Source organism: Xanthomonas sp. NCPPB 3761 (assembly GCF_041475705.2).
GTDB classification, from domain to species: domain Bacteria; phylum Pseudomonadota; class Gammaproteobacteria; order Xanthomonadales; family Xanthomonadaceae; genus Xanthomonas; species Xanthomonas phaseoli.
The window spans coordinates 804,861-1,727,606 of record NZ_CM191262.1 but is presented as its reverse complement, the minus strand read 5'-3'; the positions used below and the strand labels follow the sequence as shown (position 1 = coordinate 1,727,606).

General features: G+C 65.2%; 745 protein-coding genes, 18 tRNA genes, 7 other RNA genes, 47 pseudogenes and 3 riboswitches (1 of these 820 cut by a window edge). Of the genes and pseudogenes, 313 read left to right on the top strand and 504 right to left on the bottom strand.

Annotation, left to right across the window (positions count from 1 at the left end; genetic code table 11):
- From ACCQ00_RS07585 to ACCQ00_RS07575, 3 genes are all read left to right on the top strand, one after another.
- A protein-coding gene (locus ACCQ00_RS07585) for a M14 family metallopeptidase (RefSeq protein WP_039569586.1) crosses the window boundary here: on the top strand, positions 1–881 show its 3' portion. Its footprint begins 889 nt before the window's first position; 881 of the gene's 1,770 nt are visible here — the last part of the coding sequence; the start codon falls outside the window, past its left edge; the stop codon is at positions 879–881.
- Positions 882–1,058: 177 nt separating this feature from the next.
- Positions 1,059–3,248 (top strand): beta-glucosidase family protein, encoded by a 2,190-nt coding sequence (locus ACCQ00_RS07580; RefSeq protein ID WP_039569617.1) that lies wholly within the window; start codon positions 1,059–1,061, stop codon positions 3,246–3,248.
- Between the two features lie 106 nt (positions 3,249–3,354).
- Positions 3,355–3,441, top strand: a tRNA-Leu gene (locus ACCQ00_RS07575).
- A 131-nt stretch (positions 3,442–3,572) separates the two neighbouring features.
- Here the strand turns inward: ACCQ00_RS07575 and ACCQ00_RS07570 are convergent.
- The 6 genes from ACCQ00_RS07570 to ACCQ00_RS07545 all read right to left on the bottom strand — a co-directional run bounded on the left by ACCQ00_RS07570 (position 3,573) and on the right by ACCQ00_RS07545 (position 9,868).
- Entirely contained in the window at positions 3,573–3,959 is a 387-nt protein-coding gene (locus ACCQ00_RS07570; RefSeq protein ID WP_305847287.1) for an STY0301 family protein, read from the bottom strand.
- A gap of 188 nt (positions 3,960–4,147) precedes the next feature.
- The gene (locus ACCQ00_RS07565) at positions 4,148–4,534 is read right to left on the bottom strand and encodes a hypothetical protein (RefSeq protein ID WP_017155716.1); all 387 of its coding nucleotides are present in this window, start codon (positions 4,532–4,534) and stop codon (positions 4,148–4,150) included.
- Positions 4,535–5,122: 588 nt separating this feature from the next.
- Positions 5,123–6,703, bottom strand: coding sequence for a DHA2 family efflux MFS transporter permease subunit (locus tag ACCQ00_RS07560; protein ID WP_017155715.1), 1,581 nt, complete (start codon positions 6,701–6,703; stop codon positions 5,123–5,125).
- A gap of 6 nt (positions 6,704–6,709) precedes the next feature.
- A complete protein-coding gene (locus ACCQ00_RS07555) occupies positions 6,710–7,903 on the bottom strand; it encodes an HlyD family secretion protein (protein ID WP_372354099.1) in 1,194 nt (397 codons plus the stop codon).
- Between the two features lie 10 nt (positions 7,904–7,913).
- Complete coding sequence (locus ACCQ00_RS07550) at positions 7,914–9,404, bottom strand: AdeC/AdeK/OprM family multidrug efflux complex outer membrane factor (protein WP_372354141.1); 1,491 nt, start codon at positions 9,402–9,404, stop codon at positions 7,914–7,916.
- A 23-nt stretch (positions 9,405–9,427) separates the two neighbouring features.
- Entirely contained in the window at positions 9,428–9,868 is a 441-nt protein-coding gene (locus ACCQ00_RS07545) for a MarR family winged helix-turn-helix transcriptional regulator (protein WP_017155712.1), read from the bottom strand.
- Positions 9,869–9,990: 122 nt separating this feature from the next.
- Here ACCQ00_RS07545 and ACCQ00_RS07540 point away from each other — a divergent pair.
- Positions 9,991–10,428: pseudogene (locus ACCQ00_RS07540) on the top strand (AraC family ligand binding domain-containing protein); the annotation flags it as partial.
- A 40-nt stretch (positions 10,429–10,468) separates the two neighbouring features.
- Entirely contained in the window at positions 10,469–10,984 is a 516-nt protein-coding gene (locus tag ACCQ00_RS07535; protein ID WP_007969295.1) for a hypothetical protein, read from the top strand.
- On the opposite strand, the gene ACCQ00_RS07530 is transcribed toward ACCQ00_RS07535, so the two are convergent.
- From ACCQ00_RS07530 to ACCQ00_RS07510, 5 genes and pseudogenes are all read right to left on the bottom strand, one after another.
- Positions 10,939–12,054 (bottom strand): IS1595 family transposase, encoded by a 1,116-nt coding sequence (locus tag ACCQ00_RS07530; RefSeq protein ID WP_039569575.1) that lies wholly within the window; start codon positions 12,052–12,054, stop codon positions 10,939–10,941. The two genes, ACCQ00_RS07535 and ACCQ00_RS07530, sit on opposite strands and share 46 nt — an antisense overlap.
- A 228-nt stretch (positions 12,055–12,282) precedes the next feature.
- Positions 12,283–12,567, bottom strand: a complete 285-nt coding sequence (locus ACCQ00_RS07525) for a rhodanese-like domain-containing protein (protein ID WP_226982450.1) — start codon at positions 12,565–12,567, stop codon at positions 12,283–12,285.
- 134 nt (positions 12,568–12,701) lie between these two features.
- Positions 12,702–13,928: an IS256-like element ISXax1 family transposase gene (locus ACCQ00_RS07520; protein ID WP_011345585.1), complete on the bottom strand. Its 1,227-nt coding sequence runs from the start codon at positions 13,926–13,928 to the stop codon at positions 12,702–12,704.
- A 236-nt stretch (positions 13,929–14,164) separates the two neighbouring features.
- The gene (locus ACCQ00_RS07515; RefSeq protein ID WP_236493351.1) at positions 14,165–15,187 is read right to left on the bottom strand and encodes an IS3 family transposase; all 1,023 of its coding nucleotides are present in this window, start codon (positions 15,185–15,187) and stop codon (positions 14,165–14,167) included.
- Positions 15,160–15,309, bottom strand: a pseudogene (locus tag ACCQ00_RS07510) (transposase); the annotation flags it as partial. The pseudogene ACCQ00_RS07510 and the gene ACCQ00_RS07515, both read right to left, overlap by 28 nt.
- Positions 15,310–15,578: 269 nt before the next feature.
- Between ACCQ00_RS07510 and ACCQ00_RS07505 the strand changes: the two are divergent.
- The 5 genes and pseudogenes from ACCQ00_RS07505 to ACCQ00_RS07485 all read left to right on the top strand — a co-directional run bounded on the left by ACCQ00_RS07505 (position 15,579) and on the right by ACCQ00_RS07485 (position 21,328).
- Positions 15,579–16,772: a hypothetical protein gene (locus ACCQ00_RS07505; RefSeq protein WP_236493385.1), complete on the top strand. Its 1,194-nt coding sequence runs from the start codon at positions 15,579–15,581 to the stop codon at positions 16,770–16,772.
- A 206-nt stretch (positions 16,773–16,978) separates the two neighbouring features.
- Positions 16,979–17,206 (top strand): annotated as a pseudogene (locus tag ACCQ00_RS07500) (transposase); the annotation flags it as partial.
- Positions 17,207–17,287: 81 nt separating this feature from the next.
- A pseudogene (locus ACCQ00_RS07495) lies at positions 17,288–17,728 on the top strand (helix-turn-helix transcriptional regulator); the annotation flags it as partial.
- Positions 17,729–17,789: 61 nt separating this feature from the next.
- Positions 17,790–20,033: a DNA topoisomerase IV subunit A gene (parC, locus tag ACCQ00_RS07490; protein WP_015472346.1), complete on the top strand. Its 2,244-nt coding sequence runs from the start codon at positions 17,790–17,792 to the stop codon at positions 20,031–20,033.
- Between the two features lie 637 nt (positions 20,034–20,670).
- A pseudogene (locus ACCQ00_RS07485) lies at positions 20,671–21,328 on the top strand (thiopurine S-methyltransferase).
- 222 nt (positions 21,329–21,550) lie between these two features.
- Here ACCQ00_RS07485 and ACCQ00_RS07480 read toward each other — a convergent pair.
- The 3 genes and pseudogenes from ACCQ00_RS07480 to bfr all read right to left on the bottom strand — a co-directional run.
- Positions 21,551–21,676, bottom strand: a pseudogene (locus ACCQ00_RS07480) (integrase core domain-containing protein); the annotation flags it as partial.
- Between the two features lie 47 nt (positions 21,677–21,723).
- Positions 21,724–22,811, bottom strand: a protein-coding gene (locus tag ACCQ00_RS07475) for an IS3-like element ISXac2 family transposase (protein WP_087944778.1) whose coding sequence is annotated in 2 segments (ribosomal slippage) — positions 21,724–22,559 and positions 22,559–22,811 — 1,089 coding nt in all. Because the reading frame shifts where the segments join, the coding sequence is not laid out codon by codon here.
- Positions 22,812–23,039: 228 nt separating this feature from the next.
- Positions 23,040–23,525 carry a bacterioferritin gene (bfr, locus tag ACCQ00_RS07470; RefSeq protein ID WP_003485327.1) on the bottom strand — a complete coding sequence of 162 codons (486 nt, stop codon included), beginning with the start codon at positions 23,523–23,525 and terminating at the stop codon, positions 23,040–23,042.
- Between the two features lie 146 nt (positions 23,526–23,671).
- Here bfr and ACCQ00_RS07465 point away from each other — a divergent pair, with 146 nt between their 5' ends.
- From ACCQ00_RS07465 to hpaM, 3 genes are all read left to right on the top strand, one after another.
- Positions 23,672–26,089 (top strand): penicillin acylase family protein, encoded by a 2,418-nt coding sequence (locus ACCQ00_RS07465; RefSeq protein WP_039574219.1) that lies wholly within the window; start codon positions 23,672–23,674, stop codon positions 26,087–26,089.
- Positions 26,090–26,496: 407 nt separating this feature from the next.
- Complete coding sequence (locus ACCQ00_RS07460) at positions 26,497–28,635, top strand: TonB-dependent siderophore receptor (RefSeq protein ID WP_039574217.1); 2,139 nt, start codon at positions 26,497–26,499, stop codon at positions 28,633–28,635.
- A 435-nt stretch (positions 28,636–29,070) separates the two neighbouring features.
- Complete coding sequence (gene hpaM / locus ACCQ00_RS07455; protein ID WP_039574208.1) at positions 29,071–30,123, top strand: type III secretion-associated outer membrane-bound protein HpaM; 1,053 nt, start codon at positions 29,071–29,073, stop codon at positions 30,121–30,123.
- 67 nt (positions 30,124–30,190) lie between these two features.
- Here the strand turns inward: hpaM and asnB are convergent, their stop codons facing one another.
- From asnB to map, 7 genes are all read right to left on the bottom strand, one after another.
- The gene (gene asnB / locus ACCQ00_RS07450; RefSeq protein ID WP_039574205.1) at positions 30,191–31,885 is read right to left on the bottom strand and encodes an asparagine synthase B; all 1,695 of its coding nucleotides are present in this window, start codon (positions 31,883–31,885) and stop codon (positions 30,191–30,193) included.
- A 129-nt stretch (positions 31,886–32,014) separates the two neighbouring features.
- Positions 32,015–32,170, bottom strand: coding sequence for a hypothetical protein (locus ACCQ00_RS07445; protein WP_157926046.1), 156 nt, complete (start codon positions 32,168–32,170; stop codon positions 32,015–32,017).
- A 7-nt stretch (positions 32,171–32,177) separates the two neighbouring features.
- Positions 32,178–33,308, bottom strand: coding sequence for a succinyl-diaminopimelate desuccinylase (dapE, locus tag ACCQ00_RS07440; protein ID WP_372354098.1), 1,131 nt, complete (start codon positions 33,306–33,308; stop codon positions 32,178–32,180).
- Positions 33,309–33,554: 246 nt separating this feature from the next.
- Positions 33,555–33,911 (bottom strand): arsenate reductase, encoded by a 357-nt coding sequence (locus ACCQ00_RS07435; protein WP_039574201.1) that lies wholly within the window; start codon positions 33,909–33,911, stop codon positions 33,555–33,557.
- Positions 33,912–34,101: 190 nt separating this feature from the next.
- Entirely contained in the window at positions 34,102–35,298 is a 1,197-nt protein-coding gene (gene dapD / locus ACCQ00_RS07430) for a 2,3,4,5-tetrahydropyridine-2,6-dicarboxylate N-succinyltransferase (RefSeq protein WP_039574200.1), read from the bottom strand.
- A gap of 21 nt (positions 35,299–35,319) precedes the next feature.
- The gene (locus ACCQ00_RS07425; RefSeq protein WP_039583828.1) at positions 35,320–37,929 is read right to left on the bottom strand and encodes a [protein-PII] uridylyltransferase; all 2,610 of its coding nucleotides are present in this window, start codon (positions 37,927–37,929) and stop codon (positions 35,320–35,322) included.
- Complete coding sequence (gene map / locus ACCQ00_RS07420; RefSeq protein WP_008576697.1) at positions 37,926–38,702, bottom strand: type I methionyl aminopeptidase; 777 nt, start codon at positions 38,700–38,702, stop codon at positions 37,926–37,928. Before map ends, ACCQ00_RS07425 begins: the two co-directional genes overlap by 4 nt.
- A gap of 318 nt (positions 38,703–39,020) precedes the next feature.
- On the opposite strand from map, the gene ACCQ00_RS07415 reads away from it, so the two are divergent.
- From ACCQ00_RS07415 to bamA, 16 genes are all read left to right on the top strand, one after another.
- On the top strand, positions 39,021–39,545 hold the full coding sequence (locus tag ACCQ00_RS07415) for a Csu type fimbrial protein (protein ID WP_039574796.1): 525 nt from the start codon (positions 39,021–39,023) through the stop codon (positions 39,543–39,545).
- A gap of 8 nt (positions 39,546–39,553) precedes the next feature.
- Positions 39,554–40,324 (top strand): fimbrial biogenesis chaperone, encoded by a 771-nt coding sequence (locus ACCQ00_RS07410; protein WP_039574789.1) that lies wholly within the window; start codon positions 39,554–39,556, stop codon positions 40,322–40,324.
- Between the two features lie 16 nt (positions 40,325–40,340).
- Positions 40,341–42,692 (top strand): fimbria/pilus outer membrane usher protein, encoded by a 2,352-nt coding sequence (locus ACCQ00_RS07405; RefSeq protein ID WP_372354097.1) that lies wholly within the window; start codon positions 40,341–40,343, stop codon positions 42,690–42,692.
- Positions 42,689–43,723, top strand: a complete 1,035-nt coding sequence (locus ACCQ00_RS07400) for a Csu type fimbrial protein (RefSeq protein ID WP_039574792.1) — start codon at positions 42,689–42,691, stop codon at positions 43,721–43,723. The genes ACCQ00_RS07405 and ACCQ00_RS07400 overlap by 4 nt, the downstream gene beginning before the upstream one ends.
- Before the next feature lie 48 nt (positions 43,724–43,771).
- Positions 43,772–44,104 carry a hypothetical protein gene (locus tag ACCQ00_RS07395; protein ID WP_039574794.1) on the top strand — a complete coding sequence of 111 codons (333 nt, stop codon included), beginning with the start codon at positions 43,772–43,774 and terminating at the stop codon, positions 44,102–44,104.
- A 2-nt stretch (positions 44,105–44,106) separates the two neighbouring features.
- Positions 44,107–44,820, top strand: coding sequence for a fimbrial biogenesis chaperone (locus ACCQ00_RS07390; protein WP_039583830.1), 714 nt, complete (start codon positions 44,107–44,109; stop codon positions 44,818–44,820).
- A gap of 455 nt (positions 44,821–45,275) precedes the next feature.
- Positions 45,276–46,073, top strand: coding sequence for a 30S ribosomal protein S2 (rpsB, locus tag ACCQ00_RS07385; protein WP_017155694.1), 798 nt, complete (start codon positions 45,276–45,278; stop codon positions 46,071–46,073).
- Positions 46,074–46,242: 169 nt separating this feature from the next.
- Positions 46,243–47,121, top strand: coding sequence for a translation elongation factor Ts (gene tsf / locus ACCQ00_RS07380; protein WP_007962895.1), 879 nt, complete (start codon positions 46,243–46,245; stop codon positions 47,119–47,121).
- 274 nt (positions 47,122–47,395) lie between these two features.
- Positions 47,396–48,919, top strand: a complete 1,524-nt coding sequence (locus tag ACCQ00_RS07375; protein WP_017155692.1) for a sensor domain-containing diguanylate cyclase — start codon at positions 47,396–47,398, stop codon at positions 48,917–48,919.
- 105 nt (positions 48,920–49,024) lie between these two features.
- Positions 49,025–49,747, top strand: a complete 723-nt coding sequence (pyrH, locus tag ACCQ00_RS07370; RefSeq protein ID WP_005911727.1) for a UMP kinase — start codon at positions 49,025–49,027, stop codon at positions 49,745–49,747.
- A gap of 201 nt (positions 49,748–49,948) precedes the next feature.
- Entirely contained in the window at positions 49,949–50,506 is a 558-nt protein-coding gene (gene frr / locus ACCQ00_RS07365; protein ID WP_005921623.1) for a ribosome recycling factor, read from the top strand.
- 17 nt (positions 50,507–50,523) lie between these two features.
- Positions 50,524–51,282 carry a polyprenyl diphosphate synthase gene (gene uppS, locus ACCQ00_RS07360; protein WP_039575392.1) on the top strand — a complete coding sequence of 253 codons (759 nt, stop codon included), beginning with the start codon at positions 50,524–50,526 and terminating at the stop codon, positions 51,280–51,282.
- Positions 51,279–52,106 carry a phosphatidate cytidylyltransferase gene (locus ACCQ00_RS07355; RefSeq protein ID WP_039575395.1) on the top strand — a complete coding sequence of 276 codons (828 nt, stop codon included), beginning with the start codon at positions 51,279–51,281 and terminating at the stop codon, positions 52,104–52,106. The genes uppS and ACCQ00_RS07355 overlap by 4 nt, the downstream gene beginning before the upstream one ends.
- Positions 52,107–52,108: 2 nt before the next feature.
- Positions 52,109–53,299, top strand: coding sequence for a 1-deoxy-D-xylulose-5-phosphate reductoisomerase (locus tag ACCQ00_RS07350; protein WP_039575398.1), 1,191 nt, complete (start codon positions 52,109–52,111; stop codon positions 53,297–53,299).
- A 26-nt stretch (positions 53,300–53,325) separates the two neighbouring features.
- On the top strand, positions 53,326–54,672 hold the full coding sequence (gene rseP, locus ACCQ00_RS07345) for an RIP metalloprotease RseP (protein WP_039575401.1): 1,347 nt from the start codon (positions 53,326–53,328) through the stop codon (positions 54,670–54,672).
- Between the two features lie 83 nt (positions 54,673–54,755).
- Entirely contained in the window at positions 54,756–57,122 is a 2,367-nt protein-coding gene (gene bamA / locus ACCQ00_RS07340) for an outer membrane protein assembly factor BamA (protein WP_039575404.1), read from the top strand.
- A gap of 76 nt (positions 57,123–57,198) precedes the next feature.
- Here the strand turns inward: bamA and ACCQ00_RS07335 are convergent, their stop codons facing one another.
- Positions 57,199–57,390 (bottom strand): hypothetical protein, encoded by a 192-nt coding sequence (locus tag ACCQ00_RS07335; RefSeq protein ID WP_039575407.1) that lies wholly within the window; start codon positions 57,388–57,390, stop codon positions 57,199–57,201.
- A gap of 129 nt (positions 57,391–57,519) precedes the next feature.
- Between ACCQ00_RS07335 and lpxD the strand changes: the two genes are divergently transcribed.
- From lpxD to ACCQ00_RS07290, 9 genes are all read left to right on the top strand, one after another.
- A complete protein-coding gene (gene lpxD, locus ACCQ00_RS07330) occupies positions 57,520–58,533 on the top strand; it encodes a UDP-3-O-(3-hydroxymyristoyl)glucosamine N-acyltransferase (RefSeq protein ID WP_017155687.1) in 1,014 nt (337 codons plus the stop codon).
- Positions 58,530–58,988 carry a 3-hydroxyacyl-ACP dehydratase FabZ gene (gene fabZ / locus ACCQ00_RS07325; RefSeq protein ID WP_003485378.1) on the top strand — a complete coding sequence of 153 codons (459 nt, stop codon included), beginning with the start codon at positions 58,530–58,532 and terminating at the stop codon, positions 58,986–58,988. The genes lpxD and fabZ overlap by 4 nt, the downstream gene beginning before the upstream one ends.
- 25 nt (positions 58,989–59,013) lie before the next feature.
- Positions 59,014–59,805: an acyl-ACP--UDP-N-acetylglucosamine O-acyltransferase gene (gene lpxA, locus ACCQ00_RS07320; protein ID WP_017155686.1), complete on the top strand. Its 792-nt coding sequence runs from the start codon at positions 59,014–59,016 to the stop codon at positions 59,803–59,805.
- Positions 59,806–59,834: 29 nt separating this feature from the next.
- Positions 59,835–61,121 carry a lipid-A-disaccharide synthase gene (gene lpxB / locus ACCQ00_RS07315; protein WP_039575410.1) on the top strand — a complete coding sequence of 429 codons (1,287 nt, stop codon included), beginning with the start codon at positions 59,835–59,837 and terminating at the stop codon, positions 61,119–61,121.
- Entirely contained in the window at positions 61,118–61,816 is a 699-nt protein-coding gene (gene rnhB / locus ACCQ00_RS07310; RefSeq protein WP_039575414.1) for a ribonuclease HII, read from the top strand. Before lpxB ends, rnhB begins: the two co-directional genes overlap by 4 nt.
- Positions 61,817–62,077: 261 nt before the next feature.
- A complete protein-coding gene (gene dnaE / locus ACCQ00_RS07305) occupies positions 62,078–65,668 on the top strand; it encodes a DNA polymerase III subunit alpha (RefSeq protein ID WP_039574748.1) in 3,591 nt (1,196 codons plus the stop codon).
- A 157-nt stretch (positions 65,669–65,825) separates the two neighbouring features.
- On the top strand, positions 65,826–66,785 hold the full coding sequence (locus ACCQ00_RS07300) for an acetyl-CoA carboxylase carboxyltransferase subunit alpha (RefSeq protein ID WP_039574751.1): 960 nt from the start codon (positions 65,826–65,828) through the stop codon (positions 66,783–66,785).
- Positions 66,786–66,844: 59 nt separating this feature from the next.
- Entirely contained in the window at positions 66,845–67,600 is a 756-nt protein-coding gene (locus tag ACCQ00_RS07295) for a tetratricopeptide repeat protein (RefSeq protein WP_039574753.1), read from the top strand.
- Positions 67,601–67,620: 20 nt separating this feature from the next.
- Positions 67,621–68,142 carry a hypothetical protein gene (locus tag ACCQ00_RS07290; protein ID WP_017155680.1) on the top strand — a complete coding sequence of 174 codons (522 nt, stop codon included), beginning with the start codon at positions 67,621–67,623 and terminating at the stop codon, positions 68,140–68,142.
- Positions 68,143–68,340: 198 nt separating this feature from the next.
- Here the strand turns inward: ACCQ00_RS07290 and ACCQ00_RS07285 are convergent, their stop codons facing one another.
- Entirely contained in the window at positions 68,341–68,787 is a 447-nt protein-coding gene (locus tag ACCQ00_RS07285) for a HemJ family protein (RefSeq protein ID WP_039574755.1), read from the bottom strand.
- A gap of 73 nt (positions 68,788–68,860) precedes the next feature.
- Here ACCQ00_RS07285 and ACCQ00_RS07280 point away from each other — a divergent pair, with 73 nt between their 5' ends.
- Positions 68,861–69,463, top strand: coding sequence for a methyltransferase (locus tag ACCQ00_RS07280; protein WP_039574757.1), 603 nt, complete (start codon positions 68,861–68,863; stop codon positions 69,461–69,463).
- 440 nt (positions 69,464–69,903) lie between these two features.
- A complete protein-coding gene (locus ACCQ00_RS07275) occupies positions 69,904–71,256 on the top strand; it encodes a polyhydroxyalkanoate depolymerase (protein WP_162292275.1) in 1,353 nt (450 codons plus the stop codon).
- Positions 71,257–71,383: 127 nt separating this feature from the next.
- Here ACCQ00_RS07275 and ACCQ00_RS07270 read toward each other — a convergent pair whose 3' ends face one another.
- Positions 71,384–72,301 (bottom strand): sensor domain-containing protein, encoded by a 918-nt coding sequence (locus ACCQ00_RS07270; protein WP_039583831.1) that lies wholly within the window; start codon positions 72,299–72,301, stop codon positions 71,384–71,386.
- A complete protein-coding gene (locus ACCQ00_RS07265; protein WP_017155675.1) occupies positions 72,298–72,660 on the bottom strand; it encodes a PadR family transcriptional regulator in 363 nt (120 codons plus the stop codon). The genes ACCQ00_RS07270 and ACCQ00_RS07265 overlap by 4 nt, the downstream gene beginning before the upstream one ends.
- A gap of 380 nt (positions 72,661–73,040) precedes the next feature.
- Here ACCQ00_RS07265 and ACCQ00_RS07260 point away from each other — a divergent pair, with 380 nt between their 5' ends.
- Positions 73,041–74,594, top strand: a complete 1,554-nt coding sequence (locus ACCQ00_RS07260; protein ID WP_017155674.1) for an alginate export family protein — start codon at positions 73,041–73,043, stop codon at positions 74,592–74,594.
- 287 nt (positions 74,595–74,881) lie between these two features.
- Here the strand turns inward: ACCQ00_RS07260 and ACCQ00_RS07255 are convergent, their stop codons facing one another.
- Entirely contained in the window at positions 74,882–76,258 is a 1,377-nt protein-coding gene (locus ACCQ00_RS07255) for a hypothetical protein (RefSeq protein ID WP_039574761.1), read from the bottom strand.
- A 437-nt stretch (positions 76,259–76,695) separates the two neighbouring features.
- Between ACCQ00_RS07255 and ACCQ00_RS07250 the strand changes: the two genes are divergently transcribed.
- The 3 genes from ACCQ00_RS07250 (at position 76,696) to ACCQ00_RS07240 (ending at position 80,363) form a co-directional block, all read left to right on the top strand.
- Positions 76,696–77,370, top strand: coding sequence for a DUF502 domain-containing protein (locus ACCQ00_RS07250; RefSeq protein ID WP_011050890.1), 675 nt, complete (start codon positions 76,696–76,698; stop codon positions 77,368–77,370).
- Between the two features lie 4 nt (positions 77,371–77,374).
- Positions 77,375–78,151, top strand: a complete 777-nt coding sequence (locus ACCQ00_RS07245; protein WP_039574763.1) for a queuosine precursor transporter — start codon at positions 77,375–77,377, stop codon at positions 78,149–78,151.
- 274 nt (positions 78,152–78,425) lie between these two features.
- Positions 78,426–80,363: a DUF885 domain-containing protein gene (locus tag ACCQ00_RS07240; protein ID WP_039583833.1), complete on the top strand. Its 1,938-nt coding sequence runs from the start codon at positions 78,426–78,428 to the stop codon at positions 80,361–80,363.
- A gap of 79 nt (positions 80,364–80,442) precedes the next feature.
- On the opposite strand, the gene mmuM is transcribed toward ACCQ00_RS07240, so the two are convergent.
- From mmuM to ACCQ00_RS07220, 4 genes are all read right to left on the bottom strand, one after another.
- Positions 80,443–81,408: a homocysteine S-methyltransferase gene (gene mmuM, locus ACCQ00_RS07235; RefSeq protein WP_039574767.1), complete on the bottom strand. Its 966-nt coding sequence runs from the start codon at positions 81,406–81,408 to the stop codon at positions 80,443–80,445.
- On the bottom strand, positions 81,405–82,802 hold the full coding sequence (gene mmuP, locus ACCQ00_RS07230) for an S-methylmethionine permease (RefSeq protein WP_039574769.1): 1,398 nt from the start codon (positions 82,800–82,802) through the stop codon (positions 81,405–81,407). The genes mmuM and mmuP overlap by 4 nt, the downstream gene beginning before the upstream one ends.
- A gap of 139 nt (positions 82,803–82,941) precedes the next feature.
- Positions 82,942–83,367, bottom strand: coding sequence for a hypothetical protein (locus ACCQ00_RS07225; RefSeq protein ID WP_039574771.1), 426 nt, complete (start codon positions 83,365–83,367; stop codon positions 82,942–82,944).
- Between the two features lie 56 nt (positions 83,368–83,423).
- Entirely contained in the window at positions 83,424–84,005 is a 582-nt protein-coding gene (locus ACCQ00_RS07220) for a hypothetical protein (protein ID WP_180301557.1), read from the bottom strand.
- Between the two features lie 748 nt (positions 84,006–84,753).
- Here ACCQ00_RS07220 and gloA2 point away from each other — a divergent pair.
- The 18 genes and pseudogenes from gloA2 to ACCQ00_RS07130 all read left to right on the top strand — a co-directional run bounded on the left by gloA2 (position 84,754) and on the right by ACCQ00_RS07130 (position 101,120).
- Positions 84,754–85,143: an SMU1112c/YaeR family gloxylase I-like metalloprotein gene (gene gloA2, locus ACCQ00_RS07215; protein ID WP_017159538.1), complete on the top strand. Its 390-nt coding sequence runs from the start codon at positions 84,754–84,756 to the stop codon at positions 85,141–85,143.
- Between the two features lie 205 nt (positions 85,144–85,348).
- Positions 85,349–85,894: a hypothetical protein gene (locus tag ACCQ00_RS07210; protein ID WP_017155664.1), complete on the top strand. Its 546-nt coding sequence runs from the start codon at positions 85,349–85,351 to the stop codon at positions 85,892–85,894.
- On the top strand, positions 85,884–86,447 hold the full coding sequence (locus ACCQ00_RS07205; RefSeq protein WP_039574775.1) for a hypothetical protein: 564 nt from the start codon (positions 85,884–85,886) through the stop codon (positions 86,445–86,447). The genes ACCQ00_RS07210 and ACCQ00_RS07205 overlap by 11 nt, the downstream gene beginning before the upstream one ends.
- A gap of 89 nt (positions 86,448–86,536) precedes the next feature.
- Entirely contained in the window at positions 86,537–86,986 is a 450-nt protein-coding gene (locus ACCQ00_RS07200) for a DUF2147 domain-containing protein (protein ID WP_039574777.1), read from the top strand.
- A 307-nt stretch (positions 86,987–87,293) separates the two neighbouring features.
- Complete coding sequence (gene metG, locus ACCQ00_RS07195) at positions 87,294–89,378, top strand: methionine--tRNA ligase (RefSeq protein ID WP_039574977.1); 2,085 nt, start codon at positions 87,294–87,296, stop codon at positions 89,376–89,378.
- A 352-nt stretch (positions 89,379–89,730) separates the two neighbouring features.
- Positions 89,731–90,321, top strand: coding sequence for an HAD family hydrolase (locus tag ACCQ00_RS07190; protein ID WP_039574979.1), 591 nt, complete (start codon positions 89,731–89,733; stop codon positions 90,319–90,321).
- Position 90,322: 1 nt separating this feature from the next.
- Positions 90,323–90,751, top strand: a complete 429-nt coding sequence (gene rnfB, locus ACCQ00_RS07185) for an Rnf electron transport complex subunit RnfB (RefSeq protein WP_052756681.1) — start codon at positions 90,323–90,325, stop codon at positions 90,749–90,751.
- A 612-nt stretch (positions 90,752–91,363) separates the two neighbouring features.
- Entirely contained in the window at positions 91,364–92,152 is a 789-nt protein-coding gene (locus ACCQ00_RS07180; protein WP_039574980.1) for a hypothetical protein, read from the top strand.
- 85 nt (positions 92,153–92,237) lie between these two features.
- A pseudogene (locus ACCQ00_RS07175) lies at positions 92,238–92,588 on the top strand (DUF4345 domain-containing protein); the annotation flags it as partial.
- A gap of 84 nt (positions 92,589–92,672) precedes the next feature.
- Complete coding sequence (locus ACCQ00_RS07170; protein ID WP_039574988.1) at positions 92,673–93,236, top strand: sigma-70 family RNA polymerase sigma factor; 564 nt, start codon at positions 92,673–92,675, stop codon at positions 93,234–93,236.
- Complete coding sequence (locus tag ACCQ00_RS07165) at positions 93,233–94,066, top strand: anti-sigma factor (RefSeq protein WP_046833796.1); 834 nt, start codon at positions 93,233–93,235, stop codon at positions 94,064–94,066. Before ACCQ00_RS07170 ends, ACCQ00_RS07165 begins: the two co-directional genes overlap by 4 nt.
- Before the next feature lie 223 nt (positions 94,067–94,289).
- Positions 94,290–95,288, top strand: a complete 999-nt coding sequence (locus tag ACCQ00_RS07160; RefSeq protein WP_039574904.1) for an acyl-CoA desaturase — start codon at positions 94,290–94,292, stop codon at positions 95,286–95,288.
- Entirely contained in the window at positions 95,285–96,535 is a 1,251-nt protein-coding gene (locus ACCQ00_RS07155) for an NAD(P)/FAD-dependent oxidoreductase (protein ID WP_039574903.1), read from the top strand. Before ACCQ00_RS07160 ends, ACCQ00_RS07155 begins: the two co-directional genes overlap by 4 nt.
- Complete coding sequence (locus ACCQ00_RS07150) at positions 96,535–97,419, top strand: DUF1365 domain-containing protein (protein ID WP_017155652.1); 885 nt, start codon at positions 96,535–96,537, stop codon at positions 97,417–97,419. The genes ACCQ00_RS07155 and ACCQ00_RS07150 overlap by 1 nt, the downstream gene beginning before the upstream one ends.
- Complete coding sequence (locus ACCQ00_RS07145) at positions 97,416–98,711, top strand: SAM-dependent methyltransferase (protein WP_039574900.1); 1,296 nt, start codon at positions 97,416–97,418, stop codon at positions 98,709–98,711. Before ACCQ00_RS07150 ends, ACCQ00_RS07145 begins: the two co-directional genes overlap by 4 nt.
- Positions 98,708–99,253, top strand: a complete 546-nt coding sequence (locus ACCQ00_RS07140; RefSeq protein WP_039574899.1) for a DUF2878 domain-containing protein — start codon at positions 98,708–98,710, stop codon at positions 99,251–99,253. Before ACCQ00_RS07145 ends, ACCQ00_RS07140 begins: the two co-directional genes overlap by 4 nt.
- Positions 99,250–100,032 carry a DUF1295 domain-containing protein gene (locus ACCQ00_RS07135; protein WP_017155649.1) on the top strand — a complete coding sequence of 261 codons (783 nt, stop codon included), beginning with the start codon at positions 99,250–99,252 and terminating at the stop codon, positions 100,030–100,032. The genes ACCQ00_RS07140 and ACCQ00_RS07135 overlap by 4 nt, the downstream gene beginning before the upstream one ends.
- A 17-nt stretch (positions 100,033–100,049) precedes the next feature.
- Positions 100,050–101,120, top strand: a complete 1,071-nt coding sequence (locus ACCQ00_RS07130) for an SAM-dependent methyltransferase (protein WP_039574897.1) — start codon at positions 100,050–100,052, stop codon at positions 101,118–101,120.
- Positions 101,121–101,278: 158 nt separating this feature from the next.
- On the opposite strand, the gene ACCQ00_RS07125 is transcribed toward ACCQ00_RS07130, so the two are convergent.
- On the bottom strand, positions 101,279–101,626 hold the full coding sequence (locus ACCQ00_RS07125) for a RidA family protein (RefSeq protein ID WP_039574896.1): 348 nt from the start codon (positions 101,624–101,626) through the stop codon (positions 101,279–101,281).
- 10 nt (positions 101,627–101,636) lie between these two features.
- Positions 101,637–102,515, bottom strand: coding sequence for a DUF998 domain-containing protein (locus ACCQ00_RS07120; RefSeq protein WP_306316034.1), 879 nt, complete (start codon positions 102,513–102,515; stop codon positions 101,637–101,639).
- 92 nt (positions 102,516–102,607) lie between these two features.
- Here ACCQ00_RS07120 and mprF point away from each other — a divergent pair, with 92 nt between their 5' ends.
- On the top strand, positions 102,608–105,172 hold the full coding sequence (gene mprF / locus ACCQ00_RS07115; protein ID WP_039574892.1) for a bifunctional lysylphosphatidylglycerol flippase/synthetase MprF: 2,565 nt from the start codon (positions 102,608–102,610) through the stop codon (positions 105,170–105,172).
- A 433-nt stretch (positions 105,173–105,605) separates the two neighbouring features.
- On the opposite strand, the gene ACCQ00_RS07110 is transcribed toward mprF, so the two are convergent.
- The 7 genes from ACCQ00_RS07110 to ACCQ00_RS07080 all read right to left on the bottom strand — a co-directional run bounded on the left by ACCQ00_RS07110 (position 105,606) and on the right by ACCQ00_RS07080 (position 111,037).
- A complete protein-coding gene (locus tag ACCQ00_RS07110) occupies positions 105,606–106,976 on the bottom strand; it encodes a virulence factor family protein (RefSeq protein WP_039574890.1) in 1,371 nt (456 codons plus the stop codon).
- A gap of 69 nt (positions 106,977–107,045) precedes the next feature.
- Entirely contained in the window at positions 107,046–107,240 is a 195-nt protein-coding gene (locus ACCQ00_RS07105; RefSeq protein WP_017155644.1) for an oxidoreductase-like domain-containing protein, read from the bottom strand.
- Positions 107,241–107,303: 63 nt separating this feature from the next.
- Entirely contained in the window at positions 107,304–107,909 is a 606-nt protein-coding gene (locus tag ACCQ00_RS07100) for an HD domain-containing protein (RefSeq protein ID WP_039574887.1), read from the bottom strand.
- 34 nt (positions 107,910–107,943) lie between these two features.
- Positions 107,944–108,546 carry an RNA 2',3'-cyclic phosphodiesterase gene (gene thpR, locus ACCQ00_RS07095; RefSeq protein WP_039574885.1) on the bottom strand — a complete coding sequence of 201 codons (603 nt, stop codon included), beginning with the start codon at positions 108,544–108,546 and terminating at the stop codon, positions 107,944–107,946.
- A 273-nt stretch (positions 108,547–108,819) separates the two neighbouring features.
- The gene (locus ACCQ00_RS07090; RefSeq protein WP_039574883.1) at positions 108,820–109,275 is read right to left on the bottom strand and encodes a PA2169 family four-helix-bundle protein; all 456 of its coding nucleotides are present in this window, start codon (positions 109,273–109,275) and stop codon (positions 108,820–108,822) included.
- Between the two features lie 221 nt (positions 109,276–109,496).
- A complete protein-coding gene (locus tag ACCQ00_RS07085) occupies positions 109,497–109,667 on the bottom strand; it encodes a hypothetical protein (RefSeq protein WP_017155640.1) in 171 nt (56 codons plus the stop codon).
- Between the two features lie 158 nt (positions 109,668–109,825).
- A complete protein-coding gene (locus ACCQ00_RS07080) occupies positions 109,826–111,037 on the bottom strand; it encodes an MFS transporter (protein WP_039574881.1) in 1,212 nt (403 codons plus the stop codon).
- A gap of 220 nt (positions 111,038–111,257) precedes the next feature.
- On the opposite strand from ACCQ00_RS07080, the gene ACCQ00_RS07075 reads away from it, so the two are divergent.
- On the top strand, positions 111,258–112,376 hold the full coding sequence (locus tag ACCQ00_RS07075; RefSeq protein ID WP_372354096.1) for an alkene reductase: 1,119 nt from the start codon (positions 111,258–111,260) through the stop codon (positions 112,374–112,376).
- A gap of 211 nt (positions 112,377–112,587) precedes the next feature.
- The gene (locus ACCQ00_RS07070; RefSeq protein ID WP_039574877.1) at positions 112,588–112,824 is read left to right on the top strand and encodes a hypothetical protein; all 237 of its coding nucleotides are present in this window, start codon (positions 112,588–112,590) and stop codon (positions 112,822–112,824) included.
- A gap of 152 nt (positions 112,825–112,976) precedes the next feature.
- On the opposite strand, the gene ACCQ00_RS07065 is transcribed toward ACCQ00_RS07070, so the two are convergent.
- Complete coding sequence (locus ACCQ00_RS07065) at positions 112,977–113,312, bottom strand: zinc ribbon domain-containing protein YjdM (RefSeq protein ID WP_017155636.1); 336 nt, start codon at positions 113,310–113,312, stop codon at positions 112,977–112,979.
- Between the two features lie 114 nt (positions 113,313–113,426).
- Here ACCQ00_RS07065 and ACCQ00_RS07060 point away from each other — a divergent pair, with 114 nt between their 5' ends.
- The 5 genes from ACCQ00_RS07060 to ACCQ00_RS07040 all read left to right on the top strand — a co-directional run bounded on the left by ACCQ00_RS07060 (position 113,427) and on the right by ACCQ00_RS07040 (position 118,205).
- Entirely contained in the window at positions 113,427–114,473 is a 1,047-nt protein-coding gene (locus ACCQ00_RS07060; RefSeq protein WP_372354095.1) for a cation diffusion facilitator family transporter, read from the top strand.
- 334 nt (positions 114,474–114,807) lie between these two features.
- Positions 114,808–115,281: an FKBP-type peptidyl-prolyl cis-trans isomerase gene (locus ACCQ00_RS07055; protein ID WP_017155634.1), complete on the top strand. Its 474-nt coding sequence runs from the start codon at positions 114,808–114,810 to the stop codon at positions 115,279–115,281.
- A 152-nt stretch (positions 115,282–115,433) separates the two neighbouring features.
- The gene (locus ACCQ00_RS07050; protein WP_039568397.1) at positions 115,434–116,807 is read left to right on the top strand and encodes an Hsp70 family protein; all 1,374 of its coding nucleotides are present in this window, start codon (positions 115,434–115,436) and stop codon (positions 116,805–116,807) included.
- 189 nt (positions 116,808–116,996) lie between these two features.
- Positions 116,997–117,182: a hypothetical protein gene (locus tag ACCQ00_RS07045; RefSeq protein ID WP_017155632.1), complete on the top strand. Its 186-nt coding sequence runs from the start codon at positions 116,997–116,999 to the stop codon at positions 117,180–117,182.
- A 429-nt stretch (positions 117,183–117,611) separates the two neighbouring features.
- Positions 117,612–118,205, top strand: coding sequence for a mechanosensitive ion channel family protein (locus tag ACCQ00_RS07040; protein ID WP_039568394.1), 594 nt, complete (start codon positions 117,612–117,614; stop codon positions 118,203–118,205).
- A gap of 199 nt (positions 118,206–118,404) precedes the next feature.
- Here the strand turns inward: ACCQ00_RS07040 and ACCQ00_RS07035 are convergent, their stop codons facing one another.
- On the bottom strand, positions 118,405–118,671 hold the full coding sequence (locus tag ACCQ00_RS07035) for a DksA/TraR family C4-type zinc finger protein (RefSeq protein ID WP_039568392.1): 267 nt from the start codon (positions 118,669–118,671) through the stop codon (positions 118,405–118,407).
- A gap of 171 nt (positions 118,672–118,842) precedes the next feature.
- Here ACCQ00_RS07035 and ACCQ00_RS07030 point away from each other — a divergent pair, with 171 nt between their 5' ends.
- Positions 118,843–119,097 carry a DUF2789 domain-containing protein gene (locus ACCQ00_RS07030; protein ID WP_017155628.1) on the top strand — a complete coding sequence of 85 codons (255 nt, stop codon included), beginning with the start codon at positions 118,843–118,845 and terminating at the stop codon, positions 119,095–119,097.
- 152 nt (positions 119,098–119,249) lie between these two features.
- On the opposite strand, the gene ACCQ00_RS07025 is transcribed toward ACCQ00_RS07030, so the two are convergent.
- Positions 119,250–119,423 carry a DUF1328 domain-containing protein gene (locus ACCQ00_RS07025; RefSeq protein WP_003489471.1) on the bottom strand — a complete coding sequence of 58 codons (174 nt, stop codon included), beginning with the start codon at positions 119,421–119,423 and terminating at the stop codon, positions 119,250–119,252.
- A gap of 380 nt (positions 119,424–119,803) precedes the next feature.
- Here ACCQ00_RS07025 and ACCQ00_RS07020 point away from each other — a divergent pair, with 380 nt between their 5' ends.
- The 3 genes from ACCQ00_RS07020 to ACCQ00_RS07010 all read left to right on the top strand — a co-directional run bounded on the left by ACCQ00_RS07020 (position 119,804) and on the right by ACCQ00_RS07010 (position 123,036).
- Complete coding sequence (locus ACCQ00_RS07020) at positions 119,804–120,331, top strand: M48 family metallopeptidase (RefSeq protein WP_033478454.1); 528 nt, start codon at positions 119,804–119,806, stop codon at positions 120,329–120,331.
- A gap of 191 nt (positions 120,332–120,522) precedes the next feature.
- Positions 120,523–121,779 (top strand): 2OG-Fe(II) oxygenase, encoded by a 1,257-nt coding sequence (locus ACCQ00_RS07015; RefSeq protein WP_039568389.1) that lies wholly within the window; start codon positions 120,523–120,525, stop codon positions 121,777–121,779.
- A 156-nt stretch (positions 121,780–121,935) separates the two neighbouring features.
- Entirely contained in the window at positions 121,936–123,036 is a 1,101-nt protein-coding gene (locus ACCQ00_RS07010) for a Glu/Leu/Phe/Val dehydrogenase dimerization domain-containing protein (protein WP_039568387.1), read from the top strand.
- 114 nt (positions 123,037–123,150) lie between these two features.
- Here ACCQ00_RS07010 and ACCQ00_RS07005 read toward each other — a convergent pair whose 3' ends face one another.
- Positions 123,151–125,988 carry an autotransporter serine protease gene (locus ACCQ00_RS07005; protein WP_039568385.1) on the bottom strand — a complete coding sequence of 946 codons (2,838 nt, stop codon included), beginning with the start codon at positions 125,986–125,988 and terminating at the stop codon, positions 123,151–123,153.
- Between the two features lie 153 nt (positions 125,989–126,141).
- Here ACCQ00_RS07005 and ACCQ00_RS07000 point away from each other — a divergent pair, with 153 nt between their 5' ends.
- The 12 genes from ACCQ00_RS07000 (at position 126,142) to pdeM (ending at position 137,692) form a co-directional block, all read left to right on the top strand.
- Positions 126,142–127,317, top strand: a complete 1,176-nt coding sequence (locus tag ACCQ00_RS07000; protein WP_039568384.1) for a thiolase family protein — start codon at positions 126,142–126,144, stop codon at positions 127,315–127,317.
- Positions 127,318–127,439: 122 nt separating this feature from the next.
- On the top strand, positions 127,440–127,781 hold the full coding sequence (locus tag ACCQ00_RS06995) for a hypothetical protein (protein ID WP_003489455.1): 342 nt from the start codon (positions 127,440–127,442) through the stop codon (positions 127,779–127,781).
- 228 nt (positions 127,782–128,009) lie between these two features.
- The gene (locus ACCQ00_RS06990) at positions 128,010–128,336 is read left to right on the top strand and encodes an XAC1346 family secretion chaperone (RefSeq protein WP_011346837.1); all 327 of its coding nucleotides are present in this window, start codon (positions 128,010–128,012) and stop codon (positions 128,334–128,336) included.
- A 107-nt stretch (positions 128,337–128,443) separates the two neighbouring features.
- On the top strand, positions 128,444–130,153 hold the full coding sequence (locus tag ACCQ00_RS06985) for a diguanylate cyclase (RefSeq protein WP_372354094.1): 1,710 nt from the start codon (positions 128,444–128,446) through the stop codon (positions 130,151–130,153).
- 227 nt (positions 130,154–130,380) lie between these two features.
- Entirely contained in the window at positions 130,381–130,938 is a 558-nt protein-coding gene (locus ACCQ00_RS06980) for a bactofilin family protein (protein WP_039568380.1), read from the top strand.
- The gene (locus ACCQ00_RS06975) at positions 130,935–131,300 is read left to right on the top strand and encodes a hypothetical protein (RefSeq protein ID WP_008578205.1); all 366 of its coding nucleotides are present in this window, start codon (positions 130,935–130,937) and stop codon (positions 131,298–131,300) included. Before ACCQ00_RS06980 ends, ACCQ00_RS06975 begins: the two co-directional genes overlap by 4 nt.
- Before the next feature lie 59 nt (positions 131,301–131,359).
- Positions 131,360–131,434, top strand: a non-coding RNA gene (locus tag ACCQ00_RS06970) — sX9 sRNA.
- Positions 131,435–131,706: 272 nt separating this feature from the next.
- On the top strand, positions 131,707–132,729 hold the full coding sequence (locus tag ACCQ00_RS06965) for a ligase-associated DNA damage response exonuclease (protein WP_017155620.1): 1,023 nt from the start codon (positions 131,707–131,709) through the stop codon (positions 132,727–132,729).
- Positions 132,726–132,959 (top strand): hypothetical protein, encoded by a 234-nt coding sequence (locus tag ACCQ00_RS06960; protein WP_039568378.1) that lies wholly within the window; start codon positions 132,726–132,728, stop codon positions 132,957–132,959. Before ACCQ00_RS06965 ends, ACCQ00_RS06960 begins: the two co-directional genes overlap by 4 nt.
- Positions 132,956–134,560, top strand: a complete 1,605-nt coding sequence (locus ACCQ00_RS06955) for an ATP-dependent DNA ligase (protein ID WP_039568377.1) — start codon at positions 132,956–132,958, stop codon at positions 134,558–134,560. The genes ACCQ00_RS06960 and ACCQ00_RS06955 overlap by 4 nt, the downstream gene beginning before the upstream one ends.
- Positions 134,557–137,058 carry a ligase-associated DNA damage response DEXH box helicase gene (locus tag ACCQ00_RS06950; RefSeq protein WP_039568375.1) on the top strand — a complete coding sequence of 834 codons (2,502 nt, stop codon included), beginning with the start codon at positions 134,557–134,559 and terminating at the stop codon, positions 137,056–137,058. The genes ACCQ00_RS06955 and ACCQ00_RS06950 overlap by 4 nt, the downstream gene beginning before the upstream one ends.
- On the top strand, positions 137,048–137,692 hold the full coding sequence (gene pdeM, locus ACCQ00_RS06945; RefSeq protein WP_039568373.1) for a ligase-associated DNA damage response endonuclease PdeM: 645 nt from the start codon (positions 137,048–137,050) through the stop codon (positions 137,690–137,692). Before ACCQ00_RS06950 ends, pdeM begins: the two co-directional genes overlap by 11 nt.
- 27 nt (positions 137,693–137,719) lie before the next feature.
- Here the strand turns inward: pdeM and ACCQ00_RS06940 are convergent, their stop codons facing one another.
- The 10 genes from ACCQ00_RS06940 to rlmD form a co-directional block, all read right to left on the bottom strand.
- Positions 137,720–138,991, bottom strand: coding sequence for an FAD-dependent oxidoreductase (locus ACCQ00_RS06940; RefSeq protein ID WP_039568371.1), 1,272 nt, complete (start codon positions 138,989–138,991; stop codon positions 137,720–137,722).
- Between the two features lie 96 nt (positions 138,992–139,087).
- Positions 139,088–139,294: a transcription antiterminator/RNA stability regulator CspE gene (gene cspE / locus ACCQ00_RS06935; protein ID WP_003488188.1), complete on the bottom strand. Its 207-nt coding sequence runs from the start codon at positions 139,292–139,294 to the stop codon at positions 139,088–139,090.
- Between the two features lie 87 nt (positions 139,295–139,381).
- The gene (locus ACCQ00_RS06930) at positions 139,382–140,134 is read right to left on the bottom strand and encodes an S-methyl-5'-thioinosine phosphorylase (protein WP_039568369.1); all 753 of its coding nucleotides are present in this window, start codon (positions 140,132–140,134) and stop codon (positions 139,382–139,384) included.
- Positions 140,135–140,221: 87 nt separating this feature from the next.
- Positions 140,222–140,776: a hypoxanthine-guanine phosphoribosyltransferase gene (locus ACCQ00_RS06925; protein WP_017155614.1), complete on the bottom strand. Its 555-nt coding sequence runs from the start codon at positions 140,774–140,776 to the stop codon at positions 140,222–140,224.
- The gene (gene nagZ / locus ACCQ00_RS06920) at positions 140,776–141,780 is read right to left on the bottom strand and encodes a beta-N-acetylhexosaminidase (protein ID WP_372354093.1); all 1,005 of its coding nucleotides are present in this window, start codon (positions 141,778–141,780) and stop codon (positions 140,776–140,778) included. The genes ACCQ00_RS06925 and nagZ overlap by 1 nt, the downstream gene beginning before the upstream one ends.
- A 116-nt stretch (positions 141,781–141,896) precedes the next feature.
- Positions 141,897–143,537: a cryptochrome/photolyase family protein gene (locus ACCQ00_RS06915; RefSeq protein WP_180301561.1), complete on the bottom strand. Its 1,641-nt coding sequence runs from the start codon at positions 143,535–143,537 to the stop codon at positions 141,897–141,899.
- A gap of 116 nt (positions 143,538–143,653) precedes the next feature.
- Complete coding sequence (locus ACCQ00_RS06910; protein ID WP_372354092.1) at positions 143,654–144,688, bottom strand: NAD(P)/FAD-dependent oxidoreductase; 1,035 nt, start codon at positions 144,686–144,688, stop codon at positions 143,654–143,656.
- Positions 144,689–144,704: 16 nt separating this feature from the next.
- The gene (locus ACCQ00_RS06905) at positions 144,705–145,388 is read right to left on the bottom strand and encodes a DsbA family oxidoreductase (protein ID WP_039568360.1); all 684 of its coding nucleotides are present in this window, start codon (positions 145,386–145,388) and stop codon (positions 144,705–144,707) included.
- 216 nt (positions 145,389–145,604) lie between these two features.
- Entirely contained in the window at positions 145,605–146,102 is a 498-nt protein-coding gene (locus tag ACCQ00_RS06900; protein ID WP_039568358.1) for a CYTH domain-containing protein, read from the bottom strand.
- A 184-nt stretch (positions 146,103–146,286) separates the two neighbouring features.
- Positions 146,287–147,621 (bottom strand): 23S rRNA (uracil(1939)-C(5))-methyltransferase RlmD, encoded by a 1,335-nt coding sequence (gene rlmD, locus ACCQ00_RS06895; protein WP_039568356.1) that lies wholly within the window; start codon positions 147,619–147,621, stop codon positions 146,287–146,289.
- A 158-nt stretch (positions 147,622–147,779) separates the two neighbouring features.
- Here rlmD and ACCQ00_RS06890 point away from each other — a divergent pair, with 158 nt between their 5' ends.
- Complete coding sequence (locus ACCQ00_RS06890; protein ID WP_039568355.1) at positions 147,780–148,502, top strand: Hpt domain-containing response regulator; 723 nt, start codon at positions 147,780–147,782, stop codon at positions 148,500–148,502.
- 400 nt (positions 148,503–148,902) lie between these two features.
- Here the strand turns inward: ACCQ00_RS06890 and recO are convergent, their stop codons facing one another.
- The 9 genes from recO to rpoE all read right to left on the bottom strand — a co-directional run bounded on the left by recO (position 148,903) and on the right by rpoE (position 157,916).
- Positions 148,903–149,625 (bottom strand): DNA repair protein RecO, encoded by a 723-nt coding sequence (gene recO, locus ACCQ00_RS06885; protein ID WP_039568407.1) that lies wholly within the window; start codon positions 149,623–149,625, stop codon positions 148,903–148,905.
- Positions 149,626–149,854: 229 nt separating this feature from the next.
- The gene (gene era / locus ACCQ00_RS06880; protein WP_017155606.1) at positions 149,855–150,754 is read right to left on the bottom strand and encodes a GTPase Era; all 900 of its coding nucleotides are present in this window, start codon (positions 150,752–150,754) and stop codon (positions 149,855–149,857) included.
- The gene (rnc, locus tag ACCQ00_RS06875) at positions 150,751–151,431 is read right to left on the bottom strand and encodes a ribonuclease III (protein ID WP_039584118.1); all 681 of its coding nucleotides are present in this window, start codon (positions 151,429–151,431) and stop codon (positions 150,751–150,753) included. Before rnc ends, era begins: the two co-directional genes overlap by 4 nt.
- Positions 151,421–151,828: a DUF4845 domain-containing protein gene (locus ACCQ00_RS06870; protein ID WP_011050845.1), complete on the bottom strand. Its 408-nt coding sequence runs from the start codon at positions 151,826–151,828 to the stop codon at positions 151,421–151,423. Before ACCQ00_RS06870 ends, rnc begins: the two co-directional genes overlap by 11 nt.
- On the bottom strand, positions 151,829–152,629 hold the full coding sequence (gene lepB, locus ACCQ00_RS06865) for a signal peptidase I (RefSeq protein ID WP_007970507.1): 801 nt from the start codon (positions 152,627–152,629) through the stop codon (positions 151,829–151,831).
- A 105-nt stretch (positions 152,630–152,734) separates the two neighbouring features.
- The gene (lepA, locus tag ACCQ00_RS06860; protein ID WP_017155603.1) at positions 152,735–154,525 is read right to left on the bottom strand and encodes a translation elongation factor 4; all 1,791 of its coding nucleotides are present in this window, start codon (positions 154,523–154,525) and stop codon (positions 152,735–152,737) included.
- 193 nt (positions 154,526–154,718) lie between these two features.
- Entirely contained in the window at positions 154,719–156,296 is a 1,578-nt protein-coding gene (locus tag ACCQ00_RS06855) for a DegQ family serine endoprotease (RefSeq protein WP_039568342.1), read from the bottom strand.
- Between the two features lie 109 nt (positions 156,297–156,405).
- Positions 156,406–157,299 (bottom strand): sigma-E factor negative regulatory protein, encoded by an 894-nt coding sequence (locus ACCQ00_RS06850; RefSeq protein WP_039568340.1) that lies wholly within the window; start codon positions 157,297–157,299, stop codon positions 156,406–156,408.
- Complete coding sequence (rpoE, locus tag ACCQ00_RS06845) at positions 157,296–157,916, bottom strand: RNA polymerase sigma factor RpoE (protein WP_017155600.1); 621 nt, start codon at positions 157,914–157,916, stop codon at positions 157,296–157,298. The genes ACCQ00_RS06850 and rpoE overlap by 4 nt, the downstream gene beginning before the upstream one ends.
- Positions 157,917–158,152: 236 nt before the next feature.
- On the opposite strand from rpoE, the gene ACCQ00_RS06840 reads away from it, so the two are divergent.
- Positions 158,153–160,234 (top strand): 3-hydroxyacyl-CoA dehydrogenase NAD-binding domain-containing protein, encoded by a 2,082-nt coding sequence (locus tag ACCQ00_RS06840; protein ID WP_039584442.1) that lies wholly within the window; start codon positions 158,153–158,155, stop codon positions 160,232–160,234.
- Between the two features lie 159 nt (positions 160,235–160,393).
- Here the strand turns inward: ACCQ00_RS06840 and ACCQ00_RS06835 are convergent, their stop codons facing one another.
- The 3 genes from ACCQ00_RS06835 to ACCQ00_RS06825 all read right to left on the bottom strand — a co-directional run bounded on the left by ACCQ00_RS06835 (position 160,394) and on the right by ACCQ00_RS06825 (position 165,677).
- Positions 160,394–163,246 carry a TonB-dependent receptor gene (locus ACCQ00_RS06835; protein ID WP_039568331.1) on the bottom strand — a complete coding sequence of 951 codons (2,853 nt, stop codon included), beginning with the start codon at positions 163,244–163,246 and terminating at the stop codon, positions 160,394–160,396.
- Positions 163,247–163,562: 316 nt separating this feature from the next.
- Entirely contained in the window at positions 163,563–165,170 is a 1,608-nt protein-coding gene (locus ACCQ00_RS06830) for a tetratricopeptide repeat-containing sulfotransferase family protein (RefSeq protein WP_039568329.1), read from the bottom strand.
- Positions 165,171–165,203: 33 nt separating this feature from the next.
- Positions 165,204–165,677, bottom strand: coding sequence for a hypothetical protein (locus tag ACCQ00_RS06825; protein ID WP_039584113.1), 474 nt, complete (start codon positions 165,675–165,677; stop codon positions 165,204–165,206).
- A 142-nt stretch (positions 165,678–165,819) separates the two neighbouring features.
- Here ACCQ00_RS06825 and ACCQ00_RS06820 point away from each other — a divergent pair, with 142 nt between their 5' ends.
- Positions 165,820–167,322: a tetratricopeptide repeat-containing sulfotransferase family protein gene (locus ACCQ00_RS06820; RefSeq protein WP_039568325.1), complete on the top strand. Its 1,503-nt coding sequence runs from the start codon at positions 165,820–165,822 to the stop codon at positions 167,320–167,322.
- Positions 167,323–167,341: 19 nt separating this feature from the next.
- Here ACCQ00_RS06820 and ACCQ00_RS06815 read toward each other — a convergent pair whose 3' ends face one another.
- The 7 genes from ACCQ00_RS06815 to ACCQ00_RS06785 all read right to left on the bottom strand — a co-directional run bounded on the left by ACCQ00_RS06815 (position 167,342) and on the right by ACCQ00_RS06785 (position 175,713).
- Positions 167,342–168,625 (bottom strand): aspartyl/asparaginyl beta-hydroxylase domain-containing protein, encoded by a 1,284-nt coding sequence (locus ACCQ00_RS06815; protein WP_039568322.1) that lies wholly within the window; start codon positions 168,623–168,625, stop codon positions 167,342–167,344.
- 158 nt (positions 168,626–168,783) lie between these two features.
- The gene (locus ACCQ00_RS06810; protein WP_372354091.1) at positions 168,784–169,761 is read right to left on the bottom strand and encodes a cation diffusion facilitator family transporter; all 978 of its coding nucleotides are present in this window, start codon (positions 169,759–169,761) and stop codon (positions 168,784–168,786) included.
- 220 nt (positions 169,762–169,981) lie between these two features.
- Positions 169,982–170,884 carry a 3-hydroxyisobutyrate dehydrogenase gene (mmsB, locus tag ACCQ00_RS06805; protein WP_017155592.1) on the bottom strand — a complete coding sequence of 301 codons (903 nt, stop codon included), beginning with the start codon at positions 170,882–170,884 and terminating at the stop codon, positions 169,982–169,984.
- Positions 170,885–171,034: 150 nt separating this feature from the next.
- Positions 171,035–172,222, bottom strand: a complete 1,188-nt coding sequence (locus ACCQ00_RS06800) for an enoyl-CoA hydratase/isomerase family protein (RefSeq protein ID WP_039568402.1) — start codon at positions 172,220–172,222, stop codon at positions 171,035–171,037.
- Complete coding sequence (locus ACCQ00_RS06795; RefSeq protein ID WP_039568316.1) at positions 172,222–173,019, bottom strand: enoyl-CoA hydratase; 798 nt, start codon at positions 173,017–173,019, stop codon at positions 172,222–172,224. The genes ACCQ00_RS06800 and ACCQ00_RS06795 overlap by 1 nt, the downstream gene beginning before the upstream one ends.
- Positions 173,016–174,197, bottom strand: a complete 1,182-nt coding sequence (locus tag ACCQ00_RS06790) for an acyl-CoA dehydrogenase family protein (protein WP_017155589.1) — start codon at positions 174,195–174,197, stop codon at positions 173,016–173,018. The genes ACCQ00_RS06795 and ACCQ00_RS06790 overlap by 4 nt, the downstream gene beginning before the upstream one ends.
- A 10-nt stretch (positions 174,198–174,207) precedes the next feature.
- The gene (locus ACCQ00_RS06785; RefSeq protein WP_039568312.1) at positions 174,208–175,713 is read right to left on the bottom strand and encodes a CoA-acylating methylmalonate-semialdehyde dehydrogenase; all 1,506 of its coding nucleotides are present in this window, start codon (positions 175,711–175,713) and stop codon (positions 174,208–174,210) included.
- Between the two features lie 138 nt (positions 175,714–175,851).
- On the opposite strand from ACCQ00_RS06785, the gene ACCQ00_RS06780 reads away from it, so the two are divergent.
- The 4 genes from ACCQ00_RS06780 to galA all read left to right on the top strand — a co-directional run bounded on the left by ACCQ00_RS06780 (position 175,852) and on the right by galA (position 184,416).
- Positions 175,852–177,255: a helix-turn-helix domain-containing protein gene (locus ACCQ00_RS06780; RefSeq protein WP_039568309.1), complete on the top strand. Its 1,404-nt coding sequence runs from the start codon at positions 175,852–175,854 to the stop codon at positions 177,253–177,255.
- A 502-nt stretch (positions 177,256–177,757) separates the two neighbouring features.
- A complete protein-coding gene (locus ACCQ00_RS06775) occupies positions 177,758–180,451 on the top strand; it encodes a TonB-dependent receptor (protein ID WP_372354090.1) in 2,694 nt (897 codons plus the stop codon).
- 189 nt (positions 180,452–180,640) lie between these two features.
- Entirely contained in the window at positions 180,641–181,852 is a 1,212-nt protein-coding gene (locus ACCQ00_RS06770; RefSeq protein WP_039568305.1) for a glycoside hydrolase family 53 protein, read from the top strand.
- On the top strand, positions 181,849–184,416 hold the full coding sequence (galA, locus tag ACCQ00_RS06765) for a beta-galactosidase GalA (RefSeq protein ID WP_039568304.1): 2,568 nt from the start codon (positions 181,849–181,851) through the stop codon (positions 184,414–184,416). Before ACCQ00_RS06770 ends, galA begins: the two co-directional genes overlap by 4 nt.
- Positions 184,417–184,653: 237 nt before the next feature.
- On the opposite strand, the gene ACCQ00_RS06760 is transcribed toward galA, so the two are convergent.
- Both ACCQ00_RS06760 and ACCQ00_RS06755 read right to left on the bottom strand, forming a co-directional pair.
- Entirely contained in the window at positions 184,654–185,007 is a 354-nt protein-coding gene (locus ACCQ00_RS06760) for a hypothetical protein (RefSeq protein ID WP_017155583.1), read from the bottom strand.
- Positions 185,008–185,173: 166 nt separating this feature from the next.
- Positions 185,174–187,102 (bottom strand): alpha-L-fucosidase, encoded by a 1,929-nt coding sequence (locus ACCQ00_RS06755; RefSeq protein WP_039568302.1) that lies wholly within the window; start codon positions 187,100–187,102, stop codon positions 185,174–185,176.
- A 949-nt stretch (positions 187,103–188,051) separates the two neighbouring features.
- Here ACCQ00_RS06755 and ACCQ00_RS06750 point away from each other — a divergent pair.
- Together ACCQ00_RS06750 and ACCQ00_RS06745 are read left to right on the top strand one after the other, a co-directional pair.
- Positions 188,052–190,312 (top strand): annotated as a pseudogene (locus tag ACCQ00_RS06750) (methyl-accepting chemotaxis protein).
- 470 nt (positions 190,313–190,782) lie between these two features.
- A protein-coding gene (locus ACCQ00_RS06745; protein WP_372354089.1) for an IS3 family transposase occupies positions 190,783–191,882 on the top strand; the annotation gives its coding sequence in 2 pieces (ribosomal slippage) (positions 190,783–191,044 and positions 191,044–191,882; 1,101 coding nt in all).
- A 13-nt stretch (positions 191,883–191,895) separates the two neighbouring features.
- Here the strand turns inward: ACCQ00_RS06745 and ACCQ00_RS06740 are convergent.
- The 4 genes and pseudogenes from ACCQ00_RS06740 to ACCQ00_RS06725 form a co-directional block, all read right to left on the bottom strand.
- Positions 191,896–192,006: pseudogene (locus ACCQ00_RS06740) on the bottom strand (hypothetical protein); the annotation flags it as partial.
- A 37-nt stretch (positions 192,007–192,043) separates the two neighbouring features.
- A complete protein-coding gene (locus ACCQ00_RS06735) occupies positions 192,044–193,270 on the bottom strand; it encodes an IS256-like element ISXax1 family transposase (RefSeq protein WP_011345585.1) in 1,227 nt (408 codons plus the stop codon).
- 64 nt (positions 193,271–193,334) lie between these two features.
- A pseudogene (locus ACCQ00_RS06730) lies at positions 193,335–194,275 on the bottom strand (IS3 family transposase); the annotation flags it as partial.
- Entirely contained in the window at positions 194,160–196,247 is a 2,088-nt protein-coding gene (locus ACCQ00_RS06725) for a hypothetical protein (protein WP_343124839.1), read from the bottom strand. The gene ACCQ00_RS06725 and the pseudogene ACCQ00_RS06730, both read right to left, overlap by 116 nt.
- Before the next feature lie 146 nt (positions 196,248–196,393).
- Here ACCQ00_RS06725 and ACCQ00_RS06720 point away from each other — a divergent pair.
- From ACCQ00_RS06720 to katG, 5 genes and pseudogenes are all read left to right on the top strand, one after another.
- Positions 196,394–196,549 (top strand): annotated as a pseudogene (locus ACCQ00_RS06720) (transposase); the annotation flags it as partial.
- Complete coding sequence (locus tag ACCQ00_RS06715) at positions 196,522–197,544, top strand: IS3 family transposase (RefSeq protein ID WP_236493351.1); 1,023 nt, start codon at positions 196,522–196,524, stop codon at positions 197,542–197,544. The pseudogene ACCQ00_RS06720 and the gene ACCQ00_RS06715, both read left to right, overlap by 28 nt.
- Before the next feature lie 178 nt (positions 197,545–197,722).
- On the top strand, positions 197,723–200,278 hold the full coding sequence (gene mutS / locus ACCQ00_RS06710; protein ID WP_369908157.1) for a DNA mismatch repair protein MutS: 2,556 nt from the start codon (positions 197,723–197,725) through the stop codon (positions 200,276–200,278).
- A 292-nt stretch (positions 200,279–200,570) separates the two neighbouring features.
- Positions 200,571–201,185 (top strand): DUF937 domain-containing protein, encoded by a 615-nt coding sequence (locus ACCQ00_RS06705; protein ID WP_039569692.1) that lies wholly within the window; start codon positions 200,571–200,573, stop codon positions 201,183–201,185.
- Positions 201,186–201,613: 428 nt separating this feature from the next.
- Complete coding sequence (gene katG / locus ACCQ00_RS06700) at positions 201,614–203,860, top strand: catalase/peroxidase HPI (RefSeq protein ID WP_039569689.1); 2,247 nt, start codon at positions 201,614–201,616, stop codon at positions 203,858–203,860.
- 121 nt (positions 203,861–203,981) lie between these two features.
- On the opposite strand, the gene ACCQ00_RS06695 is transcribed toward katG, so the two are convergent.
- The 4 genes from ACCQ00_RS06695 to ACCQ00_RS06680 form a co-directional block, all read right to left on the bottom strand.
- Complete coding sequence (locus ACCQ00_RS06695) at positions 203,982–204,389, bottom strand: RNA-binding S4 domain-containing protein (protein WP_017158020.1); 408 nt, start codon at positions 204,387–204,389, stop codon at positions 203,982–203,984.
- Between the two features lie 224 nt (positions 204,390–204,613).
- Positions 204,614–205,270 carry a glutathione S-transferase family protein gene (locus tag ACCQ00_RS06690; RefSeq protein ID WP_039569687.1) on the bottom strand — a complete coding sequence of 219 codons (657 nt, stop codon included), beginning with the start codon at positions 205,268–205,270 and terminating at the stop codon, positions 204,614–204,616.
- 58 nt (positions 205,271–205,328) lie between these two features.
- Complete coding sequence (locus tag ACCQ00_RS06685) at positions 205,329–206,024, bottom strand: helix-turn-helix transcriptional regulator (protein ID WP_039569685.1); 696 nt, start codon at positions 206,022–206,024, stop codon at positions 205,329–205,331.
- 73 nt (positions 206,025–206,097) lie between these two features.
- Positions 206,098–206,173, bottom strand: a non-coding RNA gene (locus ACCQ00_RS06680) — sX9 sRNA.
- 376 nt (positions 206,174–206,549) lie between these two features.
- Between ACCQ00_RS06680 and ACCQ00_RS06675 the strand changes: the two genes are divergently transcribed.
- The gene (locus ACCQ00_RS06675; RefSeq protein WP_039569682.1) at positions 206,550–208,043 is read left to right on the top strand and encodes an MATE family efflux transporter; all 1,494 of its coding nucleotides are present in this window, start codon (positions 206,550–206,552) and stop codon (positions 208,041–208,043) included.
- A gap of 254 nt (positions 208,044–208,297) precedes the next feature.
- Here the strand turns inward: ACCQ00_RS06675 and rplS are convergent, their stop codons facing one another.
- The 7 genes from rplS to ffh all read right to left on the bottom strand — a co-directional run bounded on the left by rplS (position 208,298) and on the right by ffh (position 214,550).
- Positions 208,298–208,705: a 50S ribosomal protein L19 gene (rplS, locus tag ACCQ00_RS06670; RefSeq protein WP_003484215.1), complete on the bottom strand. Its 408-nt coding sequence runs from the start codon at positions 208,703–208,705 to the stop codon at positions 208,298–208,300.
- Positions 208,706–208,849: 144 nt separating this feature from the next.
- Positions 208,850–209,608, bottom strand: coding sequence for a tRNA (guanosine(37)-N1)-methyltransferase TrmD (gene trmD, locus ACCQ00_RS06665; protein WP_039569701.1), 759 nt, complete (start codon positions 209,606–209,608; stop codon positions 208,850–208,852).
- Between the two features lie 57 nt (positions 209,609–209,665).
- Positions 209,666–210,178, bottom strand: a complete 513-nt coding sequence (gene rimM, locus ACCQ00_RS06660; RefSeq protein WP_017158014.1) for a ribosome maturation factor RimM — start codon at positions 210,176–210,178, stop codon at positions 209,666–209,668.
- A gap of 43 nt (positions 210,179–210,221) precedes the next feature.
- Entirely contained in the window at positions 210,222–210,479 is a 258-nt protein-coding gene (gene rpsP / locus ACCQ00_RS06655; RefSeq protein WP_003484223.1) for a 30S ribosomal protein S16, read from the bottom strand.
- Positions 210,480–210,575: 96 nt separating this feature from the next.
- Entirely contained in the window at positions 210,576–211,373 is a 798-nt protein-coding gene (locus ACCQ00_RS06650) for an aminotransferase class IV family protein (protein ID WP_372354088.1), read from the bottom strand.
- Entirely contained in the window at positions 211,364–212,434 is a 1,071-nt protein-coding gene (locus ACCQ00_RS06645) for an NAD(P)H-dependent flavin oxidoreductase (RefSeq protein ID WP_039569677.1), read from the bottom strand. The genes ACCQ00_RS06650 and ACCQ00_RS06645 overlap by 10 nt, the downstream gene beginning before the upstream one ends.
- 739 nt (positions 212,435–213,173) lie before the next feature.
- Positions 213,174–214,550, bottom strand: a complete 1,377-nt coding sequence (ffh, locus tag ACCQ00_RS06640) for a signal recognition particle protein (RefSeq protein WP_017158010.1) — start codon at positions 214,548–214,550, stop codon at positions 213,174–213,176.
- 386 nt (positions 214,551–214,936) lie between these two features.
- On the opposite strand from ffh, the gene ACCQ00_RS06635 reads away from it, so the two are divergent.
- Entirely contained in the window at positions 214,937–215,728 is a 792-nt protein-coding gene (locus tag ACCQ00_RS06635; protein ID WP_017158009.1) for a cytochrome C assembly family protein, read from the top strand.
- Positions 215,729–216,003: 275 nt separating this feature from the next.
- Here the strand turns inward: ACCQ00_RS06635 and ACCQ00_RS06630 are convergent, their stop codons facing one another.
- On the bottom strand, positions 216,004–217,053 hold the full coding sequence (locus tag ACCQ00_RS06630) for an aldose epimerase family protein (RefSeq protein ID WP_017158008.1): 1,050 nt from the start codon (positions 217,051–217,053) through the stop codon (positions 216,004–216,006).
- Between the two features lie 237 nt (positions 217,054–217,290).
- Between ACCQ00_RS06630 and ACCQ00_RS06625 the strand changes: the two genes are divergently transcribed.
- Positions 217,291–218,874 (top strand): alpha-N-arabinofuranosidase, encoded by a 1,584-nt coding sequence (locus tag ACCQ00_RS06625; protein WP_039569674.1) that lies wholly within the window; start codon positions 217,291–217,293, stop codon positions 218,872–218,874.
- A gap of 227 nt (positions 218,875–219,101) precedes the next feature.
- On the opposite strand, the gene ACCQ00_RS06620 is transcribed toward ACCQ00_RS06625, so the two are convergent.
- Positions 219,102–219,470 (bottom strand): response regulator, encoded by a 369-nt coding sequence (locus ACCQ00_RS06620; RefSeq protein WP_372354087.1) that lies wholly within the window; start codon positions 219,468–219,470, stop codon positions 219,102–219,104.
- A complete protein-coding gene (locus tag ACCQ00_RS06615) occupies positions 219,463–220,626 on the bottom strand; it encodes a two-component system sensor histidine kinase NtrB (protein ID WP_039569673.1) in 1,164 nt (387 codons plus the stop codon). Before ACCQ00_RS06615 ends, ACCQ00_RS06620 begins: the two co-directional genes overlap by 8 nt.
- Before the next feature lie 159 nt (positions 220,627–220,785).
- On the opposite strand from ACCQ00_RS06615, the gene ACCQ00_RS06610 reads away from it, so the two are divergent.
- The 6 genes from ACCQ00_RS06610 (at position 220,786) to trxC (ending at position 227,835) form a co-directional block, all read left to right on the top strand.
- The gene (locus ACCQ00_RS06610) at positions 220,786–223,959 is read left to right on the top strand and encodes a response regulator (RefSeq protein WP_039569671.1); all 3,174 of its coding nucleotides are present in this window, start codon (positions 220,786–220,788) and stop codon (positions 223,957–223,959) included.
- Positions 223,932–224,780 (top strand): CheR family methyltransferase, encoded by an 849-nt coding sequence (locus tag ACCQ00_RS06605; RefSeq protein WP_017158002.1) that lies wholly within the window; start codon positions 223,932–223,934, stop codon positions 224,778–224,780. Before ACCQ00_RS06610 ends, ACCQ00_RS06605 begins: the two co-directional genes overlap by 28 nt.
- Positions 224,777–225,361, top strand: coding sequence for a chemotaxis protein CheB (locus ACCQ00_RS06600; protein ID WP_039569670.1), 585 nt, complete (start codon positions 224,777–224,779; stop codon positions 225,359–225,361). The genes ACCQ00_RS06605 and ACCQ00_RS06600 overlap by 4 nt, the downstream gene beginning before the upstream one ends.
- Positions 225,358–226,488 (top strand): hybrid sensor histidine kinase/response regulator, encoded by a 1,131-nt coding sequence (locus tag ACCQ00_RS06595; protein ID WP_017158000.1) that lies wholly within the window; start codon positions 225,358–225,360, stop codon positions 226,486–226,488. Before ACCQ00_RS06600 ends, ACCQ00_RS06595 begins: the two co-directional genes overlap by 4 nt.
- Before the next feature lie 361 nt (positions 226,489–226,849).
- Complete coding sequence (locus tag ACCQ00_RS06590) at positions 226,850–227,215, top strand: DUF1428 domain-containing protein (RefSeq protein WP_039569667.1); 366 nt, start codon at positions 226,850–226,852, stop codon at positions 227,213–227,215.
- 173 nt (positions 227,216–227,388) lie between these two features.
- Positions 227,389–227,835 (top strand): thioredoxin TrxC, encoded by a 447-nt coding sequence (gene trxC, locus ACCQ00_RS06585; protein WP_039569664.1) that lies wholly within the window; start codon positions 227,389–227,391, stop codon positions 227,833–227,835.
- A gap of 106 nt (positions 227,836–227,941) precedes the next feature.
- On the opposite strand, the gene ACCQ00_RS06580 is transcribed toward trxC, so the two are convergent.
- Positions 227,942–230,311, bottom strand: coding sequence for a TonB-dependent receptor (locus ACCQ00_RS06580; protein ID WP_039569662.1), 2,370 nt, complete (start codon positions 230,309–230,311; stop codon positions 227,942–227,944).
- A 236-nt stretch (positions 230,312–230,547) separates the two neighbouring features.
- Here ACCQ00_RS06580 and ACCQ00_RS06575 point away from each other — a divergent pair, with 236 nt between their 5' ends.
- Positions 230,548–232,254 (top strand): glycoside hydrolase family 43 protein, encoded by a 1,707-nt coding sequence (locus ACCQ00_RS06575; RefSeq protein ID WP_039569661.1) that lies wholly within the window; start codon positions 230,548–230,550, stop codon positions 232,252–232,254.
- Positions 232,255–232,347: 93 nt separating this feature from the next.
- Here ACCQ00_RS06575 and ACCQ00_RS06570 read toward each other — a convergent pair whose 3' ends face one another.
- The 9 genes and pseudogenes from ACCQ00_RS06570 to ACCQ00_RS06530 form a co-directional block, all read right to left on the bottom strand.
- Entirely contained in the window at positions 232,348–234,303 is a 1,956-nt protein-coding gene (locus ACCQ00_RS06570) for a response regulator (protein ID WP_039583397.1), read from the bottom strand.
- Positions 234,293–235,168, bottom strand: a complete 876-nt coding sequence (locus ACCQ00_RS06565; RefSeq protein WP_039569656.1) for a sensor histidine kinase — start codon at positions 235,166–235,168, stop codon at positions 234,293–234,295. The genes ACCQ00_RS06570 and ACCQ00_RS06565 overlap by 11 nt, the downstream gene beginning before the upstream one ends.
- A complete protein-coding gene (locus tag ACCQ00_RS06560; protein WP_080948874.1) occupies positions 235,165–236,163 on the bottom strand; it encodes an ATP-binding protein in 999 nt (332 codons plus the stop codon). Before ACCQ00_RS06560 ends, ACCQ00_RS06565 begins: the two co-directional genes overlap by 4 nt.
- A gap of 2 nt (positions 236,164–236,165) precedes the next feature.
- Positions 236,166–236,563 (bottom strand): annotated as a pseudogene (locus tag ACCQ00_RS06555) (ATP-binding protein).
- The gene (locus tag ACCQ00_RS06550) at positions 236,560–236,922 is read right to left on the bottom strand and encodes an STAS domain-containing protein (RefSeq protein WP_003484273.1); all 363 of its coding nucleotides are present in this window, start codon (positions 236,920–236,922) and stop codon (positions 236,560–236,562) included. Before ACCQ00_RS06550 ends, ACCQ00_RS06555 begins: the two are co-directional and overlap by 4 nt.
- 1 nt (position 236,923) lies before the next feature.
- The gene (locus ACCQ00_RS06545) at positions 236,924–237,766 is read right to left on the bottom strand and encodes an STAS domain-containing protein (protein ID WP_017159688.1); all 843 of its coding nucleotides are present in this window, start codon (positions 237,764–237,766) and stop codon (positions 236,924–236,926) included.
- 655 nt (positions 237,767–238,421) lie between these two features.
- On the bottom strand, positions 238,422–240,746 hold the full coding sequence (locus ACCQ00_RS06540) for a tetratricopeptide repeat protein (RefSeq protein ID WP_039569650.1): 2,325 nt from the start codon (positions 240,744–240,746) through the stop codon (positions 238,422–238,424).
- Positions 240,747–240,771: 25 nt separating this feature from the next.
- A complete protein-coding gene (locus ACCQ00_RS06535) occupies positions 240,772–242,640 on the bottom strand; it encodes an ATP-binding protein (protein WP_039569647.1) in 1,869 nt (622 codons plus the stop codon).
- A 208-nt stretch (positions 242,641–242,848) separates the two neighbouring features.
- Positions 242,849–244,204, bottom strand: coding sequence for a helix-turn-helix transcriptional regulator (locus ACCQ00_RS06530; RefSeq protein ID WP_180959823.1), 1,356 nt, complete (start codon positions 244,202–244,204; stop codon positions 242,849–242,851).
- 875 nt (positions 244,205–245,079) lie between these two features.
- On the opposite strand from ACCQ00_RS06530, the gene ACCQ00_RS06525 reads away from it, so the two are divergent.
- Entirely contained in the window at positions 245,080–245,871 is a 792-nt protein-coding gene (locus tag ACCQ00_RS06525) for a response regulator transcription factor (protein ID WP_039569642.1), read from the top strand.
- 527 nt (positions 245,872–246,398) lie between these two features.
- Here ACCQ00_RS06525 and ACCQ00_RS06520 read toward each other — a convergent pair.
- From ACCQ00_RS06520 to murJ, 13 genes are all read right to left on the bottom strand, one after another.
- The gene (locus tag ACCQ00_RS06520; protein WP_039569639.1) at positions 246,399–246,785 is read right to left on the bottom strand and encodes a DUF805 domain-containing protein; all 387 of its coding nucleotides are present in this window, start codon (positions 246,783–246,785) and stop codon (positions 246,399–246,401) included.
- Positions 246,786–247,198: 413 nt separating this feature from the next.
- Entirely contained in the window at positions 247,199–248,590 is a 1,392-nt protein-coding gene (radA, locus tag ACCQ00_RS06515; RefSeq protein WP_039569637.1) for a DNA repair protein RadA, read from the bottom strand.
- A gap of 248 nt (positions 248,591–248,838) precedes the next feature.
- Positions 248,839–250,719, bottom strand: a complete 1,881-nt coding sequence (locus ACCQ00_RS06510; protein ID WP_157926045.1) for a M61 family metallopeptidase — start codon at positions 250,717–250,719, stop codon at positions 248,839–248,841.
- Between the two features lie 168 nt (positions 250,720–250,887).
- Positions 250,888–251,223 carry a cytochrome o ubiquinol oxidase subunit IV gene (gene cyoD / locus ACCQ00_RS06505; RefSeq protein ID WP_039569634.1) on the bottom strand — a complete coding sequence of 112 codons (336 nt, stop codon included), beginning with the start codon at positions 251,221–251,223 and terminating at the stop codon, positions 250,888–250,890.
- A complete protein-coding gene (cyoC, locus tag ACCQ00_RS06500) occupies positions 251,223–251,855 on the bottom strand; it encodes a cytochrome o ubiquinol oxidase subunit III (protein WP_008577121.1) in 633 nt (210 codons plus the stop codon). Before cyoC ends, cyoD begins: the two co-directional genes overlap by 1 nt.
- Entirely contained in the window at positions 251,852–253,852 is a 2,001-nt protein-coding gene (gene cyoB, locus ACCQ00_RS06495) for a cytochrome o ubiquinol oxidase subunit I (protein ID WP_003484298.1), read from the bottom strand. Before cyoB ends, cyoC begins: the two co-directional genes overlap by 4 nt.
- Positions 253,852–254,787 carry a ubiquinol oxidase subunit II gene (cyoA, locus tag ACCQ00_RS06490; protein WP_011346764.1) on the bottom strand — a complete coding sequence of 312 codons (936 nt, stop codon included), beginning with the start codon at positions 254,785–254,787 and terminating at the stop codon, positions 253,852–253,854. The genes cyoB and cyoA overlap by 1 nt, the downstream gene beginning before the upstream one ends.
- Positions 254,788–255,147: 360 nt before the next feature.
- Positions 255,148–255,223 (bottom strand) — tRNA-Thr (locus tag ACCQ00_RS06485).
- A 76-nt stretch (positions 255,224–255,299) separates the two neighbouring features.
- Positions 255,300–256,250: a 4-hydroxy-3-methylbut-2-enyl diphosphate reductase gene (ispH, locus tag ACCQ00_RS06480; RefSeq protein ID WP_017156582.1), complete on the bottom strand. Its 951-nt coding sequence runs from the start codon at positions 256,248–256,250 to the stop codon at positions 255,300–255,302.
- A 66-nt stretch (positions 256,251–256,316) separates the two neighbouring features.
- Entirely contained in the window at positions 256,317–256,835 is a 519-nt protein-coding gene (gene lspA / locus ACCQ00_RS06475) for a signal peptidase II (RefSeq protein WP_017156581.1), read from the bottom strand.
- A gap of 310 nt (positions 256,836–257,145) precedes the next feature.
- The gene (ileS, locus tag ACCQ00_RS06470) at positions 257,146–259,977 is read right to left on the bottom strand and encodes an isoleucine--tRNA ligase (RefSeq protein WP_039569983.1); all 2,832 of its coding nucleotides are present in this window, start codon (positions 259,975–259,977) and stop codon (positions 257,146–257,148) included.
- Between the two features lie 6 nt (positions 259,978–259,983).
- Positions 259,984–261,036: a bifunctional riboflavin kinase/FAD synthetase gene (locus ACCQ00_RS06465; RefSeq protein ID WP_039569981.1), complete on the bottom strand. Its 1,053-nt coding sequence runs from the start codon at positions 261,034–261,036 to the stop codon at positions 259,984–259,986.
- 187 nt (positions 261,037–261,223) lie between these two features.
- Positions 261,224–262,816, bottom strand: a complete 1,593-nt coding sequence (gene murJ, locus ACCQ00_RS06460; RefSeq protein WP_016849415.1) for a murein biosynthesis integral membrane protein MurJ — start codon at positions 262,814–262,816, stop codon at positions 261,224–261,226.
- Between the two features lie 116 nt (positions 262,817–262,932).
- Between murJ and rpsT the strand changes: the two genes are divergently transcribed.
- Positions 262,933–263,202 carry a 30S ribosomal protein S20 gene (gene rpsT, locus ACCQ00_RS06455; protein ID WP_003484323.1) on the top strand — a complete coding sequence of 90 codons (270 nt, stop codon included), beginning with the start codon at positions 262,933–262,935 and terminating at the stop codon, positions 263,200–263,202.
- A 91-nt stretch (positions 263,203–263,293) separates the two neighbouring features.
- On the opposite strand, the gene obgE is transcribed toward rpsT, so the two are convergent.
- The 3 genes from obgE to rplU all read right to left on the bottom strand — a co-directional run bounded on the left by obgE (position 263,294) and on the right by rplU (position 265,172).
- Entirely contained in the window at positions 263,294–264,346 is a 1,053-nt protein-coding gene (gene obgE / locus ACCQ00_RS06450; RefSeq protein ID WP_039583396.1) for a GTPase ObgE, read from the bottom strand.
- Positions 264,347–264,578: 232 nt separating this feature from the next.
- Complete coding sequence (gene rpmA / locus ACCQ00_RS06445) at positions 264,579–264,839, bottom strand: 50S ribosomal protein L27 (protein ID WP_003484326.1); 261 nt, start codon at positions 264,837–264,839, stop codon at positions 264,579–264,581.
- A 12-nt stretch (positions 264,840–264,851) separates the two neighbouring features.
- Positions 264,852–265,172: a 50S ribosomal protein L21 gene (gene rplU, locus ACCQ00_RS06440; RefSeq protein ID WP_003484328.1), complete on the bottom strand. Its 321-nt coding sequence runs from the start codon at positions 265,170–265,172 to the stop codon at positions 264,852–264,854.
- A gap of 292 nt (positions 265,173–265,464) precedes the next feature.
- On the opposite strand from rplU, the gene uvrA reads away from it, so the two are divergent.
- Together uvrA and ACCQ00_RS06430 are read left to right on the top strand one after the other, a co-directional pair.
- Positions 265,465–268,431 carry an excinuclease ABC subunit UvrA gene (gene uvrA / locus ACCQ00_RS06435; protein WP_039569977.1) on the top strand — a complete coding sequence of 989 codons (2,967 nt, stop codon included), beginning with the start codon at positions 265,465–265,467 and terminating at the stop codon, positions 268,429–268,431.
- Positions 268,431–268,835, top strand: a complete 405-nt coding sequence (locus ACCQ00_RS06430; RefSeq protein WP_017156574.1) for an acyl-CoA thioesterase — start codon at positions 268,431–268,433, stop codon at positions 268,833–268,835. The genes uvrA and ACCQ00_RS06430 overlap by 1 nt, the downstream gene beginning before the upstream one ends.
- A gap of 116 nt (positions 268,836–268,951) precedes the next feature.
- Here the strand turns inward: ACCQ00_RS06430 and ACCQ00_RS06425 are convergent, their stop codons facing one another.
- On the bottom strand, positions 268,952–269,380 hold the full coding sequence (locus tag ACCQ00_RS06425) for a copper chaperone PCu(A)C (protein WP_017156573.1): 429 nt from the start codon (positions 269,378–269,380) through the stop codon (positions 268,952–268,954).
- A 65-nt stretch (positions 269,381–269,445) separates the two neighbouring features.
- Here ACCQ00_RS06425 and ACCQ00_RS06420 point away from each other — a divergent pair, with 65 nt between their 5' ends.
- From ACCQ00_RS06420 to ACCQ00_RS06400, 5 genes are all read left to right on the top strand, one after another.
- The gene (locus tag ACCQ00_RS06420; protein WP_039569975.1) at positions 269,446–270,216 is read left to right on the top strand and encodes an enoyl-CoA hydratase/isomerase family protein; all 771 of its coding nucleotides are present in this window, start codon (positions 269,446–269,448) and stop codon (positions 270,214–270,216) included.
- Between the two features lie 70 nt (positions 270,217–270,286).
- Positions 270,287–271,192: an acyl-CoA thioesterase II gene (gene tesB / locus ACCQ00_RS06415; protein WP_039569973.1), complete on the top strand. Its 906-nt coding sequence runs from the start codon at positions 270,287–270,289 to the stop codon at positions 271,190–271,192.
- A 231-nt stretch (positions 271,193–271,423) separates the two neighbouring features.
- Positions 271,424–271,936, top strand: coding sequence for a putative signal transducing protein (locus ACCQ00_RS06410; RefSeq protein WP_039569972.1), 513 nt, complete (start codon positions 271,424–271,426; stop codon positions 271,934–271,936).
- A gap of 109 nt (positions 271,937–272,045) precedes the next feature.
- Entirely contained in the window at positions 272,046–273,239 is a 1,194-nt protein-coding gene (locus tag ACCQ00_RS06405) for an RNA polymerase sigma factor (protein WP_039569970.1), read from the top strand.
- Between the two features lie 280 nt (positions 273,240–273,519).
- Positions 273,520–274,005, top strand: coding sequence for a hypothetical protein (locus tag ACCQ00_RS06400; RefSeq protein WP_170922301.1), 486 nt, complete (start codon positions 273,520–273,522; stop codon positions 274,003–274,005).
- A 166-nt stretch (positions 274,006–274,171) separates the two neighbouring features.
- Here the strand turns inward: ACCQ00_RS06400 and ACCQ00_RS06395 are convergent, their stop codons facing one another.
- Entirely contained in the window at positions 274,172–274,780 is a 609-nt protein-coding gene (locus ACCQ00_RS06395; RefSeq protein ID WP_039569968.1) for an EF-hand domain-containing protein, read from the bottom strand.
- 40 nt (positions 274,781–274,820) lie between these two features.
- Between ACCQ00_RS06395 and ACCQ00_RS06390 the strand changes: the two genes are divergently transcribed.
- Positions 274,821–275,735, top strand: a complete 915-nt coding sequence (locus ACCQ00_RS06390) for an arginyltransferase (protein WP_039569966.1) — start codon at positions 274,821–274,823, stop codon at positions 275,733–275,735.
- The gene (locus tag ACCQ00_RS06385; protein ID WP_039583395.1) at positions 275,689–277,017 is read left to right on the top strand and encodes an endonuclease/exonuclease/phosphatase family protein; all 1,329 of its coding nucleotides are present in this window, start codon (positions 275,689–275,691) and stop codon (positions 277,015–277,017) included. The genes ACCQ00_RS06390 and ACCQ00_RS06385 overlap by 47 nt, the downstream gene beginning before the upstream one ends.
- A gap of 275 nt (positions 277,018–277,292) precedes the next feature.
- Here the strand turns inward: ACCQ00_RS06385 and purT are convergent, their stop codons facing one another.
- A complete protein-coding gene (gene purT, locus ACCQ00_RS06380; protein ID WP_039569962.1) occupies positions 277,293–278,495 on the bottom strand; it encodes a formate-dependent phosphoribosylglycinamide formyltransferase in 1,203 nt (400 codons plus the stop codon).
- 124 nt (positions 278,496–278,619) lie between these two features.
- Between purT and ACCQ00_RS06375 the strand changes: the two genes are divergently transcribed.
- The 4 genes from ACCQ00_RS06375 to ACCQ00_RS06360 all read left to right on the top strand — a co-directional run bounded on the left by ACCQ00_RS06375 (position 278,620) and on the right by ACCQ00_RS06360 (position 281,029).
- A complete protein-coding gene (locus tag ACCQ00_RS06375; RefSeq protein WP_007967537.1) occupies positions 278,620–279,489 on the top strand; it encodes an SPFH domain-containing protein in 870 nt (289 codons plus the stop codon).
- Between the two features lie 151 nt (positions 279,490–279,640).
- Entirely contained in the window at positions 279,641–279,925 is a 285-nt protein-coding gene (locus tag ACCQ00_RS06370) for a hypothetical protein (protein WP_022559864.1), read from the top strand.
- Positions 279,922–280,104 (top strand): type II toxin-antitoxin system antitoxin, encoded by a 183-nt coding sequence (locus ACCQ00_RS06365; RefSeq protein ID WP_039569960.1) that lies wholly within the window; start codon positions 279,922–279,924, stop codon positions 280,102–280,104. Before ACCQ00_RS06370 ends, ACCQ00_RS06365 begins: the two co-directional genes overlap by 4 nt.
- A gap of 127 nt (positions 280,105–280,231) precedes the next feature.
- The gene (locus ACCQ00_RS06360; protein WP_039569959.1) at positions 280,232–281,029 is read left to right on the top strand and encodes a M15 family metallopeptidase; all 798 of its coding nucleotides are present in this window, start codon (positions 280,232–280,234) and stop codon (positions 281,027–281,029) included.
- A gap of 75 nt (positions 281,030–281,104) precedes the next feature.
- On the opposite strand, the gene ACCQ00_RS06355 is transcribed toward ACCQ00_RS06360, so the two are convergent.
- The 5 genes from ACCQ00_RS06355 to ACCQ00_RS06335 form a co-directional block, all read right to left on the bottom strand.
- A complete protein-coding gene (locus ACCQ00_RS06355; RefSeq protein ID WP_033478221.1) occupies positions 281,105–281,779 on the bottom strand; it encodes a DNA-3-methyladenine glycosylase family protein in 675 nt (224 codons plus the stop codon).
- A gap of 2 nt (positions 281,780–281,781) precedes the next feature.
- Entirely contained in the window at positions 281,782–282,168 is a 387-nt protein-coding gene (locus ACCQ00_RS06350) for a DUF423 domain-containing protein (RefSeq protein ID WP_039569958.1), read from the bottom strand.
- An 81-nt stretch (positions 282,169–282,249) separates the two neighbouring features.
- Positions 282,250–283,431 carry a polyketide cyclase gene (locus ACCQ00_RS06345; RefSeq protein WP_017156557.1) on the bottom strand — a complete coding sequence of 394 codons (1,182 nt, stop codon included), beginning with the start codon at positions 283,429–283,431 and terminating at the stop codon, positions 282,250–282,252.
- 350 nt (positions 283,432–283,781) lie between these two features.
- On the bottom strand, positions 283,782–284,423 hold the full coding sequence (locus tag ACCQ00_RS06340; RefSeq protein WP_008574699.1) for a response regulator: 642 nt from the start codon (positions 284,421–284,423) through the stop codon (positions 283,782–283,784).
- A complete protein-coding gene (locus ACCQ00_RS06335; protein ID WP_005915636.1) occupies positions 284,423–285,619 on the bottom strand; it encodes a sensor histidine kinase in 1,197 nt (398 codons plus the stop codon). The genes ACCQ00_RS06340 and ACCQ00_RS06335 overlap by 1 nt, the downstream gene beginning before the upstream one ends.
- 234 nt (positions 285,620–285,853) lie before the next feature.
- Between ACCQ00_RS06335 and ACCQ00_RS06330 the strand changes: the two genes are divergently transcribed.
- From ACCQ00_RS06330 to ACCQ00_RS06310, 5 genes are all read left to right on the top strand, one after another.
- The gene (locus ACCQ00_RS06330) at positions 285,854–286,453 is read left to right on the top strand and encodes a GNAT family N-acetyltransferase (protein ID WP_017156556.1); all 600 of its coding nucleotides are present in this window, start codon (positions 285,854–285,856) and stop codon (positions 286,451–286,453) included.
- 3 nt (positions 286,454–286,456) lie between these two features.
- Positions 286,457–287,200, top strand: a complete 744-nt coding sequence (minC, locus tag ACCQ00_RS06325; RefSeq protein WP_039569952.1) for a septum site-determining protein MinC — start codon at positions 286,457–286,459, stop codon at positions 287,198–287,200.
- A 35-nt stretch (positions 287,201–287,235) separates the two neighbouring features.
- Positions 287,236–288,045, top strand: coding sequence for a septum site-determining protein MinD (gene minD / locus ACCQ00_RS06320; protein WP_005930297.1), 810 nt, complete (start codon positions 287,236–287,238; stop codon positions 288,043–288,045).
- 2 nt (positions 288,046–288,047) lie between these two features.
- Complete coding sequence (gene minE / locus ACCQ00_RS06315; protein ID WP_003484370.1) at positions 288,048–288,305, top strand: cell division topological specificity factor MinE; 258 nt, start codon at positions 288,048–288,050, stop codon at positions 288,303–288,305.
- Between the two features lie 68 nt (positions 288,306–288,373).
- Positions 288,374–288,865: a hypothetical protein gene (locus tag ACCQ00_RS06310; RefSeq protein WP_017156554.1), complete on the top strand. Its 492-nt coding sequence runs from the start codon at positions 288,374–288,376 to the stop codon at positions 288,863–288,865.
- A 184-nt stretch (positions 288,866–289,049) separates the two neighbouring features.
- Here the strand turns inward: ACCQ00_RS06310 and ACCQ00_RS06305 are convergent, their stop codons facing one another.
- Positions 289,050–290,366 (bottom strand): sensor histidine kinase, encoded by a 1,317-nt coding sequence (locus ACCQ00_RS06305; protein WP_039569950.1) that lies wholly within the window; start codon positions 290,364–290,366, stop codon positions 289,050–289,052.
- A complete protein-coding gene (locus ACCQ00_RS06300) occupies positions 290,332–291,048 on the bottom strand; it encodes a response regulator transcription factor (RefSeq protein ID WP_017156552.1) in 717 nt (238 codons plus the stop codon). Before ACCQ00_RS06300 ends, ACCQ00_RS06305 begins: the two co-directional genes overlap by 35 nt.
- 216 nt (positions 291,049–291,264) lie before the next feature.
- Here ACCQ00_RS06300 and ACCQ00_RS06295 point away from each other — a divergent pair, with 216 nt between their 5' ends.
- From ACCQ00_RS06295 to ACCQ00_RS06265, 7 genes and pseudogenes are all read left to right on the top strand, one after another.
- On the top strand, positions 291,265–292,998 hold the full coding sequence (locus tag ACCQ00_RS06295) for an ArnT family glycosyltransferase (RefSeq protein ID WP_039569948.1): 1,734 nt from the start codon (positions 291,265–291,267) through the stop codon (positions 292,996–292,998).
- 99 nt (positions 292,999–293,097) lie between these two features.
- Positions 293,098–293,862 carry a phosphatase PAP2 family protein gene (locus ACCQ00_RS06290; protein WP_039569946.1) on the top strand — a complete coding sequence of 255 codons (765 nt, stop codon included), beginning with the start codon at positions 293,098–293,100 and terminating at the stop codon, positions 293,860–293,862.
- Entirely contained in the window at positions 293,859–295,526 is a 1,668-nt protein-coding gene (locus tag ACCQ00_RS06285; protein WP_039569944.1) for a phosphoethanolamine transferase, read from the top strand. Before ACCQ00_RS06290 ends, ACCQ00_RS06285 begins: the two co-directional genes overlap by 4 nt.
- Positions 295,527–295,636: 110 nt before the next feature.
- Positions 295,637–297,586: pseudogene (locus tag ACCQ00_RS06280) on the top strand (M2 family metallopeptidase); the annotation flags it as partial.
- Between the two features lie 63 nt (positions 297,587–297,649).
- Positions 297,650–297,754 (top strand): annotated as a pseudogene (locus ACCQ00_RS06275) (transposase); the annotation flags it as partial.
- A gap of 68 nt (positions 297,755–297,822) precedes the next feature.
- A protein-coding gene (locus tag ACCQ00_RS06270) for an IS3 family transposase (protein ID WP_099770609.1) occupies positions 297,823–298,910 on the top strand; the annotation gives its coding sequence in 2 pieces (ribosomal slippage) (positions 297,823–298,075 and positions 298,075–298,910; 1,089 coding nt in all).
- Positions 298,911–298,947: 37 nt separating this feature from the next.
- Positions 298,948–299,993: pseudogene (locus ACCQ00_RS06265) on the top strand (IS3 family transposase); the annotation flags it as partial.
- Between the two features lie 4 nt (positions 299,994–299,997).
- Here the strand turns inward: ACCQ00_RS06265 and ACCQ00_RS06260 are convergent.
- The 5 genes from ACCQ00_RS06260 to raxST all read right to left on the bottom strand — a co-directional run bounded on the left by ACCQ00_RS06260 (position 299,998) and on the right by raxST (position 306,189).
- On the bottom strand, positions 299,998–300,360 hold the full coding sequence (locus ACCQ00_RS06260; protein ID WP_039573743.1) for a hypothetical protein: 363 nt from the start codon (positions 300,358–300,360) through the stop codon (positions 299,998–300,000).
- A 16-nt stretch (positions 300,361–300,376) separates the two neighbouring features.
- Positions 300,377–301,630 (bottom strand): multidrug effflux MFS transporter, encoded by a 1,254-nt coding sequence (locus tag ACCQ00_RS06255; protein WP_039573745.1) that lies wholly within the window; start codon positions 301,628–301,630, stop codon positions 300,377–300,379.
- 278 nt (positions 301,631–301,908) lie between these two features.
- Positions 301,909–304,065, bottom strand: coding sequence for a peptidase domain-containing ABC transporter RaxB (gene raxB / locus ACCQ00_RS06250; RefSeq protein ID WP_039573748.1), 2,157 nt, complete (start codon positions 304,063–304,065; stop codon positions 301,909–301,911).
- Positions 304,062–305,405 carry an HlyD family secretion protein gene (locus ACCQ00_RS06245; protein ID WP_080948733.1) on the bottom strand — a complete coding sequence of 448 codons (1,344 nt, stop codon included), beginning with the start codon at positions 305,403–305,405 and terminating at the stop codon, positions 304,062–304,064. The genes raxB and ACCQ00_RS06245 overlap by 4 nt, the downstream gene beginning before the upstream one ends.
- Positions 305,386–306,189 (bottom strand): RiPP modification sulfotransferase RaxST, encoded by an 804-nt coding sequence (gene raxST, locus ACCQ00_RS06240; protein WP_039573751.1) that lies wholly within the window; start codon positions 306,187–306,189, stop codon positions 305,386–305,388. The genes ACCQ00_RS06245 and raxST overlap by 20 nt, the downstream gene beginning before the upstream one ends.
- A gap of 422 nt (positions 306,190–306,611) precedes the next feature.
- Between raxST and raxX the strand changes: the two genes are divergently transcribed.
- From raxX to ACCQ00_RS06195, 9 genes and pseudogenes are all read left to right on the top strand, one after another.
- Complete coding sequence (gene raxX / locus ACCQ00_RS06235; RefSeq protein WP_014089614.1) at positions 306,612–306,791, top strand: RaxX family RiPP; 180 nt, start codon at positions 306,612–306,614, stop codon at positions 306,789–306,791.
- Between the two features lie 253 nt (positions 306,792–307,044).
- A riboswitch (glycine riboswitch) is annotated at positions 307,045–307,159 on the top strand.
- A 90-nt stretch (positions 307,160–307,249) separates the two neighbouring features.
- Complete coding sequence (gene gcvP / locus ACCQ00_RS06230; protein ID WP_372354086.1) at positions 307,250–310,123, top strand: aminomethyl-transferring glycine dehydrogenase; 2,874 nt, start codon at positions 307,250–307,252, stop codon at positions 310,121–310,123.
- A 167-nt stretch (positions 310,124–310,290) separates the two neighbouring features.
- On the top strand, positions 310,291–311,925 hold the full coding sequence (locus ACCQ00_RS06225; protein WP_039573755.1) for a carboxylesterase/lipase family protein: 1,635 nt from the start codon (positions 310,291–310,293) through the stop codon (positions 311,923–311,925).
- A 57-nt stretch (positions 311,926–311,982) separates the two neighbouring features.
- On the top strand, positions 311,983–312,837 hold the full coding sequence (locus tag ACCQ00_RS06220) for an aldo/keto reductase (protein WP_039573758.1): 855 nt from the start codon (positions 311,983–311,985) through the stop codon (positions 312,835–312,837).
- A gap of 204 nt (positions 312,838–313,041) precedes the next feature.
- On the top strand, positions 313,042–315,150 hold the full coding sequence (locus tag ACCQ00_RS06215; RefSeq protein ID WP_039573768.1) for a catalase: 2,109 nt from the start codon (positions 313,042–313,044) through the stop codon (positions 315,148–315,150).
- Between the two features lie 814 nt (positions 315,151–315,964).
- Entirely contained in the window at positions 315,965–317,263 is a 1,299-nt protein-coding gene (locus ACCQ00_RS06210; RefSeq protein WP_236493587.1) for a type III secretion system effector protein, read from the top strand.
- A complete protein-coding gene (locus ACCQ00_RS06205) occupies positions 317,244–318,470 on the top strand; it encodes an IS256-like element ISXax1 family transposase (protein ID WP_011345585.1) in 1,227 nt (408 codons plus the stop codon). Before ACCQ00_RS06210 ends, ACCQ00_RS06205 begins: the two co-directional genes overlap by 20 nt.
- Before the next feature lie 37 nt (positions 318,471–318,507).
- Positions 318,508–319,218 (top strand): annotated as a pseudogene (locus ACCQ00_RS06200) (IS3-like element ISXac2 family transposase); the annotation flags it as partial.
- Between the two features lie 33 nt (positions 319,219–319,251).
- Positions 319,252–319,872: pseudogene (locus ACCQ00_RS06195) on the top strand (IS3-like element ISXac2 family transposase); the annotation flags it as partial.
- 184 nt (positions 319,873–320,056) lie between these two features.
- On the opposite strand, the gene ACCQ00_RS06190 reads toward ACCQ00_RS06195, so the two are convergent.
- From ACCQ00_RS06190 to ACCQ00_RS06180, 3 genes and pseudogenes are all read right to left on the bottom strand, one after another.
- Entirely contained in the window at positions 320,057–320,782 is a 726-nt protein-coding gene (locus ACCQ00_RS06190) for an AraC family transcriptional regulator (RefSeq protein WP_039575317.1), read from the bottom strand.
- A 131-nt stretch (positions 320,783–320,913) separates the two neighbouring features.
- Entirely contained in the window at positions 320,914–321,375 is a 462-nt protein-coding gene (locus ACCQ00_RS06185) for a hypothetical protein (protein WP_039575314.1), read from the bottom strand.
- A gap of 166 nt (positions 321,376–321,541) precedes the next feature.
- Positions 321,542–322,165, bottom strand: a pseudogene (locus ACCQ00_RS06180) (IS1595 family transposase); the annotation flags it as partial.
- A 168-nt stretch (positions 322,166–322,333) separates the two neighbouring features.
- Between ACCQ00_RS06180 and ACCQ00_RS06175 the strand changes: the two are divergent.
- Positions 322,334–323,551 carry a S1 family peptidase gene (locus ACCQ00_RS06175; protein ID WP_080950379.1) on the top strand — a complete coding sequence of 406 codons (1,218 nt, stop codon included), beginning with the start codon at positions 322,334–322,336 and terminating at the stop codon, positions 323,549–323,551.
- Between the two features lie 141 nt (positions 323,552–323,692).
- On the opposite strand, the pseudogene ACCQ00_RS06170 reads toward ACCQ00_RS06175, so the two are convergent.
- From ACCQ00_RS06170 to ACCQ00_RS06125, 10 genes and pseudogenes are all read right to left on the bottom strand, one after another.
- A pseudogene (locus ACCQ00_RS06170) lies at positions 323,693–323,854 on the bottom strand (transposase); the annotation flags it as partial.
- A 69-nt stretch (positions 323,855–323,923) separates the two neighbouring features.
- Positions 323,924–325,011, bottom strand: a protein-coding gene (locus ACCQ00_RS06165; RefSeq protein ID WP_099770635.1) for an IS3-like element ISXac2 family transposase whose coding sequence is annotated in 2 segments (ribosomal slippage) — positions 323,924–324,759 and positions 324,759–325,011 — 1,089 coding nt in all. Because the reading frame shifts where the segments join, the coding sequence is not laid out codon by codon here.
- A gap of 189 nt (positions 325,012–325,200) precedes the next feature.
- Positions 325,201–327,321, bottom strand: a complete 2,121-nt coding sequence (locus ACCQ00_RS06160; protein ID WP_022559883.1) for an alpha/beta hydrolase family protein — start codon at positions 327,319–327,321, stop codon at positions 325,201–325,203.
- A 156-nt stretch (positions 327,322–327,477) separates the two neighbouring features.
- Positions 327,478–327,554, bottom strand: a non-coding RNA gene (locus ACCQ00_RS06155) — sX9 sRNA.
- Positions 327,555–327,615: 61 nt separating this feature from the next.
- On the bottom strand, positions 327,616–328,374 hold the full coding sequence (locus tag ACCQ00_RS06150) for a transporter (protein WP_039575286.1): 759 nt from the start codon (positions 328,372–328,374) through the stop codon (positions 327,616–327,618).
- 24 nt (positions 328,375–328,398) lie between these two features.
- A protein-coding gene (locus ACCQ00_RS06145) for an IS3-like element ISXac2 family transposase (protein ID WP_099770626.1) occupies positions 328,399–329,486 on the bottom strand; the annotation gives its coding sequence in 2 pieces (ribosomal slippage) (positions 328,399–329,234 and positions 329,234–329,486; 1,089 coding nt in all).
- 69 nt (positions 329,487–329,555) lie between these two features.
- Positions 329,556–329,660: pseudogene (locus ACCQ00_RS06140) on the bottom strand (transporter); the annotation flags it as partial.
- A gap of 702 nt (positions 329,661–330,362) precedes the next feature.
- Entirely contained in the window at positions 330,363–332,315 is a 1,953-nt protein-coding gene (locus ACCQ00_RS06135; protein ID WP_039583385.1) for an OPT family oligopeptide transporter, read from the bottom strand.
- A gap of 427 nt (positions 332,316–332,742) precedes the next feature.
- Positions 332,743–333,561 carry an HDOD domain-containing protein gene (locus tag ACCQ00_RS06130; protein ID WP_039572996.1) on the bottom strand — a complete coding sequence of 273 codons (819 nt, stop codon included), beginning with the start codon at positions 333,559–333,561 and terminating at the stop codon, positions 332,743–332,745.
- A 209-nt stretch (positions 333,562–333,770) separates the two neighbouring features.
- On the bottom strand, positions 333,771–335,363 hold the full coding sequence (locus ACCQ00_RS06125; RefSeq protein ID WP_039573066.1) for an alpha/beta hydrolase family protein: 1,593 nt from the start codon (positions 335,361–335,363) through the stop codon (positions 333,771–333,773).
- A gap of 100 nt (positions 335,364–335,463) precedes the next feature.
- Here ACCQ00_RS06125 and ACCQ00_RS06120 point away from each other — a divergent pair, with 100 nt between their 5' ends.
- A complete protein-coding gene (locus ACCQ00_RS06120) occupies positions 335,464–335,649 on the top strand; it encodes a hypothetical protein (RefSeq protein WP_017157893.1) in 186 nt (61 codons plus the stop codon).
- Between the two features lie 146 nt (positions 335,650–335,795).
- Here ACCQ00_RS06120 and ACCQ00_RS06115 read toward each other — a convergent pair whose 3' ends face one another.
- From ACCQ00_RS06115 to lexA, 4 genes are all read right to left on the bottom strand, one after another.
- Positions 335,796–339,047, bottom strand: coding sequence for an error-prone DNA polymerase (locus ACCQ00_RS06115; RefSeq protein WP_039572998.1), 3,252 nt, complete (start codon positions 339,045–339,047; stop codon positions 335,796–335,798).
- A 175-nt stretch (positions 339,048–339,222) separates the two neighbouring features.
- Positions 339,223–340,641 carry a Y-family DNA polymerase gene (locus ACCQ00_RS06110; RefSeq protein ID WP_017157896.1) on the bottom strand — a complete coding sequence of 473 codons (1,419 nt, stop codon included), beginning with the start codon at positions 340,639–340,641 and terminating at the stop codon, positions 339,223–339,225.
- A gap of 9 nt (positions 340,642–340,650) precedes the next feature.
- A complete protein-coding gene (gene imuA, locus ACCQ00_RS06105) occupies positions 340,651–341,304 on the bottom strand; it encodes a translesion DNA synthesis-associated protein ImuA (RefSeq protein WP_017157897.1) in 654 nt (217 codons plus the stop codon).
- Between the two features lies 1 nt (position 341,305).
- Positions 341,306–341,911: a transcriptional repressor LexA gene (gene lexA, locus ACCQ00_RS06100; RefSeq protein ID WP_039573002.1), complete on the bottom strand. Its 606-nt coding sequence runs from the start codon at positions 341,909–341,911 to the stop codon at positions 341,306–341,308.
- Positions 341,912–342,061: 150 nt separating this feature from the next.
- Between lexA and ACCQ00_RS06095 the strand changes: the two genes are divergently transcribed.
- Together ACCQ00_RS06095 and ACCQ00_RS06090 are read left to right on the top strand one after the other, a co-directional pair.
- Entirely contained in the window at positions 342,062–342,283 is a 222-nt protein-coding gene (locus tag ACCQ00_RS06095) for an AbrB/MazE/SpoVT family DNA-binding domain-containing protein (RefSeq protein WP_003490241.1), read from the top strand.
- 8 nt (positions 342,284–342,291) lie between these two features.
- Entirely contained in the window at positions 342,292–342,717 is a 426-nt protein-coding gene (locus ACCQ00_RS06090) for a type II toxin-antitoxin system death-on-curing family toxin (RefSeq protein ID WP_039573069.1), read from the top strand.
- A 108-nt stretch (positions 342,718–342,825) separates the two neighbouring features.
- Here the strand turns inward: ACCQ00_RS06090 and ACCQ00_RS06085 are convergent, their stop codons facing one another.
- The 4 genes from ACCQ00_RS06085 to ACCQ00_RS06070 form a co-directional block, all read right to left on the bottom strand.
- Positions 342,826–343,329 carry a DUF6496 domain-containing protein gene (locus ACCQ00_RS06085; protein WP_039573006.1) on the bottom strand — a complete coding sequence of 168 codons (504 nt, stop codon included), beginning with the start codon at positions 343,327–343,329 and terminating at the stop codon, positions 342,826–342,828.
- 159 nt (positions 343,330–343,488) lie between these two features.
- Complete coding sequence (locus ACCQ00_RS06080) at positions 343,489–343,833, bottom strand: cupin domain-containing protein (protein WP_017157901.1); 345 nt, start codon at positions 343,831–343,833, stop codon at positions 343,489–343,491.
- 62 nt (positions 343,834–343,895) lie between these two features.
- Complete coding sequence (locus ACCQ00_RS06075) at positions 343,896–344,489, bottom strand: GIY-YIG nuclease family protein (RefSeq protein WP_039573008.1); 594 nt, start codon at positions 344,487–344,489, stop codon at positions 343,896–343,898.
- On the bottom strand, positions 344,486–345,817 hold the full coding sequence (locus ACCQ00_RS06070) for a DUF763 domain-containing protein (protein WP_039573011.1): 1,332 nt from the start codon (positions 345,815–345,817) through the stop codon (positions 344,486–344,488). The genes ACCQ00_RS06075 and ACCQ00_RS06070 overlap by 4 nt, the downstream gene beginning before the upstream one ends.
- Before the next feature lie 297 nt (positions 345,818–346,114).
- Here ACCQ00_RS06070 and ACCQ00_RS06065 point away from each other — a divergent pair, with 297 nt between their 5' ends.
- Genes ACCQ00_RS06065 through ACCQ00_RS06055 form a run of 3 tightly spaced genes read left to right on the top strand, consistent with a single transcriptional unit; the run spans position 346,115 to position 350,048 of the window.
- A complete protein-coding gene (locus ACCQ00_RS06065; RefSeq protein ID WP_039573015.1) occupies positions 346,115–346,693 on the top strand; it encodes a (2Fe-2S)-binding protein in 579 nt (192 codons plus the stop codon).
- Positions 346,666–347,754, top strand: coding sequence for an FAD binding domain-containing protein (locus tag ACCQ00_RS06060; RefSeq protein WP_039573017.1), 1,089 nt, complete (start codon positions 346,666–346,668; stop codon positions 347,752–347,754). Before ACCQ00_RS06065 ends, ACCQ00_RS06060 begins: the two co-directional genes overlap by 28 nt.
- Positions 347,751–350,048: a xanthine dehydrogenase family protein molybdopterin-binding subunit gene (locus ACCQ00_RS06055; RefSeq protein ID WP_039573019.1), complete on the top strand. Its 2,298-nt coding sequence runs from the start codon at positions 347,751–347,753 to the stop codon at positions 350,046–350,048. Before ACCQ00_RS06060 ends, ACCQ00_RS06055 begins: the two co-directional genes overlap by 4 nt.
- 1,092 nt (positions 350,049–351,140) lie before the next feature.
- Here the strand turns inward: ACCQ00_RS06055 and ACCQ00_RS06050 are convergent.
- The 3 genes from ACCQ00_RS06050 to ACCQ00_RS06040 form a co-directional block, all read right to left on the bottom strand.
- Positions 351,141–357,146 carry a transducer protein car gene (locus tag ACCQ00_RS06050; protein WP_372354140.1) on the bottom strand — a complete coding sequence of 2,002 codons (6,006 nt, stop codon included), beginning with the start codon at positions 357,144–357,146 and terminating at the stop codon, positions 351,141–351,143.
- 685 nt (positions 357,147–357,831) lie between these two features.
- A complete protein-coding gene (locus tag ACCQ00_RS06045) occupies positions 357,832–360,354 on the bottom strand; it encodes an excinuclease ABC subunit UvrA (RefSeq protein ID WP_039573025.1) in 2,523 nt (840 codons plus the stop codon).
- 257 nt (positions 360,355–360,611) lie between these two features.
- Positions 360,612–361,250: an HD domain-containing protein gene (locus tag ACCQ00_RS06040; protein WP_017157909.1), complete on the bottom strand. Its 639-nt coding sequence runs from the start codon at positions 361,248–361,250 to the stop codon at positions 360,612–360,614.
- A gap of 148 nt (positions 361,251–361,398) precedes the next feature.
- Between ACCQ00_RS06040 and ACCQ00_RS06035 the strand changes: the two genes are divergently transcribed.
- Positions 361,399–362,145, top strand: a complete 747-nt coding sequence (locus tag ACCQ00_RS06035) for an EAL domain-containing protein (protein ID WP_039573074.1) — start codon at positions 361,399–361,401, stop codon at positions 362,143–362,145.
- A gap of 196 nt (positions 362,146–362,341) precedes the next feature.
- On the opposite strand, the gene ACCQ00_RS06030 is transcribed toward ACCQ00_RS06035, so the two are convergent.
- The 6 genes and pseudogenes from ACCQ00_RS06030 to ACCQ00_RS06005 all read right to left on the bottom strand — a co-directional run bounded on the left by ACCQ00_RS06030 (position 362,342) and on the right by ACCQ00_RS06005 (position 365,883).
- Positions 362,342–362,647, bottom strand: coding sequence for a UBP-type zinc finger domain-containing protein (locus ACCQ00_RS06030; RefSeq protein ID WP_039573026.1), 306 nt, complete (start codon positions 362,645–362,647; stop codon positions 362,342–362,344).
- A complete protein-coding gene (locus ACCQ00_RS06025) occupies positions 362,644–364,353 on the bottom strand; it encodes an FAD-dependent oxidoreductase (protein ID WP_372354085.1) in 1,710 nt (569 codons plus the stop codon). The genes ACCQ00_RS06030 and ACCQ00_RS06025 overlap by 4 nt, the downstream gene beginning before the upstream one ends.
- 61 nt (positions 364,354–364,414) lie before the next feature.
- Positions 364,415–364,622, bottom strand: a pseudogene (locus ACCQ00_RS06020) (hypothetical protein).
- Between the two features lie 75 nt (positions 364,623–364,697).
- Positions 364,698–365,327 carry an alpha-ketoglutarate-dependent dioxygenase AlkB gene (locus tag ACCQ00_RS06015; RefSeq protein WP_039573032.1) on the bottom strand — a complete coding sequence of 210 codons (630 nt, stop codon included), beginning with the start codon at positions 365,325–365,327 and terminating at the stop codon, positions 364,698–364,700.
- Between the two features lie 31 nt (positions 365,328–365,358).
- The gene (locus ACCQ00_RS06010) at positions 365,359–365,538 is read right to left on the bottom strand and encodes a hypothetical protein (protein ID WP_039573035.1); all 180 of its coding nucleotides are present in this window, start codon (positions 365,536–365,538) and stop codon (positions 365,359–365,361) included.
- A gap of 216 nt (positions 365,539–365,754) precedes the next feature.
- On the bottom strand, positions 365,755–365,883 hold the full coding sequence (locus ACCQ00_RS06005; protein WP_039573039.1) for a hypothetical protein: 129 nt from the start codon (positions 365,881–365,883) through the stop codon (positions 365,755–365,757).
- A gap of 74 nt (positions 365,884–365,957) precedes the next feature.
- On the opposite strand from ACCQ00_RS06005, the gene ACCQ00_RS06000 reads away from it, so the two are divergent.
- The 3 genes from ACCQ00_RS06000 to ACCQ00_RS05990 all read left to right on the top strand — a co-directional run bounded on the left by ACCQ00_RS06000 (position 365,958) and on the right by ACCQ00_RS05990 (position 371,440).
- Complete coding sequence (locus tag ACCQ00_RS06000; RefSeq protein WP_039573041.1) at positions 365,958–368,312, top strand: GH92 family glycosyl hydrolase; 2,355 nt, start codon at positions 365,958–365,960, stop codon at positions 368,310–368,312.
- A gap of 450 nt (positions 368,313–368,762) precedes the next feature.
- Positions 368,763–369,638 carry an SDR family oxidoreductase gene (locus ACCQ00_RS05995; protein ID WP_039573043.1) on the top strand — a complete coding sequence of 292 codons (876 nt, stop codon included), beginning with the start codon at positions 368,763–368,765 and terminating at the stop codon, positions 369,636–369,638.
- On the top strand, positions 369,635–371,440 hold the full coding sequence (locus ACCQ00_RS05990; RefSeq protein WP_039573046.1) for a glycoside hydrolase family 15 protein: 1,806 nt from the start codon (positions 369,635–369,637) through the stop codon (positions 371,438–371,440). The genes ACCQ00_RS05995 and ACCQ00_RS05990 overlap by 4 nt, the downstream gene beginning before the upstream one ends.
- Before the next feature lie 131 nt (positions 371,441–371,571).
- On the opposite strand, the gene ACCQ00_RS05985 is transcribed toward ACCQ00_RS05990, so the two are convergent.
- The 3 genes and pseudogenes from ACCQ00_RS05985 to ACCQ00_RS05975 form a co-directional block, all read right to left on the bottom strand.
- The gene (locus tag ACCQ00_RS05985; RefSeq protein WP_039583383.1) at positions 371,572–373,050 is read right to left on the bottom strand and encodes a glycoside hydrolase family 30 protein; all 1,479 of its coding nucleotides are present in this window, start codon (positions 373,048–373,050) and stop codon (positions 371,572–371,574) included.
- A 419-nt stretch (positions 373,051–373,469) separates the two neighbouring features.
- A complete protein-coding gene (locus ACCQ00_RS05980) occupies positions 373,470–374,339 on the bottom strand; it encodes an NAD(P)H-hydrate dehydratase (RefSeq protein WP_039573052.1) in 870 nt (289 codons plus the stop codon).
- Positions 374,339–375,117: pseudogene (locus ACCQ00_RS05975) on the bottom strand (histidine phosphatase family protein). Before ACCQ00_RS05975 ends, ACCQ00_RS05980 begins: the two are co-directional and overlap by 1 nt.
- 216 nt (positions 375,118–375,333) lie before the next feature.
- Between ACCQ00_RS05975 and ACCQ00_RS05970 the strand changes: the two are divergent.
- Complete coding sequence (locus ACCQ00_RS05970) at positions 375,334–375,963, top strand: TetR/AcrR family transcriptional regulator (protein ID WP_025981762.1); 630 nt, start codon at positions 375,334–375,336, stop codon at positions 375,961–375,963.
- A 66-nt stretch (positions 375,964–376,029) separates the two neighbouring features.
- Here the strand turns inward: ACCQ00_RS05970 and xopAV (ACCQ00_RS05965) are convergent, their stop codons facing one another.
- Both xopAV (ACCQ00_RS05965) and xopAV (ACCQ00_RS05960) read right to left on the bottom strand, forming a co-directional pair.
- Positions 376,030–376,785 carry a type III secretion system effector XopAV gene (gene xopAV / locus ACCQ00_RS05965; protein WP_039573077.1) on the bottom strand — a complete coding sequence of 252 codons (756 nt, stop codon included), beginning with the start codon at positions 376,783–376,785 and terminating at the stop codon, positions 376,030–376,032.
- Between the two features lie 350 nt (positions 376,786–377,135).
- The gene (gene xopAV, locus ACCQ00_RS05960) at positions 377,136–377,888 is read right to left on the bottom strand and encodes a type III secretion system effector XopAV (protein ID WP_039583382.1); all 753 of its coding nucleotides are present in this window, start codon (positions 377,886–377,888) and stop codon (positions 377,136–377,138) included.
- A 408-nt stretch (positions 377,889–378,296) separates the two neighbouring features.
- Between xopAV (ACCQ00_RS05960) and xopAU the strand changes: the two genes are divergently transcribed.
- Positions 378,297–379,871 (top strand): serine/threonine protein kinase, encoded by a 1,575-nt coding sequence (gene xopAU / locus ACCQ00_RS05955; protein ID WP_039573058.1) that lies wholly within the window; start codon positions 378,297–378,299, stop codon positions 379,869–379,871.
- A gap of 643 nt (positions 379,872–380,514) precedes the next feature.
- Here the strand turns inward: xopAU and ACCQ00_RS05950 are convergent.
- Together ACCQ00_RS05950 and ACCQ00_RS05945 are read right to left on the bottom strand one after the other, a co-directional pair.
- A complete protein-coding gene (locus ACCQ00_RS05950; RefSeq protein ID WP_369908156.1) occupies positions 380,515–380,853 on the bottom strand; it encodes an XVIPCD domain-containing protein in 339 nt (112 codons plus the stop codon).
- A 181-nt stretch (positions 380,854–381,034) separates the two neighbouring features.
- Entirely contained in the window at positions 381,035–381,901 is an 867-nt protein-coding gene (locus ACCQ00_RS05945) for a hypothetical protein (RefSeq protein ID WP_080950256.1), read from the bottom strand.
- Positions 381,902–381,943: 42 nt separating this feature from the next.
- On the opposite strand from ACCQ00_RS05945, the pseudogene ACCQ00_RS05940 reads away from it, so the two are divergent.
- Positions 381,944–382,162: pseudogene (locus ACCQ00_RS05940) on the top strand (hypothetical protein).
- Between the two features lie 41 nt (positions 382,163–382,203).
- Here ACCQ00_RS05940 and ACCQ00_RS05935 read toward each other — a convergent pair.
- The gene (locus ACCQ00_RS05935) at positions 382,204–383,121 is read right to left on the bottom strand and encodes a hypothetical protein (RefSeq protein WP_080949165.1); all 918 of its coding nucleotides are present in this window, start codon (positions 383,119–383,121) and stop codon (positions 382,204–382,206) included.
- A 494-nt stretch (positions 383,122–383,615) separates the two neighbouring features.
- The gene (locus tag ACCQ00_RS05930; protein WP_039572824.1) at positions 383,616–384,206 is read right to left on the bottom strand and encodes a TetR/AcrR family transcriptional regulator; all 591 of its coding nucleotides are present in this window, start codon (positions 384,204–384,206) and stop codon (positions 383,616–383,618) included.
- Positions 384,207–384,277: 71 nt separating this feature from the next.
- Between ACCQ00_RS05930 and bdcA the strand changes: the two genes are divergently transcribed.
- Both bdcA and ACCQ00_RS05920 read left to right on the top strand, forming a co-directional pair.
- Positions 384,278–384,991 (top strand): SDR family oxidoreductase, encoded by a 714-nt coding sequence (gene bdcA, locus ACCQ00_RS05925; protein ID WP_039572826.1) that lies wholly within the window; start codon positions 384,278–384,280, stop codon positions 384,989–384,991.
- 254 nt (positions 384,992–385,245) lie between these two features.
- The gene (locus tag ACCQ00_RS05920; RefSeq protein WP_039572828.1) at positions 385,246–385,431 is read left to right on the top strand and encodes a hypothetical protein; all 186 of its coding nucleotides are present in this window, start codon (positions 385,246–385,248) and stop codon (positions 385,429–385,431) included.
- A gap of 252 nt (positions 385,432–385,683) precedes the next feature.
- On the opposite strand, the gene ACCQ00_RS05915 is transcribed toward ACCQ00_RS05920, so the two are convergent.
- From ACCQ00_RS05915 to ACCQ00_RS05880, 8 genes are all read right to left on the bottom strand, one after another.
- Positions 385,684–388,356 (bottom strand): M1 family metallopeptidase, encoded by a 2,673-nt coding sequence (locus ACCQ00_RS05915; RefSeq protein ID WP_039572831.1) that lies wholly within the window; start codon positions 388,354–388,356, stop codon positions 385,684–385,686.
- A 367-nt stretch (positions 388,357–388,723) separates the two neighbouring features.
- Entirely contained in the window at positions 388,724–390,016 is a 1,293-nt protein-coding gene (locus ACCQ00_RS05910; protein ID WP_017154927.1) for an adenylosuccinate synthase, read from the bottom strand.
- 479 nt (positions 390,017–390,495) lie between these two features.
- Positions 390,496–390,960, bottom strand: a complete 465-nt coding sequence (locus tag ACCQ00_RS05905) for an REP-associated tyrosine transposase (protein WP_039572834.1) — start codon at positions 390,958–390,960, stop codon at positions 390,496–390,498.
- A 624-nt stretch (positions 390,961–391,584) separates the two neighbouring features.
- On the bottom strand, positions 391,585–392,448 hold the full coding sequence (gene hflC, locus ACCQ00_RS05900; RefSeq protein WP_003483929.1) for a protease modulator HflC: 864 nt from the start codon (positions 392,446–392,448) through the stop codon (positions 391,585–391,587).
- The gene (gene hflK, locus ACCQ00_RS05895; protein ID WP_017155763.1) at positions 392,448–393,575 is read right to left on the bottom strand and encodes an FtsH protease activity modulator HflK; all 1,128 of its coding nucleotides are present in this window, start codon (positions 393,573–393,575) and stop codon (positions 392,448–392,450) included. Before hflK ends, hflC begins: the two co-directional genes overlap by 1 nt.
- A 682-nt stretch (positions 393,576–394,257) precedes the next feature.
- Positions 394,258–394,644, bottom strand: coding sequence for a twitching motility response regulator PilH (gene pilH / locus ACCQ00_RS05890; RefSeq protein WP_017155764.1), 387 nt, complete (start codon positions 394,642–394,644; stop codon positions 394,258–394,260).
- Between the two features lie 486 nt (positions 394,645–395,130).
- Positions 395,131–396,030, bottom strand: a complete 900-nt coding sequence (locus tag ACCQ00_RS05885) for a DnaJ C-terminal domain-containing protein (protein ID WP_039572837.1) — start codon at positions 396,028–396,030, stop codon at positions 395,131–395,133.
- 411 nt (positions 396,031–396,441) lie between these two features.
- A complete protein-coding gene (locus ACCQ00_RS05880) occupies positions 396,442–396,918 on the bottom strand; it encodes an Hsp20/alpha crystallin family protein (RefSeq protein WP_017155766.1) in 477 nt (158 codons plus the stop codon).
- Between the two features lie 161 nt (positions 396,919–397,079).
- Between ACCQ00_RS05880 and ACCQ00_RS05875 the strand changes: the two genes are divergently transcribed.
- Both ACCQ00_RS05875 and ACCQ00_RS05870 read left to right on the top strand, forming a co-directional pair.
- Positions 397,080–397,562, top strand: coding sequence for a peroxiredoxin (locus ACCQ00_RS05875; protein ID WP_017155767.1), 483 nt, complete (start codon positions 397,080–397,082; stop codon positions 397,560–397,562).
- A 43-nt stretch (positions 397,563–397,605) separates the two neighbouring features.
- On the top strand, positions 397,606–398,166 hold the full coding sequence (locus ACCQ00_RS05870) for a ferritin-like domain-containing protein (RefSeq protein ID WP_003483923.1): 561 nt from the start codon (positions 397,606–397,608) through the stop codon (positions 398,164–398,166).
- Between the two features lie 347 nt (positions 398,167–398,513).
- Here ACCQ00_RS05870 and pbpC read toward each other — a convergent pair whose 3' ends face one another.
- The 6 genes and pseudogenes from pbpC to ACCQ00_RS05840 all read right to left on the bottom strand — a co-directional run bounded on the left by pbpC (position 398,514) and on the right by ACCQ00_RS05840 (position 411,281).
- On the bottom strand, positions 398,514–400,904 hold the full coding sequence (gene pbpC / locus ACCQ00_RS05865; RefSeq protein ID WP_372354084.1) for a penicillin-binding protein 1C: 2,391 nt from the start codon (positions 400,902–400,904) through the stop codon (positions 398,514–398,516).
- Between the two features lie 117 nt (positions 400,905–401,021).
- On the bottom strand, positions 401,022–401,450 hold the full coding sequence (locus ACCQ00_RS05860) for a sensor histidine kinase (protein WP_039572845.1): 429 nt from the start codon (positions 401,448–401,450) through the stop codon (positions 401,022–401,024).
- Between the two features lie 134 nt (positions 401,451–401,584).
- Positions 401,585–401,774 (bottom strand): annotated as a pseudogene (locus tag ACCQ00_RS05855) (hypothetical protein).
- 148 nt (positions 401,775–401,922) lie between these two features.
- Positions 401,923–402,873: a glycerophosphodiester phosphodiesterase family protein gene (locus ACCQ00_RS05850; RefSeq protein WP_039572848.1), complete on the bottom strand. Its 951-nt coding sequence runs from the start codon at positions 402,871–402,873 to the stop codon at positions 401,923–401,925.
- 38 nt (positions 402,874–402,911) lie between these two features.
- Positions 402,912–405,899 carry a TonB-dependent receptor gene (locus tag ACCQ00_RS05845; protein ID WP_372354083.1) on the bottom strand — a complete coding sequence of 996 codons (2,988 nt, stop codon included), beginning with the start codon at positions 405,897–405,899 and terminating at the stop codon, positions 402,912–402,914.
- A gap of 480 nt (positions 405,900–406,379) precedes the next feature.
- Positions 406,380–411,281 (bottom strand): alpha-2-macroglobulin family protein, encoded by a 4,902-nt coding sequence (locus ACCQ00_RS05840; RefSeq protein ID WP_180959824.1) that lies wholly within the window; start codon positions 411,279–411,281, stop codon positions 406,380–406,382.
- A gap of 468 nt (positions 411,282–411,749) precedes the next feature.
- On the opposite strand from ACCQ00_RS05840, the pseudogene ACCQ00_RS05835 reads away from it, so the two are divergent.
- Positions 411,750–411,951 (top strand): annotated as a pseudogene (locus ACCQ00_RS05835) (hypothetical protein).
- 52 nt (positions 411,952–412,003) lie between these two features.
- Here the strand turns inward: ACCQ00_RS05835 and ACCQ00_RS05830 are convergent.
- The 7 genes from ACCQ00_RS05830 to prpB all read right to left on the bottom strand — a co-directional run bounded on the left by ACCQ00_RS05830 (position 412,004) and on the right by prpB (position 422,564).
- Entirely contained in the window at positions 412,004–412,981 is a 978-nt protein-coding gene (locus tag ACCQ00_RS05830; RefSeq protein ID WP_017159648.1) for a nucleoside hydrolase, read from the bottom strand.
- 106 nt (positions 412,982–413,087) lie between these two features.
- A complete protein-coding gene (locus ACCQ00_RS05825) occupies positions 413,088–415,304 on the bottom strand; it encodes a TonB-dependent receptor (RefSeq protein WP_039572857.1) in 2,217 nt (738 codons plus the stop codon).
- A gap of 516 nt (positions 415,305–415,820) precedes the next feature.
- Entirely contained in the window at positions 415,821–417,020 is a 1,200-nt protein-coding gene (gene prpF, locus ACCQ00_RS05820; RefSeq protein WP_039572860.1) for a 2-methylaconitate cis-trans isomerase PrpF, read from the bottom strand.
- 113 nt (positions 417,021–417,133) lie between these two features.
- Positions 417,134–417,688: a 2'-5' RNA ligase family protein gene (locus ACCQ00_RS05815; protein ID WP_039572862.1), complete on the bottom strand. Its 555-nt coding sequence runs from the start codon at positions 417,686–417,688 to the stop codon at positions 417,134–417,136.
- Positions 417,689–417,697: 9 nt separating this feature from the next.
- Complete coding sequence (acnD, locus tag ACCQ00_RS05810; protein WP_039583841.1) at positions 417,698–420,292, bottom strand: Fe/S-dependent 2-methylisocitrate dehydratase AcnD; 2,595 nt, start codon at positions 420,290–420,292, stop codon at positions 417,698–417,700.
- A 145-nt stretch (positions 420,293–420,437) separates the two neighbouring features.
- Complete coding sequence (gene prpC / locus ACCQ00_RS05805) at positions 420,438–421,592, bottom strand: bifunctional 2-methylcitrate synthase/citrate synthase (protein ID WP_372354082.1); 1,155 nt, start codon at positions 421,590–421,592, stop codon at positions 420,438–420,440.
- Positions 421,593–421,667: 75 nt separating this feature from the next.
- Positions 421,668–422,564: a methylisocitrate lyase gene (prpB, locus tag ACCQ00_RS05800; RefSeq protein ID WP_039572867.1), complete on the bottom strand. Its 897-nt coding sequence runs from the start codon at positions 422,562–422,564 to the stop codon at positions 421,668–421,670.
- 127 nt (positions 422,565–422,691) lie between these two features.
- On the opposite strand from prpB, the gene prpR reads away from it, so the two are divergent.
- Positions 422,692–424,311: a propionate catabolism operon regulatory protein PrpR gene (gene prpR / locus ACCQ00_RS05795; RefSeq protein WP_039572870.1), complete on the top strand. Its 1,620-nt coding sequence runs from the start codon at positions 422,692–422,694 to the stop codon at positions 424,309–424,311.
- A 230-nt stretch (positions 424,312–424,541) separates the two neighbouring features.
- Here prpR and ACCQ00_RS05790 read toward each other — a convergent pair whose 3' ends face one another.
- From ACCQ00_RS05790 to ACCQ00_RS05720, 15 genes and pseudogenes are all read right to left on the bottom strand, one after another.
- Positions 424,542–424,868, bottom strand: coding sequence for a hypothetical protein (locus ACCQ00_RS05790; RefSeq protein ID WP_039572873.1), 327 nt, complete (start codon positions 424,866–424,868; stop codon positions 424,542–424,544).
- Between the two features lie 203 nt (positions 424,869–425,071).
- Positions 425,072–425,638, bottom strand: a pseudogene (locus ACCQ00_RS05785) (hypothetical protein).
- 77 nt (positions 425,639–425,715) lie between these two features.
- Positions 425,716–425,790, bottom strand: a tRNA-Val gene (locus ACCQ00_RS05780).
- A gap of 176 nt (positions 425,791–425,966) precedes the next feature.
- Positions 425,967–426,320: a PilZ domain-containing protein gene (locus ACCQ00_RS05775; protein WP_003483889.1), complete on the bottom strand. Its 354-nt coding sequence runs from the start codon at positions 426,318–426,320 to the stop codon at positions 425,967–425,969.
- A complete protein-coding gene (locus ACCQ00_RS05770; RefSeq protein ID WP_039572876.1) occupies positions 426,317–427,276 on the bottom strand; it encodes a DNA polymerase III subunit delta' in 960 nt (319 codons plus the stop codon). Before ACCQ00_RS05770 ends, ACCQ00_RS05775 begins: the two co-directional genes overlap by 4 nt.
- Positions 427,273–428,346: an endolytic transglycosylase MltG gene (gene mltG / locus ACCQ00_RS05765; protein ID WP_039572879.1), complete on the bottom strand. Its 1,074-nt coding sequence runs from the start codon at positions 428,344–428,346 to the stop codon at positions 427,273–427,275. The genes ACCQ00_RS05770 and mltG overlap by 4 nt, the downstream gene beginning before the upstream one ends.
- A gap of 60 nt (positions 428,347–428,406) precedes the next feature.
- Positions 428,407–429,762, bottom strand: a complete 1,356-nt coding sequence (locus tag ACCQ00_RS05760; protein ID WP_039572882.1) for an aminodeoxychorismate synthase component I — start codon at positions 429,760–429,762, stop codon at positions 428,407–428,409.
- Positions 429,763–429,928: 166 nt separating this feature from the next.
- A complete protein-coding gene (gene fabF, locus ACCQ00_RS05755) occupies positions 429,929–431,164 on the bottom strand; it encodes a beta-ketoacyl-ACP synthase II (protein WP_017155788.1) in 1,236 nt (411 codons plus the stop codon).
- A gap of 141 nt (positions 431,165–431,305) precedes the next feature.
- The gene (gene acpP / locus ACCQ00_RS05750; protein ID WP_002814322.1) at positions 431,306–431,545 is read right to left on the bottom strand and encodes an acyl carrier protein; all 240 of its coding nucleotides are present in this window, start codon (positions 431,543–431,545) and stop codon (positions 431,306–431,308) included.
- A gap of 203 nt (positions 431,546–431,748) precedes the next feature.
- Positions 431,749–432,492, bottom strand: a complete 744-nt coding sequence (gene fabG / locus ACCQ00_RS05745; protein ID WP_039572885.1) for a 3-oxoacyl-ACP reductase FabG — start codon at positions 432,490–432,492, stop codon at positions 431,749–431,751.
- Positions 432,493–432,574: 82 nt separating this feature from the next.
- Positions 432,575–433,519, bottom strand: a complete 945-nt coding sequence (fabD, locus tag ACCQ00_RS05740; RefSeq protein WP_039572887.1) for an ACP S-malonyltransferase — start codon at positions 433,517–433,519, stop codon at positions 432,575–432,577.
- 283 nt (positions 433,520–433,802) lie between these two features.
- A complete protein-coding gene (locus tag ACCQ00_RS05735; RefSeq protein WP_039572890.1) occupies positions 433,803–434,243 on the bottom strand; it encodes an MEKHLA domain-containing protein in 441 nt (146 codons plus the stop codon).
- 251 nt (positions 434,244–434,494) lie between these two features.
- The gene (locus ACCQ00_RS05730) at positions 434,495–435,472 is read right to left on the bottom strand and encodes a beta-ketoacyl-ACP synthase III (protein WP_031421440.1); all 978 of its coding nucleotides are present in this window, start codon (positions 435,470–435,472) and stop codon (positions 434,495–434,497) included.
- Positions 435,473–435,562: 90 nt separating this feature from the next.
- Entirely contained in the window at positions 435,563–435,757 is a 195-nt protein-coding gene (gene rpmF, locus ACCQ00_RS05725; protein WP_003483870.1) for a 50S ribosomal protein L32, read from the bottom strand.
- Between the two features lie 97 nt (positions 435,758–435,854).
- Positions 435,855–436,364: a YceD family protein gene (locus ACCQ00_RS05720; protein ID WP_039572894.1), complete on the bottom strand. Its 510-nt coding sequence runs from the start codon at positions 436,362–436,364 to the stop codon at positions 435,855–435,857.
- Positions 436,365–436,475: 111 nt separating this feature from the next.
- Here ACCQ00_RS05720 and ACCQ00_RS05715 point away from each other — a divergent pair, with 111 nt between their 5' ends.
- Positions 436,476–437,051 carry a Maf family protein gene (locus ACCQ00_RS05715; RefSeq protein ID WP_039572898.1) on the top strand — a complete coding sequence of 192 codons (576 nt, stop codon included), beginning with the start codon at positions 436,476–436,478 and terminating at the stop codon, positions 437,049–437,051.
- Positions 437,052–437,896: 845 nt separating this feature from the next.
- On the opposite strand, the gene ACCQ00_RS05710 is transcribed toward ACCQ00_RS05715, so the two are convergent.
- The gene (locus ACCQ00_RS05710; protein ID WP_039572901.1) at positions 437,897–439,765 is read right to left on the bottom strand and encodes a glycosyltransferase family 39 protein; all 1,869 of its coding nucleotides are present in this window, start codon (positions 439,763–439,765) and stop codon (positions 437,897–437,899) included.
- Between the two features lie 38 nt (positions 439,766–439,803).
- On the opposite strand from ACCQ00_RS05710, the gene ACCQ00_RS05705 reads away from it, so the two are divergent.
- From ACCQ00_RS05705 to ACCQ00_RS05690, 4 genes are read left to right on the top strand one after another with little or no spacing between them, the layout of a single operon-like run.
- Complete coding sequence (locus ACCQ00_RS05705; protein ID WP_039572903.1) at positions 439,804–440,757, top strand: AAA family ATPase; 954 nt, start codon at positions 439,804–439,806, stop codon at positions 440,755–440,757.
- Between the two features lie 5 nt (positions 440,758–440,762).
- Entirely contained in the window at positions 440,763–441,719 is a 957-nt protein-coding gene (locus tag ACCQ00_RS05700; protein ID WP_039572905.1) for a DUF58 domain-containing protein, read from the top strand.
- Positions 441,712–443,664 carry a transglutaminase TgpA family protein gene (locus ACCQ00_RS05695; protein WP_017155797.1) on the top strand — a complete coding sequence of 651 codons (1,953 nt, stop codon included), beginning with the start codon at positions 441,712–441,714 and terminating at the stop codon, positions 443,662–443,664. The genes ACCQ00_RS05700 and ACCQ00_RS05695 overlap by 8 nt, the downstream gene beginning before the upstream one ends.
- A complete protein-coding gene (locus ACCQ00_RS05690) occupies positions 443,661–444,194 on the top strand; it encodes a Slp family lipoprotein (protein WP_017155798.1) in 534 nt (177 codons plus the stop codon). Before ACCQ00_RS05695 ends, ACCQ00_RS05690 begins: the two co-directional genes overlap by 4 nt.
- A 117-nt stretch (positions 444,195–444,311) precedes the next feature.
- On the opposite strand, the gene ACCQ00_RS05685 is transcribed toward ACCQ00_RS05690, so the two are convergent.
- The 4 genes from ACCQ00_RS05685 to dnaX all read right to left on the bottom strand — a co-directional run bounded on the left by ACCQ00_RS05685 (position 444,312) and on the right by dnaX (position 447,870).
- Entirely contained in the window at positions 444,312–444,662 is a 351-nt protein-coding gene (locus tag ACCQ00_RS05685; RefSeq protein ID WP_017155799.1) for a histidine triad nucleotide-binding protein, read from the bottom strand.
- 105 nt (positions 444,663–444,767) lie between these two features.
- A complete protein-coding gene (gene recR / locus ACCQ00_RS05680; RefSeq protein ID WP_011346623.1) occupies positions 444,768–445,361 on the bottom strand; it encodes a recombination mediator RecR in 594 nt (197 codons plus the stop codon).
- A gap of 100 nt (positions 445,362–445,461) precedes the next feature.
- Positions 445,462–445,782 (bottom strand): YbaB/EbfC family nucleoid-associated protein, encoded by a 321-nt coding sequence (locus ACCQ00_RS05675; protein ID WP_039572908.1) that lies wholly within the window; start codon positions 445,780–445,782, stop codon positions 445,462–445,464.
- 6 nt (positions 445,783–445,788) lie between these two features.
- Positions 445,789–447,870 (bottom strand): DNA polymerase III subunit gamma/tau, encoded by a 2,082-nt coding sequence (gene dnaX / locus ACCQ00_RS05670; protein WP_372354081.1) that lies wholly within the window; start codon positions 447,868–447,870, stop codon positions 445,789–445,791.
- Positions 447,871–448,106: 236 nt separating this feature from the next.
- Here dnaX and ACCQ00_RS05665 point away from each other — a divergent pair.
- Positions 448,107–448,199: transfer RNA gene (locus ACCQ00_RS05665), tRNA-Ser, on the top strand.
- 71 nt (positions 448,200–448,270) lie between these two features.
- Positions 448,271–448,367: signal recognition particle sRNA small type (gene ffs / locus ACCQ00_RS05660), an RNA gene on the top strand.
- A gap of 163 nt (positions 448,368–448,530) precedes the next feature.
- Here the strand turns inward: ffs and ACCQ00_RS05655 are convergent.
- The 7 genes from ACCQ00_RS05655 to ACCQ00_RS05625 all read right to left on the bottom strand — a co-directional run bounded on the left by ACCQ00_RS05655 (position 448,531) and on the right by ACCQ00_RS05625 (position 452,643).
- Positions 448,531–448,977, bottom strand: a complete 447-nt coding sequence (locus ACCQ00_RS05655; protein WP_039572912.1) for a molybdenum cofactor biosynthesis protein MoaE — start codon at positions 448,975–448,977, stop codon at positions 448,531–448,533.
- Positions 448,974–449,219, bottom strand: coding sequence for a MoaD/ThiS family protein (locus ACCQ00_RS05650; protein ID WP_017158136.1), 246 nt, complete (start codon positions 449,217–449,219; stop codon positions 448,974–448,976). The genes ACCQ00_RS05655 and ACCQ00_RS05650 overlap by 4 nt, the downstream gene beginning before the upstream one ends.
- The gene (gene moaC, locus ACCQ00_RS05645; RefSeq protein WP_017159642.1) at positions 449,216–449,713 is read right to left on the bottom strand and encodes a cyclic pyranopterin monophosphate synthase MoaC; all 498 of its coding nucleotides are present in this window, start codon (positions 449,711–449,713) and stop codon (positions 449,216–449,218) included. The genes ACCQ00_RS05650 and moaC overlap by 4 nt, the downstream gene beginning before the upstream one ends.
- 25 nt (positions 449,714–449,738) lie before the next feature.
- Positions 449,739–449,954 carry a hypothetical protein gene (locus tag ACCQ00_RS05640; RefSeq protein WP_372354139.1) on the bottom strand — a complete coding sequence of 72 codons (216 nt, stop codon included), beginning with the start codon at positions 449,952–449,954 and terminating at the stop codon, positions 449,739–449,741.
- 159 nt (positions 449,955–450,113) lie between these two features.
- Complete coding sequence (gene moaA / locus ACCQ00_RS05635) at positions 450,114–451,145, bottom strand: GTP 3',8-cyclase MoaA (protein WP_039572915.1); 1,032 nt, start codon at positions 451,143–451,145, stop codon at positions 450,114–450,116.
- Complete coding sequence (locus tag ACCQ00_RS05630) at positions 451,145–451,894, bottom strand: MBL fold metallo-hydrolase (RefSeq protein WP_017158132.1); 750 nt, start codon at positions 451,892–451,894, stop codon at positions 451,145–451,147. The genes moaA and ACCQ00_RS05630 overlap by 1 nt, the downstream gene beginning before the upstream one ends.
- On the bottom strand, positions 451,894–452,643 hold the full coding sequence (locus tag ACCQ00_RS05625; protein ID WP_017158131.1) for a 3-deoxy-D-manno-octulosonic acid kinase: 750 nt from the start codon (positions 452,641–452,643) through the stop codon (positions 451,894–451,896). The genes ACCQ00_RS05630 and ACCQ00_RS05625 overlap by 1 nt, the downstream gene beginning before the upstream one ends.
- Positions 452,644–452,663: 20 nt before the next feature.
- Here ACCQ00_RS05625 and ACCQ00_RS05620 point away from each other — a divergent pair, with 20 nt between their 5' ends.
- Positions 452,664–453,713, top strand: a complete 1,050-nt coding sequence (locus ACCQ00_RS05620; protein WP_039572917.1) for a glycosyltransferase family 9 protein — start codon at positions 452,664–452,666, stop codon at positions 453,711–453,713.
- 210 nt (positions 453,714–453,923) lie between these two features.
- On the opposite strand, the gene ACCQ00_RS05615 is transcribed toward ACCQ00_RS05620, so the two are convergent.
- The 3 genes from ACCQ00_RS05615 to ACCQ00_RS05605 all read right to left on the bottom strand — a co-directional run bounded on the left by ACCQ00_RS05615 (position 453,924) and on the right by ACCQ00_RS05605 (position 454,995).
- Positions 453,924–454,328: a DUF6165 family protein gene (locus ACCQ00_RS05615; protein WP_017158129.1), complete on the bottom strand. Its 405-nt coding sequence runs from the start codon at positions 454,326–454,328 to the stop codon at positions 453,924–453,926.
- A gap of 259 nt (positions 454,329–454,587) precedes the next feature.
- A non-coding RNA gene (locus tag ACCQ00_RS05610) (RtT sRNA) lies at positions 454,588–454,708 on the bottom strand.
- Positions 454,709–454,904: 196 nt separating this feature from the next.
- Positions 454,905–454,995: transfer RNA gene (locus tag ACCQ00_RS05605), tRNA-Ser, on the bottom strand.
- Between the two features lie 196 nt (positions 454,996–455,191).
- On the opposite strand from ACCQ00_RS05605, the gene ACCQ00_RS05600 reads away from it, so the two are divergent.
- A complete protein-coding gene (locus ACCQ00_RS05600; RefSeq protein WP_003483822.1) occupies positions 455,192–455,896 on the top strand; it encodes a PP2C family protein-serine/threonine phosphatase in 705 nt (234 codons plus the stop codon).
- A 130-nt stretch (positions 455,897–456,026) separates the two neighbouring features.
- Here the strand turns inward: ACCQ00_RS05600 and dnaQ are convergent, their stop codons facing one another.
- The 3 genes from dnaQ to ACCQ00_RS05585 are packed head-to-tail and all read right to left on the bottom strand — an operon-like array spanning position 456,027 to position 457,908.
- Positions 456,027–456,761: a DNA polymerase III subunit epsilon gene (gene dnaQ, locus ACCQ00_RS05595; protein WP_039574183.1), complete on the bottom strand. Its 735-nt coding sequence runs from the start codon at positions 456,759–456,761 to the stop codon at positions 456,027–456,029.
- An 8-nt stretch (positions 456,762–456,769) separates the two neighbouring features.
- Positions 456,770–457,222, bottom strand: a complete 453-nt coding sequence (rnhA, locus tag ACCQ00_RS05590) for a ribonuclease HI (protein WP_017158126.1) — start codon at positions 457,220–457,222, stop codon at positions 456,770–456,772.
- Between the two features lie 29 nt (positions 457,223–457,251).
- The gene (locus tag ACCQ00_RS05585; protein WP_372354080.1) at positions 457,252–457,908 is read right to left on the bottom strand and encodes a class I SAM-dependent methyltransferase; all 657 of its coding nucleotides are present in this window, start codon (positions 457,906–457,908) and stop codon (positions 457,252–457,254) included.
- Between the two features lie 12 nt (positions 457,909–457,920).
- On the opposite strand from ACCQ00_RS05585, the gene gloB reads away from it, so the two are divergent.
- A complete protein-coding gene (gene gloB, locus ACCQ00_RS05580) occupies positions 457,921–458,688 on the top strand; it encodes a hydroxyacylglutathione hydrolase (protein WP_039584276.1) in 768 nt (255 codons plus the stop codon).
- Positions 458,685–459,860 (top strand): transglycosylase SLT domain-containing protein, encoded by a 1,176-nt coding sequence (locus ACCQ00_RS05575; protein WP_039574190.1) that lies wholly within the window; start codon positions 458,685–458,687, stop codon positions 459,858–459,860. The genes gloB and ACCQ00_RS05575 overlap by 4 nt, the downstream gene beginning before the upstream one ends.
- A 640-nt stretch (positions 459,861–460,500) precedes the next feature.
- Here ACCQ00_RS05575 and ACCQ00_RS05570 read toward each other — a convergent pair.
- The 10 genes from ACCQ00_RS05570 to ACCQ00_RS05525 all read right to left on the bottom strand — a co-directional run bounded on the left by ACCQ00_RS05570 (position 460,501) and on the right by ACCQ00_RS05525 (position 469,919).
- Complete coding sequence (locus tag ACCQ00_RS05570) at positions 460,501–462,471, bottom strand: peptidyl-prolyl cis-trans isomerase (protein ID WP_017159639.1); 1,971 nt, start codon at positions 462,469–462,471, stop codon at positions 460,501–460,503.
- A 272-nt stretch (positions 462,472–462,743) separates the two neighbouring features.
- A tRNA-Asp gene (locus ACCQ00_RS05565) sits at positions 462,744–462,820 on the bottom strand.
- A gap of 94 nt (positions 462,821–462,914) precedes the next feature.
- A tRNA-Asp gene (locus tag ACCQ00_RS05560) sits at positions 462,915–462,991 on the bottom strand.
- 28 nt (positions 462,992–463,019) lie between these two features.
- Positions 463,020–463,094: transfer RNA gene (locus ACCQ00_RS05555), tRNA-Val, on the bottom strand.
- Positions 463,095–463,105: 11 nt separating this feature from the next.
- Positions 463,106–463,378, bottom strand: coding sequence for a non-specific DNA-binding protein Hbs (gene hbs / locus ACCQ00_RS05550; RefSeq protein ID WP_002806049.1), 273 nt, complete (start codon positions 463,376–463,378; stop codon positions 463,106–463,108).
- Positions 463,379–463,592: 214 nt separating this feature from the next.
- Entirely contained in the window at positions 463,593–466,064 is a 2,472-nt protein-coding gene (gene lon, locus ACCQ00_RS05545; protein ID WP_039574194.1) for an endopeptidase La, read from the bottom strand.
- A 145-nt stretch (positions 466,065–466,209) separates the two neighbouring features.
- A complete protein-coding gene (clpX, locus tag ACCQ00_RS05540) occupies positions 466,210–467,496 on the bottom strand; it encodes an ATP-dependent Clp protease ATP-binding subunit ClpX (RefSeq protein ID WP_003483788.1) in 1,287 nt (428 codons plus the stop codon).
- Positions 467,497–467,621: 125 nt separating this feature from the next.
- A complete protein-coding gene (gene clpP / locus ACCQ00_RS05535; protein ID WP_002806026.1) occupies positions 467,622–468,248 on the bottom strand; it encodes an ATP-dependent Clp endopeptidase proteolytic subunit ClpP in 627 nt (208 codons plus the stop codon).
- Positions 468,249–468,340: 92 nt separating this feature from the next.
- Positions 468,341–469,633, bottom strand: coding sequence for a trigger factor (gene tig, locus ACCQ00_RS05530; RefSeq protein WP_372354079.1), 1,293 nt, complete (start codon positions 469,631–469,633; stop codon positions 468,341–468,343).
- A gap of 201 nt (positions 469,634–469,834) precedes the next feature.
- Positions 469,835–469,919 (bottom strand) — tRNA-Leu (locus ACCQ00_RS05525).
- Between the two features lie 246 nt (positions 469,920–470,165).
- Here ACCQ00_RS05525 and ACCQ00_RS05520 point away from each other — a divergent pair.
- Positions 470,166–470,309: pseudogene (locus tag ACCQ00_RS05520) on the top strand (PAS domain-containing sensor histidine kinase); the annotation flags it as partial.
- Positions 470,310–470,902: 593 nt separating this feature from the next.
- Complete coding sequence (locus ACCQ00_RS05515) at positions 470,903–472,129, top strand: IS256-like element ISXax1 family transposase (protein WP_011345585.1); 1,227 nt, start codon at positions 470,903–470,905, stop codon at positions 472,127–472,129.
- Positions 472,130–472,166: 37 nt separating this feature from the next.
- Here ACCQ00_RS05515 and ACCQ00_RS05510 read toward each other — a convergent pair.
- The 6 genes and pseudogenes from ACCQ00_RS05510 to ACCQ00_RS05485 all read right to left on the bottom strand — a co-directional run.
- A pseudogene (locus ACCQ00_RS05510) lies at positions 472,167–472,400 on the bottom strand (XVIPCD domain-containing protein); the annotation flags it as partial.
- A 75-nt stretch (positions 472,401–472,475) separates the two neighbouring features.
- A complete protein-coding gene (locus ACCQ00_RS05505) occupies positions 472,476–473,120 on the bottom strand; it encodes a hypothetical protein (protein ID WP_039571877.1) in 645 nt (214 codons plus the stop codon).
- A 555-nt stretch (positions 473,121–473,675) separates the two neighbouring features.
- Positions 473,676–473,751: transfer RNA gene (locus ACCQ00_RS05500), tRNA-Lys, on the bottom strand.
- Positions 473,752–473,844: 93 nt separating this feature from the next.
- Positions 473,845–473,921 (bottom strand) — tRNA-His (locus tag ACCQ00_RS05495).
- A 32-nt stretch (positions 473,922–473,953) separates the two neighbouring features.
- Positions 473,954–474,030, bottom strand: a tRNA-Arg gene (locus ACCQ00_RS05490).
- 42 nt (positions 474,031–474,072) lie between these two features.
- A tRNA-Pro gene (locus ACCQ00_RS05485) sits at positions 474,073–474,149 on the bottom strand.
- Positions 474,150–474,299: 150 nt separating this feature from the next.
- Between ACCQ00_RS05485 and ACCQ00_RS05480 the strand changes: the two genes are divergently transcribed.
- Positions 474,300–475,061, top strand: a complete 762-nt coding sequence (locus ACCQ00_RS05480; protein ID WP_017158117.1) for a Bax inhibitor-1/YccA family protein — start codon at positions 474,300–474,302, stop codon at positions 475,059–475,061.
- A gap of 138 nt (positions 475,062–475,199) precedes the next feature.
- On the opposite strand, the gene ACCQ00_RS05475 is transcribed toward ACCQ00_RS05480, so the two are convergent.
- The 3 genes from ACCQ00_RS05475 to grxC all read right to left on the bottom strand — a co-directional run bounded on the left by ACCQ00_RS05475 (position 475,200) and on the right by grxC (position 477,269).
- Complete coding sequence (locus ACCQ00_RS05475; protein WP_039571876.1) at positions 475,200–476,207, bottom strand: isocitrate dehydrogenase; 1,008 nt, start codon at positions 476,205–476,207, stop codon at positions 475,200–475,202.
- A 361-nt stretch (positions 476,208–476,568) separates the two neighbouring features.
- Positions 476,569–476,964: a carboxymuconolactone decarboxylase family protein gene (locus tag ACCQ00_RS05470; protein WP_039571872.1), complete on the bottom strand. Its 396-nt coding sequence runs from the start codon at positions 476,962–476,964 to the stop codon at positions 476,569–476,571.
- Positions 476,961–477,269 carry a glutaredoxin 3 gene (gene grxC / locus ACCQ00_RS05465; protein WP_017158114.1) on the bottom strand — a complete coding sequence of 103 codons (309 nt, stop codon included), beginning with the start codon at positions 477,267–477,269 and terminating at the stop codon, positions 476,961–476,963. The genes ACCQ00_RS05470 and grxC overlap by 4 nt, the downstream gene beginning before the upstream one ends.
- Before the next feature lie 149 nt (positions 477,270–477,418).
- Here grxC and ACCQ00_RS05460 point away from each other — a divergent pair, with 149 nt between their 5' ends.
- The 8 genes from ACCQ00_RS05460 (at position 477,419) to lpxH (ending at position 488,460) form a co-directional block, all read left to right on the top strand.
- The gene (locus ACCQ00_RS05460; protein WP_039571885.1) at positions 477,419–479,065 is read left to right on the top strand and encodes a M48 family metalloprotease; all 1,647 of its coding nucleotides are present in this window, start codon (positions 477,419–477,421) and stop codon (positions 479,063–479,065) included.
- Between the two features lie 182 nt (positions 479,066–479,247).
- Positions 479,248–479,937, top strand: coding sequence for a phosphate regulon transcriptional regulator PhoB (gene phoB / locus ACCQ00_RS05455; RefSeq protein WP_003483753.1), 690 nt, complete (start codon positions 479,248–479,250; stop codon positions 479,935–479,937).
- A 72-nt stretch (positions 479,938–480,009) separates the two neighbouring features.
- Positions 480,010–481,338 carry a phosphate regulon sensor histidine kinase PhoR gene (phoR, locus tag ACCQ00_RS05450; protein ID WP_039571869.1) on the top strand — a complete coding sequence of 443 codons (1,329 nt, stop codon included), beginning with the start codon at positions 480,010–480,012 and terminating at the stop codon, positions 481,336–481,338.
- A gap of 112 nt (positions 481,339–481,450) precedes the next feature.
- Positions 481,451–483,553 carry a polyphosphate kinase 1 gene (gene ppk1, locus ACCQ00_RS05445; RefSeq protein ID WP_017158111.1) on the top strand — a complete coding sequence of 701 codons (2,103 nt, stop codon included), beginning with the start codon at positions 481,451–481,453 and terminating at the stop codon, positions 483,551–483,553.
- A 178-nt stretch (positions 483,554–483,731) separates the two neighbouring features.
- Entirely contained in the window at positions 483,732–485,252 is a 1,521-nt protein-coding gene (gene ppx / locus ACCQ00_RS05440) for an exopolyphosphatase (protein WP_180301572.1), read from the top strand.
- 244 nt (positions 485,253–485,496) lie between these two features.
- On the top strand, positions 485,497–486,633 hold the full coding sequence (locus tag ACCQ00_RS05435; protein WP_039571861.1) for a glycosyltransferase family 4 protein: 1,137 nt from the start codon (positions 485,497–485,499) through the stop codon (positions 486,631–486,633).
- Positions 486,614–487,156, top strand: coding sequence for a phosphatase PAP2 family protein (locus ACCQ00_RS05430; RefSeq protein WP_011050667.1), 543 nt, complete (start codon positions 486,614–486,616; stop codon positions 487,154–487,156). Before ACCQ00_RS05435 ends, ACCQ00_RS05430 begins: the two co-directional genes overlap by 20 nt.
- 560 nt (positions 487,157–487,716) lie before the next feature.
- Entirely contained in the window at positions 487,717–488,460 is a 744-nt protein-coding gene (lpxH, locus tag ACCQ00_RS05425; RefSeq protein WP_007973708.1) for a UDP-2,3-diacylglucosamine diphosphatase, read from the top strand.
- 188 nt (positions 488,461–488,648) lie between these two features.
- Here lpxH and ACCQ00_RS05420 read toward each other — a convergent pair whose 3' ends face one another.
- From ACCQ00_RS05420 to ACCQ00_RS05370, 11 genes and pseudogenes are all read right to left on the bottom strand, one after another.
- Complete coding sequence (locus ACCQ00_RS05420) at positions 488,649–489,068, bottom strand: hypothetical protein (protein WP_007968939.1); 420 nt, start codon at positions 489,066–489,068, stop codon at positions 488,649–488,651.
- A 135-nt stretch (positions 489,069–489,203) separates the two neighbouring features.
- Positions 489,204–490,455, bottom strand: a pseudogene (locus ACCQ00_RS05415) (zinc-dependent metalloprotease).
- Positions 490,456–491,032: 577 nt separating this feature from the next.
- The gene (locus tag ACCQ00_RS05410) at positions 491,033–491,878 is read right to left on the bottom strand and encodes a ferritin-like domain-containing protein (RefSeq protein WP_017156249.1); all 846 of its coding nucleotides are present in this window, start codon (positions 491,876–491,878) and stop codon (positions 491,033–491,035) included.
- A 174-nt stretch (positions 491,879–492,052) separates the two neighbouring features.
- The gene (purF, locus tag ACCQ00_RS05405; RefSeq protein ID WP_003483730.1) at positions 492,053–493,519 is read right to left on the bottom strand and encodes an amidophosphoribosyltransferase; all 1,467 of its coding nucleotides are present in this window, start codon (positions 493,517–493,519) and stop codon (positions 492,053–492,055) included.
- A 30-nt stretch (positions 493,520–493,549) separates the two neighbouring features.
- Positions 493,550–494,296: a CvpA family protein gene (locus ACCQ00_RS05400; protein ID WP_039571852.1), complete on the bottom strand. Its 747-nt coding sequence runs from the start codon at positions 494,294–494,296 to the stop codon at positions 493,550–493,552.
- A gap of 213 nt (positions 494,297–494,509) precedes the next feature.
- Positions 494,510–495,592 carry an SPOR domain-containing protein gene (locus ACCQ00_RS05395; protein WP_039571850.1) on the bottom strand — a complete coding sequence of 361 codons (1,083 nt, stop codon included), beginning with the start codon at positions 495,590–495,592 and terminating at the stop codon, positions 494,510–494,512.
- Positions 495,593–495,659: 67 nt separating this feature from the next.
- Positions 495,660–496,979: a bifunctional tetrahydrofolate synthase/dihydrofolate synthase gene (gene folC, locus ACCQ00_RS05390; RefSeq protein WP_039571848.1), complete on the bottom strand. Its 1,320-nt coding sequence runs from the start codon at positions 496,977–496,979 to the stop codon at positions 495,660–495,662.
- A gap of 228 nt (positions 496,980–497,207) precedes the next feature.
- Positions 497,208–497,756: a hypothetical protein gene (locus tag ACCQ00_RS05385; protein ID WP_039571846.1), complete on the bottom strand. Its 549-nt coding sequence runs from the start codon at positions 497,754–497,756 to the stop codon at positions 497,208–497,210.
- A 216-nt stretch (positions 497,757–497,972) separates the two neighbouring features.
- Positions 497,973–498,617 (bottom strand): histidine phosphatase family protein, encoded by a 645-nt coding sequence (locus ACCQ00_RS05380; RefSeq protein ID WP_039571843.1) that lies wholly within the window; start codon positions 498,615–498,617, stop codon positions 497,973–497,975.
- A gap of 91 nt (positions 498,618–498,708) precedes the next feature.
- Positions 498,709–500,793: a S46 family peptidase gene (locus ACCQ00_RS05375; RefSeq protein ID WP_372354138.1), complete on the bottom strand. Its 2,085-nt coding sequence runs from the start codon at positions 500,791–500,793 to the stop codon at positions 498,709–498,711.
- 235 nt (positions 500,794–501,028) lie between these two features.
- Positions 501,029–503,110 carry a phosphocholine-specific phospholipase C gene (locus tag ACCQ00_RS05370; protein ID WP_372354078.1) on the bottom strand — a complete coding sequence of 694 codons (2,082 nt, stop codon included), beginning with the start codon at positions 503,108–503,110 and terminating at the stop codon, positions 501,029–501,031.
- A 109-nt stretch (positions 503,111–503,219) separates the two neighbouring features.
- On the opposite strand from ACCQ00_RS05370, the gene ACCQ00_RS05365 reads away from it, so the two are divergent.
- Together ACCQ00_RS05365 and tdh are read left to right on the top strand one after the other, a co-directional pair.
- Positions 503,220–505,643, top strand: coding sequence for a TonB-dependent receptor (locus ACCQ00_RS05365; protein ID WP_080950359.1), 2,424 nt, complete (start codon positions 503,220–503,222; stop codon positions 505,641–505,643).
- A gap of 552 nt (positions 505,644–506,195) precedes the next feature.
- Complete coding sequence (tdh, locus tag ACCQ00_RS05360; protein WP_017156240.1) at positions 506,196–507,230, top strand: L-threonine 3-dehydrogenase; 1,035 nt, start codon at positions 506,196–506,198, stop codon at positions 507,228–507,230.
- A gap of 751 nt (positions 507,231–507,981) precedes the next feature.
- Here the strand turns inward: tdh and ACCQ00_RS05355 are convergent.
- From ACCQ00_RS05355 to ACCQ00_RS05335, 5 genes are all read right to left on the bottom strand, one after another.
- Positions 507,982–508,698, bottom strand: coding sequence for a TorF family putative porin (locus ACCQ00_RS05355; RefSeq protein WP_017156239.1), 717 nt, complete (start codon positions 508,696–508,698; stop codon positions 507,982–507,984).
- A gap of 266 nt (positions 508,699–508,964) precedes the next feature.
- The gene (locus ACCQ00_RS05350) at positions 508,965–510,011 is read right to left on the bottom strand and encodes a sulfate/molybdate ABC transporter ATP-binding protein (protein ID WP_017156238.1); all 1,047 of its coding nucleotides are present in this window, start codon (positions 510,009–510,011) and stop codon (positions 508,965–508,967) included.
- 7 nt (positions 510,012–510,018) lie between these two features.
- On the bottom strand, positions 510,019–510,972 hold the full coding sequence (cysW, locus tag ACCQ00_RS05345; RefSeq protein WP_039575136.1) for a sulfate ABC transporter permease subunit CysW: 954 nt from the start codon (positions 510,970–510,972) through the stop codon (positions 510,019–510,021).
- Complete coding sequence (cysT, locus tag ACCQ00_RS05340) at positions 510,969–511,829, bottom strand: sulfate ABC transporter permease subunit CysT (RefSeq protein ID WP_017156236.1); 861 nt, start codon at positions 511,827–511,829, stop codon at positions 510,969–510,971. The genes cysW and cysT overlap by 4 nt, the downstream gene beginning before the upstream one ends.
- A gap of 3 nt (positions 511,830–511,832) precedes the next feature.
- Positions 511,833–512,930, bottom strand: coding sequence for a sulfate ABC transporter substrate-binding protein (locus ACCQ00_RS05335; RefSeq protein ID WP_039575133.1), 1,098 nt, complete (start codon positions 512,928–512,930; stop codon positions 511,833–511,835).
- 90 nt (positions 512,931–513,020) lie between these two features.
- Between ACCQ00_RS05335 and kbl the strand changes: the two genes are divergently transcribed.
- Together kbl and ACCQ00_RS05325 are read left to right on the top strand one after the other, a co-directional pair.
- The gene (gene kbl / locus ACCQ00_RS05330) at positions 513,021–514,229 is read left to right on the top strand and encodes a glycine C-acetyltransferase (protein ID WP_017156234.1); all 1,209 of its coding nucleotides are present in this window, start codon (positions 513,021–513,023) and stop codon (positions 514,227–514,229) included.
- Positions 514,230–514,231: 2 nt separating this feature from the next.
- A complete protein-coding gene (locus tag ACCQ00_RS05325; protein ID WP_017156233.1) occupies positions 514,232–514,624 on the top strand; it encodes an HNH endonuclease in 393 nt (130 codons plus the stop codon).
- Here the strand turns inward: ACCQ00_RS05325 and ACCQ00_RS05320 are convergent.
- From ACCQ00_RS05320 to ACCQ00_RS05310, 3 genes are all read right to left on the bottom strand, one after another.
- The gene (locus tag ACCQ00_RS05320) at positions 514,575–515,435 is read right to left on the bottom strand and encodes a pseudouridine synthase (protein ID WP_039575130.1); all 861 of its coding nucleotides are present in this window, start codon (positions 515,433–515,435) and stop codon (positions 514,575–514,577) included. The genes ACCQ00_RS05325 and ACCQ00_RS05320 overlap by 50 nt on opposite strands.
- Before the next feature lie 19 nt (positions 515,436–515,454).
- Positions 515,455–515,970, bottom strand: coding sequence for a hypothetical protein (locus tag ACCQ00_RS05315; RefSeq protein WP_007968908.1), 516 nt, complete (start codon positions 515,968–515,970; stop codon positions 515,455–515,457).
- A gap of 191 nt (positions 515,971–516,161) precedes the next feature.
- Positions 516,162–517,259 carry an OmpA family protein gene (locus ACCQ00_RS05310; RefSeq protein WP_008571649.1) on the bottom strand — a complete coding sequence of 366 codons (1,098 nt, stop codon included), beginning with the start codon at positions 517,257–517,259 and terminating at the stop codon, positions 516,162–516,164.
- A gap of 315 nt (positions 517,260–517,574) precedes the next feature.
- Between ACCQ00_RS05310 and ACCQ00_RS05305 the strand changes: the two are divergent.
- The 5 genes and pseudogenes from ACCQ00_RS05305 to ACCQ00_RS05285 form a co-directional block, all read left to right on the top strand.
- Positions 517,575–518,432, top strand: a pseudogene (locus tag ACCQ00_RS05305) (IS5-like element ISXfu1 family transposase); the annotation flags it as partial.
- Between the two features lie 65 nt (positions 518,433–518,497).
- A complete protein-coding gene (locus tag ACCQ00_RS05300; protein ID WP_011345585.1) occupies positions 518,498–519,724 on the top strand; it encodes an IS256-like element ISXax1 family transposase in 1,227 nt (408 codons plus the stop codon).
- Positions 519,725–519,760: 36 nt separating this feature from the next.
- A pseudogene (locus ACCQ00_RS05295) lies at positions 519,761–519,895 on the top strand (IS5/IS1182 family transposase); the annotation flags it as partial.
- Between the two features lie 282 nt (positions 519,896–520,177).
- Entirely contained in the window at positions 520,178–521,200 is a 1,023-nt protein-coding gene (locus ACCQ00_RS05290; protein WP_039574320.1) for a zinc-binding alcohol dehydrogenase family protein, read from the top strand.
- Positions 521,201–521,404: 204 nt separating this feature from the next.
- Positions 521,405–523,444, top strand: a complete 2,040-nt coding sequence (locus ACCQ00_RS05285) for an NADPH-dependent 2,4-dienoyl-CoA reductase (protein ID WP_039574323.1) — start codon at positions 521,405–521,407, stop codon at positions 523,442–523,444.
- 475 nt (positions 523,445–523,919) lie between these two features.
- On the opposite strand, the gene ACCQ00_RS05280 is transcribed toward ACCQ00_RS05285, so the two are convergent.
- On the bottom strand, positions 523,920–524,318 hold the full coding sequence (locus tag ACCQ00_RS05280) for a hypothetical protein (RefSeq protein ID WP_160300307.1): 399 nt from the start codon (positions 524,316–524,318) through the stop codon (positions 523,920–523,922).
- 484 nt (positions 524,319–524,802) lie between these two features.
- On the opposite strand from ACCQ00_RS05280, the gene ACCQ00_RS05275 reads away from it, so the two are divergent.
- Positions 524,803–525,264: a cell wall hydrolase gene (locus ACCQ00_RS05275; RefSeq protein WP_039574326.1), complete on the top strand. Its 462-nt coding sequence runs from the start codon at positions 524,803–524,805 to the stop codon at positions 525,262–525,264.
- Positions 525,265–525,680: 416 nt separating this feature from the next.
- The gene (locus tag ACCQ00_RS05270; protein WP_039574329.1) at positions 525,681–526,295 is read left to right on the top strand and encodes a glutathione binding-like protein; all 615 of its coding nucleotides are present in this window, start codon (positions 525,681–525,683) and stop codon (positions 526,293–526,295) included.
- Between the two features lie 82 nt (positions 526,296–526,377).
- On the opposite strand, the gene ACCQ00_RS05265 is transcribed toward ACCQ00_RS05270, so the two are convergent.
- Both ACCQ00_RS05265 and ACCQ00_RS05260 read right to left on the bottom strand, forming a co-directional pair.
- Entirely contained in the window at positions 526,378–527,364 is a 987-nt protein-coding gene (locus tag ACCQ00_RS05265; protein WP_017156229.1) for a malate dehydrogenase, read from the bottom strand.
- Between the two features lie 118 nt (positions 527,365–527,482).
- A complete protein-coding gene (locus ACCQ00_RS05260) occupies positions 527,483–527,977 on the bottom strand; it encodes a peptidylprolyl isomerase (protein ID WP_007968896.1) in 495 nt (164 codons plus the stop codon).
- 241 nt (positions 527,978–528,218) lie between these two features.
- Here ACCQ00_RS05260 and typA point away from each other — a divergent pair, with 241 nt between their 5' ends.
- The 3 genes from typA (at position 528,219) to ACCQ00_RS05245 (ending at position 532,288) form a co-directional block, all read left to right on the top strand.
- Positions 528,219–530,048 carry a translational GTPase TypA gene (typA, locus tag ACCQ00_RS05255; protein ID WP_003486646.1) on the top strand — a complete coding sequence of 610 codons (1,830 nt, stop codon included), beginning with the start codon at positions 528,219–528,221 and terminating at the stop codon, positions 530,046–530,048.
- Between the two features lie 67 nt (positions 530,049–530,115).
- Complete coding sequence (locus tag ACCQ00_RS05250; RefSeq protein ID WP_017156227.1) at positions 530,116–530,535, top strand: DUF2127 domain-containing protein; 420 nt, start codon at positions 530,116–530,118, stop codon at positions 530,533–530,535.
- Positions 530,536–530,638: 103 nt separating this feature from the next.
- Positions 530,639–532,288 carry an amidase gene (locus ACCQ00_RS05245; protein ID WP_180959839.1) on the top strand — a complete coding sequence of 550 codons (1,650 nt, stop codon included), beginning with the start codon at positions 530,639–530,641 and terminating at the stop codon, positions 532,286–532,288.
- Between the two features lie 308 nt (positions 532,289–532,596).
- Here the strand turns inward: ACCQ00_RS05245 and ACCQ00_RS05240 are convergent, their stop codons facing one another.
- Positions 532,597–533,724, bottom strand: a complete 1,128-nt coding sequence (locus ACCQ00_RS05240) for a mechanosensitive ion channel family protein (RefSeq protein ID WP_039574332.1) — start codon at positions 533,722–533,724, stop codon at positions 532,597–532,599.
- Between the two features lie 84 nt (positions 533,725–533,808).
- The gene (locus tag ACCQ00_RS05235; protein WP_017156224.1) at positions 533,809–535,206 is read right to left on the bottom strand and encodes a class II 3-deoxy-7-phosphoheptulonate synthase; all 1,398 of its coding nucleotides are present in this window, start codon (positions 535,204–535,206) and stop codon (positions 533,809–533,811) included.
- 24 nt (positions 535,207–535,230) lie between these two features.
- On the opposite strand from ACCQ00_RS05235, the gene ACCQ00_RS05230 reads away from it, so the two are divergent.
- From ACCQ00_RS05230 to ACCQ00_RS05220, 3 genes and pseudogenes are all read left to right on the top strand, one after another.
- A complete protein-coding gene (locus ACCQ00_RS05230; RefSeq protein ID WP_372354077.1) occupies positions 535,231–535,419 on the top strand; it encodes a hypothetical protein in 189 nt (62 codons plus the stop codon).
- Between the two features lie 34 nt (positions 535,420–535,453).
- Positions 535,454–537,583 carry a TonB-dependent receptor gene (locus tag ACCQ00_RS05225; protein ID WP_039574337.1) on the top strand — a complete coding sequence of 710 codons (2,130 nt, stop codon included), beginning with the start codon at positions 535,454–535,456 and terminating at the stop codon, positions 537,581–537,583.
- A gap of 59 nt (positions 537,584–537,642) precedes the next feature.
- A pseudogene (locus tag ACCQ00_RS05220) lies at positions 537,643–537,952 on the top strand (hypothetical protein).
- A gap of 139 nt (positions 537,953–538,091) precedes the next feature.
- On the opposite strand, the gene ACCQ00_RS05215 reads toward ACCQ00_RS05220, so the two are convergent.
- From ACCQ00_RS05215 to ACCQ00_RS05075, 29 genes and pseudogenes are all read right to left on the bottom strand, one after another.
- Entirely contained in the window at positions 538,092–538,610 is a 519-nt protein-coding gene (locus ACCQ00_RS05215) for a disulfide bond formation protein B (RefSeq protein ID WP_008571663.1), read from the bottom strand.
- A 451-nt stretch (positions 538,611–539,061) separates the two neighbouring features.
- A complete protein-coding gene (rplQ, locus tag ACCQ00_RS05210) occupies positions 539,062–539,445 on the bottom strand; it encodes a 50S ribosomal protein L17 (RefSeq protein ID WP_003486665.1) in 384 nt (127 codons plus the stop codon).
- 180 nt (positions 539,446–539,625) lie between these two features.
- The gene (locus tag ACCQ00_RS05205) at positions 539,626–540,624 is read right to left on the bottom strand and encodes a DNA-directed RNA polymerase subunit alpha (protein ID WP_002811635.1); all 999 of its coding nucleotides are present in this window, start codon (positions 540,622–540,624) and stop codon (positions 539,626–539,628) included.
- 53 nt (positions 540,625–540,677) lie between these two features.
- On the bottom strand, positions 540,678–541,304 hold the full coding sequence (rpsD, locus tag ACCQ00_RS05200; RefSeq protein WP_002811641.1) for a 30S ribosomal protein S4: 627 nt from the start codon (positions 541,302–541,304) through the stop codon (positions 540,678–540,680).
- A gap of 15 nt (positions 541,305–541,319) precedes the next feature.
- On the bottom strand, positions 541,320–541,712 hold the full coding sequence (rpsK, locus tag ACCQ00_RS05195) for a 30S ribosomal protein S11 (RefSeq protein WP_003486671.1): 393 nt from the start codon (positions 541,710–541,712) through the stop codon (positions 541,320–541,322).
- A gap of 10 nt (positions 541,713–541,722) precedes the next feature.
- Entirely contained in the window at positions 541,723–542,079 is a 357-nt protein-coding gene (gene rpsM / locus ACCQ00_RS05190; protein ID WP_003486672.1) for a 30S ribosomal protein S13, read from the bottom strand.
- A 332-nt stretch (positions 542,080–542,411) separates the two neighbouring features.
- Entirely contained in the window at positions 542,412–543,776 is a 1,365-nt protein-coding gene (secY, locus tag ACCQ00_RS05185) for a preprotein translocase subunit SecY (RefSeq protein WP_008571664.1), read from the bottom strand.
- A gap of 7 nt (positions 543,777–543,783) precedes the next feature.
- The gene (rplO, locus tag ACCQ00_RS05180) at positions 543,784–544,227 is read right to left on the bottom strand and encodes a 50S ribosomal protein L15 (protein ID WP_039574339.1); all 444 of its coding nucleotides are present in this window, start codon (positions 544,225–544,227) and stop codon (positions 543,784–543,786) included.
- A gap of 4 nt (positions 544,228–544,231) precedes the next feature.
- Complete coding sequence (gene rpmD, locus ACCQ00_RS05175) at positions 544,232–544,423, bottom strand: 50S ribosomal protein L30 (RefSeq protein WP_003486678.1); 192 nt, start codon at positions 544,421–544,423, stop codon at positions 544,232–544,234.
- Positions 544,416–544,958 carry a 30S ribosomal protein S5 gene (gene rpsE / locus ACCQ00_RS05170; protein WP_039574341.1) on the bottom strand — a complete coding sequence of 181 codons (543 nt, stop codon included), beginning with the start codon at positions 544,956–544,958 and terminating at the stop codon, positions 544,416–544,418. Before rpsE ends, rpmD begins: the two co-directional genes overlap by 8 nt.
- 158 nt (positions 544,959–545,116) lie before the next feature.
- Complete coding sequence (rplR, locus tag ACCQ00_RS05165) at positions 545,117–545,476, bottom strand: 50S ribosomal protein L18 (protein WP_003486684.1); 360 nt, start codon at positions 545,474–545,476, stop codon at positions 545,117–545,119.
- Positions 545,477–545,564: 88 nt separating this feature from the next.
- Positions 545,565–546,092, bottom strand: a complete 528-nt coding sequence (gene rplF, locus ACCQ00_RS05160) for a 50S ribosomal protein L6 (RefSeq protein ID WP_022558412.1) — start codon at positions 546,090–546,092, stop codon at positions 545,565–545,567.
- Between the two features lie 15 nt (positions 546,093–546,107).
- Positions 546,108–546,506 (bottom strand): 30S ribosomal protein S8, encoded by a 399-nt coding sequence (rpsH, locus tag ACCQ00_RS05155; protein ID WP_003486688.1) that lies wholly within the window; start codon positions 546,504–546,506, stop codon positions 546,108–546,110.
- 204 nt (positions 546,507–546,710) lie between these two features.
- On the bottom strand, positions 546,711–547,016 hold the full coding sequence (gene rpsN, locus ACCQ00_RS05150) for a 30S ribosomal protein S14 (protein ID WP_005917137.1): 306 nt from the start codon (positions 547,014–547,016) through the stop codon (positions 546,711–546,713).
- Between the two features lie 18 nt (positions 547,017–547,034).
- Entirely contained in the window at positions 547,035–547,577 is a 543-nt protein-coding gene (rplE, locus tag ACCQ00_RS05145; protein ID WP_003486694.1) for a 50S ribosomal protein L5, read from the bottom strand.
- 11 nt (positions 547,578–547,588) lie between these two features.
- Entirely contained in the window at positions 547,589–547,906 is a 318-nt protein-coding gene (gene rplX, locus ACCQ00_RS05140; protein WP_003486696.1) for a 50S ribosomal protein L24, read from the bottom strand.
- Between the two features lie 15 nt (positions 547,907–547,921).
- Positions 547,922–548,290: a 50S ribosomal protein L14 gene (gene rplN, locus ACCQ00_RS05135; protein WP_003486699.1), complete on the bottom strand. Its 369-nt coding sequence runs from the start codon at positions 548,288–548,290 to the stop codon at positions 547,922–547,924.
- A gap of 14 nt (positions 548,291–548,304) precedes the next feature.
- Complete coding sequence (gene rpsQ / locus ACCQ00_RS05130) at positions 548,305–548,574, bottom strand: 30S ribosomal protein S17 (protein ID WP_372354076.1); 270 nt, start codon at positions 548,572–548,574, stop codon at positions 548,305–548,307.
- An 11-nt stretch (positions 548,575–548,585) separates the two neighbouring features.
- Positions 548,586–548,771 (bottom strand): 50S ribosomal protein L29, encoded by a 186-nt coding sequence (gene rpmC / locus ACCQ00_RS05125; RefSeq protein ID WP_003486703.1) that lies wholly within the window; start codon positions 548,769–548,771, stop codon positions 548,586–548,588.
- Complete coding sequence (gene rplP / locus ACCQ00_RS05120) at positions 548,771–549,184, bottom strand: 50S ribosomal protein L16 (protein WP_039574347.1); 414 nt, start codon at positions 549,182–549,184, stop codon at positions 548,771–548,773. Before rplP ends, rpmC begins: the two co-directional genes overlap by 1 nt.
- Before the next feature lie 5 nt (positions 549,185–549,189).
- Positions 549,190–549,924 (bottom strand): 30S ribosomal protein S3, encoded by a 735-nt coding sequence (gene rpsC, locus ACCQ00_RS05115; protein WP_003486708.1) that lies wholly within the window; start codon positions 549,922–549,924, stop codon positions 549,190–549,192.
- A gap of 17 nt (positions 549,925–549,941) precedes the next feature.
- Entirely contained in the window at positions 549,942–550,277 is a 336-nt protein-coding gene (gene rplV, locus ACCQ00_RS05110; protein ID WP_003486710.1) for a 50S ribosomal protein L22, read from the bottom strand.
- Positions 550,278–550,289: 12 nt separating this feature from the next.
- Positions 550,290–550,559: a 30S ribosomal protein S19 gene (rpsS, locus tag ACCQ00_RS05105; RefSeq protein WP_005917128.1), complete on the bottom strand. Its 270-nt coding sequence runs from the start codon at positions 550,557–550,559 to the stop codon at positions 550,290–550,292.
- 6 nt (positions 550,560–550,565) lie between these two features.
- A complete protein-coding gene (gene rplB / locus ACCQ00_RS05100) occupies positions 550,566–551,393 on the bottom strand; it encodes a 50S ribosomal protein L2 (protein ID WP_372354075.1) in 828 nt (275 codons plus the stop codon).
- A gap of 10 nt (positions 551,394–551,403) precedes the next feature.
- On the bottom strand, positions 551,404–551,703 hold the full coding sequence (rplW, locus tag ACCQ00_RS05095) for a 50S ribosomal protein L23 (RefSeq protein ID WP_003486717.1): 300 nt from the start codon (positions 551,701–551,703) through the stop codon (positions 551,404–551,406).
- On the bottom strand, positions 551,700–552,305 hold the full coding sequence (gene rplD / locus ACCQ00_RS05090; protein ID WP_005917124.1) for a 50S ribosomal protein L4: 606 nt from the start codon (positions 552,303–552,305) through the stop codon (positions 551,700–551,702). The genes rplW and rplD overlap by 4 nt, the downstream gene beginning before the upstream one ends.
- A gap of 12 nt (positions 552,306–552,317) precedes the next feature.
- A complete protein-coding gene (gene rplC, locus ACCQ00_RS05085) occupies positions 552,318–552,968 on the bottom strand; it encodes a 50S ribosomal protein L3 (RefSeq protein ID WP_005917121.1) in 651 nt (216 codons plus the stop codon).
- An 11-nt stretch (positions 552,969–552,979) separates the two neighbouring features.
- The gene (rpsJ, locus tag ACCQ00_RS05080) at positions 552,980–553,291 is read right to left on the bottom strand and encodes a 30S ribosomal protein S10 (protein WP_003486723.1); all 312 of its coding nucleotides are present in this window, start codon (positions 553,289–553,291) and stop codon (positions 552,980–552,982) included.
- Positions 553,292–553,840: 549 nt separating this feature from the next.
- Positions 553,841–555,066 (bottom strand): annotated as a pseudogene (locus ACCQ00_RS05075) (IS256-like element ISXax1 family transposase).
- 208 nt (positions 555,067–555,274) lie between these two features.
- Between ACCQ00_RS05075 and ACCQ00_RS05070 the strand changes: the two are divergent.
- Together ACCQ00_RS05070 and ACCQ00_RS05065 are read left to right on the top strand one after the other, a co-directional pair.
- A pseudogene (locus ACCQ00_RS05070) lies at positions 555,275–555,667 on the top strand (secreted signal peptide protein); the annotation flags it as partial.
- Positions 555,668–555,916: 249 nt separating this feature from the next.
- The gene (locus tag ACCQ00_RS05065; protein ID WP_157926043.1) at positions 555,917–556,093 is read left to right on the top strand and encodes a hypothetical protein; all 177 of its coding nucleotides are present in this window, start codon (positions 555,917–555,919) and stop codon (positions 556,091–556,093) included.
- Here ACCQ00_RS05065 and tuf (ACCQ00_RS05060) read toward each other — a convergent pair.
- The 25 genes from tuf (ACCQ00_RS05060) to ACCQ00_RS04940 all read right to left on the bottom strand — a co-directional run bounded on the left by tuf (ACCQ00_RS05060) (position 556,086) and on the right by ACCQ00_RS04940 (position 582,144).
- Complete coding sequence (gene tuf, locus ACCQ00_RS05060) at positions 556,086–557,276, bottom strand: elongation factor Tu (RefSeq protein ID WP_046736013.1); 1,191 nt, start codon at positions 557,274–557,276, stop codon at positions 556,086–556,088. The genes ACCQ00_RS05065 and tuf (ACCQ00_RS05060) overlap by 8 nt on opposite strands.
- A 48-nt stretch (positions 557,277–557,324) precedes the next feature.
- A complete protein-coding gene (fusA, locus tag ACCQ00_RS05055; protein WP_005917595.1) occupies positions 557,325–559,442 on the bottom strand; it encodes an elongation factor G in 2,118 nt (705 codons plus the stop codon).
- Positions 559,443–559,579: 137 nt separating this feature from the next.
- On the bottom strand, positions 559,580–560,047 hold the full coding sequence (rpsG, locus tag ACCQ00_RS05050) for a 30S ribosomal protein S7 (RefSeq protein WP_005917592.1): 468 nt from the start codon (positions 560,045–560,047) through the stop codon (positions 559,580–559,582).
- 12 nt (positions 560,048–560,059) lie between these two features.
- A complete protein-coding gene (rpsL, locus tag ACCQ00_RS05045; RefSeq protein WP_002811712.1) occupies positions 560,060–560,434 on the bottom strand; it encodes a 30S ribosomal protein S12 in 375 nt (124 codons plus the stop codon).
- A gap of 218 nt (positions 560,435–560,652) precedes the next feature.
- Positions 560,653–564,867, bottom strand: coding sequence for a DNA-directed RNA polymerase subunit beta' (rpoC, locus tag ACCQ00_RS05040; protein WP_003486736.1), 4,215 nt, complete (start codon positions 564,865–564,867; stop codon positions 560,653–560,655).
- 150 nt (positions 564,868–565,017) lie between these two features.
- A complete protein-coding gene (gene rpoB / locus ACCQ00_RS05035; protein WP_003486738.1) occupies positions 565,018–569,169 on the bottom strand; it encodes a DNA-directed RNA polymerase subunit beta in 4,152 nt (1,383 codons plus the stop codon).
- A 295-nt stretch (positions 569,170–569,464) separates the two neighbouring features.
- Positions 569,465–569,830, bottom strand: coding sequence for a 50S ribosomal protein L7/L12 (gene rplL / locus ACCQ00_RS05030; RefSeq protein ID WP_017156208.1), 366 nt, complete (start codon positions 569,828–569,830; stop codon positions 569,465–569,467).
- A 54-nt stretch (positions 569,831–569,884) separates the two neighbouring features.
- Complete coding sequence (rplJ, locus tag ACCQ00_RS05025; protein ID WP_039573602.1) at positions 569,885–570,418, bottom strand: 50S ribosomal protein L10; 534 nt, start codon at positions 570,416–570,418, stop codon at positions 569,885–569,887.
- A 546-nt stretch (positions 570,419–570,964) separates the two neighbouring features.
- Complete coding sequence (gene rplA, locus ACCQ00_RS05020; protein ID WP_003486747.1) at positions 570,965–571,663, bottom strand: 50S ribosomal protein L1; 699 nt, start codon at positions 571,661–571,663, stop codon at positions 570,965–570,967.
- Between the two features lie 3 nt (positions 571,664–571,666).
- Positions 571,667–572,095 (bottom strand): 50S ribosomal protein L11, encoded by a 429-nt coding sequence (gene rplK, locus ACCQ00_RS05015; protein ID WP_003486749.1) that lies wholly within the window; start codon positions 572,093–572,095, stop codon positions 571,667–571,669.
- Between the two features lie 197 nt (positions 572,096–572,292).
- Positions 572,293–572,850 (bottom strand): transcription termination/antitermination protein NusG, encoded by a 558-nt coding sequence (gene nusG / locus ACCQ00_RS05010; protein WP_005917584.1) that lies wholly within the window; start codon positions 572,848–572,850, stop codon positions 572,293–572,295.
- Between the two features lie 13 nt (positions 572,851–572,863).
- On the bottom strand, positions 572,864–573,271 hold the full coding sequence (secE, locus tag ACCQ00_RS05005) for a preprotein translocase subunit SecE (protein WP_005917581.1): 408 nt from the start codon (positions 573,269–573,271) through the stop codon (positions 572,864–572,866).
- Positions 573,272–573,320: 49 nt separating this feature from the next.
- A tRNA-Trp gene (locus ACCQ00_RS05000) sits at positions 573,321–573,396 on the bottom strand.
- Between the two features lie 106 nt (positions 573,397–573,502).
- The gene (tuf, locus tag ACCQ00_RS04995; protein WP_003486726.1) at positions 573,503–574,693 is read right to left on the bottom strand and encodes an elongation factor Tu; all 1,191 of its coding nucleotides are present in this window, start codon (positions 574,691–574,693) and stop codon (positions 573,503–573,505) included.
- 46 nt (positions 574,694–574,739) lie between these two features.
- Positions 574,740–574,815, bottom strand: a tRNA-Thr gene (locus tag ACCQ00_RS04990).
- Between the two features lie 33 nt (positions 574,816–574,848).
- Positions 574,849–574,922 (bottom strand) — tRNA-Gly (locus tag ACCQ00_RS04985).
- A gap of 29 nt (positions 574,923–574,951) precedes the next feature.
- Positions 574,952–575,037: transfer RNA gene (locus ACCQ00_RS04980), tRNA-Tyr, on the bottom strand.
- Between the two features lie 154 nt (positions 575,038–575,191).
- Positions 575,192–576,283 carry a redox-regulated ATPase YchF gene (gene ychF, locus ACCQ00_RS04975; RefSeq protein ID WP_039567795.1) on the bottom strand — a complete coding sequence of 364 codons (1,092 nt, stop codon included), beginning with the start codon at positions 576,281–576,283 and terminating at the stop codon, positions 575,192–575,194.
- Between the two features lie 74 nt (positions 576,284–576,357).
- Positions 576,358–576,942, bottom strand: a complete 585-nt coding sequence (gene pth / locus ACCQ00_RS04970) for an aminoacyl-tRNA hydrolase (RefSeq protein ID WP_007968854.1) — start codon at positions 576,940–576,942, stop codon at positions 576,358–576,360.
- Between the two features lie 49 nt (positions 576,943–576,991).
- Positions 576,992–577,627, bottom strand: coding sequence for a 50S ribosomal protein L25/general stress protein Ctc (locus ACCQ00_RS04965; protein WP_003486759.1), 636 nt, complete (start codon positions 577,625–577,627; stop codon positions 576,992–576,994).
- A gap of 107 nt (positions 577,628–577,734) precedes the next feature.
- The gene (locus ACCQ00_RS04960; RefSeq protein WP_003486761.1) at positions 577,735–578,694 is read right to left on the bottom strand and encodes a ribose-phosphate diphosphokinase; all 960 of its coding nucleotides are present in this window, start codon (positions 578,692–578,694) and stop codon (positions 577,735–577,737) included.
- A 165-nt stretch (positions 578,695–578,859) separates the two neighbouring features.
- Positions 578,860–578,936, bottom strand: a tRNA-Gln gene (locus tag ACCQ00_RS04955).
- 3 nt (positions 578,937–578,939) lie between these two features.
- On the bottom strand, positions 578,940–579,827 hold the full coding sequence (gene ispE, locus ACCQ00_RS04950; RefSeq protein WP_039567789.1) for a 4-(cytidine 5'-diphospho)-2-C-methyl-D-erythritol kinase: 888 nt from the start codon (positions 579,825–579,827) through the stop codon (positions 578,940–578,942).
- A complete protein-coding gene (gene lolB / locus ACCQ00_RS04945; protein WP_039567786.1) occupies positions 579,809–580,459 on the bottom strand; it encodes a lipoprotein insertase outer membrane protein LolB in 651 nt (216 codons plus the stop codon). Before lolB ends, ispE begins: the two co-directional genes overlap by 19 nt.
- Positions 580,456–582,144: a tetratricopeptide repeat protein gene (locus ACCQ00_RS04940; protein ID WP_039567783.1), complete on the bottom strand. Its 1,689-nt coding sequence runs from the start codon at positions 582,142–582,144 to the stop codon at positions 580,456–580,458. The genes lolB and ACCQ00_RS04940 overlap by 4 nt, the downstream gene beginning before the upstream one ends.
- 65 nt (positions 582,145–582,209) lie before the next feature.
- On the opposite strand from ACCQ00_RS04940, the gene hemA reads away from it, so the two are divergent.
- From hemA to ppk2, 5 genes are all read left to right on the top strand, one after another.
- Complete coding sequence (gene hemA / locus ACCQ00_RS04935; RefSeq protein WP_017159498.1) at positions 582,210–583,508, top strand: glutamyl-tRNA reductase; 1,299 nt, start codon at positions 582,210–582,212, stop codon at positions 583,506–583,508.
- Positions 583,486–584,571 carry a peptide chain release factor 1 gene (gene prfA / locus ACCQ00_RS04930; protein WP_017155005.1) on the top strand — a complete coding sequence of 362 codons (1,086 nt, stop codon included), beginning with the start codon at positions 583,486–583,488 and terminating at the stop codon, positions 584,569–584,571. The genes hemA and prfA overlap by 23 nt, the downstream gene beginning before the upstream one ends.
- Positions 584,568–586,274, top strand: a complete 1,707-nt coding sequence (locus tag ACCQ00_RS04925; RefSeq protein ID WP_039567778.1) for an O-linked N-acetylglucosamine transferase, SPINDLY family protein — start codon at positions 584,568–584,570, stop codon at positions 586,272–586,274. Before prfA ends, ACCQ00_RS04925 begins: the two co-directional genes overlap by 4 nt.
- A gap of 464 nt (positions 586,275–586,738) precedes the next feature.
- The gene (moaB, locus tag ACCQ00_RS04920) at positions 586,739–587,257 is read left to right on the top strand and encodes a molybdenum cofactor biosynthesis protein B (protein WP_039567775.1); all 519 of its coding nucleotides are present in this window, start codon (positions 586,739–586,741) and stop codon (positions 587,255–587,257) included.
- 32 nt (positions 587,258–587,289) lie between these two features.
- Complete coding sequence (ppk2, locus tag ACCQ00_RS04915; protein ID WP_039567772.1) at positions 587,290–588,072, top strand: polyphosphate kinase 2; 783 nt, start codon at positions 587,290–587,292, stop codon at positions 588,070–588,072.
- Here ppk2 and ACCQ00_RS04910 read toward each other — a convergent pair.
- From ACCQ00_RS04910 to ACCQ00_RS04895, 4 genes are all read right to left on the bottom strand, one after another.
- Positions 588,054–589,283 (bottom strand): hypothetical protein, encoded by a 1,230-nt coding sequence (locus ACCQ00_RS04910; RefSeq protein WP_039567770.1) that lies wholly within the window; start codon positions 589,281–589,283, stop codon positions 588,054–588,056. The genes ppk2 and ACCQ00_RS04910 overlap by 19 nt on opposite strands.
- An 85-nt stretch (positions 589,284–589,368) precedes the next feature.
- Entirely contained in the window at positions 589,369–589,635 is a 267-nt protein-coding gene (locus ACCQ00_RS04905; protein ID WP_017156947.1) for an acylphosphatase, read from the bottom strand.
- The gene (locus ACCQ00_RS04900; RefSeq protein ID WP_039567767.1) at positions 589,635–590,246 is read right to left on the bottom strand and encodes a TlpA family protein disulfide reductase; all 612 of its coding nucleotides are present in this window, start codon (positions 590,244–590,246) and stop codon (positions 589,635–589,637) included. Before ACCQ00_RS04900 ends, ACCQ00_RS04905 begins: the two co-directional genes overlap by 1 nt.
- Positions 590,243–591,520: a YihY family inner membrane protein gene (locus tag ACCQ00_RS04895; RefSeq protein ID WP_039567765.1), complete on the bottom strand. Its 1,278-nt coding sequence runs from the start codon at positions 591,518–591,520 to the stop codon at positions 590,243–590,245. Before ACCQ00_RS04895 ends, ACCQ00_RS04900 begins: the two co-directional genes overlap by 4 nt.
- A gap of 111 nt (positions 591,521–591,631) precedes the next feature.
- Between ACCQ00_RS04895 and wrbA the strand changes: the two genes are divergently transcribed.
- A complete protein-coding gene (gene wrbA, locus ACCQ00_RS04890; RefSeq protein ID WP_017160451.1) occupies positions 591,632–592,228 on the top strand; it encodes an NAD(P)H:quinone oxidoreductase in 597 nt (198 codons plus the stop codon).
- Entirely contained in the window at positions 592,225–592,569 is a 345-nt protein-coding gene (locus ACCQ00_RS04885; RefSeq protein WP_372354074.1) for a DUF2069 domain-containing protein, read from the top strand. The genes wrbA and ACCQ00_RS04885 overlap by 4 nt, the downstream gene beginning before the upstream one ends.
- A 224-nt stretch (positions 592,570–592,793) precedes the next feature.
- On the opposite strand, the gene ACCQ00_RS04880 is transcribed toward ACCQ00_RS04885, so the two are convergent.
- Complete coding sequence (locus tag ACCQ00_RS04880; RefSeq protein ID WP_039567760.1) at positions 592,794–594,011, bottom strand: glycoside hydrolase family 30 beta sandwich domain-containing protein; 1,218 nt, start codon at positions 594,009–594,011, stop codon at positions 592,794–592,796.
- 509 nt (positions 594,012–594,520) lie between these two features.
- Here ACCQ00_RS04880 and ACCQ00_RS04875 point away from each other — a divergent pair.
- Positions 594,521–595,006 carry an asparaginase domain-containing protein gene (locus ACCQ00_RS04875; RefSeq protein WP_017156953.1) on the top strand — a complete coding sequence of 162 codons (486 nt, stop codon included), beginning with the start codon at positions 594,521–594,523 and terminating at the stop codon, positions 595,004–595,006.
- A 4-nt stretch (positions 595,007–595,010) separates the two neighbouring features.
- On the top strand, positions 595,011–595,484 hold the full coding sequence (gene ybaK / locus ACCQ00_RS04870; RefSeq protein WP_039567758.1) for a Cys-tRNA(Pro) deacylase: 474 nt from the start codon (positions 595,011–595,013) through the stop codon (positions 595,482–595,484).
- Positions 595,485–595,677: 193 nt separating this feature from the next.
- On the opposite strand, the gene ACCQ00_RS04865 is transcribed toward ybaK, so the two are convergent.
- The 5 genes from ACCQ00_RS04865 to sufT form a co-directional block, all read right to left on the bottom strand.
- Positions 595,678–597,375, bottom strand: a complete 1,698-nt coding sequence (locus tag ACCQ00_RS04865; RefSeq protein WP_039567755.1) for a S8 family peptidase — start codon at positions 597,373–597,375, stop codon at positions 595,678–595,680.
- A 342-nt stretch (positions 597,376–597,717) separates the two neighbouring features.
- The gene (locus tag ACCQ00_RS04860) at positions 597,718–599,127 is read right to left on the bottom strand and encodes a S8 family peptidase (protein ID WP_017160448.1); all 1,410 of its coding nucleotides are present in this window, start codon (positions 599,125–599,127) and stop codon (positions 597,718–597,720) included.
- A gap of 259 nt (positions 599,128–599,386) precedes the next feature.
- The gene (locus ACCQ00_RS04855) at positions 599,387–601,114 is read right to left on the bottom strand and encodes a S8 family peptidase (RefSeq protein WP_372354073.1); all 1,728 of its coding nucleotides are present in this window, start codon (positions 601,112–601,114) and stop codon (positions 599,387–599,389) included.
- 308 nt (positions 601,115–601,422) lie between these two features.
- The gene (locus ACCQ00_RS04850; protein WP_017156957.1) at positions 601,423–602,508 is read right to left on the bottom strand and encodes a branched-chain amino acid aminotransferase; all 1,086 of its coding nucleotides are present in this window, start codon (positions 602,506–602,508) and stop codon (positions 601,423–601,425) included.
- A 64-nt stretch (positions 602,509–602,572) separates the two neighbouring features.
- Positions 602,573–603,127, bottom strand: a complete 555-nt coding sequence (gene sufT, locus ACCQ00_RS04845; protein WP_017156958.1) for a putative Fe-S cluster assembly protein SufT — start codon at positions 603,125–603,127, stop codon at positions 602,573–602,575.
- Positions 603,128–603,313: 186 nt separating this feature from the next.
- Between sufT and ACCQ00_RS04840 the strand changes: the two genes are divergently transcribed.
- Positions 603,314–603,733: a hypothetical protein gene (locus ACCQ00_RS04840; protein WP_017156959.1), complete on the top strand. Its 420-nt coding sequence runs from the start codon at positions 603,314–603,316 to the stop codon at positions 603,731–603,733.
- A gap of 419 nt (positions 603,734–604,152) precedes the next feature.
- On the opposite strand, the pseudogene ACCQ00_RS04835 reads toward ACCQ00_RS04840, so the two are convergent.
- A pseudogene (locus ACCQ00_RS04835) lies at positions 604,153–604,452 on the bottom strand (proton-translocating transhydrogenase family protein); the annotation flags it as partial.
- A 123-nt stretch (positions 604,453–604,575) separates the two neighbouring features.
- On the opposite strand from ACCQ00_RS04835, the gene ACCQ00_RS04830 reads away from it, so the two are divergent.
- The 3 genes from ACCQ00_RS04830 to ACCQ00_RS04820 are packed head-to-tail and all read left to right on the top strand — an operon-like array spanning position 604,576 to position 605,986.
- The gene (locus ACCQ00_RS04830; RefSeq protein ID WP_017156960.1) at positions 604,576–605,142 is read left to right on the top strand and encodes an RNA polymerase sigma factor; all 567 of its coding nucleotides are present in this window, start codon (positions 604,576–604,578) and stop codon (positions 605,140–605,142) included.
- Positions 605,139–605,489, top strand: a complete 351-nt coding sequence (locus ACCQ00_RS04825) for a hypothetical protein (RefSeq protein WP_017156961.1) — start codon at positions 605,139–605,141, stop codon at positions 605,487–605,489. The genes ACCQ00_RS04830 and ACCQ00_RS04825 overlap by 4 nt, the downstream gene beginning before the upstream one ends.
- 5 nt (positions 605,490–605,494) lie before the next feature.
- Positions 605,495–605,986, top strand: coding sequence for a DUF3106 domain-containing protein (locus ACCQ00_RS04820; RefSeq protein WP_017156962.1), 492 nt, complete (start codon positions 605,495–605,497; stop codon positions 605,984–605,986).
- Positions 605,987–606,559: 573 nt separating this feature from the next.
- Here ACCQ00_RS04820 and ACCQ00_RS04815 read toward each other — a convergent pair.
- The 3 genes and pseudogenes from ACCQ00_RS04815 to ACCQ00_RS04805 form a co-directional block, all read right to left on the bottom strand.
- Complete coding sequence (locus ACCQ00_RS04815) at positions 606,560–606,868, bottom strand: Rossmann-fold NAD(P)-binding domain-containing protein (protein WP_369908155.1); 309 nt, start codon at positions 606,866–606,868, stop codon at positions 606,560–606,562.
- Positions 606,869–607,145: 277 nt separating this feature from the next.
- A complete protein-coding gene (gene pacR / locus ACCQ00_RS04810; RefSeq protein WP_039567745.1) occupies positions 607,146–609,503 on the bottom strand; it encodes a PacR family protein in 2,358 nt (785 codons plus the stop codon).
- A 222-nt stretch (positions 609,504–609,725) separates the two neighbouring features.
- Positions 609,726–610,021: pseudogene (locus ACCQ00_RS04805) on the bottom strand (hypothetical protein).
- A 64-nt stretch (positions 610,022–610,085) separates the two neighbouring features.
- Between ACCQ00_RS04805 and ACCQ00_RS04800 the strand changes: the two are divergent.
- The 4 genes from ACCQ00_RS04800 to ACCQ00_RS04785 are packed head-to-tail and all read left to right on the top strand — an operon-like array spanning position 610,086 to position 612,994.
- A complete protein-coding gene (locus ACCQ00_RS04800; RefSeq protein ID WP_039583951.1) occupies positions 610,086–610,685 on the top strand; it encodes a nitroreductase family protein in 600 nt (199 codons plus the stop codon).
- Positions 610,682–611,668, top strand: coding sequence for a 5'-3' exonuclease (locus ACCQ00_RS04795; protein ID WP_039583949.1), 987 nt, complete (start codon positions 610,682–610,684; stop codon positions 611,666–611,668). Before ACCQ00_RS04800 ends, ACCQ00_RS04795 begins: the two co-directional genes overlap by 4 nt.
- Positions 611,665–612,216, top strand: a complete 552-nt coding sequence (locus ACCQ00_RS04790) for an NUDIX hydrolase (protein WP_005925926.1) — start codon at positions 611,665–611,667, stop codon at positions 612,214–612,216. The genes ACCQ00_RS04795 and ACCQ00_RS04790 overlap by 4 nt, the downstream gene beginning before the upstream one ends.
- Positions 612,209–612,994 carry an N-formylglutamate amidohydrolase gene (locus ACCQ00_RS04785; protein WP_039583946.1) on the top strand — a complete coding sequence of 262 codons (786 nt, stop codon included), beginning with the start codon at positions 612,209–612,211 and terminating at the stop codon, positions 612,992–612,994. The genes ACCQ00_RS04790 and ACCQ00_RS04785 overlap by 8 nt, the downstream gene beginning before the upstream one ends.
- A 212-nt stretch (positions 612,995–613,206) precedes the next feature.
- Here the strand turns inward: ACCQ00_RS04785 and pip are convergent, their stop codons facing one another.
- Both pip and prmC read right to left on the bottom strand, forming a co-directional pair.
- Positions 613,207–614,148: a prolyl aminopeptidase gene (gene pip, locus ACCQ00_RS04780; protein WP_039567734.1), complete on the bottom strand. Its 942-nt coding sequence runs from the start codon at positions 614,146–614,148 to the stop codon at positions 613,207–613,209.
- A gap of 229 nt (positions 614,149–614,377) precedes the next feature.
- The gene (gene prmC / locus ACCQ00_RS04775; RefSeq protein ID WP_039567732.1) at positions 614,378–615,238 is read right to left on the bottom strand and encodes a peptide chain release factor N(5)-glutamine methyltransferase; all 861 of its coding nucleotides are present in this window, start codon (positions 615,236–615,238) and stop codon (positions 614,378–614,380) included.
- Between the two features lie 201 nt (positions 615,239–615,439).
- On the opposite strand from prmC, the gene ahpC reads away from it, so the two are divergent.
- From ahpC to ACCQ00_RS04740, 7 genes and pseudogenes are all read left to right on the top strand, one after another.
- A complete protein-coding gene (gene ahpC / locus ACCQ00_RS04770) occupies positions 615,440–616,003 on the top strand; it encodes an alkyl hydroperoxide reductase subunit C (protein WP_003488826.1) in 564 nt (187 codons plus the stop codon).
- Positions 616,004–616,216: 213 nt separating this feature from the next.
- A complete protein-coding gene (gene ahpF / locus ACCQ00_RS04765) occupies positions 616,217–617,809 on the top strand; it encodes an alkyl hydroperoxide reductase subunit F (protein WP_039567731.1) in 1,593 nt (530 codons plus the stop codon).
- Positions 617,810–617,900: 91 nt separating this feature from the next.
- Positions 617,901–618,842: a LysR substrate-binding domain-containing protein gene (locus tag ACCQ00_RS04760; protein ID WP_039567727.1), complete on the top strand. Its 942-nt coding sequence runs from the start codon at positions 617,901–617,903 to the stop codon at positions 618,840–618,842.
- A gap of 491 nt (positions 618,843–619,333) precedes the next feature.
- On the top strand, positions 619,334–619,774 hold the full coding sequence (gene rnk, locus ACCQ00_RS04755) for a nucleoside diphosphate kinase regulator (protein ID WP_039567722.1): 441 nt from the start codon (positions 619,334–619,336) through the stop codon (positions 619,772–619,774).
- Positions 619,775–619,827: 53 nt separating this feature from the next.
- Positions 619,828–620,796, top strand: coding sequence for a transaldolase (locus tag ACCQ00_RS04750; protein ID WP_039567720.1), 969 nt, complete (start codon positions 619,828–619,830; stop codon positions 620,794–620,796).
- Positions 620,797–621,148: 352 nt separating this feature from the next.
- Entirely contained in the window at positions 621,149–621,718 is a 570-nt protein-coding gene (locus tag ACCQ00_RS04745) for a type 1 glutamine amidotransferase family protein (protein ID WP_039567717.1), read from the top strand.
- A 95-nt stretch (positions 621,719–621,813) separates the two neighbouring features.
- A pseudogene (locus tag ACCQ00_RS04740) lies at positions 621,814–622,018 on the top strand (hypothetical protein).
- A 113-nt stretch (positions 622,019–622,131) separates the two neighbouring features.
- Here the strand turns inward: ACCQ00_RS04740 and msrA are convergent.
- Complete coding sequence (msrA, locus tag ACCQ00_RS04735; RefSeq protein ID WP_039567714.1) at positions 622,132–622,782, bottom strand: peptide-methionine (S)-S-oxide reductase MsrA; 651 nt, start codon at positions 622,780–622,782, stop codon at positions 622,132–622,134.
- A 95-nt stretch (positions 622,783–622,877) separates the two neighbouring features.
- Positions 622,878–623,393, bottom strand: a complete 516-nt coding sequence (locus tag ACCQ00_RS04730; RefSeq protein ID WP_046736014.1) for an SgcJ/EcaC family oxidoreductase — start codon at positions 623,391–623,393, stop codon at positions 622,878–622,880.
- Positions 623,394–623,517: 124 nt separating this feature from the next.
- On the opposite strand from ACCQ00_RS04730, the gene ACCQ00_RS04725 reads away from it, so the two are divergent.
- From ACCQ00_RS04725 to ACCQ00_RS04715, 3 genes are read left to right on the top strand one after another with little or no spacing between them, the layout of a single operon-like run.
- On the top strand, positions 623,518–624,225 hold the full coding sequence (locus ACCQ00_RS04725) for a helix-turn-helix transcriptional regulator (protein WP_039570797.1): 708 nt from the start codon (positions 623,518–623,520) through the stop codon (positions 624,223–624,225).
- Positions 624,222–626,132, top strand: coding sequence for an ATP-binding protein (locus ACCQ00_RS04720; RefSeq protein WP_039583504.1), 1,911 nt, complete (start codon positions 624,222–624,224; stop codon positions 626,130–626,132). Before ACCQ00_RS04725 ends, ACCQ00_RS04720 begins: the two co-directional genes overlap by 4 nt.
- A complete protein-coding gene (locus tag ACCQ00_RS04715; protein ID WP_017157282.1) occupies positions 626,129–626,593 on the top strand; it encodes a response regulator in 465 nt (154 codons plus the stop codon). Before ACCQ00_RS04720 ends, ACCQ00_RS04715 begins: the two co-directional genes overlap by 4 nt.
- Positions 626,594–626,720: 127 nt before the next feature.
- Here the strand turns inward: ACCQ00_RS04715 and ACCQ00_RS04710 are convergent, their stop codons facing one another.
- Together ACCQ00_RS04710 and ACCQ00_RS04705 are read right to left on the bottom strand one after the other, a co-directional pair.
- Positions 626,721–626,951: a putative signal transducing protein gene (locus tag ACCQ00_RS04710; protein WP_039570790.1), complete on the bottom strand. Its 231-nt coding sequence runs from the start codon at positions 626,949–626,951 to the stop codon at positions 626,721–626,723.
- Between the two features lie 2 nt (positions 626,952–626,953).
- A complete protein-coding gene (locus ACCQ00_RS04705; RefSeq protein WP_039570787.1) occupies positions 626,954–627,595 on the bottom strand; it encodes a glutathione S-transferase family protein in 642 nt (213 codons plus the stop codon).
- 419 nt (positions 627,596–628,014) lie between these two features.
- Here ACCQ00_RS04705 and ACCQ00_RS04700 point away from each other — a divergent pair, with 419 nt between their 5' ends.
- The 4 genes from ACCQ00_RS04700 to ACCQ00_RS04685 all read left to right on the top strand — a co-directional run bounded on the left by ACCQ00_RS04700 (position 628,015) and on the right by ACCQ00_RS04685 (position 631,379).
- Positions 628,015–629,754, top strand: coding sequence for a glutamine--tRNA ligase/YqeY domain fusion protein (locus ACCQ00_RS04700; protein WP_039570784.1), 1,740 nt, complete (start codon positions 628,015–628,017; stop codon positions 629,752–629,754).
- A gap of 149 nt (positions 629,755–629,903) precedes the next feature.
- The gene (locus ACCQ00_RS04695; protein WP_039570802.1) at positions 629,904–630,125 is read left to right on the top strand and encodes a hypothetical protein; all 222 of its coding nucleotides are present in this window, start codon (positions 629,904–629,906) and stop codon (positions 630,123–630,125) included.
- 11 nt (positions 630,126–630,136) lie between these two features.
- The gene (locus tag ACCQ00_RS04690; protein ID WP_039570781.1) at positions 630,137–631,066 is read left to right on the top strand and encodes a DMT family transporter; all 930 of its coding nucleotides are present in this window, start codon (positions 630,137–630,139) and stop codon (positions 631,064–631,066) included.
- Between the two features lie 103 nt (positions 631,067–631,169).
- Positions 631,170–631,379: a hypothetical protein gene (locus ACCQ00_RS04685; protein WP_162292269.1), complete on the top strand. Its 210-nt coding sequence runs from the start codon at positions 631,170–631,172 to the stop codon at positions 631,377–631,379.
- A gap of 13 nt (positions 631,380–631,392) precedes the next feature.
- Here the strand turns inward: ACCQ00_RS04685 and ACCQ00_RS04680 are convergent.
- Positions 631,393–631,467, bottom strand: a non-coding RNA gene (locus ACCQ00_RS04680) — sX9 sRNA.
- Positions 631,468–631,764: 297 nt separating this feature from the next.
- Here ACCQ00_RS04680 and ACCQ00_RS04675 point away from each other — a divergent pair.
- From ACCQ00_RS04675 to rlmM, 3 genes are read left to right on the top strand one after another with little or no spacing between them, the layout of a single operon-like run.
- Complete coding sequence (locus ACCQ00_RS04675; RefSeq protein ID WP_017158637.1) at positions 631,765–632,112, top strand: hypothetical protein; 348 nt, start codon at positions 631,765–631,767, stop codon at positions 632,110–632,112.
- A complete protein-coding gene (locus ACCQ00_RS04670; RefSeq protein WP_039570775.1) occupies positions 632,112–632,672 on the top strand; it encodes a nucleoside deaminase in 561 nt (186 codons plus the stop codon). Before ACCQ00_RS04675 ends, ACCQ00_RS04670 begins: the two co-directional genes overlap by 1 nt.
- Before the next feature lie 36 nt (positions 632,673–632,708).
- Entirely contained in the window at positions 632,709–633,752 is a 1,044-nt protein-coding gene (gene rlmM, locus ACCQ00_RS04665; RefSeq protein WP_017157292.1) for a 23S rRNA (cytidine(2498)-2'-O)-methyltransferase RlmM, read from the top strand.
- Between the two features lie 487 nt (positions 633,753–634,239).
- Here the strand turns inward: rlmM and ACCQ00_RS04660 are convergent, their stop codons facing one another.
- Positions 634,240–635,349, bottom strand: a complete 1,110-nt coding sequence (locus ACCQ00_RS04660; RefSeq protein ID WP_039570772.1) for a Gfo/Idh/MocA family protein — start codon at positions 635,347–635,349, stop codon at positions 634,240–634,242.
- A 123-nt stretch (positions 635,350–635,472) separates the two neighbouring features.
- Between ACCQ00_RS04660 and ACCQ00_RS04655 the strand changes: the two genes are divergently transcribed.
- The 7 genes and pseudogenes from ACCQ00_RS04655 (at position 635,473) to ACCQ00_RS04625 (ending at position 642,479) form a co-directional block, all read left to right on the top strand.
- The gene (locus ACCQ00_RS04655) at positions 635,473–636,378 is read left to right on the top strand and encodes an SMP-30/gluconolactonase/LRE family protein (RefSeq protein WP_039570769.1); all 906 of its coding nucleotides are present in this window, start codon (positions 635,473–635,475) and stop codon (positions 636,376–636,378) included.
- A gap of 81 nt (positions 636,379–636,459) precedes the next feature.
- Positions 636,460–637,182: a hypothetical protein gene (locus ACCQ00_RS04650; protein ID WP_039570767.1), complete on the top strand. Its 723-nt coding sequence runs from the start codon at positions 636,460–636,462 to the stop codon at positions 637,180–637,182.
- Between the two features lie 201 nt (positions 637,183–637,383).
- Complete coding sequence (locus ACCQ00_RS04645; RefSeq protein ID WP_017157296.1) at positions 637,384–637,785, top strand: EF-hand domain-containing protein; 402 nt, start codon at positions 637,384–637,386, stop codon at positions 637,783–637,785.
- Positions 637,786–637,914: 129 nt separating this feature from the next.
- Positions 637,915–638,388: a MarR family winged helix-turn-helix transcriptional regulator gene (locus tag ACCQ00_RS04640; RefSeq protein ID WP_017159099.1), complete on the top strand. Its 474-nt coding sequence runs from the start codon at positions 637,915–637,917 to the stop codon at positions 638,386–638,388.
- A 45-nt stretch (positions 638,389–638,433) separates the two neighbouring features.
- Complete coding sequence (locus ACCQ00_RS04635) at positions 638,434–639,261, top strand: p-hydroxycinnamoyl CoA hydratase/lyase (protein ID WP_008572593.1); 828 nt, start codon at positions 638,434–638,436, stop codon at positions 639,259–639,261.
- 82 nt (positions 639,262–639,343) lie between these two features.
- Positions 639,344–640,797: pseudogene (locus ACCQ00_RS04630) on the top strand (aldehyde dehydrogenase).
- Positions 640,798–641,000: 203 nt separating this feature from the next.
- Entirely contained in the window at positions 641,001–642,479 is a 1,479-nt protein-coding gene (locus ACCQ00_RS04625; protein ID WP_372354072.1) for an AMP-binding protein, read from the top strand.
- Between the two features lie 177 nt (positions 642,480–642,656).
- Here ACCQ00_RS04625 and ACCQ00_RS04620 read toward each other — a convergent pair whose 3' ends face one another.
- The 3 genes from ACCQ00_RS04620 to ACCQ00_RS04610 all read right to left on the bottom strand — a co-directional run bounded on the left by ACCQ00_RS04620 (position 642,657) and on the right by ACCQ00_RS04610 (position 644,991).
- Positions 642,657–643,658: a LysR substrate-binding domain-containing protein gene (locus ACCQ00_RS04620; protein ID WP_017157299.1), complete on the bottom strand. Its 1,002-nt coding sequence runs from the start codon at positions 643,656–643,658 to the stop codon at positions 642,657–642,659.
- A gap of 66 nt (positions 643,659–643,724) precedes the next feature.
- A complete protein-coding gene (locus tag ACCQ00_RS04615) occupies positions 643,725–644,084 on the bottom strand; it encodes a protocatechuate 3,4-dioxygenase subunit alpha (RefSeq protein WP_017157300.1) in 360 nt (119 codons plus the stop codon).
- Positions 644,085–644,094: 10 nt separating this feature from the next.
- Positions 644,095–644,991, bottom strand: a complete 897-nt coding sequence (locus ACCQ00_RS04610) for a gallate dioxygenase (RefSeq protein WP_017157301.1) — start codon at positions 644,989–644,991, stop codon at positions 644,095–644,097.
- 235 nt (positions 644,992–645,226) lie between these two features.
- On the opposite strand from ACCQ00_RS04610, the gene ACCQ00_RS04605 reads away from it, so the two are divergent.
- Complete coding sequence (locus ACCQ00_RS04605) at positions 645,227–645,901, top strand: GntR family transcriptional regulator (RefSeq protein ID WP_017157302.1); 675 nt, start codon at positions 645,227–645,229, stop codon at positions 645,899–645,901.
- A 162-nt stretch (positions 645,902–646,063) separates the two neighbouring features.
- On the opposite strand, the gene ACCQ00_RS04600 is transcribed toward ACCQ00_RS04605, so the two are convergent.
- The 5 genes from ACCQ00_RS04600 to ubiH all read right to left on the bottom strand — a co-directional run bounded on the left by ACCQ00_RS04600 (position 646,064) and on the right by ubiH (position 651,012).
- Complete coding sequence (locus ACCQ00_RS04600) at positions 646,064–647,095, bottom strand: SphA family protein (RefSeq protein ID WP_039570763.1); 1,032 nt, start codon at positions 647,093–647,095, stop codon at positions 646,064–646,066.
- A 150-nt stretch (positions 647,096–647,245) separates the two neighbouring features.
- Entirely contained in the window at positions 647,246–647,779 is a 534-nt protein-coding gene (locus tag ACCQ00_RS04595; protein ID WP_017157304.1) for a nuclear transport factor 2 family protein, read from the bottom strand.
- Entirely contained in the window at positions 647,779–648,501 is a 723-nt protein-coding gene (locus tag ACCQ00_RS04590) for an alpha/beta fold hydrolase (RefSeq protein ID WP_017158636.1), read from the bottom strand. The genes ACCQ00_RS04595 and ACCQ00_RS04590 overlap by 1 nt, the downstream gene beginning before the upstream one ends.
- 124 nt (positions 648,502–648,625) lie before the next feature.
- Positions 648,626–649,807: a UbiH/UbiF family hydroxylase gene (locus ACCQ00_RS04585; RefSeq protein WP_039570761.1), complete on the bottom strand. Its 1,182-nt coding sequence runs from the start codon at positions 649,805–649,807 to the stop codon at positions 648,626–648,628.
- Positions 649,804–651,012, bottom strand: coding sequence for a 2-octaprenyl-6-methoxyphenyl hydroxylase (ubiH, locus tag ACCQ00_RS04580; protein WP_372354071.1), 1,209 nt, complete (start codon positions 651,010–651,012; stop codon positions 649,804–649,806). The genes ACCQ00_RS04585 and ubiH overlap by 4 nt, the downstream gene beginning before the upstream one ends.
- Positions 651,013–651,351: 339 nt before the next feature.
- Between ubiH and ACCQ00_RS04575 the strand changes: the two genes are divergently transcribed.
- The 10 genes and pseudogenes from ACCQ00_RS04575 to ACCQ00_RS04530 all read left to right on the top strand — a co-directional run bounded on the left by ACCQ00_RS04575 (position 651,352) and on the right by ACCQ00_RS04530 (position 661,800).
- Complete coding sequence (locus ACCQ00_RS04575; RefSeq protein WP_017159102.1) at positions 651,352–651,930, top strand: hypothetical protein; 579 nt, start codon at positions 651,352–651,354, stop codon at positions 651,928–651,930.
- Between the two features lie 3 nt (positions 651,931–651,933).
- Positions 651,934–652,491, top strand: coding sequence for a cob(I)yrinic acid a,c-diamide adenosyltransferase (locus tag ACCQ00_RS04570; RefSeq protein WP_005921106.1), 558 nt, complete (start codon positions 651,934–651,936; stop codon positions 652,489–652,491).
- Positions 652,492–652,529: 38 nt separating this feature from the next.
- Positions 652,530–653,477 (top strand): histone deacetylase family protein, encoded by a 948-nt coding sequence (locus ACCQ00_RS04565; protein ID WP_046736016.1) that lies wholly within the window; start codon positions 652,530–652,532, stop codon positions 653,475–653,477.
- Between the two features lie 893 nt (positions 653,478–654,370).
- Positions 654,371–654,544 (top strand): annotated as a pseudogene (locus ACCQ00_RS04560) (histone deacetylase family protein); the annotation flags it as partial.
- Between the two features lie 128 nt (positions 654,545–654,672).
- Positions 654,673–657,111 carry an LPS-assembly protein LptD gene (gene lptD, locus ACCQ00_RS04555; RefSeq protein WP_022558362.1) on the top strand — a complete coding sequence of 813 codons (2,439 nt, stop codon included), beginning with the start codon at positions 654,673–654,675 and terminating at the stop codon, positions 657,109–657,111.
- Positions 657,108–658,499 carry a peptidylprolyl isomerase gene (locus ACCQ00_RS04550; RefSeq protein ID WP_039570752.1) on the top strand — a complete coding sequence of 464 codons (1,392 nt, stop codon included), beginning with the start codon at positions 657,108–657,110 and terminating at the stop codon, positions 658,497–658,499. The genes lptD and ACCQ00_RS04550 overlap by 4 nt, the downstream gene beginning before the upstream one ends.
- A gap of 19 nt (positions 658,500–658,518) precedes the next feature.
- Positions 658,519–659,490 (top strand): 4-hydroxythreonine-4-phosphate dehydrogenase PdxA, encoded by a 972-nt coding sequence (pdxA, locus tag ACCQ00_RS04545; RefSeq protein ID WP_039570749.1) that lies wholly within the window; start codon positions 658,519–658,521, stop codon positions 659,488–659,490.
- Positions 659,491–659,606: 116 nt separating this feature from the next.
- Positions 659,607–660,395 (top strand): 16S rRNA (adenine(1518)-N(6)/adenine(1519)-N(6))-dimethyltransferase RsmA, encoded by a 789-nt coding sequence (gene rsmA, locus ACCQ00_RS04540; RefSeq protein ID WP_017157314.1) that lies wholly within the window; start codon positions 659,607–659,609, stop codon positions 660,393–660,395.
- A gap of 36 nt (positions 660,396–660,431) precedes the next feature.
- Positions 660,432–660,815 carry a Co2+/Mg2+ efflux facilitator ApaG/CorD gene (gene apaG, locus ACCQ00_RS04535; RefSeq protein ID WP_007965232.1) on the top strand — a complete coding sequence of 128 codons (384 nt, stop codon included), beginning with the start codon at positions 660,432–660,434 and terminating at the stop codon, positions 660,813–660,815.
- A 28-nt stretch (positions 660,816–660,843) separates the two neighbouring features.
- Complete coding sequence (locus ACCQ00_RS04530; RefSeq protein ID WP_039570744.1) at positions 660,844–661,800, top strand: symmetrical bis(5'-nucleosyl)-tetraphosphatase; 957 nt, start codon at positions 660,844–660,846, stop codon at positions 661,798–661,800.
- Between the two features lie 51 nt (positions 661,801–661,851).
- Here the strand turns inward: ACCQ00_RS04530 and ACCQ00_RS04525 are convergent, their stop codons facing one another.
- From ACCQ00_RS04525 to ACCQ00_RS04490, 8 genes are all read right to left on the bottom strand, one after another.
- Complete coding sequence (locus ACCQ00_RS04525) at positions 661,852–662,346, bottom strand: dihydrofolate reductase (RefSeq protein ID WP_039570740.1); 495 nt, start codon at positions 662,344–662,346, stop codon at positions 661,852–661,854.
- Positions 662,343–662,918 carry a hypothetical protein gene (locus ACCQ00_RS04520; protein ID WP_039570737.1) on the bottom strand — a complete coding sequence of 192 codons (576 nt, stop codon included), beginning with the start codon at positions 662,916–662,918 and terminating at the stop codon, positions 662,343–662,345. Before ACCQ00_RS04520 ends, ACCQ00_RS04525 begins: the two co-directional genes overlap by 4 nt.
- Before the next feature lie 33 nt (positions 662,919–662,951).
- Positions 662,952–663,746 (bottom strand): thymidylate synthase, encoded by a 795-nt coding sequence (locus ACCQ00_RS04515; RefSeq protein ID WP_039570734.1) that lies wholly within the window; start codon positions 663,744–663,746, stop codon positions 662,952–662,954.
- Complete coding sequence (gene lgt / locus ACCQ00_RS04510) at positions 663,743–664,633, bottom strand: prolipoprotein diacylglyceryl transferase (RefSeq protein ID WP_039570730.1); 891 nt, start codon at positions 664,631–664,633, stop codon at positions 663,743–663,745. Before lgt ends, ACCQ00_RS04515 begins: the two co-directional genes overlap by 4 nt.
- Positions 664,634–664,686: 53 nt before the next feature.
- The gene (locus ACCQ00_RS04505) at positions 664,687–665,178 is read right to left on the bottom strand and encodes a TPM domain-containing protein (RefSeq protein WP_039570727.1); all 492 of its coding nucleotides are present in this window, start codon (positions 665,176–665,178) and stop codon (positions 664,687–664,689) included.
- The gene (locus ACCQ00_RS04500) at positions 665,178–666,071 is read right to left on the bottom strand and encodes a TPM domain-containing protein (RefSeq protein WP_099770668.1); all 894 of its coding nucleotides are present in this window, start codon (positions 666,069–666,071) and stop codon (positions 665,178–665,180) included. Before ACCQ00_RS04500 ends, ACCQ00_RS04505 begins: the two co-directional genes overlap by 1 nt.
- A 331-nt stretch (positions 666,072–666,402) precedes the next feature.
- Positions 666,403–667,029, bottom strand: coding sequence for a LemA family protein (locus tag ACCQ00_RS04495; RefSeq protein WP_017157321.1), 627 nt, complete (start codon positions 667,027–667,029; stop codon positions 666,403–666,405).
- 96 nt (positions 667,030–667,125) lie between these two features.
- Positions 667,126–667,506 carry a diacylglycerol kinase gene (locus tag ACCQ00_RS04490; protein WP_039569468.1) on the bottom strand — a complete coding sequence of 127 codons (381 nt, stop codon included), beginning with the start codon at positions 667,504–667,506 and terminating at the stop codon, positions 667,126–667,128.
- 182 nt (positions 667,507–667,688) lie between these two features.
- On the opposite strand from ACCQ00_RS04490, the gene ACCQ00_RS04485 reads away from it, so the two are divergent.
- A complete protein-coding gene (locus ACCQ00_RS04485; protein WP_039569465.1) occupies positions 667,689–668,390 on the top strand; it encodes an SGNH/GDSL hydrolase family protein in 702 nt (233 codons plus the stop codon).
- 423 nt (positions 668,391–668,813) lie between these two features.
- Here the strand turns inward: ACCQ00_RS04485 and ACCQ00_RS04480 are convergent, their stop codons facing one another.
- The 3 genes from ACCQ00_RS04480 to ACCQ00_RS04470 all read right to left on the bottom strand — a co-directional run bounded on the left by ACCQ00_RS04480 (position 668,814) and on the right by ACCQ00_RS04470 (position 671,705).
- The gene (locus ACCQ00_RS04480; RefSeq protein ID WP_017157324.1) at positions 668,814–670,085 is read right to left on the bottom strand and encodes a sensor histidine kinase; all 1,272 of its coding nucleotides are present in this window, start codon (positions 670,083–670,085) and stop codon (positions 668,814–668,816) included.
- A 146-nt stretch (positions 670,086–670,231) separates the two neighbouring features.
- Complete coding sequence (locus ACCQ00_RS04475; protein WP_002811889.1) at positions 670,232–670,945, bottom strand: response regulator transcription factor; 714 nt, start codon at positions 670,943–670,945, stop codon at positions 670,232–670,234.
- 91 nt (positions 670,946–671,036) lie between these two features.
- Positions 671,037–671,705, bottom strand: coding sequence for an arylesterase (locus tag ACCQ00_RS04470; protein ID WP_170922310.1), 669 nt, complete (start codon positions 671,703–671,705; stop codon positions 671,037–671,039).
- A gap of 109 nt (positions 671,706–671,814) precedes the next feature.
- Here ACCQ00_RS04470 and ACCQ00_RS04465 point away from each other — a divergent pair, with 109 nt between their 5' ends.
- The 7 genes from ACCQ00_RS04465 to ACCQ00_RS04435 all read left to right on the top strand — a co-directional run bounded on the left by ACCQ00_RS04465 (position 671,815) and on the right by ACCQ00_RS04435 (position 679,298).
- Complete coding sequence (locus tag ACCQ00_RS04465) at positions 671,815–672,414, top strand: ABC transporter ATP-binding protein (protein ID WP_039569462.1); 600 nt, start codon at positions 671,815–671,817, stop codon at positions 672,412–672,414.
- Positions 672,411–674,894 carry an ABC transporter permease gene (locus tag ACCQ00_RS04460; protein ID WP_039569460.1) on the top strand — a complete coding sequence of 828 codons (2,484 nt, stop codon included), beginning with the start codon at positions 672,411–672,413 and terminating at the stop codon, positions 674,892–674,894. The genes ACCQ00_RS04465 and ACCQ00_RS04460 overlap by 4 nt, the downstream gene beginning before the upstream one ends.
- A 248-nt stretch (positions 674,895–675,142) precedes the next feature.
- Complete coding sequence (locus ACCQ00_RS04455) at positions 675,143–676,060, top strand: TauD/TfdA dioxygenase family protein (RefSeq protein ID WP_039569458.1); 918 nt, start codon at positions 675,143–675,145, stop codon at positions 676,058–676,060.
- A 40-nt stretch (positions 676,061–676,100) separates the two neighbouring features.
- On the top strand, positions 676,101–677,147 hold the full coding sequence (locus ACCQ00_RS04450) for an ABC transporter substrate-binding protein (protein ID WP_039583866.1): 1,047 nt from the start codon (positions 676,101–676,103) through the stop codon (positions 677,145–677,147).
- A 3-nt stretch (positions 677,148–677,150) separates the two neighbouring features.
- Positions 677,151–677,984, top strand: coding sequence for an ABC transporter ATP-binding protein (locus tag ACCQ00_RS04445; RefSeq protein ID WP_039569453.1), 834 nt, complete (start codon positions 677,151–677,153; stop codon positions 677,982–677,984).
- Positions 677,981–678,865, top strand: a complete 885-nt coding sequence (locus tag ACCQ00_RS04440; protein ID WP_039569450.1) for an ABC transporter permease — start codon at positions 677,981–677,983, stop codon at positions 678,863–678,865. The genes ACCQ00_RS04445 and ACCQ00_RS04440 overlap by 4 nt, the downstream gene beginning before the upstream one ends.
- Positions 678,866–678,944: 79 nt before the next feature.
- The gene (locus ACCQ00_RS04435) at positions 678,945–679,298 is read left to right on the top strand and encodes a DMT family protein (protein WP_005910790.1); all 354 of its coding nucleotides are present in this window, start codon (positions 678,945–678,947) and stop codon (positions 679,296–679,298) included.
- A 126-nt stretch (positions 679,299–679,424) separates the two neighbouring features.
- Here ACCQ00_RS04435 and ACCQ00_RS04430 read toward each other — a convergent pair whose 3' ends face one another.
- The 5 genes from ACCQ00_RS04430 to ACCQ00_RS04410 form a co-directional block, all read right to left on the bottom strand.
- Positions 679,425–680,348 (bottom strand): DUF6607 family protein, encoded by a 924-nt coding sequence (locus ACCQ00_RS04430; RefSeq protein ID WP_039569447.1) that lies wholly within the window; start codon positions 680,346–680,348, stop codon positions 679,425–679,427.
- Between the two features lie 29 nt (positions 680,349–680,377).
- Positions 680,378–681,010, bottom strand: a complete 633-nt coding sequence (locus tag ACCQ00_RS04425) for a hypothetical protein (RefSeq protein WP_039569445.1) — start codon at positions 681,008–681,010, stop codon at positions 680,378–680,380.
- 5 nt (positions 681,011–681,015) lie between these two features.
- Positions 681,016–683,247 carry a TonB-dependent hemoglobin/transferrin/lactoferrin family receptor gene (locus ACCQ00_RS04420; RefSeq protein ID WP_039569442.1) on the bottom strand — a complete coding sequence of 744 codons (2,232 nt, stop codon included), beginning with the start codon at positions 683,245–683,247 and terminating at the stop codon, positions 681,016–681,018.
- A gap of 265 nt (positions 683,248–683,512) precedes the next feature.
- A complete protein-coding gene (gene hemP, locus ACCQ00_RS04415) occupies positions 683,513–683,752 on the bottom strand; it encodes a hemin uptake protein HemP (RefSeq protein ID WP_180301578.1) in 240 nt (79 codons plus the stop codon).
- 154 nt (positions 683,753–683,906) lie between these two features.
- The gene (locus ACCQ00_RS04410; RefSeq protein WP_039569440.1) at positions 683,907–684,875 is read right to left on the bottom strand and encodes a potassium channel beta subunit family protein; all 969 of its coding nucleotides are present in this window, start codon (positions 684,873–684,875) and stop codon (positions 683,907–683,909) included.
- A 901-nt stretch (positions 684,876–685,776) separates the two neighbouring features.
- Between ACCQ00_RS04410 and ACCQ00_RS04405 the strand changes: the two genes are divergently transcribed.
- From ACCQ00_RS04405 to ACCQ00_RS04380, 6 genes are all read left to right on the top strand, one after another.
- Positions 685,777–687,075 (top strand): NupC/NupG family nucleoside CNT transporter, encoded by a 1,299-nt coding sequence (locus ACCQ00_RS04405; RefSeq protein ID WP_008573564.1) that lies wholly within the window; start codon positions 685,777–685,779, stop codon positions 687,073–687,075.
- A gap of 90 nt (positions 687,076–687,165) precedes the next feature.
- Positions 687,166–688,116 carry a ribokinase gene (locus ACCQ00_RS04400; protein WP_039569437.1) on the top strand — a complete coding sequence of 317 codons (951 nt, stop codon included), beginning with the start codon at positions 687,166–687,168 and terminating at the stop codon, positions 688,114–688,116.
- A gap of 202 nt (positions 688,117–688,318) precedes the next feature.
- Positions 688,319–688,441 (top strand): hypothetical protein, encoded by a 123-nt coding sequence (locus ACCQ00_RS04395; RefSeq protein ID WP_256359334.1) that lies wholly within the window; start codon positions 688,319–688,321, stop codon positions 688,439–688,441.
- Between the two features lie 465 nt (positions 688,442–688,906).
- Positions 688,907–691,012 carry a glycoside hydrolase family 98 domain-containing protein gene (locus tag ACCQ00_RS04390; RefSeq protein ID WP_039583862.1) on the top strand — a complete coding sequence of 702 codons (2,106 nt, stop codon included), beginning with the start codon at positions 688,907–688,909 and terminating at the stop codon, positions 691,010–691,012.
- Between the two features lie 93 nt (positions 691,013–691,105).
- Complete coding sequence (gene dusB, locus ACCQ00_RS04385) at positions 691,106–692,104, top strand: tRNA dihydrouridine synthase DusB (protein WP_039569435.1); 999 nt, start codon at positions 691,106–691,108, stop codon at positions 692,102–692,104.
- A gap of 28 nt (positions 692,105–692,132) precedes the next feature.
- Complete coding sequence (locus ACCQ00_RS04380) at positions 692,133–692,960, top strand: class I SAM-dependent methyltransferase (RefSeq protein ID WP_007965836.1); 828 nt, start codon at positions 692,133–692,135, stop codon at positions 692,958–692,960.
- On the opposite strand, the gene ACCQ00_RS04375 is transcribed toward ACCQ00_RS04380, so the two are convergent.
- The gene (locus tag ACCQ00_RS04375; protein WP_039569431.1) at positions 692,954–694,054 is read right to left on the bottom strand and encodes a metal-dependent hydrolase; all 1,101 of its coding nucleotides are present in this window, start codon (positions 694,052–694,054) and stop codon (positions 692,954–692,956) included. The genes ACCQ00_RS04380 and ACCQ00_RS04375 overlap by 7 nt on opposite strands.
- Before the next feature lie 243 nt (positions 694,055–694,297).
- On the opposite strand from ACCQ00_RS04375, the gene metK reads away from it, so the two are divergent.
- On the top strand, positions 694,298–695,509 hold the full coding sequence (gene metK, locus ACCQ00_RS04370) for a methionine adenosyltransferase (RefSeq protein WP_007970627.1): 1,212 nt from the start codon (positions 694,298–694,300) through the stop codon (positions 695,507–695,509).
- A gap of 573 nt (positions 695,510–696,082) precedes the next feature.
- Here the strand turns inward: metK and ACCQ00_RS04365 are convergent.
- Both ACCQ00_RS04365 and ACCQ00_RS04360 read right to left on the bottom strand, forming a co-directional pair.
- Positions 696,083–697,693: a histidine-type phosphatase gene (locus ACCQ00_RS04365; protein WP_039569429.1), complete on the bottom strand. Its 1,611-nt coding sequence runs from the start codon at positions 697,691–697,693 to the stop codon at positions 696,083–696,085.
- Entirely contained in the window at positions 697,683–700,454 is a 2,772-nt protein-coding gene (locus ACCQ00_RS04360) for a TonB-dependent receptor (RefSeq protein WP_039569428.1), read from the bottom strand. Before ACCQ00_RS04360 ends, ACCQ00_RS04365 begins: the two co-directional genes overlap by 11 nt.
- Here ACCQ00_RS04360 and ACCQ00_RS04355 point away from each other — a divergent pair.
- Positions 700,453–700,806 (top strand): annotated as a pseudogene (locus ACCQ00_RS04355) (hypothetical protein). The gene ACCQ00_RS04360 and the pseudogene ACCQ00_RS04355 overlap by 2 nt on opposite strands.
- 146 nt (positions 700,807–700,952) lie before the next feature.
- Here the strand turns inward: ACCQ00_RS04355 and ACCQ00_RS04350 are convergent.
- From ACCQ00_RS04350 to ACCQ00_RS04325, 6 genes and pseudogenes are all read right to left on the bottom strand, one after another.
- A complete protein-coding gene (locus tag ACCQ00_RS04350) occupies positions 700,953–702,155 on the bottom strand; it encodes an OmpA family protein (protein WP_080949085.1) in 1,203 nt (400 codons plus the stop codon).
- 140 nt (positions 702,156–702,295) lie between these two features.
- Positions 702,296–704,290 carry an esterase/lipase family protein gene (locus ACCQ00_RS04345; protein ID WP_039583855.1) on the bottom strand — a complete coding sequence of 665 codons (1,995 nt, stop codon included), beginning with the start codon at positions 704,288–704,290 and terminating at the stop codon, positions 702,296–702,298.
- Complete coding sequence (locus ACCQ00_RS04340) at positions 704,287–705,324, bottom strand: DUF4105 domain-containing protein (RefSeq protein WP_039569421.1); 1,038 nt, start codon at positions 705,322–705,324, stop codon at positions 704,287–704,289. Before ACCQ00_RS04340 ends, ACCQ00_RS04345 begins: the two co-directional genes overlap by 4 nt.
- A complete protein-coding gene (locus ACCQ00_RS04335) occupies positions 705,321–705,893 on the bottom strand; it encodes a TetR/AcrR family transcriptional regulator (RefSeq protein WP_025981763.1) in 573 nt (190 codons plus the stop codon). The genes ACCQ00_RS04340 and ACCQ00_RS04335 overlap by 4 nt, the downstream gene beginning before the upstream one ends.
- Positions 705,894–706,030: 137 nt before the next feature.
- Positions 706,031–708,755 (bottom strand): annotated as a pseudogene (ppc, locus tag ACCQ00_RS04330) (phosphoenolpyruvate carboxylase).
- A 395-nt stretch (positions 708,756–709,150) separates the two neighbouring features.
- Positions 709,151–711,688, bottom strand: a complete 2,538-nt coding sequence (locus ACCQ00_RS04325; protein WP_046736085.1) for a S9 family peptidase — start codon at positions 711,686–711,688, stop codon at positions 709,151–709,153.
- Between the two features lie 125 nt (positions 711,689–711,813).
- Positions 711,814–711,928: riboswitch (S-adenosyl-L-homocysteine riboswitch) on the top strand.
- A gap of 31 nt (positions 711,929–711,959) precedes the next feature.
- Between ACCQ00_RS04325 and ahcY the strand changes: the two genes are divergently transcribed.
- Positions 711,960–713,402: an adenosylhomocysteinase gene (gene ahcY / locus ACCQ00_RS04320; RefSeq protein ID WP_039569415.1), complete on the top strand. Its 1,443-nt coding sequence runs from the start codon at positions 711,960–711,962 to the stop codon at positions 713,400–713,402.
- A gap of 193 nt (positions 713,403–713,595) precedes the next feature.
- On the opposite strand, the gene ACCQ00_RS04315 is transcribed toward ahcY, so the two are convergent.
- On the bottom strand, positions 713,596–714,381 hold the full coding sequence (locus ACCQ00_RS04315) for a class I SAM-dependent DNA methyltransferase (RefSeq protein ID WP_039569412.1): 786 nt from the start codon (positions 714,379–714,381) through the stop codon (positions 713,596–713,598).
- Between the two features lie 522 nt (positions 714,382–714,903).
- Between ACCQ00_RS04315 and ACCQ00_RS04310 the strand changes: the two genes are divergently transcribed.
- Genes ACCQ00_RS04310 through ACCQ00_RS04300 form a run of 3 tightly spaced genes read left to right on the top strand, consistent with a single transcriptional unit; the run spans position 714,904 to position 717,784 of the window.
- On the top strand, positions 714,904–716,172 hold the full coding sequence (locus ACCQ00_RS04310; RefSeq protein WP_052756684.1) for a cytochrome P450: 1,269 nt from the start codon (positions 714,904–714,906) through the stop codon (positions 716,170–716,172).
- Entirely contained in the window at positions 716,169–717,083 is a 915-nt protein-coding gene (locus ACCQ00_RS04305) for a sulfotransferase domain-containing protein (RefSeq protein WP_039569410.1), read from the top strand. The genes ACCQ00_RS04310 and ACCQ00_RS04305 overlap by 4 nt, the downstream gene beginning before the upstream one ends.
- Positions 717,080–717,784, top strand: coding sequence for a sulfotransferase family protein (locus tag ACCQ00_RS04300; protein WP_039569407.1), 705 nt, complete (start codon positions 717,080–717,082; stop codon positions 717,782–717,784). Before ACCQ00_RS04305 ends, ACCQ00_RS04300 begins: the two co-directional genes overlap by 4 nt.
- Positions 717,785–717,953: 169 nt before the next feature.
- Here ACCQ00_RS04300 and ACCQ00_RS04295 read toward each other — a convergent pair whose 3' ends face one another.
- The 3 genes from ACCQ00_RS04295 to ACCQ00_RS04285 all read right to left on the bottom strand — a co-directional run bounded on the left by ACCQ00_RS04295 (position 717,954) and on the right by ACCQ00_RS04285 (position 719,551).
- Positions 717,954–718,511: a DUF3228 family protein gene (locus ACCQ00_RS04295; protein ID WP_039569405.1), complete on the bottom strand. Its 558-nt coding sequence runs from the start codon at positions 718,509–718,511 to the stop codon at positions 717,954–717,956.
- Positions 718,512–718,745: 234 nt separating this feature from the next.
- Positions 718,746–719,291, bottom strand: a complete 546-nt coding sequence (locus ACCQ00_RS04290) for a DUF2058 domain-containing protein (protein WP_039569404.1) — start codon at positions 719,289–719,291, stop codon at positions 718,746–718,748.
- A 26-nt stretch (positions 719,292–719,317) separates the two neighbouring features.
- Entirely contained in the window at positions 719,318–719,551 is a 234-nt protein-coding gene (locus ACCQ00_RS04285) for a hypothetical protein (protein ID WP_162292406.1), read from the bottom strand.
- A gap of 452 nt (positions 719,552–720,003) precedes the next feature.
- On the opposite strand from ACCQ00_RS04285, the gene ACCQ00_RS04280 reads away from it, so the two are divergent.
- Complete coding sequence (locus tag ACCQ00_RS04280; protein ID WP_039569402.1) at positions 720,004–721,374, top strand: alpha-amylase family protein; 1,371 nt, start codon at positions 720,004–720,006, stop codon at positions 721,372–721,374.
- A gap of 408 nt (positions 721,375–721,782) precedes the next feature.
- Here ACCQ00_RS04280 and ACCQ00_RS04275 read toward each other — a convergent pair whose 3' ends face one another.
- The 3 genes from ACCQ00_RS04275 to ACCQ00_RS04265 all read right to left on the bottom strand — a co-directional run bounded on the left by ACCQ00_RS04275 (position 721,783) and on the right by ACCQ00_RS04265 (position 726,633).
- Entirely contained in the window at positions 721,783–722,718 is a 936-nt protein-coding gene (locus ACCQ00_RS04275) for a Gfo/Idh/MocA family protein (RefSeq protein ID WP_039569400.1), read from the bottom strand.
- Between the two features lie 940 nt (positions 722,719–723,658).
- Positions 723,659–725,416 (bottom strand): S53 family peptidase, encoded by a 1,758-nt coding sequence (locus ACCQ00_RS04270; protein ID WP_039569398.1) that lies wholly within the window; start codon positions 725,414–725,416, stop codon positions 723,659–723,661.
- 239 nt (positions 725,417–725,655) lie between these two features.
- On the bottom strand, positions 725,656–726,633 hold the full coding sequence (locus tag ACCQ00_RS04265; protein ID WP_039569470.1) for an NAD(P)H-quinone oxidoreductase: 978 nt from the start codon (positions 726,631–726,633) through the stop codon (positions 725,656–725,658).
- Between the two features lie 712 nt (positions 726,634–727,345).
- On the opposite strand from ACCQ00_RS04265, the gene ACCQ00_RS04260 reads away from it, so the two are divergent.
- The 3 genes and pseudogenes from ACCQ00_RS04260 to ACCQ00_RS04250 all read left to right on the top strand — a co-directional run bounded on the left by ACCQ00_RS04260 (position 727,346) and on the right by ACCQ00_RS04250 (position 730,271).
- A complete protein-coding gene (locus ACCQ00_RS04260; protein WP_039569393.1) occupies positions 727,346–728,728 on the top strand; it encodes a glycoside hydrolase family 2 TIM barrel-domain containing protein in 1,383 nt (460 codons plus the stop codon).
- A gap of 39 nt (positions 728,729–728,767) precedes the next feature.
- Positions 728,768–729,595 (top strand): methylenetetrahydrofolate reductase [NAD(P)H], encoded by an 828-nt coding sequence (gene metF / locus ACCQ00_RS04255; RefSeq protein ID WP_039569392.1) that lies wholly within the window; start codon positions 728,768–728,770, stop codon positions 729,593–729,595.
- A gap of 45 nt (positions 729,596–729,640) precedes the next feature.
- Positions 729,641–730,271, top strand: a pseudogene (locus tag ACCQ00_RS04250) (hypothetical protein).
- A gap of 111 nt (positions 730,272–730,382) precedes the next feature.
- Here ACCQ00_RS04250 and ACCQ00_RS04245 read toward each other — a convergent pair.
- The 3 genes from ACCQ00_RS04245 to ACCQ00_RS04235 all read right to left on the bottom strand — a co-directional run bounded on the left by ACCQ00_RS04245 (position 730,383) and on the right by ACCQ00_RS04235 (position 735,490).
- Positions 730,383–731,330: a Nudix family hydrolase gene (locus ACCQ00_RS04245; RefSeq protein ID WP_039569390.1), complete on the bottom strand. Its 948-nt coding sequence runs from the start codon at positions 731,328–731,330 to the stop codon at positions 730,383–730,385.
- Between the two features lie 323 nt (positions 731,331–731,653).
- A complete protein-coding gene (secA, locus tag ACCQ00_RS04240; RefSeq protein WP_039569387.1) occupies positions 731,654–734,392 on the bottom strand; it encodes a preprotein translocase subunit SecA in 2,739 nt (912 codons plus the stop codon).
- Between the two features lie 156 nt (positions 734,393–734,548).
- Entirely contained in the window at positions 734,549–735,490 is a 942-nt protein-coding gene (locus ACCQ00_RS04235) for a M23 family metallopeptidase (protein ID WP_017158828.1), read from the bottom strand.
- On the opposite strand from ACCQ00_RS04235, the gene ACCQ00_RS04230 reads away from it, so the two are divergent.
- Positions 735,491–735,937, top strand: coding sequence for a DciA family protein (locus ACCQ00_RS04230; RefSeq protein ID WP_017155385.1), 447 nt, complete (start codon positions 735,491–735,493; stop codon positions 735,935–735,937).
- Positions 735,938–736,120: 183 nt separating this feature from the next.
- Here the strand turns inward: ACCQ00_RS04230 and lpxC are convergent, their stop codons facing one another.
- From lpxC to mraZ, 15 genes are all read right to left on the bottom strand, one after another.
- Positions 736,121–737,032: a UDP-3-O-acyl-N-acetylglucosamine deacetylase gene (lpxC, locus tag ACCQ00_RS04225; RefSeq protein WP_017155386.1), complete on the bottom strand. Its 912-nt coding sequence runs from the start codon at positions 737,030–737,032 to the stop codon at positions 736,121–736,123.
- Between the two features lie 235 nt (positions 737,033–737,267).
- A complete protein-coding gene (gene ftsZ / locus ACCQ00_RS04220; RefSeq protein ID WP_039569384.1) occupies positions 737,268–738,506 on the bottom strand; it encodes a cell division protein FtsZ in 1,239 nt (412 codons plus the stop codon).
- Positions 738,507–738,785: 279 nt separating this feature from the next.
- Positions 738,786–740,021 (bottom strand): cell division protein FtsA, encoded by a 1,236-nt coding sequence (ftsA, locus tag ACCQ00_RS04215; RefSeq protein ID WP_003485272.1) that lies wholly within the window; start codon positions 740,019–740,021, stop codon positions 738,786–738,788.
- The gene (locus ACCQ00_RS04210) at positions 740,018–740,854 is read right to left on the bottom strand and encodes a cell division protein FtsQ/DivIB (RefSeq protein WP_039569382.1); all 837 of its coding nucleotides are present in this window, start codon (positions 740,852–740,854) and stop codon (positions 740,018–740,020) included. Before ACCQ00_RS04210 ends, ftsA begins: the two co-directional genes overlap by 4 nt.
- Positions 740,855–740,966: 112 nt before the next feature.
- The gene (locus ACCQ00_RS04205; protein ID WP_017155389.1) at positions 740,967–741,923 is read right to left on the bottom strand and encodes a D-alanine--D-alanine ligase; all 957 of its coding nucleotides are present in this window, start codon (positions 741,921–741,923) and stop codon (positions 740,967–740,969) included.
- Positions 741,920–743,353 (bottom strand): UDP-N-acetylmuramate--L-alanine ligase, encoded by a 1,434-nt coding sequence (gene murC, locus ACCQ00_RS04200; protein ID WP_039569378.1) that lies wholly within the window; start codon positions 743,351–743,353, stop codon positions 741,920–741,922. The genes ACCQ00_RS04205 and murC overlap by 4 nt, the downstream gene beginning before the upstream one ends.
- Positions 743,350–744,630 (bottom strand): undecaprenyldiphospho-muramoylpentapeptide beta-N-acetylglucosaminyltransferase, encoded by a 1,281-nt coding sequence (gene murG, locus ACCQ00_RS04195; protein WP_039583853.1) that lies wholly within the window; start codon positions 744,628–744,630, stop codon positions 743,350–743,352. The genes murC and murG overlap by 4 nt, the downstream gene beginning before the upstream one ends.
- Entirely contained in the window at positions 744,627–746,003 is a 1,377-nt protein-coding gene (gene ftsW / locus ACCQ00_RS04190) for a putative lipid II flippase FtsW (RefSeq protein ID WP_039569373.1), read from the bottom strand. Before ftsW ends, murG begins: the two co-directional genes overlap by 4 nt.
- Complete coding sequence (gene mraY, locus ACCQ00_RS04185; protein ID WP_003485285.1) at positions 746,003–747,088, bottom strand: phospho-N-acetylmuramoyl-pentapeptide-transferase; 1,086 nt, start codon at positions 747,086–747,088, stop codon at positions 746,003–746,005. The genes ftsW and mraY overlap by 1 nt, the downstream gene beginning before the upstream one ends.
- Positions 747,078–748,589, bottom strand: coding sequence for a UDP-N-acetylmuramoyl-tripeptide--D-alanyl-D-alanine ligase (locus ACCQ00_RS04180; RefSeq protein WP_039569372.1), 1,512 nt, complete (start codon positions 748,587–748,589; stop codon positions 747,078–747,080). Before ACCQ00_RS04180 ends, mraY begins: the two co-directional genes overlap by 11 nt.
- Positions 748,586–750,061, bottom strand: a complete 1,476-nt coding sequence (locus ACCQ00_RS04175; protein ID WP_017155395.1) for a UDP-N-acetylmuramoyl-L-alanyl-D-glutamate--2,6-diaminopimelate ligase — start codon at positions 750,059–750,061, stop codon at positions 748,586–748,588. Before ACCQ00_RS04175 ends, ACCQ00_RS04180 begins: the two co-directional genes overlap by 4 nt.
- Before the next feature lie 8 nt (positions 750,062–750,069).
- Positions 750,070–751,938, bottom strand: a complete 1,869-nt coding sequence (locus tag ACCQ00_RS04170) for a peptidoglycan D,D-transpeptidase FtsI family protein (protein ID WP_039569364.1) — start codon at positions 751,936–751,938, stop codon at positions 750,070–750,072.
- A 211-nt stretch (positions 751,939–752,149) separates the two neighbouring features.
- A complete protein-coding gene (gene ftsL, locus ACCQ00_RS04165) occupies positions 752,150–752,413 on the bottom strand; it encodes a cell division protein FtsL (RefSeq protein ID WP_005910928.1) in 264 nt (87 codons plus the stop codon).
- Complete coding sequence (gene rsmH, locus ACCQ00_RS04160) at positions 752,410–753,465, bottom strand: 16S rRNA (cytosine(1402)-N(4))-methyltransferase RsmH (protein WP_039569360.1); 1,056 nt, start codon at positions 753,463–753,465, stop codon at positions 752,410–752,412. The genes ftsL and rsmH overlap by 4 nt, the downstream gene beginning before the upstream one ends.
- Before the next feature lie 14 nt (positions 753,466–753,479).
- Complete coding sequence (mraZ, locus tag ACCQ00_RS04155; RefSeq protein WP_003485296.1) at positions 753,480–753,926, bottom strand: division/cell wall cluster transcriptional repressor MraZ; 447 nt, start codon at positions 753,924–753,926, stop codon at positions 753,480–753,482.
- Between the two features lie 324 nt (positions 753,927–754,250).
- Between mraZ and ACCQ00_RS04150 the strand changes: the two genes are divergently transcribed.
- Together ACCQ00_RS04150 and ACCQ00_RS04145 are read left to right on the top strand one after the other, a co-directional pair.
- Positions 754,251–755,018, top strand: coding sequence for an NRDE family protein (locus ACCQ00_RS04150; protein ID WP_039569359.1), 768 nt, complete (start codon positions 754,251–754,253; stop codon positions 755,016–755,018).
- Positions 755,005–755,306, top strand: a pseudogene (locus ACCQ00_RS04145) (type II toxin-antitoxin system CcdA family antitoxin). The gene ACCQ00_RS04150 and the pseudogene ACCQ00_RS04145 overlap by 14 nt, the downstream one beginning before the upstream one ends.
- A 591-nt stretch (positions 755,307–755,897) precedes the next feature.
- Here the strand turns inward: ACCQ00_RS04145 and rnpB are convergent.
- The 3 genes from rnpB to rsmI all read right to left on the bottom strand — a co-directional run bounded on the left by rnpB (position 755,898) and on the right by rsmI (position 757,804).
- Positions 755,898–756,247, bottom strand: an RNA gene (gene rnpB / locus ACCQ00_RS04140) — RNase P RNA component class A.
- A gap of 20 nt (positions 756,248–756,267) precedes the next feature.
- Positions 756,268–756,495: a hypothetical protein gene (locus ACCQ00_RS04135; RefSeq protein ID WP_180301580.1), complete on the bottom strand. Its 228-nt coding sequence runs from the start codon at positions 756,493–756,495 to the stop codon at positions 756,268–756,270.
- Between the two features lie 481 nt (positions 756,496–756,976).
- Entirely contained in the window at positions 756,977–757,804 is an 828-nt protein-coding gene (gene rsmI, locus ACCQ00_RS04130) for a 16S rRNA (cytidine(1402)-2'-O)-methyltransferase (RefSeq protein ID WP_039574524.1), read from the bottom strand.
- A gap of 121 nt (positions 757,805–757,925) precedes the next feature.
- On the opposite strand from rsmI, the gene ACCQ00_RS04125 reads away from it, so the two are divergent.
- The 5 genes from ACCQ00_RS04125 (at position 757,926) to ACCQ00_RS04105 (ending at position 762,570) form a co-directional block, all read left to right on the top strand.
- Positions 757,926–759,617 carry a penicillin-binding protein activator gene (locus tag ACCQ00_RS04125; protein WP_017156731.1) on the top strand — a complete coding sequence of 564 codons (1,692 nt, stop codon included), beginning with the start codon at positions 757,926–757,928 and terminating at the stop codon, positions 759,615–759,617.
- 3 nt (positions 759,618–759,620) lie between these two features.
- Positions 759,621–759,989 carry a YraN family protein gene (locus ACCQ00_RS04120; protein ID WP_017156730.1) on the top strand — a complete coding sequence of 123 codons (369 nt, stop codon included), beginning with the start codon at positions 759,621–759,623 and terminating at the stop codon, positions 759,987–759,989.
- A 28-nt stretch (positions 759,990–760,017) separates the two neighbouring features.
- Positions 760,018–760,557 carry a metal-dependent hydrolase gene (locus tag ACCQ00_RS04115; protein WP_017160277.1) on the top strand — a complete coding sequence of 180 codons (540 nt, stop codon included), beginning with the start codon at positions 760,018–760,020 and terminating at the stop codon, positions 760,555–760,557.
- Complete coding sequence (locus tag ACCQ00_RS04110; protein ID WP_039574525.1) at positions 760,554–761,948, top strand: FAD-binding oxidoreductase; 1,395 nt, start codon at positions 760,554–760,556, stop codon at positions 761,946–761,948. Before ACCQ00_RS04115 ends, ACCQ00_RS04110 begins: the two co-directional genes overlap by 4 nt.
- Positions 761,949–762,018: 70 nt before the next feature.
- On the top strand, positions 762,019–762,570 hold the full coding sequence (locus tag ACCQ00_RS04105; RefSeq protein WP_372354137.1) for a hypothetical protein: 552 nt from the start codon (positions 762,019–762,021) through the stop codon (positions 762,568–762,570).
- A gap of 37 nt (positions 762,571–762,607) precedes the next feature.
- Here the strand turns inward: ACCQ00_RS04105 and ACCQ00_RS04100 are convergent, their stop codons facing one another.
- From ACCQ00_RS04100 to ACCQ00_RS04045, 12 genes are all read right to left on the bottom strand, one after another.
- On the bottom strand, positions 762,608–763,324 hold the full coding sequence (locus ACCQ00_RS04100) for a response regulator (RefSeq protein WP_017156726.1): 717 nt from the start codon (positions 763,322–763,324) through the stop codon (positions 762,608–762,610).
- A complete protein-coding gene (locus ACCQ00_RS04095) occupies positions 763,314–765,974 on the bottom strand; it encodes a DUF4118 domain-containing protein (protein ID WP_039574528.1) in 2,661 nt (886 codons plus the stop codon). The genes ACCQ00_RS04100 and ACCQ00_RS04095 overlap by 11 nt, the downstream gene beginning before the upstream one ends.
- A gap of 69 nt (positions 765,975–766,043) precedes the next feature.
- Complete coding sequence (gene kdpC / locus ACCQ00_RS04090; RefSeq protein ID WP_039574532.1) at positions 766,044–766,673, bottom strand: potassium-transporting ATPase subunit KdpC; 630 nt, start codon at positions 766,671–766,673, stop codon at positions 766,044–766,046.
- Between the two features lie 40 nt (positions 766,674–766,713).
- Entirely contained in the window at positions 766,714–768,813 is a 2,100-nt protein-coding gene (gene kdpB / locus ACCQ00_RS04085; RefSeq protein WP_372354070.1) for a potassium-transporting ATPase subunit KdpB, read from the bottom strand.
- Positions 768,814–768,825: 12 nt separating this feature from the next.
- Complete coding sequence (gene kdpA / locus ACCQ00_RS04080) at positions 768,826–770,619, bottom strand: potassium-transporting ATPase subunit KdpA (protein ID WP_039574535.1); 1,794 nt, start codon at positions 770,617–770,619, stop codon at positions 768,826–768,828.
- Between the two features lie 15 nt (positions 770,620–770,634).
- Positions 770,635–770,727 (bottom strand): potassium-transporting ATPase subunit F, encoded by a 93-nt coding sequence (locus ACCQ00_RS04075; protein WP_006452907.1) that lies wholly within the window; start codon positions 770,725–770,727, stop codon positions 770,635–770,637.
- 786 nt (positions 770,728–771,513) lie between these two features.
- Positions 771,514–773,094 (bottom strand): CocE/NonD family hydrolase, encoded by a 1,581-nt coding sequence (locus tag ACCQ00_RS04070; RefSeq protein WP_039574536.1) that lies wholly within the window; start codon positions 773,092–773,094, stop codon positions 771,514–771,516.
- Positions 773,095–773,639: 545 nt separating this feature from the next.
- Positions 773,640–774,614, bottom strand: a complete 975-nt coding sequence (gene thiL, locus ACCQ00_RS04065) for a thiamine-phosphate kinase (protein WP_017156719.1) — start codon at positions 774,612–774,614, stop codon at positions 773,640–773,642.
- A gap of 222 nt (positions 774,615–774,836) precedes the next feature.
- Positions 774,837–775,307, bottom strand: a complete 471-nt coding sequence (gene nusB, locus ACCQ00_RS04060) for a transcription antitermination factor NusB (RefSeq protein WP_039574636.1) — start codon at positions 775,305–775,307, stop codon at positions 774,837–774,839.
- Positions 775,304–775,768 (bottom strand): 6,7-dimethyl-8-ribityllumazine synthase, encoded by a 465-nt coding sequence (ribH, locus tag ACCQ00_RS04055; protein WP_003490334.1) that lies wholly within the window; start codon positions 775,766–775,768, stop codon positions 775,304–775,306. The genes nusB and ribH overlap by 4 nt, the downstream gene beginning before the upstream one ends.
- A 337-nt stretch (positions 775,769–776,105) precedes the next feature.
- Complete coding sequence (gene ribB, locus ACCQ00_RS04050; RefSeq protein ID WP_039574635.1) at positions 776,106–777,245, bottom strand: 3,4-dihydroxy-2-butanone-4-phosphate synthase; 1,140 nt, start codon at positions 777,243–777,245, stop codon at positions 776,106–776,108.
- On the bottom strand, positions 777,242–777,844 hold the full coding sequence (locus ACCQ00_RS04045) for a riboflavin synthase (protein WP_039574633.1): 603 nt from the start codon (positions 777,842–777,844) through the stop codon (positions 777,242–777,244). Before ACCQ00_RS04045 ends, ribB begins: the two co-directional genes overlap by 4 nt.
- Before the next feature lie 171 nt (positions 777,845–778,015).
- Positions 778,016–778,194: riboswitch (FMN riboswitch) on the bottom strand.
- 219 nt (positions 778,195–778,413) lie between these two features.
- On the opposite strand from ACCQ00_RS04045, the gene ACCQ00_RS04040 reads away from it, so the two are divergent.
- Positions 778,414–779,052, top strand: a complete 639-nt coding sequence (locus ACCQ00_RS04040) for an outer membrane beta-barrel protein (protein WP_039574630.1) — start codon at positions 778,414–778,416, stop codon at positions 779,050–779,052.
- A gap of 208 nt (positions 779,053–779,260) precedes the next feature.
- On the opposite strand, the gene ribD is transcribed toward ACCQ00_RS04040, so the two are convergent.
- From ribD to ACCQ00_RS04015, 5 genes are all read right to left on the bottom strand, one after another.
- Positions 779,261–780,376, bottom strand: coding sequence for a bifunctional diaminohydroxyphosphoribosylaminopyrimidine deaminase/5-amino-6-(5-phosphoribosylamino)uracil reductase RibD (gene ribD, locus ACCQ00_RS04035; protein ID WP_039574628.1), 1,116 nt, complete (start codon positions 780,374–780,376; stop codon positions 779,261–779,263).
- Positions 780,369–780,857 carry a GNAT family N-acetyltransferase gene (locus ACCQ00_RS04030; protein WP_039574625.1) on the bottom strand — a complete coding sequence of 163 codons (489 nt, stop codon included), beginning with the start codon at positions 780,855–780,857 and terminating at the stop codon, positions 780,369–780,371. Before ACCQ00_RS04030 ends, ribD begins: the two co-directional genes overlap by 8 nt.
- Positions 780,854–781,378 carry a transcriptional regulator NrdR gene (gene nrdR, locus ACCQ00_RS04025; protein ID WP_003490311.1) on the bottom strand — a complete coding sequence of 175 codons (525 nt, stop codon included), beginning with the start codon at positions 781,376–781,378 and terminating at the stop codon, positions 780,854–780,856. Before nrdR ends, ACCQ00_RS04030 begins: the two co-directional genes overlap by 4 nt.
- A gap of 102 nt (positions 781,379–781,480) precedes the next feature.
- Positions 781,481–782,734, bottom strand: a complete 1,254-nt coding sequence (glyA, locus tag ACCQ00_RS04020; protein WP_039574623.1) for a serine hydroxymethyltransferase — start codon at positions 782,732–782,734, stop codon at positions 781,481–781,483.
- 197 nt (positions 782,735–782,931) lie between these two features.
- Positions 782,932–783,426: an RcnB family protein gene (locus tag ACCQ00_RS04015; RefSeq protein ID WP_017156712.1), complete on the bottom strand. Its 495-nt coding sequence runs from the start codon at positions 783,424–783,426 to the stop codon at positions 782,932–782,934.
- A 224-nt stretch (positions 783,427–783,650) separates the two neighbouring features.
- On the opposite strand from ACCQ00_RS04015, the gene ettA reads away from it, so the two are divergent.
- Complete coding sequence (ettA, locus tag ACCQ00_RS04010) at positions 783,651–785,312, top strand: energy-dependent translational throttle protein EttA (protein ID WP_005910999.1); 1,662 nt, start codon at positions 783,651–783,653, stop codon at positions 785,310–785,312.
- 232 nt (positions 785,313–785,544) lie between these two features.
- Here the strand turns inward: ettA and def are convergent, their stop codons facing one another.
- On the bottom strand, positions 785,545–786,060 hold the full coding sequence (gene def, locus ACCQ00_RS04005; protein WP_017157524.1) for a peptide deformylase: 516 nt from the start codon (positions 786,058–786,060) through the stop codon (positions 785,545–785,547).
- Positions 786,061–786,396: 336 nt separating this feature from the next.
- The gene (arsC, locus tag ACCQ00_RS04000) at positions 786,397–786,819 is read right to left on the bottom strand and encodes an arsenate reductase (glutaredoxin) (protein ID WP_017158542.1); all 423 of its coding nucleotides are present in this window, start codon (positions 786,817–786,819) and stop codon (positions 786,397–786,399) included.
- Positions 786,820–787,183: 364 nt separating this feature from the next.
- On the opposite strand from arsC, the gene ACCQ00_RS03995 reads away from it, so the two are divergent.
- Together ACCQ00_RS03995 and ACCQ00_RS03990 are read left to right on the top strand one after the other, a co-directional pair.
- Complete coding sequence (locus ACCQ00_RS03995; RefSeq protein WP_039574620.1) at positions 787,184–787,609, top strand: post-PEP-CTERM-1 domain-containing protein; 426 nt, start codon at positions 787,184–787,186, stop codon at positions 787,607–787,609.
- A complete protein-coding gene (locus tag ACCQ00_RS03990; protein WP_017157520.1) occupies positions 787,602–789,260 on the top strand; it encodes a PA domain-containing protein in 1,659 nt (552 codons plus the stop codon). The genes ACCQ00_RS03995 and ACCQ00_RS03990 overlap by 8 nt, the downstream gene beginning before the upstream one ends.
- Positions 789,261–789,544: 284 nt before the next feature.
- On the opposite strand, the pseudogene ACCQ00_RS03985 reads toward ACCQ00_RS03990, so the two are convergent.
- The 14 genes and pseudogenes from ACCQ00_RS03985 to ACCQ00_RS03920 all read right to left on the bottom strand — a co-directional run bounded on the left by ACCQ00_RS03985 (position 789,545) and on the right by ACCQ00_RS03920 (position 809,988).
- Positions 789,545–794,071 (bottom strand): annotated as a pseudogene (locus ACCQ00_RS03985) (cellulose synthase subunit BcsC-related outer membrane protein).
- On the bottom strand, positions 794,053–795,234 hold the full coding sequence (bcsZ, locus tag ACCQ00_RS03980; protein WP_039574617.1) for a cellulose synthase complex periplasmic endoglucanase BcsZ: 1,182 nt from the start codon (positions 795,232–795,234) through the stop codon (positions 794,053–794,055). The pseudogene ACCQ00_RS03985 and the gene bcsZ overlap by 19 nt, the downstream one beginning before the upstream one ends.
- A complete protein-coding gene (gene bcsB / locus ACCQ00_RS03975; protein ID WP_039574615.1) occupies positions 795,231–797,558 on the bottom strand; it encodes a cellulose biosynthesis cyclic di-GMP-binding regulatory protein BcsB in 2,328 nt (775 codons plus the stop codon). The genes bcsZ and bcsB overlap by 4 nt, the downstream gene beginning before the upstream one ends.
- Before the next feature lie 44 nt (positions 797,559–797,602).
- Complete coding sequence (bcsA, locus tag ACCQ00_RS03970) at positions 797,603–799,747, bottom strand: UDP-forming cellulose synthase catalytic subunit (RefSeq protein WP_039574613.1); 2,145 nt, start codon at positions 799,745–799,747, stop codon at positions 797,603–797,605.
- A gap of 85 nt (positions 799,748–799,832) precedes the next feature.
- Entirely contained in the window at positions 799,833–800,309 is a 477-nt protein-coding gene (locus ACCQ00_RS03965) for a hypothetical protein (RefSeq protein ID WP_039574610.1), read from the bottom strand.
- Positions 800,310–800,337: 28 nt separating this feature from the next.
- Complete coding sequence (gene bcsD, locus ACCQ00_RS03960) at positions 800,338–800,793, bottom strand: cellulose biosynthesis protein BcsD (protein ID WP_039574608.1); 456 nt, start codon at positions 800,791–800,793, stop codon at positions 800,338–800,340.
- A gap of 205 nt (positions 800,794–800,998) precedes the next feature.
- Positions 800,999–801,283: pseudogene (locus ACCQ00_RS03955) on the bottom strand (nicotinate phosphoribosyltransferase); the annotation flags it as partial.
- A 37-nt stretch (positions 801,284–801,320) separates the two neighbouring features.
- Positions 801,321–802,408, bottom strand: a protein-coding gene (locus tag ACCQ00_RS03950) for an IS3-like element ISXac2 family transposase (RefSeq protein ID WP_099770635.1) whose coding sequence is annotated in 2 segments (ribosomal slippage) — positions 801,321–802,156 and positions 802,156–802,408 — 1,089 coding nt in all. Because the reading frame shifts where the segments join, the coding sequence is not laid out codon by codon here.
- A gap of 68 nt (positions 802,409–802,476) precedes the next feature.
- A pseudogene (gene pncB, locus ACCQ00_RS03945) lies at positions 802,477–803,376 on the bottom strand (nicotinate phosphoribosyltransferase); the annotation flags it as partial.
- Between the two features lie 395 nt (positions 803,377–803,771).
- Complete coding sequence (locus ACCQ00_RS03940; RefSeq protein WP_039572974.1) at positions 803,772–804,740, bottom strand: glycoside hydrolase family 113; 969 nt, start codon at positions 804,738–804,740, stop codon at positions 803,772–803,774.
- Positions 804,722–806,017, bottom strand: coding sequence for a hypothetical protein (locus ACCQ00_RS03935; RefSeq protein ID WP_039572972.1), 1,296 nt, complete (start codon positions 806,015–806,017; stop codon positions 804,722–804,724). The genes ACCQ00_RS03940 and ACCQ00_RS03935 overlap by 19 nt, the downstream gene beginning before the upstream one ends.
- Before the next feature lie 49 nt (positions 806,018–806,066).
- Entirely contained in the window at positions 806,067–807,974 is a 1,908-nt protein-coding gene (locus ACCQ00_RS03930; protein WP_372354069.1) for a glycosyltransferase family 2 protein, read from the bottom strand.
- Positions 807,975–807,984: 10 nt separating this feature from the next.
- A pseudogene (locus tag ACCQ00_RS03925) lies at positions 807,985–809,020 on the bottom strand (hypothetical protein).
- A 128-nt stretch (positions 809,021–809,148) separates the two neighbouring features.
- Positions 809,149–809,988 (bottom strand): glycosyltransferase family 2 protein, encoded by an 840-nt coding sequence (locus ACCQ00_RS03920; RefSeq protein WP_017157508.1) that lies wholly within the window; start codon positions 809,986–809,988, stop codon positions 809,149–809,151.
- Positions 809,989–810,588: 600 nt separating this feature from the next.
- Between ACCQ00_RS03920 and ACCQ00_RS03915 the strand changes: the two genes are divergently transcribed.
- The 4 genes from ACCQ00_RS03915 (at position 810,589) to ACCQ00_RS03900 (ending at position 815,573) form a co-directional block, all read left to right on the top strand.
- Complete coding sequence (locus ACCQ00_RS03915) at positions 810,589–811,746, top strand: phosphotransferase enzyme family protein (RefSeq protein WP_039572967.1); 1,158 nt, start codon at positions 810,589–810,591, stop codon at positions 811,744–811,746.
- Positions 811,747–811,777: 31 nt separating this feature from the next.
- Positions 811,778–813,940 (top strand): TonB-dependent receptor, encoded by a 2,163-nt coding sequence (locus ACCQ00_RS03910; RefSeq protein ID WP_039572964.1) that lies wholly within the window; start codon positions 811,778–811,780, stop codon positions 813,938–813,940.
- A gap of 223 nt (positions 813,941–814,163) precedes the next feature.
- The gene (pnuC, locus tag ACCQ00_RS03905) at positions 814,164–814,739 is read left to right on the top strand and encodes a nicotinamide riboside transporter PnuC (RefSeq protein WP_022559944.1); all 576 of its coding nucleotides are present in this window, start codon (positions 814,164–814,166) and stop codon (positions 814,737–814,739) included.
- A 105-nt stretch (positions 814,740–814,844) separates the two neighbouring features.
- Positions 814,845–815,573 carry a UTRA domain-containing protein gene (locus tag ACCQ00_RS03900; RefSeq protein WP_022559945.1) on the top strand — a complete coding sequence of 243 codons (729 nt, stop codon included), beginning with the start codon at positions 814,845–814,847 and terminating at the stop codon, positions 815,571–815,573.
- Positions 815,574–815,986: 413 nt separating this feature from the next.
- Here ACCQ00_RS03900 and ACCQ00_RS03895 read toward each other — a convergent pair whose 3' ends face one another.
- The 20 genes from ACCQ00_RS03895 to xerD all read right to left on the bottom strand — a co-directional run bounded on the left by ACCQ00_RS03895 (position 815,987) and on the right by xerD (position 850,357).
- Positions 815,987–816,826 carry a glycosyltransferase family 2 protein gene (locus tag ACCQ00_RS03895; protein WP_022559946.1) on the bottom strand — a complete coding sequence of 280 codons (840 nt, stop codon included), beginning with the start codon at positions 816,824–816,826 and terminating at the stop codon, positions 815,987–815,989.
- On the bottom strand, positions 816,823–819,123 hold the full coding sequence (gspD, locus tag ACCQ00_RS03890; protein WP_022559947.1) for a type II secretion system secretin GspD: 2,301 nt from the start codon (positions 819,121–819,123) through the stop codon (positions 816,823–816,825). Before gspD (ACCQ00_RS03890) ends, ACCQ00_RS03895 begins: the two co-directional genes overlap by 4 nt.
- The gene (gene xpsN, locus ACCQ00_RS03885; RefSeq protein ID WP_007965190.1) at positions 819,120–819,911 is read right to left on the bottom strand and encodes a type II secretion system protein XpsN; all 792 of its coding nucleotides are present in this window, start codon (positions 819,909–819,911) and stop codon (positions 819,120–819,122) included. The genes gspD (ACCQ00_RS03890) and xpsN overlap by 4 nt, the downstream gene beginning before the upstream one ends.
- Entirely contained in the window at positions 819,901–820,554 is a 654-nt protein-coding gene (gene gspM, locus ACCQ00_RS03880; RefSeq protein ID WP_015463600.1) for a type II secretion system protein GspM, read from the bottom strand. Before gspM ends, xpsN begins: the two co-directional genes overlap by 11 nt.
- Positions 820,538–821,659, bottom strand: coding sequence for a PilN domain-containing protein (locus ACCQ00_RS03875; protein WP_039572956.1), 1,122 nt, complete (start codon positions 821,657–821,659; stop codon positions 820,538–820,540). Before ACCQ00_RS03875 ends, gspM begins: the two co-directional genes overlap by 17 nt.
- On the bottom strand, positions 821,656–822,507 hold the full coding sequence (locus tag ACCQ00_RS03870) for a type II secretion system minor pseudopilin (RefSeq protein ID WP_039572954.1): 852 nt from the start codon (positions 822,505–822,507) through the stop codon (positions 821,656–821,658). Before ACCQ00_RS03870 ends, ACCQ00_RS03875 begins: the two co-directional genes overlap by 4 nt.
- Positions 822,504–823,139 carry a type II secretion system protein J gene (locus ACCQ00_RS03865; RefSeq protein WP_039572950.1) on the bottom strand — a complete coding sequence of 212 codons (636 nt, stop codon included), beginning with the start codon at positions 823,137–823,139 and terminating at the stop codon, positions 822,504–822,506. Before ACCQ00_RS03865 ends, ACCQ00_RS03870 begins: the two co-directional genes overlap by 4 nt.
- The gene (gene xpsI / locus ACCQ00_RS03860; RefSeq protein WP_039572946.1) at positions 823,136–823,552 is read right to left on the bottom strand and encodes a type II secretion system protein XpsI; all 417 of its coding nucleotides are present in this window, start codon (positions 823,550–823,552) and stop codon (positions 823,136–823,138) included. Before xpsI ends, ACCQ00_RS03865 begins: the two co-directional genes overlap by 4 nt.
- Positions 823,549–824,058: a type II secretion system protein XpsH gene (xpsH, locus tag ACCQ00_RS03855; protein ID WP_039572943.1), complete on the bottom strand. Its 510-nt coding sequence runs from the start codon at positions 824,056–824,058 to the stop codon at positions 823,549–823,551. Before xpsH ends, xpsI begins: the two co-directional genes overlap by 4 nt.
- A gap of 9 nt (positions 824,059–824,067) precedes the next feature.
- The gene (gene gspG / locus ACCQ00_RS03850) at positions 824,068–824,499 is read right to left on the bottom strand and encodes a type II secretion system major pseudopilin GspG (protein WP_003490502.1); all 432 of its coding nucleotides are present in this window, start codon (positions 824,497–824,499) and stop codon (positions 824,068–824,070) included.
- Positions 824,500–824,769: 270 nt separating this feature from the next.
- Positions 824,770–825,987: a type II secretion system protein XpsF gene (xpsF, locus tag ACCQ00_RS03845; RefSeq protein ID WP_039572940.1), complete on the bottom strand. Its 1,218-nt coding sequence runs from the start codon at positions 825,985–825,987 to the stop codon at positions 824,770–824,772.
- 175 nt (positions 825,988–826,162) lie between these two features.
- Positions 826,163–827,890 carry a type II secretion system ATPase GspE gene (gspE, locus tag ACCQ00_RS03840; RefSeq protein WP_039583878.1) on the bottom strand — a complete coding sequence of 576 codons (1,728 nt, stop codon included), beginning with the start codon at positions 827,888–827,890 and terminating at the stop codon, positions 826,163–826,165.
- A 129-nt stretch (positions 827,891–828,019) separates the two neighbouring features.
- A complete protein-coding gene (locus tag ACCQ00_RS03835; RefSeq protein ID WP_039572934.1) occupies positions 828,020–829,900 on the bottom strand; it encodes a diffusible signal factor-regulated S8 family serine peptidase in 1,881 nt (626 codons plus the stop codon).
- Between the two features lie 223 nt (positions 829,901–830,123).
- On the bottom strand, positions 830,124–837,194 hold the full coding sequence (locus tag ACCQ00_RS03830; protein WP_372354068.1) for an ESPR-type extended signal peptide-containing protein: 7,071 nt from the start codon (positions 837,192–837,194) through the stop codon (positions 830,124–830,126).
- A 539-nt stretch (positions 837,195–837,733) separates the two neighbouring features.
- The gene (locus ACCQ00_RS03825; RefSeq protein ID WP_039567805.1) at positions 837,734–839,617 is read right to left on the bottom strand and encodes a S8 family peptidase; all 1,884 of its coding nucleotides are present in this window, start codon (positions 839,615–839,617) and stop codon (positions 837,734–837,736) included.
- 102 nt (positions 839,618–839,719) lie between these two features.
- Positions 839,720–842,866 (bottom strand): YadA-like family protein, encoded by a 3,147-nt coding sequence (locus ACCQ00_RS03820; RefSeq protein WP_046833314.1) that lies wholly within the window; start codon positions 842,864–842,866, stop codon positions 839,720–839,722.
- A 669-nt stretch (positions 842,867–843,535) separates the two neighbouring features.
- Positions 843,536–847,588 (bottom strand): phosphoribosylformylglycinamidine synthase, encoded by a 4,053-nt coding sequence (gene purL, locus ACCQ00_RS03815; RefSeq protein ID WP_039583600.1) that lies wholly within the window; start codon positions 847,586–847,588, stop codon positions 843,536–843,538.
- 517 nt (positions 847,589–848,105) lie between these two features.
- Positions 848,106–848,903 (bottom strand): DsbC family protein, encoded by a 798-nt coding sequence (locus ACCQ00_RS03810; RefSeq protein WP_008571787.1) that lies wholly within the window; start codon positions 848,901–848,903, stop codon positions 848,106–848,108.
- Positions 848,904–849,127: 224 nt separating this feature from the next.
- Positions 849,128–849,367: a hypothetical protein gene (locus tag ACCQ00_RS03805; protein ID WP_080949020.1), complete on the bottom strand. Its 240-nt coding sequence runs from the start codon at positions 849,365–849,367 to the stop codon at positions 849,128–849,130.
- An 18-nt stretch (positions 849,368–849,385) separates the two neighbouring features.
- A complete protein-coding gene (gene xerD / locus ACCQ00_RS03800) occupies positions 849,386–850,357 on the bottom strand; it encodes a site-specific tyrosine recombinase XerD (protein ID WP_039573345.1) in 972 nt (323 codons plus the stop codon).
- Between the two features lie 387 nt (positions 850,358–850,744).
- On the opposite strand from xerD, the gene ACCQ00_RS03795 reads away from it, so the two are divergent.
- The gene (locus ACCQ00_RS03795) at positions 850,745–851,206 is read left to right on the top strand and encodes an RDD family protein (RefSeq protein WP_017157660.1); all 462 of its coding nucleotides are present in this window, start codon (positions 850,745–850,747) and stop codon (positions 851,204–851,206) included.
- Positions 851,207–851,465: 259 nt separating this feature from the next.
- Here ACCQ00_RS03795 and ACCQ00_RS03790 read toward each other — a convergent pair whose 3' ends face one another.
- From ACCQ00_RS03790 to lptF, 3 genes are all read right to left on the bottom strand, one after another.
- Positions 851,466–851,663 (bottom strand): hypothetical protein, encoded by a 198-nt coding sequence (locus ACCQ00_RS03790; protein ID WP_017157659.1) that lies wholly within the window; start codon positions 851,661–851,663, stop codon positions 851,466–851,468.
- 101 nt (positions 851,664–851,764) lie between these two features.
- Complete coding sequence (gene lptG, locus ACCQ00_RS03785; protein ID WP_033473963.1) at positions 851,765–852,871, bottom strand: LPS export ABC transporter permease LptG; 1,107 nt, start codon at positions 852,869–852,871, stop codon at positions 851,765–851,767.
- On the bottom strand, positions 852,868–853,950 hold the full coding sequence (gene lptF / locus ACCQ00_RS03780) for an LPS export ABC transporter permease LptF (protein WP_039573339.1): 1,083 nt from the start codon (positions 853,948–853,950) through the stop codon (positions 852,868–852,870). Before lptF ends, lptG begins: the two co-directional genes overlap by 4 nt.
- A 107-nt stretch (positions 853,951–854,057) precedes the next feature.
- Here lptF and ACCQ00_RS03775 point away from each other — a divergent pair, with 107 nt between their 5' ends.
- The 4 genes from ACCQ00_RS03775 to ACCQ00_RS03760 all read left to right on the top strand — a co-directional run bounded on the left by ACCQ00_RS03775 (position 854,058) and on the right by ACCQ00_RS03760 (position 859,368).
- Complete coding sequence (locus ACCQ00_RS03775) at positions 854,058–855,530, top strand: leucyl aminopeptidase (RefSeq protein ID WP_039573336.1); 1,473 nt, start codon at positions 854,058–854,060, stop codon at positions 855,528–855,530.
- Positions 855,530–855,901 carry a hypothetical protein gene (locus ACCQ00_RS03770; protein ID WP_039573334.1) on the top strand — a complete coding sequence of 124 codons (372 nt, stop codon included), beginning with the start codon at positions 855,530–855,532 and terminating at the stop codon, positions 855,899–855,901. Before ACCQ00_RS03775 ends, ACCQ00_RS03770 begins: the two co-directional genes overlap by 1 nt.
- Entirely contained in the window at positions 855,901–856,326 is a 426-nt protein-coding gene (locus tag ACCQ00_RS03765) for a DNA polymerase III subunit chi (RefSeq protein WP_039573331.1), read from the top strand. Before ACCQ00_RS03770 ends, ACCQ00_RS03765 begins: the two co-directional genes overlap by 1 nt.
- Before the next feature lie 207 nt (positions 856,327–856,533).
- Positions 856,534–859,368: a valine--tRNA ligase gene (locus ACCQ00_RS03760; RefSeq protein WP_039573328.1), complete on the top strand. Its 2,835-nt coding sequence runs from the start codon at positions 856,534–856,536 to the stop codon at positions 859,366–859,368.
- 544 nt (positions 859,369–859,912) lie between these two features.
- Here the strand turns inward: ACCQ00_RS03760 and ACCQ00_RS03755 are convergent.
- Entirely contained in the window at positions 859,913–862,792 is a 2,880-nt protein-coding gene (locus ACCQ00_RS03755) for a TonB-dependent receptor (RefSeq protein WP_039573325.1), read from the bottom strand.
- A 259-nt stretch (positions 862,793–863,051) separates the two neighbouring features.
- Between ACCQ00_RS03755 and ACCQ00_RS03750 the strand changes: the two genes are divergently transcribed.
- Together ACCQ00_RS03750 and ACCQ00_RS03745 are read left to right on the top strand one after the other, a co-directional pair.
- A complete protein-coding gene (locus tag ACCQ00_RS03750; RefSeq protein WP_039573322.1) occupies positions 863,052–865,025 on the top strand; it encodes a transglycosylase SLT domain-containing protein in 1,974 nt (657 codons plus the stop codon).
- Positions 865,026–865,361: 336 nt separating this feature from the next.
- The gene (locus ACCQ00_RS03745; RefSeq protein ID WP_039573318.1) at positions 865,362–866,594 is read left to right on the top strand and encodes a multifunctional CCA addition/repair protein; all 1,233 of its coding nucleotides are present in this window, start codon (positions 865,362–865,364) and stop codon (positions 866,592–866,594) included.
- Positions 866,595–866,771: 177 nt separating this feature from the next.
- Here ACCQ00_RS03745 and ACCQ00_RS03740 read toward each other — a convergent pair whose 3' ends face one another.
- The 20 genes from ACCQ00_RS03740 to ACCQ00_RS03645 all read right to left on the bottom strand — a co-directional run bounded on the left by ACCQ00_RS03740 (position 866,772) and on the right by ACCQ00_RS03645 (position 891,185).
- The gene (locus ACCQ00_RS03740; RefSeq protein ID WP_039573315.1) at positions 866,772–869,441 is read right to left on the bottom strand and encodes a TonB-dependent receptor; all 2,670 of its coding nucleotides are present in this window, start codon (positions 869,439–869,441) and stop codon (positions 866,772–866,774) included.
- Positions 869,442–870,261: 820 nt separating this feature from the next.
- A complete protein-coding gene (gene nagA / locus ACCQ00_RS03735) occupies positions 870,262–871,416 on the bottom strand; it encodes an N-acetylglucosamine-6-phosphate deacetylase (protein WP_039573313.1) in 1,155 nt (384 codons plus the stop codon).
- 2 nt (positions 871,417–871,418) lie between these two features.
- Positions 871,419–872,447 (bottom strand): SIS domain-containing protein, encoded by a 1,029-nt coding sequence (locus tag ACCQ00_RS03730; protein ID WP_039573310.1) that lies wholly within the window; start codon positions 872,445–872,447, stop codon positions 871,419–871,421.
- A 6-nt stretch (positions 872,448–872,453) separates the two neighbouring features.
- Positions 872,454–873,521, bottom strand: coding sequence for a LacI family DNA-binding transcriptional regulator (locus ACCQ00_RS03725; RefSeq protein WP_003482633.1), 1,068 nt, complete (start codon positions 873,519–873,521; stop codon positions 872,454–872,456).
- A 40-nt stretch (positions 873,522–873,561) separates the two neighbouring features.
- Positions 873,562–874,839: a sugar MFS transporter gene (locus tag ACCQ00_RS03720; protein WP_039583598.1), complete on the bottom strand. Its 1,278-nt coding sequence runs from the start codon at positions 874,837–874,839 to the stop codon at positions 873,562–873,564.
- 43 nt (positions 874,840–874,882) lie between these two features.
- A complete protein-coding gene (locus tag ACCQ00_RS03715; RefSeq protein ID WP_039573304.1) occupies positions 874,883–875,605 on the bottom strand; it encodes a GntR family transcriptional regulator in 723 nt (240 codons plus the stop codon).
- Between the two features lie 395 nt (positions 875,606–876,000).
- A complete protein-coding gene (gene gspN / locus ACCQ00_RS03710) occupies positions 876,001–876,714 on the bottom strand; it encodes a type II secretion system protein N (protein WP_039573301.1) in 714 nt (237 codons plus the stop codon).
- 5 nt (positions 876,715–876,719) lie between these two features.
- On the bottom strand, positions 876,720–877,196 hold the full coding sequence (locus tag ACCQ00_RS03705) for a type II secretion system protein M (RefSeq protein ID WP_017156686.1): 477 nt from the start codon (positions 877,194–877,196) through the stop codon (positions 876,720–876,722).
- Entirely contained in the window at positions 877,193–878,281 is a 1,089-nt protein-coding gene (gene gspL / locus ACCQ00_RS03700; protein ID WP_039573298.1) for a type II secretion system protein GspL, read from the bottom strand. The genes ACCQ00_RS03705 and gspL overlap by 4 nt, the downstream gene beginning before the upstream one ends.
- Positions 878,278–879,267 carry a type II secretion system minor pseudopilin GspK gene (gene gspK, locus ACCQ00_RS03695; protein WP_039573295.1) on the bottom strand — a complete coding sequence of 330 codons (990 nt, stop codon included), beginning with the start codon at positions 879,265–879,267 and terminating at the stop codon, positions 878,278–878,280. Before gspK ends, gspL begins: the two co-directional genes overlap by 4 nt.
- Positions 879,267–879,869 (bottom strand): type II secretion system minor pseudopilin GspJ, encoded by a 603-nt coding sequence (gspJ, locus tag ACCQ00_RS03690; RefSeq protein ID WP_039573293.1) that lies wholly within the window; start codon positions 879,867–879,869, stop codon positions 879,267–879,269. The genes gspK and gspJ overlap by 1 nt, the downstream gene beginning before the upstream one ends.
- A complete protein-coding gene (gene gspI, locus ACCQ00_RS03685) occupies positions 879,866–880,246 on the bottom strand; it encodes a type II secretion system minor pseudopilin GspI (protein ID WP_039573290.1) in 381 nt (126 codons plus the stop codon). The genes gspJ and gspI overlap by 4 nt, the downstream gene beginning before the upstream one ends.
- Complete coding sequence (locus ACCQ00_RS03680; protein ID WP_039573287.1) at positions 880,230–880,694, bottom strand: GspH/FimT family pseudopilin; 465 nt, start codon at positions 880,692–880,694, stop codon at positions 880,230–880,232. The genes gspI and ACCQ00_RS03680 overlap by 17 nt, the downstream gene beginning before the upstream one ends.
- A gap of 57 nt (positions 880,695–880,751) precedes the next feature.
- Entirely contained in the window at positions 880,752–881,216 is a 465-nt protein-coding gene (gspG, locus tag ACCQ00_RS03675) for a type II secretion system major pseudopilin GspG (protein WP_039573284.1), read from the bottom strand.
- 27 nt (positions 881,217–881,243) lie between these two features.
- Entirely contained in the window at positions 881,244–882,446 is a 1,203-nt protein-coding gene (gene gspF, locus ACCQ00_RS03670) for a type II secretion system inner membrane protein GspF (RefSeq protein ID WP_039573282.1), read from the bottom strand.
- Entirely contained in the window at positions 882,433–883,920 is a 1,488-nt protein-coding gene (gene gspE, locus ACCQ00_RS03665; protein ID WP_080949206.1) for a type II secretion system ATPase GspE, read from the bottom strand. The genes gspF and gspE (ACCQ00_RS03665) overlap by 14 nt, the downstream gene beginning before the upstream one ends.
- A gap of 4 nt (positions 883,921–883,924) precedes the next feature.
- The gene (gspD, locus tag ACCQ00_RS03660) at positions 883,925–886,003 is read right to left on the bottom strand and encodes a type II secretion system secretin GspD (RefSeq protein ID WP_039573276.1); all 2,079 of its coding nucleotides are present in this window, start codon (positions 886,001–886,003) and stop codon (positions 883,925–883,927) included.
- Positions 886,000–886,818 (bottom strand): type II secretion system protein N, encoded by an 819-nt coding sequence (locus ACCQ00_RS03655; RefSeq protein ID WP_039573272.1) that lies wholly within the window; start codon positions 886,816–886,818, stop codon positions 886,000–886,002. The genes gspD (ACCQ00_RS03660) and ACCQ00_RS03655 overlap by 4 nt, the downstream gene beginning before the upstream one ends.
- 159 nt (positions 886,819–886,977) lie before the next feature.
- Complete coding sequence (locus tag ACCQ00_RS03650) at positions 886,978–889,635, bottom strand: TonB-dependent receptor domain-containing protein (protein ID WP_372354067.1); 2,658 nt, start codon at positions 889,633–889,635, stop codon at positions 886,978–886,980.
- Between the two features lie 77 nt (positions 889,636–889,712).
- Positions 889,713–891,185: a beta-helix domain-containing protein gene (locus ACCQ00_RS03645; RefSeq protein WP_372354066.1), complete on the bottom strand. Its 1,473-nt coding sequence runs from the start codon at positions 891,183–891,185 to the stop codon at positions 889,713–889,715.
- 187 nt (positions 891,186–891,372) lie between these two features.
- Between ACCQ00_RS03645 and ACCQ00_RS03640 the strand changes: the two genes are divergently transcribed.
- Both ACCQ00_RS03640 and ACCQ00_RS03635 read left to right on the top strand, forming a co-directional pair.
- Positions 891,373–892,233 carry a 2OG-Fe(II) oxygenase gene (locus ACCQ00_RS03640; protein ID WP_039573263.1) on the top strand — a complete coding sequence of 287 codons (861 nt, stop codon included), beginning with the start codon at positions 891,373–891,375 and terminating at the stop codon, positions 892,231–892,233.
- A gap of 278 nt (positions 892,234–892,511) precedes the next feature.
- Positions 892,512–894,557, top strand: a complete 2,046-nt coding sequence (locus ACCQ00_RS03635) for a TonB-dependent receptor (protein WP_039573260.1) — start codon at positions 892,512–892,514, stop codon at positions 894,555–894,557.
- 256 nt (positions 894,558–894,813) lie between these two features.
- Here ACCQ00_RS03635 and ACCQ00_RS03630 read toward each other — a convergent pair whose 3' ends face one another.
- Both ACCQ00_RS03630 and ACCQ00_RS03625 read right to left on the bottom strand, forming a co-directional pair.
- The gene (locus ACCQ00_RS03630; RefSeq protein WP_039573257.1) at positions 894,814–895,227 is read right to left on the bottom strand and encodes a VanZ family protein; all 414 of its coding nucleotides are present in this window, start codon (positions 895,225–895,227) and stop codon (positions 894,814–894,816) included.
- Positions 895,215–896,468 carry a class I SAM-dependent methyltransferase gene (locus ACCQ00_RS03625; RefSeq protein WP_170922308.1) on the bottom strand — a complete coding sequence of 418 codons (1,254 nt, stop codon included), beginning with the start codon at positions 896,466–896,468 and terminating at the stop codon, positions 895,215–895,217. Before ACCQ00_RS03625 ends, ACCQ00_RS03630 begins: the two co-directional genes overlap by 13 nt.
- Between ACCQ00_RS03625 and ACCQ00_RS03620 the strand changes: the two genes are divergently transcribed.
- A complete protein-coding gene (locus tag ACCQ00_RS03620; RefSeq protein WP_039573254.1) occupies positions 896,467–897,204 on the top strand; it encodes a pteridine reductase in 738 nt (245 codons plus the stop codon). The two genes, ACCQ00_RS03625 and ACCQ00_RS03620, sit on opposite strands and share 2 nt — an antisense overlap.
- 170 nt (positions 897,205–897,374) lie before the next feature.
- Here the strand turns inward: ACCQ00_RS03620 and folK are convergent, their stop codons facing one another.
- The 5 genes from folK to ACCQ00_RS03595 form a co-directional block, all read right to left on the bottom strand.
- Entirely contained in the window at positions 897,375–897,890 is a 516-nt protein-coding gene (gene folK / locus ACCQ00_RS03615; protein WP_017155336.1) for a 2-amino-4-hydroxy-6-hydroxymethyldihydropteridine diphosphokinase, read from the bottom strand.
- 92 nt (positions 897,891–897,982) lie between these two features.
- Positions 897,983–899,485, bottom strand: coding sequence for an ATP-binding response regulator (locus ACCQ00_RS03610; RefSeq protein WP_039573251.1), 1,503 nt, complete (start codon positions 899,483–899,485; stop codon positions 897,983–897,985).
- 3 nt (positions 899,486–899,488) lie between these two features.
- Positions 899,489–899,929, bottom strand: coding sequence for a response regulator (locus ACCQ00_RS03605; RefSeq protein WP_017158470.1), 441 nt, complete (start codon positions 899,927–899,929; stop codon positions 899,489–899,491).
- Complete coding sequence (locus ACCQ00_RS03600) at positions 899,926–901,737, bottom strand: sensor histidine kinase (RefSeq protein ID WP_039573246.1); 1,812 nt, start codon at positions 901,735–901,737, stop codon at positions 899,926–899,928. The genes ACCQ00_RS03605 and ACCQ00_RS03600 overlap by 4 nt, the downstream gene beginning before the upstream one ends.
- Positions 901,738–902,018: 281 nt before the next feature.
- Positions 902,019–902,390 (bottom strand): BON domain-containing protein, encoded by a 372-nt coding sequence (locus ACCQ00_RS03595; RefSeq protein WP_008572114.1) that lies wholly within the window; start codon positions 902,388–902,390, stop codon positions 902,019–902,021.
- 150 nt (positions 902,391–902,540) lie between these two features.
- Here ACCQ00_RS03595 and ACCQ00_RS03590 point away from each other — a divergent pair, with 150 nt between their 5' ends.
- The gene (locus ACCQ00_RS03590; RefSeq protein ID WP_039573243.1) at positions 902,541–903,596 is read left to right on the top strand and encodes an oxidoreductase; all 1,056 of its coding nucleotides are present in this window, start codon (positions 902,541–902,543) and stop codon (positions 903,594–903,596) included.
- A 75-nt stretch (positions 903,597–903,671) separates the two neighbouring features.
- Here ACCQ00_RS03590 and gnd read toward each other — a convergent pair whose 3' ends face one another.
- The 8 genes from gnd to ACCQ00_RS03550 form a co-directional block, all read right to left on the bottom strand.
- A complete protein-coding gene (gene gnd / locus ACCQ00_RS03585) occupies positions 903,672–904,613 on the bottom strand; it encodes a phosphogluconate dehydrogenase (NAD(+)-dependent, decarboxylating) (protein WP_039573240.1) in 942 nt (313 codons plus the stop codon).
- Positions 904,614–904,633: 20 nt separating this feature from the next.
- Positions 904,634–905,977 carry a hypothetical protein gene (locus tag ACCQ00_RS03580; protein WP_039573235.1) on the bottom strand — a complete coding sequence of 448 codons (1,344 nt, stop codon included), beginning with the start codon at positions 905,975–905,977 and terminating at the stop codon, positions 904,634–904,636.
- Between the two features lie 160 nt (positions 905,978–906,137).
- Entirely contained in the window at positions 906,138–906,518 is a 381-nt protein-coding gene (locus ACCQ00_RS03575; protein ID WP_039573232.1) for a glycine zipper 2TM domain-containing protein, read from the bottom strand.
- Between the two features lie 125 nt (positions 906,519–906,643).
- Positions 906,644–907,414 carry a DUF2242 domain-containing protein gene (locus ACCQ00_RS03570; RefSeq protein ID WP_039573229.1) on the bottom strand — a complete coding sequence of 257 codons (771 nt, stop codon included), beginning with the start codon at positions 907,412–907,414 and terminating at the stop codon, positions 906,644–906,646.
- 74 nt (positions 907,415–907,488) lie between these two features.
- Positions 907,489–908,553: a DNA methyltransferase gene (locus ACCQ00_RS03565; RefSeq protein ID WP_039573227.1), complete on the bottom strand. Its 1,065-nt coding sequence runs from the start codon at positions 908,551–908,553 to the stop codon at positions 907,489–907,491.
- Complete coding sequence (locus ACCQ00_RS03560; protein ID WP_039573225.1) at positions 908,546–909,646, bottom strand: hypothetical protein; 1,101 nt, start codon at positions 909,644–909,646, stop codon at positions 908,546–908,548. The genes ACCQ00_RS03565 and ACCQ00_RS03560 overlap by 8 nt, the downstream gene beginning before the upstream one ends.
- A 22-nt stretch (positions 909,647–909,668) precedes the next feature.
- On the bottom strand, positions 909,669–911,072 hold the full coding sequence (locus ACCQ00_RS03555; RefSeq protein WP_039573222.1) for a nicotinate phosphoribosyltransferase: 1,404 nt from the start codon (positions 911,070–911,072) through the stop codon (positions 909,669–909,671).
- Positions 911,073–911,192: 120 nt separating this feature from the next.
- Positions 911,193–912,248, bottom strand: a complete 1,056-nt coding sequence (locus ACCQ00_RS03550) for a bifunctional nicotinamide-nucleotide adenylyltransferase/Nudix hydroxylase (protein WP_017155347.1) — start codon at positions 912,246–912,248, stop codon at positions 911,193–911,195.
- Positions 912,249–912,431: 183 nt separating this feature from the next.
- Between ACCQ00_RS03550 and ACCQ00_RS03545 the strand changes: the two genes are divergently transcribed.
- Positions 912,432–913,295: an endonuclease/exonuclease/phosphatase family protein gene (locus ACCQ00_RS03545; RefSeq protein WP_039573221.1), complete on the top strand. Its 864-nt coding sequence runs from the start codon at positions 912,432–912,434 to the stop codon at positions 913,293–913,295.
- Positions 913,296–913,381: 86 nt separating this feature from the next.
- Here ACCQ00_RS03545 and ACCQ00_RS03540 read toward each other — a convergent pair whose 3' ends face one another.
- Complete coding sequence (locus tag ACCQ00_RS03540) at positions 913,382–914,287, bottom strand: LysR substrate-binding domain-containing protein (RefSeq protein WP_080949205.1); 906 nt, start codon at positions 914,285–914,287, stop codon at positions 913,382–913,384.
- 87 nt (positions 914,288–914,374) lie between these two features.
- On the opposite strand from ACCQ00_RS03540, the gene ACCQ00_RS03535 reads away from it, so the two are divergent.
- Positions 914,375–915,118: a sulfite exporter TauE/SafE family protein gene (locus tag ACCQ00_RS03535; protein WP_039573350.1), complete on the top strand. Its 744-nt coding sequence runs from the start codon at positions 914,375–914,377 to the stop codon at positions 915,116–915,118.
- A gap of 84 nt (positions 915,119–915,202) precedes the next feature.
- On the opposite strand, the gene ACCQ00_RS03530 is transcribed toward ACCQ00_RS03535, so the two are convergent.
- The 4 genes from ACCQ00_RS03530 to ACCQ00_RS03515 all read right to left on the bottom strand — a co-directional run bounded on the left by ACCQ00_RS03530 (position 915,203) and on the right by ACCQ00_RS03515 (position 919,755).
- On the bottom strand, positions 915,203–917,362 hold the full coding sequence (locus ACCQ00_RS03530) for a carboxy terminal-processing peptidase (protein WP_180301586.1): 2,160 nt from the start codon (positions 917,360–917,362) through the stop codon (positions 915,203–915,205).
- 399 nt (positions 917,363–917,761) lie between these two features.
- Positions 917,762–918,775 carry a lipoyl synthase gene (gene lipA / locus ACCQ00_RS03525; RefSeq protein ID WP_008577899.1) on the bottom strand — a complete coding sequence of 338 codons (1,014 nt, stop codon included), beginning with the start codon at positions 918,773–918,775 and terminating at the stop codon, positions 917,762–917,764.
- A 15-nt stretch (positions 918,776–918,790) separates the two neighbouring features.
- Entirely contained in the window at positions 918,791–919,489 is a 699-nt protein-coding gene (lipB, locus tag ACCQ00_RS03520; protein ID WP_039573214.1) for a lipoyl(octanoyl) transferase LipB, read from the bottom strand.
- The gene (locus tag ACCQ00_RS03515; protein ID WP_039573211.1) at positions 919,477–919,755 is read right to left on the bottom strand and encodes a YbeD family protein; all 279 of its coding nucleotides are present in this window, start codon (positions 919,753–919,755) and stop codon (positions 919,477–919,479) included. The genes lipB and ACCQ00_RS03515 overlap by 13 nt, the downstream gene beginning before the upstream one ends.
- A 269-nt stretch (positions 919,756–920,024) precedes the next feature.
- Between ACCQ00_RS03515 and ACCQ00_RS03510 the strand changes: the two genes are divergently transcribed.
- Entirely contained in the window at positions 920,025–921,002 is a 978-nt protein-coding gene (locus ACCQ00_RS03510) for a lipid A deacylase LpxR family protein (RefSeq protein WP_372354065.1), read from the top strand.
- A gap of 145 nt (positions 921,003–921,147) precedes the next feature.
- Here ACCQ00_RS03510 and ACCQ00_RS03505 read toward each other — a convergent pair whose 3' ends face one another.
- Positions 921,148–922,353: a D-alanyl-D-alanine carboxypeptidase family protein gene (locus ACCQ00_RS03505; RefSeq protein WP_017155354.1), complete on the bottom strand. Its 1,206-nt coding sequence runs from the start codon at positions 922,351–922,353 to the stop codon at positions 921,148–921,150.
- Positions 922,354–922,746 lie beyond the last annotated feature (393 nt).

Sequence of the window (922,746 nt, the reverse complement as noted above, 5' to 3'; positions counted from 1 at the left end):
ATTCGTGGAAGGATTACCCCACGCGCGTGCGGATCACCCGCAACGCCATCGTCTCGGTGTTGCAGCAGGCCGCACGCCATGGCACCCAATGGCGCGCCGATGCACTGGCGGCCGATCAGCGCGCCACGCGCTTGGCCGGCACGACCGAACCGTTGAGCTTCGCTGCGGGACCAGACGCACGCACCGTGGCGTTTCGTGGCTACGCGTATACGCGCACACCGTCGCCGATTTCCGGCGCACTGATGACGCGCTACGACGAAAGCAAGCCGCAAGTCTGGAAGGTGCCGCTGCGCGACCAGATCAAGCCCGATGTGGTGGTGGATGCGCCGCGCGGCGGCTATCTGGTGCCGGCCGCTCAAGCCGCCCTGGTGGGTGAAAAACTGCACCTGCACGGCATCCAGTTCACGACCATCGGCAATGCGGCGAAGCGGCCGGTGCAAACCTTCCGCGCCGACGCGGTCAAGTTCGCGGCACGCTCCAACGAAAGCCATCAGACAGTCGAACTCAGCGGGCAATGGCGCGATGAAAGCCGCGATGTGCCGGCTGGCTCGCTGTTCGTGCCGATCGCCCAACCCAAAGCGCGCCTGGTGATGGCGATCCTGGAACCGCAGGCGCCGGATTCGCTGCTGCAGTGGGGCTTTTTCAATACCGCGTTCGAGCGCAAGGAATACATGGAAGCCTACGTCGCCGAAGACGTCGCGCGCGACATGCTCGCCAACGATGCCGCGTTGAAGGCGCAGTTCGAACAGCGCATCGCCAGCGATCCGGACTTTGCCAACAACCCGCAGGCGCGGCTGGAATTTTTTGCCAAGCGCCACGCATCGTGGGATGAGCGCTACCAGCTCTACCCGGTCCTCCGCACCGCGCAGACCGACTTTTAACCGTCCGCCGATTCTGCACGCGTCGGCGCGGAATGATCGCGCCTTCCCGATCTGGGCACTTTGGCGCCCCTCTTATGTCTTGAACCAGCACCACAAGGAAATCCCGTGCCACAGCTCGATATGAAACCGTTTACACTCCGTAAGGATCGTCCGCGCCCCCTGGTCCTGGCGGTCGTGATGGGCCTAGGCATCGCCCTCGCCGCGCCGCTAGCAGTCGCGCAGGGCGCGCCATCTTCGCAGCCGTGGATGGACACCGCATTGACCTCGGACCAGCGCGCCGACCGCCTGCTGGCGCAGATGAGCGAGGATGAAAAATTCCAGATGCTGCGCAGCTATTTCGGCCTGGGCACCGACAAGATTCCCAAGCCCGAGGGCGCGCTCGGTTCGGCCGGCTACGTTCCCGGTATCCCGCGTCTGGGCATTCCCGCCCAGCAACTGGCCGATGCCGGCGTGGGCGTGACCAACCCCGGCGGCATCCGCAAGGGCGATTACGCCACCGCGATGCCATCGGGACCGTCGACCGCATCGAGCTGGAACCGGCAACTGGCGTATACCGGCGGCAAGACCATGGGCCGCGAATCCTGGCAGCAGGGCTTCAACGTGTTGCTCGCCGGCAGCGTCAATCTGCAGCGCGACCCGCGTAATGGGCGCAATTTCGAATACGCGGGTGAAGATCCGTTGCTGGCCGGCACCATGGTTGGCGAATCGATTCGCGGCGTGCAAAGCGAACATGTGCTGTCCACGATGAAGCACTTCGCACTCAACGACATGGAAACGCGGCGCAATTTTCATAGCGCGCAGATCGGCGAGCAGGCGATGCACGAATCGGACCTGCTGGCCTTCGAGATTGCGCTGAAGATCGGCGACCCGGCCTCGGTGATGTGTTCGTACAACAAGATCAACGGTGTCTACGGTTGCGAGCACGATTACCTGCTCAACCAGGTGCTCAAGCAGGAATGGAAATACCCCGGTTACGTGATGTCCGACTGGGGCGGGGTGCATAGCGGATCCAAGGCGGCGTTGGCCGGGCTGGATCAACAATCGGCCGGCGAAGTGTTCGACGCGGCAGTGTATTTCGATGCGCCGTTACGCATGGCGGTGTCTGCCGGCGTGGTGCCGCGCGCGCGCTTGGACGACATGGTCAGGCGCGTGCTGCGCAGCCTGTTCGCGCACGGCGCCTTCGATCATCCTACCCAGCGTCAATCCATCGATGGCAAGGCCGGTCTTCTGGCTGCGCAGCGCGTGGCCGAAGAAGGCAGCGTGTTGTTGCGTAACGAGCAGGCCGCGTTGCCGCTGTCCAAGGACGTGCGCCGCATCGCGGTGATCGGCGGCTACGCCGACAAGGGCGTGATGTCCGGCGGCGGCTCTTCGCGCGTGGACTACACCATCAACGGCGGCAACGCGGTACCGGGCATCACGCCGACCACCTGGCCCGGCCCGGTGATCATCCATCCGTCCTCGCCGCTGCAGGCACTGCGTACGGCACTGCCGAACGTGCAGATCAATTACCTGGACGGCACCGACCGCACCGCGGCCGCACGCGCGGCCAAGGCGGCCGATGTGGCGATCGTGTTCGCCACCCAATGGGCCGCCGAATCGGTGGATCTGCCGGACATGCGCTTGCCCGACAATCAGGACGCGTTGATCGAGACCGTGGCCAAGGCCAACCCGAAGACCACCGTGGTGCTGGAAACCAACGGACCGGTGCGCATGCCGTGGGCCGAACGCGTGCCGGCGGTGTTGCAGGCGTGGTATCCGGGCATCGGCGGCGGCGAGGCGATCGCCAACCTGCTGACCGGCGCGGTGAATCCTTCCGGCCACCTGCCGGTGACCTGGCCGGTGGACGAATCGCAGCTGCCGCGTCCGTCGATTCCGGGGCTGGGCTTCAAGCCGGCCAAGCCGGGCGAAGACACCATCGACTACGCCATCGAAGGCGCCAACGTCGGCTACAAGTGGTTCGCCGCGCGCAAGCTGAAGCCACGCTACCCGTTCGGCCATGGCCTGTCGTACACGCAGTTCCGCATGGGCGGGCTGCAGGTGGAGGCACGCGGCAGCCAGCTCACCGCCCGCTTCGAGGTGGAAAACACCGGCCCGCGCGAAGGCGCCGCCGTGCCGCAGCTCTACATCACCCTGCCCGACGGCCACGCCACCCCGCTGCGCCTGATCGGCTGGCAGAAGCTCACGCTAAAGCCTGGCGAAAAACGCAGCGTGCAGGTCGTCGCAGAGCCCAGGACCTTGGCCGATTTCGATACCAAGGCACGTCGCTGGACGATTGCCGCGGGCACGTACCACGTGCGGCTGGCGCGCTCGGCGAGCGAGCCGGTGCAAACTGCCCAGGTCACGCTGCAGGCGGCACAGTTGCCGTGAGCGCACCGGGCCGGTTCGGTTGCCGTGCCGCGTACGGGGCGACAAAAAAATGTGCCGGGTGCGTTGACAGCTTCGCGCCCAGCTTGCACAATTCGCCCCCTGAGTCGCCCAGGTGGCGGAATTGGTAGACGCACTAGCTTCAGGTGCTAGCGGGGGCAACTTCGTGGAGGTTCGAGTCCTCTCCTGGGCACCACGACTCACGGTAGATCGTAAAAGACCTCGCTTCGGCGGGGTTTTTTGCGTTTGGGCGATCGTGCAAGACAGGCAGCGCGATGCGCTGGTCGACAGTACGCCCCCGCCTGCTCGACTATCCGGTCGGGCGCGCTACTCACAGTGGAAGGATGCGCTCCGCTCGGCTGCGGGTATGGGGTCGCTGCGCAAGGTGCCTGTGCAGATGCGTGCGGCATCGCTGATGCGCAGGGACACCTGCACTGCCTCACCGTACGCGCAAACCACATAGATGCCGTGCGGGTCTGCATCATCGAAACGCCAGACCCAGTGCGCCAAGCCACGCGGCTGCGCTGCTTCCGCGTTGCGCGGCACCAGGGCGGCACGCTCGCGGGGGTGGCCCGAATACACGCCAATCGACGATAACCGCAGCGCCTGGTGCGGGTCGACGCCGAGCTGCGCGCCCACCGGCAGGTCCGGGCTCTGCAAGGTGCCATCGGTGATGTGCAAGGCTGCCGGGCACTGCAATGTGGGTGTGGCCAAGGCAGGCAACGCAAGCACCGATGCGAGAAGCACCGCTAGGCACTGCAATGATCTGACGAACGACGCCCCTGCCATGATCGCAAACCCCTGACGTGCAACTGCACCGGACGAAGCGGCAATGTTGCCGTGTTTTGAAACCGGACCGCGCTGCAGACCTGGCCACGCAGGCCTGCAGCGCGTTGCGTTGCCTAGTTGCTGCCGGCCATCTGCTCAAGATAATCGGTCAGATAATGCTCGGGATTGATCTGCTCCGAGACACCGGCGTCATAGCCGACACGCGCCGGCTTCGCCGCACCTGGCAGGTACAACTCGCCACCACCTTCGTCGAGGATCAGCAGCACGTACGGACGGCCTTTCAGCTGAACCGTGTAGCGGGTGTCCTTTTGCGTAGCGGCCGTTGTTGCCAGCAGGATCTTGTCGTCGATCTCGCTGTCGGCACCGGTTACCTGCACCAGCGCCTGATTTTTTTCGCGCGGGCCGTAGCGCAAGGTCGACACCTTGACGCCATCGTTTGAGCTATACGCCTTGGCCTGCTTGGCCACCTCCGGACGTACGGCCGCAGCCTGCGTCTGCACAACGGCAGCGAGGGCAAGAAGTGGGATGAGCAATGCCGTCGCACAGACGCGACGCCATGAGGATCGAAACATCATCGAAGCTTCCTTGTGTGATGAAAAACGCAGACCGCATGCCCGCGCACGACGCCGCGCGTGGCCCTCTCGAAAAAACAGAGCCGCGCTTGGCAGCGACGCATGCTACCCCAACCCTTGCGAGATCGCCCGGCACCTCACCTGCGCAAGCGGCCCATCGCGCGCACCTGAAAGCGGCCTCACGCGGTCATTCAATATTGGATCCGGCCGTATTGACGACCCGCTCAAGTTGGATCGGCAGCCACGGCGTCTTCGGTGCATCGTGCATTGGCACATGCCCGCATGTCGCCATCGGCCGGTGAGTGCAGCGGTGTGGCCGGTTCGTCGATACGTGTGGAAAGACAGCGTACTGTCGAACCGCTTGCTCGCCGAAAACGCAGCAACGCGTTGCGCTGGCGTCACCGGCTGCTTGGTGTCCAGATCGGCAAGCCGCTCGACGCCGCGAAAGAGCCCCTTGCCGCTGTACGTCACAGGCACCGCCTGACCGCCGATGCCGTAACGCCCTCGATAGTGGGCTCAGTGCCCGCCAGCTGCCGCCGCACTTCCGGCCCCGGCACCGAACGGCGGTTTTGCCAGCCACAGGAAGAAGATGATCGCCAGGAAGGTCCATCCAAGCAGATAGAAGATGTCGTTGAAACCCATCTGCGAGGCCTGGTGGTTGATCATGTTATTGAGCGATGCCGCACCGCGTTGCAGGTCGCCCTGCCCCATCGCGGTCACCTGCTCCTGCATGCCTGGCGTGTACACCGAAATATGCTCGGTAATGTGCGCGTGGTGCACCTGGGTACGGCGTGCCCACAGATACGTGGTCAACGAAGCGGCAAAGCTACCGCCCAGCGTGCGCAGGAAGGTGGCCAGGCCCGAACCCGCCGCGATCTCGCGGCCATCCAGATCCGACAACAGGATCTGCAACACCGGCATGAAGAACAACGCCACGCCCACGCCCATCACCAACTGGATCGTGGCCACATGACCGAAGTCCACCTGCAGGTTGAAATTGGAGCGGAAGAAGCTGGTGAACGACATGAAGATAAAGGCAATGGTGGCCAGCATGCGCAGGTCAAAGCGCAGCGCATATTTGCCTACGAACGGCGTCATCAGCACCGGCAGGATGCCGATCGGCGCGGTGGCAAGGCCGGCCCAGATCGCGGTATAGCCCATATCGCGCTGCAGCCATTGCGGGATCAGCAGGCTCACGCTGAAGAACGCCGCATACGCCACCACCATCGCCAAGGTACCGGCGCGGAAATTGCGATGCCGGAACAACTTGAGATCGACGATGGGATCCTTGTCCGTCAACTCCCAGATCACGAACACCACCAACGCCACTGCCGCGATGCAGGCCAGCACCACGATCTTGTCCGAAGAGAACCAGTCTTCGTCATTGCCCAGATCCAGCACCAGCTGCAGTGCGCCCACGCCAACCACCAGCAGGATCAGGCCGATGTAATCCATGCGCGGCTTTTCGAGCTGTTCGGGACGATGCCGCAACTGCGAACCGACGATGCTGCTGGCGATGATGCCCAACGGCACGTTGATCAGGAAGATCCATTCCCAGCTGTAGTTGTCGGTGATCCAACCACCGAGAATCGGCCCGGCGATCGGCGCCACCACGGTAATCATCGCCAGCAACGCCAGCGCCTGCCCGCGTTTTTCGCGCGGATAGATCGACACCAGCAGACTCTGGGTGATGGGATACATCGGGCCGGCAACAAATCCTTGCAGCGCGCGCGCCACCACCAGCATCCCCATGCTCTGCGCAAGACCGCACAGCAGCGAGGCGATGGTGAACGCCAGCGTGGACCACACGAACAACTTGGTTTCGCCAAACCGGCGACTCAACCAACCGGTCAGCGGCAGCGCAATGGCAGTGCTGACCGCGAACGAGGTGATCACCCAGGTGGCCTGCTGCGAGCTGGCGCCGAGGTTGCCGGCGATGGTCGGCAGCGAGACGTTGGCGATGGTGGTGTCCAGCACCTGCATGAACGAGGCCATGGCCAGGCCCACGGTGCACAACGCCACGCTGGCCGGGCGAAATCCGGCGGCCGGCGCCGGTGCCGCCGGGCCGCCGGGCGCGGTGGGAGCTTGCGAAGACATGGTGGCTTAGCCCGCCTTGCTGGCAGCCTGCGAGGGCAGGTTGTCCTGGATGATGCGTTGGATGTCGGCGTCGGCAGCCTTGAGCTGCTGCGCATACACGTCAGTGGAAAACACCGCGCCGTTGGCGACCTTGGTCGGCAGCACGCTGCCCTGCTGATCGTGCAGGTTCACATCGACCTTCATCGACAGGCCAATCCGCAGCGGATTGCTGGCCAGCTGCTTGGCATCCACTGCAATGCGGACCGGCACGCGCTGCACGATCTTGATCCAGTTGCCGCTTGCGTTCTGCGCCGGCAACAGCGAAAACGCGCTGCCGGTCCCCAGGCCCAGGCTCTCGATGCGACCGGTGTAATCCACGCCACCGCCGTACAGATCAGAATGCAGTTCCACCTCCTGGCCCAGGCGCATGTGCTTGAGCTGGGTTTCCTTGAAATTGGCTTCCACCCACACCTGCTCCAGCGGCACCACCGCCATCAACACCCTGCCCGGCTGCACACGCTGACCAACCTGCGCCGAGCGCCGTGCGACATACCCGGACACCGGCGCCACCACGCCGGTGCGCGCATGGTTCAAATACGCCTGACGCAGTTGTGCGGCGGCGGTCTGCACGTCCGGCTGGTTGGCCACCGCGCTGTCGTCCACCAATGCACGGTTACGCTCCAGGCTCTCGCGCGAGCCGCTCACGGCCGCTTCGGCGGCGGCCAGTTCGTCGCGGGCATGCGCCAGTTCTTCGTTGGAGATGGCGCCAGTGGCGGCCAGATCCTTGCGCCGTGCAAAGTCCGAGCGCGCACTGCGCAGCGTGACTTGACGTGCGGACAACTCGGCTTGCGCACCTTCCACGGTGCGATACAGACCGCGCACCTGACGCACGGTCTTGGCCAGGTTGGCTTCGGCCTGCTGCAAGGCGACCTCGGTATCGGCCGGATCCAGCTGCACCAGCAACTGGCCGCGCTCCACACGCATGCCGTCTTCGGCGCCGATGCTGACCACGGTACCGCCCACCATCGGGGTGATCTGCACCTGGTTGCCCTGCACATACGCGTCGTCGGTGTCTTCGTGCCAACGGCCGACCAGCAAGTACCACACCACCAGGCCGATGATCGCCAGGATCACCACGATGGCCACGATACGCAGCGCAGCGCGGCGCTTGCTGGGCGCAGCCGGTGCGGGTTGAGGAGAAGTTGAAGTCGTCTGGCTCATCGTCGATGTCTCAGGAATTCGGTTGTGCGGAAGTGGGCGCGGTGTGGGCGGTGTCGCTTGCGGGCTGCGGCGTGAATCCGCCGCCCAGCGCACGCTGCAACCTCACCGAGGCCAGAAGTTGTTGCGACTGCAGCCCGGCCATGCGTTGGCGTGCGACGAGCAACTGCTCCTGCACGCTGAGCACGTCCAGATAGCTGCCGATGCCGGCGCGGTAACGCTGCTGGGCCAGCTCGAAGGCGGCCGTGGCGGTCTGCACGGCATCGTTCTGCGCTTGCGCGCGTTGCTCCAGCGAACGCACGGCGGAGACCTGGTCGGCCACTTCGCGCAGCGAAGCGATCACTTTCTGGTTGTAGTCGGCCACGGCCAGGTCGTATTGCGCATCGCTGCCGGCCAGGTTGGCGCGCAGCTTGCCGCCGTCGAAGATCGGCAGGCTGAGCGCCGGCGCAACCAGACCGAACACCGAGCCGCTTTCCAGCAGCTTGCCCACATCCGGGTTGATCACACCGCCCAATGCGGTGAGGTTGAGGCTGGGATAGAAGCGGGTCTTGGCGACTGCGATGTCCTTGTCGGCCGCCTCCACGCGCCAACGCGCCGCCACCACGTCCGGGCGACGACCCAGCAGGTCGGCCGGCAGCATGCTCGGCAACTGCGTGGCGATGCCCGCAGCGAGTGCAGGACGGGCGATGTCCAGACCGCGATCCGGGCCCTGCCCGAGCAAGGCTGCCAATGCGGTGCGGGCCTCGTCGATCTGCTGCTGCGCCGATTGCAGCTGCTGCTGCGCGGCCGGCACCCGCGCTTGCGCCTGGCGCACCTGCAATTCGCTGTCGATGCCGGCGCTGCGGCGTTGCCGGGTCAGCTCCAGGGTCTTCTGCGCACGGCTCAATTCGTCATTGGCCAGGTCGTGCAGGCTCCACGCGTACGCGAGCTGCGCATAGCCTTCGGCAATCGCCGACGACAGGTTCAATCGTGCCGCCTGCGCATCCACTTCGGCCGCATGCGCCTGGTCCACTGCCGCTTCCCACGCGCTGCGCTTGCCGCCCCACAGATCGATGCCGTAGCGGAAATCCAGCACGACCTGCGCGCTGCCGCCGTAGCTGCCGCCGAGCTCTTCGCCGACCATGGATTCAGGCAGTTGCAGGCCGGTGTAGCCGCCGGACACCGAGAGGCTGGGGCCGCGTTCGGCCTGTGCACTGCCGATACGCGCCTGCGCCTGCTGCAGGCGCGCATCCGCCGCAGCGAGGCTGGGGCTGTGCTGCAGGCCTTCGGCGATCAGCGCGTCCAGCTGCGCATCGCCCAGCGCGCGCCACCAGTCGCTGGCCGGCCACGCGGCCGGACTCAGCGCGGTTTGCTGCGCCAGGGTGCGCTCTGCATGCAGCGTGCCGGGATCCAGCACGGCGCCCTGCGGATTCAGGCCACGGCTGCTGGCGCAGGCGGCCAACGCCAGTGCCAGGGCGGTGATAACGAGCGGCCGCGCCAGGCGCATCGAGCGCGGGCGCAGCATCTGGGTCGGGGAACTAGCAGCGTTCATGAGTTGAGTGCATCGCGGACACGGATAAGAAGTGAGGTGAGAAGTTCGCGCTCGGCCGCGGACAGGTCGCGCAGGCCGTGCTCGATGGCGCGTTCGCCGCGCAGGCGCAGCCGCTCCCAGAGCGCCACGCCCTGCTCGGTCATGACGATCTGCAGCGCGCGCCGGTCCTGCGCATGCGGCTCACGCCGCACCGCGCCCAGCGCTTCGAGCTTGTCGAGCAGGCGAGTCACCGCGCTCGGGGTCTGGTCCAGCGCCAGCGCCAGTTCGTTGGCCGTGCACGGCGAGCGCACCGCCAAGATCTTCAGGCCCACGTAGTGGCTGAAGCCGAAATCGGGCAGTTCGCCCTTCATCTCGGCATCGAGCTGGCGCATCAGCGCATCGCGCACCTGACGCAGCAACAGGCCGAACGACGGCGCGGCGGAAGACGAAACATTCATGCGGCACATTTTGTTCCGAAAAATATATTTGTCAACGCAATTATCCCGCCAGGGATCAAACTGCACGCAAGGATCGCCACCTTACGCGGCGCGTGTGCTGGCTCGGTAATACAATTCGGCCAATGAGTATCGAAAACCCGCCAACCCAGATCGACGCATTGCCGCCCGGCATACGCGCCAGTTTCGAAAAGGCCGATGGGCCGGTGCTGATCGCGTTCCTGGCCGAACTGCGCGAGGTGTGGGCGCCGGAAACCGCCTGGCACGCGCATGTCCGCGGCCAGCTGATGTACGTGGAGCATGGCGTGCTCACCGTGCATACCGAACAAGGCGCCTTATCGCTGCCACCGGGTTGCGCCGGCTGGCTGCCGCCCGGGCAGCAGCACACCGTGGAGCTGGCCGGGCCGATGCGCGGCTGGGGCGTGGTCGTGCGACCGGATGCCTGCGCCGCCCTGCCTGCGCAAGGCGGGGTGATCCGGCTGACCGGTCTGGCCCGCGAGGCCATCATGCGGGCCGCCAGTTGGCCGCTGGATCAGCCACTGGACGCCATGAGGGCGCACTTGCCCAAGGAAATCAGTTAGTTGTTGGTGCTAGCGTGGGGTCATGGAAACCCGAACCCCATCATCACTGAAATGGCTTGTCGACAAGCGCGCCCGCCTCGCTGGCCACATTGCCCAGATCCAGAGAAGGGCCGACGCTGCTCGTCAGCGTGCGGCCGATCTAGACAGCAGCGTCGAGGCGACGCGCAGGGATCTTGAAGCCCTGGACCGCATTCTTGGCCTTCACGACATCTGCGTGCCGCCGGAGGTTATCCGACCGGTACGAATGTCGAGTGAGGGTCCGCTGCTACAGCGCGGCCATATCAGCCGAAACGTCCTGGCCTGCCTGAGAGAGGCGGCGGGTGAATGGCGGTCTACGACTGAGGTCCTGCTGTTCGTCGGCTCGCAGGGCAAGGCGGTGGACGGAAATGTGCAATATGCGGAACTCAGGCTACGGGTACGCAAATGTCTGCAGGCTCACTGTTCCGCCGGAAGGATCATCCGGCGGAACAGCCCGAGCACTAACGTAGAGGGTTACTGGGCACTCGCGCCCGACGCCGATGACGGCGGGATGCCCTGATTCATTAGGATCTCAGTCCCGCGCCGTTTCCCCTGGTAGTAGCCGCGCCACCACCGCGAATGCCCCACGGTGAGGGCCTTTACCAGGAGCATTTCGACCTGTGTTCTGATTGAGAACCTACGGACGTCCTCGCGCCACGCCATTTCGTTCGCATAGTCAGCTAGGTAAGCCGGCCGCACACCGTGCGAAACCCCATACTCCCAGCGTCTGAGCCGGCTGAAGAACGACTCGGCCTGGTTCTCGTTGACACCCTCGACCGAAACGTACTCTTGGCTATGCCTGACCGCGTAGTGGGTGTGTGTCGCTGAAACGGTCGCGTAGGCGGGACTTTCGTCGGTCATGATGATTGCTTCGGGGCTGACGTAACGCGCGATCAGCTTCGCGGCATCCTTGTCGTTCTCCGATCTGGCAACGGCGGCAATGCTGCGCACAGCCCCTTCTCCCAGTCGCCCTTGCTGGCGGAAGATCATCACAACACGCTTGTTCTTCCGCTTCTCCCAGTTCGTTCGTGTCATGCCGCTGGCATGCCATGGGCGTTTGGTCGGGCGTCCGGCGATCCGATCAACAATAGCCTGATCGTTTCGGCGTCCACGACGATTTGGCTTTCGAGGCTTTCCACCGAAGTAGCCGCCATCGATTTCAACGACGCCGGTGAGCGGTGTGAAGTCCTGGGTCCGGAAGATCGCCTCTCGCAGTTTTCCGAGGGTGACGTGCGCGGCCTTGTTTGAGTAGTCGCCCATCCGGCTCAATCCAAGGCCTGCCAACCCCTTCACCCCTGTGGCGTAATAGAAGGTCGCCAGGAGAATGCTGCGCAGGGACTTCTTCCTGCTGGAAAAGGCGGTGGCCGACGTTACCGAGAAATCCCGGCCGCACTCCTTGCATCGCCATTGCTGGCGCGCGGGCCGCCGGTAGTGCTGGGCCCACGCACCGCAGGCTGGGCATGCCTGGTGGGAGTTACTGCCCCAGCGCAGGCGGGCGAACATGGCATGGATCTCATCGTCCGACATGCCGTAGATCGAGTGGATGGAAAAATCGCGGTAAGCCGCGCTCCTGAGGTAGTGCTGAGTCATAGAATCTGTCCGGAAGTGCCGGGCCGGGGGCGAGCGTTGCCCTCCGCGGCCGCGGCATTGCTAGGGTCCGGGCAAGCCCCTCCCATTCACGCCCTGGGGGCGTGTTGACAATGGATTTGGGAGGGGGGCACTATGGCTGCGCAGGATCTCAATCTGCGTGCCACAAGAAGCCTAGTTCCCCTGCCAGGGTCCTAGGCTTTGTGCTTTCTGCCCTACTGGTTTTCGGTACTACTGGTTGACGGGTACGTCGATAGGGGCCTCCTGGGGAGCCGAAGTGGTGTCGGAAGCGAGGTCTTCGAGGTAGACGGCGACCGCTCTGGCGGTGGCATACAGCCCCCGACGACCGGGGAGCTGCTGCATTGGGATGGTCAGGGCGCCCCTGATCCGCGCCTTGCGCACAGCCTGCGGCGTGCGATAGCGCAGGAGCTGCGCAATATCAGACGTGCTGAGGAGTCCGCCGAACTGCGCCGTGAGCTGGAGTTCGCGGAGGGTCGTGGTGTCGGGAGATTCCATTTGCATGCCAGGTCACTCTGTACCGTGTGGGTTCGAGTATCGGCTGAAATCGTTGGCGCGCGGCGGGTCAACTTGGCCCGCAAAAAACGCCCTAAACTGAGCGTGTGCAGAATTTTGTGTAACCGTGGTTTGGGTTACCGCTGAGGAAGTCGCCCCTCGAACTGGATCGTAAAGCGGTTCAGCGCAGCCTTCCAGTCGCGGATCGGCAGCGTCCATTTCTTGGTGATGTTGCGCAGAGCCAGGTAGAACAGTTTCATCAAGGCTTCGTCGCTGGGGAACGCGCCGCGGTTCTTGGTCAGCTTGCGCAGGCTCATGTTGACCGACTCGATGGCGTTGGTCGTATAGATCACCTTGCGGATCTCCGGTGGGTAGTCGAAGAACGGGATCAGTCGTGACCAATTGCGCCGCCATGACTGGCTGATGGGCGGGTACTGGGCGTCCCACTTGGCCTCGAACTCGGTCAGTGCCTGCTCGGCCTCCTCGACGGTGGCGCAGGCGTAAATGCGCTTGAGATCGGCGGCAACCTCGGCGCGGCGTTTCCACGAGACGTAGTTCAGGCTGTGCCGCACCATGTGCACGATGCACAGCTGCACGGTGGTCTGCGGGAACACCGCCTCGATCGCCTCGGGAAACCCCTTCAGGCCATCGACGCAGGCAATGAAGATGTCCTGCACCCCGCGGTTGCGTAGCTCCGTCACGACTTGCAGCCAAAACTTGGCACCCTCGGCCTGCGCCAGCCATAGGCCCAGCACTTCCTTCTCGCCGCCCATGGTGATGCCGATGGCCAGGTACACCGCCTTGACCCGCACCGCGCCCTCGCGCACTTTGACGTGGATGCAGTCCAGATAGACGATCGGATAGACCGGATCCAGTGGCCGCGCCTGCCACGCCTTGACCTCCTCGACGACCGCATCGGTGACTGAGGAAATCAGACTCGGCGACACCTCGGTGCCGTACATCTCCTCCAGGTGCGACTGGATCTCGCGCACGGTCATGCCGCGCGCGTACAACGACAAGATCTTGTCATCGAAGCCGGCCCAGCGGGTCTGGTGCTTGGGGATCAGCTGTGGCGCGAAGCTGCCGTGGCGATCACGCGGAATCTCGATCGGCAGCTCGCCGAACTCGCCCTTGAGCGTCTTGCGGCTGCGTCCGTTGCGCGTGTTGCCGGCCGCGTTGGCGACCGGCTCATGCTTGTCATGACCGAGGTGTTCGGTCATCTCCGCGTCCAGCGCCCGCTCCACCAACCGCTTGGTCAGCTGCTTGAGCAGGCCGTTCTCGCCGATCAGATCCTCGGGTTTGGTGTAGTTGACCAACAGGCTGCTAAGCAGCTCGTCGGGTACCTCATGTGTGCGTGGGCTCATGGTGTCTCCGGGTTAGGTGGCAGTCTCCTGCCTGTGGCCCGGTTACACAAAATCTAGGACACGCCCGGTACTGCCTGGGTATTCGATTTGGCCCTCTTTCAACTGCTGTCCAACGAGCCTCCGGCGCGCTCACTCCTCATGGCCCTTACTGCCAATTTCAGGCAGCCCGGACTCGTGGATGGCCACTGTTGGAGGCTCCCGCACCAAGATTGATACGCCCAGGGTTCCGTAGACACTCAAGACCCTCGTTGCGCGTAGCGCCGTTCAAACTCTACAGGGGACAGGTCACCAGTTGAACCGTGGCGGCGGTTGGGGTTGTAGAACATCTCGATGTAGTCGAATACCTCGGCGCGTGCGGCGTCCTTGGTGGGATAGATTCGTCGCCTGATCCGCTCGCGTTTGAGCAGGCCGAAGAAGCTCTCCACGGGTGCGTTGTCGTGGCAGTTGCCACGCCGACTCATGCTGCATACCAAGCCATGGGACGCCAGGAAACTCTGCCAGTCATCGCTGGTGTAGACCGACCCTTGGTCTGAGTGAACCAAGCAACCAGCATTGGGTTTGCGCCGCCACACCGCAGACAACAAGGCCTGCACGACCAACTCGGTGTCGGCCCGATCGCGCATCGCCCAGCCGACGACCTGCCTGGAAAACAGATCGATCACCACAGCCAGGTACATCCAGCCTTCGTGCGTGCGGATGAAGGTGAAATCGCTCGCCCAGGCCGTGTCCGGCTCGGTCACGTCGAACTGTCGGTCAAGCAGGTTGGCCGCCGCCTTGCACTGCATCCCTCCATGGAAGCGCGGTTTGCGACCATAGCCCACCTGGGCACGCAATCCCTCGGCGCGCATCAATCGATGCACCCGATGGCGACTGCAACGCTCACCCAGATCGCGTAGATCCTTGGCGATCTTGCGATGCCCATACACACTGCCGCTGGCCAGCCAGTGGTGCTTGATCAGCCCCAGCAGGCGTTCGTCTTCCTTGGCGCGCTCACTGTCCGGCGACTTTAGCCACGCGTAGTATCCAGCCCGGTTCACCCGCAACACCCGGCACATCGCACACACCCTGAACTCCCCGCAGTGGGCTTGCATGAAGGCGTACTTTGCCTTTACCCCTTGGCAAAGTACGCGGCGGCCTTTTTTAGGATGTCGCGCTCCTCGGTCACTCGACGCAACTCTGCCTTCAGCCGCCGAACCTCGGCGCTCTGGTCCACCTCGGCGCGCTGTACCACGCCGGGCTTGCCGAACTTGCGCAGCCAGGCGTACAGGCTGTGCGTCGTGACACCCAGCCGCTCGGCGACGTCTGCCACCTTGAACCCACGATCCGTCACTTGCCGGACCGCCTCGATCTTGAACTCATCCGTATACCGCTTGCTGCTCATAGACATCTCCGAATCGACTATTTTCCATGGCCATGAGATGTCTAGGAAACCCTGGGCGTATCACTCACCGCAGTGAAGGAAGCCATCAGAATATTGCGTTTGACGGTATATTTTATACCTTTCGCTCCTTTAGTAAGCTCAAGAGGAGCAAGGTGTAAAATGTAGGCCTGCAATCTGAAGAAGCTTTTTTAAAATCGCAAGTAGTAACAAATCTTCGCAAATATGCTCTGGGCACACTATTGGAGCTGAGAGAATCTGGCCGTAAGTGGATGAAAGCGACGAGCTATAGGGGCGCTGGGCTCTACTTTTGCAGTGGTGATATTTCTAGTTTATTTAGCTGTATTTTTGGCTGTTGGCAATGTTATTTCCATGAAAATTTTAATTTTAATTTTATCTTGATCTGCATATGCAAGGCTGTAATATTATTTCATAATTCAAAAGGGGTTTTTATGGGAATTCTAAAAAGATCTCACGTTGAATTTAGCGTGGGAAGGTTTGCCGCAGGTCTTATTTTGATTGCTTCGTTTACGGGAGCTGACTTCGCTTCAGCTGCTGAGCGAAACCTTGGAACTAGACCAGTTGGTGTCCCTGCCGATTACGTGGTAACACCTTTCGGTTATTTTTCTCCTGCTTGCGTCCAGCATGTCCATGAGGGGGATCAAATCACGAGCGATGGCGCAATCCAACGCGTCACCGGCTCGTTAGAGCAACGGAAAACATGTAATCAGGATAACTTTACGCGTGATGGTATTCGCGTTAGGCCTGATGGACTAACGTTGGAGGGTAAGCTTGCTCGAACAAGTGATAGAGCTTCGCCGTCAAAAATCAAGTCAGTCCCCCCGCCGGCCATTTCGCATGACTATCTAGCCGACGGAAGCTACATCACCTCTACACCGATTGGGAGAATCGTCGCTAGTTGGAAGGTTCCGCCGAATCCAAGAACTCGATCAAAGCAAACAATCTATTTTTTTCCTGGGATGCAAGGCGATACAATTCTGCAGCCGGTATTAGGGTATCGAGGTGAATCCAACACTTGGGACCTCAGTAGCTGGAATTGTTGCAAAGACGGGACAGTGTGGACTAGTGACTATATTCCTGCGAAGTCAGGTGATCAAATTGTAGGCGACACTTATTCCACCTGTGCGGCCGGTGTAGCTTGTAACAAGTGGAATATCGATACGAAAAATATCACCACCGGGCGTAGTGTAAGGCTAACAACTGCACCTTACGGAAACCCGAATTTGATCTTCGGGGGGGCACTTGAGGTGTACGATGTTGCTAGCTGTAATGAGTTTCCGGACGGCGGGTTGTTAACATTTAGCAACATTGCTGTCTATGACCGAAATATGATTCGCGTTTCATCCCCGCCATGGGATAGCAATGGGCCAGACGCTGGAGGCCTAACTCCGCAATGTAATTATGGTGCACAGACGACGGATACTTCAGTTACCGTATTTTATTGATTATAAAATCATCTTGCCGGGAATTATCTCTGCAAGATGATTTTTATAAATTTTTTTGGCGGAGAGGTGGGTTAGAGTAGTGTGTTAGGGGTTCCCGTTCGAGGCGCAGTGGAACGGGAAGTGTGGTTAAGCTGTCAGCTTCCCGTAAAATTGATCCAGTCATAGGTAGAGGTCTCCGGGCACACTAGCCCCCAAAGAGACCAATGATGCGCAAAAGCAAGTTCACCAAAAGCCAGATCTTGGCCAAGCTGAGACAGGTCGAGGGTGGCCGCCAGGTCAAGGATGTGTGCCGTGAGCTAGGTATTTCCGATGCGACTTACTACGTCTGGAAGTCCAAATACGGCGGCATGAAAGGCTTCCGACGTGCAGCGGCTGCGTGATGTTGAAGCCGAATCCGCCAAACTCAAGCGGATATTGCCGAGTTGGCGATGGAGCGGCTTATGCCGTATAGACGCCCCTCCTATGGCGACACACCCGCCGCCCCAACGACGAGGGGCAAGTGCGCCATCATGGCGCCACTGGATACCGCCCAACAACGCCTGGCTGCGGTGCTGCTGGACGAGCTATGCCAGGTGCAGATCGACCACCTGCACCTGCCGATGCCGGCCGACCGCCGGCTGCTGCGGATCGCCCGCCAGTTGCTCGACACGCCCGCCGACCCGCGCCCGCTGGACGCCTGGGCCGACTGGGGCGGATTGTCGCCGCGCAGCTTGAGCCGGCATTTTCGCGACGAGACCGGCCTGAGCTTTGCGCAGTGGCGGCAGCAGGCCCGCCTGACCGAAGGCCTGCGGCGGCTCAGCCAGGGCCATGCGGTGGCGCAGGTGGCCGACCAGCTTGGCTACAGCAGCCCCAGCGCCTTCGTCAGCGTGTTCCATCGCCATTTCGGCGCCCCGCCCGCCCGTTATCTGGCCGGCTCGCATGCGCGCGGCTTGGCATCCCCCGCCGCATCCGGATAATCGGCGCTCTTCGAGCCCGCGCCCCGGCGTGGGTTCCTCTTCACGCAGGACCTGGCTTTACATGACCGATCTGACCCGCCCCACCTTCCACGGCTTCGAACAGCTGCCGCTGCGCGAGTACGCCGAACGCGCCTATCTCGACTACTCGATGTACGTGGTGCTCGACCGCGCCCTGCCGTTCCTGGGCGACGGCCTGAAGCCGGTGCAGCGCCGCATCGTCTACGCGATGAGCGAGCTGGGCCTGAATGCCGCCGCCAAGCCGAAGAAATCCGCGCGTACCGTGGGCGATGTGATCGGTAAGTACCACCCGCACGGCGACAGCGCCTGCTATGAGGCGCTGGTGCTGATGGCGCAGCCGTTCTCGTACCGTTACCCGCTGATCGAAGGCCAGGGCAACTTCGGCTCCACCGACGACCCCAAGTCGTTCGCCGCGATGCGCTATACCGAGTCCAAGCTGACCCCGATCGCCGAAGTGCTGCTCGGCGAGCTTGGCCAGGGCACGACCGACTGGGCGCCCAACTTCGACGGCACCCTGGAAGAACCCACCTGGTTGCCGGCGCGCCTGCCGCATCTGCTGCTCAACGGCACCACCGGCATTGCGGTGGGCATGGCCACCGACGTGCCGCCGCATAATCTCAACGAGATCGTCAGCGCATTGCTGCGGCTGCTCGATGATCCCGATGCCAGCGTCGCCGACCTGTGCGAGCACGTGCTGGGCCCGGATTACCCGACCACCGCCGAGATCATCACGCCGGCTGCGGACCTGCGGAACATCTACGAAACCGGTCACGGCAGCGTGCGTGCGCGCGCCACCTACAAGAAAGAGCACGCCAACATCGTCATCGATGCGCTGCCCTACCAGGTCTCCCCGTCCAAGGTGATCGAGCAGATCGCCCAGCAGATGCGTGCCAAGAAGCTGCCGTGGCTGGAAGACATCCGCGACGAATCCGACCACACCAGCCCGGTGCGGGTGGTGCTGGTGCCGCGCTCCAATCGCGTGGATGCCGAACAGTTGATGGGCCATTTGTTCGTCACCACCGACCTTGAGCGCAGCTACCGCGTCAACCTCAACGTGATCGGCCTGGATGGCCGCCCGCAGGTCAAGAACCTCAAGCACCTGCTGAGCGAATGGCTGAGCTTCCGCAGCGATACGGTGACCCGCCGCCTCAACCACCGCCTGCAGAAGGTCGAGCGTCGCCTGCACCTGTTGGAAGGCTTGTTGATCGCCTTCCTCAACCTGGACGAAGTGATCCGCATCGTCCGCAGCGAAGACGAACCCAAGCCGGTGCTGATCTCGCGCTTCGCGCTGAGCGAAGAACAGGCCGAATACATTCTGGAAACCAAGTTGCGCCAACTGGCGCGCCTGGAAGAAATGAAGATCCGCGGCGAACAGGAAGCGCTCGCCAAGGAACGCGCGCAGATCATGGCGATCCTGGAAAGCAAGACCAAGTTGAAGAAGCTGATCAAGGACGAACTGACTGCCGACGCCAAGAAGTTCGGCGATGCGCGTCGTTCGCCGCTGGTGCAGCGCGGCGCCGCGCAGGCGATCGACGAAACCGAAATGGTGGCCAGCGAACCGATGACCGTGGTGCTGTCGCAAAAGGGCTGGGTCCGCGCGGCCAAGGGGCACGAAGTCGACCCGGCCGGCATGTCCTACCGCGATGGCGATGGCCTGCTGGCGGCGGTCCGCAGCCGCAGCACGCACCAGGTGGCGTTCCTGGATTCGGACGGCCGCGCCTATTCCACCGCCGTGCACACCCTGCCCTCGGCGCGTGGTAACGGCGAGCCGCTGACCGGGCGGTTCTCGCCGGCGTCTGGCGCGGCGTTCCAGGTCATGGCCAGTGCCGACAACGCCACCCGCTTCGTGCTGGCGTCGTCGCACGGCTACGGCTTCGTCACCCGTTTCGAAAACCTCACCGGCCGCAACAAGGCCGGCAAGGCCATGCTCAACCTGACCACCGGATCGCATGTGCTGACGCCGGCCCAGGTCAGCAACCCGCAAACCGATCGCATCGTCGCGGTGACCAGCGCCGGCAATCTGCTCGCGGTACCGGCCACCGACGTGCCCGAGCTGGACAAGGGCAAAGGCAACAAGATCATCGAGATCCCCAAGGCCAAGCTCGGCACCGAACGGGTGGTGGCCGTGGTGGCGGTCGCCCCGGGCAACACGCTGCTGGTACGCAGCGGCGCACGCACCATGAGCCTGTCGTTCAAGGACCTGGACACGTATGTGGGCGCGCGTGCGAGCCGTGGATCGTTGTTGCCAAGAGGGTGGCAGAAGGTGGATGGACTGGAGGTGCAGTGACGGTGATTCACTTGTCTGGCGCGCGGCGGCGCGACTGACATTGCTATCGCCTCAGGCTGCTGAGGCGCGGCAGAAGGTGGATGGACTGGAGGTGCAGTGACGGTGATTCACTCGTCTGGCGCGCCGCGGCGCGACTAGCATTGCGGTCACCTCAAGCTGCTGAGGCGCGGCAAAAGTTCGAGGGACTGGAAGTGCAGTAACGGTGGTTCAATCACCCGGCGCGCAGCGGCGCGGCTGACACTGCGGTCGCCTCAGGCTGCTGGGGCGTGTCCTAGAGAGCTGGAACTATCTTGGCCACGGCATCATGGTCGACACGGACTTTTGTGGCCTGGTTCATTACGATCAGGCCTGCGCCGATGCAGAGGGACTGCTGCTCATCGCGCGTCTACCAGTCAGTTGAATCACCCCGTCACGCGATTTGATTGCGGCAAGTGCTGTAGCGTCTGAACTGACGCAGCTAACATAGTTCCGTGGCCCCTCCCAGCATGCAACCACGCAGCCGGCGATCTGATCGATGCGCCTGGCCGCAAAACCAACTCCATCACCCGCAACACTGAGCCCCCTGCCGCGCGGCGCACACTGGCGCGTTTTATCTTAAGCGCGGTACCACACCGGGCTGCACCAACACGACGAGACCATGGATACAGACTTCTGGCTGCAACGCTGGCACGACGGACAGACAGGCTTTCATCAGGACGAGGTCATGCCGCTGCTGCAGAAGCACTGGCCCGCACTGCAGCTGCCACATGCGGCACGCGTGCTGGTACCGCTGTGCGGCAAGACGCTGGACATGCACTGGCTGGCTGCGCAAGGCCATCGTGTCCTGGGCGTGGAGCTGTCGCCGCTGGCCGTGACGCAATTCTTCGCCGAAGCGGGCCTGCAGCCGCAGCGCCACACCAGCAGCGCCGGCGAGCATTTCATCGCCGGCCCCATCGAGATCATCTGTGGCGACGCGTTCGCACTCGATCGCAGCGTGCTGGCCGATTGCATGGCGGTGTATGACCGTGCAGCACTGGTGGCATTGCCTGCCGAACTGCGCCGGCAGTATCTGCACACGACCTTACGCACGCCTGCCGGCCGGTTGCGGTGGGCTGCTGATCACCCTGGACTATCCGCAGGCCGAAAAAGCCGGCCCACCCTTCGCGGTGGATGCCGCCGAAGTACATGCGCTGTTCGATGGGCAGTGGCAGGTGCAGCAGCTGGAACAGCGCGACATCCTCGAGCAGGAGCCACGTTTTCGCGCTGAGGGCGTCACCGCACTGACCACTGCGGTCTATCGCCTGCAACGCTGCTGAGTGCCGGCGGGGTAACGCGCGGCCCCTGTCCCGGGCCTGACGCTGCACTGGCTGGCGCTAATGCAGCAGCGACCTCGGGTTGCCGACGTTCGGGCCCAGTGCGTCGCTCAGGCGCGTGCCACGCGAAGCCAGCTACGCGCCATCGTTGACGCCCTGCGTCCCAGCGCCCGCACGGCGCTCCCGCGGTAATCCCCCCGCTTTGAGCGTTCGCCAAAAGTGGAGCTAGGCGGCCATCGCCAATTTTATTGCTGGCGTGATACCGCCGAGCGCCATGTTGGGGCGCTCATGGTTGTACGTCCATAGCCAGCGCGTGGCCTTGTCCTGAACCTGCTCGATGGTGTCGAACAACGTTGTGGCGGTAATCCCCCCACTTCTAGCGGTCGCCAGAAGTGGAGCTAAGCGGCCATCGCCAACTTCATGGCAGGCGTGATGCCGCCGAGCGCCATATTCGGACGCTCGTGGTTGTACGTCCATAGCCAGCGGGTGGCTTTGTCCTGCACCTGGTCGATGGTGTCGAACAGGGTTTGGGCGAGCCAGGCGTAGCGGATGGTGCGGTTGTAGCGTTCAACGTAGGCGTTCTGCTGTGGCTTGCCCGGCTGGATGTGCTCGACCCGGATACCATGCCGCTGCGCCCAGGACAGCAACGCGCCACTGATGTATTCAGGGCCGTTGTCGCAGCGGATCACGGCGGGCTTGCCGCGCCACTCGATGATCTGCTCCAGCGATCGGATCACACGGGCTGACGGCAGCGACAGATCCACCTCGATCCCCAGCCCCTCGCGATTGAAGTCGTCGAGCACATTGAACAGCCGGAAGCTGCGGCCGTCGGCCAACTGGTCGTGCATGAAGTCCATCGACCAGACCTGGTTGATAGCCTCCGGCACCGCCAGAGGCTCGGGCCGCTCACGCACCAGCCGCTTCCTCGGCTTGATCCGCAGGTTCAACTCCAGCTCGCGGTAGATCCGGTAGACCCGCTTGTGATTCCAGCCAAAGCCCTTCACGTTGCGCAGGTACAGGTAGCACAGGCCAAAGCCCCAGTCGCGATGGGCGGTCGTCAGGCGGACCAGCCAGTCGGCGATCCGGGCGTTCTGCTCGCTGGCCTTGGCCTGGTAGCGGAAGCAGGTCTCGCTCACCGCGAAGGCCTGGCAGGCGTGGCGGATGTTCGTACGCCCGCTCGTGACTGCCGATTGGGCCATCTCGCGTCGCTGAGATGGCCTCACCATTTTTTTGCGAGCGCTTCCTTCAGCAGGTCGGTACTGAGCTGCGCCTCGGCGTACATCTTCTTGAGCCGGCGGTTCTCCTCCTCCAGCTCCTTCATGCGCGCGACCATGGACACGTCCATGCCGCCGAACTTGCTGCGCCACTTGTAGAACGTGGCCGAGCTGATGCCGTGCTCGCGGCACAGCTCCGGCACGGGCGCACCGGCCTGGGCCTGCTTGAGCACGGCGATGATCTGGCTGTCGGTAAAGCGGGACTTCTTCATGGAACCTCCTCGAGAAAGGATACGAGAAAATTCCACTTCTGGCGTCTGCTAATGGGCGGGGGGATTACCCCGCGAAACGACCCTGTACTGATCAACCCAGGCAACTTGCCCCAGCCGGTCAACGCCTCTGCTGGGCAAGAAGAACGGCCCTGCCCAGCGCTCCCTGATGGGCAGCGCAACGCTCCGCCTCGCCGAGCGCCACACCGCGTCTGCCACGCCACTCGCCACTCAACCGGCGACGTGGCCCTTGTCGATCTTCGAGGTCTGGTACAGCTCCAGCCCGATGCGCTTGATCAGGCCAAGCTGCTGCTCCAGCCACCACGCATGATCTTCTTCGGTGTCCTGCAACTGCTTGAGCAACACATCGCGGCTGACGTAGTCGCCATGCTCTTCGCACAGCTTCATGCCGGCAGCGAGCGCAGCGCGCACTTCGTACTCGACAACCAGGTCGCGCTCGAGCATTTCGACCACGGTCTTGCCGGGGGTGAATTCGGCCGGGCGCATGTCCGGGTCGCCTTCCAGAAACAGGATGCGCCGCAACAGCGCGTCGGCGTGCTCGGTTTCCTCTTCCATCTCATGGTTGATGCGCTCATACAGCGCCATCAGGCCCTGATCCTCGTACCGGCGCGAATGCAGGAAATATTGATCGCGGGCCGCCAATTCACCGCGCAGCAGCTGCTTGAGGTAATCGACGACTTCGGGATGGCCTTTCATGGTGTGCTCCAGCGACGCAGTGCGCGCATGGTGCCCTAAGCCGCCGGGCAATGATCTAATCGGAATCACTTTCAGTTGCGCTTGCGGCCAGACCCGCCACGGTCATGTCCGCCGGCCACACTTCACCGGGGTCCAAGGAACCGACAATGCGTAAATGGCTGGGCCGGCTGCTGCTGGGAATCGTGTTGCTGGTCCTGGCGGCCAGCCTGGGGCTGTATCTGTTGATGCGCGGCAGCCTGCCGCAGTTGGACGGCGACAGCGCGCTCGGCGGCCTGGCTGCGCCGGTCAGCGTGCAGCGCGACCGGCTGGGCGTGGTCACCATCGATGCAGCAAACCAGCTCGATGCGATGCGTGCGCTCGGCTACGTGCATGCGCAGGAACGCTATTTCGAGATGGACCTGATGCGCCGCGCACCGGCCGGCGAATTGTCCGAGCTGTTTGGCGCCAAGGCCGTGGACCTGGACAAGCGCAACCGCGTGCACCGTCTGCGTGCGCGCGTGCAGGCCAGCCTGGACATCGCCACCGGCAGCCAGCGCGCCGCATTGCAAGCGTATACCGATGGCGTCAACGCAGGACTGGCGGCACTGCGCGTACGGCCCTGGCCCTATCTGCTGCTGCGCCAGACACCGCGCGCATGGACGCTGGAGGACTCCATCCTCACCGGCCTTGCGATGTACGCGGACCTGCAGGACAGCGGCAACCAGACCGAGCTGGCCGCCGCACGCATCCGTGCCGTGGTGCCGCCTGCGCTGGCGGCGCTGCTCGATCATCAGGGCTCCAGTTGGGACGCGCCATTGTTCGGACCGCCACAGGGCGACGCCCGCTTGCCGGATGCGGACGCGCTGGATCTACGCCGTCTACCGCATCCGCCTGCCGCGCCGCACGCGGAAACGCCGACGCCGGGCAGCAACAACTTCGCGGTAGACGGCAGCCTCACCGCCGACGGCCGCGCCATCGTTGCCGACGACATGCACCTGGGCCTGCGTGCGCCCAATATCTGGTTCCGCGCACGCCTGCGCTATGCAGACAGCAACGCGCCCGAGGGCAAGGTGGATGTCACCGGATTCACGCTGCCGGGTCTGCCGGCGGTGGTCGTGGGCAGCAACGGGCATGTGGCGTGGGCGTTTACCAACAGCTATATCGACACTGCGGATTTCGCGCGCATTCCTGCACCCACACCGGGTCACCCGCAAGCACTGACCACGCATGTGGAAACCATCCGCGTGGCGGGCGCAGCGCCGGTGCAGTTCGAGGTCCGCGAAGCGGCGTGGGGACCGCTGCTGCACGTCAACGCCGACGGCAGCGCGCTGGCATTGCGTTGGGCAGCGCAGTTGCCCGGTGCGATCCGGCTGGACTTCGCCCAGATGAGCACAGCGGGCGATCTGCAGGCGGCGTTCGCGGTGGCCGACCGCTCCGGCATTCCGGCGCAGAACCTGTTGCTTGCCGATCGCAGCGGACGCATCGCCTGGCGCCTGATCGGCGCGCGCCCCGCCCGCAACACCGGGTGCGGCCCGAGCGGGATTGCCGAATTGGCGACATCGACGCCCGCACCTGAGACAGCATCCGGCGCAGCTGCAGAGCTGGCTGCAGCGCCTTCGATGTCTGGCACCTGCCTGCCATGGTCGCTGCGCAGCGACGCTGCGCCGGCGTTGATCGATCCGCCATCGCACCGGCTCTGGACCGCCAACAACCGTATCGTCGATACGCAGCAACTGGCAGCGCTTGGCAACGCAGGTTACGACCTTGGCGCGCGGGCACAGCAGATTCGCGATGATCTTTTCGCAAAGCAGCGCTTCAACGAACGCGACCTGCTCGCCATCCAGCTCGACGATCGCGCCGTGCTGCTCACGCGCTGGTGGCACCTGTTGCGTAGCGTGGTCGAGCAAAGCAAAGACCCGGCACTACAACAGGTCGCATACGCCACGCGCGACTGGGATGGGCGCGCATCGACTGGCTCGGTCAGCTATCGCGTCGTGCGCGAATTTCGCAGCAAGACCATCGAGGCGGTGGAAGCCGGCCTGCTGGCGCCGGCAAAAGCCGCGCTTGGCGAGGAGTTCCTGCCGCCACGTCGTGCGCAACTGGAGGGCATCGTCTGGCCGTTGCTGCAACAGCGCCCAGCCAACCTGCTACCGCCCGCCGCCGCAAGCTGGGACCAGTTGCTCGAAGATGCTGCGCGCAGTGCGCAGTCAGACGTGACCGCCGAAGACGCCCAAACCGAACCGCGCGGCCAGCACACCTGGGGCCAGCGCAACACCGCCGCCATCTGCCACCCCATCGCGCGTGCACTGCCCGCCCTGGCCAAGCGTTGGCTCTGCATGCCGCCCGATCAACTGCCGGGCGACCGCGACATGCCGCGTGTGCAAGGCCCGGCCTTTGGCGCCTCCGAGCGCATGGTGGTCTCGCCCGGCCACGAGCAGGACGGCATCGTGCACATGCCCGGCGGCCAGAGCGGCCACCCGTTCTCGCCGTTCTGGGGCGCAGGGCACGACGATTGGGTGCATGGCAGACCCACACCGTTTTTGCCCACTGCCACCCGTTACACGCTGCACTTGCGTCCACAGTAACAGCGGGCGGCAACGCTGCTGCGCCGCGTCCAGCGCAGCAGGACGAAGACGTCAACGGCATCGCCGCTTCAAGCCCCTCTCCCCTCGGAAGAGGGTTTGGGGTGAGGGTACGCCCATCGCGCACCATGAGTGTCTGGACCTCTTCGCGCGTGCATGGGGCCTCGCACGTACCCTCATCCGCCCTTCGGGCACCTTCTCCCGCATGAGCGGGACACTGTTCCGGCAGGAGAAGGAAGCTGCGCACGCATGCCTTGTGCGTCTCCGCGCTCCGCATCTTCGCGTCGCATGGCTGCACCCGGACACGGGCGCGCAGACGCCATCGAACATGGCGCCCAGCATCCCGTCTCCGTGATTGAGCAAACACATCATGCTAAGATGCACTTGATAACCATTCCCATTAGTGACCAATGCGCCCCACGCTTCTTGTCACCGCGCTCGCCGCTGCGCTCGCTCTGCACGCCCCTCCAGCCTTGGCTCAACACACAACCTCGCCGGCCGTGACCGAGCTGGATGGCGTGGATGTCGTCGGCCGTGCGCAGACGCTCTACAAGTCCGAAGACGCAGCTGTTGCCACGCGTACCGATACCCCGCTGGCGCTGGTGCCGCAGTCGGTGCAGGTGCTGCCGCGCGAGTTGATCGACGACCAGGCTGCGCGGCAGATCACCGATCTGTATCGCAGCATCAGCGGCATCAGCTTCTTCAGCTATGCCGGCGTGACCTTGCGCGGTTTCCGCCAGGAAAACGTGCTGTACGACGGCCTGCGCGGCGACCCGTATGCCGGGTTCTCGGTGCCGCAGCTGTTCAACATCGAACGGGTGGAAGTGCTCAAGGGTCCAGCCGGTGCGCTGTACGGCGGTGGCGAACCCGGGGGTGTGATCAACTATGTCACGCGTAAACCCGCTCATCAGGCGGCGCGCCGCATCGAACTGCAACTGGGCAATCAATCCTTTGGCGCAGCCTCGTTCGAGGCCACCGGCCCCGCGCGCGCAGATGGCCGCATCCGTCACCGCATCGGTGCCTATGCCGATGGCGAAGACGGGTTTCGTTGGAATACCGACAGCCAGAGCCAGATCGGCGATGCGTCGGTGGCCTTCGATCTCGGCGACACCGGCGAGCTCACCCTGCAATACACCGACATCACCCAAAACCTGGGCGGCAACCGGTTGCGCGGCGTGCCGGTCGATAACGACGGCAACTTCCTCACCGACCGGCGCTGGAATCACAACGAACCCACCGATTTCCTGGACATGCGTGCCAAGGTGGCGCTTGCGCAGTATCGGTTTGCGCCGTCCAACGCGTGGGACGTGGACATGGCGCTGCGCTGGTTCAAGAACCAGGAGCATCAGATCTATCACGAGCCGATGGGTTTGATCGACCGCGATCGCGACGGCACCGCCGAGTGGATGACCCGGCAGCTGCGCAATCAATACCGCGACAACGATGCGATCTCCAGCAATGTCAACGCGATATTCCGCACCAGTACCGGGGCGATCGATCACAAGCTGCTGATGGGCGCGGACTACTACCGCCTGGACGCGGATTTCCGCGCGCAAACCGCCAACACCGCCGACAGCGGACGCGTGCGTGGCCCGGTGCCTGGCATCGATTTGTTCAACCCAGTGTACGGCCGCAGCGGCTTCTACGATTACGGTTTGGATGCCCTGCCCTGGCGTGCCACCAGCACGCGCAGTCAACGCTATGGCGCCTATCTGCAGGACGAACTCACGCTGACGCCGCGCTGGTATGCAATGGCCGGGTTACGCTGGGACGGCTTCAAGGACGACGACCTGCTGAGTGGCTCGCGCGTCACCGGCAACGATCTCAGTTGGCGCGTCGGCAGCACCGTGGTGTTACGCGACGGCATCAACGCCTACGCAAGCTATGCCAGCGGCTTTCTGCCGCAGGACGCGGCCAATCAGGACAGCAGCGTGGGCGGCCCGTTCGCACCGGAACGCAGCACGCAATGGGAAGTGGGCCTGAAAACTGCGCTCAACGATGGCGGACTCACCCTCAACACGGCGCTGTACCGCATCGAGCGCAGCAATATCGTGCAGGCGAACGGGCGCGTCGTCGACGGCGTCAATCAACTCTCTGCGCTTGGCTTGGTGCGCAGCGAAGGGTTGGAAGTCGACCTGCTGGCCGACCTGACCGAGCGCTGGGTGCTCAATCTCACTTATGCCTACAACGATGCACGCGTGCTCGATGCAGGCACCAACGGCATCACCAATGCCTCCGGCGATCGCTTCGCCAATGCACCGCGCAACACCTTCGGCCTGTGGACGCGCTACGACCTGCCGATGTGGCGCTCGGCGATCGCCTTCGGTGCCGACTACGTGGGCGAACGCGTCAGCCTGGATGGCCAACGCGTCAAACCGTATGCCATTTACGACATCAGCTGGCAGACGCAGTGGGACGCGTGGAAGCTGCAGATCAACGTCAAGAACCTGTTCGACAAGGTCTATGCGGTAAGCGGGTTCAATACGCGCGCCGGCCACTTCCCCGGCGAGCCGCGTCGCATCTACGTGCAGCTGGCTTACAGCTTCTGACCCGCGCGCAGCGGGTATGTGGCACGCCACCGGCAAGCTGGGCGATCGACGTGCACAGCGCATCGCGCGTGCGGCTGCCACCTGCTCCATACGTGTTGCTCGTGTTTGGAAAGACACACAGCGTCTGACCCCGCACGACCACCTGCATACGCAACATCGTTGAAGACGGGCGCAAGTCGTGGCGTGGAACTGCGAACCTGTTCAATGCAAGACACATCGAGCGCTGACGACAGCGTTCGCAATGTGATGCTGTTCAACGCAGCGGCTTCTCGGATGGGAAAAACGCCTCGACTGCAGCAAGGTAATGAACCTGCGCCGAATCGCGCGGCTGCGCATGGGCTGGAACTTAACGTTCGGTGGGACACACTAGAGCCCGTCGCGATTGGAGTCTTGCTCCGCACATCGCCCTCTTCCCCCCCACTGACCGGAATCCGCATGCCTGTGCTTGCCCGCTCCGTTTCCGCCCTATTGCCACTGCTGTTTGCCACTGCCTGCTCGGCCGCGCCGCCAGCCAAATCCGGCCCGCCGGATGCGCCTGTGGCTGCCTGCACCGCCAAGGTACGCCCTGGCCAGGACCTGCAAAAAGCCATCGACAAACTGCCGCAGAGCGACAAACCGACGGTACTTTGCCTGGAAAAGGGCGAGTTCCCGCTCAACGGCTTGGTCTCGATCCACCGCGGCAACTTCACCCTGCGCGGCCAGGGCCCGAGCACCGTCGTGCGCATGGCCGACGGTGTGCAGCAGCCGGTGCTGGTGGTCGGCGATTACGAAAACCAGCAGCCCACCGGGGTGATCCGCAACGTCAGCATCGAAGACATGCAGATCGTCGCGAGCACAGGCGACAAGGAGTTCATGCCCGAGCGCCCCTACCTGAGCAATAGCGCGGTGGTGGTGCGGTCCGGACAAGGGATCCGGCTTGCCGGCCTGCAGGTCAACAAGTGCCGCAGCGCGTGCCTGCTGAGCGAGTACGACACCCGCGAGATCACCATCGAAAACAACGATGTGTCCGGCGCAATCTGGGACGGCGTCTCGTTCAACCGCACCGCCAAGGTCACGATGGTCAACAACTACATCCACGACAACGTGGCCGCCGGCTTGACCACCGAGCACCTGGAAGACAGCGAGATCCGCAACAACCGTTTCGAGCGCAACGGCAGCCAGGGCATCTATCTCTCTGACGCGCGGCGCAACCGCTTCAGCAACAATCAATTCGACGGCAACAAGGTGGCCGGCGTGTTTCTGGCCTGCGCGATTCGTTATCGCACACCGGAAATCTTGTGCTGGGACAACAGCATGAGCCAGGACAACGTGTTCGAGAACAACCGTTTTGCCAACACGCCGTTTACCTACACCATCGGCGTGGACCGCGCAGCCAACTGCACCTCGGCCGACTTCAAGCCGAACCTGTGGCGCAACAACCAGGCCGACATGGCCGGCGTGGATATCGATCCGCAGCGCTATGGGTACTGCGTGCGTCACGAGCAATAAGACGCGCTAATTGACTGAGCGGCCGGCCATGCAGCGATGCAGGCCGGCCGCTTTAGTGACTGCAGCCTTATGACGCCAGCGCCTGCGCGTGTACCCCGGCAATCGCGCGGCCCGATGGGTCGGCCATCGCGGCAAAACTCGCATCCCAGGCAATCGCCGTTGGCGAGGAACAGGCAATCGACTTGCCGCCCGGCACGGTTTCCGCCGCCGCCTGACCGGGGAAAAACTGCTCGAACAAACTGCGATAGAAATACGCCTCCTTGGTCTGCGGCGGGTTGACCGGGAAGCGTCGGTCGGCGGCGGCCAGTTCGCGATCGCTCACCTGCGCCTGCGCATGCGCCTTCAGTCCGTCGATCCAGCCGTAGCCCACGCCGTCGCTGAACTGCTCTTTCTGACGCCACAGGATCGATTCGGGCAGGTAGCCGGCAAATGCCTCGCGCAGTACGCCCTTCTCCATGCGCGTGGCCCCGCTGCTGGTCTTGTCGATCATCTTGAAGCCGGCATCCATGCGCATCGCCACGTCCAGGAATTCGCGGTCCAGGAACGGCACGCGTGGCTCCACGCCCCAGGCCATCATCGACTTGTTCGCGCGCAGGCAATCGTAGTTGTTGAGCGCATCGAGCTTGCGTACCAGCTCTTCGTGGAATTCGCGCGCGTTCGGCGCCTTATGGAAATACAGGTAGCCGCCGAAGATCTCGTCGCTTCCTTCGCCGGACAGCACCATCTTGACGCCCATTGCCTTGATCCGCCGCGCCAGCAAAAACATCGGCGTGGAGGCGCGAATGGTGGTGACGTCATAGGTTTCGATGTGGCGAATGACGTCGGGCAATGCATCCAGGCCTTCGTCGAAGGTGTATTCGAAACCATGATGCACGGTGCCGAGCGCTGCGGCAGCCACTTCGGCGGCGGCCAGATCTGGCGAACCCTTCAAGCCGATCGCGAACGAATGCAAGCGTGGCCACCAGGCCTCGGTGGTGTCGTTTTCTTCGATGCGATGACGGGCGTAGCGCGCGGCCACGGCCGCAACCAGCGAAGAATCCAGGCCACCGGAGAGCAACACACCGTACGGCACATCGGTCATGAGCTGACGGTGCACGGCGCGCTCGAATGCTTCGCGCAATTCCTGCAGTTGCACCTGTACACCTTCCACCGCGTCATAGTCGCGCCAGGCGCGCTCGTAGTAGCGGCTCAGTGCGCCGGTGGCGCTGTCGTACCAATGACCCGGCGGAAATTGCGCGGCATCGGCACAGTCGTCCACCAGCGATTTCAGTTCCGACGCCACCCGCAAACGGCCTTCGCGGTCGTGTCCCCAGTACAGCGGCACCACGCCGATCGGGTCACGCGCGATGATGACGCGCCCTTGTGTCTTGTCCCACAGCGCGAAGGCAAAGATCCCGTTGAGGCGGTTGAGATACGAGACCGGCGTATCTTCGCGATACAGCGCATTGATCACCTCGCAATCGGAGCCGGTCTGGAACGCGTACGGCTGCAGCAGCTGTGCCTTGAGTTCGCGATGGTTGTAGATCTCGCCATTGACCGCCAAGGCGAGCTGCCCGTCGTCGGAGAGCAACGGTTGCGAGCCGCCCGCCGGATCGACGATGGCCAGGCGCTCGTGCACCAGGATGGCGCCGGTATCGACGTAGACGCCGCTCCAGTCGGGCCCGCGATGCCGCTGGCGCTGCGAGCATTCCAGCGCCTGCCGGCGCAGCGCCTGCAGGTCGTCACCAGGTTGCAGGCCGAAAATACCGAAGATGGAACACATGGAAACACTCCTGAAGAACTGCGGGGGTTGGCGGCCGGTGAGAGCGTGCTGCAAGGATCGACACCCATAAAAAAACCCGCATCGGCCGATGCGGGTTTTTCTGGTTCCTGGGCGTTTGGTGGACGTCGCCTAGTCGCAGACCCGCATCGGCCGCGCACGATTATTCGCGCGCAGATTGTTGCGGTTGGCGTTATTGAGGTTGGCGAGGCGAGTGACCATGCCGCCGACGCTAACGGTTCGGTTGTACCGGCGCAACTGTTTCAGTGGCAACAACGGCGTCTGCACGGCCCGCTCACTCGACCAGCAGGCGCTCGATCAACCTGCGGTACAGCGCCGGTAGCGCATGCAGGTCGGCCACGCGCACATGCTCGTCGACCTGGTGGATGCTGGCATTGACCGGGCCCACTTCGATGCATTGCGCGCCCAATGGCGCGATGAAGCGCGCGTCGGAAGTGCCGCCACCTGTGCTTTCTTCCGGCGGCGCACCGGCGAACTCGCCCAAGACCTCGCGCGCGACGCTGCGCAACCGCCCTTCCGGGGTGTAGGACGGTTCGCCGCTGCGGTGCCAGCGCAGCGTGTAGTCCAGCGCATGCCGATCGAGCAGTGCGGTGACTTCGGCCTCCAGGCGCGGCGCGTCCCAATGCGGCGTATAGCGCAGATTGAAGGCCACCTGCAGCTCGCCAGGAATCACGTTATTGGCGCCGGTGCCGGCGTGGATGTTGGAAACTTGCAGGCTGGTGGGCGGAAAGCTTTCGAAGCCGTCGTCCCATTGCCGCGCCACCAGTTCGGCCAGCGCAGGCGCTGCCAGATGGATCGGGTTGCGCGCCTTGTGCGGATACGCCACATGCCCCTGCACACCTTTCACGGTCAACGTGCCGGACAGGCTGCCGCGACGGCCGACGCGCAACAGATCGCCCAGGCGCTCGGTGGACGAAGGCTCGCCGGTGATGCACCAATCGATCGCTTGCCCGCGTTCGCGAAACACCTCGGCAACCCGGCGCACGCCATCGATGGCATCGCCCTCTTCGTCCGAAGTCAACAGCACCGCCAACGTGCCGGGGTGCGTTGGGTGGGCAGCGACGAATTGCTCCGCGGCAACCACGAACGCGGCCACGCTGCCTTTCATGTCCGCGGCACCACGCCCATACAGCACGCCGTCGCGAATCTGCGGATCGAACGGATCGCTGGTCCACGCCTCGCGCGGGCCCGGCGGCACCACATCGGTATGCCCGAGCAACACCAGCACCGGCGCACCGCTGCCATGGGTTGCCCACAGATTCTCGACCTCGCCCAGGCGCAAGTGCTCGCAGCCGAAGCCGGCTGCGCGCAGGCGCTGCGCAATTGCGGCCTGGCAACCGGCATCGGCCGGCGTTACCGAGGCACGTGCAATGAGGTCACAGGTCAACTCCAGCACATCGCTCATGAAACGTCACCGCAGTAGAGCCGCATCGCGGCGTTGATGGAGGAAAGCGCGTCTGCATCGATCGGCGTGGTTTGATCGCAGTTGCAGTCGTGGCAGCGAATCGGTTTGCAGACAGTCGTCGCGTCATTGCCGGTGCGACATCGAACCGCTTACCCAGCCGATGCGGGCACGATCAACATGCCAGACGTGATGCGCCGCGACGATAGCGGCAACACGGTCTGCAGCACCGTCGAAATCCGCAGTCGCTTAGCCAACGCCGAATAGCTTCTTGAAGCCGTTATCGGAAAAGCCCTGATGCAGCGTGGCCTCGTCGGTGACGACAAGCGGCCGCCGGATCAGCTGCGGGTATTCGCGCAGCAACAGCTTCCATTCGGCCGCACTGCCCGCCGCCTTGCGGTTGTCCGGCAACTGCCGCCAGGTGGTCGAGGACTTGTTGATCAATGCATCGAATCCACCGACCTGCTCCGCCCACGCCACCAGGGTGTCCGGCTCCGGCTTGTGATCGCGATAGTCGACAAACGTATACGCCACACCAAAACGATCCAGCCACTTGGTGGCTTTCTTGCAGGTATCGCAGTTTTTGAGTCCGTAAAGCGTGGTCATGTGACATATCCCAAAGGGCGGTGCAGATCCCCTCACTTCGTGAAAGGGGTTGCGATGGAACTGCGTGCAACGCGACCGGCAAGCGATCTCACGAGCGCGCTGAGACACGCGGGTGATTGCGGCAATCGAGAGTGCCAAAGGCGCACTCTCGACCGGCGCTGCGCGTCAGCTGTTGCCGATGCGAAGCGGATTAATCCGCCAGACCACGCAACAGTTCGTTCACGCTGGTCTTGCTGCGCGTCTTGGCATCCACCTGCTTGACGATCACCGCGCAATACAGCGAGTGCGAGCCGTCCTTGGAGGGCAACTGCCCAGACACCACCACGCTGTACGGCGGCACATAGCCGTAGGAAATCTCGCCGGTAGCGCGGTTGTAGATGCGTGTGCTCTGGCCGATGAACACGCCCATGCCGATCACGCTGTGGTGCCCGATGACCACGCCTTCCACCACTTCCGAGCGAGCGCCGATAAAGCAGTGATCTTCGATGATGGTGGGGCTGGCCTGCAGCGGTTCGAGCACGCCGCCGATGCCGGCGCCGCCGGACAAATGGCAGTGTTTGCCGATCTGCGCGCACGACCCCACCGTGGCCCAGGTATCGACCATGGTGCCTTCGCCAACATAGGCGCCGATGTTGGTGAAGCTCGGCATCAGCACCACGTCCTTGCCGAAATAACTGCCGCGACGCGCCACTGCGCCCGGCACCACGCGCACGCCGGCCTTGCGGAATTCGGCTTCATGGAAGCCGGCAAAGCGCGATTCCACCTTGTCCCAGAACGGCGCCGGCTGGGCGTCGATCACCGCCATCTCATTGACGCGGAAATACAGCAGTACCGCTTTTTTCAGCCACTCGTTGACGGTCCAGCCCCCCTGCCCGTCCGGCTCGGCGACGCGGAACTGCCCGCTTTCCAGTCCGTCGATCACGCGATTGACAATGGCACGGGTGGAACCGTCGATCTCGTCGATGGTCAACGTGGCGCGCCGTTCGAATGCGCTTTCGATGCCCAGCTTGAGCTCGTCGCTGCCGGCCTGCGGTGCGGCGCTGTGCACGGCCTGCTCGGCAATCGGCAGCTTCCTTGCCGCCGCAGCCTTCTTTGCGGCCGGTGCAGCAACCACTTTGGTCGGCTGCTTGGCCATGCGCGGCGCAGCGGACGTTGCGGTCTTGCCGCCCGTCTTGTTTGCAGCGGTTTTCGAGCTTGCCGCATCGGATGCAGCAGCCTTTTTGCCAACCACGCCAGCTGCTGCGCCCTGTTTGCCGGCGACAGCACCTGGCTTTGAGGCGGCAACAGCCGGCACCTTGGCGGCCTTGCCGCCCGTTGCAGTCGCGCGCTTGGAGGCTGCGGTGGTGGTCGCGCTCTGCTTGCGCGCGGTCTTCTTGCTGGTGGCCATGGGGGTCTCCGGAGTTGCTAGCTAGACAGGGTCAAGGCAGGCGCACAGCGCATCGCGCAGCGCCTGCCGGGCGGATTCGGACAACGGGCGGTCATGCTCGTCGGTGATCTGGAACTGGTCTTCGGCACGTTCGCCGAAGGTGGCGATACGCGCGTCGTGCACGCGCAGGTGCTGCATGCGCAACACGTGCGCGACATCGGCAAGCAGGCCGGGGCGGTCGGGTGCGACCAGACTGATGCGGGTGCGGCGGCCGCCGGCGCTTTCGCTGAATTCCACCCGCGGTGCGAAGCGGAAATGCCGCAACTGGCGCGGCACCGCACGGCGTGCCGGGCGCACCTTCTGCAGGTCGCCGGCCAGCACCTGACGCAGCGTTGCCGCAAGCCGCTGCGGGTCGCCGTCGGCATAGGTCTCCTGCGGCAACACTTCGAACACGTCGAAGATCGCATCGTGTGGCGCGTCCAGCACACGTGCGCGATGGATGCCGTAGCCCTTGCGATCGAGCGTGGCCACGATGGCCGCAAACAGCCCATCGCGGTCCGGCGAATACACGAACACTTCCAGCGCGTCGTTGTCCGGCACCGCGCGACGCGCCTTGACCAGGGTCTGGCCGATCTCCACTTCGATCAGCGAGGCCGCCTGCCATGCCAATTGCTCGGGACGGAAACGCAGGAAATTCTCGTCCGGCATGCCGGCAAACTGGCGATCGATGGTGACATCGTCGTGCCCTTGCGCCTGCATCAAGGTACGCGCCGATTCGCGCGCTTCGCGTAGCCGCTCTTCGCGCGGTGGTGGGTGCTCCAGGCCTTCGCGCAACGCGCGACGCGCGGCGAAATACAGATCCGCCAACAGCCGATCTTTCCACGCGTTCCACAACTTGGGACTGGTGCCGGCGATGTCGGCACAGGTGAGCAGGTACAGATAATCCAGACGTTCGCGTGTGCCGACCAACGTTGCGAAACGGTGAATCACCTCCGGGTCGGAAATGTCCTGCTTCTGCGCGGTGACCGACATGCGCAAGTGCTGTTCCACCAGCCAGGTCACCAGCTCGGTATCGCCTTCGCTCAGGCGATGCGCCAGGCAGAACGCGCGCGCATCCACTGCGCCCAGTTCCGAGTGATCGCCGCCGCGGCCCTTGGCGATGTCGTGGAACAGGCCCGCCAGCAACAGCAGTTCCGGCTTGCGCAGACGCGGCCAGACTTCATGCGCGATCGAGAAGCGTTCGTCGGCGCGGCCGGCGGCAAACAGTGCGATGTTCCGCAGCACCATCAAGGTGTGCTGGTCCACCGTATAGACATGGAACAGGTCGAACTGCATGCGCCCGGAAACGCTGGCGAATGCCGGAATCCACTGGCCCAGCACGCCCAGCCGCGCCATGCGATTGAGCGTTTCCACCGCACGCGGGCCGCGCAGCAATGCCATGAAGCGTTCCCGGGCCGTGGCATCGGCAATATCGTATGCCGGCAGATCGCGCAGAACCTCGGCCAGCGCGCGCGCGGTCAGCGAATGCAGTCCGCGCACCTCGCGATGCGCGGCCCATTGCGCAAACAGCGCGAACACCTGCAGCACATCGCCATCCGGCCAGCTTTCGGCGTCGGCAGCCAGGTAGCCGCGGCGCAGGCTGAAGCCGCCGCCCAAAGGCTCCGGCGTCGCTTCGCCATCGAACTGTTCTTCGAAGCGCTGCAACAAGCGGTCGCTGATGCGGCGGATCAAGGCAGCGCTGCGATAAAAGCGCTGCATCATTTTTTCCACGCCCAGGCTTTCCGGGTCGTCGGCGAACCCCAACCGTTCGGCAAGGGTCTTCTGATAATCGAACCGCAGCCGCTCTTCCGGCCGGTTGGCCACGATGTGCAGACCGAAACGCAGCCGGGCGAGCTCTTCGCGCTCGCGACGCAACGCGGCGGCCTCGTCGAAGCCGACATGGCCCAGCCCGACCAGGGCCTCCAGGTCCTTGACCCCGAACGCGCGCAAGGCCATCCAGCCCAGCGTCTGCAGATCGCGCAGACCACCGGGGCCATCCTTGATGTCGGGTTCGAGATTATCGGCGGTGTCGCCGAAGCGCTGATGGCGCGCCAGCAATTCCTCGCGCTTGGCCTGGAAGAAGTCGCGCGGCGGCCACACCTGCGGCGGCGCGATCGCCGTCGCCAGCGCAGCGCGCGCGGCGGCATCGGCCACCAGTGCGCGCGATTCGATCAAGGCAGTGAGCACGGTCTGGTCGGCGGCCGCAGCAGTGCACTGCGCCGGCGAGCGCACCGCGTGACTGATCGGCAGGCCCACATCCCAGAGCAGCGCAAACAAGCGCGCCAGGGCCTGCTCGTGCTGCTGTTGCGCGGCGGTGTCGCCCAGCACCAGCACATCCACATCCGAGCGCGGAAACAATTCGCCACGTCCGTAGCCGCCAACCGCATGCAGCGACAAACCGCTATCGGCCGGCATGCAGAGCATCCAGGCATTGCGCATCAACTGGTCGACCGCGCGGGCGCGCAGCGCCACCAGACGCTCGATCGGCTCGCCCTGATCGAAGCGTTTGCACAGGCGCATGTCCGCATGCACCAGCAGCGGACGGGCCTGCGCGGCCCAGTCCGCGTCGCCGGCGACGCCCGGGTCGGGTCGCTCCGCCGGCGTGTCCGTCATACCGGCGCGGGCGAATTGGCCGACAGCGTCAACACATCCACGCCATCTTCGGTGACCGCAACCATGTGTTCCCACTGCGCAGACAACTTGCGGTCCTTGGTGACCACGGTCCAGCCGTCCGGCAGCGTCTTATGGTGGTAGGTGCCTTCGTTGATCATCGGCTCGATGGTGAAGGTCATGCCAGGCTTGAGCACCAGCCCTTCGCCCGGACGGCCGTAATGCATGACCTGCGGCTCGTCGTGATACACCTTGCCGATGCCGTGGCCGCAGTAATCGCGTACCACGCTGAAGCGCTCGGCTTCGGCAAACTTCTGGATGGCATGGCCCACATCACCCAGCGTGGCGCCCGGCTTGACCGCCCGGATGCCGCGCCACATCGCTTCATAAGTCGTTTCGACCAAGCGCTTGGCCATCACCGACGGGGTGCCGACGTAGTACATGCGGCTGGTGTCACCGTGCCAGCCGTCCTTGATGACGGTGACGTCGATATTGACGATGTCGCCGTCCTTCAACACCTTGGCTGCACTCGGGATGCCGTGACAGATCACGTTGTTGACCGAGGTGCACACGCTCTTGGGGAAACCACGATAGCCGACATTGGCGGGGATGGTGCCCTGCACGTTGACGATGTGGTCATGGCAGATGCGGTCCAGCTCGGCAGTGGTCACGCCCGGCTTCACGTGCGGCGCCACCACATCGAGCACCTCGGCGGCCAAGCGGCCGGCGACGCGCATCAGTTCGATTTCTTCTTTGGTTTTCAGATTGACGCTCATGACCACGATTATCGCCGATCCGGGCTGAATCTGAACGACCCGCGCCTGCGCTTTTTGTGTGGACACCGCAACCGGCAGCAAGCGGACCGCACAACGGAAAGCCGTCGCAACTGCCTATTCATGCGTGACGCCGTGCACGCAGCGTCAAAAAAGGCCTTAACGAAGTCATCTGTAAGACATCGCACTTTTATCAATAAAACCAGTCAAGACAGCTAGATAGCGTGTGAATTCGGCGTTATGTTTGGCACAGCTGATGCAGTACAGGGAAGGCGACGACTCGTCGCGTCATCAATGACCAGAACGGTCAAGGAAATGTCCATGCGTACTGTCCGCCCTGTCCTGCTATCGCTCGGCCTGCTCTCGACCACTGGCATCGCGAGCGCGGCAGACACCACCACCTTCAACGTCAAGATCGCGGTCACCAAGGCCTGCACGATTACCGCTGCGTCCGCCACGGACGTCGACTTCGGCTCGGTACTCTCGACCTCGACCGCCAATGCGGACGCCAACGGCAGCGTGACGGCCCAGTGCACCGCGTTGACGCCGTACAACATCGCATTGAGCGCGGGCAGCAATGCCGGCACGGCCAACGACGTCACCACCCGCCGCATGAAAAATACCGACGCGCTGGTGACCACCAACAACTACATCGCCTACCAGCTCTACCAGGATCTGGGCCGCAGCACGGTTTGGGGCAGCACCACCGGCACCAACACGCTCAGCCGCACCGCCACCGGCCTGAATCAGGTCTACCCGGTCTACGGTCGCGTGACCAACCCGTCGGCCAACAATCCTGCGACCGGTAGCTATCAGGACACGATCACTGCCACGATCGTCTATTGAGCCCGCGCATGCCTGTGCATCACCGCCCGTTGTCACGTTTACCTGCCTGGCTGATGTCGGCCGGGCTGGCGATGACGCTGGTCATGGCCAACGGCGCCCTGCCGACGCCGGCGCATGCCGCCAGCCTGCAGCTGGCGCCCACATCGCTGAGCCTGAGCGCCCAGCAGACCGCCGACGGCCTGTGGCTGAGCAACAGCGGCAGCGCGCCGGTCCAGGTGCAGACCCGCGCCTATCGCTGGACCCAACGCGATGGGCAGGATCAGCTTGATCCCACCCAGGATCTGCTGGTCAGCCCGCCGATGCGCACCCTGGCCGCTGGCGAGCGCCAGTTGATCCGGGTCATCCGCGCCGGGCCTGCCCCGAGCGGACAGGAGCAGTGTTACCGCATCATCGTCGACGAGCTGCCCAGCGCCGATGCCGACCGCAAAGGCATGCAGTTCGTGCTGCGTTACTCGGTGCCGATCTTCTTGCTGCCGCCCGGCAACGCCGAACCCTCGCCGACCCTGAGCGCGCAAGTGGTTGCCGGCAGCGACGGCAAGGCGCAGATCCAGATCAGCAACACCGGCACCGGCCATGCGCAGGTCGCCGACCTGCGGCACCAGGTCGATGGCGCAACCAAGACCGCATTGAACGGCTTGGTCGGTTATGTGCTGCCCGGGCAAACCATGCGCTGGTCGCTGGATGCGCCGCTGGCGCAGTTCGGCCGCGGCACCATCATCGCAAGGATCAATGGTGAGGCTGACGAACGTACTTTGTTGGCCGCGCCGACGGCACCGTGATGCGGCGCGGCTGGCGATGACGCTGCTTGCGACCGCCAGTTGCCTGGGCAGCGCCGCAGCCGGCGATCTGGCCGAAGTGGCGTCGCTTCCCGATCAGCCGCCACCCAGCGCCACGCCACAGCCGCAAACGCTGTATCTGGACGTGACCTTGAACCAGGCCGACCGCGGCTTGGCACCCTTCGAACTGGTCGACGGGCGGCTACGCGGCTCGGTGGAAACCCTGCGCAAACTCGGCTTCATCCTGGCCGACCGCGTGCCTGGCGAAGTGGTCGATCTGGACCGCCTGCCCGACGTGGAAGTGCGCTACGACGCCGCGCTGCAGCGGCTCGCGTTGCAGGCGCCGCTGGCCCAGCTGTCGTTGTCCACTACCGTGCTCAAGGCCGAAGAAGTGGCCCCGCCCAGCGCCACCGCATCGCCAGGCATGCTACTCAATTACGACCTGTATGCCACCCGCAACGCCGGCGTCAGCAGCGCGTCGCTGGCCACCGAGGTGCGCGCCTTCGGCATCGGGCGCGGCATGGTCGATACCACCGCGGTCTTTCTGGCCTACGACCGCCCACAGGACAACCGCTGGCGCAGCGAAGCGGTGCGTCTGGACAGTGCCTGGCAGATGGATTTCCCGGACAGCGCCACCAGCCTCAGCGTGGGCGATTTCTATAGCGGCTTTGTCGACTGGAGCCGCTCGATCCGCCTGGGCGGCGTGCAGATCGGCCGCAATTACGCCTTGCAACCGTATCGGGTGCTGACGCCAACGCCGAGCTTTCTCGGCGAAGCGGCAGTGCCTTCCACCGTCGAGATGTATGTGGACGGCTTGCGCCAGTACAGCGGCCAGGTGCCGGCCGGCCCGTTTCAGCTGGCCGCGCAACCGGGCATCAGCGGCACCGGCCAGGCACAGATCGTGGTGACCGATGCGTTCGGACGCGTGCGTCGGCTGGATTTTGCGTTCTATGGCACACCGCAGCTGCTGGCGCGCGGCATTTCCGAATGGTCGGCCGGCATCGGCCATTTGCGCCGCGACTACGGCGTGCGCTCGTTCTCGTATGACAGACGTCGTGTGGCCAGCGCCACCTTTCGCAAAGGCCTGCGCGAGGATTTCACGATCGAAGCGCATGCCGAAACTGGCGGTGGCGTGATCAACGCAGGCGCAGGCGGTGTGTGGCTGCTTGGCGTGGGCGGTGTGTTCAATGCCGCCTACGCGCATAGCGAGATGGACGCGCTGCGTGGCGGCCAGTACGTGCTGGGCTACGCCTGGAACAACCGGCGTTTCAACGTCAATCTGGGCAGCCAGCGCACCCATGGCGATTATCGCGACCTGGGCGCGCTGCAAGGCGCCCTGCCAGCGCGCGTCAGCGACCGTGCAGCAGTCGGGGTCAACGTCGACCCGATCGGTTCGCTCGGCACCAGCTATGTGCGGCTGAGCTATCCGCAGGGCGATACCTCGCGCTATGCCAGCGTGTTCTGGTCGCGCAATTTCGGGCGCAACTGGGCGGCCAATCTATCGGGCAATCAGAATCTGGATGTCTCCCGCGATCGCAGCCTGTATCTGTCGCTGTCGACCACCTTCGGCGAAGTGCGTCAGGCCAGCGCATCGATGCAGCGCAACGGCGACCGCACCGGCCTGGTGGCCGACGTCGGCCAGCCACTGCCTGGCGATGGCGATCTGGGCGGCATCGGCTGGCGCCTGCAAGGACGTGCCGGCGACGATGCCAGCGGCGGGCTGGCCGAACTGGGCTGGTTGAACCGGGTCGGTCGTTACAACCTCGGCGCAGCAACCCAGGATGGCGATACCTTCGGCTATGCCAGCGCCAGCGGCAGCCTGGTGTGGATGAATGGCCGCACCTTCGCCGCGCGCGATATCCAGGACGCGTTCGCGGTGGTTTCCACCGACGGCCAGCCCGGTATTCCGGTACGGCTGGAAAACCGCTTGATCGGCGTCACCGACGCGCGCGGCACCCTGCTGGTGACGCCGTTGCAATCGTGGCAGCGCAACCAGCTCTCCATCGACACCCTGAGCCTGCCGGCAGACCTGCGCGTGGACCGTGTCGACACCACGGTGACACCGCGCCAGCAATCCGGCGTGGCGGTGCGCTTCGGCATTACCCGCGTGCGCGCCGCCATCATCGTGCTGCACGATGCGCACGGCGCGCCGCTGCCCGTCGGCAGCGTGGTACAGCGCGAGGGCAGTACCGAACGCGTGGTGGTCGGCTACGACGGCGAAACCTATCTGGACAACCTGCAACGCGACAACCGCATCCTGGTCGACCTGCCCCAGGGCCGCTGCGTTGCGCAGTTCGCGTATCCGGCCGACCCGGGCGGCATCCCGCGGGTGGGTCCGCTGCAGTGCATCCCCGAGCAGACCACCCCATGAGCATGTCCACGCTTTGGCGCCTGATGCTCGCGCTGACGATCGCGATGCTGTGGCTTGGGCCCAGCGAGCGGGCGCACGCAGATACCACCTGCACCGTCACCCTCGGCACGCCGTTGGCGTTTGGCAACGTGGCGGCCAACGGCACCACCGATGCGGTGGCAACCCTCAACGTTTCCTGCGCGACCGCCGCGCTCAGCGTGCTGGGCTATGCACAAGTCAGCCTCTGCCTGGACCTTGGCCCCGGCAGTGCCAGCAGCGGCGCGTATGCGCCTCGTCGCATGCTCAACTCCACCAGCGACAGCCTGGATTTCCAGATCTACAGCGAAGCAACCCGTACGCAGATCTGGGGCGCCACCGGGTCGGCGGCCCCCTCGCCGCGGACATTGACGCTGTCTTACAACGTCCCGGTGATCACCGGCGGCTCGCAGACCGCCACCATCACCGTGTACGGGCGGATTCCGGCCAACCAGATTCTCTCGGTCGGCAACCACACCAGCAGCTTTGGCGGCGCCGACACCGTGCTGCGCTACTCCTACAACGAAAGCATCACCGGCATACCCTCGCTGCCGAGTAGCTGTACGGCCGGCGGCACCGGCTCCAAGACTGCCAGCAACGCCTTCCCGTTCACTGCCTCGGCCACTGTGCCGGCACGCTGCAATGCCTACGTCACCACCGATCTGGACTTCGGCAGCATTGCCGGCAGCATCGACGCCGCCATCGATCGCACCTCCACCATCAGCCTGGCCTGCACCAACCGCACTGCCTGGAATATCGGCCTGGACAACGGCAGCAATGCCAGCGGCAGCGTGCGGCGAATGCGTCACGCAACCAGCGCCAACTATGTCAACTACGAGCTCTACAGCAATACCGGCCGCAGTAGCCGGTGGGGCACCGTCATCGGGGTGGACACGCTGTCCGGCACCGGCAATGGCACCACCCAGACGGTCACCGTTTATGGACGCGCGCCGGCCCCGCAGCTGCCGATTGCCGGCGCCTACACCGACACGGTGACCGTCTCCATCACTTACTGACAGTTAATAAAGTTCGTATCGGGGGCGTCGCTATTTCTTACGTCTCCAATGCAAACGATTGCCTCCATGACGCTGGTCACCCTCCTGAAACGACTGGCCCTGGTTGCGCTTGCCTACGCCGCGACCTCTACCGCGGCGAACGCGGCCACTGCGCAGGGGCCGGAAAACTCCACCCTGCACATCGGCCTGCGCCTGCTCAGCGGTTGCGAACTGCGTACCGCGCCGCCGCGCGCCAGCTGCTCCAGGGGCACGCCGATGGCGATTGCCGAGCCGCCCAGCAGCAATGAGGCAGCCGCCGTCACCAGCACCGGCCAGGACGCCAGCGCACTTGCCGGGCCGATGCCCGCCGGCGCCGCGCGCATCACCACCATCGCGTTTTGAGCATGGCCACTGCCCGCTATCTTCGCGATCTGATGGCCTCGGCCCTGGTCCTGGGCTGCGTGGCAGCAAGCGGCGCCGCCAGCGCTGCCGAGATCGCCATCGCGCCGACCACCGCGCATATCCCGGCCGACAGCGACCAGGCAACGGTCTGGCTCTACAACCAGGCCGCACAGCCATGGCGTGCCGACGCCAAGCTCTACCGCTGGCGCCAGGACGGCGAACGCGAACTCCTCGAGCCGGCCACCGGCGTCACGGTCAGCCCGTCGCACTTCGAAATTCCGCCGCAAGGGCGGCAGCTGCTGCGCGTGATCCGCCTCGGCCCCAGCCCCACCCAGGCCGAAGACAGCTACCGGCTTGTCGTGACCCAGCACGCGATCGGCAACGAGACCGACCTGCTGCGTTATTCCACCCCGGTGTTTGCACAGCCCAGCCAGGCCAGCGCAGCGCAACCGGCGTTGCACGCCAGCCTGGCCGGGCACGGCGGCCAGCGCGCGTTGCGTATCTACAATTCCGGCTCCAGCCATGCACGCCTGGCCGACCTGGCCTACATCGATGCCGGCGGCACCCGCCGCAACATCCGCGGCGACCTGGCCGGCTACGTCCTCCCCGGCCAGACCCGCCAATGGGCCTTGCCCGCCAACCTGCCCGCAGGCAGCGGCCGCTTCGTGGCGCGTATCAACAGCGACATCGAGAGTACATTGGCCCTGGAGCCGTGAGGGCCGGGATTGGGGATTCGGGATTGGGGATTGGGGATTCGCAAAAGCGTTGCTGGTCTCGCTGTCCTTCGGCATGTGCGACACGACCGGTCATTCGCGATCCGCTCTAAACCAATCTCCAATCCCGACTCCCGAATCTCCCAGCGATCCCTGTCAGCTGCCTCAGAACCATACCAATTGCACCAAATCACCCAGCCAGCTATACTCCGCCGGCTGTTTTGCGTCTCTTGCGCATTGCGTCGTCCACGTCGGACGTCACCGACGAATTCACACCTGCTGCCGCCATCCGCGCCGGGGTGCCCTCACAAGGGGTTCGTCGCGGAGGCAACAGGGAAGCCCAACCCCGGAATCTTGTGCGATTTGATGCGAGTCCCTCGCAACGGCCCGCACATCCATGTGCGGACTTTTCAACAACAAGCCGCGCACGGCGATTCCGCTTTTACGGAGTTACTGCAATGCCCCAAGTCACCATGCGTCAGATGCTGGAAGCCGGCGTCCATTTCGGCCACCAGACCCGCTACTGGAACCCCAAGATGGCGCCGTACATCTTCGGCGCGCGCGGCAAGATCCACATCATCAACCTCGAGAAGACCGTTCCGCTCTTCAACGACGCGATGAACTTCCTCTCCTCGGTTGCGCAGAAGCGCGGCACCGTGCTGTTTCTGGGCACTAAGCGCAGCGCGCGCGAGTCCATCAAGGAAGAAGCCGAGCGTTGCAACATGCCGTTCATGACCCAGCGCTGGCTGGGCGGCACGCTGACCAACTTCCGCACCGTCAAGCAGTCGGTTGCCCGCCTGAAGGAACTGGAAGCCGCTGAAACCGACGGCACCTTCGACAAGCTGGTCAAGCACGAAGTGCTGGGCCTGCGTCGCGAGCGCGAGAAGCTGGACGCCTCGCTCGGCGGCATCAAGGAAATGAACCGCCTGCCCGACGCGATCTTCGTGATCGATATCGGCCATGAAGACATCGCCATCAAGGAAGCCAAGAAGCTCGGCATTCCGGTGATCGCCGTGGTCGATACCAACTACGATCCGGCCCTGGTCGACTACGCCATCCCGGGCAACGACGACGCCATCCGCGCCGTGCAGCTGTATGCACGCGCCGCTGCCGATGCCGTGCTGGAAGGCAAGGCTGCTGCGCCGAACGCCGCTTCTGTTCGCGAAGAAGAGTTCTCGGCCGAGTCCGCCGACGAAGGCAAGGGCCGTCGCGCTCCGGCCAAGAAGGGCGACAAGAAGGCCGACGCCGCCGAGTAATCGGCGTGCAATGCGGCCGCACCATGCTGTGCGGCCGCAGCCCCGACGGCGCCCTGTCGCTCCGTCGCTGAGGCGACTGAATACATCTACGGGGGCGGCGGCATGCTGCACCGTCTCCTACTGGCGGAATCACTTCCGCCGCACGCATTCGTCCATATGAGGTAATTCCATGGAAATCACTGCTTCCCTGGTCAAGGAACTGCGCGAGCGCACCGGCGCCGGCATGATGGAGTGCAAGAAGGCACTCGTCGAAAACGCAGGCGACATCGACGCCGCGGCCGAGTGGCTGCGCAAGTCGGGCCTGGCCAAGGCCGACAAGAAGGCTGACCGCGTTGCCGCCGAAGGCCGCATCGCCACCGCCCAGGCCGGCGGCAAGGCCGTACTGGTCGAAGTCAACTCCGAGACCGACTTCGTCGCCAAGGACGAGAACTTCCTGGCCTTCACCGAAGTCGTGGCCAATGCTGCCCTGAACTCGGATGCAGCCGATGCCGAAGCGCTCAAGAGCGTCAAGCTCGACAGCGGCGAGACCATCGAAGAGCGTCGCGCTGCGGTCATCGCCAAGGTCGGCGAGAACCTGCAGGTGCGTCGCCTGGTCCGTATCGACAGCGCCAACAACGTCGCCGCCTACGTGCACGGCGGCCGTATCGGCGTGCTGGTCGAGCTGAAGGGTGGCGACATCGAGCTGGCGCGCGGCATCGCCATGCACATCGCCGCCATGAACCCGCCGCACGTGAAAGCTTCCGACGTGCCGGCCGACTTCATCGCCAAGGAAAAGGAAATCGAGCTGGCCAAGATGTCCGAAAAGGACAAGGCCAAGCCGGCCGACATCCTGGAAAAGATCATCAGCGGCAAGATCAGCAAGATCGTCAACGAGGTCACGCTGTACGGCCAGCCGTACGTGCTCAACACCGACCAGACCGTCGAGCAGGCAGTCAAGGCCGCCGGCGCCGACGTGATCGGCTTCCAGCGCCTGGCTGTTGGCGAAGGCATCGAGAAGGTGGTGGAAGACTACGCCGCCGAAGTGATGAAGCAGGCCGGCCTGGCCTGATCTTCCCGCTCGGGAAAAAGCCGCGGCATGCCGCGGCTTTTTTTTGCCTATCGGTCGCGCATCCGCACACGGGCGCGAACCTGAAGCGGACGCATCCGGCACCGCGGCAAACGGCCTCAACTCTACAGATGTCATCGGCATTGCCGTTACCTGAAGGTGCCGACCAGGCTTTGGCGTTCATCACGCATGTTTTGTGGCGCGGCGATGGCCGAGCATGGCGCGCCCCACTCAACGACCGCAGCTGTATGCTTGTGGCCACTGTTGGCGATGACTCATGCAACCAGATCTCCAGGCCGCCCTGCACTACTGCCGCAACCTGCCCTCGCCGCCCGGGGTTGCGCTGCGCATCATCGAACTTGCGCAGGATCCGGACGTGGACATGACCACCACGGCCAAGGTCATCGGCATGGACATGGCATTGAGCGCACGCATGCTGCGGGTGGCCAATTCGCCGCTCTACGCCAGTCGCCGCCGCATCGACAATCTCGGCCAGGCGCTGACCATGCTCGGCCTCAACGCGACCTTGAGCCTGGCATTGGGCTTTTCGATGGTGCACGGCGTGCGCAGCACCTTCATCGCCCACCCCTTGCATGAACGCATCTGGCGCCGCGCCGGCCTATGCGCGCTGGCCAGTCGCATCCTCGGCCAGGCCTACGGCATCCGCAAACCCGAAGAATTGATGCTGGCTGGCCTGCTGCAGGACATCGGCAAGCTGGCCCTGTTGCAAGGCGCGCCCGATCTCTACGGGCCGCTGCTGGAACAGGCCGCCGACAACACCGCGCTGCTGAATGCCGAACGCGAACAGCTGGGCGCCACGCATGCCGAAGTCGGCGCCTGGCTGGCGCATCAGTGGCAACTGCCGCCGTATCTGCAGAATGCGATTGCGCAGAGCGAAGAAGAACCGGCCGGCCTGGAACCGTTCATGGCCTGCGTGGCGCTGTCCGGGCGCCTGGCCGATATCTGGCTTTCGGCCAGTGCTGTCGCCGCAACCGAACATGCGCAGCAACAGGCCCAGGACGTGCTGGAGCTCGATGCCGAACGCTTCGAGAAGGTGATCGAACGCATCGCCGAATCGCTGCCGGAACTGGAGGCGCTGTTCGACATCCGCGTGCCGCAGCCCGAGCACATCCAGATGATCTTCGAGCAGGCGCGTGAACTGGCGATGCTGCGTAGCCTGCGCGAATTGCAGGACGTGGCCGAAGCGCGCCGGCATGCCGACGAATCGGAAAACCGCATGCGTCACCTGGCCGAACAGGCCAGCCGCGATGCGCTGACCGGCGTGTTCAACCGGCATCAGCTCGGTACTGCGCTGACGCATGAGTTCGAACTGGCCTCGCGCCAGGGCTGGCCGCTGTCGATCGCCTTCATCGACCTGGACGACTTCAAGCGCGTCAACGATGCGCACGGGCATCTGGTCGGCGATGAAGTGTTGCGTAATTTCGCGCAAACGCTGCAACGCATGGTGCGCACCAGCGACCTGGTGGCGCGCTACGGCGGCGAAGAATTCCTGGTGATCCTGCCCAATACACCCGCCGATGCGGCGTTGATGGTGATCGAGCGCATCCTGGCCGAAACCGCACGCACGCCGATGGCGCAACTGCAGGGCGGCCCACTGCATATCACGTTCTCTGCAGGTCTTGCCACGCACGGCGGTGCCGAGCGCCAGTTCGACAGCATCGACCATTTGTTGCAGGCCGCCGACAGCACGCTGTATCGCTCCAAGCATCGCGGCCGCAACCGCGTCACCGCATACGATGCGACCGATGTACCAACGCCGCCGAACCCGCGCGCGCACTGAGCAACCGGTCACGCCACTGCCGACAAAGGAATTTTTACCACGTCAGGTGACAGGCTTCCGCTAGAATTGTCGGCGTTTGCCGATCCCCCACCCCCGAGGTTTCCCATGTCCGAACTTTCCTATCGCCGCATTCTTCTCAAACTTTCCGGGGAGGCGCTGATGGGGGACGGGGATTACGGCATCGATCCCAAGGTCATCAATCGTCTGGCGCATGAAGTGATCGAAGCCCAGCAGGCCGGCGCGCAGGTGGCCCTGGTCATCGGCGGCGGCAACATCTTCCGCGGCGCCGGCCTGGCCGCCAGCGGCATGGACCGCGTCACCGGCGATCACATGGGCATGCTGGCCACGGTGATCAACGCGCTGGCCATGCAGGATGCGCTGGAAAAGCTTGGCGCCAAGGTGCGCGTGATGAGCGCGATCAAGATCAACGATGTCTGCGAAGACTTCATCCGTCGCCGCGCGATCCGTCACCTGGAAAAGGGCCGCATCGCGATCTTCGCCGCCGGCACCGGCAACCCGTTCTTCACCACCGACTCGGGCGCGGCGCTGCGCGCGATCGAGATCGGTGCCGACCTGCTGCTCAAGGCAACCAAGGTCGACGGCGTGTACGACAAGGACCCGAAGAAGCACACCGATGCGGTGCGCTACGACAGCCTGACCTACGACCAGGTGATTCTGCAGGGCCTGGAAGTGATGGACACCGCCGCATTCGCGCTGGCGCGCGACAGCGACCTGCCGCTGCGCATCTTCGGCATGAGCGAACCGGGCGTGCTGCTGCGCATCCTGCATGGCGAGCAGATCGGCACGTTGGTGCAGGGCCGTAGCTGAGGCGGGAATCGGGAATCGGGAATCGGGATTGGGGAATCGCAAGGCGCAGTCCGCGAGCTGTGCGGCGATCTCCAACCCGCGGACTCGGCACCTAAAAAGGGGCGGCAAGTGAACCGGCTGCGCGGGTGCTGACGGCCCGCGAGTCGTGAAACCTCAGTCCCGGCTATAATCTCCGGATTCAGCTCCACACGGATTCCGGCGATGCTCACCCAGATCAAACAAGACGCGCAGACGCGCATGACCAAGAGCATCGATGCTCTGCGCCATTCCCTCACCACCATCCGTACCGGCCGTGCCTCGCCGGCGCTGCTGGACGGCATCAAGGTCAAGGCCTACGGCGCCGACACGCCCCTGAATCAGGTTGCCAGCATCAGCGTGTCCGAAGGCCGCTCGCTGGTCATCAGCCTGTTCGACAAGGGCATGATCAAGGACGTGGAAAAAGCCATTTATGCCTCGGATCTGGGCCTGACTCCGACCGTGGTCGGCACCGTGATCCGCCTGAACCTGCCGCCGCTGACCGAGGAGCGCCGCAAGGAGCTCAGCAAGTCCGTGCATGGCGAGGGCGAAGACAGCAAGGTGGCGATCCGCAACATCCGCCGCGATGCCAACCAGCAAGTCAAGGATCTGCTCAAGGACAAGGCCGTCACCGAAGACGAGGCCCGCAGCGCCGAAGACGACATCCAGAAACTGACCGACAAGGCCATCAAGGACGTGGATGAGGTCGTCAAGGGCAAGGAACAGGAATTGATGACGGTCTGATCGTGGCATCGCCTGCCATGCATCCCGTCTCCTCTGCTGCTGTGCCGCGCCACATTGCCATCATCATGGATGGCAATGGGCGTTGGGCGCAGCGTCGGCGGCGTCCGCGCGTCATCGGCCACCGTGCCGGCGCGCGCGCGGTCAATCGCACGATCGATTTCTGCCTTGAAAAAGGCGTGTCGGCGCTGACCCTGTTCGCGTTTTCCAGTGAAAACTGGGGCCGTCCGCAGGATGAGGTCGATGCGTTGATGAAGCTGTTCCTGCATGCGCTCGACCGCGAAGTCGAAGAATTGCAGCGACGTGGCGTGCAGGTGCGCTTCATCGGCGACCGCAGCCGCTTTGCCGCACCATTGCGCGACCGCATGGCCGGCGCCGAGCGCAGCACCGCAGCGAACTCGCGGCTGGTGCTGAGCATCGCCGCCAGCTACGGCGGCCGCCAGGACATCGCCGCGGCGGCCCGCGCGTTGGCCGAAGACGTGGCTGCCGGCCGCCTGCAGCCAGAGCAGATCGACGAAGCACTGCTGTCCAGCCGGGTCGCCCTGGCCGACCTGCCCGCGCCGGATCTGTTCATCCGCACCGGTGGCGACACCCGCATCAGTAATTTCCTGTTGTGGCAGCTGGCTTACACCGAGCTGTGGTTCACCGAAACCCTGTGGCCGGAGTTCGATGCCGGCGTGCTGCAGCAAGCGCTGGACGACTATGCCGGGCGTGAACGCCGCTTCGGCCTGACCAGCGCACAGATCGCCGACAAGGCGACGGAGAGCTCCTCCGCATGACCAAGACCCGCGTGATTGCCGCGCTGATCATGGCGCCGCTCGCGATTTGCGCGATCGTGCTGCTGCCCACTCAATGGCTGGCAGCGCTGGCGGCGGTCCTGTTCCTGACCGGTCTGTGGGAGTGGCTCAAACTCTCCGGCATCGACGACAGCCTGCCGCGCACCGTGCTGCTGATGCTCAATCTGCTGCTGATGGTGCTGATGGTGTGGGCCTCGGCCGGCTCGATGGTGCTGTTCCAGATTGCGTCGCTGGTCGGCGTGGCGTGGTGGCTGTTGGCGCTGCTATGGCTGCGCTTTTTCACCTTCGGCGCCGATCACGGCAACGGCCAGGCGCGCGCACTCAAGCTGGCCGCCGGCACCCTGGCGGTGCTGCCGGCATGGGCGGCGCTGGTGCTGCTGCATGCCAGCCCGGACAAGGGCAACCTATGGTTGCTGACCGCGCTGACCATTGTGTGGGCGGCCGACTCCGGTGCGTATTTCGCCGGCCGCGCGTTCGGCAAGCACAAGCTGGCGCCGCGGGTCAGTCCCAACAAGACCATCGAAGGGTTGCTCGGAGGCCTGCTCGCCGGGATTGCGGTTGCCTGCGCGTTCGGCTGGCTGGCCGGGCTGACCCTGGCGCATGTGCCGCAGCTGGTGCTGGTCTCCGCGCTGGCGGTACTGGCATCGGTGCTGGGCGACCTGTTCGAAAGCCTGCTCAAGCGCCACGCCGGCGCCAAGGACTCGGGCACGCTAATTCCTGGCCATGGCGGCGTGCTGGACCGCATCGATGGCGTGCTCGCTGCCCTGCCGGTGTTCGCACTCGGCAAGGAAATTCTCGGATTCTAAGCATGGCTGGCTCTTCCCCCCGTCAGGTTGCCGTGTTCGGCGCCACCGGCTCGATCGGCGCATCGGCACTGGACGTGATCGCGCGCCATCCCGAGCGGCTGCGCGCCAGCGTGCTGTCGGCCGGCAGCAAGGTCGACGAGCTGCTGGCGCTCTGCGCAACCCACCGGCCTGCGCATGCGGTGATTGCCGAGACGACGCTGTACCCGGCACTGCGCGATGGCCTGCGCGCACTGGGCCTGGCGACCCAGGCGCATGCCGGCGCCGAGGCGCTGGACGCACTGGCGAGCAGCGATGCGTGCGACACCGTGGTGGCGGCGATCGTGGGTGCGGCCGGGCTGCCGTCTACGCTGGCGGCAGCGCGCGCCGGCAAGCGCCTGTTGCTGGCCAACAAGGAATCCCTGGTGCTGGCCGGCGAGCTGCTGACCCGCACCGCAGCCGCCGCCGGGGCTGAAATCATCCCGATCGACAGCGAGCACAGCGCCATCTTCCAGTGCCTGCGCTCCTGCGACGCCAGTCGTGGCGTGCGCCGCGTGGTGCTGACCGCCTCGGGCGGTCCGTTCCGTGGCTGGGACCGTGGGGCGCTGACGGCGGTAACGCCAGCGCAGGCCGTCGCTCACCCGAAATGGTCGATGGGACCGAAGATCTCGGTGGATTCGGCGACCCTGATGAACAAGGGCCTGGAAGTCATCGAGGCGCATCACTTGTTCGGACTGCCGGGCGAGCAGATCGATGTGCTGGTGCATCCGCAGAGCCTGGTGCATTCGCTGGTGGAATTCGTCGACGGCTCTACCCTTGCCCAGCTTGGCCTGCCGGACATGCGTACCACCCTGGCGGTGGGCTTGGCGTGGCCGGAGCGGGTCGACTCCGGTGTCGCCGGACTTGACCTGCTGACCCAGGGCCGGCTGGATTTCGAGGCCCCCGACACCGCCGCATTCCCGTGTCTGCGTCTGGCCTGGGACGCATTACGGGCCGGCGGCACCACCCCGGCGATCCTGAACGCGGCCAATGAAGTGGCTGTTTCAGCCTTTCTTCAGGGCCAGGTGGGTTTCCTAGCGATCCCTGCGTTGGTCGAACACACACTGACAACGCTCCAGCGGCACAATGCCGATTCCCTCGACACCCTGCTTTTTGCCGATGCGCAAGCCCGGCAAATCACTGAACGCGCCCTCGCCCATCACGCCCTTCATGCCTGATCGTTCCACGCACACGAGCTGCACACATGGGTGATTTCATCGGTTCGGTCTGGTGGATGATCGTCAGCCTGGGCGTGTTGGTGACCTTTCACGAATTCGGGCATTTCTGGGTCGCGCGGCGCTGCGGCGTCAAGGTGCTGCGTTTTTCGGTGGGCTTCGGCAAACCGCTGTGGATGCGCCGCGATCGCCACGGCACCGAGTTCGTGGTCGCCGCGATCCCGCTGGGCGGCTACGTCAAAATGCTCGACGAGCGCGAAGGCGACGTGCATCCGGCCGAGCAGGACCAGGCCTTCAATCGCAAGACCGTGTGGCAGCGCATCGCGATCGTCGCGGCGGGCCCCATCGCCAACCTGATGCTGTGCATGGCGATGCTGTGGGCGATGTTCGTGGTAGGCAAGCAGGATTATTCGGCAACCGTCGGTCGCGCCGATGGCCTGGCCGCCGAAGCCGGACTGACTGCCGGCGAGCGCATCGTACGCATCGACGGCCGCAGCGTGAGCAGCTGGAGCGATGCCAGCCTGCAGCTCACCACTGCGGCAATGGACAGGCGCGATGTCCGCGTCCTGACCGCCTCCGACACTGCGAGCAGCAGCGAACACACCTTGCGGCTGTCGCAGTTGCCGGTCGGTTTCGACGAACGCCGCGTGGCCGCACTGGCCGGCATCGGCTGGCAGTTCATGCTGCAGCCACCGGTGATTGCCGAAGTGGTGAAGGGCTCGGTGGCCGATGGCCTGCTCAAGCCGGGCGACCGCATCGTGGCCATCGATGGCCAGCCGATCCGCTCGGCCGAGGACATCATTCCGCAGGTGCAGGCGTTGGGCGCCCACGGCGGGCCGGGCATGATCGAGGTGGCGCGCGGCGAAGACCGGCTGGCGCTGGAAATCGCGCCGCGCAAGTCGCCGCAGGGCCAATGGATGATCGGCGTGCGTCCGGCCGCCGCCCCGGCTCCGGCATACGACAGCCGCCAGCAGTACGGGCTGTTCGCCGCCGTGCCGGCCGCGATCCGCGAAACCGGCCGGATGACCGCCGATTCGCTGGGCATGATGAAGCGCATGCTGACCGGCCAGGCCTCGGTCAAGAACATCTCCGGCCCGGTCACCATTGCGCGCGCCGCCAACGCCTCGGCCGAACGCGGGCTCGACTGGTTCCTGTATTTCCTCGGGTTGCTGTCGCTCAGCCTTGCGATCATCAACCTGATGCCCATCCCGATCTTGGACGGTGGGCATCTGCTGTATTACCTTATCGAGTTGATCAAGGGCAGCCCGATCAGCGAACGGGCCATGATTGCCGGACAATACGTCGGCCTGGCGGTCCTGGCCGGGTTGATGGGACTGGCGTTCTACAACGACATCCTCGGCCTGGTTCCACGATGAAGCTGCTCCACTCTTTCCGCCTGTTGTCGTCGTCATACGCCGGCATCCAGCAACACCCGAATACGACTCCAACCGGATGTGACATGACGCGTCTTCCCACTCGCCGCCTGCTTGCCCTCGCTCTTGCCGCCGGCCTCAGCCTGCCGGCCGTTGCTCTGGCCGTCGAGCCGTTCGTTGCCAGCGACATCCGCGTCGACGGCCTGCAGCGCATCGCCTCCGGCACCGTATTCACCTATCTGCCGGTGAACCGCGGCGACACCGTGGACGATGCCAAGGTGGCGGACGCGATCCGTGCGCTCTACCGCACCAGCTTCTTCGAGGACGTGCAGCTGGATCGCCAGGGCAACATCCTGGTGATCACGGTCAAGGAGCGCCCGGCGATCAACAAGCTCACCGTGACCGGCAACAAGGACATCAAGTCCGAGGAACTGCTCAAGGGCCTGGGCGACATCGGCCTGTCCGAGGGCGGCACCTTCGATCGCCTGAGCCTGGACCGCGTGACCCAGGAACTGACCCGCCAGTACAACAACCGCGGTAAGTACAACGTGGAAATCACCCCGACGGTGAGCCCGCTGGACCGTAACCGCGTCGACGTGGCCATTGCGATCAAGGAAGGCAAGGCGGCCAAGATCCGCCACGTCAACCTGATCGGTACGGAAAAGTTCGCCAACGAGGACATCCTGGACAACTGGGAATCCAAGGAGCACAACTGGGCCTCGTGGTACCGCCGCGACGACCAGTACTCCAAGGAAAAGATGTCCGGCGACCTGGAAAAGCTCAACTCCTGGTACCTGGACCGCGGCTATGTCGACTTCAGCATCGACTCCACCCAGGTCTCGATCAGCCCCGACAAGCGCGACATGTTCATCAGCGCCGGCGTCACCGAGGGCGAGCAGTACAAGATTTCCGAAATCAAGGTGACCGGCGACACCGTGCTGCCGCAGGCCGACATCGAGCGTCTGGTGATTCCCAAGGCCGGTGACATCTTCTCGCGTGCGTTGCTGGAGTACACCTCCGATGCGATCACCAACACGCTGAGCAACGTCGGTTACGCGTTCGCCAAGGTCAACCCCATCCCGACCCCGAACCGCGAAGACCGCACCGTGGCCGTGAACCTGCAGGTGGTGCCCGGCCCGCGCGTGACCGTGCGCCGCATCCTCTACAAGGGCAACAGCCGCACCTCCGACGAGGTCTTGCGCCGCGAAATGCGCCAGTTCGAAAACACCTGGTATTCGCAGGCCGCGATCGACCGTTCCAAGATCCGTCTGCAGCGCCTGGGCTACTTCGAAAGCGTGGACGTGGAAACGCCCGCGGTGCCCGGCAGCAACGACCAGGTCGACGTGGTCTACAACGTCAAGGAGACCACCTCCGGCAGCTTCGTGTTCGGTCTGGGCTACTCGCAGAGCTTCGGTGTGACCACCTCGGTGCAGTTGTCGCAGAACAACTTCCTGGGTGGCGGTAACCGCGTGGCAGTGGAGGCTTCGCGCAGCAGCTACCAGCAGCGCTACGCGTTCTCCTACACCAACCCGTTCTTTACCGACGACGGCGTATCGCTGGGCTACAACCTGTCCTGGCGCGCGCTGGATTACTCGGACTTCAACACCGCGCAGTTCAACAGCAAGAACGGTTCGGCGCAGGTGGTGTTCGGCGTGCCGATCACCGAAAACGACACCGTCTCGGCAATGGTGGGTATCGACAGCAACCAGATCACGACCTTCGCCGGTACCACGCCGCAGGCGATCATCGACTACATCAATGCGATCGGCACGCGCACCTTCCATGCATGGCGCACGGAGCTGGGCTGGGCACGCGACACCCGCAACGACTTCTTCATGCCGACCCGCGGCATGTACCAGCGTGTGGGCCTGGAAACCACCCTGCCCGGCTCCACGGTCGAGTACTACAAGCTCAACTACCAGATCTCCAACTACTGGCCGATCATTCCGGCACTGGTGTTGAACACGCGCTTCGAACTGGGCTATGGCGACAGTTACGGGAAGGACAGCACCCGCGTGCTGACCAACCCGGATGGCAGCACCCGCACGGTCACCGCCACCGGCCTGCCGTTCTACGAGAACTTCTACGCCGGCGGTACCAATTCGGTCCGTGGCTTCGAAGACAACACCCTGGGCCCGCGTTCGGAAGCGATCAACGGCTATACCCGCGGCCAGCCGCTGGGTGGCTCGTTCAAGACCGTGGGTTCGGTGGAAATGTATTTCCCCAAGCTGTTCGACAGCCCGTCAGCGCGCGTTTCGGCATTCGTCGATTTCGGCAACGTGTACAACGGCGTGGACAACTTCAAGGCCAACGAGCTGCGCGCCTCCACCGGTGTGGCGCTGTTGTGGCGCGCGCCGGTCGGCCCCATTTCGATCAGCTACGCATTCCCGCTGAAGAAGGAAGACAACGACGAGATCGAGCGTCTGCAGTTCACCTTCGGCGGCCAGTTCTAAGATTGGCACGCGCAACAATGGCGGCCCGGATGCCCGGGCCGCCATTGTTGTTTGAACACACTGGTACGAAACAGCTTTAGAAGTAGTTGTTCCAGACATTGCCCAGGCAGGTGGCGGTGGCGCCCCAATCGGATGTGTCCACGCATTGCACCTGCTGGTCCCAGAAGCTCAGCGCGTTGGTGCGCTGCTGCGCGAAATCGTCGGCCGATGCACTGGTGATTGCGCCCAGCAGGATCACGCTACCGAAAATGGAGAGAACAGTTTTCATATGTTTCTTCCTGGGATTCGCCGCATCGTTGCGGCCCGGCAAGCAATACGCTCGACTGTTTAGCCAACTGTTGGCGATGTTTTCTCACTGTTAAACCAGTCACTTACCGTTTACGCGAGGTTTACCCTGATGCGATTGACCGCCAGTGCGATTGCCGAACAATTCGGGTTGACCGTCGTCGGTGACGGCACCACCGAAGTCAGCGGCGTCGCCACCCTGGCCCACGCAGGCGCAGGCCAGCTGAGCTTCCTGTCCAACCCGCGCTATCGTCCGCAACTGGCCGACACCCAGGCCGCTGTCGTGGTGCTGCGTGCAGACGATGCCGACGCCGCCAAAGGCACCGCGCTGGTCGCCAAGGACCCGTATACCGCATTCGCCAAGATCGCCGCACTGTTCGATGTGGCACCGGTGCGCGAACCGGGCATCCATGCCTCTGCAGTGATCGACCCGACCGCCCAGGTCTCGGCCACCGCCCACGTCGGACCCTTCGTCAGCATCGGCGCGCGCAGTCGCGTGGGCGATGGCTGCGTGATCGGCACCGGCAGCATCATCGGCGAAGACTGCGTGGTGGATGCGGGCAGCGAGTTGCTGGCGCGCGTCACCCTGGTCACCCGCGTGCGGTTGGGCAAGCGCGTGCGCATCCACCCCGGTGCGGTGATCGGCGCCGATGGCTTCGGCCTGGCCATGGATGCCGGGCACTGGATCAAGGTGCCCCAGCTGGGTGGCGTGGTCATCGGCGACGATTGCGAAATCGGCGCAAACACCTGCATCGACCGCGGCGCGCTGGAAGACACCGTGCTGGAAGAAGACGTGCGCGTGGACAACCTGGTGCAGATCGCGCACAACTGCCGCATTGGCGCGCACAGTGCGATTGCCGGCTGCACCGGCATTGCCGGCAGCGCCAAGATCGGCCGTTATTGCCTGCTTGGCGGGCATGTCGGCGTGGTCGGCCACCTGGAGATCTGCGACAAGGTGGTGATCACCGGCAAGTCTGTCGTGCGTAATTCCATCCATGAGCCGGGCGAGTATTCGTCCGGCACCCCTCTCACCGACAATCGCACGTGGCGCAAAAACGCCGCGCGCTTCAAGCAGCTTGATGTGCTCGCGAGGCGCATCCTGGCTGTGGGCAAGGAGAAAGAATGAGCCACCACGTTTACGAACTGCCGATCGACGTCAGTCAAATCCAGACGCTGCTCCCGCACCGTTACCCGTTTCTGCTGGTCGACCGCATCCTCGAACTCGATCTGGAAACCAAGTGGATCGTGGCGCAGAAGAACGTCAGCATCAACGAGCCGTTCTTCCAGGGCCATTTTCCGAACCGTCCGGTGATGCCTGGCGTGCTGATCATCGAGGCGCTGGCGCAGGTCGGCGGGGTGATGACTCAGCTCGGTCTGGGCCGCGATGCCTTGTCGCAGCTGTTCTATATGGTCAAGGTGGACAAGGCCCGCTTCAACAAGCAGGTGGTCCCGGGCGACGTGTTGATCATGGAGGTGCAGATGAAGCGCCTGATCCGCAACGTGGGATGCTTCTATGGCGAAGCCAAGGTCGATGGCGAAGTGGTGGCCAGTGCCGAGGTGATGTGCGCCGGCGCCAGGTAATCACCCGCTTTCGGAGTAAGACACGATGCGCGATTCAACACCTTTGATTCATCCCACGGCGGTCATCGATCCATCGGCAACGCTGGCAGACGACGTCCGCGTCGGCGCCTTCTCGCTGATCGGCGCCGATGTGCAGATCGGGGCGGGCACCGAGGTGGGGCCACATTGCTCGATCCACGGCCCGACCCGGATCGGTCGCAACAACCGCTTCATCGGCCACGCCGCGATCGGCGGCGAACCGCAGGACAAGAAGTACGCCGGCGAGCGCACCGAACTGGTGATCGGCGACGGCAACGTGATCCGCGAGTTCGTCACCATCAATCGCGGCACCGGCGGCGGCGGCGGCATCACCGTGGTCGGCAACGACAACTGGATGCTGGCCTACACGCACGTGGCGCACGACTGCCAGGTGGGCAACCACTGCGTGTTTTCCAACAACACCACCTTGGCCGGCCACGTCACCGTTGGCGACTACGTGATCATCAGCGGCTTTGCCGGCGCGCATCAGTTTTGCCGCATCGGCGCGCACGCCTTCCTGGGCATGGGCGCGCTGACCAACGGCGACGTCCCGCCGTTCACCATGGTGGGCAGCGACTCGCTGGGGCGGCCACGCGGCATCAATAGCGAGGGGCTCAAGCGTCGCGGTTTCGACGCCGAACGCATCACCGCGATCAAGCGCGCCTACCGCACGCTGTACGTGGCCGGCCTGCCGCTGGCTGATGCCAAGGCGCAGCTGGCCGAGCAGGCCGAGAGCAGCGAGGATGTGCGCGGAATGCTCGAGTTCATCGAAGCGGCAGAACGGCCGTTGTTGCGATGAAGGGAATCGGGAATCGGGAGTCGGGAATCGTGGACGGTCAGCGCAACGGCGCGTCAGTCGGCAGCGAACCGACGGCTCTGCCGATTCCCCATTCCCCACTCCCCATTCCCGGCGCGCATGCGCGCCCTCCCCGCATCGCCCTGATCGCTGGCGAGGCCTCTGGCGACATCCTGGGCGCCGGGCTGATCGAGCAGCTGCGGCTGCGCTATCCGAATGCCGAATTCGTGGGCATCGGTGGCGATGCGATGCGTGGGGTCGGTTGCCAGACCTGGTTCGATGCCAGCGAGCTGGCGGTGATGGGCCTGACCGAGGTGCTGCGGCATTTGCCGCGCCTGCTCAAGCTGCGCAGCGCATTCCGCGAGCGGGTGCTGGCGTGGAAGCCGGACGTGTTCATTGGCATCGACGCGCCGGATTTCAATCTGCCGGTGGAACGCTGGCTCAAGCAGCGCGGGATCAAGACCGTGCACTACGTCAGCCCATCGGTGTGGGCGTGGCGCGAGAAACGTGCCGAAAAAATCGGGGTCAGCGCCGATCTGGTGCTGTGCCTGTTTCCGATGGAACCGCCGATCTATGCCAAGCATGGCGTGGACGCACGCTTTGTCGGCCATCCAATGGCCGACGATATCGCCTACCAGGCCGACCGCGCAGCGGCGCGCGCAACGCTGGGCCTGTCCGCCTCCAGCACCGTCCTGGCAGTGTTGCCGGGCAGCCGGCACGGCGAAATCAGCCGGCTCGGCGACACCTTTTTCCAGGCCGCCTGGCTGGTGTCCGAGCACCTGCCTAACCTGCACGTGCTGGTACCGGCCGCCAATCCGGGCTGCAAGCAACTGCTGGCCGAGCAGCTCTCACGCTCGTCGCTGCCAGTGATGCGCTCGCACCTGCTCGACGGCCAGGCGCGCACCGCCATGCTGGCCGCCGACGTGGTGCTGCTGGCCTCCGGCACCGCCACGCTGGAAGCCATGCTGGTCAAGCGCCCGATGGTGGTGGGCTACAAGGTCGCCCCGCTCACCTACCGCATCGTCAAGCTGCTGGGCCTGCTCAAGGTCAACCGCTACGCCCTGCCCAATATCCTGGCCAATGACGACCTGGCGCCGGAACTGATGCAGGACGACTGCACCCCCGAGCGACTGTGCGTGGCACTGCTGGACTGGTTCAAACACCCCGACAAGGTCGCCGCCCTGCAACCGCGCTATCTGGCCCTGCACGCGCAGTTGCGCCGTGATGCGTCGGCGCGGGCAGCGGATGCGGTGGCTGAGCTGCTGGAAGGCCGGGATTCGGGAGTAGGGATACGGGATTCGTCAGGAGCAACGGCATGACCGACCTCCGCCAGCCGCCCTTGTTTGGCCAATCCCGAATCCCGAATGCCGAATCCCGGATTCTAACCGCCGGCGTCGACGAAGCTGGCCGCGGCCCACTGGCCGGGCCGGTGGCCGTCGCGGCCGTGGTGTTCGATCCCGGCAAACCGCGCATCAATGGGCTGGACGATTCCAAGCAGCTCACGGCCGAGCGGCGCGAGCAGCTGTATGCGCGCATCGTCGATCGGGCGCTGGCGTGGTCGGTGGTGTTGATCGACAGCGAAGAGATCGACCGCATCAATATCTACCAGGCGACCATGCTCGGCATGCGGCGGGCGGTGGAAGGCGTGGCGCATGTGGCCGGGTTCGCGCGCATCGACGGCAACCGCGTGCCCAAGGGCCTGCCTTGCCCGGCCGAGGCATTGATCGGCGGCGACGCGCTGGACCGCGCCATCATGGCCGCCTCGATCGTGGCCAAGGTGACCCGCGACCGGCTGATGCACGAACTGCACACGCGGCACCCGGAATACCGCTTCGATCAACACAAGGGCTACAGCACGCCGGTGCATCTGGCCGCGTTGCAAACCCACGGGCCATGCCCGCAACACCGGCGCAGTTTTGCGCCGGTGCGCCTGGCGCTGGAAGGCCGTGAACCGGGCCCGGCGACCCATGCCCCGGAACAGCTGCAGGTCGGGCAACTGGTCGCGTCGTTGTAGGACACGCCAGGGTCGGCATCGGCCTGTCCGCTTGCGCGTCGGCGCCTGAACAACCGCACATTGCATGACGTGCGCGGTGGCTCCGGACACACATCATTCCACGCGTATCGGTCCTGCAGGCCTCCGATGCCTGTGCAGTGCCGGCGCAGCAACGAGTGCCCGCCTTTCCAGGTCCCCGGTCCCGGGTCCGGCCCCCTGCTGTCAAGCCTTGTTCGCCCCCGCCCCCGCCGGTACCCTGACCGCGCATTATTCCGGTCCCGCATGTCCACTTCCCGCTTCGTCCATCTGCACGTCCACACCGAGTTCTCGCTGGCGGATTCCACCATCCGTGTGCCCGAGAAACCGGATCAGGCTGACCCGAAAAAGGCCAAGCAGGCCAACCTGCTGAGCCGGGCAGTCGAACTCGACATGCCCGCGCTGGCAGTCACCGACCTCAACAACCTGTTCGCGCTGGTCAAGTTCTATAAGGCCGCCGAAGGGGTTGGCATCAAGCCGATCGCCGGCGCCGATGTGATGATCGCCACCCCGGACATGACGCCCTGGCGCATGACCCTGCTGTGCCGCGACCGCGACGGCTACCTGAGCCTGTCGCGGCTGCTCACCCGCGCCTGGATGGAAGGCCACCGCCCCGAAGGCGGCGTGGCGATCCATCCGGAATGGCTGCAGGCCGGGCACGCCAACCTGTTTGCGTTGGCCGGCCGCGACAGCCTGGCCGGGCGCCTGTTCAACGAAGGCCGCGCGGACCTTGCCGAGCAGCAGCTGGCCGACTGGCAGCGCGTGTTCGGCGATGGCCTGCACCTGGAACTCACCCGCACCGGGCGCGAGGGCGAGGAACGCTTCAACCAGTTCGCGCTGCACGCCGCCGGCGTGCGCGGGCTGCCGGTGGTGGCCAGCAACGACGTGCGTTTTTTGTACGCCAGTGACTTCAATGCGCACGAAGCGCGCGTGTGCATTTCCTCCGGCCGCGTGCTGGACGACCCCAAGCGCCCGCGCGAGTACAGCGACCAGCAGTACATGAAATCCGGCGAGGAGATGGCGGCGCTGTTCGCCGACATCCCCGACGCCATCGACAACACCCATGCGCTGGCGCAGCGCTGCAACATCGAGATGCGCCTGGGTACCTACTTCCTGCCCGCCTACCCGGTGCCGGAAGACGAGACCCTGGACAGCTGGATCCGCAGCCAGTCGCGACAGGGTCTGGCCGCACGCCTAGAAAAGAACCCGATCGCGCCGGGCAAGACCCGCCAGGACTATGTGGACCGGCTCGAATTCGAGCTGGACACCATCATCAAGATGGGCTTCCCCGGCTACTTCCTGATCGTGGCCGACTTCATCCAGTGGGGCAAGAACCAGGGCATCCCGATCGGCCCGGGGCGCGGTTCCGGTGCCGGTTCGCTGGTGGCCTGGGCGCTGCAGATCACCGACCTGGACCCGTTGCCGTACAACCTGCTGTTCGAGCGCTTCCTCAATCCAGAGCGCGTGTCGATGCCCGACTTCGACATCGACTTCTGCATGGACCGGCGCGACGAGGTCATCGACTACGTGGCGCGCAAGTACGGGCGCGAGCGGGTCAGCCAGATCATTACCTACGGCACCATGGCCGCCAAGGCCGTGGTACGCGATGCCGGGCGCGTGCTCGGCTTCTCGTATGGGCTGGTCGACAGCGTGGCCAAGCTGATCCCCAACATCCTGGGCATCACGCTCAAGGACGCGATGGGCGAAGGCAAGGACTCGGAGATGGCCTCGCCGGACCTGATCCAGCGCTACCAGGTCGAAGACGACGTGCGCGACCTGATGGATCTGGCGCGCCAGCTCGAAGACCTCACCCGCAACGCCGGCAAGCACGCCGGCGGCGTGGTGATCGCGCCCGATCCGCTCTCCGAGTTCTGCCCGCTGTTCGCCGAACACGACGAAGACGGCCGCGGCAAGAACCCGGTGACCCAGTTCGACAAGGACGACGTCGAAGCGGTGGGCCTGGTGAAGTTCGACTTCCTGGGCCTGCGCACGCTGACCATCATCGATTGGGCGGTCAAGGCGATCAACGTGCGCCATGCGCGCGCGGGCATCGACCCGGTCGACATCACCGCCATCCCGCTCGACGACGTGCCCACCTACAAGGGCGTGTTCGCCTCGGGCAATACCGGCGCGGTGTTCCAGTTCGAATCCTCGGGCATGCGCCGCCTGCTCAAGGACGCGCGCCCGGACCGCTTCGAAGACCTGATTGCGCTGGTGTCGCTGTACCGCCCCGGCCCGATGGACCTGATCCCGGACTTCAACGCGCGCAAGCACGGGCAGCAGGAAATCGTCTACCCCGATCCGCGCACCGAAGTCATCCTGAAAGACACCTACGGCATCATGGTGTACCAGGAGCAGGTGATGCAGATGGCGCAGATCGTCGGCGACTATTCGCTGGGCGGCGCCGACCTGCTGCGTCGCGCGATGGGCAAGAAGGTGCCGGCCGAAATGGCCAAGCACCGCGAAATCTTCCGCGAAGGCGCGGCCAAGGGCGGCGTGAGCGCGGCCAAGGCCGACGAAATCTTCGACCTGATGGAGAAGTTCGCCGGCTACGGCTTCAACAAGTCGCACGCAGCCGCCTACGCGTTGGTCAGCTACCAGACCGCCTGGCTAAAACGGCATTACCCGGCCGAATTCATGGCCGCCACGCTGTCCTCGGACATGGACAACACCGACAAGGTGGTGGGCTTCCTGGATGAGGTGCGCAACCTCGGCCTCACCGTCAAACCGCCGCGTGTCAACGAGTCGGCGTACATGTTCGAGGCGGCCAGCCCGGACACCATTCAATACGGCCTCGGCGCGATCAAGGGCGTCGGCCAGGGCGCCTGCGAGGCGATCGTCGAAGAACGCCAGCGCGGCGGCCCATATACCACGCTGCTGGATTTCTGCACGCGCGTGGGCACCGCAAAGCTCAATCGGCGCACGCTGGAAGCGATGATCAATGCCGGCGCGATGGATGGGCTGGGCAAGAACCGCGCCTCGCTGATGCTGCAATTGCCTGAAGTGATGAAGGCCACCGAGCAGATGGCGCGTGAGCGCGCCTCGGGCCAGAACTCGCTGTTCGGCGGGCCCGACCCGAGCGCCCCGGCAATGCGCCTGGACCTGCCCGAGAGCAAGGAATGGCCGCTGGGCCAGTTGCTCACCGGCGAGCGCGAAACGCTGGGGTTCTATCTCAGCGGCCACCCGTTCGATCCGCACCGCGAAGAAGTGCGCGAGCTGGTCGGCTGCGACCTGGGCGCGCTGGAAAAGATCCTGGCCTCGCAACAGCGTGGCGGCGGGGGCGGCGGCGATGGCGAAAAACGCGCCTGGCGCCCGGAGGTCAGCGCCATTCTTGCCGGCCAGGTGGTCGGCGTGCGGCGCAAGGGCGACAGCCAGGTGTTCGTGCAACTGGAAGACGGCCGCGGCCGGGTGGAATGCAGCGCGTTCTCCGATGCGATGGCCGAGTTCGGCCACCTGCTCACCCGCGACCGCATCCTGATCGTCAAGGGCGGTCTGCGCGAGGACGAATTCAACGGCGGCTACAGCCTGCGCATCCGCCAGTGCTGGGACTACGAGCAGATCTGCGCAGACCACGCCCAGCGCCTGTCGCTGCGCCTGGACCTGCGCGAAAAGCAGGCCTTCAAGCGCATCGACACGCTGCTGGCCAAGCACCGCCCCGGCAAGACCCCCCTGCGCCTGGACCTGCTGCTGCGCGCCCCCAGCGGCGGGGTGGCCGGCATGCTCGACCTCAACGGCACCCATTCGGTGCGCATCGACCAGCAGCTGATGGACAGCCTGCGTGCCGACCCTGCGGTGCGGACGGTGAAGATCAAGTACAGCCCGCCATGGGCGCAGTGAATCGGGAATCGGGAATGGGGAATCGCAACAGCGGGCGCCCCGGATACCTTGCTCTGATTCCCGATTCTCCATTCCCGATTCCGCTCCCAACGCCCCCGTACGGGCCAGCCACACCGCTTCAGCTACACTCCCCGCCTTACGTTGACGACGCCATTGCATGAATCCTAACTACCTCGACTTCGAGCAACCCATCGCCGATCTGGAAGCAAAGATCCAGGAACTGCGCAAGGCCAGTACCGGGCCTGCGGTCAACGTGGAGACCGAAGTGCGGGCGCTGCGCGACAAGCTGCGCGTGCGCACCGCGCAAATCTTCCGCGATCTGTCGGCCTGGCAGGTCTCGCAGCTGGCGCGCCACCCGCAGCGCCCGTACACGCTGGATTACATCAACACCATCTGCGACGAATTCCAGGAGCTGGCCGGCGACCGCGCCTATGCCGACGACAAGGCCATCGTCGGTGGCCTGGGCCGTATCGACGGCCGCCCGGTGGTGATCATCGGCCACCAGAAGGGCCGCGACACCAAGACCAAGGTGGCACGCAACTTCGGCATGCCGCGCCCGGAGGGCTACCGCAAGGCCTTGCGCCTGATGAAGCTGGCCGAGCGCTTCCGCCTGCCGCTGCTGACCTTCATCGATACCCCCGGCGCGTATCCGGGCATCGGTGCCGAGGAGCGCGGCCAGTCCGAGGCGATCGCGCGCAACCTGCTGGAAATGGCCGAGCTGAAAATCTCGGTGATCTGCACCGTCATCGGCGAAGGCGGCTCCGGCGGCGCGCTGGCGATCGGCGTGGGCGACCGCACCCTGATGCTGGAATACGGCACCTATTCGGTGATTTCGCCGGAAGGCTGCGCCTCGATCCTGTGGAAGGACGCGGCCAAGGCCAAGGATGCCGCCGAACAGCTCGGTCTGACCGCCAAGCGCCTGAAAGGCCTGGGCCTGGTCGACAAGGTGATCCGTGAACCCACCGGCGGCGCGCATCGCAATCCCGAACAGATGGGCAAGCGCCTGAAAGCGGTGCTGCTCAACGAGATGGACGCGCTGGAAAAGATCCCGGTGGAAACGCTGCTGCAGCAGCGCTACGAGCGCCTGCGCAGCTATGGTGCCTACGAAGGGCATTGATTCGCGCACGAAGGCCTGCCGCGCCCAGTGCGCGGCCATGGAAAGGACGCCACACCCGCATGTCTCCGCTCCTGCTGATCTCACTGCTGCTGCAAGCCGCCTGCTGCGTCCACGTCGTGCGCAGCGGGCGGCCCTTGTACTGGATCTTCCTGCTGCTGGCGTTTTCGTTGCTGGCGGTGCTGGTCTATGTGTGCGTGGCGGTCATCCCCGATCTGCGCAACGACCCCAATGCACGCCGTCGCCTCAAGCGCGTGCGCAGCACCCTGGACCCGCAACGCGAACAGCGCGATGCCTCACGCCGGCTGGATGTGGCCGACACGCCGGAAAATCGCCGCCAGCTCGCAGAGACCTTGCTGGCGCGCGGCGATTACGCCCAGGCCGCCGAGCATTACCAGGGCGCCTTGCGCGGGCTCTATCGCGATGACCCGCACCTGATGCTCGGCCTGGCCAAGGCACAGTTCGGGCTGGGCCAGCCGCAGCAGACGCGGCAGACCCTGGATGCCTTGATCGCGGCCAACCCCAGTTTCCGTTCGCATGACGGGCATCTGCTGTATGCACGCGCGGTCGAAGGCAGCGGCGATACCGAGGCTGCGCTGCACGAATACGACACGCTGGCCCAAGGCTATCCGGGCGAAGAAGCACGCGTGCGCTATGCACAACTGCTGCAGCGCATCGCACGCAATGACCAGGCCAGGGCGGCGTACGAGCAGGTGCTGCGTCACGCCGCCGCCTCGCCCAAGCATTACCAACGCGAGCAACGCGCCTGGGTCGACCTGGCGCGCAAGGGCCTGCGCGAGCTAGACACCGGCGCCTGAGAGCAGCCAACACGACGCCCGTGCAGCTGCAGGTCACGCACATCGCATCGCTCGGCAACCAATCGCTTGGCAACCTGATCAAGGCCATCACCATGCAAAGGAAGCCTGAAATCGAGGCAGGTCTGAGAGCCGAGATCGATCGTCTGCTGGAGCAATCGACACAGCGGTTTCGCAGCGGCGCGCTGGCCGAATCGCTCGCCCTGGGATTACAGGCGTGGGCGCTGATCCCCGAACCCAAGGCGAACTGGGATTATTACCCGCAAAGCCTGTCTGCAAGTTTTGTCAAGGATTACGCCGACCTGCACGATCAGGAAAACGTGCTTCGATGGATCCAGGTGATGGCACTGATGTACGACGACCCAGACCACACCGACCATCTCGTGCTGATGACCGAAGGCGAAGCGATGCTGCAGCTCGGGGATGAGGCACGCGCCTATGCTGCCTTCGGCAAAATTTACGCGCTATACGGCAAAAAGGGATTTGCCGGACACCAGAAACGGTATCTGGAGATGCTGCTCAAGCAACCCTCCTCAGGCGCATGAATTCATCGTCGCGCTCGCGCAGACCCTAAGATTCATCGGCCCTTTTGCCCGGTGCGCACATCTCCACGTCACTGGCCGTCCCTCCATGAACCACCGCAGGCATGCGCGGCGGGACACCGGAATGCCCCGTATTTTTTCGGCAGTAGCAGCCTTTGCACCGGTGCCGTCAGGCGTGCGCAGATGCGGTGGGCAATGCGCTCAGAACGGCTTGGCCAGCACCAACCAGATCACGCCGACCAGCAGGATCACCGGTGCTTCGTTGAACCAGCGCAATGCCCGACCGCTGGGCACTGCACGCCCCTGTTCGGCGCCTTTGACCCAGCGGCCGGACACGATGTAATGGGCAAGAATCAATGCCACGGCAAACAGCTTGGCGTGCAGCCAGCCGCCGGCGACCATCGTCGGGAAATCCGGGATGACCCGGTAGCCCTGCCAGAGCACCGCGCCCAGCAGCAGTGCCAGACCGAGCATGCTGTGGCCGAATGCATAGAGCCGCCGCCCCATCAACACCAGGCGCGCGCGCGCCGCGGTGTCGCTGTCGGCTTCGGCGATGTTGACCAGAATGCGCGGCAGGTAGAACACCGCGGCCATCCAGGCGATCACGAACAACAGGTGGAAGGTCTTGATCCACAAATACAGGGTCATGCGCTGGCTCCGCTGGCTCGCGTAGGATGGCCCGCATTTTCACCTATCCGCGCGCGCGAAAGCAGCCAAGCCCATGCAGCAGTCCGACCCCAAACAGTACGACGCCCACTATTTCCGCCGCTGGTATCGCGATGCCGGCCTGGCCGACCCCGCACGCCTGCGACGCAAGGTCGCACTCGCCGTGGCCCAGGCCGAGTACTATCTGGAACGGCCGATCCGCAGCGTGCTCGATGTCGGCTGCGGCGAAGCCGCGTGGCGCGCGCCGTTGTTGGCATTGCGGCCAAAGCTGAGTTATCTGGGTTTCGACAGCAGCGCCTATGCGGTGCAGCGCTATGGCCGCAGTCGCCAGATCCACCCTGCCCGCTTCGGCGATTTTGCCTGGCTGCGCCCGTGCGCGCCGGTGGATCTGCTGATCTGCTCGGACGTGCTGCATTACGTGCCCACACGCGAGTTCAACCAGGGCCTGCCGGGGTTGGCCGAGATGTGCGCGGGCGTGGCGTTTCTGGAAGCCTTCGCCGAAGAAGATGCGTTCGAGGGCGATCACGACGGCTTCCAGGCGCGACCGGCGCGCTGGTATCGGCGCCGCTTCGCCAGCGTGGGGTTTGCTGCACTCGGCTCGCATTGCTGGTTGTCGCCACAGTTGGCCGATGAGGCCTCTGCACTGGAACGCGGCTAAGCAAAACGTTGGCCGGTTGCGGCACGCGTGGCGAGTGGCTTCGCCGCGCCCCCTTACCGCAACCCTCTCCCGCAGGAGAGGGGCTTCAGTGCACGCAGCCTTCCTCGCAGGCTGAGCGGCTTGATTCCTTCCTGCCGGGATAAGGTGCCCCGCAGGGGCGGACGAGGTACGTGCGAAGCCTGGTGGAGATCGAGCGCTGAAGAAGTTTGAGTGCACTGGGCTGCGCTCCGACCTCACGTGTTCCTCTACAGGAGAGGGACTCGTCCAGCAGCCGCAGGGTTCTGCGCCGAACGCGCGCTTTCGGCGCGCGCAGCCGTCCGAAGCATCACCACTTGCGGCAACCAAACCGCGGCAAATCAACGCGCTCGCGCCTGCCCTCAATCTTATGGCAGCCTCAACCGTCCGCAGCCCCATTAAGGTGCAAATGCGCCAAAACCGGTATGCTGCGCGGCAGCAAAACCGCACGGATGGGTGGAATGCTTTATCAACTGCATGAGCTGACCCGCAATCTGCTAGCCCCCTGGGTACATCAGGCCCAGGCGAACGCCAAGATGTTTTCCGACCCGGACAGCCTGTGGGCCTCGCTCCCGGGTGCCGAGCGCATGGCCGCCAGCAACGAGCTGTTCCACCGCCTGGGCAAGGAATACGAAAAACCGGCCTGGGCGCTCGACGATGTCGAGGTCGATGGCCATTCGCTACCGATCATCGAACGCGAAGTATTGAGCAAGCCGTTCTGCCGGTTGCTGCGCTTCAAGCGTTTCAGCGACCACGTCGAGCTGATCGGCAAGATGAAGGAGCAGCCCGCCGTGTTGGTGGTGGCGCCGTTGTCCGGCCACCACGCCACGTTGCTGCGCGACACCGTGCGCACCCTGCTGCGCAACCACAAGGTCTATGTGACCGATTGGGTGGATGCGCGCATGGTGCCGCTGGACGCCGGCGCGTTCCGGCTCGAGGACTACATCACCTACATCCAGGAATTCATCCGCCATATCGGCGCCGAGCGCCTGCATGTGGTGAGCGTGTGCCAGCCTACCGTGCCGGTGCTGGCTGCAGTGTCGCTGATGGCAAGCAACGACGAGCCCACCCCGCGCTCGCTGGTGATGATGGGCGGGCCGATCGATGCGCGTCGCAGCCCCACCCAGGTCAACAACCTGGCCACGGAAAACGGCATCGAGTGGTTCCAGAACAACCTGATCCACACCGTGCCGTTCCCGTATCCGGGCCATGGCCGCCAGGTGTATCCGGGCTTCCTGCAACACGCCGGCTTCCTGTCGATGAACCCCAACCGGCACGTGATGTCGCACTGGGATTTCTACACCGATCTGGTCAAGGGCGATCTGCAGGATGCGCAGGCGCACCGGCAGTTCTACGACGAATACAACGCCGTGCTCGACATGCCGGCCGAGTATTACCTGGACACCATTCGCGTCGTGTTCCAGGAGTTCCTGCTGCCGCAAGGCAAGTGGAAGGTGGACGGCCAGTTGGTCAAGCCATCGGCGATCCGCAATACCGCGCTGCTGAGCATCGAAGGCGAGCTGGACGACATCGCCGGCCTCGGCCAGACCGAGGCGGTGCACGATCTGTGCACCGGCATCGATGCGGCGCATCGTCGCCATCTGGTTGTGGAAGGCGCCGGCCACTACGGCATCTTCAGCGGCCGTCGCTGGCGCGAGGTGGTGTACCCGCAAGTGCGCGAATTCATCGCCCGCTACGATGCCGACCCGGTCGGTAGCCGCGACCCGGCCACCGTGACCCCGATCCGCAAGCGCGGCAAGCGCGGCAAGCGCGCCTGATCCACACAACATCCCCGGCCATGCCGGGGATGTTCATTTCGATCTGCGTGCAACCGCTAGGCGACGCCGTGCCGGCGAGCAAGCACCACCATCGAACCTAAGCACGCTGACATCTCGACCGGGCGCATCACGCGGCCGCTTCTCCGCCCTTGACCAGCAGGTGCTTGGCGAACATGCCGTGCAACTTGCCGAACGCGCGCGCCAGATGCAGCGTGACGAACAACAACAGCACGCCCGCTGCGAACAACGGCAGCGTCAGCCAGGCGCTGGTGATGTCCACGCCATCCCAGGTCAGCACGGCGACGTTGTCGAACAGCACCGCGATCGGTGAAGCGGCCAGGCCCAACGACAGCGCCAGCAGCGTGCAAAACACGCTGAAATAGACAATGCCCAGCGGCAGCATCAGCAGGAAGTACAGCATCGTGCTCCAGGTCCGCGCATCGGTGAACATCGCGCCGATACGCTGCAGCCAACCGCCTTGCAGGCCCGGGTGTTGCGGGCGACGCGGCATGCGCACGCCGAGCAGCGTCTCGACCACGCGGCCTTCCACCAGCGCCAACACCCTCACCGAGCCGAAGAACAACACCAGCAGCGGCACGCCGATGATCAGGATCAGCATTCCCACCGAGAGGCTGGCGCCGGTCACGACCCAGGTGAAGTAGAACACCCCGGTGAGCAGCGACAGCAGCATGTAGAACAAGGCGCCATAGGTGCGGGGGTCGGCGGCCACACCGAAGAACGTGCCGATCCACGATGCCCGCCTCGGCGGCACCGGGGGACGCAGTGCGCGTGCCACGGTCACTTCGGTTTCGCGGTAGATCTCTGCCACTTCCTCCGGCGCGCCGTAGCTGCTGGCCACGCCGGCAATGACCTCGGCCTCGCTCTTGCCCTTCTGTTCTGCCAGTTCCGAACGCAGATACTCTTCGGCGTCGTAAAGCGCGTCCTGGATCATTGCCGGATCCGCACCGGACAGCGCCTGGCGCAGCTGCAGCAGATAATCGCCAATGGTGGTCGGCAACGGGTGTGCCTGTGCAACTGTCTTCATGAGTGGGTCCCCTCCAGCACTGAATCAACGGAATCTCGGGTGGCACGCCAGGCGGCGGTCCAGTCGCGCAGGCAGTCACGCCCGCTGTCGGTGATGCGGTAATACCGCCGCGGCGGCCCGGAGGCCGAGGGCTCGACATGGCTGTGCAGCAACCCGGCCCCTTCCAGATTGCGCAGCACCGGGTACAGGGCGCTCTGCTTGCCGCTGAGCACGCCCTCCAGACGCTCGAGTCGCTTGGCGATGAGGTAGCCGTACAGCGGTGTATCGGCCTGCGCCAGGACGGCCAGCAAGGCCAATGAGACAGTGCCCGCACTCAGTTCCTTCTGAAATTTGCGTAGGTGGATATCCGGATCGCTCATCGGCCATCTCCGCTAGGTTGAAGGTGATGCTATGTAGAACCTAGCTATAGTGAATGTGCCGGTAGTTATGTGCTGGGATTGGGGATTCGGCATTGGGGATTGGTCAAAACAAAAAAGCCGTGGCCCCCAGCTTGTTTGAGCGACTGTCGTCATCGCAGCGAGCCCCATCGCAGCAAGCCCCATCGCAGCAGCGCCGCCGTTGCGAATCCGCAATACCGACTCCCAATCCCCGCCCCACTAGCGCCCGCCTGCGCAAACCCAGTGCGTTCATGAGCTTAGAACCTTTGGGTTACTGCCTTTCTGGCACGGCTTTACTACAGTCGGTGTCCCCCCTGCCGATACCTTTCGCCTAGGGGTTTTCACTTTCGACGGGGAATACGATGCAAACGACACGCTTGGCGCAGGCGGCCATGGCTGATACTTCCTTTGGCGCCACACGGCGCCTATGCCTTGCGATCGGGTTGGCGCTGCCGGGCCTTGGCCTAGCGCAGGTGCAGCCGGCGCCGACCAATGCCGAGCAGGCCGTTGCCGAGCCGGCGAAAGCGCCGGTCACCGCCGCTCCGGCCACCGCCAAGGGCTATCCGCTCGAAGCGCAGGGTTGGGGTGCCAAGCAAGGCGGCAACATGTGGCAGGTGCGCTGGGCCGAAGACTGGTCGTATCTGAAGGATCCTTCCAAGCGCAAGAGTCCGTTCGATCCGCTCAAGTACATCCCGCTCAACGACGACGGCGATGTGTATGTGTCGCTCAGCAACGAGTTGCGCGTGCGCAGCAATACCATCACCAATCCGGGCCTGATTCCCGGCAGCCATTCGCAGCAGCAGTATCTACTGCGCGCCTTCTTCGGCGCCGACTTCCATGTGGGCGAGCACTTCCGCCTGTACACGGAATTGGCGCATGGCAGCCTGGACGGGCGCAACGAAGGCACCAAGACCGGCACCCAGGAAAACAACGCGATCCTGCAGCAGGTGTTCTTCGACGTGAAAGGCCGTATCGGCAGCGCCGACACCGGCCTGCGCGTCGGCCGCCAGGTGTTCGTCGATGGCCCGACCACGCTGATGGCGCTGCGCGACAACACCGATATCTTCGTGACCTTCAACGGCGCACGCGCTTGGGCAATCGGCGACAGGACGCGTGTTGACCTGTTCGATTTCAATTTCAACATCGATGGCACCGAAGGCCTCGGCGATGATCGCATCGACCGCTCGCGGCACTTTCGCGGTGTGGTCGGTGGCTACCGCCTGGCGACTGCCAAGCCGATGTACCTGGAGCCGTTCTTCTATCAGTTCCGCAACGACAACCAGGTGTGGGGCCGCCAGACCGCGGAAGAGAACCGCAATTACTACGGCCTGCGCCTATGGGGCAATGTGGGCAAGCTGCGCACCGATTCGTTCGTGACCGTGCAGCGCGGCAGCTTCGGCGGACGCGACCTGCGCGCCTACATGGCCAGTACGTCCAACGCCTGGTCGCTGAGCGAAACCGGCTGGAAGCCGCGCCTGGGCTTCCATAGCGAAATCGCCTCCGGTGGCGGCGGCACCTCCGGCACCGGCACGCTGCGCAACAACAACTTCTTGTACGGCAACACGATCTACTTCAGCTGGGCCACGTTCTTCGGGCCGGTGAACCTGGTCACTGCCGCACCGACGTTGACGTTCTCCCCGACCTCCAAGCTCACCGTGAACCTGGAATGGGAAACGCTGTGGCGCCAGACCACCAGCGATGCGATCTACAACAACCAGGCACGCGCCTACGCACGCACCCAGAACACCGGCGAGCGCCGCATCGGCACCATGCCGCGCATCAACGCCACCTGGAATATCGACCCGAACTGGTCGGTGACCTTCCGCGCCGAACACCTGATGGCCGGGCCCGCGCTGGAGAAGGCAGGTTACGGCGATTCGACCTTCGTGATGGGCTGGTTGAACTTCCGCTTCTGACACAGCGGTTGGGTGCGTCATGCATCCCCAACCTGCAGTGGCATCATCACATGCCGCGTCCCGCAAGGACGCGGCATGTTGTTTTTTGGCGTGCGGGCCATGCCGATGCCAGCGAACAAGGGCGCATGCGCCCGGCAGCGGGAAACAACCATGCACTGCTCGCCGCTTTGACGGCTGTCCGTCGGTGGCGGCAGGCAGCCGCTGCGGATACACGCATTGCGCATGCAGGCGCAGACCGCGTGCGCCGGCGCTGCGACCTGTGCCTGGCAGTGCAGAAAGCGTCTTGTCTATCGAGCCGATGAGGCTGCCTGGGTGGCCGCGATCGCGCTGGCCGGCAACGGCCAGCGATCGTTCCCTGCCACGCCCTCCGTTCGTGCGTATTGCCGAAGCGTCAGGCTCTTGCCGTCGTTTCCGGCGCCTAGCGGGCGCACCTGTCCACGCAACGCAGGCGGTAGCGCGGCGATCCGCTGCGGCAGCGGCGTTGTCTGCGCAGGATGGTCGCGCAACCACTGCAGTGCCGACAGCGCGCGCAATGCAGCGGCGGTGTCCTGCATCTTGTGCTGATAGTTGAGGTAGTCCGGATGCGACACGCTTGCCAGCAAACACCCGGTGGCATTGGCGACGCAGGCCACCGATGCGGTCTGGGGCAACGGGATCAGCGTTTGCGGAACCGGCTGATCCTGTGCCAGCAAGGTCCGCACCGGCGCGCTGCAGGCCCAGGTAAAGGTGGGCGCCAGCAAGGCCTGGGTGCGTTGGGAGTCCAGCAACCGTAACGGGAACCGGTCTTGCCAGGACGATTGGCCGCCTTGCGTCAACGCATCCTCCTGCAGCAGCGCAAACACCATCCGCGATTCGCCGTGCAACGCGTGACACAGCGCGATCTCATCCACCGGCAGCGGCGCAAAGGCAGCGGCGCATTGCGCGGGCAGCGGATGCTGCGCCGGCAATTCGGCCAGCATGTCGGCAAACAGGTGCGCATTGCCGCGCAACATCGCCGCGCCGATCATCGTGATTGCCAGATTGTCGCTACTGCGCATCAGCACACGGGCCACCTGTGCATCGGTGCAGACATCGGACAAGGCCTGGGTGGTGCGCCCCTGGACAAAGTCCAAGGCGCTGGCCGTCATCGACAACGTCATGCGCGGCAGTTCGGGCAACGGCGTACCGACACGTGGACGAAACGGGCTACGGTAGTCGGCGTGTTGCTCCAACGCGCGCATCCGCGCGAGCATCGGTGCCTGTGCGGCCAGCGCCGCGGCATAGGCCTGCGGTTGTTCGCGCACGCGCTGCAAGCATCCGCCAGCGCTAGCCATGCACAGCGCAGGCGCGCCGGACGGCCAGCCTGGCAAGCGCCGATAGCCTGCAGCGGCGCTTTGAAATGCCGCCTGCTCCGGCAGCCGATTGAATCGCGCGACGTCCTGGGCCAGCACTGTCTCGCGCTGCGCCTCCGGAATCGCGTACGACAGCGACCACAGCGCCCCGAACATGTTGCTCCCGCGCAACGGCGGCAGCGGCTGGCGCAGCTGCGCCAACGCCTGACGCTGCGATTCGGGAATCGGCCAATGCCTGGAGACCGTATACAGCGCCAGCACTGCTGCGATCAGGATGCAGACACCGAGCAAGGCGGCTTTGAGAAATTTGGCGAACACGTACGAAAGATCCATCCCTGGGAGCTGCGCATCTTAGTGCCATCGGCGCAGGCCTGCGACGGGCACAGACGCACTGCGTTCTTTCGGGCCGCAGACCATCGGCAGCCGTGTGTCTGGCGACCTGCGCAACAGTGGGCAACGACACGGCGTGCTGGAACCACACCGCGCTGGCGATGGGCGATGGTGCCAGTCAGTCGTCGAAGATCCGGGCGCTGGCAGACGCCGCCCCCTCGTCCGCCACTGCGCGGCATGTTTTCCCAACGACGAAGGCTGCACCGATTGCCCGTTGCGGCTGGGCGACGGGTGCCGCCACGTCTGTGCCGATGTGGGTACCGGAATCATGGGATTGCGCCGGCTTGGGGCACGCGAAACACTTTTGCCAATGGCGAATGCCTGCTGCCAAACCCCGGCCCCAGCCCCACCGAGCGTGGTCGAATGCCTACACTATGTCGATGTCCGAATCCCCCACTCCCCACGTCCGCCCCTCCCTGCAACGGGTCTTTCTGACCGGGTTGCTCACCTTGCTGCCGGTCTGGTTGACCTGGGTGGTGGTGAAGTTCGTCTTCTCGCTGCTTTCGGGCATCAGCAGCCCGTGGGTGGTGCCGTTGTCCGAACGCATCGCTGCCTCGTTTCCCGATTATCTGGGCTGGTTCAAGGCGCTGTGGGTGCAAAACACCATCGCCCTGATCGCCACCGTGGCAGTCATCCTGTTCGTCGGGATCCTGAGCCGGCGCGTGATCGGCCAGCGCTTGCTGCGCTGGTTCGAGGCCATCATGCGGCGCATTCCGCTGGCCAGCGTGGTCTACGACAGCGCACGCAAGTTGCTGGACATCTTGCAGACCCAGCCCGGCAGCACCCAGCGCGTGGTGCTGATCGATTTCCCACATCGCGACATGAAGTCGGTGGGCCTGGTCACCCGCGTGATCAAGGAACAGGGCACCGGCCGCGAGCTGGCCGCAGTCTACGTGCCCACCACGCCCAATCCCACCTCCGGCTACCTGGAAATCGTGCCGGTGGAGCTGCTCACGCCCACCGACTGGAGCGTGGATCAGGCGATGAGCTTCATCATTTCCGGTGGCGCGGTGGCGCCGGAATCGGTTCCCTTCACCCGGACTGCGGATCGCTGACACCATGCCCCATGTGCGCACCCTCGACGATCGTGCGGTACGCCTGTTCATCGCGCTGGCGGCCTTCTTTTGCGTCAATGCCGCGTTGGCCGAGTTCATCGGCGTCAAGATCTTCGCGCTGGAAGACACGCTCGGCATTGCGCCGTTGAACTGGAATCTGTTCGGCCAGCGCGGCTCGCTCAGCTTCACCGCCGGCACCTTGCTGTGGCCGATCGTGTTCATCATGACCGACACCATCAACGAGTTCTTCGGCAGCCGCGGGGTGCGTTTCATCTCGTGGGTGGCGGTGGCGCTGATCGGCTACGGCTTCGTGTTCGCATTCGCGGCCATCGCGCTGGCGCCGGCTGGCTGGTGGGTCACGGCGGCGCAGAGCCAGGGGGTGCCCGATTACCAGGCCGCATTCGCGGCAGTGTTCGGGCAAGGGCTGTGGACCATCGGCGGCTCGCTGGTGGCCTTCCTGTTCAGCCAGTTGATCGATGTCTCGGTATTTCACCGCATCCGCCGCGTCACCGGCGAAAAACACGTGTGGCTGCGCGCCACCGGCTCCACTGCGGTCTCGCAGGTGGTGGACAGCTTCGTGGTGATCTACATCGCCTTCGTGCTCGGCCCGCAGCATTGGTCGATCGACCAGTTCCTGGCGGTAAGCACGCTCAACTACATCTACAAGATGGGCTTTGCGGTGTTGCTGATCCCGCTGCTGTATCTGGCACGCCGCGGCATCACGGCGTACCTGGGCGCCGAGCGCGCCGAGCAGCTGCGCGAAGAAGCCGCTGCCGACTGAGCCGGGCTTCCCTCCCGGCCAGGTCATCGCGCCGCAATGGCTGCGGTGGCAGCACCTGGTCGACAGTGGTCCTGATCGCGGTGCCCCGCGCCCGCCTACCAAGCGCTGTGGCTGCACGCCGCCTCGCTGGGCATGTCGCAGCGCACCACATCGCGCGGGCGCAGCACCGTGCCCATGCGCCGCATGAATTGCCGATAGGCGGTATGCCCCCAATGGGTGGCCGTAACCGTGCGGATCGGGCAAGCTCCCCGCTCGCTTGTTTCCGGAGCCGGTAATGCCCCTCAGCTTTTCCCGCCTGCTGTCCCTGGCCATGGCCGCCCTCGTGAGCCTGTCGCTGGCGGCGCCGGCCGATGCGGCCAAGAAGAAGACCGCCAAGGCACAGACCACGCAAACGCGCGCGAAGGCGAGCAAAGGCAAGAAGACCGCCAAGCCAGCAGCCAAAAACACCAGGGGCAAGGGCAGCAAGGCCGCCACGGTCAGGCCACGCGCGGTTGCAGCGCCAGTGGTGCTGACCAAGGCGCAGCAGCTCAACCTGCTGTACGACCAGTACTGGGACGCCTCGCTCAAGCTCAACCCGCTGCAGGCCACCTTCCAGGGCGAGAGCCGCTATAACGACCAGTTGCCGAACTTCCTGTCGCCGGCGTTCCGCCAGCAGTCGCACGACTTCACCGTGCTGTGGTTGGGCAAGGCCGAAGCGCTTGGCCCCGACGGCCTGAGCGGCCAGGACCTGCTCAGTTACCAGATCTTCGTGCGCGATGCGCGCAGCGCGCTGGCCGCCGAGCAGTTTCCCAGCTGGATGCTGCCGATCAACCAGTTCTACAACATCGCCAGCATCGCGGTGGTGCTGGGCTCGGGCACCGGCGCGCAGCCGTTCAAGACGGTCAAGGATTACGACAACTGGTCGCGGCGTGCGCTCGGTATTCCCGACCTGTTCGAGCAAGCCATCGCCAACATGCGGGCCGGCATGCAGGCCGGCGTGGTGCAGCCCAAGGTGCTGATGCAGAAGGTGCTGCCGCAGCTGGACGCGATCATCGCGCGCAATGCCGAAGACAGCCTGTTCTGGGGGCCGGTGCGCAACCTGCCGGCCGACATGCCCGAGGCCGACAAGCAGCGCATCACTGCCGAGTACAAGCGCATGATCGAAGTGCGCATCATGCCGGCCTACCGCGCGTTGCGTGGCTTCATCGCCACCGAATACCTGCCCGCCTGCCGCGACAGCGATGGTCTGGCCGCCTTGCCGAACGGCGCGGCGTGGTACGCCTACGACGTACGCCAGAGCACCACCACGGACCTGACCCCGGAACAGGTGCATCAGATCGGCCTGGATGAGGTCGCTCGCCTGCAGGGCGAAATCCAGACATTGGCCAAACAGGTCAAGTTCCGCGGCAACCTGCCCAAGTTCTACAAGTTCATGCAGACCGACCGGCGCTTCGGCTTCCGCAGCGACACCGAGTTGCTGGGTACCTATCGGAGCCTGCAGGGCCGCGTGCAGCTGGCGGTGCCGCGGCTGTTCAACACCCAGGGCATGCCGGCGCTGGAAGTCCGTGCAGTGGAACCGCAGCGTGCGCAATCGGCCGCCAGCGGCTCGTACATGCGCCCCAGCGGCAACGGCAGCACGCCGGGCATCTTCTACGTCAACACCTCGGACCTGCCTTCGCGCAAGACCTGGGAGGCCGAGAGCCTGTACCTGCACGAGGCGGTGCCCGGCCACCACTACCAGCTGGGCTTGCAGCAGCAGCTGACCGACCTGCCCAAGTTCCGCCGCCTGGGCGGCGAGACGGCCTACATCGAAGGCTGGGGCCTGTATGCCGAATCGCTTGGCCGCGAGCTGGGGCTGTATGACGACCCGTACAACTACTACGGCTATCTGCAGAACGCGTTGTGGCGCTCGATTCGCCTGGTCACCGATACCGGCCTGCACAGCAAGGGCTGGACGCGGAGCCAGGCCATCGACTACATGGTGGACAACTCCGCCATGAGCCGCGCCGATGCCGAAGCCGAGGTGGACCGCTACATGGCCATTCCCGGTCAGGCGCTGGCGTACAAGGTGGGCGAGATGAAGATTGCGCAATTGCGCGAGCAAGCGCAGCGCGAGCTGGGCCCACGCTTCGATGTGCGCGCCTTCCACACCGAAGTGCTCAAGGACGGCTCGGTGCCGCTGGATATCCTGCAGGACAAGATCCAGCGCTGGATCGCCACCCAGAAGGGGTGACGCGCGGTTGCGGTGGTTGGACGCTGCTGACCCCGTCACGGCAGGTTGGCCTCTGGTGAGCGCGCGTTCGTAAGTCGGGTCAGCCCCGCGCACGCGCCGCCGCCAGCGCGGCGATATCGCGCGGTGCGGTGCGACAGCAGCCACCGATCAAGCGCGCGCCAGCCGCCAGCCAGTGCGCATGCTGGTCGGCCAACGTGAGCGCAGCCGCGTGACCGGCATGCCAGCGCTTGTCGCTGGCGTCGTAGCGTTCGCCCGAGTTGGGATATACCACCAGCGGCAGCGCAGTCAGCGCCGCAAGGCTGTGCAATGCAGCAGTCGCCTGATCCAGCGCAATGCAATTGATGCCCACCGCGATCACCTGCGCGCAGGCATCCAGCGCCGGCACCACCTGCGCCAGCGGCGTGCCATCGCTCAGATGCGCCGCATCGCGCAAGGTGAAGGAAAACCAGGCATGCAGCTGCGGAAATTCGTGTTGCAGCAACTGCCGCAGCGCCACGATTTCGCTGGCCGATGGCAGCGTCTCGCAAGCCAGCAGATCCACGCCAGCCTCCGCCAGCGCCGCGATGCGCGGACGATGGAAATCCATCAGGTGTTCGATCGGCAGGACGTAGTCGCCCCGATATTCCGAGCCATCGGCCAGATAGGCGCCATACGGCCCCACCGAGCCGGCCACCCACAACGGCGCAGCGTCCGGCTGCAGTTGCAAGTGATCGGCGCGTGCCTGCGCGGCCAGGTGCACGCTGCGCGCGATCAGCGCCTGCGATTGCGCCAGATCCAGCCCACGCGCGGCAAATCCCAGCGGCGTGGTCTGATAACTGGCGGTGATCGCGCATTGCGCACCGGCAGCGAAGTAGTCGCGATGCACTTGATAGATCAGCTCCGGCTGCTCCATCAGCACGCGCGCCGACCACAGCGCATCGTTGAGATCGCAGCCGCGCTGTTCCAGCTCGGTGGCCAGCGCGCCATCCAGCACCACATATCCGTCGTGCTGCAAGACCTGGCTGAAAGGCGCATTGGCGCGCGGCTGGCGTGGAAGAATCGTCATGCGTGCAGTCTCCGGGCGGCAAGCCATTGGGTCAGTGCGTAGGCGCCATAGCACAGCGCGACGAACGGGATCCCGCACCACAGCGCAATGCGCTGCTGCGGATCGAATGCCAGCCCGATGCAGGCGAGCAGACACAGCAAAAAGCCCAGGATTGGGGTCCACGGATACCACGGCGCACGATACGCCAGCGTTTCCAGCGCAACGCCATCGCGCAGCAGTTGGCGACGGAAACAGTAATGCGCCGCGCAGATGCTCAGCCATACCACCACCACCGCAAACCCCGAGACCGCCGAGATCGCAACGAACACGGTGTCGGCCGCATACACGCCGGTGAGCAGTGCCAGCAAGCCGCCCAGCATGCTCAGCGACACGGCGCGCAATGGAATGCCGCGGCCGGTCAAGCGCGCCAGGCCGCTCGGCAACGTGCCTGCATCGGCCAATGACCACAGCATGCGCGCGGCTGCATACAGGCCGGAATTGGCCGCCGACAGGATCGCGGTGAGGATCACCGCGTTCAAGATGTCGGCCGCATATGGAATGCCAAACAACTCGAAGGCGCGCACGAACGGGCTGGTGTCCACGGCCGCTTGTTTGGCGGGAAGCAACGCCGCCAGCACCAGCACCGTGCCGACGAACAGCACCACCAGCCGCACCAGCGTGGTGCGGATTGCCAGCGGAATCGCGCGTGCAGGCTGGGCGGTTTCGCCGGCCGCCACGCCGATCAACTCGGTGCCGGAAAATGCGAAATTCACCGCCACCATCGTCATCAAGATCGGCAGCGTGCCATGCGCAAACCAGCCCTCGGCGCGCAGATGGCGCAGCCCGGGTGCGGGCGAACCATCGGCCAACGGCAACAGACCGATCACCGCCGCGCCGCCCAGCACGATGAACACCACGATGGTGATCACCTTGATCAACGAAAACCAGAACTCGCCTTCGGCAAACCAGCGCGCCGACACCGTGTTCAGGCCAAAGATCAGCGCGCAGAACAGCAGGCACCACGGCCACGCCGGGCTGTGCGGAAACCAGTACTGCATGCAGAAGGCTGCGGCAGTCAGGCTCGAGCCCAATGCCACCGTCCAGGTCAACCAGTACAACCATGCCACCACATAGCCAGTCGCCGGGCCGAGGTAACGCGCGGCATACACGTGAAACGCACCGGTCTGCGGCATCGCCACCGCCAGTTCGCCCAGGCATTGCATCACCAGGTACACCACCAGTGCGCCGATCAGATACGCCAATACCGTGCCCAGCGCGCCGGTACTGGCAATGATGTACCCGGTGTTGAAGAACAGGCCGGTGCCGATCACCCCGCCCAGCGACAGCATCACCAGATGGCGCACCTGCATGCTGCGCTGGAACTGCGGGGCGGTGCTCGGTGGCGATTCGGGCATGGGTTTATCTGATCGGGGGAGCCTGCATCCTGCCACGCGCACGCAGACGGGCACAGCCGTGTGCGGGCCAGCCGTGGGCCAGGGCCCGCCTCTGACTGGCGGGCGGTGATGCTGCCGACCGGTTCGTTCGTGGTGCCGGTCAGGGATCGAGCCGGCAATAGGCGCCCGGTGTGTAGCCGAAGCTCTCGCTCATCGCCTGGCGGAACTCGGCGAACGTGAAGTCGGTCGCCACCCGCATCAACACGCCGGCATAGGCACCGCCGGTTTTGCCGTTGCTGCCGGTGCCCCACTGCACCTGCCAGGTCGCGTAGGCATTACCGTCGTGGGCCTGCGCGCGCTGCAGGTCCACGCGCAGCCCTTTGACCAGTTCCATGCCCGAAATCACGCCTTCGCTGTTGGCGTAGTTGGCGGGCACGTGGATCACCGTACGGTCGTTGACCTCGCTGCGGCGGATGCCGAGATGGTTGGCGATCTTCGCCGCCAGGTAGTCGTCGAGCACATGCTTGCGGATCGCGTTGCTGGCACTGCTGAACGTGCCGGTGCGGTTGTTGGTGTAGGTCGTCATGGAGAAAGTCCTCTGGTGTTGGGTGGATGACCGGATGGGCGACGGTGCCGGGCCGGTCAGAGCTGGTGCAGGCGTTCGATGAACCGCGTGCGGTCCTCGATGCGCTGGTCGGTGGCGATCAGCGGCCTGCCCTGCCAGGTCGCCTTGCACACGCGGGCGAGGGTTGCCTCGGCATCGGCGATATCGCCGGCAGTCATCAAGTCCTCGATCGCGGTCAACTGCGCATAGCGGATCAGCACCCGGTCGCGAGCGAGGTAGACCACCTGGCTGGACGCGGCTGTGGTCACTTGCGCCAGCGCGGTCTCGAGCTGCTCCACTAACGCGGGCAGCTGGCCCGATGTCAGCGATTCGATGCGATTGCTGTTGCAGATGCTCGACCAGCCGGCAAACATGCCGTCCTCGGTGAGCAAGGGAGCAAATTGCGGCAGCCAGGCCAGCGAAAAGCAGCTATCGACGATCAGCGCCGGCGTGCGGATGCCGATGGTGACCAGATCCTCGATGAAGCTCGTGACCTTTTCGATACCTGTGCAGTCGTTTAACTTGGTCGGTGCTCCTTGGTTGTCGACATCGCCGTGGCCGCCGCCGATCCACAGCGTGTCGTAATGCAATTGCGGCGTGCCCCGCCCGGTGCGCGGCAAGGCCGCGACGATCGCGTCGCGATCGGGCAGCGTGCCGGCCGGGTGCCGGATCACATGCACGCCCTGAGGGATGGATTTGAGATACTCCGGTTGAAACGCAAGAATGGACATGGGCAGGCTCGGTTGGCATGGAAGGACGATGCCGCGGCGGCGTCATGCAAACGCGCACCGGTACGACATCGGTGTCCAGCATCGGTTGCGTCGACAGTGCAACCCATCGGCAAACCCCTGAGATCGGCCTGCCACGCGGAGGATGTCGGCGGACAGCGCTGCGCTGCCCTTCCGCACCTGCGTCCAGGAATCGCGCATGCGGCACTTCAGGTCCGTGCAGTGGCCGTTGGCAAATCAGCCGTGCTGTCCTCGATGTGCACGCACAGGGCGCCGCGTTACCCGCAGTGCATCGCTCCCGCCCGATGTCGATCGGCCATCCTGCGACCGTGCGCAAACGGGCACAGCCGTGCGCGCGCCGTGAACCGGGGCCTGCGGCTGACGAGCGGGCGGTTATGCTGCCGACTGGTTTCTGCCGGCCCTACGACATGCCGCACCATCGCCTTCCAGCTTCGCAACCATCCGCGCACGGCCTGCTCGCTGTGGACTTGCCCACAATCCTGCCGATGCCACGGCAGCCTGCGTGCGATGACGCTGCTGCGTTCCGCATCGCGAGCAGGCGCCTTGCCTTTACGTGCGACGCGCCGTCGAGCGTGCCGGCACCGCGCGGCTGGTCGACGGCACTTCATCGGAGCCCCGCATGATGCTCGCCGGCATTCACCACGTAGCCATCATCGCTGGCGACTACGCGGTCTCCAAACGGTTCTATTGCGACATTTTGGGCCTGCGTGTGCTCGACGAGCATTACCGACAAGCGCGCGACTCGTGGAAGCTGGATCTGGCGCTGCCCGACGGCGGGCAGATCGAGCTGTTCTCGTTCCCCAACGCGCCACTGCGGCCCAGCCGCCCCGAAGCGCGCGGCTTGCGCCACCTGGCCTTTCGTGTCGACGACCTGGACGCGGCGGTTGCGCATCTCAACGCCCACGGCGTGGCGACCGAAGACATCCGCATCGACGAATACACCGGCCGCCGCTTTACTTTCTTCGCAGACCCGGACGAGCTGCCGCTGGAGCTGTACGAGATCGGCTAGCGCCTGTGCCTGCCGCAACTGCAGTGCAGTGAGGCACGCGTGCCCGTCGCATCACGCGCCGAACTTCGCCTCGTGAAGGTGTCGACCATGTGACTCAAGCGCAGGGGCGCGCGGCCGTTATCGAGACGCTGGCGGCATGTCGCCGCAGCGTCGTCGCAGGCATGGATGCGGCACAGACCAACAGACGCCATGCCGGACCTGACGCATGTTTCATTTCATCCTGCGCATCGTTGTCGCCGTCGCGATCGTGCTTGCCGGCTGCGGCTTTCTTTTCCCCAAGCGCTATGTCGCGCCAAAACCCGGCGAGCCGTTCGCCACCCTGACGCTGGCCAAGCCCACCAGGCCCGCCCCGATCCCGATCGAGCCGGTCCAATACTTCGATGTCTTCGACGATGCCAGCTGCGCAAAGGGTGGCCATGGCGGATTTCTGGGCACACTGACGCCGCCCGTCAACGGCGTACTTGGGAAGTTGAGCAACAATCAGTCTCGCGAGGCGTATTCGGTTGTCCCCGACAGACCGCTGTTCTTACGCGCACGCATGGTGCAAACGCTCGACTCGCGTCGTCGGAGTCTGACCACAAGCAATTGCACCAACCTGCTGGCATTCACGCCCGCGCCTGGCGAGCACTATGTCGCCAGCCAGCTCTACGATGACCAACGTTGTCTGCTCACCGTCATCGACGTCAAGACCGGCGCTGCCCCGGCGGATCTGGAAGTTGTTCCGATTTCAGGCGAGTGCCATGCCGACTAGACGCATTTTCTTCACGGCCTTGGTCGCGCTTCTGGCCGGCTGCGGAATGACACGCAGCGCGACGATTTCCTTGTCGACCTTCGATGCGCCACGCGATGGGCCGCGTGCGCGTGTCCGCCTGGTCACCGAGCGACCCGCACCTGTGCTTTATCCAAACCGCACGTGCGTCGGCGGAACGCTACGTGGCGCCGGCATTGCGCCAGGCTCGCGGCCCGGTCCGTTCGGCACCGGCGCAGGGCAGAAGATCGGGATACCTGCCGTTGCCGTCAGCGGAGGACGCTACGTGACCGAAACGCAGGTCAAGGCAGGCGAGCCGATCACCCTGTCCCTGTCGGCAGGCGGCTGCATGGACAACCGCTGCGTGATGAACGCACCGCTGTGCACCGTAAGCCGCAGCTTTGTCCCTGAGACCGGCCAGGATTATGTCGCCACCATCCTGTCGCATGGGCAGGAGTGCGAGGTGGAAATGTTCCGCATCGTCACCCAGCAGGGACGAACACGCCTCATGGCCGAGCAGACGATGGCGGCATCGCACTGCCCCGTTTCAAACTGAACGCCCTGACTTTCCCGCACCATACCCCGCGGTATACATTCGCGATCAGGCCGCCGACGGCGGCCCTAGCAAACCCTGGGAGGGGAACCATGCGCAAGACCTTCAAGACCCTGTTGCTCGCCCTGCCGCTGGCGGCCGCTTCGCTGATGGCCCATGCAGCCGATTCGCCGGTGGGCCGCTGGACGACCATCGACGATGAAACCGGCAAGCCCAAATCGGTGGTGCAGATCGAGCAGGCCGCCAATGGCACGCTGAGCGGCAAGGTGGTCGAGATCCTGCAGTCGTCCAAAGGGCCCAACCCGGTCTGCGACAAGTGCGAAGGCGCGCTCAAGGGCAAGCCGATCAAGGGCATGACCATCCTGTGGGGCCTCAAGCCCGACGGCACCGCGGTATGGAGCGGCGGCTCGGTACTCGACCCGGCCAAGGGCAAGACCTACAAGTCCAAGATCACCCTCACCGATGGCGGCAAGAAGTTGCAGATGCGCGGCTATGTCGGCATCGAAGCGCTGGGCCGTACCCAGACATGGGTGCGTGAGTAGCCGGGATTGGGGATTGGGGATTGGGGATTGGGGATTGGGGATTGGGGAATCGGGAATCGGGAATCGGGAATCGGGAATCGTCAGAGCAGGCGTCCTTCGGGGCGCCTTTTTTGTTCTCCAATCCGCAATGCCGGCCCGCGAGAAAAATTGAAAGGCAGGGGCGAGCGCCATTGCGCTCCCACGGCCGGCGCCCATCAACAGCGCAAGAAACTTACCCTGCCTCTACCGATTCCCGAATCCCCATTCCCCATTCCCGCCCCTTTCCCGACTAATGCGATAATCGCGTGTCCCCCGCATTACGCCTGCCATGACCCGCACCGCACTCGTCACCACTGCCCTGCCGTACGCCAACGGCCCGCTGCATCTTGGCCACCTGGTCGGCTACATCCAGGCCGATATCTGGGTGCGCGCGCGCCGGTTGCGCGGCGACAAGACCTGGTTCGTCTGTGCCGACGACACCCACGGCACACCGATCATGCTGGCCGCCGAGAAGGCGGGTGTGACCCCGGAAGCCTTCATCGCCAACATCCAGGCCAGCCACGAGCGCGATTTCGCCGCGTTTGGGGTGACCTTCGACCATTACGATTCGACCAATTCGCCGGTCAATCGCGAACTCACCGAAGCCTTCTACGCCAAGCTCGAGGCGGCAGGCCACATCAGCCGGCGCTCGGTGGCGCAGTTCTACGACACGGCCAAGGGCATGTTCCTGCCGGACCGCTACATCAAGGGCATCTGCCCCAACTGCGGCAGCCCCGACCAGTACGGCGACAACTGCGAGGTCTGCGGCGCCACGTATGCGCCCACCGAGTTGAAGGAACCGAAGTCGGTGATCTCCGGCGCCACCCCGGAGCTGCGCGATTCGGAGCATTTCTTTTTCGAAGTCGGCCATTTCGACGGCTTTCTGCGTGAGTGGCTGGCTGGCGACGTGGCATTGCCCGGCGTCAAGGCCAAGCTCAAGGAATGGCTGGATGCCGAAGGCGGCCTGCGTGCGTGGGATATCTCGCGCGATGCGCCCTACTTCGGCTTCCAGATCCCCGGACAGCCAGGCAAGTATTTCTACGTGTGGCTGGATGCGCCGATCGGCTACCTGTGCAGCTTCAAGACGCTGTGCGCGCAGATGGGCGAAGACTTCGATGCGCATCTGGTCGCCGGCACCCAGACCGAGCTGCATCATTTCATCGGCAAGGACATCGTCAATTTTCACGGCCTGTTCTGGCCGGCGGTGCTGCACGGCACCGGCCACCGCGCGCCAACCCGCCTGCACGTCAACGGCTACCTGACCGTGGACGGCGCCAAGATGTCCAAGTCGCGCGGCACCTTCGTGATGGCGCGGACCTTCCTGGACGTGGGCCTGGAACCGGAGGCGCTGCGTTACTACTTCGCCGCCAAGTCCTCCGGCGGCGTGGACGACCTGGACCTCAACCTGGGCGATTTCATCGCACGGGTCAATGCGGATCTGGTCGGCAAGTTCGTCAACCTGGCCAGCCGCTGCGCCGGCTTCATCGGCAAGCGCTTCGACGGCAAGCTGGCCGAGGCGCTACCCGATGCCGCGCAGTACGACCGCTTCGTCGCTGCGCTGGCGCCGATCCGCGAAGCTTACGAGCGCAACGATGCAGCCAGCGCGATCCGCCAGACCATGGCGCTGGCCGACGAGGCCAACAAGTACATCGACGACACCAAGCCATGGGTGATCGCCAAGCAGGACGGCGCCGATGCGCAGCTGCAGTCGGTGTGCACGCAGGGCCTGAACCTGTTCCGCATCCTGGTGGCCGCGCTCAAGCCGATCCTGCCGCGTACCTGCGCCGAAGCCGAAGCCTTCCTGTCGGCACCGATGACCAGTTGGGAAGACGTGGTCCGCCCGCTCACGGCGCACACGATCCAGCCCTACACCGCCCTGTTCACCCGTATAGACCCCAAGCTGATCGACGCCATGACCGACGCTTCCAAAGACACGATGGCCGCACCTGCGGCACCTGCTGCGACCACCAAGTCCGCACCGAGCAAGGCTGACGCAAAGCCTGCCGCCGTTGCGAATCCCGAATCCCAAACCACCAATCCCGGCCTCATCGGCATCGACGATTTCGCCAAGCTCGACCTGCGCATCGGCAAGGTGCTGGTGTGCGAATTCGTGGAAGGCTCGGACAAGTTGCTGCGTTTCGAACTGGACGCCGGCGACCTGGGCAAGCGGCAGATCCTCTCCGGCATCCGTGGCAGCTACGGCGAGCCGGAGACGTTGGTGGGCCGCAGCGTGGTGTTCATCGCCAACCTGGCGCCGCGCAAGATGCGCTTCGGCATCAGCGAGGGCATGATCCTGTCGGCCGGCTTCGACGGCGGCGCCCTGGCGCTGCTGGATGCCGACAGCGGCGCGCAGCCGGGCATGCCTGTCAGGTAACGCGATTGGGGAGATGGGATTTGGGATTGGTAAAAGCCAAACCTGACTTGCTGACCCAAGACAAATTTGATGCGTCGTCGATCTTTGACTAGTGCGGGGTTTTAAAGAAGCCCGATACCAAGCTCCTGTTTCCATGCGGTCCGGAGCGTGAAGCCCCTCTCCTGCGGGAGAGGGGTTGGGGTGAGGGTACGGGGCGAAGCTCTAGTGTCGTTGTAACTGCACGTGGCTTCGCGCGTGCCCTCATCCGCCCCTGCGGGGCACCTTCTCCCGCACGCGGGAGAAGGGAACAATCAGTCACCGCGCTTTTAACCAATCCCGACTCCCGACTCCCGACTCCCCAATCCCAGCCCCCATGCACCTGGCCCTGTTCGACTTCGACCACACCATCACCACCTGCGACAGCTATGGGCGTTTCCTGCGCAAGGTGGCAACGCCGGCGCAGGTGGCAGCGGCGAGATGGCAGGCGGGGCCATGGGTGCTGGGGTTCCGGATGGGCGTGGTGTCTGCAGCCGCACTGCGCGCGCGGGTGACGCGGCTGGTTTTCAGCGGCCGCTCGCTAGATGAGATGGAAGCGCATGGCGCCGAGTACGCGCGCACTGCGCTGCCGGGCATGCTGCGCGGGGAGATGATGCAACGCATCGACTGGCACCAGGCGCAGGGACATGAAGTGGTGCTGGTGTCGGCGTCGCTGGATCTGTATCTGCAACCGTGGTGCACCCGGCATGGGTTGTCGCTGATCTGCAATCGGCTCGAACACACCGGTGGCGTGCTGAGCGGGCGCTATGCCGAGGGCGACTGCGGGCCGCACAAGGTCGCGCGGATCCGCAGTCAGTACCAATTGCATCGGTACGACTGCGTGCACGCGTATGGCGACAGCCGCGAAGACAAACCGATGCTCGCACTTGCGCAACAACGCTGGTATCGCGGCAATTTGCTGCACTGAGATGGCCGCGACGCCCGCCCCTGGCCCCGATCTGGTCGAACGCCTCGACCGCCTGCTGCCGCAGACCCAATGCGGACAATGCGGGTATGACGGCTGTCGTCCGTATGCGCAGGCGATGGCAGAGGGCCAGGCGTCGATCGATCACTGCCCGCCCGGCGGCGATGCCGGGGCACGCGCATTGGCGCAGGTGCTGGGCGTGCCGGCACGTCCCTACGATCGCAGTCGCGGGGTACATAAACTGCCGCAGGTGGCCTGGATCGTGGAAGCCGACTGCATCGGCTGCACCAAGTGCATCCAGGCTTGCCCCGTGGATGCCATCGTCGGCGGCGCCAAGCACATGCATACGGTGATCGCGCCATTGTGCACCGGTTGCGAACTGTGCCTGCCGGCTTGCCCGGTGGATTGCATCGCGTTGCATCCAACCGGCTGAGCGCGGCCGCCAGCGCGATGCCGCGCCCAGTCGGTGCCTGCGTGGTCGTGGATTGGCGCGCATGCCAGCATGACCACCCGCTGCGACAGGCGGATTCGAGCTGCACGACACGCAGGCGAGCCCCGCTCGATCAGTGCGCTGCCGCATCCAGGTTGGAAGGCTGGCACCAAGAACACCGACACCGCCGCAAGCGGCTTGGCAGTCGTCCGAATCTCCGGGGTACGACCGCATCGACTGCGCGCCAGTCGCATGCGCATGCAGACCTGCGCCACCGGCATGTCGCGGCGCCACGCTGCGGACCGGTGGCAACGAGCTAGCCGCAGACTGCGCAGGACAGCCTGATCGCGCTGCGCGCGTGCGCCCACCGTTCGAAACCTTGCACCATGCGCGCGCGCCTTGCATGTGCCGCCACGCTTGTCGTCACTCTCGCTCGCCCATGCGGCAAGACCACCGGTTGCCACACGACGCCGTGACGCTGCAGCACTGCCAGCGCCATCACCAACTACTCCTAGGCCAACCGCGCCAGCGCCGTCAGGAACGTCCTGACGCAGCCGGCGCATCCGTGCTGCGGCCGCGCCCGTATTGGTAGGCACTCCCATCGAGGATCTGCCGATGCGTCCACTTGCCGCCACCCTCGCCGCGCTCACCGTCCGTTGCCGGCCGATTCCGCCGTTGTTGCTGCTGGTGCTGGGCAGCCTGCCGCTCGGCGCGGCCGCGGTGACGCGGGTGGACGGCGATGCCTTCGATGGCGACAGCGGCGCGTTGCGGTATCGCGAGCCGCACTGGTTGCTCGACGATGGCGGGCGGCTGGTGCTGTACCGCTGCCCGGACGGGCGAGCGTTTGCGCGCAAGCAGGTCGACGGCGGCGGCAGCTCGCCCGACTTCAGCCTGATCGATGGACGCGACGGATATCGCGAAGGCGTGCGCCAACGCGACGGCGTCCGCGAAATGTATCAGCTCGCCCCGGGCAAACCCGAACGCCGCACCGCGCTGCCGCCTGGCGCCGGCGCGCGGGTGATCGATGCCGGGTTCGACGCCTATCTGCGCGAGCAGTGGGACGCCATCGCACGCGCGCCGCAAACGGTGGACTTCGTGCTGCCCAGCCTGCAGCGGCAGGTGGGCTTCCGGGTCGAACGCCTGGGCGATGCCGACGGCCAGCGGCGCTTCCGCATCAGTCTGGATGCCTGGTACGGCGCGGCAGTGCCATCGCTGGAGGTACGTTATTCGCTCGCCGACAAGCGGCTGCTGGAGTTCCGCGGGGTCGGCAATCTGCGCGATGCGAACGGCCGCTATCCGCACGTGCGCATCGTGTTCCCGGACACCCCTGCGCGCGCGGCCAGTGCCGAGGAATTGCGCGAAGCGCGCGAGCAACCGCTGGCCACGTCGTGCAGCGCCTCGTGACGCACGCCCGCGCCATCTTCACGTCCGACCACGCGCGCTTGCGTACAACGGCCCGGGCACCCATTCCCCGTACAGGAGCAGCATCGTGGCAAAAGCCTATCTCTGGATCAATGCAGTGCTCTATTTCGTCCTGGCGGTGTGGTGCACGCTCTCTCCGGCCAAGACCGCAACGGCGGTGGGCTATACCCAGCTCTCGCCGGCCGGGCAGTCGGAGTATCTGGTCATCTACGGCGGGCTGCAGCTGGGCATGGCGTTCCTGTTCGGCTACTTCGCGTGGATCGACCAAGCCCGCACCGGCCTGGTGGTCGCCCTGGCGTTCTATGCCCCCATCGTGCTGTTCCGCAGCGTCTCGCTCTCGCGCTTGTGGCCGGTCTCTGCGCCCACTGTTGCGCTTGCCGGGGTGGAGATCCTGTTGTTGCTTGCCGCGGTGCTGCTGTGCTGCTGTGGTTCCAGCGTAAGTGAAAGACACGCTCGGCCCAGTCCGGTAGCATCGCCCCCACCTCACCCAACGCCCGACCGCATGAGTGCCATTCCTGGCCACGACGACGATGAGACCGGACGCCTGCTGACCGCAACCGCCGGCGGCGACCGGCATGCTTTCGAAGCGCTGTATCGGCAAACCTCCGCCAAGCTGTTCGGCGTGTGCCTGCGGATGATCCCGCAACGTGCCGAAGCCGAAGAGGTGCTGCAGGACGTGTTCACGCTGATCTGGCACAAGGCCGGGCAGTTCGACCCGAGCCGCGCACGCGGGCTCACGTGGCTGGCGATGATCGCGCGCAACAAGGCCATCGACCATCTGCGCGCCAACGCGCCGCAGCGCCGCAACGTGGCGCTGGACGATGCCGGCGAACTGCGTGCCAGCGATGCCTCGCCGCTGGATCGCACCGAGCGCGCCAGCACGCGCCGGCGCATCGATCACTGCCTGGCCGAGCTGGAACAGCCACGCAGCGAGTTGATTCGCACGGCGTTCTTCGAAGGCATCACCTACGAAGAGCTCGCCGCGCGCACCGATACGCCGATCGGCACGGTCAAGAGCTGGATCCGTCGGGGTCTGGCCAAACTCAAGGCATGTCTGGAACGATGAGTACGCCCTTTCCCATCGACCAGGAACCGCCACGCGACGTGCTTGCCGGCGAATACGTGCTTGGCCTGCTGAGCGCGGAAGAACGCCTGGCGGCCGAACAACGCATCGCCACCGACGGCCAGTTCGCCCAGGCAGTGCTGCAGTGGCAGGAGCTGCTGTCGCCGCTGCTGGAAGAAATCGTCGCGCAGACGCCGCCGGATCAGGTGTGGGTGCGCGTGCGCCAGGCGCTGGGCTTCGATACGCCCTTACGCGCGGTGCCTTCTGCAGCGCCGGTCGGTACGTCCGCGCCTGCGGCGCCGTTGTGGAACAGCGTGCGGTTCTGGCGTTGGGCCAGCGTCGGTGGCCTGGCCACTGCAGCGGTCTGCGTGCTCGCCCTGCTCAACGTGCGTACGCCGCCGGCACCGGTGCAGCCGCCGCCCACTGGCGAGGTGGCGCAGACCCCGCCCCCCCCGCCTGCGACCAATCCCCCTGCCGCGACCGGGATCGCCATGACCTCGACCCTGGCCACCGAAGACGGTCGCCCTGGTTATGTGGCCTTGATGGACGCCGACAAGCACACCATCACGGTGACGCCACTGGACCGCACCGCCACCGCCGACAAGGTGCCGGAGCTGTGGCTGATCACCCCCGATGGCAGGGCGCATTCGATGGGTACCTTCGACGATCAACGTGCACGCCGTGCGCAGATTCCCGATCAGTTGATGCCCATGTTGAGCAACGAAGCCATTCTGGCCGTCACGCTGGAGCCGCCGGGTGGCGCGCCCGGTGGCGTTGCCACAGGTACGGTGGTGGCCAAGGGCGGCATCAGCACGCTGGCGATGGCTCCCTGATCCAGCGCCGCTAGCCTCGCCTGCGGGCACGTCGCAGGCGAGGCCTTCCAAAACAGCCTCATCCACGCCGGTATGCGCTGGCGCGGGCAATGTGTGCGCAGCTGCGCGATTCATTCGCAACGCCAAGCGAACCCCACCCATGCATGCGACGATCAAGCGGCCTGGTGCATCTGTTTGCCGGCAGCGTCCGTACTGGGTCACGACTACCTATGGAGAATCACGCGTGCCGAGCACTGGCCTGGACCCTGACGCCGCAGCGCCGCAGCCCGCCACCGCACCGCCGCGTGGCGGCCTGGCCGCACGCGTCGGCAGCCTGCGTCGCTGGGTGGATTCGCAAACCGACGAGCCCCTGGACCAAGCGCGTGCCGATCGCATCGACTGGCTACGTGCGGTGCCCTTTATCGCCTTGCACCTGGCCTGCCTGGCGGTGTTCTGGGTCGGTGCGTCCTGGTTTGCGGTGGGCGTGGCCGTGGCGTTGTACGCGCTGCGCATGTTCGCGCTCACCGGGTTTTATCACCGCTATTTTTCGCACCGCGCCTTCAAGACTTCGCGGGTGTTGCAGTTCGTGTTCGCCGCCATCGGGGCCACTTGCGTGCAGCGGGGGCCGTTGTGGTGGGCGGCGCATCATCGCAACCACCATCGGCATACCGACACCGGGCGCGATCCGCATTCGCCGGCGCAGCACGGCTTCTGGTGGAGCCATACCGGCTGGTTCCTGACCCCGCGCAATTTCCGCACCGACTGGGAAGTGATCCCCGACCTGCGCCGTTTTGCCGAACTGCGCTTTCTGGACCGCTTCGACATCGTGATGCCGGTGCTGCTGGCGCTGGGCCTCTACCTGCTCGGCAACTGGCTGGCAGTAGCTGCGCCCGCGCTGGAGACCAGCGGTGCGCAGTTGCTGGTGTGGGGCTTTGTGATCTCCACCGTGGCGTTGTTCCATGCCACCTTCACCATCAACTCGCTGGCGCATCGTTTCGGCAGCCGGCGCTTCGACACCCGCGACGACAGCCGTAACAACTGGCTGCTGGCACTGCTCACCTTCGGCGAAGGCTGGCACAACAATCACCATTTCTTTCCCGGCTCGGCGCGCCAGGGATTGCGATGGTGGGAATACGACATGACCTGGTACGGACTCACCGCGATGTCGTGGGTGGGGCTGGTGTGGGACCTCAAGCCGATGCCGAAGCTGCTCACCCAGCGCGCCGAACGGGTGAAACGATGAGCGAGGGCAGAATTGCCGTGGTCGGCAGCGGAATCGCCGGCCTCGGTGCAGCATGGTTGTTGTCGCGGCGCTACGAGGTCACCCTATTCGAGGCTGCCGATTATCTGGGCGGGCATACGCACACGCACGACATCGACCTGGACGGTCAGCGTTACGCGGTGGACAGCGGCTTCATCGTGTTCAATCCGCAGCATTACCCGCTGCTCACCCGCATGTTCGCCGAGCTGGACGTGGCCGCGCAGCCGACCACGATGAGCTTTTCGGTCCACGATGCACGCAGCGGGCTCGAATACAATGCCGGCAGCCTGGGCGGACTGTTCTGCCAGCGCCGCAACCTGCTCAGTCCGCGCTTCTGGGGCATGCTGGCCGACCTGCGCCGCTTCTATCGCCAGGCACCGGCGGTACTGCACAGCGACGAGCGTTTCAGCACGCTGGGCGCGTATCTGCAGCGGCACGGCTATTCGGATGCGTTCCGCGACCAGCACCTGGTGCCGATGGCCTCCGCGCTGTGGTCCTCGCCCTCGCAGACCATTCTCGAATTTCCGATGGGCCAGTTGATCGGTTTCATGGCCAATCACCACATGCTGCAACTGAGCGGGCGCCCGCAGTGGCAGGTGGTGCGTGGCGGGTCCAACAGCTATGTGCGTGCGCTGCGGCGGCGCTGGCAGGTGATCGAGCGCCTGTCCACGCCGGTACAGTCGATCCGCCGCACGCCCAATGGCGTAGTAGTGAAAGCTTCGCATTGCGAGGAACATTTCGACCACGTGGTGCTGGCCTGCCATGCCGACGATGCGCTGGGTCTGCTCAGCGACGCCACGCCGGCCGAACGACACATCCTGGGCGGCATCACCTACCAGGACAACGATACCGTGCTGCACACCGATGCCAGCGTGCTGCCGCGCGACCGGCGCGCCTGGGCCGCATGGAACGCGCACGTGCCGGCCGACCCGGATGCCGCCTGCACGGTGAGCTACTGGATGAACGCACTGCAGTCGATCGCGTCACCGCAGCCGTTCATCGTCAGCCTCAATCGTAATCACGAGATCGACCCCGGCAAGGTGCTGCGGCGCATGCGCTACCGCCATCCGGTACAGAACGCGGCGGCAGTGGCGGCACAAGCGCGCAAGGCCGACATCCAGGGCGTGCAGCACACCTGGTTTGCCGGCGCCGCGTGGGGCTTCGGTTTCCACGAAGACGGCCTGCGCAGCGGCGTGGACGTCGCGCATGGCCTGGGAGTGGATTGGTGATGCAGCTGCTGCGCGACGCCCACCACGACGCGGTGCCGTTGCCCCCTTCCGAGGGCAGCGGTGCCGGTCGCGTGGCGGGGCCGTTGCGCAGCGCGATCTACACCGGCTGGGTGCGGCACCGGCGCTTCATGCCCAAGGCGCTGCACTTTCGCTATCGCCTGTTCCTGATGTACCTGGATCTGTCCGAGCTGGACCAGGTGTTCGCACGACGCTGGTTGTGGTCGGTGGGGCGCGCCAATCTGGCGCAGTTCCGGCGCAGCGACTATCTGGGCGATGCCAACATTCCGCTGGAGCAGGCCGTGCGCGACTGCGTGCAGGCGCATACTGGCGAGCGCCCCGAAGGCGCGATCCGGCTGTTGACGCACCTGCGTTATTTCGGCCACGTGTTCAACCCGGTCAGCTTCTACTATTGCTTCGATCGCCACGACAGCCTGCGCTGGATCGTGGCCGAAATCACCAACACCCCCTGGCAGCAGCGCCACACCTACGTGCTGCCGGTCGCGCAGGCGCGCACGCATCGCGATGTGCACGCGTGGCGCTTCGACAAGCGCTTCCACGTTTCGCCGTTCATGGGCATGCAGCACCGCTACGACTGGCGCTTCAGCGTGCCGGATGCGCAGTTGCGCGTGCACATGGATGTGCTGGACACCGTTGGCGACGATGCCGGCGGCTCCATCGACAACAGCGGCACGCGCCGCTTCGACGCCACCTTGGTGCTGCAGCGTCAACCACTCACCGCGCGCAACCTGGCGCGCACGTTGCTGGCCTATCCGTTGATGACGGTGTGGGTGGTGGTCGCCATCCACTGGCAGGCCCTGCGCCTGTGGCTGCGCGGCAACCCCGTCCACGACCACCCTCACCCGCCTGTGCGAGAACCCCGATGAACGCCACGTCCCTGCCCGATCACGCTGCGCCGCGCGCGGCCTCCTGGACGGACCGCCTGCTGCGCAAGCGCCTGCTGGCCACGCTTGGCGAGTTGCGCGATGGGCAACTGCAGCTGCACGAAGCCGGCACCGTCACCACACTTGGCACGGCCACTGGCGCGCAGGCCTTGCAGATGCAGTTGCGCGTGATCGATCCCGGCTTCTATCGGCAGGCGGCGCTCAACGGCAGCGTCGGTGCGGGCGAGTCGTATATGGACGGGCAATGGCAGTGCGACGACCTGGTGGCGTTGATGCGGCTGCTGCTGCGCAACCGCGAGCGGCTGGACGCGATGGAGACCGGCACCGCGCGTTTGGGCGGCTGGGCCATGCGCAGCCTGCATGCGTTTGCGCGCAATACCCGCAGCGGCAGCCGGCGCAATATCGCCGCGCATTACGATCTGGGCAACCCGCTGTTCAAGCTGTTCCTGGATGAAAACCTGATGTACTCGTCGGCCATCTTCGTCGATGGCGAAGAGGCGCAGGGCGAAGCGGCGCTGGAGCGCGCAGCGACCCGCAAGCTCGAACGCATCTGCCAGAAACTGCGCCTGGCGCCGCACCATCATGTGGTGGAGATCGGCACCGGCTGGGGCGGCTTCGCGCTGCACGCCGCACGCGAACACGGCTGCCGCGTCACCACCACCACCATTTCGCGCGAGCAGTTCGAGCTGGCCAACCAACGCATCGCCGCGGCAGGGCTGAGCGATCGGGTGACGGTGCTGTTGCGTGACTACCGCGACCTGGAAGGCCGCTTCGACCGCGTGGTCTCGATCGAGATGATCGAAGCCATCGGCCACCAGTATCTGGACACCTACTTCGCCAAGGTCGGCAGCCTGCTGGCGGACGATGGCGAAGCGCTGATCCAGGCCATCACCATCGAAGACCACCGCTACAAACAGGCGCTGCACTCGGTGGACTTCATCAAGCGGCATATCTTCCCGGGCAGCTTCATTCCTTCGATTGCGGCGATGACCGGCGCGATCGCGCGCGCCAGTGATCTGCGCCTGTTCAATCTGGAAGACATCGGCCCGAGCTACGCGCTGACCTTGCGCGCGTGGCGGCAGCGTTTCATGGCGCAGTTGCCGCAGGTGCGTGCGCTGGGTTACGACGAGCGCTTCATCCGCATGTGGGAGTTCTACCTGGCCTATTGCGAAGCCGGTTTTCTGGAACGCTCGATCGGCGATGTGCATTTGTGGCTGAGCAAGCCCGGTGCGCGCCCGCCGCAGTTCGTACCGGGCCTTGCCGCCGACGCATGAAGCAGCTCGGCAACTACCTCGGCCTGCAGGTGCTGTGGCTGGTAGCGGTCAGTTCCGCTGCGCATGCGCGCATCTGGCCAACGCTGCTGGTGCTGGCCGCATTTGCGCTGTACCAGCTGTGGCCATCGCGACGCGCGCCCGGCGACGTGCAGTTGATGGTGGCCGCCTTATCGCTGGGCTTGCTGCTGGACACCACGCTCGCCGCGGGCAATTGGGTGCGCTACGCCGCGCCGTGGCCGGGCAGCCTGCTGGCGCCACCGTGGATCCTGGCGTTATGGCTGGGCTTTGCGCTCACCCTCAACCATTCGTTGGCCACGGCAATGCAGCAGCCGTGGCTGGCGGTGCTGCTGGGCGCCATCTTCGGGCCGTTTTCGTACTGGCTGGCGCAACGCAGCTGGCATGCGGTGGAATTTCAAGCGCCTTACCTGCATTCCGCGCTTGCCGTGGGCATCGGCTGGGGCGTGGCCTGCGGCGTGTTGTCGCTGTATGCACGCCGGCTGGCGCGACCATTGCCCGATGACCCCACTGGAGAACTGCAATGAATGCCTGGCCGCTGCTGCATGTGGGCGTGTTCGCAAGCGTGGTGATGGTGATCGGCTGGCTATGGCAGCGTCGCAGCGGCAACGCCGGCCCGGTCGATGTGTTGTGGGCAGGCTGCCTGGCGGTGGCTGCGCCGTATTGTGCGTGGATGTCCGATGGCGCGGTGCTGCCGCGCGTGCTGGTGGCGGTGCTTGGGGGCGTGTGGGGCGCGCGTCTGGCGCTGCATCTGGGCGTGCGCGTGTTCGGCGACCCGCACGAAGACGGCCGCTACCGCGCGTTGCGCGAACATTGGAACGGCAGCCAGAGCAAGTTCCTCGGCTTTTTCCTGGCCCAGGCCGTGGTGGTGGTGCTATTTGCGGTGCCGTTCCTGGCCGCAGCGAGCAACCCAAACGCGCAATGGAGCGTATGGACAGGCATCGCGATCGTCGTGTGGTTGATCGCGGTCGGTGGCGAGGCATTGGCGGACCGGCAGCTGTCGGCGCACAAGGCCAACCCGGCCAATCGCGGCAAGACCTGTCGCGCCGGACTGTGGCGTTATTCGCGCCACCCCAATTACTTTTTCGAGTTCGTGCACTGGTTCGCGTATCTGGCGCTGGCCGTCGGTGCAGGCCCTTGGCCGGTAGCGCTGTGCGCGCTCGGGCCGGTGGTGATGTTCGTGTTTCTGTATCGCTTCACCGGCATTCCTTACACCGAGCAACAGGCGCTGCGCTCGCGTGGCGAGGACTATGCCCAGTACCAGCGCAGCACCAGCGCGTTCTTTCCGCTTCCCCCTTCGTCCTGATTTGCCTGGAGAGTTGCATGTCTACCGTTATCGTCCCGCCATCCGCGCAGCCCGAAGAAGCCTTCGCCACGCGGCTCGCCGAATCCGGCGTGCTGCCCGATGCCATCTTGCGCTACGGCATCCGTCGCCTGTGCGCGCAGCGCCTGCGCGATGAGCGCGGCAACGATGCCGATGCCAACGGCGAGCGCCAGCGCGCCTTCATCGACAGCCTGCGCGCCAGCGCGATCGCGATCGAAACCGATGCGGCCAATCGCCAGCATTACGAATTGCCGCCGCAGTTCTTCACCCTGTGCCTGGGCCGCCGGCTCAAGTACAGCAGCTGCTATTGGGACGCCACCACGCCCACTCTGGATGCCGCCGAAGAACGCATGCTGGCGCTGTACGGCGAACGCGCCGAGCTGGCCGATGGACAGCGCATCCTGGAATTAGGCTGCGGCTGGGGCTCGTTGACGCTGTGGATGGCCGAGCGCTATCCGAATGCCAGCATCACGGCAGTCTCCAACTCACGCCCGCAGCGCGCGCATATCCTTGAGCAGTGCCGCATCCGCGGGCTGGGCAACGTGCAGGTGATCACTGCCGACGTCAACGCGCTAACCCTGCCACCGGGCGACTTCGATCGCATGGTGTCAGTGGAAATGTTCGAGCACATGCGCAACTACCGCGAGTTGCTCGCGCGCGTCGGCAGCTGGCTGGCACCGGGCGGCAAGCTGTTCGTGCACATTTTTTGCCACCGCGATCTGGCCTACCCGTTCGAAGTGGCCGGCGAAGACAACTGGATGGGCCGGCACTTTTTCACCGGCGGGCTGATGCCGGCGGCCGATACCCTGCTGCATTTCCAGCAGGATGTGGTGATCGAACAACGCTGGGTGCTGTCAGGCGAGCATTACGAAAAGACCGCCAACGCTTGGCTGGAAAACCAGGACCGCCACCGCGACCAGATCATGCCGCTGTTGAAGCAGACCTACGGCGACGATGCGCAGCGTTGGTGGCAGCGCTGGCGGATGTTCTGGCTGGCCTGCGCGGAATTGTTCGGCTACGACCAGGGCCGCGAATGGGGTGTGGCGCATTACCGCTTCGTCAAGCGCTGAGTGCAGCGCCGGCAGTCGTTGCGAACATGACTGCCGGCCACCATGCACCGCGCGTGCGTACGTGCGCGCACTGCGATAACCGCGCAGCAGTCACTTGGTTGCGCTGAAGCGGTGCGTGCCATCGCGCGCCGCTTCAAGCGCCGCACCCGGTGGCGCGCTCAGCCCGCCGCAGCGGTCACCACGATTTCCACCTTCCACTCCGGCCGCGCCAACTTGGCTTCAACGGTGGCGCGGGCAGGCGTGAAGCCGTGCGGCACCCACTCGTCCCAGGCCTTGTTCATGCCATCGAAATCGGCGATGTCGGCGAGGAAGATTTCCGCACGCAGGATCTTGGTCTTGTCGCTGGCCGCCAGCGCCAGCAGCTTGTCGATCTCGCCCAGCACCTGGCGGGTCTGCCCGGTGATGTCCTGGCTGGTGTCCTCGGCAACCTGGCCGGCCAGGTAACACACGCCGGCATGGACGGTCATTTCGGACATACGCGGACCCGCATCGAATCGCTGCAGCATTTCAGGCTTCCTACGGTTGATTGACCCCTGCATTGTCCCGCGAATGCGGCAGACGTGCAGCCCCGTCGCGCTCGCAGCGCGCCAACACGGTGCCCGCGCGCACCATCCACACCACGATCAGTACGATGGCGATCTTCTGGCTGATGCCCAGAGGTGCGCTCGTCACCGTGACATGGAACAGCAACACCGCAAACGCGGCCCAGCCCAGCAGAAAGGCCGAAGGAAAGTGCGCACGCCACCGCACATCGCGTCGGAAGTACCACGACTGCAGCAACACCGCGGCAATCACGCACAGAAATGTCGTATCCGCCGACAGCACATGCACCATCGCCGCCGCCTCCGGTGCCAGCTCGGGCATCCAGCTGTCCCCGATCGAGACCATGCACAGCCCCACTGCGGCCATCCAGAACAAACCCAGCACGGTGCGGCTGCGCGCGGCCGGCGCCAATGCCGCATACAGGCCCAGCGCCAGCCACGCCATCGTGGCGGCCAACAGGCAGTAGGCGGTGCGCAGCAACAGGCCATACGGGCCGTGCAGATAGGCGCTCAGTTGCGCATCCACCCACCATAGATCGCCGCGCAGCCATTGCAGCACCAGCACCAGCCCGATGAAGACCATGCCCGCGGCCGCGGCGATGCGGCCGGCGGAGCCGCGCCAGCGCGGCGGCATGGCGCGCGCGTGGGGCGCAAACGTGGGGGAATCGGGTGGATTGCGCATCAGCAGCCTGTCTGCCTTCCAACTGTCATGGCGGTCCTGTCGTGTTCGTTCGGCACGCGTGTGCGGCTTTGCCCTATGATGCGCGCGGCCGGCCCGCACAGATACTGTGTCGGTACGATCGAACCACGCGTTCACCGGATGTCGGCACCTTCGCAACCACGCGGCATGCACCCTCAACCCGACCGGCCCATGCATTGCAAACGCGCGCGCGGCACATCTCGTGCATGCATCCATCTTCCCTTTCAGCAGATCCCGTTGCCCTCATGACGGATACCTCCACGTCCTCCGAAAGCTCCGCCAGCGGTTGGCGTCGCGCCCTGCCGGTCATCATCAGCCTGGCGATCCTGGCGATGGCCCTGCATGCGCTGTCGTCGCAGTTCACCGACCACGGCTATCGCCAGATCCGGCACGCGTTCCGTGAGCTGGGTGCGGGGCAGATCGCACTGACGCTGCTGCTCGGCTTGAGCAGCTACGCGTGCCTGGTCGGCTTCGACTGGGTGGGGCTCAAACGCACCGGCAAGCAGTTGCATCCGGCACGGGTGGGCATCACTGCCTTCATGGCGCATGCGGTCGGGCAGACTTTGGGCTTTGCCGCTCTCACCGGCGGCGCCGTGCGCCTGCGCGGCTACGGCAGCGTGGGCCTGACCCTGGCCGAGATCGGCCAGGTGGTGCTGATGAGCACACTTGGTTTCATCTTCGGGGCCTGGGTGCTGCTGGGTCTGGCATTGCTGCTGGAACCGGAAGCGGCCGCGCGCGCGTTGCCGATCACCGCGCAGGCCATCCGCATCGCCGGCATCGTCCTGCTGGTCGGCTACGGCGCCATGCTGGCGCTGGTCGGCAAACAGGGCCGCGAGTTCGGCATCCGCAGCCTCCGGTTCTGGTTACCGGACCGCACCACGGTACTGGGCGTCACCGCACTGAGCCTGGTGGAGCTGGGTCTGGCCGCGGCCGCGTTCTACGTGCTGCTGCCGCCGGACCCCGGTACCGGCTACTTCGGCTTCATCGGCATCTGGCTGGTGGCCGTGGTGGCCGGGCTGATCTCCACCGTGCCGGCCGGCCTGGGCGTGTTCGAGTGGAGCCTGCTCAAACTGCTGCCGCACGTGACCCCTGCCGCGGTCCTGGCGGCGGCGCTGGCTTACCGCGTCACGTATTACATCGTGCCGCTGCTGATCTCCGTGGCCATGGCGGCCGCCTCCGGGCTGCGCGCGCCGGTACGCGTAGGCGCCAGCACCGCGCGCACCGTGTGGAAGACCCTGCGCCCGTGGCTGCCGCAGATTCTGGCGTTGGCGGTGTTTGCGGTGGGTGCCGCGCTGGTGATCGACGGCACCCTGCCGACACCGCGCGCACGCCAGGAAGTGGCGCCGCTGCCGCTGATCGAAACCTCGCACCTGCTGGTCAGCCTGGGCGGCATGATGCTGTTGCTGATCGGCCAGGGCCTGCAGCGCCGCAGCCATGCGGCCTGGGTGCTGGCGCTGGGCGTGTGCCTGCTGCTGCCGCCATTGGCGCTGCTGCGCGGCAGCCATATCTCGGTGTCGTTGTCGGCGGCGCTGGCAGCAGTTGCGCTGTGGGCGGCACGGCGCGAGTTCTATCGCCAGGGCGCGCTGCTGGACGAAGCCTGGTCGTGGCGCTGGCTGAGCAACCTGGGCCTGGTGCTGGTGGCCACGTTCTGGCTGCTGTTCTTCGTCTACAGCCATGTCGAATACAGCAACGATCTGTGGTGGCAGTTCGCCACCTCGGCCAATGCGCCGCGCGCATTGCGCGCCGCGCTGATCCTGTGCGTGGGCGTGATCGTGTTCGGCATGGCGCGCCTGCTGCGTGGTGGGCGCAGGCCGATGCCGGCCGCCGATGCGCAGACGTTGCAGACGCTGGCACCGATCCTGGCCACCAGCACCGATACCCAGGCCTGCCTGGCGCTGACCGGCGACAAGGCGTTTTTGTTGGATGAGCAGCGCCGTGGCTTTGTGATGATGCAGCGCTATGGCGGCTCGCTGATTTCCATGGGCGACCCGGTCGGCCCGCCGGAGGTGGCGTGCGCGCTGATCTGGCGCTTCCGTGAAGAGGCCGACCACATGGGCCTGCGCCCGGTGTTCTACCAGGTCGGCGAACGGTACTGGCAGACCTATCTCGATATGGGCCTGACCCTGGTCAAGCTGGGCGAAGAGGCGATCGTGCCGCTGGAAGGTTTCACCCTGGAAGGCCGCGACCGCGCCGACCTGCGCCAGGCCTGGAACCGCGGCAAGCGCGGCGGCCTGAGCTTCCGCATGCTGCCGCCCGAACAGGTGGAGAAGGTATTGCCGCGCCTGGCCGAGGTGTCAGAACAATGGCTGGAAGAAAAATCCGGCGAAGAAAAAGGCTTCTCGCTGGGCAGCTTCGATCCGGATTACCTGCGTCGCTTCCCGGTGGCGGTGGCCGAGGCCGAAGGCCAGATCGTGGCCTTCGCCAATGTGTGGTGGGCACCGGCCGGCGGCGAACTCTCGGTGGACCTGATGCGGCACAGCGCGCAGGCACCGAAGGGCACCATGGACTTCCTGTTCATCGAGTTGTTCCTGTGGGGCCAGGCCAACGGCTACACGCGGTTCTCGCTGGGCATGGCGCCGTTGTCGGGCCTGGCCGAACATCGCCTGGCCGGGCGCTGGAACCGCTTCGCCAGCCTGGTCGCGCGGCACGGCGAGCGCTTCTACGGATTCAGCGGTCTGCGCCGCTTCAAGTCGAAGTTCGCCCCGACCTGGCGCCCGCGCTACCTGGTCGCCCCCGGCGGCATGCATCTGCCGGCCGCCTTGCTGGATGTCACCCGCCTGATCTCGGCCGATCCTGGGCGGCAGGAGTAAGGCCTGGTGGACGCTGGCGCCAGGCCTGCGGGTCTGGCGGCACTGGTTACTGCGGATGCCGGAAGCGCGGGCGCGCTCGGTTCCTGCAATGCTGGCCTGCCAGGAAACGGCCGCGAAACGTGAAGGCGCGGTGCCGCATTCGAGGGCGGGACCGTGCTCTGGCCTGGATCCGGCCAGAGCGCTTGCATGGATGGATTCACCCGCATCCCGACACCGGATGCGGCACCGCGGCCGCTCACCAACCTTGCGCATGTCGCTACGGACGCTTACACGCATGCCATCGCCGGCGGCGGAAAAGAATCGCTAGGGCGGAAAGCGCGGCAGCGGAATTGAATGATCGGACTTCTGTACATCGCCTTCGGCAGCGACGTACAGCGTCAAGACGCCGACATCCCTACGTCGGCGCGCGCATCAAAGCAACCGGTGTTGCGTCTTATTTCGACAGCGCGTGCAGCTGGTCCATGATCGTCTTGGCCAGGGTCGCGTAATCGCCCTTGAAATGGTGATCGCCCGGCAGTGCGACCCGCCTGGCCGCGTTTGCGGGCAGGTCCGGGCACAGCGCATCGCCGTCGTCCTGGCCGTAGATGCACACCGTCGTGCCGGCCGGCAGACGCTGTATCTCCGGCGCGATCGGCAGGCCCTCGTCGTCCGAGCCCAGCCAATTGCTGACATGGAATTCGTAGTCGGCCAGCTTGCCGACCGACAACAGCGCCGTCATGCGCAGGTTCTGCTTGGTCGCCGCCGGCAGTTTGTTGATGGCCGCCGGCAGCACGTCGGCGCCCTGCGAAAACCCGATCAAGACCACGCGCTGACGATCCCAGCGCTGCGCATAGATGCGGGCAATGCGATCCAGGTCGTCGGCAAAGCCTTGCGGCGTGCGCTCGGTCCAGAAGTAACGCAGCGAATCCAGGCCGACCACCGGAATGCCTTGCGCGGCGAGCGCGTCGGCCACCTCTTCGTCCAGGCCGGCCCAACCGCCATCGCCGGAGACGAAGATCACGAAGGTGTCGTCGTCGCTGTCGCCATCGGGCTTGGCCGGCAGTTCCACCACCGGCAGATCCGCCAGACCGCCCGGCGGCGGCGGCAAAGCCACGCCCTTCTGCTCGCCCAACGAGCGCACCGCAGCACGCAGGCCGGGCAGGATGTCGCCTTGCGCGGAGCGCCGGAAGGTTCGCGCCTGCGGCACCTGTTTGAGGAAACCCTCCTCGGTGGCCGCGGGGCAGCGTTTGTCCTGGCTGGCGGCCAGCACCCACGGAATCTGCAGCGGCACCGGCAACAGGGTATTGGTGCCCGGGCTGACACCCGGCTGGCAGATCGCCTGATTAGACACGGTGGCCGGGCACAGCCCGTCGGTCAGCACGCCGGCCAGCACATGCGACTTGGATTGCGCAGCGATCGCGTAGGCCAGCGCCGCGCCCTCGCCATCGCCCACCAGCAGCGGCAGGCGGTAGGTGGGAATGTGGTAGAAGGCCTGCATGTAGCGCGAGAAGTTTTCCACGTCGCCAACCGAGAACGTGCAGGTGCCGCCGGCCTTGCGCAGCACCGCGTACAGATGCGCGGTATCCACCACCGCCACCATCGCACCGTCGGCGCGCAGGCTTTCTGCCTGGGCCTGGCGCTTGGCGGCATTGCCGGCACCGGCCAGCCAGATCACCACCCGTTGCGGCTCGCCCTTTGGCATCAGCACCGGCACCTGCTCGAAACGGCCATGGCTGACCGGTCCCGGCGCCTGCGCGGCGACCATGCCCGACAGCGTCAACATCGCCGCGCCGCAGAGCGCGCTCCATATTTCAAGTCGTCGCATGTCGCACCATCGGGAAAAGTGGTTCAAAGATAATCGTTCCGGACCGCAGCGCGAAGCGCGGGACAGCGCTCATTGGGCTTCGGGGCGGCTGGGCAACGGCTGGCGCGCCTCCCACGCGGCCAGGGCCTGGCGGTAACGCGTCAGCTCCTCGGCATACAGATCGTGCACGCACAGCGGGCAGCCGCTCTCGCAACATTCGTTGGGCGCAGGCGGCTGCGGGGCGATCGGGCGTGGGTCGGGGCTGGAAGCAGCGCTGTCGTGCATGCGGGCATTGTAGCGTGCGCATCGGACTCAGCCGGGCATGCAGCCGGGCCAGGGCATGGCCGCTCAGCGCCCCAGCGGCCGGCGCAGATTGGCGCGCGCCGCGGCGTCGTGATGGGTATGGAAGTAGTCGCTCAGGAAGATGCGCGGCTGCTTGAGCACACCGGCCAGGAACCGGCGGCGATTGAGCCGGAACAGCACGCTGGGCACGTGCCCGCGATACTCCTCGGCGATGGCCCGATCGTAGGCATCGAACACCGCTGCGGGCGCGGCCAGGATCGCCATGTCGCAGTCCAGGAACAGCGCGGCGTCTTCATCCACGTCCTGCGGCAGCACGTGCCCATGCCGGGCCGTGAGCAGGATCAGCGCCTGCACCCGCTCGACGTCCACCTGCGCCTGCGGCCACCAGCGCGGGATGGATTCGGCCGCCATCCGTGCCGATTGCGCTTCATTGTCGCTGCGTCCGGGCTGATACACCGCATCGTGGAACAGCACCGCCAGCCAGACCTCCACCGGCTGGCGCCAGCCCGGCCCGGCGGCGACCTCTGCGTAGTGCTGCAGCACCGCGCGGACATGGCCGAAGTGGTGGTAAGCGCGCGGCGGCGTGGCATAGGCCTGTTCGAGCGCGGCCAGGTGGTCGGCGTGCAATGGCAATGGCGTGAGGATGTCCATGCCGCAGGCTACCGCGTACGCGTGGTCATGCCCATCAGCGCAGCGACCAGCGGCCTTCGATCTGGTAGCGCGACTGGCCGAGAAAGCTGCGCACCAACGCGAACTCGCGCACGGTCCAGGCAAGCGCATCGCAGCGCCGCTGCGGCACCGCCTGATTGCAGTACAGCAGCGTCATGTGCGGCGTGTATTGCGCGTCGCCGGCAATGCCGACATGCGCCAGCTGCTTTCCCAACGCGCCTTGCAGCTCGTAAAGCCCGCGCACCTGCTCTTCGCCACGCAGCACGCAGGGAAGCTGCGAGCGCCTGCCACCGAAGGTGCCGACGCGATCGAACTCCACCTCGAACGCGCCCATCTGCACGCGCGTCGCGGCCTGGCTGGCGCGGCTCACCAACGAGGGCGGCAGGCCACCGGCGTAATCGCCCAGATGATGCAGGGTCACATGCAGCCGTTCGCGCGCAAGCGGCTTGCCTTCGGCGTGCCCGCCTTGCAACAGGCTGTCGGCGATCCGCGCTGCATGCTCGGCGGTGGGCGCATCGGCCATCACCGCGAAAAACAAACGTTCGGTGGTCTTCTCTTCTCCAAGCCCGAGCGACAACTGCGCCTCGGCCGACGACAGGTACAGGAACTGTTGCTTCATGGGTGGATGCCACGACCGCGCAACGCGCGCCTGCCTGAAGAAGGGCGGCGGATACTAGCAGACCCGACGCGCACCGAATATGCCGAATTGCAGGATGCGGATGTGGAACCGTTCCGCATTGCGTGGAACTGCGATTGCGGCATTGGCCAGGCACGCGCGCCGTGCCACGACACAAAAAGAAACGGGCAGCCTGCGCTGCCCGTTTCCGCCTTTATCGTCTTACCCCAGAGCTGCATCGGTTCGGTGACGATGCACTTCGGTTCTGCACTCGATTTATGCAGCGCTCTTCATCGCATGCTTGCGGTTACGCATGACGTCATGGCAAGCGCGCACTTCCGGCAGCAGGCGCAGCGCGGCTTCGCGTGCAGCGGCCGGGGTGTCCTGGTCGGCGATGGTCTGATCGAACGCCTTCAACAGACGGTCTTCGGACTCTTCCAGCTCGGCCACATAGCCGTACTTGGTGTCGCCCAGGGTTGCACGAACCTTGCCGTAAAACTGCTGCATGCTGCCCACCATGGTGCCGTGCTGTTCCGGCGTTCCACCGGCGGCGGTGACCACACTGCTCAGGCTGCTGACGATGTCGGTCTTGACGCCGGCAATGCGAAGGAACAGCGTCGCCAGCTCTGCGTCGCCCACCTTGGCCGCGGCTTCTTCGTAGAAGTCCTTGCCGTCGCGCGAGATGGCGATAAGGTCGTTGAGGCTATGCTCGGTTTTGCTCTGAATGCTCATGTGTGGCTCCTTGTTGGAATGGGCCGACGCTGCGCGGTGCGATGACTGCGCATGCGGCGGAAGGTGAGTCAATCGATGGATCGATTGCATTGCCGTCGCGTTGTGTACGGCCTGATCCTCGCCCCGCCTGCATAATCGATATGTGAGCGATACGGGCGTCTTCCTCACGCCGCCGTGCAGGCGATGAATTGCAATTCATCCATGCCAACAGCAGGTCAAGATCACTTCGGCTGGCGACTGGCCCACATGTTGTCGACCAGGTTCGGATACGGCCGTCCCGCTTCTTCGGCACGCTGCTTGGCCGCTGCCTTTTGCGCGTCGGTCAATGGCGTCGACTTCGCCTTGCCCTTGGGATTGACGCGCTTCCATGGCGGTGGAGTGAATTCGGTCATGGCACTGTTCGGTCCGCTTGATTGGGCGCCAAGTCTCGCCTCTACCATGTGAGATGGCTGTGGCGATGCCATGGTCCGCGGATAGCCGCATCGCGACGCAAGTGGCTGCCGCGTGGCGAACGTTGCCGCGAGCGCTTGCCCGTTGCGGCACCGACCACTCAGCAGTTCGTCAACACCGTGCGCTGCTGATGACGCTCCTGCCACACCGCCGCCGCATAGACCAGCAACCCACCGAGCGCGGTGGCCGCGCCGACATAGCCGGTGGAGGTCCAACCCCAGCCTGCCGTGATCGCCATGCCGCCCAGCCAGGGGCCCAATGCATTGGCCGTATTGAACGCTGCATGGTTGGAGGCTGCGGCCAGGGTCTGCGCTTCTGCTGCCACGTCCATCAAACGCGTCTGCAAGGCAGGCGCCAACGCCCCCATGGTGCCGACCGCCACGATCGAGACGAACACCCACACGTCTGACAGCGCTGCCAGCGGAAACGTCAACATCACCACCATCGACCACAGCAGCAACACCGGCACCGCGCGGAACTGCATGCGGTCGAACAACCAACCGCCCAGGATGCTGCCCAGCACCCCGCCCACGCCGAATGCCACCATCGCCAACGGGATATGCGCTGCGGTCACGCCGGTCACCGCAGTCAAGGTCGGCGCAAGGTAACTGAAGACGCAGAACATGCCGGAAAAACCCACCGCCCCGATCGCCAATGCCAGCCACACCTGCGGCTGATTGAACGCGCGCAATTCACGCAGCGGCTGCTGGCGCGGCTCTTCCGGCTGCGGCGGCAACAGGATCGCCACAGCGGCGACCGTGCCCAGCGCAATCACCGACACCGACGCATAGGCCCAGCGCCAGCTCACGATTTGCCCCAGCCAGGTTGCCAGCGGGTTGCCCACCAGCAGCGCAACGCTCAACCCCAACAAGACCCGCCCCACTGCAGTGGCACGTTGATTGGGCGGGCTGATCGATGCAGCCACCAGCGACGCAACGCCGAAGTAGGCGCCGTGCGGCAGCCCGGCAATAAAGCGGCACAGCAGCATGGCGTGGTAGCTCGGCGCCAATGCGCTGGCCACGTTGCCCAGCGCATAGAACACCATCAGCAGCAGCAACAAGGTGCGCCGCGGCCAGCGCGCGCCCAGGATCGCCAGCAAGGGCGCACCAACCACCACGCCCAATGCATACGCGCTGATGACGTGACCGACCTGCGGTTCGGTGATCTGCAAGCCCTGCGCAATCTGCGTCATCAGGCCCATGGTGGAAAATTCGCTGATGCCGATCGCGAAGCCGCCCATCGCCAGCGCAAGCAGGATCAGCACGTAATCGCGCCGGGACACGCGTGACGAGGAAAAAGCGGTATCGGTCATGCCCGACTCCAGGAATGGCGGGGCGGCCTATTATTGTGCAATGCAGCAGAGCAGGAAAGCGCGAGCCCACGGCCGGTTCAGCCCCAGCGCCCACTCCATCACAGTTACAGCGCATCCGACGCGACAGGGACGCTGTGTCCTATCTGCATCGCTCGAATCTGCTCGAGTCCGCCACCATCGCTGCTGGGCACCGCGATCGGCGCGGCGTCGCGCCTGGCGCGTGATCAATTTCGACTGGCTGCTGATGTCCAAATCCACTCAATCCCCCTTGTTCTCGCCGGTGCGCCTGGGCGCACTGGATCTTGCCAACCGCGTGATCATGGCCCCGCTGACGCGCAACCGCGCCGGCGCCGGCCAGGTGCCCTCGCCGCTCGCCGCCGAGTATTACGGCCAGCGCGCCACCGCCGGCCTGATCGTGGCCGAAGGCACCCAGATCAGTCCGCTGGGCCAGGGCTACCTCGATACGCCCGGCATCTACACCAAGGAACAAATCGAGGGCTGGCGCGCCGTGACCGATGAAGTGCATCGCCGCGGTGGCAAGATCGTGCTGCAGCTGTGGCACGTCGGCCGTGTCTCGCACACCAGTGTGCTGCCGCCGGGCGAAGTGCCGGTTGCGCCCAGCGCCATTCGCGCCGAAGGCAAGACCTTCACCAAGAACGGATTCGAGGACGTGTCCGAGCCGCGCGCGCTGGCACTGGAAGAAATCCCCGGCTTGATCGAGGACTACCGCATCGCGGCGCGCAACGCGCTCGATGCCGGCTTCGACGGCGTGGAAGTGCATGCGGCCAACGGCTACCTGCTTGACCAGTTCCTGCGCGACAGCGCCAACCAGCGCACCGACGCCTACGGTGGCGATATCGAAAACCGCACCCGCCTGCTTGCCGAAGTGGTACAGGCGATTGCCGATGAAATCGGCGCCGAACGCACCGGCGTGCGCTTGTCGCCGGTGACCCCGGTGTACGGCGCGCACGACTCCGACCCGCAGCCGCTGTTCGAACGTGCGGTCGAGCGCCTGAACCTGATCGGCGGGCTGGCCTTCGTGCACGTGATCGAAGGTGCCACCGGCGGTCCGCGCGACAACATCGCCTTGGACTACGCCGCGCTGCGCGCCAAGTTCGACGGCGCCTGGATCGCCAACAACGGCTACGACCGCAGCATGTCCGAACACGCCATCAGCAGCGGCTACGCCGATGCGATCGCCTACGGACGCCCGTTCATCGCCAACCCGGACCTGGTGCGCCGGCTGCGCGAGAACGCGCCGCTGGCCGAGATCGATCAGGCAACGATGTACGGCGGCGGTGCCAAGGGCTACACCGATTACCCCGCATTGCCGGAGTGATCGCCTGATCAGCACCTGACCACGCGACCGCACCTGCCAACTGGCATGGTGCGGTCGCCTGGGTAACGCCGATGCGCTGCGTGCCGGCTGGTGGCCGATAAGCAACTGCCGGTCTTGCAGGTGCGCCGCTGCCTATGCGGCCCGACAGCCAGGGTTTGGTGGTGGAAATGCCGCCACCTCATCCCGGGATGCACCGTCACGACCAGGTCGATTGCTGGACGGCTGCCGCGAACTCAGCGGCGCGCCGCCGATCCGCTTCGTCGCCGGGATGGGTTTGAATGCGACCTGCGGCAATCCGGGTGACAAGGTGGATGTACTCGACGAAATCGGCATTGCCGGCGCGCGTGCCGGGGCTGGCGCGGAAGGTGATCTCAGCAGCGTGCGCGGCGGCATGTTGTCGCGCATGCGACAGAGCTGCATGGTGGCAGCGGTGTATCCGCGCGACTAGCCCAACCGGCTTTCAGCGCCCATCCGCAAGTGCAACACCCAGTCGAGTGGCATAGCGCACCGCAAGCGTTTCAGTGCGCGATGTCGCTCTAGCTGGTATTGCGTCAGCGCACGCACGCGCGCTCCTAGATAAGCTAGCTGGTGCTTCGCGCATTAGGCCTTGCGCAGGAAACAGGTCTTCAACACCAGGCCCTTGATCTTTTCCGAGTTGCCCTCGATGTGCTCGGCATCGTCTTCGACCAGGCGAATATTGCGGATCACCGTGCCCTGCTTGAGCGGAATCGAAGAGCCCTTGACCTTGAGATCCTTGATCACGGTGACCGTGTCGCCGGCCTGCAGCACGTTGCCGTTGCTGTCGCGCACCACCGTCGTGTCTGCCGCGGCTTCGCCCGCGCTCCATTCGAAGCCGCAGTCGGCGCAGATCGACATCGCGCCATCGGCATAGGTGTTGTCCAGTCCGCATTGCGGACAGGCGGGGACGGTAGGCATGCAATTCCTTGATCGAAGCGGGCGTGGATTGTAGCCGCCCGGGTGCGCGATCACGCACCCGGCACGGCGATGGCGCGATAGTGCAGCGCTTGTCGAATACCCCGTAGGTCGCGCGTGTCCCATCAGCCAGTGTCCCCTTCCCCGCGCACAACCCCGCCCTCCCCTCGCCCCGAACAGGGCGACGCAGGCCGCGACAACGGCCCAGGCAAGACCAAGGGGTCGCACGTGGTGGTGTACGTGGCACTGGCGGGCAATCTGGCCATTGCCGTGGCCAAGTTCATCGCCGCCGGCATCTCCGGCAGCTCGGCCATGCTCAGCGAAGGCGTGCATTCGCTGGTGGACACCGTCAACGAAGTGCTGCTGTTGTATGGCTTGCGCCGCGCCGCACAGCCGCCCACCCCGACCCATCCGTTCGGTTATGGGCGCGAGCTGTATTTCTGGAGTTTCATCGTCGCCCTGCTGGTCTTTGCGATGGGTGCAGGCGTGTCGCTGTACGAAGGCATCGTGCATTTACGCAACCCCGAGCCGGCCAGGAGCCATCTGATTGCCTACTGCGTGCTCGGCGTATCGATCGTGTTCGAAGGCATTTCGTGGGTGGTGGCGGTACGCGAATTTCGCTCCAAGAAAGGCCGCATGGGCTATTTCCAGGCATTTCGCCAGAGCAAGGACCCCACCACCTTCACCGTATTGCTGGAAGACAGCGCCGCATTGATCGGCCTGCTGATGGCGCTGCTCGGCCTGGCCGGTGCGCAATTTTTCGACATGCCCGAACTCGACGGCATTGCTTCGATCGGCATCGCCGGGGTACTGGCATTTACCGCGTTCCTGCTGGCGCGCGAAACCAAGGGCCTGCTGATCGGCGAGCCGGCGCATGCGCATGTCACCGACTCGCTGCTGCGCATCGCCGCCAGCGATCCGGACGTGCGTGCGGCCAACGGCGTGCTCACCATGCAGATGGGCCCCAACCAGGTGGTGGCCGCGTTGAGCGCCGAGTTCGAAGACAGTCGCACCACACCGCAGATCGAGGCCTGCGTCGGACGGATCGAAGCCGCTGCCAAGCAGCAACATCCCGAACTCACCGCCCTGTTCATCAAGCCGCAGACCCCGGAAACCTGGCGTGCACGGCGTGCGCAGATCGAGAGCGGCGCAGAGCCGGACTAAGGGGAGACCCGAAGCGTGCGGTATGCAGATGTCGGGATGGACATGCCTGTCGGTCGCTGCGGGGTTGCGCGTGTCGTTCTAACCAAGCGCCATTGCCGAACTCGCCGATCGCGCTGAGGACGGTCGGCCCGACCCACACCCCGCTTCAATCCGCTGACGCAGCCGGCGTGAGCCTGGTCATGGCGTTGTGCCGCCAAGCTGATCCCCGCCTCAACCGCAAACCCGGCTGCGGTTGCATGATCCGGTGCGATTGCCTACGGTGTGCGTGCGGCATCTCTTCGCATCGTGAATCAGCCGATGCATTCCCCTCGATCACCCGTCATGGAGGTTTCCAATGGAAATCAGCCAAGGTCGCGTTGCGACCATTCACTACACCCTTTCCGACGACAACGGCCAAGTGCTGGACCGCTCCACGCCCGACACCCCGCTGAGTTATCTGCATGGCGCCGGCAACATCGTGCCCGGCCTGGAGCAGGCACTGGAAGGCAAGCAGCTGGGCGATACGCTCACCGCCGACGTCGTGCCCGAACAAGGCTATGGCCCGCGTCATGCGCAGCTCATCCAGCAGGTGCCCCGCGATGCGTTTCCGACCGATGTGGAGGTGGTCCCCGGCGTGCAGTTCGAAGCGCGCACGCAGCAGGGCCCGGTCCTGGTCACAGTGACCGAGGTTGGCCCTGACCAGGTCACCGTGGACGGCAACCACCCACTGGCTGGGCAAACGTTGCACTTTGCGGTCGAGGTGGTGGCAGTGCGCGAGGCCACCACGCAGGAATTGAACGACGGTCACGTGGCCGAGCTGGCAGCCTGACCGGAGCGCGCGCCGCACCCGCGTGGCTGCGGCGCGGCCAGTGCCCGACACAACGCCTGTGTTCGGCCACTGGCATCACCGACGCTGCCGGTCTCGACGGCAGGCGCGGCAGGCGTAGTAAAGTGCGCGGCCAGCTCTCCAGGCCTGTCTGCATGAAACTCGGCATCGACTTCGGTACCAGCAACTCCGCCGCGGCGGCAATCGTCGATGGGCAGGTGGTGCCGGTGCGCTTCGGCGAGGCCTTGCAGTTCCGCACCACCGTGTATTTTCCCGAGACCATGCGCGACCCCGACGATTTCAGCCTGACGCCGGCGCTGGAGTACGAGGTGGAGCGGCTCATCGACTCGGGCCGCCGCGATGCATTGGCCGCCGGCCGCACTCCCAACAACGACAGCCTGCGCCGCGACGCGATCCGCATCGTGCGGCGGCAGTGGATGGAAGAGCAGGTACGCGAGCCACGCAGTTCCGCTGCCCTGCTGCAGAACGCCGTTTACGGCGATGAAGCGCTGGATGCGTATTTTCTCGAAGGCGAAGGCAGCCTGGTGCAGAGCCCCAAGTCGATGCTGGGCTACAACCTGCATCCGCGCGCGCGCCAGACCATTACCGGCATCGCGACCCATGTGCTGGAACACATCCGGCTGACTGCCTCGCGCCAGTTCGACCTCAACATCCGTCATGCCACCCTGGGCCGGCCGGTGCAATTCCGCAGTTCGATCGGCGAGGCCGGCAATGCGCAGGCGCTGGAGATCCTGCAGACCGCCGCGATCGCCGCCGGTTTCGACAATGTGGACTTTCTCGAAGAACCTGCAGCGGCCGCGATGCATTACCACGTCAGCCACGACAGCCGCCACGACACCGTGGTGGTGGATATCGGCGGCGGCACCACCGACATTGCCCATGCCAGCGTCGGTGGCAGCGCTGCGCCGCAGGTACACCGTGCCTGGGGAATTGCGCGTGGCGGTACCGATATCGACCTGGCGCTGAGCCTGGCGGCCTACATGCCACTGTTCGGCCGCGGCATCACCCGCGTGCCCACCCACCATTACGTGGAGGCGGCGATGGTGCAGGACATGACGCGACAGCGCGAATTTCGCCTGCACAAGTACCAGGACGTGCCCGCCCCCTTCGACAAGCGCCTGCAGGCCCTGCAGGACACCGGCAACACTGCGCGCCTGTATCGCGGCGTGGAAGCCTGCAAGATCGCGCTCAGCGAGGCGGATCGGCACCAGGCCGCGCTCGACTTCATCGAGCGCGGCCTGGGCGTGGACGTGCAGGCCGAGGCATTGGTTGCGTCCGCTTCCAGCTATCTCGGCGAATTGGCGAGCCTGCTGGCACAGGTGCGCGCCGACATGGCCGCCGCACCGACGACGGTGTTCCTAACCGGCGGCATGTCGCGGGCGGGCTACATCCGCGAGACCGTGGCCGCCGCGTTCCCCGAATCGCGCCTTGTGCATGGCGATCCGTCATTCGGTGTGGTCCAGGGCTTGGCCTGGGCCGCCGCACAGGCCCACTCGTCGGGCGATTAACACGCGCTGCCACCTCATCCCTTAGAATATGCGGTTGCTGCTCGACGCCCAGCCGTCTTGCCTGCAATGGCACGCACACCGTGCCACCGCAATGGCGCACCGAACGCCGTCGCACTCTCGACACCGCTTCCGCGCGCGCCACCCTAGCCGCACGCGGTGTCACCGCACTTCCCCGCTACAGGAGGCCACATGGCACGTCCCGCGACCAAGCAGAAATCCCAGCCCAGCATCGCTCGCAGCGAAGGCAAGTCGCAGCCGCTCAGTCGTGAGCGCATCGCTGCGGACATCGCCGCGTTCCGCAAGACCGGCGGCCGGATCGAAGTGCTCACCACCAACTTCGGCCCGGCGCGCAATGACGGCGACAAAACCGCCTGACGCAGCCAACACCGCTGCAGGTTGCAGTGCATGGTGCCGCGAAGTTGGATTGTTGTATCGACATGCCACCGCAAGGTGGCATGTCTGTTTCTGGGGTACGTCGCTGTCATGCAGACGCATCACGCAGGAACGTAACTCCATGCGAGGTCGTGTCGCTTGTGGCGACGACCTGCGCAATGACTTCGCACAGGCTGCCGATGCGCGGCAACCGAACGCTGCGGGGCGTTGGCGCCTTGCGCCGCATCCGCGCAAACACCCCAGGCGTGTACCTGCCGACTCCACCTGCATGCGCATGTGGGCATGCACGCATTGAACGCGTGCAATCTGCGGCACGTCTACGTGCGCAGACGCGCATGCATTCACGCTGCACACCGACAGCGCAGAGTTGGCCCGCTACAATGAATGCCCCTTTCTATCCTGCACGCTGAGATGTCTGCCGCCGATGCGTTGCCCGCCATGATCCGCAGCCTGTTGCCCCATTGGAATCCCGAATGGCTGGCGATTGCGGTGCCGACGGTCAAGATCGTGCTGATTCTGGCAGTTGCCGCGCTGGTCCGCCTGCTGCTCCGGCAATTGCTGCGGCGGCTGTGCACGCGTTACAGCGTGCCGGCCGAAATGATGATCGGTATCCGCCGCGTCGGCAGTTTCGTCATTTCGGTCAGTGCCTTGCTGATGGTGCTGCGGGTCGTCGGCGTCTCGGGTGGCACCTTGTGGACCGCATTCACCGGGTTCGCAGCCGTCGGCGCAGTGGCCTTCTTCGCTGCATGGAGCGTGCTGTCCAATATTTTCTGCACGTTCCTGATCATCACCACGCGGCCATTTCGCCTGCACGATCACATCGAGGTACTCGAAGGCGGCGACAAGCCCGGCTTGAAGGGACGTGTGATCGATATCAACGTGATCTACACCACGCTGGAAGAAACCGGCGAGCGTACCGGTAGCGTACTGCAAGTCCCCAACAGCCTGTTTTTCCAGCGTACGACGCGTCGCTGGCGCGAGACCGGCAGCTTCAACGCCAACTAGGCGCAAGGCGAAGACGCGTGACGGTGGCGAGCTCGCCAGTGGCAGAACGCAAACACGGCAGCGTCGGCAAGCGGCACCCTTCGGCGACCACGGCAGGCTCCACCGCAGCGTTGGCTTGCGATAGCGGCGCCGGATGCCGTGAGCGCGGTCGCGACTGCATCGCGGGCATGGCCCATCAACCTCAGCGCAGCTGGCTGTCTCAACGCAGCTGACTGTCCTTGCTGCCGCGACGGTTGTAGCCGCTTTGCGTGGCCTGCTCCTGGTCGTGCGCCTCTTGGCAATTCACGCACAAATGCACGCCGGGCACTGCCTTGCGACGCGCCTCGGGAATCGGTGCGTCGCACTCTTCGCAGTGCGTCAGACTCGGCCCTTGATGCAGCTGACTCCGTGCGCGCTTGATCGCATCGTCGACAGTGGCATCGATCTGGTCCTGTACCGCTCCATCACCCGCCCATCCGGTCGCCATGGTCGCTCACCTCGCTGGTCTGGACACACATATGGTCATTCGCGCAGGCAAATCCAAGCCGCACGTGCACAGTACGCTCAAGCTGGTTGAACTAGCATCAAATCACCGCCACCGGCCGCACGCGCGGCAGTGAGCAGGCACTCCGCCACCCGCATCCACGAAGGAACAGCAATGGAACAGCCCGTCCACCCGTTTTCCGAACTCTTCGCCCAGCTTGGCCTGCCGGCCGACGAAGCCAGCATTCGCAGCTTCATTGCCGAGCATTCCCCGCTGCCGGGCGATATGCGCCTGGAAGAAGCGCCGTTCTGGACGCCTGCCCAATCCCAACTATTGCGTGAAGAACGCCTCGACGATGCCGACTGGATCGTGACCATCGATCAACTCAACATCGCCCTGCATACCACTGCCGACGATACCGGCGTTTAAGGCAGACGTGCGCTCGCGCACCACGCTTGAGGTCGCCTGCAGCCGACATGCTTGCCAGCGCTTCGGTAAAAAAAGAGCGGCCATTGGCCGCTCTTTTGCTTCACAGGCAGGACAGCGGGCCGCAACGCGCGTGCCCGGCTGTGCAATCTGCGTCAGGTCACTTTCTTGGCAATCGTCATGCCCAGCACGAACAGCACGATGGCGATGATGATGCCCGCCCAGAACAGGAACTTGGCGATCCCCATCGCCGCGCCGGCCATGCCGCCGAAGCCCAGCGCACCGGCGATCAAGCCGATGATTGCGAAAATGATGGCCCACTTGATCATGATGTTGTCTCCTCATCGGCACCGTGCCGTTGTTCGATCGTGTGCTTGCGGCGCAGCGCCACAAGACATGCATTGCACGCTACCTATTCGAATGTGCCGCACTCGTGAATACGCCTGACACACGCTGCAATACATGCGGTGCATTCAGAGAACAGGCACCGCTTCCACGCAGGCGGGCGCGCTCGTGGAGACATCATCACAGCAGCGCGCGGGGCCGTCCGTACACGACCGAACACCACATCCGCATCGCATCGTGCAAAGCGCACTGAGCGCAACAGATGCACGCGCCTGCCACATCGACTCTCAGCGCGCATGCGCGCCCGGTGCGTAGTCACGCACCTGCACGCGTGGATTGGTCAGTAGCCGACACATCGGCGATCATGCGTGCTTGCCCGCGACAGATCGCCATGGACACTCTTCGCTACCTCACCGGCTACCCGCCCGCCGTCCTGGATCAGGTGCGTGAGCTGATCGCGCAGGACAAGCTCGCCACCGTGCTGGCGCGGCGTTACCCGGACCGGCACGCAATCCGCACCGATCGCCATCTCTACGAGTACGTCAAGGCGATGAAGGAGCGCTACATGCGCTCATCGCCGACCCTGCACAAGGCGATGTACGACAATCATCTGCATGTGGTCAAACACGCCCTGGGCACGCATACGGCGGTCTCCCGCGTGCACGGCGGCCGCCTGAAGGCCAGTCGCGAGATCCGCATCGCATCGGTGTTTCGCGACGCGCCGGAACCGTTCTTGCAGATGATCGTGGCACACGAACTGGCGCACCTGAAGGAGGCCGATCACAACAAGGCCTTTTACCAGCTCTGCAACCACATGACCCCGGACTATCACCAGCTGGAATTCGATTTGCGCCTGTATCTGACGCAATTGGCCCTGTCTGCCGATCGCTGAGCATGCAGGACGTGCAACCCGGCGTGGCTGACCGAACCGCTGCGCTCACCGACAGGCGGGCGCGCACGCCGCCGCTACCCTGGATCGCCAGTCCCACTCGTACACTCTCGTACACTGCAGTTCCGAGCGCGCCGCCAACCTGCGCCTGACGACCGCTCGCTACGGGGCGTTGGCCACTTTAGGATGCGCGCATGCAGCCCTCCTCTCTTGCAGACCTCACCCGCGCCGCGCAACGCCAGCAACCCGGCGCGATCAACGCGCTGGCCCAGGCGCTGGTGCGAGCCGGCCAACCGGAACAAGCGCTGTCCTGGTATTCGCGCAGCGCGGCCGCCGGCGATGCGCTGGCGCAGGTCGAAGCCGGGCGCATGCGGGCCTATGGCGTCGGTTGCGAGGCGGACGTCGGTCAGGCGCGGGCGTACTGGGAGCTGGCCGAGCGGCAGGGCACTGCGGCAGCAGGCTATCTGCTGGCGACCCTGGCGGTGGGAGAGCAGCCGCTGGCCCTGGCCGGCACTGCGCAGGATCGACTGCAGTCGGCAGCCGCTGCCGACTACCCGCCAGCGCTACGCGCCATCGCCATCCAGCACGGCCGTGTGGCGCATCCGGAGCGGCAACGGCAGTGCGTGGCCTTGCTGGAACGCGCGGCGGCAGGCGGCGATGCGGTGTCGGCCGCCCTGTTGGCCGAGCGCCTGCTGCGTGGCGAAGGCGTGCCGCCCCAGCCCGATGCCGCTGCACAGCTCATGCAGCAGCTGCAGCCCCTGGGCATGACCGCGCTACCGGCAGTGGACGTCGCGCCGCCAGACCCCGCAGACGACACCGCCGATCACCGCATCGCATTCGCGCCGCGTGTTGGCCCGGTGCGACGCCACACAGCCCCACGCATCGAAGAATATGCCGCAGTCCTGTCGGCCGACGAATGCCGCTTGCTCATGCTGCTGGCGCGACCGCATCTGCGTGCCTCGAAGGTGATCGATCCCAACGATGCCAGCACCCAGCGCGCGCCGGTCCGCACCAGCCGCGGTGCGACATTGGACCCTATCATCGAGGACTTCGCCGCGCGTGCCGCACAGGCGCGGTTGGCGGCCTGCGCGCAGCTCCCGCTCGCCCACGCAGAACCGCTCTCGGTGTTGTGCTACGCACCGGGCGAGCAGTACCGCGCGCACCGCGACTACCTGCCGCCCGGAACGATCGCCGCCGACCGTCCCACCGCCGGCAACCGCCAGCGCACCGTCTGCGTCTATCTCAACGACGTCGGCGCCGGTGGCGATACCGAATTTCCGGTCGCCGGCGTTCGCGTACGGCCACGTCCCGGCACACTGGTCTGCTTCGACAACCTGCATGCCGATGGCCGCCCGGACGCCGATTCGCTGCACGCCGGCCTGCCGGTCACCGCAGGCAGCAAATGGCTGGGGACGCTGTGGTTCCGCCAGCAACGCTACCGGGATTGGTGAACAGATTCATACACAACCCCCTGCCGACGTGGTTTAAAATGTTGCAGCGCGACGTGATCGGACAGGATCTGCAAACGTCGCGTTTTTTGTTTCCCACGGCACGGGTGCACGCCCGGCTTCAGGGAAGGCACATCACGCAGCCCCGCGGAGCCTTCGATGCTTTTCGAAACCCTCGATACCACCGGCCACGAGCAGGTGATTTTCTGTCACAACCGCGACGCCGGGCTCAAGGCGATCATCGCCCTGCACAGCACGCGCCTTGGGCCAGCGTTGGGTGGCGTGCGGATGCGCCCCTATGCCAGTAGCGAGGCGGCACTCAACGACGCGCTGCGGCTGAGCCGCACCATGACCTACAAGAACGCCCTGGCGGGCCTGAATGTCGGCGGCGGCAAGGCGGTCATCATCGGCGACCCTCGGACCGACAAGACCGAAGCGCTGTTCCGCGCCTTCGGCCGGTTCGTCGACACCCTCGGCGGGCGCTACATCACCTCCGAGGACGTCGGCACGGACGTCAACGACATGGAGCAGATCTACCTGGAAAGCGAGTACGTCACCGGCGTGCATCAGGTGCATCGCGGCTCCGGCGACCCAGCGCCGTTCACAGCCTATGGCGCGCTGCAGGCGCTGATGGCCTCGCTCAACCGCAAGCTCGGCCACGAAGAAGTCGGCAAGGCCAGCATCGCGATCCAGGGGCTGGGCCATATCGGCATGGAGCTGGTGAAGCTGCTCAAGGAACGCGGCGCAAAACTCTATGTGGCCGACCTGAATCAGGCGCTGGTGGACCGCGTGGTGGCCGAATACGGTGCAGAAGCGGTGCGCCCGGATGAAATCCATCAGGTGTCGGCCGACGTGTTTGCCCCGTGCGCGCTGGAAGGTGCGATCAACGAAGACACGCTGCCGCAACTCAAGGCCAAGATCATCTGCGGCACGGCCAATAACCAGCTGGCCAGCGCCGCCATAGGCGAAGAGCTGCATCGGCGCGGCATTTTGTATGCGCCCGATTACGTGGTGAATGCGGGCGGCGTGATGAACGTGTCGCTGGAGATCGACGGCTACAACCGCGAGCGCGCGATGCGTTTGATCCGCAGCATCTATCACAACCTGGAAAAGGTCTTCGATCTGTCCACGCAGCTGGACGTTTCGCCGCAGCAGGCGGCCGACCGGATTGCCGAAGCGCGCATCGAGTCCATCAGCAAGCTCAAACTACCGCTGGGCCGCACTGCGCCGCGCTTCCTGCACAAGCTGCGCGGCGAGTAACCGCAAACGGACAGATTGGGCATAACGATCAGCGTAGTAGGTGATCACCGTGGTAGGTGATTGCCGCTGAAAACGCCACGCCCGGGCATTGCGCCCGGGCGTCATGCACGCCGATCAGAAATCGGCGCTGTACTTCAGGCTCAGCGCACGGTCGTCGCCGCGCTCGCCCACCCGCTGGTCGTAACCGAAACGCAGCTGGCTCTGCGGGCCAACCGGTGCAGCAGCGGTGATGCCGAACAGACCACCCGAGCGTGCCGGCTGCATGCCACGCAGCGGTGCCCACGCATCCACCCCCACGAAGCTGGCCTCCAGCGTCAAGCCGTCGCTGCTCAGCGCCTGCTGCCATTCCGCATAGCCGCCCAGCTGGAGACCGCGCCAGCGATACGCCGAGCGCACGCCGGCAAGTGCCTGCGTGCGCGATGACGTATTCGCGTTGGCACGCAATCCGAAGCCATCGCCGCCGTTTTCGCGGAAACCATCGCTGCGCAAACGCACGTAATCCAGGCCCATATACGGCGTCAGGCTTGCACGCGCATCGCCCAGGCGGTACCCGGTTTCCAGATTGCTGCTGAGGTAACTGCCGCTGTAGTCGCTGAAGGCGCTGCTGCGGTCTTCGCCCAGCTGCAGGGTGCGCTCGATCTGCCGATTGACGTTGCCAAAGCCCACTTGGCCCAGCGTGTACGCAGCGCCCAACGTCGTGCCCCAATACAGCTGCGCCTGCACCTGACGATCGCGCCCGCGTGCCCCATCCAGGTCGCCCAGGCTGCTGGAGCGTGTTTCGCCGAACGCAAAACCGGTGACCGCACCGGAAGCCAGGCGCACATCGTTGCCCATCATCCAGCCGGAGGTGGCAAATCCCGAAGTGGTTGCACCACCCTCGCCCGGGCCGCCAAGGGCCCGCTGCCAGTTGCCCAACAGACGCGGCTGTTGCGAGAGCCCATCGAAATGCGCTGCCAGTGCGCGGCGACCCAGGTCGATGGTGTCGAAGGTCATCACCGCAGAGTCGGCATGCGCACGGCCAGACAGGCTGCGCAGCGAATCGGCGGCGGCCTTGGCGTTTGGCGATTGTTGCAAGGCAGCTGCAGCGCGAATGAAGCCGCCGCTGAGCGCACCGTTGCCCTGGAACTGCTGCGCATCGACCTGCTGGAACGCCTGCTCGACGCGGATGGCCGAATCCATCGATGCGGTGCCGATCGCGCCCAGCGACGCGGCGACCGCGGTGACATCCATGCGCTGCAACGACACATACGCGGTGTTGGCGTCGTAGCTGCGCGTGGCGCTCAGAAAGGTCACCGCCGGCCCGCTGCTCAGCGTGTCGAATGTGCCCTGCAAACCACCGGTCGCCTGCAGCACCGCGTAGGTGGTGTTGTTGACGACGTAGTCGCGCCGACCGAGCAATTGCAGGTCGCCTGCGATGGTCGCCGTGCCCGCCACATTCAAACGGTCACCCACATTCACCGCCAGGCGACCATTGCTGGCCTGCGTGTAGTTGCCGGCAATGGAGGCGGTTGCGCCGTTGACCTGCAAGGTCCCGGCGTTGTCGACCCGACCACCGACGTTGCCCGCGCCAACCAAGCGCGCGCCGTTGGCGATGCTCACGCGCGCACTCTGCAAGCTGGCCGTCTGCAAGGTGCCGCCAAGTACCTGGGTATCGCCGCTGAAGGCATTGGCCGTGCTGCTCAATACCAAGGTGCCGGTGCCGCGCTTGGTCAGGCCACCGGTGCCACTGATGGCGTTGGCCCAGGTCGAACGCAAGGTCGTGACATTGACATCCACCGTGCCCCAATCGAAGCGTGCCGGCCCCAACACTGCTTTGCCGACGTTGAGCAGGCCGTAGCCGAAGACCGGATCCACGCCCGCAGCTCCCAAGTCGGTGGCGGTTCCCAGCAAGGTCTGGCGCACTAGATCGTTGTTGAAATACGGAAATGCCTGCCACACCAGCGCAGCCGCACCGGAGACCAGCGGCGCTGCAAACGAGGTACCGCTGCCGTAGAAATAACGGATGTTGCCGGCAGTGGCGTCCGGGTCGATGAACAGCGACGTGCCTGGCGCGACCAGGCAGTAGCGCATCGCCACACCGCAGGCGTTGGAGTAAGACGCCAGTTGCGTCGGGTTGGCGGTATCCAGCGCGCCCACCACCAACCAACCGCGCTCCAGATCGGCCGCCGGCAGCGTTCCGTTGGGGCCAGGCTGACTGGGCAGCGCCGCCGTATCGGAGGGCTGCGAGCGCGATTCATTGCCCGACGCGAACACCACCAGCCCATCGTTACTGAGGATGAAGGGGCGGTATTCCTGGGCAATCTGATTGGTCACCGTCGGGTCGTTCCAGTACAGACCGCCCCACGAGTTGTTCATGATGCGCACACCGGCACTGATCAGATCGGCGTGCACCGGTCCCAGGCCAAGCGGTCCATCGACCTCGTTGCCGTCGCCGCTGCCGTCATCCTCCGGCGCACGGTCGCTGATGATGCGCGCAGACACCAGGCCCGCGCCCGGCGCGATGCCGCCGGGCCATTGCCCGACCGCACGCCCGGCGGCCAGCTCGGCCACCACGGTTCCGTGCCCGACCACATCGCCCACCGCGGTGTTGTTGGTGCGTGGGTCCACATAGATGAAGCTGTCGCTGACGCGTCCCTGCAACGCCGGATGATTGGCATTGATGCCGGTATCGATGACGCCGATGCGGTACCCCGCACCCGTGAAGCCAAGCGCCTGCGCCGCACGCGCGTTGGTCAGCGCCAGATGCGCATCGATCGCCGGCTCCGGCGTGGTGGGTGTCGTCACCGGTGGCGGCGGCGATGTTGGCGGCGGCGGCGGAGGTGGCGAGGTCACCGGCGGTGCGGCCGGAGTGCTTGGACGGATACCACCTCCGCCACCACCACCGCCACATGCGGTCAACGCAACGGCCAGCGCCGAGGCCAGTACAGTCCTGGCGACGTCTTGCTTCTTCATTTGTGTTCTCCCCGAACCCATTCCATGGATGGGGCCCAATCGGGCCCGAATAACGCTTTGCTCACTTTAATCGGAAAGGGTGCGCGTGGGGCGCGTGCTGGCGCGGCGCCGCCATGAGGCAGATAATCGTTTCACTTTAAACGGTATCTGCTCATGTCCGACATCGTCATCGTTGCTGCCAAACGTACTGCCATCGGCTCGTTCCTCGGCCAATTCAATGCGGTACCGGCACCCACGCTCGCCGCGGCTGCCATCCGGGGCGCGCTCGCGCAATCGGGCATCGCACCTGCCGATATTTCCGAGGTCATCGTCGGCTGCGTGCTGCCGGCCAATCTTGGCCAGGCACCTGCGCGCCAGGCCGCGATTGCCGCAGGCATTCCTACCTCCACCGGCGCCACCACCATCAACAAGGTGTGCGGCTCGGGCATGAAGGCGATCATGTTGGGACACGACCTGATCAAGGCCGGCTCGGCCAGCATCGTGGTGGCCGGCGGCATGGAGTCGATGAGCAATGCCCCGCATCTGCTGCCCAACTCGCGTACCGGCAACCGCTACGGCAATTTCCAGGCAGTCGATCACATGGCATGGGACGGCCTGACCAATCCGTATGACGGCCAGGCCATGGGAGTGTTCGGCGAAGCCACCGCGGAGACGTTCGGCTTCACCCGCGCCGACCAGGATGCATTCGCGATCGCCTCGGTGGAACGCGCGCAGGCGGCACAGCGCAGCGGCGCGTTTGCCGACGAAATCGTGCCGGTGACGGTCGCCACACGCAAGGACGAAGTCGTCGTGGACAGCGATGAGCAGCCGGGCAAATCGGACGTGGCCAAGATTCCAACGCTGAAGCCGGCCTTCAAGAAGGACGGCAGCGTGACCGCGGCCAGTTCCTCGAGTATTTCCGATGGCGCGGCAATCACCGTCCTGATGAGCGCGGACGACGCGCAACGCCGCGGCGTGACGCCGCTGGCGCGCATTGTCGGCCACGTCACCCATTCTCAGGAGCCGGAGTGGTTCACCACCGCACCGGTCGCTGCAATTCAAGCGCTGCTTGGCAAGCTCGGCTGGCAATTGGACGATGTGGATCTGTTCGAAATCAACGAAGCCTTCGCCGTCGTGGCGATGGCACCGATCAAGCAACTCGGCATCGCGCACGAGAAGGTCAATGTGCATGGCGGCGCCTGCGCATTGGGCCATCCGATCGGCGCATCCGGCGCGCGTTTGGTGGTGACATTGGTGAACGCGTTGCGCAGCCGCGGAGGCAAGCGCGGAATCGCAACGCTATGCATCGGTGGCGGCGAAGCGACCGCCATCGCTATCGAATTGATTTAATTATCTTTAACGGCGATTTTGCAAAACTGAATGCGCGTGCGCTTGACACTCGTCTTGTGGCCGTCATCATGTCGGGGGCGCGCAATAGCGCGTTGCCTAATCTAACGACGAGGATTGAAACAATGACCATCAACAAGCTGCTGATCGCAATGGCTCTGGGCCTGGCCCTGACCGCTTGCTCGAAGCCGGAACAGGCTCAGGACGCTGCTGCTTCGGCTAACGAAGCTGCTGCCGACGCTCAGACCGCTGCCGACCAGGCTGCTGCCTCGGGCTCGCAGTCGGCTGACGCCGCTCAGGCTGCTGCCAACACCGCTGCTGCTTCGGCCGACACCGCTGCTGACGCTGCCCAGGCTGCTTCGGGCGCCGCGACCGACGCTGCTGCTGACCAGGCTGCCGACGCTGCCAAGACGGCTGAAGACACCGCCAAGGCTGCCAAGGACACCGCAGAAGAAGCCAAGAAGTAATCACTTCTTGACTCCAAGCGAGTTCGAAAAAAGCCGCTGGTTTCCAGCGGCTTTTTTTTGCCTGCGATTCCGGCCTTGCACGCCGTACCCGCCGGCATGACCACCAACATCCTGCACGACTGCGTCTGTCTACCCCGTGGCTGAATGGCCGGCTGCGCATTGACGCAGACTGCATCGCCTCCTGCATAAGCTCCGGCTTCCAACACCGGAACAGGAACAGGACCACCCATGAAGACGATCCGCATGCTGTCGTTGAGCGCCATCGCCGCCCTCACCCTTGCTGCCTGTCAGGGCCCGGATGCCGAGCAGGCGCGCCGCGATGCCGCGTCTGCCGCCAAGCACGCCGCCGCCGCGACCGAACAGGCCGCAGACCGTGCAGCAGTGGAAGCGAAGGCCGCAACTGCCGATGCACGCGTGGCTGCGCGCGAGTTGGCCGCAGACGCCAGCCGCGCCACCGCCAATGCGGCCGATGCCACAGCCGACAAGACGCGTGAAATGGCCAACAAGGCCGAACAGAACGCCGACAAGCACGACGCCGACCACGCGCAGCACTGAGTCGCCCCTCTTTCGCGGCACCCGCAACGCGCCGGCCATGTGCCGGCGCGCTTGTCTCGGCCGACGGGTGGCTCGTGTTGTCGAGGCCGGCAGGCTAGCATTCGCATATGTCCTCTTCTTTTACATCACGCCGGCGCAACCAGCTGGCGCTGATTTTTTCTGCGCTGATCTTCGTCGTCATCGGAATCGGCATCTTCGTCGGTGCCCGCCGTTCGCTGGCCGACGCCGCGCTGGTGTCGCATACCCACGAGGTGATCGGGCGGGTCGACGAGATCCAGGCGCGCGTGCTCGATGCCGAATCGGCGCAGCGTGGTTTCCTGCTCACCGGCAACGACGCCTACCTGCTCGACTACCACACCAGTGTCGAACGTTTGCCGATCCTGCTGGACAACCTGCGCCGCCTGATCGTCGACAACCCTTCGCAGGAGCAGCACCTGGCGCAGTTGCAACGGCTGGTGGAAACCCGCCTGCGGCAGATTCAGCACGTGCTCGACATCTATACGCAAAGTGGGCTGGAGCCGGCACGTGCCGACATCCGGCAGAGCGCCTTCCGCACCACCAGCGCGATCCGCGAGCAGGCATTGGCGATGGTGCAGCGCGAACAGGAACTGCTGGCACAGCGCGCGCGAAGCAGCGAACAAAGCGCCAACCTGTTGCTGGCACTGGCGCTGGCCGGCATTCCGTTCGGGCTGGTGGTGGTGGGCATGGTCTATGCGCTGTTGATGCGCGAACTGCGCCATCGCGCGCAGGCCGAACAGCTGGCGGCGCAAGCCAATCGCGAGTTGGGCGAGAGCATCGACGCACTGCAGCGCAGTACCGCCGACCTCAACCTGCTCAGCCGCTACACCGGCCTGCTGCAGAGCTGCATCAGTGCCGAAGAAGCGTTGATGGTCAGCAGCCGTACCCTGGCCAGCCTGCTGCCGGGCGTGGCGGGAAGCGTGTACCTGCTGCGCGCCTCGCAAGACCGCGCCGAGGCGATCAGCCACTGGGGCGAGCCGCTGGTGCGCAGTGCGCCGCATCTGTCGCCGGAGCAATGCTGGGCGCTGCGCCGCGGCCAGCCGCATATCGTCCACGACCTGGGCCGGGATGCGCTGTGTGCGCATATCGAAGAACCCGCACGCGATGCGTCCGTCACCACCGCGTGCCTGCCGATGTCGGCGCAAGGCACCCAGCTCGGGTTTCTGTTCCTGTCCGCAGCCGGCCCGGGACCGATGCCGCGGCTGGAAATCGCCGAGGCGGCCGCCGAGCAGTTGTCGTTGGCGCTGAGCAACCTGCGCCTGCGCGAATCGCTGCGCCGGCAGTCGATCCGCGATGCGCTGACGGGGCTGTATAACCGCCGCTATCTGGAAGAATCGCTGAGCCACGAGCTGGCGCGGTGCGCACGGCGTGGTCTGCCGTTGTCGGTGTTGATGCTGGACGTGGACCATTTCAAACAGTTCAACGACAGCCAAGGCCATGCCGGTGGCGACCTGTTGCTGGCAGCGGTGGGCGAGGTGCTGCTGACCCGCCTGCGCGCCGAAGACGTGGCATGCCGCTACGGCGGTGAGGAATTCACCGTCCTTCTGCCCGAAGCCGATGGCGAGGAAGCCATGCGCGTGGCCGAGCAGATCCGCGGTTACATCGCCGCGCTGGCGGTCAGCGACGGTGCGCGCGCGTTGCCGAAGGTGACTGCCTCGATCGGCATGGCCAGTTTCCCGGCCGATGGCGAACAGGGTGCGAGCCTGATCCAGAAAGCCGACGCAGCGCTGTATCGCGCCAAGCGCGCTGGGCGCAACCGGGCCGAGCGACACGGTGCTGCGACAGACAGTGCGAACTGAAAGCAACTGACAAAGCCGTGGCGCAGCTGCCAGGCCGGTGCGGCCGTGTCCGCGATGTGTCGCGCGACACTGCCGCTCCTGTACGCCGCACCCACCTGGGCTCTGCCCGCGACGTTTGCCGACAGCTTCGGCACGCACGCCGTCCATCGCGGATTGCGAAGTTCGTCACACAAAAGATCCAGTTGCGCGGCGATAGTCGGCCTCGACCCCTAAAGCGAGGCAGTCCGATGTCGATGTGGCGCGATCAAGGTCCCAATAAGAAAGACGGCGTTCCGGTCACTCCCGAGGTTCCTGCTGCCGATGGCAGGCTGTTCACCGCCGAGACCAGTCCCGCACCGCCGGTGCCCGCCGCCGCACCGCCCAGCGTCGCACCGGCAACTGCAGCCACGCAGCGTCATAGCGAAGCGAAAGAGTCGCTGATCGCTGCCGACATCAGCATCGAAGGCAAGATCGAAGGCGCCGGCCATGTGCGCCTGGCCGGCCGCTTCAAGGGCGATGTCAACGTCAAGGGCGATCTGACCATCGAACGCGGCGCCAAGCTCAATGGCGGCGTGCGCGCCAACAAGGTGATCATCGCCGGCGAGCTGGAGGGCAACATCGAATCTGCCGCGCAGGTCGAACTGCAGACATCCGGTGTGTTGGTTGGCGACGTCAAGGCCGGCAGCCTCACGGTGGCATCGGGTGCGCGCATGCGCGGCCAGGCCGATTTCGGCTGGGGCGATGATGGCGGCAAGCCGGTCACGCCCAACAAACCGGTCGTCAGCGGAGACAGCGACGCCACATGAGTGCACCTCGCCCGGGCACGCCCGGCGCCACGCGTAGCTGCCCGCACTGCAAGGCGACGATCCTGGAAAGCGCCAGCGTCTGCCCTGCGTGCAAGCACCACCTGCGCTTCGATTCGGCGGCTGCGCAACACGCGCAGCCGGCGCCGATCGTGCCGCTCAAGGTCGACGGCACCATCCGCCACCCGGCCGACGGCGATCCGTGGGAATACACGGTGGTGGTGGTGGTGCGCAACGGTAAGGGCGAGGAGATCCGTCGCCAGGTGGTCGATGTCGGCGCCATGCACGGCGGCGAAGAACGCGGCTTCACCCTGGCGGTGGAAGCGAGCGCGGTGCGTTCGCCTGGGCGACGTACGCGGCATTAGGAACAGCTAACAAAAACGACTGCGCAGCCAGGCGGGCGCGGCCGTTGCCCGGAATCGGTGTGTACCACGCGTACACCGCGGTTCCTTCGTACCGTCGACGCCACCTGACGGCCGCTCGCTTTGTTTTGTTGGCCGCTCTAAGGCGTCCACGATCCACGCGGCTGCCAACACTACTAAACGCGCACTGCCGGACGAACGTGGCGGTGAACTGACCGGCATGTGCCATGCGTGCACCCTTGGCCTCTGCACGCTGGCCTCTGCACGCCGGCCTCTGCGCGCCGTCCACGCCCGTCCGGCGGCTGCTCGCGACGTCGTGGCACCTGCCGGTAAGCGCGTGCTGCACGAACGCACCAGCGCACGGCTCCCATTCTCAGGATCTGCACACCGGCTTGGCCAGAGTTGCCGCATGCGCAACGGCAACGATGAGACAACTCACACACGCGGCGATCTGGTGGTGCTCGGGCCGGAGGGCCTGTATTGCCCGCAAGGCGACTTCCATATCGACCCGTGGCGGCCGGTGCCGCGCGCGGTGATCACGCATGGTCACGGCGACCACGCCCGCAGCGGCATGGGCGAGTACCACTGCACGCGCGAGAGCCTGTCCATCCTGCAATGGCGCCTGGGCGAACAGGTCTATCACACGCATGCGGATGGTGAAACGTTTCAGCTGGGTCGTGCGCGCGTGTCGCTGCATCCGGCCGGACACGTGCTGGGGTCGGCGCAGGTGCGCATCGAAGTGGATGGCGAGGTCTGGGTGGCCTCCGGCGACTACAAGCGCCAGCCCGACCCCACCTGCAAGCCGTTCGAAGTGGTGCCGTGCGACACCTTCATCACCGAGGCGACGTTCGGCCTGCCGGTGTATCGCTGGCCCGACACCTCCGAGGTCGCGGCCGATATTTCCGCCTGGCGCCGCGAATGCGCCGAACGCGGCGAAGCGGCCATCCTGTATTGCTATGCGCTGGGCAAGGCGCAACGCGTATTGGCCGAATTGCGCGCGTGGGAGACGCAGCCGGCATTGCTGCATGGCGCGGTCGCGGTAGGTGTGGAGGTCTACCGCCAGGCAGGCATCCCGATGCTGGACACCCAGCCGGTCAGCGAGCATGCGCGCGGCGCCGACTATGCCGGGCAGTTGGTCATCGCACCGCCATCGGCGGCCGGCAGTGCCTGGATCCGCCGGTTCCGCAGCGCACAGCAGGGCTTTGCCTCGGGCTGGATGCGCATCCGCGGCAATCGCCGTCGGCGCAATTACGACCGCGGCTTTGTGGTCTCCGACCATGCCGACTGGCCCGACCTGCTGCGCACCATCGAAGAAACCGGCGCACAGCGCGTCATTGCCACCCATGGCAATACCGATGCATTGATCCAACACCTGCGGGAGCGCGGCGTCGCAGCAGAAGCCTTCCGCACCGATTTCGGAGCCGAGGAATGAACCCGCTGCCCGCACGTCGTTATGTTCGCGCGCGTCCGCGCATTCGCCTGAGCGGTGCGCTCGCGTTCCGCCGTCATGCGTTGGCGTTTTGCGTGCATCGCAGCGCACCAGCGGCCACCATCGGTCCACCGCGAGCGCTACGGCGCCCACGCGTGCTTGCCGCGTTTACCCGACGCGCACTGGAACTGCGTGCTCCCGACAGGCGCGCAGCGCCACGGGCGCTGCCGTGAGGCGTTTCGCGGCGTTGTATCGCACCCTGGACCGCAGCACCGGCACGCTCGACAAGCGCGCTGCACTGGTGGCGTATTTCCGCGAGGCGCCCGCGCTGGATGCGGCATGGGCGCTCTATCTGCTGGCCGGTGGCAAGGTGGCCAGTGCGCGCATGCGCATTGCCAGCAGCGGCGAGCTGCGTGAATGGATCACCGACACCGCCGGCGTTGCCGACTGGCTGGTCGCCGACAGCTACGACCATGTCGGCGATCTGGCCGAAACGCTGGCCCTGCTGCTGGACGACCCGGTCACCGAGGCGGCCGACCTGCCCCTGGCAGAGTGGATCGAACAGCGGCTGCTGCCGATCGCCAACCAGGACGTGGACATCCGCAAGGCCTGCATCGTGCAGGCGTGGCGCAGCCTGGCCTTCGACGAGCGGCTGGTGTTCAACAAGCTGCTGACCGGCGCACTGCGGGTTGGCGTGTCGCAACGGCTCGTGCAGCAGGCGCTGGCCGAATTGTCGGGCGTGGACATCGCGCGCATTGCCCAGCGCATGCTGGGCAGTTGGCGGCCGCATCCGACCTATCTTGCAGACCTGTTGACCAGCGAAGAACTGCCCGGCGACCGCCAGCAGCCCTACCCGTTCTTCCTGGCTTCGCCGCTGGAAGCGGAGGTCGAAACATTGGGTGCCATCGACGACTGGCTGCTGGAATGGAAATGGGACGGCATTCGCCTGCAGCTGATTCGCCGCGCTGGCGAAGCGGCACTGTGGTCGCGCGGCGAAGAACGTCTGGATGGACGTTTCCCTGAAATCGAACACGCCGCGATGCAATTGCCGGACGGCATCGTCATCGATGGCGAGCTGCTGGCCTGGCAACCCGAACAGCCCCTGCCGATGCCGTTTACCGCGTTGCAGACGCGGATCCAGCGGCTCAAGCCCGGGCCCAAGACCTTGGCCGCCGCACCGGCGCGCGTGGTGGCCTACGACCTGTTGGAACTGGCGGGCGAAGACCTGCGCGAGCGCCCGCTGCAGGAGCGGCGCGCTCTGCTGGAAGACGTGCTCTCCGCGCTTGCAGACCCGCGCATCGTTGCCTCGCCGCTGGTGCAGGTCAGCGACTGGCAGGCCGCAGCGCACGTGCGCGTGGAAGCGCGCGAACGCGGCGTGGAAGGGTTGATGCTCAAGCGCGCCGGCTCGGTGTATCAATCCGGTCGCCGTCGCGGCGACTGGTGGAAATGGAAGATCGACCCGCTTACCATCGATGCTGTGCTGCTGTACGCGCAAGCCGGCCACGGCCGACGCAGCACGCTCTATACCGACTACACCTTCGGGCTGTGGCATGAGGGCCAACTGGTGCCGATCGCCAAGGCGTATTCCGGCCTGGACGACAAGGAAATCCTGCAGCTGGATCGCTGGATCCGTGCCAACACCACCGAGCGTTTCGGCCCGGTGCGCGCGGTCACCGCGCAGCATGTGTTCGAGCTGGGGTTTGAAGCGGTGAACCGCAGCGCGCGGCACAAGTCCGGCATCGCAGTGCGCTTCCCGCGCATCCTGCGCTGGCGTCACGACAAGCCAATGGCCGAAGCCGATCATCTGAGCACCCTGCAGGCACTGGCGCGGTGAGCGTCACGCAGCACACGTACGGCACGCCACTGCAACAGTGGCGTGCCTGGTTCGCGCAGCGCGGCTGGGCGCCGCTGCCGTTTCAACGCGATGTGTGGAAGCGGTATCTCGACGGCGAATCCGGCCTGCTGCATACGCCTACCGGCAGCGGCAAGACACTGGCGGCATTTGGCGGGCCGTTACTGGAGGCATTGGCCGCGCGTGGGCGTAAATCTCCGGTCAAGCCAGGCAAGCCCGCCTCGTCTGCGCGCCGCCAGCAACAACGCAATCTGCAGGTGCTGTGGATCACGCCGTTGCGCGCACTGGCCGCCGACACTGCACGCGCGCTGCGCGAGCCGGTGGATGCATTAGGGCTGGATTGGCAGGTGGGCCTGCGTACCGGCGATGCCAGCGCGCGCGACAAGCGGCTGGCACGCAGCGGCAAGCTCGATGTGCTGGTCACTACGCCCGAATCGCTGGCGTTGCTGTTGTCGTATCCGGATACCGCGCCGCAGCTGTCGGCGCTGCGCTGCGTGATCGTCGACGAGTGGCACGAGCTGCTCGGCAACAAGCGCGGCGTGCTGCTGCAGCTGTGTCTTGCGCGCCTGCGCGGATGGACGCCGCAACTGCGCATCTGGGGGCTGTCGGCAACGCTGGGGAATTTGTCGCAGGCACGCGATGTGCTGTTGCCGCATCGCCCCGAGGCGGCGCTGGTCTCCGGCGTCAAACCGCGCACCATGACCCTGGAAACCCTGCTGCCGCAAAGTGGCGAGCGGTTTCCGTGGGCGGGCCATCTTGGCCTGGCGCAACTGGCGCGCGTGCTGCAGAAGATCATGCAGCAGCGCACCAGCCTGGTGTTTACCAACACGCGCGCGCAGGCCGAGTTGTGGCATCAGGCCTTGAGTGCGGTGTGGCCGGAGGATCTGGCCACGCTCGCGCTGCATCACGGCTCGCTGGATCCAGCGTTACGCGCGGTCGCCGAACGCGGGCTGGCCGACGGCAGCCTGCGCTGCGTGGTGGCCACCTCCAGCCTGGACCTGGGTGTCGACTTCCCGGCCGTGGATCAGGTGCTGCAGGTCGGCAGCCCGAAAGGCATCGCGCGTCTGCTGCAACGCGCCGGGCGCGCACGCCATCGCCCCGGCGAATCCGGCCACGTGGTGTGCGTACCCTCGCATGCGCTGGAGCTGGTCGAATATGCGGCGGCACGCCGCGCACTGGTGCACGGCCATATCGAAGCGCGTCCACCGCCACGGTTATCGCTGGACGTGCTGGCGCAGCACTGTGTCACCCTCGCCCTCGGCGGCGGCTTCCACGCCGATGCGTTGTTCGAGGAAGTGCGCGGTACCGATGCCTTCGCCGCGCTGGAAACAACCACGTGGAACGCGGTGCTGGATTTCATCGTGCAAGGCGGCAGCGCGCTGGCGCATTACCCGGACTTCCACAAGGTGGTGCGCGACGATGACGGCCTGTACCGCGTGATCGACCGACGCGTCGCGCTGCGGCATCGGCTGTCCATCGGCACGATCACCAGCGACGGCAGCGTGCGCGTGCAGTTTCTGCGCGGCGGGCGGCTGGGCGCGGTGGAAGAACAATTCGTCGGCCGTCTGCGCCGCGGCGACCGCTTCCAGTTCGCCGGCCGCCTGCTGGAACTGGTGCGCCTGGAAGACATGACCGCCTACGTGCGCGTGGCCAAGGGCGGCAGTGGCGTGGTGCCGAAATGGATGGGCGGGCGCATGCCGTTGTCGTCGGCGCTGGGACGCGAGGTGGAAGCGGTGTTCGCCGACCCAGGCGACGCGCCGGAGATGCAGGCCTTGGCGCCGTTGCTGCACCTGCAGGCGTCGCTCTCTTCGCTGCCCGGGCCGGACCATCTGCTGGTGGAAAGCGTCAAGGCGCGCGACGGCCGGCACGTCTTCGTCTACCCGTTCGCCGGCAGGCAGGTCAACGAAGGCCTGGCCGCGTTGCTCGCGGCACGTTGGGGCCGGCGCCACCGCAATACCTTCAGCTTCGCTGCCAACGACTATGGCTTTGTGCTGTCGCCAGCGCAGGATGTCGACATCGATGCCGATGCGCTGCAGACCCTGCTGTCACCTGCGGGCCTGTTCGACGATCTGCGCGACAGCCTCAATCTGGGCGAACTGGCACGCCGGCAGTTCCGCGAAATCGCACGCGTGGCTGGCTTGTTGTCGCCCTCGTTGCCTGGCCGGGCGCCGCGCAGCCTGCGTCAGTTGCAGGCCTCCAGCGGCTTGCTGTACGACGTGTTGCAACGCTTCGATCCCGATCACCTGCTGCTCGCCCAGGCCGAACGCGAAGTGTTCGAAGGCCAGCTCGAGCTGGCGCGGCTTGCGCATGCCCTGGAAGATTGCGCGCGACGTGAGTTACGCCTGTGCAAGCCGCGCAGCCTCACGCCCTTATCGTTTCCGCTCTGGGCCGAACGCGTGCGCGGGCAACTGAGTACCGAAGACTGGAAGGCGCGCGTATTGCGCGCTGCCGAACAACTGGAACGCAAGCATGGGCGATAGCGTGCAGCTGCAGCTGGCCGGCGAAACCGTGGAATTGCTCGGCGAACGCGCGCTGTATCGGCCGGCGCAACGTGCGCTGTTGATCGCCGACCTGCATCTGGGCAAGGCCGACGTGTTTCGACGTGCCGGCATCGGCCTGCCGGCTGGCGGCACCGCGCACGATCTGGAGCGACTGGATGCGTTGCTGGCACAACGCGATGTCCAGGCGCTCTGGATTTTGGGCGACCTGCTGCACGGACCCGCGCCGCGTGCCGCCTGGCACCGACGCTGGAGCGCATGGCGCGAACGGCATTGCGCGTTGCGCGTGATCGCCATCCGCGGCAACCACGACCGCGCCCTGGCCGTTGCGGATCTGCACATCGAAGCGGCCGGCGAACAGGTCGAAGATGGCCCGTTCGTGTTGCGTCATGACCCGTTGCCGCATCCCACCGGCCACGTGCTGTGCGGGCATCTGCATCCATTGGCCAAGCTGCCGGGGCTATCACGGCGCTGGCCGGCGTTCTGGTTGCGCGAGCGCGTCACCATCCTGCCGGCGTTCTCGCAGTTCACCGCAGGCATCGTGCCGACACTGGCCGAAGGCGAGCGCCTGGTTGCCTGCGTGGAAGGCGATGCGCTGGCACTGCCGGTGCGTTAGCCATTGCCACGCACGCATCGGCCGATGCTACGACGATGCAGCCGCTTCGGCCTTAGCGTCGGCCAGCCGCGCGACCGGCTGCGCCAGGGCCTCGACGAATTCCGGCGCCAGCGCCAGCTTGCCGAACCAGCCATGCTGGGTGCCGCTGAGCACACGCAACATGTGCCCGCGTCCACCCGGCACGCGTCCCATCGGGCGTAGCAGCAGATCGCGGCCATGTGCCCACAAATCGCGTTCGGACTGGAACAGCGGCGTCAGCCAGCGGCTCCAGCGGTGATAGATCGCCACATGCGCCTGGCGTTCGCGCTGGTAGCGCTGCAAGGCATCGTCCAGATCAGCGCCGGCGCGCAACGCATCGCGCATCGCCAATGCATCCAGCAGCGCCATGTTCACGCCCTGCCCCAACTGCGGGCTCATCGCATGCGCGGCATCGCCGGCAAGCACGAAGCGGCCGCGATGCCAGCGCGACACCACCGCATCGCGATAGCTCGCGCGCGCCAGTGCACCATGCACCTGCACCGTGGCAAGCCGCGCGTGTGCTTCCGGCCACATCTGCGCCACCTCGTCGCGCCAGGCGGCAATGCCGCGCTGTTCCCACGCAACGAAATCGCTGCACGGCAGGCTCCAGAAAAAGCTCAGCCGCGGCGTGTCGTCGCCCGGGCGCGTGCCCACCGGCAACAGGCCGATCATCTTGCGTGCGCCGATATAGCGCTGGCGCAATTCGTCCACGAATGGCCAGTCTTCGCGTGGCAGCAGGCACCACAGCGCCCCCCATGGATATACCCGATCCAGCTGCGTTCCCTGCGCCTGCGCACGCAACGTGGAAGCCGAGCCATCGGCGGCGATGATCAGATCGAAGGGGCCATGCCACTGCCCGCGTTGATCCTGCACGCGCACGCCCGCGTGGTCGATCGCGGTGATCTGCGTGTCCACATGCAGTTGCGCGTGCTGCGGCCAGGCCTCGCGCAGCAGCGTAAACAAGGCGCCGCGCTGCATGCCCACACCCATCAGGCGCGGATCCAGATCGCGGTACTGCATGTCCATCACCGCGCGCCCGCACGGCGTGTCGCCGTACAGACGGCGCACCGGCGCTCCATGCGCAAGCGCCTGCGACAGCAAGCCCATGTTCCAGAGCACCTGCAACCCGCTAGGTTGCAGCAGAAAACCGGCGCCCACCGGCCCGGGTGCAGCTGCGCGCTCGAAGACCTCCAGCTGATGCCCGTCGGCGCCGAGCAGCACGGCCAATGCCTGCCCCGCCGTTCCGTAGCCCACCACCGCAATACGTAATGCTCGTTGCATCGTCCCTGCCCTGTCTGGCGATCGCTGCCCGCGCACAATCGGCGCAAAAAAAAACCCCGCCGTGGCGGGGTTTTTCAACCGCACAATCGAGTCAGATTACTCGACCGGCGTGATGTTCGAAGCCTGGGCACCCTTGGGGCCCTGGGTCACGTCATAACTGACGCGCTGGCCTTCCTGCAGGCTGCGGAAGCCCTTGGAATTGATCGCGGAGAAGTGCGCGAAGACATCGGCGCTGCCGTCCTCCGGTGAGATGAAGCCAAATCCCTTGGCGTCGTTGAACCACTTGACGGTACCGTTCGGCATGGTGATGCGAGACCTTTGCAATAATTAATGGGTGGTGTACGGCGGTGCGTACGCGCCGAGTATGCAAAGCTTATGCCCCGATGACAATCACCCGCGTGCAAGTTCGCCAATCAGCTCGGGCAGCCCGGACGAAGCCGCATCGACGTTGGCCAACACGTCGGCCATGGTGATTTCCTGCGCGTCGCCGCAACCGGCCGCCCAGTTGGCCACGATCGCCAAACACGCATATTCCAAGCCTTTTTCGCGTGCCAGCCCAGCTTCGGGCATGCCGGTCATGCCCACCAGATCGCAGCCGTCGCGACGCATGCGTGCGATCTCTGCAACCGTTTCCAGTCGCGGTCCTTGCGTTGCACCGTAGCAGCCGCCCGCCACCAGCGTGACGCCGGTCACTTTGGCTGCCGCAATGACCTTGCTGCGAAACATCGGCGAATACGGGTGGCCGAAATCCACGTGCTGCACTTCGCTTCCAGGCTCTTCGCAGAACGTGGACACGCGGCCCCAGGTGTAGTCGATCAACTGATCCGGGCACGCCAACACGCGCGGGCCAAACTGTTCGGTGATCCCTCCCACGGTGTTGAGCGCCAGCACCCGCGAGGCGCCGATTTGCTGCAGTGCAGCGATGTTTGCGCGGTAATTGACCTTGTGCGGCGGCAGCGAATGGCCTTCGCCATGGCGCGCCAGGAAGGCCACGCGATGGCCGAGCAGCATGCCGACGCGAATCGGCCCGGACGGCGCGCCGTAGGGCGTTTGGACTTCGTGCGATTGCACATCGTCCAGCTGCGCGAGCTTGTAGACACCCGTACCGCCGATGACGGCCAATGCGATGGAATTTGCGGACACAACCGACCTCTGCAGCGAAAGACATGATGGGCAGCGCACGCGTGCGCGCCGAGCTGCCCGCAGCGAAGCGGGCATGGATTTGCAGCGTTACGGCTTCATCGCATAGATGGCAGGAATACCGCGCAGCTGCTCGTTGACGTCCATGCCGAAGCCGAACACGTAACGGTCGGGCACTTCCACGCCCACGTAATCGGCGCTCACGCCCGGCACGCAACGGTCGTGCCGCTTGACGGTCAACACCGCCACGCGCACGTCGGTGGCGCCCTGCTCCAGGCACCACTGGCGCACGCCCTGCAGCGTATAGCCCTCGTCGAGAATGTCGTCGACCAGGATCACGCGGCGACCGAACAATGCGGTGGCCGGACGGTGCTTCCACACCAGTTCGCCGCCGGTGGTTTCGCCGCGGTACCGGGTGGCATGCAGGTAATCGAATTGCAGGTCCTGCCCGCGTGCGCCCAGCTCCAGCGCCAGCTGGCCCGAGAACGGCAGCGCACCGTGCATGATGGTGAGGTACACCGGCACTTCGCCGGCGTAGTCGCGTGCGATCGCATCGGCGATGGTGGCAACGGCGGCATCGATGGCGGGACGGTCGACCAGCAGATCGGCTTGGGCCAGGGCCTGGGAAATGGTGAGCGTGGACATCAGGCAGTTGTTCCGAAATGGGCAGAAGGAGGAGTGGTAAATGAGGCGTCGGTGCCGGCGAGCAGGCCATCCCAGCCCAGTGCGCCACGGCCGATCAGGCCGATCAATGCAGCGGCATTGAGGCTGCGGCCCTGCACGGCCTGCAGCGATTCGGCGACCAGCTCCGGGTGGCACACCAGCACCACGTCGCAGCCGGCATCCAGATGCGCATGCACCCGGCCCGCCACGCCGCCGGCACTGAAGGAGGCGGCCATGCCGATGTCGTCGGAAAAGACCACCCCGCGGAAGCTCATCTGGCCGCGCAGGATCTGCTCGATCCAGCGCTGCGAATAGCCGGCCGGCTCCGGCGCGACCTGCGGGTAGACCACGTGCGCCATCATCACGGCGTCGGCGCCGGCCTCGATGCCCGCCACGAACGGCACCAGGTCTTCGGCCTGCAGCACCTCCAGCGGCCGTGGGTCGCTGGCGTGATCGACGTGGGTATCTTCCAGCACGGTGCCGTGGCCGGGGAAATGCTTGAGCGTGGCGGCCATGCCGGCGCCGTGCAGCGCCTGCACATAGGCACGCGTGAAGGTGGCCACGATCTGCGGGTCGTCGCTGAAGGCGCGATCGCCGATGGCGCGGTTGCCGCGCCCCAGGTCCACCACCGGCGCAAAGCTCAGGTCCACGCCGCTGGCGCGGACCTCGCTGGCCATCAACTGCGCATGCGCGCGCGCGGCGGCCAGTGCTGCCTCCGGGTCCTGGGCGTACTGCGCACCGAAGCTTTGCAACGGCGCCAGCGTGCTGAATCCTTCGCGAAACCGCTGCACGCGCCCGCCTTCCTGGTCCACGCAGATCAGCACCGGGCGCGGCGCGGCGGCGCGAATGGCGGCCGACAGCTCGGCCACCTGGGTGCGCGAAGCGAAGTTGCGCTTGAACAGCACCACGCCGGCAACCGCATCGTGCTGCAGCCATTCGCGTTCCTGTGCGCTGAGTTCGGTACCGGCAACGCCGATCAGAAGCATGTTGGGGGACTCCCGGGCCAGGCGCCATGGTGGCGCAGCGCGGCATTGTCGCAGATGCGCGTGGCAGCGTCAGATCGCGCATTCAGCTGCGCGCCCTGCGGGCGCTGCGGGTAGGCTCACAGCCCCTCGAGGTGGGCGCGCCAATGCGCGGCCTGGGCCTGCACTTGTGCCAACACTTCGGGGGCCATCCCGTCGAGCTGGCGGTACGGCAGCGCCAGGCGTTCGTTGGCGGCCAACAGCGGGCGCTGGCGCTGCAGGAAATCCCAATACAGCGCGTTGTACGGGCAGGCGTTCGGGCCGACCCGCAACTTGCGTTGATACCGGCAACCACCGCAGTAATCGCTCATGCGATCGATGTAGGCCGCGCCGCTGATATACGGCTTGCTGCCGAGCAGGCCGCCATCGGCGAACTGGCTCATGCCCACCGTATTGGGCAGCTCCACCCACTCGAAGGCGTCGATGTAAACGCCCAGATACCAGCGATGCAGGGCCTGCGGATCCAGCCCCGCCAGCAGCGCAAAATTGCCGATCACCATCAGCCGCTGGATGTGGTGCGCATGCGCGTTGGCCAAAGAATTGCCGACCGCATCGGCCAGGCAGCGCATGCCGATCTGCCCGTCCCAGAACCAGTGCGGCAGCGGCGCATGCTGGTCGAGACGATTCGATTCCGCGTAGCCGGGCATCTGCGACCAGTACACACCGCGCACGTACTCGCGCCAGCCCAGAATCTGCCGGATGAAGCCTTCCACCGCCGCCAACGGCGCATGCCCTTGCCGCCATGCCGCTTCGGCGCGCGCAATCACCTCGTGCGGGTGCAGCATCTTGACGTTGAGCGCGAACGAGAGCAGCGAATGGAACAGGCGCGGGCTACGCGTGCTCATGGCATCTTCAAAGCGGCCGAAATTGGGCAATGCATGCGCGATGAAAGTGTCCAGATGCTGCAAGGCTTCGTCGCGATCCAGCGGCCATGGCAGGGCTTGCGCGTTCGGTGCGCCAAAGCTGCGCACGCCGGCGGCTTGGATCGTGCGCCACAGCGCGCTGTGATCGTGGGTCGTGCGCCAATCCTGGGGGGCAGGCGGGTGGCCCGGCCACGGCGCACGGTTGTCGTGGTCGAAGTTCCAGCGCCCACCTTCCGGCTCGCCTGCTGCATCGAGCAGGATGCGATGCTGGCGCCGCATACGCCGATAAAACACTTCCATGCGCCATGGGCTGCCAGTGCGAAAACAGGCGGCGACTTCGTTGCGCGCGGTCAGGAAATGTTCGCTGTCGACCATGCGCGTGGCAAAGGGTTGCGCGGCGCTCCAGTGCTGTAGTGCTTCGTCCAGCCGCCATTCGTCCGGGGACTGGTACTCCAGATGGTCGGCGCGGTAATGCGCCATCAATGCCTCGAGGTTGTGCGGGATCGACTGCCGGTTGCTGGCGTTGTCGATCGTCACATAGCGCACCCGATGCCCTGCACGCCGCAAGCCTGCGGCGAACGCGCGCATGGCCGCGAAGATCGCCAGGACCTTCTGCGCGTGATGCAGTACGTAGTCGGTTTCCTGCCGCACTTCCATCAACACATAGACCACCCCCGCATAGCGCGTGGCGAACCAGCTGTGCTGCGGATTGAGCTGGTCGCCCAGGATCAAGCGCAGCGTCTGCGCCGGCGTCTGCGGATTGGTTTGCGCGATAAGTGCGCTGGAATCATGCATCACAGTGGCGCCCGATGATGCGGGGCGCATGGGCGCGTCCATGCCGACGCGGCGCATGGGCACACCTTGAACGCGAGAAAATACTCGGATCGACGCGCACGCATGCACGAACCACTGCCATGACCGCGGTATGGACTTGCACTGCACTACCCTTTAGTTCTGCACCGCTTGGCACAGCGTCAGTCGCAGACGCTGTGCGGCACATCGCCCGCACACACGCGCCGGGCCAACGCCATTGCGCTCTGCCATGCGCCCTCCACCTTGCCGCCGGCCAACCAGTCGCCACACATCCCCACGCCCAGCGGCGCATCCCAGACGCAGCCGAGCTGCAATGCGGGGTCGCTGCTGGCCACTTCCCAGAAAAACGCATCGCAGGACTGCGGCATCGGCAAGCCGAGCGCGGCAAGTTCCGGAACGAGGCTGGCGATGACCTGCCCAGGCTGGGCATCGCAATGCACCTGGCTCCACTCGCCCGTTGCATGCAGCAGCCAGGTCTCCGCCCCCACACGCGCAGGCTTGCTGGCGTTGCGCGCCACCCAGCGCAACGGGCCGGCATTGACGAACAGCGTGTCATAGCCCGGATCGATGGGCGCATCGAAGTGCGCCATCACCGCCCACGCAGGCTGCATGCGCACCTGCTCGGCAATCGTTGCCAGCGTAGGCGCAACTTGCGCGAGTAACGCAGCCGCACTCGGCGCCGGGACGGCCAGTACCACCGTATCGAACAGATGCTCTGCAGCGTCTTGCGACACCGACAGGCGCCAACCCATTCGGCTGCGCTGCAGCGCGCGCACCTGGGCACATAGGCGAACATCCAACTGCACCGCAAGCGCACGTGCCGGCGCGGCCATCTCCGGAACACCCACGTAGCGCGTCAGCGCACTCTGGGATCGACGCAACTGCGTGCCATCCCAGCTTGCGATACGCGCCTGCCAGGGCGCGGCGATACCGGCATCGGTCCAGGCATCCACGACCGCTGCAAATGCAGGATCGCGCGCGGTGAAATACTGCGCTCCGTGATCGCATTGCCACTGCTCGGTCCCGTAGTGGCGCATGCGACCGCCCGGGGTCTTGGCCTGATCGAACACCGTCACTGCATGGCCTGCCGCCTGCAGCTGCCGCGCGCAGGCCAAGCCGGCCAACCCAGCGCCGATCACGGCGATCGTCTGCGCGCGCCCGGGCGGCGTCATGCCATCGCGCACGTGCCGGTGCATGCGGCAGGCATGCGGGTCACACCGCGCAGCCGTCAGGCCCGCAGGCGTCGGGCCCGCCGACTGGCGTCGATTCGGCCGCCAGTTGCAGCAGTGCCTGCGCAAAACTTTCCGGCGGCTGCGCGCCCTGGATCAGCGCGCGGCCGTCGATCACAAAGCTGGGCACCGCACGGATGCCCAACGCGGCGGCCTGCGCTAGCTGCGCTTGTACCTCGACGGTGCCTTCGTCCGATTCCAGCATCGCCTGCACACGCGCCGCCGTAAGGCCGCCGGCCTCGCCGGCACGCACCAGCGTGTCGGTCGCGCCCACGTTTTGGCCTTCGGCAAAATGCGCATGGAACAGCGCTTCCATGACCGCGTCCACATTGCCCTCGTGGCTGGCCAGCCAGATCACACGATGCGCACGCAGCGTGCTGACCTGCACCTGCCCACGGCCGAAATCCAGCGGCAAGCCTTCCGCCTGCGCAGTGGCCTGGGTCTGCGCCAGGATCTGTTCGACCCGTGCCGTACCGCCGAACTTCGATGCCAGGGCCTCGCGCAAGGGCGTCGGCTCCAGGCCGGCATCCGGGTCAAGCTGGAACGCGTGGTAATGAATGTCCAAGGCCGGCGCCTGCGCGCCAAGTGCCGCAAGGGCGGCCTGGAAACGGCGTTTGCCGATCCAGCACCAGGGACACACTACGTCGGACCAGATGTCGATGCGCATGAGCTGGGATTCGTTCTTGGGGATTGGCAAAGCATAGACGGGATAATGCAATCGCGAGGTGTTTGCCGATGCCGAATGGGGGAGCGGTGATTAAGCGCTGCTAGGCGGCCTGGTGTCGCGCACCGATCTGTTCTCACGCATCGCCCATCCTAACTCCCGTACCGGGCCTTCAAGGTACCGAGCTGCGCGCCTGCCTTTGCAAATCCAGATCCCGAATCACAAAGCCTCTTTCCACTGCTTGAATGGATGCGAGGCCAGGGCCAGGTTGTAATAGCGCACGTCGTCGGTGACTTCGGTCCCGACCCATTCGGGCGTGGCGAATGCGTCGTCGGCGCGTTCAAGCTCGATCTCGGCCACGATCAGACCGGCGTTGTCGCCGAGGAATTCATCCACTTCCCACACATGCCCCTGGTAGGCGACCAGATGACGGCGTTTGTCGATCAGGCCGCCGACGCACAGCGCCAGCAATGCGCGTGCATCGGCCAGTGGAATCGGATATTCGAACTCCTGCCGCGTATGCCCCACCTCGCGCGATTTCAGGTTGAGAAACGCGCTTTCGCCCTGGATCCGCACCCGTACCGAGGCATTTTGCGTCCCACTGCGTAGCGCCGCCTGATCGTTGATATAGCCCTGCGCCATCGGAATCACCGCATGCGCGGCATCGCGCCAGCCATCGCCGGTGACCAGGAATTTGCGTTCGATTTCTAGAGGCATGGGATTGGGGATTCGGGAGTGGGGATTGGTTCAAGCAGGAACCAGTGCCAGTAAACGTCAGATCTTATCAATCCACAGATTGCAGTCGAATCCGAACGCAATAGCGAGCGACATGCGCGAAACGACAGTTGCGACGCAGAGCGAAAGTGTTGGCTTTCGCCAATCCCCAATGCCTAATCCCGAATCACCGCCTCTCAAAAACCGCAATGCTTTCCACATGGGCGGTGTGCGGGAACATGTCCATCGCGCCCGCGCAGACCAGCGTGAAGCCCTGCTCGTTGACCAGATAGCCGGCGTCGCGCGCCAGCGAGCCGGGGTGACAGCTCACATAGACGATGCGCTCGAACGTCTTCAATGGCAGCTGCTGCAGCACTTCCAACGCGCCAGAGCGTGGCGGATCCAGCAGCAGCTTGTCGAAGCCCTGGCGCATCCAGGGTGCGCTGCGCTGATCCTGGGTCAGATCGGCGGCGTAGAACTGCGCATTGTCCAGGCCATTGCGCTGGGCGTTCTCTTTGGCCCGTGCCACAAGTCCGGCATCGCCTTCCACACCCACCACCTCGCGCACCACGCGTGCCAGCGGCAGGGTGAAGTTACCCAGGCCGCAGAACAGGTCCAGCACGCGGTCGTCGGGCTTGGCCTCCAGCAGCGCGACTGCATGCGCGATCATTTTCTGATTGAGCGACGCGTTGACCTGGATGAAGTCCAGCGGCCGGAACGCCAATTCCACATCCCATTGCGGCAAGCGGAACGAGAGCGGCACGTCCTGCGGCCATAGCGGATGCACGCTGTCCACCCCGCCGGGCTGCAGGAAAACCGCAAAGCCGTGCTCCTGGGCGAAGGCGACCCAAGCCTGGCGGTCGCGCTCGCTGAGCGGCTGCATAAGCCTGATGGTCAAGGCCACCGCATCGTCGCCGGCGATGAATTCGATCTGCGGAATGTCGCGCTTGCCGTCCATGCCTTCGATCAGCGCGGCAAGCAAGGGAATCTTCTCGCCGATCTGCGGAATCACCGTGTAGCAGACGGACAGATCAGCCACGAACCGCGGGTCGAGCTCACGAAAGCCGACCAAGGTCTTGTCCTTCTTCTCGACGCGACGCACCGAGAACCTGCCCTTGCGCCGATACCCCCAGTTGTCGCCGGTCAGCGCGGGCAGCACGGCTTGCGGAGTGACGTGACCGATACGTTCCAGGTTGTCCATCAGCACGCGCTGTTTGGCCACGATCTGCTGCGACTCCTCCAGATGCTGCAACACGCAGCCCGCGCAGACGCCAAAGTGCGGGCAGCGCGGGGTGACCCGCTGCGGCGATGCCTCCAGCACCTCCACGGTCTTGGCCTCATCGAAATGCCGGCTGCGGGCGGTGGGTTCGGCGCGCACCAACTCGCCCGGCAAGGCGCCGCTGATGAAGGTGACCTTGCCGCCCTCGCCGTCGCGGCGGGCAACCCCGCGGCCGTCATGGCTCAGGTCGGTGACCGCGGTCTGGAAGGGGGTACGGTCGAGACGGTTTCTGGTTCTGGCCACGTGGCGACAAGCTGCGGGCAAAAAGGGTGCGTATTGTCGCAGATGCGACCGATGGAGGCCGCGCCGGTCGGCGCAACAATTGTCGCGCCCCACAAACACAGGCAAACTTCCGCTGCGCGCGACAAATCAGGACGCGGCATCGCTGACATGGAGGCAGCATGAACATGGCCACACGCCAGGAACCCCACCCACGCCTACTGCTGGTGGAAGACGACCCGATCAGCCGCGGGTTCTTACAGGCTGTCCTTGAAAGTCTTCCGGCCACGGTCGACTGCGCCGATTCCCTTTCTTCCGCACTCGACCGCGCGCGCGAACGTCGCCACGACCTCTGGCTGATCGACGTCAACCTTCCCGATGGCACCGGTAGCGGGCTACTGCGTGCATTGCGCCTGCTGCACCCGGACGTGCCAGCACTGGCGCACACCGCCGACGCCACCATGTCGATGCAGCACAGCCTGCAATCGGACGGGTTTCTGGAAATGCTGGTCAAACCGCTGACCTTCGAGCGCCTGCTGCAGGCGGTGCGGCGCGGCCTGGCACGCGGTCGCTACAGCGTGGCCCCGGTGGGCGTGCTGGACATCGCCGCCAGCGACTGGGACGAGACCGCTGCGCTGAGTGCGCTCAACGGCCAGCAGCACCATCTCAATGCCTTGCGCGAGCTGTTCCTGGCCGAGCTGCCGGGCACCCGGGATGCGGTGGATTCGGCCTTGCAGATCAGCGACGAACAGGCATTACGCAGCCATCTTCATCGATTGCAGGCCAGCTGTGGCTTCGTCGGCGCGGCGCGGCTTGCCGGCGCAGTGCGCCTGCTGCGCGGCGACCCGCACTCGCGCACCGCACGCACCCAGTTCCATGCGGCAGTGGCTGCGTTGCTGCACTGAGCGAACCAACCGCAGCACCTCCTTGCCAGACGTGGTGGGCCAGGCGTCGGCGTCGGTGCGCTTCCGGCTCGGCGCCGCGACTGACGCATCATCGTCTTGCCGATCAAGCTGCGTATGCAGGTGGCACCGGCTCCAGTTGCCGGCGATTGACTGCCTGGACCAGCGCCAGGCTCGACGCAGGCGTATGCCGTTGCTGCTCGCCCGGTCCACGTCGGTGACGAGAGGAGCACTCGTGGGCTGGGGCAGGCTGAATGGCGTTCTAGACCGACGGGCGCAGGACTGCCTGTCGGTTCTCCGAGCACCCGCTTCGCTCAATTCGCTGCTGGCTAGTGCTATGGCCGGTCGCTGCTGGACTTTTGTCCAGCGCTAATCACGTGTGCGCCTCCAGCACTCCGCGCCATCAACGACGGCGCGCGAGGTCCTCGAGCATTTCCCAGGATTTCAGGCCACGCCCGCCCAGATGATGCAACAGCACGCCGCGCATGCTGCGCCGCAGGCCGGGCATGTCGTCCGCATCCGGCATGACGTCTTCGCCGAGCGCCAGCAGCGCCGCACCGGTGACGGTTTCGCGGCGATCCTGGGCTAGCCGTTCGCTCAACACACGCAAGGCGCCCTCCTGCGGATCCAGCCGGTACCGCGCTGCCGGGTCGATCGGTTGCCCGTCGCTGTCGTGCTGCAGATCGAAGGCGAACCCCAGCCCTTCCAGCACGTCGCGCTCGAACCGGCGCAGCCCCCACGCCAACGGCAAATCGGACGCGAGGTGGGCACGTGCCTGCGCATAACAGGCATAAAGTTCAGGCACCGGATCGTTACGCGGGGCCAGGCGCAGCAGCAATTCGCTGATATAGAAACCGGCCAGCATGGTGTCGCCGACCAGCCGCGGCGCGGTATCCAGCGCTTCGGCCTGGCGCAGTTGGGCCAGCTCGCCGCGCTGCACGGCACTGAACTGGATCAGCTGCAAGGGCTGCAAGGCAGCGCGCAGCGCCTGCTTGCGTGGCCCCTGCACGCCGCGCGCCAGCAGTCCCACCCGCCCGTGTTGATCGGTCAGCACTTCCACCAGCAGGCTGGTCTCGCGCCAGGCCCGTACGTGCAGCACAAATCCGCGCGCGTGCTCGATCAGCACGGCAGGCAAAGCCAGGATTGGGGATGCTGGACCGGGGCCTCGGAAAAAGCGCCGGATCGACCGTCGCCGCGCAGCGCGGCGCAGCGACCGGGAGCCGAGCCACTGCCGTCATCGCCGCACGCGACGTTGAAACATGCGAAAAAACCTCTCCCCGACAGCATGCCAACCAACTGCCTGACCCAGCTCCCGGGTCTCCGGTCCCGGGTTCCCAGTCGCGGCCTTCCCGGCCTCATTCGTAGCCGAATGCCTTCAGCGCAGCCTCGTCGTCCGACCAGCCTTCGCGCACGCGCACCCAGGTTTCCAGGAACACCTTGGCACCGAACAGGCGCTCCATCTGCAGGCGCGCCTTGCCACCGATTTCTTTCAAACGGGTGCCGCCCTTGCCGATCACGATGGCCTTCTGGCCTTCGCGCTCGACCCAGATCACCGCACCGATGCGCAGTAGCGCGCCATCTTCGGCAAAGCGCTCGATCTCGACGGTGGTGGCGTACGGCAGCTCTTCGCCGAGCTGACGCATGAGCTGCTCACGCACCAGTTCGCCGGCCAAAAAGCGCTGGCTGCGGTCGGTGATCTCGTCTTCGCCGAACATCGCCTCGGCCTCGGGCACCAGCTTGAGCAGGTCGCCGACCAATGCCTCCAAGCCCTTGCGCTTGAGCGCGGACACCGGATGCACGGCGGCGAAGGTGCGCCCCTCGCTGACCTGGGCCAGGAACGGAAACAACGCGGTCTTGTCCTTGAGCCGGTCGACTTTGTTGACCACCAGCACCACCGGCACGCCGGCGTCGCTGAGCACGCGGAACGCCAGCGTGTCTTCCTCGTCCCAGCGGCCGGCTTCGATCACCAAGACCGCCGCGTCCACGCCCTCGAGCGAGCCGCGCGCGGCGCGATTCATCACCCGGTTCATTGCACGCTTCTGCTCGCGGTGCAGGCCCGGGGTGTCGACCAGCACCAGCTGCCCTTCCGGGAAGGTGGCGATGCCCAGCAACCGATGACGCGTGGTCTGCGGCCGGTTGGAGACGATGCTGACCTTCGCGCCGACCAGGGCGTTGGTCAGGGTGGACTTGCCGACGTTGGGCCGGCCGATCACCGCAACGCTACCGCTGCGGTGGGGGGAAGAGGTTTCGCTCACGTGTTTGAATCCAGTTGTGCGATGACAAGAGTCGCCGCCTGTTGCTCTGCGAGGCGACGCGAGGTGCCCCGGCCCTCGGCGCGGGCGACGGGCTGCTCCAGAATGCAGGCGACGTGGAACTGCTTGGCATGCTCGTCGCCGCTCTCGCTGATCAGCGCGTAATTGGGCAGCGGCAGTTGCCGCGCTTGCAGCCATTCCTGCAGCCGGGTCTTGGGATCCTTTTCTGCCTTGCCCACCGGCAATGCCGCCAGCGAGGCTTCGAACCACGGCAGCACCACTGCACGGCAACGCTCGAAACCGCAGTCCAGATAGATGGCCGCGACGATCGCTTCGACCGCATCGGCCAGGATCGAGTCACGTCGGTGACCACCGGACTTCAACTCGCCTGGGCCCAGCGTGAGGCGCTCGCCGAGATTCAACGTACGTCCGATCACGGCCAGCGCACCTTCGCGCACGAGTTCGGCACGTGCACGGGTCAATGCGCCTTCATCGGCCTTGGGCCACCGTTGATACAGCGCCTCGGCGATCAGCAGGTTGACGATGCCGTCGCCGAGGAATTCCAGTCGCTCGTTATGCGGTGTCCCGGCGCTGCGATGCCGCAGCGCCTGGGCGAGCAGAGCCGGATCGGCGAATGCGTGCCCGATCGGATCACCGCGTTGGAAGGTTCTATTCGACACCGCGCTTCGTCAGATCCTGTGCCGTATCGAACTTGCCGACCACATCCAGATTGCCAACCAGCTCGCGACGGACTTCGTAGTTGACCTTCATGCGCCAGCCGCCTTCGATCCGCTCGAACTTGACGTTCTCACGCTTCACGCTTTCGGACGCATTGATATCGAGCCGCTTGAAGAACATTTCCTGCAATTTGGACGGATCCATGTCAGCACTGCCAGCTTCGTTGGCAAGGCCCTTCATCGACGTACGCACCGCGTAGTACTCCTGATACATCGGAAACAGCTTCATCCCGATGTACAAACCGAACCCCACCACCGCCAGCACCACCACGAACGACGTCAACGTCATACCGCTTTGCTTGCGCTTCATTGTGCTTCCCCTGGCACGCCGTGCGTGCATTTACTGGATTCCAGTCCCGATCCGCGATGGATCGAAACTCCCCTTGCAGAACCACCCTTCGCAATTGAGCCAGATCAGGAACGCCTTGCCGCGCAAATTGGCTTCCGGCAGAAAGTGCGTTTGGGTCCAGAACCGGCTGTCCTCGCTGTTGTCGCGATTATCCCCCATCACGAAATAGCTGTCCGCCGGCACGGTCCAGTCGCCCTGGCCGGCCGGCATGTTGCGGTCCAGCCATTCCAGCACGGTATGCGTGCGGCCTGGCAGGTCCTCGACCAGCAGCGTGGTGCCGGTCATCTCGGCGCCCTTGCCCTTGCCGATGTACTCGCCCTTGACCGTGTAATGCATCGGTTTGTCGTTGATGTACAGCGTATCGCCGTGGAAGCCGATTTTGTCGCCCGGCAGGCCCACCACGCGCTTGATCCAGTTCTGGTCCGGCGCGTGCGGCGGCTTGAACACCACCACGTCGCCGCGCTTGGGCTCGCCGGTGGGAATGAACTTGGTATTGGTGATCGGCAGGCGGAAGCCGTAGGCGAACTTGTTGACCAGGATGAAATCGCCGATCAGCAGGTTGGGCATCATCGAACTGGACGGGATCTTGTACGGCTCGGCCACGAAGCTGCGCAGGATCAACACCACCGCCAGCACCGGGAAAAAGGCGCGCGAGTAATCGATGATCGCCGGCTCGCTGTCTAGCAACCCGGCCCGCGCCGCACGGCGCTTGGCCAGAAACAGCTTGTCCAGCAGCCAGATGAAGCCGCTGCCCAGCGTCAGGACAACCAGGATGATTTCAAACCATTTCATTGATGTTCCTTCGGAACGGGATTCGAGATTTGAGATTGGGGATTCGCAACAGCAGGAAGGCGGGCGAGCCGTTGCCAATCCCGAACGACGAATCCCAAATCCCGGCTACTTATCCATCTGCAGGACAGCCAGGAAGGCCTCCTGCGGAATCTCCACGCGGCCGACCTGCTTCATGCGTTTCTTGCCTTCTTTCTGCTTCTCCAGCAGCTTTTTCTTGCGCGAAACGTCGCCACCATAGCACTTGGCCAGCACGTTCTTGCGCATTGCCTTGACCGTGGAGCGCGAGATGATCTGCGAGCCGATCGCGGCCTGAATCGCCACGTCGAACATCTGCCGCGGAATCAGATCCTTCATCTTTTCGCACAGCTCGCGGCCGCGACGATCGGCGTGGCTGCGGTGCACGATCAACGACAACGCATCGACCTTGTCGCCGTTGATCAGCACGTCCACGCGCACGAACGGGCCGGCATCGAACCGCACGAAGTGGTAATCCAGCGAGGCATAGCCACGGCTGACCGACTTGAGCTTGTCGAAGAAGTCCAGCACCACCTCGGCCATCGGCAGCTCGTAGCTGATCTGCACCTGGCTGCCCAGGTAATTGATGCCGATCTGCGTGCCGCGCTTTTCTTCGCACAGCTTGATGATGTTGCCGATGTACTCCTCGGGCGTGAGGACATTGGCGCGAATGATGGGCTCGCGGATTTCCTGCACCAGGTTCAACTGCGGCAACTTGGCCGGGTTGTCCATGTTGACGACCGTGCCATCGGTCTTGAGCACTTCATACACCACGGTGGGGGCGGTGCTGATCAGGTCCAGGTTGTATTCGCGCTCCAGGCGCTCCTGCACGATTTCCATGTGCAGCATGCCCAAAAAGCCGCAGCGGAAACCAAAGCCCATCGCTTCGGAACTTTCCGGCTCGAAGCGCAGCGCGGCATCGTTCAGGCGCAGCTTGTCGAGCGCTTCGCGCAGGTCCGGGTAATCCTCTGCATCGACCGGGAACAGGCCGGCGAACACGCGCGGCTGCATTTCCTGGAAGCCGGGCAAGGCATGCGGGGCGGGATCGCCGGCCAGGGTCAGGGTGTCGCCGACCGGGGCGCCATGCACGTCCTTGATGGACGCGTTGATCCAGCCCACTTCGCCGGCGCCGAGTGCAGGCAGTTCCTTGCGCTTGGGGGTGAACACGCCGACCTTGTCCACCAGATGGGTGCGCCCGGTGGACATCACCAGGATCTTGCTCCCTGGCTTGATCTCGCCCTGCATCACGCGCACCAGCGACACCACGCCCAGATAGTTGTCGAACCAGGAATCGATGATCAGCGCCTGCAGCTTGTCGGTATCGCGCGGCTTCGGCGGCGGAATGCGATGCACGATCGCCTCCAGCACCAGATCGATGTTCAGGCCGGTCTTGGCGCTCACCGCCACCGCGTCTTCGGCATCGATGCCGATCACCGCTTCGATTTCGGCCTTGGCGCGGTCGACATCGGCAGTGGGCAGGTCGATCTTGTTGAGCACCGGCACCACTTCCAGGCCCTGCTCCACTGCCGTGTAGCAGTTGGCCACCGACTGCGCTTCCACGCCCTGCGCGGCATCCACCACCAGCAGCGCACCTTCGCAGGCAGCCAGCGAGCGGCTGACTTCGTAGGAGAAGTCGACGTGCCCGGGGGTGTCGATGAAATTCAGGTGGTAGGTCTGCCCGTCCTTGGCCGTGTACGGCAGGGACACCGACTGCGCCTTGATGGTGATGCCGCGTTCGCGCTCGATCGGATTGGAGTCAAGCACCTGGGCTTCCATCTCGCGCGCCTGCAGGCCGCCGCACAGCTGGATGATGCGGTCGGCCAGGGTGGATTTGCCGTGGTCGACGTGGGCAATGATGGAGAAATTGCGGATGTTCCGCATTGAATCAGAGGACATTGAGGTGGGCGCCGGCGCAGCCGTCGTCAGGGTAACGCAGCATTATCGCACGCTCGGCCCCCTTGGGGCCGGGAATTGGGAATCGGGAGTGGGGAATCGGAAAAGCCAGGTGAGCTCTCGGCTCGCGGAGACGCTCCTGCCCTTGCCATTCTCGATTCCCGATTCTCCATTCCCGCCCTTAGCCGCCGGCCTTCAAGGCCACGTAGCTGGTCGCCTTGCCGTCGGTCACCAGCAGCATGATCACGTCGCCCTTCTTGTAGCCGGATAGCGCGCGGTTGAGTTCGGCGACGCTGCCGACCTTGGTACGGCCGACGCGGGCGATGATCAGGCCCGGCGAGAGCGGGGGCTGGGTGCTGCGTGCCGCCGCGCCGGTGACCGCGGCAATGCGCACGCCCTCGCCCGCTTCCAGGCCCAGGCGACTGCGCTCGGCGGCGGTGAGATCGGCGACCTGCAGGCCGAGCAATTCCACGCTCGCCGGGGCGCTGGGCTTGGCCTCATCGGCGGCGGTACGCGGCGCAGCGTTCTCGCCGCCGTCCTGCAGTGGAGCCAGCGTGACCGTCACCTTGCGCGGCTTACCGTCGCGCAAGACATCCAGGGTCACCTTGGTGCCGGGCGCCATCAGCCCGATCATGGGCGGCAGATCGCTGGCGACATCGATCGGCTTGCCGTTGACCGCGCGGATCACGTCGCCCACTTCGACACCGGCCTTGGCTGCCGGGCTGCCGGCCGGAATATCGTTGACCAGGGCACCACGGCTATCCGGCAAGCCCAGGCCTTGCGCCTTGAGCGAGTCGATCGGACCGACCTGCACGCCCAGCATGCCGCGACTTACGTGGCCGGTGGCCTTGATCTGCTCTGCCGCGCTGAAGGCCAGGTCGATCGGGATCGCGAAACTGATGCCCATGTAGCCGCCGGACGCGGAGAAGATCTGCGAATTGATACCGACCACCTCGCCACGCGTATTGAGCAGCGGGCCGCCGGAGTTGCCCTGGTTGATCGCCACGTCGGTCTGGATGAAGGGCACGTAGCGCTGGTCGGCGTACGGATTGCTGCGGCCGGTGGCACTGACAATGCCGGCGGTGACCGAGTGGTCCAGGCCGAACGGCGAGCCGATCGCCACCACCCACTGCCCCGGCTTGAGCGTGTTGGAATCGCCCAGGCGCACGGTCGGCAGGCCCTTGGCCTCGATCTTCAGCAGCGCCACGTCATATTGCTCGTCGCTCCCCACCACCTTGGCCTTGAACTCGCGGCGGTCGGTGAGCTTGACGGTCACTTCGCTGGCGCCATCGACCACGTGGTGGTTGGTCAGGACGTAGCCGTCGGCCGAAATGATGAAGCCCGAGCCCATCGACTTGCCGGCGATGCCGCCGTCGTCATCGCCGCCGCCAGGCCCCTGCCGCGGCCCGCCCGGCATCTGGAAATCCGGTCCGAAGAAGCGGCGGAAGAATTCCGGCATCTGATCGTCGTCGGGCATCGCACCGCCGCCACGGCCACCCGGGCCGCTGCGCTGCTGACGCGCCATGGCATCCTTGCGGGTGATGGTGGTTTCGATATTGACCACGCCCGGGCCGACCTGCTCGACCAGATTGGTGAAGTCCGGCAGCCCCGCCACCAGCTGCGGCGCCGGCGTGGCACTGCGGTTGGCGGCGATCGGGGCGAGATCCTTGGCAGCGGGTGCGGGCTGCTGCGCGCAGGCGGCCAGCGGCAGGGTCATGGCGATCAGGCCGAACATCTGGGTGCGGATGCGATGGTTCATCAGGTTGCCTCCGATGGCAGGGCGACAGGGGCCAGAACCCGCGTGGCGACACGGGCCCGGCACGATAACGGAAGGGAGATTGCCGAACGGGTGAAGGCCGGCGACAGGGTCAGTCCTGCGGGGCCTGCGCCGGTGCCGGCCGGTTTGACGCCGGACTGGTCACTGCCTGCGGCGCGGGCTCGAACGGATAGAACGCCGTGCCGGGTCGGCTCTGGCGGAAACTGGCATTGAGCGAGCTTTCGCCAGCCCCGGACAAGGCCGCGCGCGGCCACGGACGTGCCTGCAGCGTGGTATCCGGATGCGTGAACGGGTTGGACGGCGTCGCCGCAACCGCAGATACGGCCCCCGTGGATGCCGGTGCTGCCGCAGCGACCATGCGGGTCGGCGCCTGTTGCTGACGCGCGGCGGCGTTGCGTGCGACTTGCTGATTGCGGGTTGCCGCGCCGCGGCGAGTAGAGGCCAGCGCAGCGGCAGGCACGGCAGCAGCAAGCGCGGCCACCTGATCCGGCGTCCCCGGCGCCGGTGCGGCCGGCGCCTTGGGTGCCACAGGCACCTGCGGGGTCTGCGAGGCAGGCGGAAGCTGCGCAGTGGTGGCATAGACGGGGGTCTGAGCAGCGGGCTGGGCAGTGTCGGGCAGGCGCTCGCGTGCCAGGAACAAGGCAACCGCCGCGACCGAGGCGGCAATCGCTGCGCCGCCGCCCCAGCGCCAACGAGCGCCCGGGCGGGCCGCAGGCTGGGCTTGCGGTGCCGGCTCGGCGGCAATCGCACTGCGCACACGCGCCGCGAAATCCAGCGGAGCGGGCGCACTGGCCGCACCGCGCAGCACATCGCCGCACAACTGCCAGCGCTCGTGGCAGCCGGCCAATTCTTCGTCGTGGGCCAGACGGCGCAACAGGAAGCGCGACTCGTCGGCACTCAACTCGCCGTCGACCAGCGCGGACAGCTGCTGGCGATAGTGAAGTTCGAACTTGTCGGTAGTGGACATGGCAGGGTTCTGGTTCATACGCGGTGTCGCTCACGGGTAGCGCTTTCGGTCTCCAGCAGAGGCCGCAGCTCGATGTCGATGGCCTCGCGCGCCCGGAAGATGCGCGAGCGCACCGTTCCGATCGGGCAATCCATCTTTTGCGCGATTTCGTCGTAGCTCAGGCCCTCCACCTCGCGCAGGGTGATGGCCAACCGAAGTTCTTCCGGTAGCGCTTGGACCGCGCGCATCACCGTTTGTTCCAGCTCCTGTCGCATCAATTCACGCTCCGGGGTATCAGTGTCGCGCAACCGGGTCGCTCCATCGAATTGTTCGGCATCGCTGATCTCGATGTCGTCGGTGGGCGGGCGGCGGTTGTGCGCAACCAGATGGTTCTTGGCAGTGTTGACGGCAATGCGGTGCAGCCAGGTATAGAACTGGGCGTCGCCACGAAAACTGTTGATGGCGCGATACGCGCGCACAAACGTGTCCTGGGCAACGTCCTGGCATTCGCTCCAGTCGGCGATGTAGCGCCCGATCAACGCAACGATCCGATGCTGGTATTTACGCACCAGTACATCGAACGCCGCACCTTCGCCGCGCTGCACACGCCGGACCAGTTCCAGGTCCAGCTCCTGAGGTGTATCGACTTCGGCCATGTCGGGCCGCACTCCTGTCAGCCCACCGAAGTCGGGCAATGAGACCGCCATTGAGAAGAAAAGTTCATACCGATCCGTACGACCGTCACGCATCAGGGTAGCAGCAGCGATGCACCGCTGGCGACGCCACGCGCAACGCGCAGATCTCCCCTGTCGACAGGTATGGGTATTTGACGTGAAGGAAACAACCTCTGGATGATAACGACCTTTCCTTCTATTGCCGGATGGCCAGACGCATGCTTCCAGGTTTCGACGGGCTCCGATTCAGCCATTGGCAGGCCGATTTGCGCGAGGACGGCGTGGTGGTGCTCAGCCTCGATCGGCAGGGCGCACCGGTCAATGCATTTTCGCAGGAGGTGCTGCTGGAGCTGGGCGCCGTGGTCGAGCGGCTGGCACTGGATCCGCCAAAGGGCGTGGTGCTGCGCTCCGGCAAGCCCAACGGCTTCATCGCCGGCGCCGATCTGAAGGAATTCCAGGAATTCGATCGCAAGGGCACGGTCAACGATGCGATCCATCGCGGGCAGCAGGTCTTCCAGAAGCTGGCCGAGCTGCCCTGCCCCACCGTCGCGGCGATTCATGGCTTCTGCATGGGCGGTGGCACCGAAATCGCGTTGGCGTGCCGCTACCGCGTGGCGTCCGATGACGGCAGCACCCGCATCGGGCTGCCGGAAACCAAGCTCGGCATCTTCCCCGGCTGGGGCGGCAGCGCCCGCTTGCCGCGCCTGATCGGTGCACCGGCGGCGATGGACCTGATGCTCACCGGCCGCACGGTGTCGGCCAAGGCGGCGCGTGCGATGGGCCTGGTCGACAAGGTCGCCGCGCCTGCCGTGCTGGTGGATGTGGCAGCCAGCCTGGCGCTCGCCGGCACCACGCGTGCGTTCAAGCAGCGGGCCACTGCATGGGCGACCAATACCCTGCTGGCACGCAAGATCCTGGCGCCGCAGATGCGCAAGCAGGTGGCGCGCAAGGCGCGCAAGGAGCATTACCCGGCGCCCTACGCCTTGATCAACGTCTGGGAGCGGGCGGGCGGTAGCGGCATCCAGGCGCGTCTGGCGGCCGAGCGCAAGGCGGTGGTCAAACTTGCCAGCACGCCGACCGCACGCAACCTGATCCGGATTTTCTTCCTGACCGAGCGCCTGAAAGCGCTGGGCGGCAAGGACGCAGCCGGCGTGGCAGCAGCCCCGATTCGCCACGTGCATGTGATCGGCGCCGGCGTCATGGGCGGCGATATTGCGGCCTGGGCGGCGTACAAGGGCTTCGAGGTCACGTTGCAGGACCGCGAACAACGTTTTATCGATACGGCGCTGACGCGCGGCGGCGAGCTGTTCGCCAAGCGCGTCAAGGACGACGCCAAGCGGCCGGCAGTGGCGGCGCGTCTGCGCGGCGACCTGGCTGGCGCGGGCGTGACCCAGGCCGATCTGGTGATCGAGGCGATCATCGAAAACCCGCAGGCAAAGCGCGACCTGTATCAATCGATCGAGCCGCAACTCAAGCCGGATGCATTGCTGACGACCAATACCTCGTCGATTCCGCTGACCGAATTGCGTGGCCATATCCAGCGCCCGGCGCAATTTGCCGGCCTGCACTACTTCAACCCGGTGGCGATGATGCCGCTGGTGGAAATCGTGCAGCACGACGGCCTGGATCCGGCCAACGTCGCGCGCCTGGCGGCGTTCTGCAAGGCCTTGGACAAGTTCCCGGTGCCGGTGGCCGGCACGCCGGGGTTCCTGGTCAACCGGGTGCTATTCCCCTACCTGCTCGAGGCGGCCACCGCGTATGCCGAAGGCATTCCCGGCCCGGTACTGGACAAGGCCGCGGTGAAGTTCGGCATGCCGATGGGGCCGATCGAATTGATCGACACCGTGGGCCTGGATGTGGCGGCCGGTGTAGGGGCGGAGCTGGCACCATTTCTGCGTTTGCCCATCCCGGCGGCACTGGCGACCGTGGAAGCCGGCAAGCGCGGCAAGAAGGACGGCCAGGGCCTGTACAAGTGGGAGAACGGACGCGCCGTCAAACCCGAGGTTGCCAGCGGTTACACCGCGCCGGCGGATCTGGAAGATCGCCTGATCCTGCCGCTGCTCAACGAAGCGGTGGCATGCCTGCACGACGGCGTGGTGGCAGACGCTGACCTGCTGGACGCCGGGGTCATCTTCGGCACAGGGTTTGCGCCTTTCCGCGGCGGCCCGATCCAGTACATCCGCAGCGTTGGCGCAGACGCGCTGCTGGAGCGCCTGCAGGCGCTGCAGGCACGCTACGGCGAACGCTTCGCGCCGCGCCCGGGTTGGGATTCGCCGTTGTTGCGGGAAGCGGCAGTGTAAGCCGCACACGCTCATCTTCGGCCTCAAGCAGGCACGGATCGCAACGGCAAACGATGCGTACAAGGATGCATCGTTGCGCGGTCGCTGCGCTTGGCTCAGGTACAAAAAAGAACGGCGAGCCGAAGCCCGCCGTTCGTTTTTCCCTCCCTGCAATGCGACTCAGAAACGCAGACCCACACTGGTGAAGAAATAGCGTCCAGCCTGGTCGTAACCACCCAACGAGTTGGCATTGAAGGTCAAGCTGCCGCCCACCAGCGGCGGCTCCTTGTCGGCGATATTGTTGATACCCAGGGTCCATGTGACGTAATCGCCCAGCTGCATCGACCCGGAGAGATCGAAGTAGTTGTACGCCGACACCTTGTTGTCCTGATTGACCAAGCGCACGTCGGTGGTACCGGCGGTGCCATCGGTGTTCCGGTAGTCCAGCTCACCGATGTAACGCCAGCGCAGGCCAACGGTGTAGCGATCGAAGCTGTAGCGCGTGCTCAGCACATGCCGCCATTCGGCACTGTTGCATGCCACGTTCACCACGCCAGCGCAGTCGTAGGTCACCTGCTGCACGCCCGGAACCGGCTCGTATTCCTGCTTGATGGCATAACTGCCCATCATCGAGGCAGTCAGGCGTCCCGGCCCGATGCTCCAGGCATAGGAGGCCGTCAGATCCACGCCCTGGAAGTGCAACGAACCGAAGTTGTCCTGGGAGTTGAAGATCAGGCCGGAGGTGTCCACATCGCTGCCGCGGAACAGGTCGCCGGTCGTGGCATTGCGGCGGATACGGCTACACAGGTCCGCATTACCGGTCACACCGCACGCGGTCAGGATGTTGGAAGAACCAATGGCCCGGATCGCATCGTCAATCTTGATGTCGTAGTAATCCACGCTCAGATCCAGCCCCTTGACCGGGCTGGCAGCGAATCCGATGGTCCAGGTATTGGCGGTTTCCGGCTGCAGCGCGGTGTTGCCGCCGCCGATCTCGTTGTACTGCCCCGCCGGATTGGCCGCCACGCGTCCGTACTGCGCGGCCGTGACGCCGGTGTTGGCGCACTGCGCCTGGGTAAACGTGGGATTGGCACCGGCGCAGGGGTCGCTACCACTCCACAACCCGATCGTATTTTCGTTGTAAAGCTCGGTGATGTTCGGCGCACGGATGGCACGATTCCAGCCTGCACGCACATGGTACTTGCCATCCGCGAAGGTCGCTCCCAGGCCCGCCTTGTACGTACTCACGCCGCCGGAAATGTCGTAGTCCGAATAGCGGTAGCCAAGCTGCATGTCCAGCTGGTCCAGGCTGCCCGCTTGCGCCAGCAATGGCACCGCGCCTTCCAGGAACAGCTCCTTGACGCTGATATCGCCGGAGACGTTGGAGGTCGGTCCGCCCAGGCCGGTGAAGTTGCCGGTCTGCATATTGCTGTCGGCAACACGCTTGAAGGTTTCGGTGCGGGTTTCCACGCCACCAACGACGCTGATCGGATGATCGCCAGCCCAAGGCAGGCTATAGCCGAAATTACCGGTGACGTACGCATTGAATACACGCATCGAGGTTTCGTAGTTGACGATGCCGACGCCTTGCAATGCTTGCGCCTGTTCGGCGGTGACGCTGTCGTTCCAGACGCTGTACGGCACGCAGCCGTCGAAGGATCCCGGCTGGCAGCCAAGCAATGCATCGCGCACCCGGGTGGTCACGAAGTCGTTGATGTTTTCCGACTTGGTGGTACTGCGATTGTAGGTAAACGAGGCGTCGTACGACCAGTTGTCGTTGATATCGCCCTGTGCGCCGGTCGTGATGCTGAAACTATTGGTATCCGACTCGGTGATGCGTGGGCCACCCTCGACGTTGCGCTTGGCCACATACATGGTGAACTCGTCGTCGGTAATGCCGACATCGTTGCACAAGCTGCCGATCACCGAGGTCGCGCAGTTGACGTTGAGGTCGGTGAAGAATGCACCGGAGGGCGCGATCTGGGTCGAACTCTTGCGGTTGACGAACAATGTTTCGAGGTAGGGCTTGAAGTGTTCGTTGACCTCATACTTGATATTGGTACCGGCGGTGTAACGCGTGTCCGGCCGCTGGTAATAATTCAGCGGTGCAAAGTTGTAGAGGTTCGGCGAAGCGACCTGCGACCAGGTTCCACTGGCAGAAGGCTGCACGTAGAACGCGCCGGCCGATGGCGCTACCACATAGAAATTTGCAGGATCAGCCGTTGCGGAGCCGCCGCAGGCAGTGCCGCGATTGCTCAATGCACATGCGGAGTAGTCGCGCTGCCCTTGCAGCAAGGGATCGTTCTCGCGCCAGGTGGCCCAGGCGGTTGCATGACCGGATTCGCCGAAGCTGCCACCGATCGCGAGGTCGACGTTGCGGGAGATGCCGTCCAAGCCGGAATTACCGGTGGGATAATCGTAGCCGGCCTCGTCCATCAGCCCACGCATCAACTTGTTGCTGTTGTCGTGCTGATAGCCGTTGTAGCCCATATCCACGCTCACACCTTCAAATTCGTCATCCAGCACGAAATTGACCACGCCGGCAACCGCGTCGGAGCCGTACACCGCAGAGGCGCCGCCGGTCAGGATGTCCACCCGGCGCACCAACGCTGCAGGAATGATGCTGATATCCGGACTTTCACCGATTCCCTTGGGAATGCGTCGGCCGTTGACAAGGGTCAGTGTGCGCTGCGCGCCCAGCCCGCGAAGGTCGACCGTTGCATAACCCTGGGAACCGTTGTTGGCGAAGTTATCGAACGAGGCAGCAAGTTGTGGGTACTGATTGATCAGATCTTCGACCTTGGTCGAGCCGGTGTACTGGAATTCTTCCTTGTTGATTTCTGCGACCGGACTGGAAGCAGTCATCGTCTGACTCTTGATGCGCGTGCCGGTGACACTGATAGCGTCCAGGCTTTTAAGTTCCGGGGCGGGCTGTTCCTGCGCCATCACGGTGCCAGTCAATGCCAGCGCAGCTGCGCCGGCGGTGAGCGACATCTTGATGGCATCGCGCAGTTTGGTGGTCTTCAATCTCATCTCTCTCTCCGACGATCCGAACGGATAAGCGCAGCACACTGCAATGCATCTGCATTGATGCAGAGGCATCACGGCTGCGGCGGCGTAGGCAAGGCATCGCGATGCGATGCTCACAGTGGCTAGCGGCAGGCGAAACGGCGCCCGAAAAAACGCTGCCGACCCGATGTTAAGACGATGTCGAAGATAATTAAACCCCCGTTCAGCATCGCTCCTGATTGGTGCAAGAAAGCCCCAAAAAAGTGCAGCGATCACACAATAAGTGCGTCTAGGATCGCACCTGATGGGGTCGCTTGTGACGCGCCTGTTTGTTGAAGCGTCATTGACCGATAGCGGCGTCCAGCTCGTTCAACTGCGGGAGCGATACCCCTGCGTCCTGAAGCTGCTTCACTAGCGGCGCAAGCCCTGCCAGATGTCGGCGGGAGCTGCGCACCGAACGTTGATGCACCTCCCCGCGCACTTGCGCTGCGCTCGCAGTAACGAACGCCACCGCGCTTAGCTCGGGCACTGTGTCGGTTGCGGCTAGCCCACAGTGGTGCAGCACGCGCGCGATCTGTTGTTCGGTCTCGCTGACCAGTGCTTCGTAATGCACATCCAGAATCCTGCCCGGCAGCACTGCGTGCCAGTGCTGCATGATTTGACGGTAGGCAAGGTAATACTCGCCGATCTCGTCCAACGCGTAAGAAAACGGATAGGCGTTGTAAAACAAGGTCTTGTACATCGCGTAACAGGTATCGAGCGGATCGCGTGCAAGATGGATGATGTGCGCTTTCGGCAGCGCGGTCGCGATCAGGCCACAGTAGAGATAGTTGATCGGCATCTTGTCGATCACCACCAGGTGGCCATGAACGACCTCGCGGGCGCCCCGCAGGTACTCCTGTCCGAGCGCAGCGAAATCGATTTTCAGCGATGCCTGCACCGCCGTCAGGCCTGGGTGGGCCGACACGACGCGGGCGGTCGCCTCGCCCAGAACCATGCCGAAATCCATTAGCTCTCCAGCCGAACGCGCATCACCGTGCTGGATGAGCAGACGCTCCAGCAAGGTCGTCCCCGACCGTGGCAAGCCGACGATGAAAATGAGGCCTTCACCGCCATGACCGGGTTGCAGCGCGCGTAGCGCGGTCTGGTCGTAGCACTGGCGCACCGCCGCGATCTGCGCGCATTCGGCAGCGACATCGTATTGCAAGGTCTGGCGCTTGCCGGTCGCAGCTGCGGTAAGAGTCTGGAACGCGTCTGCATGCAGCCCCAGATCTTCCTGTTCCTTGGCCAGCGCATACAGTGCCGCCGCCCTGGCAGAGGGCTCGGCAAGCACCGTGTGTTGCAGCCGTTGCCGCAAATCGTCCAGATGATTGCGCTGCGCGGTCTGCCGGCGCAAGGTGGCGCGCAGATACAGCGCATCGCCCGCCCCTGGCGCCAATTGCAGCAAGCGCTGCAGGGTGGTTTCTGCGGCATCGAACTCACCACCAAAAAATTGCATGGTGGCCAGGTCGTACAACAGCGGTGGCGGTTCTCCCAACAGCCCAAGCGCCTGCTGGTAGGTGTCGCGGGCAGCACAGACATCGTGGCAGGCACTGTATAACGCACCAATCCGCCACAACGCCGTGCCATCGGTTTCAGCCAGGGCGTGCGCTTGTCGGGCGACCGACAACGCGTCATGCCGGCGTCGCAGCTGGACCAGCAGGCTGGCGTACTTGATCAACAGAGCAAGCGGTGCCGACGCGACCGCCGCTGCCCTCGCGATCCGTTCGCCTGCAGTGTGCGGGTCGCCGTGTGCCAGGTGGGCTTCGCTGGCCAATTCCAGCAAATGCGCCTGGTCCGGATACTCCAGACAGGCGCGTTCTGCCAGATGGATCGCCTCGCTGTAACGGCCCTGGCGCAGCCACTGGTACCCTTCCCGCAAGATGCTGCGCAGCTGTAACTCGGTCAATCCACTCTCCTCTCCATGCATTGCATCGTCCGCTCAGTCGACACGACGCGCGCGCAGCGCAACGCCCGCAGGCGTCACCAGCATGTAGCTGCCCATGGCTGCCTTGCGAATCACGACACGCTCGCCCTCGGCCAGATGACCGCGACTGCTCGCTTCTGTCAACGCCCAGCGCTGCTGTGTATCCAACGACACCAGGCGGGTGCCATCGGCTTGATAGGCCACGGCAAGCACGGTCGCGCTCACCTGGGACGGGGCGGACTGCGTGGTGGATGCTGCGGGCGCATGGGCCGCGTGATGCCCAAATTCGCGCATGCCTCTGTCGGCTTCCGCCGCCCGCACCGCCACCGACGGGGGATAACTGGCGTCATAGCAGGCGAGGCGCGGCAGTGGATCGATCACCGAAGCGCATGCATGCGTCGCAGGCTCCTGCGCCGACACGCTGCCTGCGCAGCTCAGCAGGATCGGCACCCATTGCATCGGTCTGGCCATCTGTCGGTCTTCGGTCATCGCCTGCAGACGAGCATACAAGGCAAGTGGACGACGGTGGGATTGCCGCTTGTGCTTGCTGCCCGGCACCGATTGAACGGCATGTGCACCCCACCTAAGCTGCAATGGTCCAAATTGCTGCATCGCCAGCCGGAACAGCGCATTGAATACCTCTGATCAGCGGGCAGCGCACCTCCTGCAGCAAGGTCACCTGCAACAGGCGATTGCTGCGTATCAATCGATCGTGCGGGACCGCCCACACGCCGCCGATGCCTGGTACAACCTGGGGTACCTGTTCCGCCGCACCGGCGACATCCCTGCAGCATTACAGGCGTATGCACAGGCGCTGGCATGCGGAGCGGCGGCACCGGAGCAGATCCATCTCAATCGCGCAGTACTGCTCAGCGAGCACCTCGATGACGCCGCCGCGGCGTTGCAAGAACTCGAACTGGCGCTACATTGCCGGCCGGCCTATCCTCCCGCGCTGTTGAATCTGGGCAATCTGCACGAGGAGCTGGGCGCACGTGCTCATGCCATTGCCGCCTATACGCAGCTTCTTGCCATCGCTCCGGTCGATCCAGCGACGCGGGCACTGCAATTGCAGGCTGCTGCAAGGTTGCTGCATCTGAACCCACCCACCGCCGTCGACGACCCGCGCATGATTGGCCTGACCCAGGCGATCTCTGTGCAAGGACTGGAGCCGCCGCTTGTGGCGACCGTGCTGCATGCGCTGGCCCATGCCTACGACCGTCTTGGCCAGCATCGGCATGCATTCGATACGGCCACCGCTGCCAACCGGCACGCCTATGCGCAAGTACCCACATACGACCCGCAACGCACGCAGCGTCATTTCGACGCATTGATGGCCGCATTCGACCGCGTGGCTGTTGAATCTACGCCGCTGCCGCATGCAGGTGCACACGACGCAACGCCTGCGCTATTTATCTGTGGAATGTTTCGCTCCGGGTCTACGCTGATCGAGCATGCACTGTCGAGCCACTCACAAGTTGCTGCGGGCGGCGAGATGGATGCGCTCCCCCGATTGGTCGCGCAAAGGCTATCTCCGTTTCCGCAAACCGTCAGTACGCTCTCGCAACAGATGCTCGCGCAGCTCGCCCTCAGCTATCGGCGGCACCTCGATGCAGTCGTTCCCGACCAAGCGCAGCTGCGCTACATCACCGACAAGCGCCCGGACAATTTCCAGCTGATCGGCTTCATCAAACGCCTGTTCCCATCGACACGGATCGTGCATACGCGCCGTCATCCGTTGGACAATGGGCTATCGATCTTTATGCAACAGCTCAATCCGCACGGATTCGGATACGCGGGCAAGCTGGAAGACATCGGGCATTTTTATGGCGCGTACCACCACTTGATGAACCATTGGATGTCGCTCTACCCGGACAGCATCCATACCTTCGACTACGATGCCTTTGTGGCCGCGCCCGAGCCGACCCTGCGCGCCTTGCTGGAATTCCTGCAACTGCCCTGGGAGCCGGCGTGCCTGGACTTCCACCTGGCGGAACGTGCGGTGCGAACCGCAAGCTACTGGCAAGTCCGCCGCCCCTTGCACGGCGAGGCTTCGGGACGCTGGAGATCGTATGCGACGCAGCTTGCTCCGCTGCGCATCGCTCTCGGCAAGGCCGGCGTCCCGCTCCCGGATTGATCAGCGAACAAGTAAGCGCTCATCCGCCCCGGTGCGCTGCGATGGCAGCTTCCATGGCATTGACCATTGCCCGCTCCTCCTGACTGAGCAGCGGATTCCAGACGTCGAAAATCAGGACTGCCCGGACCTGCGCGCTGTCGTTGCGTGCCTCGTGCTCGATCGAATCGTCGAACACAAGCACTTTCCCGGCTTCCCAGCGTCGCCAGTCATACCCTACCCGAAAGCTGCAGTGCTCCGGCACGATCAGCGGTAGATGCGCCACCAACCGGGCGTTGGTTTCGCCATGGTGCGGAGGAATGGTGGTGTGCGGCGCCAGCACGGAAAACATGGCATTCGGACAGACGCCATCGATCTGCGCCGCATCCACCAGCGATAATGCGTACGCGGTCGCCGGGCAACGTTGCAGATGCGCTTCCACTGGCTGGCCGTGTGCCCAGAGCGGGTAGGAACTCCATGCCGGCGAATGATTGAGGTCTTTCCATTGATTGACCGGCTGGTCGGGCCCGTAGGCGATGTAAGGAGCAAATCCACGCGCGTCCTCATCCATCACGGCACGCAGTTCGTGCGTGATCGCATCGGTATGACGCTGCAGCTCGTCGATCCAGGGGAATGCGGCTTCCGCGTGAAATGGCAACGCCGGCAGGCGCGGAATATGCAGGCGATTGGATTGGGAATGAAATGGCCTGGTGCGACCACACGCGATCGCCGCAGCTTCGTCCCAGCGGCCGTGCAGGGCCGCGTCTACTGACGTGCGCGGAATCTCCAATGCGGCCCGCAACCTGGCTTCCAATTCCAGCGTGTCCTGCTCGACCGCCTGTTGCGCGTGCAGCAGTTTGCGGCGCAACACGGCTGGCCATTGAGGCTCCGGCGGCGCGACGGCGAGCGCATCGCGATAGACCCCGGCTGCCGCGTGCGGCCGCCCGCGCGCTTCCAGGAATGCGGCTTTGGCCAGCAAGCCCGGCAAAAAATACGCATCCAGCGCCAGCGCTGCGATGATGGCTTGCCACTGGCCATCGAGATCGCCTTGCGCCTGCTTCACCACGGCGATGGTCAATACGATCATCGGATCGCCTGGATTGCTTGATCGCGCTGCCATCAAATACTCCAGCGCTGCAACCGCATCGCCACGTTGATGGGCATGGACGCCTAGGCTGTACAAGGCGTGCGGATGCGCGGGCGCCAACTGGTGGACATGTCCCCACAGCCGTTCGGCTTGCTGCCATTGACCGGCCGATGCAGCCGTACCGGCCTGCGCAATCAGCGCGGCGATCTGCTCGTTGACCTGCTCGACCTGTCCCCCCATGCCACGTGTCGCCCGTCAGCCATTCCCGTCCGGATCATACGGCCTGGATGACCGGGCGACAGCAAGCCCGCGGCGCACCGATGACGGCATCGCGCCGCGACCCTTGGCGAAGGTGCATTGCTACCGGCTCGGAATGCTCGCCCGTGCGCCACTGGCGATCAGTGGGAATGCCCGCCATGCGTGTGCCCATGCGCATGAGCGTGCCCATGGTGCGCGTCATGGCCCGTGCCTGCCGCCGGTTTGGGCGTGCCGCAAGGTTCAGTGCCGCAGTCGCCGCTTTCCACCTGCAAGGTGACGTGCGCGATATCGAAGCGCTCATGCAACAGGGCGCCGAGCGCATCACGCAGACGGTCGCGGTCGGCGGTCTCATTGACCACGATGTGCGCGGTGAGCGCCGGCGTGCTGGAGGCCAGCGCCCAGACATGCAGGTCGTGCACGTCCTCGACGCCAGGGTGGCTGGTCAACGCCTGCTGCACCTGAGCCAGGTCGATCCCCTTGGGCACGCCTTCGAGCAACACGTTGATCGCCTCGCGCAGCAGCACCCAGGTGCGCGGCAAGACCCACAGGCCGATCAGCACAGCCAGCACCGGGTCGATCCACTGCCAGCCGGTCCAGCGGATCAGCAGGGCACCGATGATCACTGCCACCGAGCCGAGCATGTCGCTCCAGACTTCCAGATAGGCGCCCTTGACGTTAAGGCTTTCGCCGCTGCCGGCGTGCAGCAGCTTCATCGCGATCAGATTGATCACCAGGCCGAAGCCTGCGATCAGCAGCATGCCGCTGTACCCGATGTCCTGCGGAGCGCGGAAGCGTTGCGCGGCCTCCCACAGGATGTAGCCGCCCACTGCGAACAACAGCGCGCCATTGGCCAGCGCGCCGAGCGCTTCTAGCCGCACATAACCATAGGTGCGACGCGCGTCGGCCGGGCGACGGCTCAGACGCACCGCGACCAGCGCGATCATCAGGCCGACGGTGTCGGTGGCCATATGCGCAGCGTCGGACAGCAGCGCCAGGCTGTTGGTCACGAATGCGCCGATGATCTCTGCCAGCAGGAAGGTGGCGGTCAACCCCAGTGCCCACCACAAGGGTGCTTCGTGACGGATTTCGCTGGGTGCGTGGTTGTGGTCGTGTCCCATGGATGTCGTGGTCTGCTGCAATGCGCGCACCTTAGGCGCACGCGATGGCGGAGACTATTACACCTGCGCGTAATGACATCACATCACGCGAGCCGTGCGGCGTGCCGCACAAGGCGCAGTGGTTGCGCTACTGCAACGCGAGAGGGATGCAGTCATGGTCTGGAAGCATGTCAGCACCGCCACCGCCCTTCCAGCAATCCGCGGCGCGAGCCAGGTGGCTCTAGACCTTGGCGACCAGCTTGACCACGCTGGAAAAATCCAGCGCCCCGTTGCCGGCCTGGCTGTTCATTGCATACAGGTTGCGCGCCAGCTCACCGAGCGGAATCGAGACGCCGGCCTGCACTGCCGACTCGGCAACCAGGCCCAGATCCTTGAGCATCAGGTCGTTGCCGAAGCCGCCGCTATAACCGCGCGAAGCCGGTGCATTGGGCAGCACGCCGGGCCACGGGTTGCACACCTCGGTGGCCCAGCTGCGCCCGGTACTGACCGCCATCATCTGCGACAGCACCGCAGGGTCCAGGCCCTGCGCGACGCCGAGCGCCAGCGCTTCGCCGGTGGCCGCCATGATCACGCCCAGGGCCATGTTGTTGCATAACTTGGCGACCTGCCCCGCTCCGTTGTCGCCGACGTGGAAGATGTTCTTGCCCATGGCCTGCAGCACCGGGCGTGCGCGCTCCAGCGCATCGGCAGCGCCGCCGACGATGAAGGTCAGCGTGCCGGCTGCAGCACCGGCGGTGCCGCCGGAGACCGGGGCGTCCAGCATCGTCAGGCCACGCGCCCTGGCCGCATCGGCCACCTTGCGCGCAGACACCGGTGCGATGGTGCTGCAATCGATGACCAGGGCCCCATCCGGGATCTGCGCCAGGATGCCGGACTCGCCCAGGTACACACCTTCGACATGCCGGCTTGCAGGCAGCATCGAGATCACGACCTCGGCATCGACCAGCGTGTCCTGCGCGGAGCTGGCAGCCTGCGCGCCGGCCGCTGCGGCAGCATCGATGGCAGCCGGCGCGAGATCGAACACCCGCAGCTGATGCCCGGCCTTGATCAGATTGGCAGCCATTGGCCCGCCCATATTGCCCAGGCCGATAAACGCGATCTTGCTCATGGTGTCGGTTTCCAAAGTAGGACCATCTTCAAGAGAGAGCCGGGATCATCATCGATTGCTGGTGCGCGGAGCCGCCGCCAGTTCCAGCTGCCACGACCCAGGTAGACATGGCGACCGCGATGCAATCCGGCGTGGGCCGAACGCACGTCGCAAGGCACCAGCCACTCACTGCACACCCAACTCGCCTGCCCCCAAATCGGCGAGCGGATGCGATGCAGGCAACCAGGGCGCAACAAAGAAGGCTGCGGCCCACGGCGCATCGGCTTCCTCCAGCGATGCAGGCTGCCAGTGCGGCTGGCGGTCCTTATCGATCAATAGCGCGCGGATGCCTTCGGCAAAATCGCCGTGTGCCGCCGCATGCAACGCGACCACGTATTCGGTACGGAAAGTGTCGGCCAGCGTCGCGGTGTCCGGGTGGCGATGCAGCTCCCACGCCAGCCGCGCCGAGCCCGGGGCACCGGCCGCCAAGATGGCGCGCGCGGCCTGCAGCCAGCTGTCTTCGGCTTGCAGCGCCAGGATTGCAGTCACAACGTGCTCCAGTGATTCGCCGGATACCAGGCGTTCGATCAACTGTGCGTGCAGCTGCAGCGGGCCCGGCGCGGTCGGTTGCGCAATGCCATGCAGGAACGCGCTGAGCTGGGTGCGGTCGTTGTCGGCATTGCCCGTCCATGCGTGCGCGCCCAGCGCATCCAGCACTGCCGCGTACTGCGCATGCTCCAGGCGCACATCTGCCAATCCCGCGTAAATGGCATCGCTGGCATCCAGCGGCGCGCCAGTCAGCGCCAGAAACAGGCCAGCCCCCTGTGGCACGCGACGTAACAGCCAGCTGCCACCCACATCCGGGAACAACCCCACGCTGATCTCCGGCATGGCAAGCCGCGAGCGTTCGGTGACCACGCGATGGCTGGCGCCGGACATCAGGCCGATGCCACCGCCCATCACGATGCCGTGGCCCCAGCACAGCAGCGGCTTGGGATAGGTATGGATGCGGTAGTCGAGCCGGTATTCCTCTTCGAAAAACGCGGCCGCGTGCGCATTTGCCTGCGGCGCTGCGCATCGCGCTGCACGGTCGGGCACCGCATCGCGGTGCGCACGCATGCTCTGGTACAGGCCATGCAGATCGCCACCAGCACAGAACGCTTTTTCGCCAGCGCCACGCAACACCACGCATGCGATCTGCGCGTCGTCGGCCCAGGCGCGCAACTGGGCATCCAGCAACCGCGTCATCTGCAACGACAGGCCATTGAGCGTCTTGGGCGCATTCAAGGTGGCAATGCCGATGCGATGCCCATCGGCGCATGCACGCTGCCCGAACAGCACCGGTGCCTCGTCGGTTGCGCTGACCTGCACCATCAGCGGTGGCTCCACTGCGGCGCGCGCTTATCCAGAAATGCAGCCACACCTTCGGCCTGGTCCGCGTGCTCGAACAGATCCACGAAGGCTTCGCGCTCGGCAATCAAGGCCGCTGCGTGGGTGCCATGGCGGGTGGACTGCACCAGCTGCTTGCAGGCCGCCACACTGACCGGGCTCTGCTTACCGGCCCGCTGCGCCCAGGCAACCGCCAGCGCGCGCGCCTCGCCTTTGCCGACCACTTCTTCAACCAGGCCGATGCGCTGGGCGGTTGCCGCATCGATGCGTTCGCCCAACAGGATCATGCGCTTGGCCCAGCCCTCACCGACCAGGCGCGGCAGGTTCTGGGTGCCGCCTGCACACGGCAGCAAGCCAACGCTGGCTTCGGGCAACGCGAGCTGTGCATGCTGCTCGGCAATGCGCAGATCGCAAGCCAACGCGCACTCCAGCCCGCCGCCCATCGCATAGCCGTTGATTGCGGCGATCGACACCCCGCGAAACGCACTCAAGGCTTCGAATGCTTCGCCGAACCGGCGCGCGGCCTCGCGTGCGTTGGCCTTGTCGCCGTCGGCGAACTGCTTGAGATCGGCACCGGCGCTGAAGAACTTCTCGCCTTCGCCGGTGATCACCAACGCATAGATGCTGCGATCGGCATCCAGTGCGCGCACCAGGTCGCGCAGGGCCGCCAGGCTGTGCACGGTCCAGGTATTGGCCGGTGGGTTGCTCAAGGTCACGATGGCCACGTGCCCGTCGCGCTCGACCTGCAGACCGGTGTGGAGGCGCCCTTCCCAGTCGCTCATCGCAATTCCTCCTCGCCATTGAGCAGGTGGCGCGCCACGATCATGCGCATCACCTCGTTGGTGCCTTCCAGAATGCGGTGCACGCGGCTATCGCGCAGCAAACGCTCGATCGGGTATTCGCGGATATAGCCGTAGCCGCCGTGAATCTGCAAGGCATCGTCGCAGATGGCAAAGCCGGCATCGGTGGCGAAGCGCTTGGCCATCGCACACCACACGGTGGCATCGTGGCTGCCGGCATCGAGCTTGCGCGCGGCGGTGTGCACCATCTGCCGCGCGGCCACCAGCTGCGTGGCCATGTCGGCCAGCTTGAACTGCAGCGCCTGGAAATCGGCCAGTTTCTTGCCGAACTGGCGACGCTCGCCCATGTAGCGACGCGCCGCGTCCAATGCGCCTTGTGCGGCGCCCAACGAACACGCGGCGATATTGATGCGGCCACCATCCAGTGCCTTCATCGCCATCTTGAAGCCTTCGCCTTCCTTGCCCAGCAGGTTCTCGGCCGGAATACGCACGTTTTCGAAGCTCACGCCCCGCGTAGGCTGGCTGTTCCAGCCCATCTTCTCTTCCTTGCGGCCGTAGCTGATGCCCGGCGCATCGGCCGGCACCACGAAGGCGCTGATGCCACGCGCACCGTCTTCGCCGGTACGTGCCATCACCACCAGCACGTCGGTTGCGCCGGCGCCGGAGATGAAGGCCTTGCTGCCGTTGAGCACATAGCTGTCGCCGTCGCGCTGCGCGCGTGATTTCAGCGATGCCGCATCCGAGCCGCTGCCCGGCTCGGTCAGGCAGTACGAGCCCAGCTTGGCGCCGCTGGTCATCGCCTCGCCCCATTGCGCGCGCACCGCCTCGGTGCCATAGCTGGCGATCAACCAGGTGGCCATGTTGTGGATGCTGATGAACGCCGAGGTGGACGGATCCACCGTGGCGAGTTCTTCGAACACCACCGCCGCATCGAGCCGACGCATGCCCAGGCCGCCCACGCCTTCATCGGTGTAAAGGCCGCAAAAACCAAGCTCGGCGGCCTTGGCGATGGCTTCGCGCGGGAAGTGACCTTCTGCGTCCCACTGCGCTGCATGCGGGGCGAGTTCCTTGTCGGCGAAGTCGCGGGCGGCAGCGCGGAAGGCTTCCTGCTCGTCGTTCAGATCGGCCGCATTGGGGTGGAGCTGGATGGCTGCATTCATGGCGATCGGGTCACTTGAGGGAGATGGTGGTGTTGACGCCATGGCCCAGCGTCTGGTCATCGAACCAGCGCGCAGTCACGGTCTTGGTCTGGGTGTAGAACATCACCACCTGCTTGCCGTACGGGCCCAGGTCGCCGAGCTTGGAAGCGCGCGAGCCGGTGAAGGAAAACAGCGGCACCGGCACCGGGATCGGCACATTGATGCCGACCTGGCCCACATCGATGTCTTCCTGGAAACGCCGCGCGGCCGCGCCGGATTGGGTGAACAGTGCCGTGCCGTTCCCGTTGCGATTGGCGTTGACCAGCGCGATGGCCTCGTCGAGCGTGGCCGCTTCCAGGATCACCAGCACCGGCCCGAAGATTTCTTCGTCGTAGATGCGCATGCCTGGCTTGACCCCGGAAAAGATGGTCGGGCCGACGAAGTTGCCTTGCTCGAACCCCGGCACCTGCGGCGCGCGCCCATCCAGTTCCAACGTGGCGCCCTGCTCCACGCCGGAGGCGATCAAGCCTTCCACCCGCTCGCGCGCGGCGCAGGAAATCAGCGGACCGACCTCGGTGCCCGGGGCGTTGCCGGCGCCGATTTTCAGGCTCTGGGCCTTGGTTACCAACTCCGGAATCCACGCGCGCGCTTCACCGACCAAGACCAGCGTGGAGGCAGCCATGCAGCGCTGCCCCGCAGCACCGAATGCGGCACCGACCATCGCATTGAGCGTCTGCTCGCGGTTGGCGTCCGGCAACACCACGGCGTGGTTCTTGGCGCCCATCATGCATTGCACGCGTTTGCCGGCGAGCGAGGCACGTTGATACACGTGCGTGCCCACCTTGGTGGAACCGACGAACGACAACGCCTTGATGTCGGGGTGATCGCACAGCGCATTGACCACGTCTTCGCCGCCGTGCACGACGTTGAGCACGCCCTTGGGAATGCCGGCTTCCAGCGCAAGCTCCACCAGCCGCATGGTCACCATCGGATCTTGCTCGGAGGGCTTGAGCACGAAGGTGTTGCCAGTGGCAATTGCCATCGGAAACATCCACAGCGGAATCATCGCCGGGAAATTGAACGGGGTGATGCCCGCGCACACGCCCAACGGCTGCAGCAGGCTATAGGTGTCCACGCCGTTGGCGACGTTGTTGGCCAGCTCGCCCAGTTGCAGGTTGCCGATGGCCGCGGCGTGCTCCACCACTTCCAGGCCACGGAACACATCGCCTTCGGCATCGGCCAAGGTCTTGCCCTGCTCGGCGCTCAGCAGCGCAGCCAATTCGGGCATGTTTTCGCGGATCAGCTGCTGGTATTTGAGAAAAATACGCGCGCGGGTGCCAATCGGCGTCTTGCGCCAGGTCACGAAGGCGCGGCTGGCCGCCGCCACGGCGGCATCCACTTCGGCGGGGGTGGCGAACGGGACCTGGGCCAGCACCGATTGGTCGGCCGGGTTGACGACGTCCTGCCACTGCGTGCTGGCGGACACCACCAACTCGCCATCGATCAACAGGCAGACGCGGGGGACGGATTGGCGCATTGCAGGGCTCGCTCGTTGAGAAGGACATCGGGCCGTCGCAGGCCATGGCTTCGCATTGTTTGCATCGACGCCCGCCATTCCCAGCCCACAAATGCTTAATCGCGCTAAGCTTGCGACACAATCTTGCGAATCTTGCGAATGCCTCAGTCGCATGCTCAACTCCGCCACCAGCTCGGCCTGCGCCTGCAGCGGTTGCGCCAGCGCCATGGCCTGACCCAGGCCGAGCTGGCGCGCCGGCTCGAACTGTCGCCGAGCTATCTCAACCAGATCGAGCGCAACCAGCGCCCGCTCACGCTGGCCATCCAGCAGCGGCTCAAGACCGCGCTGGGCGACCTGGACGGCCTGCTGGATCTGGACGACCCGGCCGCACTGGTCGAGCCGCTGGACGAATCGCTGCGCAGCCTGGGCCACACGCTGTTGCCGGCCGAGCTGCGCGCACTCACCGGCAACCTGCCGCAGGTAGCGCAGGCACTGCTGGACCTGCACCGCGCCCATCAGCAGCTGCTCGAACGCAACGCTGCGCTGGAGCTGCAGGTCGGGGTCGAGCACGCGGCAATCCCATCGCTATCGCCCGGCGAGCAGGTGCGCGACTACTTCAACCGCGCGCACAACTATCTGCCCGAGCTGGACGAGCGCGCCGAAGCGCTTTACGCCGAACTCGGATTGACCCCGGAAAATCTGCCGCTGCGGCTGCGCCAACGGCTGGCCGATCGTCATGGCCTGCTGGTGCAGGACGCCGCCGACCTGCACCACGACAAACGCAGCATGGATGCGCAAGCGCGCGTGCTGTGGCTGCCGGCGCACTTGCGGCCGGGGCAGCAGGCATTCCAGATGGCTGCACAACTGGCATTGCTGGAATGCGCGCCGCTGCTGGACGCGCGCATTGCCGATGCCGGTTTCGAAGACGCCGAACGCATCGCGCTCTCGCGGATTGGCCTGTCGAACTACTTCGCCGGCGCGTTGGTGATGCCGTACAGCGCGTTCCTGCACAGCGCGCAAACCTCACGCTACGACATCGAATGGTTGGCCGACCGCTTCGACGTGGGCTTCGAAGCGGTGTGTCACCGGCTCAGCACCTTGCAGCGGCGCGGGGCAGCCGGTTTGCCGATCTTCTTCATGCGGGTGGACCGCGCCGGCAACGTATCCAAGCGCCACTCGGCCACCGATTTCCATTTCTCGCATGTCGGCGGCGCCTGCCCGCTGTGGATCGTGTACGAGGCGTTCAACCAGCCCGACCGCATCCTCACCCAGATCGCGCGCATGCCCGACGGCCGGCGCTATTTCTGGCTGGCCCGCCAGGTCAGCAGCGGCCCGCCCGGGTATGGCCGCCCACGCAAGACGTTTGCCCTGGCAATGGGCTGCGACCTGCGCCACGCCGATCAACTGGTGTATGCGCGCGGCTGGGATCTGAACGCGGTCGACGATGCAGTACCGATCGGCCCGGGCTGCCTGACCTGCGAACGCAGCGACTGCGTGCAGCGCGCCTTCCCTGCGCTGCCGCGCCTGCCCGCGCGCGCGCGTTGGCCGGTTGGTGGGAATTGAACCTGGTCATCGAAAGTGGCCGTGCGTCGGCCTGCGATCGCAACGACAGACACACTGCCCCGGGTCGATTGCATCGGCCCATCTGGAGGCTGCCGCTGTCGGAAAAGCGGCGACACCATCGGGCAATCGGATCAGCCCAAGTCAGCCAAGTACCCGCCCCCATGCCACAGCCCCTGTGCCGCATCACCGCCCGCACCTCCGACGGGGACCAAGCAAGCGCGAGTGCCGCAGCGCAGCATTCCAAGCCGAGATAGCTTCCGCAAAATGCTTCATTGGAATGGAATGGCTTGCGCTTCTACCCTGAAGCGGACACATGCAAGACAGGGGACGCCAGCGCGACGCAGCGCGCTTCCGGCGTCACGCAAAAAAACGACCAACACTGATCACGCAGCACAGCACCACCGACCACACCCGCGCGGATGCGCCAGACCCGCTCCACGCGGCTGGCCGCACCAGCAGCTACCACCGTCTTCGGTCACTTTGTCCTGGGAGGGATCAACCGATGCCTGTTCACCATACCGGCCATCCGGCCAGCCGGCGCCTGCGCCGCACGCCAGTGCGCGCCATCCTGTGCACCACCATCGCTTGCGTATTGGCGACCGCGTTCGGCGCGCACGCACAAGACAGCGCCCCCGCCGCCCCACCCGCAGGCGACGCCAGCCCGGCTGCGGGCAACGGCCAAACGCCGGTGACGCTGGACAACATCACCGTGATCGGCCAGCGCGCCAGCCTGAATCAGGCGGTGCAGGCCAAGCAGATGTCCGATCACGTCGTGGAAGTGATCTCCGCCGACAACATGGGCCAGATGCCCAACGTCACCGTGGCCGAAGCGCTGGTGCGGCTGCCCGGCGTCAACGGGACCCGCGACCGCGGCAACGAGAGCCTGGCCACCGTGCGCGGCCTGGGCCCGCGCATGACCATGGGCACCGTCAACGGGCGCGAAATCGCTTCCTCCGAACCCAATCGCGCCGTGCGTTGGGAGGTCTTCCCCACCGAGATCGTCTCCACCGTCAAGGTCTACAAGACCCAGTCTGCGGATCTCGTCGCCGGCGGTCTTGCCGCCACCGTGGACATCTCCACCATCAGCCCGCTCGATTACACCGGGCCGGGATTCGTCGGCACCGCCGGCCCGGTGTTCTACGACCACGCCAAGGATGTGGACGGCTATAGCCCGTGGGGCAGCCGCTTCGGCGCCAGCTGGGTGCACAAGCTCAACGACAACCTGGCGGTGGCGTTCGGCGCCACCTACCAGAAGCAGAAGAACGCCAGCTCCTCGATCGGCAGCTGGGGCTATACCGATGCCACCACCTCGCGCGACGTGGATGGCGACGGCAGCGTGGACCCGACCCCATGGGGCGCGACCGACCAGCTCAAGCTGATCGACCAGACCCGCACCGGCGCGATGGGCACCGTGCAGTGGCGCTCGGGCAATTTCGAATTGAAATTCGACGGGCTGTATTCGCGCATCGAAATCGACGAAGACCAGTTGCAGAACTGGTTCAACGGGCTGGCCTTCAGCACCTTCTCCGGCAGCACCAATCCATACACCACGCCGGGCTCGTCCTACACCATCGTCGATGGCGATGTGGTGGCCGGCACGCTGGCCAATTCCAACCTGCAGGTCGACCATGTGGTCAGCCACTACAACGAGGTCAAGACACTCACCGCCGGCGGCTTGAACGCCAAGTGGAGCGGCGATGTGTGGACCCTGGGCAGCGACCTGTCGTTCTCGCAGGCCAAGCGCGACAACACCTGGCAGGCGGTGCGTTTCGGCAGCAATCCGGACACCATCTCGTTCGATTTCCGCCGCAGCGTCACCCCCACCATCAGCACCAGCTCGGACACGCCCGAATACGGCATTGCCGGGCAGACCGAGCCGCAGGCCCTGCGCGACAAGATCGCTGCGCTGGCACTCAATGCCAGCCGCGCCGTGGATGCCGGCCCGTTCACCTCGCTGGAGTTCGGCGCACGCGCCGCACGTCGCGAAAAACAGAACCGTCGCTTCCTCAGCAACCAGTCCGGCTACGACCAGCCGATCTCGGCGTATCAGGACCTGATCTACCCGGTCAACATGCCCGACTTGAACGTGCCCACGCTGACCGGCGGCAACATGGCCGAGATCGCACGCATCGGCTTTGGCGGGTTCGATCCGAGCACGCTCGACGAACAACTGCTCGACCATTGGAACGTCAAGGAAGACGTGCGCGAAGCCTTCGCCAAGGCGGTCTTCAGTTCGCAGCTGTTCGGCACCGATGTCACCGGCAATGTCGGCGTGCGCCTGGTCAACACCAAGACCACCAGCGAGGGTTTCGATTCGGTCGGCAGCACCATCCAGCCCAGCACCGGCAGCAAGGAATATACCGACGTCCTGCCCAGCGCCACGCTCAATTTCCTGATCGACGACCAGCGCATCCTGCGCTTTGCGGTGGCCAAGGTCATCGCGCGTCCGCCGCTGGACGAGCTGCGCACCGGCCGTCGCCTGGACGACCCCAGCGTGACCGTTGGCCAGCTCACCGGCAGCGGCGGCAATCCGCAGCTGGACCCGTTCAAGGCCACCCAGGTCGATGTTTCCTACGAGTGGTACTTCCATACCGAAGCGCTCGCCGCTCTGGCCGTGTATCGCAAGGAAGTGGATTCGAGCATCGGCTACCGTACCGACCGCGAAACGATCAACGGCCTGGATTACCTGGTCAGCGCGCCGTTCAATGGTGGTGGCGGCTACATCAATGGCGTGGAGCTCACCTTCCAGACGCCGTTCTACTTCATCCCGCACATGGAAAACTTCGGCGTCTACTCGAACTATTCGCTGGTGGATTCCAACCTCAAGGAATTCTCGCCGGAAGACAACCCGCTGCCGTTGAGCGGGCTGGCACGCAAGACCGGCACCTTCGACCTGTGGTACAGCACCGGCTCCTTCGAAGCGCGCGTGGGCTACAAGTACCACAGCCCCTACACGGTGGTGTACGGCTGGAATGCCGCACGGCTGGCGCGCCTGCAGAGCGAAGGCACGGTGGATCTGAGCTTGAACTGGCAATACAGCAAGCAGCTCGGCTTCCGTTTCCAGGCCAGTAATCTCACCAACGAGCCGCTGCGCGCCTACACCGACAACAAGCCCAATCGCCTGGCCAATCAGGACGATGGCGGCTACCAGCTGTTCGGTCGTCGTTACCAGCTGGAAGCCACCTACAAGTTCTGAGCATCGCCCGATCGGCTGCACAGGCTGCTGTGCAGCCGATCTGATGGCTGCACACCTGCATGACATCGCAGCCATTGTGCGCAATCCAGTCTGCACGCCAGGATTGGACTGCGCACAGCGGCCGCACGGCAGCACGGCCGCCTGCGGCATGCTGTCGCCCGCTCCACGTTGTCTCTGTCGAGGAATTGCATGCGCTCACCCCGCCGTCTCTGGACGCCCGCGCTCCTGGCGCTGGCCATTTCCACCTTCGCACACGCCGCCCCGGCTCCCGCCACGTTGTATCTCGGCGCGGACCTGTCCTACGTCAACGAGATGGAAGAGTGCGGCGTGCAATACCGCGAGAACGGCGTGGTCACCGATCCGTTCGAACTGTTCCACGCACACGGCGCCAATCTGGTGCGCGTGCGCTTGTGGAACGATGCGCGCTGGACCAAGTACAGCGACCTGTCGGACGTGAAGAAGACCATTGCGCGTGCACGCGCGCACGGCATGCAGGTGCTGCTGGATCTGCACTACTCCGACGATTGGGCCGACGGCGAAAAGCAACTGATTCCCAAGGCCTGGGCCAGCATCACCGACACCGACGAGCTGGCGCGTACGCTGTATGGCTTCACCTACGACACGCTCAGTGCGCTCGACCGCGCCGGCTTGATGCCCGAGCTCGTGCAAGTGGGCAACGAAAGCAATTCCGACCTGATGGACAGCACGCCCTGGGACAAGAAGCGCCCGATCGATTGGCAGCGCAACGCCAAGCTGTTCAACGCCGGCATCAAGGCGGTGCGCGACATGAGCGCGCGCTCGACGATCAAGCCGCGGGTGATGCTGCATATCGCCCAACCGGAAAATGTGCAGCCGTGGTTCGCCGACGCCACCAAGGCCGGCGTCACCGATTTCGATCTGATCGGCATCAGCTACTACCGCAAGTGGTCCACGCAATCGATGGCCGAACTGGGCAAGACCATCAGGCGTCTGCGCGGCCGTTATGACGCCGATGTGGTGGTGGTGGAAACCGCGTACCCGTGGACGCTGGACGCAGGCGACACCTCGCACAACCTGCTCGGCGAAGACTCGCTGATTGCCGGCTACCCGGCGACGCCGCAAGGCCAGGCACGCTACATGGTGGACCTCACCCAACTGGTCATCGATGCCGGCGGGGCGGGCGTGGTGTATTGGGAGCCGGCATGGACCAGCAGCCGTTGCAAAACGCGCTGGGGCACCGGCTCGTCGTGGGAAAACGCCAGCTTCTTCGACTTCAAGCACGACAACGAGGTGCTGCCGGCGATCGACTTCATGCGCCACCCGTATACCGGCGTGCCTGCCTCAAGTAAGCCCAACGCAAGCCAACATGCTGCCAGTACACCAGATGGTTCCGCAGCAGCCGGCAAAAGGACACAACCATGAGCGGCATCAATCGGCGTGAGTTGCTGCGCGGCATGCTGGCCAGTGGGGTGAGCGCCGCACTGCCGGCGGGCGCAGCCGGCGCTTTGGCGTCGGCCGGCGCTACGGCTGCACCGGCTGCGACCAAACACGCAGTCTCAGCATCAACGCTGGGCGATGCAGCGCTGGCACCGCGTGAGCGTCTGCTGTTCGACTTCGGTTGGCGCTTCCACCTGGGCCATGCCAGCGATGCTGCGCGCGATTTCGAGTTCGGCACGTTCCAACGCACCTTCGCCAAGGCCGGCAAGGACACCGCCACTGCCGCGCAACTGGCATTCGACGACAGTAACTGGCAGCAGGTGGATCTCCCCCACGATTGGGCCGTTGGCCTGCCGTTTCGGCAGGAGCCGATCTCGGCCTCCATCACCGAGGAAGACCCGGCTGCCGCGCACGGCTACAAGCCGCTGGGCACGAGCTTTCCGGAGAACAGCGTGGGCTGGTATCGGCGCATATTGCAGATTCCGGCAAGCGATCTGGGCAAGCGCATCGCCCTGGTGTTCGATGGCGTGTTCCGTGAGTGCATCGTGTTCTGCAATGGGCACATCGTCGGCCGCAATGCCAGCGGCTATTGCGGCTTCGAAGTCGACCTCAGCGACGTGCTCGACTACGGCAAGCCCAACATCATCGCCATCCGCGTGGATGCCACGCTGGGCGAAGGCTGGTTCTACGAAGGCGCCGGCATCTACCGGCATGTGTGGCTGCAGAAGACCGCCCCGCTCCACATCCCGCAAGACGGGGTGTTCGTGCGCAGCACCGTGCAGGATGGCAATGCCACTGCGCAACTCTCCACCGAAGTGCGCAACGACGGCGCCACGCCACGCCAGTGCATTGTGCAGACGCGTATCACCGCACCGGATGGACGCACCGTGGCGCAAGCGGCCAGCGCAGTGGTCACCGTCGCACCCGGACAGCTGCAGGTGGTCGAACAGACCTTGCCGCTCGGGCCGGCCGCGCTGTGGTCGATCGACACGCCCCAGCTCTACAGCCTGACCAGCAGCGTGCACAGCGATGGCACTGCAGTCGATGCGCTGGTCACGCCGTTTGGCGTGCGCAGCATCGCCTTCGACGCACAGCGCGGCTTCCTGTTGAACGGCGCACCGCTCAAGTTGCACGGCACCAACAATCATCAGGATCACGCAGGTGTGGGCACCGCCATCCCGGATGCGCTGCACGAATGGCGCCTGCGCCAGCTCAAGTCGATGGGCTGCAACGCCTACCGCAGCTCGCACAATCCGGCCACCCCGGCATTGCTCGCGCTGTGCGACCGATTGGGCATGTTGGTGATCGAAGAAACCCGTCGCATGTCGACCGATCCTGAGGCCATGGGCGAACTGGAAACGATGGTACGGCGTGGCCGCAATCATCCCAGCGTCATCCTGTGGTCGCTCGGCAACGAGGAACCGCAGCAAGTGACCGAGCGCGGTGCACGCATCGTGACCCGCATGCAACAACGCGTGCGCCAGCTCGATCCCACCCGCCCCACCACCTTCGCCATGGACAAAGGTTTCGGTGACGGCGTGGGCCAGGTGGTGGATGTGGTCGGCTTCAACTACCGCACCAGCCAGATGGATGGCTTCCATGCGCAATACCCCCACATCCCGATCTACGGCAGCGAAACCGGCAGCACCGTGTCGGTGCGCGGCAACTATCAGCGCGACGAGCAACGCGGCTATACCCGCGCCTACGACCTGGACCACCCCTGGTGGGCCAGCACCGCCGAAGCCTGGTGGAGCTATGTCGCGCAACGCCCGTATATCGCCGGCGGCTTCATCTGGACGGGCTTCGACTATCGCGGCGAGCCCACGCCCTACAACCGCTGGCCGAATGTGGCTTCGCAATTCGGCGTGCTCGATAGCTGCGGCTTTCCGAAAGACAATTACTGGTACTACCGCGCGCAATGGACCAGCGAACCGGTCCTGCATCTGTTCCCGCACTGGAACTGGGACGGCGTGCTGCAGCCCGACGACAACGGCCACATCGCGGTCTGGTGCCATAGCAATCTCGAGGCGGTGGAACTGCTGGTCAATGGTGTCAGCCAGGGCCTGCAGCAGGTGCGGGCCTACGGCCATGTCGAATGGCGCGTGGCCTATGCGCCCGGCATGATCGAAGCGCGCGGCTATCGCGGCGGCAAACTGGTCCTCAGCCAGCGCCGCGAAACCACGGGCACGCCGGCAGCGATTCGCTTGAGCTGCGACCGCAACACGCTACGTGCCGATGCCGAAGATGTGGCCGTGGTGAAGGTGGAAATCCTCGATGCGCAAGGCCGCCTGGTACCGACTGCCGACAACCTGGTGCAATTTACGCTGCGTGGACCCGCGCAACTGATTGGTGTCGGCAATGGCGATCCCAGCAGCCACGAAGACGACAAGGCGCCGCGGCGCAAGGCGTTCAACGGCCTGTGTGCGGCGCTGCTGCAAACCACGCGCAGCAGCGGCGACATCGTGCTGCAGGCAGCTGCGCCTGGGCTGACCGCATCCACGTTGTGCCTGCCTGCCGAGCCCACGCGAGCGCGCGCGTCGGTGGCTTGAAACGCAATCGCCGCGTACGGCAACCGAACGTGCTGCGTGACCGGGGCCAGTGGTGGCCTCGGCAGCGTAGCGGCGCCATACGCGCGTCGCAGGCCGTCCATCGGTAGGTTTGCTGGCGGCGACGATCGAGCAGGTGATCCCGGGCTAGAAAGATCGCATGCGGGCTTTGGCCACGGCCCGCACATCGTCGGCAGCCCTGACAGGTCGGCCCCCTACGTTCGCGTCACATCGGCAGCCTCAGGTCTGCGCACTTCCGGCAGCCGGGTCGCGCGGAAAATAGCGGTTGAACTTGTCTTCCCACGCGCGGAACTGCTCCAGTGTCTGGGCATCCATCGGGCGCGGGTCGTCGGCCAGCGCTTTGTTCTGTGCCACATAGGCGATGCGCTGGGACGACAACTCATCCCACGCCTTTCTAAGCGTCACCGGATCCGGATGCGAGACCAGCATCGCCTCCAGCAGCGTGGACTGGGCCACGCGCGCGGCCAGCAGATCGCTGAGCGCCTCGGTCACCGCCTGCATCCACTCGTGTTGTTTCTGTTCCATATCCAACCAGGTCGCCTGCGTCATGCGCCGCGCACCATAGCGCCTCATCTGGAACGACGGCGTGCAAGCCAGGTTGACGATTCAGGTTCGCCACATGGTGCGACTGCGGCCAGCGCCCTCTCCATCGCGTCGCTTGACGTGTTCGACGCGCGAAACTGTCGCCACCCAGCGATACCCTCCCACGCGGCGCACGGCCGCGCGGTAGTGCACGCTCTTATCGCAAGCGTGAGAACGCACCGATCCCTGCGATCGCCAGCCGCTCGGCGGGCACCGCCGTCTCCGCGAACGACAGCCGCAGATAGCGGATCTGGCGGACCTCGGGGAAATTCAGCCGCTGGGTCGAGAGCGCATAGGCGATGTTGGAGAGCTCACCGGCGCCGGCCGGCTGCCAGTGCTGGCCATCTTCGCTGGTTTCGGCGCGATAGCCCTTCGGCGGCGCCGCACCGGTCATCACTGCGCGCGAGGGCGTGAGGCTGAACCCGGCAACCTGACGCGACGCGCCGAGGTCGATGGTCGCCTGCACGGGATGGCCCGGCGTCGGTGCGGGCGTGATCCAGATCGTGCTGGCATCGTCGTCGAGCAACTTCTCCGCCCCTGGCGCGCTCGCTTCGACGATGCGCCAGCCGGCGGTGGACAGCACGTCCGGCGCATTCGCCACCGGGCGCGCGACCGGCACCGGCGCAACGGCGCGGAACAGGGCGAATTCGCTGATCGCCGGGCAGACCGGCGCCTCGAGCACGACCAGGCGCACCCGGCGTGCGGCGATCGGGCGCTCCAGGCGCACGATCCGCTGTGCACCGATGCACTGCGCCTCGGCCAACCGCCGCCATTGCCCATCGACCTCGGCTTCGACCGCGAAGCGGGTAACGCGCACGCCCAGCGGCAGGTATTCGCGCAACCGAATCAGGTCGAAGCTGTGCGCCGTCGACAGTTCCAGCGTCAGCGTCGGCGTGGTGATCTCATCCGGCGTAGACCAGTAGCTGTCCGGCTGGCGATCGAGCACGCGCGCCGGCTCGAACCCGGCACCGCGCGACGCGCTGGCACTGGCCTTGGCGCCCTTGGCCAGGTCGATGGCGAAACTGGCGCGTATCGCATCGCCGAAACTCTGCAGCACCGCCACGTCGTGGTCGGGGATGCGGCCGCGTCGGTCGGGGGGCAGATTGAGGTTCATGTTGGTACCGCGCGCCACCGAGGTGTCGAAGTAGCGCACCAGATTCTCCGGGCTGCGCACCTTGCCGTCTTCGTCGGCGTGATAGAACCAGCCCGGACGGATCGACGTATTGGTTTCGGCCGGCCACCACAGCGCTCCCCCGCGCACGCCGGAATTGCCGTTTTCCTGGGTGTATGGCGCATTGGGCATGGTCGGCCAGGACGGATCGCCAGCGATGCCGTCTTCGTTGCCGCCCCACCGGATATCGGCGCCGAGCGGATCGAAGGTACATGCCATCGGCTGATGCCGATGCACCAGCTCGATCATCCGCGGCCAGTTGTAGTACGCAGGCGCATCGATCTTGCGCGATTCGCGCGCGCCACCGTAATAGCCGTCGCCGCCATTGGCGCCGTCGAACCAGAACTCGAACAGGTCGCCGTAGCCTGTGCAGAGTTCGACGATCTGTTTGCGGAAATAGTCCAGATAGCCGGGGCGGCCATATTCGGCGTGGTTGCGATCCCAGGGGGAGAGATAGATGCCGAAGGCCAGGCCCGCGCGTCGGCATGCCGCGGCCATCTCGCCGACGATGTCACCCTTGCCGTTTTTGTAGGGCGAATTGCGGATGCAATGCTCGGTCAGGCGTGTCGGCCACAGGCAGAATCCATCGTGGTGCTTGGCGGTGAAAATCAGCCCTTTCAGATTGCCGGCCTTGGCAGCGGCGACGATCTGATCGGCTGAAAAATCGCTGGGATCGAATTTGCGCGGATCCTCGTCGCCGTAGCCCCATTCCTTGTCGGTGAAGGTATTCATCGCAAAATGCACGAAGGCGTATTGCTCCCACCGATGCCAGCGCAGCTGTCGCGGGCTGGGCACCACACCCCACGGCGCCGGCCCGCTGGCGCGCGGCGCCGGCGCGATGCCCGCTGCCGACGCGCCGAAACTGGCGGCAGCGGCCACCACACCCGTGGCAAGAAAGGTACGACGATCGATCATTGGCGACTTCCGACTTTGCACAAGTTTCGATCTTAGCTTTTCCAATGGCGAAGAGTCCTGCCCCGCAGCAACGGATGGTGATGCAAGCACCGCACACGCACTGGCGCCGTCCCGGCTGGCGTCGAAGAACGTGGAAGCATGCGACATGCGTTCATGGTCAACGGCGAATGGTTCGCCGCACGGTGCCTTGCCGGCTTTCGCGTCAGATCGCGGAAGCGCGCCCGAATCGGCTCCAGTTCCAGCAAAGAACCCTGAGCGGTGATGCTGAATTTCCATCGTTCGGGCCAACCGGCAGTCATTCGGAGATTTCGCCGCGCCGCGTCTGGTGCCGACATGTAGCAGGACAACAAGACACGCGATGGCGCGCCTATCGCAAATCTACCCGGGCTCAGAGCCCGCGAGACGTGGCTTTGGATGCCTTGGGTGTTCCGGCATGCGCTCATCCGTCGGTCGTTCCACCGCGGCGACAGCCCTGCTCTGTGTAAGGACGACGATCCAGGAAGACGGGTCGTATCAGGTGTTCGGCGAGACAAGTGGAACCGGATGCGACATCAGCATCGGCTTCAGCAGCGCGCCTGGCGCAGCGCGGCCAGCCGATCGCCCGGGGCGTCGACGGCGGCACGCCATTCCTGATTGCAGTCCTCCATGCGCGGGTGTCGCACGGATAGGTCGCAGGCAGCAGACCCGACAACTGCAACGAAATGAGCAGCAGAGGTCAGCAATGACGGCACAGAAAGCAGCCTCTGCCATGATTAGACGTCCTGATGCAGCGCTTGCCGGCGCTGGGGCCTGAACGTCGACGCTCACAACTCGGGCCTAAATCCGAGCGGTACCGCGGGCGGTCAGGTTTGCCGATTTCCTGTCGTTATCCCGATGCTGCCCTACCTTCATGCGTTCTTCACGCAGCGGACCGGACGGCGCCCATCCACTTCGATTCCGGGATTGCCGCATGACCGCCTTACTTCAACGTTATTCCGTCGGTCGCCGTCTCGGCGCCGCCTTCGGCCTGCTGATCGTGCTTTCCGGCTTGCTGGTCGCGACCGGGCTGAGCTCGATGGCCAGCGCCAGGAAGCAGCTGGATTTCATCGTGCTGGATCGTATGGCCAAGATCCAGATGGGCAATGGGAGCTGGACGCCAACTCGTCGATCATGATCGCCTTGAGCACCTACGCCATGGCCACCAGCGAAGCGCTCAACACGCAGGCGTTGGAAGCGATCAAGGCGCAACGCCTGCGCTACAAGGAACTGCGCGAAAAGCTCGATACGCTGCCCACCTCGGAAGAAGGCCGCAAGATTCGCAAGGAAATGGATGCGCAGCGCCTGATTTCCGGCAAGATCAATGATGAGGTCATGGCACTGGCGGCCAAAGACGAAAACGCAGCCGCGCAGGCACTGCTCAACGAGACGGGGCGTCAGGCCAACGCCGCATGGCAGGACAAGATCCGCCAGCTGGTCAGCCGGCAGGAAGAGCAGAGCCAGCAAGCTTACACCGACGCTGTGCAGTCGCTGACCCGCGCCAAGTGGCTGTTGTTTATCGGCGGCGTGGCCGTGGTCACCATCAGCGCCCTGCTCGCCTGGCTGATCACCCGCAGCCTCACCCACCCGCTCGCCCGCGCCACCAAGGCCGCCGAAGCCATTGCCAAGGGCCAACTGGACAACCAGGTGCAGTCCGACGCGCAAGATGAAACCGGTCGCCTGCTACGTGCCATGAGCGGCATGCAGACGCAGTTGCAGTCGTTGCTGCACGCGCAGACCGACATGGCCAAGCGCCATGACCAAGGACAGACCAGCTTCCGAATCGACGCCGATGCGTTCCCCGGCGAGTACGGCCGCATGGCACAGGACACCAACGCGCTGGTTGCCTCGCATCTTGAGGTGCAGACCACGCTCGCCCGCATCATGGGACGCTATGCCATTGGCGACCTGAGCGTGAGCATGGACGCATTGCCCGGCGAAAAAGCCGTGCTTACGCAGACCATGGACGAGGTCAAGGCCAACCTGTCGGCGATGAACGCGGAAATCAAGCAACTTGCGCAGTCCGCCGCCAATGGCGACTTCAGCGCGCGTGGCGATGCCGGCCGCTTCCAGTACGACTTCCACATCATGGTCGACAGCCTCAACCAGTTGATGTCCACCGCGGACGGCAACCTGCAGTCGCTGTCCTCGCTGCTGCGATCCATCGCTGCAGGCGACCTGACCGCACGCATGAGCGGCGATTTCAAGGGCGTGTTCGCGCAGATGCGCGACGATGCCAATGCCACCGCCACGCAGCTGGCCGAAATCGTCGGGCGCATCCAGCACTCGGCGGTGTCGATCAACGCGGCCGCCAGTGAAATCGCCGCCGGCAATCAGGATTTGTCGCAGCGCACCGAACAGCAGGCTGCCAATCTGGAAGAAACCGCAGCGTCGATGGAAGAACTCACTTCCACCGTGCGCCAGAATGCCGAGCACGCCCGCCAAGCCAATCAACTGGCGATCGGCGCTGCCAGCGTCGCCTCGCAAGGTGGCGACGTCGTCAGCAAGGTCGTCGGCACCATGAGCGGTATCGAGGCCTCGTCCAAGAAGATCGCCGACATCATCAGCGTCATCGACGGCATCTCGTTCCAGACCAACATCCTGGCGCTCAACGCCGCGGTGGAAGCGGCGCGCGCCGGCGAACAGGGCCGCGGCTTTGCCGTGGTGGCCAGCGAAGTGCGAACGCTGGCGCAGCGCTCCACCGCGGCCGCCAAGGAGATCAAGAGCCTGATCGACGATTCGGTACAGCGGGTGGCAGAAGGTTCCACCTTGGTGCACACCGCCGGCACCACCATGGCGGAAATCGTTGCCAGCGTGCAGCGCGTCACCGACATCATGGGCGAGATCTCCGCGGCTTCGCAGGAACAGTCGGCGGGCATCGAACAGGTCAACCTCACCGTCACCCAGATGGACGAAACCACCCAGCAAAACGCCGCGCTGGTGGAAGAAGCCACTGCTGCCGCACGTTCGATGGAAGAACAGGCCGGCGAACTCACCCAGGCGGTGTCGATCTTCAAGATCCAAGCCGACCGGCCGGCCGCCATCCGCCCAGTTGCGCCCGCCGTGCTGCAGCCCAAAAGCAGGCCAGCGGCCCCGCCCAAGCGCGAGCTCGCCATGGCCGCGGTCAAGCGTCCTGCCAGGCAGGCGGCAGTGGCAAGCGTCTCAAGCAACAGTGCCGACTGGCAGGAGTTCTGAGCCGGCAGACATTCCAACCACAACTGCCCTGACGATTGCGCAATCGTCGGTTGCGCGTGGCGAGTGTCGGGGATGAGATAGACCACGCACTCCCGCACCACGGTCTTTGCGCACCCTCCCCGTCCGGCCGATCGCCATTCGGGGAATGTGCTCACCGCTTTCGATAACAAATGGTTAGACCATGAGGCCGGCTACGCAAGTCGCCGGCCTTGCATGTCGCCAGTAAGGCCGGCCCGGGATGTACGCCAAGATGTGCCAGGCAGCGCATCCGCAAATCGAGACGGGGTCGACATGGCCCGCCCTCGCCACGAGGAAACGGACATCGAACACGTCACGGTTTGTCCGATATCAGACCTCTGATGCGTCCAATAGGCGCACCCGCGCTGACTGACCCACCCCAGAAAAACCGTGCCAACGTAAAGTAGAGACTTCGCCTCGCATGGGCCCCGTGGATCACGAGGAATCAGGCGATGAAGAAGTCGCATTTTACCGAAGAGCAGATCGCGTACGCGCTCAAGCAGGTCGAGCTGGGGATGGCGGTTGGCGAGGTGTGCCGCAAGATGGGCATCGCGGAGGCGACGTTCTATGTGTGGCGCAAGAAATACGGTGGGCTTGGCCCCTCTGAGCTGAAGCGCCTGCGTGTGCTGGAAGAGGAAAACCGCAAGCTCAAGCAGCTGGTTGCCGACCTGAGCCTGGACAAGGCGATGCTCCAGGAGGTGGTCACAAAAAAACTCTGAGGGCGCCCCAGAAGCGCAGCTGGGTTGCCCGCTTGAGGGAGCGCTTCGGCGTGAGCGAACGACGCGCATTGCGGATCGTGGCGATGTCGCGCTCGGCGTTTTCGTACAAGGCCAAGGCGCGCGACTGCAGCGCCATCCGCTTGCGGATGCGCGAGATCACGCAGACGCGCATCCACTATGGCTGCGAACGCGTGGCGGTGATGCTGCGGCGCGAAGGCTGGCGGGACAACCACAAGCGGGTGCATCGCATCTACAAGGAAGAAGGCCTGTCGTTGCGGCATTGCTGCCCGCGACGTAGTCGCAGTAGTCGTCGCCGGCAACCGATCAAGGTGGCCACGGCGCCCAACACGCTGTGGGGCATGGACTTCGTCAGTGACGCGCTGTTCGATGGCCGTCGCTTCCGGCTGCTGCCGGTGCTGGACCACTTCACGCATGAGTGCCTGGATATCTTCGTGGATCAGTCCTTGGGCGCTGACGATGTCGCCGACGCAGTGGCGCGGCTGGTCGTTCAACGAGGCAAGCCGGAAGCGATCAAAGTGGATAACGGCAGTGAGTTTGCCGGCAAGGTGATGGACCGCTGGGCCTATGAGAACGGCGTAGGGCTGGACTTTTCCCGACGTGGCACGCCAACGGACAACGCGATGGTGGAAAGCTTCAACAGCCGGCTGCGACAGGAGTGTCTGAACGAGCATTGGTTCTTGTCCCTAGCCGATGCACGGAGCGAAATCGAAGCGTGGCGGCGCTTCTATAACGAGGAGCGGCCCCACAGTGCACTGGCATGGAAAACCCCTGCGGAATTGGCCCGAGAACACGGCGACGTCCCCCCGCCCTGAGTAGCGGCCAGGTTTAGAGTCCGGGGTTGATGATAGCGGCGTTGGCCAACTGTTGGGCATACGCGGAGGGCGTCATGCCGCCAATTGCTTTCTTGGGTCGCTCCTCGTTGTATTCGCGGCGCCAGGAGCGTGTGCAGAATTTTGTGTAACCGTGGTTTGGGTTACCGCTGAGGAAGTCGCCCCTCGAACTGGATCGTAAAGCGGTTCAGCGCAGCCTTCCAGTCGCGGATCGGCAGCGTCCATTTCTTGGTGATGTTGCGCAGAGCCAGGTAGAACAGTTTCATCAAGGCTTCGTCGCTGGGGAACGCGCCGCGGTTCTTGGTCAGCTTGCGCAGGCTCATGTTGACCGACTCGATGGCGTTGGTCGTATAGATCACCTTGCGGATCTCCGGTGGGTAGTCGAAGAACGGGATCAGTCGTGACCAATTGCGCCGCCATGACTGGCTGATGGGCGGGTACTGGGCGTCCCACTTGGCCTCGAACTCGGTCAGTGCCTGCTCGGCCTCCTCGACGGTGGCGCAGGCGTAAATGCGCTTGAGATCGGCGGCAACCTCGGCGCGGCGTTTCCACGAGACGTAGTTCAGGCTGTGCCGCACCATGTGCACGATGCACAGCTGCACGGTGGTCTGCGGGAACACCGCCTCGATCGCCTCGGGAAACCCCTTCAGGCCATCGACGCAGGCAATGAAGATGTCCTGCACCCCGCGGTTGCGTAGCTCCGTCACGACTTGCAGCCAAAACTTGGCACCCTCGGCCTGCGCCAGCCATAGGCCCAGCACTTCCTTCTCGCCGCCCATGGTGATGCCGATGGCCAGGTACACCGCCTTGACCCGCACCGCGCCCTCGCGCACTTTGACGTGGATGCAGTCCAGATAGACGATCGGATAGACCGGATCCAGTGGCCGCGCCTGCCACGCCTTGACCTCCTCGACGACCGCATCGGTGACTGAGGAAATCAGACTCGGCGACACCTCGGTGCCGTACATCTCCTCCAGGTGCGACTGGATCTCGCGCACGGTCATGCCGCGCGCGTACAACGACAAGATCTTGTCATCGAAGCCGGCCCAGCGGGTCTGGTGCTTGGGGATCAGCTGTGGCGCGAAGCTGCCGTGGCGATCACGCGGAATCTCGATCGGCAGCTCGCCGAACTCGCCCTTGAGCGTCTTGCGGCTGCGTCCGTTGCGCGTGTTGCCGGCCGCGTTGGCGACCGGCTCATGCTTGTCATGACCGAGGTGTTCGGTCATCTCCGCGTCCAGCGCCCGCTCCACCAACCGCTTGGTCAGCTGCTTGAGCAGGCCGTTCTCGCCGATCAGATCCTCGGGTTTGGTGTAGTTGACCAACAGGCTGCTAAGCAGCTCGTCGGGTACCTCATGTGTGCGTGGGCTCATGGTGTCTCCGGGTTAGGTGGCAGTCTCCTGCCTGTGGCCCGGTTACACAAAATCTAGGACACGCCCGGCGCCAGCGCTCGATCTCGGTGCGTGCATGCAGCAGTGTCGGGAACCAGTGTTCGTTGAGGCATTCGTCGCGCAGGCGGCCGTTAAACGATTCAACGTAGGCGTTCTGATTCGGCTTGCCGGGTTGGATGAGTCGCAACTGCACGCCACGCGCATGCGCCCAGGCCACCATCGCCTTGCCGCAAAACTCCTTGCCGTTGTCCGTGCGGATCACCTGCGGCAAGCCGCGGCGGATGGCGAGCCGATTCAGCACACGCGTCACGCCATGGCCCGCTATTGCGCGCTCCACCTCGATGGCGACCGCTTCGTGCGTGGCGTCGTCCACGATCACCAGACACTTGATCACCCGACCGTCGGCAGTGCGGTCGAACACGAAGTCCATCGACCATACCTGGTTGGCCTGCGATGGCCGCAGCAGCGGCTGACGCTCGCCTACCGGGACTTTCTTGCGCTTGCGGCGGCGGACTTGCAGCTGCTGCTCGCGGTACAACCGCTCCACACGCTTGTAGTTCACGATGCGGCCTTCCTGTCGCAGTTTGAGATAGATCATGCCCACGCCATAACGGCGATGGCGATGCGCCAACGCACCGATGCGCTCGCGCAGCTCAACGTTGCGATCTTCGCGTGGGCAGTAGCGCAGCGCGCTGGCGCTCATGCCGATCGCTGCCAAGGCGCGGCGCTCGCTGGCACCGCACCCCATCCACTCGCGCACCAGCGCACGACGCGCCGGCGCGCTCACCACTTTTTTCGCAGCGCATCCTTGATCAGATCGTTCTCAAACAGCTGCTCGGCCAGCAACTTCTTCAGCCGCGCGTTCTCCGTTTCAAGGTCTTTGAGCCGCTTGGCATCGGGCACGCTCATCCCGCCGAACTTGCTGCGCCACAGGTAGTAAGAGGCCTCGCTGAAGCCATGGCGCCGGCACAGGTCCTTGATCGCCACGCCCGCTTCGGCTTCGCGCAGGAAGCCAATGATCTGTTCTTCGGAAAAGCGCTTCTTCACGTCCAATCTCCTCGGGGTAGGGAATTGGACTCCAAACTGCGGTGCTACTCAAAATCGGGGGGACGTCGTTGGCGTCGTATTGATACTCAAACGAAGCGACATTGTTGTCCCGCACCTGCTGGGGCATCTGACGCCCATTGAGCACGAGCGAGTGGCTCACACCATTGCCATAGGTGAACTGCCGCGCCGCTCCATTGGGGTAGTAGCCAATACCCGATGCGTAGACGTTCCCAAATTGATCGCGCACATCGGTCGGCTGACCAAGAGCATTTGGCGCATAGTTGATTGACAGCCCGGTGGGATAGGCCTGACTTGCAAGCGCTCCATTCCCGTCATAGCCGTAGCCGATGGACCAGGTATACCAACCGGTTTGACCAGACGATTCGGATGTCAGCATCCGACGTTTGTTGTAGTTATAGGCATTGACGACAGACGAGCCACCGGCATCGTTCCATGTCGTGACCTGTGCAGGCAGTCCGTCCGGCGTGTAGGACCAATCCTGATTGCCATTCTTGTCAGGGAACCGCAGGGTCTTGAGGCGATTGCGAGTGTCGTAGGTGCGCACCACCTGGCGGCCACTGGCAGCAGCGGCTTCCAGGTCGCAGCTGGTCGTGCTGGGGAGGTCAAGGCCGCTGGCCGACCATGCCAGATTGCCAGCCGCGTCGTAGGCCATGACGGTCGACCCGCTCTCGGGCTCAATCACTTTGCACAGCTGCTGGTTCGCATCGTAGACGTAGCTACGTGCCGCCAGGCCAACGCCATGCTCCACCGGTGGCGGCGCCACCACCTGCACGACCTGGTTGCTGGATTCATTACCGAAATCACCGCTACCATCGCGCATTCGCCAACGCAGGTTGTAACCGCCCGCACCAAGGGGGGCGCGGAGGCTAAAGTTGAAGTCCACACTTCCGCCAGGCGGAACATCGGATGGCAGGCCCACTTCGCCTGGCGACCATCCTCGCGCATCGCCAACCAACACAGCCCGATATCCCTGCCCCTGGCGCCAGGTGACATTTCCCGTGTTCGTGAACCGCACGGACCCGGTGACAGAACGTCCGGTTGGCAGCTGGGCAGGCATGTTCTGAGACACGAAAGCAGCATTACGCTGCATAGCAGGAATCGAGAGTGCACCCGACCCATCAATGAGGGAGTTGTCCCGACCGACCGGAGAAATGCCGTGGATATAGAACGGCTTGCCGCCTTGGCTTCGGATCAGGTCTTCGGTAACTGGAATTGAGAAGCGGTAGTTGCTCCCTGACGATGAGCAGGCGCTGGCGACGCCGGGTTCGCTGGCAAGGTTTGCACTGGCGATGGCCGCAATCGTGCCGCTACCAGCGGGCCCGCCCGCATACATATGGACGTCAATCGATCGGCGTAGTCCTGCAGAACACGCCCAGCCGACAATCGCCTTGTTGTCCTGGATACCCTCGATCCGCCCTTTGATCACCGATGCAGGCACGGCGACTGCGCCCGACCCGGAAAGGGTGTCGTTTGAGGCTCCTACCGGAGACAGGCCATGGATATAAATGGCCTTACCGCCGTTCTGGATGATGAAGTTCTCATCAAGGGGGTATGAGAATCGGTAGTTGCTGCCCGAAGCACTACAAGCGCTAGCGATGCCGGCATCGCTTGGCAATGTCGCTGCCGTGGCCCCCGCGAAGGTTCCAGAACCAGCGGAACCGCCCAGATACATATGCACATCGACCGAGCGGTTCAAATACGTTGAACACGCCCAGCCAGAGATTGAACTGTAGTTGACGCTGTCGATGTTCCCTTTGATGAGCGACGGAAGGACCTGCACGGTCTGGGATCCAAACCCACCGAACGACGCTTTCCCGTCCTGAAGCATCCGCCATACGAACTGATACTGACCGGGCGTCGTTGGAGCGGTAACGCTAAAGTTAAAGGTCACTTTGCTGTCGATCGAGACAGCACTAGGCAGCTGGACTCGGTCTAGCCCCCAGGGACTCGCAACACTAGGAGTTCCCGCGTATCCCAGTTTGATACGCCCAGGGTTTCCTAGACATCTCATGGCCATGGAAAATAGTCGATTCGGAGATGTCTATGAGCAGCAAGCGGTATACGGATGAGTTCAAGATCGAGGCGGTCCGGCAAGTGACGGATCGTGGGTTCAAGGTGGCAGACGTCGCCGAGCGGCTGGGTGTCACGACGCACAGCCTGTACGCCTGGCTGCGCAAGTTCGGCAAGCCCGGCGTGGTACAGCGCGCCGAGGTGGACCAGAGCGCCGAGGTTCGGCGGCTGAAGGCAGAGTTGCGTCGAGTGACCGAGGAGCGCGACATCCTAAAAAAGGCCGCCGCGTACTTTGCCAAGGGGTAAAGGCAAAGTACGCCTTCATGCAAGCCCACTGCGGGGAGTTCAGGGTGTGTGCGATGTGCCGGGTGTTGCGGGTGAACCGGGCTGGATACTACGCGTGGCTAAAGTCGCCGGACAGTGAGCGCGCCAAGGAAGACGAACGCCTGCTGGGGCTGATCAAGCACCACTGGCTGGCCAGCGGCAGTGTGTATGGGCATCGCAAGATCGCCAAGGATCTACGCGATCTGGGTGAGCGTTGCAGTCGCCATCGGGTGCATCGATTGATGCGCGCCGAGGGATTGCGTGCCCAGGTGGGCTATGGTCGCAAACCGCGCTTCCATGGAGGGATGCAGTGCAAGGCGGCGGCCAACCTGCTTGACCGACAGTTCGACGTGACCGAGCCGGACACGGCCTGGGCGAGCGATTTCACCTTCATCCGCACGCACGAAGGCTGGATGTACCTGGCTGTGGTGATCGATCTGTTTTCCAGGCAGGTCGTCGGCTGGGCGATGCGCGATCGGGCCGACACCGAGTTGGTCGTGCAGGCCTTGTTGTCTGCGGTGTGGCGGCGCAAACCCAATGCTGGTTGCTTGGTTCACTCAGACCAAGGGTCGGTCTACACCAGCGATGACTGGCAGAGTTTCCTGGCGTCCCATGGCTTGGTGTGCAGCATGAGTCGGCGTGGCAACTGCCACGACAACGCACCCGTGGAGAGCTTCTTCGGCCTGCTCAAACGCGAGCGGATCAGGCGACGAATCTATCCCACCAAGGACGCCGCACGCGCCGAGGTATTCGACTACATCGAGATGTTCTACAACCCCAACCGCCGCCACGGTTCAACTGGTGACCTGTCCCCTGTAGAGTTTGAACGACGCTACGCGCAACGAGGGTCTTGAGTGTCTACGGAACCCTGGGCGTATCAAGGGTCGTCGCAATCGCCGTGCAACAAGGCATCGCGAATCGTCGAAATCGGCTCTGATTGACCGCCACATCCCGGAAGAACATTTCTTGCAAAGCACTGATACAAAAGAAAAAACCAAGAACGCCAGTGGGGCTGTAGAGCACACACCCCTCATGAAGCAATTCTTCGCAGCCAAATCGGACTACCCCGATCTGCTGCTGTTCTTCCGCATGGGCGATTTCTACGAGCTGTTCTACGACGACGCGCGCAAGGCCGCGCGGCTGCTCGACATCACCCTGACCCAGCGCGGCAGCTCCGGCGGTGCGCCGATTCCCATGGCCGGGGTGCCGGTGCATGCGTATGAAGGCTATCTGGCGCGCTTGGTGGCACTGGGCGAGTCGGTGGCGATCTGCGAGCAGATCGGCGACCCGGCGCTGGCCAAGGGGCTGGTCGAGCGCAAGGTGGTGCGCATCGTCACGCCTGGCACGGTCACCGACGAGGCGCTGCTGGACGAACGTCGCGACACCTTGTTGATGGCGATCTCGCGCAGCAAGCAGGGCTACGGCCTGGCCTGGGCCGATCTGGCCGGCGGGCGCTTCCTGGTCAACGAAGTGGACAGCGCCGATGCGTTGGAAGCGGAAATCGCACGCCTGGAACCGGCCGAGCTGCTGGTGCCCGACGAAGACAACTGGCCGGACTTCCTGCGCGGGCGCATCGGCGTGCGGCGCCGGCCGCCGTGGCTGTTCGATGCCGACAGCGGACGCCGACAGCTGCTGGCGTTTTTCAAATTGCACGATCTGTCGGGCTTCGGCATCGACGACAAACCTTGCGCCACGGCTGCCGCCGGCGCGCTGCTGGGCTATGTCGAAGAGACCCAGAAACAGCGCTTGCCGCACCTGACCTCGATCGCGATGGAGGTGGCCAGCGAGGCCATCTCGATGAACGCGGCCACGCGCCGGCATCTGGAGCTGGATACGCGCGTCGATGGCGATACCCGCAACACCTTGCTCGGCGTACTGGACAGCACCGTCACGCCGATGGGCGGGCGTCTGCTCCGGCGCTGGCTGCACCGTCCGCTGCGCCTGCGCGATGTGCTGGTGCAGCGCCACCATGCGGTTGGCACGTTGATCGATGCAGGTGCCGATGCCGATCTGCGCGAAGCCTTCCGTGCGCTCGGCGATCTGGAACGCATCCTGACCCGCGTGGCGTTGCGCTCGGCGCGACCGCGCGATTTCTCCACCTTGCGCGATGGCCTGGCGCTGTTGCCGAAGGTGCGCGCAATCCTGGCGCCGTTGGATTCGCCACGCCTGCGGACGCTGCATGCCGAACTCGGCGAGCACGATGCCACCGCGCATCTGTTGATCAGCGCAGTGGCCGAGATCCCGCCGCTCAAGCTCAGCGACGGCGGCGTCATCGCCACCGGCTACGACGCCGACCTGGACGAGCTGCGTCGTTTGTCCACCAATGCCGATCAATTCTTGATCGACCTGGAACAACGCGAGCGCGCCAGCAGCGGCATCGCCACGCTCAAGGTCGGCTACAACCGCGTGCACGGCTACTACATCGAGATCAGCAAGGGCCAGGCGGACAAAGCCCCGTTGCACTACAGCCGCCGGCAGACGTTGACCAACGCCGAGCGCTACATCACCGAAGAACTCAAGAGCTTCGAAGACAAGGTGCTGTCGGCACGCGAGCGTTCGCTATCGCGTGAAAAACTGCTGTACGAAGGCCTGCTCGATGCGCTTGGCACCGAGCTGGAAGGTCTCAAGCGCTGCGCAGGTGCACTCAGCGAACTGGATGTGTTGGCCGGCTTTGCCGAACGCGCGCAGGCGCTGGATTGGTCGCAACCGGAGCTCGATGACGCGCCGTGCCTGCGCATCGAACGCGGCCGTCACCCGGTCGTGGAGGCGGTACGCGAGCAACCATTCGAACCCAACGATCTGGACCTGCACGGCGATCGCCGCATGCTGGTGATCACCGGCCCGAACATGGGCGGTAAATCGACCTATATGCGGCAGAACGCGCTGATCGTGTTGTTGGCGCATATCGGCAGCTACGTGCCGGCCAGCCGTGCGGTGATCGGGCCGATCGACCGCATCCTCACCCGCATCGGCGCCGGCGACGACCTGGCGCGCGGGCAGTCCACCTTCATGGTGGAAATGGCTGAAACCAGCTACATCCTGCATCACGCCACCCCGCAATCGCTGGTGCTGATGGACGAGATCGGCCGCGGTACCTCCACCTACGATGGCCTGGCACTGGCCGATGCCGTCGCACGCCATCTGGCGCAGACCAATCGCTGCTACACGCTGTTTGCCACGCATTATTTCGAGCTCACCGCGCTGGCCGACCAATCGCATGCCGGCGGCGCCAGTGGCATCGCCAACGTGCATCTGGACGCAGTCGAACACGGCGAGCGCCTGGTATTCATGCACGCAGTGAAAGATGGCCCGGCCAATCGCAGTTTCGGCCTGCAGGTGGCCGCGCTGGCCGGCCTGCCCAAGGCGGCGGTGACGCAGGCGCGCCGACGCTTGGTGGAACTGGAACAACGCGGCGGCGAAAGCCACAGCGCGCAGATGGCGCCCACCGCGCTGGATGCGCCGCAACAGTTCGGGCTGTTCACCGCCCCCTCCTCCGCTGCACAGGAAGCCTTGCAGGCGCTGGATCCGGATGAGCTCACCCCCAAGCAGGCGCTGGAGGCGTTGTATCGGTTGAAGGCGTTGCTTTGAGGGGTCGGGATTGGGGAATCGGGAATCGGGAATCGGGAATCGTAGGAGCGTAGCTGCGCGACTTTCGCTTGCTGCGCGTGCGGATGCATTGCCTGGCAGGAATCGGGAATCGATTTGGATGCTGCGTTGCGGGATTTGTTCGCTGATTTTGGAAGTGGTGACGGCATGGTTGCGGGCTGCCAAGTCCTGCATCGTGCCGTGCGTAACGCGCGTCATGTGCAGCTCGCTGGATTAGTCTGTCGGCGCGACCGGCGCACCCTGCCGCAACGCTTCGCCAGACAGGAACCTTCCGATGACCATGTCCGCTTCGTTGACCGACCAGCTCGCTGCGCAGTTGCAGGGGCCGCCGCTGCAGCAACTCGCCGGCCGCCTGGGCATTGCGCCAGAGCAGGCGCAGTCGGCAGTGCAGGCCGCGCTGCCGTTGCTGATGGGGGCGCTGGGCCGCAATAGCCAGCAGGCCGGTGGCACCGACGCATTGCTGGGCGCACTGCAACGCGACCATGCTGCCAGTCCAGACCTCGGCAGCTTGCTCGGCTCGCTATTGGGTGGCTCGGCCACCGGCGCGCAGGGCAACGGTGCCGGCATCGTCGGCCATCTGTTCGGCGATAAGGCGCCGCAGGCCGCTGCCGGCCTGGGCAAGGCCACCGGGCTGGAGACCAGTAAGGCCAGTCAGTTATTGCAGCTGCTTGCCCCGATCGTGATGGCGTATCTGGCCAAGCGCTTTCTGGGCGGCGATGCCGCATCCAGCGGCCAGCTCGGGCCTGCGCTGGCACAGGAACATCAGCAGGCGCGCAGCCATCCCGGTGCCGGCGGGTTACTGGCCAGCGTACTGGACCAGGACGGCGACGGGCAGCTGGGTCTGGGCGATGTCATGAAGCTGGGCAGCAGCCTGTTCGGCAAACGCTGAGCCAGCAGGTCAACCGGGCGGCGGCCCCTGTTGCAGATGCGGATGACGGCCCGCCCCCATGCAATCGGCGTGCGGCACGCCGGTTGGGCACCGGCGTGCTATCCATAGTGGCACGCTATCGATATGGTTGAATAATTCGAATTCACCAAATGATCGATGCTCCTTATCGTGTGCGCAACGCCACCGTGATGAGTCCGCCTGATGCGTGTCCCTGCGATCTCTGCCCGCTCGCGGTCGACCTATTCCGGGCCCTCCAGGCAGGCGCTAGCATCGACAAACACAGCGGCCACGCCAGGCCGGCATCGCTCGCAACTTCCCGCAGCCCCGATGACCCAGCCTTAAGCCCCATCCGCCACTTCGACTCCAACAGCACGTGTCTGCAACCTTCGGCACGCAGCTCCCCAAGTGCCCATGCACATAGGATTGCCATGACCACCGAAGCAAAGTGCCCGTTCAACCACGCCGTCGTCGGTACCGGAACCACCAATCGCGATTGGTGGCCCAAGCAGCTGCGCGTGGATCTGCTCAGCCAGCATTCGAGCAAATCCAACCCGCTGGGCCAGTCGTTCAACTATGCCGACGCGTTCAAGCGCCTGGACCTGCAGGCGCTCAAGCGGGACCTGCATGCGTTGATGACCGATTCGCAGGAGTGGTGGCCGGCCGACTTCGGCCATTACGGCCCGCTGTTCGTGCGGATGGCCTGGCATAGCGCCGGCACCTACCGCATCGGCGACGGACGTGGCGGTGGCGGACGTGGGCAGCAACGCTTCGCCCCCCTCAACAGCTGGCCGGACAACGTCAGCCTGGACAAGGCGCGTCGCCTGCTATGGCCGATCAAGCAGAAATACGGCCAGGCCATTTCCTGGGCCGATCTGATGATTCTTACCGGCAACGTCGCGCTGGAATCGATGGGCTTCAAGACGTTCGGCTTCGCCGGCGGTCGCGAAGACACCTGGGAGCCGGATCAGGATCTGTACTGGGGTCGCGAAACCAAGTGGCTGGGTGGCGACGACCGCTATTCGCGCGGCTCGCCCGGCGTGGACGAAGCGCACGGGGTGCTGGTGAAGGACGACGACAGCCAGGTGCCGCATACCCGCGACCTGGAAAACCCGCTGGCCGCCGTGCAGATGGGCCTGATCTACGTCAATCCAGAAGGCCCGGACGGTAACCCCGACCCGATCGCCTCTGCGCGCGACATCCGCGACACCTTCGCGCGCATGGCCATGAACGACGAAGAGACCGTGGCGCTGATCGCTGGCGGCCACACCTTCGGCAAGACCCACGGCGCCGGCCCGGCCGACAACGTGGGCGCCGAACCCGAAGCCGGCGAGCTGGAAAGCCAGGGCTTGGGCTGGCATAACCGCTACGGTAGCGGCAAGGGCGCCGACACTATCACCAGCGGTCTGGAAGTCACCTGGACCACCACGCCTGCGCAATGGAGCAACGATTACTTCGACCATCTGTTCGGTTTCGAGTGGGAGCTGAGCAAAAGCCCGGCCGGCGCGCATCAGTGGGTGGCCAAGAACGCCGACGCCATCATTCCCGACGCGCACGACGCCTCCAGGAAGCATCGCCCGACGATGCTGACCACCGACCTAGCGCTGCGCTTCGACCCCGCGTACGAAGCCATCTCGCGGCGTTTCCAGCAGCATCCCGAACAATTCGCCGATGCCTTCGCTCGCGCCTGGTTCAAGCTCACCCACCGCGACATGGGCCCACGCGCACGCTACCTCGGCGCTGATGTGCCTGCTGAAGAGTTGGTGTGGCAGGACCCGGTGCCGGCGGTCGATCACGCCCTGGTCGACGCGCAGGATGCCGCCGCGCTCAAGCAGACCATCCTGGCCTCGGGCCTGAGCGTGGCGCAGCTGGTGTCCACCGCGTGGGCGTCTGCCTCCACGTTCCGCGGCTCGGACAAGCGTGGCGGCGCCAACGGTGCGCGCATCCGCCTGGCCCCGCAGAAGGATTGGCAGGCCAATCAGCCCGAGCAACTGGCCAAGGTGCTCGCGACGCTGCAACGCATCCAGGCCGACTTCAACGCCGCGCACTCGGGTGGCAAGAAGATTTCGCTGGCCGACCTGATCGTGCTGGCCGGTAATGCGGCGGTCGAACACGCGGCGCAGGCCGCCGGCCACCAGGTCACCGTGCCGTTCGCACCCGGCCGTACCGATGCGTCGCAGGAACAGACCGACGTGGAATCCTTCGCCGTGCTCGAACCGGTGGCCGATGGCTTCCGCAACTTCGCCAAGCGCCGCTACGCAGTGCCGGCCGAGGCGCTGTTGATCGACAAGGCCCAGCTGCTCACCCTCACCGCACCGGAGTTGACCGTGCTGGTCGGCGGCCTGCGCGTGCTGGGCGCCAATGTCGGCGACTCGAAGCATGGCGTGTTCACCAGCCGCCCCGGTGTGTTGAGCAACGACTTCTTCGCCAACCTGCTCGACATGCGCACCGAGTGGAAGGCCACCTCGGAGGCGAAGGATGCCTACGAAGGCCGCGACCGCAGTACCGGTGAACTTCGCTGGACCGGCACGCGCGTGGACCTGGTGTTCGGCTCCAACTCCATCCTGCGTGCAGTGGCCGAGGTCTATGCCAGCGCCGATGCGCAGGAGAAGTTCGTGCATGACTTCGTTGCTGCCTGGACCAAGGTGATGCAGCTGGATCGCTTCGATCTGGCCTAAGCGTCTTCACTCATGCGCACCTGCCAACACGCAGCTGCGCGAGCCCGCACACAAACGCCCCGATCAACGGGGCGTTTGTGTTTGCAGGGTCTATTGCATAAGCGCTTGTTGCGACAGCGCGCTACAACGCGTCGATATCGCCCAATGCCGTGATCAGGCGGCGCGCGCGCTTGTCCGGTTTACCCTCGGGCGCACGGTAGCCGGTACGCTCGGCAGCGCGCTGCAGGCGCCATTGCGCGCGGGCCTCGCGCGAGATATCGCTTTCGATGTAGAGCGCCTGCGCCACCGGCGCCGGGCCGCGTACATCGCTGAGCGCGGCAACGGTGATCTCGAAGATTTCGCCGCCGCGGTCGATACGCAACTGTTCGCCGCTGCGCAGCGCGCGCGACGGCTTTGGACGCTGGCCGGCCACGTCGACTTTGCCGGTCTCCACGGCGTTCTTGGCCAGGCTGCGCGTCTTGAAAAAGCGCGCTGCCCAGAGCCAGACATCCAGCCTGACCGTCATCGCCTGTTCCAGCTCTAGATTCATTCGTCTTGCGGTCTCGTGTCGTACGGTGGCTCGCGCAGTACGCATTGCATGCGTGCCAACGCTGCGATCTTGCGCAAACGCCGGCGCGATTGCCGGAGTCTTCCACGCCAATGGCGTGCGCCCCAACAGATGTTTGGGCAACGGCTGCCAAACTCAAGCGGGCAGGACCAGGCGCGATCTGGCCTGCACCGCAGGGCGTCACCGCCGGCGGATGCCCTCCTCCGTTAGGTGTTCGCTGTGGCCACGGTGCGCGGCATGTCCGGGTTTGGATGCGCCGCGATCAACGCGTCGTCGGCGACGTTGGCGCGCAGTGCCGCAGGCCGGGCGGCATGCCGTTGCGCGAAGGCGGTAAACGCAGGCCGCGGTTCCAGCATGCCGGTACGCGTGTAGAAACCCACCACCGCCGCCATGTACAGGTCGGCCGCGCTGAAGCGGTCGCCGGCCAGATGCTCGCGGCCCGCGACCGCCTGTTCCAGGGTCTGCAGAAGGTCCGCTTCGTGGCCGTAGCCGGCGCTGCGTGCCGGTGCCAGCACGCCGCTTTCCTTCGCGGTCAGCAGCGCCTCCACTGGGCCGGCCAGGAAAAACAGCCAACGGTAATAATCGGCGCGCGCCGGCGATCCCGGCGGCGGCGCCAGGTGCCGCTCCGGCACCAGGTCGGCCAGGTAGGCACAGATCGCCGCATTCTCGGTAACGACCGTGTTGCCATGACGCAGCGCCGGCACCTTGCCCATCGGGTTGATCGCCAGATAGTCCGGCGCCTTCATCGTGGTGCCGTAGTCGAGGATGACCGCCTGGTACGGCAGGCCGGTTTCCTCCAGCATCCAGCGGGCGACACGGCCGCGTGACAATGGGTGGGTGTAGAGCACGATCTCGGTGGACATGGGCAGACTTCGGTGGTGGACAGCCTGCAGTCTGGTCCTGCCTTGCTGACAGGTGCTGTCAGCAGTCGGCTGCGTAGCCGGTCGCCGCGCGCCAGCGCTTGATCAGCAGATGCCGGCGCGAGGGATAGCGTTCGCCGTCGTCGGCCAGGGCCAGCACCCGGTCGGCACGGAAGTGACGGAAATCGCCGCGCAATTCGCACCACGCGGCGATCATGCCGTAGCCGCCGAGAAAGGCCATCGCGAACGGCCAGACCCGCCGTTGCGAGGCAGTACCTTCGGCATCGGCGTAGTCCATCCGCAGCACGTGTTCGAGCCGGATGCCGCGACGCAGGATCGGCAGCCACGGTGCGGGCGGTTGCGTGGCATCGGCCGCGGGCACCAGCAGCCCGCTCGTCTCGATCGATGCGCGCAAGTTGCCGGGCAGCGTGGCGGTGATACGCGCCACCGCGCGCTGCGCTGCCTGCGCCAGTTCCGGATCGGCCTGGCGCGCCACCCAGCGCGCGCCCAGGTTCAGGGCCTCCAGTTCGTCCTCGGTGAAATTCAGTGCCGGCAGCAGGAAGCCTGGACGCAACACGTAGCCCACCCCGGGATCGCCAAGGATGTCGGCGCCCTGCGCGCGCAAGGTAGCGATATCGCGGTACAACGTGCGCAGGCTGACGCCCAGCGCAGTGGCGAGCTGGGCACCGGCCACGGGCCGACGCCGTGCGCGCAGGGCGTCGAGCAGATGCAGCAAACGGGTCGCACGAATTTCCATCGCGACAGCATAGTGGGCTTTGCGTCCTCGCTGCTTTGGGCTGCATGGCGCTCGCGCATTCGGGTCTTAGAGCGACTAACAAAACGTAGCGAGCAGCTGTCAGGTGGACGCGGACGGCGCGCAGGAACCGGAGTGTACGGGTGGTACATGAGGATTCCGAGCACCGGCCGCGCCCGCCTGGCGGCTGCGCAGTAGTTTTGTTAGCCGCTCTTAGACGAACGGGCGCATCCATAGGAGTCCAACTGCGATGCAGCGATCGGCCGGCGCACCGGCAGACCAGCCGGCGACCACGTCCGACCATGGCTGCGGCCAGCCCAAACCTGCATCCCCATCCTCGCCAGGCCCGCCTGCCGCATTGCCTATTCACGCACACGCCTGCGGCTGCTTTGCATGCCGCTGCCAGACAAGGCGCGCAGCGTGCTCCACGATCGGCGCGCCCCACGCCGCCTCGCCGCAGGTGCGCTGCATTCGGGCTCACCCGGGCAATGCTAGTGTGCGCACCTTCTGCGCGACGATACGACTGCGATGCCCAAATCCGCTGTCCTGACCGAAGGCCCGATCGGCAAGAATCTGCTGTTGTTCGCACTGCCGATCATGGCCGGCAACATCGCCCAGTCGCTCAACGGATCGATCAACGCGATCTGGATCGGCCGCTATCTCGGCGAAGAGGCGCTGACCGCGGCGGCCAATGCCAACAGCATCATGTTCTTCCTGATCGGCTCGGTGTTCGGCATCGGCATGGCCTCGACCATCCTGATCGGCCAGGCGATGGGCGTGCGCGATATCGCCCAGGCGCGCAAGGTGATGGGCACCAGCGCGAGCTTTTTCGGCGGGCTGTCGGCCGTGATCGCCGTGCTCGGCTGGTACCTGGCGCCGCATTTGCTGAGCGCCATGGGCACGCCCGCTGCCTCGCAAACCCTGGCCGAAGACTATCTGCGGGTGATCTTCCTGGCAATGCCCACGCTGTATCTGTTCGCGTTCCTCTCGGCCGCCTTGCGCGGCACCGGCGATGCACGCACGCCGTTCCGGTTCCTGTTGCTGTCGGTGCTGCTGGATATCGTGTTCAACCCGCTGCTGTTGTTCGGTATCGGCCCGTTTCCGGCATTGGGCATTGCCGGCGCGGCCTGGGCCACGTTGATAGCGCAGGTCGTCGCACTGGCTGGGTTGCTGGTGTATTTACGCAAGAAACGCCATGTCTTGTGGCTGGGCCGGAGCGATGTGCGGCTGTTTCGCATCGACCCAGCCATCCTGCGCGCGTTGATCGTCAAAGGCGTGCCGATGGGTCTGCAGATGGTGATGATCTCGCTGTCGATGATCGCCATGCTGTCGTTGGTCAATGGTTTCGGCACCGAAACCGCTGCTGCATTCGGCGCAGGATTGCAGCTATGGAACTATGTGCAGATGCCGGCCATGGCGGTGGGCGCAGCGTGTTCGTCGATGGCCGCCCAGAATGTGGGCGCCGGCCTGTGGTCGCGCGTGGATGCGGTCGCACGTACCGGCATCGCCGCCAATTTCCTGATGACGGGCCTGCTGATCGTGCTGCTGATCCTGTTCGATCGCTGGACCTTGGCCCTGTTTCTGCCCGAAGGCAGCGCCACGCTGGAGGTTGCCCGGCACCTCAACCACATTGCGATCTGGTCGTTCCTGCTGTTTGGTGTCAGCTTCGTGGTCTCGGGCGTAGTGCGCGCCACCGGTGCGGTGATGCCGCCGTTGTTGATCCTGGCGTTTTCGCTATGGGGCGTGCGCGTGCCGTTGGCCAACGTGCTGCTGCCGCATCTGGGCGCTGATGCGGTGTGGTGGAGCTTTCCGACCAGTTCGGCCTGTTCGATGCTGCTGTCGCTGGCGTATTACCGCTGGGGCGGCTGGCGCAAGGCGCGCATGCTGAGCGCGCCCACGCATCCGTCGGAGCTTGCGGCAGCAGCGGAAGTGCCGGCGCATCCGGCCTCGCCGGTCGCCGACCCGGCCCCGCTCACCGATGCGCCAGGCGGGCAGCAATTACCGCGGACGCCGCAGCGTTAGTCGCGTTTGCCGCAGGCGTGCCGTCCGGTCCGCAGCCATCGCGGGTGCATGCGCTTGCAACCGTCGTGGGATCAGGGTGGCCAGCCTCCATACCTCGACCACCCTGATCGAGAGCACGGGTTGCTGGACGCATTCGCTCAAGGCGCGGTGTGCAGCATGCGTGGATGCCGCAATCGAACAGCCATTCCCACAAACGCAAACAGCCGCCCGAAGGCGGCTGTTTGGCAGTGGCGGGACAGGCCCGCCAATGTGGCTTACTCCGCCTTGGCAGCAGCCTGGCGAGCGGCCTTGGCCTGCGCAGCGGCGGCCAGATCTTCCTTGATGCGGGCAGCCTTGCCTTCCAGACCACGCAGGTAGTACAGCTTACCGGCGCGCACCTTGCCGCGACGCTTCACTTCGACCGAGTCGATGATGGCGCTGTGGGTCTGGAACACGCGCTCCACGCCGAAGCCATGCGAGATCTTGCGCACGGTGAAGGAGGAGTTCAGGCCGGCATTCTTGGTACCGATCACCACGCCCTCATAGGCCTGCACGCGCTCGCGGTTGCCTTCCTTCACCTTGACGTTCACCACAACGGTGTCGCCCTGGTTGAATTCCGGCAGCTTGCGCTGGATCTGGGCGGCTTCGAAGTCAGCCAGGATGGTCTTGTTGAGTTTGCTCATGGTGGGCACCGCGTGTCTGGTGATATTGGACCGGCAGTCGCCGCACGGCGATTGCTCGAGGTTCGTAGGAGGGCCAGACGCAAGGCTGGCCAGCAAGCCGCATATTGTACCCCAATCAATCTTGCAAGAGCTAGGGGTGAGCCCTTATTTCTCGTCGTCCGGGACGAGTTCGCGGCGAAACTCGTCCAGCAGACGGCGATCGTTCTTCTCCAGCCCCGCCTCGTCGAGCAGGTCCGGACGACGCAGCCAGGTCCGGCCCAGCGATTGCTTCCGGCGCCAGCGCGCGATTGCCGCATGGTTGCCCGACCGCAGCACATCGGGCACATCGCCCCATGCGTGGGTCGCCGGATGGCTGTAATGCGGACAATCGAGCAGGCCTTGCGGGCCTTCGAAACTGTCCTGGGCGGCAGATTCGGCGTCGTTCAATACGCCGTCCTGCAACCGCGCCACCACGTCCACCAGCACTGCGGCACCTAGTTCACCGCCGGACAAGACGTAATCGCCGATGGAGATTTCCATGTCCACCGCCTGCGCGAGAAAGCGCTCGTCCACGCCTTCATAGCGGCCGCACAACAACATCAGGCGCGGCAACTGCGCCAACTCGCGGGCGAGCGCCTGCGTGAGCGGACGCCCCTGCGGGCTGAGGTAGATCACGGGCGCTGGCCGCGCGTCTGCGGCCTGCACGGCGTCCAGACAGGCCCGCAACGGCTCGATCAACATCACCATGCCGGGCCCGCCACCGAACGGACGGTCGTCCACCCGGCGATAGTTGCCCTGCGCATGCTCGCGCGGATTCCAGCCGTGCAATTCCAGCAAGCCGCGCTCCTGCGCCCGCCCGACCACGCCGAACGCCGCGCATTGCGCGATGAACTCGGGGAACAGGCTGATGACGTCGATGCGCACTGGCAGGGATTCGGGAATCGGCAATGGGTAAGGCAAGAGCGAAGCGGATGGCTTCGATCAGAAATCCGGATCCCAGTCCACCACGATCAAGTTGGCTTCGAAATCCACCGACTTGACGAAATCCGGGAACACGAACGGAATCATGCGCTCACGATCGCCACGCACCACGACCACGTCGTTGGAGCCGGTGGAGAACAGGTGCGACACCGTGCCCAGCTTGACGCCTTCGACGGTTTCCACCTGCAATTCTTCCAGATCCACCCAGTAATATTCGTCGGGCTTGGGCGGTGGCAAGGCACTGCGCGCGACGTAGATTTCAGTCCCGTGCATGGCTTCGACCGTGTCACGGTCGGTGACGCCAGGGAACACCGCAATCAGATTCTTGCCCTGATCGCGCCCACGCACGCCGCTGACCACCGACTCCTGTCCGGACGGCGCGCGCACGATCCACGGCTGATACCGGAAGATGGCGGTCCGTGGCTCGGTCCAGGATTCGAGCTTCAGCTCGCCCTTGACACCAAAAGCGCCGACAATCCTGCCTAACAGGATGCGGCGCTCGGTCTGCTTCATCTGCGTCGACTCTGGGCCAGGTGGCGACACCCGGCCCTCAAGTTCAGGCCGCAGCGGCCTGAGACTTGGCTTCGCGATACAGGTTACGCACCTTGTCGGTCAGCTGCGCACCGTTGCCGACCCAATGGTCGACGCGTGCGACGTCCAGCACGATGCGCGGTTCTGCACCCTGGGCAACCGGGTTGTAGTAACCCAGGCGCTCGATGTTGCGGCCGTCGCGCGCGCTGCGCACGTCGGTCACGATGATGTGGTAGAACGGACGCTTCTTGGCGCCGCCGCGGGTCAGTCGGATCTTGACCATGGTGTTGTTTTCCTAGTTGCCCAGTCGCCAGAGTGGCGCGGTAAGCCGGCGATTATAGCGGGCTCCGGCGGCGAAGCCAAGCCGCCCCTGAACCGCTCAGATCGCTTGCCAGGCCTGGGTTTGCAGGGCCCGCTCCAAAATCGCCAGCTGGGCGGCGCCATCCGGCCACTGCACAGACCCGACCGCCGCCAGCGCTTGTTGCCCGCGCGCATTGCAGCTGAAGCCGCCATCGAATGCCTGGAGCTCGCCCAGCGCGACCGGGCGCGTGTCCTGCTCGATGCCAATCGCCTGCAGCCCGGCCTGCAGCAGACGCTGCCGGGTGCCGGGCAAGGCCGGCCCCTGTGGCCACACGACCCTGCCCTGCTGCCACAGGCCCAGATTCCAGAACGCACCCTCCACGAGCCGGCCTTGCGGATCGATCAGCAGCGCATCGTCGAACCCGGCAAGCAGTGCCTGACGGCGCATCTGCAGCAGCGCAAAGGTGCCGACGTGCTTGCACAGCGGCTGCTCGCGCACGTAATTGACCGGCTGCACGCGCACAGCGGTGGCGGGCGTCTGCGCGGCGGGCGAGAGCGCGATCAACACATCCAGTGCGACGGCGCGCGCTGGATCGCGCAGGTCGAAATCCTGCGAAAACACCGTGATGCGCACGCTCGCATCGGTGCTGCCGGCACCCGACAACGCAATGCGCAACTGCGCGCGAATGGCGTCAATATCGACGGCAGCACCAAACAAGGCTGCGCTGTCGTGCTGCAGACGCTGCAGATGCAGGTCCAGCCCAAGCGCAGCGTTTTCGCGCACCTGCAGCGTGGTGAAGTGGCCGTAATTGTTCAACGCCGCAGCACTGAGCTGCTGCGCGGTGGCGGCTACGCCATTGCAGAAGATCAACGGCACAGCAGCGCTTGCGCCTGTTCCCACCACTGCGTCACGACGTGCGCAGCAGGTTGCGCAGGCGCCATCCAGGCCGATTGGCCGGCCCAGGCCTGCATCGCATCCAGACGATTGTCGCGCGCGGCCGCCTGGCGCATCGGTGCGGTGAGCCCGCGCTGCACCGGGTATGGCGCAGGTGGTGGTGCGTCTGCAGCATTTGCTGCACTGACATACGGTGTGGCCAGCGCGCGTCCCAACCGACCCGAGAATGCACGGGTTGGCTGGGTGTGCTCCGGCTCTGCCTGAGATAACGCGTCGGCCCAGGCGCTCGGCAATGCAGCTTCGGGGGTGCGTAGCAAACCGGTGCCGATCTGCACCGCGCTTGCGCCCAACGTCAGCGCTGCCGCAATGCCCCGCGCATCTGCGATACCGCCGGCGGCGATGACCGGGATATCGAGACGATCGACCAGGCGCGGCAACAGCGCCAATAGTCCGGTCATCTGTTGCGCGGCGCGGCCGGCCTCGAACGCACCGCGATGACCACCGGCTTCGGCCCCTTGCGCGACCACTGCATCGGCACCTGCTGCCTGCGCCGCAAGGGCTTCGTCCAATGTGGTGGCGCAGGCGAACCAGGCGATTCCGGCATTCTTGAGACGTGCCACCTGATCGGGCCGAAAGATACCCATGATCGATGAGGCAACTGCTGGCCGCGCGGCGAGCAAGGCGTCCAATTGCGCGTCGAAATCGGCAGGTGTCGCGTCGCCCGCTGTCTCCGGCACCGCAGGCCCCCACTGCGCAAGAAACGCGCGCAGCCGCGCTTCGGTCGCCGCATCGCGCGCAGGTGCCGGGTCGGGAATCCATAGATTGACCTGCGCTGGCCCTGCGCTGGCCTCACCGAATGCGGCCATCCACGCCATGATGTCGTGCGGCTGCGATAACACGGCCCCCATCGCGCCCATGCCCCCGGCATTGGCGATCGCCGCCGACAACGGCACCGGGCAGGCGCCGGCCATGGGGCTGAGCAGGATCGGCAAGCGCAGCCCAAAGCGCTGCTGAAAGGCATCGACGTTGGAAAACCTGGTCATCAATCACTTCGCGCACCATGAGATGCCACATGGTAACCGCGACGCAGGGACGCCGATGCCGGCACAGGCACGAGCATCTGCGGCGCCCGGTTGGTGGCTGCGCAGCAGATGTTCGCTGCGCATGCGCCGGCATCGGCATGCTTGCCGGTATCACTCTTCGACCCAGACAGTCTCCAACGCGAAGTACGCCGGCGCCGCGGACGCTATAGAGAAGCGCGCCACAAGCACTGATCGATAAACGCCGAAGCCGGTTGGGGGCACCGCGCCGGTGGCTCGCATAGCGCAAGCCAGGCAGCATCGCCATCGGCACGACAGGTACGCTGCGTGCAGCTGGCCGGCGTTGCGCTCGCCCACGCATGTTCCAGCTCCGGCCCACTTCTTCCTAAGACAGCACGTCCACGAAGTAGTGGCGCCAATTGCGCACGGCGACATGGTGCGCGGCTTCCTGGAGGCCGCGTCAGGTTATTGCGTCGAGCTGCAGCAGGCGAGCGATTGCCTGCGCGGTACTGGTGGCGTCGCCCACATTTTCAGCGGCGAACAATGCCACTCGCACGCCTGCAGTGCGCGAGCAATAGGCGGTCGATGCCCGCAACAACCAGTGCGATGCACCGCCAGAGAGCAAGACCTGCCGGAACGACCATCCGCCTCGATGTGGTGTGCCACGCCGGCACAAGGGCCAGTGCAAGATGCACACACTGCGCGCCTGCGAATGCTTCGCAGCGCGGCGTGCGCAGGTTGCTCAGCGGAACGGCATGCCGCCGCGGCCGCCCATGGCGCCCATCATGCCCTTCATGTTGCGCATCAGGCCCTTCATGCCGCCACCGGCCAGCTTGCCCATCATCTTTTCCATCTGCTGATACTGCTTCATCAGCTTGTTGACGTCGGCCGGCTGCATGCCCGAGCCGCGGGCAATGCGGGCGCGGCGCGAGCCGTTGAGCAGCGCCGGGTTGCGGCGTTCCTTCTTGGTCATCGAATTGATGATGGCGATCATGCGCGGCACTTCCTTGCCGGTGACCTGCTGCTTGACGTTGTCCGGGATCTGGCCCATGCCCGGCAGCTTGTCCATCAGCCCATGGATGCCGCCCATGTTCTGCATCTGCTCGAGCTGTTCCTTCATGTCGTTGAGGTCGAACTTCTTGCCCTTGGCGACCTTGGCGGCCAGCTTGGCGGCCTTTTCCTGGTCGACGCTGTGCTCGACCTGCTCCACCAGCGACAGCACGTCGCCCATGTCCAGGATGCGGCTGGCGACGCGATCGGGATGGAACACGTCCAGGCCATCGGTCTTTTCGCCGGTACCGACGAACTTGATCGGCTTGCCAGTGATGTAGCGCACGCTCAGTGCCGCGCCGCCGCGGGCATCGCCGTCGGTCTTGGTCAGCACCACGCCGGTCAGCGGCAGCGCCTCGCCGAAGGCCTTGGCGGTGTTGGCCGCGTCCTGGCCGGTCATCGCATCGACCACGAACAGGGTTTCGGTGGGGTTGACCGCGGCATGCAGTGCCTTGATCTCGTCCATCATCGCCTGATCGATCGCCAGGCGGCCGGCGGTGTCGACCAGCAGTACGTCGACGAAGGACTTGCGCGCATCGCTGATGGCTGCGCGCACGATGTCGACCGGCTTCTGCGACGCATCGGAGGCGAAGAACAGCACCCCGACCTGGTCGGCCAGGGTCTTGAGCTGCTCGATCGCGGCCGGGCGGTAGACGTCGGCCGAGACCACCATGACCTTCTTCTTGCGCTTTTCCTTCAGGTGCTTGGCGAGCTTGCCCACCGTGGTGGTCTTGCCCGCGCCCTGCAGACCGGCCATCAGCACGATCGCCGGTGCCGGCACGTTGAGATTGAGGTCGGTGGCGGCCGCGCCCATCACGGCGGTGAGCTCGTCGCGCACCACCTTGATCAGCGCCTGGCCCGGGGTCAACGACTTGAGCACTTCCTGGCCCACCGCGCGCACCTTGATGCGCTCGATCAACGCCTGCACCACCGGCAGCGCGACGTCGGCCTCCAGCAGCGCGATACGCACTTCGCGGGTGGCTTCGCGGATGTTCTCCTCGGTCAGGCGGCCGCGGCCGCGCAGGCGCTCCATGGTGCCGGAGAGACGTTGGGTAAGGGACTCGAACATGCGCACAGGACCGCGGAGGGGAAACGGGTGCCGATTATAGCGGCACCGGCTGGCGGCCTGCCCCGGCCTGCATGGGCCCGGCAAGGTGCCCGGTGAGGAACTCTTCGACCGTGCTGCGAGGCGGGCAATCAGCCGGGACCGAACCGGGACGCGCAGGAACGGCAGCAAGGCCGGCGAAAGCCGCGCTACTGCGTGCCAGGCGCACCCTGCTTCACCAGGCGCTCCCTCGCGACGAGAGACCGCCCACCAGCAAAACCCAAGCGACCCACGGCCCAGGCCTCCCCGATTCCCGATTCCCGATTCCCGATTCCCGATTCCCGATTCCCGATTCCCGATTCCCGATTCCCGATTCCCCAATCCCGGCCCCACCATGCGAAACTTCCACGATGACAATCGTTCTCATCGCGTTCGCCCTATACCTGCTGGCCACGGCGCTGCTCACCCGGGCAGTGTTGCGCGATGGCAACCAATCGCCTGCGCGCTGGCTGGCGCCCGCATTGGCTGCAGTGGCGTTGCACGCCGGTTACCACGTGCTGGTGGCCGTGCGCACCGCCGGCGGGCCGGACATGCATTTCTTCGCGGCACTGTCGTTGTGCGGGCTGGGCATGGCTGCGCTGACGGCGGTGTTCGGCGGCCGCGGGCGGATGGCGGCGGTGGGCGTGGTGGTGTTCCCGCTGTCGGCGATCCTGCTGGCCAGCTACCACGCTTACGGCCACGAACCCAGCTCGGATCTGGGCTGGCGACTGGAATTGCACGCGTGGCTGGCCTTGCTGGCCTACGCCACGCTGGGCATCGCGGCGCTGCTGGCAATCATGCTGTGGCTGCAGGAACGCGCATTGCGGCGGCGCGATTTCCACAGCTGGCTGCGCGCGCTGCCACCGCTGACCGAGCTGGAAACGCTGCTGTTCCGCACGATCACGGTGGGCTTTGTGCTGTTGAGCCTGACCCTGCTGACCGGGCTGTTGTTCGTACAGGACTTCCTGGCGCAGCGGCTGTTGCAAAAGACCGTGCTGAGCATCCTGTCGTGGATCGTGTTCGGTGCGCTGCTGATCGGCCGCTGGCGCAACGGCTGGCGCGGCACCAAGGCGGTGCATTGGACGCTGACCGCGATGGTGCTGCTGGTGCTGTCGTTCTTCGGCAGCAAGTTCGTCATCGAGCTGGTGCTGGGGCCGCGTTGAGCGCGGTTGGCCTAGCCCAGCGTCTCAGATTCAAAATCGCGTACGGCGAAATGCGATCGCCTGGATTGCGCACATCCTGGCTGGTGCCCCGACCGCGCGCGCATGGATCGATCTTGTGCGGCGTGCTACGGGTTCGGCCACGCCAGGTCGTTGGCAACCCAGGCTTACGGCAACTGAAGGATGCGCACGGTCAGAACTGACGCTGCGATCAGCGGCGCCGGGTCGCTCCCGCACGACGCAGCCCGGCTAACTCCTCAGCGCTGAAATCAAATCTCTCACGCATCCAGCGCGGCGCGTACAGCGTCCCACGGCTGGTCCGGCCCAGCATGGGCAAAGCGATAGCTGATACTGCGGCGGTAGGTCTGGCCCGGCCGCAGGATGGTCGACGGGAAGTTGGGATGGTTGGGGGCGTCCGGATAGTCCTGCGGCTCCAGGCAGACGCCACGCCCCAGTCCGGGATGGTGGGCGTCCAGATGCTGGCCTTCGTACACCTGCACCGCCGGGGCATCGCTGCCGATGCGCAGTGCCACCCCGCTGTGCGGGGAGTACAGCTCGGCAACGCAGTCCGCGTCGGCGGCCAGCACCAGACACTGGTCATAGCCCTTGCCGAGGACGATCTGCGGATGTGCCGGGTCGGTGTTGTCGGCCAGCGCGGCAGGCTGGCGGAAATCGAATGGGGTACCGGTCACCGATGCGATCTGGCCCGTGGGGATCGACTCGGCATCCACCGGCAGGTAGCGATCGGCCGGCACGCGCAGCACCTGCGCTGCGGCACGCAGCTGCGGGTCGCCGGACAGGTTGAAATACGGGTGATGGGTGAGGTTCAACGCAGTCGCGGCATCGCAGTGCGCTTCGAAGTCCAGCTGCAGGCTCCACCCGTTAAGCCGCAGGCGCGCACGCACCTGCAGATTGCCGGGGTAGCCCTCTTCGCCATCGGGCGAGTCGTAGCCCAGCAGCACCTGGTCCGGCGCCTGCTCCAGCACGCTCCACACCCGTCGCCCGAAACCGCGCAGCCCGCCGTGCAGTTGGTTACGCCCTTCATTGGCGGCCAGCATGTGGGTGACGCCGTCCAGGGTGTAACGCGCACCGGCGATGCGGTTGCCGAAGCGGCCCACCAGAATGTTGAGGCTGTCGCCATCGGCAGCATAGGCGGGTAGATCCGGCAGGTTCAGCACCAGCGGCACCACACCCTGAGCGGTCGTCAACTGCAGCGTATGCAGGATGCCGCCATAGGTGAGCACCTCCGCCTGCAGACCAGCCTCGCTGCGTAACGTGAGTGCGTGGATCTCGACACCGTCTGGCAACTGCCCGAACACTCGCTGCATGGATCGTCCTGCCGATGAGATAGCCCGGGAGCATAGCCGCATGCGGTGGCTGCCGACCATGCTGCTGCGCACATCCTGGCCGGCGAGACGATTGCGGCGGCGAAGCGACTGCCGCGCTCGCCTGCAGTGCTCGCGCTGCAGCAATACAAAGAACGGCCACCGGCACTACGCTAGCCGCGCATTTCCCATCGCAGCAGCACCCACCCGACCATCGACCAGCACAGGAGCACCGACCCGATGCAGTGGATTTCCCCCGCATTGCAGGCATCGCGCAGGCAGCTGTTGAACGCCGTTTTCGTCGCCGCCTCGCTCGCCAGCGTGCCGGCCGCCTTCGCTGCCGAGGTCAAGGTCAGCGGCACCTTGCGCGTGGACCAGCCCGGCGCGCAGGTGTCGCGGCAACTGTTCGGCCAATTCGCCGAGCATCTGGGCACCGGCATCTATGGTGGCGTGTGGGTGGGCGAGCAGTCGCCGATTCCCAATACGCGTGGCTATCGCAACGACGTGGTCGCCGCACTGAAAGCCATCGCCGTGCCCAACATCCGCTGGCCCGGAGGCTGCTTCGCCGACGAGTACCACTGGCGCGATGGCGTCGGCACGCCGGCCAAGCGCCCGATCCGAGTCAACACGCACTGGGGCGGTGTGGAGGAGTCCAACCGTTTCGGCACGCACGAGTTCATGGACTTCACCGAATTGCTCGGCACCCAGGCCTATGTCGCCGGCAACGTGGGCGATGCTGCGCCGGAGGAGATTGCGCAGTGGACCGAATACATGACCGCGCCGACACGCTCGAGCCTGGCCAATGAGCGCCGCACCAATGGCCGCGATGCGCCCTGGCAGGTCCCCTACTTCGGCGTGGGCAACGAGCTGTGGGGCTGCGGCGGCAACATGCGCGTGGAATACGCAGCCGATGTGTTTCGCCGCTACCAGACCTTCGTCAAGTCGCCAGCCAACCAGAAGATTCTCAAGATCGCGCCCGGCCCAAGCGACGACGACTATCACTGGACCGAGGTGATGATGCGCGAGGCCACCAGGTTCATGGATGGGCTGAGCATGCATTACTACACCATTCCCGGTGGCTGGCCGCCGCGCGCGTCTTCGACCACGTTCGACGAAGCCGGGTGGATCCAGACATTGTCGCGCACGTTGGTGATGGACGAGCTGATCACCAAGCACAGCGCGATCATGGACAAGTACGACCCGGCCAAGAAAGTGGCCCTGGTCGTGGACGAATGGGGCACCTGGTATGCGCCATTGCCCGGCACCAACCCCGGTTTCCTGCAGCAGCAAAACAGCCTGCGCGACGCGCTGGTGGCCTCCCTCAACTTCGACATCTTCAGCCGGCATGCCGAGCGCGTGCGCATGGCCAACATCGCGCAGATGGTCAATGTGCTGCAGGCGATGATCCTCACCGATGGCGACAAGATGGTGCTGACGCCGACCTATCACGTGTTTGCGCTCTACAAGCCCTACCAGGACGCCACGCAGCTGCCGCTGCAATTGCAGACACCGCAGTACCGTCATGGCGACACGCAGGTGCCGGCAGTGCACGGCTCGGCGGTGAGGGCGAAAGATGGCCATGTGTATCTCGCACTGACCAATCTGGACGCGACCGCAGCGGCGACTGTAAGCGTGCAGGTGGAAGGGCTGGCCCTGCGTGCGGTGGAGGGACAGATCCTGACCGCACCGGCGATCACCACGTACAACACCTATGCGCAGCCACAGGCCGTTGCGCCGGCGGCATTCAAGGGCGCACGCGTCCAAGGCAAGGCAGTGAACGTGGCGCTGCCGGCGCATTCGATCGTGATGCTCAAGCTGCAATAGCGATCGGATGCAATGCGCAGGGCTGCCCAGACGCATGACGTGTCGGGCACTGCCGGCGGTGTGGACGCCGCGTTGCCGCGTGCGGGCGCGCCTTCAAAAGGCGCGCGATCGTTGCATTGCCGATGTGCCTGGTGGTCACGTCGCCGTGCCGGCGTGACACTCCAGATTGAAGGCGCCATCGACGAGGCAACTAGCAGCGCCGTCGATGCCGCACGTCCGGTCGACGTTTACGCGCTGGCCGGGGTGCTCTTGAGCATGTCGATGAGCTGGCGCAGGCGGTAGGGTTTGGGCAGGAAATCGACCTGGGCCGGCAACGGCGGCAACTGCGCCTTGGCAAACCCCGAGGCCAGAATCAGGCGCGCCTGCGGCAGCAGTTGCGCCACCTGCTCGCTCAGTTCAATGCCCGACATACCGTTGGGCATGCGGATATCACTGAACACCACATCGTACGGGCCGCTGTCGCGCACCATGCGCAATGCGCTGTGACCATCATCGGCGGTGTCGACGCTGATGCCTGCATCGCGCAGCGCTTCGCCGATCAATTCGCGCAGTTCTTCTTGGTCTTCCACCATCAGCAGGCGAAGGGATTCAGTCATGCTCGGCCTCCTCGACGGCCGGAAGAAACACGGTGACGGTGGTGCCGCGTCCAGGTGCGGTCTCAAGCTCGACAAACCCACGGGACTGGGATGCGAAGCCATAGACCTGGCTCAAGCCCAGGCCAGAGCCCTTGCCGACATCTTTGGTGGTGAAAAATGGTTCGCTGGCGCGTTGTGCAACGTGCGCGGACATCCCCGGACCGTCGTCGCGTACCGCAAGGGCCACGTACGGGCAACTTGGACCTTGTGGGCCTGACGGTTCGGATCGTTGCGCAGCAAAAGTGAGCAACACGATGCCGCCGCCAGCGGGCATCGCATCGCAACTGTTGAAGACCAGGTTCAGCAGCGCCGCCTCCAGCTGACCAGGGTCCACGCGCACATGCGGCAGTGCGTCGGCAAACTGCAACGACAAGCTCACACCCGGCGGGCAGGCACGCCGCAACAGTTCCAACGAACGGGTCACGATGTCGTTGACGGGGTGGCGCTCGGGGTTCAGCTGCTGCCCGCGCGCGAACGCGAGCAGTTGCCGCGTCAACAAGGTGCCGCGATCCACCGCAGTTTGCGCCACTTCGATCAGCATGCGGGTGCGCGCGTCATCGCCAGCGCGCAGCGCAATCAGGTCCAGGCTGGTCACCATCACCGTGAGCAGGTTGTTGAAATCGTGGGCCATGCCCAGCGTCAACCGGCCCAAGGCTTCGACCTTCTGCGATTGCAGCAACGCCTGCTGCGCCTGTTGCAGCAACTGCTGCGCTTCATGGCGCTCGGTCAGGTCGCGGGTGATTTTTGCAAACCCCACCAATACGCCGAATTCGAGCACCGGCTCGATGACCACGCTGGCCCAGAATCGGCTGCCGTCCTTGCGCAGGCGCCAACCTTCGGCAGCGAAGCGCCCTTCCCGCTTGGCGATTTCCAGATTGCGACCGGGTTCGTCGCGTTGCGCATCCTCGGGCAGGTAGAACCGAGAGAAATGCGTGCCTAAGACCTCGCTTGCGCTGTAGCCCTTGATGCGCTCGCCGCCGGGATTCCAGCTGCGAATATGCCCACCGATATCGAGCATGTAGATCGCGTAATCGGACACGCTCTGTATCAACAGCTGACACTGCCGGCTGTCGTAAGAAAGCGGCCCTGCGCTGTCGACGGCCGTTTCCGCATCCATCGCGCGATGATTCTCCGGAAAAGCGCGGGACCATATTGATAGCGGCGTGAAGGCTGCGTGCAAGCTAACCCGGCAGCAAAAAGCGTCAAATTCCCGGCGATTTGTGCGTGAAAGTTATCGGCTACCATGACCGCCCTTCCAGTTCGGTCCACGCACCTTATGCAAACCATCTCGACCACACGCGACCGCTGGATTTGGGTCATCGCGGGGGCCTTGATGGCTGGAACGCTGGGCATGGAACTGGTGACTCCGCTGGGGTATGCGGTGTGGCTGACCTACTTCGTGGCAGTGGGCGTGACCGTGTTTCAGAACCGCCCGCAGGTGCCGCTCATCGTGGGCGTGCTGTCGTGTGTCTTGCTTGCGATTGGTTTTCAGCTCGCGCCACCGAGCACGAATTCGAGTTTTTCCTCGGTCAATCGCAGCATTGGCGGCGTGTCGTTCCTGGCAATGGCGTTGGTGGTGATGCAGGCGATCCGCGCACGCCGGCAGGCCGAATTGGCACTGTGGCTGCAGCAGGCAGAAAACACGGTCGAGGCCAGTTTGCGCGGCGATCAGGCGCCGCAGGAGCTGGCCGACGCGGCGGTGCGCGCACTGTGCCAGACGCTGGATGCGCAGGTCGGTGCGCTCTATCGCATCGAGGGCGACCGTCTGCGACTCACGGGTGGTGCGGCATTGCCGCCCGATCTGCCGCAGACGCTGCCGACCTCTGCCGGCCAGCTCGGCGAGGTGCTGCAACGTGGCACAGTGCGTCGCATCCGCGGAATGGACGCCGGTCATCTGCAGATTGCCTCCGGGCTGGGCCAGAGCAGCTGCCAGGAGTTGCTGCTGGCGCCGATCACTGCCGACGACCGGGTGATCGGCATCATCGAGCTCGGGCGCGTGACCGACCCACGCACCGCCGGCTCGCGCGAAGAAGAACTGCTGGCACGCTGCGGCGAGAACATCGGCCTGGCACTGCGCACCGCATTGCTGCGCGCGCAACTGGTGGCCTTGCTGGAAGAAACCCAGCGACAGAGCGAGGAACTGCAGACCCAGCAGGAAGAGCTGCGCGTGGCCAACGAGGAACTCGAAGAACAGAGCCGTAGCCTGCAGCAGTCGCAAAGCGACCTGGAAGTGCAGCAGGCAGAACTAGAACAGACCAACGTGCAGCTGGAAGAGCGCACCCAGGCACTGGAAGTGCAGAAGCAGGCCTTGTTGATCGCGCAGAATCAGCTGGTGCGCAATAGCAACGAATTGTCCACTGCCTCGCGCTACAAGTCGGAATTTCTGGCCAACATGTCGCACGAGTTGCGCACGCCGCTCAACAGCGCCTTGATCCTGGCCAAGCTGCTGGCCGACAACAAGGACGGCACGCTCAGCGCCGAGCAGGTGAAGTATGCGCAGGCGATCCTGTCGTCCAACAACGACCTGCTGGCGCTGATCAACGACATCCTGGACCTGTCCAAGATCGAAGCCGGGCACGTGGAGTTGGCCGACGAAACGGTCGTCACCGGCTCGGTGCTGCAACGCCTGCGCGAAACCTTCGAACCGCTGGCGCGACAGAAGGGCCTGGCATTGGAGATCACGGCAGCTGCCGGTGCGCCGGCACAGTTGGTCGTCGACAATCAGCGCCTGCAGCAGATCCTCAAGAACCTGTTGGCCAACGCCATCAAGTTCACCGAACACGGCAAGGTCGGCTTGACGGTCCAGGCGCATGCGCCTGGCCGTGTGCGCTTCGCGGTGACCGATACCGGCATCGGCATCGCGCGCGAACAGAGCGAGGTGATCTTCGAAGCGTTCCGTCAGGCCGATGGCAGCACGCGCCGCCGCTATGGCGGTACCGGTTTGGGTTTGTCGATTTCGCGCGACCTGGCGCAACGCATGGGCGGCAGCATCAGTGTGGACAGCGAACCGGGGCGCGGCAGCTGCTTTACGCTGGAATTGCCGACCGATGGCGCACCTGCGGAAGTGCTTGGCCCTGCCAATGCAGCTGCGAACCCCGTGGTAGCCGCAGCCCCGGCCTCTGGAGCCCACGTGCAACAACGCAACGGCAGCGCGCTGGGTGCGCAATCCGGCGCATCCGGTGGTGCCGTGGCCCACACGATGCCGGTGCCGATCGCATCGCCCAATGCTGCACCGATCCAGCGGGCCGACGACGATCGCAACCAACGCAGCCGCCCCGGCCGGCTGATCCTGGCGGTGGAAGACGACACCCGCTTTGCGCAAGCGCTGGTGGAACTGGCCCACGAACTGGACTTCGATTGCGTGGTGGCCCCCAACGCAGAAGAGGCCCTGCGCCTGGCCGCCGAGCTGCGCCCCAGCGGCATCCTGCTCGACATCGGCTTGCCGGATGCATCGGGCCTGAGCGTGCTCGAGCGCCTCAAGCGCGATCCGGCCACACGCCACGTACCTGTCCACGTGGTGTCGGCGTTGGAACGCAGCCAGATCGCGCTGGAGCTTGGTGCGGTCGGCTACCTGATCAAGCCGGCCACGCGCGAACTGCTGGCCGGGGCGATCCGCCAGCTGGAAGAAACCAACGCACGCGCAGTCCGTCGTTTGCTGATCGTCGAAGACGACAGCGCATTGCGCGCGAACCTGCAACTGCTGCTGGCGCGCGACCAGCTGGACATCGTCGCGGTCGGCAGCATTGCCGAGGCGATGGACCAGCTGGCAGGCTCGACATTCGATTGCATGGTCACCGATCTGGCCTTGCCCGACGGCAGCGGCTACGACCTGCTCGAACGCATGGCCGGCAACGATGCGGTCGCTTTTCCGCCCGTGATCGTCTACACCGGGCGCGCGCTGACCCGCGACGAAGAGCAGGGCCTGCGCCGGTATTCCAAGAGCATCATCATCAAGGGCGTGCGCTCGCCGGAACGCCTGCTCGACGAGGTGACGCTGTTCCTGCACAGCGTGGAAGCCTCGTTGCCCAGCGATCAGCAGCGCCTGCTGCGCGAAGCACGCCGCCGCGACGCGGTGCTGGACGGCGCCACCGTGTTGCTGGCCGAAGACGATGTGCGCAACATCTTCGCGCTCTCCAGCGTGCTCGAACCGCTGGGCGTCACGCTGCAGATCGCACGCAATGGCCGCGAGGCGCTGGAGCACCTGGCCAAGCACGAAGTGGACCTGGTCCTGATGGACATCATGATGCCGGAGATGGATGGCATCACCGCGATGCGGCAGATCCGAGCGAACCGTCAATGGCAGGATCTGCCCATCATCGCGCTGACCGCCAAGGCCATGGCCGACGACCGCGAACGTTGCCTGGAAGCCGGCGCCAACGACTACATCGCCAAGCCCATCGACGTGGACAAGCTGGTCTCGCTGTGCCGCGTCTGGTGCTCGCGGCAATGAACCCGGTGGAGCTGTTCGACCTGGAACTGCGCGTGCTGCTGGAAGCGGTCTTCCAGCGCTATCACTACGACTTCCGCGACTATGCGGTCTCGTCGTTGCGGCGGCGCATGCGTCATGCGATGGCGCGTTTCGACTGCGTGCGGGTGGCCGATCTGCAGCACCGTCTGCTGCACGAGCCGGACACCTTTGCGCAGGCCATGCAGTTCTTCACCGTGCAGGTCTCGGAGATGTTCCGCGACCCGGCTTATTTCCGCGTCCTGCGCGAGCATGCGGTGCCGGTATTGCGTACCTATCCCTCGATCAAGCTCTGGGTGGCAGGTTGCAGTACCGGTGAAGAAGTCTGGTCCCTGGCCATCCTGCTGCACGAAGAAGGCCTGCTGGAAAGGGCGGTGATCTACGCCACCGACATCAACCCCGAAGCGCTGGGCATGGCCGAAGCCGGCGCCTATGGCATCGATCGTATTGCGCAGTTCAGCCGCAATTATCTGGACGCCGGTGGCCGCACCTCGCTGTCGGACTACTACACCACCGCTTACGACGGTGCAGTGTTCGACCGCCGCCTGAAACGCAATATCGTGTTCGCCGATCACAGCTTGGCCACCGACACGGTGTTTTCCGAAGTCCACCTGGTGTCGTGCCGTAACGTGCTGATCTATTTCAACCGCAGCTTGCAGGATCGTGCGGTGGGGCTGTTCTACGACGCATTGGTGCATCGCGGATTTCTCGGGTTGGGCAGCAAGGAGTCGCTGCAGTTCGGTGCGCATGCGCAGGCCTTCGAAGCCTGCGCGCGCGAGCAGCGGCTGTATCGGAAGGCCGCATGAGCCGCGCGTCTGCAGCCCAGCATTTCGATGCGATCGTGATCGGTGCCTCCGCCGGTGGGGTGATGGCCCTGCAGGCGTTGTTGTCCGGGCTGCCAGCAGATCTGCCGATGCCGGTGCTGGTCGTGCTGCATCTGCCGCGCGACCGCCCCAGTCATGTCGCCGAGCTGCTGGATGCGCGCTGCGCGTTGCCGGTGCGCGAGGCCGACGACAAGCAACCGCTGCTGTCCGGTACCGTCACCATCGCCCCGCCCGACTACCACCTGCTGGTGGAAACCCGCGATAGCCTGGCGTTGTCGATGGAGGCGCCGGTGCTGTTTTCGCGCCCGGCGATCGACCTGCTGTTCGAATCGGCTGCCGATGTCTTTGGCGAACGCCTGCTGGCGATCCTGCTCACCGGTGCCAGCAGCGACGGCAGCGCCGGGGTGGCCGCGGTGCGTGCGGTGGGCGGTACCGCCTGGATCCAGCGCCCGGATGACGCCGCCGCCTCGCTGATGCCCGCCTCTGCTCTGGCCCACGCCGGCGCCGATGCGGTGCTGACCCTGCAAGCCATCTGCACCCGACTGGAAGCTTTTCACGCATGAACCTCACCGCGACCGGCCTGGCTGCAAGCAGCGACGACTCAGAATCGACCAAGATCCTGATCGTGGACGATGTGCCGCAGAATCTGGTGGCCATGGAAGCGTTGCTGCAACGCGACGGCATCCGCGTGCTGTGCGCAGCCTCCGGTGCGCAGGCGCTGGAACTGCTGCTCGAACACGACGTGGCATTGGCGCTGCTGGATGTGCACATGCCGGAAATGGACGGCTTTTCGCTGGCGGAACTGATGCGCGGTTCGCAGCGCACCCGGCACGTGCCGATCATTTTCCTGACCGCCTCGCCGAACGATCCGATGCGCGCTTTCCAGGGTTACGAAACCGGCGCCGTGGATTTTCTGCACAAGCCGATCGAGCCGCACGTCATCCTGAGCAAGGTCAACGTGTTCATCGAGTTGTACCAGCAGCGGCGGCTGCTCAAGGCGAGAAATGCCTCGCTCGAACGCGCGCTCACGCTCAACGAGACCATGATGGCCGTGCTCACCCACGACCTGCGCACACCGCTGTCGGTGATCCTGTTATGCGCCGACAAACTCGGCCTGGATGTCGATGCCGACAGCTCGGCGGCGCGCACGCTGGAACACCTGGAAAACAGCGCGCACCGCATGTCGCGCATGGTCGAGCAATTGCTGGATTTTTCGCGCCTGCGCACCGATGGTTTGCCGATGCAGTTCGGCCCGTGCAACCTGGGCGAGGTGGTGCATAGCGTGGTGGGCGAAGTGGCGCAGGCCAATCCGCACACCACCATCGACCTGCGCACCGAGGGCGACCTGGATGGCGATGGCGATGGCGACCGGTTGGCGCAGGTCGTGTCCAATCTGGTCGGCAACGCCGTCCTGCATGGCGGACGCCATCCGGTGCAGGTGCATCTGGATGGACGCGAACACGACACCCTGCGCCTGTCGGTGCGCAACGCCGGCAGCATTCCCGACAGCCTGATGCCGCGTCTGTTCGAGCCGTTCAAGGCCAGCTTCCATGCCAGCCAGGGATTGGGACTGGGCCTGTTCATCGCCGACCAGTTCGTCAAGGCTCACGGCGGCACGCTGCAGGCGCGCAACGAGGACGGCGACGTGGTCTTCGAAGCACGACTGCGCCGCCACAACCTGGCCGCCTGACCGCGGCACTTTGCCGGCAACTGCAGTGCCGGTGCGCACGCAGATGTACGACCAACGCATCTTGGCCGATGCATTGCCGCGGCCTCCAGCAAGAGGCTAGCAGTGCGCTGCCATCGATCGGCCCACGACAGATCCGCCGCCCCGCGCCAGCGAGCCCGACAGCCAGGGCATTGGCAGAGCGCCTGGCTGCCCGGGTGACAGCCAACTCAAGCAGTGCCGTCGCGCACCATGCACCGTATGCTCGTGCGGCCAGCGCGCTGGACGCACGCTCCTGCCCCACTGCTCTCCGGTTGTTGGTCGTACCAGACATTCCTTGGTCATCCTCGGGTGCACACCGTGCATCCCACCTGCGGAGGTGGTTATGTCGTATATCGATGGTTTTGTACTTGCCGTCCCTACAGCCAACAAAGACGCGTTCATCGCGCATGCCCGCATGGGCGATGCGGTCATCATGGAATACGGCGCGCTGCGTGTGGTGGAGTGCTGGGGTGACGATGTCCAACCGGGGCAATGGACCGATTTCTATCGCGCAGTCGATGCCACCGCCGAAGAGACGGTGGTGTTTTCCTGGATCGAATGGCCGGACAAGGCCACCCGCGATGAGGGCATGCGCAAGATGATGGAAGACCCACGCATGGACCCGTCGGTCAATCCGATGCCATTCGACGGCAAGCGCATGGTCTACGGTGGCTTCGTGCCGATCGTAGCGTTGGGCCAATCGGCTTGAGCGTTGCAGCGCACGGCGGCCCGCAGGACGTTGGCCAGGCCTGCGCATGCTGGTGTTGCCGCTGGCAGTGGGCACGGAATCTTTTGTGGTGATCGCTACACTGGGCGCATGCAGCATGCGCGGCCAGCGATGGCAGGAGACAGCGCAGGCAGTACCGCCGACTGGAGACCCACATGACCGACGCACCACTGCTGATCGCCTGCCCGAGTTGCGCTGCGATGAACCGCATTGCGCCTACGCGCCTGCGCGATGCACCCAACTGCGGCAGCTGCCATCGGCCGCTGTTCCTGGGGACGCCGGTGGCCTTGTCGGCTGCAGATTTCGACAAGCATGCGCTACGCAGTGCACTGCCGCTGGTGGTGGACTTCTGGGCGCCTTGGTGCGGGCCATGCCTGAGCATGGCGCCGCAATTTGCCGCAGCTGCCGCAGCATTGGAACCGCAGGTGCGCCTGGCCAAGGTGGATACCGACCTGCATCCGGCACTGGGTACGCGCTTTGGCATCCGCAGCATTCCCACCTTGCTGGTCATCCAGGGTGGGCAGGAACTGGGCCGTCATTCCGGTGCGGTGAGCAGCGCGCAAATCGTCAACTGGGTGCGCTCTGTCCTGAGCAAGCGGTGACGCAAGCCGAAGGCCAGCTGCGCATGCACTCAGCTGGCCTCTCCACCTGCAGGAAACATCACTGCGGCGCAGACGCCGCAGAGACTGCGATCAGACGATCAACCCGTTACTGCCAGTTGACGTTGACCGACACCCCAACCACACGCGGCTCGTTGTAGACCGCGGCCATGTAGTTTTCGATCACGCCCTTGAGGTTCTTTTCGTTGGTGATGTTGCGCGCGAACGCCGCCACTTCCCATGCACCGTAGCCACCGGTGTAACCCAGCTTTAGGCCACCTTCGAAATTGCCGTCGGAGCGGAATTCGGTGGAGTCGTACAGCACGAAGCTGGTCTGGCCCTGCTTGTTCCAGTCGGTGGACACGAAGAACGCGCCGTCGTTGCCCACCGGGATGTCGTAGCGCGCGGCCAGGTTGAGGTTGTACTTGGGCGCGTTGGGCAGCGGGTTGCCGTCGATCTGGGCGAAGGTGTTGGCACCGACGCGGATGGTCGGGTCGTTGACGGTGCACACCACCACGCCATTGAGCGCGCAGGCCTGCGCATAGACGCGTTTGTCGTGGATTTCGCTGTGCAACAGGCTCAGGCCGGCGGTGATCGACAGGTTGGAAATCGGGCGCCAGTCCAGATCCGCTTCCATGCCGTAGGCCTTGGCCTTGTCGGCATTGAACAGCACGCCATTGCCGTCCGAGTCGTTGCCGTTGAGCTGGATATCGTCGACCGTGTAGGTGAATCCGCTGACATTCAGGCGCAGGCGGTTCTCGAACAGGCTGCTCTTGATGCCCGCTTCCCAGGACAGGATGGTTTCCGAATCGGCAGTGGTGAAATCGGAATTGAACACCGCGCTGCGGCCCTGGATGGTGGGGCCGCGGAAACCGCGCGCCACGCGCGCATACACGCTCAGCTGCGGGTCGATCTCATACATCGCGCTCAGATCCCAGCTGGGCTGGGTGTCGGACATGCGCACATCGCGGCGGCCGCGGTAGGTCACCACCCCGGCCGCGGTATCGGCGGTCTTGAGCAGACGGGTTTCCTTGCTGTCCCTGGTCTGGCGGATGCCGGCGGTCAGCGTCAGCGCGTCGGTGGCTTTGTAACTGAGCTGCCCGAAGCCCGCCCACGAGGTATTGGTATTGCGCAGGCGCACCCAGTTATTCGGGTTGCGCGCGGCGGTCTGCAGGAAATAGGCACGCTGGTAGAAATCGGTGGTGTCGCGGCCGTCGAAGTAGAACGCGCCCACCTGCCACTGCAGGGCCTGGTCGCCTTCGCTGGCCAGGCGTAATTCCTGCGTGTACTGATCCAGGTCGCGGATCTGTCCCATCGACTGGCCAAAGCCGTTCGGCACGCCATTGACCGGGTAATTGGCGGCAGCACCGCCATCGGTGTCGCCACGGCTGTAGCCGGAAGTGGTTTCGTAGGCGGTGATGGAGGTCAGCGACACGCCACCGAAGTCGTAAATCGCCTTGAGCGAGCCGCCATCGGTTCGATACGCCTGCGGGTTGTCGTGCCCCTCGTCGTAGGCCACGCGGTCGCGCGGCACGTCCACCTTGTCGCTGCCACGCGTGATCGCGTTGCGCAGGAACAAGGTGGAGGTGCCGTCATAGTCGCGCGTGTGCACCGAGCCCAGCAGCGAAAACGCATCGTTGGGCTTGAGCAGCAACTGCAGGCGCGCATTGCGGTCGTTGTAGCCGCCCATCGCGTCCTTGCGCGGCGTGCGCGTGCCATCGGCGCTGCTGCCGGCAAAGGTGTTGTCCACCCAATCGTCGCGGTGCTGGTACAACGCCGATACGCGGAACGACAGCACGTCGTTGATGGGGCCACCGAAGCCGCCATCCAGCGAGAGCGTGTTGTAGCTGCCGTAGCTGGCATTGACGCGGCCGGTGTAGGTGTCGCCGGGCTTGACCGTATCGAACTTGACGATGCCGGCGGTGGTGTTGCGGCCGAACAGCGTGCCTTGCGGGCCACGCAGCACTTCGACCTGATCCACGTCATAGACCGGATTGGATTTGAGCACGACATGCTCCAGCACCACATCGTCCTGGATGATGGACACCGGCTGCGAGGCACCCAGGTAGAAATCGATATTGCCCAGGCCACGGATATAGAAACGCGGGAAGATGCGCCCGGTGGTGGTTTCGGCATAGAAGCCCGGCACGCGGCCGGAAAGCGCCAGCAGCGTGTCATCGCCACCGGCGGTGAAGTCGCGCATCGCTGCGCCCTGCACCACGCCAACCGAGACCGGCACGTCCTGCAGGTTCTGCTCGCGGTGCTCGGCGGTGACGGTGACCGTGTCCAGCGCGGTCGGGCTGGCTTCGCCCTGGGCCGCCGGCGCTTGCTGCGCAGACGCGGTTGCCGCCAACGAGGCAAGCAACAGGCCGGCGCAGGCACGTGCGAGCGGCGTGCGCTGCACGGCGGCGCGGCGGCGCGCAGCGACCTGTGCACGAGCGGACACCGGCGACGGAAGGACAGGCGAGTACAACGACATGCGGATTGATCCTAAGTAGTGAAGCGAGGTGATGACACAGCGTCGAAGCCGTTTGGCACGGCACGCCTGATGACGGCGCCGCGTGGCGCCGCGCGCACGATATGTCAGCAATGTTGCAGCGAAGTGGCAACACCCGATCCACCCACTCCGCTACACGCATGGAGGCATGCCACCACGCAGCGCTGGCATCGCAAAACGTCATGCCACGCCGCCTTGCGTGCTGTCATGCTGGTGTCTTGCTGGCGTTGCGCCAGGGCATGGCACAAGGGGATCTCTTGAAACGACTCGCATGGTTGACCGGCCTGCTGGCCGCAGTGAGCTGTCAGCTGGCGCATGCCGGCACCGCGTTGATCACGCAGATCGAGTACCAGGGCGACGATGGCGGCCCGGCGCCAACCGCCGCGCAGTACCGCAATCCGGTCGTGGCCGGTTTCCATCCGGACCCATCGGCGGTGCGGGTCGGCGACGATTTTTACCTGGTCAATTCCAGTTTCGGCTACTTCCCCGGCCTGCCGGTCTTCAAGAGCAGCGACCTGGTGCACTGGAACCAGATCGGCAACGCGATCGACCGTGCAACCCAGATCGACTACGGCAATGACGAACTGACCCGCGGTCTGTTTGCCGCCAGCATCAGCTACCACGCCGGCACCTTCTATATCGCCAATACCTGTTTCTACTGCGATGGCGGCAATTTCCTGATCACCGCCACCGATCCGGCCGGGCCATGGTCCGATCCGATCTGGCTGGACGCCAAGGGCATCGACCCCTCGCTGTTTTTCGATGACGATGGCAGCGCCTGGCTGGTCAACAACGACGTGCCGGCTGGCAAGATGCGCTACGACGGGCACCGCGCCATCTGGCTGCAGCAGCTGGATCTGGCCAGCATGAAGTTGGTCGGCACCCGGCAGGTGATCGTGGATTCCGGCTTCAAGCCGGCGACCAATCCCGAACACATCGAAGGCCCGCACCTGTTCCGCCGCGATGGCTACTACTACCTCACCGCGGCCGAAGGCGGCACCGGCGAGCAGCATGCGCAGATGATCTACCGCAGCCGCCAGATCACCGGGCCATACGAAACCTGGAGCGGCAATCCGGTCCTCACCCAACGCGACCTGGACCCATTGCGCACTGCGCCGATCACCTCGGCCGGGCATGCGCAGTTCGTCGAACTCAAGGACGGCACATGGTGGGCGGTATTTCTCGCGACGCGCCCTTACCGGGGCAATCACTACAACGTGGGCCGGGAAACCTTCCTGTTGCCGGTGCAGTGGCGCGATGGATGGCCGGTGGTGCTGCCGCACGGCGCCGCGGTCCCTGCGGTGGCTGCGCGCCCACCCTTGCCGGCGGGCACGCAGGCCCTGCCGACCACCGGGCCGATGCAGTGGAGCGAGCGCTTCGGGGATGCGCGCGTGCCGATGCAATGGATGACCATCCACCCACCAACGACGTCGTGGTATCAGCCCGGCGCGCAAGGCTTGCGCGTGACCCCGGCCAAGATTGCGCTAGGCGATATCGGACGTGGTCAGCCGGCCTATCTGGGTCATCGCCTGCAGCATCATCACGCCACCTTGGTCGCCAGCGTGGATGGCAGCGCGCTGGCACCGGGCGAACAGGCCGGTCTTGCGATCGTAGCCAAGGAGAGCAATTTCCTGGCAGCAATGCTGGTGCGCGAGGCCAGCGGCGCTGCGGTGGTGCTGTATCGCCGCGCCGGACCGCAGCAGCCCGGCACCGGCACCGAACTGGCACGCGCGCCACTGCCCGATGCCACGCAACCGGTGAAACTGCGCGTTGCGCTGGATGCCGCACGCGTGCACGTGGATTACGCCGTCGGCCAGGGGCAGTGGCAGACGCTGCTCGAACAAGGCGATGCAAGCGTGCTCAGCACCGAGTCGGCCGGTGGCTTTCTCGGTGCCACGTTCGGGCCGTACGCGTATGCGCGCTGAGCGGCGTGCAGGAACGGCGCTGCATGCGTGGTCCGGGCACCGGCCGCGCCCACCCCGCAGCCACGCATGTGCGTTTGGGGCCGCCTTAACGCCCTACGCCCGCGCCAGGACGCTGCTGTCGAGCATCTGCCCCACCGTGTTGAGCAGATCGTTGAGGCTGAAAGGCTTGGGCAGCAAGGCCATGCCCTCTGCCAGAAATTCCTGCCGCGTGACCGCGTTTTCGGCGTAGCCGGTAATGAACAGGATCGGCAGGCCCGGGCGTAGCGTGCGCGCCACATCGGCCATGTCGCGCCCGTTCATGCCGGGCAGGCCGACATCGGAAACCACCAGATCGATGTGCACCTCGGTGCGCAAGTGTTCCAGCGCGCCATTGGCATCCTCGGCTTCGATGACCTGGTAGCCGGCATCGCCGAGCACTTCGCTCACCATCATGCGCACCACATCGGTGTCGTCCACCAGCAAGATGCGCTCGTTGCGCGTGCGCGGCGCGCTGGGCGGCGGTGCCGGCAGCATCTCGTTGGCCGAGAGCCCGCGCGGCAGCAGGAGCGCCACCGTGGTGCCATGCCCCACCTCGCTGGTGATGCGCGCGGTGCCGCCGGATTGACGTGCGAACCCGTAGGTCATCGACAGGCCAAGACCGGTGCCTTCGCCGATGGGTTTGGTGGTGAAAAACGGCTCGAACACCTGGTCGAGAATGGCCGGCTCGATCCCGCTCCCGTTGTCGATCACCTTCACCGCCACATAGTCGCCATCGTCCAGTTCCGGGTCGTTGTGCGCGGTGTAGGCCGCACTCTGGATGCGGATGGTGCCCTGCCCTTTCAAGGCATCGCGCGCATTGATGACCAGGTTGAGCACCACGTTTTCGAGCTGGTTGGCATCGGCAACGGCCACCAGCGGCGTGGAGGCAAGGTCCAGCTCCAGCGCAATGTTTTCGCCGATCGAGCGCTGCAGCATGTCTTCCAGCGAACGCACACGGGTGTTGACGTCGAACGGCTGCGCGTCCAGCGATTGCTTGCGTGCGAACGCGAGCATGCGTTGGGTCAGCGCAGCGGCGCGGTGCGCAGAGCCGGTGGCGATTTCGGCCAGGCGCGGCACCCGTTCGATGCGGTTGGACTCCACTGCGAGCTGGATCATGTCCAACCCGGAAATGATGCTGGTCAGCAGGTTGTTGAAGTCGTGCGCGATGCCACCGGTGAGCTTGCCCAGCGCTTCCATCTTCTGCGCCTGCAGCAACTGGATTTCGGTGTGCTGGCGCTGCGCGATCTGATGCGCGAGCTCGCTGGTGGCGGTATCCAGTTCCTGGCGCTGTTCGCGCTCGCGCAGGCGCTGCTCGGTAACGTCTTCCACCAGCAACAGCCCCAGATCCGGCTCGCGGTAGGGCGACACCCGCCATTCGGTTTCGCAGAGCTTGCCATCGCGCAGCAGCGACAAGGTGCCGCTCCAGCGCTCGCGTTGCGCCAACGCTGTGGTCAGTGCGTGGACGGCGGCGGCCTGATCCAACCCGGCGGCGCGGATCGCGGCGCCGGGCGTGGCGCTACCGATCAGGCGCTGGAACGCGGCATTGGCCTGGTGCATGTGCAGGTTGGCGTCCACGACCGCAATCGGTGCGCTGATGTGTTCGAAGATCTCGCGGAAACGCGCCTCGCTGATCCGCAACGCCTCCTCGGCACGGCGTGCGCGCAACAGCGTGCGCAACGTGGCCAGCAACACGTTGGGGTCGACCGGATGGATCAGGTAGGCATCGGCACCGGCATCCAGTCCGGTGATCATGTCGCCGGTGGCGATCGAGGCCGCCGAGACATGCACCACCGGCAGCAACGCGGTGCGCGGCTCGGCACGCAGCGTCCGCACGATATCGAAGCCGCTCATGTCCGGCAGGTTGACGTCCAGCACCACCGCAGAAAACGTCTGCGCGGCCAGTTTGGCAAGACCCTCGGTCCCGGTGCCGGCTTCTTCGACCACGAACTGATGGTGTTCGAGCACGCGCCGCACCGAATAACGCGTCACCGCATTGTCGTCGACGACCAGAATGTGGTGCTTACTGCCCACGTGTCTCCTCCGCTGCCAGCGTCACCGGCAGCACCACGTAAAATTCGGAACCCTGCCCGACCACGCTGTTGATCCCCACCCGGCCGCCCAGCAATTCGGCGAACCGTTTGCAGATCGACAACCCCAGGCCGGTGCCGGTCAGGCGTTTTTGCAGCGGCGAGTCCACCTGTACGAAATCTTCGAACAAGGCCTCGTGAAGCTCGGCCGCAATGCCGATGCCTGTGTCCTGCACGCCAAAGCGTACATGGCTGTCGCCTTCCAGCTGCGCGAACACGCGCACCTGCCCCTGCGGGGTGAACTTGAGCGCGTTGGAAATGAAATTGCGCAGGATCTGCGCCAGCTTCTTGTCGTCGGTATAGAGCAGCGGCAGCACCGGCGGATCCTCGAAGATCAGCGTGGTACTGCCCACATCGGTGAGCGGACGGAACATGCCGCGCAGCGCCGCGAACAGGTCCATCAGGTCGAACCAGCCCGGCGAAATGGTGATGCGCCCGGCCTCGATCTTGGCCAGGTCCAGCAGGTCGTCCACCATCTCGGTGAGCTCGCGCGCCGAACCGCTGACAAAGCGCACCTGCTTGAGCTGCTCGGCATTGAGCGGCCCGTCCATGCCATCCTCCAGCAGCCGGGTGATGCTCAGGATCGAGCCTAGCGGGGTACGGAACTCGTGACTCATGTACGACAGGAAGCGGCTCTTGAGTTCGGACACCTCGCGCAGCTGTTCGGCCTGCTGGTCGAGCTCGGCATACAAGGCCAGCACGCCCTGGTTGGTTTCTTCCAGCTCTTCGCGCAAGGCCTGGTTCTGCTGACGCAAGCTTTCAAGTTCAGCCATCGCCTCGGCTGCCGGCATCTCGGTGGTCGAATTCATTGCATGCCTCCTAAGCGCATGACGAACACGCAGCAATCGTCGCGGCCGCGCGCGTAATCGCGTGCCAGCACCGCGGCAATGATGCGTGGATGGCGCGACAGCAGGCCCGGGTGATCGCGCAAGGTCCAGCGCGATTGCAGGCCGTCGCTGTGCATGATGAGCAACTTGCCGGCGGCGTGTGGAAAGTCGAACGGTTGCGCCTTGCGGAACTGGACCCCGACGATGCCCGGGTGCGAGGGCATGCCGCGCACACCATCGCCATCGCACAACGAAGCGACGATGTTGCCCACCCCGGCAAAGCGCACCTGGCCGCTGCCGGCATCGAACTGCATGACCGCCGCCGCACCGCCGCGCGTGCCGCTCATGCCGGCATGCAGGCGCGCGATGCGTGCGCCCGGCTCGCCACGGGCCGCTGCCGCAGCGCGCGTGCCGGCATCGGCTGCATCGGCCGCGCCGGCTCCGTGGCCCAGGCCGTCGATCATGCTCACGGTCACCCGTTGCGCCTCGATCACCAAATGCCAGCCATCGCCGCACACCGTTTCGTTCTGCAGCGGCATACGCAGCGCGCCGTAGGGCAGATCGGGCGTGCTCTCGGCATCGGCATACACGCGTGCCAGGACCACGGCCCCCCGCGCATCGGAATAGGCATCCAGCAAAGCGGCATGTCGCTGTACCGTGCCCAGGCCATTGCCAGGCGTGCTGCCGGTGGAGTACCCGTCCGGCAGGCAATCGGCCAGCACGAATCCGCGCCCCTGATCGAGCGTGCACAGCTCGATGCCCAGGCCATCGCGGCCGGCAACGCTGCACAGCTGCATCTGCCCGCCACCGGCATGGTTGAGCAAGTTGGTGCACAACTCGGTCGCCACCAAGGCCACGCGCCCACAGCCGTCCTCATCGAAACCGCAGGCCTGTGCAAGCGCCACCGCTTCGCGACGCACCTGCCCCACCTGGGTACCCTCTTCGACGCGGATCACCTGGGTGAGCGCGCCGGTCATGGTTACTTCCATTTGGTGATGGTGATGCGGGTGCCCTTGCCGGCTGCGCTATCGAGCACGAAATCGTCCACCAGCCGCCGGCTGCCGGACAATCCCAGCCCCAGGCCATTGCCGGAGGTCCAGCCGTCGGTCAGCGCAAGTTCCAGGTCTGCAATGCCCGGGCCCTGGTCGCGGAACGTCAGCTGCACACACCCTTGCGGATGCCGCTTTCGACCAATGCCCAGTCCATGTCGCCACCCCCACCGTAGATCACGGTATTGCGCGCCAGCTCGCTGGCCGCAGTGACCAGCTTGGTCTGATCAACCAGGCGCAGCCCGCACTGCACTACCAGCTTGCGCACGGTCTGCCGCGCCAGCACCACGTCCTGCTCGGTGCGCACCGGCTGCGAGCCGGCCGTCATGGAGCCGCATCGGGTTGTTGCAGCAGTCGCATGCCGCGCTCGACATCGAGCGCGGTGCGCACCGACGGCAAGGTCAGCCCCAACTCCACCAGGGTGATCGCCACCGCCGGCTGCATGCCCACCACCACGGTTTGCGCACCCATCAGCGTCGCCAGCCCGGAAATGGTGCTGATCATGCGACCGATGAACGAGTCGACGATATCCAGCGCGGAAATGTCGATCAACACGCCACGCGCAGAGGTGGCGCTGATCTTCTCGGACAGGTCGTCTTGCAGTTGCAGCGCCAGTTGGTCGTGCATGTCGACCTGGATGGTGACCAGCAACAGATGGCCCATCCGCAGGATCGGAATACGCTCCATGTCAGTCTGCCTTGCTGACGGCAACGCCGGTGCGCTTGAGCGCCAGCGCCAAGGCATCGGCCAGGTTGGCCTTGGTCACGATCCCCTGCAGGTCCAGGCCCAGATGCACGATGGTCTGCGCAATCTGCGGGCGCACGCCGCTGATGATGGCGTCGGCCCCCATCAGCCGGATCGCGGTCACGGTCTTGAGCAGATGCTGCGCCACCAGGGTGTCCACGGTGGGCACGCCGGTGATGTCGATGATGGCGATTTCCGAGCCGGTGTCGACAATGCGCTGCAACAGCGATTCCATCACCACCTGGGTGCGCTGCGAATCCAGTGTACCGATCATCGGCAGCGCCAGCACGCCCTCCCACAGCTTCACCACCGGGGTGGACAGCTCCAGCATCTCTTCCTGCTGACGCACGATGATGTCTTCGCGGGTTTTCTGGAAAACCTTCACGGTGTACAAGCCCAGGCGGTCGAGCAATTCCGATAACGCCCACAACTGCTTGCCCAGTTCGTCCGGGCTACTGGCGTATTCGCGCTGCACCAGCGCAAACAACACGCGCTTGAGCGAAAAGATGAAGTTGGCGGTTTCCTGCGAATCGAAACCGCGCGTGGCGCGGTCGCGCGAGAGATTTTCCAGGAAGCGACGCACCTCGCTCCATTCGGCACTGTCCAGGCTGCTACCGTCGTGCTTCAACGAGGCCACCAGCAAGCGCAGGAATTCGCCGGCCTGCGCTTCGAACTCCTGCCGCGAAAGACGCGCATCGTTGCCCAGGCTGGACTCCAACCACGCAGCCAACAACGCGTGTTCCTGGCCACCAATCGCATCGATCGAGCGCTGCTGCAATGCCACCATGAGATCACCCACCAAAAGAAAAGAGGTTGGGCATGCGGGCTGGACTGCGCCCGACCGACGCGGCGCCCCCACGCCGATGCGCAGCAGAATAAAGCAATTCAGATTGGCCAACCAGCGAGCCAACCTGTAGCAGTCATCCGGCCCACGCGTGCAGTGTGACATTGCGACGCACACGCCGAACGTGCGCCGGTCCACGCCTGCGGAAATGCGCTGCGCCATTGCGCGTGCAAGGTAAAACCCCACCCGCAGCGTGCCATCGCCCTCAGCCCTGGCGATGGCCGATCAACGGCACGTCACTGCGTCATGAGCCTGCGGCAATGCGTCCCGATCGGCATTGCCAGGGCCATGGCAAGCTTCCTCGGCACGATGGACACCAAACCGGACCAAACGCCGCAGAAGCGACCGTGGCAGAGCGCTGCGCCTTGCGCTTGCGCGCAGGGCCTGCACTTGCGTCATCGCCGCCGGTGTGGCGGCATGTCAGACGCGAGAGGGCGTGCCGGCACGAATGCCACCGCGTTGTGGAAGAGCCATGCGCGTGCTCTCGACGCCGGATGCAGCGCCGCGCATCCAGCGTGGCGCTCGAACGCACGCCACGATCGCCAATGTCCATCCCAACCCCGGCGACACCTGCCATCCAATCACGCCGATCGCTGCCTTATAGCCCGTAGCGCTCCACTGCGTCCAAATGCGGCTGCGGATCCTGGCCGCAGGCTTCGGCAAGCCGCAGCCAGCACATCGCGTGCGGCCACTGCGCTGTCGCTGCGAGCAAGGCGCGATGCAGTTCGAGCGGCGCAACCGCTTCCGGCAAGGCCACGGTGAAGAGCACCCCGGGCAACCCCGAACCGGCCTGTTCCGGATCGAAGCTGTCCGGGTCTTCCGGGTCGATCAACCGATAGTCGTCGCGACTGTGCAGCCACAGCGTCCAGCCACGCGCTTCGATCTCCTCGCGCAACGCATTGATGGCGTCTTCGCCGGGATGCACGCCATCCACCAGCCAGCTGTTCGCATAACCGCCGGCCTGCAGCACATGCACCTGCGCGTAGGTCGGCACGAAACGCTCGCGCTCAGCCTCGTCTTCCGGCGGCGGATACAACAGTTCTGCGTCGAACACCACCCAGTCGCCGACATGCTGGCGCCGATGTGCAGGCGCGTTTTCGACGATGCGTGCAGTGACCGGGCCGGTACGGCGCGCGTAATACTCCACCGCTTCGCCGTCGTCGATGCAGCGCACGATGACCCAGCCCCACGCTTCTTCGACCACGCCGCTGGTGTTGCTCAGCTCCATGCCGATCGCCTGCGCAGAGGCCCGCACCGCGTCCCAATCCTGCGCCGCGCTGGCGGCCGTCATGTGGTCCCAATGCGCAGAGCGCGGCTCCTCGAGCAGTTCGGTCAGTTGCCGATAGACCGCGGCGGCCTCGGCAAACCGGCCGGTGTTGAGATACATGCGCGCCAGCAACCCACGCGCACCATGCGAGCCGGGCGACAGCTGCAACAGTGCGGTGCAGGCCTGCTCCAGCGCCGGCCAATCGGCCAACCGCTGCGCCAGCTGCGCCTCGCACCACAACGCCGCCACCGGCACCTGTGGGCGATACAGCTGCACCAAACGGCGCAGACCTGCTTCGTCGCCGCGGCCGAGCAACAGATTCATCAGGCGGAACGTGGGGCTGGTTTCGCGATCGGCATGCCGCTGCACGAACGACCACAGCAGTGCGATCGCTTCTTCGTCGGCCGCACAGGCGCTCAAGGCCGATGCGGTGGTATCGACAAGTTCGGCATCGTCCGGGCACTGCGCAACGGCCTGCAGCAGCCACTGCGCTTCGCGCTCGGGATTGCGCACCACATCCTCGCCTTGCGCGTTCAACCATTCCAGCAGGTGTTCGGCCGGTACCGGCGCAGTCTCGCCCGCAGGCGCTGCATCGATGCGCGCGGACAGACCATCCAGCAACTGCGTTGCGCCGCGGTCGTGGCGCAGCTTGGGCAGATGCGCGCGCGCAAGCGCCAGATGCCGCTGCGCGGTCCACACCGCGCCGCGTTGCAGTGCCAGCCCGATCGCAAGCTCGGCCGCTTCGATCAGGATGCGATACGCGCCAACCTGCGCGTAATGGTCGAGCATCTGCTGCACGCGGCTGCCCAGGTCCCAGCTATTGCGCTCGGGCGCGCGCGTCACCAGCACCGCCACCGCGCGCAGCCAGTGCAGGCGATACCGCGGCGCAATCTCGCGCCATGGCAGCAGCGCTTCCATGGCCTCGTCATCGCGCTGCAACAGCGCCAATGCGCGCGCTTTCTGCAGGCGCCGCGGCTGGCTGCAATTGGCCCACTCGACGCCTTCGCGCGCGGCGTCGCGTTCGCGCTGTTCCACCAGCGCCAGCGCTTCCTGCGCACGCCCAAGCGCAAGCAGGATCGAGATGCGCATGTCCGGCACGCCGTCGTAGATTTCGCCGCCATGCGCCAGGATGGTCTGCGACTGCTGCTCCAGATACTGCAGCGCCGCCTCACCACGCCCGTCATCGAGCAATGCATCGGCTTTTTCGCAGCTCAGGCACTGGTAACACGACCAGCTCGGGTCGATGCGGCCCAGGGTTTCGTCGCACACCTCGATGCGTTCTTCCACCCAGCCCGGGCCATCGATGTTGGCATAACACGCGGCCAGATCCTGGGTCACGCAGACCGATTGCGGGCACTCCACTGCGTCGGCGCGATGCGCACGCTCGAACAGCGCCACCGCATCGCCCAGCGCACGCTCGCCTTCGCACAGGTTGCCGACCCGGTTACGCATTTCCCAATGCCCGACGAACACCTCCAACCACGGGTTGGCCAGCGTCTTGCCCAGCGCACGCGCCTCCGGCAACAAGGCCTCGGCACGGTCGATCTGCAGATCGCAGATGTGGTCGGTCAGCCGCGTCAACAGCTGCGCATTTTGCGGCTGCCCGGCTTCGCCCAGATCGTCCTGCAGCTTTTCTACCCAGTTCCAGATTTCCATCGTGCCGCTCCTGCGATGCGGCGCGTCAGCGCGCCAACACTTGGGTCACGGTCTCGGCGAAATCGCCGAAGGCCTTGTTGAGATCGGAAGCACCCGATTCGGTACTGCCCGGCTGCGGCTGCGTACGCCCTTGCGCCGAGACGATCACCTTGAGCGCACGCAGCAAGCGTGCCGCCACCGCTGCCTGCCGATTGCCTGCGCGCTGCGCGCCTAGCAGGGCCTGTAGCGCCGGATTATCCAGATTCAGATACAGCCGCTGGGTTTGTCGCGCTTCGATGCGCGCGGTGAATTGCCGCGCCAGGCGCAACGCGGCGGTGGACACGCGCTTGTCGTTTTCGTCCTGCTCCAGGCGGCGTTTGAGCTCGGCCTCGCGGTCGGGCACCACCACCAACGGCAATTCCTGCGGGCTGAAACGCGCCGGCACCAACGCTTCGCCGTCGCCCAGCTGCTGTTCCAGCCAGGCCAGTTCGTCGGCCGGCAGCGTGTCCAGCTGGAACAGCTGGCGGTTGCCCTGCTCGGTGCCCAGCTCGACCAGACGCACACCCTTGACCTGCGCCCAGCGCCGCAGAAACGGCACCACCGCATAGCGGTTGCCATAGGCCACCGGCACGCCCATCGCACGGAACAGCATTTCTTCGAAACCGCTGTCGCTATCGAGGATCACATGCACCGCACCGCGTGACGGCAATTGCTGCGCTGGCAGATCGCCTTGCGATGTGGGTACCCGCACGTGTTCCAGCAGCAATTCGAACAGGCGCTCGTCGCACAACGCCGCACCCAACAGGGCTTCGTTATGGCGTAGCAGGATGCGTCGCCATGCCTCCGGTTGCTGGCGCGCCACATCGGCCAGGCCCTGCACCAACGCCTCGGACAAGGCGTGCTGCACCGCGCTATAGACCGTATCGCGCTGCAGGTCTTCGCGGCTTGCGGTAGGCGTCAACCGATTGGATTCGATCACCCCACCGATGAAGCCTGCCCACGGCGGCAGCAACTCGCGCGCGTTGTCATCCAGCAACATGCCGCGCAGGAACACCGAGAGATTGCGGTTGTCGCTGGTGCCGTAGGTCGCACCGTCCTGCACCCACAACAGGCCGACCGCATCGCTGCCCTCTTCCGCACGCACCGGCATGCAGCACAACGGCTCGAAATTGCGCTCAAAGCGCGCGGCGAATTCGCGTTGACGGCGCCAGGCCTGCACCGGATGCAGCGGCACGGCGTCCTGCACGCGCCACGGCGGCGGCTCGGGATTGATCGGCTGGGTTGCGGCGCCGATCCAGATTGGCTCGCGCAGCAGCGCGCAATAGCGCGACAGAATCTCGTGCAGCCGCCCTTCCTGCGCCAACGCCAGATACTCGCTGTGCAATTCCAGCACCACCTCGGTACCCACCTGCGCACGCGCGGGAATCGGGCTGACCGTGTACTGCTCGGCGTTGCTGGAGATGTAGCAATGGCCCAGCGTGGGAGACTGGTAGGAGGTGGTGCGCACGGTCACCCGCCGCGCCAGCACGAAGGCGGACAGGAAGCCCAGCCCGAACATGCCGATCAGGCCGCTGTCCTCGTGGCCGCCCTGGCGCAGCCCGCGTGTATAGCCCACGCCGACGGTAGCCAGGTAATCGTGGATTTCCTGCTGGGTCAATCCGGCACCGGTATCGACGATGCGCACGATGCCCTGCGCGGTATCGGCATGCACCTCGATGCGCGACTCGCCGTGCCAATCGGGCTGTTCCAGACGGCGGCGCAGGATGGAATCGTGCGCGTTCTGCACCAGCTCGCGCAGCGCCACCACCGGGGTGGAATACAGGTGCTTGCTGAGGACCGACATCAGTCCATTGAGATCGACGCCTGCCCGGCGGATCTGCGAGGCGTCGGTCGCCCCGGGGGTGGGATCTTGCATGATCGGTCGTCGTTTCCTCGGCGACGACGCCCATCCTCGGACGCGTCCCCTGGGTGCCAGTGCCAGCCGGAAAGGATAGCCGGAACCCACATTGCACGCACGTCTCAGTTTGATCCCTGCCCTCCGTTGCGTACAGCGACGCACTGCACCGCACGCCGGATTGACCCTCCACGGATCGGTAGCGCTACCAACCCGTGGGTTGCGGAAATTACCGCTGCAAGGTCTCCATCGGCGCCTCGTTGAATTGCTGCCGATAGCCCTTGGCCAACGCCGAACGGCTACCGACGCCCCAGCGACTGGCCGCCTGCAACACACTGCCGCAGCCGCCTTCGGCCAGCAATTCGTCGCGAATGCTTTGCATCCGGTAACGGCGCAGCACCTGCGTCGGCGATAACCCAGTGGCGGACTTGAACGCTTGCTGCAGCGCGCGGCCGGTGACCCCGATCTGCGCGGCCACTTCGTTGATCGACAGATCCGAGCGATGCGCATTGGTGATCATGTAGCTGTAGGCGCGCCGATACTTGGCCGGCAACCGGGCGGAGATATCGTCGCTGACGTGCGCCGGGGTGCCGCTTTCCAGCAAGCGCGGTGCTTGCACTTCGCTGCGCAGGCACTGCACCGCGCCCAGCGCGTAGCGGTTGTAGAGCAGCAACGCTTGTTCGGTGCGCCCCATCGCCTGGCTGATCTTGGCCTGGCAGTACTCGAACTCCAGGTTCCAGCGCGGCGCATGATGCCGACCGGCACCGGCCAGCGCACGCTCGGCCAGATCGGCACGGCCCACCGCCAATGCCGCCAGCGCCAGTTCTACCTGCGCGTCTTGACGTGCGCACGGTGGGCAGCCGGTGGCCGCGGCCGGCAATGCGTCGATCTGCGCGTCGAAGCCGAAGGTGTCGCCGCCGGCAATACGCAACAGGCTGCGGACATGCCGCATGCGCTGCGCCAGCACCGGCATGCTCTCTGCCAGATCGGCAATGCAGGCGCGCAGGTCGCTGGGTTCGAACGCATGCGTGGCATCTTCCTGACGCAGCGTGGCTTGCCAGAACACATGGTCGCTCATGCGGTCGGAGCGACGGATACGCAGCTGCGCAATCATGTCCAGACGCAGCGCAGTGGCAATCCGCAGCCAATCCGACGCCCCGCTCTCCAGATCGGCCAGCACCTCGCGGGCACGCTCCAGGGTCTGCAAGGCCAACGTGCTCTGGCCCAGATGGAAGTGGGTCAGCGACTTGCCCAGCAGGCTCTCGCCGCACAGGCTGGGCGGCGTCTCGCGGTCCATTGCCAACTGAGCGAAACAATTCAACGCCGCGCTCAGGCGTCGCTGGCTCAGCATCAACCAGGCGGTGTTCCGGCACGACAGCAGGCGCAATTGGCGCTGATGCCCGCGCATTGCCTTCAAGGCCTGCCGATAGGCATCTTCGGCCTCTTCCTGATATTCCAGGATCAGCAGCGCATCGCCGCTGGCACCGAACAAGCTCACCTCATCGTCGGCGCCATCCGCTGCGCCCTGCCCGTCGCGTCGCTGTTGGAGATGTTGCAGTCCCTGTGGCCAAGCACCAACCAGCATCCTGCTCGTATAGGTAGGAAGACGTTCTGCGTAAGACAACGCAGAGATCGCTGCAAAGTACGTGGAAAGGATCATGCCGGTCTCTCTCTTTGGGGGGCGGAGCAAAAGACAACAGGCGCCGAACTCGCGGGCGCAAACGATTGTATGCAGCGGATCCAATAGAAATTCCCTCTCGGAGCCCTTGAAAAAATCAAAAAAGCTCACTCTGTCAATCATCCAGTCGATGCGTTTTCTTCCGGGCGTAAAGCGCTTTGCAACGCGTCGTCGTTGTCGTACGCCAGACATTTCGTGCCATGCGGTCAAGTATTGATCTCGCCGGTCTACGCCACTCTTTCGGTACAGTCGGACAACGTCTGCGAACGCGCTGCTTGAAGACGCGTCGATGCGTGTCGGCGATGATCGAATGCGATGTCCAGTAACTGTACGGACAGGTATGCCGAGAGGCGTTTGATCGAAAAGGGCAGGCATGACATGGCGACAATTACTGCCGAGCTATTCCAGTCACGCGCGATCACAGCACCAATCGCAATAGATTGGTCTAGACCTCAGCAACCGAGATGTCTCTGGACACGCGCATCGGCGCCAAACGATGCATGCGGACCAGACATGCCCTCTCTGTAAGAGCTCTGTTACGTCTAAATGAGCGCGAGCTAAAGCCGCTGTCGACAAATCCGAAGGCGCGTATGCAAGCGTGAAACTTTTGGCCTCCGCAATGGTACATACCATTCTGCCAGCTCCGCTGGACACTCCCCCGCCAACCGACTGGTCCGACGATGCAGCGATCTTTGAAGATGGATTTTGTCCTGGCATTGGCCGACCAGTACCGGCGCCCGTCCCATGCGTGGCTCGTACGACGACACGCGAAGGCCGCCTGAATGAACGATCACTGCCCCTCCAACGCCGGATCGGTGTTCCTGTTGACGCAGGACGCGCGCTTGGTCTCGCAGATCAATGCCAGCCTTGTACCGCTCGCGCGCAACGTCTCGACGTTTTCCGAGGAACTGGAGCTTCTGCGTTCGCTGCGGCACTCGCCGTGCGAGCTGCTGATCTTCGATGCCAGCTGCGTCGCCGCCGATGACAGTTCACTGCTGGCCTGGCAGCGCTGCCATAGCGGCCAGCCCACGCCGCTGATCGTGCTTGGACGTTTCGATTGCGCCGACAGCATTCTGGCCTGGTATCGCGCAGGCGCGCAGGAGGTCCTTGCACTGCCTTTCAATTCGCACGAGTTGCACGTGCGCGCGGCCCTGGCGATATCGCCGGTGGCGCATGCCTGCCCGGAGACGCAGCACCTGAGCGTTGGTCCATACCAGCTGATCCGCGATGAAAATACCGTCTATCTGGAAGGCAAGCCGATCGTATTGACCGCACGCGAGTTCTCGATTGCCTGGCTGCTCTTTTCCAGCCCCGGTGTGTGCTTCCGGCGTTGCCAGCTGGCCAAGGCGGTCTGGGGCAGCCATACCGAATTCACCGACCGCACCATGGAGCAGCACATCTACAAGTTGCGCAAGAAACTGCAGCTGAGCAGTGACAGCAGCGCAGTCCGCATCAGAACCGTCTACTCGCACGGCTACAAGCTGGAGCTCGCGCTGCACGATACCGAGGCAACGACGATGAGCAAGGCCGTCAGCCCAAGTCTTGGCCCTGCACATCACGCAGCTGCCTGCTGAGCAAGGGCACCGCTGCAGAGAACCATCTGCGACCTGCATTGCGCAGTTTCGTTTGCGTTACAGCGAAGACAGTTTGATGACACCACGTGCGTCGGCACGGTATCGATGACAGCGCGGCCTCCACGCGCCCTCGGCCCGCATGCCGCGCCGTCACTCAAGTTCTGCAGGTGTACCGGCCATGTGCCTGCAGTGGCATCGTTCGCTGCATCATGCAGCGCACATGCTGATCAGGGTCGAGCGACATCGCCGCATCTATGAAGCGATGCGGCAGCATCACATGCAGCACTGCCTGCTGCGCCGGGACCGCTCAGCGAAAGACGCCTCAAGCATGTCGCGGTGTCGGCGCCGTCCATCTCTGTGGGTCCGATGCGGGCGCCCGCTCTGCTGAGCACAGACTTGCTGGCAACTGTTACGCACCTAGCGGTGGTCGTCCGCCTCTGCACAGCGCGCAATGGCACGGTTGGCACACGCACAAACAACAACGGCGCAGGAAACTCCTGCGCCGTTGTCCGCGTTCATAAGGCGAGTTACTGCTTGGGATTTTCGCCGTACTGGTTCGGGCCGGGCGTGCCTTCGACGCACATGAAGACCAGCAACACGAAAGCACCAACGTACGGCACCAGGCTGATCAGATAAAACCAGCCGGACTTGTCCTGGTCGTGCAGGCGGCGCACCGTGACTGCAATACCGGGCACGATCAACGCCAGACAAACGATCACCATGACCGCACAGATCAACCAAGCCAGCGCACCCGGGCCGTTCTCGTTCCCCAATGCCAATGCGGCGACGGCAAACAGGCCGCCAAACACGAACAGCACCAAGCACTGCATCAGCGCGAACATCCAGTATTCCTTGCGGCGCGAGCGACCGTTGAAGTCGGCGTAACGCTTGAGCGGCAGCAACATCCATTCCATCGTGATTCTCCTGAAAACGGCAGTGAGCAGTGTGTGTGATCCGGTGCACAGGGCAACGGGCCGCGCATGTTGCCATAGCCCCACTCTTTCTGAAAACGCTTTCTCGACAAGCAAATGCAAATCCCGGTGTTTGTCCGACAAACGGTTTGCGGGCGTCCGGTCGCCCTGCGACACATGCCATGCCCGCGTCCCGCAGCAGGTCCGAAAGTCACGCGACACCCCCTGCACCCAGCGTCTCTTGAGCGGCAGCACGGCCGCACCAGGGTTGACCAAGCCGGACGATGCTCGATGGTCGCCCGGCAGCCGGCCGGAACGATGGCGGCAGGCTGCTCCGGAACATGGCCAGCCGGCGCTTCCGACGCATTCGCCGGCCGCCAACCCGGCCTATCGCAGCATCGGCAAGGCGCGCGGCTTCAGTCGGCCGCCGCTTCCAATGCCTGGCTCAAGCGCTCCACGGCGATGATGTCCATGCCCTTGATGCTGGTGGTCTTGGGCGCATTGGCGCGGGGCACGATGGCGCGCTTGAAGCCATGCGTCGCTGCCTCCTTCAGCCGGTCCTCGCCATTGGGCACTGGGCGGATTTCGCCGGATAGGCCCACTTCGCCGAACGCGATGGTCTTTTCGGACAGCGGCCGGTCGCGCAGCGACGACAGCACTGCCAGCAGCACCGGCAAATCGGCCGCGGTTTCCTGCACGCGGATGCCGCCCACCACATTGACGAACACGTCCTGATCGCCCACCACGATGCCTCCGTGGCGATGCAGCACCGCCAGCAACATCGCCAGCCGGTTCTGCTCCAGACCCACTGCCACCCGACGCGGGTTGGACAACGGCGAGGCATCCACCAACGCCTGCACCTCCACCATCAGCGGGCGGGTGCCTTCGCGGGTGACCATCACGCAACTGCCGGGCTGCTGGGTGCTGCCACCGGAGAGGAAAATCGCCGATGGGTTGGAGACTTCCTTCAGGCCCTTCTCGCCCATCGCGAACACGCCCAGTTCGTTGACCGCACCGAAGCGGTTCTTGAACGCGCGTAACAGGCGGAACCGGCTGCCGCTCTCGCCTTCGAAATACAGCACCGCATCGACCATGTGCTCGAGCACGCGGGGCCCGGCGATGCCGCCTTCCTTGGTCACATGGCCGACCAGAAACACCGCGGTGCCGATTTCCTTGGCGTAGCGCACCAGCCGCGCTGCGCTCTCGCGCACCTGGCTCACCGAGCCCGGCGCTGCGGTCAACGACTCGGTCCACAAGGTTTGTACCGAATCGGCCACGATCAGCTTCGGCCGCGCCACGCTGGCATGCTGCAGGATGTTTTCGATGCCGGTTTCGGCCAGGGCGTTCAGGCCTTCCAGCGGCAGGTCCAGGCGCACCGCGCGCCCTGCCACCTGGGCCAGCGATTCTTCGCCGGTCACATACAACACCGGCAACGTGGAGGCCATGCTCGCCAGCGCCTGCAGCAGCAGCGTCGACTTGCCGATCCCGGGGTCGCCGCCGATCAGCACTACCGCACCTTCCACCAGCCCGCCACCCAACACCCGATCGAACTCGCCGATACCGGTGCAAACGCGCGCCTGCTCGGTCTGCTGCACATCCTTGAGTGCAGTGATCTTGGGCGCCTCGGTCTTGCCGGCCCAGCCGCTACGCCGCGACGCCGCTGGCAATGCCTTGCCGCCCGGCGTGGCGCTTTCGAGCACGATTTCGCTCAGCGTGTTCCAGACACCGCATTCGGTGCACTGCCCCTGCCACTTGGTGTACTCGGCGCCGCACTCGCCGCAGACATAGGCCGTTTTCGCCTTCGCCATCGCTCTTGCCCATCGTTGTTGAAGCAGCAGGATAGTGGCTGACGGTCTCAGTGTGCGCGACGCAGGGCTTTGCGGATTCGGGATTCGGGATTCGGGATTCGGGATTCGGGCAAGTCGACGGCTTGCTGATGTGCAGTGCAAGCGGTGACCGGCTGCGCTCACACAACGGCGGCATGACCGGTGACGACCGGCCATGCCGCTTGGATTCCGCTGATCCCACGTCGGGCAACGACGTGGGCGTGCGCCACTCAGCGCGCCTTGTACAACTCGCTCAGGCGATCCGGCTTGCCGGCGATCCGTTCCAGATGCGGGTACAGCAAACCGCCGTGGTAGTCGATGCGGACGGTTTCGTAGCGGTCGCCGCGCTTGACCAGCAGCTCGATCGGCGCCGTGGTGCCCTTGGCCGCCTTGATCGCATCCTTGATCACATCGGCGCTGAAGGCGCGGCCGTTGACGGCCACCAGGGTGTTGCCGTTGATGATGCCGGCATTGAACGCCGGGCTGTCCCACAACACCTCGTTGACTTCGCCCGAGCCTTCCAGCGACAGGCCCAGTGAATAGGTCAGGCTGACGTCGTTCTCGTTGCTCTCGTAGGTCTTGATCGCCAGGTTCGGCTCGTCGGTGTAGACCAGCTTCCAGCCATTGGCTTCGATGCCGCCATTCAACGAACCGTGCCCGTCCATGCGCTCGCGCAACAGGCTGGCCCAGTCGTAGGCGGCCACGCCGTTGAGCGTGCTCACGATGTCATCGAAGGTGTACGGATTGACGTCCCAATCGCCGTTCTTCATGCCGAAGAACGCCTTGGCGAAATCGTCGATGGAACGCTTGTTGTTGGTCAGCGCGCGCAGCTTGCTATCCACTTCCAGCCACATCATCTGGCCGCCGGAGTAATAGTCCTCGCTCATCTGGTAGCTGCGGTACGCCTTGGGACGCCGCATCGACATGGTCGGGTCGTTGGTGGTGTCCTGCACCGTGCGCCAGCCCATGCCGGGGCGGCCGCGCTCGTAGGTTGCCGCCACGCCGGCCAGCATGTCGCGTGCCTGGTCCTGCGTCCACAGGCCGGAACGTGCGGCCACCACTTCGCCCCAGAACTGGGTCTGGCCTTCGTACAACCACAGCAGGCTGTCGCCCATCGGCACGTTGAAGTTCGGCGTCGCCAAGTCTGCGCCACGGCGGTACTTGCCGTTCCAAGAGTGGTTGAACTCGTGCGCCAGCAGGTCGCGCATGGTCCAGCTCTTGTCCCACTCGGTGAAGTAATTCGGCGGGCCGCTGTTTTCGCTGGAACGGTGATGCTCCAGGCCGATACCGCCCAGCTTCTTGGTCAGCGCCAACAGGAATTCGTAATGGTCGAAGTGACGCGCACCGTACAGCTTGTCCATCTGCTGCACCAACGCGGCGTGCGCCTTGATCTGCTCGGGCTTGGCCTCCAGCGACTTGGCTTCATCGGCGAACACGTTGAGGTAGACCGGCTGCTTGCCGGTGCTCAGTTCCACGCGCTTGTAGTACTTGCCAGCGAACATCGGCGAATCGACCAGGTCGTCGAAATCGATCGGCTTGAAGCTCACCGTGTCGCCCACGCGGCGATCGGTTTCCAGTGCCGTGGCATAGCTCCAGCCGGCCGGCAGCGTGACGCTGGCCTGCGCCTTGATGTTGCGCGCGAAATAACCGGCCGGGTACAGCGCCGTGGTGTTCCACTGCAGGTTGAGCATTTCCGGGGTCATCATCACCCGGCCCTGGTTGCCGGCCTGCGGCGAGAGGAACTTGAACTCGGCCGTCAGTTCGGTGGCGCCCTGTGGCACATCCACCTTGAACGCATAGACGTCGAATTGGTCGCGCTTCCATGGCACCACCTTGCCATCGACCTTGATCACCAGGCCGGCGAGCTTGTCGATCGGCCCGGTCGGCGAATGATTGCCGGGAATCCACTGCGGGTAGAGCAGCGTCATCGGGCCCGGCTTGGCCGGCATGGTGGTCTTGACCTTGAAGATGCGGTGCGCCAGATCGGTGGCATCCACGTCGATCTTCAAGGTGCCGTCGAACGGCACGTCCTGCGGCGGTGCGGTTTGCGCAGCTGCCGGCAGCGACAACGCCGCCAACAACGACACGGACAACAGGGTGGGCATCTTCATCGCAACTCCGCAGGTGACCTGGAACAGGCAAGCCCATAATGCTAAGCGCCTGCCTGTGCTTGACCGTATGCCATTGGTCATGCTGCGGGCGATTGACGCATAAAAAAAAGGCCGCCAATCACTGGCGACCTCTTCTTCCACCTTGCTGTGATCCGGCGTAGCGCCGTCTCAATGCATCATGTTGACGTTCATGTTGTGCAGCACCCACAGCGAGCCGACGATCACGATGCCGATGATCAGCAGCGAGAACAGGCCGACCTGCACGTTGGAGCGCTGCTCCGGCGTGCGGTCCATGTGCAGGAAGTACACCATGTGCACCAACATCTGCACCGCGGCCATGACCGAAATCACGACGACGGTGACGCCCTTGGAGAACGCGCCACTCATCACCATCGCAAACGGGATGACGGTGAGGATCACGGCCATCACAAAGCCGATCAGGTAGGACTTCAGGCCGCCGGCATGCGCGTCGGCAGCGGTATCGGTGTGGTGGTGATTGCCCATTACAGCGCTCCCAGCAGATAGACGACGGTGAACACACCGATCCAGATGATGTCCAGGAAGTGCCAGAACAGGCTCAGGCACGCCAGACGCGTGCTGTTGCGCGCGGTCAGGCCGTTCTTGGAAATCTGGATCACCAGCACGGCCATCCACAACAAGCCGGAGGCCACGTGCAGACCGTGCGTGCCCACCAGGGTGAAGAACGCCGACAGGAACGCACTGCGACCCGGGCCGGCACCTTCATGGATCAGGTGATTGAACTCCCACACTTCCATGCACAGGAAGCCGATACCCAGCAGCGCGGTGACGGCCAGCCAGCCGTACAGGCCGCCCATCTTGCGCTTGTGCGCGGCGATCATCGCAAAGCCGAAGCTCAAGCTGCTGAACAACAGCAGGAAGGTTTCCACCAGCACGAACTTCAGATCGAACAGCTCCTTGGCGGTCGGCCCGTCCACCGTGGCGCCGGAGAGCACCGCATAGGTGGCGAACAGACCGGCAAACAGCAGGCAGTCGCTCATCAGGTAGACCCAGAACCCGAAGACGGTGTTGCCACCGCCGTCGTGATGTTCGTGGTCGTGATCGTGGCCGCCCGCGTGGGCGGCGTGGTCAAGCGTGGTCGAGGAAGCCATGGTCATACCACCTTCGCGGCCTGCGCCGCCTGTTGCTGTTCGAGCAGGGCGAAACGTGCGTTTTCGATGCGCTCCACTTCGTCGGCCGGCACCCAGTAATCGATGTCGTCATCGAAGGTGCGAGCGATGAAGCTGCCGATCATGCCCACCAGGCCGATGATGGCCAGCCACCAGATGTGCCAGATCAGACCGAAGCCCAGCAGCACACTGAAGGCACCGATATAGACGCCGGCACCGGTGTTACGCGGCATGTGGATCGCTTCGTACTTGGACGGACGCACCCAGCCCTTGCCATTCTGCTTGTCGGCCCAGAACTGGTCGCGGTCGTCGATATGCGGCAGCACGGCGAAGTTGTAGAACGGCGGCGGCGAGGAGGTTGCCCATTCCAGCGTACGGCCATCCCACGGATCGCCCGTGTAGTCCATATGCTCCTTGCGCTTCCACACGCTGTAACCGATCTGCACCAGGTTCAAGAAAATGCCCATGCCGATGATCGCAGCACCCACCGCGGCCACGTACAGCCACGGCGCCCACTCGGGGTGGTTGTAGGTGTTCATGCGACGGGTCATGCCCATGAAGCCGAGCACGTACAACGGCATGAAGGCGACGAAGAAGCCGATGATCCAGCACCAGAACGAGGCCTTGCCGATCTTCTCGTTGAGCTTGAAGCCGAACGCCTTCGGGAACCAATAGGTCAGGCCCGCCAGGTAACCGAACACCACGCCGCCGATGATGACGTTATGGAAGTGCGCGATCAGGAACAGGCTGTTGTGCAGCACGAAGTCCACGGCCGGAATCGCCAGCATCACGCCGGTCATGCCGCCGATGGTGAAGGTGATGATGAAGCCGATCGTCCACAGCACCGGCGAGGTCATGTGCACGCGGCCGCGGAACATGGTGAACAGCCAGTTGAAGATCTTCACGCCGGTCGGGATCGAGATGATCATCGTCGTGATGCCGAAGAAGGCATTGACGTTGGCACCCGAGCCCATGGTGAAGAAGTGGTGCAACCACACCACGAACGACAGCACGCCGATGCACGAGGTGGCGTACACCATCGAGGTGTAGCCGAACAGGCGCTTGCGGCTATAGGTGGCAATCAGTTCGGAGAAGATGCCGAACGCCGGCAGGATCAGGATGTAGACCTCCGGGTGACCCCAGATCCAGATCAGGTTGACGTACATCATGGCGTTGCCGCCACCGTCGTTGGTGAAGAAGTGCGTGCCCAGGTAACGGTCGGCACCCAGCAGCGCCAGCGCCACGGTCAGGATCGGGAACGCGGCGATGATCAGGATGTTGGTGATCAGCGCGGTCCAGGTGAAGATCGGCATGCGCATCAGGGTCATGCCCGGCGCGCGCATGCGCATGATCGTCACGAAGAAGTTGATGCCGGTCAGCAAGGTGCCTAAACCGGACACCTGCAGCGCCCAGATGTAGTAATCGACACCGACCCCCGGACTGTATTCCAGACCCGACAACGGCGGATACGCCAGCCAACCGGTCTGGGCGAATTCACCGACACCCAGCGAGATGTTGATCAGCGCCGCACCGGCCACGAACAGCCAGAAGCTCAGCGAGTTCAGGAACGGGAACGCCACGTCGCGCGCACCGATCTGCAGCGGCACGATCAGGTTCAACAGGCCCGTCATGAACGGCATGGCCATGAAGAAGATCATGATCACGCCGTGCGCGGTGAAGATCTGGTCGTAGTGATGCGGAGGCAGCACGCCTTCGCCACCGCCGCCGGCCAGCGCCTGCTGTGTGCGCATCATCGCCGCGTCGGCAAAGCCGCGCAGCAGCATGACCAACGCCACGATGATGTACATCACGCCGATGCGCTTGTGATCCACCGAGGTGAACCACTCTTTCCAGAGATAGCCCCACAGCTTGTACTTGGTGATGGCGCCCGCGATGAGCAGGCCGAGCAGGCCGGCACCACCCAGCGCGACCATGATGATCGGCTCGTGGTACGGAACTGCCTCGATGGTGAGTTTGCCTAGCATCACTTGTCTCCAGAAGTGCACATGGCGACCGGCTCCGTAGCCGATGCCTGATGGTCGCCGTGGCCCTTACTGTGGCCCGGACCATTCATGTATTTGTCGACCAGCGAGCGGAACATGCCGTCCTGCACCGACGAGTAGTAGGTGACCGGATACTGTTCCTTGTCGTTGCGGTTGGCTGCCAGCACCTGGTACTCGGCAGCATTCAACGCGGTCGGCGAGGCCTTGACCTTGGCCACCCAGGCCTCGAAGCCGGCCTGATCGACGGCGTGCGCCTTGAAGCTCATCTTCGAAAAGCCGTGGCCGCTGTAGTTGGTCGACAGGCCGAAGTATTCGCCCGGCTCGTTGGCCACCAGGTGCAGCTTGGTTTCCATGCCCGCCATGGCGTAGATCATGGTGCCCAGGTGCGGGATGAAGAACGAGTTCATCACCGTGTCGGAAGTGATCTTGAAGTTCAGCGGCGTGTGCACCGGGAACGCGATCTCGTTGACGGTGGCGATGTTCTGGTCGGGGTAGATGAACATCCACTTCCAGTCCAGCGAGACCGCTTCGATGTTGATCGGCTTGACGTCCGAATCCAGCGGCCGGTACGGGTCCAGCGCATGCGACGAACGCCAGGTCAGCACTGCCAGCACCAGGATGATCACGCACGGGATCGACCACACCACCACTTCGATGGCAGTGGAGTGCGACCAGTCCGGCTCGTAGCGCGCCTTGGTGTTGGATGCGCGATATTTCCACGCGAACGCAATCGTCATCACGATCACCGGGATGACCACGATCAGCATTAGCACCACCGAGGTGATCAGCAGTTGCTTTTCGTCGTGGCCGATCTGGCCTTTCGGATTGAGGATGGCCGAGTTGCAGCCTGCCAGCAGCAGGAAGGGCAACATCAGACCTGGACGAAGTAAACGCCCGAGCTGTTTCAGCGGAATCATCGGTCGATCCAAGTGCGAAGGAACGCCAGCCTCGTTCGTCGTATCCGTCGTGGGATGTACCCGACGCAGCTGTCTTCCTGGAGGAGATGGACTGCGCAGACCGAAGACGCGGGTTAGCGCGATAATTTTAGTCTTTGCTGCACCTGCACGAAACCCATTGGCAATGATCTGACGCAATAAAAGCGCGCCAATTTGTGCGACATGTTGTCGCAGCGCAGCGCGAGGCAAGAATTGCGCCGTTGCGTTCGCCGAACGGGAAGCGCCCGCGTGGCTGCAACACACGCGAGCAATGCGTGAAACACGGCGCTCGACGCTTCAAAACGCAACTGGGCCGGCACAGGCCGACCCAGTCTTGTAGCGTGGTGCCGGAAATAGGAATCGAACCTACGACCTACGCATTACGAATGCGCCGCTCTACCAACTGAGCTATTCCGGCGAGCCGTGAATTGTAGGAGCGCAGCGCCCCTCGGGTCAATCGCTGCAGGTGCTTTGCCTTGCCGGAGGGCGTGGCGTCAGCTGACCAGACGCAAGCGCAGCTCCTTGGGCAGCGCGAACACCATCGATTCCGGCTCGCCTTCCAGTTCGGAGACGCCGGCCGCGCCCAGTTCGCGCAGGCGCGCCAGCACGCCATCGACCAGCACCTGCGGCGCAGAGGCGCCGGCGGTCAGGCCGATATGCTGCTTGCCAACGATCCAGGCCGGGTCGATCTCGCTGGCGTTGTCGATCAGGTAGGACTCCACCCCGTCGCGCCGGGCCAGCTCGCTCAGGCGGTTGGAATTGGAGCTGTTGGGCGAACCGACCACCAGCACCAGATCGCACTGGCGCGCCAGATCGCGCACCGCGTCCTGGCGGTTCTGGGTGGCGTAGCAGATGTCGTCATGGCGCGGCCCCTGCATTGCCGGGTAGCGCGCACGCAGGGCTTCGATGATGCCCATGGTGTCGTCCACCGACAGCGTGGTCTGGGTGGTGTAGGCAAGGTGATCGGGCTGGCGGACATCGAGCGTGGCGACCTGTTCGATGTCTTCGACCAGATAGATCGTGCCCGCCCCGCGCTCGCGGCTCCACTGCCCCATCGTGCCTTCCACTTCCGGGTGCCCGGCATGGCCGATCAGCACCACGTCGCGGCCGGCCCGGCAGTGCCGCGCCACCTCGAAATGCACCTTGGTCACCAGTGGGCAGGTGGCGTCGAACACCTTCAGTCCACGCCGCTCGGCTTCCTGGCGCACCGCCTGCGAGACGCCATGCGCGCTGAAGATCACGGTGGCATCGTCGGGCACCTCGTCGAGTTCTTCGACGAAGATCGCGCCACGCTGCTTGAGGTCGTCGACCACGAAGCGGTTGTGCACGACCTCGTGCCGCACATAGATCGGCGCGCCCAGCGTCTCGATCGCACGCTTGACGATCTCGATCGCACGGTCGACACCGGCACAAAAACCACGGGGATTGGCGAGCAGGACATCCATGGCGGGCATTCTACGGGAATGAGGCGTGCGGGGTCGGACCGGGCGGCACGCGCCTGCAGGCAGGCTTCAGCGCAGATTCCCGGTTCCCTGCCCCTGCTTGCCGGATTTGTCGAACAACCCGAACACGGCAATCCCGATCGCGCCGCCCACGATCGCCGAGTCGGCGATATTGAAGGACGGCCAGGTGTGGCTGCCGATGTACCACTGGATGAAATCCACCACGTGGCCGTGCATCAGCCGGTCGATCACGTTGCCGATCGCCCCACCGATCACCAGCGCATACGGCAGCGCGCTGCGCCACTGCCCGCGCGCAGTGCGCGAGAGCCAGAACGCCAGCAGGCCGCTGATGCCCACCGCCAACGCAGTGAAGAACCACAGCTGCCAGCCGCCGGCATCGCTCAGAAAGCTGAAGGCCGCGCCGGTGTTGTAGGTGCGGTACCAGTTCCAGAAGCCGTCGATCACCGGCACCGGGGTGTACTCGGGCAGGCTGGACAGCACCCAGGCCTTGCTCCACTGGTCAAGGCCGACCACCAGCGCAGAGAGCAGCAGCCAGATCAGGGCCGAGGGATTGGGGCGTTGACTCATGTCGAAGGATCGCAGTTGGTGGCCGCTCCTCCGATGCCGGAGAAGACGCCTGGGTGGGAGACAGTGACGGCAGGGGCAGAAAACGACAGATGCACGACTGCAGGCGGACAAGGATGGCACGGGCGGCTCGACCAGCCGCGCCGCCCCGCCCCGGTGCATGCCCAAGCTTCAGCAAGCCAGGCGCACGGCGGAATGGCCACCGCGCCGCAGGGCGACCAGGGCGACCCCGGCAGCTGACGCGGGCTGCGCCAGCGCCAGAGGCCGGCCGTGCGTGGCGAGATCCCCGCCACGCGCCGCCGGCGCAGCGGCGTCAGAACCAGCGACGCTGCTCGCCCGGACCTTCGATATTGCTGACGCAACGGCTGCACAGTTCCGGGTGACGCGGGTCGCTGCCCACGCTGGCCTGGTGGTGCCAGCAGCGCACGCACTTGGCCTTGGTCGTGGGCTGCGCACTGACGAAGATGTCGTCGGTGCTGGCCGCGGTCACGGTGACATCGCCACTGATGAACAAGAAGCGCAGCTCCTCGGCCAGCGGCTGCCAGCGCGCGGCGGTCTGCGCATCGGCGGCCACGGTGATTTCCGCTTCCAGCGCCGCACCGATCGCGCCGTTGGCACGCATCGGTTCCAGCACCTTGGCCACCTGCTCGCGCAGGACCAGCAACTTGTCGACATCCGCACTGGTCAATGCAGCATCGGCCGGCAACGGCGCAAGGCCGTCGTACCAAGTGGAAAACAGCACGTTGTCGGCACGCTGGCCCGGCAGGTAGCCCCACAGTTCCTCGGCGGTGAAACTCAACACCGGCGCGATCCAGCGCACGAACGCCTCGGCCACGTGGTACATCGCGCTCTGCGCCGAACGGCGGCCGCGTGCGTCTTCGGCCATCGTGTACAGGCGGTCCTTGGTGACATCCAGGTACAGCGAGCCCAGGTCCACGCTGCAGAAATTCAGCAGCGCCTGCACGATCTCGGCAAAATCGTAGCGCGCGTAGGCGGCCACAATTTTTTCCTGCAGCTCGTGTGCGCGATGCACGATCCAGCGGTCCAGCAGGACCATCTCGTCCAGCACCACCAGGTGCTGCAGCGGGTCAAAACCGTGCAGGTTGCCGAGCAGGAAGCGCGCGGTGTTGCGCAACCGGCGATACGCATCGGCATTGCGCTTGAGGATCTCCTGCGACAACGACATCTCGTTGCTGTAATCGGCCGAGGCGATCCACAGGCGCAGAATGTCAGCGCCCAGCGTCTTCATGATGTCCTGCGGTTCGATGCCGTTGCCCAGCGACTTGGACATCTTGCGGCCGTGTTCGTCCACGGTGAAGCCGTGGGTCAGGCACTGCTTGTACGGCGCCACCTTGTCCATCGCCACGCCGCTCAGCAGCGAGGACTGGAACCAGCCGCGGTGCTGGTCGGAACCTTCCAGATACAGGTCAGCCGGCTTGGGCAGGCCACGATCCGCAAGCACCGCTTCGTGCGTCACGCCGGAGTCGAACCACACATCCAGGATGTCGGTGATCTTCTCGTAGTCGGCCGCCTCGCTCCCGAGCAGCTCGGAGGCGTCCAGCGTGTACCAGACATCCACGCCGCCCTGCTCCACGCGGTCGGCGACCTGGCGCAGCAACGCGGTGCTGCGCGGATGCGGCTCGCCGGTTTCGCGATGCACGAACAAGGCGATCGGCACGCCCCAGGTGCGCTGCCGCGAGATGGTCCAGTCCGGGCGCCCGTCGACCATGCCGGCGATACGCGCCTGGCCCCAGGACGGATACCAATGCACGTTTTCGATGGCCTTGAGCGCGTCGGCACGCAGGTTGGCCTGCTCCATCGAGATGAACCACTGCGGCGTGGCGCGGAACGCGATCGGCGTCTTGTGGCGCCAGCAATGCGGATAGCTGTGCTCCATCTTGCTGGCCGCCAGCAGCACGCCGGTCTCGCGCAGCGCCTCGATGATGACCTCGTTCGCCTTCCAGATATGCAGCCCGGCCAGCACGGTGTCGCCCAGCGGCGGGGTCGACGGCAGATACACGCCGCGCCCGTCCACCGGGTTGATCTGCGCCGCGCCGTAACGCTCCAGCAGGCCGTACTGCTTGGAGACCTGATAGTCCTCCTGGCCGTGGCCGGGTGCGGTATGCACCGCGCCGGTACCGTCCTCGGCCGACACGTGGTCGCCCAGCAGCAGCGGGATCTCGCGTTCGGCATAGAACGGGTGATTGAGCAGCATCTGTTCCAGTGCCGCGCCCTTGGCGTGGCCGTGCACCACCACCTCGCCCACGCCGTAGCGTGCCAGCGCCTTGGCAGCCAATGCTTCGGCGACTACCAGCCAGCGCGGCTGGCCGCGATCGGCCAGGCCTTCGACCAGCACATAGTCGAGCTCCGCGCCCAGACTCACCGCAAGCGAGGCCGGCAGCGTCCACGGCGTGGTGGTCCAGATCGGCACCGCCACGCCCACGCCCGCCGGCAGGCTCGCGCCGAATGCGGCAGCCACCGCACCTGGGTCGCGCGCCGGATAGGCGATATCCACCGTCGGCGACACCTTGTCGGCGTATTCGATCTCGGCCTCGGCCAGCGCCGAACCGCAATCGAAGCACCAGTGCACCGGCTTGACGCCGCGGGTCAGATGACCGTTATCGACCACCTTGGCCAGCGCGCGGATTTCGTTGGCTTCGAAGCGGAAATCCAGTGTCTTGTACGGATTATCCCAATCGCCGATCACGCCCAGGCGCTTGAAATCGCGCCGCTGCAGATCGATCTGCTCGGTCGCGTATTCGCGGCATTTCTGCCGGAATTCGGCCGCATCGAGCTTGACGCCGACCTTGCCGTATTTTTTTTCGATCGCGATCTCGATCGGCAGGCCATGGCAGTCCCAGCCCGGGATGTACGGCGCATCGAAGCCGGCCAGGTACTTGGACTTGACGATGATGTCCTTGAGGATCTTGTTCACCGCGTGGCCGAGATGGATCTGGCCATTGGCATACGGCGGTCCGTCGTGCAGCACGAACAACGGGCGGCCAGCGGCATTGACACGCAGCTGCGCGTAGAAGCCCTCGCGCTCCCAGCGCTCCAGCATCGCCGGCTCGCGCTTGGGCAGGTCGCCACGCATCGGACATTCCGTCGCAGGCAGATGAAGAGTGGCTTTGTAGTCTTGGGTCACAGGAATCTACCGTTGCGCTGGATTTTTTTCTAAGTCCGCACATGGATGTGCGGGCTCTTGCGAGGGACTCGCAGTGTCTACGGGCTCTTGCGAGGGACTGGCCGTCGTTGAGGGTTGGTGCTCAGCACGCATCTGCGCCGCCAGCACCTCACGTGCCTGCTCTGCATCGCGGTGCATTTGCACGGTCAGCGCCTCCAGTCCATCGAATTTTTCTTCGTCGCGCAGCTTGGCGACGAATTCCACGGCAATGTGCCGGCCGTACAGATCGCACTGGAAATCGAACAAGTGCGCTTCCAGCAGCGGCTCCACACCCGCTACCGTGGGGCGCGTACCGAAGCTCGACACCGACGGCCACGGCCGCTCGGCCACGCCGTGCACCCAGGTCGCATAGATCCCCGACAACGCCGGCGTGCGCGGAAAGCGCAGGTTGGCGGTGGGATAGCCCAAGGTACGGCCAAGCTGCTTGCCGCGCACGACTCGGCCACCGATGGCGTACGGGCGACCGAGCAAGTCGCCAGCATGGGCGAATTCGCCGGCGCCGAGCAGTTCGCGAATCCGCGTTGCCGAAATCCGCTCGCCATGCAGGTGCACCGGCGCAATCTCGCCCGCCACAAACCCATGCTGCTCGCCAAGCGTACGCAACAGACCGATGTCGCCGCTGCGTCGATGGCCGAAACGGAATTCCGGGCCAATCCAGACTTCGCGTGCGCGCAGCCGGCCAACCAGCGCCAGCCGCACAAAATCTTCCGCACTCATCTTGGACAGGCGACCGTCGAAACGGATCATGCCCACGCTGTCGGCGCCGAACCCGTACAAGCCTTCGATCTTGGCGCGCGCCAGGGTCAGACGCGGCGGCGGCGCGGCAGGTGCGAAGAACTCGCGCGGCAGCGGCTCGAAGCTCACCGCCACGGCCGGCACACCGAGTGCGCGGGCACGCGCCACGGCGTGTTGCACCAGCGTCCGATGCCCCAGATGCAGGCCATCGAAGGCGCCGATGCAGACCACGCTTCCGCGCGGGAACAGCGTCCCGCCTTCGACGTCTCTAAACAGCCTGCTCATTCCTCGATCCAAACAGATGCCGGCCCGCCGGCCGACCCTCGTTGATACATAACCTGCAAGTATAGCCGTGCCTGTCAAGCCGTATGGGCACCTTGGCGTGGCAGCGCGTCCCGCGTGCGATACGCGGGGATGCGCAACCTTCAGCCGGTGCAAGGCGACCGTGCCGCGCATTCGTTCGGCAGTGGCCTCAGCCTTCGCGCAGATGCCGCGGCCGCAGCCCCAGCGCCAGCTGCGCGACCAGATACGTCGCCCCGCCACTGCCGACCAGCACCGCGAGCCAGCCGATGCGGTTCCATTTGTCCATCTGCGTAAACGACGGCAGCCACCACAGCAGACTCAACAGCACCGCAGCCATCGCCGCACATGCCAGCAGCAGACGCAGCGCATAGCCACCCCAGCCCGGGCGGCGCTGGTACACCCCCGACTTGCCCAGCCAGTACCACAACAGTCCCAGGTTGAGATAACTCGACAACGCACTGGCGATACCCAACGCCAGATGCAGGCCCGGCTGCTTGCCCAGCGCCTGCATCACACCCTGCGCCTTGAGCTCGGGCGGCACCATGATCTGGTACACGACCGCCAGCAACGCGAAGTTGAAGACCATGTTGGCGATCAGCGCCGCCACGCCCGCCCGCACCGGCGTACGGGTGTCCTGGCGCGCATAGAAGGCCGGCAACAGCACCTTCAGCATGGCGTAGGCCGGCAAACCGAAGCTCAGGCCATAGACCGACATCGCCGTCATGCGGGTGTCGAACGCAGTGAACTGGCGGTACTGGAACAATGTCGCCACCAACGGCTCGGCCAGCAGCAGCAAGCCCAGCATGGCCGGCATCGCGATCAGCAAGGTGGTGCGGAAGCCCCAGTCCAGCGCGCCGGAGAAGGCAGTGCGATCGGTCTTGACATGATGGCGGGCCAGCGCCGGCAGGATCACCGTGCCCAGCGCCACGCCGAACACACCCAGCGGCAGTTCCAGGAACCGGTCGGCCAGCGACAGCCACGACTGCGACCCATCGGCCAGGCGCGCAGCGATCACCGTATCCAGCATCAGGTTGATCTGCGCAATCGACGAGCCGAACAAGGTTGGGATCATCAAGGTGAGCACCTTGCGCACATCCGGATGATTCCAGCCCCAGCGCGGCAGCGTCAGCAGGTCGATGCCCTTCAGCGCCGGCAGCTGGAACAGCAACTGCAGCGCACCGGCCACCAGCACTGCCCAGCCCAGCGCCAGGATCGGGACGTCCAACCGCGGCGCCAACCACAGCGCGCCGGCAATCATGCACAGATTGAGGATGACCGGCGTCAGCGCCGGAATGGCAAAGCGCTGGAAACTATTGAGCGCGCCGCCGGCCAGCGCCGTCAACGAGACGAACAGCAGGAACGGAAAGGTCAGCCGCAACAGATCGACCAACAAACCGTATTTTTCCGGGTCGGTGGCCGCACCATCGGAAAACACCGCGGCCAGTTGCGGGGTGAAGATCAACCCCAGTGCGGTGATCAGCAGCAACATCCCGCCCAAGGTGCCGGACACGCGCGCCATCAGCTCGCGCAGATCGGCATGCGGGCGGGTCTCCTTGACCTCGGTGAACACCGGCACGAAGGCAGTGGCGAACGAGCCTTCGGCGAACAGCCGGCGCAGGAAATTGGGAATGCGGAAGGCCACCCAGAACGCGTCGGTCACCGCATTGGCGCCGAAGGTGGTGGAAATCGCCTGGTCGCGGATCAGGCCCAGCACCCGCGAGATCATGGTCATACTGCTGAATGAGAGCAGGCCTCTCAACATGCCGGGCTTGCTCACGCTGCATCCCTCTTGACAACTGACTTGACGTACATATCCGGGTCCATCATACTTTCGCGCTTGCTTTTTCCACCATACCGATTTTTCAGGAACCCACCACCGTGGCCAATATCAAGTCCGCCAAGAAGCGCGCCAAGCAGACCATTGTGCGCAATGAGCGCAACACCGGTCAGCGCTCGATGCTGCGCACCGCCGTCAAGAAGGTGATCAAGGCCCTTGACGCCAACGATGCTGCGGGCGCCGAAGCCGCTTTCGCCGTTGCTCAGCCCATCCTCGACCGTTTCAGCGCCCGCGGCCTGATCCACAAGAACAAGGCTGCACGCCACAAGAGCCGCCTGACCGCTCGCATCAAGGCCATCAAGGCCGCGTAAGCGATCAGTTGGCGCATTGCCGGGAGCCTGGCTTCCGGCAATACAGAAAAACCCGGCCTTGGCCGGGTTTTTTGTGTGCCTGCGCCTGCACTCAGCCCGCATCGCGTGCATCGAGCTCGTCTTCGCGCTGGCGGTCGAAGAACGCCATCACGTCTTTCATGATCGGGAACGTGCCGTCACGCCCAAGGGCGGACACCAGATACCACGGCTCCGTCCAGCCCAACTCGGCCACGATGCTCTCTGCGGCGGCACGCGCCTCGTCTTCGAACATCAGGTCGGCCTTGTTGAGCACCAGCCAGCGCGGCTTCTTCAGCAACTCGGGATCGTGCCGTTCCAGTTCGCGTTCGATGGTGCGCACCTGGTCGGCCGGCGATACGCCATCCACGCCACCATCCATCGGGGCCATGTCCACCAGATGCAACAGCAGGCGGGTGCGCTGCAGATGGCGCAGGAACTGCGTGCCCAGACCGGCGCCGTCGGCGGCACCTTCGATCAGGCCCGGAACGTCGGCAATGACGAAACTGCGGTACGCCTCGACACTGACCACGCCCAGATTCGGGTACAGGGTCGTGAACGGGTAGTCGGCCACCTTCGGCGTGGCCGAGGACACCGCGCGGATCAAGGTGCTCTTGCCGGCATTGGGGAACCCCAGCAGGCCGACGTCGGCCAGCAGCTTCAGTTCCAGCTTGAGCAGACGCTCTTCGCCCTCCTCGCCGGTGGTGGCCTGGCGCGGCGCGCGGTTGACCGAGCTCTTGAAATGCATATTGCCCAGGCCGCCCTTGCCGCCCTTGGCCACCAGCAAGCGGTCGCCGTGCTGGGTCAGGTCGCCGATCACTTCATCGGTCTGCACGTTGATCACCACGGTACCGACCGGCACCACGATGATGCGGTCTTCGCCGCTCTTGCCGTACGCCTGCCGGCCCATGCCGTTCTCGCCGCGCTGCGCCTTGAAGGTGCGCTCATGGCGGAAATCGACCAGCGTGTTGACGTTCTCGTCGGCCACGATCCAGACGCTACCGCCGGCACCGCCATCGCCGCCATCGGGCCCACCCAGCGGAATGAACTTCTCGCGGCGAAAGCCGACACAGCCGTTGCCGCCATTACCGGCGGTGACCAGGATTTCTGCTTCGTCGACTAACTTCATGAGATTTGGGATTCGTAATTTGGGATTGGTAACACCACCGCAGGACACCGCCAGGCGGCCGCGGAGACAGCAGGAAGCAGCGGTATCGGGACTCTCGAAATCCGCCGTTGCGAATCCCCAGTCCCGAATCCCCACTCCCGGCCATCAAACGAAAAACCCCGCCGAAGCGGGGCTTTCCGTCTCGTTCGCCCGGCAGCGTTGCCGGGCGAACTGGCCTGCATGGAGCGGGCGATTACGCCTCGGCAACCACGCTGACGGTACGACGCTTCTTCGGGCCCTTGGTGGAGAACTCCACCTTGCCGTCGACCAGCGCAAACAGCGTGTGGTCACGACCCAGGCCGACACCGGCGCCCGGATGGAACTGGGTGCCGCGCTGACGCACGATGATGTTGCCGGCGTCGATGGCCTGGCCACCGAAGATCTTCACGCCGAGGTACTTCGGATTCGAATCGCGACCGTTGCGCGAGGAACCTACGCCCTTTTTATGTGCCATGACTGGTTCTCCTTACTTCTTGTCGCCACCGGCGATGCCGGTGATCTCGATTTCGGTGTAGTGCTGACGGTGTCCCTGACGCTTCATGTGGTGCTTGCGGCGACGGAACTTGATGATGCGCACCTTGTCGGCGCGGCCGTGGGCCACAACCTTGGCGGTGACCGAGGCGCCCTTCAGCGCATCGCCCAGCTTGATGCCATCGCTATCGCCCAGCATCAGGATGGTGTCGAACTTGATCTCGTTGCCAGCTTCGACTTCGAGCTTTTCCACGCGGAGCGTTTCGCCCTGCGCGACGCGGTATTGCTTACCGCCGGTTACCAGAACTGCGTACATGACCAGGTGTTCCTCTGTAGTTATTATGGTCGCCTGACTTGCCCATGGGGCAGACAGGAGCGGAATTGTACTGGCCTAGCCGGTTTCGGGTCAAGTCGCAAGCAGGTCCGCCGCTGCCGGCCCGAACCGAGCCGGTGGAACGCATCATCCGGCCGCCACAACGGCCCCGGCAGACTGGCATTTGGGGCAATTGCCCTCACCTAGGTCGGCGGGTAGGCTGATCGACTGCCACTCATTCCTGCTGAGCACGCTCGCACCACCGCCGGTTCGCCGGCCCGACATCGGATCCCCCATGGCGATGGATTTCATCCGCATCCGCGGCGCGCGGACGCACAACCTCAAGAACATCGACCTCGACCTGCCTCGCGACAAACTGATCGTGATCACCGGACTGTCCGGCTCGGGCAAGTCGTCGCTGGCGTTCGACACCATTTATGCGGAGGGCCAGCGCCGCTACGTCGAGTCGCTGTCGGCGTACGCGCGCCAGTTCCTCAGCGTGATGGAAAAGCCGGACCTGGACCACATCGAAGGCCTTTCCCCGGCGATTTCGATCGAACAGAAGTCCACCTCGCATAACCCGCGCTCCACCGTCGGCACGATCACCGAGATCTACGATTACCTGCGCCTGCTGTACGCACGCGTGGGACAGCCGCGTTGCCCGGACCACGGCTTCCCGCTGGAGGCGCAGACCGTCAGCCAGATGGTCGATCACATGCTCACCCAGGACCAGGAGCAGCGCTACATGCTGCTGGCGCCGGTGATCCGCGAGCGCAAGGGCGAGCATGCGCAGGTGTTCGAACAGCTGCGTGCGCAAGGCTTCGTGCGCGTGCGCGTGGACGGCGAGCTGTACGAAATCGATGCAGTGCCGCCGCTGGCGCTGCGCCAGAAGCACACCATCGAAGCGGTGATCGACCGCTTCCGTCCGCGCGAAGACATCAAGCAACGGCTGGCGGAAAGTTTCGAGACCGCACTCAAGCTCGGCGAAGGCATGGTGGCGGTACAGTCGCTGGACGACCCGGCCGCGGCGCCGCACCTGTTCTCGTCCAAGTACAGCTGCCCGGTGTGCGATTACTCGCTGCCGGAGCTGGAACCGCGGCTGTTTTCGTTCAATGCGCCGGTGGGCGCCTGCCCCAGCTGCGACGGCCTGGGCGTGGCCGAATTCTTCGACCCGGATCGCGTCGTGGTGCATCCGGAGCTGTCGCTGTCGGCCGGCGCGGTACGCGGCTGGGATCGGCGCAATGCCTATTATTTCCAGCTGATTGCTTCGCTGGCCAAGCACTACAAGTTCGACGTGGACGCGGTATGGAACACGCTGCCGGCCAAGGTGCGCCAGGCGGTGCTGTTCGGCAGCGGCGATGAGGTGATCAGCTTCACCTACTTCACCGATGCGGGCGGGCGCACCACGCGCAAGCACCGCTTCGAGGGCATCCTGCCGAACCTGGAACGTCGCTACCGCGAAACCGAGTCGCCGGCAGTGCGCGAAGAGCTGACCAAGTACGTCAGCCAGCAACCCTGCCCTGCCTGCAACGGCACGCGCTTGAATCGCGCGGCGCGCAATGTGTTCGTCGCCGACCGCCCGTTGCCCGAGTTGGTGGTGCTGCCGGTCAACGAAGCGCTGAACTTTTTCCGCGGCCTGTCCTTGCCGGGCTGGCGCGGCGAGATCGCGGCCAAGATCGTCAAGGAGATCGGCGAGCGGCTGGGCTTCCTGGTCGATGTGGGCCTGGATTACCTCACCCTGGAACGCAAGGCCGACACCTTGTCCGGCGGCGAGGCGCAGCGCATCCGTCTGGCCAGCCAGATCGGTGCCGGCCTGGTCGGCGTGATGTACGTGCTGGATGAGCCGTCCATCGGCCTGCACCAGCGCGACAACGAACGCCTGCTCGGCACGCTGACGCGGCTGCGCGATCTGGGCAACACGGTGATCGTGGTCGAGCATGACGAAGATGCGATCCGCCTGGCCGACCATGTGCTGGACATTGGCCCCGGTGCGGGCGTGCATGGCGGCGAAATCTGCGCGCAAGGCACGCTGGAGGACATCCTGAAATCGCCGCGCTCGTTGACCGGCCAATACCTGTCGGGCAAGCGCCGCATCGAGATTCCCAAGCAGCGCCACAAGCCCAATCCGAAGATGATGCTGCATCTGCGCGGGGCCACCGGCAACAACCTGAAGAATGTCGACCTGGACATTCCCGCCGGCCTGCTGACCTGCATTACCGGCGTGTCCGGCTCGGGCAAGTCGACGCTGATCAACGATACCTTGTTCACCCTGGCGGCCAACGAGATCAATGGCGCCTCGCACACCGTGGCGCCGCATCGCGAAGTCGAAAACCTGGACCTGTTCGACAAGGTAGTGGATATCGACCAGTCGCCGATCGGCCGCACGCCGCGCTCCAACCCGGCGACCTACACCGGCATGTTCACACCGTTGCGCGAGCTGTTTGCGCAGGTGCCCGAGGCGCGCGCGCGCGGCTACTCGCCGGGGCGTTTCAGTTTCAACGTGCGTGGCGGCCGCTGCGAGGCCTGCCAGGGCGACGGCATGATCAAGGTGGAAATGCACTTCCTGCCCGACGTCTACGTGCCCTGCGACGTCTGCCACGGCAAGCGCTATAACCGCGAAACGCTGGAGATCCGCTACAAGGGGTTCAACATCAGCGACGTGCTGCAGATGACCGTGGAAGATGCGCTGCGCCTGTTCGAGCCGGTGCCGTCGATCGCACGCAAACTGGAAACGCTGGTCGATGTGGGATTGAGCTACATCAAGCTGGGCCAGAGCGCGACCACGCTCTCCGGTGGTGAAGCGCAACGCGTCAAGCTGTCCAAGGAACTGTCGCGTCGCGATACCGGACGCACCTTGTACATCCTGGACGAGCCGACCACCGGCCTGCACTTCCACGATATCGAAGCCTTGCTTGGCGTGCTGCACAAGCTGCGCGACGAAGGCAACACCGTGGTGGTGATCGAACACAATCTTGACGTGATCAAGACCGCCGACTGGATCGTGGACCTGGGCCCGGAAGGCGGACATCGCGGCGGCACCATCCTGATTTCCGGCACGCCGGAAGATGTGGCTGCACACAAGGCGTCCTACACGGGGCAGTTCCTGGCCAAGATGCTGCCCTCGGTGAAGGCGCGCGAAACGCGTCCGGCGGCGATGGCCAACAAGCCCGATGCGCGCCCGCCGCGCAAGATCAAACCGGAGAAGGTGGCCAAGGCCGCCAAATCTGCCACCAAGAAGACTGCGAAGAAGAAGGCAAGCTGATGAGCGAACACAAGATCCTGGCACGCATCCCCATCAGCGTGCGCTGGCGCGACATGGACAGCATGGGCCACGTCAACAACGCCAAGTACATTTCCTATTTGGAAGAAGCGCGCGTGCGCTGGATGCTGGGCGTGCAAGGCGTGGCGATGACCGACCGCATCGCGCCGGTGGTCGCAGCCACCAACGTCAACTACAAGCAACCGTTGATCTGGCCCAACGACATCACCGTCGAGTTGTTCGTCGAACGCCTGGGCACCAGCAGCGTGACCATCGGCCACCGCATCTTCGACCAGAAGGACGACAGCAAGCTGTACTCCGATGGCAACGTGGTCGTGGTGTGGATCGATACGCAGACCGGCAAGAGCGCCGCGCTGCCGGATGCGGTGCGCGCGGCCAGCAGCTGAATTCCCATCGGCTGCTTCGCTGACGTTGCAGCAGCGCGAAAGATCGGCGGCGGCTCCGTGTGGAGCCGCCGCTTTCATTTCAATGCCGGCGCCCGCGCGCAACGGCCATCAGACACTCAAGACCCGGGCGCGCGCTTGCGTGCTTCCAAGGTGGCCTTGATTTGGCGACCGTCCTGCAGGGTAAAGCTCACCGGCACCTGCGCACCTTCCTGCAATGGCGCATTGGCATCCATCAACATCAGGTGCAGGCCACCCGGCGCCAGCGGCACCGATTTGCCGGCAGGCAATGCCAGTTCGGGCACCGCACGCATGCGGCTGACGCCATTGACCTGGGTAGTTTCGTGCAACGAGACATCGGCAAATACGCTGCTGTTGGCAGCAGTGATCTTCAGCGGCTGCACACAGCCGTTATGAAATTGCCCGAACCCGGCCGCCATGCCCATGCCACCGGGCGGCGGGATGCGGATCCAGCCATTCTTGAATTCGGGCAGGCATTGCGCCGACACGCCCGCACTTGCCGCCAGCGCCAACGCCGCGAGTACCACGCCGGCCCACCTACCCCGCCTGCTTCGACTGCCGTCTATCATGACCTGACCTCCAGGAGCCCCGAATGAGCATCCAGATCTTAGACCATGGCCGTCTTCGCGAAATCCGTCTGGCGCGCCCGCCGGTCAACGCGCTGGACAGCGCGTTGTGCCAGGCATTGAGCGTCGCGGTGCGGCAGTCGGGCGAGGAAGTCGATGGCATCGTGCTGTCGGGCAGCGAGCGGATTTTTTCCGGCGGCATGGATGTGCCGCATCTGCTGGCGCACGGTACCGACCGCACGGCGCTGTTGGCTAGTTGGACCGCGTTCTTCGATGCGGCGCAGGCGCTGGCCAACAGCCGCGTGCCGGTGGTAGCGGCCATCGGCGGGCATGCGCCGGCCGGCGGCTGCGTGCTGGCATTGTGCTGCGACTACCGGGTGATGGCGCGCAGTGCCGATACCGCAAGACCCTATACGATCGGCCTCAACGAAGTGCAGGTAGGCCTTGCTGCGCCAGAGGGGATCCAACGCCTGTTGCGCCGCGTGGTGGGTGCGCATCGCGCCGAGCGCCTGCTGATCTCCGGGCACCTGCTGCCGGCCGAACAGGCGGTCGCGATCGGACTGGTGGACGAACTGGTCGATGGCGAGCTCGTCACCGCACGTGCGGTGGCGTGGCTGCAAGAGCTGCAGCAGCTTCCCCGCCAACCGATGTTGACCACGCGCGCGATTGCGCGTGCCGACCTGCGTGCGGCATTGGCGCCGGAGTTGATCCAGCTGGAGCGCTTCATCGATGGCTGGTACGCGCCGGATGCGCAGACCGCGCTGCATGGCCTGGTGGCGCGCCTGCAGAAGGCCTGAACCCCGCCCCCGCGGCGCCCCTTGGGCGGGCCGGTATACTCGCAATCCGTCGCATGCCCAGGCCAGCCCCTTGTCCGCCACCGCCGAACCCGTCGTCTCCGAACTGATCAGCCTGCTGTCGCTGGAGCGCCTGGAAGACAACCTGTTCCGTGGCCAGAGCCGCGACATTGGCACCAAATACGTGTTCGGCGGGCAGGTGCTGGGCCAGGCGTTGTCGGCAGCGCAGGCCACGGTCGAAAACGGGCGTCAGGCGCATTCGCTGCATGCGTATTTCCTGCGTGCCGGCAATATCGACCACCCCATCGTCTACGACGTCGATCGCACCCGCGATGGCGGCAGTTTTTCGGTGCGACGGGTCACGGCGATCCAGCACGGCAAGGTGATCTTTTTCTGCGCCGCCTCGTTTCAGGAGCGCGAAGACGGCGCCGAGCATCAGTCGGCGATGCCGGCGGTACCGCCACCGGAAGACATCGAACCGGCCGCACCGCTGGCACCGGAGGTGTTGGCCAAGCTGCCGGCCAAGGTGCAGCGCTGGCTGTCGCGCGGTGGCCCGTTCGAGTTTCGCCATGTCTTTCCGCGCGACGAACTCAAGCCGCCCAAGCGCCCGCCGTTCCAGCAGATGTGGCTGCGCCTGAACGATCCCATCGGCGAGGATGTTGGCTTGCATCAAGCGCTGCTTGCGTACGCGTCGGATTTCCAGTTGCTCGGCACCTCGACCTTTCCGCACGGCATCAGCTATTACACGCCGAACGTGCAGATGGCCTCGCTCGATCATGCCCTGTGGTTTCATCGTCCGTTCCGTACCGACGACTGGCTGCTGTACTCGCTCGACAGCCCCACCGCGCAGGGCGCACGCGGTCTGGCCCGCGGACAGTTTTTCAGCCGCGACGGCGTGCTGGTGGCCAGCACCACGCAGGAAGGCCTGATCAGGGTAGTGCCTGAGGGCAGCGCGATTGCCGTGCCGGCCAGGGGGTAGACCGCACACCGCGACAGCGCGGCACGCTGCGTGAGGCCGGTGCGCACCCCGACGGGGTCGAAGGCAACCGGCCACCGCTTCCCGCGCACTGCAGACACCGCAAGCTGGCATGCTTGCCTGCCATGGGCATGCGCATGCGATCACCTGACGCATCAACCGCACCTTGATGTTTCATCTTGAACTGGCGCCTCGACGGCGCCATCTGTTCCGGACCCAACGGCGTTTTCCACCATGCGCAAGATCTTCAGCAGTCAACGTATCGAAACCGCCGAAGGCGTGGCCAATCTCTTGCGCGATGCGGGAATCGAGATCCGCATCAGCAACGGCCGCTCGTATCAAAGCAAGCGCGGCGGCCAGTTCAGCTACCTGGAGCAGAGCAACGCCCAGGCGCAGCCCACCGTCTGGATCGTGCATGCCAACGACCAGCCGCGCGCACGCGAGCTGCTGCGCGACGCGCGCCTGCTGGACACCACACGCCGCGACCTGCCGAATGTGGAATACACCTTCCGCGAGGGCGAAAACGGCTCCAGCTCCAGTGCGCGCAGCTGGGCCTGGCGTATCCGTCTGGTGTTGCTGCTGGTGATCGGTGCCGTGGCGATGGTGGTGGTGATGCGCCACCGCAGCGCGCCGACGCAACTGGCACCAGCGGCCCAGCCGGCATCGCAACGGACGCCAGCGCCAGATGGCGCACCACCGGCAGCAGAAGACGACGAAGTGCGCGTACGGATCCACCCGACCCGCTGAACGCGGCTGGCCAGCGCGGTCACCCGCTGGTACGGCAGGCATGCTCGTCGGCGCGGTCACATCCGTCGCCGGCCTGCGTCATGCTGGCATCAGGACATGGATTGCGCCGATGAACGCCGACACGCTGAATCTGATGTTGCAACGCGACCTGCCCAGCGCCGCGGCTGGCTGCCAGCAGGCTTACGGGCGCATCGTGCTTGCCTGCCAGAACACGGTGACTGCGATCGCACTGGCGATCACCCGCGACATCGCAGCCAGCGAAGACATCGCCCAGGAGGCCTTCCTGCGTGCCTGGCAGCGGCTGGCGCAACTGCATCAGCCGGCCAGCTTCCTGCCCTGGCTGCGCCAGATCACCCGCAACCTGGCGCGCGACTGGCTGCGCGCCAACCGCCATCGCGCGCTCAGTGGTGAAGCGGCCGAGCTTGCCATTGCGATGGCCGCCGACCCGGCGCCCTCGCCCGCCGAGCAGTTGCTGCAGGTGGAAGAAGAGATCGCCGCGCTCGACATCATTTCTGCATTGCCGGAAGAAAGTCGCGAAACGCTGCTGTTGTATTACCGCGAAGGCCAGAGCTCGCAACAGGTTGCCTCGCTGCTTGGGCTCAGCGATGCAGCAGTACGCAAGCGCCTGTCGCGCGCACGTGCCAGCGTACGCAGCGAGCTGCTGCGCCGGTTCGGCGAGTTCGCGCGTCGCAGCGCACCCGGCATGGCATTCGCCAGCGCAGTGAGCTCGGCCAGCCTGTTGGGCGCGCCGGGCAAGGCTAGCGCGGCGGTTGTGCTGACGGGCATCGGAGGCGCGGGAAAACTGGGCGCGAGCGGGTTGAGCGGCTCGGCGCTGGGTGGGGGCGGCGCCGCTGGCGCGCTCAGCCTCTGGCTCGGCATGCCGGCACTGTTCGCTGCGTGCGCGGTGCTGGTTGCCGGGATCGGTACCTACTGGATGTACTGGTACCTGCTGCGCTTCGCACAGACCGCCAGCGAGGCAGCGGCGATCCGTCGGTTCGTGCACGTCACCACGCTGACCTCGGTGCTGGTGTGCGGCAGCACGTTGGTGCTGAAATACCTGCACGCAGGCGCGTGGGTGTCGGTTCTGACGCTGTGCGCAGGCATGGCGGTACTCAACTATCAATCCCTGCGCATCCTGCCACGCGTCATGCGCCCCATGCTCGAACGCGATGCGCGCAGACGCGGCGCCACCCGGGCGCCGCTGTTGTACCGCTGCATGTTCAGTCCCGGCGCGATGCTGGTGAGCACTGCGGCTGTCATTGTGCCCGTCGTGCGGCACTACATGCAGTCAGGAATGCTCTGAGCCGACCGGATATCACCGCTGGTTCGGCAGCGGCAAACTTTTCCAAGACGATGACACGCCGACGCCGAGCCAAGCGCACGCCGACGCGACAACTGCATACGGCAACCTGGTGGCGTGCGCGATGGATCCGGCTCGATGTAGTCTGCGTGCGAGGGGAGGCGCGCGGCGAGCAACGCTCCATGATCCGAAGTGATGGATTCGTATCCGACCATCGCCGTGATCGGGCAACGCCCGCGCTGCTATAAGCAGGCAGGATTCAACCAGACCACGGAGTCATGAAGTGAAGGCAAGTCTGTTCACCAGTCTGCTGATGATGGTCAGCATGAGCGCGCATGCGGACGGACTCACCAAGTCCCCCGATGGCAAGACGCTGTCGGTGAGTTTCGGAGCACCCACCTTCAAGCAGGTGCTTCACTACCGCAAGCTCTACGACAAGAAGCCGTTCCCCGACGCGGAAATCTATTATTTCAGCAACGGCATGTACAAAATCATTTCCCAGGGCGAGAACCATTACGGCGTCTATGTCCTGCAGGGAACATTCGACGACCAGACCTACACCATCCGGTTCATCTCCCTGCCCTCGGAAGACTGGGGCAACAAGACCGCGTTCCACCAGCTGACCTTCGTGCGCGGCGAGCAGCAGAATGTCTTCATCCAGAACGCCATCGTCGACACCGGCGAAGCGATCGCGCAGCAGAACGGCACCTACACGCTGGAGAAGAACACCGTCTCCAATCCGGTTCCCACCTCGTGGAAGCACGACTGAGCGTTGTACCCGCGCTCAGCGTCTGTCCCAAACGCAAGCGCCCTCCCGCCAGGCGGAAGGGCGCGGTCGATCGGCGCCTTGTTACGTACTGCAAACAACTGGTGAACTCACCACTCACCCAAGCGGCACTCGCCAATACGCAACGAGTGCCGCAGTCGGCGATGCCTCAGCGGTTCGTCGCAGGTGCGGCGGCCGGTGCCGGCTTGCCATCGTCGCCGTGCCTGCCCATCCCACCCGGTCCGTGCCCGCCACGCCACTTGGACGCGGCATCGAACTCGGCCTTGCTCAGCTTGCCGTCCTTGTCGGTATCGGCCTTGGCAAACCACGCGTCGCGATGCTGCTGCATGCGCAACTCACGGTCGGCACGGTCGACGAAGCCGTCCTTGTTGAGATCCATCTGGTCGAAGCGTGCAGCGAACTTGGGGGCGGCCTTGGCTTCTTCGCGGCTGATACGGCCATCCTTGTTGGTATCGAGCTTGGCCATCCATTCGCCACGTCCGCCACGTCCGCCGCGCCCATCGCGCCCAGGGCCACGATGATGCGGGCGCTCGTCGCGCGACAGCTTGCCGTCCTTGTTGGTGTCCAACGTATCGAACTGCGCGGCCAGCGTCGGATCGGCAGCCGCTTCGCTGCGGTCGATCACGCCATCGCCGTTCTTGTCGAGCTTGGCAGGCCGCGGCGCATCGCCGGGAGCCGGCACGGTGGCGGCGAATGCGGTGCCAGCGGACAGCGCGGCCAGCACGGCCAGGGCGAGAAAGGGTTTGCGTGACGTCATGAGACACTCCTGGAAGATAGGAACCACACGCGGCACCTGCATGGGCCGCATCGCGTGGGTGGTGCGTGCGGATCATCCGTGCGCTGCCACCAACACCCCCATCAACGAGCCATCGCTGCGCGCGTTGACGCCAAGGCCGGACGTATTCATCCGGCGGACAGTCGCCGCTGCTGCGACGCGCAGGCGCTATCCTTCGGCCATGGCCATCCATGCCGACACCCACGACGACCTGCGCCTGTTCCAGACCGGCGAGCATGCCTGCGGCTATTGGTCCGACCGGCAGGCGCGCGATCTGGTGCTGGACCCGCACGATCCGCGCCTGGGGGCGATCTATCCGCAAGCGCTGGCATGGGGCTTCCGTCGCTCCGGCGACCTGGTCTACCGGCCGCACTGCGAACGGTGCCGTGCCTGCGTGCCGGTACGCATCGCGGTAGATGCGTTTCACCCGGACCGCAGCCAACGCCGTTGCCTGGCGCGCAACCAGGATCTGGTGGTCCGCGTGGTGGCCGCCGAGCGCACCGACGAACAACTGGCGCTCTATCGCCAGTACCTCAAGCACCGGCATCCCGGCGGCGGCATGGACGAACATGGCGCCACCGAATTCGACCAGTTCCTGATCGGCGGCTGGTCGCACGGGCGCTTTCTGGAGATTCGCGAACCGGCCATCGCGCACCTGCCCGGCCGGCTGCTGGCGGTTGCAGTGACCGATGTCACCGAGCATGCGTTGTCGGCGGTCTACACGTTTTACGCGCCGGCGGCGGCAGCGTGCAGCCTGGGCACGTTCGCGATCCTGCAGCAGATCCAGTGGGCGCAACGCGAGCGACGCGCGCACCTGTATCTGGGGTACTGGATCGATGGCCACGCGAAAATGAACTACAAGCGCCGCTTCAGTGCACTGGAAGCCTACGATGGCCGCCACTGGCGCGGCTTGCCCGCCCACGCATCGGCCGACTGAACCGCCGGATTGCGACATCGGCGTGTCGCATCCCGCATGCGAGAATCTCGCAATGATCAAACCTTTCCTGCTGCTCACGCTGACCGCCCTGTGCGCGGCCTGCGCCCACCCCGCGCCCTCGCCCGCGATGCAGACCGACACCCTCGCCGCCCGGCCGGCCGCGGCACAGCTGCGCATCGCCACCTACAACACCTCGCTGTATTCGGACGAGGCCGGCGGCCTGATACGCGAGCTGCAGGGCGATAGCGCGCATGCGCGCAAGATCGCTGCGGTACTGCAGCGCGTGCGCCCGGACCTGGTGCTGCTCAACGAGTTCGACTTCGACCCGGAACACCGTGCTGCCGATCTGTTCCAGCAACGCTATCTGCAGGTGGCCCAGCCGGGCGGCGGCGAGGCGTTGCGTTATCCATACCGCTATCTGGCACCGGTCAATACCGGCGTGCCGAGCGGCCTGGATCTGGACAACAACGGCAGCGCCGGCGGCGAAGGACGCGCGCGTGGCAACGACGCGTGGGGCTATGGGCTGCATCCCGGCCAGTACGGCATGCTGGTGTTGTCGCGTTATCCGATCGATGCGCAGGCAGTGCGGAGCTTCCAGCTGCTGAAGTGGAGCGCGCTACCTGGCGCACTGCGGCCGATCGATCCGGCCAGCAAGACGTCCTACTACAGCGATGCCATCTGGGCGCAACTGCGGCTGTCGTCCAAATCGCATTGGGATGTGCCGGTGCGCACGCCGGTGGGTGTCGTGCATGCGCTGGTGTCGCACCCCACCCCGCCGGTGTTCGACGGTGCCGAGAAACGCAACGCCGCGCGCAACCACGACGAACTGCAGCTGTGGCGCGCGTACCTGGACAACGCACCCGACAGCCAACGCTGGCTGTGCGACGACAAGGGCGGTTGCGGCGGCCTGGCTGCCGATGCGCGCTTCGTCATCCTGGGCGATCTGAACAACGACCCGGTCGATGGTGCCGGCCGCCATGAGGCGATCCGCGCGTTGATCCATCACCCGCGCGTGCTTCAGTACCCCACACCGCACAGCGATGGCGGCCCGGAAAAAACCGCCGAATACGCCGCGCTGGGCATCGCCCACAGCGGCGACCCGCATCAGGTCACCGGTGACTTCGGCCCGCAGGCCGGCACCATGCGCCTGGACTACGTGCTGCCGTCGCGCCAGTTCACCCTGATCGGCAGCGGCATTTTCTGGCCAGCCAGCAACGCGCCGGAAGCGGCGATCGCCGATGGCAGCGACCATCATGCGGTGTGGATCGACCTGGCTGAGTAGCTGAGATTGGGGAGTCGGGATTAGGGATTCGGAATGGCGAATTCCTGATAACGCCTGCGTTCTCGGCGCTTGGTGATTAGCGAGACGCAGAAGTGAGCGGCTGGCTGTGCCGAGATGCGCAGCCCGGCTTGTAGTGAATCGATCGCGTTGCATTGCCTCGCGTGGCCGATCGGCTGGCGGCATGGCTCATCAGTGAGAATGCGCACCAAAGCCTGCCGCGCTTGGCGCGTTGAAGCAATGCAGCGTTGCGCTGCACTGCTTCGGGCTTGACGCGCTCAGGCCTGCAGCTGGATCGTCAACGCGGCAGCGACTACGCGCGCCTTCTCACGCGCAGCATCGACGCTGTCCGCACGCGCCAGGGTGACGCCGACGCGGCGATGGCCGTCCACGCGGGGCTTGCCGAACAAGCGCAGTGCGGTGTCCGGGTCGCGCAGTGCCTCGGCCACGTTGTCGAACGCCGGCACGCCATTGCCGTGCGCCAGCAACGCGCACGATGCCGAGGGGCCGGCCTGACGGATCACGCCGCCGTCCTGCGCGCCCACCGGCAGGCCGAGAATGGCGCGGGCATGCAGCGCGAATTCGCTCAGTTCCTGCGAGACCAGCGTGACCAGGCCGGTGTCGTGCGGGCGCGGCGAGACTTCGCTGAACCACACCTCGTCGCCCTTGACGAACAACTCCACGCCGAACAGGCCCCAGCCGCCGAGCTCGTCGGTGATGGCCTTGGCGATCTGCTGGGAGCGGCGCAACGCAGCGGCCGACATCGGCTGCGGCTGCCAGCTTTCGCGGTAGTCGCCGTCCTGCTGCCAATGCCCGATGGGATCGCAGAACGAAGTGCCGCCGGCATGCCGCACGGTGAGCAAGGTAATTTCGTAATCGAAATCGATGAAGCCTTCGACGATGCAGCGACCGGCACCGGCACGTCCGCCGGTCTGCGCATACGCCCATGCCGCATCGATATCGGCGTCGCTGCGCAGGGTGCTCTGGCCCTTGCCCGAGGACGACATCACCGGCTTGACCACGCACGGCAAGCCCACCGCGGCAATTGCATCGCGATACTCCTCGACGGTATCGACAAAGCGATACGGCGAAGTAGGCAGGCCCAGCGTTTCGGCTGCCAGCCGGCGAATGCCTTCGCGGTCCATGGTCAGGCGCGCGGCACGCGCCGTCGGGATGACCTTCTGGCCTTGCTCGCGTTCCAGCGCCACCAGGGTTTCGGTATGGATCGCTTCGATCTCCGGCACGATCAGATGCGGCCGCTCGCTGGCGATCAGCGCACGCAGCGCGGCGGGGTCGAGCATGTCCAGCACATGCGAGCGGTGCGCCACCTGCATTGCCGGTGCATTGGCATAGCGGTCGGCCGCGATCACCTCCACACCGAGACGCTGCAGCTCGATCGCCACTTCCTTGCCCAGTTCGCCCGAGCCCAACAACAACACGCGGGTGGCGGAAGGCGATAACGGCGTGCCGAGAGTGGTCATGAGCGCGGTCCAGAGCGAGAGGGGCCGCCATTCTAACGGTTGCCCGCTGCCACGCCGACGAACGGCAGTTGTCTAAATGATATCACATTGATATCATTTTACCACTCCATAAGGACTCGCGCTCATGAAAGAGAAGCCGATCGGTTCGTTACCCGGCATTCCTGTCGTCCTCGTTGCAGGCGCCGGCCTCCTCGCTGCCGCCTGGTACGTGCTGACGATGATGGCCAGCACCAGCGTCACGCCAGGGGCGTTCATCGCCGCGGTGCTGATCGCGGCGGCGTGCATTTTCATGTTGGCCGGCCTGTATACGTTGGAGCCCAACCAGGCAGCGGTGCTGAGCCTGTTCGGCAAGTACGTCGGTACCGTCAAGGACGCTGGCCTGCGCTGGAATGTGCCGTTCTATGCCAAGCGTCGCGTCAGCCAGCGCGTGCGCAATTTCGAAAGCGGACGACTCAAGGTCAACGAGCTGGATGGCAGCCCGATCGAAATCGCTGCGGTGATCGTATGGCAGGTGCTGGATGCCTCCGAAGCGGTCTACAACGTCGACGACTACGAAAGCTTCGTGCATATCCAGTCCGAAGCGGCGCTGCGCGCGATGGCGACCAGCTATCCGTACGACCAGCACGACGACGGCCAGATCTCGCTGCGCAGCCATCCGGCCGAAATCAGCGAGCAGCTCAAGCGGCATCTGGACGAGCGCCTGACCCAGGCCGGCGTGGATGTGATCGAGGCGCGCATCAGCCACCTCGCCTATGCGCCGGAAATCGCCCAGGCGATGCTGCAGCGCCAGCAGGCCAATGCCGTCATCGCCGCACGCTCGCGCATCGTTGCCGGCGCAGTGGGGATGGTCGAAATGGCGCTGTCGGAGTTGCAGAAGAATGGCGTGGTGCAGCTGGACGAAGAGCGCAAGGCGCATATGGTCAGCAACCTGCTTACCGTGTTGTGCTCGGATCGCGGTACCCAACCGGTAGTCAACGCCGGCTCGTTGTACTGAGGGCAACCAACAGGAGGCCTGCTCTCACCGCCGGAAGGGCGCAGCCACTGTTCGGAATCGGCCACTCGTACACTGCGCCTGTGGGCGCGCCCTCCACGCCCCCCTGGCGACCGCTCGCTTACGTTCCGTCAGCCACTCTGAGATCGATCCGATGAATGTCATGGTGCCCCTGGTGGTTGCGCTTTCCGGCTTGCCCGCGCTGGCCATCGCCGCGTCCATCGGCGCCGACGATGACGACCGCGCACGCGGGCTGGGCCTGCGCTGGGCGTTGATCAGCCTGGTGATTCTGGTCGGCGCCGCATGCCTGTACTGGGCTGGCGACAACCGCGCCGGCATCTATGCGGTGGTGATCGGCATGCTCGTCGGCGTCAACGCGTTGATCGTGTCGATGGTGCTGCACCTGCGCCGTCACGGCGGCCGCAGAGACGGCAAATGAGCGAAAAAAAAGCCTACCCGCTGCGTATCAACGCCGATTTGTTGGCCGCCGTGCAGCGCTGGGCCGACGACGAATTGCGCAGCCTCAATGCGCAGATCGAATACGTGCTGCGCGATGCGTTACGCAAGGCTGGCCGGCTACCGAAGCCGCAGGGCGAAAAAGAAAAATCCGAAAATTGATCATGCGCCGCCGATCATCCAGACGCGACTGCGCACCGGTGTAGCGGTTCCCCGGTCCGGGTCGGCGCGGGGTCACAGCGCCTGGCTGGACTTGCAGCGCTCACCTGGCAACGGCTAAGCTGCGTAGATGCGTCATCTTCAACGTGTACTCCTCAATACCAGCGCGATCGAGCTGTGGCCGGCCGATCTGCTGCGCGCGCGCGGCAATGCGGATGCGCGTGTGCTGGCACAGGCCGACTGGCTATTGCGACGCAAATGCGATGGGCGCTATCTGGCTGCACATCTTCCGCAGGGTCTGATGCCGCTGATCCCGCGGCTGGCACGCGAGCCTGGCCTGGACGAAGCATTGGACCGTCTGCAGACCGCAACCGGCCGCATCGGCCAGGTACACGACGCCACGCTGCCAATCGACGGATTGCAGCGCCGAATGAGCCAGCTCGGGCTCGCCGCCGACGACTACGTGCAACGGACCGGCCTGCAGTTGATGGCCGAACCGGCCGCACTGCAGTTTGCCGGACGCGATCGCTTCGGCCGCCCGCTGTGGCTCAGTGCCAGCGCTGCACGCGCATGGCGACAGATGCGCGCGGCTGCGCTGCGCGCAGACATCGTGCTCGATGCGATTTCCGGCTACCGCAGCCACGACTACCAACTGGGCATCTTCGAGCGCAAGTTCGCGCGCGGGCTCACCCTGGAGCAGATCCTGACGCTCAACGCAGCGCCGGGTTTCAGCGAACACCACAGCGGCGACGCACTGGATCTGGGCACACCGGGCGAGCCGCCGGTCGAAGAGTCCTTCGAAGCCACGCCCGCTTTCGCCTGGTTGTGCAGCCACGCGCACGCATTCGGCTACCGCCTGAGTTACCCACGCAACAACCCGCACGGCATCGTCTACGAACCGTGGCATTGGTGTTGGTCGGCGCGATGAGCCGGCCGAACGTCATGCGCCACGCAGCGCGGCTGGACCCAACCGCCCGTCGCGTCTGCCCCGCGTGCGAGCGCCCTACTCCTGCGAGCGCGGTGTCGGCACCTTGGTCGCCACGCTGAAGTCGGCAATCTTCCACAGATAGAACGCGGCATAGGTGCGGTACGGGCCCCAGCGTTCGCCGCGTGCAGCCAAGTCCTTGGGCGTAGGCATCTGCTCCTGCTTGTCCACGCGCTGCGCCCCTTTGCGCACGCCCAGGTCGTCGATGGGCAACAGATCCGGGCGGCCCAGGCGGAACATCAGCATCATTTCCACCGTCCAGCGGCCGATGCCGCGCACCGGCACCAGCGCCTGCACGATGGCGTCCTCGTCCATGAAAGCGAGTCTGCGCAGCGAGGGAATCTCGCCTTCGCTTTCGCGCCGCGCCAGATCGCGCAGCGCGAGCGCCTTGTTGCCGGAAACGCCGCAGGCACGCAGTGCCGCGTCGTCGATACGGCCGAGGGTGTCCGCATGCAGCCGCTGCGCGCCGATCGCCACTTCCACCCGCGCCACGATGGTCGACGCCGCCTTGCCGCTGAGTTGCTGAAACAGGATGGCGCGTGCCAGCGCATCCACCGGATCGAAGGGTTTGTGCCACCCCGGTTGCGGGGCGATCGGGCCAATGCGCTTCATCCACGCGCCCAGCGCGCGATCGCGCCGGGACAGGTACGCGAACGCAGCCTCCACATCGAATCCGCGGGCATGGCGCGGCATGCTCAGCGCCTCAACGCACCGATGGCCAGCACCACCCAGCCCAGCATCAGGCCAACTCCGCCGACCGGCGCCAGGGTGGTCGGCCACTGCAGCAGCGCGCCCCCGACCAGGCTACCGGCAAACAGCAAGGTGCCGAGCAACAACAGGTACAAGCCCACCCTGCCCAGCGCGCGCGTTTCGGTGGCGCCCAGCACGGTGAGGACCGCGCCATGGCCGAATGCGTACAAGGACGCCAGCTGCAGCCGCGACTGCACCACCGCATCGGCAACGCCGTGCGAGGCATAGGCCGATAGACCGACGGCAATGGCCGCCAACAGGCCACCGCAGAACGCCAGCAGCGAGGGGTGTTTCTTGCGACGATCAAGCAAAGACATGCAGGCAACTTCCATGGCAGCGCCGCAGCGCAAAAAAAAACGCGCCGCAAGTCTGCGGCGCGTTTTCGTCTGGATCAGCTCATCGCGGTGAGACGATTACTTGATGGCCCAGTAGACGTCGTACGTACCGTCCTGGGTGAAGGACTTGTCCACGCCGCCCTTCCAGGCTTCGTACGGACGATCGGTCACGTCCATGCCACTGGTGGCAGCCCAGGCACGCAACGAGTTACGCACTGCGTCCAGACCGGCCATATGGCCTGCGTAGGTCGCAAACGCCGAACGGTGCGCCGGAACCCGCTGGTACTTCACCGGTGCTTCGGACGGAATGTTGAGCTTCAGCTCGTCGCCGGTCGCAGCCACCGGGGTTGCATCGGCAGGTGCCGCGCCAGCCGCGTCGTCCTTCTTGGCGTCGGTCTTGGCAGTGTCGGCCTTGGCGTCGGTCTTCGGAGCACCACCAGCGCGCTTGCGCACCGGCTGCACCACGTCGAAGGCGTACTTGTCGGACGCAAAGTCGGTGGTCACGATGCGCACCGGACCAACCGCTTCAAGGCCGTTGGAATCCATCACGCGCTTGATCCACTCCTGGTTGTCCTTGATCGACTTCTTGATCGTCTCGTTGTCACGATCGATGTTGCCCGCGGTGACGACCAACAGGTCCTCGGCCGGCACATCGACGATCTTCAGGTCGCTCAACACCGGCTTGCCGTCAAGCTCGGCGCGGTAGTCGAAGTTCGGCACGGTGGCCAGCGCGGTCGCAAGACGCGACAGGCCCAGCTTCAGGTCGTCGCCCACGTGGCGGCTGACGTACAGACCGGCATAGCGACCGAACAGGTTCCAGCCGTACTTGACGCTGTAATCCTGGGTGATCTTGACGTTCTTGTTGTTCTTGCCGGTCGGCACCAGGGTGAAATTGGTGACCTTGTCGTAGCCCTTGGTGGGATCTTCGATCGCGATCTCGACACGCTCGTTCTTGACGCTGTTTTTGATCTCCCAGCTGCCGTTGCCGATATAGCCCTCGGTGGAGCTGTATTCGACGCGTGCACCCTTGCCCTCTTCCGGGCCGGCCAGCTTCAGCTGGATCTTCGGGTCACGCAGCACAAGCGGGTTCCAATCCTTGAAACGACGGAAGCTGTTCACGGTGTCGTAAACAATCGTCATCCTGCGGTTGGTCTCAACACTCTCGGACATCTGCCGCTCCGAGGGCAACACCAAGCCCACCACGACAAACAAGCCAGCCACGATCCCCAAGGCGATCAGGAACTCGATAATACGGGTCATTCAGGAGGTCTCCGGGGCCGATCCCACGGCCGGGTTGAGTGAAGCGAAGCCACCATCCTAGCAGGCTTCGAGAAAGATGTTCAGTTGTGCGACGGGTAGCGCGGTCTTGCGGTGTCATTCACCGCGCAACGCAGCGCGTGGGGGATGCGCAATCCCAACCTGCACAAGGGTTTGGGCGATTGCGCGCCGCTATCATGCACATCACGTGCTGCGTGCGTGTGATGTTGCAGCTGCCAGGCGGCACCGGGCCGCCCGTCTGGCAGCCCCACCGGCGCTGCAGCGTCCTGAATGCGAGCCCCGCCCTTGCTGCAGGCCGGCGCGGCGTCGAGCTTGGCGGTGCGGCGCCGATCTCACACCAGCTGCAGCTCGAACGCCTTCAGCACCGCGCGGGTGCGGTCGCGTACGCCGAGCTTGGAGAGGATGTTGGAGACGTGATTCTTGATGGTGCCTTCGGCCACACCCAGCGAGTTGGCAATTTCCTTGTTGGAGAACCCGCTCGCCATCAGCCGCAGGATCTCGGTCTCGCGGTCGGTGAGCGGATCGGGCCGGTCCAGGCTGACGAACTCGTTGCGCATGTGCTCCAGGCCCGACAGCAGGCGCTGGGTCACTGCCGGCTGCACCAGCGAGCCGCCTTCGGCGACGGTGCGGATGGCGCCGACCAGTTGTTCCAGCGAGACGTCCTTGAGCAGGTAGCCCTTGGCGCCGGCCTTGAGCCCGGCCAATACCAATTGGTCGTCGTCGAAGGTGGTCAGAATGATCGTCGGCGGCAGCGTGCCGTTGCGCGAGAGCATCTGCAGCGCTTCCAGCCCGGACATCACCGGCATGCGCATATCCATCAGCACCACGTCCGGCTGGATCTGAGGAATCTGCTCCACCGCCTGCTTGCCGTCGGAGGCCTCGGCCACCACCTCGATGCCGTCGTCCAGCGCCAACAGCGAGCGGATCCCCTGGCGCACCAGGGTTTGATCGTCGACCAGGCACACACGGATCATCACAACACTCCTTGAGTCACGGCCGCAGGCATCAGTGCCGGCGCGCCTGGAACAGCGATGCGCAGGCCAAAGCCGTCACCCCGCCGGGTTTGAATTTCGAGCTGCCCACCATACTGGTTCAACCGCTCGCGCATGCCACGCAGCCCGTTGCCGGGCGCGACCGCATCGGCGCCGTGGCCGTCGTCGCGGGCATCGATCAGCACCGTATCGGCATCGCGGCGCACCTGGATCCACAGGTTGCGCGCGCCGGCATGGCGTACCGCATTGGTGATGATCTCCTGGGTACAGCGCAGCAGTACGTGGGCGCGCTCGGGGTCGTCCAGGGTCAGCGGCTGGGCGATATCCAGGTGGATATCCAGCGACGGCACCTGGGTGACCAGCGGGCGCAGCGCCGCTTCCAGGTCGATCGCACCGCTGTCGCGCAGATGGCTGACCGCCTCGCGCACATCGGTGAGCAACAACTTGGCCAGCGTGTGCGCCTGGCGCACGTGCTCCTGGGCCTGCCCCTCAGTGATGTGACCGGCCACTTCCAGGTTGAGACTGAGCGCGGTGAGGTGGTGGCCCAGCAGGTCGTGCAGCTCGCGCGAGATACGGGTGCGCTCGTTGATGCGCGCGCTCTCGGCCAGCAATGCGCGGGTGGCGCGCAGTTCGGCATTGAGCCGGCGCTGCTCTTCGCGCGCATCGGTCTGTTGGCGGGCCACCAGGCTGGTGACGAAGATGAACATCGAAAAGCCGCCGTACAACAGCGACTGCATCAACGCCGCGAACAGGGTGAAGTCCGGGCGCAGGTAGTAGAACACCGGCAGCACCGCCAGCTGGCTCAGCACCAACCACAGCACGCCCACGCGCAGCGGCAGCAACCACGGGATCACCCCGGCCGCCACCATCATCAGGATGCTGCCGAGCCCGGTTCCGCTCAGATAGCTCACCGCCAGCGCGCAGATGGTGAGCAGCAACAGGATCAGCCGGTCGTACCAGTGCGCGTGGCCGCCGCTGTTCAAGCCGCGGGTCAACCAGAAGTAGCTGGCGCCGAAGCCGATGAAGAATGCCGACATCATCACCGCCTCGGCCACGCTGCGGTGGTCGCCCTCTTCGGCCGGCGGCCAGTACGTGTACACCAGGGGCATGACGATCATCGCCCAGGTGAACAGGCCGGCGAAGCGCAGGACGCGCGTATGACTGAGGTATCCCAACATGTCCGCATCTTAGGCGTAAGCGACCGCGCTGCCCTCTTGCCGGAAGTCATGCATGCCGGCGTGCACGGGGTTGCGGATGCCGGCCCGCACCGCGCCTGTGCCGACGCGCCGTTGCATGCCGGCACCTGCCGCGCGCCGGCCGATCGCGTGTGGCGGGTCGCCGCTTCAGGCCCCGCATGTAATAATCCGACGCAGATCCGATTTCGGGTCGAGGCGTTACCCCACGGAGTCCCAATGTCGATCGTCATCCGCGACGTGCGCGAGCACGAGCTCGATTCCGTCCTGGCCCTGAACAACAATGCCGGACTGGCGATCCTGCCGCTGGATTCAACCAAGCTGCAACGTTTCTACGCGCAGGCCGAATATTTCCGCGTCGCCGAGCGCGACGGCAACCTGGCCGGGTTTCTGGTCGGTTTCGGAAGCGGCAGTGCGCACGACAGCAGCAATTTCGCCTGGTTTCGGGACCGCCACCCGGAATTCTTCTATATCGACCGCATCGTGGTCGCCAGCCGCCGCCGCGGCGGTGGCGTCGGGCGGGCGTTCTATGCCGATGTGCAGAGCTATACCGAGCTGCGTTACCCGCAGCTGGCGTGCGAGGTGTTTCTGGACCATGGCGCAGACGCGGCCTTGCTGTTCCATGGCAGCTTCGGCTTCCGTGAGGTTGGCCAGAACACCATGCCCGACGTGGAAGTGCGCGCCAGCATGCTGATGAAAGACATGTGCAGCTATCGGTGGGTCAAGGAGACCTATGGCGGCAAGTTGCCCGACCACTTGCCGTGGGTGGGCCGGCCGCGTCATGCCGCCACCACCGCTAGCCCATCGACAGGGAGCTGAGTTGTGGCAAGTGTGAATGTGGATTTCGAGCAGGCCGGCGAACTGAAGATCGGCCAGGTAGGCATTGCCAACCTGCGCGTGCGGACGCTGGATGTGCCGCGGCTGGTGCAGGAAATGCGCGAACGCGTGAGCCGCGCGCCCAAGTTGTTCGGCCGTGCGGCGGTGATCCTGGATTTCGGCGGGCTGTCGCAGGTGCCGGACCTGGCCACGGCCAAGTCCCTGCTGGAAGGTCTGCGCGATGCCGGCGTGCTGCCGGTGGCGCTGGCCTACGGCACCAGCGAGATCGACCTGCTGTCCCAGCAGCTGGGCGTGCCGCTGCTGGCCAAGTTTCGCGCGCAGTACGAGCCGAGCGCGGTCAGTCCGCCGCCACCACCGCCGCCCGCACGTGCCGAACCGGCACCTGCGGCCGCGCGACCGGCTCCGGGCCGGATGCAGCGCACCGCGGTGCGTTCGGGTCAGCAGCTGTACGCGGAGAACTGCGACCTGACCGTACTCAGTACGGTCGGTGCCGGGGCCGAGGTCATCGCCGACGGCAGCATCCATATCTACGGTACCCTGCGTGGCCGCGCTCTGGCCGGCGCGCAGGGCAACCCCGACGCGCGCATCTTCTGCCGCGACTTCCACGCCGAACTGGTTGCCATCGCTGGCCACTACAAGGTGCTGGACGATGTTCCCATGGACCTGCGTGGCAAGGCCGTCCAGGTCTGGCTGGAGCAGGATCAGATCAAGATCGCTGCGCTTGATTGACGCGGCCCAACCACAGAAATATTCGGAGAAATCCTTTGGCTGAAATCATCGTAGTCACCTCCGGCAAGGGCGGCGTCGGCAAGACCACCACCAGCGCAAGCCTGGCTTGCGGGCTGGCCAAACGCGGCAAGAAGGTGGCGGTCATCGACTTCGACGTCGGCTTGCGCAACCTAGACCTGATCATGGGCTGCGAGCGGCGCGTGGTGTACGACTTTGTCAATGTCGTGCACGGCGAAGCCACGCTCAAGCAATCGCTGATCAAGGACAAGCGGTTCGAGAACCTGTACGTCCTGGCCGCCTCGCAGACCCGCGACAAGGACGCGCTGACCCAGGAAGGCGTGGAAAAGGTGCTCAAGGACCTGGCAGCCGACGGCTTCGACTACATCGTCTGCGACTCGCCGGCCGGTATCGAAAAAGGCGCGTTCCTGGCGATGTATTTCGCCGACCGCGCGGTGGTAGTGGTCAATCCGGAAGTGTCTTCGGTGCGCGACTCGGACCGCATCATCGGCCTGCTCGATTCCAAGACCCGCAAGGCCGAAGAAGGCAAGGCCGTGCCGGCGTTCCTGTTGCTGACCCGCTACAGCCCCGGCCGCGTGGAAGGCGGCGAGATGCTCAGCATCACCGACGTGGAAGAAGTGCTGGGACTGAAGGCGATCGGAGTGATCCCCGAATCCGGCGACGTGCTCAACGCCTCCAACAAGGGCGAGCCGGTGATCCTGGATGCCGAGTCCCCGGCCGGCCAGGCGTATGACGACGCAGTCGCCCGCATCATGGGCGAGGAGCGCCCGATGCGATTCACATCCGTGGAGAAGAAAGGCTTCTTCAGCAAGCTGTTCGGAGGGTAAGCATGGGCCTGCTCGATTTTCTCAAGAGCAAGAAGAACACCGCCGAGACGGCCAAGAACCGCCTGCAGATCATCATTGCGCAGGAGCGCAACCATCGCGGCGGGCCGGATTACCTGCCGCTGATGCAGCGCGAACTGCTTGAAGTGATCAAGAAGTACGTCAACATCGACGCCGATGCGGTGCGGGTTGATCTGGTCAAGGACGGCGAGCATGACGTGCTGGACATCTCGGTCGCCCTGCCGGAAGACGGCGACAAGTAAGCGCCAACAACGGCACCGGGTTCGCACGGTGCCGTTGTCGCATGTGACCTGACCGCGAGCCATTGCGCGTGACCACTGCCCCCACTGCCACACCCACCGCCGCCGATGTTCTGTGCGTGGCCGATATCGGCCTGGACGCACCTGCCGCCCTGCTCGCGCGCTATGGCTTGCGCCTGCATCGTGTGGAATCGGGCGCGGCGATTCCAGGCAGTTTCTGGGGAGAACCGGAGGCCGGCATCATCGGCTGCGATGTGTATGTGCGCGACGACACACCGGTGCATTCGCTCCTGCACGAAGCCGGACATCTGATCGTGCTGCCTGCGGAAAAACGCGCTGCGGTGCATACCGATGCCACCGATTCGGTGGAGGAAGAAGACGCCACCTGTTACCTGCAGATCCTGCTGGCCGAGCAACTGCCCGGCGTGGGCAGCGCGCGCCTGATGGCCGATATGGACCGTTGGGGCTATACGTATCGGCTGGGCTCCACCCGCGCCTGGTTCGAGCACGACGCGGAGGACGCGCGCAGCTGGCTGGACGCTCGCGGCCTGCTGCCTGCTTGAAGTGGCCTGTCTGAGCGAGCGCGGCGCGTTCAAGCGCCGGCCCAATCGCAGCGAGTAGCTGTCAGCAGCGAACGGTCACCAGGACGGTGTGGCGTTTGCAGGAGCCACGGCGCACGTGTGGCACCTGCAGGAGCGACTGCGCTCGCACCATCCGGCGCGAGCGCAGTCGGTCGCGTGATCGCCCTCAGGATCCCGTTGCCGTGGCGCCGGAGAGATCCAGCGTGGCCACCGTGCCCTGCCCGGCGTTGGAATCCAGCTGCAGGTGCCAGCCCAGGTGCTCGCACAACCGTCCGATCAGTTCCAGCCCGATGCCGCTCCCCTGGCGGGCGTTGCCGCGCGCCAGGCGCGTGTAGATGGCGCTGATCTCTTCGGGTGTCATGCCATGGCCAGGGTCGGCAATGCGGACCACGCCGGGCGCCGACAGCGAGATGCGAATGATGCCGCGGTCGCTGTTTTCGATGGCGTTGCGCAGCAGGTTGCCGATGGCCGTCTGCACGATGGCGACCGGCGCGACCAGGCTGCACGGCGGCAACGGGTCCATGACCAGTTGCAGATCCTTGTCGGCGCACAGGTGCGTGTGATCGGCCACGATGTCCGGCAGCAACTGATCTAGCCGCACCGAATCGCTGCTGCGCACCAGCCGGCCAGGGTCCTTGGCCAGCACCAGCAGCAAGGTGATCAACTGCTCGACCGAGGCGCTGGTTTGCGCAATGCGCTGCAGCTGGTGGCGTACCGCCGGCGGCGTGCCGGGTTGCTCCAGCGCCAGCTCCACCGCATTGCCGATCACTGCAATGGGCGTGCGCAGTTCGTGGCTGGCGCTGTCGATGAAGGCGCGCTCACGGTCGACGAACTGGCTGTTGCGCTCGAGATAATCGTTGAGCGCATCGGCAATGACGTACAACTCGGCGCTGCCCTGTGGCCCGACCGCAATCTGCTGCGCGCGCTGCTCCGGCCGCAATGCGCCGATGTCGCGCGCAAGTTCCACCAAAGGGCGCACCAGCCGGGCCATCGCATACGTGCCCATCAGCAAGGTGATGCCGATAAGCGCGATGCCGGCGGCCAGCATCCAGCGGGTGAGGAATTTTTCCAGCGCTTCGAAATCGGTGATGTCCAGCACCAGGGCCAGGCGGCCGGCATGCGCGGTGTCGCGCACCATCACCGCACTCTGGCGACCGGCTATCTCCAGACCGTCGTGCAGGCCGGGATGCAGGGTGCGCAAGACCGGCGGTGTACGCGCGACATCCTCGACGCGGTACAGCCGCAAGGTGTCCGAGTCCTGCCAGTGATACTCCGGATTCTGTACGCTGCGCTCGAGGATGCTGTCCAGTTCGGAATTCAGCAGCGAGCGCCACACGCCATGTTCGGCGCGTTCGTGCAGGTACTGCGCAGTGCCGAACACCGCCAGCGTCATCAGCAGCGTGTAGCCGAACAACCACATCAGCACGCGGCGACCCAACGGGCGCTGTTTAGACATCGCTGCAGTCGCCAGCGCCAGGTGCATCGGCCGCATCCAGCTGCGCCAGCCGGTAGCCGAGCCGCGGCAAGGTATGGATCAGTTTTTGCGCGAACGGGCCGTCCACGCTGCGACGCAACTCGTAGATATGCGAGCGCAGCATGTCGCCGTCGGGCGGATCGTCGCCCCACAACGATTGCTCCAGGCGTTGCCGCGTCACCGCGGCCGGGCTGGCCTGCATGAGCACTTCCAGCAACTTGCGGCAGGCCGGATACAGGTGCAGCACCTGGCCAGCGCGGGTGGCTTCCAGCGTGGCCAGGTCCAGGCGCAGGTCGGCCACTTGCAGCAGCTTGCCGCGGCGACGGCCGTGCGCACGCGCCAGCAAGGCTTCGATGCGCACCTCCAGCTCGGGCAAGGCGAAGGGTTTGGTCAGGTAGTCGTCGGCGCCGGCGCGAAAGCCGGCAATCTTGTCCGGCAGTTCGTCGCGTGCGGTGAGCATGATCACCGGCAGTTCGGACTGGTGCTGCTCGCGCAGCCGGCGCAGCACTTCCGGTCCATCCATGCGCGGCATCATCCAGTCCAGGATCAATGCGTCGTACTGCTGGGTGGTGGCCAGGTGCAGGCCGGTGACGCCATCGGGCGCGGCGTCCAGGGTATGCCCGCGCGCTTCGAAATAGTCGAACAGGTTGGCAACCATATTGCGGTTGTCTTCAATGACCAGCAGCCGCATGAGCGGGGTTCCAGGACGCCTGGCAGGCACAGTGTGCGCATCCTAACCGAGGCCGGCCAAGTGCAACCGCCATCGCCGGTACGGTCTTCCCGATCGGTTGCGCTTCAGCACCCGCGCACGGCGATGCCTGCGCTGCGATGCACGATCACGCGGGCTCGGCTCCGACAAATTTCCGACCCACTTGCCAGATAGTGTCTGCCCGCATCTACTCAGGGCGTGCGCGTGTCGCCTGCCATCGCTGCCTCCTCATCCCGCCAGCGCGCGCTGCTGGCCGCGTTGCTGTTGATCCTCGTCAGCTTGCTGGCCGGGCTGGGCATGCGCCAACCCAATCCGCCGGACGAACCGCGCTTCGTGCTGGCCGCGCGCACCATGGTCGAGACCGGCCAGTGGCTGTTGCCGCACCGCGGCAGCGAGTTGTATGCAGAAAAACCGCCGGTCTTCATGTGGCTGCAGGCGGCAACCTACGAACTGGTACCGCACTGGCCGGTGGCCTTCCTGCTGCCGTCGCTGCTGGCCGCGCTGGCCACGCTGTGGCTGACCTGGGATATCGCGCGCCGGCTATGGACCCGGCGCGTGGCGGCCCATGCGGTGCTGGCCTTGTTCACGGTGCTGCAGTTCGGCCTGATGGCCAAGCGTGCGCAGATCGACATGTTGCTGGTGGCGCTGACCACCCTGTCGTTGTGGGGAATGCTGCGGCACCTGCTGCGCGGGCCGGACTGGCGCGCATGGACGCTGGGCCTGTTTGCTGCCGGCGTCGGCACGGTGACCAAGGGCGTCGGTTTTCTGCCGCTGCTGCTGTTGCTGCCGTGGATGGCGCTGCGGCGTACGCATTGGCGCGTGTTGCCGGCGCGCGCGCTGGCAGGACGCAGCTGGGCACTGGTGCTGCCGGCGTTCGTGGCCGGTACGGCGGTGTGGCTGGGGCCGCTGGGCATCGCGCTGTGGCACAGCGACGACCCGCAGTTGCATGCCTACGCGCACGAGCTGTTGTTCAAGCAGACCGGCACGCGCTACGCGCACGCCTGGCATCACGTCAAACCGTTCTGGTACTACCTGCAGGTGATCGCCACCTTGTGGCTACCCGGCTGCCTGTTGTTGCCGTGGCTGCTGCCGGCCTGGTGGCGGCGACTGCGCCGCGGCGACCCCCGCTATGTGCTGCTGCTGGCCTGGAGCGTGCTGGTGTTGCTGTTCTTCAGCGCCAGCCCGGGCAAGCGCGAGGTGTATATCTTCCCGATGCTGCCGGCGCTGTGCATCGCCGCGGCGCCGTTGCTGGCCGGGTTGTTGCGCCGGCGCGGCGTGCGGCTACTGCTGAGCGGGTATGTGCTGCTGCTTGCCGTTGCCGGCCTGGTGCTGGGCGGCGGCATTGCGCTGCATCTGCACTGGGCCGAAAACACCGCAATCAAGCGCGGCATGGCGCTTGCCTCGCTGCAGCCGGTGGGTTTCTGGTTGATCGGCTTGGGCGTGGTTGGCCTGGCCGCAATTGCATGGTCGCGCGGTAGACGCGCGGGCACCGCGCTGGTGGTGATGACCGCCGCGCTGTGGACGATGTTCGGCCTGGGGTTGATGCCGGCGCTGGATCCCTACAGTTCGTCCGCAGGTTTGATGCAGCGCGTGGGCCAGCGCATCGGCCCGGACGCGCAGCTGGGCATGCTGGCCTGGCGCGAACAGAACCTGCTGCAGGCCGATCGCCCGGTCACCGATTTCGGCTTCAAGGCGAGCTGGCAGGAGCAGTGGGCCAAGGCCGGCCCGTGGCTTGCGCAAGCGCCACACACCCGCTGGCTGTTCGTGCTCAAGCAGGCGGTGCCGGCGTGTATCGATCCGGCGCAACGCATCGATATCGGCGAGTCCAACCGCAACCAATGGCAATTGCTGCCGGGCACGGCGTGGCATGCCGGTTGCATCGCCACCGTGTCCGACGCCGAGCAGACCGGTAGCGAAGGCGATGCAGACTGAACGCTTGGCCTCGGGTTAACGGCCAAGCAACCCCGGTCCGACCGCTTTCCGACATCCGGGTTTCGAAGATGTCGGGCATTGACACAGGCCGCCATCTCGATGACAACGCTTCCCATCCGTGCGCCGGCCGTGGCGCATACCGCCAGCGGCATGAAGACGCACTTCTTCGTGCGCCATCTGTGGCTGCCCCTTGCCTGCGTCCTGTTGGCGAGCGCGCTGCTGATGGGCGCCGATGGCGACCAATGGATCGCCGATGCGCTGTATCGGCTGGAAGGCGGGCACTGGCTACTCAAGGACCACTGGTTCACCAGTGGCGTGATCCACCGCGTGGGTAAATGGTTGAGCACGGCAGCCGGGGTCGGCGTGCTGGTGCTGGCCATCTTTGCGTGGTGCAGGCCACGCCTGAAGGTGTTGCGCTGGCCGCTGACCTACCTGGCCGCCTCCGTCGCACTGTCGACCTCGCTGGTGTCATTGCTCAAGTCGTGGACGGCGATGGATTGCCCGTGGGATCTGAGCCGCTATGGCGGCACGCAAGCGATGATCGGGCTATTCGAATCGCGCCACGGCATTGCCGCGTCCGGTTGCTTTCCGGCCGGCCATGCCAGTGCCGGTTACGCATGGGTGGCGCTGTATTTTTGTGCGCTGGCGCTCCGTCCTGCATGGCGGTTTGCAGGTTTGTTCATAGGCTTGGCAGCAGGTCTCATTTTCGGTGTTGCGCAACAACTGCGCGGCGCGCATTTTCTCTCGCACGACCTGTGGTCGCTGGCGGTGTGCTGGGTGAGCGCACTTGCACTGTACTGCGTGATGCTGCAACGGCCGCGTCGCGCGCTTGGATTGATGTTGCTCTCGGGGGATGCAGCATGAGTACCTGGTTACCGGAACCGCGCAAGCGTAGTGGCCTGCGCGCGCTGACATGGAGTACGCGGCCGACGGTGTCGACCGAAGCGCTGGTGCTGCTGTCGAGCCTGTTTTTTGCGTTGGTGTGCAATCAATTGTTCTGGCGCACCGCCATGGCCACGCATCCGGGCAGCATCGGGTTTGCGATCTCGTTGATGGCGCTGCTGGTGGCCGTGCATGCACTGCTCCTGGGCGTGCTGGTCTGGCGCTGGAATGCAAAGCCGCTGCTGACGCTATTGCTGTTCACTACCGCGCTGGCCACGCACTACATGGACAGCTACAACGTCTATCTGGATGCGGACATGCTGCGCAACGTGCTGCATACCGATCACAAGGAATCGCGCGAGCTGCTCACGCCGGGCCTGATCCTCCCGCTGGTGTGCTACTTCCTGATTCCGGCCGCATTGCTGTGGCGCACCCGTTTGCGCGCACGCAGCGTGGGCAAGGCGGTGCTGGTGCGATCGGGTTTCCTGCTGGTGGTGGCGGTGGTGGGCGCTGCTGGCGCCATGCTCTCGTCGCAGGACATTTCCGCACTGATGCGCAATCATCGCGAAGTGCGTTATTTGGCCACGCCGATCAATTACATCGTGGCGTTGCGGCAAAACCTCAAATCCGAATCGCCGATCAAGCGCGCGCCCAAACAGCCGATCGAGCACGATGCGATGGCCACGCCGCGTGCGCCGGGCAGCCGCCCGCGCCTGTTGCTGGTGGTGCTGGGCGAGACTGCGCGCGCACAGAACTGGGGTCTCAATGGCTATGCCCGCCAGACCACGCCGGAGCTGGCGCAGGCAGGGGTGATCAACTTCCCGGATATGCATTCGTGCGGGACCAGCACCGAGGTCTCGGTGCCCTGCATGTTCTCCCCCTACGGCCGTCGCGATTACAACGAAGACATGATTCGTGGCCATCAGTCGTTCCTGCATGTGCTGGAACACGCTGGCATTTCGACGCTGTGGCGCGACAACCAGTCAGGGTGCAAGGGCGTGTGCGACGGGTTGGACATCCAGAAGCTGGACGATGCCACCATACCGGGCCTGTGCGCCGATGGCCGCTGCATGGACGAGATCCTGTTGAGCGACTTGGCTGCGCAGGTGCGCGCAAAGCCTGGTGACCGCGTGGTGGTGCTGCACCAACTGGGCAGCCATGGCCCGAGCTACTTCGAGCGATATCCGGCGCAGTTCGAACGCTTCAAGCCGGTGTGCAAAACCGCGGATCTGGGCAGCTGCGGCCGCCAGGACATCGTCAACGCCTACGACAATTCGATCCTGTACACCGACCATTTCCTCAATCAGGCCATCCATGCGCTGCGCGGCCTGCCGGACTACGACACGGCGATGATCTATCTCTCCGATCACGGCGAATCGCTCGGCGAAAAAGGCCTGTACCTGCACGGCGTTCCGTATGCCATCGCGCCCAAGGAGCAGACCCATGTGCCGATGGTAATGTGGTTCTCGCCGGAGTTCGCGCGCGATCGCGGCCTGGACGAAGCCTGCCTGCGCCACCGTGCAGGGCAATACACCGATCAGGATGCGCTGTTCCCGTCGGTACTTGGGTTGATGCAGGTCAAGACCAGCGCCTACGCGCCCGAGCGCGACCTGTTCGCCAAGTGCACCGGCACGACGCTGCGCTGATCGCCAACGCCTGCGCCTGCCTGCCGCATCGCATGCGTGGCGTACGTTGCCCCTTGCCCTGAAACCCGGCGCGCTCTAGCCTTCGCCGGACTTCACTGCAAGGACCACCCGTGAATCCTCGTTTGCTGTTGCTGGCTTTGGCCGTGGCTGCCGGCACCCTGAGCTTGTCGGCCTGCCGCCGGGATGCGGCACCACCGGACACGCCTGTCGCGAGCAAGGCCGCGCCAGCCGAAAGCGCCGATCAGTTCGTTGCGCGCATCAGCGCCGAATACAAGGCTGCCTATCCGGAAACCACTGCAGCGCAGTGGCTGTCTTCGACCTATATCAACGGCGATTCGCAGTTGCTGGCGGCCAAGGCCAACGAACGTTCGCTGGCGCAGCTGGATCGGTGGATCGAACAATCCAAGCAGTACGCCGGCACACCGATGTCGGCCGACAGTGCGCGTGCGCTGCAGTTGCTGAAATTGATGAGTGCCCTGCCTGCACCGCGCGACCCGGCCAAGCTGGCCGAGCTCACCCGCATCGCGGCCAAGATGGAAGGCGATTACGGCGCCGGCAGCTACTGCGTAGGCGAAGGCGAGCAGCGCCGCTGCCGCCAGCTCGGCGAGTTGGAGCAAGTGCTGGCCAGCAGCCGCGACTACAACGAACAACTCGACGCCTGGCAGGGCTGGCACAGCACTACGCAGCCCATGCGCAAGGACTACCAACGCTTCGTGGAACTGGCCAACGAGGGCGCACGCGGGCTTGGTTTCGCCGACGTCGGGGTGCTATGGCGCAGCGGCTACGACATGCCGCCGGCGCAACTGGCCAGCGAAACCGACCGCCTGTGGGAACAGGTCAAACCGTTGTATGCGCAGTTGCAGTGCTATGCGCGCGGCAAACTCGATACGCAATACGGCAAGGACAAGGGCGAGGTCGCCGGCGGCCTGTTGCCGGCACACCTGATGGGCAACATGTGGCAGCAGGACTGGAGCAATCTGTGGGATCTGCTGCAGCCCTACCCCGGGGCCGGCGATCTGGACATCACCTCCGCGCTGGAAAAGCAGTACCAAAGCAACCTCACTGCAGTGCTGGCGCGCAACGCCGGCGGCGATGGTGGCGCGGCCGCACGCTTCAACGCCGAACGCGAAGCGCAGCTGCGTACCGCCAAGCAGATGACCGAACGCGCGCAGGATTTCTACACCTCGCTCGGCATGCCCAAGCTGCCCGACACCTATTGGCAGCGCTCGCAGTTCATCAAACCGCTGGACCGCGATGTGGTGTGCCACGCCAGCGCCTGGGACATGAACATGGGCGGCGAGGCGAACCAAAACATCGGCGCGGATGTGCGCACCAAAATGTGCATCAAACCGACCGAAGAAGACTTCACCACCATCTACCACGAGCTGGGCCACATCTATTACGACCTGGCCTATAACCCATTACCCCCGCTGTTCCAGAACGGCGCCAACGACGGCTTCCACGAAGCGATCGGCGACACCATCGTGCTGGCGATGACGCCCAAGTACCTGCAGTCGATCGGCATGGTGGGCGAGCAGCAGACCGGTCGCGAGTCGTTGATCAATTCGCAGATGCGCATGGCCCTGAGCAAGGTGGCGTTCCTGCCGTTCGGTTTGATGATCGACCGCTGGCGCTGGGGCGTGTTCGACGGTTCGATCACGCCCGAGCATTACAACCAGGCCTGGTGGGAACTGAAAGCCAAGTACCAGGGCGTGGCGCCGGTCGGCGCGCGCGGCGAAGAATTCTTCGACCCTGGCGCCAAGTACCACGTGCCGGGCAACACACCGTACACGCGCTACTTTCTGGCGCATATCCTGCAATTCCAGTTCTACAAAGGCCTGTGTCAGGCCGCCGGCCATCAGGGGCCGCTGTACGACTGCAGCTTCTACGGCAACAAGGACGCCGGGCAGAAGTTCTGGTCGATGCTGCAGCGTGGTTCCAGCCAGCCCTGGCAAACCACCCTCAAGGAACTCACCGGCAACGACAAACTCGATGCCGGCCCGATGCTGGAGTACTTCGCGCCGATGAGCGAATGGTTGAAACAGCAGAATCAGGGGCAGTGATACGCCCAGGGTTTCCTAGACATCTCATGGCCATGGAAAATAGTCGATTCGGAGATGTCTATGAGCAGCAAGCGGTATACGGATGAGTTCAAGATCGAGGCGGTCCGGCAAGTGACGGATCGTGGGTTCAAGGTGGCAGACGTCGCCGAGCGGCTGGGTGTCACGGTAATCCCCCCGCCCATTAGCAGACGCCAGAAGTGGAATTTTCTCGTATCCTTTCTCGAGGAGGTTCCATGAAGAAGTCCCGCTTTACCGACAGCCAGATCATCGCCGTGCTCAAGCAGGCCCAGGCCGGTGCGCCCGTGCCGGAGCTGTGCCGCGAGCACGGCATCAGCTCGGCCACGTTCTACAAGTGGCGCAGCAAGTTCGGCGGCATGGACGTGTCCATGGTCGCGCGCATGAAGGAGCTGGAGGAGGAGAACCGCCGGCTCAAGAAGATGTACGCCGAGGCGCAGCTCAGTACCGACCTGCTGAAGGAAGCGCTCGCAAAAAAATGGTGAGGCCATCTCAGCGACGCGAGATGGCCCAATCGGCAGTCACGAGCGGGCGTACGAACATCCGCCACGCCTGCCAGGCCTTCGCGGTGAGCGAGACCTGCTTCCGTTACCAGGCCAAGGCCAGCGAGCAGAACGCCCGGATCGCCGACTGGCTGATCCGCCTGACGACCGCCCATCGCGACTGGGGCTTTGGCCTGTGCTACCTGTACCTGCGCAACGTGAAGGGCTTTGGCTGGAATCACAAGCGGGTCTACCGGATCTACCGCGAGCTGGAGTTGAACCTGCGGATCAAGCCGAGGAAGCGGCTGGTGCGTGAGCGGCCCGAGCCTCTGGCGGTGCCGGAGGCTATCAACCAGGTCTGGTCGATGGACTTCATGCACGACCAGTTGGCCGACGGCCGCAGCTTCCGGCTGTTCAATGTGCTCGACGACTTCAATCGCGAGGGGCTGGGGATCGAGGTCGACCTGTCGCTGCCGTCAGCCCGGGTGATCCGATCGCTGGAGCAGATCATCGAGTGGCGCGGCAAGCCCGCCGTGATCCGCTGCGACAACGGCCCTGAATACATCAGTGGCGCGTTGCTGTCCTGGGCGCAGCGGCATGGCATCCGGGTCGAGCACATCCAGCCGGGCAAGCCACAGCAGAACGCCTACGTTGAACGCTACAACCGCACCATCCGCTACGCCTGGCTCGCCCAAACCCTGTTCGACACCATCGACCAGGTGCAGGACAAAGCCACCCGCTGGCTATGGACGTACAACCACGAGCGTCCGAATATGGCGCTCGGCGGCATCACGCCTGCCATGAAGTTGGCGATGGCCGCTTAGCTCCACTTCTGGCGACCGCTAGAAGTGGGGGGATTACCTCACGACGCACAGCCTGTACGCCTGGCTGCGCAAGTTCGGCAAGCCCGGCGTGGTACAGCGCGCCGAGGTGGACCAGAGCGCCGAGGTTCGGCGGCTGAAGGCAGAGTTGCGTCGAGTGACCGAGGAGCGCGACATCCTAAAAAAGGCCGCCGCGTACTTTGCCAAGGGGTAAAGGCAAAGTACGCCTTCATGCAAGCCCACTGCGGGGAGTTCAGGGTGTGTGCGATGTGCCGGGTGTTGCGGGTGAACCGGGCTGGATACTACGCGTGGCTAAAGTCGCCGGACAGTGAGCGCGCCAAGGAAGACGAACGCCTGCTGGGGCTGATCAAGCACCACTGGCTGGCCAGCGGCAGTGTGTATGGGCATCGCAAGATCGCCAAGGATCTACGCGATCTGGGTGAGCGTTGCAGTCGCCATCGGGTGCATCGATTGATGCGCGCCGAGGGATTGCGTGCCCAGGTGGGCTATGGTCGCAAACCGCGCTTCCATGGAGGGATGCAGTGCAAGGCGGCGGCCAACCTGCTTGACCGACAGTTCGACGTGACCGAGCCGGACACGGCCTGGGCGAGCGATTTCACCTTCATCCGCACGCACGAAGGCTGGATGTACCTGGCTGTGGTGATCGATCTGTTTTCCAGGCAGGTCGTCGGCTGGGCGATGCGCGATCGGGCCGACACCGAGTTGGTCGTGCAGGCCTTGTTGTCTGCGGTGTGGCGGCGCAAACCCAATGCTGGTTGCTTGGTTCACTCAGACCAAGGGTCGGTCTACACCAGCGATGACTGGCAGAGTTTCCTGGCGTCCCATGGCTTGGTGTGCAGCATGAGTCGGCGTGGCAACTGCCACGACAACGCACCCGTGGAGAGCTTCTTCGGCCTGCTCAAACGCGAGCGGATCAGGCGACGAATCTATCCCACCAAGGACGCCGCACGCGCCGAGGTATTCGACTACATCGAGATGTTCTACAACCCCAACCGCCGCCACGGTTCAACTGGTGACCTGTCCCCTGTAGAGTTTGAACGGCGCTACGCGCAACGAGGGTCTTGAGTGTCTACGGAACCCTGGGCGTATCAATACCGTCGGCACGGGCCTCGGCATGTGCGGCGTCCTTGAGGGCGTCCGAGTAGGTCAACCGCACCGGGGTGCCCTGGCGTTCGTGCAACTCGGCCGCGCGCATGATCAGCGCCAGCACCTGCGCGGCGCTGGTGCTTTCGCCGGCGATGCGGCCATCCATTCCCAGCACCCATTCGCCGTCGCGGCGGACGATGCCGGCCAAGAGGGTGCGTTGCTGGTCGCGGAGTTCGGCATGCGGTTCGATCGGGGACACCGGCGCGGGATTGGCGGCGGCCTGGTTGCGCTGGCGCTCGGCGGCGCGCTTGCGGGCATCACGGCGCAACTTGGAATCGGTGGACATGCAGGCTCCTGTGAGGTCAGAGGTGGTCGGCCGGCTCCAGAGGCACTGCCTCGGTGGCCTGGCGGTGCCGTAGACGGCGGCCGCTGCGGCGCTCCCAGCGCCAGAATAGCCAGCCCAGCAAGAAAAAGCCGGTCATGCCGATCGCCAGATGCCGCGGATGTTCACTCAGCAGCGGCGACAGCACCCCGGCCACCACCGTATTGGTCATCAACTGGGTGAAGGCCTGCAGCGACGACGCCAGGCCGCGCTGCTGCGGGTACATGTCCAGCACCGCCAGCGCCAGGATCGGAAAGATCAACGCCATGCCCATGCCGGCCAGGAAGATCGGCAGCACCGCCCACGGCAGCGCGATCTGCGCCACCGCAAAGGTGTAGGCCAGATTGGCCAGTGCCGCCACGCCGCAGCAGATGAAGCCGATGCGGATCTGCCGCACCGGCTGCATGCGCCCGGCCATGCGCCCGGACAGGAACGAGCCCAGCGTCATGCCGCCGATGGTGGGAATGAACAGCCAGGCGAAATCGCCTTCGCCCAGCTTCAGGTGCTGCATGATCAGCACCGGGGCCGAGGCGATGTACAGGAAGATGCCGGCGAAATTGAACGACCCGGCCGCGGCCAGGCGCTGGAAGCGCGGATTGAAGCCGATGCGCACGTAATCCTGCATTAGGCGTTTGAACTGCAGCGGGGTGCGCGCCTCCACCGGGTGGGTCTCCGGCAGCCAGGTCAGGGTTGCGATGAGCAGCACCAGGCCAAACACCACCAAGAACCAGAAGATCAACGGCCAGCCGGCGCCACTGAGCAGGATCCAGCCGCCGATGATCGGCGCGATGGCCGGCGCAATCCCGAAGATCATCGACACCTGGCTCATCAGCCGCTGCGCGTCAGGGCCATGGAACAGGTCGCGGATCACCGCCCGCCCGACGATCATGCCCACGCCGGCCGACAGGCCCTGCAGCGCGCGGAACGCCAGTAGCGTGGGCAAGTCTTGCGACAACGCACAGCCGATCGAACCGGCGACAAACAAGGCCAGCCCGCCCAGGATCACCCGCTTGCGGCCCCAGGCATCGGACAACGGCCCGTGCGCGATGCTCATCAGGCCATACGCCAGCAGATAGACGCTGATGGTCTGCTGGATCGCCACCTGGTCCGCCGCCAGGCTGCGGCCAAGTTGCGAGAACGCCGGGAAGATGGTGTCGATCGAAAACGGGCCGAACATCGCCAGCCCGGCCAGCAGCAGCGCCATGCGACGGGTGGAGGGAACAGCAGAAGTCATGCGCAACGGTATCCGGAGGACTCCCCACGCGCAGGCACCGGCAGCGGTGGTCAGGCCAACGAGCGCAGCGGCAGGCATGGGGCAAAGAAGCCGACACTTTACGCCAACTGCCACCGCATGCGGCCAGCGATGGAGCGCATGCGCGGCACGCAGGCACGGAAATCGCAGCCGCGTCCGCTTCGTTCCAGCACGGCATCTCATCCTGCACAGCCGAGCGGCTGCGCACCTGGCAATGACGGCGCCGGCAGTGCTCGGCGCCCAGTGGCCAACGGCAGCGATCAGTCGGCTGCGGTGGAGCGCTCCTGCAGCCGCTGCCAATCGGCGATCGGCTGATCGCTCACCACCCGGCCCTGCTCCAGGGTGATGACGCGCGCGGCCATGGCCACGGTTTCGCTCCGATGCGCCACGATGATCCGGGTGACCTGCATTGCCTGGATGGCGCGATTGACGCGCTGCTCGTTCATCACGTCCAGATGGCTGGTCGCCTCGTCCAGCACCAGGATACGTGGCGACCTGTACAGCGCGCGTGCCAGCAAGACGCGTTGCCGCTGCCCGCCCGACAACCCGGTACCCGCCTCGCTCAACAACGAGGCGTAGCCGAGCGGCATCTGCTCCACCTCCTGGTGCACGCCGGCGATGCGCGCGCAACGTTCGATCTGCGCCTGGTCCGGCTCCGGGTCGAAGAAACTGATGTTTTCGCTGACCGATCCGGTGAACAGCAGATCGTCCTGCATCACCGTGCCGACGATGGCGCGATAGGGCGCCAGCGCCGCAAGGCTCAGCGGGCGCCCACCGATCTTCACTTGCCCCGTACTGGGTTGCAGCAGCCCGAGGATCACCTTGACCAAGGTGGTCTTGCCGCACCCGGACGCGCCGGTGATGGCCACGCATTCCCCGCTGGCGATGCGCACGCTGACGTCTTCGAGCACCGCCGGGGTATCGTCGGCGTAGCGGAAGCCGATGCCGCACAGTTCGATGGTGGTGTCGTTCCAGGCCGGCGCATCGATGCGCTGATCGGCCTCCTCGCGCGGCTGGTGGACGATGTCGGCCACCCGCTCCAGATGGACGCGTAACAGGCGGAACTCCACCAGCCGATCGATCAGCTCGGACAAGCGCATGGCGAACTGCTCGCGATAGGCCATGAATGCCAGCAGCATGCCCAGCGACAGCTCTGCGCGCAGGATCGCGAACGCGGCGAGCCAGATCACCAGCACCCGCTCGCATCCGAACAGCAGGCGCTGGAGTGACGACTGCCAGACCTCGCCCTGTGCCAGGCGCAGTTGTGCATTGGTCTGTTCGGCCAGCAGATGGGTCCAGTCCATGCGCCGCACCTGCTGGCGCCCGAACAGCCGCACGCCCTGGATGCCGCGCACGCTCTCCAGCAGGTGGGTGTGCTGGCGCGCGTCCCACAACAACTGCTCGGCGGCGGCCTCGCGCATCCTCCGCAGCCACAGCCAGCGTGTCGCCGCATACAGCGCCACCGCCACCAGCGTGATCGCGCTGAGGCCGACGCTGTAGACCAGCATCAGGCCGAGGGTGCCGATCACCAGCACGCCATCGACCAGGGTCTGGGTGAATCCGGTCGTCAAGGTGCGTTGCACCTGCACGATCGAGGCGAAGCGCGACTGGATTCCACCCAGGTGACGCTTCTCGAAATACGCCAACGGGAGCGCGAGCAGGTGCGCGAACACCTGCCCCATCCATTGAAAACCCAGCTGTGCCGACACGCTGGCGATCAGCCATCCGCGCAGCAGGGCGATGCAGGATTGCAGGACCACCAGCAACAGGAACCCGGCGCCAAGGACATGGATCAACCCGATGTCGGCCGACGGCACCGCCTGATCGACGATCCACTGCAGTTGGAACGGCATTCCCAGGCTGAGCACCTCGAGCGCGAATGCCAACGCAAGCACCTGCCAGACCGCACGTCCAAGTCCGTGGACACGACCGATCAACGAGGACAACGCCACTGCCGGCGCCGCAGCTTGCGGACGGAAGTCGGCGGCCGGGCTGAGTTCCAGCGCGATCCCGGAGAAATGCCGGGCGAATTCGCCCGGCGTCAGGCTCCGCGGCCCGCTGGCCGGATCGTGGATCTGCAGACGACGGGCGCCCACCCGCTTGAGCACGACGAAATTATTCAGATCCCAATGCACGATGCAGGGCAGCTGCAACTCCGGCAGCGCGTCCATTTCCAGCCGCAACGCGCGCGCCTGCAGACCGAGCGCCTGCGCGATCGCCACCAGATTGGCCAGGTTGGTGCCCTGCCGCGACAGCAGGAACCGGCGGCGCAGCTCGGCCAGGCCGATGTGGCAACCGTGATAGTGGGCGATCATGGCCATGGCGGCCAATCCGCATTCGCCGACCTGGCCCTGCAGGATCATCGGCAACCCACGCACGCCGGACGCGCGACGCAACTGCGCCTGCCAGCGGCTCATCGCAGCGTACCGTGCAAGCTGGACAGCGGCTCGAAGGCCCACTGCGAGAAGCGCCGCCATTCCAATGCCAGCGTGCCCTGCACGCGCATACCCGGTCGCAGGACCGCGGTGTGTCCTGCACGCAGCGCGGCATCCCCGGCCAGGCGCACCCGCACGCGGTACAACGGTTCGCTCACCGACGTGGAGTCGACACGCGGCGGTTCGGGCGCGACGGCGATCTCGACCACCTGCCCGGCAAACTGACCGTAATGCTGGTAGGGCAAGGCATCGAAGCGCAGTTGCACCGGCATCCCGAGCCCAATCAGACCTGCGGCCCGGGAGGGCGCGTACAACACGACCTCGGTCGCCATCGACGTCGGCAGCAGATCGGCCAAGCGTTGCCCCTGCGCGACCGCCTGCCCACGCTGCAGCGGTCGCAGCGCCACACGGCCGGCACGCGGCGCGCGCACTTCCCAACGCGACGCGGCCGCCTGCTCGATCGCCGCACGCCGATCCTCCTGCAGGCCGGCACCGGCCACCGCCAATTGTTGGCGCAAGTTCGACGGTAACTGCTGCACCTCGGCTTGGGCCTGCGCAAGCGCATCGGCCAAGGCCATGCGCTCGCGCCGCAACTCCAGGGTATGCGCGCGTTGGTCGAGCACGTCGGCCTGTTTTTCATCGACGAATTGCTGGCTGACCAGGCCGCGCGTCAACGCGGTGCGGTAACGCTGCTCGATCGATTGGGTCAGTTGCTGCCGATGGCGCAGCAAGTCCAGCTCGACGTCGATCTGCTGCAGGCGGTCGCGCAGGCCGGCCAGCGCCCGCGCAGCCGCCTGCTGCTGCACACGCCCCTGGGCACGCAACTGCGCCATCGCCTCGACGGCCAGGCGCTGCTGTTCGGCCAGCACCACAGCAGCGCGCTGGGTCGGCCGCCCGCGATCGTCGCGATGTTCGGCCGACAACACGAACAACACCTGGCCCGCAGCGACGCGCTGGCCCTGCACGGCGCCGACCTGCACCACCACGCCCGACTGCGGTGTGGTGACGGCGATCAGTCCGCCCGCCGGGACGACCGCGCCATACAAGGTCTCGCTGCGCGCGAAGCCCAGGCGGAAGAATCCGGCCAGCAGCAGGATCACGGTTGCCATCAGCAGGCCTACGCACCAACGTAGCGCGCCATGCTGGCGCAGCACCACCGGCCCGAGCCGACTGCGCTGCCGGTAGTCCACCGCCTCGCGTCGGAACAGGGTCGTCATCCGCTGGCGGCCGCCGACGCCCGCCCGTGCTGCCTGCCTGCTCGATGCTGCCGCGTCGCCGTGCGCTGCCAAGCCACGCGCCTGCTCATACCAGCAGGGCTCCATGCGAGGGCCCGCGTTCCCAGAAGGCCAGCTCCTGCAAACGTTCGAACAGCGCCGGCGGCAACACGCTGCGCCGGGGGACGTACTGCACCCCGCGACGGACGCGATGCAGGCCCGGCATCTGCAACGCGGCATCGAAGCGTTCGGCCTCGGCCTGGACACCGGCATAGTCGTGCGCGAACGCCGGCAGTTGCAGGAAAGCGTAGACCTGCTCCATCGCCTGCGCCGGCCGTTGCGCCAGCGTGTCGTAGCGCAACAGCAGCAGTCGATCGGCATGTTCGCCGTAGAACGCCTGGCGCAGCCCATCCAGCGCATAGCCCACCACGCCGCGCGGTGCGGTCAGCAGGTCCGCGCGCATCGAGACCGAGTCTTCCGGGTCGTAGCCGAACAACGCCGACAAGCGCAGCGGCTGGGTCTGCGCCAGGCGCTCGAAGCTATCGACGACCCAGCCAACATCGCGAACGCAACAGATGACACGGCTGTGCGGAAACAGCGTCGCCAGCCCTGCCAGGCGGCTGCACCAGGCACGATTGGTGTCGAACACCGTGCCCAGCCCCTGGCGATCCTGGTAATAGGCGTCGAAGACCGAACGCAGCAACCGCACCCGCTGTGCGTCATCGATCTGCACGTTGGAGGGATGTTCCTCGCTCATGCCCATCAGCATCGCCGCGTACAGTCGCGCGACCGGCGAGGTGACATCGGCGTGCACGTGCGGGCTCTGTCGCAGCAACGCGGCCAGCAAGGACGAGCCCGCCCGCGGCAGCCCGGAAATGAAATGGTAGTCCACCTCGCGCCTCCCCTATCCAATGCTGGTCGGCGGCGGCATGCCGGCGAGACGCATCGCCGGCCAAGCCTGCATCGCGTGCCACTGCACACGCGGACACGCTGCGCAAAGGCGCTGCGCTTTGCGAATGCCAGCGCTCCGGCCGGGCGGTCGGGAGCGCTTGCCGTGACCGGCATCACATCGGCACGTGCCGGCACGGACCTGGCAGATGCGACGTTCGTTACCGCGCACACAGCGTCGTGCGCCGGCCCTGGGTCGCAACGGCACCCGCGCACGCTGGATCGCATGGCGCTGTCCCCGGCTCTGCGGTCCAGCGACCACTGTCGCCTCACCGGCCAACGGGCAGATGGCCGAGGCGGTCACGCAGTCGTCCCTTCGGGCGGCGTGACGCTGCGTACGAAGGGAAAACCCGTGAGGACGTCAACATGAACCTGTCGAAAAAATCGCCAACCAATGGTGCGCAAGCGCTGCAGCGGCCCGCCGGGGCCAAGGGCCAGCTGGAGCCCCTGGACCAGCGTCTGTGGAAGCATGTCGGCGGTGGGGACTATCCCCCGCCGGGCGCCAATACCAAGCACGATCCGCCGCCCAAGAACGGGCACCACTGATCCGCCTGCGCGGGCAGGAGCGAGCGGGCGCTGCCGTTGCCGGACCGCCCGGTAGCGGGGGCAACAGCGGCCGCTCAAATCCCGGAGGCCGGACGAGGCGACTCGCCCGGCCTCCGGCATGTCATGGCGCCGAAAAGCGTTTCGCCAAGCGGCCGGGCGCTGGCTATACTAGCCAGGCAACACGGTGGGAGAAGCGGCACTGCCGCTGCCGAAGGCGCAACAGCCCGTAATCGCTCAGGCCCGATACCATCTTCAACACAACTCTGGAGAGACCGGCCGCGGCCGGCGCCGAAGGGGCACGGAACGCAGGCAGGCCAGGTGCCATGCCGCGTTCCTAAACTCTCAGGCAAAAGGACAGAGGGGCGCGAGGAAGACCGCCGCTGCGGCAGGTCGTGGCGCGCGCATGCGCGTCAGACCGGTCGTGGTGCTTCCGACCTTTCGCATGCCCTCTGCTCCGGATGCCCGCCATGTCCCAGACCCCGTCTTCCCTGCGCGACCTCGAACACCACAGCGCGTTCGTCGAACGCCATATCGGCCCCAACGACGCGGAAATCGCCCAGATGCTGGACGTGGTCGGCCACGCCTGCCTGGATGCGCTGACCGATGCCATCGTGCCGGGCAACATCAAGTCGCCGGCGCCGCTGGCGCTGCCCGAGGCGATCACCGAAGAAGAAGCGCTGGCCAAGATCCGCGCCATCGCCGACAAGAATACCGTGTATCGCAACTTCATCGGCCAGGGCTATTACGGCACCCACACACCGAAGGTAATCTTGCGCAACATCCTGGAGAACCCGGCCTGGTACACCGCCTACACGCCGTACCAGGCGGAAATCTCGCAAGGCCGCATGGAAGCGCTGATCAACTTCCAGACCCTGTGCGCCGACCTCACCGGCATGCAGATCGCCAACGCCTCGCTGCTGGACGAAGCCACCGCCGCGGCCGAGGCGATGACGCTGGCCAAGCGTTCGGCCAAATCCAAGTCCAACACCTTTTTCGTGCACGACGCGGTGCACCCGCAGACGCTGGAGCTGCTGCGCACGCGCGCCGAGCCGCTGGACATCGTGCTGCGTGTCGGCACGCCGGAAGAAGCGCTGCAAACCGAGTGCTTCGGCGTGCTGCTGCAGTACCCGGACAGCTTCGGTCATATCGGCGATCACGCTGCGCTGGCCGAGGCCGTGCACGCGCAAGGCGGCCTGGTCGCAGTGGCCACCGATCTGCTGGCGCTGACCTTGATCGCCGCCCCGGGCGAATGGGGTGCGGATATCGTGGTCGGCAACTCGCAGCGCTTCGGTGTGCCGTTCGGTTTCGGCGGCCCGCATGCCGCCTTCATGGCATGCCGCGATGCCTACAAGCGCTCGATGCCCGGCCGCTTGATCGGCGTGTCGATCGATGCCGCCGGCAACCCGGCGTATCGCCTGACCCTGCAGACCCGCGAGCAACATATACGCCGCGAAAAGGCCACCTCCAACATCTGCACTGCGCAGGTACTGCTGGCGGTGATGGCCTCGATGTATGCGGTGTACCACGGCCCCGACGGCCTGACCCGCATCGCACGGCGCACCCATCGCCTGGCGGCGATCCTGGCCGCCGCACTGCGCAGCGCCGGCGTCACCGTGGGCGAGCGCTTCTTCGACACCTTGCACGTCAAGGCGATCGATGCCGATGCCATCCACGCCCGTGCGCGTGCGGCCGGAATCAACCTGCGCGCCATCGATAGCGAAGCGGTGGGCATCAGCCTGGACGAAACCACCACCCGCGCCGACGTGGTCGCGCTGGCGCAGCTGTTCGGTGCCACGGCCGATGTGGACGCGCTGGATGCCGCCACCGCCGATGCCCTGCCGCCGGGCCTGCTGCGCACCACCCCGTTCCTGACCCACCCGGTATTCAACACCCATCACAGCGAACACGAACTGCTGCGCTACATGCGCTCGCTGGCCGACAAGGACCTGGCGATGGATCGCACCATGATCCCGCTGGGCAGCTGCACCATGAAGCTCAACGCCACCGCCGAGATGATTCCGGTGACCTGGCCGGAGTTCGGTGCCATCCATCCGCTTGCACCGGCCGAACAATCCGCCGGCTACGCGCAGCTGATCGACGAGCTGGAAGCGATGCTGGTCGAGTGCACCGGCTATGACGCGGTGAGCCTGCAGCCCAACTCCGGCGCGCAAGGCGAATATGCCGGCCTGCTGGCGATCCGCGCCTACCACCGCGCACGCGGCGAAGGCCATCGCGACATCTGCCTGATCCCCGAGTCGGCGCACGGCACCAACCCGGCCTCCGCACAGATGTGCGGCATGACCGTGGTGGTGACCAAGTGCGATGCCAACGGCAACGTGGACGTGGATGACATCCGCGCCAAGGCGGAAAAATATTCCGATCGCCTGGCCGCACTGATGATCACCTACCCGTCCACCCACGGCGTGTTCGAAGAAGACGTGGTGGCGATCTGCGAAGCGGTGCATGCGCATGGCGGCCAGGTCTATACCGATGGCGCCAACATGAACGCGCTGGTCGGCGTGGCCAAGCCCGGCAAGTGGGGCTCGGACGTCTCGCACCTCAACCTGCACAAGACCTTCTGCATTCCGCATGGCGGCGGCGGCCCGGGCGTGGGCCCGTGTGCGGTCAAATCGCACCTGGCGCCGTTCCTACCAAGAACGCTGGGCGGCGAAGGCGACGTCGGCATGGTCAGCGCTGCCAGTTATGGCTCGGCCTCGATCCTGCCGATCAGCTGGATGTACGTGACCATGATGGGCAGCGCCGGTCTGCGCAAGGCCACGCAAGTGGCATTGCTCAACGCCAACTACATCGCCAAGCGCCTGGCACCGCACTACAAGACGCTGTACACCGGCCGCAATGGCCTGGTCGCGCACGAGTGCATCCTCGACGTACGCCCGCTGGAGAAGACCAGCGGCATCGGCGCCGAAGACATCGCCAAGCGGCTGATCGACTTCGGCTTCCACGCACCGACGCTGAGCTTCCCGGTGGCCGGCACGCTGATGGTGGAGCCGACCGAAAGCGAATCGCAGCACGAACTGGACCGCTTCATCGACGCGATGATCCAGATCCGCGAAGAGATCCGCGCCATCGAGGACGGCCGCCTGGACCGCGAGGACAACCCGCTCAAGCACGCCCCACATACCGCAACCCAGGTCTCGGCCAGCGAGTGGACGCATGCCTACCCGCGCGAACTGGCCGCCTTCCCGCTGCCCAGCCTCAAGCAGCAGAAGTACTGGCCGCCGGTGGCACGCGTGGACAACGTCTACGGCGACAAGAACGTGATGTGCGCGTGCATCCCGGTCGATGCCTACAAGGAAGACGCCGAGGCCTGATCGCCGCACCGCGACGGCCAACACAACCCAGCCGGTAACGCGGCTGGGTTTTTTTATTGCGCTGCGAATGAATGCCCAGATGCCATCGCACTGCCAGCCGTTTTCCTGGCCTACACGTGCCACCAGGATGATGGCGGACGCTCTCATCCCACAGCAGACCCTGGCGCATGCGTGAACCGAACTTCCTTGCTGCCGCCCTGTTGGCAGCCTGCCTGCTGGTTGGCTGCGCACCGCGCCGCCCCGGCGAGGTACCGGCGCTGGTGCACGCGCCCGATGCGCGTGCAGAGGTGGTGCAGACGACAGCCGGCCCGGTGCGCGGGATGGCCAGTGCACAGGGTCGCGCGTTCCTGGGCGTGCCGTTCGCAGCGCCGCCGGTAGGTGCACTGCGCTTTCGCGCACCGCAACCGCCAGCCGCATGGACCCAGGTCCGCGACGCCACCCAGGCCGGCCCGGCCTGCCTGCCGCGCTATCGCTTCGGGCAGAAGCATGTCTCCGAAGATTGCCTCACGCTCAATGTCTACGCACCGCCCGGCCCGGCACCTGCGCATCCACGCGCGGTGATGGTGTGGATCTATGGCGGCGCGCTGGAGCTGGGCAGCAATGTCGACTACGACCTGAGCGCGTTGGCTGCGCGCCAGGATGTCGTTGTGGTGGCACCCAACTATCGGCTGGGCGTGTTCGGTTTCTACGCACATCCAGGCCTGCGTGACGAAGGCGAAGGCGCCTATGCATTGCTCGACCAGCAGGCGGCCTTGCGCTGGGTGCAGGGCAATATCGCCGCGTTCGGCGGCGATGCGCGCAATGTCACCGTGTTCGGTGAATCGGCCGGTGCATGGAGCATCTGTTATCAGCTCGCTTCGCCCGGGGCGGCGGGATTGTTTCGACGCGCCATCCTGCAAAGCGGCAGTTGCCTGGCGAGCGATTCCAGCGTGCCGCAGCGCGAGGCAGAAAGTGGCGGCGTACGCATGGCGCAACGCGTGGGTTGCGCGCGCACGCGCGATGTGGCCGCCTGCCTGCGCGCATTGCCGGCCGAAACGCTGGCCGATGCAGCACCTCAGCGGCGTGGCCTGACCGGCAGCGATGCGTGGGCGCCGATGTCAGGTGGCCAGGCGTTGCCGCTGCCACCGGCCGCGGCAATCGCCAGCGGCCGGCATGCGCAGGTACCAGTACTGCTCGGCACCAATCGCGACGAAGGGCGCTTGTTTGCGCAACTGCTGTCCTACATCGGCAAGCTCAACCTGCGCAGCGGATACGAAGCGCGCGTGCAACGCATGCATGCCTCGCCTGCCCCGGTCCTGACGCAATATGCAGCCATTGCCGCGCAATCGCGCTGGGAAGCGTTCGCCGACATCGTGACTGATGGCGGCTTCGCCTGCCCCGCACGCCGGCTGGGGCAGGCATTGCGCACGCATGCGCCGGTGTACGCCTACGAGTTCGACGACCCGCATGCGCCCTACGGTCTGTTACGCCTGCCGTTTTCGCCTGCATTGGGCGCTTTCCATGCCGCCGAACTGGTGTATCTGTTTCAGCGTCCGTGGGTACTCAGTGGCCAGGCGCAGTTCAGTCCGGCGCAGCAGGCGTTTGCCAATACGCTGCAGGATTACTGGGGTGCATTCGCGCGCACCGGCGATCCCAACGGTGGCGGGCGGCCGCCGTGGCCGCGCTTTGATGGCGACGCGCCGCTGACGCTGTCGCCGCACAGGATCGGCGCCACGCCCGACTTCGTGCAGCGTCATCGTTGTGCGTTCTGGGATGCGCGTGCAGACACTGCGACAACATCGGTGCAGCCATCGTCGCAGTGACAAGGCCACCGGTGTGATGCGGTCGTCACCCTCAATCCAACAAGACAGGAGCCCATCATGTCCGAATCGTCTTCACCTTCCTGCGCGCAGGTGCGCCTGCGCAACGGGCGTTGCGTGCCCGCGTTAGGTCTGGGCTCCTGGAACCTGGGCCAGGGCCGGCATGCGCCCGAGCAGGAAATTGAAGCGCTGCAACTCGGTCAGCAATTGGGCATGCAACTGATCGACACTGCCGAGATGTATGGCAATGGCCGCGCCGAGCAATTGATCAGCCAGGCCATCGGCCGCACGCAACCTCCCTACGTGGTGTCCAAGGTGTTGCCCGGCAATGCCAGTGCACGCGGGATTGCGCGCGCCTGCGAAGCCAGCCTGCAACGGCTGGGCGTGCGCACACTGGATCTGTATCTGCTGCACTGGCGTGGCGGCAGCGATCTGGCCGAAGTGGTGGATGCGTTCGAAGCGCTCCGCGATGCCGGCAAGATCCGCGATTGGGGTGTGTCGAACTTCGATGTCGATGACATGCAGGAGCTCTGGGCAATCGATGGCGGCTCGCGTTGCCTGGTCAACCAGGTGCTGTATCACGCTGGCAGCCGCGGCATCGAGTTCGACCTGCTGCCATGGTGCGCCGCGCACGAGGTGGCGGTGATGGCGTATTCGCCGCTTGGCAGCCGCGCGTTGCTGGATCACCCGGTCTTGCACGCCATCGGCGAGCGTCGCGGCGTTGCAGCCACCGCGGTGGCGCTGGCGTGGGCGATCCGCAGCGGCAATGTCATCGCCATTCCCGAATCTGGAACGCCGGCGCATGTGCGTGCCAACGCCGCGGCGTGCACGCTGCAATTGCACGCAGACGATCTTGCCGAGGTTGATCGCGCCTTCGCGCCGCCTACGCACAAACAGCCGCTCGACCTCCTGTAACCCCCAACATGGTCGCGTCCGCTTGGTGCGCATCTGCATAGCGCCGCGCGCGGCGTGATCGATGCAACACATGCAACTGCGACGTCGCGCAATGTTTGCGGCATATGTGAGTTTTCGTTCGCAAGCAGACACATGCAATTAACAGCGCCACTCCCAGGCTTTATGGCTCAGCCCGCATCCCAAGCCCGCCACAGTGGAGTTCCCATGGCCAAGTCCCCCAGCAAATCCGCGCAGGTCCCTGCCCTTGCACCTGTCAGCGCCACCGTCGATGGGGCGCGCGGTACTGGCGATGAGTTGCACCAGAAGGCAGGCGGCACGCACCCGCAACTGACCACCAACCAGGGCATTCCGGTCGGTGACAACCAGAACTCGCTCCGCGCCACGCCGCGCGGCCCGACGTTGCTGGAAGATTTCATCCTGCGCGAAAAGATCACCCACTTCGATCACGAACGCATTCCCGAACGCATCGTGCATGCGCGCGGCAGTGCCGCGCACGGCTACTTCGAACTCACCAAGTCGTTGAGCCAGTACACCACCGCCAAGATCTTTACCGAGGTTGGCGAAAAAACTCCGTTGTTTACGCGTTTTTCCACTGTCGCAGGTGGCGCCGGCTCGGTGGATACGCCGCGCGATGTGCGCGGCTTCGCGGTGAAGTTCTACACCAAGGAAGGCAATTGGGATCTGGTCGGCAACAACATCCCGGTGTTCTTCATCCAGGATGCGATGAAATTCCCGGACCTGATTCATGCGGTGAAGATGGAGCCGGACCGTGGTTTCCCCCAGGCTGCCAGCGCGCACGACACGTTCTGGGATTTCATTTCGCTGACACCCGAATCGATGCACATGGTGATGTGGGCGATGAGCGACCGCACCATCCCGCGCTCGCTACGCATGATCGAAGGGTTCGGCATCCACAGCTTCCGGTTCCTCAATGACAAGGGCGAAAGCACCTTCGTCAAGTTCCATTGGCGCCCCAAGCTGGGCCTGCAATCGACCATCTGGGACGAGGCGGTCAAGATCGCCGGCGCCGATCAGGATTTCCACCGCCGCGACCTGTTCGAAGCGATCCAGAACGGCGATTTCCCCGAATGGGAACTCGGCGTGCAATTGTTCACCGAAGCGCAGGCAGCAACGTTCCCGTTCGATCATCTGGATTCGACCAAGGTCATTCCCGAGGAGCTGGTGCCGTTGCAGATCGTCGGCCGCATGGTGCTCGACCGCTGGCCGGACAACTTCTTTGCCGAAACCGAGCAGGTTGCCTACTGCCCGGCCAACATCGTGCCCGGCATCGACTTCAGCAACGACCCGCTGCTGCAAGGCCGCCTGTTCTCCTATCTGGATACGCAGCTGAGCCGTCTGGGCGGGCCGAATTTCCATCAGATTCCGGTCAACGCGCCAAAGTGCCCGTTCGCCAACAACCAGCGCGATGGTCACATGCAGATGGGCGTGCCCAAGGGCCGCGTTGCCTATGAGCCCAGCTCGCTGCAGGCCGATGCGCCGCGTGAAGCGCTGCGTGGTTTCCCCAGCCACGCAACTCCTGCCGAAGAAGGTGCCAAGGGCCGCGTGCGCGCAGAAAGCTTCGCCGATCACTACAGCCAGGCGCGCCTGTTCTTCCGCAGCCAGACCGCACCGGAACAGGCGCATATCGCCTCGGCATTGGTGTTCGAACTGTCGAAGGTGGAGACCGCTCACGTGCGCGAGGCCATCGTGGGTCATCTGCGCCACATCGACCAGGAACTGGCGCAGCGTGTGGCCGATGGCATGGGCATGACGGCCCTGCCGCCAGCCCCCCCGGCGGCAGTGGCGCCGATCGACATGCCGCTCTCGCCTGCCTTGCAGGTCATCGGCAAGATGAAGGACACCTTGAAAGGGCGCACGGTGGGCATCCTGATCCACGACGGCTCGGACGCAGCAGCGATCAAGGCAGTCCGCAAGGCGGCCGAAGCTGCAGGCGCGACGGTCAAGATCGTTGCGCCCAAACTCGGCGGCGCCAAGCTTAGCGACGGCAAGCAGCTTGCCGCCGATGGGCAACTGGCGGGCACGCCCTCGGTGGTCTTCGATGCGGTGGCGGTGCTGCTGTCCTCGGAAGCGGCCAAGCTGCTGACACGCGAATCGGCGGCACTGAATTTTGTGAGCTTTGCCTGGGCGCATCTGAAGGCCATCGCATTCGACGAAGGCGCGCAGGTGTTGTTGAAGGCCGGCAACGTGGGCAAGGATGCGGGCGTCGTTCCCGCTGCCGATACCAAGGCATTCATCACCGCAGCAAAAACCCGCCAATGGGCACGCGAGCCGAAGGTGCGCATGCTGGCGTAACCGCACCCCGGGAAGGTCCAATAACCCGGGTTAAAACCGAGGGACGGCACACCGGCTGCACTGGAGCGCTACGTCCCTCGGCTTTCGCCGCTACCACGCGTTTGCGGAGTAGCGGCAAGTACGGCGCGCCATTCCCACGGCAGGCGTCGATTGTTTCGCTTTAGCCGAAGCTTCGATAGCGCAAGCAGCATGAGCATTCACGCGATGTTCGCGACAAGCCGCGATAAAGCACGCTGGCGCGAGCGACTTTACATGTCGCGCGCGTCCAGGGCCGTGTGTGTAGGGTCTGGATAACGTCGATGATGACGCTCGGTCGATATTCGCTTACCGGATGATGATTACGCCAAATGGAGTTGCTCGTGATTGGCCGCATTGCAAAATGTGCCGCTGGTTACTGGAGCATGGTATGGAATCCCGTATCACCCCGACCTCTGGCGCAGCAAGCTTGCCGCTCCCTGCGGCCGATGACGCGGCGTTACCACGTAGCCCGGCAACGGCCGACGATCGGCAACATGGCACTGACGCACGATTGGCTGGACTAACGCCACGCCGCAGCATGGCCCGGGCCGGCGCAGCCCCCGCGCCCGATTGCATGACGCCGGACACCGCGTGCACCAGGAGCATACGTGCGCCTGCCTCGGCTCCCGGGCTAAACCGGCCGGATAAGCCCATATTCTCGGTTATTCGGCCTGTCGCGTTTCTCTCAACCAAGGCCGACATTGGCGGCCATGACCCGATGCGCCTGTCTGGAAGTGCTGTCGTCTTCTCGCGCTCCAAGGCGACATTGGGAGGCAGCGATGTTGGCATGGTCGGGATGCTCGATGGCCAGGAACACCTCGTCAAAACCGGAATTTCGCGAAGCCTGCTGGGTCAAGCAGTGGCCTGTTGCGCGAAAGGGCAAGTCGAGAAGGCCACCAAGCGTTTGGGCTACATCGTTGGCTCTGCAGCCAGGCTGCTTGAAGGCGCCATAGACAAGCAGGCCACGCAGCAACGGCTGACACTGGCCTTCCATGCCTTTCTCGATACCGAAAAAGGCAAAGAAATGGCGGAAAAGGCCAAGACAGGGGCATTGGATATCGACGATGTCTGCAGGATTCACGACAGCCTGGTTGCCGCTGATCCTCGATTACGCAATCCCCTTGGCATCCCCATCCTGTTTGACGTCATCAACGTCGCTGCCGCCCAGGATCTGGTCAATGCGCTGCAAGAACGCTATCTGTCGCGGCAACACATTCCGGACTCATCGCTGCTGACACCGCCCAGCAACGCCTTGATCGCCTCGCGACTCATCCATGATGCACAGCCGCTGGACACGTTCCTGACCAAAGCGTTTCTGCCGCCTGAGGTTTCGCTTGCACAGGCCAAGCAAGCCGCTGCCCGTGTCGAAAGCGCCGCGCCCGACAGCGGTGCGCAGGCGGATGAACTGGCCGAAGACCGCGCACTGCTTGCGCGGATCAACGATCCGGTCAATCTCCGTGCGGGCAAACAGGCATTGGTCGACACACTGCGCCACAACGGTCTGGATGGGCTGTTCGCCTCGTTGTTGGTCAGGCTGACCCTGGGTGAAGCGTCTGATCTTGGCCCGGACAATATGCTGGTCGTTTCCGGGGAAGATGCACGCCACAAGGTCATCAGCATCGACGTGACCGGCTTTCGCTACGACCGGGAGCAGGATGCGCCGTCAGATCCGCGGTTTCGGCATGGTTGGGGAGACGTCATTCGGGCCCCGGCAAGCGCGCTGGACGTGCTGCTTCATAAAAGCGTGATGAGCGATCGTTATGCGACAGGCCTGAAGAGCGTACATGCCATGGTCATCCAGGCCATAGGCGAGGCGCTTGACGGGCAAGCCACGCCCGAAGTGGAAATGGTCAAGCAGTGGTACGCCGCGCTCGACGTGGACTCCGCCACGGCGTCCTTGCGTTCGTTGGGCGATCAATTGAAAGGCATGTCTGCCGCAGGTTGGATGCCCGATGCCGCGCTGGTGAACCAGGTGTTGGCACGCAATTCTTCTTTACTCAACCACGTGGGGGCGTGTCCTAGATTTTGTGTAACCGGGCCACAGGCAGGAGACTGCCACCTAACCCGGAGACACCATGAGCCCACGCACACATGAGGTACCCGACGAGCTGCTTAGCAGCCTGTTGGTCAACTACACCAAACCCGAGGATCTGATCGGCGAGAACGGCCTGCTCAAGCAGCTGACCAAGCGGTTGGTGGAGCGGGCGCTGGACGCGGAGATGACCGAACACCTCGGTCATGACAAGCATGAGCCGGTCGCCAACGCGGCCGGCAACACGCGCAACGGACGCAGCCGCAAGACGCTCAAGGGCGAGTTCGGCGAGCTGCCGATCGAGATTCCGCGTGATCGCCACGGCAGCTTCGCGCCACAGCTGATCCCCAAGCACCAGACCCGCTGGGCCGGCTTCGATGACAAGATCTTGTCGTTGTACGCGCGCGGCATGACCGTGCGCGAGATCCAGTCGCACCTGGAGGAGATGTACGGCACCGAGGTGTCGCCGAGTCTGATTTCCTCAGTCACCGATGCGGTCGTCGAGGAGGTCAAGGCGTGGCAGGCGCGGCCACTGGATCCGGTCTATCCGATCGTCTATCTGGACTGCATCCACGTCAAAGTGCGCGAGGGCGCGGTGCGGGTCAAGGCGGTGTACCTGGCCATCGGCATCACCATGGGCGGCGAGAAGGAAGTGCTGGGCCTATGGCTGGCGCAGGCCGAGGGTGCCAAGTTTTGGCTGCAAGTCGTGACGGAGCTACGCAACCGCGGGGTGCAGGACATCTTCATTGCCTGCGTCGATGGCCTGAAGGGGTTTCCCGAGGCGATCGAGGCGGTGTTCCCGCAGACCACCGTGCAGCTGTGCATCGTGCACATGGTGCGGCACAGCCTGAACTACGTCTCGTGGAAACGCCGCGCCGAGGTTGCCGCCGATCTCAAGCGCATTTACGCCTGCGCCACCGTCGAGGAGGCCGAGCAGGCACTGACCGAGTTCGAGGCCAAGTGGGACGCCCAGTACCCGCCCATCAGCCAGTCATGGCGGCGCAATTGGTCACGACTGATCCCGTTCTTCGACTACCCACCGGAGATCCGCAAGGTGATCTATACGACCAACGCCATCGAGTCGGTCAACATGAGCCTGCGCAAGCTGACCAAGAACCGCGGCGCGTTCCCCAGCGACGAAGCCTTGATGAAACTGTTCTACCTGGCTCTGCGCAACATCACCAAGAAATGGACGCTGCCGATCCGCGACTGGAAGGCTGCGCTGAACCGCTTTACGATTCAGTTCGAGGGGCGACTTCCTCAGCGGTAACCCAAACCACGGTTACACAAAATTCTGCACACGCTCGGCCAAGGCCAGCGAGCAGAACGCCCGGATCGCCGACTGGCTGGTCCGCCTGACGACCGCCCATCGCGACTGGGGCTTTGGCCTGTGCTACCTGTACCTGCGCAACGTGAAGGGCTTTGGCTGGAATCACAAGCGGGTCTACCGGATCTACCGCGAGCTGGAGTTGAACCTGCGGATCAAGCCGAGGAAGCGGCTGGTGCGTGAGCGGCCCGAGCCTCTGGCGGTGCCGGAGGCTATCAACCAGGTCTGGTCGATGGACTTCATGCACGACCAGTTGGCCGACGGCCGCAGCTTCCGGCTGTTCAATGTGCTCGACGACTTCAATCGCGAGGGGCTGGGGATCGAGGTGGATCTGTCGCTGCCGTCAGCCCGTGTGATCCGATCGCTGGAGCAGATCATCGAGTGGCGCGGCAAGCCCGCCGTGATCCGCTGCGACAACGGCCCTGAATACATCAGTGGCGCGTTGCTGTCCTGGGCGCAGCGGCATGGTATCCGGGTCGAGCACATCCAGCCGGGCAAGCCACAGCAGAACGCCTACGTTGAACGCTACAACCGCACCATCCGCTACGCCTGGCTCGCCCAAACCCTGTTCGACACCATCGACCAGGTGCAGGACAAAGCCACCCGCTGGCTATGGACGTACAACCACGAGCGTCCGAATATGGCGCTCGGCGGCATCACGCCTGCCATGAAGTTGGCGATGGCCGCTTAGCTCCACTTCTGGCGACCGCTAAAAGTGGGGGGATTACCCCTGCGCAACGTGAAGGGCTTTGGCTGGAATCACAAGCGGGTCTACCGGATCTACCGCGAGCTGGAGTTGAACCTGCGGATCAAGCCGAGGAAGCGGCTGGTGCGTGAGCGGCCCGAGCCTCTGGCGGTGCCGGAGGCTATCAACCAGGTCTGGTCGATGGACTTCATGCACGACCAGTTGGCCGACGGCCGCAGCTTCCGGCTGTTCAATGTGCTCGACGACTTCAATCGCGAGGGGCTGGGGATCGAGGTGGATCTGTCGCTGCCGTCAGCCCGTGTGATCCGATCGCTGGAGCAGATCATCGAGTGGCGCGGCAAGCCCGCCGTGATCCGCTGCGACAACGGCCCTGAATACATCAGTGGCGCGTTGCTGTCCTGGGCGCAGCGGCATGGTATCCGGGTCGAGCACATCCAGCCGGGCAAGCCACAGCAGAACGCCTACGTTGAACGCTACAACCGCACCATCCGCTACGCCTGGCTCGCCCAAACCCTGTTCGACACCATCGACCAGGTGCAGGACAAAGCCACCCGCTGGCTATGGACGTACAACCACGAGCGTCCGAATATGGCGCTCGGCGGCATCACGCCTGCCATGAAGTTGGCGATGGCCGCTTAGCTCCACTTCTGGCGACCGCTAAAAGCGGGGATTACCCTTGCATGGGTGGGCTGCGCTGTTGCAAGGCGCGCAGCGCGGTATCGGCGCGCGACAGGGCGCTTGTTTGAAGAACCCCTCGTCAGGCAGTTCAAGAGAATTCAGGCTCAACTCATGTCTTGTGCAGGCATGTTGAGATTGCCCGCTTCTACACTGTTTCGGCTGGAAACTGCTGCGCATTCGCCAACGCACGATATTCGCGCGGCGTCATGCCCACCGCTTGCTTGAATTGCCGCGCGAATGCGCTTTGATCGCTGAACCCGCACGCGTGGCCGATTTCGGTGAGGCTCTTGTTCCCGTGCAGCAGATGCATCGCCATCTGCAGGCGCAGCTTGGCCAATACCTGCTGCGGCGTGAGCTGGAAGACCTTGCGGAACGAGCGTTGCAGCTTGGACATGGAAAACCCGGTGATCTCCACCAGAGCCTGCATGCGGACGTTCTGCGCGTAATTGGCGTTGAGATACGCCAGCGCAAGTCGCAGCTTTTCGTACTGCGATTCGTGCCCGTCCTGCGGGCCCAGATCGCGCGAGATGCCGATGATGCCCTGCACCTTGCCATTCACCACCAACGGCCGCTTGCAGGTCAGGCACCAGCCAGGCTCACGATTGGCGAACAGGTGGAGCTCCAGCAGGTTGTCGATCACCTCGCCGGCCAGCACCTGCTCGTCCTGATTGGCGTAATTGGCGCCCAGTCCACTGGGATAGACCTCGGCAACACGCTTGCCGATCAGCTCCTTGCGCGATTTCAGCCCCAGCCGCCGCAGCATGGTCTGGTTGACGTGGGTGTAGCGGCCCTCGCGATCCTTGACGAAGAACAACACGTCCGGCACCGCATCGAACAAGGCTTCAAGATCGGCAGGATCGATGCTCTTCATGCGAGAGGGTTCATGCAGGGCAAGGTGCTCGAGACCGGGAAAAGCGCATCAAACCAGGTGTGCGATCGAAACGATCCGCCCCTGCCGCGCCATGATACGCCGCAGGCGCGATCGGCCTACGGCCGGAGGACTCAGCGTGCGTTGTTGCCTGCGTCCACTGCCGCCGGTGCAGGCTTGGCATCTCCCGCCGCAGCGGTCGGGTTACCGATACGATCCAGCGGCACCTGTCGCGCACGCCAGCTCTGCACGACCGCCGCACCGGCCTGTGAGCCCACCTGCACGCGCAGGCGCGCGCTGCCGCCGGGCGCAACGAACTCGATCTCGCAGTCGCCAGCGGCCATGCAGCTATCGGCCGCAAGTGGGTCCACCAGCTGCCAGCCTTGCTCCATCATCGCCTGCGCAAACGCGCGATACCCCATGCCGGATTTCAGCACGGCCGGCAATGGCACGCTCGCGTCGCCGCCTTGCTCGGACGACGCAGGCAGCGCCACCGAAGCGCGCGCAGGCGCAACGGCCGGCCGCGACGCAGCGCCCAGAGCAGGACTGCAGATCAGAGCGATTGCCCACAATGCGGGGCGGAACGACGTGCGCATGCAAACGGTCCTTGCGGTCCTGGCAGGGAACTGGGAAGAGGAAGATGCGCTAGTTTGACATGCCCGTGATGCGCTGCGGCAATCGCATTTGGGATGCATTGGCCCGTGATCTGGACAGCGGCGTTGCAACCGGTTCACTCCAAGCGTGCTCATCCAGCGCGCGTGATGCCATTGGATCGGTATAGACCTTGCGTTCGGGCGCCAGGCGACGGCAAGCCAGTCCTGCCGCGAGATGTTGTTGAAGCTGCGCACCGGCTCCATCACCACAAAGCGTGGTGCGGGGAAGGTGGCATCTGTTTGCACCACCATCAGGAACGGCTGCTTCTTCTCCGATCCGCGTCAGGCCGTGCCACCGTTGCGCTCACCGCCAAGACAGGTATCGTCAATCTACAAGAAACCGGTCAGTCTGCGCATGGCTTCGCGCTCGGCCATGACCTGCATGATCTTGTGCTTCATCCGCCAAGCGCTCTTGTAGTTGATGCCCAGATGGCGCATCAGCGCCAGCGGGGTCATATTCGTCTTGGTCGAGGTAAGCAGGTGCAGCCAGCATCCAGGTGCGCAACGGCAGCTTGGTGTCTTGGAACATTGTGCCGGCACGCGCTGCATTGGTAGTAAATGGCACCCCACGCTTGAAGCGTGACCGCGCCGGTCCGGTGCAGACAGGCAACGAAAGCCTTGCGGCCAGCGCCAATTGTAAAGCGCGCGATAGCACTAGGCTTCGATGCCGTAGGACGCCGACGAAATCAGGCATCGACAATCCATCCTGGAACTGCACGGCATTGATGCTCATCACACCACCTCATTAGCTTCAGCTGACAGCAGCATCCACACAGCCCGACGCAGATCCTGCGACAGCCGGCTGAAGGCAAGGGCTAATCAGGCAGCTTATTGATTCGGGTTGATCGTCAGATTGATGCATGCTATAGATTAATTACAGGTAAATCCAAGGGAGACTAGGATGAAATTTTCCGCAAAAATAGTATTTTTAAGCTTTTCTCTTGTTTCTCTTAATTCGGCTGCTCAGTCCCGTGGCGTAAATGTAGAGAGTGACGAAGTCAAGGCTTACGCATGGAGCGCTATGGTAAGTCCTTCTGAGGCAGCAAGAAGAGTGAATCTTCAAGAAAGCTCCTCGAAAGATTTGGCAGCTTTAACGAGTCGTTATAAAGATCGTCTTGCAGGTGCCTATTGGGAGGATTCACCTGATTTCCGATATGTTATCAGATTAAAAGGTAATAACCCGATTCCTCCAGTAAAGCTATCGACAAGGTTTGGCGATGTGCCTGTTGTAGTTAGAACCGGGGCTGGCAAGACTATGGAGGAAGTGCAAAAAATAATTAATGAGAACAAGGAGGCCATTGTCAAGAGTATACCCGGGCTACAGGGTTATTTTTATGATGAGAAAACAGGTGAGATTGTCTTGTATGTCTACGTTCCGGAGCCGGAAAAGGAAGGTATAAAGAAGGAGGTTTCTGCACTTGCAAGAGCGCTCGGGAATCCGGTCCGCATAGATTTCATGCCTGGGCCGATGCGGAACACAGCATACCTCCGGGGCGGCAACATACTTCAGGGTTCGAACGGCAACCAATGTACAACTGGCTTTATGGTTAGAGATGTTGCGACAAAAATGCCGGGAGTATTAACTGCTGGCCATTGCCCAAATACCATGGTTTATTACAACTGGGTTCCTGCCGGACAACCTGGACAGGTAACTGCCATTCTGGACTTCAAAAAAGAAATGTGGGATGCCAGTCATGACTTGCAGTGGCATAGTTTTCCAAACATAGGTTATGAGGCATCATCGTCAATTACTGGATCGACCACTGATCCAGCTGGTATCGAGGCTATAATATTTTCAGGTACGGCCAGTGTGGGGCAGCGAATTTGTCATCGCGGGGTAAATACTGGGTTTTCTTGTGGAGTGGTATCGGCAACAAGTTTTGGCTTTTTGCCGGGTGCCTGTAATGGCCAGAATTGTGATAATTCTGCTTACATGGTCATGGTTGGAAAGGAGCTAGCTTGCTTCGGCGGTGACAGCGGCGGCCCGGTGTGGAGCTCATCTACCGCGTATGGGATTGTGACTGCTGCTGCATACGCCGGCGCTAATCCTGGGCAGTGCGGCTCACTTGTATATATGAGAATTGGGAAAATAATAGATGCTGGATTGCGTCTCTTCTGATATCGATGCGACATAGTATCTGCGTGAGTCGGCATCCTCTAAAACGATAGGCCGCTTCTCCCAGTAATGCCTGGCGTATTCACTTTGCGCGACAGCGTGATCACCCACTGATGGCGCGCTTGAGTGTGCGCCGGGTTAACCCTGTACGTCGGAAGCTCCCATGCAGCCGTACCTGGACCTACAGACGTAGTACGTCGCATCGGAAATGCCCAGCTCACGACACACATCCTTGACTTGGCGGTCGCCTTCGATCTGCTTCAGCGTGTTAACAATCCGGGGCTCGGTGAACTTGCTATTGCGCATCGTCGGTCTCCTTGGGACTAGTGTGCCCGGAGGTAATCCCCCCACTTTTAGCGGTCGCCAGAAGTGGAGCTAAGCGGCCATCGCCAACTTCATGGCAGGCGTGATGCCGCCGAGCGCCATATTCGGACGCTCGTGGTTGTACGTCCATAGCCAGCGGGTGGCTTTGTCCTGCACCTGGTCGATGGTGTCGAACAGGGTTTGGGCGAGCCAGGCGTAGCGGATGGTGCGGTTGTAGCGTTCAACGTAGGCGTTCTGCTGTGGCTTGCCCGGCTGGATGTGCTCGACCCGGATACCATGCCGCTGCGCCCAGGACAGCAACGCGCCACTGATGTATTCAGGGCCGTTGTCGCAGCGGATCACGGCGGGCTTGCCGCGCCACTCGATGATCTGCTCCAGCGATCGGATCACACGGGCTGACGGCAGCGACAGATCCACCTCGATCCCCAGCCCCTCGCGATTGAAGTCGTCGAGCACATTGAACAGCCGGAAGCTGCGGCCGTCGGCCAACTGGTCGTGCATGAAGTCCATCGACCAGACCTGGTTGATAGCCTCCGGCACCGCCAGAGGCTCGGGCCGCTCACGCACCAGCCGCTTCCTCGGCTTGATCCGCAGGTTCAACTCCAGCTCGCGGTAGATCCGGTAGACCCGCTTGTGATTCCAGCCAAAGCCCTTCACGTTGCGCAGGTACAGGTAGCACAGGCCAAAGCCCCAGTCGCGATGGGCGGTCGTCAGGCGGACCAGCCAGTCGGCGATCCGGGCGTTCTGCTCGCTGGCCTTGGCCTGGTAGCGGAAGCAGGTCTGGCTCACCGCGAAGGCCTGGCAGGCGTGGCGGATGTTCGTACGCCCGCTCGTGACTGCCGATTGGGCCATCTCGCGTCGCTGAGATGGCCTCACCATTTTTTTGCGAGCGCTTCCTTCAGCAGGTCGGTACTGAGCTGCGCCTCGGCGTACATCTTCTTGAGCCGGCGGTTCTCCTCCTCCAGCTCCTTCATGCGCGCGACCATGGACACGTCCATGCCGCCGAACTTGCTGCGCCACTTGTAGAACGTGGCCGAGCTGATGCCGTGCTCGCGGCACAGCTCCGGCACGGGCGCACCGGCCTGGGCCTGCTTGAGCACGGCGATGATCTGGCTGTCGGTAAAGCGGGACTTCTTCATGGAACCTCCTCGGGAAAGGGGACGAGAAAATTCCACTTCTGGCGTCTGCTAATGGGCGGGGGGATTACCTTCCAGCCGCGACGGGCAGGATGCGACTGCCGAACGGTGACTTCGACAGCGCCCATCGCCCAGAGAACGCATTCGCTCAGGCAACCGACACGCCGCGCCTGGCGGCGTGTCGGTCGCCCGTCACTGGCCGATATGCTGCTTCAGCCAGCTGTTGACGGTGTCATGCCACAAGATGCTGTTATCCGGCTTGAGCACCCAGTGGTTCTCGTCGGGGAAATACAGGAACTTGGAATCGATGCCCTTGCGCTGCAGCGCGGTGAACGCAGCCAGGCCTTGTTCGACCGGAATGCGGAAATCCTGCTGACCGTGGATGACCAGCATCGGCACCTTCCACTTGTCTACATGCAGCACCGGGTTGAACTTCTCGTAGCCGGCCGGGTTCTGCCACGGCGTGCCGCCGTTTTCCCACTCGCTGAACCATAGTTCCTCGGTGGCATAACCCATGGTGCGGTTGTCGAAGACGCCGTCGTGGTCGACCAGGCACTTCCATGGTTGATTCCAGTTGCCTGCCATCCAATAGACCATGTAGCCGCCGTAGCTGGCGCCCAATGCACAGGCCTTGTCGCCGTCGAGGAAGCCGTATTGCTTCTGCGCAGCGGCCCAGCCTTTTTGCAGATCTTCCAGCGGGCGGTCGCCCCAATGCTGGCTGATGGCGTCGGTGAATGCCTGGCCGTAGCCGGTGGAGCCGTGGAAATCGATCATCACCACCGCGTAGCCCTGGCCGGCGTAGGTCTGCGGATTCCAACGGTTGCTCCAGCCATTGCCAAAACTGCCCTGCGGGCCGCCGTGGATCAGGAACGCCACCGGGTAAGTCTTGCCTTCCTGGTAGTTGTACGGCTTGACCACGTAGCCATGCACGGTGTCGTTGTTCCAGCCCTTGAACTGGAACTGTTCGTAGTCGCCGAACTGCACCTCTGGCAGCAGTTCGCCGGCGCTCTGGCTGATCGCACGCAGGCCCTGGCCTTGCGCGTCGCTGACGAAGACCTGGTCGCCACTCTTGAGCGAGCTGCGCGTAAACGCCAGCGTATTGCCGGCCAGCGTCGGGGCGTGCACGCTGCCCTCGCCTACCAGCTTGGTGGCCTCGCCGCTGGCGATATCGATCTTGAACAGCGGATGCTCGCCGAGATCGTCGGCACTGGTGTACAGGCTGCTGCCGTCGGCGCTCGGCACGATTTCGCCGGCCGAGCGGTCCCACTTCGGCGCGATCTCGCGGGTCTTGCCGCTGGCCACATCCATCGCCATCAGGCCGAAGCGGTCGGCCTCGAAGCCCGGGCGCTTCATGGCGCGGTAGTACAGGGTCTTGCCGTCGGTGCTGAACACCGGGCCGGCATCCCAGGCCGGGTTGGCCGCGGTCAGGTTGACCGGCGCAGATTTGCCGCTCGCATCCAGGTGGTACAGATCGAAGTTGGTCTGCCACGACTCGTCGTTGCCGGTGGGCTTGCCGCCGGCCTTGGCGTTCTTCCCTGCTTCCGGGCCATGCGGCTGCGGAATGCGCACGCTGGCCACCACGCTGCTGCCGTCGGGCGACCAGGTGTAATCGTCGTTGCCACCGAACGGCTTGGACGGCGCGTCGCCGGCCAGCGTGGCGCTGATCGCCGATGCCCCGACCACTGCCTTCGCACCAGCCGCAGGCAACTCGGCCACGAACAAGGTATTGCGGCGACCATCGTTCCAGGTGTCCCAATGACGCACGAACAACTGGTCGTACACCACGCCGCTGGCCTTGTTGTTCTTGAGCTCGCCCAGCTTCTTCTTGGTGCAGCCCAGGTCAGAACCGCAGTCCTGGAACACGCCCGCGCTGAAGGCGATGCGCTTGCCGTCCGGCGAGAGCTTGTAGCTGTCCACGTCTACCGCAAATGCGGTGAGTTGCTGCGGGGTGCCGCCGGCCATCGGCTGCGCGTAGAGCTGCTGGCTACCGGATTTGCTGCTGAGGAAGTACACCGTCTTGCCGTCCGGCGACAACGCCGGGCTGTTGACGTTCCATCCTTCCGGGGTGAGCCGCTTGGGCGGAGACAAATCGCGGGTGCGCAGATTGCGCACCCACAGGCTGGTGGCCGGCTTGCCATTGGCGGTCTTGGCCTGGCGCTTGGCAAACAGCACGCTGCTGCCATCGGGCGTGAGCGTGGGCGAGGACACCCGGTCCAGCGCCACCATGTCGCGCACATCGAAACCGCGCGCGGCGGCAAGGCTTGGCAGGGCAGCCAGCAGACACAGGGGCAATACGGCGTGACGCAGCTTCATCGAGCTCTCCGGCAACGGCAAAACGTGGATGGTAGGCGTTGCTGCGGCGCACGCGCAAAGGCAGGAGGTCATGCGTGCGCGACGTGATGCGCCGCGCACGCACGCGCCTGACCCATGCCGCCTGCACGCGGCACGGGCGGCTGGGCGCTTTGGGGCGACTAACAAAACGTAGCGAGCAGTCGTCAGGTGGGTGCGGACGGCGCACTCAGAACCGGAGTGTACGCGTGGTACATGCCGATTCCGAGCACAGGCCGCGCCCGCCTGGTGGCTGCGCAGTCGTTTTGTTAGCTGCTCTTAGAAGCGGTGCGACAGGCCTACGTAGACCTGCCTGTCGGGCGTGCGGTCGTTGAGGCCGAAATTGGCACCCACGTCCAGCTGCAATAGCGGATTGAGCAGATACGACGCCGCGATATCGGCCGAGTACTGCTCCGCGGTCCGTGCAGGGTCGCGGTTGATCGAGGACCACAGTTCCACCGCCATCGACAGCTTCGGTGTCAGCGGGCGCGCCAGATTGATCACGTTGACGATGGCGACATGCTTGCCGCTGCCATCGCTGTCGGCCAACCAATCCAGTTCCGGACCGAATGTCAGCGAGAAGCTGCTGGGCAGCGCAAAATTGATCGGCAATGCGACGCCGCCCTCCCATTCGTCGTTGCCCAATCCGGTGCGCGCGGTGGGTGCCTTGACGAAGGGCAGCAGCGCCACGCTGACGGTGTCGCTCTCGTACACACGCGCCTTCATGCGCAGATAGAGATCGCCGCCGCCGCTCAGGCTGCTGCGCGCGCCGGTCGCGCGGTCGGTGGTCTTGACCTGCAGCTGCGGCGCCCAATTGAGCTGCAGATCGATGCGGTCGCTGATGCCGTACTTGAGCGTGGGATTGGTGAAGTACGCCGTCTCTGTGCGTGTGCCGGGCTGGCTGTCGCGCGTGTGATTGCCGATGTCGGTTTCCAGCTGCCAGTTGCCAGCCGGTACGGTGCAGGTGGCATTGGCCTTGGTCGGCCGATCGGTGCAGAGCGCCGCTTCGGTCGCGTCTTGCGCCGGTAATCCCCCCACTTTTAGCGGTCGCCAGAAGTGGAGCTAAGCGGCCATCGCCAACTTCATGGCAGGCGTGATGCCGCCGAGCGCCATATTCGGACGCTCGTGGTTGTACGTCCATAGCCAGCGGGTGGCTTTGTCCTGCACCTGGTCGATGGTGTCGAACAGGGTTTGGGCGAGCCAAGCGTAGCGGATGGTGCGGTTGTAGCGTTCAACGTAGGCGTTCTGCTGTGGCTTGCCCGGCTGGATGTGCTCGACCCGGATGCCATGCCGCTGCGCCCAGGACAGCAACGCGCCACTGATGTATTCAGGGCCGTTGTCGCAGCGGATCACGGCGGGCTTGCCGCGCCACTCGATGATCTGCTCCAGCGATCGGATCACCCGGGCTGACGGCAGCGACAGGTCGACCTCGATCCCCAGCCCCTCGCGATTGAAGTCGTCGAGCACATTGAACAGCCGGAAGCTGCGGCCGTCGGCCAACTGGTCGTGCATGAAGTCCATCGACCAGACCTGGTTGATAGCCTCCGGCACCGCCAGAGGCTCGGGCCGCTCACGCACCAGCCGCTTCCTCGGCTTGATCCGCAGGTTCAACTCCAGCTCGCGGTAGATCCGGTAGACCCGCTTGTGATTCCAGCCAAAGCCCTTCACGTTGCGCAGGTACAGGTAGCACAGGCCAAAGCCCCAGTCGCGATGGGCGGTCGTCAGGCGGATCAGCCAGTCGGCGATCCGGGCGTTCTCCTCGCTGGCCTTGGCCTGGTAGCGGAAGCAGGTCTGGCTCACCGCGAAGGTCTGGCAGGCGTGGCGGATGTTCGTGCGCCCGCTCGTGACCGCCGATTGGGCCATCTCGCGTCGCTGAGATGGCCTCACCATTTTTTTGCGAGCGCTTCCTTCAGCAGGTCGGTACTGAGCTGCGCCTCGGCGTACATCTTCTTGAGCCGGCGGTTCTCCTCCTCCAGCTCCTTCATGCGCGCGACCATGGACACGTCCATGCCGCCGAACTTGCTGCGCCACTTGTAGAACGTGGCCGAGCTGATGCCGTGCTCGCGGCACAGCTCCGGCACGGGCGCACCGGCCTGGGCCTGCTTGAGCACGGCGATGATCTGGCTGTCGGTAAAGCGGGACTTCTTCATGGAACCTCCTCGGGAAAGGGGACGAGAAAATTCCACTTCTGGCGTCTGATAATGGGCGGGGGGATTACCCGCCTGCGCCTGAACTGCGAGGCCGCTCAGCGCTGCAGTCACGATGATGGCGAGCAGCGATGTGGGTGTCTTGCGGGTGGACGAGCGCGAGGTGATGGTGGGCATTGCGGTGATTCCAGGGCAAAGCGCGGCACGGATCGCATGACCGTGCAACGTTGAAGAGTGGGATATGGTGCGTTACGACGCGCGGCAGGGTGCCGCTGCGCCTGGTCGGCGGCGGCGCAACTGCGTTTTTCAGGGCGGCGCCAAGGCGGTCGCGATGCGATGCACGCGCCCACTGCAGGGAAGTGCGCAGGCTTGCACTGCCAGATACTTGCCTGGCTTTGCGGGGTCATGCACAGCGTGAGCGCGCCACGTTCTACAGCGTGATGGGGATCAGATCAGTCCGGGCATGCAGCACTCAGGGCGCACCGTTGTGCGGAAGACGGCACGATAAGCAGCAGCGGCATAAAGTCGCTATGCATGGCAGCTGCGCAGGGCGTAAAGCCGGCGCAAAGACATTGAATGTCGATGGCGGTAGCTGATGGCTATGCAGGCATAAATGCCCTGCATGCGGTAATCCTGCACGGTTCGCATGCGGTGTGTCGGACGCAGTCGCAGCCATGCAATCGAAACGGCGAATCACCCTCCGTCTTACAGAGGACCTGGCGCCATTGCAGCGCTGGCATGTCTTCGCCGGGTAGAGACCGGCGGCCCAAACAGCTGTTTCCCGTTCCATCACATCTGTACTGGATCAAGCTGCGCACACAACCAGGCGCCGGCTTGCAGATGGCGCATGCTGGGCGCATGCGCCATCCGGCATCGCACTCAGGCGGCCTGTTCGCCGCGCTTGCCGATGCGATACAGCAGCCAGCCGACCAGGGCCAGAATCGCCAGGCCGATCCACTGGTTGAGCTGGTAACCTCCAGGCAAGGCCAACACATCCTTGTTTTTGGTAATCACGATTGGCAATGCAATGCCAATACCCATCAAGGCCTCTCCCGTGATCAGGCCTGCGGCAAACAACACACCCGGACGATGCACGCGGTCACGGCCTTCTTCATCATCTGCACGAATCTTGTGGTAGCGCTCTACCAGATGAGCGATCAAACCACCCAGAAAGATCGGCACCATCAGTTCTAGCGGCAGGTAAATACCGATTGCAGCAGCGAGCACCGGCACACGAAAACGCTTTCCCGTCTTCTTCAGGTATTCGTCTACTGCGATGATCACTGCACCGACGCCAGCACCAATCGTAATGACAGCCCACGGCAACTGCCCGCCAAAGAGTCCTTTCGCTACCGATGCCATCAGCATTGCCTGCGGCGCAGGAAGCGTCTTAGATCCGATCCCGTATGCTTGGGCGAGTAAATTCAGCACAGGCCCCATGATCAGGGCGCAAGAAAATGCGCCGATTGCGAGCATCAACTGCTGTTTCCAAGGCGTAGCACCAACGAGATAACCGGTTTTGAGATCCTGCAGATTGTCCCCGCCCACCGCCGCCGCGCAGCACACCACAGCACCGATCATGATGGCGGCCACTGCGCCCAGCGGCGCAGCGCCGATGCCCACCGGCACCAGGCCGCTCTTGCCGAGCAGCAACACCAGCACTGCCGAGGCGAACAGGATGGTGGAGATGGTGATGCCCGACACCGGGTTGTTGGACGAACCGATCAGACCCGCCAGATAGCCCGAAACGGACACGAACAGGAAACCGGCCACGATCATGATGATGGTCATCGGGATCGACACATGCCACTGCTGCACGATGGCCTGATACAGGCCCAGCAGCGGTAGCGTGCACAGCACCAGCGCCACCAGCATCCACTTCATCGGCAGATCGCGCTCGGTCTCTGCGACCACGCCGCCGCCACTCTTGCGCGCAGCCGCAAAACCGCTCTTGACCCCGGAAAACAGCGATTTGCGCAGCGAAAACAGGGTCCACACACCACCGATCAACATCGCGCCGACACCGAGGTAGCGGATCTTCGCGCCCCAGATGCCGAACGCTGCATCGGCAGCCGATGCACCGACCAGGCTCTGCGCCAGGGCCGGGTCCGAGCCCATGAAGAACTGCTGATACAACGGGATGGCGATGTGCCAGGACAGGATCGAACCGGACAGCACCACGATGCCCACGTTCAAACCGACGATGTAGCCCACGCCCAGCAGCGCCGGCGACAGGTTGGTGCCGATATAGCCCACCAGCCGGCTGCTGCCCAGGTAGGTGGCCTGCGCCCAGGTGTCCGGAATCACGCGCAGGCCGCTGGCCGCAGCCAGCTTGACCAGCGCACCGATGGCGCCGGAAATGGCCAGAATCTTCAGGCCCGGACCGGGATTTTCGCCGGCCTTCAGTACTTCGGCCGCCGCCTTGCCCTCGGGGAACGGCAGCGGGTCTTCGACGATCATCGAGCGACGCAGCGGCACCGAGAACAACACGCCCAGCAGGCCGCCCATGCCGGCGATGCCCAGCACCCACCAGTACTTGAAGTCCGGCCAATAGCCCATGATCACCAGCGCGGGGATGGTGAAGATCACCCCGGCCGCGATCGACGAGCCAGCCGACGCCCCGGTCTGGACGATATTGTTTTCCAGGATGGTGCCGCCGCCCAACAGGCGCAGCACACCCATCGACACGACAGCTGCCGGGATGGCAGTGGCGATGGTCAGGCCGGCGAACAGGCCGAGGTAGGCATTGGCGGCCGAAAGCACGACCGCCAGCACGATGGCCAGCGCGACGGCACGGAAGGTGAGCTGGCGCGGCTGCGCGTCGTGGCTCATTGGGCATTCCCCTGTAGGCAAAAAATCCGCACCACGCTAGCGCCTGTGTCCACGCGAGTCCAGCTGCGACGCGGCGTGACAGTGTGCGTGCTGTGGCGGGTGGACTCCACCGGGGCGACCCGACGCACGCGCTGCTGCCTGGGGTACAACTGTCCAATCGCAGCGGCATCCGGCGCGTTTGCTGCTAAGCGCGCGGGCACGTTTCCACACACGTTCACCCCAGCGTCGATACACGTGCGGCGTGCCTGCCGCCTGGCGCCAGCTGCTGCGAAGCGGAGCCTAGTCGCGCTGACGCCTGCCGGAATCTGCGCCCGACGCGGCGATCACTGCATGGCAGCAGCGGACACCGCGCGTGCAATGCAAGCCGCACACGACTGCGCATGCGCTGCTGCGCCGGCAATGACGCAGCAGCGCGTCCTGCCGAGCGTCAGTGCAGCAACTCGGCAAAGGCGCGATCGGCCTCGATGACTTCCGGCAGCGCGGCGAACAACCCGTCCAGATCCACGCCCTCCATCAGCGGGCTGCGTATCGCTTCCAGTGCCTCCGCGGTGGCGCCGCCATGCGCATGCAGCGCATCGCAGACCAATACCGCCTGGGCCACCAGCAATGGCATGCGTGCACCGTCCGGGGCCGCGGCGGGCCGGACCTGATACGCAATGGCTTCCTGGATCAGCACGGGCAGCTGCCAGCGCCGTGCCAGCTCGGCCCCGACTTCCGGGTAACCGAAGCCCAGTTGCAGGGTCTCTTCGGCCGCATGACCGGCAGAGGAGGTTTCGTGATTGATGCGGCTGGCGTATTCCGGCGCACCGGACTGGATCAAGAGCTCGCCGATGTTGTGCATCATCCCGCAGGTGAAGGCCGTCTCCGGGTCCAGCCCCTGCTGGCGCGCCAGCAGGCGGCAGATGCCGGCCACTTCGAAACTGTGCCGCCAGAAGGCCTTGAGGTCGAAGCCCGGGCCGGCCCGGAACGCGCCCGTCATCGCCGACGCCAGCACCAGCGTGCGCAGCGTGTTGAAGCCCAGGCGCATGGCCGCGTCTTCCACGCTGGTGGAATCGCGCAAGCCATGGAAGCGCGCCGAATTGGCCAGCCGCAACACTTTGGCGGCAATCACCGGATCGCGCTCGATACTGTGCGCCAGCGTATCGATATCGGTCTGCGGATCGTCGAATTGACGGATCAGGTCTTGCGCCACCTCGGGCACGGTGGGCAAGGTGTGCAACTGGTCGAACAACGCCTCCAACTTCATGATCGCCTCGTGGGTGAAAGACAAGCCAGCGCGGCCGCGCGGACCTGCATGGTGTAACACGGACCGGTTCACTGCCAATGACCGACGGCAGGACGATTCACTCAGGCTTCTGGCTGGGTCTGTACAGCGCACGGCCTCACCGGCTGGCCCGACCGACAGGAAAGGCAAGCGCACTCGGTAGTTCGACAAGGCGACCGTCTCGATGACGCTCAGTCGGCCTTGGCGCCACCCAGCGATCTGGACAGAAACGCCAGCAACTGGGTGTAGAACGCGCGTCGATGGGGTTCGGTGTAGAAGCCGTGGCCTTCCGTGTCGAAGTACAGCGTTTCCACTGGCGTGCCGGCCTGGCGTAATGCCGCTTCCATTCGCTTGCTGTGCTGGATGGGCGCGCGCTCGTCTTCGCCCCCTGCGGCCAGGAACACCGGCACCTTGATCTGCTTGGCCAGATTGACCGGCGAACGTGCGGCCAGGGTGGCCGGATCACCCAACCACTGCTTGAGGTAGTTCTCGCCGGAACCGCGCTTCTGGATGTCGCCGCTGGTGAACATCATCGGCAAGTCGTAGACGCCCACATAACCGGCCGCGCACGCATACAGGCCCGATTCCTTGGCCGCACCCATCAAGGCTGCGTACGCACCGTAACTGGCGCCAAAGATGCAGATCTTGCGTGCATCGGCATACCCCTGGCCAATCGCCCAGCGCGTTGCGTCGGTCACATCGTCCTGCATGGTGCCGCCCCACTGACGCGCGCCGGCGTGCTGGAAGTGGCGCCCATAATTGCCAGAGCCACGGAAATTGATCTGCAGCACCGCATAGCCCGCTTGCGCCAGCAGCTGCGCATCGTCGTCGAACTGCCAGCTGTCGAAGATCTCGAAGGGACCGCCATGGGGCATCACCACCATTGGCAGCTGTTTGTCGCCCCCGCTGCGCGGCAGCGTGAGATACCCATGCAGCGGCACCCCGTCACGTGCCTGCAGCGCAATCGGCTGCACGGTGGCCGTGCGCTCGGGGTCGAACCAGTCGCGCCGACTGATCACATGCTGGGCTTTGTTCTGTTGCGTGTCGAACACGTAGAAGTCGCCAGGATTACTGCCCGAATAGGCTTCCAGCATCACGTAGCGACCGTCTTTGGTGCTGGAGGTCACGCGCACCGCATTGCCGGCGAAGGCCGCCTCCAGACTGTGATACATCCGCGCCTCGACACCATGCTCGTCGAAAAAGCGGGTGTGGGGGCGGTCGGCCATGAAAATGGCGCCGACCGGGATACTGGTGCCGTTGCGGTAGATGATCTCCAGTGGGTCGGCCACCGCGTCGCGCAATAGCTGCTCACGGTGATCGGCCTGGATGTCCCAGCCGACGATCGCATCGGGGCCGTTGGCGCTTTGCACGCGCAAGTAGGCAATGCGCTCGTCTTGCGAAAAACCCAGCGGTGTTTCGACATGGCCACTGACCTGCTCGTCGTTGATCAGCGCCCATTGGTCGCCCGCGCCCTTGCGGTAATACAGCTTGCTCACGTTATCCGAGCCCGCCCCCTGCGCAAAGCGCACCTGCCCATGATGGTCGGTGGTGAAACTGGCGCGCTGAATCGGCGCAAGCGCCAGCGGGAGACGGCGGCCGGTGGTGACGTCGAGCTTTTCTGCGCGGGTATAGGGATCCTGCCCCGACATCGGCCAGATCGCCACGATCACGCTGCGGTCGTCGTCGGGCAAGGGATCGGTCAGGAATGCGGCCACCGCTTCGGTCTTCTTGACCTTGATGTTGGTGCCAAGGCCGGTACCGCGTGCGCGGTAACCCACCAGCAACTCGACTCCGGTGCCGTCGGCATTGATGGCATACAGCTCGCCGGTCGGCAGCGGCTTGTCGAGCAGGCCGTACTTCTGTGCAATGGAAATCAACACGCGGGTGTCGCTGACCCAGGCGAAATCGCTCACGTACGTGTTCTTTTCCAGCACGAAGGTGGCGCCGATGCTGTTGTCCGAACGCCGCATGATCGCAAGGGCGGTCTTGTCTTCCATCGGCACGGTCGCGGCGAAATACGCGCCGCTGGGCGATAGCTTGATGTCGGCGAACTTGTCTTTCTTGATGTAGGCGCCGACATCCACCTGGGCCGTGGCAGTGCCGGCCGCCATCAGCAGCACCAAGGCCGCAGGAATGATCCATTTCCGCATGTACTGCTCCGTGTTGTAGGCAAACCGAGTGCGGAATCTAGCAGCAATCCATGCACCTAAAAAGCGTCAATGGAAATCGCGCGAGGGCAGCTGCATGTCGCCGAGCAGGTTGCTGAGGTCGTACAGGTCGCCGGCGATGAGATGCTCTACGCCGTCCACGCGTTCCCAGCGACCGCGCACGGCAAGCAGGCGCGATTCCAGCAGCGCACGGCGGCGACGCAGCGCAAGGTGCGACCAGACGATGACGTTGATCATGCCCTGCTCGTCTTCCAGGGTGACGAAGATGGTGCCCTTGGCGGTGGCCGGGCGCTGGCGCTGGGTAACCAGGCCGGCCACATGCACGCCGCTGCCGTGGCGGCGGCCCTGCAATTCGCGCAGGCCCAGGATGCGTCGCTGGCGCATCTGCGGCCGTAGCAGCGCCATTGGATGCTGGCGCAGACTCAGGCCGACCAAGCGGTAATCGGCGAGAATTTCTTCGCCTGCGCGCGGCGCCTCGAACTCCACCGGGCGCTCCTCCGGGCTGCCCGGCAACAGGGGGCGGCGCGCCTCGACACCGGCCATGGCCCAGCGCGCGGCGTTGCGGTTGCCCACCATGCCTTGCAGAGCGCCTGCTTCTGCCAATGCCAGACGTGCTTTTTCGTCGAGTGCGGCGCGCAGGCACAGATCGCCGATATCGGCGAACGCCCGCTGCGTGCGTGCGGCAACGATGCGCTGCGCCACCACTTGCGACAGTCCGGCGACCTGCCGCATGCCCAACCGGATCGCTGGTTGTTCGCCTGGGTCTTGGTCGCTGCACCAGGGCCGGCCACCGACCAGGGTGTTGTCCCATTCGCTGTGCAATACATCCACCGGCAGCACCTCCACACGCTCGCGCTCGGGGCTGCCGCGGCGCGCATCCTGCACGATCTGGCTGGCCGAATAGAAACCCATCGGCTGCGCGTTGAGCAGCCCGCAGGCGAAGGCAGCCGGCTCGTGGCGTTTGAGCCAGCAACTGGCATAGACGAGTTTGGCGAACGAGGCGGCGTGACTCTGCGGAAAACCGTAGGAACCGAAACCCTTGATCTGTTCGAAGATCTGGTCGATGAAGCTGGAGGCGTAGCCTTTGCCCTGCATGCGTTCGCGCACGCGCGTGCGATGTTGCTCCATGTCGCCGCCGCGCCGCCAGGCCGCCATGGAGCGGCGCAGATTATCCGCTTCGCTCTCGGTGTACTCGGCGGCATGCATCAACAGCTCCATCACCTGCTCCTGGAACAACGGCACGCCCAGCGTGGGCTTGAGGATGTCTTCCACTTCCGGCGATGGATAGTTCACTTCCTCGCGCCCCTGTCGCCTGCGCAGATACGGGTGCACCATGTCGCCCTGGATCGGCCCGGGACGCACGATCGCCACTTCGATCACCAGGTCGTAGAACACCGCAGGTTTGAGCCGCGGCAGCATCGCCATCTGCGCGCGCGATTCGATCTGGAACACGCCGACGGTGTCTGCGCGCTGGATCATCTTGTAGGTTGGCAGATCGTCACCGGGCAACGTGGCGATGCTGTAATTGCGCCCGCGGTGGCCGCGCACCAGATCCAGCGTCTTGCGGATGCAGGTCAGCATGCCCAGGGCCAGGCAATCGACCTTGAGCAACTTCATGGTTTCCAGATCGTCCTTGTCCCATTGGATGATAGTGCGGTCTGCCATGGCGGCGTTTTCCACCGGCACCAGCAGCGACAAGGGCTCGTCGGAGATGACGAAGCCACCGACATGCTGTGAGAGATGCCGCGGGTGATCGCGCAAGTGCTCTGTCACGGCCAGGATCTTGTTGATCAACGGGTTGGCAAGATCGAACCCGGCTTCTTCGATGCGCTGTTCCATCGGTGTTTCGCCATTGCCCCAGCCATAGCAATTGGCCAGCAACGCAATCTGGTCCGGCGGCAGGCCGAAGGCCTTGGCCACATCGCGCACCGCGCTCTTGCCGCGATAGTAGATCACCGTCGCCGCCAGCGCCGCGCGTTCGCGCCCGTACTTGCTGTAGACGTACTGCAGCACTTCCTCGCGGCGTTCATGTTCGAAGTCCACGTCGATATCCGGCGGCTCATCGCGTTTTTCGGACAGGAAGCGCGCCATCAACAGACGCGTCTCGTCGGGATTGACTGCGGTGATGCCCAGCGCATAACACACCGCCGAATTGGCCGATGAGCCACGCCCCTGGCAGAGAATGTCCTGTTCGCATGCGAAGCGCACCACATCTTGCACAGTGAGGAAGAAAGCTTCGTACTTCTTGAGCGCGATCAGCGCCAACTCTTTTTCGATGTCATCTCGCACCTTGGCCGAGATGCCGCCCGGCCAGCGCTTGCGGATGCCGGCTTCGGTGAGCTGGCGTAGATAGCTGGTGGGCGTGTGGCCTTCCGGCACCAGTTCTCTGGGATAGGTGTAGCTGATCTTGGAAATATCGAAGGTGCAGCGTTGCGCCAGCTCCACCGTGGCCTGCAACAACGCTTCCGGGTAGATGTTCCCCAGGGCACGCCGGGTGCGCAAATGGCGTTCGCCATTGCGAAACAGGTGCGCGCCGCAGTCCGCCAGCGGCAGCGTGTGGCGGATGGCGGTCAGGGTGTCTTGCACGATGCGCTCGCGGCGCTGCGCCATATGCACATCGCCGCTGGCCAGTGCGGTCATGCCCAGTTGCTGCGCCAGCGCTTGCAGCGCCTGCAGGCGTGCGACATCGTCCTGTTCGCGATGCAATTCCACTGCCAGAAATGCGCGCTCGCCGAACACCTGTTGCAACCAGGCGCCCTGCTCTGCCTGCGGCTGCGCGCCGGGCAGCCACAGTGCAAACACGCCCGGCGCCACATCGCGAAACTGCGCTTCCACCTCGGCCCGCCCCAAGCGATACGCGCCCTTGCTGGCCGCGCGCCGCGCGGTGGTGATCAGCGCGCACAATTGCGGATAACCGTTCGCCTCTTCCACCAGCAGCACGAAGCGGGTGCCATCGACCAGGGCGAATTCGCTACCGACGATCAGCCGCACGCCGGTGGCGCGCGACGCTTCCAGACCACGCACGATGCCGGCCAGCGAGCATTCGTCGGTGATGGCCAAGGCGCTGTAGCCGCAGTGTTGTGCGCGCACGAACAGCTGTTCGGCGCTGGAGGCGCCACGCAGGAACGAGAAGTCCGACAGGCAGTGCAGCTCGGCATAGGCGGGCAAGCCATCGGCAACATGCGCATGGCTGATGTCGTCATTGGCCGCGCGCAACCGTGCGGCCACATTCCAGGCGCGCGGCATGCGCCCGCCGGGCGTGTCGCGGTCTACGCCATCGATGGCGTCATCCCAGCTCATGGACGGCTGCCTTCAACAGCGCGCTGCGCCAGACGGTTTTTGCAGCACGCAGCAGATCGCACCATTGCAGATGCTGCTGCGTCTTGCCTGCAGCCCTGGCATCGGCCACGCGTGCCCCAGCCGCAACCACCAGACAGTCGGTACCTGCTCCGATACCGCGCGAACATGCGCGCGCTCACGCAAACCACCCATGCAGCATCCAGCCATCTACCCGGCCAGGTGCGGCAAAGGCCCAGCCACGCCGGCCGCGCGCAGTCTCCACCACGTAGTAATCGCGACGGGCTTCATCGTCGTCCCACCAACCGCTTTCCAGCCGTTCCGGGCCGGACACGATGCGCAGGTGCGGGTCGTGCAGCGGCACCGGCTGCGGTAGCAACCAGGTGGGGCGCGGCGGACGCGGCGGCGCAGCGGCTTCGCGCACCGCATCGCCGATGGCGCGACGCCACGCGCGCTCCGGGCGCGGGTCGTCGGCCGGCAACACACGATAGACCGCGTCATCGCCAAGCCGTGCACGCAGGCGCTCGCGCAGTTGCGGCCACTCCACCGATTGCTGCGCGCGCTGATCGAACAGGTCGCGCATGGCCGGCACGAACGGTGGTAGTTGCCGTGCCAGCAAGCGCATCGCCACCACCGGCCGCGGAATCTCCACACGCTCCAGCCGGTTGCGGGCCAGCTCGAACAGCAAGGTCGGCGCGCGCTCCGGTGTGAGCAGGCCGATCTCCACATCGGTGGCGCCTTCTTCGTGCTCCAGGCGCAGCAAAAACCGCTGCACGCCGCCATCGCGAATGGACAGATACGTGCACAGGTCGCCGATCAGCCGGCGCAACGGAAACAGCAGCGCCGGATGCGTTTCCACCTCATAGCCCAGCTCCACGCGATGGTCGAAGTGGTCTGGCGGCGCGTAGCACTCCAGTGGGTCGTCGACCTGCCCGTAGAGGCGATCCAGATGATCGAGCAGGCCCGCACCAAACCGCCGGCGCAACCCGTCGCGCGGCAGGCCGCGCACCGCCGCGAGCGTGCGCACGCCCATGTGCTGCAGGCGCTCGCCGGCATCGTCGGGCAATGCAGCGCGGCGGACAGGCACCTTGTCGAGCGTGCTGTGCAGGGCCGGCAATTGCGTCACCGCCATGCCGTCGCGCAGGCCGGCCAGCACGCGCGCGGCGCGCGGCGTAGGCGCCAACGCAAGCCGGTGCTGGAAGCCCAATGCCTGCAGCTCATCGCGCAGGCGGCGCTCGAAGCGTGGCCAGGGACCGAACAGGCGAAAGCTGGCACCGGCTTCCAGCACGATGGCGCGCGACCACTGCTGGCTGACCAGCGAACTATGCCGATACGCCCAGGCCGCAAGAAAGCGCTGCGTGCGCGCTTCGTTTTGCGCGTCGTAATCGATGGTGCGCACCTGGGTCATCAAGGCATGCGCTGCCGATAGCCGCATGCCGGCCTTCAACCCAGCTGCGCCAGCGGCAGCATTGACCGAATGCAGGCTGCGCAGCTGCGCCGGGCCTTCCACCAGCGCCAGTGGCGCCTGCGGCTCTTCCAGACGCCGAAGGACGGCGTCCAGCGCCAGCTGCGGCAGCAAGATGCAGGCCCACAACATGCGCGTGCCTCAATGCGCCAGCCGCAACGGCTGCGACGGCACCTGCCCGCCGCGGCATTTGCGCACCTGCCAGGCATCGCGCTCGGGCAGGAATTCCAGCCGCAAGGCCGCCGGCGATGCATTGACCGCATGACGGCGGTCGCGCAGTGCGAACGCGCAGCAATTGCCGCTATCGGCCGCCACCTGCAACCGGCGCAGCGCACGCGCATCGCCAGTCTGCGGCCAGCCCAGTACTGCAGCGCATGCGCCGCTGCGCAAACATTGTTCGAACGCCCATAACGCGTCGCGCGGCTCGGCCTGCACCACTTCCAGATGCTCCAGCACCACCCCGCCTGCCTGCCAAGCCGGCGCGTAAGGAATGAACGGCGGCGCGACCAGCACCACCCGGCTGCTGCTGGCGGTCATGCGTGCCAGCGTGGGCAGCAACAAGGCGATTTCGCCGATGCCATGCGCAGGCAACAGCAACTCGGTCAACGCACGCCGCGGCCAGCCGCCATCGGGCAGCAACGCATCCAACGCCGCATGCCCGGTGGATTCACCGCCATTGGCGGTGGCCGTGCCCTGGCCTGCACGCCAGACGGTGCGCGCAGCCAGCAGGGCGTCCAGCGGCAGTGCCACGGCCGCATTGCCGTCCTGTCTGATGCGCGCCGGCTCCTGGCTCATCTCAGCCCTGCCGGATCAGGCCGCAGTACAGCCCTTCGATCGCGAAGTCGGCATCGGCCGCCACCACGATCGGCGCATGCGCGCGATTGCGCGGCAGCAGGCGGATCCGTTCGGCGCCGCGCTCCAGGCGCTTGATGGTGATTTCGCCATCCACCCGCGCCACCACGATCTGCCCGTCGCGCGCCTCGTTGCTGCGGTGGACGCCCACCAGGTCGCCATCCAGGATGCCGTCATCGATCATCGAATCGCCCTGCACTTTCAGCAGGTAATCCGGGCGCAGCGAGAACAGCGCGCGGTCCAGCCAGAGCTGACGCTCCAGGCCGATATCCGCGCCGATCGGCAGGCCCGCTGCTACTCGCCCCAGTACCGGCAAGGCCAGCAATGCATCGCGACCGGCGCCACCCGGCATGCGGATGCCGCGTTTCTGATTGGGCAGCAGCTCGATCAACCCGGCGTCTGCCAGCGCCTGCACGTGCTTTTGCGCGGCATTGCGCGAGGCAAACCCGAAGGCCTGCGCGATCTCGGCCAGGCTGGGCGAGACGCCTGCCTGGGCCTGCTCCTGCAGGAACGCCAGCACGGCGGCACGTTGGGGGGAAAGCGATGGCATCGGGGCGCGGCAGCAGCAGGAGACAAGGTGTACATTTGTACACCCATCGATCGCAGCAGGCGAGACTGGCTTGCTGAGCCGCTTCAGCACGCCGCTTGCGACCGGCCAACGACAGGGTTATAACTTTCGTACCAACGTGAGAGTGCCGCCATGAAACTCAAGATCACCGCCATCGGCAATTCCGCCGGCGTCATCCTGCCCAAGGAACTGCTGGCCCGCCTGCGGCTTGGAAAGGGCGACGAACTCTATGCACTGGAAACGCCCGACGGCATCAAGCTGACCGCATTCGACCCGACGTTGGCCGCGCAGATGGATGTGGCCGAGCAGGTGATGCGTGAGGATCGCCAAGTGCTGAACAAGCTGGCCAAGTGAACACGCGCATACTGGTCTGGATCACGCATGCGCTTGCATTGGCCATCCACGAACGCCAATTGAGCGAGCACGGGGGCGCAAGCGGAGTGCGCGACGAAGCGCTACTGGATTCGGCACTTGCACGCCCGCAACAACTGTTTTCGTATGGCGACCCTGCGCCCGATCTGGTGGAGCTGACGGCCAGCCTGGCGTATGGGCTCGCGCGCAATCACCCGTTCGTGGATGGCAACAAACGGACTGCCCATGTGTGCTACCGGGTCTTCTTGCTGCTCAACGGTGCCGAGCTCATCGCCTCGCAGGAAGAAAAATACGTTGCCATGATGGGGCTGGCCAATGGCGGGTGGAGCGAAGCGGCATTCGCCCAGTGGCTACGGCCGCGCGTGCGGTTGCGTGCAGACATTCATGTACACGAACCGCAAGGTTATTACGGCTGAAGCAACCCCGGGCATCAACGCGCCAGTATTGGCACATGAGAGCGCAAGTAGCGGATCTAAACGTCGCAACTCGGTCAGCATCGACGCCACTGTCTGACGCATGCCCCCTTATTCGGCACGCTTGCGCGTCGCTGCCGCTTTCTTCGCAGCGGCCTTGCGTACGGCCGGACCCTTGGTCTTTGCCGCCTTCTTTGCTGCCGTCGAACGGTCGCTGGCCGTGCGCTTTTTCGCGGCACGCGTGGTCTGTTTGGACAATGCCTGTTTGCCTACCGTCTTCTTGGCGGTCGTGTCCTTGCTGGCGGTCTTGAGGGCTTTCTTGGCACCGGCCGAGCGCGTAGGCGACACCGGCTTTTTGGAGGTTGCCGCGGCCTTGTCCTGCGCGGCTTTTTTCTTGGTGGCCTTGGACGCGGAACTGCGCGGGGCAACATCCACGCCATCGCGGCGCGCCTTGGACAAGCCGATCGCAATGGCCTGCTTGGTGCTTTTCACACCATGCGCGCCGTCGCGCACCTGGTAGATTTCTTCTTTGACATATTCACCGGCCTGGGTGCTGGCCGATTTCCCTTCGCGCTTGTCCTTGGCAGCAGCGCGGCGTGTCTTGGCCTGTGGCATGGCACTTCCCCTGTTGTGGATGGCAACTCGATGTAACAAGCATGGCGTCAATGCGCAGTGGGCGTGGTGCTCACCTGGCGTTGAAGCATGCCTGCCGCCTTACCAAGTCCTGCATGCGCAGCGACCGATCCACGCAACGACATGCGCCACCGCCAGCGATCACGACGCCTCACCGGCTGGCAAGGGTTCGCCTTGGGCATCGTAGGCGGGCGGGTGATAGAAATTGACCGTCTTCAGCGGTGTATTCCCCGTATTGCGGATCGCGTGGGTTTCACCGCGCTCGATGGCGATCAGGCTACCGGCCTGCAGTGCATGGGTCTGCCCCTCGATCACTGCCTCGCCGGTGCCGTCCACCACGTACAGCCATTGATCGGCACCACGGTGGCGATTGCCAGGCCCGCCTTCGCCCTGCCCCGGTGCAATCACCATTTCGGCCGCTTGCACCTGGCGCACAGAAAACAGCACCTTGAATGCGTCGGTCAATGTCAGTTGTGCAATCTGCATAAGCCACTCCTCAGGGTTGAGGCGATGCTGAGGCCACGCACGTCAACATGCTGGCAACATGCTCAGCGGCTGCGGCAATACCAAACCCAAATGTGTTCGGGCAGATGTTGCTGCATGGGAAAATCCAATGCGCGATAGCCATCGAGTACATCGCGCAGCGCACGTTGTGCTGGCGTAGGACCGACCAGGCCATCCAGTTCGTCCGCACTCAACTGCACCGCGGCCCAGTCGTAGAGCCGATCGATACGCTGGGCCATCGCCGCTTGCAGCCAATCGCGCAACACGAACACGCGATACCCGCCCTGCTGCAGTTGCGCGACTGCACCTTGCAATGCATCGCCCACGCCCCGAAACCATTCGGTATGCCCACCGGCCACTGCGCGGATCGCCATCGGTGCCGGTGCGTTGTGCGCAAGCAGCGGGCGCCGCAGTTGCAGTTCGAGATCGCGCGCATCGCGTTCGCGTTCGGTTTCCACCAGCAGCCCGTGCTCCAGATCGAAAAAATCGAACCAGCGCGAATGCAGGCTACCGATGCGCCCCAGCGGATCACGCGAAAAACCGATCTTGCAATGGTCTTCCCACTGGCAGGGGAACACATAGGTGAAGCAACGTCCGTCGATGGCCACCGGCGTGCTGCCATGTGCGCGCACGCTCATCGGCGACCTGCATGCGCTTGGGTCGGCTGCGCCGTGTGCGCCTCCTCCGGCGCCGGTTCCCAGCCGAACACGCTGCGCCCGCCATAGCGATGCGAATCGCGACGTTCCTGCGCGATGTAGTTTTCCACCGTCGGCCCTTGTGCACTGGCTTCGAGCCGACGCGCCTGTGCATCCAGCCGCGCAATCGCCTGCAAGCGTTCGTCGTTGCCTAGCTTGGCCTGCTGCATCGCCTGCTTGAGTACGCCGATGGTGTGGTCGAGCACGCGTGTGGGCACCGGGAACGGTTGCCGGTCCTTGCCGCCATGCGCAAGCGAAAAGCGCGCCGGGTCGCTGAAACGGCATGGCGTGCCATGCATCACCTCGGCCACCATCGCCAGCGAGCGCAACGTGCGCGCCCCCACGCCGGGCACCTGCAGCAACGCGGTGAAATCGCGCGGCCCGGCTTCGGCGGCGGCGGCCAGGCTGGCGTGCAGCCGTCGTGTGATCACGTTTTCGCTGCGCACATCATGATGATCGGGCATGCACAGATGCGGTTGTTGTGCAGGGTCCCAGGCGTGGCCGGCGAATAGATCGCCGGTGAGCGGACCTTGCGCCGCAAGCGCCGCGCCAGGCGCCTCCACATCCGCAATCCGTTGCCATTGGCGGGCCAGCCGGTCCGGCGCTGTGCTGCGCAGCAGCTCCAACTGCGCATCGCGCGAGGCCGCGGCGCGGTGGTCGGCGAGATTGACGATATTGCCTTGATGCGCGCCATCGATGGCTGCATGCGGCGCATCCACAAAGCTGCTCAGTCCTTCGGAGAGCCAGTGATACCGGCGCGCCTGCTTGCGCTGCCCGTGCATGCCTTGTTGCACCACCACCCAGCGGCCATCGTCGCTGACGATGAAGCCATGCAGGTACAGATCGAAGCCGTCCTGCACGGCAGCGCTGTCCACCTTGGCGACCAGGCGGCTGGCCTGTGCCAACGCGGCGCCGTCCAGCCCGACCGCATCGCCCACTGCCAACAATTCGGACGGCGTGGCGCGCGAATGCCGGCCGCGCCCGCCACACACATGAATGCCCAGTTCGCCGGCCAGCGGCGTCAACCCGCGCTTGAGTGCGCCGATCACGCTGGTGGTAATGCCGGAGGAGTGCCAGTCCATGCCCATGACCGCACCGAACGACTGAAACCAGAACGGGTGCGCAAGCCGCCGCAACAATTCATCGCGCCCATAGCTGTGCACGATCGCCTCGCACATCACTGCGCCAAGCCGTGTCATCCGCTCACCCAACCACCGCGGAACGCGACCTCCATGCAAAGGAAGATCCGCACTGCCACCACGCCGGCTCATTGCTGCCACCTCGTCTTCATGCCGCCAGGATAACGGCGGCACGTCGCAACAGCTGGGACACCGCCGCATTGACGCGCGCGGGAAGCTGACGAATTCAGCGCAGCATGTGGCACTCCACGCGATGCCCGCCTGCGCACGCGCGCCATGCAGGCGCGAGCGTGTAGCGGTCACGACGCCGCTCCTGAATGCGCGTACGCCGCGCCGCATCGGTGCCAATCGCAGTCATGGTCACTTTGCGTTGACCACAGCGCCGTCAAGGTGGTGGTCCTTCTCCTCAGCCATCGCCACGGGGTTCGCATGACTGCCACACCCGCCACTGCCCATGACACGGCGCCGGCCACTGCCACCACCAGTGCGCCGACCTACCCAGTCAACCTGCGCATCAACGGTCAGCCGTATCACTTGCAGCTCGAAGCCTGGGTGAGCCTGCTCGACCTGCTGCGCGATCGCCTCGACCTCACCGGCACCAAGAAAGGTTGCGACCATGGCCAATGCGGCGCTTGTACGGTGCTGGTCGATGGCCGCCGCATCAACAGTTGCCTGACCCTAGCCGTCATGCAGGACGGTGCCGACATCACCACCGTCGAAGGGCTGGACGATGGCGATGCACTGCATCCGCTGCAACGCGCCTTCATCGCCAACGACGCGTTTCAGTGCGGTTACTGCACTCCTGGGCAGCTGTGCTCGGCCGTGGGCTTGATCAACGAAGGCAAGGCGCACGACCGCGACCAGGTGCGTGAACTGATGAGCGGCAATCTCTGCCGTTGCGGTGCCTATCCGCAGATCACCGATGCCGTGATGGAGGTGCTGGGCATGCCCAGCGACAGCAGCGACAGCGCGGCCACGCCGTGGACGCCCGGGACGGTGCCGGCATGATTCCGCTCACCTACGCACGCCCGGACACCGTCGATGCCGCACTTGGCGCCATTGCAGTGCGCAGCGGCGACACGCAGCCGGTGCCCTCCCAGGCACCGGTGCGCTTCATCGCCGGCGGCACCAATCTCACCGACCTGATGAAACTGCAGCTGATGCGCCCCAGCAGCCTGGTCGACATCAATCGGCTGCCGCTGGACAGCATCAGCGCCCAGCCCGATGGCGGTCTGCGCCTGGGTGCGTTGGCGCGCAATGCCGACACCGCATATCACCCGGAGGTCGAAACGCGTTACCCCTTGTTGAGCGCGGCGATTCTGGCCGGCGCTTCGCCGCAGATTCGCAACATGGCCAGCAATGGCGGCAACCTGCTGCAGCGCACGCGCTGCATGTATTTCTACGACCATGCCACCCCTTGCAACAAACGCGACCCGGGCACCGGCTGTTCGGCCATTGGCGGGCTGACCAAATACAACGCCATTCTCGGCGCCAGCGCGCACTGCATCGCCACGCATCCATCGGATATGTGCGTGGCCTTGGCTGCGCTGGATGCCGTGGTGCATGTGCAGGGCGCCCGGGGAGAGCGCGACATTGCGTTCGCGCAGTTCCACCGCCTGCCTGGCGATCGCCCGGAACTGGATAGCACCTTGGCGCCGGACGAATTGATCGTGCATATCGATCTGCCCGATGCGCAGCGCTTCGTTGCGCACAGCGCCTACCTCAAGATCCGCGAGCGCCTTTCGTATGCGTTCGCGCTGGTCTCGGTAGCGGCCGCGTTGGATCTGGACGAAGACGGCAGCATCCGCGACGTGCGTGTGGCACTGGGCGGCGTGGCGCACAAACCCTGGCGCAATGCCGATGCAGAAGCACAGCTGGTCGGCCAGCCGGCCAATGCCGACACCTTCGGCCGCCTGGCGGACACGCTGCTGCAAGGTGCGCAACCGCAAGGCGAAAACGCCTTCAAGCTGCCGCTGGCACGCCGCGCCATCGTGCGCGCATTGAGCGTTGCGCGCGAGGGCACCATCGACAACCGCGGGCGCACCAGTGCGCTGGAGGAATCGCCATGAACGCACGCAGCACCGACCTGTCCGACAGCGAGCTGACCCCGCCGGTTGCCGACAGCGGTACAGGCTATCGCCCCACCGGCACCGGCGTCACGCGCATCGACGGACGCGCAAAAGTCACCGGACAGGCACGTTATGCCGCCGAATGGCCGGTGCCGGATCTGGCCTATGGGGTGGTGGTCAACAGCAGCATTGCCAAGGGTGAGATCGTTGCCTTCCATCTGGATGCAGCACGCGCAGTCCCCGGCGTGCTGGAGATCGTCACCCACAAAAACCGCCCGCATATGCGCGGCATGGACCTGTTCTACAAGGACATGACGGCGCCGGCCGGTTCGCCGTTCCGTCCGTTGTACGACAACAAGATCTTGTACAGCGGCCAGCCCATCGCGCTGGTGGTTGCCGAGACCTTCGAAGCGGCGCGCCATGCGGCGCATCTGGTGGAAGTGGAGTTGCTGCAGGATCCACACGACACCAACCTGATGACCAACCTGGACCGTGCGCACACGCCCAAGCCGTTGAAGGCCGGTTTTTCGCCGCCGCCCAAAGACAAGGGCGATCCGCAGAGCGCATTCGACAATGCCGCGTGCCAGGTACAGGCCGACTACTACAGCGGCGTTGAGCACCACAACCCGATGGAGTTGTTCGCTTCCACCGTCATCCGCGACGCCGACGGCCACTTCACCATTTACGACAAAACCCAGGGGTCGCAGAACAGCCGTTGGTATGTGTCGCACGTGTTTGGGCTCAGCAAGCGCAAGGTGACCGTGCGCAACCCGTACGTGGGCGGCGCGTTCGGCTCCGGGCTGCGCCCGCAGTATCAACTGCCGCTGGCGGTGATGGCGTCGATCCTGCTGGATCGATCGGTCCGTGTGGTGCTGACACGGCAACAGATGTTCACCTTCGGCCACCGCCCGGAAACGCTGCAGCGGCTCAAGCTCGGCGCAGACCGCGACGGCACCCTACGTTCGGTCTGGCATGAAGCCATCGCCGAAACCTCGCGCATCGAAGACTACGTGGAGGTGGTGGTCAACTGGAGCGGGCAATTGTATGCCTGCGACAACGTGCACCTGGGCTACAAGCTGGTGAGTCTGGACCAATACAGCCCGATCGACATGCGGGCGCCCGGCGCCGCGCATGGTGTGCATGCGCTGGAAGTGGCGATGGACGAGTTGGCCTATGAGGTCGGCATCGATCCGTTGGCACTGCGCCTGAAGAACTACGCCGAGGTCAACCCGGCCGACGACAAGCCCTACTCCACCAAGGCGCTGCGCCAGTGTTACGAGCAAGGGGCAGAGCGGTTCGGTTGGGCGCAACGTCCCTTGCAACCGCGCGCACGCAAGGAAGGCAGCGAGTGGGTGGGCTGGGGCATGGCCACCGGGCAATGGGACGCGATGCAGATGTTCGCGCGCGCCCATGCGGCACTGCATGCCGACGGCAGTTTGGTGGTCAGCAGTGCGGCCAGCGATATCGGCACCGGCACCTACACGGTGATGGCGATGATCGCTGCCGAAGCCTTGGGTCTGCCGCTGGAACAGGTGACGTTTCAACTTGGCGATTCCACCTTGCCGGTTGCGCCGATCGAAGGCGGCTCCTCGCACGTCACGACGGTGGGCTCGGCAGTGGATGGCGTGTGCGCGAAGTTGCGCCGGCGCCTGTTGCGCCTGGCACAGGCCCTGCCGGAGTCGCGCTTTGCCAAGGCCAGACCTGACGATGTGTTCTTTGCCGACGGCAAGCTGGCATTGCGGGCCGATGCCAGCAGCGCCATCGCCTTGAGCGACCTGCTGCGCACTGCCGGGCTGGAGCAGATCGAAGATAAATTCCTCCTGCTGCCGAACGTACTCAAGCAACGCAAATACACCCGTGCCACGCACGGCGCCGTGTTTGTGGAGGTCCGGGTGGACGAAGAACTGGGCACGGTACGGGTCACCCGCGTGGTCAGCGCCGTTGCCGCCGGGCGCATCCTCAATCCGATCACCGCACGCAGCCAGATCGTGGGTGGCGTGGTCTGGGGCATTGGCCAGGCGCTGCACGAGCACACCCAATCGGACCATCGCTTCGGCCGCTTCATGAATCACGACCTGGCGCTGTATCACGTTTCCGCCAACGCCGACATCCACGACATCGACGTGATCTTCGCGAACGAAGACGACCGCGTCGTGAGCAGCCTGGGTGCGAAAGGTGTCGGCGAAATCGGTTTGGTTGGCGTTTCGGCGGCGATCTGCAACGCCATCTTCCACGCCACCGGCAAGCGCATCCGCAGCACACCGATGACACCGGACAAGGTGATGGCGGACTGACCTGCGTGGCACGTTGCGCCTGTATGAATGCATGGCGCAGCGATAAGACGGGTTACGAAAACGCAGCCACGTTGCCGCTGCTCTCATGGGTCACGACGATGGGCCCAATGCATTCGGTGCACTGGGCCCATCGTGTTATCGGAGCGGTGCAGCGTCGAGTGTGAGCGGTGCAGTACATGCCAGTCGCCGCATCAGCGTCGCGCGGACTTCTTCTTGCCTGATGTCTCGCTAGCACCTATGCGCACCGTGACCACAGCTATGGTGATCTGGCAGGCAACAGCCGCCTCAAGACCAACTCGTTGTTGGCCGACGCTTTCAGGTCGGTTGGTCGCAAGCGCAGGATTTGGTCGAATCGTCGGCCGACATTCCGCGGCCCCTGCACACATGCAGGCGCAACAGCTGCACCAGGGTGTCTTCCAGCTGCAGGTAAAGCGCATCCAATGCTTCGGGCGCATGCGCGCCGCAATTGCTGACCAGTGCCGTTTTCCGAATCGACCACCGCCGCTACGGCTTCCACCACCCGTGTATCGAACTGATGCCGTAGTTCGGTCTGCAGGTCCTTTGTGTTGCGCACGCGGTTTCGGCCACTTATCAGGTCTGTTGCGCGACCAGTGGCGAAGAACGCCACCGAATGACAAACCTCGGCCTGCCGCAGGCCGCGGAGCGCTGCACCTGCGCCCACCCGCTATCCGAGCGCTGCAGACCCCAGGTAGCAGCCGGGCGCCGTGCCGACCTGGCGCTGCTGGCGCCCGGTGAGCCGCTGAGCTAATCCGGCCACACCGCCGACCTTGGAGCGGGAGCTGTTCGATATGTGGGTGACACGGCCGCCCGACGCTACCGGTTGTGTCGGCCAGTTTTGAACAGCTGCGCTGATGCACACTGCGATGACCAGCGTGCTGCGCAGGCCATCGGTACGGTCTATCTATATAATCGCTACGTCGCGATCATCCTCGGCTACACGCGCCTGGTTGACGCTCCAACCCGCAGCGCCCCGCCGCCGGTCTCGCGCCCTCCTGTCATGCAGCGCGCCCGCGCATCGCGCGTACGCCTGCGCGGTCAGGACGGCATTCAAGCGTGCCCGGCGCATCAGGCTCATTGCTCATCGGCCAGGGTGATGTCATCGCCGGCATCGGCCGCTGGCGCGGCATCGTCGCCGAAGGGTGCGCCCAACATCGCCAGCATGGCAGCCCGCGCCTTTTCACCGAGGTCGTGCGCACGTGTCATGGTTTGCCGTGCTGCACGTGTCTGTGCATCGATGTCGCCTAATGCATCTGATTCTTCAGCCAGCCTGGCGCGCACGCCGTGCGCTAACGACATCAGCGCAACGATGCGATCGCGTGTCTCTGCCGATTGCTGCTGGACCCTGCTCAGTTTCGTTTGCGCCTCTTCGAGTACCCGCACTGCCTCATCCTCGCTGGCGGTGTCGTTCGCCAACGCATCGGTGCTCGTGGCATGCATGCGCAATACCCGCAGCGCTTGGCGTCGGATGTCGGCATCGCGCTCGGCATGTTCGATAGACTGACGCTCTAGCTCAGACACGCGCTGCAGATCCGCCAGACGCTGCAACAGGTCGTTCAACCTGTCGTCCAGGTCCTGCAGTTGCGCCTCTTGCGCGTCATACGCCTCTGCAGTCTGGCGCAGAAGGTAGTCGATCGCTGCAATCAGTGACGACTCACTTTGTGCAGCCTGCCGCAGTAATTCGAACGCATGCTGAGCTACCGCAATCTCCTCCATTGCGCTGCGCCCGGCCATCAGGTGATTTAGGCGACCGTGCGCCTGGTCAAGCGCATGCTCGGCCTGTGTCACCACCTCCCTGCAGGCGTGCAACGACGCAAGCGCTTGGCGCAAGCTCCACGGCGCGATCGCCGCTTCGGTGATGTCCTGGCCTGTTGGCGCAAGTCTGGCCAACAAGCGGTCGATGCGTTCGCCTGCCTTGGCCTGTGCGAGCCCCACTGCCTCCATCAGCGCAGCGCAGTTGCGGCGCTGCGCATCAACTCCAAGCGTTTGTTCTTCCAGGCGTGCCAATTCGCGCGTCAACGCGCGTAGATGAGGACCCTCCGGCGGCGTGCCCGTCTGCAGATGCCGTTCAAATGCAAGCTCGCGCGCCTCCTGTAACCCTGGGCGCTCGGCCCGCGGGGAGACCCTGCCCGGTTGCGGCACTTGCGCACGCTGAGGTTGCCCAAGCGCCTGCACGCCGGCCTGCTGCAGACGGTCCAGGGGGCGGCGCAGCGCACGCGCACCGGCTTCGAGGACTTCCGCCCCTTCGATGCGGTCGTACAACCCGTAACGGAACTGAATCTCCGCCTCGAACAACTGGTGCGAGGCGACCGCCGTCGACACCACATTGAGCAGCGGCAGACCGACACGACTGGTGACCGGATTTTCGTCGGTATTGTGAACGGCGATGGCCGCAAGCCGGTACAGATCCGGCGATTGCTGCGCGGCAACCAGAACGTCCTGCCAGGACATCCCGTCGCTGGACACCGGCAATCCCAGTGCAGCTGCTGACTGCGCATGCTGCCTGGCGGCTAGGGCGTCGTTGATCGCCACCATCGCCTGCGGCCGCATCTCAAACACGAAACGAACCTGATTGACATACGGGATGTCCTTGAATCTGCGCAACGCCCCATCCAGCCCGGGAATCTTGCGTCGTATCTCGGCAACGTCGCGCATCTTCTCGCCCAGCGCGCAGTGGCCGATGGCATGACTGATTACCGCGTCGAGCGATTCGCGTCCGAACATGTTGATCTCTACGCGGGCGCCGGGAATCACGCGCGCCCGCTGCTGGATGGCTGCAGCGTCCTCCTGCCGCAGCTGATGCAGCATGTCGACCACTGCCGCGCGCTCGGCCGCCGTACCGCCTTTCCACAGCGATGCCGCCGCGGCACTAGTCGCTTGCGCGGCGAGCGTCCGCTGTCGCGCCAGGGCTGCTCCGCCGAGTGCCGCGCCAGCTTCGATGGCCAGCGCGTCGGGACCCTGGATACGTTCGAGCGCCTTGCGCAGCACGACACTGCGCTCTTCCGGCGTGGACGGATACTCCATCGCGCTCAGTTCGGCGCTGCTTTCTGGAAAAACGGCCGTGAGCCGTGCGCGCAACGTGTCCCATCGATGCCGCGTCACCGGCTGCGCGGCATTCGTATCCAGGGTGCGCTTGTAGCTGGCAGTGCCCAATAACGGGCCGGTGCGCGTATCGTCCAGTATTGCGTTGGTTGGCAACTGCACGTCGCTAGACGCCACTCGCACACCGGCCAGCTGCAGCGTGCCGGCACCGGTGACGGCATTGACCAGCCGTTTGAAATTGCGTCCAAGTACCGAAGTCAATGTGCCACCTGAATTGATGCCGGCATTGACCTCGGCATTAATGCCGATGCGACCCTGGAATTCCAGGCCGATGATGTCTTGCCAGGCGTGGTCCAGATGCAATTCCATCTGGCTCCATTGCACCCCGATCTGCGCCGTCATGCCGACCGGCACCGACACCGTAATCGCGCTGCGCGGACTGCCGGTGGCTGCGCCCTGTGCGGTGGGCTGTTTCGCGCCGAAGGGATGCCTGACTGCCAGGGGATTCACAGCCAGGTTGACGTTGAGCGACGCGTTGATGTTGGTTTCAAACAGATCCAGGCCGATCGCCCCATCATTCACACCTGCACGTAACAGGCAGGTGGTATCGCCGGCGTACCGGTCGAACAACAGTCTGGCAAATTCGGGGATGGTGTCCGGCGACAGGATGACTGCCGCGCCCACGCCATGTTGATAGGTCCCCCCCACGCCTAGATTGGCCGCGCCGCCCCAGGTTGCAGACACTGTTTGCCCCGGGGCGTCCACATACACATGTCCGCCGGTCCCCGGGCCCGGTTCAAGATCAATGCTCAGGCCTGCGGTTGCGGACGCGGTCGCTTTTGCGTGGCGCACGAAGAAGGCCACCAAGCCCGCGTCGCCGTCCTTCGAATCGCCGATGCGCTCGACGCCCAGCGCGTGGATGGCCTCCCCTCCCATACCGACATTGATCGGATTTACATGCATCCATTGCACCGACCCCAGCGAGCCGCGCAGCTCGGCCGAGCGCACCCGAGTCGAGAAGAAGGTGCTGCGATTGAACAGGTCCTGCAGCACATCGATCATGCGCGATGCCATTTCATCTGGGGCGCTCCCCTGCGGCAGACCAAGACTCTTGAGCAGCTGCAGCTGGCGGGCGCTGCCGGGAGTAGTGACCTCTTGCCGAAAGGTCGACACCACGTCATCGAATGCCTCCAGTTCGCGCCAGGACGACAGCCCCAGCTTGGCCAGCGCATGCAACCCGGACTGCTGCCGCCTGGCGTCGGCTGCCTCCAGCGCCTGCGCGTCGTGAACGCCCAGCAGCGCGTCGTACTCAACCAAGCCTGCGAGCAGGCAGGCGCTGCGCAGCGCATTGGGCGCATCGGCTGCGTTGGCGGCTTGCTCCTTCTGGGCCGGCAAAGCGACCTTGGCGGTCTTGAGTCGATGGACGACCTCACGCAACTCGGCAAGCAGCGCATGCTCGATGTCGCTCAGTGCCTGCGGATGTAGCGCTGCGCCACCGGCCAGCGCAGCGATGCAACGGTCAAATGAGGGCATCAGGTCATCATCCTTCTGCACCACAGCGCGAGTGACCGCAGAACGCGCCCGCCGCCAAAGTTCGGCGACGCGATAGCTGGGAGTCGAACTTGTCCGCTGGATGGAGGCCCCGTCCGCCATGGAAAAATCAGCGGCCAGCGCGCCATCGCGGAATCCGATCTTGCGCAGATCGCGCAACAGCCCGGTCAAGGCCGTTTCGCGCAAGGCGACCAGGCGCGCATTCTGTTCAGCCGAAAGCCCATCAACCGGTTGGCGCTCAGACGCCGCAGCGGCAATACGCACCTCGGCCAGGACAGGCAAACTCTCGAACAGTTCCAGCGCAAGCGACTGGGCCTGCATCGCCTCCTGGCGGACGCCGGCAAGTCGCTGTTGCTGCGGTGTGGGTGGCTGTGTCACGCCGGTCCATCCGGCCAGCGTGCGCACAGCACCTCCGACTATGTCTGTCATCACTTGCGCGAACGCGGTGGCCTGAGCGCGACCACTCTCGACCAGGACCTGCACATTCGAGCTCAAACTTAACGGATCGGTGGACGTGGTGCCCAGCAAGGTCGTGCTGATCGCCGCGTCGTGGTCGGGCGTACTGATCCGACTTGCCTGCTGCTGGTTTATGTGGGCATTGGTACCGGACTGGGTACTGGCAGCGGCGACTTCCTCGAGTGACGGAGACGCGGCAACGCGTGCCGCCAGGAGGGTGCCATCTGCAGCCGTCATTGCTGGCAACACGGCGTGCCAGCGCGCGCCCAACTGCACCTGGAGTCGCCCGGTACGCGTACTGCGCAGCCCACGCGGTGGCGGCAGCGTCTTTGGCAAGGTGATCTGCACCGCATCCCACTGCCCGTGTTCTGCAAGCCGGTATAGCTGCACAGGCCCTTGGTGAGGGTGGTCTAACGCATACAGCACATCGTCCAACCCGACCGCGATTGCCAGCGGGCGTTGCAGCGGGGGGATGCTGCCGCGGTTGCCTTCCGCATCCACCTTGAGCAACGTTCCCGACGCCGTCATCACTACCGCGCTGCGATCTGCATGCACTGCCGCCTGGACAAGCTCTTCGTCGAAATGGGCGATTGGCTTGCAGCGCACCTCCACTACATCCGGCACCACGATGAGCGGCCCACCGGAAGGCGTGGTGGGCACAGCATCGGCCGCCAGCCAGGTGGTCCGCCCGGGAAGCGTGATGTCGACCAGTTGCGGCGGCGAAGCCAGCAACGCAAACACTGGCCGACGGTCGACGAAGCCACGCGCTCCGGTATGCAACGAGACAACGCCGGTGAGTGGAGCGCCATCGGCAAGCTTTAGCCGCTCCCATGGCTGGTCTGGCGCGGGCGAGTAGTGCAGCACCCCGTCCAAATGCCCCAGCCGGGCATGTCCATCCAGCACCACCGGCGACTGTATCGCCTCATCGGCGGGCAGCTGCAGCCCTTCGCTGCGCATCAGCAGAAGCGGACGGTCGAGCATGAACGCCGGCTGGAATCTCGCTTGTCCTGCCGGCCGTTGCAACGCGATGCGGTGCCCGGTTCTGTCTTCCAGCACAAGATGCACACCGTTGTCGGTGGCAAGCCCGATGGACGTGACCGCCCATCCCTGTGAGCGCTCCAGCCGATCCGGCAAGGTCAGGCGCCGTGCAGCGATCGGCCCGGTTCCGCGCAGATCCGCCTCATACACGCGCCCCTTGTCATCGAGCATCAACGCGGTGCCGGCGTCAGGATGCGGCAGCGGCAGCACATCGACCGGCACCGCAGGCGTCGGCTCGAAGGCTGGGCCGCCAGGCACCGGACGCAACAACTCCACCATCCGGTCGGGCATATCCTCATCGCAACGCCGGAACAGGCCATCATGCAGCAGGCATGGCCTGCCATCGGCATCGAAACGAAGCACGGCGCCGTCCGGTAGATCGTCGACGCTGACGGATATCTGCTCACTGCCGGCGCGCCAGCAGTGAGCACCCGCCTGCAGATACACAGCGCCATCGGCCTGCAGGCCGAGCATGCGGATATCGGCAGCTGCACCGCACGCGGCGGGCAGCGGAACCGGTACCCAGCGCCCACGCGCATCGGCGCGATGCAGCTGGTTAGCACGACAGGTGAAACACTGACCATCGGTCGCCTGCCAGATACCGGTCAGCAGACCAATCGGCGGCTCGGCAAGCTGGCTGGCGATCTGGTCGGCGGTCGGCGCCGTGCCGGTGCGGCGTTCGACGTCCGGATGCACGGTCAACCCTGCGATCAGTAAACCTGGCGTTGTGGTGAAGAACGCCTCGTTGCGTGGCATCCGCGGATCCTTGGGATCGGCCACATAGCGCAGCAGACGTCCACCGCCGCCTAGCGCCGATTCGCTCTGGATCGCCGGCCGACGCGCAAGACAAGCGTCAATTATGCGAGCGACCTCGCGATCCGACGCGGAGGCGCCGTCGAGCTGCACGCTGGCACGTCGGCCGTGCTGCGACGGGGAACTGCGCAGGCGGACCGCGGTGGTTGAGGTGCTGGATGCGCGTCGCCTTACCGGCAAGGCGCCCGGCGCATGCGCCGGAGACTCAGGGAAAGGCGGCCGCGGTGAGACTGTGGTCGGCACCGACGTGTCTACCGAATCTGGTGCCGGCAGCGACCGAGACGCACTTGAGGAAGCGATGGAGTGTGATGTGGTCATCGAACTATCCAAAAAAATGGGATGCTCGGCGCGACGTCTGCAGGGCGACGCCTCACACGGCGTGAAGTACCGCAGATGTGCATTCCCGATCAAGACAGGCCCACGGATGCCTGACAGTGCGCGGAGCATGCGTAGGCAATCCATTCGGCTTGATCGGAAACACTCGATGGGCGCGGGCAACGCCCAGGCCCTCACTTGGCGCACCGACGCATTGCCAGTTCAGGCCAGACGGCGAGCCCGCCAGAAAAGCGAGCTCACGCGGGCGCTGGCAAACTCAGGGTGTGCACGCAATTGAACACGCTCACGCCCCGAGCGTGACGCTGTTGCCTTGCTGTGATTAAGCGCATATCGTCCTCCCTCCCAGAAGAAATGACATCCGTCAGAATGTATCGCTGCGGACACGTCGGGCATTCAACGTCCCGCTGCTCACCCCCTAAAGTAGTGCGCTGAGCATCGCGCGGAATGTCGAATGCGAAGCGCCGCGCGCGATGGCGAAACGTGGCGCACTGAAATTCCGACCGTATCGATCAGTTGCGACGTGCGTCGCCTAAACGATCAACGGCGCAAGAAATGCAGCTGTTCGGCTCTTGACATATTGAGCTACCGCAGCCGGCGTGCCTGCGACAACCACGTTGCCGCCAGCGTCACCCGCGCCCGGCCCCATCTCCAGCACCCAGTCGCTGCTGGCGGCCACGCGCATATCGTGTTCGACCACGATCACCGTGTTGCCTGCGTCGACCAGCCCTTGCAGTTGGCCCATCAAGGTATCCACGTCGGACGGATGCAGGCCGGTGGTCGGCTCGTCCAGCACGTAGACGGTGTCGCGTCGCTGCGCGCGTTGCAGCTCGGTCGCCAGCTTGATGCGCTGCGCTTCGCCACCGGATAGCTCGGTGGCCGGCTGACCAAGACGCAGATAGCCCAGCCCCACTTCGCGCAACACCTGCAACGGGCGCAGCACGCTGGCATCGTCGGCGAAGAAAACGGCTGCCTGATCCACCGTCATTTCCAGCACCTGCGCGATGTTGCGACCGCGTAGCGCAATCTCCAACGTCTTGGCGTTATAGCGTGCGCCGTGGCAGGTGGGGCACGGTGCATAGACGCTGGGCATGAACAGCAATTCCACGTACACCGAGCCTTCGCCCTCGCAGGTGGCACAGCGGCCCTTGGCGACGTTGAAGGAGAATTGCCCCGGGTCGTAACGGCGCCGGCGTGCGGCCGGCGTGGCCGCAAACAGCTTGCGCGCCGGGTCGAACAGGCCGGTGTAGGTGGCCAGATTGGAGCGCGGGGTGCGGCCGATGGGCTTTTGATCCACGCGCACCAGCCGGCGCACCTGATCCAATCCGGCGACAATCGCGCCGCCCAACGGCACCTGCGTGCCGCGCTCCAGCGGATCCAAGGCGTCTTCGTCCTCTGCCTGCGACTGCCCCAGATGGGCGGCCAGCAGTTCTACCAGCGCCTGACTCACCAACGACGATTTGCCCGAGCCGGACACACCGGTGACGGTGGTGAAGACACCCAACGGCAGGTCCACATCCAGCGCGCGGACGTTGTTGCGGGTGATGCCGCGCAGCTGCAGCCAAGCGCTTGCCACGCGCGCCTGGCGATGCACCTGCGGCGGTGCGCCGAACAGATAGCGCCGCGTGGACGAGGCCTGCACCTGCTCCAATCCTGCGGGCGGGCCGCTGTAGAGCACCTGCCCGCCCTGCACGCCGGCTGCCGGGCCGACATCCACGATCCAGTCTGCATGGCGGATCACGTCCACTTCGTGTTCGACCACGAAGACCGAGTTTCCGGCCGCCTTGAGTTGATCCAACGCACTCAGCAGCGCCTGCGCATCGGCGGGATGCAAGCCGGCCGATGGTTCGTCCATCACGTACACCACGCCGAACAACTGCGAGCGGATCTGCGTGGCCAGCCGCAGCCGTTGCAACTCGCCCGGCGACAAGGTGGGCGTGCTGCGCTCCAGGCTGAGATAGCCCAGACCCAGCGCCTGTACGACGGCAATGCGCGCGCGCAGATCCGCGGCGATGCGTTGCGCGGCGATCACCTGTTCCGGATGCTGGCGCGCCCCCTTGCGCGTACTGTTGGAGGGCGTGGCTTCGGCGGCGGGGCGCAGCAGCTCGGCCACCTCGTCCAGCGGGCGCCGCGACAGCTCCCCGATATCCAGCCCGGCAAAGGTGACCGACAAGGCCTCGCGGCGCAGGCGCTTGCCGTCGCACTGCGGGCATTGCGTGCTGAGCAAATACTGCGCCACGCGCTTTTTCATCTGCGCGCTTTGCGTGGTGGCGAAGGTGTGCAGCACATAACGCCGCGCACTGGTGAAGGTGCCCATGTAGCTGGGCTCTTCCTTGCGCTTGAGTGCGCGCTTGACCTCGGCCAAGTTGTAACCGGCATAGACCGGCACCACCGGCTGTTCGTCGCTAAACAGGATCCAGTCGCGGGTCTTCTTCGGCAGCGTGTGCCATGGCACATCCACGTCATGGCCCAGCGTGGTGAGGATGTCGCGTTGGTTCTGCCCATGCCATGCGCCCGGCCAGGCGGCGACCGCGCGCTCGCGAATGCTCAGGCTTCGGTCCGGCACCATGGTCGCTTCGGTGGCGTCATAGATGCGCCCCAGGCCGTGGCAGGTGGGGCATGCCCCCGCGGGCGTGTTCGGCGAAAAACCGTCGGCGTAGATGATCTCCTGCCCCGGCGGATATTGGCCGGCACGCGAATACAGCATGCGCAACGAGTTGGAGATGGTGGTGACGCTGCCCACCGACGAGCGTGCGCTGGGCGCGCCGCGCGCCTGCTGCAACGCCACTGCCGGTGGCAGGCCATCGATGGAATCCACGTCCGGCACGCCTACCTGGTCGATCAGGCGCCGCGCATACGGCGAGATCGAATCCAGATAGCGCCGCTGCGCCTCTGCAAAGATGGTGCCGAACGCCAACGACGACTTGCCCGATCCGGAAACGCCGGTGAACACCACCAGTGCATCGCGGGGGATGTCCACATCTACGTTCTTGAGGTTGTGCTCGCGCGCGCCGCGCACGCGCACCAGGCCAGTGGAAGACGTCGCGTTTGACATGACTACCGAAACCAGAGATCGACAAGACGCCAGCCTAGCGTGCGCGGCATGCAGCCGGTGTCAGCGATGCTGATCGAGCGCAGGCAACACCTCAGGTGCCAGGCGCTGCAGATGGCATGCAGGGGCCAACCAGGCGCGGGGCGCATTCGTCAGATGGATGTAGACAGCGCGTAGCAGTCACATCTTGTGTGGTCGCTACCGCCGCCTGGCGTCGGTTGCTCGTGCCTGAGGCGCGTACCGCCGTCTCCTTGCGGCGCTCAACCTAGCGCATGCGCCGGGGACACCTGCGCGCCGGTGTCGGCCAGGGCATGCATGCGCCTCACCGCGCCGCTGAACAGCCGCGCGGTGGCGGCATTGCGCGTCCGGAAGACCTCTTCCAGCGCGGCGTAATACCACAGGGTGCCTTCGCGCCCGGCGGTAAACACATTGAAGATGTCCTGACCGACGGCAGGATTTTCCAGGTCCTGCACGATGCTGCGCGCGTTATAGAGCTTGTCGCAGCCGGACACCAGCAGCGCGCGCTCGGGCGTCTTGCGCAGGTGCGCAAGATAGGCCTGCTTGCGCTCGCGCCAATCGCGTTTGCGTGCGCGCTCACTGTTGTCCACCTCGGCCTTGTCTTCGGCAGTGGCATCGGTGCACGCCATCACGATGTCGGCCACCGCATCGCCGAACTGCGCGCGGATCGAGGCCTCGTGCCCGCCGCCGCAGTCTTCCACCACATCGTGCAGCAGGCCGGCGATGGCCTGTTCCTCATCGCCCCCGCATTCCAGCACCAGCGTCGAGACGCCCAGCAAATGACTCAGGTAGGGCACCTGCGTGCCCTTGCGCACCTGCCCGGCGTGCGCGATACGCGCGTAGTCCACGGCCAGGGCATAGCGTTCGGTGAGAGCGGTCATGGGGCATCCGATGCGAGCGATGCGCCTAGTATCGCCGAGCCCGACTGCCGACAGGTGAGGACACCGCCATGAGTGATTCAGGCTCAATGCTGCGCGATCGCGGCCGATAGGTCTAGGCTGCACCTACGCCGTTCGATGACCCAACGCCATGACCATGCTTCCTGTCTGCAACGCCTGCCGCGACGGCCAGGACTTCCCCACCGCGATCACCATGGCCTTCCAGCCGATCGTGGACGTGTCCACCCGCAGCATCTACGCAGGCGAGGCGCTGGTGCGCGGCATCAACGGCGAGTCGGCCGGCAGCATCCTGGCCGCAGTGGATGAGCGCAATCGCTACGCATTCGACCAGGCCTGCCGTATCAAGGCCATCGAATGCGCTGCGCAGATTGGCCTGCCGGCGCTGCTGTCGATCAACTTCATGCCCAACGCGGTCTATAACCCCGAGCATTGCCTGCGCGCCACGCTATCGGCCACCGCGCAACACGGTTGGCCGCTCGACGCCATCATCTTCGAGGTCAGCGAGCAGGAACATCTCACCGATCCGGCGCATCTGCTCGGCATCCTGCACACCTATCATGCGCGTGGCATGAAGACCGCCATCGACGACTTCGGCGCCGGCTACGCCGGGCTGGGCCTGCTGGCCGAGTTCCAGCCGGATCTGCTCAAGCTGGACATCGCCCTGGTCCGCGGGATCGACACCGACCGCAGCCGCCAGGCCATCGTGCGCCATGTCACCCGCATGTGCGACGAACTCGGCATCGCCGTCATCGCCGAGGGCATCGAACAACCCGACGAATACCGCACCCTGCGCGACCTGGGCATCCACCTGCAGCAAGGCTATCTGTTCGCCAGACCGCAGATCGGAGAACTACCGAAGGTGCATTGGCCGCAGTGAGCGTGCGGGTGCGCACGAACGACGCAAATCTGGCGCGCCAACCAACAAGCGCAACACGCAGGCGCAAGCGCACAACGTCCCAACCAGCGGCAATCGAACGTGCGGAAACCGCTCTTACGATTCCCCAATCCCGATTCCCGATTCCCAGCGCCGCCTCGCAAGCCAGCAGCGACCGCCGAACGCCACGCGGCGCCGCTCACACATACCGCGGAATCGGCCCCAGCTGCGGCGTCTGATCCGGCAGTTCCACTTCCACCTCGTCCGCATAGCACCAGCCCCAGCCTTCCGGCGGGTCATAGCCTTCGATGATGGGATGACCGGTGGCATGGTGATGCGCGGTGGCGTGGCGATTGGGCGAGTCGTCGCAACACCCGACATGGCCGCAGCTGCGGCACAGGCGCAGATGCACCCAGACGCTGTCGATGGCCAGGCATTCTTCGCAGCCGCGCGCACTGGGCGTGACCTGATTGATTTGATCGGTATGGCGGCAGTACTGGCTCATGCGCTGGTCGACTCCTGGGTGGCGCTGGCAAGTTCGGAGACCGGCACCGGGTTGGCCTGATGTGCGAGGTACTGGTGGATCTGCGCGACCACGGCGGCGCCCTCGCCCACCGCGGCGGCCACGCGCTTGACCGAGCCCGCACGCACGTCACCGATGGCGAACACGCCCGGGCGATTGGTTTCCAGCGGCAGGCACGCCGGCACGCCGTCGCCACGCGCGGTGCCGGTCATGACAAAGCCGCGCTTGTCGGTGTCCACGCAATCCTGCAGCCAACCGGTGTTGGGATCTGCGCCGACGAACAGGAACAGGTGCCGCAACTCCACGCGGGTGGTTGCATCGTCCTTGCGCGTGCGCAACACCGCAGCCTGCAGGCCGCGCTCGGGGTCGCCCTCCAGCGCGGCCACTTCAGTACCGGTGTGCAGCTGCACGTTCGGCAACGCGGCGATGCGTTCGATGAGGTATTGCGACATCGAGCTTTCCAGCCCATCGCCGCGAATGATCAGGTGCAGTTCCTTGACCCGCGGCGCCAGGAACGCCACCGCCTGTCCTGCAGAATTGCCGCCGCCCACCAGCGCCACCACGCAGCCCTCGCACAGGCGCGCCTCCACCGGCGAGGCCCAGTACGAGACACCGTGGCCTTCGAAGCGATCCAGCCCCTCGATCTCCGGGCGCCGGTAGCGCGCACCCGAGGCGATCACCACCGTGCTGGCCAGCACTTGTTTGCCATCGGCCAGATCCAGCTTCAGCGCGCCATCGTCGCGGCCGCATTCCAGCGTGGCCGCCTCGATCGGAATCGCCAGTTCCGCGCCGAATTTCAGCGCCTGGTTGTAGGCGCGCCCGGCCAGCGCCTGCCCGGAAATGCCGGTGGGAAAGCCGAGATAGTTTTCGATGCGCGCCGACGCACCGGCCTGCCCGCCGATGGCGCGCTGGTCCAGCACCAGCACCGACAAACCTTCGGATGCGGCATACACCGCCGTCGCCAGGCCGGCAGGGCCGGCGCCCACAATCGCCACGTCATAGCGTTTGTCCGGGTCGATGTCCGGCGTCATGCCCAGGCAATGCGCGGCTTCGGCATCGCTGGGCTGGCGCAACACCCGCCCGCTGGGGCACACCATCACCGGCAGATCGTGTTCCTGGATGCCCAGGCGCTCCACCAACGCGCGGCCGTCGTCGTCGGAGACATCCATCACCGTGTTGGGGTAGCCGTTGCGGGTCAAAAAGCCCTGCAGACGGGTCAGATGCGGATCGTCCGGCTCGCCGATCAACACCGAACCGGACGCATCGCCCTCGATCAGCCCGACGCGGCGCAGGATCAACGCACGCATCACCACTTCGCCCACTTCGGCCGAACTGATCATCAGCGCGCGCAGATGCGCGGTATCGAAGGGCAGCGCCAGGCAGCCGTCCGGCCCGGCACGTCCGGCCGCCAGCGACGCGCGCCCGGCCAGCTGACTCACCTCGCCGGTGAACTGGCCGGGCGTGTGCCGGGTGATCGGCTTTTCGTTGCCCAGTCCGTCGCGGCGCACCACTTCGATGGCGCCCTCCAGCACCACCCACACCGGCGCGTGGGCATCGCCGACCTCGAACACGGGATCGCCCGCGCCGAACCGCTGCACCGGCCCGCTGGCAAAGCGCCGGGTGATCGACAGCTGGCCCGCGTCCAGCTCGGGAAACATCTGATGGTGGCGGGTCTGGTCCAAAGACATGGAGGGGCGACGCGGCTAGGGGGTCACATGCAAGCATGGGCAGTGGTGATGGCAATGACAATCACCCGAAATGGTCACGCATCGCCGCGACAGCGTGCAGACACCGGACAAGCGTACGCGAGCGCGTGCTGCGGCCGGTCAGGCGCATGCAGCTGGTGAAGACCGCACGCGTTCGGCGTGGGGAAATCCGGCGCGGCCAATACACCCGGCAAGCAATCATCCGCCAGGCGCAGACCGCGCATGGCCAACGCAGGGTCCGCATGGTGCATCCCGCAGATCAACGCCTGTGCGCACCTGGCGGTGACTTTGTGAGGTGCCCCATCAATCGAGCCCAAGCCGGTGCACTACGACCGCACAGGCTCCCAATGTGGCCCATGCTGCCCGGCCGCCATGCGCTGGGCCGGGCGCACGCGAAACACCACACTGATGCGCTCGCCCACCGCGCGCGTGGTCTTGGCAATGCCGTGCACATGCGTGTGTTGCGAGGCGTGGCTCATCGCCAGCAGGCTCCCCGCTGCCAGCTCCAGTGCGACTGCCCGCGCGCTGCCGTCCTTGGCGCGCAGTTGCATCCGGCGCGGTGCACCCAGCGACAGCAGCGCGATCGGATGCGGTGCCACCAGCGTGTGCAGCGCGTCGTGATGCATTGCCACGCTATCGCGCCCATCGCGGTACAGATTCAAGCCCACCGCGTTATACGGCGCCGGGAGCACCGCCTGCACCGCATCGAGCAAGCGCTGCAGCGGCAATCCCGCAGGCCATGTGTCATCCAACCGATACGAGGCCAGCAGGCGCGGCACCTCCACCACCCGGTCGTACATTTCGCGGCGCTGGCTGCGCCAATCGGCGCCCTCGCGCAGTGCGTCGAACGCGGCCTGCGCCAGTGCGGGCGGCAACAGCTGCGGCCAATAGCGCACGCCACCTTGCTGGTCGTGCAGCACCTGCAGCGGTGCGATGGAAGCGTTGAACAAATCCATTAACGCAATATGCGGGCGCCTGCAGCAGATTTCAGCGCCACGCCTTCGTCGCCCATGGCGCCAGCCCGACCAGTTCAGCTTCACGCTGCGGTACACAAAGCGCCGCACCGTTCTCACGTACGGCGATCAAGCATGCCTGCTCGTTTTCGTGGAGAGATTGCATCCATTGCTTCCCTGCCCACGTGGTGATTCCCAGCGTGTCCAGCGGCATCGGGCAAGCACCTGGCATTGCCGCGGCATCGACGGTGGCGACCGGCGGCTCCCCGGATTGCGCGCACGCTCTCCCCGCGACAAAGTGTTGATCGGTGCCGCCACTGCAGCAGTGGCGGGTTTGGCGGTGCTGGCGTCACGGCGCAGGGAAATGGCTGCGGTATGCGATTGCGTTGGCGACCGTTGCGCGTTCTCGCTGGCGATTGCCTAACGCGGATCACGCGGAGAATACAGACTGGCATCCATGCAGCACGACAGCCGCCAGATGTGCCGCGGTGCGTGCCCAAGCCACCACATCGATCACGCGCGCCTGCTCAGCGAACCCAACCATGACCACGATGGCCATCGCATCCTCTCACCTGTAGCGCGCCCGCTCAGCTGTGCTACGGTCCGGCGCTGCATCCGCCTGGAGCACTTGGCATGTCGTCTCGCTTGATCGCCCCACGTCGGGCTCGTTGGCTGGCAGTGCTTGCCGCCGTCGTCGCAGTGTTTGGCAACGCGGCGCCGCGCACGCCCGCAACTGCCTTCGACGCAGTGGACCCGTTCATTGGCACCGGTGGCGAAGGCCATACCTATCCAGGTGCCACGGTGCCGTTCGGCATGGTGCAGCTGAGCCCGGATACGCAAATCAAGCCGCGCAAGGACGCCTACGGCTGGGCAGCTGGCTATCGGCATAGCGACACCACCATCGTCGGGTTCTCGCATACGCATTTTTCCGGTTCCGGGCATTCGGATCTGGGCGACATCCTGCTGATGCCGCAGGCCGGCGACATCAAGCTCGAACGCGGCGACGCCAGCAAGCCGGGCAGCGGCTATACCGCGCAGTTCGACCACGCCAGCGAACAGGCGCAGCCCGGCTATTACGCAGTGACCTTGAAAGACCGCAACATCCGCGCCGAACTCACCGCCAGCGCGCGCGTGGGCGTGCATCGCTATCAGTTTCCCAAAGGCACGCCGGCGCATGTGCTCATCGACCTGCGCACCAGCCTGTACGACTACCCCGGCAAGGTGCAGTGGTCGCGGCTGCGGGTGCGCAGCGATGGCACGGTGACCGGCTTTCGCGAAACACGCGGCTGGGCGCCCGGCCGGCAGCTGTATTTCGCCATGCGCTTCTCGCGTCCGCTCACTGCCACGCAACTGCATGACACCGAACAGGACACCCCATACAAGGGTTTCCCACCACCGGGCGAAAAGAATCCTGCGCAGCGCGCGCAGATCGAAGGCCGGCAACTGGTCGGTGTGTTCGACGTGGCCAACGACGGCACACCGCTGGTGGTGAAGGTGGCGCTCTCGCCGGTCAGCGAGGCCGGCGCCATCGCCAACCTCGACGCCGAAGTGCCTGGCTTCGATTTCGATCGCGTACGCACCGATGCACGCGCACAATGGACGCAGGCGTTGTCGGCGATCGATGCACAAGGCACCACGCAACAACGCACCCAGCTCTACACCGCGCTCTATCACACCCTGCTGGGGCCAACGCTGTTCATGGACAGCGACGGCCGCTACCGCGGGCCGGACAATGCGGTGCATCAGGCAAATGGCTGGACCAACTACTCCACCTTCTCGCTGTGGGACACCTACCGCGCCTTGCATCCGCTGCTCACCCTGGTGCAGCCGGCCCAACGCAGCAGCGACGTGGTCAATTCCCTGCTCGCCTCGCGTCGCGAAAGCGCCTACGGCATCCTGCCGATATGGGCATTCCACGGCCTGGAAACCTGGTGCATGATCGGCTACCACGCCGTCCCGGTGATTGCCGACGCGTACATGAAAGGCATCGGCGGCTTCGACGCAGAGGAAGCCTTGCAGGCCATGGTCGCCAGCGCCAACTACGGCCCTTACGATGGCATTGCGCAATACCGCGAGCTGGGCTACGTGCCCATCGACGAAGAAGGCGAAGCCGCCTCCAAGACGCTGGAATATGCCTTCGACGACTGGACCATCGCGCGCATGGCCGACAAGCTCGGCAAGCCCGCCATCGCTGCAGAATTCAACAAGCGCGCCGGCAACTGGAAGCATGCCTTCGACCCGGCCACCGGCTACATGCGCGCGCGCACCCGCGCCGGCAACTTCCGCGAGCCATTCGACCCATCTGACAGTGGCTACGGCAGCGACTACACCGAAGGCAATGCGTGGCAATACTCCTGGTACGTGCCGCAGGACGTGGCCGGGCTGGCTGCCGCGCATGGCGGCGACGACAACTTGCTTGCCCGGCTGGATGCAGTGTTCGATGCCACGGTGGACCCGAAGATCTTCGAGCACATGGAAGACATCACCGGCCTGATCGGCTGGTACGCGCACGGCAACGAACCCAGCCACCACGTTGCCTATCTGTATGCGTATGCCGGCCAACCGTGGCGCACGCAGGCGCGCCTGACCCAGATCATGCGCAGCCAGTATCACGCCAGGCCCGAGGGCCTGGCCGGCAACGACGATCTCGGCCAGATGTCGGCCTGGTACGTGTTCACCACGCTGGGCTTCTACCCGGTGGCGCCCGGCAGCAACCAGTACGTCATCGGCCGCCCGTTCCTGCCGCGTGCCACGCTCAACCTGCCCAATGGCAATCGTTTCTCGATCATCGCCGAAGGCGTGAGCGATGCACGCAGCTACGTCGGCAGCGCCACGCTCAACGGCAAACCGCTGACCCGCGCTTATGTGACACACGAGGAAATCCAGGCTGGCGGCGAGCTGCGTTTCCGTATGCAGGCGACACCGAATCCGCGATGGGCCACCGACCCGGCGCAGCGGCCGTATTCGATGTCGGCGCAGCTGCAATGATCCAACGCCGTTGCGAGATGTAGCGCCCGGATGATCCTGCAGGGATGCATCCCGCAGGAAATGAGGTGTCTGCGCGGCTCCACCGAATGTTCGCTACATTTGGTCTGCGGCCCCTGGAGTGGCCCTGGCCAACTGCCTCAGTCGTGGGTCCGCATGCGCAAGCCGCATGCACCGCGCTCGATCACCGCTGCCATGCAGCCAGCGGTGCCAGCGTCGTCGACTCCTGCGCAACGCATGCGTTTGTCTTGCGTCAGTTTCTGAATGCGACGTCTCCGGGGCGATGGCACCGCATGCACCGCGGTCACGTATTCACACGATGCACAACTTTCGTTCACCGATATGCATCGCGCCGCTTTCCACACTGGCCGCCATCGGTACGCACGACGACTGCGTGCCCGCCCTTCCCCCAATGCAGGAGCATGTGCATCCAGCACCAAGAATCAGTACGAAATGCAGAACCCGTTGACCCAGTTCCCGCAACCGCAATTTCCGGAACAAACCCAGCAAGCGCCGGGCACTGTCCACGAGCTGCAGCCCAAGGCAGACCATGGCGAGCAGAGCTACAAGGGCTTTGGTCGGCTGCAGGGTCGCAAGGCCCTGATCACCGGCGCCGATTCCGGCATCGGGCGCGCCACCGCCATCGCATTTGCACGCGAAGGTGCCGATATCGTGCTCAATTACCTGCCGGAAGAAGAACAGGACGCTGCCGAAGTCGTGCAACTGATCCAGGCAGAGGGGCGCAAAGCCATCAGCGTTCCGGGCGATCTCAAGAACGAGCAATTTTGTACCCAACTCGTGGATCGGGCGGTGAAAGAGCTTGGCGGACTGGATGTACTGGTCAACATCGCGGGTAAGCAGACCGCCGTGAAAGACATCGCGGACATCACGACCGAGCAGTTCGACGCCACCTACAAGACCAACGTCTATGCGATGTTTTGGCTGTGCAAGGCGGCCATCCCGCATTTGCCGCCGGGTGCCTCCATCATCAATACCGGTTCGATCCAGTCGTATCAGCCCTCGCCTACGCTGCTCGACTACGCCTCCACCAAGGCGGCCATCGTCAACTTCACCAAGGGGCTGGCGCAGCAGATCGCCGAGAAGGGGATTCGCGTCAACGCAGTCGCGCCCGGACCGGTGTGGACGCCGCTGCAGCCCAGCGGTGGTCAGCCGCCGGAAAAGATTCCCGATTTCGGCTCTGAAACGCCGCTCAAGCGCGCCGGCCAGCCGGTGGAAATGGCGCCGCTGTATGTGATTCTTGCATCGCAGGAATCGAGCTACGTCACCGGCGAAGTGTTCGGTGCCACTGGCGGCCTGTTGCTGTCTTGAGCCATCCCGGCGCTGAGTTTCGACGCGATGCCACCGGCGCCTTGCCGATCGCCGCTTATGCGGCGATCGGTGACGGGCGCTCGGTGGCGTTATGCGGTGCAGACGGCAGCATCGATTGGTGGTGCGTGCCGAAGATGGACTCGCCGCCGTTGTTCGATCGCCTGTTGGATGCAGGCGAAGGCGGCTATTTCGCCCTCACGCCGCAACAGCTGCAGCACGTGCAGCGCAACTACCGCGATGGCAGCAATATCCTCGAAACGACCTTCAGCACCGGCACCGGCAGCGCACGCCTGACCGAGTCACTCAACAGCGGCGAAGCCGGCCGGCTGCCGTGGTCGGAACTTGCGCGACGCATCGAAGGCATCGAAGGCCGCGTTGTCTTCGACCTGATCTACCGGCCCGGCACACGTGCCAGAGAAGCCACCCCCTGGCAAAGCGAGACGCCGAACGGACGTGTGCATCACGTCGGTTCGCTCATGACCATGCTGCGCTACGACGAGAGTGCAGCGCAGCTAGTGCGGTGCGATGACCGCGGCGTGCACGTTACGCTGGCGATCCACGCAGGCGACACCCAGGTCGTAGCACTGCTGGCCGCCGAAGACGATGCGCTGCCAGTGCCCGCGCTGGAAGACATCGGTGGGCGCATCGAGCGCAGCGACCAGGAGTGGCGCGAGTGGAGCGGCAACCTGTCTTACGACAAGAGTTACCGCGATGCGGTCGTGCGCTCTGCGCTGGCGCTCAAGTTCCTGTGGTTTTCGCCTACCGGCGCCATCGCTGCTGCGGTCACCACGTCATTGCCGGAACAGATTGGCGCAAACGGCAATTGGGATTACCGCTATGCCTGGGTCCGCGATGCCGCCTACACCACCAAGGCCTTCCTGCGCGTGGGTGCATTGGCCGACGCCAAGGCCGCGTTTAGCTGGTTGATGCGCACCATCCGCCAGCACCGGCCCGGCGTGCGCCCCTGCTACACCCTGGATGGCGCGTTGGTGCCCGACGAGCGCGTGATCGACGTTCCCGGCTATCGCAACACGCGCCCGGTGCGCGTGGGCAACACCGCCAACACCCAGCTGCAGCTGTGCCTGTACGGGGATATCTTCGAAATGGCCGCGCGCTTCCTCGATGCAGGCCACATCCTGGACCAGGAAACCGCACGTCAGTTGTTCGAGCTCGGCAACGAATGCGCAGACACCTGGATGCGCAAGGACGCCGGCTTCTGGGAATTGGAAACCGCCCAGCATTACACCATGTCCAAAGTGGAATGCTGGCTGGCACTGCGCCGCGCCACCGAGCTGGCCAAAGCCGGCCACCTCTCCACCGCGATGCTGCCACGCTGGGAGCGCGAGCAGGCGCGGATTCTGGAGTGGATCGACACGCACTGCTGGTCCGACGCCAAGCAGGCATACACTTTTTACGCGGGCACCGACGACCTGGACGCAAGCCTGCTGTTGGCCTCGCGCTTTGGGCTGGGCGGCCCGCGCCGCGAGCGCATGATCGCCACCCGCGATGCCATTGCCGCAGAACTCGGCAGCGACGCATTGCTGCACCGCTACAGCGGCATGCAACAACGCGAAGGAGCATTTATCGCCTGCTCGTTCTGGCTGGTCGAAGCCTATGGGCTGCTCGGCGAGCGTGCCGAAGCCAGGCGCTTGTTCGAACAGTTGCTGGAACAGCTGGGCAACGATGTCGCACTGATGCCCGAGATGCTGGACACCGCCACTGGCGCCGGCCTGGGCAACGTACCGCAAGGCTTGAGCCACCTCGCGCTGATCCACGCAGCGCTGGCCGTAGAGGGCGAATAAGCGCAGCGCAGCATCTGTCCCCGCCCGTGCACCAGGCTGCCATCAGCAGACGCTTTTCCCCGTCGGCGGAGGCGGACACCTCGCGAATGCGGCTGCGCCAGAGCGCAGCTCGAACCATTGCGTCGATTCGCTTACTGCGCCATTACCACCGTCTGGATCGCGTGCGCGGGAATCTCCAACGTGCTGGATGCTTCGCCCACATACAGATTGTAGGCAATGGCCACGTCGCTGGCATTCATGACCACCATGGCCAGGCTGCCATCGGTGTTGACAAACGCGGTGGTCGCCAGATTGCTGCGGCTACTGGCCGCGCTGACCCGCCGTGCGCCCGGCCGGATGAATTTGGAGAAGTGGCCGATATACCAATAGCTCGGCGTATAGGTCACCTCGCCGGTGCGCGTATCGGCATGCACCGGCGCAAAGCAGTAATTGCCTACATGGTTCGGCCCACCCTGTTGGTCGAGCAGAATGTTCCAGTCCGTCCAGCCCACTGCGCCATGATTGAGGTCGTTGATGATGGCCGTGCCGTAGCGTTCGCCATTGGGCCAATACTGCAACTTGGCCGGGTCGAACTTTTCCACCGCCGCTTCGGTCAACAGCAGGTGCTTGTCCGGGTAGGCCTGCGCCACTGCCGCCACGTTCTCCACCATCGGCTCGAATCCGGCCCAGGTTTCGTACCAGTGGAAGCCCATGCCCCACGCATATTTTGCCGCCTCCGGATCATCGAAGATCACATGCGCGCGGTGCACCATCATGTCGCGGTTGTGGTCCCACACGATGATCTTGCGATCGCCGTAGCCGGCGCTGGCCATGGTTGGCCCAAGATGATTCTTCAGGAAGTCGCGTTCTTCCTCGGCCGAAAACAGCATCGACTCCCAGGTCTGCACCGCCATCGGCTCGTTCTGCAGGCTGATGCCCCAGATGGGGATGCCCGCTTTTTCGTAGGCCGCGATAAACCGCGTGTAGTAGCTTGCCCAGGCCTGCGCGTACTCGGGCAATAGCTTGCCGCCCTTGAGCATGGTCTTGCTGTCTTTCATGAAGGCCGGCGCACTCCACGGGCTGGCGAACGTGGTGAGCTTGCCGCCGGCCGCCGCAATGGCCTGGCGCAACATCGGGATGCGGTACTTGGCATCGTGCTTGACCGAAAAACTCTTCAGCGCCGCGTCGCCCTCCTTGATGTAGGTGTAGCTGCCGCTGCTGAAATCCGAGCTATGGATGGTGGTACGCGCCAGCGTGTAGCCGATGCCCTGTTGCGGATCGTAGTAGGCCGTGAGCAACGCACGTTGCGTACGCTTGGGCAGCTTGGCAAAGGTCTCTGCGCTGGAATCGGTGATCGCACCACCAATACCCAGCACCTGCTGAAACTGCCGCTGCGGATTGACGAAGATGGAGTTTTCTTTTTCGGTCAATGCATGGCCGGCAACAGGCGCGGCCGCCGTGCTGGCGCGCATCTGTTGCGTGGCGCCTTGGGAGCTGGTGTAGATGCGCAATGCGCCAGCGCTACGCGTCGCTGGCGAGGCCGCATCTGGCGCTGCTGCAGCCGCGGCAGGTGCCACGGCTTCCGTTGCGGCGCTCGCGCTGCCCACCGTGCCCAGCCCCATCCCCAGCATTCCCATCACCGACCACGTCATCGCTCGCTTCACCGCGCACCCTCCCAGGTAGATCGCGCAAGCCTAACCGACCAACGCGCCGCAGCATCGCACGACAAACGAGCGCAAGCGCAACGCGGTGTGGCATTCATTGGTTCTTCCATCAGCAGAGGGGCTTGGCTGCAGCACAAGCATTCCTTTTTCCCGGCGGGACATTGCCCCCCCTTCACGGGGGAGAAGGTGGCGCGCAGCGCCGGATGGGGGTACGTGCGCACGTGGCGTTGCCGGCAGCGCGTGATGCATTACAAACAGCGAGAAATATAAGACGTCAATCTGCACCAATCCCGGCAACCGTACCCTCACCCCAACCGCTCTCCCGGCGGGAGAGGGGCTCAGCTGCAGCGCCAACATGCTCCTCTGCCGTCTGGAAAAGGGCTTGATCACCCACGCGACAAACGGTCCAGGATGCCCGGCACTTCCGGCGGAATCTCGCGCGCCAAAAAGCCCACCGTGCCGACCCGCTTTGCGAGCTGTCTGCCGGCCGCTGCATGCACGAATACGCCCCATAGCGCTGCGGTCAATGCATCGCTGCCCCGAGCAGCGAAACCTGCGATCAACCCGGCCAAGGTGTCGCCCGAACCCGAGGTGCCCAGCCCGGGCACACCACCGCGATGCACCCACAACGCACCGTCCGGCCCGGCGATGAAACTGTCCGCGCCCTTGACGATCACCACGCTGCGCATTTTCCGCGCGAAGACCAGCGCGTATTCGCCGGGCGCCGCTTCCACCGCGGCCTTGTCGTCGCCAGCGAGGGTTGCCATTTCGCCGGCATGCGGCGTCAGCACGAATGGGCGCCCGGGCGGCGCACGCAAGCTGCGCACTAGCGCACCGGCGTCCAGCACCAAGGTACAGACCACCTTGGCAGCGGCCAGCTTGACCAGCGCCGTTGTCGTCGTCGTCGAGGCCATGCCCGGCCCGATCACGGCCGCGTCGCAGGCGGCCAGCGCCGCGTCCAACGCACGATGCCCGCGCGTAATCTCGCCCTGCCCGCTCTGCCCCAGCCCCAGCACCAATGCCTCGGGCACCGCCAGGGCCATCGCCGGCGCCACGCTGGCAGCGGTGGCGATCTGCAATTTGCCGGCGCCCGCGCGCAATGCAGCTTCCCCGGCCAGCAACGCCGCACCGGGCACGCGCATCGACCCACCGACCACCAACACGCGCCCCCGCTGCTCCTTGTCGCCGCCGGGCGATGGCAGCGGCATCGCACGCAGTGCGGCAGCGGTCAGCGTGCGAAGGCGTGCGGCGGCCATCAGCGCGCTCCGGCCGGGCGGTCGGATTCGGTGGTCACGGCTCGTCGGCCAGCTCTGGCGGCACGAACTTGGTGCGCACCAATTGCAGCGATTGCCCATCGGCCGCGGCCGCATATTCGGTGACGCCACAATTGGGCACATCGCCTTCGCGGTCGATGGCCAGGATGGTGGCCTCGTCCATTCGCTCGATCAGGTAACGGAAGCAGTTGACGATGACCTGGTGCCCCACGATCAGCACGCGTGCACCCACATGATTGCGCTGCAGGTCGCCCACGATGCTGCGCAACCGAAAGATCACATCGCACCAACTCTCGCCACCAGGCGGGCGAAAATAGAACTTGCCCACCAGCTTGCGTTGCTCGGCCAGCGCCGGAAACGTCGCCAGGATACCGGCCGTGGTGTAGCGGTCGAGCACGCCGAATTCCTTCTCGCGCAGCCGCTCGTCCACGCTGACCGCATCGGCCGGCTGGCCGAGCGCACGTGCCACCGCAGCGGCGGTTTGCCGCGCGCGCACGTAGGTGGAACTCAGGATCAAGCTCGGCCGCTCGTGTTCGGGCAGCCCAGCCATCCACGCGCCCAATGCCTCGGCCTGGCGCTCGCCCAGTTCCGAGAGCGGCACGTCCGCATCGCGATGCTCCAGGTCGATCAACGTCGCCCCATTGGATTCGGCCACATCGCGCGCCACGTTGCCCGCGCTTTGCCCATGCCGCACCACCCACAAGCGCGCCGGCCACTGCGCCGACACCCCCGCAACCGCACTGTTCTCACTCACACCCATCTCCTGCATCACGTCGGCACCACGTGTCGCACAGCCGCCGTGAACAGCTGGTCGACCATGCCTGCGGCCGTGCGCGGCCGCGCCACCGGTGTCATGCATGAGCCCGCACATCGCGCACGTTGCAAGAACCATGCGCCATAGCACAGACCAGCGCGGCTCCAACGGATGCGTAACCCTGGCTCGGTATACTGCAGGCCCCCAACACCTAGCTCGCCCATGTCCAACGTCCTTCAGCTGCGCACCGCAAAACAGCGCGAAGAGCTCCTGGTAGACGACGTATTGGACGCGGCCGAACGCTGCATCGACGAGATCGGCCTTTCGGCCACCAGCTTCGAACTCATCGCCGAACGCACCCGTCTGTCATGCGGCAGCCTGCTGCAGCGCTTCGAAGACAAGGACGCGTTGGTGCGCGCATTGCTCGAGCGCAACTACATGCGCGCCATCCGTCAGATGTGGCTGGTGGAACGCCCGGCCAATGTGCACGTGGTGGACTTCATCGCCGGCCTGCTCGAAGACTGGCTGCTGCAGGAAATCAATATCAAGCGCACCCGCATCGACCTGGAGCTGCACCTGGCAACGCTACGCGACCCGGTGCTGGCCGCCTTCATGCGCCGGCAGAGCGCATCGCTGATCGAACACCTCAGCGCATTGCTCAAGCGCCTGCTCCGCGGCCACACCGACACCGCCAGCAGCGAACAGGAATTCCAGGCCCGCGTGTTCGCCGTTGCCGCCATGTGCGGCGGCCTGCACAGCGTGATGACCAGCGGCATGGAACTCAACCGCATGCATCTGCAGCTGATCCTGCGCGAGAGTTTGTCGGGCATTCTCAAGTCGGCGCCGGTGTAGTCCGAAGCAGCACTGCGCGGCGATTGCCGGGCGCGCTCCCGACAGCTGCCAGCTGCCAGCGTGCATTCAATCTGCCGAAGACGGCGATGCTTGCTCCGCTGCACGGGCCCTGGCCGCCTGCAAAAGCTGGGTGACCAAACGGTGCGCATCGTCGCCAACACCGCCGGCCGCGTTCCACAGTTCCGGCGGCAAGCGAGAACGCTCCACCGTCATGAGGTGCAGCAGATCCTTGGCTAGCGCAATCCGCTCGCCTTCGTTCATGGCAGGACCGGGATTGTCGTCATCCGGCGTGGTCACCATCTCCACCGCCGCATCCAGACAGGCTTCGGTGGCCCCCAATTCCCGCGCCCGCAGTGCTTTTTGTCGTGGCGTTTGCGCGCGTATGTACCAGGAAGCGAGCGACTCGATGGCCTTGAAGCCACCGTATGCCGCCGCCGCGCCAAGCATCGTCTTGGCACCTTCCGAAGCGACCCTCTCGTTATAGCTGGGGTCAACCGCGAAGCCGCTTTGCCCCCCGTAGACATAAAACTGGGCCAAGCCACTCGCAAACGCGAATCCAGCGCCCTGGGCAGCAGTCTCCGCCGCGTCGTGTACGAGGTGGGCCACACGCAACCCGGCGGCTTGTTCCTGCGGCTGCGCGCCGTGGGCGAAAGCCCCCCGGGCCGGCCTGAGCGGCGCCTCACGGACAGGCCGCCGTGGCAGAGCCTGGGCCAGCTGCGGATTGGCATGCGGGTCGTGCACACGTGCACAGGGGCCGGCATCGGACTCGGCAGCCCTCTCTTCCTGGCCCTGCCTCGCACCCCTGCGCACTGCCGTCGTCATTGCCACAGGATGCATACATCACCTCGCCTAGATGGATGGAATCCCATTGTTCTGTTGCGCAATCGCCAATGCACGGCATTGGCCGAACAGGCGTGACCGAAGGCGAAACGCGCACCACGTTCCTGACGCATTGGATGGCACTCATGACCAATCCAGGCCAAGCGCCCTACTGGACGATCGACTGCCGGCCATGTGCTAATGATCTAGTGCCGCGCATCGAACACGGTGCAATCGCGCGCCATGTGCAAGTCGGCGTCGATGTCATCCCGAAGCAGCACTGTGCGGCGCTTGCGGGCCGCGCCCCAGCACCTGGCCGGCAGGCGCGCTTACGCTGCCGACGACGTGGACGCCTATTCCGCTGCACGTGCTCTGGCGGCCTGTAGGAGCCGGGTGACCAGGCCGTGCGCATCGTTGCCGGCCCCGCTCGCTGCTCGCCATAGGTCTGGTGGCAGACGGGAACGTTCTACCGTCATGAGGTGCATCAGATCCCTGGCCAATACCAGCCGCTCGCCTTCGTCCATGGCAGGACCAGGAGGGTCGGCGTCCAATCTGGTCACCATGTCGACCGCCTGATCCAGGCAGGTCTCGGTGGCTCCCAACTCGCTTGCGCGCTGCGCCTTGGTCGGCACTTCGTACCACCGGCTTTGCGCCTCCACGTAACGCGCGGCCAATACGTCGGCCAGACCCATTCCCAGGAATGCGGCCAGCGCTCCCACTGCCTGGTAGCCACTGACCACAGCAAGATTCTTGTAATACAGATCATCGTTGAGATAGCCGTACGCCGCCGCGGCAGGTGCCTGGAGCGCCGCAAACCCGCCCCATACGGCGGCCCCGGCGGCGCCTAAATGGGCCATCGTTCGCCCTAGATTGACGAGGGGGACGCCACGCGGCGTGCCAGGCGCCCTCAGCGGCGCCTCGCGCACGGGCCGCCGCGGCAGGCTCTGCGCCAGTTGCGTATTGGCGTGCGGGTCGCTGGCCGGTGCAGACGGGCCGGCATCTGCCACCGTCGCGCCCTCTTGCTGTTCGCGCCTGGCGCCTCGGCGCGTGGCGGACGTCAATGCTAAAGGTTGCATGGTCACTTCTCCGCTATCGACGCGCTCCATTGTTTCCCAGCGTCATCGGGCATGACGCATCCGGCCGAAAAGCCGTTGCCGAACACGAAACAAGCGGCGCTGCGCATGCCATAGCGCGCAGGCGGTGCACGCCCGCAACAGCGCATCGCTGCAGGCAAGCGGTCAGGGTGGCTGGCGGTCGTGTTGCAAGCGTGCGTTGTCCACCACCGCAGGCGCCGAGCCAACGCGTCAAATGCCAACACCAGCAGCCCTGCCGCAACTTCGCCCACGCCTGCACTGCTTCGTGCATTGCACCCGATGCATGCACCACTGCCTCAATGATGCCGAGGGTGACGCAGCCGGCTGCGCTGCTGAGTGGCTCGCGATGCCAGCGGGCGCACTCCAGCTGCCGCATGCCGCGTGTTGCACGCGAACCGCCAGAGCCACCTCCCCGGATCGTTGACCAGACTGGCCTCGACCATGAAACAGATCTCCGGCAACTTCACTTGTCCTTCCACGGCACTGCGCGCAGACGCAGAGTGCGATGCGCCCGAAACTGCGCAGGCGCCCGAGCAGCACCGCCCGCCCCATCCTGTCGCAGACCATCCGCTCAACCTGCTGGAAAAAAGAAGAAGCACCACCGGCGTGCTCGCCGACGAGAGCAAGCGCCTGGAGGTCGTGGTGCCCCGCCTGCAGGCATCGCTGGCACCGCACACCTGGTCCTCATCCAGTAGCGACTCGCCAACGACGCCTGTCACCGGCCGCAGCCCCCGTCTCAGCCCGCAGCCCGGTTCACCGACCTGGGCCTGCCTGCTGGAGACGCCGCCGCGCACAGCGGCACTTGCGGGCGCCGACAGCAGTGACGCGTTCCAGAACTTGCGCTACGCACGTCGGCTGGTCAGCGACATGCGTCACGCGCGGCAGCACGTGGTGCTGAGCCCGCGCCTGGTGAAATCGCTGACCAGCCGATCCGAACGCCCGGACTTGATCCAGAAGCTCTCGGCGTTGAAGCCCGGCGCCGTGGATGTAGACAGCGGTTTTCTCCAGGTGACGCTGGAAAGCGGGCACGCAGGCACTGCAGCAACGCTGCACACACTGCCGACCGTCGGCACCGGCGCCTCCGCCTCGACCTATGCAGTTCGGCTGGCCGAAGATCTTTGGCAGGACGGGCAAAATTGCGGCCGCGACTTCATCTTCAAGGCCTTGTTGCGCATGGACTCGCAACAGCCGATCCCACCGACACTGTACGACCCTGTCACCGTTGCAGACGCTCAGGGCTTGCAGCAACGGATCGATGCGCGCAAAGCCATGATCTTCCAGGAGTATCAGATGATCAGGTCGGTCGATGCAGTGCCGTATATCGTGCGCGCCCACGGCGTGGTGCAGATCGAACACACCTTCGGCATTTTGCTGGAGAAAATCGACGGCATCAGCGTGCGCAGCATGATTGGCCGCGCACGCACGGCGCTGCAGCAAGGCACCATCACCGCATTGGAGTACCTCGGCCTGGCCAGGCAGCTGATGGCCGATGTGCTGGTGGGCATTGCCTGCTGCGAAGACGCCGGCATCGTGCATCAGGACATCTCGCACAACAATGTCATGTACGACCAACCCATGAAGATCTTCCGGCTGATCGACATGGGGCTGGGCTCAGAAGAAGGCGACCCAAACCGCGGCGGCACACCGGGCTTCTACGACTTGAGCAGCCCTGCCAGGCACGCGCGCGATGTCTACAGCGTGGCGCAACTGCTGGTGCATGTGCTCAAGCGCCCCGACTACAACATGGGCATGATCGGGATCAATCGCGCCAAGACTGCAGACACCTTCCCCTTCATGGATGCGTTGCAGGCGCTCCCGGACGACCACAAACGCACGGTGGTGCGCTTCTTCAACAGCATGCTGGACGACGGCGCCGGCGAGCGCACCAAGGCCGAGATCCTGCTGCGCGACCCATTTTTTACCGAACCGCCGCTCCCGCCGCGTGATCGGATGCATCGCACCTATGAAAAATTGAAGCGCTTGGCTTCTTTTTAGAAGTAACTACTTTTAGAAGCACTCACGGTTACAGGTGAGCGCGAACCGATGGGTTATGTGATGTGTATTGGCGTGGCCTAGAAGTGCGGGATTGAGAGACAAGTGACGTAAGTGTGCATGCAAGCGCGCAGTCTGGGCGCTGATTCGGGGATCAATCGGCACCGCTGCGTGCTGCCATACGCGTGCCGGTCAATGCGTCCATTGGCGGGGGTGATCCATACGGTAACAAGATCCAGACGGCACAACACGTCATGGCAATGGATGCGCGCCTTCGATGACAGCGCCCTCCACGTCGTCGCAAGCTTCAAGGTTTTCTTTGCAGACCTAAGCCGACGCAATGGGCCGTGGACGCTGAAACACAACGCTCGCATGTGCCAGATGCCACCGCGCACTAGACGCTGCGACGCACCTGAGAAGCGCTCATACACAGAACTTATCTGAGAGATACGCCGATCAAGGTCCGGCCCGCCTGTGCACCTGCTTGTGTGGCACTACTAGATCCTCGGGCTTCAATTCCACACCCAAGGCCGCCTCATTCCATATTCCGGAATATGGAATGAGGCGAACGAAGTATTTGTGCAGGCAGTCTCAGCTACACGCCGCGTGGTGCAGTGGTCTAGAGGTCACAAGCAAAATCCAACCCTCACCCAATGCTTCGTGGCTTGATAGCCTCTTCCTGCATCACCCCTCTCTCTTGCGCCTGACACTGCGCTTGCGCCAACGCACGCGCATCGAGCTCTTGCAGCTTAGCCAGCGATTGCTCCACCGGCGTATTGACGGCCACGTCGGTGGGCATGCTGGCACGCAAGTGAGCCGGATTGCTGGGCTCGCCCTGCACCACGAAGACGGTGGCACCGGCGGCTGCACGCGGTGTCTGGTTGCTCAGCAGCACGTGGTCGATGCGCTCAAGCCCATGCTCACTCGCCAGATTGGCCAGGCTGGCGCTCATCCGCTCGCTGTGCGCATCGCTGGCGCGGCCCATGCTGGCGTCCAACCGGCCAACCAAGATGCTCGCCTGTGCATGCAATGGATGAGGCGCGGGCTGGGCATCTTCTGCGTCTGCCTGCCGTGGCCTCACAGGCGCAGGCGCCGCAGCTCCGCCGTGCTGCCGCTGCGGCTGGGCCGGCGGATGCCCCGGCTGTTCCTGTCCTGGCTGTGCCCCTTCATGCCCTCGCCCCTGGTCCAATTGCTGCTCCCGCACCGGGCCAGGAGTCGTGCTGGTCAGCACGTATTGCCAGCGTGTCTTCCGGGTTGCCTTGAACCGCGGCGATGAACCCATCGTATTCGGCTGGATGAATTGTCTGGCAGCCAGCCGAATCCGTACTACCGCTGGAACCGCGATGAATCTTGAAGGTGTCGTTGAGATCCTGCACACCGTTGAGATCGGCTCGATCAAACCAGCCGTCCGCATTGCTATCCCGCTGTACCCCGCCCCGCCCTGCCTCCACCGCAGCCTGACTTGGGCGTAATGCGTTGTCTTGGGTGCCTGGCCGGCTGGCATTTGGGTGCTGCCCCATCCGCATCTCGATGGTGCCTTCGCTCAGGCGACCGAGATCCCTGATGCCATCGGCATTGACGTCCTCGCCTTCGATCTTCCTGGGCCTGGTGATGCTCTCAAAGCCCGGCGACGGTGCAAATGTCCTGTTCTCCATGCCGCCTTCCGCAAGCGGGCGCCGCCCCGTGTTGCCTGCATGATGATCGTACTGTGCAGTCGGCTCGGTGCTTGCTTGCTGGGCGACCTGCGTATGACGCGTGCCATCGGCATCCTTCCACAGTACGACCAGGCGGTCGTTGTAGACGCCCGTGCCGCCCTGAGCTTCGTTGATGGCAGGGGTTGCCGGATCGTCGCTACGCAAGCTTCCGGCATGCGCGCGATCCTGCATGGCCGCAAGCGTTGAGTTTTCCTGGCGAAGGCCTAAGACCACGCGCTCGTTGGGTCGCGAGAGTGCCTCGCGCGCGGCTTCGTTCCCTCTCACCTGTACGATGCTGGCGTAGACTTCATAGCGCTGTGAGTCGCTCAAGGCAGCCATTTGCGTCTGCGGCGGAATTGCTGGCTGGTTTGACGCGGCTAGTTGCAAGCGTTGCAGCACACTGGCATCCGCAACGGCGACCGGCCCGTGTTGTTGATTGGCGATTGCACCGGCGGACGCTGCGCCGACGTAGCGATCCAGTGCGTCACGCACGACCTCTGACTGGCCTTGTCTGCGCTCATCAAGCATGCGCAGCGCCTCGGCCTGCCGATTGGCGTTGAACAACGCAGAAATCTGGTCGGCAGTCGCACGGATGTCTAAATCGTTGGATCTCGCCATTTCGCTGCTCCTTGCAGAAGTGGTCACTCGCTGATGAAACGGTCCTCACCATCTGGATAATCCGCACATGCCGGTTCGCCTGTGCGCTGCTGGCGGCACGGCCACTGCGCTCTGGGAACCCGTTCCACCAGCTCGAAGCGTTCGCCTGTCCAACGAAGAAAACCAAAATGGGCGTAAGACCCGACGCGCTTCGGGTCATCGGTGGCCAGCGGCTGGTCAGGATCGAATTCCATCAACCATCGCATTGTCGGCGCCACGGGTAGCTTGTCGTCGAACAGAAAAAGCTCCGAGCCGCCGTGGTCGTTTCGCCGGGCAACATCTTCTGCAGTCAGGCTAGGCGCTGGCGGAAACACCGCTGCACTGACATCGCGTGCGGTGCCGTCCTTGGTGACGCTATACGCTTTTCGCCCCTTGCCTGACTGGCACGCGAGGCCTGCCTCGCCCGCAGCGCATTTCACCGACCAAACCAAGTACACCGTTTTTTCGGGATCAGCACTTTCGAACGAACGGATCGTCAGATCACCCGCAACCACGGTGAAATCAGCACGACGTCCCAAGCCGGGTGCGGCCACGTACACGGCATCGCGCAAGCTGGCTTCGCGCTTTTGCAGCGAGGCGTCAACCATATCTGCGGGCAGGGCAAGCAGCGCACGCGCCATATGCGCAGGTGCCAGGCCTTTGCAAAATCCGTCCCTTAGCAAAGGTGCGGGTGAGGAACCCTGTGATTGCGTACGATCCACACAGACGGCGCCCATCTGCCGTTCCAGTTTGAAGGGCACCCAAGGTGAAGGCGTGGCAGCAGGCGCCTGAGGAAAAGACGATGCTTCGTGTGCACCACTTGGCGGTTTTGCGGCAGCCTGTTCCATCGAAAGCCGTGCACACCCAAGCGTCATGATGGGCACCAGCGCGGTTGCCAAGATGCACTGCATCAGCTTCTTCATGGGCATCCTTGAACGAAGAGGGCGAACGACCCGGACTGTGGCCGTATGAGCAGGCTCGGTCAAGTCACTGATCGCAGACGAAAACAGTTCAGCGACACTCTCATTTTGGGACTGAAATAGACGCTGCATCCCGCAAAGACGCCATCTGGTATGGACTCAGCGCGACTGTCCGGGGTGAACAGCAATTCGGATGGTTCGGAACGTTCAACCAATACGCTGCGTGCGGCTCCATGTGATCGCCAGCATTGCACAAAGAGATGGAAGTGGCCTGTGTTAAAGCCAGCCTAAAGCATGGATGACCCATAAGCGCTGCCCTGTCCTTCCTGATTTGCCGCACCATTCATCCGACAACGACTTCGCCTGAGCGACAGCCGATCACGACCATCTCGTACTACCTGCCCATCGACCGTACTGGGTAGCGGCAAGCGCACCTCGATTAGCGAGCAGGTGCGCTCACGCCATCGAAATCCATCTGCTGCCGCGCCCGCCCTGCCCTACCCACGCAACGCCGCCCGAATCCCCTCCCCCGCCAGCCGCGCACTCGCCAACAAGCGCTCCAGGCTCTGCCCATGCCGGGCGCTGGCGGACAGCCCGGCCATGGTGGTGCTGACGAAATCCGCCAGCCGGTCTGCGTCTTCCGGGCGCTGCTGGGCGATGTGGGTGCGGATCAACTCCTGGGCGGCGACATGAAAACCGCAGGCCGCCTCGCGCGCCTGCGCGTCGTTGCTGCGCGTGCCTTCCAGCACCAGGCAGCCGGTGGCGGCGGGGTCTGCGACATAGCAGCGGGCGGCGTGCTCCAGTACATCGGCCAGCGCGTCGGCCAGCGGTCGGTCGGCGTCCAGGAGTTGCGGCAGCGGGATCGCGCCGGTCTGCGCATAGCGGTCGAGGATGCGCGCGTACAGGCCGGCCTTGCTGCCGAAGGCGGCGTAGAAACTGGGTGGGTTGATGCCCAGTGCCGCGGTGAGATCGGCCACGCTCAACGCGTCGTAACCGCGTGCATGGAACAGCTGCTGCGCGGTGGCGACCGCTTGCTCCGCGTCGAACGCCCGCGGCCGGCCGCGGGCCCGTGAGATTTCTGTAGTCATCGTTACAAAACCCTTGACGGCAAGCGAAATATATTATGTATTGCTCGCTACATTAATAGCGAGGTAGGTACATGTCAGCGTTCAAGAACAAGTCGGTGTTGGTGCTTGGTGGCAGCCGGGGAATTGGGGCCGCGATCGTGCGGCGCTTCGTGGCCGAAGGTGCGCGAGTGACGTTCACCTATGCCGGCTCTGCCGAGGCGGCGCAGCGCCTGGCCGGCGAAACCGGCAGCACCGCGGTGCTGGCAGACAGCGCCGATCGCGATGCGGTCATCGCCACAGTGCGCCGCAGCGGGCCGCTGGATGTGCTGGTGGTGAACTCCGGCATTGCGTTGTTCGGCGATGCGCTGGACCAGGATCCGGACGCGGTAGACCGGCTGTTCCGCATCAACGTACACGCGCCCTACCACGCCGCTGTCGAGGCCGCGCGGCAGATGCCACCGGGCGGCCGCATCATCGTGATCGGCTCGGTCAACGGCGACCGCATGCCGCTGCCAGGCATGGCCTCTTACGCGCTAAGCAAATCCGCGCTGCAAGGGCTGGCCCGCGGGCTTGCGCGCGACTTCGGGCCGCGCGGCATCACCATCAACGTGGTGCAACCGGGCCCGATCGATACCGACGCAAATCCAGAAAACGGACCGATGAAAGACCTGATGCACAGCTTCATGGCGATCAAGCGCCACGGCCGCGCCGAGGAAGTGGCTGGCATGGTGGCCTGGCTGGCGGGCCCGGAAGCGAGCTTTGTGACTGGCGCGATGCATACGATCGACGGTGCATTCGGGGCATGAAGCAACGAGGTCTGCATTGATCGCACTGCAGCTCGCCACGTCGCGCGACGGAGGGCAGCAAACGCCCTCCGTCCACACGCATGGCGAGTTGCTGTTGCATCACCAGCATCGTGATTCACGCGCATGATCCTGTTGCGTCGCCAATGATCGTCGCCCCATGTCTTGCGGCGTATTGCACCTGCAATCGCTGGCCTGGCCTTGCATATCCTGTTGCCACTGCGTTGCCTATAGTTCGCAAAAAACCCTGCAATGGAATGACCAATGCGCAGGCCGGTGCCTGCCATGTGCGTGCTGCCGATGTGGCGGTGCGCACGCCGGTTGAGCAGTCGCTGCAGCAGCTGGAAATGGCCAGCGTGGAGCGGCAACCAACCCTGGCGCAGAGCCAGCAGCAAGACATGGACAATCGGGTTCGCGAGAACATGTCGATGCGCATGGCGTGATGCACGCAGTCAACCGCAGCCGGTCGGCAGGCGCGCCGAAGCCAGACGCGGCGCGCAGAGCGGCAGCACGACTCGGAAACACGCGACCCCGGCTTCGGCAGTCACCACGCGCACGCTGCGCTTTTCAGGCAGTCGCTCATCGGATCCCTTCGCTACTGTTGCTGGCCAATCCGCTTCACCTGCACTGGCGGCCTCTGCACCGAACAAAAAAGCCCGGAATTACCGGGCTTTTTTGTTTTTCAATGCAACTGCTTAGCCCTTCTGCTTCTTCAACCATGCCGCAATCTGCGGCACGCGCCGTTCGCGCAAGGTCACCCGCGTCTGGATGGTGCTGATGGCGGTTTCGGCATCGCGGCGCGAGGTGGGAGCGAGGTACGTGTCGGCGTACGCCTTGATCTTGCCGATGGTCTCCAGCTTGCTGGAGCCTGCGGCCAGGTGCGGGTAGTAGCGGGCGCGCGAGGTGGAGTCGATCAACGTGTCCATCTGGGCGCGATGCGCCAGTGCGAAGTCGAATGCCAGCTCCGGGTGCTCGCTGGCGACATCGCCGATCATGCTGGCACCGGTGGTGGCGCCGGGCTCGTCGGTGAGTGCAAGTTCAAGGGCGCGCTGCGCCAATGCCGGGTCCTTGGCGTAGGCGAGCAACGCATACGACTGGTCGCGCAGCATCGAGGAGGTTTCCTTCTTTGCCATGGCATGCAACGCGTCCCACGTGGCCGCGTCGGCATGGCGGGCGACGATGCGCAGCACCGTGCTACGCAACTCCGGCGACAACGTGCCCGGGTCGGCCTGGAACGCAGCGAAACGACGCTGCGCTTCGGCAATCACCTGTGCATCGTCCAGCGCGCTCAGGCTGTTGAGCAGGCTGGCACGCAACTGCTTGGTCTGCGCACTATCGTCCTTGCGCTCGTCCCAGCCGAGCGTGGCGAACTCCGGCGCAAGCCGCGCCCGCGCGAAGCGCCGCCAGCCGGCCTGCGCCTTGAGGTCGTCGGCGAACAGGCGATCGATGCTGGAATACGTCTCAGACACCACTTTCCACAGATCCGGCGAGCCACCCAATGGCACCTTGACGGTGAGCTCGAGCAGGTCCGCCTCGGGCTGCAGGCCCACCGGTGCCAGCGCAGCGGTATCCATCAGCACACCCAGCTGATCGACCACCGGCAACGCGTCGAACCCCTTGCTGAGCGCGGTGAATTGCGCCGGTGCATACAGCGTGCGGAAGTACCCCTTCTGCCCGGCATTGACCACAACAGGCGCATCGCAGCCGGGTAGCTGCACCTGCGCGCTGCCATCCACCAACACGCGCACCGGCGTGCCATTGGCGCCGCGCACCGTGACGGGCACATGCCAGCGCAATGGCGGTTTGTTGGGGCGGTCGACGGTGTATTCGCCTTGTTTCAGCTGCACGGTGGTGCTGCCGGCCGTGCAGCTGGCGCTGACCTGGATCAACGGCACGCCCGGCTGCAACGTGAAGTCGTGCGCCACCTGGGTGAACTGCTTGCCCGGTGCCACCGCATCGATCTGCTGCCACAACGCATCGGTGACGGCATTGCCGTATTGATGCTGCTTGATGTAACTGCGCACACCGCTGCGCCAGTTGTCTGCGCCCACATAGTCTTCGAGCATGGCGATCACCGCTTCGCCCTTGTCGTAGGTGATCTGGTCGAATGCCTGGCTGGCCTGCTCCACCGTGGCGACGTGCTGCACCACCGGGTGGGTGGTGACATACGCATCGCGCTGCATCGCCGCGCGGCTCTTGAAGGCTGCGCCGGTGTTGTCGATGTCCCACTCCGGGTGCAGCTTGTGCGTGGTGCGCGCCTCCATCCAGTTGGCGAACCCTTCGTTGAGCCACAGGTCGTCCCACCACGCCATGGTCACCAGGTTGCCGAACCACTGATGCGCGATCTCGTGCGCGGCAACGGTGAAAACGCCCTGTTTGTCGTCGATGTTGGAGGTGGCCGGGTCCAGCAGCAGCGAGTATTCGAAGGTGAAGATCGCTCCCCAGTTTTCCATCGCACTGAAGAACTGGCTCTGCCCGGGTGCGGCGATGTTGTCCAGCTTCGGCAATGGGTATGGAATGCCGAAATAAGCGTTGTATTCGTGCAGCACATCGCGGCCCGAATCCAGTGCGAACTGCGCCTGGTCCACCTTGCCCTTCTGCGCGATCACGCCGATCTCGGTGCCGTTATCGGCCTTGCGCGTCGCCCGCTCGAAGTCGCCGACACTCAGGAACAGCAGGTACGTGGACATCCTGGGCGTGGTCTGGAAGACCACGCGCTTCATGCCGCCGGGACCATTGCTGGACGAGGCGACCGGCATGTTGCTCACCGCCATCTGCGTGGCCGGCGCATTGACTGCCAGGTCGAAGGTAGCCTTGAAATTGGGCTCGTCCCACGACGGAATGAAGCGGCGTGCATCGGAGTTTTCGAACTGGGTGAACAACGCGCGGCGCTGGCCTTGCGCGGTGGCGTAATCCAGCCCGAACAGACCGTTGGCCTGGGTATTGATCACACCGCTGTAATCGATGGACAACACGTAGTTGCCCGGTGCCAGCGGTTTGTCGAAGGCGAAGGTGGCGGTCTGCGCCTGCTCATCGGTGCTGACCTTGGCCATCTGCGGCTTGCCCCCCTTGCGCTGCGCCAACGTACTGCGCGCGAAGCTGAGGTTGGCCGCCTGCAATACGATGCGGTCGGTGGCTTGCAGCACCACGATGTCGATGGCCACCTTGCCGTCGAAGGTCATCTTGTCGGCATGCGGGGTGATCTCCACCGCGTAGTGGGTGGGCTTGGCCGTGCGCGGCAACTGGCTGGTGACCTGCGCGGCCGATGCGCTGACCGCCTCCGGTGCAGCCACAGCAGCGTGAGCCGGCGCAATGGCCCAGGTACTGGCCAGGGCCAGCGCAATAGCGGTCACCAGGATCTGGCGCATGACATTCCTAAAGAGAGTAATGAAGTAGTACAGCGGCCAGCATCATGGCGCCGGCCCGCAAGACCACACACTGCCGAAAGTCATGCGCCTGCCTGCCAGACGCGAAGACACCCACGTCAAAGAGAAGCTGCGGCAACGACAGGGCACGCATGCATCGAGCCAGGGCAAGGCAGGCCCGACTGGCGCGAGCATGCTACACCGCCATGCTGAACACGCCCCGCATCGATCAGGCGTGCGCGGCCAACACCACTTCATCTGCAGCCGTCGCACAGTTGCGGGGCGCATGGATGAGGCAACGCAATGGCATTGTGCAAACAAAAGCCCCGCTTTCGCAGGGCTTTCGTCGGTTCAACCACGCATCAGCCGATCAGGCGAACGGATCCTGCAGCACCATGGTGTGGTCGCGGTCCGGGCCGGTGGAGACGATCGAGATCGGGCAGCCGGCCAGTTCTTCCAGCGCGCGCAGGTAGGCGCGTGCGGCGGGCGGCAGTTCGTCCCACACGGTGATGCCGTGGGTGTTCTCGCTCCAACCCGGGAACTCCAGGTACACGGGAGTGCACTCTTCCCAGCCCTGCGCGTCCAGCGGCGCGTACTCGGTGCGCTTGCCGTGATATTCGTAGGCGATGCAGATCTTCAGCTTCTCCATGCCGTCGAGCACGTCGAGCTTGGTGATGCACAGGCCGGAAATGCCGTTGATGGCCACCGCACGCTTGAGCGCCACGATGTCCATCCAGCCGCAGCGACGCGGGCGACCGGTGGACGCGCCGTACTCGGCGCCGCGGTCGCGGATGCCCTGGCCCACTTCGTCGTCCAATTCGGTCGGGAACGGGCCGCCGCCGACGCGCGTGGCGTACGCCTTGGCAATGCCGAGGACGTAGTCGATCGCATCGGCGCCAACGCCGGTACCGGCCAGTGCGCCGCCCACGGTGGTGTTGGAGCTGGTGACGTACGGATAGGTGCCGTGGTCGATGTCCAGCAACGCACCCTGCGCGCCTTCGAACAGCACGCGCTTACCCTGCTTGCGCAGGTCGTGCAGGATGCCGGCAACGTCCGACTTCATCGGCTGCACGTACTCGCCGAAGGCCAGCGCCTCGTCGTAGGTCTTCTGGAAATCGACCGCTTCCACGCCCAGGTATTTGGTCAGCACGAAGTTGTGGTAGTCCAGCGCGGTGCGCAGCAGCTCTTCCAGCTGCGGCGGGTAATGCAGGTCGGCGATGCGGATGCCGCGACGCGCCACCTTGTCTTCGTAGGCCGGGCCGATGCCGCGGCCGGTAGTGCCGATGGCCTTGCCGCCGGCAGCCTTCTCGCGCGCCTGATCCAGCGCGATGTGGTAGGGCATGATCAACGGCGCAGCCGGGGAGATCTTCAGGCGCGAACGCACTTCCACGCCGGCGTCTTCCAGCTCGCTGATTTCCTTGATCAAGGCAGCCGGGGAGATCACCACGCCATTGCCGATCAGGCACAGCGCGTCCTCGCGCAGGATGCCGGACGGAATCAGATGCAAGACGGTCTTTTTGCCGTTGATGACGAGCGTGTGGCCAGCGTTGTGGCCGCCCTGGAAGCGGACCACCGCACCGATTTCCTCGGTGAGCAGATCGACGATCTTGCCTTTGCCTTCATCGCCCCACTGGGCACCGAGCACGACAACTGACTGACCCATGACGGGTGAACTCCTAAGTTTTGCTGCGGCCATCGGGGCCGCGGGATGGGACCGCTGCAGGGTTGGCCGCGACACCCTGCGCGCGGCTCCATCGGGGAGCGTTGCAGTGGCGCGATAGCCCTGACACGGAAAAAGCCGAACCGAGTGCTCTGGTTGGAGCGTGCCCGGCCGGCTTTTGTGCATTATCCGGGTTTCCGGTGGCGTGCACTACCCTTTCGGACACGTTCGGCCACAGGGCTGGCAAACGAACCCGGCCGGCCGCGGCACGACCGCTGGGGCGCAGCGCTGGTGGGAGCAGCACGGTCGGGAGGATGTGGCGCTCACGGGCTCTGGCTGTGGCGCTCCGTCTGGCTCTTGGTCTAAAGCTGGGAGCTGCCCGGATCGGCGGTCGATACATCCACTTGTAAGAGTGCACCCGGGCGCGACAGGCACCACCAGGAAACGATCGCGCCCAGGTGCGCTCCTACGGCAGATGTGTCTCAGAGCCAGATGGCGTCCCAGAACGGATAGTCCCCGAGCCGTGTCACCAGTCCGGCCCGTCGCGGATTGGCGATGATGTAGCGCGCTGCAGCGGGCAGATCGTCGCCCGTGCGCAAGGCGTGGTCGTGATAGCTGCGGCTCCAGACCGGTGCACCAGACCGGCGCTGCGCATTCACCGCGCGGGCTGAGCAGGCTTTCATGCGTGAAACCGCGTCGCTCAATGCAGTATCGCTTCCAAGTTGCAGCAGCCAATGGACATGATCCGGCATCAACACCCAGGCCAGCAGCCTGGCATCGCAAGGCGTTGCTGCGGTGAATGCCCGGCAGGCTGCGGCCGCAAGCAGAAAATCTGCGAACACGGCGCGACGCTGCCATGTCGCGGTTGTCAGCAGGTAAGCGCTGTTGGGCGAAGACTGCCTGCCGCGGCGCAGCGCGCGATGCCCGGGAGAGTCACTGTTGGCCATGCCACGATGCTGATGGCCTTGGACCAGGCGGGATATCGGCGGTTACCGCGTTCTGCACTAGGGATCCATGTGGCGACTGACTGTCAGAGGCCATCAGCGGGGTCGACCGATGAGGTCCGTCGCGCCCCGGTGCGCTCCTACGGGCCGAGTCTGGCCAACACGGCGGGAGATGCGCTCCAGGCAGCTGCGGATTCCGGACATACCCATCAGCAGCGCAGCGTACGAAGCACCGTGCGCCCGATCCGTCGGCCACATATGTCCTGCGTAGGAGCGCACCTGGGCGCGATTGCCTGACCGGGCACGCCCGTCGCGCCCAGGTGCGCTCCTACGGGCCGAGTCTGGCCAACACGGCGGAGAGGCGCTCCAGGCAGCTGCGGATTCCGGACATACCCATCAGCAGCGCAGCACGAGGCGCCATGCGCCCGATCCGTCGGCCACATATGTCCTGCGTAGGAGCGCACCTGGGCGCGATCGCCTGACCGGGCACGCCCGTCGCGCCCAGGTGCGCTCCTACGATGGGCGCGCGCGTCTGTCTGCCCGGCGGTGACAGGCGCATACAAAAAAACGCCCGCATTACGCGGGCGTTCTTGTTTCAAGGCAGAGCGATGTTTCAAGGCAGAACGATCAACGGTCGCTCTTGAGGTACTGCAGGAACGGGTCGTTCTTGTCCAGCACCACCACGCCGTTGCCGTCGGTCATGGAGCTGCGGTAGGCCTCCAGGCTGCGGTAAAACGCATAGAACGACGGATCCTTGGAACCGGCCTGGCCGTAGATGCGGGCTGCTTCGGCATCGCCTTCACCACGCAGTTTCTGCGCGTCGCGCTCGGCGTCGGCCACGATCACGGTGGACTCGCGGTCGGCTTGCGCGCGGATGGTCAGCGCCTGCTCTTCGCCTTCGGCGCGCAGCTTGCTCGCTTCCTGCTTGCGCTGGGCACGCATGCGCTCGTACACGTCGGTGATCACCTGGCTGTCGGTCGGCAGGTCGATCTGCTTGATGCGCAGGTCGGTGATCTGCATCCCCAGGCCCTTGATGGCGCCATTGATGCCCTTGAGCTGGTTGGCGATCAGTTCGCTGCGGTCGCCGGAAACCAGCTGTTGCAGGGTGCGCGAGTTGATCTGGTTGCGCAGCGAATCGGTGATGATCGGGGCCAGGCGCGAGTTGGCCACCGATTCCTCGCCACCGGTCGCACGATAGAACGCCCGCACATCGGAGATGTAACCGATGGCGAAGAAATCCACGCTCACATCTTTCTGCTCGGCAGTGAAGTAACGCGCCGGAGCGGTGTCCAGCACCTGGAAGCGGCGGTCGAACACGCGCACCGATTCCACCACGGGAATCTTGAAGTGCAGACCGGGCTTGAGGTCGGCACGCACGACACGGCCCAGGTTGAGCACCATGGCGGTCTGGTCTTCGCGCACGACGAACACCGAGCCCATCAGGGTCAGCAAGACGGCGATGATCAGGCCGATGACTAGCGAATTCTTCATTATTCGGTTCCCTCACGGCCGGTCGGGCGCGGGCCACGCTCCGGGTTGCGGATGGCCTCGCTACTGGCGCTTTGCGGCGGATTCAACAGCACGTCCTGCGGCACCATCGACGGCATGCCGGCATTGCCAGCGGAAGTGGCCGGCTTGCTGGCGTCGGCCGGCAGCGGGACGTAGATGACCTGGCGGCCATCGCTACCGATGACCTTGCGGTTCTCCGACAGCACCTTCTGCACGGTTTCCAGCCACAGCCGCTTGCGAGTGACTTCCGGCGCGCCGGCGTACTGGGCCTGCAACAGCGTGAAGCGATCGGCGTCGCCCTCGGCCTTGGAAATGGTGGCCTGCTTGTAGCCTTCGGCGCCGGTACGGGTGCGAGCACCCTGCCCGCGCGCTTCGGGCACCACCTTGGCGGCGTACGCCTGGGCTTCGTTGATCAGGCGCTCGCGCACCTGCTGGGCACCGTTGACCTCGTCGAAGGCCGGCTTCACTTCTTCCGGCGGGCGCGCATCCGGCAGGGTCACGCCGGTGACGGCCAGGCCGGTGTTATAGGCATCCAGCGCTGCCTGCAGCCGGTCCTTGGAGGCGATCGCCAGCGGGCCGCGATTGTTGAGCACGGTATTGAGGTCCGAACGCCCCACCTGCTCGCGCACGGCACTTTGCGCAGCCTGCTCCAGCACCAGATCGGCATTGCGCGAACCGAACAGGTATTTGCGCGGGTCGTTGATCTGGTACTGCACGTTGAGCGAGACGTTGACGATGTTCTCGTCGCGTGTCAGCACCGGCACCTGGTTGCTGAAGGTCTTGATCTCGGTGGCATTGACCTTGCGCACCGACTCGATCGGCCAGGGCAGCTTGAAGTTCGGGCCGGGCTGCAGGATGCGCGAGAACTGGCCGAAGCGCAGCACCACGCCACGCTGCTGCTCGCCGATGAGCTGGAAGCTGGAGAACAGCACCATCAGCACCACCGCGACCAGGATCCAGCGCCCCACGCCGCCGTCGAACAGCTCCTTCAACGGAGCGGGCAGATTGCCCCAACCGCCACCGTTGCCACCACCACGCGGTCCCCAGGACCTGCGACGGTTGGGGTCCGGGCCGTCTCCGCCCTTGTTGCCGGGTGTGTTCCAGGCCATGCACGCTCCATGATCGAGGGGCTGTGCGGGCCAGTCCCGCAGTGCCGCCATGTTGTTTGATGCGCCGATTCTACTAGATGGGGCAGACCCGCCGTTTTGAAAGGCCCGGTGCGATGCATGGTTGGTTTAGCCGGCGGGGCGGATCGGGCGGCTGGGACACACGCAGCGGCCGACCGGCGGGGGTCTTTGCGATGAAGACCTGGAGACAAGGATGCACGTGGCTGCAACAGGCATGGGTTGCGCCTGCCGAGCGCTGCGTGCGCATCTATTGGACGCAGCCGGCACCTGATGGGTCTTGGGCGGCTGAAGACCGCTGACCGGGCGCGTGCCTGGATTGCAGGGTCGAGCGCGGACGGTGATGGGAGATCGCACGCGTGCGGCCCAGCGGCGATTGCGTCCTGGGCGCTCATCCTTTCAACCATAGGGTGTTCCCAGGCGACGACGGTTGCGCTGCGCGCTTCACCCCGACGGCGCTCCCCTGGCTCATCGGCAGAAGGTAGCGCTCGGCACAGCCTGAAGGTGCAGCTGCGATGCGATGGCGCACGACGACGTGGACTTCCGCATCGCCGGTCTGCCGAACCCTCAGCGGGCTCCCCAGCGCGCAGAGAGGGTTGGCACATCCCACCCTAATCCCCCATCTGCGTTGCCGGAATCCGACTTCGATCACGGCTCGCCGGTGCACTTACGCTTGCGGGGGCTCGTCCTTCTGGTTGAACACACGCTCCATCACTTCCAGCAGCTCGTCTTCGGAGAACGGCTTGGTGATGTAGGCGCGGGCCCCCTGGCGCATGCCCCACATGCGGTCGGTGTCCTGATCCTTGGTGGTGACCAGGATGACCGGAATATGCTGGGTGGTGGGCTCGCGCTTGAGCGTGCGCGTGGCCTGGAACCCGTTGAGGTTGGGCATCACCACGTCCATCAGCACCAGATCCGGCAGCGATTCCTTGGCCGCTTCCACGCCGGCGGCACCATCGGTGGCGGTGATGGTTTCGTGCCCCAGCTTCTCGACGATGCGCTGAATCCCCAGCAGCTGCGACGGCGAGTCGTCGACGATCAAAATGCGTGCCATGTGTTTCCCCTAGTGTGCGCGGCGAGTGTAGTGCGCCCGCCGCGCTTTCGATAGCTGGGCCAGGTGAGTTGTGTGACGGTTCGTGGTTTGCGAGCGAGGCCAGAGGTGATGGAGCATGCGCTGTTTTGCCAGTCGCTGGAGCCACTACGTTGGATAGGACAGGCTGGATTCAATACAGGACGCACCGAGCGACCGCGTCGATTCGCTCTCCTGTCCCCTTTCATCGCAGGGCAAGGGGCGCATGCGCTGGATGAGGCGGGGTCCCGATGCGAGGGAGGCAGATCGAGTTGATGATCAGGTTGCAGGGCACCCAACCCTCACCCCACCCCCTCTCTCAAAGGAGAGGGGCTAGCTCCTCTCTCCAGGGCCGGATGAGGGGGTGGCCAAGATTCGACGATGCGGGCCGACATCACCCGCCACATCGCTGGGCGAGCGTGGCCTCGCCCAACCCTCGTGCGCGCACAGCTGATCCGGCCCTTCGATCAATTAGCCTACGGTCTCGCCGAATGCCTTGGCCAGGTTGCGGTAGGCCTTCTTCTGCGCATCGTCGGTGGGGGCGGGAGCGAGGATTTCCAGCTCCACGATCTGGTCGCCAGGGGTGGCGCCCGGCAGGCCGCGGCCGCGCAGGCGCAGCTTGCGCCCGGCGTCCGAATCGGCCGGCACCTTCAATTCGACCGAGCCGCCCAGGGTGGGCACGCTGATGGTGGTGCCCAGCGCGGCCTGCCAGGGCATGACCTGCAAGGTGTACAGGATGTTGCGCCCGTCCACTTCGAAATGCGGATGCGCCGCGTATTCGATCTCCAGCAACAGGTTGCCGCCGCCGTTGCCCTGCCCGCTCAGGCGGATCACCTGGCCGGGCTGCACGCCCTTGGGCACGCGCACGTCCAGTTGCTTGCCATTGATGGTGATGCGCACGCTGTCGCCCGAATGCACCGCTTCCAACGGCACCGCAAGCTTGGCGCGGGTGTCGCCGCGCGCCTGCGGGCCGGCCCCGGCACCAGGCCCGGCGCCGGGGCCGCGCGGCCGGCCACCGCGCTGGCCGGCGAACAGGCTTTCGAAGAAATCGCTGAAGCCGCCGCCGGCGCCGCCATTGCCGAACACCTCCTCGAAATCGAAGCCCTGCCCGCCGCCGTAATTGGGCGGGGCCTGGAACTCGTCGCCCGGCCGGAATCCCTGCGCCTTCAACTGGTCGTAGGCCTTGCGCTTGGCCGGGTCGCGCAGCGCTTCGTAGGCTTCGTTGATCGCCTTGAACTTGTCTTCGGCGCCGGCTTCCTTGCTGACGTCGGGGTGATATTTGCGTGCGAGCCGGCGGTAGGCGGTCTTGATCTCCGCATCGCCTGCACTGGGCTCCACGCCGAGCGTTGCGTAGTAATCCTTGAATTCCATCTAATCACCTCTAGAAAAAAAATGGCCCGCAGCCGAGGCCACGAGCCAGTTCGAACGGCCAACGCTCCGGCGGACAGCGCGTATGCAGGGCGGAAGGCGTGCAACCCTGCCCCGTACTGACGTACGTGCCGGGTTCGCATACCAGCCGCGTCCGCAAGCGGTCACGCCAGGGAGCTGTTGGCCAATCTATTCGCAGCCGGGCGGGCAACCGCGCCTATTCTACGGCGCGACTGTCGCCGGAGAGCGAAGCGGCGGCCTCGCTCCAGGGTCAGCGTCCTGCGGCGGCCAGTTTCGGCTGGCAGAGGGGCCAGTCGGGACTGCCGGCCGCCTGGCCAGCCTGCACGCACAGGACAGGCCGGCCAGGCGAACATCGCGCGCCTGCACAGCGCGCCGCCGCGCGGTTCATTGCGCTTACTGCACCGTGCTGCCGTTGGTGTTCTGACCGTTGCCCACTTGGATACGGCGCGGCGTGGCGGCCGGGCGCTTGGGAATGCGGATTTCCAGCACGCCGTTATGGCCCGCAGCCGTGATGCCATCGGCATCGGCGCTATCGGGCAGCGCGAAGCGGCGATGGAAGCTGCCGTGGCGGCGCTCAATCCGCGAGAAGCGCTCGGTCTCGGTGCTGGATTCGCTCTTGCGCTCCCCCTTGATCGACAGGATGCCCTTGTCCATCTGCACCTCGATCTGGCTCGGATCGATGCCCGGCAAATCGGCGTACAGCACGAAGTGATTCGGCTCTTCCTTGATGTCGACGCGTGGCACCCACTGCGCGGTCACCACCGCCGATTCGTCGGTGTCGCCGTTCTGCTCGAAGAAGCGATCGAACACATGCTTGATCTCGTTCTGCAGCGCGTGCGTGGGAAATTGGGGATAACGAACGATGTTCATTGAAAGCCTCCAAAAGGTTGATGACGGGGCCGGCGACTGCGGGATGCGCAGGTGCGCCGGCCATGTGCGTCAGATAGGCGTGGCCGGACGGATTTCAAGCGCGTTGACGCGCTTTTCCCCTGCCCCTTTCTAGAATCCGTTCAGCCACAGGAGCCCGCCGCATGACCATCCACGTTGGTGACCGCATTCCCGAAGTCGTGCTCAAGCGCCTGCGCGAGGGCATCGAGGCCGTCGACACCCACAGCCTGTTCGCAGGCCGCAAGGTGCTGCTGTTCGCGGTGCCGGGGGCCTTTACCCCCACCTGCTCGGCCAAGCACCTGCCGGGCTATGTGGAACACTTCGAGCAATTCCGCAAACGCGGTATCGATGTGCTGTGCACCGCGGTCAACGACCCGTTCGTGATGCAGGCCTGGGGACGCAGCCAGTTGATCCCCGACGGCCTGCACCTGTTACCCGACGGCAACGCCGAACTGGCGCGCGCCCTGGGCCTTGAAATCGACGCCAGCGGCTCGGGCATGGGCCTGCGCTCGCGCCGCTACGCGCTGTATGCAGACGACGCCGTGGTCAAGGCGTTGTTTGTTGAAGAACCCGGCGAGTTCAAAGTCTCTGCAGCCGATTACGTGCTGCAGCATCTGCCGGATTGAGCACCCATTTCTCCCATCCACTTTAGAAGGAAAACGGCCAGCCATGTCTGATCAGCCAGCCACCAATACCCCCGCCGGTATCACCGACACTGCCACCTTGCGCGCCCGCGCGCGCCAGAGCATCGAAGACGGCGCCATCACCGAGAGCTACCACGCCGATCGCGAGAAGGTGATCGAATTGCTCAACACCGCGCTTGCCACCGAATACGTGTGCACCTTGCGCTACTACCGCCACTACTTCATGGCCAAGGGCATGCTTGCCGACGCAGTGAAGGGCGAGTTCCTGGAACATGCGCAACAGGAACAAGAGCACGCACACAAGCTGGCCGAGCGCATCGTGCAGCTGGGTGGCGAACCGGACCTCAATCCGGACACGCTGACCAAGCGCTCGCATGCCGAATACAAGGAAGGCACCGACCTGCGCGACATGGTCAAGGAAAACCTCATCGCCGAGCGCATCGCCATTGATAGCTACCGGGAGATGATCGATTTCATCGGCGACAAGGACACCACCACCAAGCGCATTCTGGAAAGCATCCTCGCCCAGGAAGAAGAGCATGCCGATGAATTTGCCGACATGCTGGAAGGCTGGATCGGCGAGTGAGTTTTTGATTTCTGCGATGTAGCACTGCGTTGCGATGAACGATCGCAGCGAGTTGAAATTGAAAACGACTCGGTGATGAGACAGACAGGGCAGCGCCTTGAGCGCCCTGTCTGTCTTTTTTTGTGCCGGCAGCTTGCGCGTATACGATCGCGCCCCGTGAGCCACGCCCCTACGAGGCGGACAGATCCCGACGCGCCGCAGCCCTCAACGCCTTTGTAGGAGCGCACCTGGGCGCGATGACGCATTTCCGGCAAGGCCTCTTCGCGCACGGGTGCGCTCCTACCCGTTTGTCGCGCGCAGCAGGTCTGCCGCCAAGCACGGGCGGTCGCACCTGGTTGGTGATCCGGTCAGCGCAACACCCGAAAGCGCACCTGCGTCCATGCGCCATCGCTGGCCATTGCGGTGAGCGTATGCAACCCGACTTCTTCGAAATCGCGCTGAAATCCTTGTCTTCCGCTGGTCTGCGCAATCCAGCGGCCATCCAGCAGCCAATCGATTCGCGCCTCGCTGCCCAGCGCACGTAGCTGCAGCCGTACCGGGCGCGCGGCGTCGTTGGCCCGCGCAAGCGTGGCGCGGTCGGTCAACCCGTCGATGCGCAGCACTCCGCCACCGGTCATGCGCCCGTCCGGCACGCAATCGTCAGCCAAGGGCGGCAGTTGCGCGGCGGCGCGTTCGGATGTGCTGAGCCAGGGCGAGACCAATGCCGGCCAGCGCGCCACCGCGCGCGGCACACGCGCATGCGGTTGGCTGCATTCCTGCGACAACCGCTGACCGCTGCGCGCATCGACCTCGAAGCGCACCTGCCCGCTTTGCCAAAGACGCGCATCGCGCTCGGCAAAGGTGGGCGGCACGGCACCGTCGAGTGCATACGCGTCGGCACGACGTGCGCACAGAGGCGGTGGCGTCTGATCGGCGGCGCCGCCCAGCGGCCAGCAGATGTTGATTGCCTGCACCGTGGCTGGCATCGGCAACGGCGCACTGTCGCCAGCGCTACGGGGCAAGGCATCGATGACTTCGAACATCAACGGCAATGCGGTGACCGCACCGTATTGACCGGGCAACGGGGTGCCATCCGGCCGCCCTACCCAGACGCCGACGGTGTAACGCCGCGTTCCGCCAAGGGCCCATGCATCGCGGTAGCCGTAGCTGGTACCGGTCTTCCACGCCACGCCGGGGCGTGCGGTGGTGTCGAACGTGCCGCTGCCGTAACCGGGCCGCGGATTGCTTTGCAAGATTTCGCGCACGATCCAGGCCGCACCCGGCGACATCAAGCGGCGATCGATACGCGCATCGTCCGGCGTATAGCGCACACGTCCGGCAATGCCGCTGCGATTGAGCGCGGCGAACGCGCCCACCAAGTCCTGTAACTGTGCGCCGGTACCGCCCAGTATCAACGCCAGCGACGGCGTACTGCCGGAGGGAAAATGCAGCGCAATCCCGGCATTGGACAGTCGCGCAGCAAAGCGCGCCGGGCCGATGCGATCAAGCAGATCCACCGCCGGCACGTTCAACGACAGCCGCAACGCCGTGGCCGCGCTCACCGGGCCGTTGAACGCCGCATCGAAGTTGCCGGGCCGGTAGTCGCCAAAACTCTGCGGCGCATCCACCAACAGGCTTTCGGAATGGATCAAGCCATCGTCCAGCGCCATGCCATACAGGAAGGGCTTGAGCGTGGAGCCCGGCGAGCGCCATGCCTGCACCATGTCGACATGACCCAGGCGCTTGCGGTCGCCGAAACTGGCCGAGCCCACGTAGGCGCGCGCCTCCATCGTGGCGTTATCCACCACCAGCAATGCCGCGGAGGTGCGCTCCGGCAGCTGCGAAAAATACGTGGACACGCGCTCTTCCAGCGTGCGCTGCAATTCCGCATCCAGCGTGGTGACGATACGCGCCGCACGCGGCTGCGCGCTGTGCAGGCGCTGCGCCAGTAGGGCCGCATGCAGGGGCGGCTTGAGCGAGCGGGTGACCACCGGTTCGATGCGCGCATCGTCCACCTGTGCGCGCGACCACACGCCCAGCTCGACCATGCGGTCGAGCACCTTGTCGCGTGCGCGTTGCGCCGCTTCCGGGTGCCGGTCCGGGCGCAGGCGGCTGGGCGACTGCGGCAATACCGCCAGCAACGCGGCCTCGGCATGCGACAAGGCCTTGGCCGGCTTGCCCAGATACGCCCAGCTGGCCGCCTCCACCCCTTCGATGGTGCCGCCGTAGGGCGCGCGCTCCAGATACAGCATGAGAATCTCATGCTTGCTCAGGTGCGCTTCCAGCTGCAACGCGCGCAACAACTGCTTGGCCTTGCCCCATGGCGTGCGCGTATGCGGGTCCAGGATGCGTGCCACCTGCATGGTCAGGGTGGAGCCGCCGGACACGATGCGGCCCTGCCCGATCCACTGCCCACCGGCACGCAGCAGACCCCACGGATTGACGCCCGGGTGGCACCAGAACCAGCGATCTTCGTAGTTCAGCAGCGCCTGCAGATACAGCGGCGACACGCTCTGCGGCGTGGCGGGGTAACGCCATACGCCATTGCGGTCGGCGAAGGCGCGTAACGGCGTGCCGTCGCGCGCGACCACCAGGGTGGAGGTGTCGCGCGATTTGGGCAACGGCAGCGGGAAGGCCAGGTCCAGCAGCAACAGCGCGCTCAACAGCACCACCGTACCCCAGCGCAGCCAAGGCAGCAGGCGCGTCCAGCGCCGGGTTCGCCGCGCGGGATGCGTGGCGGCGGTGTCGTCCTGCAGCATGCGTGCTCCCATATGGAAGCCGCTATTTTGCCCGTTGCGGCAACCTCATGGGCAAGGCGGCGTGCTGGCGCGACGTTTCCGCACGGGCCGATCCGATGGCAGGCCATGGCACCGGCATCACACCGCGCCGTCCGCCGCCAGCGGCAGCCACAACGTGGCGACACTGCCCGGCGCATCGCTGCGCGGCCGTAGCTCCAGGCTGCCGCTCTGTGCGTCTACGCTCTGCCGCGACAGCACCAGACCGATCCCCGAGCCACCGGGCTTGGTGGTGAAGAACGGCACAAACAAATTGTCGCTGGGCGGCAATCTGGCACCACCATCGAGCACCTCGATGCGTGCCATCGCGCCATCGGCGCACGCCCGCAGAACGATCGGTGCAACTCCACCGGACTCCAACGCGTTGCGCAACAGACTGATCAACACCTGCTCGAGCTGGTCGGTATCGGCGCGCAGCCGCAACCCTGGCGCCAGCGCGAGTGCTGCCGGCACCGGCGCCGGTGGTCGCGCCAGCCGCGCATAGCCGCCGAGAAAGCGCTGCAAGGCCACGCTCCGCCACGCGCTGGGTTTCGATGCTGGCGCGGCTACGCTGCTGCGCCTCGACGATCTCGCTTTGGGTCAGGCCAGCGCGGCGTGGGCGCGATCCAGTGCGGCGTCCAGCTCGGGATTGCGCAGCTGCAGGATCAGCGTTTGGCCTGGACCGCGCGTGGCGGCATCGATCCACAGCTCGCTGCGCGCCACCCGCGGCGCGGCGCGGCCGGCACCGAGCACCGTTACCGCCACGGCAGCGAGGACAGTGACGCCAATGGCCAGTGCCAGCCAACCGCGTTGGTGGCGCCAGAACGAACGCGGTGGAGACTTGGCGATATCCATGGCCATTGCAAAGCAGATGGCATGCCAGGTCGCAAAGCGTAATAAGTCATTGAAACCGCTACACAGCGCGCTGGCCAGTCAGGGGCACATCGTCCGCAAGTGGACGCGCACCGACCGATTGCGGACGGTTGCGCGGCAAAGTGCGTGCTCAGTGTTGTTCGAGCGAGGCGCGGTAATGCAGCAGCGCTTCGGGTTCGTCGGTCTGGAACGCGCTGATGCCGGCGCGATGCAGCCGTCCCCACACCGCATCCGGATCGCGCACCGCATCCGCGTCGCCGCCGGCACCGGCGACGAAGCCATCCCACAGCGTGTTGACCAGCAGCCGCACGCGCTGCTGCTTGGCCAGTGTGGCCAGCGCGGGCAACTGCTCGCCGCTGATCCGTGGCAGTTCGATCGCCACCGGCCGCACCTTGCCGCTCAGCTGGGTACGCAAGGTCTTCAGCAAGTCGTCGGTACCCGGCGGATTGAGCAGGATCGGAGTGAAGTTGATACGGTCGAACGGCGGCAGCGATGCCAGCGGCTGGCTGTACACGCCGACCTCGGTCTTGAGGACCACCTGGCGCTCCATACCGGCGCGCCGCACCGCGTCCGCGACTTCGGCATAGATCGGCGCCTTGACGTCCAGATTGAGCATGATGCGGCCCTTGGCCGCGGCCAGCATCTGATCCAGCCGCACCGGATGCTGGTCGGTGAGTGCGGCATCGGCGCCGCCCTCGTCGTCGCGCAGCCGCAATCGCGACAGCTGCGCCCAGGTCAACTCGGCGACCTTGCCGCTGCCGTCGGTGGTGCGCTCGACGGTGGCGTCATGGAACATCACCAGGGTGCCATCGCCGGCGCGGCGGATATCGGTTTCGAGCATGTCCACGCCCATCGCCACGCAGCGCTCCAGGCCGGCCAGCGAGTTCTCCGGCGCATGGCCGGGGAAGCCGTGCGCCGGAGCCGGGTTGTGGCAGCCCCGATGGGCGACGACGAAGATCCCGCCGTCAGGATCGGCCAGGCGCGCCTGGATCGCCGTACCGGCGCCGGTACTGGATGCCGCAGCGGCAGGGCCGGTCAGGCCACTGGCCAGCAACAGTAGCGGCAACAAAGAGGATTTCATGGGTAGCGCAATCCGAAGGAAGAAAGGAGGGAAGGTAGTCAAAACGCCGGTGTAAACCGCAAACCAACCCAATAGGTCGTAGGCACCGAGTAACTGTCCTTGAGCAGATTCTCGCCTGGGCCGGTCACGCTGGTGATGCGGCTGTGGGTGAGATTGCTGACCTGGCCGATCAGGCTCAACTGCTTGCTCACCGCATAGGTGGCGGTGAAATCCAGTTGCGAACGCGGCGACCAGTACAGGTCCTGCCAGTCGATATTGCTGACGATGGAGCGCAGCGCCTTGCCTTGCCGGTTGTAGGCCGCACGCAGTTCCAGCCCGCCGGTGTTGTAGAACAGCGTTGCGTTGGCGGTGTAATCGGGCTGACCAACCAGATTGTCGAGCTTGCGCTCGCGCTGGGTCAGGCTGCTGCCGCTGCCGACGCTGTAGGGCACGTCCAGACTGCCATCGAGCAACGCGACGTTGGCGCTGAAACCGACGCCACTCAACCACGGCGCGATCGGCCCTAATGTGTTGACGATGCCGTTGAACTCCACACCGCGGATGCGTGCCTTGGCGGCATTGGCCGGCGTGCTGATGAACGCATTCGCATAGGTGGTGCCGTCGAAAGTGAAGCTGTCGGTGCGCGAGAGCGTAAAGATCTCGTCCTGGATGTGCTTGTCGAAGACGGCGGCGGAGGCGAACGCATCGAAATCGCCGGGCAGTCGCCATTCCAGCGACAGATCCAGGTTGTTGGACACGCGCGGCTTGATATCCGGGTTGCCGATGGTGACGGTGACGCCCTGCGCATTCGGGTTGCCTGCGTCTGTCGTATTGACGAAGCCGATCGAGGTACGCGCCGCATAGGCATCGTACGGCGGGCGGCCCAGCGTGCGGCTTGCACCGGCACGCAGGTCCAGCGCATCGGTCAGGTGATAGGTCATCACCGCCGATGGCAGCAGATAGTCGTAATCCGCACTGGTCGGGTTATCGACGTACACGTAGTGATTGGTTGCCGCATCCAGCTGCCGCTGGCGGCCCACCGTGTCGAGCTTGGTGCTGTCGAAATGCACACCGGCCTGCACGTTCAAACGATCGCTGCGATAGCTCACCAAGCCATAGCTGCCGAAGGTTTTTTCGGTATGGGTGAAGTTGTCCTGATTGCTGAAGGCCTGCTGGTCGGTGCTGTTGAACGCGCTCAACGGCAAGGCTGCCAGCACGCGATTGGCCTTGTTCGGGTCGATGCTCAGCAGGTTCAAACCGGCATAGCGCATCGGCGCCCTGCCGGTACCCACGACGTCAGCCAGACCGAGCGTTGGCGCCGTCGTATTGGGCTGGTACTCCACGCGATAGATCTCGTAGGACGGCTTGTCGGTGGTGTACGACACGCCTGCCGCAAAGCCAATGCCCTGATCGCTTTCGCCTTGATTGAAGCCGTAATCGAGCCGACCGGTGAGGATGCGATCGGCGGCGGTGCGTTTATAGTCCGGGCGCCAGTACGACAGGCTGTAATTGTCCAGGTTGTTGTAGGCCTGCGGCGACACGCCGAAGCGCTGGTCGAACCCGGACGTGTCGTAGTTGAACGCATAATCGGGCGTGGCATTGATGGTCACGCCACTGCCGGTCTGGCCCACCGGCACCGGTGCCGGGCGCGTGATGCCGGTGGCGTACTTGATCATGCGAATCGGCTCGTCGTAGGTCGCATCCGACCACGCACCACGCGCGGAAAACTGTTGGCGATCGGTGGGCCGCCAGATCGCTCCCAGCTGCGCAACCTTGGTACGCGTGGTGACGATCTGGTTCGAATAGCCCACCTCGATGTCGCCACCGGGATAACTGCCGGAGGTGGCGGTCTGATTGAAGACCCGGCCACGGTTGCGCGGATCGATGATGACCTCGTTGCGCTCCATGTCGTCCTTGAAATAGTAGTAACCGGCCATGGCATAGGCTTCCAGCGCCGCGCTGGGCCGCATCTCGAACTTGCCAGTGAGGCCATAACGGTCGCGCTGATCCTGCACGTACCAGTATTTATCCTGCTGCGGCACCGCCCAGCCATTGCCCAGGCTGTCGCCGGTCTGCAAGACACCGCTGTTGTCGTAGAACCCGTAATGCACCGTGTCGGTGGTCATATGGGTTTCGGTGTAGCTGCTCAGCGTTTGATAGTTGGCAGACAGGGTGACACCGTACTGCTGCTCGCTCCCGAAGGTGCGGCTGCCGGTGGCGTTCAAGCGATAACCGGGGTCGTCCTGATCGCGCGGCGTGCCTACATCGTTGGCGTGGCCTAGCGCTGCCTCGGCGCTGAAGAACGGCTTGCCACCGTTTTCGAACGCGCTGCGGGTTTTCAGGTTGATCGCACCGCCGGTGGCGTTGGGGTCCAGGTCGGGAGTGAAGGTCTTGACGACCTGCAATTCGCTGACCATCGAGGCCGGCAACAGGTCCAGGCGCACGCCGCGGGTGATCGAACCGAGCGTACCGTTCGGTGTCCCGGGCGAGGCGATGGTGAGCCCGTCGATGGTGACGTTGTTGTACGACGGCCCCAGGCCACGCAAGACCGGCGTGGCTGCTTCATCGCGCGGATGCTCGTTGTCGGTGGCAGGCAAGACGGACAAGCCCGGCACGCGCCGCAATGCCTCGACGATGGTGCTGTCGGGCAAGGCACGCACATCGGTGGCGCTGATCACATCGGTGATATTGGTCGCCGCGCGCTTGCTTTCCACCGCAGCCGCGTTGGCGCGGCGCACGCCGGTGACCTGCATGGCATCGAGGGTTTTTACGCCGGTTTCAGGCGCGTCTGCGGCGGGCGCATCGCTGCCGGCTGCATCGCCGCGCGTGTCTGTAGCGTCGGTGTTGGAGCGGTGCTCTACCACCGACGCTGTCTCTGTACGACGCTGGCTCTCGTTGGATGATGCCGTGTCCGGAGGCATTGGCGACGCAAGGCGCGCAGCATCGGATGATGCGCCGGCGGTTTGCGCCTGCACTGCAGGCGAACATGCGGCGATGGCCACGGCGAGAACGGACAGGTGCACACGGTACGGATCGAAGCGCTGCATGGAATCCCGTTAGTTGCGCGGCACCAACGCCGCGCCGATGAGAAAGCACGCCACCGTAGAGTTGAAAAATGACCTTCGTGTGTCACCCAGGTCGCACCGAAAAGACAATGCGCAGCGATGTCGCGGTTTGCGAAGTTAGGGCTCTTAGGAGCGCGCTTGCGCTCCTGGCAGCGTGGCGATGAACGCACGGGACCCTGATGCGGCCAGCTGAAAATCGTCGACTAGGCGTTGCCGCTGGCACCTCGTGACGGTGAGGAGGTAGCAGTGATTCGCAAGCGAGTGCCGACCACGACCAAGCGCACGATGTCCCGCGGAAATAGCGTTGATCATCGCTGCACGCTGGCCCAGCCACGCAAACGCTTGCATCGGAGCCGGACACTCGCTTCGGTGAAAAAACTCCGTATGTAGCAGCGCGCTCGCGCGCGATGGGACGTTACCGGTACGTCCCATCGCGCGCGAGCGCGCTCCTACCTTGTCGCCCTACGGCTGCACCACCGTCATCGTGGCTGGCGTGCTGCGGCCTACACCGCGCAGCTCCGGCCGGTACATGTCTTCCACCAGCGACGGCGGCACCGTGTAGGTGCCCGGGGTGACGGCACGCACCAGGTAGTACACCTGCGCCTTGCTGCCGGAAGAGAGCGCCAGCGCGGCCACATAGCGGTCGTCGCGGAATTCTTCGTGCTTGACGTCGGCGGCGCTGGACCGCTCGCTGATGCCGATGCCGTCCACCACCACGTCGGCCCATTGCTTGGCATCGCCGAGATTGAAATTCTCGATTTCCAAACCGGCCGGCAACAGGTCGGTGAGCAAGGCGTCGGGCATGCTGCTGTTGGCAGTGATGCTGACGCGCACGATCAACGCTTCGCCTTCCTTGAGTGGACGCGGAGTCCACGGCTTGCCATCGGTGGTGTACCAGCTGCGCTCCACGCTGAGATTGCGCGTGTCCGGTTCCGGTGCGCTGCGCGGAATGCCGGCCACTTCCAGGCTGGCGTACATCGGCGCCTCGCCTTGCGGTGCGAACTGCACGCCGCGCGCCAGGGCAGCACTGTCGAAACTGCGCCCGAACACACGTGCCGGTGCGATCTGCTGCACCTGGTCGCCCACCGTCAAGCTGCCGGACACCTGCTTGCCCTGCCCGACCATCAACGCCTTGCCCAACCGCGCAAGCGCCACTTGCTCCTGCGTGCTCAGCCACAACCAACCGCTTGCGCGACGTGCATCCAGCGCGCTGCCCAGGGCCACCGCGCGGGTGTCGTACTCGGGCTTGGACAAACCGCGTTCGTGCAGCAACGCCATCATCAACGCGTCGTCGCGGATCGCGCTGCCGTAATCGCCGAAGTACGGCGGACGCTCGCTGCTGTCCTTGGCAAACCCGGCCTTGATCGCCGCTTCGCCACGCTTGGTATCGCCCTGCAGCGACAAGGCGATGCCCAGATGCACCAACGACAGGCCCGTCAGCGCCTTGTCGCGCTGGTTGTCGTACAGCGCACGCAGCGTGCCCAGCGGCGCGCGGTTGACGCGTGCCAGCACATAGCCGGACCAGGCCTGATTGGCGAACTTCAGGTTGTCGCGGCGGTCCTGCCCATAGAACTCGTTGCCACCGGACAACAGATCTTCGCTCAGGCGATTGAGCGCCTTCTGCAGCACCGTGTCGGGCACCGCAAAACCAGCGTCCTTGGCGTCGAGCAGGAACTCGGCGATATATGGCGTCAGTCCCGGGTTGACGTAGCCATCGTCGCCCCACATCGAAAAATGCCCGCTGGCGATCTGCATCGACGCCAGACGTCCGAACGCGCCTTCCATGCGCTCGCGGCGCTTGGCCGCTTCCAGCCCCTTGGTGCCGAGCGCCCTGGCGGTGGCATCGTCGAGCAGCAGCGCCGCATAGCCCTTGCTGGTGGTCTGCTCGGCGCAGCCGTACGGATACTCCAACGCGCCCTGCAATGCGCTGGCGAACGGAATCGGCGGCAACGCACTGACCACCATGCGCGTGGTCACCGAGCCGGCCATCAGGCCATCGGCAAAGCCGCTGTCCAGGGTGATCGGCGCCAGCGGATCGAGCACGCGGGTCTGCGCACGCAGCACCTGCGGCCAGCCGGCGCGCACCGGCAGCTCGTAGCTGCGGTCGGCCTTGAACCCGTTGCCGTTCACGCGCACGCGCACCTTGGCCACGCTGTAGCCTTCGGTGGCGCTCAGCGGGAAGCTCAGCGTCTGCTTGGCGTCCACGCCGAGCTTGACGCTACGCGACGCCTCGCCGATGGCCAGCGGGCCAATGCCCTCCACACGCACGTCGAATTCGCCCGGCTTGCCGGTGAAATTCTGCACGTCCAGCGTCACCGTGCTGCGGTCGCCCGGAGCCATCACGCGCGGCATGCTGGCCTCGGCCAGGATTGGTGCACGCACGACGGTTTCCATGTCGCGGTTGCCGTACCGCGTGTCCGAGTACACCAGCGCCGACACCCGCAAGGTGCCGTTGAAATCCGGCACCGGCAGTTGCACGCGCGCGTTGCCACGGGCGTCGAGTTTGACCGAGCCGGAAAACAGGTCGACGGTCTGCACGCGCGCGGTCGGACGCTTGGCCTGCGGCAAGGCTTCCAGCGCCATGTCGCCGCCGAACTTGAGCTTGCCGCTGGCGCCTTCGAAACTTTCGATCACCCGCCCATAGATGTCGTACGCATCGGTCCCCAGACGACGCTGCGCAAAGAACTGCGCATTGGCATCGGGCACCGGGAAACGGGTGATGTTGAGGATGCCCACGTCCACTGCCGAAATGGTCACGTGCGCGGCCTGGCCTGCCAGTTCAGGCACGCTCACCGTCACCGGCAAGGGCTGCTCGGGACGCATCTGCTTGGGTGCGGACAAGCCCACCGCCACCCGCCGCGCCTTGCGATCCATCGGCACATAGGCCACACCCACCGCGCGTGCCGGGGTGATCTTGCTGGGCGCACTGCCGCCGCGGAAGACCAGTGCGGTGACATACACATCGTGGCGCTCCCACGCCTCGGTCACCGGAATCTCGAAGCTGCTGCCCGGCTTGACGTCGATGTCCTGCACGTACAGCAGCTTGTCGCTTTCCACCAACAACACGCCCTTGCCGGCATGCGGCGGCGTCAGCGTCACCTTGAGCGTGTCGCCAGCGCGGTAGCCGGTCTTGTCCAGCGCCAGCTTGACCTTGTCCGGGCGCGCGTCCAGGCCACGGTTTTCATCGTTCCAGCTCCAGCCGGCGCGGAACGGGTAACGCGTGGTCAGCCCGCTGGCCGGGTCGAACACATCCAGGCGGTATTCGCCCCATTCCACCGGGAAATCGATCTTGGCATTGACGCTGCCCACATCGAGCGTGCGCGTGTCCTTGTTTTCGAAGCGGCGAGTGAAGTCGTAATCCCAGTGGTTGTCGGTGTAGTTCCAGTGGTAATCGCGCAACTCGCGCACCAGCGTGACCTTCAGGCCCTTGGCCGGCTGCGGCTTGCCATCGGCATCCACGCGGGTCACTTCGAAGCGCGCCGTCCCATTGGCATCGGTGCCGTCTTTGTCGTCGAACAATGGCCGCACGCCGACCAGGGCCTTGGCCGGCCACAGCACGCGCTTGAGGGTGCGAGTGACCGTGCGCCCGCCGGTTTCGTACACGCTGCCGGAAACGACCGCGGCAATCGTGCTGACCGGCTTGGCTTCGGCCGGCAATGCGATGTCTTCGCGCAGGATGCCGTCGCCACCGAACTCGGTGTCGATCACGTCCTTGGCTTCGCGCGGCAGCTCCAGCGTGGGGTCGCCGAAGAACCAGCCGGGCAACGCTTCCAGCGGATGCTGCTCGACGCTGACCGCCAGCTTGGCGGTGAAACGGTTGCCGGCGGCCGGTGCGCCGTACAGGTACGCGGCATTGGCCACCAGCTTGAACGGCTGGCCGGCGCTCAAGGTTTTTTGCGTGCTGTCCAGGTCCAGCTTCATGCGCTCGGGCAGAAACTCTTCCACGCGCACGGTCATGCCCCGCACAGCGTCCTTGCTGGCCGGATCGGTGCGGAATTCCACCTGCCAGCGGCCGGTCGGCGCATCGGCCGGAATCTGCTGGGCGAATTCGAAATAGCCCTGCTCGCCCGGCAGCAGCTTGGTCTCGCGGAAGGTCTTGCCGTCCGGCTGCTTCAGACGCAGGAACACCGGTTGCGGCTTGGTCGGTTTGCCGTCGTTGTCGCGCAGGATCGCCGACACCCGCATGGTTTCGCCGGGGCGATACAGATCGCGACCGGCCCAGGCGAACACATCGAACCACGCGCCCTGACGCCCGGCCACGGCGAACTCGCTCAGATCCAATGCGGGCTGGTTGAACGGCAGCAGCGAAATGTCGGTCTTGCTGCGTGCGGTCAGCACATGGCCGGCGTCGAGCGTGTAGTTGAGCAGCGCATTGCCGTTACCGTCGGTCGCAGCTTTCAGGAACAACTCGCCCTTGGCATCGAGGATGCGCAGCTCCACGTTCTTGATCGGCTCGCCGCTCTGCAACGAGGCGGTGTGTACGAACAACTTGTCCTTGTAGGCGCGCGTATGCAGGCCGATGTCGCTGACGGTAAAGAACGCGGTGTCGAATTCGTTCTCGAAACTGCCGGCACGCTTCATCACCGCGAAATACAGGCCAGGTTCCTGCAGTTCCTTGATGTCCTGCGTCGGCAGGTAGGTCAGCACGCGCTCGTTCTTCTTGCCGCCAAGGATGAACCGATTGACATACACCGGGTCGGCCAGCTTGGACAGCGGCTGGTTGCCGCTGTACTCGCTCTCCAGATCCCAGCTGCCACGGCGTCCGCCACGCTGGAACTGCTGGAAGAACGCCGGCACCGATTTTTCGCGCACGCGCAGAAACTCCACGTCCACTTCCGGCACGTTGACCGACACCACCGGCAGGCCGCGGCTTTCGCGCGCCGGCAACACGCTGCCCTGCGAAGCGAACCCGGCCACAGGCTTGAGTTCGCCGGTGTAGACCTTTTGCTTGAGCGGCTTGCCCAGGCGGCTGCCGTCGGCGGCCAGCAGGTTGGCGTCGACCAGTACGGTGTAGTCCTTGGCCGCTTCGACGTACGGGTAGCGCAGCGTCTTGCCGTCCTCGGACAGCGTCCAGCTGCTGTCGCCGGTGCCGACCTTTTCTTCGAAGCGCACCAGCGCATCGAAATCCTGCGTGCCGACCAGTGGCCGCGAGAATTCCAGTGCCAGCGACAGGCCGTCGCTGGTCTGGTCGGGATAGGCACGCGCCAACGCGAAACCGGTGATGGCCTGCTTTTCGGCCTTGATCGCCTCGCCGCTGGCGGTGGGCAGCTGACCGCTTTCGTTGCGCTTGCACGCCACCGCGCCGATTGCCACGGCCAGCAAAACCGCCCACAGCACGACCCGCCGCGTGCCCGACCGCATCATCCGTGATCCCTGGCTGTCCATTCGTGCTACTCGCAATGTGAGAACGCAAGTATAGCGACGCTGCGCATCTGGCTGATGGCGCCAATGCGACGACGTGGCTGCTTGCCGATGGGCGGCAAGCGTGCGCTGCTGGCGAGCGTTGCGATGGCAGACTGCAGTGAGCGCAGTGGTCTGGCACCTGCGCTTGGAGCGACCGCCAAACCACCTCATGCCGCCTAGCGCAGGCAGCTGGACTGCGGCATTGGCTGCAGGCCCTCGCTCGTTCTGTCGTCGCGTCCATCGAGTGCCAAACAATCGATCCGCGGCAGCACGCGAGCCGCGTGACCCGCTTTCAGTGGGCCACCAGCCAACTGTCTAGCGCGGTGCCCTCACCGCTTGCGGGACCGTTGGCGGCATGGATGCCGCCATCGAGCCTCCACGGATGGATTCACGGCGTGTCCCGCAGGCGGTGAGGGCACCGCGCACTCGATGTCTTCGCAGTTGCTGCAGGGCCAAACGCAACAAATTGACGACGCGGCCTGCTCGTCTTTTCAACAAAGTCACCAGCCAACTGTCTGGGCGCGGTGCCCTTGCCGATTGCGGGCGGTTCACGCCGTGTCCCGCGAGCGGTGAGGGCACCGCACGCACGACCAAACAGGCTTTTGACTGCATCCCAAAGTGCAGCCAATAAAACCACTGCGCTCGCCACCAAGCGGGCGCCCACCACATTTTGACAGCCACTCCTAGCGCAACTGCAGCACCGTGCGCATGTACAGGTCGATCAACGCCGGCTTGTCCACGCGCAGACAGGCCTGCACATTGGGCGTACCGGCACCTTCGCGGGTATAGCCTTGCGCATCCACGTCCAGATGCAGTGGCGTGGTCGGGCACAGCGCCGGGCGCAGCAACCAGGCCACCGGCACCACATCGAATAACGTGGGCGTGGCACTGGCCCAGGGCTGGTCGGTGTTGCGCCACTGGTAGTACAGCTGCGTGAGCGCATCGGTGAGCCCGTCGCCATGCGCAAACAGCGCGATGCGCTCGGGTTCTTCCAGGCTGATCTGCGTGGCATCCAGTGGCAACAGCACGATTGGCACACCAGATGAGAACACCCGCTGCGCCGCCGGCACATCGGCCAGGATGTTGTACTCCGGCGCCGGCGCGCTGGCCGGCCGATAGGCCGACTTGCCGTAGCCGACGCGCACCGAACCGCCCATCGCCACGATGCGCTTGAGCTTGGCAAAGCCGGCCGGGTCGCGCTGCTGCGCCACTGCGGCGTCGGTCATCGGCCCCAATACCAGCAAGGTCACCTTGCCAGGGTGCAGGCGCGCCTGCTGCAGGATCATCGCGGCCGCATCCGGCAGCTTGTCGGGCAACTGTCCCCTGGCGGCCCAGCGCGCCTGGCTGAAGGGAATCGCGCTGGTGGTGCGTGCGCCCACCGCCAACGCAATTTCGCTGCGCCCGGCCTGCTGCAACAGGCGCTGCAGCAGCTGTGCCCGCAAGCTGGTGTCGCCCCATGCCGATGCGATGCCCAGCACCTGCAGCTGCGGGCTACGCAACAGCAGCCCGAGCGCGAACGCATCGTCGATGTCGTCGCCAATATCGGTAGAGACCACTAGCAACTCGGAGGACGTCGACGTGGGCGTGGGCGCCGGCTGCGCGGCAGTGGCGGCAGGTGTCTGCGCCCATGCCACTGCCGACGCACACCACAGCCCCAGCATCCACCACATGTTTGGCCATCCACGCTGCATGCATCCACTCCTGCGACCATAAAAAAACCGCCGGCATGATAGCCGGCGGCTCGATAGTGCTACGCCAAAACGCCGATCAGAAGTTGGCGCGGAACTGCGCACCCACGATGCGCGGGTCGTTGATGAAGCCGGTGAGGTTGTTGAAGTCGATTGCACCGGTCACGCGGATCTGGTTGGTGCAGTTGCGGCAGAACACCGACAACTCGTACGCACCCGCGCCCCAGTTGTAGCCGATCTTGGCGCCACCTTCGACCAGCGGCTGGCCGGTGAACTCCTTGGAGTCGTACAGGAAGAAGTTCACTTCGCTGCGGTAGGACCAGTCGGTGTAGAAGAACAGCTCGCCGTCGTTGCCCATCGGAATGCCGTAACGCAAGGTGGCATTGGCCATCCACTTGGCTGCCTGCGGCAAATCGTTGCCGTCGATCACCGCGCGGCCGGCCGCGTTGATCGGGTCGGTGACGGTGCAGGTGCGGCAGATGCCCACCGACAGGTTCGGGTCGTCGATGCGGGTCCAGTTGTAGGCGCCGCCGGCGGTCACGCGCAGGTTCTGGGTGAGCAGCGCCTCGAAATCGAACTCGGCACCGCGCGCCTTGGTCTTGTCGGCGTTGAGCAGGCGGATGTCGTTGGACGCGCCGCCCACCGCGGTGAGCTGCTGGTTCTTCACCCGGAAATCGTAGATGTCGAAGCTCAGGCGCGCGCGATTGTCGAACAGGTCCGACTTGATGCCGACCTCGAACGAATCCACCGTCTCCGGCTCGGCTACCGTCAGCGGCGCAGTGCCCGACGGCACGCCGAAGCTGGCGCCGCGGAAACCGCGTGCGGCACGTGCATACACGTTGACGTCGTCGTTGATCGAGAACGTCGCCGCCAGATCGCCGGTGACCTTGGAGTTGTCGGTCTCGCCGCTGGACGGTTCGACCAGGGTGACGCGGTCCAGCGCCAGCACGTCGAAGGTCTTCTTGTCGTAGGTGTAGCGGATGCCGGCGCGCAGGTTCAAACGGTCGCTGGCCGCGTAGTTCAACGAGCCGAACGCCGCCCAGGAGGTGTTGCGCTGGCGGGTCAGCTGATAGCTGGCCAGATCACCGCCACTGAGCGTGTTGTAGGTGTAGTTTTCGCCTTCCACATCGTCGTGGAAGTAGTACAGGCCGGCCTGCCAGTTGAGCGGGCCGTCGTACTGCGATTCGGCGCGCACCTCCTGGCTGTACTGATCCAGGCTCTTGATGCCGCCGGCGGTTTCCACCGGGAACGGAATCACGCCCGGGCCCGACGGCGGTGCGAACACCGCGCCGAAGCCACCGTCGATATCGCCACGGCTGTAGTACTTGCCGATCCCTTCGTAGGCGGTGATCGAGTGCAGCGCGACGTCGCCCAGATCCCAGGTCAGGTTGGCGCTGCCGCCGTAGGTCTGCAGTTCCTGCGTGTTGGCACCATCGATGAAGGATTTTTCCGCATCGAAGCCATCCACCAGCTGGTTGGTGCCGGGCTGGATGATGTTGGCGCGGAACAGCCGCGCGGTGCCGTCCAGATGGCGCGCATGCGCATTGAACAACGCGCTGAAGTCGTCGCTGGCCTGGTACAGCAGCTGCAGGCGCACCGCCGAATCGGTATAGCCTTCCAGATCGCGGCCGTCGCGGTTTTCCACCCAATCGTCGCGGCGCTGGCCCAGGGTCGACAGACGCGCTGCCCAATGGTCGCCCATCGCGATGCTCAGGCCGCTTTCCAGGGTCATGGTGCCGTAAGTGCCGTACGACAGGCTCGCGTAGCCGTCATTGGCGCCGATGGTCGGCTTGACCGAATTGAACTTGACCACGCCGGCTGGCGTATTGCGGCCGAACAGCGTGCCTTGCGGGCCGCGCAGCACTTCCAGGCCTTCCAGATCGAAGATCGGGAAGCCCTTCAGGAAGGCGTTTTCCTGCACCACGTCGTCATAGATCAGCGACACCGGCTGCGAGGCATAGGTGTTGAAGTCCGTATTGCCATAGCCGCGGATGTACACGCGCGGGAACACACGGCCGTTGGACGATTCGATGTTCAGGCTGTGCGCCTTGCCGGCCAGCACACGGATGTCCGAGCCGCTGGTGGAGATGGCATCCAGGAATTCCGGGCGCAATACCGATGCGGAAACCGGCACGTTCTTGGAGTCTTCCGAACGTCGCTCGACCGTGACCTTGACCGCATCCAGACGCACGACGCCGTCGTCGCCGGGCGCCTGCTGGGCAGCGGCTTGGAGCGGAAGAAAGGAAACGACGGCAACGGCAAGCGCGCTGATCTTGAGCGACCGGCTGGCGGACATGGGAGGAACTCCGGATTCTGGTGGCGGGGCGGCCCGGCCTGCGTGCCGCGGTGCAACAGAATTAACACGATTTACACAAATATGGCAGAGCGCGTGCGAAAAAGTTTCCAGAATTCGAAAAAGCGTTCGAATTAATGCAACAGCACCGTGCGTTTTTAACGACGGCAAAAAGCACGCTCGGTTAGCGACGCTGGCCATGTCGCCCTGCGCTGTGCAGGCCTGCGCCAGTTGCCTAGGGCGCAAGCCAGCAATATCGATCAATGGCATCGGAATCACCATCCGGCATATGGACACACGCCGGACTCAAACGCAGATGCGTTGGCTTCCAACGCGTCCGCCCGTGATGCCGATGCGGAGCAGATCCGGCTGACGCAGGGAGCACGACGCCGGCGCCGCATTCGCGAGCAGGCGCGCCCGACCGACGCGATGCACATCTCGCACACCAGCACCAAGCAAGCGCCTTGCACGCCAGGCATGTATCGCGTGCAGCCACGCACGCCAACACCCCGCGCAGGCTTACCCAACCTCGGCAACAAGCGCCGGTACCCTGACCCACCCCTCCATCAGCACCCGCGCACTGCGGCTCATCAGCGCCTTGGTCACCTGCCACTGGCCCTCGACCAGCTGCGCCTGCGCACCAACCCGCAAGGTGCCGGACGGATGCCCGAAGCGCACCGCCGAGCGCGCCGCACCGCCGGCAGCCAGATTGACCAGCGTGCCCGGCACGGCCGCAGCGGTGCCGATCGCAACTGCTGCAGTGCCCATCATCGCGTGATGCAATTTGCCCATCGACATCGCACGCACCAGCAGATCGATTTCGGCCGCGTGCACCGGCTTGCCGCTGGATGCGGTGTAGTCGGCTGGCGGTGCCACGAAGGCGACCTTGGGCGTGTGCTGCCGCGTCGCGGCGTCTTCCACCTTCGCAATCAACCCCATCCGCACCGCCCCATGCGCGCGCAATGTCTCGAACATGGTCAAGGCGCGCGGGTCGCCGTTGATGGCGTCCTGCAGCTCGGCCCCGGTGTAACCCAGGTCTCTCGCGTTGACGAAGATGGTGGGAATGCCCGCGTTGATCAGCGTGGCATCGAGCGTGCCCAGCCCGGGAATCTGCAGTTGATCGATGACGTTGCCGGTAGGAAACATCGCCCCGCCCTCGCCTTCGGCATCGTCGGCCGGGTCGAGAAATTCCAGCTGCACTTCGGCCGCCGGAAAGGTCACGCCATCCAGTTCGAAGTCGCCGGTTTCCTGCACCACCCCATCGGTCATCGGCACATGCGCCACGATGGTCTTGCCGATATTGGCCTGCCAGATCCGCACCGTGGCCACACCATCGCGCGGCACGCGTGCGGGATCGACCAAGCCGCCGGCGATGGCGAATGGCCCCACCGCCGCCGACAAATTGCCGCAGTTGCCGCTCCAATCCACGAACGCACTCTCGATGGACACCTGCCCGAACAGGTAGTCCACATCGTGCCCATCGCGCGTGCTGGCCGAGACGATCACGCTCTTGCTGGTGCTCGAAGTGGCCCCGCCCATGCCATCGATCTGCTTGGCATACGGATCCGGGCTGCCGATCACCCGCAACAACAGCGCATCGCGTGCAGCCCCTGGTTGCTGCGCGGTCACGGGCAGATCCTGCAGACGGAAAAACACGCCCTTGCTGGTGCCCCCGCGCATGTAGGTGGCGGGGATGCGGAGTTGGGGAGCGAATGCCATGAATATTCCTTGGAAAACGACGTGCGGACGTGATGTGAAACATGTTGCGTGATGCATCTGTACGAACTGGCCAAGCATCACCATAAGGATCGCAACACGCCTTCCGACTCAGGTCATAGCGGCAGTTGCGCCTGCTCCGGCATGCGGCCCTCAGGTCGCAATGGCCAGGATCCGATGGGTACATAGCGGTACGGTCGCCCACCGCCTTCGACCAATAGCACCTCAGTGGCGTGCCAGGTGATGGGCACAATTGGCTGGTTGAGCTTACCGGGCGCTGCATAGCTAATCGTTACGTGTGGCGTATGTCCGCCCCCTGCGTGTAGGCCTTCCGCACGCAGCGCCGCTGTGATGGCAGCCTGCAATGCAACGAAGGCAAATGGAACGCCCTCTGCCCGGAATGCCCAATGCACCGGGTCTGTTCCGCGACTGGTGATCCGGTTCAAGCAGAACGTAACGGCCTGGGCATCGAGACGATCGCCAGCGCGCAGCATTGCCGCACGCGCAACCGACCCTTCAAACCGATCCGAAACCGACTGATGCCAGTTGCCTGGATCGAAGTACGCGTCACCAAGCAGTGCATCGAGGCGGTGTGCGGCCACGGCACCGGCCATCGCTTCAAGCACCTGCGGTGGCGGCTTGAGCATGAGGATCAATCGCGAATCGGCCATGATGCTGCCCTATGCCGCCTTGTTTGCCTCGAGAAAATCCTGCGCAAACCGCTGCAAGACGCCTCCTGCCTCGTAAATCGATACTTCCTCTGCTGTATCCAGACGGCAGGTCAACGGCACCTGCAGTTGCTCGCCATTGCGCCGGTGGATCGACAAGGTCAGCGTGGCGCCGGGCGTGCGCTCACCCACCACGTCGAAGGTTTCGCTGCCATCGATGCCCAGGGTCTTGCGATCGGTGCCCGGCTTGAACTCCAGCGGCAGCACGCCCATGCCGATCAGGTTGGTGCGGTGGATCCGCTCGAAGCCTTCGGCAACGATCACTTCCACACCGGCAAGCCGCACGCCCTTGGCTGCCCAGTCGCGCGAAGACCCCTGCCCGTAATCGGCGCCGGCAATGATGATCAGCGGCTGCTTGCGCGTCATGTAGGTTTCGATCGCCTCCCACATGCGCAGCACCTGGCCGTCCGGCTCAAGACGCGCCAGCGAACCAGCCTTGACCTGCCCATCGACCACCGCCATTTCGTTGATCAACTTTGGATTGGCAAAGGTGGCGCGCTGTGCGGTGAGATGGTCGCCGCGATGGGTGGCGTAGGAATTGAAGTCCTCCTCCGGCACGCCCATCTGCGCCAGGTATTGCCCTGCCGCACTGCCGGCCATGATCGCGTTCGACGGCGACAAATGGTCGGTGGTGATGTTGTCGCCCAACACGGCCAGCGGACGCATGCCGCGCAGCGTGCGCGCACCGGCCAACGCGCCTTCCCAATATGGCGGGCGCCGAATATACGTGCTGGCCGGGCGCCACTCGTACAACGGGTTCACGCTGATTCCGTGCCCCACGCTGCGCTCGAACATCGGGTCGTACACGCTGCGGAAGTGTTCCGGCTTGACGCTGCGCGCCACCACCGCATCGATCTCGGCATCGCTCGGCCACAGGTCCTTGAGCGTGACCGGCACGCCGTCGGCGTCGATGCCCAGGACATCCTTTTCGATATCGAAGCGCACCGTACCGGCAATGGCATAGGCAATCACCAGCGGCGGCGATGCGAGAAACGCCTGCTTGGCATACGGATGGATGCGCCCATCGAAATTGCGGTTGCCCGAGAGCACTGCCGTGGCATACAGATCGCGATCGATGATCTCCTGCTGGATCGCAGGATCCAGCGCACCGCTCATGCCATTGCAGGTGGTACAGGCAAACGCCACGATGCCGAATCCCAACTGCTCCAGCTCGCGCAGTAAACCGGCTTCTTCCAGGTACAGCTGCACTGCCTTGGAGCCCGGCGCCAGCGAGCTCTTCACCCACGGCTTGCGGGTCAAGCCACGCGCATTGGCATTGCGCGCCAGCAAACCGGCCGCGATGACATTGCGCGGGTTGGAGGTATTGGTGCACGAAGTAATCGCTGCGATGATAACGGCGCCGTCAGGCATCTGCCCCGGTACCTGCTCCCACGCACCGGCAATCCCTCGATCCGCCAGTTCGGTGGTGGCCACGCGCTTGTGCGGATTGGACGGCCCGGCCATGTTGCGTACTACGCTCGCCAGATCGAACTGCAGCACGCGCTCGTAGTGCGCGGTGGCCAGATCGTCGGCCCATAGGCCGGTATGCCGCGCATAGGTTTCCACCAATGCGACCTGCGCATCGTCGCGACCGGTCAAGCGCAGGTAATCGATGGTTTGCTGGTCGATGTAGAACATCGCCGCCGTCGCACCGAATTCCGGCGTCATGTTGGAGATGGTCGCGCGGTCGCCGATGGTCAGCGCACGCGCACCATCGCCGTAGAACTCGAGATACGCCCCAACCACGCGTTGCGCGCGCAGGAATTCGGTCAATGCCAGCACGATGTCGGTGGCGGTGATGCCCGGCGCCGGCCGGCCGGTCAATTCCACGCCGATGATGTCCGGCAGGCGCATCCACGAGGCGCGCCCCAGCATCACGTTCTCCGCCTCCAATCCGCCCACACCCACCGCGATCACGCCCAGCGCATCCACATGCGGCGTATGACTGTCGGTGCCCACACAGGTATCCGGAAACGCCACGCCGTCCAGCGTATAGATCACTGGCGACATCTTCTCCAGATTGATCTGATGCATGATGCCGTTGCCTGGCGGGATCACTTCCATGTTTTCGAACGCGCGCTTGGTCCATTCGATGAAATGGAAGCGATCGGCATTACGCCGATCTTCCACGCTACGATTCTTGGCAAAGGCCTGCTTGTCGAAGCCGGCGTATTCCACTGCCAGCGAGTGATCCACGATCAACTGCACCGGCACCACCGGATTGACCTGTGCCGGGTCGCCGCCCTGCTCGGCAATGGCATCGCGCAAGCCCGCAAGATCCACCAATGCGGTCTGACCCAGGATGTCGTGACACACCACACGTGCCGGAAACCACGGAAAATCCAGATCGCGCTTGCGCTCGATCAACTGCCCCAGGTACGCCTCCAGCATGTGTGGCTCTGCACGCCGCACCAGGTTCTCGGCATGCACGCGTGCGGTGTACGGCAAGCTCGCATACGCACCGGGCTGCAGTGCATCGACGGCGGCACGTGCATCGAAGTAATCCAACGAGGCGCCCGGCAAGGGCTTGCGGTACTGGCTATTCATGGCTGGCGATATCACAAGGCGGCCGAGCAGTTTGCATTCACTTTGTCCTTCTCCCGCAAGCGGGAGAAGGTTCCCGACGGGCGGATGAGGGAACGGGGAAACCAGGGAATAAGGCTATGAGGGCCGGCATCGCCCTCATAGCGACTCAAGAACGCTGATCCAGCGGCACGAACACCTGATCTTCCGGCCCGGTGTAATTGGCCGAGGGCCGAATGATCTTGCCGTCCACGCGCTGCTCGATGATGTGCGCGCTCCAGCCGGCTGTGCGCGCCAGCACGAACAGCGGGGTGAACATCGCCGTCGGCACACCCATCATGTGGTAGCTCACCGCACTGAACCAATCCAGGTTGGGGAACATTTTCTTGATGTCCCACATCACGCTCTCCAGGCGCTCTGCGATGTCGTACATCTTGCGGCTGCCCTGTTCATCGGACAGCTCGCGCGCCACCTCCTTGATCACCTTGTTGCGCGGGTCCGACACCGTGTACACCGGATGGCCGAAGCCAATCACCACTTCCTTGCGTTCCACACGCGCCTTGATATCGGCTTCTGCTTCATCTGGGGTGTCGTAGCGCTTCTGCACTTCGAACGCCACTTCGTTGGCGCCGCCATGCTTGGGGCCACGCAGCGCGCCGATGCCGCCGGCGATGGCGCTGTACATATCGCTGCCGGTCCCGGCAATCACGCGGCACGCGAAGGTGGACGCATTGAATTCGTGCTCGGCATACAGGATCAGGCTGGTGTGCATCGCGCGCACCCACGAGTCCTTGGGCGCAAAGCCATGCAGCAGATGCAGGAAATGCCCGCCGATTGAATCGTCGTCGGTCTCCACCTCGATGCGCTTGCCGTTGTGGCTGTAGTGATACCAGTACAGAAGCATCGAACCGAGTGAGGCCATCAACTTGTCGGCGATATCGCGCGCACCCGGGTGGTTGTGGTCGTCTTTTTCCTGCTGCAGACAGCCCAGCACCGACACGCCGGTGCGCATCACATCCATCGGATGCGCTGACGGCGGCAACTGTTCCAGCGCAGTTTTCACCGCTGCCGGCACACCGCGCAGCGAGCGCAGCTTGGCCTTGTAGCCACGCAGTTCGCCGCTGTTGGGCAGCTTGCCGTGCACCAGCAGGTACGCAATCTCTTCGAACTCGCTGGTGGTGGCCAAGTCGAGAATGTCGTAACCGCGGTAATGCAGATCGTTACCGCTGCGCCCCACCGTGCACAGGGCCGTGTTACCGGCGGCAGTGCCGGACAAGGCAACGGATTTTTTCGGCTTGAAACCAGGAGTGACAGTGTCGTTCATGCGATGAGCTCCCAAACTGTGTGGTGTCGCGGCGTGGCGTGCGAGGTGGCAATGAAGTTGGTCAGCAGCGCGCAATCATGCGCCTTTGCGCGCAAACAACGCATCCAGGCGCTGCTCGTAATCGTGATAGCCGATGCGTTCGTACAGCTCCTCGCGCGTCTGCATGCTGTCCAGCACGCCCTGCTGATGGCCGTCGCGCCGAATTGCGGCATAGACCGCCTCGGCGGCCTTGTTGGCAGCGCGAAATGCCGACAGCGGAAACAGCTGGATCGCCACGCCGGCTTGCGCCAACTGGTCGCGCGTAAACAGCGGGGTCTTGCCGAATTCGGTGATGTTGGCCAGCACCGGCACGCCTACCGCATCGACGAAGCGTTTGTAGGTCTCCAGGTCGTAGGCAGCTTCGGCGAAGATGCCGTCCGCACCCGCTTCCACGCAGGCGATGGCGCGTTCGATCGCCGCATCCACGCCTTCCATCTGGATTGCATCGGTGCGCGCAATGAGGAAGAACGCCGCATCGGTCTTGGCATCGGCCGCGGCCTTGACCCGATCCACCATCTCGCCCTGGCTCACGATCTCCTTGCCCGGCCGGTGACCGCAGCGCTTGGCACCAACCTGGTCTTCGATATGGCAGCCGCCCGCGCCCGCCTTGATCAGCGACTTGATGGTGCGCTCGATATTGAACGCGCTCGGGCCAAAACCGGTGTCCACATCCACCAACAGCGGCAACTCGCACACGTCGGTGATACGCCGCACGTCGATCAGCACATCTTCCAGCGTGTTGATGCCCAGGTCCGGCAACCCCAGCGACCCGGCCGCCACGCCGCCGCCTGACAGGTAGATCGCCTGATAGCCGGCGCGTTGCGCCAACAGCGCATGGTTGGCATTGATCGCACCGATCACCTGCAGCGGCGATTCGGCAGCCAATGCTGCGCGAAACCGCGTGCCAGCGGAGGGAGTGGACGAGGGCGTCATGGCGGTTCCTTGAGTGGGATAACCGTACAGGCGCAAACACCATGCCAAGTGCAAACCATTGATTCCTATGGACTCCTGCCGGCCAGCCGTTGCACGAATGCAACAAATGAGCCACTATGAAACACCTATGAAACGCGACAACGTCATGCGCAGCCCTGTCCTCCCGGAAACCGCAGACGCCTCCTTGCCCATCATCTGGACCGTCAGCGTCTCGCGCCTGACCGGCCTGCTGGCCGATGTCATTCCCGAGTTCGACCAGCGCGCGCGCATCGAGCAGATCAACCTCGGCTTTGCCGAAGCGGTCGAGGTCATCGGCCAGCGCCTGCGCCGCGAGCGCTGCGACGCGCTGGTGGCCGGCGGATCCAATGCGGCGTACCTGCGCAGCCGGCTCGCGCTGCCCTTGGCACCCATCCAGGCCACCGGGTTCGATCTGATGGAAGCGCTGGCGCGTGCGCGCCGCATTGCGCCACGCATCGGCGTGGTCACCCACGCCACCGATGTGCCGTCGTTCCGCGCGTTTCAGCACAGCTTCGATCTGGAAATCGAACACCGCCGTTTCGTCACCGCCGAAGACGCACGCCACTGCATCGCCGATCTGCGCGCCAGCGGCATCCAGGTCATTGTCGGGACCGGCATGGCGATCGATTTCGCCGAGCAGGCCGGGCTGCCTGGCGTGCTGCTGTATTCGGCCGATTCGGTGCGTCACGCGCTGGAACAGGCCATCACGCTGGGCGGCGCCCCAGGCACCGATCGCGTCGCCGGCCGTACCGCTCCTCGCCGCGCGCGACGCGCCGACGCCCTGCTGGGCGAAGACAGCGCAATGCGGGGCGTGCGCGATCTGGTGCAGCTCTACGCACCGCATGCCGGCACCGTGTTGATCAGCGGCGAAACCGGCACCGGCAAGGAACTGGTCGCGCGACAACTGCATGCCGGCAGTCGTCGCCGCGGCCGTTTCGTGGCGATCAACTGTGGCGCCATCAGCGAATCGTTGCTGGAGGCGGAACTGTTCGGCTACAGCGACGGCGCCTTTACCGGTGCCCGTCGCGGCGGCCACACCGGTCTGATCGAAGCTGCGCAGGACGGCACGCTGTTTCTCGACGAAATCGGCGAATTGCCGATGCCGTTGCAGACCCGGCTACTACGCGTCCTGGAAGAACGTGAAGTGCTGCGTGTCGGCGCAACCGTGCCCGTTGCGATCGACGTGCGCGTGGTTGCCGCCAGCCTGCAGGAACTGCAGCAGTTGGTCGAACAGGGCCGCTTCCGCCGCGACCTGTTCTATCGCCTTGCCGCGCTGCGCATTGCACTACCGTCGCTACGACACCGCCACCGCGACATTGCCTTATTGCTTGCGCATTTTTTCCAGCAACTCGGCAGCATGCCATCGCCGCTATCGCCAGCTGCACTGCAATGCCTGCAACACCACAGCTGGCCCGGCAATGTGCGCGAGCTGCGCAATTTGGTGGAACGGCTATGCATTCACTGGAAAGCCAAACCGCACGACAGCCTGAGTTTGGAGCAACTCGGACGCTGGGCGCCGGAATTATTCGATACTCCTCCCGACAACCGCGGCGCACCGCTTGAGCATGCCGATTTGGCGACTTCTCGCCTGCAGCTCACCGCCAGCGCAGTCCGCGCAGCGCTCGACCGCGCCAACGGCAACCGTACCCTCGCCGCGCAAGCGCTCGGCGTCTCGCGCACCACGCTGTGGCGCTGGATGCAGGCGCAGGCGGTGGCGTCGCGTACATAGGGCAAGCGCGAACTCGCACGACTGATCGGACCACACAGGCATGCGCGGCCTCCACACTCAAGCGGCAGATGACGGCATGGCATGCGCGCTCGGCGCATGGATGCCCAGCCCACGCTGACCACCGTGTGCGCCGCAATCAAAACGACATGAGGCAGCTATCTGGTGACACGATCAACTCGCCTGCCGCAACACCGCGCCTCCATCGCAGTCATTGACCAAGCGTCTTGCCGTCACTTGACCCGCGTGTACTCGGTATCGCCCGTGCTCAACTTGCCGGTCGCCTCATCGATCGCGTAGTTGACCGTGCCCACCCCGTTGGACACCTGCAGCACGCCCTTGGTCAGCAATGCCGGATGATTGCGGGTCTTGACGCCATTGCCGAACAGCTCCGGCTGGGTGTCGCGAATGATGAAGCTCTCGCCATTGTGCTCGATGCTCAGCACGTGCTTTTCCGACTTCACATTGACCCACTTGCCCACGAATTGCTCGCCCACGTCGCGCGCACACCCGGCCAACAGCAACGTCGCAACCAGCGCACTTCCAAGCAGCGTCTTCATCGCCACTCCATCTCGATCCGGGGCCTTGCAGGATGGCAAGTCCCTGTCGAGCTCGCAAGGCACCCGTCCTAGCGAAAAGTGCTTAAACGCAGCGTCTGTCGCGGATAGTGCCGGACTCCGCTCTCAGTTAAGCACGGCGATACCAGCACCGCAGCTGGTTGCTCTCGCAGTCGATAGGCCAAGCAAACCGTGCAGCGCCCAGTTCAACGATGAACCTGCCTCGTCAAAGTGCTGTCGGGATCGAGCAGATAGATCGCGTCGTTGATGAGTAGCAGTTGTTCATTGAGAAAAATGGTCTCGCTGACTGTTAGGCCCTGCATCCCAGGAACAAGATCCAGCTGCCGCCACCGAAGCGGCAGCTCTGCCTTACCGAAAGCCCAGTCATCCCTACGATGGGCATATGCGTTACGCAAGGCGCGCAGCAAGACAACTGCGGGCTCACTTTTATCGCTCCGCTTGAGGCCTGATGCCAACGCATACCTCCACATGGCATCAGAGATTTCGACGATTGCTTGACGCGCGGTCTATCGAACCACTTCCTGCGCGCGCTCGCGCAACTGTTCCGGGTAAACCTTAAAGGCCCGGTTCACGCCAAGACCGGGAAATGGCTCGGTAGCAATGTAGTGGCCATCGATAGTGAGCTCAAAGGGGACCCCTGCGTTCCCGGCCTCCCGCATGTCACGGAAGCCAGCGATCGCATGCCATACCGCCGAGTTGGCGGTGGTGACCGCCTGTATCGCTGCATCGAAAGGTGACTGCCGCGCAGCCATATCACCAAGCCTGTGATTGATGCGCTGCAACTACGAAAAAACCGGCTTTCGCCGGCTTTCGTTTGACACTGAATTCATGGTGGGCGGTACAGGGTTCGAACCTGTGACCCTTGCCGTGTGAAGGCAATGCTCTACCGCTGAGCTAACCGCCCGGTGACGCGAGCCGCACATTATAGGGCAGCGGCGGCGGTCGTCAACAACTGTTTACCTGCTCTCTTTCACGCCACCCAGATCGCACGCTCATCGCACCGGTCTGCCGCGATGACGTAGCAGCTCTACCGCGAGCCTCACGGGCATCTTGCCCTGCCCCTGCCCCTGCGCATGCCGCTTACATCGTATGCGTCGGCTTGTCCGAGGTGGTCAATCCGGCCAGCAGCGTCTCGATCTTGTTGCGTACCGCCTCGCCTTCCGGGCCGTCGGGGAACTGCACGCCGATGCCGGCGGCGCGGTTGCCCTGCGCGCCGGCAGGCGTGGTCCAGATGACCTTGCCGGCAACCGGCAGACGCTCGCTGGAGTCCGGCAGGGTCAGCAGCAGGAAGACTTCGTCGCCCAGCATGTAGCGCTTGGGCGTGGGCACGAAGATGCCGCCGCCTTTCACGAACGGCATGTAGGCGCTGTAGAGCGCTGGCTTGTCTTTCAACGCCAGCGACAAAATGCCTTGGCGTGCATTCATTGCACTCATCGAGTTCCCCTAGAACGTGGCTGGCGCTCTCCCTCGCGCCAGGACAGCAATAATTCCGTCACTGCCAGGTCGGCGCGGACGGTGGTGCGCAGCAGATCGCGGGTGCGGTTGGCAGCGTCGAACCAGGTCGCCAGCTTGTGCAACCGCGATGGATCGGTCAAGCCGGCCGATGCCTGTGCCAATGCCAGATCGGCGGCATGGCGCAGGCGTTGGTCGGCCTGGCCATCGTTGGTCCACCGCTGCGCGACATCGACGGCGCCGGCGCGCCCACTGGCGATCTGCTCCAGATCCTGCGCAACCGCGCGCCGCACGGCCAGGCCATCTTCGCGCAACCACTGCGCGGCCAGGCCGGGGTGGCCGCGCGCGGCGTCCAGCGCTTCCTGCGCGGCGCGCTCGCTCACACCCTGGGACAGCAACCAGGCCAGCGCCTCGTGCGCGGGCGGCAGCTTGAATTCCAGGCGCTGGCAACGGCTGCGGATGGTCGCCGGCAGACGCGCTGGCTGCGCGCTGATCAACCACAGGTAGCGCCCTGGCGAGGGTTCTTCCAGGGTCTTGAGCAATGCATTGCAGGCCGAGCGATTGATCGCATCGGCCGGGTCGACGATCACGACCTGGGCGATGCCGTACTGCGGGGTCAGCGCGAGCTTCTGCGAAATTTCGCGCACCTGCTCGATGATGATCTCGGTACGCAGTTTGTCGCCGGTGCGATTGGGAATGAACGAGACCAGTTGCAGGTCCGGATGGGTACCGGCGGCAATCAGCTGGCGTGTGCGCTGCGCCAGCGCCGGGTCTGGCGAACTGGCCAGGACGTGCTCGGCCAGGGCCAGGGCGACCGCGCGCTTGCCCAGACCTTCCGGGCCGCAGATCAGCAACCCATGTCCGAGCCGCCCCGCATCCAGCGCAGCCACGGTCTGGTCGAAGGCGCGCTGCTGCCAGGGCGAAAATGCGGCGGTCATGGCGTGGTCTCCGTCTGCGGCGTGCTCGGCAGCCGGCGGCGCTGCAGATAGCGCGCCACCGCTGCGTTATGTTCGGCCAACGTGGCCGAAAACGCGTGCGCGCCGGTGCCATCGCCCACCGCCACGAAATACAGCGCTTCGCCGGGCGCCGGCCGCACCGCTGCCAGCAGCGCCTCGCGCACGGGCATGGCGATCGGCGTCGGCGTCAGGCCGGTGCGGGTGTAGGTGTTGTACGGCGTATCGGTGGTCAGGTCGCGGCGACGGATATTGCCGTCGTAGCTGCTGCCGATGCCGTAGATCACGGCGGGGTCGGTCTGCAGCTTCATGCCCAGCTGCAAGCGGCGCAGGAACACCCCGGCGATGAGCGGGCGCTCGGAGGCCAGCGCCGTTTCCTTTTCGATGATCGAGGCCAGGATCAATGCCTGCTCCGGGGAGGCGAGCGGCAGGTTCGGGGCGCGCTGCTCCCAGGCCTGCGCCAATGCCTTGTCCATGGCCGCATGCGCGCGCTTGAGCACATCGATGTCGCTGTCGCCACGCTGGTACACATAGGTCTCCGGCAGGAAGCGTCCCTCCGGATGCTGCTTGGCAAATCCCAGCCGGGCCATCAGTGCCGCATCGTCCAGCGCATTGATGGAATGCTGCAGCGGCGTGGCAGTCGCCAGGGCGGCGCGCAGCTGACGGAAATTCCAGCCTTCCACGATCGTGAAACGGTATTGGATCACCCGCCCCTGGCGCATGCGCGTCAGCAGCTCACGCGGCGAAAGCGCCGGCGACAGCGCATACTCGCCCACCTTGAGCTTGCCGGCCGCACCGACCTGGCGCGCCAACAGCTGCCATTCCAGCTCGGTGCCCTGCGCCAGGCCGGCAGCGCGCAGTTTGCGCAATGTGGCCTTGAGCGAATCGCCGGGCGCAATCACCACGCTGGGCGCGCTCGCGGCCACGGGGGTATCGGCGAAGTGCAGGTAATGCCGCCACGCCACCACGGCGGCAATCGCCAGTAGCGCTGCAAGCAGCAACACCGTGCCCAGCACGGCCAGACATCCGCGTTTGCCAGTCACCGCCACACCCACCTCGTCATTGCCGCTGCGCCGCGCAGGATACCGCGCGCCGGTGATGTCCCGTTGAAGCGCTCATGTCTGCTCGATCGCACGCAACACGCCACGCGCCTTGGCGCGGGTTTCGTCCAGCTCGCGCTGCGGATCCGAATCCACCACGATCCCGGCCCCGGTGCGGAACCGCACCTGGCGACCGGCCACCTCGGCAGTGCGGATCAGGATATTCAGATCCATGTCGCCATCGCGATTGAGCCAGCCCAATGCGCCGGTATAGGCCCCACGCGCAGTCTGTTCGAGCTCGGCGATGACCTGCATGCAGCGCACCTTCGGGCAACCGGTAATGGTGCCACCGGGAAACACCGCGGCAATCACCTCACCGGGCGTTACCCCGGCGCGCAGGCGCCCGCGCACGTTGCTGACGATGTGATGCACATGCGCATAGCTCTCCACGCACATCAACTCGTCCACCTCCACGGTGCCCGGCGCGCAAAGGCGGCCCAGGTCGTTGCGCTCCAGATCGATCAGCATCACGTGCTCGGCGCGCTCTTTCGGATGCCCCACCAGCTCACGAATACGTGCGGCATCGTCGTCGCCGGCAAACCGCGCGCGCGTGCCGGCGATCGGGCGCGTCTGCACCACATCGCCCTGTACCGAGACCAGCCGTTCGGGCGAAGAACTGGCCACTGCACGCCCGGCCGCCACGAACAGGCCGGCGAACGGCGCCGGATTGGCTGCACGCAGGCGCGCATGCAAGGCGGCAGGATCGACCACCGCAGCGAATGCCGCGTGCCAGGCGCGCGAGATATTGGCCTGGAACACATCGCCGGCGCGCAGGTAATCGAGCACGCGCTCCACTGCCGCGGTAAAACGCTCGGGGGCATCTTCGTCCACCGCAAGCGGACCGGCCCAGGCAGGCAGCGGCGGCAGTGCGGCGCAGGCAGCAATGTCCTCGCCGATCTGCTGCAACAACTCCTCCCGACCCGGCTCTGCCAGCGCCACGCAGCGCCCGTGCAGGCGATCGCGCAGCACCGCTGCCGGCGCGCGCAAGGCCAGCGCGGTGGGCACGCCATCGCTGCGCGTCGGCAGTTGCAGAATCGGTTCGACCTGCGCTGCCAACTCGTAATCCAGCAATAGCGCCCAACCGCCGCGAAATGGCCAGGGGCTCGCAGGCGCGTGCGGCACCCGCTCGGCCTGCCAGGCGGCATCCAGCGCCGCCAGGAAACCGCCCTCCAGCACTTGCCCAGTGCCATCGCGCGTGCGTCCGTCCGGATCCAGCCGCAGGCATGGCCCCTCCGCCAGCAGCAGGACATCCCAGCGACCATGCTCGGTGCCGGAAGCGCTGGATTCCAGCAGGGCCGGATAGCGTTGCGGTGACAGCCGATGCAACGCCAGCAGGTCGATGTCCGCATGCAGTGATCGGGTAAGCGTCATCGGTCCGGCATGGCGTGAGGTACAGGCGCGCCGCTGCCGTACGCAGCGCACGCGAGGAGTGGATCAACGGTTGATCGCAGGATGGAACATCAACCCGCACGCCGGCAGTGCTGCGGCAGCCAGGCAGATCGCGCGCCGATGACGGCGACGCGACCGATTTACAGAATCAAACGCGCTTGAACACCAGCGTGCCGTTGGTGCCGCCAAAGCCGAAGCCGTTGGACATCACCGCATCCACCTGCACCTCGCGCGCGACGTTCGGCACGTAATCCAGGTCGCAGCCGTCGCTTGGCTCTTCCAGGTTGATGGTCGGCGGGATGATGCCGGTGTGCAGCGCCATCACCGAGAAGATCGCTTCCACACCGCCGGCCGCGCCGAGCAGGTGTCCGGTCATCGACTTGGTCGAGCTCACCATGGTCTTGTAGGCGTGATCGCCCAGCGCGCGCTTCATCGCCATCGTTTCGGCCAGGTCGCCCAGCGGCGTAGAGGTGCCGTGCGCGTTGAGGTAGCCGATCTGCTCGGGATTGAGCTTGGCATCGCGCAACGCTGCCGCCATGCTGCGCGCCGCGCCCTCGCCGTCTTCGCTGGGGGCGGTCATGTGGAACGCATCGGAGCTGGCGCCGAAGCCGACCAGTTCGGCATAGATGCGCGCGCCACGCGCCTTGGCGTGTTCGTACTCTTCCAGCACCAGCACGCCGGCGCCGTCGCCCAGCACGAAGCCATCGCGCTGCTTGTCCCACGGCCGCGAGGCGCCGGTGGGATCATCGTTACGGGTGGACATCGCTTTCATCGCGCAAAAGCCGCCCACCGAACTCGGCGAGGAGCCGCGCTCGGCACCGCCCGCCAGCATCACGTCGGCATCGCCGTGCTGGATCATGCGCATCGCGGTGCCGATCGAATGATTGGACGTGGCGCAGGCCGATACCGCCGAGAACGTCGGGCCCTTCAGCCCTTTGATCAGGCTCACCTGGCCGGGCAGCATGTTGATAATGGTGCTGGGCACATAGAACGGCGAAATCTTGCGCGCGCCGCCCTCATGGAATTTGATGGTCTGCTCTTCAATGCCGAGCAGGCCGCCGATGCCGGAGCCGAGAATGGCGCCCACGCGTTCGGCATTGCTTTCGTCGATTTCCAGGCCGGAATCGTCCAGCGCCATGAACGAGGCGCCGACACCGTAGTGGATGAACGAATCCATCTTCTTGACGTCCTTGGCGGACACAAAAAGCGTGGGGTCGAAATTCTTGATTTCACCGGCGATCTTGGTGGTGAACTGCGAGGCATCGATCTGCGTGATCGGGCCAATGCCCGAGCGGCCGTGGACGATTCCATCCCAGCTGGTGGCCAGATCATTGCCCAGCGGCGACACCATGCCCATGCCGGTAACGACAACACGACGACTCATTGCAGATCTCCTCACCACGGAACGGACGGTGCTTGGGGTTTGCGGGTGACACTTGAAAAACACAGGGCCGCATCAGCGGCCCCATGGAATGTCTGATGCGGCAGCGGCTTGATGCACGCCGCCGCGATCAGGAACAACGCATCAGCTCTTGACGTGAGCCTTGACGTAGTCGATCGCCTGCTGCACCGAGGTGATCTTCTCGGCTTCTTCGTCCGGGATCTCGCACTCGAACTCTTCTTCCAGCGCCATCACCAGCTCGACGGTGTCCAGCGAGTCGGCACCCAGGTCATCGACGAACGATGCGCTGGTGGTGACTTCCTCTTCCTTGACGCCGAGTTGTTCGACGACGATTTTCTTGACGCGTTCTTCGATGGTGCTCATTGGGGATATCGCTCCAGCTGGAGTAGTGGTGGTTCGAGTTTCAGGATCCCCGCACACGATGTGCGGTGCTCCTGTGAGGGACTCACAAAATGCCATCGCTGCTGCGATGGCCGCGTTGGATAGTGTAGTGGAAGCGACCGGGCCTTGCATTGCATCACAACTCCCGGCCGATCAGCCACTTAGCGCCTCCCGGCGCCGCACGCTTACGGCATGTACATGCCGCCGTTGACGTGCAGGGTCTCACCGGTGATGTAGCGGGCCGTCGGGCCGGCCAGGAACGCCACCGCATTGGCGATGTCTTCCGGCTGGCCCAGATGACCCAGCGCAATCTGTTGCAACAAGGCGGTCCTGGCCTCGTCCGGCAGCGCCTTGGTCATGTCGGTGTCGATAAAACCGGGCGCCACCACATTCACGGTCACCCCGCGCGAGCCGATTTCCTTGGCCAGCGATTTGGAGAACGCGATGATGCCGGCCTTGGCGGCGGCATAGTTGGTCTGGCCCGGATTGCCGGTCACGCCCACCACCGAGGCGATATTGATGATGCGGCCCTTGCGCGCCTTCATCATGCCGCGCATGACCGCTTTGGAGGTGCGGAACACGCTGGTCAGGTTGGTGTCGATGATCGCCTGCCAGTCGTCGTCCTTCATCCGCATCAACAGATTGTCGCGGGTGATGCCGGCGTTGTTGACCAGGATCGAGATGGCGCCGAACTCCTTGCCGACGGCATCGATCAGGCCATCGACCGCAGCCGCGTCGGTGACGTCCAGTTCACGGCCGTGTCCGCCGTGGGCCGCCAGACGCTCGCCGATCGCCGCAGCGCCGGAGGTCGAGGTGGCGGTGCCGATGACCGTGGCGCCCTGGGCGGCCAGGGTGTCGGCAATGGCCGCACCGATGCCACGACTGGCGCCGGTGACGAGGGCGATTTCGCCCTGCAGGGGCTTGCTCATGATTGCTGTTCCTCGATGGGGGACGCCGCAACCGTGGCCGCGAACGTCGAGGGATGCCGGCACCACCGGCAGCGGCGTTGGATCAGTGCGCCCACGCGTCGAGCGCGCCGGCATAGTCGGCAGGTGTTGCCAGCGGCCGTGCGTCCAGGCTCTTGTCGATCCGCTTGATCAGCCCGCTCAGCACCTTGCCCGGGCCGCATTCGGCAACGCGGGTGATGCCCCGGCTGGCGAGCGCCTGCACGCAGCCGGTCCATTGCACCGGCAGGTAGAGCTGCTCCACCAACGCCTGGCGGATGGCCGTGTTGCCTTCATGTACGCGCGCGTCCACGTTCTGCACCACCGGAATCTGCGGGGCGTGCCAGGTCAGCCCGGCCATCGCCTCGCCGAGCTGGTTGGCGGCATCGCGCATCAGCGGGGTGTGCGATGGCACGCTCACGGCCAGCTGGACCGCCTTGCGCACGCCGCGTTCGGCCAGTAGTGCCAGCGCGCGATCCACCGCCGCAGCGTGGCCGCCAATCACGATCTGACCGGGCGAATTGAAATTGGCCGGCACCACGACGTCGCTACCGGACGCCTGCTCACAGACCTCCTGCACCACGGCATCTTCTGCGCCCAGCACCGCAGCCATCGCGCCGACGCCCGTCGGTGCCGCAGCCTGCATGAACTGGCCGCGCAACCGCACCAGATGCGCACCATCGTGCAGCGACAAGGCGCCGGCCGCGACCAGCGCGGTGTATTCGCCCAAGCTGTGTCCCGCCAGCAGCGTCGGGCGCTGCCCGCGCTGGGCAGTCCACAGCCGCCACACCGCCACGCCCGCGGCCAACAAGGCGGGCTGGGTGTATTCGGTGCGATTGAGCATTTCTTCCGGGCCGCCCTGGGACAAGGCCCACAAGTCGACGCCAGCGCCCTCGGAGGCTTCGGCAAACGTGTCGCGAATCTGCGGGTGCAGTTCGGACAATTCGGCCAGCATGCCCAAGGACTGCGAGCCCTGGCCGGGAAACACGAAGGCGAGAGTGGATTCGGTCACGCGTTGCTGCCTACAAAAATCGAGCCGGGATCATACGTGCGAAATCGCCCCGGCGTCTGTACTGCCGCGTATGCAGCTGGCCGCGCGGACGTGTCGCCACGTCGCAAAACCGCACACCGGGCGGGGTCGGGCCGTGCGCGCAACGGCAACAGTCGCGCTGACGCGCCGCTATTCGGGTTCGATGATGAAAGCGCTGCCGGCGAAGGCCGCGCGGCCAGCGCCCGCAACGCCAGCGAAGAAGCTGAAGGGCCGGGCGCCCCCAGTGCTGCCAGCTGCGCCTTGCCTACCCCGGCAGCGGGAATGCCGCCGCTTGTCCACGCAGCACCCCGTCCGCATCGACCAGCTGCCAGACCACACCCTCGGCGATCCGGAAGCGTGAACCATCCTTCGCGATCCGCACACCCGCGTAGTTGCTTACGATGCCGTCGCGGGTGACCGCATCGAGCAAACGCTGACGTTCCGCTCGTTCCGGCAATTCTGCCGATAGCCGCGATGGCATGCCGACGAACTCGCCCCAGCTGTAGCCGAAAACGCGCTGCGCCGCCTGGTTCGCATAGACAAACCGCGGGTCTGCATCGGTATCGTGCGCAAGCAGGGCGAAAGGCGCATCGCGATACAGCCAATCGGGCTCGATCGGTCGATCCGCGACCAGCGGGCGGCCTGCAAACCGCCGGTAGCTACCGGTGAGCAAGGCGGCGAAGACGGGGTCGTGGGCGGGGTGCATGCGCCGAATTTACCTGCCCGCCGGCCTGCCCGACGCCCTGGCCCGCAAACGGGTCGCATCCGGCGAATCAAGCGAATCACGTGACCTAGGACTGGGCGCTGCCTGTCACGGAAATTCAAGCGCTCCGAAACCGTACACACGCCCCGGGAGGCAAAATTGCCACCGCTGCAAGGTAAAGACGCGCGCCCCCGCCATGCACGAATCCGCTTGAGTGGACGTGCGCACCTATTTGCGCGCAGGACGCAGAAACCTCAGTAGCGCAGCAGCGCCGAGCCCCAGGTGAAGCCGCCGCCGAAGGCTTCCAGCAACAGCAACTGGCCGCGCTGCACGCGGCCCGAGCGGACCGCCTCGTCCAGTGCCAGCGGTACCGACGCAGACGACGTATTGCCATGGCGATCCACGGTGACGACCACCTGCTCCATCGGCAGCTCCAGCCGCTTGGCAGTGGCTTCAATGATGCGCAGGTTGGCCTGATGCGGAATCAGCCAATCCAGGTCGTGCTTGTCGTAGCCATTGGCCGCCAGGGTCTCGTCGACCACCGAGTCCAGCGCCTTGACCGCATACTTGAAGACGTCGTTGCCCTTCATCAGCAACGCGCCGCCGCCATTCTTGCCTTCGCCGAATCCCACCGAGACCCCCACCGGATCCCACAGCAGCTCTTTCTTGCTGCCATCGGCGTGCAAATGGGTGCTGAGGATGCCGGTTTCTTCGTCGGCCTTGAGGATCACCGCGCCGGCACCATCGCCGAACAGCACGCAGGTGGTGCGATCAGTCCAGTCGACGATGCGGGTCAGGGTTTCTGCGCCAACCACCAGCACGGTCTTGGCGTCGCCACTGCGTACGAACTTGTCGGCCACGCTGAGCGCGTAGACAAAACCCGAGCAGGCAGCATTGACGTCCATCGCGCCGCAGCCGACATTGCCCAGCCGCGCCTGCAGCAGGCAGGCCGTGGACGGAAAGATCAGGTCGGGCGTGGTGGTGCCGATGACGATCAGATCGATCTCGTCGGCGGTCACGCCGGCCGCTTCCATCGCCTTCAGCGAGGCGAAATACGCCAGATCGCTGGTGGTCTGGTCGTCGGCAACGATGTGACGTTCACGGATGCCAGTGCGCGAGAAGATCCATTCATCGCTGGTGTCGACGATCTTCGACATGTCGTCGTTGGTCAACACCTTTTCGGGCAAATAGCTACCCGTGCCCGCGATTCTGGAATAGATCCGCTTGCTCATACTGTTCCCTGTTGCAAGAGCCGCGGTGACCGGCGGCTCCTGAAGAAGCGAGAGTCACCCGGCCGCGTCGAACGCGGCGGGCGCCACGGATCAATCTTCTTGGACGGCCGACGACTTGGTCGCGATCACCTTCTTGCCGCGGTAGTAACCGTCAGCGGTGATGTGGTGGCGCAGATGGATCTCGCCGCTGGTCGGGTCGGTCGACAGCTGCTTGGCGGTCAGGGCATCGTGCGAACGACGCTGGCCGCGGCGGGACGGGGTGACACGGGATTTCTGCACAGCCATGGGATTGCTCCAACTTTAGTTCGATAACTTGTCTGTTGAGTCGAACAGCACGCTCTACGCCCGCCTCGACCTGTCTTACCGCCCTTAACAGCGGCGGTTACTGTTTCTTCAACGCTGCCAGCGCCGCGAACGGACTGGCCTTGTCTTGCTCTTCCTGGGTCGGAACCCATTCGGCGTCGATCGCTTCGCTATCCGGCGCCACCGGCACCACTGGCACTGACAGCACCAGTTCGTCCTCGATCATGTCGACCGCCCGCAGCATGCCATCTTCCGGCACCAGCAACGCTTCGTACTCGGCCGGCAATGCAGCTTCGTCGGCCTCGTCACGGATCAAACCAAGACGCTGTCTGATTTGCACCGGGTACAGAAAGCGTTGCAGGCTGCGCTGGCAGGCCAGCGGAAGCTCCACATCGATACTGAGTTCGACATAGGCGACCTTGAGCAGAGGGTCTTGATCGAATTGAAGCGAATAGACACATTCGCCGTCGGTATCGACAAGACTTCCCTGCAGACGGGTCATCGCAGAGAGCGGGATGCGGCCATCGAAGCGCCTGCGCGCTGCGACCATCCGCCAAGCATCCAGCATTTCGGGCACGTTCGCGGACATAAGCCGCAGAATGTTAAAGACCCGCGGCAGCCCTGTCAAATGACCCCATTCACGCGATTGCCGCATGGGCCGCGGAACGGCAGACTCCCCTGCCCACCCCGGTAGCGCGCCATGATGCCACGCCTGATCCTTGCTTCCACGTCTGTCTATCGGCGCGAGCTGCTCGGGCGCCTGCAGCTCGAGTTCGACACCGTCCGGCCGGAGGTCGATGAGCAGGCACAGCCGGGCGAATCCCCGAGCGCACTGGCCAGCCGCCTGGCTGTGGAAAAAGCCGCCGCGGTGGCAGCCCGCTTCCCGGCCGCCTGGGTGATCGGCTCGGACCAGGTCGCCGACCTGGACGGCCAGGCGTTGGGCAAACCCGGCACGCGCGAGCGTGCCCGGATGCAGCTGACTGCCATGTCCGGCCAAACCGTGCGCTTCCATACCGCCGTCAGCCTGGTCGGCCCGGAACGCCAGCTGCACGCACTGGACCTGACCGAGGTGCAGCTCCGCGCGCTGACCATCGCCGAGATCGAACGCTACCTGGACGCCGAACCGGCCCTGGATTGCGCCGGCAGCTTCAAATGCGAAGGCCTGGGCATCAGCCTGTTCGACGCGATCCGCTCGCAAGACCCCACCGCCTTGGTGGGCCTGCCGCTGATTGCACTGGCGCGGTTGTTACGACAAGCGGAATTTGACCTGCCTTGAGTGATCGACAGCGATGACCCAATAGAACGCAAGACCTCGTTTGCAATCAGGGCGCCAGAATCGAGTCAACCGCTTGAACCACCAGACGCGAAGGCAAGCCCAAAAACCAGGGGTTACCTCTTACCCTGGGAGCACGAAGACATGAGGGAGCAACGTCTGCATGCGCCAATGCCCGTTCGTTCCCAGCCAGAAGACACTCAGGGTTCCAATCAGTCCGGCGGCGTATGCCGTAGCACCCAGACGCTCAGTTTGAACCAGACATCGCAGCATCCACACTGCCAGCAACGCCGACGCAACACCCACCCGAATCTGCAGCCATTGATCTCGATAAAACCATCTGAGCTCGGCAAGACGCAGCAGGTTGGGCAAGACCTCACGATGTCCGTTGTCCCACCGCAAGTACAGTCCGTGGCCAAGGCTGGCTCAGGAGGTTGTTTGCGAATCGCCATGGATCGGCAGAGAGCACCCTGGGCGACAACGACCATTGCCAGCACGCCGACCACTCAATAGAACCACTTGGCACCAACCAGCAGCTGGTGCGAGAGCCTGCCCTAAGCCCGGCCTGCTCCCAGCCGGTCGCCGGAGTCGCTGGATAAAGCCTTATATTTGCGCGGCGATTGCTTTTCCTTCATTGCCTTGTCGGCTAGCAGCGGCCGTCTCACGACGGGGAGCCAAGCACATGGCCTGTGGGTGCATTTTAGCGACCGCCAGCGCGACCAACCGTTTTTGGTTCGCCCGTTACCTCTGACAGGTTGCAACTCCTCACCGACAGCTACGTCTTCGGTCCGAGAAGCAGGACGACGTAGAAGATTGCTTGAGCAGCGTGGCGACTCTTGCGGACCGCTCTAGTGGGCGCTTGATCGCTGCAACTGGGCATTATCTCTGACAGTGAGAGGTTGCTCCCACCAATCTTCCACGCTGCCGTCGCGGCCGTGCAGACGTAGTCCCAACCAGTGCGTGCCGGGCGGCAAGGCGTGGGTGTCGAGCGTGGCCGTGAAACCGACGTTGGGGTGCTGTGGGTCGTTGGAAATTTTCCAATACGGGCGCACGTCCAGCGCACTGCCATAGTCGGCGTTCGCCACCGGGCGGCCGTCGAGTAGCAGCTCGACATTCGCCAGCCCCACGCCATCCTTGAAGGCCCAGCCACGCACCTCAAACGTGCCGGACACGAAGACGTTCGGCAGCGGTGCGTCGATCCAGGCCATCGCCGGGGTCACGCACGGCCCGGGCTGGCGTTTTGCAGGCAGTGCGAACAGCAGGAAGCGCTGATAACCATGGTCGGTAGAGACCACCGTCGGTGGCGGTAGCGGGCCGACCATGTCGCAGATGGCGTGATAGCGCTTCAACAGATCGCGGTAGCGCTGATCGCTGGGCGAGAGCACCAGCAGCCGTGGCCCGGTGCGCGTGCCATCGCTGAGCAAGCCCCACTGCTGCAGCTGCGCGCTGCGCCCGTGCTTATCATTCAAGTCGGCACGCAGCACCTCGATCCTGGCGTCGTGCAACTGGAAGCCGAGCTCGGCGCCCACCTTGAAATTTTCTGCCAGCACGCGCGTGCCTGGCGGCATCTGCGCCAACCGGGATTTGACCGCATGCGCCAGATCGTTCCAGCCGGCGAAGTTGCGCGGGTAGTATTTTTCGCCAGCGGCATGCGCGCGAATCGACGGCACCGACACCGCCAGGTAGTAGCCGTATGCGCCGAGCATGCCGAGCAGCGCAAGCAGCCAGGCGGCACGCCGCAGCGCATGCGGCCACCGCATCAGGATCATCGGCACTGCCACCAGCAGCGCCAGATAGCCGGGCAGCGGCCAATGGAAGCTGATCCGCTCGGCATCGCTGAAGAAGCCCAGCACGAAGATCGCCACGGTCGAAATGCCGCCGAGCAGACCGAAATAGCGCCATTGCGCGCGCGAGCCGCCACCGCTGCGGGTGCCGGCCAGACCCACCTTGACCATCGCCCAGGCCAGTAGCGGCGTCACCGCCACCGTCTGGATCAGCAGGAACCACAGCCCGCCGATCTGGAACCGCCACGGGTGCCGGTCGACCAATTGAAAACGCAACCCGGCATCGTCGTGGTCGGTATTCCAGAACAGCAGCGGCAGCCAGCTCACCGCGCCGACGGTCAGTGCCATCCAGATGCGTGGGTCGCGCATCACCGCACGCCCCTGCGGGATGCACAGCAATGCGATGCAGCCCACCCCGATCACCCCGACAAAGCGGTAGTGGCTGAGCGCGCCGATGACCAGGCCAATGGCGAGCTCCAGCGCGCTGGTGGCATCGACCTCGCGCAGCAGGCGCGCACCGGCGTCCATGCACAACACCGCCGCCAATGCCATCGGCACATCCGGCACGGCCAGAATGCCCAGCGTGGCCGACAGCGGCATCAGCAAGGTCAGGCTGCCAGCTTGCCACCCCAGCGTGGAGCCGAACCAGCGCGTGGCGATATGCGCGATCAACCAGGGAATCAGCGCAGAAATGGCCAAAAACGGCAGCCGCAACGCCAACAGATGATGTCCGCCCAGCTCCACGCCCAGCCGCGCCAGCCAGGCGGTCATGCCCGGCAGATCCGAATACGCCGCCGCCAGATGCTGGCCTTCCTGCCAGTAGAAGGCCTCGTCGACGAAGAGCGGCAAGCGTGCGGCGATCAATAGCTTGACGGCTGTCGCCAGTGTCCACAGGATCACGAAGGTGCGATGTGCGCGTTGGTCCCCCTGCATTGCCCTGTGCACTCTTCTTTTCCACCTACGGAATTGTGATGTCGACACCGCTGCGTTCCACGGAAATGCTAACCGATGCGCTGCGCCAATCGCTGCGGCGCGCGCAAGACCAGGTCAATTCGCTGCTGCTGGGCAAGGCGCAGGAAGTGCGGCTGGCATTCGTGGCCTTGCTGTCCGGAGGACATTTATTGATCGAGGACCTGCCCGGCCTGGGCAAGACCACGCTCGCCCATGCGATGGCCTCCAGCCTGGGGCTGGGCTTCCAGCGCGTACAGTTCACCTCCGACCTGCTGCCGGCCGATGTGCTGGGCGTGTCCGTTTACGACGCCGCCTCGCGGCAGTTCCAGTTCCACCCCGGCCCGGTGTTCACCAACGTACTGCTGGCCGACGAAATCAACCGGGCTCCGCCGCGCACGCAAAGCTCGCTGCTGGAGGCGATGGCCGAGCAGCAGGTGACGCTGGATGGCGTGACGCATGCCTTGCCGGAGCCGTTTTTCGTGATTGCCACGCAGAACCCGGTCGATCTGTCCGGCACCTTCCCGCTGCCGGATTCGCAGCTGGACCGCTTCCTGCTGCGGCTGAGCCTGGGCTACCCCAGCGCCGATGCCGAGCGTGCGCTGCTGTCGGGCACGGATCGGCGCGAACTGATTGCCCAGGCCGCCCCGCAACTGAGCGACGCCGACGTGGTCGCGCTGCGCGGGGTGGTCAACCAGATCCATACCAGCGATGCGCTGATCGGCTATGTGCAGGCCCTATTGCTGCGTAGCCGCCAGCATGCCGGGGTGCGCGTAGGCCTGTCGCCACGCGCCGGGATCGCCCTGCTGCGCGCGGCCAAGGCCCATGCACTGCTGCTTGGGCGCGAGCATGTGCTGCCCGAAGACGTGCAGGCGTTGTTCGTGGCCGTGGCCGGGCACCGGCTGGTGCCGGAAGCCGAATCGTCGTCCGGGCCGGCACTGGCCAAGGCGTTGCTGCACAGCGTGCCGGTGGACTGACCCAGGTGCGTGCGCACCTGCGCGGCATCGTCCGCCGACTCAGCCTGCTGGCGCGGCCGCGGGGCGCGGAAGGCTTGCCGATCGTGCTGGATCGGCGGCGCATCTACGTGTTGCCGACCCGCTTCGGGCTGTTCGTCAGCGCATTGTTGCTGGCGATGCTGCTGGGCGCACTGAACTACAACAACAACCCGGCGCTGCTGCTGGCGCTGTTGCTGGCCACGGCCGGGATCGCCAGCAGCATCATGGCGCACCTGCAGCTATCGGCGCTGCGTATCGAAGCGGTCTCGGCCGAACCGGTGGTCGCCGGCGAGCCGCTGCGCATGCGGGTGTCGTTGGCGCGTCGCGATACCCGCGCGCGGCGCGGGCTGCGGCTGGATCATCTGGACAGCAGCGGCTTCTGCGCGTTGATCGAGCACGACATGGCCGAGGTCGATCTGCTGGTGCCGACCGAGCGCCGCGGCTGGCAGGATATCGAGCGCATCCGCCTGTCCAGCACCCAGCCGCTGGGCCTGGTGCGCGCCTGGTCGTGGGTCTGGCCGGAAACGCCATTGCTGGCCTACCCCAGGCCCGAAGAACAGGGTCCGGCGCTGCCCGATGGGACGGGCTCGCCCAACAAGACGCGCCTGCATGCGCAAGGCGAAGAGCTGCACCAGCTGCGCCCGTATCGCGCTGGCGACGCCCCGCGCACGATTTCCTGGAAACACTCGGCCCGTCGCGACACGCTCCTGGTGCGCGAATACGAACAGCCACTGGGAGTCGACGTCACGCTGGACTGGCGTGCGCTCAATGCGCTGCCGTACGAGCGCCGCATTGCGCGCCTTGCCCGCTGGGTCAACCTGGCCGAGCGCGACGGGCGCCGTTATCGCCTGCTGCTGCCCGGCCAGCCACCGTTAGGTCCCGCACAAGGACCGTCGCACCACCACCTGTGCCAACGCGCCCTGGCCCTGCTTCCGCATGACTGAGCCCGCCCTCCCGATCAGCCAGGCCAGCCGCGCCTGGGTGCTGGCCACCAGTTGGCTGGCATTGACGCCGCTGCTGTTGCAGTTGCCCGGCCTGCTTGCGGCCACTGTCGCGTTGGCAGCGGTGCTGGTCGGCGTGCTGAGCTGGCGCGGCACCTTGATGGCGCCGGTGCGGCTGTTGTTGGTGATCGCCATGCTGGCGGCGGTGTATTGGCAGATCGGCATGCGCTTTGGCCGCGACACCGGCTGCGCGGTGCTGGCATCGATGCTGGCGATCAAGGCCTCCGAACTGCGTACCTTGCGCGATGCACGCAGCCTGTTGGGTTTTGCGTTGTTCGCACCGTTTGCCGCCTTTCTGCTCGACCAGGGCCCGGCAACGATGGGCCTGGCATTGTTGGCAGTGGTCAGCGCATTGCTGAGCATGCAGCGGCTGGCCGACGAAGAACACCACGCCGCCACGCCGGCCCTGCGCCTGCAATTGCGTGGTATCGGCAAGCTGGTTGCCATCGGCGTGCCGCTGGCGCTGGCCACGTTCTGGTTGCTGCCGCGCCTGAGTGCGCCGCTGTGGGGCGTGCCCGAGCGCGCGCTCTCCCGGCCTGGCCTGTCGGACAACATGTCGCCGGGCGAATGGATCGACCTGATGGCCGACGACAGCCCGGCCTTGCGCGTGCAATTCGCCGGCAAGGCGCCGCCGCCGCAACAGCGCTACTGGCGCGGCCCGGTGATGTGGGACTTCGACGGCCGCACCTGGCAGCGCGCGCGCTGGACCGGCCGCGGCCAGCCCGCTTCGGTCACCGCAGGTCCGCAAACCTACCGTTATCGCCTGGATTACGAACCGACCGATCGCCGCCAGCTGGTGTCGCTGGATCTGCCTACCCAGGGCGTGCCCAACGCCGAGTTATCCCCGGACTACGAACTGTTCGCGCAACGGCCGTTGAGCGCACTGACCCGCTGGGACCTGCAATCGGCACCGCCAACGCGCTTCGATACCGATCTGCCCGATCGGTTGCGCAAGCGTGCACTTGCCCTGCCGCCCGGTTTCAATCCGCGCACGCTGACGCTGGCACGGCAATGGCGTCGCGAGGCCGGCGACAACGACGATGCGGTGGTGCAGCGCGCGCTGCAGTGGATCACCCGCGAATTCGCCTACACGCTGGACACGCCGCTGCTCGGCCGCAACAGCGTCGACGAGTTTCTGTTCCAGCAAAAGGCCGGTTTCTGCGAACACTTCAGCTCCTCGTTCGTGGTGCTGATGCGCGCGGCCGGCATCCCGGCGCGCGTGGTGACCGGGTACGCCGGCGGCACCTACAACCGGCTGGGCAATTACTGGGTGGTACGCCGCATGGACGCGCACGCCTGGACCGAAGTCTGGCTGGCCGGGCGCGGCTGGGTACGCGTGGACCCCACTGCCGCGGTGGCGCCGGAACGCATCTACGACACGCTCGAAGATCGCCTGCAAGCCGGCGGCGGCAACGACTTCGCCGACCTCGGTACATGGGCCAGCCTGGGCCAGGTCAGCGACTGGCTGCGGCGCGGCTGGAACGAGCTGGTGCTGTCCTTCGACGCCGACCGCCAGCAACGGCTGCTGCAACCCTTCGGCATCGATCGCCTGGACACCTCGCAACTGGCCGCCATCTTCGGCGTGTTCGCGGCGAGCGCGCTGGCGTGGATGGGCTGGCTGCTGGCACGTGGCGAACGTGAGCGCGATCCGTTGCTGCGCGCCTGGCACCGACTGAGCCGCCGCTACCGCAAGCTCGGCCTTGCCCGTGAACCGCACGAACCGGCCGGTGCGTGGGCGCAACGTGTCGCCCGCGCACACCCCAATACGCCACTGTTGGCACTCAGCCAACGTTTCGCTGCCGCGCGATACGCTGGCGCTGATTCGGACAGCGCCACTCTCTTGAAAGATTTGCTGCAGCATCGCCCGCGAACCGGAGCTTCCTCATGAGTACCCGTTTTCTTGTTCCTCTTATCGCTGTGCTCGGGCTCGCAGCCTGCGCCACCGCACCCAAGCCGCTGCAGGGCCAGTTCCCCGCGGTCAGTCCGAGCGATTCCACCGCCAGCGCGCAGGTCGGCACGTCCGTGCGCTGGGGTGGCAAGATCATCAAGACCACGCCTGGCCAGGGCCAGACCTGCTTCGAGCTGATCTCGCGCCCGCTCAATGCCAGCGGTCGTCCCGACCGTAATGCCGTGGATGCCAGCGATGGCCGTTTCCTGGCCTGCCGCTCGGGCTTCTACGATCCGGCGGTGTTCGAGCCGGGCCGTGAAGTGACCTTCATCGGCAAGATCGACGGCTACGAAACCACCAAGATCGGCGAGTACGACTACAAGCTGCCCAAGGTCAATGCCGATGTGGTCTACCTGTGGCCGGTCGTGCGCGACGTGGAAGTCGTGCCGGCTTACCCGTATGGCCCGTGGGGCGATCCGTGGGGTCCGCGCTGGGGCGGCGGTTGGGGCTGGGGCCGCGGCTGGTGGTAATGCGCCGCTAACCTGCGTTGCTCGCAAAAACGCCGCTCGCAGGGAGCGGCGTTTTTGTCTCTGCGCGACGATCGCCGCCTGACGCGGCTTGCGCGCCACGCGTGATCCAACGACGCATCATGGCGTGCCGAAGCGGCCCAGCGGCGCACCGGCCAGCAGATGCAGATGGATATGGAACACCGTCTGGCCGGCATGCTCGCGGCAATTCATCACGATGCGGTAGCCGTCTTGCGCCAAGCCTTGCGCACGCGCATAGGTCGCCGCCGCGATTGCCAGCTTGCCAACCAGCAGCGCCTGCTCGGGTGGCACATCGTCCAGGGTCGGAAAGGCATGCTGCTTGGGAATGAAGAGCACATGCACCGGCGCCTGCGGCGCGATGTCTTGGAAGCCCAGCACCTCGTCGTCTTCATAAACGATGGTGGCCGGAATTTCGCGACGAATGATTTTGCCGAAGAGGGTGTCAGACATGGGATGGGAATAGGGAATCGGGATTGGGGAATCGCAAAAGCTTACCGCGCGTGCTTCTGACTTTGCTTCTCCGATTCCCTATTCACCATTCGCGATTCCCCGCCCTCAAAGCACCTCACTGCGGGTGCCGAAGGCATGCGACAGGGTGCCGCGGTCCACATACTCCAGCTCGCCACCCAGCGGCATGCCCTGGGCAAGCCGGCTCGGGCGTACTGCGTGCTGGCGCGCCAGTTGCGCCAGGTAATGGGCCGTGGCTTCGCCTTCGACCGTGGCGTTGGTGGCGATGATCATTTCGGTCACTTCGCCGGCAGCCAGCCGTTCGCCGAGCCGATCCAGCCCCAGTTCGCGCGGGCCGATGCCATCCAGCGGCGACAGGCGCCCTTGCAGAATGAAATACAGCCCGCGGTAGCCGGTGGCGTGCTCGATCGCCAGGCGGTCGGCCGGCGACTCCACCACACATAGCTGCTGCCGATCGCGGCTGCTGCTGGCGCAAATGGTGCAGATTTCCGATTCGGTGAAATCGCGGCACTGCACGCAATGCCCGACCTTTTCCACCGCGTTGCCCAAGGCCGCGGCCAGCCGACGCCCGCCCTCGCGCTCGCGCTCGAGCACGTGATAGGCCATGCGTTGCGCCGATTTCTGGCCTACGCCGGGCAATACCCGGAAGGCCTCGATCAGTTGTTCGAGCAGAGTGGACATGGGGCGGCCGGGATTGGGGAGTCGAGATTGGGGATTCGCGAATGCAAAAGCGACGTCGCTTCTAGCGAATCTCCAATCCCGACTCCCGAATTCCCCTCGATCAGAACGGCAGCTTCATGCCCGGCGGCAACTGCATGCCGGCAGTCGCCGAGCCCATGCGGTCCTTGGATTCGGCGTCGATCTTGTTGGAGGCGTCGTTGAAGGCGGCGGCGATCAGATCCTCGGCCATCTCCTGGTCGGAGAGGATGCTCGGGTCGATACGCACCTTGCGGCACTCCTTGGCGCCGGTCAGCGTCACGCTGACCATGCCACCGCCAGCGGTGCCGGTGACTTCCAGCTTGGCCAGTTCTTCCTGGACGCGCTGCAGGTTCTCCTGCATCTTCTGCGCCTGCTGCATCAGTTGGGCAATATTTCCACGCATGGGTCGTTACTCGTCGTAAGGGCGGATGGAATCGGGCACGATACGCGCGCCTTGCTGCTGGATCAGCAACTGCACCGTCGGGTCGTTCATGAAGGCTGTTTCGGCCGCGCTCTGGCGCTCGCCTTTCTGCCGGTTGGCACGCTCGTGCAAGGTTTCGACATCGGCACTACCGGTTTCGATGACGATGCGCGGCGGATTTCCCAACACCGGTGCCAGCGCCTGCGCAAGGTTGGCGATGGAGCGCTCGGAGTGGAGATATTCGAAGCCCGGCGCCAGCGCCAGCCGCAGCACGCCATCGCGATGGCCGATAAAGGCGGCGTTGGCGGCCAACTGGCGCGACGGGCCATTCAAGCCACTGCGCGTGACCAGCTCCAGCCATTGCTCGGCATCGGCGATGCGGCCGTCATCGAGCAGGGCCGTCGCGTCGGTTGCCGAGTCCGATGCGGGCGCGGCCGTTGTGGGTGGCGCAACCAGCGCTGGCTCTTCAAACGATGAGGGATCGACCAGCGCGACCGGCAATGACACGACAAGCGAAGCCGGAGCTTCCACCGCAGCGTCAGACGCAATCGCATCGGGCTGCGCGAGCTCGGCGGGCGCAGACGGCGGAGCCATCGCCGCTTCGGGCGCAAGCACGGCCATGGTGTCGTGCGCCGGCGCGGCCTGCGCCCGCACCGGTGCATCGTCCACGGCCCACGGCGGCGTGTCGTCATTACGCGCATTGGCTGCCGACGTGCGGCCGGTCGGAGGAGGCGCTTGAGAGGGAAGCACGACGACGGGAGCCGCAGCCGGAGTCGGGGTTGCCTGGGTCGCTGATGCCGGCAAGGACGCCTCCACTGCCGCAGCGGGCATCGTGGCGGTCACCGCAGCAGGCGCGGACACTACGGCGGGCGCAGCCGTCACCGGCGCTACCGCTGCCGGCGCAGCAGCCTGGCCGCCGGCAGCGGTCGAACGCGCGCCACCGCCTGCGCTGGCTCCGCGCCCGTCATCCGAGCCGCCAGCGGGCACCGCCGCTGCGGGGCGGAAGGCAAGCATGCGCAGTACTGCCATTTCGAAACCGGCGCGTTGGCTGGGCGCCAGATACAGGTCGCGCCGCCCGTTGAGCGCCATCTGGTACCACAGCTGCACCACTTCCGGCCGCAGCTGCGCCGCAAACGGCGTCGGGTCGATGCCGTCGCCGACAAAGGCCACCGACGGCACCAGCTGCTGCACCTGCACCCGGTGCAATGCCTCGGCCAGGGCCTCCAGCACGCCGCTCCAATCGGGCGAAAATTCGGCCAGCGCGGCCACCACCTGCAACAGGCGCGCGCCATCGCCATCGGCCAACGACTGCAGCATCGCGCCGACCTGGGTGCGGTCCACCGTGCCCAGCATTGTGCGCACCACATCCTCGCGCAGCGCACCGCCGGCGTAGGCGATGGCCTGGTCCAGCAGCGACAGGCCATCGCGCAGCGAGCCGTCGGCCGCCTTGGACAGCTGCACGATCGCCGACGGGTCCGATTCGATCTGCTCGGCGGCCAGGATGCGGGTCATCTGGCCCTGGATCTGGTCTTCGTCCAGGCGCTTGAGGTTGAACTGCAGGCAGCGCGACAGCACCGTCACCGGCAATTTCTGCGGGTCGGTGGTGGCCAGCAGGAACTTCACGTGCTCGGGCGGCTCTTCCAACGTCTTCAGCAGCGCATTGAACGCCGCCTTGGACAGCATGTGCACTTCGTCGATCAGGTAGACCTTGAACTTGCCGCGCGAGGGCATGTACTGCGCGTTCTCGATCACCTCGCGCACATCGTCCACGCCGGTGTTGGACGCGGCATCGATCTCCAACAGGTCGATGTAGCGCCCGGCGTCGATGTCCAGGCAGGCCGGGCACGTCCCGCACGGATCGGCACTGGTGCCGGTCTCGCAATTGAGCGATTTGGCGAAAATGCGCGCAATGGTGGTCTTGCCCACGCCACGGGTGCCGGTGAACAGGAACGCGTGATGCACACGCCCACTGTCGAGCGCGTTACTGAGCGCGCGGACCACGTGTTCCTGGCCTACGAGTTCGGCAAAACGCTTCGGGCGCCACTTGCGGGCGAGAACGAGATAAGACATCGGGCAACCGGCTTTGTTTGAGCCGATATTGTGCCATGGCGCGTCAAGTTGATCGTTCAGCGGCCGTGGTGCTCCGGCGCCGCCACCCACCGGAGGACGGCCGGACAGCAGCGATGGCCGGCCAAACGCCTGCGCGGACGCGGTCATGCCGGACCGCCGGATCCTTTACCTTGTTAATGGCGCCTGCGGCGGCTAGAATCCCGCTCCTGCCGACGACCCGGTCGCACGGCAGGTACGGAGAGGTGTCCGAGTGGTTGAAGGAGCACGCCTGGAAAGTGTGTAAGCGTCTAAACCGCGCTTCGGGGGTTCGAATCCCCCTCTCTCCGCCAGTTTCATGACTCTGCAAGCTGATTGCACGGGTCCAGGGCCACGGCATCGTGGCCCACGTCTTATGGTGGCCCCGTCGGTCCCTCGCGACGCTAGATCGAAAATCCCGCCAGGGCCGGAAGGCAGCAACGGTATCGATTGATGCGGGCGCCGAGGTCAACCGGCGGGGACACCACCCCAACTTTCGAAAGACTCCAGGCGAGCTGGCCGGATCTTCGGCTTGCGCGCGTTTGATCGAGCGACAAGCAGCAGTCAGCTCGTGCTGCGCTGTGCGCTTATGCAACGCCGGTCGCCGGCTCACGCGCGGGTGCGCGCCGGATCCGGATCCGCCTGCTACGGCTGCGATTGGCGGTGCAACCAACCCGCGTCGCCTTCCAGGTAATGCTCGTGCTTCCAGATCGGCACGCGCGCCTTGACCTCATCGATGATGTAGCGGCACGCATCGAATGCGGCGCCACGATGCGCCGCACTGACGCCGACCCACACTGCCATGTCGCCGATACGCAGCTCGCCCACGCGATGCACGCAATGCGCGTGCACGATGGCGAATCGCTGCATTGCTTCGTCAAGAACGCGCTGCCCTTCGGCCTGTGCGAGCGCGGCATAGGCTTCGTAGCGCAAACCGGCCACGCCGCGGCCCTCGTTGTGATCGCGCACCCAGCCTTCGAAGCTGGCGAACGCTCCGGCATGCGGATGTTCCACCCCGGCACGCAGCTGATCGACCGGCAACGGCACCTCGGAAAGCGCAAAGATCGCAACACCCTGCTCGCTCACGCTCAACCTCCCGACACCGGCGGAATAAACACCACTTCGCTGCCATCACGCAGCGCATCTTCCCAGCGCGCGAATGCGCCATCCACGGCCACACGCAACTGCGCAGGGGTCCAGCGCAGGCCATGTCGCGCATCGAGTTCTGCATACAGGCCGCGCAGATCCTGCGCGCCGGTCTGCACACGCTCGTCGGCAATGCCTGCAACCTCGCGTAGGCTGGCGAAATACAGCACCGTCACCGTGGCGGTCATTGCGCCGCTCCGATGTCGCGCTTGCCGCCGCGCTTGGACACCAATTTGGTCGGACCAATGCTCATGCCGTGCGACAACGCCTTGCACATGTCATACACCGTCAACGCTGCCACGCTGGCGCCGGTGAGCGCCTCCATTTCCACACCGGTGCGATGTACGCAGCGCACCGTGCAACGGATGTCCAGCACCTGCTCGCCCGCCCAATCGATCTCGAAACGGCAGGCATCGATCGGTAGCGGATGGCAGAACGGAATCAATTCGTGCGTGCGCTTGACCGCCATGGTGCCGGCAATCACCGCCGTCTCCACGATGCCGCCCTTGGCGCTACGCAAGCCATTGGCGCGCAACTGTGCGGCCACGGCAGCCGGAAAGCGCACACGACTTTCCGCGGTGGCGCTACGGGCGGTGACCGCCTTATCCGAGACATCCACCATGGTGGGAAGCCCCGCATCGTCGAGGTGGGTCAGGCGGGCGGAACGGGAGTTTGCAGGCATTGGGAAGCGACGCGAAGACAGGCCATCAGGATGCGGCATTCTCGGTGAACGGGGTGCCTTGGTGGAACAGCAGCCGCCATCCAGCAGCGTTGTTTCGCCACTGCGGGCTGCGCAAGGCCTGCCGCTCAATCTCCTGCCGACGCGCTATCGACCGATCGCGCAACTGCGCCAGACCCGGCGCCAGCCGCGTGCGTTCGACGCCATCGACCTGGTACTCGGCAGCAATACCGGGTGCACGCAAGTCGCGATCGCCCACTGCGCACGTACCGACGGCCGGCTTACCGAACTCGACAAACGCCTGATCCAGCAGCGCTTTCCACCACCTGCACATTGGTACGCAGGTGCGGATCAAGCAGACGCAGTTACAGGACACGCAGCTGCGCCAGCCGCACGTCCTCGCTCATCCGCCGATCAAGAACATCTCGACCGGCTTGCCGCGCCGTGGCACCGAGGCGCGGACTTCGCTGTAGCGGTCGCCACGCACACCCCAGCGCTGCCGCAGATGCGCTGCCAACGCAGGCTCGCCGTTGGCCAGTGCCGGCTTGAGGTCATGCCCCTGGCTGGCGAACAGGCAGGTATACAGATGCCCGTCTGCCGAAACGCGTGCGCGCTGGCAATCGCCGCAGAACGGCACGCTGACCGAACTGACGAAGCCCACTTCGCCGGCGCCATCGGCAAACGCGTGGCGCTGCGCGACTTCACCGGTGTAATTGGCGTCCAGTGCCACCAACGGCCAGCGCGCGTGGATGCGCTCGTGCAATTGCGCGGAGGTCACCACCGCATCCGGGGTCCAGCCATTGCAGCTGCCCACGTCCATGAATTCGATGAAGCGCAGCACATGCCCGGTGCCGCGGAAGTGCTCCACCAGCGGCAGCACCTGATCTTCGTTGACACCACGCTGTACCACGCAATTGATCTTCAGCCGCTGGAAACCGGCCTGCTCGGCGGCAGCAATGCCGGCCAGCACCTGCGCAATCTCGCCGCGATCGCCGCTCATGCGCCTGAACAACGCCGGCTCCAGCGCATCCATGCTGACGGTGATGCGGCGCAGCCCGGCCTGCCGCAGCGCGACGGCCTGGCGGGCCAGCAAGGTGCCGTTGGTGGTCAGCGCCAGATCGTCGATGCCCTTGATCGCGGTCAACCGCGCAATCAGGCTCGGCAGATCGCGCCGTAGCAGCGGCTCGCCGCCGGTCAGGCGCACCTTGGTGACCCCGACCGAAACGAAGGCACGCACCAGGGTTTCCAGCTGATCGAAACTCAAGCGCTGCTGAGCGTCGAAGCCGTAATCGTCGGGCACGCGATCGGCCGGCATGCAGTACCCGCAGCGGAAATTGCAGGCTTCGATCACCGACAGGCGTAGATCGCGCAGCGGGCGACCATAGCGGTCCTGCATCGGCGCCGTCACGAGATCCGGCAGCCGCAAGGCGCCCATCAGGGCACCGTCACGGCGGTCGGGTTCGCCAGCACGAGGTATTGCCCGGGCACGGCAACGCGGTGGCCACGTGCCCGCAGCACATCGCCGTCGGCGTCGCTGGCGTAGTGGTACAGCAGCATGCGGCTCAACAGGTCCTGCGGGTATTCCCGCTCCAAATCGTCCACGCCAGTATGCGACGGGTTGCCGTGAACGCCGCAGTCATGTGCGATGAGTTCGTTATCGTCGGCATAACGCTTCAGCATTTCCGGGATCGGCCGGGTATCGCCGGTCCAGACCAGCGCCCCTTGCAAACGCAATCCGTAAGCCGTCTCGGGCCAGTGGTGGCGTACCGGGAACACTTCCAGCCGCACGCCGTCGTGCCAGAACGCATCGCCAACCGGCACCAGCTGAAACGCATCCCAGAAGTTCGCCCCGCCCTCGGCCAGCACGTTGGGGTAATCGGCGATGCGCCGCTGCAGCAGCGGCACGACCGCCGCCGGTACGTACAGGCGCGTGCGTCCGCGGCGCTCGGAGAAATAACTGTCGACAAACACCCGTTCCAGGCCGCCGACATGGTCCAGATGCACGTGGGTGATGAAGATTGCTTGTGGCAGCTGGCCATAGTGGGCCTGATAGGCAGTCAGGCCCTCGCTGCCGCAATCGATGGTCAGCCAGGGCGCACCGGCGCGCTCGAGCGTGGCCATCGGCGAGCCAAGCGCCACCGCCGACGCATTGCCAACGCCCTGCACGCGCAAGCCCCAGTCCATCAGTAGCCCCGGCCCCAGGCCAGTTCGTAGGCGCGATGCAGGCGCGCATAGTCCTTGTCGACGTCCTCGCGGCTGCGGTTGCCGCGCAGCTTCAACAGCGAGCGATGCAGCCGCTTGAGGTTGCGCTCGCGCCAGCGCGTGGCCGGAATGCGCAGCACGCCGCGGTCGAAATCGATCAACCAGCCATGCCCGCCGGCGTCGAACAGGATGTTGTGTGCGTTGAGATCGGCGTGATCCAGGCCAGCGCGATGGAAGCGTGCAATCAGCTGGCCGGTCGCCTCCCATGGCGCACCGCGGCCGGCGACCTGGGCGTGGTCGGCCAATGAGCGCACGTTTTCCAGCCGCTCCATCAACAGCGCAGCGCGATAGCCCAAGCCTTCGCGCAGATAACAGGCGGCCAACGGACGCGGCACCGGCAGCTTGCGTTTGAGCAGTTCGCGCATTAGCCGGAACTCGGCAAAACTGCGCGTGCGCCCTGCCCCTTTCCACAGGTAGCGATCGCGGCTCACGCGTGCGGCCATGCCGCCACGCAGGTACTGCCGCAACACGCTATGGCCGAATGGCGCATCCACGAACCACGCGCCGCCACGCCCGCCTGCGTCCACCGGGCGCGCCCTGTCGCCCCACGATTGCGGCGAAAACAGGCTGGCATCGGCTTGCCGCAGCCGTTCGCGGTCGAACAAAATGGCGCCATAACCGCGACCTTCGCGGTACGGCGCCAGCGCTTCGGTGGCATCGAAAGAAACCATCTATCGAGTCTAACAACACCATGGCTGTAACGCCCGCATCGCTGTGTTTGCTGCGCTTGTCCGCCCTGGGCGATGTCACCCATGTGGTGCCACTGGTACGCACGTTGCAGGCGGGGCTTCCTGGAACCCAACTGCATTGGATCATCGACAAGGCCGGGCTGAAATTGCTCGATGGCCTGCCCGGCGTGCAATTCCACGCCTACGACAAACGCAGCGGGGTGGCCGGCATGCGCGCGCTACGCCGGTCGCTGGCGCCGCTGGGCCGCTTCGATGCCTTGCTGCAGATGCAGGTGGCCTTTCGCGCCAATGTGCTGTCGGCCTTCGTGCCGGCGCGGCGACGCATCGGCTACGACCGCAGCCGCTCCAAGGACCTGCACGGCCTGTTCGTCAACGAGCGCATCGCAGATCGACCCGGCATCCATGTGCTCGACGCCATCGGCAGCTTTGCCGAGCCGCTGGGCCTGCGCCAAAACCAGGTGCGCTGGGATCTGCCGGTGCCCGAGGACGCACACGCCTGGGCGCAGGCTCAGTGGCAGGACGATGGTCGCCCGGTGCTGATGATCTCACCCTGCTCCAGCCACGCGCGTCGCAACTGGTATCCCGATCGCCATGCCGCGCTGGCCGACCATGCCGCCGCGCAGGGCTGGCGGATCGTGCTGTGCGGCGGCCGCAGCGATCTGGAACGCAGCACCGCCGACGCCATCATCGCCAACGCGCATGCGCCGGTGCTGGACCTGGTTGGCAAGGACACGCTCAAGCAGCTGCCCGCCCTGCTCGCCCGCGCGGATCTGGTGGTCACGCCGGATTCGGGGCCGATGCACATCGCCAATGCGATGGGCACGAAGGTGCTCGGCCTGCATGCCGCCAGCAACCCGCGACGGAGCGGCCCGTATTCGGACGTGCGCTATTGCGTGGACCGCTACGACGACGCCGCGCGCAAATTCCTGCAAAAACCGGCCGACCAGCTGAGCTGGGGAACCAAGATCGAATTCGACGAGGTGATGTCGCTGATCACCGTGGATGACGCGATTGCCGCCTTTGAGCGCTATCGCGCCGACCATCGGCGTTGAAGATCGGCGATCAATCGCCGCCGGACTGCCACACGGTTGGCGCAAAGGCGACGCAGCCAGCCCTTCATCACTGGCCCTGAATCTGCTCGGCGATCAGGCGCCGGGCAAATTGCAGAGGCGCCCGCACCAATGGGCGTGCGATCGAGCGGATACGCTTCCTGCAACAACTCGGGCTGTCAGACCACCCGCGCGATCAAACCGTCAACATGCTCAGACGCCGGTAGCGCGATAGTCCTGATAGGACTTTTCTTCCACATACGCAGAACCCAGCGCCAGGTTGATTTCCTTCTTGATGCGCGCGCGCTCGTCGTTTTCGATATACACGCTGCGCGCCAGCTGCACGAAGGCATCGTCGAAGCTCTGCGCTTGCTCCTTGAGGCGGATGTCGTCCTCGATCACCCACAGCCGCTCGTTGACGGCCTTGAGCTCGGCGCGCAGGCGCACGATGTCGTGCCCGGCGGCCGGATGCGCCATCCAGCTGGTTTCCAGCGCAGACAGCTCGTTGCGCACATTGGCCAACTTGGCCGCATCGCGCATGCGCTCGGACTTGATCTGCAGGATCGCGATCTTGTCGAGCAGCTCACCAAAAGACACGGGCACCAGGATCTCGGACATGACAGGCCTCCAACGGGGGATCGGGCGGATTGTAGTCATCGCCGCGGCCGGCGACTGCCACACATAAACAAAAGCCCCCTTGCGGGGGCTGATGCGAATCTGGCGACAGAGGGGGGATTCACTCGGCACTACGTGCCTTCGCCCTGCGGGCGGCTTCGCCGTGCAGGCAGCTACGCTGCCTGTCGAACGCGGGGCTTCTCATCCCCCCAATGCCGCCGGCGAAACTCACGCGGCACTGGCACAACTGCTCGCCTCAATCTGGCGGAGAGGGGGGATTCACTCGGCACTACGTGACTTCGCCCTGCGGGCGGCTTCGCCGTGCAGGCAGCTGCGCTGCCTGTCGAACCCGGGGCTTCTCATCCCCCCAATGCCGCCGGCGAAACTCACGCGGCACTGGCACAACTGCTCACCTCAATCTGGCGGAGAGGGGGGGATTCACTCGGCACTACGTGCCTTCGCCCTGCGGGCGGCTTCGCCGTGCAGGCAGCTGCGCTGCCTGTCGAACCCGGGGCTTCTCATCCCCCCAATGCCGCCGGCGAAACTCACGCGGCACTGGCACAACTGCTCGCCTCAATCTGGCGGAGAGGGGGGGATTCGAACCCCCGAGGCGCTATAAACGCCTGCCTGATTTCGAGTCAGGTACATTCAACCGCTCTGCCACCTCTCCAGATGGTCCCCAGTGTCCTGGGGCCGTGCATCATACGGGCACATGGCCCCAGCCACAAGCGGCCCGGGCCGGCGCAGACGGTGCCTGCCCGCATCCAGGCGTGAACCGGTGCTGCGGCGCCCGCGCGTGGCGTGTTGCCGCTAACCGGCCGGCCCGCGATGATGGTGGCGCATCTTCTCCTTGGCGACCCGGCCCCATGCTCGAATTCGGACACCTCACCCATGTCGGCCTGCGCCGTGACCTCAACGAGGACACCTATTACGGCGACAGCGAGCTGGGATTGTGGCTGGTCGCCGACGGTATGGGGGGGCATGCCTGCGGGGAAGTGGCCAGCGCACTGGCGCGCGAAACCATCGTGCGAGAAGTCCGCGCCGGTACCCCGCTGGCCCAGGCGGTACGCATCGCCGACGAAGAGATCATCAAGACTTCGCGCCGCTGCAACGACACCTTGCCGATGGGTACCACCGTGGTCGCCGCGCGCGTGCTGGGCCAGCGTTTCGAAGTGGCCTGGGTCGGGGACAGCCGCGCCTACCTGTGGCGCGATGGCCGGCTGGCGCAGCTGAGCCAGGACCACAGCTACGTCCAGGAGCTCATCGCCCAGGGCACGCTGACCAGCGAGCAGGCACGCGCGCACCCGCATCGCAACGTGGTGACCCAGGCACTCGGCGTGACCGACCCGGCGCATCTGAATGTCGCCATCATGCAAGGCGAACTCAAATCCGGCATGCAGCTGTTGCTGTGCAGCGACGGCCTGACCGAAGAGGTGGACGATGCCGCCATCGCTGCCACGTTGTCGCAGGCCGACTGCAGCGCGCAGGAGTGCGTGGAATGCCTGGTCGCTGCCGCATTGGATGGCGGCGGCTCGGACAACATCACCGCGATCCTGGTGCGCAGTTACTGAGGCACACCTCGCGCTGCTGGAGCATTTCAACAGCCGCTTTGCATCTTGATCCGCGCAGTGCGCGTCGCGAGCGGCTGGGCGAGCTACGCCTGAGAACGTCGCCTGCCACTCGCCTATTGCTTATCGCCGCCTAGCCGGCGACCGCAATCTCCTCGACCGGCGGATCCCACAACGCACGCCCTGCCTTCTTGCGTAGCTGCGCCAGGCGTGCCTCGTGCGCCTGCGATTCGGAAGCGGTCACCGCAACGCGCGGACGCGGCAACAGCAGCGCCGGGTCGAACGCAATCATGCCGCTCGCACTTTCGCTCTGCTGGCCGGCATCGGCACTGGCAAACCCGATCTCCTCCTGGCCCGAGGTCAGCGCGATATACACATCGGCCAGGATCTGGGCATCGAGCAAGGCGCCGTGCAGCTGGCGATGCGAGTTGTCCACGCCCAGACGCTTGCACAAGGCATCCAGGGAATTGCGCTGCCCCGGATAGCGCTCGCGCGCCATCATCAAGGTATCCACCACCGTGGCGCGCTCGACGATGCGCCCGTAGTGATCGCCCAGCAGTGACAGCTCGTTGTCCAGAAACCCGAGGTCGAACGCGGCGTTGTGGATGATCAGTTCCGCGCCGTCGATATAGGCAAGAAACTCGTCCACCACCTCGCCGAACAGCGGCTTATCGGCCAGAAATTCCAGGGTCAGCCCGGTCACCTCTTGCGCGCCCGGTTCGAAATCGCAGTCGGGCTTCAGGTAACGATGGAAATTGTTGCCGCTCGGGCGCCGCTCCAGCAGCTCCACCGCGCCGATTTCGACGACGCGGTTGCCCTTGCGCCACTCCAGGCCGGTGGTTTCGGTATCGAGAATGATCTGACGCATGTGTCCTCTTACGATGTCGCAAGACCATCGCGCTGGGCGATGGCCTGATTGCGGGCGAGCACGTCGACGCGCTCGTTGTCCGGGTCGCCATTGTGGCCTTTCACCCAACGCCAATCGATGCGATGGCGCTGGGTGGCCGCGTGCAGCCGCTCCCACAACTCGCGATTTTTGACCGGATCGCCCCCGGCGGTTTTCCAGTTGCGCCGCACCCATCCCGACATCCATTCGGTGATGCCTTGGCGCACGTACTGCGAATCGGTATGCAACACGATCTGGCACGGCTCGGTCAGCGTTTCCAGCGCCATGATCGCCGCCATCAATTCCATGCGGTTGTTCGTCGACACCGCCTCACCGCCGGCCAGCTCCTTTTCGCGGCCGTTGTAACGCAACAAGGCCGCCCAGCCGCCCGGGCCGGGGTTGCCGAGGCAGGAGCCATCGGTATGCACTTCAATGGATTTCATCAGGTTCCAGAGTTGAACGTAAAAACGGGTCAGATCGTGGCCACCGGTTGTGGCCAGCGGGCAGGCAGGGCAATCGGTGTCGGCCCGATCGCTGCGGCAGCGCGCTTTTCAACTTCCAGCAGGTACACCGCGCGCCAGGGTGCCCGACCGGGGTCGGTGGACTCGCCGCTGGGGCGCCAGATCGGCCCCAGGTAGCGCTCCGCCTGCAGGCTGTGCAGACCGGCACGCTGTGCCAGCAGGCGCCAGCGATCCGGGCGCAACGCGACCGGCCCGCGCCGCGCCCAGCGGAAGCGGTAGGGGCTCATCGGATTGAGCGTGAACAGCCATAGACGGCCGCCGGGCATCAGCAAACGCTCGCATTCGGCCAGAAAATCCGCTGCCCCACCAACTACCGCATGCTGCGCCACGATCGCCTGCAGGCTCTCGGTGGGCAGCGGAAATGGCAGCGCGCAGCGTGCGTCGCCAGCAAAGCGGCCGGCACTGCGATGCAGCCGCAAACCGCGCCCTTGCAGCAGCTCGCGCGCAGGCATGTCGGCGGTCGGCGTCAGCCACAACCACGGCTGCGACGGCCGTGTCTGGAGCGCTTCCAACGCCAGACGACGCTCCAGCTGAAGCAGGCCACGCCCGGCGCCGGTTTCAAACCAGGATGAGACGCCAGCTTGACGGGAGAATGGCGGGGCAGGCATGGTCCCAATTCTATGCGACTGATCGCCCTGCCCGCATTCGACGACAACTACATCTGGGCGCTGATCGCTGCAGATGGCCGCGCCATCATTGTCGACCCCGGTCAGTCCAAGCCGGTCCTGGCGGCCGCGCAGCACCAGGGCCTGGTGCCGAGCGCTGTCCTGCTGACCCACCACCACGGCGACCATATCGGCGGCGTTGCCGAGCTCCAGCAGCGCTGGCCGGACCTGGAGCTGTTCGGCCCGGCCGACGAACGCATCCCGGCGGACGCGCATCGGGTGGGTCACGGCGAGCGTTTGCGCCTGCTGGATGTCGAGTTCCAGGTGCTCGAAGTGCCCGGCCACACCCGCAGCCACATCGCCTTCGTCGCTGACGGTCACCTGTTCAGCGGTGATACCCTGTTCAGCCTAGGCTGTGGGCGGATGTTCGAAGGTACCGCTCCCCAGATGTTCGACTCGTTGCAGCGCCTGGCCTGCCTGCCTGGCGAAACGCTTGTGTGTTGCGGCCACGAATACACGATGGCCAACGCGGCCTTCGCGCTGCACGTCGATCCCACCAACGCTGCCTTGCAGCGCCGTCAACAGGAAGCCCAGGCCATGCGTCATGCAGCCCGTCCTACCCTGCCGATTTCGCTCAAGAGTGAACTGGCCACCAATCCGTTCTTACGCACCGGCCGCCCCGAGATCCGCGCTGCAGTGACAACGCGCGCACCCGGCGCGCTTTCCTCCGAAGTTGATGTTTTCGCCGAACTTCGGCGCTGGAAAGACGAATTTCGCGCATGAGGCGCCTGGTTTTGGCAGTGCTGGCCGCCTGTTCGGCCATTGCACCGGCAGCCGCATCGCCCAACGACGCAAGCTCCGCCCCCGCAAGTAGCCAGGTCGCGCAAGCCAGCGCGCCCAGCCTCCGCAACGGGCGCGAGATTTTTTCGGCCTTCCTCGACGGCCGCGCCGACCCCGGCTGCGACAGTGCGCATAGCGATGCCCGCTGGGAACAGCATTTTTCGCGCGCCCCGGCCCGCCTGGCAGACGATGCACAGGATGTCCTGCCGCTCTTCGGTTATGTCGTCGAAGAGTTGCGCAAGGCCGACATGCCGACCGAATTTGCGCTGATTCCATTCGTTGAAAGCGGCTACCGCCCGGGGGCCCGCAACGGCAGCGGTCCTGCCGGCCTGTGGCAATTCATCGCGACCACCGCGCGCAACCACCAGGTGCCGGTCAGTGCGCAATACGACGGACGCCTGTCGGCAGTGGACTCCACCACTGCGGCGGTGCGCTATCTCAAAACCCTTTACGGCATGTTCGGCGGAGACTGGCGCCTGGCCCTGATGGCCTACAACGCCGGCGAGTACCGCGTGCTGCAGGCAATGCGCAGCGCCGGGATGAACGCGCAAAACGCACGCCCGTCCGAATTGCCGGGCATGTCCAAGGTCACCTACGACTATGTGGAAAAACTGCACGCACTTGCCTGCGTGCTGGATCACGCGCAACAGCAGGGCAACCTGTTGACCTCGCTGGATCGCGAGGTACCCGTCCTCACCGAACATGCGTTGCCGGCAGGCACCAGCCTTAACGCCTGGGCTGGACAGCGCGCGATCGAGCCGCAAGTACTCGCGCGCCTGAATCCCGCCCTCGCTGGCGCACGCGCTGCGCCGCGCGGTGTGCACGTGCTTGCGCCGCTTGCGCCGCCGCAGCCCGGCGCGAATAGCGCCGCGGTCGCATCTGCCCAGACTGGAACTGGCGCCGCCAGCACTGCGGCACCGACCGCCGTCGCCTCTGCAATTAGCAAAGCGTCGACCTCGCCGGCACGTACCCACACCGTGCGCAATGGCGAATCGGCCTGGGCGATCGCACGCCGCTATGGCATCACCGTGACGACCCTGCTCGCCACCAACGGCCTGGACAAAAGCGCCATCCTGAAGCCTGGCATGGTGCTGTCGTTCGACGATTCGCCCTGAGTGACGCGCCGAGGGCCGGCGCACCTTGAACGTCGTCGTGGGCGCAGGCAGGCGGCCAGCAGTATGAGCGCGTCCATCCTGAACTTCGCTCACCAACCCAGCCGTCTTGGTCGGGCCGCTTCGGTCGCGAAAGATGGATGTCGAGTGTGACCTGGGTTGCAGACGCACAGCTAGCACCTAGCGGGTGTCGCGCCGGGGAACCGACCTGGCGCTAGGCGTGCAAGCTGAGCTCCGACAAAAGTCGAAGCCTGCAGACCTCCACGCAATGCGCGCCATGACGTTGGCGATGCTCCCCGTTAGGTCAATCGTGCCTAGCCATTCAACTGACCCGGCCACCGGAGATCATCGGCGGTACACCTCGCATGTCTTTCAGGACCCCTGCCCGCGCGCACCATCGCACAATCGAGCGTTAAAGGCGGCGACTGCCACATCGTCAGGTGACTAGCCGACAACCCCGCGATTGGCGCACTGCAAGCGCAACTCCCGTGAGCCATCCGGGCACGCAACGCTGCCGGCCAATCAATCCGCGCCGCACGGGAGTGTGACTGCGACAAGCGTCAGCCGGCCCGTTCTGCACGGCGAACGCCCAAAGAAAAAGCCCGGTTGCCCGGGCTTTTCTCTACCGATCGATTATCCCACCTTAGAGCTGGGCCTCTTCGATCTGAATCTTGTAGCGCTTGCGCATTTCCTTGACATAAGCCTGCGCAGCGTTGTTTCCGTCGATCTGGCTCAACTGCTCGCGCAGCATCGTCTGCTGTTCGGCCGGCATCTGCTTCAGATCGCCCGGCGTCGCCTTGCTGATGACAAAGACAGCGAAGCGCCCGCCATCCAGCTCCACCTTGCCCACCGACGGCTTGCCTTCGGTCGGTCGCGGCGCGCTGAAGATCGCACGGTTCGCAGCCGGGGTCGGGATCGGCGCCGTCCGCGGCAGCCCCGGGATCGGCTGCACCTGCAACTTCTCGCTGTCGGCCAGCGCCTGCAGCGTCTCACCCTTTTGCACGCGTGCCAGCAAGGCGTCGGCAGCAGCCGCGGCGGCCTTCTCGGCACGGTCCGCTCGGATTGCCGCGGTCACCTTGTCGCGCACCTTGTCCAACGGCAATGCCTGTTCGGCAGTGTGATTGGTCACACGCAACACCACGCTGTGGTTCGGCGCGATGGTAATGGGATCGCTCACGGTGCCGTCCTGCACCAGCGTTTCGGAAAACGCCGCGCGCAGCACAGCCGGGTTGGCGGCGACACCGCTGGCATCACTGCGCGAGAACGGCCCCAGCGTCTGCACCGGCAGGCCGACCTGCTTGGCCGCCGGCTCCAGTGCGGTGGGGTTCTTGTAAACCTGGTCCACCAACTTGCCACTGACATCGGCAAAGGCCTTGTCTGCGTCAGCCTTGAGCTGCTCGGCAGCGAGTTGGTCGCGCACCTGCTCGAACGACTTGCCCTGGCCGCCCTTGACCTCACGCAGCTGGATCACGTGATAGCCGAATTCGCTCTTGATCGGGCCGACCACCTCGCCAGCCTTCATCGAGAACAGCGCGTCCTCGAACGGCTTGACCATCGTGCCCTTCTCGACCCAGCCCAGGTCGCCGCCGGCATCCTTGGAGCCAGGGTCCTGCGAATTGGCTTTCGCCAGCGCAGCAAAGTCGGCACCCGGCTGCTTGGCCTCGGCAGCGAGCTTGGCAGCCTTCGCTTCGGCAGCCTTCTGCGCGGCGGCATCGGCGCCGGCACTGATCAGGATGTGCGACGCAAGGCGTTGCTCCGGCTCGACGAAGCGTGCCTTCTCGTCTTCATAACGCTTGCGCAGCGTGGCCTCGTCGGCCGCAGTGGCTGGCGGCATCGTGGCGGCGTTGAGCTCCACGTATTCGATCGTCACGGTTTCCGGCTGACGGAAATCCTGCGTATGCCCGTCGTACCACTGCTTGATCTGCGCATCGCTCACCGGCGCGGTGTCTGCGGCCGGTGGCGGCAGCATCGCCAGCTCCACATCGCGCGTCTCGCCCATCAGCTTGAGCAGGCGCTCGAACTCGGACTTGGTCGCAAAGCCGGACTCCGCCACCGCCTGCGGGATCACCGACTGCTGCAGGCTATCGCGCACCAGCGTATCGAACTGCGCTGGCGTGCGCGGCGGCGTGCCCTGCGCGAGCGCAGCGCGGTACTGGTCGGGACTGAACTTGCCATCGACCTGGAATGCAGGAATGTTGGCAATGTAATCGCGCACGGTCGCATCGCCGATGACGATTCCAGCGTCTTCCGCACCCAGTCGCACCACCTGTTCGTCGACCAGTTGGTCGAGCACCTGCAGCTTGTTTTCGCGGGATTCGAAGGTGCGCGGATCGAATTTCTCGCCCTGGCGCTGACGCTCCTGCATGCGCGCCTGCTCAAAGCGCGCGCGGAAATCCTGCGTGCTGATTTCGTGGTGCTGCCACAGCAACGAGACCGGCCACCACGACGGTGCCGATTTCCACCAGGTCGGCGGCGCCTGCACCTTAGCCACGTTGTTGGCGCCAATACCGCCGAGGTAGCTGTTGTCGATGACGAACAGGAATGGAATCATCAGCAACCCCAGGATGGCGGTAGCGATCCAGCCTGACGTCTTGTCGCGAAGTTTCTGCAGCATTGGCAAATCACGGCCTGTGGGCGAGCCGCGCAGTGTAACGCGCTTGGCGCCAAGCACCCAGCCCAATGCCCGTGACGACGGCGTGGCGCATCAGTTGGTCCAGGGTGAACAGCGCCCACTCGGGCCACAGACCGAAGCACCGTCAAATGCAGCAGCACGTGCCGCTGCCCGATGCGCGACAGCACGTGAAGACGCCACGACCAATGGACCCACACCCGCCAACCGACGGTCAAAAAAAAGCCCCCGGCACAAGGCCGAGGGCTTCGTATAACTGGCGGAGCGGACGGGACTCGAACCCGCGACCTCCGGCGTGACAGGCCAGCATTCTAACCAGCTGAACTACCGCTCCGCTTTAAACTTGGACATCTGCCTCCGCTCCATTCGCAGCACGAATGTCGTGGAGAAAACGAAGCCCCCAATTGCTCAGGGGCTTTGCGTGTAACTGGCGGAGCGGACGGGACTCGAACCCGCGACCTCCGGCGTGACAGGCCAGCATTCTAACCAGCTGAACTACCGCTCCGCGCTTGAAACATTTGCCTGGTGCTTAATGGTGGGTGCTGAGGGTTTCGAACCCCCGACCCTCTCCGTGTAAGGGAGACGCTCTACCGCTGAGCTAAGCACCCTAGCGAGTCGATTAGTTTACTGCATCCTTCAGGGCTTTACCAGCCTTGAATGCAGGATTCTTCGAAGCAGCGATCTTGATGCTGTCGCCGGTCTTCGGATTGCGGCCGGTGCGCTCGGCGCGCTCACGGACCTGGAAGGTACCGAAGCCAACGAGGGTGACGGCGTCGCCCTTCTTCAGTGCCTTGGTGATTTCGCTCACAACCGCGTCAACAGCACGGCCAGCTTCAGCCTTGGAGATGTCAGCGGCAGCGGCAACGCCATCGATCAATTCGGTTTTATTCATTCTTGAAACTCCCTTTGCGGCAGATGCCGCGGAATCGACAATCGGCGCTCTTGCCCTAAGCGAAGAACCCGACACAAGTGGTATCGCATGACGCATCACATTTTGCCGCGCCCACGAGTCGTGCATTTATACCAGCGCCCCCAACAGCACGCAAGCCAAAACCCAATAACGACGCGGGTTTTGGCTTGTTTTGGCTAGGCTTAGACAGCCCTCGTTAGTGCTTGACGCGGGTACCCGGTGTGCTACGCGACTTGCCGCGCACGGTCACCCGCGAAGCCGCCTTGCGGGCCTTTTCCTTGCCGGCCTTCTTCGGCGCGAGCGGACGTTCCAGCGCCAGGTCCAGCACCTCGTCGATCCACTTCACCGGCACGATCTTCAGATCGCGGGTCACGTTCGGCGGGATGTCGGCCAAGTCCTTGCGGTTCTCGTCCGGGATCAGCACGGTGCGGATGCCACCGCGCAGGGCCGCCAGCAACTTCTCCTTCAAGCCACCGATCGCCGATACCCGTCCGCGCAGGGTGATCTCGCCGGTCATCGCCACATCGGCGCGAATCGGCACCCGCGTCAGCACCGACACCAGCGAGGTCACCATCGCGATACCTGCGCTTGGGCCATCCTTGGGCGTGGCGCCGTCGGGCACATGCACATGCACATCCTGCTTCTGCAGGAAATCCACGTCGATGCCGAGCCGCTCGGCGCGCGAACGCACCACCGACAATGCAGCCGATGCCGATTCCTTCATGACATTACCGAGCTGACCGGTGAGGATTAGGTTGCCCTTGCCCGGCACCAAGGTGGACTCGACCTGCAGCAGTTCGCCGCCGACTTCGGTCCATGCCAGACCTGTGACCAGACCGATCTCGTTTTCTTCTTCGGCACGGCCGAAGTCGAAGCGACGCACGCCCAGATACTTGTCCAGATTCCTCGCGTTGACGGTGACCAGCGCCTTCGGCTTGCCCTTCTTGGCAACCGCCTTCTTGGCCGCCGGCTGCGGACCTGCGAGCGCAATCTCCTTGACCACCTTGCGGCAGATCTTGGCCACCTCGCGCTCGAGGTTACGCACGCCCGACTCACGCGTGTAATACCGCACGATATCCTGGATCGCATCGCTGGCGATCTCGATCTCTTCAGGCTTCAAGCCGTTGGCCTTGATCTGCTTGGGCATCAGATAGCGCGTGGCGATGTTGAGTTTCTCGTCCTCGGTGTAGCCGGGGATGCGGATCACTTCCATGCGGTCCAGCAATGGGCCCGGGATATTGAGCGAGTTGGAGGTGGCGACGAACATCACCTCCGACAGGTCCAGATCGACCTCCAGATAGTGGTCGTTGAACGAGTTGTTCTGCTCCGGGTCCAGCACCTCCAGCAATGCCGACGACGGGTCGCCACGGAAGTCCATCGACATCTTGTCGATTTCGTCCAGCAGGAACAGCGGATTCTTGCTGCCGACCTTGTTGAGGTTCTGCACCAGGCGGCCCGGCATCGAACCGACATAGGTCCGGCGGTGGCCACGGATTTCGGCCTCGTCGCGAATGCCGCCCAGGCTCATACGCACGAACTTGCGGTTGGTCGCCTTGGCGATCGACTGCCCGAGCGAGGTCTTGCCCACGCCCGGCGGCCCGACCAGGCACAGGATCGGCCCCTTCATCTGCTTCACGCGCGACTGCACGGCCAAGTACTCAAGGATGCGCTCCTTGACCTTGTCCAGGCCGTAGTGATCGGCGTCCAGCGTATCTTCGGCGACCTTGAGGTCCTTGCGCACCTTGGTGCGCTTCTTCCACGGCACGCCCAGCAGCCAGTCCAGGTAGTTGCGCACCACGGCCGCCTCGGCGGACATCGGCGACATCTGCTTGAGCTTGTTGAGCTCGGCCTTGGCCTTGGTCTCGACCGGCTTGGGCATGCCCGCCTCGGCGATCTTGCGCGCCAGCTCTTCCAGCTCGCCGGGCGCATCGTCCAGGTCGCCCAGTTCCTTCTGGATCGCCTTCATCTGCTCGTTGAGGTAGTACTCGCGCTGGCTCTTTTCCATCTGCGACTTCACCCGGCCGCGGATGCGCTTTTCCAGCTGCTGCACGTCGATTTCGCCATCGACCAGACCGACCAGCAGTTCCAGCCGCTCGCCGGTGTCGGTGATTTCCAGCAGACGCTGCTTGTCGGCCAGACGCACACCGATGTGGGCGGCGATGGTGTCCGCCAGGCGGCCCGGCTCATCGATGCCCGACAAGGTCTGCAGCAGCTCAGGCGGCAGCTTGCGATTGGTCTTGACGTACTGTTCGAACAGCGACATCAGCGACCGTGCAATCGCTTCCACCTCGCGCGGCTCGCGCGCGTCGCTGGCCTCGATTTCGGTGCCCTGCCCCTGCAATGCGCCGTCCTGCTCGACAACCTTGTCCACGGTGACCCGCGACAGACCCTCGACCAGCACCTTGATGGTGCCGTCGGGGAGCTTGAGCAACTGCAGCACCTGCGCCAGGGTGCCGACGGTATACAGGTCGCCGGCAGCCGGGTCGTCGGTCTCGGCCGACTTCTGCGCCACCAACAGGATGCGCTTGTCCGCTTCCATGGCTTTCTCCAGCGCGCGCATCGACTTGTCGCGGCCGACGAACAGCGGGATCACCATGTGCGGAAACACCACCACGTCGCGCAGCGGCAACACTGGCAGATCGAGAATTTCTGGTTGGGACTGGGCCATGGGGCACTCCGCAGGAATGGGGGTTTTGGGGCGTAAAAAAAGCCGATGGCCCCGTTATGGGGCCATCGGCGAGGTGTTGCAAGTAGCGTTCGGAAACCCTTTATCCGCCAGCGAGGCCGGGGCCCGGCGCGACGGCATCCAGGCCTCAGTCGCCGGACGCGGCCTTGGCCGGCGCCGGTTGCGCCTGGTAGATCAGATACGGCTCGGATTTGTGCTCGATCACCGACTCGTCCACCACGACCTTGCTGACGTTTTCCTGCGACGGCAGCTCGTACATGGTGTCCAGCAGCACCGACTCGACAATGGTGCGCAGCCCGCGGGCGCCGGTCTTGCGCTTGAGCGCCTTCTTGGCGATCGCCGACAGGGCATCGGGGCGGAACTCCAGCTCCACGCCTTCCATGTCGAACAACTTCTTGAACTGCTTGGTGATGGCGTTCTTGGGCTCGGTCAAGATCTTGATCAGCGCCGGCTCATCCAGCTCTTCCAGCGTGGCGACCACCGGCAGACGGCCGACGAACTCGGGAATCAGGCCGAACTTGATCAGATCTTCCGGCTCGACTTCGGCCAGGATCTTGCCCACTTCCTGCTTGCGCTCGCTGCTCTTGACCTTGGCACCGAAGCCAATGCCGCCAGCGTCGTTGGAACGCTGCTGAATCACCTTGTCCAGCCCGGCGAATGCACCGCCGCAGATGAACAGGATGTTCTTGGTATCGACCTGCAGGAATTCCTGCTGCGGGTGCTTGCGGCCGCCCTGCGGCGGCACCGAGGCCACCGTGCCTTCGATCAGCTTCAACAGCGCCTGCTGCACGCCTTCGCCGGACACATCGCGGGTGATCGACGGGTTCTCGCTCTTGCGCGAGATCTTGTCGATTTCGTCGATGTAGACGATGCCCTGCTGCGCCTTCTCGACGTCGTAATCGCACTTCTGCAGCAGCTTCTGGATGATGTTTTCCACGTCCTCGCCGACATAGCCGGCTTCGGTCAGCGTGGTGGCATCGGCGATCGTGAACGGCACATTGAGCAGGCGCGCCAGCGTTTCGGCCAGCAGCGTCTTGCCCGAACCGGTCGGACCGACCAGCAGGATGTTGGATTTCGCCAGCTCGACGTCATCGTTCTTGCTGCGGCTCTCGATACGCTTGTAGTGGTTGTACACCGCCACCGCGAGCGTGCGCTTGGCGCGCAGCTGCCCGATCACGTATTGATCCAGCACCTCGAGAATCTCGCGCGGCTTGGGCAGGCTGGAACGTGCCGACTGCGCCTTCTCTTCGAGTTCCTCGCGGATGATGTCGTTGCACAGCTCAACGCACTCATCGCAGATGAATACGCTGGGACCGGCAATCAGCTTACGGACTTCATGCTGACTCTTACCGCAGAACGAGCAGTAGAGAATCTTGTTGCTGTCGCCGGAACGACCTTGGCGGTCTTCGCTCATGCTTCTGTTACCCAGTTACCCCACCCGATGCACGGGGGTTCGATTTCGAGAATAGCACAGGGTCGGGAGGACATTCGCCCCGCCCGACCCTGCCGGTTTTTCCTGCAATTTCAATAACTTGACGATCAAGACGGCTGGATCGACTCTTCCGGACGACGTTCGAGCACCTGATCCACCAGGCCGTAGGCCTGCGCATCGACCGCGCTCTTGAAGTTGTCGCGTTCGGTGTCGCGCGCGATGGTCTCCAGCGATTGGCCGGTGTGCTTGGCCAGGATCTCGTTCAGGCGCGAACGCAGGGTCAGGATCTCGCGCGCATGGATATCGATATCGGTCGCCTGGCCCTGGAAGCCACCCAGCGGCTGATGGATCATCACGCGCGAATTCGGCAGCGCGTAACGCTTGCCGGCCGCACCCGAGGCCAGCAGCAGCGCGCCCATCGAGGCGGCCTGGCCGACGCAGATGGTGCTGACGTCCGGCTTGATGTACTGCATGGTGTCGTAGATCGCCATGCCGGCGGTGACCACGCCACCGGGCGAATTGATGTAGATGCTGATGTCCTTTTCCGGGTTATCCGCTTCCAGGAACAGCAGCTGGGCCACGATCACGTTGGCCATATGGTCGTCGATCGGACCGACCAGGAAGATCAGACGCTCCTTCAGCAGACGCGAGTAGATGTCGTACGCACGCTCGCCACGGCTGGTCTGCTCGACCACCATGGGCACCAGGTTCAGGGCTTTGGTCACAATGCTCATCAGTCTTCCCGTTGTGGCAGCGGCCTGTGCCGCTGCCCGTGTTCGCCATCCGCCCCCCAAGCTGCGGGCGCGGTTCTTCTCTTACTGCCGGATCAGACGCGGATGGCGTCCTGGAACGACAGCGACTGCTCGGTGTGCTGGGCGCGCTCGGCGATCCAGTCGATCACCTGCTCTTCCATCACGCGGCTCTGCAGCCCGTTCATCAGTTGGGGGTCGTTGCGGTACATCTCAATGACCTGTTCCGGCTCTTCGTAGGTCGAAGCGATCAGACGCAGCGTTTCGCTGACGCGCTTGGACTCCAGGCGCAGTTCGTTGCGGCGCGCCACCTCGCCCACCAGCAGACCGACCAGCACGCGCTTGGCGGCGGCATCCATGAATCCCTGGTGCGCATCGGCCGGCACTTGGCCCGGATCGCGACCGCTGCGGCGGACTTGCTCGACCTGCTGGGCCAGCATCGACCGGGCTTCGTTCTCGACCAGGCGCGGCGGCATTTCGACATGCGCGTAGGCGGCAATCACCTGCTCGCCCACTTCGCGGCGCAGACGGTTCATCAGCGCGCCCTTGAGCTCGCGCTCCAGGTTGGTGCGGATATCGGCGCGGAACTGCTCGGCATCGCCACTCTTCACGCCGAAGCTCTTGATGAACTCCTTGTCCACTGCCGGCAAGACCGGCTCGGAGACTTCGACCGCCTTGACGTGCACCTGCACGGTCTTGCCTGCCAGCTGCGGCACGCGCCATTCGGCGGGAAAATCGACGGTCAGGGTCTTTTCTTCACCCTTGGTCAGGCCTTCCAGGCCCTTTTCGATCTGGTCGAACATCACGCCCGAACCCAGCACGCTGCTGCCGGTCTCCACGCCTTCGGCGGGCAGACGCTCGTCGCCAGCCTGCGACCAGGTCTCCAGCGCCACCAGGTCGCCGACCTGCGCACCGCGCTCGACCGGATTCCAGGTGCGGCGCTGCAGGCGCAGGTTCTCGATCATCTGGTCGATGTCGGCATCGGTCACTTCAGCGGTCGCACGCACCACCGACAGCTTGGTCACGTCGATGTCGCCGAAATCCGGCACCACTTCGAAGGTGGCGACGAAGTCGAAATCGGTCTCGCCCTGATCGATACGCGGGTTGCCGGCCAGGCGCAGCGAATGCTCGCGGACGGCCGAATCGAAGGTCTCACGCAGCAGGCCTTCCATCGCCTCGGCACGCACCTGCTGACCGAAGCGCTGCTCGATCACCTTGGTCGGCACCTTGCCGGGACGGAAGCCCTTGATGCGCGTGGTCCGCGCAAGCTCGCGCAGGCGGCCCCCGACGTGCGTCTCCAGGCGCTCCTGCGGCAGGGTGAAGGTCAGGCGGCGTTCCAGATTGCCGGTGGATTCGATCGATGCTTGCATGTTGACTCCTGCCACCGACAGCGCACAGCGTCGGCACGAGATGGAAGATGCGGGTTAACGGATGGCGAGAATGCCGCCTAGCCTTGTAGTTTCGCCGATAACGGCGGCCGCTGCCAGCGGCATGCGCGCAGCGGCGTTACGGACACAAGCGAGCGGTTTGCAGGAAGTGCAGCGGCCGGAACCCACACGGCCGCGCGGCATTGGTGCGAAAGGGGGGACTCGAACCCCCACGCCTTACGGCGTCAGAACCTAAATCTGGTGCGTCTACCAATTCCGCCACTTTCGCAATGCCGTAGATGCCCGGCTATTGTTGCAGGGATGCCGGTAAAGAAAAAGCGCTGCGAGCCTGGGCGTGTGACGACTGCAGTGGGCACGAGCTGCTTTGCGCGGTGACTTGAGGCTCCACGCAATGCATAGGGCCATCGGCGGCCGGCCTACCCGCCTGAACCCAGTCAAAGCCCGTTCGCTGCCGGCACGTCGCAGCCGGATTTGCGAAAATTTCGTTAATTTCTGCGTGGAGTCAGCACTTGCGATGACAGCCCGATATCGCCAGATCGTGGCACTGTCGCGTGATTGCATCGAAGAAATCGACCCGGATGGACGAATCACGTCGCTCCCCCTCAACGGGCTGGTCGGACTCGGGGCCAGTTCTGCGGATCAGCGAAGCCAGACGCCTGCGTTGCGGGCCTTGCACGGGGGCGCTGGCGAGTGACGTGGCTGCTTCCTGCAACTTCTTGTAGATCGCGCAGAGCACGGCGCGCGACGCGCTCAGCACAGCCATGACGTGGCCCCGCAATGGCGCACCGCGAGACTTTTGGCATCGCTGAAGAACTGACCCGGCTCGATCCCTAACGGCGACTGCGGCAAGCGCGCTCCAGCCAGGCGTTCGATGTTGAGCGTTGCCCCAAAGGCGTTGAAAAGCCGCTATCCAACCGGACCAGACATGGGCGGTGCCGGCGCTATCGCCAAGCTGCAACAGCGTGGTCGCGACGCCGAGTTATCGCTGGCCTCGATTCGTTCAAAGGAGCCCCAACGAGCGCACCCTGTTTTTGGTCCTGGAAAAATAAAAGCACCTAGGCGGCTGCCTAAGTGCTTTTATTTGGTGGGCCGTCAAGGATTCGAACCTTGGACCTATTGATTAAGAGTCAGCGCTAATAACATTTGAAATCAAACACTTAAGCTACTTATTTTTCCTCCAACGCGGGGCGTGTCCTAGATTTTGTGTAACCGGGCCACAGGCAGGAGACTGCCACCTAACCCGGAGACACCATGAGCCCACGCACACATGAGGTACCCGACGAGCTGCTTAGCAGCCTGTTGGTCAACTACACCAAACCCGAGGATCTGATCGGCGAGAACGGCCTGCTCAAGCAGCTGACCAAGCGGTTGGTGGAGCGGGCGCTGGACGCGGAGATGACCGAACACCTCGGTCATGACAAGCATGAGCCGGTCGCCAACGCGGCCGGCAACACGCGCAACGGACGCAGCCGCAAGACGCTCAAGGGCGAGTTCGGCGAGCTGCCGATCGAGATTCCGCGTGATCGCCACGGCAGCTTCGCGCCACAGCTGATCCCCAAGCACCAGACCCGCTGGGCCGGCTTCGATGACAAGATCTTGTCGTTGTACGCGCGCGGCATGACCGTGCGCGAGATCCAGTCGCACCTGGAGGAGATGTACGGCACCGAGGTGTCGCCGAGTCTGATTTCCTCAGTCACCGATGCGGTCGTCGAGGAGGTCAAGGCGTGGCAGGCGCGGCCACTGGATCCGGTCTATCCGATCGTCTATCTGGACTGCATCCACGTCAAAGTGCGCGAGGGCGCGGTGCGGGTCAAGGCGGTGTACCTGGCCATCGGCATCACCATGGGCGGCGAGAAGGAAGTGCTGGGCCTATGGCTGGCGCAGGCCGAGGGTGCCAAGTTTTGGCTGCAAGTCGTGACGGAGCTACGCAACCGCGGGGTGCAGGACATCTTCATTGCCTGCGTCGATGGCCTGAAGGGGTTTCCCGAGGCGATCGAGGCGGTGTTCCCGCAGACCACCGTGCAGCTGTGCATCGTGCACATGGTGCGGCACAGCCTGAACTACGTCTCGTGGAAACGCCGCGCCGAGGTTGCCGCCGATCTCAAGCGCATTTACGCCTGCGCCACCGTCGAGGAGGCCGAGCAGGCACTGACCGAGTTCGAGGCCAAGTGGGACGCCCAGTACCCGCCCATCAGCCAGTCATGGCGGCGCAATTGGTCACGACTGATCCCGTTCTTCGACTACCCACCGGAGATCCGCAAGGTGATCTATACGACCAACGCCATCGAGTCGGTCAACATGAGCCTGCGCAAGCTGACCAAGAACCGCGGCGCGTTCCCCAGCGACGAAGCCTTGATGAAACTGTTCTACCTGGCTCTGCGCAACATCACCAAGAAATGGACGCTGCCGATCCGCGACTGGAAGGCTGCGCTGAACCGCTTTACGATCCAGTTCGAGGGGCGACTTCCTCAGCGGTAACCCAAACCACGGTTACACAAAATTCTGCACACGCTCCGCCTTTTAAGTCACTGGTCGCAATCGTTCCAGCGGGGGGCAAGCTCGCCGCCGGCAGCGTGACGACAGCGCTCTGCATGTCGTACGTCCCAACCAGATTCGGCGCACTACTACCGGCTGGCTGCAATGCAAAGCCACGTAGGGTTCCTGCCTGCGCCTGCTGATCAAATTGCGCCAGAAGAGCAGCATCCACGCTGATCGCGTTTCGCAGCTGCGCAACTTGATCTTGCGTCACGCCTTGTTGCCCAGCGAACTGAGCTAATGCCGCTTCGAGCTGGGGATTGGGACCTGCCATGTGCTTCTTCCTTGACTAGCCCAGGGTGCTGATCGATTTGATGCACAACCGGGCGTTAGATCCGGCAACTACGTTCTGCGGAACAATGGAAACAACGATGTCTCCCCCCGCCTCGCTTGTCGTGGCTTTGACGTAGTGCAGATCTTCCAGCTGACCAATTGGACCGTGTGTTGGCGAACTGACAAAACCCATGCTCTTGAGCGACGCGTCGTAATAGGCGAAATCGAGACTGCAGACGGCACTCATGTCGGCAAACCGGTTAGCCGTGTTGACGAACGTCAACTTGACTCCTTTCGAGCTAGATGGCGACTCAGGAAAGTAATCGAACACGTAGCGCCAGCCGCCTCCCAGATCACCACTCGGAAATCCGGCACCGATCGCACCTGGCTCCAGCTTCAGCGAGATGCCCATCACATCCCGGATTCTTTCAAGGGTGATCTCGTCCCGAGACTTCAGGCCTCCGATCAAGCTGAGTAGCCGCTTGCCCATCTCTTCAGCACTGAGAGTGGGATTGGCTGTGTCAGCCTCATGCGTCGTCATGGTGCTGGGTTCCTTCGGGGTCGGCTGTAGGGGGGCGGCCTGGGAGTGTGCGCAGGCACAGAGGGCAGTACCGCAGGCTGTAGCGATGATCAGAAACAGAGTGGCTCTGGCAGGCCTCATTGACGCATTCCGTGCGGATGAGCGATGGAACCTAGCCAAGCAAAGATGAACGACCGGTTAAGTTTCAACGTCGCTCGTGCAATCAAACCAACCAGGATGCAAAAGCCAAGCCCCATGGCCGACCCTCAGTAAGAGGTGCCGGCAGTGCGCTGCTCAAGCGCTCGCGGGTAGAGCGGCCCCTCGTGGCCCGGCGTCCGGAGTGGATAGAACGCATCACGCCTACTTTCCAAGAATTCGTGATTGCGGGGACCCAAAATTGATCCGCCAGAAATGTATAACTTCGTCGTCACATAGTCGCGAGCACTCGCCGCGAGCTGACTGACGATTTAAAGCTTGAGCTCGATGACGGCCGCAAGTACACGTCCAGTTGCGCTCCGTGCGCGCCTTGGGGGCGACGTTTCAGAGGACCACGAAGATAGCAACGGCCACCGACAACGCCATCCACTCGACGCCAGCCTTCGGTATCTGAACAGTGATCGGCACTCAATTTTCCCGGCAATTCTCCCGACGCATAGAAAAACAGCCACTTGGCTTGCGCTAAGTGGCTGTTTTAATTGGTGGGCCGTCAAGGATTCGAACCTTGGACCTATTGATTAAGAGTCAACTGCTCTACCAACTGAGCTAACGGCCCTGAAACTGGGCGCACATTGTATGTGCATTTTTGCTTCGTTGCAACACCCCGTGCCACATGGGGTCAAACATTCCTGCAATTTCCTGTCATCAGTGGGGTGGCTGAGGGGACTCGAACCCCCGACATCTGGAATCACAATCCAGTACTCTAACCAGCTGAGCTACAGCCACCACTGAAAACCTGCTTCCTACCGTACCGCCGATGGCGCGCCCGACAGGACTCGAACCTGTAACCGCCGGCTTAGAAGGCCGGTGCTCTATCCGGTTGAGCTACGGGCGCCCGGACCGAACTTCGCATTCCCACGCCGTCGAAAGCTCGGAATGGTCGGGGTAGAGGGATTCGAACCCCCGACATCCTGCTCCCAAAGCAGGCGCGCTACCAGACTGCGCTATACCCCGGCGGGACCTTTCAATCCCGAAGGCTCGAAAGGTCGGCTATTTTGGGAATGATTGGCCTCGCTGTCAATCACCCTGTGTAAGTTGAACGATCAGCTATCCTCGCAACCACGTTCGCCAGTAGGGTGAGCACTATTTTCATGGAGAACACGCATGCGTAGCGGTAACCCTGCCCTTCGGGAATCCACGTTCCTCGACTCCGGCTCCGGCTCGATCGTCACCCGCGACGGTCAGGCGATGACCCTCAACGGCACGGTCAACAAGACCGGCGCGTTGTTGCTGATGGCGGTGATCACCGCCGCCTTCGCGTGGTCGCAATCGATCGGCTCCGATGGCATGCCGCTGCCTGTCGCGCGCATCTACATGATTGCCGGCGCGATCGGCGGCCTGGTGTTCGCACTGGCTACCTGCTTCAAGCCGACCTGGGCACCGATTACGGCGCCGCTATATGCATTGATCGAAGGCTTCTTCCTCGGCTCGATCTCGGCAGTGTACGAAGCACGCTTCAACGGCATCGTGTTCCAGGCCATCCTGCTCACCTTCGGCACCCTGTTCGCGCTGCTGTTCGCGTATCGCAGCGGCATGATCAAGGCCACCGAAAACTTCAAGCTGGGCGTGGTCGCAGCCACCGGCGGTATCGCGCTGGTCTATCTGGCGACCATCGTGCTGGGCCTGTTCGGTGTGCGCATCCCTTTCATCCACGACTCGGGCCTGATCGGCATCGGTTTCAGCCTGTTCGTGGTGGTGGTGGCGGCGTTGAACCTGGTGTTGGACTTCGACTTCATCGAGAGCGGCGTCGAGCAAGGCGCGCCCAAGCACATGGAGTGGTACGGCGCATTCGGCCTGATGGTGACGCTGGTGTGGCTGTACATCGAGTTCCTGCGCCTGCTGTCGAAGCTGCAGTCGCGCAATTGAGCCGGGATTCGGGATTCGGGAATCGCAACGGTGGCTCCCCTCGCTTGAACGCGTGACACTGGCGTCGAGTGACCGGTTTCCAACAAAAAGAAAGGGCGCCTAGGCGCCCTTTCTCTTTGTGCAAGTCTGCCAGTGTGCTCAGAGGCGGCTGGCGATGGCCTTGGCGAAGCCCATGGTGTTGCCGGTGCCGCCCAGGTCGGGGGTCAGCGAATCCTTGGCCTCCAGGGTGGCGACGATGGCTTCGCGCAGGCGCTCGGCATTCTGCGGCTGACCGATGTGGTCCAGCATCTGCGCCGCGCCCAGCAGCAGCGCGCACGGGTTTGCCTTGCCCTGCCCTGCGATATCCGGCGCCGAGCCGTGCACGGCTTCGAAGATCGCCGCGTCCAGACCGATGTTGGCGCCCGGGGCCAGGCCCAGGCCGCCGACCAGGCCGGCGCACAGGTCGGAGATGATGTCGCCGAACAGGTTGGTGGTCACGATGATGTCGAACTGCTCCGGACGCATCACCAGCTGCATGCAGGTGTTGTCGACGATCATTTCCTGGAATTCGATATCCGGATACTGCGCGGCCACATCGCGTGCCACCTTCAGGAACAGGCCCGAGGTCGACTTGATGATGTTGGCCTTGTGCACGGCGGTGACCTTCTTGCGGCCGGTGCTCTTGGCCAGCTCGAAGGCGTAGCGCACGATGCGCTCGGAGCCCTTGCGGGTGATCCGGGTGCCGGAGAACGCGGTCTCGCCATCCTCGGACACGGTCTGGCCTTCGCTCAGGTACGCGCCTTCGGTGTTCTCGCGCACCGTGATCAGGTCCACGCCGTCGGCGAAGCGCGACTTGGTGTTCGGGAACGACTTGGCCGGACGCACATTGGCGTACAGGTCGAACTTGCGACGCATGGCGACGTTGATCGAGCTGAAACCCTCGCCGACCGGCGTGGTCAGCGGGCTTTTCAGCGCCACCTTGTTCTTGGTGATCGACGCCAGAGTGGACTCGGGCAGCAGATCGCCGTGCTTTTCCAGCGCAACCAAGCCGGCGTCGGCGTATTCGTAGGTCAGGCCAGCCTGCAGCGCGTCGAGCACGAACAGCGTGGCATCCATGATCTCCGGGCCGATGCCGTCGCCGCGGATGACCGTGATTGTCTGCGTCATAACGTTGGGTTTCCGAACTTGAAGGGGGGAGCGCCAGCCGCAATACCCGGCAGAGCGGCGCAAGGAGGTTTCAGGGGCAATTATGCCCGATGCCGGTGAAGGCGCCCAAACCGACCTGGTCTAAGGGCCACCATCCAACGACTGAGTGGCCAGGAAGCCGGTGCACGGAATCGGCATGGATCCGTCCTCCGCGCACTGCGGTTGCTCCATGCCGCCCACACCGCCTGACGACTGCCCGCTATGTTTTCGCAGCCATCAAGAGCCGCTGGCGCCCAAACGCAACGCGCCGCCTGATCGGGCGGCGCGTGTCCTGCTCGCTTTTACCAATCCCGAATCCCCCACTCCCGCCTCGGTACCACACTCAGTCGTGTGCGTGCTGGGCCGGCGTCTGTGCACCGCCTTCGAGCTGGTCCAGGAAATCCACCGCGCGGCGAAGATGCGGGATGACAATGGAGCCGCCGACCACCAGGCCGACCGAGAAGGTTTCGAAGAACTCTTCCCGGCTCACGCCGGCTTCCTTGCACTGAGCCACGTGATAGCTGATGCAGTCGTCGCAGCGCAGCACCATCGAGGCGACCAGGCCGAGCAGTTCCTTGGTCTTCACGTCCAGCGCGCCGGCCTGGTAGGTCTGCGTGTCGAGCGCGAAGAACCGACGCACCACCTGGTTCGGCTCGGCCAGGATGCGCTGGTTCATGCGCTGGCGAAATTCGGTGAACTCGCGCAGGCGGTCGGCGCTGCCGTCGTCGGAACCACTCATGCCTGGCCGCCTGCGCTGCCCGCCAGCAGCGGTTCGAGCTTGCCGGCACGATGCATGGCCATCATGTCGTCGTAGCCGCCCACGTGGACGTCGCCGACGAAGATCTGCGGCACGCTGGTGCGCTTGGCCAGGGCAATCATCCTGTCGCGCTCGGCCGGATCCAGGTCGATCCGCACCTCGGTCCAGGTCTTGCCCTTGCTCTTGAGAAAGTTCTTGGCTGCCACGCAATAGGGGCAGATGGCGGAGGAATACAGGGTGATCTGCGGGCCGGAGGCCGCGTCCTGATCGGTATGGTCTTGGCTCACGGGAAACTCCGTGGTTGGTGTGAGGTCTGACACATGGTACCGGGCGACTGGAATTTCCATGTCGTCACCGCAACACTGTGGGTTAACCGATGATTCACGCCTCTGCGCCGGGCTGCCCGCATGCTCCGCGCATCACCTGGGAGTTCCACTTGCGCCTGCTACCGCTCGCCACTGCCCTCACGCTGGCCGTTGCCATGGGTGTGGCACCTGCGCAGGAAAGCCGCCTGCCCGATATCGGTTCGTCGGCCGGCGAGTTGCTGACCCCGGCCCGCCAGGCCGAATACGGCCGGATGATGCTGGCCGAGTTGCGCAACTACGACTACGTGCTGGACGACCCGCTGATCACCGACTGGCTGCAGACCATGGGCACCCGGCTGGGCGCCAACAGCGACCAACCGCAGCAACCGTTTACGTTTTTCATGCTGCGCGACCGCCAGATCAACGCATTCGCCACGCTGGGTGGTTACATCGCCGTCAATGCCGGGCTGGTGTTGACCGCCGAGCGCGAGGACGAAGTGGCGGCGGTGCTGTCGCACGAGATCGCCCACGTCACCCAGCAGCACGTGCTACGTGGAGTGGAGCGCGCGCAGCGCGACCAGATTCCGATCCTGCTCGGCATGCTGGCGGCGGTGGTGGCAGCCCAGCAGGCCGGGGGCAACTCCAAGGGCGACGCCACCATGGCCACCATCACCAGCGCGATGGGGCTGATGCAGCAGCGGCAGATCGACTACACCCGCTCCAACGAATCCGAAGCCGACCGGCTGGGCATCCGCACGTTGGCGCGCAGCGGCTACGACGTGGACGCGATGGCCGGCTTCTTCGAGCGCATGTCGGTGGCGATGCGCGCCAACGAGGGCGGCTACAGCGCGCCGGATTTCCTGCAGACCCACCCGGTGACCGTCACCCGCATCAGCGAAGCCAAGTCGCGCGCCGAGCAGATGAAGAAAAACACGGTGGTCCTGACGACCTCGGTGCCGGGCGGGACGCGCCAGGAGCGCGTCGACCCGGCCGACCCATCGCTGTCGGAGCCGCTCAGCCGCAATGGCAACGCGCTGCTCCCTTACGCGCTGCGGTTGCCGGTGGATGCGCTCAGCCGCGGCGCCGACCAACAGGGTTTCGATTGGGCCAAGGAGCGCCTGCGCGTGCTCAGCGCCGCCACGCCGGATGCGGCCATTCGCGAGTACGAAAACCTGCGCCGCAGCGCTAAACAAGGCTTGAGCGATCCGCAGCGCTATGGCCTGGCGCTGGCGCGGCTGCGCAACAGCGGCGGGCGGCCGGGCGAGCCGGTGGCCGAGCTGGCCAGCCTGCTCCAGGCGCACCCGGACAATTTGTGGCTGGCGCTGGGCCTGAGCGAGGCGCAGGCGCGCGTGGGTCCGCGAGAAGCGGCCAATGCCCGCTTCGATGCGCTGCTCAAGCAGTTACCGAACAACCGCGCGGTCGCGCTGACCTATGCCACTGCGCTCAACGAGCAGGCCAGCAAGGAGTCCGGCCAGCGCGCGCGCCAGGTGCTGGAGCCGTTGTTGCACCGGAGCAGCGACGACCCGCTGCTGCAGCAGAGCTACGCGCGTGCCTGCGAGCTGTCCGGCGACCCATTGCGCGCTAGCGAAGCGTATGCGGAGGCGGCGTTCTTGAACGGCCGCGCTGAACAGGCATTGATCCAGCTGGAAGCACTGAAAAAGAAGGATCTCGACTATGTGACACGGGCGCGCGTGGATGCGCGCATTGCCGCGATCACCCCAACCGTGCTGGAGCTGCGTCGCCAGGGTATCCGCGACCCGGATTTGTCCACGCGCTGATCGCCGACGCATCGCCGGCTGTTCACGACGGAAGGGTATCGCGCGGCCGCCTGCCGGTAGTGGAACTGCCCAGTCCGCTTCGTGCTCCACAGCCGCCGCGCAGGCGCCTTCGGCGATGTCACATTAGAGTCACAAAACCGTAGTCTACTGGCGATCAACCAAAGCCAGACGGTAAGCCCCGCGTGCAGAAACGCATTCTGATCGTCGATGACGAACCCGCGATCCGCGACATGGTGGCGTTCGCGCTGCGCAAAGGCGAGTTCGAGCCCATCCATGCCGGCGATGCCCGCGAGGCGCAGACCGCCATCGCCGACCGCGTGCCGGACCTGATCCTGCTGGACTGGATGTTGCCGGGCACCAGCGGGCTGGACCTGGCCAGGCGCTGGCGCAAGGAGCAGCTGACCCGCGAGATTCCGATCATCATGCTCACCGCGCGCGGCGAAGAAAACGACCGCGTCGGCGGCCTGGAAGCCGGCGTCGACGATTACGTGGTCAAGCCGTTCTCTGCGCGCGAGCTGCTGGCGCGCATCCGCGCGGTGATGCGGCGCACCCGCGAAGACGACGAAGACGGTAGCGTGGCGGTAGGCAAGCTGCGCATCGACGGCGCCGCGCACCGGGTGTTCGCCGGCGATGCGCCGGTGCCGATCGGCCCGACCGAGTATCGTCTGCTGCACTTTTTCATGACGCACCCCGAGCGCGTGTATACGCGCACCCAGCTGCTGGACCATGTCTGGGGCGGCAGCGTGTATGTGGAAGAGCGCACCATCGACGTGCATATCCGCCGCCTGCGCAAGACGCTGGAACCGTTCGGGCTGGAAAACATGGTGCAGACCGTGCGTGGCTCGGGCTATCGTTTTTCCTCGGCGACCTGACGTGCCGCAAAGTCGCCCGGCCGCACTCCGGTCGGGCGGCTGCCTACCTGACGCTTCGTGGTAACGCCTTCCATGCCTCAACACATCCGTTCCGCCTGGCTCAAGACGCTCGGCACCCTTGCGCTGTTGTTGGGCGCTGCCGTCGTGGCCGGCGTGCTGATCGGGCATGTGTGGATGGCGCTGACGCTCACCGCCCTGGGCGTGCTGGCCTGGCATTACTGGCGGCTGCGCCAGGTGCTGCGCCGGCTCACTGCACGCCAGCGTGCCGAGCCGGCGGCGGGAATCGGCGCCTGGAACGAACTGGACCGGCTGCTGTATCGCAGCCAGGACGAGATGCGCGCGCGCAAGCGCCGCCTGATCGAAATGTTGCGCACCTACCGCGCCGCGGCGCAGGCGCTGCCGGATGCGGTGGTGGTCGTGGATCGCAACAGTCAGCGCGTGCAGTGGTTCAACAAGGCAGCCGGCGGTTTGCTCGGCCTGCACCATCCCGGCGACATGGGCGTGTCGATCGTTGAGCGGCTGCAGCCGTTGCCGCTGGCGCACTGGCTGGCGGCCGGGCGCAATGCCGAGCCGATGCTGGATGCCGCCTCGCCGGCCGACCCGGATCTGCGCCTGAACCTGCGCCTGATCCCCTACTCCGACGACTACTGGCTGCTGGTGGCGCGCGATGTCAGCAAGCTGCTTCGGCTGGAACAGGTGCGCCGCGATTTCGTGGCCAACGTCTCGCATGAACTGCGTACCCCGCTGACGGTGGTGCACGGGTATCTGGACATGCTCGATCCGGAGGATTTCCCCGATTCGGGCCCGATGCTGGCGGAAATGCGCAAGCAATCGCAACGCATGGCGCAGCTGGTCGAAGACCTGCTGACGCTGTCGCGGCTGGAATCGCAGGAAGAACTCGGCGAAGAACACGTGGCGATGGCGCCCATGCTGTCGACCTTGCGCCGCGAGGCCGAGGCGCACAGCCAGGGCCGCCACACCGTGGAGGTGATCGACGAGGCCGGTGTGGACCTGCTCGGCTCCAACAAGGAGCTGCACAGTGCGTTTTCCAATCTGGTCACCAATGCGGTGCGCTACACGCCCGGCGGCGGCACGGTGACGATCCGTTTCGTGCGCGAAGGCGACGGTGCGGCGCTGGCCGTGCGCGACACCGGCTATGGCATCCCCGCCTCGCACCTGCCGCGCATCACCGAACGCTTCTACCGGGTGTCCAGCAGCCGCTCGCGCGAGAGCGGCGGCACCGGGCTGGGACTGTCGATCGTCAAGCACATCCTGGGGCTGCACCAGGCGCGCCTGGATATCGAAAGCGAAGTGGGACGCGGCAGCGAATTCTCGTGTCATTTCGTACCTGCGCGCGTCGTGCAGCGCGAGCAATCGGTGCCACTGTCACGCTCGGCGTGATATGTAGTCAGTGCGCGCCGCAGCGCGCTGCGATGGACGCGTCTGCCACGCGCCGCATTGCCTGCGTTGCGCGCCCCAGGCAATAACACAACCCGTCTTGACGATCGATTCCATGGGCCACGCCAAAGAACTGCACGACATCACACCCGGCGACGACGTCGCCACCGATCCGTTGCGTGATCCGGCGCTGTACATCAACCGCGAGCTGTCGCAACTGGACTTCAACTTCCGGGTGCTGGCGCAGGCGCTCGACGAGCAGGTGCCATTGCTGGAACGGCTGCGCTTCCTGTGCATCTCGTGCACCAACCTGGACGAGTTCTTCGAAATCCGCGCAGCTACCGTGCGGCACGCACAGGAGTTCGGGCTGCCGCCGGCGCCGGACGGGCTGAGCCCGACCGCCATCCTCAACGCGGTGCACGATCGCGCCGCCAAATTGGTTGAGCAGCAGTACCACGCGTGGAACGAGGTGCTGCGGCCGGCGATGGAAGACGCAGGCGTTGCCGTGCTCAGCCGTTCGGCATGGACCGCGCGCCAGAAACGTTGGCTGCGTGCGTATTTCCGCAACGAGATCATGCCGGTGCTGTCGCCGCTGGGCCTGGACCCGGCGCACCCGTTCCCGAAGATCCTCAACAAGACCTTGAACATCGTGGTGGTGCTGGAAGGCCAGGATGCGTTCGGGCGCGCCGGGCATCTGGCCATCGTGCGCGCACCGCGTTCGCTGCCCCGCATCATCCAGCTGCCGGCAAGCCTGTCGCCGGAGGGCACGCAGAGCTTCGTGTTCCTGTCCTCGGTGTTGTCCGAATTCGTCGACGAGCTGTTCCCGGGCATGCAGGTGATGGGCTCGTATCAGTTCCGCGTCACCCGCAATTCCGAACTGGTGGTGGACGAGGAAGAAGTCGAGAACCTGGCGCTGGCCCTGCGCGATGAACTGGTCACGCGCGGCTACCGGCCAGCGGTGCGACTGGAGATCGCGCACGACTGCCCGGCACCGATCCTGCGCACCTTGTTGCAGAATTTCGGCCTGAACGAGAACGCGGTCTACCGCATCGCCGGGCCGGTCAACCTGAGCCGCGTCACGCAGGTCTACGACCTGGTACAGCGCCCCGAACTCAAGTACCCCTCGTTCAATCCGCGCACCTTGCGCGACAGCGAGGGCATCTTCGAGATCGTCAAGAAAGGCGATGTGTTGCTGCATCACCCCTTCGATGCGTTTACCGCGGTGCTGGACGTCATCCGCCAGGCCGCGGTCGACCCGAACGTGCTGGCGATCAAGCAGACGCTGTACCGCACCGGCAAGGATTCGCTGATTGTCGATGCGCTGATTCTGGCCGCGCGCAACGGCAAGGACGTCACCGTGGTGGTGGAGTTGCGTGCGCGCTTCGATGAAGAAGCCAACCTGGGCCTGGCCGACAAACTGCAGGAAGCCGGCGTGCAGGTGGTCTACGGCGTGGTCGGCTTCAAGACCCACGCCAAGATGCTGCTGATCGTGCGCCGCGAGGGCCGCAAGCTCAAACGCTACGTGCACCTGGGCACCGGCAATTACCACAGCGGCACCGCGCGCCTGTATACCGACATCAGCCTGATCACCGCCGATGCCGAAATCGGCAACGACGTGCACATGCTGTTCCAGCAGTTGTCCGGGCTTGCGCCGCGCATGAAGCTGGACCAGTTGCTGCAGTCGCCGTTTACGCTGCATGCCGGCGTGTTGAAGCGGATCGATCGCGAGACACGGCTGGCCCGCAAGGGTCGCCCGGGCCGCATCATCGCCAAGATGAACGCCCTCAACGAACCGCAGGTGGTGCGTGCGTTGTACACGGCGTCGCAAGCCGGGGTACAGATCGATCTGATCGTGCGCGGGGCCTGCACGCTGCGCCCCGGGGTGCCAGGGGTGTCCGACAACATCCGCGTACGTTCGATCGTGGGCCGCTTTCTGGAACATAGCCGCGTGTACTGGTTCGGCAACGACGGGGCCGCCGAGCTGTACTGCGCCAGTGCCGACTGGTTGGAACGCAATCTGCTGCGGCGGGTGGAGACCTGCTTCCCGATCCTGGAACCGGACCTGGCCAAACGCGTCTACCGTGAGGTGCTGCAGAACTATCTGGACGACAACGTCAGCGCGTGGGAGCTGGACGCCGAGGGCGTGTACCACAAGCGCACGCCTGCCCCGGGCGAGCCGGCGCATTCGGCGCAGATGACTTTGCTCGAGCGGATCTGAGCGCTCATTGCCGCACGCCAGGTGGCAAGCCGCTTGCGCAGGCATGCGGCATGCCCATTACGGCGACTGACCGTCCGCTTCCAGCGCTTGGCAATACCGATCGCGTGCGCGGTCGGCTGGGCGCACGCACGGCCTCTCACGTGGCCAACAGCCCATCGGCTACCATGCGGCCATGCCAATGCCCTCCCCCACGATTCCGCCCCTGCGCGATGGCGATTTTCTTGCCGCCATCGACCTAGGCTCCAACAGTTTCCACATGGTCATTGCGCGCTACCTGATGGGTCAGCTGCGCGTCGTCGATCGCCTGCGCGAGACCGTGCGCATGGCCGATGGCCTGGATGGCAAAGGTGGGCTCTCCAACGAAGCGCGCCAACGCGCATTGGAATGCCTGGCGCGTTTCGGCCAGCGCATTCGCGACGTGCCTTCGCTGCGCGTGCGTGCGCTGGCGACCAACACGGTGCGTCAGCTGCGTTCGCCGCAAGCGTTTTTGATGCCGGCCGAAACCGCGCTGGGCCATGCGATCGAAGTGGTCAGCGGGCGCGAGGAAGCACGCCTGATCTATCTGGGCGTGGCGCATGCGCAACCGCCCAAGCCGGACCAACGCCGGCTGGTGATCGACATCGGAGGCGGCTCGACCGAGTTCATCATCGGCCGCGGGTTTCAGACGCTGGAACGCGAGAGTCTGCAGGCCGGATGCATTGCCAGCACGCGGCGGTTTTTTCCCGGCGGCAAATTGTCCAAGAAGAAATGGAAGGACGCGCTGACCGAGATCGGCGCCGAGTTCCAGCAGTTCGCCGGCCAGTACAAGGCGCTGGGCTGGCATGAGGCGATCGGCTCGTCCGGCACGCACAAGGCCATCGGCGAGATGTGCGCGGCGATGAAGCTGACCAAGGGCGCGATCACCGCGCAGGCGCTGCCGGCGCTGCGCGAGGAGTTGCTCAAGGCCAAGCGTATCGAAGACATCCAGCTGCCCGGCCTGGCGGCCGAACGGCGGCCGATCATCGCCGGCGGCATCCTGGTGCTGGAAGCGGCGTTCCAGGCGCTGGGGTTGGAGAAACTGATGGTCAGCAAGGCGGCGATGCGCGAAGGCATCCTGTACGACATGCTTGGCCGCGGCGGCGAAAACGACCCGCGCGACAGTTCGGTGACCTCGCTGATGCAGCGTTACGGCATCGACGAAGTACAGGCGCAGCGCGTGGAAGCGACCGCCTGCCGCCTGTTCGACCAGGTCTGCGAATCCTGGCAACTGGATGGCGACGATGCGCAGGTGCTGCGCCGCGCCGCGCGCCTGCACGAGCTGGGGCTGATCATCGCGCATAGCCAGTACCACGTGCACGGCAGCTACATCCTGGAGCATTCGGATATCGCGGGTTTTTCGCGACAGGAACAGCAGGTGCTGGCCTCGCTGGTACGCACGCACCGGCGCAATGTGCCCAAGACCGCTTTCGATGCATTGCCCGACCGCCTGTTGCTGCCGACCCGGCGCAAGGCCGCACTGCTGCGACTGGCGGTATTGCTGCACCGCGCACACGAGGCGGACCCGATTCCGACCCTGGAACTCACCGCCGACGACACCCGGCTATCGCTGATCCTGTCGCAAAGCTGGATCGACTCGCGCCCGCTGCTGCGCGCCGACCTGATCGGCGAAGTCGAGAGCATGGCCGGGCTGGGAATTGCGTTCAAACCGTTTGTGACCTGAGGCCTGCGGCCTCAGGCGGAAATCGGGAATCGGGAATCGGGAATCGGGAATCGGGAATAGTCCGCCACGGGGCTCTTAGAAGTTTCTGACTGGTGTTGATGGCGCCAAACCGAAGCAGCACGCTGCCTTTGCGATTCCCGATTCCCGATTCTCCATTCCCGTCACAGCTGTCACCGCCACGTCTTATCGGCGTAACATCAATGCCATCGCACTCCCGGAAGCTAGTCAAAACGGGAGAACGGGCATGCGCTACGCGATCGTTACCGAAACCTACCCCCCCGAGGTCAACGGTGTTGCGTTGACCGTGCATGGTCTGGAAACCGGTCTGCGTGCGCGTGGACACCAGGTAGATGTGGTGCGGCCACGCCAGAGCGCCGATACCGCGCCGACCGATGCGCTGCTGGTGCGTGGCGCCTCGTTGCCGCGCTACCCGGGATTGAAATTCGGCCTCCCGGCGACGCAACGCCTCGTCCGTCATTGGCGCAGCACGCAACCGGACGCGATCTATGTGGCCACGGAAGGCCCGCTGGGCTGGTCGGCAATGCGCGCGGCCCGCCGGCTCGGCATTCCGGTCGCCACCGGCTTCCACACCCGCTTCGACGAATACCTGCCCGACTACGGCGCTGCCTGGCTGCAGGGCACTGCGTTGCGCTGGATGCGGCGCTTCCACAACCAGGCCGATGCCACCCTGGTGCCCACGCGCGAGCTGCAGCAGTTTCTGCGCGACGATGGCTTCGAGCGCGTGCAATTGCTGGCGCGCGCGGTGGATAGCCAGCAATTCGATCCGAGCCGTCGCGATGTCGCATTGCGCGCCGATTGGGGCATCGAAGGCGAAGGCTTTGCCGCCATCTATGTGGGGCGTATTGCCAGCGAAAAGAATCTGCCGCTGGCTGTACGCGCCTTTCGCAAACTGCAGCAGATCCGCCCGAAGGCGCGTTTCGTCTGGGTGGGCGATGGCCCGGCGCGCGAGAAGCTTGCGCACGACAATCCGGACTTCATTTTCTGCGGTGTCCAGCGTGGCGATGCATTGGCGCGTCACTTCGCCAGCGGCGATCTGTTCCTGTTTCCCAGCCGCAGCGAAACCTTCGGCAATGTGACGCTGGAAGCAATGGCCAGCGGCGTGGCGACGGTCGCTTTCGACTACGGCGCGGCCCGCGAATATCTGCGCAACGGCCATACCGGCGCGGCGGTGGACACCGACGAGGCCTTTATCCAGGCCGCCGTCGCGCTGACCGAAGACGACGCACTGCGCCAGCGCATGGGCACGGCGGCGGCGCAGGCGATGAAGAAATTGCATCCGGACAATGTGGTCTCCGATTTCGAAGCCTTGTTGCTGGGAATCAGTGCTGCACGGGGGCGTTATGTCGTCAACGCGGCTTGAGGTCTTGCGCGGTCACGAAGCGCGCTGGTGCCGACGCGCCAATCTGTGGTGCCGGCGCAACCCGGTACGGCGTGTCTTCGCCACCATCAGCCGGCTGGGCGACGGCGTGTTCTGGTACGCCTTGATGGGGTTGCTGGTGGTGCTCGACGGCATGGACGGCGTGCGTGCATCGGCGCACATGGCCGCCACCGGCGTGCTTGCATTGACGTTGTACAAGGCGCTCAAACGCTGGACCCGGCGTCCGCGCCCGTATGCGGCGGACGTGCGGATTCGCGCATGGGTGGCGCCGCTGGACGAGTTCAGTTTCCCCTCCGGCCATACCTTGCACGCGGTGTCCTTCAGCATCGTGGCGCTGGCCTACTACCCCTGGCTGGCCCCCTTGCTGGTGCCGTTTTCGGCCGGCGTGGCGCTCTCGCGGGTGGTGCTGGGGCTGCATTATCCCAGCGACGTGCTGGCCGCCACGCTGATCGGCGTGCTGCTGGCCAGCCTGTCGCTGTGGGGCTTGCCGGTGGTGCTGGGATAAGCGCTGGGGGTTGCGTGATGGCGGCTCGCTGACAGGTAAGCGTAACGGCAAACGGACAGCGACCAAGACGCTGCCCAGTCAGCAGCAAGACCTCTTCGCTTCATCCTTCTCCCTTCGGGACATTGGCCATCTTTGTGGGGGAGAAGGGGCCGCGCAGGGGCCGATGAGGGTACCTTCGAAGCCTCATGCACTCGCCGTCGATGGGTGTTTTCGCAAACGCCGAGAGAGCCCCAGCGCAGCATTGCGACTCCAGCGCGTGGCTTCGCCCCGTACCCTCACCCCCACCCCTCTCCCGCAGGGAGAGGGGATCTTGTACTGACGGTACGCGGGGATCTTGCGCTGACCGTACGCGGTGAACTGATGGAAGGTTGCCCACCCACGCGCATGCCCCACGGCGCGCGCGGCCTGCAGGACGCCTGAATGGCGATCGCCAGCCTGCGGTGTCGTTGCAAGTTGGCACACCAAGCGCCGCGAAGCTGCAATGCTTCTGCGATTCCCGATTCCCGATTCCCGATTCCATTCCCGATTCCCGCCCCGCGCTGCCGCCGTACAATGGCGCAATGACGACCCTGTTCATTTCCGACCTGCATCTGGATCCGGCCCGGCCGGCGATCACCGAGTTGTTCCTGGAATTCCTGCGCACGCAGGTCCCCGGTAGCGACGCGCTCTACATCCTGGGCGATCTGTTCGAAGCCTGGATCGGAGACGACACCCCGTCCACCGCCGCCGATGCAGTGGCGGTGGCCCTGCATGCAGTGGCAGGTTCCGGGGTGCCGGTATTCTTCATGGCCGGCAACCGCGACTTCCTGGTGGGCGAAACCTACGCGCAGCGGGCGGGCTTCCGGATCCTGCCCGACCCCACCGTGATCGATCTGTACGGGCACACCACGCTGCTGATGCACGGTGATTTGCTGTGCACCGACGACACGGCCTACCAGGCCTTCCGCGCGCAGACGCGCGACCCGGTGTTCCAGGCGCAGTTCCTGGCCCAGCCGCTGGCCGCGCGCGTCGCGTTCGCGCAGCAGGCGCGCGCGGCAAGCCAGGCGCGGCATGCAGAACTCAAGCAGGGCGACCAGTCGCGCTTCGAAACCGTCACCGACGTCTCGCCGGCCGAAGTGGAAGCCACCTTCGTGCGTTACGGCCTGGATCGGCTGATCCACGGCCACACCCATCGCCCTGCCATCCATACCCTGCAGGCCGGTGGTAACACCTGCACGCGCATCGTGCTGGGCGACTGGTACGAGCAAGGATCGGTCTTGCGCGTGGATGCCGATGGCGTGTCGCTGGAGCAGTTGGCGTTGTAACGCGGCCGATCCACCTGCCGTGCCTGCCATGGCAAGGCGCAGCGACGCAGTGCTGCACGCAAGGCACACCGCAAGACCGAAAGCGCGCCTGAGGCCACAGACGCGCGGCGATGCAACGATGGATCAACAGCGCTTGCCGATCGAGGCGCGCAGCATCGTCAGGCGTGCCAATCAATGATCGCGCTGCATTACTGCAGGCTTCGCGCACGCTCGGCGTAGTCGACAAAATCGGCATTCACCACGTCGTACCACAGCAGCGTGCCATCGGCCTGCACGCGGAAACGGTCGCGTACCGGGCTGGTCTGCGGGTCGCCAGGACAGCTGTCGCCATGGCGCTCGCGCACCGCAAAATCGAACGTGTCCGGCGCAGGCGCATCGCCGTCCTCGGCCATGATGCTAATGCAGTTATCCGGGTACACATGGTCGCCCTGCAAGCGGGCTTCGAGCGCCTGCAGCGCGCGGGCTTGCGCGTCGTCGCTGGGGGGCGGCGCCGGTGCGCTCACGGCAGGTTGGGGTTGCGTGGCGACAGGGTCGGCCGGTTGCTGCTTGCATCCGGCAACCGTCAGCGCGGCCAGGAACACGAGCGCGTGGCGCAGGGACGTGGACATGAGAGCTCCGCTCGACAGGACAGGGCCGGCAGTCACCGGCGATGCCTATAGTCTGCGCGATCCATGCGCGCAGGTGTAGCTGAAAAAGCCCGGCACTTGCGGTGCCGGGCCGGGCTTGGATCGGTCAGCAGACACTCAACGGAAGGCGGCGATCGTGGCCTTGGTGTTGACCAGCACCCGTTGGTTGTCGGCGGTGCTGGCATTGCCCATGGGCACGCCGTTGTAGCTGATGTTGGGGTTGGACCAGTAGTTCAGGCGCGGGCAACCGCTGGTGCAGTCGTAGGCCATGATGGTGCGCCAGCTGTTGCCGTAACGGTAGCCGTGGCCATACGCGTACGGCGAGGTGCTCGGGTCGTTGGTGGCGTCGTGGCGTGCGCTTTGCAGATGCCCGATTTCATGGGCGAAGCTGTAGTAGCCGGTGGCGCAATTCCAGTACACCGACGCAAATGCACTCGCGGCGTTAGAGCCGATCCCCGACGCCAGGCCGCAGTAGCTGCTGTTGTCCAGCACGATGACTCCCACATCGGCCGTGTAGGTGTTGCGGCTGGTGTGGATGCTGTCCATGTAGCCGTCGTTGGTCACGCGGAAACGCTGCAGGTCGGTCGTGAAGTTGCCGGTCTCGGTGTAGCTGATGGTCTCGTAGCGCGCCAGCTGCAAGGTGATGCCGACATTGCTGTTGATGTAGCCTGGTTAGCTTCGGCCACCGCCAGTTGCACCAGCGATTGCATGTTGCCGCCGTAAGCGGTCACGGCCTTGTTGGTGGCCACCACCAGCACGCGAATGGTGGCCGGGCTACCTGATGAGGCGGCAGCAGCCGTCACGCGTCCATCGCCGGGCATGTCGAACTTCGGCAGCAGGCTGTAGTCGGCCGGATGCTCCTGCGGCATGCGCTGCTCATCCACCTGCACCAGCACGTGGCGGCCATCGGCCAGCGGACGCAGGCGGTAGAGCTTGCCGGCGTAGCGAATCGTGCCGGTCACGGTGTCGCCGCTGCGCACCAAGATGGCCGAGTTCAGCGGGTCCACGCCAGACAGCGTGCGTGCGCGGGTGCCGGCACGCGGACCGAGATTGCCGTACCACACGCTGTCGCCATCCTCCAGGGCATCGACCTTGGCCTGGGTGGCGGTGATGGCCTGGCCATCCAGCTGCAGTTCCAGCAATTTTTCCGAGGCGGTCACCGCGCCGGCGTCGAGCTGAACCACCTGCGCGTTGGCAGTGGACGGGGCGCTCAACAGGCGTTGCAGCGAAGGTTCGGCTGCAGCGGTAGCGGTGGCACTGCGGCTCAGCGCAGGGCCGGTTTGATACAACGGCTTGCGGCAGCGGCGGCCGAGCCGGCCAGGCACATGGCGATCAGACCCACCGTGGTGCACATCGACTTCGACTTCATCGTCTTTCTCTCCTAAGACATGAAAGTTACGGATGTGAAACACCGGACCCCTGTCCCCGGGACGCCATTAGGGCGCGTTTGACCGTACCGAATGCAAGTTGTTGCAACGGAAAATTATGTTTCTGTGATGTTTACCCATCCCTGGATGCGATTCCAGCAACTCTCGAACGGGAACCAGCGCACAGTCCTACGGAGCGCGCGTTCGGAAGCAGCGTGTCAAACCAGCACAGGCCATCTTCCCGGACAACGCGGCGATCCTGCGTCGTCATACAGATCGATGCGCTTGGACGTGACTGCGTCCGCCACGCGATGGATGCGTCGATCCTCGCCTGTGTTGCAGGACACCGTGCCGCCTCGGCGTCGGCGTCGGTGCAGATGGCGAGCGCCGCCACGTCGTCATGCGCGGCGCAGCGTGCATCGATGCCCGCCCCATCGGCCATGGGCGTTGACGGTGCGCCCCAATCTGTTGAACGTGACGCGGCGTGGGTGGCGTCATTGAAATCTGCGCACGCATGCGTCAGGTAGATCCACGACACAGGCCGCGAACGCAAATTCGCAGCTCGCATGCAGGCCACGCTCAGCCAGCCTGCTCCACCAGGTCGGCTAGCTCGTCCTCGTCGAAACCGGCAAGCAGGCGCGCCTGCAGATTGAACGGCCCATGCAGATAGCCGCCGGCGTATTCGCGCAACAGAGCCTTGAACCGTGCGCGCGGCTCGACACCGGCCTGCTCGCAATACCAGCGGTACCAACGCGAGCCGGCGGCCACGTGCGCCACTTCTTCGCGCAGGATGGTTTCGAGCACCTCGGCCGTGGCAGCGTCGCCGAGCGAGCGAAGCTTGACGATCATCGCCGGTGTCACGTCCAGGCCGCGCGCTTCGAGCACGCGCGGCACCAGCGCCATGCGCGCCAGGCCGTCGTGTGCCGTCTTTTCGCACATTTCCCACAACCCGTTATGCGCGGCGAAATCGCCGTAGTCGTGGTCGTGCGCCTGCAATCGTGCGCGCAGCAACATGAAGTGGCGCGATTCATCGTCGGCCACCGCCACCCAATCGGCGTAGAACGCCGCGGGAAGCCCGCGAAAGCGGTACACCGCATCCCACGCCAGATCGATGGCGTTGAGTTCGATGTGCGCAATGGCGTGAATAAACGCAGCGCGCCCTTCCGGCGTGCCCAGTCCACGGCGCGGCAAGTCGCGCGGATGCACCAGCAGCGGCGCCGGCGGACGGCCTGGCATGCGGATCGGCGCAGGCGCAGGCGCCGCCGGATCGAGCGTCAGGACACCTTCGCGAAAGGCGGCTGCGTAGTGCTGGGTCAGCGCGACTTTCTGTCGCGGGTCGGCCTGGTCCAGGCACAGGCGCGCGGCGTCGAACAGATCCGCGCTTGCAAACGGATCGCTGCTCATGCCGTTGGCCGGACGGGGCAATGGCGCGCTGCAGACACCGATTGCGCTTGCACGCGTTCGGCCGCAGGCCACTGCCCGTTGTGCGGGCGCGCACCCTCGAGCGTGTGGATGGCTGCAGCGTTTTGGTCGCCACACCCTGCCGACGCCATCCGCACGCCTACCAGCGCGGCCAAGCGGCCGCCCCGCCTCGGTGACTCAGGCGCGGCGACGCTTCTTGGCATCGTCCGAGCGCAGCTGCTGGATGCGTTCGAAATACCCCGGCTCGATGCCGGTGATGTATTCGCCGTTGAAGCACGAGGAATCGAACTGCTTGATGTCCGGGTTACCTTCGCGCACCGCCACTTCCAGGTCTTCCAGATCCTGGTAGATCAGCCAGTCGCAGCCCAGGAACTCCTGGATTTCCAGCTCGCTGCGGCCATGCGCAATGAGTTCTTCGGCCGCCGGCATGTCGATGCCGTAGATGTTGGGGTAACGCACCGGCGGCGCGGCCGAGGCCAGGTACACCTTGCGTGCGCCAGCATCGCGCGCCATCTGCACGATCTGCCGGCTGGTGGTGCCGCGCACGATCGAATCGTCCACCAGCAGCACCACGCGGTTGCGGAATTCCAGGTGGATCGGGTTGAGCTTGCGGCGTACAGATTTCTGGCGTTCGCCCTGCCCCGGCATGATGAAGGTACGGCCCACGTAGCGATTCTTGACGAAGCCCTCGCGGTATTTCACGCCGAGCACGTTGGACATCTCCAGCGCCACATCGCGCGAGGTGTCAGGGATCGGAATGATGGTGTCGATGTCGTGGTCCGGGCGCAGGCGCAGGATCTTTTCGCCCAGCTTCAGGCCCATGCGCATGCGCGCCTTGTGCACCGAGATGTTGTCGATCATCGAATCGGGACGCGCGAAATACACGTACTCGAAGATGCATGGCGCGTTGTTGGTCGGCGCGGCGCAGACTTCCGAGAACAGTTCGCCGCGCGCGGTGATCACCAGCGCTTCGCCCGGGCGCACATCGCGCACGCGCTGGTAGCCGAGGATATCCAGCGCTGCCGATTCGGAGGACACGATGTATTCGGTGCCTTCGGCATGCTCGCGCTTGCCCAGCACCAGTGGGCGGATGCCGTGCGGGTCGCGGAACGCGACCAGGCCCAGGCCCAGCACCACGCTGACCACCGCGTAGCCGCCCTTGCAGCGGCGGTGCACGCCGGCCACCGCGCGGATCGCCGCTTCGGGGGTGAGCATGCGCTGCGCGTCCAGCTCGTAGGCGAACACGTTCAACAGCACTTCGCTGTCCGAATCAGTGTTGATGTTGCGGCGGTCGGCTTCGAACACCTGCTGGCGCAACGCCTCGGTGTTGATCAGGTTGCCGTTATGCGCCAGCGCGATGCCGTAGGGCGAATTGACGTAGAACGGCTGCGCCTCGTCCATGCCTTCCGAGCCTGCGGTCGGGTAGCGGCAATGCGCGATACCGACGCGGCCTTCCAGCACCGCCATCTTCTTTTCGTCGAAGACGTCGCGCACCAGGCCATTGGCCTTCTGCACGCGCAGGCGCGTGCCGTCTGCGGTGGCGATGCCTGCGGCGTCCTGCCCACGATGCTGCAGGACGGTCAGGCCGTCATACAGCTGCCCGGCGACGTTCTGGTTGCCGACAATACCGACGATGCCACACATGGTGCGCGTTCTCCGCTTCGGCTTGCGCCGTTACTGTGAAGGTGGCCGTGCCTGGCCTTGGGATTCGACCCGAGCCGGGTCGCTTTCTCCGCCGCGAACCTGCGCCGGATCGATGTTGGCCGGCATCGCCTGCGTCGGATCGCGTCCGTCGCCAGCCGTCTTGCCGGGTTTGCCAAGCGCACGGGTGATGGTGTCGCTCAGCCCGGAACCGCCAAGTGCCTTGCCCAGGTCCGTATTATCGCCTGCCGAAGGCAACTTCCCCAACTCCGTGGGCAAGTTGCCGAGTTCCATTGATGGCATCTCCATCGATGGCATTCGCCAGGCCGGCAGCTGCGCCCGCATCCAGCCCGCGCCCGGCTGCAGCATGGGCAGCAGCACCGACTGGCGCCATGCCGGCTCGCGCGGCAGCGGGGTGAAGCCCATCAGCAGTACCAGCATACTGGCCAGAAACGCACCGCGCACCACGCCCAGGCCGAACCCGAGCATGCGGTCGGTGCCACCGAGCTTGATCGCATCCACGCCCGCGCGGATCACCATGCCAATCACCGCCACGCTGATCAGCACGCCGACGAACACCATGGCGTAACCGCCGAACGATTCGGTCGCAGACGGATGCTTGCCATCGGCCAGCCAGCGCGCGGCCGCGCCGCCGAACATGAAGGTGGCCCAGCCGGCCAGCAGCCACGACAACGTGCCCACCACGATCGCGACAAAGCCACGCAGCAAGCCCAACAGGGCCGACACCAGAATGATGACGCCCAGCACCATGTCGATCATGGGCAACTTCTCCGCGTGGCGCGCGCGCCGTGAGTGCAATTGGGCTCGGTCGTCATTGCCCTCCCCTCCATGGGTGCGAGGCGTTCGAAAATCCAGCAGCTGCGGGCGCGCAGTGCAGGCAGTTGGCAGACACGTGACGGTCCACAGGTAGTGCAGTGTACGAGCGGCTGCCACCTGCGCGGCGGCCGCGCTTGCTTGCGGCCGGCATGGCGGTTACGGATGCGGACGCACCATGCCGGAAATACCGACCTTGGCTGCCACCTGGGCACGCAACTGTTCGGCATCGCTGCGATTGGCGACCGGGCCGACACGCACACGGTTCAACGCGCCCTTGTCGGTCCGCACCTGTTCGACGAAGGCGCTGAAGCCTGCGGCGCGCACGCGGTCGCGCAAGGCATCGGCGTCTTCGGCACGACCGAACGCACCCAGCTGCACGGCAAACCCGACTGCACTGGCCGCAGGCGCAACCGGCGCGGTGGCCACCGGCTTGGCAGGCTCGGGCTTGGCGGCAAGCTCCGGCTTGGCGGCTGCAGGCGTAGGGGTTGCAGGCTTGGCGACCTCGGGCTTGGTCGGCGCGGGCTTGGCCACTTCGGCGGGCTTGGGCGCGGCGACCACCGGTTTGGCGGGCTCCGGCGGCAGGCTTTCGGTCTTGGTCGGTGCGGTGGTGCCGGCGGTAGCGACGCTGCTGCCGGGTTTGGCAGCAGGTGCAGGCACCGGCGCGCTGGCGACGGGGGCCGGCGCAGCGGCGTTGGCATCCAACGTCACCACCTGGGCGTTGACGTCGCTGCGCACCTTCACTGCCTGCAGCCGGGCCGATTCGGCCTGGGCCTGGTCGGCATACGGCCCCACGCGCACGCGCCAGGCCGGGCGGCCGTTGATCTGGGTCTTTTCGCTGAAACCGGGCAACTGCGCCTGCTTGAGCCGTGCAATCACCGCGTCGGCGTCGGCGCTGGTGGCGTATGCACCGAAATTCACAGCGTAGTTGCCGGCAGCCACTTCCGGAGCCGAGGGCGTGCTGGATGGAGCGGCCAGATCGGCGGCGTCGGGGCTGTTCTGCACCGGCGCCGGCGCGCCGGCCATGCCCAGCGCGCCACCGGCCGGTGCATTGCCCGGAGTGACCAGCGGCAATTCGCGGGTTTCGAACTCGCCATTGGCGGGCGCTGCGGGCGCCTCGAGCGGCACGTCGGCCACACCGCTCGACGGCGCGGGGCCCTTGACCAGCATCGGCAGGAAGATCACGGCAAGCGCTACCAGAACGATGGCGCCAATCAGTCGCTGTTTCAGAGCAGTATCCACGGAAGAGACGAGAGGCGGCGTGGCGGGGTGCCGCGGCGATTATAAGGCCGGCGCCACCCCGACGACCTCAGCGGGCTGAATGAAGTGCGTCAAGCGCGTCGGCCACGGTGTGAAACGAGCCGAACACCAGCACGCGGTCGCCGGGGCTGGCCGCGTCCAGGACCGCGTGCACTGCGCTGGCAACATCGCGATGACACGGCGCCTGGGCGGCGGCACTGCCTTGCAGCCGGGCCTGCAACGCCTGCGCCGATTGGCCGCGTGCGCCTTCCAGGCCCGCCAGCGCCCAGTGGTCGATCTGCGCAGCGACTGCCTCCACCACGCCCAGCACGTCCTTGTCGGCCAATGCGGCGTAGATCGCATAGGTGCTGCCGGCATGCGCCTGCGCACCGAGCGCGGCGGCCTGCGCGCGCGCGGCCTGCGGGTTATGGCCGACGTCCAGCAATATCTGCACGCCATCGACCTCAAGCCGCTGCAGTCGTCCGGCCACGTGCGCGTTGCCGATGCCCTGCGCCCAGGCCGCGCCGGGCACGTCCACCGGCAGTGCCTGCAATGCGGCGATCGCGGCAGCGGCGTTGGCCAACTGCACCGGCGCGTGCAGTGCCGGCATCGGCAGTTCCAGTGTCACGGCCACATCGCGCCAACGCCACTGCGGCGCATCGGCTTGCGGGCTCTCGGCGTGCTGTGTGTCGATCGGCTCGAAGAAATAGTCGATCGGCTCGAAGAAATAATCGCTGCCGGCACGGATTGCATTGGCACCGAGCTGGTAGGCGCGACGCAGCACGCTGGACGGCGGGTCGATCTCGCCCAGCACCACCGGCTTCCAGGCGCGGATGATCCCGGCCTTCTCGGTGCCGATGGCCTCGCGGTCTTCGCCCAGCCAGTCGGTGTGGTCGATATCCACGGTGGTGATCACCGCCACATCCGAATCGACGATGTTGACCGCATCCAGGCGCCCGCCCAGGCCGATTTCCAGCACCGCCAACTCCAGCGCGGACTGCTGGAACAACCACAGCGCCGCCAGCGTGCCGAACTCGAAATAGGTCAACGCCGTGTCGCCGCGCGCTGCTTCGACCGCCGCAAACGCCGCGGCCAGCTGCGCGTCGCTGGCCTCTTCGCCATCGATACGCACGCGCTCGTTGTAGCGCAGCAAATGCGGCGAGGTGTAGGCACCCACCTTCCAGCCGGCGGCGCGACCGATCGCCTCGATGAAGGCCACGGTCGAGCCCTTGCCATTGGTCCCGCCCACGACGATGACGTGCTTGGCCGGCGCGGCGATCTGCAACCGCGCAGCCACTTCGCGCACGCGCTCCAACCCCATCGCGATGCTGCTGGGATGCTGCTGCTCGATGTAGGCGAGCCAGTCGGAGAGAGAGTGGGTTGCGTTCATGGGGAGAGCCGCGCAGAGAGGGGCACATTATCGCCATTTGCGCCTGCGCAACGCACGCCACCTCGGTGCTAGAGGCATCGCAATGCTTGGTCAGATCGATGCACGGGATGGGGCGCCATCAGTTCGCACAGGCGGCATGCCTCGCGTGACCTTGACGGATGTTTGGAGCGACCGACGACACTCTATGGCAGAGACACCACTTGCCAGAAAAGCCACGCGTTCAATCACTCATTGCGGCCCGTGGATCTCGGTGACCCGCGCACCCAGGACCGAGCGCTGCCCTCTCAAGGTGACCGCGATCGACTGCTCTGGGTAGCGCAGGTACAGCTCCTCCTTGATGCAAAGATGATCTGGAAATGCATGCTCCATCGGACCACCGCGCAATTGATATGCGCAAAAATCGCTCTTCCACTGATGGTGGGTCTGCATGACATATGCCTGCTCAAACGTCGTCCCCACCAGCAATGTCACCCCCAAGGGGATGGCTTTTGCCAGAAACAGCCAGGAGAGAAAGCCCATCATTACCGGCATCCCGACGAACATAAACACTCTAAGGACGCGCCCGCCGCCTTCCGTGTCTGTCGGTCGACCCAAGCGGCGGTTACGTCTACGCAGCACCACCGTGAGTGCGAGACCCATCGCCAAGGCCGGCCACTTCCAATAGCGCTCTTGAAGGAACTCGACGGGGATAAATGTGGCGAGCAGGCTCGGCGGAATCAGCCCGAGCATCACGAAGATAGAGGCAACCTTCATCAAAGCGAACAGCTTTGGTCTCACCGAACTGATCCTTCAGAGAAACGCACAGATGCGCAGGCTGTGCAGCGGCTGGCAAACGCTGGAGCGCGGGACCAGACAGCCCTCTTCAAACGCGCAAACTTGAAGATGACGCATGCATTGCAAGCAGCGATGCATGGAAATCCATCTCGAGCATCCGAATGTTGGCAGCGTGAGGACTGCAGGAATTCTTCCTGAGCGCAACACGCCACGCCAAGGCTACAACGCCCGATGCTTTGCCTCACCAAAGAACGGTGTGTGGTGCGCACAGTCGTTGAGTCGCACCACTTCGAGATGCTCCACGTCATCGCCTTCGAGCAGGTTCAGCGTGGTCGGGGCCTGGCGGAAGCTCCATAGCTTGGACAACGGCAGGCCCAGGATCTTGCACAGGATCACGCGATTGACCGCATCGTGCGCAACCACCAGCAAGGTGCCGTCCGCGCCCAGCCCATCGGCAGCGCGCACCAGGCCGCGCCAGCTGCGATCGAGCACCTGACGCAGCGATTCGCCACCCGGCATCAACACCGTATCGGGCTCTTCGCGCCAGGCGCGCAGACGTGCCGGGTCCTTGTCGTTGATCTCGCTGGCCAGCAGGCCTTCCCATTCGCCGTGCGCAATTTCCTGCAGGTCGGCATCGGTCTGCAGCAGCGCTGCGCGCGCAGCGCCCAATGCGGCCTTGGCAGTGGCCTGCGCGCGCGACAACGGCGATGCCACCGCGCGGTCGATCTGCAGCGTGTGCAACCGTTCGCCCAATGCGCGCGCCTGGCCTTCGCCGACGGACGAAAGCGGAATATCGATCTGGCCCTGGTAACGGCCTTCGGCGTTCCACGGCGTCTCGCCGTGACGAGCAAGCAGGATGCGCATGCGCTGGGAGTTCCTTGGGGGAGGGGCCCGCTCGCCGCAGCGAAACGGGACCGCATGATAACCCCTGCCGCCCCCGCGCCGGCTGCCGGCGTCAGCGCATGCCGAGCTCCTGCAACAGCTGTGGCGCCGGAGCGACCTCGGTCATGATCCAACGCAGATAGCGGCTGTCCACGGCAATCATGCGGGTCATGGCCGGGTCGAAGATCCAGTTGCTGCTCACCGATTCCCAATTTCCGTCGAACGCCAGGCCGACCAGCTTGCCCTGCGCGTCCATCACCGGCGAACCGGAGTTGCCGCCGGTGATGTCCAGGTCCGACAGGAAATTGACCGGCACCGAGCCCAGGCGCTTGTCCTCCAGCCCGGCGTAGCGCCTGGCCTTGACCGCATCCAGCAGGGCCTTGGGCGAATCGAACGGATCGGCGCCGGTCTCCTTGGCGGCCACCCCTTCCAAGGTGGTGAATGGCGTGTAGGCCACGCCATCTTTCGGGACGTAACCCTTGACGTTGCCGAAGGTGATGCGCAGCGACAGGTTGGCATCCGGATAGACCGCCTCGCCCCGGCTCTTCCTGTAGTCGGCCAGGGCTTGCAGATACACCGGCCGCGCCTTGAGCTGCTCGCCGGTACGCAGTTTGTCTTCGCGCTCGATCTGCAACAGGGCCGGGGTTACCGACACGGCGTACTGGATCGCCGGATCGGTGCTGGCTTCAAAGGCGGCCCGGTCGGCGGCAAGCCACGTCAGCCGCGCTTGCGTGCTCCCCAACACCGTGCCATCGAGCTTGCCCACGGCCGCCTGCACGGCCGCCGCATCGCGACCGCCCAACCACCGGTCCAGCGCGGCGATGCGCTGGGTGGCCGGCAGCTTCAGATACTGGCTGAGCCAGTACTGTTGCAGCTGACGATCCATGGCCGGCACGTAACGGCGCTCCATCTGCTTCATCGTCGCTTCGATCGACGGCAGGTCGCGGTCCTGGTACCCGGATTCGCGTTGCGCATTGGGCTTGGCACGCTCCAGCGCCAGCCGGTACAGCGTTACCGCGGCGCCCACCGTTCCGGTGGAGTCGAACTGGCGCAGCACGAAGTCGCGCTGTTGCGTGGCCTGGGTCTGCTTGAGCAGCTTGACCAAGGTGTCGTGCGCGGCAAGCGCTTTGCGCCCGCCCGCACCCTGCCCCTTGAGCCAGGCCAGCACCGCCGCTTCGTCGGCCTGCTTGGTGGCCTGCGCATTGATGCGCTTGAAACCTTCCAGTTGCCCATCGAAGTTCTTGGCGGAGTTATTGAGGCTGGCCACGGTGCTGGCGTATTTCACCTGGATGTCGGGATCGTGCTTGCCCGCCTGTTCGATCAGGCCGATCACGTCCTTCAACTGCTGGCCGACCACCGGGTAGGTCCAATTGGCGGTGTTGTCGAATTCGGCGGCCAGCGCGTAGCGATTGGTGCGGCCCGGATAGCCGGCCACCATCACGAAGTCGCCGGCACCCAGCGGCTGGTCGGCGAATTTCAGGAAGTGCTTGGGCTGGTAGGGCACATTGTCCTTGGCGTAGGCGGCAGGCTTGCCGTCCTTGCCGACATAGGCGCGATAGAACGAGAAATCGCCGGTATGGCGCGGCCACATCCAGTTGTCGATGTCGCCGCCGAACTTGCCCACGCTGCCGGGCGGTGCATAGACCAGGCGCACATCCTTGATTTCCAGGCTCTTGAACAACCGGTAGGCGTTGCCCCCGGCAAAACTGAAGAACTGGCAGCGGTAACCCGGCTGGGCTTCGCAGGAGGCGATCTGCTGCTTGCTGAAATCCTCCAGGGCCAGCGTGCGCTTGAGCGCGTCCTCGCCTGCAGTGGCCATCGCTGCCTTTGCCGGTGCCGTGACGTCGGTAATGGCATCGAGCACGTAGATACGCGCGCTGGGACCGGCGCTGAGCTCGTCGGCTGGGCGTGCGGCGTTGAACCCGTCCTTGATCAGGTTCTTTTGCGCGGTGGAGTTGAGCTGGATCGCGCCATAGGCACAGTGGTGGTTGGTGACGACCAGCCCCTGCGGCGAGACGAAGCTGGCGGTGCAACCACCCAGGGCGACCACCGCTCCCATCGGGTCTCCGGTCAGGTCGGCCAGCTGCTGCGGCGAAAGCCGCAAGCCTGCTTGCTGGGGGGGCCCGGCGATCTCGGGCAGTTGTTGTGGAACCCACATCCCCTCGCCCGCTTGTGCAGACGAAACGACAGCCAGCGTGACCAGCACGGAAACAGCGAACAGGTTTGGACGCATCGACAGCCCCACGGGTTATTTTCGTTACAGTGTAACGCCAGCATTCGCTGGCAAACCCATGACCGATGGCAGGGCCGGCGGGTGTTCTCCGCGCGCGCCCGTTTGCCGCGCAGCAGGCGCCAGCGGATTCGCCTGCAGCGTACCGCGGCCGAGCGCCGGCCTAGACGCGACCGAACGCGGGGTCGCTGCGGCTGGGTCTGCCGGTTTCCAGGTGCCCGGCCAGCCGGCGGCGGAAGGCGCTGCCCGGTTGCTCCACCACCAGGTCGTACCAGTGATCGCTGGCGGCAAGCGCCAGGCGAATGGTCTCGCGCTGGCCTGCAGCCAGCGGCAAGGTGCGCGTACCTGGGTCTGCGTAGTCCAGCGCACGCAGTTGCACGGTGCAGGCGCGCTGCCCGGCATTGCCGATTTCCAGCACCAAGGCGTCGCCCTCCTGTCGCGCCTCCACCCATGGCGCTGCCGAGGGCGCAGAGGCACTTGGCACCTGCCCGGCGAACTCGCGCAAGAAGCCATTGGGCCCGTGCACGCGCAACGCGTACGCACCTTCGTGCGTGGCCCCAACCGGCATATCGTCCAACTGCGTGCCGGGCAGCACGGTGTAATACCAGGGGCCGCCACTGGCCGCGCTGCTGTAGACATTGAACGCCGCCGCTGCCGCGCCGCTGTTGACGAACTGCAACTGCACGGCGGCGCCCTCTTGTACGCGTGCATGCACCTGCAAGGCATACGGCAATGCGCGCGCCGGCCGTTGCCCCGGTTCCTGCCGCGGCATCGTTGCGGCGGCAGGCACAGACGGTAGCGGCTTGTCGCGCACGGCAGCGGTACGTGCGCGATAGTCGTCGACCGACGGCAACGCGCTCAACGCCGAATCGTCCGGTTTGCGGAAGTCGAACACGCTGGTGAGATCGCCGCTGACCGCACGCCGCCACGGGCTGATGTTCGGTTCGGCCACGCCGAAGCGGCGTTCCAGCAGACGCAGGACCGAGGTGTGATCGAACACCTGCGAGTTGACCCAGCCACCACGCGTCCAAGGCGAGATCACCAGCATCGGCACGCGAATGCCCAGGCCGATCGGCACGCCATCGTAGACCTCGCCACGCGTGTCGACATTGCTGCGCCCCATGCGTGCGTCCAATGCCGGCAACGGCGCGGGCACGTGATCGAAGAAGCCATCGTTCTCGTCGTAATTGATGATCAGCGCCGTCTTGGCCCACACCTCTGGATTGGCAGTGAGCGCATCGATCAGACGCGCCACCAGCGACTCGCCATAGGCAGGCGGCGCTTCGGGGTGTTCGCAATACGCGGTGGGCGGGATGACCCACGACACCTGCGGCAGGCGATTGGCCTGCACATCGGCAGCGATCGCGGCGACCAGATGCTCGGCCTGGGTGGTGGCGGCGTTGTCCGCGGTGGAACCGGGCACGCACGCACGTGCACGCCGGTACCGTTCGTCGTCGGTGCGCAGATCGCGATAGTGCGAAAAATACGCCAGCGAGTTGCAGCCGAAGTTGTCGTATTCCTGATACACGCGCCAGTCCACGCCGGCAGCCTGCAAGCGCTGCGCGTACGTGGTCCATTGCAGTGCTGCGTAGCCGGGCTTGTCGCGCGCCATGTCGGCGGTCCAGTTGCCATCGTCGTCATTGGTCACCGCCTGCGCGCCGACGTTACCCACGCTTGGGCCGCTGGTACCGGTGAACAGATACATGCGATTGGGGTTGGTCGGCCCATGCAGCGAGCAGTAATAGCCATCGCAGATGGTGAACGCGTCGGCAAGCGCGTGGTAGTACGGGATGTCGTGACGCTGGAAGTATCCCATCGTCAATTCGCCCTTGTACGGTACCCATGCATCGTATTCGGCCCAGCGTGCCGGGTCCTGCCCGTGAGCGGCCTTCCAGGAATGATCCAGACTCTTGATCAAGGGCGCGCAGGTATGTTGCGAATCGAACGCGAACGGCAGCAAGCGTCGTCCATCGGACGTGGGTTGACTCCATACCGGATGGCCATCGCGCAGCTGCAGCGCGCGCGGATCGCCAAAGCCACGCACGCCGCGTAGCGCGCCGAAATAATGATCGAACGAGCGATTTTCCTGCATCAGGATCACCACATGTTCGAGATCGCGCAACGTGCCGGTCCGCGAGTTGGCCGGCAGCGCGAGCGCACGGCCGATCGAAGACGGCAAGGCGCCGGCAGCAGTAAGCGCAGCGACGCGCTTGAGGAAATCGCGACGCGAAGAGGAAGGCGTCATGGCGGCAGAACCTGCAAAAAAAAGTAGTGCTTTTGTCACCGCGCAGCGCGGATGGACACCACACGTATAGCGGGCGAGCACGACAGTTTTGCGACAGCGACCGTCATCAATGTTTCATGAGCCGTTGACACCCTGCGTCGCGAAACGCCGGCTTTGCACCGTGCGTCCGCCCTCAGCCGTGGCCGAACAGGACTCCCCCATGACTTCCGCTCGTCGCTTTCATGTCACTCCGCTGGCGCTTGCCCTGGCAACGCTGCTTCCCGTCGTTTCGCAGGCCGCCTCGCCGGCTGACCCGGTTGCCGTTGCTCCGGCAGCGGAGGCAGCCACCCCTGTAGCCGACGCCGCCAATGCAACGCAACTGGATGCAATCAACGTGGTGTCACAAGGCAGCACTCGCCAGGTGCAACGCATCAGCCAGCAGGACATCGAGCAGCTGACGCCCGGTAGCAGCGCGTTCAAGGCGGTGGAAAAACTGCCTGGGGTGCAGTTCCAGTCTGCCGATCCATTCGGCACCTACGAATGGTCCACGCAGGTGACCCTGCATGGCTTCGACCAAAGCCGCCTGGGGTACACGCTCGATGGCATTCCACTGGGCAACATGAGCTATGGCGTGACCAATGGCCTGCACATCACGCGCGCCATCATTTCGGAAAACCTCGGTTCGGTAGAGATTGCGCAAGGGGCAGGCGCGCTCGGCACCGCCTCCAACACCAATCTCGGCGGCACCATGCAGTTCTACTCGGCCGACCCACAGACCACGCCCGGCGCGCGATTGGTGCAGACGGTGGGCAGCGATGCGACGCGCCGCACCTTCGTGCGCGCCGACACCGGCGATCGCGATGGGCTGTCGGCGTATCTGTCGTATGCCAATGCCAGCACCGACAAGTGGAAGGGCTATGGTGATCAGACATCCGAACAGGCCAATCTCAAGACGGTATACCAGTGGGGCGACGGCAACCGCCTGCGCCTGTTCGTCGATACCTCGCGGCGCAAGGAATACGACTACATGGATCTGTCGTTGACCAGCCAGCGCGTGCTCGGCTGGGACTACGATTACCTGCAACCGGATTGGGCCACCGCCGTGCAGATGGCGCGCGCCTACCAGAACACCGGCGCCACCAGCGGCGTGGCCAACGGCTACCCGCAATCGCTGGCCGGTCTGCCCAGCGACTACAGCTGGCTCGATGCCAGTTATTACGCCGGCGGCGGACTGCGTCGCGACAACCTGGCAGGCCTGTCGGGCACGTTTGTCTTCGGCGGCGCCACGCTCGATGCCAGCGGCTATTACCACGGCAATCGTGGCGAAGGCCAATGGGTGACGCCGTATGTGCCCACCTCTGCACAGGTTCCTTTGTCGATGCGCACCACCGACTACGGCCTGGATCGCTTCGGCGGCACCACCGCATTGAAATGGTCGTGGGGCAATCATGATCTGGAGGTGGGCGCATGGGCAGAAAACGCGCGCACCACGCAGGGCCGCAACTACTTCGCGCTCGGCAACGAAGGTTACACCTCGCTCTACAACGTGTACGAAGCACAGACCCCGTTCCGTCGCGACTTCCTGCAGCGCTACACCACGCAAACCCGCATGTTGTATCTGCAGGACACCGTGCGCCTGCTCGATGATCGCCTGACCCTGAATTACGGCGCAAAAGCGCTCAACACCACGACGCGCGCGCAATCGCTGGTGCCGACCACCGCGCTGGCACAGGGCCGCATTCGCGCCGAAGATAATTTTCTGCCGCAGGTGGGTATCAACTACAAGCTCGACGAACGCCAAGACCTGTACGCGTCCTACAGCAAGAACATTGCGGCGTTCGGCTTCACCCCATTCGCCACCTCGCAGGCCGCCTTCGACCGCAGCCGCTCCACGCTGGAGCCGGAACAATCGCAGACCGTGCAGGCGGGCTACCGCGTGCAGGACGAGCAGTTCCAGCTCTCGGCCGACGCCTACTTCACCAAGTTTTCCAACCGCCTGCTGACCACCTCGCCGTGCACCGCGGTGCAGACCTGCGCGGCGATCCTGAGCAACGTTGGCGCGGTGCACAGCGCCGGTGCGGATCTGGCGCTGATGTGGCGCCCGACCGAAGGGCTGAGCTGGTTGAACTCGTTGTCGTGGAATCGCTCGCGTTACCAGGACGATTACCTCAACAACGGCGTGGTCGCCACCTCCGGCAAGGACGTGGTGGGCATCCCGGCGTTGATGTTCTCTTCCAGCGCCAGCTACCAGATCGGCAACCTGCGCCTGGATCTGGACGGCAAGTACGTGGACAAGCGCTACATCACCTTCCTCAACGATTCGCAGGTGCCGTCCTACTGGCTGTTCAATGCCGGGGCGCGTTACGACTTCGGGCGTGTCGGCGGGGTGGCGGATGTGGCGCTGGCGCTCAACATCAGCAATCTCACCGACAAGCGCTACTTCGCCAGCACCGGCACCAACGGCTACGTCGCCTCCGATCCGGACGGCTACAACCAGACCATGGTGGTCGGCGCACCGCGGCAGTACTTCATGAGCCTGGATGTGAAGTTCTAAGTAGCGCTGCATCCCCTGAAAGCGCCCTCATCCGGCGCTACGCGCCACCTTCTCCCGCGCGCGGGAGAAGGCAGGCCGGCGGCGTCTTGACGCCTCAAGCCGGTCCGCAGCGCCCGTTCCCATAGCTTCGCGCTTGCTCGGCCTATCGTATCTCGCCTCACCTGCTTTCTGTCTTCCTTGCCGTTCTCGGCCTCATCGACTTTTGCCTTCTCCGCTTTTCCTTTGCCTCCCCCAAGCGGTGGCCGGTCTTGCACAGCGGCCTCCCTCCTTATCGACGTCCCTGCTTCTCAACGTCCCTGCTTGCCGACTTCCTTGTAGCTCGACTTCCCTGTCGCTCGGCTTCCCTGCGCTTCCCCCGCCTGCGGGGGAAGGTGCCCGAAGGGTGGATCGGGGCAACGCCCGGCAACAGACGCGCCCTGTCCGCCAACCGCCACATCACCACCACCAACCGGCCCAGACTGCGCCGGGACCATTGCTCTTGCACCGCCACATGCATCGGCCTGGCCCCCGCCTATAATCGCCGACTTACTTTCACTCAGCAGGTTCCGCCAGATGGCGCAGACGATGAAGGCGCTGGTCAAGCGCGAAGCGAACAAGGGCATCTGGCTGGAGCAGGTGCCGGTGCCGACGCCCGGCCCCAACGAGGTATTGATCAAGCTGGAAAAGACCGCCATTTGCGGCACCGACCTGCACATCTACCTGTGGGACGAGTGGAGCCAACGCACGATCAAGCCGGGCCTGACCATCGGTCATGAATTCGTCGGCCGGGTGGCCGAGCTCGGTTCGGCAGTGACCGGTTATCAGGTCGGCCAGCGCGTGTCGGCCGAAGGCCATATCGTGTGCGGCCATTGCCGCAACTGCCGTGGCGGCCGTCCGCACCTGTGCCCCAACACGGTCGGGATCGGTGTCAACGTCAACGGCGCTTTCGCCGAATACATGGTGATGCCGGCCAGCAACCTGTGGCCGATCCCGGACCAGATTCCGTCCGAGCTTGCCGCGTTCTTCGACCCCTACGGCAATGCTGCGCATTGCGCGCTGGAATTCGACGTCATCGGCGAGGACGTGCTGATCACCGGCGCCGGCCCGATCGGCATCATTGCGGCCGGCATCTGCAAGCACATCGGTGCGCGCAATGTGGTGGTCACCGATGTCAACGATTTCCGCCTCAAGCTGGCGGCCGACATGGGTGCCACGCGCGTGGTCAACGTCGCCAACACCTCGCTGAAAGAGGTGATGAAGGACCTGCACATGGAAGGCTTCGACGTGGGCCTGGAAATGAGCGGCAACCCGCGCGCGTTCAACGACATGCTCGACTGCATGTACCACGGCGGCAAGATCGCCATGCTCGGCATCATGCCGCGTGGCGCCGGTTGCGACTGGGACAAGATCATCTTCAAGGGCCTCACCGTGCAGGGCATCTACGGCCGCAAGATGTACGAGACCTGGTACAAGATGACGCAGCTGGTGCTGTCAGGTTTTCCGCTGCACAAGGTGCTGACCCATCAGCTGCCGATCGACGACTTCCAGAAGGGCTTCGACCTGATGGAAGAAGGCAAGGCCGGCAAGGTCGTGCTGAGCTGGAATTGATCGGCTGACACTGCAGATATGCGAAAGGCGCCGCGAGGCGCCTTTTGCGTTTTCTGACCTACACATGCTGAGGAATGCGGCGAGCGATTTTTTCAGGAGCTAGCGAAGCATCTCAACAGACGCGGGGTCGGCTAGGGGCTGGATAAACGCCTCGTGGGTCGAGGGCGCGGCGCCTCGCCGCTCACGGAACACGCCGCAAGCACGTCCATGTAGGCTCGATGGCGACATCCATGCCGCCAACGGTCCCGCAATCGACAAGGACACCGCATCAGATAATTTGCTGTTGGATCCATCGAAGACGAGCACACCGCGTCAGATCGAATGCTGGCTGCTTTCACGAAGAGCAACACACCGCGGCAGATCATTTGCTGACTGCTTTGTCGAAGAGCAAGCACACTGCCGCCGATCGTCTACTGACTGCTTCGTTTGAACTCTACGCACCGACCATCTCAACTGGTGCTTGCCCGCTACCGTCGCCGGACCCTTGGCGGCACGGATGCCGCCAAGGCGCTGACAAGGATGTACTTGCAGCGTGTCCCGCCATGGTGAGGGGGCAAGCCCCCTGCCGAAGATCCGCAGATCGGCCGCTGCGCACGTGATCGATCCGCAGGCTGCAGTCATTCAAAAAAACAATCCAGCCAAGCCTCGAGTCTTGACCCAGTCTGGATGCAGAGCCGAAAGACTCAGTGTGTCGACGCTTCCCGCATGACGACGATCCTGCAGGTTGTCAGAGCTGCTTCAGTCATCGCCATCACGGCCAGGTGACGGTCGCCGTCGCCACCAGATGGTTCTGCGAATTCTGACGCCCGAAGCCGAATTCGGCGGCTTTGCTGGTGTCGTAATACCCCACGCTCAAACCCAACGGGCCGAAGGTCTTGCCGACGTTGACGCCGAAATCGTTGTAGTCGTGGTCCACCTGACTCAGCGACGAGGTGTAGACGCTGTGCCCTGCGTGCGCGCCAAACGTAAAGTCGTACGGCAACGTCCAATTGGCATCGAAGGCGTAGTAATAGCCATCGGTCTTGCTGCCGTAGAGATCGTCGGTGTAGGCGACCGTCACGCTATAGATCTTCAAGAATGTGGTCTTGGTGATCAACTCGGCATAGTTGGATGCGCCCGCTCCCAGGTACTGATAGCGGTTGATCATGACGTCGAAGTTCCAACGGGTGCCCAGGTCGGTGTTGTAGCCGACGAAACCATCCACTTCCCAATCCGGATCGCCGGCGCCGAAATCCACGTTGGACGTCCAGGTCCCCAGGTACAACCCGAATGGCGTCTTGTAGGTCAAACCAGCCTGAAACGCAGGCTCTTCGTTTGTCTGCGAAATACCACGGAACAGGTAATCGCTGGTCACCGCAAAGGTGCCACTGAACGGCGATGTGGACGCATCTTCGTCCTGCGCCTGCGCAAGCGGTGCAACGCCTAGTAGCAGGAACGACAGACAACAAGCGAGCGGGGACGACTTCATGGGCATCTCCTGGAGCGATGAACGGTGGGATGGCGCGAAGCGAGGCTGCAAGGACTTATTAGTCCAACTGTCATTGCAGCGCAACATGAAAGTCGCGTTCGCTTGATCCAGCGCACACACTCAAGAGCCCATGCGCGAATCAGGTGTCGATGTCATCGACCGCGTGCGCCGATTCTTGATGTCCAGGGTTGAAATCGGGCATTGGGGGGATTGGTCACAGCAAAGGCGAAACGCGCCTCGCACATCCCCTTACATGCTCACCGATCTCAGCCGGCGCCTGCTTGCGCAGGAAATATCCCGTACTGCCGTGCTGCCAGGCGCACTTGCTGCCCCGGCTGAAAGCTGCCGGCCGAGGCCGGCAGTTCCACTTCCACCTCGTTGCCCGCCGGTTCCAGCGTTGCGCGCAGCCGCAGGCGTGGGCCGCTGCGCTGCGACCACGCCACCGTCGCCGGCCAGCCCGCCTCGTCGGGCACCAGATCTTCCGGCCGCACATACACCTCCACCGGCCCTGCAGCCAGCGCGGCATTGGCCAGGGGCAGTGCGTGCCCAGCAACCTGGATCTGCCCCTGCGCCAGCACCCCGGGAATACGGTTCACCGCGCCCACGAACGAATACACGAAGGGCGAGGCCGGCTTGTCGTAGATCATCGCCGGCGTGTCGAGTTGCTCGATGCGCCCGCGGTTGAGAATGGCCACGCGGTCGGCCAGTTCCAGTGCTTCTTCCTGGTCATGGGTGACGAAGACCGTGGTCAGGCCGGTACGTTCGTGCAACTCGCGCAGCCAACGGCGCAGGTCGCGGCGCACCTGCGCATCCAGCGCACCGAATGGCTCGTCCAGCAACAGCACGCGCGGTTCGATCGCCAGCGCGCGCGCCAGCGCCACGCGCTGCCGCTGGCCGCCGGAGAGTTGGGTGGGATACCGCTGTTCCAGCCCCTGCAGTTGCACCAGCGCCAACAGCTCTTCCACGCGCGCACGGATGCGCGCTTCGGCCCAACGTTCGTTGCCGCGGCGCACCCGCAAGCCGAATGCGATGTTCTCGAACACGTCCATATGCTTGAACAATGCGTAGTGCTGGAACACGAAGCCGACCCGGCGCGATTGCACGCTCATGCGGGTGGCATCTTCGTCGCCGAACAGCACCTGGCCACCATCGGCATGCTCCAGCCCGGCCATGATCCGCAGCAGCGTGGTCTTGCCCGAGCCGGAGGGCCCAAGCAAGGCCAGCAACTCGCCCTGGCGCACTTCCAGGTTGATGTCGTCCAGCGCGGTAAAGGTCTCGAACTGCTTGCGCAGGCGGTGAATGCGGATGCCCATGGTCACCTCAGTGGCGGTGGTTGGCGGCCAGCGAATCGCCGTGTCGCCATTCCAGATACGTCTTCAGCGCCAAGGTCAGCAGCGCGGTCAATGCCAGCAGCGACGCGCACGCAAACGCAGCGCTGTAGGCATATTCGTTGTAGAGAATTTCCAAATGCAGCGGCAGCGTATTGGTGCGTCCACGGATATGCCCGGACACCACCGACACCGCACCGAACTCGCCCATCGCACGCGCCGCGCACAACAGCACGCCGTACAACAGGCCCCAACGGATATTGGGCAACGTCACCCGCCAGAACATCTGCCAGCCGTTCGCGCCCAGGCTCAATGCCGCCAGTTCCTCGTCGCTGCCTTGCTGCTCCATCAGCGGCATCAATTCGCGCGCAATGAAGGGGAATGTCACGAACGTGGTCGCCAGCACGATGCCCGGCAACGCGAACACGATCCGCGGCAGCTGGATCACGAATTCGCCCAGCGCCGGCAGCTGCACATGCCAGCCTTCGTCGATCAACGGCCAGGCCCAGCCGCTGCGGCCGAAGATCAGCACGAAGATCAGGCCCGCCACCACTGGCGACACCGAAAACGGCAGGTCGATCAGGCTGACCAGCAGACGTTTGCCCCAGAACTGATGCTTGCTGATGGCCCACGCTGCGGCCACGCCGAATACCAGATTCAACGGCAGCACGATCGCCGTCACCAGCAAGGTCAGCTTGATCGCCGACAACGCGTCCGGGTCGACCACCGCGCGCAGGAAGGTTTCCCAACCGCCACGCAATGCCTCGGCGAACACCAGCACCAGCGGCAGCAGCAAGAACGCCAGCAGAAACAGCACGGCCCCCAGGATCATCAGCCATTGCACCCAACGCGGCTCGTTGGTAGCCGAATCGCTGATGCGACGCGCCTGCTGGGTCATGGCATGGGTCGGCAACATGGAGGGCAGCGATGAAACAGCATCGTTCATACGGGCCTCCGTTGATAGCGCAGCAGCCGTGCCTGCAGCGTATTGACTACCAGCAAGATCACGAACGACAGCAACAACATGGCCGCGGCAATGGCCGTCGCGCCGGCGTAGTCGAATTCTTCCAGCCGGATGGTGATCAGCAGCGGCGCGATCTCCGTGGAATTGGGTAGGTTGCCGGCAATGAAGATCACCGAGCCGTACTCCCCCACGCCGCGCGCAAACGCCAGCGCAAAGCCGGTCAAGACTGCCGGCCACAGCCCAGGCAGTACCACCCGCCATACGGTCTGCCAGCGCGAGGCACCCAACGTGGCGGCGGCAGCCTCCATTTCACGATCGCTCTCGGCCAGCACCGGCTGCACCACCCGCACCACGAAAGGCAGGCCCACAAAGACCAACGCCAGCACGATACCCAGCTGCGTATAGGCCACCTTGATCCCGATCGCCTCCAGCCAGCGCCCTACCCACCCGTTGCCGCCATACAGTGCGGTCAGCGCAATGCCGGCCACCGCCGTGGGTAACGCGAACGGCAGATCGATCACCGCATCGAAAAAGCGCTTGCCCGGGAACCTGTAGCGCACGAAGACCCACGCCACCCAGGTCCCCATCACTGCGTTGAAGGCGCCGGCCGCAAACGCGGTGCCAAAGCTCACCCGCAGCGCCGATAGCACGCGCGGCTCGCTCCAGACCTTCCACACGCCTTCCCAACCCAACCCGCTGGTCTTGATGAAGATGCCCAGCAGCGGGATTAGCACGATCAGGCCAAGCCAGGTCAGGGTGATTCCCAGACTCAGGCCCAGCCCCGGCATCACGCGTCGACGCGATGACGGCGCTGGGTGGGGTGCAACCGACATCGACATCGCCTACTTGTTGGCCTGGATCTGGTCGAACACGCCCCCGTCGGCGAAGTGCTCCTGCTGCGCCTTCTCCCACGAGCCGAACGCCTGCTGGATGGTCACCAGCTTGATGTCTGGAAACCGCGCCATGTCGGCCGCATCGGCGAATTCGGGATGCCGCGGGCGATAGAAATGCTTGGCTGCCAGCTTCTGCCCTTCGGGCGCGTACAGATCGCGCAGGTAGGCTTCGGCCACCTCGCGGGTGCCATGCTTGTCGACGTTCTTGTCCACCAGCGCCACCGACGGCTCGGCCAGGATCGACAACTTCGGCACCACGATCTCGAACTTGTCCTTGCCCAGTTCCTCGCGCGCCAGCAATGCTTCGTTTTCCCAGGCCAGCAACACGTCGCCGATGCCGCGCTGCACGAACGTCGTGGTGGCACCGCGCGCGCCGGTATCCAGCACCGGCACGTTGCGGAACAACGCCTGCATATAGCGCAGGATGCGCTCGCGGTCGCCCTTGAAGATGTGGTCGGCATACGCCCAGGCGGCCAGATAGTTCCAGCGCGCGCCTCCGGAGGTCTTCGGGTTCGGCGTCACCACCGCGACGCCCGAGCGCAGCAAGTCCGGCCAGTCGTGGATGTTCTTCGGGTTGCCCTTGCGCACCAGGAATACGATGGTCGAGGTATACGGCGCACTGTTGTCGGGCAGGCGCTTTTCCCAATCGGCATCGATCAGCTTGGCCTTCTGCGCGATGGCATCCACGTCGTAGGCCAGCGCCAGGGTCACCACGTCGGCCTCGATGCCGTCGATCACCGCGCGCGCCTGCTTGCCAGAGCCGCCGTGCGAGGTTTCCACGGTGACGGTGTCCTGCGGGTGCTGCTGTTTCCACTGCGCGGCGAAGGCGGCGTTGTAGTCGCGGTAGAACTCGCGGGTGGGGTCGTAGCTCACGTTGAGCAGCCCGATCTCGCGTGCACCAGCCGGCCCGGCCAGGACCAGCAAGGCGCAAAGAAGGGAGGCAAAACGGAAACGGGGGTATGTCACGACGATCTCCTGGCCGGTTGAGCACAGCTGAACAGCAAGCATGCCATGCTGCGCAGCGGCACGCAGGCGGTGAAATGACATCCGCGCCGCCGCTTATGCCGATATTGCATGACGTAGTGGTATGCCACCGTGATCGTTAAAATTGCGCTTCTTTCTGCCACTGCGACCGCCATGACCACCGCTCCCGCCGCGCTGACCGCCCATTACGCCGCCGAACTGGAGGCTATCCAGGCCCAAGGCCTGTTCAAGTCCGAGCGCATCATCACCGGTCCGCAGTCGGCCGAGATCACCCTGGCCGATGGCCGCCGTGTGCTGAACTTCTGCGCCAACAACTATCTGGGCCTGGCCGACCACCCGGACATCATCCAGGCCGCCAAGGACGCGCTGGACAGCCACGGCTTCGGCATGGCCTCGGTGCGCTTCATCTGCGGCACCCAGGACCTGCACAAGCAGCTCGAGCGCACTATCGCCGAGTTCTTCGGCACCGAGGACACCATCCTCTACGCGGCGTGCTTCGATGCCAACGGCGGCTTGTTCGAACCGCTGCTCGGCGAGCACGACGCCATCATTTCCGACGCGCTCAACCATGCCTCCATCATCGACGGCGTGCGCCTGTGCAAGGCCAAGCGCTTCCGCTACGCCAACTGCGACATGGCCGACCTGGAAGCGCAGCTGCAGGCCGCCGACGCCGCCGGCTGCAAGACCAAGCTGATCACCAGCGACGGCGTGTTCTCGATGGACGGCTTCATCGCCCCGCTCGACGAGATCACGGCCCTGGCCCGTAAGTACAACGCGCTGGTGCATATCGACGAATGCCATGCCACCGGCTTCCTGGGCGCCACCGGTCGCGGCTCGGCCGAGGTCAAGGGGGTGATGGACAAGATCGACATCTTCACCGGCACGCTAGGCAAGGCCATGGGCGGCGCATTGGGCGGCTTCACCACCGCAAAGCGTGAAGTGATCGAACTGCTGCGCCAACGTTCGCGCCCGTACTTGTTCTCCAACTCGTTGCCGCCGCACGTGGTGGCCGCCGGCATCAAAGCCTTCGAGATGCTGGACGCCGCCGGCGAGCTGCGCACCCAGCTGGTCGAAAACACCCGGTATTTCCGTGAGCGGATGACCGCCGCCGGTTTCGATGTCAAACCGGGCGTACATCCGATCAGCCCGGTGATGCTGTACGACGCACCGCTGGCGCAAAAGTTCGCCGAGCGCTTGCTGGAAGAAGGCATCTACGCCATCGGCTTTTTCTTCCCGGTGGTTCCGAAAGGCCAGGCACGCATTCGCACCCAGATCAGCGCAGCGCATACGCGCGCGCACCTGGATCAAGCGATCGAAGCGTTCATCAAGATCGGGCGCGAACTCAAGGTCGTCGACGCCTGAGCATGCGCACGGTGCTGCGCCAACGGCTGCTGTTGGCGGCGCAGACCGATGCGCAGGCGCAGCTGCGCGACGGCCATTGGGAGACACGCTGCCTGCACTGCCGTCGGCAGCTGCAGGTGCGCGCCGACGGCGAACCGCTGGGCCACACCACATTGGAACACGTGGTGCCGCAGGCCTGGTTCGGTCGTCGCGCGGCCGCGTCGCTGTGCGCGCTGGTGGGCGAGGACGCCAACGATGCGCGCAATCTGGCGCTGGCCTGTGCCGGCTGCAATCACGCCAAGGGGCGCCGCCACGATGCCAACGGCGCCGGCAACGCGCGTGCGGTCGAGGTGGTGAGCGCCCTGCTCAGCGCGCGTCTGGCGCGCTGGCGTGCGCCGCCGGCACCAACGCCCTGACTTCCTCGGCGCTCAGCATCCGCCACGCGCCTTTGCCGAGCTCTCCCATCGCCAGCGCGCCGATCGCCACGCGCACCAGCCGCAGCACGCCGATGTCCATGGCGGCCAACAGCCGGCGGATCTGCCGGTTACGGCCTTCGTCCAGCACGATTTCCAGCCAGGCATTGCGCTCGCCTTCGCGTAGCACGCTGACCTGCTTGGCGCGCAACAGCGCGCCCTCTCCCTCAAGATCGGGATCGGCCACACCGGCCTGCAGTTGCGTCATTTGCGCGGCACTCGGCCGGCAATCGATCTGCACGTGGTACGTCTTGTCCGGCCCGGTTGCCGGGTCGGTCACTGTCGCCGCCCATTGCGGGTCGTTGCTGAAAAGCAGCAGGCCCTCGCTGGCCTTGTCCAGGCGCCCCACCGGCGCGATCCACGGCAAGCCCGCGCCATCGAAGCAACGGTAGACCGTGTCCCTGCCCTGCTCGTCGCGCACGGTAGTGACCATGCCGCGCGGTTTGTTGAGCATCAGATAGCAACGCGCCGGTCCCGCAAGCGGATGCCCGTCGACAGTGATGGACGATTGCTGATCGCCGCGGATCGGGTATTCGGGGTCGCGCACCACACGGGCCGACACGCTGACGCGGCCATCGGCGATCCAGCGCGCCGCCTCGGTGCGCGAACACACGCCGAGCTTGGACAGCACGCGCGCCAGCCCATGGCGTGGCACGGCATTGGCAGATGCGGCAGCAGACGTGCGCACTGGACCGGCCGCTCCCGCACCGCGCTGACGCTGCCGGGACGGTGCCGGCGCAGGTCGCCGGGGCATGCCGTCCCGACCGCAGGGCTTACTTGTTTTCGACCGACTTGGCGTCGGCCGCAGGTGCTGCGGGCGCTGCCGCGGCAGGTGCCGCGCCAGCGGCCGGGCGTGCCTTGACCACGCGCACACCGCGGGCCTTCATCCAGGCATCGAATTCTTCTGCCGTCATGCGCTTGCCGTTCTGGCTCATGTCGAAGCGCCACGGGGTGTTGTCGAACGCGGTGGTGGCCTTGTAGGCAGCCGGGTCGTTCGGGTTGACGGTGCCGCCGGGCGGAATGACCTTGGCCAGATCCTGGCAGCCTTCCACGCGCAGGCGCAGCAGCACGCGATCCACCGACTGGTCGCTGCTATAGGGCTGTGCCAGCACGCCGGTGGGCATGCCCAGCTGCACGCTGCGGGTGTAGAACTCGGCAGCCGCCGGTGCAACCACGGTGGCGGGCAACGGCAGCGGCTGGGACACCATGCTGCCGGCGCAGTTCGGAGCGGCGTAGGCAGCGGGGATCAGAGCGAGACAGAGCAGTCCTGCCGTAGCGGTACGCAGCATCGGGTTCTTCCAGGTATGAGTGTGGTATTGACGCGGCGAGTGTAGGCAGCGATGAACGCTGTTTCAACAGGAACCGTGCCTGGATGGCAACACAGACAGGATCGGCAGCGCTTGAGCGCGCTTTTCCGGGGCCTGCATAGACAAAACCCGGCGCAAGGCCGGGTTTTGTGTGCAGCAAGCTAGCGGTCCGATTAGTTCTGGACGTTCAGCTCGGTACGACGGTTCTTCGCACGACCTTCCGGATTGTCCGAACCATCCGGGTTGGTGTTCGGAGCAATCGGACGACTCTCGCCGTAGCCGATCGGGCCGACCAGACGCGACGCATCGACGCCGTTCTTGGTCAGGTAGTCGTACACGGTGGTCGCACGACGCTCGGACAGCTTCTGGTTGTACGCGTCGGTACCCTTCGAGTCGGTGTGACCGGCAACCTCGACCTTCAGGTCGGGGTAGCGCTTCAGGATTTCGGTCGCTTCGCTCAGGATCGACACGGCATCCGGACGCAGGGTCGACTTGTTGAAGTCGAAGTTCACGCCCTTCAGGTCGATCGAGACAGGAACCGGGCAACCGTCCGGACCGATGGTCTGGCCAGGCTGCGAGTTCGGGCACTTGTCGTCGCAGTTGTTGACGCCGTCACCGTCGTCATCCAGATCGGCGCAGCTCGGAGCAACCGGAGCCGGGGCCGGCGGCGGAGCGGTCGACGGAGCCGGTCCCAGCGGGATCACGACGCCGACCGAAGCCAGCACGTCACCGAACCAGTCTTCGCGCGGAGCGGCAACGCTCTGGTCGTTGAAGTCAGCGCGGTAGGCCAACTCGGCACGCACGGCGACGCGCTTGTCGAAGGTGGTCTGCAGACCGACACCAGCCTTGGCGGCAAAGTTGCCGTCCTTCTGCTGGCCCGGCGAAACCGGGTTCGGGGTCGCGTCGAATTCTTCTTCCGAACGCTGATAGCCCAGACCGAACAGCAGGTAGGGGTTCCAGCCGCGGCCTTCCTGGATGAAGTGGCGACGCAGGTCGAACGAGATGCCGTACTGGCTCCAGTTCAGATCCTGGTTGGCATCGAAGTTCGGGTTCTGATAGTTCAACTCACCGTCGATCGACCAGTTCGGGCTGACGAACTTGCCCAGACCCAGTGTGACGAACGGGGCATCATTGGTCAGGCGATCGCTGTCCTGGAAGTTGAAGCCAGCGCTACCGGTCAGGTACCAACGGTCGTCGAACTCCTGCGCGGAAGCAGCCTGGGCAACTGCCAGACCGCCGAGCAACGCGGCAGTGAGAATTTTCTTGTTCATTTATACAGCTCCTTCTTTGGGAGATAAAACCGATAGAGGCGTTGTGCTTGGTAAAGATGCTCGTCACATCCAGAGCCATCGGGGCGCAGATTAAGCCGGCCTCGGTGAAGATCGCGTTAACGGTCATATAACATGTGAAAGCAATCACCAGGTCCCGCAACGCCAAGCAATCCTACGTATACAGCTTCATGAAGGAAAGGACCGGGCGCCCAATTCGGGGATCGCACCTGCATGAACCGCAGCCCAATTAAGGAAACTCTGAACAATCCGTCCTGATCTGCCACAATCGATCATCGACCCGAGTAGACGATTTCGATGCAGCTGACCTTCGGCGACGCGGAGTACGACGGCAAGCGCAAGCGGACGCGGCGTGAGGTGTTTTTGGCCGAGATGGAGCAGGTCGTGCCGTGGAAGGAGCTGCTGGGGCTGATCGAGCCGCACTACCCGAAGTCGGGGCAACCGGGACGACAGCCGTATCGGCTGGAGACGATGCTGCGCATCCACTTTTTGCAGCAGTGGTATGCATTGAGCGATCCATCGGCGGAAGAAGCCTTGTACGACACGGTGTCGATGCGCCGTTTCGCCAAGATCGGCGGGCTGGATGAGGTGCCGGACGAGACGACGATTCTCAACTTTCGCCATCTGCTGGAGCAGCACGATTTGGCGCGCAAGCTGTTCAATCGGGTGAACGCGCATCTGTCGCGCAAGGGTCAGAGCCTGCGCGGCGGGACGATTGTGGATGCCACGATTATCTCTGCGCCCAGTTCGACCAAGAACAAGGACGGTGAGCGCGATCCGGAGATGCGCCAGACCAAGAAGGGCAACCAATACTTCTTCGGGATGAAGGCGCACATTGGAGTGGATGATGAATCCGGCCTAGTGCACCACGTGGAATGCACGGCAGCCAACGTGGCGGACATCACGCAAGCGCACAAGCTGCTGCATGGCAAGGAAGACACGGTGTGTGGGGACAGCGGCTACACCGGGCTTGAGAAGCGCGATGAGATCAAGGGCAAGCGCAAGCTACGCTACCTGATCGCGGAGAAGCCCTCGAAGCTGAAGCAGATCAAGAACAAGCGCGAACTGAAGTTGGCCAAGCGCTGGGAGCACACCAAGGCCAGCCTGCGTGCGAAGGTGGAACATCCGTTTCGGGTGATCAAGCGCCAGTTTGGGGGCGTGTCCTAGATTTTGTGTAACCGGGCCACAGGCAGGAGACTGCCACCTAACCCGGAGACACCATGAGCCCACGCACACATGAGGTACCCGACGAGCTGCTTAGCAGCCTGTTGGTCAACTACACCAAACCCGAGGATCTGATCGGCGAGAACGGCCTGCTCAAGCAGCTGACCAAGCGGTTGGTGGAGCGGGCGCTGGACGCGGAGATGACCGAACACCTCGGTCATGACAAGCATGAGCCGGTCGCCAACGCGGCCGGCAACACGCGCAACGGACGCAGCCGCAAGACGCTCAAGGGCGAGTTCGGCGAGCTGCCGATCGAGATTCCGCGTGATCGCCACGGCAGCTTCGCGCCACAGCTGATCCCCAAGCACCAGACCCGCTGGGCCGGCTTCGATGACAAGATCTTGTCGTTGTACGCGCGCGGCATGACCGTGCGCGAGATCCAGTCGCACCTGGAGGAGATGTACGGCACCGAGGTGTCGCCGAGTCTGATTTCCTCAGTCACCGATGCGGTCGTCGAGGAGGTCAAGGCGTGGCAGGCGCGGCCACTGGATCCGGTCTATCCGATCGTCTATCTGGACTGCATCCACGTCAAAGTGCGCGAGGGCGCGGTGCGGGTCAAGGCGGTGTACCTGGCCATCGGCATCACCATGGGCGGCGAGAAGGAAGTGCTGGGCCTATGGCTGGCGCAGGCCGAGGGTGCCAAGTTTTGGCTGCAAGTCGTGACGGAGCTACGCAACCGCGGGGTGCAGGACATCTTCATTGCCTGCGTCGATGGCCTGAAGGGGTTTCCCGAGGCGATCGAGGCGGTGTTCCCGCAGACCACCGTGCAGCTGTGCATCGTGCACATGGTGCGGCACAGCCTGAACTACGTCTCGTGGAAACGCCGCGCCGAGGTTGCCGCCGATCTCAAGCGCATTTACGCCTGCGCCACCGTCGAGGAGGCCGAGCAGGCACTGACCGAGTTCGAGGCCAAGTGGGACGCCCAGTACCCGCCCATCAGCCAGTCATGGCGGCGCAATTGGTCACGACTGATCCCGTTCTTCGACTACCCACCGGAGATCCGCAAGGTGATCTATACGACCAACGCCATCGAGTCGGTCAACATGAGCCTGCGCAAGCTGACCAAGAACCGCGGCGCGTTCCCCAGCGACGAAGCCTTGATGAAACTGTTCTACCTGGCTCTGCGCAACATCACCAAGAAATGGACGCTGCCGATCCGCGACTGGAAGGCTGCGCTGAACCGCTTTACGATCCAGTTCGAGGGGCGACTTCCTCAGCGGTAACCCAAACCACGGTTACACAAAATTCTGCACACGCTCCAGTTTGGCTATGCCAAGGTGCGCTATCGCGGCCTGGTCAAAAACACCGCGCAGGTGCTGACGCTCTTTGCGCTGTCGAACCTGTGGCTGAAGCGGAAGCAGTTGATGCCTGCCGTTGGGAAGTTGTGCCTGTAATGGGGAGAATGCCCCGAGAATGCGCTGGAAACAGCGAAAAACCGAAGGTGTGAGCGTAGTCAGCGCTACCGATGCGGGTCGACGCATCCTCTGGCCGCATTGATCAGACCATCCTTAAGTCACTTGAATACGCTTTCGGGCTGACCGGTTTTCAGTGTTCCAGACCGCACCGAAAACTACATTGGTGAACGCCAAGCCCCGTCCGAGCTGAATTGTGGGGTTGGTGGTTGCGAGCGACTTGCTCCACAACGCACCCTGAACCTCCCGCTCAGGAGCGCTCCAATGAAAGCTGTCGCCCTCACCCGCTATCTTCCGATCGACGATCCCGAATCGCTGCTTGACATGGAACTTCCGACACCTGCGGCGCCGTCGGGGTATGACTTATTGGTGCGAGTGGAGGCGATCTCGGTGAACCCGGTCGATACGAAGGTGCGCGCGCCCAAGCCGCAGCCGCTGCAGGCGCCGAAGATCCTGGGTTACGACGCAGCCGGCGTGATCGAGGCGGTCGGCCCGGAGGTTACCGCCTTTGCGGTCGGCGACGAGGTCTACTACGCCGGCGATATCGGGCGGCCGGGCACCAATGCGCAGTACCAGCTGGTGGACGCCCGCATTGCCGGATGCAAACCGACCTCGCTCAGCTTCGTGCAGGCAGCCGCGCTGCCGCTGACCACCCTGACGGCATGGGAGCTGCTGTTCCAGCGCATGCCCTTTTCATTCGACGGTGCACGCAATCGCGGCAGGCATCTGCTGATCATCGGCGGCGCTGGTGGCGTGGGCTCCATCGCGATCCAGCTGGCGCGGCATGCCGGATTCACGGTGATTGCCACCGCCTCGCGCCCGGAGAGCATCGAATGGGTTCGCCAAATGGGTGCCCACCACGTGATCGATCATCACCAACCGCTGCAGCCGCAACTGCAGGCGCTGGGGCTGGAAACGGTGGACGCGGCGCTCAATCTGGCCGACACCGACCGCTACTGGCAGCCACTGGGCGAAGTGCTGGCGCCACAGGGCCATGTGGGCCTGATCGTGGAGCCGCGCGGGCCGTTGTCGATCGGCGACCCATACAAATCCAAGTGCATCGGCATCCATTGGGAGCTGATGTTCACGCGCGCGCGCTACGCGACCGAGGACATGGTCGAGCAGCACCGCATCCTCAACCGGGCGGCCAGCCTGATCGATGCCGGCGAGCTGCGCACCACGCATACCGAGACGCTGTCGCCGATCAATGCGCAGCAGCTGCGCGAGGCGCACCGTCGACTGGAAAGCGGCAGCACGATCGGCAAGCTGGTGCTGGCCGGCTGGTAAGGCGGCGGTCTGGCTCAGGTCGCCGCCGCGATGCCTGGATGCGCGCGGCGCCTGCGTATCGGCACGCGCCCGTGCGGGCAGAAGCGAGGGCGTGTTGCCGGCCGGGCGTCTCCGGCATCGGCAGGGCCGCTGCATGCGTCAGGACTTGCCGCCAGGCCGGTTTGCCGGCATCGTGCGCAATCCGTACGCCAGCGTATCCACATCATGTCGTCCGCCACCGGCCCCTCCGCCTTGTCTTTCCCGCACCTGTTCACCCCGCTCGATCTGGGCTTCACGCAACTGCGTAATCGCGTCCTGATGGGCTCGATGCACACGGGCCTGGAAGACCGTGCGCGCGACTTCCCCAAGCTGGCGGCGTATTTCGCAGAGCGCGCCGCCGGTGGCGTGGGCCTGATCGTGACCGGTGGGTTTTCGCCGAATGTGGTGGGCTGGCTCAAGCCGTTCGGCGGCAAGTTATCGTGGCCTTGGGAGGTACGCCCGCATCGCCAGGTCACCCGCGCAGTTCACGAACACGGCGCCAAGATCTGCCTGCAACTGCTGCACGCCGGGCGCTACGCGTACCACCCGCTGTCGGTTGCGCCATCCAGGCTCAAGGCACCGATCAACCCGTTCACTCCGCGCGCCTTGTCGGCCGGCGCAGTGGACCGGCAGGTCGCCGCCTATGCGCGTGCCGCGCGGCTGGCGCGCGAAGCGGGCTACGACGGGGTCGAGGTCATGGGCTCGGAAGGCTATCTGATCAACGAATTCACCGCCGCGCGCACCAATCGGCGCCGCGACACCTGGGGCGGCGATGCGAGCAAGCGCATGCGCTTTGCGGTGGAGATCGTGCGGCGCATCCGCGAGGCCTGCGGGCCGGACTTCATCATTATCTACCGGCTGTCGCTGGTGGATCTGGTCGAAGACGGCAACCAGTGGCAGGAAATCCTGGCCCAGGCGCAGGCGATCGAAGCGGCCGGCGCAACCATCATCAATTCCGGTATCGGCTGGCACGAAGCGCGCATTCCCACCATCGCCACCTCGGTGCCGCGCGCTGCGTTTGCCGGGGTCACTGCCAAACTCAAGCCGCATCTGCGCATTCCGGTGGTGGCAACCAACCGCATCAACATGCCGGAGGTGGCCGAGCGCATCCTGGCCGACGGTGCCGCAGACATGGTGTCGCTGGCGCGGCCGCTGCTGGCCGACCCGCAGTGGACCAACAAGGCGCGCGCCGGGCAGTCGCATACCATCAATACGTGCATTGCCTGTAACCAGGCCTGCCTGGATCACGTGTTCGACAACAAGCTGGCCAGCTGCCTGGTCAACCCGCGTGCCGCACACGAGACCGAACTGAACTACACCCCGACTGCCACGCCCAAGCGCATTGCCGTGGTCGGTGCCGGCCCGGCCGGTCTGGCCTGCGCGACGGTGGCGGCAGAACGCGGGCATCGGGTGACCTTGTTCGATGCAAGCGATGCGATTGGCGGGCAATTCAATGTCGCCAGGCGCATTCCGGGCAAGGAAGAGTTCAACGAGACCTTGCGTTATTTCGGCCATCGCATCGAAGCGACCGGCGTGCAGCTGCGTTTGAACACCCCGGTGCAGGCGGCCGATCTGAAAGACTTCGACGAAGTCGTGCTGGCAACCGGCATCGAGCCGCGCAAGGTGGATTTCCCCGGTGCCGATCATCCGATGGTGGTGAGCTACCTCGACGTGGTGCTGGGCCGCCACGTAGCCGCCGACAAGGTGGCCATCATCGGTGCAGGCGGAATTGGCTTTGATGTCGGCGAGTTTCTGGTGCACACCGGCCAATCGCCAGCGCTGGATCCGCAGCGCTGGATGGCCGAATGGGGCGTAGATCCCAGCTTCGAAGCGCGCGGCGCGTTGACCAAACCGCAACCCGAGCGCGCCGCCCGCCAGGTCTGGCTGTTGCAGCGCAGCCCCGGCAAGCCCGGTGGACGCCTGGGCAAGACCACCGGCTGGATCCACCGCGCGACGCTCAAGGCCAAGGGCGTCAAGATGCTTGGCGGGGTGGAATATCTGGGCGTGGACGATGCCGGCCTGCGCATCCGCGTGGAAGGCAGCGAACAGCTGCTGGATGTCGGTACGGTGGTGGTGTGCGCCGGGCAGGAGCCGCGCCGCGAGTTGCTGGCCGCGCTACAAGCCAATGGCCAGCAGCCGCACCTGATCGGCGGCGCGGACGTGGCGGCCGAACTGGATGCCAAGCGCGCGATCAACCAGGCAAGTCGGTTGGCCGCGACCCTGTAAGGGGTTCTCGACGACGGCGTCACTACGACGCCGTCGTCGTGCTGAGGGCTCGGCTGCACGGCTGACGTGCATGCGGCATTACCGACGCCGACGTGTACGCGGATGTGGCGGTCTGCAACGCCCATCTTTTTCTTGTCGCGCGGCTCGGCGATACGCGCCCGATGCATCATCGCCTCACGCCCTACCGCCTGCCATCTTGCGTGCCTGCATGACTGCGTATTTCGACAAGCGCCTGCCTGGTAGACGGGCTCTTATCGAAACTAGAACGTGCTCAGGTCAACGCTTGCTGCTTGCTTTGTCGATCTGCAGTTTCCGCTACAGCATCAGCGCGCTCACGGGATGCGATCGCACCGCATGTCTTATCGCTTCGACAGAGATTTTCGCAAGGTGCATGCGCGCGTTGATGACAGTGCGTGCTGCACTGGCTGCAGCATTATGCGCATCAGCGCCGCCTTCGCTTTGGCGCCCATTCGTCTTAAAAATTTTGTGTCTGACACTTTTGCACTTGAGCATCTTCGCGCTCTTGTGCTCTTGTGCTCTTGTGCTCTTGAACATGCGAACCCGGAAACAATCGCAACGCAATAACGCGCACCACTGGCGCATCGAAATGATCGACGAGCTTTCGAAACATCGCCAGGCATCTTTCGAACATCATGCGACGCCTGCAATCGTGACGTAATGACAGATAGCTTTCGCTGCAACGGCTGGCGTCTGCGCTGCTTCCGATGGTGTTACCAGCAGATGCATCAACTGCGCATCTATACGCATCAAAGATGATGCATAAATCACCATCGAGCAGCACGACGCTGCAGCTCGGACGCGCAGCACTTCCGCCATCTCTGTGGTATGCGCAACGCTTGTCTTTCTCGCGCATCCGCGGTCGATGTACGAAACTCAATTACTCAACGCCACCAGCCAGCACGACAACGCGTGACGAGCGCGTATATGAAAGTTGCACTTTTCCGGCGGGCGCTGTTGCCCACCAGTGCCATCATCCAAGCGGCGCGCAGTGCCGCAAACGCGCGCGATGTGGCAAGGAACTTACGCAGCACAACAGTCGCTGCAATGATGCGACGCAGATTCGATGTTGCGATGCACGCGACGCTGTTGCGCAGTGCTATGCGTTGCGGGCAATCGTCGTCGTCAACCCCTCTCATTCAGCCGCGATTGTGTGATCGACGCCTACCTTGCGCCAACTTTTTGACCCACCGCATTTGGTGGGCGCCTTCGGCAGATGGTCTTTCGCCGAAGCATTTGGCGACCGGTGGCAGGTCGCCTCCCCATGACGCCAAGCCCTCTGCACTGGTGCATCCACATTGGATGCTCTGCGGACCGGCCCATACGGAGCAAGGAGTTCTATGAAACTTGTTTGGATACTCTGGCTGTCGCATGTGTTGCCGCAGCCAGCCGCAGATTCGCTGTGTTTGAGCACGACCGTCCATCTGGAAGCGCGCGACCAGACCTTGCGTGGCCAGCAGGCCGTTGCAGAAGTTGCACTGCGCCGCCTGGATAGCGGTTTGTGGGGCGACTCGATGTGCCAGGTGGTCACTGCACGCAAGCAGTTCGCGCCGACGATCGTCGCGCCAGGCACGCAGTTGAAGAACGACGATGCCTGGAACAAGGCATTGGGTGTTGCACTGGCAGCGCAGCGCAACTGGGCATTGCCGGTTGGCCAACGCAAAGAGATCGTGCCGGGCGCCAGCCACTTTGCCGCAAGCGCAATCGCAAGCCCCAGCTGGCGCAATGCCTATCAGGTGGCCACCATCGGCGACCACACGTTCTATCGCGTGCAATCGCTGCGCCCGCGCAACGCGTCCTGAGCGCGCGGCGTTGCGGCGCCTGCGAGCGTCATAGGTTGCCGAGTCGCCGATCATCAAGATGCAGTGCCGATGGGTTTGATGCGTTTCAAGCGCCCATCTCGAGACAGTCATGCGTCGCAGCGCGACGAACACAGCGCCCACAGGGCAATCAGTCGGTGCGGCCGCACGCCGTATCAGGCACCGCCCCGTCTCGCACAGCCGGTGGGTTGCAAACAAGATCCTGACCAAGCCGGAGCCGCCACGTGCGCGCGGCCAGCTCGGTGATGCCATTCATATCGGCGCGACACCGGGACACCGGCTCCAGCGACCACAAGGCAACTCAGCGGCGCCCTATTGAAGCCGCATTACCCGCTGCGCGCTCCACACGGCGTCGTCTGCCCGCTAAGCTTGGATCTTCATTCCCGCGGGTATCGTCCATGAAGCTGTATACCAAGCCCGGCGCTTGTTCGCTGGCAGATCACATCGTGTTGCGTTGGTCGGGGCTGCCGTTCGAGCTGAGTGTGGTCGATGCGGCGACGATGAAATCTCCCGAATACTTGCGCCTGAATCCCGCAGGCGCCGTGCCATTGCTGCTGGTCGACGATTGGGCACTGACGCAGAACGCAGCCATCCTCAATTACATCGCCGACATCGCACCGCTCACCGGCCTGGCCGGCGATGGCACCGCGCGCAGCCGTGCCGAAATCAATCGGTGGATCGCCTTCGTCAACGCCGACGTGCACCCCACCTTCAAGCCGATCTTCGGCAGCACCGCGTATCTGCAAGACCCGGCGCTGATTGCACGCAGCCAGGACGATGCGCGCAGCAAATTGCGCACGCTGTACGAGCGCGTCGATGCGCATCTGCAAGGTCGCACCTGGCTTGCCAGCGACAGCCACACCGGTGCCGATGCGTATCTGTTCGTCACCTTGCTGTGGGCGCAGAAAGTCGCGGTGAATCTGGATGGATTGAATGCGCTGCAGACGTTCGTGCAACGCATGCTGGCCGATGCCGATGTGCAGGCTGCACTCAAGGCCGAAGGTCTGGCCTGACCGCGCAGGCGTCTGCCACACGACGCGCAATAAAAACGCCGGGCAATGCCCGGCGTTTTCATGACAGCAGTGACCGAACAACTCAGCCCAGCAGATGCGCTACGCCGCTGCGCTCTTCTTCCAGCTCAGCCAGGGTCTTGTCGATGTACTTCTGGCTGAAGTCGTCGATCGGCAGATCCTTGACGATGGTGTACTTGCCGTTTTCGGTGGTGACGGGGAAGCCGAACATCACGCCTTCCGGAATGCCGTAGGAGCCGTCCGACGGCACGCCCATCGTCACCCACTTACCGTTGGTGCCCAGCACCCAGTCACGAATGTGGTCGATAGCGGCATTGGCGGCGGAGGCGGCCGAGGACAGGCCACGCGCTTCGATGATCGCTGCACCGCGCTTGCCCACGGTCGGAATGAAGGTGGAAGCGTTCCACTCCTGGTCGTTGATCGCATCGCTGATGGAGGCGCCATCGGCGGTGGCGAAACGATAATCCGGGTACATGGTCGGGCTGTGGTTACCCCACACCGCCAGCTTCTCGATGCCGGCGACCGGCTTGCCGAGCTTGGCCGAGAGCTGGCTCAGCGCACGGTTGTGGTCCAGGCGCAGCATGGCGGTGAAATTCTTCGGGTCCAGGTCCGGCGCCGACTTCATGGCGATGTAGGCGTTGGTGTTGGCCGGGTTGCCGACCACCAGCACCTTCACGTCGCGCTTGGCGACCTTGTTCAGGGCCGCGCCCTGTGCGGTGAAGATCTCCGCATTGGCCAGCAGCAGGTCCTTGCGCTCCATGCCCGGGCCGCGCGGACGCGAACCGACCAGCAGGGCGACGTCGACGTCCTTGAAGGCCACTTCGGCGTCGTCGGTACCGACCATGCCGGCCAGCAGCGGGAACGCGCAGTCTTCCAGCTCCATCATCACGCCCTTGAGGGCGGCCTGGGCCTTCTCAATCGGCAGTTCAAGCAACTGCAGAATGACCGGCTGGTCCTTGCCCAGCATTTCGCCGGAAGCGATGCGGAACAGCAGGGCATAGCCGATCTGGCCGGCGGCGCCGGTCACAGCAACACGAACAGGTGCTTTCATGGGGTGTTTCCTCTGCTAAAAAACGTTGGTGGGGGTCGCACGCTGGCGGGGCGCAAGGCCGGGCGGCGCGCATTGACAAGCGAACGGCCGCACATGGCGGCCGTTCGACGGGATGCGATCAGGCGGCGAGGATCTTGTTCCACTCCGCAACGCGGTCGGCCTTGGCGGCCAGCACGGCGTCGGTGTCGCCTTCGATGGTGAGCGTCTTGATGGTGTCGCCCTGGGCAACGCTATCAACCACGTCCAGGCCCTGGGTGACCTTGCCGAACACGGTGTGCTTGCCGTCCAGCCACGGAGTGGCGGTGTGGGTGATGAAGAACTGGCTGCCGTTGGTGTTCGGGCCGGCATTGGCCATGGACAGCACGCCGCGCTCGTGACCGACGCCATTGTTGGCCTCGTCTTCGAAACGGTAGCCCGGGCCGCCGCGGCCGGAACCTTCGGGGCAACCGCCCTGGATCATGAAGTCGGCGATGACGCGGTGGAAGCTCAGACCGTTGTAGAAACCGCGCTTGGCCAGGTTGACGAAGTTGGCAACCGTCAGCGGGGCCTTGTCCGGGTACAGCTCGACGACGATCGGGCCGCGGGAGGTGTCGAAAGTGGCGATCAGGGACATAGAAATCCTTGCAGGTTCTGGGGTGATCAATAGCCCGCTAGGATACACCCGGGTGCGTGGCCGACCGCATGGGTACGACCATCGTTCAACGCTCCCGCCCGCCCGGCGCGTGGCCCGTCACGCTGGCTGAATGGGCCATCTGAATCGACTTCGGGAAATCGGCAACGGCAGCGCAACGAAACCGCTATAATGTCGGGCTTACCTCATCTCAAGACTGGCGCCAGACAGGGGCCCTTTCCGCATGTCTATCGAAAAACTCCGCAATATCGCCATCGTCGCGCACGTCGACCATGGCAAGACCACCCTCGTCGACTGCCTGCTGAAGCAGTCGGGCACCCTGTCCGAACGCACCGTGTTGGCTGAACGCGTGATGGACAGCAACGACCAGGAAAAGGAACGCGGCATCACGATCCTGGCCAAGAACACCGCCATCACCTGGCAGGGCAACCGCATCAACATCGTCGACACCCCTGGACACGCCGACTTCGGTGGCGAAGTCGAGCGCGTGCTGTCGATGGTGGACTCGGTGCTGATCCTGGTCGACGCGATGGACGGCCCGATGCCGCAGACCCGCTTCGTGACCCAGAAGGCCTTTGCGATGGGCTTCAAGCCGATCGTGGTGGTCAACAAGATCGACCGTCCCGGCGCACGCCCGGACTGGGTGATCGACCAGGTGTTCGACCTGTTCGACAAGCTCGGCGCCACCGACGAGCAGCTGGATTTCCCGATCGTCTACACCTCCGCACTGAACGGCTACGCCAGCCTGGATTCGGACGTGCGCGAAGGCGACATGACCCCGCTGTACGAAGCGATCATGCAGCACGTCTCGGCCCCGGACGTGGACCCGGACGGCCCGTTCCAGATGCGCATCAGCCAGCTGGACTACAACAACTTCGTCGGCGTGATCGGCATCGGCCGCATCCAGCGCGGCACTCTGAAGAAGAACATGCCGGTCAGCGTGATCGACCGCGAAGGCAAGAAGCGCCAGGGCAAGGTGCTGCAGGTGCTGGGCTTCCTGGGCCTGGAGCGTATCGAGCAGGACACCGCCGAGGCCGGCGACATCGTGGCCATCTCCGGCATCCAGGAACTGACCATCTCCGACACCGTGTGCGCGCTCGATCATCCCGAAGCGCTGCCGGCGCTGACCGTGGACGAGCCGACCATCTCGATGACCTTCCAGGTCAACAACTCGCCGTTCGCCGGCAACAAGGACCTGTCCGGCGGCAAGTTCCTGACCAGCCGCCAGCTGCGCGACCGCCTGGACCGCGAGAAGGTGCACAACGTGGCGCTGAAGGTCGAGGAAGGCTCGGACGCCGACAAGTTCCTGGTCTCCGGCCGTGGCGAGCTGCACCTGTCGGTGCTGATCGAAAACATGCGTCGTGAAGGCTACGAGCTGGCCGTGTCGCGTCCGGAAGTGATCATCAAGGAAATCGACGGCAAGCTGATGGAGCCGATCGAACAGCTGGTGGTGGACATCGAAGAACAGCACCAGGGCGGCGTGATGGAAAAGCTGGGCACCCGCAAGGGCCAGCTGAAGAACATGGAACCCGACGGCAAGGGCCGCGTGCGCCTGGATTACATGATCCCGGCGCGTGGCCTGATCGGCTTCCAGAACGAATTCCGCACCCTGACCCAGGGGTCGGGCCTGCTGTTCCACGTGTTCGACCATTACGGTCCGAAGGAACAGGGCGCCATCGCCAAGCGCCAGAACGGCGTGATGATCGCCAACGCACCGGGTGCGACCCCGGCGTATGCATTGGGGCCGCTGGAAGAGCGTGGCCGTCTGTTCGCCGCCGAAGGCGACAACGTGTACGAAGGCCAGCTGGTCGGCATCCACTCCAAGGACAACGACCTGACCGTCAACGCGATCAAGACCAAGCCGCTGACCAACATGCGCGCCTCGGGCAAGGACGATGCGATCAAGCTGACCCCGGCGATCAAGTACACGCTGGAACAGGCGCTGGACTTCATCGAGGACGACGAGCTGGTGGAAGTCACCCCGAAGGAAATCCGCCTGCGCAAGAAGTTCCTGACGGAAAGCGACCGCAAGCGCGCCGGCCGTTCGGGCTGAGTTGTTGAGCTGACGCGTGAGTAACAAACCCTATAGCCCGGATCCGCGCGCGCATCCGGGACTGCATGTGATCGCCTTGCTTGAGGCGGTCAAGGGAACGCTTGCGCTGTTGGCGGCGACGGGCCTGGAAATTCTGGGCCCGCTCCCGCTGCAAAACGCGGTCATCACCCTGATCCGCCGCTTCAATCTGGACCCCGACCACGGCGCACTGCCGTCGTTGCTCAAGACCATCAGCCCCGATGCGGTGCATCTGGCCGCTGCTGCCATGCTGGCCTATGGCCTGCTGCATGTGGTGGAAGCCTGGGGTCTGTGGCGTGCCAAGGCGTGGGCCTCGGTGCTGGGCTGCCTGTCGGCGGCCATCTATCTGCCTTTCGATATCTACGCCATCGTGCGCCACCCTGGCTGGACCGCCTGGGGCGTGCTGGCGATCAACCTGCTGGTGGTCGGCGTGCTGGCACGCGATCTGGTGCGGCGCCGCAGTCGCTGAGTTTGCCGCCCGTTGGCGGGCATGTCCTTCCGTTGTCACCCCGACGCAGCGCCGTTAGCCTGCAACTTCTCCCCGGGGACGACCTTCCATGCGATTCACTCCTTTGTCCTTCGCGCTGCTTGCCGCGCTGTGCGGCTGTGCGCATGCCGATGATCCGTCGCGTTCTGCGACCGGCGCTGCCAACGCATCCACCGTCCTTTCGTTCGATCTGAGCGAGGCCGACGTCGCCGGCCTGCAGGCGCGCATGGCCAGCGGCCAGAGCAGCAGCCTGCAACTGACGCGCGCGTATCTGCAGCGGATTGCCGGCATCGATCGCGCCGGCCCCAGGCTCAACTCGGTGATCGAACTCAATCCACAGGCCGAAGCCGACGCACGCGCCCTGGACGCCGAACGCAAAGCCGGCCACGTGCGTGGGCCGCTGCACGGCATCCCGGTGCTGCTGAAGGACAATATCGACGCGCTGCCGATGGTCAACAGCGCCGGCTCGCTCGCGTTGGCCGAGTTCCGCCCCGACCGCGATGCGTTTGTGGTGCAGCGTCTGCGCGCCGCCGGTGCGGTGATCCTGAGCAAGACCAACCTCAGCGAATGGGCCAATTTCCGCTCCACCCAATCCAGTTCCGGCTGGAGCGGACGCGGGGGGCTCACGCGCAATCCGTATGCGCTGGATCGTAATCCCTGCGGTTCCAGTGCCGGCACCGGTGCGGCCATCGCGGCCAGCCTGGCCACCGTCGGCATCGGTACCGAAACCGACGGCAGCATCACCTGTCCGGCATCGGTCAACGGCCTGGTCGGGCTCAAGCCGACCGTGGGCCTGGTCAGTCGCGACGGCATCATCCCGATTTCCGCCAGCCAGGACACCGCCGGCCCGATGACGCGCAGCGTCGCCGATGCGGCTGCAGTGCTGCAGGCCATCGCCGCACCCGACCCGCAGGACCCGGCCACCGCCAAGGCACCGGCGACCAGCGTCGATTACCTGGCCCACCTGAAACCCGACAGCCTGCGTGGCGCGCGCCTGGGCCTGTTGCGCAACCCGCTGCGCGAGGACCCGGCGATCGCCGCGGCGCTCGACCGCGCCGTGCGCACCCTGCGTGACGCCGGCGACACCGTGGTTGAGACCGCGCTGGCCACGGATGGCAAGTGGGATGCTGCCGAGCAAACGGTCTTATTGGTCGAATTCAAGGCCGGTTTGAACGCGTATCTGCAGAACCACCGCGCGCCCGTGGCGAGCCTGGAGCAGTTGATTGCGTTCAATCGCACGCAGGCGCAGCGCGAGATGCCGTACTTCGGGCAGGAGTTGTTCGAACAGGCGCAGGCAGCGCCCGGTCTGGACGATGCGGGGTACCTGAGTGCGCGCGCCACTGCCAGACGGCTCGCCGGACCGGAAGGCATCGACGCAGCCTTGAAGGCAGATCGCCTGGATGCCTTGATCGTGCCCACCACCGGCGCGGCATGGATCACCACGCTCGGCAAGGGCGATACCTTCCCCGGTGCCGGCTATGGTGCCGCGGCGGTGGCCGGCTATCCAAGCCTGAGCGTGCCGATGGGGCAGACCCAGGGCTTGCCACTCGGCCTGTTGTTCATGGGCACGGCCTGGAGCGAGCCGCGCCTGATCGAGCTGGCGTATGCCTACGAACAACGCAGCCATGCGCGCTTTACGCCTGGCTATGCGCCAAGTGCGCCGAGTGCGCGCGATCCAGCCACATCAGCACCCGTGCCCGTCGTGCCGGCACGGGCGTCGATCAAGAAGGATTGATTGGGCGACGCATGACCACGTGCCACGGCTGGCACTGGACGCCGCACTGACGCATGCAAGCGCAGCCGGTACTTGCGCGAACCACTGCAAGCGCCAAGACCGTGCCCTCCGATACCTTCATAACTACCAACCGTACGTCTTGGACGCCGGTAGCCAGCGCTATACGAGGCCCCGAGAACGACTATCAAACCGTAGCGAGCAGTCGCCTGATGCGTACGTAGCGCGCACAGTGCGAAGACACCGGAGGACATGCGGATGCCGAGCACCGGCCGCACCGCTTGGCGCCCGTGCAAGCGGTCTTGGCCGCGCTAGATGCTGGCCGCAGGCTCGCCGTCTTCGGCACCCGGCGAGCGCACGCTCTCCTGTGCAATCGGCTCGGCAGGGCGTGATGGCGTTCTTTCCTGCGTCGCGATTTCGGCGCGCAGCCTCGGCAAGGCATAGGCATGCTCGCGGATCAGGAAATCGATCATGCGTTCGCGCACCAGGCAGCGCAGATCGAAGGCATCGCCGGAATTGCGTGCGCTCACCAGCAGTCGCACCTGGATGGTGTTGTCGCTGGTGTCGGTAATCTGGGTCACGCACACGCGGCCATCCCATAGCGGTTCGCTGTGGCAGATGCGCTCCAGCTCCGCACGTACCGCTGCAATCGGCGTGCGGTAATCCAGCCACAGAAACGCGGTGCCGAGCAGATCGGCACTGCTGCGCGTCCAGTTCTGAAACGGGTTTTCGATCCACCAGGTCAGCGGCACCACCATGCGGCGCTCGTCCCAGATCCGTACCACCACGTACGAGCTGCCGATCTCTTCGATGCGGCCCCACTCGCCTTCCACGATCACCACATCGTCCAGGCGAATCGGCTGGGTCAGTGCAATCTGCAAGCCGGCGATCAGGTTGCCGAACACCGGCTTGGCCGCGATACCGGCCACCAGCCCGATGATGCCGGCCGACGCCAGCAAGGTCTTGCCGATCTGGCGCACCTGCGGGAAGGTCAGCAGCACCACCGAAATGCCGAGCAAGATCACCGTGCCCATCAGCACGCGGCTCAGCACCCGCGTCTGGGTCTGGATGCGCCGTGCGGTGAGGTTGTCCGACACCTCGATCGGGTTGCTGCGCAAGATCGCCGCCTCGCCGGCGGCCACCGCGCGTACCAGCAGCCAGGTGACGCAGCCGACGATTCCCAGGTGCAGCAGATGCTGCACCGCTGCCAGCGCCTTGCCGGCCAACGGCGTCGCTTCGGTGGCGATCCCCAGAAACAACAACGGCAGGATAAACGCCGCCGGCAGCGTGATCACGCGAATGATGCGCGCGCGGCGGTAGTCGCGGCCCTGCATGCGGCGAAACAGCCACAGCATCAACGACCAGGTGACGATGCCCGCCAGCAGCGAGGCACCGAGCGGAATTGCGTATTCGCGGATGACGTTCCAATCGGCAGTCAAACCGTTCCTCCTGTGGGGGAAAGAGGGATGGCTGCCAGAGCATGCCGCACGCGGCATGAGCATCACGTCATGCGCATACGCCGATCATGCGCCCAGCGGCTGCGAGGCCACCTGTTGCTGCTTGCGCACGATCGCCATCGCAATTTCCAGCGACTGCTCGTAGTTCAGACGCGGATCCACGCTGGAGCGATACGCCCGTTCCAGATCGCGCTCGGTGAGCTCGCGCGCACCGCCGGTGCATTCGGTGACATCTTCGCCGGTGAGTTCCAGATGCACGCCGCCCAGCCGCGTGCCGGCGGCCGCGTGCAGATCGAACGAGGTCTCCACTTCGTTGCGAATATTGTCGAAACGCCGCGTTTTATAGCCATTTCCGGTGCTTTCGGTATTGCCGTGCATCGCATCGCACACCCACAGCACCCGCCGCCCGTCGCGCTTGACCGCATCCAGCAACGGCGGCAACTTCTCGGCGATCTGCGCCGCACCCATGCGATGGATGAAGCTCAAACGCCCGGGCTCGTCCTCGGGATTGAGCACATCGATCAGGCGCAAGAGCTGGTCAGGCTGCACCGACGGCCCGACCTTGATCGCAATCGGGTTACGCACGCCACGCAGGTATTCCACGTGCGCGCCATCCAGCGCGGCCGTCCGCATCCCGATCCACGGGTAGTGCGTGCTCAGATTGAACCAGCCCCACTGACGCGGCACCTGACGGGTCAGGCCTTCTTCGTACGGCAGCAACAAGGCCTCGTGCGAGGTGTAGAAATCGATGCGATTGAGGTTGTATACCTCTGCCCCGGACAGCGTTTCCATGAAGCGCACGGCGTCGCCGATCGAGGCCACCATCTTCTGGTAGTCCGCCGCCAGCGGCGAATAGCCCACCCAGTCCAGATTCCAGTATTCGGGGTGATGCAGGTCGGCGAAGCCGCCGTCGATCAACGCGCGCACGAAGTTCATCGTCATTGCCGAGCGCGAATGCGCGGTGATCATGCGACGCGGATCGGGCACGCGCGCGGCCTCGGTAAAGTCCGGCGCGTTGATCACATCGCCGCGATAGCTCGGCAAGGTCACCCCATCGCGCGTTTCGGTGTCGGCCGAGCGCGGCTTGGCGTATTGCCCGGCAAAGCGCCCCACCCGCACCACCGGCAAATGCAGGCCATGCACCAGCACCAGGCTCATTTGCAGCAGCACCTTCAACCGGTTGGAGATGGTGCCCGATTCGCAATCGCTGAAATTTTCAGCGCAATCGCCACCCTGCAGCAGGAAGCGTTTGCCTTCCTGCGCTTCGGCCAACTGGCGCTTGAGCGCAAAGATTTCCCACGAGGTCACCAGCGGCGGCAGCCGCCCCAACTCGTGCATGGCCGCCTGCAGCGCGCGCTCATCCGGGTACACCGGCAGCTGCAATGCAGGTTTGCTGCGCCAGCTGTCCGGTGCCCACGCTGCGGCGGCCGAATCGGTAGCGGAAGTGGCAACAGGAAGATTCATGAAAGGACTCCTAGGCAGCCTGCGATGTTCGCAGAGCCGGCACGCTACGCAAAGCGCCTGGAGGCCAGTGGCACCGAATTGCCACCGCCGCATCCGTCCAATGTGCTTATCGCACGCAAGCGCTTTGACCTGAACAGCAAACAACATGGCCTGTCGAGCCATGACTTTCGACCTACGCTAGCGCTCGCCAAAGCGCTCAACGTTACAACATAACAACACCTCCCCTCACCCGCCTCGCGAAACCGCCATGACTCCTCGTCTCCTGTCTGCCGCCATTACCGCCGCCCTGCTGGCAGCCCCCATCGGTATGGCGTTTGCTGCCGATGCCGATGCCGACGCCGAACGCACGACCGATCTAGACACGGTCAATGTGATCGCCAAGCTCGAGGCGGCGCGCAATGCCCTGTCGCCGGACATCGGCAGCAGCCAATTCGCCATCACCGCTGACGACATCGATCGCCTGCCGCTCGGCGCGGCGACCCCACTCAATCAGGTCCTGTTGCAAGCGCCGGGCGTGGTGCAGGATTCCTACGGCGGCATCCACGTACGCGGCGACCACGCCAACCTGCAGTACCGCATCAACGGCGTGATCATTCCCGAATCCATCTCCGGCTTCGGCCAGAGCCTGGAGCCCCGCATCATCAAGAACCTCAAACTGCTCGATGGCGCGTTGCCGGCACAGTTCGGCGACCGCACCGCTGCGGTGGTCGACATCACCACCAAGAGCGGTGCCGAGCTCGGCAATGGCGGCAGCGTCGGTATTACCGCCGGCTCATTCGGCACCATCAACCCCAACGCCTCGCTGTGGGGCAGCAGCGGGCGTTGGAGCTGGTTCGTCAGCGGCGATTACGACCAGAACAAGAATGGCCTGGAAAACCCGGTCGACAGCCTCAACCCCCTCCATGACAAAACCCATCAGGGCAAGGGCTTCGCCGATCTGACCTACCTGGTCAACGACAACACCCGTCTCAGCCTGCTGGTCGGCTACGCGAACAATCGCTTCCAGATCCCCAACAATCCGGGGCAGACGCCGGCCTTCGATTACCTGGGCACCAGCGATTTCGACTCCTCGCGCCTGGACGAGAATCAACGCGAAAACACCCGCTTCGGCACCCTGGCCCTGCAAGGCACGCTCGGCGACACCAACTATCAGCTCTCCGCCGGCCAGCGTTACAGCAACGTCGCCTTCTCCTCTGACGTTGCCGGCGACCTGATCTTCAACGGCATCGCCTCGCAGGTGGACCGCAGCAACCGCGCCAATACCGTGCAGGCGGACTTCGCAACGCCATGGGGCGGCTCGCACACGCTGCGCTACGGCGTGTATGGCAATTTCGAACACGCCATCGCCAGCAACAATTCGTATGTCTTCCCCGCCAACGACGACGGCAGCCAGAGCAGCAACGTGCCACTGTTCATTCCCGACGGCAGCCGTTTCCATGCCAGCACCTACGCGCTCTACCTGCAGGACGAGTGGAAGATCGGCGAGGACTGGACCGTCAATTACGGGCTGCGCGGCGACAAGTACAAGGCCTTCGGCGCGACCGAAGGTCAGCTCAGCCCGCGCCTGGGCGTCATCTGGCGCGCCAGCGGCAGCACCACCCTGCACGCCGGATACGCGCGTTACTTCACCCCACCGGCCAGCGAGCTGATCTCCACCAGCGACATCGCGCTCTACGACGGCACCACCAACCAGCAGTCGGCCGGTGACGGCCCGACCACGCCACTGAGCGAGCGTAGCGACTACTACGACCTGGGCATCTCGCAAGTGGTCACCGACCATCTGACGCTCGGCCTGGACACCTATTACCGCAAGGCCGACCGGCTCCAGGACGAAGGCCAGTTCGGTGCCGCCTATATCTATTCCACCTTCAATTACCGCTATGGCCGCATCCGCGGCGCCGAATTCAGTGCCGACTACACCAACGGGCCGGTGACGGCGTATTTCAACCTTGCCTACAGCAAAGCCATGGGCAAGCGGGTCATGACCAGCCTGTACAATTTCGATCCGGATGCGCTGGCCTATACCTACGACAACTGGATCCACCTGGATCACGACCAGAAGCTGACCTCGTCCGGCGGCATCAACTACGCCTTCAGCGAAGGCAGCAAGGTCGGCCTCAACTATCTGTTCGGCAGCGGCTTGCGCACCGATACCGACACCGTGCCCAACGGCGCTTCGCTTCCGTCGTACTTCCAGTTGAACGCCAGCGTCGGCCACGACTTCGACGTCAATACGCATCCGCTGCACGTGCAATTGGCCGCGGTCAATGTCCTCAACCGCAGCTACCAGTTGCGCGACGGCGGCGGTATCGGCGTCTTCGCGCCGCAGTGGGCGCCGCGCCGCGGCGTCTATGTGAGCCTGCAACAGGATTTCTGATGCGGTGCAAGGCAACGGATGGAACGGGGCAAAACCGGCCCATTCGTTGCCGAAGTCCGATGACCGAGCCTAGCGAGCAGCTGGCCACGCTGCGTACCGCCCGCATGCGGGATACGCATCGTTTGGCAGACGCATGCATCGGCTTATTGATTCGAGCGGTGCCGCGATCCAACGGCGATCCACCAACGCTGGTCACCGGAAGGACCCAGGAGTCAGTCAAGCCTTCGATGTCCTCATTGGCGCTCGCGGTCGACACGCCGCAGACGCGTGCAAGCGGCAGCGGCGGCGTCCAGCATCAAGGCCTGGAAGCAGACACGCCGGCCCAGCGCAGCGCAGGCCGGCCACCTTGCGACGAACCAAGGTGCCTGACCTGCAGCGGATCAGGCGCCCCTTCTACCCGCCGATCACGCATCAGCGTCGCCTAGGTGACGCACAGCACCCGTTGACCATCACGATGACCCTGCACGCCTACCAGGCTGCCGCAGGGCATTACAACGCACCGGAGCTGTTAGTGATGGACCGAGCTACGCCGCGCCTTGAAGCCCGCGTACAGCGCCCACAACGCCAACCCCACGAACCACACCATGCTCCACATCGGCATGCTCAACCCGAGGAAGCGCCAATCGATATTGCCGCAGTCGCCGGTGCCGGTCAGCACGGTGCGGAACACCTCGAAGGGCCCCATCGTCTCGCTCAGAAAGCTCAACGGCGGCCCGCACGAAGACATCATGTCCTTGGGCCGGATCTGCACCCACACATGCCGCGCAGCGATGCCCATGCCTACGCCTGCGGCGATGAAACTCAAGACCCCATAGACCTTGCGCCCGGCGGCGGCACGCGGCCCATGCAGTGCGCCGAGCAGGAAAAACACTGCCAGCGCCGCGAAGGCGATCCGTTGGAAGATGCACAGCGGGCACGGCTCCAGACCCAGATGCAACTGCACATAGATCGCGTAAGCCAGCAATCCTGCGCATGCAAGAAAGCCCAGCAGAAACTGCGCCCGGAAACTCCAACGAAATGGATTCATCGTCACTGCTTGCCTTGGGTCAGGTTGTCGATTATCAGCCATCGCCACGGCCGTGACCACGCATGCTCGAATGCGCGGCCCATGGGGTGAAGCGCCTGGCGGGATCCGCCGCATGACGGCGACGCGGCCCTTCGGGCGAGGCGCCGGGCGGATCTGCCGCATGGCCGCGACAAGGCGAGCAAGCGCTGCACGCATTACTCCAGAGGTCAGGATCACCGCATGAAACATCCAATCGCGGCGACGCCGATGCGGCCTTGGGCACCAACACGCGTCGACCAAGCCGCAGGCGCGTTTCCGTGCACGCCTGCGTAGCCGCATCGCTCCAGCTTGCGCAGCACGCGCCGGCCGACTGATAGAGCCGACAGCGTTCAGCACCCAACCCATTCGACTGGCAATAAAAAAGCCCGGCGCGTGCCGGGCTTTTTCGAGAATTTTTACAGAGGCGATCCGATTACTCGGCCACTTCTTCGGCAACGACCGGACGGTCGACCAGCTCGACATACGCCATCGGCGCATTGTCACCAGCACGGAAGCCGGCCTTCAGGATACGCAGGTAGCCGCCGGGACGGGTCGCATAACGCGGGCCCAGTTCGACGAACAGCTTGCCCACCGCTTCCTTGTCGCGCAGGCGAGCGAACGCCAGACGACGATTGGCAACGCCATCGACCTTGCCGATGGTGATCAGCGGCTCGGCGACGCGACGCAGTTCCTTGGCCTTCGGCAAGGTGGTCTTGATCAGCTCGTGCTTGAACAGCGAGGCGGCCATATTGCGGAACATGGCTTCGCGGTGCGCGCTGGTACGGTTGAACTTACGACCGGATTTCTGGTGACGCATGAGTGTGATTTCCTAAGGAATGTTGAGACTACTGGGAGACGTTGTCGCCATCCTGGCGTTGTTGAATGGACTGCGGTTGGTCCGAGCCGGCCGTCCTTGAACCGGATGTCATCGCAGGCTTTAACCCGTCGATGTAGAAAAACGAACATGGGCGCCCGAAGACGCCCATGCCTTGATGCATTAACCAAGCATGCCGTGCTGAGCGACGCCGGCCGGCGGCCAGTTCTCCAGCTTCATGCCCAGCGCAAGGCCGCGCTGTGCCAGCACTTCCTTGATTTCGGTGAGCGACTTCTTGCCCAGGTTCGGGGTCTTGAGCAGCTCCACTTCGGTCTTCTGGATCAGATCGCCGATGTAATAGATGCTCTCGGCCTTCAGGCAGTTGGCCGAACGCACGGTCAGCTCGAGGTCGTCGATCGGGCGCAGCAGCACCGGATCCACACCGCTGGCAGCCGGCTTGGCCGCACCGCGATCGCGGTGGGTGAAATCGCCGAATACCGACAGCTGATCGCTGAGGATGTCGGCGGCGGTGCGCACGGCTTCCTCGGCATCGATCGTGCCGTTGGTTTCGATATCGATGACCAGCTTGTCGAGGTCGGTACGCTGTTCAACGCGCGCAGCTTCCACGGCGTAGGCAACGCGACGCACCGGCGAGAACGACGCATCCAGCATCAGGCGACCGATGGTGCGGGTCTCTTCATCCGGGCGACGACGCGCAGCAGCCGGCTGATAGCCGAAACCACGCTCGATCTTCAAGCGCATGTTCAATGCGGTGTCCTTGGTCAGGTGGCAGATCACATGGTCGCCGTTGATGATCTCAACGTTGTGATCGGTCCTGATGTCTGCCGCAGTGACCGTACCCGGACCCTGCTTGGACAGCGACAGCGTGGCGCTATCGCCACTATGCATGCGAATGGCCACGTCTTTCAGGTTCAGCAGGACGTCGAGCACGTCTTCCTGCAGACCTTCGACCGTGGTGTACTCGTGCAGCACGCCGTCGATCTCGACCTCGGTGATCGCAAAACCGGGGATCGACGACAACAACACACGACGCAGGGCATTGCCCAACGTGTGCCCGTAACCGCGCTCCAAGGGTTCGATCACGACCTTGGCACGGTTGTCGGTAAGACGTTCGATCTGCGGACCACGGGGGCGCAGAACCTGGTTGGCGGTAACCGTCATGTTGCGGGGTCTCCTGCGAACCTCCGGCAGTACCGGAGGTTCTCCAATGTGAATTACTTCGAATACAACTCGACGATCAGCGCTTCGTTGATATCCGAAGGCAGGTCAGCGCGATCCGGAACGGCCTTGAACACGCCGCTGAACTTCTTCGAATCGACTTCAACCCACGACGGCGTCATGTCGTGCTGCTCAGCCACGGTCAGGGCTTCCTGCACGCGGAGCTGCTTCTGTGCCTTTTCCGACAGCGTGATCGCATCGCCGGCCTTGATCTGGTACGAGGCCAGATTCACCGACTTACCGTTGACCAGCACGCCACGGTGCGACACCAGCTGGCGCGCAGCCGGACGGGTGACGGCAAAGCCCATGCGATAGCAGACGTTGTCCAGACGGGTTTCCAGCAACTGCAGCAGGTTCTCGCCGGTGTTGCCCTTCTTGGTCGAGGCCTTTTTATAGTAGTTGCGGAACTGACGTTCCAGCAGACCGTAGATACGCTTGACCTTCTGCTTTTCGCGCAGCTGGGTGGCGTAGTCGGAGAGCTTGCCCTTGCGAGCCGCGCCGTGCTGGCCGGGCTTCTGCTCAAGCTTGCACTTGGAGTCCAGCGCACGCGCCGGGCTCTTGAGGGAAAGGTCGGCGCCTTCGCGACGCGCGAGCTTACAGGTAGGACCGATATAACGAGCCATTTCTTATCGCTCCCTTTAGACGCGACGCTTCTTCGGCGGACGGCACCCATTGTGCGGGATTGGCGTCACGTCGATGATGTTGGTGATCTTGTAGCCCACGTTGTTCAACGAACGCACGGCCGACTCACGGCCCGGACCCGGACCCTTGATACGCACTTCCAGCGACTTCACGCCGTAATCGAGCGCAGCGCGGCCAGCCTTCTCGGCGGCAACCTGGGCAGCGAACGGGGTCGACTTGCGCGAACCACGGAAACCGGCGCCGCCGGACGTAGCCCACGACAGTGCATTGCCCTGGCGATCGGTGATGGTGACGATGGTGTTGTTGAACGAAGCGTGGACGTGAGCGACGCCGTCAGTGATGACGCGCTTGATCTTCTTCTTCGTTTTCTTTTCTGCTGGCTTGGCCATGATCTATCCCTTACTTCCTGATCGCCTTGCGCGGACCCTTGCGGGTGCGGGCGTTGGTACGGGTGCGCTGACCACGCAGCGGGAGACCACGGCGATGACGCAGACCGCGATAGCAGCCCAGGTCCATCAGTCGCTTGATCGCGATACCGATTTCGCGGCGCAGGTCGCCTTCGACGACATACTTGCCGACTTCGGCGCGCAGGCGCTCGATTTCGGGTTCGGACAGATCACGAATCTTCGTGGTCGAGGTAACGCCTGCGGATTCGCAGAGCTTCTTCGAACGGGTACGGCCGATGCCGTAGATGCTTTGCAACCCGACCCAGACGTGCTTCTGGGCTGGCAGGTTGACGCCTGCAATACGCGCCATGACGCGATTCTCCAACTGAGTGATGGCCCGACAGCGCCCAGGCGCCATCCGGCAGGATGGATCAAAAGTGAACTCGGAATTATAGCAAGGCCTCGGATTGCTTTGAAGCCCGTGGAACCAGAGGTTCCATGGACCCGGCGTGGGGAGTGTGCCCTCGCTCCGGCGCCGGACGGTGTTGATCCAGAAAACTGCTCCGAATCGCCTGTGCTACTCCCGCACAGGACCACCCCGTCACACCCGCGCGCGAGACGTCGCGCGAGCCGCCCTTCTGATCGGAAGATCGTGGCCCGGGAACCAGGCCGTCTTCACGCAATGAAGATCTAGTGTACCACTTAACCGCGCGCAAGACCGCCGCGTGACCCACCCTTCAGGTTGGCTTTCTTCAGCAAGCTCTCATACTGGTGCGACATCAAGTGCGCCTGGATCTGCGCAATGAAGTCCATCACCACCACTACCGCGATCAACAGCGAAGTGCCACCGAAGTGGAACGAGGTACCGAGCTGCGTGCGCATGATTTCCGGCAACAGGCAAACGATCACCAGGTACAACGAACCGGCTGCGGTAAGACGCGTCAGCACACCATCGACATAATCAGCGGTCGCCTTGCCAGGACGGATGCCCGGAATCAATGCGCCCGACTTCTTGAGGTTGTCCGCGGTTTCCTGCGAGTTGAACACCAGCGCGGTATAGAAGAACGCAAAACCAATAATCAGCGCAGCGAAAACCAGCATGTGCACCGGCTCACCGGGCCCAAGCGCGTTGGCGATCTTCTGCAGCCACGACCCCACCCCACCCGAGGCCGCCTGGCCCGACCACATCGACAGCGTCGCCGGGAATGCCAGGATGCTGGACGCGAAGATCGGCGGAATCACGCCGGCCATGTTGAGCTTCAGCGGCAGGAACGAGGTCTGATTCATGTACGCATTGCGACCGCCCTGGCGGCGCGCGTAGTTGACCGTGATCCGGCGCTGCCCACGCTCGACAAACACGACGAACAGCGTGAACGCCAGGATCGTGATGACGATCAACAACAGCGAAATAAAGCTCAGATTGCCTTCGCGGAAGGCTTCGACAGTCTGGATGGCCGCCGACGGCAGGCCTGCGACAATACCGGCGAAGATGATCAACGACACACCGTTGCCGATGCCACGCTCGGTGACCTGCTCGCCGACCCACATCAGAAAGATGGTGCCAGCGGTCAACGCGATCACTGCGGTGAGCACGAAGCCCATGCCCGGCGCATAAACCACCGGAGCGCCGCCCGGGGCGGTCTGGTTCTGCAGTGCCAGCGCGATACTGCCGCCCTGCACCACCGCCAGCAACACCGCACCAATGCGCGAATACTGGGTGATCTTGCGTCGGCCCGATTCGCCTTCTTTCTGCATCGCCTTGAGGGCGGGAAAGATATGCGTGGCCAACTGGATCACGATCGATGCCGAGATGTACGGCATCACGTTCAACGCAAAAATACTGAAACGGTGCAGGGCGCCGCCCGAGAACATGTTGAACATGTCCACGATGCCGCCGCCCTGCGCCTGCATCAACGAAAGCATGGCATCGGGATTCACGCCAGGCACCGGCACGTAGCAGCCGATGCGATAGACGATCAATGCCCCGAGGACGAACAGTAGCCGCTGGCGAAGTTCCGTGAACTTGCCGAGCCCGCCACCGAGGTTACCAATGCCAGCCTGCGCCATCTGCCGATTACTCCTCTACGCTGCCGCCGGCAGCTTCGATTGCCGCCTTGGCGCCTGCGGTTGCCGCAACGCCCTTCAGCACGAACTTCTTGCTCAGCTCGCCCTTCAGCACGATCTTCGCCTTCTTGGCGCGGCTCGGCACCAAATTGGCCGTACGCAGCGCTGCGAAATCGACATCACCGGCATCCAGCTTGTCCAGCTGATACGACAGCACTTCTGCAGTATCGCGCGCCATCTTGGAGCGGAAACCGATCTTGGGCAGACGGCGCTGCATCGGGGTCTGGCCGCCTTCGAAGCCGGCCTTGATCTTGCCGCCACCCTTACGAGCGAACGAACCCTTGTGACCGCGACCAGCGGTCTTGCCGAGGCCCGAACCGATACCACGACCGACGCGGGTGCGCTCGGTACGGGCGCCGTCGGCCGGCTTGAGGTCATTAAGACGCAGAGTCATGGGATTACTCCTCAACCTTGACGAGGTAGTGAACCGTATTGATCAGGCCACGCACCTGCGGGCTGTCCTTCAGTTCACGCACATCGTTGAGCTTATTCAGGCCCAACGCACGCACCGACAGGCGGTGACGCGACTGGGTTCCACGCAGGCCACGCACCAGGCGCACCTTCACGGTCTTGTTGGTGTCCTTAGCCATGGTTGAGCTCCTCCACCTTCTTGCCGCGCTTGGCCGCAACGCGTGCCGGCGACTGCACTTCCGACAGACCCTTCAGAGTCGCGCGGACCAGGTTGATCGGATTACGCGAACCGACGGCCTTAGCCAGCACGTTCTTCACGCCAACCGCTTCCAGCACAGCGCGCATGGCGCCGCCCGCGATGACGCCCGTACCTTCCGAAGCCGGCTGCATGTAGACGCGTGCTGCGCCATGGCCCGACTTGACCGCATGCCACAAGGTGCCGTTGTTCAGATCGACAGTGGCCAGGTTCTTGCGCGCCTGTTCCATCGACTTTTGGATGGCGACCGGCACTTCGCGCGCCTTGCCATAGCCGAAACCGACCTTGCCCAGACCATCGCCGACCACGGTCAGCGCGGTGAAGGTGAACTGGCGACCACCCTTGACGGTCTTGCTGACGCGATTGACCGCGACCAGCTTCTCGATCATGCCATCGTCGACTTTCTCTTCGCGGCTACGGTCGCGATCACGACCCCGCGGTGCACGTTCTTCTGCCATCTTGATTCCTTGATTGATTGAGTATGTACGGCTCGAAGCCGCTTATGGTTGTGAAGTGACGCGGTGTTCCCGATGCCGCTGCAAAAGAACGGGTCGGTCCGGCATCTTCCTGCCGGCGGTATCGCGAAGGTGGTCGATGACCACCTTCGCAGCAGTACTTAAAACTGCAGGCCGCCTTCGCGGGCCGCGTCAGCGAGCGCCTTGATGCGGCCGTGGTAACGGTAGCCCGAGCGGTCGAATGCGACCTTCTCGATACCCGCAGCCTTGGCGCGCTCGGCGATCAGCTTGCCGACCTTGGCAGCCGCGTCGCTGTTCTTGCCGTTCTTCAGGCCATCCTTGACGTCGGCCTGCAGGGTGTTCGCAGCAGCGATCACCTTGGAGCCGTCGGCAGTGAAGACCTGCGCATACAGGTGCTGGCCGGTGCGCAGCACCGACAGACGGGCAACGCCCAGCTCACGGATGTGCGCACGGGTGGACTTGGCGCGACGCAGACGGGCGATGTTCTTGTTGATGCTCATGATATTTATCCTACGAAAGCTGAAGGGAAAGCGCGCTCCTGTCAAAAGTCCGCACATGAATGTGCGGGCTCTTGCGAGGGACTCGCCATTAAGCCTTCTTGGCTTCCTTGCGAATGATGACTTCACCGGCGTACTTCACACCCTTGCCCTTGTAGGGCTCCGGCGGACGGAAACCGCGGATCTTGGCGGCGACTTCGCCGACGCGCTGCTTGTCGGCGCCCTGGACCACAATTTCGGTCTGGCTCGGGGTCGACAGCGTGATGCCTTCCGGCGCCACGAACACCAGCGGGTGAGAGAAGCCGAGCGCCAGGCTCAGGTCCTTGCCCTGCATGGCAGCACGGTAACCGACGCCCACCAGCTCGAGCTTGCGCTCGAAGCCTTCGGAGACACCCTTGACCATATTGGCCAGGATGGCGCGCACGGTGCCGGTGAGGGCGATCTGCGACGGATCATTAGCCGACAGCGTGGCAACGTCGCCATCGATGGCGATTTCGACACCAGCCGGCTTAACCAGACTCAATGTGCCCTTCGGACCCTTGACGGTGATCAGCCCAGGCTGGACCTTGAGTTCAACACCCTTCGGGAGGGAGACAGGCTTCTTGGCTACACGGGACATGTTCGATTCCTTCCCTTAGGCCACGAAGCACAGAACTTCACCACCAACGCCGGCTTCGCGAGCCTGCGCATCGGTCATGATGCCCTTCGACGTGGAGATGATGGCGATACCCAGGCCCCCGAGGACCTTGGGCAGCTCGGTCTTGCCGCGGTACTGGCGCAGACCCGAGCGCGAAAAACGCTTCAGGGTCTCGATGACCGGACGGCCTTCGAAATACTTCAGCACGATTTCCAGTTCCGCCTTGTTGTTCTCGGTCTGGGTCACGCGCAGGTCGGTGATGTAACCCTCGTCCTTCAGGACCTGGGCGATCGCAACCTTAATCTTGGACGACGGCAATTTCACCGTCTGCTTACCAACCGCGGCCGCATTCTTGATGCGAACCAGCAGGTCGGCGATGGGATCAGTCATGCTCATGTGAGTACCTTTGAGTGCACCGATATCCGCTTTCGCGAAAATCTTGTGTTTTCCTGGGGACGGGCCAGGACCCTGACGCTATGCCAGGCCCCTACGGGCAAGACAGAAGCGGAAGTATACGACAAAAGAGCCCGACTTGCGTCGGACTCTCCTGTTGAACAGAACCATCCTGTTCAAATCCGGCCGCGGGCGGCCGGAATGCTGTTACCAGCTTGCCTTACGCAGGCCCGGAACGTCGCCGTTCATCGTGGCCTTGCGCAGCATGTTGCGGCCCAGACCGAACTTGCGGTAGACACCGCGCGGACGACCGGACAGCTCGCAACGGTTACGGTGGCGGCTCGGCGACGAATCGCGCGGCAGCTTCTGCAACTTGGTCGATGCATCGATCTTCTCTTCGTAGGACGCATCCTGACTGGAGAGAATCTTCTTCAGCGCATCACGCTTGCCGGCGAATTTCTTCGCCAGCTTTGCACGCTTGATGTCGCGGTGGATCATGGAGGTCTTTGCCATTTCGGATGTCCTCGACGGTCAGTTACGGAACGGGAACTTGAACGCTGCCAGCAGCGCCTTCGCTTCCGCATCCGTCTTGGCGGTGGTGGTGATGGCGATATCCATACCGCGAATCGCATCGACGGCGTCGAAGTCGATTTCGGGGAAGATGATCTGTTCCTTCACACCCATGTTGAAGTTGCCACGACCGTCGAAGGAGCGACCGGACACACCACGGAAGTCGCGCACGCGCGGCAACGAGATGTTGATCAGGCGATCCAGGAACTCGTACATCTTGGCGCGACGCAAGGTGGTCTTGCAGCCGATCGGCCAACCGTCACGGATCTTGAAGGATGCTACCGAAACGCGCGACTTGGTGACCACCGGCTTTTGACCGGAGATCTTGGCCATGTCGGCGACCGCATTTTCCAGGATCTTCTTGTTGGTAGCGGCTTCGCCCACGCCCATGTTAAGCGTGACCTTGACCAGCTTCGGCACTTCCATCGGATTGGTGTAGCCGAACTCCTTCATCAGGGCCGGCACCACGTTGTCCTTGTAAAACTTTTCGAGACGAGTGTTCATGATCTCATTCCTCAGGCGTCGAGCGCCTCACCGCTGGAGCGGAACACACGCAGTTTGCGTCCATCCTCCAGCACCTTGAAGCCAACGCGCTCGCCCTTGCCCGTTGCCGGGTTGACGATATTGACGTTGGAGATATGGATCGACGCTTCACGCTCGACCACGCCGCCGGCAACGCCTGCCTGCGGGTTCGGCTTGGTGTGGCGCTTGATGACGTTGGCGTTGGAGACGATCACGCGATCGCCGTCCACACGCACCACTTCACCCTGCTTACCCTTGTCCTTGCCGGTGTTGATGACGACCTGGTCGCCCTTCTTGATACGGTTAGCCATGTGTATGTCCTCCGCTCACAGCACTTCGGGAGCGAGCGAGACGATCTTCATGAACTTCTCGGAACGCAGCTCGCGCGTCACCGGCCCGAAGATGCGGGTCCCGATCGGCTCCTGCTTATTGTTCAACAGCACAGCGGCGTTGCCATCGAAGCGGATCAGCGAACCGTCGGGACGGCGCACACCCTTGCGGGTACGCACCACGACGGCGTCGTAGACTTCGCCTTTCTTGACCTTGCCACGCGGAATGGCGTCCTTGACGGTCACCTTGATGATGTCACCAATATGTGCGTAACGGCGCTTGGAGCCGCCCAGCACCTTGATGCACATCACTTCCTTGGCACCCGAATTGTCGGCGACATCGAGGTAGCTCTGCATCTGGATCATGATTCAGATCTCCCTTATTCGGCCGAACGGGTGACGATTTCCACCACCCGCCAGTTCTTGGTCTTGGACATCGGAGCAATCTCGGTCACACGCACGACGTCGCCTTCGTTGCAGGCATTGTCGGCGTCGTGCGCGTGCAGCTTGGTCGAACGCTTGATGTACTTGCCGTACAGAGCATGCTTGACCTGGCGCTCCACCAACACGGTGACCGTCTTGTCCATCTTGTTGCTGACGACACGGCCTTTGACCGTGCGCAGCGTTTGCTTTTCGTTATTGTCGCTCATCGCGGCCGTCCTTACTTGGTGCTGCCGAGCAGGTGCTTGACGCGAGCAATCTCGCGGCGCACCCGGCGGGTTTCGTGGGTCTTCGGCAGCTGGCCGGTGACCTGCTGCATACGGAGCGAGAACTGCTCCTTACGCAGATCGGTCAGGTGGGCCTTCAATTCGTCAGCCGACTTCTCGCGGAGTTGTTTGATATCCATCAGCGCACCGTCCGGGTCACGAAAGTGGTGGTCACCGAGAGCTTGGCAGCGGCAAGGCGGAACGCCTCGCGTGCGGTCTCTTCGGGGATTCCCTCGATTTCATAGATCATGAGGCCCGGCTGAATCTGCGCGACCCAGTACTCCACGTTGCCCTTACCGGAGCCCATGCGGACTTCGATCGGCTTCTTGGTGATCGGCTTGTCGGGGAACACACGGATCCACATCTTGCCGCCCTTCTTGACGTGGCGGCTGATCGTGCGGCGTGCCGCTTCAATCTGGCGTGCGGTCAGCTGACCGTGCGCCGTGGCCTTGAGGCCGTACTCGCCGAAGCTGACGGCGTTTCCGCTCCATGCCAGGCCGTCGTTACGGCCCTTGTGCATCTTGCGATATTTGGTTCGCTTGGGTTGCAACATTGCCGTTACCTCGCTTCACGAGCCGGGCGCGACGGGCGGTCACCACGGTCGCCGCGATCGTTACGATCGTTGCGCGGGCTGTCGTCCTGCTTTTCCTGGCCAACCTGAGAGAAGTCGAAGACTTCGCCCTTATAGATCCAGACCTTGATACCGATGATGCCGTACGTCGTGGACGCCTCGGCAAAACCGTAATCAATGTCGGCACGTAGCGTGTGCAGCGGCACGCGGCCTTCGCGGTACCACTCCGAACGGGCGATTTCTGCACCGTTGAGGCGGCCAGCCACATTGACCTTGATGCCCAAGGCACCCAGGCGCATCGCGTTACCGACCGAGCGCTTCATTGCACGGCGGAACATGATGCGACGCTCAAGCTGCTGCGCGATCGACTCGGCGACCAGCTGCGCGTCCAGCTCCGGCTTGCGCACTTCGGTGACGTTGATGTGCGCCGGAACGCCCATCAGCTCGCTCACTTCCTTGCGCAGCTTTTCGATGTCCTCGCCACGCTTGCCAATCACCACACCCGGACGGGCGGTGTGAATGGTCACGCGGGCGGTTTTGGCAGGGCGCTCGATCAAGATCTTGCTGACACCTGCCTGCGCGAGCTTCTTGCGCAGCATTTCACGCACTTTCAGGTCGGCTGCCAGATAGGAGGCGAACTCGGCCTTGTTTGCGTACCACTTGGAATTCCAGTCCTTAGCGATGCCGAGGCGGATTCCAGTCGGATGAACTTTATGACCCATGGTCTTTTCCTTTCCGCTTACTTGGCGGCGCCCACAACCACAGTGATGTGGCTGGTGCGCTTGAGGATGCGGGTACCGCGGCCTTTCGCCCGCGCCATGAAACGCTTCAGGGAGGGACCTTCATCAACCATGATGGTCTTGACTTTCAGCTCGTCGACATCCGCGCCCTGATTGTTCTCGGCATTGGCGATCGCCGACTCCACCACCTTCTTGATCAGGTGTGCAGCCTTCTTGTCCGAGAACTTCAGCAGATTGACCGCACGCTCGGCGGACAAACCACGCACCTGGTCAGCGACCAGGCGGGCCTTCTGCGGGGAGATGCGCGCGGTGCGCAGGATTGCTTTCGCTTCCATCGTCATCTCTCCTTACCTGCCCGACTTCTTGTCGCCACCGTGACCCTTGAAGGTCCGGGTGACGGCAAATTCGCCGAGCTTGTGGCCGACCATATTCTCGTTGACGAGCACCGGAATATGGTTCTTGCCGTTGTGCACGGCGATGGTGATGCCTACCATTTCAGGCAGGATCATCGAACGGCGCGACCAGGTCTTGATCGGCTTCTTGCTACCCGCAGCGGACTCCACCTTCTTTGCAAGGTGGTGATCGACGAACGGGCCCTTCTTAAGTGAACGTGCCATGGTCGATTAGCCCCTACGATCGCGGACGATGAACTGCTGGGTGCGCTTGTTCTTGCGCGTCTTGTAACCCTTGGTCGGAACACCCCACGGGGTGACCGGATGCGGATTACCCTGACCAGCCTTCGCTTCACCACCACCGTGCGGGTGATCGACCGGGTTCATGGCCGCACCGCGAACGGTCGGGCGAACACCGCGCCAACGCTTGGCGCCCGCCTTGCCCAACTTCTCGAGGTTATGCTCGTCGTTGCCGACTTCGCCGATGGTGGCGCGGCACTCGACCGGCACCTTGCGCATTTCGCCCGAGCGCAGACGCAGCGTGGCATAGATGCCTTCGCGAGCGACCAGCTGGACGGCTGCACCGGCAGCACGTGCGATCTGAGCGCCCTTACCCGGCTTCAGCTCGATACCGTGAACCGTCGTACCGACCGTGATGTTGCGCAGCGGCAGCGTGTTGCCGGTCTTGATCGGCGCATTGGCACCGGCAATGACCTGGTCGCCAACCTTCAGGCCCTTCGGGGCGATAATGTAGCGGCGTTCGCCGTCGACATAGCACAGCAGGGCGATATGAGCGGTACGGTTCGGATCGTATTCGATCCGCTCCACACGCGCCGGAATGCCTTCCTTGTTGCGCTTGAAGTCGATGATGCGGTAGTGCTGCTTATGACCACCACCGACATGACGCACGGTGATGCGGCCATGGTGGTTACGACCACCGGACTTGCTCTGCGAATCGAGCAGCGCCGCATGCGGTGCGCCCTTGTGCAGATCGGGAGTAACCACGCGCACGGCGGAACGACGGCCGGGAGAGGTGGGTTTGAACTTCATCAATGGCATGGGATGGACCTCAGGCCTTGGCCGTTACGTCGATGGACTGACCATCGACCAGGCGGACGTACGCCTTGCGCCAATTGCCACGGTTGCCAGCACGGTTACGGAAGGACTTGCTCTTGCCCTTGACGTTGACCACGTTGACGGCCTTGACCTTGACGTCGAACAACTGCTCAACCGCGGCCTTTACATCGGCCTTGGTGGCTTCGTTCGAAACTTCGAAGACATACTGGTTGGAAATTTCCTGCAGGCGCGCGGTCTTTTCGGAGACTCGCGGAGCACGCAGCACGCTGAAGATTTTTTCGTTGCTGCTCATGCCAGCCACTCCTCGACCTTCTTGACCGCATCGGCGGTGATCACGACCGTATCGGCCCCGACCAGAGCGACCGGATCCAGGCCCTGCACGTCACGCACCTGCACATACGGCAGGTTGCGAGCGGACAGATACAGGTGCTCGGAAGCCTCTTCGGTGACGATCAGCGGGCGCTTGCCCACTTCCAGGCCCTTGAGCTTTTCGATCAGGCCCTTGGTCTTGGTCGCTTCGAGGTCGAACGCGTCGACGATCATCAGACGACCCTGACGGTTCAGCTCGGAAAAAATCGCGCAGATGGCCGCACGGTACATCTTGCGGTTGACCTTCTGCTCGAAGCTGCGCGGCTTGGCCGCGAAGGTCACGCCGCCGCCGACGAAGATCGGAGCCGTCAGCGCGCCATGACGCGCACCGCCGCCCTTCTGCTTCTTGGACTTCTTGGTCGTGCCCGCAACTTCCGAACGCGTCTTCTGTGCCTTGGTACCGGCGCGACCGGCGTTGCGATAAGCGACGACGACCTGGTGAACCAGATCTTCGCTGAATTCGCGACCGAACACGGCATCGGAGACCGAGACCTTGTTGTTGCTACCCGTGATAACGAGTTCCATCGTCATCTCTCCTTATGCCTTGCTCGCCGGACGGACGATCACGTCACCACCAGCTGCGCCAGGCACGGCGCCGCGGATAGCAATCAGACCACGCTCGACGTCGACCTTGACCACTTCCAGGTTCTGCGTGCTTTGCTGCACGGCGCCCATGTGGCCCGACATCTTCTTGCCCGGGAAAACGCGGCCCGGGGTCTGGCGCTGACCCAGCGAACCCGGCGCGCGATGCGACAGCGAGTTACCGTGGGTTGCATCGCCCATACGGAAGTTGTAGCGCTTAATGGTGCCCTGGAAACCCTTACCCTTGGTGACGCCCTGGACGTCAACCTTCTGGCCGACCTCGAAAATGTCCGCCTTGATTTCGCCACCGACGGCGAAATCGCCGAGCTGGGCATCTTCAACACGGAATTCCCACAGGCCGCGACCCGCTTCCACCTTCGCCTTCGCGAAGTGGCCAGCAGCCGGCTTGTTGACCAGCGCGGCACGACGGGCGCCAACGGTGACCTGCACGGCGCTGTAGCCGTCAACTTCGACGGTCTTGATCTGCGCGATGCGGTTCGGAGTTGCTTCGATCAGCGTGACCGGTACCGAGCGACCGTCTTCAGTGAAGACGCGGCTCATACCAGCCTTGCGGCCCACGAAGCCCAACGAATATTTCTTCGTCATGGTCGTAGTCCTCAGGTCAGCTTGATCTGGACGTCGACGCCAGCCGCGAGTTCGAGCTTCATCAGCGCGTCCACGGTCTTGTCGTTCGGGTCGACGATATCGAGCACACGCTTGTGCGTGCGGGTTTCGTATTGGTCACGCGCATCTTTGTCAGCGTGCGGGGACACGAGGATGGTGTAACGTTCGATCTTGGTCGGCAACGGGATCGGGCCACGCACTTGCGCGCCGGTCCGCTTAGCCGTTTCGACGATCTCGCTGGCCGAACGGTCGATCAAACGATGATCGAACGCCTTCAACCGAATCCGGATCTTTTGTTCCGACATGACGGAAGCTTCCTTCGTTAAAAGAGCGACGGGCAAGGCCTCTGGGATACCTGCCCCGATATTCCTGACGTTGATGAAATCGCCGCGCATCCTGCTGGCGAGGGCATTTCCTCCGCCCAAAAACTGAGGCAGCCCGGTAACCCGGCCTGCCCAGACGGAGAAGTATAATGCGCAACAAGAGCACGGTCAACAACGCGTGAGTTGTTGAGTGCTCCATGCAACGCGACCTTCCCGGTCTGGCGAACACGAGCGGCATCCTGCCGTTCTTTTCGCTGTAACTCAGCGCCCTACCCAGGGACACCGAGCCGCGCATTGTAGTGGCTCGCCTCGATGTCTGCAAGCGCACTGTTCTGCTCCCGAGTGAGTCCCTTCGCGACTCTGGGGACATGAACCCGTTCCGGACGCCACCTTGCCGTGGCACCCGTCCCGGACTGGCCAGAATTCAGGGCCGGGGCGCAGACACGGCGGCATGGACAACGACTGAACTCCCTGTCGTAGCCGGCGCCCTGTCGTGAGCGTGTGCAGAATTTTGTGTAACCGTGGTTTGGGTTACCGCTGAGGAAGTCGCCCCTCGAACTGGATCGTAAAGCGGTTCAGCGCAGCCTTCCAGTCGCGGATCGGCAGCGTCCATTTCTTGGTGATGTTGCGCAGAGCCAGGTAGAACAGTTTCATCAAGGCTTCGTCGCTGGGGAACGCGCCGCGGTTCTTGGTCAGCTTGCGCAGGCTCATGTTGACCGACTCGATGGCTTGGTCGTATAGATCACCTTGCGGATCTCCGGTGGGTAGTCGAAGAACGGGATCAGTCGTGACCAATTGCGCCGCCATGACTGGCTGATGGGCGGGTACTGGGCGTCCCACTTGGCCTCGAACTCGGTCAGTGCCTGCTCGGCCTCCTCGACGGTGGCGCAGGCGTAAATGCGCTTGAGATCGGCGGCAACCTCGGCGCGGCGTTTCCACGAGACGTAGTTCAGGCTGTGCCGCACCATGTGCACGATGCACAGCTGCACGGTGGTCTGCGGGAACACCGCCTCGATCGCCTCGGGAAACCCCTTCAGGCCATCGACGCAGGCAATGAAGATGTCCTGCACCCCGCGGTTGCGTAGCTCCGTCACGACTTGCAGCCAAAACTTGGCACCCTCGGCCTGCGCCAGCCATAGGCCCAGCACTTCCTTCTCGCCGCCCATGGTGATGCCGATGGCCAGGTACACCGCCTTGACCCGCACCGCGCCCTCGCGCACTTTGACGTGGATGCAGTCCAGATAGACGATCGGATAGACCGGATCCAGTGGCCGCGCCTGCCACGCCTTGACCTCCTCGACGACCGCATCGGTGACTGAGGAAATCAGACTCGGCGACACCTCGGTGCCGTACATCTCCTCCAGGTGCGACTGGATCTCGCGCACGGTCATGCCGCGCGCGTACAACGACAAGATCTTGTCATCGAAGCCGGCCCAGCGGGTCTGGTGCTTGGGGATCAGCTGTGGCGCGAAGCTGCCGTGGCGATCACGCGGAATCTCGATCGGCAGCTCGCCGAACTCGCCCTTGAGCGTCTTGCGGCTGCGTCCGTTGCGCGTGTTGCCGGCCGCGTTGGCGACCGGCTCATGCTTGTCATGACCGAGGTGTTCGGTCATCTCCGCGTCCAGCGCCCGCTCCACCAACCGCTTGGTCAGCTGCTTGAGCAGGCCGTTCTCGCCGATCAGATCCTCGGGTTTGGTGTAGTTGACCAACAGGCTGCTAAGCAGCTCGTCGGGTACCTCATGTGTGCGTGGGCTCATGGTGTCTCCGGGTTAGGTGGCAGTCTCCTGCCTGTGGCCCGGTTACACAAAATCTAGGACACGCCCCTGGCGCCGCGAATACAACGAGGAGCGACCCAAGAAAGCAATTGGCGGCATGACGCCCTCCGCGTATGCCCAACAGTTGGCCAACGCCGCTATCATCAACCCCGGACTCTAAACCTGGCCGCTACTCAGGGCGGGGGGACGTCGCGACCTCAAAGCACAGCTGGCGCAGCAGCCGCGTCCAACTGGCACCCTGGCGCATGGCGACTTGGTGGTGGGATTCCGCGATGACCGCGTCAGCAACCTGATCGCCTTCGCCGATCCGAAGGCGCCCCTGCCCTTCCAGCTGCTCGGCCATCCGGCCGGCACCCATATCAACCGCATCCTCCAAACGATCGGCGGCAGCCCGCAGTGGAATGCCAGCCGCGACTACGTCCAGTTCCCCGCCATGCCGCTGGGCGTCGACGTGGACCCGGACACATTGGCCATCGTCGGGTTGAACATCGCAACCACCAAGCAGGAGTTGGACAATTTCGGATTGCCGGGCCTGAATCTTCTCAAGGACCCGACAAACGGCTTGATCAACGGTATTCGCTGACCATCGTCGCCATCTGCGCGCCATGCCGCATTACGTCATGACAGCCGGCTCGCCGATTCATCATCATGCCGCCGGTGCGATCTGCGCGCGCACCGACTCAGCCACCTAACGCAGCGTTATGATTGGCGCAGACGCCCTGTTTTCTCTGATCTCTCTCTGCATCGGCAACTGCATTCCCGCGCCAAGCCGGGACTTCGCCAACACGCAGACAAGAAAAGCCGGCTTTCGCCGACCTTCTAACGCAGCGTTATGAGTGGCGCAGACGCCCTGTTTTCTCTGATCGCTCTCTGCATCGGCAACTGCATTCCCGCGCCAAGCTGGGACTTCGCCAACACGCAGACAAAGAAAAAGGCCGGCTTTCGCCGACCTTTTCCTTCCAGCGACACGGTAGCGGAAGCTGCCGTGCTGCAGGCATTGCTTACTTGATGATCTTGGCAACCACGCCGGCGCCGACGGTACGGCCGCCTTCACGGATGGCGAAGCGCAGACCTTCGTCCATCGCGACCGGGTTGATCAGGGTCACGACCATCTTCACGTTGTCGCCCGGCATCACCATCTCCACGCCTTCCGGCAGCTGGCAGGCGCCAGTGATGTCGGTGGTGCGGAAGTAGAACTGCGGACGGTAGCCCTTGAAGAACGGGGTGTGACGGCCACCCTCGTCTTTGGACAGCACGTAGACTTCGGCTTCGAACTCGGTGTGCGGCTTGATCGAACCCGGCTTGCACAGCACCTGGCCGCGCTCGACGTCGTCACGCTTGGTGCCGCGCAGCAGCAGACCGGCGTTGTCGCCTGCCTGGCCCTGGTCCAGCAGTTTGCGGAACATTTCCACGCCGGTGACGGTGGTCTTCTGGGTGTCGCGGATACCGACGATTTCGATTTCGTCGCCGACCTTGATGATGCCGCGCTCGATACGACCGGTCACCACGGTGCCGCGGCCGGAGATCGAGAACACGTCTTCAACCGGCATCAGGAACGGACGGTCGACGTCGCGGGTCGGCTCCGGAATGAACGAATCCAGCGCCTCGACCAGCTTCAGGATCGCCGGCACGCCGATGTCGCTCTGGTCGCCGTCCAGCGCCAGACGCGCCGAACCGTGGATGATCGGAGTGTCATCGCCCGGGAAGTCGTACTTGCTCAGCAGCTCGCGCACTTCCATTTCGACCAGCTCGAGCAGCTCGGCGTCGTCGACCATGTCGGCCTTGTTCAGGAACACCACGATGTGCGGCACACCGACCTGACGCGAGAGCAGGATGTGCTCGCGGGTCTGCGGCATCGGGCCGTCAGCGGCCGAGCACACCAGGATCGCGCCGTCCATCTGCGCCGCACCGGTGATCATGTTCTTGACGTAGTCGGCGTGACCGGGGCAGTCAACGTGCGCGTAGTGGCGGGTCCGGGATTCGTATTCGACGTGCGCGGTCGAAATCGTGATGCCGCGCGCCTTCTCTTCCGGCGCTGCGTCGATCGCGTCGTACGCCTTGAACTCACCACCGAAACGCTCGGCACCGATCTTGGTCAGCGCAGCGGTCAACGTGGTCTTGCCATGGTCAACGTGACCGATGGTGCCGACGTTCACGTGCGGCTTGGTGCGCTCGAATTTAGCTTTTGCCATGACTAACTACCTCTAATTGAAAAATTTGTGAGAAGCGGCTGAGCGAACTCAGCCCTTCTTGGTGACGGCGTCGGCGATGTTGGCCGGTGCCTCTTCGTAGTGGTCGAATTCCATCGAGAACGTCGCACGGCCCTGGCTCATCGAGCGCAGCGAAGTGGCGTAACCGAACATTTCACCCAGCGGGATCATCGCGTTGATGATCTTGCCCGACGGGCTGTCGTCCTGACCCTGCAACACGCCACGACGGCGGCTCACGTCGCCCATCACGTCACCCAGGTAATCCTCCGGGCTGACGATTTCGACCTTCATGATCGGCTCCAGCAACACCGGGCTGGCTTTCGCGAAGCCCTGCTTGAACGCCATCGATGCAGCCAGCTTGAACGCCATTTCCGAGGAGTCGACGTCATGGTACGAGCCGAACACCAGCTTGACCTTCACCCCCACCACCGGGAAGCCGGCGATCGGACCACTGGTGATCGTCTCGCGCAGACCCTTCTCAACCGAGGGGATGAACTCCTTCGGAATGATGCCGCCGGTGATGTCGTTGACGAACAAGAAATCGTCTTTGACGTTGTCGCTCTTGCGCTCTTCCTCGGTCATCGGCGACAGCTCGATCACCACGTGACCGTACTGACCCTTACCACCGGACTGCTTGGCGTGCTTGTAATCAGACTTGACGTCGGACTTGCGGATCGTTTCGCGGTAGGCCACCTGCGGCTTGCCGACGTTGGCCTCGACATTGAACTCGCGACGCATGCGGTCGACGATGATGTCCAGGTGCAACTCGCCCATGCCCGAGATGATGGTCTGGCCGGATTCTTCGTCGGTCTTGACGCGGAACGAGGGATCTTCCTGCGCCAGACGGCCCAGGGCCATGCCCATCTTTTCCTGGTCCGACTTGGTCTTCGGCTCCACCGCCATCGAGATCACAGGTTCCGGGAACACCATGCGCTCCAGGGTGATGATCTTGTCCTGCGCACACAGCGTGTCACCGGTGGTGACGTCCTTCAGACCCACGGCAGCGGCGATGTCGCCCGCGCGCACTTCCTTGATCTCTTCGCGATTGTTGGAGTGCATCTGCAGGATGCGGCCCACGCGCTCTTTCTTCGACTTGACCGGGTTGTAGACCTGGTCGCCGGAGTTCAGCGTGCCCGAGTAGACACGGAAGAACGTCAGCGAGCCCACGAACGGGTCGGTCATGATCTTGAACGCCAGCGCCGAGAACGGCGCGGTATCGGTCGCAGCGCGCGTGTCTTCCTTCTCGTCTTCGTCGATACCCTGCACCGGCGGACGGTCCGCCGGCGACGGCAGCAAATGCACGACGCCGTCGAGCATGGCCTGCACGCCCTTGTTCTTGAACGCCGAGCCGCAGAACACCGGCACGATCTCCACCTTCAAGGTGCGCTCGCGCAGACCCGACAGGATCTCCTGCTCGCTCAGGTCGCCCTCATTGAGGTACTTGTCCATCAGGTCTTCGCTGGCTTCTGCAGCCGCCTCGACCATGAACGAACGTGCCTCGGTCGCGACATCGACCAGGTCGGCCGGAATGTCGCGGTATTCGAAGGTGGTGCCCTGCGATGCGGTATCCCAATGGATCGCCTTCATCTTCAGCAGGTCGACCACGCCCTCAAAGCCGTCTTCGGCGCCGATCGGCACCTGCATCGGCACGGCATAGGCACCCAAACGGGCCTTCAGCTGCTCAACGACCTTGTCGAAGTTGGCACCGGTACGGTCCATCTTGTTGACGAAGGCCATGCGCGGTACGGAATACTTGTTGGCCTGGCGCCACACGGTCTCGGACTGCGGCTGCACGCCACCCACGGCGCACAGCACGAACACCGCACCGTCGAGCACGCGCAAGGAGCGCTCCACTTCGATGGTGAAGTCGACGTGCCCGGGGGTGTCGATGATGTTGAAGCGGTGCTGCGGCATGGACTTGTCCATACCCGACCAGAACGCGGTGGTCGCAGCGGAGGTGATGGTGATACCACGCTCCTGCTCCTGCTCCATCCAGTCCATCACTGCAGCGCCGTCATGGACTTCGCCGATCTTGTGACTCACACCGGTGTAGAACAGGATGCGTTCGGACGTGGTGGTCTTGCCGGCATCGATGTGGGCCATGATGCCGAAGTTGCGGTAACGCTCGATAGGGGTGGTGCGGGCCACGGGGAGCCTCTCAATTTCTTGGATTTCGGATGGCCGAACGCCGCCTTTCGGCGGCCTTCGGATTGGATGCGACGCAAGATGCGTCGCAAACAGCACTCATATGGTGCTGAAGGGCCCCGTTACCAAGGCCCCCGAGGTCACCAGCGGTAATGTGCGAACGCCTTGTTCGCCTCCGCCATACGGTGGGTCTCTTCGCGCTTCTTGATCGCGCCGCCGCGGCTTTCCGAGGCGTCCAACAGTTCTGCAGCCAGCTTACGCGGCATGGTGTTCTCGCCACGCTTGCGCGCGGAATCGATCAACCAGCGCATCGCCAGCGCCATGCGACGGGAGGAACGCACTTCGACGGGCACCTGATAGGTAGCACCACCGACGCGACGCGATTTAACTTCGACAGCCGGGGCCACGTTGTCCAGTGCTTTCTGCACCAGTTCGATGGCATTCGGATTCTTTTCGCCAATGACGTCCATTGCGCCATAGACAATTTTCTCAGCAACCGACTTCTTGCCACTTTGCATCACCATGTTGATGAAGCGGGCAATGGTTTCGCTGCCATGCTTTGGATCTGGCAGGACGGTGCGCTGCGGAGTAGAACCTTTACGGGACATTTGAGTGTTTCCTTAGCTCTTCGGGCGCTTGGCGCCGTACTTGGAACGGCCTTGACGACGCTTGGCGACGCCGGCGGCGTCCAGCGAACCACGGACGGTGTGATAACGCACACCGGGAAGATCCTTGACGCGGCCACCGCGGATCAGGACCACGGAGTGCTCCTGCAGGTTGTGGCCTTCACCACCGATGTAGCTGATGACCTCTTCCTGATTCGTCAGACGCACCTTGGCGACTTTACGCAGGGCCGAGTTCGGCTTCTTCGGGGTAGTGGTATAGACGCGTGTGCAGACGCCACGGCGCTGCGGACACTTGTCCAGTGCCGGAGAGGCACTCTTGTAGGTGGTCGCTTGCCGAGGCTTGCGGACCAGCTGATTGATCGTCGTCATCAGTTGATTCTTCTGATTGATAGGCCGACACGGCCTGCACGAAAACAAAAGCAGGCCGAGACCGGCCCACCGAGACAGAGAAGTATAGCTGGCAGGAAGAAACTCCGTCAACTTCACGAAATCTGAACCTGCTGGCCCATCCAAGGCCGGAAAACGGAGGGCGTCCTGCCCTCCTTTTCGCTTGGCTTACGGCGATCTTGCGACCGCCGTCGGAGCGCTTACTCCTCGTCCGCGCCAGCGTCGGCCACTGCGGCGACCGGTTCGGCGACTGCCGGCTTGCCCGACAGCGTTTCCATTTCCGAGTCGGTCAGACCTGAGGCCTTGCGACGTCCGGCGTGGTACGCCAGACCCGTACCGGCCGGGATCAGGCGACCCACGATCACGTTTTCCTTCAGACCGCGCAGGTTGTCGCGGGTGCCGCGCACGGCTGCCTCGGTCAACACGCGGGTGGTCTCCTGGAACGATGCCGCCGAGATGAACGACTCGGTGGCCAGCGATGCCTTGGTGATACCCAGCAACACCGGATCGTACTTGGCCGGCAGTTCGTTGCGCTTGACCAGGCGGGCATTTTCCTCGATGACGCGCTGGCGCTCGACCTGCTCGCCGTTGAGGAACTTGCTGTTGCCCTGATCAACGATCTCGACCTTACGCAGCATCTGGCGAGTGATCACCTCGATGTGCTTGTCGTTGATCTTCACGCCCTGCAGGCGATACACGTCCTGGATTTCCTTGACCAGATAAGCGGCCAGCGGTTCGACACCCAGCAGGCGCAGGATGTCCTGCGGGCTCGGCTCGCCGTCCACCACGGTCTCGCCCTTGGTCACGTGTTCGCCTTCGAACACGATGATCTGGCGGTACTTGGGAATCAGCTCTTCGTGTTCCGAACCATCGGTATCCTTGATGATCAGGCGCTGCTTGCCCTTGGTGTCCTTACCGAAGCTGATGATGCCCGAGCGTTCTGCCAGGATCGCCGGGTCCTTCGGCTTGCGTGCTTCGAACAAGTCGGCAACGCGCGGCAGACCACCGGTGATGTCGCGGGTCTTGGACGCTTCCTGCGGGATCTTGGCAACCACGTCGCCCACGCCGACGGCAGCGCCGTCCTGCAGGTTGACGATGGAACGCGGCGGCAACAGGTACTGGGCCGGCAGATCCGTGTTCGGAATCGTCAGGTCGTTGCCCTTGGCATCGACGATGCGCACGATCGGACGCAGCTCCTTGGCCTGTGCGCCGCGACGCTTCGGGTCGGTGATTTCGCGCGACGCCAGACCGGTCAGCTCGTCGGTCTTCTCGATGACGGTGACGCCGTCGACGAAGTCGATGAAGCGGATGAAACCGGCCACTTCCGACACGATCGGGTGGTTATGCGGATCCCAGTTGGCAACGCTCTGCCCGGCCTTGACCGCATCGCCGTCTTTGGCGGTGATGGTCGCGCCGTACGGCAGCTTGTAACGCTCGCGCTCGCGGCCATGGCCATCGAGCACGGACAGTTCGCCAGAACGCGAGACCGCAACCAGCGAACCGCTGGCATGCGCCACCGACTTGAGGTTGTTGAACTTGACCGAACCGGTGGTCTTGACGGTGATGTTGTCCACCGCAGCCGCACGCGACGCCGCACCACCGATGTGGAACGTACGCATGGTCAGCTGGGTACCCGGCTCACCGATCGACTGCGCAGCGATGACGCCGACCGCTTCGCCGATGTTGACCTGGTGACCACGTGCGAGATCGCGGCCGTAGCAGCGTGCGCACACGCCGAACGAGGATTCGCAGCTGATGGTCGAACGCACCTTCACCGACTGCACGCTGGCGTCTTCGAGCTTGGCCACCCAGGCTTCGTCGAGCAGCGTGTTGCGGGTGACGATCGGCTCTTCGTCGTTGCCCGGCAGGTACACGTCCTCGGCCACCACGCGGCCCAGCACGCGCTCGCGCAACGGCTCGACCACGTCGCCGCCTTCCACGATCGGGGTCATGATCAACCCTTCAGTGGTGCCGCAATCGATTTCGGTGATCACCACGTCCTGCGCCACGTCGACCAGGCGGCGGGTCAGGTAACCGGAGTTCGCCGTCTTCAGCGCGGTATCGGCCAGACCCTTACGGGCACCGTGGGTGGAGTTGAAGTACTCCTGCACGTTCAAGCCTTCGCGGAAGTTCGCCTTGATGGGCGTCTCGATGATCGAGCCGTCCGGGCGCGCCATCAGGCCGCGCATACCGGCCAGCTGACGGATCTGCGCCTGGCTACCACGGGCACCGGAGTCGGCCATGATGTACAGCGAGTTCATCGACTTCTGGTCGATGGTCTCGCCCTTGGCGTTCTCGACCTTTTCGGTACCGATGGTGTCCATCATCGCCTTGGCGATGCGCTCGCTGGTCCGCGACCAGATGTCCACGACCTTGTTGTAGCGCTCGCCGGCGGTGACCAGACCCGACTGGTACTGCTCCTGGATTTCCAGCACTTCGGCTTCGGCCTCGGTGAGGATGCCCTTCTTCTCGTCGGGGATCAGCATGTCGTCGATACCGATCGACACGCCGGCGCGGGTCGCGTAGGCGTAGCCGGTGTACATCAGCTTGTCGGCGAACACGACGGTGTCCTTTAAGCCCAGCAGACGGTAGCTGGAGTTGATCAGGCGCGAGATGTTCTTCTTGGTCATCTCGGTGTTGGCCAGCTGGAACGGCAGGCCTTCAGGCAGGATTTCGCTCAGCAGCGCACGACCGACCGTGGTATCCACGATCGAGGTGCCGCTACTGCGCTTGCCGCCGGCTTCCACGTCCACCTGAGTGATGCGCACCTTGACCTTGGCGTGCAGTTCGACCACGCGGTTGTCGTAGGCGCGCTTCACTTCGCTGGTGTTGGCGAACACCATGCCTTCGCCCTTCTTGTTCTCCAGGGCACGGCTCATGTAGTACAGACCCAACACCACGTCCTGCGACGGCACGATGATCGGCTCACCGTTGGCCGGCGACAGGATGTTGTTGGTGGACATCATCAACGCACGCGCTTCCAGCTGGGCTTCCAGCGAGAGCGGAACGTGGACAGCCATCTGGTCGCCGTCGAAGTCGGCGTTGAAGGCCGTACAGACCAGCGGATGCAGCTGGATGGCCTTGCCTTCGATCAACACCGGCTCGAACGCCTGGATGCCCAGGCGGTGCAGGGTCGGCGCGCGGTTCAACAGCACCGGATGCTCGCGAATCACTTCTTCCAGGATGTCCCAGACTTCGGCTTCTTCGCGCTCGACCAGCTTCTTGGCGGCCTTGATCGTGGTGGCCAGGCCACGACGCTGCAGCTTGGCGAACACGAACGGCTTGAACAGCTCGAGCGCCATCTTCTTCGGCAGGCCGCACTGGTGCAGCTTGAGGTACGGACCGACGGTGATGACCGAACGGCCGGAATAGTCCACGCGCTTGCCGAGCAGGTTCTGACGGAACCGGCCCTGCTTGCCCTTGATCATGTCGGCCAGCGACTTCAGCGGACGCTTGTTAGTGCCGGTGATGGCACGACCGCGACGGCCGTTGTCCAGCAGCGCATCGACCGATTCCTGCAGCATGCGCTTTTCGTTGCGCACGATGATGTCCGGAGCATTGAGCTCCAGCAGGCGACGCAGACGGTTGTTACGGTTGATCACGCGGCGGTACAGATCGTTCAGATCCGAGGTCGCGAAGCGGCCGCCATCCAGCGGCACCAGCGGACGCAGATCCGGCGGCAGCACCGGCAGCACGGTCATGACCATCCACTCCGGACGGTTACCCGATTCCAGGAAGGCTTCGATCAGCTTGATGCGCTTGGTCAAACGCTTGAGCTTGGTTTCCGAACCGGTGCTGGCGATTTCCTCGCGCAGACGGGTCATTTCCGATTGCAGGTCGATCGTGCGCAGCAGCTCATACACGGCCTCGGCGCCCATGGCGGCGTCGAAGTCGTCGTTGTACTCCTGGCGCGCGGTCAGATACTGCTCTTCGGTCAGCAGCTGGCGGCGCTCGAGCGGGGTCAGGCCCGGCTCGGTGACGACATAGGCTTCGAAGTACAGCACGCGCTCGATGTCACGCAGAGTCATGTCCAGCATCAAGCCAATGCGCGACGGCAGCGACTTGAGGAACCAGATGTGCGCAACCGGCGAGGCCAGGTCGATATGACCCATGCGCTCGCGGCGCACCTTGGCCAGGGTGACTTCGGTACCGCACTTTTCGCAGACCACGCCACGGTGCTTCATGCGCTTGTACTTGCCGCACAGGCATTCGTAGTCCTTGATCGGTCCGAAGATGGCGGCGCAGAACAGGCCGTCCCGCTCGGGCTTGAAGGTACGGTAGTTGATGGTTTCGGGCTTCTTCACTTCGCCGTAGGACCACGAACGGATCAGGTCCGGCGACGCCAGCGCGATCTTGATCGCATCGAAATCCAGCGTCTGGCGCTGCTGATTGAAGAGGTTGAGCAGGTCTTTCATTTGATATCTCCGGGTCGGAGGAATTTCGTATCTGAGATGAAACGCGAACAGCTTCGAACGGGACTGCGATCAGGACACCGTACCCGGGAAGAGCGAACGCGCTGAGCGCTCGCCACTTCCGGGTCGCAGGCCCCTGACCGGGCCCGGCTCTTACTCTTCCAGTTCCATGTTGATCGCCAGCGAGCGGATTTCCTTCACCAACACGTTGAAGGATTCCGGCATGCCCGCGACCATCTCGTGCTCACCATCGACGATGTTCTTGTACATCTGGTTGCGGCCCTGCACGTCGTCGGACTTCACCGTCAGCATTTCCTGCAGGGTGTAGGCCGCGCCGTAGGCTTCCAGCGCCCAGACTTCCATTTCGCCGAAGCGCTGACCACCGAACTGCGCCTTGCCGCCCAGCGGCTGCTGGGTCACCAGCGAGTACGGGCCAGTCGAGCGCGCATGCATCTTGTCGTCGACCAAGTGGTTCAACTTCAGGTAATGCATGTAGCCGACCGTGGTCTTGCGATCGAACGCTTCGCCAGTACGACCGTCGTACAGCTGGGTCTGACCGCTCTGCGGCAGGTCGGCCAGCTCCAGCATGCGCTTGATTTCCGCTTCGCTGGCGCCGTCGAACACCGGGGTCGCCATCGGCACGCCGTCGATCAGGTTCTTGCCCAGGTTGAGCAATTCCTCATCGCTGAACTGCGACAGGTCCACGCGCTGGGCATTGATCGCGTTGTCGTGGTTGTAGATGTCGTTGAGGAACTTGCGCAGTTCGCTGACGGCGGCTTGGGCTTCCAGCATGCGCTGGATCTTGCGACCCAGACCCTTGGCGGCCCAACCCAGATGCACTTCCAGAATCTGGCCGATGTTCATACGCGACGGCACGCCGAGCGGGTTCAACACGATGTCGACCGACTCGCCGGTGGCCATGTACGGCATGTCTTCCACGGGCACCACGTTGGAGACCACACCCTTGTTGCCGTGGCGGCCTGCCATCTTGTCGCCCGGCTGGATGCGGCGCTTCACGGCCAGGAACACCTTGACCATCTTCAGCACGCCCGGTGCGAGGTCGTCGCCCTGGGTGATCTTGCCGCGTTTGTCGGCAAAACGTGCTTCGAATTCCTTCTCGTGCGCCTGGATCTGCTTCTGCGCACGCTCGATGGCGTCGGCAGCGTCTTCGTCCTTCATGCGCAGCTGGAACCAATCGGACTTCTTCAGCCCGTCCAGGTACGCGTCGGTGACGGTGTCGCCCTTCTTCAGGTTCGCGCCGCCGTTTGCGACCTTACCCACGATCTGCGAGCGCAGACGCGCGTAGATGGCCGCTTCCAGAATGCGGAACTGGTCGTCGAAGTCCTTCTTGACGCGCTTGATTTCAGACTCTTCGATCTGACGCGCACGCTTGTCCTTCTCGATGCCGTCGCGGGTGAAGACCTGCACGTCGATGACGGTGCCGTCCATGCCCGGAGGCACGCGCAGCGAGCTGTCCTTCACGTCGGACGCCTTCTCGCCGAAAATTGCACGCAGCAGTTTTTCTTCCGGGGTCAGCTGGCTTTCGCCCTTCGGCGTGACCTTGCCGACCATGATGTCGCCGGCGCGCACTTCTGCACCGATGTACACCACGCCGCTTTCATCCAGACGGTTCAAGGCCTGCTCGGACACGTTCGGGATGTCGGCGGAAATTTCCTCCGGCCCCAACTTGGTGTCGCGCGCAACGCAGGTCAGCTCTTCGATGTGGATCGTGGTGTAACGATCCTCTTCCACCACGCGCTCGGAGAGCAGGATGGAGTCTTCGAAGTTGTAGCCGTTCCACGGCATGAACGCGATCAGCATGTTCTGGCCCAGTGCCAGTTCACCGATGTCGGTGGACGGGCCGTCGGCCAGCACGTCGCCGCGCGCGATCACGTCGCCCACATTCACCAGCGGACGCTGGTTGATGCAGGTGTTCTGGTTGGAGCGGGTGTACTTGATCAGGTTGTAGATATCCACGCCGGCATCGGTGCCGCCGCCGATTTCTGCCTCATTGACCTTGACCACGATGCGGGCTGCGTCGATCTGCTCGATCACGCCACCACGCAGCGCATTGACGGTCACGCCCGAGTCGCGCGCAACCGCACGCTCGATGCCGGTACCGACCAGCGGCTTCTGCGAACGCAGCGTCGGCACGGCCTGGCGCTGCATGTTGGCGCCCATCAGTGCGCGGTTGGCGTCGTCGTGCTCGAGGAACGGCACCAGCGCCGCTGCGACCGACACGGTCTGCATCGGCGAGACGTCCATGAAGTGCACTTCGGACGGCGGCTTCAGCAGCGATTCGCCCTGGAACCGGCACGGCACGAACTGCTCGGTGAGCATGTTCTTGGCGTCGGTCAGCGCGTTCGCCTGGGCGATCACATACTCGTTTTCCTCGATCGCCGACAGATATTCGACGTCGTCGGAGACCTTGCCGTCCAGCACCTTACGGTACGGCGTCTCGAGGAAGCCGTACTGGTTGGTGCGGGCGAACACGGCCAGCGAGTTGATCAGGCCGATGTTCGGGCCTTCCGGTGTTTCGATGGTGCAGACGCGGCCGTAATGGGTCGGATGCACGTCGCGCACTTCGAAGCCGGCGCGCTCGCGGGTCAGACCGCCCGGACCCAGCGCGGAGACGCGACGCTTGTGCGTCACTTCCGACAGCGGGTTGTTCTGGTCCATGAACTGCGACAGCTGCGAGGAGCCGAAGAATTCCTTGATCGCGGCAGCCACCGGCTTGGCGTTGATCAGCTCCTGCGGGGTCAGGCCTTCGGACTCGGCCATCGACAGACGCTCCTTGACCGCGCGCTCGACGCGGACCAGGCCCACGCGGAACACGTTCTCGGCCATTTCGCCGACCGAACGCACGCGACGGTTGCCCAGGTGATCGATGTCATCGACCACGCCGCGACCGTTGCGGATTTCGGTGAGCACCTTGATCACTTCCAGGATGTCGGAGGTGTCGGCGTGCTCGGCAACCAGACGCTTGGATTCTTCGTCGTTACGCTCGGCAAAGTACTTCTTGTCGTACAGCACCGACTCGCCCAGCACGTCCTTGCGGCCGACGCGACGGTTGAACTTCATGCGGCCGACCGTGGACAGGTCGTAGCGCTCGAAGGTGAAGAACAGGTTGTGGAACAGATTCTGCGCCGCTTCCTTGGTCGGCGGCTCGCCCGGACGCATCATGCGGTAGATTTCGACCAGCGCTTCCAGCTGCGTCTTGGTCGGATCGATGCGCAAGGTGTTGGAGAGGTACGGACCACGATCCAGATCGTTCACCCACAGGGTGCCAACCGCATCGACGCCCGCCTTGCGGAAGGCAGCCAGCTGGTCTTCGTTGATCTCGTCGTTGGCATTGGCCAGCAGTTCGCCGGTGGAGCCATCGACCACGTCGTGCGACAGGATGCGGCCGACCAGGTAGTCGTCCGGCACGGCCAGTGCGGCAACGCCGGCGGCTTCCAGTTGCTTGACGTGACGCGCAGTGATGCGCTTGCCCGCCTCCACGATGACCTTGTCGCCGTCGGCCAGGTCGAAGTTCAGCGTTTCACCACGCAGACGCTCCGGCACCAGCTCCAGCTGCACGCCTTCGTCCGGGTTGATGTGGAAGGTGTTGATCTCGAAGAACTCGGCCAGCATCTCTTCGTTGCTGTAGCCAAGCGCGCGCAGCAGGATCGACACCGGCAGCTTGCGGCGACGGTCGATACGGGTGAACAGCGCATCCTTCGGGTCGAACTCGAAATCCAGCCAGGAACCGCGGTACGGAATGATGCGGGCGCTGTACAGCAGCTTGCCCGAGCTGTGGGTCTTGCCACGGTCGTGATCGAAGAACACGCCCGGCGAGCGGTGCAGCTGCGAGACGATCACGCGCTCGGTGCCGTTGACGATGAAGGTACCGTTGCCGGTCATCAGCGGAATTTCGCCGAGATAGACCTCCTGCTCCTTCACGTACTTGATCGCCTTGGTCGACGACTCGCGGTCGTAGATCACCAAGCGCACGGTCACGCGCAGCGGCGCGCCATAGCTCATGCCGCGCTGACGGCATTCACGCTCGTCAAACACCGGCTGACCCAACTTGTAACCGACGTACTCCAGCGCAGCGTTGCCGCTGTAGCTGGAAATCGGGAACACCGACTTCAATGCCGCGTGCAGACCGAGGTCCTTACGCTTGTTCGGCTCCACGTCTTCCTGCAGGAATTCGCGGTAGGAATCCACCTGGATGGCAAGCAGAAACGGCACTTCGAGGATCGAGCGCTGCTTACCGAAGTCCTTGCGGATACGCTTTTTTTCGGTGAACGAATAAGACGTCATGAGGTCTTCACCCTAGGCTGCGGGGGCCACATCGCGGCGGCCCTGAAATAACAAAATTGTCAGTTGGAAGTCGCTGGTATTGCCGGCACCAGCACGCCTTCTCCCGCTACTTCCAACTACCAACTCGGTGAGGCGAGGATTGGGGATGACGGGATTGGGGATTAGCGAAGGCCGCCTTCGAATCCCGAATGCCGAATCTCAAATCCCGGCTTTCCATCAACGGCCAAAGGCCGGGAGCTTTACGCTCCCAGCCTTCAGTGCATCACCATGAAACGCTGGCGATGCAAGGTACTGCTTACTTGATTTCGACAGTCGCGCCAGCTTCGGTCAGTTCCTTCTTGATCTTCTCGGCTTCGTCCTTCGAAGCGCCTTCCTTCAGGACGCCACCGGCTTCGGTCAGGTCCTTGGCTTCCTTCAGACCCAGGCCGGTCACGCCGCGGACAGCCTTAATCGCGGCAACCTTGTTGGTGCCGGCGCTGGTCAGCACCACGGTGAACTCGGTCTGCTCTTCAACCACGGCGGCCGGACCGGCTGCAGCAGCAGCGACCGGGGCAGCGGCGGAGACGCCGAACTTTTCTTCGATGGCCTTGACCAGCTCCATTACTTCCATCAGGGACTTCTCGGCGATGGCGTCGACGATCTGTTCGTTGGTAAGGGACATTGTGATTACCTTTAAATGATTTTCTGGATTGGGGTTCTAGCAAACGCTAGGACATCAAGCTTCGACAGTCTCGGCAGCCGGCGCGGCAGCTTCGTCGCCACCACCCTGCTTGTCGCCAACGGCCTTGACGGCACGGGCGAACATGGCAGCCGGTTCGGACAGCACGCGGGCCAGCATGGCCAGGGCCTGGTCACGGGTCGGCAGCGAGGCCAACACGTCGACGTGACCAGCCGGGAACAGTTCCCCGCCGATGGACACGACCTTGGCCTGCAGCTTGTCGTTGCTCTTGGCAAATTCCTTGATCAGGCGACCGGCTGCGCCGGGCTCCTCCATCGAAAACGCATACAGCAGAGGACCGACCAGCTTGTCAGCAGCGACAGCGAAATCAGTACCTTCAACGGCGCGCGCAGCCAGGGTGTTCTTGACAACTTTCAAGAACACGCCGGTTTCGCGAGCCTGCTTGCGCATCGCGGTCATCTGGGAGACCGTGGTGCCAGCGTATTCGGCGGCGATCAGGGAGTGGGCCTTGGCGGCGATGTCTGCCAGCTCGGCGACTACTTCTTGCTTCTGGGACAGATTGAGAGCCATTGCACTCCTCCGTTAAAGCCGGGATTGGTGATTGGTGATTGGTGATTCGTCGGAGGCCATGAAGCAGCCCCTGCAAATCCCCAATGCCGAATCGCTAATCCCGGCTTCAAACTACTCCGCTCGCGGCTCCTGCCGGTCGCGGTCCAGGGCAGCCTCCTTCCTGGAAGCCGGGAACATCGACCGATGTTCCTTTGGTGGCCGTTCTAGACCTGGAGTGGACTCGATCCGGGATGTCCCAGACGCGCGTAAACCAGAAAGCTCCAGAAGGGCGACACCATCTACGCCGGCCGGCTCGAAACGAACCAATTAAGCGATCCCGCTGCATCGACGGCGACTCCTTGCCAGTGCGAGCATCCCTGCCCGTCGTCGATCTGCGCTGACCGCGCCTGCGGTCTTTGACGGCTACCGCCGGACGTGCCGGCGATCGCCTTCAAAATGTCCGTTGCCCCAAAGGAGGGAACGGACTCCCAGCACACGGTGACCCGGGCCGGAAAAACAATGCTGTACTGCCAAATACGTCAGGCGCATGACGCCGGACGCATTCGCTTACTTCAGCGACAGGCTCGACTGGTCGACCGTCACGCCCGGACCCATGGTCGAGCTGACCGAGACCTTCTGCAGGTAGGTACCCTTCGAGGTCGCCGGCTTGGCCTTGACCAGATCCAGCAACAGCGCCTGCAGGTTCGACTTCAGCGCTTCGTCGTCGAAGCTGGCCTTGCCGATGGTGCAGTGGATGATGCCGGCCTTGTCGGTGCGGTAGCGCACCTGGCCCGACTTGGCATTCTTGACCGCTTCGCCCGGATTGGCCGACACGGTGCCGACCTTCGGGTTCGGCATCAAGCCGCGTGGACCCAGCAGGGTGCCCAGCTTACCGACGACGCGCATGGCGTCCGGGGTCGCGATGACCACGTCATAGTTCAGATCGCCGGCCTGCATCTTCTCGGCCAGATCGTCCATGCCCACCGCCTCGGCGCCAGCGGCAAGAGCTTCGTCAGCCTTGGCGCCTGCCGGTGCGAACACTGCGACGCGCACGCTCTTGCCGGTACCGGCCGGCAGCACGGTGGAACCGCGCACCTGCTGGTCGGACTTCTTGGCGTCCACGCCCAGGCGCACGGCAACGTCGATCGACTCGACGAACTTCGCCTTGGTGGCGGTCTTCAGGATCTTGATTGCGTCTTCGAAGGCATAGGTCTTGCCCGGAACGACAGCGGCCGTAATGGCCTTAACGCGTTTGCTCTGTGCCATCTCTTAGCCCTCCACCGTCAAACCCATGCTGCGGGCAGAACCCGCAATCGTGCGCACCGCCGCTTCCAGTTCGGCTGCCGTCAAATCGGCTTCCTTGACCTTGGCGATCTCTTCCAGCTGCTTGCGCGTCACCTTGCCCACCTTGTCGGTGTTAGGACGCTTCGAGCCGGAGCTCACGCCTGCGGCCTTCTTGAGCAGCACGCTGGCCGGGGTGCTCTTGGTGACGAACGTGAAGGTACGGTCGGAATACGCGGTGATGATCACCGGCGTCGGCAGACCCGGCTCCAGCTTCGACGTCGCAGCGTTGAATGCCTTGCAGAATTCCATGATGTTCAGACCGCGCTGACCCAGTGCAGGGCCAACCGGCGGCGCAGGGTTGGCCTGACCGGCCTTGACCTGCAACTTGATGAAAGCAGTAATCTTCTTAGCCATTTCAATACTCTCCGGGTGCTAGCGCCTGACCTGCAGGCTCCCCATCGGACCGGGATTCACGTGTCCCGGCTTCACGTTTGTTGACCACACGCAGACGGCCGCCATGCGGCAGCCATTGGTTCCAGGCGGTTCGCCAGGACAGCGAGCCGCGCACTATAGCAACATTTGGGGCGAGCGCCTAGCCGGCGCCCACAGGGTCAGCCCTTCTCGACCTGACCGAATTCAAGCTCGACCGGCGTGGAGCGGCCGAAGATGAGCACGGCAACACGCAGCCTGCTCTTTTCGTAATTGACTTCCTCGACGACGCCGTTGAAGTCGTTGAAGGGACCCTCGGTGACGCGCACCATCTGGCCCGGCTCGAACAATACCTTCGGACGCGGCTTCTCGACGCCATCTTGCACACGCTGCAGGATCGCATCCGCCTCTTCGTCGCGGATCGGCAGAGGACGGTCGGCGGTGCCGCCAATGAAACCCATCACCTTGGAAGTTTCCTTCACCAGGTGCCAGCTTTCGTTGTCGATGCGCGGAATACCGGCTTCTTCATGCGTTTCGATCTGCACCAGCACGTAGCCGGGGAAGAACTTGCGCTCGGACCGACGCTTCTGGCCGGCGCGCATTTCGATGACCTCTTCGGTCGGCACCAGCACGTCGCCGAAACGATCTTCCATCTCGGCACGCGCGATACGGTCGCGCAATGCCTGCGCAACGGATTTTTCGAAGCCTGAATAGGCGTGAACGACATACCAACGCTTCACTGCTTGATTCTCCTCAACGAGCCAGGAACCACTGCGTGAGCTTCTGGATGACAAAGTCGAAGCCGCCCAACAGCAAACTCAGAATGATTACAACAACAATGACGACCCAGGTGGTGCGGATAGCTTCCTGGCGCGTCGGCCAGACAACCTTACGCAACTCGAACCTGGACTCGGACAAGAATTCGCGGGTCTCCCGGCCCTTGCCGGTACCCAAAAACACAAATGCACCCGCCACCAACCCGACGATGACAGCCAACGCACGCAGTTGCGGCGTCCACGCGCCCAGCTGGGTCGCGCGTTCGGGAGCGGAAAACCAGAACCACACAAAAAGCCCCGCAACCACCAGGGCAGCGGAAACAACGTACTTAACGACATCAGCGCTAGAGGACGCGCTCTTGGAAGGCTCGATTTTGCTATTCATCCGGCTCTAGTTACCGATCTGACCCGAGTCGCTGGGCCGGAAAGAGGAGTGGCACGCCAGGAGGGACTCGAACCCCCAACCTGCGGTTTTGGAGACCGCTGCTCTGCCAATTGAGCTACTGGCGTATGTACTCGTTTACCGCAAACCCTAAGACAACGAAGGCGGACCGCGGTTCAGCCGGCCCGCCATTCGTTTGAATCCAGCCGCCAACAGGCGGCTGGATACAGGCGCTTACTTGATGATCTTGGCAACCACGCCGGCGCCGACGGTACGACCGCCTTCACGGATGGCAAAGCGCAGACCTTCGTCCATCGCGACCGGGTTGATCAGGGTCACGACCATCTTCACGTTGTCGCCCGGCATCACCATTTCCACACCTTCCGGCAACTGGCAAGCGCCAGTGATGTCGGTGGTGCGGAAGTAGAACTGCGGACGGTAGCCCTTGAAGAACGGGGTATGACGGCCACCCTCGTCCTTGGACAGCACGTAGACTTCGGCTTCGAACTCGGTGTGCGGCTTGATCGAACCCGGCTTGCACAGCACCTGGCCGCGCTCGACGTCGTCACGCTTGGTGCCGCGCAGCAGCAGACCGGCGTTGTCGCCTGCCTGACCCTGGTCCAGCAGCTTGCGGAACATTTCCACGCCGGTGACGGTGGTCTTCTGCGTATCGCGGATACCGACGATTTCGATTTCGTCACCCACCTTGATGATGCCGCGCTCGATACGACCGGTCACCACGGTGCCGCGGCCGGAGATCGAGAACACGTCTTCGACCGGCATCAGGAACGGACGGTCGACGTCGCGGGTTGGCTCGGGAATGAACGAATCCAGCGCTTCAACCAGCTTCAGGATCGCGGGCACACCGATGTCGCTCTGATCGCCGTCCAGCGCCAGACGCGCCGAACCATGGATGATCGGGGTGTCGTCGCCCGGGAAATCGTACTTGCTCAGCAGCTCGCGCACTTCCATTTCGACCAGCTCGAGCAGCTCGGCGTCGTCGACCATGTCGGCCTTGTTCAGGAACACGACGATGTGCGGCACACCGACCTGACGCGAGAGCAGGATGTGCTCACGGGTCTGCGGCATCGGGCCATCAGCGGCCGAGCACACCAGGATCGCGCCGTCCATCTGCGCCGCACCGGTGATCATGTTCTTGACATAGTCGGCGTGGCCGGGGCAGTCGACGTGCGCGTAGTGGCGGGTCGGGGATTCGTATTCGACGTGTGCGGTCGAAATCGTGATGCCGCGCGCCTTCTCTTCCGGCGCCGCGTCGATCGCGTCGTACGCCTTGAACTCACCACCGAAACGCTCGGCACCGATCTTGGTCAGCGCAGCGGTCAACGTGGTCTTGCCATGGTCAACGTGACCGATGGTGCCGACGTTCACGTGCGGCTTGGTGCGCTCGAATTTAGCTTTTGCCATGGGTGCGTGTCTCGGTAATCGTTTGGAGTTGAAGACGATTGAGTAATGGTGCTCACGAAAGGAATCGAACCTTCGACCTCCTCCTTACCAAGGAGGTGCTCTACCGACTGAGCTACGTGAGCGAGTTTTGCATTATGCCATGCATTTGCGTTCAATGGAGCGGGAGACGGGAATCGAACCCGCACCATCAGCTTGGAAGGCTGAGGTTCTACCGTTGAACTACTCCCGCACCGGGAACTGCATGCCACAACGTGAAACTGGTGGAGGGAGGTGGATTCGAACCACCGAAGGCGTAAGCCAGCAGATTTACAGTCTGCCCCCGTTGGCCGCTTGGGTATCCCTCCAGCTTTTACTACCGGACCTGTGCGCCGCGAGGCGAATTCGGTTCGGGGTGAAGCAGCCAGTTATTTTGTTGTGGGACGCATGCGGTGTCAACAAAAATTTTGAGCAATCCTTCACTCTCAACGACACGCGGCGTCGGGCGCCACGCACAGCCGATCACACGTTGAAGCGGAAGTGCAGCACATCGCCTTCCTGGACACGGTATTCCTTGCCTTCCAGGCGCAGGCGCCCGGCATCGCGGGCGCCGGTTTCGCCGCGGTACTTGATGAAGTCATCGAAACCAATCGTTTCGGCGCGGATGAAGCCCTTTTCGAAATCGGTATGGATCACGGCAGCAGCCTGCGGCGCGGTCGAACCGGCCTTGACCGTCCAGGCACGCACCTCCTTGACCCCTGCAGTGAAATACGTCTGCAGGCCCAGCAGCGTGTAGGCCGCACGGATGACGCGATTCAAGCCCGGCTCTTCCAGGCCGAGATCGGTCAGGAAGCTGTCGCGATCGGCATCGTCCAGCTGCGACAGCTCTTCTTCGATGGCCGCCGAGACCGGCACCACCTCGGCACCTTCGGCAGCCGCATGCGCGCGCACCGCATCCAGGTGCGGATTGTGCTCGAAGCCGTCTTCCAGCACGTTGGCGATGTACAGCACCGGCTTGAGCGTCAGCAGGAACAGATCACGCACCAGCGCCTTTTCTTCCTCGTCCAGACCGGCGGCACGACCTGCCTTGCCGTCCGCTAACGCGGCCTGCAGTTTGGCCAGCACCGGCTTGCGCGCCGCTGCATCCTTGTCGCCGCCCTTGGCGCTGCGTTCGGCACGGTTGAGGGCCTTTTCCACGCTGTCCAGATCGGCCAGCGCCAGTTCGGTATCGATGGTTTCGATATCGGCGATCGGGTCGACCTTGTTGTTGACGTGGATGACGTCGTCGTTCTCGAAGCAACGCACCACGTGGGTGATCGCATCGACTTCGCGGATGTGCGCCAGGAACTTGTTGCCCAGACCTTCGCCACTCGCCGCGCCGGCCACCAGGCCGGCGATATCGACGAACTCGACCGCGGTAGGAATCAGCTTTTGCGGCTTGACGATGTCAGCCAGCTGATTGAGACGCGGATCCGGCACCGGCACGATGCCGACGTTCGGCTCGATGGTGCAGAACGGGAAGTTGGCCGCAGCGATGCCGGCCTTGGTCAGCGCATTGAACAGGGTCGACTTGCCGACGTTGGGCAGGCCGACGATGCCGCATTTGATACCCATGGGTCACATCCGGGATTTGGGATTCGGGATTGGAGATTCGTCATGCCACATGGCCGCGAATCCCCAATCCCCAATCACGCATCCCTGCTGGTATGCAGGCGCTTCATCGCTTCATTGAAATTGCCTTCCATCGCCAGCGGCAGCACATCGATGGCGGCGTCCACCGCAGCGCCGATCGCCGCATCGTCCTCGCGCCCTGCCCGCCCCAGCACCCAGGGCACCACGCGGTCCTTATGACCGGGATGACCGATGCCAACGCGTAGACGGTGAAATTTGCCGTGCCCGAGCAGGCGGATGGTGTCGCGCAAGCCGTTTTGCCCGCCGTGACCGCCGTCGAACTTGAGCCGCGCGGTACCGGGCGCCAGATCCAGTTCGTCATGGGCGACCAGCAGGTGTTCGGGCTCGATCTTCCAGAATCGCAATGCGGCAGTGATCGACTTGCCACTGAGATTCATGAAGGTGGCCGGCTTGAGCAGCCAAACCGGCTGTCCCGCGATCTCGACCTTGGCGGTCTCGCCGAACAGCTTGCTGTCCAATGCCCAGCGGGCGCCACCGCGCTCGATGAGGGCATCGACGAAACGAAACCCGGCGTTGTGCCGGGTTTGCGCGTGTTCCGGACCCGGATTACCGAGCCCGACGATCAGGCGGAGTGCAGACATGCCAGTGACCGCAGCCGATCCCGCGCAATGCGAGGGATCGGCCGACGGATTACTTGGTCTCGGCGCCTTCGCTGCCTTCTTCGCCGGCAGCGTCGTCTTCCTCGATCCGCACGTGCTTGGCAGCAACCACGGCCACGTCGTGTTCCTTGCCCAGCTTCAGCTCCGGAATTTCGACACCGGCCGGCAGCTTGATTTCGGACAGGTGGATCACGTTACCCACTTCCAGTGCACCGAGGTCCACTTCGATGAACTCCGGCAGATCCTTCGGCAGGCAAACCACCTGGACTTCGTTGAGTTCGTGGGTGACGACCACTTCGCTCGACTTGCCGGCCGGCGAGGATGCTTCGTTGATGAAGTGCAGCGGCACGGCAGCACTGAGCTTCTCGTTGGCGCTGACGCGCTGGAAGTCGATGTGCATGATCAGCTGCTTGAACGGATGGCGCTGCATGTCGCGCAGCAGCACCTGCTGCACGTCGCCATTGAGGTTCAGGTCCAAGATGGACGAGTAGAACCACTCGTTCTGCTGGGCGAGCCAGATCTGCTCGTGGTTGAGCTGGATGCTGACCGGCTCGAGTTCGCCACCGTACACGATGGCCGGAATGACGCCAGCATGACGCAGGCGGCGGCTCGCACCCTTCCCCTCGTCAGCGCGGCGCTCGACCTTGATTTCATGAGTCTTTGCCATTGGATTTCACTACCTGGTTGGAACACCGCCTCGCGGCGATGAAGCGTCTCACCCGCGACCAGGTGAGACGTGTGGCGGCACCCGGGAATCGGGCACCGAATGGGGCATCAGTCGACGTAAAGCGAGCTGACCGATTCGCCGAAGGCGATACGGCGGATGGTCTCGGCCAGCAGTTCGGCCACGCTCAGCTGACGAATCTTGGCGCAGGTGCGCGCCGCTTCGCTCAGCGGAATCGTGTCGGTGACCACCAGCTCGTCGAGCTGCGAATTGTTGATGTTGTCCACCGCCGGGCCGGAAAGCACCGGGTGGGTGATGTAGGCCACGACCTTGAGCGCGCCGCGCTGCTTCAGCGCTGCGGCAGCGGCGCACAAGGTACCAGCGGTGTCGACCAGGTCGTCGACCAGCACACAGGTCTTGCCCTGCACGTCGCCGATGATGTTCATCACGGTGGCCACATTGGCGCGCGGACGGCGCTTGTCGATGATGGCCAGATCCGCATCGTCCAGACGCTTGGCGACGGCGCGTGCGCGCACCACGCCGCCCACGTCGGGCGACACCACGATCAGGTTGTCGGTGCCGTAGGCGCGCCAGATGTCGGCCAGCAGCAGCGGCGAGGCGTAGACGTTGTCGACCGGCACATCGAAGAAACCCTGGATCTGGTCGGCATGCAGGTCGACCGTCAGCACGCGGTCCGCCTCCATGGCGCAGATCATCTTGGCAGCCACCTTGGCGGTGATCGGCACGCGCGAGGAGCGCATGCGACGGTCCTGGCGCGAATAACCGAAATACGGGATCACCGCGGTAACGGACTGGGCGCTGGCGCGCTTGAGCGCGTCGATCAGCACCAGCAGTTCCATCAGGTTTTCGGCGCTGGGCGCGCAGGTCGGCTGGATGACGAACACTTCCTGCCGACGCACGCTTTCTTCGATCTCTACCTGCACTTCGCCGTCGGAAAAACGCGTGACCAACGCCTTGCCCATGCGAACGCCCAGTTCCTTGCAGATGCTCTGGGCAAGCGGCTTGTTGGCATTGCCGGAGAACACCAGCAGATTACGTTGGTCTTGCATGAGATCTCTCGGGCGGCGGCGAAGAGCGTGCGGATCGATGGTGGAGCAGGACAAAGCCGAACCAATGCCGGGCTTTCGTTCGAGTCCCGCGCAAGGATGCGCGAGATGTTGCAGAAGGATCTGCAGTGAAACCTGATGCAGGCGGACCTGCCTTTCTCGACAAACTGGCAGGGGCGGTAGGATTCGAACCTACGAATGCCAGGATCAAAACCTGGTGCCTTGGGCCTCTTGGCGACGCCCCTGCATCAAACCTGTGTCGCGTCCAGCGCGTCGAGCAATGGCGAGTGCGCTGCACCCTCCACCACCCACGCCCGCCGGCTGCCCGGCAACTGCGCCAGCGCCTGCTCTGCAGCAGCGCGCGTGGCGAACTCGACGAAACAACCACTTCCCGACCCGGTCAAACGCGGTGTACCGACCCTGGAAAGCGCCTGGAACACCGCCTCGACGGCGGGTTCGCGGCGCCGCAGGACCGGCTCGAACGCATTGTCGAGCAGGGAACCGGAAGCGAAGTCCGATATTTTCGCGGGCGCAGCATCCCGCGTCAATTCCTGTGATCGAAATAACGCCGGGGTCGGCACATGAACGCCAGGGTCGACCAGCAGATACGCCGCTTCCGGCAGGGAAATCGGGGTCAGCTGTTCGCCCACGCCTTCGGCCCAGGCATTGCGGCCGCGCACGAAGACCGGCACGTCTGCGCCCAGCTGCAAGCCCAGCGCGGCCAGCGCATCGGCCGCCAGACCCAGGCCCCACAAGGCGTTGAGCGCGACCAGCACGGTCGCCGCGTCCGAGGAGCCGCCGCCAAAACCGCCGCCGGCCGGGATGCGCTTGTCGACCCGAATCTCCACGCCCGCCTGGGCGTTGGTTGCCGATTGCAGCAGGCGCGCGGCGCGGACCACCAGGTCATCGTCTTCGGCAACGCCGGGCAAACTCTCGCCCAGGCGGCGGATCTGACCGTCGCGGCGCACACGAAGATGAACGGTGTCCCCCCACTCCAGCAGCCGGAACACGGTCTGCAGCAGGTGGTAGCCGTCGGCACGGCGCCCGGTGATCTGCAGGAACAGATTCAGCTTGGCCGGCGCGGGCCACGCCGACCAATCGCTTCCCGGCACGTCCATCAGGGCGATACGGTCCATTGGTCGACCAACAGGCGCACCTTTGCTTGGCCTTTGCGGGCTTCGATCCGCTGCGGCAGCTCGGGCTGGCCAACGCCGGCCGGCGCCCAGGCCAGGAAATCGATGGTCCAGCCGTCCTGCTGCACGGTGCGCGGGCGCCCGGCCGCATCCACATCGACGCGCGCGGCACCCGCATCGGCGATGCGCAGCGCGCGCACCCAGTCCGGCATCTGGTTGACCGGGATGGTCCAGCCGGTTGCTTCCAGCAGCACCTGCTCGGCATCGGGGCCACTGCGCGGACCGCCGTCCAGCCCTTCCAACCGGCCGGCGCCGCTGGTGGTGTCGCCGGTGAGCACCCAGCTTTGCCGGGTGACCGGCGCACTGAGTTGCACGCGGTAGCGTGGGCCGTCCTGCTGCCAATCGATGCGGCCGCTGCCGCCGTCGCGGTCCTTGCTGATCGCCACCCGGCCCTGGAAGGACCAGTTGGGATGCGCCTGCAACCAGGCCTGGCGAGCGGCTTCAGCCTGGCGCGCATCGTCAGAGACATGATCGACCACGGCCGCCGCACTGCCCTGCCCGCGCGGCACGCTCACGCAGGCCGACAGGCCGACCAGCACCAGCCCGCCCAGGGCCAGCGTTCGCACCTTGCTCATAGCCCGAACTTTTCCACGACGCGCTGCAGCGCACGGTTGTCCGGGTCGAGACGGCGCGCTTCATCGAAGTAGCGACGCGCTTCGTCCTGCTTGCCGCTGACCCACAGCACTTCGCCCACGTGGGCCGCGATTTCCGGGTCCTTGACCAGCGCCCAGGCCCGACGCAGCTGCACCAGCGCTTCCTTGGTGCGGCCCATCCGGTACAACACCCAGCCATAACTGTCGACAATGGCCGGGTTGTCCGGGTCGGCGGTGCGGGCACGGTCGATCAGCGCCAACGCTTCCTTGTAGCGGGTGGTGCGGTCGGCCAGGGTGTAGCCCAACGCGTTCAGGGCCGCGACGTTTTCCGGCTCGGTCACCAGGATCTTGCGCAGATCGGCCTCGGCACGCGGGACATCGTCGCGCCGCTCCCAGGCCAGCCCGCGGGCGTACAGCAACGCGCTGTCGTCCGGGTAGGCGGCAAGGCCACGTTCGAAGGCGTCCAGTTCGCCCAGTGCATCGTCGGCCCGCTGATGCAGTTCGGCTTCGAGCACGTAGGCGTCGCGGCGCGCGTCATCGTCGGCACTGGCGTCGCCCTGCAGGGCGCGGGCTTCGGCAAGCGCTTCGGGCTTGCGGCCCAGTTCGTACAAGGCACTGGCGGCGCGCAGGCGCGCCTCGCTGAGCTGGGGACCACCCGGCACGCCGCGATACCACTCCACCGCCTCGTCGTAGCGCTTGAGGAATTCGGCGATCTTGCCCAGCAGCAGACGGCGGTCCGGATCGGGCTTGGTGGCGTTGCTCTTGAGCTCGGCGTACAGCGCCTCCAGCGAGCTGCGGTCTTTCTCCTTGGCCAGCATCGAGGCCCGCAAGCCATAGGTCTGGGTGTCCTGCGGCCCGGTCGAAAGCACGCGTGCCGCAGCTTCGGTCTGGCCCATGGCGTCGTAGGCGAACGCCAGTGCGCCGCGTAGCTCGGAGTCCTTGACCGCCTGCGGTTCGATATTCTTCAGCAGCGCCAGCGCTTCGTCGTTCTTGCCTTCCTGCTGCAACTGGGTGGCGTGCAGCAAGGCCACGCGCGGCTCTTCGGGGAAGCGGCGCACCACCTCGTCGACGATGCGCTTGGCCAGCGCGGGGCGCTCCATGCGCAGCGCGAGCCGGCCGAATTCCTGCCAGGCTTCGATCTGATTCGGGATGGCGCCGGCCTTGACCAGGTCTTCGAGCACGTCGGCCGAGGCTTCCGGCTCGCGGCCGCCGTTGGCCAGGGCGATCAGCGCAAAGCGCCAGCCACGCGGGTCGGGCTCCTTGAGCAGGCCGAGCAGGTCGCGGCGCGCGGTGCGCAGGTCGTTGCGGCGCAGGGCCAGCGAGGCCTCGGTGCTGCGCATGGACATCGACGACGGCGCGCGGGCGCGCCACAACGCCAGCGCTTCGATCGCGCGCGGGTCGTCGTTGGCCAGCATGGAGATGCGGGCGGCGCGCTCGGCCAGCCCGGCATCGCCGGCTTCGGCCTTGGCGGCGTCCAGGTAGGCGCGCGCGGCATCGTCCAGTTGCCCGCCCTGCAAGGCGAATTCGCCGGCCAGCACCGGCTCCAGCGACGAAGTACCGGCACTGCTTGGGAGCGGAGCGGGCGGTGCTTTCTTGGGTGCTGCGGTGGCACTGGCGGAGACTGCGACCAGCAGAAGAACACACAGGATGCGAATCGGTACAGGCATCGGGGGCAACCGGGCCGTAAAATGGGGCCCTGAATGGCCGCCAGCTTATCGCAAGCAACTGAACAATGACGTTGTGGGTGCTCGGACTGAATCACCAGACCGCACCTGTGGACCTGCGCGAACGCGCGGCGTTCGCAGGTGATGCGCTGCCGCGCGCGCTCGAATCGCTGCGTGCGCTGCCCCAGGTAAGCGAGGCCGCGCTGCTGTCCACCTGCAACCGTACCGAGTTGTATGCGATGGCCGAGGAGGCGCACAGCCTGGTCACCTGGCTGGAAACCCACGCGCCCGGGCTGAGCGGTTATCTGTACCAGCACCAGGAAGCCGAGGCGGTGCGTCATCTGTTCCGTGTCGCCACCGGGCTGGATTCGATGGTATTGGGAGAACCCCAGATCCTCGGCCAGGTGAAGGACGCCTGGGCAGTGGCGCGGGCGCACGGCACGCTGGGCAGCGGGTTGGACCGGCTGTTCCAACAGACCTTTTCGGTGGCCAAGCGCGCGCGTACCGACACCCGTGTCGGCGCAAATCCGGTGTCGGTCGCATCCACGGCGGTGCGGCTGGCACAAGACTCGTTTGCCCGGCTCAACGAATCGACGGTGTTGCTGATCGGTGCCGGCGAAACCATCGAACTGGCGGCCAAGCATCTGAGCGAAGGCCGCGTGCGCCGCCTGCTGATCGCCAACCGCACCCTGGCCCACGCGCAGACGCTCGCCAGCCAGCATGGCGGCTTCGCCTTGCCGCTGACCGATCTGGAACGCCACCTGGCCGAGGCGGATGTGGTGTTCTCGGCCACCGCTGCACGTGAGCCGCTGGTGACCCGCGCACAGGTGGAACAGGCATTGCGCGCACGCAAGCGCAAGCCGATGCTGCTGTTCGACCTGGCGGTGCCGCGCGATATCGAGGCCTCGGTGGGCGAATTGAGCGACGCCTACCTGTACACGGTGGACGACCTGGAACGCGCGGTCGAAGACAACCGCCGTGGCCGCCGCGAAGCGGCCGACCAGGCCGAAGCCATCATCGACCTGCAAGTGGCGCGCTATGTCGAAACCTTGCAGGCCAACGCGCGCCAGGCACCGCTCAAGCGGCTGCGCGCCTTTGGCGATAGCACCCGCGACGAGCTGCTGGCCAAGGCGCGCCAGCAGTTGCACAACGGCAAACCGGCCGACGAAGTGCTGGAGCAGCTGGCGCATGCGCTGACCAACCGCCTGCTGCATCCGCCCACCGCCGCACTACGCGATGCCGCGCTCAACAACGACCTGGAATTGACCACCGCGGCCGACCGGCTGTTTCCGGAAAAACCGGGTTACCAACATCCCCCCATAGCTACCCCGATCGTGAGGACCGATGACGCCGACCCTGCGCCGTAAGCTCGAAGCGCTGGCCGAGCGCCGCGAAGAACTGCAGCACCTGCTCTCCGACCCCGATGTGGTGGGCAACAACGACACGTTCCGTACGCTTTCGCGCGAACTGTCGCAACTGGAGCCGGTGGCAGTGGCGCTGGAAGAGGAGGCGCGCGCCAAGGCCGACCTGGCCACGGCCGAGGCGCTGCGCAACGACCCGGAGATGCGCGAGCTGGCCGAAGAGGAAATGGCCGCTGCACAGGCGCGCCTGGAACACCTCGATGCACAGCTGGCCGCGCTGCTGGTACCGCGCGACCCGCGCGACGACGGCAACCTGTTCCTGGAAGTGCGCGCGGGCACTGGCGGTGACGAGGCAGCGATCTTTGCCGGCGACCTGTTCCGCATGTACGCACGCTACGCCGAGCGCCAGGGCTGGAAGGTGGAAATCGAATCCGACAGCCCCGGCGAGCACGGCGGCTACAAGGAAGTGGTGGCGCGCGTGGTCGGGCGCGGCGCGTATTCGCGCCTGAAATTCGAATCCGGCACCCATCGGGTGCAACGCGTGCCGGCAACCGAATCGCAAGGCCGCATCCACACCTCGGCCGCCACGGTGGCGATCATTCCCGAAGCCGACGACGTGGAAGAGATCACGATCAATCCGGCCGATCTGAAGGTGGACACGTTTCGCTCGTCCGGTGCGGGCGGCCAGCACGTCAACAAGACCGAATCGGCGATCCGCATCACCCACGTGCCCAGCGGGGTGGTGGTGGAATGCCAGACCGAGCGCAGCCAGCATGCCAATCGCGACAAGGCGATGAAGCGGCTGAAGGCGCAGCTGCTGGACACCGAACGCAGCAAGGCGGCAGCAGCCGAAGCGCAGACGCGCAAGTTGCAGGTGGGCAGCGGCGACCGCAGCCAGCGCATCCGCACCTACAGTTTTCCGCAGGGTCGCATCACCGACCATCGCGTCGAAGGGCTGACCCTGTACGACCTGCCCAACATCATCGAAGGCGACCTGGATGCATTGATCGGGCGGCTGCTGCACGAACATCAAGCCGACGAACTGGCACGGTTGAGCGATAGCCCGTGAGTGCACAAGTGCCGCGCGAGCTGCTGCAGCTGCGCGAGCAAGTGCGACGCCAGCCGGGCGATTTCGTCGCCTGGTTGATGCTGGCCGATGCAGAGCTGGGCATGGGCGTCACCGCTGCCGGCGAAACAGCCGTGCAGCGCGCGCTGGCGCTGCATCCGGGCCATCCGGAAGCGGTGGCGCGGCTGGGACGGGTGCGCTGGGCGCAACAGCGCCATGCCGAAGCGGCCACGCTGCTCCAGCAAGCCTCGGACCTGGTACCGCAGCATCCGGGGATCGCCCTGTGGCTTGGGCACGCGCTCGAAGATGCAGGCCAGCCGGAACAGGCCGCGGCCGCCTATACGCGCGCCCATCGGCTATTGCCCGACGAACCCTACATCACCGCGCAACTGCTCAACTGGCGGCGCCGCCTATGCGATTGGCGCGAGCTGGACTCACTGGCTGCACAGGTGCGCACTGCAGTGACGCAAGGCCAGGCGGCCGTGGAGCCTTTCGCGTTCCTGAGCGAGGACGCCAGCGCCGCGGAACAACTGGCGTGCGCCCGTACCCGCGCGCAGGTCATTGCCTCCTCCGTGCGCCCGCTGCCAGCGGCAACGCTGCGCAGCCGCGGCGCGCTGCAACTCGGATTCGTGTCCAACGGCTTTGGTGCGCACCCGACGGGCTTGCTGACGGTGGCCTTGTTCGAAGCGTTGCAGCGACGCCAACCGGACCTGCAGGTGCACTTGTTTGCAACCAGCCCGGACGATGGCAGCGACATTCGCGCACGCCTGGCGCAGGCAACGCGCATGCACGATGTCACTGCGCTGGGGCATCTGGCCACTGCGCACCATATCCGCGACCAGGGCATCGATCTGTTGTTCGATCTGCGTGGCTGGGGCGGTGGCGGACGACCGGAAGTCTTCGCATTGCGGCCGGCACCGGTACAGCTCAACTGGCTGGCGTATCCGGGCACCTCGGGCGCGCCGTGGATGGACTATGTGCTTGGCGATGCCGTTGCGTTGCCGACGTCGCTGGAGCCGTTCTACAGCGAACAGGTGCTGCGCCTGCCGCGCGCCTTCCAGCCATCGGACACCTCGCGCACGGTGGACGAACCACCATCGCGCGTGCAGTGCGGGCTGCCGGAGCATGCGGTGGTGCTGTGCTGCTTCAACAACAGTTACAAGCTCAATCCACGCAGCATGGCGCGCATGCTGGCGGTGTTGCGCGCGGTGCCCGGCAGCGTGCTGTGGCTGCTGTCCGGCCCGGGCCAGGCCGATGCGCGATTGCGTGCAGCAGCGCAGGCACAGGGCGTGGACGCGCAGCGCTTGGTCTTCATGCCCAAACTGCCGCACCGGCAGTATCTGGCGCGCTATCGACACGCGGATCTGTTTTTGGATACGCACCCGTACAACGCGCACACTACCGCCTCCGATGCGTTATGGGCAGGTTGCCCGGTCTTGACCACGCCTGGGCAGACGTTTGCCGCGCGTGTGGCCGGCAGCCTGAATCATCATCTGGGGCTGGATGACATGAATGTTGCCGATGATGCTGCGTTTGTGGCCAAGGCGATCGAACTGGCGAGCGATGCAGAGGCATTGCGTGGCGTGCATGCTCGGGTGGCGGAACAACGCCTGCGCAGCGGCGTTTTCGATATGGACGGGTTTGCGGATGATCTGGCCGCGCTGCTGCGTGGTATTGCGCGGCGCAGTGGGTGGTTGGGGGTTTAGAGCGCCGCCAGCTGTCGCGAGCAGTCGCTACTCGGGCATACGGTGTGCCGAAGCTGGAGTGGACGAGCGATGGGCTGCGTCTCCGGGCATCGGCCGTACCATCTGGCGCCCCCGGTCGTTTCGCTGGCCGGCTCCAGGCTCGGTCGTTGGGTGCAGCTCCCACGTGTTGCGTGAGATGAGCGGTGGAAGGCACCGCCAAGCGCTGCGAACAAGCAGCGATGCTGTAGTGCCGTCTCCCGTCGCGACATTGCCCTCCTTCATGCGGGGGCGAAGGTGGCGCGTAGCGCCGAATGAGCATGCGGCTGAGGCGGTGGCATCGGTAAACCGTACCCTCACCCCAACCCCTCTTCCGCAGGGAGAGGGGCTAACCGCGACGCGTTAGCCAACACCCTTTAGTCACCTGGTTCATGCAACTTCACACCATAACGCTGTACCCGGCCGTCCACGCTCGCTAGGCTGCACGCATGCCTTCCACTCCCGAATTCATTCCCCTGCGCCTGTGCGTGCTGACCGTGTCCGACAGCCGCACCCTGGCCGACGACCGCTCTGGCGATTACCTGGCCGATGCCCTCACCCACGAATGCCACGTGCTGCACGAGCGTGCACTGTGCCCGGACGACCGTTACCGCATGCGTGCGATCGTGTCGAACTGGATTGCCGATGCGCAGGTCGACGGCATCCTGATCACCGGTGGTACCGGCTTCACGGGGCGCGACAGTACCCCGGAAGCGATCGCCCCGTTGCTGGACAAGCTCATGCCTGGCTTCGGGGAGATGTTCCGCGCGATCAGCGTGGAAGAAATCGGCACCTCCTCGCTGCAGTCGCGCGCCTTTGCCGGGCTGGCCAATCACAGCTTCGTGTTCTGCCTGCCCGGCTCCACCTCGGCCTGCCGCACGGCCTGGGAAAAGATCGTGCGTGCGCAGCTGGATGCCCGCACCAAGCCGTGCAATCTGGCGACATTGCGTCCACGCCTGGGGCAATAGCCTGCGCGCTTTCCACTGGTGTTGGAACGCGCATGTCGCACCTGAAACGCAAGGCTTACAAAAAGTTGCTGGCGCCAATGCAGTTGGAGCTGGTGGACATGGCGCGCTGGTTGCGCCACACCAACCAGCGCGCCCTGGTGCTGGTGGAAGGCCGCGACACCGCCGGCAAGGGCGGCGTGATCCAGGCCATCGCCAGCCACCTCAACCCGCGCCAGTGTCGGGTGGTGGCGCTGCCCAAACCCAACGACCGCGAAAGCACGCAGTGGTATTTCCAGCGCTATGTGACGCACCTGCCGGCGGGCGGCGAATTGGTGCTGATGGACCGCAGCTGGTACAACCGCGCCGGCGTCGAGAAGGTGATGGGCTATTGCACCGACGCGCAGTACGACCTGTTCCTGGAGCAGGCGCCACGCTTCGAACAGATGCTGGTCGACGACGGCATCCTGCTGTTCAAGTACTGGTTGTGCGTGGACCAGGCCGAGCAGGAAAAGCGCTTTGCCGAACGCCGCGAAGACCCGCTCAAGGGCTGGAAGCTCTCGCCGGTGGACCTGCAGTCGCGCACCAAATACGACGCCTACACCGCCGCACGCGAACGCATGCTGGAGGCCACGCATACGCCCGATGCACCGTGGACGCTGGTGGATTTCAACGACCAGAAGCGTGGCCGCCTGAGCCTGATCCGCGATCTGCTGGATCGGCTACCGGACACCGCGGTGCCCGATGCGCGGGTGCAGCTGCCGCCATTGCCCGGCAAGCTGCACAAGGAACGCTATGGCGTGCTGGAACCGATCGACGATTACGCCGCCCAGTCCTGAGAGATTTCGTCGCTGGCCGCGGTGGCACGCGATAGCGGGTGCAGGCCGGCCTGACGTTCGGCCTGCTCGGCCTGCAGCACCAGCTGGCTCAGGCGCTGACTGAACAATTGCATGAAGCCGCGATGCAGCGGACGCATCGCTTCCATGTAGTCCACATCGTCGGCCTGCGCACCGAGCGGGCTGCAGGACGACAGCAGCACTTCGTCCAGGCGCAACGCGCTATCGGGCAGGCGCACCAACGCGGCGCGGCGCAGCCAGTCGCGCATGCCTTCGCGGTATTCGGCGGCCAGGATGTAGGCCACTTCGACCTGGTCCAGGTCCACGTCCGGGTTCCATGCCAGCACCTGGATCACCTGCGAACGCTCGTCCAACATGCGTCCTTCGGCGACCAGTGCATGCAGTTGCTGCAGCAGACGCCATTGCACGCCAGCGGCCTCGCGCTGGGCGGTCGGCATGGCTTCGATGGCCAGCGCCAGACGCCGCGCAAACAATGCCGGCACCTCGGACAACACGATCGGGCCGGCATCGGCGCCCAACAGGAAGCGTTCGGTGCGCAGCGCGGCGGTGTCGGGCAGGTAGCCGTCCTGCAGTGGGCGCATCACGCCGTGGTCGAGCAGCGACAGCACTACATCCAGCCAGTAACGGCGCTCCTGCTGCAGGGTGCGGTTGGCGGCGGCGTTGTGCCAGGCCTGACGCACATCGTCCAGGCGCACGATGCAGGACTGCGCATCCAGCCCGTCCCAAGGCGCGCGGGTGGCGTCGTTGGGGTCGAAGGTTTCCGCGCTGAGCATGCCGCCGCCGAAGCGATGCCAGGCCGCGCCACGCTGGGCGCCGGCCGGGTCCGGCCTGACCGCGGCCACCGGAGCGGCAGTGGCCGGGCGCAGGAGTGCGGCGTAGGCATCGGCCCACGAATCGGGCAAGCGCGCCGACAGCGGGTAGCTTGCCGCAGGCTGAGCCAGCCCCTTGCGTGCCAGACGCAGGCTCCACACCACCGCGCCGATCACGATGCCGGTAAAGATCCAGGCCAGCAGCCAGCTGGTTGCCGCCTGTCCGGTGGGTAGCACACGGGTTTGCGGGTGCTGAAACAGCAACCAGCCGCTGCCCAGCAGGCAACCGAGATACAGCCACGGCGCCAGCTGCGCCATCTGGCGGTTGCGGCGATGCGCGGGCAGGTCGTGCCCGTCGTTGCGGTCTTGAGATGGAGCGGCCATTACATTCCCCGTGCACGCCTGATCGCGTTGACAGGGTTATCGGCGAGGCAACCCAACTCTGTTGCCCTGCTTCAGTGGCGCGCGCTCACCCAGTTACAAAGTCTTCAGTCGGCGGAACGGAGCAGGCCGTGCGCGTGACCGCCGCGACCGTGGCAGCCGGCGGGCCCTGCCATAGCCAGGCTTCCAAGGCGTCCAGCGCCGCCGCGCTACCGGCGGCGACTACCTCAACGCTGCCGTCGGCCTGGTTGCGGGCATGTCCGACCAGGCCAAGTGCGACTGCACGTTGACGGGTGGACGCGCGGTACCACACGCCCTGCACCACGCCGCTCACCACAAAACGCGCCGCCTGCATCAACCCGCCTTGCCGGTGATGCCGACGGCCGCTTCGATATCGCGTGCGGTCACCGGGCCAAGAAATTGCTTGGCCAGCTTGCCATCCGGGCCGATCAGGTAGGTCATCGGCAGGCCGCGCGGGGTAGCGAAGTCCTGTGGCGGCTGGTACGGGTCGAGGATCGCGATGGGGTACGACACCGGGTGGTCCTTCAAGAACGCCTGCATGTCGGCGCTGGTGATGTCTTCGTAGGCCAGACCCACCACCTCGACGGTGTCGCGCATGGTGTGCAGCGCCGACAGTTCGGGCATTTCCTTCAGGCACGGCGCGCACCAGGTGGCCCAGAAATTCACCACCACCCATTTGCCGCGGTGCGCGGCCAGGTCGTAGGTCTCGCCGGTTACGGTCGGCAGCGAGAGCTTGGGCATCTGGGCGGTCTGCTGCACCACCGAGCTGTTGGGCGGTGCAGCCGGGTCGGCCGGCGTGGCGGGCGTGGTCGGCGCCTGGGGCGTGGCGGCAGGCGCAGCGCCGTTGCCGGCAGCGGAAGTGGCCTCGCTGGCCGGCTTGCAGGCGGTCAGCAACAGCAGTGGCAATAGCAGCGCGCAGGCGCTGCGGGCAAGACGCACGGTCATGCGGGATCTCCGGGAAGGTGGGTGTAGAGGTCGCCGACCGGCTGCGCCAGCACGCTGCGCAAGGGTTGGCGCAGCTGTTCCAGCGCCGCGGCGGCGGCCTGGCCGTAGGCATCGTCGCGGCACGGCAACGGGCGGTCTTCGATCGGCACGCGCAGCTGGCAGTGTTCGTAGAGTTCGGCCAGCGGCACCACATCCAGATCGCGCGCCAGCAGCCACTGCCCGCGCTCGTCGCGACGCAGCAGGCGGATGCGTTTGAGCTCGCACAGCAGTTCCTGCATCAGCGTGTCGGTGAGCATCGGCTCCAGCGCCAGGATGCGGTCTTCGTCCAGGCCATCGCCGTGGATGCGCGCCTGGCGGAACCGACCGAGCAGACGCAGCAGGCCGTAGATCTCGAAACCCGGGGGCAGCCGCATGGCCTCGGGCTGGTAACGGAAGGCGGACATCGACGAGGCCAGCGAGGCGCCCAGCAGCACCGACACCCAGCTCAGGTAGATCCACAACAGCAGGATCGGCAGTGCCGACAGCGCGCCGTAGATGCGTTGGTAGGTCTGGAAATTACCCAGGTAAAAGCCGAACCCCCATTTGACGATTTCCATCAGGATCACCGCCAGCAGCGCGCCCGGCAGCGCATGCCGCAGCCGCACCACGTGCTGCGGCACCACGCGGTAGATCAGCACGATGCAGACGAACTCCACCGCCATCGGCGCCAGCCGCCAGGCGAATTCGGCCAGCCACTGGCCTTCGGTGGTGCGGAACAGCGGCAGCGCGAACACGTAGGCCGCCATCGCCATGGCGGCGGCGGCCAGCATCGTGCCCAGCGTCAGCACCGTCCAATAGATCAGGAAGCGCGTCACCTTGGGGCGCGCGGCGGCGACCCGCCAGATGCTGTTGAAGGTTTGTTCGATGCTGTGCAGGGTGATCAGCAGCGAGGCCACCAGCGCGACCATGCCGGCCACGGTGAACTTGCCCAGGTCTTCCAGCGAGCGATTGAGATAGTTCTGCACCGAACGCGCTGCGCCAGGCACGAAATTGTTGAAGATGAAGTCGGTCAGCGCGTCCTTCCATTCGTTGAAGGCCGGAAACGCCGACAGCACCCCGAACACCACGATCGCCAGCGGCACCAGCGCGAACACGGTGGTGTACGCAAGCGAGGCGGCGGCCTGGAACAGCCGGTCGTCCAGGAAGCGGCGCCACAGAAAGCGCCCGAAACTCACCGTCCGCGCGCGGTCGCGCAGGCGTTCTTTCCATTGGTGGAGTTTGTTCACACGCGACATCGCGCAAGGGTACCCGATGCGCCGTCATCGCGGCCTTGCCGCAGCTGCGGCGTGCAGCAACAGGCTGGCTTGGCCGATACTGCGGCAACTCACACAGGCGGCAACGACACGATGGCGGAGATTCTGGTGCTGTATTACAGCCGGGGCGGTTCGGTGGCGCGGCTGGCGCGGCAGATCGCACGCGGCATCGGCGAAGTGCCCGGCATGAGCGCGCGGCTGCGCACCGTCCCACCGGTGGCTGCGGTCACCCAGACCAGCGCCCCGCCGGTCCCGGACGAAGGCGCGCCCTATGTAGACCGTGCCGATCTGGCCGAGTGCAGCGGCCTGTTGCTGGGCAGCCCCACCCGCTTCGGCAACATGGCCGCACCGATGAAGCATTTCCTCGACAGCCTGGGCGCCGAATGGGCCAGTGGCACCCTGGCCGGCAAACCGGCGGGCGTGTTTACCTCTACCGCGTCGATGCATGGCGGCCAGGAATCCACCTTGCTGTCGATGCACTTGCCGCTGCTGCATCACGGTTGCCTGATCGTGGGGATTCCGTTTACGGAAGCTGCGCTCAGCCACACCACCAGTGGCGGCACGCCCTATGGTGCCAGCCATGTCTCCGGCGCTGGCGGCGACCCGCAACCGAGCGAGGACGAAGCGCTGCTGGCGCGTGCGCTGGGCCGCCGGGTGGCCGATGTCGCGCGGCGGCTGGCAACTCCGTGAGCGTGCGCGCCACGCATTGGTTGCTGAGCGCCGCGCTGCTGGCGCTGGCAGCGTTGTTTGCGGTGTGGTTTCACGACGACCCGCGCCCACTGGCCGCGCTCATCGTGTTCGTGCTGCCGGCCGCGCTGACCGGGGTGCTGGCCGTACGCAGCTCGCGTGCACGCTTCTGGGCCGGCGTGTTCGCGCTGGGCTGGTTCAGCCATGGCGTCATGGCCGCCTGGAGCCAGCCGCAGGCACGTGCAATGGCATGGCTGGAACTGCTGCTCGCCCTGGCGGTGGTGGGCTTGGTCGGCGGCCCCGGCATGGCGGCGCGCTTTGGCAGGAAACGCCCGCCACGCTGATCGGCGAGTCGAACAAATCGCGCGCGCAGCTGCGCGATGCGGCTGGGCATGCGTCCGGTCGAGGTGGTCAGCCGCGACCACCCCAACGCAGCTACCCAACCAACTGCAATCATCGTCAGACGGACGCGGCCGGCGATCAGGGCGGCGTGCACACGCCTCCACCCCGGTCCCTGCGCGCGGTCCGCGCCACCTGACGAAGACGTGCGGCGTTTCGGAGGCCGCTGTCAGTTTCCGACCAGCGTGGCCACGCTCTGCGGGTCGACATACAGCGAGGTCTTGCCGTTGACCACGCTGTAGTTGCCGCCGAACCCGACATTGAGCGTGCTCGAGGTGCTGTATTTGGCGAATTGCGTGGCAGTGCCGGACGGTAGCGTCAGGTCCAGCTGCTGGTGGCCGGTGCCGGTGTTGACCGCCACCACCAGCTTGTTGTCCGGCGTGCGGTAGGCGGTCACCGAGACATCGCTATACGGGTGTTCGGTAGCGCCGATGCGCACCGACCCTGGCCGCACGAAGCGTGCGAACTGCGACATCGCATAGCCGCGCTTGCTCACCGCGCCGTTTTCGCTGATCAACCCGTAGCTGCGCCGGATGTACCACCAGATGTAGGCATTGAAATTGGCCGCCATGCTGGCGTGCAGTTCGCTGGCCACTCCCAATGCCGACGGCCATGCGTTGCCATCGGTGTTGTCGGTGTAATGCTCGGTCATCCACACCTGCTTGCCCTTGCTGCGCGTCAAGGCATAGTCGCGCGGCTTCGCACCATACAGATGGCCGGCCACGATGGAGGTGGCCTGATTGGCCGTGGCGTTGTTGAGGACCGGGTCGGTGATGGAAAAGTTGAACCCCACCGACTCGCCGACGATGACCTTCAGGCTGCCGAACCTGCTGCCCTGGCTCACGAGGTAGTTGACGAAGTCGCTGCCGCTCCAATCGGCCGATTCGTAATCCGGGTGCCAATCCGGCTCGTTTTGTAGGGAAATCGCATACAGCGGCGCGCCCTTGCCCGACATGTAATTGGCGAAATCCAGCAGGTGCTGGGTATAGGCGCCGTAGTAATTGGTCAGCAGCTTGCCGCCATTGGTCAGGCTGTTGTTGGACTTCATGTAGGCCGGCGGGGTCCAGGGGGTTGCGAACACCAGCCCGCCCAGCGCATGCACGCGCGTTGCCGTCGGCACCTGGGTCGCCCAGCCTGAGCTGGAGGGGTCGATGCGCATGCGCAGGATCGACAACCCGATCTGCCCGGTGCCGCTGCCGTAAGCCAGATCCACCTGCGCGGGTGTCAGGTCGTTGATCCAGCCGGCGCCATTCATACCGCCGAACCCGCGCACCGTCTGGTAGGTCTGCGTAGGCGTGATCGTCACCGTCTGCGCGGCGGCGTGGCCCGCCAGCAGCACGGCCATCACGCAGGTGAGCGCGCGCAACATCGACAAGGACTTGTTCATGAGGCTCTCCGGGAAGGGGAATGCCGAGGGCATGCGTACCGACGGCTCGCCGACTATCGACCGCATACATGTCAAGTCAATTTCCGCCATGCCCCTTTGTTGAGTCCGTGACGTAGCAAACGCGCCTAGCGCAGCGTAGGGGTGCGCCGATCACACTGCGTTTTGCGCTGCGGCATGTGGAAGCTGGGCACAGGCACCGCTGAGGAACGCGTTCAGTCCCAGCGCCAGCTGCGCGCTGACGCGACGCAAGCACGACATGGCCAGGGCCCCGCCCGGCCTGCACAACACGCGCTGCACCTGGAACAGGCAGTCCCCTTGGGCGCGTCGGCGTGCGCCTGCGCCACGCCATTTCGATCGGACGCAGCGCCGCCATGCATTCGGCTACCAGGCGCACGTCTCGACCCCGCTGTTTATTGCGATGGCTGCCGTACTGCCAGCCCCCTGGCCGGGCGGTATCATGGCGGCCCGCGCGCGGCTTGCCCCGCGTTAGCCCTACAGGATCCGCAGCAATGGAAGACCTCCTGATCGTCACCACCGGTGGCACGATCGACAAGATCTACTTCGACGACAAATCGGACTACCAGATCGGCGACCCGCAGATCGGACAGATTCTGAAAGAACTGGGCGTGACGTTTCGTTTTTCGGTGATTCCGATCATCCGCAAGGATTCGCTGCACATCACCGATGCCGACCGCGAACTGATCCGCGCCACCATCGCCGCCCAGCCCACCCGCAACGTGTTGATCACCCACGGCACCGATTCGATGGTGGAAACCGGCAAGGTGCTGCAGACGATCGCCGACAAGACCATCGTGATGACCGGCGCGTTGAATCCGGCGCGTTTTCGCGGCTCGGATGCCGAATTCAATATCGGTTGCGCCGTCGGTGCAGTGCAATCGCTACCGGCAGGCGTGTATATCGCCATGAACGGCCGCATCTGGAATCCGCAAAAGGTGCGCAAGAACGTGGCCGCCAACCGCTTCGAATCGGTCTGAGTGCATGAGCAAGGCCACCCGCGCCACCAAGGCACTGGACGCGGCCGGCGTGGGTTATGTCCTGCATCCTTACGACTACCAGGCCGATGCCGATGCGAAGGGATTGCAGGCCGCACATGCGTTGGGCCTGCAGCCGCATACCGTGTTGAAGACGCTGATGGCATGGGTCGACGACACGCCGGTGTGCGTGGTGATTCCGTGCGATCGCCGGGTGTCATTGAAGAAACTGGCCAGCGCTTGCGGCGGCAAGTCGGCACGCATGATGGAGGTGGCCGATGCCGAACGGCGCACCGGCTACAAGGTCGGCGGCATCAGCCCGCTCGGCCAGCAACGACAGGTGCCGGTGCTGGTCGAAATCACCGCGCTGGATGCACCGGCACTGTGGATCAACGCCGGCCAGCGCGGGCTGCTGCTGGAATTGCCCGGCAACCAGCTGATGCAAGCGCTCGCCGCACGCGCCTGCGCGCTCTGCGAGTGAACGCGTAGACGCGATGCGCGCAGGCCGGTTGGCATGCGCGTTACGCGTTTGGGACGCGACGCACGCGATGGCTCTGACAGATCGCCTGCGTGAGGTCGATCTTCCACCGATGTCTTCCGCACTGCATGCAACATTGCCGAACCAGAGCACCATGCCGCGCGTGTTCGGCACGGCAACGCCGCGCCGGAACCACTCAATACGCTGCGGTGACACTGACGCCGGAAAAGCCCAGCGCTGCCTTCAGGCGCACGTAATAGACACCCGCGGCCGGTGCGGCCAGCGTGCAGCTGTCGCCGTTGCCCGGCAACACGCTGCGGCAGCTGTACGCGGCGTCGGTCGGTAACGCACCGGCCCGTACCGAAAGGTCGGCATTGCCGCTGCCACCGGCGAGCGTGACCTTGAGCGAACGTGTGCCGGCCGGCACGTTGACCTGGTAATACAGCGAATCGGAAAGCGCTGCGCTCAGCCCGGTGCGTGCCACATTCCTGGCCAAGGTGGTCGATTCGATCACCGCCGCCACCGCGCCATCGGCATTCACCAGCCCGGCCCCGCACCCCTGCGTGCAGGCCACCGGCATGGGCCGCGCGCTGGCTTTCAGCAGGGCCTTCACCGCTGCCGGCGTCAGCGGATTCAGGGCAACCGACTGCATCAGCGCCACCATGCCAGCCACGTGCGGCGCCGCCATCGAGGTGCCGCTATACACCGCATAGGCCGCATTGCCCGGCGCCGTGGTTCCGGTATTGAGCGTGGACACGATCGATTGCCCGGGCGCGGCGATATCCACGCCCTTGCCGAAGTTGGAGAAGCTGGCCTTGGCGCCGGCCGAGGTGGTGGCCGCCACGGCGATGACGTTGGCGCAATTGGCCGGCACGCTGGTGGAGACGTCCAGATTGCTGTTGCCGGCGGCCACGACCACCGCGCTGCCGCGCGTGACGGCTGCGGCGATGGCGTTGTTCAACGTCGCCGAACAGGTGCCGGCGCCACCCAGCGACAGATTGATCACCGTGGCCGGATTCGGGTTGGCCGGCACGCCGCTGACCTTGCCGCCGGACGCCCACACGATCGCATCGGCGATATCGGACATGTAGCCGCCGCAGCGGCCCAGCACCCGCAACGGCAGGATCTTGGCGTTGAACGCGGTACCGACCACGCCCACCGCGTTGTTGCCCACCGCCGCCACGATGCCGGCCACGTGCGTGCCATGCCAGCTGGAATTGGACGCCGACGCACCAGGCCCGCATTCGTTGGCCGCGGCCCAGTCGCCTTGGTCGGCGGCGTTCGCATCGCGCGCAGTGCCATCGCGCGCCGTGGCCGGATCAACGATGAAGTCGTAGCCGGGCAGCACGTTGGCTGCCAGGTCCGGATGATTGGTGATGCCGGTATCGATCACCGCCACCACGATGCCCTTGCCGGTGGAACGGTCCCAGGCCGGACGGATATTGAGGCTGGCGGCGGTCGCGCCCATCGCCCACTGCTGCGGCACGCCCGGGTCGTTGGGAACCAGCAATGGCCGCATCAGGATGTCCACTTCCACGCGTCTGACCGCCGGGTCGGCGGCCAGGCGCCGCATCAGGCTTTCCGAATCCACGCGGTCCAGCTTGCGGTCGGCCACCAACAACATCGGCCCGCCACTGAGCCGGCGCGTGGCCGACAGGCCCAGCGCCTGCCCGCGTGCCTGCGGCACGGCACGCGCAATGTCGGCCCATGGCGCAGACAACCCTGTCACCCGGCTGCTGCCAACGCTGTTCTTGTAGCTGACGATGAAGCGTTGATGGGTGCTGCTGGAATTCAACCCTTGCAGACTGACCTCGCCAGCGGCGGCATGAAACGTGCACGACAGCGCACAGGCGAATGCAACGCGGCGCAGTGCGCCCATTGAGTGATACGGCATGACTCCATCCCTCCCCAAGGATCTTGCAACCCGGTTGGCAACGCGCTGACGCCACTGCGCTGCGCCGTGCCCGATGCGCGTGCATGCAGAGGTTGCATGCCTCACGTGGGCTGGCTATCGGCGTGCGACCGGGCGCGCTGAAGCGGCCACGTCGCGCTGGCACGCGCTTCATTCAGCCAGCGCTGGCGGCCCTGGCCGGCGCTGCGGCCATTGCCGCTTCCCGAACGCACACTGCCCCGCTCAGAGCGGGGCAGTGCAGATTTCCGAACCACCGACACGGGTGTCGGAGAAGACCCGACGCATTGCCGGCAGCGCGCCGGCAGCGGGGTCGTCGGCGCAGGTTTACGGGGTCTGGCTGACCGCGCCGGCCGCGTTGACGATGCCCGCGCCGCAGCCGCCAGAGCAGGCGCCCGGCAGCGGACGTGCGGTGTTCTTCAACAGCGTTTCTACCGCCGCTGGCGTCAGCGGACGGCTGGCGACCGACTGCACCAGCGCCACCACGCCGGCCACGTGCGGGGCCGCCATCGAGGTGCCGTTGTAGCTGGCGTAGCTGGCCGAACCCGGCGTGGTGGTGCCGCTGTTCAAGGTCGACAGGATCGCCGAACCCGGCGCGGAGATATCGATGCCGGTGCCGTAGTTGGAGAAGCTCGAACGCGCGCCCGCCGAGGTGATCGATGCCACCGAAATCACGTTGGCGCAGCTGGCCGGGGTGAAGTTGGCCACGTTGGCATTGCTGTTGCCGGCCGCCACCACCACGGTGGTGCCGCGCGACACCGCGCTGTTGATCGCGTTCTGGTAACTGCTCGAGCAGCTGCCGCTGCCGCCCAGCGACATATTGATCACTTCGGCCGGGTTGGCATTGGCCGGCACGCCGGACACGGTGCCGCCCGAGGCCCACACGATCGCATCGACGATGTCGGAGGTGGCGCCGCCGCAGGCACCCAACGCACGGATCGGCACGATGCGGGCGTTGAATGCGGTGCCGGCCACGCCGGTGCTGTTGTTGGTGACCGCCGCGATGGTGCCGGCGACGTGGGTGCCGTGCCAACTGGAATTGGCGGCCGGCGAACCGGAGAAGCACTGGTTGGCCGTGGTCCAGTCGCCCTGGTCGGCCGGATTGCTGTCGCGCCCGTTGTTGTCGCGTGCACGCGTGGCATCGCTGATGAAGTCGTAGCCCGGCAGCACGTTGGCGTTGAGATCCGGATGACTGGTGATGCCGGTGTCGATCACGGCCACCACCACGCCGGTACCGGTGGCGGTGTCCCAAGCCGGGCGCACGTTGATGCTGGATGAAGAGGTGCCGAAGCCCCACTGTTCGGACAGGCGCGTGTCGTTGGGGGTCAGCACCGGGTACATGATCTGGTCGACTTCCACGTAGTCCACGCTGGGGTCGGCGGCGATGCGGCGCATCAGGGTTTCGGCGTCGGCGCGGTCCAGGCCACGGTCGGTCTTGAGCACTTCCGAACCCAGCGCCGTGCGGCGCACGTGGTTCAGGCCCAGCGCACGGCCGGCGCGTGCTGGCATTGCACCGGCCACGGAATTGAGCGATGCGCGCATCGAGGTCGGGCTGACCGCCGCACTGGAACCGTCTTTGTATTTGACGATGAAGCGGTCCAGGGTGGGCTGCGAATCCAACCCGGACAGATTGACCTGACCGGCGAACGCCGGCACGGCCAGCAGCGAGGTCAGCGCAGAAACACCCAGGACTACCAGCGCGCGCGTGGGCGCACGACGTTGCGACACATTGGACATCGATCGTTCCTTATTGGAGAGGTGCCGCAGCTGCGGCGGGAGGGCCGGCCCGTTGCCGCACGCTGCGGTTCGGAGCCGGAAACTGCACGGGCGCCAGGCCCGTCGGAGCGACTGACCGGTGTCCATTCCGGCCAAGCGGCAACACGTCGCCTGCGCCTGCCGAAACGGCAGACCTGGGCGAGGTATCGCAGATGGGGTGAAGTCAAGAAGCGCGTTCCCTGGCGGCCATGCCAGGGAACGCGTGCAGCGGTCCAGCGTGTCAGTAGCTGGCGGTCAGGGTCACGCCGGAGAACGTGCTGTACGCCTTGATCCGCACGTAATAAGTCCCCGACGGCGAGGTGATGCTGCAGGTTTCGGCGTTGCCATCCAGATACGGACGGCAGGCATAGACGGTGTCGGTGGGCGCGCTACCGGCCCGCACGTACAGGTCTGCATCGCCGCTGCCGCCGCTGGTGGCCACCGTCAGCGTGCCGCTGCCGGCCGGCACCGTGATGGTGTAGTTCAACTCCGCGCCGGTGGCCGCGCCCAGGCCGGTCACCGGCGTGCCGTTGGTCAAGGTGTTGCCGGTTCCACCACCACCGCCACTGCTGCCGGCGATGGCCGCCGTCACTGCCGCATCGGCATCGACGATGCCCGCACCGCAACCGCCCGAACAGGCTCCCGGCAAGGCGCGGGCGGTGTTCTTCAGCAGCGTTTCCACTGCGGCAGGCGTCAACGTGGTGGGCGGCCACCCGTCCAAGGCCACAACGCCGGCCACATGCGGCGCCGCCATCGAGGTGCCGTTGTACGAAGCGTAGCTGGCATTGCCCGGCGTGGTGGTACCGCTGTTGAGCGTGGACAGGATGCCCGACCCTGGCGCGGAAACGTCGATCCCGCTGCCGTAGTTGGAATAGCTGGCCTTGGCACCGGCCGAGGTCGTGGCCGCCACCGCGATCACATTGGCGCAGTTGGCCGGCAACGAACCGGACACGTTGGCGGCACTGTTGCCGGCCGCCACGACCACCGTGGTACCGCGCGAGACTGCGCCGTTGATTGCGCTCTGCATCGTGGACGAACAGGTGCCACCGCCGCCCAGCGACATGTTGATGACTTCGGCGGCGTTGGGATTGGCCGGCACACCGCTCACGGTGCCACCGGAAGCCCAGATGATGGCATCGGCAATGTCCGACAGCGAACCACCGCAACGGCCGAGCACGCGGACCGGTACCACCTTGGCATTGAACGCGGTGCCGGCCACGCCGGTGGTGTTGTTGGTCACCGCCGCCACCGTGCCGGCGACATGGGTCCCGTGCCAGCTGGAATTGGACGTGGTGCACCCACTGGTGGAGTTCCAGTCGCCTTCGTCGGCAGGATTGTTGTCGCGCCCGTTGCCGTCGCGCGCGGCGGTGGCATCGCTGATGAAGTCGTAGCCGGGCAGGATGTTGGCGTCGAGGTCGGGATGGCTGACGATGCCGGTGTCGATCACCGCAACCACGACGTTGGCACCGGTGGATTTGTCCCAGGCCGGGCGGATGTTGAGCCCGGCGTTGGTGGTGCCGAAGGCCCACTGCTCGGACAGGCGGCTGTCGTTGGGGGTCAGCGTGGGGTACAGCATCTGGTCCACTTCCACGCTTTGCACGTTGGGGTCGGCAGCCAGCTGGCGCATCAGGGTTTCGGCTTCGGCGCGATCCAGCGCGCGGTCGGCCTGAACCAGTTCCGGTCCCACTGCCAGGCGACGCACGCTGTTCAGGCCCAACGGCTTGCCGGCCTTGGCCGGCAACGCACGTGCAGCGGTGCGCAACGAGCTCGTCAACACACTGGGGCTGTTCAGGGCGCTACTGCCGTCCTTGTAAGTCACGATGAACTTCTGGTGGGTCTGCGCGGTGGCCAGGCCACCCAGGTAGACATCGCCGGCGAACGCCGGCGTTGCCAGCAGCAGCGAGGTCAGTGCCGAAGCACCCAGGATGCAGAGCGCTCGGTGGCGCGGACGAAACGACGCGTTAGACATCGAATTCCCTTCCAGTCAAGAGAACCGCCGAAGCGGTAGTTCCGAAACCGTCGCGATGGCGACCGGCCCAGTGCCCCGGACCGCCCCTGTTATCGATCCGTTCAGCGAACCTATCCCAAAGAAACCGAACTGGAAAATACGGAGTTGGTAATTTTCGAAATTAAAATGTCATTGTGTGATTTGAATCACATACAACTCATGCTGAATTCGACCGGTTCACGGTCGAAAAATGGTCTTTTTGCTGTTGCGCAAACAAAAAAGCCCCCGCGCTGACACACGGAGGCCGTTGTTTGACGAACTATGTCTGCTTACGACAAACGCACCAACCAACCGTGGCGGTCCGGCACGCGGCCGTACTGGATATCGGTCAGTTCCTGGCGCAGCGACATGGTCACCTCGCCCGCGGGCGCGGACAGATCGCCCACCGCGAACCCCTCGCCCTTCAGCTCGCCGATGGGGGTCACCACCGCCGCGGTACCGCAGGCGAACACCTCGGCGATCTCGCCCGACGCCACGCCCTGCTTCCACTCGTCGATCGCGACCTTGCGCTCGATCACCTGCATGCCACGGTCGCGGGCCAATTGCAGGATGCTGTCGCGGGTGATGCCTTCCAGGATGCTGCCGGACAGTTCCGGGGTCACCAACGTGCCGTCTTTGTAAACCAGGAACACGTTCATGCCGCCGAGTTCTTCGATGTACTTGCCTTCCACCGGGTCCAGGAACAACACCTGCGAGCAGCCCTGGGCATAGGCCTTCTGTTGCGGCAACAACGACGCGGCGTAGTTGCCGCCACACTTGGCCGCACCGGTGCCGCCCTTGGCCGCACGTGCGTATTCGGTGGACAACCAGATCGACACCGGCGCCACGCCCTTGGCGAAATACGGGCCGGCCGGGCTGGCGATCACGTAATAGGAGGCCTTGTGTGCCGCACGCACGCCCAGGAAGGCCTCATCGGCAATCATGAACGGGCGGAAATATAGGCTGGTCTCCGGCGCCGACGGCACCCAACCGCTATCCACGGCCACCAGCTGGCGCAGCGATTCGACGAACAGGTCCACCGGCAATTCCGGCAGCGCCAGACGGCGCGCCGACCGCTGCAGACGCTCGCCGTTGGCTTGCGGACGGAAGGTCCAGATCGAACCGTCGGCGTGCCGGTAGGCCTTGATGCCTTCGAAGATCTCCTGGCCGTAATGCAGCACCGACGCTGCCGGATCCAGCTGCAACGGGCCGTACGCGCGCACTTGCGCGTCGTGCCAGCCCTGCTCGTTGTTCCAGGAGATGGCGACCATGTGGTCGGTGAAATGCAGCCCGAAGCCGGGTGCGGCCAGGATCACGGACAGTTCGTCGGCGCTGCGCGGCGACGGAGAACGGGTGGAAGCGAAGGACACGGACACCGGGAGATTCCTGTATGGCGGGCGAAAGGACGCAGCGCCACATCGTGGACATGGCGCGTGACGATCAGAGCATGCCGGTCTCGAGACGGGCCGCTTCGGACATCATATGCCGGCCCCACGGCGGGTCGAACACCAGCTCGACGTCGGCCTCGGCGATGGTCGGGATCATTTCGACCTTGCTGCGCACATCGTCGACCAGGATTTCGCCCATCCCGCAACCGGGCGCGGTCAAGGTCATCTTGACGTCGACCCGGCGCTGATCGTCTTCCTCGCGATGGCTGACCACCGCTTCGTAGACCAGGCCCAGATCGACGATATTGAATGGAATCTCCGGGTCGAAACAGGTGCGCAGCTGCTGCCACACCAGCGCTTCCACCTCTTCGTCGCTGGCATTGGCGGGCAATTCCAGCCCCGGCGGGGCCTCCTTGCCGATCGCATCGCCATCCTTGCCGGCAATGCGGAACAGATTGCCTTCGACGAAGACGGTATAGCTGCCACCCAGCGCCTGGGTGATATAGCCGTAACTGCCGGCGGGCAGGGTCACCGAATCGCCCTGCGGCACCATGACGGCATCGCAATCGCGTTCGAACTGGACGGGTTCGCTGCTACGGGAATACATGGGCTGGATATGGGGCCGCGCAGGTCGCGCGCAAGTCGGCCATTCTAGCCGACCGCGACGCCACCGCCGCCGGCCACCGCGCCAGCCGGGAACGACGCTGCATTCCATCAGCCGCACCGTCGTGGTGTGGTGTGCGTCGCAAAGGCCGGCGCGCGCTCTATCATGTGCGCACTGTCAGGAGCTCCAATGCCGCCCACCACCGCGTCCGCCAGAACGGCCCACTGGCTCTGGCCCCCGCTCCTGTTGCTGGGATGCGTCACCGCCCTCATCGCCTGGTTGCTCATCGCCCTGGCCCTGGGCAACCAGGCCGGCTGGATGGCCGTGGTCGCCGCGCTGGAGATCGTCTGGATGTTGCGCCTGGGCACGCTGCCTGCAGGCCGCCTGCGCATCGGCGTGGCCATGGTGGCGACGGCGCTGATCATCGCGGGCGCCAACTGGGGCATCGCCTCGGCCCAACTGGGCGGACCGCTCGGCCTGGACCCGTGGACCTCGGCACAGAAGATGGGCGCCGGCCTGGCCTGGACCTTGCTGCAACTGGCCAACAACGGCTTCGACCTGCTGTGCTACGCCACCGCGCTGGTGCTGGCGTGGTGGACGGCGCGCTGAGTCGGCACGATGACAGGGCCCCTAGCCGATTGCCGGACCGTTGGCGTGTCAGTGGAACAACTGGGCTTGGCCATCTGTACCAAATTGCGCAGCGCGACGAGCGCAGGCCGGCTGTTGAGGGAGGGATCGGCGCTGGTGGGAGGCGCCGGCCAAACGCTGTCGAGCGGGTCGGCGATGGAACGCACACGCAATCCTGACGATGACCTCAATGTCCGAGGCCACTAGCGTCGCCGCCACGCCAGCGCACAACGGACGCTTCAGGATCGCGCGCACCCTCTAGGCCTTGCTCGCCACTCTTGCTCCGGGCGCAGGCGCCCATACGGCGGCCACTCCAGCCCCGGCAACCGTCACGGAGACACTTGCCATGCGTTCCGCCTGGCAAGCCCATCGTGGGGCTTGCTCGGCAGTGCAGACGTTCGTGACTTATCCCTGCCAGGCGGCGTCTTGCTGGACTTGAACGTCTCCAGCATTCGCGCGGTGACCACGTAGCCCCGCCGCGTTTCCGGCACCTAGCGCCACTGCGACACATCCCAGCGCTTTTCCACCGTGGTGTCGGCATGCCCCAGCACCATCATCGCCCCGGTCAGCACGATGCCGTGGACGACGTTGGAACCGGACATCAGTGGCGTATGCAGCATCACCTGCACCCGCGAGATGATCACGTGGCCGGCGATGGCCGCCAGCATGAAGATGTACAACGCTACGAATCCGTCGCTCATCGTCGCTGGCTCCGCTGGCCGGTGCAGCCCGCCGACCGTACCCACGCCGCGTCCGTGCGGGCGCCTGTCAACCGAATCCGCGCTCGTCCGTTGACGTCGTATCGTCTCCGCGGAAGCTACGCTGTGCTGGTGGGAACTCCTTTCGATCCGCAAGCTACGACCGCATCGGCCGCCACCGCGCCGGTGTCGCTGGATGCCTTTCTGGCCGGCATCGGGCCGCGTGCCTTCCGTTTTGCCGAGGCCGGCTTGCGGCACCGCGAAGATGCGCTGGATGCCGTGCAGGACGCCATGGTGAAGCTGCTGGGCTACCGCGAACGGCCGGCCGACGAATGGACGCCGCTGTTCTGGAGCATCCTGCGCAGCCGCATCATCGACCTGCAGCGGCGACGCAGCTTTCGCCTGAAGTTTTGGGCACCGACCGAGCGCGCCGACGACGAAGGCCCGATCGACTGGGCCGACCCCGGTACCGGGCCGGTCGACGAACAGCAGCATCAACAGGCCTACCAACGGCTGGTCGATGCATTGCGCACGTTGCCGGCGCGCCAGCGCGAAGCCTTCACCCTGCGCGTGCTCGAAGACCTGGACGTGGCCACCACCGCCAAGGCGATGGGCTGCTCCGAAGGCTCGGTCAAAACCCACCTGTCGCGCGCGCGCGACGCGTTGCAAAAACAGTTCGAGGATTTCCTGTGAACCGCTCCCACGACACCGCCCGGCTGGATGCGCAGCTGCGCCAGCTGCATGCCACCGCGCTGACCAGCCTGCCGCCGCAGACACTGGCGCGCCTGCGCCAGGCCCGCCACGCCTCGGCACCCACGCGCAGCCGACGTGGCTACTGGTTGCTGGCCACCGCATGCTCGGGCCTGCTGGCGATCGGCATCGGCCTGCAGCTGCATCCGAGCCAAAGCGTCTCATCTGGCGCCGCGCCGACCTCGCCGGTTGCCAGTACCAGCGCCACCACCGAGACAGACGACCTGCTGGCCCAGAACCCGGACCTGTATGTCTGGCTCGGCTCCGACACCGCCCTGGCCATGGAATAAGCACGATGACCCACACCACCCGCCTGCTGTTGACCCTGTTGCTGTGCGCCGGGCCATGCGCCTCCACGCTGGCTCAGGACGGCCCGCCCGGACCTCCGCCCCCGGGTCCGCCCATGGACGCGCCTGGCCCACGCGGCCAGGGCCCGCGCGACGAGACCCCCATGCCCGAGTGGGACCAACTGACCAAGCAGCAGCGCCAGGTCATGATCGATGCGCTGCGCGAGCGCTGGAACGACGTGCCCGAAGAACGCCCCAGGATGTACCGGCACGCGCGCCGCTGGCTGGACATGACGCCCGAGCAGCGCAAGCAGGCCAAGGCCGGCATGGACCGCTTCCGCAACATGAGTCCGGAGCAACGCCGCGAGGCCAAGGCCTTGTTCGACCGCATGCGCACGCTCAATCCGCAACAGCGCAACGAACTGCAGCAACGCTGGCAGAAGATGAGCCCGGCCGAGCGCAGCGCTTGGTTGCGCGAGCATCCACCGGTCGAGGACTGACGATTCCCAGGAGTGCGCAGCGGAGCCGGCGGAAGATTGCGCTTGCTCAAGCGCCGCGCAGTGCTGCAATGGGCGGTGGACATTGACTAGCCGTCGCGCTTGGCAACTTGCAGCATGCCAAGGCCAGCCACTGCAGCGATGCGCAAACTGCGCACCTCGAATATCCATACGCGGGGCCGCAGACGTTTTGTAGCGCACGCAGCGACAGGACGTCGCAGCAAACGGCACGTACGCCAGCACCTGTACTGGCATCGATGGTCTTGCTGCGTCGCTCATTGCAACGACAACGACGAAATGCCTGACCGCGCCAAACCTCAACCGGCCCAGAACGGCGCTCTTCAGCGCCGGGCCAACGATGGGTCGTGATGCGCAGCGCGTTGCCCTTGTTGGATTGCGTGCACCGAACTTTCTGCGACGCCTAAGTGGCGGTCGCTGCCGGCGCCGACCACTGCGTCCTGGCCAGCAACTCGTCGTCCCGGCCGAGCGTCAACGCACCCTCCGTATCGCCAACACCTTGCACGGCGCATGGTGCCGGGCAGCGGTGGTCAGCATCGGAAAGAAACGCGGTGCCAGTTACGCGGCACTCAGTACCACCTTGTCACCCGCCATGCCGGCCTGCGAGCGCAACACATCTATCGATTGCGCGCGTGGGCTACGCGGCAGGCGCTCCAGTGGAAACGCAATCGATTGCCGCGCGGTAAATGCCTGCGCGCGCCGGATCCGTGTCCGGCGCCAGCGCATGCCGATCACCGCCGGGTGCGGTTTGCAGCAAAGCAATGTGTCGGTAGAGGGCGCCTGCACGCATAGCACCATCTCGGCCTGCGCCATGGCGCCGGCGCAGGCAGGCTGCGCACCGGCCTGCAGATACACGGCATCGTGCATGCTGCTGGCCCGGCCGGCCCCGGCTCGATCCACACGGCGGCACCGGGCGCGGCCAGTTTCCTGACCGTTTCCGGCGTCGCGGCCACACGGCGCGCCAGCGGCCCTTTCTTTCAGCACCAGCACCTGCACAGCCATGCGTTGCTCAGGTCTTGCGCCCAGTCGCGGCGACGCCATGCAGAGCGCGGTGCGCCTGCCAGTGGTACCGGACGACGCCCGCGCAGCGCACGCGTTCCAATCGTCTACGCCCGCAGGCAGCGACGACTGCGTATAGGACCGCTCAGTGCACCGTGCTGTTGTTCTGCAACGGATCCAGGCGATCGATCACGCCCTGCATCGCGCTGTCGAAAGCGCCGTCGTTGATGTGCTCGCGCAGGCGGCCCAGGCGTACCATCACCGCCAGTTCTTCCGGCGAAGCGACACAGAAACGCACGCCGCGTCGATTGACGAACAGCAGGCGCTGCGAAATCGGGCTCACCCACGACAGCTTGCCGGCCTGCACCTTGCCGTCCTTGTCGACAAAGTCCAGCCACGTGCCGATATCCATTGCGCGGAAACGTTCGGCATCGGCACTGTCGATGCTCTGCGCGACCGCTTCGGCACCCAGCACCACACTGACGCTTTCGGCAGCCGGTGGCGGCAGATTGACCTGCGGCAGTTCCGGCAGGGCTTTTTCCAGTTCCGGGCGCGCTTCGGCGATCGCCTGCAAGGTGTCGTGCAAGGCGGTGATCGCCACCACCACCGCATCCCCGTGCAGGCCCACGCTGGCGAACACGCGATGCAGCGCCGGCTGCCAGACCTGCAGCCATGGCTTGCCGACGATATGACGGCGCGCTTCGGCCAGTTCTTCCAGCACGCCGTCGGCCAGCGCCAGGGCCTCGATGGTGCCGGGACCTTCCTCGCCGTCGCGCAGGATCGCCATGGTCAGGTGATGCAGCCACGGCTGGCGCAGGAAGTCATCCACCGCCTTGGGCAGGCCCGCGTCTTCGGGCGCACGCTGCTCCAGTTCCAACAGCGCGCGGCTGCGCGCCAGCTCGAGCTTTTCCTGCCCGCGCTGGGTTTCGGTGGCACGACGCTCGGCAATTTCCACCCGGCGCCGGTGCTGCGACAGGAAGTCGCGGAATTCTTCTTCCAGGGTGAGGAAGATCGCCAGGTTTTCGTTGAATTCGGCCACCAGGCGGTCGACGATCTCTTCCACCTTGCCCATCAGCACGCGCTCGGCAGCGCTGTCGCCGTTGTTGCCTTCGCAGGCCTCGGCCAGCGAGTTGAGCAGGCGCCGCGCGGGATGGGTCTTCTGCACGAACATCTTGCGGTCCAGCAGCGCGACCTTGACGAACGGCACGACCAGGCGGCCGATCATTTCGCGCGAACGATTTTCCAGATCGCGCTCATCCAGCATCACGTCGAACAGCATGCCGACCAGGTCGATGGCGTCTTCGTCCATCGGGTCGAGCTTTGCGGTAGCCGGGTCCACGCCCAGGCGCGTAGCGCTGGAAAGCACCTCGTTCTTCAAGCGCTGCGCAAGCGATTCGGTGTCGTCGCCGATGGCCGCCTGCAGCGTCGCGCTGGGTGTGGCCTGCAACAGCGACAGCACCGACATCATTTCGCGCTGGCTCAACGGGCGTTGCTGCCCAACCGCGACGGTGGCGGCAGAAGCGGCGGTGTCGCGCACGCTGCGGGTCTGTTGCAGCAACTCGTGCAGCGCCTCGAGCAGCATGCCCTGGCTACCGCCGGGATGGTCGGCCTCACCGTCCGTGCCGCCAGCCCCGCCACCGTCGGCATGCCCGCGTTGCGTCGCAGCCTGCATGCGGCCGCGGCTGTGCGCCCAACGGTCGAGAAAACGGTTGGCCCAGGCCGGTGCGTACTGGTCACCCTGATCGTCGCCGCCCATCTCGGCATGAGCGCCCTGCGCCTCTGCCTGGCCGCGCTCTTCCGGCGTTTCGCCCCGCGGCTGCATGCGCGGCGGCGCGCGCTTGGCTTGCGAAATTTCCGGCATCACCCCGGCCTTGGCCAGGGTTTCGTCCAGGCGTGCGTACAACTTGCCGATCGGCTCGGCCAGATCGCGTTCGCACAGCTTGATCAGCACCAGTCGCACTTCCGGCGCCAGGTCGCAGGTGGCGAAGGCTTCGTGGATCGCCACGCCCAGATGTTCGGGGCCAATCGGGTTGGTATCGGCCATCAGCTCCAGCCCGCCGGCGATCCAGCCCAGGCGGCGGTCCACCCGCGCCAGCACCTGTTTGAAATCGCGCAACAACACCGTGGCCAGATTGCGCACTGCCAGCCGCGATTCGAGCACGTGCTCGGGCACCAGACTCAGCGGGCCGGTGCCCATGTCGCCGGCCAGCACCACTTCGGCCGACAACGGCGTGCCGAGCACCAACGCCTGCCAGCCGTCTTCCAGCTGTTGACGGAACTGGCGTGCAACGTCTTCGCGCTTGCGGCGCAATTCGCGCATGCCATCGAGAAACAGCAACTGTGACGCGCCAGCGGATTCGGCACGGTCGAACAGCACATCGTCGAAATGCGCGACTGCAGCAGCAAACACCTGCGCGAGCGCCGGCACGAACACGTCGTGCGCCTGCTCGAGCAAGCATTGGTCACGGCCCGGATGTCCCGACGGACTGGGCTGAAAAGTCATGCGCAAAGGCTCCCCGCCTCTGCAGGCGTGAAAATTTCAAAACGAGAAGAAACAGACGCGGCCCCAAATTCCGCCCGTGCATGGTAGGCGGTTCGCGCATCCATTAAGTGTGACATGTTACTCACTTTACTCGTGACCGCCCAGGGTTTGCGTGTCAAGCGGCCATCCTAGCTCGCAACGTCGCGGTGGAGCTTGCCGGCGGTCATTCTGCGCGTGCGGGTGTTAAGCCTTCAGCTTCGCGGACGCTTCCGGACCATCCGCCACGCCTTGCATCGCGCCATGGAAGATATCGCCATCGTTGAAGGCGCAGGCGTTCCAGCAGCATCGGCATCGTCAGCTCCGCCGGTGAGGCGAGGCACCGCCGCCCACGCCGCCGGTCGCCGACCATCAGGCGCCGGAGATTGGGCTGATCCCAGACGGCTTGCCCGCAACAATCCGCGACCTGCGCGGTGGATGAAATCCAGATGGGTGCGAGTACGGAAGGTGGATCGCGGCAGAGCCACGGCCCCACCGGCCATGCTGCAGCGAGCGTTGGGAAGCGGCCGTCTATAATTCGATACCTCGTTGCCCCAACCCGGATCTATGCACGCACCGTATTCGCTCCAGGCGCTGGACGCGCGCCGTTCGGTACCCTCCAAACAACTCGGCGCGCCCGGGCCGAAACAACTCGGCGCGCCCGGGCCGGATGAAGACACCTTGCTGCGCATGCTTACCTCGGCGGTGCGCGTGCCCGACCACGGCAAACTGGTGCCGTTCCGCTTTCTGCGCATCAGCGGTGACGCGCGCGCTGCGCTGGGGGAGTTCCTCGCCGAGCGCACCCTGGCCGCCGACCCGCTGGCATCGCCGGCCACCCTTGCCAAGGAACGTGGACGCTTCAGCGACGCACCGGTGGTGATCGTGGTGATCGCCTCGCTGCGCACCGAGCACAAGGTACCTGTGCAGGAGCAACTGCTCACCGCCGGCTGCGTCTGTTTCGCGTTGCTGCAGGCTGCCCAGGCGCACGGCTTCGGCGCGCAGTGGTTGAGCGCGTGGATGGCCTACGACCCGGCGGTGACGGGCTACCTGGGCCTGCAAGACAACGAACGCATCGCCGGCTTCATCCATATCGGCACGCCGCGCATGCAGGTGCCCGAACGCGAGCGCCCGGACCCGCGTGCGTTGCTGCGCGACTGGACGCCGTGACCACACCGACCAACCCGCTCGACGCTGCGCCGCTGGCGATCCAGCGCCCGTCCCCGCTGTATCTGGTGGATGCCAGCCTGTACGTGTTCCGTGCCTGGCACTCCATCCCGGACGAATTCCAGGATGCGCAGGGCTGGCCGACCAATGCGGTGCACGGCTTTGCGCGGTTTCTGCTGGACCTGCTCGAACGCGAAGACCCGCAGCACATCACCATTGCCTTTGACGAAGCCCTGGACAGCTGCTTCCGGCATGCGATCTACCCGGCCTACAAAGGCAACCGCACGCCCGCGCCGGATGCGTTGCGACGCCAGTTCGCGCATTGCAAGGCGCTGTGCGCAGCACTCGGGCTGAGCGTGCTGGCCCACCGCGATTACGAGGCCGACGACCTGATCGGCAGCGCGCTGCACAGCGTGCGGGCGCACGGCTTGCGCGGGGTGATCGTGTCGGCCGACAAGGACTTGTCGCAGTTATTGCTCGAGCATGACGAGCAGTGGGACTACGCGCGCAACCAGCGCTGGGGCATGGATGGGGTCAAGGCGCGCCACGGCGTACATGCGCACCAGATCGCCGACTACCTGGCGTTATGCGGCGATGCCATCGACAACATCCCCGGCGTGACCGGCATCGGCGCCAAGTCGGCAGCCGTGCTGCTGGCGCACTTCGGCAGCCTGGATGCGCTGCTGGAGCGCATCGACGAAATTCCCTTCCTGCGCCTGCGCGGCGCGGCGCAAATGGCGGTGCGGCTGCGCGAACAGCGCGAACACGCATTGCTGTGGCGTCAGCTCACCACCATCGCGCTCGACGCGCCGCTGGCGCTCACCGAGGCCGGCTTCACGCGTGCCCACGCCGATGCGGACATGCTCACCGGGTTGTGCGAAAGCCTGCGCTTCGGCCCGCTCACCCGGCGCCGCCTGTTGGCCGCCAGCACCGGCGCCCCCGCACCGTTTCCTCCCGTTTCCCTGGCACAAGGTCCCCGCCCATGAACCGACACGACACCCCGCCCACCGTGGTCTACGAAGGCAAGTACCAGCGCATGGTCGTGCGTGGCACCTGGGAGTATTCCGAACGTGTGCATGCCGGCGGCCTGGCGGCGATCATCGTGGCGGTAACGCCGGATGATGCGATGTTGTTCGTCGAACAGTTCCGCGTGCCGCTGCAGGCGCGCACCATCGAAATGCCGGCCGGGCTGGTGGGCGATGTGCATGCCGATGAATCGATCGAGCTGTCGGCCATCCGCGAACTGGAAGAAGAAACCGGCTGGACCGCCGAGCATGCCGAAGTGCTGATGATCGGCCCCACCTCGGCCGGCGCCAGCAGCGAGAAGATCGCCTTCGTGCGCGCCACCGGTCTGCGCAAGGTCGGCGACGGCGGCGGCGATGCCAGTGAGGACATCACCGTGCACGCAATCCCGCGCGCGCAGGTCGGCGCCTGGCTGGTGCAGAAGATGGCCGAGGGCTATCAGATGGACCCCAAGCTGTGGGCCGGCCTGTATCTGGCCGATCATGCATTGGACGGCACCCCGCGTGGCTGACGCAGCCATCGAACCATTGCTCGGCGCCGACGATCCGGCGCCGTTCACCGTGTACAACGCGCAGGCCGCCTCGCCGTGGCTGTTGATCGCCGACCACGCCGGCCAGCGCGTGCCGGCGCGGCTGGCCGACCTGGGCCTGCCGCAGTCCGAACTGGATCGCCATATCGGCTGGGATATCGGCATTGCGCAGGTCACCCAGCGGCTGGCCGAGGCGCTGGATGCGTTCGCCATCGCGCAGACGTATTCGCGCCTTGTGATCGATTGCAACCGCCCGTACGACGCACCCAGCCTGATGCCGGCGGTCAGCGATGGCACCCTGATTCCGGGCAACCAGCACCTGACCGACGGCGACCGGCAGCAGCGCATCGCGGCGATCTTCGCGCCGTATCACGCACGCATCGCCACCGAGCTGGATGCGCGTGCTCACCGCCATCAACCGACCGTCTTGGTGTCGATGCACAGCTTCACCCCGGTCATGGCCGGCAACGCGCGGCCCTGGCATGCCGGCGTGCTCTACCACCGCGACACGCGGCTGGCGCATCGCCTGTTGCAGGCGCTGCGTGCCGAACCCGACCTGGTGGTCGGCGACAACCAGCCATATGCGGTCAGCGACGCCACCGATTACGCCATTCCGGTGTATGGCGAGGGCCGCGGCCTGCTGCATGTGGAACTGGAAATCCGCCAGGACCTGATTGCCGATACCGCCGGGCAAACGGCGTGGGCGCAACGATTGGCGCGCCTTCTTCCACCGTTGGCCGATGGGTTGCTGCAACGATAACCGTCTTGCGACATGCGACATGCGACGATCAACAACACATACCCAGGCAGGAGCGCACCCGGGCGCGATGGGCGTTAGCGATAAAGCACGTCGCGCCCGGGTGCGCTCCTACGAAAAACGAGTCCTTCGCGAGCGACCCCTCCTACATCGGGTGACGCGCGCACCGTGCAGGCAATCAACGATCCTCCGCATCGCAACGCGCGCCGCTGCGATCAGGCGAAACGATCGGTGGCACGCACCAAGGCATCGACGTTTTCCGGCTCAAACGCCGAGTGCCCCGATGCCGGGCTGATCTGCAGCTGCGCCTTCGGCCAGACCTTGTGCAGGTCCCAGGCGCTTTGCAGCGGGCAGACCACATCGTAGCGGCCGTGCACGATCACGCCGGGAATGTCGGCAATGCGATGCGCGTCGCGCAGCAACTGGTCTTCGACCTCGAAGAAACCGCCATTGACGAAGTAATGGTTTTCGATGCGCGCGAACGCCAGCGCAAAGTGGGCGTCTTCATGCCCGGTGACGAAGTCCTGATCCACATGCAGGAAGCTGGTGGCGCCTTCCCACACGCTCCAGGCCTTGGCGGCGGCCAGCCGCGTGGCCTCGTCGTCGCTGGTCAGGCGGCGATGGAAGGCAGCGATCAGGTCGCCGCGCTCGTCCTGCGCAATCGCGTTGATGTAGTGCTCCCAGGCATCCGGGAACAGCCGGCTCGCGCCTTGCTGGTAGAACCATTCGAGTTCGAAACGGCGCAGCAGGAAAATGCCGCGCAGCACCAGCTCGGTGACCTGCTGCGGGTGGGTCTGCGCATAGGCCAGCGCCAGCGTGGAGCCCCAGCTGCCACCGAACACCTGCCAGCGATCGATGCCAAGATGCGTGCGCAGCCGTTCGATGTCGGCCACCAGATCCCAGGTGGTGTTGTCCACCAGATCGGCATGCGGCGTGGAACGGCCGGAACCGCGCTGATCGAACAACACGATGCGGTACTTGGCCGGGTCGTGGAAGCGCCGCATCTTGTCGTTGCATCCGCCGCCAGGGCCGCCATGCAACATCACCACCGGCTTGCCCTGCGGATTGCCGCACTGCTCGAAATACAGCGTGTGGCGGTCGTCGACCTTCAGGCTGCCCTGCTGGTAGGGCGTGATCTCGGGATAGAGCGTGCGCATGCGTCGGTCCTGCGGGAAACCGCTAGTGTATCGGCTGCTGCGCCCGCACACGGGCAACGCCCTGCGATCGAAAAGGCGGATGCGCGGTGATGGGCAAGGCCCTGAAGAGCACATCAACCTTCAGCGCTCACCGGCAGGCGGGCGCATACGCACGACCGCCCTGTCGAACGCGCGTGCTCCGCGTCGGAACGCGCGGTCGGTCTGCCGAGAATGGCGCTACGGCAATTGCTCAGCCGGCCTGGCCCGCAGCTGGCGACCAGCGCCCCAAGGTCACGCGATCGCGCTGCTCCAGATCCTGATGCGTGGCCACCGCAGCGAAGCCGCGCGCGGCCAGCAGTTCGGCCACCGCCGCCCCCTGGTCCCAGCCATGTTCCAGCAGCAACCAGCCGCCGGGCTGCAGGTGCGCAGGCGCATCGGCCACGATCAGGCGGATATCGTCCAGCCCGTCGCTGCCCGAGGCCAGCGCGCTGGCCGGTTCGTAGCGCAGGTCGCCCTGCTGCAGGTGCGGGTCGTGCGCGGCGATATACGGCGGGTTGCTGGCGATCAGATCGAAGGCCTCCCCCGCCAGCGGCGCATACCAGCTCCCCTGCCGGCAATCGACATTGCGCAGGCCATGGCTGTCTGCATTGCGCCGGGCCATCGCCAGCGCCGCGGCGCTGGCATCGGTGGCGATCACCTGCGCCTGCGGACGTTCACTGGCGATCGCCAGCGCGATCGCGCCGCTGCCGGTACCCAGATCGGCGACACGACGGCCTGGCATGGTGTCCAGGCGCTCCAGCGCCAGCTCCACCAGCACTTCGGTGTCGGCGCGCGGGATCAGCGTGGCCGGCGAGACCGCCAGGTCCAGCGTCCAGAACCCGCGCGAGCCGGTCAGATAGGCCACCGGTTCGCCGGCTTCGCGGCGCTGCACCAAGGCGCCGAAGGCCTGCGCGACCGATAGAGGCACCGCATCGCGGCCGTGCATGAACAGCCAGGCGCGATCGCGGTCCAAGGCGTGCAGCAGCAGTGCTTCGGCATCGCAGCGCTCAATCCGCCCGGCCGCGCGGCGAAGCAACTGATCGGCGGGAATGGCGGCAATATCGTCGGACATACGGGCTGTTCACCTACGCGCAACATCGGCTGGCCATTATCGACCATGGCGTGCACTGCGACTGCGCTAGATGCCATCTGACGAGTTGATAGTCACAGGCTATCTATTTAATTCCATCAATCGATTTGAGGGATCTATCGATCCTGCCTACCATGGCGCCTGTTCCATCCCCCGCCCCCTTTCACCGCACGAGGAAACTCAATGTCTCTTATCAACACCCAGGTCCAGCCGTTCAAGGCGAATGCGTACCACAACGGCAACTTCATCGAAGTCACCGAGGCCAGCCTGAAGGGCAAGTGGTCGGTGCTGATCTTCATGCCGGCCGCGTTCACCTTCAACTGCCCGACCGAAGTGGAAGACGCCGCCGACAACTATGCCGCCTTCCAGAAGGCTGGCGCCGAGGTCTACATCGTCACCACCGACACGCATTTCTCGCACAAGGTGTGGCACGAAACCTCTCCGGCCGTGGGCAAGGCGCAGTTCCCGTTGATCGGCGACCCGACCCACAAGCTGACCCGCGCGTTCGGCGTGCACATTGAAGAAGAAGGCCTGGCGCTGCGCGGCACCTTCATCATCAATCCGGAAGGCGTGATCAAGACCCTGGAAATCCACGACAACTCCATTGCCCGCGACGTCACCGAGACGCTGCGCAAGCTGACCGCGGCGCAGTTCGTGGCCAACAATCCTGGCCAGGTCTGCCCGGCCAAGTGGAAGGAAGGCGCCAAGACCCTGGCTCCGTCGCTGGACCTGGTCGGCAAGATCTAAGCCGGCCGTCCCCTCCGACCTGTCGCAAGGTCGGAGCATCTCCGGCCCAAATTGGGCCGGGGGTGAACCGGAGCCGGTGCCGGGCTGCCCGCCAGCCGCCGCCAGCACGCATCCCGACCTCGCGCCGGCTGCGGTTCACTCCCTTCCTTCCCGGCGACCTGCCTCAGCGCAGCGACGCCATGCCCTCCCCTTGCCCATTCCCAGGAGTTCTCCATGTTGGATGCCAATCTCAAGACCCAGCTGACCGCCTACCTGGAACGGGTGACGCGGCCGATTCAAATCAACGCATCGATCGACGACAGTGCCGGCTCGCGCGAAATGCTCGACCTGCTGGAAGAGTTGGTCCTGCTGTCGGACAAGATCAGCCTGGACATCCACCGCGACGACAACCAGCGCAAGCCCTCGTTCGCGTTGACCACGCCGGGCCAGGACATCTCGCTGCGCTTTGCCGGCTTGCCAATGGGCCACGAGTTCACCTCGCTGGTGCTGGCGCTGCTGCAGGTGGGCGGCCACCCGTCCAAGGCCGCTGCCGAGCTGATCGAGCAGGTGCAGCACCTGGAGGGCGACTACCAGTTCGAAACCTATTTCTCGCTGTCGTGCCAGAACTGCCCGGACGTGGTGCAGGCGCTGAACCTGGCGGCCGTGCTCAACCCGCGCATCAAGCACGTGGCCATCGACGGTGCCTGGTTCCAGGACGAAGTGCAAGCCCGCCAAATCATGTCGGTGCCCACCGTGTACTTGAACGGCGAGCTGTTCGACCAGGGCCGCATGACGCTAGAGCAGATCGTCGCCAAGCTCGACACCAACGCCGCCAAGCGCGACGCTGCGAAGATCGCCGCGAAAGAAGCCTTCGACGTGCTGGTGGTGGGCGGTGGCCCGGCCGGCTCGGCAGCAGCAGTCTATGCCGCGCGCAAGGGCATCCGCACCGGCGTGGCGGCCGAGCGTTTCGGTGGCCAGGTGCTGGACACCATGTCGATCGAAAACTTCATCTCCGTGCCGGAGACCGAAGGCCCGAAGATGGCCGCTGCGCTCGAACAGCACGTGCGCCAGTACGACGTGGACATCATGAATCTGCAGCGTGCCGAGCAGCTGATTCCGGCCGGTGCCGACGGCCTGATCGAAATCAAGCTGGCCAATGGCGCCTCGCTCAAGAGCAAGACCGTGATCCTGTCCACCGGTGCGCGCTGGAGGCAGATGAACGTGCCCGGCGAAGACCAGTACAAGAACAAGGGCGTGGCGTATTGCCCGCACTGCGACGGCCCGTTGTTCAAGGGCAAGCGCGTGGCGGTGATCGGCGGTGGCAACTCCGGCGTGGAAGCGGCGATCGATCTGGCTGGCATCGTGGCGCATGTCACGCTGGTGGAATTCGACGACAAGCTGCGCGCCGACGAAGTGCTGCAACGCAAGCTGCGCAGCCTGCACAACGTGCGCATCATCACCAGCGCGCAGACCACTGAGGTGCTGGGCGACGGGCAGAAGGTCACCGGCCTGGTCTACAAGGACCGCACCGGCGGCGATATCCAGCACATCGAGCTGGAAGGTGTGTTCGTGCAGATCGGCCTGCTCCCCAACACCGAGTTCCTGCGCGGCACGGTGGCGCTGTCGCCGCGCGGCGAAATCATCGTCGACGACCGCGGCCAGACCGATGTGCCCGGCGTGTTCGCCGCGGGCGACGCCACCACGGTGCCGTACAAGCAGATCGTGATCGCGATGGGCGAAGGTTCCAAGGCCGCGTTGAGCGCATTCGACCACCTGATCCGCACCAGCGCACCGGCCACTGCCGACAGCGTGGCCCAGGCGGCATAAGCGAGCGCCTGCTTGGCGCCCCGCCGACCCAGGCGCAAAGCTTGCAACACGCGCCAGTCGTTCCCCGTCACCGCAAAGAAGGCTGCTGCATATGAATCTGCGTGACCTGAAATATCTGGTAGCCCTGGCCGACCACAAGCATTTCGGCCGTGCTGCGTCGGCCTGCTTTGTCAGCCAGCCCACGCTGTCCACCCAGATCAAGAAACTCGAAGACGAACTCGGCGTGTCGCTGGTGGAACGTGCACCGCGCAAGGTCATGCTGACCCCGGCCGGCCGCGAAGCCGCCGTGCGCGCGCGCAGCATCGTGGCCGAGGTGGAACAGATGAAGGAAGCCGCACGCCGCAGCCAGGACCCGGAAGCGGGCACGGTGCGCCTGGGCATCTTTCCCACCCTGGCCCCGTATTTGTTGCCGCACGTGGTACCGCGTATCCGCCAGCGTTTTCCGCGTCTGGAACTGCTGCTGATCGAAGAAAAGAGCGATCAGCTGATGCACCAGCTGCGCGAAGGCCGCCTGGATGCCGCACTGCTTGCACTGCCATTGCAGGACGACCAGCTGCATGCCGAATTCCTATTCGAAGAACCCTTCGTGCTGGCAGTGCCCGAAGGCCACCCGCTGTCGCGCCACGACAGCATGACCCTGGATGACCTGTCCGAGCAGCGCCTGTTGCTGCTGGAAGATGGCCACTGCTTGCGCGACCAGGCACTGGATGTCTGCCACCTGGCAGGCGCGCTGGAAAAATCCGAATTTCAGGCCACCAGTCTGGAAACCTTGCGCCAGATGGTCGCGGCGAATGTCGGAGTGACCTTGCTGCCGCTGTTGGCGGTCAAGCCGCCTGTTGCGCGCTCGGAGAACATCCGCCTGATCCGCTTCCGTGAAGACAAGCAGCCTAGCCGCCGCATCGCGATGGCGTGGCGCCGCAGTTCGGCCATGACCGCATTTCTCGAGCAGCTCTCGCAACTGTTCAAGGAATTGCCCGAGAGCCTGTTCACGCTGGATCAGCCGGCAACGGGACCGAAGGCGGTTGCGGCTTAGGGAATCGGGAATCGGGAATCGGGAATCGGGAATCGGGAATCGTAAAAGCGTATCGCGGTTGCGATCGCTTTGGCTGTGGTTGGAGGTTTGGAAATGGGCGGCGCGCGAGCGTCGCTTTGTGTTTGTGCGCAGCCCTCTTGCCCAAGGTTGGCGGCGCATCAATCCGCCGCTGCCTGCTCGACGCGGCTGGCGGCGGCGCGCTGCCCACGCGACCATGCAATGTACGCGCAGCGTCTTGTTCGCTTGCTTGACACCGATAGTGCGGCGTTTGCGGCATGCGCTGGGAGCAGGCTCGTGTGCAGCGGCCGTCATGCCATCCCCTCCAATTGACCCAACCGCAGCGCTTGCTCGCCGCCCCAGGCCCGCAGCGACTGCCTGGCGGCCCTGACGGTGTCCTGGCTTGGCACCATCCATTGCCATCAGCCGCCGGCGCCCTCATCTTGCCAGTGCCGCTTGCCGTGTTGGCAAGCCGTATTCGTCAGGAGACTGCCATGACTTCGCAACACCACAGCGGCTTGCCGCCATCCATCCTGGTATCCAGCCACGACCTTGCCCGGCTCGAGGCATTGCTCGATTCGCCAACCTTCAACAAGCATCCCGCCGCCACTGCGCTGAGCGACGAACTGGGCCGCGCCCGCGTGTTGCCGCCCGACCAGATTCCCGGCGATGTTGTCACCATGCACTCACGCATCGACTGCGAAGACCAACTGCATGGCGAACGGCATACGCTCACCCTTGTGTATCCGCATGAAGCCGATGTGCAGCACGGCCGCATCTCGGTGCTTGCGCCGGTCGGCAGCGCATTGCTCGGCCTGTCGGTCGGCCAGAGCATCGATTGGCGCACGCCCGACGGACGCGACCTGCGCCTGCGCGTGACTGCCGTGCACGACCAACCCGCAGCGGCGGGCGACTTCCGGCGCGCGGCGCGCTAACGTAGCGCGCTGCGTCCTATCCCCGACCCGTTCCACGATTCGAGAGAACCCGCATGACTGCATCCCCCTCCAAGCTCGCCCAGCTGCGTGAACTGTCCGTTGTGGTTGCCGATACCGGCGACTACGACGCCATCAAGCGCCTGCAGCCGGTCGACTGCACCACCAATCCCACCCTGGTCAAAAAGGCCCTGGATCTGCCGGTCTACGCCGACCTGATCGAACGCGAGCTGGCCTGGGGCCGCGAGCACGGCGGCGACGATCGCACTGCCACCGTCAACGAAGTCGCCGACCGGCTCACCATCGGCGTAGGCGTCAAGCTGGCCGGACTGGTGCCGGGGCGCGTGTCCACCGAAGTCGACGCCGATCTGGCACACGACACCCAGGCCACCATCGCCAAGGCGCGCAAGTTCATTGCGATGTACGCCGAGCGCGGCGTGTCCAAGGACAAGATCCTGATCAAGATCGCCGCGACCTGGGAAGGCATCGAAGCCGCCCGTCAGCTGCAGAAAGAAGGCATCGACTGCAACCTGACGCTGATCTTCAACCGCTCGCAGGCGCTGGCCTGCGCTGAAGCCGGCGTGTTCCTGATCTCCCCGTTCGTGGGCCGCATCCTGGACTACTACGTGGGCAAGGGGCAGACCCCGGCCAGCATCGACGAAGACCCGGGCGTGGTCTTCGTGCGCACCGTCTACAACGAGTTCAAGCAGCGCGGCTCGTCCACCGTGGTCATGGGCGCCTCGTTCCGCTCCACCGCGCAGATCGAAGCGCTGGCAGGTTGCGACCGCCTGACCATTTCGCCGGACCTGCTGGAAAAGCTCGACGCCGAGCACGGCGAGTTGCCGCGCAAGCTCTCCCCGGCCAAGGCCGACAATGCCCAGTTCACCCCGATCGACAGCGACAGCTTCGCTTCGGGCCTGGCCGCCGACCCGATGGCCACCGAGAAGCTGGCCGGCGGCATCGACACGTTCGCCAAGGACTTGCACGCACTGCGCAAGACCATTGCCGACAAGCTCGCTGGCTGATCACGCAGCGCGCCTGTTGTGCTCACAACGCCTGCAGCTGCTTGGCTGCGGGCGTTGTCGTTTTTGACTTGGGTCTAGATGGAGATGTGCGGGCAAGCCGGTCTGCGTGCCGATAACGGACACCGGTGCGGCAGCTCGCGGGCGTCGGCGTGCGCAGCCGGCTTTGCCGGGGATCAACGGCAACCGCATATCAGCGCCGCTGCATGACAGACAGAAGACCGCGCGGCAACGTCACGCCATACCCGCGCCGTGTCACGCCAGGACCGATTGAGCCCAGCCCTCCACATATCGCTTACATCCGCTGCGCGCGCACTGCCTAGAATCCGGATTCCCTCAACTGGCGTAACGGACAATGGCAAACATTGCAGTGGTGATGGTCGACGGCGTGGCCGATTGGGAAATCGGCGTGGTGCTGCCGGCAGCACGCGAATGGTTCGGCGACCAGGTCGCCATTGCCAGTATCGACGGACAACCGCTGCAGTCCATCGGCGGGGTGCGCATCACGCCGGAATTCGCCCTTTCCGATCTGGCGCCACTGCAGGCCGATCTGTGGATCCTGCCCGGCAGCGAACGCTGGCAGGCCGGCGAAATTCCCGGTCTGAGCGGCTTGCTGGTCGAGCGCGTGCAGCAGCAGCGCCCGGTCGCGGCGATTTGCGGTGCCACCCTCGCCTTCGCCTATGCCGGCCTGCTCGATGAGCGCGCGCACACCAGCAACGCGCTGGCCTTCTTGCAGGAGCACGTGGTGCCGTACGCAGGCGCTGCGCACTATCGCCACGAAAAGGTGGTCAGCGCCGACGGCGTCATCACCGCACCCGGCACCAGCCCGGTGAATTTCGCATTGGCGTGCATGCGGCAATTGCATCCGGAGCGCATCGACACGCTCGCCCAGTTGCGCGGCATGTTTGCCGGAGAATTCGTTTAATCCACCCGATTCACGCCGGCATGGTTGATGCGCTGCATCGGCTGACCATCCGATGCGCCAACCGGTCTTTCGCGCGCCCTGGCGACTTGCCTCCAATGCTGGCGCAACGAGCGCCAGGTTGGGTACGCAACCGGTTTTTACGCCTCGCGTGCCGTGGCAGCACGCAACTGCGATTTGCGGCGCAGCTTCACCGCGCCGGTTCGCCTGCGAACACACCGCGCCATCAGCGGCATGCCTGGCGAGAACGCCGCAAAAAAAGATGGCCACGCCGTCTCCGACGCAGCCATTCAAGTTGCCTAGCACGCACTCCCATGCGGTGCCTGATCGTGATAACGCTGCCGGTCACTGTCGGCCATCGGCACGCTGCCACGATCTTTGTGGATGGCAACGTTTCAATCCGGCCCGCCTTTCCGTCAGGCATCCAGCCCGATCGGGCAGCTCACTCCCGTGCCGCCAAGCCCGCAATAACCATTGGGGTGCTTGGCCAGATATTGCTGGTGATCGTCTTCGGCGTAGTAGAACGTGGGCGCCGGGAAACGGATCTCCGTGGTGATGTCGCCGTACCCGGATGCGGTCAGTTGTTGCTGATACGCATCGCGGCTGGCAAGCGCGGCGTCGTACTGCGCCTGCGTGGTGCAGTAAATCGCCGAGCGATATTGCGTGCCGACATCGTTACCTTGCTGCATGCCCTGGGTGGGGTCGTGGCTTTCCCAGAACGTACGCAGCAATTGCGCGAACGACACCGCTTGTTCGTCGAACACCACCAGCACCGCTTCGGTGTGGCCGGTCTGCCCGGAACACACTTCCGAATAGGTCGCGTTCGGCGTCTGCCCGCCGGCGTAACCCACTGCCGTGGTGTAAACCCCTGGCACGTTCCAGAACTTGCGTTCTGCGCCCCAGAAGCAGCCAAGCCCGAATTGCACCTGGGCCAGACCAGTGAATTCCCCGCGCAACGGATGACCGTTGACCAGGTGCGTGTTATGCAGCGGCAGCGCTTGCTCGCGCCCAGGCAGTGCCTCGCCCGGGCGTGGCATACGTTGTTTGAAGGCGCCGATTCCCAGCATGGTGCAACTCCGCAATCGTGAGGATTGCCTGCTGGATGGCGCCGGCCAGAGCCACTTTCAAGCCTGCCCGGCCAGCGCCTGTCGCCCGCGCCGCATTACTTGGCCTTGGCAACTGTCGCGCGCGTGTCCACTTCCGGCATCGCCGAGCTGTGGTGGTTGATGATCAACCACTTGCCGTCGCGCTTTTCGTAGACGAAGGTGTAGCGCGCCTGCACGTTGCTCTTCTTGCCGGCCTTGTCGGTCAAGGTGAAGGTGTACACGCCGGCATCCACGGCGCTGTCGTCGTCGAGCACGCGCACGGTGCGGTAATTGACCACGCCCTGCGGCTTCTTGGTCAGGAACATCGCGAAGTAGTTTTCGATCTGCTCGCGCGAGGCGCGCACTTCGTTGGAGACCGTCGGCAGCAATACGCCGTCCGGTGCGTACAGGTCGGCCACCTTGTGCGGGTTGCCGGTGGCCAGCGCCGCGTTCCAGGTGTCGAACAGCGCAGCGACTTCGCGCTCTTCGCCGCCGGCCGGCAGCTTGGCCTTGTCGGTGTAATGCATCACGCCGCCAGCCAGCGCCGGGGTGGCAGCCACAGCCAGAACCAGAGAGAAGAGGGTGCGACGCATGGGAAATCTCCGTGTGATTGATGGGGGTGCCTCAGCAGGCAGGGCCAGTATCGAAATCAAGCAGCCCCAACAATTCTGCCGAGTGGCATATACTCAAATATGCTGATCGGCCTAGAGCGAACCTATGGAAACCCCTACCAATGCTGGCGATTGGCGCCTGACCTTGCGTCGCGAGGCCTCCGATAGCGCGCGTTGGCAGGCGCTGTGGGAAGCAGCCGTTGCACTGCGCCAGGCACAGAGCCCCGAGCAGGCCTGCGATGCAGTCCTCGGGCGGGTGCTGTTGTTGCTGGGCCTGGAACACGGCGCGGTACTGGCGCAGCGCGGCCCGCGCGCGCAAGTGTTGGCCAGCCGCGGCCGGGCATTGCCGCCCGGGGCCAGCGCCGCGGGCGATGGCCATGAAGCGGCCTGGTGGATGCCGCCACGCCCGTCCGATATGCGCGAAGCCAGGGTACCGATCCACGCGCTGGGCACCACGCACGGCATGCTCTGCGTGGCCTGGAGCGACGGCCGCCCGCCCCCCGGCAATGACGACGTGCAGGCGCTGCAGGCGTTCGCGCTGCTGCTGCCGGCGATGGTGGCAGAACCGGCCAAACCGGTTGCCACGCGGCGGCGCAAACCGCTGCAGGACGACCGTCTGGCCGCGCTGAGCAAGCGCGAAAAACAGGTGTTGTCGTTGCTCCCGCGCGGACTCACTAACGCGACCCTCGCAGCTGAACTGGGGATTTCTCCCGGCACGGTCAAAGTGCACGTGGAGCGAATCCTGCAGAAACTTGAGGTAAAAGATCGCACCCAGGCCGCGGTGTACGCGGTCCAATCCGGACTTGCGCTATGAATGCATTGGCGGTGCGTTGGAACGATTGGCCGATTACCCGCAAAAGCCTGGCGGTGGTCACCCTGCCGCTGCTGCTGCTGGCCGTTGCGTTGATGGCGATCTACAGCGTGGAACGGCAGAACATCGCCGCCGAAAACGACGTGCGCCAGACCCTGGAAGTGCTCAGCGACCTGTACGAAGCGCACGCGCTGTTGGCCGAAACCGCAGCCGGCGTGCGCGGCTATCGGCTGGTACGGCGCGATGAATTCCTGACCCCGTACCGCGATGCAGAGCCGCGGCTGCAGCGCGTGGCCGACCGTCTTTCGCAACGCATCACCGACCCCAGCCAGGCGCGGCGCTTTGCGCGCATCAAGCCGCTTTTTGCCGAAAAAATGCAGGGTTGGCGCAGATTGCTGGCACCGGATCTGAGCCGCGAAGAAGAGATCCGGCAACTGTGGGATGGCAAATACAAACTCGACATCCTGCGTGCGGAACTGCGCGAGTTGCGCAACTACGAAACCGCGCAGTTGCAGGTGCGTACCGCCAAGGCGCAGGGGCTGCGCCAGCGCAACCTCATCATCACCTTGAGCGCGGCGATGCTGGGCGGGCTGGGCGCGGTCTTTGCGGTGGCATGGTTCGCCTCGGCATTGTCCGGGCGCCTGCGCACCTTGGCAGCCAACGCCGACCGGCTGGGCGAAGGCCTGCCGCTGGCACCGCAACCGCGTGCCGGCGACGAGCTGGGCCAGGTCGGGCAGCGTCTGGCGCAAGCCAGCGAACTATTGGCCGCACGCGCAGCCGAAGCGCAGCTGGCGCGGCGCGAGGCCGAAACCGCCAACCGCGCAAAAACCGAATTTCTCTCGCGCAGCAGCCATGAACTGCGGACTCCGCTCAATGCGATCCTGGGCTATGCGCAGGTGCTGGAAATGGATCTGCCCGAGCCGGGTCATCGGCGGCACCTGCAGCACATTCTGGGTGCCGGCAGGCACTTGCTCGGGTTGATCACCGAGCTGCTGGACATCGCGCGTATCGAAGCCGATCAACTTGATCTGAGCCCGGAGCCGGTCTCGGTACGCGCGGCCGTGCACGAAGCCTTGGGACTGATCGCGCCGGATGCCGACAAGCATGGCATTGCACTGCAACCGGCCTCCATCGATGGACCGTGGACGGTGCGCGCCGATGCGCAGCGGCTGCGCCAGGTGCTGCTCAATCTGCTGTCGAACGCGGTCAAGTTCAATCGTACTGGCGGCAAGGTGCAGGTGAGCGCGCATGCCGATGGCGAGCAAGTGCGTATCACGGTTGCCGACCAGGGCGCGGGGCTGACCCCGGCGCAGATCGAACGCCTGTTTACACCGTTCGAGCGCTTGGGCGCCGAGCGCTCTGCGGTGGAAGGCACCGGGCTGGGGTTGGCGCTGAGCAAGCGCTTGATCGAGGCGATGGGTGGGCAGATCGGCGTGGACAGCAGCAGCGATGGCGCGCGGTTCTGGATTTCCCTGCCGCAGGGCGAGCATCAGCACAGCGAACCGGCACGGCCGCTGGTGCCGCCGAGCAGTGCCGGCAGCGGCGTGTGTCGGCTGTTGAGTATCGAAGACAACCCATCGAATCAGGCGTTGATCCGCACGCTCACCGAGCGTCGCCCGCAGTGGCAACTGCTCGAAGCGGCCAGCCTGGCGCAGGCGCGTGCGCTATTGCAGCACGGCGCGCCGGATCTGATCCTGCTGGACCTGCACCTGAGCGATGGCAATGGCGAAGAGCTGTTGCGCGAATTGCAGGCGCAGCCGGCGCTGGCCGCCATCCCGGTGGTGGTGATCAGTGCCGATGCCACGACCGCCACGCTGGCGCGCGTCGGCAATCAAGGCGTGCGCGCCTATCTGACCAAGCCGCTCGATGTGGCGGAATTCTTCACTGTGCTTGACGGATTGCTGGCATGACACGCGATGAAATCCTCGGTTCCCGCATCCTCATCGTCGACGACGAGCCGGCCAACGTGCGGTTGCTCGAAGACCTGCTGCAACGCGAAGGCTTCCAGCAAGTGATCGCCACCACCGATCCGCTCCGGGTCATGGGCCTGGTCTCGGCATTTGCGCCGGACCTGATCCTGCTGGATCTGAAGATGCCCGAGCTGGACGGCTACGCGCTGCTGGAACAGCTGGCGCGGCTGTCAGACCCCGGCCAGTTCCTGCCCGTGATCGTGCTCACCGCCGACCCCAGCCGCAGCGCGCGCCACCGCGCACTGGGCCTGGGCGCCAAGGACTTTTTGACCAAGCCGCTGGATACCTTCGAGGTCGCACTGCGGGTCTGGAACGTGGCCGAAACCACCGTGTTGTTCAAGCGCCTGCGCGCATTGGCCGCGCCGGATGCAGCGCCGCCGGGGTGGCGTCAGCAGAGTTGATGGGCGCGCGATCGCGCGATTTCCTCGTAGGAGCGCACCCGCGCGCGACGGATGTTCCCGGCAATGCCCGTCGCGCCCGGGTGCGCTCCTACGCCAGGCATTGCACGGGCGCCCAGCGCGTTCAACGCTACAGCGCCCGCGTGACCTGCCCGCACAAGCCGATCTCTGCCAGCACCGCCTGGGCCTGAGTCAACTGCATATCTGCCACGCAGACCTGCAGCACGCCGAAGGCGGGCAGCTCGCCGGCACCGCCCAGCAGCGATTCCCCGAAGACGAACGCGGTGATGCCGGCATCTTCCAGCGCGTGCTTGGCCAGATGCGCATCGATGAGGTGACTGGCGCGGTAGGCGATTTGCATCTTCAGCCACGCTCCGCACGTTCGCGCGCTGCGCCGTTGCGCCAGTCGCGTAGCGCCGGCAACGCATCCAGCGCCGCCAGATAATCGCCGGCCGCTTCAAACAACGGCACGCCGTAGCTGGAAAAACGCAGCGCCACCGGCGCATACATCGCATCGACGATGCCGAACTGCCCACACAGGAACTGCCCGGCATGGCCGTGTTCGGCGCGCAGGCTGGCCCACAGCGCCTGGATGCGCGTGATATCGCGCTCGGCGGCCGCATCCCACTGGGCAGGACCCGGCGCGCGGGCCAGATTCATCGGCAGCTGGCTGCGCAAGGCCGCAAAGCCCGAATGCATCTCCGCCGCGGCAGCGCGCGCCTGTGCGCGCACGGCCAGGTCGGCCGGCCAGCCGCGCCCGTCCAGCCAGCGCTCGTTGATGTACTCGCAGATCGCCAGCGAATCCCACACATGCAGGGCGTCGTCCCACAGCACCGGCACCTGGCGGGTCGGCGAATACCCGGCAATACGCGCCTGGAATTCGGGCGTCGCCAGTGGCAGCGCGACTTCCTCGAACGGCACCTTGAAGTGCCGCAACAATAGCCACGGCCGCAACGACCAGGAAGCCAAGGTTTTGTCGCCGATCACCAGACGGGGCAGTGGCATGGGCTCGAGCGCTCCAACGGGGTCGGCGCAGCGTACGCGTCGCGGCCGATGCCCGCCAGCCATGCCGGGCCGCACGGCATGCCCTGTCCTGCAGCACGCGCGCAAGGCCGTGTTTGCGGGTCAACAGCGCGAAGAGGCCAAGCGTGAGTGAGAGCGGCTTTGGCACCGTAGTTGTTGCGCGAAGGGCGCGCCCACCGCGGCTGCTCGCCCGGTCCGTCGGCACCGCCTGGCGTGCCCATGGGTTGCAGCGTGAAGGCAGGCGACGCCAGAAGCCTCGCAACCCCGACACGGCCTGCAGGGGCGATTGGGCACCAAGCCACACGCAAATCGACGCCCAGACGCCACCCCGCCGCCGCACGCGCCTACCCCTAACCGGTGCCACCGCCTAAACTTGCGGTTTACCTATTGCTGATGCGCGCATGTCCGACACCCTAGCCACCGACGCCACCGCCCCGGCGGAGAAGAAAGACTTCATCCGCCAGATCGTCCGCGAGGATCTGGCCAGCGGCAAGCACACGCTCATCCGCACCCGCTTCCCGCCCGAGCCCAACGGCTACCTGCACATCGGCCATGCCAAGGCGATCTGCCTGGATTTCGGACTGGCGGCCGAGTTCGGTGGGCTGTGCAATCTGCGCCTGGACGATACCAACCCGGCCAAGGAAGACCCCGAGTTCGTGGTCGCCATCCAGGACGATGTGCGCTGGCTGGGCTATGAGTGGGCGCAGCTGCGCCACGCCTCGGATTATTTCGAGGTGTATTACCTGGCCGCGCAGAAGCTGATTCGCGATGGCCATGCGTTCGTGTGCGACCTGTCCGCAGAACAGGTGCGCGAGTACCGTGGCACGCTGACCGAGCCCGGCCGCAATTCGCCGTTCCGCGAGCGCAGCGTCGAAGAAAACCTGGAGCTGTTCGCGCGCATGCGTGCCGGCGAATTCCCCGACGGCGCGCGCACGCTGCGCGCCAAGATCGACATGGCCAGCGGCAATATCAACCTGCGCGACCCGGCGCTGTACCGCATCAAGCATGTGGAGCACCAGAACACCGGCAATGCGTGGCCGATCTACCCCATGTACGACTTCGCGCATTCGCTCGGCGATGCGGTGGAAGGCATCACCCACTCGCTGTGCACGCTGGAATTCGAAGACCACCGCCCGCTGTACGACTGGTGCGTGGACAAGGTGGACCTGGCCGGTCACCCGGAACTGCTGCAGCCGCTGCTGGACAAGGGCTTGCCGCGCGAAGCGGCCAAGCCGCGGCAGATCGAGTTTTCGCGGCTCAACATCAACTACACGGTGATGAGCAAGCGCAAGCTCACCGCGCTGGTGGAAGAGCAACTGGTGGACGGTTGGGACGACCCGCGCATGTACACGCTGCAGGGCCTGCGCCGCCGCGGCTACACGCCGGCGGCGATGCGGTTGTTTGTCGACCGCGTGGGCATCAGCAAGCAGAACTCGCTGATCGATTTCTCGGTGCTGGAAGGTTGCCTGCGCGAGGATCTGGACGCAGCGGCGCCGCGCCGCATGGCCGTGATCGACCCGCTCAAGCTGGTGCTGACCAACCTGCCGGAAGGCCACGCCGAAACGCTGCAATTTTCCAACCACCCCAAGGACGAGAGCTTCGGCACACGCGAGGTGCCGTTCGCGCGCGAGCTGTGGATCGAGCGCGAGGATTTTGCCGAGGTTCCGCCCAAGGGCTGGAAGCGCCTGGTGCCGGGCGGCGAAATCCGCTTGCGCGGCACAGGCATTGCGCGCGTGGACGAGGTGATCAAGAACGCCGACGGCGAGATCGTCGAACTACGCGGCTGGCTGGATCCGGAATCGCGACCGGGCATGGAAGGTGCCAACCGCAAGGTCAAGGGCACCATCCACTGGGTCAGCGCCGCGCACGCGGTGGAAGCGGAAATCCGCCTGTACGACCGCCTGTTTTCGGTGGAGAAGCCCGACGACGAATCCGAAGGCAAGACCTACCGCGATTACCTGAACCCCGAATCCAAGCGCAACGTGCGCGGCTACGTGGAGCCGAGTGCAGCGATGGCAGCGCCCGAGCAGGCGTTCCAGTTCGAACGCACCGGTTACTTCGTTGCCGACCGTCGCGACCATAGTGCGGCCACACCGGTCTTCAATCGCAGCGTGACCTTGCGCGATACCTGGACCAAGTAAGCGCGCAGGACAGCCAGCGGCGCTCTTGCAAGCAGGGCGTCGCTGCCAGCGAGATGGGTCGGCGGCTGTGCGGCTGCAGAGGCGGCATCTGCGTTATCACGCACCCTCGCCGCCGCAGCGCCGATGCGCAGCAGACTGGCCGCCATGCCGTGGATCTGCAGACCATCACGGTCGTGGCGGTCGCGCAGGTGCCGCGACGCCATGCCACTGATTGCGCAGCGCAATCGTTCGCACGCGGCGCTATGCGTGTGACGAACGACATCACAGCGGCTGGAACAGCGCACCGTTGCGGCGTGGCGGGGTTGTATCTGTCTGCAGCGCTCGCCTTGATCAACGCCCTGCCGCACGGCACGCTGCAATACACGCCCTGAGGAACGGCACGATGCGTGAACGCTTGATGGTGGGTGTCGCCTGCGGAATCGGCGCAGGCGCGCTGTGGGGGCTGGTGTTTCTGGCACCGCAACTGCTGGGCGCTTTTACGCCGCTGCAGTTGGCGGTGGCGCGGTATCTCGCGTATGGCGCCGTGGCGGCCTTGCTGCTGGCGCCCCGCGCGCGGCAGACCGCTGCCCGGCTGGGCGCTGCCGAATGGTGGGCGCTGGTGCGCTTGAGCCTGATGGGAAACCTGGTTTATTACGTGCTGCTTGGCAGCGCCGTGCAGTGGGCAGGCGGCGCGGCAACGGCATTGATCATCGGGCTGTTGCCGGTGGTGGTGACCGTGATCGGGACGCGGGCCGCCGGTGCGGTGCAATTGCGGCGTCTGGCCGCGCCCTGCGTGCTGTGCGTGATCGGCGTGACACTGGTGGCACTGGATACCGTGCAGGACGATTCCGGCCAGCAGGCAAGCGATCGGCTGACCCGGATCGCCGGCCTGCTGTGTGCGGCGGGTGCGCTGGTGTCGTGGTCGGCCTATTCGATCGCCAATGCGCGCTGGTTGCGGCGGCGCCCGGATCTGTCCGGCGGCGACTGGTCGTTGCTCACCGGCGTGGTCACCGGCGCACTGGCGTTGTTGCTGGCACCGGTGGCCCTGATCGGCAGTGCAACGCATGCACCGCTCGAGTGGGCCAGTTTCTGGGGCGTGTCGCTGTTGTTGGGCATCCTGGCCTCGATCATCGGCAACGCGCTGTGGAACCGTGCCAGTCGCGTGCTACCGCTGACCCTGGTCGGGCAGATGATCGTGTTCGAGACGGTCTTTGCGCTGCTGTACGGCTTCGCCTGGGAAATGCGCCTGCCCACGCCACTGGAGCTGGCCGCCATCGCCTGCCTGCTGGTCGGCGTGCTGTGGTGCGCAGCACTGCATGCGCAAGCGAAATGACGCCGGTACCTGATGCACGCGGCGGCCTAGAGTGCAGGCTGTGTCAGCCAGCGATGCTGCCATGTGCCTCCCGCAACCATGCTTACGCCCACCTGCAAATATCTTGCGCGGCGCGGTGTTTTCGCTGTCGATCGGCCTGGCGGCCTGCTCGCCGCAGCCGCCCATCTCGGACGCGGCGACTCCGGCCGAGGTGTTCTGTACGCTGCTTCCGGGTCGGCTAGATGACGATCTGCCCAGCGATCGCCGCGACGAAAGCATGCAGCAACTGGACCTTGCCACGCGCTGCCACCGGTCACTGCGCAGACGGCGTTGACTTCACCAAGAGCGGCTGACAACACGTATCGAGCAGTCGCCAGGTGGGTGCGGACGGTACGGAGAACCGGAGTGGACGCGTGGCACGTGCCGATTCGAGCACCGGCCGCGCCCGCATGAGGGCTGCACAATGGTTTTGTTAGCTGCTCCAAGACTGCAGGCATGTCTCGATCACAGCCGACGCCATCGCCAGCGTCATCAGCCGCAATGCGCGCAAGACCTGGATTGCGGGATTTTGTCGCTGATCCTGCGCGCGCCACATTCCGCGCATCCGGGGCTTACCATGGCCGCTCACCTATCCTGATCGGAGCGGCCGCATGTCCCGTCTTTTGTCCCGGTGTCTGAGCACGCTGTTGCTGCTGGCCTGTCTTGGGTCGATTGGCTGCGTGGCCGCACCACCGGCCGATACCGCCACGCCACCTGCGGCGACCGACTCGACACGCGGCCCGGCAGCCGGCAAGGCGGTCGTCGTCACCACCACCTGCCGCACCGATGCCGATTGCACGGTGAAGAATGTCGGCAACTGTTGCGGTGCGTTTCCGGCCTGCGTCAACGTCAACAGCGCCACCGACCCCAAAGGCGTGCTGGCGCAATGCCAGGCTGGCGGCATGATGAGCGTGTGCGGCTTCCGCGAGATCAGCGCCTGCCAGTGCGTGGCCGGCCAATGTGCCGCAAAGGACGCGCAGGCCGATACACTGCGCCCCGCCACTCCCCCTACAGACATGGTCCACTGATGCTCTACGCGCACGTCCACCTCACCCTGCCCGACTGGATCCACGCGCATGTCGACGACAGCCGCGCCTATCCCAGCGATGAGGACAAGGTGGCCCTGGCGATCGAGCTGTCACGGATGAATGTGCGCGAGCGCAGCGGCGGCCCGTTCGGCGCGGTGGTGTTCGGCCCGGACCACCGCATCATCGCCGCGGCAGTGAACCGCGTGGTGCCGCAGACCACCTCGCTGGCGCATGCCGAAAACATGGCCTACATGCTCGCGCAACAGCGCCTGCAGACGCCACGCTTGAACGATGTGCTGTCGCCGGTGACGCTGGCCACCTCCGCGCAGCCGTGCTGCCAGTGCTACGGCGCCACCGTATGGGCCGGCATCGATCGCCTGCTGATCGGCGCGCGCGCCGACGACGTGATGGCGCTGACGCAATTCGACGAAGGCCCGTTGCCGGCCGACTGGGTGGGCGAACTGACTCGTCGCGGCATCGAGGTCGTGCGCGACGTGCTGCGCGACCAGGCGTGTACCGTGCTGCGCAACTACGGCGAGGGCGGCGGTGACCATTATTGATGTCGCAGGCGCAATGGGCGCCGGGCAGGTGCAGCGATGAGCGGCCTGCTGTGTTATTGCCGGCAGGGTTTCGAACCTGAGCTGGCCGCAGAACTGAGCGCGCGCGCGGCATTCGTCGGCATCGCCGGTTATGCGCGCACCCAACGCAACGATGGCTATGTGCTGTTCGTCTGCGACGACGCCGCACAACTTGCAGCAAAACTGCAGTGGCGCGAGTTGATCTTCGCCCGGCAAAAGCTGGTGGTGATTGCCGAGCTGAAGGGCATCGACCCCAAGGACCGGATCACGCCGATCCTGGCCGCGCTGGACGGGCAGCAGCGCTTTGGCGATCTGTGGGTGGAACACCCGGATTCGGACGCGGGCAAGCCGCTGGCGGGCCTGGCGCGCAGCTTCGGCAATGCGCTGCGCCCGGCCCTGCGCAAGGCCGGCTTGCTCACCGACAAACCGCAACTGCGCCAACCGCGGTTGCACGTCTGTTTTCTCGACGGCGACCACGCCGTGCTGGCGATGGCCGACAGCGCCGACAGCGCGCCGTGGCCACTGGGCATTCCACGCCTGAAGTTGCTGCCGGAAGCGCCCTCGCGCTCTGCGCTCAAGCTCGACGAAGCCCTGCTGACGCTGCTCACGCCCGAAGAACGCGACACACGGGTCAAGCCGGGCATGCGCGCAGCCGATCTGGGCGCTGCGCCCGGCGGCTGGACCTGGGTACTGACGCGGCAGCACGTGCACGTGACCAGCGTGGACAACGGCCCGCTGCGCGAGCATGTGCTGGAGACCGGGCTGGTGGAGCATCTGCGTGCCGACGGCTTTCACTGGAAGCCTGCGCAACCGCTGGACTGGATGGTCTGCGACATGGTCGAGCAACCGCGCCGCGTGGCCGAACGCATGGCCACCTGGGTGCGCGAAGGCTGGTGCCGCAACACCATCTTCAACCTCAAGCTGCCGATGAAAAAGCGCTGGGACGAGACCCGTCTATGCCTGGACCTGTTCGAGCAACAGGCAGAAAAGTCATTGATCGTGCGCGCCAAGCAGCTGTATCACGATCGCGAGGAGATCACGGTGCTGGCGATGCGGGAGTGAGGCCGGGATTCGGGATTCGGGATTCGGGATTCGGGAATCGTAAAAGCGGTTGGCCGGTTCGGCTGTGTATGCTGTCGTCGATTCCTTCGACCACCGCGCGACGTTCACTGAGCGCTTGAATCATTCCTGCAGCGATGCTCTGAGGCTTTGAAGCGCGCCTGAGGCGTGCAGCGGGAATCCTCGTGATGGTTGGTTCCGTGCCTTGTAGTAGAAATTGCCTCCCTGCTGGCGCGGCTCGCTTTTGCGAAATTGACGCTTGCTCTTCTCACTGAATCGACATTTCTGCGGCCGCTGGTTGCCGCTGGTGTGCTGCTTGCAGCTGTCGGCCATTGATTGCGGGCGTGACGCACCGCGGCCGATTGGCCGCTTGCTCGCTCCACAGTCAGGATATGTGTTGGCCGCTGTGTGCTGCCATGCCTGGCGGCTCTGGGCCACTGCCTGCTATTGCGGTGGCCCCGGCGGCACTTAGCCGCCGGAACCGGCTCGTTTACAGCACGATGCGCTTGCTGCCCTCACGCGCCGAACGGTAGATCGCATCGACGATGCGGATGTCGCGCAGGCCTTCTTCGCCCGGCGCACGTAATGGTGTGCCGTTCATGATCGCCAGCGCGTCTTCGTCCATCTGCAGCGCTTGCTGATGCGGCACCTTGGCGTCGAATACGCGCCCATCGCTGGCCCTGCCGGTCACGCCCTGGTAGCTCTGGAAGGGCGACAACTCGTACCAGCCACGCTCGCATTCGGCGCGCAACACATTCATGTTCTTGCCGAAGCTGGTCTTGCACTCGGCGCGCACCGCATTGGGAAACTCCAGGGTGAAGTCCATGTGCTCGTCAACTTCATCGAACAGATCGGGTCGGTCGGTCCAGCGCTTGGCCGTCACTGCCAGCGGCTCGGCGCCGGTTGTATAGCGGGCGGCATTGAGCGGATACACGCCCATGTCGTACATCGCGCCACCACCGAACTGCGAGCGCAACCGCCACGGGCGGTCGGCCTTGGCGGTGCCTTGGTAGCCGTTGTACCCGGCCTCGGCACGCACACGCTGCATCGCGCCGAACGGTTTCTCGCTGGCCATCGCAATCACGCGCCGCGTATTGGGTTCATGCTGCATGCGGTAGCCGATCGTCAGCGCCACCTTGTTGCGTTTGCAGGCAGCGATCATGGCCTCGCATTCACCGGCATGCATCGCCATCGGCTTTTCGCACCACACGTGCTTGCCTGCAGCAGCCGCACGCAGGGTCAGTGGTGCATGCAGATGCGTGGGCGTGACGATGTACACCACATCGATGTCGTCGTTGTCGGCAATACGATCGAAGTTCTCGTAGTTGTAGACATTGCGGTCGGCGATGCCGTACTTGGATTGCCACTGCGGAATCTTCGACGGCGTACCGGTGACGATCCCGGCGAGCTTGCAATGCTTGGTCAGTGCCAGGCCGGGCGCGAGCTGTTCGCTGGCATAACTGCCCAACCCGACCAACGCGACATTGAGCGGTTTTCCGGGCTTTTTCTTCGGCACTGCCCACGTCGGTGCAGCGAGCAGGATGCCTGCACCGCCAAAGGCGGCAAGCAAGCGGCGACGTGTGATCGATTCCACGGACATGCAAACCTCCTTCGCGGGTGTGGGCGTACTGCTCGCGCACCTTACTTGATCGGGTGTGATCACCGCCATGGTCGCGCTGCACGTTCTGGCACACTGCTGGCGATCACATCCGGAGCATTGCGCATGACCCTCGCTGCCCATCTTCGCTGTTTGCCGCTGGCACTGCTGTTGTCCAGTTCGCTCGCCATCGCTGCCGACACGCCCTTCGTTGCGCGCGATCTGATCGGCGATGGCGCATTCACACACAATGCCGAAGGCCCGGCGACTGGTCCCGATGGCGCGCTGTACGCGGTGAACCTGGGCAAGGACGGCACCATCGCGCGCATCGCGCTGCAGGCAGACGGCAGCGCACGTGCCGAGGTGTTCGCCACCTTGCCCGCGGGAAGCACCGGCAATGGCATCCGCTTTCGCGACGGCACCATGTATGTCGCCGATTACACCGGCCACAAGATCCTGCAGGTGAAAATGCAAACGCGCGCGGTGAGTACCTTCGCGGCGTTGCCCGAAGCAGACGGCCCCAACGATCTGGCGCTGGCGCCCGATGGCAGCTTCTACGCCAGCGATCCGAACTGGAAGGACAATGGCGGGCGCTTGTGGCACATCGGCCGCGACGGCGCGGTGCGCTTGCTGGAAGCAGGGATGACCACGCCAAACGGCCTGGATGTCAGCCCCGACGGCAAGCACCTGTATGTCAACGAAAGCATGTCGCGCAAGGTGTGGGTCTACGACCGTGGCAGCGACGGCAGCCTGCGCAACAAACGGCTGCTGATCAGCTTTGCCGATTTCGGCATGGACGGCATGCGCTGCGATGCCGACGGCAATCTGTACATCGCCCGCTACGATGCCGGGCAGATTGCAGTGGTGTCGCCCCAGGGCAAGCTGCTGCGCACGGTTGCATTGAAGGGACGCAAGGCCAGCAACGTGGCCTTCGGCGGTGCCGATGGCAAGCAGGTGTTCGTCACCTTGCAGGATCGTGGCGCAGTTGAAACGTTCAGGTCCGATCGTCGCGGGCGCGAAACCGGACACTGAAACTGGCGTGTACGTCGCATTGGTTCTCAGGCCGCGCAACAGCGTCCTGGCATGCTGCAGGTCACCTGTGGAGGACTCCCCATGCAACCGATCGAATTGAAGGACGCGGCCGCCTTCGGCAGCGAATTTCTGCGCCTGACCCTGTTGCAGGGGTTTCAGTCGCTGACCAAGCGTGACCTGGAATTGTTGATCTTCGTGCTGCTCGAACGCGATGGCGCCATCTCGCGCAACAGCTCCAACGCGGCGGTCGCATTGCAGTTGCGGGTGACGTCGGCCAAGGTCAAGGCGCTGCGGCGCGATGGCTATGCGCGTTGGCGCTCGCTGGTGCCCGAAGAGGGTGACGCGGCGATGCAGCGGATCGTCGCCAACGTGCTCACCGAAGACAATCTGCGCTCCGGCGCAAAACATGTCAGCGAACGCAGCCGCAAGGAAGGCTTTTTGGCGGTGCGCATCGAACACCCCGACGACGCGCAACAGTTCGAACAAGCCATTCTGGATGTCGGTGCGCTGCCGGTGTACGAACGCAACCGCGAAGTGGTCGCGGTGCGTTTCGACACGCTGCTGAAAATCGCCGAGCGCTGGGGCTACCTGCAACCGGATCCGCAAGCCACCGTGCGCGCTTTGCAGAAACTCACGCCCACCGCAGAAGAGGTGTCGGACCTGCTCAAGAAGGACATCGCGCAGGTGCGCTGGGACGACGTGCGCCGCGCACTCAACAGCCTGGGTGCCAAGGCGGTGACGAGCACCGCGGAGGGCGGCCTGAAGGGGTTGCTGAAGATCGTGTTCCCCTTCATCCCCGGCTGAGTGGCGCTCACCAGAGCACTGCGCGATGCGATGCGCAGTGCTCGCCTCACGCTGACTGCGCAGCAGCGCGACAAGGCATGTTCGCCGCTTGTGACACTCCAGCAACGTCTCCCGGCCGCCAAGCGCAGCGCCCCCGTCACGCCCAGCGCAACAGGCCGCCAGGCTCTATGCTTGTGGGCTGTTCCGCATCAGGGGGATCTGATGACCACCCGCAGTCTTGCCACACTCGTTTCCACGCTGTCGTTTTTGCTCTGCACTGCCGCACAGGCGCAACAGGCGCCCACGCCCGCCAGCAGCATGCCGCTGATCGACGTGCCCAGTGCCATCCGCACCCAGCCGCTGTCCAGTGGCGAGGTCACCCATCAAACCGAACTGGAACGCCCGCGCGGCGAATCCAGCGTGATCGTGCGTTCGATCCAGCCCAGCAGCGTGGTCGGCAGCTATCGCATCGATTTCGAAGCCATGGATACCGATGGCGATGGCCGCATCAGCCGTGCAGAGGCGCAGGCCAACCCTGCCCTGGCCGATGAATTCGACGCGCTCGATACCCGTCACAGCGGTTACCTGACCCGCGAACAGCTCGCCGGCTGGCTGATTCGCTGACCGTCGTACGGCAGGCGCGGCGCTGCTACGCAGCCGCGCACTGTGCTTCGCATCATGCCGTCGCCCCCCTTTGCAGCGCCCGCTTCGGTCGGCTAGATTGTATTTGACGGATACAATCTGGACGGATCGATGACCGCTTGCCTTTCACTTGCCGCCGACCTTGGCTACCAGCTGCAACTCGCCGCCCTGGCCTCCAGCCACGCCGCGCGCCAGGAATTGGCCGAACTGCAGCTGACCCCGGCGCGCGTGACCGCGTTGATCCACATCCGCGATCAACCCGGCTGCGACCAGACCGAGCTGGGCAACCGGCTGCTGGTCAACCGCGCCGCCGGCATGAAGATCGCCAATGCGCTGGCCGAGCAAGGCCTGATCGAACGCCTCGCCGGCCGCGACCGTCGCAGCAAGGGCCTGTACCTGACCGACGCGGGCGAGCGCACGCTGCTGGTTGCACAGGGCTGCCTGGCGCGCGCGGGCGAACGCACCTGCACCGGCCTGCAGGCCGGCGAGCAACAAACCCTGCTGCGCCTGCTCTGCAAGTTGAACGCCAGCGCTGCACTGGAGCGCGCCGCCGTGCCAGACACCGCGCTGGCCGAAGCGCTCTGAGCCCATCAACGCATCAGCACTCTCACGACTCGAAGGAGACGCCGCTTGAACGAGCATGACGTGGTATCGGTTCGCATCGAAAACCGCATCGCCTGGGTGAAGTTCGCTCGCCCCGACAAGCGCAACGCGATGAGCCCGGCGCTCAACCGCCGCATGATGGACGTGCTGGACGAGCTGGAGTTCGACGACAACGTCGGCGTGCTGGTGCTCGGCGGCGAAGGCACTGCCTGGTCGGCGGGCATGGACCTGAAGGAATATTTCCGCGAAACCGAAGCGCAGGGCCTGCGCGGCGTACGGCGCTCGCAGCGCGAATCGTACGGCTGGTTTCGTCGTCTGCGCTGGTACCAGAAGCCGACCATCGCCATGGTCAACGGCTGGTGTTTCGGCGGTGGCTTCGGCCCGCTGTTCGCCTGCGACCTGGCGATTGCTGCCGATGAGGCGCAGTTTGGCCTGTCGGAAATCAACTGGGGCATCCTGCCCGGTGGTGGCGTCACCAAGGTCGCGGTGGAACTGCTGTCGATGCGCGATGCGATGTGGATGACGCTGACCGGTGAAATGGTAGATGGCAAGAAGGCTGCCGAATGGCGCCTGGTCAACGAAAGCGTGCCATTGGAACGCCTGGAAGCCCGCACCCGCGAAGTGGCCGAGCTGCTGCTGCGCAAGAACCCGGTCGCACTCAAGTACGCCAAGGATGCGGTACGCCGCGTCGGCACCATGACCTACGACGAGGCCGAAGATTACCTGGTGCGCATGCAGGAAGCGGCCAACTCGTTCGACAACAACGCCCGCAAGGAAGGCATCCGTCAGTTCATCGACGAGAAGAGCTACAAGCCTGGCCTGGGCGAGTACGACCTCAGCAAGCACCGGGCGTAAGCGCGTCCTACGGCGTCCAAGCGATGCGCGTTGCGCATGCATCGCTGGCGCTGCCAGTGGTTTTCTGCACCGAGGAGGGAGTATGGAAGCCTTATCCGAAACGCTGCGCGGGATCGCCGCGCGCAGTCCCCTGGGCCTGTTCATCGATGGGCAATGGCGCGCAAGCACCGGCGATCGCACTGTCGATGTGATCGCGCCGCATACCGAAGAACGGCTGCTGTGCTACACCGAGCCCTCGCACGCAGATACCGAAGCGGCCATCGCTGCTGCACGCAGCGCATTCGACCATGGCCCCTGGCCGCAGCTTTCCGCGCAAGAGCGCAGCGTGGTGCTCAAGCGGGTGGCCGATCACTTGCGTGCACGCATGCCGGAGCTGGCCGAAGCATGGACCGGCCAGGTGGGCGCCACCATCGGCTTCAGCAGGCGCCGGATTTGTTCGACTACTACGCCGATCTGATTGCCACCCACGCATTCGTCGAACCGCGCGTGCGCCCCAATGGTGGCCGCGTGCATGTGGTGCAGGAGCCGGTTGGCGTGGTCGCCGCCATCACGCCCTGGAACGCGCCGCTGGTATTGCTGTGCTACAAGGTCGCCGCCGCGCTGGCTGCCGGCTGCACGGTGGTGGCCAAACCCTCGCCGGAAACGCCGATCGATGCCTATATCCTGGCCGAGTGCATCAGCGCCGCCGGCGTGCCCGATGGCGTGTTCAACCTGCTCCCCGCCGGCCGCGAGGTGGGCGAGCACTTGATCCGCCACCCGCACGTGGACAAGGTCAGCTTCACCGGCTCCACCCAGGCCGGCCGCTCGATCGGCATCGCCTGCGCCGAGCGTCTGGCACGGGTTGGCCTGGAGCTGGGCGGCAAATCGGCAGCGATCGTGCTTGAAGATGCCGACCTCGCCAAGGTGCTGCCCAGCCTGGTGCCCTACTCCATGCCGATCGCCGGACAGGTGTGTTTCTCGTTGACGCGCGTCCTGGTGCCGGCGCAGCGCCGCGAAGAAATCCTGCAGGCGTATTGCGCGGCATTGAGCGCCGTGAAACTGGGCGACCCGTTTGCGGCAGACACCGGCATGGGCCCGTTGGCCCTGGGCCGCCAACTCGAACGTGTGCAGTCCTACATCGCCAAGGGCAACGCCGAGGGCGCACGCCTGGTCATGGGTGGAGGCCGCCCGGCGCACCTGTCGCGCGGCTTCTTCGTCGAGCCGACGGTGTTTGCCGAGGTGACGCCGGACATGACCATTGCGCGCGAGGAGATCTTCGGACCAGTGGTGAGCTTCATCGACTACCACGACGACGCCGACCTCATCGCCAAGGCCAATGCCAGCGACTACGGCCTGCACGGCACCATCTACAGCGAAGACGCCGAACGCGCCTATCGCATCGCGCGCCGCGTGCGCAGCGGCAGCCATGCAATCAACGGCATGTGGGTCGATATCAGCATGCCATTTGGTGGCTTCAAGCACTCGGGCATCGGCCGCGAAGGTGGAATCGAAGGCCTGCAGGCCTTCCTCGAAACCAAGACCGTCTACCTGAGCTAGCGCACAGCCCAAGCAACGCGCGCCTGCCTGGGTATTGGCATGCACACCAGCAACCGATTCCACACTGCTTGCCTGCCGTGCGCCGGCATGCGTATGGCGGCACCGGCCGTTCGCGCACCACGTTTTGCGCGACGTCTCAACCTTTCGCACACAGCACTCGCACCCACACCCAGTCACCTCCCACTCTTCCAGAAGACCGCGCCATGGCCATGCCGACCGACTCGATCGCCTTCCACGCCCGTCTCTCGCCGCATCAGCTTGCCGCACGCGATTTGGTGCAGGGCCTGGAATGGACGTACGCCGAACTGGATGCGTTGGTGGGCCGCCTGGCGGCCTTGCTGCGTCGGCGTGGCTGCGTCGATGGCGAGCGGCTGGCCGTGCTGGCGCGCAATTCGGTGTGGCAGGTGGCCCTGCACTTTGCCTGCGGGCGGGTCGGCGCGATCTATGTCCCGCTCAACTGGCGGTTGAGCGCAAGCGAGCTCGATGCGCTGCTGCAACGCGCAGAGCCGCGCGTGCTGCTGGGCGACGATGTCGCTGCCGGTCGCACGGACATGGAAAGCCTGGCAGGTTTTATCGGGAGCGCCGATGCACTGGAGCCTGCCGACACGCCATCGATTCCGCCGGAGCGTGTGAGCCTGATCCTGTTTACCTCCGGCACCTCAGGCCAGCCCAAGGGCGTGATGCTCAGCGAGCAGAACCTGCAGCATGCCGCGCATAACTTCGGCGTCACCACACGCGTGGATGCGCGCAGCAGCTTTCTGTGCGAAGCGCCGATGTTTCACATCATCGGCCTGGTCACCAATGTGCGCTCGGCGCTAGCGGTGGGCGGTTCGATCCAGGTCTCCAATGGCTTCGAGCCCAAACGCTCGTTGGGCTGGCTTGCCGATCCATCGCTGGGAATCACGCATTACGTCGGCGTGCCGCAGATGATGCAGGCATTTCGCCAGCAGCCCGGCTTCGATGCGGCAGCGCTGCGCCATCTCACCGCATTGGTCAGCGGCGGCGCGCCGCACGCCAGCGACGATCTGCTTGGCTGGTTGGACGATGGCATCCCGATGGTCTGCGGCTTCGGCATGAGCGAAGCCGGCACGGTGTTCGGCATGTCGGTGGATTGCGATGTGATCCGCAACAAGCTGGGCGCAGCCGGCATCGCGACGCCATCAGTGCGCACGCGCGTGGTCGATGACAACGGCAACGACTGCCCAGCGGGCGTTCCCGGCGAACTGCTCTTGCGCGGCCCCAACCTCAGCCCCGGTTACTGGCGCGATCCGCAGGCAAGCGCCGACGTGCTCGATGGGCAGGGCTGGTTCCGTACCGGCGATATCGTGCAGCGCGATGCCGACGGTTTCTTCTGGGTCGTCGACCGCAAGAAAGACATGTTCATTTCCGGCGGCGAGAACGTGTATCCGGCAGAGATCGAAGCGTTGCTCGCAGACCATCCGGACATCCGCGAGTGCGCGGTGGTTGGCCTGGCCGACCCGCAATGGGGCGAGGTGGGTTATCTGGCGATCGTGCCGGCCGCTGCGGCACCGGACCTGGAGGAGAGCCGCAACTATCTGGCCGCACGCCTGGCCAAGTACAAGGTGCCCAAGCATCTGCGCGTGGTGGACGCCCTGCCGCGCACGGCAACCGGCAAATTACAAAAAGCGCGCTTGAAGGACACCTTGGCCAGTGACACCTGAGGTGCTGTCGCAGGGGCGCGAATGCGCACCGCCAACGGCACGACGGGCAGCCTGGGCTGCCCATTGCTGTGGCGCGGCGCACGTTCCGATGTATGCAGCCACGCTCGATGGCCCCTGGCCGTCGATGCAACCCAGCATGCATCGCCAAGCGCCGCGCTTTGCGCAAGCCTTATGCGCTCACGCAGACGCATCCAGCAATACATCGTCTTCGCCAACGCGGTCGTCCACCCACACCGCGCCCTGCTCGGCCATGAGGGCCAGCTGGTGCTCCAGCTCGCGCATCAGCAAGCGCACGCCGGGCTTGTGGATTGCGGCGCCATCGCGATAGATCACCCCACCTGCGCGTGCCTGCGAGGGCTGCTGCAGCTGGAAGGCACGCAACTCGCCACGTGCGATGTCGCCGGCCACCATCATGCTCGGCATCACCGCAATGCTGTCGGTGCCGAGCAGGATCTCGCGTGTGAAACTGGCCGAGCTGGAACGCAACTGGTCGCGCGTTGCAAGACCATGCTCGCGCATGACCTGCGCCACGTCGCGTTCCACATGCTGGCTCAGGGTCGGCAGCACCTGCCGGTACGCGACCGCCTCGGCAATGCGTACCGGCCCATTGGTAAATAGCGGGTGGTCGCTGCGCGCCACCAGCGCGATCGGGTCCTGGTACAACACCTTGCGAATCAATGCGTCGTAGCGGGCCAGCGGATACAACCGCCCGACCACCAGATCGATCTCGTTACCGGCCAGCTTGGGCAACAGCTCATCGGTGCGGCCATGCAGCAGGCGCACCCGTAGCGTCGGTTCGGTGCGATACAGCGCGGCCAGCACCGCCGGCAGCAAACCGCTGGCCGCCACCGGCAAGGCGCCCACGGTGATCGTGAGCGCATCGTCCTGCAGCAGCCCTTCGAAGGTGTCCTGCGCGCGTCGTAGCTGCCCCAGCACCACATGTGCCGTCTGCACCAGCACCTCGCCCATCGCATTGGGGCGAACGCCGCGCGAATGTCGCTCGAACAGCGGCGCACCGACGATCTCTTCGATCTCCTGCAAGGCGCGCGTGAGCGCGGGCTGGGTGACATTCAAGACGCGTGAGGCGCGCAACAGGCTTTTCTGTCGGTCCAGCGCCTCGATGACACGCAGGTGCCGCACCTTGATGCGGTGTTCGAAGAACACGGATGACATGGTCATTGGGGAAGACCTTGGGTTGGGAAGTCGGGTAATGCGACGATGCGGCGCACGGCCACTGCGCCCAGCTCAGCGCGCATGGGGCACACGCCGCGTCTGCATGAAGTCTTCGAACGATTCGCCGCGCATGATTGCGTAGACCTGCAGATTGGTCATGCGCACCACGCGCGCGAATTTTTCGATGACGAAGAAGTTGGCGCCGTATTGCACCAGGCCCAGCCAGTCGCGCGCACGGATCAGCGCCTTCTCCTGCTCGGTGAGTTCGGCTTCCTGCATCAGAACTTCTGCATCCTGCAAGAAACGATCGCGCCACGGGGCGCGGATCATGTGCCAGAAAAAGCGGTTCAGGCGCAGCGCGCGATTGCTGGTACGCAGATCGAACAGGTACGTACCGCCGATCTGCTCCATGCCCTGGGTTTGCGGATTCATCAGCACCTCCTCAGGCCGCAGCGGCAGCGCGCGCGAGCAGATCGGCCGAACGCGGCGCGCCGGCCGCTTCTTCGCCCGGCTCGTACAGCACCACGGTCATCGCGGTGGTGGTCATCAGGTAGTAGTTCTGATGCAGCTTGCGGATCGGCCCATCCAGCGCGCCGCGCATCGCCAGCCACATGATCTGCTCCACGCTCTCCGCACCGCCCAGGCGCACGTAATCGGTGTGGGTGAGATCGGTGAGGGTCTCGGGCGCATGCTGGAACCGGTCCAGAAATTCCATGTCCCATTCGGTGTTGTTGAACCCGGTGCGCTCGCCATGGATCTGGTGCGATAGCCCACCGGTGCCCACCACCACCACCCGAAGATCTTCCGGATACGATTCGATCGCCCGGCGCACCGCCTGGCCCAGGCGATAGCAGCGCCGCGCCGTTGGCAGCGGGTACTGCAGCACGTTGATGGCGATCGGCACCACCGTGCCCGGCCAGTCCGGCACATGCGGCCATAGCAACGGCAGCGGCGCCGCGCAGCCATGGTCGATCGGCTTGTCCTGAAACACCGTCAGGTCGAATTCGTCATTGACCAGGCATTCGGCGATATGCGCCTGCAACTGCACGTCGCCGCGGATCGGCGGCAGGTTGCGCAGCCCCGCACCCTCGTCGGCAACCGGAAAGCGCTCGCCCACACCCAGCGCGAAGGTGGGATACAGATCGAAGAAGAACGTCGTGCAGTGGTCGTTGTAGAAGAACACCAGCACGTCGGCCTGCTGCTCGGCCAGCCACGCGGCCACCGGCGTGTAGCCGTCGAACAACGGCTTCCACACCGGGTCCTGCTGCTTGCCCTTGTCGTAGGCCACCCCGATGGTGGGAACGTGCGAGGTTCCGATACCGCCGATGATGCTTGCCATGTTCCGCTCCTGCGACGCGGGCCGGGCCCCGGTCAGGGCAGGCGCGCGTCAGTGGGTGATTGGGGATCTGCAACGCAATGGATCCCAACAAAGGACGACCAACGACTCCGGATTGCCAAAACGGTATCCTTGGGATCCAAATTGCCATCAAGCGATCTCATCCGCAAGGTTTTTATACAAGTAATTGCAAGTTTTCCCTGTCGAAGGAACGTGCGCTGCGGTATGGCGCGAGAGAATGGAGCCAATGGCGAACAACCACCGATTGCAAGCGATTCAGCAGCTACGCGAATTGATCCTGTGCGGCACCTTCGCGCCGGGCGAGCGCGTCACCGAAGCCGCGCTGGCCGAGCGCCTGGCGATTTCGCGCACGCCGATCCGTCAGGCCCTGCCGGCGTTATGCCAGGAAGGCCTGCTGGTGCAGGCAGGCAGCCGTGGTTACGCCGTGCGGCGCTTCAGCCAGCAGGAAAGCCTGGATGCACTGGCGGTGCGCGCAGTGATGGAAGGCATGGCCGCGCGCACCATCGCCGAACGGGGCGCCGCCGCCGAATTGCTCGCCACCTTGCACGCCTGCCTGGGCGAAGGCGACCGCATCCTGGCCAGCCGCAATCTCTGTGCCGACGACGAGCAGGCGTATGGCGCAATGAATGCCCGTTTCCATCGCGCCATCGTGGAGGCGGCCAACAAGCCGATCCTGACCGAAACCGTGGAACGCTGCACACTGGTGCCGTTCGTCAGCCCGGTCAACGTCGTGTTCGGCCAACGCACTGCTGCGCTCGCCTACGACGATCTGTTTTACGGGCACAGGCAACACGGCGCCATCGTCTCGGCCATCGAACAACGCGATGGCGCACGCGCCGAATTGCTGTTCCGCGAACATGCCAACACGCAACGGCACAGCATGGGACTGTGAGACGAGCGCTTTGCTCGTCGATGCCCTGCGTGCCAAGCATCCCGCTTGAGCGATGAGGCCAGACCTCCAGCGCGAGTTCGTTCGCGTGACGCATCGCATCCGCGTCATCCCGCATTGCCGGCACCGCGGCGCCGGCAATGCGGGATGCATGACCGGCGCGCGTTACAGCGAGTGCACGATCATCAGGTTGTAGCTATTGCCTGCCACCGAGTTCTCCACCTCGATAGGCAGGTACACATTGAAGTTGAGAAGGTTCTTTTCGTCGAACCGCCAGGACAACCCGGGGCCAACATAGAACTGCCTGCGCTTGCTGTCGGGGACGCCCTGGTCGTTGGTGTGGTTGTTCTTCAACTGCTGCAGGTAATACCCATTGATGCCCAGACGCAATTGCTCGGTGACCTTGACCGAGCTGGCGAAGTTTGCCCAGAGCACATCGCCGGCCTGGCCATTGCGAAAACGGAACCCGGGAATCGGCGGCACGCCACCTGCGCGGCTGGTGCGGAAGTTGTAGAGATAATTCAGCCGCCCGCTGATTTCCCAAGTGTCGCTGGGTTGCACGGTGAAGGCCCAATGCGGTGCGACCGACCAAAAACCGGTGCTCTGGTTGATGGCGATATCGCGATCGAACTTGCCCACGGGCGCGAAGGCATCGATGGCAAACCGCTGGAAGAAGAACACCCGTCCATCGCGCATCACCGGTGGCATCTGCAGCGCCGGCCCGAACGAGATATCGCCCATGCCCAAGCCATTGCTGCTCAAGCGCACCGGGCTATCGGCAGCGACGGAGGTGTCGTAATTGACCAGCGGCACGATCGCATTGAAGCTCAACGAACCGCCTTTCCAGGTGTAGGGCGTGACATAGATGAGCTGGGTCAACGCGACGCTGACGCCAACCTTGGGGTCGCGGAACGCCGGCGAATTGTCGCCGTTGGCATTTTTGATCGCGTCGAAATCGTAGTAGCGCAGATACTCGATGGCCGTCCATCCAGGCTGCATGGAACCGAAGCCATCCAAGAAACTGGTGCCACCCAGATTGATGCCTTGGGGTGGCGCCGCGGTTTCCGGCACAGCCTGCGCCCACGCTGCCGGCGACGCTGCGGCCAGCAAGGCAGCGATGATCAATGCAGGTTGACGAGGCGACAGCGCACGCGGCAACACCGAACCACAACGAGCAGACGAACGGACGCGTTCCACTAGGCGAATCTCCGATGCAAAGGGAATGGATGACTGCGATGCAACGCGACGGGGAGGGGGAGAACGTGGGACTGGAAGACGGCGGCACGCGGCATGCGCCGTCAGGACAGCGGTGAGTCACGAAGTTGTCTGCCGCCCGGATGCGCCGACTCAGCCGGCGCCGACCCGCAGCAGCAGTGACCCGAGCCGTTGCTGGAACAACCAGCGTCCCTGCTCGAGCACCAGCACATCCTCGAAGCTGCCCAGCAATGCCGGCGCTTGCGCCGTCCACGGCGGCGCTGCGGAGGTAGCGTCAGCGGTGTAGAGCAGGACGTGGCTGTGCGCATGCGCCAGCGTGTGCGACTGGACGCTGACCAAGGTATTGAGCATCAGGTGGCACGTGGTGCGCGGCGCACGCTCGCGAAACGACTGCAAGATGGCCTCGCGCCCCCGCACGGGCGCATCCGGTGCACTGGGGCGCGCGAACACGCCATCGTCGGTGAACAACGCGGCGAGACCGGCATGATCATGGCGATCGTTGTAGAGCGCAAACCGGCGGATCGCTTGCTCGCAGGCAATGATGATCGAAACGTCTTCGTGCATGCAGCGTTCCTCAAGGCGTGACCACGCACTCTCGATACCCGGCGGATTGCGTGTTTGCGCAGCAGTGGCCACCTCGTGCCACGCGTTCGGCGGGCGCGCCATCACGCGGCCTGCAACCAGTCGCGCAGCGCGTCGCTGACGGCAGCGGGGGCTTCCACCGGCGCCATGTGCCCGCAGTGTTCGAAGATCGCCAACCGCGCCTGCGGAATGTGTCGCGCCATGTCCTGGTGCCGCGCCAACGGGCTCCACGCGTCTTGCCGCCCGACGCCCAGCAATGTCGGGCATGTGATGTGCGCGAGCACCGGTGCCGCATCGGGGCGTTCCAGCAGGGCGTTGATCTGCCCGGCAAAACTTTGCGCGCTTTGCCGCTGCACCATGGCCATCAAGCCATCCATCAATTCGCCATCGGCACGGTGATCGGGGTGCAGCATCGGCGGCAGCCAGCGCTGCGCCAGCGCCTGCATTCCCTGGGCGTGCGCCAGTCGCACCAATGCCAGTCGTTCTTCGCGTTCGCGCTCGCGGCGCGGCGCGATGCCCGTATCCAGCAGGGCCAGCCGCAGCACGCGCGCGGGCGCCTGGCGCATGATTTCCAGCGCGACCCGCCCGCCCATCGAATGTCCCGCCAGCGCAAACTGCGGCGGCGCAACGGCCAAGACATGCGCGGCCATCTGCGCAATGCTGTCGAAGCCGGCGAAATCCATCACCTGCATATCGGCCAGATCGCGCAGCGCGGTGCGCTGCGGTTGCCAGATGGCGGCATCGCACAGCAGGCCGCACAACAACAACACTGCCGGCTTGGACGAAGGAGGCGCAGACGAGGTCATGGCGCGACTGTAGCCACGGCAGCCACGCACGTCGTATGGAACCTGCTGCCTTCGCTATAGCATCAAAGGCATATCAAGGCATGACAGCCAGCCGCTGCCGATGTCGGCGGCTGGCGCGCTTGGCTCACGCGCCGCCGGAGGCGCGCTTCCACAGCACATCGACCAACGGCGGCAACTTGCCGGCCAGGCCCAATACCGATCCGCGCAACAAGGTCAGGTGCATGTCGTCGTTGGAAAACACCGTGTTGATCGCATCGAAGCCGTAGGCAGCCACGGTGTTCTCGCTGCGCCGGGTACGTGCCCAACATTGCAGGCGATGCGGCGCGGCCCAATCGGCGCGTTTGGCCATCGCCTCGCGCACGCTCTGCCGCAACGCCGCCACATCGCGCAGGCCCAGGTTGACGCCCTGCCCGGCCAGCGGATGCACCACATGCGCGGCATCGCCCAAGGTGAGCACGCGGCCGCTGACGTACTGCTGCACCAGCTGCCGTTGCAGCGGGAAGGCGGTGCGTGCCGACACCACGCGTACCTCGCCCAGGCGCGCAGCAAAGGCCTGGGTCAACTCCCGCGAGAAACTGGCATCGTCCAGCGCCAGCACGCGCTCGGCGTCGGCATCGGGCAAGGTCCACACGATCGAACTGCGGCCATCGGCGAACGGCAGGAAGGCCAGCGGCCCGGTGGTCAGGAAGCGCTGCCAGGCGGTGGCCTGATGCGGGTGCTCGGTTTCCACGAAGGCAACCACGCCGCGCTGTGCGTAGGCATGCCGGGAGACCGGCAGCCCGGCGAGTTCACGCAAGGTAGATGCCGCACCATCGGCAGCGATGGCCATTGCCGCTTCCAGCCGGCTGCCATCGTCCAGGCGCAGGCGCACGCTGGCGGCGTCCTGCTCCAGCTCGACCACGCGTGCCGGGCAATGCACTTCGATGCCGGCCGCGTGCACGGCGGCCCACAGGCGGTCCACCAGCACGTCGTTTTCGATGATCCAGCCCAGTTGCTCGCGTCCCAGGGTGTCGGCGTCGAAGCCCAGCTCGCCACCTCCGCCCGCATCCCAGACCCGCATGCGCCGATAAGGTTGCACGCGCGCGGCACGCACCGCATTCCACACGCCCAGGCTGTCGAGCAACGCGGCATTGTCGGCAGCGAAGGCATAGACGCGCAGATCGGGTTGCTCGGCGCGCCAGCGGGCAGGCTCGCGCCCTTCGATCAGGGCAACGCGCAGGCCGGCATCGTTCAATGCCAGCGCGCAGGCGGCGCCGACGACGCCACCGCCGACGATCACCACCTCGCGCATGCTGCGCCGGCTCATGCGCTGCCCCGGCACAGTTGTGGCAGATCGCCACGGAAGCCCATGGCGCCGCCCACCAGCATCGATTGCAGCGGGGCCGCCTGCGAGGCCGCAAACAAGCCCAGGCTACGCAACGGCCGCAGCAACGGTGCCGGGTTGCCGGTGAGCCGCGCCAGACCGCTGGAAAACCCGATGGTGTGCTCGCGATCCACCCGCCGCCGCGCCAGATACTCGGCCAGCAACGCACCGGCACCGGCATCGCTGCGATCGTGCTCGATCAATTCGGCCAGCGTCAGCGCATCACGCAGCCCCAGGTTGAAGCCCTGCGCGCCGATCGGGTGCAGCGTCTGCGCGGCATTGCCCAGCAGCACCACGCGCTCGGCGATGAGGCTGTCGGCCAGCACCTGCACCAGCGGATAGGCACTGCGTTCGCCGGTGGCGACCATGCGCCCGGCACGCCAGCCGGCTGCACGCTGCAGGCGCGCCAGCCAGCCGGTGTCATCGAGCGCAGCCACGGCTTCGGCCTCGGCGCGCGCCACGCAATGGATCGCACCGTAATGACGGTCGCCGCGTGGCAACAGCGCCGTTGGCCCATGTTCGCCAAAACGCTCCCAGGCCGTGCCATCGGGCGGTCGTGAGGCACGCACGCGCGCCACGAACAGGGTCTGCAGGAAATCGTGGGTATCGGTACCGATATGCAGCAGCTCGCGCACCGCGCTATGGCTGCCGTCGGCGCCGACCACCAGTTTGGCCTGCACACGTTGCTCGCCCGCATCGGTAGCCAGGCGCACCGCGCGCAGGTCGTCCTGCACCGGTTCTATGCCGATGCACCGCGCGGGCCGGTAACGGCGCAGATGGGTCAGTTCGTCCAGACGCGTTTGCAGGGCATCGCCGAAGTCGCGCGCCACCACCACCTGGCCGAAGGCGTCGCGGCCATAATCGGCCGCGTCCAGTTGCACGCGGCCGAAGTCCCCGGCGCGGCTGACATGGATGCGCCGGATCGGCCCGGGCGGGCTGCGCAGCTTGGCCATCACCCCGAGCGCACCGAGCGCGTTCACGGTGGCCGCGGCGAAACTGAGGTTGCGTTGATCAAACACTGCCGGCGGCGTGCCGGCCGGGGTGGCCTCCACCAGCCCGACATCCAGGCCGAGGCGGTCCAGCGCAATCGCAAGGCTGGAGCCGACCAGGCCGCCGCCAACGATCAGAACGTCATGGGGATGTGTCATTCCCACATGATAAGCCTTCGCCCCCTGCGCGTTGCCGACGCAGGGCGGGACATCTTGCCGCGCCCGCTGCCACCTGCGCCGTGCATGGCTCGCGCGCAGCGCAACGCTTCATGCGCTCCCCAAACACATGCAGCGGCCGGAAAAGCGTGGCGAGCAGTCGCCAGGCGGGCGTGGATGGCGCGCCCAGAAACGGCGATGTAGGCGTGGCGCAGGCCGATTCCGGGCGCCGGCCACGCCCGCTTGGCATTGCGCAGTCATCGTGCAGCTGCCGTTACCCAAGCCGCGGGCAGCACCACTTCCACGCTACACTCCAGGGCCTGCAATCCGGCCGCCTCGCGCATGACGTCTCGCTCGCACGACACCCTGATTCTGAGTCTGCTCGCCGCGTTGATGGCGGCCACCCGGATCAATCACTTCGCGCCGGTTCCGGACGCGTCCTGGGCGGTGTTCTTCATCGGCGGATTCCATCTGGCTGCACGTACCAAGCTGGCATTTCCGCTGCTGATGCTGCTGGCCGTGGCGGTGGACTGGCTGGTCATCACCGGCCAGGGCCTGAGCTTCTGGCAGCACTACTGCGTGTCGCCGGCGTACTGGTGCCTGATCCCGGCGTATTTCGCGCTGTGGGCCGGCGGCGTGTGGCTGCGCCGGCACTACCACGGCGCTCAGTGGAGCGCGCTGGCGCGACTGGTGCCGGCCCTGCTGATTGCCGTGGCGCTGTGCCAGCTGATCGCCCAGGGCAGCTTCTACTGGATCAGCGCCAGCGTGGCCGACCCGACCGTGGCCGGCTGGTTCAAGAATTATACCGACTGGCTGGGGCCCTATCTGCGCAGCGCCGCGCTGTACGTGGCGGCTGCCGCGGTGATCCAGGTGGCTGCCGAGCGTCTGTCCGCACCGCGTCGCCAGCCCTACGCCGGCTAAGCCATGGGCAACCGACTCTCCCGCATCTATACCCGGACCGGCGACGACGGCAGCACCGGCCTGGGCGACGGCAGCCGCACCGGCAAGGATGCGTTGCGCGTCAATGCCTACGGCACCGTGGACGAAGCCAATTCGGCGATCGGCGTGCTGCTGGCCGCACCCGGCGTGCCGGAGCCGATCGCCGCACTGCTGACCACCGTGCAGCATCAGTTGTTCGACTTGGGCGGCGAGCTCTGCATCCCCGGCCACGCGGCCATCGACGCGACCGACATCCAGGCGCTGGAGACGCAGCTGGACGCCTTCAACCAGACGCTGCCCGCACTGCAGGAATTCATCCTGCCGGCAGGTGGCGAAGCCGCCGCTCGCTGCCATCTGGCCCGCACCATCGTGCGCCGGGCCGAGCGCGAGACCGTTGCGCTGTCGCGCCAGGAAGCGGTGCGCAGCGAGGCGATCGGCTACCTCAACCGCTTGTCCGACCTGCTGTTCGTGCTGGCGCGCGTGCTGGCGCGTGCCGATGGTCGGCAGGAAGTCCTGTGGCGGCACGACCGCCGACGCGGTTGAGCATGCGCCCGGGTCGGCACAGAGGCTAGAGTTGCCCCATGTTGGTCTTTACCCATCCCGCCTGCCTCGGTCACGACGCCGGCCCTGAGCACCCGGAAAGCCCCGCCCGCCTGGAAGCGGTGGTCCAGGCCCTGCGCGGCGCATTCCCGGATCTGGACTGGCGCGAAGCGCCGTTGGCCAAGCTGGGCGACCTGTGCCGCGTGCACGAGCGCGAGCAGGTGGATGCGGTACTGGAAACCGCCTTCGACGGCTATCGTCAGCTGGACGTGGACACGCGCATGGTGCCGGCCTCGCGCGCGGCCGCCCTGCGCGCCGCCGGCGCCGGCATCGCCGCGGTCGATGCGGTGATGCAGGACCAGACCCGCACCGCCTTCTGCGCCGTGCGTCCGCCCGGTCACCACGCCACCGCACAGGTGTCGATGGGATTTTGCCTGTTCAACAACATCGCCGTGGCCGCCGCCCATGCGCGCGACCGGCATGGGCTGGAACGCATCACCATCGTGGACTTCGACGTCCATCACGGTAACGGCATCCAGGCGATCTTCGAACGCGACCCCGCCGTGCAGTACCTGAGCACCCACCAGTCCGGGCTGTATCCGCATTCGGGCAGCGTGTACGAGCGCGGCGTCGGCAATATCCATAACCTGCTGCTGCCACCGGGCAGCGACGGGCTGCGCTTCCGCAATGTCTGGGAAGACGAGATGCTGCCGCTCATCGATGCCTTCCGCCCGCAGTTGATCCTGATCTCCGCCGGCTTCGATGCGCATCTGCGCGACCCGCTGGCCGACCTGATGCTGGACGACGCCGATTTCGCCTGGCTCACCGGCGCGCTGCGCACCCTGGCCGACCGCCATGCACGCGGCCGCGTGGTCTCGATGCTGGAAGGCGGCTACGACCTGCAGGCGCTTGCAGAATGCTCAATTGCTCATGTTAGAGTTCTCTTGCAGCAAACCACTCTCAATTTACTTTTAAAGGATAAAAAGTGAGAAAGTTAAATATTGCATTGTGTCTAGCAGCTACGATTGCATGTGGGCAAGTCAATGCCCAAATGCTGCGCGCAAACTTCCCGGGCCAGCTCAACCAAGGGAATCGACTAGTCCCAGAAGAAACCCTGACGTCGCCCAATGGCGCATATTCACTCAAATTTCTTGCTGATGGCTCATTAAGGCTCTATAGAAATTCAGATAATAGGCAGACATGGGTGGCAAGTAGCGGCCAAGTATCTCAAGGAGACTCCTTTAGCTTTTTACCTACGGGCGCAACCGGGACAAGGCCATCAAGGTGCGCTGGCCTGCAAAATAATGGCGCATCTGGCGGATCTCTTTTTAGAACATGCGCTCCGTCCTCGGTTGTAGGGATGGTTCAGGACGCTTACTTTGCAGTTCAAGATGATGGAAATTTGGTGGTCTATGGCTTCGGCCCGGCCTGGAGAGCCACTGGCGACTTTCCAAACGGGCTAGATGGAATAGCTTTTCCTCCTGGAACAGTTTTTACTAAAGGTAGCAGCTTTCAGACATCCAACGGATCTGCACGACTTGATTTCACTGCTTCAGGGAATCTAGAGCTTTATGCTGGCGGCTCTCTTAAATGGCAATCTGGGACAGCAGGATCAGGAGAGAATGCAGTCATGCAAGGCGACGGGAATTTTGTAATATATAATTCTGCAGGTAGTCCCGTTTGGTCCACTGGCACACAGGGAACAGACCCGTACTTGTCGTTAAGCACTAATGGGGCACTTGCTGTTTTATTTAGAGTTAGCGGCAGAAATGGCGTTCTTTGGTCACTGAGATAGGATAAACGAGACTGAGATAGACTCATACAACGCCTTGAACCCATAGAGGCGTTGTATGTACAGCAATGAATTTAGGCGTTGGCATCCGACCCGCTGGCCGACCTGATGCTGGACGACGCCTATTTCGCCTGGCTCACCGGCGCGCTGCGCACTCTGGCCGACCGCCATGCACGCGGCCGCGTGGTCTCGATGCTGGAAGGCGGCTACGACCTGCAGGCGCTGCGCGAAAGCAGCGTGGCGCACGTGGCAGCGCTGCGCTGAACCCCGGCCAGGGCGCCGGTCGCGTCACCGGGTGCGATGAACCTCGCCCACCCGGCGCCGGCGCTCTTCATTGCCCCTATGCGGGGTATGCGGCAAGCTAGTCGCCATTTTATTGGTTGAACCCACGCGTGCGCCGAGCTCTCCGCCTTCTGCCCCTGCCTTTGAGCATCGCCATCTGCCTCCCGGCCATGGCTGCCGACAAGCCGTTGAACTGGGGACTGTGCCCGGCCGTAGACCCGCTACCCGGCTTCGACGGCGCCCCCGCCGCCGACCCCAAGGCGGCCGAGATGCGCCAGCAGTTGCCGACCGACGTCGAAGGCGACCAGCTCTCCGGCACCAGCACCACCCCGCAATACCAGGGCAATGTCGCGTTGAAGCGCGGCGACCAGTTCCTGGGTGCCGACAACCTGCGCATGGACACCGAAACCGGCAACTACATCGCCGAAGGCAATGTCCGGTACCAGGACACCTCGTTCCGCATGGTGGCCGACCGCGCCGAAGGCAATCAGGATACCGACACCCACAAGGTCACCAACATCCAGTACCAGTTGGTGGAGCGCCGCGGCAATGGCGACGCCGAATCGGTGGACCTGCAGGGCCAGGTCGGGCAGATGCATCGATCCACCTACACCACCTGCGACCCCTCGCAGCCGATCTGGCGCGTGCGCGCGCCGGAGATCGACGTCGACAACGAGGAAGGTTTCGGTACCGCGCGTAACGCGGTGCTGCAGATCGGCAAGGTGCCGGTGCTGTACTTCCCGTGGTTCAAGTTCCCGATCGACGACCGCCGCCAGACCGGCCTGCTGTTTCCGCAATTCGGCCTGTCCGGCCGTAACGGCTTCGATTACCTGCAGCCGATCTATCTGAACCTGGCGCCGAACTACGACGCCACGTTGTTGCCGCGTTACATGAGCAAGCGCGGTTTCATGTTCGGCACCGAATTCCGCTACCTGTACGAGGGCGGTCGCGGCGAAGTCACCGGGAATTACCTGCCCAACGACAAGTTGCGCGACAAGGACCGTGGCAGCGTGTTCTACAGCGGCTACCACAACGTCAACAGCAATTGGCAGGCGCGCAGCAGCATTTCCTGGGTCAGCGACACGCGCTATGTCGAGGACTTCACCAGTCGCCTGAACGGCATCGGCTCGGCTTCCAGCCTGCAGAGCACCGTGGGCATCTACGGCACCGGCGAAACCTGGACCGCAGGCCTGATGGCCGACCGTTGGCAGCTCACCGACTACACGCTGGACGAGCAGGCCCTGCCCTATAACCGGCAGCCGCGTGCGTATTTCACCTGGGAAAAGCCGCTGGGCATTTTCGAGGCCGGCATCTATGCCGAGGCGGTGCGCTTCACCCATGACGACTCCTACTTCGTCCAGCCTCCGAGCCCCAGCGCTCCAGGCGAAACAAACAACCGCGACGATAACGACGAGTACGTCCGTACCAATATCCGCAACAAGGAATACGGCAGCGGCGCGCGCCTGGACGTCAAGCCGTACATCTCGATGCCGCTGTCGGGCGCAGCATGGTTCCTGACGCCCACCGTGGCATGGCGCTACACCGCGTACCAGCTGGATTCCACGCTGGCCAAAACCCTACCGACTGGCAACCGCTCGCCGTCGCGTAGCCTGCCGATCGCCTCGCTGGACGCCGGCCTGTATTTCGATCGCGAAACCTCGCTGTTCGGCACCAACTATCTCAATACGTTGGAGCCGCGCATGTACTACCTGTACGTGCCATACCGCGACCAGGACGATCTGCCGGTGTTCGACACCCGTCCGTTCACCTTCAGCTACGGGCAGCTGTTCCGCGACACCCGCTACACCGGCGCCGACCGCCAGAACGATGCCAACCAGCTGACCCTGGCGGTGACCTCGCGCTGGCTGCGCCAGGACGATGGTCGCGAAAAGCTCTCGCTGAGTGCGGGCCAAATCCTGTACTTCAGCGATTCGCTGGTCACCATCAACAACAGCAATAACGCGGCAGCCGGCAGCGAACAGACCATCGACCAGGGCAAGTCCGCCTGGGTGGCCGACGCCAACTACATGATCAACGACCGCTGGTCGATGGGCGCCACCTACCAGTGGAACCCGAACTCGCGCAAGGAAGATCTGGCCAGCCTGCGCACGCGCTATCTGCTCAACAACGACGGCATCATCAATCTGGCGTATCGCTACCGTCGCAACCTCACCGACAACAGCGACCAGCTCAAGCAGGCCGATTTCTCCTTCCTGTACCCGATCAACCCCAGCTGGAGCGCGGTCGGTCGGTATTACTACTCTCTGCTGGACCGCAAGCCGCTGGAAATCATCGGTGGCGTGCAATGGGACAGCTGCTGCCTGGCGGTGCGCGGACTGGTGCGCCGGTTCGTGCGTAACCGCGATGGGGAGATGGACAACTCGATCCAGATCGAGTTCGTGCTGAAGGGCTTGAGCTCGTTCGGGCAGAACACGGACCGCACTTTGCGCCGTGCTATTCTCGGCTATTACCGCGACGACCTCTACCTGGTCCCGCCCAGCAACACCACGACCAATCCGGACGATTACGATCCGAACCTGATTCCATGACCAAGCCTTTCTCTGTTGTTCTTGCCTCGCTGCTGGCCATCACCAGCACGGTTTCGCCGTTGGCCTCGGCACAGCAATCCCAGCCGCTGGATCGCATCGCTGCCATCGTCGACGAAGACGTGGTGCTGCAGAGCGAGCTCGACCGCGCCGTGCGCAACGTCAAGTCGCAGTACGCCGGTCGCGAAAACCAGCTGCCGCCAGACGATGTGCTGCAGCGCCAGGTCCTTGAGCGCCTGGTGCTGGTCAAGCTGCAGGTCAGCCGTGCCGATGGCAACGGCATCCGTGTCAGCGATGAAGAACTCAACCGCGCCATCGCCAGCATCGCCCAGCAGAACGGCACGACGGTGGACGGCTTGCGCCAGAAGCTGGCCGCCGACGGGATGGGCTACGCCGATTTCCGCTCCTCGGTGCGCGACGAGATCATCGTGCAGCGCCTGCGCCAAAGCTTTGCGCAGAGCCGCATCAGCGTGAGCGAAGGCGAAGTGGATACTGCGCTGGCCCAACAGGCCGCCACCGGTAGCCAGTACCACCTGGCGCACATCCTGATCGGCTTGCCGGAAGGCGCAACTGCCGAGCAGATCGCCACTGGCCAGAAGAAGGTCGATGGCGTCAAGGCCTTGATCGACAAGGGCGAGCTGGATTTTTCGGCCGCTGCGGTGCGTTATTCCGATAGCCCCAATGCGCTGGAAGGTGGCGATTTGGGCTGGCGTAGCCTGGATGAAATCCCGAACGCATTTGCGCAGCTGATCCGCGACATGCAGCCTGGCCAGGTGGCCGGCCCGCTGCGCGGCCCGAGCGGTTTCCAGCTGCTCAAACTGGTGGAAATGCGCGACGCCAATGCCGGCGGCGAAAAGAAGATGGTCACCGAGTACCACGCACGCCACATCCTGGTGCGGATCGGCGACAACCAGACCGAGGCGCAGGCCAAGGCCAAGATCGATACGATTCGCGCGCGCATCGTGGGCGGTGCCGATTTCCAGGCGACGGCCAAGGAGTCCTCCGAGGACACCAATAGCCGCGGCCAGGGTGGCGATCTAGGCTGGTTCCCAGCCGACGCATTCGGCCCGGACTTCGGCAAGCAGGTCGAAAGCTTGACCGATGGCGCGGTCTCCGAACCGTTCCGGACCCAGGCGGGCTGGCACATCGTGCAGCGCGTCGGCAGCCGTCAGACCGACGTGAGCGCCGAGAACCAGCGCGCGCAGGTGCGTGAAACCATCGGTCGCCGCAAGCTGGAAGAAGAGTACAACCGCTATCTGCAGGAGCTGCGTGGCGAAGCGTATGTGAGCTACCGCACCGGCGACCGCGCCGATGACAATGCCACTGCCGCTCCGGCCAAGTCGGCAGATCCGGCAGCGCCCTCGCCGCCGCCGGCAAAGCCGACGCGCTGAGACCGGGCAGCCGGATAGCATGATGGTCCCGTCGCTCGCGCTGGTGCCAGGCGAGCCGGCCGGAATCGGGCCGGAACTCTGCGTCCGGCTCGCGCAGCAGCCGCGCTCTGACGCGCATCTGATTGCCTACGCCGACCCAGATACCCTGCACAGCGCCGCCACGGCGCTCTCGTTGTCTGTGCGGCTGCTCGATCCCGACCAGCCCGCGCGCGCGCCTGGCGACCTGCCGCTGCATCCCGTTCGCCAAGCCGTGGCAACGCGCTTCGGCGCGCCTGACCCGGCCAATGCCGCAGCGGTGATCGCCGGTCTGCGCAGCGCGGCCGGCGACTGCCTCGCCGGCCGGTTGCAGGGAATCGTCACTGGCCCGGTGCACAAGGCAGTGATCAATGCCGGCGGCATTGCTTACACCGGCACCACCGAACTGCTGGCCGAACAAGCCGGTTGCCCGGTGGTGATGATGTTGGCCAACAGCATCGTGCGCGTCGCGCTGGTGACGACCCATCTGCCGCTGCGTGCGGTGGCCGATGCCATCACCGCCGATGCGCTGCTGCAGTGCCTGCGCATCACCCACGCAGCGATGCAGCGCGACTTCGGCCTGGAGCACCCGCGCATCGCCGTGCTCGGCCTCAACCCGCATGCCGGCGAAGACGGTCACCTGGGCCGCGAGGAACTGGATATCGTCATTCCGCTGCTGGAGCAGCTGCGCGGCGAGGGCATGCAGCTGATCGGCCCGTTGCCGGCGGACACCGCATTCCTGCCGCAGAAACTGCGTGGTTTCGACGCAGTGGTGGCGATGTATCACGACCAGGGCCTGCCGGTACTCAAGTACAGCGGCTTCGAGCAGGCAGTGAACATCACCCTTGGCCTGCCCTACCCGCGCGTTGCGGTGGATCACGGTACTGCGCTGGAACTGGCCGGCCGCGGAATCGCAGACCCCTCCAGCCTGATGGCAGCCACTGCGTTGTGCGCGCGCTTGGCGGCGCGCCGCTAACACCCCGTGTGCTTGCGCGCTGCGAGCATGCCGCATGGTGCCTGCCGTCTATCCGCCAGGCCCGACGGGTGCGCGACGACACCGCGTGCAGGCGCGGCCTCCGTTAAACTGCGCAGATGAATTCTTCCTTCAGCGCACCGGCCAAGAAGTCGCTTGGCCAGCACTTTCTTGCCGACCGGTATTACATCGACCGCATCGTGCAGGCGGTAGACCCGCGCGCCGGCCAGCATCTGGTCGAGATCGGCCCGGGCCAGGGTGCCATCACCTTTCCGTTGCTGCGCAAGCATGGCGCCTTGACCGTGATCGAATTCGATCGCGACCTGATCGCGCCGTTGACCGAAGCGGCCGCACCGATCGGCGCGCTGAGCATCATTCACCGCGACGTGCTCAGCGTGGATTTCACTGCACTGGCCGATGGCACGCCGATCCGCCTGGTCGGCAACCTGCCCTACAACATCTCCTCGCCGATCCTGTTCCATGCGCTGGACCATGCCGCTGCCGTGGCCGACATGCACTTCATGCTGCAAAAGGAAGTGGTCGACCGCATGGCCGCCGGCCCCGGCAGCAAGGTGTACGGACGGCTTAGCGTGATGCTGCAGGCGTATTGCGAGGTGACTGCGCTGTTCGTGGTGCCGCCGGGTGCGTTCCGGCCGCCGCCGAAGGTGGACTCGGCCGTGGTGCGGCTGGTGCCGCGCGACCCGGCCACGGTGCAGATCAACGACCGCCGCCGCTTCGCCGATGTGGTGCGCGCCGGGTTCGGGCAGCGCCGCAAGACCCTGCGCAATGCCCTGTCCACCATCTGCGAGCCGGCCCATTTCGAGGCTGCGCAGGTGAGACCGGATGCACGCGCCGAACAACTCGAGGTCGCGGATTTCATCCGGCTGGCCAATGTCGAGCCGGCTTGAGCGCCGCTCCCACACCGTTTTATTTAGACTTTCGCCATGCAAGATGATCCGCGCTACCGGGTCGAGGTCGAGGTATCGCCCCGCTTCCTCGCCCATCAATCCACCCCGGACGAAGGCCGCTACGCCTTTGCCTACAGCATCCGCATCCAGAATGCGGGCGCGGTGCCTGCGCGCCTGATCGCGCGCCATTGGCAGATCACCGATGGCAACGGTCGCACCGAGCAGGTGGATGGCGAAGGCGTGGTCGGCGAACAGCCGTGGCTGCGCCCGGGCGAGGCTTTCCATTACACCTCCGGCGTGCTGCTGGAGACCGAGCAGGGACAGATGCAAGGCCACTACGACATGGTGGCCGACGATGGCACCGAATTTATCGCCCCGATCGCCGCCTTCGTGCTGAGCGTGCCCAGGACGCTGCACTGATGAATGCTGGAGTGAGGGAGCGCACGCAATGAGCGTCTGGGCCATCGGCGACCTGCAAGGGTGCTACGACATCACCCAGCGCTTGCTGGAGAAGATCAATTTCGACCCCGCCCAGGACACGCTGTGGTTCTGCGGCGACCTGGTCAACCGCGGCGGGCAATCGCTGGAAACGTTGCGTCTGGTGCATTCATTGCGCGCGCACAGCGTGGTGGTGCTGGGCAATCACGACCTGTCGTTGCTGGCGATCGGTGCGCGTTCGGAAGAAGAGCAGCGCAAGGTCAATCCGGATCTGCTGCGCATCGTGATGGCCGAAGATCGCGATGCGCTGCTGGACTGGCTACGCATGCAGAAGCTGGCGCACGTGGACCGCGCGCTGGGCTGGATGATGATCCACGCCGGGCTGGCGCCGAAGTGGACCACGCAGATGGCCGAAAAACACGCACGCGAGGTCGAGCAGCAACTGCAGGGCGGCGGCTATCGCAAGCTGCTGCGCAATATGTACGGCGACCAGCCGGGTTGGTCGCCTGGCCTGAGCGGCTACGACCGCAGCCGCGCCATCATCAATCTGTTCACCCGCATGCGCTATTGCACCCCGCGTGGGCGTATCGCCACCGACGACAAGGGCACGCCGGGGACGCAGGCACAGGGCCTGTATCCCTGGTTCGAAGTACCGGGTCGGGTCGAGCGCGACCTGAAGATCGTTTGCGGGCACTGGTCCGCGCTGGGTCTGACGATCACCCAGGGCGTCCATGCGATCGATACCGGTGCGGTCTGGGGCGGCAAGCTGACGGCGTTGCAGCTGGATAGCGATGAACTACGCGTGGTGCAGGTGCCCGGACGCGAAGTGACCGGGCCGGCACCGGCCGCACGCGCGCCGCGGCGTCCACGTGAGCGACAGGGACGTCAGCGTTCGCGCGGCAATCGCGGCAATGCGGGGAACGCAGCGGCCGGCCCCAAGCCGCCGGTCGATCCGCCACAGGACTGAGCGCGCGAGGCGCCCGTCGCCATCGCGGTGCCGGGCGCGACACGGCATCGCTCAGCGGCGTTCGTAGTCCACGAACGAAAACGCATGGGCATGCCGGGCGTCGGCAGCATGTAACTCGCGCCTCACCGGCGACCACACCGCTGGGTCGATCGGCGGAAAATGCGTGTCGGCGCCATCCACTGCGGTGTCCACTTCGGTCACGGCCAGCAGATCGGCACGCTCCATGGTCAGGCGATACACCTCCCCGCCACCAATCACGCACAGCTCCTGCGCCCCCTCCTGCACGGCGCATTCGATCGCCTGCTCCACCGATGCGACCGCCTGCATGCCGTAGAACGGCACCTGCCCCGAACGGGTCAGCACCAGATTCAATCGCCCCGGCAACGCACGCCCCAGCGATTGCGCCGTCTTGCGCCCCATCAGGATCGGCTTGCCCAGCGTCAGCGCCTTGAAGCGCTTGAGATCGTCCGGCAATTTCCATGGCAAATCGTTATCGCGGCCGATGGCATTGTTGCGGTCGAAGGCGACGATCAGCGAAAGTTTCATTCTTTGCCCTGGCCTTGAATTAAGCGCGCATCGCACATCTCGGCAATCGGCCTCAAGCTCAAACTTCCGCTCTTGACCAGCTCCATCAGGGCTGGCTGAGCTTCCCGCAACGTATTTTCCATGATCGCACCCACTTCCAGTGCGAGCGCTTGGTTGTTGTAGATCAATTGAGTGGCCACCAAGTCGTTTCCGGAGTCTAGAGCCGCCGTCGCCATGACGCGCTCGCTCGCGGAGAGTGTCGTTTGCATGGCCGCGATGATGCTCTCTGCGAGCGCCGGATCGTTCATCATCCTTTCGAGTGACGGACGCAACTGCCTATCCAGCATCGAAGACAGCGCAGGCTGCATTTCAGGACAGTTATCTTGCCACTTGGATTTCGCTTGGGCTTCCGTCACCTTGAGCAAGTCGTCTATCGAACCTTGCACCATCTGTTGGTGCAAGGGCGGCTGAAAGACTCGCAAGTAGATTTGACGTGACTGCTCGATTGGAGACAGTCCCGCCACTTTCCGGGCTTCCGCCACGGGTGTCAGCAGGCAGAATACAAGCGCAATGCACAGACTCATCTTCTGCATGAGGCGCCTAGTCAGTTATGGGCCAGGCTGAGTCTAGACCGCCACCGGCGCCTTGATCGCCGGATGCGGGTCGTAGCCTTCGATGGCAATGTCTTCGAAGCGGAACGCGAACAGGTCGGTGACATCGGGATTCAAACGCAAGATGGGCAGCGCGCGCGGGGTGCGCGTCAGCTGCTCGCGTGCCTGCTCGAAGTGATTGGAATACAAGTGCGCATCGCCCAGCGTATGCACGAAATCGCCCACGCCCAGCCCGGTGGCCCGCGCCACCATGTGGGTCAGCAGCGCATAGCTGGCGATATTGAACGGCACGCCCAGAAAGATGTCGCCGCTGCGCTGATAGAGCTGGCAACTGAGCTTGCCGTTCACCACATAGAACTGGAACAGGCTGTGGCACGGCATCAACGCCATCTGCGGCAGCTCGCCGACATTCCAGGCGCTGATCACCAGGCGACGCGAATCCGGATTGCGCTTGATTTCATCCACCAGCCACTGCATCTGGTCGATCTCGACGCCGTCCGGGCCAGTCCAGCGCCGCCACTGCTTGCCGTACACCGGCCCCAGATCGCCGTTGTCGTCGGCCCACTCGTCCCAGATGCGCACCTGGTGGTCGCTGAGGTAGCCGATATTGGTGTCGCCCTTCAGGAACCACAGCAACTCATGGATGATCGAGCGCAGGTGCAGCTTCTTGGTGGTCACCAACGGAAAGCCGTCGTTGAGATCGAAGCGCATCTGCCAGCCGAACACGCTGCGCGTGCCGGTGCCGGTGCGGTCGGACTTCTCCGCGCCGTGTTCCAGCACGTGCTGCAACAACTCCAGGTACGGCTTCACTTGGCAGCCTCCACGCCCGCAGGCGCCGGCAGCACCGGCTGCAACACCGGCGCGCGGCGCGACATCGCCAGCAATACCAGGCCAACCGCAATCAATGGCAGGCTCAGAATCTGGCCCATCGTCAGCCAGTTGAAGGCCAGGTAGCCGATCGGTGCATCGGGTACGCGCACGAATTCGACGATGAAACGGAACACGCCATACAGCAATGCAAACAGGCCGGAGACCGCATACCGTGCGCGCGGCTTCATCGAGAACGTCCACAACACCACGAACATCACCACGCCTTCCAGCGCAGCTTCATAAAGCTGCGAGGGGTGGCGGGCGAACTGGTTCAAGGCGCCCGCGGCGTACTGCGCCTGGATCTGCGCGGGCAACCGGTCGGCCAGCTCCGGCGCATGCGGAAAGATCACGCCCCAGCCGGCCTGGGTGAATTTTCCCCACAACTCGCCGCCGACGAAATTGCCGAGCCTCCCGAAACCAAGACCCAGCGGTACCAGCGGGGCGACAAAGTCCATCACATCGAAGAAGTGCAACCGGTGCTTGCGCGCCCACAGCCAGCAAGCGATCAACACGCCGAGCAGGCCACCGTGGAAGCTCATGCCGCCTTCCCAGACCTTGAACAGGATCAGCGGATTGGCCAGGAAGGTCTCGAACGCATAGAACAGCATGTAGCCGATGCGCCCGCCCAACACCACGCCGAGCATGCCGTAGAACAGCAGATCGGAGAAACCATCCATGTCTACCGCAGGCAGACGACCGCGCAGGATGCGCGAACGGCCCAGCGCCCAGGCAGAGAAGAACGCCGCCAGGTACATCAAGCCATACCAGTGCACCTGCACCGGGCCGAGCGAGAAGGCAATGGGGTCGATGGCGTGCAAATAGATCATGCGGACCGCGTATCACATAGAGCGAGGCCGCTATTCTGACACCTCGTACGCGCTCAACCTAAGATCCGCGGCCGGTCAGGTAGCTCGTCTTCATGCTGCGCGCCGTCGGGGGCCGGGAAATGCTCGGCCAACAGCTCGGTCACCGCCTCGATGCCGGCCAGGACCGCCGCTTCGTGCTGGCCTTCGCGCAGGAACTGCTGCATGCGCCGACACACCTCTGCCCAACGCGCTTCCGGCACCCGGCTGCGCAGGCCGCGGTCTGCCACCACCTCGATGGCGTGGTCGGCCAGCAGCAGGTAAATCAGCACCCCGTTGTTGGCTTCGGTATCCCAGGTCCGCAGTTGCGCGAAGGCCTGCTCGGCGCGCTGGCGTGCGCTGTGTCCGCGCCACAATGCCTGCAGTGGCAGGTCAGCCTCGACCGCGACCATGATCTGGCCGGTGTGCGAGCGCTCGCTCGCAGTCACCGCCGCCGCAATGGAATCCATGCATGCGGCTGGAAAGATGCGCTGCGCCGAGGGCGCGAAAAGATGCCTGAGCCACCGCATTACCAGCTCCCCGAGGCGCCACCGCCTCCTGATGACCCGCCGCCACCGCCCCAACCACCACCACCGCCGAACCCGCCACGGCCGCCGCCGCCAAATCCACCGAAGCCGCCGCCACCCCAGCCACCGCCACCGACAAAGCGGCCCGGCGAGCCGGAGGCCAAACCAGCCAGCAGACCGATCACCGCCGCACCTGCGCTGGCGAACAGCAACGACGTCAACAGCAATGCCGCGCCGCCAGCGGCAACGCCGGTCAGCAGCGCGCGCAGCGGGCGCGGTAGCGCGCCCAGGATGCCGCGCGCCACCATCGCCACCACGAAGCCGATAAACAGCGCCATGATCCAGCCACCGCCGCCCGTGCCGTTGCCGCCATCGGCATGCCCGCTGACCGGCGCCGGCAGGACCTCGCCCTCGACCAGGCCAGCCAGTGTTGCGGTCGCCGCCGTGATGCCGCCCGCGTAATCGCCCTCGCGGAAGCGCGGCGCCAGATACTCCTGGATGATGCGATTGGCAGTGATGTCCGGAATGGCGCCCTCCAGCCCGTAACCTGGCTGGATGCGCACGCGACGGTCGTCCTTGGCCACCAGCAGCAGCACGCCGTCGTCCACGCCCTGGCGGCCGATCTTCCATTGGTCGAACACGCGCTGGGCGTATTGCTCGATCGCTTCGGGCTGCGTGGTGGGCACGATCAAAATCTGCAGCTGCGCGCCCTTGCGCTGCTGCAAGGCCAGCGCCTGTTGCTCAAGTTGCTGGATCTGCGCCGCATCCAGGGTGCCGGTGACGTCGACCACCGGCGAGCGCAGCGGCGGGATGGCAGCCAACTCCTGCGCCAGCAGCGATGCCGGCAGCAGCAGCAACGCCATCATCCACACCACTCGCACACACAATCGCCGCATTGCCGACTCCTAGCTGATGTGCGCTGACCGTCGATCAGCGCTGGGTTTGCGATTCCTTCTCACTGCAGGACATTGCCTCTTGCAGAAAGGGTGCGCCCGAAGCGAGGCCACGGGTGGTCGGAACGACTGCGCGCCCTGGCGCCTTCCCTTCACTTCCCCCCTCCCCGATGGGCGAGAAGCCAGCGCTCCCCTCTGTCGGTCTGGCCTGCAGATTCGGACCGATGTGCACCTCGGCATGCGTTGCCGTGGCAGGTGCCTGTGCGTCGTTCGACAGCGCGTACCGCGCTTGCTGGCAACGACTGCACAGGCGCCGGACACGTACAGCAGCTGATTACTGCGCAGGCTGCGGCGCGGGCTGTTGCTGCGGCGCCTGCTGCGTACCGAAATCCACCTGCGGGGCCCGCGAGATCTGCGCTTCGTTTTCCACGCTGAAATTGGGCTTGGGCTGGTATCCGAAGATCTTGGCCGTGATCACCTGCGGAAACGAGCGGATGTAGGTGTTGTAGTCCTGCACGGTCTGGATATAGCGGCCACGCGCTACCGTAATCCGGTTCTCGGTGCCTTCTAGCTGCACTTGCAGATCGCGGAACGACTGGTCCGACTTGAGCTGCGGATAGTTTTCGCTGACCACCAACAACCGCGACAACGCGCTACCCAATTCGCCTTGCGCCTGCTGGAACTGCTTCAACGACGCTTCGTCATCGGCGTTGACCTGGATCTGGCCGACGCGCGCGCGCGCATTGGTCACCTCGGTCAGGACCTGGCGTTCCTGCTGGGCGTAGCCCTGCACCGTTCGCACCAGGTTGGGAATCAGATCGGCACGGCGCTGATACTGATTGAGCACCTCCGACCAACCGGCCTTGACGCCTTCTTCCTTCTGCTGGATCGCGTTATAGCCGCAACCGGACAGCGACGCGGTCAGGATCAGCAACACCAGGGCGCGAATCAGGACAGGCATGCAGGCGATTCCGTTGGAAGAGGGCCCGAGCATGCCACGTGCCAAGTCAAGCCCGCATGCACACCTCCCTGCCCGGTTCGCCCTGCCTGCCGCGCGTCACCACAGCCGCGGCAGCAAGATCAATCCCCAGCACAGCAGCACATTGATCAGCAGCACGAACACCGCCGCCGAACCCATGTCCTTGGCACGCCCGGCCAATATGTGGTGTTCCGGGCCGTAGCGTTCGATCACCGCTTCGATGGCAGAGTTCAGCAGTTCGGCCGCCAGCACGATCAAGAGTGGTGCAATCAGTGCAATGCGCTCGAGTCCCGACTGCCCGAGCCACAGACCGAGCGGTATCAGCACGGCTGCCAGACAGACCTCCAGGCGGAACGAGGATTCGTGCAGCCACGCCGCGCGCAATCCCTGCCATGACCAGATCGCCGCCTTGAGCATGCGGCGCGGACCGCGCGGGACGTGCCCCAATTGATCGGCCATGCGTCAGTGCGTCCTGCCGCAGGGGCGAAAAGGGGAACAAGTCGAACGCATGGCATGGTCGCTGCTGGGGAAAGTGCGAATCTTGCACCGTGGCGCCCCGCCCCGCCAGCTGCCTGCAGGTTTGCCCTCAGCTTCCAGCCTGGCGCACCATGGGAGCCCGCTTCACTGTTGAAGGTTCCTGCATGACCATCCATCGCCTGCGCAGCGTGCTGTGCGCCCTCGCCCTTCTGTCCGGCCATGCGTACGCCGACGCCCTGCACACTGCTCCGGCCGTGCCGGCCCAGGTTTCAAATGCCGCCTGGGAACAAGACATGCAACGCTTCGCCGAGAGCGACGCGCGCCAGCCTCCGCCCAAGCACGGCATCGTGTTCGTCGGCAGCTCATCGATCCGGTTCTGGGAAACGCTGGCGCAGGATTTTCCTGGCAAACCGGTGATCAATCGCGGCTTCGGCGGCTCGGAAGTGCGCGACAGCACCTGGTACGCAGACCGCATCGTGATTCCATACGCGCCACGCCAGGTTGTGCTGTATGCCGGCGACAACGATCTCAACAGCGGCCGCACGCCCGAACAGGTGCGCGATGACGTGCTGGCATTCGTGGCACGTGTACGCCGCGACCTGCCCGAGGCACGCATCAGCTATCTGTCGATCAAGCCCAGCCCGTCGCGCGCGCAGTTGCTGCCGGCGGTGATCACGGCCAACCGCCTGATCAAGGAGGCGCTCGCTCCCCTGCCGCGGGTGGACTTCGTGGACATCTACACTCCGATGCTCGACGCCAGCGGCAAGCCGCGCGCAGAACTGTTCCGCGCCGACAGGCTGCACATGACGGCCGATGGGTACGCGATCTGGCGCAAGGTCGTGGCACCGGTATTGGAACAACGCTAGAACGCAACCGAGCCGATCCGGCACGCCTGTCGCCGGATCGGCCGGCTGCAGGCGCGAGGTTGGCTGCCGCTCCATGGCGGCGCGTTTTTATCGTGGCGGCAGGCTGCTGGCCTGTTTTGAGACACAACTGTCGTAGGCGCCTGCGGTTTCGGCACGCGGCGATGGGGTTTGCGGTGCGCGAGAGATACCGGCGATGCCAAGCATCTGCAACGTCGCTAAACACGCTGCTGGCATGCATGCACCGGGGGCGCTGCACTGTTGGCACCAAGTCGAGCGTTCCGGCTGCCGAGCGGCCAGTAAAGTGATCGAAGCGGTTAGCCAATCGCGCGTGCAGCAGCCGTGCGTGGTCTTCCTGCCATCGCTGCCTGCCTATTGACCGGCAGCAAGGCGTTATCAGCACGCGCCAAGACCCCGAGTGCCGCCTTAAGCAACGATCACCGCCACCGACGTCCCGACCCCGGCTTCGCTCTGCAGTTCGATACGCCAGCCGAAGCGATCGCACAGCCGACGAACGATCGACAGGCCAAGCCCCGTGCCTTGCGGGCGGGTGGGATCGGCGCGGAAGAAGGGTTCGAACGCGCGGGCACGCGCCTCTTCGCTCATGCCAATGCCGGTATCGCGGACCACGATACGGTCGTGGGTCACCTCGACCTCGATGCTGCCGGTATCGGTGTACGCGCAGGCGTTACGCAACAGATTGCTGAGCACCACCCGCATGACCCTGGGCGGAGCAAACATCTGCAGGCTGCGGTCGCCGACCATGCGCAACGACACCGGTTTGTCGCCGAGCAGTTCGCGGGCGCTTTCCAGTTCTTCGCTGGCAAGCTCGGCCACATCGAAATTTTCGCTTTGCGGGTCGATCTCTGCCTCGCGCGCCAGGATCAGGAACGCATCGATCACCGCTTCCATATCGTGGCCGGCACGCTGGATGCGGCGCAGGCTGCGCTGCGTGCGTGCGGACAATTCGTCGTCGGCCAAGGCCATGTCGCTGGCCACACGGATCACCGTGAGCGGAGTGCGCAATTCATGGCTGGCATCGCGGGTGAAATTGCGTTCGCGCGCGACATGCTCGCTGACGCGCAGCCCCAGCGCATGCAGCGCGGCGGCCAGCTGGCGTGTTTCGCCCTGCAATTCGGCAGGCAGCCGCTCCGGAGCCAGTTCGTCCACATCCGGGTTGCGCGGATCCCAATGCGACACACGCCGCGCCAGCCAGCTGATGGGCGAGACCAGCCGCTTGGAAACCCGATAGGTGAACCACGACACGCCATAGATCGCCACCAGCACCACGATTGCCGGCACCACACCGAACCACAAGGTCAGATGCGCGGCACGCGAGCGCGGAAACACCAGATACAGCCGCCCCTCCGGGCGTTGATCGACATACACCAGCGCATCGGCGGCAGCCACTTCGCTGAAACCCGGAGACAGGTGGCGCAGCGCGGCCGGCGCAGCGGCGGGGGCAGCACCGGCAGGCGAAAAATAGCCCTGGATGTTGCGCGTATTCGGTGGCCGATTGTCCGGCACGCTCTTTTGCATCTGCCAGAAATGCACGGCCTCGTCGGCGAGCACGGTGCGCACCAGGCTGTATTTGATGACGAACGACACCAGATACCCGGCCAGCACGAGCGCCAGGCTCGCCAGCGCGACCTGCAGCAGGAAGGCGAGACGTATTTTTCTCGGGAGCCCGTGTGGCATTGCTGCATCCAGGGAAGAGCGCCGGAGTATAGGCAGCGCCTCCGTGAGTCCTTCGTGCAACCAGCCGGCAGCACAGGAGATCGATCGGCGCGCGAGCGCCTGCACCGCAGGCAGCCGGCCGCCAGAACGGCGGCCGGCACATGACATCACGCCATCGGTTGGGCGATGTCGGCGATGCGATAGCCGGCGCTCTGCACGGTGTGCAGCAGCGGACGGTCGAACGGCTTGTCGATGATCTTGCGCAGGTTGTACAAATGGCTGCGCAAGGTGTCCGAGTCCGGCAGGCCATTGCCCCAGATTTCGCGCTCGATTTCCTGGCGGGTGACCACGCGCGGCGATTCGCGCATGAGGATGGTCAACAAGCGCAGGCCGATCGGCGAGAGCTGCAGCTCGGTGCCGGCACGGGTGGCGCGCATGCTCACCGGGTCCAGCACCAGGTCGGCGACCTTGAGCACTTCCGAGCCCACCTGGCGACGCTCGCGGCGGATCAGGGCACGCAGGCGCGCTTCCAGTTCCTGAATTGCGAACGGCTTGGTCAGGTAGTCATCGGCACCAAAGCCCAGGCCGGTGAGCTTGTCGTCCAGCGTGTCGCGGGCGGTCAGCATCAACACCGGGGTGGACTTGCGTGCGTCGTTACGCAGGCGGCGGCACACTTCGATGCCGTCCAGGCGTGGCAGCATGAGATCCAGCACGACCACGTCGTAGCTGTTCTCCGCGGCAAGGCGGTAGCCATCCAGGCCGTCCTGCGCGTAGTCGACCTCGAAGCCACGGCCTTCCAGGTACTCGCCGATCATTTCGGAGATATTGCGGTTGTCTTCGACGACCAGCACGAGGCCGGACGTTTCCTTGGTCTGACGCATGGACTTTCCTCGGTCTTCAGCTTTGTGAAACATGCCGGATCGACGGTGGAAAGGGCGTGAAGACTGGATAACGTTTTGCGCTGCCCCGTCGTTAGCGGCCGAGCAGCGGGCGCAACGCCGGCCATACCGTCTCCAGCACCTTCGGTTGCGCGGCGGCAGTGGGATGCAAGCCGTCTGCCTGCATCAGGCCAGGCTGCAGCGCGACCTTCTCCAAAAAGAACGGCACCAGCGCGGTCTTGTACTGTTTGGAGAGGTCCGCATAGGTCGCCTTGAGCCGCTCGCGGTAGGCTGGGCCGTAATTGGGCGGCACGTCGATCCCGAGCAACAGTACCTTGGCGCCGGCTTGCTGGCTGAGCTGGATCATCTTTTCCAGGTTGCCCTTGAGCTGGGCCGGGGTCAGCCCGCGCAGCGCGTCGTTGCCGCCGAGCTCAATGACCACCACGCCGGGGCGGTGCTTTTCCAGCAGGCCCGGCAGCCGGGTCAGCGCGCCGGAGGTGGTTTCGCCGCTGATGCTGGCATTGACGACTGCCGGGGGCGTCGCCATGTCACGCTTCAGGCGCTGGTCCAGCAAGGTCACCCAGCCTGACTGCACCGGGATGTTGTGCGCAGCGCTCAGGCTGTCGCCGACGACCAGGATCGGCGCGGTGGCGACCGGACTTTTGGCAGAGGCAATCCCCGGCGCAAGCAGGGAGAGTGTCAGCAGCCACAGGGCCAGCACGCCATATCGCAGTGTTCTTTCACGCATTCGGAGATTCCTCATCGACAGTCTGGCCCCCCGCTTCAGCACCCGCACCGCCATCGACGTTCGCGAGGTCGGCAAGTCCGTCAGTGGCCCGGAGGGAACGCTCCACATCCTCGACAACGTGAGCTTGACGGTCAGTGAAGGCGACAGCATCGCCATCGTCGGCGCGTCCGGTTCCGGCAAGACCACCCTGCTCGGCCTGCTGGCCGGGCTTGACCTGCCCAGCCGCGGCAGCATCGCGCTGGCGGGCCAGGACCTGGGCCAGCTCGACGAAGAAGCCCGCGCTGCGCTACGCGCCCGCGACGTCGGCTTCGTGTTCCAGAGTTTTCACCTGCTGCCGGCACTGACTGCCGAAGAAAACATCGCACTGCCGCTGGAACTGGCCGGGCGCGAGGATCCGGCGCGGGTGCGCGAAGTGCTGGAGGCCGTGGGCCTGAGCGCACGTGCGCGGCATTATCCGCGCCAGCTGTCCGGTGGCGAGCAGCAACGCGTGGCGCTGGCGCGCGCCTTCGTGGCCCGCCCGCGCATCCTGTTCGCCGACGAACCGACCGGCAGCCTGGACCAGGCCACCGGTGCGCAGATCAGCGACCTGCTGTTCGCGCTCAACGCCACCAGCGACACTACGCTGGTCCTGGTCACGCATGACATGACGCTGGCGCAGTGCTGTCGCCATATTTACCGCATCGACAGCGGCCGCCTGCACGCACAGACCGGTCCGGCCGCATGAACGTCGTGCGACAAGCCGCGCGCGCGGTGCGCCGCGAATTCCTGGCCGGGGACCTGCTGACCGTGTTCGCCGCGCTGGTGCTGGGCGTGGCGGTGATGACCGCAGTGGGCACCCTGGTCGACCGGGTGACGCTCGCACTGACCTCCAGTGCGGCCGAAGTGCTTGGCGGCGACCTGGGCGTGACCGGGCGGCAGGAAATCCCGGCCGACTTTGCCGAAGAAGCCAAACGGCGCGGCCTGCAGAGCACGCGCATGGTCAGCTTCCCTAGCGTGTTGTTCCATGGCGATGCCAGCCAGATGGCCAATATCCGCGGCGTCGGCGCCGGCTACCCGCTGCGCGGGCAGTTGCTGGTGTCCAGGGACGGCACCGGCACGGAAGGTCGCGCCGCCAGCGCACCGCCGCCGGGCCAGGCCTATGCCGATCCGCGCCTGCTCGAAACACTGGGCCTGCACGTGGGCGAGCAGCTGGAGTTCGGTGCCGGCCATCTGACCATCACCGGCGTGTTGCGCGCCGAGCCCGATGCCTCCGGTGAGCTGATGCAGCTCGCGCCGCCGCTGCTGGTCAATCGCGCCGATATCGACGGCGCCGGCCTGCTCGGCCCCGGCAGCCGCGCTTCCTATCGGCTGATGTTCGCCGGCGCACCGGATGCCATCGCCGATCTGCGTGCCTGGTTGAAACCCCGCGCCAGCGAGTACCGCTTGGTCGGTATCGAAGACACCCAACGCGGCATGCGTGCGGCGTTTGATCGCGCCGGCCGTTTCCTGGCCTTGTCGGCATTGCTGGCCGTGCTGTTGTCCGGCGTGGCGACTGCGCTGGCGGCGAACCGGTTCGCGATGCGACGCATCGACACCGTGGCGGTCTTGCGCTGCCTGGGTGCCCGCCAACGCGACATCCTGGCGATGCTGTCGCTGCAGCTGCTGCTGACGGCGATTCCGGCCTGCCTGGTCGGTATCGGGCTTGGCATGCTCGCGCAGGAAGGCCTGGTGCAGGCGCTGGGCAGCCTGATCCCGAACCGGCTGCCGCTGCCGCAGGCCACCCCTGCCCTGGCCGGTGCAGGCATCGGCCTGGTGCTGTTGCTGGGCTTCGGCCTGCCGCCGCTGCTGCGGCTGCGCAACGTGCCGCCGATGCGCGTGCTCAACCGCAGCTTTGCTGCCGTGCCGCCCAGCTCGTTGCTGGTGTACGGCGCAGCACTGGCCGCCACGCTCGCGCTCACCGTCTATGCCACCGGCAATCTGGTGCTGGCCGGCTGGGTGCTGGGCGGCCTGGCCGCGCTGGCACTGGTGGCGATGTTGCTGGGGCTGGGCCTGCTCGCGTTGCTGCGGCCGATCCAGCATCGCCTGCGCGGTGCCTGGAAACTGGGCCTGGCCTCGCTGACACGGCGCCGCGGCCTGAGCGTGGTGCAACTGGTCGGGCTGTCGCTGTCGTTGTGCGCGCTGTTGCTGCTGGCGGTGGTCGGCCCGGGCCTGCTCGCTCAATGGCGCGACCGCCTGCCGGCGGATACGCCCAACTACTTTCTGATGAACATCCAGCCCGAACAAACCCAGCCGGTGCTGCAGACGCTGCGCGGTCTGGGGGTGAATGATGCGGCCGTGGAGCCGTTTTCCACCGGGCGCCTGGTGGCCATCAACGACAAACCGCCGGTGCGTGGCGACCGCGACCCGGCCGACGATGGCGACGGCGACAACCGCCCGGTGAATTTTTCCTGGCGCCACGCGTTTCCGCCGGCAAATACGCTGCTGCAGGGCAAGTTCTGGGCGGCCGACAGCACCGCGGCGGAAGCCTCGGTGGAAGAAGGCTGGGCGCAGCGCTACCAGCTCAAGCTGGGCGATCGCATCACCCTGCTGCTGGGCGAGCAGCAACGCACGTTCACCGTGACCAGCATCCGCAAGGCGGACTGGGATTCGTTTCGGGTCAACTTCTTCCTGCTGCTCAATCAAGGATCGGTCGGAGATGCGCCGTACAACCTGATTTCCGCCTTCCACCTGCCGCCGGGCAATGCCTCCAAGCTGGCGGCGCTGAGTCGCGACTATCCGAACATTTCGCTGCTGGATATCGATGCCATCCTGGGCCGCGTGCGCGAGGTCATCGACCAGGTGGCACAGGCGGTGCAACTGGTGATGGGCTTCAGCCTGCTGGCCGGCGTGCTGGTGTTGCTGGCCGCGTTGCAGGCCACCGCCGGCGAACGCCGCTACGACAGCGCTGTGTTGCGCACCCTGGGCGCACGCCGTGGCCAGTTACGCGGGGCGGTCCTGGTGGAATTCGGCGCGCTCGGCGTGCTGGCGGCGACGTTGGCGGTGACCGCTGCGGCCGTGATCGGCGCGGTCGTGGGGAAGCAGGCGTTCGAGATGGCGTTGACGCCGGATTGGCCGCGCCTGCTGCTCGGCGGCGCGTTCGGGTTGGCGTTGAGTCTGTTGGCGGGTTGGTCGGGCACCCGGCGCATTCTGTCCACGCCGCCGGCGCTGGCATTGCGAAGCGAGTAAGTGCGGGTAAGAACCGTCGCATGCGGGTAACGGCATGCGGCGGGTGGCTTGGTGGCGGTGCTGCACGCCAGGCAACGGACGCTGTGGCGACCGGGGCGAGAGGCCTCGCGCGTCGGTGAGCGCTGCATATGTCTGCAGCGCATAAGTACCTTGCAAATCGTACGTTCGCAGCGGTGGCACGACTGCCTAGAGTGGTGTGTCCGGCCGCCGGCCCAGGCGGCCTTTCGTTGCCGTCGAGGTGCCACGTCATGGCCAGCATCACTTCCGCAACGCGTGTGCACACGCCGCGCGATGCGTCTTCCCCCGTGCAGACCTCCAGCGTCCGGATCGTGCCATTCGACGCTCCGCTGGGCGCCGAGGTGATCGGCCTGGACCTTGCGCAACCGCTGGATGCCGCCACCTTCGCGCGTATCCACCGTGCGCATCTGGATCACCACGTGCTGGTGTTTCGCGATCAACGCATCACACCGGCGCAGCAGGTGGAATTCAGCCGTCGCTTCGGGCCGCTGCAGATCCACGTGCTGCGCAACTTTCAACTGCGCGGGCACCCGGAAGTGCTGGTGGTGTCCAACATCAAGGAGAACGGCGAGCCGATCGGGCTGGGCGATGCCGGGCATTACTGGCACTCGGATCTGTCCTACAAGGAAACACCGAGCCTGGGATCGCTACTGCATGCGCAGGAGCTGCCCAGCGAAGGCGGCGACACCCTCTTTGCCAACCAGCACCTGGCATGGCAAACGCTGCCCGAATCGCTCAAACGCACGGTGCAGGACCTGCGTGCCGAACACAGTTATCTGGCCAAGTACGAGGAGTTGCGAGCGCGCAATCCGTGGCGCCCGGCATTGACGCCGGAGCAGATTGCCGAGGTCACGCCGGTGCAGCACCCGGTGGTGCGCACGCATCCGGAAACCGGCCGCAAGGCGCTGTTCGTCAGCGAGCATTTCACCACTCGCATCGTCGGCTTGCCCGAGCACGAAAGCCGCGCGCTATTGCAGAGGTTGTTCGAACACGCCACGCATGCTGCGCTGGTGTATCGGCATCGCTGGCAGGCGCACGACATGGTGTTCTGGGACAACCGTTCGGTGATGCATCTGGCTGCGGGCACGCCGGATCATCTGCGCCGTCGGCTCAACCGCACCACCATCGAAGGCGATGCGCCGTTCTGAGCCTGCACCTGTTCCCTCCCCTTCTCGTCTGGAGCGCCGCATGCGTTTGACTGTCTCTTCCCACGCTCCTGTGCCGCGCCGGCGTTTTTCGCGGCGCATCGCGCTGCTGGTGTTGGCCGCGCTGCCGCTGGTGCACAGCGCGCAGGCGCAGGCCGAAGGCAAGCTGCGGATCGCCAAGCAATTCGGCATCGTTTACCTGCTGCTGGACGTGGCGCAGGACCAAAAGTTGATCGAACAGCAGGGCAAGGCCGCCGGTGTGGATATCGACGTGCAGTTCCTGCAGCTCTCCGGCGGGGCGGCAGTCAACGATGCGTTGTTGACCGGTTCGATCGATATCGCCGGTGCCGGTGTCGGGCCGTTGTTCACGATCTGGGACCGCACGCGCGGCCGCCAGAATGTCCGTGGCGTCGCATCGCTGGGCAATTTCCCGTACTACCTGATCAGCAACACTCCGCGCATCAAGTCCATCGGCGATTTCACGCCAAGGGACCGCATTGCGGTGCCGGCAACGGGTGTCTCGGTGCAGTCGCGGTTTCTGCAGCATGCCTCGCAACAACGCTGGGGCGGCAAGGGCACCCATCAGCTCGACGCGCTGCAGGTGGCATTGCCGCACCCGGATGCCGCCGCGGCGATCATCCGTGGCCGCACCGAAATCACCGCGCATTTCGCCAGCCCGCCGTTTCAGGAGCAGGAACTGGCGCGTAACCCGGCCGCGCATATCGTCACCAGTTCCTACGAGATCGAAGGCGGGCCGTCGTCGGCAACGGTGTTGTATGCCACCGAAAAATTCCGCAAGGACAATCCCAGGACCTACCGCGCGTTTGTCGCGGCGCTGGACCAGGCAGCGAAGTTCGTCACTGCCAATCCGGAGCAGGCGGCAGACATCTTCCTGCGCCGCAATGGCTCGGGCATCGACCGCGCGTTGGTGCTGCAGATCCTCAAGGACCCCAAGGTGCAGTTCACCGTGGCACCGCAGAACACGCTGGGGCTGGGCAAGTTCATGCAGCACAGCGGGGCGATCAAGCAGGCGCCCGGCAAGGTGGGCGATTACTTTTTCGACGACCCGCTGATTGCGGGCGGGAGCTGAGCGATGTCGATGCCCCTGCTGCAGGTCGATCAGCTCAGCCTGGAATATGCCTCCGCCCAGCGCGTGGTGCGCGCGACCCATCGCGTGCGCTTCGACGTGCACGAAGCCGACCGCTTCGTGCTGCTGGGGCCTTCAGGCTGCGGTAAATCCACGTTGCTCAAGGCGGTTGCCGGTTTCGTTGCCCCGCGCGAAGGACAGATCCGTCTGGACGGTCATGCGGTCACCGGTCCCGGGCCGGACCGGGTGGTGGTATTCCAGGAATTCGACCAGTTGGCGCCATGGAAAACCGTGCGCGAGAACGTGGTGTTCGGGCTGCGTGCGGCGCGCAAACTCGGTCGCGCCGAAGCGCGCGAGCGGGCAGACGAAAGTCTGGCGCAGGTCGGGCTGGGCGGATTTGCAGATGCCTACCCGCACACCTTGTCCGGCGGCATGAAGCAGCGTGTGGCCATCGCACGCGCCCTGGCGATGCGCCCGCGTGTCCTGCTGATGGACGAACCGTTCGCGGCACTGGATGCGCTGACGCGTTCGCGCATGCAGGAGCAGGTGCTGGAATTGTGGGAACAATTGCGCTTCACGCTACTGTTCGTCACCCATTCCATCGAAGAGGCTTTGGTGGTCGGCAACCGCGTGTTGCTGCTGTCGCCGCACCCGGGCCAGGTGCGTGCCGAACTCAATGCGCATGCCTTTGGCCCGCACAGCGCCGGCAGCGTGGCGTTCCAGCAGACCGCGCAACGCATTCACCGGCTGCTGTTCGACCTGCCCGATGAAACGCTGGAAGACGACAAGGTGGCACCGCTGCGTCGCCCGTCCCTGCGCCAGCGCGAGGCGCTGACATGAGCGACACCACCGCAAGCGCATTGCCGCCGATTCCACCGGTACGGCCCGAGTACGAAGTGGCGCTGACGCCGCTGGACCCTGCCCTGGTTGCCGCGACCACGCCCACGCGTCGGCAGGCACCGCCATGGCTGCGCAAGGCATGGGTGCTGGCGGTCTTGGTCGCGGCATGGGAAATCGCCGCGCGGCTGGTCGGCGACGACCTGATGCTGCCCGGCGCAGTCCAGACCGCGCACGCGTTCTACGACGGGCTGCTGTCTGGCGAACTGCTGCGCCGGGTGGGTGCCTCGTTGCGGGTACTGGCGCAGGGGTATGCGCTGGGCGTGCTGCTGGCGTTCGTGCTGACCGCACTGGCCGCCTCCACGCGCTGGGGCCGCGATGTACTCGGCACGCTGACCGCCATGTTCAACCCGCTGCCGGCCATTGCGCTGCTGCCGCTGGCCTTGCTGTGGTTCGGGCTGGGCACCGGCAGCCTGGTGTTCGTGCTGGTGCACTCGGTGCTGTGGCCGCTGGCGCTGACCACCTACGCCGGCTTCCAGGCGGTGCCGGACACGCTGCGCATGGCCGGACGCAACTACGGCCTGCGCGGCCCGCGCTATGTGGCGCAACTGCTGATTCCGGCAGCGCTGCCGGCGATCCTGTCCGGGCTGAAGATCGGTTGGGCGTTCGCCTGGCGCACCCTGATCGCCGCCGAACTGGTGTTCGGCGCCACCTCCGGCCAGGGCGGCCTGGGCTGGTACATCTTCCAGAACCGCAATGAGCTTTACACCGACAAGGTATTCGCCGGGCTGGCGATGGTGATCGTGCTGGGACTGCTGGTGGAGGGCGTGGTGTTCCAGGCGATCGAGCGGCTCACGGTGCGCCGCTGGGGCATGCAGCGCTAGAGCGGGCCCGGCGGCACGGTCGCGTGCGCTTAACGAGGTTGGCTTATGCTTCGGCCCCCGTTCTCTGCCGCTCGCCGCCATGCCCACTGCCCCCTTCACCGCCTACCTGTACCCGGTCCTGCTGCTGATTGCCAGCAACGTGTTCATGACCTTCGCCTGGTACGGGCACCTGAAGTACAAGACCACGCCGCTGATGATCGCCATCCTGGTCAGCTGGGGCATCGCGTTCTTCGAATACTGCCTGCAGGTGCCTGGCAACCGTCTGGGCAGCGCGGTGTATTCGGCGCCGCAACTCAAGGGCATGCAGGAAGTGATCACGCTGCTGGTCTTTGCCGGTTTCTCCACCTTCTACCTGGGGCAGTCGCTGAAGTGGAACCATTGGGCCGCGTTCGGCCTGATCCTGGTGGCCGCGTTTCTGATGTTCAAGGAATAAAGGCAAGCGCCGTCTCGCTCGTAGGAGCGCACCCGGGGTCGACCTCGCAAGAGCCTCCCGCGGCTCGATGGGCCTTCCCGGGAATGCCATATCGCGCCCGGGTGCGCTCCTACGGCGTCGGGGTGCCTAGTTCGCCGGTTCGACCCACTGCGCGAACACCGCATCGATTTGCGCGTCCTTGACCCGCTTGCCCTTCTGCACTGACTCGGCCTGCTCGAACATCGGCACGATCATCGCCATGCCGTCCGGCTTGGTTTTCAGATGCAGGCCCGGTGGTGTTTGCAGGAATGCGGCCCAGCGCGCGCGCACCTTGGCCCAATACCCCTGCGTGCCTTTCCAGTACGCGTAGGCCGGGGCGAAATTCACCTCGGTGGTCTTGCGGTAATCGTTGAAGCCGAACTCGCGTGCGATCGCTTCCTGGGTGCCGTCCGGCTTGCGCAACACCTTGGTGTTGAATTGTTCGTGGGTCCAGCCGTTCGGCGTGAGCGTGTGGCGGTTGATCACCGACAGCGCGTTGTAGTTGCTACGCCGGGTGTACTCGCGGCGCGGCAGCGGGCGCCAGCTCGGATCGCTGGTCCAGGTGGGGTGGCCATCGGCGTAGTCCCAGCGGCCGGTGCCGCAATAGCGCGGCGCGTCGCTGACTTCATACACACATTGCGTCCAGGCACCGCGGGTGAAGGCCGGCGCCAGCGCATGCACCGTCCAGGTCTGGTCGGCGGTGAATTCGAAGCGCTGCGGTGCCTCGAAGGTCCAGTCCTGCCGCCAATGCTTGGTCACATGCCCGCTCTTTTCGTCGACCAGCACGTGCTGCAGCACCAGCTTGCGCGGCGAATCCTCCACCACGATGACCACTTCGCTGGCGCCGCTGCGCATGGCCGATGCACGCTCGTAGCCAGGCTTGAGCAACACGGTTTCGTCGAACGCGAAATCCACCGCGTATTCGCCCTGCATCGCCAAGATGCTTTGCCGATCGCGCTGGGCGTCGGCGGCGGCAATCAACGGCAACAGGCTCAGCGTGGCGGCGAGACAGCGGGGAAACAGTCGGCTCATTGGAACTCTCGGTTGTGACCGTGGGGACGTCAACGGCGCAAGCGCAGCAGCGACGTCGTCATGTCGGTGGGATCGGAACTGCATGCGTTTGCAGCGGTAGTACGCAGTGCCGCAGCGCGGGCGCAGCAACAGTCGTCCACGACCACGCGGCCGTCGATACCCTCTTCGCGTGCCAGCCGTGCAGCAACCTCGGCGCCCAGTGCAGAGACGGTGACCAAGCTGGCGGTGATGGGGTGATCGCGGCTGGCCGCAGGCTGCAAGCGTAGTGCGCTCACGCGCCATGCATCACCGCGCATGCGTCCGGCCAGCCGGCGCCATAGCCGTTCGCCGACGCCCAGTTCGTGCATGTTCATTGGCAGTGGCGGCAGTCGCAAGACCAGGCGGTCCCAGCCCAGGAAATCGCTGTCGGGCAACAGGCAGAGCCGCCAGCAGCAGTGTCCTGCCGTATCGAAGAACCAAATACTTTCGTGCACGCCATCGCTGTCCACCCGACGGGACGCGGCTGCAGCGACTGCGTGCTGCCAACCATCCAGTTCGTTGCCCAACGTGGGCCGATACAGGCAAAGCACCGTCCCCAGCGCCGCCAACTGCTGTGGTCGCGGCAGTGCCGCGCGGGTAGCACGTGCATGCAGGGACGACGGGATTGCGCGGAGGTTGGGCATGGCCGCTACCAGCTCACGGCCAGGCTGACCGAGGCAGTGCGCCCGGCGCCGGTGAAGCGGTCCAGCACCGTGCTGCTGGCCAGCGTGCCGTTGGGCAGCGCGTTCCAGTCCACGTAACGGCGATCGGCCAGATTAAACACGCCGGCAGTGAGCTTGGCGCCGGGCGCGAATTCCCAATGCCCCATCAGATCCAGCGTGGCGTAGCCGGCCGGTACGTAATAGCTATCCAGCTGCGGGCGCCGTTTGCGGGCCACCAAGGTACCGATCAATTCCGCGCCCCAGGCATCGTTGTCGAAGGCCACGCCGAGCGTGCCGCGCAACGGGTCGACCGAGTTGAGCGGCGTGCTGTCGGTGAGGTTGTCGCCTTCCGCATAGGCAACCGCGCTGTTGAGCGACCACCCCTGCCAACCGGCCAGCGCGCCCAGATCGATCCCCGCGCGCGCTTCTGCGCCCTTGATCACCACATCGTCCACGTTGCGCGACTGGAACAGCGCCAGCCCGTCGGCATTCACACCGGCCGGCGCATACGATTCGATGAAGTTGCGGTAATCGGTGTAGTACACGGCCAGCCCGACATAGCCGACCGCATCGTTGAAACGCAGCCCCAGTTCGCCACCGCGACTGGTTTCCGACTTCAGGTCCGGATTGGCGATGGCGGTGTAGCGCGCCTGCAGATTGGTAAAGCCGATATTGACGTCGTTGTACGGCGGCGCACGGAAGCCATGCGCATAGTTGGCGTACGCCGACCATGCATCGGAGAACCGCCACACCACGCCGAACTTGGGCGAGAGCTGGGTTTGATCGATGGTCTCGACGGCCACGCCCGGATTGTCTTCGCGAAAGATGGCGTCCACCTGCGGCGACAGGCGGAAATAATCCACGCGCACACCCGGGGTCAGCGACAAGCGTCCATCGAGCAAGCCGATTTCGTCCTGCGCATACAACCCCAGCTTGGTGGTTTCGCTCATCGGGAAATCGCGCACCGGAAACACGTCCTGACCAACGCGCTCGCTCACCATGCCATTGGCCAGGTTGACCGAATAGCCGTCGCGCTTGGCCCGCGTATCGGTCCAGGTGCCATCCAGGCCATAGGTGATCTGGTGACTGAGCATGTCGGTGTCGATGGCTTTATGCGCGTTGACCAGCAGCCCGTAAACACGCTGATCGAAGGTGTGCTCGTTATGCCGGCGCGTGTTGTTGCCGCGCAGTTCGTTGGTGCGTTGCAGGCTCTCGCTGTCCTGGCGATACAGCTGCCACTGCAGATCGTTGGCCAACACGGAATCCAGCGCATCGACTTCGTGCCGCAGCGAAACCCGCGCACGGGTCTGATGATCGCGCCCTTCCTGCGACAGGATGCGTAGCGACGCCGTCGGACTACGCGTGTCGACGCCGGTCAATGCATCGATGCTGCCGTCGTCTTCGTTGCCTTCGACCGTGAGTTTGAAGCGCTGTTGCGCGCTTGGGGCATACACCAGTTTGGCGAGCACGCTGCGGCCATCGATGCGCTGCGGATTGGCCGCGGTGCGGGTGAAATCGCGGCTGCGGTGATCGCCCTGGTTTTGCGCCTCCTGGCCCTGGCGATGACTCACCGCCACCATGCCGCTCCAGCGTTCGCCACCGAACGCGCCGGTGGCACCGGCGAACAGACCGTTCCAGTCGCCTTCATAGCCGAACTTCAGGCCGACGTAGCTGTGCTTGGCGGCGCTCAGATAGTCCGACGGATCCTTGGTGACGAAGGCGACCACACCGCCCAATGCGTCCGAGCCGTACAACGAACTGGCCGGTCCGCGCACCACTTCCACGCGCTTGAGCGTTTCCAGGTCGACGAAGTTGCGGTTGGCGTTGAGATAGCTGCCGAAGCTGAAGCTGTCCGGCACCGGCACGTTATCCACCAACATCGCCACGCGGTTGCCATCCAGCCCGCGGATGCGGATGCCGCTGGCACCGGTGAAGCGGCCGCTGGTGCTGGTGACCGATACCCCCGGCGTGTAGCGGAACAGGTCCTTGAGTTCGCGCACCAGTTGGTTGTCGAGCTGTTCGCGATCGATCACATCCACCGTGCTGGGCACATCCACCAGTGCGCGCTGGGTGCGTGTGGCGGTGACCTGTAGCCGATCGAAGTCGTGCACCTCACGCGCAGCCTCCGCTCCGGCATCGCGTTCGGCAGCACGGGCACACAGGGAAATAGCAGGCAGCGCCAGCGACAGCGCGACCACCAGCGGATGCAGGCGGATCATCCGGAACCTTTACGCGTCCCCGGCAGCGCGCGTTGCGGCATAGGCCGCGCGCGGCAGGGAAGAGGGAGTGGAGTGGCGGGCGGCGGCGGCAGCGCCCGCTGCGATCTTTGCGCACACGCATCGAGCGAGTGCGGCAGATGGGATGCGATGGCCATCGAGCGTTGCGCGCGGAGCAGGATCGCGTCATCGGCACTCACGGCGCACGATGAGCGTTGCGGCAGCGGCTGCGCACAATGGCTGTGCGCAGCCCAGCTCGTGGCTGGAATTACTTGGTCAGGATCAGCTTGTCGTTGCTGGTGTGGCGCAGGCGATAGACGCGATCGCCATGCTGGATCAGCACTTCACGCCGGCCCTTGAGCAGCGCCTCGCTGCTGATGAGGTCTTCGGCGGGCACGGCACGCGGCGTGGCGCGGTCGCGCAGATTGACCGGTTCGGAGCGAAGCAGCACGGAGTGAGCGGTCATGATCTGGTTCTCCAGTCGGTTGGCCAGACAAATAATAACCATTCTCATTTAATGATCAAGAGCCATTCTCATTTGATGCGCTTGATCTTTGAATTGCTCTCTGATTTTCGATTCATGGCACAAATCGATGGGTGTCGATGGTTCAGCTGCGGCGACCGCCATAAGACATCCACCGCAGCACTCGATCGACCCAGGCTCAGCGCGTGCTCGACTCCACCCGCGCCCAGCCGGCGTCATCGACCTGATCCAGGGTGTCCAGGGCACCGAGGTTTTCTTCCAGCTGCGTGACCCGGCTCGCGCCCAGGATCACGCTGGACACATGCCGGTTGCGCAGGCACCAGGCGATGGCCAACTGCGCCGGCGACTGGCCAAGCTCGGCCGCCACCGCACAGAACGCGCGGGCGCGCTCCAGCCGGCGCGCTTCCGGCGCGCCCAGCACTTCGTCCTGCAACCATTGGTTGCCCGGCTGGCCCAGCCGGCTGTCGGCCTCCACGCCCGCGTTGTACTTGCCGGTCAGCAGGCCCGAGGCCAGCGGCGACCAGATCGTGGTGCCCAGCCCGTTCTCGCACAATGGCGCGTATTCGCGCTCCAGCCGCTCGCGGTGCAGCAGGTTGTATTGCGGCTGTTCCATCGCCGGCGCATGCAGATGTTCGCGTTCGGCAATGGCAATGGCCTCGCGCAACTGCGCGGCGCTCCATTCGGACGTGCCCCAGTACAGCACCTTGCCCTGGCGGATCAGCGCATCCATGGCGCGTACGGTTTCCTGGATCGGGGTTTCCGGATCGGGCCGATGGCAGTAATAGAGATCCAGGTACTCCACGCGCAGGCGCTTGAGCGCGGCGTGACAGGCATCGGTGACATGCTTGCGCGACAGCCCGCGCTGGGTCGGCCGCGGGCTGTCGACCGCACCGAAGAACACCTTGCTCGACACGCAAAAGCCATCGCGCGGCAAACGCAGATCGGCGATCACATCGCCCATCACTTCCTCGGCGCGACCGCGCGCGTAGACCTCGGCGTTATCGAAGAAGTTGATGCCGTTGTCCCAGGCGGCGGCAATCAGATTGCGCGCTTCGCTGCGCCCGATCTGTTTGCCGAAAGTGACCCAGGCCCCGAACGACAAGGCCGATAGCTGCAGCCCGGTGGAACCCAGACGACGGTAAAGCATGGCGAACTCCCGCAACCTCCAGGGCACCTGCCCCGGACCGAAGTGCGCAGTGTAGTCGGGCAGGCACAGCGCGCGGCGTGTACGGCGCGGTGCATCGGCCTCTCCTCGGCTCGACTGCCTGTTCGCAGCACCGCCTGCACTGCGCATGCACCGTGATCGGTGCTTGCGTCGGCGCTGGTCTGCCGTTGGTGGTTGTTCGCACCGAATGCTTCGGCTCGCATGGGCGTTTCCACACCTACATGCGCGATGCGTCACCATCAATCCACAGGTGACAGACGCGACGCCTTGCTGCAGCGACTGCTTGCCGATAACAGGCAAAATCGCCGGCGTGTGGCGTCGCAATCAGGGTGGGGCCATTGGTGGCATGCATGCGCCAGCCAGCCGCATGGACGGATTGACGGCGTGCCCCGACACCGGATGCGGCACCGTGCCTGGATACACCAACGCATGACGCCGGCGGACATGCGTGCAGCGGTCAGCAGCACTCCCGCACAAACGCCAACAGTCCCAGGCCATCTGCGCCAGAGACACCCCGCCCAATGAAGCGGATGCAGCAACGACAGCCGTAGCAGTCGCAGCAGTAGATCGAATCACGCGCTTCAGCCACTGCAGGCTGCGCGGCAGTTTCCTCGAACGCTGACGCATGACGGTGAAGACCTCATCCGGGCGCGGCCACGACAGCCACCAGCCGCGCCGCCACGCTGTGAAATGCCGCCATCTCGTCCAAGCGAACTCCCGACTTTGCGCAAGCACGGTCCCACGGCGCACCAACGCGGGCCTGCCCGAGCCCGCCGCCTCTCGTCTGTGGGCCGACCGAGGCCATCTGAATGCCCCTCGCCTTGCCCCCTGTCACCCCCTGCTCTAGGCTTCCCGTTTTGCCATCAGCAGCCCGGGGATTGGAATGGTCGAAGGTTTGGGAAGGATCGGTTTCGGCCTGTTCGGTCTGGCGGTGCTCATCGGCATCACCTGGCTGTTTTCGAGCAACCGCCGCGCGATCGACTGGAAGCTGGTCGCCACCGGTCTGGCCCTGCAGATTTCGTTCGCCGCACTGGTGTTGCTGGTGCCGGGCGGGCGCGACGTGTTCGACGCGCTGGGCAAGGGCTTCGTCAAGGTGCTGAGTTTCGTCAATGAGGGGTCCACCTTCATTTTCGGCAACCTGATGAACATCGACAGCTACGGCTTCATCTTTGCGTTCCAGGTGCTGCCCACCATCATTTTCTTCTCGGCGCTGATGGGCGTGCTTTACCACCTGGGCGTGATGCAGATGGTGGTGCGTGCGATGGCGTGGGCAATCACCAAGGTGATGCGCGTTTCCGGTGCGGAAACCACCAGCGTGTGCGCCAGCGTCTTCATCGGCCAGACCGAAGCGCCGCTGACGGTGCGCCCGTATATCCCCAAGATGACCCAGTCCGAGCTGCTGACGATGATGATCGGCGGCATGGCGCATATCGCCGGTGGCGTGCTGGCTGCATACGTCGGCATGCTCGGCGGCAGCGATCCGGCGCAGCAGGCGTTTTATGCCAAGCATCTGCTGGCCGCCAGCATCATGGCCGCGCCCGCCACGCTGGTGGTCGCCAAGCTGTTGGTGCCGGAAACCGGCACTCCGCTGACCCGCGGCACGGTGAAGATGGAAGTGGAAAAAACCACCAGCAATGTCATCGATGCGGCTGCGGCCGGTGCCGGCGACGGCCTGCGCCTGGCGCTGAACATCGGCGCAATGCTGCTGGCCTTCATCGCGCTGATTGCGCTGATCAACGCACCGCTGACCTGGCTGGGCGAGGTCACCGGCGCCGCCGCGCTGCTGGGCCGCCCGACCAACCTGTCGACGATCTTCGGCTACGTGCTGGCGCCGATCGCCTGGGTGATCGGCACCCCGTGGGTGGATGCGACCACGGTCGGTTCGTTGATCGGCCAGAAGGTGGTGATCAACGAGTTCGTCGCCTACAGCGAGCTGTCGCGCATCGTCAAGGGCGAAGTGCCGGGCGTGGGCCTGAGCGCCGAGGGCCGCCTGATCGCCACCTACGCGCTGTGCGGCTTCGCCAATTTCAGCTCGATCGCGATCCAGATCGGTGGGATCGGCGGGCTGGCGCCGGAACGTCGTCACGATCTGGCCAAGTTCGGCCTGCGCGCGGTGCTCGGCGGTTCGATCGCCACCTTCATGACCGCTACCATTGCCGGTGTGCTGTCGCATTTCGGTTGAGGCGGTGCGGGTTCATCGGCGTGACGGTCTAATCACTGCACGCCGCGTTTCATCCAGTCTTTCAAGTCAGTCATTCAAGGCAAGGTATTTATGAGTTCGGTCGTCGTTGTCGGGTCCTTCAATGTCGATCACGTGTGGCGCTGCGATGCCTTGCCGGTGCCGGGCGCGACCATCGCCGGGCGCTACAGCACCGGCCCGGGTGGCAAGGGCTTCAATCAGGCGGTTGCGGCCGCACGTGCTGGCGCCAAGACGCATTTCCTGTGCGCACTGGGCGATGACGCCGGTGGTGCGTTGGCGCGCTCGCTGGCCGCGCACGATGGCTTTGCGCTGATCGCCGAGCCCAGCAATGAACCGACCGGCACCGGCGGCATCTACGTCGACGGGCATGGCCGCAACACCATCGTGATCGGCGCCGGCGCCAACGCCGTGTTGAGCCCGGCCTTCATCGACAACCAACGCCCGCTGGTGGCTGCAGCGAAAGTGCTGCTGGCGCAGCTGGAATCTCCGGCCGAGACGGTCGAGTCTGCACTGGCGCTGGCGCACGAATGCGGCGTGCTGACGGTGCTCAATGCCGCGCCGGCCAATGCGCCGACATCGATCGGCCTGCTCAAGCTCTCGGACGTGCTGACGCCCAACGAAACCGAATTCGCCGCGCTGCTCGGTCGCCATGTCGGCGAGCGCATCAATGCCGACGACGTCGCCGCGCTGGACGGCAATACGCTGCATTCGCTGTGCCGCAAGCTGCTGCCGGGCGGTACCGTGGTGGTGACGCTGGGCGCGGTGGGCGCCTTCATTTCGCACGCCGAAGAACAACTGCGCGGCGATGCCCAGGCGCATTACCGCGTGGGCGCGGAAAGCGCGCAGACCATCGACACCACCGGTGCCGGTGACGCCTTCAACGGTGCGCTGGTTGCCTCGCTGGCGCAGCTGCCGGCTGCCAGCTTCGCAACCCACGTGCGCTTCGCCACCCGTTACGCGGCGCGCTCCACCGAGGTGGAAGGTGCGGCGGTGTCGATGCCGCGGCTGCGCGCGGACGACTGAGACCACGGTTCACCGCGATTGGCGTGCGCCACACGCGCATGCCCCCGATGCCGCACCCTGATTGGCGTGCCCAGGCTTTTGCAAGAACGCGCGCGCATGCCTCGCGCTCCATGACGATTGCGACAAGCGGCTAGTTGCGTCGCTCCGCGTCGCACTGCATGGCACCGCATCGCGCCGGACGATGTGACGCTGCAACGAGCGCATGGTTGTGCTCGCCGCGCTGCGCACGCCCTGCTGCCAACGTCACGCCACCGGCTGCGCCATCGCGACGCCATGTGACCCGGTGCTGTTTTCCGTGCTCGAAAAACGAAAGCGCATCGCATAAAGCGTGCTGATCGGCTGCACGCGCTAGCGCGTTGTCTGCGCTTGCCTACTATCGCCGCACCACCGGGCGCACCACCACCATTGCCTGTTGTCATGCGAGGACGCTCTGGCGGCGCGGCTTGCCGAGATGCGTCTGCATCGTCGACTGGCGCACTGCCGCGTCACGCACTGGCAGTCACGCGTGTGCCTGGCCTTGTCCCCCAAGCTCAACGGAACAACCGATGATCCTGCGTCGATCGCGCACGCCTTTCCTGCTGCCCTGCGTCTTACTTCCCTGCCTGCTCAGCTCCTGTGGCGGCGAGGATGCCGCCGATGCCGGCACCGCTGCGACCCCATCGCCGGCGGCGACGGTCACCGTGAGTGCCCCCCCCGCGCCATGGCGCCAACCGCTATGCAGGCGTCCACGGCAACGGCGAGCGCCAGTACCGATCCAGCATTCCGGCGCAGCCTCGCACCCGATAAGCCGATGTTCGTGATCCATGCCGACACCTGGAACGCCGCCGATCCGCAGAAGATCATCGACCTGATTCCTGCAGACCTGCGCCCCTATACGGTACTGCTGATCTCGCTCTCGATCAGTCACAAAGGCGCCACCAACAATCAGTGCAACTGGAACCAGGTGGCGAACGGGATCGAGACGGCACGCTCGTGGATCAAGACAGCGGCGGCCAACGGTGTCTGGGCGATGGTCCAACCGTCCAGCGGCGGCTTCAGCCACTTCCCCGACTATCCCAACGGCACCGATCTCGAATCGACGGTCTACGGTGAGTTCTTCCGCGACTACCCGAACTTCCTCGGTTTCAACTATGCCGAGCAGTTCTGGGGATTCGACGAAGCCTGCTCGGTCTCGGCAGCGCAGCGCTGGGAACATTGGGCCAACCTGCTCAAGCTTACCAACAAGTACGGCGGCTATCTGGCGGTGAGCTTCACCGGCGGCTTCTGGGGCGCAAACATCAACCCGCTGGCGATGGTCAAGCGCAATGAGGCCTTGCGCACCGCCCTCGGCAGCTATGCCAAGAATTTCATCATCCAAGAAAAATTCACCGCCAACTACGGCTACCACGACATCGAAAGCGTCAGCCTGGGCATGTTCCTGTCGGGATTTGCGGGCCATTACGGCATCCGCCCTGACAGCAGCGGCTGGTACGCCGCCGATGGCAGCGCCTACCCTCTGGCGGCGGGCGCGCCGCATCTGATCGAGCACCTGACACTGACCGGCGAAACCTACTTCGACGGCCCGGAACTGATCTGGACCGATACCGTCCAAAGCCTGCCAAACGCGACCACCGCCGACGGCTACACCACGCGGCGCTGGCAGTTCTTCCCGCAGTTCAAGAACATCCACATGGATGTCTACCGCAAGATCCTCGACGGCACCTTGCACATCCTCGATCGCCAGGAGGTGATCGACCGGACCAAGCTGGTGGTGGTGGTCGACGACACCACCAGCGGCAACGATCAGAGCCTGTACTCATCGCCGGAAACGCTGTTCTCCGGCCTGTACCTGATGGACGACGACGGCACCTATCTGAACCAGCACAGCTGGTACAAGAAGACCGGGCGCTACCCCGCCATCCCGACCGTTTGGCAGTTGACCGACGACCTTGCCAAGTCCTTTCCCGTACAGGTCAAGCGCAGCGAGTACGCCACCCGCTGGCCGTCCATCGCCGCCAAGACCCAGGAACTGAATGCCTTGTTCCCGCAGGAATCCACCGGCGATCTCTATGTGGCACGTCAGGACAACACCTGGGTCACCTACAACCCCTACAAGACCAACAGGACCGCCAGCGGCGCGGTCAACCTGAAGTACAACAGTTGCGCCGCGCTCAACATGACCTACGGCCCCTACACGACGGGTGTGGTCAAGGAGTCCGCCGACGCGCTATCGATCTACCTGACCAATTTCGATTCCGAAACCGGCCCGCTCAAGAACGACACCATCACCATCAGCGGCGCCAGCACGACGCCGACGTACACCTTCGCCGATCGCGGCGAGCATCAGGCCAGTACCGTGACCGCCACGCCCAGCGGCGACGGCCTGACCTTGAACGTCGCCCACAACGGGCCGCTGGACATCACCATCCAGTGCTCAGGCTCGGCCACCGGACGCGCGAGCGCCGCGGCGGTCACGGCACTGCAAGCACCGGCCGCGCCGCCCGCCTATACCGGTGTGCGGCAATACGAAGCGGAGAACTTCGATTTCCAGCGCGTCGGCAGTCTTGTCGCCAATGGCGTCTCCGGCGCGGTGCACAACTACCAGGGACTGGGCTATGTCGACTTCGGCGGCAACCCCGGCGCGCGCCTTAGGACCACCATCAATGTACCGCAGGCGGGAACCTACACGCTGGCCACGCGCTATTCCGCACCGGGCGCAAGCGTCGGTACCGTAGACTTGTACGTCAACGGCGTGCGTGTCGGCACCCCGGCCTTCACCCAGACCAGCTCGGCCAGCGACTGGGCCAGCAGTCCGCTGACGGCGAGCTTGAGTGCCGGCGATAACGTGGTCGAGTACCGCGCCAGTGCAGGCACCCAGGCCAAGCTGTACCTGGATAATCTGGCCATCTCGCAGTAAGCGATACCACAGCGGCGGTGCCGGCCATGCCGGCCCGGCCGCCGCAGGGTTGGCAGCACCAAGTGCTGTCGTCGCTGAAGTTACACTAGTGGCATGCAGATCGGCCCCTACTCCATCGCCCCCAAGGTGATCCTCGCGCCCATGGCGGGCGTCACCGACAAGCCGTTCCGGCTGCTGTGCAAGCGGCTGGGCGCGGGCCTGGCGGTGTCGGAAATGACCATTTCCGACCCGCGCTTCTGGGGCACGCGCAAATCGCTGCACCGCATGGACCATGCCGGCGAGCCGGACCCGATCAGCGTGCAGATCGCCGGCACCGAGCCGCAGCAACTGGCCGAGGCAGCGCGCTACAACGTCGACCACGGTGCGCAATTGATCGACATCAACATGGGCTGCCCGGCCAAGAAAGTGTGCAATGCCTGGGCCGGCTCGGCACTGATGCGCGATGAAGACCTGGTGGCACGCATCCTGACCGTGGTGGTGCAGGCAGTGAACGTGCCGGTGACGTTGAAGATCCGCACCGGTTGGGATTGCGACCACCGCAACGGCCCGACGATCGCGCGTATCGCGCAGGACTGCGGTATCGCCGCGCTCGCCGTACACGGGCGCACCCGCGACCAGCATTACACCGGCAGCGCCGAGTACGCGACGATTGCGCAGATCAAGGCCGCGCTGCAGATCCCGGTGGTTGCCAATGGCGATATCGACTCGCCGCAGAAAGCCGCCCAGGTGCTGCGCGAGACCGGCGCCGATGCCGTGATGATCGGCCGCGCCGCGCAAGGCCGCCCGTGGATCTTCGGCGAGGTGGCGCATTTTTTGGCCACCGGCGAGGGATTGCCGCCGCCGTCGCTGGCGTTCGTGCGCGACACCTTGCTCGGCCACCTGGAGGCGCTGCACGCGTTTTATGGCCAACCGCAAGGCGTGCGCATCGCACGCAAGCATCTGGGTTGGTACGCCAAGGACCACCCGCAAAGCGCCGACTTCCGGGCGGTGGTCAATCGCGCCGAAACCCCCGACGCGCAGTTGGCCCTGACGCGCGATTACTTCGATGCCTTGATCGCCGGCGTGCCGCCCGCACTATCGGACGCTGCCTGAGGTTTTCTGTCCTGCTGGAGCCGCACGCATGAGCGCAACGAGCGACACCCCGACCTATCTGCACGGCTTTTCCGCCACCGAACAGGCGCGTCTGCTCAAACAGGCGCGCTTGCTGGAAACCACGCTGTTCAATCAGATCGACTACAGCGGCGCGCGGCGCCTGCTGGAAGTGGGCAGCGGCGTCGGCGCGCAGACCGAAATCCTGCTGCGCCGTTTTCCCGAGCTGCATGTCACCGGCGTGGACTTGAGCGAGACGCAACTGGGTGCGGCGCGCGCAAATCTTGAACGGCTGGCATGGTGCCGCGCGCGTTACACCCTGCAGCAGGCCGATGCGAGCGACCTGCCGTTCGAAGCGCGCCAGTTCGATGCAGCGTTTCTGTGCTGGGTGCTCGAGCACGTGCCCTCGCCTGCGCGCGTGCTCAACGAAGTGCGGCGCGTGCTGCTGCCCGGCTCGCCGGTGTACGTGACCGAGGTGATGAATGCCTCGTTCCTGCTGCATCCGTATTCGCCCAACCTGTGGCGCTACTGGATGGCATTCAACGATTTCCAGCACGACCAGGGCGGCGACCCGTTCGTCGGTGCAAAGCTGGGCAACCTGTTGCTGGCCGGGGGCTTTCGCGATGTGCACACGCAGATCAAGACGCTGCATCTGGACAACCGCGAACCGGGCCGGCGCAAGACCATGATCGGGTTCTGGGAAGAAGTGCTGCTATCGGCGGCCGACCAGTTGCTGCAGGCCGGCGCGGTCGAGGCCGCCACCGTGGATGGCATGCGCCGTGAGCTGGCGCAGGTGCACAGCGACCCGGACGCCGTGTTTTTCTATTCGTTCGTGCAGGCGCGCGCCACGGTCTATTGAGTTGCCGATGCCGGCGCGACGACCGGAGCGCCGACAGGCTCCAGGTCGCCGGTCAGCACGGTGCTGCGGGGCTCGTGCCAGATGCGATGCCACATCTGGCCCAGCACCGCGCCAATCTGATCGCGGGCCACCGGCGCACGGTACGCCGCCTGCACCTGCCGCGGCACGATCGGCTGCCACGTCCCGTTGTCGCGATGGGCCACCACGAAGTTGAAGTTGTAGTCCGGCTCCAGGCCCATGCGCAGGTCGCTGAGCATCAGGTCATCGTCGACCAGGCGCGCGCGCATGAAACCGCGATTGAACCAGGTCAGCCGACGCACCGAATCGAACCTGGCCACTTCGCGCAATGCCTGGGTATTGCTGGAAAACCCGCGGAAGTGCATCGGGCCGGTGTCGGCCACCAACGAACGCTCGCCGATGACATAGCCGTTGGGCGTCATCGCCACCACGCGCCACAGCAAGGCGTTGAGCGGCATCGGCACCGAGAACCGCGGCGCATCGGCCAGGCCCATCGCCGCCAGCGCACGATCGGCCTGGCGGTCGACCAGTTGCTTGGCGATCAACGACCAGCCCAGATACGCGGTGCTCGCCACCAGCCCGATCACCAGCACCTGCTGCGCCAACGGGCGCGCGCGCGCAAACCAGGCCACCACGCAGGCGAGCAACAGCCACAACGTGTATGCCGGGTCGATGATGAACACGCTCGACCACATCGTCGGATGCGGCTGCAACGGCCACCACAGCTGGGTGCCGTAGACGGTGAACGCGTCCAGCAGCGGATGCGTGATCAAGGCCAGCTGGATCGCCCAGAACCAGCGCGTGGGTGCGCTGGCCACGCGTCCGTTGCCATAGCGGCGGAACAGCCACCAGATCAACCAGCCCACCAGCGGCAGCACGAACAACGAATGGCTGACGCTGCGGTGCACGGTCATCAGGGTGACCGGGTCGTCGGTCAGCGGCAGCAATGCCAGCGAGTCGAGGTCGGGCAAGGTGCCCAGTGCCGCGCCGGCCAACAAGGCGGCACGCCGCTGTCCGGGCGGCGCGATGGCGGCAGCGATGGCGCCGCCAAGAACGATCTGGGTCAATGAATCCATCGGCCGATGCTAGCAGGCCGGACATGCACGGATCGGGATGTTCGACGCGGCGTACGGCCGGCCGGTACCGCTGCGTCACCGGCCAGTTAATCGTCACCGCAATGCACAGGTCCGTGCTTCCGGCCAGGGGACCGACGTCGGCTTAACCCCAAAGCGATCCATTCAGGCGCACAATGCAACCGACACACGGGGCGTGTATCATCCGCACCCATCTTTTCATCCGAATTAAGGGATATAAGCCTGATGTCCAGCTACCTGTTCACCTCCGAATCGGTCTCCGAAGGCCATCCGGACAAGATCGCCGACCAGATCTCCGACGCAGTGCTGGACGCCATCCTGGCCCAGGACAAGCGCGCCCGCGTGGCCTGCGAGACGATGGTCAAGACCGGCGTTGCGATCGTGGCCGGCGAAGTGACCACCAGTGCCTGGATCGATCTGGAAGCGCTGACCCGCAAGGTCATCCTGGACATCGGCTACAACAGCTCCGAGGTCGGCTTCGACGGCGAGACCTGTGGCGTGCTCAACCTGATCGGCAAGCAGTCGCCGGACATCAACCAGGGCGTGGATCGCAAGAACCCCGAGCAGCAGGGTGCGGGCGACCAGGGCCTGATGTTTGGCTATGCCACCAACGAAACCGACAGCTTCATGCCGGCGGCGATCCATCTCTCGCACCGCCTGGTCGAGCAGCAGGCCAAGATCCGCAAGAAGAAGAACTCGGCGCTGTCCTGGCTGCGTCCGGACGCCAAGTCGCAGGTCACCCTGCGCTATGAAGACGGCGTGGCGACGGCGATCGATGCGGTGGTGCTGTCGACCCAGCACGACCCGGGCGTGAAGCAGAAGGACCTGATCGAAGCGGTGCGCGAGGAAATCCTCAAGCCGGTACTGCCGGCCAAGTGGCTGCACAAGGGCACCAAGTTCCACATCAACCCGACCGGCAAGTTCGTGATCGGCGGCCCGGTGGGCGATTGCGGCCTGACCGGTCGCAAGATCATCGTCGACACCTACGGCGGCTGGGCGCGTCACGGTGGTGGCGCGTTCTCCGGCAAGGATCCGTCCAAGGTCGACCGTTCGGCTGCCTATGCCGCGCGCTACGTCGCCAAGAACGTGGTGGCCGCCGGCCTGGCCGACCGTTGCGAAGTGCAGGTCTCCTACGCCATCGGCGTGGCCGAGCCGACCTCGATTTCGGTCACCACATTCGGCACCGGCAAGATTGCCGACGAGCAGATCGAAAAGCTGATCCGCAAGCATTTCGACCTGCGTCCGTTCGGCATCATCCAGATGCTCGACCTGATCCACCCGATGTATCAGCAGACCGCGTCTTACGGCCACTTCGGCCGCAAGCCGAAGGACTTCACCTACACCGACGGCACCGGCGCGCAGCACAGCGCGACCTCGTTCTCGTGGGAAAAGACCGATCGCGCCGACGCACTGCGTGCGGCCGCCAAGCTGAAATAATCGCCCCGCTCCTGCGGGAGCTAGGTAGACGCATAACGACTGGGCCGCTGATGCGGCCCAGTTGCGGTTTTGGGGTCGTCGGTGGGTTGCCCACGCCAGGAAGTGGCAGGTTGCGAAGGCATCGGCTAACGGCGGACCCGCACGCGTACGGGCGTGACGAAATAGAGTCTTTCTCCCCGCGTGAGAGAGATTGGGGTGAGGGTAAGGGGCGAAGCCACTCACCTGCCGAATCGCACGTGGCTGCGCACGCGCCCTCATCCGCCCCTACGGGGCACCTTCTCCCGCCTTGCGGGAGAAGGGACAACGACACCATCGCCGCTCAAGCCCCTCTCCCCACGGGAGAGGGGTGGGGTGAGGGTACGGGCGAAGCCACTCATCCGCCCAATCACACGTGGCTGCGCACGCGCCCTCATCCGCCCCTACGGGGCACCCTCTCCCGCCTTGCGGGAGAAGGGACAACGACGCCGCCGCCGCTCAAGCCCCTCTCCCCGCGGGAGAGGGGTTGGGGTGAGGGTACGGGGCGAAGCCACATGCCATGTGGATCACCGCAGAACAGCGGTCGCGAACCTGTTGCTATCGATCGAGCTGTAACTGCTGTTCGAGCGCCATCGCAAAATCCGCCAATGGGCAGGCCATACGTTGCTCCGGAGCGCACAAGCCCAGCGACAGTTCCTGCTGCAGCGGCGGATGGGCCAGATCCAGCGGTGCCAGGGTGCGCAGTTGATCCAGCGATTGGGCCAGGTATTGGGCGCGCACCACCCGCTCGCCGCCGGGTTCGCGCCACAGACCAAGCAACAAGGCGCCGCCCGGTGGCGGGTCGTCGGCGCCGTAGCCGGGCAGATGGAAATGCACATCCAGCAGGCCGCTCAATGCGGCGATGTGGGTGTCGCTGCCGACGAACACCGAGACCTTCGGCGCCTGCGCGTCGCCGAAACGTTGCAAGACCTCGCGCGCCAGCGGTGCGCCCGAACGCGAGGCCATGTAGTGCGGCCGTGCGTAAATGTCGAACAGCAATGCGTGCAAGCGTGAGACCTGGGCCAGGCGCTCGGGCGTCGCACGGCCCCAACCGACCTGCGCGAGCGGCAGGCCCTCTGCGTATTGCAGCAGCAACACCTCGCCGGTGCCGGAGGTCAGGTCAATTGGCCCGCCTAACTTAAGCCCACGCCCGTTCGCCGACGGCGCCAGCGTGGAAGGCATCTGCGCGAAATCGCAGGGCGTGCGCGTACAGCCCAGAATCTGCTGCAGTGCCTGCAGCTCGGCAGCATGGCCTTGCAGCAAGGCGGCAGGGCCTCCGGTCTGTTGCTGGATCGATGCGACCGCTGCCGCCGCATCGAACGGCAACGTGCCGGCTTCGATCGGTCGAAACAGCGGGTCGTTGCTGCCAGCCTCCCGATGCCCGGCGACGACGCCGCAGCCGGGTGCGAGCGCGTCGGCCAGCAGGGCGCCACTCTCGATGGTGCGTTGATCGGTATTGGCCCACACCGACATGCTGCCGGTTGCCGGACACCCACGGCGCGGCAACAGCGCCTGCTGCACCAACCACTGGCGCAGATACTCGCCACTCAAACGCACGCCTTGACGACCATGCGGAGTGAGCAGGCTGGCAGGCGTGGACCACTGCGGCCAGGGTTGGTCGGCATAGTGCGCGGCGGCCGCCTCGCCTTGCAGCGGCGCGCGCACGCCATGCCGGAACACCACCACGACGCGCTCCAGCTGCGCGGTCTGCGCGGATGCCGGCGCTTCGGTGCCCACCTGTTTGCCGGCGGTGCCGTTCGATTGATCGCCACTGCGTGTGGATGCGCGCGCTGTGGACACGCTCGGGATCGATGCGGTGCAGCCGCCCAACGCCAACGCAGCCGCCAACACCAGGCACAGCACGCTGCCGGTTGCCACCGGCGTGCCACGGGGCGTACAAGCCCTCGGTGCAATGCCGACCCACTGCCTGCGCCTTGCCTGCCGCGTGGGTGCCGCGATCCCCATCGCGGCACCCACGCTCGCGACAACGCGGGCAGCCCATCCCAGCTCCCCACCGCTGGCCGGCAACGCGCGTTGCAATGCCCACTGCCCCGTTCCATCGCAAGCGCGTGCGCGGTCTGCGCCATGCCGCGCGTCCGTCATGACATCTGCATCTTGCTGCGCGCCTGGCAGGTCGGCGCATGCGAATCGTGCGCGCTCAGAACACATACTTGGCGGTCAACAGGCTGGTCATGCCGGAATCGACGATGTCGGAGATCGCATCGGTCTCGTGGCCGACGTGTGCCCAGTAGCTGTGCTGCTTGGTGAGGTTGGCCACCGACAGATCCACGCGCAGGTGATCGTTCGGTGCATAGCCCAGATGCAGGTCCACGCGGGTGATCGGCTTGATCCACAGGTTGTCCCAGTTTGCGCCCTGATTGAGATAGTCGTACACCGACACGTATTGGCCGGAGTAGTGATAGCTCAGGTTGACCGACCACGGCCCCTTTTCGTAGAACAGCTCCGCATTGGCGAGCAGGTTCGGCGCGTTCTGGATACGTTCGTGCGCGAAACCTTCTTCTCCCAGGTCCACCCGCGTGGTCTGGCGGGTGATGTTGGCACCGATGCCGAAGCCATCCAGCGGTGCGGGCAGGCCCTGGAAGGTTTGCCGCACGGCCGCTTCGATGCCCAGCACGCGGCCGTCGCCGCCGTTTTGCGGACGCACGAAACGGATAGTGCCGCTTTCGCTTTCGCCGGCATTGGCGGCGTTCGAACCGCTCTCGTAGATGTAATCGGTGAGGCGCTTGTAATAGCCGGCCAGCATGGCGTGGCCGCCGCTGTCGTTCTGCCATTCGCCCGACAGGTCCACGTTGAGCGACTTGATCGGTTTCAGATCCGGGTTGCCTTCGGTGATGGTGGTCTGGCCATCGCTGGAGATGTCGGTGGAGCGGCCGCCGCCCAGCTGCACGAAGGCCGGGCACGTGTAGCTGGTCCACACCGAGCCGCGATACACCGCGCCATCGCCATCGGGCCGGTAATTGACGAACACGCTGGGCAAGGCGACGTTGTAGCGCGTGTGGTTATTGGCGAATGCGCCGACCTGCTCGGCACCGTTGATGGCGGCCGGCTGCGCCCAGAACGTGTTGGTGATGGCGGTATGTTCGAAGCGTACGCCGGGCAGGATTTCCCAGTTACCGCTGCGCAAGGTGGCCATTGCATAGGCAGCGCTCACCGCTTCGGTCGCGCGCATGGTGTTGCAGTTGAGGTTGTTGATGGCCAACTGGCCGCAACTGTCGAAACTGGCGGGGGTGAGCGTGCGTGCGATCAGGTCGTTGAGCGCAGCATTGCTCAGGCGCACGGTGGGAAACGCGTACTGGCCTGGATAGACCGCATCGTAGCGCTGAGCGATCAGGCCGGTATCGCGCAGCAAGGTGCCATCGGTGTACTTGGCGTTGGTCCAATCGCGGTCGGTGAAGCTGCGCGAGCTGTCGACATACTTCACGCCAAAGGCAATGCGGCTGAGCAGCCCCGCATCGAAGTCATATGCTACGTCGAACTTGCCGCCGCCCTTGTCCTGGCCGCTGTATTGCTTGGAAATCTGCCCGGTACGCCGCGCATACAGGCTGCCCACGTCCGAGGCCTGCGCCTGCATGGCCGGGGTGAGCAAGGGAATCGGGAAACCGTCGCCGTCGTAGCTGATGAAACGGTTGGCGCCATAGGCGAAGTTGGTCGAACTGTACTGGTCGTTGCGCGCGGAGATTTCCACATGATCCGGGCGGTCGTTATTGCCGGTGCCGTAGAAGATGTTCGGTGCGAACGTCCAATGGCCAAGCTGTTTTTCTGCGCCGAACTGCACGGTGGCAAGGTCGGCCTGCTCGGGGTTGGTTTCGTACCAGTAACGCACTGCAACGCGGTTGATCTGCGGCTGATACACGCCGCTGCTGCCGATCTGGGTGAAGCTGACACTGGCCGGCACGAACTGCGTGTAGCCGGCGTTCTGCTCGGTCTTGGCGAAGGCATAGGTCATGCGTGCATACAGATGCAAGCTGGGATCCACGCGCCAATCGAAGGCCGCGTTGCCGCCGTAGCGGCGTGTATCGCCCTGCGAGTAACCGATATTGACGCCGGTGCTCTGCAAGGCCTCTTGCGGGTCGGCGCCAGCGGCCAGCTTGCCGCTGGCATCGGCACGCGCGAATTTCCATGCGCCATCGTTGCGTGCCGCCGAGGCAGAGGCCACTTCGCTGTTCACGAAATGGCGCTCGTCGTAATACGCACTGACCGACACGCCGAACTGCCCGGCATCGCCGAAACGCGCGTGCCAATCGCCGGCTGCGCCACTGCCCAGCCCGGAATCGCCGTAGTCGCGTGCACGGCTTTCCAGGCGTCCACTCAAGGTCACGCTGCCGCCCTGGCGGTCGGGTGAATCGAATGCGCTGGGCGTGCGGTAATCGATGGTGCCGCCGATCGCATCGCCGTCCATGTCGGCGGTGGAGGTCTTGTTCAACACGATGGTCTGCAGGCCCGAGGGCGGCAGCAGGCTCAATTGCACGCCGCGGCTGTACGGCATGCCTTGGGCGACGTTGATGCCATTGATCAGGTTGACGTTGTATTCGGCATTGAGGCCGCGTACCGATGAAAACATGCCTTCGCCGCGCGCGGCGCCGTCGATGCCGCCGAAATACGACTGCCCGGTATTGATCACGTTGACGCCCGGCATCAGGCCCAGCGCTTCGGCGACATTGTGCACGGCGGTGGTCTTGAGATCGTCGGCCGACAACACGTTGACGGTATTGGTGGCGGCCATCTGCATGTCGGTTGCGTTATAGCGCGTGGCCGCGACAGTAACCTTGTCCAGCGTAGCCATCTCGCCCTGTGCGGGCGTAATGGCTTGCGTCTCCTGGGCCGCGGCGTGGCCGCACAGGGCGCACAACGACAAACACAGCGCCTGCGACAACCGCGAAGGACGCAACAGCGAACAACGAACGATCATGATTGGATCCGATGAATGCAGCAGCGCGCCATGGACACGCGCCAAGGCTGCGCCGCCGCGAATGTGGGGAAGCGACGCAGCCAGCGAAGGCGAACTGCATCACACCTGCGAGCAGGCGCCGCGCATGGTGGTGATGCGGTATGTCAGTTTGGTGACCGTGTTTGCGAACATGACAAATGCGCGCGACGCATGCGCAAATCGGCACAGTCGTTGCCGTATGGAGGCGAAATTTGTCGAAGGTGTGCGCTGCCTGCCTGGCGCGCACACCCACCGACAACAGGGCATGCGTCAGCGATGCGATGCATGGACCGTGGATGCATGGACCCTGGTGGTGGCGCAGACACGCATCTAAAATCATCCGACGATTGCGCACGCGCGAACGGCAGGTGTGGTCAGCGGCCTTCGGCCACCCGCCAGCCTGCGACCGACACGCATCACGGTGGCACGCAAGGCAGCCCGTACCGTGCGGTCAAGCGTTCTCCCCGCCGCGCGCCTGCATCAGGTCCGCAGGAAGATCTCCACCCGTCGATTGAGCTGCCGCCCGCCCGGATTGTCCTGACCGTTGACGGTATTGGGCGCCACCGGCTGCGATTCGCCATAGCCCTTTGCGTTGGCCGACTGCGCGGCGCCACGGGCGCGCAACGCCGCCAGCACGGCATTGGCGCGGCGCTCGGACAGCGCCTGGTTGTAATCATCGCTGCCCTTGGCATCGGTGTGCCCGCGCACCTGCATGTCCGTTGCCGTGACCTTGCTCAGTGCGGCGCTCAGGGTGTCGAGCACGCGCGCCGCGTCGGGGCGGATGTCGGACTTGTCGAAGTCGAACAGGATGCGGTCGTTCAAGGTGATCAGGTAGCCGCAGGGTACGCCGGGCGGTGCGAACTTTTGCAGCGGCGGGAAGCGGCCTGCCGGCGGCACTTTCGGTAGCGGCGGCATGCGGACTTCGCGCGGCGGCGTACCAACCGTGCCGGTGCCGTCGCCGTGGTTCTGCACCAGGCCATCGGGACCGTTCCAGGTGCCCGAGCCGTCGGCGTTGATGGTGACCAGCCCGCGTGGCCCGTTCCAGGTGCCGCTGCCATCGCCGCGATTGTCGACAAGCCCGCTCTTTTCGCTGTTCCAGGTGCCGGCGCCCTTGCCGTCCAGACTGATCAAGCCGGCCGGGCCGTTGTAGGTGCCGCCACCATCGGACTGCACATCGATGAGCGCCCCACCGGACCCACCGTCGCCGGTCGCATTGATGGTGCCGCTGCCGTCGGCATTGACGTTGACCAACCCGCCCTCGAAGTTGGCGGTGCCACTGCCGTCGGCCTTGAGATCGAACAGGCCGCCCTCGCCATTGCGCACCAGGTTGCCGTTGGCGTCGACGCTGGTGATGCCGGCATCGGTGATCAGGGTACCGCCATCGCCGCAGCGTGCCGGGGCGACGCTGACGCCTTCGATCGGGTCGAGAATGTCCTGCAGCGATGCTTCCAGTGCACGTTGCGCGGCAGTGACGCCAACGATCTCGGGCACCACGATGGTGGGGATGGCCGGAAATTCCGGTGCGGCCTGTTCGGCGGCCACTGCAGCGTGGGACGTGCCTGCAGGCTGCACCGGTGCAGCGGCCATTGCACTGGCAGCAGTGGTTGCACCCTGTGGAGCTTCGCCACGCCCGCATCCGGCCAACAACACCGCTACCCACAACATCGCCGACAGCTTGCGCATCGCCTCTTCCTTGTTCGAGCCTGTACCAGACCCGCCTGATAGCATGCGCGCGGTCAACATGGCGCTAAGACGCGGGCTTGCAGGCTGCATGCCGGTGCCGCCGGTGGAGCACGCGGAACTGCAGCCGCCCGCCCGGCAGCCTAGCGGCCCGGCGCGTGCGAGGCCTGCTGCTCTGCCTGCAACTGCACATGCAGGATGCGACGAATCTCCAGAATGGCCTGCGGCGTTTCCTGCACGCTGTGCCAGGAGGTCACCACCAGTTCCGAGGCCGCGCCGTCCAGATGCGCGCTGCGATACGGCACCAGGCCGTCGTCGGAATCGACCAGCGGCACCTGCGGTTTCTCGCGCCCGATGATGGTGTGGTACTGCACGTCTGGAGAGATCGGCAGATCCATCGTGGCACGCACGAACGGATCGGTGTCGCGCAGGTTGTCGATGCTGGTGGGTACCAGCGCGCGGCCTTTGCGGCGGGGAGGGCCGCCCGGATCGTCGCGTTCGCTGTTGGCCAGGTCCTGCATCACATCGCCGAAGCGATCCAGCAACGCGCCCGGCAGGCGTATCAATTTACCGACAAACCGCCCCAGCCCGCCCTCGGCCAGTGGCGTACCGCGATGCGGCGCGGCAATGAAGATGGCGCGGTCCACTTGCGGCATCGGCGAAAAGTGCAGCAACGGCCACAATTTGGCGCGGATACGCGCGCCGCGTTCGCCGTCCAGCCGGTAGTTCTGCAGCAGCGAATCCCATAACTGCTCGCCAGAGGACGACACCAGCAGACGCCCGATCACCCCGCCCATGCTGTGCCCGACCAACACCATCTCGTGCGAGGCGATCGCGCTGCCGGACGGATCGAAGTGCTGCAGGCTGCGTTCCACCAGCGACTGAATTTCCGCGCGGTTGATCGCCATCGGCGCGTTGGTCGGGTAATACACCTGCCAGATCTGGTAGCGCTGGCGCAGCGTTTCATCGCCCATCACTTCATTGGCCACATTGACCCATGCCTCCGGGCTGCTGGCCAGACCGTGCAGCATCAGCAGTACGCGTCGGTCGGGATCGTAGGGCTGCATCAGATACAGGTGAGGACGATCGATACCGCGTGCGCTGCCCAGCATCGACCGCAGCGACTGCTCCGCAAATCCGGATTTGGCCAGCCACAATCCATACGCGGCAGTGAAGTTGCCCGCCAGCGGCACGCGTTGGCCATGCAGCACCACTTCGTTCTGGCGATACGGGTCGTACGGCACCAAGGTAGCGAGGTGGCTGCGCAACACCTCAGCGAGCGTCTGGCCCTCGAAACGCAGCAATATCGTTGCCGGCGCGTACGGCATTTCGCTGAACGTCGGTAACGGGCGATCGGGCGCTGCACCCGCCGCGACGGCCTGCTGCAACGCCAGCCCAGCGGGGTCGCCAACCACTTGCGGGTCCACTTCCGCGACCAGCTCGGCGCCGAATCCATCGCGCCGGTAGGTGCTGCGCAGGCCATTGAAGCGCAGCGCCGAGGCGGCAAAGATCGCACGCGGTGTATTGCCGTCGCCCGGCAGCCGGTAGGCGGACAAATCGACGTCGAGCTGCCAGCGCCCGACCGCGGTGGATGCCGGGGTGGCTTGCCCGGCTTGTTGCGCGCGTGCGAACAAGCGCTCCACCACCTGCTGCACGGCGTAATTGTAATAATCGCGCACCTGCGACTGGCGGTTCTCGAACGCCCGCGCGCTGGGCGCACGCGCGGTGAAAAACAAGTACGCATACGCATGCCGCGCCGCTTCCAGCCAGGCTTCCACCGCGGCATCGCTCATCGTGGCGGGGTTGCGCCCGCTCAGTGCGATGGCCCGCGCGGTCCACAGTTCTGCCTGCGTGGCCAAGCGCCGCTCATCGCCGATACCGGCCTCACTGGTGAGCTGCTGCAGGCACGGTAGCGGCGCAGCGCGGCAGGCCTTGGGCTGCAAGCCGGCAACCTGCAAGGTCTCGCTGCCGGACTGACTCAATTGGCCGGTACTCAGCACATCGCCCCGCGTTTGCGCGATGTAGTCGCCGTTATTGCGCGACTGCACGGTCACCATGGCGCAGCCGCTCAACCACACGGTTGCCAGCGCTCCCGCCAGGAATGCAGCGGCACGACATCGGGGCATGCGCGGCATCATCGCGGCGTGATCGCTGTTGTGCCTGGCGCCGGTACCAGCGGCATGCCGGCACGGATGCGCGCAGAAAAATCCGTGGCCTTGTCGGCGGCGATCGCGCGCGCGGTGAAATGCCCGCGCTGCTTCAAGGTGGCGAAGGAATAACCGGGCATCAGGCCATCGTGGTCGTACGCATATTCGTCGACATAGCCGGACAGCAGCAGGCGATGATCCAGCGGCAGCGTGGGCTGCAGTTGCCGCACCAGCGCAAACACGATCGTGGTGCAGTTGCTGGTGAGCGTGTTGTAGAACGCCGGCTTGCGATCGAGTTGGTTGGCCAGTTCCACATACCCCATGAACATGCGGCGCAACCCCGCCTTGGGAATCGCCAGGCGATACAGGTACATGTCTTCGCCACGCACGTTGGTGCGTACGCGCAGGATGTCGCGTTCGTCGGCGGCGACCAGGGTTTCTTCGAAACTGCGAAAGAATCCACCCAACGCAGAAAACGATTCGCCACGTTCCTTACGGATTTCCAGCGAAAACACCACGTGCGAACCATCGTCGAAGCCGAACGACACCAGCGTGTGCGCGATCGCCGGGCCCATCCAGTACGAGAGCGCAAGATCCGCGCTGACCAGGCGGTTCAGGTCGTAGTGGCGCGTCTCCCAATGCGGCACATAGTCGGTCTCGCTGCGCCAATCGAAGTTGCGCACGTTATGCAGTGTAACGATGTTGCCGTGCACCTGCGGCTGCAGACGCTGGGCGACATCGTCGGCCCAGTCGCGATCCTGGCTGGGCTGCATCATCCACCACGACACTGCCAGCACCACGAACGCGGCACTGAAGATGCCCACCAGGGCCCAGTTCTCGCGGCCACAACGCATCCCCCATAACGCTGCCACCGCCATCGCGCACCACGAGGCCACCCATCCGGCGCGTACGAAGGCATTGCCGGTCAGTGCGTAATAAATCGCCAGTCCGCCCCATGCGGCGGCCAGCACCAGCGCAACGCGCAGGGTCCAGCGCCCGATGCGGGCACGTGTGGCCGGTGTCACCGCGTGCCGCCTGCGGGCACCTGCATGCCCAGCGCGTGCATCAACAGGTCGGCCGAGCGATGCGCAAGCCGTTTGCGTTCTGCCTCGTCGTTGCCGCGCAGGCAGCTGCCCAGCATGTCGATCACCAGCAGCACTTGCTCCTCGTCGACATCGGCCCGGCACAGCCCGGCGTCGCGGGCGCGATGCACGAACGGCAGGAAGATGCCGACCACACGCCGGTCTGCGGCCTCCACCGCGGGGTGCGCGCGTTCGATCGAGCGCCAGAAATCCACCAGCGGCGACGACTGGGCGATGTGCTCGGCGACGTCGTGCAGCAGCACCGCCAGGCCATCCGGGCGGTCGGCGAGATCGGCGGCAAGACGCTCCAGCCCATCCAGGCCACGCGCCATCAATGCCGTCAGCAGCGCCAGCCGGTCGGGGAAATTGCGGTACAGCGTGGCGCGCCCCAGACCGGCGCGTTCCACCACCAGCTCCAGCGGGGCATTGACGCCGTGTTCGCTGAATACCTCGTCGGCGGCATCGAGAATCTGCCGGCGGCGCAGCGCGGCATCGGGGCGGGAAGTCATCATGCCGGCATTATCGGACAGATTTGTCCGTTTACGCCAGAGTCCGCTTGTTCAATCCCCGCGCTGTCCGACCAACGGCGTGGTTGCCGCTGGCTTGCGGTGGATCTGCTCCCTACCCGCCCCTGCAGCCGGCCATGCGATCAACCGGTGTTCTGCACGCCTTGCGAGACGCCATTGACGCAGGCCACCAGCGCACGCAGCAGCGCTTCGTCTTCGCCGTCGGTTGCCCGCCAGCGTTGCAGCAGGTCCACCTGCAGCACGCTGATCGGATCGATGTACGGGTTGCGCAAGCGGATCGACAACGCCAGCCGCGGGTCGTGCTGCAACAGCGACTGTTGTTGCAGCAGCGCCTTGACCCAGCCCTTGGTCAGCGCCAGCTCGTCGCGAATCAGCGGGAAAAACCGCGTGTGCAGGTCCCCGGACAAGCGCGAGAACAACTCGGCGATATTCAGATCTCCCTTGGACAGCACCATGGCGATGTCGTCCAGAAAGGTGCGGAAGAACGGCCAGTCCTGCGCCATTTCGCGCAAGGTGTCTTCATGCCCGGCATCCACCGCGGCCTGCAGTCCGCTGCCGACGCCGTACCACCCCGGAATGACCGCGCGCGCCTGGCTCCACGCGAACACCCACGGAATCGCACGCAGGTTGGACAAGGCCGCGTCCTGGCCCAGCCGCCGCGACGGGCGCGAGCCCAGCGTCATGCGCTCGATCACATCGATCGGCGTGGCCAGGCGGAAGTACTGCATGAACTCCGGCGCACCGACGAAGGCGCGGTAGGCCACCGTGCTGCGCTCGGCCACCAGATCCATCACCGGGCGCCAGCGCGCCTCGCGCGGCTCGGGCGCACGCGGGCGCACGCGGGCGCAGGCTGGACAACAGCACCGCACCGGTCATCTGCTCCAGCGAGCGCAGCGCCAACGCGCGGATGCCGTACTTGCGGTGGATCACCTCGCCCTGCTCGGTGACGCGCAGGCGGCCATCCACGCTGCCGCGCGGTGCGGCATCCAGCGCGCGGCTGGTCTTGCCGCCGCCGCGCGCGATCGAACCGCCACGGCCGTGGAAGAAGGTCAGCCGCACGCCCAACTCGGCCGCCGCTTCCAGCAGCTCGACCTGCGCACGTTGCAGGCCCCAGCGCGAGGCGGCGATGCCACCGTCCTTGCCGCTATCCGAATAGCCCAGCATCACCATCTGGGTATCGCCGCGCGCGGCCAGATGCTGGCGATACACCGGGTCGGCCAGCAGGTCCTGCACGGTGCCGGTACCGCCGCGCAGGTCGTCCACGGTTTCGAACAGCGGCACGATATCCAGCGGCACCGCGCCGGCGTCGTCGACCAAGCCGCCACGCCGCGCCAGCGCCAGCACGGTCAGCACGTCGGCGCGGTTATGCGCCATCGAGATGATGTAGCTGCCCAATGCATCGGCGCCATGGCGGGTGCGTGCATCGGCGAGCGCGGCGAATACCGCATCCAGACGCGCGTTGCCTTCATCGTCCACGCGCGGCAGGGGCTCCTGCCCTGCGGCATACGGGCCGAGCACGGCAGCACGCTGGGTGGCGTCCTGCGCATCCCAGTCGGCCTGGCCCAGGGCATCGGCCACCGCGCGCGCATGCACGCTCGATTCCTGGCGCACGTCCAGCCGCGCCAGATGGAACCCGAAGCTGCGCACGCGCCACAGCAGACGCCGCACCGCGAACCACCCAGCATGTAGGCCCTTGTTGGCCTGCAGGCTGTCTAGGATCAATTGCAGATCATGTTCGAGCTCCGATGGAGCCGCATACGCACCTTCGGCATCGTCCACGGTGGCTTGCAGCCGTGCGCGCATCAGGTCGTTGAGCAGGCGGTACGGCATGTCGCCATGGCGCGGGCGCGAACGCGCGGCGGCCTCGGGCAGCAGTGCGCGGTAGCGTTCCAGCTGTGCGGTGAGTTCGGGGCTGACCTGCACCAGCGGGGTCGACTGACTGAGCAGGCTGGCCAGCTGCCACAGTTCTTTTTGATAGCGGTCCAGCACTGCGCGCCGCTGCGCGTCCAGCGTCCCGGCGATGGTGTTGGCATCCACATTGGGATTGCCGTCCATGTCGCCGCCCACCCAGGTGCCGAAACGCAGCAGACGCGGCAATGCCGGCACGCTGCCGTAGGTTTCTTCGATGGCGTGTTCCAGCGTTTCGTACATCACCGGGATGACGCGGTAGAGCACCTGGGTGAGATAGAAGCCCACATGCTCGCGCTCGTCGTCCACGGTGGGGCGCACCGGCGAGGAATCGGCGGTCTGCCACGACGCGGTCAGGGCCATGCGGAAGCGCGCGGCATCGCTGGCGCGTTCGTTGGGCGTGCGCATGCCGTCCAGGTTGTCGACCAGGCTGGCGACCATCAGCTGTTCTTTTTCCAGCAGCGCGCGGCGCACCGCCTCGGTGGGATGCGCGGTGAACACCGGCTCCACATCGATGCGCGGCAACCATTGGCTGAGTTCGTCCAGGGTCACGCCCTGCGCCTTGAGGCGGCGCAACGCGTCGTGCAGGCCATCGGGCTGCGGCGTGTCGGTGCCGCTGCGCTGGTATTCGCGGCGGCGCCGGATGCGGTGCACGCGCTCGGCGATATTGACCACCTGGAAATAGGTACTGAAGGCGCGCACCAGCGCTTCGGCGTCGCGCGGCGCCCGCCCGGTGAGTTGTTCGCTCAGCGTGGAAGGTGGCGCATCGCTTTCGCGCCGCGAGATGGCGGTGGTGCGCACGCGTTCGATTTCATCGAGGAATTCCGCAGAGACCTGCTCGGCGAGCAGATCGCCCACCAGTGCACCGAGCCGACGCACATCGTCGCGCAAGGGAAGATCGGGGGTAGCGAACACAAGACTGCTGCGGTACTCGTTCATCGGAAACGCACACCCTCTTCAAGCGCAAAGTCGTCGAAGACTAACCCAAAAGAATTAGATGATCGCGACGACGGTGACGGTTTCAACACCAACCATCGTGTGCCAATGCGCGTATCCGAGGGCTCTCGTAGGAGCGCGCTCTCGCGCGACGGGGTCTTCCCGGTAATGCCCTCGCGAGCAAGCCCGCTCTACGCGGTGCAGCTTTCCCGATAACGCCCCCGCGGGCCAGCCGGCTCCTACGGGTGATCGCAGCACTGATCTGCACGGCTCAGCAGATGCTGCCGGTGCGCCCCCAGCCGCGGTTGCTGTAGGAGCGCACCCGGGCGCGAAGAAGCCTTATCGATCAAGCCGCATCGCGCGCAAGTGCGCTCCTACCGGTGCCAGCGCGCCATCGATCAACGTGTGCGTGAAGCGCTCGCATCCTTCACCGGCTCGCCGACATTGGTCGTCAACCACTGCTCGCTTTCGGCCAGCATCTGCATGATCGATTGCCGCGCGCGGTACGCATGCGATTCGTTGGGCAACAGTACCAGGCGCGCAGTACCGCCCAGGCCCTTGATCGCAGCGAACATGCGTTCGCTCTGGATCGGGAAGGTGCCGGTATTGTTGTCGTCCTGGCCGTGGATCAGCAGCAGCGGGGCCTTGATCTTGTCGGCGTAATTGAACGGCGACATCGCCTGGTACACCGGTTGCGCCTGCCAGTAATTGCGTTCTTCGGCCTGGAAGCCGAACGGGGTGAGCGTGCGGTTGTAGGCGCCGCTACGTGCGATGCCGGCCTTGAACAGGCGCGTGTGCGCAAGCAGGTTGGCAGTCATGAAGGCACCGTAGGAATGCCCGCCGATGGCGACGTGCTCGCGGTCGGTCACGCCACGCTGCACCACTTCGTCCACGGCGGCCTGCGCATCGGCGATCAGCTGCGGCACATAGGTGTCGTTGGGTTCGGCATCGCCTTCGCCGACGATCGGCATGCTCGGGTTGTTGAGCACCACGTAGCCGATCGCCAGAAACGCCTGCGGCCCCCAGTAGCTGATCGCGTTGAAACGGTACGGCGAGTCGGTGACCTGGCTGGCGGTGTCGGCGCTTTTGAATTCGCCCGGGTAGGCCCACATCAGCAGCGGCCGCGGGCCGTCGCGTTTGGGGTCGTAACCGGGCGGCAGCAAGAGCGTGGCGGTAAGGTCCACGCCGTCGGCACGCTTGTAGCGGATCTGCTCCTTCTGCACGCCGCGCAACTGCGGCAGCGGGTGTGCGAAGTGCGTCAACGCACGCGGTGCAGGCGCCGCATCGCCCAGCGACTGCACGACATAGTTGGCCGGTTCCTCCGGCGATTCGCGGCTGAGCAGCAGTTGCGTGGCCTGTGCGTCCAGCAAGGCCAGCGGTGCGGAATAGGTCGGCGCCTGCGAGTGGAACAACCGCGTGGCCTGCTTGCTGCGCAGATCGAATCGATCGACAAATGGGCGGTCGCCCTCCGGCGAAGCGCCCTTGCCGAACAGGAACAAGCTGTTGCCATCGCTGCTGGTCTGCAGCAGCGGGCGGCCCTTGCCATCGGCCACCGTCGCCGGCGTGCCCGGGTCCTTGTAGCGGTCCTGCGAGGAGCGGTCCCACAACAGTTCGGGCGCACGTTGCGGTTGATCCGGTGCGAGGCGCCATTGCTTGGTGCGGCGGGTCTTCCACCAGCTTTCGCTCACGATCGCCAAGTCGCCGCGGCCCCATTGAATGCCTTCAAAGCGGCTGCCCAGCTGCGCCAGCGTCACCGGTGCGCGGTTAAACGGCGCGGCCTGCATCCGCACCGCATCGCGGACCTTGCTCTCGCGTGCCGGGTCGCCACCGTCCTGCGCTTCGGCCCACACCAGCGTGGCCGGCGCATCGTGCCGCCAGGCGATGTCGCGCACGCCGGTCGGCACCGCGTCGTTACCGGTCGGCAGGCCTTCCACCAGCGGCAGCTGCGCGATCTGGCGCACCGGTTTGCCCTGCAGGTCCAGCACCTCGATGCGGCGCGCGAAGTTGTCCACCGGCACCAGATACGAGAACGGCCGCTCGATGCGTTCGCTCAGGATGTAACGGCCATCCGGCGACACCGACAGGTTGAGATAGATGCCCGGCGTGCCGATCGGGCGCACCTGCCCGGCCACCGTGACGATGATCGGTTGGCCGGTGGCGTAGTACTCGAACACGCGCGCATCGGCTTCGTTGCGCAACAGGTCCTGATAGGTGGGCAGCGAGCGCACCCCGGCAGCCGCACTGGTCTGCTGGGTCGCCGGGCCGGTTGGCGTCGCGTCGCGGGTCGGCGGCGCGCCCTGCCCTGCCACCTGTTGCTGCAACAGCAGGCCACTGCCATCGGGCAACCAACGCAAGTCGTCGTTGACGCTGGTGTTCAGGCCGGCCACCAGCCGGCGCGCCTGCCCGGCGGCCACGTCCACCAACCACAGCTCGTTGGCGCCGCTGGCGGCATCTTCGCGGCGAAACGCCAGGTAACGCTGGTCGGGCGACCAGCTCAGATCGGCCAGCGACAGCGGGGAGGGCAACCCGGCGATCTGCCGCTCGCTGCCGTCGGCCACCGACAGCAGCCACAGCTTGCTGGCGAACGCAAAGCGGCTGGCCGCAAAGGTCTTCGGATGGATGCGCAGGCCGGCCAGCTTCAGCTCCGGCTGGGCCACCTCGGCGATGTCAGGCAGTGCCGGCATTTGCAGCATCGCGGCCAGATCGCGCCTGGGCGAGAGCTGCAGCAGCGGCGCACGCGGGGCGTCCACCACTGCCTGCAGCGCCTTGGACGGCAGTCGGTAATTGCTGCCTGGCGCAGGGCCCGGTTGCACGACTGCCGCGCCGGTTGCTGCCGGGCTAGCCGCCCCGGCCAGCACCGGTGCGCTCAATGCCAGCGCTCCTGCCAACGCCCATGTGTGCTGCCGCCAGCCTTGCGCATGCCGTTTCGCCTGCATTGTCCGTCCCCGCCGATGATCGACTCCGGACCATAGCAGCCGCCTGCCGGCCGCTCCCCTGCCGTTGGTAGGGGGTGGGCCGCAATTCATGCCGCGCGGGGGTGCTGCCGATATAATCGGGCACTCTCGTCGAGGGGCGCTGCGACCGGTAGGGCGGACTGATCCGCTCACTGCACCACAAGGTGCAGGCAATACGGCCAGGCTCGACCAGCAGTTACCGTTCAACGGCGCCCGGCATTGCAGACATTCGTTTGCCTACCGGAGCCATTGCATGAACGCTGTCACAAAGATCACCCCGCACACCGACTACAAGATTGCCGACATCTCCCTGGCAGATTGGGGCCGCAAGGAGCTGGACATCGCCGAGCACGAAATGCCGGGCCTGATGTCGATCCGCCGCAAGCATGCGCAGACCAAGCCGCTGAAGGATGTGCGCATCACCGGCTCGCTGCACATGACCATCCAGACCGCGGTGCTGATCGAAACGCTCAAGGACATCGGCGCCGATGTGCGCTGGGCCTCGTGCAACATCTTCTCCACCCAGGACCACGCCGCCGCCGCGATCGCCGCGACCGGCACGCCCGTGTTCGCCTGGAAGGGCGAGACGCTGGAAGAGTACTGGGACTGCACCCTGGACGCGCTGACCTTCACCCTGCCCGACGGCACCCTCACCGGCCCCGAGCTGGTGGTGGACGACGGCGGCGACGTCACCCTGCTGATCCACAAGGGCTACGAGCTCGAAAACGGCAGCACCTGGGTGGACGAGCCGGCCTCCTCGCACGAAGAGGGCGTCATCAAGGCGTTGCTCAAGCGCGTGGCCGTCGAGCGCCCGGGTTACTGGGGCCGCGTGGTCAAGGACTGGAAGGGCGTCTCCGAAGAGACCACCACCGGCGTGCACCGCCTGTATCAGATTGCCGAAGCCGGCAAGCTGCTGATCCCGGCCATCAACGTCAACGACTCGGTCACCAAGAGCAAGTTCGACAACCTGTACGGCTGCCGCGAGTCGCTGGCCGATGGCCTCAAGCGCGCGATGGACGTGATGCTGGCCGGCAAGGTCGCCGTGGTCTGCGGCTACGGCGATGTCGGCAAGGGCAGTGCCGCCTCGCTGCGCGCCTATGGCGCCCGCGTGATCGTCACTGAAATCGACCCGATCTGCGCATTGCAGGCCTCGATGGAAGGCTTCGAAGTCAACACCATCGAATCCACCCTGGGCCGGGCCGACATCTACGTCACCACCACCGGCAACAAGGACATCATCACCGTCGAGCACCTGCAGGCGATGAAGGACCAGGCCATCGTCTGCAACATCGGCCACTTCGACAACGAGATCCAGGTCGATGCGCTCAAGGCGCTGAAGGACGTGCAGAAGATCAACATCAAGCCGCAGGTGGACAAGTATGTGTTCCCCAACGGCAACGCGATCTTCCTGCTGGCCGACGGCCGCCTGGTGAACCTGGGCTGCGCCACCGGCCACCCGAGCTTCGTGATGTCCAACTCGTTCGCCAACCAGACCCTGGCCCAGATCGACCTGTGGGAAAAGCGCGACAGCTACGAGAAGAAGGTCTACATCCTGCCCAAGCACCTGGATGAAGAAGTCGCGCGCCTGCACCTGGAAAAGATCGGCGTGAAGCTGACCACCCTGACCAAGGACCAGGCCGACTACCTCGGCGTGGACGTGGCTGGCCCGTACAAGCCGGATCATTATCGCTACTGATCCATCGGCGAACCATCGCGATGCAAACAAACGGGCGCCGCAAGGCGCCCGTTTTGTTTGTGATTGGCGGGGACTTCTCCCGGCTGAGATGCTGTCCCACGCCTGCATTACGTTGGCCTGCGCCTCCACCCACAGAGCCCGCGCAAGCACCACTCCAAGAATCCGCCTGCAGGAATAAGCCGCTCTTTACTGCTCACAGTGAAACAGAACCGGTGCCTGGCTCTTTGCGTGTATCCGCCCGCACGTACACCGAGATCTGGATGCGGCTGCGCGCATCGTACGGCTCGCGGCCCCACCCACCCCACCGCGTATGCAGTCGCAAACCGGCGATCTGCGCCATCAGGTCGAGTTCCGACGGCCACACATAACGCCGGCGTTCGGAAAAGATGCGCGTGCCATCCTCGCTCAGAACGACCACCCGTTGATCGATCCGCTGTTGCACCGGCTCGGGTTGCGAGCACACCAGCATCACGGCAGCGCCCTCGTGCTGCGACTCCGGAATATCCAGTACCTGGGTTATCTTTCCATTGCCGTCGAACACTTCGGCGCCAGGTACCGCGGTCTGGATCACGAGCATGCCGTCGGGCGCAAGGCAACGCGCGGCATTGACGACGCAGCGCACCTGCTCGGCCTGGGTGAGCAGGTAGCCGAACGCGTTCACCGCGTAGATCAGACCAAACGGACCACTCAACGGCATGTCGGCAAAATCGGCGCGGACCAGTTGCAGCTGATCGCTGCCAGGTTTGGCACGCAACGCGTCAAGCATTGCGCGCGCATTGTCGATGCCGGTCACCGGCACGCCACATTGGGCCAACGGCAGTGCGATACGCCCGCTGCCGATGCCCAACTCCAGCGACGCACGGCCATCGGCAAGATCCGCCAAAGTCTGCACGCACCGCTGCAGTGCCTGCGTCGGCCAACGATCATGGATGCTGTCGTAAAACGCCGCCATCCGATCGTATTGGGAATAACCGGGCATCCTGCGCGCTCGCATTCGGAACATTTCGGGGATAGTACGCGGCGATGCAGGCGTGAGCGTTCGCGGCCGAGACAACGACTCGAAATTACTACGCATGCCGCGACAGATCTGCGCAATCCGGTTTGACCCATGCAGGGCATATGCAATTTATTGAACCCTGTTCAAACAACATCGTTTTTGAATAATTTCTACATAGATCAGCGTGCTGTTCCCATCGATCGTTTTATAAGGAGATTGTGATGAACCGTCTTTTTCATGCTCTGTCGCGCTGGATCCAGGCCATCGGGGGTCGCAAGCTCGGTTACATCTACACCTACTAACCCCCCAAGCTGTCACAGGAAGCGAGACCTCCTCCCGTGACAGCGTGGCCTCGCCATCGGCCCGCTCCGTCCACAACGCGCCGTCCGCTTCGTCGTCGGCCACACCCAAATGCGCATGAATTCAGGTCGTGGGCACGCAATCCCACCCGGCCCGGTTGGGCACTGGGCGTTCGGCAACCGCCGGCAGTTCTCCGAAGATCCTCTGGCATTTCTGCAATCGTGTGCGCGCGCGCATGGCGACGTGGTCAGGGTCGCCCAACGCACATACCTGATCGCCGCGCCGGCCACGATCGCTACGGTGTTGAGCGACGATGGGACGCTTTACGGAAAAACCGATCCCGACCCGGTCGCGCGGCGCGCGGCATTCCCCGCTTCGGTCATGAACAGCAGTGGCGTCGTCTGGCGCCAAAGGCGGCAGACACTGCAGCCTGCATTTCGTGCCGCCTTGGTGCGCGACTCCGCAGTGCAGGCATCGACTGCCACGTTGGCGCTTCTACGCGAACAGGACGAGTGTGTCGCTGCACAGGACATGCGCACACTGATGACCAGATTATGTGCGCAATTGGGCGCCGGCTTTCTCCTTGGAAATCCGGATCATGCACCGGACCTGCTGCGCATGCTGCCGATGATCGATACGATCCTGCAGCAGACGCGCCATCAATCCCTGGTGCCGATGTGGTGGCCATCGGCGCATCGACAGCGCATGCGCCGCGCACGCGACGAGCTTCAACTGGCGCTGGACCAAATTTTGATGCGTGCTCGGCAGCAGCCACCCCACGCAGCATCGGTCCTGTCGCTGCTGTTGGCCGACGCTGCACAGGGTGACAGCCACTGGTGCCGCGACGAAGCTGCGGCGATGCTGATGTCCGCGTTGGAACCGATGGCGGCCGCACTGACGTGGACCTTGCTGCTACTGGCGCAGCATCCGCACGTGGCGCAGCAGGTTACGCAGGAAGCGGAAGGACTGGACGATGTTGATAACGCAACCGGCACCGGGTTGCTCGACCGCTTGCCGCATGCGCGGGCCTGCGTGAAAGAGGCCATGCGCCTGTATCCGCCGGCCTGGATGACCGCGCGGATTGCGCAACGCGACACCACCCTGGACGGCTTCCACGTTCCAAGCGGCACCCAGCTGCTGATCAGCCCATGGGTGGTGCACCGCGACGAACGTCATTTCCCCGATCCCGAGGCGTTCCTGCCTGCCCGCTGGCTAGACGATACCGCCACGCACTCGCTGGCGCGCTACAGCTACTTTCCATTCGGCGGCGGCCCACGCAGCTGCATCGGCAGCATGCTGGCCCTCACCCAGATGACCGCGGTCATCGCCACCGTGTTGCGGTCGCGCAGCCTGCATCTGGCTGCCGATGCTCGCCCCACGCCTTTTCCCGCGCTCGTGTTACGACCATTGGATGTGCGCATCGCACTGCGGCCACGACCGGGCATCGCATCTCGCCTAGGCACTGCCGCATGACCGATCTACACATCCGCAAAAAGCTCAGGGAATATCCACATCGATTCTTCGACTCCAGCGTCTGGAACGATCTATCTCTGCGCGAAGGAGATATCGTGATCGCCAGTTACGCCAAGGCCGGCACGACCTGGCTGCAGCAGATCGTGGCGCAACTGATCTTCGGCGGCGAAGCAGAGGTCGATGTTTCGGCCATTTCACCTTGGGTCGACGGCGTTTATCCGGACAAGGCAACCAAGCTCGCGCTGCTGGACGCGCAGAGCCATCGACGCTTCATGAAGACGCACTTGCCGGCCGATGCGCTGGTCACCACCACGCTGGCCAAATATCTGTATATCGGCCGCGATGGACGCGACATTGCACTGAGTCTGTATGACCATCAATGCGCGGTGAGCCAGGATGCGCAGGCACGTCTGGACGCTGGCGGTGGTGAACCCGGCAAGCTGCGCGTGCTGCCGCCGCCGCAGCTGACGCGCGATGCCTATGTGGCGCATTGGCTGGAACATGATGGAGCGCCATTCTGGCCGTTATGGGAAGGCGTACGTTCGTGGTGGGAGCGACGCGAGGATGCGAACGTGCTGCAGCTTCACTACAACGACCTGCTCGACGACCTGTCCGGGCAGGTCCGCCGCATCGCCGCCTTCCTCGACATTCCGGTTCCACCCGGCAAATGGGACACGATCGTGGCGCACTGCCGCTTCGATTACATGCGACAGCATGCAGCGCGGTACGTGCCTCAGGGCGCCGGCCTGTGGCGCGAAGGCGGCAAGGCGTTCTTCAACCAGGGTCGCAACGGTCGCTGGCGCACTGCCCTGCCGGACGCGCTCAATCACGCATATGTGCAACGCGCACATGCGGAACTCGGCGAAGACGCAGCGCAGTGGCTGGCGCACGGCCAAGCGCGGACGTCGTGAGCCTGCAACTCATCGGCGCCGGCCTGGGCCGCACTGGCACCCTCTCCCTGAAGCTGGCACTCGAGCAGCTCGGCGTGGGCCGCTGCTATCACGCGATGGAACTGGCAGCGAATCTGCGTCGAGACCTACCGCGCTGGGAGGCGGCGATCGACGGGCACCCGGATTGGGATGCACTGTTCGGCGGCTATGCGGCGACCACCGACTATCCCGGTTGCTGCTTCTGGGAGGAATTGTCCGCACACTTTCCGCGCGCCAAGGTGATCCTGACCATGCGCGACCCCGACGCGTGGTTCGACTCGGTCAGCGAAACGATCTTCTCCGGCGACGGCAGCGTGCCGTCGCTATTTGGCGCCCATGGCCAACGCGTGAGCCGCTTCTTGCGTCGCGACATCCAGGCACACCTCGGTGATCGCGACTTCATGACCGAATACTTCCGTCGCTGGAACCAGGGCGTGATCGCGCGCGTACCGCCGTCTCGCCTGTTGGTGCTCGACGCCGACGCCGACACGCACTGGGAACGCCTGTGTGCATTTCTCGATCTGCCAGTGCCGGCGCTGCCGTATCCCCGCGTCCATGCTCGACGCGCCGGGAACGCGTCGGTGCGTCCGCTGCCAACGGAGCCGGCCTTGATCGAACACCGCATGCGCAACTACCTGGAAAGGCTCGCCGAAGAGGCCTTCCTGCCGCCGACTGCCCTGTAACCGGTGCGACCCGCTTGGGTCACGCCAGGCCAAATGCGGCGTCCGATGCGACAACCCGCAGGCTGCCGATGCGAATCAGGTCTGCGGCGACTGCGCTGGAGCCATGCGGTTGGTACTGAATCGCGCCGGTGGCGCGTGGCCCTCGGCCATTGCATTGCTACCGAACCGCTCACCCACGCCAATTGGCATTGCGCTCCCAGAACGCGACGCTACGCCGGTACGCATCGCGGTCCAGCGGGGTGCCCGAGCCGCCCTCTTCCACGCCCAAGGCATTGCGCAACATGGTGATCGGTGCCATCGGAATTTCGTCCGGCTCTGCGGTGTAGAGGCAACCGACCACGCCCCAGTCTGCCTCGATGGGCGTGCCTTCCTTGGCCAACTGGTCGCGGCTGTAGAGGATGGGCAGCAGATACGCGGCCACCGGTGGCTCGACACCTTCGAACCAACGCACCAGCACGGCCAATTCCTGCGTGCTGCGCGCCTCGTAGCCGGAACGCAGCAGGTGCCGGTTGTCATCGGTGACGGGAATGGTGAGGCAGCGGGTCGAAGTCCAGTTGCGGTGCACATGCAACTGACAAAACGGTGCATAGCCCTCGATCACGCGTAACGGCGGCTCATCGTTGAGCCGCTGGACGAACTGCTCCGGCGTGCAGTCCTGGATGGCATTGCGACGCCCATCGCGCGGGAACAAGCGGGTGCGGGCGAACTGGGTCAAGACGATCGACATGGGCGGGCTATGCGGCGACAAAGAGCGCCAGGTTAGCGCGCAGGCGCTCGCACGACTACGTTGATCAGCATCCACCAACCGCGTGGCGATCGGCCTGGCGCGAGTGCCTGGCCTGGTTTCCGGCGGTCCGCGAACACGCACCCACAGCATGCAGGTGCGCAGCATGCAGCATTGTCGCGCCTGCGGTGGCGCTGACCCCATCCAGCAATCACCCAATGCGGCAGTTCGCCGGCGCTACCAGATCAGATCGTCCGGCACCTTGAACTGGCTGTAGTAGTCGTCATCGCTGTCGGGCGCGGCCGGCGCGCTGTTGCGTCCGTGGTCCAGCACCACGGCATCGGCATCGCGGCTGTACACCTTGTCGGCGGCTGCGCGCGGAATCAGCTCAAAGCCATCGCCGTACCGCACGATCACCAGCGCGCCGCTGGCCAACTGGCTGCGCAGCGTCGTGGTGACCAGCACGCTGCGGATCACGCTGCCGTCGTTGAAGCGGTAGTCGATCTCGCCTTCGCGCTTGACCTTGTTGGTCTCCACGATCTGCCGCACCTGCGCGAGCACCTCCTGTCGGCGCACCTGCACGTTGCGCTCTTCGGCCAGCGCACGATCGCGCTCGGCACGCTCGGCCTGCAGGCGCGCCGCATCGACCTTGTCCGTCGCCGCCGGCTGCACCGCCGCGCCCTTGGCATGGCGCTGCTTGACCTGTTCGCGCGCAACCTTGTCCACCTGGGCCTTTTTCACCAGGCCGGCCTTGAGCAGCTGTTCTTGCAATGGATTGCGCATTGGGAGGCCGGGCAGTGGACTGGCAGCTAGTTTAACGCGGCCAGCGCCGCCTCATCGTCGCAGCCGGGCCGAGCCGTTGGTATCGCCTGCGTCAGGATCGCGGCCGTGCCGCTGCACGTCGCAACCCGCCGCATGCTCGGCCTCATCGCCGCTGCGATGAGCCGTTGTTGCTCGGCGCGATGGGGATGCAGCGTGCAGCCGAAAATCGGCACCTTGGCGTTGCCGGACAAGGCAGCGTGGCGTGCAAAGGTGACGTGCACGATGCCAACGGCAAACAGTGCAAGCAGCTGTTCTATGTCACCAGCGACGGTCTAGCCAGATGCGCCGGCCACGTTGCACGCGCCGCATGCTGACGATGCGACTAGGCTATCGCTAGGTCTTGATTCGATACGGCCAGTGCGGGCGAGATGGCAACGGCCGCGTGGTTCACTGATTTTTGCGACCAATCGCGCCGTTGGCGCCCAACCCCGCGCCCAGTTTGCTGGCCCGCTGCAGTGAATACGTATGCACAATACCCATGCTGCGCCGCGATGCGCGCTTAGCATCACCGCGCGCTGCACGCCGTGCGCGCGCTTTCCGGAACAGGGGCCGGAGGCCTTGATGCGGGCATCGCGCACTGCGCGTCGGCCTGCGCTTACCACTGGAGATCGATCCGATGCGCAACACGCCTGCTCATGCTCCACCTTCACTGCTGCAACGCGGTGCACGTCTCTTGCTGACTGCATTGGTCCTGCTGCTGACCACTGCCAACGCGCAGGCCGATGTCATCCTGCATGCCTTCAACTGGCCGTATGCCACGGTCGAAGCGCGCGCCAAGCAGATTGCCGATGCCGGCTACCGCAAGGTATTGGTGGCCCCCGCGTACCGCTCCGAAGGAAGTGCCTGGTGGGCGCGCTATCAACCCCAGGACATCCGCCTGATCGATAACCCGCTCGGCGACACCGCCGCATTCAAGAAAATGGTCCAGGCGCTGGCCAACAACGGCGTGGAAACCTATGCCGACATCGTGTTCAACCACATGGCCAACGAAGCGGCCACGCGTTCGGACCTCAATTACCCGGGCAGCGCGGTGCTGTCGCAGTACGCTGCAAACCCCGGCCGTTACGATGCGCTGCGTCTGTTCGGCACGCTGCAGTCGAACTTCCTCAGCGCCAGCGATTTCGGCCCGGCGCAATGCATCAGCAACTACAACGACGCCTACCAGGTGCGCAATTACCGCATCTGCGGCGGCGGCAGCGATCCAGGCCTGCCGGATTTGATCGGCAACGACTGGGTGGTGCAGCAGCAGCGCGCCTATCTGCAGGCGCTCAAGAGCATTGGCGTGACCGGCTTCCGGGTGGATGCGGCCAAGCATATGACCTTCGACCATCTCAATCGCGTCTTCGATGCCGGCATCGGCTCGGGTGTGTATGTCTTCGGCGAAGTGATCACCGGCGGCGGCACGGGCAATGGCGATTACGACCAGTTCCTGGCGCCGTATCTGCAATCCACGCCGCATGCGGCCTACGACTTTCCATTGTTCAATGCGGTGCGCAATGCGTTCGCCATTGGCGCCAGCATGCAGCAGCTGGTGGACCCCGCCGCGTCGGGCCAGGCATTGCCGGGCAACCGCGCCGTGACCTTTGCAGTGACCCACGACATTCCCAACAACGCCGGCTTCCGCTACGCGATTCTCGACCCGGTGGATGAAACGCTGGCCTATGCCTACCTGATCGGTCGCAATGGCGGCATGCCGATGATCTATACCGACAACAACGAAAGCGGCGACAACCGCTGGGTCAACGCCTATCTCCGCGACGACCTGCGCCGCATGATCGGCTTCCATAACGGCGTGCAGGGCACCGATATGCAGGTCCTGTCGTCCAGCTCCTGCCACATCCTGTTCCGTCGCGGCAGCTTGGGCATCGTGGGCATCAATAAGTGCGGCAACCCGGTCACCACCACGGTGGGAATGAACAACAGCGTGTTGTACTGGAATGCCGATTACGTGGACGCGCTGGGCTCGGGCAACGTGGTGCGCATTTCCAGCAGCTCCTACACCTTTACCCTGCCGGCGCGTGGCGCGCGCATGTGGCGCCGTTGAGCAACCGCCACAGTCTGGCGATGACACGCCGTTGCAGTGTTCTCGTCGCTTGAAACGGTGAGTGCGGCGTATCGTGCGACCTCGCACGAGAACGCTGCAATACGATCAAGGCGAAGCCCCCGACGCAAACCGGCGTACGGGGGCTTCGTTGTCTCTGCGGGCTGGCGCCGATCGACTGCGCCGCCAGCAGGCCATTGGGTGCAGCGCACATGCGCACTCGCATCGATGGACCGACGCCATGCGTTGCAGTCGGCGCGTTTGGTGCGGCGCTGCGCATCGCGATGGGCGAACGACGTTGGCAGCGGCGCACGACTGCGTGCCCCGAATAACTTGCACAGATAGCATCCGGCCGCAGCACCACTTGCATTGACCGGCGGTGTTCGCCGTCGGCCGAGCGGACTGACCGACCTACCAGGCGAACGCTGCGGTGACCTGGCGTGCGCCAAGCATGAACGCATCTGCCACGTGCACGAACGGTGCAATATCCACTTCCGATTGGCCCGCGCGTATCAGCTGCATGAAGCGGCCGTACAAGCCGTCGTATTCGCTGGCCGCAGGCAGCGCCTGCGGTTGCCCATCGATGCTCAACTTGGCCCCGCCTTCGCTGAGCACGAGCAGGCCCGCGGTGGTTTCCACTTCGATATCCCAGCGCTGGTGCCCGGTCTGCAGGAAATCGAATTCGGCCGTCACCGGCAGTCCTGCGGTGTCGACGAACGCGAGCCTGGCATACAGCGGTGCCTGGCGGTTTTCCGGGGTGTGCAGCTCGGCGTCGCGCAGCGCCAAGCTGCGTGGCAGCAGATGGGTCGCGATGGAGAGCGCATTGATGCCCGGGTCGAACACCCCCATGCCGCCGGGTTCCAGAATCCAGTCCTGGCCTGGATGCCAGTGGCGGATGTCTTCCTTCCAGGTGATGTGCGCGCGCACGAGTTGCTTGTCGGCCAACCAGGCACGCGCAGGCGCGACACCGGCGGCACAGCGCGAATGCCAGCTGGTGAACAGGGTACGTTGCGCACGCTGCGCCACGGCTTGCAGGTCATGAATTTCGGCGAGCGTGGCGGCCGGCGGCTTTTCCAGAAACACATGGCGGCCGGCCATCAACGCGGCCTGCGCCAATGCGTGCCGTCCGACCGGTGGCGTGCACAAGGCCACCGCTTCGATCTGCGGCTGGGCGGCAAATGCGTCTTCCAGGGTGTGATAGGCGGGCACACCGTCGACCGTGCCATGCCGGCTCACGGTGGCCACCAGTTGCACATCCTCGCGCGCCGCGATGGTCGGCACGTGCTGGTCGCGGGCGATCTTGCCGATCCCGACAAGGGCAATAAGCAATGCGTCTGGATGCTTCATCGAAACCTTCGTGCTGGTAGGAGGTGGCAAGCAGCGCAAGCGCCTGCTCACGCATCCTGCTTGGGCAACGCTGCAGGGGCGCGATGCGGGGAGCCCACGCGACGGCGCAGTGTAAGGTCAGGGCGCGACCCACCGCGAGACATCGCTCCTGCTTGTTTTGCTATACCTGCGCGCTTGGTCGTTGCGTACGGGCCGGCCTGCTTGCACCACGCATGGCATGACGCGCTCCACGCACACCGGGCACCGCAGCAACGCGCACGACGCCTGACCGCCACGCCACAGACACGCGTTGCAACCGGCGATTGATGCAGGCCCGCATGCAGACCAGCATCGCCGCCGGCATGCCGATGTGCCGTCGCCCTTGAAGGCTGCACCGATGTTGCATCACGTTGCGCTGGGCGTTCGCGCGATCGCTGCCCCCGCTGACCCTCCGCAGCGAGGTCGGCGATTGCGGCGTGGCGCTGCGCATGACGGAACAGCGCGCAGCGGCGTGCTGACCAACCGGCGCCTTTTACGACGCAACGCTGGGCGCGCTTGGCTATGTTCGGGGTGTGGTCGGATCTGACACCGGGCACGCGCGACCAGGCGGCCGGCTATGGCAGGCCCGGCGGCGAAGACTGCCCGGCCTTGAAGCAGCGTCAGGCCGCAAAGTGCGCCCAGGGGCCGGCATCCACCTCAAATTTGCGGCCACCGATGCCTCGGCGGTGGACGCCGTCCATCGCGCTGCGCTACAAGCACGGCGGCCACCGTCATGTGCGCCAGGCTTGCGACCGGACCATGGCGACGATGATGACGCGGCGTTCGTCATCGACCCCGACGGCACCACATCGCAGCGGTGGCCGACCGTAAGCCGCCCCGCCAAGCGGCAGCGGCGTACGCAAGAGCGCAGTGGCAGAGGTTGGAGTCCTGCACGCGCGGCACGCTCATCGCGCAGTGAAGGTCACGGCGCTGCCTGCGTCAGGAAACGGTCGAAGTCGCCGATGTTCATGCTGCCCCAGCCCGACGCGTAGTCCCAGCCGTAGCTCGCGTTGTATCCATCGCGATACAGGCCGTTGCTGCCGACCACGACGTCATGGGCGCGCTGTGCATCGTGACGCTGGCTCGCGTACTGATAGATCTGCGGCGCGACGAAGCCCAGATTCGGATGCGACTGCAACAGCCGGGCGATATAGCCGGCGAAGGTCGGGGTGGCGGCACTGGTGCCCCACACATACCAGGCAGCCTCGTTGCCTTGTGCATCGGTGCCGCGGATCTGCGCACTGCTGTAGAACGAGCCATTGAAGCTGACATCGGGCACTGCGCGGTAGCCGGAGGCCGTCTGCCCCGGCAGCAGGGTGCGCTGCCACTGCGGCGCGTAGGCGATCTTGCTGACGCCGCCCTGGCTGAGTTGGCGGCCGACCCCGGCATTCCAGACGCGCTCGGAGGCATAGCGGCCGGGGTTGCCGCCCTGGGTCAGCAACTCGGTGGCGCCCACCGCAATCGCGTAGCGGTGCGAGGCCGGCCAACCGACCTGGCGCAGGTCCGGGCGCCCCGCCAGCGTATCGTAATAAGGCGCGTTGGCGCGTGCGCTCAGCGGCAGGTAGACGCCGTCGTCGCCGCTGCAGATCACGACGTTCTGCCCCTGGCGCACCGCCTTGGTCAGGCTGGCGTCCATGGCCTGGAAGGCCGCGTCGTTGACCTGGAGTTCCTGTCCATAGATCGACATGCTGACCACGCGGGCCAGGTTGTCGTCGGCCGCGCGCGCCATGCCGTCGATGATGCTGTTCCAGGAAAAATCCGGGATGTTGTAGATGATCAGGCGCTTCAACCCGCCGGCGCTGCCGACCAGCAACTGGGTATCCATGTCCCACTCGACTTCCGAATCCTTGCTGGCGGCATTGGACTGATACCCCGGTGCGCCGGGGTCGCCCACCGTCACCACCGTGACCGGTGTGTGCAGGCCGTGCAGCGCCTGGAAGCTCTGCAGCCGCGCGAGGGTATTTTCCAGATTGCCGGCGGCAATGACCGCACCGACGATATCGCTGGCCGGTGCCAGCATATCGGCGCCATAGGCGCTATTGAGCTCTTCGATGCTGTGGCGCACGACTTCCGCGCCGCCGCTGCTGGCAGCCGTCACGGCGTTACTGTTCGACAACGATGCGCGCGCAGCGCTCAGCGGCGCCCCATGCGGCGCGACCTTGGCCCCGGCGGTACCGTCCAGGCCGACCACACCTTGCACCACGGCCTGCAAGCCGGCCGGCACTGCAACCGCGCCCTGCGCGGCGGCAACGCCGACGCGGCCATCGGCACTCACCGCACGCAGCGGGGCGCCAAGGGCGGCCTGCAACGCCGCGGCTGTCGCGCGCACTTGCAGCAGGCGGCCATCGGTGGCAGGGCGTACATCGGTGATGCCATACCGGCTCAGATAGGCCTTGACCTGTGCGATATCGCGGGTGGAAGCGGCCGCTGCACGAGCGAGTTGGTCGCGCAACAGCGGATCGCCGCCATCGCGGGTCAACCACTGCTCCACCGCCGCCTGTTGCTGACGCATGGACACCTGCGGCTTGAGCACCAATCCCACCTGCAGGATGCGTTGCGGCGCCAGCACGCCGCCGACGGCGCCTTGCGCAGGTGCCGGTTCGGCTGCCTGCGCGATAGCGGTCATACCCAGCGCGACGGCGCAGGCCAGGACAGCCTGAGCGAAAGAGCGCGTCATCATTCGTTTGCCGCCATTGATCGTGAGTGAATAGGCCGCGGATTCTCACGAGGCGGCAGTGCTTTCAGACGCAGCAGTGCGAACTCTGTGTGCGTGAAACGATGCAACCGCGAACCGACACGCGAACCTCGTGCCGAGATACCTGCACGATTGCGCAGTGGCGTGGCCGGCGCTTGCCGATCGCCGGGCCCACGACGCCTGCAGCCGCTGGCGCCGATCTGGTGGATGCCGGCGGCAACGCTCTACATCTCCAGCACGACCTTGCCCAGGTGACTGCCCTGCTCCAGGTAACGATGCGCCGCGGCCGCTTCGCTCAGCTCAAAGCGCTTGTCGAGCAGTACGCGCAGCTTGCCCTGCTCGATCCAGGGCCACACCACGCGCTCCACTTCCGCGGCCAACCGGGCTTTTTCGTCTGCACTGCGTGGGCGTAGCGTCGAGCCGGTGATGACCGCCTGCTTGCGCATCAGCACCGGAATCGGCACCTCGATGGCGGCGCCGGCCTGCGAGGCGATATAGACGATGCGCCCGTGTGGGTTGAGCGCTTCCAGGGTGTCGGCGAAGACCGCGGCGCCCACCATGTCCAGCGCAACGTCCACACCGCCGTGCGCCTTGGCCACTTCGACAAACGAGGCAGTGGTGGAATCGATCGCTACATCGGCGCCCAACTCGCGCGCCTGTGCCGCCTTGCTGGCCGAGCGCGCGGTGGCCAGCACGTGCGCGCCCGCCGCCTTGGCCATCTGGATCGCCGTGACGCCGATGCCCGAGGTTGCGCCATGCAACAGCAGCCATTGGCCTGCCGCGAGCCGGCCGTGTTCGAACAGATTGGCATAGGCAGTAAAGATGGTTTCCGGTAACGCGGCGGCGTGCACCAGATCCATGCCGGCGGGAATGGGCAGGACGTGACGCGCATCGACGGCGGCGTATTGTGCGTAGCCACCGCCACCCAGCAGCGCACACACGCGGTCGCCCACCTTCCAGCGACCAGCCGGCTCCACGATTTCGCCGGCGATTTCCAGCCCCAGCGTCTCCGGCGCGCCAGGCGGCGGCGGATAGTGCCCGGCGCGTTGCAGCAGATCGGGGCGATTGATGCCGGCGGCATGCACGCGGATCAGCACCTGGCCCGGCGCAGGGCGCGGGCGCGGTTGCTCGGTGGCGTACAGCGCGTCGGCGTCGCCCTTGCCATCGCGGATGGCGATGGCGGTCATCGTGGTATCGCTCATGAAGGCGCTCCATGGAAAGTGCGTCCAGTGTAGGCGTGCAGGCGTCAACGCCTGGCGCAGATGCATCTCATGTTTACTTGCAGATGTCGCCGCCGCTACAGGGGGCAAGCGAGCGCGCGATGGTGGGTGTTCGACAACGTCGTGATACTGCGTTGCGTTCGAAGGAGAGCGTGCGCATCGGTAAGCGCTTGTTGTCGACAGCATCGCAAGGATGCATGCGCAATCGGGCGGCTGCAGCGATGCCATACACCCGCACTGCAGATGCCATCCGTCTTGCGTCCGTCGAATCGACAGCCGCCCACAACATATCGCATGCAGTGGTTGGCCGGGTTTCGACAACACGCCTGAGACGAGGGAACAAGCGTGCTGCAACATCGCTCAGCAACATGACGCCTCCACCCTGGATGCGCTGCCAACACAAACGCAAGGTCGTCGACGCAGCGCCAATGCGACCAAATCCCACGCCAGGATTTGGTGCCAAGCCCACCGCCGCTTCCTGCATGTCGCATTGCAGCCCGGCGCCGCGACACGCTTGCGCTCACCGAATACGCCGCAGGTTCAAGCACGCAAGCGGCGCGCGATTGCAGCAACCGCGGCCCCAGAACCGACTGCGGTTTCCCGTAAGCAACCCCAACCAGGCAGATGCTGCGCGGCCGCCCGCACCACGGTGTCCCGGCCTATGCTGGTGCCTTGCCAACCACCAGGAGTCGCCATGCAACTTCCATGGAATGCGCATCTCATCGCCGTCTGCGCGCTCGCACTGTCCGCAAGCACGCAGGTAAGCGCGGCGCAGGTGCGCATTGCGCAGGAAGCAGACGGCTACCGCTTGCTGGTGGATGGCGCTCCCTTCGTGATCAAGGGTGCCGGCCTGGGCAATGGCAGCATGGAGACGCTGGCCGCACGCGGCGGCAATGCGTTACGCACCTGGCGCGTGGATCCGGATCCGCAGCGCCAGCGCGCCCTGCTCGATCGCGCACAACGCAACGGCCTGAAGGTGGCGGTCGGCATCGAGATCGGCAACCAGCGACACGGCTTCGATTACGACGATGCAGCGGCAGTGCAGCAGCAACTGCAGCGCGTGCTTGCGCAGGTACGGCAATCGGCGACGCATCCGGCGGTGCTGATGTGGGTGGTCGGTAACGAACTCAATCTGGATTACACCAATCCCAAGGTCTGGAATGCGGTCGGCGAGATCGCCGAGGCGATTCATGCCCTCGACCCGGATCATCCGGTCACCACCACCCTGGCCGGTTTCGACAAGCAACTCATCGACCGACTCAGGACGCGCGCGCCGGCACTGGACCTGATCGCCGTGCAGCTTTACGGCGAAATCGCAGCGCTGCCGCAGAAGCTGCACGAGAGCGGTTGGCGCGGCCCTTACGTGGTCACCGAGTGGGGCCCCACCGGGCATTGGGAATCGCCGACCACCACCTGGGGCGCACCGATCGAAGACGACAGCACGCGCAAGGCGCGCTTGCTGGAACAACGCTACCGCAGCTACATCGCCAGCGACACCCGGCAGGGGCTGGGCTCGTTCGTGTTCCTGTGGGGCGACAAGCAGGAGCGCACGCCCACCTGGTATGGCCTGTTCCTGTCATCGGGCGAGGCCACGCCCAGCGTGGACACGTTGCAGTGGCTGTGGACCGGCCAGTGGCCGGCCAAGCGGGCGCCAGCGGTATCGTCGCTCACTCTGGCTGGCCAACGCGCCATCGACAGCGTGAGCCTTCGTCCGGGCCAGGCCGTGACCGCACGCATTGTTGCCAGCGGCGCATCCGCACTGCACTACGACTGGCATGTGCGCAGCGAAAGCACCGCACGCAGCATCGGTGGCGACCCCGAGACGGTGCCACCGCTGGTCGATGCCGCCATTGCACCGCCCCCTGTGGCCGGTGGTCGCAACCGCGCACATGGGACAGGCGAGGAGGTGCGCCTGATCGCACCACCGCCGGGCAATTACCGCTTGTTCGTGGAAGTGCGCGATAACGCCGGCCGCGCCGGCTATGCCAACCTGCCATTCCGCGTGCTGCCGCCCTCGCCCGCCCCGCGACAAGGCGCATCGGAATCGTTGCAGCCAGATATGCATTCATCGCGATGAAGCGATATTATGCCCGGACGATCCGCCGGAACCGCCGCGATGACGCATCTCAGTTTCGAGTTCTACCCACCCAAGACCGACGATCAGCGCGCGCAACTGGACCGCACTGCAGCCAGGTTGAAGGGCTACGCGCCGGAGTACGTGTCGTGCACCTTCGGCGCCGGCGGCTCCACGCTCAGCTACACCTCCGAGACAGTGCGCCACCTCAAGCAGAAACATGGCTTCGAAGCGGCGCCGCATCTGTCCTGCGTCGGCGGTAGCCGGCAGGAAATCCGCGAGCTGCTCAAGCTGTATCGGGCCATCGGCTGCACCCGCATCGTCGCGCTGCGTGGCGACCTGCCGTCGGGCATGGGCCATCCGGGCGACCTGCGTTACGCCTCGGACCTGATTGCCTTCATCCGCGCCGAGCACGGCGACGCGTTCCGGATCGAGGTCGGCGCCTATCCGGAAACCCATCCGCAGGCGGCCGACGCGCTCAGCGACCTGCGCTATTTCAAGGCCAAGGTCGATGCCGGCGCCGATGCGGCCATTACCCAGTATTTCTACAACGCCGATGCCTACTTTCATTTCCGCGACGCAGTGCAGCGGTTGGGCGTGGAGATACCGATCGTTCCCGGCATCATGCCGATCTCCAATTTCTCGCAGCTGCGGCGGTTTTCCGAGCAGTGCGGCGCAGAGATCCCGCGCTGGATCGGCAAGAAGATGCAGTCCTACGGCGACGACGCCGACGCGGTGCGTGCCTTCGGCGCAGAGGTCGTGGCGGCCTTGTGCGAGCGCCTGATCGCAGGCGGCGCGCCGGCATTGCATTTCTACACCCTCAATCTGGCCAAGCCGACCACGCAGGTGTTGCAGCTGCTCGGACGCTGAGCACCTGCTTCGCATTCCAATCCTCGCCCTCGCACACCCGCGCGCATGCATATCGCCAGCTCACACGCGCCCGGCTACGCTGCGTCGATGCATCGCCTTTTGCCCCTATTGTTCTTGCTCTGCGCCTATCCCGCCGCGCGCGTGCAGGCGCAGGAAATCCATCGCTGCGTCGCGCCGGATGGGCAAACCCTGTTCACCGACCGGCGTTGCGAAGACGTCGGCGCGGCCAGCCGCGCACCGCCAGCCATCCGCCCGCAAGGCAATACCGGCCTGTATCGCTATGGCTGCCCGCGGCGGCTGAGCGAACTGGTGTCGTTGCTGCAATTGGCAGTGGACAGCCGCGACGTCAACCGCCTGTCCAGCCTGTATCTGTGGGAGCGGTCAATCCGATGCCGCCGCCAATCAAGTACTGAGCCGCCTGGAAGCCATCGTGCAGCGCCCGTTGCTGGACATCGTGCCGATGTATCCGCAAAGCGACACCCCGAGCTGGGACGCGGACACCACCACGCCCACACCGTCGCTGGATGGCAGTGCCATCGATGCGCCGCTCCCCACCCCGCCCAGCCGCCCGCGCCCCTGGGGACTACGGCTGGAACAGAACCTTGCCAGCGGCACGCCGGCGCGCAGCGTGCTGCGCCTGCGCAGGCAATACAACTGCTTCTGGGTGACGTTCTAGCAACGTATGCGTGGCATCCGGCTGCGCGGGATCACCGCAGGACCGCTGCACGCCGGGGCAGCTAGCGAGGGCGTTGCGCTGACGGTTCGGCCGTCAGACGCTGCGGTGCGCTCATTGCGGCCACAGCGAACGGATCGCCGCGATGCCCTGCGCGCCGTGCGCGCGCGCCTCGCGCAGATCCTCGATCTGCATACCGCCAAGCGCGTAGATCGGCAGCGAGACCTGTTCGCGCAAGGTTTCGAAACCGTCCCAGCCGATGGGTGTGGCACCCGGATGCGAAGCGGTGGCCTGCACCGGGCCCAACACCGCGAAGTCGCAGCCGAGCCGTTGGGCGTGACGCAGGTCGTCCAGGCCATGGCACGACGCAGCCACCAGCTGTTCTGCCGGCAGCGGGCGTTCCTGCAAACCGGCCAATTGCTCCGATCCCAGATGCACGCCGAGACCCAGGTCCGCAGCCAGCGCAATATCGCGATTGAGCAGCAGTTGCGCACGCGTGCGGCCACGCAAGCGCATCACCTGCTGCAACAGCGCCTGCCAACGCGCAGGCGCAAGCTGCCGCGCACGCAGCTGGATCCGGGTGATCCCGTTCTGCAATGCGAGCTCCAGGCTCTCCAGCCAGCGCGCCTCGTCCTCCGGCTCGGGCGTGATCAGGTAACGGTCCGGCTGCCGTAGCACGCCCACCACCGGCACATCGGCCGGCGGCATCGAATAGCGGACCAGCTTGTCGGCCGCCACCCAGGTCATGGCCTGGCCTTCGCGGCCGCGCGGGCTGCCTTTCCAGCTAGTGATATGACGCACTTCCAGGCGCAGCCGCTTGTCCGGATAAAGCTGCGGTACCTCCATCACCCAGTCGCCCACCTGCGCCTCGATGCCGAGCTCTTCGTTGAGCTCGCGCACCAACGCTTGTTCGGAGGTCTCGCCAGGCTCGCGCTTGCCACCCGGAAATTCCCACAGGCCAGGCATGTCGCGGGTTTCGGTACGGCGGGTCAGCAGGATGCGTCCGCGGGGGTCGGTGATCACGCCGGCAACGACGTGAATGGATCGAAGAGAATCAGGCATGGCTGCAAGAGTGCCGCGAGTGAGCGGTACAGCGCAATGAGGCCGGGATGCGGGATGCGGGATTGGCTAACGCAGGCGTTGCACAAGCATTGCCGGTGTCGAATCCCAACCTCCGCCTCAACGGCAAACCAACCCCGCCCTTCCCTGCGTAACCTCGTGGCTTGCAAAAGTATCGCGATAGTTCCGAAAGCAAAGCCCCCCTTGGTAAGGGGGGCGCGCCGAAGGCGCCGGGGATCGGAAGCAAGGACCGTGCGCCAGGCGTCCGCTACGCGGGCGCCTGGTGAGCAGCCCGCGGCGCGGGCTGCTCCACGGTCAGCTCAGCATCAGCTGAGCTGACCGTGGCAATGCTTGTACTTCTTGCCGCTACCGCAAGGGCATGGGTCGTTGCGGCCCACCTTGGGTTCGTCGCGGGTGACCTGCGACACCGGCACAGGCGCGTTGCCGCCCTGCATCTGCTCCACTTCCTCGTCGGCACCGTAGCCGCCCGCCTCCTGGTGCTGGAATTGCGAGGCCATCAAGCGCGCCTGCGCCTGGAGACGTTCCTGCTCTTCCAGTTCGGCCACTTCTTCTTCGCTGCGGATGCGCACGCGCGCCAGCAGGTTGATCACCTCGCGCTTGACGTTCTCCAGCATCTCGGAGAACAGCTCGAAGGCTTCCTTCTTGTATTCCTGCTTGGGCTGCTTCTGCGCGTAACCGCGCAGGTAGATGCCCTGGCGCAGGTAATCCATCTTGGCCAGATGCTCCTTCCAGCCCTGGTCGAGCACGGTCAGCATCACGTGCTTTTCCAACGCGCGCATGGTGTCCGCGCCAATCGCCGCTTCCTTCTCGGCGAAATGCGCATCCACCGCTGTCTGCACCTTGGCGGCGATCTGCTCGGCATCGATTTCTTCCTGCGCGCGCACCATGTCCGTCAGCGACAAGGTCATGCCCAGCTCCGACTCCAGCGTGGCTTCCAGACCCTTCAAGTCCCACTGTTCGTCGACCGAATTGGGCGGCACGAAGCGTGCGACCAGATCGTAGATCACATCGCCGCGAATCCCGTCGACATTGTCCTTGACCGACTCGGCGTCCAGCAATTCGTCGCGCTGGGCGTAGATCACCTTGCGCTGATCGTTGTTGACGTCGTCGAAATCCAGCAGGTTCTTGCGGATGTCGAAGTTATGCGCTTCCACCTTGCGCTGCGCCTTTTCGATCTGCCGGCTGACCAGGCGATCTTCGATGACGTCGTCTTCCTTCATGCCCATCATGCTCATCGCCTTCTGGACCCAGTCCGAGGCGAAGATGCGCATCAGGTTGTCTTCCAGCGACAGATAGAAGCGCGACGAACCCGGGTCGCCCTGACGACCGGCACGGCCACGCAGCTGGTTGTCGATACGCCGCGATTCGTGGCGCTCGGTACCGATGATGTGCAGGCCGCCGGCCGCCTTGACCGCGTCATGACGACGCTGCCACTCGGTCTTGATCTTGAAACGCGCGTCTTCGCTGGCATCTTCGCCGAGGGCGTGATACTCCGATTCCAACGAGCCGCCCAGCACGATGTCGGTACCGCGACCGGCCATGTTGGTGGCGATGGTCACCGCGCCCGGCTGGCCGGCGTTGGCCACGATGGTGGCTTCGCGCTCGTGCTGCTTGGCATTGAGCACTTCGTGCTTCACCCCGGCCTTGCGCAGATGCTCGGACAGCATCTCCGAGGTCTCGATCGAGGTAGTACCCACCAGCACCGGCTGGCCGCGCTTGGCGCAATCTTCGATGTCGGCCAGCACCGCGTTGAACTTGCCCTTGCGGTTGAGGAACACCTGGTCCGGATGATCCTTGCGCACGGTCGGGCGGTTGGTCGGGATCACCACCACTTCCAGGCCGTAGATGCTCTGGAATTCGTAGGCTTCGGTATCGGCCGTACCGGTCATGCCGGACAGCTTCTTGTACATGCGGAACAGGTTCTGGAAGGTGATGCTGGCCAGGGTCTGGTTCTCGCGCTGGACCGGCACGCCTTCCTTCGCTTCGACCGCCTGGTGCAGGCCGTCGGACCAGCGACGCCCGGACAGCGTGCGGCCGGTGAATTCGTCCACGATCACCACTTCGCCATCGCGCACGATGTAGTCCACATCGCGCTGATAGATGGCATGCGCGCGCAGCGCCGCATTGAGGTGGTGCACCACGCTCAGGTTCTGCGCGGCATACAGGCCGTCTTCGGCATTTTCCAGGATGCCGGCCTGCAACAGCAGCTCTTCGGCGTGGCCCATGCCCGCCTCGGACAGATGCACCTGCTTGCCCTTTTCGTCGATCCAGAAATCGCCTTCGCCTTCTTCGCTTTCCTGCCTGGTCAGCTGCGGCACGATGCGATTGACGCGGATGTACAGCTCCGGCGATTCGTCGGCCGGGCCGGAGATGATGAGCGGGGTGCGCGCTTCGTCGATCAGGATCGAGTCGACTTCGTCGACGATCGCGTAATGCAGGTTGCGCTGGTAACGGTCGGCGCGCGACAGCGCCATGTTGTCGCGCAGGTAATCGAAGCCGAATTCGTTATTGGTGCCGTAGGTGATGTCGGCGCCGTAGGCTTCACGCTTGTCGCTGTGCGGCATGCCCGGATACACCACGCCCACGCTCAGGCCCAGCCAGTTGTACAGCTTGCCCATCTGCGCGGCATCGCGGCGCGCCAGGTAGTCGTTGACCGTGACCACGTGCACGCCCTCGCCCTGCAGCGCGTTGAGGTACACCGGCAGCGTGGCCACCAGGGTCTTGCCTTCGCCGGTGCGCATCTCGGCGATCTTGCCCAGGTGCAACACCATGCCGCCGATCAGCTGCACATCGTAATGGCGCATGCCCAGCACGCGGCGGCTGGCCTCGCGGCATACCGCGAACGCTTCGGGAAGAATCTTGTCCAGGGACTCGCCGCCGGCAAGCCGCTGCTTGAACTCCGGGGTCTTGGCTTGCAGCTCGGCGTCGGAGAGCTTCTCGATCGTCGGCTCCAGCGCATTGATCTGGGTGACGAGGCGGTTGAGCTGGCGCAGCTGGCGTTCGTTACGACTGCCAAAGACACGGGTAAGCAGACTGTTGATCATTGAAGAAACCGGTTGAAAAGGAACGGTTTGACCGACGCCGGTCCCCACAGACCCGACCGCCGTAAACGAAACAGGGCGCACTGCGCCCTGTCGATGGCAACACCCTATTGTAGCTTGGGGCGGGCCTTCACGAATCAAGCGCGGCCCGCGCCCTGGTCAACCGCGCCCCTGACGTCCCACCGGCGTGGCTTCACCCAGGAACTTGCGCGGATTGACCACGCGCCCGTCCGCCCAGACCTCGAAATGCACGTGTGCACCGGTGGAGCGGCCGCTGGAACCGGCACGCGCGACCTGCTGGCCGGCGCGCACCAGATCGCCCACCTTCACCACCAGGCGCGAATTGTGCGCGTAGCGGGTCACATAGCCATTGCCGTGATCCACTTCGACCACGTTGCCGTAACCGCCGCGTACGCCGGCGTAGCTGACCACGCCGTCGGCCACCGACAGCACCGGGTCGCCCACGTTGGCATGGAAGTCCACGCCCTTGTGAAAGGCCGAACCACCGTCGAACGGATCGGCGCGACCGCCGAAACCGGAGGTGATGTAGGTGTTGCGGATCGGCATCCGCGAGGGCACCGAATTCTGCTCCAGCTGATGATCGAACATCAGCGAGGCCAGCACGTTCAATTGCTGGCCGGAGGCGGAGAACTGCTGCTCCACCTGCCCTAGCGTCTGCTTGAGGTCTTTCACCGGCATGTCGCTGACCGGCTCATCGCCGCCACCGACGCCGACCGGCTCGTCGAAGTCGAACTCGCCGTCCTTCAACTTGCCCATTTCGGTCAGGCGCTCGCCCAACGCGTTGAGGCGGGTGGCCTGCGCCTGCAGCTCGCCCAGGCGCGCGGCCAGTGCATTGACCTGCGCCTGCGAGGCGCGCTGCGCCTGGGCCAGCTCGGCCTGCTGCTGCGCGACCTTGGCCTGCAACGCCGAATTGGTCACCATGCCGGTCGCGGTGCTGGCACCGACGCCGATCAGCATGCCCAGGCCCAATACCGCACCAAGCACCACCATCGGCCGATCTGCTGCAAAGTCCTGGAACTGTCGGGCCACACGCTGGGCCCGGGTCTGCCGAGATTTGATTACAACTTTGTTCAACGCCATATGAGTGTCATGTCCAAGCCCAAGTCCAACGCACGCAACCCTTCCACTCCACAACCGGCCATCGAGGCCGCGCTGGGGGAAAAGGCTGGCGACCCCTTGCGCCGAGCCTTGTGGCTCGATGCGCTGGACCGGCAGTTGCGCCCCCTGTTACCACCTCATCTGGCGACCCGTTGCCGGTTGGCCAATGTCCGAGGCGAACAGCTTGTTTTTCTGGTGGATTCGCCGGTCTGGCATGCCAAGGTGCGGCTTGCCGAGACCCAAATCCTGGATGCCGCCCGATCCGTCGGACTGAAGGCCACCGCGGTGACCGTCAAGACCGCAACCGTGCCGCTGCATTCCCCAACGCAGCAGAACCGCGACCGTCCTAACCCTGTGTCCGAGGCGACGCACAAAGGCTTGCGCGACGCGTTGGCTTCCCTGCAGGACGCGTTACCGACCAAACGGTGAAGCCTTGCCGCCCATCCGAGGCGGCCGCCAGTGCGTGAACGAGTTGCGAAGACCACGCGACCCGACGCATCCTAGCGGGCATGTGGCCCGCAGGAGTTAGGGAAGTCTTAAATAAGTGTTAAGAATGGCCCGAAAATTCGACCGATTTCACACTTCGAACGCCGACTAGGGCATTCCCCGACATCAGGCGTAAACGGGGCTGGCGTAGGTGACCGGCGGTTGCTCGGTGCCTTCCGGGAAGCTGACCCATTCCCAGGCGGCCTGGTCGGCCAGGAGCGCACGCACCAGTTTGTTGTTGAGGGCGTGACCGGATTTGAAGCCTTCGTAGGCGCCGAGGATGGCGCCGCCAGCCAGATACAGGTCGCCGATGGCGTCCAGGATCTTGTGCCGCACGAATTCATTGGTGTAGCGCAGGCCGTCTTCGTTGAGCACGCGGAATTCATCGAGCACGATGGCGTTGTCCATCGAACCGCCCAGGCCAAGATTGCGCTCGCGCATATACTCTAGGTCGCGCATGAAACCGAAGGTGCGGGCGCGCGAGATTTCCTTGACGTACGCCGAGGTAGAGAAATCGATCTCCTGGCGCGACTGCTTGGCCGGAATCATCGGGTGATTGAATTCGATGGTGAAGCCCAGCTTGTAGCCTTCGTACGGCTCGAAGCGCGCCACCTTGTCGCCGTCGCGCACTTCCACCGTCTGCTTGATCCGGATGAAGCGCTTGGGCTTGCTCTGCTCGACGATGCCTGCCGACTGCAGCAGGAACACGAACGGACCGGACGAGCCATCCATGATCGGCAACTCGGCCGAGGACAGTTCGACGATGACGTTGTCCACACCCAGGCCCGCCAGTGCGGACATCAGGTGTTCGACGGTCTGGATCTTGGCGCCGTTGCAGGTCAGCCCGGTGCACAGTGTGGTTTCGGTGACCAGCTCGGCATCTGCAGGCACTTCGACGACCGGTTCCAGGTCCACCCGTCGGAACACCACGCCATGATCGACCGGAGCCGGCCGTAACGTCATGTACACCTTGTCGCCGCTGTGCAGGCCGACGCCGGTGGCGCGAATGGTGTTCTTGAGAGTGCGTTGCTGGGTCATATGCGAAGTCTGGATGAACAATGCAGACAGACGCTGAACCGACTGTCTAATTTGTTGAGATTATCCGAATTTTAACAAGTGGCGCGTGACGGCGACCGTAATCAGTCAGTCACGCGATAACAAAAGCTGCCGGATCGGCACCGATCCGGCAGGAAAGACATGACATGGCAATGCAACCCGAAGCGGATTCCGGGCGGGACGGGCTGCGTCACCGTGGCGACGCAGCCGACGATCCTCAGTCGGCCTGGCGGCGCAGGAACGCCGGGATATCCAGGTAATCGTTGGGCAGGTCTGCCGCCGGCGTCGAGGCGCCGCCGCTGTTGTGGCTGCCGCCGCCGACCGAGTCGCTGCTGGGACGACGCAGGCCCAGGCCCATGCTGCCGCCGACCGCCTTGGACACCGCATCGCCGCTGGTGGTGTCGAAATCGCCGAACTCCGGCTGGCCGGTGGTGGCATTGCGCACCAGCTTGATCGGCGCGCGCTGGTCCGAACGCTGGGTCTGACGGGCAACCGCACGGTTCAGGCCGGTGGCCACCACGGTCACGCGCACTTCGTCCTGCATGTCCGGGTCCAGCACGGTGCCGACGACCACGGTGGCGTCTTCCGAGGCGAACGCTTCGATGGTGCGGCCGATTTCGTCGAACTCGGACATGGTGAAGTCCGGGCCGGCGGTGATGTTGACCAGGATGCCGTTCGCACCGGCCAGGTTCACATCGTCCAGCAGCGGGTTCTGGATGGCGGCTTCGGCGGCGGCCTGCGCGCGATCGTCGCCGCGTGCCGACCCGGTGCCCATCATGGCCAGACCCATTTCCGACATCACGGTACGCACGTCGGCGAAGTCGACGTTGATCAGGCCCGGGCGCACGATCAGGTCGGCGATGCCCTGCACGGCGCCCTGCAGCACATCGTTGGCAGCGCGGAACGCCTGGATCATGGTGGCGTTGCGGCCCAGCACGGTGATCAGCTTTTCGTTGGGGATGGTGATCAGCGAGTCGCAATGCTGGCTCAGTTCCTCGATGCCCTTCAGCGCCACCTGCATGCGGCGGCGGCCTTCGAACGGGAACGGCTTGGTGACCACGGCCACGGTCAGGATGCCCATTTCCTTGGCCAGCTGCGCGACGACCGGTGCGGCACCGGTACCGGTGCCGCCGCCCATGCCGGCGGTGATGAATACCATGTCCGCGCCCTGCAGCGCGTCCATGATGCGCTCGCGATCTTCCAGCGCCGCCTGACGGCCGACCTCCGGATTGGCGCCCGCGCCCAGGCCCTTGGTGACGTTGGTGCCCAGCTGCAGCTGCAGCTTGGCGCCGCAGTTCTTGATCGCCTGCGAGTCGGTGTTGGCGGTGATGAATTCCACGCCATCGACATTGGTGTTGACCATGTGCGCAACCGCGTTACCGCCGCCGCCGCCCACGCCCACGACCTTGATGACCGCGTTGGGAGCCATTTTTTCAATCAGTTCGAAATGTGCCATGTCAGTGTCCTCTTTAGATGCCGTGAATGGGGAATCGGGAATGGGGAATCGGATTGCTCCGTTCGCCAGCCCAACACCCGCATGTCGGCGAATGTTGTTGTTTGAATGCCGGGAATGGGGAGTTGGGAATGGGGAATCGCAACAGCGAAACACCTTCGCTCCAACCACTGTTTCCTCGGCGGAACCACAAAAAAACTACGCCCTGCCCACTCTTACCGCTCTCCACTCAATCCTGCTGCAACCGCTTTGCTTTGCTTTAACCGATTCCCGATTCCCGATTCAAAATTCACCGCGATACCAATTCTTCAATTTCTTGAACAAGCTGCCTGCGCGCCCGGTCGGGATCGACGGGCGGCGTGGATGTTCGATCTGGCTGCCCATCAGCAGCAGGCCCACGCCGGAGGCGTGCACCGGGTTGCCGACGACTTCGCCCAGGCCGGTGACGTGCTGCGGAATGCCCACGCGCACCGGCATCTGCAGCATTTCTTCGGCCAGTTCCACCACGCCTTCCATCTTCGAGGCGCCGCCAGTGAGCACCATGCCGGCGCGCACCATTTCTTCGAAGCCCGAACGACGCAGTTCGGCCTGCACCATTTCGAAGATTTCCTCGTAACGGCCCTGCACCGCCTGCGCGAGTGCATGGCGCGGCATGCGGCGCGGCGGGCGGTCGCCCACCGACGGCACCTGGATGCTTTCTTCGGCGGTGGCCAGCTGCGCCAGCGCGCAGGCGTAGCGGACCTTGATCTGCTCGGCTTCCGGCGTGGGCGTGCGCAGCATGTGCGCGATGTCGTTGGTGACGTGGTCGCCGGCGATCGGCAACGAAGCGGTGTGGCAGATCGCGCCCTGCACGTACACCGCCAGGTCGGTGGTGCCGGCGCCGATGTCCACCAGCACCACGCCCAGCTCGCGTTCGTCGGCTGTCAACACGGCCACCGACGATGCCAGCGAGGACAGCACCAGATCGTCGACCTGCAGGCCGCACTTCTGCACGCACTTGGTGATGTTAGCGGCGGCCGACTGCGCGCACACCACCAGGTGCGCATGCACCTCCAGGCGCACGCCGGTCATGCCGACCGGGTTGCGGATGCCTTCCTGCGAATCGTCCAGCACGTACTCGCGCGGAATCGCGTGCAGGATGCGCTGGTCGGCCGGAATGGCCACCGCCTTGGCGGCATCGAGCACGCGCTCCAGATCGCTCCAGGTCACTTCGCCATCGCGGATCGGCACGATGCCGGGCGAGTTCTTGCACTGCACGTGGTTGCCGGAAATGGACGCGTAGACCGAGCGGATTTCGCAGCCGGCCATCAGCTCGGCCTCTTCCACCGCACGCTGGATCGACTGCACGGTGGATTCGATATCCACCACCACGCCGCGCTTGAGACCGCGCGATTCATGCGAACCGATGCCGATCACTTCGATCGGATTGCCGGGCGAGTATTCGCCGACCAGCGCAACGACCTTGGAGGTGCCGATGTCCAGTCCAACGATGAGGGATTTGTCGCCTTTGCGGTTCATGTCTTAAAGCCGGGAATAGCGAATAGGGAATGGGGAATGGTCAACAGCGGTGCACGAATGCGGGGAGAATTGAGAACAAGTGCGTGAGTCGCAGCGGGCGATGCCTGCTTGGGCTTCTTCTCCATTCCCGATTCCCCATTCTCCATTCGCCTTTCAACGGTAAATCCGTTGGTATAGCGCAGGTCGGCGCGGGCGATGGGGCGTTGTGGATCGGACAGCTGCGGCAGCACGCGGGCGAAGCGCTGCAAGCGTGCGCGTGCATCGTCGCGGCCGACCACGATCTGCACGCCATTGCTCAGTCCCAGCGACCAGCTGCCGCGCGCGTCCATTTCAAGACGCTCCACATCCAGCCCGGTCGGTGCGAACAGCGCGCGCGACTCGTTGTACAGCGCCACCACGTCCTGGGTCTTGCTGTCCGGCCCACCGAGTTGCGGCAACTTGAAATCCTTCAACAGCGGCGGGGTGCGAAACAGCCGGCCCTGCTCGGACAGCATGCGGTCGGTGCCCCAGCGCGCGAACGGCTTGTGCTCGGTCACGTGCACTTCCAGCACGTCCGGCCAACGCTTGCGCACCTGCGCACTTTCCACCCATGGCAAACGCGCGATGGCGTCCTGCGCCTGCTGCAACTTCACCGCAAAAAAGCCCGCACGCGCATACGGCAACACCACCGCACGCAACTCCTCTGCCGGCACCCGCTTGAAGTCGCCGGACACCCGCAACTTGGCCAGCGGCCAGCGCTCGGCGCCGACCCAGCCATTGAGCACGGCCACCACCGGCAGCGCGACCAATGCCAGCGCGAGCAACCAGGCCAGGATGCGCAGGGTGGCGTTCATGCGCGCGCTCCGCGCGCGGGAATGGGGAATCGGGAATAGGGAATCGTCAACAGCGGCGTACGGCCGGCTGCCGCTGTTGCGATTCCCGATTCTCGACTCCCGATTCCCTGCTTCACAACGTCTGCTCCAGCACGCGCCAGACCAGCGTTTCGAAATCGATGCCGAGCTGGCGGGCGGCCTTGGGCACCAGCGAGTGGCTGGTCATGCCGGGCGCGGTGTTGACTTCGAGCAGGTACAGCTGGCCGCTGCGGCCATCGCGCATCACGTCCACGCGGCCCCAGCCGCGGCAGCCGGCAGCACGGAAGGCGTCCAGCGCGAGCTGGCGGATCTGCGCTTCGGCTTCGCCTTCCAGCCCCGGGCACAGATACTGCGTGTCCTCGGCGATGTACTTGGCGTTGTAGTCGTACCACTGCCCCTTGGGCACGATGCGGATCGACGGCAAGGCGGTGTCGCCGAGCACGGCTACGGTGAGTTCGTCGCCCTCGATCAATTGTTCCATCAACAGCGCGCCGTCGTAGCGCGCTGCCAGGGTCACTGCTTCTTCGAGCTGCGCCTGGTCGAACACGCGGCTGACGCCGACGCTGGACCCTTCATTGGCCGGCTTGACGATCACCGGCAAGCCGATGTGTTGAGCAGCAGCGTGAATGTCCTCGGCGCTCACGCCAGCAGCCAGCCGCGCATAGCGCGGCGTCGACAGGCCCAGCGACAGCCACACCTGCTTGGTGCGGATCTTGTCCATGCTCAGCGCCGAACCCAGCACGTCCGAGCCGGTGTACGGCACGCCGAAGGCGTCCATCAGGCCCTGCACGATGCCGTCTTCGCCGCCGCCGTTATGTCCGTGCAGCACATTGAATACGCGATCGAACTGCTGTGCGACCAAGGCCTTGGCCAACGCCGGAATGCCGTCGACCGGCTGTGCATCGACGCCGCGTGCGCGCAGCGCTTCCAGCACATTGCTGCCGGAATTCAACGACACCTCGCGCTCGGACGAAGTGCCGCCGAGCAACACGGCGACGCGGCCGAAGACTGCCGGATCGCTGGTGCGGGCGTTGCCGATCACCGCGCTCATGCCTGCTCTCCGGCAAACCCGTTGTTGATGATGTGCTGGGCCACGTAACCGATATCGCCGGCGCCCATCATCAACAGCAAGTCGCCATCTTGCAGGACGTCCGGCAACACTTCGGCAAGGCCGGCGATCTGGCCGACCACCACCGGTTCGCTGCGGCCGCGCGCCCGGATGGCGCGTGCCAGTGCACGCGAATCGGCACCAGGGATCGGCGCTTCGCCGGCCGGGTAGACCTCGCTCAACACCAGCGCATCGACCGTGCTGAGCACTGCGGCAAAGGCGTCGAACTGATCGCGGGTGCGGCTATAGCGGTGCGGCTGGAAGGCGACCACCAGACGCTTGTCCGGCCAGCCGCCACGCGCGGCGGCGAACACGGCTTCGAGTTCGCGCGGGTGATGGCCGTAATCGTCGACCACGCGCACCCGTGCACCGCTGCTGGTGGTCACTTCGCCCAGATCGTTGAAACGACGGCCGATGCCGGCGAAATTTTCCAGCGCGCGCGCAATGGTTTCCGGCGCCACGCCGAGCTGCCAGCCGATTGCAGCCGCCGCCAGCGCGTTGAGCACATTGTGCCGACCCGGCAACGCAAGCGTCACCGGCGTGGTGGTGCCTTCGGGCAGGCGCAGCGTGAAGCGCATGCGCGGGCCGTCCTGCACGACATCTTCGGCGCGCACGTCGGCGGTTTCGCTCATGCCGTAGCTCATCACGTGGCGCGGCGTCTTGCCGGCCAGCGCGGCCACTTCCGGGTCGTCGATGCACAGCAACGCCAGGCCGTAGAACGGCAGGCGCTGCAGGAATTCGGCGAATGCGGCCTGCACGCGGGCGAAATCGTTGCCGTAGTTTTCCAGGTGATCCGCATCGATGTTGGTGATCACCGCCATCAACGGATTCAGGCGCAGGAAGCTGCCATCGCTTTCGTCAGCTTCGGCGACCAGCCACTGGCCGCCACCGAGCTTGGCGTTGGCACCGGCGGCCAGCAGCTGCCCGCCGATGACGAAGGTCGGATCCAGGCCACCTTCGCTCAACACCGCAGCCGCCAGGCTGGTGGTGGTGGTCTTGCCGTGCGTACCGGCCACCGCAATGCCACGCCGGAAACGCATCAGCTCGGCCAGCATCGCCGCACGCGGCATGATCGGAATGCGCTGGCTGCGCGCTTCCATCAGCTCGGGGTTGTCTTCGCGGATGGCGCTGGATACCACCACGCAATCGGTGCCCAGCACGTTGGCCGCCGAATGGCCGCGCATCACGCGCGCACCCAGCTTGGCCAGCCGGCGCGTGGCCGCGTTGTCGGCGTTGTCCGAGCCGGAGACTTCATAGCCCAGCGTCAGCATCACCTCGGCAATACCGCTCATGCCGGTGCCGCCGATGCCGACGAAATGCACGCGCGGGAACGCCCGCACCAGATCGCCACTGTCTTGCAGACGGCGGATCACGCTGCACCTCCTGCGGTGTCGCAAATCGGGAATCGGGAATCGGGAATCGTATGGAGCTGAGCGCCAGCGGCGACGGATGCTTGGTCGGTGCGCTTGTCTGCGTGCATCAAGATGTGTTCCTGCGTTTGTTCTGGGCTCTGCCCATTCCCCATTCCCGATTCACCACTCCCGGCTTCTTGCAGAATGATGTCGGCGATGCGCTCGGCGGCGTCCGGCTTGGCCAGGTTGCGGGCGGCGATGGCCATCGACAGGCGCCGGGCCGGGTCGGCGAGCAGGGTCTGCAGCACCTGCTGCAAGTGCACTGCCAGGCGCTCGTCCTGCTTGAGCAGCACGGCGGCGTGGGCGCCGACCAGGTATTCGGCATTGCGGGTTTGATGGTCGTCGACGGCGGCGGCAAACGGCACCAGCACACTGCCGACACCGGCGGCGCACAGTTCGGCCAGGGTGGATGCGCCGGCGCGGCACACCACCAGATCTGCCCAGGCATAGGCAGCGGCCATGTCGGCGATGAAGGGTTCGACGCTGGCGTTGACGTCTGCCTGTGCATAAGCCGCTTCGGCTTCGGCGCGCAGCTTTTCGCCGCACTGATGACGCACCTCGACATCCGGGCGACCCAGTGCAGCCAACGCTGCGGGCACCGCCTGATTCAACACGCGCGCGCCCTGGCTACCACCCAGCACCAGCACGCGTACCGGGCCGGTGCGACCGACCAAACGATCGGCCGGCATCGGCAACGCAGCGATTTCTGCGCGTACCGGGTTGCCCACCGCTTCTTCGCCAGCAAAGCTGCCCGGGAAACCGGTCAGCACGCGGCGCGCGAAACGCGACAACACCTTGTTGGTCATGCCCGGGGCGCGATTCTGTTCGTGCACCAGCAATGGCGCACCGAGCAGGCGCGCGGCCAGGCCGCCCGGGCCGGCTGCAAAGCCGCCAAAGCTGATCACCGCACGCGGCTGGCGCTTGCGCAGCACGAAGCCGGCGGCGCGCACCGCGCGCATCACCCGCACCGGCGCACCGAGCAGCTTCACCACGCCCTTGCCGCGCAAGCCGCTGATGGCCAGCGTATCGATGGGAATCTCGTGCTGCGGCACCAGGCGGGTTTCCATCGCGCCATCGGCGCCCAGCCAGGTCACCGGCACGCCGCGTGCGCGCAGCACCTTGGCCACGGCCAGGCCCGGGAAGATGTGCCCGCCGGTGCCGCCAGCCAGGATCATGACCGGCCGCAGCACCGCAGACGACTGTGCGGACGTTTGCGCGGCACTCGCAGAAACGCTCACGCAATCCTCCCGAACGTCGGTTCCACACGCGGTTGCATGCGGCTGGTGCCGCGCAGGATGGCCGACGCCGGTGCGACATAGGCGGCGGCAACCGGTGCGGCGGCCGGTGCGGGTGCAGCGGCCGTATCGCGCTGCGGCGTGCGCGCAGGCGTGTACGCCGGCGGCGCCGAATCGACCACCTGCTCGGCCGGCTCGGCGGGCGAGCTGGCCGCGCCCTGCGGAGACAACTTGCTGCGCAGGCGCTCGGCGCGATCGGCCTCGTAGGACACTCGCAGCAGCACACCCATCGCAAGACAGGTCATCAGCACCGACGAACCGCCCGACGAAATCAGCGGCAGGGTCAGCCCCTTGGTCGGCAGGATGCCGAGGTTGACGCCGATCGACACGAAGCTCTGCATTGCGATCCACAGGCCGATGCCGAAGGCGATGTAACCGGAGAAATGCCGCTTCATTTCCACGCAGCGCATGCCCAGCCAGAAGGCGCGACCGACCAGCAGCGCGTAGAGCCCGATCACCCCGCACACACCCACAAAGCCCAGTTCCTCGGCAATCACCGAGAAGATGAAGTCGGTATGCGATTCGGGCAGGTAGTTGAGCTTCTGTACCGAAGCGCCCAGGCCCACGCCGGTCCACTGGCCGCGGCCGATGGCCATCAGCGCATTGGACAGCTGGTAACCGGAGCCGAGCTGATCCACCCACGGGTCCATGAAGGAGGTCACGCGTCGCATGCGGTACGGCTCGAAGATCACCAATGCCACCAGGGCCGGCAGCAGCAGCAGGATCGGCAGGATGATGCGCCCGATCGGCGCACCGCCCAGCACCAGCATGCAGGCGGTCACGCTTAACAGCAGCATCGAGGAGCCGAAGTCCGGCTGCAGCAGCAACAGGCCGACCAAGAAGCCGACCACGAATACCGGTTTGAGCATTGCCTGCCAGGTCGCGTTGACCTCGTCGCGGAACCGCACCAGATAGCTCGCAAGCCAGATGATGTAGAACACCTTCACCGATTCGACCACCTGGAACCGCGACACGCCCAGGTTGATCCAGCGCTTGGCGCCATTGACGGTGCTGCCCAGGCCAGGCACGAACACCACCACGAGCAGCACAAAGCAGGCCAGCAACAGCATCTGGTTGTGCTGTTCGATGGTCTTGAGCTCGGTGCGCATCGCCCAGAACGCCAGTGCGATGCCGCCGCCCAAAAACAGCAGGTGGCGGGTCAGGTAGTAGAACGGGCTGGCTTCCAGCTCGATCGAGCTGGATGCCACCATCACCACGCCCAGCGACGCGAGCGTGACGGCGGCCCCGAGCAGCCACGGGTCGTAGCGGCCGCCGATGGCGTCCAGTCGCGTGGCCTGGCGGGACATGTCGTTCATCAGCGCACCTTCAACGTGGCAAGGCCGATCAGCACCAGCACCACCGAAATGATCCAGAAGCGCACGATCACCCGCGGCTCCGGCCAACCCTTGAGCTCGAAATGGTGGTGAATCGGCGCCATGCGGAACACGCGCTTGCCGGTCAGCTTGAAGCTGGCCACCTGGATCATCACCGACAGCGTTTCGATCACGAACACCCCGCCCATGATCACCAGCACCATCTCCTGACGCACGATCACCGCGATGGTGCCGAGCACTGCGCCCAGCGACAGCGCGCCGATGTCGCCCATGAACACCATCGCCGGGTAGGTGTTGAACCACAGAAAGCCCAGGCCTGCGCCGGCGATCGCCGAGCAGATGATGATCAGCTCGCCGGCACCGGGAATCAGCGGAATTTTCAGGTATTCGGCAAACACCACGTTGCCGGAGGCATACGCGAACACGCCCAGCGCGCAGGCCACCAGCACGGTCGGCATGATGGCCAGGCCATCCAGGCCGTCGGTGAGGTTCACCGCATTGGAGAAGCCCACGATCCAGAAGTAGGCGATCACCACGAAGCTCACGCCGGCCAGCGGCAGCGCGATCGACTTGAACATGGGAATGTAGAACGTGATCGCCGCCGGCACATCGGCGGTGTAGTACAGGAACAAGCCAGCGGCCAGACCGAAGATCGACTGCAGCAGATACTTCCAGCGCGACTTCAACCCATTGGGGTCGCGTTTGACGATCTTGATCCAGTCGTCGTACCAGCCGATCGCACCGAAGCAGATCATCACCGCCAGCACCAACCACACGTAGCGGTTGCGCAGATCACCCCACAACAGCACCGACAAGGTGACGGTGAGCAAGATCAGCGAACCGCCCATGGTCGGCGTGCCGGCCTTGGAAAAATGCGTTTGCGGGCCATCCTGGCGGATCGGCTGGCCGCCCTTGAACTGGGCCAGCTTGCGGATCACCGCAGGCCCCATCCATAACGACAGGAACAGCGCCGTCAGCGCCGCCAGGATGCCGCGGAAGGTCAGATAGTTGAACAGCCCGAACAGGCTCTCCAGTTGCTGCAGCCAACGGGCCAGCTCAAGCAGCATGGGAGGCATCCTCCGCCGGTGCGAGCAACGCGGTGACGATACGGTCCATCGCGCTGCCGCGCGAACCCTTCACCAGGATCGTGATGGAGGCGACGCCCGGAAGCGCGTTGGTGGATGGCGATTGCGGTTGGTGAATCACTGCATGTTCCTGCGTATTTCCTGATCCGTGCTGCGGCACTTGCTGTTGCTGGCTGGCGGCATCGACCAGATCCGCCTGCAAGGCGTCGATCAACTCGGCGTGCGTGGCGAACACGCGGGCGCCTTGGCCGAATGCCTGCGCTGCGGCAGCGCTGAGCTCGCCCAGCGCATACAACCGCTGCAGCTTGGCCGCGCGCGCCCGACGCCCCGCGGCGGCGTGTAGTGCGACGCCTTCGGCGCCGAGTTCGCGCATGTCGCCCAGCACCAGCCAGCCTTCGCCCGGTGCGGCGGCCAAGGCATCGATGGCCGCATCCAGCGAGCCCGGGTTGGCGTTGTAGCTGTCGTCGATCAGTACCACGCCGTTGGGCAAGGTCTGGGCGATCTGCCGGCCGGCCACCGCGCGTGCCTGTGCCAGACCGGCCGCGATCACCGGCAAGGCGATGCCGGCACCGAGTGCAAGGCCGGTTGCCGCCAGTGCGTTGAGCACGTTGTGGCGGCCCGGCAACGGCAGCGCAATCTGCGCCTCGCCCTGCGGCGTCACCAGGGTGAACTGCGCGCCGCCGGTGTGCAGACGCAGTTGACGCGCCGTGATCTCGGCACTGGCCTGCAAGCCATAGCGCAAGATGCGACGTCCGCGCACCGGCTGGGTCTGCAACTGCTGTTCGAACCACATGCCGAACGCGTCGTCGGCGTTGATCACCGCCACACCCTCGGCAGGCAATGCGGCGTAGATGGCGCCTTTGGTCTGTGCGACGCCGAGCAGGCTGCCCAGACGTTCCAGATGCGCCGGTGCGATGTTGTTGACCAGTGCGACATGCGGTCGTGCAATCTCGGTGAGATAGGCGATATCGCCCGGCTTGCCGGCGCCCATTTCGTAGATCGCAACGTCCGCATCGTCGGGCGCGGCGATCACCGCCAGCGGCAAACCGATCTCGTTGTTGCGGTTGCCCGGCGTGGCGTACACGGTGGTGCCATCCACGCGCCCGGCTTCGGTCAGGATCGACAACAGCAGCGCCTTGACGCTGGTCTTGCCGTTGGAGCCAGTCAGCGCAAGCACGCGCGTGGCGCGGTCGCGTTGCATGCCGGCGGCGATGCGCGCCAATGCCAGCTCGGTGTTGTCCACCACCACCTGGGGCACGCTCAACGCCGGCAGCAGGCGATCGACCAGCAAACCGCTTGCGCCGCGCGCCACCGCCTCGGCGGCGAACTCGTGCCCATCGAAGCGTTCGCCGCGCAGCGCTACATACAGGCTGCCGTCGGCGAGCGTGCGGGTGTCGTTGCCGACCGCATCGATCATGGCGTCCTCGCCATGCAGCTCGCCGCCGGCCCAGTGGGCAATCAACGACAGGGGCGTGAGCTTCATGGGCGCACTCCCAGGACGGTCCGCGGCAGCAGCGCCTGGGCTGCCACGATGGCGTCGTCGAAGGCATGCCGCACACCGGCAACTTCCTGATATGGCTCATGGCCCTTGCCGGCGATCAATACGATGTCCGATGGGCTGGCCATGCCGATGGCCTGATGGATCGCAGCGGCGCGGTCGCGCTGCACGATGGCGGCATCCGGTCGCGCGAAGCCACGCAGGATATCGGCCACGATCGCATCGCCGTCTTCGCCACGCGGGTTGTCGTCGGTCACGATCGCCACGTCGGCCTTGAGCTCGGCAATCGCCGCCATCTGCGGGCGCTTGCCGGTGTCGCGTTCGCCACCGCAGCCGAACACGCAGATCAGGCGGTCCTGCGCATGCGAACGCAGGCTGCTCAATGCCTGTTCCAGCGCGTCGGGCGTGTGTGCGTAATCGACCACCACCAACGGCGCGCCATATGCGCCGCCAAGGCGGTTCATGCGGCCATGGATAGGCTGCAACTGGCCGAGCACGCTGGCGATCTGCGCAGGCGCAAACTCCATCGCCCACAACGCGCCGGCCACGGCGAGCAGGTTGTCCACGTTGAAACGGCCCAGCAGCGGCGAATGCACCGGATGCACCTGGCCCTGGACATTCAACGCAAAGTTGATGCCGTTGTGGTCCAGCTGCAGTGCCTGCGCGCTCACGCTGGCATCAGAATGCGCGCGCGAGCTCACACCGATCGCGCGCAGCGCGGGATCGAGCGCAGCGAACAGCGTGTGGCCGAACGTATCGTCCAGGTTCACCACGGCGGCTTTCAAGCCAGCGCGGGTGAACAGCTTGGCCTTCGCCGCGCCGTACTGCGCCATGTCGCCGTGGTAATCGAGATGGTCGCGGGTGAGGTTGGTGAACACTGCCACGTCGAAGTGCACCGCATCCACACGTCCCTGATCGAGCGCGTGCGAGCTGACCTCCATTGCCACGGCCTGCGCACCCTCATCGCGCAATTGCGCCAGCAAGGCATGCGTGGGCAGCACCAGCGGCGTGGTGAAGCCGGTCGGCACGGCCGCGCCATACAGACCGACGCCCAGCGTACCGAGCGTGCCGGTGGGCGTACCGAGCAGCGTCAATGCCTGCGCCAGCAGCTGCACGGTGGAGGTCTTGCCGTTGGTACCGGTAACGCCGACCATGCGCATCGCCTGCGACGGCCGACCATGAAATTGATCGGCCATCACGCCAAGGCGCGCGCGCAAACCGGGCACGGCAATCGCATCGGCCGGCACCGGCAGACCGTCGGGCGCCGGCGGCTCGAACAACACTGCCGCCGCGCCATTGGCGCGCGCCTGTTCGACAAAGCCCAGACCATGCGCACCGAAGCCGGCGATCGCCACGAAGGCGTCGCCCGGACGCACGGCACGGCTATCCATCACCAACCCGGACACCTGCACGTCGTGCGTCAACGCCACGTCCGGCAATAACTGCGAAAGCGCCATGCAGCGGCTCACTGGCGGCTCTCCTGCAATGGCGCGGGCTGCGCTGGCGCGGCAGCCGGCGCAGGCGCCAGTGCGGTCGGAATGCCGGCGGAGACTTCATCCACCGGGTCCGGCACCAGCGCCGGATCCGGTTCGGCCGCTTGCGGCTTGGCCACCGGCTGGCCGGTCTTGCCGGCAGCCTGTGCGGCCAGCCACGACTGGATATCGTCCGGCGGCACGTCCATCAGGCGCAGCGCGCCTTCCATCACGCGATGGAACACCGGCGCCGACACCAGACCGCCGTAATACACCTTGCCTTGCGGATCGTTGATCACGATGACGGTGGCAAAGCGCGGGCGCGTGGCCGGCACCAAGCCAGCGAACAGGGCGTTGTAGTGCCCACGCTCGTAGCCGTTGGCGCCATTCTTGCGCGCCGTGCCGGTCTTGCCGGCCACGTGGTACCCCAGAATTGCCGCACCCTTGGCGCCGCCCTGGGTGACCACGGTCTCCATCATGTCGATAACCTGACGCGCCACTTCCGGCGTGATCACCTGACGGGTTTCGTTGTGCTGGCCACGCACGAAGGTCGGCGGAGTGAGTTTGCCGCCGTTGCCCAGCGTAGCGTACGCCTGCGCAATCTGCAGCGGCGTCACCGACAGGCCGTAACCGTAGGACATCGTGGTCTTGGACGGGCCGCTCCAGCGCGACGGCTGCAGTACCACGCCGGCCGATTCGCCGGGAAACCCGCTATGCGGCGCACTGCCGTAACCGAAGTTGCGGATCGACTGGTAGAAGGTCTGGTCCGGCACCTTGGCCGCGATCTTGGCCGCGCCGATGTTCGAGCTGCGGGTGATCACGCCGGTGACGTTGAGCACGCCGTTGTTGCGCGGCACGTCGCGGATGGTGAAGCGCCCCACCGACATGTAGCCGGGGTTGGTGTCGATGACGGTGTCCTTGGTCACCACGCCGGCGGTCAGCGCGGTGGCCACCGTCAGCGGCTTCATCGTCGAACCCGGCTCGACCAGGTCGGTGACCGCCCGGTTGCGGCGCGCCGACGGATTGATGCCGGTCACCGAATTGGGGTTGTAGGTCGGCAGGTTGACCATCGCCAGCACTTCGCCGTTGGCCACGTCCATCACCACCATCGAACCGCCGGCCGCGTTGTTTTCGACCAAGGCGTTACGCAGTTCCTTGTAGGCCAGGAACTGGATGCGGCGGTCGATGCTCAGCGTCAGGTCCTTGCCTGGCTGCGCCGGACGCACCAGGTCCACGCTTTCCACGATGGCGCCGCGCGCATCGCGCACCACCTTCTTGGAGCCGGGCTTGCCGCGCAGCCATTCGTCGAACGCCAGCTCCAGACCTTCCTGGCCGCGGTCGTCGATATTGGTGAAGCCCAGCACGTGGGCCATCGCCTCGCCTTGCGGATAGAAGCGGCGGAACTCGCGCTGCGAGAACACGCCAGGAATCTTCAGATCGACGATCGCATGCGCCTTGTCTGGATTGATCCGGCGCTGCAGGTACATGAATTCCTTGCCGGCTTTCTGTGCCAGCTTGGCGTTCAACTCGTCCAGCGGCTGCCCGAGCGCTTTTGCCAGCTCGGGAATGCGGTCGGGGTTGCGCAGCAGTTCCTGCGGATTGACCCAGATCGATTCCACCGGCGTGGACACCGCCAGCGGCTCGCCGTTGCGGTCGGTGATCATGCCGCGCGAGGTGGCGATGGGCAGTTCGCGCAGGTAACGCGCTTCGCCCTGACGCTGGTAAAAATCGCGATTGACCAGCTGCACGTAGGCCGCGCGCCCGATCAGCGTCACCGAACACAGGCCCAGCGCGATACCGACCAGGGTCAGGCGACCACGGAGATTGAAATTGCTACGGGGGCGGTTGCGACCGGCCTTCATGGCGCACCTCCGTGTGCGCCACCCTGCGGGCGGCTTCGCCGTGCAAAACGGCTGTCCTGCCGTTTTGTCACAGACGCACCTCCATGTGCGCCACCCTGCGGGCGGCTTCGCCGTGCAAAGCGGCTGTCCTGCCGTTTTGTCACAGACGCACCTGCATGTGCGCCGTCCTGGCGGCGACTGCGCCGTGCGAAACGGCTGTTCTGCCGACCGGTCATGGGCGCACCACCACGATGTCGTTGGTCTCCGGGAACTTCATCCCGATGCGCGCACGCGCGACCTGATCGACCCGGTTGCTTTCCGCCCACGTGGCCTGCTCCAGCTGCAGCCGGCCGAATTCGATATTCAGTTCGTCGCGCGTGTGTTCGAGCTTGGACAACTGCACGAACAGCTTGCGATGCATGTGGCGCATGTACACCACCCCGATCGCCGAGGCGATGCTGCAGGCAAGCAGCACGACGAGCAGCAAGCGGCTCATGCGGCGTCTCCTTGAGACGCCGGGAATCGGGAATCGGGAGTCGGGAATCGGGAAGCAGCGGCGCTGTCGCCTTTGCCCATTCCCCATTCCCCATTCCCCATTCCCAGCTTCTCGGCCACCCGCAACACCGCGCTGCGGGCGCGGGGGTTGACGTTCAACTCGGCATCGTCGGCCTTGATCGCGCCGCTGATCAGCTGCAACGTGGGGACGAACGGCTGCGCTTCGGGCAGGCGGCGGTTGCTCGGCGGGGCCTTGGCGTAGCGGGCCATGAATTGCTTGACGATGCGATCTTCCAGCGAATGGAAGCTGATCACCGCCAGCCGGCCGCCCGGCTTGAGCGCGTCCAACGCAGCGTCCAGCCCGGCTTCCAGATCGGCCAGCTCGCGGTTGATGTGGATGCGGATGGCCTGGAAGCTGCGCGTGGCCGGATGCGTCTTGCTGTCGCCGCGCGGCATCACCGATGCGATCAGCTCGGCCAGTTGTGCGGTGCGCAGCAGCGGCTGTTCGTCGCGACGCGCCACGATGGCGCGCGCGATGCGGCGGCTCTGGCGTTCTTCGCCATAGGTCCACAGCACATCGGCGATCTCGCGCTCGCCGGCCTGCGCCAGCCACTGCGCCGCGCTCTGGCCGCCGTCCGGGTCCATGCGCATGTCCAGCGGGCCGTCCTTGCCGAAACTGAAACCACGCCCGGCCACGTCCAGCTGCGGCGAAGACACGCCCAGGTCCAGCAGGATGCCGTCGACGGTGGCCGCGGCGACCACCTGGCCGAGCGTGGCGAAACTGCCGCGATGGATGGACACGCGCGCATCGCCGCCGAAGCTGTGTTCGGCCACTGCGATCGCTTCGGGGTCCTTGTCCATCACCAGCAGTCGACCTCCCGGTCCAAGGTGTTCCAGCACGCCGCGTGCGTGCCCGCCACGCCCGAATGTGCCATCCAGATACGTTCCGTTTTCGGTCACCTGCAGGCCATCCAGAACCTGCGTGTACAGCACCGGCACATGGGCCGCCGGCGGCTGCGACACCGGGTGACCGGGCTGCGCTTCACCGCGCATCCGGGCACCCCGGCTCACAACCTGAGATCGAGCAATTCATCGCCCAGATCCCCGTCAGACAATGTCTGCTGAATCAGTGCGCGATGTGCCTGCTCGCTCCAGAGTTCGAACTTGTCGCCCATGCCCAGCAGCACGGCCTTTTTCTCGATGCCCACCGCATTGCGATGGCTGGCCGGGATGCTCAGACGGCCGTTGGCGTCCAACTCGAGCACCGCCGAAGAACCCACCAGTTTCTGCTGCAGCGTACGGACCACGCGCTGGGTGTTGGGCTTGGACATCACGTCGTCGCGCACCCGCTCCCACTCCTTTTCCGCGTAGAGCCACAGGCATCCGGCTTCGAACGGGTTGTAGGTGAGGACAAGACGATTGCCGCTGACACGCGCAACGAGGTCGCGGTATGCGGTTGGCACCGCCATACGCCCCTTGTCGTCCACCGTGATGGCAGTCTCGCCCTGAAACACCGAATGCAACCTCGAATACCCGCTGGGGGATCATTGAACCACGAAAAACCACAAAACACCTGGTTTTCCCTCCGTTGCCCACCTTAGCAGTGCGTCAAAGGTTGTCAACAGTTTTCAAGGCCGCAAATCGCCAGTTGCATCAATGAGTTGCGGCACTCTTTAGAGACTTGTTCAAAGGTTATCCACAAGTTGCTGTTTCGTCTCATATTTTGAGATTGAACGGAAATTCAGGGCGGTGAAGGCCATGTAAACCCGACTGCCGTCTCACTTCACATTGCGCCAGCGGCGTATCTCAACTGCGCAAACAAGGTGACAATCGGTGGCATGTGCCTGGTCGCCCTTGCCTGGAAAGTCCACCCGCGCTGGCGTTTGCTGCTGGCGGGCAACCGCGACGAATTCCACGCACGTCCCACTGCGGCACTGGCGCGCTGGGCGGCGCCGGCCGACAACGTGCTGGCTGGCCGCGACCTGCGCTCCGGTGGCAGTTGGGTTGGCCTGGGTCGGGATGGACGCGCGGCGGTGGTCACCAACGTGCGTGACCCGCTCGCCACGGCCTCGGGGCGCTCGCGCGGGCATCTGATCGGCGACTATCTATCCGGCAGCCTGAGCGCCACTGCCTACGCCGACGCACTGGCCGGTGCCGCCCACCAGTTCCCACCTTTCAACCTGTTGCTGTGCGACGCCGACCGTTGCGAGCACCTGAGCAACCACCCGCCACTGGCGCGGCAGCTGGCTGCGGGCATCCATGGCATGTCCAACGGGCCGCTGGATGCGCCGTGGCCCAAGACCGCTGCGCTGACCAAGGTGCTGCACCGCTGGTGCGCCGACGGCGATGAAGACCTGCAGCCGTTGTGGACCGCCCTGGGCAATCCGGCCATCGCCGCCGACGCTGCGCTACCGCAGACCGGCGTGGACCTGCCCACCGAACGCCTGCTCTCGGCCGCCTTCATCGGCGGCCCCAGCTACGGGACCCGCGCCAGCACCATCGTTGCGGTGGACCATGACGGCCACGGCTTTATCCACGAACGACGCTTCGGGCCGAATGGGAGTTTCCAGGGCGAGACACGCCTGGAGATCCCTGGCCCGCGTTGACAAGCCACAAGCATGCGCATGGCCGAGAAGTGGACGCACGCACTGCTATCACGAGGCTTCTGCGCCGAAGAAACCGTTGCATCCGACCAGCAAGACCGACCTGGCGGCGCAAGCCCGCGCAATGACCGGCGAGCTCTCGGCAAGTGCGGAAGATCCTTGACCGAGTAAGTCACCAAGGAACGCGACAGCCTCAGCGCGAGCGCGCGTGCGCTGCAACGCGCGGCAAGCGAATGGAAGGCCTTCACCGAGGTGCACAACTCCTTCGCCGACGGGTTTTCCACGCGGTGACCGTCCAGTTCGATGTTCACGCCAATGCCGGCGGACCATCGAAAGACCAGGGCCAGATCATCATCGACGCCCTCGACGCGCTGCTCACCTGCTCGTTCGGCTAGTGCCGTATGCGGCTGCAGGCGTTGCCAATTGCATGCCCCCATTCGCTTGCATGCCCCCATCCGCCCTTCGGGCACCTTCCCCCGCACGCGGTGGAAGGGAGTCGGTCGCGTCGCGAGAGCCTCGACCAACGACCTAAGCCTCGACCAACGGCCTACCTGCAAGCCCCCTTGAGTCAAGGGGGCGCGGCGACAGCCGCGGGGATGTGGAATGCCCGGAGCGGGACTCGCGTTTTGTATCGCCTGCGGCAGTATGAAACGTGGGCGCCTTCGAGAAGGGCGAACGCCGAACGAAGGCGGCGACGCGTAGCGAGAGCTCGACCAACGACCTAAGCCTCGACCAACGGCCTACCTGCAAGCCCCCTTGAGTCAAGGGGGCGCGGCGACAGCCGCGGGGATGTGGAATGCCCGGAGCGGGACCCGCGTTTTGTACCGCCTGCGGCGGTACGAAACGTGGGCGCCTTAGCTTTGGGCGATGCCCAAAGCAAGGCGGCGGAGCCGGCCGGTAAGCCGGGTTCTGTCGTGGACAGTCATTCGTCTAGGCGCTACGTCACCGCAGCGCTCAAGCAACCTACCCGGATCCAGCGCGGGCCACGCCAATGGATCCCTATTTGGTCTTGCTCCAGGTGGGGTTTGCCGTGCCGGTCCGTTACCGGACTCGCGGTGCGCTCTTACCGCACCATTTCACCCTTACCGGCTCCCCGAAGGGAACGTAGGCGGTATCTTTCTGTTGCACTGTCCGTCGGCTTGCGCCGCCCAGGCGTTACCTGGCACCTTGCCCTATGGAGCCCGGACTTTCCTCGGCACTCTTGCGAGTGACGCGACTGTCTGGCCGACTCCGCCGGGGCGCACTATACGCGCTATCGCCAGATGATGCCCCGCCTGCCGTTTTCTTCGGCGTAGAGAACGACACGATCGAACTCGTGCGCAAACGACCATCCAGTCGCCTCCGCTGGTATTGCATGCTGTGCGAGCGAAGGAGCCATCGGACAATAGATCAAGAGTGCGACAGCATCCGCGTGTGCGCGATATCCGCTGATTTTAGTGTTCTTGCGGGTAATGGACTCCGCTACTCGGTCCTTGACCAGAGCGGTTACCTCAAAGTTGCCGCCTGATAAGAGCCCTTCCTGATCGGACGGCCACAACTGCACGTGGCTGACAAACGCCGGAAGCCCGCTTCTCATAACAATGCGCGGCTGCTTCACCCCCGAATGCAGGCGAAGCAGACACTCGATCTGCTCGACGGCCTCCGCAAGTGCGGGAAGCGGACCGTCTGCAAAGCTCAAACTCACTTGCACCTTTGGCAAAAGCCGCGCAATTCGAGGTTTCAGCGCGAGCAGCAGCTTTTCCCTTGCAAGCGCTCGCTCCTGCCCTTCGGAGCGCAACAATCGCGTGATCTCGACGGCGTAGATGGAGCCGTCCGCGATTCGAAAACGAATATCGGCTGCGGGTTCCTTGGGCTGCTCCAGTTCGCTCACAGGCGATGGAAAGGCTTCCGGCCATACATCGAGGACGCACCGAAACTGACGCAACTCCAGCGCCTTCTTCTTGTCTTCGGCAGTCTCTGCGTCAACCATTGCCGCCATACAACGCCTTCCGCGGCGCGCCGGTCAGCTCGGCGGCCAGCTTGGCGGCGGTGGATGGGGGCAGGTGCTCGGCGAGCTTGGCGTAGACGCGACGGCCTTCGGCGAGGTGGCCGTCGGCGGCATCGGCGGCGCCCTGCACCATCACCACGAATTCGCCCTTGCGCTGGTTGTCGTCGGCCTCGATCTGGGCCTGCAGCTGCGCCAGGCTGCCGTCGAGCACGGTTTCGAACAGCTTGGTGAGTTCGCGGGCGATCACTGCCGGACGCTCGTCACCGAAGGCAAGGCGCAGGTCGGCCAACGATTCGACGATGCGGTGGGAGGACTCGTAGAACACCAGGGTGCGGGTCTCGCCGGCCAGCCGCGCCAGGCGCTCGCGGCGGGCGGCGCTCTTGGCCGGCAGGAAGCCTTCGAAACCGAAGCGGTCGCTGGGCAGGCCGGCCACGCTGAGCGCGGCGATCGCGGCGCAGGCGCCGGGCACCGGGCTGACCTTGATGCCGGCGGCACGGGCGGCGCGCACCAACTTGAAACCGGGGTCGCTGACCAACGGAGTGCCGGCGTCGCTGACGATGGCCAGCGACGCGCCTTCGCGCAGGCGCGCCACGATGCGCTCGGACATCGCGTCTTCGTTGTGGTCGTGCAGCGCCAGCAGCGGGCGATCGATGCCGAAATGGCCGAGCAACTGGCGGGTATGGCGGGTGTCTTCGGCGCAGATCGCGGCCACGCCACGCAGCACTTCCTGCGCGCGCGGCGACAGGTCGGCCAGGTTGCCGATCGGCGTGGCGACCACGTGCAGGGTTCCAGGGGACGTCATCAGCGGTGTTCCGGGGGCAAAGGGTAGAATCGTAGCGTTTTTAACGGTCCGCCCCCGGCGGCCCCTGTCCAATGGATCTGAAATGAACAAGCGTGTTGCAAGGATCTCTGCCCTTTCGCTGATGGTGATGCTGGCCGCCGGTTGCGCCACCAGCAGCGTCACGCCAACCGCCTCGCCGACGCAGAGCGCTGCGCTGGCACTGCTGGATCAGGGCAAACCGCGCGACGCCGCGCAGCAGCTGGAAGCCGAGGCCGCCAGTGCCAGCGGTGCGCAGCGCAGCCGGTTGCTGGCGGCCGCGGCGTTCGGCTGGCACGACGCCGGCGACGATGCGCGGGCCCGCACGCTGCTGGCGCAGGTCAACGCGCGCCACCTGAGCGGCGAGGAACGCGCACGCTTCGGGCTGCTCACCGGCGAGCTGGCGGTGCTCGACAAGCAGGGCGCGCAGGCGTTGCAGGCCTTGGGCGACAGCCCGCAGGGGCTGACCCAGCCGCTGCAGACGCGCTGGCTGGTGGCCCGCGCTGCGGCGCTGGAAGCCACCGGCGACCTGTTCGGTGCCGCCGCAGACCGCGCGCGCGCCGATGCCAGCCTGACCGGCACCGCGCGCAGCGACAACCAGCGCGCCATCGTGCGCCTGCTTGCCGCGCTCGACGACGCCACCCTCAAGGGCCGCACCGCTGCGCTGCCGGCCGGCGACCCGTTGTACAACTTTGCCGGGCGCGCGTTGATCAGCCGCGGCCTGGCGTTGCCGCGCGCCTTCGAGCGCGATGCGCAGTGGGGCTTCGATACCAGCAAGCGCCCGCCGGCCGAGCGCGATGGCTACCGCCCACCGGTCAAGCTGGGCGTGCTGCTGCCGATCACCGGCAACCTGGCCACCGCCGCCGCGCCGGTACGCGATGGCCTGCTGGCTGGCTACTACGCCGAAACCCGCCGCCGCCCGGAGGTGCAGTTCTTCGACACCGCCGGCACCGCCGCCGGTGCCAATGCCGCCTACGACAAGGCAGTAAACGCTGGTGTCGATTACGTGGTCGGCCCGTTGGGGCGCGACGAAGTCAGCGCATTGTTCGCCCGTGGCCAGCTCGCGGTGCCGGTACTGGCACTCAACCGGCCGAGCGACAACAAGGCCCCGCCCACCGGCAGTGCAGGCTTCTCGCTGGCGCCAGAAGACGACGGCATCATGGCCGCCGAATACCTGCTCTCGCGCGAACGCCGCAACGTGCTGATCGTCGGCACCAGCGACGACAACGGCAAGCGCACCATCAAGGCCTTCCGCGACCGCTTCAGCGAACGCGGCGGCACGGTGGCCGGCAGCATCAGCGTGGCCGATGCGCCGGGCGACATCGGCGCGCAGCTGCGCAACTACGGCACCGCCGACGCGGTGTTCCTGGCAGTACGCGGCAACACCGCCCGTGCGCTGGCGCCGCAGCTGGCGTTGGCCGGGTTCGCCGGCAAGTCGCGCGTGGGCACCTCGCAACTGGTGGCCGGCACCGGCAAGGCCGAAGACGATCTGGCGCTGGATGGCATCGTCTACCCGAGCGAAACCTGGACCGCCCTGGGCGTGTCCGGCCTGCCGGCGGTCAGCCAGGTGGCCAGCACCCTGCCCAGTGCACGCGGCCCGGCTGCCCGCCTGTTCGCGTTCGGCTACGACGCCTGGAAGATCACGGCATACCTGGAAAAACTCGCCACCGGCACCGATGGCGGCCTGCGCGGCGCCACCGGCACCCTGCACCTGGATGGCTTCGGCAATGTGTTGCGCACGCCGGCCTGGTCCACCTTCAGCGGTGGCCGCCCGACGCCGATCGCCGACGGCCGCTGAGCCATGCCGGCGGCGCGCCAGCAGCGTGGTGCGGCGGTCGAGGCGGCCGCACGCGCGCTGTTGGAGCAGGCCGGGCTGCGACTGGTGGTCGGCAACGCCAACTACCGCGGCGGCGAACTGGATCTGGTGATGCGCGACGGGCCATCGCTGGTGTTCGTGGAAGTGCGTTACCGGCGCGACGACCGCTTCGGCGGCGGCGCGGCATCGGTGGACTGGCGCAAACGTCGCAAGCTGGTGCTGGCCGCGCAGTTGTTTCTCGGCGCTCACCCGGCCCTGGCCGCGCTGCCGTGCCGCTTCGATGTGATCGATGCCAGCGGCGAACCGCCGATACTGCACTGGATCCGCGACGCATTCCGCGCCGACGATTGCTGACCGCCACCGACGCTCACGCCAACGTTTTATGCCAACCATCATGACCCACGCAGCCGTGCCATTGGCGCTGTGGTGCGCCAGTGAACGCGGCCGCATATCGCCACGCCTGCTCGCGGCCGGCATGGCGACGGCGATGCTGCCCGATGCCGATGTACTGGCGTTCGCGCTGCACATTCCCTACGCCGATGCGTTCGGCCATCGCGGTGCCAGCCACTCGCTGCTGTTTGCCGCCGTGATGGCGTTGCTCGGCGTTGCATTACATCGCCTGTTGCGAGCGGACGCCGTGCAGGCGTCCATGTTTTTGTTCGTCTGCACCGCATCGCACCCGCTGCTGGATGCGATGACCTCCGGCGGCCTGGGCGTGGCGCTGGGTTGGCCGTGGAGCCAGACGCGCTGGTTCGCACCATGGCGGCCGATTCGGGTGTCGCCATTTGCGAGCGGCTTCTTCAATGCGCGCGGCCTGGACACGCTGCTCTCCGAGCTGCGCTGGGTCTGGTTGCCGCTCACCGTCGCCGTGCTGGGGTGGAAATGCATCCAGCGCGCGGCACCACAGGATCGCATGTCATGACCGATGTAATTCCTACCGCACTTGCCGAGTCGTTGGCCGCGCGCCTGGGGCCTGATGGCTGGTTGACCGGCGAGAATGCGCGCCGCCGCTACGGCGAAGACGATTCGCGCCGCTGGGCATTGCCTGCTGCCGTCGCCTTGCCGCACGACACCGATGCGGTGGTGGCGATCGTGCAGGCCTGCCGTGCGCACGGCGTGCCGATCGTGGCGCGCGGCGCCGGCACCGGCACCACCGGCGCGGCAGTGCCGTTTTCCGGCGGCGTGGTGGTGTCGATGGCGCGCATGAACCAGATTGTGGCCCTGCGTCCGCAAGACCGCTGCGCGGTGGTGCAACCGGGCTTGCTCAATGGCGACCTGCAACAGGCGCTGCAGCCGCACGGATTGTTCTGGCCGCCGGACCCGTCCAGTGCGGAGATCTGCAGCGTCGGCGGCAATCTATCCACCAACGCCGGCGGCCCGCGCGCGGTGAAGTACGGCGCCACCCGCGACAACGTGCTCGGCCTGGTCGCAGTGACCGGCACCGGCGAGGTGATCCGCTGCGGCGGCGCGTACACCAAGAATTCCACCGGTTACGACCTCACACATCTATTGGTCGGCAGCGAGGGCACCCTGGCGATCATCGTCGAGGCGACCTTGAAGCTGACCCCGCGCGCAGTTGCGCAAGCCGGCTTGCGCGCGCTGTATCGCGATGCGTCGAGCGCCGCAGCCGCAGTGTCGCGGCTCATGGCGCAACCGACCACGCCCACCATGCTGGAATTCATGGATGCCAGCGCGATTGCGCTGCTACGCCGCAATGGCAGCGATGTGCCTGACTCCGGCGCCATGCTGTTGATCGAAGCCGACGGCGATCACGACACCTTGCCCTACGCGCTGCAGGCCCTGCATGACGCAGCCGATGGCGAGGGTGTGTTGAGCCTGGACGTGGCCGCCGATGGCAGTGCGCGCGACAAGCTGTGGGCCGCGCGCCGCGCCTTGTCGCCTGCCCTGCGCACCATCAAGCCGGGCAAGATCAACGAAGACGTGGTGGTGCCGGTGTCGCGCATCCCCGAACTGGTTGCCGGCGTGGAAGCGCTTGCCGCCGAATTCGCACTGCCTATCGTCGCCTTCGGCCATGCCGGCAACGGCAACCTGCATGTCAACATCATGTACGACCCGGACGATGCCAGCGAAAACGCCCGCGCGCATGCTGCATTGCCACGGCTGTTCGCATTAGTGCTATCGCTGGAAGGCACCCTTTCCGGCGAACACGGCATCGGCGTGGCCAAGCGCGATTTCATGAGCCAGGCCTTCAGCGCAGCAACACTGGCCGCCATGCGCGCGATCAAGACCGCGCTGGACCCGGATGGGATCTTGAATCCGGGCAAGGTGTTGCCTTCATCGCCCGCGCAGTGACAGTCCGATGGAGCCTCACGCCATGAACCAGACTCTTCGGAACGCGCTCGATCCACACCGCAACCAGGCGATGGAACGGTTGCCGACCGCACGCGATGCGTTCCACTACAGCGCCGCTGGCTATGCGCTGCTGACCGCGCCGGAAACCGGTCCGGACATCGCGCGGCATCGCATCCATATCACCGAATCGGGCTTTACCATTACCCAAGGCGACGCTCCACCCGGACCGACCCGTAACGGTTACCGCATCACCTTCAGCGCTGCCGTGCACGCTGGCCTGGCGCGTTCGACGATGGACGCGGCCTATGCGCGCATGTTCTCGGAGAGCGTGGCGGCCACTGCGGATTACGCTGCGGCAAAGAACGAATTCAATAATTTGCGCGACCAAGACTGGTTCGCCTTCGCAATGCACCTACGCAACGCCTTCAGCCACAACAACGCCTGGAACTTCGGCAGCAAAAGCAAGCTTCCTGTCCGATGGCGCAGCTTTACCATTGACGCTGCAATGGCCGGACTTCCACTCAACGATTTCCTTCCCTGGTACCACGGACTGCAGCTGTGCGCGCAGATGATCCTGTACGTCGAAGGCATCGTCGATTACCGGCAGCAACACGTTGCGTGATGCCGGCAACCACCTACGCCCGGCGCACCTGATTCGCTCAACGCATCCCCCCGATAAACCGCAACCCCACGCCCGGCTCGGTGACGATGTAGTGCGGGTCGGCCGCATCGTCCTGCAGTTTCTGGCGCAATTTGCCGACCAGGATGCGCAGGTAGTGGGTGTCTTCTTCGTGCGTGGGGCCCCACACTTCGCGCAACAACTGCGGTTGGGTGACCACGCGGCCGGCGTGTTTCAGCAGCAGTGCGAGCAAGGCGTATTCCTTGCGGCTCAGCGGCACGGGCTCGCCGTCGAGGGTGACCTCGCGCAGGCCCAGATGGATATGCAGCCGGCCATCGTCGAACACGCTTTCTTCCACCGTGCTGCCGGCGCCGGCCTGGCGCAGCAGCGCGCGGATGCGGGCCATCAGTTCCTGCACGCCGAAGGGTTTGGTGACGTAGTCGTTGGCACCGGCATCGAGCGCGGCGACCTTTTCGGTTTCGCCGGCGCGCACGGTGAGCATGATCACCGGCACGTTGGACCACTGGCGGATCTCGCGCAGCACTTCATGCCCATCGCGATCGGGCAGGCCGATGTCCAGCACCACCAGTTCGGCGCCCTGCCCGGCCAGCAAGGCCAGGCCTTCTTCGCCGGTACCGGCCTGCAGCACGCGGTAGCCCTGCGCACGCAGGCTGATATCGAGGAAACGACGGATCTGCGGCTCGTCGTCGACGATCAGCACGCGGGCGGGCGGGATGGCGGTGAGGTCAGTCGGCATCGGGGCGAGGTGGCGCGGCGGGAACGAGCAGCGGCAGCGTAATGCGGATTGTGGTGCCGTGACCATGCGCGCCTGCCAATGCCTCCACGCTACCCCCGTGTGCGCCGATCATGCCCTGGCAGATGGCAAGACCCAAGCCGGTGCCGTTGCGCCCGCGGTCACCGCGCTCCACGCTGTAGAACATGTCGAAGATCCGCGCGCGCTCGTCTTCGGGAATGCCCGGCCCCTGGTCGCCGATGTCGATCTGCAATGCGCCGGCGCGCAGCTGTGCCTGCACGGTCACCGGCACGCCGGCTGGCGAAAATTTCGCCGCATTTTCCAGCACGTTGAAGATGGCCTGTTCCACCAGCGCCGGGTGCACCCAGATCGCCGGCAGGTCGGCGGCCAGGTGCAGTTGCAGGCGCACCTCCGGCTGGTAGCGCTGCAGGCGGCGGGTGGCCGAGCCGATCAATTCGTCGACGCCGATCCAGTCGCGATTCAAGGTCAGGCCGGTGTGGCCAAGCCGGGTCATGTCCAGCAGGTTCTGGATGTAGCGATCCAGCCGCTCGCCTTCGAGCTGGATGGTGTCGAGCAGGCTGTGGCGGTCGTGCGCGTCCATCGCATCGCCGTAGCTGGCCAGGCTGCTGGCCGAGCCGATCATCGAGGCCAGCGGCGAGCGTAGATCGTGCGAAACCGACGAGAGCAAGGCCGAACGCAGGCGCTCGGTTTCGCCACTGACGCGCGCACCCTCCAGATCGGCGACCAGGCGCGTGCGCAACGCGGCCTGGCCGATGTCTTCCACCATCGCTTCTGCCAGGCGGCGTTGTTCCAGGCCGGGCCGTTGCAGAGCCTGCCGAAAGCGCAGCGCGGCCACCCCCAGGGTGCCGCGCTCGTGGCGCACCGGCAGGCACCACCACTGCGCCCCGGCCAGGGTGTCGGTGAAGCGTCCGGCGGGCTGGCCGTGGCGCTGGGCCCAATCGGCGGCGCTGCGATCGAGCGCACCGAGGCTGGTGGGCGCGTCGCTTTCGCGCTGCTCCAGGCGCAGCCAGACGTCGGCATCCAGCGCAGTGGTCAGCGCGCGACGGCCGGCTTCCAGCACCTGCCCCAGATCGGCGGCGGTGCTGAGCTGGCGGCCCAGCGCCTGCAACGCGTTGGCGTGCGCATTGGCCGCGCGCAAGGCCAGTACCTGGCTACGCAGGCGCGAGGCCAGCCGGCCGGCGACCAGCGCGGCGATCAGGAACAGGCACACCGTCACCACGCCCTGGCGCGCGCTGATCTGCAAGGTGAAACGCGGTTCGATGAAGAAGAAGTTGTAGGCGACAAAACTCAGCAATGCGGCAACCACCGCAGCGGCCATGCGCGTGCGCGAGGCCACCAGCACCACCGCGACGATGAACACCATCGACAGGTCGTCGATGTCGGTCCAGCGTTGCAGCAACCACGCCACCCCCACCGCGCCCGCTGCGGCGATCGCAGCGAACGCCATGTCGTAACGCTGCAGCCATTGGCGCGGATTGCGCCAGCGTTTGCGCGCACGTGCGCGCGCATCGGCGGAGCTGACGATGACCAATTCGTAATGCGCGCCACGTTGCAGCAATTGCTGGGTCAGCGTGCGGTTGAACATGCGCGCCAGCGGGCGCTCGCGGGTGCGCCCCAGCACCAGGGTGGAGATGCCGTTTTGCGAAGCGAAATCCAGCAAGGCATCGGCCACGTTGGCGCCGTGCAGCAGCGCGGTGTCGCCACCGAGACGATGGGCGAGCGCGAATGCGCGATCGATTTCCAGCTGCCAGGCCGCATCGGCCACGGTGCGGGTCTGTACGGTGACCACCGTCCACGGTGCATCGCGCCGCTCCGACAGGCGCCGCGCTACGCGCACCAGATAATCCGAGCTGCCACGGCCATCGATGGCCACCACTACGCGGCGTCGCAACGCGGCGGTGCCAGGCAGGCCGCGCGCGGCCTGGGTATCGCGCAGATCGCTGTCGACGCGGTCGGCGGCGGTCTGCATCGCCAGCTCGCGCAACGCGGTGAGGTTGGAAGGCGAGAAAAACGCCTGCAACGCCTGCGTGGCCTGCTCGGGCAGATACACCTTGCCCTGCTGCAGGCGTTCGATCAGCTCACGTGGCGGCAGGTCCACCAGCACGATGTCGCGCAGGCGGTCGAACACGGCATCGGGCACGGTCTCGGACACGCGCACGCCGGTGATGCGCAGCACGATGTCGTTGAGGCTTTCCAGGTGCTGGATGTTGACCGTGGTGTAGACGTCGATGCCGGCATCGAGCAGCTCCACGATGTCTTGCCAGCGCCGCTCGTGGCGGCTGCCCGGCACGTTGCGGTGCGCCAGCTCGTCGATCAGGGCCAGCCGCGGCTTGCGCGCCAGCAAGGCATCCAGATCCAGTTCCTCCAGCATGCGGCCCTGGTAGCTGACCCGGGCCCGCGGCAGCAGCGGCAAGCCTTCCAGCAGCGCCGCGGTTTCGCTGCGCCCGTGCGTTTCCACCACGCCGGCCACCACATCCATGCCCTGGCGCAGGCGCTCGCGCGCCCGCGATAACATGGCGTAGGTCTTGCCGACCCCGGGCGCGGCGCCCAGGAACACCGTCAGCCGCCCACCGTGTTCGCGCTGTAATTCGCCGATCAGGGCGTCGGCTTGCTGGGTGCGGGCGTCGTTCATCGAGAATCGAGAATCGGGAATCGGGAATCGGGAATCGGGAATCGCAGAGCGTACAGCTGCGTGATGTTCCTAGTGCGCTTGCTTCACACCATTGGCCATTCCCGGCTCCCCATTCCCAGCTCCATCAAGCGCCAGATTCAACGCCAACACATTCACCCGCGGCTGCCCAAGCAGTCCGAACTGTGGCGCTTCGGTCGCCGCTTGCACGAGCGCAGCAACGCGTTGCTCGGGCCAGCCGCGTGCGGCGGCCACGCGGCAGATTTGCACCTGTGCGCCGGCCGGGCTCAGGTGCGGGTCCAGGCCACTGCCGGATTGCGTCAGCAGCTCGCCCGGTACGGCCTCTGGCGCGATACCGTCGCGTGCGGCCACTTGCGCACGCGTGGTCGCGATACGGGCCAGCAAATCAGGATTGGAGCGGGCCTGGTTGCTGCCGGCTGCGGCGGTGAGGTCGTACTTGGCCGCCGACGGCCGCGGCTGGAAATAGCGCGCATCGGTAAACGGCTGGGCCACCAGCGCCGAACCAACCACGCGCGCATCGACGCGCACCAGCGAGCCGGTGGCCTGCTCGGAGAACAGCGCCCCGGTAATGCCGGTGGCGATCAGCGAATAGGCCAGACCCAACCCGAACAAGGTGAACACCGCGAGCATCAGCGAACCGCGCAGGACACCGTCGTCGCGTAACGGCAAGGAAGAAGACATGGACATGTTCCCGGAAGTAGAAAGGGGCTTCACACGCAACTCAGGCGCCGAAGACGGCGACCAGCGCCAGATCGATCACTTTGATTGCAGCGAACGGCAGCAACACGCCACCCACGCCGTAGATCAGCATGTTCCGGCGCAGCAGCGCGGTAGCGCTGGAAGGACGAAAACGCACGCCGCGCAATGCCAGCGGAATCAATGCCGGAATGATCAACGCATTGAAGATCAGGGCCGCCAGCACCGCATGGCGCGGGCTGGAGAGCTGCATCACGTTGAGCGCGGCCATCGACGGGATGGCGGCGGCAAACAGCGCCGGCAGGATCGCGAAGTACTTGGAAACGTCGTTGGCCAGCGAGAAGGTGGTCAACGCGCCACGCGTGATCAGCTGCTGCTTGCCCACTTCCACCACCGCCAGCAGCTTGGCCGGATCCGAATCCAGATCCACCATGTTGCCGGCTTCCTTGGCCGCCTGCGTGCCGGAGTTCATCGCCAGGCCCACGTCGGCCTGCGCGAGCGCCGGGGCGTCGTTGGTGCCGTCGCCGACCATCGCCACCAACCGTCCGCCTGTCTGTTCGGCACGGATGCGTGCCAGCTTGTCTTCCGGGCGGGCCTGGGCGATGTAGTCGTCCACGCCGGCTTCGGCGGCGATTGCGGCAGCGGTGAGCGGATTGTCGCCGGTGATCATCACCGTCTTGATGCCCATCGCACGCAACTGCGCGAACTTTTCCTTGATGCCCTGCTTGACCACGTCGCTCAACTCGACCACACCCAGCACATGCCGGCCCTCGGCCACCACCAACGGTGTGGCACCGTCACGTGCGACTTCCTCGATACGGCCCTGCAGCTCCGGCGAGACCGTCGCGCCCTGCGCCTGCACATACGCCACGATCGCATCGCCGGCGCCCTTGCGGATGCTGCGCCCGCCGATATCGACACCGGACATGCGCGTCTGCGCGGTGAACGCGATGAAGTGAGACACCCCGCGCATGGATGCGCGGTCTGTTGCGGAGGGATCCGCATTCGGTTGCGCCTCTGCTTCCACTGCGACCGCACCTTGCTGACGCGCCAGCTTGACGATGGATTTGCCTTCCGGCGTGGGGTCGGCCAGCGAGGCGAGCATGGCCGCATCGCGCAGTTGCGTGCGGTCCACGCCAGCCAGCGGATGGAACGCGGTGGCCTGGCGGTCGCCGTAGGTAATGGTGCCGGTCTTGTCGAGCAGCAGCACATCCACGTCGCCGGCCACTTCCACCGCCTTGCCGGATTTGGCCAATACATTGGCCGACAGCGCGCGGTTCATGCCGGCGATACCGATCGCCGGCAACAGCCCGCCGATGGTGGTCGGGATCAGGCACACCAGCAACGCGATCAGCAGCAGCGGATCCAGCGTGACACCGACAAAGCCCGCAATCGCCGGCAACGATGCCACCACGATCAAGAACGTCAGCGTCATCGCGGCCAGCAACAAGGTCAGCGCGATTTCGTTCGGCGTCTTCTGCCGGTTGGCGCCTTCCACCAAGGCAATCATGCGATCGAGAAAGCTGTGCCCGGGCTCGGCGGTGACCTTGAACACGATCTCGTCAGAGAGCACACGGGTACCACCGATCACGCCGCTGCGATCGGTGCCGGCCTCGCGCAGTACCGGCGCCGATTCGCCGGTCACCGCCGCTTCGTTGATGGTGGCAACACCGCGCACGATCTCGCCATCGGCCGGCACGAATTCGCCTTCGGACACCATGACGTAATCGCCCGGACGCAACTCCGCTGCCGGCACGCGCGTTTCGCGGCCACCGAGTGCGGTTTCCACCCTGCGTGCCACCAGGTCCTTGCGCGCACGCCGTAGCGACGCCGCCTGGCCGCGGCCGCGCGCTTCGGCAATGGCTTCGGCAAAATTGCCGAACAGCACGGTGACGAACAGGATCGCCGTCACCGCCCAGCCGAAGCCCGCATGCGAATGCCCGCTGGCGGTGATCACCGCCGCCAACACCGTGCCACCCATCACTACCGCCATCACCGGGCTGCGCAGCAGATGCCGCGGCGCCAACTTGGCAAAGGCCGCACGCATCGCCGCAACCAGCACGGCGGCATCGAACAACGCTGCGTCACCGCGCGCGCGTTTTTCAGTCGTATCGATCGTAGACATTGCTCAAAACTCTCAGGACGCCGCCAGGGCGAGGTGTTCAGCGATAGGACCCAGCACCAGTGCCGGCATGAACTGCAGCACGGTCAGCACGATCACGATTGCCATCAGGGTCAGCGCAAAGGTGGGTGTTTCGACCTGCAGGCTGCCGGCCGACTCCGGCGCACGCCGCTTGACTGCCATGCGTGCGGCCACCATCAACGGCAGGATCAATGCCGGATACCGGCCCAGCGCCAGCACCACCGAGCAGCTCAGATTCCACCAGTACGTGGCATCGCCCAGACCTTCGAAACCCGAGCCGTTGTTGGCGAATGCAGAGGTGTACTCGTAGAACACCTGGCTGATGCCATGGAAGCCGGGGTTGGAATTGGCAGTCAATGCCGGTAGTGCCAGCGCCACTGCGGTAAAGCCCAACACCACCAGCGGCTGCAGCAGGATCAACAGCGCCAGCAACTGCACTTCGCGCGATTCGATCTTGCGGCCGAACAACTCCGGCGTGCGTCCGGTCATCAAACCGGCCAGGAACACGCTCAGCAACAGATACACCACGAACTGCTGCAGACCACAGCCGATGCCGCCCCAGATGGCGTTGATCAGCATGTCGACCAGCGTGACCAGGCCACTCAACGGCGCCAACGAATCGTGCATCGCATTGACCGAACCATTGGAGGTCTGCGTGGTCAACGCCGCCCACAATGCAGAGGCATCGGCACCGATGCGCACTTCCTTGCCTTCCATCAGCGCCGGCGAGTTCGCGCTGGCCGAATGCGCTTCGGACCACAGCAACAATGCGGTGGACGCGGCCGACATCGTCAACATCGTGCCGAACACCAACGCCGTCAGCCGCTTGCGCCCGGTCAGATAGCCGACCATGAACACCACGCTCATCGGCAGCAGGACCAACGCGAGCGTTTCGAGCAGATTGCTCAACGGCGTGGGGTTTTCCAGCGCCACCGAACTATTGGGGCCATACCAGCCACCGCCATTGGTGCCGAGCTGTTTCACCGCCACCATCGCTGCAACCGGACCCACCGCAATGGTCTGCTTGGGCATGCCCGCGCTGCTATCCAACGGCGTCGCGGTCGCCGCGCCCTGCAAGGTCGACGGCACGCCCTGCCAGCCAAGCAGCACAGTCCACAGCAGGCACAGCGGCAACAACACGCGCACGCTGGAGCGAATCACGTCGGCCCAGTAATTGCCGACGTCTGCGTCAGGCAGGGCTTCCAATCCCGACCCGCCGTGCTGGCGCCCTGGACGCGTCAGTTCCGGCTCCGATGCCTCCATCACGGCCATCGCCTCCGAAACCGGTGCAGCAATCGACGGCTGTTTGGCTGCACGTCCACCGAACAACGCCCGCAGCGTCGCCACCGCCAACGCCAAGCCCATCATCGGCGTCACCACCTGCAGGCCGACGATGCCGGTCATCTGCGCCAGATACGACAACTGCGCCTGGCCAGAATAGTGCTGCTGGTTGGTATTGGTGAGAAACGACACCATGGTGTGCAGCGCGGTGTCCCAGCGCATGTTGGGGATGGCGTCCGGGTTGAACGGCAGCCACGCCTGGGTCATGAACACCACCCAGGTCAGCAGACCGACGACCAGGTTGCTGAGCAGAAATGCCATGCTGTACCCGCGCCACGACATGCCCTGCTGCGGACGCGTGCCAAGCAAGGCGTACAACGGCCGTTCGATCCAGCCGAACAGCACGTCGCTGCGCATCGGTGCACCGCGCATCACGGCAGCCAGATAACGGCCCAGAGGCCACGCCAGCACGATGGCCAGCGCGTACACAAGAAAAGTTTCAGTCATTGGAGCGCACTCGGATCAGAAGTCTTCGGGCCGCAGCACCACGTACAGCAGGTACGCAGCAGCAACGAGTACGGCCACGCCGCACAACAGGGACAACCAGGCAGGCATGTCGGTCACTCCCCTATCTGCGCGCACGGCGGCGCGGTAAGTGCGATGTGCAACGGCATAGGACGCGTGTGCGTGCCAACATGGCAAAGCGCTGCCGCACCGTGCGCGCAGCGCCGATGGAGCAGACAGGTCAAGGGATGCATCGGAATCGTCCACGGCGGAACCGCTCCGCCAACCTGCGCAGTCTCTGCCTGGGCCGCGTAAAGTCGCTATGGACCTGAATTGGCCATCGCGTAAATTCCGCATAAATCACCCGTAGCGGCTGATCTCGGGGGTCTTGGCCGCAGGCCAAGGCCCGCGAAGATCAGGTAGCGGTAAACGAGAAGCGTCACGAGCGGTGCTGCCCCCTGTACCTTCTGCGTGAGGGCTGAACCACTTTGGCTGGCCATCAGCGTCTCTCTGTTCCGGGCGCCGGGTCTTTGGCGACGGGCTTCGCGTGAATCGACTGAACCTCAGAAGATCGAGCGTGCGGCAGCCAACCGAACGCAGGGCGTGTACATGACCGTTGCCTCGCTGTTCCGAATCGCCTCCCAGCTCATCGATGCACGCGAGTGCCGGGCAATCGTGGTGAAGAAATGCATTGCAGGCCCGCGATGCCCTCGTGCATCGCTCTCACGTAGAGACCGATCAACTGGACGGCCCCCTGCAAGCGCACCGTTGCCGCAGCTTGCGCGGCATGGCTGCCGCGCCCTAAAGCTGCCAGGATCTAGCTGCAGCGTCTGCGCGGATGCTGGCAAGGACCTGCGGCAAAAGCGCAGCGCTGCAGCTGTCAGGTCCCGGCGCGCGTTACCGCAGCGGCAGGTTCAATACCGATGGCGCTGCCGCTGGCGAGGTGAACGTCACCGTACCGCCGCCCTCGCTGGCATCGGTATAGCGCGCGTCGCGGGTGTCGATCACCAAGACCAGCCGCTGCCCTGCCGGAATCTCGGTTGCCGCCGCCTGCAATGGCCAGTCCAGGGTGACTGCGCGGCCCGGCGTGGCATTGCGCAACGAGTACGGTGCATGCGTGATCAGTTGCGCAACGCCCAAGCCATCCATGCGGTACAGATACGCGAACAGACTCACCTTCGATTGACTGGGCACCACGGTCACGCGTAGCGACGGGCTACCGGCCAGGCGCCGGGTGCTGTTCGATGGCGAGCCCACCCACACCGCGGCACCGGCGCGGTTGACCAGCGGAATGGAGGTGCTCACCGGCAGGCCGATGCCTTGCAGCAAACCGCTGACCAGCACCACCCCGGAATCGGCCACCGTCGGCACGTCGGTGGCGATGCGCGATTGCCAACCGCTGGACGTCCCGTCGGTCAATCCACCGGTGGGGCTCAGCAAGCCGGCTGGTGCGGACAGACCCAGCTGTGTCGTGGCCTGTTGGACCGACACCCAGTCCGGATAGTCCAGCCACTGCCCCGCACGTGGGGACAGCCGCACTGGTGCTTCTGCATCCACGCCGTTGCGAAGCTGCTTGAGGTGGCGATCGAACCAGCGCGTGGTCGCTGTATAGATCTCATTCGGCAATCCCAATGCGCCAGGCAGCTCTGCGGTGGCGTGATCGCCCTGGCTGAGCAGCAATTGTTTGGGGCCACGCAACTGGTTGAAGAAGGCGATGGTCTGGTTCGGCGGAAACAATCCGTCGTTGAAGGCATTTCCCAACAAGACCGCGGTACCGCGCGCGTTGAGCGCTGCCACATCGGTCGCAGGGCTGCGCGAGGCGGCCTGCGGCAGGAAGCCCTGCACCGCGCCGTCGTAATCGCCTTGCGCCACGCGTGCGCCGATCTGCGCCAGATCCGGGCCGGGCCGGCCGGTCAGTGCGCCTGCACCCACCAGCAGCCCGACGCCCTGCTGGCTGACCGTGCGATTGGAGTACAGCGACGCTTCCAGATCGGCCCAGCCGCTGAGCGCGGCCACGGCCTTGATCCGCGGGTCGCGCTCGGCCGCCAGCAGGCTGATGCCTGCCCCGTACGAAATGCCCGACGCGCCGATCGCATTCGGGTTGGCCGGCGTATGCGCCAACGCCCAGTCGATCACCGCGCTGACGTCTTCCACCGTGTCCGGCCCGGCGATATCGATCTGCCCAGCCGAATCCCAGAACCCGCGCGAGGTATAGCTGACCACCACATAGCCGTCGCTGGCCAGTTGGGTGGCGCGCCCCAGATATTCCAGGTTGGGCAACGACCAGCTGGCGGGCATCACGATCAGCGGAAACGGCCCGGCGCCCTGCCCTTGCGGCACCAGCACCAATGCCCCCATCTGGGCCCCGTCCCAGCCGGGGATGCGTTCATAGGTCTTGCTGAAGGCGCCCGCCACGGCCGACGCCGATGCCAACAGCAACGCCAGTGCGGCGATGCTCCCGATCCAACGCTTGCTCATGCTGCTTCTCCCACGCAAAGCCGAGCCGGGATGGCCCAGCGGCAACTGCGATGCATCCGTGGTTGGGGGGGAGAACGTGGCGAACGTACCAGACGGTACGGTATGGCTCAAGGGCCGGGATTCGGGATTCGGGATTCGGGATTCGGGATTCGGGATTCGGGATTCGGGATTCGGGATTCGGGATTCGGGATTCGGGATTCGGGATTCGGGATTCGGGATTCGGGAGTCGGGAGTCGGGAGTTAGGAAGCGAGATGCGGCATCGCGCCTAGCTCGGCCGGCATGGACTCATCGTGCAGGACTGGCAGGATCACGCAGGCACGCTGCCTTCTCCCGCCTGCGGGAGAAGGTGCCCGGAGGGCGGATGAGGGCGCTGGCAGCACCCGTTGTTCCCGATGCGCCTTACCCAACTTCGCAAAAGGCGCCACCGCAGTAATCCAATACGGCACGCAGCGATTACGGCACCTAGCGATCAATGCAGCAGCATCGTCTCAGCGCAGCGCACCGACACCGCCCGTATCCACTGCACACGCTCCAACCCCATGCATCAGCCAACGAAATGCTGATAGCCGCGCTGCGGTGGGTGCCAGGGGTTGCCTTCGGCGTCGTGCACCACCACACCGGGCGCGGCGACAATCTGGCCGATGCGCGTTGCAGCCACCGTTGCGAATTCCATTGCCTGCGCCACGGCATCGCGATGCTGCGGCGCGGCGGTGAAACACAGCTCGTAATCGTCGCCACCGCCGAGTTGCCAGCCCAGGCACTGCACCACGTCGATCCCGGCACTGCGCGGCATCGCCGGCAAGGCCGCAAGCAACAGACGCGCACCCATGCCGCTGCGCTCGCACAGGTGCCCCAGATCGGCCAGCAGCCCATCGGAAATGTCCACGCAGGCATGCGCAAGCCCGCGCAGGCGCAGCCCCGCCTGCACGCGTGGCTGCGGACGCAGCAGGCGGCCGCGCCAGCGCTCGTGCAACGGGTCGGTAGCCGCGCAGGTCACATCCAGCTGGCCGGCCTGCCACAACGCCAACGCGGCGGCGGCTTCACCCGGCGCGCCGGTCACCCACACGTCATCGCCAACGCGCGCGCCGTCGCGCCGCAGTGCTGCGCCCGGCGGCAGGCTGCCGATCGCCGTCACCGCGCACGAGAGCGGCCCACGCGTGGTGTCGCCACCGACCAGCACAATGTCGTGCGCATCGGCCAGTGCGAAGAAGCCGTCGGCAAACCCATCCACCCATGCCGCATCGTCGTGCGGCAACGACAGCGACAAGGTGCACCAACGCGGTTGCGCGCCCATCGCCGCCAGATCGGAAAGATTGACAGCCAGCGTCTTCCAGCCCAGGTCGTCAGCACGCGTCTCGTGCGGAAAATGCACGCCCGCATTGAGCGTATCGGCGGTGATCGCCAACTGCTCGCCGGCCGGCGGCTGCAGCAACGCCGCATCGTCGCCAATGCCCAACGGCACATCGGCACGCGCCGCAATGCGCGCACGCAGACGCGCAATTAGATCGAATTCGGGCATTTGAAGGGCTGGGATTAGGAATTGGGCATTCGGGATTCGTGGCAGCGGGCTTTGCAAGATGCGGCAAGATCGCGGCTTAGCTGCACCATCGAACGATATGCAGAGCGGGCATGGCCGCTCACCCCAACGGTCGAACCGCTCAAGTGCGCACGGTTGCAACGCGCATCGGTAGGACCGTCAATCTCTGCAAATCCCGAATCACGAATGCCCAATCTCGGCGCTTCAGGCGCCCGACTCCACCTTGCGCCACTCCACCGCCGCGCGGTCCAGCACCCCGTTGACGTAGGTGTGGCCGTGCTCGGAGCCGAAGCGCTTGGCGGTTTCGATCGCTTCGTTGATCACCACGCGGTACGGCACATCCTGGCGGTACAGCAACTCGTAGGCGGCCAGACGCAGCACGGCGCGTTCGATCGCATCGACCTCTTCCACGCTGCGATCCAGATACGGCGTCAGCGCGGTATCCAGCTCGGCACGGTTGCTCAGCACGCCTTCCACCAGGTTCTCGAAGTACGCCAGATCGGCCACTTCGTGCGCCTGCTCGTGCGCGAACTGGGCGATCACCTGCTTGGCGAAACCGCCGGAGATCTGCCAGGCATAGACCGCCTGCAAGGCGCGCCGACGTGCGCGCGACCGCAGCACCGGGTCGATGCCGTCGCGACGGCCGTGGCGCGAATGCCCACTGGGCTTGCTCATGGCAACAACTCCATCAAATTCACCAGTTCCAGCGCTGCGAGCGCGCATTCCTCGCCCTTATTGCCGTGGCTACCGCCGGCACGGGCTTCGGCATCTTCCACGCGCTCGACCGCCAGCACGCCATTGAGCACCGGCACGCCGGTCTGCAGCTGCACGCTCATCAGGCCTTCGGCACACAGGTCGGCCACGTGCTCGTAATGGCGGGTATCGCCACGAATCACGCAGCCCAGCGCGATGATCGCGCCGTGCTGGCCGGACTGCGCCACGCGATTGGCCGCGATCGGGATCTCCCAGGCACCCGGCACGCGGATCACGTCGATGGCATCTTCGCCGATGCCGTTGCCGGCCAGGCTCTGGCGCGCGCCGGCAACCAGCACGTCGGTGATACGGGCATTCCAGCGGCTGGCGATGATCGCAAAGCGCGCGGTGGTGGGGCGAAGATCGCCTTCGTAGTGGGTCATGCGGGTCGGCAACTCGAGGGGGCGGGAAGTTTAACAGCTGCCGGGCCCAGGCCTGGCCGACACGTGTGGGCCGGGCCGGACAAAGCAGACCCGGCCATGCGCTTCGACAATACAGGGCGCGGCGATCGACGAAGGTATCGATGGCACCGCCCAGCGCCCCCAGGCGTTAGCGCCTGCGCAACCGGCCGGGGCAGGCTACGGCTGGAATCGGCAGCCGACACCAGGCCACTTCAGCGCCGGCACGCGCGGCGCTTGCTGACAGCCGCGCACCGCCGGCTACCCGATGGTCGAGACCACCGGGACCGGCCGTTAACTGCGGCAACGGCTCGCAGCCATGTCAGGGAACGGCGGACGGCGGCACCGAGCGCACGCCTTCACCGGCATGGCATTCCAGATACTCGACCACCTCCAGCCCGAACCCGGCCAGCCCCACCTGGCGCCGAGGGGTGCCCAGCACGCGCAACTTGCCCAGGCCGAGGTCGGCCAGGATCTGCGCACCGGCGCCGTTGCGCCGCCACTGACTCACGTCCTTGGCATTGGCGGCGGCTTCGGGCTGCTGGCGCAGCCGTGCCAGCAGCGATTCGCTGTCGCGTGGCGCCGACAGCACCACCATCACGCCCAGCCCTTCGGCGGCGATCGCGCGCAAGGCGTCGGTGGCTGCCACGCCAAAGTCATCGCGCTGCCAATGCAGCAGGTCGGCCAGCGGGTTTTCCACCTGCACGCGTACCAGCGTCGGCGTGTGTGGATCGGCGCGACCGCGCACCAGCGCAAAGTGCAGGTCGTGCGCGATGCGGTCGCGGTAGGTCACCAGCTTGAACGGGCCGAACTCGGTGGCGATCTGCCGCTCGTCCACGCGCTCGACGGTGTGCTCATTGGCAAGCCGGTAGGCGATCAGGTCGGCGATCGAGCCCATCTTCAGCCCATGCTCGCGCGCGAACACTTCCAGCTGCGGGCGGCGCGCCATGCTGCCGTCCGGATTGAGCACTTCCACCAGCACACCGGCCGGTTCCAGCCCGGCTAGCATCGGCAAGTCGCTGGCCGCTTCGGTGTGGCCGGCACGGGTCAGCACGCCACCGGGCTGGGAGATCAACGGGAAGATATGCCCGGGCTGGCTCAGATCCTGCGGCCGGGCATCCGGGCGTACGGCGGTACGCACGGTGTGCGCGCGGTCGTAGGCGGAAATGCCGGTGGTGACGCCTTCGGCCGCCTCGATGCTGACGGTGAAGTTGGTCTGGAACTGCGCGGTGTTGTTGCGCACCATCGGCGCCAGACCCAGCTGCGCGCAGCGCTCGCGGGTCAGCGACAGGCACACCAGCCCGCGCGCGTGGGTGACCATGAAGTTGATATCCGACGGCTTCACCAACTCGGCGGCCATGATCAGATCGCCTTCGTTTTCGCGGTCTTCGTCATCGACGATGACCACCATGCGTCCGGCGCGCAGTTCTTCGATCAGTTCCGGAACGGGTGCGAAATTCATGCCGCCCCCCGCGTGCCGAGCAGGCGCTCCACATAGCGCGCCACCAGATCGATTTCCAGGTTCACCGCCGCACCGACGGCAGTCTGCGCAAACGCGGTGTGGGCCACGGTATGCGGAATCAGCGCGACCTCGAAGCCGTCTTCGTCTACGTCATTGACGGTGAGGCTCACGCCGTCCACGCAGATCGAGCCCTTCTTGGCCACATAGCGCAACACCGACGCTGGCGCGGCAAACCGCCAGCGCTGCGCACGCGCATCGTCATGGACCGACTGCACCTGGCCCAGGCCATCCACATGTCCGCTGACCAGGTGCCCGCCAAGCCGGTCGGTGGGCCGCATCGCGCGTTCCAGATTGAGCAGTGCGCCCTCTGACAACGCACCCAGGGTGGTCAGCGACAACGTCTCGGTTGAGGCATCGGCCTGGAAACTGGCCGCGTCGAACGCGATCACGGTCAAGCACACGCCATTGACCGCGATGCTTTCGCCCAACTGGACCGCTTCGAACGGCAGCGTGCCGGTGGCGAAGGTGAAACGCACATCGCCGCCCTGCGGCTGTCGCGCCGCCAGTTGGCCGACGCCTTCGATGATGCCGGTAAACATCAGCGTGCCCCCGCTTGCAGCAGCAAGGCTGCCGTGACGGAGCGCGGAAAGGCCGCGGCGCAGCGCGGCAGGTAGTGCATGGACATTTAGTCGTTTCTCGCAGGAGTTGAGCGAAAAACGCCGCAAGGCAAAGCAAACAGGCGCGCGCGCACAGCCGCAAGGCTGCGCGGTGGCCGTCTTCTTTCATCCGGACTATACCGTCGGCTCCGGCATCGGACCGGATCTGCTGACCTTGCACATCAGGGATTTCGCGTTGGTTCGCTCAACCCTGGAGTGCAAGCGCTCGCGGGCTCGCGTGCTTGCGCACGCCTACCGCCGGTGGGGAATCGCACCCCGCCCTGAAGACGTTCGTGAGTACCGGCGAACCGGCGCGCACAGTTTAACAGGGCACCTCGGCGCGATGGCCGAGTGTGGGCCAAGGCTGGCAGGACACTGCGTCATGTCGGGGAAATCCCCCATAGCCAGGATTGTGAAGGATCTGTTAATTTACGCGCCGCGACGGGAGACGTCGTTCTTTTCCACCTCGCAACGGGGTGGAGACACGGACATCAATTCGGAGAGAGACATCAATGCGTAACACCCTGATTCTGGCTGCCCTGCTGGCTGCTGCGCCGTTTGCCGCGTCTGCGGAAGGAATGAGCTACACCTATGTGGAAGCCGGCTATGCCAACCTGAAGAGCGATGGCGTGGACGCAATGTCCGGCGCCTACGCGCGCGGCTCGTTCGCGATTGCTCCGCAGGTCTTCGTCTTCGGCAGCTACAGCCGCGTCTCTGACACCCAGCGCTTCGATCTTGGCTTTCCCGGTGATGAAGACGAATTACGGCTCAAGTACACGATCACTCAGCCGGAAATCGGCATCGGTTACCACATGGAGTTCACCGAAAAGCTGGATTTCGTGGCTGACGCTGCTTACCAGCAGTTGGAAGTGAAGGCGAAAGTCTCCAGCAGCACGTCGAGCGACTCCGACAAGGCCAACGTGGATGTGGCCCGCATCACCGCAGGTGTCCGTGGGAAACCTTCGCCGCGCACCGAAGCCTGGCTGAAAGCCGGCTATTTTCATTTTAACGGCGGTGGCCAGAACGAGGGCAAAGCCGCTGGTATCGCGGGGCTGCAGGTCAACCTGACGCCGATGTGGGGCATCGTCGGCGAGATGCAGTTCTACGATAGCAACCGTCAAGGCACCATCGGCGTCCGCGCCAGCTTCTGATCGCGGCATCGTGCGGTATCCAGAAGGCCCCGCATGCGGGGCCTTCTGCGTTATGGGCATGGATGGCGGCCAGGCCAGACCCAGACGCCCACCCCGCTCACTCGCTTGAACGTGCAACGTGCGCTTGCGACGCGGCAGACCACTTGCGCGACACGCTGCCAGACTGCGGCGTTGCCTCACAGCAGACCGCGCGCAGATGCCCGCCCTCTTACAAGGCGGCAGAGGAGAGCGGCACATAGCGCAACCGCAGGTCCTGCTGCAGCTGCCGCGTCTCCACCAACTGCAGCGGATAGCGCTGCGCCATCGTCTCGATGCCGAGCCCGGCCAACAAGGGCCTGGCGGTGTCGCCCAGCAGGACCGGCGCAAGGTACACCAGCAGCTCGTCGACCAATCCTGTTTGCACTAGCGCACCGCTCAGGGTCGCCCCGGCTTCCACGTGCAGCTCGTTGATGCCGCGCTCAGCCAGCAGCTGCAACACCGTCGGCAGCGCAAAGCGTGCGTCCTGCAGCGGCAGGCCGAGAAACTCCGCATCGTCGTGCGCTGGCGGCGTCAGCGACTCGTCATGCAGGTAAAGCGTCGCTGCGTCCCCCGCACGGATATTGCCGCACGCCAACGTCCGCAGCCCGGCATCGAGCACCACCCGCAGCGGCGGCACGAACGGGGTGTCGTCGTCCAGCCGCACCGTCATCGACGGATCGTCGGCCAACACCGTGCCAGCACCGGTGAGGATTGCGCCGGCACGCGCACGCCAGCGCTGTACGTCTGCACGTGCATCGGCACCGGTAATCCATTTGGATTGGCCGCTGGCCAGCGCCGTACGTCCATCCAGGCTGGCGCCGAGTTTGACCCGCAACCACGGCCGCCCACGCTCCACCCGCGACAGAAATCCCTGGTTGAGCGTGCGCGCCTGCGCATGCATCACGCCGCTCAGCACGTCGATCCCGGCCTCGCGCAGCAGCGCAAACCCACCGCCATTGACCTGCGGAAACGGGTCGGCCATTGCCGCAACCACCCGCGCAACGCCTGCCTCGATCAAGGCCAGCGCGCATGGCGGGGTACGCCCATAGTGCGCGCATGGCTCCAGCGTCACATACGCGGTGGCACCGCGCGCCAACTCACCGGCTGCACGCAGCGCGAAGACTTCGGCATGCGGGCCGCCGGCACGTTGATGAAAGCCCTCGCCCACGCAGACGCCATCGCGCACGATCACGCAGCCCACCATCGGATTGGGCCGGGTGGTGTAGGCGCCGCGTTCGGCCAGGCGCAAGGCATGCGCCATCCAGCGATGATCATCGGCAGTGGCCGTCGTTGTCGCCTCACGCATTGCATGGCACTCCCGGCACGATGCGCATCACCACGATCTGCATCGGGCCCAGCAGGAACTCGGTATGTGTCTGCCATCCCAGGCGCTGGTAGAACGGCACCAACCCCGGCTGGCAATACAGGTAGAGCAGCGGCACGCCCAACTGCGCGGCGGCCTGCACACAGTGCGCCACCAACGCCTCGCCAATGCCCTGCCCGCGCGCCTGCGGCTGCACATACAACGACGCCAACCACGGCGACCATTGCCGAATGCGCGCGTCGTCGTTTTCGAGCAGGCTCACCGAACCCAGCCACTGTGTTTGATCCAGCGCCACCCAGGTGGTCGGAATGACGCCATCGCGCGCATGGCTGCGCAATTCGCGCAGCGCCTCATCGATATTCCATTCCGGCAACAGCGCGCCGAAGGCCTGTAGATGCGCTTGCGCAATCGCAGGCAGGTATTGCGGCGTTTGCGCAACGCAGGCGATGCGCATCGCGCTCATCGCTTGCCGGGTTTGCCGGCACGTTCCAATGCCGCTTCCAGCAGCGGCAGTTGCTCGCTGCCGACCGGCAGCTCGCGTTCGAGCTTTTCGATTTCCTCGCGGAAATCGGCCACGTCCTGAAAACTGCGATACACCGAAGCAAAGCGCACATAGCCGACATGATCGAGCTTGCGCAGCTCCACCATCACGTATTCGCCCACCCGCAGCGAACCCACTTCGCGCTCGCCGGACATGCGCAGCTGGTGCACCACCGCGCGCACCGCCGCTTCGATCTGCTCTTCGGCCACCGGCCGCTTTTGCAGCGCGCGGTCGAAGCTGGTGCGTAGCTTGCGTGCATCGAACGCCTCGCGTCCACCATCGCTCTTGACCACGGTGGGCAGCTTCAGTTCGATCGTTTCCAGCGTACTGAACCGCTCGCCGCACGCCTCGCACTCACGGCGCCGACGGATCGTCGTACCGTCTTCGGACACCCGCGAATCGATCACGCGGGTATCGTTGTGCTGGCAGAAGGGGCAATGCATCAGGTGGCCGGGATGTGGGATTGGGGATTCGGGATTGGCAACAGCACAAGCAAGGACGCGCGGTTAGCGCATTCCGAATCCCGAATCACCAATCCCGGCATTTCAGCCATACACCGGATAGCGCTTGCACTGCGCGGTCACGGCATCGCGCACCTTCGCCAGCACGGCTTCGTCGGTTGGCGCGTCGAGCACGTCGGCGATCCAGTTGGCCAGGTCGATGCTGTCCTGTTCCTGGTAACCGCGCGTGGTGATCGCCGGAGTGCCCAGGCGCAGACCGGAAGTGACGAACGGCGAGCGCGGGTCGTTGGGGACCGAATTCTTGTTGACGGTGATGTGCGCCTTGCCGAGCGCAGCTTCGGCGTCCTTGCCGGAGACATCGCGACCGATCATGTCCACCAGCATCAGGTGGTTCTCGGTGCCGCCGGAGACGATCTTGTAGCCGCGCGCAATGAGCGTAGTGGCCATCGCCTGGGCGTTCTTGACCACTTGTTGCTGATAGGTCTTGAACGCCGGCTCCAGCGCCTCCTTGAACGCCACCGCCTTGGCCGCGATGACGTGCATCAGCGGGCCGCCCTGGATGCCGGGGAACACGATCGACTGCAGCTTTTTCTGCAGATCTTCGCTGGCGCCCTTGGCGACGATGATGCCGCCACGCGGGCCACGCAGTGTCTTGTGCGTGGTCGAGGTGACCACGTGCGCATGTTCCATCGGGCTGGGGTACACCCCGGCGGCGACCAGCCCGGCAATGTGGGCCATGTCCACGAACAGGTAGGCACCGACGCTGTCGGCGATGGCGCGGAAGCGGGCCCAGTCGATCTTCTGCGAATACGCAGAGAAACCGGCCACCACCATCTTGGGCTTGTGTTCGGTCGCCAGGCGCTGGACTTCGTCGTAGTCGATCAGGCCCTGCTCGTTGACGCCGTACTGCACCGCGTTGAACAGCTTGCCGGAGACGTTGACCTTTGCGCCGTGGGTCAGGTGACCGCCATGCGCCAGGCTCATGCCCAGGATGGTGTCGCCCGGCTGCAGCAGCGCCAGATACACCGCCTGGTTGGCCTGGGACCCGCTGTGCGGCTGGACGTTCGCGTAATCGGCGCCGAACACCTGCTTGATGCGGTCGATCGCCAGTTGTTCGGCAATGTCGACGAACTCGCAGCCACCGTAGTAGCGCTTGCCCGGATAGCCTTCGGCGTACTTGTTGGTCAGCTGGCTGCCCTGCGCTTCCATCACCAGCGGGCTGCAATAGTTTTCGCTGGCGATCAGCTCGACATGATCCTCCTGGCGGCCGGCTTCAGCAGCGATGGCCTTGGCCAGTTCGGGGTCGTAGGTTTCCAGTCGGACATCGCGCGAGAACATTCCAAGCTCCGGGGCAGCTATTGCCAATAGGGTCGCCGATTGTAAGCCCCCGCCGCACGGGTGACCAATCGCGCAGCCAGCGCCGCCTGTGCGCCCGCCCTGAGTTCATGACAAAGGCGCACCCGAAGGTGCGCCCTTGTGTGATGACTGAACCGATTGCCGGCCGCGGCCGGGAAGGACCCGGCGGCCGCGCCCGTTTAGTTATTGAGCACCAGGTCGGCAATGATGCCGGTGGCGATGGCCACCAGCAGCAGATTGCCGCGGTCGTCGCGCTGCCAGCGGTAGCCGTACGGCGGACGGCGCAGGTCATAGCGGTCGTAATCGTTCACCACATAGACCGGGCCGTGGTAGCGCTGGCCACGGGCCCAATACGGACGCGGCGGCGGGCCGGCGCGGTAGTACGCCGGACGATCGTAGACGTAGACGCGATTGCGGTCGTAGCGGCGGTCCTGGTAGCGGGCATCGCGGTAGCCCTCGCGATAGCCATTGCTGTAGTAGCGACGGTCCTGGCGCCACTCGCGACGGTCGTCACGGCGGTCATCGCGCCAGTCTCGTCGATCATGGCCATGGTGACGGTCAGGGCCGCGGCGATCGTGGTCGCGGTCCCAATCTCCGGCGAACGCAGCAGGTGCGAAGGCACCCAGCGCCAGGATGGAGGAAAGCACAACGGTAACGATGCGTTTGCGGTTCATGACAGTTCCTGTTCGCGGTGTCGTAATTTCATTAAGAGGCGGACCGCCTTAACGCATTCTTGCTAGAATCGATTACGAAAAAGCCTATTCAGGTCGCAAGCAAGGTGCCGTTTAGCTGCAGGGGTGCTGCCGCGACCCAAGCCACTTGCCCGTATAATTGGCGCAACCCCTTTTCCGCTGCCTCCGGCCTCGGCCGGCGGGCTGCCTGCGTCCACGGAGCCCCCATGTCGCAATACATCTACACCATGAACCGCGTCAGCAAGGTGGTCCCGCCCAAGCGGCAGATCATCAAGGACATCTCGCTGAGCTTTTTCCCGGGCGCCAAGATCGGCCTGCTGGGCCTGAACGGCGCGGGCAAGTCCACGGTACTGAAGATCATGGCCGGGGTGGACACCGATTTCGAAGGTGAGGCGCGCCCACAACCGGGCATCAAGGTCGGCTACCTGGCGCAGGAACCGCAGCTCAACCCCGAGCACACCGTGCGTGAGGCGGTGGAAGAAGGCGTGGGCGACGTGCTGCAGGCCCAGGCCGCGCTGGATGCGGTGTATCTGGCCTATGCCGAAGAAGGCGCTGACTTCGATGCGCTGGCCAAGGAACAGGAACGCCTGGAAGCGATCCTGGCCGCCGGCGATGCGCATACGCTGGAAAATCAACTGGACGTGGCCGCCGATGCGCTGCGCCTGCCGCCGTGGGACGCCATCGTGGGCAAGCTCTCCGGTGGCGAAAAGCGCCGCGTGGCGCTGTGCCGCCTGCTGCTGCAGAAGCCGGACATGCTGCTGCTCGACGAACCCACCAACCACCTTGACGCCGAGTCGGTGGAATGGCTGGAGCAGTTCCTGGCGCGCTACACCGGCACCGTGGTGGCGGTGACCCACGATCGCTACTTCCTGGACAACGCCGCCGAGTGGATCCTGGAACTGGACCGCGGCCGCGGCATTCCGTGGAAGGGCAACTACACCGACTGGCTGACCCAGAAGGACGAGCGCCTCAAGCAGGAAGACAACCAGGAAAAGTCTCGCCAGAAGGCGATCCAGAAGGAACTGGAATGGTCGCGGCAGAACGCCAAGGGCGGCCGCACCAAGGGCAAGGCGCGTCTGGCCCGCCTGGAAGAGCTGCAGTCGGTCGATTACCAGAAGCGCAACGAAACCAACGAGATCTTCATCCCGCCGGGCGAGCGCCTGGGCAATGCGGTGATGGAGTTCAAGAACGTGTCCAAGAAGTTCGGCGACCGCCTGTTGATCGACAACCTGTCGATGATCGTGCCGCCGGGCGCCATCGTCGGCATCATCGGCCCCAACGGTGCCGGTAAGTCGACCCTGTTCAAGATGATTACCGGCCAGGAGAAGCCGGACTCCGGCGAGATCGTGGTCGGACCGACCGTGCAGCTGTCCTACGTGGACCAGAGCCGCGACGCACTGGAAGGCAACCACAACGTGTTCCAGGAAATCGCTGGCGGCCTGGACATCCTCAACATCAACGGCATCGAAATCCAGTCGCGCGCCTATATCGGCCGCTTCAACTTCAAGGGCCAGGACCAGCAGAAGATGGTCGGTTCGCTGTCCGGTGGCGAGCGCGGTCGCCTGCACATGGCCAAGACCCTGCTGCAGGGCGGCAACGTGCTGCTGCTGGACGAACCGTCCAACGACCTGGACATCGAAACCCTGCGTGCGCTGGAAGATGCGTTGCTGGAGTTCCCCGGCAACACCTTCGTGATTTCGCATGACCGCTGGTTCCTGGACCGTATCGCCACGCACATCCTGGCCTTCGAGGGCGACTCGCACGTGGAGTTCTTCCAGGGCAACTACCGCGAGTACGAAGAAGACAAGCGCCGCCGCATGGGCGACGACGCCGGCCCAAAGCGTTTGCGCTTCAAGGCGTTGAAGTAAGTCGCCGTCGGAGTAGAAAAAAGGGCGCCGAAAGGCGCCTTTTTTATACTGTACTTGGCAACTGGGCGCCTGGTTATGGCCTGCCTTGCCAAGCGACGATTGCCTATCGCGATGTCTCTCGAGGTGCCCTAGCTCATGGTTCCTGCAGATGCATTACCCACGCACACGCCTGCTGCATATCGAGGTGCGCTGCACCTGCATCAATCCATCGACGGCGGACTATAGAGATGCATCACAGGTCGTAGGACAGCACGTCTTCGAAACCGAATGTGTCGAAATTCTCGATGCGCGAGGGATACAGGCGACCGACCAGGTGATCGTATTCGTGCTGCACCACGCGTGCGTGGAAGCCTTCGGCATCGCGCTCGATCGGAGTGCCGTCGGGTGCGAAGCCGCGGTAGCGAATGAAGCGATAGCGTGGAATGACTGCGCGCAGGCCGGGAATCGACAGGCAGCCTTCCCAGCCGTTCTCCAGTTCTTCCGACAGCGGTTCGATCTGCGCGTTGGCCAGGGCCGTGCGCGGCACTGCGGGCGCTTCGGGATAGCGCTCGCTGGCATCGAAACCGAACACCATCAATTGCAGATCCACCGCGATCTGCGGTGCTGCCAGACCGACGCCACGCGCAGCGTCCATGGTTTCGAACATATCGGCCACCAGCGTGTGCAACTCGGCGCTGCCCAGGTTGGTGACCGGTGGCGCCACGCGTAGCAGGCGCTTGTCGCCCATGCGGATAATTTCGCGAATCATGCGAGTGCTCCTGACGATCGTGGCGTGGATTCTAGAGCGGCTGACAACCGGTAGCGAGCAGGTGCAAGTAGTGCAAAAGGCACGCAGCCGCTGCCGTGTACGTGCGGTCGCTGCCGCGGGTTTGCATGCCGACGCCGGGCAGCGATCGCGCCAGCGCGCGGTGCGTGCCGTGGCCGTGTTTGCCGCGCTCAACAGGCCGGATGCATGCAGAAGTAGGCGTGCAGCTGCCTTGGTCATCGGCGTGCCGTGGATAAGCCCGCTGCGTTTAACGTCAGCGCTGCGGCCAGCGAGGCAGCGCAACGCCAGCGTCGCGCCGGTTGGACCGGCTCGAACATGTCAGCGGCCGATGCGTCGACCGGCCTCGTCCAGCACGTGTTCGCCGTCTTCCTTGACGAAGCCGCGCGTGGCTGGCGGCAACAGGTCCAGCACCAATTCGGAGGGGCGGCACAGGCGGGTGCCGCGCGTGGTCTGGACGAATGGGCGGTTGATCAGGATCGGATGGGCGAGCATTGCGCTCAACAACGCCGCATCGTCCAGCGCGGGATCGTCCAGGCCCAGTTCCAGATAGGGCGTGCCTTTCTGGCGGATGGCCTCGCGGACCGTGATGCCGGCAGCGGCGATGAGCGACTGCAGCGTCTGGCGGCTTGGCGGATGCTGCAGGTAGTCGACGATCTGCGGTTCGACGCCGGTGTGGCGGATCAGGGCAAGGGTGTTGCGGGAGGTTCCGCAACCGGGATTGTGGTAGATGACGGCGTGCATGGTGGCCTGGCGCTGGGTTGGCTGATGGAGGGCGGCGCCGGCAACGGATGTCCGAACGATGCCCAGACCGGCCAGTGTATGAGTGGCGTCCGGGCATGCCGAGCGCTGCCATGGCGTGCGCTGGCGCCTTGGTGCCGGTGCCGGTGCCGGTGCCGGTGCCGAAGGCAGCGAACTCCCAGGGCTGCGACCCTGCCGATGACTTTTTCAGGTTGCCGCTTCGCACTCCACGGCGAATGTGTCAAAAGATTGACACGAATCACGGATTCATGATTCAGTCATGAACAGAGTGAAATGGAAGGATTCTCCCGAGCGCCGGTGTCAGCACGGCGTTTTTTCCCCTGTTGGACCCAAGGAAACCCCAACGATGATGAGCTTTCGCAAGCCCGGATGGATGCTGTCCGGTGTGTTGTGTCTCGCATGCCTGCCGGCGATCGCTGCAGCGCAGGAAGCGGCTACCAGCAGTTCCAAGGTCGGCATCGACCCCACCACCGGCAAATTGCGCCCACTGACCGACGCCGAGAGCGCGGCGCTGGATCAACAGGCGGCCGCTGCCGGCTCCGCAGCACGCAGTAGCGCCGCACGCAGCTCGGTTCCGCAGACCGAAGCGGCCGCACGCGCGACCGAGCGGCGCCTGCCCAATGGCACCGTGGCGCGCAAGTTGCCGGCCACCCAAATGAGTGCGTTGACGGCAACCCGCCAAGCCGATGGGCGCATTGTCATCGAACACAGCCAAGACGCCGACGCCACCCAACCCACCCACGCCGAGCACGGAGCGCTGCCGCATGAATAAGCCCTTGTTGCTGTTGTCCCTGGCCGTGGCGGCCGCGCTGGCACCGCTGCATGCGCGGGCAGCCAATGTCACGCTGATCAATGGCGATGCCGGCACCGTGGTCGGTTTGAACGACCCGACCGCTGCCGCACCACTGGGTGGCAACCCGGGCCGCACGGTCGGCGAGCAACGCCGCATCGCCTACCAGTACGCCATGGACCTGTGGGGCGCGGTGCTGCAGAGCAACGTCGAGATCAAGGTGTATGCCTCGTTCGCACGGCTGACCTGTACCGCCACCGGCGGCACGCTGGGCCAGGCCGGTCCGAACTGGATCGTCAACAACTTCCCCGGCGCCAAGGCCAATACGCTGTATCCGTCCGCGCTGGGCGATGCGATCGCCGGGCAGGACCTGGTGCCGGATCCGGCCGATCCGGCCGACGTGTTTTCGCAGTTCAACGGCGACCTGGGCAAGGACGATTGCCTGGCTGGTTCCGGCTGGTATCTGGGTCTGGACGGCAAGACGCCCGAAGGCCAGATCAACTTCCTCAACGTGGTGATGCACGAGATCGGCCACGGCCTGGGCGCTGCAGGCTTTCTCAACAAGACCACCGGCGTGCTGGGTTCGGGCAGCGGCCTGACCGACGTCTACACCTCGCAGGCCTACGACAACGTCCAGAACAAGCGCTTCGACGACCCGACCATGACCGACGCCCTGCGCGCCGAAGCGATGCGCACGCCCGGCCGTACGGTATGGGCCGGCACGCGCGTGAATCGCGAGGCGGCGTTGATCCTGGATCCGCGCACGTTGCTGCGCGTCACCGCACCGGCCAGCGCGGCGGGCAAGTTCGAAGTGGGCTTTGCCAGCTTCGGTCCGCTGGCCACGGCGGCCAATTTCCCGGCCCGTTCGGTGGTGACGGTCAACGATGGCGTGGCGGCCGCATCGGCCAGCGATGGCTGCGAAACCCCGTTCGTCAATGCGGCCGACGTGGCCGGCAAGGTGGCGCTGATCGACCGCGGCACCTGCGCGTTCGCGATCAAGGTGAAGAATGCGCAGCTCAACGGCGCGGTGGGCGTGATCGTCGCCAACAACGCGGCCGGTGTGCAGACGATGGGCAATGCGGCACCGCCGATCACCGACATCACCATCCCCGCCATCATGGTCTCGCAGGCCGATGGCGCGCGTCTGAAGGGCAGCACCGCGGTGGTCGCGGCGCTGTACGAAGACCCGCAGCTGCTGCAGGGCACCGACAGCGCAGGTCGCACGCGGCTGTACTCGCCCAGCGTGGTGGCCGGTGGTTCGACGTTCTCGCACTTCGATACCGATCTGCAGCCCAATGCCTTGATGGAACCGTTCGATACACCGGAAGTGCAGGCGCACGTGAACATCGACCTGACCCCGGCGCTGTTTGCCGACATCGGCTGGACCTTGAACACCGGGCTGGCCAAGTTGGGCACCTGCAACACCTTGGTCCCGACGGTGGAAACCGGCGGCCTGATTCCGGGCGCGAACGTGTCTGCCGAAAGCAGCCTGTGCAAGACGCAGAATGCAGGCAACCGCCTGGGTTACCTGACCTGCATGGACGAACACGCGCGCGAGCTGCAGAGCCAGGGCGTGATCAGCCGCGTGCAACAGGCAGCGGTCTTTGTCTGCGCCACCAAGGTGCGTCCATAAGCGCCGCACGCGGTGCGTAAAACGCGGTAATGCGAACGGCGCCGGGAGGCGCCGTTCGTTTGTCCGCAATCGTGGCGTTCAGCGCAGGCCAAGCGTTCTACGCACCGCTGCTGCCACTCAAAAACAACAGCTGGAAGCACGTCAGGGCGCGAACGCGATGCACGCGGCAGCCAGCTGTCGCATCATGCTCCGCCGCGTGCATTCGCTGCGCACACCTGCTGCGCGCACTTGCTGCACGCACTTGCTGCATATCCGATCAGCGCCGCATCAGGCTTGCCACGCCATCAGCGATCCGCCGCATATGGCGAGGTCAGCACCTGCGGCGCACGCCCCAGCGCAGTGCCCAGGCGATCCATCACGAAACGCAAGTAGAGGTTGCTGCTGAACTGGTTGTAGTCGCGTGCATTGTTGAAGGTCAGCCGCCCGCCCAGAAACAGCTGCGGCGCCACCTGCCATTCGGCCGCGCCACTGAGGTTGTAGGACACCCCGGTGCGGCTTTCGCCCGCATACACCGGGTCGGTGTAGCGATTGACCAGACCGAGCAGCGCGGCCAGCGACGCGGCGTCGTAGGCTGCCTGTTGCAGGGTCGGGTCGGTGGGGAAATACGGCGAGGCGTCGGTGCTGAAATGCTGCACACCGACGCTGGCGTCCACCTTCCAGTTCACCGCCTGCCCGGCCGTGCGCCCGCTCCAATGCACCGGGAACCCCAGGTCCACATAGTCCTGCGGGCTGAAGTAGCCACCGTGCCCGTAGGTGAAGCCGCTGAGATTCTTGTCGTACTGCATGGTGGTCAGATTGACGCCGGCGGTGAGCGATTGATGCTCGGTTTCCAGCGCATGCACGTAAAAGCCCAGGTCGACCTGGCGATGGTCGTTGTCGGCCACGTTGTTGCCCTGCAGGCGGTGCGCGGCAAGGTTGGCCTAGCCGCCGAGCAGGCCGTTGTCGGCAGTGGCCGACAGCGAAAGACCGGTGCTGGTCACACCGCCCCATTCGCGGCCGCTGCGGCCGTCCTGCGCACCGGCAAACGACAGCACGCTATCGGTGACTGCACGCCGCGAGGCCTCGGCCGACCAACTGACGGTGTCGCCAAGCTCGCCGCGATAGCCCACGCCACCGACCAGGTTCTGTTCCTGGAACCCGATCGGCGTGCTGCCCACATCGGCGCTGAAACCACCATTGCGATACCGCACGCCGACGCCCACGCCGGTGTCGTCCTGGCTGAGCCGGCGGCTGCCATTGCCGCTGGCGGCCATGGCATCGAGCGTGTCGGCCAGGCCAGCCGGCGTCTGCTGCGCGGCGGCCGTGCTGCCGGCCAGTGCGCGCAATGCGGCCGCATCGCCGGCACCCAGTTGTTCGCTGAGCGCGGCATTGCCCAGGATGTCGCGTGCCAGTTGCGCAATCGGCGTGGTGGAAGCGTTGATGCTGAGCAGGTAGGCCGGCAGCGGCTCGTTGGCCAACGCAGCCAGCGCAGCGGCATTGCTGTTGTTGTTCTCCACCAACAGCGCATTGAACAGGCCGGTATCCAAGGTGTAGCGGCGCAGGCGTTCGCGCGTGGCGGCGGTATCGCCTTCGGTGGCGAGCAGCTGATACATCGGCGAATCGATCAGCGTGTCGATCGGGCCACGGTTGGCGGCCAGTGCATCGCCGATGGCGCTTTGCGGGCCGGTGCCGAAGCGGCTGGCGGTGGCGTAGTCGGTGCCGAGCGTGCCGGCATCCACCACGGTCGGTGTCAGCGTGACGCCGAGCTTGCCCTCGCCGACGGCGAATTCGGCCTGCGCCGGCATTTCGATATCGTCCAGACGGCCCAGGCCGTCTTCGCCGTCGCGTGCGCGATACAGCGCGCCGCCGGCAAGTCCGCCGCTGTTTTCCGCCTGCACGGCGCGCAATTCGTCGAGCACGCTGTTGCCGCTGCTGCGTGCAGGCAGTGCGTGCGCGGCGTTGCTGCGCGGTTGCAGATCGCTGCCCGACACAGGCGGCAGCGCGCCATGCGTGGAAGCGCGCAAGCGGCTGCCGGGGGCAGGCAACGTGGAAGACGCGCTGCTGGCGCGCACCGGTTGCGGCAACGCGTCGCGACCGATATCGGCGGCATCGACGGGTGCGGCAGTCGCGCCACGTGCGGCGCTGGGCTGCATGGCAAGCGGCGCGCCGTACGCGACCGGTGCGGTTGCGACGTCGTTGTAGGCGCTGCCGGCGTCCATGCGTTCGGACAGCCCCGCCGGCGAACGCGGCATGGCGCCGGTCATGCCGGAGAACGGGTTGAGCTGGCGACCGGACGCGGCGACGGCTGCCGGGCCTCGTGCAGACGCCAGGCCATTGTCGAGCTGCCCGGCCTGCCGCTGCTGCGCCGCCAGCGCTGCACGGAAATACTGCTCGGCCTTGCGGTTCTTGCCGGCACTGCGATACACGCGACCGGCGGCTGCAAGCACCTCCGGCGACTCCGGCGCCTGCGCCAGTGCGCGTTGCAGATAGCTCTCTGCATTGCGCAGGTCCGATTGCGCGGCGGCGCTGTTGGCCGCTGCGGTGAGCGCGTCCAGATCGCTGGGCTGACGCTGCAGGATCTGCTGGTAGATCGCCAGCGCCTGGCGGTGCTCGCCGGCGGCCACGTACAACCGCGCGAGCGCGGCCTGCGCATCGCGGTTGTCCGGCTGCTGCGCCAGTATTGGCGACAACGCGTCGTAGGCGCCGTCCAGATTGCCGAGCTCACGCAATGCATCCACCTGCCGCAGCGTGTAGGCGCTGCGCAGGCCTTGGTAGCGGCGCAGCTGCTCCGGGCTCATGGTGGTGGCCTGCAGCTGTCGCAACACCGCCGAGAGCTCGGCGTCCTGATGCGCGCGCAGCAGCACGCTGGCGTATTGCAGGCGGTCTTCGGTGCGCGGGTTGGCGCCGGTGACCAGCCGCTGGGCCAGCACCAACGCGCGCTGGGTGTTGCCGGCGTCGGCATGTGCGCCGGCCAGGGCGGCCAGCAGTTGCGGATCGTCGAGCTGATTGCCCAGCGCCGTCTCGGTACGCGCCAGCAACTGCTGCGCCTCGCCCACCCTGCCTTGCGCGACCAACTGCCGCGCCTGACGCGCCTGCAATTCGATCCAGGCGGTGGCGCGCAGCTGGGTGATCGCCGGCATGCGTGCCGCGGCTGGAATGCGGTCCAGGCTGTCGTAGGCGCCCTGCCAGTCGCCGCTTTCCTGCGCCAGCAGCGCATTGGCGTGCAGCGCCTCGGGTTGGTCGCCATGGACCGCGAGCAGGCCGTCCATCACGCTGCGCGCCTGATCCGGGCGGCCAGCCTGCTGGTACAGCCGCGCCAGGTCCAGACGGATCCAGGCATCGCCGGGGCGTTCGACCATGGCCGCTTCCAGCTCGGTCTGCGCACTGACCGCATCGCCGCCATCCAGAAACTGCCGCGCACGGGCGCGCTGCACGTTGGAGCGCAGCAAGGCTTGGCCACCGGATTTGGCGCGCTCGGCCGCGGGCAGCCGGTCGAACAACGCGCTGGCTTCCTGCAGGCGGCCCTGGCGGCTGTACAGCCCGACCAGGCCCTGCAACGCGCCGGCATTGTCGGCATCGCGCGACAAGGCTTTGCGATAGCTGGCTTCGGCAGCAACCGGGTCGCCGGCGGCCTGCACGTCACCCAGCGCCACGTGTCCGGCCGGCTCGTTGGGCAGCAGTTGCACCGCCTGCTCCAGCAACTGACGCGCCTGGGCCAGATCGCCGCGCGCGCGCGCCGCGTCGGCCTGCTGCAGCTGCTGCCAGTAGCGCGCGCTCTCCAGTGCGCTGTTCCATTTGCCGTTGCTGGCCGCGGCCGGGCGCAGCAGTTCCTGCGCCTCGGCAAAGCGCTGCTGACGCAGACGTACCGAGCCCAGGCCGCCGAGCGCTTCGGGGTCGCGCGCACGTGCACGCAAGACCTGGGTGAAGCGTTGTTCGGCTGCGCTCAAATTGTTCGCGCTCAGCGCGCGGAAGCCTTCGCCCAGCAGCACGCCATTGGGATCGGCCGGCGTGGCGGCCACCGTGCGTTGCGCGCGCAGCTGGCCAAGTTTGGCGTTCACTTCGGCATCGTTCGGGGTACCGGCGAGAAATGCCTGGTACAGCGGCGCATCGGCCATGCCGGCATTGAGCCACAGCAGCGCCTGGCGCCAGCTGCTGCGTGCCGGCCCACCCACGTCCGCGCGCTGGGCCAGCGTGCGCAATTGCGCGATGCCGTCGCGGCGGGTGGGTTCGCGGTAACTGAGCACCTGCGCCAGCGCCAGCTGCACGGACGGATTGCCCGGGTCGCTGGATTGCAGGCGTCGCAGGCCGTCGCGGGCACGCTCCCAACCGGTGGGAGTGCCCGCCAGCGACTGGTAGTACTCCAGCGCCAGGTTCGGCGGCGGCGACTTGCCGGCGAAGGCGGCTTCGTAGCTGCGCGCGGCTTCCACATAGCGCCCGGCCGAGGCGGCGCGGCGTGCATTGCGCAGATTGGAATCTTCGCCCGCGCCGCTGCTGCCGCGCGCGCCGATCGCCACGCGCAGGCGCTGCGCCTGCGGCGATTGCGGATGCGCGCCTTCGAGTTGCTGCAGGCGCTTGCGCGCTTCGGACTGGCGCCCCTGCGCCAGATCGATCTGGGCCAGGCCGAGCAATGCGTCGGGTTGGTCCGGGTCGATGCCGAGCAGCTTCTTCCAGGTGTCGGCGGCCAGATCGTCGCGGCCCTGGTCGTGCCAGTAGTTGCCCTGCTCCACCAGCTGCTGGGTGGCGCTGGTCTGCGCCTGCGCTGCCGGTGCAGCGAGCAGGCACAGCGCGAGCATACCGGCGAGGTAGAACGGCTTCAGGTCGTGGCGGCGCATGCAGGGGTTCTCCAGGCGGGCAACAGGCGCCCGTCTGCGGCGAAGCGGTAGCGGTTCTCAAGCCATCCCTGTCCGAACAGGGCCAGCGTGCGTTCGAAATACGGCAATGCAGCGGCAGCCGGTTGCGTGGCGGCGGGCACGCGCTGCGCCTGCGCCTTGAGCAGCGCGGGCTTGCCCAATGCGCTCAGGTACGGCAGCAACGCCGCAGAAAATCCCACCGGCAGCGCGCCGGTGCCCACACCGCGCGCGGTGTCGATCTTTTCGGCCGGCGTCTGCTGCGCGGCGAGCAGGTCGGCCGGTCCGGACAGGTCCTTCAGCAAGCGCGCGCGCAGCGGCTCGCCGGCGTCCAGCATGCCGGCCCACAGGTACACGCGGATGGCGTCGTAGCTGCCGACAGTGCCGCGCTTGGGATCGGCATTGAAGGTCTTGCCGTCCCACACCGTCCAATCCGGGGCAAACCCCACCGGCGCGCTGTCATGCAGCACGCGCGCGCTGTTGGCGGCGATGGCAGCCCATGGGCCCTTGGGGTCGGCGTTGGCGCAACGACGCAGCATCTGGATCGGCAGATAGCTGGGATTGAGCGTCCAGCGCCCGTTGTCGACGAAGCCGGTGCGGCCCGGCAGCAGCATCGGGCCCAACCCGGGCAGCGCGGCCACTTCCTGCGTGCGAATCAGCTGCAGCATCTGCTGGCCGGCCTTGAGGTAGCCCGGGCGGCTCCACAACCGGCCGGCTTCCAGCAGCGCATAGGCAATCCACAACTCGCCATCGCTGGCGGTGTTGGCGTCCAGCACGCGCCAGGCGCCGCTGCCATCGCGGCCCCACAGCCATGCGGGCAGGTTGAGATCCGGGCGGCCGCCGCACAGGTTGTGGCGGGTCCAGCTCAACACCTTGTCGAACAGCACCTGGTCGTTGTTGACCAGTGCGAAGAACAGCGCATACGACTGCCCTTCGGAGGTGGAGCGTTGATCGGGATTGAGAAAATCCACCACCCGCCCATCGGGCTGGATGTGCTTGTCGACGAAGGCGCTCCACAGCGGCCACGGCCCGCACTGGCTGGGCGCCGCCATCGCGGCTGCCGGCAGCAGCGCGGCCACGCCAGCCAATGCGCCTGCATGCAGCAGGCGACGGCGCGTCATGCCACCGCCAGGTGCGTGCGCGCTCATGCGCCGCCACCGTCGTTGAGCCGCTCGGCCGTGTGCCTGCGCAGCAGCACGCGTGCGGCCAAGGCCAGCAACAGCGCCAGCAGCACCACGGTGAAGGCCAGCCACACCGGGTGGTGCGAGAAATACCAGCGCAGCCAGGTCGGCAGCGGCAGATGCCCCACGTAATAGCTCTGGTTGCCGACCAGGCTGGTGACCTTCTTCTGCTGCAGCAACACCACGCTGCCCTGGAAATCCTTGAGCAGGGTCGGGTCGAACCAGGCCTCGAACAGGCGGCTCATGTTGGCCGGGTCTTCGGTCTGGAAGGCGACCACGCTGCGGCCAGCTGCCAGTGGCGATTGGAAGCCCATCAGCAGTACGTCGTCCGGCTGCGGCTGCAGGGCGATCTCGGCAGTCGTGGGCAGGTCGGTGCGGCGCGCATCGAAGGAGAGGAAGCGCGGCAGTCGTTCGAACAGCCAGTCGGTCAGCGCAAAGCGGGTCGCCCGCCCGTCCTGGCCGATCGGCAGATACGCGCGCCATTGCTTGAACAACGGTTGCGATTCGGCGCTACCGAGCAACAACAGATCGCGGCCGGCATGCTGCTGCACCGCGCCGGCGCCAGTGATCTGCGCATGCAGCGCCGGGTAACCGGTGGACGCGCCGAAATGCCCGAGCAGGGTCAGCACGTTGCTCAGGTCCTGATCGCCGGGATTGTCGGGCAGCACGATGGTGGATTCGGACAAGTCCGCCAGGCGCGTGAACGGGTAGCCGGCATTGGCGAACGCCGCCAGGTTCGGCATCGCCATGTAGTGGTGGAAGCCGCTCAGGTCGATGGTGGAATCGGCATCGATGGCGCCGGACACATCCGGGAAGGTGTTCTTGCACGCTTCGCCCTGCGGGCGATCGAAGAAGAAATGAAAGCGCAGCTGGCTGTTGGCCGAAAACGCGCCCACCGGCAGCGTCAGTTCCTGATGCACCGGCATGCTGCCGCGCGTGCCCAGGCTGTTCCACCAGCGCATCGGCGTGGATTGAGCGAACGGGCGACCGGTCAGCGGCAGCGTGGTCACGAACGATTCGTTGATGCTGACATTGAGCGCGGATTTGTTGTCCTGCTCCGGCAGCGTGTAGCGGTAGTTCAACGCAACCGGGATCCCGTCGCGTTCCCATACGAACAGGTCCGGCGGCAGTTGCAGGCCGACCCGGATCAGGTCGGGGTGATAGCCGGTGACGTTGAGCTGGCTGGGCTGGGTGACCAGATCGCCGAAGCGTACCGGGCGCTCGCTCGACACCCAGTTGGGCGCGTCGTAGGGCCGACGTGGCGCAGGCGCGCTGATGTCGCCGATGCGGGCCACCGCACCGGTCAACGGTGCGTGCAAGGCCAACGCGGTGGCGGCACGCTGCAGGTCTTCGCTGTTGCGGCCGAGCACCAGTAGCAGCTTGCCGTTGCGATCGTTCGGGTTGGCCAGCACGGCCACGGTGGGCCCGGGGATGTCGGCCACGCCGCTGTCGGCGGTCGCAAATTGCGCGGGCAAGGTGCTGGGCGTGGCGAAGACGACCGCGTTCCCGGACGCCGGCAAGGCCTCGGTGGACGCCGGGAACACCGCGCCGCGGTAGCCGGCCAGACTACCGAACCACGAGGCCACCATGCCGGCCGCCTGCAACGTGGCGGTGTCCGGGCGCTGCGGAAAATAAAACGGCAATTCCAGCCGGCGCGTGTCGCGCACATCGAAGAACGGCACCGGCAGCAACGCCAGGTTGTTGGCCAAGGCCAGCGGCGTGGTGGTCAGCGACAGGCTGGTGGCCGCATCCACATTCGCCCACAGACTGCTGTGGTCGGGGTCTTCGCAATCGCGCGTGTAGTGGCCGATCAACTGCAGGTTGAGCTGGTTGTAATCGGTGACCAGGCGCGGGTCGATCGGCAGATCGGCCGAGAGCAACTTGCCGGAGTTGGCCTTGTCGGTGGGCAGCGTGGCCACGGTGACGCCGTTGATGGTGACCTTGAGGTGCGACAGGTCGGGCAACAGCGAGGGCGAGTAGCTGTATTTGAGATTCAACGTGGCCGCGGTGACGATCTCGTCGCTGCGCACGCTGAAGGGCACGCCGGCGCTGCCCTGCACCCCGCGCAAGGTGATTTCATAGTCGATGCCCAGCTCGCGCAGCGTTGCCGCACGCGTGCTGCCGCCTGGCAACGGCGCCGCTGCGAAGGCCACGGGCACCTGCGCAGGCGTGGCTGCCTGCATCTGACCACCCGCCTGCGCAGATGGCGTTGCAGGCAGGGACTGTTGCGCCTGCGCCAGGCCTGCCAGCAAGGTCAACGCACAGCTCAACACGGCCGGGAACATCCGCATCAGCGGCGCCCTGGTAGAAGAACGGGAAACATCACGCATCACACTCACGACTCCAGATCCACCGGGCGCCTGGGACGAAAGCCCTGCCGCGCGCTGTCCACGATATGCCCGCCCAGTCGGCCGAATCCGCGTGCACTGGCTTCCAGCACCTGGCCCATCGAGCGCCAGAACGAATCGCGGTCGTGCTGGCCCCACTGCGACAGCCAGATGTCGGCGCGCGCGAAGGTCGACGCCACCAGCCAGCGCTCCTGCTCCATCGACATCTGCGTGAACTGGATGCTGACCTGTCCATCGCGATCCTGGCGCACCACCGCCGGCAAGATCTGCTCCACGCCGCGATGGCTAAGGCCGATTTGCACCGGCAAGCCCGGCTCGATCGGCTGCGGCTGCGCGAGCGTGATCGCCATGCCGCCCGTGGAAAAATTCACCGAGCGACTCGGCAGCACACCGCCATCGGGCAGATACAGGGTGACCGGCACATCCAGCGGCACGCGGTGGGCGCTGCGCACCTGGCGCGTTTCGCTGGCGGTGGCAATCGTGGCGCCCAGCAGCACCATGTTGTAGAGCGTCCAGGCCAGGTTGAACCAGATGGTCTGCTGCTCGCCACTGCCACCCACATAGATCAGCCGCAGCACGCCGGCCACCACGCCCACCACATTGAGCAACAACAAGAACAGATAGGGTTTGGCGATCTGCGCATCGAAATAGCTGCGCGCCACCAGGCCACCCTTGGGCGTGACGTTGAACTTGCCGAGCTTGGGATTGAGCAAGGCCACCAGCGTGGGACGGAAGATGTACCAGGCCAGCGTGGTTTCGTAGACCTCGTTCCACAGCAGATGGCGGAAGCGGCTCTGCACGCGCAGGTTGGTCAGGTTGGCCTGCAAGATATGCGGCAGGGCGTAGGCCAGGATCATCAACGCCGAGGCCTGGATCACGTGCGCGCCGAAGAACAGATAGGCCAGCGGCGCAGTGAGATAGATGATGCGCGGCAAGCCGTAGAAGAAGTGCAGCATCGCGTTGAGGTAGCACAGCCGCTGCGACAGCTTGAGCCCGCGTCCCAGCAAGGGGTTGTCGATGCGTGCGATCTGCGCCATGCCGCGCGCCCAGCGGATGCGCTGCGCCACGTGGCCGGACAGGCTTTCGGTGGCCAGGCCCGCAGCCTGCGGCACGGCCAGGTAGGCGGTGCGGTAACCGCGGCGCTGCAACTTGAGCGCGGTATGCGCATCTTCGGTGACCGTTTCCACCGCCACGCCGCCCACTTCTTCCAGCGCGGTGCGCTTGATTACCGCACACGAGCCACAGAAGAAGGTGGCATTCCACTGGTCGTTGCCATCCTGCAGCAGGCCGTAGAACAACTCGCCCTCGTTGGGCACCTTGCCATGCGTGTCCAGGTTGCGTTCGAACGGGTCCGGCGAAAAGAAATAATGCGGCATCTGCACCAGTGCCAGCTTGGTGTCGTGCAGGAACCAGCCCATCGCCACCTGCAAGAACGAGCGGGTCGGAATGTGGTCGCAGTCGAAGATCGCCACGTACTCGCCGCTGCACTTCTTCAACGCCGCATTGATGTTGCCGGCCTTGGCATGCGCGTTGTTGGTGCGGGTGACGTAGTTGATGCCGACCTCGGCGCAGAACGCGCGGAACTCGTCGCGACGGCCGTCGTCCAGCAAATGGATGGTGATCTTGCCGGCCGGCCAATCGATCACGCTGGCCGCCAGCACGGTGGTGCGCACCACCGACAGCGGCTCGTTGTAGGTCGGGATGAACACGTCCACGCTGGGCCACAGGCGCTGGTCGGCCGGCAGCGGCACCGGCTTGCGGTTGAGCGGCCACAGCACCTGGAAGTAGCCCAGCACCAGGATCACGAAGGCATACAGCTCGGCGCCAAGCAGGCCCAGGCCGAGGATGAAATCCACCGCGCTGCCCACGCCCATGGTCTGGGTCATGCGCCACCAGATGTAGCGGCACGACACCGCCAGCGACATCCCCATCATCATCAGGATGACCACGCGCCCGCCGCGGTTGCGCACCGCCAGCGCCACCGCGAACAGCACGCCGGAAAACACCAGCTGCTGGGTCACATCCATCGGCACGGCCACCACGAACACCAGCAGCAACGCACCCAGCAACCACAGCGCCCAGGTCGCCAGCGTGGGCAGCGGTGATGCGGAATGGCGGCTGGCAGCGGTCATCAATCGTCCTTCAGGCATGGCGGCGTGCGGCACAACAAGCCACAAGCGCACCGGCGCCTGCAGCGGGGAAACAATGGGCAACAGGTCAACGCGAACGCAGGCGCTTGAGCAGGCTTTGCGCGCAGCTGCGCGCGTCGGCCTGCAACAGGCGCTGGAACAAGCGCTCCAACGGCGTCTGCGCCGGCCGATCGGCCGGCTGCACGCCGCGCGGCGCAGGTTCGTCGAGCTGCCGCAACTTGCGCAGCGGGGCGAGCGCATCCGGCACCTGGTCTGCTGCCGTCACGACCGCTTGCGGCGCACGCTCCGGTACCGGCACGGCAGCCGGCATGCCCAAGCTCGGCCTCGGCGCTGCAACTCCCACCGGCGGCTGCACGGGATCGGGCGCAACGGCGATCGGTTCGACCGCTGCCGGCGCATCGGCCTGCGCCAGGCTGGAGGTGCGCGGCGGCAGCTGGGTGTAGGCGAAATCGTGGTATCCCTGGCTCGCTGGCGTCCCCAAACGCGCGAACAGGCCCGACACGTCGTCATGTTGGGTTGCGTCCTTGCCCTTGTTTGCTGTCATCACACTCTCCTTGCCCGATCAGACATGCTCATGCCGTGCGCGCCAGCACCAGGCGGCGCACATCGACGGTGTCGCTCGGCACGCTCTGCACCGCCAGACCTGCCAGCATCCCCAGTTGCCGAAACCACCCCTCGTACACGCCCTGCAAGAACCCATCGCTCCACGCGGCGCCATGCAGCGCCACGCTCAACGGCGCCCCCGCGTGCCGGATCTGCACATGGTCGGTGTACTCCTCCAACACACACTGGCCCCAATCGCAGCGGTCCCACACCGCATTGGCCGCGTGTTGCGCGTCATCCAGCGTGGCGCACGGCGCAAGCCGCTGTTCGCGTGCGAAGCGGCGGCCGATTCGCGCCATCAACAGGGCCAGATCGTCCTCGGACAACTCGGCGCCGAACTCCTCGGCCATCGCGCGCACAAACCCCAGCCATTGCCGGGAGCAACTGCGCGTGCGGTATAGCGGCAGCGGGTCGAGTGCGCTCATTCAACAGACTTCGCAAGGAAAAGGGCCGTCACATGCGACGCATGCACCCGATGTGATGCATGTGTGATGACATGTTAGCGGCCGCCACTTCCGAATCGAGAGCTACGTCTCACTTTTTTCGGGCATTCCCCGACAGCGTGTAAGGAATTTCTGTAGCGGGCGGGAACACCCGCCAGTCAGTCCCCTGCGGGATCGCCCTGATCGATCAACCTTCTGTCATCGGCGGCAGTCCGAACACGTCGCGCAGATAGCGCAGATACCCCGTGTCCTCGCACATGCTCTTGCCGGGCGAATCGCTGAGCTTGGCCACCGGCTGGCCATTGCAGCGGACCATCTTGATCACGATCTGCAGCGGCGTCGGCCCCAGATCGTTGGTCAGGCTGGTGCCCACCCCGAAGGCCAACCGGCAGCGCGTGTGGAAGTGCTGATACAGCCGCATCACCTTATCGATATTGAGCCCGTCGCTGAACACCAGCACCTTGGTGCGGGGGTAATCCCCCCACTTCTAGCGGTCGCCAGAAGTGGAGCTAAGCGGCCATCGCCAACTTCATGGCAGGCGTGATGCCGCCGAGCGCCATATTCGGACGCTCGTGGTTGTACGTCCATAGCCAGCGGGTGGCTTTGTCCTGCACCTGGTCGATGGTGTCGAACAGGGTTTGGGCGAGCCAGGCGTAGCGGATGGTGCGGTTGTAGCGTTCAACGTAGGCGTTCTGCTGTGGCTTGCCCGGCTGGATGTGCTCGACCCGGATACCATGCCGCTGCGCCCAGGACAGCAACGCGCCACTGATGTATTCAGGGCCGTTGTCGCAGCGGATCACGGCGGGCTTGCCGCGCCACTCGATGATCTGCTCCAGCGATCGGATCACACGGGCTGACGGCAGCGACAGATCCACCTCGATCCCCAGCCCCTCGCGATTGAAGTCGTCGAGCACATTGAACAGCCGGAAGCTGCGGCCGTCGGCCAACTGGTCGTGCATGAAGTCCATCGACCAGACCTGGTTGATAGCCTCCGGCACCGCCAGAGGCTCGGGCCGCTCACGCACCAGCCGCTTCCTCGGCTTGATCCGCAGGTTCAACTCCAGCTCGCGGTAGATCCGGTAGACCCGCTTGTGATTCCAGCCAAAGCCCTTCACGTTGCGCAGGTACAGGTAGCACAGGCCAAAGCCCCAGTCGCGATGGGCGGTCGTCAGGCGGACCAGCCAGTCGGCGATCCGGGCGTTCTGCTCGCTGGCCTTGGCCTGGTAGCGGAAGCAGGTCTGGCTCACCGCGAAGGCCTGGCAGGCGTGGCGGATGTTCGTACGCCCGCTCGTGACTGCCGATTGGGCCATCTCGCGTCGCTGAGATGGCCTCACCATTTTTTTGCGAGCGCTTCCTTCAGCAGGTCGGTACTGAGCTGCGCCTCGGCGTACATCTTCTTGAGCCGGCGGTTCTCCTCCTCCAGCTCCTTCATGCGCGCGACCATGGACACGTCCATGCCGCCGAACTTGCTGCGCCACTTGTAGAACGTGGCCGAGCTGATGCCGTGCTCGCGGCACAGCTCCGGCACGGGCGCACCGGCCTGGGCCTGCTTGAGCACGGCGATGATCTGGCTGTCGGTAAAGCGGGACTTCTTCATGGAACCTCCTCGAGAAAGGATACGAGAAAATTCCACTTCTGGCGTCTGCTAATGGGCGGGGGGATTACCCGGGGATCGACGCGGTGCGCTTGCAGATGCGCGATGACGCGCTCGCCCCATTCGAACGGGTCGCCCGAATCGTGGCGCATGCCATCGAACAGCTTGCAGAAATACAGATCGAAATCGCGCAGGAACGCATCCAGCCCGACCACGTCCGACAACGCGATGCCCAGATCGCCACGGTATTCGCGCGCCCACGATTCCAGCGCCGCCACCTGCGAATCGCGCAGCCGCGGCCCCAGCGCCTGGAACGCCTGCAGATACTCGTGCGCCATCGTGCCCAGCGGGGTCAGACCGTACTGCTTGGCGAAATACACGTTGCTGGTGCCGACGAACTGCTCGCCCAGGCCATCGCGCAGCAGCGGCAGCAACTCGCCATGCCATTGCCGCGAGTAGCGCCGCCGGGTGCCGTAGTCGGCGATCTTGCAGCCGGCCGGCATGCTGCGCAGGCTCGCCACCTTCTCGCGCAGGCGGCTGCGGCCCTCTTCGAAATCCGGCTCGGAGGTATTGCGAAACCATACCTCGTTGATGATCGCCAGCAGCGGCACCTCGAACAGGATGGTGTGCAGCCACGGCCCGCGGATGGTCAGCTCGATCTCGCCCGGATGGGTGGCCGATGCGGTCAGGCTCAGGTACTTGCGATCCAGATGGAACAGCGCCAGGAAGTCGGCGAAGTCCGGCTTGATGAAGCGCAGGCTGCGCAGGTAATCCACTTCATCCTCGCGCAGCCGCAACCGGCACAGCGCATCGATCTCGCGCGAGATCTCATCGATGAACTGCGCCAGGTCCACGCCGGGAGTGCGGCATTTGAAGCGGTAATCCACCTGCGCTGCCGGGTGCTGGTGCAGCACTGCCTGCATCATGGTGAATTTGTACAGGTCGGTGTCGAGCAGCGAATGGATGATCATGCCGCCGGATTATGCCCTTGGCGGCGATGGCAGCGCGTGCAGTGCGCAAGCCGCGTGATCGCGCACCGCACCTGTGTCCTCAGGCAGACAGCCGCGATCGCCAAGGAGGGCCAGCGCGTTTCAGTCCGTCCTGCGCAACGCAGCCGCTGACGGAAGATGAAGTCGGAAGGCATGCAACGTGACGCCAGCACGCGCGGCTGCGCCCGCTTGACGCGCGCATCGCCGGTGCCCCCATACCCGTGCAGCGCGATGTAACGCGACCAGACAACCAAAGCGGGCCCGCATCACGTGCAAGGCCGGCGCCAGAAGCCCCGCGCGTGCGGGCGGTATCTGGCGATCCTGGGCACTGGCCGCGCCCCGCCAGTGCAGCGAACGCAGCTGTTCGCAAGTCGCCCTCAGCGTGCCAGCACCTGCTGCGCCGGCTTGCCCTGCACGGTGAAGTCGCTGTCGCCCGGGCCGCCGGCCTTGGGGTCGGTATACCAGCACCACAGCGCAATGCCTTCCACGCCATGCGCCTGCAGTACCTTGCGCCACTGCTGCAACACCTGCAGCTGCAGGCGCGTATCGACGGCGGCCGTGCGCTGCTCCGGGCTTTCCCACGGCGCGGCCAGACTGCCGCGCGCCGAACGCAACCCCAGCTCGGCCACCCACACCGGCTTGCCCACGCGCTGACCCAACTGCTGCAGGCGTTGTGCCGCGGCGGTCATTTCAGCGCTGCGTGCATCGGCGGCTTCGGACAGGCGCGGATACAGGCTGGTGCCCACTGCATCGAACAACGACCAGTAACCGAAGCGCTCGGCGTGCTCCATGCCGTCGGCCACATACAGCAGTTTTCCGTGGTAGACCTTGCGCACCGCCGCGACCAACGCCGGCCATTGCGGCGCGTCCTGCAACTTGCGCAACTCGGTGCCGATCACCAGCGCTTCGGCGTGTTCGTCCTGGGCCAGCTTGGCCAACGGCAGCAATGCCTGCTGGTAGGCCGCAAACCAGGCCGCCGGGTCGGTGGGCGCGGCATCGCCGGCCCAGTGCCCCGGAATCCAGACATGCACCTTGAGCGTGGGCTGCAATCCAGCCTGCAGGCTTTGCCGCAACGCCGCGCGCATGGCCTCCACACTGCTGTCGCTGCCCAGCACCGGGTCGTTGGACTGCGGACTGGCCTGCCACACGAACGCCACCAGCAACGCCTTGCTGGCACCGGTCTTGGCCAACGCGTCCAGCGACCGCGCTGCAGCCTGGCTTTCCCACGGGGCGTTGGCGGACACCTTGACGTTGGCGCCCATCCAGGTCGGCGCGGCGGCATTGCACCCGTTTGCGAGCAGACACACGCCGATCAACGTTGCGACGCTTAGAACGCGCTTGAACATGCAGCAGACACCTCGGCATTCGGCGGCGCCGCGTGGCGGGAGCACGCCGTCGCACGCAAGGATGCATTGTTCTTGTCCGGCGGCACCACCGTGACCGCTGCCGGGTTGGCCGGCTGGGCAGTGTCGGCAGATGCCGTTGCCGCCGGGGCCACCGCAGCGCCCTCGGCCATCGCCGGCAGCATCACACCGGCATCGTGCGTGGCGGGAGCGGCCGCCGCACGCACCGGCAGCGCGACCGGCGTCGTCATGACAACGGCCTCGCCCTGCATCAGGGCCTGTTCGTCGGGCGCTGCGCCACGCGTCCAGCTGCCCCACCCCTGCGGTTGTGCCCAGACCGCACCAACCAGGCCCAGCACCAGCAATCCGGCCGCCTGGCCGCGTTGGTCGGCGTGCAGCGCACGCAGCAACAGCGCCGCCGGCACCCACAACAGCAGCAGCGCATCGAAACCAGCCCAGCCGAAGACGAACGACAACGCAGCCGCACAGATCACGGTGCCGGCACTGGCCACCACGCCTCGCGCCAACGCACCGCTGCGCGTCCGCGCCACCAGCGCAAGCACCGGGAAGCACACTACCGCCGCCACACCCCAGCGCACCGCCGGCAACCAGCCGTCGGCATGGCCGGCCAGGGGCAGCGGCAACGGATGCGAGGCCTGGGCGATGCTGGATAGCGTCGGCCACGGCGCATTGAACACGACCAGGTTCACGTAGGCCCACATGCCGACCAGGAATGCGAACGGCAGATAGCACACCAGGTAGAACGAGCCCGGCGCCTTGCGCAGCATCTGCGGTGGCATGACCAGCAGCAGCCATGGCGCGACCATGGTCGACAGCGCCAGCGTCTGCAGATCCAGGCACAGCAAAATGCACAACCAGCCCGCAATGCGCAGATAGGTGAAGGCTTCCACCGGCGCCTGCAAGCGGCGCAAGGTGCGGCACAAACCGTAGAAGGCCAGCAACCCCACTGCCTGGCTGCCGCCGGCAGCGATCGGCAGCAGGAACAGCGGGTTGCAGCCCACCAGCAGCGTCAGCGCGCTGGCCCAGCCGCGCCCGAACACGCCAGCCAGATCGCGCCACAGCAGCGACAGGAACAGCGCGTTCGCAGCCACCGCGACACAAGGCCACACCTGGAACGGCAGATTCCAGCGATGCAAGGTGAGATCGACCGCCCACGCCAACAGCCCGGTCGCCGGCACGCCGATGTCCGGCGCAAGCGCGGGCGCCCTGGCCACCGACTGCACCAGCAACGGCTGGCTCAGCAGCGACAGCGCCACCACGGCGATGAGGAACGCCGGCAGCCCGCTCTCGCAACGCTTCGCAACCGGCTCACTCTTCGAGTGCGGCGCGGCGTTCGTTTTCCGAATGCTTGCTGATGCCATGCGTGGTCTTCTCCCAATAGAACGGATTGTGGATCAGCTGCCAGAGACCCTTGTAGGCGGCAATCGACTGCAACGCCCAGTAGAACGGCACCGTCAGTGCGTATGGCGCCAGCTTGAAGTAGTCGCGCTTGAATGCCGCAACCAGCGTGATGTAGATGAAGAACGCATTGGCCAGCAGCAGATTGACCAGCGAGACCGCCGCCAGCCACGGCGGGAAGAAGCGCTCGAACATCGTGGTGCCGGTCAGCGCCCACGCCGCGTACAACGCCCAGAGCACCGGCACACCCAATGCGGTGAAAAAGCCGCCGCCGATGAAGAACTGAAACCCCCAAAATCCCTTGAAGCCGGTACTGCGATACAGATGCACCGGGTCGCGCATATGCACCAGCCAGGTCTGCATGTAGCCCTTGAGCCAGCGCGAACGCTGCCGGATCCAGTTGGGGATGCTGACGTTGGCTTCTTCGAAGGTGGTGGAATTGACGACGTTGACGCGATACCCGTTCTGGATCAGCCGCACGCCCAGATCGGCGTCCTCGGTGACGTTGTACGGGTCCCAGGCGCGCACCTTGCGCAGCACGTCCAGACGGAAGTGATTGGAGGTGCCACCCAACGGAATCGGAATACGCAGGTATTCCAGCGCCGGCAGGTAGAAGTCGAACCAGAGCGTGTACTCCAGCGTGAACATCCGCGTCAGCCAGTTCTCGTCGGCGTTGTAGTAGTTCAGCCGCGCCTGGATGCACACCACATCCTGCTCGGCTTTGCGGAATGCCGCCACCACGCGCTTGAGCTGGTCCGGCTCGGGCTTGTCCTCGGCGTCGTAGATGGTGAGCAGCTGCCCACGCGCAAAGTGCAGCGCGTAGTTGCAGGCCTTGGGCTTGGTCTTTGGCTGCGACGGCGGCACCCGGATGATTTCGAAGAACGCTTCCAGGCCGAGTTTCTTGGCCGCTTCGATGGTGTCCAGGTCGTCCGCTTCCAGCACCAGCTTTACGTCCAGCTTGCTGATCGGGTAATCGAGCTTGCGCAGCGCGTTGGCCAGAATCGGCAGGACTTCCGGCTCCTTGTACATCGGCACCAGCACGGTATAGACCGGCAGGTCGTCATCGCGCAGCGCGGCCACTTCGTCTTCGGTGACCTTGATGTCGATGCGATGGCGCGAGCCGAACCACACCAGCAGCAACTTCAACCCGAAGGTGGCCAGAAAGCCCAGCGCCACCAGCACGTTGACGGCGATCAAGGCCGGCACCGGGAACAGCACCAACGTCACCAGCATCACCGCCGCCAGCGCCCACAATGCGAACTTCTGCCCGCGCGTGATGACCTGGCGTGCCGAATACGTCGGCGCATGCGCTGCAAGCAGATTCAGCGCGTTGTCGGTGAGCTGCTCGTCGGCGTAGCGCTGCAGGCTCCAGATGATGTCGAACTTGGCGGTACCGCCAAAGCGCACGTCTTCGCCATAATGGGCGCGTGCCCAGGCGAACAGGGCCGGGTCCGGATCGGCCACCGCCAGCACCAGCACACCGTCCTCGCGCCGCCACGGCAACACCAGGCGTTGCGCGTAGCTATCCAGATCGCCGGGGGTGAGCAGCGCAGGATCCGGCGGTTGCTGCACCAGATCGATGAATTGCAGCCCGAAGTGCGCGGCAACGATGGCGTAGAACCGCTGCGCCGGCACGCCGCGCTGGGCCAGGATCACATCGCCGAGGCGCGAATTCCAGCGTTGCTGCAAGGCCAGCGCCGAGCGCAGCTGTTCGTCGGTGATGACGCCTGCCGACACCAGCGCACGACCCAGCAGGCCGCGTTCGCGGCCGATGTCCGGCGCTCGTCCCAGCGCGTCCGTTTCGCAGGTCACCGTCATGTGCGGCCCCTTAGAAACGCCACCAGGCGGCCACGAATGGCCCGCCCGCGGCACCGGTGTTGCGGCCCATGACCGGCTGCTGATACCCCACCTGCCACTGACTGCCACCCGGCGCCGTATACAGCGTGGACAACTGCAACTTGGTGAGATCGTAGTTGGTGCCGGTGGCGACGAAGCCCACGCCGCCACCGCTACCGGCAACATCGACGTTGCCACGCCCGTTGCCCAACCCCTGGATCACGTTGAGTTCGCCCAATAGCAGCCAACTCGGGGTCAGACTCAGACCTGTGGACGCGTCCACCCGCAGTTCGTCCGACGCCGCGCTTCCGCGCAGGCGGACCGCCCCCCCCAAGATCGACGTAGCCGTTGCGGCCGCCCAGCGTGTAACCGCGCCCCCGGCTGTAGCGCAGCTCGAGGCCATAGTCGCCGAGACCAAGCGCAGGGTCGGAATTGGCGGAAGGATTGTTCGGGTGGTAGGTCTTGCTGCGCCCATATGCAGGGACGCTCACCAAGGCCTGGACGGCACTGCGCCAGACATCGTTCTGTGCGCTCGGCAGCGCATAGCGCAAGCCAATTTCCTGATCGGCAAAACCGGTCGTCGTGGTTTGCTGACGGCCATTGACGGCATCGTGGTTACTGAAACCCACGTCGCTGAAATAGAAGTTGCCGATGAAGCTGAGCTTTTCGGTCAGACCATGTTCGACGTAGACGTTGAGCTGGTCCTGACGGCTGCGGCCATTGCCGTCGAATTGCTGGCCGTCGCCGAATGTCGTGCGATGGTGGCCGTCGTCGAACCAGCCACGGCCATCGCTATGCAGCGCCTTGACGATCACCAGGGTGTCGCCCTGCGGCTGGGTCCACGCACCGGCCAATGCGGTGCCCGGCAACGCGGCAAGCACACCACTCAGGGCAAGCGCCGATGCCAGGACCGACAGCGCACGCGGATGGGTTGGACTGGGATGACACAACGAGGCAACCGAACTGGACTGCAACGGGGTAGCGCACGACCGACGTACCCGCCTTTGCGGGTCGTTCTGAAAAGACATTGCACGATTCCTGATGGGGGACCCGGGAGGGACAGGAAGCTGGGGTTGATCACACTTCGGGGCGAAACGTACCACAGTTGTGGCCGGCGACCCATCACCGATTTATCACAAATTTAACGCGATCCAGATCATTTGCTCTGCAACAAACGCGGCACCTGGGCAACTGCGTGGATCCAGATCGCAAGCCATACGCCAAGCCGCGTCGGCAGCCCGCGTCGATCGGCCTCGAATTTACGAAAATAGCGCCACAACCCGCGATGTTTGTGCCACTCCACAAAGAACGGCCGCGCGCGGCTGGAGACCCCGCGCACGTGCAACACCTGCAGATCATTGGCCACCGCCACCAGGGCACCGGCCTGGCGGGCGCGCCGGCACAGGTCCAGGTCTTCAGCATGCAGACGGTAACTGCCGTCCCAGCCGTCCAGCCGGTCGAACAGGCTGCGCTGCATCAGCATCAACGCCCCGGAAATGGCATCCACCGGCTGCAAGGCCTGCGACGGATCGGCCGGCACCGCCAGATTGGCGGCGGCACGCGGCGCGCGCAGCATCGCGGCGAAGTCCGGGTCGCGGCGGCGCACGGCCGCATCCGGACGCCCCTGCTCATCCACCTGCTCCACCCCCAGCAGCACCGCCGGATGCCCCGCCGCCCGGTCGTGCAGCTGCAGCAAGGTATCGCGCGCGACCATCAGGTCCGGGTTGATGAAGACCAGCCAAGGTGCCTGCGAATCGCGCGCACCCTGGTTGCAGGCAGTCGCAAAACCGGGGTTGTCGGGATTGGCGATGAAATGCAGCCGCGCATCGGCCAGGGCATGACGCTGCACCACTTCCAGGGTGTCGTCGCTGGAAGCGTTGTCGACCACCCGGATCTCGCTGATGCCCTCGGCCGCACGCAATCGCGACAGGCACGCATCGATGGTGCTGCTGCTTTCATAGGTGACGACGACGGCGGCGATCTGGACGGGAGTCATCCGGCCATTATCCGGTGCCAAAGCAGCGCAGCGCCATCTTGCGTTGGCCGATGCCGCGGCGCGACAGTCGCTGCCGCGGCCGCATTGCCTCGCGTCCGGACCCGGTTGGCACTGCGCCACGCTACCGCTTGCACGCACTGCCCGGCGATGGGTCGCCTTGCAGCATGGCGACCCATCGCCGCAAGGCGCATACTGCGCGCCCGGAGCCGCACGCGGTCTCCGTTGCCACACTTTGTTCGACCGGTAAACCGACTGCGCAGCCAGGCAAGCGCGGGCAGCACTCGATGCATGTACCAGGTGTACATCCACATCGCAGCGCATCGCCCGCATGCACCTGATCGCCAGCCGGGTTGCAGGTTGCTTTTGGTGCACTCCCACACCTGATTGTTGAGATGACGGTTAGCGACCTTGCGGTTTCGCGCTGCCTTTTCATTGCCTGCATCGCCGCGACCTGATGGCCGATGCGATGCGACAACGGCCCGGCAGCGCCGTTCTTGTTCTTGACGGCGCGCGCCGCGCGTCCGCCGCTTTACTCCTGATCACTTGGTCTATACCACTCTCCGACGCGGCAAGGCTACCGCGTCTGTCGGCAGGCGGGCCATGAACGTGCCGCATCAGGTGCATGGCATGAGCCTGGAACTGGCATTGCCGGACTGGCCAGTCCTGACCAACGATGAAATCCATCGCGTGCTGCAGCGGTTTGCGGCGGCGGGCCACCTCCGCGAGGTGCGCTGGCATAGCGCACGGCCGTTCTCGGCAGCGGCCTGCGTGGAGACTGCAAGTGGCCCAGTCATCGTCAAACGCCACCACTGCAGTGTGCGCAGCGTGGCCGCGCTGCGCGAGGAACACAGCTTCATGGCCCATCTGCGCTGGGCAGGCGTGCCGGTGGTGGAGGTGCTGCACGACGCCCAGGGCCGCACTGCGCTGGCGCATGAGGATTGGGTGTACGAAGTGCAGCGGGTCGGTGCGGGCCACGACCTCTACCGCGATGCATTGTCGTGGACACCGTTCAACGACGTTGCGCATGCGCGGGCGGCCGGCGCTGCGTTGGCGCAACTGCATCGCGCGGCCCAGGGCTTCGATGCGCCGGCACGCTCCACCAGCGTCCTGGTCGCCAATCTGCGATTGTTTGCGCAGGCAGACCCGCTGCAGGCATTGCACGATGCCTTGCCAACGCGGCCGCACCTGGCAGCAGCCCTGCAGGACCGCCCATGGCCAGACGATCTGGCCACCCATCTGCTGCCCTGGCATGCGCAGGCGTGGCCGCTGCTGTCGGCGCCCGGCGCGCTGCCGCCGCTGTGGACCCACGGCGACTGGCATGCGTCCAACCTGCTGTGGGACACCAACGACGGAGCGACCCGCGTCAGCGCCATCTTCGATTTCGGATTGAGCGATTGCAGCAGCGCGCTATTCGATCTGGCCACCGCGATCGAACGCAACCTCATCCCCTGGTTGCGGCTGGACACCGGCGCACGCGCGCAGGCCGAGCTCGACCAGCTCGACGCGCTGCTGGAAGGCTACGCGCAGCATCGGCCACTGGACGCAAACCAGGTGCGCCGCCTGGCCGCACTGCTGCCGATCGTGCATGCCGACTTCGCCTTGAGCGAAATGGAATATTTCGCCGGCATCACCCGTTCGCCCGCCAATGCCGACATCGCCTATCACCGCTATCTGCTCGGCCACGCGGACTGGTTCGCCAGCGCCGATGGTCAGCAGCTGCTCGCGCATCTGCACGCACGTGCGCGCCGGCTGCCGTGAGCACCTTCCCTTCCCTGTCGAGTCTTGCCCAATGTCCGTTGCCCTCCCCCTGTTCTCCCGCTGCCCGCTCGCGCTTGCACTGGCATTGTGCTGCGCTCCTGCACTGGCGCAGCAACAAGCCGGCACCGATGCGGTCGAACTGGACGCGGTCAACGTGCGTGGCGAGCGCGTGGAAACCGGCACGGCATTGAGCGGATTTGGCGCCACCCGGCTGCTGGACGCCCCCGCCTCGATCGCGGTCATCGATCGTGCGCAATTGCTCGATCGTCAGGCGCGCGTCCTCAGTGAGGTATTGCGCGCCGATGCCTCTGCCGGCGATGCGTATGCGCCGATCGGCTATTACGAAAACTTCGTTGTGCGCGGCTATTCGCTCAATGCCGCCAACAGCTACCGCATCAACGGCATGAGCGCGGTGGGCGAACAATCGATCGCACTGGAAAACAAGCAGCAGGTGCAATTGCTCAAGGGTCTGGCCGGGCTGCAATCGGGCGTCAACGAACCGGCCGGGCTGATCGACTACCGCACCAAGCGGCCCGAGCACGTGCGCAGCGTGACCCTGGGCACCGACGAACAAGGCTCGCGCTATGTCGCCGCCGACCTGGGCGACTGGTTCGGTGCCGAACGCACACTGGGGTTACGCGTCAACGCCGCACGCGAAGACATCGACAGCTATGTCGATCACGCCGACGGCTACCGCAACTTCCTGTCGCTGGCCGGCGACTGGAAGATCACCCCGCAGGCGCTGCTGCAGCTGGACGTGGAGTATCAGCACCGGCAACAGCGCTCGGTGCCGGGCTATCAACTGCTGGGCGGCACGCAGGTACCGCGCGACATCGATGTACACCGCCTGCTCGGCTACCAGCCCTGGGCGCGGCCGGTGGAAATGGATTCGCTCAACGCGCAGCTGCGCTACGCCTACCAGTTCAACGACGACTGGCGCGCCACCGCCGAAGCATCGCGCAGCCGCGCGAAGATCAACGATTTCTCTGCATTCGCCTGGGGCTGTTATGGCGCGGCAAGCTGCGCCGACATCGTCACCCCGAACTTCTTCAGCGCGCAGGGCGAGTACGACATCTACGATTACCGCAGCCCCGACGACACCCGCGTGCACGATCAGCTGTGTGCCACGCTCGAAGGCCATGTCGCGACCGGCGCGCTGGAGCATCACCTGAGCATCGGCGGCGAATGGCTGCGCCGCACCATCGACCGTTTTGGTTCGGTCAACGAATTCGTCGGCAGCGGCAGCATCGATCGCGACCCGGACGTCTTCGCGCAGACGGATGTTGCGCTGGATCCCAAGCAGCGCCGTCTGGACAGCCGCCAGCGTGCGCTGGTCATGGCCGACCGGATCGGCCTGGGTGCGCAGTGGGAACTGTCGCTTGGCGCGCGCTACGTGCAACTGGACGAACGCAGCTTCGATCGCGACGGCCTGCTGGAGCGACGCACGCGCAAAGACACGGTACTGCCGCAGGCGGCGCTGCTGTTCAAACCGCAGCAGAACATGTCGCTGTATGCCAGCTACGCCAAGGGCCTGGCGGCAGGCGGCACGGCGCCGTGGTTTGCCGATAACGCCGACGAGATCCTGCCGCCCACCAATGCGTACCAGCTGGAAACCGGCGCCAAGATCGACCTGCGGGGCCTGCGCCTGGGCGCGGCCCTGTTCGACATCCGCCAGGCTTACCAGTTCACCCAACCGCAGGCCGATGGCGGTCTGCTCTATGTGCAGCAGGGTCGCCTGCATAACCGTGGCCTGGAGCTGTCTGCCGACGGTGCAGCGACCCGGCAGCTGCGTCTGTTCGCCAGCGTCGCGGCACTCCGCGCGCGCGCGGAGGACACCGACATTGCCGAGTACGAAGGCCATCAGGCGATCAACGCGCCCAAGCTGCGCGCCAGCGTGCAGGCCGATTACAGCGTGCCAGGTATCGATGGTCTGGCACTGCTGGGGGGCGTGCAATACAGCGGGCGCAAGTTTGCCCACCGTCTCGGCAACGCCAGCGTGCCGGCCTACACCGTAGCCAACCTCGGTGCCCGCTACGCCACGGCGCTGGGCGGGCTGGCGACCACCTGGCGCTTGAACGTGGACAACGTGTTCGACAAGCGCTATTGGCGCGATTCCGGCGAATATCAGGGCGATGCGTATCTGTTCCCCGGTGCGCCGCGCAACGCACGGCTGACGGTGCAGGTGGATTTCTAACCTGCACTGTAGGCACACAGTGCGCGCCCTGCCGTGCATGCACAGGAACGACGGGGAATGCGCTGTCGGGCAGCGTCGACAGCCGGTCACCAGCGCTGCCAGCTCGCCTGCGGATTGTGTTCGTGGACGACGAGGTGCCGTATTCCAGGGCTGAACTGTATGCACCGTCGTCCCAACGCCTCCTACGCCGTAACACGTTGACCCATAACGCACCAGGTACCGCATGTCGCTGCTCGAATCCATCGCCGTTGTGATCAACCTGCTGGGCGTGTGGCTCACCGCGCGGCGCATTCGCTGGTGCTGGCCGGTGGGCATCGTGGCGGTGGCGTTGTATGCGTGGCTGTTCTACCAATGGAAGCTGTACTCGGACATGCTGCTGCAAGGGATCTATGTGCTGACCCAGCTCTACGGATGGTGGCACTGGCAAGCCGGAACCGCAGCAGACACACGGATACGCCCGCTGCCGATGCCGTCCGCCGAACGCTGGCTTTCGCTGGGCATCGGCGCGGCGTTCGCTGCGGCGCTCGGCGCCTATATGAATTACCGCACCGATGCGGTGCTGCCGTGGCTGGACGCGGCGCTGGCCAGTTTCAGCCTGGTGGCCAGCGTGTGGGCAGCACGCAAGCGCATCGCCAACTGGGTATTGTGGATCGTGCTCGACTGCGTCTACGTCGGCGTCTTCATCAGCAAGGGGCTGTACCCTACTGCCGTGCTCTACGCAGGCTTCGTGGCGCTTGCGGTGTACGGCTGGTACAGCTGGAAAACCCAACAGAACCAGAACCTGGCTGTCGCGCGCTAAGCCGGTCGCGGTTTGCGCGCGCGTTCTTCTTTACCATCGCAACATGCATGCCTTCCACCTCATTAGCTTGCTCACGCCCTGGGTCTTCCGCCTGCGGTTGACCGCATGAGCGTGTCGCGCCAACACACCATCACCGAAGCGATCTCCGCACAAATCTCAGCCGGCGAATGGGGACCGGATCAACGCCTGCCGGTGGAACGCGCGTTGGCCGAGCGATTTTCCTGCACCCGCATCACGCTGCGCGAAGCGCTGCAGCAGCTTGAAGCCGAAGGCCGCATCTATCGCGAAAACCGCCGCGGCTGGTTCGTCAGCGCGCCGCGCGTGCGCTACGACCCCACCAGCATCGCCGGTTTCATGCAATACGTGGCGGCGCAGGGACGCAAGCCGCGCACCGAATTATTGAGCGCCACCCGGCAGGTTGCAGGCGCGGCTTACGCCGCGGCGTTGCGACTGGACAGCCCGTACGACGAGGTGTTCGTCCTGCAACGTCGGCGCTGGATCGACCGCCGCGCCGTGCTGCTGGAAACCAATGTGGTGCTCGCGGCCTGGGCGCCGGGCCTGCTCGAACACGATCTGGCCGGGTCGCTGTCGAGCGTGTTCAACCAGCGGCTGGGCCTGTTCCTGAGCCGCGCGCAGCTGTCGATGCATCCGGCCGGATTGGACGCGACACAGGCGATGCTGCTGCAGTCCACGCCCGGCACGCCATGTTTTCGGCTGCAGCGGATCAGCTTTGCCGAAGACGGCCGCGCGGTGGAACTGGATATCGAATCCTGGCGCCACGACGCATTGGATGTGGTGGTGCGGACCGACGCGCCGACGCGGTCTGCCTTTTAGGGCGGGAATCGGGAATCGGGAATCGGGAATCGTTGAAGAGCGTGCCGCATTGCTGCGTTCGTGGTGTGCGCGGCTTGCTGCGGCCTTGGTCTCATCAACAGGGGATTGGAAACTGCTTGATAGGCCGGATGACGTGTTCGGCCAGAACGCATCGGTGCGGTGCTGCGGCGGGTATCGACGGGGCGCAACTGTCGAGTGAGCGGTGGTTCGGTCTCTTGCTCGATGGCAGACATCACGACATCGATCCGGTAACGCGACAGGCGCGATCGCGAGACGAGGCAAGTGCGGCAGCGGAGTGGAACCTGCAGTTGCCACACGGTCGGACGACAAACGCCTTCGTGCATGCGTGATCCATGTAAGTCCCGGACGATGGCCGCGCGCATGGCGGTGTGCAGGTGTCGTCGGCGGCGACTCTAGGCCTCAAACAACGCGCGTTGCAGGTCCGGGGGCGGGAGGTGCGCCAGGAGTCGAGTCAGCTGGTCGCGCTGCGCACGCAACGGGTCGTGCATGAGGAAATTGGCCAAGCGCGCATGCCAGGCCGGCCAGCGGGTGGCCAGCGCGTCCATGTCGCCTTCGGCCGGGCGGCCTTCGTGCGGGGAGGCAACGAAGGCGGTCTCGCACAACACGTTACGCCAGCCCAGCCCACCCATGCGCAGGCTCAAGTCCACCAGCGCCGCGTACCACGAGCCGTAACTGCTGGCGTCCAGGCCACCGGCCTTGCGCCGCGCCGTTCCGCGCAACAGCACCGCGTGCCCGATCGCCGACGGCAGTTCCGGGTGCAGCGGCGGCATCGCAGCACAGGCAGCCGCAAGCCGTTCGGATGCGTCCGGCATCGGGTTGAGTTCGCCCAGCCGCGGCCAGCTGCAGGCCTCGCCCACATTGCTCCATGGCGTGGCGGTGGCGATCGCGGCATCGCGTGCAAAACACGCGGTCAGTTGCCGCAACCATCCGGGCAACGGGCAGGCATCCAACCCCAGCACCACCACGTCGGCATCGCCGCAGGCGCTGAGCATTTCGTCAAGATGCGCTACCTCGCCCAGCATGCGCTGGCGACGGGTGTGATGCGCCTGCAGTTGCGTGCGCGCCAGCCAATGTTCGATCACTGCGCGCCCACGCGGGCCGGCCTGCGCATCGTCGGCCAGCCAGACGCGTGTTCCTGCGGGCGTGGCCGCATCCAATGCGCCCAGGCACGCATCCAGCGCCTCGTCGTCGGTGCCCACCGGCACCAGCACGACCGGCAGCGCTGCACTCATTGCGGCTTCTGGCTGGGTTTCAGAGGTTCCATGGCCTTGAATTTCTGGCCGTATTCGTCGGTGAGATTGCGCGCTTCCTGTGGGTTGCGCACGATCGATGGGGTGATCAAGACGATCACTTCGCGACGGTTGCTGGTCTTGCCCTTGGTTCCGAACAGTGCACCCACAACCGGCAACTTGCTCAGGAACGGCACACCGTCGCTTGTATCGGACGTGGTGTCGTCGATCAAACCGGCCAGCATGATGGTATCGCCACTTTGCACCGCCGCCTCGGTCTTGACTCGCCGCGTATTGATGTCGACGTTACAGGCGGCCGCGTTGATGGTGGCGGTTGCCGATGTGCAGGCGGCCGGACGGTCGCCCGGGCTGCTGACTTCCTGCACGATATCCAGGAACACCATGCCGTCCTTGGTCACGCGCGGACGCACCTTCAAGATGACGCCGGTATCGATGTACTGCACAGACGAATAGCTGGTGTCGGTACCGAGGCCGGTATTGATCGACGTGGAGTTGATCGCGATACGCGAACCGACATTCAACGTCGCTTCGGCGTTGTTGCGGACGAACACCGAGGGCGTCTGCAACAACCGTACATTGGTGACCTTGTCCAAGGCGGTAATGATGGCGGCAGCATTCTTGCCGAGGAAGCTCCAGGCGAGGCCCTCGGTGCCGGTCACCTTGCCGGCGATATCGCCCCAGATGTTGCGCCCTGCGGCACTGGGCAGACCCGCGCCGCCGAAGCCGTAGGTGTTCGAATCGGTTGCAGCATTCACCGCATTCTCGAAGTACCAATTGACGCCGTAACTCAGTGCGCCCGTCAGATTCACCTCGGCCACCTGCGCTTCGATATGCACCTGCATCGGCATCACGTCGAGCTTCTCGATGACGTCGCGGATCGAGCTCCATGCCTGCGGCGTGGAACGCACCAGCAAGGTATTGGTCTCGGCTACCGCCGATACACCCACCTTGTCGCCAGCCACTTCAAGCGTCACTGCGCCGTTGCCATTGCTGCGCGGCGACAGCTGCAGGCTGCCGTTACCCAAACCACCACTGCTGCTACTTCCGCTGGTGCCGAAACTGCTGCCCGACGAACTGCCATCGCCGCTGTCGCCGATGCTGCCGCCGGTCACGCCGGAGCTGCCGCCCAGGCTGCTGTCGCGATTGCCGAGCGTGCCACCCAGCACGCTGGTTTCCGACCCCGGCGCCAGCGACGCATTGGAATCGCCACCGTTGCTGCGGCCACCGAACACTTCCGAAAGACGATCGGCCAGGTCCTTGGCCTTGATGTACTTCAGCTCGTACGAGAACAGCCGCACGCCGCCACCGGCACTGTCGATACGGTCCAGCCACTGCTGGATCTGGTCCAGGTAACGCGGCTGCGGGGTGATCACCAGCACCGCGTTGGCGTTTTCCAACGGCATGAAACGGAACATGCCGGCGCTGGGCGTCTTGCTCTGTTCGCCGAACACCTTTTCCAGATCGGCGGCGACTTTCTCGGCCTTGCCGGACTGGATCGGGAACACGCCCACCGACATGCCCGACAACCAGTCCACGTCGAAGATCTGCACGGTGCGCAGATAGTTTTCCAGCTCGGCGCGAGTGCCGCCCAGGGTGATCACGTTGCGCGCCGGGTCGGTGCCGACGATGGCATTCGGGCGGGCGTACGGCTCCAGCACCTTCTTCATTTCGCTGGCGGAGATGAACTTCAACGGCACCACCCGCACTTCGAAACCGCGCGCGGCCGAGGGCGATGCGGTGCTGGGCGCGACGGTGCCCGCCAGCGCCTGGTCGGCCGGCACGATGTTGTAGCGGCCGCCACTGAACACCATGCGCGCGTTGTTCCAGCCCAGCACCATTTCCAGCAGGTTCAAGGCCTGCGCCGGTGAGACCGGATTGGGCGTTGCCAGGGTCACGGTGCCCTGCACGCCGGGCGCGATGACGTAGTTCTGGCCGAGCATGTCGCCCAGGATGGCCTTGACCACGGCCTGCAGCGATTCGCCTTCGAAATTGAAGGTGGCGCTGCCGCTGCTGGCCATGCCCAGCGTGGGCGACGGCGCGGACGCGGCGCTCTGGTTGATCATGGTGCCGCTGCCACGCCGGATCACCGGGCTGGGCTTGGCGCTGACGTTGCCGTCGGCGCGCTGCTCGGCGGTGGTCTGGGTGGCGCCGGCAGCGCCGACTTGCGGATCCAGGCGCGCGTTGCGGCGCACGTCCGGCGGAGGAGTGGTGGCGCAACCGGCCAGCAGGCCAATCAGCAGGGACACGGGAAACAGGCGCGACGTCATGCGTTCACTCATTGGGTCTGACCGGGGGTAGAGCCGCTCTGGCGCTGCTGTTGCAGCTGGCGGCGTCGGGCTTCGATGCGTTCGCGGATGGCACGCATCTGATCGTCGGAGGGGCGTGGGGCTTCCTGCGCGCCATCGCTGCGCTGCGGCGGCACGGTTGGCGGTGCCTGCCCGCCGGGCTGCTGTACCGGCGCGACGGGTTGCGGTTGCGGCGGCTGCGGCGGGGCAAGTGCGGCAGCGTCGGGGGACGGGACCGGCGGGGTGGCAGTGGCGGCACCGCGTGCGGCGGCATTGGCGGTGGGCGGCTGCCCGCCCTGGCCGTTGAACACGTGCAATTCCAGGGTTTGCGTGCCGCTAGGGCCTTCGACGGTGGCGCTACGCGGCTGCAGGGCGAGCAGGCGCCAGCCCTTCACCGCTTCGCCGCCCAGCTGCACGCGCACCGAATCCTGCGGGTCCAGGGTCAACGTCGCCATCTTGAAGTTGTCCGTCAGCAGCACACCGGTCAGGCGCACTGTGGAAGCGGCAGTGCCGCCATCGTTGCCGGACAGGAAGAACGGATGCGGCAGGCGGTCCTCGGCAAACGCGGGATGCGCGGCGATTTCCGAATATTTCTCGAATGCGCCCAGGCGCTCCGGCGCCGGTGCCGGCAACGTGGGCAGACGCTGCACCAGCGCCGGGTCGTCGGGCAGCAGCTCCACGCGCTTGCCCAGGCCGGCGACGGCCAGCACGCACACCAGCAGTGCCCAACCGACCACGGTGGCCAGCAGCCAGGTGCGCAGGCCGATCATGTCAAGGCGCATTGCTGGCCTCCGCGGCGTTGGGGGCAGCAGGCGCGGCCTCGTTGTTCAGCGGTGCGGCGCTGGCGCCCGGGCGTAGATAGCCGGCCAGTTCGAAGGCGATATCCAGTCCGTTGCCGCTTTCGTTGGGCGAGAGCTGGTAGCGCTGCGCCATCACGTTGAGGTTGTCCACGAACAAGCGCGGCGTGCCGTTTTCCAGGCTGTACAGCACTGAGGCCAGTTCTGGCGTGCCGCAGCGCAAACGCACCTGCACCGCCACGCGGGTGAAGCGGTTCTTGCTCTCCGGCTGCAACGGCGAGCGGTTGCTGATGGCGCAGCTGCGGTTGCCAGGACTGGCCTCCACCACCGCACGTTCCAGCCGCTGCACCAACCCGGCAGAGGCGAGTTCGGCCGAGGTTTCCGGCAGGAAGCCCGGGCGGCTCTCCAGCGTCTGGCGCGCCTGCCGCAGCCGCTTGCTGACTTCCGGCGCCTGCTGCAATTGCACGCGCACGCGCAGTTCGCGTTCGCGCAGCGCTTGCAGGTCGTCCTGCACCGCGATCATCGGTTGGGTGAACCACGGATGCACCAGCACCAGGTAGGCCACGCCGATCACCAGCAGCAGCAGGCCCAAAGCGATCCAGCGATCGCGCTTAACGCTGCGTGGCATCGGCCGCCTCCTTCGCATCGGGGCCGGCAAGCTCGGCAGTGATGGTGAAGCGGTCGACATTCCGGCCGGCATCGCTCTGCAGCACGCCGGTCAGCGACGGCGTACGCCACAACGGCGAGCCTTCCAGACGACGCACCAGCGAAGAGGCTTCGTTGCTCAATCCGATCAACTGCAGTTGCCCGCCTTCGACCGAAAATTTTTCCAGATACGTGCCACCAGGCAGCCGCCGGCTCAGTTCGTCCCAGATTTCGACCGAGGTCGGGCGGGTGGCGCGTTGCTGCTGGAAGAAGCGCGCGCCTTCGACCAGGTCCAGCAATTGCTGCCGTTCGGCAGCGACCTGGCGCGCGCGCGCGGCATTGGCCTGCACCCTGGCGCGCAGATCGTCGGCGGCCTGGCGGCGGTTGTCGAGCAGCAGCCAGCCGGCGACGGCCAGCAGCACCAGCGCAGAGGCGGCCAGCAACAGGTTCCAGCGCTGCATCGGGTCGCTGCGGCGCAGGCGGCGCGCAGGCGGCAGCAGGTTCACGCCCAACGGCAGGCCGTTGGCGTCGGTCACGTCGATGCCCGACAGCGCACTGTTCCATGCGTCCGGCACGCCGGCCGGGCCATCGATCATGCGTCGCGGCACCACCACCAGTTCGGCATCGAGCTGGCCGTCTTCGCGCACATCGAGCACGCGCGCATCGAAATACACCTGGTCGGCGGTGAACGGGGTTTGTCGATCGATCTCGAAACGCGCCACGTCCTGCAGGCGCGCCGCTGCCGCAGCGGGCAGGCGCAATGGCCGGCGCAACGCATGCGCGGCCGGCAACAGCCAATGCCGCGGCAGGCCTTCAAGCGCGGTCGGCAGCACGTCATTGACTTCCTGCGGGTGCACCGGCCACGGCAGGCTGGCGAGGGTATCGCAGCTGTGATCGCGCTGGCGCAGCAGCTGCAGCGTGTCACCGTCCTGTTGCAACAACAGGCGTGCCTGCGACAGACCCAACTGCCATTGCCAGCGCTGCGGCAGCCAGGCCAGCAGCGAGTGTTGCCACCAACGCCAGAAGCCTCCGGCTCCCGGCATGGCGCGTACGCCGATACGACCCAAGGTATCCCGCCATGCGGTCATTGCACTGCTGCTCCCTCTTCCCAACGCAACACGGTATAGGCCGACCCTGGTAACGCAGACGCGCTGGTCGAAACCACCGCCCGCAACACAGCCTCGCGTCCCTCACTCAGTCGCGCCCGGCTCTCGATACTATAAGTGCCCGAGCCACCGACCGTCGCCTCGTTGGCCGGCAAACCCAGCGGCGCGTCACGCTGGGCCAGCAGTTGCTGCGCGTCCAGCCCCATCGCGGTGAGCACCGGGGCGGGCGCAAACCGCGCTTCAGGCCGCGAGCGACCGCTGTACAGCGTGACGTTGGGCAACAGCTTGCGATACAGCTCGCCATCGATCCCCAGCACCAGGCGCAGTTCGCCCAGGGTTTCGAATGGGCTGTCTTTTGCGCCATACGGCAGCCCGGCATCGGCGTAATCGCGATCTTCCGCGCCACCGCCTGGCTGGCTCAATGAATCGCCATCGCGCCAATCGACGATGGCACCGGCGATGCGTCCGGCACTGGCCTGCTCGCCGCCCACCGCGCGCACCAGACCGGCCAGCAAGGTGGGCTCGGCCATGTTCAGATCCACCTTGCCGCTTTCATCGGTGATACGAATCTCCACGCTGGCATCGTCCATCTGCCAGCGATAGCGCCGGCCGTCCGGGCGCCAGCGTGCCTGGGTGTCGGCATCCTGCAAGCGAAACAACGCGTATTCCAGGCCAGAGCGCGCGTATTCCTGCGCCTGCGCGCCGTTGCGCAGCATGCTGCCCTGCAACGCTTCCACACGTGCGGTGAGCGCGAACGCACCGATCATCGCAGTGAGCAACGCAATCAACCACAGCACCAGCACCAGCGCGGCACCGCGCGCGCGCGTCATTGCCCTGCTCCCGGGTTGCTGGATTGCGGCAACGCCACCACCATCGGCGGCCATGCGGCATCGTCACTGCGGATGTCGATGCGCACCATGAGCGGCAGGCGGTCGTGCCACTCCCACTGCGGCAGCCACGCGCTCAGGCGTCCGTTTTGCGGATCCATGCCGCGATACCGGAAACTCACCTGCTGCACGCCTTGAGCAAGCAGTTCCGGCGGCAGCGGGCTGCTTTCTTCGATCGGCTTGCCGGACTGTAGCATGGTCAGCGCAATCAGCAGGTTGCGCCGATCGCCATCGCCGGCCACCGACAGGTCGTGCAGATACGGCCCGCCGCGGCCCAGGTAATCGGGCACGTCTGCGGCAAAGCGCAGGCGTTGCGGCTCGCCGATGAACAGGATCGGCTGCTGACTTTGGGTATCGATGCCCATGGCGATCGGCAATGCGGCGGCCAGGCGGCGCCGCAGGAATTCTTCCACCGCACGCACGCGCTCGCTGCGCTGTGCGATCGCTTCGCCGCGCTGACTCACCGCACTGGCCGAGCGCAAGGTGGCAAACGCCAACACCAACCCACCGACCAGCAACATCGTGGCCAGCAGCACTTCGATCAAGGTGAAGCCGGCGCTGCGCGAACGACTCATGGCGGGCTGCCCTGCGTGTTGGCCGCCACCAACCGCAACGTGCGCCATTGCAGCATCTGGTTGGGCTGCTCGCCCCAGCGCACCACCAAGGTCACTTGCAGCAGCCGGTGCGCGCCGGGCGACATCGGTGCCTGCGGGTTGCGCCGTGGCTCGTCGTAGGGGCGTACGTCCATCGACCAGCGAAAGTGGCCGTTTTCGAACGTGCCTTGCTGCTGCTCGGGCTCCAGCGGCTTGTCGATGCCCTGCACGGCCAGCAGCGATTGCGCGTGCAAGGTGGCGCGCGTGCTTTCATCGGCCGCGCGCACCTGGCGCGCAGCACCGGACAACGACCCGAGCAACAGGCTCAACGCCAACGCCAGCAACGCGAAGGCGACGATCACTTCGATCAGGGTGTAACCGCGCTGATGCCTCATGGCGCCGGCGTCCGCAATGGGCCCGAACGCACCTCGCCGGTGATCCAGCCCACATCCACGCGCCATCTGGCGTCCTTGACCTGCAGGTCGATGCGCCCGCCGCTGGAAGCGCCATCCGGAAAGAACTGGATCGCGCCCTGGTCCTGCCGCGATTGCACCTGGCGCGCGCCGGTGAAGCGCACTTCCAGCGACGGCGGCAGATCGCCGTGATGGCCGCCGGGTGCGTCCCAGCGCCGCTGCTGCGGGTCGATCAGGAACCGCTGCGGCGTGCCGGTGGCGATCGCCTGGGTGCGCGTGTAGCGCAGCTGCGCGGCGATCGCCTTGCCGGCGGTGCGCAGGCGCATGCCGTCGATGCCGCCGTTCAATGCTGCGGCGGCAAGCACACCAGCAATTGCGATCAACGCGATCACCAGCAGCATCTCCAGCAACGAGGTGCCACGCGCGCGTGCCCGACCAGGGCCGACCACTCCATGCCGATGACGCAACGGCTGACACGCAACGCGCATGGCGAGCGCTTATTGGTACTTGATGTCCGCGTCGTAACTGCTGCCACCGGGCTTGCCGTCCTTGCCCAGGCTGATCAGATCGAACGGCTGACCGTCGCCGGGCGCGCGGTATTCGATGGCGTGGCCCCATGGGTCGTTGAGTTCGGCCGGCTTGGCGTACGGGCCCAGCCAACCGCTGCTGTCGCCGGGCTGGGTGACCAGGTCATCGAGTTTGCTCGGCAACTTGCCGGTGTCGAGCTGGAAATTCTCGATCTTGCCGGCCAGCGTCTGGATCTGCGACTTGGCCAGATTGGCCTTGCCGCGATCGGCACCGCCCAGCACACGGCTGCCCACCAGCGTGAGCACCGCACCGATCAGCACGATGACGATGATGATTTCCAGCAAGCTCATACCGGCCTGGCCTGCGCGCGACGGACTGCGGGTGATGGAACGCTTGATCATGAACGATTTCCTTGCACGTCGATGAGGGATGCTGCCGCCAACAGATGACACGGCGGGCATTGCAATGGTTCCCGCATGGGTGTCGTGCGGTCACCGGAACGTTGTGATGAATACGCTGCCCGGTCAAGCGCGTGGCCGACAAGGCGTTGCGCGCGGTTGGCCGCTGGACGCGGCACACGCGCAGGATATGCAGTGTACGAGCGCTCCATGTCGATTCCGGGCACCGGCTGTGTGCACGCGACGACTGCACCGTTGCACCGAGCTCCGCTCTCAGCCGATTGCATTGGTAAGGTCATACAGCGGCACCAGGACCGAAATGATGACAAGCCCCACCACCGAGGCCAGCACCAGCGTGATGAACGGCACCAGCGCGGCCAATGCGCGGTCGATGGCCTGTGCGGTTTCCAGTTCGAAGGTGTCGGCGGTCTTGAGCAGCATGGTGTCCAGTGCGCCGGACTCTTCGCCCACCTGGATCATCTGCAGCGCCAGCCGCGGAAAGCGCTTGCCGCGTGCCAGCGACATCGACAGGCCATGGCCGTTCTTGACGTCGTCGGCCGCATTGGCGACATCCTCCACCAAGGCCAGATTGGACATCACGTTGCGCGCGATACCGATCGCCGCCAGCAACGGCACGCCATTGCGCAGCAAGGTACCCAGGGTGCGCGTCAGGCGCGCGGTTTCCAACCGGGCAATCAAGCTGCCGACCACCTTCTGGCGCAGCAGCCATTCGTCCAGCGATGCACGGAATGCGGCATTGCGACGCTTGCGATCCAGCCACAGCCCCAGCACGCCCGGCACCACGACCAGCACGATCCACCAGTCGCGCACCAGCAGGCCCACGCTCAACACCGCCTGGGTGAACCATGGCAGCGCCACATCCAGGCTTTCGTACATCTGCGCAAATTGCGGCACCACATAACCGAGCAGGAACAGCAACGCACAGCCCACCACCGCCAGCAGGATCGCCGGGTAGATCAGCGCGTTGATCACCTTGCCCCTGAGCGCGCGGCTGCGCTCCAGGTAATCGGCCAGCCGCTGCAGCGTGTCCTGCATGCTGCCGCCGGCTTCGCCCGCGCGCACCATGTTGATGTACAGCTTGGAAAACAGCCCGTGCTGGCGCTCGAGTGCGGACGACAACGGCGCACCGCCGCGCACGGTATCGCGCACATCGCCGATCACCCGCCGGCTTTTTTCGTCTTCGGGCAGATCCATCAGGATCGACAGTGCGCGGTCCAGCGGCTGCCCAGCGCCGATCAGCGTGGCTAGTTGCTGGGTGAATTGCACCAGCGCCGCATTGTCGAACGGCTTCTTGTGCAACAGCATGCGCAGCGACGGCGAATCGTTTTCGCCGGTGGCCAGACGCGTTTCCACCGGCAGATGGCCCTGTTCCTGCAGACGCAACGCCACCTCGGCATCGCTGGCCGCTTCCATCTGGCCGTCGAGCATTTCGCCGTGGGCGTCGAGGGCTTTGTAGCGGTAGAGAGGCATCAGGCTGGGGGGCAGGGATTGGGGAGTCGGGATTCGGGATTCGGCAAAAGCACATCGCTGCGCACTGGCGGCGCTGCGCACATATCATTTTCCACGCACAGCGGAGCGGGCGGGTTGCTGCGCTGGCGGGTCGTTGGTCGAGTGCCTGCCAAGCGCGTTTCTGCGACCTGACCGATCACGCATCCTCCGTGACGCGCAGGACTTCTTCGATGGTGGTTTCGCCGCGCAGGGCCTTGGACAGCCCATCCTCGTACATGGTGCGCATGCCGGCCTGGCGGGCGAGTTGTTCGATTTCGCCCATGCCGGCGCGCCGCATCACCGCGCGGCGCAGTTCGTCGTTCATCACCAGGAACTCGACGATGGTGGTGCGGCCGAGGTAACCGGTAGGTGCGGTGGCCGAGGGGCGCGGGCGATACAGGAAGATCTCGCCCTCCGGTTGCAGGCGGCGCAGGTCGAACCTGGCGATTTCTTCCGGCGAGGCGGCGTAGCGCTCGGCGTTGGCCAGGTCGAGTTTGCGTACCAGGCGCTGCGCCAGGATGCCGTTGATGGTGGAGGTGAGCAGATAATCCTCCACGCCCATGTCGAGCAGACGGGTGATGCCGCCGGCCGCGTTGTTGGTATGCAGCGTGGACAGCACCAGGTGGCCGGTGAGCGCCGACTGGATCGCGATGCGTGCGGTTTCCAGGTCGCGCATTTCGCCGATCATGATGATGTCCGGATCCTGACGCACGATGCTGCGCAACGCGTTGGCGAAATCCAGCCCGATCTGCGGCTTGGCCTGGATCTGGTTGATGCCTTCGATCTGGTATTCCACCGGGTCTTCGACGGTGATGATTTTCACATCCGAGGTGTTGAGCTGGCTCAACGCGGTGTACAGCGTGGTGGTCTTGCCCGAGCCGGTGGGTCCGGTCACCAGCATGATGCCGTGCGGTTGCTCCAGCACCTTGCGGAATTGCGGCAAGAAGTCTTCGGTAAAGCCCAGCTTGTAGAAATCGAACACCACCGTTTCGCGATCGAGCAGGCGCATCACCACGCTTTCGCCATGCGCGGTGGGCACGATGCTGACGCGCAGATCCAGCTCCTTGCCCTGCACGCGCAGCATGATGCGGCCATCCTGCGGCAGCCGGCGCTCGGCGATGTTGAGCTTGGCCATGATCTTGATGCGGCTGATCACCGCGGCGGTGAGCTTGGCCGGCGGGCTTTCGCCTTCCACCAGCACGCCGTCCACGCGGTACCGCACCTTGAGCCGGCTTTCGAACGGTTCGATATGGATGTCGGAGGCGCGCAGCTCCACCGCGTGCTGGATCACAAGGTTCACCAGCCGGATCACCGGTGCTTCGGAGGCCAGATCGCGCAGCGCTTCGATGTCGTCGCTGCTGTTGGCATCGCCATCGGCGGTTTCCACGATGGTGCCCATCGCACTGCGGCCCTGGCCGTACCAGCGCTCGATCAGGTCATCGATTTCCGAACGCAGGCCCACCTGCAACAGCAACGTGCAGCCGGTAGCAAGACGCACCGCATCAATGACGTAATCGTCGTAAGGATCGGCGATCCACAGCTCCAGCCGGCCATCGCGTTCGCCGACCGGGCACAGGTGAAATTGTTTGAGAAAGCGCAGCGACAACCCCTGCACTTCCGGCAGCATTTCCGGCGGCGTGTCGCCAAGCTGGCGTGCGTCCACCAACGGCAAGCCGAGGACGTCGGCGCAGGTTTCTGCATGATCGCGTTCGGACACCAGACCTAAACGGCCGAGCAAGGCCAGCAAGCCCATGCCGGATTCGGCCTGCAACTGGCGCGCGCGCAGCAGATCGGTATCTTTCAGACGACGGCGTTCAAGCAGCGCATCGACGATGCGCGTCTCCGCACTTCGATGCTCGATTGGATCGACGGCAACCGCGTTCACACTCGTCTCCACTGGTCCGGCGCCGACTGTAGCAGTTTGCCGCGACGATCAACCGCGCGCATCTGAATCGCCCTGGAAAACAATGCCCCCGGCGATTGGCCGGGGGCATCGGTCACACTATTTCGCTACTTACTGTCGTGCAACGAGCGTCAGCTTCGCGTAGCTCGCCGCGCCGACCAACTTGATGTAGTAAGTGCCGGCCTTGGGGGCAGTGAAACGCACGGTTTCGCTGTTGCCCGGACGGGTGGACTTGGCGTCGTAGCTGGTCGCGCTGGGCTCGGCCTCGAAGCTGACGTACATCGACACATCGCCGGTGCCGCCGTAGGTCATGAAGCTGAGCACGGCGCCGGCCTTGGCGTCGAAGCTGTACAGCGTGGAGCTGCCGGCGGCACCGCTCAACCCAGCAACAGGCGCCTTGTTGGTGAGCGCGATGGCGCTCGGCGCGCAGCTCTCGGTGGCCGGGTCGCACGGCTCCTCCAGCACGGCTTCCAGCGCGGCCTTGGCGTCGACGATGCCGCTGCCGATCGGGGTGCTGGCCGGCGGGGTCACCGGGAAGGGGCGGCTGGTCTGCTTGAGCAGCGCTTCGACCGCAGCCGGGGTCAGCGGGCCCTCGCCCAGACCGATGGCCGCGCTCTGCACCAGCGCCACGACGCCGGCGACGTGCGGCGAGGCCATGGAGGTGCCGCCTAGACCCATATAGGTATAGCTACCCGAGGTCGGCGTGGTCGCACCGGTGTATCCGGCCTGCCAGACGTAACCGCCCGGATTGCCGTCCACGCTACCGCCGCCCGGGCCAGAGAGGTCGACCTTGCTGCCGTAGTTGGAGTAGTAGGCGATGCCGCCGGTGATGCGCGTGGCGCCAACGGTGATGGTGTTGTTGCAGCTGGCCGGCGAATGGTTGGCCGCATCTTCGCTGCTGTTGCCTGCGGCAACCACCACGGTGGTGCCGCGCGACACCGCGCCGTTGATCGCCAGCTGGGTGGCCGAATCGCAGGGCTCGCCGCCACCGAGACTCATGTTGATCACCTCGGCCGGATTGGTGTTGGCCGGCACGCCGTCAACGCTGCCGCCGGAGGCCCACACGATCGCATCGGCGATGTCGGAGGTGTAACCGCCGCAACGGCCGAGCACGCGCACCGGCAGGATGGTCGCCTTCGGCGCGACGCCTGCCATGCCCACGCCGTTGTTGGTCGCCTCGGCCACGGTGCCCGAAACGTGGGTGCCGTGCCAGGAACTTTCCTGCGCCTGCGAACCTGCATAGCAGACGTTGTCGGCCTCTTCCCAGTCGCCGTAATCCAGTGCGCCCGGCACGCGCGCATCGGTGGGACGACGCGAGACTTCGGCGTCGGTGATGAAGTCGTAGCCCTGCAGGAGATTGCCGGCAAAATCGGGGTGATCCGGCAGGATGCCGGTATCCAGCACCGCCACCACCACGCCTGCGCCCTGCGACAGATCCCAGGCGCCCGGCGCGTTGATGCCGCCGTTGGGGTTGCTCAGGTGCCACTGGTACTGGGCGTAGAACGGGTCGTTGGGAACCAGCTGCGGGCTCACGTCGTTGGCAGGAACGCGTTTGCTGATGTCGATCGGGCGCAGCATGCGGTCGATCTGCACGTCGGCCACGGAGGGGTCGTTCTTGAGCTCGACCACCACCTTGTCCACCTGCGCGGCGGTCAGCGTGCTGGACAGCTTGATCAGGTCCGAGCCGATGCCCAGCTTGCGCACATACGTCGCCTTGGCGGCGGCAGCGCTGCTGCGCGCGCCGGTACTGGCGCCAACGCGGCCCACCGCGGCCTGCACGGCGCTCAGCTTGCTGCTGCGATCGGTTGCAGCAGCGGTGTTGTCCTTGTAGCGCACGATCAACCGGCTACCGAACGCTGCGCCGGCCGGGGCTGCGTGGGTCGGTTCCTTGACCAGCAGTTTGGGGGCGGCAGCGAGCGTGCCAGAGGCACCAAGGGCCATCATCAGGATGGCGCCGGTCAGCGGGTTGAGACGGAAATTCTTGTCGATCACGGTGAAGTCCTCTTCGTATTTTTCGTGAATCAGGCTTGGCGCAGCCGGCGCAATCGCTGCGTCACCGCGGTGCGGTGCGCTGCGTCCTTGTCGGCCACCCCTGGTACGGCCATCACTCCATGCGAATCCGTTGGCCGGCCCAGCCACGGTCCTTGCCCGCCCCCTCAGGCCTTGCAGATCGCGGCGGCGCACCTTGCGCCGCCGCGCTTGATGCGATAACGCCTTACCAGCCGAAACCGGCGCCCACGCCGATCGAGCTGTCGTCGCCGCTGAGTGCGCCGCCCACGGTGACCGTGGCGCGCGGGCTGATCGCACGCTGGTAGCCCACCGACAATGCCGACTCCCCGTTCTGGAAACCGACACCGGCACCGACGCGGTTCTGCGAGGCGATACCGGCCACGCTGGCGGACATGTTCAACATCGCCGAGCTCATCGCGCCCTGACGGTCCAGGCGACGGTTCTGCCGGCGCAGGCGGTCTTCGATATCGCCCTGGTAGCTTTCGAAGCTGTCGGCCATCGCGTTGTAGCGGCTGTCGGTGTAGCTGTTGGCGGCGGCAACGCCGCTGTCCAGCTGGCCCTTGTTGACCGCATCTGTCGCACGCGTACCGGCCGCCACATTGGCCACCTGACGCTCACCGCCCACGCTGCCCACCGACACCGTGTCGGCACGATCGGCAACCGAGCCCTGGCCCAGTGCCACGGCGCCTTGTGCCGTGGCACGGGCGCCCTGGCCGATCGCCGTGCCGGACGCGGCGGTCACTTGCGCACCTTCGCCCATCGCCACAGCATTGGTGGCCACCGCCGCGATCTGCGTGTTGGCACCCACCGCCGTGCTGCCATCGGCATTGACGCGTGCATTGCTGCCGATGGCGGTGTCGTTGGGGCCATGCGCATACGCGCTGCCGCCGATTGCCGTGCCGGTGACGTGGTTGGCCACTGCTGCCGTGCCGACTGCCGTGGACGTGGCCGCCGGCGTGATGCTGCCGACCACCGCGGCAGTGGGTGTGCCCTGCACAGCGGCCGTTGCATCGCTCGCGGTGCTTGCGACATTGCTGGACACATCGCCAACTGCAGTCGTCGCCACGGCCGGCACCGTTGCGGTGCGCAGCGACGCAGTGCGTGCGACGGTGCCGGAGGCAGTGCCGCCACTGCGTGCATCCAGTTCGCTGACCTTGCTGTCCAACGCCGTCAGTGCCGCACCGACGTTGTTGTAGCTGGCGCCCTGGATCACATAGGTCGGCGCCACGAACACGCCTTGCGCACCGATCGCCGCACCGCCGCCGAGGAAGCTGGCCGCATTGCTCAGCGACTGGAACAGCTGGCCGCCATTGATCGCATCGGTGCTGGCGCTGGCGATCGTGCCCGCCCCCACATTGACGATGCGGCGCGTGGCCGGACCGCCGCGACCGTTGCCGCTACCCACCGACACCGTATTGGCCTCATAGGTGCGCGAGCCAGACCCCAATGCCACCGAATCGGCACCGCTGGCGCCCGCGTTGGCACCCAACGCCACGGCATTGCTGCCGCTTTCGCGCACGAAGGAGTTGTAGCCCAACGCAACGCCATTTTCGCCGATGGAATTGGTCTGCCGGCCCATCGCGGTGCTGTTCACGCCGCTGGCGCTGCTGTCCACACCCATGGCGCTGGCACCGGTGGCCGAGGCACGGCTGCCGGAGGCGACCGCCACGCTGCGTGCGCCGCTGGCGGTGGCGCCGGCACCTGCCGCCGTGGCGCGATCACCAGTGGCCGAGGCCACGCCGTCGCCGGTGGTCTTGAGCATGCCGCTGGTGGTCTGCACATCGGCCGCCAGTGCATCCAGTTGCCCCTTGTTGACCGCATCGGTGGCGGCCTGGCCGGCGCTGACATTGACGATGCGGCGCGTGGCCGGACCGCCGCGGCCATTGCCGCTACCGATCGACACCGTGTCGGCTTCGTAGGTGCGCGAGCCCGAGCCCAATGCCACCGAATCGGCACCGGTCGCACCCGCATTGGCACCCAGTGCCACGCCGTTGACCGCGCTCTGGCGCACGAAGGAGTTGTAGCCCACCGACACCGCATTTTCGCCGATGGCATTCACCTGACGACCGACGCCGGTGCTGTTGATGCCGGTCGCCGACGCATCCACGCCAACCGCACTGGCACCGACCGCATCGGCGCGGCTGCCGCCGCCCAGCGCCAGGGTGTTGTCGGCAAGCGCCGCCGCGCTCTGGCCCAAGGCGCTGGCATTGACACCGTCGGCATAGGAATTCCAGCCGATGGCGGTGGTGTAGTCCGCGGTGGCCCAGGCACCGGCACCGAATGCCGCCGCACCCGTGCCGGAGGCACGTGCCGGGATGAACCCGAAGAACGTGCTGCCGCCCACGGCCACGCTCTCGTCGCCGGTGGCTTCGCTGAATTCGCCGACGGCGACGGCGCTGGCACCGGAGGCCAACGCAACGGCGCCGACGGCGGTGCTGTAGTCGCTCGACGCGACCGCGCCATAGCCCAGTGCCGACGACAGGCGGCCGGTCGATTCGCTGTAGCCACCGAAGGCGGCGCTACCGATATTGGACGCGGTACTGAGGAAACCCGCAGCGATGGCCTGATTGTCGGACGCCACCGCTTCGCTGCCCAGTGCAGTGGTGTAGGTCGAAATCGCCTGCGCGCCCGCACCGTTGGCGGTGGCGCCGATATCGCTGGCCAACGCGTTGCCGCCGACCGCGCTGCTGTTTTCGCCCACCGCCTGGGCATTGCTGCCTAATGCGGCCGCGCCGGTGCCGCCAGCCAGTGCGCCCACGCCCACGGCAGTGGCGTTGTCCACCACTGCCTGCGCGCCCGCGCCCAATGCGGTGGTGCCGGTACCGGTGGCATTGGCACCCTCGCCTGCCGCCAGCGCGTTATCGCCATCGACGTAGGCACCTGCATCGCTATCGGCGCTGCCGCTGGCCTGGAAGTATTTGCTCGTGGCTGCACCGGCTTCGGCAACGGCGTTGAGCTGGTCCAGATTCACCGCATCGGTGCCCTGCGTACCGGCCGCCACGTTGGTGATCTGACGCTCGTTGCCGGCACTGCCCACCGACACCGCGAAGTCGCGATCGGCAACCGAATCGGCGCCAAGCGCCACGCTGCCTTCGCCGGTGGACTCAGCGAAATTGCCCAGCGCCGTGCTGTTGAGGCCCGGTGCCCACGCCGCGCCACCGACTGCAGTGGAGTAATCGCCGGAGGCTTCGGTCGGCAACAGGCCGAGCAAGGCGCCGCCGACCGAAACGCTGTTGTAGCCGCTGGCCACACTGCCCTGGCCGGCGGCGATGCTGTAGGCGCCCGTGGCGGTGGCATCACCACCCACGGCCACCGTGTTCGAACCGCTGGCAGTGCTGAAATTACCCAGCGCGGTGCTGTTGAAACCGCTGGCGCTGGAATATCCACCCAACGCAGTCGAGTAGTTGGACGTCGCCTCGGCCCCGAAGCCGAACGCCGCCGCGCTGGTGCCGTCGGCAACGCTCTCCGCACCGACGGCGGTGGCCGATTCGCCACTGGCGCTGGCGAAATAGCCCATGGCCGTGGATTCGCTGCCCTGCGCTTCGCTCAGCGCACCGACTGCCAGCGAGCCATCACCATACGCACCGGCGGCGGCACCAAGTGCGGTGCTCTGCGCACCGGCCGCTTCGCTCTCGCCGCCCACCGCCACGGCGTAGTCGCCGCTTGCCTGGCTGAAGGCGCCATTGGACACGCTGCCGAAGCCGCTGGCCGCTGCGTTGTAGCCGGCCGCATTGGCGTATTGCGCGGTGGCGCTGGCGCCGCTGCCGATGGCCACCGCACCAATCGCGGTGGCCTGGCTGCTGGACCCGAACGCACTGCTGTAATCGCCGTCGGCCGTGGCATTGGAACCGGCGGCGGTCGCGTCTTCGCCCTGCGCATCGGCGGTGCCGGTGCCGGTGCCCGCGAACAGGCGCGCGGTGTTCTCAGCAGCGCCAGCCACGGCGTTGAGCTGGTCGAGATTCACCGCATCGGTGCCCTCGGTGCCAGCCGCAACATTGGCAATCTGCCGCTCGGTTCCGGCTGCACCCACCGACACCGTGTTGGCGCGATCGGCGAGCGAACCTGCACCCAGCGCAACGCTGTTGTCGGCAGGTGTATACGCACCGCTGCCGAGACTAATGCTCTGCTCTCCCGAAGCATTGGATTGCCAGCCCAGCGCGACGCTCTCGGTACCAGGCGCATAGGACTGGCCGCCAATCGACGTGGCGCTTGTACCCGTCGCAAGCGCGTAAGTGCCCAGCGCGACCGAATAGTAGTTGTCTGCCCGCGCATTTGCGCCCAGTGCCACCGACGAATCGTAGAGTGCCCGCGCATTTGCGCCCAACGCCGTGCTGTCGCCACCATCGGCCACACTTTCGGTACCGACGGCGGTGTCGCGATCACTGCGCGCCGCACTGTCAACGCCCATCGCCGTTGCTCCGCGCCCACTGGCGACGCTGCTGCCGCCGACGGCCGTGCTGAAATATCCCGATGCCATGCTGTCGCCACCCAGCGCGGTGGCGTAGTAATCAACGGCACGGCTGTTGTTCCCCACGGCCGTGGCAAAGGAACCACTGGCGCTGGCGTAGCTGCCGATGGCCGTGGAGTACGCATCGGCTTGACCGCCCGCGCCGAGCGCAATGCTTTGCTCGCCTTCAGCCTGCGCTCCCCAACCCAGTGCAATGCTGTCATCGCCCGTCGCATCAGATTGGCCGCCGAGCGAAATGGCACGCGGACCGTATGCATTTGCGTAAGTGCCGACCGCAATCGAGTCGGTATCAGCCGCAGCCGCATTCGCGCCCACTGCCGTGCTGTTGTCACCGTAGGCAAGACTTTCGGTACCGATGGCGGTGCCACCGTCACCCCACGCCACGCTGGCAAACCCCAGCGCGGTCGATGCAGTTCCATTGCCGATGGTTTCGTAGCCGATGGCCGTTGCACCACGCCCATTGGCGATGCTGGTGCCGCCCACGGCGGTGCTGAAATAGCCCGATGCGTTGCTGTCGCCGCCGAGTGCGGTGGCGTAGTCGTCGCCAGCACTGCTGTTGAAACCGACCGCAGTGGCATTGGCAATGCTGGCGTTGGCATTACTGCCGACGGCCGTGGTGCCCAGCGCAGAGGCCTGACTGCTGGCGCCGAGCGCAATGCTGTCGTCGCCCGACGCGTTGCTGGCGCCGCCCAGCGCAACGGTGCGCTCGCCGAAGGCACTGCTGTTTGCACCGATCGCCGTGGATGCAGTGCCACCGGCCGCGGCATTGGCGCCGAACGCGGCGCTGTCGGTCCCGAAGGCCACGCTTGCACCACCCACGGCGGTGCTGGTGTCGCCGAATGCCACGCTACCCACACCCAGTGCCGTGGCGTCCGTGCCATTGGCGATGCTTTCGTAACCCAGCGCCGTCGCGCCGCTGGCAGTGGCCTGGCTTGCGCTGCCCACTGCGGTGCTGGCATCGCCAGAGGCGCTGCTGTTGCCGCCAAGCGCCGTGGTGTTCTGCGCCACCGCAGTGCTGTTGAAGCCGACTGCCGTGGCGTTGTCGGTGGTGGCATTGGCGCCACTGCCGACGGCAGTTGCACCCTGCGCAGATGCCGCGCTGCTGGAACCCAGCGCGGTGCTGTAGTCGCTGTCGGCCAATGCGTTGGAACCGGCAGCGACGCTGTCGGCGCCTTGTGCAATCGCAGTGCCATCGCCGGTCGCGACGAACGAGCGCGCAGTGGCGGATGCAACATCGGACACCGCAGTGAGCTGGTCGAGATTGACCGCATCGGTGCCTTCGGTGCCTGCCGCCACATTGGTGATCTGGCGCTCTGCGCCATCCGCACCCACCGACACGGTATTGGCGCGCGTGGCAACCGAATTGGCGCCCAACGCAACTGAATTGGCGCCGCGGGCAGTGCTGTAATAGCCCAGCGCCGTGCTCAGTTCGCCGCTGGCCCACGATTCCGGACCCACGGCAGTTGCGCCTTCGCCCGGTGCATACGCGAAGTAGCCCACGGCGGTGGCTTCGGTGCCGGAGGCTTCGCTGAGCGTGCCCACTGCCGTGGTGTAGGTGCCCGATGCGATCGCACCGGCGCCCAGCGCAGTGGAGGCTTCGCCGCTGGCCTGGGTCTGCACGAAGAAGCCCAGACCCGGGATGTAATCGACCGGACCACCGACCGCGGTGCTGCTGGTGCCGCTGGCGCTGGTCTGCGTGCCAATCGCAGTGGCGTAATCGCCTGCCGCATTGGCGACCGCACCGAACGCGGAAGACTGCGTACCGGCCGCATAGGCACCCACGCCGAACGACGATGCCGCAAAGCCATCGGCGTTGGCGCTGGCGCCGACTGCAGTGCCGCCGACGCCGGCACTGGTGGCGCCGGTGGTGACCGGCACGCCGCCGTTGGTGACCAACGGCTCGCCGTCTTCGTCCACCGCCGCGCCGCCCACGGCCACGCTCGCCGGACCATTGGCCTGTGCGTTGTGGCCAAATGCTGCGCTGTTCTGCCCGGACGCGAGCGCGTTTGCGCCCACCGCGGTGGCGTTGTTGGCCACCGCATTGGCGCCGGTTCCCAGTGCCGTGGTCGCCGTGCCGGTGGCATTGGCGCCGTCGCCGGCCGCCAGGGCGCTGTCGCCTTCGACATACGCGCCCACGCTGTCTTCGCCCGGAGAGGCCTTGAAGAACAACGCGGTGTCTTCGGCCACATCGGCCACGTCGCGCAACTGCGCCACGTTGACTGCATCGGTGGCATTGACGCCGGCAGTGACGTTGGTGATGCGGCGCGTGGCCGGGCCACCGCGGCCATTGCCGCTGCCCACCGACACCACGTCGTCTTCGTGGGTGCGCGAGCCTGCGCCCAGCGCCACCGAATTTGCGCCGGTCACGCCGGCATTGGCGCCAAGCGCCACGCCGTTTTCGCCGCTCTGGCGCACAAAACTGTTGTAGCCGATGGCCACGGCGTTTTCGCCGATCGCATTGGTCTGGCGCCCGATCGCGCTGCTGTTGACGCCACTGGCGCTGCTGTCGGCGCCGGTGGCCACGGCACCGGTGGCGCTGGCATGGCTATTGCCACCGATGGCGGTGGCCTTGCTGGCCGGCGCCGCGGCGCCGCGGCCCACTTCCACCGATTGCGCATTGGCAGGAAGCGGCGAGGCCAACCCGGTGCCCAGCGCCAGGGCGATGGCGGCGGCCAGTGCCAGGCTCTGGCGGCGATCGATGAATGCGGCTGAGGCAACCGCTCCGGGACTGTCGCCGCTGGCCAATTCCGAGGCTACGGCCCACACGCCAAGCGATTTGTTCCAGACCTTGCGATAAATCCGATTCATCGACGCACGACTCCTGAGTTGTTGGACTGGTTTTTTGGCGAACACCCGGCGGCAGAAGGCGTTCCAGCCTGCAATTGACCGCAGTTGTTCGCGCTATGGGCCTTGCGGCGGAGCGGTTTGCGCCGGCTTCCTGGATAGTCAAAAAGTGAACGCTACCCAACCATAGAACTGAGCGGAGTGTTAACAGCCGTCATTTCAGGCGTCAAGTTTTTGACAGAAAGCGAAGAGAAGTGCGCGTTTAGTCACACTTCTGCTTGCTTTTATTAGATTTTTGATAAATCTTTGGAAAACAGCGACCTAGATCATGTCCTTCGAGACATTTCAGGGCTGAATAGGCGCAACGGGAAGAGACAAAAAAGCCCGCTGGCAGGACGCCAGCGGGCTTGGTTGCGCAAAATGCAGGGGGTGGCAGGTCAGGCCTGCGGCCAACAGGCCCCGCACCCTGCATGCGCCGTCCATCGGTGCGCGGAGCGGCCGTGGTTCAGGCGTTTACCGCCAAGGAAATGGCGATCTCGCCGCACCGACGGCTGGGCGTCGGATCATTGACGCGCCAGCAGGTTCACCGCGTCGAAACCGCTGCCTTCCAGCTTGAGGATGTAGGTGCCGGCACGCGGGGCAGTGAAGCGCACCGTCTGGCTGGTGCCGCGCCGCGTGGACGCGCCGTCGTTGTCGGTGGCGGTGGGTTCGCGTCCGAATGCCACGTACAACTGCGCCTGGCCGCTGCCGCCGAAGCTGATGAAACTCAGCACCGCACCCGCCTGCGCTTGGAACGTGAACACGCCCGCATCGCCCGACAGATTGGAGATGCCGCTCTGGACCACGCCATTACGCAGTGGCTGTGCATCCACCTGACATCCCACATCGCCCCTCTCGCAACGACGCAATGCGCGGGCAACCGCGGCTCCGGCATCCACGATGCCGGCCCCGGCCGGCGTTGCCACCGGAATCGACACAGGGAATGGACGCGCCGTGCGCTTGAGCAGGCTCTCCATTGCGGCTGGCGACAACGGCGGTTTGCCGTCGGCGATCAATGCGCTCTGCACCAATGCGGCGGTACCGGCCACATGCGGCGACGCCATCGAGGTGCCGGCGTAATGCGTGCCGCCATAGGTGAACTGCCCGGAAGTTGGTGTGGTTTTGCCGGTATAGAGGGTTTGCCAGACAAAGCTGCGGATCGGGCCATCGTTGGTGACGAAGGACATCGAGCTGCCACCCGGACCGGCCAGGTCGATCTGCCGGCCGAAATTGCTGTAATCGGCAAGGCCGCCGGTGGCGCGCGTGGCGGCAATGGCAATCACATTGGCGCAGTTGGCGGGAGCCATCGTCGAGACATCGGCAGTTGAATTGCCCGCCGCCACCACTACGGCGGTGCCGCGCGCCACTGCGCCATCGATTGCAGCCTGCATCGTCGAACCGCATGCGCCGCCACCGCCCAGGCTCAGGTTGATCACTTCGGCAGGATCGCGGTTGTCCGGCACGCCATCGACGTGACCGCCGGAGGCCCAGACGATGGCATCGGAGATGTCGGAGAGTCGCCCGCCGCAGTGCCCGAGCACGCGCACCGGCAATACCTTCGCCCTGTAGGCGACGCCGGCCCCGCCAATGGCGTTGTTGGTGGCTTCGGCAACCGTTCCGGCCACGTGCGTGCCGTGCCAGCTGCTGTCGCTGGCCACCGAAAACAACCCGCAGTCGCCGTCTTCGGCAATCCAATCGCCCAGGTCCAGTGCACCGGGCACACGCTCGGCCGTGGCACGACGCGAAAAGAACGGGTCGGTGATGAAGTCGTAGCCGGCGAGCAGATTGCCGGCCAGGTCCGGGTGATCGGGCAGGATGCCGGTATCCAGTACCGCCACGACGACGCCTTCGCCCTGTGTTGTTTTCCAGGCTTGCGCGACGTTGATGCCACCCACCGGATCGATGAGATGCCATTGATTGGTTTGCAGCAGCGGATCGTTCGGCAATGCGCCGCTGGCTTGCAGCGGATACATGCGCAAATCCACCTGCGCCGATTCGACGTCCGGGTCTGCGCTCAATTCCTGCACAAGACGGTCGGCATCGGCACGACTGAGCTGGGCAGGCAGCTTGATCAGTTCGCCGCCGGCGGCAAGCGTGCGCAGGTAGGTTGGCGCTGCGGTGGCAGCGGTGCGTGCAGCAGGCGCAAGACGGATGGAGGCGCGCGAAGCGGCCGCACCGACTGCCGCCGAGGCACTGCGGCCGATGTCGCGCGCGGTGCCGATCTGCCCGCTGCGGTAGCGGACGATGATTCTGTCAACCGGCGCATTGGCCATGGCCTGTTGGCGTTGGGCACTGGCCGCTGCCGCATCGGCGGTGGCGGTGGCGGTGGCGGCCAACGCTGTACTGCACGACGCCGCCAGGACACAGCAGGCAAGCACAAGGACCTGCGTAGAAGAGCTCTGGATCACGATGGAATTCCTTCGAGGTGAGTGCGAAAGGGCATGACGAAGAAAGTGCGCCGCCCGGCAACGGGCGGCGGGAATGCATGCAACCGCGGGGTCGTCCTGCGGCTACCAGCCGAAACCGGCGCCCAGCCCAACCGACCGGTCGTCGCCGCTGAGTGCGCCGCCCACGGTGACGGTGGCGCGCGGGCTGATCGCACGCTGGTAGCCCACCGACAACGCCGACTCGCCGTTCTGGAAACCGACACCGGCACCGACGCGGTTCTGCGAGGCGATACCGGCCACGCTGGCGGACATGTTCAACATCGCCGAGCTCATCGCGCCCTGACGGTCCAGGCGACGGTTCTGCCGGCGCAGGCGGTCTTCGATATCGCCCTGGTAGCTTTCGAAGCTGTCGGCCATCGCGTTGTAGCGGCTGTCGGTGTAGCTGTTGGCGGCGGCAACGCCGCTGTCCAGCTGGCCCTTGTTGACCGCATCTGTCGCACGCGTACCGGCCGCCACATTGGCCACCTGACGCTCACCGCCCACGCTGCCCACCGACACCGTGTCGGCACGATCGGCAACCGAGCCCTGGCCCAGTGCCACGGCGCCTTGTGCCGTGGCACGGGCGCCCTGGCCGATCGCCGTGCCGGACGCGGCGGTCACTTGCGCACCTTCGCCCATCGCCACGGCATTGGTGGCCACCGCCGCGATCTGCGTGTTGGCACCCACCGCCGTGCTGCCATCGGCATTGACGCGTGCATTGCTGCCGATGGCGGTGTCGTTGGGGCCATGCGCATACGCGCTGCCGCCGATTGCCGTGCCGGTGACGTGGTTGGCCACTGCTGCCGTGCCGACTGCCGTGGACGTGGCCGCCGGCGTGATGCTGCCGACCACCGCGGCAGTGGGTGTGCCCTGCACAGCGGCCGTTGCATCGCTCGCGGTGCTTGCGACATTGCTGGACACATCGCCAACTGCAGTCGTCGCCACGGCCGGCACCGTTGCGGTGCGCAGCGACGCAGTGCGTGCGACGGTGCCGGAGGCAGTGCCGCCACTGCGTGCATCCAGTTCGCTGACCTTGCTGTCCAACGCCGTCAGTGCCGCACCGACGTTGTTGTAGCTGGCGCCCTGGATCACATAGGTCGGCGCCACGAACACGCCTTGCGCACCGATCGCCGCACCGCCGCCGAGGAAGCTGGCCGCATTGCTCAGCGACTGGAACAGCTGGCCGCCATTGATCGCATCGGTGCTGGCGCTGGCGATCGTGCCCGCCCCCACATTGACGATGCGGCGCGTGGCCGGACCGCCGCGACCGTTGCCGCTACCCACCGACACCGTATTGGCCTCATAGGTGCGCGAGCCAGACCCCAATGCCACCGAATCGGCACCGCTGGCGCCCGCGTTGGCACCCAACGCCACGGCATTGCTGCCGCTTTCGCGCACGAAGGAGTTGTAGCCCAACGCAACGCCATTTTCGCCGATGGAATTGGTCTGCCGGCCCATCGCGGTGCTGTTCACGCCGCTGGCGCTGCTGTCCACACCCATGGCGCTAGCACCGGTGGCCGAGGCACGGCTGCCGGAGGCGACCGCCACGCTGCGCTCGCCGGCAGCAACCGCCAGGCTGCCCAACGCAGAACTGCCCTGGCCAACGCTGGAGGCATTGAAGCCCACTGCGGTGGCAGATGCGCCAAGCGCGCTGCTTGCGCCACCCAGCGCCATGGCGCCCTGCCCCTGCGCAGATGCCGCCGTTGCGTCCGTGGCCGGCGTTACTGCCAGATAGCCATCGATGCGTGAGGTGGCGGCGCGCACTGTATCGAGCTGGGCCACATTCACCGCATCGGTGGCTTCGGTACCGGCCGCAACGCTGGTGATCTGGCGCGTCAAGCCGGCTTGCACATCGCCGACCGACACCGTGTTGCTGCGAAACGCATAGGAGTGCGCCCCCAGCGCAACCGCGCTGGATGCCGAACGATTCCAGGCATCGTCGAGCCAGGACCCCACCTTCGCGCCGTAGCCGATCGCCACGGCATCCACGCCGTTGGCCTGCGCGTCCGCGCCAATGACGGTGCTGTCACCATTGAACTGCGAGGTCGCGGCACGCGCGCCTAGCGCCACGCTGTTTTCGTTGTAAGCGGTGCTGCCGTGGCCGATCGAGATGCCGCCATCGCCCGACGCCAAGGCAAAGCCGCCCAATGACACGGTGCGTGGTGCGAACGAACCGGCGCTGTGCCCGATCGCCACCGCATCGGTATTGCCGGGCGCATTCGGGAATACGTTGGAATCGTAGCCAATGGCAATCGCGTAATCGGATTGGCTTTGCGCACCCGAGCCCAGCGCAATGCCGCCAAGACCGGTCGCTGCGGTAATCGAGCCGAAGTTGCTGACGCCGCCCACGACAACGCTCTGCGCTCCGCTGGCTAAAGAGGTGTCGCCAACGGCGACGCTACTGGCACCGTCGCTTCGCGCCCTGTAACCGAACGCCGTCGAGGTATCTGCGCTGGCGCGCGAGGAATAACCGCCGGCAGTGGAAAGAAAGCCGCCGGCGCTGGAAAGCCCGCCCACGGCGGTGGCACCGTCGCCGGAAGTCTGTGCGCGATACCCCAGCGCCGTGCTCTGCACGCCACTGGCGCTGGCGCCGCTGCCGATGGCGCTGGCATAAGCGGCTTGCGCTACCGCACCACCGCCCACTGCCGTGGCGCCCACACCTGACGCCTGCGTGGCCTGTTCGCGTTGGCCGATGACGAAGCCGTCGGCATCGTAATCAAACACGGTCGCAACGCCGCCGAGGGCGACTGCCGATTCTCCCGCGGCCGCAGCGTTATGACCGATCGCGGTCGCGTCGCGGTCCAACGCCAGGCTTCCACCGCCCAACGCCATGGTTGCATCGCCCAGCGCATTGCTCGCATTGCCCAACGCCAGCGCATCCTCACCGTCCGCGTACGCCGGGATCTGCGCATCGGCGGCGGATGGTGCAGCCGCTTGCGTGGCGCTGTCGTTGGCTACTGCGGGTGCGGCCTGAGCCACCGTGCCCGCCTCGCCCGGGCACCGTAGCCTGCCCTCGATCATCTGGCACTGCGTGATCGCTGCAGCCGGTGTCGTCGCGGCACCGGCCGCCCCGGCCATGCCGAACAACACGATCGCCACTGCCGTGGCCAGCACTCGGTTGGTATGGTGGCGCGGCAGTCTCCCCTGCGCATTTTCCACCGTGCGAACACGCGTCACCGTTTGGTCGTAAGCACAAGACTCACGACCAGTCTCCAAATAAATTCGCTTCATTAACGCCTATCTCCCCATTTGGTCTGGTGTGTGTAAAAACCGACCACCGCACGAACAGATCACACGGTCCCCCTGAGGTTTTATATTCGCGCGCACTCGCCCCAGCTTTGGAGTATTCCAAAACTGAACATTCAAAGCATTAAATACACAGATGCGCAGATCGAACGATCGATAACGCTAAATTAATTTAGTTGAAAATTAGAGCCGTCAATGCGATTGCCGTCACACACCGCAAAATCAGCGATACGGAATACATAATCAACGCATTTGAAAGTTACTAAAAAATGGCCAGGTATCGTTTTATTATTTAGTCGCGAATTCGCTACCGCTAACGCAAAGATTAGGTTTCAACAGTTTCGATTGCAGCGCATGGTGCATCCGCTCATCGAGCGACTATCGCTATTTGAACCGCTCCATCGCGTGGTTCGTGCGCGGCACAAGCGCACCGGCAGATCGCAGTCGAGGCGGGCGAGCCCAGCGAACACGCTTGGCTCCGCGCAAGGCTGCTGCTCGCATCGCGCGCATGTGGTGGTAGCGGCAGCTCGCGCTGAATCTGCAACCGATTTCAATTGCAGATTCAACGCACCTGCCTAAACGCCAACGGCCGTGCGCATCGCTGCACACGGCCGTCGGATCATGCGTCGGCGGCTGCCGATCAGCCGCACGGCATCAACCGCACCACACCCGCGCGTTGCGGAACATCCGCAACCATGGTGAGTCGTCGCCCCAGTCGGCCGGGTACCAGCTCAGGTTTGCGCTGCGTGGCGTGCGCTCCGGGTGCGGCATCAGGATGGTGACGCGGCCGTCGCTGCTGGTCAGCCCGGTGATGCCGTCAGGGGAACCGTTCGGATTGAGCGGGTACTGCGATGCCACCGCGCCATCGCCATCGATGTAACGCAATGCCACCCGTGCGGCGGCCTGGTCCACGGCGCTATCGAACTCTGCGCGCCCTTCACCGTGCGCCACCGCCACCGGGATCCGCGAGCCGGCCATGCCGCGCAGGAAGATCGACGGCGACTCCACCACTTCCAGTAGCGCGGTGCGCGCTTCGAACTGCTCGCTGCGATTGCGCAAGAAGCGCGGCCAATGCTCGGCACCGGGAATGATGTCCTTGAGCTGGCTGAGCATCTGGCACCCGTTGCACACGCCCAGCGCGAACGTATCGCTGCGCGCGAAGAACGCGGCGAAGGCCTCGCGCAACGCCGAGCGCTCCAGGATGGATGTCGCCCAGCCGCGACCGGCACCCAGCACGTCGCCGTAGCTGAAACCGCCGCACGCCGCAAAGCCCACGAACTCGCGCAGGTCCACGCGGCCCTCGATCAGGTCGCTCATGTGCACGTCATAGGGACGGAAACCGGCGCGCTCGAAGTTGTAGGCCATTTCGATCTGCCCGTTGACGCCCTGCTCGCGCAGGATCGCCACCTTGGGCCGCGTACCGGTGGCCACGAACGGCGCCGCCACATCGTCGGCAGGGTCGAACACCAGCTTCGGGCGCAGGCCTGGCGCCTTGAAATCGCGTGCCAGCGCTCGCTCTTCATCGGCGCTGTCCGGGTTGTCGCGCAGCTTCTGCATGGCATGGGTCACCGACCACCACGCATCGAACAGCTCTTCCCAACGCCATTCGGCCAGCACGCGGCCCTGCCCGCTCACGCGGATGCGCGGCGTGCCGGTGGGACGCGCAATGCGCTGCGCGCATTCGGTCAATGCGTGGCGCTCGACCAGGTCGGCGAACGCGGCGCGGTCTTCGCTGGCGATCTGCACCACCGCGCCCAATTCTTCGTTGAACAGGCTGCGGAACGCATCGTCGCCCCACGCATCCAGCGTGATATCCAGGCCCTGCCGCGACGCGAAGGCCATCTCGCACAACGCAGCAAACGCACCGCCATCGCTGCGATCGTGATACGCCAGCAACAGCCCGCTGTCGCGCGCGTCGCGGATCAATTCGAAGAAACTGCGCAGGCGCTGCGGATCGTCCAGGTCCGGCACCTCGCCGCCGAACGCCGGCAGCGCGCTGTCGTCGGCATACACCTGCGCCAGCACCGACCCGCCCAGCCGCTGCTTGCCGCCTCCCAGCCCGATCAACCACAACTCGCTCTCTTCACCGCTGCGCAGCAACGGCGTCAGCTGCGTGCGCACATCGCCCACGGGTGCGAATGCACTGATGATCAACGAGACGGGTGAAACGCTTTTCAGCGTTTCACCGGAAATAGGGAATGGAGAATCGAGAATGGTGGAAGCGGAGGACTCTGGCGTTTCACCATTCCCGATTCCCGATTCCCCATTCCCAACCTGCCACTGCGCCTGCATCGACAGCGAATCCTTACCCACCGGCACGCTCAGTTCGAGTGCGGGGCACAGCTCCATGCCGATCGCGCGCACGGCGTCGTACAGCAACGCGTCTTCGCCGCTATGGCCGGCGGCGGCCATCCAGTTGGCCGAGAGCTTGATGCTGTCCAGCCGCTGCACCGGTGCCGCGCACAGGTTGGTGATCGCTTCGCCCACTGCCATGCGCGCGGAGGCGGCCGCGTTTAACAGCGCCAGCGGCGTGCGTTCGCCGATCGACATCGCCTCGCCTTCGAAGGTGTCGAAACCGGCCAGGGTGATCGCGCAATCGGCCAGCGGCAGCTGCCACGGCCCGATCATCTGTTCGCGTGCGGTCAACCCGCCCACGCTGCGATCGCCAATGGTGACCAGAAAGCTCTTGGACGCCACGGTGGGATGCGCCAACACGCGCAAACCGGCCTGCTGCAGGTCCAGCGACGCGGTCTGCAGCACCGGCCACTGCGGCGCGGCCGGATGCGCCGCATCGCGATGCATCTTTGGCGCCTTGCCGAACAGGACATCCATCGGCAGGTTGATCGGGAGCTGGGATTGGGGATTGGGCATTGGGGATTGGTTGGAAGCAGGAGCGACTCCAGCACCCGAGGAAGCGCCGTTGCGAATCCCGAATCCCGAATCTCCAATCCCGGAGTCGAAGACTCCATAGCCAACAACCAGCCGCTCCTCGGCCGTGGCCACGCCGACCGCGGCGAACGGGCAGCGTTCGCGGGCGCAGATGGCGGCGAATTCTTCCAGGCGCGCCTGCGGCACGCCGAGTACATAGCGCTCCTGCGATTCGTTGCACCACAGTTCCAGCGGCGACAGCGACGGGTCGTCGCTGAGCACGCGGCCCAGGTCGATGATGCCGCCCACGCCCGAATCGTGCAGCAGCTCGGGAATGGCGTTGGACAGCCCACCCGCGCCCACGTCGTGGAACCAGCGGATCGGGTTGTCCACGCCCAGCGCCACGCAGCGGTCGATGACCTCCTGGCAGCGGCGTTCCATCTCCGGGTTTTCGCGCTGCACGCTGGCAAAATCCAGCGCCTCGGCGCTGTCGCCGGCCGCCACCGAACTGGCCGCACCGCCGCCCAGGCCGATCAGCATCGCCGGGCCGCCGAGCACGATCACCGCATCGCCCGGCTGCAGGCGCAGCTTCTCCACCTGGTTGCGATCGATGGCGCCCAGGCCACCGGCCAGCATGATCGGCTTGTCGTAGGCACGGGTCAGGCCCGGGCCTTCGGCCAGCTCGAAACTGCGGAAATAGCCGAGCAGGTTCGGGCGACCGAATTCGTTGTTGAAGGCGGCGCCGCCCAGCGGGCCGTCGAGCATGATGTCCAGCGCCGGCGCCATGCGCGGGTTCAGCGCGCGCGGCGCTTCCCACGGCTGCGGCAGGGTCGGAATGCGCAGGTGCGACACCGAGAACCCGGTCAGGCCGGCCTTGGGCTTGCCACCGCGGCCGGTGGCGCCTTCGTCGCGGATCTCGCCGCCCGCACCGGTGGCCGCGCCGGGGAACGGGGCGATCGCGGTCGGGTGGTTATGCGTTTCCACCTTGATCGCAAAGGCCGACGGCAGCACCGCTTCGCTGCGGTAGTGGCCGGTGGCCGGATCCGGGCGATAGCGCGCAGCCGGCACGCCTTCCACCACCGCCGCGTTGTCGCTGTAGGCCGACAAGGTGTGCTGCGGGGTCTGCTGGTGGGTGTGCTTGATCATGCGGAACAGCGAGCGCTCCTGCGGCTTGCCGTCGATGGTCCAGCTGGCATTGAAGATCTTGTGCCGGCAATGTTCGGAGTTGGCCTGGGCGAACATCATCAGCTCGACGTCGGCCGGGTCGCGGCCCAGCGCGCCGAAACGTTCGCGCAGGTAGTCGATCTCGTCCTGCGCCAGGGCCAGGCCCAGGTCGCGGTTGGCCTGCTCCAGCCCATCCAGCGGCACGCGCTGCAGCTGGCCCGGATCGGGCACGTTGAACAGTGCCTCGGCGGCAGCGGCCGAGCCGAGCAGCGATTGCGTCATCGGGTCGTGCAGCAACTTGGCCACGGCAGCCTGGGCGGCCGCGTCGTCCGGCCAGCCGGCCAGGTCGATGCGGGTGCCGCGCTCTACCCGCTGGATCGGCTGCCCGGCCCCGCGTACCAGCTCGGTGGCCTTGCTCGACCACGGCGACAAGGTGCCCAGGCGCGGCACCACGTAACGCGAGGAGGCATCGGCATCGCGCGCGGCGGGCGCGGCGTTGGCCTGCAGGATCCGCTGCAAGGTGGCCTGGTCGGGCGACTGCCCGGCCTCGGCACGGATGAAGTACACGTGCCAGGCGCCAGTGATACGCAGCGCGGGAACGAGGGTTTGCAGGCGGGTTTCGAGCCGAGCGCGGCGGAACGGCGAAAGGGCGGAAGCGCCCTCGAGGACCATCATGTCCGGGGAACCGTGTCAGAAACGGGGCTGCAGATTGTAACGGAGCCGGTGGGTCGGCGTCGGTCAAGCGTGCGGCGGAGGCAATCGGCCAGCGAATCAGGCCGAAGACCACCAGCCCACGTTTCGTTCGGCGCGGCCATCGTGACGGGCGGACGAGCGCAGCGACCTGGCGACTAGCTGTCTGGCTAACGCGTTGGCGACTGGCCATCTGGCTAACGCGCCGGTTGGCAGCGCCCCGCCCTGCTCCCACTGTCTTCATCCGCACCGTCATCGTGGCCCTGCAACTGGCGCAGGCGCGACAGTTGGCAGTGGCGACATCTGCACGCCGTACGCAGCCGATCGGCACTACCGCCTCGACGAATCGGCGGCCGGACGCCGCCCGGCCGCTCGATCCAGCCAGCCACGCCACCCCCGAAACGCAAAAGGCCGGAATGCAGACGCATCCCGGCCCCCTGACAAGCGTCCAGCCAGCAAGGGCCAGCGCCGACGCGTCGTCACACGGCCGCGTCGATGTGGATCAGCGGCTGCCGCCCGCCGTGCTCACGGCCCGCTTTTCCAGCGCCTCACGCAGCTGCGCCGGCGGCAGGTAGCCACCGAGCTGGGTGCCATCGGGGGCGAAGATCGCCGGCGTTCCGTTGACGCCCAGGCGCTGGCCCAGGTTGTATTCCATCGACACCGGGTTCTTGCAGTCCTTGGAGGCGACCGGCTGACCCGACTTGGCGGCCGTGAGCGCCTGCTTGCGATCGGCAGCGCACCACACCGCAATCATTTCCTTGTGGTCCTGGCTGCCCAGGCCCATGCGCGGAAACGCGAGGTATTCCACCGCGATGCCCTGCTTGTTGAGCTCGCCGATCTCGCTATGCAATTTGCGGCAGTAACCGCATTCCACATCGGTGAAGACGGTGACGGTGTACTTCGGGTTGGCCGGCGCGAACACGATGCGGTCGGCCTTGGGCACGGTGTCCAGCTGCTTGCGGCGATAGGCCAGCAAGCCCGGGCTGGCGGCGAACTGCTTGTTCTGGATGTCGAACGGCTGCGCCTGGATCAGGTAGCGGCCGTCGTCGCTGACGTACAGCACCTGCCCGCCGACGACCACTTCGCGGAAGCCGGGGAACGGCGCAGCACCGATGTAATCGGGCTTGAAGTCCGGGTCCAGCGCCTTGAGCGCCGTGCTCACGCGTTGGTCCACCGTGCCGGTGGCGGCAGGCGCGGCGGCGGGCTTGGCGCCGGCAGTACTTGCCGCAGGCTGCGAGGATTGTGCGCAGGCGGTAAGGCTGATCGCGCCCAGCAGCGCGGCGATGGCAAGACGATACATTCACGCATCCAGATGGAATGAGGTGCCCGGATTCTCGCACAGCGCAGATGAAGCCTGGCCCCGGCCGCCACAGTTTGTGAACGCGACAGGCAAGCCACTGCTGCACCTGTTGGACAGACGCAATGCAGCGCGCGGCTTGCCGGGTCTGGCAGTGGGCTCGGCACAGTCGCCGTCGCAGGGCGTCTTGAACATGCCTGCAAGCGCCGCCGCCACTCTCTGCAGTTTTACTGGAGTGCACCGCCGCGTGGCGTCCGGCGCTGACCGTCAGCACCAGGTATGACCATGTAGATGTCGCGCCGGCCAGCGCCAGCCTGACCGGCAAGGCCGCCGCGGTCGCCGAACGTGTCTGGCGAGGCACCACCAACGTCCGCTGGCGCTGTCGATGCGGCCGCCAGCGCGGCGTTGACCCGTTGGCAGTTCTCTGCCGCAACCGCGACAAGCGCGTGGCCTGCACGCATCCCCATGGCGAGACGCTGCGCCGACTAACCGCGCGGATGATGGCTGGCGTGCAGTTTCTGCAGATGCTGGCGCGCCACCAGCGTATAGATCTGCGTGGTCGACAACGAGCTGTGGCCCAGCAGCATCTGCAACGCGCGCAGATCGGCGCCGCGGTTGAGCAGATGGGTGGCAAAGCTATGCCGCAGCCCATGCGGGCTGACCGTGTCCGGGTCGATACCGGCGACCGCTGCGTAACGTTTGACCAACGCCCAGAACTGCTGTCGGCTGAGCGGCTGACGCGCGGCGTCGATGAACAACGGCACCTGCCCGTCAACCGCCGCCACCGGCTTGTTCGCGACCAGCAGCGGGCGCGCCTCGCGCAGGTAACGCTCCAACCAATGCTGGGATTCCTCGCCCAGCGGCACCAGCCGGTCCTTGCTGCCCTTGCCGGTCACCCGCAGCACGCCCTGACGCAGGTTCACCCCCACTGCCGGCAGGTTGACCAGCTCGCTCACACGCAGGCCCGCGGCGTACATCAGTTCCAGCATCGCGCGATCGCGCAGGCCTGCCGGGGTGTCCGCGTCCGGCGCGGCCAGCAAGGCCTCGATCTGACTTTCGGTCAAGGCCTTGGGCAGCGAGCGTGGCAGTTGCGGCGGGTCGATCAGGGCGGTGGGATCGTCGCTGCGCACGCCATCGCGCAGGCACAGCCCGTAGAACGCACGCAAGGTCGACAACAGCCGCGCCGTGCTGCGCGGAGAGTAATTGGCCTGGGCACGCCAGCGCAGATAGTCGAACAGGGCGGCACGGTCGATGCCGAGCAAGCCGCCACCCGCGCCGTCGCGCCAACGCGCCAGCCCTTCCAGGTCGCGCCGATAACTTTCCAGGGTCTGTCGCGCCACGCCCTGCTCGGCCCAGAACCGGTCGAGAAAGCGTTCGATCACGCCGGCATCGGCCGCCTGCACCGGTGGCAGTTGGCGGGCAAGTTGGCGGCGTTCGGCGGGGCTGCTGGCAGACATCGCCACAGCATAAAACGCGGCGTGCGTTTTGAGAGCCGATGGGCGGCGTTGCCGGGAGGTGTATTGCCTGCGCACGAGAGGCGCACATGTGGCGCTGCGCGTCATTGTCGCACGTGATCAGCACGCCTCGGCCGCAGGCGCGAAGGTCATCCGGATCGCGACGCCAGCAAGGCAGCGGCGATGCCGTCGCCAGTTGATCCCATGGCCGGCAGGTCCCGGGCATGGGCATGCGCTCGACTGGACACGCCGAGTCTAGGTACCAGCCCTCGTGCCAGGATGCGGTTGATCGTGCTTGGATTGTCGCCTTGCGTCAGCGCGCGCAAGTACCGGGGCGCGGCTACTGCAGCGCGGCGTTGCGCCGTGCTTGGCGACCGTTATGCTCGCGCCATGACCTCGATCCCTTCGCCTCGCGTTGCGCGCGCCCCTGCCCTGGTGGGCTGGCGGCTGCTGGCGCTGTGCTACGACGCCTGGCCGGTGCTGGCGCTGTCGATGCTGATCTCCACCGTGTTCACGCTGGGCTTTACGCTTGCCGGGCACCCCGCACGCGAAAACATCGCCCCTTTCAGCGGCTGGCAGTGGCTGTTATGGCTGTGCTGCTGGATCGCCGCAGGCCTCTACGCCACCGTGAGCTGGCGACGCGGCGGACAGACGCTGGGCATGCGCCCCTGGCGGCTGCGCTTGATCGCCCCACAGGTGTCATGGCGTGCGCTGTGGATCCGCTATGCCGTCGGCACCTTGTCGCTGGCGCTGGGCGGGCTGGGATTCTGGTGGGCGTGGCTGGACCGCGACCGGCTGACCTGGCACGACCGTGCGAGCGGGACTCGGCTGCAGCGCATTGCCAAGCATTAGCAACATGACCAGCGCGCCGCTGGCGAATGCTGGCGAGCTAGCGTGCTGCGGAGGAAGGGCCGGCACGTTGCTACCGATTGCCGATGCCAGGGGCACATGTGAGATTCCTACCGGCCCCTCAGCGGCACGTGCTGGCAACTGCACTACGCGACCGTCTCGGCGGAGATATGCCTGGATGTGCGAGGTGGAACCCGCGCTCGCCTAATCAAGAGAACTGCCGGAACCGGCCAGCCGATACGCCTGACGTATCGCCCCATTCCTAACGGGTGATGACCTCGCGCCATACCATTAAACGGCGGGCTGCCTGCTCGGCTAGAACGTCCGTGCCGTGAAGGCCCATGCGCTGCCTGGCGATCTCACGCAGGGCCGTGGCGACCGTTGCCTGATCTGCGCCCTGCCACAACAGCGTGCAGATCTCGGGGACATAACTGTCGTACTCATCGCGCGCCTGCGGCACCCCCGCAACGCCGATCGGATCCCACAGATAATGCAGCACCTCGCCGACTGCCTGCGCAAGCGCGCGTTGATCGGTATCGACCAGGGCCTGCGGTGCGCGGTTCAACTGCTACGCCTGCGGAACAACCACGCCGACACACCCAGCATCACCATGGGCGGCAGCGCATAGGCAATGCGGTAATCGAGCTTGAGGGCGCCGGCCATGCGGCCGAAGAACAGCTGCAGCAGCCAGAAACCCAGCGCAAACAGAATGCCCAGGAACAGGCGCTTGCCCAGGCCGCCGCTGCGCAGCGAGCCGAACGAGAACGGGATTGCCGCCATGCACAGCGCCAGCACATTGAGCGGATAGAACCACCGGCTCCAGTACTGATCTTCGTAATCGCGCGCGTCCAATCCATTGCGGCGACGGTATTCGATGCTCTGCTCCAGCTCGTGCGCGGAAAGATTGCGCGGCTTGGCCAGGCCAGCGGCCAGCGCGGCAGGATTCAATTGCGTTTGCCACGGCAATTCGGGGAAGGTCTCGCGCTGCACCGAGCGTTCCTGGAAGGTGTCGCGACGGACCTGGCGCAGGGTCCAACGGCCGTCGCGGTGTTCGGCCACCGAGGCGTAGGTCAATTGCTGCATCCTGCCGCTGGGATCGAGGTGGTAGAGCCGCACATCGTGCAGATCCAGCGCGGTGCCACCGCCATCGAGCAGCTTCTCTTCGCCACTCAAGGCATTGAGGAAGGTGTCGCCCTCGCGTGCCCACAGCCCGGCGTAGCGCGAAGACGCCATATCGCTGTTGAAGCGGGCACTTGCCTTGAGCGTGTCGGCCTGGTTCTGTGCCCACGGCCCGATGGTTTCGCCACTGATCACCATGCTGGCGGTCAGCAGCGCCATCGCTGCGACGACCGAGGCAGACATGCGTTTGCGCGACACGCCCAGCGCACGCAGCGCCGTCAGCTCGGAGGTGGCGGCCAACTGGCCCAAGCCCATCAGCGCGCCAATCACCGCGGCCGTCGGGAACAAGGTATAGGCCCGGCGCGGCACGGTGTAGGCCACGTACGCCACCGCGTGCCCGAAGGTGTAGCTGCCCTGCCCGATGTTCTTGGCTTCGCTGGCGAAGGCGTTGACCAGATCCAGCCCCAGCAGCACCGCCCAGGTCAGCAGCACGGTAAACAACACCACGCGACCGACGTACCAATCGTGGACCCGCGGCGTCAGCTTCATGCGCGCGCCCTCGGCCGACGCACACGGCCATCGCGCGCATACGCCCACACCGCCACTGCCAGCAGCGGCAGCGTCAACCACCACAGGCCCAGCGCCGCCGGGGTCTTGCCGTTGGCGATCCACTGGGTGCCGACGATCATCAGATTGGTGCCCACCATGTAGGCCAGAAATGCCAGCATGATTCGGCCATAACGCTGTTGCCGCGGTGCGCTGCGCGACAGCGGCAAGGTCAGCAAGGCAAACGCCAGGGCCAGCAACGGCGGCGCCAGGCGCTCATGCAGCTGGGCGCGCGCGGCAGGACGCTCGTCGGACAGCAACTGGGTGGTCCACATCACTTCCGGATCGTTGGCATCGTGCACGCGGGTGCGGTCGGGCAAGGCGATATCGCTGCTGGCGAACTTCATCAAGCGATAGTCCAGGGTCGCGCCGCTTGCCGGGCCTTCCGTGCGGTAGCCATCGTCCAGGCGCAGGTAACAGTCGGTCTTGCCCTCGAAGAACATCGCGCCGCGGTCGGCAGTGACCACATCAATGCGGTCATTCTGCTGGCGCTGCATGAAGACCTTGCCCAGGCCCTTGCCGTCGGCAGAGATCGTCTGCAGGTAGACCACCCCACCGCCGGACAACGGCGTGAACTGGCCCGACTCCAGACCGGCCATCAGCACGCTGCGGTTGGCATCTTCCAGCATCGCCTCGGCAGTGCGGCTCGCCCAGGGGCCCAGCCACAGCGAGCACAACCCGATGACCACCACCACCGGCACCACCAGCATCAGCATCGGCCGCAGCATGCGCCGGGGGCCGACGCCAATGGCGGTAATGACGGCCATTTCTGAATCGCGGTACAGCCTGGCCAGCGCCAATAACAGGCCCAGCATCAACGCCAGCGGCAGGATAATGGGCAGATACGCCACGAATTGCAGCCCCACCTGCGACAGCAGCAAGCGCGCCGGGATGCGGCCGTCGGCGATATTGCCGAGGATATCCACCAGCACACCGCCAACGCTGACGACCAGCAGCACGATCAAGGTGGCCAGGAAGCTCTGGGTGAAATCGCTAAGCAGGTATCGATCGAGCTTCGGCATGGGGTGGGCTTGTTTTAAACTCTCGGATTCGTTCGCGGCGCCGCCAGCCTAGTCCGGTTGGCGTAAACAGCCCGCGATTGTACGGATTTGCCTACGGAATCTGATCAATGGCCCTGCAATTCACCCTGAACCAAGACGCGCCGGCAAGCGCTGCCGTCGACTGCATCGTGGTTGGCGTGTTCGCCGACAAGACCCTTTCGCCCGCTGCCCAGGCGCTGGACAGCGCCAGTCAGGGCCGCTTGACGGCCTTGGTCGCGCGCGGCGATGTGGCCAGCAAGACCGGCAGCACCACGCTGCTGCACGACCTGCCCGGCGTCACCGCGCCGCGCGTGCTGGTGGTCGGCCTGGGCGAAGCCGGCAAGTTCGGCGTGGCGCCCTATCTCAAGGCCGTCGGCGATGCGACCCGCGCGCTGAAGACCGGCGCGGTCGGCACCGCCCTGCTCACCCTGACCGAACTCACCGTCAAGGCCCGCGATGCCGCCTGGAACATCCGCCAGGCGGTGACCGTCAGCGACCACGCCGCCTACCGCTACACCGCCACGCTGGGCAAGAAGAAGGTGGACGAGACCGGCTTGACCACCCTGGCCATCGCCGGCGACGACACCCGCGCGCTCGCCGTGGGCGTGGCCACTGCCGAAGGCGTGGAGTTCGCCCGCGAGCTGGGCAACCTGCCGCCGAACTACTGCACCCCGGCCTACCTGGCCGAGACCGCCGCGGCCTTCGCCGGCAAGTTCCCGGGTGCCGAGGCCGAGATCCTGGACGAGGCGCAGATGGACGCGCTGGGCATGGGCTCGCTGCTGTCGGTGGCACGCGGCTCGGCCAACCGCCCGCGCCTGATCGTGCTGAAGTGGAACGGCGGCGGCGACGCGCGCCCGTATGTGCTGGTCGGCAAGGGCATCACCTTCGATACCGGCGGCGTCAACCTCAAGACGCAGGGCGGCATCGAGGAAATGAAGTACGACATGTGCGGTGGCGCCAACGTCATCGGCACCTTCGTGGCCACGGTCAAGGCCGAGCTGCCGATCAACCTGGTGGTGGTGGTGCCGGCGGTCGAGAACGCCATCGACGGCAACGCTTACCGTCCCTCCGATGTGATCACCAGCATGTCCGGCAAGACCATCGAGGTCGGCAATACCGATGCCGAAGGCCGCCTGATCCTGTGCGATGCGCTGACCTACGCCGAGCGCTTCAACCCCGAAGCGTTGGTGGACGTGGCCACGTTGACCGGTGCCTGCATGGTGGCGCTGGGCCACCAGACTGCCGGCCTGATGAGCAAGCACGACGACCTGGCCAACGAACTGCTGGCCGCTGGCGAGCACGTGTTCGACCGCGCCTGGCGCCTGCCGCTGTGGGACGAATACCAGGGCCTGCTGGATTCCACCTTCGCCGATGTCTACAACATCGGCGGCCGCTGGGGTGGCGCGATCACCGCGGGCTGCTTCCTGTCGCGCTTCACCGAAAACCAGCGTTGGGCGCACCTGGATATCGCCGGCGTGGCCAGCGACGAAGGCAAGCGCGGCATGGCCACCGGTCGCCCGGTCGGCCTGCTGACCCAGTGGTTGCTGGATCGCGCGGCCTGATGTCGCCGCGCGCTGCACTGGCGCTCATCGCTGGCTTCTCCGTCGTGAACGGAGCCGCCAGCGCGGTGTCGGGCTGGACCAGCCCCGGCATCGATCTGCTCTGGATCGTCGTGCAGCTTTTGCTGTTGTTTGTGTGGCTGGCGGCCGACAGCCGCCAGCTCGGTTACCGCCGACCGGCCTGGATGAATATCGGCATCGTGGCCTTGGCCGTGCTGTTCCTGCCGGTGTACCTGTACCGTTCGCGCCCACCCGGGCGCCGCCTGCGCGCATTCGGCGGCCTGCTGTTGGCCGTGCTTGGCTGCGCGGCCCTGTTCGCGGCCGCCGGCATGACCACCGAAGTGTTGCTCTCCTCCCGCCTTGTGACCGCCTGATGCCCCGTGCCGACTTCTACCTGATCGCCAAGCCGCGCTTCCTCAACGAACCGCTGCGGCTGGTCTGCGAGCTGGCGCGCAAGGCCAACGACGCCAACCTGGCCACCTTGATCCTGGCCCGCGATGCGGAGCAGGCCGAGGCGCTGGACGACCTGCTGTGGGCGTTCGACGACGAGGCCTACATCCCGCACCAGATTGCCGGCACCGATGAAGAAGACGAACTGACACCGGTGCTGATCGCCTCGCCGGAGTTCGATGCCCCCTCGCGCCCGCTGGTGATCAACCTGCGCGACGACCCCTACCTGGGCGCCTGCGACCGCGTACTGGAAGTGGTGCCGGCCGACCCCGCTGCCCGCGAACCGCTGCGCGAACGCTGGAAGCAGTACAAGGCCCTGGGCCTGGAACTGACCAAGTACGACATGTGAGTGCGGCGGGGATTGGGGAGTTGGGATTGGGGATTCGTCAGAGCAGATTTCTGCGCGTCCCGAGGCTGCATCCAACGACCAATCCAAGACGGCCGATGTTCGCTCCACAGCACCAACAGTAAAGTTAATCAATGGGTTGCCAGTGATTCTCGCCGGCCCCATGACGCAACCAATCCCGACTCCCGAATTCCGAATCCCAGCCCCACTATGACCACCCTCGCCTCCAGCTACGACCCCTCTTCCTTCGAATCACGCCTGTACGCGCAGTGGGAGGCGGCCGGTTATTTCGCACCGTCCGGCAAGGGTGAGCCGTACACCGTGTTGCTGCCGCCGCCGAACGTGACCGGCACGCTGCACATGGGCCATGCGTTCCAGCAGACGCTGATGGATGCGTTGGTGCGCTATCACCGCATGCGTGGTTATGACACCTTGTGGCAGGTGGGCACCGACCATGCCGGCATCGCCACCGAGATGGTGGTCTCGCGCAACCTGGCGCTGGAAGGCAAGGGGCAAACGCGCGATTCGCTGGGGCGCGAGGGCTTCATCGCCAAGGTGTGGGAATGGAAAGCCGAATCCGGCGACACCATCGAGCGCCAGATGCGCCGGCTGGGCACGTCCAGCGACTGGTCGCGCAGCACCTTCACCATGGACCCGCAGCCCTCGGCGGCGGTCAACGAAGCGTTCGTGCGCTGGTACGAGCAGGGCCTGATCTACCGCGGCCAGCGCCTGGTCAACTGGGACCCGGTGCTGAAGACCGCGATCTCCGATCTGGAAGTGGAGAACGTCGAAGAAGACGGCTTCCTGTGGTCGATCCGTTACCCGTTGGCCGATGGCGTGACCTACGAACACGTCGAGCACGATGCCGACGGCAACGAGACGCTGCGCGAAACCCGCGATTACCTGGTGGTGGCCACCACGCGCCCGGAAACCATGCTCGGCGATACCGCAGTGATGGTGCACCCGGAAGACGCGCGTTATCTCACGCTGCATAACGCGCGCATCGTGTTGCCGCTGACCGGCCGCCAGGTGCCGGTGATCACCGACGATTACGTCGACCGCGCCTTCGGCACCGGCGTGGTCAAGGTCACGCCGGCGCACGATTTCAACGATTACCAGGTGGGTGTGCGGCACTCGCTGCCGATGATCAACCTTTTCACCGTCACCGCAACCCTCAACGACGAAGCACCGGACCGCTACCGCGGCCTGGATCGCTACGACGCACGCAAGCTGGTGCTGTCCGAATTGGAAGACCTCGGCCTGTTGGTGGAAACCAAGCCGCACAAGCTGCAGGTGCCGCGCGGCGATCGCACCGGCCAGGTGATCGAGCCCTACCTCACCGACCAGTGGTTCGTGAAGATGGATGCGCTGGCAAAGCGCGGGCTTGAGCTGGTCGAAAGCGGCCAGATCAAGTTCGTGCCGCCGAACTGGATCAACACCTATCGCCACTGGATGGAAAACATCCAGGACTGGTGCATCAGCCGGCAGCTGTGGTGGGGCCATCGCATTCCGGCGTGGTTCGACGAGGCCGGCAAGTGCTACGTCGGCCACGACGAAGCCGAGGTGCGCGCCAAGCACGGTTTAGGCGCGGGCGTCGCCCTGCACCAGGACAGCGACGTGCTGGAAACCTGGTTCTCCTCGCAGCTGTGGCCGTTCTCCACGCTGGGCTGGCCGGATGCGCAGGCGATGGCCGAGCGCGGTTTCGCGCGTTATCTGCCGTCGTCGGTCCTGGTGACGGGCTTCGACATCATCTTCTTCTGGGTGGCGCGCATGATCATGGCCACCGACAGCTTCACCGGCCAGGTGCCGTTCCGCGATGTCTACATCACCGGCCTGATTCGCGATGCGCAAGGCCAGAAGATGTCCAAGTCCAAGGGCAACGTGCTCGATCCGCTGGACATCATCGACGGCATCAGCATCGAGGACCTGGTGGCCAAGCGCACCCATGGCTTGATGCAGCCGCGCATGGCAGAAAAGATCGAAAAAGCCACGCGTCGTGAATTCCCCGACGGCATTATCGCCCACGGTGCAGACGCGCTGCGCTTCACCATCGCCGCACTCGCCACGCATGGCCGCGACATCAAGTTCGATCTGGGCCGCGCCGAGGGCTACAAGAACTTCTGCAACAAGCTGTGGAACGCCACGCGCTTTGCGCTGATGAACACCGAAGGTGCGCGCTTTAGCGGCGTGCCGCAGCCGCGCACCGAAGCGGAGAAGTGGATCCTGGCGCGCCTGGACAAGGCCACCGCAGAAACCCACGTGCATTACGCCAACTATCGCTTCGACCTGCTCGCACAGTCGCTGTACGAATTCGCCTGGAACGCGTTCTGCGACTGGTTCGTGGAGCTGGCCAAGCCGGCGCTCAACGGTCAGGACACCGACGCGGCCGCCAGCACGCGCCACACGCTGCTGTATGTGCTGGAGTCGTTGCTGCGCCTGTTGCACCCGCTCACCCCGTTCGTGACCGAGGAATTGTGGCAGCAGGTCGCGCCGCGCCTGGGCATCACCACCGCCACGATTTCGTTGCAGAGCTTCCCGCAGGTTGGTGATGTCGATACCAGCGGCTATGCAACCGCCGAAGCCGATGTCGAATGGCTCAAGTCGATGGTGTCGGCACTGCGCCGCGTGCGCAGCGAATTGAACGTGCCGCCGTCCAAGCAGGTGCGCCTGCTGCTGCAAGCCGGCACTGCCGAGGACCGCCCGCGTGTTGCCCGTTTCGCCTCGCAGCTATCGTTCCTGCTCAAGCTGGAAACCATCGACTGGCTGGACGCCGGCCAGGACACACCGCCGTCGGCCGCGGCCATCGTGGGCGAACTCACGTTGCTGGTGCCACTGGAAGGCCTGGTCGACATGGATGCCGAACGCAACCGACTGGACAAGGAAATCAAGCGCGTGGAAGGCGAGATCGCCAAGTGCAACGGCAAACTCGGCAGCGCCACCTTCGTGCAAAACGCACCGGCCGCCGTGGTCGAACAGGAACGTGCGCGCTTGAACGACTGGACCACGCAACTGACCGGCTTGCGCGAGCAGCGCGCGAAGATCTGAGCCAGGCGGTCAGTCGAGCGCGCTGCAGTCATGCGGGCGCGCTCAGTGCCTGGCATCTCATCCGACTGGCCTGACGTCGCGCGTTGCGAGGGCGTGGCGATCTTCAAGCCTGCTGTGTCGATTGCGCGGTGCCCGCACCGCTCGCCGGACACCCCGTGACTCCATCCCTGGGGGGCTCGTTGGCGGCATCCATGCCGCCAACGGTCCGCAATCGGTGACGACACCGCACTGGAAAGTCAGTCGGTGGCTTTCCAAAAGGCTCTACCGGGGCTCGCCCTGATTGGGAAGCTGATACGCCACGCAGCCATTCCAACAATACCCGTCGTGCCCTGTTTGCAAACCTGCAAACCGACCATCTCGACGGGTCCTTGCCCGCTCACCGTCGCGGGACCCTTGACGGCATGGATGCCGCCAAGGAGCTTACAAGGACGTACTTGCAGCGTGTCCTGCGATGGCGGGCGGGCAAGGGCCCTGCAGTGAGGCAAGAGCCCCAACGCCTTGCAACCGACTCACGCGCCCACCAACCAGATCAAGTGCGGTTGAACTAGAACTTCAAATCCACACGCGCATACCAGAAGCGTCCGCCGGGGATGTCGTAGGTGGATGCGTCGTAGCCATTGAGGGAGCACGACAAGCAGATCGGCGGATCCTTGTCGAACGCGTTGTTCACGCCGGCCGTGAGTTGCAGGCCCTTGAGCCAGTCGATGCGATAGCCCACCTGCGCATCGTGATAGGTGATTGCATCCAGGCGGTTGGTTCCCGCCGAGGGATCCGAACACACCGCAAACTCCACCGCATCACCGCACTGCTCGGTCAGTTTGGAAATGTGCCGCGCAGTCCACGAAGCCGTCCAGTTGCCCAGCGACCAATCCAGTACCGCGTTGCTGGTCCACTCCGGAATTGCGCTGTCCACCACCTCGATGCCCGGCCCTTGCGGCTGTCGCTGCCCCGCCGCACCCAGCGCCTCGTAGCGGCCCACCAAGGTGTTCTGCCACGAAAGTTTGAAGCGCCCGAATGCGGTTTGCGGCAAGGTCCAGAACAGATCCACGTCCCAACCGTCGGTCTTGATCGAGCCCAGGTTGGTCAAGCGGTTGTTGAAGGCGTTGATGCCGCCGGTGGACGCCCGCCCGATGCCGTTGCAGTACAACGCATCCAGCGTATCCACGCACAGATCCAGCTGCGTTTGCGCATTGATCGCCTGGATCGCACCATCCACATGATGGCGATAGAAGGTCACCTCCAGATCGAGGCGGTCGGACCAGCTGGCATCGCTCGCAAATCCCGGGCTGAAGACGAAACCCGCACTGAAACTGCGCGAACGCTCCGGATCCAGCTGCTCGTTACCGCCGGTGGTGACCGAGATCTGCTGGTTGGCCTGCTGGTAGCCGGCAGGCACGCCGAGCGCGGCGCAATTGGCCGCACTGCCGCGCGGCGCAGTGCCGCCCAGACCGATCGAGCATGGGTCCGACAACTGCAGGTCCGCACGCGCCGCCGAACCGAACAACTCGCCGATGGTGGGCGCGCGGAAGCCTTCCGCATAGCTGGTGCGCAACACGAACTCATCGGTGACCTGCCAGCGCAGCCCGTACTTCGGCGTGAACTCGCCACCGAATGTCGAATAGTCCGAATAACGCCCGGCGATATTCAGATCGAGTTTGTCGCCCAATGCCGAGTTGGCGAAGATCGGAATATTGAGTTCGAGATAAGCCTCGTTGACGTCGTAGCTGCCCGAGGTCGGCAACGACGGCACGCCGTTGTAACGCCCGGCCACGGTGAGCGGATCGGGCTGATAGGCGCCTTCGTACTTGCGGTATTCGTAACCCCCGGCGAACGACACCGCACCGCCGGGCAACTGGAACAACTCGCTGCTGAGGTTGGCGGTGAACAGGCTCAATTCGTTCTGGCTGCGGTCGCGCACCACCGGCTGGATCCAGCGCAACATCTCCGGCGTGATGCTGCCTGCACCGCTGAAGATATCCAGCGGCACGCAGCCGGCCACGGCCGCGCAGGCAGCCGGGTCGCCCAACGCCAGGTTGATGTTGTAGAGGTTGTAGCTGCCGTAGTTGGTCTGCTCGGCCTTGTTCTTGCTGTACATGCCGTTGACGTCCCAGAACCAGGTCCGCCCTGCGCCTTCGAACGTGCCGACCAGGCCGGTGCCGAAATATTGGGTATCGACCTGTTGCTCGTAGCGCCGCGGCCCGCCTTCCACCGGCCTGCGACCGATCTGGATCAGATTGGTGGCCGAATCCAGATCGAATCCGAACGGGTTGAACGGATTGAGCGCGGAGATCACGATGTTGTCGGCCAGCGGGTTGCCGGTACCGGCATCGGGCCCGAGGAAGATGGGCTCCGGTGCGGCCTGGTTGGTCGATTCGCGCCGGTTGCCCAACGCCTTGACGTACCACTGCACGTCGTCGTTGAAGTAATAGCGGAACTGCGCAAACACGCCCTTGCGCTCGGACGGCGTCAGCAACAGGTTCTGCTCGGCAAAGTTGTAGCGGTCTGCGGTGCCGAAGCAGTGATAGTCGTCGCTGCGCGTGCAACCGCCGCTGCCATCGTATTGCGGTGTACCGACGCCGGCATTGGGCGTGAGGTTCTGGCGTACGCCGGTGTTGGGATCGACGAACTGGAAGCGGCCATCCGGCGTAGCCGAGCTGGCGAAGGTCAGCCCGGTGCCAGGAATCGGGAAGCGTGCCTGCGCACGATCACGCGCATAGATCGGATCCTGCTTGACGTAGCTGGCGCCCAAGAACAGGCTGAAATTCTCTCCGCTGGTGCCCCAGGCCAGGTCCATGCCCTGGTTGGCGCCATCGCCCTTGCCGTACTGCCCGTAGTTGAGCGTGACCTGCGCACCGTCGAACGTGCGACGGGTGATGATGTTGACCACACCGGCAATCGCATCCGAGCCATACAGCGACGAGGCGCCGTCTTCGAGCACTTCGATGCGCTCGACGATCGCCAGCGGAATGGTGTTGAGATCGGTCGACGAGCCCACGCCGGACGCAGAGGATTCGTTGACCCAGCGAATGCCATCCACCAGCACCAGCACACGCTTGGAACCGAGATGGCGCAGATCCACCTGCGCCGAGCCGGCACCCACGCCGCTGCCATCGGGCGGAAAGCCGAAGTTGTCGGAGGAATTGAACTTGGCATTGAGCGCCGAACCGGACGCGGTGAGTTCCTGCAGGACCTCGCCGATGGAGGTCAGGCCGGTGCGTTCGATATCGGCGCGATTGAGCGTCTGGATCGGCACCTGGCCCTGCAATTCGGCGGTTTTGATACGCGTGCCGGTGACCTGCACGCTGTCGAGCGTACGCGTGCTCGGTGCAGCTTCGGGCTGTTGCGCCCAGGCGAGTGTGGGAATCAGACACAACGACAACTGCACGGCCAGGCATGACCGACGGGGGCCAATCAGAGGCTTCATCCTTTCTCTCTCCAGAAGGATTCTTGAGTGTCCGCACGCCCCCGTGCCCTGCGGTCCTTCCCAATTCTTAAACGAAACATTAACGCGCCGCAACTGGCGGTGCAGCAGCGAACGGCGCAGCAGCGGTGGTGACGCGGTGTTATCTGCACATACCTGCGTGCTCTACCCATCACGCGTGCCAACGAAGGTGGCCTTCCCATCACGCGCGAGCGACGTGCATTCACTCAGCTGCTCAGGCGTGCTTGGGTATCATCGCGCCATGACTTATGCCCCCCGCCTTGCCACTATTTTCATCGGTCTGCTGTGCCTTGGCAGCACCGCATTGCACGCGCAAACCCTCGACCCACAACTGACTGCCATGCGCGATGCCATCGCGGCCGCAGAGCGCGGCCAGACCGATGCCGGCCAGCTCGCTGCGTTGAGCCGCCATCCGCTGTATGGATGGCTGGAATTTGCCACGCTCAAGCGCACGATCGACACCGTCTCCAATGCCCAGGCGCAAGCATTCTTGCAGCGTTACGCCGGCCAGCCCGTGGCTGAAAGCTTCCGCAGCACCTGGTTGCCGGCGTTGGCACGTCGGCAAGACTGGAACGCGCTGCTGGCCAACTGGAAGCCCACCGACAACGTCGGCCTGCGCTGCGCACAACTGACCGCGCGCCAGGCCACCGGCAAGGCCGATGCACAGTGGAGCCGCGATGCGCTGACGCTGTGGCGCAACGGTAAGGCGCTGCCCGACGCCTGCGATGCAGTGGTTGCCGGGCTGGAATCGCGCGGCGAACTCACGCCGACGCTGCGCTGGGAACGCGTGGAAGCCGCTGCCGATGCACAACTGCCTGCGGTGATGCGCACTGCCGCGCGTGGCCTGCCGGCGGCCGATCTGACGCTGGCCATCGATTACGCTGCCTTTCTCGACAAGGCCCACCCGCGCGCCCTAGGGTGGCCAAAGACCGAGCGCAGCCGCCGCATCGCCGTCGACGGACTAGCCAAGCTGGCCAAGAGCGATCCCGACGCCGCCGAACAGCAGCTACCGCAACTTGCCAGTGCGCTCGGCTTCAGCGAAGCGCAGCGTGGGCAGGTGCTGTACCAGATCGCGTTGTGGACCGTCGCCTCGTATCTGCCGGATTCGGCGCGGCGGCTGAATGCCGTACCGGAAGCGTCCTACGACGAGCGCCTGCACGAATGGCGTGCACGCGAGGCGATGTCGCGCGGCGACTGGTCGGCGGCGTTGGCCGCAATTCGCAAGATGCCGGCGAGCCAACGCAGCGACTCACGGTGGCAGTACTTCGAAGCCCGCCTGGCCGAAAAGACCGGCGCCGCTGCAGCCGCCCAGCCGCTGTATCGCGCCGCCGCGCAATCGCCGACCTTCCACGGATTCCTGGCCGCCGACCGCCTGCAGCAGCCTTACCGGCTGTGCCCCTGGGAGCCCAACGACAGCGCGCAGGCCAAGGCCGCTGTTGCGCGCGACCCGGCCTTGGTCCGCGCGATTGCCCTATTTCAGATCGACCGCCCCGGTTGGGCCGTGGCCGAATGGAACGATGCCGCCACCCGCTTCGACGACACCCAGCGTCGTCTGGCAGTGGAAGTTGCCAGCGACAACGGCTGGTTCGACCGTGCGGTATTCGCGCTCGGCAAGCAGCCGGACGAACAACGCCTCTACTCGTTGCGTTTCCCGCTGCACCACGACGACAGCATTCGCCGCGAGGCCGCCAAGAATGCGATCGACCCCGCCTGGGTAGCTGCGGAAATTCGTGCCGAAAGCATCTTCAATCCGCGCGCGCGCTCGCCGGCCAACGCGATGGGCCTGATGCAGGTGTTGCCTGGCACTGGCGCGGCCGTCGCCAAGGGGATCGCTCTGCCCGGCTATGCAGGCGCCAGCAGCCTCTATGAGCCGGCCACCAACATCGCCATCGGCACGGCGTACCTGCGCCAGCTGCTCAACACCTACGGGCTGCCCTATCTCACCATTGCCGCCTATAACGCAGGCCCTGGCCCCACCGGCCGCTGGCAGTCGCAGCGGCCGAATTTCGAGCCGGATTTCTGGATCGAAACCATCAGCTACAAGGAAACCCGCGACTATGTCGCACGCGTGTTGGCCTTCAGCGTGATCTACGACTGGCGCCTCAACGGCGACATGCTGCCGCTGAGCGACCGGCTCATGGGCAAGCTGGTGGACAAGCGTTTGAAGCCGGTCTGCACCCCGGGCCAGGCAGCCAATAACGCCGCGCAGGATTGAGCGATGCCAGGCGACCTGCAAGGTTGCAGGGCCTTGGCGAGTGCGCGGCGCCGTCATTGCGTACAGAACCTGACGCAGCACGGATGCCGCGCAGGTACCGGCAGGGATGTATCTGCAGCATGCCCCGCAGTGGTGGGCAAACAAGGACGCTGAGACAGCCCGTCGACCGGCAGCTCTATGACCCTGTGGCGAACGAGCCGCAGCGTGCATCCAACCCAAAAAACAGCTGGATCTCAGACCAGCATGGTCTGGGACGTCTTAAAGCCTGCCCTAACGCAACCTTGCTATAGCTGCGGAGTATTTCGACCAGCGCAGCGCATCGGGCATCATGCGCCGATGAAGATCTATCTTGTTGGCGGCGCAGTCCGCGATGCATTGCTTGACCAGCCGGCTGGCGACCGCGACTGGGTGGTGGTCGGTGCCGATCAGGCGCAGATGGAAGCGCAGGGGTTCAAGCCGGTCGGCAAGGATTTCCCGGTGTTCCTGCACCCGCGCAGTGGCGAGGAATACGCATTGGCGCGCACCGAGCGCAAGTCCGGCCGCGGATATCGCGGCTTCGTGGTGGACGCCGACCCATCGGTGACACTGGAAGAAGACCTGCTACGCCGCGACTTCACCATCAACGCGATCGCGCGCGATGAGGAAACGGGTGAATTGTTCGATCCGTACAACGGTGCGCGTGATCTGCAGGCGCGCGTCTTGCGGCATGTCGGTCCGGCGTTCATCGAAGATCCTGTGCGCGTATTGCGTGCCGCGCGCTTCATGGCGCGGCTGGCACCGCTGGGCTTCACTGTCGCTGCTGAAACTGCGGCATTGATGCGGGACATGGCCGCCAGCGGCGAACTCGATAGCCTGGTGCCGGAGCGCGTGTGGCAGGAGCTGCGGCGCGCCTTGGGCTGCGCGCAGCCCTCGGCGTTCCTGCGCACGCTGCACGACACCGATGCGCTGCGGGTCATCCTGCCGGAAGTCGATGCGCTGTACGGCGTGCCGCAGCGCGCCGAATTCCATCCGGAGGTCGACACCGGCATTCACCAGGAAATGGTCAGCGACATGGCCGCGCGTCTCGCGCCCGGCGACGCGCTGGTGGGCTTTGCCGCTCTGACCCACGATCTGGGCAAGGCACTCACACCACCCGAGGAATGGCCGCGCCACGTCATGCACGAACAACGCGGCGTGGCGCCATTGCAAGCGCTGTGCGAACGCCTCAAGGTGCCGCAGGAGTATCGCCAGCTCGCCGTCACCGCCTGCCGCGAGCACTTGAACGTGCATCGCCTGGCCGAGCTGCGCGACCGCACCCTGCACGAGCTGCTGGTGCGCTGCGATGCGTTTCGCCGGCCGGAACGTATCGCGCAGCTGGCACTGGTCTGCGAAGCCGACAAGCGTGGCCGTCTGGGTAGCGAAGAGGCCGCGTACCCACAAGGCGAAGAACTCAAGCGACTGCACGCCGCGGCCCTGGCAATCAACGCGCGCGACCTGGCAGCCGAGGGCCTGCAAGGCCCACAGATCGGTGAAGCATTGGCAAAGGCGCGCATTGCGGCGATTGCGGCGGCACGAAAAATCGGTGCATGACTGCGTGTCGCGCACCTGTTTTCACGTGCAACGCGATGTAGGGGCGCAAGCAAGGACGGAATTGCAGCAACCCGGTGCACCGAAAGCCTGCCCATCCGACGTCAGTAATTCACCGGAAATCCGATTTCCGCGGTTAGATAAAGGCGGCTGCCCACGAGCAGCCGCCGCGGCCGGGCATCACAGCTTGAAGTTCAGGCTCAACATGAAAGAGCGACCGTTCTTGTAGATGTAGTACGGCTGGTTCTTGTTGGCGATGTAGCTGAAGTAGGTTTCATCCAGCAGGTTGGTGGCCTCCAGCGCCACGCGCAGCCGCTCGGTGGCCTGGTAGCCGAATGATGCATCTACCTGCGTAAACGCGTCGGTCATCTGCTGCCCGTTGAGCCGGCCAATCTGGGTGAAATATTCCGAGCGCCACCCCAGATTCACCCGTGCGCTCCACTTGCCCTGCTCGTAGTACGGGCTGATGTTGTAGGCGTTGCGGGAGTTGTAAGGCAGGCTGTAGTCGCCGTCGGTGTTGGAATCGGAATAGGTGTAGTTGGCCACCACGCCGAAGCCATTGCCGAAATTGTGCTGCAGATTGAGCGCCACACCGCGCACCTTGGCATCGCCGGCATTGGTCGGCACCGATGTCTGGTAGGTACTCGATCCACCGGTGGCGTTATTGAAAAACACACGGTCCTGCACGGTGGTCAGGATGTAGTTGGAGATATCGCGCGAGAAGAATTCGCCACTGAGCAAGCTGCTGTCGGAGAAATACCACTCCAGCGAGGCGCCCAGGTTGGTCGACTCGTATGGGCTCAGTCCCGGATTGCCGGTCGACGCCGTCAGCGTGGTGTCGTCGGTGGCCACGTATGGCGTCATGTTGGTGTAGCGCGGCCGCGCGATGACCTTGGAGGCGGCAAACCGCAGCATCAGGTCGTCGCGCAGGTCGTAGGCAATGTTGAACGAAGGCAGCCATTTGCCGTAGCTGCTGAGAAAGTTGACCGGCGTGTAGCCGCCGCCCGGTGCATAGCTGTAGCCATCTGTCGAATCACGCGAATGCACGTAACGCATGCCGATGTTGCCGCGGTACCGCGCGCCGGAAAAATTGCCTTGCAAAAACCATGCACGGTTCTGCTCTTGGATGCTGTAGTTGCCGGCATAGCTGATCGGCAGCCCATCATCGCCTTCCAGTCCGCTGATATACCGGCTGATCGCACCACTGTTGATGGTCGACCAGCGTTGCATGTCGGCGCTGGTCGACAGCCCGTCCAGATAGCCCGACGGCGTGATGCCCGGCGAGAATGCCGCCAGCGTGCTGCCATCGTTCGGGGTCCAGGTACGGCTATAGGACGATTGCCCGGTGGCGTGATTGGTGAGCTTGATGCCGGTGAGGATCTGCGTAAACGGCCCCCACTCCACCGCATGATCGAAATCCAGCTGCAGATAGCGCTCCTTGTCGTACTGCGGGCTGTGACTGGCCGATGCGTTGTTGAGCTGCATCGCTGCCGCATTGGTGGGATCGGTGCTGTAGTCCATCGCGGTACGGCGCCCATCGATGGCGTAGCTGTAGCCAGCCAGATTGCGGAACTGGATGCCGTAGATACGCTCGGCGCCGCCTTGCGAACTGGTGTAGCCCACCTGGCTGGAGGCATTCCAGCCATCGCCATGCCAGTCGGTGCGCAAGTGGATGCTGCCGGTGCTGACCTGGCTATTGCGCAGATAGCCGTCGAGATAGGTGTTGGACTGATCGCCGAACGTACCCGAAGTGGCGATACCGTTTTCGAAGCCCAGGGCCTGCGCATCTCCCGGCGTCGAACCCCAATAGCCGTAGCGGCTCTGGTTGTAGTTGTCGAAGCTTTCCTTGACATACAAACCGGTCAGATTGAGCTCGAAATCGCTATCCGGCTTCCACTGCAGCGCTGCGCTGACACCGTCGCGCTTGCGCGTCTGCTGGAACAACGCCGTGTTGATCGAGGTCGGAAACACGCCGGTGTTGCTGCCGACCACACCTGGTGGAAACCCGGCGCCCTGCACATTGTCATAGCCGAAAATTTCGACGCCGTCGCGGCGCAGGACACGCTGCGAATGCATCACCGAGGTAAGCACGCCCAGCGTTTCGTCCTGGTTCTTCCAGCTGTACAGCGCCGAGGCGTTCGGCTTGCCTTCGTCGGAACGATCGTTGTAGCCGTAACTGACGGTCCCGGTGAGCGTGTTGCGATCCAGATCGAGCGGTTTGCGCGTATGCACGATCACGGTTCCACCGATGGAGCCCTCGTCGATGCGCGCTTCGGGCGTCTTATAGACCTCCATCAAGCCGACCACCTCCGGCGCCAGCGTGCTGTAGTTGAACGAGCGACTGTCCGGATCGTTGGGATCGCCGCCCCAACTGGTCGATGCGATGGTCTGGCCATTGAGCAGCACGCGATTGAGCGCCGGGTCGGTGCCCAGGATGCTGACTTTCTCACCCTCGCCGAACTGCCTGTCCACCGTGATACCGGACAACCGTGACAGCGATTCGGCAACATTGGTATCTGGAAACTTGCCGATGTCTTCGGCGCTGATCGCATCGACGATCGCGTCGGCGTTGCGCTTGACGTTGAGCGCCTTGCCCAGGCTGGCCTGGTAACCCACCACCTTGATTTCGTCCAGGGTGGAGACCGAGGGACTGGTTTGTGATGGTGTCTGTTGTTGCGCGGGTGCGGGCTGCTCCTGCGCAACTGCGGGAAGGCTTGCGACGCAGGCCAGGCTGGCGCCACCAATGAGCAGTCGCCCGACAGCAGCACTCAATGGTGAGCGGCGCAATAGGTTGTTGGACGCAGATAACGGAACACAAGGGGAGAACACGAACATACGGGAAAACAGCATTGCGTGGACCTCATCACTGATGTCGGATGGCAACCGCGTGGTTGCACAACGGCGCGCGACGCGCGTGCCTAGCCCGTGATCCGTCCCCTGTGCCGGATACGAGCAGCCGCCCGCATTGCATGACGACATGCGGGTAAACGCCGGACCGCTGGAACAACGGCCGGTTGTCGTCTTCTCAGACGTGGAGCAGGTATGTCTTTGCTGAGAACGTTACCAGCGAAGGTGCCTTCCGTGGATGGCAGTGTCAACCCGCTGCTGCATACCTCTATTTTTATGCACTAAACACCGCCTTCCCTGCAGATGTCGGGATGATGGCGTGATCGCTGTCTCACTGTCTTTGGCGTCGATGCAGACCACTGCGCCCTAGACGCTGCTCGCACAAGGCGGCGCACCCGAATGTTGCGGCGCAAAGTGTCTGCGCACGCGGCGTGTGTTGCCCATACAAGCATGGATGATGCGCATACAACCTGCGGAGGTTTAAGCGCTGCGCTGTCGTCCGATAGCCGATGGCCAGCTGCAGGCGTGCCGGGTCAGACAACAGCCTCTCCACCGCAGGACTGGTTTCATCGTTGCCTCAGGGCGTGCACGGCGCCAGCGTCCGGCATAGTTCCGGCGGCCTGCAACAACACCTGCACATCAGGTGCTGGCGGCAACGAGCGCGTTGGTCGGGTACGCAAGGCCCAACATGCGACATGCGCCGATTCAATGCAGGGCCCGCTGCACGCCCTGCATTTCAAAGATCAAACACAACCCACGCACCGCATCACGCAATGCGGTGCGCACGATGCATAGATCGGCAAAATCGTGTTGCCAGTGGCGCTTAATCGCGCTGCCCAGCCACCCACGTGCCCAACACCTGCACATCGTCATCCACCAGTACCAGATCGGCCTGGTAGCCGGGTGCGATGCGTCCCAGGCGTTCGCCCAGGCCAATGCATTGCGCAGGATAGGTGGAGGCCATGCGCGCGGCTTCGGCCAGGTCCACGCCCAGCCAGCGCACGCTGTTGCGCACGGCAGTGGCCATGTCCAATGCAGAGCCGGCCAGTGCACCGTCGGCATTGCGCACCATGCCATCCACGGCGGTGATGGTTTCGCCATAGAGGTCGAAACTGGCGCTGTCGCTGCCGACCATCGGCATGGCGTCGGTCACCAGCAGCAACTTGCCGCGTGGCTTGGCCGCGAGCGCCACACGCAGGCTGGCCGGATGCACGTGCACGCCGTCGACGATGACGCCGCACCACACATTGAGGTCTTCCAGCGCAGCGCCCACGGCATTGGGTTCGCGCCCGGCCAGTTGCGACATCGCGTTGTACACGTGCGTGAAGCCGCTGACGCCGGCGGCAATGCCATCGCGCGCCTGCTCGTAGGTGGCCGCAGTGTGGCCGGCAAACACGATTGCGCCGCCAGACACGAACGCGCGGATGTCCTCCACCGGCACGCGCTCGGGGGCGAGCGTGATCAGGGTGACGCCGTTGTCCAATGAGGTATCGACGGCAATCTCGTGCGCGTCCGGCACCCGGAACTTGTCTGCGTCGTGCGTGCCCTTACGCGCAGGACTCAGGTACGGACCCTCCAGATGGATGCCAAGCACGCCGGGCACGCCTTGCGCGATGGCCTGGCGCGTGGCATCGATCGCTTCGGCCATCACCTGCGCGGTGTCGCTGATCAAGGTCGGCAGCATGCCGGTGGTGCCGAAACGACGATGCGCGGCCGCAATGGTGGCCAGTGCCTGCGGGTCGCGTGCGTTGTTGAACAACACCCCGCCGCCGCCGTTGACCTGGATGTCGATGAAACCCGGCAGCAAGGTGGCGCCGCCCAGATCCACGCGCGTGTGCGCCTGCGCCACGCGCGCATCGTCGGCCGGCACGATCGCCTGGATCTGCGTGCCAGCCAGCATCACGACCAGGCCATCCTGCAATCCGTTGTCGGTGAGCACGCGTGCATTGCACAGTGCCTGAGTCGCGAGAGCATGCATGATCAGACGGTTTCCGTGACCTTGTTCAGATGCGGCGGAAGATCGGGATTGTTGCCGCGCTGCAGCGCCAGTGCATTGATCGCGCGATAGAAGCTCTGCACGGTCAGCAGCGGCGCGCAGGCCGGGTGCGCGGCGTCTGCCAGCGGTAAATCACCACCGGGCGCGGCCAGCCACACCTGCGCGCCACGCGCGCGGAATTCTTCGGCCAGTGCGCGGGTACCGGCGCCGGTTTCGTCGGGCTGTGCGAACACCAGCACCGGGAAGCCCGGCCCCACCAGGGCCATCGGCCCGTGCTTGACCTCGGCCGAGCTGTAGGCTTCGGCGTGCAGGCCGCAGGTTTCCTTGAACTTCAAAGCTGCTTCCTGCGCTGCGCCCAGGCCCAGCCCGCGGCCGAGCACGAACAGGTTGTGCGCAGGCACCAGGCCAGCGGTAAGCACCGACCAATCGGCCTGCCACGCGCTGCGCAACTGCTGCGGCAAGGCGTCGAGCGCGGCCAGCAAGGCCGGGTCGTTTTTCCACACAGCGCCCAGATGCAGCACCGCGGCCAGCGAGGCGAGATAACTCTTGGTGGCGGCCACGCTTGTTTCCGGGCCTGCGCCCAGCGGAATCACCACCTCGGCCAGTTGCGCCAGCGGCGAATCTTCCACGTTGACCAGGGCGACCACGCGCGCGCCGGCAGCCTTGGCGGCTTCGGCATTGCGCAGCAGATCCGGGCTCTTGCCCGATTGCGAAATCACGATATACAGCGCGCCACGCAGCTGCAGCGGCGCCGCGTAGACCGAGCCCACCGATGGCGACGCAGATGCGGTGACGATGCCGAGCTGGGTTTCGAACAGGTACTTGGCATAGGTGGCCGCATGATCGGAGCTACCGCGCGCGCAGGTCACCACGAACGGCGGTGGTGTCTGGCGCAGCGACTGCGCAAGCGCGGCGATGGTGTCGGCATTACGCCCGAACTGTGCAGCCACCACATCGGCGGTCTGCGCCGCTTCGCGGAACATCAAGGTCTCGGTTTCGGAGGGAAGGCTCATCGTGGCTCAGGCAGATTCAGGAGGAAGGGGTTTGCCAGTGGACGCAGGTGCCGGCGCGGTGGAGCCGCGCACCACCAACTGCGGCACGAAGCCGCGGCTCTGCAATTGCGCCGGTTGGTCGTCGTAGGCGTCGCTGCGCAGCTGGCTGATCAACAAGCGTGCGGCATGCCGCGCGATGTCGTCGGTGGCCTGCTTGGCAGTGGTCAATGCCGGCCACGACTGGCGCGAGAACGGGCTGTCTTCGAACCCGGCGATCGACAATTGATACGGTACGTTCATGCCGGTGGACTTGGCTGCGGCCAGCACGCCTGCCGCGATTTCGTCATTGCTGCCGAAGATGGCGGTGGGCGGCTCGCGCAACGACAACAGCCGGCGTGCGCCACGGAAGCCATCGTCGAAGGTGTAGTCGCCGGGAATCACCAGGTGCTTGTCCAGGCTGATGCCGTAATCCTTCAACGCCGCTTCATAGCCGGCATAACGCTCGCCGCTGGAGCGATGTTGCGGGCCGCCCCACAGGAAGCCGATGCGTTGATGGCCGAGCTGGATCAGGTGCTCGGTGATTTCATAGGCGGCATCGCGGTCGTCGATATAAACGCACGGGCCGTCGCCGGGGTCGTCGGTGGAGGCGATGATGCGCACGCTCTTGATGCCGCGCGCGGCCAGGCCGGCCAGCAATTCCGGCCGTTCGGACATCGGCGCGGTCAATACCACGCCGGCCAGGCGCGAGCGCTGCACCCATTCGGCCAGTTCTTCGGCCAGCAACGGCGAGGTGGAATCGCAGGGATGGATCTGCAGGCCGAAGCCGGTTTCCCGGCACGCCGCCAGCACGCCGTTCTGGATGCCGATGATGTGGTACGGGTTGGGATTGTCGTATACCAGGCCGATCACGAACGGCGTGCCGCTACGCAGGTTGCGCGCGGACGGGTCGGGTTCGTAGTCGAGATCGGCGATGGCGCGCAGCACGCGTGCGCGCGTGGCCTGCATCACCGACGGCTCGTTGTTGATCACCCGCGACACGGTCTTCAACGAGACCTTGGCGCGTTCGGCGACATCTTTGATGGTGGGCCTGCGCATGGATGTACCTTGTCCGTCGGAACGCATCATGCCGCCGCGATCACTTGGCCTGGGCCGGCAGGCCCACGCGATGACCGCGCAGCGAATAGAACAGGATGTACAGATAGCACGGCACCATCAGCGCAGCGAACACGACCTGGAAGTCGTAATGCTGCTTGAGGATGGCGAACAGCTGCGGAATGATCGCGCCGCCGGCAATGCCCATCACCAACAGGGCCGAGCCGATTTCGGTGAAGCGCCCCAGTCCGCGAATGGCCAGCGGGAAGATCGCCGGCCACATCATCGCGTTGGCAAAGCCGAGCGCGGCCACGAAGCCTACCGACACATAGTTTTCGGTGAACAAGGCACCCAGCGAGAACAGCACACCCAGCACCGCCGACACGCTCAGATAACGCGCCTGCGAGATCACGCGCGGAATCAGTACCAGGCCGGCGATATAGCCCAGCAACATCGCGCCCAATGTGTAGGAGGTGAAGATCTTGGTGCTGTCCAACGGGAGACTGAAACCGTGCCCGTAGGTACCGATGGCATCGCCGACCATCACTTCCACGCCCACGTAGACGAACAGGCACAGCACGCCCAGCCACAGGTGCGGGAACTGGAAGATGCTGGATTTCTCCACGCCACCGCTCGCGCCCGGCGTGGCATTGGCTTCGGAGGGCTTGAGCTCGGGCAGCGGCGAGAACAGCACGCCGATGGCCAGCAGCAACAGCACACCGGACATCACCAGATACGGCGCGTGAATCTTGGCGGCGAAGGCGGTGAGCAAGCTTTCCTTGGTTGCCGCATCGGCGCTGGCCACCTGCGCGGACAGGTCACCAATGCCGTGCAGCACCAGCGAGCCGATCAGGATCGGCGCCAGGATGCCGGCAATCTTGTTGCAGATGCCCATCAAGGCAATACGGCGCGCGGCGCTTTCGATCGGCCCGAGAATGCTGATGTACGGGTTGATCGCCGTCTGCAGCAGGGCAAGGCCGCTGCCGATGACAAACAGGCCGCCCAGCGCGCCCGGATACCAGCGCTGCGTGGCGAACTGGCCGAAGCCTGCTGCGCCCACGGCCATCACCACCAGGCTCAGCGCCAGGCCTTTCTTCATGCCGGTGCGTTTGAGAATCCACGACGAGGGCAAGGCCAGAAAGAAGTACGACAGGTAGAACACCATCAGCACCAGGAACGCGTTGACCTCGTTGAGATCGAACGCCAGCCGCACGAAGGTGATCAGCGGCCCGTTGATCCAGGTGAAAAAGCCGATGATGAAGAACAGCACGCCGACGATGGCGATTGAGACAACGGGATTTGCGGGCCTGGCGGTAGTCATGGATCGGCTGGCTCTGAGGTTGTCGTAAGGAATGCCGTTGGCATCAGCGGCGCAGTTCGGCGACGAAATCGTAGAAATCGTTGTGGCAATAGGTGTCGGTCAATTCGATCGCACTGCCATCGCGGGCATAGCCCACGCGCACCACATGCAAAATCGCCTCGCCGGTCTTCATGCGCAGGTGTTCGGCCAACCGTGCGGGCAGATTGATGGCGCGGAAGTACTGCAGTGCGCGCACCACCGGCGTGCCCTGCGCATCGAGATAGCTGTAGAGCGAATCGCCGATCTGCTGCGGGTCGGCGACGATGCGTTTCGGCAGCACCGCGTGCTCGTAGGCCATGACGCGGTCGTCGGCGCTGCGCAGACGCGTCAGCGAGGCCACCGCCGCATCCGGCGACAAGCCCAGCCGCAAGATCTCTTCACCATGCGCCGGGCGCAGCCGCCGCTCCAGCCAGCGCGTCCCCGGCTCATAGCCCTTGATGCGCAGCGTCTCGCTGAAACTGGTCAGGCCGCTGAGCTGATGCTGGATCTGGGTGGTGACAAAGGTGCCGGCGCCCTGCCGGCGCGAGACCAAGCCTTGTTCGACCAGCACATCCACCGCCTGGCGCAGGGTCACCCGCGAGATCTGCAGCCGTTCGCACAGCTGGCGCTCGGCCGGCAGCGCCTCGCCGGCCTTCCACTGCCCGCCGCGAATGGCATCGCTGAGCTTGGCGGCCAGTTGCAGGTACAGCGGCGTCGGTGCGGAAGCCTCCAGCGCCAGCGCGTCCATCCTGGGGTCGTCGTCCGTCCTGGCATTGGTTCTGGGTCTGGCCACTGCCTGTCCTCCGGACCGACTTGGATTTGTTAGGTCCAATATAGTACCAATTCGCTCCGCGTGCATCAGGCCCTGGGCGCCCCCGAATGCATCCGATCGGGCGAGGCATCGGGCCGTGGCAGATCGGCTGCACTCCCCTGGCCGGCGCCGTGCAGGCCTCCCAGGGCTGATGCGCAGGTTGCATGCGCGCTGACGAATGCCGATCACGCGACACCGCGCCATGGCGAAACGTCTTCCGGCGGATGCCCCGGCGTGTTGCTTGGATCGGCCGCGATGGATGCGCCAGCGGCGCCGCATGCACGCGCATGGTGCAGGGAAACCGACGCTACGGCGCGCAGCCAGCGATGGCGCTAATTGCGCAATTGACCGTGGTCGTTGCGCACCAACCCGCGCTCCGGTGTGGCAGCGAAGCCCAGCAACTGCAGGCCGACACCCAATACCGCGTCCTGCGCCGGATCGACGCGCGACTGCAGCTGCCAGCGTCCGTCGGGCCAGAGTTGCAGCTGTGCTTCGGCCTGCACGCCGGCGGGCAACGCGGTATCGGGCAACAAGGTCAGCACGGCAACGTTGTCCACGCATGCCGGCTGCCCGGACAAGCGCAGCGGCGGCAGACCGGGCAGCTCGCCCGTGCCGCTTGCCAGCACTTGCAGACTGACCCGCCCGTGCGCCCGCACACAGCCGGTGGCATCGAATAGCAGATCCACCTGCTGCAACTGCAACGCCAGATCGATCAGCGCCACGCCACCCGGCTGGCGCACCAGCAGTTGGCCCTGTGCATTACGCATGCCGCGTTGCGCGCCATCCACCAAAAGCAGTTGCAACTGTGCGGACTGCAATTGCACCTGACGTTCGCCATGCACCAGCGACCAGACCCGCGGCCGCACCGCCACATCGCCGAACGCGACGCCTTGCCATTGCACCTGCCGCAACGTGCCGGCCCAGATCGGGCCCTCCACGTCCAGCACCGAAAACGGCAGCCCCTCGCGCGGCAGCACCAGGCGCAACGGGACAAACGCCAGCAGCGCGACACCCGCCATCGACAGCAAGAGCAAGGCCCAACGCATGCGAGTCACGGTCCCGATTCCGCAAACCCGCAGCGTACGCGGAGTTGACCCTGCTCGCGTGCCACACGCAGGTGGGTCGGCACCAGGCCGTGCGCCTGTCGCAATCGCTCAAGCCAGCCGAACAGCGTGGCGGCGCTGACGGCATCGATCTGCACCTCCACCCCGCCCGCGGCACTGCGGTGTTGGGAGGTGATGTCGACGCCGGCATCGCGTGCGCTGCTTGCGATGATCTCGGCCAAGGCCGCTGGGCCCGGTGCGGCAGCGCGTCCGGTCGATGCTGCCTGCGCAGATGCATCGAGCACCAGCTGCGCAGCATCGGCATAGCGCGCCCAAGCCCGGTCATGCCAGTGGCGCAATGGCATGTAGAGCGCGTACCAGCCCACGAAGGCCGCCAATGCCGCGCACATCACGCCCAGCATGCGCCGCTCTCGCGGCGCCCGTGCCTGCCACCAGTGCGTGCCGCGTTGCACAGCTGCCTTCATCGCAATAGCTCCAACGCAAACGGTGTCCGCATGCGACCGTCTTCGACCTGGCTGCTGCCCGGATCCAACTGCCAGCCGGCATCCGCAAGCCGCGCCGAGAGCTGTTGCAGGCTGGCGTCATCGGTGTGCAGCAAGGTCGCACGTAATGGCTGTGCGGCGTTGTAGTCCAGCTGATCCAGTTCTGCCGCTGGAAGGGCATCGACTGCGGCAAACAAGGTGCTCAGTTGCACCGCCAGGCGATTGGTCGCCGTGCCGGCCTGCCGACGCGCCTGCAATGCGGCGGGCACCGCCGCTGCATCGCGCACACCCAACTGCGTGGCGGCGCGCGTTTGCAGTACACGCGCACCGATCTCGTAGCGCAATGTCTGCGCCAGCAACAGCAGTGCCGGCGAGAGCAGCACCAGTGCGGCCAACACCGCCAGACGGCGCGGAGCGCACTTTTGCTCAGCAGCGGCCTTGTTCGCGAACGGGTGCTGCAGAAGATTGATCGGCACGTGGGCAGCGTTGCGCGCAAAGCAGGCAATGGACTGCGTCGGATCGGGCACCGGCAGCACGGCCGGCACACCATCGCCCAGCAGCAAACGCGCCGCCTCTGGCTCCAGACTGCAGGCCAGCTGTGCGCCGCGGATCAGCCAACGGCCATCCCAGTGCATCACCGCGACCGTCGCAGCGGCACCGGGCTCCAGCAGCAGGCAATCCGGCACCACCGCATCGGGAACACAGCCCAGTTGCGTTGCGCGCGCCAGCCAGTGCTGCATCACCACGCTGTCCACTGCAGCGACCAGGCGCGTGCCATCAGCCTCCGCGCCAGCGGCAATCACCACATGCAAGGCCTGCGCGTCGACAGCCAGATGCTCGGCCAAATGCAGGCGCGCAGCAGCCCGTGATTGCGCCATGCTACGGCCAGGCAAGCGCAACCAGCGCAGGTGCACATCCACACCCGGCACCACCAGGAGGGTACGCGCGGATGGCTCAGGCGGCGTCGTGGCCCGCCTCACCGATTGCACCTGCCCCTGCGCATCCACACCTACCGCAATGGATTGGGCACCTGCATCGGTTGGCAGCAACAACAAGGTGGTGGTCATTGGTCAGAACTCCATTGGCGCGCGACCAGCCGGACCCGGCCGGCCGTTTCCTGTTGCAGCAATGCTTCCAGCATGACCTGCGCGCCGGCATGGTCGACCTGGCTGTAGAGGGAGAAATAGCGGGTGCGCAGTTCGAGCTGTTCCAGCACCGCATTGGACAGCCCGGCCTCCATCAGTGCCGGCTGGCTGAGAAACATCCTGATGTCGCGCCATCCTCCGGCCTGCCGTGCAGCAATGATCCGTCGCGCGGCCGGCAGTTCCAGCGCTCCTTCGGTCAACGCCACCAGTACCGGCGCATCGTCCAGGCGCAGCGTGTTGATATTGATCGGTGACAAGCGGCCCTCCGGCAATGCGCAGACATACGGCTGCAGTTGCGCGATCAGTTGCGGCGTATAGCCGTCGATGGCGCGCAGTTCGCTGACGCCCGCGAGCAAGGTGGCACCGGTACGCCGTGGCACGGCGGCCTGCAGGTAGCGCTCGTCTTCGGCGCCATGCGCGCCCGGCTGTGTGTCGGAGTCGATCCAGTCCACCAATGCGTCGGTCAGCGCATGCGCCTGTTGCGGGGCGATGCCCAACACCTCGAGCAATGCACGATATTGGCGTGCCCCCTCATCGCTACGCTGCCATTGTTCGGGCGCACCAACGACCACGCTGTTGAGATTGAAGCAACCGCCGCGATCGCGCAGGCGCACGCTCACCGCGCCGTCGTCCAACGGAAAGCGGATCGTCTGGTCGTTCCAGCCGCCGTCCAGCGTCGTGCGCAGCGGATCCCGTTTGGACAGTGCCTGCAAGCGCTGCCGCGCAACGGCCTCGCTGCCCAGCGCGTACCACTGCGCTTGCGTCATCGCCTGGCCATTGCCGCTGCGGCGCAGACCAAAGCGCAGGTCTTCCAGCATGGCCGCCATCAGCAAGGTCATCACGGCAACCAGCAGCAATACCGTGAGCAAGGCCACGCCGCGTTGCCTGGCAGGTGCGTGCAGTGCCATCACGTGCGCCCTTCCGGCAACAGGAACAGTTGGCGCACGCGCCCCCAGTGCTCCAGGTCCAGCTCCAGCGCGATTGCATCCGGCAACGCTTCAAGCCCGCCGCTCCAGCCATCGCTCCATTGCGCCCGGTAATGGAATGCCACCGCCGCCGAACGCACGCCGCGCAAAAGCACCTGCGGCGTGCCAGCTGCCGCGCCGTCGAGCGCAGGACGTGCGCTGCGCTCCAGCCGCCCCTCCACGACCCGGTATTCCACGTATTGCAGCGACGCACGCGGCGCCTGGTCCGGATTGCTCCAGCCACGTCGCACAAACCCGAACAACGGCCCGTACGTTCCAGGCGCACTGGCGACAAATGCACTGCGTGCGGCGCTGCCCTCGCTGTTGCGCGTGCGGCGCACGGCAGCCTGCTGCAGGTCGCTGCGCAGCAGGCCATGGGCCAATTGCAACTCGCGGATCTGCTGCAGCCGCGCACGCACGGCATCGCGCTGGTCGATGCTCTGCCGCATCACCATCACCGCAGCTGCGGCCACCAGTGCGAACACCGCCAGCGCCACCAGCAATTCGATCAAGGTGAAGCCGCGCGTGCGCTGTTTGCGGATCATTCGGCGCTCCGCAGGATAGTCAGACCGGCAACTTCCTGCGCCTGGCCTGCGGGGCGCACGCGCACCTGGATTTGCAACAAGCCTGCAGCGCTGGCCGGCGTCGACTGGCGCTGCCATTCCCAGCTGCGCCCGCCGAGCACCACCTGCCCGTGCGCAGGCGCGCCGATCGCGGCAGCCGGCGCCAGCGTCGCCTCGATCGCCTGGTTTTCCGCCACCACCGCGGCCAACGCACGCTCCTCCAGCACCACGGCGGTGCGGGTACTCTCGCCGGAAAGGTTCAACAGGCCGACCGCCGCCATGGCGAAGATCGCCAGCGCGACGATCAGTTCGAGCAGCGAGAATCCACCTGATGCGCGTGCGTCAGCGAGATGGCGCATCAACCTGCACCACGCCTGCGGCATCGACCACGACCTGCACCTGTTGCCGGCCGTCGCCCAACGCGATGCGCTGCGGTGTGGCCGCACCGGTGGGATCGAAGCGCACACTCACGCGTCTGCTGTCGGCGGGCAGCTGCGCCTGGATGCCTTGCGGCCAGCGCATCGCGGCAAATGGCGCTTGATCCAAGGCAACCCACTGCTGCTGCGCCTGGCGACGGAAACCGTAACCGCCGGCATCGATGCCGACCTCCACCATGCGCAAACTCAGGATCGCTTCGTCGCGTGCATGTATCAGCGCGCTGGCCAGCGTGTCGGCATGATCGTGCAGATCGCGGCGCGTATCCGGCAAGGTCATCACCACCAACGTGCTGGCCAGCGCGGCAATGACCAGCACGGCAAGCATCTCGAGCAAGGTGAAGCCACGCGCGCTGCGGTTTGCCACGCGCATCCGCAGGCGCGGGGAACACTGCCCTGGTGGGACCAGCATTGCAGACATGGCCGGCACTCAGCGCCAGTTGCCGATATCGGCATTATCGGCGTCGCCACCTTCGGCACCGTCTGCGCCGAACGAGTAAACGTCGAAGCCGCCATGGCGGCCCGGGCGCCAGTACTGGTATGCATGCCCCCATGGGTCTTCCGGCAGCCGGCGGATATAGCCGCCCTGCCGGTAGCGTTCCGGCCGTGCCAATCCGCTCGGCGGGTTGAGCAGGGCCTGCAGCCCTTGTTCGGTGCTCGGGTAGCTGAGGTTGTCCAGGCGATAGGTTTCCAGCGCCTGCTCCAGTACCGCGACGTCGGCGCGGGCTTTTTCCACCATCGCGCGATCCTGGCTGGGCATCACATTGATCATCACCACGGTGGCGAGCAGGCCGATGATGACGATGACCACCATCAGTTCGACCAGGGTGAAGCCACGCGTGCGACGACGTGCCGTCAGCGAGCGAACGCGTGCACGAGGGTGGATGAACTGCATGAGGATCTCCAAGATGAGAGGCCGCGCTCAGCCAAGCGCGAGAGTGTTGAATTGCAGGATGGGCAGCAGGATCGACAACACGATGACCGCCACCACGCCGCCGAGCAGCACGATGATGGCCGGCTCCAACAGGCTCATCGCGGCGGCGGTAAAGGCCTCGAATTCGCGTTCCAGGTAATCGGCGGCACGCTCCAGCATCGGCGCCAGGCGTCCGCTGTTCTCGCCGCTGGAGGCCATGTACAGCAGCGTCGGCGGAAACACCCCCGCACGCTTCATGGCCGCGGCCAGGCTGCCGCCTTCGCGGATCGCGGTGACCATGCTGTCGGTGGCCAGGCGTAGTGCGCGGTTGTCCACGGTACGCGCGGCAATCATCAGCCCCTCCATCAACGGCAAGCCGCTGTTGACCATGATCGCCAGGGTGCGCGCCATGCGCGCGGCGTGCAGATCGCGAATCAGCCGGCCCAGCAGCGGCGCACGCAAGAGCACCCGGTCTGCGGCCAGGCGCAGCGCAGGGCGCTGGAGCAGCCGTGCCATTGCAACCAGCGCCACCACCAGGGCAACCAGCAACGGGATGCCTGCGTGCAGCAGAAACTGCGACACGCCGATGACCACGCGCGTCAGCCACGGCAACGTGCGGCCCATCGAATCGAACTGGTCCACCACCTTGGGCACCACGAAGGTCATCAGCACGATCACCACCGCACCGGCCGTCGCTGCCAGCGCCGCCGGATACACCAATGCAGACTGCAATTTGCTGCGCACCTGCGCCTGGCGTTCGAGCAGATCGGCCAGTCGTTCCAGCACCTGCGGCAACGCACCCGCGCTTTCGCCGGCGGCCACCATCGCGCGATACAACGCAGGGAACGCCTTGCCCTGGCGTGCCATCGCGTCGGACAGTCGGAATCCTTCGACCACCAATGCATGCGTCTGGCTGGTGACCCGACGCACGCCGCGGCGTTCGGACTGGGTGCCGATGGTGCGCAAGGCCTCTTCCAGCGGTGCGGTCTCCACCAGCGTGGCGAGCTGGCGGGTGAACAGCACCAGATCCTTGCCGCTGAAGCGCGCTGCTCGCCCAGCCGTGCTGGCGGTCGCGGCCGCAGCCTCCACACGCACCGGCACCCATTGCCGTTGTTCCAGCTGCACACGTGCGCCGTGCACGCTGTCGGCACTGATGACGCCGTGCCGGTTGCGCCCGTGCAGATCGAGCACGGTGTAATCAAACTGCGGCATACGCGTCTTCCTGTTGGCGGGTGACGCGCAGTGCTTCTTCCAGCGTGGTCAGGCCCTGCAGCACCGCCGCGCGTGCCGCATCGCCCAGCCGCGGTGCGCGCGCGAAGGCCACCGCAGCCAATGCATCTTCGTCGGCGTTATCGCCGATCAGGCGGCGCATCGCATCGTCCACGGCAATGGCTTCGTAGATGCCCACGCGCCCGACGTATCCGCTGTGGTGGCAGGCGTTGCAGCCCACCGCTGTGTAGATCGCCGCATCGGCCGGCGCTTCCAACAGGTGGGCCGTTCCGGCGTCGATCGGCCGTGCACTGCGGCATTGCGTGCACAAGCGCCGCACCAGCCGCTGCGCCAGGATCAGTCGCAGGCTGGAAGCCAGCAAGAACGGCTCGATTCCCATATCGCGCAACCGCGTGACGGCGCCCACCGCATCGTTGGTGTGCACGGTGGAAAGCACCAGATGGCCGGTGAGGCTGGCCCGTACCGCAATCTGCGCGGTCTCGGTGTCGCGGATCTCGCCGATCATCACCACGTCCGGGTCCTGGCGCAGGATCGCGCGCAGGCCGGCGGCGAAGGTCATGCCGACACGTGCGTTGACCTGGGTCTGGCCGACACCGTCGATGGCGTATTCCACCGGGTCTTCCACGGTGAGGATATTGCGCGAGCCATCGTTGAGCAGGCTCAGCGCCGCGTACAAGGTCGTGGTCTTGCCAGAGCCGGTGGGGCCGGTGACCAGCACGATGCCATTGGGCACCTGCAATGCACGCTGCACGGTGTGCATCGCCGCAGGTGGCATGCCCAGCTGCGCCAGCGACAGCGTGCCCTGCTCCTTGTCCAGGATACGCAGCACCACCCGTTCGCTACCGCGCGTGGGCAACGTGGACACCCGCACGTCCAGTGCCTTGGCCCCCATCACCAGCGACACGCGCCCATCCTGCGGGATGCGCTTTTCGGCAATATCCAGCCGCGCCATCACCTTGACGCGCGACACCAGCAGCGGTGCGATGCGTCCGGGCAGCGTGGCCGCCTCGCGCATCACGCCATCCACGCGCAGGCGCACGCGCAAGCGCGATTCGTAGGATTCCAGATGCACGTCGGATGCACCCAGCCGTGCGGCCTCGGCGATGATGCCGTTGATCAGGCGGATGATCGGCGCATCGTCCTGGCTCTCGAGCAGATCGGCAGTGGGGATGTCGTCGATCAACGAATCCAGGCTGCCATGCAGATCCAGCGCTTCCACCTGCACGCCTTGCTCCAGCCCGGCATCGGCGTAGATCTCCGACACATGCCGGTCGAACACCGACGGCGCCAGCGTGCGAACCTGCAACGGCATCCCTAACGCGCGGCGCAACTCGATGAGGGCCTGCACATCGCCACCTTCGCGCAAACCGATCTGCGCGGCGGTGTCGCTGCCAAGCAGCACTACGCCGTGACGCTTGGCGAAGGCATAGGAAATGCTGGGGCGGGCGGCACTCATGGCATCAACGCTGGACGGGACGCGCGCCGGGCGCAGGTGGCGTTGCAGGTGCCGGCGCAACGGACGACGGACCGGCCGGCAGCTGTGGCGGCTGCGCACGCAGGTAGTCGCGCACCAGCGCATCCAGCGCCGCTTCCGGATCGCCATCGGCCAGCTGACGCTCGCGCAGGTAGTTGTAGCGCGGCGCGGTCATGCGCTGGGCATCGGCTGCATCGCGAATGATGGTGGGGCGAATGAACACCATCAAATTGGTCTTGTCGCGGTTGCGCGATTTGTGCCGGAACAACGCGCCCAGGCCGGGCACATCGCCAAGTAACGGCACCTTTTCCACGGTCTGGCGGTCGTTCTGGTCGAGCAGGCCGCCAAGCGCGACGATGGCGCCGTTTTCCACCACCACGCGTGTTTCGATCTGGCGCTTGTTGAACACCAGCTCCGACGATTGCGCGCTGACCGGCCCGGCAATCGCCGAGACTTCCTGCTTGATCGCCAGCGTGATGCCGCCGGCGGTGTTGATCTGCGGGCGCACTTCCAGCTCCACGCCCACATCTTGGCGCTGGATGGTGCGGAATGGGTTGTCGTTGGCCGCGCCGAGCACTTCGCCGGTGGTGATCGGCACCTCCTGGCCTACCAGGATGCGCGCCTGCTCGTTGTCCAGCGTCATGATCGAGGGCGTGGACAACAGGTTGGAGCCGGTGTCGCTCTTGACCGCATCGATGATCATGCCGAACACCGCATCGTTGCTTTGCCCGGCCAGGCCGATCAAGCCGCCACTCAAGCCCAGCAACGATTGCGCAGCCACATTGCGCGCCTGTTCCAGCACCGAATCGTCGTCGGCATTGCCGCTGCGCGTGCCAGCTGCCGCCGCTGCCAGCGGCACGATGCCTGGCGCCGCGCCGCTGTATTGCGTGGCGAGCAAGGGCACCGTGCCATTGCGGCCAGCCAGCAGCAGCTGCACGCCCAGGCGCTTGGCGGCGGTGTCTGAAATCTCCACCACGATCGCTTCGACCAATACCTGCTCGCGATGCACATCCAGCTGCCGGATCACATCCATCAAGGCGCGCTGGGTTTCCGGATCGGCATTGATGATCAACGCATTGGAGCCTGGGTAGCGCACGATCACCGGGCGCTTGCCTGCCGCCGGCGCGATCACCTGCGTCTGCGCCGCGCCGCTCGCGGTGGCCACATCCACTGCATTGGTACGTGTTTCTTGCCCGGCCTGCGCCTCGTTGCCTGGCGTCTGCCCGACCAGCTGCTGCAGTACCGGCAACAATTGCTCCGCGCTGGCGTGCTGCAGGCGCACCACGCTGACGTCGCCGCGGCGCTCGGCGCGCCCGTCCAGATCGACTGCGGTGCGTACCACGCGCTGCAGCAGCGCGGGGTCGCCACGCACGATCAAGGAATTGCTGCTTTCCACCGGCAACACCGACAACACATTGCTGCGCTCGCCGCCTTGCCCGAACAGCGAGGTCAAGGTGCGCGCCAGTTCCTGCGCCGAGCTATTGCGCAGCGTCACCGTATCGATGGCCGCACGGTCGGTATCGATCTGCGCCACCAGCGTGCGGATGCGTCGCAGGTTATCGGCGTAGTCGGCAATCAACAGGCTATTGCCTTGCGGCATCGCCATGATCACGCCACCGCGCCCGACCAGCGGCTTGAGGATTTCTGCCGCGCTGCGTGCTTCCACGCGCTGCAGGGTGAAGACCTGCGTGGCAAATCCCAGGTTGCCGTTGGCGGCGCTACCCGGCTGCTGGGCGGCGGTGTCGTCGGGAATGATGCGGTAGGTCGATGGCCCGCTGGATACCGCAATCAATCCATTGGCACGCAGCACGGCCAGCAGCATGCCCAGCAGATCGGCTTCGGACATCGCCTGCGCGCGCGCCACGTTGACCGAGCCCTGCACACGCGTGTCCACGATGAAGGTAATGCCGGTGGCGCGCGAGACGTCCTGGATGAAAGCGCGCAGGTCCACGTCCTGCAGGCGCACTGCCGGCGCATCGGCAGCATGCAGTGCGGTCATCGGCACTGCGGGTAGCGCGAACAACAACGCGGCCGAGAGCAGCCAGAGCGGGCGGACAGCAATCATTGCGGGCGCTTCAAGGTCATGGTGTGGGTCTGGCCGTCGCGGCGGTAGGTCAGCGTGGCGCTCTGGCCATCGCGCAATTCTTCCTGCAACTCGCGCAGATGCTCTGCATCGAGCGTGCGGCCATTGATCTGGGTCAGCACATCGCCCGGCGCCAAGCCGGCCTGACGCAGCAGCGCGCCATCGCCGCGCGGCATGATGGTGAAACCGCCGCCATCGGCGCTGGCGCGCAAGCCGGCACTGGCGAGCAACTGCTGCGGGTCGACGGCGGTGGCTGCGCTCGTGCCTGCTGCCGCGCTGACATTCGATTGCACTGCTGCCGCGACGGCAGCCGATGCGGTGGGGCCCGCTGCTGCAGGAGGGAGCGCTGCTGCCGCAGCAGCGGATTCACCCAATGCAATGCGACGCACACTGCCGCCCGCGCGCACCAGCACATGATCGGCCGCGATCGCCTGCACCACCACGCCGGGCGCAACCGTGTCGCCTACGCGATAGACGCCTTGCCGACCGTCGCTACCGCTGAGATAGGCGGCCGCCTGGGTGCCGCCAGCACGCACGCCGTGCAGCACGATGCCATCGCTGTTGGCGTCGGATGCGATGCGATAGAACACATCGCGACGCAATGCCGACACGTCGGGACGCGTGACCGAAGTGCGCTGCGCAGTGCCCAATGGCCCGATCGGCGTGAGCACCAGCCACAACAGGCGCACACCTTGCAGCACCAGCAATGCAACCACGCCGCACGCCACCGCCGTGCGAGCGCCCGGCGCCAGCAACAAGGAATTCAACGAGGGCCAGGCGCGCTGCAAAGCGGACATCCGTCTCAGGATTTCGATTGGATGACAGAATGCGGCGACAATGTGTCAGTTCGAAGAAGCCGATGACAAATACCGACACACGGCGCCACATGGAAAATGCAAAACGCCCGCCATGCAATGCACAGCGGGCGTTTGCGATACGGGCAACCGCACCTCAAATCAGAAGCGCGCTGTCACACTGATGTCATAGCTGATGCCGGGCTGGTAGGTGTACAGGTCCACCCGGTTGCTCCCCACCTTCTGGTACTCCTGGTACTTGGTCTTGAGCAGGTTGCGCGCGGCAAAATTCACCGACACCGTATCGCCCGACCACGCCAGCCCCTTCTTGATCACCAGATCCAGCGAGGTGCCCGGTTTGTCGATGTAGTCAGGCTGCCCGGGGCGACCACGCGCGGACACCCGCTCGCCCACGTAGTTGGCGATCAGTGTCGCCTGGCTGTGCGTGCTCTCGCTTTCCACGCCGATCTGCAGGTTGGCGATGTCATCGGACTGGCCTTGCAAGGCCGAGCCATCGCGAATGAACAAGGTTGCCTGCACCGGTGCACTGAAGCCGAACGGCTGCACCGTATCGCCATCGCTGGCACTGACCTTGGACTTGGTGCGCGTGTAGTTGCCGGACACGAACATGCGCTTGTCGCCCCACCCGTCGGCAGCGATCGGCAACTGCAGATACTTCTTGGCCTCCAGCTCCACGCCATACAGCGTGGCCTTGGGCGCATTGATGAAGCTCTGCACGATGCCGCCGCCGGGGGCGTCGTTGACGATGGCTTCGATCGGCTTGTCGATGTTCTTGTAGAACGCGCCGACGGTGACGTACTGGCCCGGTTCGAAGAACCATTCGTAGCGCGCATCCAGGTTGACCAGCTCGCTATCGACCAAAAACGGGTTGCCGAAGAATTGGCGGTCGATGTCCGGGTCCAGATACTGCTGTGGCGCCATTTCGCGAAATTGCGGGCGTGCGATGGTCTTGGAAGCGCCAAAGCGCAGCTGCTGGTTCTCGGCAAAATTCCAGGTGAGCGTGGCCGACGGCAGCGCATAGCTGTTCTGCAACGGTGCCACGCCGTCCTGGCGCGTGCCGCTGAAGATGTCGTACGGATGCACCGCCTGGGTGGCGTCTTCATAACGCACGCCCGCCGTGGCGCGCAGTGTCGGCACGATCTCGCCCTCCGCCTGCAGATACGCCGCCTTGACCTTCAAGGTCGCCTCGTAGGCGGCCGCACCGAAACTGCCGGTGGTTTCGCGCAGGCGCAGCAGATCGTTGCTGAGGTTGTAATCGGAGAACAGATAATCCACGCGCTGATACTGGTTCAGGAACGGCAGCGGGCCGTCCAGCGCCAGGAAGCGGAATTCGCGGCTACACGCGCTGCGGTCGTTGTCCAGATAGGCCAGGCCGCCCTTGACGGTGAGGTCGTGCTCCATCGGCAAGCGCCAGGTGACATCCACGCCGCCGCTGGCCACCTTGTCGTCGACCTTGCTGAAGCGGGTGTAGTTCTGCACCCGCGAGGCGTCGTGCGCCCAGTAACCATCCAGCCGCTCGTAGCGAATGCCGGTTTCGTACGGCACATCGCGGCTGGCGTTGGCCACTGCAGCCCGCCATTCGATCTTCAGGTCATCGTATTGGCCGAACGCGTGCGTGCCGCGCAGCTGGTTGTTGATCAACTGCCGCGCGTACCACTCGGTGTTGTCGTCGCGCACGTCAAAACCTGCCAGCTCGTCGCGACCGGCGCGGCTGCGCGCCACCTTCAAGGTGTCGTGCACGTACAACGTGGTCCAGCCGATGGCATGCCGGCCGTATTCCCACCCCAGCCCCAGCATGCCGTTGCTGCGCACATTATTGCGGGTGGTGGCGAAGTCGTAATTGGAATTGAACTCGACGCTGTCGCCGACAAAGATACCGTCCTGCTGCTTGCCGGTGCGCGTGCGCCACTCGTTGTCGTAGCTGGCCACCGCGATAACACCCAGTTTCGCCTCGCCCACGTCCATGCTGTAACCGGCGCTGCCGCCGACATTGACGTCCGGAGCGATGCTGTCCTTTTCCTGCAGCACATACAGGTTGGCATCGTTCAAACTGCGCCCGATGCGGCGGATGTCTTCGCGCGAAAAGCTGCCCAGATCGACCCGGCGGCCGGTCCTGATCGCATCGCGCAAGGCAGCAGGCTGCTTGCGCGTACCATCATCAAAACCCCACTCGTCATCGTCGGAGCCGTAATAGGTCAGGCCTTTTTCGCCGGTGCTGACGCTGTTGGCACCGCCACCCACGGTCAACGACAGGAATGGCTTGTCGGGGATTTCCATCGACTGCAGATCGATCACGCCGCCGCCGAATTCGCCCGGATAATCGGCCGAATAGGTCTTTTGCACGGTCACGCTGGCCAGCACGTCGCTGGGGAACAAGTCCAGCGGCACCACGCGCTGCATCGGCTCGGGGCTGGGCAGCGGCGAACCGTTGAACAACGCCGACGAATAGCGCTCGCCCAGGCCGCGCACATACACATACTTGCCGCGCGACAGGCTCAGCCCGGTGACACGCGTCAGCGCCACCGCGGCGCTGCTGTCGCCAGTGCGCTCCATGTCTTCGCGCGTCACGAACGAGGCCACTTCGGAGGTTTGCAGCATCGGCTCGGGAATGTATTCGCCACGCACCACGACCTGGTCGAGTTGCTTGGGCACACTGGTACTGGCCGCGCTGGACGTACTGCTGCCGGCGTCGGCATCGCTGGTGGTCGACTGCGCCATGGCGGCGCCGGACATCAGCAGGGTGGAAATGGAAAGAGACAGGCCCGTCCGCGAAAGACGGGCAACAGCAGAGGTTCGCATCGTGGGAGCCCTGGCAACAGAAAGATGAAGCTGGACGCATCGCACGGCGACCGATGACCGCCGTGCGATGCCATGCCTCAGCAGGGACGATCGGCGGTCAGGCCGCAGGTCCAGCCCTGCCACCACGTGTCGTTGGCATCGCGCACGCCACCGATGTAGTTAACCTGTTGGAAGAAGCTGCTCACCCCGTTCAAGCCCTGGAACGCCGGTACTGCGGATTCATTGGCGCCATTGACGAAGGTGTTATGCAATGTGGACACGCCATTGGCGACATTGTTGGTGCCGGCTGCAAACTGGCTGGCCGCACGCGCGTCGCTGCCGAAGGCGGTCGGGCAGGCGAAGAACACCGAATTGAAGGTACCGAGCGTGTCGGTATCGGCCAGGTTGAAGCACACCAGCCCATCACCGGTGCCGCCGGCTGGGCGGGTCACCACCGAGTTGTAGAACGCGGCCTGCGTGCCCTGGTTGAGCATGATCGCCGCACCGGCGCGCGCATTGCCCACGTAGGTGAAGTTGGCCACCTTGGGGCGCGAATACGGCTGTCGACGCAAGCTGCTCCACTCGTTCATGCGGTCGCCGCCGCCGGCGCGCTGCACCACGATGCCGAACTGCAGTGCACCGCTCCAACCGGCATCGGTATCCAGCGAATCGTCGTCGGCACCGGTGATGACCAGATGGCTACCGTTGACCGTACCGCCGAACCATTCGATGCCGTCGTCGGAGCTGTTGTGGATCTGCACATAATCCAGCTTGGTGCCGCTGCCCACGCCCGCCAGCGTGATGCCTTGCAATTCGTTATTCGGCGAAATTTCGAAGCCCGAATACATCACGCGCAGGTAGCGCATCGAACCGCTGTTGTCGGTGGCGTTGTTGCCGCCATAGAACGCGTTAGTCCCCTCGACCTGCGCCTGACATTCCGGCGTACCGGACACCGTGGTGCCCGGGCAGTTGTTGATCGCCGCACGCCCCAGCACCACGATGCCGCCCCACAGGCCGATGGTGTTGGCACTGACCGTACTCTCCAGCGCCTGACGCGCGGTGAACACGATCGGCGCAGTCGCACTGCCTTCGGCAAAGATCTGCGAACCGCGATTGACCACGATGTAGTCGCTACCGGCCGAGCCGAACAGGGTCACGCCCGGCTCGATGGTCAAAACACCCTGCGTGCTGCCGGCTGCCGGTGCGGTGGCGTTGCCACCGCGGTCGGTACCTACATTGACGCGGCCGCTGATCGAGTAGACGGTGCCCGCGCGCGCCGGCACCACCAGGTTGCCATTGATGGTTTCCGGCAACTGGCAGGCGCGTAGCGTGTTGTTGGCGATGGTGCCGACATTGGAAAAACCGCTCGGGCAATCGGCGGCCGGGCCGCTCGGTGCAGGTGCCGGCGTTGGTGCAGGCGTGGGCGCCGGCGTCGGCGCGGGGGCCGGTGCCGGCGGGAATGCGCCTTCACCTGGCGAGGCGACACGGTCGGCTCCGCCACCACAGGCCGACAGCGCCAGTGCGGTACCAAACGTCATGAGAAGTGTCTTGCTGCTGTTGCGAACGGCCATGCGGCTGATCTCCAGGTCAAAGGGTCCGGTATGAAGAGGAGTCGTCAAGAATTGGTGGCGTTCCGCGCACTGCAGTGGCGAGCACGTTCAAGATCCCCGTCACTTTTATAGTGGGCGTCTGTTTCATTTGTCTTACCGCGACACAATTGACATACGAGTGCCACACGACGACATGCATTGTAGAGCCATGACACACACAGATATCCCCAATCCGCTGGCCGACTGGATCGTGGCGCAAGCCGTGGCCGGCCATTCGCCCGAGCAAGCGCTACAGCCGCTGCTTGATCAGGGCTGGAACGAGCAGGACGCCATCGATGCGGTCGAGGCACTGGTCCGTGCGCACATCCAGCAACACGCGCAAGCGAATGGCTTGCCGATGCCGGTGCGCGTGCCCGCGTTGCAACAGGACACCGATGCGTCGCTGCTTGCGTTGGGCGACCGCGATGTGCGCGTGCTGGTCAGCCTGTTGCTGCCACGCGTGGTGGTACTCGGCGGTTTTCTTTCCGACGAGGAATGCGATGCATTGATCGCCTTGGCCCAGCCGCGCCTGGCGCGCTCGCGCACCGTGGACGATGCAAGCGGAGAGCACGTGGTGCATGCAGCACGCACCAGCGACAGCATGTGTCTGCGCGTCGGCCAGGATGCGCTGTGCCAACGTATCGAAGCGCGCATCGCGCGCCTGCTCGACTGGCCAGTCGATCACGGCGAAGGGTTGCAGGTGCTGCGCTACGCCACCGGTGCGGAATACAGGCCGCATTACGATTACTTCGACCCGGACGCAGCGGGCACCCCGGTATTGCTGCAGGCCGGCGGGCAACGCGTCGCCTCGCTGGTGATGTACCTCAACACGCCAGAACGCGGCGGCGCGACGCGCTTTCCCGATGCGCATCTGGATGTCGCTGCAGTCAAGGGCAACGCAGTGTTTTTCAGCTACGACCGCCCGCACCCGATGACACGCAGCCTGCACGCCGGTGCGCCGGTATTGGCCGGCGACAAGTGGGTGGCCACCAAGTGGCTGCGCGAACGCGCAGTGCGCATGCCCGCATAAGCACGGCAACAACGCGCCGGCGGGATCGGCCACGTCGGCCGCCAGCGCGGAACGGCACAGCACCTGCATCGCCTGCAGTGCGGTAGCTATTGGCTATTGGCGGTTCCCCACGCTGCGCATCGCCAATACGCAAACCGCGCACCACGCGTTGCAACACGATTCTTTGCTGACCGTCGCCAAAGACGGCAGCAGCACACCACGAATTGAATTTGCCAGCAAATGTTATAACATGTCATTTCTGACACATAATTCCATTGCCCCCAGGTCTTGTCCGCTTCATGAAGATCCATCCCCTCGTGGCGACTGTCGCCGCTCTGCTGTTCGCTGCCGACGCACGCGCGCAGTCCTCCGATTCGGCACTGACGCTCGGCAAGGTCGACGTCCATCAGCATCACGAAGGCCAGCTCAGTGCGCATCAGGTGCTGACGTCGGTGGATGTCCTGGGCGCCGACCAGATCGAGGACAAGAACGTGTCCTACAGCTGGGAATTGCTGGGGCAGATGCCAGGCATGCAGTTGACCGAAACCCGCCAGGGCGCCGAATCGGGCAAGGTCAGCTTCCGCGCCTTCAACGGCGAGGGCTATCTCAATGCGATCAAGACCCTGATCGACGGCATTCCCAGCAACGTCAACAGCGGCAACCAGCGCTTCATCGACATGCTGTTTCCACTGGAAATCAGCTACATCGAGGTGGTGCGTGGCACCAACGATCCGCGCTATGGGCTGCACAACATCGGCGGCAACATCAACTTCGGCACTCGCCAGGGCGGCAGCTACACCGATGCCCGCGTGGCCTACGGCAGTTACGCCAGCCGCGATGCGCAGATCGCGATCGGGCGCGAACGCGACGGATTCGCGCAGAACTACTTCATCGGCGCGCAGGCATCGGATGGCTATCGCGCGCACGATCGTTCCAGCAAGTATGTGCTGGGCGGCAAATGGTTCTACGGCAACCTCGACGACGGCATGCGCATCGGTCTGACGGCACGCACCTACCGCAACCAGGCCGACGAACCGGGCTTCATGACCGCAGCAGAGCTGCAGGCGGATCGGCGCAGCTCGGACCGCCGCAACCGCAACGATGGCGACGACCGCGACATGCAGCAGCTGGGCATGCATCTGGACCTGAAACTGACCGACGCCCTGTTCCTGGGCAGCAAGCTTTACTACAACCGCTACGAAGACGACCGCCGGGTGACCTTCAGCGACCTGCCCACCGGCAATGCGCCGCGCCAGCGTCGGCGTTGGAACGAAACGCAGGTCGGCATGCTCAACACCCTGACCTTGCGCGCCAACGACCTGCTGACCCTGGAAGGCGGCATCAACTACGAACATCAAGACAATGCATACCGGCGCGAGCGCTTCAACTATGCCGAGCCCACCGACTTTGCCGCAGCGCCGGCGCGCATCCAGAACGCGGACCGCTATACGTTCGACAACTGGGGCGCCTACGTACAGGCCATCTATCAGCCGGTCGAGGCCCTGAAGCTGGTGCCGGCCTATCGCGTGGACCGCTTCGACGGCGACACCCAGCTGCCGGGTGCGGTACGCGCACCGCTGCAGCGTTACGGCAGCATCGGGCAGCCCAAGCTCAGCGTGATCTACGCCCTGACGCCCAGCACCAACGTGTACGCCAACTGGGGCCGTACCTTCCAGGTGTTGACCGGCTCCACCGCCCCGGCCTATCTCACCCCAGGGCAAGCCGGCATCCGCCCTTCCACCAACACCGGCGTCGAGCTGGGCATGAAATTCAGCCCATTTGCAGGCAGCCAGGCGCGCGTCGCCGTCTGGCAACAGGATGCGGAAAACGAAGTCTCGAACATGCCGGCCACCGGCACCACCGTGACCTTGGGCAAGACGCGTCGCCGCGGTGTGGATGCGCAGATCAGCGCACAGCTGGGCGATCGATGGACGCTCTGGGCGTCGCATGCCTACCAGGAAGCCAAGATCACGCGCGACGACCGTGCCGCCGCATTGTCGCTGCAAGGCAACGAAGTCATCGCCACGCCCCGCTACATCAGCAACATCGGCGTGGACTACCGCGCGACCGAGGCGTTGCAACTGGGCCTGCAGGGGCGCGCCCAGGGCGACTACTACCTCGAGGAACGCAACGTGGCAGGCAAGTACGGCGGCTTTGCGACGCTCGACCTCACCGCGCGCTACACGATCAACCCGAACTGGAGCGTGGACATGCAGGTCCGCAATGCCACCGGTCGCGCGTATGCCTACGTGTGGTACGACAGCTTCTTCTGGGCACAGGCGCAGCCCATGTTCTCGCCGGCCGCCGGACGGCAGCTGTATCTCGGGCTGAGGATGAAGCTGTAACGGCCGCGGTCGCTGTGGCGACGTGCCAGCCACTGGTCCGCAACGCAGCGTAGCGACTGCACAACCTTGCATCGCACAGCCAGCAGCGGATGCCGCGCCGCGGCCGCGGCACGCTGCCGTGGAGCAAGCGGTCGTGCAGCGCGACGCGTTAGATCGCTGCGGCAACACGCGGCCGGCAACCAGGACCGCGCTGCCGCCCGGCTCCGTTTACCGCAGCGGGCAGGCACCTGGCCTGCCGCGGCTTCGTCAAGCAGCGTCACCGCCGTCCAAACAGGCGCCGATCGATCCGCACCATCACAAATCGCAATGGCGTCCATGCCAGACATAGCCCGGCGAGAATGCCCAGCGTATCGGCCAGTGCATCGTACGGGTCGGCGCTGCGATTGGTGGTCAGCGCGCCTTGCGCGATTTCGATGCCGATGCCCAGCAGCACCAATCCGAACGCAGCCAACGCCAGCGCGCGCCGGGTGGCAAACAACTGCACCGCTCCCCAACACAACAGCGCGAAGGTCAGGAAATGCTCGGCCTTGTCGCTGTTGGACGGCAACTCCGGAAACTCCGGCGGCGGCCCCATGCACACGGCAATGACCACAACGATCGCCGCGACCCACAAGCCCACCCACAAGCGCGGCCGATGAAACGGTCGTAGTGCCGAACTCACAACCGCCATGTCAGATCGCCGGACAGGAATGCAGGGGCAAAATCGACATCGCGCGAGAAGCCCATCACCTGGAAGCGCTCGCCCATCTCGCTGGGCAGGGTCAGCCGCTTGATCTGTTCGCGCAGACGCATGCGCCCCACTTCATCGGTGCGCGTATCGGCCTGCGCCAACAATGCGTCCAGCCCATTGCCGAGCAGGAAGCTTGCTTGCGTGCAATACCCGGCCAACTCGAAACCTGCGCCGGTGCCTGCCTCGGCCAACGCGGTGAAGTCCACCGATGCGGTCAGATCCTGCAGACCCGGCCAACGGTAGAGATCTTCATGCATGCGATGCCGGTAAAACGCACGCAAGGTGCCGTCCTCGCGCTGCGCACGATAGAACTCGCCGCGCGGGTAACCGTAGTCGACGAACAACATCGCGCCACGCTTCAAACCGCCGGCGACCGCCTGGACCCAGTACGGCAATTGCGGCAGCAGCTCGGAGCGATAACCATCGGCGAACGGCTGCTCCAGATAGCGCTCCAGGTGACGCACGGCTGCGCTCAGCAACGCATCGGCCGGTTGCTCGCCACGCGCGAAGTGCTGCTGGGCATCCAGCACCACGGTTTCTTCATACACCTGCCCATCGCGCAGTGCGAAGCGCGGCGTGGGCAAGGCGTCGATGACTTCGTTGGCAAACAGCACGCCATCCCAATCGTCCGGGAATGGCGCATCCAGCCATTCCACCAGATCGAACACCGGCGGGATCAGGCTGCGCCCCAGCCGCTCGCGCTGACGTTCGCGCAGGTCGGCGCTGGGCTCCAGAATCGCGTAGCGCTCGGGCAACGCGTCCAGTTCCAGCAGCCGCTTGAGCGTGACTTCGGCAAACGCACCGCTGCCGCCGCCCACTTCCAGCACCCGCGCCTGCGGCCCGAGTTGCTGCAATACCGGCGCCAACGCGCCGGAGACGGTGGCCGCAAACAACGGCCCCAATTCCGGGGCGGTGACGAAATCGCCGGCCTCGCCGAACTTGCTGGCGCCGGCGCTGTAATAGCCCAGGCCCGGCGCATACAGCGCCAGCTCCATGAAGCGCGAGAACGGAATCGCACCACCGGCGGCCTGGATTTCGGCGCGTACGTGCGCAGCCAACCGGTCGCTATGGGCCAGCGCGTCCGGATCGGGTGTGGGAAGGTCGGCGTGCATGCGGGCACCGGTTGCGGGGACAATGCACAGGATAGCCGAGCCCTCCGCAACGCCGAGCGAGTACGCCATGACAGACAGTTCCAAGGTGGTGTTGATCACCGGCGCAGCCCGCCGCATCGGCGCGCAGATCGCCACCACGCTGCATGCTGCCGGCTACCGCGTTGCGCTGCATGCACACCGCTCCGCCGAGGTGCTGGACGCACGTGTGGCCGAACTGTGCGCCCAGCGTGCCGGCAGCGCACACGCCCTGCACGCCGATCTGCGATTGCCCGACGCACCTGCGCACTTGGTGGCCGACTGCCTTGCCGCCTTCGGTCGCCTGGATGGCGTGGTCAACAACGCCTCGGCGTTCTACCCCACCCCCGTGGGCGCGGCCACGGCAGCGCAGTGGGACGAATTGTTTGCGGTCAATGCACGCGCGACGTTCTTCATCGCGCAAGCCGCCGCCGCGCAGTTGCGCCAGCGGCGCGGGGCCATCGTCAACCTCACCGATCTGCACGCGCAGCAACCGATGCGCAACCACCCGCTCTACAGCGCCTCCAAGAGCGCGCTGGAAATGCTGACCCGGTCGCTGGCGCTGGAACTGGCGCCACAGGTGCGCGTCAACGCGGTCGCGCCTGGCGCCATCCTGTGGCCGGAAGAAGGCAAATCCGCCGACGCCAAGCAGGCGCTGCTCGCGCGGACGCCACTGGCGCGCATCGGTACGCCGGAGGAAATTGCCGAAGCGGTGCGCTGGCTGCTGGACGACGCCAGCTTCGTCACCGGCCATACCCTGCATGTGGATGGTGGCCGCCAGCTCAGTTGAACGCCGCTTCGGTGGCCTGCGCGCTTGCGCTGCGCAGGGACGCTCTCTGTGTCATGCACGTGAGCTCGGCTGCGACCTCGCCGGCGTGCGTCACTGCCAGACAGTGACGCCCGTCATCGCGCGACCTGCGCGCCTGCCCGGCCGCGCTCAGCCGCGCTGCCTGCACAGCGCTATTGCGTGACGCTCAACTGCGGCGCAGCCGCATCCAGCTCCACCGTGGCAAACGCGCTGCCGTGCTGCGGATGCGCCTGCCACAGGGCTGCCAGCGTCTGCCCGCTCAGCGGGTCGATGAAGTCCGGCGCGATGTCGGCCAGCGGCTTGAGCACGAATGCGTGTCTGAGTTCGGGCCGCGGGATGCGCAGATGCCCGGGGCCTTCGACGATACGGTCGCCGAAGAACACCACATCCAGATCCAGGGTGCGGTCGCTGAAACGCGGGCCGCTGCGATCGCGTCCATGCGCATCTTCCAGTGCATGCAGCCAGCGATCCAGCGCGTCCAGATCCAGATCGGTCTGCAGTACCACCGCGTTGTTGACGAAGTCCGGCCCATCGAAGCCCACCGCGGGCGTGCGGTACGCGGGCGACACGACGATCTGGCCGAAGCGCGCGCGCAGGGCGGCGACAGCCAAGCGCAGGTAGTGGGTCGGCTGGACGTTGCTGCCGAGGCTGAGAAGCACGGTGGTCATACGTTATTCGCGCACGCGGCCGGCGTGGACGTCAACTGTTGCAATCGTGTTGCATCCATCGACGCATGCACCGGGTGCGCGCAAACGTAGTGTCAGGCCACTTCCAGCGCATGCGAAACGGCGCGGAACACCCGGCGCATTTCCAGCGGCTTGCGCAGCACATGCACTGGCAGATCCGCCGGGAAATGCGCACGCTGCAACGGCGCGCCAACATCTTCCAGCACGATCGCCGGCCCCTGGTAGCCCAGCTCCTGCATGCTCAGCAGCACACTCACTGCCGAAAGCAGGATGATGTCGCTGTCGATGATCACCAGATCCGGCATCGCATGCTGCTGCACCAATTGCAGTGCCGCGGCGCCATCACTGGCCAGCTGCGGCTGATAACCCTGGCTGGAGAGCGCATTGCCCAGTAGCGACAGGCGCGTTGCCTCGCCATCGACCAGCAAAATGCGCTGCCCGTGACCAAGCGGGAGCGGCAGTTCGGCTTCGGTCACCGCCGCCGACACCGCACGCATCGGCACGATCATGTCAAAGCGCGTGCCTTCGCCCAGCCGGCTATCGACCACGATGCTGCCGCCATAGCTTTCGATGATGCGCTTGCACGAAATCAGTCCCAACCCAGTGCCATCGGCCTTGGTGGTGAAGAAAGGACTGAACAGGCGCGCGCGGGTTTCGTCGCTCATGCCTACCCCGGTGTCGGACACGCTCATGCGCACGCGCGAGGCATCGTAGCGATCGGCTGCCAGGATCAGTCGGCCGCCCTCCGGCATCGCCTGGATCGCGTTCAAGCCCAGGTTGAGCAGGCATTGCTGCAGTTCGGTGTAGTTGGCCTCGATGGTCAGGTCCGCAGCGATGGTGTCCATCTGCAGACGCACGCCGTCGGGCAGGCTGCTCTTGAGCAGCATCTGCACGGCCTGGAACAGATTGGCGATGGAGACCTGCTCGCGCGGCTTGTTGGAACCGCGCACGAACGAGAGCATCGACTCGGCCATCTCATGCCCGCGCCGGCCGCATTCGGCCACCACGTTGGCCAGCTGACGCAGCTGCGGGTCGTCGGTGCGCCCGGCCAGCAGGTCGGGCACGATCAACAACGGTTGCAGGATATTGCGCAGGTCGTGGCTCAAACCGGCCGCCAGCATCGCCAGGCTTTCCAGACGCTGTGCGCGCATCAGCTCGCTTTCCACGCGCTGGCGCTCCAGATCGGCGCGCGCCTCGCGGATCGCGCGGATTACCGCGCTCGGCAAGCGCGTCGGATTGTGCTTGATGATGTAGTCGTTGGCGCCATCCTGCAGCGCCTTGACCGCGGTCTCCTCGCCCATGGTGCCGGAGACGAAGATGAAGGGCGTGGCGCCGTTCTGGCGCACCAGGCGCAGCGCCTGGTGGCCGGAAAAGCCCGGCATGCTCAGGTCCGACAGCACGATGTCCGGCTGGAACTCATCCAGCGCGGCGCGCAGCGACGGCTCGCTGTCCACACGCTCGAATGCCGCATCCAGCCCGGCCTCGAGCAACTGATCGGACAACAGCTCGGCGTCTTCCGGTGAATCTTCCACCAGAAGGATCTTCAGCTGCTCCAGGTTGCCCCCCTCATGCGGCATGGTTCAGTCCAGCTCCGGTGCCTGGTTGATGACCGCCCAGAAGGTGCCGAGCGTCTTGACCGCATTGAAGAACTGGTCCACGTCCACCGGCTTGACCACATAGGCATTCACGCCCAGGTCCCAACTGCGGGCCAGATCGCTTTCTTCGCGCGAGGACGACAGGATCACCACCGGCAGGCGCTTGAGCGTTTCGTCGCTGCGCACCTGCTTGAGCACTTCCAGCCCGTCCAGGCGCGGCATCTTGATGTCCAGCAGCAGCACGGCCGGCAGGCCTTCCTCGCGGTCGGCAAACACGCCACGGCGCAGCAGGTAGTCCATGGCTTCCACGCCGTCTTCGACGTGCACGATGGGATTGGCAAGGCGGGCTTCGCGCAAGGCGTCGACCGCCATCTCCGCATCGGCCGGGCTGTCTTCTGCCAGAAGAATGGTACGGATGGCGGTCATGCAATGAACTCTTGGTTGGGCGCTTCAAGCGCAGGAGGTAACACGAAATAAAACGTGGCGCCCTCGTCGACGGCGCCTTCGGCCCACACCCGGCCGCCGTGACGCGTCAACACGCGCCGCACGCTGGCCAGTCCGATGCCGGTACCAGCGTATTCGCTGGCCTTGTGCAAACGTTGGAACACACCGAACAATTTTCCGCTGTATTCCATGTCGAAACCGGCGCCGTTGTCGCGCACGCTGAACTGGTGGCCGCCGTCGGACATCGGCGTATAGCTGACCTCGATTTTGGCCACCTCGCGCTTGGCGCTGTACTTGACCGCATTGCCGAGCAGGTTCATCCACAGCTGGCGCATCATGTTTTCGTCGGCAACCAGCACCGGCAGCGGTGCGATATGCCATTCCACCCGGTGGCCGGTGTTCTCGCTCTGCACGCTGGAATCCAGGATCGCACGCGTTTCGGCCACCAGCGACTGCATGTCCACCGCCTGCAGGCGCAGCGCACCGCGGCCCAGGCGCGAATACACCAGCAGATCGTCGATCAGCGAGGCCATGCGCCGCGCCGAGCTGCTGATCACTTCCATGTAATGGCGCGACTTCTCGTCGGCCGCATCGCCCAGGTGGCGCGCCAGCTTGTCGGAGAATCCGGCCACGTGCCGCAGCGGGGCGCGTAGATCGTGCGAGACCGAGTAACTGAAGGCTTCCAGCTCGCGGTTGACTTCCGAGACCTGCTCCACCTTGCCTTCCATCTGCCGGTTGAGCTCCTGGATACGCAACTGCGCGGCCTTCTGCAGGCTGATGTCGCTCACCGTCATCAGCACCACGTCTTCGTCGGTGCTGTCGGGCAACGGCATGCGGCGTGCATTGATCAACATGGTGCGTAGCACGCCGTCGGCGGCGCGCTGCTCGTGTTCGAAGTCCCACAACTCGCGTCCACGCAACAACACGTCCGCCAGCCGTTGATGGATCTGCGCATCGCGCCAGACGCCCTCGCCCACCTCTTCCAGTGGCATCAATTCGTTGCCGCGCTCTTCCAGGCCATACAGGTCGGCGAAGGCCGGGTTATGCAACACGATGCGCTGGCTGGCATCCAGCAACACGATCGGCTCGCGCACGGTTTGCAGCACCGAGCTGGCGCGCCCGTTGGCGCGCAGGTATTCCTGCTCGGCCGCCAGGCGGCGGCGGATCTGCCGCTGCAGCAGCCAGGTCACCGTGCCCAGCAGCAGCAACTGCACCCCCAGCGCCGCCCAACTCAGCACTGCGTAATGCAAGCGCTCGGTCTCGGCGCGCGCATTGCGCAGCGCCAGCAACCGGCCTTCGGCGCTTTGCAGGTCGTCGATCAGCACACGGATCGGGTTGTTCACGGTCATGTCGTTGATCAGCGCGCGTATTTGCTCCGGCGCGGTGGTCACCGCAATGCGCTCGGCCAACAACAGGCGCCGTTCGATGGTGCTCTGGATACGCCCGATGCGTACCAGCTGCGCGGGGTTGTCCTTGGTCAGTTCGATCAGTCGCTGCACGGCGGCCAGCGCCTCGCGCCGGCCGCGGCGCATGCGCTCGTTCAGCGCCTCGCGCTCCACGCCGTGCGAGCGCATCAGCGCCGCCGATTCGGCATCGCGCATCGCCGCCTCCAGGCGCTGTGCGGTCTCCTGCACTTGCTGGCTATGCGACACCCACGACGCAGCCTGGTTCGCGTTGCGGGCCATTTGCTGCAGCAACAGTGAGGGCACCACCACAATCAGGAATACGGCAACCGCCAACAAAGGCAGGCGCCAGCGATCCCATTTGTCTGCTTGGACCGTTGTTTGCATTGCTGGACCGAATTCCGCTCACTGCAGGGCCAAGGACTGATCGGCATTGTCTCCGATCACGCAGCTTGCCAGATTAATGATTCAGAGAAATCATGTCAGCCTACGACATAGCTGAATAGGCATAGCATACGTGCAGTATGCGTGAAAACCGCGCGAGTGCGTTGCCGACCATCGGCTCAGCTGACACCTCCTCAAAACGAAAAAAGGCGCACTCCGTGGAGTGCGCCCGGTGCTCGGGTCGCCGCCTCGCCTCGGCGACCCGGCATTCGCAGCAGCTGCGCTTACTTCTTCGCAGCGGTGACCTTCAGGCCGGTCGACTTGACGCTCTTGACGCCCTCGATGCCCTTGGCAACGGCAACGGCCTTGTCATGCTCGGCCTGGGTGGCAACCGCGCCGGTCAGGGTCACGATGCCGTTCTTGGTCTCGACCTTCACGTCGGTACCCGAGACATTGTCGGTGGCCAGCAGATCGGCCTTGACCTTGGTGGTGATCCAGGTGTCGGTGACCGGCTTCTTGGACTCGTTCATGCCGGCAGCGTGGTCCTTGTGGTCGGCATGTTCCTGCGGTGCCGCAAATGCCTGCGACGCGCCGAGGGTCAGACCGAGCGACAGCGACAGAGCCAGCAGCTTGCGTGCATGCGTCATGTTCTTCATACCAAGCACCTCCTGTTGAATGTGGGCGCAGCTTGCGGTGGCGCTCGTCGAGCAGACGTGACCGTTGCATGCAGAGGTTGTGAACCCTGCGCACACGGGCAGGTGCAATACCATGCGGGCTCCCTCCGTCGTTGCGATGAACCGTTTTCAATGCCTAAACAGTTCAATCTGGCCGTCGTCGGCTACGGCTATGTCGGCCGCACCTTTCATGCACCGCTGATCGCAAGCACCCCCGGCCTGCAGTTGCACAGCGTGGTGTCGTCCAAGCCACAACAGCCGCAGTCCGATTTTCCCGGCGTCACCGTGGTGGCCGACCTCGACAGTGCGCTGGCCGATCCCGCACTGGATGCCGTAGTGCTGGCCACCCCGAACCACACCCATGCCCCCTTCGCGCTGAGCGCCCTGGCCGCCGGCAAGCATGTGCTGGTGGACAAGCCATTTGCATTGGATGCGACGCAGGCGCAGCAGATGGTCGATGCCGCCGATGCGGCGGGATGCATCATCAGCGTGTTCCAGAATCGCCGCTGGGATGCGGACTTTCTCACCGTGCGCCGGCTGATCGAAGAAGGCCAGCTGGGCGAGGTGGTGGAATTTCATTCGCACTTCGACCGCTATCGCCCGCAGGTCCGCGACCGTTGGCGCGAGAGCGATGGCCCCGGTGCCGGACTGTGGTACGACCTGGGCCCGCATCTGCTCGATCAGGCGATGCAGTTGTTCGGTATGCTGCAGGGCATTGGCGCGGATCTGCAACGTCAGCGCGAGCAGGCGCGTAGCGTGGATTATTTCCACGTCACCCTGCACTACCCTCGGCTGCGCGTGATTCTGCACGCAGGGTCGCTGGTGGCCGATGGCAGCCTGCGCTTCGCCGTGCATGGCACGCGCGGCAGTTACCTCAAGCACGGCCTGGATACGCAGGAAGACCAGCTGCGCGCCGGCCGTCGCCCCGGCACGGTCGGCTGGGGCGTGGACCCTTTGCCGGGCACGCTCACCCGCGTCGATGACGAAGGCCGCATCCACACCCATCAGCCCGACAACCTGCCTGGCGACTATCGGCAGTGCTACGCCGCCTTCCGCGACGCGCTGGCAGGCACCGGCGCGGCGCCGGTCAGCAGCAGCGATGCGGTGCAGCTGATGCAGTTGGTGGACCTGGCGCAACGCAGCGCTGCGGACGGCCAAGTGCAGTGGTTGGATGCCGCGCGCGGCTAATAACGCTGAGACGGTTGCCCACTTCCAGCGGTGCGCGCCGCACTCCAGGCGCGCACCGTCATTGCATCCAAGTCCTTACGCGTCCTTGCTACCGATCGTCGGCGCTGCCGAGGTCGTGGTCATCACCGCGTGGCCGCCGAACTGGTTGCGCATCGCCGCCAGCAGTTTGTCGGTAAACGAATCCTTGTCGCGCGAGCGCAGCCGCTCCATCAGCGACAACGTGATGACCGGTGCAGAGACTTCCAGATCGATCGCTTCGGCAACCGTCCAGCGGCCTTCGCCCGAATCGGCCACGAATGGCGCAATGCCGGCCATGGTCGGGTTGTGCGTCAATGCATCGGCCGTCAGATCCAGCAGCCACGAACGCACCACGCTGCCATCGCGCCAGATTTCGGCAACTTGGTGCAGATCCAGCGCAAATTCGGCCTTGTGCTGCATCAGCGCGAAGCCTTCCGCGTAGGCCTGCATCATTCCGTATTCGATGCCGTTGTGGACCATCTTGGTGAAGTGGCCGGCACCGCTCTGGCCAACGCGTCCCCAGCCCTTGTCCGGCGCCGGCGCGAGCGTTGCCAGGATCGGGTGCAACGCCGTCACCGCCGCTTCGTCGCCACCTACCATCAAGCTATAGCCTTCCTGCAGGCCCCAGATGCCACCGCTGGTGCCGCAATCGACAAACGCAATGCCACTGGCGTGCAGCAATGCTGCGCGCCGCTGCGAATCCTTGTAGTACGAATTGCCGCCATCGATGACGATGTCGCCGGCCTGCAGCAAGGGCAGCAGCTGCGCCAGCGTGTCATCGACGATCTTGCCGGCCGGGACCATCAACCACACCACGCGCGGGCTCGGCAGTGCCGACACCAGCGCTGCCAGCGCATCGGCGGTGACGATGCCCTTGGCTTGCGCGCTGGTGCGCGCGTTCGCGCCTGGATCGTAGCCATGCACGCGATGCCCGCCATTGACCAAACGCTCGGCCATGTTGGCGCCCATGCGGCCCAGTCCCACCATACCCAGTTCCATAATCGCTCCTCATGATCTGATCAGTGCAGGGTGCCACGTTCGGCGTACGCTGGCGTGGCGGAATTCTCAATGGATTGTTCCGCGACGGTGGCGGCGCTGCACTGCTGCAGCTGCCAGTCGATCCACCGCCAATACAAGGTGGTGCGCAGATTGTGCAACGTCAGGTCGATGGCATACGGGGTGCGCGGGTTACGGTCGAGCAGGCGTGCCACGTGGTAGCCGATCGGCTTGGTGCCCTTGGGGTGCACATAGACCAAAAAGCCTTGGTAGAACGGGTCATCCAGCAGCATCTGCAGCTGCTGCAGCCGGGTCTGCTGCTGCGGGTCGAGCGTGGCGCGCAACGTTGCATCGCGCTCGTAAAGCAGGCGCTCGAAGCGGCGCTTGCCAGGCCCACGCAACTGCTTGGCCAATTCCCAGATCTGCCGGTTGCGCGCGTCGTAGTACGCAAAGCCACCGTGCCGCGCCAGCGCCTGCGCGGCTGCATCGCTGACATCCACCACCACGAAATTCTCGGCCTGATTGTGGATGTCATCCAGGTAAGACGTGTCGAACACATGCGCGATGAAGCCTGGTGCGCCCACGAACGCCTGCCGCCCGAGTTGTGAGGTTTTCACTGCCTTGCCGTCGGCGAAGAATTCACCGGCATGCGCACCGAGCAGGATGCTGTCGGTGTCGTGCAAGGTCAGGAATGTACCGATCGACAATTCGCCTGGCGTAAACGCCTTATCGAACCCGGCATCGCCGAACAACTCGCGCTGGGTGGCCAGCTGAGCCACCTGTCGGCCGACGCCACATTCGGAGCGCACCTGGCCGCGGTAGAACGCATCCAGCGCCTGCGCATTGCTGCCGCGCGGCTGATACCCGCGACCGAAGCTGCGAAAACCGCTCCAGCCCTGCGCGGCTGCGCCACGCCAGCCGAATCCGACCCAGCCCAGCTGCACCGCCGAGAAGCGGTAGCGCGGGTTGTTCTGCAATTGCGTGACCGCACGGCGGGTGGCTGCACCGAGTTCGAACGCATAGGCGCAGTGCGTGGCTGCATCGTCCAGCACGGCGGTCAGCGCTGCGCGGCGCTGTTGCGTGTCCCAACCGGCTGGAAGCGTCAGCTGCAGATCCCCGGCGGCCTGCGCCTGCGCAAGCGTGCCGTGCGTACACGGTTCACCACGTGTGAGTACCGGTTCGCGCACCGCGGCGCGATGGATGGTCCAGCCCAGCCGTCGCAGCAATGCTTCCACGCAATCTGCGCTGGCAGCATTTGCGGTCTGGCTTGGCGCAGCATGGGCGACCTGCAGCAGCTGCCCCGCCAGCAAGCCGCCTGCACACGCCAGCGCGGCAAGCCGGCGCAGGCGCGCATACCGTGGCGGCATCGACGCCGTTGGTGAGCACAATGAAGAACTGCGATGCGCGTGGACAACACTCATCGATGACATACGCAATGAATCGTCGGCACAACGCCATTCTCAAACGTAGAAAGCCCCGGCGTGGCCGGGGCTTGCAGGATTAACTCAGGCCCATTGCATCAGCCGCTCAGCGACGTTCGCAGACGCGCTCGACCTGGCGATTGCCGTTGGCCTGCTGACGGTTGCCCTGGATGGTGCGGCCCGCCGCGCCACCGGCCGCTGCGCCTGCCACGGTCGCCAGCTTCTTGCCGTTACCGCCGCCAACCTGGTTGCCGAGCAGGCCACCGATTGCAGCGCCGGCCAGCGTACCGCCGATGCGGTTCGGGTCGGTCGAGTTCTTCTGCACTTCGACGTTGCGGCAGCGCACGCGGGTGCCGTCGTTGAACCTGCGACCTTCGTCCGCTTCCGTATAGCGCTGCTGATGCGCGTAGTTTTGCGCCTGTGCGAACGCGCTCGTCGCCATCAGGCCGATCAGGGACATACCCAGCAGGGAGGTGCGCATTTTCATCGTTGTTCTCCACGTTTCTCGCCCGCTCGGCGAGGCATGGGCGCACTCTGGCCGCTGGGTCGAGAACATAACGTGAAGCGCGCCGCCCGCTATTCAGGCTTTGGAGCGGAGCGTGAACCGCTCCGTCACGGCTGCGTGGCGGGCTCGGTTTGCGGCACCTTCGCCGGTGCCGGTGGGGGGTCCTGCGCTTCCACGGGCAATGGCGCAACCGGAGGCTGTGCAACCGTAGTGGGAGCCGCGGCAGGAGCTGCGGGCGTCGCGGCAGGCGTGGTGTTCGCGGCCGGAACCGCGGCGGCCGGCGCTACTGCTGGCGCAGGTGCGGGCGCAGGCGCAGGCGCTGCACTCACTGCAGCAGGTACCGCTTCGGTGACCTTGGGAAGATACGAATTCAGGCGTTCGAAAAAGCGCTTGTAGAAGGCCGCATCCTGCACCGTGGTACTGGACACACGCACCAGCGAATCGCCGCTGCTGCCGACTGGCAACGATAACGAGCCCAGCACGCCGACGCCCACGCTGGCCGAGGTGGAACTCTTCTTCAGCGCGTAACGGTCCTGCAACGCACTGACGAACACCTGCGCCTTGCCGCCGTCCTGGCTGGCGCAGGAAATGCGCAGGTTGAGTTGTTCGCTCTGGTCGGCTTCCTTGAGCTGGAAGTTCTTGCTGCCCTCCACCGCTGCGGCATCGGCGCGCGTGACGGCGTAGCCCTGACTCAACAGCACTCGCCGGGCCGCCTCGCAGGCTTGCGGCGAACTGGCCGCCACGCTGCGCGAATAGGTGTCGTCGGAATTGAACGACTCGCGCATCAGCATCGTGTCGCCCTTGCTGCCGCCGCAGCCGGCCAGGGTTGCCAATGCGCCGAGCAGTGCGCCGCGCGCGATCAGGGAAGAACAAGACATAGGAAGATTCCGGCATCCAAAACCGGCACAGAGCATAGCGGCAACCCATGTGCGCGCGGCGTCGGCTTGCCCGATCAGGGCAACGGCGGTTCATCCACTGGCAATTGCAGGTCTACCTGCAGACGGCGGCCATCGGCACCGATGCGCTCGGCGCGCAGGTAGTGGTGGGCGCGCACCACCGCCAGTGCCACCGGCGCGCGGCACGGTTCGCCCCACAGACTCAACGCGAAGCCCTGCTGCTGCAGCCAGAGGGTGAGGCGGTCCCACAGCGCTTGTTCGCCACGCAGCATCAGGTCCAGATCGGCCGGGCCCTGGGGCACCAGGGTCGGCGACGCCAGCCAGCGCGCGTAGCTGCCATGCACCACCACCGGCAGGCCCTGTGCCTGCACCGCCTGCAACAACTGCGCGGCCTGCTGCAGGTCCAGCCGGGCACGACAATGCTGAAAGATCAGCGCGTATTCGTGGCTGCGATTGCTCTGTGTCTCGGCATGCCCCAGCGCTGCGCCCGCACGCCGATAGCACAGCACCCGCTCCTCGCGCAGGGTGAACAGACTGGCCAGGATGCGGCCCAGATCCCAGGCCTGCGGAATCACGCGGCCGCCGACCACCACGTTCTGCACCATCGCCACGCCCACGCCGTCTGGCCGCATCTGCTTGCGCAGCGCATGGAAGACCGTGCGCATGCCGGTCAGGTAGCTGGCGTAATCGCTGCTCGCATAAAGCTGCCCAGGCAGCACGTCACCATGCCAGTGGCAGCCGAAATACGGCACGTTGGTCAGACACAGGTCGATCGGGGCCGCCGGCGCGATATCGGCCAGGCTGCCGACCACCACCGGGGCTTCCACCGCATGCCGCGCCAGACGCGTGCGTGCCAACTGCGCGCGTGCCGGATCGATTTCCATGCCATGCGCGTTGCGGCCTTCCAGCGCGGCCGCCAGCAAGGTGCTGCCAAAGCCGCAGAACGGGTCGAACACCTGCTCGCCCGGCCGGCTGAAATGGCGCACAAACGGGCGCATCTGATTGACCCAGCCACAATCGCGCGCGCCGAGCGGGTCGGCCGCGCGCAGATCGTCGGGCAGTGCCCAGGCGGCCTCGTCCGGGGCCGGCGTCCACCAGCTGCGCCGATCGAACTCATCCATTAGTGGGTTCCCACAGCACGTCGGCATCCGGGTCCCAACCCGCACACAGACGGCCGTTGGCGAAGAACACCAGCTTGTACAGATCGCCGGTCGCGTGGCGCGCATGCATCGCGGCGTAGTCGGCACTTTCGAACACCACCTGCAAGCCCGCCTGATCGCGCAGCCGCACATTCCAGAAGTAATAGCCTTCGGTGAGGCCATCGGGTTGCCAGCGCGACCACCAGGGCTGCTGCATGCACTGGTCCAGCAACGTGTCCACGCCGACGCGGTGTTCGTCGATGTAGCGCAGCGTGCCGTTGCTGCGATAGGCATCGTCCAACCGCGACAATTCCCGAAAGATCACCTGGCTGGCGCCGCAGCTGCGTGCCCACGCGATGTACTGCGCAATGGCGTCTGCATTGTCCACGCCACCGCGCTGCACGATGCAGACCAGTCGCAGCGGCAGCCGTGCTGCCAGCCGCCGTGCCGTCTGTACGAAGGTCGCCACATCGGCGATCGGCTCGTCAGGGCGGAAACGCATGATCGCGTCGTTGCGCTCCTGCAACGGATGGTGACGCGACAACTCGACCCACGACAGCCCGAACTCAACCAGCGCTTCGATCAAGCGCGCACCGTGCGCACGCGCCAGCCCGGCGCCATTGCTGTAAAGCACGCGCTGCTCGACGCGCGGGCCGTTGGGCGTGGTTGCCAGGGTCTGCAGCAAGGTCTGCAACCATGCCGCATCGTCGGTCATTTCCAGACCCGACAACGAATACGACAGCGGCACCTCGCGCAGCAGCTGCAAGACAGCGCTCAACTGCTGGAAATAGTCAGGCCCAGGTCGCAACGTCGCTGCCGCGCGACCGCCGCCGTGCTGCCGCAGATTTTCCGAACAGAACCCGCAGCGCGCCGAACAGGGCCGTACCGAGGCATAGGGGGTGAAGGTGATCGGCAACGCCGCGCGATAGGTGCGCGCGTCGATACGCAGCGCATGCCAGCGACTGGCCTCGTCCTGCAGCGGCACGCGCCGCTGCAGGTTGGGTGCTGCGGCGCGCAGACGCGTCAGCAGCGCCGAAGCAGGCAACAAGGAGATGTCGTCAATGGAAGCGTGCATGGCCAACCCTGCGCGCCGCGCGTCAGCGACGTGCCGCGTTGGCACGCGCGCGCACCTGCTCCAACGTCCACTCCTGTTGCGGCACACCGTTTTCCCACACCGTGACCAGCGCGTCTTCGCTGTCGGGGTAGGTGTGCACCTCATCGAGCAGAGCACTGCGGTAGCTGCCATCGTTGCGGTTGCGCAGCAAGGTCAGGCGGCCGCGCTTGCTCTGCTTGCCCTGGTCGGTGATCGGGTCCTTGTAGACATCGACCCACTGCCCGTCCACACGCACCGCCGAGCACTTCAACGCAAACTTTTGCGTGTCGCGGTCCACCTTCTGCAGCAACGCACCGCCCATCCCGAAGGCGACATTGTCGGCGGCATAGCCGGCGGCGGTGATGCGCTCCAGAATCGCGCGCAGCGAGGTGGGGTTGATGCCATCGCCCTGGATCACCCGTACGTGGTTGAGCACCTTGTAGCCCTTGCCATTGACCTGATGCCCGAACGCTTCGTCCAGCAACCGCAGGCACTGCTCGACCACGTCCACCGGGTCGCCCGAATCCGGACGAATCACCACCGTTGCGCCGGAGGCGATCACTTCCTCGCGCAAGGTGGTGCCCCAATGCTCGGCAATGGCGCGATAGATGTCGTAGCTGTCAGACACCACCGCCACGATCGAACCCGGGTGCGCGAACTGCTTTAGCATGTTGCGATACGCATCCACCTCACGCTCGCGGCCCCAGCTGGTGATGGTGCTGTGTTCGGCGGCGGGAATCGAATAACCGGCCACCGGCGTGTGGTAATGCGCACGCGCCAGCAGCAATGCCGACAAGGTGTCGGTGCCGAGAAAGTTCACCAGATGCGCGGCACCGCCCAATGCGGCCGAGCCAAGACTGGACACGCCGCGCGCGCCAAAATCATGCAGTTTGAAAGGCAGCTGCCCTTCCGGATCGTCGCTGGTACGCTCCAGGAAGTCGCGAACGGTCTGCTTGACCTGCCAGCTCACCGTGGCCACCGTCACCGGGTACCACACGCGCAGCAACAGGGTTTCCAGATACGACGGTACCCAGAACGCCTTGGCGTCGGTGGACTCGATGGTCATCAGCACGTTGTGCGTTGGCACCACCGCGCCCTCGGGCACCGCGCGGATGCGGATCGGCAACTGCCCCCCCAGCCGGTCGACGATATCGCGCCAGCCGGCTTCGTTGAACGGCTCTCCATGCGCCGCCAGCAAGTCTTTCGCATCGTCGATGTCGGCGTGCGTCACCGGGCGGTTGATCGCTTCCTTCAGGATCGACTGCAGGCCGAAGAACACGGTCTGCTCGTAAAGCCCACCGCGCGATTCGACATAGAAGAACGACGCATCGGTGCCGGGCGGATATTGCAGCCAGTGGCTGGCCTTGTAGCTATCGGTATTGAGCAGCAGGTTATCGAGGTAATGCATGACGGAAGCTCCTTCGCGTCGAATGAACCGGCGGTCTGTCCGCCGGCGGGAGGTCATGGTTCAAGCGGTCACGGCATGTGCGGCCTGTTGGCATCGCGGCAGCAGGTCGTCGTTTGCGCGTTAGCCACGGCCCAGGAAGAATTCAAGAATATGCAGGTGGTCTTCGTACAGGCGCGGGCCCATCGCCATCACTTCGGCGATCGGAATCCAGCGCGCCTTGTCGGCATCGTCGCCACCGCGCACCGCAGGCAATTCACCGGCCGGAAACTCGAAATGGAACGCATGGGTAATGGTGCGTCCGCGCTGACTGCGCTCGGGATGATCGAACACCTGCTTGCCACGCAACGAGCCCTTGAGCACCGGCACCGGCAGCTTGAGCCGGGTTTCCTCGCGCAACTCGCGCAGGCAGCAATCCAGCAGCCCTTCCTCCTGGCCGACGAAACCGCCGGGCAAGGCCCACAACCCCTTGCCCGGTTCGGCGCGACGGCGCACCAGCAGCACGTGCCCCGAATGCACCACCACCGCATCGGTCGTGACGAATGTCGGCGGATATGGCGCGTCTTTCCACGCAGCGCGGTATTGCTCGATGAAGCGGTATTCGGCCACCAGCTGCGCGTAGCTGGGCGAGTTGCGCCGGAATGCTTCCAGCATGTCGTAGACGGGCGCCGGCACATTGCCGCGCAGCATCAACAGGCCGCCGTGGAAGCCGATATCGCCGGCTTCGAACAGATAGCGGCGCAATTCGGTGGCCGACAGCGTCGCGGTATGTTGCACGTCTTCCAGCGGCCACTGCGGAAACTCACGCAGGTAGTAGCTGCTGGCATCCTTGTCCATGCCGATCAGGCCGATGTTCGCATCCAGCGTGCCGCCATCGGCGTGCACCGCTTCGGCAACCTGTCGCTGCACTTCGGCAATCCACAGGCTTTCGTTGTAGAGATGATCGCGTAGCGGGCGCACGATCAGCCGCGCCGTTTCGTCCGGCAACGCAGATTCGATCATCACCGCACGTTCGGCGACGGTCCAAGGATTGCGGATGGTGCGGGGCGTGTCGGCCGAGCCGATCAGCACGATGAGCTTTTTCGCCTTGCCCAGCGCGTGGCGGGCGACGGCAGCGTGGCCGTTATGAAAGGGCTCGAAACGCCCGATAAACACGAGATAGTCGTACGGTGTTGCCATGAGAATCCCTCACGGTTGAGTGGTGAGCTGGCGGTCTATCCGCCGGCCTGGTGCAAATGCTACGCCGATGCACGATGGCGTCAAGCGGCCGATCGTCTACGCGTCATTGTTCGGCGCCGTGACGCAGCGGTCATCATCTCTGGCTAGACTCGGCGCTCTTGCTTCCTCAAGGAATTTCCCTGCATGCCACGCTCCATCGCGCAGGTGCTGCGCCGCCTTCTCGCCCTCGCTGCACTGTTGTGTCTCGCCTTACCTGCGCTGGCCGTCACGCCGGCTGCGCCACTGCGGGTCATGTCGTTCAACGTGCGCGTGCCGGCCGATACCGATGGCGACAAACGCTGGCAAGTGCGTCGCGCGGCCATGGTCGCGTTGATCAAACAGACGCATCCGGACGTGTTTGGCACGCAGGAACTGGTGAGCGAACAGGCGGCCTTCCTGGCCGAACAGTTGCCCGACTACCGCTGGTTCGGCCAGGGCCGGCGCGGCGATGACAGCGACGAGCACATGGGCGTGTTCTACGACGCGCGTGTATTGAAGGTGGTGGAGTCGGGCAACTTCTGGCTGTCGGACACGCCCGAACGCCCCGGCAGCATCACCTGGGGCAATGTACTGCCACGCATGGCCACCTGGGCGCTGTTCGAGCGCATCAGCGACAAACGCCGCTTTTATCTGTTCAACACGCACTTTCCGTATCGCGATGAGGACGAGCCCGCCCGCGAGCGCAGCGCGCGCCTGATCCTGTCGCGCATCGCACAGTTGCCCGCCGCTATCCCGGTGGTGCTGACCGGCGACTTCAACAGCGATCCGGACACGATCACCTACCCCACGCTCACCGCAGTGCTTCGCGATGCGCGTGCACAGGCCAGCAAGCGCAGCGGGCCGGAAAACACCTTCCAGGATTTCACCACGCACCCGACCCGGCGCATTGACTGGATCCTGTATCGCGGATTGCGTCCTTCCCGCTTCGCAACCCTGGATGATCGTCCAGGCGGCATCCTGCCGTCAGACCATTATCCGGTGATGGCCGAGTTCGACTGGCCACGCTGAGGACAAGCGCGTGCAAGAGCAGTAGCAGTAGCGGGCGCGCACGCCGGCCGTGACAAAGCCACCCGGTGCATGCAGCGCCGCGGCGATCAAGCCGGATGAATCCCGGCGTTCGCTGCGCTGGCGTGCAGCCATTCCAGCAAGGCCTGCAAGGTGGCCGAAGGGCGGTCGCGCCAGATGATGGAGAGCTCGCGCCGCGCCCAGGTTTCCTCCAGCGGCACCGCCGCCAGCTGCTGCCTGACACTGGAGCAGGCCAGCGCCGCGTGCGGCACGATGGCCACGCCCACGCCGCGTGCCAGCATGCGGCACAGCGTTTCGATACCCGGCACGCGCGCGCGGATGCGCAGCTGCACGCCGGCACGGGCCAGATGCGTCCGCAGGTGGCGCTGCAAGGCGTTGTCGGCCGATAACGCCAGCAACTGCATCGGCGCGATATCGGCCAGGCGCAGGCTGTCTGCGCCGGCAAGCCGATGGCTGGCGGCCACCGCGACCACCAGGCGATCCTGCCGAAACGGACGCCACTGCAGGCCGGTGAAGTCGGCATGCCCTGCCACCACGGCCAGGTCCGCACGTTCGTCGCGCACGGCATCGGCAGCCTCCTCGCTGCCCCATTCAGCCAGGGTCAGGTCCACCCGTGGGTGGGCCAGCAAGAAATCCGCAACGCACTCGGGCAGCCATTCGGACAGTGCGGCGGTGTTCGCGGCCAATCGCAGGGTGACCTGTCCACCAAGTCCGTAATCGCCAAGCTCGCTGCGCATGGCCTGTTCCTGCCGTGCCAGCACCCGTGCATGCCGCAGCAGGACCTGGCCGGCGGCGGTCAGCGTCACGCCTCGCCGGCCGCGCTCGAACAGGGCCGCGCCGACCTGCAGCTCCAGCGCGCGAACACGCGCACTGGTGGCCGCCAGCGATAGCGCCACGCGGTCGGCGCCGGCGGTGATGCTGCAGGTGTCTGCCACCGCAACAAAGATCCGCAAGTCGATGAATTCCACCTGCATCTGCATCTCCAGCCTTCGGCGTGGCCGAAGTCTGCCTCAAACAAAGACAGCTTGCCGGACACCGCTGCCGCATCGATCCTGCGTCCCATGAAAGAAGACGTTTCGCAATTGATTATGGTTGCCGCGGTATTCCTGCTGGCCGGCGCGGTCAAAGGCGTGGCCGGCATGGGGCTGCCCACCGTGGCGATGGGTTTGCTGGGGCTGTGGCTGCCGCCCAGCCAGGCCGCCGCGCTGTTGGTGCTGCCTTCGTTGGTGACGAATCTGCAGCAGGCCTGGGGGCCCGCTGCGACCGTGCTGTTGCGGCGCCTGTGGCCGGTGCTGGCCATGGTGGTGGCGGGCACGTGGTTGAGCGCCGGGTTGATGATTGGCGGTCATCCGCGCTACCTGCGCGGCGCGCTGGGGGTCCTGTTGGTTGCCTACGCCCTACTGGGGCTTGCCCGCCGGCAGTGGACCCTGCCGCCACGTCACGAGCGCTGGGGCAGCCCGCTGATCGGCCTGGTCGGTGGCCTGCTCAACGGTGCCACCGGCGTGCTGGTTCTCCCGGTGGTGCCGTACCTGTCTGCACTGGGCCTGCCACGCGAGGTGTTGATCCGCGCACTGGCCGCGTGCTTCGGTACGGCAACGCTTGCGCTGGCGACGGCGCTGGTCTGGCGCGGCGGCGTGCCGCTTTCGGCTGGCCTGCCATCGTTGCTGGCGCTACTGCCCACCGCGCTGGGAGTGTGGGCCGGCACGAAGCTGCGACGCCGCATCTCTGCCGAAGCATTCCGTCGGATATTTTTCGGCACCTTGCTGTTGCTCGGCCTGCAGGCCTGCTGGCAGGCGATCGCCTGAGACACTGCCAGCGGCAACGGTGCTGCCTAAATGAAAACGCCACCGGCAAGCGGTGGCGCTCATGCAGTGAATCGGCAACCCGGCTCAGTCTGCCCAACGTCCCGGTGCAGTCGACTTCGGCAGCACCTGGGCCGACAACGGCTTGTCCTGCGACAGCAAGCCCAGCGCATCGGCCAGGATCGCCGCCGACTCATGCAGCAGCGGATCCGGACGCTTTTCGGCGGCCTTTTCGCGTGCCGTGTCCTTGACGATGTCGCGCTCGTTGCCGGTCAGGCCGTCGTCGCTGTCTTCGGCAAGCGGATCCAGCGGCAGGCCGAGTTGCTTGCGAATCTGCTGGCGGTTCTTGCGCTGCTGATCCTGCTTCTGTCGCTCGGCAACGCGCTCGGCCTCATTCAACGAAATGTACTTCTTGGCCTTTTCGTCGCGGAACTGCTTGACGTCTTCTTCCCACCACTGGAATTCCTTGTCGGTGGCGACGCGCGCAGTGTGCAGGGACTGCAACTTGGGCAGCAACGGTGCGAAATTGCCGTACTGGGTATGCGGCGCAGCGGCGATGCGCGTCCACGGCAATGCATTGTCGTAGGTACTCTCACCGAACTCGGTGGCATCCACGCTGGCCGGGAAGGCGATATCCGGCACCACACCCTTGTGCTGGGTGCTGGAGCCGCTGACGCGGAAGAACTGCGCGATCGTCAGCTTGACCTGCCCATACCGCTGCCCTTCGGCAGCCGGCCAGCGATCCAGGTCGACGATGTTCTGCACGGTGCCCTTGCCGAAGCTGGTTTCACCGATCACCAGCCCACGCCCGTAATCCTGGATCGCACCGGCAAAGATCTCCGATGCCGACGCCGAGCCGCGATTGATCAAGACGGCCAGCGGGCCGTCCCAGGCAACCTTGGGGTCGCTGTCGCCATTGACGGTGACGCGGCCGCCGGATTCGCGTACCTGCACCACCGGGCCCTGTTCGATGAACAAGCCGGTCAGTTCGATCGCCTCGTCGAGCGAACCACCGCCGTTGTTGCGCAGATCAAGCACCACGCCATCGACCTTGTCGGTCTTGAAGCCGGCCAGCAGCTTGGCAACGTCGCGCGTGGCCGAGGCATAGTCGGCTGCATTGCGGCGACGGCCCTCGAAATCCTGGTAGAAGCCCGGCAACTTGATGATGCCGATGCGGCGCTGCGGTTCGCTGCCGGTGGCCGGCAAGGTGATGGTTTCGCCCTTGGCAGCCTGTTCGGCCAGACGCACCTTCTGACGGGTCAGGGTCACCGTGCGGTGCTTGCCATCGATGCCCGACTCGGCCGGGATGTACTCCAGGCGCACCTGGGTGTCCTTGCTGCCGCGGATCTTGGCCACCACGTCATCGATGCGCCAGCCGATCACATCTTCGATCGCGCCATTCTTGGCCTGCCCAACGCCGACGATGCGATCGCCCGGCTTGAGCGTGCCATCGACCGCCGCTGGACCGCCCGGGATCACCTCGCGGATCACCACCATGTCGTCCTGCTTCTGCAGCTGTGCGCCAATGCCTTCCAGCGACAGCGACATCTGCTGGTTGAACGTTTCGGCAGTGCGCGGGGTGAAGTAGTCGGTGTGCGGGTCGACGGCATTGGTATAGGCGTTGACGAAGAACTGGAACACGTCTTCGCCCTTGAGCTGCTTGACCGAATCGGCCAGTGCCACATACCGCTTGTCCAGCGTCTTGCGGATGTCGTCGGGCTTCTTGCCGGCCAGCTTCAGGCGCAGCCAATCGTTCATCACCGACTGGCGCCACAGCACGTCCAACTGCTTGTCGTCTGCAGCCCACGGCACGTCCTTGCGGTCGTATTCGAACTTGTCGTTCCCGCTGAAATCGAAGTCCTGCTTGAGCAGGTCGCGCGCATACTTGACGCGTTGATCGACACGCTTCTTGTAGACCGAGAACACCTGGAACGCCGGCTCAAGGTTGCCACCGCGCAACGCATCGCCCACACCGGCCTGGAGCGGCGCGAAACTGTCGATATCGGCCTGGGTGAAGAACTGTTTGCCGCCATCCAGCGTTTCCAGGTAGCGCTTGAACACGTCCTTGGACATCGCCTCGTCCAACGTGCGCGGCCGGTAGGCATAGCGGCTGTCGGAGAGCAGGCCGTAGACGAGTTTGGTGGCCGTCGCTTGGTCGGGCGTGGCAGCGGCGGGCAGCGCGGTATCGGCGCGTGCGAGCAAGGCCATCGGAGTGGTCAACACCAGCGCCAGCAGGCCGGCCTTCATGCACGAAGAAACGTTGTAGGTCATCGAATGGCTCTCGGCACGAGGCCGACGAAAGAAGGGCGGTGAACGGATCAGACAGCATGACAGTGCCGAAAGTTGCTGGCGTTGTCATCCGCTGGCTGAATCAGCCTAGCGCCGGGCCCGTAGCAGATTGTGAACGAGACCGTACCTTGCGGCTGCGCGCCGCATGGACCAGAGGCGAGACAGCCCCGCGCGATGCAAGGGGCTGTCGTTGCTGGGCACTGCGATGTGGCCGGCGGTAGCACGCCGCGACTGCTCGGTCAGTGGTCTACCGGCAACATGCGGGACCGGCCTGCATCGAACAGACCCGCGACGCGGGGCAGACTCCAGCATCGATCGCGCACCCGGCGCGGCAGCCGCCGATCGCCTGTTGCCGACTCAGGCGGCGACGCCTGCGCCCGCAGCCTGCCGATCGGCGTGATACGACGAACGCACCATCGGGCCGGAGGCGACATGACTGAAGCCCAGCGCGTTGCCATAGTCTTCCAGCGCCTTGTATTCCTCCGGCGTCCAGTAACGCATCACCGGATGATGGTGCGGCGTCGGCTGCAGATACTGGCCGATGGTGATCATGTCCACGTCGTGTGCGCGCAAGTCGCGTAGCGTGGCCTGCACCTGCTCCATCGTCTCGCCCAGGCCCAGCATGATGCCGGACTTGGTGGCGATGGAAGGATGCTGCGCCTTGAACCGCTGCAACAGCGTCAGCGACCACTGGTAGTCCGCACCGGGGCGCACGTTCGGGTACAGGTCCGGCACGGTTTCGATGTTGTGGTTGAACACGTCCGGCGGGCTCAGCGCCAGGATCTCCAGCGCGCGGTCCATGCGGCCCTTGCCGCGGAAATCCGGGGTCAGGATTTCGATACGCGTGTTGGGCGAACTGGCCCGGATCGCCGAAATGCAGTCGACGAAATGCTGCGCGCCACCATCGCGTAGATCGTCGCGGTCCACGCTGGTCACCACCACGTACTTCAGGCCCATGTCGGCCACGGTGGCGGCCAGGCTGGCCGGTTCGCTCGCGTCCGGCGGCTTGGGCCGGCCGTGTGCCACGTCGCAGAACGAACAGCGCCGCGTGCACACCTCGCCCAGGATCATGAAGGTCGCGGTGCCGTGGCTGAAGCATTCGTGGATGTTGGGGCAGCTGGCTTCTTCGCACACCGTGACCAGGCGGTTTTCGCGCAGCTTGGCCTTGAGGTTCTGTACCGCATTGCCGGAGGGAATCCGCACCCGGATCCACGACGGCTTGCGCAGCACCGGCGCATCGACGAACTGCACCGGCGAGCGGTTGATCTTGTCGCCACCGATTTGCTTGACGCCGGTCTGCAGCGGCGCAGGCGCGGCGGTGTCGCCGGAGACGACCTGCAAGGGAATGGAACGGGCGATAGGCTGGGTCATGACGATACGGGGCGCTCAGGCCGGAAGCGAAAGGTCGGGCAATGCGGAAACGGGCTGCAGCACGAGGCCGAACTGGCGCGCCAGCTGGTCGAGCAGCACCGCCTTGACGGCGTCCATCCCGGAGGGGCCGCCCAAGTCTAGCACCGAGGTCACCTGCAGGCCCTGGTAGCCACACGGGTTGATGCGGTGGAACGGTTCCAGGTCCATGTCCACGTTGAACGACAACCCGTGGAAGGTGCAGCCACGCCGCACGCGGATCCCGAGCGCGGCGATCTTGGCCCCGCCCACATACACCCCGGGGGCACCGTCGCGGCGCTCGGCCGCGATGTTCCACTCATCCAGCGTATCGATCAGCGCCTGCTCGATCTTGCAGACGTAATCGCGCACGCCGATCTTCAGCCGGCGCAGATCCAGCAACGGGTAAACGACCAACTGGCCGGGACCGTGATACGTGACCTGCCCGCCGCGATCGACCTGCAGCACCGGAATCTCGCCCGGGGCCAGCACATGCTCGGGCTTGCCGGCCTGACCCAGCGTAAACACCGGCGCATGCTCGACCACCCAGACCTCATCGGCCGTATGCTCATCACGCGCATCGGTGAAACGCTGCATTGCACGCCACACGGGCGCGTAGTCTTGCTGGCCGAGGTCGCGCAATTGCGCAGCCAAGCCAGCCAGGGAGCTGCCCACAGGCTCGGCCGCTACAGCGTCCACTTCACTTCCGGATGATCGCGTAGCGCCTGATGTGCGGCCTCGAACTGCTCGCGGCTTTCGGCACGGAAGCCAATCTTGACCGAAACATATTTTCCGCTGGAAGAATGCTTCCAGCTCACGCTCTCTTGCAGCAGTTCCACGCCGGTGGTGGCAAGCAGACGCGGAAGCTCGGTTTCCAGCCCACGCTCGGCCGTGCCCATGGCGCTGAGCTCGAAGGTGCCGGGAAACTGAAAGCCGTGGTCGGGGTTGTCGGTGCTGATATCCATCGCCCCATTATCGGGCCGGCGATGGGCAAACCCAAGCCTCTGCAACCGACCAACACGCTTGGCTTGTCTGTAGTGCCGCCATTCAAGCGGCGCCAAACCTTCCGAAAATGTGACGCAACTACGCTGCTGAACCGAACGCAGCCATGGATGGTTGGCAGCGCGGGCGCAAGCCGAAGCGGCAGAGGCTGCAATGGCGACCACACACTTCACACGGCGCAACAGAAGACGCAGGCATTTTTCCGATTCCAGCTCACCTCCCCAGGCCTTCCATGCTCCGACCGCGCGCGTTGTCTGCTGCCTTGCTGCTTTCTCTTTCCGGGCTGTCGTTGCCGGCCCTGGCGGCGGATCAGTGCGATTCCAGCCGTCTTGGGCGCACGCCGCCTGCGGTGAACTTCCGTGTCGATAACGACTTGTTCGGCGGTGAAGATCAGGACCAGGGATATTCCAACGGTGCGGTGCTGACGCTGGTGTCGCCCAACCTGGTCGATTACACCGACGACCCATGCCTGCCGCGGACTGCGCGGTGGGTCAACAGCTATCTGGAGCGGCTGCACCCGGGCGAGTTCGACCAGCAGAACATGGTGTTCTCGATCGGCCAGGCGATCTTCACTCCGACCGATTACACCCGCCGCGACGTCATCCCGGACGACCGCCCGTATGCCGGCATCCTGCTGGCGAGCTTCGGCTACAACGCGCGTAACGATGCACATCTGCGCACCACGCAGCTGCAGGTCGGCGTTGTCGGCCCGTGGGCGCTTGCGAAGGAAGCACAGGATGCGATCCACGATGCGCTCGGCGACGAGAAATTCCAGGGCTGGGACAACCAGCTGCACAACGAGCCGCTGATCAACCTGGTGCACGAGCGCATGCATCGCTGGCCGGCCGATGCCGGCGGCGAGGCCCGCTTTGGCTGGAAGCTGCCGGACGACTTCGGCAGCACCCCGACCCGCCCCGCGGGCGAAAACACCGCCCCCAGCCGGCTCGGGCGCGCCAGCGGTTGGTCCGGCCACCTGTTCGTCACCACCGATGCGCGCTGGGTGATCCGCGACATCACCCTGGACGGCAACACCTTCCGCAACAGCCACAGCGTGGACAAGCGCCCGTTCGTCGGCGATGTGGGCTACGGCCTGGCGGTGATGTACGGCCGCTGGAAATTCGCCCTCGCCCGCTACCACCGCACCCGCGAATTCGACACCCAGCGCGAAACGCCGGTGTATGGCAGTTTTACGATCAGTCGGATGCTTTGAGGGGTGGGATTGGGGAGTCGGGATTGGGGATTCGTGGGAGCGGACTACTGGCGATTCGATGCTGCTCTGGCATTTGCCAATCCCGAATGCCCAATCCCCAATCCCAGCAAAGAAAAAGCCGGCTTTCGCCGGCTTTTTCTTTGGATCACTCCGATTCCCACCACATCCAGAACGCGTCCCAGAGGCGCTTGAAGAATCCGCCCTCTTCGACGGCGTTGATGGCGACCAGCGGGGCCTGCGCGATGACCTTGCCGTCCAGGCTGACCTTCACGGTGCCGACCTGTTGGCCCTGCTTGATCGGTGCCTGCAGGTTCTTGGGCACTTCCATGCTGGGCTTGAGGTCGTTGTAGCGGCCGCGCTGCAGGCTGACCAGCAGCGGCTGTGCCACGCCGAGCTGCACTTCGTCCTGCTGGCCCTTCCAGACCTTCTGCTTGGTGACGACCTTGCCGGGCGCGTACAGGCTGTGGGTTTCGAAGAAGCGGAAGCCCCAGTTGAGCAGCGCCAGGCTATCGGTGGCGCGCTGTTCTTCGGAGCTGTCGCCCATGACCACGGCGATCAGGCGCTGATCGCCGCGCTTGGCCGAGCTCAGCAGGCAGTAGCCGGCTTCGGAGGTGTGACCGGTCTTGATGCCGTCCACCGCCGGATCGCGCCACAGCAGCCGGTTACGGTTGCTCTGCTTGATGCTGCCGACCTGGAATTCCTTGATTTTGTTGTAGGCGTAGGTCTCCGGGTAATCGCGCACCATCGCGCGGCCCAGCAGGGCCAGGTCGTAGGCGGTGGAGTGATGCCCTTCGGCGCTCAGTCCGTGCGCGTTGACGAAGTACGAATCCTTCATGCCGATCTTGGCGGCGTAGCTGTTCATCAGCGAGGCGAAGGCTTCTTCGCTGCCGGCCACGTGCTCGGCCAGCGCGATGGCGGCATCGTTGCCGGACTGGATCGCCATGCCCTTTTCCATGTCTTCCAGGCGCGCGGTCTGGTTGACCGGGAAGCCGCTGTAGCTGCCGTCGGTGCCGGCGCCGCCTTCGCGCCAGGCGCGTTCGCTCATCATGACCTGATCGTCGCGCTTGACCTTGCCGTTCTTGATCTCGGCGGCGACCACGTAAGAGGTCATCACCTTGGTGATGCTGGCCGGCGCCAGTTGCTGGTGGATGTTCTCACCGGCCAGCACCTGCCCGGTGGCGTAGTCCATCAGGATCCAGGACTTGGACACGGCCGGGGCGGGCGCCGGCGGCACCGGCAAGGCGGCCGGGGCGGCAGCCACGGCAGGAGTCGGCTGCGGCGCAGGTGTCTGGGCGCAGACCAGGCCGAAGGCGAACGTGGCCACGGCAGCGGCGGCGAAGCGGAATTTCATTGAAGAACGACTCCTGACGGGCCCGAAAGCTGGGCAAAGCGAAATTGTAAGGCGCCACGGCGATCAGGGCGACGCGTTGCAAGATGCGAGCGCTTGCACAGTTCAGCGATGGCGCCATGCGCGTGGCGCCTGCGGCGCGCTGCCGGAGGCGCCACCCACAGCTTCGGCGTCGCTTGGAGCGACCTTGGAACAGGCGACTGTGGCGCTGAGCGGTTGGCTGGATGCAACAGCGATGGGTCTCGAAGTGCACCAGGGGCGTATCAATTCCGGCCGTGGCCGCGCCCGCACTGTGGAGAGGCAATGTCTGCCAACCAATCTGGCGCGTCCCAGCTGTTCCATGACAGCCGACGCAGCAAGCGCGAGCGCCTGCTGCGCCGTGGCTGATGGGCTAAT

Coding starts and splice junctions, on each gene's coding strand:
- ACCQ00_RS07580 (WP_039569617.1), top strand. CDS start 1,059: ATGGGCCTAGGCATCGCCCTCGCCGCGCCGCTAGCAGTCGCGCAGGGC.
- ACCQ00_RS07560 (WP_017155715.1), bottom strand. CDS start 6,703: ATGTCTTCGCAAGCTCCCACCGCGCCCGGCGGCCCGGCGGCACCGGCG.
- ACCQ00_RS07555 (WP_372354099.1), bottom strand. CDS start 7,903: ATGAGCCAGACGACTTCAACTTCTCCTCAACCCGCACCGGCTGCGCCC.
- ACCQ00_RS07550 (WP_372354141.1), bottom strand. CDS start 9,404: ATGCTGCGCCCGCGCTCGATGCGCCTGGCGCGGCCGCTCGTTATCACC.
- ACCQ00_RS07545 (WP_017155712.1), bottom strand. CDS start 9,868: ATGAATGTTTCGTCTTCCGCCGCGCCGTCGTTCGGCCTGTTGCTGCGT.
- ACCQ00_RS07535 (WP_007969295.1), top strand. CDS start 10,469: ATGGAAACCCGAACCCCATCATCACTGAAATGGCTTGTCGACAAGCGC.
- ACCQ00_RS07530 (WP_039569575.1), bottom strand. CDS start 12,054: ATGACTCAGCACTACCTCAGGAGCGCGGCTTACCGCGATTTTTCCATC.
- ACCQ00_RS07525 (WP_226982450.1), bottom strand. CDS start 12,567: ATGGAATCTCCCGACACCACGACCCTCCGCGAACTCCAGCTCACGGCG.
- ACCQ00_RS07520 (WP_011345585.1), bottom strand. CDS start 13,928: ATGAGCCCACGCACACATGAGGTACCCGACGAGCTGCTTAGCAGCCTG.
- ACCQ00_RS07505 (WP_236493385.1), top strand. CDS start 15,579: ATGAAAGCGACGAGCTATAGGGGCGCTGGGCTCTACTTTTGCAGTGGT.
- parC (WP_015472346.1), top strand. CDS start 17,790: ATGACCGATCTGACCCGCCCCACCTTCCACGGCTTCGAACAGCTGCCG.
- bfr (WP_003485327.1), bottom strand. CDS start 23,525: ATGAAAGGCCATCCCGAAGTCGTCGATTACCTCAAGCAGCTGCTGCGC.
- ACCQ00_RS07465 (WP_039574219.1), top strand. CDS start 23,672: ATGCGTAAATGGCTGGGCCGGCTGCTGCTGGGAATCGTGTTGCTGGTC.
- ACCQ00_RS07460 (WP_039574217.1), top strand. CDS start 26,497: ATGCGCCCCACGCTTCTTGTCACCGCGCTCGCCGCTGCGCTCGCTCTG.
- hpaM (WP_039574208.1), top strand. CDS start 29,071: ATGCCTGTGCTTGCCCGCTCCGTTTCCGCCCTATTGCCACTGCTGTTT.
- asnB (WP_039574205.1), bottom strand. CDS start 31,885: ATGTGTTCCATCTTCGGTATTTTCGGCCTGCAACCTGGTGACGACCTG.
- dapE (WP_372354098.1), bottom strand. CDS start 33,308: ATGAGCGATGTGCTGGAGTTGACCTGTGACCTCATTGCACGTGCCTCG.
- ACCQ00_RS07435 (WP_039574201.1), bottom strand. CDS start 33,911: ATGACCACGCTTTACGGACTCAAAAACTGCGATACCTGCAAGAAAGCC.
- dapD (WP_039574200.1), bottom strand. CDS start 35,298: ATGGCCACCAGCAAGAAGACCGCGCGCAAGCAGAGCGCGACCACCACC.
- ACCQ00_RS07425 (WP_039583828.1), bottom strand. CDS start 37,929: ATGACGGACACGCCGGCGGAGCGACCCGACCCGGGCGTCGCCGGCGAC.
- map (WP_008576697.1), bottom strand. CDS start 38,702: ATGAGCGTCAATCTGAAAACCAAAGAAGAAATCGAACTGATGCGCGTC.
- ACCQ00_RS07415 (WP_039574796.1), top strand. CDS start 39,021: ATGCGTACTGTCCGCCCTGTCCTGCTATCGCTCGGCCTGCTCTCGACC.
- ACCQ00_RS07410 (WP_039574789.1), top strand. CDS start 39,554: ATGCCTGTGCATCACCGCCCGTTGTCACGTTTACCTGCCTGGCTGATG.
- ACCQ00_RS07405 (WP_372354097.1), top strand. CDS start 40,341: ATGACGCTGCTTGCGACCGCCAGTTGCCTGGGCAGCGCCGCAGCCGGC.
- ACCQ00_RS07400 (WP_039574792.1), top strand. CDS start 42,689: ATGAGCATGTCCACGCTTTGGCGCCTGATGCTCGCGCTGACGATCGCG.
- ACCQ00_RS07395 (WP_039574794.1), top strand. CDS start 43,772: ATGCAAACGATTGCCTCCATGACGCTGGTCACCCTCCTGAAACGACTG.
- ACCQ00_RS07390 (WP_039583830.1), top strand. CDS start 44,107: ATGGCCACTGCCCGCTATCTTCGCGATCTGATGGCCTCGGCCCTGGTC.
- rpsB (WP_017155694.1), top strand. CDS start 45,276: ATGCCCCAAGTCACCATGCGTCAGATGCTGGAAGCCGGCGTCCATTTC.
- tsf (WP_007962895.1), top strand. CDS start 46,243: ATGGAAATCACTGCTTCCCTGGTCAAGGAACTGCGCGAGCGCACCGGC.
- ACCQ00_RS07375 (WP_017155692.1), top strand. CDS start 47,396: ATGCAACCAGATCTCCAGGCCGCCCTGCACTACTGCCGCAACCTGCCC.
- pyrH (WP_005911727.1), top strand. CDS start 49,025: ATGTCCGAACTTTCCTATCGCCGCATTCTTCTCAAACTTTCCGGGGAG.
- frr (WP_005921623.1), top strand. CDS start 49,949: ATGCTCACCCAGATCAAACAAGACGCGCAGACGCGCATGACCAAGAGC.
- uppS (WP_039575392.1), top strand. CDS start 50,524: ATGCATCCCGTCTCCTCTGCTGCTGTGCCGCGCCACATTGCCATCATC.
- ACCQ00_RS07355 (WP_039575395.1), top strand. CDS start 51,279: ATGACCAAGACCCGCGTGATTGCCGCGCTGATCATGGCGCCGCTCGCG.
- ACCQ00_RS07350 (WP_039575398.1), top strand. CDS start 52,109: ATGGCTGGCTCTTCCCCCCGTCAGGTTGCCGTGTTCGGCGCCACCGGC.
- rseP (WP_039575401.1), top strand. CDS start 53,326: ATGGGTGATTTCATCGGTTCGGTCTGGTGGATGATCGTCAGCCTGGGC.
- bamA (WP_039575404.1), top strand. CDS start 54,756: ATGACGCGTCTTCCCACTCGCCGCCTGCTTGCCCTCGCTCTTGCCGCC.
- ACCQ00_RS07335 (WP_039575407.1), bottom strand. CDS start 57,390: ATGAAAACTGTTCTCTCCATTTTCGGTAGCGTGATCCTGCTGGGCGCA.
- lpxD (WP_017155687.1), top strand. CDS start 57,520: ATGCGATTGACCGCCAGTGCGATTGCCGAACAATTCGGGTTGACCGTC.
- fabZ (WP_003485378.1), top strand. CDS start 58,530: ATGAGCCACCACGTTTACGAACTGCCGATCGACGTCAGTCAAATCCAG.
- lpxA (WP_017155686.1), top strand. CDS start 59,014: ATGCGCGATTCAACACCTTTGATTCATCCCACGGCGGTCATCGATCCA.
- rnhB (WP_039575414.1), top strand. CDS start 61,118: ATGACCGACCTCCGCCAGCCGCCCTTGTTTGGCCAATCCCGAATCCCG.
- dnaE (WP_039574748.1), top strand. CDS start 62,078: ATGTCCACTTCCCGCTTCGTCCATCTGCACGTCCACACCGAGTTCTCG.
- ACCQ00_RS07300 (WP_039574751.1), top strand. CDS start 65,826: ATGAATCCTAACTACCTCGACTTCGAGCAACCCATCGCCGATCTGGAA.
- ACCQ00_RS07295 (WP_039574753.1), top strand. CDS start 66,845: ATGTCTCCGCTCCTGCTGATCTCACTGCTGCTGCAAGCCGCCTGCTGC.
- ACCQ00_RS07285 (WP_039574755.1), bottom strand. CDS start 68,787: ATGACCCTGTATTTGTGGATCAAGACCTTCCACCTGTTGTTCGTGATC.
- ACCQ00_RS07280 (WP_039574757.1), top strand. CDS start 68,861: ATGCAGCAGTCCGACCCCAAACAGTACGACGCCCACTATTTCCGCCGC.
- ACCQ00_RS07275 (WP_162292275.1), top strand. CDS start 69,904: ATGCTGCGCGGCAGCAAAACCGCACGGATGGGTGGAATGCTTTATCAA.
- ACCQ00_RS07270 (WP_039583831.1), bottom strand. CDS start 72,301: ATGAAGACAGTTGCACAGGCACACCCGTTGCCGACCACCATTGGCGAT.
- ACCQ00_RS07265 (WP_017155675.1), bottom strand. CDS start 72,660: ATGAGCGATCCGGATATCCACCTACGCAAATTTCAGAAGGAACTGAGT.
- ACCQ00_RS07260 (WP_017155674.1), top strand. CDS start 73,041: ATGCAAACGACACGCTTGGCGCAGGCGGCCATGGCTGATACTTCCTTT.
- ACCQ00_RS07255 (WP_039574761.1), bottom strand. CDS start 76,258: ATGGATCTTTCGTACGTGTTCGCCAAATTTCTCAAAGCCGCCTTGCTC.
- ACCQ00_RS07250 (WP_011050890.1), top strand. CDS start 76,696: ATGTCCGAATCCCCCACTCCCCACGTCCGCCCCTCCCTGCAACGGGTC.
- ACCQ00_RS07245 (WP_039574763.1), top strand. CDS start 77,375: ATGCCCCATGTGCGCACCCTCGACGATCGTGCGGTACGCCTGTTCATC.
- ACCQ00_RS07240 (WP_039583833.1), top strand. CDS start 78,426: ATGCCCCTCAGCTTTTCCCGCCTGCTGTCCCTGGCCATGGCCGCCCTC.
- mmuM (WP_039574767.1), bottom strand. CDS start 81,408: ATGACGATTCTTCCACGCCAGCCGCGCGCCAATGCGCCTTTCAGCCAG.
- mmuP (WP_039574769.1), bottom strand. CDS start 82,802: ATGCCCGAATCGCCACCGAGCACCGCCCCGCAGTTCCAGCGCAGCATG.
- ACCQ00_RS07225 (WP_039574771.1), bottom strand. CDS start 83,367: ATGACGACCTACACCAACAACCGCACCGGCACGTTCAGCAGTGCCAGC.
- gloA2 (WP_017159538.1), top strand. CDS start 84,754: ATGATGCTCGCCGGCATTCACCACGTAGCCATCATCGCTGGCGACTAC.
- ACCQ00_RS07210 (WP_017155664.1), top strand. CDS start 85,349: ATGTTTCATTTCATCCTGCGCATCGTTGTCGCCGTCGCGATCGTGCTT.
- ACCQ00_RS07205 (WP_039574775.1), top strand. CDS start 85,884: ATGCCGACTAGACGCATTTTCTTCACGGCCTTGGTCGCGCTTCTGGCC.
- ACCQ00_RS07200 (WP_039574777.1), top strand. CDS start 86,537: ATGCGCAAGACCTTCAAGACCCTGTTGCTCGCCCTGCCGCTGGCGGCC.
- metG (WP_039574977.1), top strand. CDS start 87,294: ATGACCCGCACCGCACTCGTCACCACTGCCCTGCCGTACGCCAACGGC.
- ACCQ00_RS07190 (WP_039574979.1), top strand. CDS start 89,731: ATGCACCTGGCCCTGTTCGACTTCGACCACACCATCACCACCTGCGAC.
- rnfB (WP_052756681.1), top strand. CDS start 90,323: ATGGCCGCGACGCCCGCCCCTGGCCCCGATCTGGTCGAACGCCTCGAC.
- ACCQ00_RS07180 (WP_039574980.1), top strand. CDS start 91,364: ATGCGTCCACTTGCCGCCACCCTCGCCGCGCTCACCGTCCGTTGCCGG.
- ACCQ00_RS07170 (WP_039574988.1), top strand. CDS start 92,673: ATGAGTGCCATTCCTGGCCACGACGACGATGAGACCGGACGCCTGCTG.
- ACCQ00_RS07165 (WP_046833796.1), top strand. CDS start 93,233: ATGAGTACGCCCTTTCCCATCGACCAGGAACCGCCACGCGACGTGCTT.
- ACCQ00_RS07155 (WP_039574903.1), top strand. CDS start 95,285: ATGAGCGAGGGCAGAATTGCCGTGGTCGGCAGCGGAATCGCCGGCCTC.
- ACCQ00_RS07150 (WP_017155652.1), top strand. CDS start 96,535: ATGCAGCTGCTGCGCGACGCCCACCACGACGCGGTGCCGTTGCCCCCT.
- ACCQ00_RS07145 (WP_039574900.1), top strand. CDS start 97,416: ATGAACGCCACGTCCCTGCCCGATCACGCTGCGCCGCGCGCGGCCTCC.
- ACCQ00_RS07140 (WP_039574899.1), top strand. CDS start 98,708: ATGAAGCAGCTCGGCAACTACCTCGGCCTGCAGGTGCTGTGGCTGGTA.
- ACCQ00_RS07135 (WP_017155649.1), top strand. CDS start 99,250: ATGAATGCCTGGCCGCTGCTGCATGTGGGCGTGTTCGCAAGCGTGGTG.
- ACCQ00_RS07130 (WP_039574897.1), top strand. CDS start 100,050: ATGTCTACCGTTATCGTCCCGCCATCCGCGCAGCCCGAAGAAGCCTTC.
- ACCQ00_RS07125 (WP_039574896.1), bottom strand. CDS start 101,626: ATGCTGCAGCGATTCGATGCGGGTCCGCGTATGTCCGAAATGACCGTC.
- mprF (WP_039574892.1), top strand. CDS start 102,608: ATGACGGATACCTCCACGTCCTCCGAAAGCTCCGCCAGCGGTTGGCGT.
- ACCQ00_RS07110 (WP_039574890.1), bottom strand. CDS start 106,976: ATGCGACGACTTGAAATATGGAGCGCGCTCTGCGGCGCGGCGATGTTG.
- ACCQ00_RS07105 (WP_017155644.1), bottom strand. CDS start 107,240: ATGCACGACAGCGCTGCTTCCAGCCCCGACCCACGCCCGATCGCCCCG.
- ACCQ00_RS07100 (WP_039574887.1), bottom strand. CDS start 107,909: ATGGACATCCTCACGCCATTGCCATTGCACGCCGACCACCTGGCCGCG.
- thpR (WP_039574885.1), bottom strand. CDS start 108,546: ATGAAGCAACAGTTCCTGTACCTGTCGTCGGCCGAGGCGCAGTTGTCG.
- ACCQ00_RS07090 (WP_039574883.1), bottom strand. CDS start 109,275: ATGAGCATTCAGAGCAAAACCGAGCATAGCCTCAACGACCTTATCGCC.
- ACCQ00_RS07085 (WP_017155640.1), bottom strand. CDS start 109,667: ATGACCGAATTCACTCCACCGCCATGGAAGCGCGTCAATCCCAAGGGC.
- ACCQ00_RS07080 (WP_039574881.1), bottom strand. CDS start 111,037: ATGACCGATACCGCTTTTTCCTCGTCACGCGTGTCCCGGCGCGATTAC.
- ACCQ00_RS07065 (WP_017155636.1), bottom strand. CDS start 113,312: ATGCCTACCGTCCCCGCCTGTCCGCAATGCGGACTGGACAACACCTAT.
- ACCQ00_RS07055 (WP_017155634.1), top strand. CDS start 114,808: ATGGAAATCAGCCAAGGTCGCGTTGCGACCATTCACTACACCCTTTCC.
- ACCQ00_RS07050 (WP_039568397.1), top strand. CDS start 115,434: ATGAAACTCGGCATCGACTTCGGTACCAGCAACTCCGCCGCGGCGGCA.
- ACCQ00_RS07045 (WP_017155632.1), top strand. CDS start 116,997: ATGGCACGTCCCGCGACCAAGCAGAAATCCCAGCCCAGCATCGCTCGC.
- ACCQ00_RS07040 (WP_039568394.1), top strand. CDS start 117,612: ATGTCTGCCGCCGATGCGTTGCCCGCCATGATCCGCAGCCTGTTGCCC.
- ACCQ00_RS07035 (WP_039568392.1), bottom strand. CDS start 118,671: ATGGCGACCGGATGGGCGGGTGATGGAGCGGTACAGGACCAGATCGAT.
- ACCQ00_RS07030 (WP_017155628.1), top strand. CDS start 118,843: ATGGAACAGCCCGTCCACCCGTTTTCCGAACTCTTCGCCCAGCTTGGC.
- ACCQ00_RS07025 (WP_003489471.1), bottom strand. CDS start 119,423: ATGATCAAGTGGGCCATCATTTTCGCAATCATCGGCTTGATCGCCGGT.
- ACCQ00_RS07020 (WP_033478454.1), top strand. CDS start 119,804: ATGCGTGCTTGCCCGCGACAGATCGCCATGGACACTCTTCGCTACCTC.
- ACCQ00_RS07015 (WP_039568389.1), top strand. CDS start 120,523: ATGCAGCCCTCCTCTCTTGCAGACCTCACCCGCGCCGCGCAACGCCAG.
- ACCQ00_RS07010 (WP_039568387.1), top strand. CDS start 121,936: ATGCTTTTCGAAACCCTCGATACCACCGGCCACGAGCAGGTGATTTTC.
- ACCQ00_RS07005 (WP_039568385.1), bottom strand. CDS start 125,988: ATGAAGAAGCAAGACGTCGCCAGGACTGTACTGGCCTCGGCGCTGGCC.
- ACCQ00_RS07000 (WP_039568384.1), top strand. CDS start 126,142: ATGTCCGACATCGTCATCGTTGCTGCCAAACGTACTGCCATCGGCTCG.
- ACCQ00_RS06995 (WP_003489455.1), top strand. CDS start 127,440: ATGACCATCAACAAGCTGCTGATCGCAATGGCTCTGGGCCTGGCCCTG.
- ACCQ00_RS06990 (WP_011346837.1), top strand. CDS start 128,010: ATGAAGACGATCCGCATGCTGTCGTTGAGCGCCATCGCCGCCCTCACC.
- ACCQ00_RS06985 (WP_372354094.1), top strand. CDS start 128,444: ATGTCCTCTTCTTTTACATCACGCCGGCGCAACCAGCTGGCGCTGATT.
- ACCQ00_RS06980 (WP_039568380.1), top strand. CDS start 130,381: ATGTCGATGTGGCGCGATCAAGGTCCCAATAAGAAAGACGGCGTTCCG.
- ACCQ00_RS06975 (WP_008578205.1), top strand. CDS start 130,935: ATGAGTGCACCTCGCCCGGGCACGCCCGGCGCCACGCGTAGCTGCCCG.
- ACCQ00_RS06965 (WP_017155620.1), top strand. CDS start 131,707: ATGCGCAACGGCAACGATGAGACAACTCACACACGCGGCGATCTGGTG.
- ACCQ00_RS06960 (WP_039568378.1), top strand. CDS start 132,726: ATGAACCCGCTGCCCGCACGTCGTTATGTTCGCGCGCGTCCGCGCATT.
- pdeM (WP_039568373.1), top strand. CDS start 137,048: ATGGGCGATAGCGTGCAGCTGCAGCTGGCCGGCGAAACCGTGGAATTG.
- ACCQ00_RS06940 (WP_039568371.1), bottom strand. CDS start 138,991: ATGCAACGAGCATTACGTATTGCGGTGGTGGGCTACGGAACGGCGGGG.
- cspE (WP_003488188.1), bottom strand. CDS start 139,294: ATGCCGAACGGTACCGTCAAGTGGTTCAACGACGCCAAGGGATTTGGC.
- ACCQ00_RS06925 (WP_017155614.1), bottom strand. CDS start 140,776: ATGTCCACGCTCACCATTTCCCAGGCCCTGGCCCAAGCCGATCTGCTG.
- nagZ (WP_372354093.1), bottom strand. CDS start 141,780: ATGCTTCTGATCGGCGTTGCCGGTACCGAACTCAGCGCACAGGAACGC.
- ACCQ00_RS06910 (WP_372354092.1), bottom strand. CDS start 144,688: ATGCACCGGCACGTGCGCGATGGCATGACGCCGCCCGGGCGCGCGCAG.
- ACCQ00_RS06905 (WP_039568360.1), bottom strand. CDS start 145,388: ATGCGCATCGACATCTGGTCCGACGTAGTGTGTCCCTGGTGCTGGATC.
- ACCQ00_RS06900 (WP_039568358.1), bottom strand. CDS start 146,102: ATGCCTCTAGAAATCGAACGCAAATTCCTGGTCACCGGCGATGGCTGG.
- ACCQ00_RS06890 (WP_039568355.1), top strand. CDS start 147,780: ATGAACATGGCCACACGCCAGGAACCCCACCCACGCCTACTGCTGGTG.
- ACCQ00_RS06870 (WP_011050845.1), bottom strand. CDS start 151,828: ATGCACGCACGGCGTGCCAGGGGAAGCACAATGAAGCGCAAGCAAAGC.
- lepB (WP_007970507.1), bottom strand. CDS start 152,629: ATGAAATGGTTTGAAATCATCCTGGTTGTCCTGACGCTGGGCAGCGGC.
- lepA (WP_017155603.1), bottom strand. CDS start 154,525: ATGCGGAACATCCGCAATTTCTCCATCATTGCCCACGTCGACCACGGC.
- ACCQ00_RS06855 (WP_039568342.1), bottom strand. CDS start 156,296: ATGAACCATCGCATCCGCACCCAGATGTTCGGCCTGATCGCCATGACC.
- ACCQ00_RS06850 (WP_039568340.1), bottom strand. CDS start 157,299: ATGAACCAGAACCCTGCCATGTCCACTACCGACAAGTTCGAACTTCAC.
- rpoE (WP_017155600.1), bottom strand. CDS start 157,916: ATGGCCGAAGTCGATACACCTCAGGAGCTGGACCTGGAACTGGTCCGG.
- ACCQ00_RS06840 (WP_039584442.1), top strand. CDS start 158,153: ATGCTTCCAGGTTTCGACGGGCTCCGATTCAGCCATTGGCAGGCCGAT.
- ACCQ00_RS06835 (WP_039568331.1), bottom strand. CDS start 163,246: ATGAGATTGAAGACCACCAAACTGCGCGATGCCATCAAGATGTCGCTC.
- ACCQ00_RS06825 (WP_039584113.1), bottom strand. CDS start 165,677: ATGACCGAAGACCGACAGATGGCCAGACCGATGCAATGGGTGCCGATC.
- ACCQ00_RS06815 (WP_039568322.1), bottom strand. CDS start 168,625: ATGGGGGGACAGGTCGAGCAGGTCAACGAGCAGATCGCCGCGCTGATT.
- ACCQ00_RS06810 (WP_372354091.1), bottom strand. CDS start 169,761: ATGGGACACGACCACAACCACGCACCCAGCGAAATCCGTCACGAAGCA.
- ACCQ00_RS06800 (WP_039568402.1), bottom strand. CDS start 172,222: ATGGTGCAGGTCAGCGCAACCGACGAGGCACCGGTGCTGTTCGGGCAG.
- ACCQ00_RS06795 (WP_039568316.1), bottom strand. CDS start 173,019: ATGAGCGACTGGGAAGGGCGCCTCCACACCGGTCTGCAGGTCGAGCGC.
- ACCQ00_RS06790 (WP_017155589.1), bottom strand. CDS start 174,197: ATGAATGCAGCCATCCAGCTCCACCCCAATGCGGCCGATCTGAACGAC.
- ACCQ00_RS06785 (WP_039568312.1), bottom strand. CDS start 175,713: ATGCGCCAATCCGTCCCCCGCGTCTGCCTGTTGATCGATGGCGAGTTG.
- ACCQ00_RS06780 (WP_039568309.1), top strand. CDS start 175,852: ATGCCTCAGTCGCATGCTCAACTCCGCCACCAGCTCGGCCTGCGCCTG.
- ACCQ00_RS06775 (WP_372354090.1), top strand. CDS start 177,758: ATGCCTGTTCACCATACCGGCCATCCGGCCAGCCGGCGCCTGCGCCGC.
- ACCQ00_RS06770 (WP_039568305.1), top strand. CDS start 180,641: ATGCGCTCACCCCGCCGTCTCTGGACGCCCGCGCTCCTGGCGCTGGCC.
- galA (WP_039568304.1), top strand. CDS start 181,849: ATGAGCGGCATCAATCGGCGTGAGTTGCTGCGCGGCATGCTGGCCAGT.
- ACCQ00_RS06760 (WP_017155583.1), bottom strand. CDS start 185,007: ATGAGGCGCTATGGTGCGCGGCGCATGACGCAGGCGACCTGGTTGGAT.
- ACCQ00_RS06755 (WP_039568302.1), bottom strand. CDS start 187,102: ATGATCGATCGTCGTACCTTTCTTGCCACGGGTGTGGTGGCCGCTGCC.
- ACCQ00_RS06735 (WP_011345585.1), bottom strand. CDS start 193,270: ATGAGCCCACGCACACATGAGGTACCCGACGAGCTGCTTAGCAGCCTG.
- mutS (WP_369908157.1), top strand. CDS start 197,723: ATGAAGCAATTCTTCGCAGCCAAATCGGACTACCCCGATCTGCTGCTG.
- ACCQ00_RS06705 (WP_039569692.1), top strand. CDS start 200,571: ATGACCATGTCCGCTTCGTTGACCGACCAGCTCGCTGCGCAGTTGCAG.
- katG (WP_039569689.1), top strand. CDS start 201,614: ATGACCACCGAAGCAAAGTGCCCGTTCAACCACGCCGTCGTCGGTACC.
- ACCQ00_RS06695 (WP_017158020.1), bottom strand. CDS start 204,389: ATGAATCTAGAGCTGGAACAGGCGATGACGGTCAGGCTGGATGTCTGG.
- ACCQ00_RS06690 (WP_039569687.1), bottom strand. CDS start 205,270: ATGTCCACCGAGATCGTGCTCTACACCCACCCATTGTCACGCGGCCGT.
- ACCQ00_RS06685 (WP_039569685.1), bottom strand. CDS start 206,024: ATGGAAATTCGTGCGACCCGTTTGCTGCATCTGCTCGACGCCCTGCGC.
- ACCQ00_RS06675 (WP_039569682.1), top strand. CDS start 206,550: ATGCCCAAATCCGCTGTCCTGACCGAAGGCCCGATCGGCAAGAATCTG.
- rplS (WP_003484215.1), bottom strand. CDS start 208,705: ATGAGCAAACTCAACAAGACCATCCTGGCTGACTTCGAAGCCGCCCAG.
- rimM (WP_017158014.1), bottom strand. CDS start 210,178: ATGAAGCAGACCGAGCGCCGCATCCTGTTAGGCAGGATTGTCGGCGCT.
- rpsP (WP_003484223.1), bottom strand. CDS start 210,479: ATGGTCAAGATCCGACTGACCCGCGGCGGCGCCAAGAAGCGTCCGTTC.
- ACCQ00_RS06645 (WP_039569677.1), bottom strand. CDS start 212,434: ATGACCAGGTTTTCCAACGTCGATGCCTTTCAGCAGCGCTTTGGGCTG.
- ffh (WP_017158010.1), bottom strand. CDS start 214,550: ATGTTCGAGTCCCTTACCCAACGTCTCTCCGGCACCATGGAGCGCCTG.
- ACCQ00_RS06635 (WP_017158009.1), top strand. CDS start 214,937: ATGACAATCGTTCTCATCGCGTTCGCCCTATACCTGCTGGCCACGGCG.
- ACCQ00_RS06630 (WP_017158008.1), bottom strand. CDS start 217,053: ATGCAGCGAGTGTTCGGGCAGTTGCCAGACGGTGTCGAGATCCACGCA.
- ACCQ00_RS06625 (WP_039569674.1), top strand. CDS start 217,291: ATGCAGTGGATTTCCCCCGCATTGCAGGCATCGCGCAGGCAGCTGTTG.
- ACCQ00_RS06620 (WP_372354087.1), bottom strand. CDS start 219,470: ATGACTGAATCCCTTCGCCTGCTGATGGTGGAAGACCAAGAAGAACTG.
- ACCQ00_RS06615 (WP_039569673.1), bottom strand. CDS start 220,626: ATGGATGCGGAAACGGCCGTCGACAGCGCAGGGCCGCTTTCTTACGAC.
- ACCQ00_RS06610 (WP_039569671.1), top strand. CDS start 220,786: ATGCAAACCATCTCGACCACACGCGACCGCTGGATTTGGGTCATCGCG.
- ACCQ00_RS06600 (WP_039569670.1), top strand. CDS start 224,777: ATGAGCCGCGCGTCTGCAGCCCAGCATTTCGATGCGATCGTGATCGGT.
- ACCQ00_RS06595 (WP_017158000.1), top strand. CDS start 225,358: ATGAACCTCACCGCGACCGGCCTGGCTGCAAGCAGCGACGACTCAGAA.
- ACCQ00_RS06590 (WP_039569667.1), top strand. CDS start 226,850: ATGTCGTATATCGATGGTTTTGTACTTGCCGTCCCTACAGCCAACAAA.
- trxC (WP_039569664.1), top strand. CDS start 227,389: ATGACCGACGCACCACTGCTGATCGCCTGCCCGAGTTGCGCTGCGATG.
- ACCQ00_RS06580 (WP_039569662.1), bottom strand. CDS start 230,311: ATGTCGTTGTACTCGCCTGTCCTTCCGTCGCCGGTGTCCGCTCGTGCA.
- ACCQ00_RS06565 (WP_039569656.1), bottom strand. CDS start 235,168: ATGAATTCGACCACCGAGATGCCGGCAGCCGAGGCGATGGCTGAACTT.
- ACCQ00_RS06560 (WP_080948874.1), bottom strand. CDS start 236,163: ATGACCGGCGCGCTCACCCAGGTGATCCGCGTCGAAGAGGGTACCCAG.
- ACCQ00_RS06550 (WP_003484273.1), bottom strand. CDS start 236,922: ATGGAGCGTATTCCGATCCTGCGGATGGGCCATCTGTTGCTGGTCACC.
- ACCQ00_RS06545 (WP_017159688.1), bottom strand. CDS start 237,766: ATGGTGGCATTGCAGCAGCGCTCGATCGATGCGATTGGTGGCCAGGAA.
- ACCQ00_RS06540 (WP_039569650.1), bottom strand. CDS start 240,746: ATGGAAATCTGGAACTGGGTAGAAAAGCTGCAGGACGATCTGGGCGAA.
- ACCQ00_RS06535 (WP_039569647.1), bottom strand. CDS start 242,640: ATGCAAGATCCCACCCCCGGGGCGACCGACGCCTCGCAGATCCGCCGG.
- ACCQ00_RS06530 (WP_180959823.1), bottom strand. CDS start 244,204: ATGCTGGTTGGTGCTTGGCCACAGGGACTGCAACATCTCCAACAGCGA.
- ACCQ00_RS06525 (WP_039569642.1), top strand. CDS start 245,080: ATGAACGATCACTGCCCCTCCAACGCCGGATCGGTGTTCCTGTTGACG.
- ACCQ00_RS06520 (WP_039569639.1), bottom strand. CDS start 246,785: ATGGAATGGATGTTGCTGCCGCTCAAGCGTTACGCCGACTTCAACGGT.
- radA (WP_039569637.1), bottom strand. CDS start 248,590: ATGGCGAAGGCGAAAACGGCCTATGTCTGCGGCGAGTGCGGCGCCGAG.
- ACCQ00_RS06510 (WP_157926045.1), bottom strand. CDS start 250,719: ATGAAGATGCCCACCCTGTTGTCCGTGTCGTTGTTGGCGGCGTTGTCG.
- cyoD (WP_039569634.1), bottom strand. CDS start 251,223: ATGGGCAATCACCACCACACCGATACCGCTGCCGACGCGCATGCCGGC.
- cyoC (WP_008577121.1), bottom strand. CDS start 251,855: ATGACCATGGCTTCCTCGACCACGCTTGACCACGCCGCCCACGCGGGC.
- cyoB (WP_003484298.1), bottom strand. CDS start 253,852: ATGCTAGGCAAACTCACCATCGAGGCAGTTCCGTACCACGAGCCGATC.
- cyoA (WP_011346764.1), bottom strand. CDS start 254,787: ATGATTCCGCTGAAACAGCTCGGGCGTTTACTTCGTCCAGGTCTGATG.
- ispH (WP_017156582.1), bottom strand. CDS start 256,250: ATGGATGTCCTGCTCGCCAATCCCCGTGGTTTTTGTGCCGGTGTCGAC.
- lspA (WP_017156581.1), bottom strand. CDS start 256,835: ATGAGTCAACGCCCCAATCCCTCGGCCCTGATCTGGCTGCTGCTCTCT.
- ACCQ00_RS06465 (WP_039569981.1), bottom strand. CDS start 261,036: ATGAGCAGGCTGTTTAGAGACGTCGAAGGCGGGACGCTGTTCCCGCGC.
- murJ (WP_016849415.1), bottom strand. CDS start 262,816: ATGTTGAGAGGCCTGCTCTCATTCAGCAGTATGACCATGATCTCGCGG.
- obgE (WP_039583396.1), bottom strand. CDS start 264,346: ATGAAGTTAGTCGACGAAGCAGAAATCCTGGTCACCGCCGGTAATGGC.
- rpmA (WP_003484326.1), bottom strand. CDS start 264,839: ATGGCACATAAAAAGGGCGTAGGTTCCTCGCGCAACGGTCGCGATTCG.
- rplU (WP_003484328.1), bottom strand. CDS start 265,172: ATGTACGCAGTTCTGGTAACCGGCGGTAAGCAATACCGCGTCGCGCAG.
- uvrA (WP_039569977.1), top strand. CDS start 265,465: ATGGCGATGGATTTCATCCGCATCCGCGGCGCGCGGACGCACAACCTC.
- ACCQ00_RS06430 (WP_017156574.1), top strand. CDS start 268,431: ATGAGCGAACACAAGATCCTGGCACGCATCCCCATCAGCGTGCGCTGG.
- ACCQ00_RS06420 (WP_039569975.1), top strand. CDS start 269,446: ATGAGCATCCAGATCTTAGACCATGGCCGTCTTCGCGAAATCCGTCTG.
- ACCQ00_RS06410 (WP_039569972.1), top strand. CDS start 271,424: ATGCGCAAGATCTTCAGCAGTCAACGTATCGAAACCGCCGAAGGCGTG.
- ACCQ00_RS06405 (WP_039569970.1), top strand. CDS start 272,046: ATGAACGCCGACACGCTGAATCTGATGTTGCAACGCGACCTGCCCAGC.
- ACCQ00_RS06395 (WP_039569968.1), bottom strand. CDS start 274,780: ATGACGTCACGCAAACCCTTTCTCGCCCTGGCCGTGCTGGCCGCGCTG.
- ACCQ00_RS06390 (WP_039569966.1), top strand. CDS start 274,821: ATGGGCCGCATCGCGTGGGTGGTGCGTGCGGATCATCCGTGCGCTGCC.
- ACCQ00_RS06385 (WP_039583395.1), top strand. CDS start 275,689: ATGGCCGCCACTGGCGCGGCTTGCCCGCCCACGCATCGGCCGACTGAA.
- purT (WP_039569962.1), bottom strand. CDS start 278,495: ATGACCACTCTCGGCACGCCGTTATCGCCTTCCGCCACCCGCGTGTTG.
- ACCQ00_RS06375 (WP_007967537.1), top strand. CDS start 278,620: ATGAAAGAGAAGCCGATCGGTTCGTTACCCGGCATTCCTGTCGTCCTC.
- ACCQ00_RS06370 (WP_022559864.1), top strand. CDS start 279,641: ATGAATGTCATGGTGCCCCTGGTGGTTGCGCTTTCCGGCTTGCCCGCG.
- ACCQ00_RS06365 (WP_039569960.1), top strand. CDS start 279,922: ATGAGCGAAAAAAAAGCCTACCCGCTGCGTATCAACGCCGATTTGTTG.
- ACCQ00_RS06360 (WP_039569959.1), top strand. CDS start 280,232: ATGCGTCATCTTCAACGTGTACTCCTCAATACCAGCGCGATCGAGCTG.
- ACCQ00_RS06355 (WP_033478221.1), bottom strand. CDS start 281,779: ATGCCGCGCCATGCCCGCGGATTCGATGTGGAGGCTGCGTTCGCGTAC.
- ACCQ00_RS06350 (WP_039569958.1), bottom strand. CDS start 282,168: ATGGAAGTTGCCTGCATGTCTTTGCTTGATCGTCGCAAGAAACACCCC.
- ACCQ00_RS06345 (WP_017156557.1), bottom strand. CDS start 283,431: ATGACCCGTATTATCGAGTTCCTGATCGCCTTGGGGATCGTGGCTGGC.
- ACCQ00_RS06340 (WP_008574699.1), bottom strand. CDS start 284,423: ATGATCCGTGTGTGCCTGGTCGACGATCAAACCCTGGTGCGCCAGGGG.
- ACCQ00_RS06335 (WP_005915636.1), bottom strand. CDS start 285,619: ATGTTGGGATACCTCAGTCATACGCGCGTCCTGCGCTTCGCCGGCCTG.
- ACCQ00_RS06330 (WP_017156556.1), top strand. CDS start 285,854: ATGTCGATCGTCATCCGCGACGTGCGCGAGCACGAGCTCGATTCCGTC.
- minE (WP_003484370.1), top strand. CDS start 288,048: ATGGGCCTGCTCGATTTTCTCAAGAGCAAGAAGAACACCGCCGAGACG.
- ACCQ00_RS06305 (WP_039569950.1), bottom strand. CDS start 290,366: ATGCACCTGGCGCTGGCGACTGCAGCGATGTCTAAACAGCGCCCGTTG.
- ACCQ00_RS06300 (WP_017156552.1), bottom strand. CDS start 291,048: ATGCGGCTGCTGGTCATTGAAGACAACCGCAATATGGTTGCCAACCTG.
- ACCQ00_RS06290 (WP_039569946.1), top strand. CDS start 293,098: ATGACAACGCTTCCCATCCGTGCGCCGGCCGTGGCGCATACCGCCAGC.
- ACCQ00_RS06285 (WP_039569944.1), top strand. CDS start 293,859: ATGAGTACCTGGTTACCGGAACCGCGCAAGCGTAGTGGCCTGCGCGCG.
- ACCQ00_RS06260 (WP_039573743.1), bottom strand. CDS start 300,360: ATGTCCACCGATTCCAAGTTGCGCCGTGATGCCCGCAAGCGCGCCGCC.
- ACCQ00_RS06255 (WP_039573745.1), bottom strand. CDS start 301,630: ATGACTTCTGCTGTTCCCTCCACCCGTCGCATGGCGCTGCTGCTGGCC.
- raxB (WP_039573748.1), bottom strand. CDS start 304,065: ATGAGCCGCTGGCAGGCGCAGTTGCGTCGCGCGTCCGGCGTGCGTGGG.
- ACCQ00_RS06245 (WP_080948733.1), bottom strand. CDS start 305,405: ATGGAGCCCTGCTGGTATGAGCAGGCGCGTGGCTTGGCAGCGCACGGC.
- raxX (WP_014089614.1), top strand. CDS start 306,612: ATGAACCTGTCGAAAAAATCGCCAACCAATGGTGCGCAAGCGCTGCAG.
- gcvP (WP_372354086.1), top strand. CDS start 307,250: ATGCCCGCCATGTCCCAGACCCCGTCTTCCCTGCGCGACCTCGAACAC.
- ACCQ00_RS06225 (WP_039573755.1), top strand. CDS start 310,291: ATGCGTGAACCGAACTTCCTTGCTGCCGCCCTGTTGGCAGCCTGCCTG.
- ACCQ00_RS06220 (WP_039573758.1), top strand. CDS start 311,983: ATGTCCGAATCGTCTTCACCTTCCTGCGCGCAGGTGCGCCTGCGCAAC.
- ACCQ00_RS06215 (WP_039573768.1), top strand. CDS start 313,042: ATGGCCAAGTCCCCCAGCAAATCCGCGCAGGTCCCTGCCCTTGCACCT.
- ACCQ00_RS06210 (WP_236493587.1), top strand. CDS start 315,965: ATGCTCGATGGCCAGGAACACCTCGTCAAAACCGGAATTTCGCGAAGC.
- ACCQ00_RS06205 (WP_011345585.1), top strand. CDS start 317,244: ATGAGCCCACGCACACATGAGGTACCCGACGAGCTGCTTAGCAGCCTG.
- ACCQ00_RS06190 (WP_039575317.1), bottom strand. CDS start 320,782: ATGAAGAGCATCGATCCTGCCGATCTTGAAGCCTTGTTCGATGCGGTG.
- ACCQ00_RS06185 (WP_039575314.1), bottom strand. CDS start 321,375: ATGCGCACGTCGTTCCGCCCCGCATTGTGGGCAATCGCTCTGATCTGC.
- ACCQ00_RS06175 (WP_080950379.1), top strand. CDS start 322,334: ATGAAATTTTCCGCAAAAATAGTATTTTTAAGCTTTTCTCTTGTTTCT.
- ACCQ00_RS06160 (WP_022559883.1), bottom strand. CDS start 327,321: ATGAAGCTGCGTCACGCCGTATTGCCCCTGTGTCTGCTGGCTGCCCTG.
- ACCQ00_RS06135 (WP_039583385.1), bottom strand. CDS start 332,315: ATGAGCCACGACGCGCAGCCGCGCCAGCTCACCTTCCGTGCCGTCGCG.
- ACCQ00_RS06130 (WP_039572996.1), bottom strand. CDS start 333,561: ATGAAGTTGGAGGCGTTGTTCGACCAGTTGCACACCTTGCCCACCGTG.
- ACCQ00_RS06115 (WP_039572998.1), bottom strand. CDS start 339,047: ATGAGCTGGGATGACGCCATCGATGGCGTAGACCGCGACACGCCCGGC.
- ACCQ00_RS06110 (WP_017157896.1), bottom strand. CDS start 340,641: ATGTTGTGGGCCTGCATCTTGCTGCCGCAGCTGGCGCTGGACGCCGTC.
- imuA (WP_017157897.1), bottom strand. CDS start 341,304: ATGAGCCAGGAGCCGGCGCGCATCAGACAGGACGGCAATGCGGCCGTG.
- lexA (WP_039573002.1), bottom strand. CDS start 341,911: ATGCCATCGCTTTCCCCCCAACGTGCCGCCGTGCTGGCGTTCCTGCAG.
- ACCQ00_RS06095 (WP_003490241.1), top strand. CDS start 342,062: ATGAAACTCAAGATCACCGCCATCGGCAATTCCGCCGGCGTCATCCTG.
- ACCQ00_RS06085 (WP_039573006.1), bottom strand. CDS start 343,329: ATGCCACAGGCCAAGACACGCCGCGCTGCTGCCAAGGACAAGCGCGAA.
- ACCQ00_RS06080 (WP_017157901.1), bottom strand. CDS start 343,833: ATGCAGATTGCACAACTGACATTGACCGACGCATTCAAGGTGCTGTTT.
- ACCQ00_RS06075 (WP_039573008.1), bottom strand. CDS start 344,489: ATGAGCGTGCGCGCACATGGCAGCACGCCGGTGGCCATCGACGGACGT.
- ACCQ00_RS06070 (WP_039573011.1), bottom strand. CDS start 345,817: ATGAGCCGGCGTGGTGGCAGTGCGGATCTTCCTTTGCATGGAGGTCGC.
- ACCQ00_RS06065 (WP_039573015.1), top strand. CDS start 346,115: ATGACTGCCACACCCGCCACTGCCCATGACACGGCGCCGGCCACTGCC.
- ACCQ00_RS06055 (WP_039573019.1), top strand. CDS start 347,751: ATGAACGCACGCAGCACCGACCTGTCCGACAGCGAGCTGACCCCGCCG.
- ACCQ00_RS06045 (WP_039573025.1), bottom strand. CDS start 360,354: ATGTCAAACGCGACGTCTTCCACTGGCCTGGTGCGCGTGCGCGGCGCG.
- ACCQ00_RS06040 (WP_017157909.1), bottom strand. CDS start 361,250: ATGACCGCTCTCACCGAACGCTATGCCCTGGCCGTGGACTACGCGCGT.
- ACCQ00_RS06035 (WP_039573074.1), top strand. CDS start 361,399: ATGACCATGCTTCCTGTCTGCAACGCCTGCCGCGACGGCCAGGACTTC.
- ACCQ00_RS06030 (WP_039573026.1), bottom strand. CDS start 362,647: ATGAGCCAGTACTGCCGCCATACCGATCAAATCAATCAGGTCACGCCC.
- ACCQ00_RS06025 (WP_372354085.1), bottom strand. CDS start 364,353: ATGTCTTTGGACCAGACCCGCCACCATCAGATGTTTCCCGAGCTGGAC.
- ACCQ00_RS06015 (WP_039573032.1), bottom strand. CDS start 365,327: ATGGATTTGTTCAACGCTTCCATCGCACCGCTGCAGGTGCTGCACGAC.
- ACCQ00_RS06010 (WP_039573035.1), bottom strand. CDS start 365,538: ATGCCGCTGGACACGCTGGGAATCACCACGTGGGCAGGGAAGCAATGG.
- ACCQ00_RS06005 (WP_039573039.1), bottom strand. CDS start 365,883: ATGGCCATCGTGGTCATGGTTGGGTTCGCTGAGCAGGCGCGCGTGATC.
- ACCQ00_RS06000 (WP_039573041.1), top strand. CDS start 365,958: ATGTCGTCTCGCTTGATCGCCCCACGTCGGGCTCGTTGGCTGGCAGTG.
- ACCQ00_RS05995 (WP_039573043.1), top strand. CDS start 368,763: ATGCAGAACCCGTTGACCCAGTTCCCGCAACCGCAATTTCCGGAACAA.
- ACCQ00_RS05985 (WP_039583383.1), bottom strand. CDS start 373,050: ATGCTGGGGATGGGGCTGGGCACGGTGGGCAGCGCGAGCGCCGCAACG.
- ACCQ00_RS05980 (WP_039573052.1), bottom strand. CDS start 374,339: ATGGCCGCCGCACGCCTTCGCACGCTGACCGCTGCCGCACTGCGTGCG.
- ACCQ00_RS05970 (WP_025981762.1), top strand. CDS start 375,334: ATGTCCAACGTCCTTCAGCTGCGCACCGCAAAACAGCGCGAAGAGCTC.
- xopAV (WP_039573077.1), bottom strand. CDS start 376,785: ATGACGACGGCAGTGCGCAGGGGTGCGAGGCAGGGCCAGGAAGAGAGG.
- xopAV (WP_039583382.1), bottom strand. CDS start 377,888: ATGGAGCGCGTCGATAGCGGAGAAGTGACCATGCAACCTTTAGCATTG.
- ACCQ00_RS05950 (WP_369908156.1), bottom strand. CDS start 380,853: ATGGGCCGCGCCAGCGATGCGCACAGCGAGCGGATGAGCGCCAGCCTG.
- ACCQ00_RS05945 (WP_080950256.1), bottom strand. CDS start 381,901: ATGGCTGCCTTGAGCGACTCACAGCGCTATGAAGTCTACGCCAGCATC.
- ACCQ00_RS05935 (WP_080949165.1), bottom strand. CDS start 383,121: ATGAAGAAGCTGATGCAGTGCATCTTGGCAACCGCGCTGGTGCCCATC.
- ACCQ00_RS05930 (WP_039572824.1), bottom strand. CDS start 384,206: ATGACTACAGAAATCTCACGGGCCCGCGGCCGGCCGCGGGCGTTCGAC.
- bdcA (WP_039572826.1), top strand. CDS start 384,278: ATGTCAGCGTTCAAGAACAAGTCGGTGTTGGTGCTTGGTGGCAGCCGG.
- ACCQ00_RS05920 (WP_039572828.1), top strand. CDS start 385,246: ATGACCAATGCGCAGGCCGGTGCCTGCCATGTGCGTGCTGCCGATGTG.
- ACCQ00_RS05915 (WP_039572831.1), bottom strand. CDS start 388,356: ATGCGCCAGATCCTGGTGACCGCTATTGCGCTGGCCCTGGCCAGTACC.
- ACCQ00_RS05910 (WP_017154927.1), bottom strand. CDS start 390,016: ATGGGTCAGTCAGTTGTCGTGCTCGGTGCCCAGTGGGGCGATGAAGGC.
- ACCQ00_RS05905 (WP_039572834.1), bottom strand. CDS start 390,960: ATGGCCAACAGTGACTCTCCCGGGCATCGCGCGCTGCGCCGCGGCAGG.
- hflC (WP_003483929.1), bottom strand. CDS start 392,448: ATGAAGAATTCGCTAGTCATCGGCCTGATCATCGCCGTCTTGCTGACC.
- hflK (WP_017155763.1), bottom strand. CDS start 393,575: ATGGCCTGGAACACACCCGGCAACAAGGGCGGAGACGGCCCGGACCCC.
- pilH (WP_017155764.1), bottom strand. CDS start 394,644: ATGGCACGCATTTTGATCGTCGACGACTCGCCGTCGCAGCTGCTGGGG.
- ACCQ00_RS05885 (WP_039572837.1), bottom strand. CDS start 396,030: ATGGAATTCAAGGATTACTACGCAACGCTCGGCGTGGAGCCCAGTGCA.
- ACCQ00_RS05880 (WP_017155766.1), bottom strand. CDS start 396,918: ATGAACATCGTTCGTTATCCCCAATTTCCCACGCACGCGCTGCAGAAC.
- ACCQ00_RS05875 (WP_017155767.1), top strand. CDS start 397,080: ATGACCATCCACGTTGGTGACCGCATTCCCGAAGTCGTGCTCAAGCGC.
- ACCQ00_RS05870 (WP_003483923.1), top strand. CDS start 397,606: ATGTCTGATCAGCCAGCCACCAATACCCCCGCCGGTATCACCGACACT.
- pbpC (WP_372354084.1), bottom strand. CDS start 400,904: ATGCTGCAGGACGACACCGCCGCCACGCATCCCGCGCGGCGAACCCGG.
- ACCQ00_RS05850 (WP_039572848.1), bottom strand. CDS start 402,873: ATGAAATCCTCTTTGTTGCCGCTACTGTTGCTGGCCAGTGGCCTGACC.
- ACCQ00_RS05845 (WP_372354083.1), bottom strand. CDS start 405,899: ATGCAGCGCTTCGATCCGTACCGTGTGCACCTGTCCGTTCTCGCCGTG.
- ACCQ00_RS05840 (WP_180959824.1), bottom strand. CDS start 411,281: ATGATGCGGTCGGGCACGCGGCGGGTCGTGCTGTGGGCGGTTTTGCTG.
- ACCQ00_RS05830 (WP_017159648.1), bottom strand. CDS start 412,981: ATGCTGGGGCTGTGGTGTGCGTCGGCAGTGGCATGGGCGCAGACACCT.
- ACCQ00_RS05825 (WP_039572857.1), bottom strand. CDS start 415,304: ATGTCCGCCAGCCGGTCGCTCAAGATCAGCGCGCTTGCCGTTGCCGTC.
- prpF (WP_039572860.1), bottom strand. CDS start 417,020: ATGGCATTCGCTCCCCAACTCCGCATCCCCGCCACCTACATGCGCGGG.
- ACCQ00_RS05815 (WP_039572862.1), bottom strand. CDS start 417,688: ATGGCCGATTCGCGATTGATCCTCATGCTCAAGCCGCCACCGCAGGTG.
- acnD (WP_039583841.1), bottom strand. CDS start 420,292: ATGAATAGCCAGTACCGCAAGCCCTTGCCGGGCGCCTCGTTGGATTAC.
- prpC (WP_372354082.1), bottom strand. CDS start 421,592: ATGAACGACACTGTCACTCCTGGTTTCAAGCCGAAAAAATCCGTTGCC.
- prpB (WP_039572867.1), bottom strand. CDS start 422,564: ATGACGCCCTCGTCCACTCCCTCCGCTGGCACGCGGTTTCGCGCAGCA.
- prpR (WP_039572870.1), top strand. CDS start 422,692: ATGAAACGCGACAACGTCATGCGCAGCCCTGTCCTCCCGGAAACCGCA.
- ACCQ00_RS05790 (WP_039572873.1), bottom strand. CDS start 424,868: ATGAAGACGCTGCTTGGAAGTGCGCTGGTTGCGACGTTGCTGTTGGCC.
- ACCQ00_RS05775 (WP_003483889.1), bottom strand. CDS start 426,320: ATGAGTGCAATGAATGCACGCCAAGGCATTTTGTCGCTGGCGTTGAAA.
- ACCQ00_RS05770 (WP_039572876.1), bottom strand. CDS start 427,276: ATGACCGCCGCATTTTCGCCCTGGCAGCAGCGCGCCTTCGACCAGACC.
- ACCQ00_RS05760 (WP_039572882.1), bottom strand. CDS start 429,762: ATGACGCTTACCCGATCACTGCATGCGGACATCGACCTGCTGGCGTTG.
- fabF (WP_017155788.1), bottom strand. CDS start 431,164: ATGAGTCGTCGTGTTGTCGTTACCGGCATGGGCATGGTGTCGCCGCTG.
- acpP (WP_002814322.1), bottom strand. CDS start 431,545: ATGAGCACCATCGAAGAACGCGTCAAGAAAATCGTCGTCGAACAACTC.
- fabG (WP_039572885.1), bottom strand. CDS start 432,492: ATGAGCAAGCCCCTGCAGGGCGAAATCGCCCTCGTCACCGGCGCCAGT.
- ACCQ00_RS05735 (WP_039572890.1), bottom strand. CDS start 434,243: ATGCACCCCGCCCACGACCCCGTCTTCGCCGCCTTGCTCACCGGTAGC.
- ACCQ00_RS05730 (WP_031421440.1), bottom strand. CDS start 435,472: ATGAGCAAGCGGATCTATTCCAGAATCGCGGGCACGGGTAGCTATTTG.
- rpmF (WP_003483870.1), bottom strand. CDS start 435,757: ATGGCTGTGCAGAAATCCCGTGTCACCCCGTCCCGCCGCGGCCAGCGT.
- ACCQ00_RS05720 (WP_039572894.1), bottom strand. CDS start 436,364: ATGTCCGCGAACGTGCCCGAAATGCTGGATGCTTGGCGGATGGTCGCA.
- ACCQ00_RS05715 (WP_039572898.1), top strand. CDS start 436,476: ATGATGCCACGCCTGATCCTTGCTTCCACGTCTGTCTATCGGCGCGAG.
- ACCQ00_RS05710 (WP_039572901.1), bottom strand. CDS start 439,765: ATGCAGGGGGACCAACGCGCACATCGCACCTTCGTGATCCTGTGGACA.
- ACCQ00_RS05705 (WP_039572903.1), top strand. CDS start 439,804: ATGTCGACACCGCTGCGTTCCACGGAAATGCTAACCGATGCGCTGCGC.
- ACCQ00_RS05695 (WP_017155797.1), top strand. CDS start 441,712: ATGACTGAGCCCGCCCTCCCGATCAGCCAGGCCAGCCGCGCCTGGGTG.
- ACCQ00_RS05690 (WP_017155798.1), top strand. CDS start 443,661: ATGAGTACCCGTTTTCTTGTTCCTCTTATCGCTGTGCTCGGGCTCGCA.
- ACCQ00_RS05685 (WP_017155799.1), bottom strand. CDS start 444,662: ATGTCTGACACCCTCTTCGGCAAAATCATTCGTCGCGAAATTCCGGCC.
- recR (WP_011346623.1), bottom strand. CDS start 445,361: ATGTCCACTCTGCTCGAACAACTGATCGAGGCCTTCCGGGTATTGCCC.
- ACCQ00_RS05675 (WP_039572908.1), bottom strand. CDS start 445,782: ATGCGTGGAAATATTGCCCAACTGATGCAGCAGGCGCAGAAGATGCAG.
- dnaX (WP_372354081.1), bottom strand. CDS start 447,870: ATGTCTTATCTCGTTCTCGCCCGCAAGTGGCGCCCGAAGCGTTTTGCC.
- ACCQ00_RS05650 (WP_017158136.1), bottom strand. CDS start 449,219: ATGACCGCCACGGTGACGGTGCTGTATTTCGCCAGCCTACGCGAGGTT.
- moaC (WP_017159642.1), bottom strand. CDS start 449,713: ATGCCTGCAAACTCCCGTTCCGCCCGCCTGACCCACCTCGACGATGCG.
- moaA (WP_039572915.1), bottom strand. CDS start 451,145: ATGGGCGCCTTGCGGCTGCCGGATCTCGTGACGGCGCCGATGCAGGAC.
- ACCQ00_RS05630 (WP_017158132.1), bottom strand. CDS start 451,894: ATGGACTGGGGCTTGCGCGTGCAGGGCGTTGGCAATGCGTCGGCGGTG.
- ACCQ00_RS05625 (WP_017158131.1), bottom strand. CDS start 452,643: ATGGTTTCTTTCGATGCCACCGAAGCGCTGGCGCCGTACCGCGAAGGT.
- ACCQ00_RS05620 (WP_039572917.1), top strand. CDS start 452,664: ATGGCTGTAACGCCCGCATCGCTGTGTTTGCTGCGCTTGTCCGCCCTG.
- ACCQ00_RS05615 (WP_017158129.1), bottom strand. CDS start 454,328: ATGTCCGAGATCCTGGTGCCCGTGTCTTTTGGTGAGCTGCTCGACAAG.
- ACCQ00_RS05600 (WP_003483822.1), top strand. CDS start 455,192: ATGCTCGAATTCGGACACCTCACCCATGTCGGCCTGCGCCGTGACCTC.
- dnaQ (WP_039574183.1), bottom strand. CDS start 456,761: ATGCGTCAGATCATTCTCGATACCGAAACCACCGGCCTGGAGTGGCGC.
- rnhA (WP_017158126.1), bottom strand. CDS start 457,222: ATGAAATCCATTGAAGTGCATACCGATGGCTCCTGCCTCGGCAACCCC.
- ACCQ00_RS05585 (WP_372354080.1), bottom strand. CDS start 457,908: ATGCCTGCCCCGCCATTCTCCCGTCAAGCTGGCGTCTCATCCTGGTTT.
- gloB (WP_039584276.1), top strand. CDS start 457,921: ATGCGACTGATCGCCCTGCCCGCATTCGACGACAACTACATCTGGGCG.
- ACCQ00_RS05575 (WP_039574190.1), top strand. CDS start 458,685: ATGAGGCGCCTGGTTTTGGCAGTGCTGGCCGCCTGTTCGGCCATTGCA.
- ACCQ00_RS05570 (WP_017159639.1), bottom strand. CDS start 462,471: ATGCTGCAGAAACTTCGCGACAAGACGTCAGGCTGGATCGCTACCGCC.
- hbs (WP_002806049.1), bottom strand. CDS start 463,378: ATGAATAAAACCGAATTGATCGATGGCGTTGCCGCTGCCGCTGACATC.
- lon (WP_039574194.1), bottom strand. CDS start 466,064: ATGGCCCAGTCCCAACCAGAAATTCTCGATCTGCCAGTGTTGCCGCTG.
- clpX (WP_003483788.1), bottom strand. CDS start 467,496: ATGAGCGAAGACCGCCAAGGTCGTTCCGGCGACAGCAACAAGATTCTC.
- clpP (WP_002806026.1), bottom strand. CDS start 468,248: ATGAGCATTGTGACCAAAGCCCTGAACCTGGTGCCCATGGTGGTCGAG.
- tig (WP_372354079.1), bottom strand. CDS start 469,633: ATGCAAGCATCGATCGAATCCACCGGCAATCTGGAACGCCGCCTGACC.
- ACCQ00_RS05515 (WP_011345585.1), top strand. CDS start 470,903: ATGAGCCCACGCACACATGAGGTACCCGACGAGCTGCTTAGCAGCCTG.
- ACCQ00_RS05505 (WP_039571877.1), bottom strand. CDS start 473,120: ATGAGGCCTGCCAGAGCCACTCTGTTTCTGATCATCGCTACAGCCTGC.
- ACCQ00_RS05480 (WP_017158117.1), top strand. CDS start 474,300: ATGCGTAGCGGTAACCCTGCCCTTCGGGAATCCACGTTCCTCGACTCC.
- ACCQ00_RS05475 (WP_039571876.1), bottom strand. CDS start 476,207: ATGACGCAGACAATCACGGTCATCCGCGGCGACGGCATCGGCCCGGAG.
- ACCQ00_RS05470 (WP_039571872.1), bottom strand. CDS start 476,964: ATGAGTGGTTCCGACGACGGCAGCGCCGACCGCCTGCGCGAGTTCACC.
- phoR (WP_039571869.1), top strand. CDS start 480,010: ATGCCTCAACACATCCGTTCCGCCTGGCTCAAGACGCTCGGCACCCTT.
- ppk1 (WP_017158111.1), top strand. CDS start 481,451: ATGGGCCACGCCAAAGAACTGCACGACATCACACCCGGCGACGACGTC.
- ppx (WP_180301572.1), top strand. CDS start 483,732: ATGCCCTCCCCCACGATTCCGCCCCTGCGCGATGGCGATTTTCTTGCC.
- ACCQ00_RS05435 (WP_039571861.1), top strand. CDS start 485,497: ATGCGCTACGCGATCGTTACCGAAACCTACCCCCCCGAGGTCAACGGT.
- ACCQ00_RS05430 (WP_011050667.1), top strand. CDS start 486,614: ATGTCGTCAACGCGGCTTGAGGTCTTGCGCGGTCACGAAGCGCGCTGG.
- lpxH (WP_007973708.1), top strand. CDS start 487,717: ATGACGACCCTGTTCATTTCCGACCTGCATCTGGATCCGGCCCGGCCG.
- ACCQ00_RS05420 (WP_007968939.1), bottom strand. CDS start 489,068: ATGTCCACGTCCCTGCGCCACGCGCTCGTGTTCCTGGCCGCGCTGACG.
- purF (WP_003483730.1), bottom strand. CDS start 493,519: ATGTGTGGCATCGTCGGTATTGTCGGCAACCAGAACGTCGCCGGGCAG.
- ACCQ00_RS05400 (WP_039571852.1), bottom strand. CDS start 494,296: ATGATCGACATGGTGCTGGGCGTCATCATTCTGGTGTCGGCCCTGTTG.
- folC (WP_039571848.1), bottom strand. CDS start 496,979: ATGAACGCAACCCACTCTCTCTCCGACTGGCTCGCCTACATCGAGCAG.
- ACCQ00_RS05380 (WP_039571843.1), bottom strand. CDS start 498,617: ATGCGCATCCTGCTTGCTCGTCACGGCGAGACGCCGTGGAACGCCGAA.
- ACCQ00_RS05375 (WP_372354138.1), bottom strand. CDS start 500,793: ATGTGGGTTCCACAACAACTGCCCGAGATCGCCGGGCCCCCCCAGCAA.
- ACCQ00_RS05370 (WP_372354078.1), bottom strand. CDS start 503,110: ATGACGCCTTCCTCTTCGCGTCGCGATTTCCTCAAGCGCGTCGCTGCG.
- ACCQ00_RS05365 (WP_080950359.1), top strand. CDS start 503,220: ATGTTTCATGAGCCGTTGACACCCTGCGTCGCGAAACGCCGGCTTTGC.
- tdh (WP_017156240.1), top strand. CDS start 506,196: ATGGCGCAGACGATGAAGGCGCTGGTCAAGCGCGAAGCGAACAAGGGC.
- ACCQ00_RS05355 (WP_017156239.1), bottom strand. CDS start 508,698: ATGAAGTCGTCCCCGCTCGCTTGTTGTCTGTCGTTCCTGCTACTAGGC.
- ACCQ00_RS05350 (WP_017156238.1), bottom strand. CDS start 510,011: ATGGGCATCCGCATTCACCGCCTGCGCAAGCAGTTCGAGACCTTTACC.
- cysW (WP_039575136.1), bottom strand. CDS start 510,972: ATGAACGATGCTGTTTCATCGCTGCCCTCCATGTTGCCGACCCATGCC.
- cysT (WP_017156236.1), bottom strand. CDS start 511,829: ATGTCGATGTCGGTTGCACCCCACCCAGCGCCGTCATCGCGTCGACGC.
- ACCQ00_RS05335 (WP_039575133.1), bottom strand. CDS start 512,930: ATGTCATTTCACCGCCTGCGTGCCGCTGCGCAGCATGGCATGCTTGCT.
- kbl (WP_017156234.1), top strand. CDS start 513,021: ATGACCACCGCTCCCGCCGCGCTGACCGCCCATTACGCCGCCGAACTG.
- ACCQ00_RS05325 (WP_017156233.1), top strand. CDS start 514,232: ATGCGCACGGTGCTGCGCCAACGGCTGCTGTTGGCGGCGCAGACCGAT.
- ACCQ00_RS05320 (WP_039575130.1), bottom strand. CDS start 515,435: ATGCCCCGGCGACCTGCGCCGGCACCGTCCCGGCAGCGTCAGCGCGGT.
- ACCQ00_RS05315 (WP_007968908.1), bottom strand. CDS start 515,970: ATGCTGCGTACCGCTACGGCAGGACTGCTCTGTCTCGCTCTGATCCCC.
- ACCQ00_RS05310 (WP_008571649.1), bottom strand. CDS start 517,259: ATGAACAAGAAAATTCTCACTGCCGCGTTGCTCGGCGGTCTGGCAGTT.
- ACCQ00_RS05300 (WP_011345585.1), top strand. CDS start 518,498: ATGAGCCCACGCACACATGAGGTACCCGACGAGCTGCTTAGCAGCCTG.
- ACCQ00_RS05290 (WP_039574320.1), top strand. CDS start 520,178: ATGAAAGCTGTCGCCCTCACCCGCTATCTTCCGATCGACGATCCCGAA.
- ACCQ00_RS05285 (WP_039574323.1), top strand. CDS start 521,405: ATGTCGTCCGCCACCGGCCCCTCCGCCTTGTCTTTCCCGCACCTGTTC.
- ACCQ00_RS05280 (WP_160300307.1), bottom strand. CDS start 524,318: ATGCGCGAGAAAGACAAGCGTTGCGCATACCACAGAGATGGCGGAAGT.
- ACCQ00_RS05275 (WP_039574326.1), top strand. CDS start 524,803: ATGAAACTTGTTTGGATACTCTGGCTGTCGCATGTGTTGCCGCAGCCA.
- ACCQ00_RS05270 (WP_039574329.1), top strand. CDS start 525,681: ATGAAGCTGTATACCAAGCCCGGCGCTTGTTCGCTGGCAGATCACATC.
- ACCQ00_RS05265 (WP_017156229.1), bottom strand. CDS start 527,364: ATGAAAGCACCTGTTCGTGTTGCTGTGACCGGCGCCGCCGGCCAGATC.
- ACCQ00_RS05260 (WP_007968896.1), bottom strand. CDS start 527,977: ATGTCCCTGATCGCCACTTTCGACACCTCCCGCGGCCCGATCGTCGTC.
- typA (WP_003486646.1), top strand. CDS start 528,219: ATGTCTATCGAAAAACTCCGCAATATCGCCATCGTCGCGCACGTCGAC.
- ACCQ00_RS05235 (WP_017156224.1), bottom strand. CDS start 535,206: ATGAATCTTCCTGTTGCCACTTCCGCTACCGATTCGGCCGCCGCAGCG.
- ACCQ00_RS05230 (WP_372354077.1), top strand. CDS start 535,231: ATGTTCGCAGAGCCGGCACGCTACGCAAAGCGCCTGGAGGCCAGTGGC.
- ACCQ00_RS05225 (WP_039574337.1), top strand. CDS start 535,454: ATGACTCCTCGTCTCCTGTCTGCCGCCATTACCGCCGCCCTGCTGGCA.
- ACCQ00_RS05215 (WP_008571663.1), bottom strand. CDS start 538,610: ATGAATCCATTTCGTTGGAGTTTCCGGGCGCAGTTTCTGCTGGGCTTT.
- rplQ (WP_003486665.1), bottom strand. CDS start 539,445: ATGCGTCACCAGAAATCCGGTCGTAAGTTCAACCGTACCAGCGCGCAC.
- ACCQ00_RS05205 (WP_002811635.1), bottom strand. CDS start 540,624: ATGACGGTTACCGCCAACCAGGTTCTGCGCCCCCGTGGTCCGCAGATC.
- rpsD (WP_002811641.1), bottom strand. CDS start 541,304: ATGGCTCGTTATATCGGTCCTACCTGTAAGCTCGCGCGTCGCGAAGGC.
- rpsK (WP_003486671.1), bottom strand. CDS start 541,712: ATGGCCAAGCCAGCAGAAAAGAAAACGAAGAAGAAGATCAAGCGCGTC.
- rpsM (WP_003486672.1), bottom strand. CDS start 542,079: ATGGCGCGTATTGCAGGCGTCAACCTGCCAGCCCAGAAGCACGTCTGG.
- secY (WP_008571664.1), bottom strand. CDS start 543,776: ATGGCGCAGGCTGGCATTGGTAACCTCGGTGGCGGGCTCGGCAAGTTC.
- rplO (WP_039574339.1), bottom strand. CDS start 544,227: ATGACTCTGCGTCTTAATGACCTCAAGCCGGCCGACGGCGCCCGTACC.
- rpmD (WP_003486678.1), bottom strand. CDS start 544,423: ATGGCTAAGGACACCAACAAGACCGTGAAGGTGCGCCTGGTGCGTGGC.
- rpsE (WP_039574341.1), bottom strand. CDS start 544,958: ATGGCAGAAGAACGTGCACCGCGGGGTCGTGATCGCGACCGTAGCCGC.
- rplR (WP_003486684.1), bottom strand. CDS start 545,476: ATGAGCATCAACAAGAACATCGCCCGTCTGCGTCGCGCCAAGTCCACC.
- rplF (WP_022558412.1), bottom strand. CDS start 546,092: ATGTCCCGTGTAGCCAAGAAGCCTGTCTCCCTCCCGAAGGGTGTTGAA.
- rpsH (WP_003486688.1), bottom strand. CDS start 546,506: ATGAGCATGACTGATCCCATCGCCGACCTGCTGGTTCGCATCAAGAAT.
- rpsN (WP_005917137.1), bottom strand. CDS start 547,016: ATGGCAAAGACCTCCATGATCCACCGCGACATCAAGCGTGCAAAGCTG.
- rplE (WP_003486694.1), bottom strand. CDS start 547,577: ATGAACACTCGTCTCGAAAAGTTTTACAAGGACAACGTGGTGCCGGCC.
- rplX (WP_003486696.1), bottom strand. CDS start 547,906: ATGGCTAACCGTATCAAGAAGGGCGACCAGGTCGTCATCAACACCGGC.
- rplN (WP_003486699.1), bottom strand. CDS start 548,290: ATGATCCAGATGCAGAGCTACCTCGATGTCGCCGACAATTCGGGTGCC.
- rpsQ (WP_372354076.1), bottom strand. CDS start 548,574: ATGAGCGACAATAACGAAAAGCAAACGCTGCGCACGGTCAAAGGCCGT.
- rpmC (WP_003486703.1), bottom strand. CDS start 548,771: ATGGATATCAAACAACTCCGCGAGAAGTCGGCTGACGAATTGAAGGCC.
- rplP (WP_039574347.1), bottom strand. CDS start 549,184: ATGTTGCAACCCAAGCGAACCAAATATCGCAAGATGCACAAGGGCCGT.
- rpsC (WP_003486708.1), bottom strand. CDS start 549,924: ATGGGTCATAAAGTTCATCCGACTGGAATCCGCCTCGGCATCGCTAAG.
- rplV (WP_003486710.1), bottom strand. CDS start 550,277: ATGGAAGCGAAAGCAATCCTGCGCACCGCGCGCATCTCCCCGCAGAAG.
- rpsS (WP_005917128.1), bottom strand. CDS start 550,559: ATGGCACGTTCACTTAAGAAGGGCCCGTTCGTCGATCACCACCTTGCA.
- rplB (WP_372354075.1), bottom strand. CDS start 551,393: ATGCCATTGATGAAGTTCAAACCCACCTCTCCCGGCCGTCGTTCCGCC.
- rplW (WP_003486717.1), bottom strand. CDS start 551,703: ATGAGCAGCAACGAAAAAATCTTCAGCGTGCTGCGTGCTCCGCGAGTC.
- rplD (WP_005917124.1), bottom strand. CDS start 552,305: ATGGAACTCGTTATCACGGGTAGCAACAACAAGGTCTCGGTCTCCGAT.
- rplC (WP_005917121.1), bottom strand. CDS start 552,968: ATGACGAAGAAATATTCGTTGGGCTTCGTGGGCCGCAAGGCTGGTATG.
- rpsJ (WP_003486723.1), bottom strand. CDS start 553,291: ATGTCGGAACAAAAGATCCGGATTCGGTTGAAGGCGTTCGATCATCGT.
- ACCQ00_RS05065 (WP_157926043.1), top strand. CDS start 555,917: ATGAGTGGCGCAGACGCCCTGTTTTCTCTGATCGCTCTCTGCATCGGC.
- tuf (WP_046736013.1), bottom strand. CDS start 557,276: ATGGCAAAAGCTAAATTCGAGCGCACCAAGCCGCACGTGAACGTCGGC.
- rpsG (WP_005917592.1), bottom strand. CDS start 560,047: ATGTCCCGTAAAGGTTCTACTCCGCAGCGCACCGTCCTGCCAGATCCA.
- rpsL (WP_002811712.1), bottom strand. CDS start 560,434: ATGACGACGATCAATCAGCTGGTCCGCAAGCCTCGGCAAGCGACCACC.
- rpoC (WP_003486736.1), bottom strand. CDS start 564,867: ATGAAAGACCTGCTCAACCTCTTCAATCAGCAGCGCCAGACGCTGGAT.
- rpoB (WP_003486738.1), bottom strand. CDS start 569,169: ATGACGTCTTATTCGTTCACCGAAAAAAAGCGTATCCGCAAGGACTTC.
- rplL (WP_017156208.1), bottom strand. CDS start 569,830: ATGTCCCTTACCAACGAACAGATCGTCGACGCCATCGCCGAGAAGTCC.
- rplJ (WP_039573602.1), bottom strand. CDS start 570,418: ATGGCTCTCAATCTGTCCCAGAAGCAAGAAGTAGTCGCCGAGCTGGCA.
- rplA (WP_003486747.1), bottom strand. CDS start 571,663: ATGGCACAGAGCAAACGCGTTAAGGCCATTACGGCCGCTGTCGTTCCG.
- rplK (WP_003486749.1), bottom strand. CDS start 572,095: ATGGCTAAGAAGATTACTGCTTTCATCAAGTTGCAGGTCAAGGCCGGT.
- secE (WP_005917581.1), bottom strand. CDS start 573,271: ATGAATAGCAAAATCGAGCCTTCCAAGAGCGCGTCCTCTAGCGCTGAT.
- tuf (WP_003486726.1), bottom strand. CDS start 574,693: ATGGCAAAAGCTAAATTCGAGCGCACCAAGCCGCACGTGAACGTCGGC.
- ychF (WP_039567795.1), bottom strand. CDS start 576,283: ATGGGTATCAAATGCGGCATCGTCGGCCTGCCCAACGTCGGCAAGTCG.
- pth (WP_007968854.1), bottom strand. CDS start 576,942: ATGTCTGCACTCCGCCTGATCGTCGGGCTCGGTAATCCGGGTCCGGAA.
- ACCQ00_RS04965 (WP_003486759.1), bottom strand. CDS start 577,627: ATGGCAAAGACTCATGAAATCAAGGTCGAGCGCCGCGCTGACGAGGGG.
- ACCQ00_RS04960 (WP_003486761.1), bottom strand. CDS start 578,694: ATGCAAGACCAACGTAATCTGCTGGTGTTCTCCGGCAATGCCAACAAG.
- ispE (WP_039567789.1), bottom strand. CDS start 579,827: ATGGACCGTATCGCCCTGATGGACGTGCCGGGAAGCGATTGGTCGGCG.
- lolB (WP_039567786.1), bottom strand. CDS start 580,459: ATGAGCAAGGTGCGAACGCTGGCCCTGGGCGGGCTGGTGCTGGTCGGC.
- ACCQ00_RS04940 (WP_039567783.1), bottom strand. CDS start 582,144: ATGCCTGTACCGATTCGCATCCTGTGTGTTCTTCTGCTGGTCGCAGTC.
- hemA (WP_017159498.1), top strand. CDS start 582,210: ATGACGTTGTGGGTGCTCGGACTGAATCACCAGACCGCACCTGTGGAC.
- prfA (WP_017155005.1), top strand. CDS start 583,486: ATGACGCCGACCCTGCGCCGTAAGCTCGAAGCGCTGGCCGAGCGCCGC.
- moaB (WP_039567775.1), top strand. CDS start 586,739: ATGCCTTCCACTCCCGAATTCATTCCCCTGCGCCTGTGCGTGCTGACC.
- ppk2 (WP_039567772.1), top strand. CDS start 587,290: ATGTCGCACCTGAAACGCAAGGCTTACAAAAAGTTGCTGGCGCCAATG.
- ACCQ00_RS04910 (WP_039567770.1), bottom strand. CDS start 589,283: ATGGCCGCTCCATCTCAAGACCGCAACGACGGGCACGACCTGCCCGCG.
- ACCQ00_RS04905 (WP_017156947.1), bottom strand. CDS start 589,635: ATGCAGGCGGCGCGTTTTGTGGTGAGCGGCGTGGTGCAGGGCGTGTGG.
- ACCQ00_RS04900 (WP_039567767.1), bottom strand. CDS start 590,246: ATGACCGTGCGTCTTGCCCGCAGCGCCTGCGCGCTGCTATTGCCACTG.
- ACCQ00_RS04895 (WP_039567765.1), bottom strand. CDS start 591,520: ATGTCGCGTGTGAACAAACTCCACCAATGGAAAGAACGCCTGCGCGAC.
- wrbA (WP_017160451.1), top strand. CDS start 591,632: ATGGCGGAGATTCTGGTGCTGTATTACAGCCGGGGCGGTTCGGTGGCG.
- ACCQ00_RS04880 (WP_039567760.1), bottom strand. CDS start 594,011: ATGAACAAGTCCTTGTCGATGTTGCGCGCGCTCACCTGCGTGATGGCC.
- ACCQ00_RS04875 (WP_017156953.1), top strand. CDS start 594,521: ATGGAAGACCTCCTGATCGTCACCACCGGTGGCACGATCGACAAGATC.
- ybaK (WP_039567758.1), top strand. CDS start 595,011: ATGAGCAAGGCCACCCGCGCCACCAAGGCACTGGACGCGGCCGGCGTG.
- ACCQ00_RS04865 (WP_039567755.1), bottom strand. CDS start 597,375: ATGCCGTATCACTCAATGGGCGCACTGCGCCGCGTTGCATTCGCCTGT.
- ACCQ00_RS04860 (WP_017160448.1), bottom strand. CDS start 599,127: ATGTCCAATGTGTCGCAACGTCGTGCGCCCACGCGCGCGCTGGTAGTC.
- ACCQ00_RS04855 (WP_372354073.1), bottom strand. CDS start 601,114: ATGTCTAACGCGTCGTTTCGTCCGCGCCACCGAGCGCTCTGCATCCTG.
- sufT (WP_017156958.1), bottom strand. CDS start 603,127: ATGTATTCCCGTAGCAGCGAACCCGTCCAGTTCGAACGCGATTGCGAT.
- ACCQ00_RS04840 (WP_017156959.1), top strand. CDS start 603,314: ATGCCGCCCACCACCGCGTCCGCCAGAACGGCCCACTGGCTCTGGCCC.
- ACCQ00_RS04820 (WP_017156962.1), top strand. CDS start 605,495: ATGACCCACACCACCCGCCTGCTGTTGACCCTGTTGCTGTGCGCCGGG.
- ACCQ00_RS04815 (WP_369908155.1), bottom strand. CDS start 606,868: ATGCACGATGCCGTGTATCTGCAGGCCGGTGCGCAGCCTGCCTGCGCC.
- pacR (WP_039567745.1), bottom strand. CDS start 609,503: ATGACTTTTCAGCCCAGTCCGTCGGGACATCCGGGCCGTGACCAATGC.
- ACCQ00_RS04800 (WP_039583951.1), top strand. CDS start 610,086: ATGCACGCACCGTATTCGCTCCAGGCGCTGGACGCGCGCCGTTCGGTA.
- ACCQ00_RS04790 (WP_005925926.1), top strand. CDS start 611,665: ATGAACCGACACGACACCCCGCCCACCGTGGTCTACGAAGGCAAGTAC.
- pip (WP_039567734.1), bottom strand. CDS start 614,148: ATGCGCACGCTCTATCCCGAGATCACGCCCTACCAGCAGGGCAGCCTG.
- prmC (WP_039567732.1), bottom strand. CDS start 615,238: ATGTCCGACGATATTGCCGCCATTCCCGCCGATCAGTTGCTTCGCCGC.
- ahpC (WP_003488826.1), top strand. CDS start 615,440: ATGTCTCTTATCAACACCCAGGTCCAGCCGTTCAAGGCGAATGCGTAC.
- ahpF (WP_039567731.1), top strand. CDS start 616,217: ATGTTGGATGCCAATCTCAAGACCCAGCTGACCGCCTACCTGGAACGG.
- ACCQ00_RS04760 (WP_039567727.1), top strand. CDS start 617,901: ATGAATCTGCGTGACCTGAAATATCTGGTAGCCCTGGCCGACCACAAG.
- rnk (WP_039567722.1), top strand. CDS start 619,334: ATGACTTCGCAACACCACAGCGGCTTGCCGCCATCCATCCTGGTATCC.
- ACCQ00_RS04750 (WP_039567720.1), top strand. CDS start 619,828: ATGACTGCATCCCCCTCCAAGCTCGCCCAGCTGCGTGAACTGTCCGTT.
- ACCQ00_RS04745 (WP_039567717.1), top strand. CDS start 621,149: ATGGCAAACATTGCAGTGGTGATGGTCGACGGCGTGGCCGATTGGGAA.
- msrA (WP_039567714.1), bottom strand. CDS start 622,782: ATGCTGGGAATCGGCGCCTTCAAACAACGTATGCCACGCCCGGGCGAG.
- ACCQ00_RS04730 (WP_046736014.1), bottom strand. CDS start 623,393: ATGCGTCGCACCCTCTTCTCTCTGGTTCTGGCTGTGGCTGCCACCCCG.
- ACCQ00_RS04725 (WP_039570797.1), top strand. CDS start 623,518: ATGGAAACCCCTACCAATGCTGGCGATTGGCGCCTGACCTTGCGTCGC.
- ACCQ00_RS04720 (WP_039583504.1), top strand. CDS start 624,222: ATGAATGCATTGGCGGTGCGTTGGAACGATTGGCCGATTACCCGCAAA.
- ACCQ00_RS04715 (WP_017157282.1), top strand. CDS start 626,129: ATGACACGCGATGAAATCCTCGGTTCCCGCATCCTCATCGTCGACGAC.
- ACCQ00_RS04710 (WP_039570790.1), bottom strand. CDS start 626,951: ATGCAAATCGCCTACCGCGCCAGTCACCTCATCGATGCGCATCTGGCC.
- ACCQ00_RS04705 (WP_039570787.1), bottom strand. CDS start 627,595: ATGCCACTGCCCCGTCTGGTGATCGGCGACAAAACCTTGGCTTCCTGG.
- ACCQ00_RS04700 (WP_039570784.1), top strand. CDS start 628,015: ATGTCCGACACCCTAGCCACCGACGCCACCGCCCCGGCGGAGAAGAAA.
- ACCQ00_RS04690 (WP_039570781.1), top strand. CDS start 630,137: ATGCGTGAACGCTTGATGGTGGGTGTCGCCTGCGGAATCGGCGCAGGC.
- ACCQ00_RS04670 (WP_039570775.1), top strand. CDS start 632,112: ATGCTCTACGCGCACGTCCACCTCACCCTGCCCGACTGGATCCACGCG.
- rlmM (WP_017157292.1), top strand. CDS start 632,709: ATGAGCGGCCTGCTGTGTTATTGCCGGCAGGGTTTCGAACCTGAGCTG.
- ACCQ00_RS04660 (WP_039570772.1), bottom strand. CDS start 635,349: ATGTCCGTGGAATCGATCACACGTCGCCGCTTGCTTGCCGCCTTTGGC.
- ACCQ00_RS04655 (WP_039570769.1), top strand. CDS start 635,473: ATGACCCTCGCTGCCCATCTTCGCTGTTTGCCGCTGGCACTGCTGTTG.
- ACCQ00_RS04650 (WP_039570767.1), top strand. CDS start 636,460: ATGCAACCGATCGAATTGAAGGACGCGGCCGCCTTCGGCAGCGAATTT.
- ACCQ00_RS04645 (WP_017157296.1), top strand. CDS start 637,384: ATGACCACCCGCAGTCTTGCCACACTCGTTTCCACGCTGTCGTTTTTG.
- ACCQ00_RS04640 (WP_017159099.1), top strand. CDS start 637,915: ATGACCGCTTGCCTTTCACTTGCCGCCGACCTTGGCTACCAGCTGCAA.
- ACCQ00_RS04625 (WP_372354072.1), top strand. CDS start 641,001: ATGGCCATGCCGACCGACTCGATCGCCTTCCACGCCCGTCTCTCGCCG.
- ACCQ00_RS04620 (WP_017157299.1), bottom strand. CDS start 643,658: ATGACCATGTCATCCGTGTTCTTCGAACACCGCATCAAGGTGCGGCAC.
- ACCQ00_RS04615 (WP_017157300.1), bottom strand. CDS start 644,084: ATGAATCCGCAAACCCAGGGCATGGAGCAGATCGGCGGTACGTACCTG.
- ACCQ00_RS04610 (WP_017157301.1), bottom strand. CDS start 644,991: ATGGCAAGCATCATCGGCGGTATCGGAACCTCGCACGTTCCCACCATC.
- ACCQ00_RS04605 (WP_017157302.1), top strand. CDS start 645,227: ATGGAGCCAATGGCGAACAACCACCGATTGCAAGCGATTCAGCAGCTA.
- ACCQ00_RS04595 (WP_017157304.1), bottom strand. CDS start 647,779: ATGGCGCGCCCGCCGAACGCGTGGCACGAGGTGGCCACTGCTGCGCAA.
- ACCQ00_RS04590 (WP_017158636.1), bottom strand. CDS start 648,501: ATGACCTCGTCTGCGCCTCCTTCGTCCAAGCCGGCAGTGTTGTTGTTG.
- ACCQ00_RS04585 (WP_039570761.1), bottom strand. CDS start 649,807: ATGAGCCGGCGCAGCATGCGCGAGGTGGTGATCGTCGGCGGTGGCGTC.
- ubiH (WP_372354071.1), bottom strand. CDS start 651,012: ATGACACATCCCCATGACGTTCTGATCGTTGGCGGCGGCCTGGTCGGC.
- ACCQ00_RS04575 (WP_017159102.1), top strand. CDS start 651,352: ATGACGTCTCGCTCGCACGACACCCTGATTCTGAGTCTGCTCGCCGCG.
- ACCQ00_RS04570 (WP_005921106.1), top strand. CDS start 651,934: ATGGGCAACCGACTCTCCCGCATCTATACCCGGACCGGCGACGACGGC.
- ACCQ00_RS04565 (WP_046736016.1), top strand. CDS start 652,530: ATGTTGGTCTTTACCCATCCCGCCTGCCTCGGTCACGACGCCGGCCCT.
- ACCQ00_RS04550 (WP_039570752.1), top strand. CDS start 657,108: ATGACCAAGCCTTTCTCTGTTGTTCTTGCCTCGCTGCTGGCCATCACC.
- pdxA (WP_039570749.1), top strand. CDS start 658,519: ATGATGGTCCCGTCGCTCGCGCTGGTGCCAGGCGAGCCGGCCGGAATC.
- rsmA (WP_017157314.1), top strand. CDS start 659,607: ATGAATTCTTCCTTCAGCGCACCGGCCAAGAAGTCGCTTGGCCAGCAC.
- apaG (WP_007965232.1), top strand. CDS start 660,432: ATGCAAGATGATCCGCGCTACCGGGTCGAGGTCGAGGTATCGCCCCGC.
- ACCQ00_RS04530 (WP_039570744.1), top strand. CDS start 660,844: ATGAGCGTCTGGGCCATCGGCGACCTGCAAGGGTGCTACGACATCACC.
- ACCQ00_RS04525 (WP_039570740.1), bottom strand. CDS start 662,346: ATGAAACTTTCGCTGATCGTCGCCTTCGACCGCAACAATGCCATCGGC.
- ACCQ00_RS04520 (WP_039570737.1), bottom strand. CDS start 662,918: ATGCAGAAGATGAGTCTGTGCATTGCGCTTGTATTCTGCCTGCTGACA.
- lgt (WP_039570730.1), bottom strand. CDS start 664,633: ATGATCTATTTGCACGCCATCGACCCCATTGCCTTCTCGCTCGGCCCG.
- ACCQ00_RS04505 (WP_039570727.1), bottom strand. CDS start 665,178: ATGCGGTGGCTCAGGCATCTTTTCGCGCCCTCGGCGCAGCGCATCTTT.
- ACCQ00_RS04500 (WP_099770668.1), bottom strand. CDS start 666,071: ATGCGGCGATTGTGTGTGCGAGTGGTGTGGATGATGGCGTTGCTGCTG.
- ACCQ00_RS04495 (WP_017157321.1), bottom strand. CDS start 667,029: ATGCCTGTCCTGATTCGCGCCCTGGTGTTGCTGATCCTGACCGCGTCG.
- ACCQ00_RS04490 (WP_039569468.1), bottom strand. CDS start 667,506: ATGGCCGATCAATTGGGGCACGTCCCGCGCGGTCCGCGCCGCATGCTC.
- ACCQ00_RS04485 (WP_039569465.1), top strand. CDS start 667,689: ATGACCATCCATCGCCTGCGCAGCGTGCTGTGCGCCCTCGCCCTTCTG.
- ACCQ00_RS04480 (WP_017157324.1), bottom strand. CDS start 670,085: ATGCCACACGGGCTCCCGAGAAAAATACGTCTCGCCTTCCTGCTGCAG.
- ACCQ00_RS04475 (WP_002811889.1), bottom strand. CDS start 670,945: ATGCGTCAGACCAAGGAAACGTCCGGCCTCGTGCTGGTCGTCGAAGAC.
- ACCQ00_RS04470 (WP_170922310.1), bottom strand. CDS start 671,705: ATGAGGAATCTCCGAATGCGTGAAAGAACACTGCGATATGGCGTGCTG.
- ACCQ00_RS04460 (WP_039569460.1), top strand. CDS start 672,411: ATGAACGTCGTGCGACAAGCCGCGCGCGCGGTGCGCCGCGAATTCCTG.
- ACCQ00_RS04455 (WP_039569458.1), top strand. CDS start 675,143: ATGGCCAGCATCACTTCCGCAACGCGTGTGCACACGCCGCGCGATGCG.
- ACCQ00_RS04450 (WP_039583866.1), top strand. CDS start 676,101: ATGCGTTTGACTGTCTCTTCCCACGCTCCTGTGCCGCGCCGGCGTTTT.
- ACCQ00_RS04445 (WP_039569453.1), top strand. CDS start 677,151: ATGTCGATGCCCCTGCTGCAGGTCGATCAGCTCAGCCTGGAATATGCC.
- ACCQ00_RS04440 (WP_039569450.1), top strand. CDS start 677,981: ATGAGCGACACCACCGCAAGCGCATTGCCGCCGATTCCACCGGTACGG.
- ACCQ00_RS04435 (WP_005910790.1), top strand. CDS start 678,945: ATGCCCACTGCCCCCTTCACCGCCTACCTGTACCCGGTCCTGCTGCTG.
- ACCQ00_RS04430 (WP_039569447.1), bottom strand. CDS start 680,348: ATGAGCCGACTGTTTCCCCGCTGTCTCGCCGCCACGCTGAGCCTGTTG.
- ACCQ00_RS04425 (WP_039569445.1), bottom strand. CDS start 681,010: ATGCCCAACCTCCGCGCAATCCCGTCGTCCCTGCATGCACGTGCTACC.
- ACCQ00_RS04420 (WP_039569442.1), bottom strand. CDS start 683,247: ATGATCCGCCTGCATCCGCTGGTGGTCGCGCTGTCGCTGGCGCTGCCT.
- hemP (WP_180301578.1), bottom strand. CDS start 683,752: ATGGTTATTATTTGTCTGGCCAACCGACTGGAGAACCAGATCATGACC.
- ACCQ00_RS04410 (WP_039569440.1), bottom strand. CDS start 684,875: ATGCTTTACCGTCGTCTGGGTTCCACCGGGCTGCAGCTATCGGCCTTG.
- ACCQ00_RS04405 (WP_008573564.1), top strand. CDS start 685,777: ATGGTCGAAGGTTTGGGAAGGATCGGTTTCGGCCTGTTCGGTCTGGCG.
- ACCQ00_RS04400 (WP_039569437.1), top strand. CDS start 687,166: ATGAGTTCGGTCGTCGTTGTCGGGTCCTTCAATGTCGATCACGTGTGG.
- ACCQ00_RS04395 (WP_256359334.1), top strand. CDS start 688,319: ATGGTTGTGCTCGCCGCGCTGCGCACGCCCTGCTGCCAACGTCACGCC.
- ACCQ00_RS04390 (WP_039583862.1), top strand. CDS start 688,907: ATGTTCGTGATCCATGCCGACACCTGGAACGCCGCCGATCCGCAGAAG.
- dusB (WP_039569435.1), top strand. CDS start 691,106: ATGCAGATCGGCCCCTACTCCATCGCCCCCAAGGTGATCCTCGCGCCC.
- ACCQ00_RS04380 (WP_007965836.1), top strand. CDS start 692,133: ATGAGCGCAACGAGCGACACCCCGACCTATCTGCACGGCTTTTCCGCC.
- ACCQ00_RS04375 (WP_039569431.1), bottom strand. CDS start 694,054: ATGGATTCATTGACCCAGATCGTTCTTGGCGGCGCCATCGCTGCCGCC.
- metK (WP_007970627.1), top strand. CDS start 694,298: ATGTCCAGCTACCTGTTCACCTCCGAATCGGTCTCCGAAGGCCATCCG.
- ACCQ00_RS04365 (WP_039569429.1), bottom strand. CDS start 697,693: ATGTGTTCTGAGCGCGCACGATTCGCATGCGCCGACCTGCCAGGCGCG.
- ACCQ00_RS04360 (WP_039569428.1), bottom strand. CDS start 700,454: ATGATCGTTCGTTGTTCGCTGTTGCGTCCTTCGCGGTTGTCGCAGGCG.
- ACCQ00_RS04350 (WP_080949085.1), bottom strand. CDS start 702,155: ATGCGCAAGCTGTCGGCGATGTTGTGGGTAGCGGTGTTGTTGGCCGGA.
- ACCQ00_RS04345 (WP_039583855.1), bottom strand. CDS start 704,290: ATGATGCCGCGCATGCCCCGATGTCGTGCCGCTGCATTCCTGGCGGGA.
- ACCQ00_RS04335 (WP_025981763.1), bottom strand. CDS start 705,893: ATGATGACTTCCCGCCCCGATGCCGCGCTGCGCCGCCGGCAGATTCTC.
- ACCQ00_RS04325 (WP_046736085.1), bottom strand. CDS start 711,688: ATGCAGGCGAAACGGCATGCGCAAGGCTGGCGGCAGCACACATGGGCG.
- ahcY (WP_039569415.1), top strand. CDS start 711,960: ATGAACGCTGTCACAAAGATCACCCCGCACACCGACTACAAGATTGCC.
- ACCQ00_RS04315 (WP_039569412.1), bottom strand. CDS start 714,381: ATGCCCGGTTATTCCCAATACGATCGGATGGCGGCGTTTTACGACAGC.
- ACCQ00_RS04305 (WP_039569410.1), top strand. CDS start 716,169: ATGACCGATCTACACATCCGCAAAAAGCTCAGGGAATATCCACATCGA.
- ACCQ00_RS04295 (WP_039569405.1), bottom strand. CDS start 718,511: ATGTCGATCGTCTTGACCCAGTTCGCCCGCACCCGCTTGTTCCCGCGC.
- ACCQ00_RS04290 (WP_039569404.1), bottom strand. CDS start 719,291: ATGCGCAATCCATTGCAAGAACAGCTGCTCAAGGCCGGCCTGGTGAAA.
- ACCQ00_RS04275 (WP_039569400.1), bottom strand. CDS start 722,718: ATGAAGCATCCAGACGCATTGCTTATTGCCCTTGTCGGGATCGGCAAG.
- ACCQ00_RS04270 (WP_039569398.1), bottom strand. CDS start 725,416: ATGATGACGCGCTCTTTCGCTCAGGCTGTCCTGGCCTGCGCCGTCGCG.
- ACCQ00_RS04265 (WP_039569470.1), bottom strand. CDS start 726,633: ATGAGCGATACCACGATGACCGCCATCGCCATCCGCGATGGCAAGGGC.
- ACCQ00_RS04260 (WP_039569393.1), top strand. CDS start 727,346: ATGCAACTTCCATGGAATGCGCATCTCATCGCCGTCTGCGCGCTCGCA.
- metF (WP_039569392.1), top strand. CDS start 728,768: ATGACGCATCTCAGTTTCGAGTTCTACCCACCCAAGACCGACGATCAG.
- ACCQ00_RS04245 (WP_039569390.1), bottom strand. CDS start 731,330: ATGCCTGATTCTCTTCGATCCATTCACGTCGTTGCCGGCGTGATCACC.
- secA (WP_039569387.1), bottom strand. CDS start 734,392: ATGATCAACAGTCTGCTTACCCGTGTCTTTGGCAGTCGTAACGAACGC.
- ACCQ00_RS04235 (WP_017158828.1), bottom strand. CDS start 735,490: ATGGCGTTGAACAAAGTTGTAATCAAATCTCGGCAGACCCGGGCCCAG.
- ACCQ00_RS04230 (WP_017155385.1), top strand. CDS start 735,491: ATGAGTGTCATGTCCAAGCCCAAGTCCAACGCACGCAACCCTTCCACT.
- lpxC (WP_017155386.1), bottom strand. CDS start 737,032: ATGACCCAGCAACGCACTCTCAAGAACACCATTCGCGCCACCGGCGTC.
- ftsZ (WP_039569384.1), bottom strand. CDS start 738,506: ATGGCACATTTCGAACTGATTGAAAAAATGGCTCCCAACGCGGTCATC.
- ftsA (WP_003485272.1), bottom strand. CDS start 740,021: ATGAACCGCAAAGGCGACAAATCCCTCATCGTTGGACTGGACATCGGC.
- ACCQ00_RS04210 (WP_039569382.1), bottom strand. CDS start 740,854: ATGAACGCCACCCTGCGCATCCTGGCCTGGTTGCTCGCGCTGGCATTG.
- ACCQ00_RS04205 (WP_017155389.1), bottom strand. CDS start 741,923: ATGAGCGCGGTGATCGGCAACGCCCGCACCAGCGATCCGGCAGTCTTC.
- ftsW (WP_039569373.1), bottom strand. CDS start 746,003: ATGAACGACATGTCCCGCCAGGCCACGCGACTGGACGCCATCGGCGGC.
- mraY (WP_003485285.1), bottom strand. CDS start 747,088: ATGCTGCTTGAGCTGGCCCGTTGGCTGCAGCAACTGGAGAGCCTGTTC.
- ACCQ00_RS04180 (WP_039569372.1), bottom strand. CDS start 748,589: ATGAAGCTCACGCCCCTGTCGTTGATTGCCCACTGGGCCGGCGGCGAG.
- ACCQ00_RS04175 (WP_017155395.1), bottom strand. CDS start 750,061: ATGGCGCTTTCGCAGTTATTGCCGGACGTGGCGTTGACGCACGACGTG.
- ACCQ00_RS04170 (WP_039569364.1), bottom strand. CDS start 751,938: ATGAAGGCCGGTCGCAACCGCCCCCGTAGCAATTTCAATCTCCGTGGT.
- ftsL (WP_005910928.1), bottom strand. CDS start 752,413: ATGAGCCGCTTGCTGCTCGTCGTGCTGCTTGCCTGCAGCATCGCCTCG.
- rsmH (WP_039569360.1), bottom strand. CDS start 753,465: ATGCGCGGTGAAGCGCAGCCCGGTCACCCGGTGTCGCAGCCGCCGGCG.
- ACCQ00_RS04150 (WP_039569359.1), top strand. CDS start 754,251: ATGTGCCTGGTCGCCCTTGCCTGGAAAGTCCACCCGCGCTGGCGTTTG.
- rsmI (WP_039574524.1), bottom strand. CDS start 757,804: ATGACGTCCCCTGGAACCCTGCACGTGGTCGCCACGCCGATCGGCAAC.
- ACCQ00_RS04125 (WP_017156731.1), top strand. CDS start 757,926: ATGGTGATGCTGGCCGCCGGTTGCGCCACCAGCAGCGTCACGCCAACC.
- ACCQ00_RS04120 (WP_017156730.1), top strand. CDS start 759,621: ATGCCGGCGGCGCGCCAGCAGCGTGGTGCGGCGGTCGAGGCGGCCGCA.
- ACCQ00_RS04115 (WP_017160277.1), top strand. CDS start 760,018: ATGCCAACCATCATGACCCACGCAGCCGTGCCATTGGCGCTGTGGTGC.
- ACCQ00_RS04110 (WP_039574525.1), top strand. CDS start 760,554: ATGACCGATGTAATTCCTACCGCACTTGCCGAGTCGTTGGCCGCGCGC.
- ACCQ00_RS04105 (WP_372354137.1), top strand. CDS start 762,019: ATGGAACGGTTGCCGACCGCACGCGATGCGTTCCACTACAGCGCCGCT.
- ACCQ00_RS04100 (WP_017156726.1), bottom strand. CDS start 763,324: ATGCCGACTGACCTCACCGCCATCCCGCCCGCCCGCGTGCTGATCGTC.
- ACCQ00_RS04095 (WP_039574528.1), bottom strand. CDS start 765,974: ATGAACGACGCCCGCACCCAGCAAGCCGACGCCCTGATCGGCGAATTA.
- kdpC (WP_039574532.1), bottom strand. CDS start 766,673: ATGTCTTCTTCCTTGCCGTTACGCGACGACGGTGTCCTGCGCGGTTCG.
- kdpB (WP_372354070.1), bottom strand. CDS start 768,813: ATGTCTACGATCGATACGACTGAAAAACGCGCGCGCGGTGACGCAGCG.
- kdpA (WP_039574535.1), bottom strand. CDS start 770,619: ATGACTGAAACTTTTCTTGTGTACGCGCTGGCCATCGTGCTGGCGTGG.
- ACCQ00_RS04075 (WP_006452907.1), bottom strand. CDS start 770,727: ATGCCTGCCTGGTTGTCCCTGTTGTGCGGCGTGGCCGTACTCGTTGCT.
- ACCQ00_RS04070 (WP_039574536.1), bottom strand. CDS start 773,094: ATGAGCAAGCGTTGGATCGGGAGCATCGCCGCACTGGCGTTGCTGTTG.
- thiL (WP_017156719.1), bottom strand. CDS start 774,614: ATGCCCGAATTCGATCTAATTGCGCGTCTGCGTGCGCGCATTGCGGCG.
- nusB (WP_039574636.1), bottom strand. CDS start 775,307: ATGAGCAAGCCCAGTGGGCATTCGCGCCACGGCCGTCGCGACGGCATC.
- ribH (WP_003490334.1), bottom strand. CDS start 775,768: ATGACCCACTACGAAGGCGATCTTCGCCCCACCACCGCGCGCTTTGCG.
- ribB (WP_039574635.1), bottom strand. CDS start 777,245: ATGAATTTCGCACCCGTTCCGGAACTGATCGAAGAACTGCGCGCCGGA.
- ACCQ00_RS04045 (WP_039574633.1), bottom strand. CDS start 777,844: ATGTTTACCGGCATCATCGAAGGCGTCGGCCAACTGGCGGCGCGACAG.
- ACCQ00_RS04040 (WP_039574630.1), top strand. CDS start 778,414: ATGCGTAACACCCTGATTCTGGCTGCCCTGCTGGCTGCTGCGCCGTTT.
- ribD (WP_039574628.1), bottom strand. CDS start 780,376: ATGCGTGAGGCGACAACGACGGCCACTGCCGATGATCATCGCTGGATG.
- ACCQ00_RS04030 (WP_039574625.1), bottom strand. CDS start 780,857: ATGAGCGCGATGCGCATCGCCTGCGTTGCGCAAACGCCGCAATACCTG.
- nrdR (WP_003490311.1), bottom strand. CDS start 781,378: ATGCATTGCCCCTTCTGCCAGCACAACGATACCCGCGTGATCGATTCG.
- glyA (WP_039574623.1), bottom strand. CDS start 782,734: ATGTTCTCGCGCGATGTCCGACTGGAAACCTACGACCCCGAACTGGCC.
- ACCQ00_RS04015 (WP_017156712.1), bottom strand. CDS start 783,426: ATGAACCGCAAACGCATCGTTACCGTTGTGCTTTCCTCCATCCTGGCG.
- ettA (WP_005910999.1), top strand. CDS start 783,651: ATGTCGCAATACATCTACACCATGAACCGCGTCAGCAAGGTGGTCCCG.
- def (WP_017157524.1), bottom strand. CDS start 786,060: ATGATTCGCGAAATTATCCGCATGGGCGACAAGCGCCTGCTACGCGTG.
- arsC (WP_017158542.1), bottom strand. CDS start 786,819: ATGCACGCCGTCATCTACCACAATCCCGGTTGCGGAACCTCCCGCAAC.
- ACCQ00_RS03995 (WP_039574620.1), top strand. CDS start 787,184: ATGATGAGCTTTCGCAAGCCCGGATGGATGCTGTCCGGTGTGTTGTGT.
- ACCQ00_RS03990 (WP_017157520.1), top strand. CDS start 787,602: ATGAATAAGCCCTTGTTGCTGTTGTCCCTGGCCGTGGCGGCCGCGCTG.
- bcsZ (WP_039574617.1), bottom strand. CDS start 795,234: ATGAGCGCGCACGCACCTGGCGGTGGCATGACGCGCCGTCGCCTGCTG.
- bcsB (WP_039574615.1), bottom strand. CDS start 797,558: ATGCGGATGTTCCCGGCCGTGTTGAGCTGTGCGTTGACCTTGCTGGCA.
- bcsA (WP_039574613.1), bottom strand. CDS start 799,747: ATGACCGCTGCCAGCCGCCATTCCGCATCACCGCTGCCCACGCTGGCG.
- ACCQ00_RS03965 (WP_039574610.1), bottom strand. CDS start 800,309: ATGACAGCAAACAAGGGCAAGGACGCAACCCAACATGACGACGTGTCG.
- bcsD (WP_039574608.1), bottom strand. CDS start 800,793: ATGAGCGCACTCGACCCGCTGCCGCTATACCGCACGCGCAGTTGCTCC.
- ACCQ00_RS03940 (WP_039572974.1), bottom strand. CDS start 804,740: ATGTTCAAGCGCGTTCTAAGCGTCGCAACGTTGATCGGCGTGTGTCTG.
- ACCQ00_RS03930 (WP_372354069.1), bottom strand. CDS start 807,974: ATGACGGTGACCTGCGAAACGGACGCGCTGGGACGAGCGCCGGACATC.
- ACCQ00_RS03920 (WP_017157508.1), bottom strand. CDS start 809,988: ATGACTCCCGTCCAGATCGCCGCCGTCGTCGTCACCTATGAAAGCAGC.
- ACCQ00_RS03915 (WP_039572967.1), top strand. CDS start 810,589: ATGAACGTGCCGCATCAGGTGCATGGCATGAGCCTGGAACTGGCATTG.
- ACCQ00_RS03910 (WP_039572964.1), top strand. CDS start 811,778: ATGTCCGTTGCCCTCCCCCTGTTCTCCCGCTGCCCGCTCGCGCTTGCA.
- pnuC (WP_022559944.1), top strand. CDS start 814,164: ATGTCGCTGCTCGAATCCATCGCCGTTGTGATCAACCTGCTGGGCGTG.
- ACCQ00_RS03900 (WP_022559945.1), top strand. CDS start 814,845: ATGAGCGTGTCGCGCCAACACACCATCACCGAAGCGATCTCCGCACAA.
- ACCQ00_RS03895 (WP_022559946.1), bottom strand. CDS start 816,826: ATGAGTGCAGCGCTGCCGGTCGTGCTGGTGCCGGTGGGCACCGACGAC.
- gspD (WP_022559947.1), bottom strand. CDS start 819,123: ATGAGTGAACGCATGACGTCGCGCCTGTTTCCCGTGTCCCTGCTGATT.
- xpsN (WP_007965190.1), bottom strand. CDS start 819,911: ATGCGCCTTGACATGATCGGCCTGCGCACCTGGCTGCTGGCCACCGTG.
- gspM (WP_015463600.1), bottom strand. CDS start 820,554: ATGCCACGCAGCGTTAAGCGCGATCGCTGGATCGCTTTGGGCCTGCTG.
- ACCQ00_RS03875 (WP_039572956.1), bottom strand. CDS start 821,659: ATGACCGCATGGCGGGATACCTTGGGTCGTATCGGCGTACGCGCCATG.
- ACCQ00_RS03870 (WP_039572954.1), bottom strand. CDS start 822,507: ATGACGCGCGCGCGCGGTGCCGCGCTGGTGCTGGTGCTGTGGTTGATT.
- ACCQ00_RS03865 (WP_039572950.1), bottom strand. CDS start 823,139: ATGAGTCGTTCGCGCAGCGCCGGCTTCACCTTGATCGAAGTGCTGCTG.
- xpsI (WP_039572946.1), bottom strand. CDS start 823,552: ATGAGGCATCAGCGCGGTTACACCCTGATCGAAGTGATCGTCGCCTTC.
- xpsH (WP_039572943.1), bottom strand. CDS start 824,058: ATGCGCGTTGCGTGTCAGCCGTTGCGTCATCGGCATGGAGTGGTCGGC.
- gspG (WP_003490502.1), bottom strand. CDS start 824,499: ATGATCAAGCGTTCCATCACCCGCAGTCCGTCGCGCGCAGGCCAGGCC.
- xpsF (WP_039572940.1), bottom strand. CDS start 825,987: ATGCCTCTCTACCGCTACAAAGCCCTCGACGCCCACGGCGAAATGCTC.
- ACCQ00_RS03830 (WP_372354068.1), bottom strand. CDS start 837,194: ATGAATCGGATTTATCGCAAGGTCTGGAACAAATCGCTTGGCGTGTGG.
- ACCQ00_RS03820 (WP_046833314.1), bottom strand. CDS start 842,866: ATGAAGCGAATTTATTTGGAGACTGGTCGTGAGTCTTGTGCTTACGAC.
- purL (WP_039583600.1), bottom strand. CDS start 847,588: ATGATGGTCCTCGAGGGCGCTTCCGCCCTTTCGCCGTTCCGCCGCGCT.
- ACCQ00_RS03810 (WP_008571787.1), bottom strand. CDS start 848,903: ATGTATCGTCTTGCCATCGCCGCGCTGCTGGGCGCGATCAGCCTTACC.
- ACCQ00_RS03805 (WP_080949020.1), bottom strand. CDS start 849,367: ATGGGGATGCGTGCAGGCCACGCGCTTGTCGCGGTTGCGGCAGAGAAC.
- xerD (WP_039573345.1), bottom strand. CDS start 850,357: ATGTCTGCCAGCAGCCCCGCCGAACGCCGCCAACTTGCCCGCCAACTG.
- ACCQ00_RS03795 (WP_017157660.1), top strand. CDS start 850,745: ATGACCTCGATCCCTTCGCCTCGCGTTGCGCGCGCCCCTGCCCTGGTG.
- lptG (WP_033473963.1), bottom strand. CDS start 852,871: ATGAAGCTGACGCCGCGGGTCCACGATTGGTACGTCGGTCGCGTGGTG.
- lptF (WP_039573339.1), bottom strand. CDS start 853,950: ATGCCGAAGCTCGATCGATACCTGCTTAGCGATTTCACCCAGAGCTTC.
- ACCQ00_RS03775 (WP_039573336.1), top strand. CDS start 854,058: ATGGCCCTGCAATTCACCCTGAACCAAGACGCGCCGGCAAGCGCTGCC.
- ACCQ00_RS03770 (WP_039573334.1), top strand. CDS start 855,530: ATGTCGCCGCGCGCTGCACTGGCGCTCATCGCTGGCTTCTCCGTCGTG.
- ACCQ00_RS03765 (WP_039573331.1), top strand. CDS start 855,901: ATGCCCCGTGCCGACTTCTACCTGATCGCCAAGCCGCGCTTCCTCAAC.
- ACCQ00_RS03760 (WP_039573328.1), top strand. CDS start 856,534: ATGACCACCCTCGCCTCCAGCTACGACCCCTCTTCCTTCGAATCACGC.
- ACCQ00_RS03755 (WP_039573325.1), bottom strand. CDS start 862,792: ATGAAGCCTCTGATTGGCCCCCGTCGGTCATGCCTGGCCGTGCAGTTG.
- ACCQ00_RS03750 (WP_039573322.1), top strand. CDS start 863,052: ATGACTTATGCCCCCCGCCTTGCCACTATTTTCATCGGTCTGCTGTGC.
- ACCQ00_RS03745 (WP_039573318.1), top strand. CDS start 865,362: ATGAAGATCTATCTTGTTGGCGGCGCAGTCCGCGATGCATTGCTTGAC.
- ACCQ00_RS03740 (WP_039573315.1), bottom strand. CDS start 869,441: ATGCTGTTTTCCCGTATGTTCGTGTTCTCCCCTTGTGTTCCGTTATCT.
- nagA (WP_039573313.1), bottom strand. CDS start 871,416: ATGCATGCTCTCGCGACTCAGGCACTGTGCAATGCACGCGTGCTCACC.
- ACCQ00_RS03730 (WP_039573310.1), bottom strand. CDS start 872,447: ATGAGCCTTCCCTCCGAAACCGAGACCTTGATGTTCCGCGAAGCGGCG.
- ACCQ00_RS03725 (WP_003482633.1), bottom strand. CDS start 873,521: ATGCGCAGGCCCACCATCAAAGATGTCGCCGAACGCGCCAAGGTCTCG.
- ACCQ00_RS03720 (WP_039583598.1), bottom strand. CDS start 874,839: ATGACTACCGCCAGGCCCGCAAATCCCGTTGTCTCAATCGCCATCGTC.
- ACCQ00_RS03715 (WP_039573304.1), bottom strand. CDS start 875,605: ATGGACGCGCTGGCGCTGGAGGCTTCCGCACCGACGCCGCTGTACCTG.
- gspN (WP_039573301.1), bottom strand. CDS start 876,714: ATGCGTTGGGCCTTGCTCTTGCTGTCGATGGCGGGTGTCGCGCTGCTG.
- ACCQ00_RS03705 (WP_017156686.1), bottom strand. CDS start 877,196: ATGAAGGCAGCTGTGCAACGCGGCACGCACTGGTGGCAGGCACGGGCG.
- gspL (WP_039573298.1), bottom strand. CDS start 878,281: ATGACCACCACCTTGTTGTTGCTGCCAACCGATGCAGGTGCCCAATCC.
- gspK (WP_039573295.1), bottom strand. CDS start 879,267: ATGGCACTGCACGCACCTGCCAGGCAACGCGGCGTGGCCTTGCTCACG.
- gspJ (WP_039573293.1), bottom strand. CDS start 879,869: ATGATCCGCAAACAGCGCACGCGCGGCTTCACCTTGATCGAATTGCTG.
- gspI (WP_039573290.1), bottom strand. CDS start 880,246: ATGCGCCATCTCGCTGACGCACGCGCATCAGGTGGATTCTCGCTGCTC.
- ACCQ00_RS03680 (WP_039573287.1), bottom strand. CDS start 880,694: ATGCGCGTGGCAAACCGCAGCGCGCGTGGCTTCACCTTGCTCGAGATG.
- gspG (WP_039573284.1), bottom strand. CDS start 881,216: ATGCAGTTCATCCACCCTCGTGCACGCGTTCGCTCGCTGACGGCACGT.
- gspF (WP_039573282.1), bottom strand. CDS start 882,446: ATGCCGCAGTTTGATTACACCGTGCTCGATCTGCACGGGCGCAACCGG.
- gspE (WP_080949206.1), bottom strand. CDS start 883,920: ATGAGTGCCGCCCGCCCCAGCATTTCCTATGCCTTCGCCAAGCGTCAC.
- gspD (WP_039573276.1), bottom strand. CDS start 886,003: ATGATTGCTGTCCGCCCGCTCTGGCTGCTCTCGGCCGCGTTGTTGTTC.
- ACCQ00_RS03655 (WP_039573272.1), bottom strand. CDS start 886,818: ATGTCCGCTTTGCAGCGCGCCTGGCCCTCGTTGAATTCCTTGTTGCTG.
- ACCQ00_RS03650 (WP_372354067.1), bottom strand. CDS start 889,635: ATGCGAACCTCTGCTGTTGCCCGTCTTTCGCGGACGGGCCTGTCTCTT.
- ACCQ00_RS03645 (WP_372354066.1), bottom strand. CDS start 891,185: ATGGCCGTTCGCAACAGCAGCAAGACACTTCTCATGACGTTTGGTACC.
- ACCQ00_RS03640 (WP_039573263.1), top strand. CDS start 891,373: ATGACACACACAGATATCCCCAATCCGCTGGCCGACTGGATCGTGGCG.
- ACCQ00_RS03635 (WP_039573260.1), top strand. CDS start 892,512: ATGAAGATCCATCCCCTCGTGGCGACTGTCGCCGCTCTGCTGTTCGCT.
- ACCQ00_RS03630 (WP_039573257.1), bottom strand. CDS start 895,227: ATGGCGGTTGTGAGTTCGGCACTACGACCGTTTCATCGGCCGCGCTTG.
- ACCQ00_RS03620 (WP_039573254.1), top strand. CDS start 896,467: ATGACAGACAGTTCCAAGGTGGTGTTGATCACCGGCGCAGCCCGCCGC.
- ACCQ00_RS03625 (WP_170922308.1), bottom strand. CDS start 896,468: ATGGCGTACTCGCTCGGCGTTGCGGAGGGCTCGGCTATCCTGTGCATT.
- folK (WP_017155336.1), bottom strand. CDS start 897,890: ATGACCACCGTGCTTCTCAGCCTCGGCAGCAACGTCCAGCCGACCCAC.
- ACCQ00_RS03610 (WP_039573251.1), bottom strand. CDS start 899,485: ATGCCGCATGAGGGGGGCAACCTGGAGCAGCTGAAGATCCTTCTGGTG.
- ACCQ00_RS03605 (WP_017158470.1), bottom strand. CDS start 899,929: ATGACCGCCATCCGTACCATTCTTCTGGCAGAAGACAGCCCGGCCGAT.
- ACCQ00_RS03600 (WP_039573246.1), bottom strand. CDS start 901,737: ATGCAAACAACGGTCCAAGCAGACAAATGGGATCGCTGGCGCCTGCCT.
- ACCQ00_RS03595 (WP_008572114.1), bottom strand. CDS start 902,390: ATGAAGAACATGACGCATGCACGCAAGCTGCTGGCTCTGTCGCTGTCG.
- ACCQ00_RS03590 (WP_039573243.1), top strand. CDS start 902,541: ATGCCTAAACAGTTCAATCTGGCCGTCGTCGGCTACGGCTATGTCGGC.
- gnd (WP_039573240.1), bottom strand. CDS start 904,613: ATGGAACTGGGTATGGTGGGACTGGGCCGCATGGGCGCCAACATGGCC.
- ACCQ00_RS03580 (WP_039573235.1), bottom strand. CDS start 905,977: ATGCCGCCACGGTATGCGCGCCTGCGCCGGCTTGCCGCGCTGGCGTGT.
- ACCQ00_RS03575 (WP_039573232.1), bottom strand. CDS start 906,518: ATGAAAATGCGCACCTCCCTGCTGGGTATGTCCCTGATCGGCCTGATG.
- ACCQ00_RS03570 (WP_039573229.1), bottom strand. CDS start 907,414: ATGTCTTGTTCTTCCCTGATCGCGCGCGGCGCACTGCTCGGCGCATTG.
- ACCQ00_RS03565 (WP_039573227.1), bottom strand. CDS start 908,553: ATGGATGAGTTCGATCGGCGCAGCTGGTGGACGCCGGCCCCGGACGAG.
- ACCQ00_RS03560 (WP_039573225.1), bottom strand. CDS start 909,646: ATGCACGCTTCCATTGACGACATCTCCTTGTTGCCTGCTTCGGCGCTG.
- ACCQ00_RS03555 (WP_039573222.1), bottom strand. CDS start 911,072: ATGCATTACCTCGATAACCTGCTGCTCAATACCGATAGCTACAAGGCC.
- ACCQ00_RS03550 (WP_017155347.1), bottom strand. CDS start 912,248: ATGGCAACACCGTACGACTATCTCGTGTTTATCGGGCGTTTCGAGCCC.
- ACCQ00_RS03545 (WP_039573221.1), top strand. CDS start 912,432: ATGCCACGCTCCATCGCGCAGGTGCTGCGCCGCCTTCTCGCCCTCGCT.
- ACCQ00_RS03540 (WP_080949205.1), bottom strand. CDS start 914,287: ATGCAGGTGGAATTCATCGACTTGCGGATCTTTGTTGCGGTGGCAGAC.
- ACCQ00_RS03535 (WP_039573350.1), top strand. CDS start 914,375: ATGAAAGAAGACGTTTCGCAATTGATTATGGTTGCCGCGGTATTCCTG.
- ACCQ00_RS03530 (WP_180301586.1), bottom strand. CDS start 917,362: ATGAAGGCCGGCCTGCTGGCGCTGGTGTTGACCACTCCGATGGCCTTG.
- lipA (WP_008577899.1), bottom strand. CDS start 918,775: ATGACCCAGCCTATCGCCCGTTCCATTCCCTTGCAGGTCGTCTCCGGC.
- ACCQ00_RS03515 (WP_039573211.1), bottom strand. CDS start 919,755: ATGGATATCAGCACCGACAACCCCGACCACGGCTTTCAGTTTCCCGGC.
- ACCQ00_RS03510 (WP_372354065.1), top strand. CDS start 920,025: ATGCTCCGACCGCGCGCGTTGTCTGCTGCCTTGCTGCTTTCTCTTTCC.
- ACCQ00_RS03505 (WP_017155354.1), bottom strand. CDS start 922,353: ATGAAATTCCGCTTCGCCGCCGCTGCCGTGGCCACGTTCGCCTTCGGC.